A 684,432-nucleotide genomic window follows, 5' to 3' on the forward strand; every position below is an offset into this window, starting at 1 on the left:
CAACTCCGGCGATGCGCGCGACCCGTGCCCGATCCGTCGGCGGCAACACGGCCCACGACAACAGATCGACCAGTACGAGGACCGCTTTGGTGTGGTCACCCGAGGCCATGGCCAGCTCGGCTCCCTGCTCGGCGTACCGCGCCCAGGACTTCGTCTCGCCCGCCTCACGGAAGTGGTGGGCGAGGCGTGCGACAGGCGGCGGATGGATGCCTTCCAGGGCCTGTCCGGCCAGCAGGTGGAAGTGTCTGCGGTCCGTCAACGGGATCGCCTCGTAGACAGCCGTGGCGGCCAGCACGTGCCGGAATCGCCACTGGCCGCGATCGTCTCCGTCCAGGACACCGGCGTTGGCCGCCTCCGCGATGGCACCTCGACACAGGGCTGGTGACAGACCGGCGGTCACCGCGATCGTGGCCACCGACGACCGCTCAGCCAGCGTGGCCGCGGCCCGCAACACCTGCTGGGCCGTCGGGGACAGGCGGCCCACCCGCTCCCGGGTGGAGTCGCGCACGGTTGGCGGCACCTGCAACTCGCGCAGCTTCAGCCGGACCCACTGTCCGTCGCGGAAGACGAGGTCGGCACGGTCGCACATGAGGCGAACCGACTCCTCCAACGCCAGCGGAACACCGCCGGTCCGCTCGTGCATGAACGTCGTGAACTCCTGCGATATCGGGTTGCCGTCCAGCATCGAGGAGACCAGCGCTGCCGTGCCGTCGGGCCGCATCGGTGCCAGGGCGATCCTCAGTTGGGTTACGCCGGCGGGCAACCGGGACGTGAGCCGCAGCAACAGCGACCCGTCGTCCACCTCCTCGGGCCGATAGGAGATCACGAGGCTCGGCCCGTCCGACTGCTGTCGAGAGGTGACGAACAGCAGGAACTCCAGGGTCACCTCGTCGGCCCAGTGGGCGTCCTCGATCACCAGAACGTCCACCCGCAGAGCCCGCAGCAACTCGTCCAGGGCGCGGAACAGGCGATGCCGTGCCGCCTTCGCGTCGTCCAGGGGCTGCAACGCGGGCGGCAGGTCCGAGGACCATTCAGGGAACAGGGGCCGTAACGCACCCGCGAGCTCGGTCAGCCGCAGTCGCGAGACCGGGCGGTCGATCCCACGGAACGCGTCGACGATCGGCCCCAACGTCAGTGACTCGCGAAGCGGTGGGCACACCGAGACCAAGGCGGTGCGCTGGTCCGGCGTGGCCAACCACTCGCGCAGCAGTCGGCTCTTCCCGATTCCCGCCTCGCCCTCCACCAGCACGATCGCCGGTGGCCGGGCCAAGGCGCCCCGGAGCGCCGCCATCTCCCGATCACGACCCACGAACTCCGGCGCAGAGATCGTCGGTGAAGTCCCGTCGTCCTCGGGCGAGGGGTCGAGCATGCGTGATGATCTCGCTTTTCACGGCCCGGGCACAAGTACCATCGCCGCGACTCACGATGCCCGATCCTCAGCCGCACGCCCGGCCCCGAACACGTTCCGGCGGGCACGAGCGGGGCGGTTGGTGCGCGGACGCCGCCCGAAGCCCTGGCGCCCGTCGCACCACGGACAACGGGTTCATCAATGTCCGCCAGCGCCACGGGCGATGGCAGACGGTTGCGGCGCGACGACGGGTGGGATCGGATCGTTACCGCCGTCCAACCGTCACCACGGCTCCGAACAGGGAAAACAGCCTAAGCAATGCCGCCCAGGAGCTGCCGTGCCATAACGATCCGCTGCACCTGGTTCGTACCTTCGTAGATCTGGGTGATCTTGGCGTCCCGCATCATCCGCTCCAGCGGGTAGTCGCGGGTGTAGCCGTAGCCACCCAGGAGCTGGACCGCGTCCGTGGTGATCTCCATGGCGGCGTCGGAGGCGAAGCACTTGGCCGCCGCACCGAAGTAGGTCAAGTCGGCGTCGCCCCGCTCGGACTTGCCGGCAGCCGCGTACGTCAGCTCCCGGGCCGCGGTCAGCTTCATGCCCATGTCGGCGAGCATGAACTGGACGCCCTGGAAGTCGGCGACCGACTTGCCGAACTGCTTGCGCTCCTTGACGTACCCGAGGGCGTAGTCGAGGGCGCCCTGGGCGATGCCGAGCGCCTGCGCGGCGATGGTGACCCGGGTGTGGTCCAGCGTGCGCATCGCGGTGGCGAAGCCGGTGCCGGGTTCGCCGATCAGCCGGGCGGCGGGAATCCGTACGTTGTCGAGGTAGACCTCGCGGGTCGGCGAGCCCTTGATGCCGAGCTTCTTCTCCGGGGCGCCGAAGCTGACCCCGGGGTCCGACTTCTCCACCACGAAGGCGGAGATGCCACGCGAGCGGGCGCTCGGGTCGGTCACCGCGAAGACGGTGTAGTACTCCGAGACACCGGCGTTGGTGATCCAGCGCTTGACCCCGTTGAGCACGTAGTGGTCGCCGTCGAGCACCGCGCGGGTGGTCATCGAGGCGGCGTCGCTGCCCGCCTCGGGCTCGGAGAGGCAGTACGAGAACATCGCCTCGCCCCGGGCGACCGCGGGCAGGTAGCGGCGCTTCAGCTCCTCCGACCCGGAGAGCAGCAGCGGCATGGTGCCGAGCTTGTTCACCGCCGGGATCAGCGAGGACGAGGCGCAGGCCCGCGCCACCTCCTCGATCACGATCGCGGTGGCCAGGGCATCCGCGCCCGCGCCGCCGTACTCCTCGGGGATGTGCGGGGCGTGGAAGTCGGCGGCTCGCAGTGCCTCGTACGACGCCTTCGGGAACTCAGCGGTCTCGTCGGCCTCGGCGGCGTGCGGCGCGACCTTGGCGTCGCAGACGGCCCGGACCGCCGCCCGGATCGCCCCGTGTTCCTCGGGCAACTGGTAGACGTCGAACGTTTCGGTGCTCATCGCGGCCCTCCCCTGGGGAACACATCGTGGACCCAGTTGTACCGCGCCCGGGTGGGGCGGGGCTACTGAACGGTAACAAAGTTCACTGGCCCCGCCCCCGGATGGACCCCTTGTTCACCCGGGGTCCACCCGTTCCTAGCCGATCAGAGAGCGCATCCCGATCCCGCTCGTCCGCAGGTCCCGGACCAGGTCACCGAGGTACGGGTGCTCGTCGGACTGGAGTCCGTCCGGGTTCGGGACGACCAGGAAGGTGGAGTCGCCGACGACCGACGCGCGGGCGTCACCGGTGTACTTCCCGATCACCGCCTGGGCCCGGGCCTGGTCGGCGGCGGCCACCTCGATGGTGATCGGCCGCCACTGCCCGCCCAGGTTCTCCGGTGCCGGCGCGGCGGCTGCCGCCGCCCGGGCCGGGTCGACCGCGTCGGTCCGGCGCAGGCCGGCGGTGGCCGTGCCGGCCGGGGCCAGCAGCGCGTTCGCCACCAGGTGCAGACCGCTCTCGTTGTACGCCCGGAACAGCGGGTTGAACGCGAACAGCACCGCGTGCCCGGCCCCGGTCGGCTCGTCGACCAGCGCGACCGTGCCCTTGAGCAGGTCCTCGCCGACGGTGTAGCCGTTGTGCCAGAACCGGTCGTCCGACGGGTAGGTGAGGACGTTCACACCGGTGGTGCTCGGCCGCAGCACCGAGTCGCCGTTGTTGAACTCGAAGTCCTCCGCCGGCCGACCCAGCGCCACCGGGCTGCTGTGGTCGACGTCGACCCGCAGGTGCGAGCCGACCATGGTGTAGCCGGCCGGCTTCGTGACCTCGGTGGTCGAGGTCAGTCCGGCCGCCCGCGCCATCCGGGTGCCCTGGTTGCGCAGCCCGACGTAGGTGCCGCCGGCCGAGATCCAGGCCCGCAGGTTCGCCTGCCCGGTCGCGGTGAGCCCGCCGGTGGCGTTGCTGCCGTCCGGCACCAGCAGGGTGCTCCGGTCGGTGAACCGAGAGCTGTTGTTGTTGATGTCGGCGGTGGTCACCGTGGTGACGTCGAGGCCCCACTGGTCGCCGAGGACGTACCGCGCCTCGCCGTACGAGCCGGAGGTGGTGCTGATCCCGGTGCCGGCGAAGAGGCCGACGTCGGGCCGGGTGAGCTTGGTGCCCGAGGGGGGCAGCTTGCTCGGGTGCAGCGTCACGCCGTACGAGGCGGCGAGCTTGTCGAGCTTCGGGGTGAGCCGGGCCGACCGCATCCCGACCACGCCCGTGTTCAGGTCACGCAGCAGCGGGATGCCCTTGCCGAGCAGCTCGAAGGTGAACTTCGCCGCCGAGGCCGAGTCGAGCTTCCAGGTGTACGAGCCACCGTCCGGCACGATCGAGCTGGTGCCGCCCTTGTTCTCCTTGACCCGGTTGGCCCGGGGGTTCACCTCGTCGCCGGTGGAGATCGTGTTGATCCCCATCAGCAGCGGGTTGCTCCACGACGACACGTCGTAGAAGTACGGGAACGGGGTGTACGGGTCCTCGCCGAGGGTGGCCTGGATCCAGTGCTTCTGCGGCTGGTTCATCTTGATCCAGTACGCGCCCTCGGGCACCACCACGTTGGTCGCGCTACGCCCGCCGAAGACCTTCGCCGTCGGTACGGTCACCGACTCCTTCAGCTCGTAGACCTCGACATCCATCTTGCGCAGCCGCTCGACCAGCGCCCGCACGTCGGCGAGCTGCCGGTCGGGGAGAAGGAAGTACGACTTGATGTTGCTGTCCGGTACCGGGAACTGCACCTCGTTGGTGGGCTGGACCACCTCGTTCGGCTGGAGCGTGCCGGCGGCCCCCTCGGCCAGGGCGTCCTTCCAGATCTTGTAGTAGCTGTTCAGCACCTCGCGCTTGTTCGCCGAGGCCCAGCCGAGCGTCGCCCACTGCGTGTTGAACTGCTGCTGCACCCGGTCCTCGATCGCCGAGGAGCTGCCCTTCTCGAAGGTCATGCCGGCGGCGCCGAAGCCGGTGGCCGGCACGGTGTCGCCGTACCCCATGAAGAAGAGGTCGTAGGTGTCGTAGTTGAAGTAGCACTCGGTGGTGACGGTGGCGCTGCAGGCGCCGTTGTAACCGAAGCCGGCCTTGTTGGCCTCACCGATCCGGTTGATCCAGTCGACCACCTCGCCGGAGATCTCGTGGTGGATCGGGTCGGCGTTCGGCGGGAAGAAGTACTCCCGGCCGCCCATCTCGTGGGCGTCGATGTAGACCTGCGGCGGGTACTCCCGCAGCATCTCCAGCTTCGCGTCGGTCTCCGGCTGGGTCCGGGAGAACCAGTCCCGGTTCAGGTCGAAACCGAACTCGTTCTGCCGGCGGTTGGCGTCGCGACCGTCCGGGTTCTGGGTCGGGACGATGACGGTGACCAGTTCCTGGTTGCGCTTCTGTACGTCGCAGGAGAGGCCGGCGGCCAGCTCGTACAGGGTCTTCAGGGCGGCGTCCGCACCGCTCTTCTCGCCACCGTGCACGTTGCCGGTGACCCAGACGATCGCCGGGCCACGCTGGGCGATGCCGGCCGCCTTGGCCGGGCTGGTGATCCGGGGGTCGCGGAGGTCCTTGATCCCCTCGACGATCGCGTCCAGCTCGGCGGGCTTGACGTGCTGCTCGTTGGAGACGATCGCGTACGGCAGCGCCTGACCGAGGACGCTGGTCGCCATGGTGCCGGTGACCACGCGGTCGGACGCCGCGTCCACCGTCGTCAGGTAGGACCGGATCTCGTCGCTGGTGACCAGCCGCTGCTGACCGACACCGAGCGGAATGCCGAGCGCGGCCTCCGGGCTGGGCACCGAGTCGAGGTGGGCCGACGGGTCGGGAACGCAGGCCGAGGCGGCGGTGGTCGCCTGGGCGGCGCTAACGTTGAGGAGCGGTAACAGCGATGCGGCCAGGGCAACCGCTGCCCCGGCGGCCAGCCGGCGAGGGGCCGGCCGGCGACTGGCTAGGGATTTTCTCATGTAGTACTTTTGTCCCCTTCTGCGAAGCGGGCGTCAGGTGGCTCGGAGCCTAGGTGCCCCGATAAAGACAGGTCAAGATCAATTTGGGCGAACGGGGATCGGGTGAACGGGCCGCAGTCGACGACCGTCGCCCGCCCCCGGAGGCGGGCCAGATTGTGAAGATGCCGACCGAACGGGCGGTGGCCCGATCCGGCCGCGTAAGCTCTGCCACTGTCGTTGCCTGCGTAGTCGGCCCTCCGGCCGACCCCTCGGAGTAACGCGCAGATTGCGTAGTACCAAATAATTTGTCCCAGTTGGCGTCGTGGTGACGCCGCCCTGCCCACCGCGACGCAAGAAAGCGCCGCCCAGTGCGAGCGGAGAGAACAGGCGTGACAATCCCGTACCCGAGCACACAACCCAAGCCGGCAATCGTCGCGGTGACCCCTCCCTCCGGCGCCGCTCGGCCGCGGCTGACCTTCCTAGGCACCGGCTACCTGGGTGCGACGTACGCCATCTGTTTCGCCGAACTCGGCTACGAGGTGATCGGGTTCGACGTAGACGCGAACAAGATCGCCAAGCTCTCCGGCGGTGAGGTTCCGTTCCACGAGCCCGGCCTCGACGAGCTGCTGCGTCGCAACCTCGCCGCCGGCCGGCTCCGGTTCAGCACCTCGTACCAGGAAACCGCCGACTTCGGCGACGTCCACTTCATCTGCGTCGGCACCCCGCAGCGGGCCGACGGGATGGGCGCCGACCTGTCGTACGTCGAGACGTCGGTCACCGGGCTCGCCCAGCACCTGACCCGCAAGGCCCTGATCGTCGGCAAGTCGACCGTGCCGGTCGGCACCGCCGAGTGGATCGAGCAGCTCGTGGGCAAGCACGCCCCCGCCGACCTCGGCGTGGAGGTCGCCTGGAGCCCCGAGTTCCTCCAGGAGGGCTTTGCCGTCGAGGACGTCCTGCGCCCCAACCGGATCGTCGTCGGGGTCAAGAGCGAGTGGGCCAACGGCATGCTCTACTCCGCGCACAAGGGCGTCTTCGACCTGGCCGCCACCGAGGACCGGGAGGTCCCGCTGGTGGTCACCGACTTCGCCACCGCCGAACTGGTCAAGGTCGCGGCGAACGCCTTCCTCGCCACCAAGATCTCGTTCATCAACGCGATGGCCGAGGTCTGCGAGGTGGCCGGCGGCGACGTCACCCAGCTCGCCCGCGCGATCGGCTACGACCCCCGCATCGGCAACCGCTTCCTCCAGGCCGGTGTCGGCTTCGGCGGCGGCTGCCTGCCGAAGGACATCCGGGCGTTCCAGGCCCGCGCCCAGGAGCTGGGTGCCGGCGAGGCGCTCCGGTTCCTGCACGAGGTCGACCTGATCAACCTCCGGCGGCGTACCCGGGTCCTCCAGCTCGCCGCCGAACTGCTCGGCCGCCGCTACGGCCCGGCCGGTCCCGACCTCTCCGGCACCCGGATCGCGGTGCTCGGCGCCACCTTCAAGCCCAACTCGGACGACGTACGCGACGCCCCGTCGCTGGCGGTCGCCGCGCTGCTCGCCAAGGCCGGTGCCGACGTGCGGGTCTTCGACCCCGAGGGGATGGAGAACGCCCGGCGGGCGCAGCCGGACCTCACCTACGAGGCGACCATGAACGACGCCGTCCGTGGCGCCGACCTGGTCTGCGTGCTGACCGAGTGGGCCGACTTCCGCAACGCCGACCCGGTCGCCCTCGGCGAACTCGCCGCCGGCCGCCGCGTGGTCGACGGGCGCAACTGCCTCGACTCGGCCCTCTGGACCCAGGCTGGCTGGGAGTACCGGGGCATGGGCCGCCCCTGAACGAGCGGGGGGTGACTCCCCCGTGAACTGACGTGAATCACCTCGGCCGGTCACGGATCCCATCGGATCCGTGACCGGCTTTTCCGATCTCCCACCGGCGAGGGACTGTTCAAGCGTTGCCTGCTTTCGGCATGCTTCCAGGTGAGTCCACATTGCAGGCCGCTGGGAGGTGCCATGAGTACGTACCGGTGCTCTTCGTGCGGTCGAGAGATCGAGGCCGCGCCCCGCTGCCCCCACTGCGGGGCCGAGCAGGGGCAGTGGGCGGACGACCTGGCCCGGATCGAGCGCTCCATCGCCGAGATCAAGATGCGCGACGCGGCCATCGCCAGCGAGCAGAAGCAACTCGCCGCGAAGATGCAGGCCGCCCTCTTCCAGCGGGACATCCTCACCCACGCCAACGACGAGCGCCGGAAACAGGCGACCAAACCCCGCCGGGTGCTGCGCCGACGCGGCAACCGGCGGCCACCGACCGCCGAACCCGGGCTGGCCCCGCCCCGGGTGCCCCGGCAGAGCCCGACCGCCGCCGCCTCAGCCGGCACCGACACCGGCACCGGGACCGCCGACGACCGACCGGTCGCCCCGCCGCCGCCTCCCCCACCGCCGCCCCGCCGCTCCGGTCCGGCCGGGATCCGCCGGCCCGGTGGCCGCCCGGACGACCCGCCACCACCGAACCACAAGCCGGAAGCCTCGACCCGCGAGGTGCAGGGCATCCTGCTCGGCCTCGGCGCGCTGCTGCTCGGTGTCGCCGCCGTCGCCTTCGCGGTGGTCGCGATCAGCGCCCAGGACGACTTCAGCCGGGTCGCGATCCTGCTCACCGCGACCGCGCTGATGCTGGTCGCACCGCCGCTGGTGGCCCGACGCGGGCTCACCGCCACCGCCGAGACCATCGCCGCCGTCGGCCTGCTCCTGGTGCCGCTCAACGGGTACGCGGTCTGGGCCATCGACGCGGTCTGGACCAGTGGCCTGCCCGGCTCGGTCTTCGCCGGCCTGACCTGTCTGCTCGCCGCCGCCGTCGGCTGGGTGTACGGCAGCGCCACCGGCCTGCACGTCGGCCGGTACGCCACCCTGATCGCCGGACAGCCGGTCCTGCCACTGCTGGCGTACGAGTGGATCAACGGGGCGACCGGCTGGGCACTTGTCCTGGCCCTGGTCGCCGCGATCGACCTGGCGCTGGCCCGGGCGTTCACCCGGGACGGCCGGCTGTTGGCCCCGCCGACGCCCCGGCAACCGCGAACGCCCCGGGTCGCCCCCGCGCCGACCGATGGTCAGCCGAGCGGTGACGGATCCCGACGGCGGGGCACCGACGACGTCGACGATGGACCGGAACGGCCGGAGTCGGCCCCCGAGGAGGCCGACGCCGTACTCACGGTGCCGACCGGGCGTCGGGAGGAACGGCCCGGACGGATCAACCCCGAGCCGGTCCGGCCGGAGCAGCCGGAACCCGTACGCACCCGGGCGGCGTGGACCAGCGCCGCCGTACCGACCACGCCGTGGCTGCGCGAGCTGAGCTGGACCCTGCACGGGCTCGCGGTCGGTGGCGCCCTGCTCTACGCGGTGATCGCGCTGGTCGGCACCGACTCCGTACCGGGGGCGCTCCGGGCCGGGCTGGTGCTCGTCCTGGCCGCCGCGATCGGGCTGGCCGGAGCCCTCTCGGTCGGCCGGGCACCGCTGACCGCGTTTGCCGCCGGGGTGCTCACCCTCGCCGTGATCGGAGCCGCCGGACGGGTCGCCGCCGTCGCCCTGCCCGGCCGGGCGCTGCTGCTGATCGCGCTCGTCGTCGCCCTCACCGGCCTCGGCGTACGGGTGGTGCCGGAAGCCTGGCGACGCGGGCCGCAACTCGCCTCGGCGGTCGCCCTGGTGGTGATCGGTGTGGTGGTGGCCGGCAGTGCGCTACGGGCCGCGCTCGCCCCGATCCAGGCCGCCCTGCCGGTCTGGCGGGCCGACCTCGGTGCCTACGCCAGCACGCTCACCGACACGGTCGGACCGGCCTCCTGGCAACTCGTCGCGACCGCCTTCCTGCTCACCGTCGCGGCGGTGCTCTCACTCCCGCCGGAGGTACGTCGCGAGTTCGCCGTCACCGGCGCCGCGCTCACCGCGCTCGCCGCCCCCGCCTCGCTCGGGCTCTCCTGGGCGGCGGCACCCTGGCCACCGGTGCTGGCCGCGATCGGCATCGGCGTGGTCGGCCTCACCGCCGACACCCGCCGGGCCGCGCTCGCCCACGCGGTGGCGGCCGGGGTCGTCGGGCTCGCCGGAGCCGGAGCCTCCGCCGCCCGCCCCAGCCTCACCGCCGCGGTTCTGCTCACCCTCGCCGTGGCCGGACTGCTGATCAGCCTGGCGCCGAGGATCGACGCCCTCCCCCTCGGCGAGTCGGGCCACCTGGTCAGCGCGTGGGCCGCCGGTGGTGCCGCGTTCGCCCTGCCCGGCGCGGTCGCCGCGTTTGTCGCCGCGACCGTACCGGTCGACCCGACCCCGACCGCCCTGTCGGTACGGAACGCGACCGAGCCGGTGCTCGCGGCCAGCTACCTGGCGGTCTGCGCGACCCTCGGTTACGCCGCGCTCGCCCAGGTCTCGCAACGGAACATCAGCCTGCCGCTGACCCTGGGCACCGGATTCGGCGCACTCGCCGTCACCGCCGCCGCGTTCGGCGCGCCCGGTGCCGCGGTCCCTGACGCGTGGGTCGGCGCGCTGCTCATGGTCGCCGCCGTGCTGCTCTTCCTCGCCCCCTCGATCGACGCCGGTCGGCGGGCCGACCGGCTGCTCGACGGCTCCGACTTCGCCGCCGCCGCCGCGACCGCCGGCCTGGTCGGTGCGCTGGCCCGGATCGCCGGCATCCTCGCCCCCGGTGCCGAGCTGGCGGTCGCCGCCGGGCTGGTCGTGGTGGTCGCGGTCGGCGTACGCGCGCTGCCGGAGCACTGGCGCCGGGGTCCGGTCCTCGGTGTCGTGCTCAGCGGCGGTGTGATCGCCCTGATCGCCGGTTACACCGCGATCAGCGGCGGCCTGCGGGTGCTCGCCACCCCGGGCCGGATCTGGGCCGCCGACCTGGACGCGTGGCCGATGGGCAGCACCGGGGCGAGCGCCTGGCAGGCCCCGATCGCGCTGGTCCTGCTCGCCGCGGCGGCAGCCGCCGCCCTGCCGCGCCCGTGGAAGTACGACGTCGCCGGGGTCTGCGTCGGGCTGGCCACCATCGGCACCCCGGCCGCACTCGGCCTGCCCTGGTGGTCACCGATCGTGGTCGGCGGGGCGGTGGCCACCGTGTACGGGATGGCCGCCGCCGCGGCGGCCGACCCTCGGGCCGGACTGGCCCGCGCCACCGTCGCCGCCGTGGTGGCGCTGCACGCCGTCGGGGCGAGCCTGGTCCGGCCCTGGACCACCGCCGCCGCGCTCGGTGTCATCGCCCTGGTCGGCCTCGTCGTCGCGCTACTCGCCCGGACGATCGGCCACCTCGCGCCCGCCCCCGAGGTGCACCGCCGCCACGACAACCGGCTCGACGACGACCCCGACTACGACGACCCGGAGTACGACGACCCGGACTACGACGGCCCGAGGTTGGAAGCGGCGGAACCGGTCGACGACATCCCCCCACACCTCGGCCAGATCGGCGGCGCGGCGGCCGGCGGCGCCCTGCTCGCCCTGCCCGGCGCGTTCGCCGCCCTCGCCGCCGCCCTCGGCTTCACCGCCGAGGTGGTGCTGACCAGCGCACTCGCCGCGTCGAGCCTCGGCGTCGCCCTGCTCACGCTCGCCCGCCGCTGGGTTCCGCGCTACCTGCCGTACGCGACCGTCGGGGTGGTCGGCGGGGCCACCATCACCGCCGTCGCCTCCATTCCCACCGGCCTGCCCGCCGGGGTCTACGCCGCCGCCGCCGCGCTGCTCGGGGTCCTCGCCGAACTGGCCCGGGCGGCCACCCCGCCACCGGGGAGCGGGGCCGAACCGGTCCGCCGCTGGTCGGTGTTGGGCGGCACGTTCCGCCGGATGCCGGACCGACCGCGTGGACGCTGGGCGATCAGCCCGGCGGTGGGCGCGATGGCCGCCGCCGTACTGCCGACCCTGGTCGCGGTGGCCACCCTGGGACCCGCCCTGGTCGCCGCGCTGGTCGAGCCGTACCAGGTGCTCTACGGCATCTGGGAGGGGCCGCCCGCGACGCTGGCGAACCCGACCGGCAGCGCGGTCGACGGCACCCACGTGCTCGCCGCGCTGCTGCTGACGGTGGCCGCGGCGATGGCCGCCACCGGTTTCACCGGCGGGCGACCGGCCCGCGCCATCCCGGTCGTCCTCCCGGGCGCCGCGATCACCGTGCTGATCGCCCCGATCTCGCTCGGCCTGGGCTGGCCGAACAGCACCATGGCCGCGCTCGCCGTCTTCACCATCGCGATGCTCGGGCTGGCGCTGACCCCGCCGCCACCGGACGCCGAACGGGCCCGGTCGCTGCGACTCGCCCGGATCCTGGTCTTCGCGATCGGCCTCGCGGCCGGCGGCGCCGGGCTCGCCGGTGCCCTCGCCACCCGCGAACTGACCCTGTTCACGCTCGGCGCGGCGGTGGCGGTCGGCGGCATCGCGGCGTTCGCCGGCCGGACCCAGACCGCCCGGATCCTCGGTTGGCTCTTCGCCTCGGTGATGGCCCAGCTCTTTGTCTTCACCGCCGGGGTGTTCGCCGGCCTGGACCCGGTCTGGTCCGCGTTCGGCGTGCTGGCGGTCGGCGCGGCGCTGCTACTGCTCGCCGCGACCCTGCCCCGGCTGCGGCAGCCCGAGTCGATGCGCGAGGCGGCCACCGTCGAGTGGACCGGGTACGCCGCCGCGCTGATCGCCGGTGCGCTCGCCTTCGACTCACCCCCGCACATCGCCGCCCTGCTCGCCGCCTGGGGTGCCGTACTCGGCGTGGCCGCCACCCGGCCGGGACGTCGCGTGGTCGCTCGGCAGGTGCTCTTCTGGGCCGCCGTGGCCTGCGAGATCACCGCCTGGTGGCTGCTGATGGGCATCTCCGACGTGGCGTTGCCGGAGGCGTACACACTGCCGTTCGCCGCCCTGGCCCTGCTGGTCGGCATCCTGGAGTCGCGGCACCGGCCGGACCTGAGCAGTTGGGTGGCGTACGGTCCCGCCCTGGTCGCCGCGTTCCTGCCGACGACGGTGATCGTGCTGGCCAGCGACGGCGACCTGCGGCAGATCCTGCTGCTGCTCGGTGGCGTGGCCGTCCTGATCTTCGGCTCCTGGCGACGGCAGCAGGCGCCGGTGATCATCGGCGCGGTGGTCACCGTGATCGCCACCCTGCACCTGCTCACCGTCTTCGGGCCGTGGCTGGTGTTGATCCCGGTCGGCATCGTGCTGCTGGTGCTCGGCGGCAGCACGGAACGGCGTACCCAGACGCAGGAACGCCTCCGTGGCGCCCTGCGCGGCATGCGCTGACCGCCCGCCCGGGATCAGCCCGCGAGCAGGCGTACGCCGTCGTGCGCCCGGACGGCGGGCACCGGATCGGGCCGGAGCGCGTCGAGGATGCGTACGGCGAACGCCTCGTCCATCTCGGCGGCGACCCGCTCGGCCGACCACCACTCGACGGCGGCGGCCTCCCGCGTCGGTCCGGGCTCCCCCGACACGAACCGGGCCCGGAAGACGAGCGCCACCACCCCGAGCTTCATGTTCTTGTAGACGCCGGTCAGCCGCTCGATCGATACGTCGGCGCCGGTCTCCTCCAGGACCTCGCGCCGGGCGCCCACCTCCGGCGTCTCGTCGAGTTCGAGCACCCCACCGGGAAGCTGCCAGGCCCCGTTGTCCTGCCGTCGGATGACCAACACCTGATCGTGGTCATCCACGACAACGGCGGCGACGCTCACGGAGTGTCGGGGGGTCTGACTCACGGATGTACCTCCGAGTCGATCACGCAATAGACGACCGTGGCGTCGTCATGGCTTTTGGGACGGGGACGCACCGATCCGGTGGGATCGGAATCCTCAGCCTCGCGGGCTAGCTGCACGAGGTGCCCCGGGCCGTGCAGCTGCGCCAGGTCAAGGAGACCGCGCCAATCGGTGATGTGATGCAGATCAACCACGGAGGAAGCCCCGTCCGTCAGCAGTGCCGCGCGGGTCAACCGGCCTGGGCCGGTCCCGGGCACGCTTCCCCGTACAGCATGGTGCGCCGCGGACGGGTTGGCCGCGGCAATCCAATATCCGCCCTCGCGATTGACATGCCGCTGCTTTGCAACCGTCAACTCCTGGATCTGCCGGATCTGCTCGTTAGAGCCAATCGGGTCGGTTCCGGAGAGTACCGCGTGCCGGTACGACCGGGCGACATCACGAATGCGCAGATCGCTTACCGTCTCGATTCTCCCTGAGCAGTCGAGCACAAGGGTGCTGTCACAGAGCACAAGGTAGTCGCACTCGTCGTCTTCGATGCGCAATGTGACCAGTGTCGACTGCGGCGTTCCTGGATGGTCCAGGTCACAGGTAGAACCATGTTCGCCGCATACCCGCCCGATCGCCTCCGCCACGAGATCAGCCAACTCAGCCTCGGGCGCGTCGGTGTAGCACCGTTCCAGATTCGCGGCGAGTCGCGACGCATACCACGCCGGACCATGTACGCACCCAGAGTCCATGCCCTCAACAGCGGAAACTCCGTCGAGCACCGCGAGCAGGCCGGGAGCAGCAACGACGAAGCTGTCCTCGTTCGGCTTGGCCTCGTCGCCGGCCCTACTCACCGCCTGAGCCGCGATCACTTCAGGTTCCCTCGACCATCCCTGCCGGCTTGGGGTCATCCCAGTCGTACCGCAGGGTCCAGAGGTGCCCCGGCATGACGTGGAACGCGGCCTCGATTGGTGCGTCCTCCGTCGTCCAGGCGATATGGACGATGTCGAACACTGGCTGGCCCGCGTCCAGGTCGAGCAACTTCCGCTCATTGTCACTCGGCATTCGGATATTGACGTCCTCGGAGAACCTGACGATGTCGTAGCCCATCTCCGCGAGCCGACTGTAGGAGCCACCGATCCCGGTGTCCGCCTGTTCGAGCGGACTGCCACCGGCGATACTCCAGGCGTAGTAACTGTCCGCGAGCTGAGTCGGCTCGTCGTTGGCAAAAAGTATGCGGCGGCGCACAAGCACATCCTCGCCCTCCGGCAAGCGCAAGGCCGCAACCACCTCTGGCCGTGCGCCGATCCGTCCGATCTCTCGATAGACGGTGTGGGAACGCAGTTGCAGCGCCGCTACTTCCACCGCGCCAGCGCCCGTTCCGTGGGTTCTACGCGCATAGCGGGCGCGGGCGTCACGGACGATCCTCGGCAGGGAGCGGACGAAGGTTCCGGCACCTCGACGTACCCGCACCAGGCCGCTCGCCCGCAGCATGCCGACCGCACGGTTCACCGTCACCCGAGACACACCAAGTTCGGCCGACAGCTCGGGCTCGCTCGGAAGGGCCGCGCCCGGCGGGTAGGTGCCATCCAGGATCCGACCGCGCAGCAGGTCGGCGATCTGCTCGTACTGCGACTTCGGCGTCTGGATCATCGTCACGCCACATCCGCTGCCGTAGGACATCTGACGTAGGTCACCCTAGTTGATCCCTGAAGACAACACCGGATGCAGACCGTTGCAAGATCGATAGTTGTTAGATGTAATACATCTTACGTCGGCCCGGTTGGTCACGAGCGTCGAGCCGCCGGCTGCATGGTCCGCCATCCCAGGAGGGGTCATTGATGCGCAAACGCGTGACATACGACCAGTACCTGTCGATTGTTGCCCTGACGTTCGCCCAACGGCACCGTCCCGTCTGGTCATGGAACAGGTGGCGACGCATCTGCCGCTGCGGCTCCGATCTGCCCTGCCGAGCCAGACACCGCGTGCCCATCAATCGGGGCCACTGGCCGGAGGGGGGCCGATGAGTACCCATCACCCGGTCATGCCGATCTGGACCTGTGGCGGGTGCGGACTTCCTTGGCCGTGCGGCACCCGACGCACCGAATTGCGGGCAGAGTTCGAGCAAGCGCCCGTGTCGTTGACGCTCTATCTCGGCGCCTACCTGGTCGCCGCGACCGAGGATCTGACCTGGATCCCCGCCGGGAGCCTGCACCAACGCTTCCTGGGCTGGACCCGGGGCCGATGAGCGGTCTGCGGGCGAACGACGAGCGGTTCCACTACAGCGACGGCTCGCACAAGTGGATCCTGCCCGACCCCGACTACGACCAGGCAACCTGGGATGAACAGCTACGACAGCACCTGGAGCAGCACCAGCGCCACGAACGACCTCGGCGCAGGTTACAGCGCCGGTCCATCTAGCTACTCAACCCCTCAGCCTCGCCCGAACAAGTCCCTGGTTCAGCCGAGGGTGGCCTGGAGGGCCTTTTCCTTCTGTTCGACCAGGTCTTCCAGGGACTGGGCGAACGCGGTGACCCGGGACTGCAACGCGGCGTCGGCGGTGGCCAGGATGCGTACGGCGAGCAGGCCGGCGTTGCGGGCGTTGCCGATCGAGACCGTGGCGACCGGGATGCCGGCCGGCATCTGCACGATCGAGTAGAGCGAGTCCACCCCGTCCAAATGCTTGAGCGGGACCGGTACGCCGATCACCGGCAGCGGGGTGACCGAGGCAACCATGCCCGGCAGGGCGGCGGCGCCACCGGCCCCGGCGATGATCACTTTGAGGCCACGGCCGGCGGCCTGTTGGCCGTACTCGATCATCTTGACCGGGGTACGGTGCGCCGAGACGACCCGCACCTCGTAACCGATGCCGAACTCGTCCAGCACGTCGGCGGCGGCCTTCATGATGGGCCAGTCGGAGTCGCTGCCCATGATCAGGCCGACCTGGATCGTCGTCGCTGCCTCCGCAGCCGTCATCGCCCCTCCTGGAGCCACTGGGCGGCGCGCGCGGCGCGTGCGCGTACCTGTTCGAGGTTGTCGCCGAGCACGGTGACGTGGCCGATCTTCCGACCGGGACGAACCTGCTTGCCGTAGAGGTGCACCTTGGCGCCGGGATCGGTGGCGAAAAGGTGGTGCAGCCGCTCGTCGATCGAGATGCCGCCCTCTTCCCCGCCGAGCACGTTCGCCATCACCACCACCGGCGCGGCCAGCGAGGTGTCCCCCATCGGGTAGTCGAGCACGGCCCGCAGGTGCTGCTCGAACTGCGAGGTCCTGGCCCCCTCGATGGTCCAGTGGCCGGAGTTGTGCGGGCGCATGGCCAGCTCGTTCACCACCAGCGCCGGAGCACCGTCCGGGCCGGTCACCTCGAACAGCTCGACCGCGAGCAGCCCGACCACGTCGAGCGTGGTGGCGATGTCGATCGCCAACTGCTGGGCGGCCAGGGCCAGCGGCTCCGGCAGATCGGGGGCCGGGGCGAGCACCTCGACGCAGATGCCGTCCCGCTGCACCGTCTCGACCACCGGGTACGCGGCCACCTGCCCGAACGGCGAGCGCGCGACCTGTACGGCCAGCTCCCGGCGCAGCGCCACCCGTTCTTCCACGATCAGCTCGGCGCCGCCGTCGAGCAGCTTCGCCACCTGGGCGGCCCCCTCGGCGGCGTCCGACACGACCCAGACGCCTCGGCCGTCGTAGCCACCCCGGGCCGCCTTGAGCACCACCGGCCAGCCGACCTCGTCGCCGAACCCGGTGAGCTCCGCCGGCGTGGCCACCGGCCGCCAGCGCGGCATCGGGGCGCCGAGGGCACTCAACCGCTCCCGCATCGCCCGCTTGTCCTGGGCGTAGAGCAGGGCGTCGGCGGACGGGTAGAGGGTCACGTCCTCGGCGGCGAGGGCGCGGATGTGCTCGGTCGGCACGTGCTCGTGGTCGAAGGTGACCACGTCACAGCCCTTCGCGAAGATCCGCAACGCGGAGAGGTCGGTATGGTCGCCGTACCGGACGTCGGCGGCGACCAGCGCGGCGCCGTCCTCCGGGGTGAGCGCCAGGACGCGCAGTGACTGGCCGAGGGCGATCGCGGCCTGGTGGGTCATCCGGGCGAGCTGGCCGCCCCCCACCATGCCGACAACGGGCAGACCGGTTCGGGAATCCATAACGCCGGCAAGCCTAGCCGCCCCGCCCCCCGGATAAGGAAGGGCCCCTTATTAACGCTATGCGTTAATAAGGGGCCCTTCCTTACGCTTCAGCGGTGGGTGAGCTGGGCGATGAGCTCGTCGACGGTACGGACCGGACGATCGCAGACAAACCCCCGGCAGACGTACGCGGTGGAGCCGCCCTCCAGCATCGGCCGGTCCGCCAGCAGTGGCACCCCGGGCTGGTCCGGCGCCCCGGCGACAACCACCGCCCCCGGGGGCGCGTGCCTACGGGCGGCCAGCACTAACGGGTCGCTCTGCGGGTCGGTGGTGACGATCGCCACCTCGTACGGGCCGGAGAGGAGCGCCTCGCCGCTCGCGGCGGCGTACCCGGTGAACCGGGCGTGTCGGGCCACGATCGGGGCGACCGTGGCCAGGGCGTTCTCGGCGGCCTCGCGGTAGCGCGGCGCACCGGTCAGCGCCGAGTGCGTCACCAGCGCCGCCACCAGCGCGGACAAGCCGGACGGGGTGGCGTTGTCGGTCGGGTCGGCCGGACGGGTGATGAGCCGCTCGGCGTCGTCGGCGGTGTCGTAGAACCCGCCCTCACCGGTGGCGAACCGGGTCAGCGCGACGTCCAGCAGTCCGCCGGCGAGTTCCAGCCAGCGCCCCTCCCCGGTGAGCTGGTGCACCGCGCAGAACGCCTCGGCCACCGCCCCGTGGTCCTCCAGCACCCCGGCCGGCTCGCCGACCTGGCCGTCCCGGGAGACCCGGCGCAGCCGGCCGTCGACGATGTGCCGGTCGGCCAGCACCGCGGCGATCTCCCGGGCCGCGGTGGCGGTGACCGGGTCACCGGTCAGCGTCGCGTACTCGACCAGGGCGGTGACGGCGAGCCCGTTCCAGGCGGCCACCACCTTGTCGTCCCGGGACGGCTGGGGACGCAGGTCGCGTACGGCACGCAGGGTCGCCCGTACCCGCTGCCAGCGGGCCGCGATCTCGGGGTCGACGTCGTCGATGTCCCGGGCGAGTTCGAGCACGCTGGTGCCGTGCTCGAAGCTGCCGGAGGCGGTGACCGTGAAGAGGTCGGCGGCCCACCGGCCGTCGTCGCTGCCGAGCGCCTCGACGAGCTGGTCCGGGGTCCAGGCGTAGGTGGCGCCCTCCACCCCCTCGGTGTCCGCGTCCAGCGCCGAGGCTAGCCCACCGGCGGAGGTGCCGAGGTCGGCCAGGAGGAAGCCGGCGGTCTCACCGGCGATCCGGGCCGCGACCGGGTCCCCGGTGAGCCGCCAGAGCTGGGTGTAGACCCGCAGCAGCAGCGCGTTGTCGTAGAGCATCTTCTCGAAGTGCGGCACGGTCCAGTGCGCGTCGACCGAGTAACGGGCGAAGCCTCCGGCGAGCTGGTCGTAGATGCCGCCCCGGGCCATCGCCTCGGCGGTGTGCCGCACCACCTCCAGCGTCTGCTCCGAGCCGGTGCGCTGGTAGTGCCGCAACTGGAAGAGCAGGTTCATGTGCGGCGGGAACTTCGGGGCACCGCCGAAGCCGCCGTTGACGGAGTCGTACTCCTCCAAGAGCCGCTCGGCGGCGGCGTCGAGCAGTTCGGCGGTGAGCGGGGTGCTGGGGCCGCCGACTGCCTGGGCGCCGCCGATCGCCTCGACCACCGCGGCGCCCTGCCGCAGTACGGCTTCGCGCTGGTCCCGCCAGGCGGCGGTGACCGATTCGAGCAACCGGACGAAGTTGGCCTTCGGGAAGTACGTGCCGCAGAAGAACGGCGTGCCGTCCGGCGCGGCGAGCACCGTCATCGGCCAGCCGCCCTGCCCGGTCATCGCCTGGGTGGCGGTCATGTAGACCGCGTCGACGTCCGGCCGCTCCTCCCGGTCCACTTTGATCGACACGAAGTTGTCGTTCAGCAGCCGGCCGACCGCCGCGTCCTCGAACGACTCGTGCGCCATCACGTGGCACCAGTGGCAGGCCGCGTAGCCGACCGAGATGAGCACGGGTACGTCACGTCGCCTCGCCTCGGCGAACGCCTCGTCGGACCACGGCCACCAGTCGACCGGGTTCTCCGCGTGCTGGAGCAGGTAGGGGCTGGTCGCGCTCGCCAGTCGATTCACCTGACGACCATATCCAGCGTCACCCGGTCGCGCCCGCGTCCCCCGGCGCCGCTCAGGAGGCGCCGTCGGCCCGGAGCGGGAAGATCCGGGCCTGCTGGGCGCTGTCGAGCTGGGTACGGAGCACCGTGACGATCTTGTCCGAGGGCATCGGCCGGAAAAAGTGGTAGCCCTGGGCGGCGGTGCAGCCCAGTTCGGCCAGGGCGGCCCGCTGGTCGGCCGTCTCCACCCCCTCGGCCACCACCCGCAGGCCGAGTTCGCGCCCCAGACCCACCGTGGAGCGGACGATCGCGGCGGCCTCCGGTGAGTCGGCCATCGCCATCACGAACGAGCGGTCCACCTTGAGTTCGTCGACCGGGACCCGGGTGAGGAAGGTGAGCGAGGAGAAGCCGGTGCCGAAGTCGTCCACGGCGAGTTGGATACCCATCCCCCGGAGCTCGGAGAGGACCTCGTCGATCACGCCCAGCTCGCTCATCACCACCGTCTCGGTGATCTCCAGCACCAACCGGTGGGCCGGCACCTGGTGCCGGCGCAGCGACTCGCCGACCTCCGCCGGCAGCCGGGGGTCGAGCAGGCTGCGCGCGGAGAGGTTGATCGAGATCGGTACGTCGAGTCCGTGCCGGGCCCAGTCGGCGGCCACCGCGAGGGCCTTGTCGACCACGTACCGGGTGAACGGGGCGAGCAGTTCGCTGCCCTCGACGGTGCGGACGAAGTCGGCCGGACCGAGCCTGCCCCGACGCGGGTGCCGCCACCGGATCAGCGCCTCGACCCCGGTCGGGGCACCGGTGGCGAGGTCAACCGCCGGTTGCAGGGCGAGCATGAGCTGGTCGTCCGAGGCAAGCGCCTCGCGCAGCTCGGCCAGGAGCGCGAGCTGGTCGGTGCTGGCCGCGTCCTGGCTGCTGTCGTAGCTGGCGACACTGCCGCCGCCGGCCTTGGCCTGGTACATCGCGATGTCGGCCCGGCGCAGCAACTCGGTCATGTCGGCGGTGCCGGCCCCGGCCACCACCACACCGACCGACGCCTCGACCGACATCCGTACGCCGGCCACCTCGGTCGGCGCGGCGAGCTCGGCCACGATCTCCTGGGCCCGACGCAGCGGGTACGGCATCGAGACGGGCCACTCACCGAAGACGTTCAGCTCGGTGGGGACCGGCAGCGGCAACGCCACCGGGGGCGCCGGGGTGGCCGGCAGCGAGGTGATCAGCAGGGCGAACTCGTCGCCGCCGAGCCGGCCGAGCACCTCGCCGTCGCCGCGCAGTTCCTCCAGCCGGCGGGCGGTCACCTGGAGCAGTTCGTCCCCGGCCGCGTGCCCGAGCGTGTCGTTGACCTCTTTGAAGTTGTTGATGTCGAGCAGCAGCAGGGCCACCGGGTGGTCGTGTGCGAGCCGGTGCAGTGCGAGGTCACCCTTGCTGAGCATGGCCGCTCGGTTGACCAGTTTGGTCAGTGGGTCGTGCACCGCCTCGTACGACGACTGCGCCGCCATTATCGCCAGTGCCTGGTGGGTGGCGGCGTCGTGCAGCGCGGCGGCGAGCGCGTCGGCGAACGCCGAGAGCACGTCCCGGTCCCGGTCGCCGGGAACCATCGACCGGGGGAACCGCACCCGGAGTTCGCCGACCGGCGCGGCGCCGACCTCGAGTGGTCGGGTGAGCACCTGGCCGCTGTTGTCGCCACCGGAGGTCGACGAGCCTGTCGACGCCGTCGGTGGTGTCGCAAGCTCCTGCTCGACCACCGGTCCGCCGGCTCCGGCGCTGTAGCGACGCGAGCGCCCGTCGCCACGGGTGACGTCGAGTTCGACCCGTTCCGCGCCGAACACCGCCAGCGCACCGCTCACTCCGGCGGTCGCCACGCCGCGTTCGTCGAGCTGGTTGAACGCCCCGGTGGCCTCGGCGAAGGCACGCCAGGTGCGGCGCTCGTCGTCGGCGCGCAGCCGCTGGCCGTACATCTGCTGGAGCAGCCACCAGACCGGCGGCAGGAGCAGCAGCCAGCGGAGGTCGTGTTCGAGAATGGTGACAACCGCGAGGCCGACGAGCACGTTGCCGACGAACATCGGCAACTTGCCGCGCAGCGCGCGGAGCAGCAGTTGCCCCATCGGCAGCCGGTGCCGCAGCGACATGGTGAGCGCGGCCAGCCAGGCGGTGACGGTCAGGTACGTCAGTGAGCCGAGTACGAGCGCACCGGTGAGCGCCGGTGTCATGCGGGCGCCGAGCGGGTCGCCGAACGCGCTCACCACGGCGGTCGCCAGGGCGACGGCGGCGGCCAGCGAGGCGGCGATGTGCACCACCTCGACCACCGAGCGCCGGTCCGGGAAGAGCGACAGCAGTCCCCAGCCGAGCCCGGCCCCGACCAGGGCGGCGACCGGTAGCCAGCCGGCGGGGGCCAGGTAGAGACCGATGACCAGCGCGGCCTCGCCCCAGGTCACGTTGACGACGCCGGAGGCGACCCGGAAACGCAGCCGGGCCAGTTGGGCGAGTGCCACCACCCCGGCCACGACGGCGAGCCGGACCAGCGGGTCGACCGAGTCGAGCGGATCGTCCGGCGGCAGGTCGACGGGGACGGTCAGGCCCACGCCGGCAGCGGCGAGCGCCGCGACCAGCACCACCGAGGTGAGGACGAGCATCCGCCGGGGCGTCTCGGCGAGGCCGACCAGGACCGCGATCCGGGGACTGGTCGTCCGGCCCGATGTCACGGGCCGCCTCCGCCCATGGTCCCCCGGTGCAGGACGTGTTCGGGCCGCGCACCGCTCCGGGCGTCGGGTCTGGCTCTCATCGGCGCCCCCTCCCGCGCACGCTGCGGGGACTTTTGGTCCCCGGCGGAAGGCTAAGCCAAACCGGTTGGGCGCAACAGGGGGCGCCCGGCCGGTTTAGCCTGGATCATGCCGTCAAATGGCCGTTCCCGCCCTGGTGGGGCCCACTGGGAGCGCTTCCATGAGATTCCTCTGTCAAGTCCGCCTCACCGGCCGCCGGAACGGACGAATCCGCCCTACCCGCTCGGCCGTCGAGGCGCTGGTCGGGGAAGCGGTCCGGCAGCCGGCGCAGTCGCGCGTTCATGTTGCGGATCAACAGAACCGTGGCGATGGCCAGCACCACGATCAGGAACAGGCCCATCGGCCCGGCCAGCCCGCCGGTCCGGGTGTCCCCGAAGTTGTTCGCGGCGAGCACCTGCGCATCGGTCAGCATGACGGGGATCCTTCGATAGGCGAACTGCCCCCACAGTACGCCTGGACCCGGTCAACGGGCATGAGCGGTCCCGCGTACTCCGGCGAACAGGTCGGACTCCGGCAGTGGACTCTCCACCGACGACCGGGCCAGCTCGAAGTCCTCGGTCGGCCAGGCCCGCTGCTGGATCTCCATCGGCACCTGGAAGAAGAAGCCGTCCGGGTCGATCTGCGTGGCGTGCGCCCGGAGCGCGTCGTCCCGGACCGGGAAGTACTCCGCGCACTCCACCCGACTGGTGACCCTCGGCCCCTTGTCCGGGCGGTCCTCCCAGTTCTTCAGCCACTCCTCGTACGGCGACTCGAGCCCGGCCGCGAGCACCGCCTCGTGCATCGCCACGAACCGTGCCTTGGAGAAGCCGATGTCGTAGTAGAGCTTGAGCGGCTGCCACGGCTCGCCCAGCTCGGGGAAGCGGCTGGCGTCACCGGCGGCCTCGAAGGCCGCCACGCTGATCTTGTGGCACATGATGTGGTCCGGGTGCGGGTAGCCGCCGTCCTCCGGGTACGTGGTGACCACGTGCGGCCGGAACTCCCGCATCAGCCGCACCAGCGGGCCGGTCGCCACCTCCAGGTCCTGGAGGCCGAAGCAGCCCTCGGGCAGCGGCGGCAACGGGTCACCCTCGGGCAGCCCGGAGTCGACGAACCCGAGCCAGGCCTGTTCCACACCGAGGATGGCGCGGGCCGCGTCCATCTCCGCCCGACGGATGTCGGCGATGTTCGCCCAGACCTCCGGCCGGTCCATCTTTGGGTTCAGGACACTGCCACGTTCGCCACCGGTACAGGTCGCGACGAGCACGCTCACGCCCTCGGCGACGTATTTCGCCATGGTCGCGGCGCCCTTGCTCGACTCGTCGTCGGGGTGGGCGTGAACCGCCATGAGACGTAGTTGCTCTGACAACGGATGCTCCTCGTCCGTGCTGCCGCCGAGCCCCCGCGGCTCGACGAGCTGACCTGCCGGTATCGTTCGGTCACCAGCTGCGAAGGTGGACTCTGCCATTCTGGCCGATACCACCGACAACGTGCCCGCAGGAGATGTGCCCGGTGACCGAGACGAACGCCACTCGTTCCTCCGACACGCCGGTCTTCCCCGAAGGCCGGTACGGACACCGGCGCGCCGCCGGACGCCGCCGGCCGTGGATCAGCGCACTGCTGGCGGTCGCCCTGCTGGGCGTACTGGGACTGGCTGCGACCCGGCTCTACCGGCAGTACGGCGATCCGACGTACGACGCTCAGGTGATCACCTACACCGACATTACCGACACGCAATTGCGGTTGGTGTTCCGGGTGACCGTACCGTCGGGTGGTTCCGCGGTCTGCGCGGTCCGCGCCCGGTCCCGCGACGGCGCCGAGGTCGCCCGCGAGGAGGTACGCGTCGACGCCCCACCCGGGGAGCGGCAGCCGGTGGTCGAGCACCTGATGACCACGAAGGCCAAGGCCCTGCTCGGCGAGGTGCTGCGCTGCCGGGCCGCCGAATAGGCGGGTGGGCAGCCCGGACAGGCGGGTGGGCGACCCCGACCGCCGACCGGACGGGCCCGCCGGACACCCCGGCCGGACACGGCGCTGGGTAGCGCTCCCCCAACGGGGTGTAAGCGCAGGCCGGAGGGGGAGTTCGAGCCCCCCGCCCGGTTCGGCGATAAATCACTGCCCGTCCGGTGTGTAGCGCACTGGTAACTTGGTAGTTCGTCCCTGTCCGCCGTAGTCCGTTCACCCGAGGAGATCGTCTGTGTCGACGACCGACCGTGAGGCGCCCGCCACCTGGCTGTCCCAGGACGCGCACGACCGCCTACAGGCAGAGCTCAACGAGTTGATCGCTGGCCGGCCGGCGATCGCCGCTGAGATCAACGCTCGCCGCGAAGAAGGCGACCTGCGGGAGAACGGCGGATACCACGCCGCCCGCGAGGAGCAGGGCAAGCAGGAGGGGCGCATCCGCTACCTGCAGGAACTGCTGCGTACCGCCCAGGTGGGCGAGGCGCCCAAGGCCGATTCGGTCGCCCCCGGCACCGTCGTCACGATCCACTTCGACGACGACGAGGAGGACCGGGAGACCTTCCTGCTCGGCTCCCGCGAGATCGCCGCCACCACCGACCTGACCGTCTACAGCCCGGAGTCGGCCCTCGGCAAGGCCATCCTCGGCAGCCGCGCCGGCCAGACGGTGACGTACACCGCGCCGAGCGGCGCGGACATCAAGGTCACCGTGGTGAGCTTCGAGCCGTTCGGCGGCTGAGCACCAACCCCGACAGCGGCACGACCGGGGTCGAGGGACCCCCACGATCCCGGTCAGCCGGCGGTCTCGCCGAAGGCGACCTGATATCCGCTGGCCCGCAGGGCGCTGATCAACCGGTCCGAGTGCTCCGCACCCCGGGTCTCCACCGAGAGCGCCACCTCGACCTCACCGAGCCGCAGGTGCGGGTTCTGCCGCAGGTGCACCACGTCGACCACGTTGCCCCGGTGCTCGGCGATCTGGCCGAGCAGCAGCGCCAACTGTCCCGGGCGGTCGTTGCAGCGTACGGTCAGCCGGAGGTAGCGCCCGGCCGCCGCGAGGCCGTGCTCGATCACCCGCAGCATCAACAGCGGGTCGATGTTGCCGCCGGAGAGGACCGCGACCACCGGCGCCTCCACCTCGACCGCGCCCGCCAGCAACGCCGCCACCCCCACCGCGCCCGCCGGCTCGACCACCTGCTTGCCCCGCTCCAGCAGCATCAGCAGGGCCCGGGAGATGTCCTCCTCGGAGACCGTCACCACCTCGTCGACCAGCTTGCTCACGTGGGCGAAGGTGATGTCGCCCGGAATCCCGACCGCGATTCCGTCGGCGATGGTCGAGTAGGAGGGCAGCCGGACCGGCCGACCGGCGAGCAGCGAGGGCGGGAAGGCGGCGGCGCCCGCCGCCTGCACCCCGATCACCCGTACGTCCGGTCGCAGTGCCTTGGCCGCCACGGCGATGCCGGAGACGAGCCCCCCGCCGCCCACCCCGGCCACGATGGTCTTCACGTCCGGGCACTGCTCCAGGATCTCCAGCGCGACGGTGCCCTGGCCGGCGATCACGTCCGGGTGGTCGAACGGGTGGATGAAGACCGCTCCGGTCCGCTCCGCGAAGTCCCGGGCCGCCACCAGCGACTCGTCGACGGTGTTGCCGACGAGTTCGATCTGGGCGCCGTACCCCTTGGTCGCGGCGACCTTGGGCAGGGGCGCGCCGACCGGCATGAAGACGGTGGCCGCGATGCCGAGCAGGCCGGCGGCGAGCGCCACCCCCTGGGCGTGGTTGCCGGCGCTGGCCGCCACCACCCCGCGCGCCCGTTCCTCGGCCGACAGCCGGGAGATCCGGACGTACGCGCCCCGCACCTTGTACGACCCGGCGCGTTGCAGGTGCTCGCACTTGAGCCAGGCCGTGCCGCCGAGCGCTGCGCTGAGCGGCCGGGACGGCTCGAGCGGGGTGGTCCGGGTGATGCCGGCGAGCAGTTCCCGCGCGGCGCGTACGTCGGCGAGGCCGACCAGGTCCGTCATGTCCAGATCGTCGCACCCCGCCCCGGACCCGTCACCGGGGGCGGCCCACCGTGCCCACCGTCACAGCGGTGCAAGGAAGGGCCCCTTGTTAACGCTATGCGTTAACAAGGGGCCCTTCCTTGCACTCAAGCGGTGGGTTGGGGGACACGGGGCCAGCCGGGGGCGTGCCGGGGCCAGGGCTCGGTCATCTCGAACTGACCGGCCACCCCGAGCAACAGCAGCTCCGAGCCGGGCGGGCCGACGAGTTGCACCCCGACCGGCAGTCCGTCCGGGCGCAGGCCGACCGGCACCACCAGCGCCGGCAGCCCGGCCATGTTCCACGGGGCGGCGTACGGCGCGTACCTGATGTTGGTCGCCATGTTCGCCCGCCACGAGCGGGAGGCCCAGCCGTCGGCCGGCGGCGGGGTCGCCGCGAGCGCCGGGGTGAGCAGCAGGTCGACCGAGTTGTCGGTGAAGAACCTGATCGACCGTTCGCGCCACGCCGTCCGGTCGCTCTCCCGCACGTACCCCCGGCGGTACGCCCAGTCACCCAGCCGTACGTGCCGCCGGGTACGCCGTTGCAGGTCACGTGGGTCGACGCCGGCCGCCTCGGCATCCCGGGCGGCGGCGGCGAGCCAGGTGGCGATCCCGCGCAGGCCGAGCGAGGTCGGGTAGACCGGATCGGCGGTGACGGTGTCGTGACCGGCGGCGGCGAGCAGCCGGGCACCGGTGGTGACGGCGTCGGTGTTCGGCGCGTCCGGGCGTACCCCGCTCACCGGCGAGCGGAGCGAGACGGCCACCCGCAGCCGTTGCGGGGGGACCAGCTTGTCCGGTCGCCGGCCGGCGAGTACGGCGAAGCCGACCGCCGCGTCGGCCACCGTGGTGGCGAGGATGCCGTGCTCGGTCAGGCCGAACCAGTCCTCCGCACCGAGTTGGCACGGCACCACGCCGGAGCCGGGCTTGAGCCCGACCAGCCCGCAGCAGGCGGCCGGGATGCGCAGCGACCCCAGGCCGTCGTTGCCGTGCGCGATCGGCACCAGTCCGGAGGCGACCGCTGCCGCCGCGCCGCCGGAGGACCCGCCCGGCGTGCGCTCCGGCTGCCAGGGGTTGCGGGTGGGGCCGGTCTCGTCGTCGGTCGACCCCCAGAGGCCCAGCTCGGGCATCCGGGTGACGCCGACGATGACCGCGCCCGCACCACGCAGCCGGCGGACCACCTCGTGGTCGTCCTCGGCGATCGCGGTGCGGGCGGCGACGGAGCCGTTCCAGGTGGGCAGGCCGGCCACGGCGGTGTTCTCCTTGACCGCGATCGGCACTCCGGCGAGCGGCAGGTTGGCCAGGTCGTCCTGTTCGTCGACCTTCTCCGCCTCTACGATCGCCTCGCCCCCACGGACCGCCCGGAACGCGGCCAGTTCGCCGTCGGACCGGGCGATGTGGTCCAGGTGGTCGGCCACCACCTGGGTGGCGGACGCGTCGCCCCGGCGGACCGCGCGGGCGATCTGCTTGGCGGTCGCTCCCACCCAGGTCGGCATGAGCTCCTGCACTCCCCATCCCTCCCCGAACGCTCAGACGCCTCGACCGAGAACGCCTCAGCCGAGGGCCTGCTCCAAATCGGCGAGCAGGTCGTCAGCCGTCTCGATGCCGACAGACAGTCGCACGAGATCGGCGGGAACTTCAAGCGCCGAGCCGGCAGCGCTGGCGTGTGTCATCCGACCGGGGTGCTCGATCAGGGATTCGACCCCGCCGAGCGACTCGGCGAGGACGAAGAGCTTCGCCCGGTTGCAGATCTCGACCGCGTGCGCCTCACCGCCGGCCGCACGGAACGAGATCATGCCGCCGAAGCGGCGCATCTGCTTGGCCGCCACCTCGTGTCCGGAGTGGTCCGGCAGGCCCGGGTAGCAGACCTCGGCGACCGCGCGGTGGGCGACCAGGTAGTCGACGATCCGCTCGGCGTTGTCGCAGTGCCGGTCCATCCGTACGCCCAGGGTCTTGATCCCGCGCAGGGTGAGCCAGGCGTCGAACGGGCCGGGTACGGCGCCCATCGCGTTCTGGTGGTAGGTCAACTCCTCGCCCAGCGCCCGGTCGGCGGCGATCAGCGCACCACCGATCACGTCGGAGTGCCCGCCGAGGTACTTGGTGGTCGAGTGGACCACCACGTCCGCCCCGAGGGCCAGCGGCTGCTGGAGGTACGGCGACGCGAACGTGTTGTCCACCGCGAGCAGTGCCCCGGCCTCGTGTGCGACCGAGGCGAGCGCGGCGATGTCGGCGACCGCGAGCAGTGGGTTGGTCGGCGTCTCCACCCAGATGACCTTGGTCTGGCCGGGCCGGACGGCGGCGCGTACGGCGTCCGGGTCGGAGAGCTTCGCCGGTGTCCACTCCAGCCCCCAGCGGTGCAGCACCTTGGCGAAGAGCCGGTACGTGCCGCCGTACGCGTCGTCCGGGATGACCACGTGGTCGCCGGGGCGGCAGACGGTACGCAGCAGCGCGTCCTCGGCGGCCAGCCCACTGGCGAAGGCGAGGCCGACCTGGCCTCCCTCCAGCGCGGTGAGGCATTCCTGCAGTGCCGCCCGGGTCGGGTTGCCCGATCGGCTGTACTCGTAACCGAGCCGGGGCGCACCCACCTCGTCCTGCGCGTACGTGCTGGTCGCGTAGATCGGAGGGACCACCGCCCCGGTCCGTGGATCCGGTTCCTGACCGGCGTGTATGGCGAGAGTCTCGAAGCCGTAGTTCATCTGGGTGACGTTAGTCTGCCCCGGTGAAGCCTTGCGTGTTCTGTGGCATTGTCGCGGGTTCCGTGCCGGCCTTCACCGTCGCCGACGAGCCGGACGGGGTGGCCTTCCTGGACACCAGGCCGGTTTTCCGAGGGCACGTACTGGTGGTCCCGCGCGAACATTACGAGGTTTTGCCCGACTTGCCCGTTTTGGCGCTTCCTGGATACTTTGGTCTTGTCCGACGGATCACCGTCGCGGTCGAGACCGGACTCGGCTCGGGCGGCACCTTCGTGGCCATGAACAACCGGGTCTCCCAGTCGGTGCCACACCTGCACACCCACGTCGTGCCCAGGACCAAGGGAGACGGGCTGCGCGGTTTCTTCTGGCCCCGCACCACGTACGACTCGGCGGAGTCGGCCACCGGCTTCGCCGCCCGGATCGCCGACGCGCTGCCGCCCGCCTGACCGGCGGGTAAGGATCGCGGGCCGGGCGGCGTTACACCGGGCAGACGTACGAGAGGAGACCGACCGTGTTCCTACGGCGAATGCAAGCCAGCCTGCCCCGTCCCGATCAGGTGTTGCCCGGACGCGACTTCCCGATCCCGGTGGCCGACCGGCACGCCGTACTCGGCACGCCGATGCAGGGACCGTGGCCCGAGGGGAGCCGGACCGCCGTGTTCGGCATGGGCTGTTTCTGGGGTGCCGAGCGACTGTTCTGGACCCTGCCGGGTGTGATCAGCACCGCCGCCGGTTACGCCGGTGGACAGACGCAGAACCCGACGTACGAGGAGGTCTGCTCGGGTCTCACCGGGCACACCGAGGTGGTCCAGGTGGTGTACGACCCGACCCGGATCGCCTACGAGGACCTGCTCAAGGTCTTCTGGGAGAACCACAACTCGACCCAGGGCATGCGCCAGGGCAACGACATGGGCACCCAGTACCGTTCGGCGATCTACACCACAGACGACGAGCAGGCGAAGATCGCCGACGCGTCCCGCGAGGCGTTCGCGCCGGTGGTGGCGAGGGCGGGCCTGCCGGAGATCACCACCGAGATCGGCGAACTCGGCGACTTCTACTACGCCGAGGACTACCACCAGCAGTACCTTGCCCCGACCAAGAACCCGTACGGCTACTGCAACCACGGCCCGAACGGCATGACCTGCCCGGTCGGCGTGGCGAGGGTCGACGGCTGATTACTCGGTCTCCTTTGGATGGGAGGGGCTCGCCTCGACCACCCACACGACCCGACGATCATGGTCTGGGCAGTACCAGATGCGGCCGCCCGCGGTCACTTCGTACTGCCACTGATCGAGCCGCTTCCCACCGACTTCGCGGGTGGCCAGGGGTCCACGCAGGCGGTGCTGCCGCGCCGGATTCTCCGGCGCGGCAGGTCGCTCAGTCAGAACGATCCATGCTTCCCGCGTATTGGATCGTGCCGTCTGGCATAGCTGCTCCCAACCCTTGGCGGCGTCGGTGGTCGCGAAACGCGCTTCCCATCCGCCCGGCCGTCCAGGCGGTGCCACCCGGTCGCCGCGCTTACCCGGCATCGTCGTCAACCTCCATGGGAGTGGGCACCGGGCCGTAGTCGTCCGTCAGGGGTTCGGTCAGCCGGCGCAGTAGCGACGGGTCGGCGTAAACGGCGGCGGTGGCTCTCCACTCCCGCACGGTCTGCGCCAACACGGACCACTGGCCCACCTCGGCAGCAATCTGGGCAGACCTGGTGAAGTCAGCAATGAACTGAGGCAGTTCCTCAACCGGCAGGAGACTCAGCCACGGAAACTCCTCCGTCAGGGCGGCCGCGGCCACCTCCAGCGGAAGATGTGTCAGTACGTTCCGCAGTGCTCGCGCGGCCGTGAAAGCGCCCTCGCCGGCCGCGCTGACCCGATCCTCGCGCATGAGGAGCAACGCGGCGCCATCCCGGCGGCGGACTCGCACATCACCGGTGTCGGCCAGCGCAGCGACGCTCTTCGGATCTCGCTGCAACTCACTCCACTGGACTTCCCTTGTCGCACCCACTCGCCAATTCTGAACTTTTTCAGAACTCTTGGCAAGTCGATTCGTCCCGGTCTTCGGAGAGACCTGCCCGATCGGCGCGGCCCGTACCAGCGACCAGACCGACCGGGCCGGGAGATGCCAGTGATCTAAAACCATTGGCGGAGCCGCCCGGAGGTGGTTAACGTGGCCGTACACGTGAAGGGAGGTGGTCCAAGCTTTGTGTAGCAACGGGACTCGTGAGGTGGCTGTCCGCTAGCCGCTGTCCTTGACAGTGAAAGATCGTCGAGACCGTGTGGCAGCGGTGCGGCGAATACCAGGCAGCCATCCGACCCCCGGGGTGCCGGCTTTGTCCAGCCGGCCCGCGCACCGCGCGGAAGCCCCGGGGGTCGTTCCATATCCGGCCACCACCCAGAGAGGCCCGGCGGTTGACCCGCGAACTCGTGGTCCTGGGCACCGCCAGCCAGGTGCCCACCCGGCAGCGCAACCAGAACGGCTACCTGTTGCGCTGGGACGACGAGATGATCATGTTCGACCCGGGCGAGGGCAGCCAGCGGCAGATGTTGCGGGCTGGCGTCTCGGCCACCGACCTGACCCGGATCTGCGTCACCCACTTCCACGGCGACCACTGCCTCGGCCTGCCCGGTGTGATCCAGCGGCTCTCCCTGGACCGGGTGCCGCACCCGGTGCCGGTGCACTTCCCGTCCGGCGGCGCCGAATACTTCGCCCGGCTGCGACACGCCAGCGCCTTCCACGAGACCGCCGACGTGCGCGCCGAGCCGGTCGAGCGGGACGGGCAGAGCATCGCGCTGCGGTCGGGCACGCTCACCGCCCGCCGCCTGCGACACCCCGTGGAGGCGTACGGATACCAGCTCGTCGAGCCGGACGGGCGGCGGATGGTGCCGGAGCGGCTGGCCGCGTACGGGATCGCCGGGCCGGCCGTCGGCGAGCTGATCCGAACCGGTGAGCTGGACCTCGACGGGAGCCGGGTGCCACTGGACGCGGTCAGCGAAGCGCGTCGGGGCCAGCGGTTCGCCTTCGTGATGGACACCGGCCTCTGCGACGCCGTCTACGCCCTGGCCGACCGGGCCGACCTGCTGGTGATCGAGTCGACCTTCCTGAACGAGGACACCGCGCTCGCCGCCGAGGCCGGGCACCTGACCGCGGCGCAGGCCGCGCGGGTGGCCACCGAGTCCGGCGTACGTCGACTCGTGCTCACCCACTTCTCCCAGCGCTACCAGGACCCGGCCCGGTTCGCTCAGGAGGCCCGGGAGCACTTCGACGGTGACCTGGTGGTGGCCGAGGATCTCGGGCGGGTGCGCGTACCCCGGTTATCCTCGCCCGTGTGACCGCCGTCCTGCGCCCCGCCACCGCCGACGACCTGATGACCGTCGGAGCCCTGCACTCGCGCTCCCGGCAGAACGCCTACCGGGACTTCCTGCCCGCCGAGGCGCTCGCCGCCGACTCCGGCGACGCCCTCGGCCAGTGGTGGAGCGAACGGTGGAAGTGGGAGCGGGAAACCCACCTGATGACCGTGCTCGAAGACGGTGAGCGACTGGTCGGGTTCAGCTACGTCGGGCCGCACGAGCTGGACCCGGTCGGCTACGGCGAACTGTCCGCCATCCACCTGGAGCCGGACCAGCGGGGCCGGGGGCTGGGCCGGGCGCTGATGATCGACGCGTTGGACACCCTGAGCCGGCGCGGCTGGTCGCGGGCCGCGCTCTGGGTGCTCACCGACAACAAGCCTGCCCGGGAGTTCTACCGCCGGGGCGGCTGGACCGCCGACGGCATCGCCCGCACCGAACACGTCGGCTCGGCCCTGGCGGCGCAGCTCCGCTACGTACGCGACCTGCCCTGACCGTCCGCCCGGCCCGCCCTGGCTTGTTGTCGCCGCCGTGCGGTGGCTGGTTCGCCCGCCCCGCCCTGGCTGTTCGCTCTGAGCGGAGCCGGGCATCGACCGGCGTTGCTCGGTGTTGACCGCGACATGGACGGCGAACAGATCCAGCCAGCACCCACCGAGGCGGACGCGATGGACGCCTACTCCCAGGTGGTGACCGGCGTGGCGGCCCAGGTCCTGCCGAGCGTGGCCGCACTGTCGGTCCGCTCCGCGCGGGGCAACGGGGCCGGCTCGGCGGTCACCTTCACCGACGACGGTTTCCTGCTCACCAGCGCCCACGTGGTCGAGGGCGCCGAAGGCGGCACGGCCACCTTCGCCGACGGGGCCGAGGCCCGGTTCGACGTGGTCGGCACCGACCCCCTCTCCGACCTGGCCGTGCTCCGGGTCCGGGCGACCAGCGTGCCGCCGGCCCCGCTCGGCGACGCCGACCGACTGCGCATCGGCCAACTCGTGGTGGCCGTGGGCAACCCGATGGGGCTCGCCGGCTCGGTGACCGCGGGCGTGGTCTCCGGGCTGGGCCGCTCCCTGCCGGCCCGGGACGGGCGGCTGGTCCGGCTGATCGAGGACGTGATCCAGACCGACGCGGCGCTCAACCCCGGTAACTCCGGCGGGGCGCTCGCCGACTCCTCCGGCCGGGTGATCGGGATCAACACCGCGGTCGCCGGGTACGGGCTGGGACTGGCCGTACCGATCAACTCCACCACCCGGCAGATCATCGGCGAGCTGGTCTCCACCGGTCGGGTACGCCGGGCCTGGCTCGGCGTCGCCGGGGTGCCGGTGCCACTCCCCCCGGCGGTGGCCGAACGCACCGGGCAGCGGCGCGGCCTGCGGGTGGTCGAGGTGGTGCCGGGCAGCCCCGCCGGCAGCGCCGGGATCTACCTCGGTGACGTGATCGTCTCGGCCGGTGGGCGACCGGTGCAGAGCGGACAGGGGCTACAGCGCCTGATGCTCGGTCCGGCGATCGGCAGCCGGCTGCCGGTGACCCTGCTCCGCCGGGGTGCCTTCGTGGACGTGATCGCCGTACCGGCGGAGCTGAGCCGCTGACCCGCGTCTCTCGGGGTCAGCGGCTCAGGGTCAGCGGCTCGGGCTCCGGTCCGGGTCAGCGCGCGCCGAGGTGGGCGAGCAGGTCCTGCCGGGTCAGTACGCCCCGGGGCTTGCCGTCGACCAGCACCAGCGCCGCGTCGGACTTCTCCAGCAGGCCGACCGCCTCGCTCACCGGCTGACCGCCACCGATCATCGGCAGCGGCGGCCCCATGTGCCGCTCGATCGTGTCGTGCAGGTGCGCCTGGCCGGTGAAGAGGGCGTCGAGAAGATCCCGCTCGGCGATCGAGCCGGCGACCTCGCCGGTCACCACCGGCGGCTCGGCCTTGAGCACCGGGAGCTGCGAGACGGCGTACTCCCGCATGTAGTCGATGGCGTCCCGGACGGTCTCGGTCGGGTGCATGTGGATCAGCTCCGGCACCCCGCCCGGCTTGCTGCTCAACGCGTCGGCCACGGTCGGCTCCTCGGTCCCGGTCTCCAGGAACCCGTACCGGGCCATCCAGTCGTCGTTGAAGATCTTCGACAGGTAGCCCCGGCCGCCGTCGGGCAGCAACACCACCACCACGTCGTCCGGACCGGCCTGCCGGGCCACCTCCAGCGCGGCCACCACGGCCATCCCGCAGGAGCCGCCGACCAGCAGCCCCTCCTCCCGGGCCAGCCGACGGGTCAGGTCGAACGACGCCTTGTCCGAGACCTCGATGATCTGGTCGGCGACCGTACGGTCGTAGGTGTCCGGCCAGAAGTCCTCGCCCACCCCCTCGACCAGGTACGGCCGACCGGTGCCGCCGGAGTAGACCGAGCCCTCCGGGTCGGCTCCGATGATCTTCACCGCCCCGCCGGAGACCTCCTTGAGGTAACGGCCGATGCCGGAGATGGTGCCGCCGGTGCCCACCCCGGCCACGAAGTGCGTGATCCGCCCCTCGGTCTGCTCCCACAGCTCCGGACCGGTCGTCTCGTAGTGCGAGCGTGGGTTGGCCGGGTTGGCGTACTGGTCGGGCTTCCAGGCGTTCGGGATCTCCCGGGCGAGCCGGTCCGAGACGTTGTAGTACGAGCGCGGGTCCTCGGGGGCCACGTTGGTCGGGCAGACCACCACCTCGGCGCCGTACGCCCGGAGCACGTTGCGCTTGTCCTCGCTGACCTTGTCCGGGCAGACGAAGACGCACTGGTAGCCCTTGAGCTGGGCCACCAGGGCCAGCCCGACACCGGTGTTGCCGCTGGTCGGCTCCACGATCGTGCCGCCGGGCCGGAGCAGCCCGGCCTCCTCGGCCGCCTCGACCATCCGCAGCGCGATCCGGTCCTTGACCGAGCCACCGGGGTTGAAGTACTCCACCTTGGCGAGCACCGTCGCGGTGATGCCGGCGGTGACCTGACGCAACCGCACCAGGGGTGTGTGCCCGATCAGATCAACGACGTTGTCGTAGTAGCGCACCTCGTTGTGCCTTTCCGCATGGGCCCGCCTCGACTCGTGGCCGGGCGGTGGTCCGTGGCTGTAGCAGGTCAGCCCGATGGCTGCGAGGTCAGCCTACGTGCCGTCAGGGCACCACGTGACCGGGGATCACGCTGTCCCGACGGGCCTCCCAGAGCAGGAACCGCTCGGTCTCGGCGAGCACGCTGCCGGCGAGCCAGGTCACCATCAGCGCGTCGTCGGCGAGGCCGAAGACCGCCAGCAGAAGCTCGGGGGCGAAGTCGACCGGGGAGGCCACGTACGCGGTCGCCGCCGCCATCAGGGCCAGTCTGAGGCCGCCGTCGTACTCTCCCCGGGCGGTCGCCCTGATCATCCTGGGCAGCGCGGCCAGCCGCGCTCCCAGCGACGGCCCACCCCGCGACCCGGACGTCAGTGCACGCGCCAGCGCGGCGAACGCCGCGGTCCGCTTCAGTGTCTTTGCCATTGTCCGCACCCTCCTTCCGCCCATGATGCACATGCGGGCAACATCCTCTCCAGCGTGCCAGGAAGGGGTGCTGTCCTACGATTCGCGCGGGAGGAGGCGGCGATTCGCGCGGAGGGAGCCGGAACGACGACAGCGCGGGACGGTCCACCGCGATAGCCTCGAAGGCCGCAGGATGACCGCGTGGGCGGGGGGCGCTTGATGAGTACGGCCGGTTCGGTGGCGCGGGGACGGGCGCCGTGGCACCGCGCGCGCCGGGTCGCGAAACTGACGGTCGTCGGTGCCGGGGTGACCGCGGCGACCACGGCGGCCGCCTGGGGCGTGCTGATCGGCCAGGCCCGCCAGGCCCGACGGGTCATCCCGCTCGCGGAGGCGCCACCGCCGCGCGGCGACGGGGTGTACGGTGCCCGATTCCCGGGCAAACCACTCACCATGGTCATCCTGGGCGACTCCTCGGCGGCCGGGTACGGGGTGCACCGCCCTCGCGAGACACCCGGCGCACTCCTCGCCACCGGCATTTCCCGCAGGCTGCGCCGACCGGTCCGGCTGCACCGGTACGCCGTGGTCGGCAGCCGTTCGGCCGGGCTCGCGCCACAGGTGGAGGCCGCGCTCGAACAGCAGCCGGACCTGGCCGTGATCCTGGTCGGTGGCAACGACGTGACCGCCCGTACGCCGCTCTCGATCGCCGTACGCTATCTGGTCGACGCGGTGCGCGAGTTGCGCGCGGCCGGCGCCCAGGTGGTGGTGGGCACCTGCCCCGACCTGGGCGCGATCCGGCCGATCAAGCCGCCCCTGCGTTGGCTGGCCCGGCGTTGGAGCCGTCAACTCGCGGCGGCGCAGACCGTGGCCGTGGTCGAGGCGGGCGGGGCCACGGTTTCCCTCGGTGACCTGCTCGGCCCCCGGTTCGCCGCCGAACCGGCCAGGATGTTCGCCTGGGACCGGTTCCACCCGTCGGCCGAGGGATACGCGGTCGCGGCGGCGGCGCTGCTGCCCACGGTCCTGATGACGCTCGGCGCGGCCGAGGAGCAGCGTCCGCCGCTCGCCCGACCGGGGGACGTCCGGTCGCTGACCGTCGCCGCGCAGGTGGCTGCCCGCAACGCCGGCACCGAGGTCAGCGGGACGGAGGTGGGCGGTCGCGAGCGCGGCCCGGCCGGGCGCTGGGCGCAGCTCCGGCGGCGCCGGGCCTGGTTCGGCCACCACCAGCGGGCCGAGGAGCCGACCGAACCCGGAGCGACGCCGTCCACAGCCGAGGAGCCGACGGCCCCCGGAGCAACGCCGTCCACAGTGGAGGAGCGAGCATGACAGCCAGCAGGACCGGGCGGCAGCGCGGCGGCGTCGCGGGCCGGATCGGCCGGGCCGCCGCCATGACGCTCATCGCCGGCACGGTCGGCGGTGCGGCACTCCTGGCCGGCGAGGTCGTGCTCGCCCGAAACCGCCGGTACGCCCAACCGGAACTCGGCCTGGCGCTGCGATCCGTGGTCGGACGCGCCGGAGCCCCACCGCTGCGGCTGGTGCTGCTCGGCGACTCGTCCGCCATCGGGGTCGGCGTGAAGCGGGTACGCGACACCGTCGGCGGCCAGCTCGCCTGGCTCCTCTCCGAGGGCGCCGGCACCGGCGGCGGCGTCATGGCGGCCGAGAGCCAGCGGCTGGTGCACCTGTCCAGCGTGGGCGTTTCCGGCTCCCGCACCAGCGACCTGGCCACCCAGGTGGCACGGGCCCTGCTCGGGGAACGCCCGGACGTGGCGGTGATCCTGATCGGGGCGAACGACGTGACGGCGTTGCGGCGTACCGGTGAGACCGCCTCCTATCTCGGCGCGGCCGTGCTCCGGCTGCGCAACGCGGGCGTGGAGGTCGTGGTCGGCACCTGCCCGGACCTCGGCGCGGTACGCGCGATGGCGCCACCGCTGCGCCAGGTCGCGGGGCTGCTCGGCCGACGTACGGCAAAGGCGCAGGCCCGGGCGGTGCTCGAAGCTGGCGGGGTGGCGGTCGACCTGGCCGCCGAGACCGGCCCGGTCTTCCGGGCCGACGCCGGGACGCTCTGCCACGACGGCTTCCATCCCTCCGCCGACGGCTACCGGGTCTGGGCACACGCCCTGCTGCCGGCGGTGGCCGAGGCCGCCTCGGTGACCCGCCAGCACTGACCGGTCCGGCCGGCGCCAGCACTGACCGGTCGGGTCTGCGGTGACATTCAACGGTCCGGTCTCCAGCGGCACCGAACGGTCCGGCGCCGTGGCGGCGGCACTGGACGGACCCGGCGCCGTGGCGGCGGCTTCCGGGATTCGTCACAGCGGTGACGGCTTCCGCAATAAGTTACTCGCCGGTTAAGTTGAAACCATGTCGACCGATCCGTCCCGCACCGCTGTCATCGTCGCCACCGCCCGCTCCCCGATCGGCCGCGCCGGCAAGGGCTCGCTGCGCGACCTGCGCCCGGACGACCTCGCCGCCACCATCGTCGCGGCCGCGCTCGACCAGGTACCGGAACTCGACCCGAAGCAGATCGACGACCTCTACCTCGGCTGCGGTCTGCCCGGCGGAGAGCAGGGCTTCAACATGGGCCGGGTGGTGGCCACCCTGCTCGGCCTCGACACCCTGCCGGCCGCCACCGTCACCCGCTACTGCGCCTCGTCGCTACAGACCACCCGGATGGCCTTCCACGCCATCGCGGCCGGTGAGGGTGAGGTGTTCGTCTCGGCCGGGGTGGAGTGCGTCTCCCGCTTCAGCCGGGGCAGCTCCGACGGCCTGCCGTCCGAGGCACAGGCCCTGGTCGGCGGTGGTTGGCAGAACCCGCGCTTCGCCAAGGCACAGGCCCGGTCGGTGGATCGCGCCCAGGCCGGTGCCGAGCGCTGGACCGACCCCAGGGACGAGGGCGAACTGCCGGACATCTACCTGACCATGGGGCAGACCGCCGAAAATCTGGCCCAGGTGTACGGCGTCACCCGCGCCGACATGGACGAGTTCGGCGTACGCAGCCAGAACCTCGCCGAGCGGGCGATCGCGGCCGGCTTCTGGGCCCGCGAGATCACCCCGGTGACCCTGCCCTCGGGCGAGGTGGTCAGCGCCGACGACGGCCCCCGCCCCGGGGTGACGACGGAGGGGGTGGCCGGGCTCAAGCCGGTCTTCCGCCCCGACGGCCGGATCACCGCCGGCAACTGCTGCCCGCTGAACGACGGCGCGGCGGCCGTCGTGGTGATGAGCGAGCAGCGCGCCCGCGACCTCGGCATCACCCCGCTGGCCCGGATCGTCTCCACCGGGGTCACCGGTCTCTCCCCGGAGATCATGGGGCTCGGGCCGGTGGAGGCGTCGCGGCAGGCGCTGCGCCGGGCCGGCATGACCATCGACGACGTCGACCTGGTCGAGATCAACGAGGCGTTCGCCGCCCAGGTGATCCCGTCGTACCGGGAGTTGGACATCCCGATCGAGAAGCTGAACGTGATGGGCGGCGCGATCGCGGTCGGCCACCCGTTCGGCATGACCGGCGCCCGGATCACCGGCACCCTGATCAATTCACTCCGCTGGCACGACAAGAGCGTCGGGCTGGAGACCATGTGCGTCGGCGGCGGCCAGGGCATGGCCCTGGTCCTGGAACGGCTCGGCTGAACACACCCCGCCTCTCGGCGGCTGAAGCACAGACTGCTGGCGGTTGAGCTGCCCGACCTGACCTGACCCGACCCGGTGCGGTTCGGGCGAAGGCGACTCACAATCGGTGCGACCCCTGCCGAGCACGCCCGAGGTCGTGCGGCTCAGGCGAGCGCGCCCCGAGGTCGTGCGGCTCGGGCAAGCGCGCCCCGAGGTCGTGCGGCTCGGGCAAGCGCGACTCAGAGGGCGCGGCGGGTGGCGGTCACCTCGGTCGCGGTCTCGGCCAGCACCGAGGGAGGCGGGCCGGCGGTGAGCAGGTCCACCGTGACCACCCGAAGCTGATCCGGCAGGGCAAGATCGTTGTCGAGCCGGGGCACCGTACGCCGTGGTTCGCCCTCGGCGTCGGCGGCCAGATTGGCGATCTCCTGGATCAGCCGGTGCAGCAGATCGGCCCGGGAGACGTTGCCGACGGTGGCCGAAGCGGCCCACCGGGGCGCTGCCCAGTGCGCCACCTGACCAACCAAAAGATCGACCGATTGCCGCAACTCGTCCCCACCCATGCCCCGACCCTAACTCCCCTGGTCCCCCGCCCACGCCCCACCCTTCACCCCGTTGATCATGAGATTCCCGCGCCCCACAGGGTCGGAGGGGCGCGACAATTTCATGATCAACGCCCCCCCCGGGGGTGGTGGTGGGTGGTGGGTGGTGAGGGTGGTGAGGGGTGGGAACGGCGGACGCCCGCCCCGTGGTGCTGGGGCGGGCGTCCGGCCGGTCGGTCTGGTGGAGCGACGCGGTGGGGTCAGTCGTCGCCCTGGAAGTAGCTGAGCAGGCGCAGCACCTCGAAGTAGAGCCAGATGAGGCTGACCAGGATGCCGAAGGCGGCGGTCCAGGAGTAACGCTGGGGCAGACCCATGCGTACGCCCTCCTCGACCTCGTGGAAGCTCAGGATGAAGCTGAGCGAGGCGACCACGATGCAGATGAGGCTGAACCCGATCGCGAGCGGTCCACCGCTGCGCAGGCCGGTGTCGAAGCCGAAGAGCGAGAGCACGAGGTTGATCAGGATCACCGCGAACAGGCCGACCATCGCCGCGACGACGCCACGTACGAACTTCGGCGTGGCCCTGATCGCCTTCGCCCGGTAGAGGATCGCCATCAGGAAGAAGACCCCGAACGTGGCGACCACCGCCTGGAGCACGATGCCGTTGTAGAGCGACTCGAACGCCTTGCTCACCGCACCGACGAGCACGCCCTCGACGACGGCGTAGACGATCACGAGCGCCGGGTTGGCCATCCGCGAGAAGCTGATCACGAGGCCGAGCACCAGCCCGACCACCAGTGCGCCGATCCAGGCCAGGCCGAGCAGGGCGTCCGGCACCAGCAGCCACGCGGCGGTGGCGGAGGCGCCCGTGATGCCGAGCAGGGTGACGGTCTTGACGACGACGTCGTCGATGGACATGGGCTGCACCGTGGGGGGTGCGGCCGGGTAGGCTCCCGCCGTGGTCGGGTACGGCTGCCCGTAGCCGGGCTGCCCGTAGGGGCCGGCCGGGGCGTACCCGGCGGCCCGCTCGCGCTCGGCCGCCTGGCCGAGCCGGGCCAGCACCGGGTTGGAAGTCTTCACTTTCAGGCCTCCCTCAGGGGGTCGATACACGGTGAGACCGTGTCGCGCTCAAGGGTAGTGGGTCTTAGCCAACTTTGTAGGATTCAGATGCCCAGATGGTATGGCAAATGCTGGTGCCCGGGGCGGGGGTCGAACCCGCATGCCTTGCGGCAGCCGCTTTTAAGGCGGCCGTGTCTGCCTTTCCACCACCCGGGCGAGCGGCGTACGAGAATGCCCGCACCCTCGTGCCTGTCACGGTAGCGGGTTACCGCCCACCGGGCGCACCCCGCCGGCCGATCGGCATTAGGGTCAAGGCCGTGACCAGCCCAGCCCCCGCAGCGCAGGACACCAGACTTAGCGAGGACACAGCGGACAGCATCTCCGGCGTACCCAGATCCCGGCCGGCCCGGTGGCTCGAAACCGCCCGGCCGTACGCGCCCGATCTGGGGATCGGCCTCCTCTTCCTGCTGTTGGCCGGCTGGCTGACGCACGGCCTGTGGCCGGACCCGGGTGCCCGTACGCTCTCGTTGAACCCCGAGGACCAGGTGCTCTACGAGTGGTTCCTGGCCACCGACGCGCGTGCCCTGCTGGGTGACTTCGGGCTGCTCACCGATCGGCTGAACGTGCCGGACGGGGTGAACCTGATGGCCAACACCACGGTCATCGCGCCGGGTCTGCTCTTCGCCCCGGTCACCCTCGCGTTCGGGGTGGCGACGACGTTCGCGCTGCTGGTCGCCGGCAACCTGGGGGTCACCGCGATCGCCTGGTACCTCCTCTTCCACCGGGTGCTCGGCGCCCGGAGGCTGGCCGCCGCGATCGGCGGTGGCTTCTGCGGCTTCGCCCCCGGGATGATCTCGCAGACCAACAGCCACCTGCACATGACCGCGCTCTGGCTGGTCCCGGTGATCGTCTGGCTGGTCGTACGGCTGCTCCGGGCCGCCGACCCGGGCAGGGTCGCGGTCGCCGTCCCGAAGACGGATGCCGGCACGGCCACCGATCCGGGCACGGATGCGGGCAAGGCCACCGGCCCGGACACGGATACCGGCAAGGCCACCGATCCGGACACCGGCGCCGACCCGGGCACAACCGCCGACCGGGGTACGGGCGCCGACCGGCCGAGGGTGGACCGGCGCCGGATCGTGACGTCGGGGGTGGGGCTGGCGGCGGCGGTGACCGTGCAGGTCTTCGTCGGTGAGGAGGTGCTCTTCCTGACCGCGCTCACGTTGATCATCATGACCGTGGCGTACGCCCTCGCCGACCCGAGTTTGCTCCGGCGGGCGCTACGCGGATTTGCCGGCGGGCTGGCGATCGCGGTCGGGCTGGCCGGGCTGATGCTCGCCTACCCGCTCTGGTTCCAGTTCGCCGGACCGCAGAGCGTGCCGAACGGCATGTTCAGCCCGTACTACTTCTCGGCCGACCTGGCGAGTTGGGGGGCGATCTCCCCGCTCTCGCTCGCCGGCAGCGACGAATCCGCCCGGCTCAGCACCGGCCCGGCCGAGTACAACACCTTCCTCGGCTGGCCCCTGCTGCTGGCCAGCGTCGCCGCCGTGGTCTGGCTGCTCCGGCGCCCGGCACACCGTCCGCTGGTCATCGCGGTCACCGCGAGCGGGCTGCTGATGGCGGCGCTCTCCCTCGGCCCCGACCTGGTGATCAACGGTACCCGGACCAGCGTGCCCGGACCGTACTCGCTGCTGCTCGGCGTACCCGTGGTCGACGGCGCCCTGCCGATGCGCTTCGCGCTGGCGCTGATCCCGCTGGTCGCGACGGTGGTGGTGCTCGCCGTCGACCGGGCACTGCGCGCCGACGGCGCCCGGCTGACCCGGATCCTGGTGCCGGCGCTGGCCGTCGTCGCCCTGCTGCCGATCTTCCCGACGCCGCTGCCGACCGCCGCCCGACCGCCGCTGCCGACGTTCATCAGCGGCGGGCACTGGCGCGACTGCGTCGCCCCGGGCGGGGTGCTGGTGCCGGTGCCACTGCCCACGCCGAAGGAGCCGTGGGCGATGCGCTGGGCGGCGGCCGCGAACAACGAGTTCGGCCTGCCGGAGGGCTTCTTCATTGGGCCGTACGCGGCTCGTGGCAAGGCCTCGATGGGCACGTACAAGCAGCCCACCTCCGCCCTGTTGGCGGAGGTGGCGAAGACCGGGGTGGTGCCCCCGGTCACCGCGGAGCAGCGCCAGCAGGCCCGTGCCGACCTGGCGTTCTGGGACGCCTCCTGCGTGGCGGTGACCGGCGACGCGCCCCATCCGGAGAGCCTGCGCACCACGCTGGAGGACCTGCTCGGCCCCGGCACCCGGGTCGCCGACGCCTGGACCTGGAAGGTCCGCTGACCGCTCAGCGCCCGTTCGTACGTTAGGAAGGGCCCCTTGTTATACAAAAAGCGATAACAAGGGGCCCTTCCTTGCGCGTGTCAGGAGCGGGGGGTGATGCGGGGGGTGGCCTCGACGAACTCTTCGCGGGGGTCGTGGAGTTGCCCCAACGCGACCACCTCGCGGCGCAGGAAGAAGGCGAGCACCCAGTCGACCAGCACCCGGACCTTGCGGTTCAGCGACGGGATCCGCCCCAGGTGGTACGCCCGGTGCATGGCCCAGGCCGGCAGCCCGGTCAGCTTGATGCCGTACACCTGGGCGACGCCCTTGTGCAGGCCGAGACTGGCCACGCTGCCCACGTGCTTGTGCTTGTAGTTCTTCGGCAGCCGACCCCGGATCACCGCGCGGATGTTGTCCGCCATCCGTACGGCCTGACGGACCGCGTGCTGGGCGCTGGGCGAGCAGAAGGCCCCGGGCGGACCGGTCAGGTCCGGTACGGCGGCGCAGTCCCCTGCGCTCCACGCCCCGTCCAGCACCCGGTCCCCGTCGACCACCTGGAGGGTGGGCAGGCAGGTCACCCGACGCCGCTCCTCGCGCGGCAGGTCGGTCTGGTCGAGCACCGGCGACGGCTTGACGCCCGCGGTCCAGACGATCGTGTCGGCCTGGAAGCTGTCCCCGTCGGAGAGCTTGACCACGCCGTCCACGCAGGATTCCAACCGGGTGTCCAGCCGGATGTCCATCTTGCGCTTGAGCAACTGCTGCACGGTGTACGCGCCCATGTCCCGGTCGACCTCGGGCAGGACCCGGAGCGTCGCCTCGACCAGCACCCAGCGCATGTCCTCGGCCGAGAGCTCCGGGTAGTACTTCAACGCGTCCCGGGCCATGTCCTCCATCTCGGCCAGCGCCTCGATGCCGGCGTAGCCGCCACCGACGAAGACGAAGGTCAAGGCGTTGCGCCGGGTGACCGGGTCGGTGGTGGCCGCCGCCACGTCGAGCCGGTCCAGCACGTGGTTGCGCAGGTAGATGGCCTCGCCGATGGTCTTGAAGCCGATCCCCCGCTCGCGCAGGCCGGGGATCGGCAGGGTCCGGGACACCGACCCGGGCGCCACCACGATGTGGTCGTACGTGATCTCCCGGGCGGGGCCGATGATCGGCTGTACGGTCGCCGTCTTTCGATCGTGCTCGACCCGGGTCACCTCACCGGCGACGATCGTGCAGTTGCGCAGCGCCCGCCGCAGCGGCACCACCGCGTGCCGTGGGGAGATGTTGCCCGCGGACGCCTCGGGCAGGAACGGCTGGTAGGTCATGTGCGGCTGGGGGTCGACCACCATCACCTCGGCCTCCCACGAGTGGAGCTTCTTCGACAGACGCAGGGCCGTGTACAACCCGACGTGCCCAGCGCCAACTACGAGGATCCGTTTTTTCACCCTTCTATCTTTCCCCGGGCCGGGAAGTTGTGGGCGGCAGATACCGAGTGTTGTGACCGAGAACGCCAACGTGACCTGGCTGACTCCGCCGCGACTGGGATCGGCGTCACTCCGGCGGGGAGGGCCCCGGCGTCATTCCGGGCGGGGACGCCGTAACAGCCAGCTCAGCAGGAAGGCGGCCAGCACGGCGACCGCGAGGCCGCCGATCGCCGCGACCACGAAGCCGCCCTCGTCCCAGCGCTCACTCAGAGCGATCAGCAGCACGGCCAGCACCGCCGCCGCGAGCACCACCGCCAGCGCGTTCACCACCCAGCGGGCGAGCAGTTCCGGGGCGACCGCCGCGTCGTACGGCAACTGGGCGGCCAGGGCGCAGAGGCTGTGCGTCAGGTAGAGGAAGGCGGCCAGCCCGAGCAGCCGCCACAGCTCGATCGACTCGCCGTAGTAGCTGGTCCGGGCGACCCAGCCGGCGACGGTGAGCAGGGCGGTGACGGTCGGCCAGGCCCGTGCCGGCGCGACCGCCGGCAGGACCGCCGCGAGCAGCAGCAGCACCACCCCGCGACCGGCCAGGATCGGCAGCGGGTACGCGAGCACAAACGCGACCAGCCCGCTGAGGAAGATCGCACAGCGGACCAGCAGCGGGACCAGGGTGGCCCGGGTGATCACGGTGTAGATGGAACGGACCCGTTCGGAGATCGCGTTCATCGGGCCTCCCACGTTCGGGTCGCCGGGATCGGCATCGTCATCGGCCGAGCGCCCTCGGGGCGGAGGCGAGGCGGGCGACGTCCCGCAGGACCAGGTCCAGGCTGCCGGCGCCGGCCCACGGCACCACCGGTACGCCGTGCTCCCGCAACTGCCCGACGGTGTTTTCCCGGTCCAGCCGCCAGAGCCGGTGGGCCACCTCGGACCACTGGCTACGCCTCGGCGGCAGGGTCGAGTCGGGCAGCGTGTCCACCGCCACCACGAACCGGCCGGAGCGGGCCAGCCGGGCCAACATCGCCGCCGAGCGCTCGTCGACCAGCGGGGTGAGCACCACCACGAGCGCGTTCGAGGAGAGCACCTGCGGGCCGAAGACCTGGTCGTACGGCTCGTGGGCCGAGTTCGCGGCGGTGACGTCGAGCAGCCACTCCAGGGCGATCAGGTACTGCCGCCGACCGGTGGCGGGGCGGAGCCGACGGGCGGCCGGGCCGTACTCGAGCAGCGAGACCCGGTCGCCCCGGTGCAGGTAGTGCTCGGCGATCGCGGCGGCGGCCCGGACGGTGGTGTCCAGCACCGACGCGGGGCCCCGTACGCCGCCGGAGCGGCCCGCCTCGGCCAGCACGTCGAGCAGGAGCACCACCTCGGCGTCCCGGTCGGAGAGGGTGGCGGCGACGTGCAGTTGCCGGGCTCGCAGCGAGACCCGCCAGTCGACCCGGCGCAGGCGGTCGCCGGGACCGAAGATCCGTACGCCGGCCAGCTCGCCGCCCTCGCCCGGTCGCCGGGACCGGTGCCCGCCGACCAGGCCGGCGGCCCGTGGCATGGCCTCGTCGGCGTCGAACGGCTCGGTCTTCGGGTAGACCCTGACCGGCTGCGGCTCGACCAGTACCGGCCGGCTGGCCAGCAGCCCGGCGCAGGCGACCGCGCGGATCCCGGCGGGCCCGAACGGGTGCCGCCCCCAGCGCAGGGTGTCGCCGCGCAGCTCCAGGTCGACCGCCTCGCCCGGGGAGAGCGGCAGGGCCAGCGGCCGGTCCACGCCGGCCGGACCGGCGAACCCGGCCTCCGTGATCTTGAACCAGGGCGAGACCCTGGTCCGGACCACGGCCAGGTCGTAACCGGTCCGGTCCGGGTTGCCCACGGTCACCACCCCGGTGAGCGGGCCACCCTCGACCAACGCGCCGTCCTCGGCCGCCACCCGGATCCGGGGCGCCTCGACCGGCTGTCGACGCAGCGCCCACGCGGTGCCGAGCGCGAACGGCGCGGCGAGCACGACCAGGTCGACCCGGCCGAGCAGCACCCCGGCCATCAGCAGCAGGCCGGTGAGCAGCACCGCCCGGCCGAGCGCCCGGGTGGGGGTCCACCACTGCGGCACCGGTTCCACGGCGTCCGCCGCCGCGGCCACCGCGCCTCGGCGCGGGTGCGGTACGGCTGGCCGCAGCACCTCGGGGCGGTCGGTCATACCGCGCGTGCTCCACCGGCGTAGCTGGGCAGGGCGCCGCTGGCCGGGACCGGGGTCCGGTCCAGCACCTCGTGCACGACGAAGGCGGGGTCGACCCGGCGCAGCCACATCTCCGGGCGCAGGGTGATCCGGTGGGCCAGCGCGGGCGCGGCGACCTCCTTGACGTCCTCCGGGATGACGTAGTCGCGCCCGGCGAGCGCGGCCTTCGCGCGGGCCAGCAGCAGCAGCGCGAGCGAGCCCCGGGGCGAGGCACCGACCAGCACCGAGGCGTGGTCCCGGGTGGCGGCGGTCAGCTCGACGATGTACCGGCCGATCGAGTCCTCCACCACCACGTCCTCCAGCGCGGCCTGCATCCCCCGCAACCCGGCGGCGTCGACCACCGGGGTCAGGTCGGCCTCCTCCCGGCGGCGGGACATCCGTCGGCGGAGCACCTCCCACTCCTCCTCCGGGGCCGGGTAGCCGAAGGAGACCCGCAGCAGGAACCGGTCGAGCTGCGCCTCCGGCAGCGGGTAGGTCCCCTCGTACTCGATCGGGTTGGCGGTGGCGAGGACGTGGAAGGGCGGGTCGAGGCGGTAGGTGACGCCCTCGACCGAGACCTGCTTCTCCTGCATCGCCTCCAGCAGTGCCGCCTGGGTCTTCGGCGGGGTCCGGTTGATCTCGTCGGCGAGCAGCAGATTGGTGAAGACCGGCCCGGCCCGGAAGGTGAAGTCGGCGCTGCGCTGGTCGTACAGGAACGAGCCGGTCACGTCCGCGGGGAGCAGGTCCGGGGTGAACTGCAACCGGCGGAAGTCGAGGCCGAGCGCCTGCGCGAACGAACGGGCGGTCAGCGTCTTGCCCAGACCCGGCAGGTCCTCCAGGAGTACGTGACCGCCGGCCAGAATCCCGGCCAGCACCAACTCCAGCGCGTCCCGCTTGCCCACCACCACCGTGCCGACCTGGTCCAGCACTGCCCGGGCCAGTCGGGCCACCTCGAAGACCGGCGTTGCCTGGACCTGGTCGACGTCCTTCATAGCTTCTCCAATTGGGCGACGATCGCCGCGAGGTCGCGCGGCGCGGGCGTCCGCTTCGGTGGGTCGTGCAGGAACTTCCAGACCTGCTCGCCGAGGAGCGCGCGGGCCCGGTCCGGTTCGCCGGCCCGGGTCAGCCCGTGCCGCTGACGCAGTCGCTCGTCGACCAGTTCGGTCAGGTCCGGGTGGACGCCCTGGGCGTACCGGGCCCGCGCGTCGGAGAGGATCAGTTTGCTCTCCCACCGGTCGACCACGCCGCGCAACGCGTCCAGGGCCTCGAAGTTGTACATCCCGTCGTCCTGGCCGGACGGGTGCAGGGGTCGGGGCGTACGCCGGGCGGGAGGCGCCACCTGGCCGGTCGCCCGGCGCAGGAGCAGCAGGGCGAGCCAGCCGGCGAACGCCGCCGGTACGGAGATCCCGAGTCCGAACATCCGGAGACCGACCACGGTGACGGCGGTGAACCCGGCGGCGGTGAGCGCGGTCCAGATCCACCAGCCCAGGCGGAACCGTCGCCGGGGCGCCCTCGGCTCCTCCGGCTCCTCGTGACCGAACGTCCCGCCGGTGGCGAGCAGGTCGTCGATGCTGGCGGTGCGTTCGCTCACGAGACCACCCCGCTGGTCAGTTCGGCGCGCAGCCGCTCCAGCGCCGACCGGGCCTGCGAGCGCATCCGCTCGTCCACGTCGTGGGTGGCGTACCTGGCCTCGCGGTAGACCTGGGCGAACGCGGCCAGCACCTCGGCGCTGACCACGCCGGTGCCGTCCCGGAGCAGCCGGGTCACCAGGTCGGTCGGGGTGTCGCCGACCCGTCGGGGCAGACCGGCGGCAGCCGCCGCCTGTTCGAGCCGGACCCAGCAGGCGATCACCGCCCGGCGCGGATCGGTGTCGGAATCGCTCAGGTCGACCAGCCCCGCGTCGAGGGCGGCCACCACCGCCTCGGCGGTCTGCGCGGCCGAGGCGGGCCTGGCCCCGGGAGGCATCTTTGCCCGGCGCCGCCGCACCAGGTCCCGGAACAACCGGCGCAGCAGCAGTACGGAGGCCGCCAGCAGGGCGAGCGCGGCGAGCCCGATCGCCCCGGCGACCAGCCAACCGGGCACCGTCCACGGGTCGGCCGGGGCCAGTTCCAGCGGGGGTTCGGTCGGGGGCGCCACCGGATGGGTCAGGACGTCTTCCGCCGGCCTGACCTTCTCGGTCTGATCGATCCGGTTGATCCGCAGCGACGAGTGGGCGGTCGAAATCGCCGCCAGGGTGAGCAACAGCGCCACCGCCGCGAGCGGCCACCATCTACGCAGAGCGGAACCGGCCATCCCGCTTACCGCCCCCGAACCGTCGCCTGTGTCTCATTCCAACCCGGCCAGCGCCTTCGCCCGGGTGAATATCTCGTCCAGCATCGCTGGTGTCAACCGCCCGGTGAAGGTGTTTTGCTGGCTGACGTGGTAGCAGCCGAGCAGTTGCGGGGCGCCGCCACCCGACCAGTGTGCCCCATGGCCGAAGGCGGGGCGCGGGCTGGGCGGGCGGACGCCGTACACCTGGCGGAGCACCGGCCACCACGCCGCCCAGGCGAAGGCACCCAGGGCGACCACGACGCGCAACGAGGGTCTGAGCAGTTCCACCTCCCGGTGCAGCCAGGGTGCGCAGGTGTCCCGCTCGACCGGGGTCGGCTTGTTGTCCGGCGGCGCGCAGCGCACCGCGGCGAAGATCCTGGTGTGTCGCAGGGTCAGCCCGTCGTCGGCGGCGACGCTCGTCGGCTGGTTCGCCAGGCCGGCCCGGTGCAGCGCGGCGAAGAGCACGTCGCCCGAGCGGTCACCGGTGAAGATCCGCCCGGTGCGGTTGCCGCCGTGCGCGGCCGGGGCCAGCCCGAGGATGGCGATCGGGGCGTCGGCGACGCCGAACCCGGGAACCGGGCGGCCCCAGTACTCCTGCTCCCGGAACGCGGCCCGACGGGTCGCGGCCACCTCCTCCCGCCACTGCACCAGGCGCGGACAGGCAAAACAGCCGGTCACCGCCGCGTCGAGGTCGGGCAGGTCGCCCGCCCGCGAGGCGCGGGCGAGCACCTGCTCGGCGGTACGGGGCTCAGCCAAGCCGGCCCCGGAAGAATTCGAGCGTACGGGCCCAGGCGCTGGCGGCGGCCTGCCGATCGAAGACCTCCGGCCGGTCGTCGTTGAAGAAGGCGTGCCGGGTGCCCGGGTAGTCGTGCAGGGTGCAGTCGCCGCCGGCCTCCTTGATCGCCCGCTGGGCGGCCTGTACGCCCTCGTCGGCCGAGGTGCCGTCCTCTTCGGAGCAGTGCACGATGGCGGACTTGCCGGCGTAACCGGACCAGTCCGGTCGCATCCGTTCCCAGGGCAGCGCCGGGTAGAACCCGACCGCCGCGACGATCCTCGGTGACAGGGTCGCGGACCAGAGCGCCAGGCTGCCACCCGCGCAGAAGCCGACCGCCCCCACCTGGCCGGTCGTCTCCGACCGCGCGGCGAGGTAGTCGGCGGCACCGGCGATGTCCCGGGCGGCCTGGTCCATCGCCAGCCCCATCAGCAGCCGTCGGGCCTGGTCCGGCTCGCTGGTCGAGGCCCCCCGGTAGAGGTCGGGGGCGAGGGCGACAAAGCCGGCCTCGGCGAACCGGTCGGCGACGGCGGTGATGTGCGGGACCAGCCCCCACCATTCCTGGATGACGATGACCGCCGGGCCGGACGCCCCACTCGCGGGTAACGCGAGGTATCCCTCGCTGGTCCCACCATTGCTCTGGTAGGTAACCTTTTCGCCCATCGATCGGCCTCCTGTCGGTCAGTCATCATTGGCTGGTCGCACAGTTACTGCTCGGTTGCGTGCGGGTAGCCTGCCATGTCCGACCGTCAACGGGGAAGACGGCGTGGCGTACGCCTCCTGTATCGGTGGGCGTACGCCCCGTCGCCTGTGCCGTACTACACCGTCAGTCGAGTCTGTACGACGTCGCCGTACCTGTCCGGCCTTCGGTCACATCACCTCGTTCAGGGCTTGGTCGGCTTGAGGCAGAGCACGTAACCGCTGCCGCCCGGCGGGATGGTGTAGAAGGTGGCGTACTCCTCGCCCTCGGCGGCGTACTGCGCGCACTCGGTGCTCGCCGCCGCCTGCGCCTCGGTCTGGTCGTCGATCCGGCCGACCACGCTGTAGGCGGCCTCGGTGGAGGTGCATTCGACGACCTTCGCGTTCGGCGCCTCCTTCTCCTCCCCCTCGGCCACCTCGGGCAGCGCGGCCAGGCAGTCGCCGACCTTGGCCTCGGCGGTCTTGTCCTCGCCGCCGAAGACACCACCGAGCACGGTGCCGACGGCGACCTTCACCACCACCGCCACCACGATGACCGCCAGCACGCCGACGATCTTCTTGACCGGGCTCTTCTTGGCCGGCGGAGAAACGGGTACGGGTGCGGCTGCGGGCGCTGGCGCGGCGGGATCGACCGGCGGCGGCACCGGCGGGACCGGCTCCTGGGAGGCCGGCGTTACCGGTGGCGGGGGTGCCTGGTCCGTCACGGACTTTCCTTTCGAAAGGGGTGGTTCGATCCGCACTAAATGATCAAGTGCGGTGGACACCGTAGCCACCCCGTCCGACAACGCGCCGCCCGGTTCCCTCCACCTTTCAGCCCGACTTGCCCGACGACCGTTGGCACGCCTGCCGTACCGGTTCCGAACTAGCCGGTCGGCCCCGCCGTCCGCGTAGGCTCCACCGTGGACGGAGCCGACGGGACTCCGGACGGTGTCGTACCGGCACTCGGTGTCGTACCAGGGGTCGGTGTCGCGCTCGGGGTCGGCGTGGCCGGCGTGAAGCGGAACGGCGCTCGCTCCGGGCAGTAGGGATAGGGCTCCCGCAACAGGTCACGTTTCGGCTCGCCGGGGAAGGGCATCCCTTCGGGGTACGTGATTCCGTCGCGGAAGGTCCGGAAGCCCTGCCCCCGGTCGCACTCGGGATGGCCGAGCCGGATCGGCCGCCCGTCCTGGTCGAACAGGAGCACCCCTTCGAGCAGTCGGCCCTGCTGGTCGTAGACGTACACGTCGCGCACGTCGGCGTACGGGTCGGCGTTGTACGCGGGCTCGTAGAAGTTGGGATGCCGACCGCGCTGGTCGGCATCGACAAACCCGACCAGGCTGAAGATCACCAGGGCCACCGTGCCGAGGGTCAGCAGGTGGCGCCGCCAACCCCGGAACTGTCCGGCCCGCCGGCCGAGCCAGATCGAGCCGACCACACAGACCGCGAGCAGGAGCAGACCGGCGACGTCGCTGCCGTCGACCTGCGGCATCAGTCCGAACGAGCCACCGGTTGTCATGACGGTGACCACCATCGCCACCAGGTAACCCCGGAGCACCCACCAGCCGGGCCGGAGCAGGCCGAGGAACTCACTGGCGTTGGCGTACCCGATCAGGGGTCCGACCCGGCCGTCGACCACCTTGAGCCGGCCACGGAGCCGGTGGACGGCGGCGGCCACCCGCTTGTCCCGGTCGGCCGGCTGGTCTGGCGCGGGCAGCCCGGCCGCCGCCCGCAACTCGGCCGCGTACGCCTCCGGGGTGCCGAGCCGCTGCACCAGCGTGCCGGCCCCCTCGGCCGCCACGTCGGTCAGGTGCTCCGGCAGGTCCTCCAGCAACTCGTCCCGGTCGGCGGGCGACAGGTCGGCCAGGGCCCGCCCGACCCGCTCGACGTAGTCCGCGATCTCCCGCTGGGTCATGTTCTCCTCGCTCCGCTGGGTCACGCCCTCGTCGTCCCGCGCGGTCATGCCGTGCGCCCCCGTTCGCCGAGAAGGGTGTTCATTGTTGAGGCGAAGCCCCGCCACACCTTGCCGGACCGGTCGAGCTGGTCCCGTCCGGCCGCGTTGAGGGCGTAGTACTTGCGGTGCGGCCCCGACTCGCTCGGCACCACGTAGGTGGTGAGCAGACCGGCCTGGAACAGCCGGCGCAGGGTGCCGTAGACCGACGCGTCCCCGACCTCGTCCAGGCCGGCTCCGCGCAGGCGGCGCATGATGTCGTAGCCGTAGCCGTCCTCCTCCTTCAGGACAGCCAGGACCGCGAGATCCAGTACGCCTTTGAGGAGCTGGGTAGTGTCCACACGAACGACAGTAGTGCGCATTGCGAGGTACCGTCAAGAACGTTGTAGCAGTGGCGTGGTTTGCCGCGCGACCCTGCCGGAAGTGGTATCGACGAACGGGCGTACACGTTTTTTCGTGTACGCACATCGAAAAACATGTACAAGAAAAGTGGCAGTGTGCCGCCGGCCGGGGCCGGGGCCGAGGTCGGGGTCGGGCCGAGGCCGAGGCCGAGGCCGACCCGGCGGCTGGTCGGCGCTACGACATCAGGCTGTAGGCGATGCCGTCGAGGATGTCGTGTTCGCTGGCGACCACCGAGGGTTTGCCGGCCCGCTCCATGATCACCCGCAACACCAGGGCACCGGCGCCGATCACGTCGGCCCGCCCCGGGTGCATCACCGGATACTCCATCCGCTGGGCCGACGAGCGGGACAGCAGGTCCGCGGTCACCTTCGCCACCTCGTCGTACGAGACCCGGGCGTGGTGGATCCGTTCCGGCTGGTAGGACCCGAGTCCGAGCGCGATCGCCACCACCGTGGTCACCGAACCGGCCAGCCCCACCAGGGTCGCCGCCTCCCGGCCCGGCACCGCGGCCAGCGCCCGGTCCACCTCGGCGGCGATGTCCGCCTCGGCCGCCGCGACCTGCGCCGACGTCGGCGGGTCGGCGTGCAGGTGCCGCTCGGTCATCCGGACACAGCCGATGTCGACCGAGATCGCCGCCCGGACCCGCTCCCCCGCGTCCCGGTCACCGACCACGAACTCGGTCGAGCCGCCGCCGATGTCCACCACCAGGTACGGCGACCGGGCGTCGGCGGCGAGGCCGCGTACCGCGCCGGTGAACGAGAGCCGGGCCTCCTCGTCGCCGCTGACCACCTCGGGTGCCACCCCGAGCGTGTCGCGCACCATGGCCCGGAACTCGTCGGCGTTGCTGGCGTCGCGCGAGGCGGAGGTGGCGCACATCCGCACCCGCCGCGCACCCAGATCGGCGATCTCGGCGGCGTAACCGGCGAGCGCCACCCGGGTCCGTTCGATCGCCTCCGGGGCGAGCCGACCGGTGCGGTCCACGCCCTGCCCGAGCCGGACGATCTCCATCCGCCGGCTCACGTCGACCAGCGACGCGGTCGGGCCCGCCGCCGGGTCGGGCAGGTCGGCCACGAGCAGCCGGATGGAGTTGGTACCGCAGTCGATAGCCGCCACTCTGGTCGTCACGGCAGTCACCCTACGTCAGAGGCGGAGCAGCATCCGTACGTTGCCCAGGGTGTTCGGCTTGACCCGCTCCAGCCCGAGGAACTCCGCCACGCCCTCGTCGTACGAGCGCAGCAACTGCTCGTACACGGCCTGCGGCACCGGTGCCCCGTCGATCTCCACGAAGCCGAACGAGCCGAAGAAACCGGTCTCGAAGGTCAGTACGAACACCCGGGTCACGCCCAGCTCACGGGCTGCCGCCAGCAACTCCGAGACGATCCGGTTGCCGATCTTCATTCCCCGGCACTCGGGATGGACCGCCACCGTACGGATCTCGGCCAGGTCCTCCCACATCACGTGCAGTGCCCCACAGCCGACCACCGCGCCGTCCTCCGGGCGGACCGCCACCCAGAACTCCTGCACGTGCTCGAAGAGGGTGACGGTGGCCTTGCTGAGCAACCGCCCACCCGGGCTGTACGTGTCGATCAGCTCGCGGATGCCGCGTACGTCGGCGGTCCGCGCCCGCCGGATGACAAGATCCGCGCTCATGACCAGAGCGTAGCCGGGTCCGGCGGCGGTCGACCGGCCGGCGGCGGCGGGTCAGTCGGTCTCGGGCGCGTCCACGCACGGACCCGCGAGCCACCAGGGCTCGATCAGTTCGAGCGTCTCGTCACCGAACGGGTTCACCCCGGGCCCGCTGGCCAGGGCGTGCCCGAGATGCACGTGCAGGCACTTCACCCGGCCCGGCATTCCGCCGGCCGAGATCCCGTCGATCTCCGGCACCTCGGCGATCGCCGAGCGGCGGGCGAGATAGTCGTCGTGCGCGGCCCGGTAGCGGGCGGCCAGCTCCGGGTCGTCGACCAGCCGGTCGGCCATCTCCTTCATCACCCCGGCCGACTCCAGCCGGCTGCACGCACCGACCGCGCGGGGGCAGGTCAGGTAGAACAGGGTCGGGAACGGGGTGCCGTCGGCGAGCCGGGGCGTCGTCTCCACCACGTCCGGCCGCCCGCAGGGGCAGCGGTGCGCGACCGCCCGGGTGCCGCGCGGCGCCCGGCCGAGCTGGGCGGCAACCGCCGCCAGGTCGTCCTCGGTGGCCGGTTGCCGGGTCGGCGCGGGAACCAGACCGGCCGCCGGCCGCTGCGGGGGTACGACGGTCAACGTGCTGGCCCTTCCTCGTTGGCGGCCCGGACACTGGACCAGAGCATGTCGTACCAGGGTTCGGCGGGCTTCGGTGCCGCCTTCGGCGCGATCCCGGCGTCCCGGGCCGCACCCTCCGCGTCCACGAGCACGACCACCAGCTTGTCGCCGGGCCGGACCATGTAGAAGCGCTCCCTGGCCTGGATCTCGATGTAGGCCGGGTCCTTCCAGAGCGCCGCCTGCTCCGACAGGTCCCCGATCCGCTCCCGCTGGGCCGCCTGGGCCGCCTCCATCTCGGCGATGTCGGCCTGCTGCCCGAGGTAGACGCGTACCGGATAGGTGTAGGCGAGCGCGAGCGCGACGAAGACGGCGAGCAGCGCGGTCGCCCGGCCGGTGAACCGCCGTGGCTGGGGGGCGGAGGTACGCGTGGTCGCACCGCCGGCGGCGGCGCGTCGCGCCGCCGCCGGACGGGTGGCCGAACGGGGGGCGTCCGCGCCCCGGGTGTAACGCGCGGTGGTGCTCCGCTCCGCACGCAACCCGAGGTCCCGACCGGTGATCCGGCTGCCGGCCCGGCCGGGTTGTCCCGGCCGCCGGGCGGGCCGCTGGCCGCTGGGTATGCGACGAGTCGTCACCGTTGACGCACCCCCTCCCCCGAAGGCTACTCAGCGATGTCAGGCAGAACGGTAACGCGGGAACGCGCCGGCCCCGGCGTAGCGCGCCGCGTCGGCCAGCTCCTCCTCGATCCGGAGGAGCTGGTTGTACTTCGCCACCCGGTCGGAGCGGGCCGGGGCACCGGTCTTGATCTGACCGCAACCGGTCGCCACCGCCAGGTCGGCGATGGTGGTGTCCTCGGTCTCGCCCGAACGGTGGCTCATCATGCAGCGGAAGCCGGCCCGGTGTGCCAGGTCGACCGCGTCCAGGGTCTCGGTCAGCGAGCCGATCTGGTTGACCTTCACCAGCACCGCGTTCGCCGAGCTCTCGGCGATGCCCCGGGCGATCCGCTGCGGGTTGGTCACGAACAGGTCGTCGCCGACGATCTGCACCCGGTCGCCGATCGCGGCGGTGAGGCTGGCCCAGCCGGACCAGTCGTCCTCGGAGAGCGGGTCCTCGATCGACACGATCGGGTACTCGTCGGCGAGCTTGGTGTAGTAGGCGGCCATCTCGTCGGCCGACTTCTTGGTCTGCTCGAAGGTGTAGACCCCGTCGGAGAAGAACTCGGTCGCGGCGACGTCGAGCGCGAAGACGATGTCCTGGCCGAGCCGGTAGCCGGCCTTCTCGACCGCCTCCGCGATCAGGTCCAGGGCGGCGGCGTTGGTCGGCAGGTTCGGCGCGAAGCCGCCCTCGTCGCCCAGGCCGGTCGAGAGGCCCTTCTTCTTCAGCACCGACTTCAGCGCGTGGTAGACCTCGGCGCCGGAGCGCAGCGCCTCGCGGAAGGTCGGCGCGCCGATCGGGGCGATCATGAATTCCTGCACGTCGACGTTGGAGTCGGCGTGCGCCCCACCGTTGAGGATGTTCATCATCGGCACCGGCAGCAGGTGCGCGTTCGGGCCGCCCAGGTAACGGAAGAGGCTCAGCTCGGCGCTGCTCGCCGCAGCCTTCGCCACCGCCAGCGAGACACCCAGGATCGCGTTCGCGCCGAGCGCGGACTTGTCGGCGGTCCCGTCGATGTCGAGCATCTTCTGGTCGATCAGCCGCTGCTCGCTGGCCTCGTAGCCGACGAGCTGGTCGACGATCCGGTCCTCGATGTTCGCGACCGCGGTCTCGACACCCTTGCCCTGGTACCGGTCGGCGTCGCCGTCGCGCAGCTCGATCGCCTCGAAGGCACCGGTGGAGGCGCCGGACGGCACCGCCGCACGGGCGGTCGTACCGTCGTCCAGCCCGATCTCGACCTCGATGGTCGGGTTGCCGCGCGAGTCGAGAATCTCTCGGGCGACGATTCCCTCGATGGTGGCCACTGTGTCGCTCCTCGTGATGAGTGTCAACTGATGCTCTCGGGCCGCGACGGTGCGGCGGAAGCGTTCGAAGGCAGCGTAACGGGCCGTGGTCGCCGTACGGGGACGGCCTCCACCTTCAACGGCGACGATCTGCCGTACATCTGGCGATTCTCCACCCCATCATGCGGACCGGGGTTTGCGGGGGTTGCCCTGATCGACAAGGCTGATGGTCATGCTTGCCGACCACCTCGCCAGCGCCGGCCGGTCCGGCACCACCACCGGGTCCCACCCCGCCGACCGGGGCCGTGACCGCCTCCGGATCATGCCACGGCGGTACGCACAGTGAACCTCGATCTTCCTCCGGCCGGGCCGGTGTTCCTGCCCGGCGCGGCGGCCGACGTGCCGGCGGAGCCCACCGACCTCTGCCTGGTGGTGGCCGGCGGCAAGCTGCTGGTCCGGGGCGACGGCGGATTCCACCGGGTCGCCGAGGTGCCGGGCGACGACGACACCGGTCTGGTTCCGCTCGGCACGCTGGACGGGGTGGCGGTCTGGGCCGCACCGCACGAGACCGCCGACGACACCCTCGGCGACTGGCGCGGCTGGCGCGAACTGGCCGCCGGACTCAGCGAGCCGCTGGCCGCCCTCGCCGGCCGCGCCCTCCAGGTGGTGACCTGGCGACGTACGCACCGTTACTGCGGCGCCTGCACGACCGAGCTGACCGACGTGCCCGGCGAGCACGCCCGGCGCTGCGGCAACTGTCAGCTCTACGTGCCGATGCAGCTCTCCCCGGCGGTGCTGGTCGCCATCCGTCGCCCCGCTCCGACCGGCCCGGCGGAACAGCTCCTGCTGGTCCGGCACTCGTACGGGCCGACCGAGACCTGGGCGTTGGTCGCCGGCTTCGTCGAGGCGGGCGAGACCCTGGAGCAGGCCGTACGCCGCGAGGTGGCCGAGGAGGTCGGTCTCCGGGTCGACCGGCTGGCCTACTTCGGCAGCCAGCCGTGGGCGATGTCCGGACCGGGCGTGGTGCTGGCCGGGTTCACCGCCTACTGCCCCGACCCGGAGATCGAGCCGGTGGTCGACGGCCGGGAGCTGACCCAGGCCCGCTGGTTCGACCTGGACGCGCTGCCGGAGGCGCTGCCGCCGACGTACTCGATCTCCCGTTGGCTGATCGAGTCGGTCCGGGTCGGCTGACCGGCCGCGACCCGGTCCGGCTAGACGCCGAGCAGCGTACGGAGGTGGCGGGGCGGTGGTGAGCCGTGCGCCAGCATCGCGTCGTGCCACTGCCTCGCCGACTGCCCGGCCGGGCGGGCGGCGGCGATCCCGGCGACCTCGCTGTAGCCGACGAAGTAGGTCGAGAGCTGGGTCGAGGTGAGCAGCGCCCGGCGCCACTTGCCGGCCGCCTCGCCCTCCTCCTGGAAGCCGCGCCCGGTCATCAACGCCAAACCCTCGGACTCGGGCAGCTCGTCGCAGTGCACCAACTGGTCCAGCAGGGCGTTGATGGTCATCCGGAGCTGCATCTTGAGCTGCTGCATCCGGATCGGCAGGCCGCCGAAGCCCGCGTCGGCCATCAGCTCCTCGGCGTAGACCGCCCAGCCCTCGACAAACGGGCCGGACCGGCCGAGGGCGCGGACCCGGGTGCCGCCCCGGTAACGGCGGGAGTGGGCCAGTTGCAGGAAGTGGCCGGGCATCGCCTCGTGCACGGTCAGGTTCCTGATCATGTGGTCGTTGTACTCGCGGTAGAAGGACTCCACCCGCTCCGGCGACCAGTCGCCCGGGGTCGGCGCGATGCAGTAGAAGGTCGGTACGTCGGCGGTCTCCAACGGGCCGGGCGGATCGCAGTACGCGACCGCCACGCCTCGGGCGAACTCGGGCATCTCCTGGATCACACAGGGGTCGTCCACCAGGCTGACCAGGTCGTGCGCCCGGACGAAATCGGTCGTCTCGGTGAGCGTGAGCCGGGCCAGATCCACGATGGAGTCGTTCTCCGGGTGCTCGGCGCCGAGTCGGTCCAGCGCCTCGCGTACGGTCGCGTCGGTGGCCGGACCACCGACCAACGCGGCGGCGACCGCGCGGATCTCGTCGGTGATCCGTTCCAGGTTCTCCTCGGCCCGCGCGAAGATCTGCGCGGCGGAGAGTTCGGTGTCCAGGGTGTGCCAGAGCCGGGCCTCGAACCGGCGACGACCCAGCCGTGGGTCGCGCCCCGGGCCCGTGTCGTCACGCAGCCCGGCCCGGAGCCAGTCGGCGAACTCGTCGAGCGCGCGGGCCGCGTCCCGGGCGACCGGCTCGACCGTGGCCCGCATCCCCGGCGCCTCGGCGAGCAGGGCGGGCAGCTCGTCCCGGACCAGCGCGGCGGTGCCGTCGAACTGCCCGGCCGCGGTCTCGGCGTGGATCCTGGGCATGTCGCGCAGCACGGCGCGCGCGGTGGCGAGCGCGTCCGGTACGGCGGCGAGCCGGCCGGCGAGGCTGTCCAGCCGCACCTCGGCCGGGGCGTACGGACGGGCGATCAGCGCGTGCAGCAGCGGGCCCGGGTTGTGCCGCAGCGGGTTCCACTCGTGCGTACGCAGCTCGTCCAACTCGAACAGCTCCCGGTCGACCAGGGCGCTGAGCATCTCGTGGTCGACCTGCTCGTCCGGCTCGAACGAGCCGTCGTCCACCTGGGAGAGGGCACCCGCCGCGTCGCGGAGCATCGCCACCTGGGCGCTGACCCCGCCCTCGGAGAGGTCCGGCAACCGGTCGTCGAAGCGGTGGTCGCCGGCCGACGACGCGAATGCGGGACTGCTCTCCAGCAGCGCGTCGACGATGCGCTCGGCGAGTGGGACGAAAGACGACATGAGATGAATCTAGTCGGAGGCGGAACCGGCGGCGGTCTCGACCGCGCGTACCGCGTCGGCGTAGGCGAGGGCCGCCCGGCGCAGCGCCGCCTCGGCGTCCAGCCCGTCGGCCCGCGCCTGCACCACCACGTCCAGCAGCAGCGCACCGAGCCGGGCCTCGGCGTCCACGGTGGTGGGGACCGGCGGCGGGACCTCCAGCCCGGCGCGTCCGGCCCGTTGCAGGATCTTCGCGGCGAGGGAGAGCGCCGGCTGGGCCAGTGCGATGCCGTCCAGCACCGAGTCGCGGGCCTTCTCCGCCTTCTTGATCTGCTCCCAGTTGGTGATGATCTCGTCGATCGAGCCGACCGGGGTGTCCGCGAAGACGTGCGGGTTGCGGCGGATCATCTTCTCCACCAGCCCGCCGGCCACGTCGTCGACGCTCCAGCGCTCGTCCTCGGGCAACTCCTCGGCCAGCCGGGCGTGCAGCACGATCTGCAACAGCACGTCACCCAGCTCCTCGCGGAGCGCGTCCAGGTCACCGGCCGAGATCGCGTCGTACGCCTCGTAGCACTCCTCCAGCAGGAACTGGGCGAGTGTGGCGTGCGTCTGGGCCCGCTTCCACGGGTCACCACCGGGCGAGACCAGCCGGTCCATCACCGCGACCGCGTCGAGCAGCCGGGCACCGGGCGGGTCCCAGGAGCCGTACATCAGCTCCAGCTCGGCCAGACCGGGCTCCCGGGCCAACCGCATGCCCAGCTCACGGGCCATCCGGTCGTCGCCGGTCGGACCGGCCAGCCAGACCACCGTGCCGTCGGTGCCGGCGGTGGCGAGCAGGTCCCGCACCGGCTCGTCGGTCAGGGTCACGGTGCCGCCCGCGACGCGTACGGCCGTGGCCAGCTCGCTCTCAGCGCCGGTTAGCACCGGGTGCTGACGCACCACGTCCCAGGCCGCCGCCGTGAGCAGACCGGCCGGCAGCCGGGGCGAGGTGACCAGCAGTACGACTCGGGCGGTCATCAGTCCGGTCCCGCTCAGCGGGCGTCGACGACCGTGCCCGTGTCGTGCTCGCCGAGCGGCACGCTGACCGCGGCCGGGCCACCCTGGAACGAGAGGATCGGGAACTCCAGCGGCCGGTAGCGCGGGTTGACGGTGACGTCGAACCGGTCGACCGCGTCCGCGAGCACCTTGCGGTTGCCGAGCGCGGCCTGCAACTGCTCACCGTTGAGCTGGTCCCCGGCGGCCTGGTCGGAGACCGACGCCTCGATCACGCCGGCCGACTTGGCCACCTTGCCGAGCGCGAGCAGCTCCTCCGGCGTGGGCATCACCGGCTCGCCGGTCGGCACCGCCGACAGGCAGGTGTAGAGCTTCGCGGTCCGCTGGGCGAGCTGCGTCTCCGGCGCGATGCCGAACTGCTGCGCCACCTGCGCGACCTGCGCCTCCTCCTTGGCCTGGAGGTTCTCGGCCTTGGTGAAGCGCTCGCAGACGTCGTCGAGCACCAGGATGCTGACCACGAAGGTACGGGTCGGCGGGGTCGCCTCGGGCGCGCCGGCCGCAGCCGCCGGGGCGGGCTTCGCCCGGACCTCGTCGATGATCTCGGTCACCTGGTTCTCGGTGATCTGCTTGTCGCCGACATAGGCGGCGGCACCGGGCTGGGCACGGCAACCGGTGAGGGCGATGATGCCGACCGCGGCAACCACGGCGATCGGCGCCAGACGGCGAGCACGCTGCATGGCCGACACTCTCTCACGCGCCGTCCGGACCGGCCGGTACGGGGTCACCGACCGGCCCGTACGACCACCCTCCGTCACCGGCCGGCGAGCACCGGCTCGCCGAGCACGTCCGAGAGCAACTGTCCGCACCATTCCAGCAGCGCCTGGTCGCGCAGGGGCTCGCCACCGATCCGGCGGGTGCTCGGCCGGGGCACGCTGACCTGGTCGGTCACCTGCTTGTAGACCGCGTCCGGGTGGTAGCGCTTGAGCCGCAGTTGCTTCGAGTCGGGCAGTGGCAGCGGGCTGAACCGTACGTGCTTGCCCTGCACCGACACGTCGGTCAGGCCGTACGCGCGGGCCAGCAGGCGGAACCGGGCCACCGCGACCAGGTTCTTCACCGGCTCCGGCGGCTCGCCGTACCGGTCGGTCATCTCGGCGACCACCTCGTCGAGGCGGGCCGCGTCGCGGGCCTCGGCGAGCTTGCGGTACATCTCCAGGCGGAGCCGTTCCACCCCGACGTAGTCGTGTGGCAGGTGCGCGTCGATCGGGAGGTCGATCTTCACGTCGGCCTCCTCCTCCGGCCGCTCCCCCTTGAACGTCTGCACCGCCTCGCCGACCATCCGGACGTAGAGGTCGAAACCGACGCCCTCGATGTGGCCGGACTGCTCGCCGCCGAGCAGGTTGCCGGCGCCCCGGATCTCCAGGTCCTTCATCGCCACGTACATGCCGGCGCCCAGCTCGGTGTGCTGGGCGATGGTGGCCAGCCGCTCGTGCGCGTGCTCGGTGAGCGGCTTCTCCGACGGGTAGAGGAAGTACGCGTACGCCCGTTCCCGACCCCGCCCGACCCGGCCCCGGATCTGGTGCAACTGGGCCAGGCCGAGCAGGTCGGCCCGCTCCACGATCAGCGTGTTCGCGTTCGGGATGTCGATGCCGGACTCCACGATCGTGGTGCAGACCAGGACGTCGTACTCCTTCTCCCAGAAGCCGACCATGACCTTCTCCAGCGCCTCCTCGCCGAGCTGGCCGTGCGCCACCGCGACCCGGGCCTCGGGCACCAGCTCGCGGATGCGGCGGGCCGCCCGGTCGATCGACTCGACCCGGTTGTGCAGGTAGAAGACCTGCCCGTCGCGGAGCAGTTCGCGGTGGATCGAGGCGGCCACCTGCCGGTCGTCGTACGCGCCGACGAAGGTGAGCACCGGGTGCCGCTCCTCCGGCGGGGTGGCGATCGTCGACATCTCCCGAATGCCGGTGATCGCCATCTCCAGGGTGCGCGGGATCGGCGTCGCCGACATGGTCAGTACGTCCACCGCCGTCCGCAGCGTCTTCAGGTGCTCCTTGTGCTCGACCCCGAAGCGCTGCTCCTCGTCGACGATGACCATGCCGAGCGACTTGAACCGGGTGGCGGCGGCGAGCAGCCGGTGGGTGCCGATGACGATGTCGGCGGTGCCGTCGGCGGCGGCGGCGAGGGTCTGCTCGGCCTCCTTCGGCGTCTGGAACCGGGAGAGCTGCCGGATGCTGACCGGGAACTGCCCCATCCGCTCGGCGAAGGTGTTGTAGTGCTGCTGGGCCAGGAGCGTGGTCGGCACCAGGACGGCGACCTGCTTGCCGTCCTGCACCGCCTTGAACGCCGCCCGGACCGCGATCTCGGTCTTGCCGTAACCGACGTCGCCGCAGATCAGCCGGTCCATCGGGGCGGACTGCTCCATGTCCCGCTTGACCTCCTCGATCGCCGAGAGCTGGTCCGGCGTCTCGGTGTACGGGAAGGCGTCCTCCAACTCGCGCTGCCAGGGGGTGTCCGGGGCGAAGGCGTGCCCCTTGGACGCCTTGCGGGCGGCGTAGAGCTGGATGAGCTGGGCGGCGATCTCGCGTACCGCCTTGCGGGCTCGAGCCTTCGCCTTCTGCCACTCGCTGCCGCCCATCTTGTGCAGGGTCGGCGTCTCCCCGCCCACGTACCGGGAGAGCTGGTCGAGCTGGTCGGTGGGGACGAAGAGCCGGTCGCCGGGCTGCCCGCGCTTGCTGGAGGCGTACTCGATGACGAGGTACTCCCGCTCGGCGCCGTTGACCGTACGCTGCACCAGCTCGACGTACCGGCCGATGCCGTGCTGCTCGTGCACCACGTAGTCGCCGGCCTTCAGCTCCAGCGGGTCGATGGTGTTGCGCCGCCGGCTCGGCATCTTGCGCATGTCCCGGGTCGAGGAGCCGCGCCCGCCGGTGATGTCGTTGCCGGTGAGCACCGCGAGCTTGGTCGCGCTCGCCCCGTCGAGCAGGAAACCGTGGTTCAGCGAGCCGCAGGTGACCAGGAGTTCACCGGGGCCGGGCGGGCCGAGGATGGTCTCGACCGGGGTCGCGCCGAGCCCGGCGTCCCGGATCACCTCGACCGCCCGCTGCGCCGGCCCGTGCCCCTCGAAGACCAGCGCCACCGCCCAACCGTCGGCGGTCCACCGCTTCAGGTCGTCGACGACCCGGTTGGTCTCGCCGTGGTAGAGCGCGGTCGGCTGGGCGGCGAGGGTGATCGACACCCCGTCGTCCGGGGTGACCGTGGTCTGGTCGACCGGGTCCAGCCACGGCCGGTCGTCGACCTCCGTGGTCGCCTCGGCCAGCCCGAACGGGGCGATCGACCACCACGGCTGGGCGAGGGCGGCGGCGGCGGCGCGTACCTCGCCCAGGGTCTTGAAGGCGGCGGCGCCGAGGTCGACCGGGGCCTGGCCGCCGACGGCGGCTGCGGCCCAGCTCGCCTGGAGAAACTCCTCCGAGGTACGGACCAGGTCGTGCGCCCGGGTACGGATCCGCTCCGGGTCGAAGAGCAGCACGTGCGCGCCGGCCGGCAGGCAGTCCAGCAGCGTCTCCATGCTCTCCGTGCCGTCCGTCAGCGCCGGGGCGAGCGACTCCATTCCCTCGACCGGGATGCCCTCGGCCAGCTTCTCCAGGATCTCGGCCAGCTCGGGGTGCGCCTGCGCGAGGGCGGCGGCCCGCTGCCGGATCTCCGGGGTGAGCAGGAGTTCCCGGCACGGCGGCGCCCAGAGCTGGTCCACCTGCTCGATGGTGCGCTGGTCGGCGACGGCGAAGGTACGGATCTCCTCGACCTCGTCGCCCCAGAACTCGACCCGGGACGGGTGCTCGTCGGTGGGCGGGAAGACGTCCAGGATGCCGCCCCGGACGGCGAACTCGCCCCGCTTGGTGACCAGGTCGACCCGGGTGTACGCGAGGTCGGCCAGCCGGTGCGCGATCGCGTCGAGGTCCGCCTCGGCGCGGCTGGTCAGCCGGACCGGCTCCAGTTCGCCGAGCCCCTTGAGCTGTGGCTGGAGCACGGAGCGGACCGGGGCGACGATCACCCGGAGCGGACCGGTGCCGGTCGCCGAGGCGGAGACCGGTGACGCGGCGGCACCCGGTGAGGCGTTGCCGCTGTCCGGGTGCGCCAGCCGGCGCAGCACGGCGAGCCGGCGGCCGACGGTGTCCGACCGGGGCGAGAGCCGCTCGTGCGGCAGCGTCTCCCAGGCCGGGAAGACCGCCACCTGATCGGCCGGCAGCAGGCTGCCGAGCGCGGCGGCGAGGTCGTCGGCCTCGCGAGTGGTGGCGGTGACGGCGAGCACGGGACGGCCGGCGCCGCCCTGGTCGGTCTCGGCGGCGACGGCGGCCACCACGAACGGCCGCAGCGCCGCCGGGGCGGTCAGGTCGAGCCCGTCAGCCTGCGCGAAACCGCCCCGAGCAAGATCACGGGTACGGGTGAGGCCCGGGTCGCCGAGGGCGGCAGCCAGCAGACCGGCGAGCATCGTCACGATCACTACCTTTGCGTCGACACGCGAAACTGCCCCCGCCAGAGCCCGGACGGGGGTCTACCACCAGCAAGTTTATCCCGCCCACCGACCAACCCCCCGTCCCCAACCCCAACCCACGAGCCCGCCCTCGGCCCCACCCATCCGGGGGCGGGGGCGGGACGTCATGGGCCTCAGTAGCGCACGGTGATGCGCCGGGCGGCGGCGTCCACCCGGGCGAGGCCGCCGTACGGGACGATGAGCTGCGGGTCGGTGTGCCCGACGTCGAGGCCGAACACGGCGACCGCGTCCGGGGCGTACTCGGCCAGGACCCTGAGCACGGCGGCCCGCTGCGCCTCGGTGTGCTCCCGTTTCTGCTCCGTCGTGTTCGGCCGGTCGAAGTCCCACGCCTTCGGCTTGCCGATCAGCACGGCGGGAAAACCGGCCAAGAGGCCCCGCTCGCCCATGTTGCGCAGGATCCGGAACACCTCGACATCGGACGGAAGCTCCTCCGAGGTCTCCAGCAGCAGCACACAACCGGCGTACGCGACGTTCGGTCCGACCCGGCCAGCCTGTGACAGCCAGGCGAGGATCTCCAGGTTGCCACCCCAGACCGGCCCCTCCACCACGGTCCGGGGACCGTGCCAGTGCCAGCCCTCGGCCGGGAACATCACCGGCTCGGCGGCCAGGGTGGACGGATCACGCCAGTCGCTCGGCTCGTCGCTGTACTCGGTCGCCGGCCGCAGCTCGTACCAGTCGTCGGTGAAGAGCGCGGCCCGCAGCGAGTCGGCGGTGGCCGGGTGCAGCCTGCCGGGGCGTCCGAGGTGCACCAGCACCGAACCGCCGTGGTACGCGACCATTCCGGCCTCGAACAGGTAGGACAGCACGTTGGTGTTGTCCGAGTAGCCGAAGTACGGCTTCGGGTTCGCCGCGATCACCTCCCGGTCGAGGTACGGCAACACCGTGATCAGGTCGTCCCCGCCGACGGTGGCGAGGATCGCCCTGATCGACGGGTCGGCGAAGGCGGCGGTCAGGTCCCGGGCCCGCTCGCGCGGAGCGGCGGCGGCGGCCCTGGTCGTGGGGTACTCGACCGGGACCAGCCCGAAGTCCTCGCGCAGCCGGCGCAGGCCCAGCTCGTACACGTGGGGGAAGACGGCCGGCAGCCCGGCGGAGGGCGAGAGTACGGCGACCCGGTCTCCCGGGCGCGGTTTGGGCGGATAGCGCTGCGGCTGGGGCGGTCGTGCCAGATCCGACATCGGTACACGGTAGCGGTCTGGCCGGTGATGGGACTTCCCCTTTTCGCCACGAGGGGTATGGTGGGGTTATCTGAGGGGCATAACCCCTCACTAACCCCAGAGGGGGCCCCAATGCCGAAGATCAACGTTTATCTACCCGACGAACTCGCCGAGGCGGTCAAGGAGTCCGGGGTGCCCGTCTCCGCGATCTGCCAACGCGCGCTGGAGCAGGCGGTGCGCCGGGTGACGGCGATCCGCGAGACGACCCTCGGCGAGACCGACCGGGACGATCCGACCAGCACCCTGACCCAGTTCACCACCCGTGCCCGGACCGCGATCAACCTCGGGGTGAGCCAGGCCCGCGAGGAGGGCGCCGCCAGCCTCGGCACCGGCCACCTGCTCGCCGGTCTGCTGGCCGAGGGGCAGAACCTCGCCCTCCAGGTGCTCCGGGCGATGGAGATCGACCCCGAGGCGGTACGTCGCGAGCTGACTCGACAGGCACCGAAGACGCCCCCGGCGGAGGAGGAGAACGACAGTTCCGGCAGCGGCGGCGGCCGGCGGTTCAGTCGGACCGCCGCGAACGCGCTGGAGCTGACCGTGACCGAGGCGACCTCGCTCGGCCACAACTACGTCGGCTGCGAACACCTGCTGCTCGGCCTGGTCGCCGAGCCGGACGGCACCGCCGGCCACGTGCTGCGCGGGCTGGGCGCCGACTACCGGCTGACCCGTCGCGCGGTCACCGCCGCGCTGGCCGGATACGTACACCTGCGGGCCCAGAGCGAGGTTGGCGCCGGGGCGGCCACCGGCACCGATCCGGCCGCCGCGCTCCGGGCCGCCCTGACCCAGCAGTTGCAGCCGATCGTGGAGCGGCTGGAGCGGCTGGAGCGGCGGATCGAGCCGCAGGGCGACACCGGGATCCCGCGTTGACCCGCCTGCTGCTGCTCGCCACCGGCGACACGATCGCGTTCGACCCACGGGTGCGCGGTCGGGGTGCCTTCGCCCCCGGGGCGGAACTGCTGGCCGCGCTGCCGGCCGGTTCGGTGCCGGGCCAGGTGACGGTCGAGGACGTGCTCGCCGGACCGAGCTGGGACCTGGACCCGCCGACCATGCTGGGGCTGGCCCGCCGGGCGCGTACGGCGATCCTGACCGAGGGTTACCACGGGGTCGTGATCACCCACGGCACCGACACCCTGGAGGAGACCGCGTTCCTGACCGACCTGCTCGCCGGGGAGGCGGCCGAGCGGGCCGGGATCGTGCTCACCGGGGCGATGCGACCGCCCACCGAACTCTCCCCCGACGGCCCGCGCAACCTGCTCTCCGCCCTGGTCGCGGCGGCCGACCCGGGGCTGCCCGGGGTCGGGGTGGTGGCCTGTCTCAACGACGAACTGCACGCCGCCCGCTGGGTCACCAAGGTGGACGCGACCACGGTGGCGGCGTTCTCCTCCGCCCCGCACCCGCCACTGGGCCGGGTGGTGGGGAACCGGGTCGAACTGCTGGCGCCACCGCCGCCCCGCCCACCGGCGCCGACCGGCGAGCCGGAGCCCTCGGTCGCGTTGATCAAGACCTACCCGGGCATCGACGGGACGCTGCTGCACGCCGTGGTCGACGCCGGAGCCAGGGGCGTGGTGCTGGAGGGCACCGGGATGGCGAACGTACCGGTCGGGCTGTTCGCCGCGATCGACGAGCTGACCGGGTGGGACGTGCCGGTGGTGATCGCCTCGCGGTGCCGTACCCGGGAGATGCCGGCGGACGAGATTTCCACCGGTGGCACGATCGCCGCCCGGGTGGGAGCGATCAGCGCCCGGGGGCTGGCCCCGGTGAAGGCCCGCGCGGCGCTGATGGTCGCGCTCGGTGACGGTGGGGTGAAGCAGGCCAGGGCCTGGTTCGACCGCCTCGGATGAGTCGCGACACCCGGCGGGGACCGGTACGCGCCCGCCGCGTCCTGGTCGCGGCCGATCCTCCGGCGCGGCGGATCTTCGAGTGAGGGGTGTGACAAAAACTCAGATATGGTGGCCCCCTCCTAAGAACCGCCTCCGCGCGGATACGATCTGCCTTGTCGGACAGCGCTGTCCTTAGCACACCACGTAAGGAGCGCACGTGACCGACCAGCATGATCACGATGGCCCGGACGCAGCCCTCCGGGCGGACATCCGTCGACTCGGCACCCTGCTCGGGCAGACCCTGGCCCGCCAGGAAGGCCCGCCCCTGCTCGACCTGGTCGAGGAGATCCGCGCCCTGGTCCGGTCCAACCCCGAGGCCGCCGCGCAGCGCCTCGGCGCGATGGACGTGACCACCGGCACCAAGCTCGCCCGTGCCTTCTCCACCTACTTCCACCTGGCCAACATCACCGAGCAGGTGCACCGCTCCCGGGACCTGCGCCGGCAGCGGGCCACCCAGGGCGGCTGGCTGGACCAGGCGGCCAAGTTGATCGCCGAGCGCGGGGTGCCGGCCGAGGAGATCGCGGCGGCGGCCCGGCGGCTGGCCGTACGTCCGGTCTTCACCGCCCACCCGACCGAGGCGGCACGTCGCTCCATTCTCACCAAGTTGCGCGCGGTCGCCGACGAACTGGACGCGGAGACCGCCGCCGCGGTGCTCTACGGCGCCAGCGACGAGGGTCCGACCAACCGCCGGCTGGCCGAACTGCTCGACCTGATGTGGCAGACCGACGAGCTGCGCCTGGACCGGCCGGACCCGACCGACGAGGCCCGCAACGCCATCTACTACCTGCGCGACCTCTACGCCGCCGCCGCGCCGCAGGTCCTCGACGACCTGGCCGACACGCTCCGCTCGCTCGGGGTGGAGACCTCCCCGACCGCCCGGCCGCTGACCTTCGGCACCTGGATCGGCGGCGACCGGGACGGCAACCCGTTTGTCACCCCGCACGTCACCCGCGAGGTGCTGGTGATCCAGTACCACCACGGCATCCAGGCGACCGAGGCGGCGATGGAGGCGCTGATCAACGAGATCTCGGTCTCCCGGCGGCTGCGCGGCGTCTCGCTCGACCTCTCCGCCAGCCTCGCCACCGACCTGGACGCGCTGCCCGAGGTCGCGGCCCGGTTCCGTCGGGTGAACGCCGAGGAGCCGTACCGGCTCAAGGCGCGCTGCATCAAGGCGAAGCTGGCCAACACCCGGCTACGGCTGACCCGGGGCACCGCGCACGTGCCCGGACGGGACTACCGTGGCTCGGCCGAGCTGCTGGCCGACCTGGAGCTGATGCGCGCCTCGCTGGCCCGCAACTCCGGCCAGCTCACCGCCGTCGGCCGGCTCGCCTCGGCGATCCGGACCGTCGCCTCGTTCGGGCTGCACCTGGCCACGCTCGACGTACGCGAGCACGCCGAGGCGCACCACGTGGTGCTCCGGCAGCTCTACGAGCAGGTCGGCGAGGTGACCGACTATGCCGCGTTGAGCCGGGCCGAGCGGACGAAGCTGCTCGGCGAGGAGCTGACCGGACGCCGCCCGCTGTCCAACATGGACACGCCGTTGACCGAGGCGGCCCGGAAGACGTTCGACGTGTTCGGCACCATCCGGGAGGCCCAGGAGCGGTTCGGCACCGAGGTGATCGAGTCGTACATCATCTCGATGACCCTCGGCGTCGACGACGTGCTCGCGGCGGTGGTGCTGGCCCGCGAGGCCGGGCTGGTGGACGTACACAGTGGACGGGCGCGGATCGGCTTCGTGCCGCTGCTGGAGACCCCGGACGAGCTGAACGCCGGTGGCGAACTCCTCGACGAACTGCTCTCGCTGCCCGCGTACCGGGCGATCGTCACCGCCCGGGGAGACGTGCAGGAGGTGATGCTCGGTTACTCCGACTCGAACAAGGAGGCCGGCATCACCACCTCGCAGTGGTCGATCCACCGGGCCCAGCGCTCGCTGCGTGACGTGGCCGCCCGGCACGGCGTACGGCTGCGGCTCTTCCACGGCCGGGGCGGCACGGTCGGCCGGGGCGGCGGCCCGACGCACGAGGCGATCCTGGCCCAGCCGTACGGCACCCTCGACGGCGCGATCAAGGTGACCGAGCAGGGTGAGGTCATCTCCGACAAGTACACCCTGCCGTCGCTGGCCCGGGAGAACCTGGAGCTGACCCTCGCCGCGGTGTTGCAGAGCGCCCTGCTGCACACCTATCCCCGGCAGCCCGCCGAGATGCTGGAACGCTGGGACGCGACGATGGAGCTGGTCTCCGACTCGGCGTTCCGGTCGTACCGGTCGCTGGTGGAGAACCCGGACCTGCCGGCGTACTTCTGGGCCTCCACCCCGACCGAGCTGCTCGGCGCGCTGAACATCGGCTCCCGGCCGGCGAAGCGGCCGAACACCGGTGCCGGGTTGAGCGGCCTGCGGGCGATCCCGTGGGTCTTCGGCTGGACCCAGACGCGGCAGATCGTGCCGGGCTGGTTCGGCGTCGGTTCCGGCCTGGCCGCCGCCCGCGAGGCGGGACGGGCGGAGATCCTGGCCGAGATGCACCGCAACTGGCACTTCTTCCGGACGTTCCTGTCCAACGTGGAGATGATGCTCTCCAAGACGGACCTCAACATCGCCCGGCGGTACGTGGAGACCCTGGTCCCCGAGCCGCTACAGCCGATCTTCGAGGTGATCCGGGAGGAGTACGAGCTGACCAAGCGCGAGGTGCTGGCGATCACCGCCTCGCCCGCGCTGCTGGAGAACTCGCCGGTGCTGCAACGTACGCTCGCGGTCCGGGACACCTACCTGGAGCCGCTGCACCACCTCCAGGTCGCGCTGCTGCGGCAGTACCGGGACTCCGGTGCCGCCGGCCGGGCCGTCGCCACCGCCCCGGGTGCCCGCCGCGCCCCCGGCGACGGCACCGCCCTGGAACGGGCACTGCTCACCACCGTGAACGGCATCGCCGCCGGAATGCGCAACACCGGCTGAGCCGTCCCGGGGCCGGAAGCCGCCCCGTACGCCGAGCGGTTCGGCGGACAGAGCCGCTCGGCAGACAAAGCCGCTCGGCAGACAGAGCCGCTCGACGGACAAAGCGGGGAAAATACGCCCGAGGCGAATTTTCCTTCCATACGCTGACGAGGTGTCGGGCGAACCGGGGTCAGGGGCAGGACCGGGGTCAGGGGCAGGACCAGGGGCGATGCCGGCCGGGCCGGTGGGCCACCGGACCGAACCGGGCGACCCGGAGTCGTGGCGCCGGTCGCTGCTCCGGGCCGGCGCGATGCTCTTCGGCACCCTGGTGCTCGCCACCGCGTTCATCGCCGCGTACGCGGGCGCGCTGCACCAGCCGACGCCGAAGGACGTACCGATCGCCGTGGTCCGCTCCGACCAGCCGGCGCGGACCCTGCTGGCCGCCGTACGTCAGCAGGACAGAGCCCTGAAACCGGTCGAGTACGCCGACCGCCGGGCGGCCGACGACGCGCTCGACAGCCGCGAGGTGTACGCCGTCGTTGCCTCGACCAACACCGGCGGCAAACCGGGGCTGTCCCTGGTCACCGCGAGTGCCGCCGCGCCCCTGGCCGCTCAGGTGATCACCCAGACGTTGCAGGTGGCGGCCGAACGCGCGCAGGTCCCGCTCGCGGTCACCGACGCGGTGCCGATCGCCGGCAACGACCCACGGGGGCTGGTCCCGTTCTACCTCGCGATCGGCTTGGTACTCGGCGGCTACCTCGGCTCCACGGTGCTCGGCATCACCGTCGGCACGACCCCGCGTACGGTCGGTCGGGCCGCCGCCCGGATCGGCGGCCTGGCGGTCTACTCCGCGCTACTGGGGCTCGCCGGTGCCCTGGTCACCGGGCCGGGCCTGGACGTCTGGCACAGCCGCTTCGCCAGCCTCGTCGGCGCCGGGGCGCTGGCCGCGTTCGCCGCCGCGATGGCCGCCGCCGCCGTGCAGGGCTGGCTCGGCCTGCTCGGCACCGGGCTGGTCATCCTGCTCCTGGTGGTGCTCGGCAATCCGGGTTCGGGCGGCATCTACGCGCCCGAGTTCCTGCCGGACTTCTTCCGGGACATGCACCTGTGGAACGTGCCGGGCCTCGCCACCGACCTGGTCCGGGCGGTGGTCTACTTCGGCCCGGACGCCACCGCCCGCCCCGCCGGCACGCTCGCGATCTGGGCGGTGGCCGGGCTGCTCCTGCTGCTCGCCGCCGCCGCGTTCCGTGGCCGCCGCATCCACGCCCACACGTAAGGAAGGGCCCCTTATTAACGCTATGCGTTAATAAGGGGCCCTTCCTTACGCTTCAGCTTGTTTCGCCGGCGACGCTGAAGGAGCGGAGCCGGTCGATGGCGAGCACGGTGAAGCCGACCGTGAGCAACCCGCTCATGATGATCGAGACCGGCAGCGACACCTGGCTGGTGAGCAGTTCGGTGGGGGCGATCCGGTCGGCGATCGTGATGACGTACTGCTGGATCGAGAGGTTCCGGGTGCCGCCGACGAAGTTGCCGAGCAGACCTTCCCAGATCAGCACGTAGACCAGGCCGAGCAGCACCGGCCGCCGGGTGAGCAGGCTCAGCGCCAGGAAGAGCGCGGAGTACGCCAGCGCACCGACCGCGCTCGCCACCACCAGGGCCAACCCCAGGCGTACGGAGTCGGCCAGCACCCCCACGACGTAGAGCGGGATGGCCACGGTCAGCGCGCTCACCCCGGCCGCCACGCCCAGCTTCGGCAGCACGATCTGCCAGCGGGGCAGCGGCTTGGTCAGGATGTGCACGATGGTGCCGTCGTCGATCTCGGCGCCGAGCACGCCGGTGCCGACGATCAGTGATATGACCGGCAGCACGACGGCCAGTCCGAGACCGACCAGCACCACCGGCGCCCACTGCCGGACGTCGGCGCCCAGCCCCCGGGGCAGCGCGGCGAGCACCACCAGCAGCACCGGCAGCGGGACCAGGAGCAGGAACCGGCGGCGACCGAACAGTCCCCGGGTGGTGATCCAGGAAATCGTCGACATGTCAGGCCTCCACCAGGTAGGAGAAGACGCTCTCCAGGGATTCGTCCGAGGGCAGCAGTTGGCGTACCCGGATGCCCGAACCGAGGGCGATCTTGGGCAGCGCCCGGGTGAAGCTGCCGTAGTCGCCGGCCCGTACGGTCAGCCCCTCCCGGGTCAGTTCGACTCCGGCGACCGAGGGCTGGCCGATCAGCTCGACCGCGAGCCGCCGGTTGTCGCTGGACTGCACGGTGAAGACGTGCGGGCGGTTGGTCATCAGCCGCCGGATCGTACGGAAGTCGCCGGAGGCGGCCAGCCGGCCGGAGACGATCACCTGGACCGTGCCGGAGACCTCCTCCACCTCCTCCAGGATGTGCGAGCTGAACAGGATGGTGTGCCCGTCCGCCCCGAGCGAGTGCAGCAGCCGCATCATGTGCATCCGCTGGCGCGGGTCCATCCCGTTGAACGGCTCGTCCAGCAGCAGCACCTCCGGCGAGTGGACCAGCGCCGCGGCGACCCGGGTCCGTTGCCGCATGCCCTTGGAGTAGGTGTCGATCCGCCGGTCCTGGGCGTCGGTCATCTCGACCAGTTCGATCGCCCGCTTGGCCGCCGACTCCGCGTCCGGCAGCTTGTGCAGCTTGGCGCTGGCCAGCACGAACTCGTACGCGGTCAGGAAGCCGTGCACCGCCTCGCGCTCGCTGACCAGGCCCAGCCGCCGGTAGACCCCGGGGTTGCGCCAGGTCGGCTCGCCGCCGAGGGTGACCGCACCACGGGACGGGGCGAGGAAGCCGGCCATCATGTGCAGCAGGGTGGTCTTGCCGGCCCCGTTCGGGCCGAGCAGGCCGGTCACCCCGGCACCGAGGGACATGGTGACGTCGTTGACGGCGACCACGTTGCCGTACCAGCGGGAGACCCCGCTCAGCTCGACGTCGGTCATGAGCGGGCAACCTTCCGGTAGCGGGCGAAGAGCAGGGCGACGCAGGCGGCGACCAGGCCGACGGAGACCACGCCGTAGAGCGGACCCCAGTCGCCGACGCCGACCACCTCGCCGGAGGGGTCGAACAGCCAGGCGCCGACCCCGCTGACCAGGCTGGCCGGGTTGACCAGGCCGGAGAGCTGGGCGGTGGTCTCGTACGGCAGGACCAGCAGCACCCCGGCGACCGGGGTGGTCACCAGGAACGCGGCGACCACCGCGGCGGCGGCCACCGCCCGGCGCTTGACCAGGGCTGCGACCAGCACCGACACCGAGGAGAAGACCACCGCGTGCAGTGCCGCGTAGAGCACGGCGGGCAGGTAGTCGCCGAACTCCCGCCACACCCCGGAGAGGTTGTCGGCGGAGAAGGCGGCCCCGGCGAACATCACCGTGAGCGGCACGGCCAGCAGCAGGAAGGTCGCGGTGACCAGGGCGGCCAGTTTCGCCGACGCGTAGTCGGAGCGCTCCAGCGGGCGGGCGAAGTAGAGCGGGAGCACCCCGTTCTGGAGGTCTCGGCTGACCAGCTCCGGCGCGACCGCCGCGCAGAAGAAGATGATCAGGATGCTGAGCGTCTCCGGGAACTGCTCGTAGCGCAGCGGCATCACCCCGGTCTGCACCCGGATCGCGGTGAGCACCACCGCGATCACCCCGACCGTACCCATGATCAGCCAAGGGAAGATCTTGCTCTTGGCGCTGCGACCGAACCCGAAGGCGGTACGCAGGCTGTGCAGGTAGAGCGCGCCGACGATGTGCCGCCGGCCCAGCCGTGGCCCCTCGTACCGCTGGTATCCGATGTCGTGGATGACCCCGCCGGGGGCGGTTCTCGGTTCAGGCGTGGGCATTGGTCGTCTCCCGGGTGGCGAAGAGCTCGGACACGCGGTGCCGCCGCTGGTCGAGCCGGTGCAGCGGCAGGTCCAGGTCGGCGACGGCGGTGAGGATCAGGTCGTACGTGCGGTCGTCGTCGAGCCGGACCAGCAGCATCCGGTCCTCGTGGCGTACCGGCAGGTCGAGTTCGGCGAGCCGGGCCGCGAGCAGTTCGGTGCCCTCGCTGACCTCGACCGCGAGCACGTCGATCGCCGTGGTCATCGCGGTGATGTGGTCGGAGCGGAGCAGCCGGCCGCCGTCGATCGCGACCAGGGTGTCGCAGATCCGCTCGATCTCGCCGAGCAGGTGCGAGCAGACCAGCACGGAGATGCCGAACTCGGTGCCGATCCGCTGGACGAGGTTGAGCATCGCGTCCCGACCGGCCGGGTCGAGACCGTTGGTGGGCTCGTCCAGCAGCAGCAGGTCGGGGTCGTGCACCAGCGCCTGGGCCAGCTTGACCCGCTGTTTCATGCCGGTGGAGTAGCCGCCGATCTGCCGGTAGCGCTCCTCGTAGAGACCGACGTGGCGCAGCGCCTCGGAGGCCCGCTCGCGGGCGACCGTACGCGGCAGGCCGCTGATCCGACCCAGGTGGGTGACGAACTCGGCCGCCGAGAGGTCGGGCGGCAGCGAGTCGTGCTCGGGCATGTAACCGACCCGGGACCGGACGGCCTGGCTCTCCACCGTCGGGTCGAGGCCGAGCACCTGTACCGTTCCGGCGGTCGGCGCGAGCAGACCGAGCAGGATCTTGATGAAGGTGGACTTGCCGGCGCCGTTGGCACCGACCAACCCGATGATGCCGGGCTCGACCGCCACCGTGAGGTCGGCGAGGGCCGTCACCCGGTTGCCGTACGTCTTGGTCAGCGACTGGGTCGCGATCAGTGTCACGCGGCTCAGCGTAGGCCCGTACGGCTGCTCCGGGGTTCCCGGAACACCCTGGACCTTCCCTGGGAAGGTGACGCTGTGCCACTAGGGGACGGCCCGTAGACGGCTCGACGGGTGGCTGCGACCGAGGTTGTCGATCATCGTTTGACTTCCAGGTGGGTGGCACTCTCGACCGACGGGCGGTCGGCTGAGAAACTGTGTGCCGGTCGGGTAGTTGGGGGTTCGATGAACAACGGGTGGGTGCTACCCGATGAGGTGCTGCGGGACGCGCCGGCGTACACGCCGCGCCCGCACGAGCTTGCCGATCTCGAACTGCTGCTCAGCGGGGCGTACGCGCCGCTGACCGGGTTCCTGGGGCGGGCCGACCTGGCGGCGCTGGCTCGGCGGGGTCGCCTCGCCGACGGCACCCCATGGCCGGTGCCGGTGACCCTCCAGGTGCCGTCGGCGGTCGCCGAGAGTCTGGATCTCGCCAACCCGTTACGGCGGGCACTGGTCCTGACCGATCTGGAGGACGCCCCGGTGGCGCTGCTGGAGGTCAGCGACCTCTGGCCGACCCGCGAGGGCGCGTACGGCGTCGGTGGCCAGATCCGCCAGCTCGGCGACGGCGGCCACGGCCCGTTCCAGCGGCTGCGCCGCTCCCCGAGCGAGGTGCGGGACCTGCTCCCGCCCGGCCGGGTGCTGGGGGTGATCACCGACCGGCCGCTGCACCGCCCACAGTTGGCGCAGATCGCGCACGCGGCCCGTACGCTCGCCGCGCACCTGCTGGTCCTGATCCCGATCACCGACGCGAACCCGGACGGACTGCCGCCGGAGGTGCTGGTCCGCAGCGTCTTCGCGGCCCGCGACCGGATGCCCCCGGCGACCCTGGTGGCGATCCCGATGGCGAGTCGGGGCGACGAGATCCGGGACGCGCTGCTGCGGGCGAGGGTGGCCGCCTCGTACGGTGTGACCCACCTCCTCTCCACCGGCGAGATGCTCTCCGGTCCGGGCCTGCGGGTGCTGGTTCCGCGCGAGCTGGCCTACGACAACCGGGACGGGCAGTGGCGCTGGCGGGACGACATCCCACCGCGCAACCGGCGGCTCGCGCTCAGCCCGGAGGAGATCGACGACCTGCTGGACCGGGGCTTCCCGCTGCCCGAGTGGCACACCCCTCCGGCGGTGGCCCGGGAGCTGGCCCGAGCCCGGCCGCCGCGCCGACACCGGGGCGTGGTGGTCTTCTTCACCGGCCTCTCCGGCTCGGGCAAGTCGACCATCGCCCGGGGCCTGGCCGACGCGCTGCGGGAGAGCGGCGACCGGACCATCACCCTGCTCGACGGCGACGTGGTACGTCGCGAGCTCTCCGCCGGGCTCGGCTTCAGCAAGGCCGACCGGGACCTGAACGTACGTCGGATCGGCTGGGTGGCGGCGGAGGTGGCCCGGCACCGGGGCATGGCGCTCTGCTGCCCGATCGCCCCGTATGCCCAGGCACGGGCGACCGCCCGACAGATGGCCCAGGCGGCCGGGGCCGGGTTCCTGCTGATCCACGTCGCGACCCCGCTGGAGGTCTGCGAGCAGCGGGACCGCAAGGGCCTGTACGCGCGCGCCCGCGCCGGGCAGATCGTCGGCATGACCGGCATCGACGACCCGTACGAGGCGCCGACCGACGCGGACCTGGTGTTGGACACCAGCGAGACGACGGTGCCGGAGGCGGTCGCGATGGTGCTGGCCCACCTGACCGAGACCGGCTGGGTGGAGCCCCGCCTGCAATCCTCCTGATCCGACGACGCCCCCGTCCCGTCCGGCGGAACGCGCAGGACGGTGCGGGGGCGTTACGGGAAGCGCGGTGATCGGTCAGTGGCGCTTGGCCAGCTCGACGAAGGCGTGCCAGGCGTCCGGGCCGAAGCTCAACGTGCCCCCGTCGCGGTCCTTGGTGTCCCGGACCAGCACCCGGCCGGGCAGGTTGTCGGCGACCTCTACGCAGGCGCCGCCGTTCGAGCTGCTGCGCGTGCTGGTGCGCCAGTTCGGGCTGATCACTACTTCGTCCATGGCCTGGCCCTCATCAACTCGATCGACAGGTCGCGGGGCAGCGCGTGCCCTCGGACAGCATCCCAGACCCGCACCAGCTCGGCCACCTCCTTCGGATCGGTCACGAGCTGACCGGCCAACTGGTTGTCCAGGTAGGACACGTCGCGCGAGCCCTCGACGCCGCCGATCACAAACGGTCCGGCCTGCCCCGGGTAGAGCCCGGCACTGAACGGTATGACGTGCACGAAGATGTTCGGCCGGCTGGCCATCTCGACCAGGTGGTCGAGCTGCTCGTGCATCAGCTCCGGAGCGCCCCGCCGGAGTGCCGCCTCGTCCACGACAAAGACGGCGAGCGGTGGCCGGGGTCGGTCGAAGACCGCCCTCTGCCGCTCCAGCCGCACCTTGACGAACCGCTCCACGTCCTCGGCCGCGATCGGGCCGCTGGCCAGCACCGCACGGGCGTACGCCTCGGTCTGAAGCAGGCCCGGGATGACGCTGGGTTCGAACCACCGGAGTGAGGCCGCCGCTTCCTCCGCCTCGCGCCACGGCCGGAACCACGGGACGTCGCGCCGCCGACCGGCGTCCGGCCAGAGGTCGAGGATCTCCCGACCGAGGATCTTGGCCGCCGCCGAGCGGTGGCGGCCGTGCGGGATGCGGCCCGGCGAGAGCCAGCGGTTTACCGTCTTCGGGTCGACGCCGACCTTCTCCGCCAGTGCCTCGCAACTCAACCCTCGCTCCGTCATCGCCACCCGCAGCGTTTCGTTCACGACCAGACCTCCGTTCGGGACGTGCTGACGGTTACTGAACCTAGGGAGCAAGAGGGGTCTATGTCTGCCCCTTACCGGGGGGCATCTGAACAGGGGCGTTAGATGCCCGAACGACGTCCTTCGAGACGTTCGGAACCGTCTGAGACGTCCTCGAAACGCTGGTGAGTCGGGCCGCCCGTACCCCATGGGGCAGCTCGCACCCACGCGCGCTAATGTTCAGATCTGTTGGATAACGTTCGACTTATCGGTGGGGGCAGCGTGGCTGGCAGCGGCGAGGCGGGCAGGGATCGGCTGATGCTCGCCCAACAGCGGCAGGCGGCGATCGTGGACCGGGTCCGCCTCACCGGCGGTATCCGGGTGACCGACCTGGCCGGCGAGTTCGGGGTGTCGGACATGACCATCCGGCGCGACCTGGACCTGCTGGCCGAGCGGGGCCTGCTGGCCAAGGTGCACGGCGGCGCGACGGTCGCCGAGTCCGGTTCGACCGACGAGCCGGGCTTCGCGGCCAAGTCGGCCCGGCAGCTCTCGGAGAAGGCCGCCATCGCCGCGCGGGCCGCCAACCTGGTCCAGCCCGGCATGGCGGTGGCGCTCTCGGCCGGCACCACCACCGCGGCACTGGCCCACCGGCTGGTGGACACCGCCGGGCTGACCGTGGTGACCAACTCCATCCCGGTCGCCGAGGTCTTCCACCGGGCCGGACGCCCCGACCAGACCGTGGTGCTGACCGGCGGCATCCGCACCCCGTCGGACGCGCTGGTCGGTCCGGTCGCGGTGGGCGCGATCCGCACCCTCCACCTGGACCTGGTCTTCCTCGGCGTGCACGGGATGAGCGTGCGAGCCGGTTACACCACGCCGAACCTGATGGAGGCGGAGACGAACCGCGCGCTGATCGCGGCGGCGGAACGACTGGTGGTGCTCGCCGACCACACCAAGTGGGGCACGGTCGGCATCTCCTCGATGGCGGAGCTGGGCGCGGCACACACCGTGGTGACCGACGACGGCCTGCCCGAACCAACCCGGGCGACGCTCCGGGAACACGTAACGGAACTGGTGGTAGCGACATGAGGCGTACGGAGATCAAACTCGCCGACGGACGCGAGCTGATCTACTTCGACGAGCACGAGGACGCGGACCGGAACCAGCCGGACCGGCGCGACCTGCCACCGCCTCCGCCCGCCTCGCAGCTCCGCTACGACCCGCTGGTGGACGAGTGGGTGGCCGTGGCGACGCACCGGCAGACCCGGATCTTCCTGCCCAGCACCGCCGAGTGCCCGCTCTGCGCCTCCACCCCGACCCACTCCACCGAGATCCCGGCGTACGACTACGACGTCGCGGTCTTCGAGAACCGGTTCCCGTCGTTGAGCTACCGCGAGGGCGAGCCGGCCGGCATGCTGACCCCGTTCACCCCGACCCGGCCGGGGATCGGACGGTGCGAGGTGGTCTGCTTCACCTCCGACCACAACGCCTCGTTCGCCAGCCTCTCCCCCGAACGGGTACGCACCGTGCTCGACGCGCTGGCCGACCGGACCACCGCCCTGAGCCAGCTTCCCGGCGTCGAGCAGGTCTTCCCGTTCGAGAACCGGGGGGTGGAGATCGGCGTGACGCTCCAGCACCCGCACGGCCAGATCTACGCGTACCCGTTCCTGCCGCCCCGGACGCGGGCGCTGCTGGCCGCCGCCCGTCGTTACGCCGAACGAACCGACGGGGGCAACCTCTACGCCGACGTGCTCGCCGCCGAGCGGGCCGCCGGGGACCGGGTGGTCGCGTCGAACGAGCACTGGACGGCGTACGTCCCGGCCGCCGCGCGCTGGCCGTTCGAGGTGCACGTGGCCCCGCACCGGGCGGTGCCGGACATCCCCGCGCTGAACGAGCAGGAGCGGGCCGCCTTCGGGCCGCTCTACCTGGACGTGCTGAACCGCTTCGACCGGCTGTTCGACATGCCGATGCCGTACATCGCCGCCTGGCAGCAGGCCCCGGTGCACGAGGGCCGCGACGTCAGCCACCTGCACCTACAGTTGTTCAGCATCCGCCGGGCAGCCGACAAGCTGAAGTACCTGGCCGGCTCCGAGTCGGCGATGGGCGCCTTCATCAACGACATCCGCCCCGAACAAGCCGCCGAACACCTCCGCCGCGCCACCCCCTAGCCACCCACCCGCCCACCGCGTACCCAACCTCACCGGACAGAACACCTAGATCGACGGGGCGGGCGACGGGGCGGGGGCGGGGGACGAGGCGGGAGTGGCGTTGACGGTTTGGACCAGGGACCAGTAGCCGGTGGTGGGGGTCATGCCGAGGGCGCGGTTGGCTCGGAGGATCGGCTCGTTGGTGTCGTCGTTGTGCGTGGTGACGGCGGTGGCACCGGCGTCGTACGCGTACCGCAGGGCGGCGGTCTTCAGCGCCGTGGCCACGCCCCTGCCCCGGTGGTTGACGTCCACCCCGGTGTAGACCGTGTACCAGTCATCGGTGCCGACCTGGGCGGTGACGATGGTCAGGCCGAGCGCCGGCCCACCCTCCGGGTCGCTCGGTTCGGCCAGCAGCACGAGCGCCCGCTCCGGAATCACGCTGCGTGCGTGCGCCAGGTCGACGTCCTCGGCCTCGCCGCCAGGCACCGGCAACCCGACGAGGGTACGGCCGACACACTCCAGGACCGTCGCCTCGTCACTGGCCAGATCGGTCGCCCGGACACGTACCCCGGCCCGGTCGGCGGCCGACGCGGCCAGCGCGCCCACCTCCTCACCCCGGCCGGTCAGGTCGAACCGCCAGCCCACGCTGTGGTTGGTCAGCACCATCCCGTGACGTTCCGCGAATTGCCGACCCCGGTCGAGGTCGTCGCGCAGGGCGGTGGTCAGCACCAGCCCAGGGGTGAGGGTCCGCGTCGCCCGGTCGCGCAACTCGGCCGCGAGGGCGGTGCCCACACCCTCTCCGCGGGCCGACTCGGCGACCGCGACCAGGACCGAGACCGTGCCGGGATTGGCGGGTTCGGTGGTCAGCTTGGCGGCGCCGACCAGGACGCCGTCCCGTTCGGCGACCAGCGCGTGGTGGATCTCGTCCAACGTGTCGGTGGTGAGCCGACTGGTCAGCCGGTGCCGCTTCTCCGCACCCGCGGCGAGGACCAGCAGTTCGACGGCGGCGGTCACGTCCGCCGGTCGCAGCGGGCGGATCGTGACATCTACCGAGGTCAGGGGCGCTCTCACGTGATCAACTGTAGGTCCGGCCAAGGCTTGACGCCGATATGACCTGAACCACGTCGGAGCGGAGCAGCCGGGCTGATGCGGGCGATATCCGGACGACAGGGGCGGCACCCAGGCTCTAGGGTGTACCGCTTGTGAGCCGCTTCGTGGAGATTCTCGTACCGGCGCGGTTCGGTCGCGGGTTCCGTTGGCTGTTGGCCTCGTCCTGGACGACCAATCTGGGCGACGGCATCGCGATGGCCGCCGGTCCGCTGCTGGTGGCGTCGATCACCACCGACGCCTTCCTCGTCTCCCTGGCCGCGTTGCTGCGCTGGGCACCGCCGTTGCTGTTCGGCCTCTACGCCGGGGCGCTCTCCGACCGGTTCGACCGCCGCCGGATCATCATCGTCGCGAACCTGGTCCGGATCGTGGCGCTGGCCGCCCTGGTCACCATGTTGGTGACCGGTGGCGAATCGGTCACGGCGGTGCTGGTCGCGCTGGGTCTGCTCGCCACGGCGGAGGTCTTCGCCGACAACACCACCGGGACGCTGCTCCCGATGATGGTGCACCGGGACGACCTGGCGGTGGCGAACGCCCGGCTCCAGACCGGCTTCATCACCCTGAACCAGCTCGTCGGCCCGGCGGTCGGCGCGGCCCTGTTCGCCGCCGGTTCCGCCTGGCCCTTCGTGACCGAGGCCGTACTGCTCTGTGCCGGTGTGGGCCTGGTGTCGCGGCTCGCGCTGCCCGCCCACGGTCGGGACCGCGAGCAGCGGAGCAGCCTACGCCGGGAGGTCGCGCAGGGGTTGCGCTGGACGCTGGCGCACCCGGCGGTGCGTACGCTCGCCCTGACCATCCTGATCTTCAACGTCACGTACGGCGCGGCCTGGTCGATCCTGGTCCTCTACGCCACCGAGCGGCTCGACCTGGGCGCCACCGGTTACGGGCTGCTCAGCACGGTCACCGCGATCGGCGGTCTGGCCGGTACGGCGCTCTACGGCTGGATCACCCGCCGGGTCAGCCTGGGCAACGTGATGCGGGTCGGCCTCGTGATCGAGACCCTCACCCATCTCGCCCTGGCCCTCACCTCCTCGCCCTGGCTCGCGGCGGCGATCCTCTTCGTGTTCGGCGCGCACGCGTTTGTCTGGGGCACCACCTCGACCACCATCCGGCAGCGGGCCGTCCCGACCGAGTTCCAGGGACGGGTCGGCAGCGTCTACATGTCCTGCCTCTTCGGCGGGCTGGTGATCGGCTCGGTGATCGGCGGCCTGCTCGCCTCCCGGGTCGGCGTGACCGCGCCCTTCTGGTTCGCGTTCGCCGGCTCGGCGGTCTTCGTGGTCGCGCTCTGGCGCAACCTGACCCTGATCGCCCACGAGGACGAGCGCCCGCTCGTGCTTCAGCCGATCGCCTGAACAAACCCGCACAAAGAGGGTGCGGGGGGCCCGGGACAGGGCCCCCCGCAGGGAAGGGACGGCTGGCTGTGCGCAACAGCCGGGAAGACTGCCCGAACGGCGCCGGCTGCGGCGACATCGAGCGGCTGGTCTTCCTGGACGCGACTGGCATCACGTCCACCCTGGTCAACGAGCGCGGGCCGGCGCCGGTAACGGCTCCCCAACATCGATCTTGCGGTACGTCAATATGCCCGGGTACGCGAAGAGCCCGCCGGTGGGTTGCCGGCGGGCTCTTCCGATCGGGATCCGACTCAGGCGAGCGGGATCCGACTCAGGCGTTGAGCTTCTTCGCCAGGTTCTCGTCCAGCGCCGCCATGAACTCGTCCGTGCTCAGCCACGGCGCGTCGCGCGAGATGAGCAGGGCGAGATCCTTGGTCATCTGACCGCCCTCGACCGTCTCGACACAGACCTGCTCCAGCTTCTCGGCGAACTCGGTGACCGCCGGGGTGCCGTCGAGCTTGCCCCGGTGAGCCAGGCCCCGGGTCCAGGCGAAGATCGACGCGATCGGGTTCGTCGAGGTCTTCTCGCCCTTCTGCCACTGCCGGTAGTGCCGGGTGACCGTGCCGTGCGCCGCCTCGGCCTCGACCGTACGGCCGTCCGGGGTCATCAGCACCGAGGTCATCAGGCCCAGCGAGCCGAAGCCCTGCGCCACGGTGTCCGACTGCACGTCACCGTCGTAGTTCTTGGCCGCCCAGACGAAGCCGCCCTCCCACTTCAGCGCGGCGGCGACCATGTCGTCGATCAGCCGGTGCTCGTAGGTGATGCCGGCGGCGTCGAAGTCGGCCTTGAACTCCGCCTCGAAGACCTCGGCGAAGATGTCCTTGAACCGGCCGTCGTACGCCTTCAGGATCGTGTTCTTGGTCGACAGGTAGACCGGGTAGCCCCGGTCCAGGCCGTACCGGAGCGAGGCACGGGCGAAGTCCCGGATCGACTCGTCGAAGTTGTACATGCCCATCGCGATGCCGCCACCGGGGAACTTCGCGACCTCCATCTCGACCGGGGCGCTGCCGTCGGTCGGGGTGTAGGTGAGCGTGACGGTGCCCGGTCCGGGAACCACGAAGTCGGTGGCCTTGTACTGGTCGCCGTGCGCGTGCCGGCCGATGATGATCGGCTTGGTCCAGCCCGGCACCAGCCGGGGCACGTTGGACATGATGATCGGCTCGCGGAAGACCACGCCACCGAGGATGTTGCGGATGGTGCCGTTCGGCGAACGCCACATCTTCTTGAGGCCGAACTCCTCCACCCGGGCCTCGTCCGGGGTGATGGTCGCGCACTTGACACCGACGCCGTGGGTCTTGATGGCGTTGGCCGCGTCGACCGTGACCTGGTCGTCGGTCTCGTCGCGGTACTGGATCGACAGGTCGTAGTAGTGCAGGTCGACGTCGAGGTAGGGCAGGATCAGCTGCTCCCGGATCTGCTTCCAGATGATCCGGGTCATCTCGTCGCCGTCGAGCTCTACGACCGGGTTGGATACCTTGATCTTCGCCATCGGCCGGGCGCTCCTCTCGGGGGACTCATGCTCAAGCAGTACGAGCGTACTGGATTCGCCCGATGGCGCACGCCCGGCCCATCCCCGCCGACGCCTCAGGTGTAAGGAAGGGCCCCTTGTTAACGCTATGCGTTAACAAGGGGCCCTTCCTTACACAAAATCAGAGGCTGGCGATGTCGCCCTGCTTGGCGCGGACCGCCTCGGCCGCCTCCTTCAGGCTGGCCAGCTCGTCCGCGTCCAGCTCGGTGGTGACGACCCGGCGTACGCCCTCGGCGCCCAGTTCGGCCTCGACGCCCAGGTAGACGCCGGAGATGCCGTACTCGCCGTCGACCCAGGCGCAGACCGGCATGACCTCACCGGAGTCGGTCGCCACGGCCTTCGCCATCCGCGCGGCGGCGGCGGACGGGGCGTAGTACGCCGAACCGGTCTTGAGCAGCGCGACCACCTCGGCACCGCCGTTGCGGGTACGCACCACCAGCTCCTCGATCTTGGCGTCGGGGAGCACCTCGCGCAGCGGCTTGCCGTCGACCGTACTGCGCGACGGGACCGGGACCATGGTGTCGCCGTGCGAGCCGAGGGTGAGCGTCTTCACCGAGGCGACCGAGACACCGAGTTCCTCGGCGACGAAGTTGGTGAACCGGGCGGTGTCGAGCATGCCGGCCTGGCCGAGCACCCGCTGCTTCGGGAACTGGGTGGCGAGCTGGGCCATGGCGGTCATCTCGTCGAGCGGGTTGGAGACGACGATGACCACCGCGTTCGGGGCGAACTTGGCCACGTTCTCCGACACCACACGGACGATCTTGGCGTTGGTGGCGAGCAGGTCCATCCGGCTCATGCCCGGCTTGCGCGGCAGGCCCGCAGTGATGACCACCACGTCGGACCCCTCGATGACCTCGTAGCCCTCGCCGTTCGGCCCGGTGGTCTGGCCGATCACCTTGGTCTCGAAGCCCTCGATCGGCCGCGACTGGTTGATGTCGAGCGCGAGCCCCTCGGGCTTGCCGTCCACGATGTCGGTGATCACGACGGTGTCGAAGACGTCGTACTCAGCCAGGCGCTGCGCGGTCGTTGAGCCGTAGAAGCCGGCGCCGACGACGGTGACCTTTTTGCCCATGGTCGTCCCACTCCCTGTTACCGACGGGTTTCTTTTCCGGACCGTATCAGCCAACCGACCACCGGACCGGCCAGGGGCTGATTTGCCTGATCGTCCCCTGCTGACCGGTCCGGACGAACCCCGCCCGGTCAGCCCCGCTCGACCCGGTCAGCCCCGCTCGACCCGGTCAGCCCCGCTCGGCCCGCTCGACCACGTTGGTGAGCAGCATGGCGCGGGTCATCGGCCCGACGCCGCCCGGCATCGGCACCATCGCACCGGCCACCTCGGCCACCTCGGCCGCGATGTCACCGGTGTAACGCCCCTTGCCGTCCGGACCGATCACGCGGGTGATGCCGACGTCCACCACGGTCGCGCCGGGTCGGACCATGTCGGCGGTGAGCAGTCCGGGCACCCCGGCGGCCACGATCACGATGTCGGCGGTACGGGTGTGCTTGGCGAGGTCCAGGGTGCCGGTGTGACAGAGCGTGACGGTGGCGTTCTCGCTGCGGCGGGTCAGCAGCAGTCCGAGCGGGCGGCCCACGGTGTTGCCGCGCCCGACCACGGCCACCTCGGCACCGCGCAGCGGCACGTCGTGCCGGCGCAGCAGTTCGACGATGCCACGCGGGGTGCAGGGCAGCGGGCCGTCGTAGCCGAGCACGAGCCGACCGAGGTTGACCGGGTGCAGCCCGTCCGCGTCCTTCTCCGGGTCGATCAGCTCCAGCACCCGCTGGGTGTCGAGGTGGCGCGGCAGCGGCAACTGCACGATGTAACCGTGGCAGGCCGGGTCCGCGTTCAGCTCGGCGATGACCTCGTCGACCTGCTCCTGGGTCGCGTCGGCGGGCAGTTCACGCCGGATCGAGGCGATGCCGACCTCGGCGCAGTCGCGGTGCTTGCCGTTGACGTACGCCTGCGAGCCGGGATCCGCGCCGACGAGTACGGTGCCGAGGCCGGGCAGCACGCCCCGCTCGGCGAGTGCCTTCACCCGCACCCGTAGCTCGTCCTTGATCTCCGCCGCGGTCGCTTTGCCGTCCAAGAGGGTCGCCGTCACGTCCCTGATCGTCTCACGACGGGCGGGCCGACCTCGGACACACCCGGTTGCCCGACGCACCCCGCCCCGGGGCGTGGACAATCACGGAGCCAGTCCGGATGTAACTTTGCGTAACCGTGTTGTTCGTCACTCGTCGTAGCCACCTGTGGAGTTGTCCACAGTCTGAGCGCGCGACCAGGCACAAGCCGGACAAACCCCAGGTGGCGTGGGCCACGTTATGATCATCGCCGATTGCGGGGTTTCGCCCCGCAAATGCTGAAATAAGGCGAGCGACCGGGCCGACGGCGCAAACCTTCCTTTACCAGAGGTCAGGGCAGGTCGCAAGCCGACTCTCTGTATCCCGTTATTCAGTCGTAATCTGGCGGTTTGGACTAGGGTCCCGCCGCGGCCTACCTTTGCCGAGCGTTGCGCAGAGTGACCCGTACCCGGGACCTGGCTGCCCAGCGTGAGGAGATGAGGAGGCTCAATGCAGGTCCGTAGGCTCGCTGCCTGGGCCGCCGTCCCGCTCGTCGCAACCCTGGGCCTCGCGGCCTGCGGCAGCGGCGACGACGGTGGTTCCGGGGAAAGCAACCCCAACGCTACGGTGTCGATCCAGATCGGCGAACCGCAGCACCTGATCCCGACCAACACCACCGAGACGAGCGGCAACCAGGTCCTCAGCGCCCTGTTCACCCCGCTGGTTGACTACGACGCCCAGAACAAGCCGTACGAGGTCCAGGCGGAGTCGGTGCAGAGCACCGACAACACCACCTGGACGATCAAGCTGAAGGACGGCTACACCTTCCACAACGGCGAGAAGGTCACCTCCGACAGCTACATCAACGCCTGGAACTACGGCGCGTATGCCCCGAACGGCCAGGGCGCGAGCTACTTCTTCGGCAAGATCGCCGGCTACGACGACCTCCAGTCGGAGGACCCGGACGGCGAGGACGGCCCGCAGAAGGCCCCCGAGCCGAAGGCCAAGACGATGAGCGGGCTGAAGAAGGTCGACGACCTGACCTTCACCGTGACCCTGTCGGCGCCGTACAGCGAGTTCAAGACGATGCTCGGGTACAACGCCTTCTACCCGCTGCCGAACGCCGCCTTCTCGTCCCCCGGCGTGATCAAGGACGGCTTCGAGGACGCCATCATCGGCGATGGCCCCTTCAAGATGAAGGGCACCTGGCAGCACGACGCCAAGGTCGAGGTCGAGAAGTACGACGCCTTCCCGGGTGAGAAGCCGAAGGTGGCCGGTGTCGAGTTCCGGATCTACCAGCAGCTCACCGCCGCGTACGCGGACGTGATCTCGGACAACCTGGACGTCGTCCCGACCATCCCGACCGAGAACCTGACCAGCGCGCAGGGCGACCTCGGTGACCGGTTCCAGCAGAGCCCGGCCTCGTCGTTCCAGTTCCTGGCGTTCCCGACGTTCCAGCCGGAGTTCAGCAAGCCCGAGGTGCGCAAGGCGATCTCCGAGGCGATCGACCGCGACGAGATCATCAAGTCGGTCTTCAAGGACTCCCAGCAGTCCGCCCGCTCGTTCGTCTCGCCGGTGGTGGCCGGTTACCGGGACAACACCTGCGGCGCCGCCTGCGAGTTCAACCCGACCAAGGCCAAGTCGGAGTACACCGCCGCCGGTGGCCCGTCGAAGATCGAGATCTCGTACAACGGCGATGGTGGGCACAAGGACTGGGTGGACGCCACCTGCAACCAGCTCAAGACCAACCTGGGCGTGGAGTGCGTCGGCACCGCCGAGCCGAAGTTCGCCGACCTGCTGGACAAGGTCGAGAAGAAGCAGCCGGTCGGCATGTTCCGGCTCGGCTGGATCATGGACTACCCGTCCATGGAGAACTACCTCGGCCCGCTCTACACCACCAACGGCTCGTCGAACTACTACGGGTACAGCAACCCGCAGCTCGACAGCCTGGTGAAGGAAGGCGTCTCCGCCGCCACCCCGGACGAGGCGATCAAGAAGTACCAGCAGGCCGAGGATCTTCTGGCGAACGACATGCCGGTGATCCCGCTCCGCTTCGGTCAGAACAACTTCGGTTACTCGAGCAAGGTCAAGAACGTCGAGATCGACCTGTTCCAGCGGGTCAATCTGACCAAGATCGAGGCCGTCAGCTGAGCTGACCCCCCGAATCTGGTTCGGGCTACCCGGTAACCCCGGACAGCTCGGTCCATGGATGGAGGAAGTCCGGCGTCGCCCAAGAACGCCGACGCCGGACTTCCTCCGCCGGGCACCCCAGGGTGCCCCGTCGAAACACATCCGGGCCTGGGGCCCGGATACTTTCGTACGACCGAAAAGTCCGCTCGTACGACTTTCATCCATATTCGGAGAGAAAGCTAAGGTATGTTCCGCTATATCGTGCGGCGCCTGCTGCAGATGGTCCTGGCCTTTTTCGGGACCACTCTGATCGTCTACGCGCTGATGTTCGCCGGCCAGGGCGACCCCATCCAGGCACTTGCCGGCGAGCGGCCGGTCACTCCCGCGCAGCGGGCATACCTGACCGAGACGTTCCACCTCGACAAGACCGGGGTCGGCGGCTTCTTCTACCGCTACTTCGACTACATCGGCAACCTGCTCCAGGGCGACCTGGGCCTCTCGCTGACCCAGCGCAAGATCAGCGAGATGATGTCCACCGCCTGGCCGGTCACCCTGAAGCTGGCCCTGATCGGCATCGCCGTGGCGATCATCTTCGGCGTCACCTCCGGCGTCATCGCCGGCATCCGGCGCGGCGGCATCTTCGACAACTCGACGCTGCTGCTGACGCTGCTGGTGCTCGGCATCCCGACCATCGTGCTGGCGCCGCTGGCCCAGTACTTCCTCGGCGTCAAGCTGGGCTGGTTCCCGCCGACCGCGGGTGCGCAGCCGAGCTTCTACGCCCTGCTGCTGCCCGGCATCGTGCTCGGCTCACTCTCCCTCGCCACGGCACTGCGGCTGACCCGTACGTCGGTGGCCGAGAACATGCGCTCGGACTACGTACGGACGGCGAAGTCGAAGGGGCTGGCGCACCGGCGCATCGTCGGCGTGCACGTACTGCGGAACTCGCTGATCCCGGTGGTCACCTTCCTCGGCGTCGAGCTGGGCAACCTGATGAGCGGTGCGATCATCACCGAGGGCGTGTTCAACATCCCCGGCGTCGGCTTCAACCTCTTCCGCGGCATCCGCACCGAGGACGGCCCGCTGGTGGTCGGGATCGTCAGCATCCTGGTCGTGGTCTACCTCGTCTGCAACCTCGTGGTGGACGTGCTCTACGCCGTCCTCGACCCGAGGATCCGTTATGTCTGAGTCCAGCCGGCGCGGTCGGCGCGGAGAGTCCAACCGGCGCGATCAGCGCGGTGAGTCCAACCAGCGCGGTCAGCGCGTTCAGATCCGTCAGCGCGGTCAGCGCGGTCAGCACATGTGCAGCGAGGTGCAGGCATGAGTGACTTCCAGTCGGTCGCGGCGACCGAGAACCCGAGCGCCCGACGCGGTCCCGCCGGGGAGCCCGCCGCAACGGGAAAGGTCGAGGCGATGCACAAGCCGCGCAGCCTCGCCGGTGACGCCTGGCGGGACCTGCGGCGCAACCCGATCTTCTGGGTGTCGCTCACGCTGGTCCTCATCGTCACCCTGATGGCCGCCTTCCCCAGCCTGCTCACCGCGAACGACCCGACCGACTGCACGCTCTCCCGCCAGCACCAGGGACCGACCGGCGGCGCGATCTTCGGGTACAACTTCCAGGGCTGCGACATCTACGCCCGGTCGGTCTACGGCGCCCGTGCGTCGCTGCTGGTCGGCGCCCTCTCCGCGCTGCTCACCGGCGTCGTCGCGGTGGTCGTCGGCATGCTCGCCGGCTACTTCGGCGGCTGGGTCGACGCGGTCCTCTCCCGGGTCATCGACATCGTCCTGGGCCTGCCGCTGCTGCTCGCCGCGATCGTGCTGCTCAAGCGGATCGACAGCGACAACCAGTTCGCCCGGATCGCCGCACTGATCTTCGTCCTCGCCATCCTCGGCTGGACCACCGCCGCCCGGGTCATCCGCTCCTCGGTGATCAGCGCCAAGCAGCAGGACTACGTCGCGGCGGCCCGGATGCTCGGCGCCGGGAACGGCCGGATCATGTGGCGACACATCCTGCCGAACTCGCTCGCCCCGGTGGTCGTGGTGCTGACCATCGCGCTCGGTTCGTTCATCGCCGCCGAGGCCACCCTCTCCTTCCTCGGCATCGGTCTGAAGGAGCCGACGATCTCCTGGGGTATGGACATCGACGCCGGCCGGGTGCACATGCGCGAGTCGGCGACGCCACTGATCGTCCCGTCGACGTTCCTCGCCCTGACGGTGCTCGCGTTCATCATGCTCGGCGACGCCATCCGCGACGCCTTCGACCCGAAGCTGCGGTGATCAAATCATGAGCTACCTTTCGGTTCAGCCCAACCCGGCCCCGACCGCCGGCGGCAGCCGCCCGCACCTGCTCGAGGTACGGGACCTGCACGTGGAGTTCCGCACCCGGGACGGCGTGGCGAAGGTGATCAACGGCGTCTCGTACCACCTGGACGCCGGTGAGACCCTGGCGGTGCTCGGCGAGTCCGGTTCCGGCAAGTCGGTCACCGCGCAGGCGATCATGGGCATCCTCGACATGCCGCCGGCGGTGATCCCGTCCGGCCAGATCCTGTACGACGGCAGCGACCTGCTCAAGATGCCCGAGGAGCAGCGCCGTCAGGTGCGGGGCAAGCAGATCGCGATGATCTTCCAGGACGCGCTCTCCGCCCTCAACCCGGTCTTCCCGGTCGGCTGGCAGATCGGCGAGACGCTGCGCCAGCGTGAGGGCATGTCCCGCGCCGACGCCCGCAAGCGGGCGATCGAGCTGATGGAACTGGTCAAGATCCCGGCCGCCAAGCAGCGGGTGAGCGACTACCCGCACCAGTTCTCCGGCGGCATGCGCCAGCGCGTCATGATCGCGATGGCGTTGGCGCTGAACCCCCGGGTGCTGATCGCCGACGAGCCCACCACCGCGCTCGACGTCACCGTGCAGGCCCAGATCATGGACCTGCTCGGCGACCTCCGGCGGGACCTCAACATGGCGATGATCCTGATCACCCACGACCTCGGCGTGGTCGCCGACGTCGCCGACCGGATCGCGGTCATGTACGCCGGCCGGATCGTCGAGCACGCCGACGTTCACTCGCTCTACTCGTCTCCGGCCCACCCGTACACGAAGGGTCTGCTGGAGTCCATCCCCCGGCTCGACCAGCGGGGCAAGGAGCTCTCCACCATCAAGGGCCTGCCACCGAACCTGATGCGCATCCCCTCGGGCTGCCCCTTCCACCCCCGCTGCCCGTACGCCCAGCAGGTCTGTGTCGACGTGGTGCCGGAGAACCGGAACCTCGGCAACGACCGGACCAGCGCATGTCACTTTGCCCAGGAGGTCCTCGATGGCCGGCTCTAGCGCAACCAAGGTGCGTGGCGAAACGATCCTGCAGGTCGACAACGTCGTCAAGCACTTCCCGATCACCCAGGGTGTGGTCTTCAAGAAGCAGATCGGCGCCGTCAAGGCGGTCGACGGCGTGAGCTTCGAACTGAAGCGCGGCGAGACGCTCGGCGTGGTCGGCGAGTCCGGCTGCGGCAAGTCGACGCTGGCCCGGCTGCTCATGCGGTTGGAGACCCCGACCGGCGGCAAGGCGATGCTCGAGGGCAAGGACATCTTCAAGATGTCCGGCGGCGAGCTGCGCCGGCTCCGCCGCAACGTGCAGATGGTGATGCAGGACCCGTACACGTCGCTGAACCCCCGGATGACGGTCGGCGACATCATCGGTGAGCCGTTCGAGATCCACCCGGAGGCAGCGCCGAAGGGCTCCCGCGACCGGCGGGTACGCGAACTGCTCGACATCGTCGGGCTCAACCCGGAGCACATCAACCGGTACCCGCACCAGTTCTCCGGCGGGCAGCGGCAGCGGATCGGCATCGCCCGAGCGCTGGCGCTCAACCCCGAGGTGATCGTCTGCGACGAGCCGGTCTCCGCACTGGACGTGTCGATCCAGGCTCAGGTGATCAACCTGCTGGAGAAGCTCCAGGACGAGCTGGGCCTGTCGTACGTCTTCATCGCGCACGACCTCTCCGTGGTCCGGCACATCGCCGACCGGGTGGCCGTGATGTACCTCGGCAGGATCGTCGAGATCGGCGACAACGAGGAGATCTACGAGCGGCCGACCCACCCGTACACCCAGGCGCTGCTCTCGGCGGTGCCGGTGCCGGACCCGTCGGCCCGCGCGCACCGCGAGGTCATCCGGCTCACCGGTGACGTGCCCTCGCCGGCCGACCCGCCGTCCGGCTGCCGGTTCCGCACCCGGTGCTGGAAGGCGCAGGAGATCTGTGCCACCCAGGACCCGCAGTTGGTGCTCCGGGCGGTCGACCCGCACCCGTCCGCCTGCCACTTCGCCGAACTCAAGCACGTCGTCGCCTGAGGTGTAAGGAAGGGCCCCTTGTTAACGCATAGCGTTAACAAGGGGCCCTTCCTTACACCCGGAGCGGGTGGCGATCAGTGGAAGAAGTGGCGGGTGCCGGTGAGGTACATGGTCAGACCGGCCTGCTGGGCGGCGGCGATGACCTCGTCGTCGCGCACCGAACCGCCGGGCTGGACCACCGCGCGGACCCCGGCGTCGAGCAGCACCTGCAACCCGTCCGCGAACGGGAAGAAGGCGTCGGAGGCGGCGGCCGCGCCACGGGCCCGCTCCGCGCCGGCCCGGGCGACCGCGAGCTGGGCCGCGTCCACCCGGTTGACCTGTCCCATTCCGACGCCGACGGTGGCACCGTCGGCGGCCAGCAGGATCGCGTTGCTCTTGACCGAGCGGATCGCCCGCCAGGCGAAGGTCAGGTCGCGCAACAGGTCCGGCCCGGCCGGGTCACCCGCCACCAGCTTCCAGGCCGCCGCGTCGTCGCCGGGGGCGTCGATCCGGTCCGGTGACTGGACCAGCACACCGCCGGTGACCGCGCGCCACTCGGCCGGCGCCGGCTGCCAGGCCGGCGCCCGGAGCAGCCGGATGTTCTTCTTGCCGGCGAGCACCTCGACCGCGCCGTCGGCGAAGGCCGGGGCGACCACGACCTCGGTGAAAATGTCCGCGATCTGCTTGGCCAGCTCCACCGAGACCGGCTGGTTGACCGCGATCACCCCGCCGAACGCCGACACCGGGTCGCAGGCGTGTGCCTTGCGGTGCGCGTCGGCCACGTCCACGCCGGTGGCGATCCCGCACGGGTTCGCGTGCTTGATGATCGCGACGGTCGCCAGGTCCGGGCCGAAGTCGTTCGCCGCCCGCCAGGCCGCGTCCGCGTCGACGTAGTTGTTGTAGGACATCTCCTTGCCGTGCAACTGCTCCGCCTGGGCTAGCCCGGGGGCCGCCGCCGGGTCGAGGTAGATGGCGGCGCGCTGGTGCGGGTTCTCGCCGTACCGCAGGGTGGCGCTGCGACGCAGGGCGAACCCGGCGAAGTCCGGCCACTCCCGCTCCGAGGTCAGATCCTCGGCGAACCACCGCGCCACCGCGACGTCGTACTCGGCGATGTCGGCGAAGGCCCGCGCCGCGAGGGCGCGCCGCTCGCCGAGGGTGAAGCCGCCGCCGGCCAGGGCGTCCAGGATCGACGGGTACGCGTCGACCGAGGTCACCACCGCCACCGAGGCGTGGTTCTTGGCCGCGGCTCGGACCATCGCCGGACCGCCGATGTCGATCTGCTCCACGCAGGCGTCGAAGTCGGCGCCGGAGGCGACCGTCTCGGTGAACGGGTAGAGGTTCGACACCAACAGGTCGAACGGGGCGATCCCGAGCTCGTCGAGCTGGGCCACGTGCCGGTCCAGCCGCAGGTCGGCGAGGAGCCCGGCGTGCACCTTCGGGTGCAGCGTCTTCACTCGCCCGTCGAGGGTCTCGGGGAAACCGGTCAGCTCTTCCACCTGGGTCACCGGAACGCCGGCCGCGGCGATGGTCGACGCGGTGCTGCCGGTCGACACGATCTCTACCCCGGCGGCGTGCAGCGCCTGGGCCAGCTCGGTCAGCCCGGTCTTGTCGTACACGCTGACCAGTGCGCGCCGCAGCGCGCGCCGGCCGTCCGAAGTGGCGCTCATGGGATGGTGACCTTTCTTCCGGTGATCGTCCAGCCCTCCCGGACCAGCCGGCCGACCTGCTCGACGAGCTGCCGCCGCTCGGCGGCCTTGATCCGTTCGGTGAGGGTCTCCTCGTCGTCGTCGTCGAGCACCGGCACCGCCACCTGGGCGACGATCGGTCCGGTGTCGACGCCGGCGTCGACGAAGAAGAGGGTGGCCCCGGCGATCTTGACGCCGTAGGCGAGCGCGTCGCGCGGGCCGTGGATTCCGGGGAAGGCGGGCAGCAGCGCGTTGTGCGTGTTCAGGTAGCGGTCACCGAAGGCGGCGAGGAAGTGTGGCCCGACGAGCTTGAGGAAGCCGGCCGACACGACCAGGTCGGGCTTGTACTCGGCGACGTGCGCGGCGAGTGCCCGGTCCCACTCCTCCCGGTCCGGGTACGCCTTGAGCGGGTCCACGAAGACCGGCACCCCGGCGGCGGCGGCGCGGTCGAGTCCGGCGATGCCGGTCCGGTCCGCGCCCACGGCGACCACCTCGGCGCCGTACGCCGGATCGGTGGCCGCGTCGAGCAGCGCCTGCAGGTTGCTACCGGACCCGGAGATGAGGACGACGACGCGGGCGGCCGACACGGGCTCAGTCACCTCAGCACCCTATCGGGCAGCTCAGCCCCGCCCTGCGGCGGCTCGGGCCAATCCGCCGACCGGGCGAACCGGGAGCGCACCGAAGCCACCGACCCGTCAGGGGCCGGACGAAGACACGGGCGCGTCAGGGGCCGGACGAGGCCACCGACCCGTCAAGGGCCGGGCCAAGGCACCGACCCGTCAGGGGCGGGCGAAGGCGCGGGTGACCGCGGCACCGACCATCGCACCGACCGCCACCACCACCGTCGCGACCGCCGACACCTGCCAACCGATCGGTCCCACCTCGGCCAGCCGGCCGCCGCCGAGCGATCCGCCGGAGGCCCACGCGGCCAGGCCGAGCACCAGGCCCGCGACCGGTCCACCGAGCAGCGCCGCCCCGAGCAACGGCGGCCACCGCACCGCCGCGCGGCCCCGGACCGCGCCCCGGGGCAGGGCGGCCGGCGGCGCCGGCAACCCGGCCCGCCGCAGCGACCGCCGGGTGAGCAGCCAACCGGCCGCCAGACCCGCCATCACCGGCACCGCCAGCAGCACCACCCGCAGCCCGCCGATCGGCCCGGACGGCAGACCGGCCAGCAACGGGATCGCCGGCAGCGGGCCGACGTCGACCTCGGTGGTGCTCACGGTGGTGCCGGTGCCGATGGCGAAGCCCGGCCCGAGCAGGTAGGAGGCGGCCCAGACGGAGGCGTTGGGCGCGTACCCGGCGCTGACGGCGGTGATCCCGGCCTGGCCGACCACCCCGGTCCGGTAGGCGGCGAGCATGTCGGAGGCGGCGCCGCCACCGGTCGCCACCGCCAGCCCGGCCGCCCCGGCACCGGCCCCGAGCAGCAGCAGCGCGGCCACCAACCCGGTACGCAGGCCGTCGCGGAGAACCGGCGGGGTACGCCGGGCGAGCGCACCGAGCGTGCCGGTGATCGGCAGCGCGCCGGCGAGCGCCGCGAGGGTGCCGAAGACCGTGAGGGTGAGCCCGGCTCGGGCCGGCGACACGTGCTGCCCGCCACCGCTGACGATCACGGCGGCGAGGACACCGAAGAGCCCGTACGCGATGCCGACCGCGCCCGCGACGGCGAGTGCCTGGCGCGGGGTGCCGTGCTGCCGCGCGCCGACCGCCCGACTGGTGTGCAGACCGGCCCGGGCCACCCGCCAGCCGGCGAACACGGCGAGCCCGAGCGGGGCGAGGTGGAAGACGCCCGCCTCGGTGTCGAGCGGAACGCCGTGGCCGACCAGCCAGCCGGCGAGCCCGACCCGGGCCGCCGCCCAGACCGAACCGGAGTCCCCGGTCAGCCGGGTGAGCCCGAGCAGGACGACAACCGGCAGGTACGAGAGGAGCGCTGCCCAGGTGGTCGCCACCAGGGCGGCGAGCGGCAGCGGTGCCCGCCCGGAGCGGCGGGTGGAGGTCTCCGGCCGGGACGGGCGGCCGGAGCCGTCGGTCGGGGCGCGACGGGGCGGGGGAACCGGGTCGACCGGGCCGCCGCGCCGGGCGGCCGGGACCCCGTCGGTACGCCGGACAGCCGGCGCCGTGTCGTCCGGTGCGGACCGGTCGACGCTCGGGGTGGGTTCCGCCGGATCCGGTCGAACCGGACGGCCGGGCTGATCGGGGATGATGGGTGGCATCGTGCCCTACTTTGGCACGCCGGTCGTCGCGCTGGGGGACGACACCACCGTCCGTGGCGCACGACTTCCCCGATTACCGGACAATCGAGGCGGTACGGGGTTACCGTCGGCGCAGTCCGTCAGGATCACCCGGAGCACGGTATCGGGCCGTCGCGGTTCCGTTTCCGCATCATCCGGGCTGGAGGTGAGCATGGCCGACCGGTATCCGTACCGACCCGCGGCGTCGGGCCGGGACCGGACCACCCTCTGGGGCGTACTCGGCATCGTGATCGGCCTGATCTGCTGCGGCGTACTCGGTGTCATCTTCGGTTACCTGTCCATCCGGGACGCGCGGCGCTACGGCAGTTCCCCGGTGCTCGGCTGGATCGCCATCGCGCTGAGCATCCTCAACATCCTGGGCAGCGCGATTCTGCGCGGCACCGGAAACTACCCCGGCTGGGACTGAGCCCGGCCGGGGCCGAGCCGCCGGCCGGGGACACCGGTCGGGGTACGGTCCCGGACGGGGAAGGGGCCGACCGCGTCGCGGCCAGCCCCTTCCGTCGTCAGGCTCGGCGGTACGCGTCGCGCGTACCGGCCCGGTCAGCTCAGCTACCGGACATGATCTCCCGCATGAGCTGGGCGGTCTCGGTCGGCGTCTTGCCCACCTTGACCCCGACCGCCTCCAGCGCCGCCTTCTTCGCGTCGGCGGTGCCGGCCGAACCGGAGATGATCGCGCCGGCGTGTCCCATCGTCTTGCCGGGCGGGGCGGTGAAGCCGGCGATGTAGCCGACCACCGGCTTGGTCACGTTCGCCTTGATGAACTCGGCTGCCCGCTCCTCCGCGTCCCCGCCGATCTCACCGATCATCACGATCGCGTCGGTGTCGGGGTCGGCCTGGAAGGCCGCGAGCGCGTCGATGTGGGTGGTCCCGATGACCGGGTCGCCGCCGATGCCGACGCAGGTGGAGAAGCCGATGTCGCGCAGCTCGTACATCATCTGGTAGGTCAGCGTGCCACTCTTGCTGACCAGACCGATCCGGCCGGAGCCGGTGATGTCGGCCGGGATGATGCCGGCGTTGGAGGCACCCGGGGAGGCGATACCGGGGCAGTTCGGGCCGATGATCCGGGTCTGCTCGCCCTTGCTCACGTTGTACGCCCAGAACGCCGCGGTGTCGTGCACCGGCACGCCCTCGGTGATCACCACGGCCAGTTCGATGCCGGCGTCGATCGCCTCGACCACCGCGCCCTTGGTGAACTGCGGCGGTACGAAGATGACCGTCGCGTTCGCCCCGGTGCCGGCCATCGCGTCCGCGACGCTGGCGAAGACGGGCAGCTCGGTGCCGTCGAAGTCGACCGTCTGACCGGCCTTGCGCGGGTTGACCCCGCCGACCACGTTGGTGCCGGCGGCGAGCATCCGCCGGGTGTGCTTGGAGCCCTCGGAGCCGGTCATCCCCTGGACGATGACCTTCGAGTCCTTGGTCAGCCAGATTGCCATGTCAGACCCCCGCAGCCGCGAGCTCGGCGGCCCGCTCGGCCGCTCCATCCATCGTGTCCACCCGCTGCACCAGCGGGTTCGCCGCGCCGTCGAGGATCGCCCGACCCGCTTCGGCGTTGTTGCCGTCCAGCCGTACCACCAGGGGCTTCTCGACCGCCTCGCCGCGCTCGGCGAGCAGCGCCAGCGCCTGGACGATACCGTTGGCAACCTCGTCACAGGCGGTGATACCGCCGAAGACGTTGACGAAGACGCTCTTCACGGCCGGGTCGGAGAGCACGATCTCCAGGCCGTTCGCCATCACCGCCGCGCTGGCGCCGCCGCCGATGTCGAGGAAGTTCGCCGGCTTGACGCCGCCGTGCCGCTCACCCGCGTACGCGACCACGTCGAGCGTCGACATGACCAGCCCGGCGCCGTTGCCGATGATGCCGACCTCACCGTCGAGCTTGACGTAGTTGAGGTCCTTCTCCTTCGCCCGCTGCTCCAGCGGATCCACCGCGCCCTGGTCGACCAGTGCCTCGTGGTCCGGGTGGCGGAACGCGGCGTTCTCGTCCAGCGTCACCTTCGCGTCGAGCAGGAGCACGTCGCCCTTTGCCGTACGGGCCAACGGGTTGACCTCGACCAGGGTGGCGTCCTCGGCGACAAACGCTCGCCAGAGCGTGACCGCGATGCCGGCGATCTGGTCCGCCACCGCGGCCGGGAACTGCGCCGCCGCGACGATCTCGTTCGCCTTGTCCAGGTCGACGCCGACGTTCGGGTCGATCGTGATCTTGGCGACCCGCTCCGGGGTCTCGGCGGCGACCTGCTCGATGTCCATGCCGCCGGCCACGCTGGCGATGCAGAGGAAGGTGCGGTTCGCCCGGTCGAGCAGGTACGAGAGGTAGTACTCCTCGGCGATCTCGGCGGTCACCGTGATCATGACCTTGTGGACCGTGTGGCCCTTGATGTCCATCCCGAGGATGTCGGTGGACCTGGCCACCGCGTCGTCCGGGTTGTCGGCGAGCTTGACCCCGCCGGCCTTGCCCCGCCCGCCGACCTTCACCTGGGCCTTGACAACCACTCGGCCACCGAGGCGATCGGCGATCGCCCGGGCCTCCTCCGGGGTGGTGGCGACGCCGCCGGCGAGCACGGGCAAACCGTGCCGCTCGAACAGCTCGCGCCCCTGGTATTCGTACAGGTCCACGATTGCGCGTCCCGTCCAGTCTCCGCGGCGCGCCGTCGCGCCGCCGCCAGCGTGAATGAGTTGACGCCTGTTGTCGCGAAAGTAAACAGGCCTCCGGCCGCAGCCTAGCGATCCGGACACCACTGGCAACCGAGCGGGTGCGTGGTGTGCGGTACCGCACAACGCCCGGAGGGCCCGCTCCCCGCTCGGTCCCCGCCCGCTTCCCGCTCAGCTCCCCCACTCGGTTCCCGCCCGCTTCCCGCTCAGCTCCCGCGCTCGGTTCCCGCTCGGCGGGCCCGCACCGGAAAGCTTTCTGGCCGAACTCGCGGCAACCGCGTAACCCCTGCGGAAAGCCGTCGTTGAGTCAGGTGTCGGAGCGCTGAGCCGCGCGATGACGGGAGACGGCCGATGCCCTGTCGGTCGAGGGGTGGCGGCGGGGCATCGCGCATAGAGAGGCCGGACGTGTGAGGGGTGCGTCCGGCCTCTCCCCCCGTCCACGTGTCGACGGGGGACGCGACGGGCGTCGATTACCGGTCAGCCGACGTTTGTGACCGCGCGGCGAGCGGTCATCGACGATCGCCGAGGCTTCCGTGCCCAGCATCACACCGGGACCCGGCCATCATCACCGAGCGCTACCGCAACACCGAGCGCTATCGCCGTACCCGCAGCCACCGCGTCGCCGAGAGCTCAGGCCAGCGCCCGGGAGGGTTCAAGCCACCGGCTGGCCGACGTTGGCCCGGACCCACTCGACGATCGCCTGGGTGGTCGCACCCGGCGTGAAAATCTTGGCGACCCCGATCCGTTCCAGCTCCGGGATGTCGGCCTCCGGGATGATGCCGCCACCGAACACGACCATGTCCTCGGCGTCCCGCTCGGCCAGCAGTTCCACCACCCGTCGGAACAGGGTCATGTGCGCCCCGGAGAGAACCGACAGGCCGACCGCGTCCGCGTCCTCCTGGATGGCGGTCTCGACGATCTGCTCGGGCGTCTGGTGCAGGCCGGTGTAGATGACCTCCATGCCGGCGTCCCGCAGCGCCCGGGCGACCACCTTGACCCCGCGGTCATGGCCGTCCAGGCCGGGCTTGGCGACGACGACCCGCGTTCGTGAGCTCATCAGCACACCTTTCCAGCACACCTCGACAACCACCTTAACGAACGGTAACCCGCGCTCCGCGCCCTCCGGAATCCGGCCGGCGCACCCGGACGAATCCGGCCGGCACACCCCCGGGGTCTCCGTCCGACATGCCGGGAGGTATCCGTCCGGCGCACCCGGAGAGTCCGGGCGACACTCCGAGTGGATCGAGCCGGATCGCCGGGGCGACCGGGTCACCCACGGTGGCGGTCGAGAGTGGACAACTGACCCGCCGTACCAGCACTGGTAACTGAGAGCTACTAACGATAAGACCCGCCAATGGTTACGAAATTGGGCGTTTCATGACGGACAGCCGCACCGAACGATGACAAAGCCGTGAGGTGACTTGTGGGTCGACTAGGCGGCGGTTACCGTGACGACGGTTGTCATCGGGTCCACGATCGGGTGACAACGCGGACCGGCCGAGTGGTTCTCGCTTCATCCACACGGACACGACCGTTTCAAATACCCGACACCGGAGGGTGTGCGTGCGCCAGCGCCTGTCGTCTGAGCCCGATCGCTATCGCGGGCGACGCCGCGTACCCACCCCACCGCGCAGCCGTTACGCAGCAGTTGTCACCACCGCCGTTGTCGGTGCCGGCATCGTCGCCCTGGGCGCGGCCGCCATGCCCGACGCGAAAGCGGTCAGCCCGGCCACCCTGGCCGACCTCGAGAACGCCTCCGCCACCAGCGACGACATCGCCTCGCGTGCGGACAGCGCCGAGCGCGCCACCCGTGACCAGGACCGTTCCGGGATCGCCAGCACACTGGCCGAGGCGCCCGACGTCTGGCTGCTGCCGCTGCACGGCTACAACTTCACCTCGCCGTACGGAATGCGCTGGGGCAAGCTGCACGCCGGGGTCGACCTCGCCGCCGCCGAGGGCACCCCGTACCACGCGGTCCACGCCGGCAAGGTCACCCGGGCCGGCTGGTACGGCGGCTACGGCTACTGCGTGATCGTGACCCACCCCGACGGCTCCGAGTCCGTCTACGGCCACTCCTCCAAGATCCTCGTCAAGGAGGGCCAGGAGGTGAAGGCCGGCGACCAGCTCGGTCTGGTCGGCAACACCGGCCACTCCTACGGCTCCCACCTGCATCTCGAGGTGCATGTCAACGGGGTCCCCCGGGACCCGATCCCGTACCTGCGGGACAAGGGAGTGGACATCAAGATGCAAGTAGAGGCAATTTACGGCGGAGTAACCACGCCATAGCTCCACGTACCGCGTCGAAACCGCCCGGGCCGCACGGTCCGGGCGGTTTTCTGTGGTCGAGCGGGCGGGGAAGTCGTCTGTGTCACAGGGGTCGATGTGATCGGAGACACCCGACGACGGGTCGGGACAACCGGTAACCCGTCGCCAATCCGGGCAAACCCGGTCGGGCCCCGGGCGCCCGACCGACCCGCCCCCGACCCCGACGTCGCTGGTCACGGGCTCGACCGACCACCATCTCCGGGTCAGTCCCCGTACCCCGGAGGTCCCACCCGTGCCCGACACCCAGCCGCTCGACGACCACGACCGCGACGAGGGCGGGGTGGGTCACCAGCCGGACACCGGCGTGGCCCGGCACCGCGCCCGGCGGCGGATCAGCCGAGGCGCGTACGTCGCGACCGGGCTGGCCGTGGTGGTCGGGATCGGCGTCGCCGCGGTGACCGTCGGCGGCGAGGACGACCAACCGGACGGCACCGGGATCACGACGGAGGCGGCGGCGCTCGCCCGCGCCAACGCGGCGAACCGGGCCGACCGGGCGCAACGGGCCCAGCCGACGGATCTCCCGACCGACCTGCTCAGCCCGACCCCGCCGAGCACCAGCCCGTCCCCGTCGGTGGCCCCGAGCACCAGCGCGCCGGCCCCGAAGACCAGCGCCAAGCCAAAGCCGAAGCCGAAACCCACCAAGACCACGCCGAAGCCGACCAAGGCCGCCGCCGCCTGGGTCAGCCCGATGCCGGGCGCGCCGGTCAGCTCCTGCTACGGGACGCGCGGCGGGGTCCTGCACGCCGGCATCGACCTGGCCGGTGACGAGAACACGCCGATCCACGCGGTCGCCGCCGGCACGGTGGTCACGGCGGGCGCCGCCTACGACGGGTACGGCATCTCGGTCGTCATCGACCACGGCAACGGTTTCCTGACCCATTACGCGCACCAGAACCGCACCGCGGTCCAGGTCGGCGACAAGGTCAGCGCCGGTCAGGTCATCGGGTACGAGGGCGCCACCGGCGACGCCACCGGCCCACACCTGCACTTCGAGGTGCACCAGGGCGCCCTCTGGAACCAGATCGACCCGGCACCGTTCATGCGCGCCCGAGGCGTCGACCTCGGCTGCTGAACGCCCCGAAGACCCTCCCCGGTGGTGGTGAAGCCGCCGGGACCGCCCCGGGCCACACCGGAGCGCGGTCCCGGCGGCGCCGCCGACCCGGGACGCCGCCGGTCAGAGCTTGTCGATCGGCGCGTGCCGCAGCACCAGCCACATCGTCTGGTCACCGAAGTCGATCTGGGCTCGAGCCCCGGGCCCGTGCCCCTCCACGGCGAGCACCCGGCCGAGGCCGTACCGCTGGTGGTTGACCCGGTCCCCGGCCGCGACCTTCGGCGCCTGCGGCAACTCGCTCGCGGTCGCCAGTCGACTGGGATCGACGCCGAGCCTGCGGGCGAGTTGGGCGGCTTTGGGCGTACCCCCGGTGAAGCCGCCACCACGGGCGGCCAGGCCGGAATCGGCGGACCCGGAGCGCCCGCCCACGCCGCCGCCGGTCCCCGACCACGACGTGTACGAGCCCTCGGTGCGCTCCCAGCGCACCAGGTCGGCCGGGAGCTCGGCCATGAAACGCGACGCCGGGTTGTAGGACGGCTGCCCCCAGGCCGAACGGGTGACCGCCCGGGACAGGTAGAGACGCTGCCGGGCCCGGGTGATGCCGACGTACGCCAGCCGGCGCTCCTCCTCCAGCTCCCGGGTGTCGCCGAGCGCGCGTAGATGGGGGAAGACGCCGTCCTCCAGACCGGTGAGGAAGACGACCGGGAACTCCAGCCCCTTCGCGGTGTGCAGGGTCATCAGCGTGACCACGCCCTGCGGCTGCTCCGGCTCCTCACCGTCGGCGGCCGGAGCCGCCTGGTCCGGGATCTGGTCGGCGTCGGCGACCAGCGCGACCTGCTCCAGGAAGCCGGCCAGGGTGGCCCCGCCCTCGCCCTCCTCGGCCTGCGCCTCGACCCGCTCGGTGTACTCCCGGGCGACGCTCACCAGCTCCTGCAGGTTCTCCACCCGACCGGCGTCCTGCGGGTCGAGGCTCTCCTCCAGCTCGCTGAGGTAACCGGAACGGGTCAGCACCGACTCCAGCACCTCCTCCGGCGCGGCGGTCTCGGCCAGTTCCCGGGCGGCGTCGAGCAGCGCGACGAAGTCGGCGATCGAGTTCGCGGCCCGGGTGGAGATCCCCGGGGCGTCGCCGGCCCGGCGCAGCGCCGCCCCGAACGAGATCCGGTCCCGGGCGGCGAGCGCCTCGACGCACGCCTCGGCCCGGTCGCCGATCCCCCGCCGGGGGGTGTTGAGCACCCGGCGCAGGCTCACCGTGTCGTCGTCGTTGACCACCGCGCGGAGGTACGCCAGCGCGTCGCGCACCTCCTTGCGCTCGTAGAAGCGCACCCCGCCGACCACCTTGTACGGCAACCCGACCCGGATGAACACCTCCTCGAACACCCGGGACTGCGCGTTGGTCCGGTAGAAGACGGCCACCTCGCCCGGTCGGGTCAGCCCCTCGTCGGTGAGCCGGTCGATCTCCCGGGCCACCCAGTCCGCCTCGGCGTGCTCGGTGTCGGCGACGTAGCCGACGATCTGCTCACCGGCACCGGCGTCGCTCCAGAGCCGCTTGGGCTTGCGCGAGGTGTTCCGGTCGATCACCGCGTTGGCCGCGTTGAGGATGGTCTGGGTGGAGCGGTAGTTCTGCTCCAGCAGGATGGTCCGCGCGTCGGTGAAGTCCCGCTCGAACTCCAGGATGTTGCGGATCGTGGCGCCCCGGAAGGCGTAGATCGACTGGTCCGCGTCGCCCACCACGCAGAGCTCGGCCGGGGGCAGCCCGTCGGCGCCCTCGCCGCCGATCGGCTCGCTGCCGACCAGCTCCTTGATCAGGGTGTACTGGGCGTGGTTGGTGTCCTGGTACTCGTCGACCAGCACGTGCCGGAACCGGCGCCGGTAGCTCTCCGCCACGTGCGGGTGCGACTGCAACAGGTGCACCGTGGTCATGATCAGGTCGTCGAAGTCGAGCGCGTGCGCCTCCCGCAGGCGCTGCTGGTAGCGGGTGTACGCCTCGGCCAGCGCGCGCTCGTTCGGCCCCTGGGCCCGACCGGCGAACTCCTCCGGGTCGACCAGCTCGTTCTTCAGGTTGGAGACCTGGGCCGCCAGACCACGCGCCGGGTAACGCTTCGGATCGAGGTCCAGCTCCCGGGCCACCATCTGCATCAGCCGTCGGGAGTCGTCCGCGTCGTAGATGGAGAAGGTCGACTTCAGCCCGGCATGCTCGTGCTCGGCCCGGAGGATCCGTACGCAGGCGGAGTGGAACGTGGAGACCCACATCAGTCGGGCCCGGGGCCCGACCAGGGCGGCCACGCGCTCCTTCATCTCACCGGCGGCCTTGTTGGTGAAGGTGATCGCGATGATCTCGCCGGGGTGCACCTGTCTGGCCGCGAGCAGGTAGGCGATCCGGTGGGTCAGCACCCGGGTCTTGCCGGAGCCGGCACCGGCCACGATCAGCAGTGGGGAGCCGGCGTGGGTCACGGCGTCGCGCTGTGGACCGTTGAGCCCGGTCAGCAACGCCTGGGGATCACCGGCTGAGGAGGGCGGACGCGTCGTGGACGGACGGGCCGGCGTCGGGGGCGAAGCCGAATCCCGGGCAGGGGTCGACGGCTGGATCGGCGGGATTTCGAAGAGAGCATGCATCGCACGGCGAGTCTATGCCGCCGGCCCGACATCAACCGCCTCCCCTGCCGTCCGGCCACCAACTCGTCATCTCGCCGTACTGGTGGGTCGCGCCCCGATCGAGAACGATGACCGGATACCGCCCTGGTAACACTCACCGGACCCGATGGGAAGATCCCTGATGAGCCAGACTCGCCCGGGCGGCTGGGCGAAACTGCGGCGCCTCGCGGTGCCCGCACTCGCCCTCGCCGCCGTCACCACCCTGCCGTACGTCCCCGCCGCCGACCCATCGTCGGCCACCGACCGGTGGACGGCACTCGCCCCGGTCTCGGTCTCGTACCAGACGCCGACCGGCCGCCCGGTCAAGGGCAACTTCCTCAGCTACAACGACTTCCACGGCGCGATCGACCCACCCACCGGCAGCGGCGCCGCCGTGAACGGCACCCCGGCCGGCGGGGTGGAATACCTCGCGACCTGGCTGAAGCGGCTCCGCGCCGAGGCCGCCGCCGAGGGGCGGCGCAGCACCACCGTCGGCGCCGGTGACCTGATCGGCGCCACCCCGCTGGTCAGCGCCGCCTTCCATGACGAACCGACGATCGAGCTGATGGACGAGATCGGGCTGGACATCAGCTCGGTCGGCAACCACGAGTTCGACGAGGGGGTCGAGGAACTGCTCCGGATCAACCGGGGCGGCTGCCACCCGGTGGACGGGTGCCAGGACGGTGACGGCTTTGCCGGGGCGAAGTTCAGCTACCTCGCCGCGAACACGGTCAGCCGGCGTACCGGGCTGCCGATCCTCCCGCCGGTGGACATCCGGCTGGTCGACGGCGTACCGGTCGGCTTCGTCGGGCTGACCCTGGAGGGCACCCCGAGCATCGTGAACCCGGCCGGGATCAGTTCGGTCCGGTTCACCGACGAGGTCGAGACGGCCAACCTCTGGGGCGGCCTGCTGCGGCTCGCCGGGGTCAGGGCCCAGGTGCTGCTGTTGCACGAGGGTGGCGGGCAGTCCGGTGGCCCGTCCGACTGCACCAACTTCTCCGGCCCGGTGGTGCCGATCGTCGCCGGGCTGCGGCCCGAGTTCGGGCTGGTCGTCAGCGGCCACACGCACCGTGCCTACTCCTGCTCGGTGCCGAACTCCTCGGGCGCCCCGACCGTGGTCACCAGCGCCGGGACCAACGGCCAGCTCATCACCGACATCGACTACTCGCTGGACCGGCGGACCGGCCGGTTCACCGAGATCACCGCGCGCAACGTGATCGCCGAGAACGGCGTACGGAACCCGGACGGGACCTGGCAGCAGACCACCCCGGGCAACTTCGTCCGCAACCCCGCCCTGGTCGACCCGAAGGCGAAGCGGCTGGCGGACAAGTACCGCACCGCCGTGGCGCCGATCGCCAACCGGGTGGTCGGGTCGATCACCGCCGACATCGTCCGGGACAACCGGCCGAACCAGGAGAGCCCACTCGGTGACGTGATCGCCGACGCGCAGCTCGCCTGGACCGCCGGCAACGGGGCCCAGCTCGCACTGATGAACCCGGGCGGCATCCGCGCCTCGCTGCCGTACGCGACCTCCGCCGGTGGCGAGGCACCCGGTCAGATCACCTACGGCGAGGCGTTCACCGTCCAACCGTTCAACAATCTCGTGGTCACCCAGACCCTCACCGGGGCGCAGCTCAAGGACGTACTGGAGCAGCAGTTCGTCGGTTTCAGCGGGCAGACCAGCCAGCGGGTCCTCCAGGTCTCGGCCGGTCTCACCTACAGCTACGACACCACCCTGCCGGCCGGTGGGCGGGTCAGCGCGCTCGCCCTCGGCGGGGTGCCGGTCGACCCGGCCACCAGCTACCGGGTCACCACCAACGACTTCCTGGCCAACGGAGGCGACGGTTTCACCCTGCTCACCGGTGGCACCGACCGGACCACCGCGCCCGGTTTCGACGTCGACGCCCTGGTCGCCCACCTCGGCGGCGGGGCGCCGGTGGCCCCGGGGCCGGCCGACCGCATCACCCGCCTCGGCTGAGTGGGTGAGATTTCGCCCGTTCCGCGCCGAGGCGCTTGCGCCGGAAGGCCCGGGGTGGGCATACTCGGTTCGTGATCCAGCAGGCGCGTTTCTACTTTTACTATGGCTCCGGGAGTCCGGCAGCCGTAGGTAGCGCCTGATCTTAAACCTACGAAACGCCCCGGGCTCCTGGAGCCCGGGGCGTTTTGCCTCGGGTCGTGGACGCTGGGGGCCAACCCGCTCAGGGAGCCCGGAAATGACCGCACACATGCTCGAACAGCCCGCCAACCCGACCGCCGGCAAGACGCAGACCGGCACCGACTCGCCGGAGGCCGCGGAGCGCATCCTGGCGATGCGCGACCGGATCAACGAGATCGACAGCGCCCTGATCGCCCTCTGGCAGGAACGGGCGAGCCTGTCCCAACAGGTCGGCGCGACCCGGGTCGCGTCCGGCGGCACCCGCCTGGTCCTCTCCCGCGAGCGCGAGATCCTGGACAAGTTCCACGCCGCGCTCGGCGCCGACGGGACGCAGCTCGCCCTGCTGGTGCTCCGCGCCGGCCGCGGACCGCTCTGAACGCCGCCGAGTCGGTCCTGCGGTCCGAGCAACCCCGGCACCGCCCCGCGACAGCTCCACCGGGCCCTGTCCGGCCCGGAACAGCGGCCCGGGGCGCCGGTCGCATGGATGGCGGCCGACGCCCCGGACACTGAGGAGGCACTACCTTCACCGGTGGCACGAGCCGGGTGGGGCCGGCCGCCGGCGTCTGTGCCGGCCTATTCGACCGCGTGCACCACGTCGCGCTCCTCGGCGAAGTGGCATGCGCTCGGATGGCCGGAATGCTCCCGCTCCACCAGCGGCGGTTCCTGCTCGGCACAGATGTCCTGGGCCTTCCAGCACCGGGTACGGAACCGGCAGCCGGAGGGTGGGTTGGCCGGCGAGGGTACGTCGCCCTCCAGCACGATCTGGTCCCGGTGCCCGCGCAACGTCGGGTCCGGCACCGGCACCGCGGAGAGCAGCGCCTGGGTGTACGGGTGGGTCGGCCGCTCGTAGATCCCCTCGTTGTCGCCGATCTCGACGACCTTGCCGAGGTACATCACGGCCACCCGGTCGGCGATGTGCCTGATCACCGACAGGTCGTGCGCGATGAAGACGTACGACAGGCCCAGCTCGTTCTGCAACTGCTCGAGCAGGTTGATCACCTGGGCCTGGATCGACACGTCCAGCGCGGAGACCGGCTCGTCGCAGATGATGATCTCCGGGTTGAGCGCCAGCGCGCGGGCGATGCCGATCCGCTGCCGCTGCCCGCCGGAGAACTGGTGTGGGTACCGGTTGATGTGGTCCGGGTTGAGCCCGACCAGGTCGATCAGGTCCTGCACCCGCTTCTGCCGCTCGCCCCTCGGCGCCACGTCCGGGTGGATGTCGAACGGCTCACCGATGATGTCGCCGACCGTCATCCGGGGGTTCAGCGACGTGTACGGGTCCTGCAACACCATCTGGATGTTGCGCCGAGCCCGGCGCAACGGCTGACCCTTCAGCCGGGTCATGTCCTGTCCCCGGACGTCGATCGTGCCCGACGTCGGCTTCTCCAGCCCGACCAGCAGCTTCGCCAGGGTCGACTTGCCACAGCCGGACTCGCCGACCACGCCGAGGGTCTCCCCCCGGCGCAGTTCCAGGTCGATCCCGTCGACCGCGCGGACCGCGCCGATCTGGCTCTGGAACACGATTCCACGGGTGATCGGGAAGTGCTTGACCAGGTCCTTGGTCCGCAGCACGACGTCACTCATCGCCCAACACGTCCTTCCAGAAGTGGCAGCGCGAGGTACGGGACTCGGCCACCTGGTACGCCTGCGGCGGCGGGTCGGCCCGGCAGACATCCTGCGCGTACTGACACCTGGGGTTGAAGGCGCAGCCCGGCGGGATGTTGGTCAGGTTCGGCGGCAGCCCCTTGATCACGTTGAGCTGCTGTCCCCTGAGGTCGACCCGAGGGATCGACTCCAGCAGGGCCTTGGTGTACGGGTGCGATGGCCGGGCGTAGATGTCGAACACGCCCGCCTCCTCGACCACCTTGCCGGCGTACATCACCGAGATCCGGTCGGCGACGTCGGCGACCACCCCCATGTCGTGGGTGATCAGGATCAGGCCCATGTTCCGCTCCCGGCGGAGTTCCGCCAGCAGGTTCATGATCTGGGCCTGGACGGTGACGTCCAGCGCGGTCGTCGGCTCGTCCGCGATCAGCACCTCGGGGTCGAGGGCCAGCGCCATCGCGATCATCACGCGCTGCCGCATACCGCCGGAGAACTGGTGCGGATAGTCGTTGACCCGTTGCCGGGCCGCCGGGATCTTCACCAGGTCGAGCAGTTCGATCGACCGCTGCTGGGCGGCCTTCTTGGACATGCCCCGGTGCACCCGCATCAGCTCGCCGAGCTGGAAGCCCACCGAGAAGACCGGGTTGAGCGCGGAGAGCGCGTCCTGGAAGATCATCGCGATCCGGTTGGCGCGTACCTTGCGCCGCTGCTCCTCCGGGAGCTTGAGCAGGTCGAGCCCTCGGTAACGAACCTCGCCCCTGGTCACGTAACCCGGCGGGGTGTCCAGGATGCCCATGATCGCTTGCGCGGTCACCGACTTGCCACACCCGGACTCGCCGAGGATAGCCAGCGTCTCCCCCGCCTGTACCGTGAAGTTGGCGCCGTTCACCGCGTGCGCGACGCCGTTCGGGGTCCGGAACTCCACGTGCAGGTCGTCCACCCGCAGCAGCGGAGCGGTGTGGTCCAATCCGGGTAGGACATCGATGTGTGCCTTGATATCGGTCACCGGATTCTCCTACCGCAGCTTCGGGTCGAAGGCGTCGCGGATCGCGTCGCCGAGCATGATGAAGGCGAGCACGGTCAGCGCCAGGAACGCGGACGGAGCGATCAGCGGGGTGGCGTTCTCCCGTACCCGCAACTGCGAGCTGGAGATGTCGATGCCCCAGGAGACCGCCGGTGCCTTCAGCCCGATGCCGAGGAACGACAGGGTCGCCTCCACCGAGATGAATCCGCCGAGCGCGATGGTCATCACCACCACGAATGGCGCGAGCGCGTTCGGCAGGATGTGCCGGAACATGATCCGGCCGTGTCCGGCGCCGAGCATCCGGGCCGCCGCCACGTAGTCCTGGTTCTTGGCACTGATCACCGACGAACGCATCACCCGGGAGGCGGTGGTCCAACCGAGCACCCCGAGCACGATCACCACGGTCCAGATGCCGCTGCCCTGCCGGTCGCCGGCCAGCCGCTTGCCCAGCACGATCGCGGCGAGCAGCAGCGGGATACCGAGCACGATGTCGGTGAGCCGGGACAGGACCGCGTCCACCCAGCCACCGAAGTAGCCCGACGACAGCCCGATGACCAGCGCGATGACGCCGGCCAGCAACATGGCGAAGACGCCGACCTGGATCGAGGCGCGAGCGCCGTAGACGGTCCGGGCAAAAACGTCGCACCCCTGGAAGTCGTAACCGAACCAGGCCCGCCCGCTCGGTGGGGCGTACTGCCGGGAGAGCGCGCAGCTCGCCGGGTCGGCCGGGGTGAAGAGCTGCGGCACGATCGCCATCACCACGAAGAGCACGACCAGACCGGAGGCGACCCAGAAGATCGGATTGCGGCGCAGGTCCCGCCAGGCGTCTCCGGCCAGACTGCGGGGCTTGTCCGCCTTGGCGCCGCCGGTCGGCGCGGGGTTCGCCGCGGGCGTCTCGGCCGCGGCGATCGATTCGAGATTACTCATAGCGGATCCTCGGGTCGAGCACGGCGTACATGATGTCGACGATCAGGTTCGCGACCAGGAAGACGATGACCAGCAGGCTCACGAAGGCGACCACCAGCGGGCCGTCCTCGGTGCGGATGCCGCGGAAGAGGTTGAAGCCGACGCCGGGGATGTTGAACACGCCCTCGGTGATGATCGCGCCGGCCATCAGGCCGCCGATGTCGATGCCGATGTACGTCACCACCGGGATCAGCGAGTTGCGCAGTACGTGCACCCCGATCACGCGCTTGCGGGGCAGCCCCTTCGCCCGGGCCGTACGGACGTAGTCGGCACGCAGGTTCTCGGCCACCGAGGTACGGGTCAGCCGGGAGTAGGTGGCGAGCGAGAGTGATCCCAGCACCAGTCCGGGCAGGAGCAGCGCCCACCAGGTCGGGTCACCACCGGCGGTCGGCGGGAACCAGCCGAGCTTGATGCCGAAGAAGTACTGGGCCACCGGGGCCAGCACGATCACCGGGATGGAAATGAGTAGCAGGGTGAGGATCAACGTGGCATTGTCGAAGATGCCGGAACGACGGATGCCGGCGACCACACCCGCGCTCACCCCGAACAGGATGGCGAACAGGACACCGATCACGGCGAGCCTGATGGTCACCGGGTATGCCTGGGCGATCATCTCGTTGATCGGTCGACCGGTGAGCGAGATGCCGAAGTCGCCCTGCAGCAGGCCCTTCATGTAATAGCCGTACTGGGCCCAGAAGCCCTCGTTGAGGTGGTAGCGCTCGGTCAGGACCTGGACCTGCGCCGGGGTTACCGGGCGTTCGCCGACCAGGGACTGGATGACCTGCGCTGGGCTGCCCTGGTTGCTGAACATGAGCGCGTAGACGAGCAGGGTGGCCCCGAAGAACGTGAGGACCATCTGCAGCAGGCGCCGGACAATGAAACGGAACATGTCTTCGTCCTTCTACGGGACAGGCGTCGGTGGCTGCCTTGTGGACAGCGGACCGCGATCTGAGGACGCGGCGATGGCGCCACCGCACGGTCCTCGGTGACGCCACGGAGGGTGTGGACGGCGCCGGGTCGCACCCGGCGCCGAGCCACTTACCGGACGGTCCGGGTCACGCAACTCATAGCTGGTGACCCGGACCGTCCGCCGCTGCGCGGTCAGTTCAGCTGGCAGACTCGATCTTCAGCAGGTTGACCCGGTTGAAGAGGTCGATCTCCACGTTCTTGACCTTGGTCGAGTGGCCGAAGGTGTTCTGCCCGAAGCGGAGCGGAACCACCGGCATGTCCTGGACCAGAATGTCCTCAGCCGCCTGGTACTTCTTGATCGCCTCGTCGAGGCTCGGCGCCGAGGCGCCCTCCTTGACCAGGGTGTCGAAGGCCGGGTTGCTGTAACCGTAGTAGTTCGAGGAACCGTTGGTGCTGTACAGCGGGCCGAGGTAGTTCTCCATGGACGGGTAGTCCATGACCCAGCCCATCCGGAACATGCCGACCGGGGTCTTCGACTCCACCTTGGTCAGCAGGTCGGCGAACTTCGGCTCGGCGGTGCCGACGCACTCCACGCCCAGGTTGGTCTTGAGCTGGTTGCAGGTGGCGTCCACCCACTCCTTGTGCCCACCGTCACCGTTGTACGAGATCTGCAGCTTGGCCGGACCACCGGCGGCGGCGTACTCGGTCTTGGCCTTGGCGGCGTCGAAGACGCAGGCGTCGGCGCAGGTGTTGTCCCGGTATCCGGCGACCACCGGCGACACGAACGAGCGGGCCGAGCGCTGCGAGCCCTTGAAGACCGCCTTGATGATCTCGTCCCGGTCGATCGCCTTCGAGATCGCCTTGCGGACCTCGGGCTTGCTGAACTCGGGCTGGAACGTCGGGAAGGCGACGAACTGGAAGGTCGAGGCCGGCGACTGCTTGAACCGGTCGCCCAGGTCGGTCTGCGCGCTGGAGAGGCTCTCGGTCGGGATCGTCTTGACCACGTCGAGGTTGTCCGCCTGCAGGTCCGCGTAGGCCGAGGTGAGCTGCTGGTAGATCTTGAAGTTGACGCCGCCGACCTTCGGCTTGTCGGCCGGGAAGGCGTCGTACCGCTCGACCTCGATGCCCTGGTCGTGCTGCCAGGTGCCCTTGAGCTTGAACGGGCCGTTACCGACGATCGCGTCCTCGAAGCCCTCCTTCAGCACACCGTCGGACTGCCACGCCGCCGCCGGCAGCGGGTAGAACGAGGTGTAACCGAGGACGGCCTTGAACTCGCTGAACGGCGCCGACAGCTTGACCGTGAAGGTCAGGTCGTCGACCTTGGCGAGACCGGTGAGCTTCTTGGCCTTCGGCTCGGGGGCCTTCTGCGGGCCCTCTTCGCCGTCCGGGTCGGTCGACTGGAGGTCGGCGTAGCCGTCGACCTTCTCCCAGAAGTAGGCGCCGCCCTGACCGTTCGGGCCGTACGCGCCGTAGTTCCAGGCGTTGATGTAGCTGTCGGAGGTGACCTTCTCACCGTTGTGGAAGGTGTAGCCGTCCTTCAGCTTTACGGTCCACAAGGTGTTGTCGGTCGAGGTGATCGACTCTGCGGCCACCTCGAACGGCTTGTTGTCCTTGTCGAAGTCAACCAGCGGCGAGAAGAGGGCGGCCAGGACCTGGGCGCCGCTCGTCTCGGTGGTGTTGGAAGGGATCAGGTGCTGTGGTTCGGCAATCTCGATCGAGACCACCGCGTTGCTGCTGCTCGAACCGGAGTCGTCCGGGTCGCTGCTGCTGCAACCAGCGGCAATCAACGTGATGGCGGTCGTAGCGACCGCCATCTTCAGGGTTTTCCCGCGCATGGGAGTGCCTCCTCAGGGCGCTCACGAGGGGGTGTGAGGTGACTGACACTGTGACACCGAACGCCCGTTGCGTGAAGGTGCCGTTATCAAGCCGTTAGACCGAGAGCGGTCGGTCAATACTCACCATGATCACAATTCGCCCAGATGGATCGCCCGAACCGGCGCCCGCCACAGCCCGGACGCAGAAGCGGGCGCGCCCACGTACCGATGGTCGCGGGCGGCGGGCTCGGCTATGCCGACAGACACTGTCGGTTGTCGGACGGTCACGGACAGCCCTCGGCCGACTCACCACAACCGGGTCGAGCGAGCCGGGTCAGACGAGCCGGCGGTCAGCCGCCCAGCGGGAGAGCTCGTAGCGGTTGGACATCTGGAGCTTGCGCAACACGTTCGAGACGTGCGTCTCGACCGTCTTGATCGAGATGAACAGCTCCTTCGCGATCTCCTTGTACGCGTACCCCCGGGCGAGCAGCCGGAGCACCTCGCGCTCCCGGTTGGTGAGCTGGTCGAGTTCCGGGTCGGCCACCGGGGCGTCCGGACGGGCGGCGAACGCGTCCAGCACGAAGCCGGCCAGCCGGGGGCTGAACACCGCGTCCCCGTCCGCGACCCGGCGGATCGCCGCGGTCAGCTCGTCCGGCGAGATCGTCTTGGTCACGTAACCCCGGGCCCCGGCCCGGATCAGACCGATCACGTCCTCGGCCGCGTCGGAGACGCTCAGCGCCAGGAACCGGATCGTCGGGTGGCTGCGCCGCATCGCGTCCAGCACCGCCCGTCCACCACCGTCCGGCATGTGTACGTCGAGCAGCACCACGTCCGGCAGGGTCAGCGCGATCCGGTTGATCGCCTCGGCCACCGTGCTCGCCTCGCCGACCACCTCCACGTGGACACCCAACTCGGCCCGTACCCCGGCCCGGAACATCGCGTGGTCGTCGACCAGGAAGACACGCAGCCGCTTCGGTTCGGCACTTTCGGCGTTCCCGCTCACCTCGGTCATGACTCTCCTCGCCTCGCACCGACCATGGCTACCAGTCCCTGCCCAACCCCGCGCTGTCCCGGCCGGTCGGCATGATCAGCCGTACCTCGGTCCCGTCGCCCGGCTTACTGCGGATCTCCGCCCGGCCGCCGTGCCGGTCCATCCGCCCGATGATCGAGCCACGTACCCCGTGCCGATGATCGTCTACGTTAGCCGGGTCGAAGCCGGCACCACGGTCGCGTACGAAGACGCTCACCTGCTCGGGCTCGACCTCGGCGTAGAGCGACACCGTCTCGACCTTGGCGTGCCGGGCGGCGTTGACCAGCGCCTCCCGCGCCGCCGCGACCAGCGCCCCGATCCGCTCGTCGGTCTCCCGGTCGCCCACCACCACGGTCTCCACACCGATCGCGAAGGTGTCCTCGACCTCGGCGGCCGCCTGCTCGATCGCGGCGGCGAACCGCTCGGTCGGCGACCCGGTCGGCTTGTACAACCAGCTCCGCAGGGACCGTTCCTGACCCCGGGCCAGCCGTTGCACCGTCTTCACGTCGGCCGCGTTGCGCTGGATCAGGGCGAGGGTGTGCAAAACCTGGTCGTGCACCATCGCGGCGAGTTCGGCCCGCTCCTGCTCCCGGATCCGCCCCTCACGCTCGGTCCGCAACTGGTTGAACATCCGCCAGAGCACGGGCGCCGCGACCACCCCGACCCCGGCCAGCCCGACCAGCGCGAAGATCACCCCGTTCGCGACCGCGTCGAAGTTCGTCTGCGGGGAGTAGACCGCCGCGACACCGACCACACCGACCGCGACCAGCAGGCCGCCACCGATGAACCGGAGTACGAAGGCGCGCCGGTCGCTCTCCTCCAGCACCGCGCCCAGCCAGGGCACCGGCATGTTCTCGCTCCACTGCCGCCGCCGCTCCGGGGTCGACTGGTGCCAGATCACCCCGGCGCCGACCGCGATGATGGCGACCAGCCAGCCGGCGGTGCCGGCGACCCCGGTGGAGCCGAACACCATCGACTGGATCAACAGGACGCCGAGACCGATGGCCACGAACGGCAGCAGTTGCAGGATGTCGCGACGCGGTGGATCGTCGGTGTCCCCGGGACGTACCGGCACGACCGCCCAGAACGCCGCGTACAGCAGCAGCCCCAGCCCACTGAGGCCGAGCAGCACCACGAAGGCGATCCGTACCCGGACCACCGAGATCCCGAGATGCTCGGCCACACCGGAGGCCACGCCGGCCACCATCCGGTGGTCGCGGGCGCGGTAGAGGCGGGGCTCGGTGGCGGCGCTGATGGGTCACTCCCTGGTTGTGCCGATTAGCCCGATTATGGACTGGTGGGGTGCTGGGACGGGCGGACGGGCGGACGGGCCAGGCACGGCGGCGCCGGCCTGCGGATTCGATCGTCACACGCGGGCGGGCACCCTGGCCACGGGGAGGCCCCCGAACCTTTCCGCCCGGATTTATCAGGGTGGGCTCAGGGTTCGAGCCGGAGGCCACTCGGACCGGTGACGGACGAAACTCGGAACCATGACCGAAGAAGCTGCCGCGTCACGACGACCGGCCCCGACGGAGAGCGCCGATCCGCCGCAGCCTCCGCTGCCCGGTCCGGCATCTTCGCCCACGACCGCCGGTGGGGCCGACACCCCGCCCGGCGCGGACGAACCGACCCGGCCCGACCCGACACCACCGGCCGGCGGACCGCCGCCGCCGGGTGGCACCCCACCACCCCCCTGGGGGTACGCTCCCCCGCCCGGCCCGCCGCCCACCGGCCCGGCCGGCTTCACCTCCCGGTACGGCCTGGTCCGGCCCCGCGACGGGCGCTACCTCGCCGGGGTCTGCGCGGCGATCGGCCGGGCCACCAACACCGATCCGATCCTCTGGCGGGTGCTCCTCGCCGTACTGGGTTTCTTCGGTGGCATCGGCGTGCTGGTCTACCTGGCCGCCTGGCTGGTGATCCCCGCCGAGGGGGACAGCGCCTCGCCGGTGGAGTCGATGCTCGGCCGGGGTCGGTCGAGCATGTCCCCGGTGACGGTGATCATCCTCGGGGTGCTGGTGGCGGCGCTGTTCGGGCTGATCGTGACCGACTCGTTCCGGGCCATCATGCTCGGCGCGGCGATCCTGATCGGCGGGGCGCTGCTGCTCAACCGGAACGCCCGCGACACGGGCTCCCAGGGTCCGTCGTCCACACCCGGACCGGCCTTCGTCACCCCGCCCTTCGCACCGGCCGGCGGTGCTCCGGCCGGAGCCGCCGGCCCGTACCCGGACTGGTACCGCCCGGCACCGCAGACCCACCCCGGACACCCTACCGGCCCGACCGCGGCGTACTCCGCTGCGGCGTACCCCGGTCCCGGCGGCCCGGTAACCGCGCCGCCGGCCTCGGGTCCGCCCGGTACGCCGCCGGCCGGCTGGCCGCCGGTGCCCGGCCCGGCACCGACCGACCCGCCCAACCCGATGGCGAGCGGGCCCACGCCGGGCGGCTATCGGCCGCCGTTCGCACCGCACGGCCCGTACGCCGGCTCGGGTCCCTTCCCACCCGGCTACCGGCCGTCCCCGGCGAAGGCCCCGAAGCCGCCCAAGCCGCCTCGTGAACGCTCCGCCCTCGGCGCCGCCACGTTCTCGCTGATCTTCGTGGCGATGGGGCTGGTGGTGATCCTGGACATCTCCAACCAGGTCGAGGTCAAGCCCTCCGCCTACTTCGCGGCGGCGCTCATCACCATCGCGCTCGGGCTCCTGGTCGGCGCCTGGCTCGGCCGGGCCCGGTGGCTGATCGCGCTCGGGCTGATCGCCTCCGCCGCACTCGGCATCTCGACGATCGCCGAGTCGGTCCAGCCGTCGAGCAGCCCGGGTGCCCGGGAGGTCTGGTCCCCGGCAAGCGTGGACGACCTGGCGACCCGCTACGAGAACAACTTCGGCGACGGCACGCTCGACCTGCGCAGCGTCGACTTCACCGACCGGGACGTACAGGTGACGGTGCAGGTCAACTTCGGCAGGCTCCAGGTGATCGTGCCGGCGGACGTGGACGTGACCACCAACGCGGAGGTGAACGCGGGAGACGCGCGCATCTTCGGCGAGCGGTGGAGCGGGGTGAACAACCCGTCCCGTCAGGTCACCGACCTGGGCGCGGACGGCGCCGGTGGCGGCAAACTCCGCCTGTTCCTGCACGTCAACGCTGGTGATGCGGAGGTCTACCGATGAAGGCGCACCGGACCGACGGGGTCTCCCTCACGTTCGCGCTGATCTTCCTGGCGATCGCCGGCTGGTGGTTGGCCGCCCAGTTCCTCGACTTCGCACTGCCGGCGGTGGGCTGGATGCTCGCCGGTGGACTGATCCTGATCGGTGTGCTCGGCCTGCTCGGCGCACTGCGTTCCGGCCGGTCGTCGGCACCGGCCGGGGCAGGATCGGGCGGAACGGGACCGGTCAGGACCGAACCGGTCTCCGCCCCGCCGACGTTCGACGACGACCGGCCCCGGCCCGACGATCATCGGGACTGATACCGATCGCTGTGGCCCTGGACGGGGCGCGCATAAACTGGCCGGCGGAGGTTTCCCCTCCGCCGGCCGGTCCGCGTCAGTGCCCGGTTACGGCCCCGCCGGGACGAGTCGCGCTCTCCCGCCTTCAACCCACCGAGGAGTTCGCCCCCGATGACCCAGTCCCCCGCCGTGCCCACCCCCGGTCCGCAGGGTCCGGTCCGCCTCGGCGAGCGGGCCGCCCGCACGCTCACCGCCGAACTGGCCCGACACCACGCGTCGAAGACCGCGCTCCTGGTCGGGGCGGAGGCGGACTCGGCGGTCCTCGGCGCGGCCACCGCCGCCCTGCTTCCCGGCGACAAGCTGACCGTCGTGCCGGCCCGGCCGGAGGACGCGGAGCGGCTACGTACGCAGGTCGTCACCCAGGGATCGTGGGTGGCCGACCGGGTGAGCGTGGTCGACACTCTCGCCGACGCCGAGCCCGCGGAGATCGTGCTGGTCGCCACCCCGTTCACCGGCAGCGTCGACGAGACCCGGGCGGCGCTCACCGAACTGGCCGATCTGGTCGGCAAGGGCGGCGTGCTGACCGTGGCCGCACCGGCGCTGCCCGGCCGGACCTCGGGAGCCGGTGCCGAACTCGATCGGCAGGCGGCCCTGTTCGGTGTCGGCAGCGACCTGGTCCTGCGCAACCAGCCCCCGGTACGGGTGCACCGGCTGCGGTTCACCCCGGCGGAGACGGCGACCGCCGCGCGACTCGCTCCCGCGTACCGACCGTCCAGCGTGCCGATCACCCGTGACATGCACATCGACTCCAACGGGGTGGCCGCCGCCGGCATCGCGCTCGGCCTGGCCGCGCTCACCAAGCTCACCCGACCGAAGTCGCGGCTCTGGCTGATCCCGGCGCTCGCCGCCGCGCCGGTGGCGGCGTTCTTCCGGGACCCGGAACGAGACCTGCCGGAGGACGAGTCCGCCGTGGTCGCCGCCGCCGACGGTCGGGTGCTCTCGGTCGAGCGGCTGACCGACGAGCGGTTCGGCGATGGCGAGTTCCTCCGGGTCGCGGTCTTCCTCTCCGTACTCGACGTGCACGTCAACCGGTCGCCGGTGGCCGGCAAGGTGGTCGACTATTTTGTCGCCGACGGGGGCTTCGCCGCCGCGATGAAGCCGGACGCGGAACACAACGTCGCCGCGTACACCGTGCTGGACACCGAGCACGGCACGGTGGTGGTGGCGCAGCGTACCGGCCTGATCGCCCGCCGGATCGTCCAGCGCGCACCGGTCGGAACCCTGCTGGCCAGGGGTGAGCGGATCGGGTTGATCCGGTTCGGCTCGCGTACCGATGTCTATCTGCCGGCCGAGGCGGCCGACCCGATGGTGGGGCCCGGCGACCGGGTGATCGGCGGCTCGTCGCTGATCGCGCGCTGGCGCTGACGGACCGGCGCCAAGCGCGCTCAGGGCACCCCGGATTCTTCCGGGGTGCCCTGAATGCCTTCCGACGTGTGCGTGGTGGAACTGCTGGATCAGCGTGCGTGGTGGAACGGCTGGATCCCTTGCTTGATGGAACTGCTCCGGGTCAGGCCGTGTGGCGCTGGCGCAGCCAGAGCAGCGGGCCGCTGGCCAGGTAACCGACGACCAGCAGCGCGAAGGTGAGCCGGACGTCGACCAGGGCACCGATCACCGGCGCCAGGTACACCCACGGCGGCAGCTTGACCAGCCGGGCGAGCTTGGCGTACGGGAAGCTGGAGACCATCGCGAAGGCCAGCAGCCCGACCCCGGCGACCTGGAAGGTGCCAGGGACCGGCAGCCCGATCAGGACGACCAGGGCGAGCACCGCGGCGGCCATCGTGGTCGGCACGCCGCAGAAGAACCGGCCGTCCTTCGGCGAGACGTTGAACCGGGCCAGCCTGATCGCGGCGCAGGCGGCCACCAGGGCACAGGCGACCGCCGCCGCCGGGGTCGAGACCGTGCCGGCGAGCGAGGCGTAGACCACCACCGGCGCGGCGAGGCCGAACGAGCACATGTCGGCCAGCGAGTCCATCTGGGCACCGAACGGGCTGGCCACCCCGAGCCGGCGGGCCAGCGCCCCGTCGAGCCCGTCGAAGACCACGCAGGCGATCAGGCAGAACGCCGCCGTACGTTCGTCGCCCCGCATGGCCAGGAAGATGGCCAGCATGCCCAGCGAGAGGCTGGCCAGGGTGCAGCCGTTGACCAGGGCGAACTTGAGTCGACGGGCGATGGTCCGGTCCCCGGGGAGCAGCGGGATCGCCATCGGCTGGGCCGCGTCGTCGACCGGACCGACCGGGCCGATCGCGGGACTGACCGGTACGACCGCGTCGAACTCCGCCTCGGTCAACCGGTCGATCCCGTAGTGCTTCGGGAACTGGGTCCGTGGACCGGAGGGGTAGTCCGTCTCGGGCCGGACGACAGTGGCGGTCATGCCGCCCCGCTCGTCGTCCCGACGCGCGACTCGGACCAGTAGCACCTGCCGTGCGAAGGCACCGCCACGGCGCAACTGCCCGGTCCAGCGACGCCCTGCCGGACGCGGATTGTCCGTCGTATGACGCCGACGCCAAGGGGCTCTCGGCACGTTTCCTCCATCACCCGATCGACTCGACCGCCACCGGAGGTGGCGACCCGGCCAGCTCATGCCGGGGTCCTTGGGTTGTTGGCCGGCAAGCTTTTGCGGCCTACACCATCGCACAGAGGGAAGCGCCTTGGCGATAGCTGGCGGTGAAGCATTTGCCGCAAACCACTCGATCCACCCAAAGGCCGTATCTCGGGTGCTATCCCTCCGACACGCCGCCGTAGAGCCGCCGGACCAGTGTATCGGAATCATCCACAACGGTCATTTCGGCGATGTTTTGCCTGCCAGGCGCTCCAGTGCCAGGGCCGCGACGTCGGTCAACGGCCGCTCCAACGCCTCAGCCAACGGGAACCAGGCAGCCACGGCGGTCGATCCACCCGGCGCCTCGGTGACCCGCGCCTCGGTCGGCACGTCCACCTCGACCCGGTAGATCGCCCGTACGCTGTGCCAGTCCATCGGCCGACCCTCCGGCCCCCGGGCGGCACGGTTGTGCAGGTGGGTGACATCGATCAGGTCGGTGATCCGGCCGAGCTGACCGGACTCCTCCACCAGCTCCCGGAGCAACCCGGCGGCCGGCTGCTCGCCGTGGTCCGTGCCACCGCCGGGGAGGTGCCAGCGACCGGCGCCCGGGTACCCGTCCGCGATCAACGTGAGCAGCACCCGGCCGGTCGGATCGGTCACCAGCCCGTACGCGGCGAAGCGCTGGCCGGTGTCGGCCGGTGGCGCCGGCAACGGCCGACGTACGGCACCCGGCGGCGGTTCCGGCAGCGGCTCGACCGGCCGACCGAGCAGCTCGGCGGTGAACGGCATCAGCGGCAGGTCGGCCAGCTCCTCCGGACGCACCCAGGCGACCTGATCCGTGCTGCCGGAAATTTCGGCACGCAGCGCGCCGCCGGTCGGGCGGACCCGGTAGACGATCCGATCGGTGTGCACCCGGACGTCCGGCCCGCCCAGCCGGCTCACCTCGGCCAGCACCGAATGCACCTCGCCGACCTCGATCCGCAGACCGGTCTCCGCGCCGAACTCCCGGGTCAGGGTTGTCGCCGGGTGCTCACCCTGCGCGACCCCGCCGCCGGGCAACTGCCAGATGCCGGCGACCTCCGCCCGCTCGGACGACCGGACCAGCAGCACCCGCCCGTCGTCGTCCCGGCACAGCCCGTACGCCCCGATCCGCCGCCGCAGCATCAGCACCTCACCCCGTCCCGATCACCGTCGATCACGAGGTTAGCCCCGCACCCACCCCACCGGCACCCGTGCAAGGAAGGGCCCCTTGTTAACGCATAGCGTTAACAAGGGGCCCTTCCTTACGGGTGTGCGGGGTGGTCAGGGGCGGCGGGCCGCCTGCACCGCCTCGGCGGTCACCTCGGTGAGCCGCTCGGCCGGAAGCGCCTCCAACTCGTCCGGGCCGAACCAGCGCGCCTCGGAGGTCGACCCGCCGACGTCGCCGACCGTCGGCGGCGCGGGCTTGTCCACCGCGACCCGGTAGAAGGCGCGTACGCCGTGCCAGTCGATCGGGTAGCCCTCCGGGCCGAGCGAGGCGGCGTCCCGGTGGCTCGCCACCCCGAGCAGCTCGACCAGGCGACCCCGCTGGCCGGTCTCCTCGACCAGTTCACGGATGAGCGCCGCGCCCGGCTGCTCGCCGTAGTCGGTGCCGCCGCCGGGCAGGTGCCAGCAACCGGCGCCCGGATACCCGTCCGCGACCCGGGTCAGCAGCACCCGGCCAGCCGGGTCGGTGGCGACCGCGTACGCGGCGAACCGCTGCGCCCGGTGCAGCCCGTCCGGCCCCGGTACGGCGTAGAACGACGGGAAGTCCGGTGCCTCGTCGGGAGCGAGGTCGATCGAGCCCGGCGGCAGTTCCAGCGCCTGGGCGGTGAACGGGCGCAGCGGCAACTGCTTCGCCTCGTCCAGGCTGTGCCAGCGGGCGAGATCGGTCGGCTGACCGATCCGGTCGCAGAGCGTGCCGCCCCGGACCGAGACCCGGTAGAGCAGCCGGTCGGTGTGGATGGTGACGCCGCGCTGCGGCAGGGAGCGCATGTCGGCCAAGACGTCGATCAGGCCGGAGACCGAGACCGAGAGGCCGGTCTCGGCGGCGGTCTCCCGGACGACGGTGTGGTTGGGATCTTCACCGTGGTCGACCGCACCGCCCGGCAGCGACCACACGCCGGGAGTGCCCGACCGGGACGAGGCGCGTACCAGCAGCACCCGGTCCTCGGAATCTGTACAAACGGCGTAGGCCGCGATCCTACGAATCGGCTCAAGCGCAGGGGTCACAGGGCCAAATTCTCCCCGGATCATGCTCCGGGCCGATGAACAGAGTCGGATTCCTGACAGTTGGCCACACTTTCGGGGGACAGTCAGGGTAGGCATCCGGGCGGTCACCGAGGTAGCCGGTGGCTCCGGCGCGGACCGTGGAGACATGAGCGAGATGCCCACCCACCAGACCCCGCCGCCGCAGCCCACGCACCAGGGCGCACCGCAGCCGCCACTCCCACCGTACGGAGCCGCGTACGGGACGGGACCGCAGCAGGCTCCGCCGTTGCGCGACCCGTCGCGGCAGCCGCCGTACCGGCAGCTACGCCGGCCGACCACGGACCGGATGATCGCCGGTGTGGCCAGCGGCCTCGGCCGCTACTTCGCCGTCGACCCGACCCTGGTCCGGGTGATCTTCGCCGTCTCCGTGGTGCTCACCGGGGGCCTCGCGTTGCTCGCCTACCCGGTGATGTGGTTCCTGATGCCGGCCGAGCCGGCCGACGCACCGGCCTGGCCCTACCCCGCGCCCGGCTGGACGCCACCGGCCCAGGGCTGGCAGCAGCCCGCTCCCGGCACACCCCCGGTCCCGCCGTCGGCGTGACCGGGACGGCGCCGCCCCCGTCGGCCGGGTGGGGCTACTCCCACTCGATGGTGCCCGGGGGCTTGCTGGTGACGTCGAGAACCACCCGGTTCACCTCCGGCACCTCGTTGGTGATCCGGGTGGAGATCCGCGCGATCAGGTCGTACGGCAGCCGCGACCAGTCCGCGGTCATCGCGTCCTCGCTGGAGACCGGGCGGAGCACCACCGGGTGTCCGTAACTGCGCCCGTCGCCCTGCACCCCGACGCTGCGTACGTCGGCCAGCAGCACCACCGGGAACTGCCAGACCTCGCGGTCCAGCCCGGACGCGCTCAGCTCCTCGCGGGCGATCAGGTCGGCCGCGCGGAGCAGGTCGAGCCGCTCGCGGTCCACCGCGCCGATGATCCGGATGGCCAGCCCCGGCCCCGGGAACGGGTGCCGCCAGACCATCTCCTCGGGCAGGCCCAACGCCACACCGAGCGCCCGCACCTCGTCCTTGAAGAGCGTGCGCAGCGGCTCCACCAGCGCGAACTTCAGGTCGTCCGGCAGGCCGCCGACGTTGTGGTGGGACTTGATGTTGGCCGTGCCGGTGCCGCCACCGGACTCCACCACGTCGGGGTAGAGCGTGCCCTGGACCAGGAACTCGACGTCTCCGCTGGCGGCCACCTCACGGGCGGCGGCCTCGAAGACCCGGATGAACTCCCGACCGATGATCTTGCGCTTCTGCTCCGGATCGGTCACCCCGGCCAGCGCGCCGAGGAACCGGTCGGCGGCGTCGACCACCTTCAGCTTGATCCCGGTCGCCGCGACGTAGTCCTTCTCGACCTGCTCGGCCTCGCCGGCCCGCAGCAGGCCGTGGTCGACGAAGACACAGGTGAGCTGGTCGCCGACCGCACGGTGGACCAGCGCGGCGGCGACCGCCGAGTCGACCCCGCCGGAGAGGCCGCAGATGACCTCCTTGTCGCCGACCCGGGCCCGGATCTCGGCCACCTGCTCGTCGATGATGTTGGCCGGGGTCCAGGTCGGTTCGATCCCGGCGATGTCGTAGAGGAAGCGGGTCAGCATGCTCTGCCCGTGCGCGGTGTGTCCCACCTCCGGGTGGAACTGCACCCCGGCCCGCCGACCGGCGACGTCCTCGAACGCGGCCACCGGCGCACCGGCGGAGGCGGCGGTCACGACAAAGCCCTCCGGCGCCTCCGTCACGCAGTCGCCGTGGCTCATCCAGACCGACAGCTCGGCCGGCAGCTCACGCAGCAGCACCCCGGCGTCGCCGGCCGGGTTCAGCGGGGTGCCGCCGAACTCCCGCCCACCGGTGTGGGCCACCGTGCCGCCCAGCGCCTGGGCCATGGCCTGGAAGCCGTAGCAAATGCCGAAGACCGGCACCCCGGTGTCGAAGAGCTTCGGGTCGACCTGCGGGGCGCCGGGGGCGTAGACACTCGACGGGCCGCCGGAAAGGATGATCGCGGCAGGATCGCGGGCCAGCATCTCGGCCACCGGCATCGAGTGCGGGACGATCTCGGAATAGACCTTGGCCTCCCGCACCCGCCTGGCGATGAGCTGGGCGTACTGGGCTCCGAAGTCAACCACCAGGACGGGGCGCGGCGTGCTCATGTGCAGGAAGCCTACCTACTGACCCGGATCGGGAGCCAATCGCGGCTGGCGGGACACCCAACCCCACCGCCGGACCGTGATGATCACGGCGCACCGAACGCGCAACCCCACCGCCGGCCCGCGATCATCGCGGCGGGCGGAACACGCAACCTCACCGGCCACCCCGACGTTCAAGTAGTAGATGCGGGGCCGTTTTGTCAATAGGTGCCGGGCGAAAGTTCCGTACCGCGTACTGCGGGATGGTGCCGTGCCGCGTACCGCAGACCGACGAGCGGCAGGCCACGGCCGACCGGAAGGAGCCGACACGATGGCGGGAGCGGGGCAACACCGGGCGACGGGGGACGGACCGGACGCTCGGCCCGGTAGAACGGCAGGCGGTTGGCGGAGCCGGCGCAGGATCACCTGGGCCGCCGGCATCGTGGTCGGTGTCCTCCTGGTGGCCGGTGCCGCCGTGATCACCAACACGCTTCGCGGCCCCGGCGGGAGCCCTTCGGCCGAGCGGGACGCGACGAGCGGATCCGTACCGCTGCCGCCGACCGCCTCCCCCACGCCGAGCCCCACCCCGGAACCGGGTGCCGACGTGAAGGGGCCGCTCAACCTGCTGCTGGTCGGCGTCGACACCCGGGTCAGCGAGCCGGACTGGGAGCCGCACGCCGACGCCGTACTGATCATGCACGTGGCCGAGACGCTGGACCGGGCGTACCTCTTCTCCCTCCCCCGCGACCTGGTGGTGGACGTGCCGCCGTTCGCCAAGGCGAGGTTCCCCGGCGAACGGACGAAGCTGACCCACGCGATGAGTTACGGCAGCAGGGTCAGCGGCGGCAAGGCCAAACCGAGTACGAAGCAGGGGCTCGAACTGGTCGAGGCGACCGTCAGCCGCTACACCGGTATCGCCGAATGGGACGCGAGTGCCGTACTCACCTTCGGTGGTTTCGACAACCTGGTGGACGCCCTCGGCGGGATCGACCTCTACGTCGACCAGCAGGTCGCCTCCCAACACCGGCAGCCCGACGGCAGGCACCGGCCGGGCAACGCCAACGGTGACGGCTACGCCGGGCCGCAGATGGTCTACGAGACGGGCAACCGGCACCTCACCGGCTGGCAGGCGCTGGACTACGCCCGGCAGCGCTACACCACCGGCGGCGACTACGCCCGCCAGCGGCACCAGCAGCAGCTCATCAAGGCGATCGTGGCGAAGGTGGTCAGCGAACAACTCGCCCGCGACCCCGACCGGCTCGACCAGGTGCTGCGGGCGCTCGGCGAGGCGCTCACCTTCAGCGGACGTGACCAGCGGGTGGTCGACTTCGCGTTCGCGCTGAGCGGGCTGCGGCCCGAGACGATCACCCTGGTCGGGCTGCCCGGTGCCTCCGTCGGCAGCGGCGGGTCGTACCTGGGCGAGCAGCTCACCCAGGTCGGCACCCGGTTCCTCACCGAGCTGCGCGCCGGCCGGGCCGACGCCTACCTGGCGGCGAACCCCGAACTCGTGGTCACCCGGTAGCGACCGGCGGCGCCGGGCCGCTGCCGTCGACCGTACGTGCGGGTCGACGCCGTGGTCCGGACTCCGGACCGGTACCGGGTTCAGGAGACCGGCGGCGGAGGCGGCGGCGCGGTGGTGCCGGTGAGCCAGGCGTCGAAGAACGGCCGCAGCGACCGTCCGGCCACCCGCTCCGCGACCGTGACCAGGTCGGCGGTGACCACGTTGGCGTTCCGTTTCTCCGCCGTCCAGGTCCGCAGGATCCGGAAGAACGCCTCGTCGCCGACGGTCCGCCGCAACGCGTGTACGGCCAGCGCCCCGCGCTGGTAGACCGGCCGGCCGAAGAGCGCCGAGCGACCCGGGTCCAGGGCCGGCTTCGACCAGTCCGTGGTCGCGTAGACCCGCTCGAACTCCCGCTGCGCGGTGCCCTTGCCGTCGTGCTCCGCCCAGAGCCACTCGGCGTAACTGGCGAAGCCCTCGTTCAGCCAGAGATCGCTCCACCGCCGGATCGACACGCTGTCGCCGAACCACTGGTGGGCGAGTTCGTGGGCCACCACCGAGTCGTTCGGACCGGAGGTGAAGAAGGCCGGACCGTAGACCGGCCGGGACTGGGTCTCCAGCGCGTAGCCGATCCGCCGGTCGCTGACCGCGACGCCGCCGTACGAGTCGAACGGGTACGGGCCGAACCGGGTGGCCAGGAAGTCGGCGATCTCGCCGGTCCGGTTCAACGACACCTCGGCCGACCCGCCCTCGGGCAGGCTCGCCGCGATCGCCGTCACCAGCGGCTTGCCGTCGTGGCTGCCGTCGCGTACGCGATAGTCGCCGATCACCAGCGTGGCCAGGTAACTCGCCATCGGGGTCCGCTCCGACCAGTGCCAGGTGGTCCATCCGTCGGCGGTCGTCCGCTCCCCCGGCACGCCGTTGCTGAGCGCGCTCAGCCCCTGCGGCACGGTGATCGCGATCTCGTAGCTGGCCTTGTCCGTCGGGTGGTCGTTGACCGGGAACCAGGTGCTGGCCGACTCGGGTTGGCCGAGCGCGATCGCTCCGTCCGATGTGGCCATGAAGCCGCCCTCGCCGAGGTCCGGGCTGTCGATCGGCTTCGGTACGCCGTCGTACGTCACCTCGACGGTGAACCGGCCGTCCCTGGCCAACCCCCGCTCCGGGGTGACCACCAACTCGGTCTCCTCGTGCCGGAACTCGGCCCGGCGCCCGTCGACGCTGACCCCCGCGACGGTCAGCCCGGCCAGGTCGAGGTTGAACCGGGACAGGTCCTCGGTGGCGGTGGCGGTGATCGCGGCGGTGCCGCTGAGCCGGTCGTCGGCCGGGTCGTAACGGAGCTTCAGCGCGTACGAGGCGACGTCGTAGCCGCCGTTGCCGTACCGGGGGAAGTACGGGTCACCGACGCCGTCCGCGCCGGGCTGGAAACCCCGTCCGTCCCGTGACGACCCGGGGTCGCGGGAACCCGTGCAGCCGCCCGTCAGGGCCAGTACGCCGGCCAGCACCGCCGCGACGATCGCCGTACGCCTGGAGCCGTCCCCGCACCACCGACCGTGAGTCACCCGACGAGCCTAGGGTGCGGCGGCGCGGTCCGGTGCGGGAACCCACTCCGGACCGCGCCGCCGCACCATCCGCTAGCGCTCCAGGTCGAGCACGAGGCCGACCTTCTGGAACTCCTTCAGGTCGCGGTAACCGCACTTGGCCATCGCCCGACGCAGCCCACCGAAGAGGTTCTGCTGACCGTCCGGCTCGTCGGCCGGACCGTAGAGCAGCCGCTCCATCGAGCCGAGCGACTCCTCGGCCACCCCGAACGCGCCCCGAGGCAGCTCCGGGTGGCTGGCCGCCGGGTGCCACCAGGCGCCGCCGGCCGGCGCCTCGTCGCAGAGCGACAGCGGCTCGCCGAGCATCACCGCGTCCGCCCCGCAGCCGAGCGCCTTCGCGATGTCGCCCGAGGTGCGCAGGTCACCGTCGGCGATCAGGTGCACGTACCGGCCGCCGGTCTCGTCCAGGTAGTCCCGGCGGGCCGCCGCGGCGTCGGCGATCGCGGTCGCCATCGGCACCCGGATGCCGAGCACCGACTCGGTGGTCGACCACTCGTCGCCGCCGAGACCGACGATCACGCCGGCCGCGCCGGTCCGCATCAGGTGCAGCGCGGTCTTGTAGTCGGTGCAGCCACCCACCACCACCGGCAGGTCGAGGTCGGCGATGAACTCCTTGAGGTTGAGCGGCTCGTCGGTGGTGGAGACGTGCTCCGCCGAGACGAGCGTGCCCTGGATCACCAGGATGTCCACGCCCGCGTCGAGGATCACCGGGGCGAGCGCCAGGGTGTGCTGCGGCGACACCCGTACGGCGACGGTGCCGCCGGCCTCACGCATCTGGCGTACCCGCTCGGTGATCAGCTCCGGTCGGATCGGCTCCGCGTAGACCTCCTGGAGGCGGCGGGTCGCGTTCGCGTCCTCACCGAGCCCGCTCAGCTCCTCCAGGATCTTGGTCGGGTCCTCGTACCGGGTCCAGAGCCCCTCGACGTTAAGCACGCCCAGACCGCCGAGCCGGCCGAGGGCCGCCGCCGAGCTCGGGCTCATGGTCGCGTCGGACGGATGCCCCACGCAGGGAATCCGGAACGGGTAGGCGTCGAGCTGCCAGGCCGTGGAGACGTCGTCCACGTCCCGGGTACGACGGCTCGGCACGATCGCGATGTCGTCCAGGTGGTAACCGCGTTGCGCGGTTTTACCCAGCCCGATTTCGACCACGTCACGCATGGGGTGCTCCTGCTGGTGAGAAGGTTGGCGGCGAGTCGGTGACGCGGGTCAGCGGGTGTGGTAGTTCGGGGCCTCGACGGTCATCTGGATGTCGTGCGGGTGGCTCTCCTTGAGCCCGGCCGCGGTGATCCGGATGAGCTGGCCCCGGCGGTGCAGCTCCGGGATGCTCTCCGCGCCGACGTACCCCATCGCCAGCCGGAGGCCACCGATGAGCTGGTGGGCGACCGAGACCAGCGGGCCACGGTACGGCACCTGCCCCTCGACACCCTCCGGCACCAGCTTCTCCTCGCTGGTCACGTCCTGCTGGAAGTAGCGGTCCTTGGAGTACGACCGGGCCTGGCCGCGCGACTGCATCGCGCCCAGCGACCCCATCCCCCGGTACGCCTTGTACTGCTTGCCGTTGATGATGAGCAGGTCGCCGGGGCTCTCCTCGCAACCGGCGAGCAGGCTGCCGAGCATCACCGTGTCGGCGCCGGCGACCATCGCCTTGGCGATGTCGCCCGAGTACTGGATGCCGCCGTCGGCGATGACCGGCACGCCGGCCGGGCGGGCGGCGCGGACCGCCTCCATGATCGCGGTGATCTGCGGCACGCCGACCCCGGCGACCACCCGGGTGGTGCAGATGGCGCCCGGCCCGACACCGACCTTGACCGCGTCGGCGCCCGCCTCGACCAGGGCCTTCGCCCCGGAGAAGGTGGCCACGTTGCCGCCGATCACGTCGACCGCGGTGTCCTTCTTCAGCCGGGTGACCATCTCCAGCACGGCCCGCTGGTGGCCGTGGGCGGTGTCCACGATCAGCACGTCCACACCCGCGTCGACCAGGGTCCGGGCCCGCTTGTACGAGTCCTCGCCGACCCCGACCGCCGCCGCGACCCGGAGCCGTCCGGCGTCGTCCTTGGTGGCGTTCGGGAACTGCTCGCTCTTGGCGAAGTCCTTGACCGTGATCAGCCCGCGCAGCCGGCCGTTGTTGTCGACGATCGGCAGCTTCTCGACCTTGTGCTGGCGGAGCAGCTCCAGGGCCTCGTCCTTGGTCACCCCGACGGTCGCGGTGACCAGCGGCATCCGGGTCATGATGTCGCGGACCGGGGTGTCGCCGTCGGTCACGAAGCGCATGTCCCGGTTGGTGACGATGCCGACCAGGGCACCCTCGGCGTCGGTCACCGGCACCCCGGAGATCCGGTAACGCCCGCAGAGCGCGTCCACGTCCCGCAGGGTGTCGTCCGGGCTACAGGTGACCGGGTTGGTCACCATGCCCGCCTCGGAGCGCTTGACCAGGTCGACCTGGAGCGCCTGGTCCTCGATCGACAGGTTGCGGTGCAGTACGCCGATGCCACCCTGACGGGCCATCGCGATCGCCATCCGGGCCTCGGTCACCGTGTCCATCGGGCTGGACAGCAGCGGGATGGCGATGGAGACGTTGCGGGTCATCCGGGTGAGCGTGTTGACCTTGCTGGGCACGATGTCCGACTCGGCCGGCTGTAGCAGCACGTCATCGAAGGTGAGGCCGAGCGGGACCGCGCGGGCGGAGCCGGAGGGCAGCTCGGGCACGAGCCCGCCGAACTGGTCGGCGTCGCCGCCCGTCGGAAGATCGGTGGCGGGTGAGTGGTCCACGAGTTCTCCCCTGAGCTGGTGGGTCGGGCTTGATCGGGCTTGGCCGGGTGCCGTGGGCGCACACGTCGGGCGTGCCCGTACGTCGCGGCGCGATGGTTCATCGTACCCAGTGAGCTGCGGTGGCCCGGCAGGAGCGGGCGGTACGCCCGGGTGACCCGCGCCGCGTCCGCCGTCGGCGGCGGGGCAGCCCCCGGTGCCGGGCGTCACGGACCGGCCCGGCACCGGACGTCACGGACCGGCCCGGCAGCGGGCGCGACGGGCCGGGTGACGAGGGTGGGCGCGACAGGTGCGGTTACGACTACGGTGGGGGGGTGCACGACGAGCCGATCGACCCGTTCAACGGTGACCCCGCCGACCCGTCGGCGGGACTGGACGACCCTGCGGAGGACGCCCAGCTTGATCCGCTCTCCGAGGTCGAGCGCCAGGATGTCCTGGAAGACCTCGCCGACCTGGAGATCTACCAGGCGCTGCTGGGGCCGACCGGCGTCCGTGGGCTGGTGATCGAGTGTGAGGACTGCCACGAGCCGCACTACTTCGACTGGGACCTGCTCCGGGGCAACCTCCGGCACCTGCTCAGCTCGGGGCGGCCACGGGTGCACGAGCCGGCCTTCGATCCCGACCCCGATCACTACGTGACCTGGGAATACGCCCGTGGTTACGCCGACGGGGTGCATGACACCCTGGCCGAGGGGACCGACGACGACGAGCCGGGCCAGACGGCCTGACCGGCTCCGGCCAGGAGAACCTCCCCGGGTTCGGCCAGGAGAACAAATGGGACTACGCCACCAGGCCGGCGCGGAATCCGGCCGCGACCGCGTGCGCCCGGTCCCGGGCGCCGAGCTTGCGGAACAGCCGGCGGGCGTGGGTCTTGACGGTGTCCTCGGAGACGAAGAGTTCGCGACCGATCTCCGCGTTGCTCTTGCCGTCCGCCATGCCGAGCAGCACCTGTAGTTCCCGCTCGGTGAGCCCGGCCCGACGCGACGGACCGCCGGGGGCGCCCGCACCGGCGGCGGCCGGTCGGCCGTAGCCGCTGGCCGGGTCACCACGACGCGGTCCGGCAAAACGGTTCTCCGGTGGCACGTTGCTCCGGGGATCCTGACCCTCCCCGGCCGTCGGCTCGTCCTCGTCGCCCACCCGCTGGTCGCCGGGCGTACCGGGGGCGTCCTCGCCCCGTTGGACCGGGACCACCGTCGGCCCGGCCGGCTGTCCGCCGGGAGCGGAATCGTCGGCCGGGTCACCGGGTTCGCCCGCGCCGGGCCCGGTTGTGATCGGGGCGGTGCCGGTCGGCACCGCGCCGGGACGGGTCGGCAGTCGGGAGCCGGCCGTGGCCCGACCACTGCCACCGGCCACCTCCGCCGGCAACGGCGCGGCGGTCGCGCCGCCGCTGCCAGCCAGTCCGGTGCCCCGGCCACCCCGGCCCGGGGTGCTCAGCAGCAGCATCGCCTTCGCCACCACGCTCACCAGGTCCTGGTCGGTGCCGGGCAGCAGCCCCCGGCCACCGGCCGCGATCACCGCCGCCGCCACCCCGGGCTCCTCGGCGCCGAGGAGCAGGATCGCCGCGCCCGGCGCACGGGCCAGCACCCGCCGGGTGAAACCGACGCTGTCCGGTCGGGTGAGCGCGGTGTCGACCAGCAGCACGTCCGCCGGGCGCTCGGAGAGTCGCAACATCACCTCCGGGTCGGAGATCGCCGTACGCACCACGGCCCCCAGCCCGAGCCGGGCCGCGGCGGACGCGACGCTCTGCGCCGCGAGCGGTGTCCGGACACAGACGAGGACAGTACGCACGGTGGTCTCCTTTCCCTCTACGAGCAGACCACGACCGCCCCTGATCACGACGAGTTTCCGGCTGATGGAAAGGAAAGTTTTTGCCCCTTCGGGCCGGTTACACGGGCTTGCACCCCTGGTGGCGTCCGCTGGGCGGTCCGTCGGGGTCGGACCACCGGCACCGTCCGGTCCGATCGGGGACAGAAATGATCAGGTTGCCGACCCCGAACACGTGTGATTCGCGGGCGGGCTGGGTATCGCCGAACCGAGGCCGGAACCGGGCGTGTCCACGCGGCCCGCCGCCCGGGACGCCGGCCTTGGTGTCCGATGTCCGCCGTGGTGCCGCGGGAGGAGGGTTGCAGATGTCGAACGTACGCAGACTGCCCGGACCCATCGTCGATCTGTGGGAGTGGCAACGGTTCGGTGCCTGCCGGGGGCGCGACACCGCGCAGTTCTTCCATCCCGACGGTGAGCGTGGGGCGTCCCGGAACCGCCGGGAGGCCGGGGCCAAGAAGGTCTGCGGGACCTGCCCGGTACGACCCGAGTGCGCCGCGCACGCGCTGACCGTACGCGAGCCGTACGGCGTCTGGGGTGGTTTCAGCGAGTCGGAGCGGCTGCGACTGCTCGCGGTCGGCTGGGAGGACCTCGCCGACCGGCGCCGGACCCGGGTCGACATCGCCCGGCTGGAGGCCCGGCTCGGTCGCCCGTTCCACTCGACCGTGCCGTCCCAACGCGCCGCGAGCTGACCGCCGTTCGCCCCCGACTGGGGCCGGACTGGTCGCACCGGGTTGACCCGGCTCGGCCTCAGCCGACCGTCACCCGCACGCTGTGCCAACCGGTGGCGCCATCCGGAGCCACCGGTCTGGGCTGACCGGACTGGGTCGCGCCGGTGGCGTCGGTCGCGCGTACCCGGAGGGTGTGCTCGCCGGGGGTAGCCTGCCAGCGCCAGGACCACTGCGACCAGGTGTCGATCGAGACCGTCGGCGCGAGCGTGGCCGGCTGCCATGGTTCGTCGTCGACCTGCACCTCGACCTGCCGGACGCCACGGTGCTGGGCCCAGGCCACCCCGCCCACGATGATCGGCCCGGCGACCAGCCGGTTGCGGGCCCGGGGCGTGTCGATCCGCGACTGGGTCTTGATCGGGCCCCGCGCCGACCAGCCACGCGGCACCCAGTAGGCGTCGAAGTCGGAGAACCGGGTCAGCTCCAGCTCCACCACCCACTTGCAGGCCGAGACGTAGCCGTACAGGCCGGGCACCACGACCCGGACCGGGAAGCCGTGCCTGATCGGCAGCGGCTCCCCGTTCATGCCGACCGCCAGCATGGCGTCGCGGCCGTCGCGCAGCACCGCCGTCGGGGTGCCGCAGGTCCAGCCGTCGACGGAGCGGCCCACCACCTGGTCGGCGTCGTCGAGCGGCCCGGCCTGGTCGAGCAGGTCCTTCAGCGGTACGCCGAGCCAACGCGCGTTGCCGACCAGGTCCCCGCCCACCTCGTTGGAGACACACGCGAGGGTGATGTCGCGCTCGATCAACGGCCGGTCGAGCAGTTCCGCGTAGCTCAGCGTGATCGGGTTCCGTACCCGGCCGTGGATTCGCAGTTGCCACGTCTCCGGGTCGACCTGGGGCAGCACCAGCGCGGTGTCGATCCGGTAGAACCGCGAGTTGGGCGTGGTGAACGGGGCGACCTGGGTCAGCCCGAGATCGGCCCCGGCCGGCACCGGCGGGGCCGGGCTGGCCGGTGCGGGCAGGGTCAGCGCCGCGCGGGCGTCCGACACCCCACGTCGGGTGGCGAGCCAACGCCCGCCGAAGCCGGCCACCGCGGCGGTACCGAGCAGCACGCCGGCCCCGGTCAGGAACCGCCGCCGCGGCTCACCGTCCCGCTCCTCGCCCGGGGTAGCCCGCTCCCAGCCCTCGACGGTCCGCTCCCCGTTCGCACCGTCGCGCTCCCAGCCCCGGTCGGCCGGGCCGCGCTCTGCCTGGTCGGACCGGGCGGGCACGAGGAGGACCGGCTCGGCGGGTACCGCCATCGGGGCGTCCGGCCAGGGCCTCGGCACCAGGATCAGGCGCAGCCGGTGGAGCACCCCGACGGCGAGTGCGGCGCCGAGGAGAGAGGGCAGCGTGGCGGTGGGACCCGCGCCCGGCCGGGTCAGCGCCGCGACCGCGCCGATCAGCCCGAAGGCGGCGATGCCGGCGTGGCCGACCAGCGGGGCACGGAGCGCGCGGATGCCGATCAGCGCGGCGAACCCGGCCAGCAGCACCCCGGTGCCGACCAGCAGCGCGAGTTTGTCGTGTACGTCGAAGACGTCGATGGCGAACTGTTTCAGCGGCTCGGGTACAAGATCGACCACAACCGCGCCGACCGCGACCAGCGGGGCGGAACTGGCTCCGGTGGCGGTGGCGACCAGTTCGGCGGTGCCGATCGCGACCGCGGCGGCGACGACTCCGGCGAGCGCGCCGTACCCGTTCTGTTCCCTGCGCACCAGCCCAGTGTTGACGATCTCGGGCGGAACGCAAACCAGGGTAGGTCCGCGCGGCTGGACGCCGTGATCGCGGATCTACCCTGGTTCGACAGGTGGTACGGGTGGTGCGGGGTGAACTAGAAGCCCGGACCGTGCTGGTGTCCGTGGCCGTGTCCACCGCCGGCCGGAGCCTCCGCCTTGGCCGGCTTGTCGACGACCAGGCTCTCCGTGGTGAGCAGCAGACCGGCGATCGACGCGGCGTTGAGGACCGCGTTACGGGTCACCTTCACCGGGTCGATGATGCCGGCCTTGGCCAGGTCGACGTACTGGTCGGTGGCGGCGTTGAGGCCGGTGCCCCAGTCGCTGCCGGCGACCTTCTGCACGACCACGTAGCCGTCGTGCCCGGCGTTCTGGGCGATCCAGCGGAGCGGCTCGACCAGCGCCTTGCGGACGATCGAGACACCGACCTTCTCGTCACCGGTGAAGCCCAGGTCGTCGTCGAGAACCGAGGAGATCTGCACCAGCGCGGCGCCGCCGCCCGGAACGGTGCCCTCTTCGACGGCGGCCTTGGTGGCGGCGATCGCGTCCTCGATGCGGTGCTTGCGCTCCTTCATCTCGACCTCGGTCGCCGCGCCGGCCTTGATCACCGCGATGCCACCGGAGAGCTTCGCCAGCCGCTCGGCCAGCTTCTCCCGGTCCCACTCGGAGTCCGAAGCCTCGATCTCCTTGCGGATCTGGGCGACCCGGTCGGCCACCTCGGTGTCGCGGCCCTTGCCGTCGATCACCGTGGTGTTGTCCTTGTCGACCACGACCCGGCGGGCGCTACCGAGCACCTCGAGGCCGACCGCGTCGAGCTTGTAGCCAAGCTCGGGCGCGACCAGCTCGGCGCCGGTGATGACCGCCATGTCCTGGAGCAGGGCCTTGCGGCGGTCCCCGAAGCCGGGGGCCTTGACCGCGCAGACCTTGACCGTCTTGCGGATCGAGTTGACCACGAGCGTGGACAGGGCCTGGCCCTCCACGTCCTCGGCCACGATCAGCAGCGGCTTGCTGGTCTGGAGCACCTTCTCCAGCAGCGGCAGCAGCTCTTCGATGGCCGAGATCTTCTGGGTCGTGATCAGGATGTACGGGTCGTCGAGGACCGCCTCCTGCGACTCAGCGTCGGTCACGAAGTTCGGCGAGATGAAGCCCTTGTCGAACTGGAGGCCCTCGGTGACCTCCAGTTCGGTGGCGAGGGTGGAGCCCTCCTCGACGGTGATGACACCGTCGCGGCCGACCCGCTCCATCGCCTCGGCGATCAGGTCGCCGATCGTCGCGTCCTGCGCCGAGATGGTCGCCACGTGGGCGATCGACTCGCGGCTGCCGACCTCGACGGCCTTCTTCAGCAGCGCCTCGGACACCTTCGCGGCGGCCGCGTCGATGCCCCGCTTGAGACCGGTCGGGTTGGCCCCGGCGGTCACGTTGCGCAGGCCCTCGCGGACCAGCGCCTGGGCGAGCACGGTCGCGGTGGTGGTCCCGTCGCCGGCGACGTCGTTGGTCTTCGTCGCCACCTCCTTGACCAACTGCGCGCCGAGGTTCTCGTACGGGTTGGAAAGCTCGATCTCCTTGGCGATGGTCACGCCATCGTTGGTGATCGTCGGTGCACCGAACTTCTTGTCCAGAACGACGTTGCGCCCGCGCGGGCCGAGGGTGACCTTGACCGTGTCTGCGAGCGTGTTGACACCGTGCTCCAGCAGGTGCCGGGCGTCATCCGAGAAGCTCAGAATCTTCGCCATCTTTTACTCGGGTCCCTTCACAAGCACTGCCCCGGCCCGGCATGCCGGTCCGGGGCAGTGATCAACTGGATCGGTCAGATCACTACTTCTCGATGACCGCGAGGACGTCGCGGGCGGAGAGCACCAGGTACTCCTCGCCGGCGTACTTGACCTCGGTGCCGCCGTACTTCGAGTAGAGGACCGTGTCGCCGACCTTGACGTCAACCGGGATCCGGTTGCCCTTGTCGTCGATGCGGCCCGGGCCGACGGAGAGGACGGTGCCCTCCTGCGGCTTTTCCTTGGCGGTGTCGGGGATCACGATGCCCGACGCCGTGGTCGTCTCAGCCTCGTTCGCCTGGACCAGGATCCGGTCCTCGAGCGGCTTGATCGCAACCTTGGTCGCGGTAGTCACGGGCATACCCTCCTGGGGTACTGGTTTCTGTGCTGACCAACGAGCTGGCCAGCGTCAATCTGCCACATGCCACCGGGCGGTTCCGTCGTCGCGGGTGCCGGTCCGCCTGGCGTTTCAGCCACCGGGCGGGTAGCCCGGGAGCTGGCACCCTCGGTCCGAGAGTGCTAACGGCAGATTATGCCGGTGGCTAGCACTCCGTCAAGGAGAGTGCCAACATGGCGGCCGGCGTGTCCGGCGAAACCCCTTACCAGGCCATCGGCGAAAGGCCCGCGCCACACCCCGGAGGCGCCCGGCGCACCGGCACCCGGGGTGCACGGCACACCCGGAGGCGCCCGGCACGCGGGCAACGTGCGGTGCCTCACATCGAGGCTCGTCTGGCCCAGAATGACCGGATGGATCTCGACCAGCTCGCCGCGCTGCGTACCCCGGTCGGGATGACCGCACTCGCCGCCGCGGCCGAACTGGCCGGCGGCGACCCGCTGTCGGCGGCGGCCGCGCTGCGTTCGGCGGGCGTTCCCGGGCCGCTCGCGGCCTCGGCCCTGACCCAGGCGGAGCTGCGCCGCCGCGCGGTCGACAAGTTCGGACCGGCCGCCGCCGACATGTTCTTCACCCGGTCCGGGCTGGAACAGGCGACCCGGGCCGTGGTCGCCGAGCGGCGGGCCCGCCGGCTACGGGCCGCCGGGGTACGCACCCTGGCCGACCTCGGTTGCGGACTCGGCGCCGACGCGCTCGCCGCCGCCCGGGCCGGCATCCGGGTGTACGGGGTCGAGGCCGACGCCGCCACCGCCGCGCTGGCCAGGGCGAACGCCGAGGCCGCCGGGCTGGCGGGCTGCCTCACCGTGGTCTGCGCCGACGCCCTCCGGTTCGACCTGACCGGGGTCGACGCGGTCTTCTGCGATCCGGCCCGGCGGACGGCCGACGGACGGCGAATCTTCGACCCGGCCGGGTACGCCCCACCGTGGGACTTCGTGGTCGGCCTGACCGAACGGGTGGCGCACACCGTGGTGAAGGTCGCGCCCGGACTGGACCACGGGCTGATCCCGCCGGGCGCCGAGGCGGAATGGGTCAGCGTGGACCGCGAACTGGTCGAGGCCACCCTCTGGTGCGGCCCGCTGGCCCGGGTCCCCCGCCGCGCCACCCTGCACCACCACCGGCGCAAGGAAGGGCCCCCTGTTATCGCTTCTGGTAGAGGAAGGGTCCCTTCCCAACCATCGGGCGACAGCCGGGACGGCGGCGGCACCCATGACGGCGGCGACAGCCGGGACGGCAGCGGCATCACCGGTGGCGTCGCGGCGGACGGTGGCGGTCGGGTCGACGAGCTGACCGGCAGCGGTACGGCCGAGGCGCCGGTCGGCCCACTACGCCGGTACGTCTACGACCCGGACAGCGCCGTGGTGCGCGCACACCTGGTCGCCGAGTTCGCCGCGACGGTCGGCGGCACGCTCGCCGACCCGAACATCGCGTACGTCTACGCCGACCAGGCGGTGCCGACCCGTCTCGCCCGCTGCCTGGAGGTCACCGACGTCATGCCGTTCTCGCTCAAGCGGCTCCGTGCCCTGTTGCGCGAGCGCGGGGTGGGCCGGGTGGAGGTGCTGAAGCGGGGCTCGGCACTGGACCCGGAACGGCTCCGCCGGGACCTGCGGCTCTCCGGCGGTGAACCGGCCAGCCTGGTGCTGACCCGGGTGGCCGACGCGCCCACGGTGCTGGTCTGCCGTCCGGTGCCGCCCAGCGGGTAGGGTTCGCGGCCGTGGCAGGTCAGGGGACGCCGGCAACGGCACTACTGGTCAAACAGAAGGTCGCGCACAGCACCCACCCGTACGACGTACCGGTGGACTCGCCGCGCTACGGCGCGGAGGTGGCGGCGGCCCTCGGCGTCGAGCCGGGGCGGGTGTTCAAGTCACTGGTCACCGAGGTGGACGGGGTGCTGACCGTGGCCGTCGTACCGGTGACCGGTGAGCTGGACCTGAAGGCCCTGGCGGCGGCGGTGGGCGGCAAGCGCGCCGCCATGGCCGACCGGACCCTCGCCGAGCGGACCACCGGATACGTACGTGGCGGCATCAGTCCCCTGGGGCAACGCAAGCGACTGCCGACCGTGCTGGACTCGTCGGCCGAAGCCTTTGCCACCGTGTACGTCTCCGCCGGTCGCCGGGGTCTGCAACTCCAACTCGCGCCGGCGGACCTGATCCGGCTGACCGCCGCGGTCACCGCTCCCATCGCCGCCGCCTGATCCGGTCACCGGGGGCACACCCTCCACTGTGGATTGTGCCGCGCCGGCACGCGGCGGCGAACAACACGCGGACACCCGGCGGCGTACAACGCGCGCACCGGGATGCGGACGGGGGCGTCCCGGGCACCCGGCGGGTGATCGACAGGAGCGGGAGAGACCCGTCGTGGGACACCCCTTGCGTTGCGTGCCGCCGCCCACACAGATTTGATGGTGACCCGGTGTGCGGTGTGAGCCACGTACCGGAGGTTCGGCGGCACGTACCGGGCATTTGACCCGGGGCGGCGTGAACCAGGCGGCGAAAAGGTGCGTTCCGGCCATTGACGCGGGGCCATGACGGGCAGGTGTCCCCCGCGTTGCGGAATTGTTATAGCGGGCAACAAATTTGGTGGCCTCGGCGGTCTTGTGCCTCGCCCCCGGCGCGCAATACGTTGCCGGACACAACAAAAGTGCAACGACCACGTCTGAACCTCTGCAGTGGTGGCGGAACCGCACCCATCGATCGCCGTTCCCACGCAACGAAGTCAGCGGACCGAACACCCCACCCCCGAAAGGACCCGTGCAATGCGCAAAGGGATCCTCGCCATCGCCGCCGTGGGCCTGCTGGCCACCGGCTCCCTGACGGCCTGTGGCGACAACTCCGGCGATGCCGGCAGCGGCGGAGACAAGAAGCCCAAGATCGGCGTCATCCTGCCCGACAGCGCCTCCTCCGACCGCTGGGAGACCGCGGACCGGAAGTACCTCGAAGAGGCCTTCAAAACGGCCGGCGTCGACTACGTCATCCAGAACGCCCAGGGTGACAAGTCCCAGTTCCAGACGATCGCGGACCAGATGATCACCGGCGGCGCCACCGCCCTGATGATCGTGAACCTGGACTCCGGTACCGGTAAGGCCGTACTGAGCAAGGCGAAGTCGCAGGGCGTCGCCACCATCGACTACGACCGGCTCACCCTCGGCGGCGACGCGGAGTACTACGTCAGCTTCGACAACGTCGCGGTCGGCAAGTTGCAGGGCGAGGGCCTGGTCAAGTGCCTGACCGAGAAGGGCGTCAAGAACCCGGTCGTGGCCGAGCTGAACGGCTCCCCGACCGACAACAACGCCACCCTGTTCAAGAGCGGCTACGACTCGGTGCTCCAGCCCAAGTTCGACTCCAAGGAGTACACCAAGGGCCCGGACACCTCCGTCCCGGGCTGGGACAACGCGCAGGCGGGCACCATCTTCGAGCAGAACCTGACCTCGACCGGCGGCAAGATCGACGGCGTACTCGCCGCGAACGACGGCCTGGGCAACGCGGTCATCTCGGTGCTGAAGCGGAACAGCCTCAACGGCAAGATCCCGGTGACCGGGCAGGACGCGACCGTACAGGGCCTGCAGAACATCCTCGCCGGTGACCAGTGCATGACCGTCTACAAGGCGATCAAGCAGGAGGCCCAGGCCGCCGCCGAACTGGCCATCGCGCTCGCCAACGGGCAGCGCAAGGACACCGGCCAGACGGTCAAGGACCCGGAGTCCGGCCGTGACGTACCGTCGGTCCTGCTCACCCCGAAGGCCATCGACAAGACCAACGTCAAGGACGTCGTCGCCGACGGCTTCGTGACCAAGGAAGAACTCTGCACCGGCGCGTACGCCGCGCTCTGCACCGCGGCCGGCGTGAGCTGACCCTGGCCCGACCCCGATCGGAGTCAACGTGCCCGTCCGCCGACGAAGGGCCTTCGTCGGCGGACGGGCACGCCGGTTGACTCGACCGCTCTGTGCCCCATGATCGGACCTTCGCGACCGGAGCCCCGCGAACGGACACCCCGCGACCGGACCACCCCCGCGATCGGACACCTGCGCAAAGGAGAAAAACGTGTCCGCGACACCACTGCTGGAACTTCGCGGGATCGACAAGAGCTTCGGTCCCGTGCAGGTCCTGCGCGACGTCGCCTTCTCCGCCTACCCCGGTGAGGTGACCGCACTGGTCGGCGACAACGGCGCCGGCAAGTCAACGCTGGTCAAGTGCATCAGCGGCATCTACCCCATCGACGGCGGCGACTTCATCTTCGACGGCCGTCCGGTCAGCGTGAGCAATCCCCGGGACGCGGCGGCGCTCGGCATCGAGGTCGTCTACCAGGACCTCGCGCTCTGCGACAACCTCGACATCGTGCAGAACATGTTCCTCGGCCGGGAGAAGACCAGCGGTCTGGTCCTGGACGAGAGCACCATGGAGCGGATGGCCGCCGAGACCCTGGCCGGGCTCTCGGTCCGGACCGTCAAGTCGCTGCGGCAACTGGTCGCGAGTCTCTCCGGCGGGCAGCGGCAGACCGTCGCCATCGCCAAGGCCGTGCTCTGGAACAGCAAACTGGTCATCCTCGACGAGCCGACCGCCGCGCTCGGCGTCGCGCAGACCGCCCAGGTGCTGGAACTCGTCCGGCGGCTGGCCGACAACGGGCTCTCGGTCGTCCTCATCTCGCACAACATGAACGACGTCTTCGCGGTGTCGGACCGCATCGCCGCGCTCTACCTCGGACGGTCGGTGGCCCAGGTCAAGACCAGCGACATCACCCACTCGCAGATCGTCGAGCTGATCACCGCCGGGCGCAGCGGCGACCTCGGCCTCCCGACCGAGAACGGTGACAACCACAACGGCGGGCACCCGGACCCCATCACCCCTGGAGCCGAGCAATGAGCACCTCCACCCCCACCGTGGCGCCGCGCGAAGCGCCGACACCGGTGCCGACCCGCACGGTCGCCGAGCATCTACAGAACTACTTCGGCCGGCTGCGCGGCGGCGACATGGGCGCCCTACCGGCCGTGTTCGGGCTGGTGGCGCTCTGCATCACCTTCACCATCGCCCGACCGGAGTTCTTCTCCGCGATCAACTTCGCCAACCTCTTCATCCAGGGCGCGGCCGTCACGCTGATCGCGATGGGCCTGGTCTTCGTGCTGCTGCTCGGCGAGATCGACCTCTCCGCCGGCTACGCCAGCGGGGTCTGCGCCTCGGTGCTCGCGGTGCTGCTCACCCTGCACGGCTGGCCCTGGTACGGCGCGCTGGCCGCCGCGCTGGCCGCCGGGGCGGTGATCGGTCTGGTGCTCGGCGTGTTGGTGGCGAAGATGGGCATCCCGTCGTTCGTGGTGACCCTCGCCGCGTTCCTCGCCTTCCAGGGTGTGGTGCTGCTGCTGATCAAGGGCGGCACGAACGTCTCGGTGCAGGACAAGGTGATCGTCGCGATCGAGAACAGCAACGTCCCGCCGGCACTCGGCTGGCTGCTGGCCGCGATCGCGGTCGGTGGCTACGCGGCGGTGCAGCTCGTCCGCTACCGCGGCCGGATGGCACGCGGCCTGGTCGCCGACCCGTTCCTGGTGGTGCTCGGCCGGATCGCCGCGGTCGCCGTCCTGGTCACGGTGACGACCTACATCCTCAACCTGGAACGCAGCATCAACACCCTGATCTCGTCGACCAAGGGCATGCCGATCGTCGTACCGCTGATCGTCGTCCTGCTGGTCGTGCTGACCTTCGTGCTCCAGCGCACGGTCTACGGCCGGCACATCTTCGCGGTGGGCGGCAACGCCGAGGCCGCCCGCCGGGCCGGGATCAACGTGGACCGGATCAAGATCTCGGTTTTCGTCATCTGCTCGCTGATGGCCGCGGTCGGCGGTGTCGTCGCGGCCAGCCGAGGCCAGTCGGTCGACCCGAACACCGGTGGCAGTAACGTGCTGCTCTACGCGGTGGGCGCGGCGGTGATCGGCGGCACCAGCCTCTTCGGCGGCAAGGGCCGGATCCTCGACGCGGTGATCGGTGGCGCCGTGGTCGCGGTGATCGACAATGGTATGAACCTGTTGGGCTTCAACTCCGGTATCAAGTACATGCTCACCGGCCTGGTGCTCCTCGGTGCGGCCGTTGTGGACGCACTCTCCAGGAGACGGTCCGCCGCGACCGGGCATGGATGACGGCACCCTGCGAAAGTGATGTGAGCGACCGATGCGGGCCGGGCCGAGCCAGGAGGAAGTACGCCGCCAGAACCTCGGCGCACTGCTCCGCTACGTGCACGTGCACGGCGCCACCTCGCGGGCCGAACTCACCACCTCACTCGGGCTCAACCGGAGCACGATCGGCGCGCTGACCGCCGAACTGACCGCCGCCGGGCTGGTCAGCGAGCGTGCTCCCCGGGAGACCGGCCGGGCCGGACGACCCTCGCTGGTCGTCCGGCCCGAGTCCGCCCGGGTCTACGCGTACGCCTGCAGCATCGAGGTGGACGCGCTGCGCGCGGCTCGGGTCGGCCTCGGCGGTGTGGTGCTCGACCGCCGGGAGGTGACCCGGGAGCCGGGCCTGGCGGCCGAGGAGGCGGTGCCGGTGCTGGCGGGGTTCGTCAAGGAGATGCAGCAGGTGGTGCCGAAGGGCTCCGTCTACGTCGGTGCCGGCGTGGCCGTCTGCGGCATGATGCGGGGCTCCCGGGGCGCGGTGCACGTCCAACCGCCGAGCGGCTGGGTCGACGGGTCGCTCGGCGCCGCACTCGCCTCCGATCTGGACTCGAACCGGCCGATCCTGGTCAACCGCGCGGCCGACGCGAGCGCGTTGGCCGAACACACCCGGGGCGCCGCCGCCGGCCTCGACAACGTCGTCTACCTGCACCACGACGTCGGGGTGGACGCCGGCATCATCGTCGGCGGACGGCGGTTGACCGGACACGGCGGCTACGGCGGCGAGGTCGGCCACATGGTGGTGCGCCCCGGTGGGCGACCCTGCGGGTGCGGTTCACGTGGCTGCTGGGAGACCGAAATCGGCGAGCAGGCGCTGCTCCAGGCCGCCGGCCGCCCGGCCGCCACCGGGCAGGGGGCGGCCCGCGCGGTCGTCGAGGCGGCGGCGTACGGGGACGTCAGCGCGCAGTCGGCGGTACGTCAGGTCGGCGACTGGCTCGGTTTCGGAGTCGCCAACCTGGTGAACATCTTCAATCCCGACGTGGTCATCTTCGGCGGGCCGCTACGCGACATCTACCTCGCCGCGGCGACCCGGGTACGCAGCCGGCTCAACGCGATGGGGCTGCCCGCCATCCGTGACCACGTCCGGCTCCGTACGCCACAGTTGGGTGAGGAGGCCGCCCTGATCGGCGCGGCCGAGTTGGCGTTCGGGCAACTGCTCGCCGATCCGCTCGACGCCTCGGCCTGAACACCGGCGATCCGGACGTACCCGTCTCCCGTCGCCGATGCGTACGCTGTCCGACGTGGACGTGCAGACACGGGCATCCGACGACGACCGGGAACGGGTGATCGAGGATCTGCAACGGCACACCACGGCCGGACGGCTGAGCCTGGACGAGTTCTCCGAACGGGCCGCGCTCGCCTACTCCGCCCGTACGCTGACCGACCTGGCCGCCGTCACCAGCGACCTGCCCGCGACCCCGGCGCCCACGAGCGCGGCCGACCACACCCGCCGAGATCTCCTGGTGCTCTTCGGCGTGGCGGCGGCGACCCTGGTGCTGCTCTTTGTCTTCATCCAGCTCAGCCGCTGAGCGGCGGCAGTCTCTTGAACATCACCGTGGTGTCCTCCAGCAGGCCCAGGGTCGAGAGCGCGTATCCGGGGATGATTCCCGCCGTCCGGTAACCGATCGCCCGGTAGAGCCGTTCACCGGCGGAGTCCCGCACCGTGTCGAGTACGAGCAGGCTGCGCCCGTACTCCCGGGCCACCTCTTCCACCCCGGCCATCAGCGACCGCCCGAGCCCGGACCGCCGCGCCGCCGGATGTACCAGCACCTTGCCGACGTCGGCGCGGTGCCGGCCGTTGGCCGGCACCGCGAGCCCGACCTGCGCGGTTCCGACCGGCCGCCCGTCCCGACGCGCGACCAGCAGCACCCGGCCGCCGGGCGTCAGCGATTCGCGTACGCCGTGCCAGTAACGCCGGGCGTCGGCGACGGTGAACGGCGGCACGAACCCCACGCTCGCGCCCGCCTCGACGCAGGCGTGCAGGATTTCGGCGAGTTGGTCGACGAGGACCGGACCGAGCCTGTCCGCCCCGACCCGCTCGACCATTGCCCGCGCGTTCCCGGATCGCGATTTCTCCGTCGGCGCGGTCACGGCAGGACCAGGGTCAGCGCGTAGCGCGCCGGGGTCGGGCCGGGACAGTCGAACCGGGACGGACCCCAGAGGCGGAACCGCAGGCTGTCGCCGGGTTCGAGGTCGTGCGTGGCGCCGTGCACGGTGAGCCGCAACCTACCCTCGAGCAGCCAGAGATGCTGTTCCAGACCGGGCACCGAGGGCTCGTCGTACGCGATCGTGGCCCCGGCCGGGAGCATCCCCTCGATCACCTCGGCACGCAGACCGGCGTGCGGCGGTGACACCGAACGGCGGCGGAAGCCGGTGGAGGCGTCGGTCCATACCGTCTGGTCGGCGACACGTACCAGCCGGGTCGGCTCCGACTCGACCTCGCTGAGCAGCCGCGACATGGTGCGTTGGTAGACCGTGCAGAGCTTGCCCAGCAGCGACGCGGTCGGGCTGATCTCCCCACGCTCGACCCGGGAGAGCGTCGAACGGCTCACCCCGGACCGCCGGGCCAACTCCTCCAACGACCACCCGTGCTCGGCGCGCAACCCGGCGAGCCGCGCGGCAAGACGCCGGTCCACCGCCCCGAGGATCCCGTCCGCCTCTCCAACCTCTCTCACAACCGGGAATCTATCCCATATCCGGGATGCCCTCCACCCACGACGCGCTGATCAACCAGCCGGGGGTGAGATCGCTGGGTCAGGCTTTGGACGGGATCTGGCTGGGCGGGCGTTCGGGCACCGGTGAGGACCGCGCGGCCGGACGATCGTGGTCCATCGTGCGCCAGACCTGACTGACAAACGGCATCAGCGTCACCACCAGGTACGCGAGCCCGAACAGCAGACAGGCCGCCGGCAGCGCCAGCCCGTGCACCGCCGCACCGCCGAGCAGACCCCCGAGCGGAATCCCGGCGTACGAGACGGCGCGTGAGAGGCCGAGCACCCGCGCCCGCAGTCGCTCCGGAGTCCGCTCGTAGGAGAGCGCGCCGAGAATCGGGTTCACCGCGGCGACCGACACCCCCGCCACGAACGAGACGAGGTAGATGGCCCAGAGCCGATCGGTCGCGGCCAGCACGACAAAGCGTGGCGCCCCGGCGATCAGGAAGCCGACCGCGAAGACCCAGAACCGGGGCATCCTCGGCGCGAGCACGGTGAAGACCACATTGCCCGACACCGCCCCGATCGCGAACGTGGCGGAGAGGAAACCGAGGGCGACCGGTGAACCGACCACGTCCCGGGCCCAGACCGGCGCGAGCACGGTGCCGTACGCCGCGTCGGCCAGGTTCGTCACGAAGACCAGGAGCAGGATGCCGCGCATCAACCGGTTCTGCCAGAGGAACCGCAGCCCGGCCCGGATCGCCTGAACGTACGACTCCCGCTCGGCCGGCTCCCGTTCGGACTGCTCGCGTTCGGCCGGCTCGCGTTCACGCTCGGGGTCGGCCACGGGCGCCGACCGGGTACGCGGCACGGTCAGCGCCACGATCAACGCACCGGCGGCGAAGGTGCCCGCGTCGATCAGCAACACCGTCTGCGCGTCCAACGCGGCGATCAGCAGACCGGCCAGGGGAGCGCCGAGCAGCGTCGCCAGCCGGCCGAGCCCGTCGTGCAGACTGGTCGCGCGGGTCATCTCCACCCCGGCGACGGCCACGGTTTCCGGGAAGATGACCATCTTGGCCGAGTCACCGAAGCCGCGCAGCAGGCCGGCGACGGCGACCAGCCCGACGAGCGCACCGAAGCCGAGCAGGTCGGCGCGGTAGAGCAGCGGTACGGCGACGAGGGCCAGCGCACTGCCCAGGTCGGCGACGATGCTGGTACGCCGCGCGCCGATCCGGTCGAGCAGCGGGCCGCCCAGTCCACAGGCGAGCACGTACGGCAGCATCTCGGCAAACGCGACCACGCCCGTCTTCGCCGCGCTCCCGGTGGTCACGAGGGTGAACCAGGGCAGGGCGACCATGCTCATCCGGCTGCCGACCAGGGAGATCGCCTCGGCGGTGAGCAGCCCGACGAGTGGCCGGCGACTCGTCATTTCCCGCCCCCGAACGAGGCGCCCTCCCCGGGCGGAACCTCCTGCCCGGACGCAGTGCCACGCTCGGACGCAGTGCCACGCTCGGACGCAGTGCCACGCTCGGAGGAGCGGAGGAACGGCAGGATCTGTGCCTGGAGCACCACCGGTTCGGCGTCGGCCGGTGCCGGGACGTCCGGGTCGTCCCGACGGTATCGAGCGGCCAGCGCGAAGACCTCCGCGTGCAGTTCGGCGGCCTCGGCGGCGGTGAGCCGGAGCCGCCAGTCGCTCAGTGTCGCCACCGCACGCCAATCGGGGTCGGTCGTCACGGCCTCGCCGAGCCACCGCTCGACCTGGTCGGCATAGCTCGCCGCCACGGCACGGAGGTACGCCTCCGCGTCGCCGGGAGAACTCGCGATTGTCTCGTCGTCCAGGGTGGTGGTCCGGTGGGCCGCCCGCCACCACCGTTCCCGGCCCACCCCACGCTCCGGGTCCTCGACCACGAAGCCGTACGCGGCGAGTTGGCGCAGGTGGTAGCTGGTTGCCCCGGTCGACTGCCCGAGCCGCTCGGCGAGCCCGGTCGCGGTGGCCGGCCCGTGCTCGCGCAGCAGACCCAGCATCCGCACCCGGAGTGGATGTGCGATGCCGCGCAGCGAGCGCGGATCCAGCCGTACCCGATCCTCAGACATGTTTGCAAAGGTAGCGTTGCAAAGACTCCTTGGCAACGATCGCGCCGCCGCGGGAGCAACGCTCGTTACCGCAACGCTCGTCACCACGGTCCGCGAACAACGCTCGTACCGGTGCTCGGGCGGGGCGAGACTCAGCCGCAGGTCCAGCGGAACGCCGCAGGTTCCTTTCTCCACAGCGCGGCGCCGATCTGACGGCCGTCGTCGCTGATCGTGACGGTGATCGGATCGCCCTGGCTCCGGCCGTAGCCGGCCGGCATCGGCAGCGTCAGCATCCGCTCGCCGAACACCACCGTCGGCGCCTGGCCGCTGGTTCCGTCCAGGACGTAGCCGGCGACCCAGCCGGCCCGGTTGACCGAGGTCACGTACTTCAACGCCGCCGGTCGCACCTCGCCGGTACGCAGGTTCCACCGCGCACCCACCGCCGGCTCGGTGGCGCTCTGGTAGGAGCCGACCACCCAGCCGCCCCGGATCGACCGGGCGATCGTGCCCGGCCCGGCACCCGCCGGAGCGGACAACTCCCGGACGGTGCCGTCCGGCGCCCAGACCATTCCCCGGGACGGGGGGCCCTCGGACCTGTCGCCGCGCGAGGGCTCGACCGGCTCGCCCGTCCCGACGACCGTGCCGTCGTCGTCGATTCCCTGCACCGCGAGGACGGTCAGCTTGTCCGGCACGTCCAACAGCCGCGCCGTGCCCTCCCACTCCCCCGACCAGATCACCGGTTGGAGCATGGGCGGCCGCTTCCCCGGGACGTCGGACGAGTTTCGCGTGGTCAACGGGTCCGGCAGGGCCGGGGGGAGCGGATTTCCCCGGGGCTCGGACTTCGACTCCGGCACCCGGGGTACGGCGAACATCCCGAACGTACGCAGCAGGCCCAGCACGTCCCCCCGCTCGTTGATCCCGGCGACCGACACCGTGGTCGCGCCGGAATGGGGCAACAGGAAGAACTTGCCGTCGCGGTAGAGCCACGGGACCACCTGCTCCGCCGGCCCCTTCATCGAACGAGCGTCCCCGGCCACGTCACCGCGCGAGTTGACCACGAGATGCACCGGGTCGACGACCGGCAGGTCCAGTACCTCCAACCGACCCTCGTCCCACCGCAGCACCTGGCTGCGGCGGCGCTGGTCGGTGGCGGTGCCGACCAGGTACCGACCGCTCGGGTCGCCGCCCAGGACCGTACTGCGGACGGTGTTCGCCGGGACCGGCAGCTCGATCGGTTGGCAGCTCGTCGGCTCGGCACGACGATCCGTCGACCCGTCCGTGGTCGGAGCAGTTCGGGCCGGCTCGGCCGCGCCGCCGGTCATCGCCTGCACCGGTACGGGTGCCGGCCGCTCGCGGGTCGCGACGTCCACCGCCACCGGTACGACCGCCAGGGCGCCCACCGTCACCACCGCCGCCCCGCCGATGCCGACCAGCCGGCGGAACCTCGCCTTCTGCCGGCCGACCCGGACCAGGGTGGTGACGTCCACCCGAGACGGCGGGGGCGGCTCCTCGGCCAGGATCTCCAGGAGCAGACGGGCGGTCTCGTCGTCAGACTGGCGCAACTACCCGTCCCCCTTTCACACCGCGCGGGCTCCACGCGGCAAGCGTCTCCTCGCCGAGCTGACGACGCAGTGCCGCGAGCCCGTGCGAAGTCTGACTCTTGACCGTGCCCGGTGAGCAACCCAGCAGCTCGGCCACCTCGTCGACCGGCAGGTCGCAGAGGAACCGCAGCACGAGTACGGCCCGCTGCCGCTTCGGCACCCGGCTCAGCGCCGCCCGCAGTACCGTCCGGTCCTCGACCGCCGGTCCGTCGGTCGACACCCGGTCGGGCACCGAGTCGGTCAGGTCGACCCGTGACGACCAGGCCAGCCGTTTCTCGTTCAGGAACGTACGCACCAGCATGGTGCGTACGTACGCGTCCGGATACTCGACCGCCCGGACCCGGCGCCAGTTCACGTAGAGCGTGGTGAAGGTCTGCTGCACGAGGTCGTCCGCGCGATGCGCGTCGCCACAGAGCAGGTACGCGATCCGCTGCATCCGGGCCAGCCGGGTGGTCACGAAGTCGACGTACTCCCGCTCCAGCTCCTCCTGCACGCCCCGTTCCCTCCTGTGAACTCCGCAGAGTCAAGGCGGTGCGAGTCCCGATCGGTTGTACGGATCACCCGGCAGCGGCACGGATCACACCCGTGGCACCGGTACGAGATGGTGGATGGCGTACACAACATCGGGGAGGACGCCTTGGCACGGTTTCTCGCGGTCGGCGTGATCGGGGTCAGCCTCGGTCTCAGTATCGGAGCCCTCACCGAAGGTGCGGCCCACCCGTACGGCTGGGCGGTCCTGCTGGTCGGCATGGCCCTGCTTCTCTTCGGGCCCCGTGGGAGCGATTCGACCCCTTTGATCACCACGAGCGATGGCTCGACGACCGGACGTGACCGAGACGACCGACCGACGTTGCAAGGGCTGGGTACACGGGTGGAACAAATCCTCCGTCTGGCCGAGGAGCAGGCCAGGGACCACCGGGCCGAGGCCCAGCGGGCGGCCGAGGAGATGCTACGTGTGGCCCGGGCCGAGGCGAACGCGATCCTGGCCGGTGCCCGCGACACGGCCGCCGGTTCAGCCCGCGACGCGGTTGTCGACTCAGCCGGGGATGACCGGCAGGGCGGTCAAGCCGCGAAGTAGCATCCCCGGTCGCCAGAGGATCTCTTCCATTGGCACCGCCAGACGCATCTTGGGGAACCTGCGGGTCAGGGCATGGAACGCGATCTGACCCTCCAACCGGGCCAGCGGCGCACCGAGGCAGTAGTGGATGCCGTGGCCGAAGGCCAGGTTCGGGGTCGGGGGCCGGTCCAGGTCGAGCCGGTCGCCGTCCGGGAAGCGCTCGCTGTCCCGGTTCGCCGAGAGGAGCGAGACCAGCACGAACGCGCCTTCCGGAATGGTCTTTCCACCGATCTCGGTGGTCGCCAGCGCGGTCCGGAAGGTGCTGCTCTGCACCGGCCCCTCGTAGCGCAGCAGCTCCTCGACGGCGTTCGGGATCAGCTCCGGTTCGGCCACCACCCGGGCCCACCGGTCCGGCTCGGCCAGCAACAGCAGCGTCCCGTTGCCGATCAGGTTGACCGTGGTCTCGTGCCCGGCGATGAGGAAGAGGTAGACCATCGAGATCAGCTCGTCGTCGGTGAGCCGGTCGTCGTTGTCCTGGACCTCGATCAACGCGCTGAGCAGGTCGTCGGCCGGATGCCGGCGCTTGGCGACCAGAAGTTCCCGGATGTAGGCGACGATCGAGATCAGGGCGGGCGGGAGTCCGGCCGGGTTCACCCCGCCGCTGACGATCGCGTCGGACCAGCGCCGAAAGCTCGCCTGGTCCTCGGTCGGTACGCCGAGCAGCTCACAGAGAACCTGGATCGGGAGCGGGAAGGCGAAGCTGTCGATCAGGTCGAGCTGGTCGGCGCCGGACATCTCGTCCAGCAGGTGCCGCGCGAGTTCCTCGATCCGGGGCCGGAACTCGGCCACCCGGCGGGCGGTGAACGCCCCGGAGACCAGTCGCCGGATCCGGGTGTGGTCGGGCGGGTTGATGGTGAGCATGTGCCGGCTCACCGCCTTGGCGACGTCCGGCGGCACCATGTCCCGGTAACTGAAGCCGCCGGCCGAGGTGGTCTTGCCGAGCTTCGGGTCGGTCAGCGCCCGTTGGGCGTCCGCGTACCGGGTGACCAACCATGCGGTGGCACCGGTGGGCAGGGTCATCTCCATCACCGGGCTGTCCCGGCGCAGACCGCGCAGCACCTCGTGCAGGTCGGCCTTGGCGGACTCGAACGGATTCGCCACAGCACTCGTCGACATCTTCCACTCCCCCCGTTTCCCGGTCGCGTTCCACCGCCGGCATCCAGTGCCGGTGGACGCCAACGACGACCGGACATCAATCCTGGTCTCCGTTGTCGGTGTTTGTCGAGTACCGGTGCTGGTCGGGATGCCCTGGGAAAGGGCCGGGCCCGCCCGGGTGGAGGACCACCCGGACGGACCCGATGACGCTGTTTGCCGTACGGCTGCCGACGGACGCCGGGGACCGACGGTCAGCGGGAGCCGACGTCGGCCAACTCCCGGCGACGGTCCTTGGACGCCTTGAGCAGACTGGCGATGGTGGCGATGATCAGCGAGCCGAGGATGACGGTGAGCGAGAGCCAGATCGGGATGTGCGGCGCCCAGCCCACGTGCTCGCCGCCGTTGATGAACGGCAGGCTGTTGTCGGCCAGCGCCTCCAGCACCAGCTTCACCCCGATGAAGCCGAGCACGACGGCCAGACCGACGTTCAGGTACACCAGCCGGTCGAGCAGCCCGCCGAGCAGGAAGTAGAGCTGCCGCAGCCCCATCAGCGCGAACACGTTGGCGGTGAAAACCAGGTACGGCTCCTTGGTCACGCCGAAGATCGCCGGAATGGAGTCGAGCGCGAAGATCAGGTCGGTGGTGCCGATCGCGATCAGGACGAGCAGCATCGGGGTGAAGAGGCGCTTCCCGGTCTCGCTCATCACGGTCAGCTTGGTGCCGTTGAACGAGTTCGACAGCGGCAGGTGTCGCTGGCTCCAGCGGACCAGCGCGTTCTCCTTCACGTCCGCCGCGTCCATCTCGCCCTGCCGCAGGAAGCTGATCGCGGTGTACACGAGGAAGGCGCCGAAGATGTAGAAGACCCAGGAGAACTGCGAGACCAGCGCGGAACCGGCGGCGATGAAGCCACCCCGCATGACCAGGGCCAGCACGATACCGATCAGCAGTACGGTCTGCTGGTACTGCCGGGGTACGGCGAACCGTCCCATGATCACGACGAACACGAAGAGGTTGTCGATCGAGAGGCTGTACTCGGTCAGCCAGCCGATGTAGAACTCCCCGGCGAACCTACCGCCCGAGGTGGCCCAGACCCCCAGGCCGAAGATCAGGGCGAGTACGACGTAGAAGCCGACCCAGAGGCTCGACTCCCGGATGCTCGGTTCGTGCGGTCGCCGACCAATGATCAACAGGTCGAGCAGGAGTACGCCGACCAGCACGACAAGCGTGATGATCCAGGTCAGGGCGGAAACGTCCATCGGAAATCCTCCGGCAGGCACGGGACATCGCCGGCCCGCCCCGTCCCGACGCTGGGACAGGTTCGGATGGCGATGTCGACTCTGGTGACTGTCGGAGGTCTTTTCCGCCACCGAGCCTCGGGAGCTGAGCCCCTCGGGGTGACCGATGGCGCCGGGTTTGCGCCCGACTGAGTCGAACGTTCACCGTGCTGACGACACCACCGTCGGGGAATACTCCCCTCCTTGGTATCCATTGTTGCTTATCAGCCGCCCCTCGCGTCAAGATTCCGCCCGCCGAGGCCGGCACGGCCGCCCCGGCGACCGCCCGCCAGACGATCGACCTCACCCGGCCACAACGCCTCTGACCAGGCAAAATGCTTCAACGGGAGGGGCAGGTCAAGGGTTTGGTCAGCGGTCGACCTGAGCGAAATCCCACACGTGCGCCGGACGGGCCAGCAGCCGTGTCGGGGGCTCGGGCAGGCTGAGCGGGTTGCCCCGCCACTTCGAGATCACGACCAGACGGTGGTCGGTCGAGGAGAACACCTCACTGGACATGTGCAGCGGATGGTGGTCGAACTCGGGCAACGCGGTCTCGGTGACCCAGGCGATCAGGTCGGCGAACCCGGCCGGCTCCGCGCGCGCCTCCCACATCCGCACGATCACGTCCGCCATCTCCGTTCCCTCTTCTCCGGCACACCACCGCGCCCACTCCGGGACGACGATCCGATCGAACGACTCCGATGCCGCCGGAACCCTACACCCTCAACATGATCCACTAGACGCTCACGACGGTGAGCGGCAGCGCGGAGTCCGCGGGAAGATCGAGCCGGCTCGGCGCCACCCCGGCGGCCACCAGGTGCGAGCCGAGCGCCGCGACCATCGCGCCGTTGTCCGTACAGAGTTTGGGTCGGGGGACCCGCACGGTGATGCCGTACCGGGCGGCGCGCTGCTCGGCCAGCACCCGCAGGCGCGAGTTCGCCGCCACCCCGCCACCGATCACCAGCGTCTCGATGCCCCGGCTCCGGCAGGCGTCGATCGCCTTGGCGGTCAGCACGTCACAGACCGCCTCCTGGAACGAGGCGGCCACGTCGGCGACCGGGACCGGCTCACCGGCCCGCTGCCGGGCCTCCACCCACCGCGCCACGGCGGTCTTCAGCCCGGAGAAGGAGAAGTCGAACCGGTGCGCGGCGAGGTCCTTCGGCGCGGTCAGCCCGCGGGGGAAGGCGATCGCGCCCACGTCACCGGCGCGGGCCTCGCGGTCGATCGGCGGCCCGCCCGGGAACGGCAGGCCGAGCAGCCGGGCCACCTTGTCGAACGCCTCACCGGCCGCGTCGTCGATGGTCGCGCCGAGCGGGGTGACGCCGTTCGCCAGGTCGTCCACCAGCAACAACGACGAGTGCCCGCCGGAGACCAGCAGGGCGATCGCCGGTTCGGGCAGCGGGCCGTGCTCCAGGGTGTCGACCGCGACGTGGGCGGCGAGGTGGTTCACGCCGTACACCGGCTTGTCGGCGGCGACCGCGTAGCCCTTGGCCGCCGCGACCCCGACCAGCAGGGCCCCGGCCAGTCCCGGCCCGGAGGTGACCGCGATCGCGTCGATGTCGGCCAGGGTCACCCCGGCCTCGTCCAGCGCCCGCTGCATGGTCGGCACCATCGCCTCCAGGTGGGCCCGGCTGGCCACCTCCGGCACCACCCCGCCGAACCGGGCGTGCTGGTCGACGCTGGACGCGAGCGCGTCGGCGAGCAGGGTGTGGCCTCGTACGATCCCGACCCCGGTCTCGTCGCAGGAGGTTTCGATCCCCAGGATCAGCGGCTCGTCAGCCATCTCGCCTCATCACCAGCGCGTCGGTGTTGCTCGGTTGGTAGTAGCCACGGCGGATGCCGACCGGCTCGAAGTCGTACGCCGCGTAGAGCTTCTGGGCTCCCGGGTTGTCCACCGCCACCTCCAGCATGGTCTTGCGTACGCCGCGCCGGGCCGCCTCGGCGAGCAACGCCTCCAGCAGGGCCCGCCCGACGCCGCTCCGCTGGCGGTCCCGGCGGACGGCGATGTTCTGCACCCACGCCTCGTCCAGCGTCACCGCGAGCCCGGCGTAACCGATCAGCACCCCGTCGTCATCCAGCGCCACCAGATAGTGGTGTCCGCTGGCCAGCTCGTTCCAGAACATGCCCGGAGACCACTGCTCGGCACCGAACAGGTCCGCCTCGATCGCCAGCACGTCGTCGATGTGCCACCAGCGGAACCGGGTCAGGATCACGGCAGCACCGACTTGTGGCCGGTCGCCGCCACCGCGTCGGGCCGCCGCAGGTAGAGCGGGGTGAGCGGTTCACCCGGCGCCCCGGCGCGCACCCGGTCGGCGGCGAGTTCCGCCAGCGCGTACGGCGACGGGTAGGTCGGCTCGGGCAGCACCGGCAGGGCCAGCATCTCGGCGTACCGCTGGGCGCCCTCGCCCACCGCGACCGTCGCGCCCAGCTCGGCCACCCGGGCGGCGACGACGGCGGGCGAGTCGACGGCGGGGCCGGCGACCCGCTCACCGGCGGCGTCGAAGCAGGCCCAGTAGACCTCCCGGCGGCGGGCGTCGGTCGCGACCAGGACCGGTCGACCGGTGCCGGCGGCCCGGCCGAGCGCGTCGAGCGAGCCGACACCGTAGGTCGGGATCGCGAGCGCCTGACCCATCACGGCCGCGGTGACCAGACCGACCCGCAGACCGGTGAACGGCCCGGGGCCGAGCCCGGCGACCAGCGCCGTCAGGTCGGCCGGGCGGGCGCCGGCCTCGGCCAGCACCGCTTCGATCTGCGGGGCGAGCAGTTCGCCGTGGGCACGGGGGTCGACCTTGCGACGCTCGGCCCGGAGCACGACCCGGTCGGCCGTCACCTCCGCCAGCGCCGCGGTCACCGCCGGGGTCGACGAATCCACCACGAGTACGAGCACCCAAGAACACTAGCCCCACGTCGACTACCGCCCGTCACGACCCGGCCGGTGCGCCACCGCCCGTCGGTGTCCCGTCCACGATCGGCCCGGAGCGGGGCGCCGCCGACCCGGGCGGCGGCGCGTGCCCGACCTCCCGGCACCCGCCGCCGACCTGGCGGTACGGCGATCAGCCGACCGTCCGCTCCCAGTCGATGGTGGCCCGGCCGGCGTCGGCGAGCGCCTTGTTGGCGGCGCTGAACGGACGGCTGCCGAGGAAACCGCGCGGGTTCATCGGGCTGGGGTGGCCGGCCTCCAGCACCACGTGGGCCGGGTTGGTGACCAGCGCCCGCTTCTTGCGCGCGTAACTGCCCCAGAGCAGGAAGACCACCCGCTCCGGCTGGGCGTCCAGGGCCCGGATGGTGGCGTCGGTGAACTCCTCCCAGCCCTTGTTCGCGTGCGAGCCCGGGGTGGCCTGGCGCACCGTGAGCACCGCGTTGAGCAGCAGGACGCCCTGCGCCGCCCAGCCGGAGAGGTTGCCGCCGCGCGGTTGCGGCACGCTCAGGTCCTCGGCCAGCTCCTTGAACACGTTGCGCAGCGACGGCGGCGCCGAGACGCCCTCACGGACGCTGAAGCTCAACCCGTGCGCCTGGCCCGCCTTGTGGTACGGGTCCTGCCCCAGGATCAGCACCCGGCAGTCCTGCGGAGCGCAGAGCCGGTACGCCGAGAACAGGTCCTCGACCGGCGGGAAGACGGTCTGGGTGGCGTACTCGCCGGAGACGAACTCGGCCAGCTCGGCGGTGCGGGCCGGGTCCAGGTGCGGCTCCAGCGCGGCACGCCATTCGGACGGCAGCAGGGCGGGCAGATCGAGGCTCATCGGCAACCTTCCGGGGGATCGGTCGAAACGCTCGCCCGCACTCTAGGAGCCGGCTACGACAGCCCGCACGGCCAGGCGGGGGCGTCTCACCGGAAGGGGTCGAGCACTCACCACCGAGCACTCACCGGCGAGCACTCACCGCAGGGTGGCGAGGCGCTGCGCCCAGTCTCCGCCGACCGGGACCAGTTCGACCAGCCGGGTGTCGTCGTCCCGCCGGTCGAGCCGCACCCGCAGGTGGGCGTCGACCAACCGCTCGACCAGACCCTCGCCCCACTCGACCACGGTGACCGCCTCGTCCACCGACGCGTCCAGGTCCAGGTCGTCGATCTCGGCGCGAGGGTCGACCGCGTCGCCGAGACGGTACGCGTCCGCGTGCACCAGCGCCGGCCGCGCGCCCCGACCGCTCGCCCGGTCCGGGTCCGGGCGGTGCACCCGGGCGATCACGAAGGTCGGCGAGGTGATGTCACCGAGTACGCCGAGGCCGGCGCCGATCCCCTGGGTCAGCGCGGTCTTGCCGGCACCGAGCGGCCCGGTGAGCACCAGCAGGTCCCCGGCCCGCAGCAGGGCCGCCAGCCGTCGCCCGAAGGCGTGCGTGTCGGCCACGGTGGGGAGTTCGACCACCGGGTTCGCGGGGGTGTCCGGTGCCGTCGTACCGGTCGGGTCAAGCACGTCCATCAGCCCAGTCTGTCAAGGAAGTCCAGCAGGGCCGCATTGACCTCGTCCGCGTGTTCGAGCATCACCACGTGACCGCCGTCCGGCACCTTCACGTACTCGGCCTCGGGAAGGCGGCGCAGGATCTCCTCCGAGTGGGTCACCGGAGTGATCATGTCCTGGTCGCCGACGATCACCAGCGTCGGCGTGTTCTTCAGCGCCATCAGGGCCGGGTAGCGCGCGTGGGTGTAGAGGGTGCGCAGGTAGCGCGCGACCGTCTCGGCGGAGGTGCCGGCGTTCATCCGCTCGACGTACGAGACCAGGGCGGGGCTGGGGTTCGGGGTGCCGAACCCGTAGCGGCGGGTGAGCAGCCAGGCCATGTTCGCCGACGCCCTGCGGGCCCGGTCGATCATTCCGCCGGTGAGCTTGGTGGCGTTGTTCACCAGTGGCAGCAGCGGGGTGCCGAGCCGACCGATGATCGCCGGCAGGCCGATCTTGGTCTCCTCCAGCAGCCCGCCCGAGGTCGCCATCAGCACCGTGCCGACCACCCGGCTGTCGAACATTTCCGGGTAACGCTCGGCGAACGCCATGATGGTCATTCCGCCCATCGAGTGCCCGACCAGCACAAGCGGGCCCTCCGGCACCAGTTGGTCGATCACCGACCGGAGCGTCTCACCGAGCGCGGGCAGTTCGTACTCGCCCGACTCGAGCTTGCCGGAGCGGCCGTGACCGGGCTGGTCGTAGAAGAGCATCCGGTGCCGGCCCAGCGCGCCGACCGCCTTGCGCTGGAAGTGGAAGGTCCCCATGTCCAGGCAGAAACCGTGTACGAAGACCACGGTCGGACGGCCCGGGCTGTCCGCCTCGTGCACCTCGACCAACTCGACGTGGATGTCGGTACCGTCGGCCGTCTCGACGGTGCACGCGCTGTCGTACGGCAACTCGCCGAAATCCTCCTCCACGTACGGATCGTCGGGTACCGCCTTGGCCCGGCGTACCACCGCGCGTTCGGCGGCCAGCCCGGCGGCCACCCCGGCCGCCGCGACACCGACCGCGGCGCCCAGGATCCCGGCCGCCCGGGCCAGTCCCGAACGGGGCACGCCGCGACCCGGGCGGTTGCGGATACCCGCTCGGCTCATCGGGACACCTCGGGCGTACCGGAGAGCGGATCGGGCGTGGCGGGGAGCGGGGCGGGCGTGGCGGAGAGCGGGGCGGAGAGCGGGGCGGAGAGCGGGGCGGAGAGCGGGGCGGGCGTGGCGGAGAGCACCGGCGAAGCCCCGGTCGCCAGGTCGACCACCGGCGGCGCCTCGGCCGGCACCCCGGCCACCGGCGAACCGGCCGGTACGGGCGTCAGCGTCAGCGGTCCCGGACCGGTCGGGACCGGCGCCCCGTCGTAGATCCGGGGCACCCGGACGCCGCCGAACCGGGTCACGATCTCGTAGTTGATCGTGCCGGCGGCCTCGGCCCAGTCGTCGGCGGTCGGCCCGCCGTCCGTCCCGTCGCCGAAGAGGGTCGCCACGTCCCCGACCGCCACCGGATCGTCGCCGCAGTCGAGCACGAACTGGTCCATGCAGACCCGGCCGGCGATCGTACGCACCCTGCCGCCCAGTTGGACCGGACCGGCGTTGGAGGCGTGCCGGGGCACCCCGTCGGCGTACCCGAGCGGCACCACGGCCAGGGTGGTCTCCCGCTGGGTGACGTACGTGTGGCCGTACGAGACACCGGAGCCGGCCCGCACGCGCTTGGTCAGCATCACCCGGGCGCGGGCGGTCATCGCCGGCCGGAGCCCGTACCGCTCGCCCGCAACCGGGGACAGGCCGTAGATCGCGACCCCGGGTCGGACCAGGTCGAAGTGGGTGTCCGGGCGGGTCAGCGTGGCGGCGGAGTTGGCCAGGTGGCGGTAGCGCGGCCGGAGCCCGACCCGCTCGGCGAGGGCGAGCGCCTCGTGGAAGACGGCAAGCTGGGCGTCGATGGTGGGATGGCCGGGCGCGTCCGCGTACACGAAGTGGCTCCACACGCCGACGACCTCGACCAGTCCGTCGGCCTCGGCCTTGGCCGCGGCCTCGACCAGTGCCGGCCAGTCGCCGATGGTCGCGCCGCCCCGGGAGAGACCCGTGTCGATCTTGATGTGGACCCGGGTCGGCCGACCGGCGAACCGACCGGCGGCGACCATCTCGTCGAGTTGGTCCAGGCTCGCCGCGCTGAGGTCGACGTCGGCCGCGACCCCCTCGTGCAGCGGCAGCCCGGGGGCGAGCAGCCAGGCCAGCACCGGTGCGGTGATCCCGGCTCGACGCAGGGTCAACGCCTCGTCCAGGGTGCAGACACCGAGCCAGTCGGCCCCGGCGTCCAACGCGGCGTACGCCGACGGCAACATGCCGTGCCCGTACCCGTCGCCCTTCACCACCGCCATCAGTTCGGCGTTTGTCCCTGCGCGCAGTCGGGTCACGTTCTCCCGGATCGCGTCGAGATCAACGCGCAACTCAGCCTGCCACATAGGGCCAGCGTACTGACCGAGATCAGGATCCGGACCGGACAACCGACCGGCGACACGACCGAGCCGCCCGACCGCGCACGGTCGGGCGCGCGGACCGGGCCCCGATCCGGCTCAGTCCGCGGGCGGACCGGCCCCGGTCCCGCTCAGTGCGGGACCACGTCCCGCAGCGCGTCGACCACGTCGGGTGCGGTGACCGGGCCCCGCCGGGCCGCCTCCCGCCCAGCCAGCCCGTGCAGGTACGCCGCCGTGATCGCGGCCCGGTCGGCGGGCAGACCCGCGGCGAGCAGTGACCCGAGCAGGCCGGCCAGTACGTCGCCGGTGCCACCGGTGGCGAGCGCGGAGGTACCGGTCGGGTTCACCACCGCCCGACCGTCGGGCGTGGCGACCACCGTACGGTCCCCCTTGAGCAGCACCACCGCGTCCATCCAGGCGGCCAGCCGCAGGGCCGACCCGACCCGATCCGGTCCCGGCGCCTCACCGCAGAGCCGGGTGAACTCCCGGTCGTGCGGAGTGATCACGATCGGCGCGTCCCGCTGTCGCAGCCGTTCCGCCATCGACCCGTCCACCAGCAGGGTCAGCGCGTCGGCGTCCAGGATCGCCGGCACCGGCGCGGCGAGTACGCACCGCAGCTCGGTGGCGGCGGACTCGCCGGTGCCCAGACCCGACCCGCAGACCCATGCCTGCACCCGCCCGGCGTCGGTGACCCGGTCGGTGGCGATCACCGACGGGTGCTGGCGCAGCACCTCCTCGCGGGCGCTGCCGGCGTACCGGACCAGACCGGTCGGTCCGGCCAGCGCCCCGCCGACGGAGAGCACCGCCGCGCCCGGATAGGTCGCCGACCCGGTCGCCACCCCGACCACTCCCCGGCTGTACTTCTCCGATTCCGGACCGGACCACGGCCACCAGTCGACCACGTCGGCCCACTCGGTGACGCGCAGCGCCGGGTCGGCCCGCAGCCACGGCTCCAGACCGATGTCGACCAGGTCGACCTGGCCCGCCCGGACCGCCGCCGGGCCGACCACCAGCGCCGGTTTCAGCGCACCGAAGGCGACGGTCACGTCGGCGGTCACCGCACCGCTGCCGTCGTTGGTCGGCGCCACGTGCCCGGTGTCCACCTCCACCCCGCTGGGTACGTCGACCGCGACCACCACCGCGCGCTGACCGCCCCGCCCGCGCAGCCCGCCCAACTGCCGGACCAGATCGGCGGCCGGCTCGCGCAGGCCGCCGCTCGCCCCGATCCCGACGATGCCGTCCAGCACCAGGTCGGCCCGGTCCGGCAGGCGCTCGACCGTACGACCGCCGGCCGTCCGTAACGCCGTCAGCCCGTCCCGGTGTGCCCGATCCGGGTCCAACAGCAGCGCGCGTACCGCCGCCCCGCGCCCGGCCAGCCGCGCTCCGGCGTACAGCGCGTCGCCACCGTTGTCGCCGGAGCCCACCAGCAGCAGGACGGCCGCGCCGTAGACACCACCCCGTCGGTCGAGCAGGAGCGCACAGCGACGCGCCAGACCGGCGGCGGCCCGCTGCATCAGGGTGCCCGGTGGCAGGGTCGCCATCAGCGCGGACTCCGCCGCCCGGATGTCCGCGACCCGCCAGGCCGGTCTCACCGGGTCGGCACCGGTAGCACTCGTCCGCCCATCGCCGCATCCCCTCCGGTCCCTCGGTTCCTGCCGCCCGTCCGTCCCGGCACCGATCGGTACCCCGACCGACCTGGCGCCACGCCAACTCGGCCGCGCTGCCGCGCCCGACAATCCGTCGCCGCCGCAGACTCGCTGCCGCGCCCCACAATCCGTCGCCGCCACAGACCCGCTGCCGCCCGACAATCCGTCGCCGCCGCAGACCCGCCGCCGCAGACCCGCCGCCGACGCCTAACGCTCCGCCACCACCATCGCCGACGCGATGCCGCCGTCGTGTGACAACGAGAGGTGCCAACGGTTGACCCCGCGTTCGGCGGCGACGGCGGCGACCGTACCGGAGACGGTCAACCACGGCCGGCCGTCCGGGTCGGCAACCACCTCGCAGTCGTGCCAGCGCAGGCCGGCGGGGGCGCCGAGCGCCTTCGCCACCGCCTCCTTGGCCGCGAACCGGGCGGCGAGCGACTCCGACGAACGTGGGTTGCCGGATTTGGTGGACCGCTCGGCCTCGGTGAACAGGCGATCCGCCAGCAACGGGGTACGCGCCAGCGCGCGGCTGAACCGATCAACGAGGACCACGTCGATGCCGACTGCGACGATCACCGCCCCAGCCTAACCGGCCAGGCGGCGCAGATTATCGCCCGTCCTTCCTCCGGACAACCGCTGTGGACAGCGAAGGACGGTGTTCGCGGCCGGTTGTCCACAGGGTCCCGGTGCGCTCCTGACCGGCACCTACGGTCAGAGCCACCACCGTCGGTTGGGGGCCGGGCATGCACGACGATCTCATCGAGGTACGTACCGGGGAACTGCGCGGGGCCGGGAGCGCGCTCGGCGCCACCGCGCACCGGCTCGGGCAGGGACTCGCCGGCACCAGCCCGCCGGCTGGCCTGCTGGTCACCGCTCCCGGCTGGGTCACCACGACGGCGTTGGTCGAGCTGGAGTCGGCGGTGCACGAATGGCTCACCCGGATCGGCGGCCGGGTCGCGACGACCGCGGACGGGCTGCGCGCCGCCGCCGACGCCTACGACAGCGCCGACGACCGGGCCGCGACCCGGCTCACCGCCGGCCGGTGACCGTGATCGGGTACGCGCAGCTCTGGGCGGCCGATCCGGCGGACTGGTCCACCGCCGGTTCCGCCTGGCGTGGGCTGGTCGGACTGGCCGACCGGCGGGTCGCCGAGGTGAACGCCGCCGCGACCGTTCTGCGCGCCGGCTGGTCCGGGCCGGCCGGGCGGGCGGCGGACCTGCGCCTGCGCGGGCTCGGCGCCGAACTGGCCGTGAGCCGGCCCGCCTTCGTCGAGGCCGAGCAGGTCCTCAGCGAATACGCGACCCGCCTCGGGCAGGCCAAGGCGTTGCTGGACGCCACCGTCGGCGCCGCGGCGAGCCGGGGCGTACGGGTCGACCGGCGCGGCGTGGCATCGGCCGACCCGGCGGCGCACGGATCGACTGGCGGCCCGCCGACCACCGGTGGGGCGCCGACCACCGGTGGGCGACCGAGCGGGTCCGATCCGGCGGCACCCGGACCCGCCGCCGAGGCCGCGGCGGCGGTGGCGGAGGTCGCGGCGGGCATCCGGGCAGCGCTGGAGCTGGCTACCGCCGCCGACCTCGACGCCGCACGGCGGCTGGCCGACCTGGCCACGGGCGCGGGTGAGGGCTGGGCGAGCCCGACATCGGCCGCGCCACCACCACCGGGCACCGATCCGGCCGTGGTGCGCCAGTGGTGGGCCCAGCTCACGCCGACGCAACGCCGCTGGCTGGTCGCCGAGAAACCGGCCCTGGTCGGCCGGCTCGACGGTGTTCCGGCCCGGGACCGCGACCAGGCCAACCGATTGCTGCTCGAACGCCACCACGCCGCCCTGCTCGCCGAGCGTGCCGCGCTTCTGGCCGGCCCCTTCACCCGCCTGGTGCCGGTCGAACTGGCCCGGATCGACCGGAGCCTCGCCCCTCTCGACGTGCTCCGCGACCGGCTCGCCGCCGAGACGCCGCGTGCCTACCTGCTCCGGCTCGACCCGGCCGGCGACGGGCGCGCGATCGTCGCGATCGGCAACCCGGACCGGGCCGAGAACGTGCTGACCTACGTGCCGGGAATGACCGCCGACCTGCCGTCGGTCGCCAACGAGCTGAGGCGGGCCGAGTCGATGGCGACCCGCTGCGCCGAACTGGCACCGACCGAACGGACGGCGGTGGTGCTCTGGCTCGACTACGACGCGCCGGACTGGCTCCACCAGGCGACGCGCGACAACCAGGCACACGACGCAGGCCCGGCGCTGCACGGCTTCCAGGAGGGGCTGCGCGCCACCCACGAGGGACCACCGGCGCAGCAGACCGTGCTCGGGCACAGCTACGGCTCGCTGGTGGTGGGCACAACCGCACGGGACCACGGTCTCGCCGCCGACCGGGTGGTCTTCGTCGGCTCGCCCGGTGTCGGCGTCGACCGGGCCGCCGACCTGGGCCTGGCCGAGGGGCAGGTCTGGGCGAGCACCGCCGGCAACGACGTGATCCGGCACGCGTCGGGCCCCGCCGAGCTGCTCGGACGTCTCGGGCTCGGCGCGGCGCTGCCCGGGGTGGGCGGGCTGCTGGCGTACGGCAACCCGGCCGACGAGCTCTGGTTCGGTGCCGACCCGAGCGGGGCGGACTTCGGCGCCCGGTTGTTCGCCGGACGCCCGGACGGCCACGTCGGCTACTGGAACCCGGGTAACCCCGCCCTCGACGCGATCGCCCGGATCACCGTCGACGGACGGGCCCGGTGACCGACCAGCCCGATCCGCTGGTGTGGGGGGGCAGCGGAGCGGGCCGGACGGCAACGGGTCGGGTCGGGTCGCCTACTCGACGGTTACGGACTTGGCCAGGTTGCGTGGCTGGTCGACGTCGTGCCCCCGGGCGGCGGCGATCTCGCAGGCGAGCACCTGCAACGGCACGGTGGTGACCAGCGGGGCCAGCAGGGTCGGCGTACGCGGCACCGTGATCAGGTGGTCGGCGTACGGCAGCACCGCCGTGTCACCCTCCTCGGCGATCACGATGGTCCGGGCGCCACGCGCGCGTACCTCCTGGATGTTCGACACGATCTTGTCGTGCAACATGCCCCGGCCGGCCGGCGAGGGCACCACGCAGACCACCGGCGTGCCCTGGTCGATCAGGGCGATCGGGCCGTGCTTGAGCTCACCCGCGGCAAAACCCTCGGCGTGCACGTACGCCAGCTCCTTGAGCTTCAGTGCGCCCTCCAGCGCCACCGGGTAACCGACGTGGCGGCCGATGAAGAGCACCGTCGGCGCGGCCTTCAGGTCCCGGGCCAGCTCACGCACGGGCTCGATGCCGTCGAGCAGGTCGCGCAGCTTGTTCGGCATCTCCTGGAGCTGGGCCACCACGGCGCCCACCTCGTCGGCGTACTTGATGCCGCGTACCTGGGCGAGGTGCAGCCCGATCAGGTAGCAGGCCACCACCTGGGTCAGGAACGCCTTCGTGGAGGCGACCGCGATCTCCGGTCCGCTGTGGGTGTAGAGCACCGCGTCGGACTCACGCGGGATGGTGGAGCCGTTGGTGTTGCAGATCGCCAGCACCCGGGCCTTCTGCTCCTTGGCGTGCCGGAGCGCCATCAGGGTGTCCATCGTCTCGCCGGACTGCGAGATCGCCACCACCAGCGTGGACCGGTCGAGCACCGGGTCGCGGTAACGGAACTCACTGGCCAGTTCGACCTCGCAGGGGATGCGTGTCCAGTGCTCGATCGCGTACTTCGCCACCAGGCCGGCGTGGTACGCCGTACCGCACGCCACGATGAAGATCTTGTCCACGTCGCGCAGGTCCTGGTCGGTCAGGCGGACCTCGTCGAGCATGATCTCGCCGCTGTCGGTGAGCCGGCCGAGCAACGTGTCGGCGACCGCCTGGGGCTGTTCGGCGATCTCCTTGAGCATGAAGTAGTCGTAGCCGCCCTTCTCGGCGGCGGAGGCATCCCAGTCGATGTGGAAGTCCTTGCCGGTCGACGGGACGCCGTCGAAGTCGGTGATCTCGATACTGTCGGCGGTGATCAGGACCACCTGGTCCTGGCCCAGCTCGACCGCCTCACGGGTGTGCTCGATGAACGCGGAGACGTCGCTGGCCAGGTAGTTCTCCCCGTTGCCCCGCCCCACCACGAGCGGCGAGTTGCGGCGGGCGCCGACCACCGCGCCGGGCACCGCGGCATCCACCGCCAGCAGGGTGAACGCGCCCTCCAACCGGCGGCTGACCACGCGCATCGCCGCCGCGAGCAGTTGCGGACCGTCCGGTTCGCCCGCGCCACGCAGCTCGGCCAGTGCGGCGGCGAGCAGGTGGGCGGCGCACTCGGTGTCGGTGTCGCTGTCGAACTCGACCCCGTCGGCCTCCAACTCGGCCCGGAGCTTGGCGAAGTTCTCGATGATGCCGTTGTGGATGACGGCGACCCGGCCGTCGCGGGACCGGTGCGGGTGGGCGTTGCGATCGGTCGGCCCGCCGTGGGTGGCCCAGCGGGTGTGCCCGATCCCGGTGGTGCCGTCGCCGATACCGAGCTTCGGGGTGGGACGGCCGTCCGGGTCGGCACCGGCCCGTTCCGCCAGCGTCTTCTCCAGGTTGGCCAGCTTGCCGGCCTTCTTCTCGGTCAGCAGTTCGTCGTCGCAGACGATCGCGACCCCGGACGAGTCGTAGCCGCGGTACTCCAGCCGCCGCAGCCCGTCCAGCACGATGTTCAGCGCCGGTCGGGCGCCGACGTACCCCACGATTCCACACATGGTTCCGAGCCTAGTCCAATTCCGCTCAGCATGTCTGCTCGAAAGGGCACCTATCAAGCATCTCTCATGATTGATAGGTGAATCCGGGGCAACAACCGGACGCACTCCCCGTTACCCATCGGTCACCCGCCGCCCCCGATCGGGTTAACACTCCCCCCGACCTGCATTTTCTCCACCGTCGACCACCACGATCCGTAGCGCTACGTATGGCCGATATCGCTCCCTGTCGCCAACCCGCTTGCTGAAAGACATCGATGGCCGCACCGTTAAGGGTGGCCCTGCGGGCCGCACCGCACCTGGCTCCACCGACGCCCTCTGGAGCGAGCCGATGACCGAACCGGAACCACCGCAGCCGCCCTCCCAGCCCGTCCCCGACAGCGAAGCCACGCCCTCGTCCTGGACACCACCCCCGTCACCCTGGGCCAGACCCAGCTCACCGCACTACCGCGCCGGCCCGGTCGAGCCACCAGCCGACCCGGACCACCACCGCGCCGGCCCGGTCGAGCCACCAGCTCACCCGGGCGAGCAGGGCGCTCACCCGAGCCACACCCGCGCCGCACCCCTGGGAACCCTCCCCTGGCCCGGACCCGCCGAACCCGTACGCCGCCGCGCCGGCACCGGGCTGGTCGCACTCGTCGCCGTGGTGGCGGCACTGCTCTGCGGCGGCCTGGGGGTGACCGGTGCCCTCCTGGTCACCCGGCTCGGCTCGGACAGCCCTCGGAGCGCCTCCACCGAGCCGCCGAGCGGCCAGGGCGGTGGACCGGCCGTACCGTCCACAACGGAGCCGAGCGCCCCGGACCCGAGTCAGTTCGCCGGCCCCCGGGTCAGCTACCAGGTGGTCGGGGACGGGCCGGTCCAGATCAACTATCTGGAGTACCCGAACTTTCCCCGGCAGGTCGACGCCCTGGCGCTGCCCTGGCAGGTGGAGTTCGCCATGCCCGAGCCGGGGGTGGTGACCGTGCTCGCGATCCGGGCCAGCCTGGAACCGGGCGAGATCACCTGTCGGATCGTGGTCGACGGTGAGGAGGTGGTGCGCAACACGGCCACCGGGCCGTACGCGACCGCGACCTGCGCCGGCCTCACCCTCGGCTGAACCGTGCCGGACCGGTACGGGCGGAGGCTCCCGCCACCGGGGCGTCCGCCCGTACCGGCCACCACCGGCCGTCCGCGCGTTCTCTGGGCGAGCGGAGGGCGGCGAGCGGAGGGCGGCGAGCGGAGGGCGGCGAGCGGAGGGCGGCGAGCGGCAAGCGGCGAGCGGCAAGCGGAGGGCGGAGCATCGACGGCACCGGCCCGCCGGTCCTAGGCTGGCCGGATGACCACAACCACCGATCCCCTGGTACGGCGGATGCGCGAGTTCGGCACCACCGTCTTCACCGAGATGTCGGCGCTGGCCGTACGCACCGGGTCGGTCAACCTCGGGCAGGGCTTCCCGGACAGCGACGGACCGGCGGAGATGCTCGCCGCCGCCGCCGAGGCGCTGCGTTCCGGGCAGAACCAGTACCCACCGGGCCCCGGCATCGCACCGCTGCGTGCGGCGGTCGCCGAACACCAGCGCCGGTTCTGGGGGCTGTCGTACGACCCGGACGGCGAGGTGCTGATCACCGCGGGTGCCACCGAGGCGATCGCGGCCGCGATGCTCGGCCTCTGCGAGGCCGGCGACGAGGTGGTCTGCTTCGAGCCCTACTACGACTCGTACGCGGCCTCGATCGCGCTGGCGGGCGCGGTACGCCGCCCGGTCACCCTCCGCCCGGCCGCCGATGGCAGGTACGCCTTCGACCCCGCCGAACTGCGCGCCGCGTTCGGGCCGAGAACCCGGCTGGTGCTGCTCAACTCGCCGCACAACCCGACCGGCAAGGTGTTCACCGCCGACGAGTTGGCGCTGGTCGCCGAACTCTGCCAGGAGTTCGACGCGTACGCGGTCACCGACGAGGTGTACGAGCACCTGGTCTACGACGACGCGGGCACGGCGCACGTCCCGCTCGCGAGCCTGCCCGGGATGGCCGGACGTACGTTGCGGGTCTCCTCGGCCGGCAAGACCTTCTCGTGCACCGGCTGGAAGGTCGGCTGGGCGAGCGGGCCGGCCGCACTGGTCTCCGCGGTCGCGCGGGTCAAGCAGTTCCTGACGTTCGTCAACGGCGCCCCGCTCCAACCGGCGGTCGCCGTCGCGCTGGCCCTGCCGGACAGCTACTACGACAACTTCCGCGACACCCACCAACTCCGCCGCGACCTGCTCCGCGCCGGCCTGGCCGACGCCGGGTTCGACGTGCTCGCGGCCGAGGGGACCTACTTCGTCACGGTCGACATCAGCCCGCTCGGTGGTCGGGACGGGGTCGAGTTCTGCCGTACGCTGCCGGAGCGCTGTGGCGTGGTGGCGATCCCGAGCCAGGTCTTCTACGACGACGTCGAGGCCGGGCGGCGGCTGGTCCGGTTCGCCTTCTGCAAGCGGCCCGAGGTGCTGACCGAGGCGGTGAACCGACTCCGTACGCTCCACCGCTGACCCCGGCCGCTCGTGGACCCGCCCCGAACGGTGGCGGGTGGCGCTAGGCGACGGGGATCGGACTCGCGGTGCGTACCTCGGCCGCGATCCGCTCGGCGATGCCCTGCGCGATCTCCTGGGTGGCGGCCTCGACCATCACCCGGACCAGTGGCTCGGTGCCGGACGGCCGGAGCAGCACCCGACCGGTCTCGCCCAACTCCGCCTCGGCTTGGGCGACCGCCGCCAGCACCGACGACGCGCCTGCACCGACCGTACGATCCTCGACCGGGACGTTGATCAGCACCTGGGGCAGCTTGGTCATCACCGATGCCAGCTCGGCGAGGGAGCGCCCGGTCTCGGCCATCCGGGACATCAGCGCAAGCGCGGTGAGCAACCCGTCGCCGGTGGTGGCGTGCGTCGGGAGCACGATGTGACCACTCTGCTCGCCACCGAGGGCGAGCCCGGAGGAACGCAGCTCCTCCAGCACGTACCGGTCGCCGACCTTGGTCTCGACCAGCCGGATGCCCTGCTGGGACATGGCGATGCGCAGACCGAGGTTGCTCATCACCGTGGCGACCAGGGTGTCCTGGGTCAGCGTGCCGGCGTCGCGCATCGCCACCGCGAGGATCGCCATGATCTGATCGCCGTCGATCTCCTCGCCGTCGGCGGTGACCGCGACACACCGGTCGGCGTCGCCGTCGTGCGCGATGCCGAGGTGCGCCCCGTGCTCGACCACCGCGGCCTGGAGCCGGCCGAGGTGGTTCGAGCCGCAGTCGTCGTTGATGTTGATCCCGTCCGGCTCGGCGTGGATCGCGACCACCTCGGCGCCGGCCTCCCGGTACGCGACCGGCGCCAGGTCGGAGGCGGCCCCGTTGGCGCAGTCCACCACCACCTTGAGCCCGTCGAGCCGGTGCGAGACGCTGCCGACGAGGTGCTGGATGTAGTGGTCGGCGCCGTCCAGCAGGTCGTGCACCCGGCCGACGTCGGCCCCGGTGGGGCGGTGCCAGTCGGCCGAGCCGTTCTGCTCGATGGCCGCCTCGATCTTCAGCTCGACCTCGTCGGGGAGCTTCTGACCGCCGGCCGCGAAAAGCTTGATCCCGTTGTCCGGCATCGGGTTGTGCGAGGCGGAGAGCATCACGCCCAGGTCCGCCTTGGCCTCGCTGACCAGGTACGCCACCGCCGGGGTGGGCAGTACGCCGACCCGGACCACGTTCGCCCCGGCACTGGCGAGACCGGCGACCACGGCCGCCTCCAGCATCTCGCCGCTGGCCCGGGTGTCCCGGCCGACCACGGCCAGCGGACGGTGGCCGGGATCGGACTCGGCCAGGGTGTGCGCGGCCGCGACCGCGACCGCGAGCGCCAACTCGGGGGTCAGATCGGCGTTCGCACGTCCGCGTACGCCATCCGTGCCGAACAACCGGCCCATGCGCGAGTACCTCCGGGAGCAGACCACTGGATATAACGAACGGTCGGGACCGCCACCGCGCGAGGGGGGCGGACCCGACCGTCCGTCAGACGTGCAAAGGGGTGTAGAGGCTGATCAGCGCTTCGAGTACTGAGGCGCCTTGCGGGCCTTCTTGAGACCGTACTTCTTGCTTTCCTTGACCCGGGCGTCCCGGGTGAGGAAGCCGGCCTTCTTGAGCGCCGGGCGGTCATCCGGCTCGTTCACGATCAGCGCGCGGGCGATGCCGAGGCGCAGCGCGCCGGCCTGCCCGGTGGTGCCGCCACCACGGAGGTTCGCGATCACGTCGAACTGCTCGGCCTTCTCGGCGGTCACCAGCGGCTCCTTGATGAGCTGCTGGTGCACCTTGCTCGGGAAGTAGGCCTCGAGCTCACGGCCGTTGCAGGTGATCTTGCCACTACCCGGGACGATGCGGACCCGGACAATGGCCTCCTTGCGGCGGCCGACGGTCTGGATCGGCCGGTCACCACGGGGGGTGCGGGCGACCGGGGCGGCCGGAGCGGCGACCTCGGTGTCGATCCCGGTCTCGATCGGGGTGGCCTCAGCCTCAATGGTGTCGGTCATGCTGAATCCTTCGTCCGCGCTCACTGCGCGATCTGCTTGATCTCGAACGGGACCGGCGCCTGCGCGACGTGCGGGTGCTCCGCCCCGGGGTAGACCTTCAGCTTCTTGATCAGCTGCCGGCCGAGCTTGTTGTGCGGGAGCATGCCCTTGACGGCCAGCTCGATGGCCTGCTCGGGGCGCTTCTCCAGCAGCTCCTCGTAGCGGACCTGCTTCAGACCGCCGGGGTAGCCGGAGTGGCGGTAAGCGATCTTGGTCTGACGCTTGTTGCCGGTCAGCGCAACCTTGCCCGCGTTCACGATGACGACAAAGTCACCGGTGTCGACGTGCGGCGCGAAAGTCGGCTTGTGCTTGCCACGCAGCAACGTGGCGGCGTGGGTGGCCAGACGGCCCAGCACGACATCAGCGGCGTCGATAACGTGCCACTGACGCTCGATCTCACCCGGCTTCGGGCTGTACGTACGCACAGGTCTACCTTGTCTCGTCGTCGGTCTGGGGTCACGCACCGGAAACCAGGCGCGCACGAACGACCAAGCGTACCTGATGGGGCACGCCCTCGGCTGTCACACAACAGCAGGCGATGTTACTCTTCCGGCCCGCACGCGGTCAAAACAGGGCCTCGGGTCGCCGCCGGTCACCCGCCACGCCCCGTCGACCCGGACCCGGTGGCGAGCTGGCCACTCGATCACCAGCCGCAGCTGATCGCACCCCGATAGATAATCACACCCGTCCCATCCCCCGAACACCGCCACCCAAACGACCGGCCCGACCGGGTGGCGGGGATGTGGGTTGATCATGAAGTTATCGCAAGATCCGACCAATGGATCGGGCGACAACTTCATGGTCAACGCGTTTATGTACCGGTCGGGGCGTTGTACCGGTCGGGGTGTCTGTGCCGGTTCAGACGCCGGGTAGCCGGTGTGGTGACGGCCGGAGGTAGACCGCCCAGGTGACCAGGACGCAGAGCGCGTAGCAGACGACGAAGCTCAGGTAGGCCGCGTCGGCCGACTTGTAGGCGAGGAAAGACTGCCGGAAGGCGATGTTGACCAGCACGCCCCCGAAGGCGCCCACCGCCCCGGCGATTCCGATCAACGCCCCCGCCAGGCGCGCCGCCCGTCGGAACGCCGCACTGCCGGGGTCCGCGGCGGCACCGGCCGCGTTCCGGGTCCGGGCCCGGAAGATCGCCGGGATCATCTTGTACGTCGACCCGTTGCCGATCCCGGAGAAGACGAACAGCGAGATGAACCCGACCAGGTACAGGAAGAGTGAATTCCGTCCCGAGGCGTAGAGCACGAGGCTGGCTCCCGCTGCCATCACGACGAAATTCCAGCAGGTCACTCGCGCCCCGCCCAGGCGGTCGGCGAGATAGCCACCGAGCGGCCGGACCAGCGAACCGACCAACGGCCCGAGAAAGGTGAGGTACGCCGCGTCGAGCGGAGTAGCGAACCGATCGCCGAACTGCACCTGGAGCACCTGCCCGAAGGCGAAACCGAACCCGATGAACGACCCGAATGTCCCGATATAGAGGAACGACATGATCCAGGTGTGCGGGTCCCGGATCACCTCCCGCATCGCCCCCCGCTCGCTCGGCACCCCGACCGATCCGTCCCGCCCCGATCCGTCAGGCCGGACCAGACCATCGCGAACCGAACCGTCCCGCCCGACCCGGTCGGTGGCCCGGGTCGCGGCCGGCGAGATGTTGTCCATGTATCGGGCGGCGAGCAGGGCGGCCAACACGATCAGCGGCAGGTAGACCGCCGGGACCAGACGCGGCTGCGCCGCCCCCGCGGTCGCCAGCACCAGCAGGCCGACGAGCTGCACCGCCGGTACGCCGAGGTTGCCACCGCCCGCGTTCAGTCCGAGCGCCCAGCCCTTGTGCCGGTCGGGATAGAACTGGTTGATGTTCGCCATCGACGAGGCGAAGTTGCCGCCGCCGACCCCGGCGAGACAGGCGAGGATCATGAGTGTCTGGTAGGAGACGCCCGGCTCGATCAGAATCGCCATCGGGATGGCGGGGAGAAGCAGCAGGGCGGCGCTGATCACGGTCCAGTTCCGCCCCCCGAAGACGCCGACCGCGAAGGTGTACGGCAACCGCAGCACCGCCCCGAGTGCCGTCGGTACGGCCGTGAGCAGGAATTTCCCGGCCGGGTCGACGCCGTACTCGGGGCCGAGGAAGAGGACCAGCACCGACCACAGGCTCCAGACCGAGAAGCCGATGTGCTCGGAGAAGACCGAGAAGATCAGGTTCCGCCGGGCGATCCCGGCGCCCTTGGTCCGCCAGAAAACCGGGTCCTCCGGACGCCAGTCGTCGATCCGGTGCCGCCGCCAACCGGCCGCGTCGGTCACGGATCGGCGTGATGACCCGTCGGGCGCGGGCGGCGGGTCGGCCGGCGCCAGCCCGACCGATGGGACCTCTGCGGCGTCCGCCGTACTCGCGGCTGTGCTCACGGGCCGACCTCCCTCTCGTTCGGTGACGAGGCAGAAGCTATGGGCGATCGATTACCAACCGGTTCGCGTACCGCGTCCGCCCCGCAACCAAACCCGCACGACCGGCCCGGCCCACCCGTGAGAAACCCCCGTCGCCACACTCCCGAACACGCCCCACGGACACACCCACACACGCCGTTGATCATGAGGTTGTCGCAGGTCTCCGGTCCCGGAATCGGCGACAACTTCATGATCAACTCGCTCCCCCGCAAGGCAGGGCGCGCCTCGGCACGCGGGCAGGCGCGGAGGGTGGTAACGCTCGTCAGGCGGGGCGGTGGCCGGCGAAGACGGCGAAGCGCCAGGACTTGAAGAGGCAGTCGACGTCGACGAAGCCCACCTGGGTGAGCCAGTCGCACTGGGCGCCGACCGGGGCCGGACGGTCGTACGACATCCGCTCCCGGGCGGCCTCGATCTCCCGCCGGTCGGAGCCGAGCGCCGTGATCTGGGCCAGCCACACCCGCTCGTACAGACGGTCGAGTTCGGGCGTGGGCCCGGCCACCTGCTCGGCGTTGACGAAGACTCCCCCGGGCCGGAGCACCTCGAAGATCCGCCGGTAGAGCCCACGTTTGCCGTCGTCGTCGAGGTGGTGGACGGCGAGCGCGGAGACCACCGCGTCGTACGGTCCGTCGGGTAGTGGCGCGGCCAGGTCGGCCACCTCGACCCGGTGCGGCACGCCCTGGCCGGTCAGGTGTTCGGCGGCGAGCGCGAGCATCCCGGGCGCGGCGTCGAGCAGGGTCACCCGGGCGCCGGGGACGGCCGCGCCGACCAGGGACGCGAGCAGCCCGGTGCCGGCGCCGAGGTCGAGAACCTCGGGGGTACGGCCGTCGGCCACGGCCGCCCGCAACGGCGGTACGGCCAGCTCCACCGCCGTGCCGTAGAACTCGTCGAAACACGGCACCAGCCGGCGTCTGGCCTGGTCGTAGCTGCCGGCGGCGGCCTCGAACAGCGACACCACGCTCATCGGCACTCCCGAACTGTAGGATGATATTCCCGAATTATAGAACGCTTCGGATAACCCCGTGCCCACCCGCACTGTGAGTGCCTCTTAGCAGGCACGAAACAAAGGAGACCCGGCGGCGAAACCACCCCCGGCCACGCTTCGGACATGACGGACCTTGCGCGGAGCGGGACGCGGCTCGATGCGGCGGCCGCCGGAACATCGACAGAGGTCGCCACGCACTGCCCGTACTGCGCCCTTCAGTGCGGGATGACGCTCCGCGCCACCCCGGACCGGGTCGAGGTCCGGGCCCGGCAGTTCCCTACCAACCAGGGTGGCCTGTGCCAGAAGGGCTGGACCTCGGCCGAACTGCTCGACCATCCCGACCGGCTGACCACCCCACTCCTGCGGGACCGGCGCGGGGCCGAACTCCGACCGGCGTCCTGGGACGAGGCGCTGGACCGGGTGACGAGCGAGGTCAGCAAACTCCAGTCGGCGTACGGCCGGGACAGCGTCGCGGTCTTCGGCGGCGGCGGGCTGACCAACGAGAAGGCGTACGCGCTGGGCAAGTTCGCCCGGGTGGCACTGCGCACCCGCCAGATCGACTACAACGGCCGGTTCTGCATGTCCTCGGCCGCCGCCGCCGGCAACCGCGCCTTCGGAATCGACCGTGGACTGCCGTTCCCGCTCGCCGATCTGGCCACGGCGGAGACCCTGCTGCTGGTCGGCGCGAACGTCGCCGAGACCATGCCGCCACTGATGCGCTACCTGGTCGAGCAGAAGCGGCGCGGCGGCACCCTGATCGTGGTCGACCCACGGGTCACCGCCACCGCCCGCCAGGCCACCCTGCACCTACAGCCGACGCCCGGCACCGATCTGGCGCTGGCCAACGCCCTGCTGCACGTCGCGCTCGCCGAGGGCTGGGTCGACCGGAGCTACGTCGAGGACCGGACCAACGGCTTCGACGCCGTACGCCGGAGCGTCGCCGGCTACTGGCCGGCTCGGGTCGAGCGGCTCTCCGGCGTACCGGTGGCGGACCTGGAGGCGGCGGCCCGATCCCTCGGCACCGCCGGTACGGCGATCATCCTCACCGCCCGTGGTGGCGAGCAGCACGCCAAGGGCGTCGACACCGTCACCGCCTTCGTCAACCTCGCCCTCGCCCTCGGCCTGCCGGGTCGGCCGGGTTCCGGTTACGGCTGCCTGACCGGACAGGGCAACGGCCAGGGCGGCCGGGAACACGGGCAGAAGGCCGACCAACTCCCCGGCTACCGCCGGATCGACGACCCGGACGCCCGCGCGCACGTCGCCGGGGTCTGGGGCGTACGTCCGGAGGACCTGCCCGGGGCGGGTCTCTCCGCGTACGAGCTGCTCGACTCGATCGGCTCGCCCGACGGCCCCCGGGCCCTGCTGGTCTTCGGCTCGAACCCGGTTGTCTCCGCGCCCCGGGCCGGTCGGATCCAGCGTCGCCTGGCCGATCTGGACCTGCTGGTGGTCGCCGACTTCGTGCTCTCCGAGACCGCGGCCATGGCCGACGTGGTGTTGCCCACCGCCCAGTGGGCCGAGGAGGACGGCACGATGACCAACCTGGAGGGTCGGGTGCTCCGGCGACGGGCACTGCGTCCGCCGCCGCCCGGCGTCCGGACCGATCTGGCTCTCGTCGCCGAGCTGGCCCGACGCCTGGGCACCGGCACCCGCGACAGCCACGACAACAGCGGCAGCGGCAGCAGCGGCAGCCACGACAACACCGGCGAGGGCCCGGTGTTCCCGGACGATCCCCGGCTGGTCTTCGACGAGTTGCGGCGGGCGTCGGCCGGCGGGGTCGCGGACTACGCCGGGGTCACCTGGGAGCGGATCGACGCCGAGGAGGGCGTCTTCTGGCCCTGCCCCGCCGAGGACCGGCCGGGCACCGCCCGCCTCTTCGCCGACGGCTTCCCGACCGGCGACGGGCGCGCCAGGTTCGTCGCGGTCGAGCACCGACCCGCCGCCGAGGAGGTCTGCCCGGACTACCCGCTCTACCTGACCACCGGCCGGGTGCTCGCCCAGTACCAGTCCGGCGCGCAGACCCGCCGCATCGACCCGCTGGTCAGGGCCGCACCCAACGCTTTCCTCGAACTACATCCGGACCTGGCCCACCGGCTCGGCGTGGTCGACGGCGACGAGGTACGGGTCAGCAGCCGCCGGGGCGAGATGCTGGCGCCGGCCCGGCTCACCGACACGATCCGGGTCGACACCGTCTTCGCACCGTTCCATTGGGGCGGAGCGGCACGGGCCAACTCACTGACCAACGACGCGCTCGACCCCACGTCGAGGATGCCCGAGTTCAAGGTCTGCGCCGTCCGCGTCGAACGGGTCGAACGCACCGAACGGGTGGGGCGGGCATGACCGGCCGGATCGTGATCGTGGGTTACGGCATGGCCGGCTCCCGGTTGGCGAGCGAACTGCGGGCCCGGGACGGGGATCGGAAGATCGTCGTGCTCGGCGCCGAGCCGCATCGGGCGTACAACCGGATCATGCTGTCGAACCTGCTCGCCGGCAAGATCGACGAGAGCCAGGTGGAGCTGACCGAGGCGGCCGGACACGGGATCGACATCCGGCCCGGCGTGGCGGTCACCTCGGTCGACCCGGCCGCGTCGACCGTCACCACCGACCGACAGGACACCATCGAGTACGACCACCTGGTGCTCGCCACCGGCAGTCGCGCGATGGTGCCGCCGCTGCCCGGACTCGCCACCGAATCGGCACCCGCGCCCGATCCGGAACGGCTGCCGCCCCGCGTGGTCGCCTTCCGTACGCTGGACGACTGCCGGCGGATCGTCGCCGCCGCCACCGGCGCGCGGACCGCGCTGGTCCTCGGCGGTGGCCTGCTCGGGCTGGAGGCCGCCCGTGGGCTGGCCGCCCGGGGCCTCGACGTACGGGTGGTGCACCCGGTCGGACACCTGATGGAACGGCAGCTCGACCCGGCCGCCGGGGCGGTGCTGGCACAGACCCTGGCCGGGCTCGGCGTCACCAGCCACCTCGACAGTCCGGCCACCTCGGTCGAGGTCGAAGCCGACCGGGTCACCCTCGAACTCGCCACCGGTGGGCGGCTCACCGCCGACCTGCTGGTGCTGGCCTGCGGCGTACGCCCGGAGACCGGGCTGGCCCGGACCGCCGGGCTCCTGGTCGAGCGCGGCATCGTGGTGGACGACCGGCTGCGCAGCAGCGACCCACGGATCTCGGCCATCGGCGACTGTGCCCAGCACGAGGGTCAGCTCACCGGCCTGGTCGCGCCGGCCTGGGCCCAGGCTCGGGTGCTGGCCCAGGTGCTGACCGGCGACGACCCGCAGGCCCGGTACCGGCCGCAGGCACCGGTGACCCGGTTGAAGGCGGCCGGCATCGACCTCGCCGCGATGGGCGACCTGACACCGACGAACGGGACCGGCGCGGCGGTGGAGGAGCTGAGCTTCGCCGACCCGGCCCGGGGCACGTACGCCCGGCTGCGGATCGTCCACGAACGACTCACCGGGGCGATCATGCTCGGCGACAATCCCGCCGTCGGCACGGTCATCCAGCTCTTCGACCGGGGCACGCCGGTGCCGAGCGACCGCCGGTCGCTGCTGCTCGGTCGAGCGCTGGGCGGCCACTCCGCCGCCCCGGCCGAGTCGCCGGCGTTGATGCCGGACAGCGCCACGGTGTGCCAGTGCAACACCGTGTCCAAGGGGACGCTGGTGCGCTGCTGGCGGGCCGGCGCCCGGACGACCGCCGAGGTCGTCGCCGCGACCCGCGCCACCACCGGCTGCGGGAGCTGCCGGGACGCGGTCGAGGGAATCGTCAGCTGGTTGTCCACGGTCGACTCGGTGGAGGTCACAGGGTGAACGGCAACAGACTGGTCGTGGTCGGGAACGGGATGGTCGGTCAGCGCTTCGTCGAGGCGCTGCGGGCCCGCGACACCGACGGCCGGTGGCGGGTGACCGTGCTCGGCGAGGAGAGCCGGCCGGCGTACGACCGGGTGCGGCTCTCGGCGTACCTGGACGGGGTCGGTGCCGAGGAGCTGAGTCTGCACACCCCGGACGAGGGGGTCGACCACCGGTTGGCCGAGCCGGTACGGGCGATCGACCGGGACCGGCGAGTGGTACGCACCGACGTGGGCGAGTACCCGTACGACGCCCTGGTGCTGGCGACCGGGTCGTACCCGTTCGTGCCGCCGATCGACGGCGCCGCCGGACCGGACGGCGCGGGCGGGCTGCGGCCCGGGGTCTTTGTCTACCGCACCCTGGACGACCTGGACGCGATCCGGGACTACGCCCGGGGGCGGCGGGTCGGCACGGTGATCGGCGGCGGCCTGCTCGGCCTGGAGGCGGCGAACGCGCTGCGGCTGCTCGGCCTCGACACCCACCTGGTGGAGTTCGCGCCCCGGCTGATGCCGGTGCAGGTCGACGAGGCCGGTGGCGCGATGCTCCGCCGTTATGTCGAGGAACTCGGCGTGGTGCCGCACCTCGGCACGGCGACCACGGCGATCCGGCCCGGCGCCGACGGCGGCGTGGCCCAACTGCTGCTCGGCTCCGGCGAGACCGTCGACACCGACCTGGTGGTGATCGCCGCCGGCATCCGTCCCCGGGACGAACTGGCCCGCGCCGCCGGGCTGGCGCTCGGCGGGCGCGGCGGCGTCCTGGTCGACCAGGGCTGCCGCAGCGACGACGAGCGGATCTGGGCGGTCGGCGAGTGCGCGGCCGTCGACGGGACCTGCTTCGGCCTGGTCGCCCCCGGGTACGCGATGGCCGAGGTGGTCGCCGACCGGCTGCTCGGCGGCACGGCCACCTTTCCCGGTGCCGACACCGCCACCAAGCTCAAGCTGCTCGGGGTGGACGTCGCCTCGTTCGGTGACGCGCACGGGATCACCCCCGGCAGCCTCGACGTCACCTGGATCGACCCGGCCGCCCGCAGCTACGCCAAGCTGGTCCTCTCCGACGACGCGAAGACCCTGCTCGGCGGGGTGCTGGTCGGTGACGCGTCGGCCTACCCGACGCTGCGGGCGAGCGTCGGCGGTCCACTGCCCGGTCCGCCGCTGGCCCTGCTCGCCCCGGCCGGCGGGGCGGGTGGCGGGGCCGGTGCCGGGGTCGCCGCCCTGCCCGGCTCGGCCCAGGTCTGCTCCTGCAACGCGGTGACCAAGGACCGGATCGTGGCCGCGATCGGGGACGGCTGCGCCGACGTACCGGCCCTGAAGGCGTGCACCCGCGCCGGTACGAGCTGCGGCTCCTGCGTACCGATGCTCAAGCAACTGCTCGCCGTCTCCGGCGTACGCCTGTCCAAGGCGCTCTGCGAGCACTTCGAGCAGAGCCGTCAGGAGCTTTTCGACCTGGTCCGGGTACGCGGCATTCGTACCTTCTCGCAGCTCGTCGCCGAGTACGGCGCCGGGCGCGGCTGTGACATCTGCAAGCCGGTGGTCGCCTCGATCCTCGCCTCGCTCGGCAACGGTCACGTACTCGACGGGGAGCAGGCCACGCTCCAGGACACCAACGACCACTTCCTGGCCAACATCCAGCGGGACGGGACGTACTCGGTGGTGCCCCGGATCCCGGGCGGCGAGATCACCCCGGAGAAGCTGATCGTGATCGGCGAGGTGGCCCGGGACTTCAACCTCTACACGAAGATCACCGGTGGTCAGCGGATCGACCTCTTCGGCGCCCGGGTCGAGCAGCTACCCCGGATCTGGCAGCGGCTGGTCGACGCCGGTTTCGAGTCCGGACACGCGTACGGCAAGGCCCTGCGTACGGTGAAGTCCTGCGTCGGCTCCACCTGGTGCCGGTACGGCGTACAGGACTCGGTCGGCCTGGCGATCGCCCTGGAACTGCGCTACCGGGGACTGCGCGCCCCACACAAGCTCAAGTCGGCCGTCTCCGGCTGCGCCCGGGAGTGCGCCGAGGCGCGGAGCAAGGACTTCGGCATCATCGCCACCGACCAGGGTTGGAACCTCTACCTCGGCGGCAACGGCGGCTTCCGGCCCCGGCACGCGGATCTCTTCGCCACCGACCTGTCCACCGAGGACCTGGTCCGCTACCTCGACCGCTACCTGATGTTCTACATCCGTACGGCCGACCGGTTGCAGCGCACCGCCGGCTGGATCGAGGCGATGGAGGGCGGGCTGGACCACCTCCGGTCGGTGATCGTCGACGACAGCCTCGGGCTCTGCGCGGAACTCGACGCGGCGATGGCCCGCCACGTGGCCGGGTACGCCGACGAGTGGCGGGAGACCCTGGACGACCCGGAGCGGCTGCGTCGGTTCACCTCCTTCGTCAACGCGCCGGACACCCCGGACCCGTCGATCAGTTTCGCGCTGGAACGGGGCCAGCCGGTCCCGTCGGCCGCCGGGCGTCAGGCGGTGCCGCTCGGCCTGCCGACCGCACGGCCCAGCAGCACGATGCCCGCACCGGCGACTTTGCCGAGCGTCGGGGAAGGGGTGCTCCGATGAGGCCGGGCCGTGGCGGCGGACAGGCTTGGACGCCGGTCTGCCCGTACCCGAGGGTGGAGCCGGAGCGGGGCGTCGCCGCGCTGGTCGGCGGCGAGCAGGTGGCGGTCTTCCGGACCCACGACGGCGAACTCTTCGCGATCGGCAACCGGGACCCGATCGGTGGCGCGTACGTGATGTCGCGCGGCATCGTCGGCAGCCGGGGCAGCACCCCGACGGTCGCCTCCCCGCTGCACAAACAGGTTTACGACCTGCGCACCGGGAGGTGTCTCGACGAGCCCGGGGTGGTCGTGCCGACCTACCTCGTCCGTTGCCGGGACAACGTCGTCGAAGTCGCCACCCGACAGGAGACCTGATGTCAGACGAGCTGGCCGGGTTCACCATCGGCGTGACCGCCGACCGGCGACGCGACGAACTCGCCGCCATGCTGGAACGGCGCGGCGCCCGGGTGGTGCTCGCCCCGGCGCTGCGGATCGTGCCCCTGGCCGACGACTCCGAACTGCGCGCGGCCACCCGCGCCTGCCTGGAGAACCCGCCGGACGTGGTGATGGCGAACACCGGCATCGGCATGCGGGGCTGGCTGGAGGCGGCCGAGGGCTGGGGGCTGGCCGAGCCGTTGCGGTCGGTGCTGGCGGAGGCGTACATCGTCGCCCGGGGGCCGAAGGCACGCGGCGCGATCCGGGCCGCCGGCCTGCACGACGAGTGGTCACCGCTCTCGGAGAGCTGCGACGAGGTGATCGACCACCTGAGGCAACGCGGTGTCTCCGGCCGGGTGGTCGCCATGCAACTGCACGGGGAGCGGCAGCCGGAGTGCACCACCGCTCTCGAGGACGCCGGGGCCACCGTGATCGAGGTGCCGGTCTACCGCTGGGCACCGCCGACCGATCCGGCCCCGCTGCACCGGCTGGTCGACCTGGTCACCGGGAGGCTGGTGGACGCGGTCACCTTCACCTCGGCGCCCGCCGCCGGTGCGCTCCTGCGCGCCGCCGGGACCAGCGCCGACGCCGTACTGGAGGCGTTCCGCTCGGACGTCCTGGCCGCCTGCGTCGGGCCGGTCACCGCCGCGCCGCTGCGCCGGCACGACGTACCGGTGCTCGCGCCGACCCGGGCCCGGCTCGGCGCCCTGGTCCGCAGCATCGTCGAGGAGCTTCCCCGGCGGGCGCTGAACGTGAAGGTCGGCGGTCACCTGCTCACCCTGCGCGGACACGCGGCCCTGCTCGACGGTGAGCTGCGCCCGCTGGCGCCGGCCCCGATGGCGGTGCTGCGGGCACTGGCGGCCACTCCCGGTCGAGTGCTCTCCCGCGCCGACCTGCTGCGTACGCTCCCCCGTGGTGCCGACGAGCACGCGGTGGAGATGGCCGTGGCCCGGCTCCGGGCGGCTCTGCGTACGCCGGGCGTGGTGCAGACCGTGGTCAAGCGCGGGTACCGGCTCCCGGTGGACTGACCCCGGCTCTCCCGGACGGAAGGCGGCGGATCGGGCAGGTCGCGGCAGATCGAATTGACATTGTTACGTGTCAATTGTTTCGACGACCGGTGGCGGTCGTTATCCTCAGCGATGGACGTCTATGCATGATCGGCGGATCGCTCGCGGGGGAGACATGCGGAAAACGGCACATCTGCGCACCCTGACCACGGCCGTGCTGGCCATGATGATGCTGGTCGCCGCCGGCTGCTCGGATGGCGGGGAGCCGGACCCGGGCGATGTCGCCGGCACCCCGGACCGGGTCACCTACCTCACCGGGTTCGGCACCGGCGGACACGACGCGTTCGCCTGGGTCGCCCGGGAGAAGGGCTTCTTCGCCGAGGCCGGGCTCGACGTCACGGTCCAACTCGGCGCGCCCGCGACCAACAACCAGGCGCTCGCCTCCGGCCGGGCCCAGTTCACCTACAGCGACATCACCCAGTTGATGATCCAGGCGGGCACCGGCACCTTCACCGACCTGCGGGTCATCTCGGCGGTGCATCGGGACACCCTGGTCGCCATCTTCGCGCCCGAGGGCTCGGGCATCACCACCGCGACCGACCTGACCGGCAAGCGGGTCGGCGCGGCCACCGGCTCGATCACCCAGACCCTGCTGCCGGCGTACGGTCGACTCGCCGGCTTCGACGCCGCCAGCCTGAAGGTCGTCAACAGTCAGCCCCAGCAACTCGTCGGCCTGCTCGCCGGTGGCCAGGTCGACGTGCTCAGCACGTTTGTCATCACCAGGGGCACGGTCGAGACGGTAACCGGGAAGAAGATGGTCGTGCTGCCGTTCCGCGACCTGCTGCCGGACCTGCTCGGCACCGGCCTCACCACCACCGCGAAGCTGGCCGAGGAGGACCCGGAGATGGTCCGCCGGTTCCGGGAGGCGGCGCTGCGGGGGCTCGCGTACACGATCGACCATCCCGAGGAGGCGGCCGAGATCATGAAGAGGCACAACCCGGCCGTCAACGTGCAGGGGGCCGCCACGGAGATCACGCTGATGACGCCGTACGTGCGTCCGGAACCGGATGCGCCGATCGGCGTGGTCGACCGGGCCCGCGCCACCAGGAGCATTGGCGTACTGGAACAGGCCGGACTCATCCCCGCCGGGCTGACCCCGGAGGCCGTCGTGGACTTCGACCTCGTACCCGTGCCCTGAGCGGCGGTATGCGGACCTCGGGGCGCTGGTCGGCGCTCGGCCTGCCACTGCTCGGCGCGACCACGACGATCGCCGGCTGGTGGTTGGTGACCATCGTCTTCGACATCCGGCCCTTCTTCCTGCCGGCACCGCCGGACGTACTCGACGCGCTGCGCCGGGAGCCCGCCTACCTGCTCGAAGCGACCTGGGTGACGCTCTGGGAGACGCTCGCCGGATTTGCCATCGCGGCCGGCGCCGGTCTGGTCGTGGCGCTGCTGCTGGCCGCGTCACCGGCGGTCGAGCGGGCCACGATGCCGATGATCGTGGCCTTCAACGCCGTGCCGAAGGTCGCGGTGGCACCCCTGCTGGTCCTCTGGATGGGGTACGGTCCCCGCCCGAAGATCGCGCTGGTGGCGCTGATCGCGTTCTTCCCGGTGGTCGTCTCCACCATGGCCGGGCTCACCTCGACCCCGGCCGAACTCGGTGAGCTGTCCCGGTCGCTCTCCGCCTCGCGGTGGCAGAGCTACGCCAAGATCCGCGTGCCGTGGGCCCTGCCCCAGGTCTTCGTGGGGCTCAAACTGGCCATCTCACTGGCCGTGATCGGTGCGGTGGTGGCCGAGATCCAGAGCCCGAACTCGGGCCTGGGTGCGGTCATCGTCCTGACCGGACAGTCGGCGGACACCCCGCTGGCCTTCGCCGCGATCGGCCTGCTGGCCCTGCTCGGCATCAGCCTGTTCTACCTCGTCGCGACGGCGGAACGACTGCTGCTGCCGTGGGCGCGGGAGATCAGCACCCACGGCTCGCACTAGCGCCGGCCGATACTCGGCAACCAGGTTCACGACGCGTCCGTACGCGACGGGAACCGGGTGCCGAGCCGTACCGGAGGGAGCATCCGCCCCGGCACCGGTGACCGGGGCGGTGACTCAGCCGACCGGGGTGGGGAAGCCCCGGCCGTGCTGCGCCTGCAGGGTGGCCATCGCGTGCTCCACCACCGTTACCAGCACCTGCTTGACCGACTCCCGGTGCCGGGCGTCGGTCATCACCAGCGGCACGTGCGGGGCGATGGCCAGGGCCTCCCGCACCTCCTCCGGCGCGTACTGCGGCGCACCATCGAAACGGTTCAACGCCACCACGTACGGCAGCTTCCGGTTCTCGAAGTAGTCGAGCGGCGCGAAGGCATCCGTGATCCGCCGGGTGTCCACCAGCACCGCGGCGCCCACCGCACCCCGGATGATCTCGTCCCACATGAACCAGAACCGGGTCTGTCCCGGTGTCCCGAACAGGTAGAGGATGAGGTCCTGGGCCATGGTGATACGGCCGAAGTCCATGGCGACCGTCGTGGTCTCCTTGCCCGGCACCTTGGACGGGTCGTCGATCCCGACGCCGGCCGCTGTCATCACCGCCTCGGTGGTCAGCGGAGTGATCTCCGAGACCGCGCCGACGAGCGTCGTCTTGCCCACCCCGAAGCCGCCCGCAACCACAATCTTCGCGGAGGTGATCCCCCGGTTGCGGCGTGCCCCGACGGGGTCATAGCCTGCGAAGTCCACTTAGCACCCTCTCAAGCAGTTCCATCCGCTCCTCGTACGCTTCCGCGGGAGCGGCACTGTGCAGCGTCAGCAAGCTGTCCGCCACCATGTCGGCGACCAGCACCCGGGCGACACCGAGCGGTAGCCGGGTGTACGCGGCGATCTCCGCCAGCGACTGCGCTCGGCCCTCGCACACAGTCGCGATGCGGTGCTTGTCATGCCCGGCGAACCGGGACTCCGCAACCGCCGCCGGAGTCGCCGTGAGGACCGCCTCAAGGGCGATTTCCTGGCGAGGTTCGGTACGGCCGCGGGTGACCGCGTACGGCCGGACCAACGCACCGCGCGGGTCCTCGCGCCTTGGTGGTTGATAGTCCATCCTGCGGTCACCTCCTTCCGGTCAGGTCGCGGCACCACCGACATCCGTCCTTGGTCACATCCGTGCTAGGGGCGGACGACCGCCTCGCGCGGCAACGGCACCAGCGCGGCTCCCACCCGTTCGACCAGGAGCGCCATCTCGTAGCCCACCTGGCCGACATCACAACTCCGAGCTGCCAGGACGGCCATCGACGAGCCGTCACTGATGGACATCAGGAACAGATAACCGCTGTCCATCTCGATGACCGTCTGAAGCACTCCACCGGCGCTGAACATCCGGGAAGCCCCGTCGGTCAGGCTGACCACGCCGGAGGTGATCGCGGCGAGCTGGTCAGCGCGGTCCTGCGGCAGATCCCGCGAGGAGGCGAGAAGCAGCCCGTCGGCCGAGACGGCCACCACGTGCGCGATCCCCGCCACACTGTCGGCGAAGTTGCTGAGCAGCCAACCCATGTCCTGCATCGCTGCTGGCCTGTTCATCGGCTCGTCTCCTTGGTTGATGTCGTGCCGTTCTGCTCACTGCCGGCCGTACGGCCGCGTTGCACACCGCGGTGGTAGGCGGACAGCAATCCCCGTACCTCGTCCGGGGTTCGACGGCTTGGCGCCTGACCGGGCTTGGTCTCGACGCCGCCGGGTACGAGTTGCGCCTGCGGCACCCGCTTGGGCAGGCCGGAGCGGGTGGTGCCGGCGTTGGCCGGTTCGGACGCGCGGGTGGCCCGGGCCCAACCGTCGTCCGCCGCCGTCCGCCACGCCTCGGTACCGGGGGTGGCCGCCGGTGCCGCCTGGACCGGCTCCGGCACGTGGACCGGTGTGACCGGTTCCGGCGCCCGCAGCGGTTCGGCGGCCGGCTGCTGCGAGGAGTAGCCGGTGGTGCTGGTGGTGCTGGTCTGGCCGGGAGTGCGGGCCGGCAGAGTGGCGCGACCGCGGACGGACACGCTCTCGGCCAGGCTGGCCCGCTGGGCGGCCGGCTCGGCTGCCCGGGGCGCCGGCACGACCGGTGCCGCCGCCGGCGGGGGCGGCGTCTGGTAACCGCCCGGTGGCACGTTGAAGATCGCCGTCGAGTCCTGACCGTGTGACCGGAACCAGACCGCTTCCATCTCGCGGAAGATCGGCGCCTCCCCCGGCTGCTCCGCCCGGGGTGCCCGAGGTGCCGGAGCGGCGGGGATGGGGATGGACGGCAGTGGCGGCGGGGTCGGAGCGACCATGCCGGCGACCGGTCCGGCCGGCAGACCAGCGGAGGGCACCGGGTTGGCCGGGGCACCGCTGGGGACCGGGGTGGCACCGACGGTCCGCTGCGGCAGCGACCGGACGGTCGGGTACGCCATGGTCGGCGAACCGGCGTGCATGTCCACCGGTGCCGGCAGGCTGGGGTGCGTGGCCGGCGGCGGCGGGGTGACCAGCGGGTGGGCGGCGGTCGGCTGCATCGCCGACTGGTGGCTGACCGGCAGGCTGCCGGCGCCGACCTGGCTCCCCGCGCCGACCGCGAAGGTGGTGTCCCGCGCGTCGGCGGTCTGCCACTGCATCGGCGCCGCCGGTTGGACCGGCTGGGCCGGCGGTGCCGGCGGGGTGGTACGCCACTGGTCGGTCAGGGTGGCGGCGGAGGTCCGGGCACCGGCCGGCGCCATCGGCTCCGACCAGGACGGCGCCGCCGGCAGTGCGGCGGCCGGACCCGGCTCGACCGCGAGCGGCTGCCGCGGCCGGGTGGCGAGCGGCTCGCGCCCACGCAGTTGCGGCAGTACGACGGTGTCGGCGGGCAGGGTCACCTGGGCGACCGTTCCGCCCTCGACGTTACGGCGCAGCTCGACCCGGATGCCGTACCGGGAGGCGAGCCGGCTGACCACGGCCAGACCCATCAGCCGGAACGCGGCCACGTCCACCGTCGGCGGGGCCGCCAACCGGCGGTTGAGCGCGTCGAGCTGCTCCTCGCTCAGACCCAGACCACGGTCCTCGACCTGGATCAGCACGTAGTCGCGGATCCGCCGGGCGTCGGCGACCACGACCGTGTTCGGCGAGGAGAACCGGGTCGCGTTGTCCAGCAGTTCGGCGACGAGCCGGACCACGTCGTTGACCGCGTGCGCGGCCACCGAGATGTCGGTGTCGACGGTGCCGAACTCGATCCGGTTGTACGCCTCGACCTCGGACTGCGCCGCCCGCAGCGCGTCCACCAGGAGCGCGTCGTCGCGTCGGGGGGCGGTCGAGTCGGCACCGGCGAGCACCAGCAGGTTCTCGTCGTTGCGGCGCATTCGGGTGGCCAGGTGGTCCAGCTCGAAGAGCTGCGCCAACCGCTTCGGGTCCTCCTCGCCGCGCTCGATCATGTCGAGCTCGCCGATCATGCGATCGACCAGCGCCTGGCTTCGCCGGGCCAGGTTGAGGAACATCGCCGAGACGCTGGTCCGCAGGGCGGCCTGCTCGGCCGCGACCCGGACCGCTTCCCGGTGTACGACGTTGAACGCGAGCGCCACCTGCCCGACCTCGTCCTTGTTCGACAACCGGATCGGGTCCCGAACCTGGCGGACGATCTCCTCCACGCCGCCGTCGCCGATGCTGCCGACGTTCTGCAGCCGGGCGACCGCGTCCGGCAGGTCGTGGTTGGCCACCGAGAGGGCGCCCTCACGCAGCCGGCGCAGCGAGGCGTTGAGCGAACGGGCCAGCATGACGGCGAGCGCGATCGCGACGATCAGCGTGATCAGGACGACGATCGACTCGATCACCGCCTGCTGGATAACGTCCGACTGGGCCTGGTCGGCCAGTTCGATCAGCTCGACCTCGAGCTGGATCTCCGCCCAGCGCATCAGGTCGATGACCGCGCCGATGGCGTTGGACGTGGCGTTGGCGTCCGGCACGGTCGGCTGTCCCACCGAGCGGGCGACGTCGGACGCGGCCTGTTCGGCCAGGGTCACCGCGTCACCGCTGTAGGTGCGGTCGACCAGCTCGTTCTGGCTCGCCGAGGCGACCAGCTCGAACGAGGCCAGGGCCTCCTGCTGGCTGGTCTGGGTCGCCACGAAGGAGGAGTACTGCTCCTGGTCGAGCTGACCGGAACGGAGCGCGGTGTAGCCCACCGCCTGCTCCTCCGCAGCTCCCGCTTTCGCTCGGGCGAACGCGGCGACGGCGCGGAGGCTGTCGCCCACCCGGCCCTCACCGGAGAGCTCACCGAGCGTCTCACCGAAGTCGCCGAGGTCGGTCAGGATCACGCCGTAGCGCAACACCGCCTCGACCACCAGCATCTGCTTGCGGTCGAGCACCTCCTGGCGGGTGCTGTTCAGGGTCGCCAGGTGGTCGTCGATCTTGGTGATCCGGCTCTGCATCGACTCGGGAACGTTGCCGATGCTGCCGCGCTGGTCGCTGTACGCGGTGATCCGCGAGTCCGTCTGGCGCAGCGCGGCGTTGTAGCCGTCCGCGTTCGCATCCGGGTCCGCCAGGTAGGCGGCCGCGGCCATCCGCTCCTTGTGCAGATCCTGGCTGAGCGCCGAGACGTCCACCGAGAGCGCGGTCAGTGACCGGATCATGTTCGCGTCGAATGCCGTCTGGCCGACGTCGACAAGCCGGACAGTGGCCAGCGCGAGTACCGCTGCCACCGGCACCACCAGGATTAGGGCGAGTTTGGACCGAATCCTGGTATCCCGCAGTCGGGGAAACCATCGGCGCCGTTGCCCGTGCTCCGGGGGGCCGTTTTCGGGCAGGGTCGTAGGTCCGGTGCTCACGACATCGCCTCCGTCGTTTCTTCCACGCGTGGCCAGCCCTCCGGTGCCTGCTGCCACGGATGGGGCCGCACGCGGCACGGCCGCGATTTCATCAGAAGCCGGCCGATTTGGGAAGCGGCGGTACGGCAGGAATCGGTCGGACGAGACGGAACCACTACTCTGCTCACCGAATCCCTTCTTTTGACAGGCCCCTTGAACTGGGCAAATATCGTCAGAGTGGTCGCTTGCTTCTGGAAAGTTAACGCCCGCAAACATGAGACGTGGCCAACATGTGGGATCGGCGTCCCGAATGTAGGATCGCCGTCCTGAAACACGCACGACAACGCCCGCTTGACCCGGGCGCTCGCCATTGGCAAGGTTTTCCAGGTTTGAAGGCTTCGCGCACACCGTACGACAGACCACCCCCGTCGCTCTACTGAGGACGGAATTCGTCGCCGGTGACCGGGCACCCCGCCCTAGCCGCGCACATGGAGGACTGAGTTGACGCCCATCCGCTCCGCGACACTCACGGTGCTCGCCTCGGCCATTCTGGCCACGTCGCTCACCGGCTGCCAGTTCAGCAACGACCCTCAGGAATCCGGCGAGATCGTGATCCGCGCCGACCTGGAACTCTCCGGCGCGTCGGCGCCGGCCGGCGAGGCATACCAGCGCGCCCTGGAGCTCAAGGTCGAGCAGATCAACGCGTCCGGCGTACTCGGTGGCCGCACGCTCACGCTCAAGGTCAAGGACAACCGCTCGGACGCGGGCGAATCCTCGCGTAACATCAGCGAGTTCGCCGCCGACCCGTCGGTCAGCGCCATCATCATGGGCGGCTGCGGGAGCTGTGCGGTGGCCGCGGCAAACACCGTCAACGAGAAGAAGATCCCGACCATCGCCCTGGCCGCGGCCAACGAAGTCGCGACCCCGATCGCCGACCGACGGTACGTGTTCAAACTCGCACCGAACGCGGCGGACAGCGCCGCAGCCCTGGTCGCCGAAGTGAAACTCCAGAAGGACATCAAAGACGTCGGCGTGATCTACACCGACGACGCGTACGGCCGTAACGGCAATCTTGCCCTGGTTGATGAACTGGGCAAGGCCAACAAGAAAATTGCCGCGACTAAAACGATCCGGCCCAACGACACCGATCTCACCGCGGCGGTGGGGGCGATGACAACCGCCAAGGCGGACGCGATCATCGTCTGGACCAACCCGGAACAATCGATGTTGGTCGCCAGCCAGGCGAAGTCCAGGAACTACAAGGGGCCGCTCCTGTTCGACGCGGGCGCCGCCGGCGACCTGTTTCTCGAAGGGGACGGCGGTGCCGCGGCCGAGAACGCGAGCTTGGTCTTCACCCAGACCATGGTGATCGACGACGTGATCGCCACCACTCCCGCGAAGGCCGCCCGGAAGCAGTGGTTCCGGGACTACACCGCGCGGTTCGGTGGCTACTACGGCGCCTCGTCCTTCGCCGCCGACGCCTTGCAGATGCTCACCGACGCGGCGGTACGGGCCAACAGCACCAGCGAGAACGTCAACCGGGACGGCCTGCGCGACGCGCTCGAGACCACCCAGTTGGACGGGCTCTCCGGACCGATCCGGTTGACCCCGGACAACCACTCCGGCCTGATGCCGCAGGCACTCAGCATGCTGGTGGCCCGCGACGGCCGCTGGCGCCTGGCGAGCTGACCCGTACGAGACCGGCGGCCTGCCCCGTACCGAACCGGCGGCCACGGACCGATCCTCACCGGGTCGGTCCGTGGCCGCCGCCCGTTGGGCCGTGGAGCGGCCCAGCGGCGACGCTCAGCGCGCCGAGGTGGTCTCCCGTACCCACGGCAGGGCGAGGTACTCGACCAGGACCAGCGCGTAGTAGAGCACGATGCTCATCAAGCCGATGAACAGGATCGCCACCCATGCCGTGGCACTGTCGCCCTGGCCGCCGAACTGGATGATCTGCGTACCCAGTCCCCGGCCGGCACCCGCCTGGAACTCGCCGATCACGGCGCCGATCGCGGCCAGCGGCATGGCCACCTTCAGGCCGACGAAGATCTGGGGCAGCGCCGCCGGCATCCGTACCTTGCGGAACGTCTGCCAGCGCGACGCGTGCAGGGATTTCGCCAGCTCGACCAGCTCGGACGGGGCGGCGTTGAGTCCGGCCGTGGTGGCCAGCACGATCGGGAAGAAGCAGAGCAGGAACACCATGATCAGGATTGGCTGCTGTCCCCATCCGAAGGCGAAGACCAGCAGCGGCGCGATGGTCACCTTCGGGATCGCGTTCACCCCGACCAGCAGCGGGGAGAACATCCGCTCGATGGTCCGCGAGGCGGAGAGTACGAGCCCGAGCACGATGCCCGCCGCCGCCGAGATCAGGAACCCGATGGCGGTCTCCAGCGTGGTCTCCAGCAATCCCTCGAACAGCAGGCTGGGCTTCTCGGTGAACGCGTCCAGCACCTCGCCCGGTGGTGGCAGCACCGCCGGGTGGATCAGCGCGAACACGTCCGTCGAGAGCCACCAGGCGGCGATCGTGACCAGCATGCCGACGATCGGCCAGACCGCCATGTGGGCAACCGACCCACCGGCCCGGCGCTGTCGGGTCACGGCCGTGGCCGCCCTGGGTCGAACCTCGGTCAACTCGGCCATTTCTTGATCTCACACTCCTCATTCGGTTCCGGCACGCGGCCGGGACAGAGCGGGGGTACACCCACCGGTCCGCACCGGTGGGTGTACCCCCGTCGCTCTGGGAAGCTCAGGCCTTCGGCGTCAGGTTGACGTCGATGAGCTGCTCCGCGGTCAGGCCCGGCGGGATCGCGCCGGCACCCTGGAGGATCGCGATGCTGCGGGTCACCCGGGCGATGTCGACCGTGCCGACCGCCGAGCCGCTACCCACGAACGACGCCATCAGCTCGCACTCGGCGGCGGCCGGCGCGGCGTTGGCGGTCGGAACGTTCTTGTTCAGGATCTCGCCGGCCTCCTTGGGGTTCGTCACGCTGTCGTTGAGCCCCTTGATCAGCGCGGCGGTGAACCGCTTGACCTTCTCCGGGTCCTCCTTGGCGATCTTGGTCGAGGTGACCAGGACGTTGCCGTAGAGGTCGGTCATCACGTCGCTGTACGGCAGAACGACGGCCTTCTTGCCCTTCGCCGCCGCCTCGACGGTGGGCTTGCCCACCACGAACTGCCCGATGCCATCGCCGGAACCGGCGGCGAGCTGCCCGATCAGGGCGGCCGGCTCACCGTCGCGCCAGGTCACCTTTCCGGCGTCGACACCGGCGAGCTTGGCGTAGGTCGGGAAGAGGTTGCGCACCACCGAGCTGGGGCTGTCGACCAGCGTCTTGCCCTCGAGGTCCTTCGGCGTGGTGATGCCCTTGCCGTCGAGGGTGATGATCGCGGCCATGGTCCGCTGCTGGATGCCCGCGACCACGGTCACGTCCTTGGCCTCGGGCACGTTGCCCTGACCCCGGGCCTGCAGGATGCCGGTGAGGTCGAGCGGGGTGAACATCGCGGTGCCGGTGGCGATCGCCTTGAGGTTGTTCAGGGTGCCGCTGCCGGGCTTGATGTCGACATCGAACCCGGCCTCCTTGAAGTAGCCCTTGTCCTTGGCGACGTACGCGTACGCGTCGCGGCCGAAGTTGGCGAAGGAGGTCAGGTACGTCACCTTCTCCAGCGTTCCACCGTTACCGGAGCCACCGGCGTCGTTGGAGTCGTCCGCTCCACTGCAACCGCTCGCGATAGCCAAAGTGCTGGCCAGGGCGGCGACGGCGAGCGTACGGGTCAGCCTTTTCATGAACACCATTTCCTTTCGACCGGCGGCTTTCGACCGTCCGGAGGGGGCGGTTTGGGGCGGGGCGGCTCGGGGCCGGGGGTGGGCGCCGTGCCGTGGGTAAGGAAACTTCGCGGGCACAGCGTACGAGAAGCCCACCTTTGCCCCGCCAGGCGTGTCATGTTGCGGAACGGAAACAAACTGGTATCGCCCCCCGGGCTGTCCGTCCGGCGACAATCCGGATAACCTGTCACGGCTGTTGACCTGCCAACGCTGGATGGGGAGCTGTCGGATGATCCGACTAGCGGGAGTGTCTCGCACCTTCACGGGACGATCGGGCACTGTGGAGGCGCTGCGCGGCATCGATCTGGACGTGGCCGAGGGCGAATTCGTAGCGATTGTCGGTCGTTCCGGATGCGGAAAGTCCACTTTGCTCCGACTTATCGCTGGATTGCTCCCGCCGACCGAGGGAGAGATCACAGTGGCCGGTGAGCGGGTCACCAAGACCCGCCGCGATATCGCCATGCTCTTCCAGCGTCCAGCACTGCTGCCCTGGCGGTCGGTGCTCGACAACGTACTGCTGCCGGTGGAGATCTTCGGCTGGCGCCGCGCGAGCCACCGGGCTCGTGCCATGGAACTGCTCGAGATGGTCGGACTCGGCGGTTTCGAGAAGCGGCTGCCACACGAACTCTCCGGTGGCATGCAGCAACGAGTCTCGCTCTGCCGGTCGTTGATCGGCAATCCGCGGGTGATGCTCATGGACGAACCGTTCTCCGCCCTCGACGCCCTCACCCGTGAGGAGCTGTCGGTGGAACTGCAGCGGGTGCACATGGAGAACGCCGCGACCATTGTGTTTGTCACCCACTCGATCGACGAGGCCGTGCTGCTGGCGGACCGGGTGATCGTGCTGAGCCCGCGTCCGGGCCGACTGCGCAAGGTGGTGGACATCAACATTCCACGGCCGCGCAGCCTGGGCCGCAACGCCCACCTCGAAGAGGTCGCCCGTTGCAGCGCTGATCTGCACGAACTGCTGATGGAACGCGATTCCCCGGCAACCGCCGGAGCGAAGGGTCACTGACGTGCGAGTTTCCATCTTTGTCGAGCCGCATCGCGGCGCCACCTACGACGACCAACTACGCATGGCCCGCCTGGCCGAGGAGTCCGGATTCGACGGCTGGTTCCGGGCGGACCACTACCAGGCGATGGGCGCGGACCTGGGCGAGCCCGGTCCGACCGACGCCTGGATCACCCTGGCCGGCCTGGCCCGGGAGACCTCCACGATCAGGCTGGGCACCCTGGTCACCTCCTCCACCTTCCGGCTGCCCGGCCAGCTCGCCGTGATCGTCGCGCAGGTGGACCAGATGAGCGGCGGCCGGGCCGAGCTCGGCATCGGCGCGGGTTGGTACGAGCGGGAGCACCTGTCGTACGGCATCCCGTTCCCTCCGGTTGGCGAAAGGTTCAGCCGGCTGGCCGAACAACTCGCCGTGGTGACCGGCCTGTGGGGAACGCCACTGGGTGAGCGGTTCAACCACCAGGGCGAGCACTACCGGTTGATCGACGCCCCAGCCCTGCCGAAGCCGGTGCAGGTGCCGGGACCGCCGATCATCGTCGGGGGCAAGGGCCTCAAGCGCACCCCGGCACTGGCCGCCCGCTACGCGACCGAGTTCAACATGCCGTTCAAGTCGGTCAAGGAGACCGCCGAGGCGTACGAGCGGGTGCACGCGGCGTGCCACAAGGTGGACCGGGCCGCAAACGGGCTCGGGCCGCTGCGGCTCTCCGCCGGTGTCGTGGTGGCGATCGGCCGCAACGAGGCCGAGGCCCGGCGCCGCGCCGTTCCGCTGCACGAGAAGAGCGCGCTGCCGCCGGAGGACCCGGTGGTCGGGTCGCCGAACCAGTTGGTCGAGCGGCTCGGGGAGTTCGCGGAGATCGGGACCAGCCGGGTGCACCTTCGCCTGACCGAAATACGTGATCTGGACCACCTGGAACTCATCGCCACCGAGGTGCTGCCCCAACTGGCATCACCGGCGTGACCAGGCAGTCGAAGTAGTCGTCGACGCGCTGACGCCAGGGTGGCGATCGGACCGGAGGGGCCGTAACCTGCCCCGCATGGCCTTTCGGACCTGGGGCAGGGTGCTGCTCGTCGCACTCGGCGTCGGCGTGCTCGCCGGAGCGGGCCAACTCGGCTTCGCGTACGGCTTCGGCATCGTGCGCTTCGCCCGTACCTTCGACTCGACCACGGCCAGTCACTGGACCGCGCAGCTCACCTGGGTGAGTTGGTTCACAATGGTGGCCGGGGTCGTCGGTGCGGTGATCGCCGACCGGCTGGCCCGGCGGTACGACTACCGGCCGACGGTCGCCACCCGGGCGGCGCTCGCCGGCGCCGCCGCGCTCGGTGCCGGCGCCGTCGCGCCGCTCTCCATGCAGCCGGCCCGCGCCGCTGAGGTGGCATCCGTCGACCCGGTGCTCGCCACCGGTCTGGTCGCCACACTGGGTGCGGTGGTCGGGCTGGTAGCGGCGCTGGCCGCGCTGAACTGGTCCCCGATCAGTTGGAACATCGCCCTGCTGACCGGCGGGATCTGGCTGCTGGCGCTGATCTCGGTGATGCCGTCACTCGGCCCGACCGACCCGCTTCCGGCCGTACGACTCGGTGTGCCCGACCCGGCCTGGCTCGGCGCCGGCACCACCCAGCGGCTGGCGGTCGTGACCATGGCGGCGCTGGCCCTGGTGGCCGGCGCGATCAGCGGGGCGGTGGCACGCTTCCGGAAACACCCGACCTCGGTCGTGGCGAGCACGGGCGCGGTTGGCCCGGCGCTGCTCGCCCTGGCCTATCTGAGCGCCGGAACGGGCGGCTCGGCGGACAAGTACCAGGCCGCGCCGTACTGGGGTGCGCTGGTCGCGGTCGGTGCGGGCGCTCTCGGTTCGGTGCTCGCCGCGGTGATGCGCTGGCCACTGACCGCCGAGACAGCCCGGCCGACCCCGCTGGAGCCGACCGAGATCCTCCGCCGGGTGCACGAAGAGCAGCCGGTACGCGACTCCGGACCGGCCGAGACCACTACCGCCCCGCCGCCCGGGGTCCGGGCCGACCGACCCACCGACGCCTGGGCCACCCATCCGACCGAGACCTGGACCGCCCCTGCGGCCAGCGGCACGGCGGACGACCAGCCGGTCATTCCGACCAGCATCCCCGGCCAACGTCGGCCGAGCGAGCAGACCACCCGCCCCACCAGCCCGGCCGCCCCGACCACCAGTGCCGACATCGGCACACCCTCCGTGAACCCGCCGAAGGCGGCCCCACCGTCCGCGACGGCGCAGCCCCCGGCCACGTCACCCACCACGGAGACCCCGCCGACCAGCCCGGTCCGGTCCACGACCGACCCGACCCGGACGGCTACTGGTCCGGCCCCTTTCGCGCCCGAACCGATCCCGACCCGGACGACTACCGGCCCGATCCCCTCCACGCCCGAGCCGATCCGGAGGGTGACGGAGTCGGCTTCGAGCACGGAGCCGGTTGTGCCGCCCGCGCGATCATCGGACCGGCGTCCGGAGCCGGAGTGGGCCGATCCGACGCTCGCCACGCCGGCGACCGGTGACTACTGGCCGTCCACCGTCGACCCGCGTAAGCCGTTCGAGGAACGTACGGACAGCGGCTGGGACGCGTTCGCCGCAGCGAGCCGGCCAGACGGCGGCGGAACAGGATCAGGCAGCAGCGGAACAGGATCGGGCAGCGGCGGGGCAGGATCGGGCAGCACCCCGGAACGCCCCGGCCCGACCGGTCGCGACGTCGACAGCAACGGTGATGGGGGCCGTACCACGTCTCCCCGGCCGGTCGCCTCCGCCGAGCCGTTCGCCACCCCGGAGCCGATCAGCACCGCCAAGCCCGTACGCGCCCCCGAGCCGGTCGGCACCGGCAAGCGTGCCACCCCACCGGAGCCGATCAGCACCCCCAGGCGGGTCACCCCGACCGAACCGGCACCGACCACCAGCAGCCGGCTCACGCCGCCACAACCGGTCACGCCCACGATGGCCACCCCGCCCGAGCCGGGCCGTGCCGCCCGGAAGCCGTCCGAGCCGTCCGTTCCCGAAGCCACCTACCGGGTGCCCGAGCAGGCGACCTCGGCACGGGGCAGCGAGCAGGATGCTCCCGCCGCCTCCACCGAGCCATCGCCCGATTCGCCCTTGGCGGCGCCCTCCGAGACGAAGTCGGCCCGGCCCCGGCGTGGTCTGTTCCGCCGTAACCGGGCGGCCAGCGGCGATGACGAGTCCGGACCGGCCACCAGCACGGACGCCGCCCCCACCGAACCACCTGCCCAGCGTGAACCGCGCGGTCGCGGACGTACGGAACGCGCCGTACCGGAGAAGGACGAGGAGTACGTCGACTGGGTGAGCGGCCTCGGAGCCCCCTCCCCGGGGGAGGACGCACCCCGCGACGACGCCCCCCGCCGTACTCTCCGCTCCACCGGTCGCCACCACGCGGACTGACCCGCACCCTGCCGGCGTACACCGCGCCCCGGCCCGGGACTGTTGATCATGAAGTTGTCGCACCGGAATTTGCCCATACCGGGCGACAACTTCATGATCAACACCTTTCCCCGGTTCAGGCCAGGGGGAGGTAGACCTTGCCGCCGGACTCGACAAACTCGGTCGACTTGTCCCGCATGCCGCGTGCCGCGTACTCCTTGAGCTCCTGCGTGATTTTCATCGAGCAGAACTTCGGGCCGCACATGGAGCAGAAGTGCGCGGTCTTGGCCGGCTCGGCGGGCAGCGTCGCGTCGTGGTACGCCCGTGCCGTCTCCGGGTCGAGCGAGAGGTTGAACTGGTCCTCCCAGCGGAACTCGAACCGGGCCTTGGAGAGCGCGTCGTCCCAGACCTGGGCGCCGGGGTGGCCCTTGGCCAGGTCAGCCGCGTGCGCGGCGATCTTGTACGCGATCACACCCGCCTTGACGTCGTCCCGGTCCGGCAGCCCCAGGTGCTCCTTGGGGGTGACGTAGCAGAGCATCGCGGTGCCGAACATACCGATCATCGCCGCGCCGATGGCCGAGGTGATGTGGTCGTACGCGGGCGCGATGTCGGTGGTGAGTGGACCGAGGGTGTAGAACGGCGCCTCCTGGCAGAGCTCCTGCTGGAGATCGACATTCTCCTTGATCTTGTGCATGGGCACGTGACCCGGTCCTTCGATCATCACCTGGACGTCGTACTCCCAGGCGATTTTTGTCAGTTCGCCGAGAGTACGCAGTTCGGCGAACTGCGCCTCGTCGTTGGCGTCGGCGATCGAACCGGGACGCAGCCCGTCGCCGAGGGAGAAGGTCACGTCATATCGGGCAAGAATCTCGCACAGTTCGCGGAAATTCGTGTATAGGAAATTCTCCTCGTGGTGCGCCAGGCACCAGGCCGCCATGATCGAGCCGCCCCGGGAGACGATCCCGGTGACCCGCTCGACCGCCAGCGGCACGTACCGCATCAGCACCCCGGCGTGCACGGTCATGTAGTCGACGCCCTGCTCGGCCTGCTCGATCACGGTCTCCCGGAACACCTCCCAGGAGAGCTTGACCGGGTCGCCGCCGACCTTCTCCAGCGCCTGGTAGATCGGTACGGTGCCGATCGGAACCGGCGAGTTGCGGACGATCGCCTCCCGCGTCTCGTGGATCCGCTTGCCGGTGGAGAGGTCCATGACCGTGTCCGCACCCCAGCGGGTGGCCCAGGTCAGCTTCTCCACCTCCTCGGCGACCGACGAGGTCACCGCCGAAGTGCCGATGTTGGCGTTCACCTTGACCAGGAACCGACTGCCGATGATCGCCGGCTCGACCTCGGGGTGGTTGACGTTGAGCGGCAGCACCGCCCGGCCCCGGGCGATCTCGTCGCGTACCAGCTCCGCGGGAAGGTTCTCGCGGAGCGCGACAAATTCCATTTCCGGCGTGACGATCCCGGCCCGCGCGTACGCCAACTGGGTCGGCCGTCGACCGTCCACTCCGGCCAGTGGGGTGCCGGCACCACGTACCGGCGCCACGTCACCCCGCTCGGCGATCCAGGGACCGCGCAGCGCCGGCAGCCCGACCTCCGGGTCGCTGCCGGGACCGGAGGTGTCGTACAACCGGACCGGCGGGTTCTCCCCGGCCAGCTCCACCTCCGCGAACGGGACCCGGATGTCGGGCCGCGATCCCTCCACGTACACCTTGCGACGTGCCTGCATGGCAAACCTCCTGCTAGTCAGCGGGACCAACCGAAGTGGTCCAGCGGTCCGTGGCCGGTGCCCAACCTCCAGTCGCGCCCACCGGCGAGCGCGCGGGCGACGTACTCCTTGGCGAAGACAACCGCGGCCGGCACCTCGTCGCCGAGGGCGATTCGGGCGGTGATCGCGGCGGAGAAGGAACAGCCGGTGCCGTGGGTGTTCCTGGTGTCGACGCGCGGACCGGCGAGCAGCCGTGCCGCGCCGCCGGTCCAGAAGACGTCAACCGCCTCGCTCTCCCGGGCGTCGTCGTCACCACCACCGGTGACCACCACGTGTCGTGGCCCCATCGCCGCGATCCGCTCGGCGGCGTCGACCATCTCCCCGGTGGTGCGCACCGGGCGTCCGACGAGGGCCTCGGCCTCCTCCCGGTTCGGCGTCACCACCAGCGCGTACGGCAACAGCCGCTCGACCGCCGCGACCGCGCCGAGCCGGTGACCACTGGTCGAGACGAGCACCGGGTCGACCACCAGGTTCGGCAGCAGTCCGGCACGGGCGTGTGCCGCCACCGCGGTCGCCACCGCCTCGGTGCCGAGCATCCCGGTCTTGGCAGCCAGCACGGGCAGGTCCGCCAGCACCGTGTCGAGCTGGGCGGTGACCAGTTCGGCGGGGGTGGGCAGAACGGCGCGTACCTCCCGGGTGTTCTGCGCGGTGAGCGCGGTGATCACGGAGGTCCCGTAGACGCCGAGGGCCGCGAAGACCTTCAGGTCGGCCTGGATGCCCGCGCCCGCCCCGGAGTCCGACCCGGCGACGGTCAGCGCGACCGCCGGGGTCACCGGCCACCCGCCCGCGTCACGCCCGCGACGGGGTCGGCACCGGCCGACGCCGCCACGCCCGCCTGGGCCACCCCGGCCCCCTTCTCCGTCCCGACCGCTCCGGCCCTCTTCTCCGCCCCGGCCCCCTTCGGCGCCCCGGCCACCCCGGCCGCCTCGAGCAGCCGGGCGACCAGCTCGGCCGGGTCGTCGGCGCGCATCACCGCGCCCATCACCGCCACCCCGACCGCGCCCGCCGCCAGGCAGGCGCTGACCTGGTCGGGGCCGATGACGCCGCCGAGCGCGAGCGCCGGCACCGGCGTACGCCGGACCAGCCGGGCCAGGCCGACCGGTTGCAACGGCGGACCGTAGCCGGGCTTCGAGGGGCTGGGAAAGACCGGGGAGAGGGTCACGTAGTCCTCCGTGGTGAGTCGAACCAGCTCCGCCGGGTCGTGGCAGGACCGGCCGACCAGGGGCAGTTCCGGCGGTGGGTACGGTCCCGCCGACGGCAAATGCACCGAGGTCCCGCCGAGCGGGTCCGGCCCGGCGACCAGGAGGGTCCCGCCGACCGGGGCGAGAATTTCGCGCAGGGCGTCGGCCAGGGCCAGTCGTTCGTCCCGGGGCAGGTCCTTCTCCCGGAGCAACACCCAGCGCGCTCCACCGGCCACCGTCGCCCCGACCACCTCGGTCAGTGGCCGGCGGGCCGACCGTCGGTCGGTGACCACCACCAGCCCGTGCGGCACACCCGGCCCGGTACGCGGCGGCGCCCATTCCGAACCGTCCGGACCGGATCGTTCGAGCGCCGCCGGACCGGAACCGTCCGAACCGGGTCGGCCGGCACCGGCCGACCGCGCGACCGGTGGTGCGCCCGCCGCAGGTCCGGCCGTCACAGGTCCGGCCGTCACAGGTCCGGCCGTCACAGGTCCGGCCGTCACAGGTCCGGCCGTCCCTCGTCCGGGCTGGAGGCCAGTGCGTGGAAGCGTCGCGGAATCCGTCCGGCTCCGGCGGCGAGCCAGCCGGCGTCCACCGCGCAGCGCATGGCGGTGGCCATCCGTACCGGCTCGGCGGCCCGGGTCACCGCGCTGGCCAGCAGCACCCCGTCGCAGCCCAGTTCCATGGCGAGCGCCGCGTCGGAGGCGGTGCCGATACCAGCGTCGAGAATGACCGGGACGTCCACGTTCTGCCGGATCAGTCGGATGTGGTGCTGGTTGCCGATGCCGAGGCCGGAGCCGATCGGGGCACCGGCGGGCATCACCGCCGCACAGCCCGCCTCGGCCAGCCGCCGGGCGAGCACCGGGTCGTCGCTGGTGTACGGCAGCACGGTGAACCCGTCAGCGACAAGCTGGTCGGCGGCGTGCAGCAGCTCGACCGCGTCCGGCAGCAGCGTACGGTCGTCGCCGATCACCTCCAGCTTCACCCACGAGGTGTCGAACGCCTCCCGGGCCAGCCGGGCGACCTTGACCGCCTCGGCGGCGGTGTAACAGCCGGCGGTGTTCGGCAGCAGCCGTACCCCGCACCGGTCGAGCACGTCGAGCAGCCCGCCGTGCATGGTGGCGGCGGTGTCCACCCGGCGCAGCGCCACCGTGACCAGTTCGGTGCCGCTGGCCCGGATCGCCTGCTCCAGGACGTGCAGGTTGGCCGCGCCACCGGTGCCGAGGATCAGTCGTGAGCCGAACGTCTCCCCGCCCAGCTCGAACGGTGCGGTCAGCGGCGCCTTGGTCCCGCTGGCATCGGTCGACAACATCCCGCTCACCCGCCCTGGGCCGCGGTCAGCACCTCGACCCGGTCGCCGGGCCGCAGCACCGCCGCCGGCCAGCCGGTACGCGGCACCACCTCGCCGTTCACCGCGACGGCCACCCCTCGGGTCTGCCCGGTCACGGTGGCTACCAGGTCGGCCACGGTCACTCCCTCGGGCAGCCTGTGGTCCGCCCCGTTCACGGTCAGCTCCACCGAAACCTCACCCTCTCCGCTCACCGGATCTCCTCTCGCCCAGCTCGGCCCGATTCGCCCGTCCCGTTCGGCCCCACCACTCGGCCGGCTCCGGTTCGGAGCGGGCCGAACCGGTCCGGCCGCAACGGCGTCAGCAGCGGATCGGGTACGCCGCCGGTGAGCAGGCCGACGACCAGGTCGGCGGTGACCGGGGTCAGCAGTACGCCGTGCCGGTAGTGCCCACCCGCGACGATCACCCCGGGGCGGTCCGGCAGCGGGCCGACCACCGGGGCGTTGTCCGGCGTACCGGGTCGCCGTCCGGCGGTCGCCTCGACCAGTTCGTACTCGGCCAGTTCGGGGACGAGGTCGGTGGCCGACTGGAGCAGTTCCAGCACCCCGCCCGCGGTGACCGTGGTGTCGCCGCGCTCCTCGACGGTCGCGCCGACCACCACCTCACCGTCGCGTCGGGGCACCAGGTAGACCGAGCGCCCGTCGGCGTAGCCCCGGATCACGTGTCGGAAGCCGGGCGGCTCGCCACCCGGCGCGCGGAGCCGGAGGATCTGCCCCTTGACCGGTCGGATCGGCAGCCCGGTCAGCGCGGCGACACCACAGCCGGCCGCGACCACGACGGTGCCCGCGTCCAACTCGTCGAGGCGGTGCACGGCCGACGGCACCAGCACCACACCGGCTCTGACGGCTGCCGTACGCAGGGCGGTGACCAGCCGTCGCGGATCCACCTGGTGGTCGTCGGGGGCGTGCGCGCCGCCGCGTACCCGGGGGGCGAGCAGCGGTTCGCGCTCGTGCAGTTCGGTGGCGTTCAGCGCGGTGATCGGCAGCCCCAACCCCCGCTGGTACGTCCAGAGCCGGCGTGCCTCGGCCAGGTCGTCGGCGGTACGCCCGACCACCAGCGTGCCCTCGGTGCGGTAGCCGAGTTCGTCCCGCCCGCTCAGTCCGGCGCTCGCCGCGACCTCGCTGGCGAACCCGGGCCACCGGGCGGCGGACTCGAGCAGCAGCCGGGTCAGCGCCTCCTCACCGAAGTACGCCTCCGCGACCGGGGCGAGCATGCCGGCCGCCACCCCGGACGCCCCGCTGCCCGGCTCGGGATCGTGCAGCATCACCCGCAACCCCCGTACGGCGGCCCCCCAGGCCACCGCCAACCCGATCGGTCCACCCCCCACCACCGCCACATCCGCCCGCCGCGCGGTAAGGAAGGGCCCCTTGTTATCGGATTCGGATGTATAGGGGGCCCCTCCTAACATGTCGGGGCTCCGGCGCGTCCGAGCGCGGCGAGCAGTTCGGCGGTGGCCCGGGACGGGTCGGCCACGGACGAGACCGCACCGACCACGGCCACCCCGTACGCTCCCGCCTCCACCAGCGCGGGCACCCGCGCGGCGGTCACCCCACCGATCGCGATCACTGGTACGTCCACCGCTGCGGCCACCCGCGCGATGCCGGCCGGTCCGATCGGTTCGGGCAGCCCGTCCTTGGTCGTGGTGGCGTAACACGGCCCGACGCCGAGGTAACTGGCGCCGTCGGCGACCGCCTCGCGCGCGGTCTCCGGTGCGCGGGCGGTGGCGCCGAGCACCGCGCTCGGCCCCAGCACCCGCCGGGCTGCGTCGACCGGCAGGTCGAGCGCGCCCACGTGCCCACCTGCGGCGTTCGCCGCGAGTGCGACGTGCAGCCGGTCGTTGACCAGGCAGGTGGCGCCGACCGAGGCGCAGAGGTCGACCACCCGCCGGGCCAGGTCGTAGGTCTCGCGGTCGGTCGCGTCGTCCTCGACCCGGACCTGGACCACGAGTTCGGGACCGGCGACGGCGAGCGCCGCACGCACCGTGGCAAGAGGATCACACCCGGTACGGGTGTCGGTGATGAGATGCAGTCGTCCCAGTGGGGGCACGGCAACGCTCCTCCCTGCGCCGGCATTACCCGGATCAGGTTCGACGGTCGGGGGCTTCCAGCCCCCCTCTCAGCCCGGTACACCGGACTCCCGTGGGTTACTTGTCGAACACCCTACGACGGGGAAGCTGATCCGCCAAGGGGAAGAACGTCACAGGGGCGGACCGGAGCGACGAACACAACAGCGGAGACGGCCGGACGGGGGACCCGGAGACACCGATCGGAACGGCGGGATCGCGCTGGGTTTTGTCTGTCCTATCCGGAAGATCCACCTCGGTTACCCAACCGTTACCGGATTTGGCTTGTTGTTGTCTTGCCCGCCTCGCGCTGACCAGCATTAATTTGTTCAGCGACAAGACAAATTTCGGCGGTGCGGCCACGGCGGGCCAGGCTGCCGGAACCCACACCCCCGAACCGGTCTTCGGCGAGCCGGCCGGGGATCCCCCGTTGTCCTCATCGGACGAAGGAGATCCTTCGTGTCAAGACCTCGCCCGCGCCGCGCGCTGCGCGGCGTCCTCAGCCACGCGCTGCTGAGTCTCGCGGTCGCCGTCACCTCGACGGCGACCGCACTCGTAGCAGCGCCGACCGCGGCACAGGCCGCCCCGGCCGCCGCCGCGGCAGACCCCTACTCGGTTCTTGTCTTCTCCAAGACGGCCGGGTTCCGGCACGGCTCCATCCCCTCCGGCATTGCCGCCATCCAGCAGCTCGGGGCGGCGAACGGATTCACCGTCGACGCTACCGAGGACGCGACCGCGTTCAACGACGCCAATCTCGCCAACTACAAGGCTGTGATCTGGCTCTCCACCACCGGTGACGTGCTCGACGACACCCAGCAGGCGTCGTTCGAGCGTTACGTCCGGGCCGGTGGCGGTTACGTCGGCATCCACGCCGCCTCCGACACCGAGTACAACTGGCCGTGGTACGGCAGCCTGGTCGGCGCGTACTTCAACGCGCACCCGGCGAACCAGCAGGCCACGGTCAAGGTCGAGGACCCGGCGCACCCCTCCACCGCCGGACTGCCGGACAAGTGGTCCCGCTTCGACGAGTGGTACAACTTCCGGACCAACCCGCGCGCGAACGTACACGTGCTGGCCAGCCTGGACGAGCGGAGCTACACCCCGGGCACCGGTGCGATGGGCGCCGACCACCCGACCGCCTGGTGCCAGGAGTACGACGGTGGCCGTTCCTGGTACACCGGCGGCGGCCACACCAACGAGTCGTACGCCGAACCGCAGTTCCTCGCCCACCTGCTCGGCGGCATCGAGACCGCCGCGGGTGTCGTGGAGGCCGACTGCGGCGCGACGAAGACCAGCAGCTTCGAGAAGGTGTCGCTGGACAGCAACACCAACAACCCGATGGAGCTGGACATCGCCCCGGACGGGCGGGTCTTCTACGTCGAGCGGGACGGCCGGATCCAGATCATCAAGCCGAACACCGGCACCACGGTCACCGCGGTCACCCTGCCGGTCTTCACCGGCAACGAGGACGGCCTGCTCGGCATCCAGCTCGACCCGGACTTCGCCACCAACAACTGGGTGTACGTCTACTACGCCCCGGCCGGTGGCGCGGCCCGCAACTACCTCTCCCGGTTCACGGTCGAGGGCGACATCATCAACGCGGCCAGCGAGAAGGTCGTGCTCCAGGTCCCGACGCAGCGCAACACCTGCTGCCACGCGGGCGGCAGCATCACCTTCGACAGCCACGGCAACCTCTACCTGGCCCTCGGTGACAACACCAACCCGTTCGAGTCGGACTCGTACACGCCGATCGACGAGCGGCCGGGCCGGCAGGACTTCGACGCGCAGCGCTCCTCGGGCAACACGAACGACCTGCGTGGCAAGGTGCTCCGGATCCACCCGGAGGACGACGGCACCTACACCGTGCCGGCCGGCAACCTCTTCCCGCCGGGCACCGCGCTGACCAAGCCCGAGATCTACGCGATGGGCTTCCGGAACCCGTTCCGGATCGGCATCGACCCGGCCACCGACACCCTGTACGTGGGTGACTACGGACCGGACGCCGGTGCGGCGAACCCGAACCGTGGCCCCGAGGGCACGGTCGAGTGGAACATCGTCGGCCCCGGCAACTACGGCTGGCCGTACTGCCACGGCGCGAACTACGCGTACAACGACTGGACGTTCCCGTCCGGCCCGAGTGGGGCGAAGTTCGACTGCGCCGCGCCGGTCAACAACTCGCCGAACAACACCGGCCTGACCAACCTGCCGCCGGCCATCTCGGCCACGGTCGACTTCGACTACAGCGGCAACCCGCTGTACCCGGAGATCGGCGGCGGCGGCGCCCCGATGGGCGGCCCGGTCTACCGGTACGACGAGAACCTGAACTCGGAGCGGAAGTGGCCGGCGTACTACGACGGCAAGGCGCTGCTCGGCGAGTGGAACCAGAACAAGATGTACACCATGCAGGTCACCGAGGACGGCAAGTCGCTGGTCGACATCAACCAGTTGCTGACCGGCATGACCATGCTGCGGCCGATGGACTTCGAGTTCGGTCCGGACGGGGCGCTGTACCTGATCGAGTGGGGTACCGGCTTCGGCGGCAACAACGACAACTCGGGCATCTACCGGATCGACTACATCGCCGGTGAGCGGTCCCCGATCGCGGTGGCGAACGCCGAGCCGACCTCCGGCCCGGCGCCGCTGGCGGTTCGGTTCTCCAGCGCCGGGTCGCGTGACCCGGACGGTGGCACGCTGACGTACGCCTGGAACTTCGGCGACAACGCCACCTCGACCGACCCGAACCCGTCGCACACGTACGCGGCGGCGGGCAACTACAACGCGCAGCTCACGGTCACCAACCCGAAGGGTCGGACCGCGGTCGCGAACGTACTGGTCACGGTTGGCAACACCGCGCCGACGGTCGCCATCGAGTTCCCGCCGGACGGCGGCTTCTTCGAGTGGGGCGACCTGGTCAAGTACAAGGTCAAGGTGACCGACCCGGAGGACCAGACGATCGACTGTGACCGGGTGGTGCTGCAGTACTACCTGGGCCACGACCAGCACGCGCACCCGTTGCAGTCGTACACCGGCTGTGAGGGTTCGGTCCAGACGCTGCTCGCCTCCGGGCACGGTGCCGAGGCGAACGTCTTCGGTGTGTTCGAGGCGGTCTACACCGACGGCGGCGGCGCCGGCGGTTCGCACGCGCTGACCGGGCGGGCGCTGGAGCAGCTCCAGCCCAAGCGCAAGCAGGCGGAGTACTTCTCCTCCACCGGCCGGCTGCCGGGCAGCGCCAGCACGGGTGACCCGGGTGTGGCGCGGCAGGCGACGACCGACCCCGCCGGCGGGTTCGAGAACATCGGCTGGATCGAGAACGACGACTGGTGGGCCTTTGACCCGGCGAACCTGACCGGCATCGACTCCATCCGGTTCCGCGCGGCCTCGGCCGGCGGCGGCGGGCGGATCGAGGTCCGCGTCGGCGCGCCGGACGGTCCGACGGTCGCCACGGCCGACGTACCGAGCACCGGTGGTTGGCAGACCTTCGTCGACGTCACCGCCAACCTGACCACGCCGAGCACGGTCAGCGGTCCGCTCTACTTCGTGGCCCGCAACCCGGTCGGCTCCAACGGAACCGGCGCGATCATCAACGTGAACTGGGTCGACTTCCTCGGTCGCGGTGTCACCGACAACGCGCCGCCGGTCGTCACCGCTTCGGCGAACCCGACCGCCGGCATCGCGCCGGTGCAGGTCAACTTCACCGGTACGGCGACCGACCCGGAGAACGACGCCCCGTTCACGTACGCCTGGGACTTCGGTGACGGCGGCACGGCGAACACCGCCAACGCCACCCACACCTACACCGTTCCGGGCAACTTCACCGCCACCCTGACCGTGACCGACGCCCGTGGCGCCTCCACGTTCGTCAACATCCCGGTCGAGGTGACCGCGCCGAACACGTCCTGCTTCGGGGCGCGCTCGGACGACTTCACCGGCACCTCGCTGGACAAGTCGCGCTGGTCGACCGTGATCCGGGAGAACCAGCTCTACTCGGTCAGCGGGGGCAACCTGGTGCTGCCGACCGCGGTCGGTGACCTGTACGGCGGCACGAACAACGCCACCAACGTGGTGCTCCAGCCGGCTCCGAACGGTGCCTGGCAGGCGACCACCAAGGTGACGCTGAGCGCGACCGCCAACTACCACCAGGCGGGCCTGATCCTCTACGGCGACGACGCGAACTACGCCAAGGTGGACCTGCTCTACGGCGACAGCCGCAAGATCGAGTTCATCCGGGAGACCGCCGGTACGCCGCGTAACGAGGCCGCCGACGCCATCCCGGCACCGGCCGGACTCGGCGACACGTTCTACGTACGCCTGGCCAGTGACGGCACCAACCTGACCGCGGCCTTCTCGGCCGACGGCCAGACCTTCGTCCCGGTCGGCCGGCCGGCGGCACTGGCCGGGATCGAGAACCCGAAGGTGGGTCTGTTCGCGCTGAACGGCAACACCACCGCCCCGGTGGTGGACGCCAAGTTCGACTGGTTCCAGGTCAGCCCGGACGAGCCGGCCGGCCCGGTCTTGCCGTCCGACGAGTTCGCCGGTAACAGCCTGGACAAGTGCAGGTGGGACGCGATCGTCCGGGAGAACCCGGCCGGTTACCGGGTGACCGGTGGCGGCCTCCAGATCGACGTACCGAACGGCGACATCTACGGGGCCGGTGGCACCCCACCGGCTAACTTCATCCTGCAGAACGCGCCGGCAGGTGACTGGACGATCGAGACCAGGATCGACGGCAGCCAGTTCAACGAGCAGTACCAGCAGGGCGGTCTCCTCGTCTACGGCGACGACGACAACTACCTGAAGCTGGACTTCATCGCCGACAACCAGGCCGGTCAGCCGTTGGTACGGCGGATCGAGTTCCGCAGCGAGATCGGTGCGACCGTGCAGGACCCGCAGCCGAACGCCGGTGACCTGACCCAGGGGATCTGGCACCTGCGGCTGACCAAGGCGGGCACGACGTACACCGCGTCGTACTCGGCGAACGGGACCGACTGGACCACGTTGGGGAGCCTGACCAACGCGGCCGTGGGCGCCACGCCCAAGTTCGGCCTCTTCACCCTCGGCGCCAACCAGCAGGCGTCGAAGCCGGCGACGTTCGACTACTTCCGGGTGAGCACCACGGTCGCCGACGCGACCGCACCGGTGACCACCTCGGCGGTGGCCGGTACGCCGACCGGCGGCTGGCACACCGGCGCCACCACGGTCACCCTGACCGCCACCGACAACGCCGGTGGCAGCGGAGTGGCCAGCACCGAGTACCAGCTCGACGGGGCCACCACCTGGACCACCTACACCGAGCCGATCCTGGTCGCCGGTGACGGTGCCCACCAGGTGCGGTTCCGCTCGACGGACCAGGCCGGCAACACCGAACAGACGAAGACCGTCGACCTGAAGATCGACGCGACCGCGCCGGTCACCTCGGCGACCTTCGCGCCGCCGAGCGACAGCGGTTGGCACGCCGGGACCATCCCGGTGACGCTGGCCGCCCAGGACGCGGGTTCGGGCGTCAGCAAGCTGGAGTGGTCGCTGGACGGCGGCCCCTGGACGCCGTACACCACGGCGGTCAGCGTCACCGGCGACGGGCAGCACGAACTGCTGTACCGGGCCACCGACGCCGCCGGCAACGCGGAGACGCTGAAGTCGGCCGTACTGAAGATCGACGGCAGCAAGCCCACGGTCCTGGTCTCCGGCCTCGCCGACGGCCAGCTCTACGGCGACAGTGCCGACGTCCGGGTCTCCTGGCAGGCGGTCGACCCGACCTCCGGCATCGAGGCCACCATCGCCACGCTGGACGGTCAGCCGTACCAGAACAACACCCTGCAGGCCCTCTACGACCTCTCGCTGGGCCTGCACGAGCTGACCGTGACCGCCACCGACAAGGCCGGCAACCAGACGACCTCGTCGGTACGGTTCTTCGTCACCACCTCGTTCCGGGACATGCAGAACCTGCTGGACCGGTTCAAGGCGACCAACCGGCTCTCCACCAAGGCGCACAAGCAGCTCACCAACAAGCTGACCGCGGTACGCGACTCGGAGGCCGCCGGTAACGACAAGCGGGCCGTGCAGCAGTTGACCGCGTTCAAGGCGCTGGTGGCCGACACCGCGCTGGTCACCGACGCCGATGTGCGTGGGGTCCTGACCAGGGACGCGGACGCGATGATCGTCCGGCTCGGTGGCGCCGCCACCAAGGCGGGCGTGAAGGCGAACGACGACCAGCCGGTCCAAGGGACGGGACGCCTCGCCGAGGACCCGACCCGGATCAAGCAGGGCGGCAAGCTCTAACCGAATCGCACCACCCGTACCACCGCACCAACCCCGGGGCGGCCGGCCAGCCAGGTCGGCCGCCCCGGCGTACCACCAGCCCTCTGCCCCGAACATCTCCCCGCATCGAAAATCGCGACAGCACGGCCACTGCCGCCGGGAGGCTCCACCCGAGCACACTGGACTCCGGCGGCACCGCGACGGGTGTTGGCGCGTCGAAAGGAAGCCTGATGCGAACCCTGCGAGTCCTGCTCGCCGTTCTGGCCCTGATACCGATGCTGCTCCTCCTCGGCGGAACGCCGGCCAGCGCCGCGAACGACGGCAAGCTCACCCTCCAGGTGGCCGGCGACGGCGCCACCGGGGTCACCATCCGGGCCGGTTACGCCGACGGCCACGAGTTGACCAACCTGGTTCGGCTGGTGCTCCGGGCGACCAACGACAACGGGGACGTGGTCGGGCCGATCCAGCTCAACCCCTCCGGCGAGGGACAGGGCTTCTACACCACCGGACCGGTCCTCTCCCCCGGCCGTTGGCAGGTGACGGTCAGCTCACCCGCGCCGAACCCGGCCGAGGTGACGGTGGCGGTCGAGGCCAAGGCGGAGCAGAGCGCGCCGAAGCCGGCACCCGCCACCTCGGTCGCACTGCCGGAGCAGACCGGTCTCGGCGCCGGGGTGTGGTGGCTGATCGGCAGCGCGCTGCTGATCGCCGCCGCCGGTTCGGCGGTCCTGCTGGCTCGCAGCCGTAACGGTTGACCGATGGTGTCACGTCGTTCCCAGCCCGCCGTGGTCGGTCGCGGTCTCGGTGGTCAGCTCCGTGAACTACGGGTACGTCGACGGCTGAGCCTGCGTGAGGTCGCCGCGGAACTCGACTGGCCACCGTCCCGGCTGTCCCGCCTGGAACACGGCCGACAGCACGTACGGCTCGAGGACGCCACCGCCCTGCTGGTCATCTACCGGGTCACCGGCGACGAACGGGCCGCGCTGCTCGGACAGGTCGAACGCACCGCCGAGCCGCGCTGGTGGGATGCGGCGGTCGGCCTCTCCACCGAGTCACGGACGCTGATCCACCTCGAAGCCGAGGCGACCACCATCATCGGCTGCGAGCCGCTGCTCGTACCGGGGCTGCTCCAGACGCCGGACTACACCCGCGCGGTGATGGAGTCGTGCGGGGTCCGCAAGGTGGACACCGAGCCCCGGGTCGAGGCTCGGCTGGCCCGCCAGGCGATCCTGACCCGGGACACGCCTCCGGCGTTGCACGCGCTGATCGACGAGGCCGCGCTGCGCCGCCCGGTCGGCGGTCACCAGGTGATGGCGCGGCAGCTCCGGCACCTGGTCTCGGCGAGCGAGCGACCGAACATCACCCTGCGGGTGGTGCCGCTCGCCGCCGGGGCGCACACCGGCCTGGACGGGGCCTTCGCCCTGCTGGACTTCGCGCGCAACCGGTCGGTCGTCTATCTCGACCACAAGATCTCCGGCCTCTTCCTGGAGGAACGGCACCAGGTCGAGTTCTTCCGGCGGGAGGCGGTCCGGTTGGCGGAGGCCGCCCTGGGACCGGCCGCGTCGGTAAGCTTGATCGCCCGTGTGGCCAGCGAGTACGAGCGGAAATGAGGCCGCGATGACCGGCACCAAGCCCTCCGGCGCCGCCTGGCGCAAGTCCAGCCGCAGCGGCTCGAACGCGAACTGTGTCGAGGTCGCCGGCCCGGCCGGAACCGCCCTCGTCCGGGTACGCGACTCGAAGAACCCGGACGGTCCCGCGCTCGCCTTCGCCGCCCCCGCCTGGTCCGCGTTTGTCGCCGGGCTCGGGCCGCTCGGCCCGAGGTGACGAGGCTCGCTCGGTAAGCCCTTCCCGATCGGCGTGCCTCCCCGACGCGTGGGTCCACCACGCGCCGGGGACGGTACGGCTCCGGGTCAGAGATCCAGGTCAGAGATCCGGGTCAGAGAATGGCGCGCAGCGCGGCCAGGTCCTCGGCCGACGGCTGCCAGGCACCGGCGGCGGCGTTAGCACGCACCTGTTCCGCGCTGGTCGCACCGGCGATGACCGAGGTGACCGCAGGCTGGGCGGCGAGCCCACCGATCGCCACCTGCAACGGGGTGAGTCCGCGTTCGGCGGCGTACTTCTCGATCGCCTCGATCGCGTCCCAGGGTGCGGCGGCGAGGCGTTCCGCGTACCGCCCGCCGCCGGCCAGGCGGCTGCCGGCCGGAGGCGCTTCGCCGCGCTTGTACTTCCCGGTGAGCAGACCGTTGGCGAGCGGGAAGAACGGCAGCAGCCCGAGTCCGAAGCGCTGCGCGGCCGGCACGATCTCGGTCTCGACGTGCCGCTGCACCAGGCTGTACTGGTTCTGCGCGCTGACGAACGGCGCGTAGCCCCGGGTCCGCGCCACCCAGGCGGCGTCGGCGATCTGCCAGCCGGAGAAGTTGGAGTTGCCCAGGTAGCGGACCTTGCCCGCGCGGACCAGGTCGTCCAGCGCGCTCAGTGTCTCCTCGATCGGGGTGCCGGGGTCGACCTCGTGTAGCTGGTAGAGGTCGATGTGGTCGGTGCCGAGGCGGCGCAGCGACGCCTCGACCGCGCGGGCGATGTAGCGGCGGGAGCCCCGGGCGCCGTGGTCCGGCCCGTTGGCCCCGAGCATGTCCATGCCGAACTTCGTCGCCAGTACGACGTCGTCGCGGCGCCCCTTCAGGGCGGCGCCGAGCTGCTCCTCGGACGCACCCTTCGGCTCGCCGTAGATGTCGGCGGTGTCGAAGAAGTTGATTCCGGCGTCGAGGGCCGCGTCGACCACCGCCCGGGTGCCGTTCGCGTCGAGCTGACGGCCGAAGTTGTTGCAGCCGATACCGACGACGGACACCACGAGCCCGGAGTCGCCCAACCGGCGGAAGGTCATCTCAGTCACGTGATCAACCCTAAGCCCCCGGCCGGGATCAGCCGACGTCCCAGACCGGCTCGGGAGTCTCCACCACGTCACCATCGCCCCGGAACAGCACAAAACGATCGAAGGAACGGGTGAACCACCGGTCGTGGGTGACCGCGACGACCGTACCGTCGAAGGCCCGCAGCCCCTCTTCGAGCGCCTCGGCGGAGGCCAGGTCGAGGTTGTCGGTGGGCTCGTCGAGCAGGAGCAGGGTCGCCCCGGAGAGTTCCAGCAGCAGCACCAGGAACCGGGCCTGCTGCCCGCCGGAGAGGGTCCCGAACCGCTGGTCACCCTGGGCGCTCAGCTCGTAGCGACTCAGCGAGCCCATGGCCGTGTGCCGGTCCATCCCGGCCCGGTGGTCGTCGCCCCGCCAGAGGATCTCGACCAGGGTCTTGCCGGTCAGCTCCGGGCGGTCGTGGGTCTGCGAGAAGTGGCCGGGCCGGACCCGCGCACCGAGCCGGGCCACCCCGCCGTGCGCGACCGGGGTCAACAGGTGCCCGCCGTCGACCGGCCCGTTGGCCGGGTCGGGGTCGGTGCCACCCCGGGCGAGCAGCCGCAGGAAGTGCGACTTGCCGGTCCCGTTGGCACCGAGGACGGCGAGCCGGTCGCCGTACCAGAGCTCCAGGTCGAACGGGTAGGTGAGGCCGTCGAGTTCGAGCTGCTCGCACATGACGGCCCGCTTGCCGGTACGCCCACCGGACAACCGCATCCGGATGTCCTGGTCCTTCGGTGGCACCGGCGGCGGGCCGGCCTCCTCGAACTTGCGCAGCCGGGTCTGGGCGGCCTGGTAACGCGAGGCCAGCCCGTCGTTGTACGCCGCCTTCTGCTTGTACATCAGCATCAGCTCGCGCAGCTTCTGGTGCTCCTCGTCCCAGCGGCGGCGCTGCTCGTCCAGGCGGCTGTGCCGGGCCACCCGGGCCTCGTGCCAGCTACCGAAGCCGCCCGGGTGCACCCAGGCGCTGCCACCCTCGACCGCGACCACCCGGTCGGAGGTCTGGGAGAGCAGTTCCCGGTCGTGCGAGACGTAGAGCACCGACTTCGCCGACTCCCGCAGCCGCCCCTCCAACCACCGCTTCCCGGGTACGTCGAGAAAGTTGTCCGGCTCGTCGAGGAGGAGCACCTCGTCGCCAGCACGGAGCAGGATCTCCAGCGCGAACCGCTTCTGCTGGCCGCCGGAGAGGGTCCGTACCGGCCGGGTCCGGCTCTTCTCCCACGGCAGGTCGAGCACGATCGTGGAGACGGTGTCGAAGAGCACCTCGGCGTCGTACCCGCCGGCCTCGCCCCAGGCGCCGAGCGCGTCCGCGTACGCCAACTGGGCCTTGCCGGCGGCGGTGCTGAACTTGCCGCGCAGCTCGGCGGCGTGCAGGGCCGCCTCGGCGGTGGCCAACCGGGCACCGGCCGCGCGCAACGGGGGCGCCGAGATGGAGAGCGCGAGGTCGTACAGGGTCGACTCGTCACCGATCATGCCGATGAACTGGCGCATCACGCCAAGACCGCCGGAGCGGGCGATGCCGCCGGTCCGCGTGGCCAGGTCACCGGCGACCATCCGCAGCAGGGTCGTCTTTCCCGCGCCGTTCGGGCCGACCAGGGCGACCTTCGCGCCCTCGCCCACCCGGAACGACACGTCGGCGAAGAGTTCGCGCCCGTCCGGCAGCGTGTGGCCGACCCCGGCGACGTCTATGTAACCCACGCCGGCATCCTGCCCTGTCGCCCAGGCCCGGCGATACCGGGTTTTGCCGGGTCAACGAGGTGGTGCCGGGTCACCTGGTGACCCGGAGCACCCGGTAGCCCTTCTGGCTGGCCGGCCGCTCGACCCGCCACCCCTGCTCGGTGAGCCAGCGGTGCAGCGAGTCGCCGCCGAGGTGCCGACCCACCACCAGCCAGGCCACGCCGTCCGGGGTGAGCCTCGGCAGCCAGTGGAGCAGCATGGTGTGCAGTTCGGCCTTGCCGATCCGGATCGGCGGGTTGGACCAGATCTCGGCGAAGGTGAGCCCGTCGGGCACCTCCTCCGGCGCCGCGACCCGGATCCGGTCGGCGGCACCGGTCCGGGCCGCGTTCTCGGCGGCGAGTTCACGGGCCCGCGAGTTGACGTCGACCGCCCAGACCTCCGCAGCCGGTGCCTCGGTGGCCAGCACGCAGGCGATCGGACCGTAGCCGCAGCCCAGGTCGAGCAGAGGACCGGTGGTGCCCGGTCCGGGCAGGTCGGCCTTGCGCAGGAGTACGGCGGTGCCCGGGTCGAGCCGGTACGCGGAAAAGACCCCGCCGGACGAGACCAGCTCGTAGTCCCGCCCGGCGGCCGAGAACTCGATCTCCCGGCGGTCAGGGGCGGTTCCGGGTTGGGGGGTGAAGTAATGGTCGCCGGTCACGCAACGCATTCTCGCGTACCACTGGATTCACTTCGCACCCGTGGTCGGACCTGCGGGCCGACCCGGGGTTTCCTGCCCGAATGTCTGGTCTTTCATCTGGCGTGATTCATGGGTAGAGGCGCCAAATGAGTGCTTTCCACTACCCTGAGCGACATGGCGATCGGGGAGGGTTCCGGCTCCGGCGGGTGGCCCCCGCCCGACGACCGGGACCAGGATTCGGTCCGGCCCGGCCTCGGTCGACCGCCGGCACCACCGGCACGCGGCGGCGGACACCGTCGCCCGGAACCCGACGGCCGCAGCCGCCTCACCGGTCCGGTCTTCCCCAGCCAGCCCACGGACGGCCGGGACCGGATGCCCGACGCGCCCCCGCACCGCCGGACGACCGGATGGAGCGGCGCGCGAGGTGACGACGGGGTCGCCTACCGGCGATCCCGGACGGCCGACGACGCCACGGCCGGACGGCCGACCTCGGCCGGGCCGGGCTGGCCCGCCGCGCCGGGCGTCCGCGACCAAACGGTGCGGCCGGTGGGACCGCCGCTGGCACCGCCCGCACAGCGGTCGAAGCCGGCCGAACCGACCGACCCGCCCTCCCTGCGCCCGGCCCATCCTCAGCCCGCGCCGGCGGCCGGTGGGCGTTCCGGTTCCGCCTGGTCACTGCCGCCGACGCCGAGGCGCCGAGGCGCCGTCTCGGGTCCGCCGCTGCCGGGCCAACGCCCCGGGTCGCTGTCGGCGCCCACACCGCGTCCGGACGTACCGGTCCCGGCGACGGCGTCCGGCGCTCCCCCACCCGGATCACCGGACCGCCCTCCCGCCGGCCACCGGACCCACCAGCCGTATCCGGCACCGGCACCCGACGCGCCCTACCGGACGACACCGGCACCCGACGCGTCCCACCGGGGGAACGGGACGTCCGGTGCGCCCCATCAGACGAGCGGGACGTCCGGTGCGCCCTACCAGACGAGCGGGACGCCCGGTGCGCCCTACCGGACGGGAGAAGCCCCCGGCCGGCCCTACCCGGCGGCACAGGCGCCCGACCGGCCCCGACCTGGGCAACCGTTCGACCGGGGGGCCGTGCCCCGGCCGGCGCGCGACCGAACGCCCGCGCCGCCACGGGCCGATGCCGGACCGCCGGGCGGCCCGCCCGCTCCCCGGCCACCCGCGCAGCGCGTGCCGCTGCGGCCGGCACCGGGCCGGGTGTCACCGGGCCGCCCCGGGGACCCGAGCACGCCTCCGCGCCCCACCTCGCGTTTCCCGGCACCGGCGCTGCCGCAGCCTGGAACAACGAGGTCCGAGCCACCCCCGGCGCCCCCGCCCACAACGCCACCGACCGGCACCCGGACCGGTCAACCCACACCACCGAGCGGCACCCGGACCAGTCAACCCACACCACCGAGCGGCACCCGGACCGGTCAACCCGGGCCGCCGAGCGCCGGGCCGGCACGGCCGCGTGTCGGTGTCGCCCAGGTCAGCGTCGCGCAGGTCCGGGCCGGCCAGATCAACGGCACCGGCTGGGAGCACGCCAGCGACGGCACCGGACACGCCGGACATCCCGGCGACGCCCGGAAGGGTGCTTCGGGCGCCGCCGCCGGAACCGACGCAGCCGGTCGGGACCCAGCCGGTCGGAATCCAGCCGGTCCCGGAAATGCCCTGGTGCTGTCCCGGCCCGGCACGGCACTCGTTCCGACCAGGAAGCCGGCCACCGCCCCACCGGCCGGTCGGGACCAGCGCCGAGTGTGGCAGTTCGTGATCGGCGGGCTCAGCGCGCTGGTGCTGCTCGCCGTATGCGGCCTCAGCTCCTACTTCATCGTGGCCGACGAGCGGCAGGGCCGAGCGGCACGGGGCCCCGCCGCCCCGGCGCCAACCGTGGAGCCCCGGGACATCGGCACCCGTGCCGTCGACCCGACACCGCTCACCGAGGCGGAGGTCTTCCCGACCCCCGAGATCGTCATCAACTCCGGCGAACCCCCGTACCGGGTGCTGAAGACCCAGACGGTGGCCGACTGCGGGGCGGCGACCACGGGAGAGATCACCGGTCTGCTCGGCGAACTCGGCTGCGACCAGGTGGTACGCGGCACGCTGCGCTCGCCCACCGGCGCGTACCTGGTCACGGCGGGCGTGTTCAACCTCGCCGACGCCACCGGTGCCGAGTGGGCGCACCAGCGGATCAAGCCGATCGTGGACGCCGGCAAGGGCCGGTTCCAGGGCCTGGTGGCGGGCAAGGGGACCGAGGCGGTCGCGCTCGCCTCCGCGCAGGTCGGCTGGCACGTACGCGGACACTTCCTGGTCTTCTGCGTGATCGCGAAGTCCGACCGGACCGAGATCGGGGACAGTGACCCGTACGCACGGCAGATCCTGTTCGACATGATCGAACTGCACCTGCGCGGTGGAGTCCTCGAACGGCGGGCGACCGTACCGGTCGACGCCTCGGCACCGGCCTGAGCGTCGCCGACGACCCGTCAGGCCTCCGTCGGCAGGCGCATCTGCCGGGTACGCGACGCGCGCTCGGCGTACAGCGCCGGATCGTCGGGGTAGCCGACCTCGACCAGGGTCAGCCCGTGGGCCGGTGCCACGGTCACCTCACTCGACCGTTCCCGTCGGCGCAGCAGCCCCGCCGGCCACTCGACCGGCCGCCGGCCGTCGCCCGCCACCAGCATCGCCCCGACCAGGCTGCGGACCATCGACTGGCAGAACGCGTCGGCCTGGACCGTGGCCACCAGGATGCCGTCCGGGTCCCGGCGCCAGTCCAGCCGGGTCACCTCGCGCAGCGTGGTCGCGTGTTCCTTTCGCCGGCAGTACGCGGCGAAGTCGTGCTCGCCGACCAGCCCCGCCGCGGCGGCGGAGAGGGAGGCGAGTTCGAGTCGGCGCGGCCAGGCCAGGATCTCGTGCCGGCGCAACGGCTCCACCCCGTACGGCGCGTCGGTCACCCGGTACTCGTAGCGGCGGAAGGTGGCCGAGAACCGGGCGTCGAACTCCCCCGGCACCTCGGTCACGGACCGGACCCGTACGTCACCCGGCAGCAGCCCGGCCAGCCGGCGGAGCAACGAGTCGGTGAGCGGTTTCCAGGCGGCGTCGGCCAGGTCGACGTGGCAGACCTGGCCGGTGGCGTGCACCCCGGCGTCGGTCCGGCCGGCGACGGTCAGCCCGGTCACCGCGTCCGGGCCGAGCACCCGTACCAGCACCTCGGTCAGCACCCCGGCGACCGTACGACGGGTCGGCTGGGCAGCCCAGCCGGAGAAGTCGGTGCCGTCGTAGGCGACGTCGAGGCGTACCCGGGTGTAACCGTCCACTGCGTTCCCCCTGATCGCGCCGGAGACCGATCCGCTGACGGCGGACGGCCGGCTGGTGCCGTACCCGGAAATGCGCGGGCCCGGCACCCCCGCGAGGGTGCCGGGCCCGACGTTGCCCGTGGTCAGGACTTGGTGGCTTCGCCAGCCTCGTCCGAGTCCTCGCGGGCTTCCGCCGTGTCGCCCGACACCGACTCCGGCGCCTCGGCGTCCTGGTCCGTGTCGGCGTCAGCCTGACGGGTCTCGGTCTCGTCCTCGGGGGCGAGCGCCTCGACCTTGTCCTGCTGGGCCGCCTTGCGGGCGGCCGTCTTCTGCGCGGTGCCGGCCGTCGGGGCGGCGACGACCAGCTCCTCGACCAGCTCGATGATCGCCATCGGCGCGTTGTCGCCCTTACGCGGCCCGGTCTTCACGATCCGGGTGTAGCCGCCCGGACGGTTGGCGTAGCGGGGCGCGATCTGGTCGAACAGGGTGTAGACGACGTCCTTGTCCCGCACCGTGCCGAGCACCTTGCGACGGCTGGCCAGGTCGCCGCGCTTCGCCTTGGTGATCAGCTGCTCCGCCAGGGGCCGCAGCCGCTTGGCCTTGGTCTCGGTCGTCTTGATCTTGCCGTGCTGGAACAGCGCGGTGGCCAGGTTGGCCAGCATCAGCCGCTCGTGCGCGGGGCTGCCGCCGAGGCGGGGACCCTTGGTGGGCGTGGGCATGCTTGGTGCTCCTCAGTAGTGGGCAGCTGATCTCCAGCTAGCCGAAAATCAAAGCTGCTCGGTCTCGCGGTAGTCGTCGGTGTCGTAGTCGCCCTCGCCAAAGGTGTCCACGACGTGCGCCGGGTCGAAGTTCGGGGCAGAGTCCTTCAGCCCCAGGCCCATCCCGGCGAGCTTCATCTTGACCTCGTCGATCGACTTCTGACCGAAATTCCGGATGTCGAGGAGGTCTGCCTCGGTACGCCCGATGAGTTCACCAACGGAGTTGATGCCCTCGCGCTTGAGGCAGTTGTAGGAGCGGACGGTGAGGTCGAGCTCCTCGATCGGCAGTGCCAGGTCGGCAGCGAGCTGCGCGTCCTGCGGCGACGGGCCGATGTCGATGCCCTCGGCGGTCTCGTCCAGCTCCCGGGCCAGGCCGAAGAGCTCGACCAGGGTGGAACCGGCGGAGGCCAGGGCGGTACGCGGGCCGATCGACGCCTTGGTCTCGACGTCGATGATCAGACGGTCGAAGTCCGTCCGCTGCTCGACCCGGGTCGCCTCGACCCGGTAGGTCACCTTCAGCACCGGCGAGTAGATCGAGTCGACCGGGATCCGGCCGATCTCGGCGCCGGCCTGCTTGTTCTGCGCGGCGGTGACGTAACCCCGACCCCGCTCGACGGTCAGCTCCATGTCGAGCCGGCCCTTGCCGTTGAGGGTGGCGAGCTTGAGGTCGCCGGTGTGCACCGAGACGCCGGCCGGCGGCTGGATGTCCGCCGCCGTGACGTCGCCGGGGCCCTGCTTGCGCAGGTACATGCTGACCGGCTCGTCGTGGTCGGAGCTGACGCAGAGCTCCTTGACGTTCATGACCAGCTCGACCACGTCCTCCTTGACACCGGGGATCGTGGTGAACTCGTGCAGCACGCCGTCGATCTTGATCGACGTCACGGCCGCGCCCGGGATGGACGACAGCAGCGTACGGCGGAGCGAGTTGCCCAGGGTGTAACCGAAGCCCGGCTCGAGCGGCTCGATGGTGAACCGGGACCGGGTCTCGCTGATCGACTCCTCCGAGAGGGTCGGCCGCTGGGTGATAAGCACTTCTGTATCTCCTTGGTTCGGGGCGCCCACCATTTGACGCCCGTTTCACCGCCATGCCAGCGAACTGGCGACCACCCGGGGGCGGACCCGGGACCGGCCGTACGGCACACCAGCGGCGTGCCGTACGGCCGAACCCGGACCGATCCGAGCGGTGTTCGAACCTACTTGGAGTAGAGCTCGACGATCAGCTGCTCCTGGACCTGCGTGTCGATGACCTGCCGGGCCGGGAGCGTGTGCACCAGGATCTTCATCTGGCTGGGGATCGCCTCCAGCCAGGCCGGCACCGTACGCGAGCCCGCCTGGGCCTGCGCGACGACGAACGGGGTCATCTCCTTGGACTTCGCCCGAACCTCGATGATGTCGTGTTCCTTGATGCGGTACGACGGGATGTCGACCTTCTTGCCGTTCACGATGAAGTGACCGTGCTTGACGAGCTGACGGGCCATGTCCCGGGACTGGGCGTAGCCAGCCCGGTAGACCACGTTGTCCAGCCGCGACTCGAGGATCTGCAGGAGGACCTCACCGGTCTTGGCCTGCTTCGCCACGGCCTCCTCGTAGTACCCGCGGAACTGCTTCTCCAGCACGCCGTAGACACGACGGGCCTTCTGCTTCTCGCGGAGCTGGAGCAGGTACTCGGTCTCCTTGGTCCGACCCCGGCCGTGCTGTCCGGGCGGGAACGGCCGGGACTCGAACGGGCACTTCGGTCCATCGCACTTGCTGCCCTTGAGGAACAGCTTCATCTTCTCCCGCCGGCAACGGCGGCAGTCAGCACCGGTGTAACGAGCCATCTCTCTCTACCTCTCAGACCCGACGACGCTTCGGCGGACGGCATCCGTTGTGCGGCTGCGGCGTGACGTCGGAGATCTGTCCGACCTCCAGCCCGACGGCCTGCAGCGAACGGATAGCGGTCTCCCGGCCGGAGCCGGGGCCCTTGACGAACACGTCGACCTTGCGCATGCCGTGCTCCATCGCCCGGCGAGCGGCGGCCTCGGCGGCCAGCTGCGCGGCGAACGGGGTCGACTTGCGGGAGCCCTTGAAACCAACCTGGCCGGCGGAGGCCCAGGAGATGACCGCACCGGTCGGGTCCGTGATGGACACGATGGTGTTGTTGAAGGTGCTCTTGATGTGCGCCTGCCCGTGGGCGACGTTCTTGCGTTCCTTGCGCCGAACCTTCTTTACAGCGGCCCCGGCGCGAGCCTTCGGTGGCATAAGTCTGTGCGCTCCTAGTATGGGATACCCGGCCGTACCGAGACGGCGTGGCCGGAGCGGTTGTTACTTCCGGCCGGCCTTCTTCTTGCCTGCCACGGTCCGCTTCGGGCCCTTGCGGGTCCGCGCGTTGGTACGGGTCCGCTGACCACGTACGGGCAGGCCCCGGCGGTGCCGGATGCCCTCGTAGCAACCGATCTCGACCTTGCGGCGGATATCAGCGGCGACCTCGCGGCGCAGGTCACCCTCAACCTTGTAGTTGGCCTCGATGTGGTCGCGGAGCTGGACCAGCTCCTCGTCCGTGAGGTCCTTGGCGCGCTTGTCCGGAGAGATCCCGGTCGCGGCGAGCGTTTCGACGGCCCGGGTCCGACCGACCCCGAAAATGTAAGTGAGCGCGATCTCCATCCGCTTCTCGCGGGGGAGGTCGACGCCGGCTAGACGTGCCATGCGCGGGCGTACTCCTCGTGGTATCTCGCGGAGGTCTCAGGCCCGACCCACCCCGCCTGCCCCGGCGGGCCCCGGCCTCCGACCGGGGGTTAGCCACGAGTACGTACGCATGATGTGCACGCGCGCTCGTGGCTGGGACGAGCTATTGCTGTGTTACTGGATCCTTTTGCGCTACGGATCGCCGACGAGGCTGCCCGGCACCGGCCTGTCTAGTGACCGGCCGACCGGATCAGCCCTGGCGCTGCTTGTGGCGCGGGTCGCTGCAAATGATCATGACCCGGCCGTGCCGACGGATCACCCGGCACTTGTTGCAGATCCGCTTGACGCTCGGATTGACCTTCACGGGTATGCCTTACTTCCCATAAGGCCCAACGACGCGCTGCGCACGACGCTGGACTTCGAGGACGGACACGGACGTTCCGGCCGTCGTCAGTCGACTGAATCCGAACCCGGATTCACTTGTAGCGGTAGACGATGCGCCCGCGGGTCAGGTCGTACGGCGAAAGCTCGACGACAACCCGGTCCTCGGGCAGGATGCGGATGTAGTGCTGCCGCATCTTGCCGCTGATGTGAGCCAGCACCTTGTGGCCGTTGGCGAGCTCCACCCGGAACATGGCGTTCGGGAGCGGCTCGATGACCCGACCCTCGATTTCGATGGCTCCGTCTTTTTTCGGCATGTCCTCCGCTGTCCTGACGTCGGTAACTCCGGACGGCCCACAACGCCTTACCCGGATGTCTGCCCCATTCAAGATCAGTCAACCGGACCAGCCGCGGCTCCGACTCCCACCGAAGCGCGAGGTGGGCATGCCGGAGTGGACGCTGTGCGCCGATCAGCCAGTGTACGCCCGCCCACGGATCGACACCAAACCGAGGTACCCTCGGTGTGGCGGATCGGACGAACCAGTCGATACTAGTCGGCTCTCCCGCCGAGCTGCCAGTCGTCCCGCGAGCCCCACCGCCGCTGTTCCGCCAGCTCCCCAGCGCTCGCCGAGGGTCCCCCGGCCACCGACCCGGCACCCGTCCCGAGTCCACCGGATACCGACTCCGCGCCCGTCCCGAGTCCACCGGTCACCGACTCGACGCCCTGCCGGCGAGCCCGCGCCGCCTTCTCCCCCCGGTCCCGCGCCGCCTCCTTCCGGGCCCACCGCCGCGCCACCCGCCGCGGCTTACCCCGGAGCAGACCGCCGATGGTGGCGACCAGCAGGACCACGCCCCACGGCCCGGCGACCCAGAGCGGCCAGAAGTAGAGCGGCTCCCGGCCCATGACCGAGAAGATCGCCCAACCGGCCGTCGCCAGCCCCACCACCGACAGGTAGGCCGTCCAGTTCTCCGCCAGCCAGCCACGGGTCGCCCCCGGGCAGCGCCAGCGCCGACCGGGCAACAGCGATCCGGAAGGCAGACCGTCAACCGTCGGCCCGGACCCCACCCGGCCGGCGAGCACCGACACCGGCAGGTCCGCGACCAGACCGTCCAACTCCGCGTACGTCTTCGACCCGTAGGCCGCGCGCAGCCGCTCGTCGTACTCGTGCAGGTCGAGCCGGCCCTCGTCGACCACGATCCGCAGCCGCTCGGCGACCGCCTGGCGGTCGGAGTCCGCCGCCCGCATCTCGCCGCGCTCCCGCATGAGTACGAGCATGCCACCCGCGCACCAGCCCGGCCACCACCCGACGCCCAGCCGACGCCTCGGTCGCCCGACCCCGGCAGAGCCGGATCTTCCCCGGACCACACCTCAGCCGGCGGACGAGCCGGCCGGATTCTCCCTGGATCACGTCTCAGCTCGCGGACGAGCCGGCCGAATTCTTCCTAGATCACGTCTCAGCTCGCGGAGGAGGCGGGCTGCCGGGAGGTGACCAGCTCACCGAGCCGCCCCCGGCCACCGTCGGGCGCGGTGAGCACCCAGACCCCGTCCGGCAGCAGCGCCATGGAGTGCTCGACATGGGCCGCCACGGAGTTGTCCCGGGTGACCACGGTCCAGCCGTCCTCCAGCTCGGCGGTACGCGGCGAACCAAGGGTGATCATCGGTTCGATCGCCAACGCCATGCCCGGCACCAGCCTCGGCCCGCGCCCCGGCCGCCCGTGGTTCAACACGTGCGGGTCCTGGTGCATCTCGGTACCGATGCCGTGGCCGCCGTAGCCGTCGACGATGCCGTACCGGCCGCCCTTGCGAACCGCGGTCTCCACCGCGGCCGAGATGTCGGTCAGCCGGCCCCGCCCGTTGGCGGCGCCACGAGCGGCAGCGGCGATGCCGGCCCACATCGCGTCCTCGGCGACCTCCGCCATCCGGAGCAGCTCCGGCCGTACCTCGCCGACGCCCACGGTGATCGCCGCATCGCCGTGCCAGCCGTCCAGCACCGCGCCGCAGTCGATGGAGATGAGATCGCCGTCCCGCAGCACCTGGTCGGCGGCGGGAATCGCGTGCACGACCTGCTCGTTGACGGACGAGCAGATCGACGCCGGATAACCGTGGTAGCCCTTGAAGGACGGGGTCGCGCCCGCCTCCCGGATCACCGACTCGGCGATCGCGTCAAGATCAGCGGTGGAGATCCCCGGAGCGACCGCCTCGCGCATGCGGGCCAACGCCGCCGCGACGACCAGTCCGGCCGACCGCATCTTGTCGATCTGCTCCGGAGTCTTCAGCTGGATGTCCAGCTGGTGACGGCGCATGCCGGCTCTACCTTTCCCTCGCGGATGCCCGAGGGATGCCCCCGATACCCACAACTATTCGCCAACCGATGTCAGCGCCTCGCGGCCGACTCCCCGGGTTGGCTCCTCTCCGGCCGTCCCGCCGACGCCTTCGCCCCGTCACGGCCCGGGGGTTGGGCCCCGCCGTGCCCCGCGACGGGATCAAGCCTGACCGCCCAGAGCGGGGTACGGCGGGGCCCAACCCCACCCGACGAGAGGCCAGACCACCACGCACGAGCCGAGACGAACCCGCCGCACCCGAGACGCCAAAAATCAGGACCTAACCACCGTACGACCGCAGCGCGTCGATAGCCCGGACCGTGACGTCCTCCACCGGCCCGGTCGCGTCGATCCCGACCAGCTTGCCCTGGGCTCCGTAGTAGTCGACCAGCGGAGCGGTCTTCTCCGCGTACTCGCGCAGCCGCTCGGCGATGGTCTCCGCCTTGTCGTCGTCCCGCTGGAACAACTCGGACCCACACCGGTCGCAGATGCCCTCGTTGGTCGGCGCGTCGAACTCGATGTGCCAGATCTTGCCGCAGCCGCGACAGGTCCGCCGACCGGAGAGCCGGCGGATCACCTCGTCGTCGTCCACGACCAGTTCCATCACGAGGTCGAGTGCCGTGCCGAGGTCCGCCAGGAGCTTGTCCAGCGCGGCGGCCTGTGGCGTCGTACGCGGGAAGCCGTCGAGCAGGAACCCCTCGGCGGCGTCCGGCTCGGCCAGCCTGCCCCGGACCATGTTGATGGTGACCTCGTCCGGGACCAGCTTGCCGGCGTCCATGTACCGCTTGGCCTCGACCCCCAGGGGCGTGCCCTGGGTGACGTTGGCGCGGAAGATGTCCCCGGTCGAGATCTTGGGCACGGCCAGCTGGGCGGCGATGAACTCGGCCTGGGTCCCCTTGCCCGCCCCAGGGGGACCAACCAGAACGAGTCGCATCTAGCGCAGGAACCCTTCGTAGTTCCGCTGCATCAGTTGGCTCTCGATCTGCTTCACCGTCTCCAGACCCACGCCAACCATGATCAGCACAGCCGTACCACCGAACGGGAAGTTCTGGTACTGCTGGTTGTCCAGCCAGATGAAGAAGAAGTTCGGCAGGATCGAGATCAGGCCCAGGTAGAGCGCGCCCGGCAGGGTGATCCGGCTGAGGATGAAGTCGAGATAGTCAGCGGTCGGCTTGCCCGGGCGGATACCCGGCACGAAACCGCCGTACTTCTTCATGTTGTCCGCGACCTCGGTCGGGTTGAACGTGATCGAGACGTAGAAGTACGTGAAGAAGATGATCAGCAGGAAGTACGCGATGATGTGCGTCGGGCTGCTGGGGCTCACCAGGTTGTTCTGGATCCAGGCCTGTACGTCACCCGGGTTGTTCTGGTCGAAGAACTGGAGCGCCAGCTGCGGCAGGTAAAGCAGCGACGAACCGAAGATGACCGGGATGACACCCGCCTGGTTGACCTTGAGCGGGATGTAGGTGGAGGTGCCTCCGTACATCCGCCGGCCGATCATGCGCTTGGCGTACTGCACCGGAATCCGGCGCTGCGCCTGCTCGATGAAGACCACCAGGGTGATGACGACCAGGACCAGGAGGATGACCAGGAGGAACATGTCCCAGCCCTTGGAGGTCTTGATCGACCAACCCTCGCCGGGGAGCCGCGCGGCGATCGAGGTGAAGATCAGGACCGACATGCCGTTGCCGACGCCCCGGTCGGTGATCAGCTCGCCGAGCCACATCACGACGCCGGTGCCCGCGGTCATCGTCATGACCAGGACCACCAGGGTGAGCCACATCGGCAGCCCGGTGTTCTCCGGCACGATCGGGAACTGGTCGCACTGGTTGTTGAAGAGCTGCCCGGAGCGGGCCAGCGCGACGAAGGCGGACGCCTGAAGCACACCGAGCCCGAGAGTCAGGTACCGGGTGTACTGGGTGATCTTCGCCTGGCCGGACTGACCCTCCTTGCGAAGCTGCTCCAACCGCGGAATCACCACGGTGAGCAGCTGCAAGATGATCGACGCTGTGATGTAGGGCATAATGCCCAGCGCGAAGACGGAAAGCGACAGCAGCGCGCCGCCGGAGAAGAGGTTCAGCAGCGACAGCACACCGTCGGTCTGGATCGTGTCCAGGCACTTCTGCACGTTCCCGAAGGAAACGCCAGGGCTGGGCAGCGTCGCACCGAGTCGGTAGACGCCGATGATAGCTACTGTAAACAGCAGCTTCTTGCGCAGGTCAGGCGTACGAAACGCACTGAAAAAGGCGGAGAGCAACTTCATCCTCCTGCGCGAGGCGGGCCGCCGGTGGTCCGGCGCGGCTTAGGGTGGTCGTCGAGCGGTAGCCCGATACCAGTGCTGGGATCGGACTCTAACAGCCCGGCGGCGATCCGGGCAGGTGTGCCCACGAACATACACCGGGTCCGATATTAGCGAGGCGCGTCGCCCCGCAGTAGACCCTGGCGCCCGTCAGTTGCGGGCAACTGACGGGCGCCATGGCCGCGTACGTCCTACAGCTCGGTGGTCGAGCCGCCAGCAGCAGCGATTTTCTCCTTGGCCGACGCGCTGAACGCGTGCGCCGACAGCTGGAGCGTCACACCGCCGAGATCCCCGGTGCCGAGCACCTTGACGGGCTGACCCTTGCGGACCGCACCCGCCTCGACCAGCTCGGCCGGGCCGACCTGGCCGCCGTTGGGGAACAGCTCCGCGAGCCGGTCCAGGTTGACCACCTGGAACACGACCTTGAAGCGGTTCTTGAACCCCTTCAGCTTCGGCAGGCGCATGTGGATGGGCATCTGCCCACCCTCGAACGCCGCCGAGATGTTCTTGCGGGCCTTGGAGCCCTTGGTACCGCGACCGGCGGTCTTGCCCTTGGAACCCTCACCACGACCCACGCGGGTCTTGGCGGTCTTGGAACCGGGCGCCGGGCGCAGGTGATGGACCTTGATCGTCATTACTCGACCTCCTCGACCTTCACGAGGTGGCTCACGGTGAAGATCATGCCCCGAATCTCGGGACGGTCCTCCTTGACCACCACGTCATTGATCCGCTTGAGACCGAGCGACCGCAGGGACTCCCGCTGGTTGTGCTTGGTTCCGATGTCGGACCGGAGCTGGGTGACCTTGAGCCGTGCCATCAGCGAGCCACCCCCGCCCGCGCCGCCAGCATGGCGGCCGGCGCGACGTCCTCCACCGGCAGGCCACGACGCTTCGCGACCGCCTCCGGCGACTCCAGCCCCTTCAGGGCCGCGACGGTGGCGTGCACGATGTTGATCGGGTTGGACGACCCGAGGCTCTTGGAGAGCACGTCGTGGATACCGGCGCACTCCAGTACGGCGCGCACCGGTCCACCGGCGATCACACCCGTACCGGCGCTGGCCGGCTTGAGCAGGACGACGCCAGCGGCGTCCTCACCCTGCACCGGGTGCGGGATCGACGAGGCGATCCGGGGCACCTTGAAGAAGTGCTTCTTGGCCTCCTCGACACCCTTGGCGATCGCCGCGGGCACCTCCTTGGCCTTTCCGTAGCCCACACCGACGGTGCCGTCGCCGTCGCCAACGATCACCAGGGCGGTGAAGCTGAAGCGACGACCACCCTTCACGACCTTGGCGACACGGTTGATCGCGACGACCCGCTCGAGGTGCGGCGTCTTCTCGACGGGCGCGTTTCCGCGGCCGCCCTCACGGCGGTTGTCGCGGCGACCACCCTCGTTGCCACCGGACCCGCCGCCACGGCGCTGTTGACCTGGCATCAGCAGCCTTCCTTATCTCTCGTGACGGGGTTACTAACTTGCGATCCTCGTCCGACGCGCATCAGACGCCCGTCAGAACTCGAGCCCGGCTTCGCGGGCGGCGTCGGCGAGCGCGGCGATCCGCCCCGCGTACCGGTTGCCACCGCGATCGAAGACGACCTTGGAGATGCCGGCGGCCTTCGCCCGCTCGGCCAGCAGTGCGCCGACCTTGCCGGCCAGGGCGCTCTTGTCGCCCTCGCCGCCGCGGAGCGACGTGTCCAGGCTGGAAGCCGACGCCAGGGTGTGCCCCTTGGTGTCGTCGACCACCTGGGCCGTGATGTGCCGGAGCGAACGGGTGACGACCAGCCGGGGACGGTCGGCGGTGCCGCTGACGTTCTTGCGGACCCGGAAGTGTCGCCGTGCCCGCCCGACGGCGCGCTTGGCGGCGACGCCGCGACGGCGCTTGAGCAGCGTGGCGCTCACTTCTTACCTGCCTTTCCAGCCTTACGGCGGATGACCTCGCCCTGGTACTTCACGCCCTTGCCCTTGTAGGGCTCCGGCGGCCGGATCTTCCGGATCTTGGCGGAGACCTCACCCACCAACTGCTTGTCGATACCGGCCACGTGGAACAACGTGGGCCGCTCGACCGTGAAGGTGATGCCCGCCGGAGCCGGGACCAGCACCGGGTGGGAGAACCCGAGTGCGAACTCCAGGTCGCTGCCCTTGGCGGTGACCCGGTAACCCGTGCCGGCGATCTCCAGCGTCTTACGGTAGCCCTCGGTAACCCCGACGATCATGTTGGCCACCAGGGTACGGCTCAGGCCGTGCAGCTCCTTGGCGCGACGCTCGTCGTTGGGACGGGTCACCTCAAGCTGGCCGTCCTCGGTCCGCACCGCCTTGATCGGCTCGGCGAGGGTGTGCGAGAGCTCGCCCTTGGGGCCCTTGACCTTGACGGTCGGCCCCGTGATCGTGACGTCGACACCGGCGGGCACCGAGATCAACTTACGTCCAATACGCGACATTTCTACCTGTCTCCCGTTACCAGACGAAGGCGAGGACTTCCCCGCCAACGCTCCGCTTGCGGGCCTGCCGGTCGGTGAGCAGCCCCTGGGACGTCGAAATGATCGCCACGCCCAGCCCACCGAGCACCCGGGGAAGCTCGTCCGACTTGGCGTACACCCGGAGACCGGGCTTGGAGACGCGCTTGATGCCCGCCAGGCTCCGCTCGCGGCTCTGGCCGTACTTCAGCTCGACGACCAGCCGCTTGCCGACGACGCCCTCTTCGGGCTCCTCGACCGACCAGGTGGCGATGTAACCCTCGGACTTGAGGACCTCGGCGATGTTCGCCTTGATCTTCGAGTAGGGCATCGTCACCCGGTCGTGGTACGCCTGGTTGGCGTTACGCAGACGCGTGAGCATGTCTGCGATCGGGTCAGTCATAGTCATTGGGTTTCGTCAGCCTTTCTCACCGCGGTTCCCGGGGCACACGGCCCGGGGCCTACGGCGTTGCGATTCTCGCCCCGACCAGCGGTCAGGACGCTGCTGGGCCTTTACCAGGATGCCTTGGACACGCCGGGCAGCTCACCGCGGTGGGCCATCTCCCGGATGCACACGCGGCAGAGCCCGAACTTGCGGTAGACCGCCTTCGGACGACCGCACCGCTGGCAGCGGGTGTAGGCGCGAACCGAGAACTTCGGCTTCGCGGCCGCTTTGAGGATCAGCGCCTTCTTCGCCATCTCAGTTCTCCTTGCTCGGGTCTTCACGGAACGGGAAGCCCAGGTGCTTCAGCAGCGCCCGGCCCTCGTCGTCCTTCGTGGCCGTGGTGACCACCGTGATGTCCATGCCCCGCTGCCGATCGATCTTGTCCTGGTCGATCTCGTGGAACACCGACTGCTCGGTCAGACCGAAGGTGTAGTTGCCGTGGCCGTCGAGCTTGCGCCCGTCCAGGCCCCGGAAGTCGCGGATACGCGGCAGCGCGATGGAGAGCAGCCGGTCCAGGAACTCCCACATCCGGTCACCCCGGAGGGTCACCTTCGCGCCGATCGGCATCCCCTCGCGGAGCTTGAACTGCGCGATCGACTTGGTCGCCCGACGTACCTGCGGCTTCTGGCCGGTGATGGTGGCCAGGTCGCGGACCGCGCCGTCGATCAGCTTGGCGTCGCGAGCAGCCTCGCCGACACCCATGTTGACGACGATCTTGACCAGACCCGGCACCTGCATTGGGTTCTGGTAGTCGAACTGCTCACGCAGCGCGGCCACGATCTCGTTGCGGTACCGCTCCTTGAGGCGCGGCATGGTCTTGGTTTCGGTAGCCGTGCTCATCACAGGTCCTTACCGGTGCTACGCGCGATGCGGACCTTCTGGCCACTGTCGTCGAACCGGTAACCGACCCGGGTCGGGTTGCCGTCGGAGTCCAGGATCTGCACGTTCGACACGTGGATCGGGGCCTCCTGGGTGACGATGCCACCGGTCTTGGCGCCACGCTGAGTGGTGCTGATGCGGGTGTGCTTCTTGACCCGGTTCACGCCCTCGACCAGGACCTTGTCCTGCCGCGGGTAGGCCGCGATGACCTTGCCCTTGGCACCCTTGTCCTTGCCGGCGATGACGACGACCGTGTCACCCTTCTTGATTTTCACGGTCACAACACCTCCGGAGCGAGGGAAATGATCTTCATGAACCGCTTGTCCCGCAGCTCCCGGCCCACCGGGCCGAAGATACGGGTACCACGCGGGTCACCACCGTCCTTGATGATGACGGCGGCGTTCTCGTCGAAGCGGATGTACGAGCCGTCCGGGCGCCGCCTCTCCTTCGCGGTGCGGACGACGACGGCCTTGACCACGTCGCCCTTCTTCACACCGGCACCGGGGATGGCGTCCTTGACCGTGGCCACGATGACGTCGCCGATACTCGCGTAGCGCCGACCGGAGCCACCGAGAACCCGGATGCACAGGATCTCCCGAGCACCCGTGTTGTCGGCGACACGCAGTCGCGACTCCTGCTGAATCACGTCTATCTCCTATGTCTGCCGGTTCTCAGACGGCTGTATGTCTCCGGCCTGTACCTACCGGCCGAAAACTCATGCCGTCTGAGCCTGGCGGAACCCTGAGCTTGCTGTCCGGTCCGCTGCCGCGGCCCGGCCGGCTCTACTTGGCCTTTTCGAGGATCTCCACGACCCGCCACCGCTTGGTGGCGGAGAGCGGACGGGTCTCCATCAGCAGGACGCGGTCGCCGATGCCACACGCGTTCTGCTCGTCGTGGACCTTCAGCTTGCGCGTACGGCGCAGAACCTTGCCGTACAGCGCGTGCTTGACCCGGTCCTCAACCTCGACCACGACGGTCTTGTCCATCTTGTCGCTGACCACGAGGCCCTCGCGCACCTTGCGCTGGGCCCGTGGGGCGGTGGTGGTCCCCTCCGGGGCGGTCGACTCGCTCATGATGCAGTCACCTCAGTCGGCGCGGCGGAGAGACCCAGCTCGCGCTCACGCATGATCGTGTAGATCCGGGCGATCTCCCGACGGATGACCTGCAGCCGGCGATTGTTGTCCAGCTGGCCGGTCGCGGCCTGCACGCGGAGGTTGAACAGCTCCGCCTTGGCCTCGCGCAGCTTCGCGACCAGCTCCTCCTCGGAGAGCTCACGCAGCTCGCCGGCCTTGACGCCCGCGGCCATCAGCTTTCACCCACTTCGCGTGTCACAATTCGGCACTTCATCGGGAGCTTGTGGATCGCGCGACGCATTGCCTCTCGCGCGGTCTGCTCGTTGGGGAAGGACATCTCGAAGAGCACCCGCCCCGGCTTTACGTTGGCGACCCACCACTCGGGCGAACCCTTACCGGAACCCATCCGGGTTTCAGCGGGCTTCTTGGTCAGGGCCTGGTCCGGGAAGACCGTGATCCAGACCTTGCCACCACGCTTGATGTGCCGGGTCATCGCGATACGTGCCGACTCGATCTGCCGGTTGGTCACGTACGCGGGCTCCAGCGCCTGGATTCCGAACTCGCCGAACACCACCCGGTTGCCGCCCTTCGACGCGCCGTGGCGGTCGGGGTGGTGCGGCTTGCGGAAGCCCTTCGGGGGCTTGCGCGGCATCAGCATCTGTCAGCCCTCCTGCGCTGAGCTGTCCGATCCGGCCGGAGCCGGAGTGGCCGGGGCGGCGCTGGCCGCCGCGGCCTGGTCGTTCGTGGCCTCGGCCGAGCCGCCGGCGAACTCCGCCGCCGCAGCACGACCGGCCTCGGTCCCGCCGGCGGTCGTGCCGGACGAACCGGACCGCCCACGACGCGGCCGCTCGGGCCGGTCGCCACGGTCGCGACGCGGACGGGCGGGGCCGGCCTCGGCCGGAGCTTCCCGACCGGGTACGGCGTCGCCCTTGTAGATCCACACCTTCACGCCGATCCGGCCGAAGGTGGTCCGCGCCTCGAAGAAGCCGTACTCGATGTTGGCCCGCAGCGTGTGCAGCGGCACCCGGCCCTCGCGGTAGAACTCGGTGCGGCTCATCTCCGCGCCGCCGAGACGGCCGGAGACCTGCACCCGGATTCCCCGGACGATCGGGTTCTTCATCGCCGACTGCATCGCCTTGCGCATCGCCCGACGGAAGCTGACCCGGCTGGAGAGCTGCTCGGCCACACCCTGTGCGACAAGCTGCGCGTCCGACTCGGGGTTCTTCACCTCGAGGATGTTGAGCTGCACCTGCTTGCCGGTCAGCTTCTCCAGCTCGCCGCGGATCCGGTCGGCCTCCGCACCCTTACGGCCGATGACGATGCCCGGCCGGGCGGTGTGGATGTCGACCCGGACGCGGTCCCGGGTGCGCTCGATGTCGACCTTGGAGATGCCAGCCCGCTCCAGGCCCTTGGACATCATCCGGCGGATCTTGACATCCTCGCCGATGTAGTCCTTGTAGAGCTTGTCCGCGAACCAGCGGGACTTCCAATCGGTCGAGATGCCAAGCCGGAACCCAATCGGGTGAACCTTCTGACCCATTACTCGGCACCTTCCGTCTTGCTCTGCGTGTCGGCAGCCTCGGCGGCCGGCGTGGCCTTGGCCGGTGCGGCCTTCTTCGCCGCGTTCCGCCGCCCCGGGGTGGCCGGCGCGACCGCCTCGACCACGATGGTGATGTGGCTGGTCCGCTTGCGGATCCGGTACGCCCGGCCCTGCGCCCGCGGCCGGAACCGCTTCATCGTCGGGCCCTCGTCGACGTACGCCTCGCTCACGAGCAGCGCGTCGGGGTCCAGCCGCTCGTTGTTCTCGGCGTTGGCGATCGCACTCGCGAGCACCTTGTAGACCTGCTCGCTCGCAGCCTGCGGCGCGAACTGGAGCACCGTGAGCGCCTCCTTCGCGGGCAGGCCGCGGACGAGGTTGACCACCCGGCGGGCCTTCGTCGCCGAGATGCCCACGTGCCGCGCAACCGCCCGCGCGCCCGGAAGCACCGGAGCGTCGCCCTTAACTGGCATCGCTGAAACCCCTTGATCCTTTATCCGTGGCCCGGCTCAGCGCCGGCGACTCTTCCGGTCGTCCTTCTCGTGACCCTTGAACGTACGGGTCAGCGCAAACTCGCCGAGCTTGTGCCCGACCATCGCCTCGGTGACGAACACCGGAACGTGCTTGCGCCCGTCGTGCACGGCGATCGTGTGCCCGAGCATGTCCGGGATGATCATCGAACGCCGGGACCACGTCTTGATGACGTTCTTCGAGCCCTTCTCGTTCTGCGTCTCCACCTTCTTGAGCAGGTGGTCGTCGACGAACGGGCCCTTCTTCAAGCTGCGAGGCATGTCTACCTAACTCCCTTAGCCGCGCTTGCGGGTCGCGTAGCGGCGGCGGACGATCAGCCGGTCGCTCGGCTGGCCCTTACGACGGGTGCGGCCCTCGGGCTTACCCTGCGGGTTGACCGGGTGGCGGCCACCGGAGGTCTTACCCTCACCACCACCGTGCGGGTGGTCCACCGGGTTCATCGCGACACCACGGACGGTCGGGCGCTTGCCCTTCCACCGCATACGGCCGGCCTTGCCCCAGTTGATGTTTGACTGGTCGGCGTTGCCGATCTCGCCCACCGTCGCGCGGCAGCGCACGTCGACCCGCCGGATCTCACCGGAGGGCATACGCAGCGTGGCGTACGCACCCTCACGACCCAGGAGCTGGATGCCGACGCCGGCCGAACGGGCCAGCTTGGCCCCGCCGCCCGGACGCAGCTCCACACCGTGGATGGTGGTACCCACCGGGATGTTGCGCAGCGGCAGGTTGTTGCCCGGCTTGATGTCGGCGGTCGGGCCCGACTCCACCGGGTCGCCCTGCTTCAGGTCCTTCGGCGCGATGATGTAGCGCTTCTCGCCGTCGGCGTAGTGCAGCAGCGCGATACGCGCGGTGCGGTTGGGGTCGTACTCGATGTGCGCGACCTTGGCCGGCACACCGTCCTTGTCCACCCGCTTGAAGTCGATCAGCCGGTACTGCCGCTTGTGCCCACCGCCGTGGTGCCGGGTGGTGATCCGGCCGTGGGCGTTACGCCCACCCTTCTTCGGCAGCGGAGCCAGCAGCGACTTCTCGGGAGTCGACCTGGTGATCTCGGCGAAGTCGGCGACGCTGGAGCCGCGTCGGCCAGGCGTCGTCGGCTTGTATTTACGGATTGCCATTGTCTACACCCCTCAGCTGACCGGGCCGCCGAAGGCCTCGATGCGGTCGCCGTCAGCCAGCTTCACCATCGCGCGCTTCGTGGCCTTGCGCTGGCCGAACCCGTTGCGGGTCCGCTTGCGCTTGCCCTCGCGGTTGAGCGTGTTGACCGTCAGGACGCGCACGTCGAAGATCTGCTGGATAGCGATCTTGATCGCGGTCTTGTTCGCGTCCGGGTGCACCAGGAAGGTGTACCAGTTACGGTTCAGCTCGCTGTAGCTCTTCTCGGAGACGACCGGCGCGACGATGATGTCCCGCGGGTCGGCGATCGTGCTCACTTCTCGTCGCCCTCACTTCCGGACTCGTCCGCGGCCTGCGCCCCCGGAACGCCCAGGAACTCGTCCAGCGCTTCCCGGGTGAAGATCACGTCGTCGGCCACCAGCACGTCGTACGTGTTGAGCTGGCCCGACTCGAGCAGGTGGACCCGCGGCTCGTTGCGCAGCGAGACCCAGTTCAGCTCGTCGGTGCGGCTCAGCACGACCAGGACCCGCTTGGCCTCGGTCACCTTCGCCAGCGTGGCCAGGGCCGCCTTGGTCGACGGCTTCTCGCCGGTGACGAAGGACTCGACCACGTGCACCTGACCCGCGCGGGCCCGGTCCGACAGGGCGCCACGCAGCGCGGCGGCCTTCATCTTCTTCGGGGTCCGCTGGCTGTAGTCGCGCGGCACCGGGCCGTGGACCACGCCACCGCCGGCGAACTGCGGCGCGCGGATCGAGCCCTGGCGGGCACGACCGGTGCCCTTCTGCTTGTACGGCTTCTTGCCGCCACCGGCGACCTCACCGCGGGTCTTCGCCTTGTGCGTGCCCTGGCGCGCGGCGGCCAGCTGGGCCACCACGACCTGGTGCATCAGCGCGAGGTTCGCCTGCACGTCGAAAACGCTGTCCGGCAGCTCGACCGAGCCGCTCGTCCCGCCCTCGACGGTGCGTACGTCAACGGAGGTCACTTCGCCACACCGCCCTTCTTCACCTGCGTCTTGGCCGCGGAGCGAACCAGCACCAGGGCGCCCTTGGGGCCCGGGATGGCGCCACGGACGAGCAGCAGGTTCTGCTCGGCGTCGACCGCCTGGATCACCAGGTTCTGCACGGTGAACCGGCGCGCACCCATCCGACCGGCCATCCGCACGCCCTTGAAGACGCGACCGGGGGTCGCGCAGGCGCCGATGGAGCCGGGCGAGCGGTGCTTGCGCTCGACACCGTGGCTGGCGCGCAGGCCGTGGAAGCCGTGCCGCTTCATGACGCCGGCGAAGCCCTTGCCCTTGGTCCGGCCGGTCACGTCGATCGTGGCGCCCTGGGCGAACGCGTCGACGGTGACCTCCTGACCGAGCTCGTACTCCGAGGCGTCCACGGTGCGCAGCTCGACGATGTGCCGCCGGGGAGCCACGCCGGACTTCGCGAAGTGCCCGGCCCGCGGCTTCTTGACCTTGCGCGGGTCAACTACGCCGTACGCCAACTGGATCGCGGAGTACCCGTCCTTGTCGGTGGTACGGACCTGGCTCACGACGCACGGGCCGGCCTGCACCACGGTCACCGGGACAACGCGGTTGTTGTCCCAGACCTGGGTCATGCCGAGCTTGGCGCCCAGGATGCCCTTAACTTGCCTGTCCATTAGTCCGGTCCCTACAGCTTGATCTCGATGTCGACGCCAGCCGGCAGGTCGAGGCGCATGAGCGAGTCGACCGTCTTCGGGGTCGGGTCGATGATGTCGATCAGACGCTTGTGCGTGCGCATCTCGAAGTGCTCGCGCGAGTCCTTGTACTTGTGCGGCGAACGGATCACGCAGAAACGGTTGATCTCCGTGGGCAGCGGCACCGGGCCCGCGACCTGCGCCCCGGTGCGCGTCACCGTCTCCACGATCTTCCGCGCCGAGGAGTCGACGACCTCGTGGTCATAGGCCTTGAGCCGGATGCGGATCTTCTGTCCCGCCATGGTGGCTTCTGTTCCTTCTCTCGATGCCGCTGTCTTGCGGGTGCTCACCACCTGGTAGAGCCCCACTTCGCCGACCCCCGCGGTCGGGCGTGTCGCGCTCCGGGTTCAGACTCCGCCCAGGGTTACCCGGGGCAATCTGACCTTCGCGGGTCGGTCGAGGCGCCGGTCATGAAAAACATGACCTGGACGCCGTGCGAGGGTGGTTGACCGCTTGGGGCGGTCAACCACCCTGCGCGCGACTCTTCGTCAACGCACACCCGGGAAACCCGGGCGCACGCCGACAAACGGTCGGTACGCAACCTGACTAGTATGCCGTACTACCGCACGGCAACGCTAATCGGGGTTACCTTTTACTTAACGATCTTCGTGACGAACCCGGCGCCGACCGTCCGGCCACCCTCCCGGATCGCGAACTTGAGGTTGTCCTCCATCGCGATGGGCTGGATGAGCTTGACGGACATCGTCGTGTTGTCGCCCGGCATGACCATCTCGGTGCCCTCGGGCAGCGTGACGACGCCGGTGACGTCCGTGGTGCGGAAGTAGAACTGCGGGCGGTAGTTCTGGAAGAACGGGGTGTGCCGTCCACCCTCCTCCTTGGAGAGGATGTAGACGGTCGCCTCGAACTCGGTGTGCGGGGTGGTGGTCCCCGGCTTCACCACGACCATGCCGCGCTCGACCTCGTCGCGCTTGGTACCACGGAGCAGCAGGCCGACGTTCTCACCTGCGCGAGCGTCGTCCAGGGTCTTCCGGAACATCTCGATCGCGGTGACCTTGGTCTTGAAGCTCTTCTCCTTGATGCCGACGACCTCGACGTCCTCGTTCGGCAGGAGCACACCGCGCTCCACCCGACCGGTGACGACGGTGCCACGACCGGTGATCGTGAACACGTCCTCGACCGGCATCAGGAACGCCTTGTCGGTCTCGCGCTCCGGCTGCGGGATCGAGGTGTCGACGGCGGCCATGAGCTCCATGAGCCGGTCGGTCCACTCCGGGTCGCCCTCGAGCGCCTTCAGCGCCGAGACGCGGACGACCGGCAGGTCGTCGCCCGGGTACTCCTGACCCGACAGCAGCTCACGAACCTCGAGCTCGACGAGCTCCAGGAGCTCCTCGTCATCGACCATGTCGCTCTTGTTGAGCGCCACGACGATGTACGGCACGCCAACCTGGCGGGCCAGCAGCACGTGCTCGCGGGTCTGCGGCATCGGGCCGTCGGTCGCCGCAACCACCAGGATCGCGCCGTCCATCTGCGCGGCACCGGTGATCATGTTCTTGATGTAGTCGGCGTGACCGGGGCAGTCAACGTGCGCGTAGTGACGCGCCTCGGTCTGGTACTCGACGTGCGCGATCGAGATCGTGATACCGCGGGCCTTCTCCTCCGGCGCCTTGTCGATCTCGTCGAACGGCGTGTACGGGTTCAGGTCGGGCATCTTGTCGTGCAGGACCTTGGTGATGGCCGCCGTCAGCGTCGTCTTACCGTGGTCGATGTGACCAATGGTGCCGATGTTGACGTGCGGCTTAGTCCGCTCGAACTTCGCCTTCGCCACTGGTGTCCTCCTGTGGACTTCTTGGTTCGTACGCCCGGCACGCCATTCGGCGTTCAGGACTCTGTCGACAGCCTTACCGACCTGTTTCGGTCGGGAAGAACTTGGGTCTTACGGCGGTGAAACCTTCAGGCCCGGTCTCGTGCAGCCCGGCCCGTGCAAGCCGCGGCGAGATTACCCGCCGATGGCCCTAGCGGTATCACCGGCCCGGTCACGGGCGAGTGAGGCGTTTCCGCTCACTCACCCGTGGCCTTCGCGATGATCTCCTTCGCGACGCTCTGCGGAACCTCGGCGTAGGAGTCGAACTGCATGCTGTAGCTAGCCCGGCCCTGGGTCTTCGACCGCAGGTCGCCGACATAGCCGAACATCTCCGACAGCGGCACCAGAGAGCGGACGACGCGAGCGCCACTCCGCTCCTCCATGGCCTGGATGATGCCGCGGCGGGAGTTGAGGTCGCCGATGACATCACCCATGTTTTCCTCAGGGGTGGTGACCTCGACGGCCATCATCGGCTCGAGCAGCGCCGGGTCGGCCTTGCGGGCCGCTTCCTTGAGCGCCATCGAGCCGGCGATCTTGAACGCCATTTCGGACGAGTCGACCTCGTGGTACTGGCCGTCGACCAGCGTCAGCTTCAGACCCACCAGCGGGTAGCCGGCCAGGGTGCCGTACTGCATGGCGTCCTGGGCCCCGGCGTCCACCGACGGGATGAACTCACGCGGGATGCGACCACCGGTCACCGCGTTGACGAACTCGTACGTCGGCGAGTCGTTGCCCAGCGGCAGCGGCTCGAGACTGACGATGACCCGGGCGTACTGACCCGAACCACCGGTCTGCTTCTTGTGCGTGTACTCGACCTTCTCCACCTTGCGGCGGATGGTCTCGCGGTACGCCACCTGCGGCTTACCGATGTTCGCCTCGACGTTGAACTCGCGGCGCATCCGGTCGACCAGGATGTCCAGGTGGAGCTCGCCCATGCCGGAGATGACCGTCTGGCCGGTCTCCTCGTCGAGCTTGACCCGGAAGGTCGGGTCCTCCTCGGCCAGCCGCTGGATCGCGGTGCCGAGCTTCTCCTGGTCGGACTTGGTCTTCGGCTCGATCGCCACGTTGATGACCGGCTCCGGGAACGTCATCGATTCCAGGATCACCGGGTTCGCCGGGTCGGAGAGCGTGTCACCGGTGGTGGTCTGCTTCAGACCCTGCACCGCGATGATGTCGCCAGCCTGGGCCGAGGGACGCTCTTCCCGCTTGTTGGCGTGCATCTGGTAGATCTTGCCGATCCGCTCCTTGCGGTCCTTGGTGGAGTTGATCACCTGGGAACCGGATTCGAGCGTGCCGGAGTAGACCCGGACGTAGGTCAGCTTGCCGAGGTGCTTGTCGGTCTGGATCTTGAAGGCCAGACCGGCGAACGGCTCGCTGTTCGACGGCTTGCGCAGCAGCACGGTCTCGCCGTCGGTCGCGGTGCCCTCGACGGCCGGGATGTCCAGCGGCGACGGCAGGAAGTCGACCACGGCGTCGAGCATCGGCTGGACGCCCTTGTTCTTGAACGCCGAACCGCAGAGTACCGGGTTCGCCTTGCCGGCGATGGTGGCCCGACGGATCGCGGACTTGATCTCGTCGATCGAGAGTTCCTCGCCCTCGAGGTACTTCTCCATCACCGAGTCGTCGACGTCGGCCAGGGTCTCCAGCAGCTTCTCGCGCCACTCGGCGGCCGAGTCGGCGAGGTCGGCCGGGATCTCCTCGACCGCGTAGTCCTCACCCTTCTGGGTCTCCCCGCGCCAGGTCAGCGCGCGCATCCCGATCAGGTCGACGACACCGATGTGGTCGCCCTCGAGCCCGATCGGGATCTGGAGCACCAGCGGGGTGGCGTTCAGCCGGTCGATCATCATCTGCACGCAGCGGAAGAAGTCGGCGCCGGTCCGGTCGAGCTTGTTGACGAAGCACATCCGGGGGACGTTGTACTTGTCCGCCTGGCGCCAGACGTTCTCGGTCTGCGGCTCCACGCCGGCGACCCCGTCGTACACCGCGACCGCACCGTCCAGGACCCGCAGCGACCGCTCGACCTCGACAGTGAAGTCGACGTGGCCGGGCGTGTCGATGATCTGGATCGTGTGGCCCTTCCACTCACACTTGGTGGCGGCGGAGGTGATGGTGATCCCCCGCTCCTGCTCCTGCTCCATCCAGTCCATGACGGCGGCGCCCTCGTGGACCTCACCGATCTTGTACGTGATGCCGGTGTAGAACAGGATCCGCTCGGTGGTCGTGGTCTTACCAGCATCGATGTGCGCCATGATGCCGATGTTGCGTACCTTGGCGAGCGCGTCTGCGGCGGCCACTTCAATCCCTACTTATCGTCGTCTCGACAACCTGGTCGTGCCGCCGCCGTAGCGGCGGCGGCACGAGGTGTGTTACCAGCGGTAGTGCGCGAAGGCCTTATTGGACTCGGCCATCTTGTGCGTGTCCTCGCGCCGCTTGACGGCGGCACCGAGGCCGTTGCTCGCGTCGAGCAGCTCGTTCATCAGGCGCTCGATCATGGTCTTCTCGCGACGCGCCTTGGAGTACGTCACCAGCCAGCGCAGTCCGAGGGTGGTCGCCCGGGCCGGGCGCACCTCGACCGGCACCTGGTAGGTCGCGCCACCGACCCGGCGGCTGCGCACCTCCAGCGTCGGCTTCACGTTGTCCATCGCCCGCTTGAGGGTGACAACGGGATCGGTGCCCGACTTCTCCCGGCAGCCCTCGAGGGCGCCGTAGACGATGCGCTCGGCGAGCTGACGCTTGCCACGAAGCAGGATCTTGTTCACCAGCTGGGTGACCAGCGGCGAGTTGTACACCGGGTCGGCGACCAACGGCCGGCGCGGAGCGGGTCCCTTACGCGGCATGTCAGCTCTTCTCCTTCTTCGCGCCGTAGCGGCTGCGCGCCTGCTTGCGGTTACGGACGCCCTGAGTGTCCAGCGAACCGCGGACAATCTTGTAGCGCACGCCGGGGAGGTCCTTCACCCGGCCGCCGCGAACGAGCACGATCGAGTGCTCCTGCAGGTTGTGCCCCACGCCCGGGATGTACGCGGTCACCTCGATCTGGCTGCTCAGCTTGACGCGAGCGACCTTCCGCAGCGCCGAGTTCGGCTTCTTCGGGGTCGTGGTGTAAACACGCGTGCACACGCCGCGCCGCTGCGGGCTGCCCTTCAGCGCGGGCGTCTTTGTCTTCGTCGTCTTAGCCTGGCGGCCCTTGCGGACCAACTGCTGAATGGTGGGCACCGGGTTTTCCGCTCCCTCCGACCGCCTGCCCGGCGGTCGTGCCTTGGTCGTAGTCGCCCGGGTGGGTGACTCTCCTACATTCCAACCGAACCCGTCCGCGGATGGCTCCGGCACCCGCGGTCGGGCGTGTCGCCTTCGCGCGGTCCCGTTGCGTGCTTTCGCCCGCACCGGATTTGCGGTCGACAAGCGTTCCCCGTCGACCTCTTCGACTGTGTCGTGATGCTGCTCGATGGCCGGACACCGGCTCGGGAGCACGCACGAGTTGCCCGGGCGAGCCCGGGCACGAGGGGAAGGGTACCTACCAGAAGCACCCAGGTCAAAACGGGGTACGGTGAAAAAGCCACGCCGTGGTCTTGCTCACCTCGTCCGACCCGGGTGCCGACAGCAGGCACCGCTGTCAACAAGTGTACTGGCTGTGGCGGGAAAGGCCCCGTCGGCCCCCGGTCACGTACCCACGGGCGCTCAGCTCAGTTGCAGGATGATCGCCAGTGTGAGCGCCAGCACGGTCAGCGTGAGCCCGACGGCCCCGCACCAGATCCCGGAGACCGCCAGTCCCGAGCCGACGAACCGGACCGCCGGCGGCGGCGCCTCGCGGCGGGTCTGCCGCCGACCGAGCACCCCGAGCACGATCGCGGCGGCACCGAGCAGGCCGCCGAGCACGCTGAACGCCCCGGCCGCCCAGGCTCCCCAGCCGCCCTCGGCACCGACCAGGCCGAAGCAGAGCACCACGAGCGAGACGACGATCGAGGCGATGCCGGCGGTCAGGGCACCGACCGCCAACCCCGAGGTGATCGGCGCCACCTCCAGGTAGGCCAGCGCGAACGGCGTACCGGGAACGGGGTCGACCCGGCGCGGCGGGCGCCAGGTCTCGCGGGGTGGCGGCGGCACCGGCGTGCCGGCACCCGCCGGGCCCGGCCCGGCGAAGGTCGGCACCGGGTACGCGGACGGCGGGCCGCCCGGTCCGGCGGGCGGGTACGCGGACGGCGGGCCGCCCGGCCCGAGGGGTGGCCGTGCCTGATCCGTCACCGACGTCCCCCTCCGGGTGGCCTGCTTGTCCCGACGGGCTCCGGTCCACGCCGGTTCCCACGGGTCCTCATACTTTAGGCAGTCCGCGCACTAGTCGATGGTCGGGGCGAAGTCCCGCCCGCCCGGGGTGCCCACCACGTTGAGCAGACCGATCACGAGCAGCACCACGGTTGTCGCCGCGGCCAGCGTGATCCCGGCCCAGGCCAGCCGCTCGCCCCGGCGCAGCAGTGCCGACCCGGTGAGGTAACCGCCCGAGGCGTACGCCTCCCGTCGGGCCTGGCGCACCAGCACCAGCGCGACGGTGGCCGGCACCACGCCGCCGAGCAGGACCCCGGTCAGCGCGGCGACCAGGCCCAGGGCGTAGACCGCGCGGGCCTTCGTCGAGCGCACCGGATCCGGATCAAGCGGATGCCGCAGCATCGGTCCGGGCGCGGCCGCCTGCGTCATCTCCACCCCGCCAGCCTACAAATACGCCGAGCGCCCCGCGCGTCGTCGTAACGACACGCGGGGCGCCCGGACCCGATCTGGTTAGCGGTACGACCCGAAGTCGAAGTCGTCCAGCGGAACCGCCTGCCCGCTGGCCGGCCCGAAACCGTAGTCGGTCTCCGGGTATCCGGTCATCGAGTAGACCTTGGCCTTCGCCTCCTCGGTCGGCTCCACCCGGACGTTGCGGTACTTGCTGATGCCGGTACCCGCCGGGATGAGCTTTCCGATGATGACGTTCTCCTTGAGACCGATGAGCGAGTCACTACGGGCGTTGATCGCCGCGTCGGTGAGCACCCGGGTGGTCTCCTGGAAGGAGGCCGCCGACAGCCACGAGTCCGTGGCCAGCGACGCCTTGGTGATACCCATCAGCACCGGCCGTCCGGCGGCGGGCTCGCCGCCCTCGGAGACGAGTCGGCGGTTCTCCGACTCGAACAGTGCCCGGTCGACCAGCACACCCGGCAGGAACTCGGTCGCGCCGGAGTCGATCACCGTGACCCGCTTGAGCATCTGGCGGATGATGATCTCGATGTGCTTGTCGTGGATGAGCACACCCTGCGAGCGGTAGACCTCCTGGACCTCCTGGGTCAGGTGGACCTGGACCGCGCGCGGGCCGAGGATGCGCAGCAGCTCGTGCGGGTCGATGGTGCCCTCGGTGAGCTTCTGCCCGACCTCGACGTGGTCGCCGTCGTGGGACCGGAGCTTGACCCGCTTCGAGATCTTGTCGTACACGATCTCGTCGCTGCCGTCGTCCGGCACCACGATGATCTTCCGCGAGCGCTCGCCGTCCTCGATCCGGACCCGACCGGGGGTGTCGGCGATGGGCGCCTTACCCTTCGGGACCCGGGCCTCGAAGATCTCCTGGACACGCGGCAGACCCTGGGTGATGTCCTCACCCGCGACACCACCGGTGTGGAAGGTACGCATGGTCAACTGCGTACCCGGCTCACCGATCGACTGGGCCGCGATGATGCCGACCGCCTCGCCGATGTCGACCGACTTGCCGGTCGGCAGCGACCGGCCGTAGCAGGCGGCACAGACACCGAGCTTGGACTCACAGGTGAGCACGCTGCGCACCCGTACCGTCTCGACACCGGCCTCGACGATCCTGTCGACCAGGATCGAGTTGAGGTCCATGCCCCGCTCGGCGACGACGTTGCCGTCGGCGCCCTTGATGTCGTCGGCCAGGGTACGGGCGTGCACACCGGTCTCGGCGTGCGTGTGCACCACCAGCTTGCCGTCGCGCTGCTCGCCGACCTGCATCGGGATGGCGCGATCCGTACCGCAGTCCTCCTCGCGGATGATCACGTCCTGCGAGACGTCCACCAGACGACGGGTCAGGTAACCCGAGTCGGCGGTACGCAGCGCGGTGTCGGCCAGACCCTTACGGGCACCGTGCGTGGAGATGAAGTACTCCAGTACGGACAGACCCTCCCGGTAGCTGGCCTTGATCGGCCGCGGGATGATCTCACCCTTCGGGTTGGCCACCAGGCCACGGATCGCGGCGATCTGGCGGAGCTGGAGCAGGTTACCGCGGGCGCCCGAGTTGATCATGACCCAGAGCGGGTTCTCCTGCGGTAGCGCGGTCTCCATCTCCTTGGCGACCTCGTTGGTCGCCTTGGTCCAGATCTCGATGAGCTCGCCGCGACGTTCCTCGGCGGTCATCAGACCCCGCTGGTACTGCTTGTCGATCCGGTCGGCTTCCTTCTCGTACCGCTCCAGGATCTCCGGCTTGCGCGGCGGCGCGATGACGTCCTGCATACCGATCGTCACACCGGACCAGGTGGCCCAGTGGAAGCCGGCCTCCTTGAGCCCGTCGAGGGTCTCGGCCAACGCCACCTTCGGGAACCGCTCGGCGAGGTCGTTGACGATCGCCGAGAGCTGACCCTTGCGGATCTCGTAGTTGACGAACCGGTAGCCCTTCGGCAGGGTCTCGTTGAACAGCACCCGGCCCAGCGTGGTGTCCACGGTGAGCGGCTCGCCCGCGACCCAGCCCTCCGGCTCGGTCCACTTCGGCTGTCCGGCCCCGTTGTCGACCCCGATCACGCCGTGCAGACGGATCTTGATCGGCGTCTGCAGGTGCAGTTCGCCGTTGTCGAAGGCCATCCGCGCCTCGGCGTCCGAGCTGAACGCCCGGCCCTCGCCGACCTCACCGGGGGTGAGGTGGGTCAGGTAGTAGAGCCCGATCACCATGTCCTGCGTCGGCATGGTGACCGGCTTGCCGTCGGCCGGCTTGAGGATGTTGTTCGACGACAGCATCAGGATCCGCGCCTCGGCCTGGGCCTCGGCGGAGAGCGGCACGTGCACCGCCATCTGGTCACCGTCGAAGTCCGCGTTGAACGCGGTGCAGACGAGCGGGTGGATCTGGATCGCCTTGCCCTCGACGAGCTGCGGCTCGAACGCCTGGATGCCGAGTCGGTGCAGGGTCGGCGCCCGGTTGAGCAGCACCGGGTGCTCGGTGATGACCTCTTCCAGCACGTCCCAGACGACCGGCCGCTGCCGCTCGACCATCCGCTTCGCGGACTTGATGTTCTGCGCGTGGTTGAGGTCGACCAGCCGCTTCATCACGAACGGCTTGAACAGCTCCAGTGCCATCTGCTTGGGCAGACCGCACTGGTGCAGCTTGAGCTGCGGGCCGACCACGATGACCGAACGGCCGGAGTAGTCGACGCGCTTGCCGAGCAGGTTCTGACGGAACCGGCCCTGCTTGCCCTTGAGCATGTCGGAGAGCGACTTCAGCGGGCGGTTACCCGGGCCGGTGACCGGCCGGCCACGGCGGCCGTTGTCGAACAGCGCGTCGACGGCCTCCTGCAGCATCCGCTTCTCGTTGTTCACGATGATCTCCGGCGCGCCCAGGTCGATCAGGCGCTTGAGCCGGTTGTTGCGGTTGATCACCCGGCGGTAGAGGTCGTTCAGGTCCGAGGTCGCGAACCGGCCACCGTCGAGCTGCACCATCGGGCGCAGGTCCGGCGGGATGACCGGTACGCAGTCCAGCACCATGCCGAGCGGCGAGTTGCGGGTGTTCAGGAACGCCGCGACCACCTTCAGCCGCTTGAGCGCCCGGATCTTCCGCTGGCCCTTGCCGGATCGGATGATCTCGCGGAGGTTCTCCGCCTCGGCGTCGAGGTCCATGTTCTGGACCAGCGCCTTGATCGCCTCGGCACCCATGCCGCCGGTGAAGTACTCACCGAAGCGGTCCCGCAGCTCGCGGTAGAGCAGCTCGTCCGTGACCAACTGCTTCGAGTCGAGCTTGCGGAAGGTGTCGAGCACCTCGTCGAGCCGGTCGATCTCACGCTGCGCACGGTCGCGGATCTGGCGCATCTCGCGCTCGCCGCCCTCTTTGACCTTGCGGCGCACGTCGGCCTTGGCGCCCTCGGCCTCGAGCTCGGCCAGGTCCGCCTCCAGCTTGGAGGCCCGCTTCTCGATCTCCGAGTCGCGGCTGTTCTCGGCCTGACGCTTCTCGGCCAGGATCTCGTTCTCGATCGTGGACAGGTCGCGGTGACGCGCCTCGGCGTCAACGCTCGTGACCACGTACGATGCGAAGTAGATGATCTTCTCGAGGTCCTTGGGAGCCAGGTCGAGCAGGTAGCCCAGCCGGCTCGGCACGCCCTTGAAGTACCAGATGTGGGTGACGGAGGCGGCCAGCTCGATGTGGCCCATCCGCTCACGCCGCACCTTGGATCGAGTCACCTCGACACCGCAGCGCTCACAGATGATGCCCTTGAACCGGACCCGCTTGTACTTACCGCAGTAGCACTCCCAGTCCCGCTGCGGACCGAAGATCTTCTCGCAGAAGAGCCCGTCCTTCTCCGGCTTCAGGGTGCGGTAGTTGATCGTCTCGGGCTTCTTAACCTCGCCGTGCGACCACTGGCGGATGTCGTCCGCGGTAGCCAGGCCAATGCGCAACTCGTCGAAGAAGTTGACGTCGAGCACGTTATGTATCCCTCGTGTCGTGTCTTATTCGCTGCTAGCTCTCCCGGGAAGGTCTGGGGCAGGGTGACCCGCGTAGGGATCAAGCCTGACCGCCCGAAGCGGGTCGCCCTGCCCCAGACCTAACGCCTACACCTCTTCGACCGAGCTCGGCTCGCGCCGGGACAGGTCGATGCCAAGTTCCTCCGCCGCGCGGAAGACCTCGTCGTCGGTCTCGCGCATCTCCAGGGCCACGCCGTCGCTGGAGAGCACCTCGACGTTGAGGCACAGCGACTGCAGCTCCTTGAGCAGCACCTTGAACGACTCCGGGATGCCCGGCTCGGGAATGTTCTCGCCCTTGACGATCGCCTCGTAGACCTTCACCCGGCCCAGGACGTCGTCGGACTTGATCGTCAGCAGCTCCTGCAGGGCGTACGCGGCGCCGTACGCCTGCATCGCCCAGCACTCCATCTCGCCGAACCGCTGGCCACCGAACTGCGCCTTACCACCCAGCGGCTGCTGCGTGATCATCGAGTACGGTCCGGTCGACCGAGCGTGGATCTTGTCGTCGACCAGGTGGTTCAGCTTCAGGATGTAGATGTAGCCGACCGCGATCGGGGACGGCAGCGGCTCGCCGGAACGACCGTCGAAGAGCTGTGCCTTCCCGCTCGCGCCGATCAACTGCTTGCCGTCCCGGTTGGGCAGGGTCGACGAGAGCAGACCGGCGATCTCCTCCTCGCGGGCACCGTCGAAGACCGGCGTCGCGACGTTGGTGTCCGGCTCGGACGAGTCGGCGTCGATCGAGCGCAGCTGGCGCTTCCACTCCGCGTCGTCGCCCTCGACCTTCCACCCGGTCTTGGCCACCCAGCCGAGGTGGGTCTCCAGCACCTGACCGATGTTCATCCGGCTCGGCACACCGAGCGGGTTGAGCACGATGTCGACCGGCGTGCCGTCCTCCAGGAACGGCATGTCCTCGACCGGCAGGATCTTGGAGATGACACCCTTGTTGCCGTGCCGGCCGGCGAGCTTGTCGCCGTCCTGGATCTTCCGCTTCTGGGCCACGTAGACGCGGACCAGCTCGTTGACCCCCGGCGGCAGCTCGTCGCCGTCCTCACGGGAGAAGGTACGCACACCGATGACCGTGCCGGTCTCGCCGTGCGGCACCTTCAGCGAGGTGTCCCGGACCTCACGCGCCTTCTCACCGAAGATCGCGCGGAGCAGGCGCTCCTCCGGGGTCAGCTCGGTCTCACCCTTGGGCGTGACCTTGCCGACCAGGATGTCGCCGGGTACGACCTCCGCGCCGATCCGGATGATGCCGCGCTCGTCGAGGTCGGCGAGCATTTCCTCGCTGACGTTCGGGATGTCGCGGGTGATCTCCTCCGGGCCGAGCTTGGTGTCACGGGCGTCGACCTCGTGCTCCTCGATGTGGATCGAGGTGAGGGCGTCCTGCTGCACGAGGCGCTGCGACAGGATGATCGCGTCCTCGTAGTTGTGTCCCTCCCAGGGCATGAACGCCACGAGCAGGTTGCGCCCGAGCGCCATCTCGCCCTCGTCGGTGCACGGACCGTCGGCGATGACCTGACCGGCCTCGACGCGGTCGCCCTCGAAGACGACCGGCTTCTGGTTGACGCAGGAGCCGGCGTTGGAGCGGCGGAACTTGTGCAGCAGGTAGGTGCGACGGTGGCCGTCGTCCTGGTGCACCGTCACGTAGTCGGCGCACAGGTCCTCGACCACACCGCCGACCTCGGCGACGACCACGTCACCGGCGTCGACCGCGGCACGGTACTCCATGCCGGTCCCGACGAGCGGCGCCTCCGCCTTGACCAGCGGCACCGCCTGGCGCTGCATGTTCGCGCCCATCAGTGCCCGGTTGGCGTCGTCGTGCTCGAGGAACGGGATCATGGCGGTCGCGACCGACGTCATCTGACGCGGCGAGACATCCATGTAGTCGACCGCGGTGGGGGCGACGAAGTCGACCTCACCGCCCTTCCGACGGACCAGGACCCGGTCCTCGGCGAAGTGGCCGTCGGCCCGCAGCGGGGCGTTGGCCTGCGCCTTGACGAACCGGTCCTCCTCGTCCGCGGTCAGGTAGTCGATCTGGTCGGTGACCTGACCCTCGACCACCTTGCGGTACGGCGTCTCGATGAAGCCGAACGGGTTGACCCGCCCGAAGGTGGACAGCGCGCCGATCAGACCGATGTTCGGCCCTTCCGGCGTCTCGATCGGGCACATCCGGCCGTAGTGCGACGGGTGCACGTCCCGGACCTCGAAGCCGGCCCGCTCACGGGAGAGACCACCCGGGCCGAGCGCGCTCAGCCGGCGCCGGTGGGTGAGACCCGCCAGCGGGTTGGTCTGGTCCATGAACTGGGAGAGCTGCGACGTACCGAAGAACTCCTTGATCGCCGCCACCACCGGGCGGATGTTGATCAGGGTCTGCGGCGTGATCGCCTCGACGTCCTGGGTGGTCATCCGCTCGCGGACGACCCGCTCCATCCGGGAAAGACCGACCCGGACCTGGTTCTGGATCAGCTCGCCCACGGTACGCAGCCGCCGGTTACCGAAGTGGTCGATGTCGTCGGCCTCGTAGCCCTCCTCACCGGCGTGCAGCCGGCAGAGGTACTCCACGGTGGCGACGATGTCGTCCTCGGTCAGCGTGCCGGTGGTGATCGGCACCTGGAGCTCGAGCTTCTTGTTGAACTTGTACCGGCCGACCTTGGCTACGTCATACCGCTTCGGGTTGAAGAAGAGGTTGTCGAGCAGGGTCTGGGCGTTCTCACGCGTCGGCGGCTCACCCGGCCGCAGCTTGCGGTAGATGTCGAGCAGTGCCTCGTCCACCCCGGCGATGTGGTCCTTCTCCAGGGTGGTCATCATCAGCTCGGACCAGCCGAACCGCTCGCGAATCTGCTCGCCGGTCCAACCGATCGCCTTGAGCAGGACGGTGACGGCCTGCCGGCGCTTACGGTCGATGCGGACACCGACCGTATCTCTCTTGTCGATGTCGAACTCCAGCCAGGCACCCCGACTCGGGATGACCTTGACGCTGGAGAGGTCACGGTCGGAGGTCTTGTCCGGCTGCTTGTCGAAGTAGACGCCCGGGGACCGGACGAGCTGGCTGACCACGACGCGCTCGGTGCCGTTGATGATGAAGGTGCCCTTCGGCGTCATCATCGGGAAGTCACCCATGAACACCGTCTGGCTCTTGATCTCGCCAGTGGTGTTGTTGGTGAACTCCGCGGTCACGAAGAGCGGAGCGCAGTAGGTCAGGTCCTTCTCCTTGCACTCCTCGATCGAGGCCTTGACCTCGTCGAAGCGCGGAGCGGAGAAGGACAGGGACATAGTGCCGGAGAAGTCCTCAATCGGGCTGATCTCGTCGAGGATCTCCGCGAGACCCGAGCGTGCGTGCGGGTCGTCGGCCGACCGGCCCTGCCAAGCCTCGTTGCCGACCAGCCAGTCAAACGACTCGTTCTGGATGGCAAGGAGGTTGGGGACCTCGAGGTGTTCGGTGATCCTGCCGAATGAGATTCGGCGGGGCGCGAAAGCGCTCGACGTACGACTGGTCTTCGCAGGGCGGGAAGCTGCCAAGATGCGTCCTTCCGAGGACCGGTGCTGCAGAACGGCTGTTACGCGTGCACTCCAATGACCCCACTAGAAATATCCACAAACGGACATTCCGAGCAGGGGTCAAGTCGGAAGGCAGCGCAAACTAGCAGTGTAGCCGAGAGGCTAACCGCTGTCCAGCCGGCACGGCAGGGCGTTGCGAAACGTGCCGAGGCCAGAGGCCGCCACGCGTTCAGATACGCGCTCGCACGTCTTCGCACGCTCCCCGCAGACGACCCCGATCCTGCCGGCGTAAGGTGCCGCCGCCATGACCCGGGTGATGGCCGTCGCAAGCGCGGAAGGTCTTGCTGGTGTCAGCGTGCCTGCCCGTGCCCAGCCGCGTCAAGGGCTGGAACGCCGGTCGCGCAACGTCTTTCCCCGGACAGTGCCGACCCACACCCGACCGGCCGCCGGTACCGGACCACCAAAGCCCTGATCACCTGCTGTCAGCGAACAGCAGCGGGCGGCGATCCGATCTCGGATCGCCGCCCGCCGCCACGCGATGTGCGTCAGCTCACTTGCCGGTGGCGCTGGCGCCAACGCCACCGGTGACCGTGTGCCGGGAAAACTTACTTGAGGGTGACCTTCGCGCCCTCGGCCTCGAGCTTGGCCTTGGCCTTGTCGGCGGTCTCCTTGTTGACCTTCTCGACAACGGCCTTCGGCGCGCTCTCGACGAGGTCCTTGGCCTCCTTCAGGCCCAGGCCGGTCAGCTCACGCACGACCTTGATGACCTGGATCTTCTTGCCGCCGTCAGCCTCCAGGATGACGTCGAACTCGTCCTGCTCCGGCTCGGCCTCGGCGGCCGGGGCGGCGCCGCCGCCACCGCCACCCTGGATGACCGGCGCGGCCGCGGTGACCTCGAAGGTGGTCTCGAACTGCTTCACGAACTCCGACAGCTCGATCAGCGTCATTTCCTTGAACGCGTCGAGCAGCTCGTCGGTGCTGAGCTTCGCCATGGCTGGCGTCCTTTCCTCGTACTGTCGAAAGTTGATCGGGGGCGCTGGAACCGGCCGTCAGGCCTGCTCCGCGCCCTCCTTCTCGCGCTTGTCCTGCAGCGCCGCCGCGAGGCGGGCGGTCTTGGACAGCGGCGCCTGGAACAGCGCCGCGGCCTTGCTGAGGTTGCCCTTCATCGCGCCGGCCAGCTTGGCGAGCAGCACCTCACGGGACTCCAGGTCGGCAAGCTTGGTGACCTCGGCCGCGGTGATGGCCTTGCCCTCGAAGACGCCACCCTTGATGACCAGCTTCGGGTTGGCCTTCGCGAAGTCGCGCAGGCTCTTGGCCGCCTCGACGACGTCGCCGCCGACGAAGGTCAGCGCGGTAGGACCGGTGAACAGCTCATCGAGGCCCTCGATGCCAGCGTCCGTCGCAGCGCGCTTGGCCAGCGTGTTCTTCGTGACCGAGTAGGTCGTCTCCCGACCCAGCGAGCGCCGCAGCTGGGTCAGCTGGGCGACCGTCAGGCCGCGGTACTCGGTCAGCACGGTGGCACCCGAGCTACGGAAGTGCTCGGTGAGCTCGGCAACGGCCGTGGCCTTGTCGGCCCGAACCGGCTTGTCCGCCATGTCCCTCCTCTCTCATTGCTCCGGGCTGGTTACCTTCGTGAAAGGTAGGAAGGAACAGCCGCAACGAGAAACGCCCCGGCGCAGGGCGCACGGGGCGAGGATCATGCGAACATGACCGACACGCTTTCCGTCTCCGCCTGCGCGGGTCGCCCGTCGAACGGGACCTTCAACCGTGCCTCGGCACGGTGACCAGCGGTCTTTGGTGGTTACGATTGCCCGGGTCGAAACCCGGACGACCAACCGAGAGTACGCGACACGCCCGAGCAGCGGCAAATTGGTGCCGGGCCGCCGTACCGAGAGTGATCCAGGTCACGCCCGGTGTCGCCGCAGCCAGGCGTAGAGGGAAACCACCGCAGCGCTCCAGAGCAGGGCGTGCGTGGTCAGCTCGGCCACCCGGAGCCCGTCCGGACCGGTGGTGACCGCCCGGGCGGTCGCCATCATCGGTGGTGCCGCCCAGGGCAGCACCGAGTCCCGCAGCCCGAACACAACCGCCCAGACCGCCCCGGTCACCAGGACCAGCACCCCGTACCTCGGGCTGTTGGTCGCCGCCCGGCTGGCCAGCGCGCCGAGCGCCACCGCCGCCGGCAGGACCAGCAGGTGCGCCCAGACGCCGAGCGCGATCCCCCGCGCCAGCGGCAGGTCGCTCGGATCCTCCGGACCGGTGACACCGCCGAGCAGCCAGGGCAGCGCGAGCGCGATCAGCACGGTGCCGAGGCCGGCCGTCGCGGCGGCGACCAGGCCGGCCGTGAGTTCCCTGCTCCGACTGCCGACGGCGACCAGCACCAGTCGGCGTGCCACGTCGGGTTCGACATCGAGCAGCAGTTTGGTCTGCCAGGCCAGTACGGGGAAGAGGACCACCGCCGAGACCCCGTACGCCTCCCCCGCCTGCGCCTGTCCGCCACCGTTGAGCAGCGCGAGGAGAACCAGGCCGGCGGTCAGGGGTGCGAGTGCCCGGCCGGTCCGTACGAACCCGGCCAGCCGCATCCGGATCAGCGGGATCACGCGGTCAACTCGCTTCCGGGCGACGGGCTCGCCACGATCGGGGCAGGGGACGGCTCGGGCCCCTCCTCTTCGGCCAACGGATCGGGTGTGGCTTGCGGAGGCGGGGCGGCGGTCGGGCGTACCCGGAGGATCTGGTGGCCGGCGGCCCGTAACGCGGCGACGGTGCCCGCCACGTCGACGGTCGGGACCGCGATCTCCACCACGCTGCTGCCGCCGGCGGTGGCCGACCTGGCGACGGTGACCGCGCCCTCCTCCACCAGCCAGTGCGTCGCCCCCGGCAGCCGCACGGTCTCGCCCCGGTGGTCGCTGACCAACACCGACGCACCCTCGGCGAGCACCTCGGCGACCAGGTCCGGGACCAGCTCTCGGGCAGCGGCGTCGAGCCCCTCCCAGGGCTCGTCCAGGATCAGTAGTTCGGGCCGGACCAGGAGGGCCTGGGCGAGACCGACCTTCTGCGCGGTGCCCTTGGAAAGCTCGGGCAGTCGGACGGCCCGGTAGCCGTCCAGCCCGAGCCGCTCGGTCCAGGCCGCCACCGCCGACCCGGCAGCGGCGGCGGAGAGGCCCCGGACCCGGGCCAGCGCGGTGAGGTAGGACTCGACGGTGAACGGCTGGTCGGCCGGGAAGCGCTCGGGCACCCACCCGACCACCCGGGGCCGCTCCCGCACCACGCCCCGGGTCGGCCGCAACACCCCTGCGGTCAACTGCAACAGGGTGGACTTCCCGGCCCCGTTGCGGCCGAGGACGACGGCGACCTCACCGGGCGCGAGGTCGAGCCGGACCGCCCGCAACACCCACGGGGCTCGGCGGCGGTAGCGCAGCCAGACGTCGTCGAGGCGCATGGCGACGAGCTTGCCAGATCCGGACACACTTCGGGGCCTCGCCCGGTGCTGGACGAGGCCCCGAAGGACGGTGCCGTATCGGTGAGCCCGGCTCGGGCCGGGCGGCCGACTCAGGCTTCGGCGGAGGCCGCGTCGCCCTGGAGGTTCTTGACCACGTTCGGGTCGACCGGCACGCCGGGGCCCATGGTGGTGGTGACGGTGACCTTCTTCAGGTACTTGCCCTTGGCCGCGGACGGCTTCGCGCGCAGCACCTCGTCGAGCACTGCGGCGTAGTTGTCGATGAGCTGCGACTCGGTGAAGGACGCCTTACCGATGATCAGGTGCAGGTTCGAGTGCTTGTCCACCCGGAAGGTGATCTTTCCACCCTTGATGTCCGCGACGGCCTTGGTGACGTCCATGGTCACGGTGCCCGTCTTGGGGTTCGGCATGAGACCGCGCGGGCCCAGGATCCGCGCGATCCGGCCGATCTTGGCCATCTGGTCGGGGGTGGCGATCGCGGCGTCGAAGTCGAGCCAGCCCTCCTGGATCCGGGCGACCAGCTCGTCCGAACCGACCTCGTCGGCACCGGCGGCGAGGGCTTCCTCGGCCTTGGCGCCAGCGGCGAAGACGATCACCCGAGCGGTCTTACCGGTGCCGTGCGGCAGGTTGACCACGCCGCGGACCATCTGGTCCGCCTTGCGTGGGTCGACGCCGAGGCGCATCGCGACCTCGACCGTGGCGTCGAACTTGACCCGGGTGGTCTCCTTGGCGAGCTTGACCGCCTCGGCCGGGGTGTAGAGCCGGTCCCGGTCGACGACCTCGGTGGCCTTGCGGTAGTTCTTGCTGCGCTGCATGTCTGGTTACTCCTGTGGTTTCTGGCGGGTCGCGCCACCGGCGCGCCCTCCCACGAATTCCGAACTCGCCACGCTGAGGTGGAGAGGGGTCACTTGACGGTGATGCCCATCGACCGGGCGGTGCCGGCGATGATCTTCGCGGCCTGCTCGATGTCGTTGGCGTTGAGGTCGGCCATCTTCTTCTCCGCGATCTCACGGAGCTGGGCCTGGGTGATCGAGCCGACCTTCTCGCTCTGCGGCACCCCGGAACCCTTCGCCACACCGGCGGCCTTGATCAGCAGGCGCGCGGCGGGCGGGGTCTTGAGGACGAAGGTGAAGGACCGGTCCTCGTAGACGCTGATCTCGGCGGGAACGATGTCCCCACGCTGCGACTCGGTCTGCGAGTTGTACGACTTGCAGAACTCCATGATGTTGACGCCGTGCTGGCCGAGCGCCGGGCCGACCGGCGGCGCCGGGGTGGCCTGGCCCGCCGGCAGCTGAAGCGTGAACGTCTTGACGAGCTTCTTCTTCGGAGGCATGTCTCTTCCTGGGGCTTGATATCTGGTGAATGTGCACCGGACGTTGCCACGGTCGGGCGCGCACGGTCAGCGCGGCCAACGGGGCGACGTTCTAGGATAGCGCAGGCTGGGGCCGGGCTATCCGCCCAGGTCGCCGTCGAGTGTCGATCGATACGCCGACGGGCGCCGGATCCGAGCGGACCCGACGCCCATCGGTCAACGACTAGATCTTGGCGACCTGGTTGAAGTTGAGCTCCACCGGCGTCTCCCGACCGAAGATCGACACCAGCACCTTGAGCTTCTGCTGGTCGGGGTTGATCTCGCTGATGGTCGCGGGCAGCGAGGCGAAGGCACCGTCGGTGACGGTGACCGAGTCGCCGACCTCGAAGTCGAGCACCCGGACCTCGGGCTTGGCCTTGCCGCCCTTGGTCTCGGCCTCCACCGCCGGCGCGAGCCACTTGAGCACCTCGTCCAGGGAGAGCGGCGCCGGCCGGTCGACCCGGTCGGTCGCGCCCACGAAACCGGTGACCCCGGGCGTGTTCCGGACGCAGGAGTAGGACTCCGCGGTCAACTCCATCCGGACCAGGATGTAACCGGGGAAGACCTTCGCCTGAACCTGCGACCGCTTGCCGTTCTTGACCTCGACCTCTTCCCGGGTCGGCACCTCGACCTGGAAGATGAACTCCTCCATGTCGAGGCTGGTGATCCGGGTCTCCAGGTTGGTCTTGACCTTGTTTTCGTAACCGGCGTAGGAGTGCACGACGTACCAGTCACCCGGTGCGTAGCGCAGCTTCTGCCGCAGCTCCGCGACGGGGTCGTAGTCCTCGTCCGGCTCCGACTCGGCGATCTCATCGAAATCCGGCTCGCTGGCGGCCTCGACCGACTCGTCACCGGCCGCCGTCGCCACCGCGGACTGCTCGTCCGCGGGTCCGGCGGTCTCGTCGTACTCAGGCACGCTTGCTCACTTCCGTCACTATCAGCTGCGGCAGCGCGTCAGCTGGGGTTACCGAAGACCCACAACACGCCCTGGGCGAACCCGTAGTCCAGCCCGGCCACGATCGTCAGCATCACGGCGACGAACACGACCACCACGGCGGTGTAGGTCAACAGTTCCTTGCGGGTTGGCCAGATGACCTTACGCAGTTCGGCCACGACCTCGCGGAAGAACCGGGCGATCCGGCCGAAAAATCCCACACGCTGGGTCTCCGACTTGGCCTTCGGTCGATCCTCGGCCGACTCCGCCCTGGTCCGGGAACGGGTGGCGGTGCCACCTCGCGAGACCGGCTCCTCGCCCTCATCGGCGTCATCGTCGACAGCGTCGTCGATCGTCTCGTCATCGAAACGGTCGTCGTCCGCGGCGTCCTCGCCGCGCCGGTTGCTCTCGGCCACTTCGCCCTCCGTCGGGGGGTGCTGGGTACGCACGTCGGGTGGACGCGCGACACGCTGGTCTCGCCGGCCGAGTCCGTGTCAACGCGCTCGGCCGAAACCCGAACCCTACCGCCCCCCGGGACGGGCCGCGGCCGGCGGAGCCGACGAAAATTGCCCGAGACGCGGCGACCCGCTCCGGTGCAACCCCGCCGATGCCACCACCACGGGACGATCGCCGCCCGACGGGCGACTCCGACCCCCGGGAACGGTCAGGCCTAAGGCGCAGGGGTGACAGGACTTGAACCTGCAGCCTGCGGTTTTGGAGACCGCTGCTCTGCCAATTGAGCTACACCCCTGTGCGGGAAGTGACCCCACCCGGGCACGCATGCCTAAGTAGGGGTTACTTGCCCCACGGCGGACCAGTGTACGGGTAGAGCCCCGACTTTCCCAACCGGTCCACCACCGCCCGGTGGCGGACGGTCGGAACGACCCGTCGCGGGCCGGTACAGGCGGTACGGAGCGTGACCCTCAGCCGCCCGCGACGGTCCCGCGAATGGTCGCCCGAGCCTGGGCGAGCACCTTCTCACCGAGACAGGTCGCGGTCAGATCGAGCCTGGTCAGACCCGGTTCGGCCCCCTCGCGGACCACCGCGCGCACCTCGATCTCGGTGCCCTGGTCGTCGTCCGGCACCACCACCGGGCGGGTGAACCGGACGCCGTACTCGACCACGGCGTCGGGGCTGCCGGCCCACTCGGTCACCGCCCGCCCCACCAGGGCCATGGTGAACATGCCGTGGGCGATCACACCGGGCAGCCCGACCTTGGTGGCGAACCGGTCGCTCCAGTGGATCGGGTTGAAGTCACCCGAGGCGCCCGCGTAGCGGACGAGATCGGCCCGGGTCACCCGGAAGGTCTTGACCGGCAGTTCCACGTCAGTTCTCCCCGCGTACGACGAGTTTGGACCAGACCGTGACCACCGGTTCGCCGGCGGCGGTCGAGACATCGGTCCTGATGGTCAGGAAATCGTGACCGCCACGGCTGGTGATCTCCTCCACGGTGTTGACGCAGATCAGCTCGTCGCCGGCCGCCACCGGTCGGGCGTACGCGAAACGCTGGTCGCCGTGGACCACCCGGCTGTAGTCGATGCCGAGCGCGGGATCGTCGATGATCTGCTGACTCGCGGCCATGGTCACGATCACGGGAAAGGTCGGCGGGGCGACCAGGTCGCCGTGTCCGAGCGCCCGCGCGGCGTCGAGATCGTGGTACGCCGGGTCCGTCGCGCCAATCGCCGTGGCGAACTCACGGATCTTCTCCCGCCCCACCTGATAGGGAGCGGTCGGCGGATAACTGCGGCCAACAAATGAAGGGTCCAAGGACATGTCGCGAACCTACACTCCCGGATCCTCGATCACCTTTTACGCGGTCGGAGGCCGATCACGTGGTTGGTGGCTACAAAAGCACGATCGCCGCACCGAGGGCGGTAAGGCCCGATCGGTACGGCGATCGTGAAAAGAACCGTCGGCCGGCGCCGCCGGCCACGGGATCTAGCGCGTCTCGCGGTGAACGGTGTGCTTGCCGTCCCGGGGGCAGAACTTCTTCAGCTCGATACGGTCCGGGTCGTTACGGCGGTTCTTACGCGTGATGTAGTTGCGCTCCTTGCACTCCACACACGCCAAAGTGATCTTCGGACGGACATCGGTCGCCTTCGCCACGGCGGAGTGCCTTCCTCGCTAAGGATCAACTACGACGTAGCAGCTTACCTGCTTGCTACGCGCACATGCAAAGTGGGCGCCCTTGGCGCCCTTCGCTTCGGTTACCGGAATCGGGCCCGGTCGCCGAGAGTAGCGGTGGCCGGACTTGAACCGGCGACACAGCGATTATGAGCCGCTTGCTCTACCATCTGAGCTACACCGCCGCAGGCGGGTCCAGCTGAACCCTCTGAGCCCCCTTACGGAATCGAACCGTAGACCTTCTCCTTACCATGGAGACGCTCTGCCGACTGAGCTAAGGGGGCGCACGCGATCTTGCTTCCGCCGCGCAGAGGTAAGAGTACACGGCGACCCAGCGGTGGGGAAATCGGATCCCCGGACGTCGCCACCCGCTTCGGCGACGAACCTCCGGCCTGCGGTTACGGCACCGCGCGCAGCCTGCGTACATCGGTGTTCGGGGCCACCTCGGGCTCCACCTGGGCACCGAACCATGCCTCCAGCCGCTCGTACGGCAGCGGCCGGCTGAACAGGAATCCCTGGCCGATCTGGCAGCCGATGTCCTGCAGCAGTTCGAGCGTCAGCTCACTCTCCACGCCCTCCGCGACCACCGTCAGGCCGAACTGTTGGGAGAGGGTCACCACCGCGTTGACGATCGCCAGGTCGACCGGGTCGGTCGCCATCCCCTGCACGAAGGAACGGTCGACCTTGACCTCGTCGACGGGAAGCCGACGCAGATAGGACAGGGAGGAGTAACCGGTGCCGAAGTCGTCGACCGACAGCCGTACCCCGACGTCGCGCAGCCGGCGCAGGGTCGGCATCGGACGGTTGGTCCCGTCCAGCACCCCGGCTTCCTTGATCTCGAAGGTGAGCAGTTCGGGCGCCACACCGTACTCCGTGAGCAGCTCCTGGACCCGGTCCGGGAAGTGCTGGTCGATCAGGGTACGGGCGGCGAGGTTGACCGACACCGCGAGCGACCCGCCGTCGGCACTCCAGTCCCGGCTGCGGCGCAGCCCCTCGCGGAGCACCGCCTCGGTCAACCGCTCGAGCTGACCGGTGTGCTCGGCGACCGCCACGAAGTCCTCCGGCGAGACCGGACCGTGCGCCGGGTGTTCCCAGCGGGCGAGGCACTCCACCCCGACCAGCCGCCGGTCGTCCAGGGTCACCTTCGGCTGGAAGTAGACCTCCAGCTCGTTGTTGTCCAGCGCCCGCCGCAGGTCACCGGCGAGCCCGAGACGGTGCATGGACCGGGACTCGAGCGCCGGGTTGAAGAGCTGGATGCTGCCGGGGGTGGACTTCGCGGCGGTGGCCGCCAGGTCGACCCGGCGCAGCAGGGTCTCGGGGTCGTTGCCGTGGTCCGGGTGTACGACCACCCCGACGGCGGTGTCGACGTCCAGGACCAGGGTGCCGAAAACCATCTGGTCCTGAATCTGCTGGCGCAGCTCGGCGGCGAGCACGGTCGCCGCCTCGGCGTTCTCCACCCGGAGCGTGACCAGGAACTCGTCCCCGCCGACCCGACCCACCAGCGCCGCCGCCGGTGCACAGGAGCGCAGTCGCGAGGCGACCTCGGTGAGCACCTTGTCCCCGGCGGCGTGGCCGAGCGTCTCGTTGACCTGACGCAGCCCGTCCACGTCGAACAGCAGCATGGCGACCACCTCGCCCGGGGCGCGGACGCGTACCGCCTCCTCCAGGGCCTCGGTCATCCGACGCCGGTTCGGGAGGTTCACCAACCCGTCGTGGTACGCGTCATGGCGCAACCGGTCGACCAGTCGGCTGTTCTCCAGTGCGACCGCCACGTGTGCCGAGATCGTCTCGAAGACGGGTACGTCGCCGGGAAGGAAGTGGCTGATCTCACCGAGCCGGTTGACGACCTCCAGGGTGCCGATCACCGCCTCACCGGACCGGAGCGGGGTGACGATGAGGTCCTTGACGTCGCCCTCGCGGAGCGCGGCACGCACCTCCTCGTCACCGCTGAGCCGCCCGCTGACCGCGATGATCTGTTTCTCCTGGAAGGCGCGCTCCCGCGCGATCGGGGGCGTACGCCCGAAGTCGAGCAGTCCGGGGTCGTCCACCCGAGCGGTCAGCAGCACCTCCGGATGCCGTCCCTGGGCGGGTAGCCAGAGCGTCGCGTACTCGGCCTGCATCAGGGCGCGTACCCGGCCGAGCATGACGTCCGCCAGGGTGCCGTCCTGGCCACTGCGGGTCATCGCCCGGGTGAGGTCGTACATGTCGGCCAGGGTCCGGTGCTGCCGGAAGAACTGCGCGTAGGACTTGCCGACCAGGCCGATCCCGGCGGCGAGCACGGCCAGCAGGAGCACCGACCACCAGGTCACCACGAGCGCGATCAGCACGATCAGACCGACCGAGACGTTGGCCGCGGCGATGATCAGGTTCGGCGCGCCGGTCCGGGTCACCTCCCAGCCCGCCTGGGCGCCCTGCATCAGGGTGATGACGCCGACCACCGCGGCGAACGTGACCAGGGTGATGGTGCTGACCCCGGCGAAGAGAATGCCCCAGGTGCCGGGCCCGACGTTCTCGATCGGCGGCAGCGCGTGCAGGACCAGGCCGGCCAGCGAGGTGGCGGCGGCCGTCTTCGCCACGTTGAAGGAGAACTTCGCGGTGCTGAGCTTGCGCCGGATCTGGGTGATCAGCGCCGCGAGGGTGTAGACCAGCACCACCGTCAGTGGCGTGAGGAAGTACAGCGCCAGCACCAACGGAATCTCGGTGACGGTGGCGGCGAAGGCCTGGCGACGGATGACGAAGTGGAGCGTCGAGCTCTCGGTCACCACCATCGCGACCAGCAGGAAGACGGCGATCAGCCAGTTACCGGGCCGATCGTCGGGCAGGATGCCCAGAGCCGTCGACCAGATCACGGCCAGGATCGCCAGGGGGCCGGTGATGAACCAGGCGTGCTCAGCAGACCGTCGTGACGATGACTGGCGCCTGGCCATGCCGCTCCCTAGGGGTTGCGTTCCCTTCGCCCGGCGCACCGGGTCGGGGAGTGCTGTCAGCCGGTGTACCCGCTGACGCCGTCGATCATCACGGTGCTGACACCGGCGACCCAGTCGAAGGTCATCTGGTTGAAGGCGAGCACCTCGTTGGTGACGAACACGGCACCGAGGAGCGCCACGAGCGCGAGGGCCGAGCCAAGCAGCCGACCCAGCCGTCGTGCAGACATTGTTGGCTCCTGTCGAGAGAATGGCGGGGGAGGAGGTGGAGGTTCCATGATGGTGCCACAGCTACGAGAGGCAGCAAAGCGGTACGGGCCTGTCGCACCACCGATCCGGCAAATTCCAACCGAACGGTAGGGACGAGTCCGCCGGCTGGATGCAACCCCGTGTGCCACAGATCCCCGACTTGGTGCGCACAGCGCACGAAGTGAGCTTTTCCTCGAATCAGATAAGCCGGATCAAATCGCGCTGCCCCTCATAATCGACCTATAGAACTTATCCCTTCAAGACTCCCCATATCGGACGACGCCCGTCGCGCCATCGGCCCTCGCCGGTCCTCCGATACCCGCCGCCACCAGCACACGGCCGCTCACGAACAGCGGGAGGGCCAACACAATGAGTGGGCCCGCGCAGGTCCCACCCCTCAAGAAGACTTCACCTCTCGTTCTCACGATCGGTGGCCCACTCCGGGAGACCCGGCACCCCGGAATCGCAACGCCCCGACTCGCATCGCTTCGCGGACGACACCGGCCGACAGGTAATCGGTCACACTTACAGCACAAATCACGGTACGCATTCGCAAACTGTCCCGAGGTGACATTGAAGGACAGTCAATAGTCACGCCTTCGCCGAAAGCCGTACCACCGGTCGTCGCGCCCGTCCCCGCTGCCGGCTTGAATCCCCGCTGACATGTGCGCCCCGCAGGAAGGACGTGACGGCGCCCCAAGTCCGACGCCGCATCACCGGTCGGGCAGTCGAAGACCAACCGGACGCTTCCCGCTCTCGCAGGAGTCGAAGATGGGCGCAACGTCGAAGTCCGCCCGTTGGAAAGACATCTCCCCACCACTGAACAGCGCGCCCGAGAGGTCGCCACCGTCGAAGACGGCTCCGCTGAGGTCGAAGTCCCCACGCCACGAGTTGACGTCCTCATCCGAACCGAAGATGTCTACCGATCAGCCTGCTCACGGTGTGGCGAGGCGTACCGCTGCCCCGTCCGAGCCGAGCTGCTCGGACGCCTTCACGAACCGCTCGTCGAACAGTCGTACGCCGTTGCGGTCCGTCTCGACCTCCGCGCGCTCGTCGGCGGCCTCGGCGAGCGCCCTGGTCACCTCGGCCCGTACGTCGAAGAGCGTGCGGACACTGACCGTGCCATCCCTCGCGACGCTCGGAAATCACCGGCCGACGGCGTACGCCGGAGATCGACGCCACCGCACGCGGCGCGCGGGTCAGCCGCAGTAGCCGGCGCTGACCGACAGGCGTGCTGATCTTCCCCCGACACGCCCCCGGACGCTGCGCGCCAGCTAGATCCACTGGGACACCACGGGACCAACGAGAACGGCCTCCGGTCAGCATCTCTGCTGGCCGGAGGCCGTTTCCGCACCTGGTGGCGGGTAGAGGATTCGAACCTCTGAAGCTTTCGCGACGGATTTACAGGGCGTCCACGATCAAGACGCCCAACTGGCTCTTGACCTGCCGTAACTTCTCAAGCCGCCCGCGTCCGTGGCGAGGCTGCCCACGTGCTGCCCACGTGCTGCCCACGAGCCTCATACCACCGATGGTCACAGCAATCGAGGGGCGTCCGCCGCCCTCAACACCGGGTCGGGCTGCCACAGTTGCCACAGTTGCCACAGTGGAACGGTGCGATTCTGCACCGTTCCACTCATGAAGATTTTTTTAAAAAGGCTCATCGTCGAACTCGGCGGCTGAACCAGCACGGCCAACGCCGCCAAGACAGCCGCAGTACCAGTCATGACAACCTGGAAGGCGGACGGAGCCGCCGAGAACCCAGCAGCAGCAGCGGACCCCGCAGCGCATCCGGCAACACAAGCCGGGAGCAACCGCTCTCGCAACTTAGGGTCCAACGACATATACGTATTGTGACATAGCAGGTTTTGCGGTGTCATTGAAGCGCGCCACCGATCTTGTCGTTCATGGTGTCGTCTCCCCCGTCGATGCAGTTGGCGTAGACGCGGAGCAGGACAGCGACACCGTGACCCAGCCGTCGGGCAACCTCGGTCGCCGGCACTCCGGCATTGAGCCAGAGCGAGGCCGCCGCGTGACGTAGGTCATACGGCCGCCGGACCAGCGGCGAGGCGACCTGAGATTCCGTCAACGCCTGCTGGCGCGCGAGCTTCCACCACCGGTCGTATACCGACTCGGAAAGCGGTCCGCCGTGCAGGCCCCGGAAGAACCGACCGTCGGGGGCAACGCCGTGAGTCTTGACGTGCTTCGCCAGTATTTCGACCAGTTGGGGTGGGATAGGAACGGTACGTGTCTCCTTACGTGCCCGATGCTTTAGGCCCCGCCGCTCGTGCGCCTGGCCGTCGTCGGTCCAGTGGGTGCCGGCACGCGGCGCGGTTCCAGCGAGCACGAGCCGACCCCAGCGAGGTTCGATCTTCTCGTGCTCGCAGGATGCCGACGGTTGGACCGCCGCCAGGTCCTCGAAGTCGTTCCCACAGTCGGGGCAATGCCCCGGTAGATCGCAGTCGTCCCGCCGTAGGTCCGCCGCTTCGGAGGGCCGCATCCCGGCGTAGTAGAGACAGCCGAAGAACCCCGTCACCCGGTCCGCCCGGTTGCCGAGAGATTCCACGGCTTCGAGGAGGGCCGCGACCTGAACCGGGTTCGCCACCACCCGCCGGTCGATGGCCTGGGCAACCTCGGGAGCCGTCCACTGAACCCGATCAACCGGGTTCGAGGCCAACAGCTCCCGCTCTACCGCGTAGCCGAGCGCGTTATATAAGGTGGCGCGCTTCCGCTGGACGGTCGAGGCAGCGGCGGACTTGCCGTCCAGCCGTACGCAAAGACTGTCCAGAACCCGGCGGATCATCGACGGGGAATCCAGCTCGACGACCGGCAGGGACGCCCCTTCCAACCAGGTCAGCGCCGCCGCGTGCGCGTCCGGGATCTCTTCCGACCAGCGACGCGGGTTGAAGCCGTAGAGGTACAGGGCCTCGCGTAGCACCTGATCGGCGGGACGGCCCCGCTTCTTCGGGTAGGTGAGGGTCATGGCGATCGGGGTCAGCGCTTCGACGATCGAGCGCCGGGTCTTGGCTGCCGCCCTGGGCCACTTCATCTGGATGTAGTCGCGGCTGTGCGCGTACCAGGTGGTTTGGTTCATCGTCCGTGACTCGGAGGCCGGGCGGCCGGTGGTGGTGTCGAATGGCTCCCCGTCGTTGGATGCCTTGACCAGCTCGGACCGGAACGAGCTGGCCAGCGCCTTGGAGCGGAACAACTCCTCGAACCGCACACCGCCTACTGCCCAACGGAACCGCCAGGGACGGGCCTTCCGGTCCACCCGCTTGGTGATCTCCCAGATCTGGATCTCGTAGCTGTTCACGCGGCATCGCACTCCAGGGCACCGAGCCACTGGCCCAGAGCGGAACGACGTACGCGAAGCTCCCCGTTCGGAAGCTTGATCACCCGTGGTCCCTTGCCGACCTGCCGCCAGTAGTACCAGGTCGAACGGGGAACCCGGAGTTCCGCCAGCACCTCCGGCACGGTCAGCAGTTCGTCGCCCTTCACAGTTCCTCCCCGTTGCTGGTTCCGTTGCCAGTTGCCGAAAGATCTGATGTCGGCTGCTGCGCCGCCCGGTCCTTGGCTGCGAGGAGTTCGGAGCGCCACCGGGCGCGTTCGGAGATGGAGCGCATGAGCCGGTGGGCGAGGGGTGTCACGTCTGGGTCGTGGGGTCGGGCGAGTTCCCAGGCGTGCCGGACCCGTTCGATCGTGGCGCCCTGGGCATGCTCGACCCCGGCAAGGTCGGTGGTGACGCCGAGAAGTGCTTTCACCCAGGCGCGTGCGTCGTGTTTGTGGTCGGCGAGGGTTTTGCCGGACCAGTCGCGGGAGACGAGGATGCGCCGGCCGCCGATGCCGAGGGTTTCCCGTTGGTGGACCTTGCCTTTGCAGCGGCCGGGCTTGAGCTTGGCGTGTGCCTTCTTCGGTTGGATGCCGTAGAGGAGCCAGTTGGGGCACCGGTCGGTGCAGGGTGTGATCTGGAGTTGGTACCAGAGTCGGTCTAGGTGTTGTTGCTGCCGGTCGGTGGTGATCTTGTGGCAGTCGCCGGTGGCTTTGGTGATGTACTTCGTGACGTACCGGATGGTTCGTTCGGCATCCTGCGTGCCGGGCATGACGCCGCGTGCGTCGACCTGGGCGCCGAAGCGGACGACGTGGACGGGTTCGGCTTCTTCGTCCTGGTCGATCGTGTCGAGGGCTTCGGTCCAGGTGGTCAACGGTTGCCGGGTGTCCGGGTCGACCCATGCCGAGGCTTCTTCGTCCCAGACCGGGTGCCGGTTCCGGTGGTAGAGCTGTACGTCGACGCTCGGCCACCACACCTGGTGGTACGTCGCCGCCGCCACAGTGCGAAGGGTGTCGCGCGGGATGGTGCCCCGGATGGCGAAGTGTGCGTGTGGGGCGAGGCGTCGTTGCGGCTCGACGCAGCCGGCGTACTGGACGTTCCAGCCTTCACAGCGACGGAGGTTCTGCCAAAACCGGTCGAGCAGTCGCGGGAAGTGGACCGCATCCCATGCCGCGCGGCGGTAGTCGTACCGGTCGGGGTTGACGGGTGTGCCGTCGGAGAGGACCGGGCCGTAGGAGTCGAGGGTGAGGGTCAGCCACATCGACGGTTGGTAGGTGGTGCCGTCCGGTGCCTTGTACGTCTTGCCTACCGTCCGTGCTTCGACTTTGCGGCGGGGTAGGTCGGGTGCGTCCTGCCGCCGCCTGGTCGACCGCTTTCGCCGGGGGCCGTTGTCGTCGTCGGCCTGGTCGTCACCGTCGACGTGGTGCGGTGGTCCGACTCGGCCGCGTAGTCCTTCCGCCGCGATGGCCTCTTCGACCTCTTGGATTGCTTCGTCGAGGTCGGCGACCTGGTCCCACTGCGACGAGCGGACGGCTTTGTCCCGGGCGAACTCGAAGTGTGCCCGCAGCACGATCAGCGCCTTCTGTTCCTCCGTCGCGGGTTCCGGTGGAGGGGAAGGCTCGTCGGACCGGTGCCAGCCTTCCCGGATCTGCGCCTGCCGCAGCCGTCGGTTCTTCTTCGCGCACGGCGGGCACTTGTCCTCACGGGTCGCCCCGCACGGCAGGTCAATAACCTCGGTCAGGCCCGTGTCGAGGTCAGTCCGGCGCATGGGAAGTGGTCGGATGCAGACGCCGTACTCGGTGGCGATGTCCCGGAGTACGTCGATGGAGCGAGGCAGCGCCATCCGGGCCGCACGCGATCCGGGTCGGGGAGGTTCCGGAATGGCTGCCGGTTCGAGGCCGGGCAGGGTGGGGGCGGTCATCGGTTCACCCCGACGATGCCGGGCCGGGTCGGGTGGACCACGCCCAGGGGAGGCAGGACCGCCGAGGTTGCCGGGCGTGCCGGTGGAGCGACGGGCGCGTAGACGACGGGTTCCCGTACCGGTTCGGGGTCGACCGCGACGGGCTCCGGTTCGGGTTCGTCGACGGCCGCCAGGCGCTCATCGTCGGCGACGACGGGAGCAGCGGGAGCGCTGGACAGGACGACCTTGACCAGGGCGAGGAAGGCGAGGGACGGGACGGCGGCGACGATCCAGCCCCAGACGGTGGGTTCGGCTTCGGCGACCTGGGCGGCGAGGGAGAGCAGGGAAAAGGCGACGAGCAGTACGCCGACGAACCCGACCGGCCGACCGGTACGGCGCCGGGAGCGGATTTCCAGGCCGAGGTAGATGGCCATGAGTTCGACGGCTACGGCGTTGGCCCAGCCGATCCAGTCCGGCTGTCCGTGGGCGACGGTCAAATCGTGTACGTGGGTGAAGGCAGCCGCTCCAGCCATGCCCCCGATAGCGAGCAGGATCAGCACTTTCACCGCGTTCTCAGCGCGTTGGCGCATCATCGGTCACCCCCGGCGGGACGGGTGCGGATCGTGATGTGGACGCGGATACGCCGACCGTTCATGTCCCGGCGCCGGAGGACCATGTGGGCGATGCCCTGGAGTGCGGCGGCAGCCTGGTCGGGCGGGCCGACGAGCCGGATACGTAGCGGCCGGCGCATCAGGTTGACCAGGTACGGGAGTCGGTTGAGGGGTGTCATGGCTGGTTACCTCCCGGCCGGTCGGATGGTGGTGTGGATGTGGTCGGGTGGGTCGCCGAGTGTCACGACGGCTTCGGAGAGGCAGCGCCAGAGGGTCCACGCTTCGTCGGCCGTGAGGTACATGCGTCGCCGGCCGCCGCCAACGGCGAGATAGACGGGGTACGGGTCGGGCCGGTCGGGGTCAACGCGTACGGAAACGGCGGTGTCCGGGTCGGTGCCGTTGGGTGCGCGGAGCCGGTAGAAGCGCCGGGTGTTCGGGGTGGTGGTCACCGCGGCTCACCTCCCCGCTTGTCGGTGTCGCGGTTGAGGAGGTTCAGCAAGGTGTCCGGGATCAGCGGCCCTGCCGCCGACCGCCGAGGCAGCGGGACGGGACGGGCGTTGCGGATCGGTTCGGTGGCGGTTTCGCGGCCGACCTGGGCGAGGATGTCCGCCGCATCGGCGGGGGCCGGGTACTCCCGTGCCATGTCCCGGATCTGCTCGTCGGTCAGGTAGGAGAAGCGGACCCGCATCGGTTCCGGGGTGCCGTCGAGGATGACGTAGCCGACACCTTTCGCCCAGCGCGGCATCTGGTCGGCCAGCGCTCCCCGGTCGCGTGCCCCGTCGCCGAGGATCATGTCCACTTGGGATTCCTCGGTCAGGCCGAGCGCGATCCGGGTCGGGAACAGGTCCCGGAACGGCAGCACCTCTTTGCGCGGGTCCTGCAACGCGGCCACGACCAGGACCCCGACGCCGGCACCCTGCGACAACAGCATCCCCAGCGAGGCCGCGATGCGCTTACGCAGCTCTCCGTCTTGCAGGTACGCGGTCAGCGCCGCCATTTCGTCGATGACGACCACGACCAGGGGGTCAGCCACGGTCGGGGTGTGCACCCGGACGTTGCCGGCCAGCCGGGTCTGTCGCTCGCGCATCACCGCTACGGCTTCGTCCAGCAGGTCCGCCATGGCCTCGAACGACTTGCAGGCGAACCGGGCGAACATCGGCCGCCCCAGCGCGAACTCCATCCCGCCCTTCGGGTCGATCACCCACAGCCGGACCAGCCCGGAGGCGACCCCGCCTGCGAGGGACCGGACGAGGGACCAGAGCACCGAGCCCTTACCGCGCCGGGTGGCGCCGCCGACCAGGACGTGAGTGGCGAGCAGATGCAAGCACCAGGTACGCAGGTCTTCCCGGCGAGCCAGCGGCAGCGCGGTGAAGTCCGGCACCACAGGTACGGGGAACGGCGGCACGATCGTCCGCAGCGCGTCCGTACGCACCAGGACCAGGTAGACCACGGTCGGGCGGTCCCGGAACCGCATCCGGTCGACCAGCCTCAGCAGCCAGGCCCAGCGACCGGTACGGGTCGGGGCATCGTCGGGCCGTTCCGAATACACCCGCGCGTACCGCCGCCCGAACGCGTACGCCAGGTTCGCGGTCACCCGTTGGAAGTCGGTCGGGGTCTGACCGCGCACCATCCGAATCGTCAGAACATCGAGGGCTTGATCCGACCGCACCGACAGCAGCTCGGGCAGGACCGTTTGATGGTCGTACGTGCTGGCCAGCCCACACAGCGTCATGGCCTCACGCCAGACCCGCCGGTAGACGAACGCCTGCCGGAACCGGCCGAGCAACGGGCCCGCCAACCACGTCCACCACGACGGTTCGTGCTTCCACCGCCACACCGCCGACCCGGCACCGGCCAAGACCAGCGGCACCAGCAGCCCGGACCAGCCGTAGTCGACGTAGACCGCGATGACAAAGCAGGTCGAGGTGGTGGCGATGGGGTGCCGCAGGCACCACCAGACCGCCTTGCCGGTCCACCGGGCGAGCAGGCCGAGGATCACCGCCCAGACGGGCAGCTCGAACCGCTTCGGCCGGAACACCACGAAGTCGCCGCCCGTGGTCATCACCACCTGGCCCCGAGGCCGCCGCCCGATCATCGGCCACCCCGCAGGGACACGAACCGGCCCGACGCATCCCGCACCGGAGGCAGCGGAAGAACAAGCTGATCGACGCAGAGCGGGCAACGGCCATCCGTGCCGCCGTTGGTCGGGTCGTAATTTGCCTGGCACACGCCGCACCGCACCCGCTTTTGGGCAGGCTGGCGCCTACGCTTGGACACGTTGGAACCTCTCCTCAGAGATGGGGGAAGGGGAAAACGGAGGGCGGGGCTGCCGTCCGCCAAGACCAGACAGCCCCGCCCGTACCTGATGCGGCTACGCCGCCGCCTTGCTCGTCACGCCCGCCGGAGCGCGCATCCCGGTCGCCCGCAGCGAGTACGCCATCCGACCGTTGTTGGCCACGTACGGCGTGACCGTCATCCCGTCGAACTCCACCTGCTCGAAGTAGGCGCCGGTCGGGGCTGCCGGCGGGTAGTCAGCCGAGATCTTCACCGTCGTTTCCCGCGACCTCTTCCCCAACTCCGGGTCCAGGTCCATCACCTTCACCTGCCACACCCGCTGTCCGGTCACCTTGTCCTTCGCCGGGGACCGCCGGCCGGTCTTCTCGTCGTAGTCCTCCACCTCGCCCATCGACTCGGGCACTAACGCGCACCCCGCCGGGAACACGTCCTCACACCGGACCGAAAACCTCGTTCCGCCCCTGAGAGCCATCTGCTCAGACCTCCACTATCTGCCTGGCTATCCTGACTAGCCAAGCGGCGTGGATCAAAGGTAGGTCGGCTTGGCTAGCCATGTCAACAGATAGATCGAAAACTTTCCTAGCTTGGCTAGTCAGCGGTATCGTCCGCGCATGAGTCTTGACCCCGACGACCCCCGGACACCGTCACAGCAGATCGCGGCAGCCCTGCGTGCCGAGATCAAGACCGGCAAGTTCGCCCCAGGCGAGAAGCTGCCCTCACAACACGACCTGGTCGAGCGGTTCAGCGTCGCCCGCGAAACGATCAAAGCCGCCCTCCGCAAGCTGCAAGAGGAACGGCTGATCGTCACCCGCCAGGGCAGCGGCACCTTCGTCCGTGCCAACACCGAACGCCCCGTCGGACTACGCCCGCACGTTGAGCGTGCCTTCGAGGCCACCCACGTCACGATCGACTTCGCGGGATTCTCGGGTGAGACCCTCTACAACGCCATCCAGGAAACCCTGGACAAGGTACGCATCGGCCGACTCACCCCCGAGTCGATCCGGCTCCGGATCCTCATCTCCGACATGACCGCCCCGATGGCGATCCCGTGCCGCGCCGAGGACCAGGCCGACGACCCCGCCATCCGCGCCCGTGCCCAACGCATCACCGACCGGTCGATCCACGCCGTCATCGACGCCGTCCAAGAACTCGCAGACCTGGACCTGGTCAAGAGCGCGTCAACCGAGGTACGCGTCCACAAAGCCGCCCCGCTGTTCAAGCTGTTCGTGATCAACGAGGAAGAAGCGTTCTTCGGCTTCTACCCTGTCGTCGAACACACCGTCACCATCAACGGCAACCCCATGGCCATCTACGACGCCATGGGCAAGGACGCCATCCTATTCCCGTTCACGCCCAGCGACGAGGACTCCTCCAACGACGCCCTCTACGTCGAGCAGGCCCGCGCCTGGTTCGACAGCATGTGGCGCACGATCGCCCGCGAGTACACGTCGTGACCCGCCCCAACCTGCGCACCATCGCCGACCGCACCTGCTACGTGCTGCTTGACTTCGACGGCCCCGTGTGCAGCATCTTCGCCAACTACCCCGCCCCCAGCGTCGCAACCGAGCTGCGCCGCCTGCTCGTCGACCAGGGCGTGACCCTCCCCGACCACATCCAGATCGAGGCCGACCCGCTGGCCGTGCTCCGCTTCACCGTCACCCTGAACCAGCCGACCATCACCCGCCGCATCGACGACGCACTCCGAGCCGCAGAAGTCACCGCAGCCGCCACCGCTCAACCCACCCCGTACGCACGCGAAGTCATCGTCACCGCCCACCAAACCGGCCGACGCGTCGCCATCGTCTCCAACAACTCCGCCGAAGCCGTACGCACCTATCTCACCGCCCGACGCCTCACCGACTACGTACACCCGATCATCGGCCGCACCCACGGCCAACCCGACCAGATGAAACCCAACCCGGCACCAGTCCTCGCTGCCCTCCGCGAGCTGCACGCCGACCCCGAGCAATGCATCCTCGTCGGCGACTCAGAAAGCGATGTCGAAGCCGCCCAAGCCGCCCGAGTCACCGCCATCGGGTACGCCAACAAACGAGGCAAACGCACCCGCCTCGCCAAAGCCGAAGCCATCATCGGCAGCATGGCCGAACTCGCCACCGCACTCGCCCGCGAGGAGCCTTGATTCAATTACCTCACGTCCACGTACGCCCCGGTCCGGTTACAGGAGCCGGGGCCTTTCCCGTGGATGGGAAGCAACGACGCGGCGTTATTCGCCCCGATCTCCACCCCGCAGAAGCAAGACAAGTAGATGCCCTGCGGCAATGTTGAGATAGTTGAAGAATGCCGGCAATGATCGAATGGACCTCAGGTCGACCCAAGGAATCGAAGCCGGGCGAGCACATCGTTGACCGGAGCAACTAGCCGAAATCTGTCCTTATCCTGCTGGATCCCTTGAACCCACGGCAGGGCACATATCCCCGCAAGAACATGCTTCACTTCGTCGACTGATAGATCGACCTGTTGCCGAGACATCCGCACGACGTCAAGCGGCGTGAGCCAGCCGTCGTCTAGTGGCTCGCGCGCCTCAATCTCCAGCGCACACAAGACCATCCGAAGCACGTCCCTCACTCGTTCCGCACTTAGATGATGGTGCTGGACAAGCTGGGCGCGGTCCGCGCTGCCGCGAGGATCGAATAACACCACGAGCTGTTCGGGCAGAAAAGGCGCCCGAACATGCGCCTGAAGGACCTCTCCAAGATAACTGGCGTCAAGCACCGTTACATGTCCGTCATTTGCCGCCATGGTGTGGACACGCGAATGGAACGCTGGTCCAACGAGCACGGACCACCTCGCACTGTGCTTCGCGCGATGCTCACCCAGCGCGGCGAACGACACCTGAGATTCGGGCACTAACGCACTAGATGATGCCTTCGCATCGAAACAGATGGTTGTGCCCTCATACCAAGGAACAGGCAAGGTTGCAAGCACGTCCGTACGCCCTGGGCCTTGGCCGAGGACTGTCACGTCAGCCAGGCCGAGCAGTTGGAGAACCTTTCCTAGAGCACGCTCCAGCCGAGCGGGCTCCTCTCCGCACACCGCAGCTTCTTGAAGTTCATCAATGACCGCCCCGACACTGTCCCGCTCAACGATCTCCGCAACATCAGCGCTTACAGGATCATCAACCAGATTGGATGCGGAGACTCGGGGCAACTCCTCGCGGACCGCTCGCCCCAGAGCAGTGATCACGTATCTTGTATGGTCGAACTTTTCTGCCAAGCCACACTCGACTAGCAATCGCAATCGGTCTCGGGCCGCCGATGGCAGCCCAACGGTCTTCAAGAGACCCTGACCCGCTTTAGGCGAAGCATCCAGGAGGTCAAGCAGCTCACCAATACCCCAAAGGCGGGCATGTGCGATCCGGATAAGATCGATCCTGTCGCCATCCTCAGACCAAGCTAGTCCAAGCGCAGTAGCCTGATAGGCATCTGGCCCGACCCGACCAGCGAGGCCGAGCTTCCGGATCGTCCCTAACATCATACTTGCGCTCGCCCGCGAAATCTTGCACTGTGCGCCTACATACTCGACGAACGCAGACTCGGAACTACGATCTCTTAGCTTTAGCACAAAGTCATGTAACGCATCGACAACCGAATCGCCAGGTGTCGCGAAGTAGTTCGCGACCCGGTCACGTTCCTGGAGGCGCTGCTCGGTTAGTCCTTCGAGGAGCGAAAGTACCTCCGGCGTTGCCGGGGAGACCTGAACTAGCAGATCCTCAGTTTGAGGCTGCAAGGGTTCAGCCACATCGAGACCCTTAAGGAAAGCCGCACCTTCATCGGTCAAATGAACTTGGCCGTCGAATAGATCCACTAGGTGCGCTGACCGCAGCCAGGATGTCCTCCTGCGGATGGGGTCCAGACTGGTCCAGCTCATTCCGTATTGTTTCGAAGCCGCATCCAGCAACTCGTCGTGACTCGCCCGCCCATCCGCGTTAGCAAGAACGGCAAGGACTTCCCCCACATATTGCACAGCAGAGTGCAAGATACGGACGATGTCTCGGTCGTCTCCCGCCTCAAGCCACGACGCGGCGAGCCTGGTGACGCCAAGTCGTCCACCCTGCACACGGGCTAACCCGATAGTCGTGAGGTAGCGGGTCGCTTCACGAACGGTGACAGAACGGCCTGATCCAACGGCAAAGTTGGCGTCGGCGGGTAGGCCATCGGTTCCGAGCGCCTTCAGCAACGCTCGGAGATCGGTGATGATGTCCTCGGTCCTGCCGAGTGCGCCCGGACAGGTGGCGATGCGTTGCCGCCAGGGTCGGAGCGAGATCTCTGAGTGGTCCACAGAGGACTACGATAATCGGCCCAAAGTTGATCCGCGTACCGGGTGTAGTGCAACCGTAACTACCTGCGCAGACGGGTTCGTGAGACAGGCTTCTTGCCGCCACCGATGCACCAGTGCCACGGAATGCGGTGGGGCCCTTCGGCAAGCTCGGATCAGTCGATGTGTGGGAAGCGCTGCCTGAGATAATCAGTGATCTGCCGCCACATCGTCGGATGGATGTCCAGACTGGCAAGCTCGTCAGGCAGAAACCAGCCGATCTCGCTTGCCTCGTCGTTCGCCGTCAAGGCGCCACCCACCGGCCGCGCCAGCAACGTCACTTCGTACTCCTGACGGACCTCACCGTCGGTGTACGCGACGATGTGGCCCGGGTCGGAGTAGACGCCGAGGATGCCAGTCACCTTCACGTCGATGCCGGTCTCCTCACGGGTCTCCCGGACCGCGCACTCAGATGGGGTTTCTCCGATTTCCATCTTGCCCATCGGTAGCGCCCACTGACCGGTGTCCCGGCGCCGTTGTAGCAGGATCGCACCCTGGTCGTCGACCGCCAAGACCCCGCACGCGGGTACGAGCGTGTTCGCCTTTGGTGCATCCGGGTCGTTCCAGTACTCGACACGTCCCACGCTCAGACCTCCGTAGCCAGCCACGGCATCGCGGTAGCCCACACCCGCTCGAAGCTACTCACGTAGTGATCAAACAGGCCGCCACCATCGACCTTACGCAGATGGAACGTCGGATTGGCGCTGGCAGCCTCACCGTACGCGTGCGGGTTCGTCAGGATCTCGTCGTCGTACCGGAACAGGCTGTTGTACAGCGTGGTCGGGTGCAGCCGAATCTCGCAGCCTTCCATCCCCGCGATCTCCCGGTAGTACGTCAACGACGCCCGGATCTTCGCAGCGAGCGTGCCGCCCAAGCCCTCCTCCCGGTCCCGGACCGTCACCGCCTCGCTGTTCGGGTCGCCAAAGCAGAGCCGCACCTGCACACCGACCGACAGACGATCGGCGAGCATTCGGGCGACCCGTGGCTGTATCTGCGCGAAGAACGTCCCGGAGAAGACCAGCACGTCCACCCGTTCCTGCGCCTCGGACAGCAGGCGTAGCCACGTCTCACGCGGAACCGACGCCCGATCCGGGAAGACCTCGATCAGCTCTGCCCGACTCGCCTCACCACGCTTGTTGGCCACCGACGCGAGCACGTCAGGCCAGAGGTACGCCTCTTCCGCCCCCAGCCGCCGCGCCGTCGCCCACCGATGCCGCCGATGCGGAACCCGTCCCGAGCTGATCCACCGCTCGACCGTCTTGGGGTCGACGCCGCACTCACCCGCCAGGTCCTCCACCGCGACGCCCCGCCGCACCATAACCGTCCTCAGACGTTCATTCATATCTCCATTGGACGTTTCCCGGACGGGACGTTGCAAGGCCGTCATGGGACGTATCGCGAAGGCCCTAGACGTTCGCGAGGGGTCTACCAGGGCAGGCGCGACGTACGACTGGTCGCCGATTGACTACCCAACGTCGTACGGGGATAGGCCCTGCTCTCGTGCTCGCCGCAAGGGCCGCGAGGGCAGGTGCGTACGACAGCACCAGTCGGGGTGCGGGTCAGGTCCCCCGCCGACACCCGCACCCCACCGCAACAAGTCAAAGGAGCCAGAACGTGACCGACGCACGCTATGCAAGCGGCCCACCGCCAAGAAACACAATCGCACCAACCGCAACCCAACGCGCTCTACCGCTCGAAGATCTGACGCAGCCCGACTCACGGTTCGTTCTCCACGTTCCATTCAAGGCCCCGACGCTCGGTGCGGCCCTTGGGATGGCCGAAAGGCTCGCCGACTTTCTCGACTTCATTCCTGATTTCGATCCTAGGGATACTGCTGTCAGCCATGAGGATGATCAGCTTAACCAACACCCCGTCTACTGCGGCAACATCATTCCCAGTCAGGGGCGTTGCCTGTACCTGTATAGCCACAGCGACTCGTGCAGTGTTACCTAGGAGTCAAACCCTGCCACGCTCTCCGGCTGGCCGTCCCGGAACCAAAATGGGTGCCGTCGGAGAAAGCGATGAGTGAGGCGAGTAAATCTCGACTGGTCAAAATCACTGTCAACCTGACAGTAGACGCTGACGCTGCTCTAACCCGCCTAGCCGATGGGCAGTGCAGCAGTCGGACGGACGCCCTCAACCGCGCAGTACGGCTTGCCGCACTGCTATATGAGATAGCACCTGAGGATCGCTTCAAGATCGTTGACGCAGACGGCCTGGAGAGGTACATCTACCTGGTCTAGCGCACAGGATGTGGCACCAATGCCACCAGCATCGGACGGGGCGATTTTCAGAAGAGAGCGGTTACTCCGGTCACCGCGATCACAGATGCACCGGTGAGGCGTTTGCCATCAGGCTCACCGGTCGCCTTACCCTCAGCGATGAGTCTTTGAACGGCTCTCAGCGTTTGTCCCGGTCGGAAAATTGTCTCTATTAGCACAAACCGCCGAAGCTCATCCAACGTAGCTCGCTGGTTCGGGAGTTGTGAGAGGTATTCGAGAATCAGCCGACAAAGGGGACCCGTCTGGGGCAAAGGTTGAATCGGAAGGGTTTCCTGGTTAGGATCGCGGGGGTCGCGGTAACCTACGCCCTGATAGGGGTCAACCGCCCAGATGGCATCCTTCATCTTCTCGACGCCCTTATCGGAGTTGGTGCCATAGACGAGGTAGAGCAAGTTGTTGCGCTCGTCGGCCAACTCGAAATCAAGAACGAACTTGAAACCCGCCTCATTTAGTACCCGGCGGTACTGCTCTTTGATGTATCGAGCCTTTGCTCTGCCGCTGCGCGCTTGGACGTCCCGCCAGACGACCGGGCCAAAGACACGGTCGCCGTAATGATTGGGATCCGACGCAAAGCGGATGAATTGGCTTGGCTGCATTGTCACGATAGTCTCCGCCGCCCGACTTCGCGCAACCGTTTGCAACAGGGCAAAATCCACAGCCGAGCCGAATGTGTCAAGGATTAGAAGCAGGGGCTTATTCCACACCTTGTGACTGTCCAAGAGAGGCAATAGATCATCTTTGCATACCCCAACCTTCGGATCGACAATAAGTCCACGCTTTGCAAGCGCAGTGGGGTCGAGCGTACCCAGCACCTTTTCCAGTTGCTCGCTCAAGTGGCGAACCCGGGCACGCTTTTCTTCCAGCAGAATGAAGCGGGCGGGGCGGTGTGGCGTTGGTGGCGCTTTGCAGTTCAGGGCCGCCCGTAGCGCGATTAGAGGCGAACCCGGGGACCCGTCCTTGTACTCTCCTGGACCAGAAAAGCCTTCCGCGTACGTAACGCCACTGCTTCCATACACCGACTGGAGCAGGATGGGGAACCATGCGTTCAGGTAACTCTGATAAACGCGGTGCTTGGCCGCCGTGTGTGGATCCCTGTCCCAAAGCACTCCGTCGGGTGTTGGCAAGGGGACCCCCATCGGCATCGACCGTACGTGACCTCCGCACTACCGTATGGCACTGAGGTTGGTCTGTCAGCCCCGATCCGACGTCAGTTGGCAGGTGTCAGCCGCTTGGGCACCGGCATCTCGTCCCATGTCCTGTCGTCAAGGGTTCGACCGCCAGCTTTTGGTGTCCTGCCGCCCCATTGCTTGAAGAAGAATGCGACATCAGCCGCGAAGCAATCATCGCGCAGATCTCGGATCCATTCGGGCGAAACCGGTCGCGCACCCGGCCCTGACTCGCCTCCCGCAATCAGCCAATCGATGCCAGTAAGGTCTAGCCCTTTCAGCGGTCCCAGTAGCGGCTCGGCTGAGACGAACCGTACGGCGGCCGGGACGGCACGGAGATGATCAATGCGGGAAAGTTGGGAGGAGTCTTCAACACTGACGCCCATCCAGAGATTGGCAGGCCAGGTCAGGTTGGGTGCCACTTTAGCCAACCGCGTAGCGCGCTTGGTCAGGACCTGGTACGTGTGCTGGGGGGTCGCGGCCATCACGTCGAAGACGCGTTCAACAAACCCGATCGGCACCTTGGCGTGAAACAGGTCGCTCATCGAGTTGACGAAGACCACGCGTGGATCCCGCCAACGGTACGGGAGTCCGAGGTCCGACTCATGCACTGCGACACCGAATCCGGGGCCGGAGGTGCGGGCATCTCCATCGGTCTGGTACTTAGGCGAGCCCATAGCCTTCAACCGCTTAGCCAACGTCAGAGCGTAACAGTTATCACAGCCCGAAGAAACCCTGTCGCAGCCCGTTGTCGGGTTCCAGGTGGCTTCCGTCCATTCGATGGCGCTTCGGTCTGCCATAAACACCCCTCGGTGGATAGCGGTAGCCTTCATACTGTCGAACATCCGTACGTATGTGAAGCGGCCACGACGGCATTTCCGTCCGTGTTCCGTCTGTAGGACAGCAACGATGCAGCTAAGACCACGATGCGGGTCCCAGTGCCGGTAGCGAAGCGAGGACCATTGCCTGCGTTAACAGATCGGGACGAAAGGGTCATCTACCCAGTGCGACGGCCAGCGAGGCCGCTGTGCCATGATCCTGGAGACGGCGCTGGGTTGAGCCGGGTGTGATGCCCGCCTGGTGCTGCCGCTTCTGGTCCTAGCAGGCGTCCTGACCTTTGTGGGAGGGGTGGTTTCTATGGGGATGATCGGCATCGCCCTCGGTTCTATCGCTCTGGTAACTGCGAGCTTCGTCACGAATCTGGCAGCAAGCGCGGTAGCACCGGGCTGAGCCCAGCGCCGTTGGTCAGGACTGCCGATTTGGTCTCTATTGGATCAAGGCGCCGCGCGCTGCACGGCGCGGGCGCGGAGCGCCGCCCGGCGAGCCCCACCCCGGACGCCTCCGGCGCCGGGGCGGCAAGCCGCCGACAACCGCCGGGACGGCCGCGCCCGCTGATCGACTCGACCGATACGGTCGCAACGTGGCTGACCCCATCGGACTGAGCCTCGACTGAGCAACCGCCGAGGATCTTCGCGACGCCCTCTACGACCCAGGCGAGCACCTGGCCGCCGGTCGTCCAATCCCCTGATGCCCACCGCCACCAGCTCCCGGCTGGGCACCTTGCTCTGTGACCTCGACGTACGGCTCGGCGGGCCGGGCAGTTTCTCCAGTAGCCCGTCATAGAGCCCGGCGGTCCGGAAGCCGGCGTGACCGGGCACCGTCGAGGGCAGGGCTTCCGACTGCCGCGCCAGTCCAAGAACGGGACTGGCTTGCCACCGGTCTACCGCAGCCCGCTCCCGCCGGTACCTGACCCTCCCCCACGCCGCCGTACGTCGCCGCCACGCCCTCAGAACCCGCCAGGCCACCGAAAGCCGAGGCAAGGTCGACTCAGGTACGGACAGCGCGCCCAGAGCCGTACAGACAGGCGCAGCGAGCCCTGAGAACCACCTGGAGGAGCCAAGATCGACCTGCCCACTATCTGCCCACTGGGAGCCGTAGACGGCCGGATCTGGCTGGACTCGGCTGGACAAACGAGAATCGCCCCTGACCGGCATCTCTGCTGGTCAGGGGCGATAACCGCACCTGGTGGCGGGTAGAGGATTCGAACCTCTGAAGCTTTCGCGACGGATTTACAGTCCGCTCCCATTGGCCGCTCGGGCAACCCGCCAGGGCGTGCCGCCACGGTTAACGCGGCAGCGGAAGCAAGGATAGCGGTTGCACCGGGTGTCTTCGCAACCGGGTACGGTCGGCATGCCGGACCGCCCAGTAGCCGTCCGGGACATCTTCATACCGCGACCAGCAGGAGCATGATCATGGCAGCCAACCCGTCGTTCGACATCGTCAGCAAGGTCGACCGGCAGGAGATCGACAACGCCCTCCGGCAGACGGAGAAGGAGCTTTCGAGCCGCTTCGACTTCCGTGGCACCGGCGCGGAGATCTCCTGGTCCGGCGAGGAGGCGGTCAGCCTGCAGGCCGAGACGGAGGAGCGGGTCAAGGCCGCGTTGGACGTCTTCAAGGAGAAGCTGGTCAAGCGGAACATCTCGATGAAGGCTCTGGACGCGGGCGAGGCTCGTCCCTCGGGCAAGACATACAAGATCGATTGCAAGGTCGTCCAGGGGATCGACTCGGAGAAGGCCAAGGCGATCAGCAAGAAGATCCGCGACGAGGGCCCCAAGGGCGTGCAGGCGCAGATCCAGGGCGACCAACTGCGGGTGACCGGCAAGAAGAAGGACGACCTGCAGGCGATCATCGCGCTGCTCAAGAGCGAGGACTTCGGCGTCGCGCTCCAGTTCACGAACTACCGCTGAACCCGCTGAGTGGTCGGCTGACGATGCCGGTCGACCGCCGGTAGGACGACCCTCCGGAGCGCCCGCGTACCCGACGGGCCGAGGCGCTCCGGGAGGGTGGCTAGGCCAGCTCCGCGGCGAGTGCCCGTTCGATCCCGACCGCTCCCCGGGCCTCGGCCCGGGAGATCGGTCCCCCGCGGGGCGCGGCGACCCCGGCCGCGACGGCGACCGCCGCACCGGCGAAAAGAAACGCCCACGGTACGCCGACCTGGTCGACGAGAAGTCCGGCGGTTGCGCCGCCGGCCGCGCTGGCGGCGACCGAGACGGTCACCATCCAGGTGTACGCCTCGTTGAGCATGCCACCGGGCGAGATCCGACCGACCATGGTGTTCTCCAGGGTGAGTGCCGGCGCGATGGTGGCTCCACCGAGGACAAGTGCGACCCCGAGCGCCACCGGGTGTGGCATCAGCGCGTAGAGCAGGAAGCTGGCCGACACCGCCGCGAGCAGCAGCGCGAACTGACGGGTCATGTTCGGTGCCGGGCGTCGGGTGCCGAACCAGATGCCGCCGATGGCGCTGCCGACGCCCCAGACCGCGAGCAGTACGCCGGCGGCGCTCTCCGCGTCACCGGTGACGTGTGCGGTGGCGTACGCCGGGATGGCGACCCCGGCCGCACCGAAGGCGATGCCGAGTCCGGCGGCGCAGAGCAGCAGGGCCGAGAAGCCACCGGACCGCAGCGGGCCAAGCCCGGTCGCGTGGGCGTGAGTGGGGTGTGGCCGCCAGCCGCGCATGACCCGGCCGAGCGCGACCGCGAGCGTGCCGACCAGGGTCACCACGGCGGCACCGAGCAGTGCGGCGGTGGCGTCGGCCAGCAGGACGAAGAGGGCGACCAGGAGCGGCCCGAGCACAAAGACGATCTCGAACAGCGAGGTCTCGGCGGCCAGCGCGGTGTTGCGTAGGCCGTAGCGGCCTGATCCGGGTTCGGTCAGGTCGTTCCAGGCGCCCCGGATGGCGGCGGTGAGCGGCGGGTAGGTGGCTCCGGCGACGGCCGACATCAGGTAGATCAGGGTGAGGTTCTGCTCACCGCCCCGGTTGGCGAGCACCAGCCCGACCAGGGCGAGCGGGTGCGCGACGGCGGTGACCACCAGGACCGGGGTCGGGCCGATCCGGTCGGCGATCCGGCCGGCGACGGGGCTGAGCGCGGCTCCGGCGAGGGCGTACGCCGCACCGGCCGCGGCGGCGAGGGCGTAGCGGCCGGTGACCTGCTCGACCACGAGCAGCAGGGCCAGTGGTGTCATGCCGATGCCGAGCCGTCCGATGATCCCGGTGACCAGCAGCATCGGCGCTCCGGGGATTCGCCAGACCCCCAGATACTGGCGCAGCGCAACCACGACCGACCTCCTTGTTCCCGAGAACGTGACGCGCTCGGACCGTTCCCCGTAACCGGTCGATGTAACGAGCGGAAGACCTCTCGACCCTAACGCCACGTACGGCTTCCGGTGAAACAGATAACTGCCGCACGCAGGAACCGGCGGGGCCCGTTCGGGGCCCCGCCGGTTCGTTGTCTGCTACTGGGTCAACCGCCCATTGGCACCTTCGGCGCCACCGTCCGGGTCAGCGCTGGAACTGCACCGGTCCGGAGTTCGCGGCCATCTGCTCCAGTCGGCGTACCCGCTCCTCCATCGGCGGGTGGGTGGAGAAGAGGCCGGCCAGGCCACCGCCGCGGAACGGGTTGTCGATCATCAGGTGGGCGGTGGAGGTGAGTCGGTTGTCCGCCGGCAACGGGAGCGCCTGCGTACCCTGGTGGATCTTTCGCAGCGCGCTGGCCAGGGCCAGCGGGTCGCGGGTGATCGTGGCGCCCGAGGCGTCGGCCTGGTACTCACGGTTCCGGCTGATCGCGAGTTGGATGACGCTCGCCGCGATCGGGCCGAGGATCAGCATGAGCAGCAACGCGGCCGGGTTCGGCGAGTCCTCGTCGTCCCCGCCACCGATCGGGATGAACCAGGCGAAGTACGACAGGGCAGTGATGATCCCGGCGAGTGCCGCCGCGACGCTGGAGATCAGGATGTCGTGGTTGTAGACGTGGGACAGCTCGTGTCCGATCACGCCACGCAACTCGCGGTAGTCGAGGATCTGGGTGATGCCCTGGGTCACGGCGACCGCCGCGTGCTGCGGGTTCCGTCCCGTCGCGAACGCGTTCGGCTGCATCGTCGGGCTCACGTAGAGCCGGGGCATCGGCTGTCCGGCGGAGCTGGAAAGCTCGCGGACCATTTGGTAGAGCGCGGGGAATTCCGCCTCGCTGACCGGTTGCGCCCGCATCGAGCGCAATGCGATCCTGTCCGACCAGAAGTAGCTGGCCGCGTTCATACCCAGCGAGACCAGTACGGCGACGACCAGGCCCCCACTGCCGCCGAGCGCGTAGCCGACGCCGAGAATCAGCGCGGTGAGCAGGCCGAGCAGGGCGGCCGTCTTCAGACCGTTGCGGTGGCTGTGCACTATCACTCCTTCGGTGCGCGGTTCTCGTGAAACCGCTGACCGTTCCAACAACTCGATACCCATCAACAATCCCCATATTGCTGAGAGTTGCCTGTAAAGAGCGGTCGGGCGGAGCGAGAAAAGGACGAAGGAGACGGTTCACCAGCCGGCGGCGGCGTCCAGCACGAGTTGCGGGGCGAAGCCGAGGACCACGGTCAGCACGGTGGCGGCGGCGAGCGTGGCTACGACCGGCCACGGCGTTCGTACCGTGGTGGGGGTTTCGACCGGTCCCGGGTCGTTGTAGAGGGTCGCGGCGACCCGGACGTAGTAGGCCAGGCCGATCACGGCGTTGACCGCGACGACCAGGGCGAGCCAGTCGGAGTCGCCGAGCAGCAGCGACCGGACGATGGTGATCTTCGCGAACAGGCCCGCCAGTCCGGGCGGTAGCCCGGCCAGCCCGACCAGCGCCAACGCCAGCACCGCACCGACCACCGGACGACGCCGGGCGACCCCCCGGTAGTCCTCGACCGCACCGCCGTCGCCGTGTCCGGATCGCAGCGCGATCACCGCGCCGAACGCGCCGAGTTCGAGCACCACGAAGAAGACCGCGTACGCGAGCGCGGCGGCGACCGCCGTACCGAACTGGTCGGTGTCGCGCCCGGCGGCCAGCGCCAGCGCGCCGAGCGGGGCGATGATGTAGCCGGCCTGCGCCACCGACGACCAGGCGAGCAGCCGGACCATCCGGGCCTGCCGGAGCGCGACCAGGTTGCCGACGGTCATCGTCAGCACCGCCAGAGCGGCCAGCACCGGTCCGGTCACCGAGGCGGGCAGCGGGGCGTCGTGCAGCACCGCCCCGGCCGCCGGTGCGGCGATCCCGGTGACGGCGAGCAGGGCGACCACCCCGCCTAGCTTCGAGGCGGTGGAGAGGTACGCGGCGACCGGCAGCGGCGCCCCGTCGTACGTCGCCGGGGCCCAGGCGTGGAACGGCACCGCCGCGATCTTGAAGGCCAGCCCGAGCACCACCAGTGCCACCGCGGCCGAGGTGAGCGGGATGTCCAGCAGCCCCGGATCGTCGGTGAAGGCGGTGGCGAGCGGGCGGAGATGCAGCGCGCCGGTGACCGCGTACAGCAACGCGGCTCCGAGCAGGGTGACCGCGGTCGCCACCACGCTGACCACGAAGAAGGTGACCGCCGCCTCGGCGCCGGCCACGCTGCGCCGACGGAGCCCGACCAGCACGTAGAGCGGCAGGGTGAGCGTCTCCAGGGCGACGATCAGGGTGATCAGGTCACCGGCGGCGCCGAGCACCACGCCGCCGGTCATCGAGCAGGCGAGCAGGAAGCAGTACTCCCCCACCGGCACCTCGCCCGCCCGCAGCAGGGTCGCCGACAGGGCCAGCACCCCGAGGGTGAGCAGCGCGAACAGGGCCGCGACCAGGGCCGCCCGACCGGTCGCCAGGTAGGAGCAGGCGTCACCGGCGCAGAAGGTGCGCCGGTCGTCGCCGGCCCCGACCACCAGCGCCACGACGGCGGTGGCGACCGCGCCGGTCGCGAGGACGGCGGCCGTGGCGCCCCGCCGGCCCAGCAGCAGGTCGGCCAGGAGCACCAGTACGGCGGTCCCCGCCGCCAGGTACGCCGGCAGCAGCGCGACGTGGTCCACACTCTGGGTCAGGTTCATGAGATCGCCTCGATCAGGGCCTTCACCGGCTCGTCGGCCACGTCGAGCGCGATCGGCGGCAGCAGTCCGACGGCGAGGGTGAGCACCACCAGCGGTGCCCAGATGACCTGCTCGACGCCGTACCCGCCGGGGGTGAGCCGGGCCACCGCCGGGGTCGCCGGGCCGTGGCTGATCCGGCGCAGCATCCGCAGGAAGTACGCGGCGGTGAGCGCCCCGCCGAACGCGGCCAGTACGCCGAGCGTGGTCCAGAACGCCCCGCCGAGCCGCAGCGCGGCGACGATCGCGAACGCCTCGCCCCAGAACCCGGCGAGTCCGGGCAGCCCGAGCGAGGCGACGGCGGCGAAGCCGAGCAGCCCGGCGAGCCGGGGCGAGGTCTCCCGCAGCCCGCCCAATTCGCCCAGCGCACCCGTGTGCGTCCGGTCCTTGATCGCCCCGGCGAGGAAGAAGAGCAGGCCGGTGATGAGCCCGTGCGCGATGTTGCCGATCAGCGCGGCCTGGATTCCCGTCGTGGTCACGGTGGCGATGCCCAGCACCACGAAGCCCATGTGGCCCACGCTGGAGTACGCGATCAGCCGCTTCAGCTCGTCCTGGGCCAGACAGACCAGCGCACCCACGATGATCGCCGCGACGGCGAGCACGCCGAGCACCGGCGCCGCCCAGCGGGCGCCTTCCGGGGTGATCCCGACACCGATCCGGATCAGCCCGTACGTGCCCATCTTCAACAGCACACCGGCGAGGACGACGCTCCCGACGGTCGGCGCCTGGCTGTGCGCGTCCGGCAGCCAACTGTGCAGTGGCCAGAGTGGACTCTTCACCGCGAAGGCGAGCCCGAACAGGGTGAACGCCACGAGTTGGGTGGTCCGGGCCAGCTCGCCGCCGCCGGTCAGCTCGACCAGGTCGGCGGTGCCGGCGGCGCTGACCACGACAAAGACGCCGACCAGCAGCAGGACCGAGCCGAACAGGGTGTAGAGGACAAACTTGCGCGCCGCGTGCCGCCGTCGCTCGCCGCCCCAGATCGCGATCACCGCGTACATGGGCAGCAGCACGACCTCGAAGAAGACAAAGAACAGCACCAGGTCGAGGGCGAGGAAGGTGCCCAGGATGCCGACCTCGATCACCAGCAGCAGGGCGGCCAGGGTACGGCCGCGCCCCGGTGCCGGCGCCCGCCACCAGGTGTACGCGCAGCAGAGCAGGGTCAGCAGTACGGTCAGGATGACCAGCGGGTACGAGATCCCGTCCACCCCGAGGTGGAACCTCAGGTCCAGTCCGGGAACCCAGGGCAGGTCCAGCTCGTGCCAGGGGTGCAGACCGGGCGGCCCCTGCTCCGGCACCTGGTGCGCGAAGCCGGCACCACCGACGCCGAAGAAGAGCAGCACCGCGACGACCAGGGTCGCGGCGGCAAAGCCGGTGGCCACCGCCCGCGCGGCCCGGTCGACCCGCTCGGGCAGCGCCGCGACCACCACCGCGCCGAGCGCGGGCAGGCCGAGTACGGCGACGAGTCCCACCTGTCCGGCGTTCATCCGCCGACTCCGATCAGTACGGCGGCGAGCCCGATCAGCAGCGCACCGGCCAGTACGGCGGTCGCCGCCCGGGGCAGCCCGGCCCGGTGCACCCCGTCGATCCGGTCACCGAGCCGGTCACCGCCCCGCCCGACGCCCTCGACCGCACCGTCGACCAGCAACTCGTCACCCCGCCGGCCGATCCGGGCCAGCGCCGTCACCGGTCGTACGACCAGGGTGTGCTGGAGTTCGTCGAGCCAGAACGCGCGGTCGAACGCCGGCCGGAGCGGACCGAGCGCGAGTGCCGGGTCGGCGGCCGGGTCGCGGCGCCAGCGCCACCAGGCCAGCCCCGCGCCGAGCAGCAGCAGCGCCACCGGGTAGACCAGTTGCGGGCCGAAGTGGATCAACTCCTCGTCCAACGGGAGCAGGTTCGGGGGGTGTTCGGTGATGCCGGGCGGGCGCAGCCAGCCGGCGAACGGCCCGGCGAAGGCGACCGCGCCGAAGAACGCGCTCGGCACCGCGAGCAGCAGCACCGGCCAGCGCAGCAGCGCCGGTGGGTCGTGCGGCGCGGCGGTCCCCCGGTAGGTGCCGAGGAAGGTGCGCAGCAGCAGCCGGGCGGCGTACCAGGCGGTGACCGCCACCCCGACCAGCCCGGCGATCCAGACCAGCCAGCCCACCGGAGCGCCGGCCGGGCCGACCCCGTCGAGCGCGGCCCGCTCGGCGACCGCCAGGATGCCGTCCTTGCTCCAGAAGCCGGCCAGTGGCGGCACCCCGGCCAGCGCACCGAGGCCGATCACCGTGCACCAGAAGGTGACCGGCATCCGGGCCCGCAGCCCGCCCATGGCGGACATCGAGTTGGTGCCGGTGGCGTGGATGAGGCAGCCCGCCGCGAGGAAGAGCAGCGCCTTGAAGGCGGCGTGGCTGAGCAGGTGGAACAGGGCGGCGGCGGGTGAGCCGACGGCGAGCGCGCCGGCCATGTAGCCGATCTGGGAGACGGTCGACCAGGCCAGCACCCGCTTGATGTCGTCCTGCGCGGTGGCCGCGAGGGCGCCGAGCAGCAGGGTCAGCGCCCCCATCACCCCGAGCACGGTCAGCGCCGTCGGCGACTGGGCGAAGAGCGGGTAGAGCCGGGTCACCGCGTAGATGCCGGCGGCGACCATGGTCGCGGCGTGGATCAGCGCCGAGATCGGGGTCGGTCCGGCCATCGCGTCCGGCAGCCAGGTGTGCAGCGGGAACTGGGCGCTCTTGCCGGCCACCCCGGCGAGCAACAGCAGGCAGGCGACGGTGAGCGTGGTCGGGTGGAAGTCGTGGGCCAGCACCTCGCTGATCCGGAAGCTGCCGGCGGTGAAGCCGAGCACCGCGATGCCGATCAGGAAGCCGACGTCGCCGACCCGGGTGACCAGGAACGCCTTGACCGCGGCGGCCGGCGCCTCGGGTAGTCCCCGGTCGTGGGCGATGAGCAGGTAGGAGCAGATGCCCATCACCTCCCAGCCGACCAGCAGCAGGAGCAGGTCACCGGAGACCACCACCAGCAGCATGGCGGCAGTGAAGAGGCTGATCTGGGCGGCGTACGGGCCGTACCGGTCGTCGTGGTCGAGGTAGCCGACCGAGTAGACCTGCACCGCGAGCGCCACCACCGCCACGGCGAGCGCGACCAGGGCGGCGGCCGGGTCGAGACGTACCCCGGCGGTCACCTCCAGGCCGCCGAACTCGACCCAGAGGCCGGATCCCTCGGCCACGCGGCCGTCCAGGGCGACGAGGAGCAGCGCCGCGACGACCAGGGTCGCGGTGGCGCCCGCGATGCCGAGACCGGCGGCGCCGGCCCGGGAGCGCTGCGGCAGCAGCAGGCCGACCAGGGCGACCCCGAACGGTACGGCCGGCAGCAGCCAGCCGAGCACGATCGCGGCGGTCATCGCGCCCCCGCCCCGGAGGCGGTCGGCCCGGCTGACCCGGTCGGTGCGGTTCGGCCGTCCGGGTCCACCGCCGGTTCGGGACCGGCGTCCGGTGGGTGCTCGTGCAGGCGTACCTCGTCCAGCGCGACGCTGCCACGCAGGCGGTAGAGCTGGAGCACGATGGCGAGGCCGACACCCACCTCGGCGGCGGCGATCACGATCACGAAGAGGGCGAAGACCTGCCCGCCGTGCGGCAGCGCCGCCCGGGTGGTGGTGTCGGCGGTGACCAGCAGCAGGTTGACCGCGTTGAGCATCAGCTCGACCGCCATCAGCACCAGCACCGCGTTGCGCCGCCGGAGCACGCCGTAGACGCCCAGGCCGAAGAGGAGCGCGGCGGTGACGTACGGGATCACGGGTCGCATCAGCGCCGCCCCGGAATCCGTACGCTGATCGCGATCGCGCCGACCAGCGCCGAGAGCAGCAGCACGGAGAGCACCTCGAACGGGAGCACCCAGCGGCCGAAGATCTCCGCGCCGAGCCGTTCGGCGTTGCCCGGCTCGGGCAGCTCCACCCTGGACCAGCGGAACGCGTCGATCAGCAGCAGGGTCAGCCCGGCCCCGGTGCCGCCCCCGATCAGGGCCGCCGGCCAGCCGGGACGGTCCAGGTCACCGGAGGCGCCGATCGGGGCCCGGGTCAGCATCACCGCGAAGAGCAACAGCACCACCACCGCGCCGACGTAGACCAGGACCTGCACCCAGGCCAGCAGCTCGGCGGTGAGCACCAGGTAGAGCCCGGCGACGGCGCCGAGGCAGACCACCAGGTACAGCCCGGCCCGGACCAGGTGGCGGGTGGTGACCACCAGCGCACCGGAGCCGACGGCGACCGCGCCGAGGGCGAGCAGCAGGACGTCCGCGCCGGTCACGGCGCCGCCGAGGTCGGTGGCGGGCCGGCGGGACGCGGTGGGCGTACGGCCGGGGTGGTCGGGGCTCCGGCGGCCGGCGGCGGGGTCGCGGCCTTGCGCGCGGCGGCGGTCTCCTCCTTCGCCGGCTCGCCGTTGCGGTCGTGCGCGGGCGGCGGCGGTACGGTCGCCATCCACTGCCCCAGGTGGTCCTTGTCGTGCAGCAGGTCACGGATGTCGTACTCGGCGTACTCGAACTCGGGCGACCAGTACAGCGCGTCGAACGGGCAGACCTCGATGCAGATCCCGCAGTACATGCAGAGCGAGAAGTCGATGTCGAACTTGTCCAGCACGTTGCGCTGCCGGGGCCGGGCCGCGCCCGGGACCTGGACCTCTTCCTTGTGCGAGTCGATATAGATGCACCAGTCCGGGCACTCGCGGGCGCAGAGCATGCAGACCGTGCAGTTCTCCTCGGCCAGCGCGATCACGCCCCGCGAGCGCGGCGGCAGCTCCGGCGCGACATCCGGGTACTGCTGGGTGTGCGAGTGCTGGGTCATCGTCTTGAGGGTGACCGCGAGTCCCTTCGCGAGACCCTCGCCGGGCAGCTTCATACCGCCGGCCCACTCTGCTCGCTCATGCCGCCCATCCTGCACTGTCGCCCGCCCGCGCGCGACCACCACCCGGCACTTCGCGCCGTACCGGGGGTAGGCGTTGCCGTACGCTGGGCACCACCGCCCTCGCCGCCGCCCGCCGGACCGCGAGGTACGAGCCGCACGAGGTCGTGCTGGCGGTGGAGATCGTCTCCGAGGGCTCGCAGTCGATGGACCGGATCCTCAAGCCGGCCCTGTACGCGCAGGCCGGCATCCCGTTCTACTGGCGGATCGAGCTGGAAAACGGGCTCACCGTCTACACGTACAAGATCGACCCGGTGCACGAGGTGTACGCCGAGACCGGTCGGTGGACCAAGTTCGTCGACACCGGCGAGCCGTGGCCGATCAACCTGCCGATCAGTCGGCTGGGCCCCCGACACCTGTGAGCGGCGGCAGCATCTCGACCCCGAGTTGCTGGAGGAGCTGGAACAACTCGTTCACGCTCCACACGTCGATGATCTTGCCGGCGGAGTCGAACCGGAGGAACGTCGCGCCGGAGTAACTGACCACCTGACCGGTCGGCGGCACCGGCCCGAACTGCCCGCGCTGGGTGCCGGCGGCCCGCCAGTGCAGGGCGGCCCGCTCACCCGAGACGATCAGGTCGACGATCTTGTAACGCAGGTCCGGGAAGGCCGCCCGCCGCTCCTGGTGCCACGCGAGCACCGCCTCCGGGCCCGAGCCGCCGAGTCCGGGGCACTCGTCGGCGACCAACTCCCGCGCCGTGTCCTCCCGGGCCTCGTGCCAGACGTCCGTCACGAACCGTCGTACCGTGCTGTCGATGTCGACCACGGTCGGTCAGCCTAGCCCCCAACCCCGCTCCGGTCAGAATGCGACGCGCACGGCGGTGGTGAGCACCAACTGCCCCAGCGCGACCGGCACCAGGACCAGCCAGCAGAGCCGTTGTAGCTGGTCCTCGCGTAGCCGCGGGTAGCTCACCCGGAACCAGATCACCACGAACGACACCAGGAAGATCTTGATCAGGGTCCAGAGCCAACCGAGATACTCGTCACCGAACGGCCCCTGCCAGCCACCGAGGAAGAGCACGGTGGTCAGCGCCGCGATCACCACGATGCCGACGTACTCGGCTAGCAGGAAGAAGGCGAACCGCAGCCCGGTGTACTCGGTCATGTAACCGAAGACCAGCTCGGAGTCGGCGATCGGCATGTCGAACGGCGGCCGGCGGATCTCGGCCAGCCCGGCGACGAAGAAGACGAACATGGCCGGCGCCTGCCAGAGCAGCCACCACGGCTGCCACGCCTCGACGATGCCGGGCAGGCTCAGCGTGCCGGCGGCCATCGCCACACTCGCCGCCGAGAGCACCAGCGGCAGCTCGTAGCCGAGCAACTGGGCCGCCCCACGCAAGCCGCCGAGCAGGCTGTACTTGTTCGCCGACGCCCAGGCCGACATCAGCACCGCGACCACCCCGACGCCGATCACCGCGAGGACGAAGAAGAGGCCGATGTCCAGCGGCTGCCCGACCAGGTCGCCCGGTCCGAGCGGGATGACCAGCAGGGCCAACAGGTACGGCACCAGCGCCACCACCGGGGCGAGCCGGAACACCGCCCGGTCGGCCGTACGCGGGATCACGTCCTCCTTCTGCACGAACTTGACCCCGTCGGCGACCAACTGGGCCCAGCCGTGGAACCCGCCCGCGTACATCGGGCCGAGCCGGCCCTGCATGTGCGCCATCACCTTGTGTTCGAGCTGCCCCACCACCAGCGGCAGGATCAGGAACGCCGCCACCACGGCGACCACCCGGATCAGCAGTTCCAGCCAGAGCGGCATCAGCGGTCGCCCCATTCACCCGGTGCCGGTACGCCCGGCGGTCGATTCGGTGCCCGCCGGGCCACTCCCGCCTCCGACTCCCCCGGCTCCTTCGCCCCGGGCCACGGCTTGGCCACCCGGGAGGCGAGCACGAACTCCTTGCGCAGCGGATGTCCCTCGAACTCCGGCGGCAGCAACAGCGGTTGGAGATCGTCGTGACCGGCAAAACCGATGCCGAACATCTCGTACGTCTCCCGCTCGTGCCAGGCCGCGCCGGGGAAGAGGTCCACCACCGAGGAGACCTCCGGCGCCGACCGGTCCACCCGGGTACGCAGCAGCAGCCCGTGCCGGTGTCGGGTGGACCAGAGGTGGGTCACCACGCCGAACCCCTCGGCCAGTTCGTCCACGGCCGAGAGCCAGTCGAAGAAGTCGCAGGCCAGTTCCTCGTCGTCACGCGCGCTCCGGAGCGCGTCGTGCCAACTCTCCGGCGGTACGTCGACGGTGGCGCGGGCGTACGCCTGCCCACCGGACAGCCCGACCGTGGCCCGATCCTCGCCGAGCAGCGCGGCCAGGCGGCTACCGATCTCCTCCGGGGTCATGCCCGCGATCCTATGACCCCGGGTGCCGGATCACCGCGCCCACGAGGCAACGGTGCCCGCCTCGGGGCTGCCGGGGTGCCCCGGCCGCGTTCCGTCCCGGCGGGCCCCGGTGAGGGCTTTCGCTGCGGGAACCGCGCCGGGCACGGGAGAATGACCGACGTGCGCGCCGTGACCGTCACTCCCGGGGTACCGAACTCGCTCCGCCTGGTCGAGGGCTATCCCGAGCCGTCGATCGACGAGGGCGCCGTCCTCGTCGAGGCGATCGCGGTCGGCATCTGCGGCACCGACCGGGAGATCATCGACGGGCACTACGGCGAGGCACCGCCGGGCTCGGCGGAGTTGGTGATCGGGCACGAGTCGCTGGGCCGGGTGCTGGAGGACCCCACCGGGTCACTGCGCCCCGGCGACCTGGTGGCCGGCGTGGTCCGGCACCCCGACCCGGTGCCCTGCCCCAACTGCGCGGTCGGCGAGTGGGACATGTGCCGCAACGACCAGTACACCGAGCACGGCATCAAGGGGCTGCCCGGGTTCGCCCGCGAGCGGTGGCGGGTCGACCCGGAGTTCGCCGTCCTGCTGGAACCGGCCCTGGCCGACGTGGGAACCCTGCTCGAACCGACCAGCGTGGTGGCGAAGGCGTGGGAGCACATCGAACGGATCGGCGTCCGGTCGGTCTGGCAACCGGAGACCGTCCTGGTCACCGGCGCCGGGCCGATCGGGCTGCTGGCCGCCCTGCTCGGCTGCCAGCGCGGGCTGACCGTGCACGTGCTGGACCTCGCCACCACCGGTCCGAAACCGGAACTCGTCCGGGCGCTCGGCGCGCACTACCACAGCGAGGGGATGGCCGCGCTCGGCTTCGCCCCCGACGTGGTGTTGGAGTGCACCGGCGCGCCGTCGGTCGTACTCGACGTGATGTGCCAGGCGGCGCCGAACGGAATCGTCTGCCTCACCGGCGTCTCCACCGGCGGTCGCCTGATCGACTTCGACGCCGGGGCGCTCAACCGGGAGCTGGTGCTGGAAAACAACGTCGTCTTCGGCTCGGTCAACGCCAACCGGCGGCACTGGGACCTCGCCGCCACCGCGCTCGCCCGGGCCGACCAGCGCTGGCTGGCCTCGCTGATCAGCCGGCGGGTGCCGCTGGGGGCGTACGCCGAGGCGTACAGCCCCCAGCCTGACGAGATCAAGACGGTGCTCGACTTCGCCTGACCGGCCCTCCGACGGGTTCGGGGCCGGTCGACCGGTCAGAGGCCGGGCAGCCGGCCGTTACGGAACAGGTCGACGAAGATCTGGTGGTCCCGGCGGGCCCGCTCCCCGTAACCGTGGGCGAAGTCCACCAGGTGCGCCACAAAACCGCTCTCGTCCTTGTCCACCTCCGCGACGATCTCCTCCTCGGTGGAGTAGTCGACCAGGTCGTGGCTGGACTCGTCGTCGGCCACCGAGTGCATCCGGGCCACCGCCCGGCCCAGGTCGCCAATCACCCCGGCCAGCTCCGCCGGCTCGTTGACGTCGGCCCAGTCCAGGTCTGCGGCGTACGGCGAGACCTCGGCGACCAACTGGCCGACCCCGCCCAGCCTGGTGAAGCCCACCCAGGGGTCGGCGTGGGCCTGCAACGCCCGCTGCGACTCGGCGGTGCGGTGTCCCTGGTGCCGGAAGTAGCCCCGGACCCCCTCGTCGTCGACGTACCGGGCCACCGCCGGCACCTGCGCCTGCTTCATGTAGATCACCACGTCGTTCTCCAGCGCCTGGGTGTGCCCCTCCAGCAGCAGGTTGTACGACGGCAGCCCGGCGGAGCCGATGCCCACGCCCTTGCGCAGCACCACGTCCTTGATGTGGGCGGCGACCGGCCGCAGCCCGGCCGTCACCGCCGGCAGGGTGCCGAGGTAACGCTCGAACGCGGCCACCACCTCGGCCCGGACGGCTTCGTCGATCTCGTACACGCCGTCGCCGAGGGAGAACCGGCGCTCGTAGTTGTCGACCGTGGTCTGGGTGGAGAGCAGGTCGACCCGGGTCCGCAGCCGGGCCCGCTGGAGCACCGTACGCAGCACCCCGTCGGCGTTCTCCAGCGTGATCGAGCCGATCGCGTCCTCCCCGCCGGCCGCGATCGCCCGCAGCTCGGTCAGGTACGAGCCGGCGAACCGGGTCACCAGGTCGGTGATCACGTCGTCGGAGAGCGCCTTGGCGTAGGCGATCAGCGCGACGCTCGCCACGAACCGCTTGAGGTCCCAGGAGAACGGCCCGACGTACGCCTCGTCGAAGTCGTTGACGTTGAACACGAGCTGGCCGGAGCTGTTCATGTAGGTGCCGAAGTTCTCGGCGTGCAGGTCGCCGTGGATCCAGACCCGGCTGGTCCGGGTGCTGAGAAAACGGTCGTCGGCGAAGTCGCCGGTCAGGTCGGCGTAGAAGACCGAGGCGCTGCCCCGGTAGAAGGCAAAGGGAGACGCGGCCATCTTGCGGAACTTGCGTCGGAACGCGGCCGGGTCCAGCGCCATCGACTCGCCGAACTCGGCGATCAGGACGTCGACGAGCTGGTCCGCCCGTTGATCACTGTTCATTCTCCGCAGGCTAGTCCGCCCCGACCAGGCGCGGCTGCGGGGTCAGGACAGCGGTGGCCGTACGGGTGGCGCGGTGAGCGAGGCGACGCTGCGCCCGGTGCCGGCGTCGACCGGCGCGGCCAGCGGGTCGGGGCGGGACACGCCGCCGATCCCGGACTGCTCGGCGGCGATCTTCTCCTGCAGGCGCAGGATGCCGTGCAGCAGCGCCTCCGGCCGGGGCGGGCAGCCCGGTACGTAGACGTCGACCGGGATGAGCTGGTCGACACCCTTGGTCACCGAGTACGAGTCCCAGTACGGTCCGCCGCAGTTGGAGCAGGCGCCGAAGGAGATGACGTACTTCGGTTCGGGCATCTGGTCGTAGAGCCGTTTGATCGCGGGCGCCATCTTGTCCGTGACCGTGCCGGAGACCACCATCAGGTCGGCCTGGCGCGGACCGTGGGCGAACGGGATCACGCCGAGCCGGATGAAGTCGTGCCGGCCCATGCTGGTGGCGATGAACTCGATCGCGCAGCAGGCGAGCCCGAAATTGAAGACCCACAATGAGTAACGTCGGCCCCAGTTGAGCACGAACTTGATCGGCTCGCCGAGCACCCCGGGCAGTTGCATGGTCTCCCCCTCCGGTCGGCCACCCGACAGTGAACCACAGCATCCACGCGCCCCTCACCCGCAACCGGTCCCGTCGCCGGCACGTGTTACCGGCGTCCTCGGGCAGGGGCCCGGACGGGGAGGAAAGAGTGACAGTGACGACAGAGCCGGGCGTCGACGCTTCACCACCGGTCGCGGACGCCGGTGTGGCAAGCCAGGGCAGACCCGCGACCATCGACTTCGACGCGTTCTACCACGCGCACTACCGGTCCATGACGGTTCACCTGTGTGCGTACACGGGGGACCTCGGGCAGGCCCAGGACATGGTCCAGGAGGCGTTCTGCCGAGCCTTCGCCCGATGGGACAAGGTGGTCCGCTACGACGACCCGGTGGCCTGGGTCCGCCGCGTCGCCTGGAACCTCGCCACCAGCCGCTGGCGGCGGCTGCGTACGGCCCAGAACTACCTGCGCCGCCAGCGCGAGGAGCACGTCCCCGGGCCGAACCCGGACCGGGTCGCCCTGACCGCCGCGTTGGCCCAACTGCCGCCGAAGCACCGGCGCGCGGTGGTGCTGCACCACCTCGGCGACATGTCGATCGCCGAGATCGCCCGGCAGGAGGGGGTCGCGGAGGGAACGGTCAAGTCCTGGCTGCACCGGGCCCGCGCCGCGCTCGCCGCCGAGCTGACCGACCGTAAGGAGCAAGACCATGGCTGACCAGAACGAGTTCGCCTACGACGACTCCGCGCTGGACGCCGAGTTCGACGCCTTCCGTACGGGCCTGTTCGACCAGGTCGTGCCGCCCGGTCCGGATGCCGTACGGCGCACCGTCCGGCACCGCCGCCGGGTCGCCACCACCGGTGGGCTGGCGCTCGCCCTGGTGCTCGTCGTCGGGCCGGTGACCGCGCTCGCCGCGCTCAACAAGACACCGACCACACCGTCGCCCCCGATCGCGACCACGCAACCCGACCCGTCACCGACCACGACGCCGAGTCCCACCGCCTCACCGACGCCGAGCACCGCCGCCAGCTCGACCGCCCCGAACGGGCGGATCAGCCGGAGCGAGCTGCTCGGGGCGAGACTCGACCTGCCCGCCTGGCGCCCGGGGCCGAGTTGCGCGGACGAGGGTGCGCGACTGAGCGAGAGGTCGACCGGCAACTTCGAGAACGAACTGATCACGGTCGGGTACGGCGACATCGACGACGACGGGGCGACCGAGACCGTCGTGCTGGTCCGCTGCTCGATCAACCAGGGCGGGCCGGCGCAGGTGGTCGCCTTCGACCGGGACGACTCGGGCAGGATCGTCACGGTCGGCCAGGTGGTCCGGAGTGCGCTGGAGAAGCCCCAGTGGCTGCTCGACCTCCAGGTACGCGCCGACGGCGTGATCCGGGTGCAGGTCGCCGACATCGCACCGGGCGGCGGCTGGAACCTGGAGTGGTCACAGAAGCAGTGGCGCGGCTACAAGCTCGACGGCGGCAAGACGGTGGACGACGCGAAGTTCGTCCAGACCGAGGGGGAACGCAGCTTCCCGGACAACCCGTACCAGGTGAACCTCCAGGTCACCGCGACGGATCTGGTCTACGGCCCGGCGGACGAAGCCGGTGCGCGTACCGGGACGGTCACCGTCACCGTGAAGAACGTGGGGCCGGTCAACGCCGCCCGCCCACGGCTCGACTTCGCCCTGCGCCCCGGCGGGGTGGGCACGGCCGCGAGTCCGGGCTGGTACGCCTGCCAGGACGTCCGGATTGAGGGTGAGCAGACCTTCTGCACCCTGCCGGCGCTCGGTCCGGGTACGGAGCGCAAGCTGACCTTCCACCTGGTCAGCACCGGACCGGAACTACCGACCAGCGGGACGATCGAGATCCGCCCCCTCGACGCCAAGGGCAAGGTGGCACCCGAGGGCAACGACTGGGACAACAAGATCAGCATCACGATCAAATAGATCCGGACCATCGGTACGGGGCGGCGCTTCGCCGTCCCGTACCGCCTATCCCAGCAACGCCAGCATCTGGTTGATCTGCGCGGTACGGGACTGGTCGATCCGCCCGGCCAGTCCCTTCGCCGTCGGGTCCTGACCGAACTTGGTCTCGTTGCGGGCCATCTCGACGGCGTTGTGCTGGTGCGCGATGAGCAGGTTGAGGAAGGCCGAATCGAACTCGGGCCCGGTGGTCCGGCCCAGCGCGGCGATCTGCTCGGGGCCGGTGGCCGGGAGTCCGCCGTGGTCGGCGTGCGCGTGCTCGTCCGGGTCCGCCTCGGTCGGCTTGCCCCAGCTCCGCAGCCAGCCGCGCATCGTCTCCCGCTCCTCGGTCTGGGTGACGTCGATCGCGGCGGCGAGGGTGCGTATCTCCGCCCGCTGGGCCCGGCTCTCGGCCAGCCGGACCAGCTCCAGTCCCTGGCCGTGGTGGGTGACCATCATCTGGAGGAACATCACGTCGGCCGGGTTGAACGGGCCGGGCGAGGCGGTGGCGCCGGAGGACGAGGCGGCGCTCCCGGTGGGCGCGGCGACCGGGGGCGCGACCTGCGGGCCGGGGGCGACGGGCGGGCCGGTGGTCGCGGCGGGCGCGCCGCCGCAGCCGGCCAGCATCAGCGCGACCACCGGGGCGAGCAGCGTACGACGGTAACGGGGCATCTCCGTCTCCTCGGATCGGCACAACGGGGCGACCCGACACCTCGGTGCCGGGGCGCGTACGGGCCCGTACCGGGTGGAGACCGGTACGGGCCCGCCCGACGGGCGGTGGTGTCAGATCTGCTGCCAGAGGGCCGGTACGTTCGGCGGCTCCCAGCCGGGGATGGCCGTGTGCGCCTGACGGCAGCGGTAGCTGGCACCGCCGTAGGTGACGGTGCTGCCCACCGCGTACGCGGTGCCGGTGGCCCAGGTGCCACCGGCGGGCGGCGGCGGGGTCGTCGGGTTGGGCGGCGGGGTCGCGGTACGGGTCGGCGTCGGGGTGGGGTTCGGCGGGTTCGGGTTGCCTCCGCCACCACCGATCTGGAGGTCGACGCAGGAGTAGAAGGCGTTCGCGGTGTCGGCGATGTTCCAGATCGCGAGCAGCTTCTGCCGGCCCGAGAACCCACCGAGGTTGACCTGGTGCGACACCGTGGCGCCGGGCTGGCGACCACCGTCGTTGAACAGCGCCACCCGCTGGCTGCCGATGTAGTACTCCCACGTGCTGGTCGCGTGCCGGGCGGTGAGCACCCAGTTGAACGTGACCGAGCTGCCGACCGAGGTGGCCGGCCAGTTACGGCTCTCGTCGCTCAGTACGGCGAAGTGGCCGATGTTGGCGTGGCAGTTGCGCAGCCCCTTCGGCCCCTCGACGCTCTGCGGCTCCCACTGGATCTGCCCGCAGTTGGCGACCCGCCCCTGGGCGCAGTTGGCCTGCCTGCTCGGCGGCGACGAGATGTAGCCGTGCGCCTGCGCGGGCGCGGCGACCACCAGGGTCGAGGCGATGACGGCGGCTGCCGACATCAGGGAGAGTAGGGCGGTTCTTCGCATCGGGGCTCCTTACTCGAACTGTGCAGGGCGCCCTTGTAAATTTATAGTAAACACTATTTACAGTAAATAGCTGGAAACAAGTTTGTCGATGGATTTGTCGCCCCACGCGGCGGCGGCCCGGTCCCCACCCCCGCCCAGGGGTGGCAGACCGGGCCGCCGCGACGGATCGGATCAGGTGGCGGAGATCGTGCCGGTGCCGACCAGGAGCAGCACGACCGTACCGAGGATCAGCCGGTAGACGATGAACATCGTGTACGTGTGCCGGGCGATGAACTTCAGCAGCCAGGCCACCGCCAGGTACCCGACGATCCCACTGACCAGGGTCGCGGTGATGGTCGCCGGCCAGCCGACCCCGGTGGCGATGTTGTCGTACTCGTCCACCACCTGCAGGGCACCGGCGGCCATCAGCGCGGGGATCGAGAGGAAGAACGACAGCCGGGTCACCGTCACCCGGTCCAGGTCGCGCAGCAGCCCGGCCGACATCGTGGCGCCCGAGCGGGAGATGCCGGGGATCAGCGCCAGCGACTGGACGGTACCGATGATCAGCGTGTCCTTCCAGGTCACGTCCTTCTCGTGGCGTACCTGGGTGGCCGCCCGGTCGGCGAACCACATCACCCCGGACCAGCCGATCAGCGCGAACCCGACGAACCAGAGGCTGCGCAGGGTGGTCTCGATCTGGTCCTTGAAGAGCAGACCGATGATGCCGATCGGGATCGAGCCGAGGATGACCGCCCACCCGAACCGGTAGTCGGGATTGACCCGGGCCGCCGGGCTGAACACGCCCCGGAACCAGGCGGTGAGAATCCGGACCAGGTCACGGCGGAGGTAGAGCAGGGTCGCGAACACCGCGCCGACCTGGATGATCGCGGTGAACGCGGTGATGTCAGGGTCGTCGATGGAGTAGCCGAGCAGCTTCTCCAGGATGGTGAGGTGACCGGTGCTGGATACCGGCAGGAACTCGGTGAGCCCCTCCACCGCGCCCAGCAGCACCGCTTCCAGGATGTTCACATGCGCCTCTCGGAGCCGGGATGGAGGCCGGAGGAGGATCGACTGCCAGGTGGATCATCCCTCGACGGGCGTTGACGCTAACGCAGCGCCGACGGTAAGGGTCGGCGAGGGGCGCGGCTCAGTACGTGGGCCGCTGCAACAGGCTCAGGAACTCGACCAGCAGCCGCTCACGCAGCCGTACCGGCGCGGCGTCGAGCAGGGTGTTGACCACGGCCACCCGCTCCGGCAACGGCGCCGCACCCCCGGCCCCGGTTGCATCCGGACCGGCCTGGCCCCCCAGCCCCAGCCCGGCGGCCAGGCCGGCGACCAACTCTGGCGTCAACCGCTCCGGGGTCAGCGAGCCGGCCAGCGCGAGCAACTCGGCCGGCAGCCGGACCGGACCGGCCGCCCGCGCGGCGGCCACCGCCGCCCGCAGGTCCACCCCGAAATCGGCCACCCGGGGCGCCACCGCCGCCGTCACCGTCAGGTGGACGCTCGCCGGCAGGTCGCCGTACGACATCTGGGGTTGGGTGTGCCACCCACGGACGGTGAGTTCGTCGACCAGGACAAACAGGTCGAGCCCCGGGTCCTCGCTGGTGAAGCAGACCACGGTCGCCTCCGGCTCGGCCAGCAGCCGCAGCCCGTCGACACCGGCCACCTCGGCCGCCAGCCCGCGCACCGCGTCCACAGTGGTCCGGGCCAGGGCCAGGTAACCCGCGTCACCGATGTGCCGCATGGTGGCGAAGGCCGCGGCGATCGGGCCACCGGACCGGGTGGACGAGATCACCGGATTGACCATCGTGTAGCCGGGCCACTCGGCGAAGGCGAAGTACTGCGGCCGGCGCAGTTCGGCGTCGCGGTGCAGCAGGACCGAGACACCCTTCGGCGCGTAGGCGTACTTGTGCAGGTCCACCGAGATCGAGGTGACCCCGGGAACGGAGAAGTCGAACGGCGGCACCTCGATCCCGAGCCGGCGCAGGTACGGCAGGGTCCAGCCGCCGAAGCAGGCGTCCACGTGGCAACGTACCCCGGCGGCCGAGGCGATCTCGGCGATCGCGGCCACCGGGTCGACCACCCCGTGCGCGTACGACGGCGCGGAACACGCCACCAGCACCGTCTGCGGCCCGATCGCGGCGGCGACGTCGGCCGGCGCCGGACGCAGCGTCTTCGGCGACACCGGCACCAGGTCGAGCGCGACCCCGAGGTAGTGCGCCGCCTTCGCGAACGCCGCGTGCGCGGTCACCGGCACCACCAGCCGGGGCGCGTCGAGGTCGGGGCGGGCGTCCCGGGCCGCCTTCACCGCCAGGATCAGCGACTCGGTGCCGCCGCCGGTGACACTGCCGACCACCTCCGGCGCACTGCTGCCCGGACCGCCGCCGAGCACCGACGCGGCCGCGCCGACGAGTGCGTTCTCCATCGCCAGCAGCGACGGGAACGCGGTCGGGTCGAGCCCGTTCACCTGCGCCGACAGGGCGTACGCCGAGTGGGCCAGGTCGTCCAGGCCGGGCACCGCCGGGTCGTAGACGTACGCGAACAACCGCCCGCCGTGCGTCGGCCGGTCGCCCGCCCGCAACCCACGCACCTCGTCCAACACCTGAGCAGCAGCCACCCCAACCCCCGGCAACGCCTCCACCATGCCGGCCACCGTACAGCGCAAGGAAGGGCCCCCTGTTATCGGATTCGGTCGAGGAAGGGCCCCTTGTTAACACCGGATCATGCCGCCGACTCGGCTTCGGCGAGGCGGTCGGGGGTGAGGTCGTAGCGGCGCAACAACAACAGCGGCAGGCCGACCAGCACGGCCGGCAGCACGGTGAAGCCGAGCAGCACCCCCAGCCGGGCGGTGTCCGACTGGGCGGCCGCCGTACCGGTGTCCGACGAGACGTAGCCGAAGAGCTGCAACACCAGTCCGTAGATGCCGGGACCGAAGGCCAGCCCGAGGGTCTCCCCCGCCGTCCACACACCGGTGAAGACCCCGGCCTGCCGGCGACCGGTCCGCGCGGTGTCGTACGCGATGCAGTCCGGCAGCATGGCGAACGCGAACACCTGGAGGCCCGCGTACCCGCAACCGATCACCACGACCACCAGGTACGGCGACGGGTACGGCAGCACCGGCGCGGCGACCAGCGCGAACGCCCCCACCGCGAAGACCAGTGAGGCCAGTACGAAGGCCCGCAGCTTGCCCGTCCGGGCGCCGATCCGGGACCAGAGCGGCATCACCAGCAACGCCGGTCCGACAAAGGCGGCGAACACCAGTGTGGTCCCGGTGCCGGCGTCGTCGAGCACCTGCTCGACGAAGTAGTTGACCCCGGCCAGCACGGTCGCGGTGCCGGCCGACTGGATCACAAAACACGCCAGGAGCAGTCGGAACGGCCGGTTTCCGGCCACCACCGCGAGCTGCGCCCGCAGCGTCGGCTCGCTCTCCCCGACCGTGCCGACCGGAACGTCCCTGGTCCCCAGGAAGACGCCGACCGCGCCGACCAGGATCAGTACCCCGACGAAGAGCCCCATCCAGCGGTGTCCCGGCAGGCCCGACCCACCCGCGTCCACCACCATCGGGGCGACCGCGCCGGAGACCAGGATGGCGACCGCCAGCACCGCGATCCGCCAGGTCATCAGGTGGGTCCGCTCCTGGTAGTCGGCGGTCAGCTCGGCCGGCATCGCCACGTACGGCACCTGGAAGAGGGCAAACGCGGTCGCCGCGGCCAGGAAGGTGACCGCTACGTACCAGCCGGCGTCCGTGCCGGTGCCCACCGGACCGGCGAACATCACCGCGAAGAGCACCGCCAGGGCCACCCCGCCGAGCAGAAGGTACGGCCGGCGCGGCCCCCACCGGGACCGGGTCCGGTCGGAGATCCGGCCGACGACCGGGTTCACCAGCACGTCCCACGCCTTCGGCAGCAGCACCAGCAGGGCAGCGACACCGGCCGCTACGCCGAGCGTGTCGGTCAGGTACGGCAGCAGCACCAACCCCGGTACGGTGCCGAAGGCGCCGGTGGCCAGCGATCCCAGCGCGTACCCGACGTGGACCCGACGGGGCAGGCCGGTGCCCGACGAGGCATTCATGGGGCGGAATGCTAGTGGCGCGCTCGGTCCCGGCGTACCCACCGAAGATCCGGTGCTGATCGTCCGGTCAGTTGCCGGATGCGGATCGTCCGCTCGTCGGCGGCTGTCGACGGTTTGCTCAGTGTTCGGGTGACCAGGCGGCGGCGCGCAGGTCCACCCGCTCCCCGCGCATCGCGGTGCCCTCGGCGACCAGCCGGGCCCGCGCCCTCGTCTCGTGCCCCGGCGGCAGCCGACCGGCGGAGTTGACCACCCGGTACCAGGGCACCCCGCCACCGTGCCGTTTCATGATCGAGCCGACCTGACGGGCGGAGTTGCGTCCGGACCGATCGGCGAGGGCGTCCGCTATCGCCCCGTACGACATCACCCGTCCCGGCGGGATCCGTTCGACCAGGGCGAGCACCGCCTCCACGTACTCTTCCGTAGTCACGAATCACCAGCATATGGGAGCCGAACCGCACCTAGCGACGGTCGCCGCGCAGAATGGGCGGGTGCGTGAAGCAGTAACGGCAGCGCGGCGGATCGTGGTCAAGGTCGGCTCGTCCTCGTTGACCACCGCCAGTGGCGGACTCGACACCGGTCGGGTCGACGCCCTCACCGACGTACTCGCCGCGCTGGCGGAGGACGGCCGGGAGATCGTGCTCGTCTCCTCCGGTGCGATCGCCGCCGGCCTGGCCCCGCTGGGGCTGCCCCGCCGACCGCGTGACCTGGCCACCCAGCAGGCCGCCGCGAGCGTCGGGCAGGGCCTGCTGATCGGCCGGTACGCGACCAGCTTCGCCCGGCACGGGCGCACCGTCGGACAGGTTCTGCTCACCGTCGACGACGTGACCCGACGGGTGCACTACCGCAACGCGTACCGGACCCTGCGCAAGCTGCTCGACCTGGGTGCCGTACCGATCGTGAACGAGAACGACACGGTCGCCACCGACGAGATCCGGTTCGGCGACAACGACCGCCTCGCCGCCCTCGTCGCCGCCCTTGTCCAGGCCGACCTGCTGGTGCTCCTCTCGGACGTCGACGCCCTCTACACCGGCGACCCGACCCGGCCGGAGAGCCGCCGGATCGAGGAGGTGCACAGCACCGACGAACTGACCGAGGTCGCCATCGGCCGGGCCGGTCGCTCCGGGGTCGGCACCGGCGGCATGGTCACCAAGGTCGAGGCGGCCCGGATCGCCACCGGCTTCGGTATCCCGGTGGTGCTCACCGCCGCGCCGCTGGCCGCCGAGGCGCTGGCCGGCGCCCCGGTCGGCACGTTGTTCCACCGGGCCGTGCACCGCCCGACCGCACGCCTGTTCTGGCTGGCCCACGCCACCTCGCCCCGGGGCCGGTTGCACCTCGACCCGGGCGCGGTCCAGGCCGTGGTGGGGCGGCGCAAGTCACTGCTGCCGGCCGGCATCACCGCCGTGGACGGCACCTTCACCGCCGGGGACCCGGTCGACCTGGTCGACACCATGGGCACGCCGGTCGCCCGTGGACTGGTCAACTACGACGCGGTGGAGCTGCCCGGCCTGCTCGGGCGTACCACCCTCGACCTGGCCGCCGCCCTCGGACCCGGCTACGAACGTGAGGTCGTGCACCGCGACGACCTCGTGCTGCTGTGAACAAGGGCCCCTTGTTAACGCTATGCGTTAACAAGGGGCCCTTCCTTACACCCAAGAGGGGGTTGGAGTTGAGCGTCACCGAACAGGCGCGCCGGGCCCGTACGGCGGCCGGTGTGCTCGCCACCGCGACCCGTACCGCCAAGGATGCCGGGTTGCACGCGATGGCCGATGCGCTGGTCGCCCGTACGCCGGAGATCCTGACCGCGAACGAGGCGGACCTGGTCGCCGGCCGGGCGGCCGGGCTCTCCCCGGCGATCCTGGACCGGCTGGCCCTGACCGGGGACCGGGTGGCCGGGATCGCCGACGCGCTGCGCGAGATGGCCGCGCTCGCCGACCCGGTCGGCGAGGTGGTACGCGGCTCGACCCTTCCCAACGGCCTGGAGCTGCGCCAGATCCGGGTCCCGTTCGGCGTGGTCGGGATCATCTACGAGGCTCGACCGAACGTGACCGTCGACGCGGCCGGCATCTGCCTGAAGTCCGGCAACGCGGCGCTGCTGCGCGGGTCCTCGTCGGCGGCGCACTCGAACGCCGCACTGGTCGCGGTGCTGCGCGACGCGGTGGCCGGGGCCGGGCTGCCGGCCGACGCGATCCAACTCCTGGACGCCTCCTCCCGGGACTCGGTCAAGGATCTGATGCGCGCCCGTGGCCTGGTCGACGTGCTGATTCCGCGCGGTGGCGCGTCACTGATCCGGACCGTGGTCGAGGAGTCGACGGTTCCGGTGATCGAGACCGGCGTCGGCAACTGCCACGTCTACGTGGACGCCGGGGCGGACCTGGCGAAGGCGATCGGCATCGTGCTCAACTCCAAGACCCAGCGCCTCTCGACCTGCAACACCGCCGAATCGCTGCTGGTGCACGCGGAGATCGCCGACGCGGTCCTGCCGCCGTTGCTCGCCGCCCTCGCCGACGCGGGGGTGACCGTGCACGGCGACGACCGGGTCCGCGCGCACTCGGCCGCCGTGGTCCCGGCGACCGAGGAGGACTACGGCGCGGAGTACCTTTCCGCGGACATCTCGGCCGCCGTGGTCGACTCGCTCGACGCCGCGGTCGCGCACATCAACCGGTACGGCACCCAGCACACCGAGGCGATCGTCACCGACTCGGTCAGCGCGGCGCGGGAGTTCGTCGCCCGGGTCGACTCGGCGGCGGTGATGGTGAACGCGTCGACCCGGTTCACCGACGGCGGCGAGTTCGGCTTCGGCGCGGAGATCGGCATCTCCACCCAGAAGCTGCACGCCCGGGGCCCGATGGGGCTCCCCGAGCTGACCTCGACAAAGTACGTCGTCACCGGCGACGGCCACCTGCGCGGCTGACCCGCTGGGCAAGATCCGGGTCGGCCGCGAGCGGGCCGGGTCAGCGGCAGGCGCGGATGGCCAGTAGCGCGGTGTGCACGTCGAACGTGTTGTTGTCGTCGCTCGGCCAGCCACCGTCGCTGCGCTGGGTCTCGGCGAGCCGGCGACGGGCGGCGACCAGCAGCCGGTCGTCCGGGCCGAGCCCGACCCGGACCAGCGTCGAGGCCATCCAGGCCACGTCGGCCGGGGCCATGCCGGGCAGCCGGTCGCCGAGCACACCCTGGATCCGCGCGGCCTCGTAGAACAACTCCTGGCGGTGGAGCACGGCGGCGGAGAGCCAGCCGGCGGCCAGGAAGGATGGCCAGGTGCCGTCCGCCGCGAGCCGGTCGGCGATCGCCCTCGCGGCGGCCCGCACCGGTCCGGCGTACGCCAGGTCGGACGGGCCGGCGGCGCGGTCGTCCAGCCCGGCCACGGTGAGCCAGAAGCCGGCGTTGGCGGTGAGCAGGAGGGCGGCCTCGGGGTCACCGGGCTTTGCCCAGCTCGGCGCCTCCCGGGCCAGCGACTCGTCCTCCTCCCAGGTGCCGTCCGCCCGCTGACCGGCGGCGAGCCAGTCCAGGGCGCGCCGGGCGGCGGGGCGGTGGAGCGCGCCGAGGTCGTCGAGTTCGGCCAGTCGGAAGCAGGTCGCGTCGACGGAGGCGACCCCGGCACCCCAGACCGCCGGCCAGCCACCTTCGGGAGCCGAACCCATCTCCGCGTCGGCGAGGATCTCCGCCGGAGGCTCCGCACCCGTACGCAACCAGGAGAGCCGAGCCCGGTCCACCGCGTCGCCGTGCGCCACCACGAAGCCGATCGCACCGTCCAGGTCCACCCCGGAGGAACCGCTGCTCAGGTCAACGGGGAAGCCGCCCATGTCCACCACGGGAGAGAAGGCTACCGCCGGGAAACTTCTGCCGCCTCGGTAAGTCAGCCGAGGTCAACCACCCGTCCAGCAGCGGCAACCATCGTCCGTGATCGATCAGAACCGGGCGCACCGACAGCAAAGGCTCCTTCCGCCCCACGGATCCGGGGCGGAAGGAGCCCGCACACGACCTTCGGTACGCGACCACTGACCCTCCGTGGTCACCACTGTGACGAGACGATCAGTACGCCGGCAGCGCCGGGTCGACCTGCTTGATCCAGGCCAGCACCCCACCCTGGACGTGTACGGCGTCCCGGAACCCGGCCGCCTTCAGCGCCGCCAGCGCCTCGGCCGACCGCACACCCGACTTGCAGTGCAGCACGATCTGCTTGTCCTGCGGCAGCTTGGCCAGCGCCTCGCCGGAGAGGATGTCGCCCTTGGGGATGAGCGTCGAGCCGGGGATGCGGACGATCTCATACTCGGCCGGCTCCCGTACGTCGACCAGGAAGTGGTCCTTGCCGGTCTCCTGCCACTCCCTCAACTCGGAGGCGGTGATGGTGGAACCGACCACGGCGTCCTCGGCCTCGGCCGACACCGCCCCGCAGAAGTCCTCGTAGTCCTCGAGCAGGTCGGTCACCGTCGGGTTCTCCCCGCAGAGCACGCAGGACGGGTCCTTGCGGACCTTGATCTTGCGGTACTCCATCTCCAGGGCGTCGTAGACGGTCAACCGACCGACCAGCGGCTCCCCGATGCCGGTGAGCAGCTTGATCGCCTCGGTCACCTGGATCGAGCCGATCGACGCGCAGAGCACGCCGAGCACGCCCCCCTCGGCGCAGGACGGGACCATGCCGGGCGGCGGCGGCTCCGGGTAGAGGCAGCGGTAGCAGGGGCCGTGCTCGGCCCAGAAGACCGACGCCTGCCCGTCGAACCGGTAGATCGAACCCCAGACGTACGGCTTGCCGAGCAGCACCGCCGCATCGTTGACCATGTACCGGGTGGCGAAGTTGTCGGTGCCGTCGAGGATCAGGTCGTACTGGCTGAACAACTCGCGTACGTTGTCCCGGTCCAGGGCGGTGTTGTGGATCTCGATGTTGACCAGCGGGTTGATCTCGCGCACGCTGGCCGCGGCGGACTCCGCCTTGGAGCGGCCGATGTCCGACTGGCCGTGGATGATCTGGCGCTGGAGGTTCGACTCGTCGACGGTGTCGAAGTCGACGATGCCGAGCGTGCCGACGCCGGCCGCGGCGAGGTACATCAGGGCCGGCGACCCCAGGCCACCGGCGCCCACACAGAGCACCCGGGCGTTCTTGAGCCGCTTCTGCCCCTCGACCCCGACATCCGGGATGATCAGGTGGCGCGAATAGCGGCGGATCTCGTCAACGGTCAGCTCGGCGGCGGGCTCGACGAGCGGGGGCAACGACACGGTGAACTCCCCGGAATCGATGGTGGTCTGCCGCGCCATTGTCACTCGACCGGGTAGGCATTGACCATGAGGTGGAACACCCGTCCCGGCAGTCGGGGCGGGAATAGCCGTGCGACCGGCGCCACCGGGACGGGTGGGGGCGTCAGACGGGCGCGCCCTCGTACCGCTCCCCGTCGAGGTACGGCCAGGGGTTGACCGTACAGCCGCTGAGGAAGAGCGTCTGTTGCTGCATCACCGGCGCCGGCCGCCCCTTGCCGGGACACTGCTCGTGCCCGTGCCCCAACTGGTGCCCGGTCTCGTGGTTGATCACGTAGAGCCGGTACACGTCCAGCGGCACCTTGGCCTTGACCATGTGGTCGACCGAGAGCATCCAACGGCTCAGGTTGATGATGACCTTGCCCGGGGTCCGGCACGACGTGTACGGCTCGCCGTCGATCCGGATGTCGGTGCCACCGGCGGCGCACATCCGGCCGGCGGTGCTCCCCGTGGCAAGGTAGACGGTGAAGTCGTAGTTCGCCCCGCCCGGAACCCGCTGCAACCGCAACTGCCCGCTGCCGGTCCAGCTCCGTGGGTCGCTCAGGGTCTGCTCGACCACCTCGGCGAACTTCTCCGCGTCCTGGCCGGAGCCGTTTTCGGTGGCGACCCGGTAGCGCCGCAGCGTGCCCGCGTGCCCGGCCACCTTGCCCAGGCCGGGCGCGAACTCGAAGCTGTCCTGCCCGCTTCGCGGAACCGGCCCCGACTCGCGCAGCAACGGTGGCGGTTGCGGTGACGCGGTCACGCTCGGCTGGGCACTCGGCGTCGCCAGCGGCGTGACGTCGACCGACGGCTCCGGCCCGGCTGCTGCCACCGACTGCTCGTCCGCGGTGAGCCGATCCACCAGCGGCGGCCCGACCAGCCCCGCGAAGACCCCGGTCGCCGCCAGCAGCAACGCGCTGAAGATCGCGAGCGACCGACCGGGCGGCGGTCGCCGCCGCCGGATCCCTCGGTACCGGTCCGAGTCGTTTGCCTTGCTGACCCGAGCGCGGGGCCGGGAACTGGAAGTGGGCATTGCTGACAGCGTGCCATGTCACACTGCGTGGCGCAGTACCCTCGCCTCATCCAGCAACGCGGCCACCGCACGGGCCACCGTGCGGGGAACCTCCAGTTGCGCGACGTGCCCGACGCCGTCGAGGATCAGCAGCCGGCTGTCCGGGATCACGCGTGCGGCCTGGGGCGCCACCCTGATGTCGACCAGCCGGTCCTGCCGGCCACCGATCACCAGCGTCGGCGCCGTCACCAGCCGGGCGATCCGCCACAGCGACCCCGACCCGGGCAGGTACGCCCGGACGAAGCTGCTGACCAGCCCGCGCAGCGTACGCAGGTAGGCCGCCGCGTAGTGGTCGGCGGTGTAGCGGATCCGGATCTCCTCGATCGCCTCGCGTCGCCGCTGCTCGTTGATCCGGGAGAGGTCGGCGACACAGGCCGACAGCACCTGCGTCGCCATCTCCTCCGGCGCCATCTGGGTCAGCCGGCGGTACGCAAGCCGCTCCGCGAGCGGCACCGCCAGCAGCGGCAGCATCCTGCCCTGCAACGATCGGCGCGGGTCGAGGAAGGGCATCGCCGGTGAGATCAGCGTGAGGGTACGCACCAGGTCCGGGCGGAGCCCGGCCACCCGGACCGAGACCGCGCCGCCGAGCGAGTTGCCGAACAGGTGCACCGGCCCCCGGTCGGCGTACTCCAGGTAGCGGATCACCCGGTCGGCGAAGGCGGGCACGGTGTAGCTCCGGCCCGGTTCGCTGAAACCGAATCCGGGCAGGTCGATCGCCTGTCCGTCGAGCCGGTCGGCGAGCAGACCGGCCAGGTCCGTCCAGTTCTGCCCCGACCCGCCGAGGCCGTGCACGTAGAGCGCCGGCTCGGTGCCCGGACCGGTGGCCGGGGTGTCCCGCACGTAGGTCACCAGGCCGTCGAGCAGCACCGGCCGGCCGGGCCAGGGCGGTGGACACCCGCCCTGGCGGAGCAGTTCGTCCGCCCCGAGCGACGCACGCTTCATCCATCAAGTGTGCCGCGCACCCCTGACGTACGGCGGCTTTCGCCGACTCAGGCGAGCAGCGCCTCCAGCCGGCGGTTGACCGCCGCCAGGGTGGCCCGGACGACCGCCTGGCGCGGATCACCCGCGACCAGTGCCGAACCGGCGAGCTGCTCCACCCACCCGTCGCAGACCAGCAGCACGACCACGGTGGCGACCTCGCAGTTGCCGAACGGCACCACCGCCGCGTGCTCGACAAAACAGCGGCCGGTCTCGGTCACCCGTTCCGAGGTGTTCAGCAGTTCGTCGATCGCGGCGGCGGCGGCGACCGCGCAGAGCCTCAGCACGTACCCGTCGACCGCCGGGCCGGTCGCCAGCCCTTCGGCGCGTTGGGCGGCGGCGGCGAGCCGTACCTCGACGGTGGCCTCCAGGCCGAAGGTGCTCACCTGGACGTGGTCCAGCACCACCCGGGGGCCGGGCGGCCCGCCCGGGTTGAGCGGTCGCGAGGGCGCGGTCTCGGTCGTGGTCGGCTGGCCACCGGAGTACGACGCACCGGCGGTGACCGGGCTGCCGGTGGCCGTACCGGAGACGTTGGACATGCCGGAGACGCTGGACGTACCGGAGACGCTGGACGTGTTGGCGGAACTCCCGCCGCGTTCGTCGACGGCGGCCCGGCCCTGGTGGCTGGGACGACGCCGACGCGCCGCCTCGTCCGGCCCGCCCTCGGGCGTGCCCCGACGCCCGTCCTGCTCCTCGGGCACCGGCGGACCGGAGGTCGGCACGGCGGAGACGGGGACACCGGAGACCGGGGCACCCGGCAACATCCCGCCGGGCAGCGGGGTGCCCGGCAACATCGCCCCGGGGACCGGCGTACCCGGAAGTTTCGGCGCTGCGGCGAGCCCCATCCGGTCCTGGAGCAGCCTGGCCACCTGACGGCTCACCTCGGCCGGGTCGGCGCCGTCGGCGAGATCCAGCCGCAGGCTGTGCGCGCCGGCGGGAGTGGTGGTCAGGGACGCGTCGCGCACCCCCGGCACGCCACGGACCGCGGCCAGGATGGCCTTGACGTCGAAGCCGTCCGGGCGCTCCCGAGGCTGGGCCGGTGCGTCGTCCCGGCGCAGGTGCGTCGCGATCCGGGCCAGTTCCGGCGTCTCGGCCGACTGTTCGCCCGCGATCGGCTCCGGCATGGTCGGTACGTCCGGCTCGGCCGGGACCCGCTGCGGCAGCGCCTCCGGCTCGATCTGGTGTCCCGGACCGCCCGCCTCGGCTCCGGACGCGGTGGGGTAGCCCGGATAGGGCGCCTCCCACGGCCGCTCGGCGGCGGGATAACCCGGTGGCCCACTGACCGGCATCGGCTCACCCGGCTCGCCGGGCACCGGATAGCCACCCTGTCCTTGGGACGGATAGCCGCCCTGGCCCGGGGGCGGATAGCCACCCTGGCTCGGGGGCGGACCGTAGCCCGGACCGGGCTCGGACGTCGGGGTCGGTTCTCCCGGCCAAGCCGGGGAGTCGTCGCGGCGGGCCCGCCGCGCCTCCGGCTCCGGGCTTGCCTTGGCCCACGGCGGTGCCCAGCTCGACGCCCAGCCGGGCCGGGACTGCTCGGCCTCGGGCTCGGGCTCACGCGCGGCGCGCGGCCACTCGGCACGGCTCTCGGCGGCCGCTGGCTCGGGCGCGGAACGGGACCAGTCGGGAGCGCCGGGGCCGCTGTTGCCGGCCCCGGCCTCGGACTCCGCCTCGTTACGTGTCCAGGACGCCACGGCGGCTCGTACCTCGCTGCCGGAACGGGCCCAGGCCGGGCGGGTCGACTCGCCCCCCTGCGCGCCGGTCTCCGGACGAGCCCAGGCCGGACGCGGTGGTTCGGCCCCGGAATCCCCGTCGGCACGCCCCCACGGTTTCCTGGCGCCGCCACCGCCCTCGGACATCGCGCTCGCCTGGGCCCAGTCCGGCCCGGCGCTCGCGTTCTCGCCCGTGGTGGTGGTGCGGGCCCACCCGTTCTGCGCACCGGAACTCGACCGGGCCCAGGCGGGACGCTCCTGGCTCGCCTCGGCGGGCGGCTCGGCCTGTCCCGGGTGCTCGTTCTGCTCGGTGGCGCCCCGGTGCCCGATCGGCTGGTCCCGGTCGGCGGGAAGCGTACCGGCCGGGCCGTTGCGGTCGGACTGACCCGGCTCGCCAGGAGCCGGAACCGACCGATTCGGCCGGACCAGGTCGTAGTTGGGTACGGCGCGCAGATTGCGGACCGGCTCGGGACCGCCCGTGCCCGGTGACACCGGTTGGGCCGGCGGGGCCGAGGCCGGGCTGTTCGCCTCCCGCCACCGCGCGGCACGGTCCTGCGCGCCCGGGTCGTCGGGCACGCCGGAGACCGGCGAGAGACCGCCCGCCGCCGGACCCGCCCCGCTGGTCGGGGAGTTTCCGAAGGGGTACCGCGCCGACTCCGGCTGCTCCGGTGTCTCGCCGGCTCCCGGACCCCGGTCCTGGCCGCCGGCCGGTCGGTCGGCGGCGGACCGCTCGGCCGGGGACGGCGGTCGGGGCGCCGGCACCGCGATCCGCTCGGGTCCGAAGTCGTCGAACTCGTCCTGGTACGGGTACGGCGGCCCGCTGGCCGGTGCCCGGTACGGCGCAACCGACTGCTCCGGGTAGTGCTGGTCCGGGTGCTGGTCCGGGTAGTGCTGGTCCGGATAGTGCCGTTCGTCATAGGCGTTGCCGTTGACGGGCTGCCCGGAATCGCGGGACGCGCCCCCGGGCGCCGGGTCGGCGTACCGCGAGGCGGGGTCACCCGCCCACGACGGTGGCGCCGGTGGCTCCACCGGCTGGCGCCACTGCGGCCGTGATCCGGGTCCGCCGTCGGCCGGATTGGCCGCGCGGGGCCAGCCCGAATCGGCGGCTGCCCAACCACTGGCCGGCCGGGCCAGGTCACCGTGCGGACCTGCCCCGTTGCCGTTCTCGCCGGGTGCGGCGGCCCCGGGTTGCCCTGTTTCGTCCACCGTGCGCTCCTTGGTCGCCCCCGCTGAGGCTACCGTGTGGTGACAGTGGCGATAAGTTACAGCGGTGGGCTAATTCGGCGGCACGACGCGGTGCGTCGATCCGCTCTGATTGAGGTCGATGGTTGTGCGACGTGAGACACGGAGGTACCGATGACCGCTGCTGCGGAGAACGGTGCGCAGACAGCAGGCCGACCTACCCGTCTGCCCCGCTCGGCTCGGCGCAAGCAGTTGCTGGCCGCCGCACAGGAGGTGTTCGTCGCTCAGGGTTACCACTCTGCGGCGATGGACGACATCGCCGAGCGGGCCGGCGTCTCCAAGCCGGTGCTCTACCAGCACTTTCCGGGCAAACTAGAGCTGTACCTGGCGCTGTTGGACACCCACGCCGAGGCGATCGTGGCGAGCGTCCGGGACGCGATGGCCTCGACCCCGGACAACAAGGAGCGGGTCAGCGGCGCCGTACGGGCGTACTTCGATTTTGTCGACCACAAGAGCGAGGCGTTCCGCCTGGTCTTCGAGTCGGACCTGCGTAACGAGCCGGCGGTCCGGGAACGGGTCGAACGGGTCGAGCAGGGCTGCATCGCCGCGATCGCCGACACGATCATCTCCACCACCGGCGTACACCGGGCACGGGCCGAACTGCTCGCCTCGGGTCTGGTCGGCGCGGCCGAGACGGCGGCCCAGTTCTGGCTGGCCGGCGGCCGCCAGGTGCCGAAGTCCGAGGCGGAGGCGCTGCTCGCGGCCCTGTCCTGGCGCGGCATCGCCAGCTTCCCGCTCCAGGACGAAACCGGCTTGCCGCAGGACGAGAGCCGGTCCGACCACGGCGGGTCCGCCCGCCACGGGGCGAGTCGCGACCCTTCGAGCGAGTCGGCCTGACAGATACCTCCGCTCATCGGATAGCCTTCGCAACGGCGAAGTATCGCCCTGGATGAGGAGGTCCCGTGGAGGTCAAGATCGGCGTGCAGTACGCGCCGCGCGAGTTGGTGCTGGAGAGCGCGCAGACGCCGGCCGAGATCGAGCAGATCGTGACCGACGCCATCGCGAACGACGGCACCCTGTCCCTGACCGACGAGAAGGGCCGCCGGATCATCGTCCCGGTGACCAAGGTCGCCTACGTCGAGATCGCCGAGGCGTCCCCCCGGGCCGTCGGGTTCGTCGCCCGCTGACCTGGTCCACGCCGGCGCGCTGACGTCCCGACACCGGTCCCGACGGCCGGTCCGGGACGGGCACGCCGGCCTCGGGCGTCGGCTCGGGCACACCGGCTCGGTTCTCCCGGTCCGACAGCACAGCTCACCCGTCCCAGTCCGACCGCGTCGGCTCAGTCATCCAGTCCGACCGCGTCGGCTCAGTTGTTCAGTCCGACCGCCGCCATCCGGTCGGTGTGCGCGGCGGTCAGCCGCTGGAAGAGCGCCGGCACCCCCGGCTCGCCGCCGGCTCCGGCCGAGAGCAGCGCGGTCAACGTAACCCGCTCGCCGGCCAATCGCCCCGCCTGCGACAACCCCTCGCCGACCAGCCGCCGGGCCCACATCGAGAGCCGGTTGGCCACCTTCGGGTCGGCGGCGATGGCGGCCCGGATCTCCGCACCCGCGAACTCGTCGTACCGCGAGTCGTGCAACACCTCCAGGACCAGTCGCCGGTCCGGCTCGCCGAGCCACAGGGCGATCTCCCGCAGGAAGTCGTCCGCGATCGCGTCCCCCACGTACGCCTTGGTCACCGCCTCCAGCCAGTCCCGGGGCTCGGTCGAGTCGTGATATCCCTGCAACGCGGTGGCGTACGGCGCCATCGCCTCGCCGGGCGCCGCCCCGAGTTCGGTCAACCGGTCCGCGATCCGGCGGTAGCTCGCCATCTCCCGCGCCGCCATCTCGCTCAACCTGGCTCGGCGGGACAGGTCAGGGGCCAACCGGGCGTCGGCGGCCATCCGGTCGAAGGCCGCGAGTTCCCCGTACGCCACCAGGCCGAGCAGGTCGGTCACCGCCTCGGCCGGCGGTGCGATGGTCGCCGTACCGGACACCGGGGTCGATACCCGTACACCGGGAACGTGGTACGGGGATTCGCTGGGACCAGACACGGTCGCACGTTACCGCCGATGTAACGCACGCCACAGCTTTACCCCCCGGCGTGACCCCGGTCAGCCGGAGTAGGGGCGACATTTGCCCGGCTCAGGTAACATGGAGCAGTTGCCGCAGGTCTCGAGAGCATCGAGTCAGGTTTCGAGAGCATCGAATTCCTTCCTGCGGCGCGCGTGCGGCCCGGTTCTGCCCGGCATTCAGCCGAGAACCGTGTGGCCCGCGCCACACCGAGACAGCGCCCTACGGACTGACGGGGCGCACCACGAGAGGGCACCCCCACAACCACATGAGCGATCACATCGAAGAAATCATGGCTGGCCAGGCATTGGCCGCCGACGCTCCGGTACGTCCGGAAGCCCCGACCTTCGCCGCCCTGGGCGCGCGTCAGGAGACCGTCGACGCGCTGGCCGCGGTCGGTATCGTGCGCGCGTTCGCGATCCAGGAATACGCCCTGCCGATCGCACTGCGCGGCACCGACCTGATCGGACAGGCGCCCACCGGCACCGGCAAGACGCTCGGTTTCGGCGTACCGCTGCTGGAGCGGGTCACCGCACCGGCCGAGGGGAGCGACGGGATCCCGCAGGCGCTGGTGGTCGTACCAACCCGCGAACTGGGCTTGCAGGTGGCGAAGGACATCGCTGCGGCCGGAAAGACGCGTGGCGTACGGGTGCTGCCGATCTACGGCGGCGTCGCGTACGAGCCGCAGGTCGACGCGCTGCGCAAGGGCGTGGAGATCCTGGTCGGCACGCCCGGCCGGTTGATGGACCTGGCCAAGCAGAAGCACCTGCGGCTCGACCGGGTGCACGCGCTGGTGCTCGACGAGGCCGACCGGATGCTCGACCTGGGCTTCCTCGACGACGTCGAGAAGATCCTGGCGATGCTGCCGGAGAAGCGGCAGACCATGCTCTTCTCGGCCACCATGCCGGACCCGATCGTCACGCTGTCCCGGCGTTTCCTGCGCCAGCCGGTCACGATCCACGCCGGTCACACCGCCGAGACCGGGCCGTCGCCGCAGACCCAGCAACTCGTCTACCGCACCCACTCGATGAACAAGGTCGAGATCGTCGCCCGGATCCTCCAGGCCGAGGGGCGCGGGCTCACGATGATCTTCACCCGGACCAAGCGGGCCGCCGACCGGGTCGCCGAGGACCTGGACTTCCGGGGTTTCGCGGTCGCGGCCGTACACGGTGACCTGGGCCAGGGCGCCCGCGAGCGGGCGCTGCGTGCCTTCCGTACCGGAAAGATCGACATCCTGGTCGCGACCGACGTCGCGGCACGGGGTCTCGACGTCACCGGTGTGACGCACGTCATCAATTACGACTGCCCGGAGGACCAGGACACCTACACCCACCGGATCGGCCGGACCGGCCGCGCCGGTGCCACCGGTGTCGCGGTCACCTTCGTCGACTGGGACGACATGCCCCGGTGGCGGATCATCGACAAGACCCTCGGGCTCGAGATGCCGGAGCCGCCGGAGACGTACCACACCTCCCCGCACCTCTACACCGACCTGGACATCCCGACGAACATCTCGGGCACCCTGCCGACCGCCGAGCGCACCCGCGCCGGGCTCTCCGCCGAGGTCGAGGAAGACCTCGGCGGCCGGTCCCGGGGCGCACGCCGCCCGGAGGGCCGCGACGGCGGCGGCCGGGGCGGGGCCTCCCGTGGCCGGGGACGCCGGGAGAGCGGCGGACGGTCGACCGGCGGCGGCGACGTCGGCGTGGAGACGACCGACGAGGTCGTCCGGACCAGCACCCGGCAGCGGCGCCGTCGTCGTGCCGGCGAGGTTGTCGCCGGGGCGGAGACGAGCGCGACCAGCACCTCCGCGAACGGCGCCGGCACCGGCAGCGCCGTTCCGACGGTCACGTTCAACGACGGCAGTGGACCGGCGGACGGGTCCGCCGACGGCGCCGAGAGCGCCGGCACCGGCCGGACCCGTACCCGGCGGCGTCGTCGCGGTGGGCGCGGTTCACGGGGTACGGCGACCGACACCGGTACGACCGACGGCGGTCAGGGCGACGCCGGCCCGGCCGACGCCTGATTCCTCGACATTTCTCGACATTCCTCGACGCCTGATTCCTTGACGTCGGGCCGATCGGGGACGTCGGGCCGATCGAGCGGGTCGCGGCGGGCGGGCTGAGCCTGGCCGGCCGGAGGCGACCCACTCGATCGGTGCCACCCGGCGTCGGCAATTCCCGAACCCGTGCTGGAGAAGGCCAGGTAGCCGTGCCGGAACAACTCGAACTCGCCCTCGCCGAGGTGCGTGCGCTGCTGCTCGCCCCCGGACTGACCCGGGCGGTGGCGGCCGGCCGGCGTCGGGGACAGGCACCCACCCTGGTCCGCGCCGAGGTCCGACCGGTCACCCTGAAGGCCGGACCCCGGCTTCAGATCGCCACCTTCGACGGGTCCCGGCCGCACACCCGCAACGTGGCACCGGGCCCGGAATCGGACGCGGCCGTGGACGCGCTGCTGGCCGAGCCATTCGGCAACTGGCACGTGGAGACCGCCTCCGCGACGGTCCAGGTACGGGTGACAAAAAAGGGCGACGCGCAGGTCCACCGGGCCGCCGCCGAGCGCGCTCCCGCCCCGCCGGCCGGGAACGACCGGGCGAAGGAGTACCTGCTCGATCCCGGCGACCCGCTCTTCGCCGCCATCGGCGGCAACGGGGCGAAGCGTCGGCAGGTCGACGCGTTCCTGCGGGCGCTCGCGGCCACCCTGCCGGGCGAGCTGACCGGTCCGTTGCGGGTGGTCGACCTCGGCTGCGGCAACGCGTACCTGACGTTCGCCGCGTACCGGTACCTGAGCGGACGGGGAGTGGACGTCGAGGTGGTCGGCGTCGACGTACGCGAGGACCAGCGGCAGCGCAACACCGAACTGGCCGAGCGACTCGGCTACGCCGACCGGGTACGTTTTGTCGCCGGCACCATTCTGGACGCGGTTGTCGAACCCGCGCCGGACCTGGTGCTGGCCCTGCACGCCTGCGACACCGCCACCGACGAGGCGCTGGCCAGGGCGGTGCGCTGGGACGCGCGCTGGGTGCTCGCCGCGCCCTGCTGCCATCACGACGTGGCCCGGCAACTGCGGGGCAGGCCGGCTCCGGAGCCGTACGACCTGCTCACCCGCGAGGGCATCCTGCGGGAGCGGTTCGCCGACGTACTCACCGACGCGCTCCGCGCCGGGCTGCTCCGGCTGCACGGGTACCGGACCGAGGTGGTCGAGTTCGTCGACAGTCAGCACACCCCGCGCAACCTGTTGCTGCGCGCCCGCCGGACCGGCACCGAAGCGACGCCCCAGCAGCGGACGGAGTACGAGGGCCTCGTGTCACAGTGGCAGGTGAAACCACACCTGCGGACCCTGCTCGACCGGCCGACCGCCGACTGACCCGTCCCGCCGACGTCGGTCAGTACTGGCGGTCGCCGTTGCTGTCGCCCGGCGTACGACCGGACGGGCTCGCGGTGTCGTAGACGGCGGTCGGGAACGGTACGACGTTGCCGGTGCTCTCGGGCTCCGCGTTGCCGACGGCGGCGAACGCGTTCCAGGAGATGTCGACGAGCAGTCGCTTGAGCTCCGCGTGCCGTTGCGCGGCGTCGCGTTGCAGCGCCATCCGGACGCCCAGCAGCACCGATACCAGGGTGGTGATGATGGTGCCGGTGGCGGCCAACACGTGCAGACCGGTGGCGTTCGTCCCGGTGAAGACGAGGACCAGCAGCCAGGCCCAGAAGCCGGCCGCGAAGAGCGCGGCCTTGACCACGAAGAACAGGCTGATCGCCCCGGGTCGGTGCGGGAGCGGTGAGGCTGGAGTGGCCACGTGTACCTCTGCATTCGCCTTGCTCGGAAACGCCGATGAATCATCGACGACAGACGACGTGCGCGGTCTCCCCCCGGGCCGGCGGTGGCCGACCGATCCGCGCGAGGGTCGAGCATAGTGGATTCAAACGATCACCAGGAGTGCTGGTCGGCACGGGTGCCACGATCTCCGCGACAGTCCCGGCCACGAGACCGGTCGATGCCTACCTGAGTGGCGACGCGTCCGGTTGGCACTAGGCTCAGGGGGCAAAGGTCGTGCTCCAGCAGGAGGGCTCTCCACCGACGATGGGTGCCGCATCGGATTCGCCCCAGGCGGCATTCGCCCGCTTCGTACGCCGGGCCATCGACGACGCCAAGGACGAGCGCGGCTGGAGCGTCACCGACCTGGCCGCGCACACCGGGGTCGGACGGTCGACGGTGTTCCGCTGGCTGGCCGGCGACTGGCACGACTATCCGGAGCTCGCCAAGGTGCGCGGCTTCTGCATCGCCCTGGACGTGCCGGTGGCGGCGGCGTTCCGGGCCCTCGGCCTGCCCGACGGCGAGCCGCTCCAGCCGGAGCCGGCCGCGCCGCCGGTCGGTCGTTCCCGGGCCACCGGCGCCCGCAGGCGCGCCGACGGCCAGGCCGACGCCGACGTACGGGTGATCCTGTCCCGGCTCGCGGACCCGACCGTGCCGGCGGACGAGAAGCAGCTCATCCGCGACCTGCTGAGTTACCTGGCCCGTCGGCCGGTCCGCCGGGCCGGCTGAGGTCGCCCCGGCCCGCTCGCGGATCAGGCGACGGTCAGGGTGAGCTCGGCGGTCCGGACCACGCCGCCGACCTGGAAGTCGAAGAAGAGGCGGTAGTCGCCGGGACTCGGCGCCGCGAGCCAGAACTTGACCGCTCCGCCGACCAGTTCCGCCTCCGGGTGCACGTGGACGTAACCCATGTCACCGGCGCGCAGCGCGACCAGGTGGCCGTACGAGCCGAGGTAGCGCTCCAGGCCGGCGACCGGGCTGCCGTTGGCGAAGACCCGGAACAGTACGGGCGCGCTGGCGCCCAGTTGTGGGGTGCCCTCGTAGGTCACGGTGAACTCCCCGACCGACGCCTCCCGCGCCGCCGGTGGCAACCCCCGGGGGACGTAGTCGCCGTTGACCACCAGGTCGACCCCGAGCGTGACGGCGGTCTGCTTGCCGGCCGCGTCGGGCGCGGTGAAGTCGGCGTACGCCCGCCAGATGCCGGGAGTGGCCAGCGTCAGCGGAACGCTCCAGGTCCCGTCCGGGGCCATGGTCGGGTGCACGTGCTGGTAGCCGGAGAGGTCCCGCCGGGCCACGATCATGTGCAGCGGCTTCTCGTGCACGACGGCGAAGTTGGTGACCGGCTTGCGGTCGGCGCCGAGCACCCGGAACTGGAACGGCTGGCTCTGCCCGACCTGGAACGCGCCGGTCACCGGGACCATGGTGAAGCCGGCCGAGCTGAGCGCCAGACCGCCCACCTCGCCGGCCGACGGACCGGTGCCGGCGCTCGCCGGACCGTGCTCGTGCGGCGCGGTGCCCGGCGCGTGGGTGTGGTCGCCGCTGGTCACGCCCGCGGGGGCGGAGGTGCCCCCGCTGTCGGTGTTGAGCCGACCGAGGCCGAACCCGCCGACCAGGGCGAGGATCAGTCCGCCGACAAAGAGCGCCATCCGCCCCCCACCGGGTGCCGGGACCGGCGCCGGCTCGATCGCGTCCGGCTCGTCGGTCAGCTCCCGCTGGTCGCGCGTACCGGCCTGCTCTACGGACATCGGCTGGTCTCCTACGAGCGCACGAGTCTGGCGATGGCGTCAGACGCTTCTTTGACCTTGGCGGACGGGTCGCCGCCGTCCCGGGCGGCCTCCATCACGCAGTGCGCGATGTGTCCCTCCAGCAGCCCGACGGCGACCGCCTGAAGCGCCTTGGTCGCGGCCGAGATCTGGGTCAGCACGTCGATGCAGTACGTGTCCTCCTCCACCATCCGGTGCAGGCCGCGCACCTGGCCCTCGATCCGGCGGAGCCGGCCAAGGAGGCGCTGTTTGTCCGATGCGTACCAATATGGACCATGTTCGGACGTCTCGGTGGAAGGCGCGACGGCGTCGGTGACCGGCTCGGGGACGGCACCGGGAGCGGCGTCGGATACGGGGGCGGCCGACGGCTCGTGGGTCATGACGAGCAGGATACCCCGGTGGCATCCATGTCCATCTCGATCGATGCCGTCGCCAACGTCGATGATCGATCGTTGGACAGGTCGTGCCGACAACCGTCGTACCGCGCCGCAGTGCGGCGTTCGCTGCCGGGGTGTCCGTTCTGCTGGCGCTCGCGCCCGGCCCGGCCGACGCGCAGCCGTCCGACCGGACCACCGAGCAGCAGCTCGCCGCGGCGACCGAGCAGCTCGAAGTTGTCATCGAGCAGCACAACGACCTGCGGGTGGAGCTGGGCGAGACCCGGGACCGGGCGGCCGGGCTGGACCGTGAGCTGGCCACGCTGACCCAGGATCTGACCGTGCAGCGCGAGGAGGCGGCCAGGCTCGCGGCGCAGGCGTACCGGGGACACGGCGGGCAGCCCCTCGCCGCGGTCTCCGCCCTGCTCACCGCGACCACCGACGACCTGCTCGGTTCCCTGCTGATGCTGAACCGACTCAGCCGGGACCAGCGCCGGGTGATCACGCGGCTCGCCGACACCCACGAGCGGCTCTCCGCCGCCAGGGCGACGGCACGGGTCCTCGACGTCCAGCAGCGCACGCAGGAGCGCCAGCTCGCGGCGCGGCAGCAGCACATCGAGCAGGAGATCCGCCGACTGAGCCGACTGCGGGACGCGGCCGGCGAGCGGGAGCCGGCCGCGCCGCGTACCGCACCCCGCCCACCCGAGTTGGGCAGCGGGGCCGCCGCGACCGCGGTGCGATTCGCGTACGCCCAGCTCGGCAAGCGCTACCAGTGGGGCGGCGAGGGACCCGACGGGTACGACTGCTCCGGCCTCACCACCGCCGCCTGGCGCGCGGCCGGGGTGCGGCTGCCACACAACGCGGCACGGCAGTGGCGGGCGGTGAAGCGGATCGGACGCGCCGAGCGGCAACCCGGTGACCTGGTCTTCTACTACGCCGACATCCACCACGTCGGGATCTACGTCGGCGACGGCCAGATCATCCACGCCCCCAGAGCGGGCAAACCGGTCCAACTGGACCGGGTCGAGTTCCAGCCCATCCACGGCTACGGCCGCCCCGGCTGAGCCCGCCGGCCGCCCCCTACTCCGGGCGCCTTCTATTCCGACCGTCTTCCTTCTACCCGGGCGGTCCCTACCCGGACGGTCAGCCGGCGACGGCTAGTGCCAGCGGCAGGACGGCCGGGGCGCCGGCCTGACGCAACAGCCGCGCCACCATGGTCATGGTCCAGCCGGAGTCGACCAGGTCGTCGACCAGGAGCACCGGACCGGTCAACCCGGCCAGGGCGTCGGCCAGCGGTGACGGCACGACGAAGGCGTCGTGCAGTGCGCGTACCCGTTGGGCGCTGTTGCCCCTCGGCCCGCCGCCGGGCGCCCCGGGCGGCGCCGGCACCTCGCCGAGCAGCGGCAACCGACCGACGCCCGCGATCCGTTCGGCCAGACTCCGCACCAGCGTCGGGCGGGTCCGGGAACCGATCGCCACCACCGCGACCGGACGCGCCGGCCACGGCTCGGCGCCGCGCGACCAGTCCCGGAGCAGTTCGACCATGGCCGAGGCGACGTCGTCCGGGATCGCCCCGTCGGCGGCCTCCGGCGCGACCAGTGCCCGCAGCCTGCCGCCCCAGCCCAGGTCGGAGAGACGACCCAGGGCTCGACCGGGCAGCGCCTGCTCGCCCGGCGCGATCTTGCCGCGCAGCGGTACGCCCACCGCCTCCAGCCCGGTCGGCCAGAGCTTCTTCGGCGCGAGGTCGACGCCGGGGCGGCCGAGCCACGCCTGGGCCGCGGCCAGCGCGGGCGCGGAGACGGACGGGTCGTACTGGCCGCCGGCACAGTTGTCACACCGTCCACAGGGGACGGCCTCAGGGTCGTCCAGGCAGCGGCGGAGGAACTCCATCCGACAGTCGGTGGTGCTGACGTACTCCCGCATCGCCTGTTGCTCGGCGGTGCGCGCCTGGGCCACCCGGCGCAACCGGGCCTCGTCGTAGTGCCACGGCTCGCCGGTCGCGAGCCAACCGCCGCGTACCCGCCGGACCGCGCCGTCGACGTCGAGCACCTTCAGCATCAGTTCGAGCCGGGTACGGCGCAGGTCGACGATCGGCTCCAACGCGGGTGTGGAGAGTGGACGGTCCGGGTGCAGCGCGCCGAGTACGGACCGCACCTGCGCCTCGGGCGGGAAGGCCAGTGAGGCGAAGTAGCGCCAGATCGCCTGGTCCTCCGGGCCGGGCAGGAGCAGCACCTCGGCGTGTTCCACGGCTCGACCGGCCCGGCCGACCTGCTGGTAGTACGCGATCGGCGAGGGTGGCGCCCCCAGGTGGGCCACGAAGCCGAGGTCCGGCTTGTCGAAGCCCATGCCCAGCGCGGACGTCGCCACCAACGCCTTGATCTTGTTGTCGAGCAGGTCCTGCTCGGCGGCACGGCGTTCGGCGTCGTCGGACTGCCCGGTGTAGGCGGCGACCGCGTACCCCCGGGAACGGAGGAATTCGGCCGTCTCACCGGCCGCCGCGACGGTCAACGTGTAGATGATGCCCGAGCCGGGCAGTTGGTCGAGGTGATCGGCGAGCCAGCCGAGCCGGTGCGCCGCGCTGGGCAGGTCGAGCACCGCCAGCCGCAGCGAGGCCCGGTCCAGCGCCCCGCGCAGCACCAGCGTCTCCCCCGCCTCGCCACCGTCGGGCCCGGCGACTCCGCCGACCGGCTGCCGCACGACCGTGTTGAGCTGCTCGGCGACGTCGTCGGTGACCCGCTGGTTGGCGGTGGCGGTGGTGGCGAGTACCGGGGTCCGCTCCGGCAGCCCGGCGAGGAAGGTACGCAGTCGGCGGTAGTCCGGGCGGAAGTCGTGTCCCCAGTCGGAGACGCAGTGCGCCTCGTCGACCACGAGCAGGCCGGTGGTGGCCGCGAGCCGGGGCAGCACCCCGTCGCGGAACTCGGGATTGTTCAACCGCTCCGGGCTGATCAGCAGTACGTCGACCGTACCGGCGTGGATCTCCCTGGCGATCTCGTCCCACTCGTCCAGGTTCGCCGAGTTGATGGTGCGCGCCCTGATCCCCGCCCGAGCCGCCGCCTCCACCTGGTTACGCATCAGCGCCAGCAGCGGCGACACGATCACCGTCGGCCCGGCACCAACCCGCTCCCCCGCCGCCTCGCTCCCGGCCGTCACGGCGCCGGCGCCGGTCGTACCGTCTCGGAGCAAGGCGGTCGTACCGTCTCGGAGCAGGGCGGTGGCGACGAAGTACACGGCGGACTTGCCCCACCCGGTGCGCTGCACGCAGAGCACCCGCCGCTGGTCCACCACCAGCGCCTCGATCGCCCGCCACTGGTCCTCGCGGAGCCGGGCCTGATCACCGGCAAGCCGCCGCAGCACCGCCTCGGCCCGTTCGCGTACCGCCACCCGGTCAACCGTCACCCGGCATTTCTACCAGCGCAGCCGGACTTTCCCACCCAGCCCCGCCCCCTTGTGTCCCATTTTGTCGATCATGAAGTCATCGCACTCGATACAGCATGTAGCGAGCGACAACCTCATGATCAACGAGGTGGGTGGGCCAGGGTCGACGGGGCAGGACGGTCGGGTGGCAGGAAGAGGAGGAATTCCTGGAGGGATCGCACCGCCGTACGGGAGAGATTCGACCGGGCGGCGAAGTCCTCCAGGGAGGTGAATCCACCGCGCTGGGAACGCTCGACGGCGATCTGCCGACCCTGCTCCGAGGTTAACCCGGGCAGATGCCAGAGCACCTGGTCCATGACCCTATTGATGTCGATCAGGCCACCATCGTCGAAGTAACGGAGCAGGTCGGGTCGGCCGATGTGCAACTCGTACCGGGCGGCTGGGTACTGGCCGAGCAGTTGCCGGGCCTGTTGTCGCCGAACGGCCATCTCGGCGTCGGCGCTCCGGCTCCGGCGCAGCCGGTTCAGCCACACCTGAGTCGCGAGCACGTGGAGGGCCCCACCGATCCAGATGGCCATGAGCACGAGGACCCCGGCATAGTCGATCCGGTACAAGTTCTCCTTGTATTCGAGGTTGAGTGCCCACCACAGAAAGAAGCTGGTCAGTCCGACGTACCCGGCGGCCGACGAGCCGAACCACATACTGCGCCGCCGAACCGCGTAGCGCAGCATGACGGCCCAGGTGAGCAGGCCGAAGCTGGCCAGCACCAGCAACACCGCAACGCCGGCCTCGACCCAGTACCCCCAGGACGGCGTGGCCGCAATCGGCTTCGGCATCGTCAGTACGGGCATGGATGGCGGCAAACCCGCCTTCGGACCGGCCGGAACCCGCACCTCCGCGCTCACCGGTCCTGGCACCGGGACGGGCACGGCCGGCGCCACGACAGACACGGCCGGCGCCACGACGGGCGCCATCGCCGGAGCATTCCTGTCCTGGGGCGCGAACCCGTCCGACTCGGCGGTCAGCGCGAGCGTGGGATCGGACCGGAGAATGCGGCGGTGTAGTTTCTGGAGACTTTCGCCCGGCTCTACGCCGTACTCCTCGCTCAGTAGTGCCCGCACCTCACGGAAGGCGGCGAGGGCCTCCGCCTGCCGGCCGGAGCGGTAGAGCGCGAGCATGAGCAGCTCGTGGAGCTGTTCCCGGACCGGGAACCGAGCGACCGCCTGAATCAGATCGGTGACCATCTCCTTGTGGCGCCCGAGGCTCAGCTCCACCTCCGCCCACGATTCCAGGGCCGCCGCCCGACCCTCGACCAACCTGGTACGCGCCGCGTCGAAGAACGTCCCGTTGAACCCGACGAGCGGCTCTCCCTGCCAGAGTCCGAGGGCCTGCCGCAACTCGTTGGCAGCTTCCCCCGGCCTCCCTTGCGCGCGCACGTCTGCCGCCCGCCGAACCCGGCGCTCGAACAGTTCCGCGTCAAGGTCCTGCGCGGACACCCGCAACTGGTAACCAGTGTCGGTGAGGGTCAGCAGTTGCCCCGGACTGCGTGGTGAGCGCTCCGGCTCCAGAACCCGACGCAGCCCGGCGATGTACTTCTGTACGACATTCGGACCGTTCATCGGCGGGTCGTCCTGCCAGACCGCGTCGACTATCTGGGTGGGCGAGACCGGGCGGCCGGCGTAGAGCAAAAGCATCGCGAGCACCGCCCGCTGCTTGCTCGGCCCGAGGTCCAGTTCCCGTTCCCCAGCCCACGCCCGCAGCGGACCCAGCAGTTCGAAGCGGAGGTCCGCTCCCATCCACACCGTCCCTGACCTCGGATTTTCGCCGGCCGCAGTGCCTGTCAGCCGGACGGCAGCATAACGACAGCGCTCCGGCAGTCGATACCAGCAGTCTCGTGATCGAGATGCAGTTGTTCCCCACTCGGCACAGCCGTGCGGGCAGACCAGAGAGTTGAACATGCGGCGACGAAACACCCTCATCAGCGCCATTCGCCGGACGACCGTCACCGCCGCGGTGTTCGCGACATTGGCCGGCGGACTGGTTGGTTGTGGGCAGGGGACGGGAGAGTCGGCGGCCCCGGGACCAGCCGGGACCTCGACAGCACCGAACCCCAAGGAAACCCTGCTCGCCGCCGTACCGGACGAAACGCGGCCGGGCTTCAGTTACACCATCAGAGACTGGGAGACAACGCTCACCGGCGAGGTGGCGCCGGCCGTCAAGAGCATTCACCTGCGGACGTCGTTCAAGGATCCCGAACTGGGCTTCACGATGCACATGGCGTACCTGACGGTCGACAAGGAGGCCTGGGCGAGGATCAACTTCACCGAGACCGAGGGCCTGACCGGGCTGCCGAAGCTGCCGAACAAGTGGATGAGGCTGGACCCGACAAAACTCACCGATGACGACAGCCTGCCGACCGAGTACGACGGCGCCGACGTGGCCAGTCTGAAGCCGGTGCTGGCGAACACCACGATCGTCCAGAGCGCCTCCGGGAACTACCGCGGGACCGTCGATCTGAGCGGGCCGGCGGCGGCCGACATCCTGAGCGAGGAGACGATCGCCGGCATCGGAGACGGGGCAAAGACGCTGCCGTTCCAGGCGACCGTGGACGTCGACGGCCGACTCACCACGTTCGTGGTCAAGGTGCCGGCGGTGGGCAAGACCAAGGCGTACGACTACAGCGTGACGTACGGCGATTACGGCAAAGCTCCGGCCGTGGCCGCCCCCACCGACGCGGTCCCCGCTCCGGCTCTGGCGTACGAGCTGCTCAACGGCTGAGTCTGACGAACCCGTTCGAGGGGGCGGACACACGGGGGTCCGCCCCCTCGAACGATCGGTCAGCGGGGTGGGCGGGCGGGCAACAGGCGGCGGATCGGGGCGATCCGGGTGCTGAGGCTGGCCAGGCCGCCGGGGAAGAAGTAGACGGCCAGGATGAAGACGGTGCCGAGCACGAAGAGCGGCTGGGAGAGCGGACCGCTCAGCACGCCGGGCAGCGCGTCCACCGCCGACGAGGAGCCGAAGTCGGTGAGCCGGTGGTCCAGGTACATGTAGAGGAAGCCGCCGAGGACCGGCCCCCAGCGCGTACCGGGTCCGCCGAGCACCACCATGACCAGCAACGACAGGGTCAGCTCGGACGAGGTGATGTGCGGCGACGCGCCGCCCACGAGCAGGCAGTAGATCACCCCACCGCCGGTCGCGAGGCTGCCGGAGAGGGTGAACGCGACCAGCTTGAACCGGTACGGGTCCAGCCCGAGCACCCCGATCCGCCGCTCGTCGTCGCGGAGCCCGGCGAGCACCCGCCCGGTCGGCGAGGCGGCGACCCGGGCCACCACGAAGACCACCAGGGCCAGGTACGCCAACGCCAGCCAGTACAGGTTGACCGTGTTCGCCACCCCGACCAGCGCGTCCGGCAACCCGGACACGTCCAGCGGCAGCCCCTCCTCGCCACCGGTCAGCCCCTGGAAGTCCAGCGCCACCAGGGTCGCGCCGACCTGGGCGAAGGCGAGCGTGACCATGGCGAAGGCGATCCCGGCCGTACGCAGCGCCACCGCCCCGAGCAGGGCGGCCAGGACGGCACCACCGACCAGGGTGAGCAGCGCCGCCTGCCACAGCGGCAGCCCGCCCTTGGTGACCAGGATGTCGGTGCCGTAAACCCCGGCGGCGAAGTAGAGCGCGTGCCCGAAGGAGAGCATGCCGGTACGCCCGAAGAGCAGGTCGTACCCGGCCGCGAGCCCACCGAAGACCAGGCAGATGGCGAGCAGTTGCAGGGTGCCGGGCGAGTTGAGCGGCCCGTCGAAGAGCCCCGGCAGCGACACCGTCGAGTACGGCAGGATCGCGAAGAGCACCAGCGCCGCCAGCGGCAACCAGGGCCGGACCACCGCGAACCAGCCCCGCCGCTGCGCCCGCGCCGACGTGACCGCCGCCGCCTCCGGAACCGGAGTCTTGACCTCGGTCATGCCGTTACCGCCTTTCCGGCGATGCCCTGCGGGCGGAGCAGGAGGACCACCGCGAGCAGCGCGACCACGCAGAGGTCACCCGCGCCCGAGGCACCGTAGTAGTTGACGAACTGCTGCAACAGCCCGACGACGACCGCCGCGTACGCGGAGCCGACCACCGAGCCCATCCCGCCGATCACCACCACGATGAAGGCGAAGATCAGCAGCGAGCCGCCCTGGCTGGGCGAGACCGAGCCGAAGTAGACGCCACCGAGCCCACCGGCGAGCGCCGCCACCGCCCCGCCGATCACGAAGACGAGGGTGAACGCCCGGCGTACGTCGATGCCGAGCGCGGTGACCATCTCCCGGTTCTCCACCCCGGCCCGGATCACCAGGCCGTAGCGGGTGTAGCGGAGGAAACCGAGCAGCAGGGCGAGCACCACGGCGGCGGCCACGATCAGCAGCAGGATCGAGTTCGGCACCTTCGCGCCGAGCACCACCGTCACCTGCCGGCTCCACTCCGGGCGGGGGAAGTCGCGGGGGTCGGCGCCCCAGGATGCCTGGAGCAGCGCCACCCCGGCCAGCGACAGCCCGACGGTGACCAGCACCTGTTCGATGTTGCGGGAGTAGAGCGGGCGGATCATGACGAGTTCGACCAGGGCGCCGACCAGCGCCCCGGCGGCCACGCCGAAGGCGACCGCGAGCACGAAGCCGAACCCGCCGGGGCCGGCGCCGGGCAGGTTGTTCGCCGCCCACCAGGTGCCGTACGCGCCGACGGAGAGGAACAGCCCGTGGGCGAAGTTGAGCACGTCGGCGAGGCCGAACACCAGGGACAACCCGGCGGCGACGAGGAAGTACAACGCGGCCAGGCCGAGCCCGGTCAGCGTCAACAGCACGATGGTGCCCATCAGGCGTGTACCCCCGACGATCCGACTCCGAGCAGGGACTTGGTCAGCGCCGGCTCGTCCAGCAACCGGCCGGCGTCACCGGTCCAGGCGACCCGGCCGGCGTCGAGCACGACGGCGGCCTGGGCGAGTCGACGTACCACCGCGAGGTTCTGCTCGACGAGCAGCACCGGCACGGTGACCGCGACCCGTTCCAGCACCTCGGCGACCTCGGTGACCACCTTCGGGGCGAGCCCCTTGGTCGGCTCGTCCACCAGCAGCAACCGGTTGTCGTTGAGCAGCACCCGACCGATGGCGAGCATCTGTTGCTGGCCGCCGGAGAGCGAGCCGGCCCGTTGCCGTCCGCGCCGGTCCAGCTCCGGGAAAAGCTCGAAGACCTTGTCGTACGCGGGCGCGGTGCCGCGCCGCTCGGCCAGTCGCAGGTTCTCGGCGACGGTGAGCCCGGCGAAGACGCACCGGTCCTCCGGCACGTAACCGAGGCCGCCCCGGACCAGCCGGTGCGTCGGCTGCCCGGTGAGGCTCCGGTCGCCGGTACGGATCTCGCCGCGTACCTCGCCGTTGCGCGGGGTGAGGCCGATGATCGCGCGCAACGTGGTGGTCTTGCCGACCCCGTTGCGCCCGAGCAGCACGGTCACCCCGGTCGGCGCCACCGTGAACGAGACGCCCTGGAGGATGTGCAGCCCGGCGATCCGTACCGAGAGATCCTCGACGGTCAGGATCGGTTCCGTACTCATAGTGACTCCCCCAGGTACGCCTCTTGCACGGTGGCGTTGGCCATCACGATCTCCGGGGTGTCGCAGGCGAGCAGCGCGCCGTGGTGCATCACCGCGATCCGGTCGGCCAGTTCCAGGATCACGTCCATGTGATGCTCCACCATCAGCACCGAACGACCGCTGTCGCCAGTCAACGACCGGATCACCGCGACCAGTTCCGGCACGTCCTCCGCGCTCACCCCGGCCATCGGCTCGTCCAGCAGCATCACGGTCGGCTCACCGGCGAGCAGCAGCGCGATTTCGAGCTTCCGCTTCTCGCCGTGCGCGAGGTTGCCGGCGAGCGACGTACCCCGGTGGCTGAGGCCGACCCGGTCGAGCGCCGCGTCGGCGGCGGCGGCCACCTCCCGGTCGGCCGCCGCCCGCCGCCACAGCTTCATCGACCCGCCACGATGCGCCTGTACGGCCAGCCGCACGTTCTCCCGCACGCTGAGCGAGCCGAAGACCGAGGACGCCTGGAAGGTGCGGCCGAGCCCGAGGCCGGCCCGCCGGTGCGGCGGCAGCCCGCTGATGTCCTGCCCGTGCAGCAGCACCTGGCCCTCGGTCGGGCGCCGCAGTCCGGAGATCAGGTTGAACAGGGACGTCTTGCCCGCGCCGTTCGGCCCGATCACGCCCAGGAACTCGCCCGGCGCCAGGTCGAAGGAGACGCCGTCGACGATGGCGACCTCGCCGATTCGCCAACTGAGGCCTCGGGTGGCCAGCACTACCTCACTCAGCCCTTCATGGCTACCGCGGGCGGCGCCGTCTCGTCGCTGGTCAGGGCCTTCTGGAGCTCGGCCTTGAGCTGGTCACCGGTGCCGGTCAGCTTGGCCTGGAACATCGGCTGGAGCAGCGCGTGGTCGGCCGGGCGGACGGTGTTCTTGCCCTTGACCCCGTCGAAGCTCCACCCTTCGAGGGCGGTCACCATCTTGTCGACGTCGTCGCCACCCTCGGTCGCGGCCCGGACCACCATCTGGGCGGCGGTGAAGCCGTCCGGGTGGAACAGGTCCAGCACCCCGCCGGGCACGCCGGCCTTGAGCGCCTTGGTGGCGTCGTTCTCGACCGCGCCGTCGAAGAAGTGCGACAGGAACGAGATCTTCGTGCCGGCGGCACCGAAGGTCGCCCACGAGGCGCGGATGTCGAGCCCGGTGACAACCGTGGTGGAGGCGAGCACGCCCTGCTGGTCGAGGGTCTGCCACATCGCCGGGGCGGTGGTGCCGGCCCAGGCGACAAAGAGCAGGTCGGGCTTGGCGCTGTTGATCTGGCTGGCGAACGGGGTGAACTCGGTCGCGCTGGCCGGCGCGAGCACGCTGCTCACGGTGGCCCCGGCGCCGCCGATGACCGCCTGCACGGCCGCCTCGTTGCTCTTGCCGAACGCGCTGTCCTGGGCGAAGACAACAACCTTCTTGCCCTTCGCGTCGCCGATGAACGACTTCGCGGTGACAACATCCTGGTACGACTGCCGCCCGGAGCGGAACGTGTACTTGTTGACCCCGGTCACCGCGTCGGTGGCGGCCGGGCCGGAGATGAAGAGGGTCTTGTTCTGCGCCGCGATCGGGGCGACCTGGAGCGCGACACCGGACGCGGTCGACCCGGCGAGGATCTTGACGCCCTTGCCGATCAGGTCCTTCGCCGCCGACACCGCCTTGGCCGGGTCACCGGCGTCGTCAACCTCGGTCACCTCGACCGGCCGCTCACCGATCTTGTTGGTGCCCTTGGTCGCGTACGACAGACCGGCCTTGAAACCCTCGATGTACTGCTTGCCGTAGCTGGCCAGCGCTCCCGACTGGGAGTAGACCAGGCCGACCTTGACCGGGGTGCTGTTCGAGTCGCCGCCCCCGGTGGCGGTGTCCTGCGGGCTGCCACACGCCGCGGCGATGAGCGCCACGGCCATCAAACTGGCGGCTGCGACGAGCGCTCGCCGGGTGGTCCGGACCGTCATGTATGGCTCCACGTGAGGGAGTAGTGGGAAACTTGTTTGTCGGCTCACGCTAGGAGTGACGTCACCCACGGGCTATGTGGATGAAACCCATAAGTAACAGTGGTTGGGTGGCCTGTAGAGACAGCTCACGCTCACTCCCGCGCCGGGCACGCGCGCCCAGGAAGCCACCCGCGCCCGTACGAGCCAGTGGATCAACCTAACGCCCATGACTTCGCACCGACAGGTGTCGGCCGTGCCCATCGGGCCGCGCTCGCGGTTCGGCGGAGCGCTCGCGGTCCGGCGGCGTTCGCGGTCCGGCGGCGTTCGCGGTCCGGCGGCGTTCGCGGTCCGGCGGCGAGCGGCTGTGAGTTCGAAAATTCGTACACGAAAGAACGTGTAGGCACATCATCTTTCATGTACGACATCAACGCGTCATACGCACCGGAGAGCCGGCCGGACGGCGGCCGGTCACATCCATCGGCGGCGAGGAACGGGCCCGTCGGGGCCGTCGACCCACCGTTGTGGCACCCCGTGCCACCGGCGGCGGCGAATGCCCGGTCATGCGGCCCTGACCTGCGGCGACACGGGTCGAGGTCCACAAAGGTGGGTTAACTCTTCGGCGGCACAGAATGGCCGAATGACGCTGCGTCACCACGCACACACTGTGGCAACGTCTTTCCCGCGCTCCCGAGGCGGATGCCCCGACATAACCGCGGAGAAGATATGAGCACCCCGAACTACCCCGGACAGGAACCGTCGTATCAGCCTGAGCCGGCGCACAACCCGTACCCGTCGTATCCGCCGCAGCCGGGTTACCAGCCGGCCGTCGCCGGTTACCAGCCCGGCCCACCACCGACAGCGGCAAAACCGCCGAAAAAGCGTCGGCGCTGGCTGGTGCCGAGCCTGATCGGGGGCGGGATAGCGGTGGCGCTCTGCTGCGGCGGCACGCTCATCGCGGCCGGCTCCGGCGACCAGGAAGGGACGAACACCTCGGTCGACGCCCCCGCCGCCCTGCCCAGCGGCCCCGGTGCCAGCGAGGCCGCGAAGGCCGCCGAACCGGCCAAGAACGACGCGCCACCCGCCGGCCCGAAGAAGTACAAGGTCGGCGAGACGGTACGCGGCGGCGACTTCGAGTTTGTCGTGCACGGTGTCAAGTGCGGCATCGCGCAGGTCGGCGACTCCTTCCTGACCCGGAAGGCACAGGGCTCGTTCTGCCGGGCGGACGTGTCGGTGAAGAACGTGACCAAGAAGGCCCACCTGTTCCACGCCGACGGCACGGTCAGCGCGCAGGACGCCACCGACCGCGAGTACGCGGCGGACGGCGAGGCGAACATGTACGGCAACAAGGACGGCGCGGGCTTCCTGGACGAGATCAACCCGGGCAACTCGATCCGTGCCTTTGTCTACTTCGACGTACCGAAGAACACCAAGCTCACCACCATCACGTTCGACGCCGGCCTGTTCACCCTGGCCGAAGACGCCGTGGTCGCGCTCTGACAACAATCACAGCCGTACGGTGATCGGCTCGCCCGGAGCGTTCCGGGCGAGCCGACGCAGTGACGGCTCCGGGTCCACCGGCTCGGTGAGCGCCGCCGACTGCTGCGGCACACGCATCGGCTGACCCGGGTCGGACGGTACGGCAGCGTGCAGGGCCGAGCCCAGGTAACGCAGGCAGTGCGCGACCGCCTCGGGCAGGCTCCGATGCGACGGCGGGAAAACCGGGGCGCTGGTGTCCGTCGGGTCAACGGCGCTCACCTGCCAGAACGTCCCCTGCCCCCGGGAAGGATCGTCGGCGTTCGCGGTCAGGTCCTTGACCGTCACCCGGAGTGCCAGCCCGAGGCCGTGGACCAGGCGGATGAGCTGCCCGATCGACGTCTCCGTCCAGGACGTGAGCTGGACCAGCAGCCGGGCACCGGGGCGACCCCGGGCGGCGAGCACCAGGTAGCGTCCGAGCGGGTCCGCCCCCGGCTCCAGCAGGGTCACCACACCGTGGTCGAGGTTGTGGTCGATGACATGGCCGCTGTCGAACTCGGTCAGCGCCTCGCGCCCGTGTCCGCAGAGCCTGGCCCAGGAGCCGAGCCGGTAACGCTCGCCGAGCCGCACGACCGGTTGCCCACCGGCCTCCCGCGCCACCACGGTCCCGGACCCGTCGGCGCCCCGCCCGTCGTCCCCTGCTCGGCCGGGGTTCGGACGCCAGTTGAGCCAGATTGTCTGGTCGGCCAGGTCGGTGACGATCACGGCCACCCCCTGGTGGAGGCGCCGAAGGCCCGCACAGGTGAAACAGCGCCTGGTCCCCTGCCGGGCGGTGCCGGTGCCGCGACAGTCCGGGCAGATCACACTCGGAATCGCGGCACCGAGGTAGGCCGGTGACGGTGGTTGCCAACCACGCCGGACCGCCCGGAGACCGCTGTGCCACCAGCGCCGGTCCCGCCAGACCGCCTGCGCGCCGCGCCCGTCGCCGTCCGCGCAGTCCCGCAGGATCCGCCGTTCGAGCCGGTCGACGTCGGGTTCGTCAACCGGCCGCCCCGGTCCGGCGGGAGGCTTCAGGTAGTGCGCCGGGGCGGTCGCACACCGTTCGGCGAGACCGAACATCGCCTCGCCGACAGTGGTCGCCTCGATCGCGGCGGGCAGGCTGGTCGCGTACCCGTGTGGGGTGGTCGGGAGGGGCGAGCCCGGCACTTCGAAGCGGATGTCCCAGGTGAGGGCGCCGCCGCTCGGCCGGGCGTCGATCACCAGGTCGAGACAGAGCTGGTCGGCGGCCCGACACAGTTGGGCGAGCAGCCGGCCGTGCTGCGGTGGCCCCGGGTCGGTGGTGTCGCCGAGGTAGACCCGCCACGGGCGGTGGGAGTGCCCGGCGAGCGCGGTCGCCTCCAGCGCGTGCCGCTCCGGCTCGGGCAGGTCGGGCTGCCAGGCCCGGGGCAGGTGCGGGCTCAGCTCGCCGTCGGCGTCGAGCGGCCGACTCGGCCGATCCACCTCACGCAGACTCGCCACGGCCGTCCCGGTCCGCGCGGCCAGCTCGCTGACCAGCGGAAACAAGGGCAACAGCCAGCCACCGTACGGGGACCGCGTCGGTTGCACCAACCCCGGCACGACGCTGACCGAGGCGACCGCACCGGTCTCCCGGTTGGCCACCGTGAGTACGAGCTGGGCGCGGAGCCGGCCGTGTTCGGTGGAGTCGACGCACGGTGCCTCGCTCATCCGCAACCACCACCGTGCCCGGCCGCCCGCCCGCAGCGACGGGACGAGCCGTCGAGCCGGCGATCACAGAAGAGCTGGTGCCGTACGTTCTGGTTGTCCTCTTCGGAGAGTTCGGTGCCGTTCGCGTCGATCTGGGTCAGCCAGCCGACCGACCGGGCCAGGACCCGGCCGAGCGCGAGCGCCCCGGTCAGGTCGACGGCGGTGACGGGAAGATGGATGACGTAGCGACCCAGGCGCCCATCCGTGCTGGTCACACGCGTGCCCTCGGCGCGAACTGCGACTGCCAGGCACGCAGTTGATTCTTGATCCGTACGTTCTCGTTCTGTGTGCGGTCCAACTCGCCGTGCAGGGCGCTCAGTTCGTTGGCGACCCGGTGCAGGAAGTGACGAACCTCCTCGGGGTCGAGGCCACGACGGCTGCTCGGAAACTGCCGGTCCCGCACCTGCCCCTCACTCAACGGCGGGTACGTCGCCGCCCGGTAGTAGCCGCTCGCCTGGTTGCCGGACCGATGCCGCGTCGCGGCGACCGGACCGACCGGAACCGCCCCGGACCGCCGCCACGGCATGAGAAACCTCAACAGTCTGCGCACGTGCCAACCACCTCTCGCCAGGACTGGAAGGCGACCCGGCCCGAGCAACGGGGGAAGTCCGGACCGGGCCGCCAACGGGACCGGGACGAGGGCAAACTTCCGGGTGCCCCCATCCCGGCACTACCCGCCCCGCCGATGATTTGCCGAACCATCCCGGTGACGGACGGGCCAAACCTACCTTAGTAACTAGGAACAGTCTAGGCCGTAGCGAGTTTCCTGAGCTATTGCAGTTACTAGAGCAGGTGGGGCATGATCGGAGGTGCCGAACCAACCCGGAGACACCTCATGCCAACAGCACAGCCACCATTCAGGATCATGGCCGCCGAGATCACTGAAAAGATCAAAAGCGGCGAACTCAAACCCGGCGACAAGCTTCCCTCCACCCGGAAGCTCGCCGACCAGTACGGCGTCAGCATGGGCACCGCGTACCGAGCACTGTCACTGCTTCACGAGCGCGACCTCATCATCGGCCAACCCGGCCGAGGCACATACGTCACCGACCACTCCTCGAAGTAGCTCGCCGTGGCAGCAGGGGCAGCCATAACGGCCACAGATACGGCTTCAGCAGCGTCGCCGAGTGAAACTCCTGCAGGTCAAACTAACTCCACACGCCCCCGAGTGGTAAGAGTTCCCGCTCGCGCAGGGAGATCGCGCGTGCAGCGGTCCTCGCCGCGCCTTGTGGTACGCCGAGGAACCGCCGCACACCCCTACAAGACCTGGCGGGGCAAAATGCGTTCCTCCACGCCCTTGGTGCCCAACGGGGAAAGGGTCACAATCCCGGCCGTCTCGTTGTAGTCCACAAGCCGGTCGACATGGAGCCGCCTCAGTACTCGCTTGTAGTTAGGGAGCCGGTCCTGTTCGAGGTACTTTGCCAAGGTTGTGTCGGTCAGTGGCGATGTGGACGAATGCAACAGCAGGAGAGTTGCGTCAGCAAGCTTCATGGCCGGATCGAGCACGCGTTTTACATCGCCAACCTCCCAAATCAGCGGCACAGTCCGTTCAACGAGAGCATCGACAACGCTCGTCGCGGTTTGAAGATCCGTGCCATGGAAGATCCGCACAAACTCCGCCATGACCCACTGTGAGGCGTGCAGCACATACTCGGAATCCATGTGATTAGCACTAACCTCGGCACCCACATGCGATACACCCCGATTGTTACGGATGTCGTAAAGCGCCACAAGAACCCGTGGGATGCTCACTCGGGCCGACTTTGGGTATTGGGCACCGCTTGCCGACTCTAGCTGCCTGCAGGCTTGATCAAACTTCGCGGGCTTGCTGGCCACCTGGGCATAGTTTCCCCCGTTCAGATAGCCGTGCAGGATGGTGTACGCGACTTCAGAAAAACGCCCGCCGTCCAGCTCAGTCGCTTCCCACCGACGCTCCCGATAGTTACGGGTAATCTTGCGGAACTCCTCGACCAGTTCGCTGCGAAGTCCCGGCGGCAGATGCGCCAGGGCAGTCGTCGCATCAAGCGTCACTTCTTGACCTTGCCGGGTAGTGGCATGTCATGTTCGACGGTGTTTCGGCCCCTGGGGGTAGTTTTGATCGCCTTCATGCTGCCCGTATCGATCCATTGCGTTTCGCTCGCCGTGTTGCGAAGCTGCTTGTCAGCCTGGGCCATCTCCCGCCAATTGCACTCCTTATAGGCAGCAACGACATGACCTACCGTGATTTCGGATAGTTCATATACTTGCTCTAGCCAATAGATTGCAAGTAGATTTTTCTGGAAATTCGTTGTCGGTTCTTTTTCGGCTACAAGATCACGGAACGCTTGTTTATCCGGAGGCCGGAAGTCTATGTCACGGACGGGGGACCACGAGCGCCGCCCAGTCACCTTCCGTGGCGTCCCGGCCTTCTTTGTCCTCCGCGACTGACCCCCAGTCGCGGAAAGTTCTTCATACGACTCATCCTCGGTTCCGCTAACACCTCCTTCTTCGGCTGGTTGCCGCGCGACAGACAACATCTCTGCGGAGGCCATCCGCGGAGTCGGCACCCCCTTGAACATGTTGATCAGTTCATCAAAAGCCCTTTCTTGTAATCCATCCGGAAGATCTTTCACCGCCTCCGCAATTCTTGGCATTACTTCAAGCAGCTGCCGGAAGTCTCCCTCGGACATTAACCCCTCCCCGCAAAAGTGATCACGAACAGGATATTCTCTTACGGCAGGACGGCATTGTAAATACCGGTCGATTGAAGCCAGATGATCGGCTATGGGAATTTGGACTTCCGGCCGAGACAGACTGCCAACAGTTCGCTACAACCACACCTCCCATCATGAACCAAGCCGGGCGCCACCCAGCAGTTGTCGGATCACGGCCGCGCTACCCTCTTTGCCTGGTAGGTGCGGTACCGCCAAAAATTGGAAGGCCGGAAGCTTTCGCCGAGATGAAGCTGATGGATTCAATAACACCTCAACGAACGAGATCTCAACCGTACTTTGTACGAATGAAAGCTGGCGGATGCCTGGTTCACCTGGTGAGCGTGTGGTCGAGCACGGAAGGTTTCGATATCGGGTCGCAACCAGAGGGTCATTCGCCGGGTCTCACCGACAATGTCGACAGTTCCCAGAGTGGCCGACAGAGACCCGATTCAGCGATTCGCAGCAGAGTGTCGCAAACTAGACAAAGGTGATATTTGGATCTCATGAAGACCTCGTGTGGCTGGTTCGTGCGTGGCAACCCGGCGTAGACGGGTGGAGTTCTTAGCTGCGTGAGAGTTGATCCGAGCTTCGACACGTTCGTGGAGCAGAAGTCGGCAGCGCTCCTGCGCCTCGCGTACCTGCTTACGGGAGACCGTGGGCATGCCGAGGACCTGCTGCAGACCGCCCTGCTCCGCACGATGCGCCGCTGGTCCAAGGCCCGCGACGCACCCGAGGCGTACGTTCGGCACGTTTTGGTCAACCTGTCCCGTGACCGGATCAGGGCGCTGCTGCGGCGGCCCCGGGAGACGGTCCTCCCCGAGGACACGGACGTCTTCCGCGCCAGCGATCCCGGATTGGACGGGATCGGTGACCGGCGGATGGTGACCGACGCGGTGGCGAAACTGCCGATCCGCCAACGTCAGGTGATCGTGCTCCGCTACTTCGAGGACCTCTCCGTCGAACAGACGGCCGAACTGGTCGGCTGCTCGACCGGAACGGTCAAGTCGTACACCTCACGTGCCCTCTCCCGGCTTCGGGAACTGCTCGGGGACATCAACGAACACCAGGAAGTGAGGGTTTTCCAATGACCGCTCTCGACGAAGAACAGCTAGGTCAACTGCTGGCCAACCGGCTACACGAGGAGACGTACGCAATGACCGCACCGTCGGGTCTCACCGAGACCCTGCACCGTAAGAACAACCGCCGCACCTGGGGCCTGCGCATCGCCGGTGCCGTGCCGGTGGTCGCCGCCGTCGCGCTGGCCGCCTCGCTGACGCTCAGCCCGGACACCTCGACCCCGAGCACCAACGCGGGCGGCACCGGCACCAGCGCCGCCCCGGAGATGCTCACCGTCAGCTTCGTCGCCGAGCGGGCCGGCGCCGCCCTGGGCGACCTCTCCAACTACGTCCAGCACGAGCGCGCCTCGCACGAGGGCCGCGACGGCAAGCCGGCCAGCACCATCGAATACTGGGGTGACCCGAAGTCCGACCGGACGCGGCAGGACATGGTGCTCTTCTTCGGCGACAAGAATGACTACACCACCACGGTGAACGGCTCTGCGGGCGCCCAGTTCGACCACCTCAAGAAGAAGTGGTGGACCTTCGAGGTCTCAAAGCTCACCGCCGTGGACAGCACCAACATCCAGTCGCTGCCGCCCCAGCTCAACCCGACCGAGCTCAAGGCCGCGCTGGACAACGGGAAGCTGAAGCTCATCGGCAAGGAGTCGGTAGACGGCAAGGCGACCGTGCACCTGCAGTGGCTCGGCGGCCCGGAGAGCGCCATGGACAAGGCGAAGGCGCGGGAGGAGTCCATGGAGATCTGGGTCGACAGTGAGTCCTACCTGCCGGTCCGGGTAATCAGCAAGGTCTTCACGGGTATCACCACCAGCAATTACGAGTGGTTGCCCCGGAACGCGGACAACCTGGCGAAGCTGGACGTCACCGCTCCCGCCGACTACAAGAAGCTGGCGTGCATGCCCACGCCGGGCGATGACTGCGGCCTGAACGACTGAGTCGCGGCGTACAAGGCCCCGGAACGCGGTTCGCGTTCCGGGGCCTTTCCTTGACCCGTCGACTCATGAGAACGGGGAAGACCATGGGGTGCCGGGCGTGGCACCATCCCGGCATGGCGACTTCTGCCGGCGTACGAATTCGATGGACCGACCTCCCCGGGCGGGTCCGCTCGGCGGTGGAGGAGATCATCGGCGGGTCGGTCGTGGGGGCTTACTCCCAGACCGGGGGCTACTCGCCCAGCACCGCCGACCGGGTGCGCACCGTCGACGGTCGACGTGCCTTCGTCAAGGCGGTGAGCAGCGCGCAGAACCCGCGTACGCCGCAGATGCACCGCCACGAGGCCCGGGTGACCGCCGCGCTGCCGTCGCACGTGCCGGCGCCGCGCCTGCTCGGCTCGTACGACGACGGGGACTGGGTGGCGCTGGTGCTGGAGGACATCGAGGGCCGGCCGCCACGTACGCCCTGGGACGACGACGAGCTGGAACGGGTGCTCGCCACCCTGCGGATGCTCGCCGAGCGGCTCACCCCGTCGCCGCTGTCCGATCTGCCCACGGCGGCGCAGACGTTGCGCCAGAACTTCGACGGCTGGCAGCGGGTGGCCGCCGACCCACCCGCCGACCTGGCCCCGTGGGCCGCCGAGCGGCTGGACGAACTTCGCGCACTCGCTCCGCGGGCGATGACGGCGCTGGCCGGTGAGACCCTGGTCCACCTCGACATCCGTACGGACAACCTGCTGCTCACGGCCGACGGGCGAGCTGCCGATGGGGTGGTCCTGGTCGACTGGGCGTGGGCGTGCACCGGTCCGGCCTGGTTGGACACGCTCCTGCTGCTGGTCAACGTACGCCTGCTCGACGGTGGTGACGGTGCGCGGGCCGATCGGCTGTTGGTGGAGCTTGCCGGGCGTACCGGCGTCGATCCGGCCGACCTGACCGCCGTACTGGCGGGCTTCGCCGGGTATTTCGTCGACATCTGCCGGCAACCGTCCGCCCCGGGACTGCCGACCGTACGGGCCTTTCAACGGGCCCAGGCCGAGGCGCTCCTCTCCCTGCTCGCGGAGCGCCTCGGGTGAAAGGAAGGGCCCCTTATTAACGCTATGCGTTAATAAGGGGCCCTTCCTTTCACCGCAGGCCGAAGGCGCGGGTGATGGTTTGGGTTACCGAGTTGCCGGTGGTGTCGCGGGCGGTGGCGCGGATGGAGACGAAGCGGGCGCCCTTCGGGGCCCGTAGGTTCGCCTTCCACTGGCCGTCCTTGGCCCGGTCCAGGGACTGACGCTGCCAGTGGGCGCCGTCGTCGTACGAGATGTCCAGCCCGACCGAGTCGATCCGGCCACAGTCGGTGGCGTCCGGCAGGTGCGCGGCGGCCAGGGTCAGTTCGGTTTTTGCCTTCGTGGTCCCGGCGGCGTCGGTGTCAACCTTGTAGTCGAGCTGGAGCAGCGGGAGTACCGCGTTCCCCTCGCCGGTGGGAGCCTTCGAGCGGAAGGTCCAGTCGGTCTCGGTACGGGTCGAGTACGGCCCGGCCGTCGGGTCCTGGCTGGTCTTCACGTTCAGCCGGTACGGCAGTGTCTTCGCACTCGGCGCGGTCCCGGTGACCCGGGTGCCGGTGCCCTGCCCGAGCTGGGTGCCGCCCTGGTAGAGCGTGTTGGTCTGGGCCGAGGCGTTCAGCACCATGCCCACGTGGTCGTCCCCGCCGGCGCCGGGGATGTCCAGGTTGAAGGTCTGGCCGTTACGGAACGGCGGCCGGAAGTTGTTGTTCAGGTACGGGCGCTCGATCGGGGTGAAGAACCGCTCGTGGCCCAAACTGCCCGGCTGGTAACTGATCCGCTCGTCGATCTGGTAGGTGCCGCCCTCGACGTACGCCTCCTGTCCCCACTTGTACAGCTCACCCGTGGAGACCCAGTCGGTGCGTACGGGTGCCAGCGGGCGGTTGCTGGTGAGCCCGATGCCCCAGTCGTTGTAGGACGGCCAGTCGAACCGGAACTCGCCACCCCGGGTGGCACCGGCCGGCAGGTTGAAGTTGACGTCGATCCGGGCCAGGGTCCGCTCGGTCTCCCGCCGGGTCAACTCGCGCGGAATCGTGTTGTGGTGCGTCTGGACCAGGTCGTAGAGGTAGTCGGCGGCCGGTTGGGAGGTCACGGTGAGCTTCGTCGGGCCGCGCCTGATCTGGTCGACCAGGGCCAGGCCCGCGTCCTTCGAGAGCAGTGCCACCTCGATCGGCGTGGGGGTGAAGAAGTCGACGCCGTAGTTGCGGACGTCCCGCCACGGCTGGTCGCTCACCACCAGCAGCAGTTTTGCCCCGGCCGAGGTCGCGGCGGCGGCCTGCGCCCGGTCGGTGACGTCGTCGTTGCGCCGTACCACGGCGATTTTGCCCCGGGCGTCGACCTTGGCGTAGTCGGCGGCGGCGCCGTTGCCGGCGTAGACCGCCGTCAGGTCCCACCTGCCCTTCGGCAACTGGGTGGTGCCCTGCTGGCGGACCAGGTCGTCGAAGTCGTCCCTGCTGCTCGCGACGCTCAGCACCGGCTGCTCCTTCCGCCAGCGGGCGCTGAGGTAGAAGTCGCCGTGGGTGACCTTGTCGCTGCTGGGCACGGCCCAGAAGCTGTCGTAGTAGACGCCCGCGTCGACAAACGAACGCCAGAGTCCGCCGCCCATGGTGCGGTGGTAGTCGAGTCGGGCGTACGTGTCGCCGGTCGAGCGGGGCACCGTCGACTGCACCTGACGGACCTTGGACGCGTCCAGCGCGACCGTGGTGTCCCGACGCAGGTCGATGTCGGGGTCGCCGATCAGGGCCAGGCCGAGCGAGTTCGTCCCGTGGCTGCCCGGGACGTCGACGAAGGACATCGCCGAGTAGACGTCCTCGGGGAGGAGCATGCTGGTCTCACCGTCGACCCAGACGAAGTCCGGTCCGAAGCTGCCCGACCGCATGAGTTCCACGAAGCCGCCGAGAGGCTGTCCGTCGCGGCCGGTCAGACGCAGGGTCAGCCGGTGGTAGGGGGTGACGGTGCCGACCCCGATCGCGGTCCGGGCCAGGACGGTGCCGGCACCGCTCGCCACGACCTGGCCGGTGTACCGGGCGCCGGGGCTGGCCCGGCTCGGGTCCACGGTCAGGGTGACGGTCGCGGTGCCGTTGCCCGGCACGGTGACCCGGTTCGTGGAGAGGGCGAACAGCCCGGTCGGCGCGCTCGCGGCGTCCAGCGCCAGGTCGAGCGTGATCGGCTGGCCGGTGGTGTTGGTGTAGGTCACCGGACGTGACACCGGGCCGGCGGCCATGCTGGTCGCACGGTTCGCGGTCGCGGGCCTTGGGTCGAGGGCGACCCCGGTGTACGCGGTGCCGGTGGCCACGATCGGCGCCCGTACGGCGGCGGCGACGTCCAGCCGACCGGTGCCGCCCTGGTAGGCGTCGTACCGTGGGGTGGCCTTGGTCGTGCTGACCAGCGCGTCCTTGAGTTGCTGGCCGGTCCACCCGGGGTGTTCGGCGGCGAGCAGCGCGGCGGCGCCGGCCACGTGCGGGGTGGCCATCGAGGTGCCGTCCATGGTCTGGTAGTAACCCTCGTCCCCGGCCGCGTAGCGGGAGTGCGCCGCGAGGATGGCGACGCCGGGTGCGGTCAGTTCGGGCTTGAGCGCCTCGTCCGCGAGTCGCGGCCCCTGGCTGGAGAAGTAGGCGAGTTCGTCGTTGCCGTCCACCGCGCCGACGGTCAGGGCCGCGTCGGCGGCGCCGGGCGCGCTGACGGTGGAGGGGGCGCCGAAGTTGCCGGCGGCGACCACGAAGAGCGCGCCGGTCTCGGCGCTGAGCGAGTTGACGGCCTGGCTGATCGGGTCCGAGCCGTCGCTGGGCTGGTCCGAGCCGAGGCTCATGTTGACGATGGCGGCGTCGGCGTCGCGGGCGGCCCACTCCATGCCGGCGAGCACCCACGAGTCGAGCCCGTAGCCCTGGTCGCTGAGCACCTTGCCGACGGCGAGTTGGGCGCCGGGGGCGACCCCCTTCTCCCGGCCGCCGGAGGCGGCGCCGGTGCCGGCGATGGTGGAGGCGACGTGGGTGCCGTGTCCTCTCCGGTCGACAATCTCCTCGTCCGGTACGAAGACGGCCGACTCGGCGATCCGGTCGGTCAGGTCCGGGTGGCTGGCGTCGATCCCGGTGTCCAGCACGGCCACGCGTACGCCCTCGCCGGTGTCGCCGCCGGCCCAGACCTCGGGTGCGCCGATCTGCGCGGTGCTCTCGGCCAGGTCGGGGAAGACCCGACCGTCGAGCCAGATCTTCTCGATTCCGGCGCCGAAGCTCGGCGTACCGTTCTTGCCGATCCCGGCGCCGAAGCTCGGCGTACCGTCCTGGGTGGACTTCGAGCGGGTCGAGGGGTCGGACGAGCTCGACGTGACGGCGGCCCAGAAGTCGGCGGCCCGTCCCCGTTCGGTGCTGACCGCCGCGCCCTGGATGCTGGTGAGCGCCCGGCTCCGGACGGCACCGGGTGGTGTGGCGGCGCCCCGCAGCCCCTGCCCGGCATCGGTGTACTCGACGATCAGCGGCAACGTGGCGGTGTGCGCGTCGTCGTACCCGTCGGCGACCAGCGAGGTGATGTCGAACAGCCGCCGGTCGAGTGTCTTCGCGGCGACGAACGGCAGCACCGCCTCGGGGTACACGTAGAGGCTGTCGCCGGACTCGACGATCCGCGCCCGCGAGGGAGTGCCGTCCGGGCGCCGTACCTGGACGGTGCCGCCGGCCCCGGTGCCGTTCTGCCTGGTGGTGACCACGTCACCGGTGATCAGGGTGACCGTGTGGGTTCCGGGCGGCGTGCTGACCGGGCTCGCGCCGGCCGGCGCACCGGTAGCCGAACCCGTACCGGGGTCGGGGGACGAGCGGGCGGCCGCCGTGGCGGGCGTGGCTCCGGTCACGGCCAGGAGGGTGGAGATCAGGGCGGCGAGCCTGATCCCGCGCGGGCGCAATGCCATGGATAAACTCCCAAGTGTCGATCAACTTGCGGCAGTCGAGGACGTTACGCGCACTTGATCAATTGGGGTAGATCAACTTTCCGGAATGTCGACACGGCACGGCCGAGCGGCTGGGCGGCGGCAGGGCGGCGGGACGGCGGCTGGGCGGACCGAACGTCAGCGGGCGCCGTCGATCGGGTTCGTGCCCCGGCTGACCCGCATCCGGCTGCGCCGACCGGGACGTACGCCCCACGCCATGTCCCCGCAGAGCACCACTCCGAGCAGCACCCACCATCCGCTCGTCTCGCCGTGCAACCAGCTCACCCCGGCGAGCGCCGTGATCGGCGCGACCGCCAGCAGGGTCAACCCGCTGAGCAGGCGCTGCCACCTCGGGCGGACGTGGTAGAGATCCTCCCGGGGCGGGCGCATCGGATGCTCGCGTACGGAATGCACCACCGCGCCGACAAAGCTCAGCCGCTCGGTCCGGATCGCCCCCGGCACCGACTCGGCCCACTCTGTCAGCTCCGCCGCGCTCCGACCGACCGTCTCCACCGGTACGTCCAACAGGCGCCCCAACTCGGTGAGCGCCTCGCCCGGCGGCAGGTCGGTCCGGCGCAACAGCCCGACCACGGTCAACGCCCGCTCCGGTACGCCGAACACCTCGGCCAGTTGCCGACCGGCCCGGGCCGTCGCCTCGGCGGTGGCCGGCGCACCACCGCCCCACTCGTGTGCCCCGGCGATCCGGTTGCGTCTGGTCAGCACAAAACCCGCGGTCCGCTCCGACCACCAGTAGGCCAGCGTCGGCCACCGCCGGTCGGCCAGCACCTGGGCGGCGACCGGCAGGTTCGCCCGGGGACCCCGGCCGTCCCAGAGCTGCACGCAGCGCAGTGGGTCGACCGGCACCGTCCAGGCCGACTGCCGGGTCAGCGGCGCCTCGGCTGCGGCGACCACCGCCGGGGCGTACACCAGGACCACGCCGACCTCCGGTCGGGCCGGCGGCGCACCGACCACGGTGTCGGGTCCGGGCCCGGCCGGGGTCAGCAGTTCCAACGGCAGCCCCAGGCAACGGCAGGCGTCGGCGATCCTGGCCGGGCCGTCGTAGCCGGTCGAAACGCTGGTCAACGCGCGGAGCAGGAGTGGCGCCCCGTCGGGCAGCCCGAAGACGGCGACGGCCGACGCCGCGTCGGCCTCGGTGGCATCGGCACCGATCGGGCCGACCACCGAACCGTCCGGCCCGTACGCGACCAGCCAGAGCCCGTCCTCGTCGAACCCCAGCCGGCAGGCGGGAACCCGGGCGGCGACACCAAGCCCGCGCAAGCCGCTCCCGGTGTCGGTATCGGTGGCGGTGCTGTCGATAGCGGTGCTGACAGTAGCGATGCTCTCGATGCGGGTCCAGCCGTCGGTCTCGCCCGCGACGGCCGGGACGCGGTCGGTGAGCAGAACCAGGCGGTGCACGGTGGCCCGGATCGCGTCGATCGGACCGATCGGGCCGGTGACCCCGGCCGCCCCGAATCCCGCGACCGGGTCGCCGGTCGGCCGGACCACCACCGGCTCCTGCCTCGGCCCGGCCATCAGTAGGACTGGGCCATCAGCCGGCCGAGCACGCCCCGGGTGGTCACGTCGAACCGTTCGGCCTCGTGGAGTCCCGGATCGTCGCCGACGAGCAGGGAACGCCCGACCGCGACGTCCGGCAGCCCGAACACCCGGCACACCTGGCGCAGCAGGTCGGCGACGAGCGGCCGGGGACGGCCCGGCACCGGGTCGTTACGGATCAGCGCCAGGTCGGTCCCGTGTTCCGGCTGGCCGTACGCGGCGGCTATCTCCTCGCAGTACGTGTCCCACGCCTTCCGGTCGGTAAGATACTCGGCCGGGTCCTCCGAGGGTTGCCAGTCCGCCGCCCATTGCAGGCTCCACGGACCACCGGTCGGCGCCAGCAGCATCGCCTCTGCCAGCGCCTCGTTCGCCAGCAGCATCCAGGCCGGCTCGCCGGTCCGCCGGACCAGCGCGGCGGCGGGTCCGGCCAGGCGTCGACTGCTGGACCTCATTCCTCTCGGCGGGTCGAAGAGCACGATCGTGCCGAGCGGGTCGGGTGCCACGAACCCGCCGACCCTGCCCGCGCCCACCGCCTCGCGTACCCGCGCCAACGGCGCCTTGGTCACGACCGCGTACGTCCCCACGGCGGTTCTCCCGTCATCGGTCCTGGCTGCGGAAGCTACCCGAGCGTCGTCGATCGGTCTATGGCCCGACGGCGTAGTAATTGCTCGCTCCCGCCGGACCGCCCCGATAGGGTCGCCCCGGGACGAGAACGGGGAGAGATCGTGGAACAGCTCGGGACGATGAGTGACCGGCGTGACGGACAAGTGTTGATCTTCGATGCGGACGACACGCTCTGGGAGAACAACGCGTTGTTCGAGCGGGTGATCGACGATTTTCTCGAATGGGTGGCGCACCCGACGCTGGACCATGGCGAGATCCGCCTGATCCTCAACGACATCGAGCGGGCGAACGTGGTCACCCACGGGTACGGCAGCGCGATCTTCCTACGCAGCCTGGCCGACTGCCTCTCCCGGCTCCGTGAGCGACCGGCCACCGAGGCGGAGCGGCAGCGGATCGAGGAGTTGGCGGTGGCGCTGGTGCAACGGCGGGTGGAACTCGTGCCCGGGGTGGCCGACACCCTCGCCGAACTCGGCCGGCGGCACCGGTTGCTGCTGCTCACCAAGGGCGACACCGAGGAGCAGCAGCGCAAGATCGACGCGTCCGGGTTGGGACACCACTTCGGCAGCACGCACATCGTGCCGGAGAAGGACGTCGCGGTCTACCGGCACCTGGCGACCGAGCAGGGGTTGGACCTGTCCATCACCTGGATGATCGGCAACTCCCCGAAGTCCGACATCCTGCCCGCCCGATCGGCGGGAATGAACGCGGTCTACATCCCGGACCCGTACCCGTGGGCGTTGGAGCGGGCCGAGATCGACCCGGCGGACAAGCTCGTGCTGACCCTGTCGACCTTCCCCGAACTCCTCCTCCACTTCTGAGTAAGGAAGGGCCCCTTATTAACGCATAGCGTTAATAAGGGGCCCTTCCTTACGCGTCAGCGCTGGGCGGCGCGGGCGGCTACGGCGGTGTCGGGGTGGTCGCTGAAGACGCCGTCGAGGCCGAGGCTGAAGAAGAGCTCGTACTCGGCGGTGATGTCGCCGCGCGCGTTCGGGTCGGCGCCGATCCGGAAGTCGGTCGGGAGGAACTGGTTCTCGGCCCGGAAGGTCCAGGCGTGCACGTCCAGGCCGACCCGGTGGGCGTCACGTACGACGTTGGTCGGGGCGAGCAGCTTGCCGCTGGCGTCCCGGGGAACGAGCAGGTTCTTGGTGGCGCCGATCCCGTCCGCGTACGTGCTGATCCACTTCAGGTTCTCCGGCTTGACCAGATCCTGGTAGGTACGGGCGTCACCGGCGACGGTGAAGTCGTACGGGCGTCCGGTGGCGTCGAGGAGCTGAGCCAGCCGTACGTCGGTCATCTTGCTCAGCTTGCGCAGGTTCGCGGTCTCGAAGGACTGGATGAACACCGCGTCCTTGCGGCTGGTCAGGCCGTTGCGCTTGAGCACCTGGACCAGCGGCTCCTCCAGGGCGAGCCCGATCGACTGGAAGTAGGTCGGGTGCTTGGTCTCCGGGTAGATGCCGATCGTCCGGTCCAGCCGCCGGCTCTCCGACTTGGCCAGGTCGATGACCTCCTGGAGGGTGGGAATCTCCAGGGTGCCGTCGAAGGCGGTGTTGGTCGGGCGGACCTGCGGCAGCCGCTCCTTGGCCCGCAGCGTCTTCAGCTCGGCCAGGGTGAAGTCCTCGGTGAACCAGCCGGTCACCGCCACCCCGTCGATGGTCTTGGTGACCCGGCGGCCGGCGAACTCCGGGTGGTCGGCCACGTTGGTGGTGCCGGAGATCTCGTTCTCGTGCCGGGCGACCAGCACCCGGTCCTTGGTCGAGACCAGGTCGGGCTCGATGAAGTCGACGCCCATCCGGATCGCCAACCGGTACGACTCCAGGGTGTGTTCGGGCCGGTAGCCGCTCGCGCCACGGTGTGCGATGACCAGCGGCTTCGACGCCGCGCGGGACTTCTCCGCGTGCCGCTCGTCCGGCCCGTCGCTGTCGCGTGCGGCGAACGACGAGGTCGGGATCGCCACCACCGCCGTCAGCAGGACGCCGGCCAGGCCGAGGATGGAAAGGGTACGTCGCACCGGGGGTCTCCTGACATGTTCGGGATGGACCCCGATCCAAACGCCGACGGACGACGGTCAGGCGGTCAGTGGTTGACCGAAAGATGAACAACTGTCCGGCGCGGTGCCGCCGGTCCAGGCTCTCAGGCGGTGGCGAGAAGCTGGTCGACCGGTGCGTACTCGTCGGTGAGCACCATCGCGTCGTCGACGAACTCGTCCAGGTCCGCCCCGTCGAGCACCAGGACCGGCTCCACACTCTCGCCCAGTCGGTAACGCAGGGTGTCGAGCGGCAGGGGTGTGTCGGCCGCGACGATGAGGAAGTTGGCGCCCCGGGCACCGCTGATCGCGGCCGGCGGCGCGACCAGCGCGACGTGCTCGAACTCGGCCCGTACGGTGGCCACCTCGGCGCGGATGAACCGCAGCGGCGGATAGTCGATCACGTTCTGCACGTAGAGGCCGCCGGGGCGGACCACCCGCCTGATGTCGGCCGCCATCTCCCGGGTGGCCAGGTGCCAGGGGACCACGAGGTGGCCGAAGGCGTCCCCGACCACCAGGTCGGCGCTGTTGTCGGGCAGGTCGCCGACGAGCATCCGGGCGTCGCCGACCACCGGGCGCAGCCCCGGGCCGGGCGTGATGCCCAGCTCGCGGCGGCCCAGCTCGACCAGCCCGCCGTCGATCTCGAACACGGTGTTCACCGTGCCGGGCCGGGTGGCGCTCAGGTACGTCGGAACGGTGAAGCCGCCGCCGCCGAGGTGCACCGCGTCCAGCCGCTGACCGGCCGGGGCCATCACGTCGGCGACCGCGCCGATCCACTGGGTGTAGGCGAACTCCAGGTGGGTCGGGTCGGAGAGGTCGACGTACGAGTGCCAGGCCGAGTTGAGCACCAGCAGCCGGCCGTCCGGGTTCTGCGCGTCGGCCTCCACCCGGGCGCAGTGGTACGCGGTCTCCACGTCGCACGGATTCGGCACGATCGTGGCGAGTCCCGCCGCGAGCAGCCCGAGGACCGCCACCGCCGCCTTGATGCCGGGTCGGCCGGGCACCGAGGTCCGCTCCTGCCGCCACAGGTAGTAACCGAGCCAGAGGCCGGTCAGCCCGAGCAGCAACGCCAGCCCGATCATGATGACCGTGCTCGGCAGGGCGGCGACCAGCACGAAGCCGGTGCCGAGGGTGGCGGTGATGCCGCCGAGGGTGCCGATGCTGGACAGTCGCCCGACCACCTGCCCGGTCCGGCGCAAGTCGCTGAGCTGCAACTTCACCACCAGCGGGGTGACCGCGGCAAGCAGGGCGGCCGGCAGGAAGACCGCCAGCGCGGTGAGCAGCAGGATGCCGGCGGTGGCCCCGCCGCGCAGCACCTCACCGGCGTACCGGACCACCGGCAGGGTGATCGCGGTGGTGATGCCGGCGAGGACCAGGGCCGGGGCGAGCAGCGTACGCGGGTCGCGGCGGTCGGCCAGCCAACCGCCGAGCCAGGCACCGTACGCGATGGCGCCGAGCGCCACCCCGATCACCGAGCTGGTCACCTGGAGGGTGACCCCGAGGTACGGGCCGACCAGGCGCAGGGACACGGTCTCAAGTACGAGCACCGCGCCACTGGCGACGAAGACCAGGGTCGCGGCGAGCCCGTTGGGCAGTGCGCGCCGTTCCGGCTCGGTAACGGTCGTCCGCGTCACGGGCTCGCGCGTCACGGGCTCGCGCGTCACGGGCTCGCTCGTCGTCAGATCGCTCGTCACGGGCCCGCTCGTCGTACCCGGGCCGTTCGTGGGTGAAGTGTCCATCGCTGGGATGGTACGCAGACCGAGGCCGCCCGCGCGTCAAACCATCGAGAGATGAACATGGTTCGTGTGGTCGCCGGCCGGACTGCCGCCGCCGTTGTACGACCGCCAACCGGTGCCGGGCATCCAGATCTGGCGATACCAGATCACGTAGAGCACACCGAGGGAGCCGGCGTTCTTGACGTAGTACGCGGCAAGATTGTTGCCGTACGTCCGGTCGCCGCCGACGGCGTCGGCGTCCTCGAACCCGTTGGTCGCCGAGGAGAAGTCACAGGCGCGTCCCTTGGGGTGCTCCCCGCCGCCGCTGGGTCGGTGGCAGGAGACGTGCCGCTTGAAGCCGGCGGCCTGGGCCTGCTTCATCGCGTGCAGGGTGCGCGGGGTGATGCAACCGCCGGTGGTCGGGTCGTCGACGTTGCACGACTCCTTGGGCCACGATCCGTCCGAGTTCTTCGGCGCCGGCTTGGCCGAGGCCGAGTTGGCGCTGACAAAGCCCCCGGCGGACTGGCCACCGACCGCGGCGAGCGCCCGTTCGGCGTCCTGCTTGCGCTTGGCGATCACGGCGAGCTGCTTCTGCTGCTCACGTACCTCGTTGTCGATCGCGGCCTTGGCCCGGGTGGCCTCCTCGCGCGCCTCGGCGAGGGCCCGGAGCTGCTTGTCGTCACGCTGGGCCATCACCTCCAGGCCGGCGGCGCGGTCCAGGAACGCCTCCGGCGAGGCGCTGTTGAGCAGGGTGGCGACGGCGCTGAGCCGGCCGTGCCGGTAGGACTGGACGGCCACCTCCGCGACGACGGCGTTCAGCTCGGTCAGCCGGGTCTCGACCTTGGTCAGCTCGGCGGTGAGCTCACCCTGGCGCTTGACCGAGTTGTCGAGTTTCGCCTTCGCCTCGATGTGTCCCTTCGAGACGGCCTCGAAGGTGTCCCGCAGGGCCTTGCTGCCGCCCTCGTCACCGGGGCCGCTGGGGGCGAACGCGAGGGCGCCGGGACCGAGGGCGCGGGGGCCGGGAGCCGCCTCGGCCGGGGTCCCGGTGGCGACCACCACGGCGGCGAGCAGTGCCGCGAGCGTTCCCGACGCGCGGCGCCGGATACTGGCCGTCCTGCGAGGCACGAAAGCCGTTCCTTCCGTCGGGCCGCCTACCCCCCGTTACTGGTAGCTCCTCGGCGGCGGCCACCGCCGGCGCCGGATGCGGCGCCTCCGGGCGGGAGACCGGGGGTCACACTACCGGACCAGGCTGGCGCTGTCGGCCCTGCGCCCCTACCACAGTGGACCGGATCGCGTGAACGAAATGTGACATCACTCTCCGTGTCGCGGGTTAACGCGAAGCGTCCCCGACGATGCCGGGCAGGAGGGTGTCCCGGACCCGGTGCCAGGTGTGTTCGTCGATCGCGACCAGCAGCCCGTCCCGGTCGTCGGCCGGGTGGTAGGGCGTTCCGTCGAGCCGCCGCGCCACCCCGCCCGCCTCGGTCAGGAGCAGCACCCCGGGGGCGTGGTCCCAGGGCAGGGTGCGCCAGAAGAGCGCGAACTGCTGGTGCCCGGCGAGGATGTCGGCGTACTCCCGGCCGGCACAGTGCTGGCCGGGAAGGACCCCGCCGAGCCGGTCGGCACCCGCCTCGACCGAGGCCCGCCAGGCCGGTGGCAGGAACCGCGTCATCACCGCGCCGCGCGGGGCGGTCGGCGAGGCGTCGACCGTGGGCCGCACGGCCACCCCGTCCCGGTACGTCCCCCGCCCGGCCTCGGTGGTCAGCAGCACGTCCGAGATCGGGTCGAGGATCCAACTCGCCCGGATCACCCCGCCGTCGAGCAGTGCCACCATCACCGCGAACGGCTCCCGGCCGGCGGCGAAGTTGCTGGTGCCGTCGAGCGGGTCGACCAGCCAGACCGGCGCCGTACCGTGCAGGAGGTCGAGCAGCGAGGGATCGTCGGCGACGCCCTCCTCGCCCACCACCACGGAACCGGGCAGCAGCGGTGGCAGTTCCTCGGCGAGGATCCGCTCGGCCCGCCGGTCGGCGACGGTGACCAACTCCCCCGGAGCCTTCTCGGTCACGTCGGCCCGGTTCAGGTGGCCGAAGAGCGGCAGGATGACCTCTGCCGCGGTGTTACGGATCAACGACCCCACTTCGTCGATCATCGCGTCACCCCCTCGGCGGGAGCTTCACCACGCTGACGAAGAACTCGTCGATCTGGCGTACGACCGTGATGAACCGCTCGAAGTCGACCGGCTTGGTCACGTACGCGTTCGCGTGCAACTGGTAGCTGCGCAGGATGTCCTCGTCCGCCTGGGAGGTGGTCAGCACCACCACCGGGATCCGGCAGAGCTGTTCGTCGTTCTTGATCTCGCGCAGCACCTCCCGCCCGTCCCGGCGGGGCAGGTTGAGGTCGAGCAGGATCAGGTCCGGCAGCGTGATGTCCGCGTACTGGCCCTCGCGGCGCAGGTAGGCCAGCGCCTCCGCGCCGTCCGACACGACGGTCAGCCGGTTGCGCAGCTTGTGTTCCTCGAACGCCTCCTGGGTCATGAGTACGTCCCCGGGGTCGTCCTCGACCAGGAGTACCTCGATCGGACTCTTGCCGTCCGGCGGTGCCGTCATGCCACGATCTCCTTCGTCCCACCGGTCTGCGGCCCGTCCGGCCCACCGGTCGTTGGGTCGTCCGACCCGATGGATTCCCTCTCGGCGTCGCGCCCCGTCCCGTCCACCCGCTCCGGCTCACGCCCGTCCGGCCCGGTCGGCTGCTCCGGCACGGCCGGCGTGGCGGCCAGTGCCGGCGGGTCCGGTTCGATGCCCACCGGCAGGGTGAACCGGATCCTGGTCCCCTCGGTGACGTCGAGATCGACCCAGATCCGTCCGCCGTGGTACTCGACGATCTTCTTCACGATCGCCAACCCGATGCCGGTCCCCGGGTACGCGTCCTTCGAGTGCAGCCGCTGGAAGATCACGAAGATCTTGTCGACGAACTCCGGCTCGATCCCGATGCCGTTGTCCTCGCAGGTGATCTCCCACTCGTCGCCGACCCGGCGGGCCGAGATCCGGATCCGGGGCGGCACCTCCGGCCGGCGGAACTTCAGCGAGTTGCTGACCAGGTTGACCAGCAGGTTGGTCAGCAACGCCTCCTCGCCCTGCACGGTCGGCAGCTCGGACCAGGTCAGCTCGCCGCTCGCGTACTCCCGGGCGGCCTCGGTCTGCTGGGCCACCTCGCCCATCACCTGGTTCAGGTCCACCTCGGCAAAACCGGTGGTGAGCCGCCCGATCCGGGAGAAGGCCAGCAGGTCGTTGATCAGCCGCTGCATCCGCTGGGCGCCGTCGACCGCGAACGCGATGTACTGGTCGGCGCGCTCGTCGAGCTGGCCGGCGTACCGGCGTTGCAGCAACTGGCAGAAGCTGGCCACCTTGCGCAGCGGCTCCTGGAGGTCGTGCGAGGCGACGTACGCGAACTGCTCCAGGTCGCGGTTGGAGCGGACCAGTTCCTCCGCCTGCTTCTGGAGCTGGCTGTTGACCCACTCGATCCGGGTCCGCGCCTCACGTACCTCGGCCAGGTCGGCGGCGATCCGCTGGCGCATCGCGTCCACGTCACCGGCGAGCTGGGCCAGCTCCGGCGGGCCGGACCGGATGATCTCGCGCTGGTACTCGCCCCCGGCGACCGCGCGCACCTGCTCGGCCAGGGTGGTCACCGGCCCGATCACCACCCGGTTCAGCGAGACCACCAGCGCCACCCCGGCGAGGATCACCACGGCCGCGGCGAGGATCAGCAGGAAGACCAGCGTGTTGCCGGTCTTCCTGGCCTTGCCGGCAACCTCGTTGCGCAGGTCCAGGACCAGGTCCTGCAACCGCTCGGTCGAGCCGCGCAACTCCTCGAACTGCCGCCGACCCTGGTCGGTGATGAGCGCCTGGCCGGCGCTCGGGCCACCACTGGCGGTGGCGTCGATCATCGGGATGGCCACGTCCGCCCGCCACTGGGCCGCCTGGTCGCGTACCAGGTGCAGTTGCCGGCGGATCGCCGGCTGGTCGTGCAGGAGCGTGTCCATCCGGGCGATCAGGACGCCCTCCTGCGCCAGCCCGTCGTTGTACGGCACCAGGTCCGCCCGGTCGCCGCTGACCGCGTAGCCGCGTACGGCGGTCTGCTGGTTCACCAGCGCGGTCGGCAGCGACTCCGCGTCGGTGCGCAGCGGCCCGGTCTTGGTCAGCAGCGTGTCCAGGTGGCTGCGGTTGTCGTTGGCGACCAGCGCCTCGCCGACCGCGAGCAGCCCGAGCACCGTGCCGACCACCACGCAGAGCGCGGTGACCCGGCGGCGCAGGCTCCAGCCGAACTGGCGCCGGGCCGTCGAGCCCGGCTCCCGGTCGATTTCCGGCTCACCATTCATCACCGACCACCACCCCGGCTCACCAGCAGCATCGCCACGTCGTCGGAGAGTGGCCCGCCGTTGAGTTCCTCGGCCCGGCTGACCAGCCAGCCGGGCAGTTCCGCCAGCGGTACGCCGCGTGCCCTCGGATCGCTCACCAACCCGCCGAGCCCCGGTACGTCCAGCCGGTCCGGCCCCTCGCCGACCCGCCCCTCGATCAACCCGTCGGTGTACAGCAGCAGAGACCAGTCCTCGCTGTCGAACGTCAGGTCGAACGCGACCGGGGGCCGGGGGCGCACGCCCAGCAGCAACCCGCCGGGGACCGGCACCGGAGCGACCCGGCCGCCGGAGAGCAACAGCGGCGGCGGGTGACCGGCGAGCCGGAAGGTGGCCCGGTTGGCGGCCAGGTCGAGCCGTACGGTGGCCACCGTCGCGAAGATCTCCCGCAGCCGGCGCTCGCTCATCAGCACCTGCTCCAGGGCGGGCAGCACCTCGTCGTCGGGGACCCGGGCGAGCACCAGGGCCCGCCAGGCGACCCGCAACTCGACGCCGAGCGCGGCCTCGTCCACGCCGTGCCCGCAGACGTCACCGACGATCAGGTCGACCCGGTCCGGGGTGGTCTGGACCACGTCGAAAAAGTCGCCGCCGATCAGCGCCGCGTGTCGACCGGGGCGGTAGAAGGTGTGCACCACCACCTGGTCGGTGTCCATCAGCGGCTGTGGCAGCAGACCCCGTTCCAGCCGGGCCGACTCCGCCTGGCGCAACTCGACCTCGCGGAGCCGGCGGGCGTTCTCGTCGGCCCGCTTGCGCTCGACCGCGTACCGCAGCGCGCGGGACAGCAGCACCCCGTCGACCTGTCCCTTGACCAGGTAGTCCTGGGCGCCCTCGGCGACCGCGTCGACGCCGAGCCGCTCGTCCTGCCGGCCGGTGAGTACGCAGACCGCCGCCCCGCTGGACATGGCGAGGACCTGGCGCAGCCCGTCCAGCCCCTCGGCGTCGGGCAGGCCGAGGTCGAGCAGTACGCAGTCGACCCCGCCGATCTGCTGCCGGGCCTGGTTGAGGCTGGTCGCCACCAGCAGCTCGATCGCCGACTGGGTCTCCGCGAGCAGTTCGCCGACGAGGAAGGCGTCGCCCTCGTCGTCCTCGACCAGCAGGACCCGCAGCCGCTCACCCACCGGGAGGTTGGGGTGACGGCTGAGCCCGCCGTGCGGGTAGGCCCGCTGCGGCACGACGGAGGAGCCGGTCACGCCGGCACTCCGTGGCGCCGGCCCCCGGCCCGGGATTGGGGCTTCTCGATGCTGATTTCCCGCTCCTTCGCGATCAACCTGCTGATCCTGTACCACCCAACGCTGCCACACAACACGGGGAACGCGGCGCCCCGCGCCGGTCGGCCGATCACCCGGAGTATCCGTCCGCCGCGCCGTCGGCCGAGGCGACGCGTACGGCCCGAGCGGCGATCACCTCGCCGAGCACGCCGTGCAGCCGGCCGCAGTCGAGACAGTGCAGGTTGTCGTCCAACCGCCGGCTCCCGCACTGCGCGCAGCGGCCCCGGTCGCCCGGGTCACGGTATCCGGCCAGCGCCCCGGCGAGCGCCCGGACCAGGTGCGGGGTGAGCACGAAGCGCTCGGTGGCACGGCGGTGCCGGACCTCGACCGAGGCGAGCGGGACAGCCGCCGGATCGGGGTCGTACGGCACCACCCGGTCGACGAACTCCCGCAGCACGTCGATCGGATCAGGGTCAGGGACCACGGTCATGCACCCACGCTATGCGACAACGGGGCCCGGCTGGCAGTCACCCACCGAGCCTCGGCAACGGGCAGGATAGGGCCACCGTACGCACCGGTAACCCAACTCACACCCGACCCGATCCCCTTCCTTCCCCGTACCCGGCGCCGGGCCCTCCGGATCCGGGCAACAAGCCGCAACAACCAGGAACCACCCCATTGACGCCAGGAAGACCCCATTCCCCCAGGAGAAACCGTGGGCGTATCCGTCGTGTCACCCCCCGAACCCGCATCACCCGTGCCGACCCGGTCCCCCCGCCGGAGTCTGGCGGCGCTGGCCGCACTGGTCACGCTGGTCGCGATCGGCACCGCCGCACTGCTCGACCTCCGTACCCCCGAGCCGGTCGCCGCCGACGCCCCGCCGGGGCAGTTCAGCGCCGGCCGCGCGGACGAGCACGTACGGGTGGTCGCCGCCGGTACGCACGTCGCCGGCAGCCCCGCCAACGAGCGGGTGCGCGCGTACCTGGAAACCACCCTGCGCGGCCTCGGCCTGGAGACCGAGGTGCAGGACACGGTCGCCGAGGAGGCCGGGCAGCTCAGCGGCGCGGCGGCCGGCGCCACCCTGGCCCGGGTACGCAACGTGGTGGCCCGGCTGCCCGGGACCGACCCGACCGGCCGGGTCTTCCTGGTCGCGCACTACGACTCGGTGCAGTCCGGGCCGGGCGGCAACGACGACGCGGTCGGCACCTCGGCCATCCTGGAGGTGGCCCGCGCGCTGAGCAGCGGTGAGCGCCCGCGCAACGACATCGTCTTCGTGCTCACCGACGCCGAGGAGGCGTGCCTCTGCGGCGCCTCCGCGTTCGCGTCCGGCCACCCGCTCGCGGCCGAGGGCGGCGTGGTGATCAACCTGGAGGCACGCGGCAGCACCGGCCCGGTGATCATGTTCGAGACCTCGCGGGACAACGCCGGCCTGGTCGACGTCTTCGGCCGGGCCGCACCGCACGCCATCGGCACCTCGTTCGCGGTCGAGGTCTACCGCCTGCTACCCAACGACACCGACTTCACCGCCTTCCTCGACCGGGGCTTCACCGGGCTCAACTCGGCCTACCTGGACGGCAGCGCGATCTACCACACCCCGCTCGACACCCCGGCCAACGTCGACCGGGGCAGCCTGCAACAGCACGGCGCCAACACGCTGGCGCTGGCCCGGGAGTTCGGCGCGACCGACCTGGCCGACCTGCGGGCGAGCGGGGACGCCACCTACTTCCCGGTGCCGGGCGCCCTGGTCCGCTATCCCGGCTGGCTGACCTGGCCGCTGGCGCTGCTCGCGGTTGTCGCCGTCGGGCTGCTCGGCTGGTCGACCCGGCGGCGGCGCGGGGTGTCGTGGTCACGGCTGGGTGCGGGGTTCGGCTTGGCCCTGCTGCCGATCGTGGTCGCACCGGTGCTGGCCCAACTGTTCTGGCTGGCGGTCACCACGATCCGCCCCGGTTACGCCGAACTGCTCGACCCGTACCGTCCACTGTGGTATCGACTGGCGGTGCTGGCGCTCGCCGCCACCGTACTGCTCGGCTGGTACGCGCTCCTGCGACGCCGGGTCGGGGCGCATGCCCTGGCCTTCGGTGGGCTCGGTTGGCTGGCCGTACTCGGGGTGCTGCTCGCCGTACTCACGCCCGGCGGCGCGTACCTGGCGACGCTGCCGGCACTGGCCGGCGCGGTCGGCTCCCTGGTCGCGCTCGCGCTCCGGCCGGGCGACCCGTGGAGCGTGGTCGCGACGACCGGCGGCGCGGCGGTCGGCGTACTCATCCTGCTGCCGACGGTGATGCTGCTCTTCCCCGCGCTGGGGATGGCGATGGGCGGGGTCGCGGCGCTCTTCGCCGTACTGCTCGGGCTCGGTGCGCTACCCGTGCTCGACCTGCTCCATCCCGCGCCACCCGCGCCCGATCCGCTCCCTCCCACACCACCCGCACCCGGCCCGCCGCATCCCGCGCCAGCCACGCTCGGCCTCCCCCATCCCCCGCCAGCCACGCTCGGCCTCCCCCATCCCGCGTCAGCCGCGCTCGGCCTCGCCCATCCCCCGCCCGACGCGCCACGACCGGGATCGGGCGGCACGGGTCGGGCGGGGCGCGCTACCGACGCGCTGCCGACCCTGGTGGCGGCGGCAGCGGCGCTGGCGCTCGCCGGGACCGGGTTGGTGGTCGACCGGTTCGACGCCACCCACCCGGTACCCACCCACCTGATGTACGCCCTCGACACCAGCTCCGGTACGGCACGCTGGCTCAGCCACGAGTCCGACCCGCGGCCGTGGACAGCCCGGTACGTCGACTCACCGACCTCGACCTGGGCCGACTTTCCCGGTCTCGGCGACGAGGAGATGCTCGCCGGTCCGGCGGCCACCGCCAGCCTGCCCGCGCCGGCCCTGACGGTGCTCGCCGACCAGACCAGCGGTGACCAGCGCACCCTTCGGCTACGGTTGACCCCGCAACGACAGGTACGCCTCGCCAGCCTGCACGTTGCCGCGTCGACGGCGAGGGTGTCGCAGGCGACGGTGGCCGGCCGGACCGTACCGGTGGACGTGGTCGACACCGGCGGGCCGTGGTCGTTCGGGCTGGTCTTCCACGCTCCTCCGGCCGACGGGATCGAGATCGAGCTGGTGCTTTCGCCCCGGGGCGGTCCGGTCTCGCTGCGCGCGATGGACGCCAGCGACGGCCTCTCCGCACTGCCCGGCTTCCAACCGCGTCCGGCCGGCGTCGGGGTGGTCGGCTCGCACAGCTCCGAGATGGTCGCGGTCGCCCACACCTACTCCTACTGAGCCGAGGTGTAAGGAAGGGCCCCTTGTTAACGCATAGCGTTAACAAGGGGCCCTTCCTTACACCGGTACGTTACTTCCAGCGGAAGTGGACAAAGACGCGGCCGAAGTTGTTCGAGTCCTTCTCCACCCGGTGGTAGATCTGCTTGATCTCCTTCTGGTCGAGAAAGCGCAGCACCCGCTTCTTGAGCTGACCCGACCCCTTGCCGGGGATGATCTCGACCAGGGTGGCCTTCTTCGCCACCGCCTCGTCGATGATCCCGCGCAGCGCACGGTCGATGTCGTGCCCACGGTTGAAGATGTCGTGCAGGTCGAGCTTGAGCTTCATCGCACGCCCCTCGTCACCGCATGCCACCTTTCCTGACCGGACCGCACCCATCGTAGGCAGCGCCAATCAGCGTGATCCGCCCACCTTGGTCTCGACCCGGCGCAGCGCGGTCTGGTAGTCGTCGTTGTCCGAGTGCATCGCCGCCGCGATGCGCAGGTGCCGCAACGCCTCCGGGGCCCGCCCGACCCGCTCCAGGGTCCGGCCGAGCACATGGTGCGCGTAGTGGTCGCTCGGGTCGCGGTCGACCAGCACCCGCAGTTGCTCCTCCGCCCGGCCGAGTTGCGCCGAGGCGAAGTACGCGCGGGCCAGCAGTTGCCGTACGGCGGTGTTGGAGGGCTCCGCCTCGACGATCGGCTCCAGCAACCGGGCCGCACCGGTCGGATCCCCGGTCTCGAAGAACATGGTCGCCCGCCGGTATTCCGCCAGAAGATCCACTTTCCCCACCCCTCCCGTCCGTACCGCGCTGGTCGTCACTGACGCTGACACAACATCGGGTGGAACGCGACTGTTCCCCCGACCGGAAGACACGGGTCAGTCCGGAGAAATCGCCCAAGCGCGGACACCGCCGAGGATGCCGGCCGTGTTCGGTACGACCACCACGTCGTCCCCCATCTTGGCGAGCTGTTCCGGACGGATCAGCCGCGAGTTGCCACCGCCGAGATAGAGCCTGTCCCAGTGGAAGACCGGGCGGAGGCCCTCGACGACCCCGCGTACCCGTCGGGACCAGAACCCATCCCCCAGCCGGCGCCGTTCGTGTTCGCCGATGTACGTGTCGTAGCTCATCCCCCAGCGCACCGGCGCCTGGGACAGTTCAAGGTGCGGCGCGAGCACGCCGCCGTCGAAGAGCGCGCAGCCCAGCCCGGTGCCGAGGGTGAGGACCAGTTCCGATCCGGTCCCCGCCACCACGCCGGCACCGTGCACCTCGGCGTCGTTGAGCACCAGCACCGGCAGCCCGAACGCGTCGCCGAGAGCGGCGCGGGCGTCGAAGCCGGACCACTCGGCGGTCAGCTCCGGGTCCGGCTTGGTCCGGGGACCCGCCCGGGTGACGTAGTGCGGCGTCGCCACCACCACACCGTGGCGCAACATGCCCGGCATGCCCACGGTCACCCGGTCCGCACCGGGCAGCCGCCCGCCGAGGTCCACCAGGGTCTTGACGAAGAGCGAGGGCGGCAACGGGTACGGGGTCGGCACCCGGATCGGCCGGGCCCGCATCGTCCCCGCCTCGTCCAGCACCGACGCCTTCAACCCACCGCCGCCGCAGTCGATCGCGAGAGTCGTCGCCATCGGCACAGTCTGCCCCGCCCTGGCCCCCACTCGCCGCCCACCCGGCCGGATATATCGGCGGCCGGCCGCCGGGGCGGCCAGCTACCATCGGCGTCTCATGAGTGCCACGCTGGTCGCCAAGGACCTCGCCGCCGGACACGGTGACCGTGTCCTGTTCACCGGGCTCGACCTGGTTGTCGCCCCCGGCGACGTGATCGGGCTGGTCGGTGTCAACGGCGCCGGCAAGTCGACCCTGCTGCGTACCCTCGCCGGGCTCCAGCCGGCCGAGCAGGGCACGGTGCAGCTCAGCCCGCCGGGCGCCAACGTCGGCCACCTGCCCCAGGAGCCGGAGCGCCGGCCGGCCGAGACCGTCCGGGAGTTCCTGGCCCGACGCACCGGGGTCTGGGCCGCGCAGGCCGCGCTGGACCAGGCCACCGAGGCGCTCACCGCCGGAGCACCGGGCGCCGACGACGGGTACGCGGACGCGCTCGAACGCTGGCTCGCGCTCGGCGGCGCGGACCTCGACGAACGGGCCGGACAGGTGGCCGCCGAGCTCGGTCTCGGGGTCGACCTCGACGCCCCGATGACCGCCCTCTCCGGTGGTCAGGCGGCCCGTGCCGGGATGGCCTCGCTGCTGCTCAGCCGGTACGACATCTTCCTGCTCGACGAGCCGACCAACGACCTCGACCTGGCCGGGCTGGACCGGCTGGAACGGTTCGTCACCGGGTTACGGGCCGGCACGGTACTGGTCAGCCACGACCGGGAGTTCCTCACCCGTACCGTCACCCGGGTGCTGGAACTGGACCTCGCCCAGCAGCAGGTCCGACTCTACGGCGGTGGTTACGCCGCCTACCTGGAGGAGCGGGAGGTGGCCCGCCGGCACGCCCGCGCCGAGTACGAGGAGTACGCCGACACCCGCGCCGGGCTGGAGGCGCGGGCGCGTACCCAGCGGGCGTGGATGGAGAAGGGCGTACGCAACGCCCGGCGCAAGGCCCCGGACAACGACAAGATCGGCAAGCACCTGCGCGGCGAGACGAGCGAGAAGCAGGCGGCCAAGGCCCGGCAGACCGAGAAGCTGATCGAGCGCCTGGAGGTGGTCGAGGAGCCGCGCAAGGAGTGGGAGCTGCGGATGGAGATCGCCGCCGCGCCCCGCGCCGGTACGGTGGTGGCCGCACTGCGCGGGGCGGAGGTGCGACGGGGCGGGTTCACCCTCGGGCCGGTCGACCTCCAGGTCGGCTGGGCGGAGAAGGTGGCGATCACCGGGGCGAACGGTTCCGGCAAGTCGACCCTGCTCGGCGCCCTGCTCGGGCGGCTGCCGCTGGCCGCCGGGCACGCCTCACTCGGGCCGGGGGTGGTGGTCGGCGAGGTCGACCAGGCCCGTGGACTCTTCCTCGGCGACCAGCCGCTGCTGGACGCGTTCGGCGCGGCCGTCCCGGAGCTGGCCCCGGCCGACGTACGGACCCTGCTGGCGAAGTTCGGGCTGCGGGCGGCACACGTGCTCCGCCCGGCGGCGACCCTGTCGCCGGGCGAGCGGACCCGGGCGGCGCTGGCCCTGCTCCAGGCGCGCGGGGTGAACCTGCTCGTGTTGGACGAGCCGACAAATCACCTCGACCTACCGGCGATCGAACAGCTCGAGTCGGCGCTGGACGCGTACCCGGGAACCCTGCTGCTGGTCACCCACGACCGCCGCATGCTCGACGCGGTCCGGACCACCCGGCACATCGAGGTCGACGGCGGGCGGGTCACCGAACGCTGACGCCGGTCCGCCCGCTCGACGCGCCGTCGCGTCCGCTTGCCGAGCGGCCAAGATAGACGACAATGAGCCCATGGTCCAGTTCGAGTACGCCCTACTCGTGCGGCGCCGGCAGGCGCGGCTAGAGGACACCGGTTGGGAACTGATCTACACCTGGTACGGCCCGGACGGCTCGATGCTGGACGTCTCGGCGTACGGCGACACCGCCCTGGAACACCTCAACCGGGCTGGCCTCCAGGGCTGGGACCTGGTCGCGGTGACCGACGACAGCAGCCTGGAGGGCACCGCCGAGCTGCACCGCTACCACCTCAAGCGGGTGCTCCAGGCGGCGCCGCCACGGCAACGGCTACGCGCCGGTCGCCTCGGTCGGCGTCCCTCCCCTCGCTGACCCGGCCCGGCGTCCCCCCCCGCGCTGCCCCGATCCGACGCACCGGGCGGGAATCCGGGCGGGGACCTCGGCATAACCGGGCGGATCGTGGGTAGCCGGCGCCCGGAGGTGGGCGCATGGTCGCGTTGGCACGCACGGCAATCCCCGGGGAACGGCTCCGGGCGATCGACGGTTTCCTCGCCGGGGCCTTCGCCGATCTCGCCAAGCATGACAACCGGCTGCGCGGGCTGGATGTCGAGGTCCGCTTCGACCGGGGCGTGGCGCACCTGACCGGCGACGTCGCCGACGCCGAAGTGCTCCGCCTGGTACGGCAACTCGTCGGTCAACTCGAAGGGGTGCTCGCGGTCTGGTCCCGGGTACGGGTCGCCGGCCGGGAACCGGTCGTGATGGATCTGGGCTGCGGCGCGGCGAAGCAGTACCCGGGCAACCTCGGTCTGGACCTGCGCCGGGCGGACGGGGTGGACGCGCAGGCGGACCTTTCCGGCGGACTGCCGATCGCCGACAACTCGGTCGACGTGATCTTCACGGTGCACATCCTGGAGCACCTGATCGACTTCCTGTCCCTGGTCGACGAGTGCCACCGGATACTCCGGCCGGGCGGGGTGCTGCACGTCATGAGCCCGTGGTGGGGGCACGTCAACGCGGTCGCGGACCCGACCCACGTACGGCTGCTCGACGTACAGACGATCAAGGGGATCTGCACTCGACCACCGGGCACCCCACGCTGGTACCCGCTGCACGCCGGCTGCGACGGAGCCTCGATCTTCGCGGACATGACCCCGCTGGCGGCGAACGACCCGGAGCCGTCCGAGAGCCACATGGCCCGCTTCTTCGACTGAGCCCACCTGTCCGCCCGAGCCCACCTCATCGACTGAGCCTGCCGGCGGCCCGCTTCCGATCCGGTGGGATATCGATCGATGACGGTAACGTCCGTGAGAGGCTGGTCGGACCGGACCGGGACCGCCCGCATCGCTTCGAGAGGGGACGTGCGCGCTCATGCCGAAGCTGTACGTCATCATCGCCAGCACCCGACCCGGCCGGGTCGGCCTCCCGGTCGGCCAGTGGTTCGTCGACCGGGCGGAGCAGCACGGCGCCTTCGACGTCGAGCTGGTCGACCTGGCCGAGTGGGACCTGCCGATGATGGCCGAGCCGCACCATCCCCGGATTCGACAGTACGAGAGCCAGCAGGCGCTCGACTGGAGCGCAAAAATGGACGTTGGTGACGCGTACGTGCTGGTGATGCCGGAGTACAACCACAGCTTCACGGCACCGCTGAAGAACGCCGTCGACTACCTGCACCACGAGTGGGCGTACAAGCCCGTCGGCCTGGTCAGCTACGGCGGGATCGCGGCCGGCACCCGGGCCCAGCAGGCGATCAAACCAGTCCTGCTCACGCTCAAGATGGTGCCGCTGAAGGAGTCGGTCATGATCCCCTACGTCGGGAGGCTGCGCAGCGAGGACGGAACCGGGATCACGCCGACCGAGACGATGGAGTCGATGGCGACGGCGCTCCTCGACGAGTTGGCCCGCTGGGCACTGGCACTCAAGCCGATGCGCGAGACGCCGTCCGTCCTGACCCGCCCGCAGGGGATGGTCGCTCAGTCGTAGTAACCGGCGTACGCACGCCCGAGCAGGTCGTACGCGTGGTCGGCGGCGACGACGGCGTCGCCGTACTGCTCGTCCGCGGGGCGGCCGTCGACCAGCCGGCGCCAGTTCTCCCTGGCCAACACCCGTTGTACGGCGACCACCTGGCTGGCCGCGAGTCGAGCCGTCATCATCGCCGCACCGGCTGCGTCCCCGTCCCCGATCAGGTCCGCGTGCACGATCGCGTCCCGGTCCGCGCCGAGCGCGTCGGCCAGCGCCCGCTCGTCGCGTTCGGTGTAGAGCAGCACCGCCGCCCGCAGACCGGGCGACGAGAAAATCATCCGGTGGTACGCGAGCACCTCGGGGTGGTCGTTGAGGCCGGTGACGGGGTCACGGGCGCGCAGCCCGTCGAGGAACCGTCGACGCAGCGCTGCCAGCGGCGTCAGATCGGCCGGGCGACGGCGTACCACCTCGGCCGCCTCCTCGCGGTGGTCCGCGATCCGGTGCAGCGCCAACTCCTCCTTGCTGGCGAAATACTTGAACAGGGTCGGCTTGGAGACCTCGGCCGCCGCCGCGATGTCGGCCACCGAGACCTGGTCGAATCCTCGGGCGAGGAAGAGGCTGATCGCCGCCGACGAGATCGCCTGCCGGGTCCGCTCGCGCTTCCGCTCACGCAACCCCATCGCCTCTGTCACCACGTCAGCGTACCGGGCTCGCAACCAGGTCAAAAACTTGACTCGGTACTATTATTAACTCGGTTAAGCTTTTTTGTGGTTGTGGCGGAAACGAGGGGGACACCGTGGGCGACGACCAGCCCGGCCAGACCATCGAGGCGGACCCGTCACCGGCGCTCGACGCAAGCCCTCTGCCGGCGCTCGACGCAAGCTCTGTGCCGGCGCTCGACGCGGAACTTGCCCGGGAGCGGGAGTATCTGGCGCGGTCACGGGTCGCCCTCGCGCGGATGCTCGACACGGCACGGCACCGGGTGGCCACCGGAGCGGCGGTCGCCGGCGACCGCTACACCGCCGAGACCCTCGGCCGGATGCTGCGCACCCACGCGAAGGCGTTGGCTGAGGAGCCGGAGAGCCCGCTCTACTTCGGCCGGCTCGACTTCGGCGACACCGAGGCGGCCGGCGACCACCGGGGGGAGCGCTACTACATCGGTCGCCGCCACATCGGCGAGCCGGCGGAGCAGCCCCGGGTGCTGGACTGGCGGGCACCGGTATCGCGCGCGTTCTACCGGGCCAGCCGGCAGGAGCCCGAGGGGGTCACGGCACGCCGCCGCTTCGGCTGGACCCGTACGCTCGACGGACCGGCCGAGCTGACCGGGTTCGAGGACGAGCACCTGACCGGCGGCACCCCGGGACCCGGGCGCGAGGCGCCCACGACGGACCGGCCGAGCCGGCTCGCCACCACCGACGGCTCGAACCGACTCGCCGCGCCCGACGGGTTGAGCCGGCTCGTCGCGGCGGAGATCGAGCGGCCTCGGGTAGGGCCGATGCGCGACATCGTCGCCACCATCCAGCCGGAACAGGATGCGCTGGTCCGCGCCGCGCTGCACGAGTCGGTCTGCGTACAGGGCGCGCCGGGGACGGGCAAGACGGCGGTCGGGCTGCACCGGGCGGCGTACCTGCTCTACACGTACTCGCACCAGCTCAAACGCAGCGGCGTTCTGATCATTGGCCCGAACCGGGCCTTCCTGGACTACATCTCCGCCGTGCTGCCGGCACTCGGCGAGGTCGACATCGCCCAGCGCACCCTTGACGACCTGGTAGCCCGACACCCGGTCCGGGCCGTCGACAGCGTGGAGGCCGAAGCGGTGAAACACGACGTACGGATGGCAGCCGTGCTGCGTCACGCCCTCTACTCGCGCGTCCGTACCCCGACCGAACCGCTGGTCGTTCCGGACGGGTCGTTCCGTTGGCGGGTCTCGGCCGAGGCGCTGCGCCGGCTGGTCGAGGAGGTACGCCAGGCCGATCTGCCGTACGGGCTCGGCCGGGATCGGCTGCGCAGCCGGATCGTGGACCGGCTGCAACGGCACGCCGAGACCCGCGAGGCTCCCGGACCGGGCTGGGTACGCCGGATCAGCCACTGCCGACCGGTGAACGATCTCCTGGCCCGGGTGTGGCCGGCCGTACGCCCGGAGGAGTTGGTCTCGGACCTGCTCGGCCAGCCGGAGTTGCTGGCGAGCGCGGCGCACGCCTTGCTGGACGAACGGGAACGGGCGGCGATCGCCTGGCCCCGGCCACGTACGGCAAAACGGGCCCGGTGGTCCGCCGCCGACCTGGTCCTGCTCGACGAGGCCGCCGGGCTGGTCGAGCGACCGGAGGGTTTCCGCCACATCGTGGTCGACGAGGCACAGGACCTCTCCCCGATGCAGTGCCGCGTGGTGGCCCGGCGCAGCGGGCACGGCTCGCTCACCGTGCTCGGTGATCTCGCCCAGGCCACCACCGCCTGGGCCGCCCGCTCGTGGCGGGAACAGCTCGACCACCTCGGCAAGCCGGAGGCGCCGGTGGTCCCGCTCACCACCGGATTCCGGGTGCCGGCGAGCGTGGTCGAGCTGACGAATCGACTGTTGGCAACGCTGGCGGTGGACGTACCGCCGACCCGGTCGCTGCGGACCGACGGCGAACTCCGCCTCCGGGCGGTGCCCGACCTGGGGGCCGCGGTCACCGTCGCGGTGGCGGACGCCCTCACCCAGCCGGGCTCGATCGCGGTCATCGCCGCGGGTCACCGTGTCCCGGCGCTGACGGCCACCCTGAAGGCGGCCGGCATCGACAACATGACGGTCGACGGCTCGACCGACGACGGCTCGACCGACGACGACACCGGCCACGGCAGGGACCACGGCGGCGCCCGCGTGACCGTGCTGCCCGCGACCATGGTCAAGGGCCTGGAGTACGACCACGTGATCGCGGTCGAGCCGGCGGAGATCGTGGACGGCGAGCCCCGAGGAGCGAACCGCCTGTACGTGGTCCTCACCCGGGCGGTGTCCCGGCTGGACGTCCTGCACAGCCGCCCACTCCCGCCGGTCCTCGTATCCGCCGGTGGGCGCAGTTGTGGCGGCGGACCGAGTGGCCTCCACGCCACGGTCGCGCCTATCTCGGCAGGGTGAGAACCTCGGCTCCGTCGTCCGTGATGGCGATCGTGTGCTCGCTGTGCGCCGTCCGGCAGCCGGTCGCGCTTCGCAGTGTCCAGCCGTCGGGGTCGGTGACGAGTTGGGCGGTGTCCGCCATGATCCATGGCTCCAGTGCCAACAGCAGCCCGGGGCGCAACCGGTATCCACGGCCGGGCCGACCGTTGTTCGGAATGTGCGGGTCCTGGTGCATCGTCGATCCGACGCCGTGACCGCCGAACTCGGTGCTGATGGGGTATCCGGCCTCGCTGAGGACCGTACCGATGGCGTGGGAGATGTCACCGACGCGGGCCCCCGGCCCGGCCGCCGCTATCCCCGCGCCCAACGCGCGCTCGGTCGCGCTGATCATCGCGACGCTCTCCGGGGGCTTCGAGTCGCCCACCATGAAGCTGATGGCCGAGTCGGCGACAACTCCGCCCTTGGAAACGGCAAGGTCGAGCGTCAGCAGATCGCCGTCGGCGAGCGCGTAGTCGTGCGGCCGCCCGTGCAGTACGGCGTCGTTCACCGATGTGCAGATGTAGTGGCCGAACGGTCCGCGCCCGAAGGACGGCTCGTAGTCGACGTAGCAGGACTCCGCTCCGGCCTCGACGATCATCGCCTTGGCCCACCGGTCGATGTCCCGAAGATTGGTACCGACCGCACTGCGGCCCTTCAAGGTCTGCAATATGCCGGCGACCAGGGCGCCCACCTCCCTCGCTCGCGGCAGCTCGGTGGGGTCCAGGATCTCGATCATGCGGCACCCTTACTCGTACAACCAATAAGTATCCCGGCCATATTATCCCGGTACTACAATCGGCACCATGGTCAGGTTGCCGCTCAGTCCCGCGGAGGTCGAGCGCGGACAGCGCCTCGGCGCCCTCCTGCGCCGGGCCCGGGGGGAGCGTTCGATGCTCCTCACCGCGCTCGCCGCAGGCGTCTCGCCGGAGACCCTCCGGAAAATCGAGTCTGGTCGCGTCGCCACCCCCGCCTTCCCGACCATCGCCGCGATCGCCGACGTCCTCGGCCTCTCCCTCGACGCGATCTGGTCGGAGATCAACCAGTCGGACGGCCGGGTCGAGCTCACGACATCGGGCCACACCGTGGATCAACGCTTGGCCTCGTAGGCCCCGACGCACACGGCTGCCCGGTCCCGAAAGCTCGACCCGTACGGCTCGCTGGTTTCGTAGGCTGCCACCCGGACGGCTCGCCGGTCCGGCGTGGCTAGGTCAGCGCCCGCTCGACCAGCAGACCGGTCGCGCAGAGCAGTTCCTCGCCGTTGACCGGGCCGACAAGCTGGAGACTCGGCGGCACCACCGCGCCCGCCACCGACGACCCCGACTGCGGCACCGGTAGCGCCAGGGCCGGCACGCCCGCCAGGTTGATCGGGGCGGTGAGCTGGGTGAGCGGGAAGCCGACAAAATCGGTCAGCGACGGTGGCGGCGCGACCAGCGTCGGCAGCGCCAACAGCTCGACCTCGTCGAACAGCTCTGTCACCTCCCGCTGCCAGGCACCCCGGGCGGCCAGCGCTTCGGCCAGGGCATCGGCGCTCACCTGGCTGCCCGCCACCAGACCCCGGTTGGCGAACACACCCAGCCCGTCGGCGTCGAGCAGCCTTCGATGGCACCGCCACAGCTCGCCGAGCACAATGGTCTCGAAGGACTCGAAGCTGGACTCCCAACCGCGCAGGCGTACCTCGCGTACGGTCAGCCCGGCGGCGCCGAGCGCGGCGTCGACGGCCTCCTCGACATCCTTCCGTACGCCGGGAATCCGCAACCGTCCGACCACGCCGGCCGGGGCCGGGACGGGTGTGAACCCGGGTTCGAGCAGTCGCATGGCGGCAACGATCCCGGACACGTCGCGGGCGATCGGGCCGACGATGTCGAGGCTCGGCGCGAGCGGCCAGACGCCACCGGTCGGAATCCGCCCCCAGGTCGTCTTGAGCCCGACAATCCCGCAACAGGCGGCGGGGATGCGCACCGAGCCACCGGTGTCGGTGCCGTACGCGAAGTCGACCTCGCCGGTGGCCACCGCGACCGCGCTGCCGCTCGACGAGCCGCCCGGGATGAGCTCCGGCGCCAGCGGGTTCACCGGAGTGCCGAACCCCTCGTTGTCGCCGACCGGGCTGAGGCAGAGTTCGGTCAGGTTGGTCTTGCCCACGATGTACGCCCCGGCCGCCCTCGCCCCGGCCAGGCAGTCGGCGTCGGCGAGCGCGGGTGCGGCAGCGTTCCGTACGGCCACCGAACCGGCCGTGGTGACCACACCGGCCATGTCGATCGCGTCCTTCACGGCCACCCGTACGTGATCGTCAGCCGAGTCGTCCGGCGGCTCGAAACGAGCGATCCAGGTCGTCACGGATTCGAACGTACGGGCACCGACCCGGAGCCGCGAGCCGTTTCCCTGCTCCCCGCTTGCGCTGGCTCAGGAGAATGAGCAGGCCCAGCCCAGCCCAGCCCAGCTCGGCCCGACGCGGCGCCGGCGAGGGCGAGGTCGCCCCACCTGGGAACATCCCGTCAGCGCAGGTGGCCGACCCCGGCGTGCAGGCCGGAACGACGCGGCTCCTCGAAGGCCGGCTCCTGCGAACCTGCCCTCGGCCGCCACTGGCTGATCCACATGAGGCCCGGGTCGACCAACTCCAGGTCCCCGAAGAACTCCGCGACCTGCCCGCGATCCCGAGGTGTCGGCCGAGCCGCCGTCGTCTGCTGGTACGCCGCCTGTAGCTTCGCCACCTCCTCGGCGGTGAACGCCTCAGTCGCCCCGTGTGAGATCGCCAGGTAACTACCCGGCGCCAACTGGTCCCGTACCGTGGCGACCGCGTCCCCGGCGAGCTGCCCGTCGGGGACGAAGTGCAGCACCGCGGCGAGCAGCACCGCGACCGGCTCGTCGAAGGTGAGCACCTTGCGTACGTCCGGCGCGTCCAGCCGACGCAGCAACTCGCCGGCCTGGGTCAGATCCGCCTCCACCACGATCGCCCGGGCATCGTCACGAAGGGCGTCAGCCGCCTGCCGTACGGTCTCCGGGTCGATGTCGACGTACACCACCCTGGCGTCCGGCCGCACCGCCCGGGCGATCTCGTGGGTGCTTCCCACGTCGACCATCCCGGACCCGATGTCCAGAAACTGCCGTACGCCCTCCCTGGCCAGATAGTCGACCACCCGACCGAGCCACGCCCGGTTCGCCTGCGCGACCAGCGGTACGCGAGCGTTGGTCGCCACGATCCGGTTGGCCGCATCGCCGTGCCGGCCGTCAGCGTCAGTCACGTCCCGGTAGATCTGTGGCACGGTTGCCGCCACTTCCTGGTCAGCGCTCACTGCACTCCCTTTCCGGCCGCTGGTTGCCATGGCGAATCCTCGGTCCGTGGCAACTGACAGTCCAGTTTCGCCGTCGGCTCGCGCTCACGCACCCATCGATCGCGCATCCCTAGCCGTCGAGCAGCTCGGGCAACGCCGTCACGTACGGGAACACCTGGATGATGATGCGATGGCGGACGACAGCCCTCCCGTGATCGCGATCAACAATCGCGGGCTGACGCTCAGTGTTGATCCGGAAGGCCGGTGGATCGTCTCGGCGGGCGACGGACGTCGCTGGCCAGCGACGGAAACCCTTGTCTGGCTGCTGCCACTGCTGGAGCGGCAGCACGAAGACCTGAGAGCCGATGTCAACGGCTCGGGCGTCCGATCCGCCTCCTTGGGACGACCTCGTTCGGTACGCAATGTCCAGCGGGTCCGACTACTGGGTAGGCCTCGCACTGGGCTGGCTTGAGGACGGCTATCCCGCTGCCCCGCTTCGCGACGCCCTGCAATCGCTCAAAGACGCGCCGCACCGTACGCAGCCGATCCGGCACCGGACGCTGCGGCTCTGGCGGAAGCTACCCAGCCTCTGAGCGGAGCCCGTCAAGGCACCCTGCCGCTGTTGGTCGAGGCCCCAGGACCGCTGGTCAGGTGAAAGTCTTGCTGATCTTCGAGGTGCCCCCGGCAGGATTCGAACCTGCGACACACGGTTTAGGAAACCGACGCTCTATCCCCTGAGCTACGAGGGCGCAAGCCAACAGGGTACCTGCCTGCGGTCGGTAACCGTCGACGGGGAGCGGTAGGCGTCGTTAGTCGTCGGTAGCCGTCGCAACCCCGACCAGGGACCCCACGCGGACCCCACGACCCAACTGATGATCTTGGCGTGCGGTCACGTCACCGAACAGCGGTAGCCGTCGTCAATCCTCAACGAACGACGGTAATCGCCACGGCCCCCACACCGCTCCCACGCATGATCAACAACTCGCCGCATCGAAGTCATGTCGCCATCGAGCGCGATCGTTGTGGGTGCGGTGTTCTGACACTGCCGGACGGTGCCCGCAGCCGTCATGCCCGCAGCTGCCGCGCGTGGGCGCGGGACGGCGCAGCCCTGCCAGAAAATCTGTCCGCCGCGTCCAGTCCCTTCGTCTCCCGCCGCGTCCACACGCCAGTCTTCGCCAGGGCCATGAGGGTGGCTACGGCACATCCGCCGATGCCCAGGACTCGTTCTTGACGCGTCGACTCAGCGCCAGGATCGAGGCATCCAGCCGCTCCTGGCGAGCCCGATAGCGTCCAGCACCACCTCCTGCAGCCCGAGCGGAAACTTAAGGGTGTCGATCTCGTAGTGGAAACGCCACTACATCGCTCAGATGTGCTTGCGAGGACGCCCACGCTTCGATTTCAGGGGACGCCAACCGCGTAGATCCTCCTCGGTGACAACCCACCGGGCCATCAAGTCGTCCAGCAGCGTGCGGTGGCTCTCGTACTGCTGGTCGCTACACCATTGCTTCACCCACGGCAGCAACTCGAGCAGACCGGCGAGCAGCGGAACGCCGTCATCGCGAGTCGGCGCGGCTGACGCGAGGTTGGACAACACCATTGCCCGGTCCTCGACGGACCAGCCGGCCCACCCCACCATGGCGTCCTTGATGGCGCCTCCCGAGCGAGCATAGGACACGAACCTTTCGCCAGGCACGTCGTACTTGCCACGGTGTCGCCAGTAGCTCACCTTCAGGAAGTCGGCGCTGCTGTATTTCGGTGGTAGCGGAACCGGCATGGTAAGACCCAGGTCCTGTTCCCGTTGCAGCCGCCACGTCTCCTCCCACGCAGCGCGCTTCCCTATGCCTGAATCTCGATAACGTAGGGCGGAGAGGTAGGGGACAACCTCGTCTGCGAACAGGCCCCTCACGACGTCGACCAGCGGTTGGCCTGGTGCGTACAGCTCAGCGGCCTGGATGATCGCCGGGTCCTCGCCCAGCAGCTCGGCGAGCCTCATGATCGTTCGCGGTTGTGCACGCCTTACTCCGTCTGCGTCGTCGTACCAGAGTTCGGCCGTCTCGCACCTGTCGAGCAACCAGGTCCGTACCGCACCGGCCTCCATGACGTCCCAGCCCGGGGAGGCCCATCGTCGTTTGAACTCCGGCCGTTCCAGAGTCCGCAGCCGACTGTCCCGCTGCATCGCGTCGACGCGCCGCTTGACCACCTCACGGTAGGACGCCGGCCAGTGCGCGGGCAGATCGGTGGTCGGAAGGCCGCCGTGCCGCACAAACCAAGCAGTGTCCAGCTCGCCGACGACCAACTGTCGAGCCATGACGATCTCGAAGGCTCGCTCGCCGAAGCTCAATGGCGGAACGGCGGAGGCAGCGGCCAGCAGGCCCTCGTCCTCGGTTACGCCATACCGGAGATAGACCTCCCAGTCCAGCTCCTCCTGCAGGGCCACCATGCGGGCGCGGATAGCTTCCCAACGGGAACGAGCCGTGGAGAAGCCTTCGCGGCTCGGGGACTGGTGGCTGAGGACCGCCGCGGGAGTGGCCTCAGACAGCTCCCGGGCGAGCCGGTCCAACTCATCGGCGTACGTGGTGTGCAGTTTCTCGGGCAATGGGAGCTCACGCAGCCGGGTGGCGGCGATCTCGTAGAAGGCGTCCCAGTGTTCGCCGGTGCCAGTCTGGTCGAGGCCCGGCTTGCCCTTGCTGTTGCTGCCCTGCTTCAGCCAAAAGCAGACCGAAGAACTGTTGAGCCATGCGGTCAGGTCAGTGCGGCGCTGTTCCGGCGCGTCGGGGGGGAGTTCGATGATCGGCGCGGATTGCAGTGGCACCTCATCCCTATGCAGGGAGGCGAAGTGATTGTGGGTGGCAACCCAGGAGTACGTGATCAGCCGGTCGTGCGTGCCCCTCCGACCGACGAACTGATGCCAGTCGTACCAAGGTCTTCCCCTCTTGTCGGGAGATCCCTCGAAACCGGATGGGCGGTTCTGCAGCACCAGACTGTACGGCCACAGCCGTCGTAGATGCGCGGGATGCTGCTCGATCGAGACAAATTCGCCCGATGAATCGTACGGGCAGAAAGCGTAGCGGTCGGCCCGGGCGTTCCAGTCCCGGACCTCGGAGCCGGAGATTACGCCCACGAGGGCGTTGTCAGCAGGAACTCCCAGCGTCGCGAACGTGTGACGTGGCGCGGTGAAGATGTCATCCGATCCCGTGTTGGCGAAGTATCCGATTCGCACCACATAGTCGTCCAGTCGACGTGGCGCGCCGGCGATCTCCGCGAGGACCTCGTCCGCCTCGCTAGTCGCAATCCTCAGCGGAAACGAACGGAGTTGCTCCTGGCTGACGTAGCGAGACGCCGACCACGTGTCGGCGCGACCAGGATGCACCGTCTGTCGCAGCAACGATCGCCAGACCAGGGCCTGAGCAGGATCGGACGGGACAGCCGGCTCGCCACGCAGACCGGCCACGGTGAGCACCGGTGCCGCGGCACGAGGCGGCTCATTGCGGCCGATCAATATCACGGTGGGCGTGCCGTGGCCTGGAATGAACGCGCCCGAAGTGTCGATGATGTGCGTGAGCGCGACCCGGTGCCCGAAGAACTCCTCGACGAGCCTTCGACCGAACTCGCGCTTCATGAACGAGTTGGACGTCAGCTGACCAACATGGCCACCGGGCCGCGCCAACTGGAAGAGCCTCTGCGAGAAGGGGATCGTGAGGGCGTACCTGCCGACGCAGGCGTCGTACCGGGCGCGGTAGACCTCGTCGAGGATCTTGTCCCGCACCGTGGTGTAGGGCGGATTGCCCACCACCACATCGTAGTCGCCACCGAAGGGGTCCTCGACCAGCGAATCGGCGACGGCTACCGAAAACCGCCAGTCGAACCCGGCAACCTCGCTGAGCCTCGTGGCGCCACACGCGCGCACCGCAGCCATGAGCAGGCGGAACCGGGTGATAGCCACGGCGAAAGGGTTGAGATCCACCCCGTGCACGGAGCGCAGCGCACGACCGACCAGATCCTCGACAGCAACCGTGGGAGCGGTCCGCTGCCAGACGGAAAACAGCCGCGCGAATGCCTCCAGGACAAAATGCCCCGACCCGCAGACCGGATCCATCAGGCGGAGGGCCTCATGCCCACGCTCCTGGATGGCAGGTTCAAGCGTGAGATCCAAGATGAACTCGGTGATGAAGGCAGGCGTCTGCAGTAGGGCGTACTGCTTGGTGGCGCTCTCCTCGATGACCTGGTAGAGGTCGCCTAGGAAGGCGGTGTTCAGGTCTGCAGTGGCGAGGTCGTGCGCCTTTTCTCCGTCCGCCTCGGGGCGGTTCCACAAGGCGACCAGGTGGCCGGCCATCTGTTCCGAGACCGGCAGGTCGAAGAGCACGTTCTGCCCGCGGTCGAACAGCCCGGTCCCCGGATCGACCGCCGCGAAGGACTCGAACCGGGAGAGGAGCCAGGGCAGCGGCTGGTCCGGCGCCGCAGTTGCCGATGGTCGATCGATCAGGCGGTTGTCCTCCGCGAACCGCACGAACAGGGTGCCCAGCACCCACCCGACCGCGGCTTGGTCGACCTGCGCGTCCGAGACGTCGCTGGCGCGGGACGCGCGTAAGTCCTCTTCAACAAGCCGCACGAGCCGGCGCAGATGGGTGGATAGCTCCGGGGTCGACACCCTGAGACTCGCCTCCTGAATTTTTGACTCGTGTTAGAACACTGGCTACTCTACCCCCACTGCTTCCCTCCGCCGCACGCCGCTCGCCTTCGACAGGCGCGGACGTGCACCGGTGCCCGACAAGCATCCGGGAACAGCCGGAGGCCACGAAAGGACGGATCGGCAATGACTCCTCCGACGCGCCCCCTCTGGCTCGCGGTGATCCTCGTCTTCAGCCTCATGGTGGGCGCGGCCGCCGGACTGCTGACAGGGATGAGCTCGCGAGATCCGGTGGCCGGGATCTTCACCGGGGCCGCCGGCTTCACCGGCACCGTGCTCCTCTTGCTGGCGATAGCGGCGTTCCTCACCCCTTCCCCCGGCCGGCCCTGAGACTTCGGATACGCAGCCGATGAGCCACACGCGAGCCGCTGGACCGGGCCGGCCCAGCGGCGCTCGCGCGGTAGGCCCCCATGCGGGTGCCCAAATCCTCGTCCGTCCTGCTCATCCCCTTCCTTGATCACCGTGATGAGTACGATGGAGCCTCGAATTCACTCGACCGGACGCGACGGCGATCTTCATCGAGCGCTGGACGAGGATGACCGGTTGTGCCGTCCGACTGACCTACCTCGGCGTGACCAACACCCTCGCATCACTACGGGGAACATGCCGTGCACCGCCGCCTACACCAGCGCCCAGGCCGAAGGCGCGGGAGCCGCAGAAACCTGCGTCCACGAAGCCGCTGCGGCTGCGGCCCGGCTCGCTGGCGACCAGACTCCGACGGGCGTCGTCCCGTTCAACCCCACCACCGTCGGGATCTACCGCATCGGTATCCACATTTCCTCGGCGACACCGGCACCGCCTTACAGAGCGTGTGAGCGTGAACACGGCCCCGCCACCCAACCCCCGGCACTCCACTAACAGTAGGCGGCACGACACACATGGCCACACAGTCCAACTCATATGCTTTGTGGGCAAATGTCTCACCTACCAGGACTGCCGCTGAGACGCTCGACCCTTGGAATCGGCCTCGCCATACTTCGTGACCGATGCCCTCAAATCGCCCATACTGATAACTACCAGTCGAATTCGGAGCACCCACCTCCGCCGCCGAACAGGCTCTACGTCTTCGAGAGAGCGGCTCGAGCCGGACGGCGCGGCCGTCAACATCTACCGTTGCTCAGCCATCCGTCTGTACCCCTCTGACCAATCAGCCAACACGAATCCCGCGGATGTACATCTCCCTCGTAGGACGGCAACTTGCTGAGCGGGGACGATGGCCATCCGATGCTGACCGGATATGCTCCTGCGGCCGGGGAGGTAGGTTCAGGGACGAACCAGGCGCGGTGCGGAGGGTGAACGGTGGCAGAGGCTGGGCAAGACCGGTGGATCGAGGTCTCGCCCTCGCAGTTTCCGCATGAAGCCGAGGGGCTGGCCCTAGTTCGTGCGATCATGCCCAACGAGACGCCGTTTCGCGCCTGGTCGAACTTCGAGTTCCGCGATTCGCGGGGTCGATGGCACGAGGTAGACCTGCTTCTTCTCGGTCGCAAACAGCTCCACCTCATCGAGCTCAAATACTACTCTGGCACCCTCCGCGGCGATGATCAGCGGTGGGCCCGCGACGGTCGGCGCCCCGAAAATTCTCCGCTCAAGCTGGCCCGGCGCAAAGCGCAGTTTTTCGCAAGCAAGCTGAGGGACGAGTTGCGTCTGTGGGCGCAGGAGCAGAACGTTCAGATTCCCGACGAGCGAGACGTCATCCCGTTCGTGCAGGAGGCGGTGTTCCTGCACCATCCCGACCTGCGCTGCGACCTCAGCCGGTCAAGCGCGGTTAACCTCTACGGCCTGGATGACCACAGCTCCCAAAGCAACCTAACCAGCATCTCTGAACTGGTGCTCGAACCCGCGGGGCGGCGGGCAATCGGACCGAACCAGGAGCACATTCTGGTCAAGCTGCTCGAACGCATCGGCCTCGTACAACGCAGGGAGCGTGAGGCAGGGTCCTGGGTTATCGAGGACCAGGCCATCGACTCTGACGAGGGCTGGCAGGACTGGCTCGCCTACCACCGGGTGGTCCAGCAGGACCGTGCCCGGATCCGGTTCCGAGTCCTGCCACCGACTGCTGGCCAGCAGGAGCGCGCGTCGGCCCGGCAGATCGCGGAGCATGAGTTCCGCATTATGTCCCGGTTGCAGCACGACGGGTTGCTGCGTCCGCGTGACTTGGTCGAATCCGAACTAGGCATCGGGCTTGTATACCCTTATGACCAGCAATGGCAGCGCCTCGACCTATGGCTGGCCGGCCAGGATCAGGGTGTGCCGCTGGCAACGCAGTTGTCGATGATTCGCCAGATCGGCGAGGCGCTGCAGTACGCCCACAACAACCGGGTCGTACACCGCGGGCTGATTCCGCCCGCGGTGTGGGTGCGTCCGGTTCCCGGTACCCAGAGCGACGTCAAGGTGCGGGTCGGTGACTGGCGGGGCGCTGGCAGCGTCCAGAACACCTCGGCCGCCAATCCTTCGCTCCACGGGGTGACCTCTCTGGTCGACGCCGCCCTCGCGAATCACGGCTCGGAAGAGGCCGAGGTGTTCAGCGCCCCTGAAGGGGCGTGGAGCGCAGACGCCGACCGTATCCGGCTCGATGTTTTCGGCCTGGGCACACTCGCCTTCTACCTGATCACCGGGAGAGCGCCGGCACCCAGCCGGAGCGCTCTCAAGCAACGACTGCGCGACCAGCACGGCCTCGACCTGGCGATCGAGCTGCCTCAAGTTCCGTCGACGTTGCGATCGCTCGTCCTCAAAGCAACTGATCCGGCGCCCAGCCGTCGGACAGCCGACGTCGCGACCTTCCTGTCGCAACTCGCCGCGGCCGAGCGCGACTCCGCGACCTCAAACGAGGAGACCGATCCGCTTGAGGCGACACCCGATACGGTCCTCGACGGACGGTTCCGGCTGATCCGGCGCCTCGGGCAGGGCTCGACTGCTGTGGGTCTGCTCGTGCAGGATCTACAAGTCGACGGAAACGGCGAGTGTGTCCTGAAAGTGGCCCTCGACGAGACCGCCGCGACCCGTCTCGACGACGAGGCGGAGGCGCTGCGGCGCCTCGACGCCCCCCGCATCGTGAAAATTCTCGAAGGACCGCTTGTCGTCGGAGGCCGGCGTGCTCTCCTACTCGAAAGTGCCGGTCCGGAGACTCTCACGACCGCGCTGCGGGCGCGTACGCGCCTGTCAATCGACCTACTTGAACGATACGGAACGGACCTGCTCGACAGCCTCGTCACGCTGGACAAGGCCGGGATCGACCACCGAGACATCAAGCCTGCCAACCTGGGTGTACGGGAAAGCCGCGGCGACCGCACAAAGCATCTGATCCTCTTCGACTTCTCGCTGACCCGGGCTGCGGCCTCCGCTCTCCAGGCCGGCACCCCGCCGTACCTCGACCCGTTCCTCACGGGCACACGGGACCGGTACGACTCGGCCGCGGAACGGTATGCCGCCGCCGTGGTTCTCTTCGAGATGGCGACCGGCAGCACGCCCGTGTACGGAGACGGCGAAGGCGACCCGGGGAGCATCCAGGACGAGGCGACCATCAGGCCGGAGATGTTCGACACTACGCTGGCTGGCGACCTGGTCGACTTCTTCCGCAAGGCACTGGCCAGCGATGCCAGCACCCGGCACCACACCGCGGAAGGAATGCGGGCCGCGTGGCTGACGATTTTCGCGCAAGACGCCACGACCGAGCCGGACGAGTCCTACGACGAGCTGGCAGCCCAAGCCACACTGACCACGCCGCTGCGTGACTCCGGGCTGACTGCTCGCGCCTTGTCGGCGCTGGAACCCTATGCCGTCCAGACGGTCGGCGAGCTACTGACGGTCGACCCGGTGCAGCTGTCCCGCCTACAGGGCGTCGCGAACGCAACTCGTTTGCAGATCACCTCGCGTATCAAGGAGTGGCGCGCCCGGCTCGGCGCTGAGATCCGCACGACCGAACGTGGCGGTCCGGAGCTGACTCCGACCGACGCCGCAGATATGTTGCTCCGCGTGGTCGCCACACCCCGCTCACCGTCACGCGGCGGAGTCGTCCGCTTGATCTTGGGATTCGACACGGCGATCGATGCCTTTGCGACGCACGCTCAGCTTGGAGCGAACCTCGACGAGCCGGTGCAACAGTCGCGCATCACCACGCTGCTCGGAACCCTGCAAGAGCGGTGGGCCGGGGATCACGATGCGCGAGCGCTTCTCGACCGCCTGGCTGAGTCCGTCTCGGCCCGCCTCACCGAACTCGGCTCGGTCGCGACAGTTGCCGAGTTGACTCGTACGGTGATCGAAACGCTGCGGCCTGGAACGCATCCGGACGAGCGGCTGGCTCGTGGCCTGCTCCGCTTCGCGTTGGAACGTCGCAAGGCGATGAATAAGGCCGACGGCTCGCAGCCGCCCGTCTGGGTACGTCGGCGCGCGGGAGTGGTCACGCTGCTGGCCGAGGAGCAGACGCTGTGCGATGTCGCCGAGTCACTCGCCGCAGAGGCGGACCGCCTGGTCAACGCAACCGGCGGCGCCGCGAATGCGGTCATTCCGGCCCAGCGCGCGCAAGCCCGCCTCGAAGCGGCCGTCCCCACCGAGAGCGGATGGCCGCAGGCCCTCGCCGACCCGCTGCGCCGGGTGACTCTAGCCGCCGCGGCATCGACCTTCGCTGCTGCCTCAGGTGCCGGCGACCTGCACCACCGCGATTTCACCGCAGTCGCGGCCTTGGCCCAGACGTTTGCGGACTTCGGCGGGCAGCAGCTCACTCCGGACGAGATCCGCGAACGAGTACGGGTCCGGTTCCCTGCCGTGCCGGAACTGCCGCGGAGGCCAGCGCTCGACAATCTGATCACGGACGCCGGGCTCGGCTTGACCTTCGACGACCGGCTGCGGGTCTACCGGGCCCTCCACACCGGCGCCGCGACAACCGGGCTGGATTCCCGCTCGGCGACCAGTCTCGCAACGACCACCTCCCCAGTAGGCACCACGACCGCGCTGGGCGCCCGGCTGGAAACCTCGATCGGCAGCCGCTCGTTCCTCGCGCTCGGCACCCGCGCCGATCGTCTGGGTCGGCTGATTGACGCCGCCCAGGCCCAGTACGGGGCGACGACGGTCGACCTCACCGGTGTGTTGCTGGACGCGCTACGCTCGGTGTCCGCGGCTGCCAACGTGCCCTGGGATCTGGTGCGCGCTGCCGACGCCGAACGGGAGTCGAGCCGTCCCCGCCGCGGCCTGGAAGAGCTAATCCGCAGATCCTGGCCCGAGGTCGAGGCCGCCGTCGAGCGGGCGCTCGCTGCGGGACGTGAGGACTCGCCCGTGCTGCTCACGGATGCCTCGCCGCTCGCCCGCTACGACAAGATGGCGCTACTCACCCGCTGGACCGACCTGGCCGCCCCGCGCCGCCGGGCGGTCTGGCTGCTCGTGCCGCAGCTCAACGGCAACCACGGTCCTGTGGTCGACGGCCGGCCAGTCCCGCTCGCCGCGCCCAACCAGTTCGTCAACCTCGACAACGAGTGGATCGACAGCTCGGCTGCCCTGAGCGCAGCCACCCAGAAGGAGCAGTAGCAATGGCGGTCTCAACGGGGTTGACGGCAGCGCTCAAGAAGGTGGTCCTTGATCTGGAGGACGACCTGCGACAGCGCGTTGTTTCGCAGCCCGACGTCTTGGCGAGATGGGAACAGGAGCACAAGGCTGCGGAAAGCCGCGAGCGGACGGCCATGTCGTGGCAGGAATGGCGCGACGACCGGGTGACACAGGCGGCCGTCGCCTGGGTGCTGACCACGGTCTTCGTGCGTTTCTGCGAGGACAACCGCCTACTCAAGCCAGTCTGGATCGCCGGACCCGCCGACCGCCGGCAGGAGGCCCTGGACGCGGAACTCTCCTACTTCCGCGCCCATCCCGAAGACACCGACCGGGAGTGGGTGCTCCAGGCGGTCGAATACTTGCGAAACACGAAGGCGACCCGGGACCTGGTCGAGTCGCATTCGCCGCTGTGGACAGTCTCTCCGTCCGGTCAGGCCGCCAAGCGGCTCATTGCCTTCTGGCGCGAACGCACCGCCGACGGCGATCTCGTCTGGGATCTCGCCGATTCAGACTTGTCGACCCGATTCCTCGGCGATCTGTACCAGGACCTATCCGACTACGCTAAGGATACATTCGCACTGCTCCAGACACCGGAGTTCGTCGAGGAGTTCATCCTCGATCAGACGATGGCACCTGCGCTCGCGGAGCGGCCTCTCGAAGGCTTTAAGCTCATCGACCCCACCTGCGGGTCGGGCCACTTCCTCCTCGGAGCATTCACTCGGCTCAACGATCGCTGGGCCGCGCACGCGCCGGGCATGGAGGTCCAGGCACGGGTACAGGAGGCGCTCGACGCCATCCACGGTGTCGACCTCAACCCGTTTGCCGTCGCTATCGCACGCTTCCGCCTCATGCTTGCCGCTCTCCGGGCGGCAGACCTGAGATTTCTGGAGCAGGCACCTGCGTTTCATTCCCACCTTGCGGCAGGCGATTCCTTACTGCACGGGCGGCCACAGCTAGCGCTGGAGCTGCCCGGCGTAGAGGATTACGACGCTGGTCTCAGCGGTTTCGCCTACGCGTCGGAGGACCTAGCGGCGCTGCGTTCAATTCTGGAGCCAGGCAAGTACGACGTCGTGGTGGGCAACCCGCCATACAAGCCCGTGAAGGACGGGAAGCTCAATGCGGCCTACCGCGTTCTTTACCCGACTTGCAAGGGCGCGTACGCACTGACAGTCCCGTTCATGGAGCGTTTCTTCCAACTTGCCAAACGGGCTGTGGGAAGCCAGCCCGCAGGATGGGTTGGTCAGATTACGTCGAACTCTTTCATGAAGCGGGAGTTCGGCTCCCGATTGATCGAGGGCTTTCTTTCCAGACAAGACCTGAGGCTCATCGTCGACACCTCAGGCGCCCATATTCCTGGGCACGGAACGCCGACCATTATCCTCACAGGGCGCCCGCAAGCGCCCATTGGGGATACGGTCAAAGCAGTCCTTGGCGTTCGAGGCGAGCCGGGGCAGCCGACTGACCCGGCTAAGGGTTTGGTCTGGACGGCTATCGTCGACAACATCGATCTGGACGAGTTCGAAGAAAGTACCTACATAACCATCACCAAGCTGCCGCGGAAGGCACTATTGACCCATCCGTGGAGTCTGACAGGGGGCGGGGCAGACAAGCTCCTTGCCGCCATTGACGTGCCCGACAGTCGCCGACTGCAAGCCGTGCTGGCCGATATCGGAAGCAGCGTAGTAACCAGAGCCGATGATATGTATTTGATTGGGCGGGAAGCCCTGCTGCGAGCAGGCGTGTCGCTCAGCCATGTCATGCCGTTGGCGGACGGGGACGACGTCCGCGATTGGAGCCTTCTTGCGGGTACATCTGCAGTGTGGCCATACAACCCCGAAACCCTTAATGCAGAGATTGAACCAGCCATACAACGTTTGCTTTGGGTTTCTCGAACCGAACTGTCTGGCCGCGTTGCCTACGGCAAGACGCAATTGGAGCGAGGCCTCGAATGGTTCGAATACTCAATGTTCTTTCGAAACAGATTCTCGGGAAATTTAGCGATCGCCTGGTCCGGCCTTGCGACACATAATCACTTCGTCTTGGGTCGAGGTGGCCGCCTCTACAATCGGTGGGCTCCGCTTATCAAGCTGCCAGAAAGCGCAACGGAGAATGACTACCTTGCGCTGCTCGGCGTATTAAACTCCTCAACCGCCTGTTTCTGGCTCAAGCAGAACAGTCAAAACAAAGGAAACGGTGGGATCGGCGGAGGAATTGGCGATGAGAGCTGGGAGCCACGTTATGAGTTCACGGGAACGACGCTGAAAGACTTCCCGTTGCCGACAAGTTTTCCAACCGAACGCGCGACGGTTCTTGACCATATCGCATCGAATGCCGCGAGTCGCTTCAAAGCGGCAATCGCCTCAAGCTTGAAGGTCCCGACATCTTCTGCGCTCGAGAAGTTGCATGCAGACGACAATGCCATGCATCGCAGAATGATTGCCGAGCAAGAGGAACTCGATTGGGAAGTTTATCGCTTGTATGGATTAATCGAGGAGAACCTTACTGTTCCGTCCGAAACGTTACCTGAGCTGCAGTTGGGCGAGCGGGCGTTCGAGATAGCGCTTGCACGTAAGATTGCGACAGGTGAAGAATCGACGCAATGGTTTGCGCGTCACGGATCGACTCCAGTTACGGAGATTCCCAAAAACTGGCCGCAGGCATATCAGGCGGTTGTAAAGCGACGGCTTGATCTGATCGGGTCGAACAAGTTCATCAGTTTGCTCGAGCGTCCAGAGTACAAGCGACGGTGGGTCACCGAGCCGTGGGAGAAGCGGATCGAGAAGGCCTTGCGGGCGTGGCTGCTCGACCGTCTTGAGGCACGCTCGTACTGGTTCGACGCCCAAGGGCGGCCAACCGCGCGATCGGTCGCTCAGCTCGCTGACGTCGTGACCCGCGATTCCGATCTCGTCTCCGTCCTGCAGCTCTGGGACGGCCGCAAGGACCGGTCGGTCACCCAGCAGCTCTCGACGCTGCTGGACACTGAAAGCGTGCCCTTCTTGGCCGCGTACCGACTCAAGGATTCTGGACTTCGGAAGCGTGAAGCCTGGGAGCACACTTGGGATTTGCAGCGCCGCGAGGACAAGGGTGAGGAAGTCGGCGAGATTCCGGTGCCGACGAAGTACACGACCGCGGACTTTCGGAAACAGTCGTGGTGGCAGCACCGGGGCAAACTCGATGTGCCCAAGGAGCGGTTCATTCTCTATCCGCACGCCGGCCGCGAGACCGACCCCACCCAACTGCTGGGCTGGGCCGGCTGGGACCACACTCAGCAGGCCCTAGCCCTAAACGCGGTCATCGCCGAGCGGGAGGCCGAAGGTTGGGCCGACGATAAGCTTGTCCCCTTGGTCGCTGGACTCGCGGAACTCCAGCCCTGGGTGCGGCAGTGGCACGACAAAACCGACCCCACCTATCAGCTCAACCTGGCCGACTACCTGGGAGAACAGCTGCGCGGTCGCGCTCATCAGGTGGGCATGACCGTCGAGCAGCTTGGTGCCTGGAAGCCGCCGGCCGATATGCGCGGTCGTAGGGCGAGGGCTTGAGGGAGACATCGGAGCCATGACGATGCAGTTTGAGGAGAAGGCGTGAACACCCCGCTCCGCGACGTCATCACCATTCCCGAGCGCGCGGGCGCGGAGGACTACGTCCTGCGCCTGACCGACTCGGTGGGGCACAACGCGGTCCAGCGCACGCTCGACGAATACGTCGTCACTGATGCCCTGGTCGAGGCCTTCCATGCGGCGATGGGTCTGGTGGCCGAGGGCATCACCTCAGGTACGAGCCGTGGCTCATTCCTCACCGGCTCATTCGGTTCGGGCAAGTCGCACTTCATGGCCGTGCTGCATGCTCTTCTCCAACACGAGCCTGCCGCTCGCTCCAAGCCTGAGCTTCAGCCCGTGGTGGCGCGTCACGATCCCGACCTGGCCGACCAGAAAATCCTGCCGCTCGCCTTCCACCTGCTCGGCGCGCGGACGATGGAGGAAGCCCTTTTCCAGGGGTACATCCGTCAGATCGGCGAACGGCATCCCGGCGCGCCGCTGCCCGCCGTACACAAGTCCGACGCTCTTCTCGAAGACGCCGAGCGTTACCGAGCCCAACTCGGCGACCAGCAGTTCTTCGCCGGCCTCAACGGCGAGGCAAGCGGCGGGAGCGGCGGCGCGGCCGATCCCTGGGCCGCCGTGCTAGGTAAGGGACAGTGGGATACGGCTCGTTACGCCGAGGCACGTGCGGCTTCGGCTGCGAGTTCCAGTCGGCAGAAGCTGGTGTCCGCCCTGGTCGACACGTACTTCCGCTCGTATACGCAGCAGGCGGAGTACGTCGACCTGGATACCGGGCTGGCGGCAATCTCGGTGCACGCCAAGAGTCTCAAATACGACGCCGTGGTCCTGTTCCTCGACGAACTGGTCCTGTGGTTGGCGTTTGCGGTGCAGGACCGCGAGTTCTTCCGCCGGGAGTCACAGAAACTCACCAAGCTGGTCGAGTCTTCCATCGGCGGGCGTCCTATCCCGCTCATCTCTTTCGTCGCCCGGCAGATGGACCTGCGGCGCTGGTTCGCCGACTCCGGCGCCAGCGGTGCCGAGCAGGACGCGCTGGATCGCGCCTTCCGCCATCAGGAGGGCCGGTTCGGAGTCATCCCGCTGGGCGACGACAACCTCCCGTACGTCGCGAATCAGCGCCTCCTGCAGCCCCGGGACGCCGAGGCTGCCGCGGTCCTCGAGGACGCTTTCGCGACAATCGACCGCCGCCCTGCCGTCTGGGATGTGCTTCTCGACGGCGTGAACACCGACGAGCGGCATCGCGGCTCCGACGAAAAGGCGTTCCGCCTTACCTACCCGTTCTCGCCGGCCCTGGTGTCCACGCTGCGTAGCCTGGCCAGCGTCATGCAGCGCGAGCGGACCGCGCTCAAGGTGATGCAGCAGATGCTCGTCGACCGGCGCGAGACCCTGACCATCGACCAAATCATTCCGGTCGGAGACTCCTTCGACCTCGTCGTTCAGGGCCAGACCGGGCAGGCGTTGGACGCTGAGGCGGCCGCGCTGTTCCGATCAGCCAACAAGCTTTACACGGACAAGCTGCGACCGCTGCTGCTCGGTATCCACGGCATCGACGAGCGGACGCTGCGGGAGGAGCCGGAGAAGGTTCCGCCCGGCTTCCGTACCGATGACCGTCTGGCCAAGACTCTCCTGCTGTCGGCCGTCGCCCCGAGGGTGCCGGCCCTGATGGCGCTGACCGCGGCCCGGCTCGCGTCGCTCAACCACGGGTCGATCGTGTCGCCGCTGCCGGGCGGTGAGGCGGCCGTGGTGCTGTCCAAGGTGCGTACCTGGGCTCGGGACATCCCGGAGATTCACCTCGACGGCGACGACCGCAACCCGACGATTCGGGTGCAGCTGTCCGACGTCGACTACGAGTCGATCGTGGAGCGGGCCAAGGCTGAGGACAACGAGGGCCGACGCCGTGAGTTGTTGAAAGACCTCGTCAGCGACAGTCTCGGCGTCACTTTGGCGTCCCAGGACCTGCAGGGCGCATACCCGTACGACTTCGTCTGGCGTGGCTCGAAGCGCAAGGTCGATGTGCTCTTCGGCAACGTCCGCGACCGCAGCTGGCTGTCCGACGACCACTTCCGCGCCGCGCCGGACACCTGGCGCATCGTCATCGACCACCCGTTCGACGACCCGGGCCACTCCACGATCGAGGATCTGCAGCGGCTGGACGAGATGGTGGCTCGGGGCGTGCAGGCGCGCACCGTCGTGTGGCTGCCGCGGTTCCTGTCGAATGACAAAATCCGCGAGCTGCGGCGCCTGGTCATCCTCAACTGGCTGCTCGACGGCAGCACCGAACGCTGGCAAGGCCACGCCGACCACCTCAACGAAGCTGACCGTGCCCTGGCCCGGTCGATCCTGGAGTCCCAACGCAACACGCTGCGGCGTAGCCTTGAGGACGCCGTGCAGCAGGCATACGGCGCCGCGTCACCGCGCCCGGGCGTCCTCATCGAGGACGCGTCGCACGAACGGACGCTCTTCTCCTTCGAGCGTCTCTTCGCCCCTGTCAATCCGGTCGGCGCCACGCTCGGTCAGGCCTTCCATAACCTGCTCGACCAGGCGTTCAAGGCCCTCTACCCGGCGCATCCGCTGTTCGAGCCGGGCGACGTGGAGGTCAAAGTCCGCGACCTCAAAACCGTTGCTCGGTACGTCGCACAGACCGCAGCGGACAGCGAGAAACGCGTCGAGCTTCAGGCCGACGCCGCCGTGGTACGACGGATCGCAGAGCCGCTCGGCGTCGGCAAGGCCACGGAGATGCACTACCTCTTCGGCGACGATCGGTTCACTCCGTGGGGTCAGGAGATCGAGCGAGCACTCGGCCGACGAGCGCAGGAACAGGGCAAGCCCGCCGACGGTCCGGTGACCGTCGCGGAGCTGCGACGCTGGATTCGGGACGTCTCGCCCGCCCATGGCCTGCGGGATGAGGTCGCCGACCTGGTTGTCATCGCGTGGGCGGCGCTGCGGCAGCGGGCTTGGTTCCAACAAGAGACGGCGCTACCGGTCGTACCGGAGCCTGGCTCGCTCACCCCGGTGATGGAGCTGCGCACCCAGGAACTGCCGTCCGCCGATGATTGGGAGACGGCGCGTACCGTGGCCGGCGCGATGCTCGGCATCACGGCCGGGGCATATCTCACCGCGCCCGCTGTGGCCGATTTCGTCGGGCAGGTCGCCGTCAAGGCAGCAGAACTGTCGAAGACAGCGCCCGGGTTGGTGGGAGCGATCGAGGCGGCGTACCGACGTCTGGCGATTGCAGACGGTAGCCGTCTGAGGACCGCCAAAGCCTGTGCCGCGCTGATGCAGCAACTGCGTCATCTGGACGGTGTCAAGCTCGTCCAGGTGTTGGCGAAGGCGGATCTCGGCGGTGCGACTCCAGTCGCCGCGGGTAAATCGTTGGCTTCGGCGGACGCTGTTGACAAGGCACTCACCGTGTTTCCTTGGCACCGGCTCGACCCGCTTCGCGAAGCGATGAAGGGCGAGGGGAGCCGCGCTATGGACGCTGCTGCCGTCGTCAACGGCCTGCGTGCCGCATTGGAGCAGGACGAGTTGCCAGTCCCGATCGGACGGGCGCTCGCCTCCTGCGAGGACGGGATCTTCGGCTGGTTGGCGGGAAGCACTGCGCCCCCTGCGGATCCTACGCCCAAGCCAAAGCCGCCGGTGGTGGCGGGCCGCAAGGACGGGAGTTCCAGCCGGGCAGGCGGAGCGGGAAACAGAGACATCATGGACCAACTGCAAGCCTTCTTGAACGACAACCCTGACGTCACCGTCGAGGTGACGTGGCGAGTGCTGCCGTGACCGTCGCCATGGCCACAACGCGAGTGAGCGCATCGATGGTGCTCGCTATCGTTGACGAAGCTCGTGGCAAGAACTACCGCACCGGCGTCATCGGCATCCGTGGCGTCCCCGACCGCGCCATCACCGCCGACCTCCAACACCAGGGCCAGACCGTACGAGTCCGAGCGGCCGAGTCGGCGCTGGCCGCCCGCGAGCTGCTCGGCGACCACCGCGACGGCGACTGGCTCGTCGTCGTCACCGACCGTGACAACGACGACCTCGGCGCCGGTATCCTCGCCCACTTCATCTGGCAGCGATTGCGCAGCCCTGACCCGTGGGAGGCAGTGCGGGCTCGATTCGCTGCCACCGGGATCGACCCTGCCCTGACCAGCCGACCGGACAACCGAGAGCTGGCCACCGCGTTGGTCGCTGGAACCCCGCAGGCGGGCTGGCCTGCAGCCCCGGCGGGGGTACTCACCCGCACCCACGCGCTCGGTGCCGTCGCTGCGACCCACCTCGGCTTCGATACGGACACCGCCGACGTCCTCGGCGTCCTCCGCTGGTCGATCGCTGCGCAGAGCGTCGCCTCCCTCGGTGCTCTGCGCCGGAGCGTCGGAGACCTGCTCGCCGACACCACGCTTGACTGGATCGCCCAGCGGGCGGGCTCGGCGGCAGGCCCGATACGCGCGCTGCTGTCTCGCGGCGAACTCGCCGACGTCGTACCGCTCGGTCTGGTCCTTCGCTTGCTGACCGCTGACCGATATGACCCGCCGGCGGCGCATCAGGCCCAACTTGCTCTGGTCCGGCTCGAACCGCGGTGGGGCGATCCCAGCCCTTCGCTGGCCGCGTTGGCCGCACTCGGACAAGCAGCGGACACACTGTTGTCCGACCTGATTCACGATCGGCGCGCCGATGACGATGTCGCGCGCTCCCTCGACCGGGCCGAGGTGATTCTCGCGCAGATCCAGGCGGAGCCACTGGCCCGCTACTCAGAACTTCTCGCCGGTGGATTACGGGCACGATTTGTCGCGCTTGCCGACACCCTGCGTCGGGCAATCGCTTCAGCCGGCCATGTCGACAATACGGACACCGTCGAAACCGCCTGGGCAGCGGTCCAGACGCACCGGCTCGGAGTGACAACGCCGCTTCGCGTTCCTTTCGAGGCCGCGGTACGGCTTGTCCGGTGGCTCGCCGAGGCTGATCCTCCGCTCGGTGCCCCCCCGGATGCCCGTGCGCTCGGCCCTCTCGTGCGCCAGTACCTCGACAGCGCGGCGTGGGCTGACGCGGCGATCAACGACGCGTTCGGCGGCGTTGACGATCCGAGCTTGTCAAGTGCACTCCACGCCGTCGTCACAGTCGCGCAGAAGCGACGTCGCGCACAGGAACGTCGCTTCGCCCGGGCGCTCGCCTCAGCGCCAATCCCTACCGGCCGCGGCGTGCCCACTGACCCGGGAACCATCTGGTACCTGGAGCAGTTACTGCCAGGCTGCGTCATCCCGCTCGCCCGCAAGGCACCCACGCTGCTGCTCGTCCTCGACGGCATGAGCGCCGCCGTTGCGACGGAAATCCTGTCCGACGCGACTACACGCCTCGGCTGGCTCGAGGCTGCCCTGCCAGGAGCCGGCAACCGCCAAAGGTCCGCAGCGCTCGCGGCATTGCCGTCGGTCACCGAGGTGAGTCGAGCCTCTTTGCTCACCGGCCGCCTGACCCGCGGGCAGCAGTCCGAAGAACAGCACGGGTACGCCGAAATCACCGCCAAAGGCGGAAAAATCACTGCACGGCTCTTCCACAAAAAGGCAGTGGATACGACGGCAGCGGGCTGGTCGGTCAGCCCGGACGTCGGCGGCGCCATCGACGACGTCGAGCTGTCGCTGGTGACCGTCGTCTTGAACACGATCGACGATGCACTCGACCGCAGCGACCCTGCAGGAACGGTTTGGACCGCTGACGCTGTCAAACATCTTGAACCGCTGCTAGCGCGGGCCGCCGCCGCAGGGCGGACGGTCGTCGTGACCTCCGACCACGGTCACATCGTCGAACGCCGCCAAGGCGCACAACGTTCGTACCCGAATATTTCCAGTGCTCGTTCTCGCCCGGCCACCGCTCCCGCCCAGGACGACGAGATTGAGGTCAGCGGCCCTCGCGTCCTCACCGACGGCCAACGAGCCGTCCTGGCCGTCGACGAGACCCTCAGGTACGGACCCCTGAAGGCCGGCTACCACGGGGGAGCGAGCGCAGCGGAAGTCGTCGTCCCGGTCGCCGTCCTCGTACCTGATGAGACCAGCAACCGGGCCGGCCTCGACTTGTTGCCGCCGCAGGAACCCGCCTGGTGGCTAACCTCCGCAGCCGCTCCGCAGCCGCCTGCCCAGAAGGCCGCGACCACCAAGAGCCGCGGAGATCGACAGTACAGCCCGACCCTGTTCGACCTGGGCCCACAGGCTACCGAGCAACCGGCGGTGACACTCGGCCGCGCCATCGTGACCAGCTCCGTCTACAAGGTACAGCGGAGGATCACCGGCCGCCTCATCGTCACCGACGATCAGATCGCGAGCATCATCGACGCCCTGGTGGGGGCAGCTGCCAACCGGCTGGCACCCACCCTCGCAGCCCAAGCCCTAGGAGTGGCACAGACCCGGCTCCGGGGTGCGCTGACGCAGGTTCAGCAACTGCTCAACATCGAGGGGTACGCCGTTTTGGCCGCCGAACCAGCAACCGGCACGGTCACGCTCGACGTCACACTCCTGACCGAACAGTTCGAGGTGCCCTCGTGACGCTGGACATCTCCCAGCGGCGTCGACGCGAGGTGATCGACGCGCTTCGCCGTGGAACCGTCCCGGAGAGCGGACTCGACCTGCTCGCGGTCGGCATCGACCGATTTTCCGCCGCTCTCGACGGCGAGCTCGACACGGTCAGTTCTGGTGGCGCCGTGTTCAAGGCGGTGCGGGGCGAATACGGCGCCGGCAAGACCTTCTTTACTCGACACTTGGCCGAGCGGGCTCTTCGCCGCGGTTTCGCCGCAGCCGAGGTGCAGATTTCCGAGACCCAGACGCCGTTGCACCGGTTGGAGACCGTGTACCGGCGCATCACCGAGTCCATGCGGACGGCATCGATACCCCCCAGCGCGTTCCGCGCTGTTCTCGACTCCTGGCTGTTCACGCTGGAAGCCGATGCGCTCGAAGCTGATCCCGCCGCGGAGGCAGACGTGGGCGCGGCGGTGGATCGGCTCCTCGAACAGCGGCTCGCCCAGGTCAGCAAGCACTCCCCACTCTTCGCGCTAGCGTTGCGCGGCTACCGGGCGGCGTTGAGCTCGGGCGACACCGTCGTCGCCGACGGCCTGGCCGCATGGATGGCCGGACAGCCACAGGTCTCGGCGTCGGCGAAACGAGCCGCCGGAATCCGCGGCGAGCTCGACCATTTCGGCGCCATGGCCTTCCTTCAAGGGCTACTCACCGTCCTGCGGGACGCCGGTCATCCGGGATTGGTCCTTGTTCTCGATGAGGTCGAGACGCTGCAACGGGTCCGTGGCGACGTCCGGGACAAGGCACTCAACGCTTTGCGACAGCTGATCGACGAGGTCCATTCCGGCCGCTTCCCCGGGCTGCATCTCGTCATCACCGGCACGCCGGCGTTCTACGACGGGCAGCAGGGTGTGCAGCGGCTCGCCCCGCTGGCGCAACGGCTTGCCGTTGACTTCGGCACGGATCCGAGATTCGACAACCCCAGGGCCGTGCAGATTCGCCTGCCGGGCTTCACTATCGGGTCCTTGGTCGAGCTGGGCGCGCGCGTTCGGGACCTCTACGCCGACGCATCAACTGCTCCCGACCGGATCCGGACTCTGGTCGACGACGCGTATCTTGACCATCTGGCTCGTGCCGTTGCCGGCGGCCTGGGTGGAAAGGTCGGCATCGTGCCGCGTCTGTATCTGAAGAAGCTGGTGGGCGATGTCCTCGACCGGGTCGACCAGTTTCCGGACTTCGACCCCAGACAGCACTACGCGCCGACCATATCGGCAGCGGAGATGACCGACGTGGAACGCAACGCCGCAAGCGCCGACGACATCACACTAGACGTGTGACTGCCGCCGACCTCCTACATCCTGTGCTGCTGCACCACATCGTCAACTCCCTGCAATGGCCGAGTCTGCGACCCCTGCAGGAGGCTGCTGTGGGGCCGCTTCTGGCTGGCGAGGACACGCTCCTCCTCGCCCCGACCGCTGGGGGCAAAACCGAAGCGGCAGCGTTTCCGCTGTTGTCCCGGATGGCAGCCGAGGGCTGGTCCGGAACCTCAGTGCTTTACCTCTGCCCGCTCAAAGCCCTACTCAACAATCTGCTGCCGCGCTGGGAACGCTACGCCGATTGGCTGGGACGGCGAGCCGCGCTCTGGCATGGCGACGTCACCGCGTCGCGGCGGCGGGCCATCCTGGCTGCCCGCCCGGACGTACTTCTGACGACGCCGGAATCCCTGGAATCGATGCTGGTCAGCCGTAACGTCGACCATCGGGCGTTCTTCGCCGGCCTGCGGACCGTTGTCGTCGACGAGGTACACGCCTTTGCCGGCGACGACCGTGGCTGGCATCTCCTCGCTGTCCTGGAACGTCTGACCCACCTGATCGGCCGGCCCGTTCAGCGGATCGGGCTCTCGGCAACCGTGGGCAATCCGGATCGCCTGCTGACCTGGCTGCAGGGCTCCGGCGCGGGTGTTCGGGCCGGACGCGTCATCGCTCCTGACCTGCCGGTCGCCGCGACAGCGACCGCGGCGACACCTCCGCAGGGCCAAATCGAACTCGACTTCGTCGGATCCCTGCAAAATGCTGCCACTGTGCTAGCTGGGCTGCACTCCGGTGAGAAACGGCTGGTCTTCTGCGAATCCCGTCAGGCCGTAGAACAGCTCGGCAGTCTCCTGCGGGAGCGCGGCATCACCACCTTCCTGTCACATGCCTCGCTGTCCGCTGACGAAAGAAGACGCTCGGAAGAGGCGTTCGCCGAGGCGCGTGACTGCGTCATCGTTTCGACCAGCACACTCGAACTGGGAATCGACGTCGGTGACCTTGACCGCGTCATTCAGATCGACGCCCCCTCGACCGTGGCGTCATTCCTGCAACGACTCGGGCGTACGGGTCGGCGGCCCGGCAGCCTCCGCAACTGCCTCTTTCTCACCCGCAGCGGCGACGCCCTGCTGGAGGCAGCGGCCCTGCTGGTGCTCTGGGGCCGCGGATGGGTCGAGCCGGTCGTCGCCCCGCCCGAGCCACGGCACATCGTCGCCCAGCAGATGCTCGCGCTCTGCCTTCAAGAGCACCGAGTGGGAGATCAGAATTGGCCGCAGTGGTGGAACGGTCTCGACCCCTTCGGCCGCGGCGCCACCCCGATCATTCGCCATCTGATCGATCAGGGCTATCTCGACAGCGACAGCGACATGCTATACATCGGTCCCGAAGCTGAACGGCGCTTTGGGCACCGACACTTCATGGGCATGACAGCAGTATTCGTCGGAGCACCCGAGTTCACCGTCCTGGTAGGCCGCGACGAGCTGGGCCGCGTCGACCCCGCGCTACTCACGGAGGAGATGCAGGGCGACCGTCGACTGCTACTCAACGGGCGAAGTTGGCGGGTCACCTACATCGACTGGCGGCGCCGGCGCTGCTTTGTCGAACCCGCCGAGAGCGGCGGGAAGGCTCGCTGGACGACCGGGGGTTGGGCAGGCCTCGGATTCGAGCAGAGCCGCGCCATGCGCGAGGTACTTCTCGGCGCTGACCCCCCGGTAAAGCTCACTCATCGAGCAGCCAAACGCCTCGCCCAAGAGCGGGAAGAGCGATCCGCGCTGGTGCATCCGGGTGGCAACGTCATCCTTCGTGATCGGCACGGCGATGACCTGCGGTGGTGGACCTGGGCCGGCTTCCGCGCGAACGCAACGCTGGCGGCCACTCTGACCGAGGTGGTCGACCCTGTCCAACGCTTCGATGACTGCCAGGTCCGCCTGCGGGCGAATCTCACTCGGGAAGAATGGCGAAGACTCATCGCCGACGCAGATCAGCGTCTGTGCTTGCCCGAGGTCAACAAGAAAGCTCTTGACGGACTCAAGTTCAGCGAAGCGCTGCCGGAGCGGCTCGCGCTGGCGACGTTAGCGTCTCGCCTCGCCGACCTCGGCGGCGCAACCGCTGTCCTGCAGGAGCCGACGCGGTTCGTTCAGACATAGCCTGGCAGTGTGTCAGTCTGGCTGTGTGACTTACTCGAGTTCGGCTTACAAAATTTGTGAATAGGACCTCTCCGATCTCGGACGCGATGGGGACCTCCGACACGACATTCTGGCCCTCCAGCATGCTGACCCAAATCCGCTTGGAGGCAGCGCTGCCTTTCCGACGGCCGACTACCAATTCGCCGTAACCGGCCTCCGCGCGTTGAAGCAGCTCGCGCATCAAGTCACCGACCTCTATTCCGCCCATAGCACGAAGCTGAAGTGCGGCCAGACCCGGCTTGTACTGAAACATGAAGCTAACGACCTTGCGCATGGTTGGCTGACGGTGAGGGGGCTGTGTCGGGGTACCGGCACAAGCACAAAGCCAGGTCCGGCTCGAAGTGCAGACCCTGGGCACGTCAGCCCATCCCCAGTGATCGACCACCTTGCCGTCCATCGGATCTCGGGAGGTGTCCCCGACGATAACCGTGCGTGACGGATCTCCCCGAGTGCCGCGAGCCGCTCGCTTCCGGATCTGGCCGATGAGAGGATGCTTGATCCTGACCACTGCGGAGCACAGTCCGCCACCGCATATCTCGACCTTGCGAAGTCCCTGCCCCATGGGTAAAGGAGAATGGTGCTCGTAGGATTTCAGCGCGGGTGAGACTTCGATACAGTGCCGTTCATGGTGTGCGATGACTAGCATCAGAGGCCGTTTTGAGCATCCCGATGAGCTGACTCCAGGAATGTCCAAAGCAGGTGGACTCCACCAAAATCTGTACAATAGCGACGGTAAGCTCGTTGACCACGGCACGTTCATTCCGGACGGGGACAGCGCCGTGTCGGGGTCAGCAGGGCCGACGAAGGAGTCCTCGGAGTTCAAGGACCTGGTCAAGGCTCTCGCGATGGAAGCCACCATGAGGGCTGCCGTGGCGGCAGCGCCGCACGTCGAGAGGTGGTTGGTTCAGCGGGCGCTGCCGGCTGCGAAGACCGCGCTGACCCAGCAGGCGGTGCCAGCGGTGAAGTCGGCATGGAACAACCAGGCGCTCCCGGCCATGCGGTCGACGTGGAACCTTGTGTCGTGGAAACAAACCTCTCGTGGTGCCATTGCCCCCGAATCGACGCCAGAGGCGGATCCGATCCGGGTTACGGCGACCGTAGGCGAGGAACCGTCGCGAGAACTGGTTGCCGCGCTCGAGAGCTTCAGCGCTGGGACCAGCGATGTGGATGCGCGGGAGCGTTTCGTTGCGGCGTTGATGGCCCAACTGCTCAGTGAGGACGGCCGACTGTTCAACGAGGTGCAGGCGAGAGTGCTGCGCAACGCCGGGGCCGAGAACCTGGAGATGGCGAGCGCGCTCGGCCCGGAGCAGGTAGGCGAAAGCATCAAACGGATCCTGGAAGAGGATCCGGCACTGATCGATGAACTGGTGCGGGCTCTGGGAACGGGCCGAATCGGGGGATGAACGGCTTCGATGCAGGGCGAAACTCGCGCGTCTTGAGAGCAGCGAAGGAGCGCGTGTCCGGACAGCACTTCAATGCCGTAACTCGGTCGCCCGTCGGCTGCTACGCGGCCACCGGTGTCGTCAGCCGGCGGGGTACAAGTGCGGCTACGGCCTCGGCGGCGGCGTGGCTGAGTTCGGGCAGCACGTTGGTGTACGTATCGGCAGCGAGCGCCAACGAGGAGTGACCGAGGGTCGCCTGGATGACTTTGAGATCGACGCCGGCGGCGAGGGCGAGGGTGGCGGCGCCGTGGCGGAGGTCGTGCAGGCGAACACGTGGCAGGTCAGCCGACGCGACGAGCCTGCGGAATCGGCGACTGACGGCGGCCGGATGCCAGGCAAACCCATCGGGGCGGGTGAAGAAGAGTCCCTCATTACGATCACGGGGCCGCCGGCTGCGGTAGGCGCGTAGGACGGCGACGGTCACGGTGTCGAGTCCGATACTCCGATTGCTGGATTCGCTCTTCGGGCGCTTCCGGCGCAGTCCGCGGCCGATGGCGGTGATCTGGTTGGCGATGGTGATCTCGGCGCGATCGAGTGCGGTGTCGAGGTCACGCAGGCCGACTGCCTCTCCGCGGCGCAGTCCCCGGTACGCGATGAGATGGAACAGCGGGTAGAGGTCCTGGTCGTGCTTAGCGGCGTGGTCGAGAAACGCACCGGTCTGCTGGGGCGTCCACACCATGACCGGACCGGGGACCTGTCCGGTGTCTCGCCAGTGGTCGACCCGCTCGTCGGTCCAGAGCAGTGGTCCGGCCGATCCAGCCCAGCGCATCCGAACGTGTATGGCCGGGTTCGTCGCGATCAGTCCCTCCGTGATGGCGTCGTTGAGCGCCTTGCGGAGAGTCGCGCGGATCCGTTGGCAGGTGGAGGGGCCGGCGGGCCTCAGTCCACGGACCGAGGCCCGCACCGCAGCGTCACGCGAAGCCTGCGACAAACGGATTTTCGCACCGTTGCTCTCGATCGCATCGAACATGATCCTGATGTCGTCGACCCGCAACTGGTCGAGGGACAGCTCACCCAGATGCGGAATCAGGTGGACCCGGACATGCCCCTCGTAGGCAAGCAGCGTGTTCGGATCGACCCTGCACCACTGGAGCCAGCGTCGCAGGTAGGTGGCGACCGAGGTGGAACCGCAGAGACTGCGCCGGGCCTCAACTTTGCAACGTACGGCCTCAACGGAGGCAAGCGGCCGCGTCCGGCGGCTCGCGACCAGCAGATCCGTGATCTCGCCGAGCAGGGTGGCATCGCCCTGGGCAAGGTCGAGCAGGGCACGGGCATGGTCCCGGGCGGCGAGCGCGTCGCGCCGTATCCGGAACCCACCCCGGCATAATTGCCGTCGGCGACCACCACTCACCCGGGGCAGTTCCATCTGGTAGTACCAGCTCCCGTGGTCGATGCTCCACGTCCCGCCTACACGGCGCAGTCTCGGGCAGGGGCCCACGGACGATCCCGTCGGGCGGCAGCCGCACCGCTTGAAACAGCCAGTAGTGCCCACCGATGACCCCCATGCTGACAGCAGCGCGACCGCGACGGACTAGGACCGATATCGCCCGCAGTCCACCTGGAGCGGTCCAACCAGCGGGGCGAGCCGTTCAAGCCGTTCAACGCAATTCAGTCCAAAAGGTGCGCCACCCGGAATCAGCAGCCTTCAACTACATGCCCAATGAGCAGGTAATATGGACGACCTACAATGAAATGTGGATCTTGAGCGACTGAATTCCGACAACGGCTCCCACGAGGGGCCCACATTTTGCCCCCGAACTCACTTCTAATTTTGCTAGCCCGCAGGTCAAAGCCTTGATCAAAACTTGGCGGAGAGCAAAATTCTCAGTTTAGGAAACCGATGCTCTATCCCCTGAGCTACGAGGGCGCGAGGCTACAGGGTACCCAGCAGCAGCGGCCGGCGGGCGACAGGGACCCTCAGAATCTATCAACGCCGGTAGCGCCGCCTACGGATCACACACTGAGGGCACACGGACGGCGAGCCGGGCCCAACCGACCCCGACACGCAGGACCACCAGCGCGGCCCAGGAAGGGCCATCGCCCACGCAGCACACACCGCGCACACGTCTGAAGATCATCTGTCGAACGAGACGGCCACTAAAAAAAATGCGGCGGAAGCGGAAGGAAGAATGCGGTCGCATGATGCGCGTATGGCGACGGCGGACCCGCGAGTACGTGAAGGCGTGTCTGCTCAGCGCCGCCCTGATCGAGATCAGGACACTCGCGTACCTGCCCCATACCGCGCAGCACCCCGCCGGGCACCTGGAGCAGATCCGCCTGATCGCGGACGCCTGTCACAACCTGCCCACCGCTGGTCGCGTACGCCGCAACGGGTTCGACCCGTTCGTGTACCTGTGGCAGACCGCCAACGCGTACCAGCGTGCCTGGCTGATCCGCCATCTGGACCAGGCGGGGGTCGACTACCGCTACCTCGCCGAGAGCGCACCCTGGCCACCACCACCGACCCCGCCCGCGCTTCGGCCGACGCTCCGCCGAGGCGGATGGCAGTTCCCCCGAAACCCCGCAGGATTCAAAGCCCTCGACACCCCGACCCTTCGCAGCCTCGAACAGGAAGCCCTCGTACTCGAAGAGCCAACTGACAAGAATCACGAATGGCGGCTGTCCCACCTACACCCGGACGCGAAGCACATTCTGCGTCCCAGCCGCCCCGACGAAACCCTCTTCCGGCCCAACGGACCGGCAGACCTCGTCCAGTACCGCGCCACCGTGACGATGATCGACGGCGCCATCATCGTCGACCATTTCCGGCTCCGGAAGTCCAGCATCGCCGCCCTGCCCGCCAACCTCACCCGCCTACGCCGCTACCAACTAGCCTCCACACCCCGACGCCGTCGAGAGCGCGACACCTACCTCTGGGGCCGAGACCACCGCGCTTCGGAAGAAGCCTGTCCCGCCTGCCAATAGCTCGGCGGCACACCCAGTCCGTTCCGGCCGGAACACGAGCACGTCGAGGGACGGAGGACTCTTGAAAATCGCCACTGCGGCCTCGGCGTACGACAGTCCGGACCACAGGCACAGGGACACGGCCTCGCGTTCCGCTGCCGGCAGGCTCCGGACGACCGCCAGGATCTCGGCCATTCGGCGCTCGTCATCGAGTCGCGCGGCCACCCCGCCGGCCAGGTCGGCGCTTGTCGGCCGTTCCACCGGCACCCGTCGTAGCAGGGCCAGCCATCGGCGGGCCGAGCGCCATTCCGTACGGGTGGAGTTGGTCGCGATGACCAGCAGCCACGGCAACGCCGACTCGTCGACCGTGTTGCGTTCCGAAGGCGGGGATGGCGCACCAGCCGGGCCGGGGCCGAACGGGTACCGCGTCAGCCTTGCGCCGTCGGCCGGATGATCACCTCGCTCACGTCGACGTTCTCCGGCTGGGCGACCGCGTAGCCGATCGCGTCGGCGACGGTCGAGGCCGGGATGGCGAGTTGATCGGACGCGGCCCGTACGGCGGCCCGGACCTCGGGGTCGCCGCCGTGGTCGGCGAGTTCGGAGTGGGTGTACCCCGGGCTGATCACGGTGACCCGGATGTCCCGGCTCTCCTGGCGCAGCCCTTCGGAGAGCGCCCGTACGGCGTACTTGGTGGCGCAGTAGACGGCTGCGGTCGGGTCGACCCGGTGGGCCGAGGTGGAGGCGACGTTGACGATGTGGCCGGCTCCCCGGGCCCGCATGAGCGGCAGCACGGCGGCGATCCCGTGCAGGGTGCCGCGCAGGTTCACGTCGATCATCTGGTTCCAGTCGTCCACCCGGAGCGCGTCGACCCGCGACAGCGGCATCACCCCCGCGTTGTTGACCAGTACGTCAACGCGTCCGTACCGCTGGTGGGCTCGTTCGGCGAAGTTGCGTACATCGTCGATGCTTGTCACGTCGAGCTGCTGGTAGTCGGCGCGGCCACCGGCGGCCCGGATCTTGTCGCTGAGCGCCGCGAGCCGGTCCACCCGCCGGGCGCCGAGCACTACCTGGTGTCCATCGGCGGCCAGGCGCCGGGCGGTCGCCTCGCCGATGCCGCTGCTCGACCCGGTAATCAGGACAATCTTGCTCTCATCGGTTGACGGGCTGTTCACAAGGACTCCTGAAGGGGATGGGCGCTCGTGGCGGTGTCGCCACGACGACCAAGCCTGCGGGGATCGGACGCCCCGGAGAAGGCCGTGTCTTCCGGGGTGTGGCACACCCCGGAAGACACGGCCTTCCGCGTACGCGAGCGTCGGCGCACCGTGGTAACGGTCCGGATTCCGGCAGGTCGGGAGGGAAGCGCGTGGCAAAGGGCGGGGCGGTAACCGAACAACAGGTACGGGAGTGGGTCGCCGGTTACGTGCAGGCGTGGACCACCGGCGAGGCGAAGGACATCGAGGCGCTCTTCACCGAAGATGCCGAGTCGTACGAGTGGCCGTACGAGACGGCGTGGATCGGCCGTCGGGAGATCGTCGAGGGCTGGCAGACCCGGGCGCCGTGGCAGGAGGGCGGTTGGACCTTCGACTGGTCCCCGCTGGTGATCAACGGGGACACGTTCGCGGTCAAGGGCACCGGCGTCTACGCGAAGCTCGGCACCTTCGACAATCTCTGGGTCGTCACCCTCGATCGCAGTGGCAGGTGCACCACATTCCGGATGTGGAACAACGAGGTCTGACTCAGGTCTCGGCGCGTACGGAACCCAGGTGAGCGATGGCCGCCGCGCTGGTACTGCCGGGCTCCGGCGTACCGACGAGCAGTTGCTGACCGGGTGCGTCCCGTACGTCGAAGGTCTGGTAGGTCAGTTCGATCCGCCCGATGTCGGGCAGGACAAAGACCTTGAACGCCCGGTCGAGGCCGCCGACGGTCTGGTCCTGCCAGAGGGTCCGGAACCCGGGTGAGGTGCGCAACATCTCGTCGACCAGTGTCCGGATCTCGGGGTCATCCGGGTAGAGGCCGGCGTTGAGGCGTAGCGCGTGCACGACCGTCTCCACCAGCGTGGGCCATTCGGCGAACACGGTTCGTGCCCGGGGGTGCCGGAACAGCACCCGGACCATGTTTGTCATCCCGTCGAACGGGGCAAGCAGCGCCGCCGCGATCGTGTTGGTGGCGAGCACGTCGAACGCCGGGCCCAACACGTACGCGGCAGAGTTGGGAAAGGTCTCCAGCAGTTGCGACAGCGCCGGGTGCACCACTTGTCGCGAGCCGCCGACGTCGCGCTGTGGATTGAGCCGGGCCAACCGGAAGACGTGCCCCCGAGCGTCGGCGTCGAGTTTCAACGCCCGGCCGATCGCGTCCAGGACCTGCGGGGACGGGTTCCGTTCCCGGCCCTGCTCCAGCCGGGCGTAGTAGTCGACGCTCACCCCGGCCAGCACGGCGACCTCTTCGCGCCGCAGACCGGCGACCCGGCGGTCGCCGCCCGCGCGCAGTCCGGCGTCGGCGGGTTCGAGGCGGGCGCGGTGCGCGCGGAGGAAATCGCCGAGTTCGTTCCCGGATCCGGCGGTCATGACCTCAGCTTATTCTTCACGCCGTCGGCCGGGCCGGGCACGTCGTAAGCCACCCGAGGGCCGAGTCGGCCGGTGGGGCGAAAGCGCCCGAGGTGTCACGGATGGCGGGGGACGGGGCACTACCGCCCGACCGGGTTGGTACCGGACGGGCAATACCGATCAGGGTGTCAGCGGGGCAGGAACGGCTCTCGTGATCAAGAGCAGGCCGACCGGAACGGTCAGCCCCGCGCCGGTCCTCGGCCGCGACGACTTACCAGTAGGACCACGACCAGCACCACGACGACCACCAGCACGAGCAGGCCGACGATCATCGTGAGCACCGACCCGGAGCCGGATCCGCTCTCCCCGGTGGTGTCCACTCCGTCGGCCCCGGCCACCGGCACCGCGCCCAGCGGGTTTGCCTCGACCGGCGGCAGTTCGGCGGTGAGGGCCTTGACCAGGTCGAGCCGGCCGAAGCCGTACTCGCCGTCGCGGCCGGGCGGGCCGGCGTCGGCGGCGGTCTTCACCAACCGGTCGACCACCTGGGCGGCACTCGCCTCGGGGTACTTCGCCCGGATGAGGGCAGCCGCTCCGGAGACCATCGCGGTGGCGGCGCTGGTGCCCCCCTCCGAGGTGAGGTATCCGCCCTCGCGCAGGTCCGGCCAGCGGCCGGCGGTGGTGGAGATCGCGGCTCCGGGTGCGGCGATGACGACCTGGTCCCCCCGCACACCGCCCGACCAGCGGTCACCCTTCTGGTCCGTGGCGGCGACGGCGACCACCCCGGGAAGCCGGGCCGGGTAGAGGACCTTGGTGTCGCCCTGGACGGCGTTGCCGGCGGCGGCCACCACCACGACGTCCTTCGACTGGGCGTAGGCCACCGCCTGGTCCAGCTCGTCGGTTGTGGTCGGCCCACCGTTGGAAAGATTGATCACCTTGGCGCCGTGGTCGACCGCGTAGCGGATGCCCTCCGCCATGTTGCTGCCGGCGAAGGTGTTCGTCGCGATGGTCACCGGCAGGATTTTCGCGCCGGGCGCGATGCCCAGCGCGTGGCCGGCACCGCCACCCCGGGCGGCGATCAGCCCCGCCACCCCGGTGCCGTGGTTGTGCTCGTCGACCTTGCCCTTGTCGTCGACCCCGATCAGCCGCTTGCCGTCGAGCACCTGACCGGCGAGGTCGGGATGTTCGGCGTACACACCGGAGTCGACCACCGCGACGACGACGCCCTCCCCGGTGGAGAGTCGGTGCGCCTCGGTCACCCGCAACGCGGCCAGGTGCCACTGGTTCTTCAGGGGCGGCACGTCGGCGAGTGCCGGCGCCGGCACCCCGACGGCGACGGCCAGCGGCAGTGCGGCGACGATGGCCGCCATGGCACGACGGACACCCGTACGCTGCCCGATCATTTGTTTCCTCCAGCGGCCGACGCGGTGACCAGCCGACCCTATCCAATATCGACCGTTCCGACCGCCCGTGAAACCCCTCCCGCAGGCCCGTTCCCACCCTCACCCGTCGCGGGGAAGTGGGTCGTCCAACCGTCCGCGCCCGGGGAGCCGCCGCGTGGTCGTCACGAGCGTCGTGCCAGCGGTAGCCTGACCGGGTGTACGAGCGACCTGGGACCCGCCGACCCGATCTCGGGCGGTACGACGCCGGATCGTCCCGCCGTGGCTGGCGCCCGGCGCTCTGCGCGGCGGTGGCCGCCCTGCTCGCCACGGTGGTCGTACCGCCCGCACCGGCGGTCGCGGCACCGAGCTGCGGTCCCACCGGGGCGGCCCTGCCCGAGGCGCCCTGGCCGACGCGCAGGCTGGACCCGGCGGCCGCCTGGCGGGTCACCCGGGGCAGCGGCGTGACCGTGGCGGTGATCGATTCCGGTGTCTCGGCCAACCATCCTCTGCTTCAGGGCCAGGTCAATCAGGGGCGGGACTTCAACGGCCTGCCGGAGCAGCAGGGTCAGTGCGACCTGGCCGGACACGGGACCATCATCGCCGGGATCATCGCCGGCAAGGAGGGGACCGGCGCGCCGTTCAGCGGCATCGCCCCCAACGCCAAGATTCTGCCGATCCGCGTTCTGCCGGACACTCAACGGACCAACGACGAGAACCTGCCGCTACAGATCGCCGCGGCGATCCGTTGGGCGGTCGACAACGGCGCCATGGTGATCAATCTTTCGCTGGAGACGCTGCCCCGTGCCGAACTGGCGTCGGCGGTCGAGTACGCCCTCTCCAAGCATGTCGTGCTGGTCGCCGCCGCCGGGAACCAGCAACAGCAGCAGCGGGACCAGCCCGCCTATCCCGCCGGATATCCGGGGGTGATCGCGGTGGCGGGCATCGACGAGCAGGGCGGGCACGTCGGCACCTCGGTCAGCGGCGACTACGTCGACATCGCCGCTCCGGGGCTCAACATCACCGGCCCGGCACCGCAGGGTGACGGTTACCTCAACGAGCCGGACGGCGGCACCAGCTTCGCCGCCGCGTACGTCTCCGGCGCCGCCGCGCTGGTCCGTGCCGCCTTTCCGGAGATGGGTGCGGCGCAGGTTGCCGAACGGCTGGTGAAGACCGCGGACAGCCCGCCCGAGGGGCGTAACGCCGAAGTCGGGTACGGCGTGGTCAACCCGTACCGCGCGGTGACGAGCCTGCTCGGCACCCGGGCCGACCCGCCACTCGGTGCGATGGCGAAGCCGGTTGTCGACCGGGACCCGTGGGGCGACGAGCGGACCGTGGCGCTCTGGGTGGCGATCCTCGGTACGGCCTTCGCCGTACTGCTGTTGTTGGCCCGTCCGATCAGCCGGATGGGCCGCGGACGCGGATGGCGGCCCGGTCGGGGACAACCGGACGGCGTCGAGCCGGCGAGCGGTAGGACGACGGTGGCCTGACCGCCGTCGTCCCACCCCAGGTCGTTCCATCCCAGGTCGTCCCACCCCCGGCATCGTGCGGCACCGGCCGCCGCCGAGCGGCAGGACCCGCGCCGCCGAGCGGCAGGACCCGGGATGGATCAGCTCAGCACGCCCGGTGTGCCGTCGCCACCGGCACCCCAGACGTCGTCGTCCTCTTCGAGCCAGGTGTTGCGAGGTGTCTCCTCCTCGCCGTAGCCGGCGCCCGCGCCGCCGGGGCCGACTCCACCGGCGAAGCCAGCCCGACCGCCGCCGACACCACGTGCACCGGGAGCACCCGCACCGTGACCGCCGGCGCCACGCCCGCCGCCCGCACCGGCGCCGCCGGCCATTCCACCCGCCATGCCGCCCATGCCGCCGCCCGCACCCGCGCCGAAGCGACCGCCGGCACCGAGTCGCCCACCGGCGCCTCGTCCACCCGCGCCCTTGCCACCGGCGGCGGCACCGCCGCCCATCATCGGCGGCATGGTCGGGACGACCGGACGACCGAGCGCGCCGCCGCCCGGAATGGATCCCGCGCCCGCGCCGCCGCCGGAGAGACCGGCACCACCGCCCATGCCCGAGGCGCCGGGCAGTCCCCCGGTCCCGAGGCCGCTGCCGAGGCTGGGCGCGGCGCCGGCCAGACCGGAGCCGTACTCACCGTCGATGCCGCCGGTGCCGGGGATGTTTCCGGTGGTGGGGATCTGGCCCGTGTCGGGCCGTAGGGCACTCGTGTCCGGGCGGTCGATCCGGGCATCAGGCTGACCGATACGCGGATCCGGATTGTCGATCCGGCCGAGGGAGGGGTCCAGGTTGCCGGTGTTGCCGATGTCGGCGGTCTTCGGCACCCGGACGTTGCCGTTGCCACCGCCGCCGTCGTCGAGGTCGGGAATCTCCGGCCGGTCGGTGAGGACCTGCGGCGGCCCCGCCTCACCGGGCATGTTCGGCGCCTGGTTCTGGTAGTCGTTACCGACCCGGGCGTAGACCTGGGCGGCCTCCTCGGACCGGTCGTTGATCCAGTCGGCCACGGCGGTGATCGGATCGAGCCAGCCGAGGAAGTCGGGGGCGACCTTCGCCTCGAAAAAGCCGATGCCGATGGTCAGCTTGCCGTCGCGCGCCTCCAGCACGTCGTTGACGCAGGTGGCCGGGATCGGGAAGTCGCGCTGCGCCTGGGTCAGCTTGTCCGCCGCGTTGTTGAGCGCCAGCACGATGCCGTCGCCCTTCTCGGCGTCCTCGATCATCCGGCCAGCGTCGGTGGCGTGCAGCTCGATCCGTGTCTTGAACGCCTCGTACGCCTCGCCCTTCCAGACCGTACCGAGGTCCTTGATGTTGGTTTCCAGGCTCTCCTTGACGCTGCCCAGGTTCTTCAGTAGCTCCTGCCACCCGAGGGCGGCACTGGCGACGTCGCCGGGTCGGCCGTCGATGACGACCTCCTGGCACATCTCCTCCCAGCTCTTGGCCATCTGTCGCTCCCGCCCTACTGGCTCGCGCGGCCGCGTGCGACGTCACCGAAGATCCGCTGCATGTCGATGGCGGTCATCCGGTTGACCTCTTCGGCCGTCTCGTAGTTCTCCTTGACCTGACGCAGCGCCGCGACGGCCTCGTCGAGGCTCCTGGCCAGGTTGCGCAGGCCCTGCTCGACCCCGGTGTAGAGAGACCCGTGTTTCTGCGCCAACCGGCCCGCCCACTCGAACCCACCGAGCGGACTCTTGGCGCCGGGCCCGACCGCCCCACCCGAGGCGGCCTGCCCACCCATCAGGTCCTGAAGGTCGGTCATGTCGTACGACAGCCGGTTCAGATAGGTCGCGTGCGCCTCCAGCCAGCGGATGGCCGAGTCGAGGCTGGACGCGTCCCACTCGGTCCTGACGCCCGCCTCGTCCGCCCCGGCGACCAGGTCGGACGGGGTCTGCGCCCGGTTGACGTTGTCCAACTCGAAGCCGTTGAGCGTGACCAGCCCGGTCGGATTCAACGGCAGGTCGGGCGTGTCCACCTCCAGCCGCTCCGGCTGGTCCGTCCTGTCTCCACTCATCCGCGTCCTCCCCCGTGAGTCGTCCGATGTCGTGTCGTACTAGCGATGATTGCCGGAATCCGGCGGCCCGCCGCCCGGCCGTGCCGCTCCCGGGTACGGCGGCTGCCCCGCCGGCTGCCCCGGATAAGGCGGCTGCCCCGGATAAGGCGGCTGCCCCGGATACGGCTGCTGTCCCGGGTAGGGCTGCTGTCCCGGGTACGGCTGCTGTCCCGCCGGCTGTCCCGGGTGCGGTGGCTGCCCGGGAGGGTATGGCTGGTAGACCGGGGGCGCCTGCCCCGCCTGCTGATACGCCGGTCCGCCCGGACCCCAGCCCACGCCGGGTGCGGGAGCGCCGACCGACGCGTCGGCCAGGGCTCGCCGCCGACGGGCCGAGCGCCGGTTCAGCACGATCAGGAGGACGACCAGGCCGACCGCCACCAGCAGGCAGAGAGCGACCTGGACGATCGCGCCGACCCGGTTCGTCACGCCGATCTCGATCGCCGGTCCGTCGTCGTCCTTCGCGCCGGTGTCGCCGGCCTGTGCCTCCGGGGCCGCTGCCACCAGGGGGTTGGTCGTCACCGCCGGCACCTCGCGGGTCAGCGCGGCGAGCGGATCGACCGGGCCGAACCCGTACAGCTCGTCACGGCTGGCCGTGCCCTCGTCCTTCGCGGTACGGATCAACCGGTTGACCACGTTCGCCGCGCTCAGGTCCGGGTAACGCGAGCGCACCAGCGCGGCCACCCCGGAGACGATCGCGGCGGAGTCACTCGTACCGCTGGCGACGCCGTACCCGTTTCTCGAGACGGAGTACGGCCGGGGCGTGATGATGTCGTCCATCGGTCCCGCCAGCACCACCTCCGCCCCGCGCACCGAGTCCGGCGAGAACTTGCCGTCCTTGCTCAGGCCGGAAACGGCGACGACGCCGGGGATGTTGGCCGGGGAGGCCACGCCCGAGTCGCCGTTCTTCCGGTTGCCGGCGGCGGCGACCAGTACGACGTCCTTCTCCAGCGCGTAACGCACCGCCGCCCGGTCCTCCTCGCTGGCCGGTCCGCGCGCGCCCAGCGACATGTTGATCACGTCTGCGCCCGCGTCGACGGACCAGCGGATCGCCGCGCTGAGCTCACCGTGTGCGAACTCGGCCCCGGTCGAAACGGGAAGGATCTTCACTCCGGGGGCGATGCCGAGAGCCCGGTTGGCTCCTCCGCCACGCCCGGCGATCAGCCCGGCCATCGCCGTGCCGTGGCCGTCCGCGCCGCTGTCCTTGCGTCCGTCCGGCGCGGCGTCCGACCCGATGCCGTGACCGGCGAGCACCTGCCCCTTGAGGTCGGGGTGGGAGACGTCGACCCCGGTGTCGATCACCGCTACGGTGACCCCGTCACCCTTGCTGATCTTGTGAGCCTCGGGGATGCGCAGCGTGTCCAGGTACCACTGGAGGCCGCGTACGGTGTCGGCGCGCGCCGGGGCGGCGGCGACCAACGAACCGGCGCCAGCGGTCGCGACCAGCACCAGCGCGGTGGCCGCCGATCGCAGGACCGGGCGGAGACCGTTTCTCGAACGCATCGCTCCCCCAGAGGAAATGTCACCGTCGCGCCGATACGAACGCGGCTCCGGACCGGCCGAACCGGACCGGAGCCGCGTCGGGCGATTATCTCAGTGCCACATCTTCGAATTGCTCATTTCGGTGCTGACGTAGTTTTCCCGCGCGATGCCGACGGCCCCGCCGATGTCGTTCAGGATCTTGTTGATGTCCCGTACGGCCGAGTCCCACTGGGCCTGGTGCTGCTCGTAGGAGGTGCGGTCGTCACCCTCCCACTGCAGCTTGGACAGCATCTGACGGAGCGTGTCCAGCTTTTCGTCGATGGTCCGCGAAATGGCCTGCATCTGCTGGTTGCTGGCCTCGAGGACCGCGTAGTCAACTTTGATCGTCACGATCTGCTCCTCTGCTTCCGCCGGCCGGTCACGGGTTGAGCGCGTTGTGGAACTTGCTCAGCATCTGCTGCTGCTCCTCGTCGTTCACCTGGTGCGTGGTGCCCGACTTGTCCAGCAGGTCGGCGATGTTGTCCATCGCCGTGAGCAGCTTGCCGGTGTCCTCGTTCCACTGCCGCATCAAGTCCTGGAAACCGGTGGACGCGCCACCCTTCCAGGCCATGGCCAGGTCGTCGACGACGTTCCAGAGCTTCTTGAGCTCGCCGTCCACCTCGCTGCGCGTCGACCGCACGTCACTCGCGGCGGTATGCAGGCTTCCAGCTTCGACCTCGAACGCCATGCTTCACACCCTTCCGTCTACTAGTGGCGGCCATTGCCGCGCCTGCCCCCCGCGGCAAGGCATGGCACCCTACCGGCGGACACTCATGCATGGAACGGTATCTCACCTGCCCCAACGGTCGCAGCCCTCGTCCGGGCAGATCGGACCATCCGGTATGGATGGTCCATCGCCCGACCATCGGTGGACGCCGATCGGATGAGCCGAGTGGGCCGGACCCTGCGGCAGGCGCGGTCCGACGGGTGTCAGGCCGGGTCCGACCAGGCGGTCTGGATCAGTTGCTGGCCGTCACGGCGCCGTACCAGGGTGCCGCGACCCGGCGGTTGCGGACTCGGCCGCAGAGTGCCGAAGACCGCGCCCTCCTCCCGGTTACCGGACATCAGCAGGCCCGGCGAGTCCAACTCCCGGAGGCGTTGCAGAACCGGCTCGTAGAGCGCGCGGGCCACGCCGCCGACCCGGCGGGCCAGGATCAGGTGCAACCCGATGTCGCGGGCCTGCGGCAGCAGGTCGTGCAACGCGGTCAGCGGGTTGTTGCCACCGGAGGCGACCAGGTCGTAGTCGTCGACCAGGATGTACAGCTCGGGTCCACGCCACCAGGACCGGTCGCGTAGTTGCGCGGTGGTGACGTCCGGTCCGGGCAGGCGGTTGCCGAGCGCGTCCCGGATCGAGGCCAGCCCTTCGCTGAAGACCTTGTTGGACGCCGCGTAGTCGAGCAGGTGGTCGCCCTCGACCGCACCGAGCAGCCCGCGCCGGTAGTCCGCGATCACCAGCCGGGCCTCGGCCGGGGTGTACCGCTCGGTGATGCCCCGGGCGATCAGCCGGAGCAGGTTGGTCTTGCCGCACTCGGCGTCGCCGAAGACGGTCAGGTGCGGCTCGCTGGCCAGGTCCAGGTAGACCGGCGCCAGCGCCGCCTCGTTGACCCCGATCGGCAGCCCGGTCGCCGCCGGGTCGACCACCTGGGCCAGCTCGGCCGTCGCCAGTCGGCGGGGCAGCAGACGTACCTTCGGCGCGGGCTCGCCCGGCCAGGCCGCCGCCACCCGCTCGGCCAGCGCGACCGACGCCTCGCTGAGGTCGTCGGTCGCCCGCGAGCCGTCGATCCGCGAGACTGCGGTCAGGAAGTGCAGCTTGTCCCGGGTCAGACCACGGCCGGGCGACTTCTCCGGTACGTTGACCGCCGCCCGCCGGTCGATCTCCGACTCGGCCGGGTCGCCCAGGCGCAGTTCGAGCTTGGTGCCGAGCAGGTCCCGCATGTTGATCCGGATCTCCGCCCAGCGGGCGGCGGTGAGGACCACGTGTACGCCGAAGCCGAGCCCGCGCGCGGCGAGGTTGGTGACGGTCTGCTCCAGCTCCTCGTACTCCTGGCGCAGCACGCTCCAGCCGTCGACGACCAGGAAGACGTCGCCGAACCGGTCGTCGGGGAACTCGCCGGCGGCCCGACGACGCCGGTAACTCGCCACCGAGTCGATGCCGAGCTGCGCGAACCGCGCCTCCCGCTCCTCGATGATGGTGCCGACCTCGGCGATCGTACGGCGGACGGCCTCGTTGTCCCGCCGACCGGCCACCCCCGACACGTGCGGGAGGGCGGCGAGGCTACGCAGCGCGCCACCACCGAAGTCGAGACAGAAGAACTGCACCTCGCGCGGGGTGTGGGTGAGCGCCATCGAGGCGAGCAGGGTGCGGAGCAGGGTGCTCTTGCCGGAGAGCGGCGCACCGACGATCACCACGTTGCCGCCCGCACCGGCGAGCTCCACCCACATCGGGTCACGGCGCTGCTCGTACGGCCGGTCCACGATGCCGACCGGGACGGTGAGCTGCCCGCGACCGGCCCAACCGGTCGGGATGAGGCCGTACGTCGGGTCCTCGGTCAACGTACCGAACAGCTCGCCCAGGCCGGGTGGGTCGGCCAGCGGCGGCAACCACACCTGGTGCGCCGGCTTTCCCCGCCCCTGGAGCTGGTCGATCAGCACGTCGAGCATGGTCACCGCCTTGCCGGTCTCGACCGGCTCGGCCGGCTCCGGCTCGCTCTGGACCAGGGCCTCGACCGATTCGACCGGCACGAAGTCGATCCCGAACGGGACGATGCCGCGACTCGACGCGGCCCGCGAGGTCGAGCCGCGCCGGCCCGGTGGGCGGTAGGGGCCGGAGACGTACGCGGCGCGGAAGCGCAGCATCGTGGCGGTGTCGGACTTCAGGTATCCGTGACCGGGAGCGCTCGGCAGCTCGTACGCGTCCGGCACACCGAGCACGATCCGGCTCTCCACCGCCGAGAAGGTACGCAGACCGATCCGGTACGACAGGTGCGTGTCCAGCCCGCGCAGCTTTCCCTCCTCCAGCCGCTGGCTGGCCAGGAGCAGGTGGACACCGAGCGAACGCCCGAGCCGGCCGATCATCACGAAGAGGTCGATGAAGTCCGGCTTGGCCGCCAGCAGTTCACTGAACTCGTCGCAGATGATGAGCAGGCTCGGCATCGGTTCGAGCGGCTCACCGGCGGTCCGCGCCTTGTCGTACTCGTACCGGGAGATGTAGTTGCCGGCGGCGCGCAGCAGTTCCTGCCGGCGGACCATCTCACCGGCGAGCGCGTCGCGCATCCGGTCGACCAGCGGCAGTTCGTCGGAGAGGTTCGTGATCACCGCGCTGGTGTGCGGCAACGCGTCCAGCGAGGCGAAGGTGGCGCCGCCCTTGAAGTCGACCAGGACGAAGTTCAGGTCGTCCGAGGAGTGCGTCGCGGCGAGCGCGGCGACCACCGTACGCAGCAGTTCGCTCTTGCCCGAACCGGTCGCGCCGATCACCAGGCCGTGTGGGCCCATGCCCTCGTGCGCCGACTCCTTGAAGTCGAGCTCCACCACGTTGCCCTCGGGCCCGACCCCGAGCGGGATCCGCAGCCGCTCCCGTGGCGCGCGGGCACGCCAGGTCAGCGCGGTGTCGAGGGCGGCGGCGTCGCCGATGCCGAGCAGGTCCGGCAACTCCATGCTGCGCGCCAGCGGTTCCTCGCTCACCGTCTGCCGGGAGAGGCGGTACGGCGCGATCTGCCGGGCCAGCCCCTCCGCCGCCGTGCGGCTCAGCCGGTCCGGGCGACCCAGGCGCGAGGTGGTCTTGCCCCGGACCAGCTCCAACCCGGACCCGTCGGTGACGTCGAGGCAGAGCAGCCAGCGGCCGGCCTCGCGGGGCACCGAGCCGGAGAGGTCGATGACCGTGGTGCCGAGCAACCCCACCCCGACGAGCTGACAGGTCGGCGAGACCTCGCCACCGTCGACGACCACGACGACGTGCGGCCCGGTGAACGGCTTCGCCTCCGACGCGAACCGGGGACGGCTGGTGAGTTCGCCGGCAAGGGCCTGTTCCGCGTCGACCAGGCTGCTGAAGACCAGCCGCCGGGGGCCGGCGGCGTCCGAGTTGCCGACGTGGTGCGCGTGCGGCAGCCACTTCACCCATTCCCACTCCGGCTGGCGGTCGACCGCCGCGACCACCACGACGATCAGGTCGTCCGGGGCATGGAAGGTGACGAGTTGGCCCAGCGCGGCGCGGGTCAGGTCGAGCACCGGTTCCCGCTCGCCCCGGAGCACCACCCGGCTGAAGGCCCGCACCGACATCGCGGTCGGCAGCTCCGGCACCGTCGAGTGGGCCCGGACGAACCGGCGCAGCGCGATCGCGCTCATCGGTTCGAGATCCTCGACCGGCTTGGTCTCCGGCGGCACGATCTGTACGGCGATCGCCTGCGCCCCGGTGGCGACCCGCGCCTCGCCGAAGTCCTCCTCGGTCTGCCGGCGCTCCCACAGCCGCCGCGAGGAGGCGATCGACCAGAGCGCGTCCGGCTCGGGGTGCCGCCACTCCATCGCTTTGCGTTGCTGCTCGGCGGCCCGCCGGGTGCGCTTGCGCACCTGGGTCAGGTAACGCATGTAGTCGCGCCGGTCGGCGTTCAGCTCGGCCTTGTCGTTGCCGCCGTTGCTCATCGAGCCGATCGCCATGCCCAGCATGGAAACCCCGAACAGACCGCCCGCGACCCAGGTCATCACACCGCCGGACCGTCCGGCGTAGAGGAACGCCATGGCCCCCACGCCGCAGACCATCGGCAGGATCATCAGTAGCTGCCCCAGTCCACGGGGTAGCTGCTCGGGCAGCTCGGGCGGCGATTCCAGCAGGACCTCGCCCCGGGGCAGGGTTGGCCCCGCCTGCCGTGGGGGTCGACGGAAGACCACCGTACCCACGTCTGTACCTCCCCGAATGCGGCCCGTGTGCCCAGGTACAACCGACAGGAGTCGTCGGGGGGCATCGTACGTACCCGCCATCGTAGGTAATCTCCCCTGGGCGCCGCGATCCGTGCGGCGGCGTCCATCGCCCGGACCGGTCCGAACAGGTCGGTCGGCGCTGGTACGACGACTGGCGCACACGCGAGCACGAGGAGGCCCAGTGGCGACGAAGACGGCGACCGGCGACCTGAGCCGGGTCACCATCGTGGCACCGCGAACCCGGATGGACCTGGCCCTACCGTCGGACGTGCCGCTTGCCGACCTGCTCCCGACGCTGCTGCGGTACGCCGGCGAGGACCTGGCCGACGAGGGCGTACGGCACGGCGGCTGGTCCCTGGCCCGGCTCGGCGGCCAACCGCTCGACGGCGGGCACACGGCGAGCCAGCTCGGCATCCGCGACGGTGAGGTGCTCTACTTCAACCCGCGCAACGCCGCCGCGCCCGAGGTCGTTTTCGACGACGTCGTCGACGCGGTCGCCACCGCCACCAACCGCCGGGCAGGTGGCTGGCAGGTCGCCACCACCCGGAAGTTCTCCGTCCTGTTCGCCTCGGCGGCGCTGGTCGGCGGCGCCGCGGTGGTCCTGCTCGCCGGGCCACCGAATCTTGTCGGCGCGCTGGTCGCCCTGGTGGTCGCGATCGGGCTGTTGGTGACGGCGACCGTGCTGTCCCGGGCCGCCGGGGACAGCGGCACCGGGTCCGTCCTGGCCACGGTCGGCCTGGTCTACGCGACCGTCGGCGGGCTGCTGCTACTCGCCGGTGACCGGACCCTGGGGCAGCTCTCGACACCGCACGTCCTGCTCGCCGCGACCGCGCTGGTCGTCTTCGGCGCCGCGTCGGCGGTCGCGGTCGGCGACCGGGCGCCGGTCTTCTTCGGCGCCACCACGATCGGTGCCGCGATCGGGTTCGGCGCGGCCCTCGCGATGGTGTTCGGGATGAGCGCGGCGGCCTCGGCCGCGGTACTCGCCACGGTCGCGTTCGCCACCCTGCCGGCCCTGCCGATGGCGGCGTACCGGCTGGCCCGGCTGCCGATCCCGTCGATCCCGACCGGGCCGGACGACCTCAAGACCGACAGCGAGACCTTCGACAGCCGACAGGTGCTCAACCTCAGCGAGCGGGCGGACCAGTTCCTCACCAGTCTGCTCTGGACGGTCTCCCTGGTGGTGCTCGGCGGCGAGGTGATCCTCGCGGTCGACGGCCGGCTGGCGGCGGTGCTGCTCTGCGCGGTGCTCGCGCTGCTGTCGATGCTGCGGGCCCGGCCGTTCCTCGGTCGGGCGCAACGGACCCCGGTGCTCGCCGCCGGCTCGCTCGGGCTCGGCCTGGTCGCCGCGGCGACCTTCGTACCGGCACCACCCATGATCCGACTCGGGGCGATCCTGGGCGGACTGCTGATCGCGGCGGTGGTCAGCCTCGTCTACGGGGCGACCGTGGCGGGCAAGCACATCTCGCCCGTCTGGGGTCGCACCCTCGACATCGTCGAGATCCTGCTGATCGTCTCCCTGGTGCCGCTCGCCGCCTGGGTCTGCGGCCTCTACGGCTGGATCGCCAACATCAGACCCTGATCGGTCCGACCCCGGTCGTCGGCCGCTCGGCGGCGACCGGGGCGGAAGCGTAGACGGCCGGCCCGTGTCTCCCGTCGAGCGGTCGGGAGGTCACCGAGTGCCGGCCCACCACCTCTCCGACGGTGCCGGCGAACCGCGCGATCTCGCTGTCGCCGGCCGCGACCCGCAGCAGCGGCGCGCCCACCGGGCCACCGCCGCCGACGGTCACCGAGAGGGTGTGCGAGACGACCGGAACGGCGGTCACCGCGTCGACGAGTTCGCCGTACGAGAGGTCCGACCGGGAACGCAACGAGAGGCAGAGCTGGGTCAGACCGCCGCCGGTCAGTCCCTTCCAGGTCTCGACCTGCGGTACGTCCACCAGGTCCAGACCGGTCGCGTCGAGGATCGTCGCCCGCAACTCGTCCCGGTCGAGCACCTGGTACGCCAGTCCGGCCCCGGTCAACGCCTTGCCGAGTCGACCCGCCGCCGCGGCCATCGTGCGGTGCACACCCGGGATGCCCCCACCCCGGTTGACCGCCTCCACCCGTGCGTCCGGCACCGACAGACGCAGCGCCACCCAGACGTCGCGCACCAGCTCGGCCGGTACGCCCGGCTCGGCCGCCCGGACCAGGGTCCGCGCGACCACCTGGGCGGACGACCCCGGCCCGGTGTATCCCGCGAGTACCTCCACCGCCCGGTCGACGGTGGACGCCTCGACCGGTTCCGTCGGATCACTCGACTCCGGCGCGACGACGCAGGCCAGGAACCAGCCGTGGTCGTCCTGCCCGACCCCGAAGCGCGATCCCCGGTCCAGGACATCGGTCAGGGTCAGGTCGGGTGCCAGGGCGGACAGGCGGGGATCGTCGGCGGACGGTTTGGCGGTGGCCGCCCGACGGGCACGCTGCCGCAGCCGGCGGCGCAGTCCCAGGTCCTCGTACCACCAACGGCCGCGCCGCCGGACGAAGACCGCCCCGACGGCGAGCACCGCGACCGTGGCGACGATGGCGACCAGCCACACCGGCCGGCCCAGCGTGACACCGACCGCCACGAGGCCGACCTCCACGACGACGATCTGCCCGACGGCCAGCGGTCCGATCCGGCCGCGCCGACGCCGTCCGCCGAGCCGGGTCGGCGATCCGGTACGCGCCACGCCCGCCTGGGCGGGAGGTGCCTGAACCTGCGTCATCGCTGAGCATCCTCTCTGGACCCTCGCACCGGTGCTGCCTTACGCCGTCGACGCGAGGGCGGGGTCCCGCTGACCAACCGACGGACCCTTATCGTAGGGAAGCCCGTGACGGAATTCGGACCTGCTCGTCACGGACCACACCCAGGCCGGAGGTAGCGCATGCGGACCCGCCGCGATCAGGTTCAGGCGTACCGGTTCGTCACCCGCCGTATCGTCTCGGCGCTGCTGTCGGGCGACCCGGAGACGAACAATCTCCCGATGCGCCGGCTGGGGCTCGCCGTCTTCGGCAGTGCCATGGTCGCGGCCATCGTGCTGGCCGGCGCCGGGGTGTACGGCCTGATGACAAATCGCAGTTCGCCGTTGGAGCCGAACACGTTGGTGCTCGAACGGGAGACCGGCGCGACGTACGTCTTCGTCGACGACCGGCTGTACCCGACCCTCAACTACGCCTCGGCGCGACTGATCCTGGACCAGGCGGACCCGCCGGTGCGTACGATGTCGCAGGCGTCGATCCGGGACCGGTCACGCGGTCGTCTGGTCGGCATCGTCGGGGCACCGGACGACCTGCCCGGCCGCTCGTCGCTGGTGGGGCTGCCCTGGTCGGTGTGCAACACCCCGGACCCGGCCGACTCGCGCCAGTCGACCACCCGCCTCGTCGTCAACCAGGAGCTGGCTGGCGGGGTCGACCTCGGCGAACAGGCCGTCCTGGTCGCCAACGGCGATCAGCGTTACCTGCTCTTCAACAACACCCGGATGCAGGTGCTCGGCGGCGACCAGGCGATCGCCGCACTGAAGATGACCTCGGTCCCGCCGATCGGGATCGGCCAACAACTGCTCAACGCCGTTCCGGTGGGGCCGAGGGTGCGCGAGCCCCTGATCCCGGGCGACAACGAACAGAGCCAGTGGCAGATCGGCTTCGGGCCGACCTTCGTCGGGCAGGTCTTCCGGTCGGCGGGACAGCACTACGTCCTGACCCGCAACGGGCTCGCGTCGGTCGGCGAGATGACCGCGCTGCTGCTGCTCCGCGACGGCGGCGGGATCAGGGACATCACGCCGGAGGAGGCGGGCAGGGTGCTCAGCCGGGAGCGGCTGGAGGACGACGGCATGCCGCAACGGCTGTTGGAGCTGCGCCCGGGCGGTGCCGGCCCCACGTCGATCTGTGCCACGTACCGGGGCGCGACCGGTGGTTCGGCCGGCACGACGATCAATGTCTTCGACCGTACGCCGCCGGAGCTGGCCCCGGCCGCGCCCGGCTCGATGGAGGTACGGCAGACCTCGCGGGACGCGGTTCAGACGGCGGAACGGGTGGTGATGCCCGGCGGCAAGGGTGCGCTGGTGCAGGCGATGCCGGGGGCCGGCGACGGCGCCGACGGGGCGATCGGGTCGACCGTCTACCTGCTCACCGCCCAGGGAATCCGTTATCCGCTGGGAACCCGAGGGGGCACGGCGGTCACCGCCCTCGGCTACGGCGACGTGTCCCCGCTCGCCGTGCCGGCGTCGCTGCTCTCCCTCATCCCGACCGGTCCGACGTTGCAGCGCGACGACGCGCTCGCCTACTTCAGCCCGCCGCTGGACCAGCCGGTGCGGTCCGAGCCTCAGGGACAGCCAGCCCAGCAACCGGGCCAACCGGCCACCGGAGGTTGACAGGCGTCCATTCGGCCAGCGGATACGACCACGTCGGACGGGTTGAGCGGGTCGCGGCACTCGACCCGCTCGACTAATCTTGACGAAGGCTACGGGTGTCGGCCGACAACGACCACGGGGTGCTGCTATGAGTCCGCAGACGAGAGTCGACGTACTGTCCTTGGAGGACTTCCACGGAAGGCTGGCGGCCCGGCTGACCGAGGCGGAGCAGGCACTCGGCAAGCTCAACACCGAGATGCAGTGCGAGCCGCCCGCCCTGGGACTGTTCGCCGACGCGACCAGCAACGCGCGCCAGTACACCAACCTCCACCAGGAGTACGTCAACCGGGTGGAGCGGCTCAAGCAGGCCATCACGGCGGTCCAGCAGGCGACCCAGCAGATCCTCGAGAACTACCGCACGACCGAGGCCCGGAACAGGGCCAGCGCGGACGACATCGGTCGTGTCCTCGGTGGGATCGACCGGACGCTCGACCCCGAGGAGTCGCACCGTGTCTGACGAGTACGTGCAGCGTTACCAGCACCTGAGCCATGAGGAGCTCTACCAGGCCGTGCAGGCGGGCGACGCGGAACAGGTCGAGGCGCTGGCCAGCAAGTGGAGTGCGCTCAAGACCACCATCGACGGGCTCGGCCAGTCGCTGCGTCAGGACCTCGACGCGCTGGCCCGGACCTGGTCAAGCGAGGCGGGCGAGGAGTTCCAGCGTCGGCTCAACCTGGTGATCTCGTACTCCAACAGCGTCGCCATCGGGATGGGCGGGGTCAACGAGGGCCTGACCCTGATGGCGGGGCCGCTGCGGGCCGCCCAGAAGGACGCCGAGAGCCCGGAGGAGACCGACGACCACGACCAGGCGCTGAAGGGCGCGGCGAAGGGTGCGATCTTCGGGCCGGCCGGCATAGTCGTCGGTGGTTTCCTCGGCCACCAGCAGGACAAGGAAGAGCAGGAACGAGCCCACCAGCGGATGGTCACGATCGTGGCCGGGCTCGCCGCCGCTTACGACCTCTCCGCATACGACCGGCTGGTGACGCCGCCGGTCGCGGACCCGGACACCCCGGACACGGTCAACCGGACACCGCCCCAGACGCAGAGCGGTCCGGGTGCGACCGCCCCGACGCGTATCCCGGGGAGCGGACCCACCTCGCAGACCGGCAACTCCCGGGCGGAGGTGCCGCACACCCTGGTGGGTGGGCCGGGCACCGGCACGCCTGACGGCAGAGCGCCCACCGGCCGGGGCACCTCGACCGGGAGCGGCAATCGCGATGACGACCGGGCCGACAAGGGCGACGGCACCGCGCTTGCCGGCGCGGGCCTGTTGACCGGCTGGACGGCGGGGGCCGGCGGCATGGCCGGAGCCGCCGCCGGGGTCGGGGCACCGGCCGCCGGTGGCGGCACGGGACTGTTCGCCGGCCAGATGAGCACCCCGGCCGGTGGTGTGCTCGGCAGCGGTGCGTTGTCCGGTTCCGGCTCCTCGGCGGGCTCGCCCGCCGGCCGACCCGGAGGCGGAGGCGCGGGCGCGGAGGCCAGGTCGGCGAGCGGCGCCGCACGGGCCGAGGGCGGGAGCCGGCAGGGAGCGGCCGGTGCCACCGAGCGATCGGCGGCCGGTCGGAGCGGGTCCGGCGGACGAGGCGGAGTCCTCGGCGGCTCCGGCCACGGGCAGCCCGACGACGACGAGGGCGACGAGCGGCTCACCTGGCTGACCGAGGACGACATGGTCTGGCGGGGCGACGAGAGCGGTGCACCGCCGGTGCTCGGCGCCTCCGATCACTGATCTCGGACCGGCGCCGCGACACGAGGACCACACGGAGACGGCCGACCCGGGGGTCCGGGTCGGCCGCCTTCGGGCATCTCCGCGCCGTACGGTCAGGCGCCGGGATAGTCCACGATGGTGCTGGTGCCGTACGAGCCGACGACCGGCGTGCCGGCGTCGTTGATGGTCCGCTCGATTCCGCCGCTGCCGTCGAGGAAGACGGTGATCATGTTGTGGAACTTCACCTTAGGCGTCCGTGGGACCTCGATCCCCCGGTCGGCGCGGATGTCCACCTCCTGGTTGAAGTAGGAGTAGACGCCGAGTCCCCAGGCTTCGTGTTCACGTACGTGCCGAGCGACCTGGTACGACGCGTAGCCCTTGCCGGTCGGGCTGGTCCAGGCGGCCTGGCTCGGCGGGTCGTACGGCAACTCGCTCTGGTAGAAGATCGTCCGGCCGTCCTCGCCGTTCCAGACGGTCTGGTACTTCTGGTAGTGCTCGACAAAGAGCCCGTACGCGGTCACGTCGTCGCCGTTGACCACGACGCCGGTGTCGGCGGTGTTCTGCGACCAGCCGATGCCGTTGCCGTGGTCACCGCGCCAGGCCCAGATGTTGTCGATGATCGTGTCGTCGCTGTTCACCACCAGGCTGGTCTTCGCCCGGCCGACCCAGGGGCCGCCGATGCGGAAGAAGACGTCCTGGAGCGAGATCGGGTTCGCCGAGTGGTTTCGGCGGCTGTGCCGGTCCCCCACCTCGACCAGTACGTCGGACTCGCGCGGACCGGCGTCCACCAGCACACCGGCGATCCGGACCCCGTCGACGTCGTCGATCCGCAGCGCCGCGTCGCCCCGGTCCGGGGCGAGGCTCGGCATGCCGAGGCCGAGCACGACGGTGTTCGGACGCTTGACCCGCAGTGCCCGGTCGAGGTGGTAGACACCGGGGGTGAGCAGCAGGTGCTTGCCGCGCGCGAGGGCTTGGTTGATCTTGTGCTCGCTGTCCGACGGCTTCGCCACGAAGAAGTCGCCGATCGGCAGCGAGTAGCCCTGCTGACGCTTGCCCTCGCCCCAGGTGGTGCCGGAGGTGTTGTGTCGCAGGGTCGGCACGAAGACCCGGTAGTCGCCCCGGCCGTCGACGTACAGGTAGGGCTTCTCCCTGGTCACCGGGCTGGTCGGCAGCGTCGTGTACGGCGGGTTCGGGAAGCCCTGCTCGGGTGCGCCGACCACACCGGAGAAGACCTGGTTCCAGACGCCGTTGGTCCAGACGTCGCCGAGTTCGCTGTCCCGGGTCAGCCACTGCTGCTGGGAGCCGTTGATGGTGATCCCGTCGACCTTCGAGTCGGCGATGTACCCACCGCTGGAGAAGCCGGCGTTGCCGGGCTCCAGCCAGAGGGTGCCCCTGATGTGCACCCGGCGCATCGGCGACGCCTGCGACACCGCCCACTGGTTGGACCAGTCGGTCGGGGTGACGGAGAGGTTCTCGGCGGAACGCCAGAAGTTGGTCAGGGCGGAGATGCCGGCGACCGAGCCTGGATCCGCCTGGCCGATCACGCGGATCGCGCCGTTGATGTCGACGTCGTCCGGCGACTGGCCGAGACCCGCGACGCTGGTGTAGTAACCCAGCTTGCCGTTGACGTCGTAGCGGCCGGGCTTGAACAGGATGGCGTACCGGTTGGTACCCATCTCGTTCTCTTCCTGCTGCGCGAAGAGTTCGTCGAACCTGGCCTGGATCTGGGCGACCGGCGTCGACGGGTCGTACACGAAGACGTTGGGCCCGAAGTCCGGGCGTCCGGAGTGCGCGGCGGCGCCGCCGGCCAGTGGGACCAGTCCGGCCGCGCTGAGCGAGACGGCGGCGACGGCCACGGTGAGGAGCCGGCGGGGGGTTCCGGTGCGGCGGGGCGGAAGCTCTCGTGGGCGACTTTCGCGGTTGGGGTTCATCGACCTGCCTATCGGGGACGAGCGGCCGGCGCCGACGACAGCCGACACCCGAAGAGAGCGCTCTCCTCAGCCGCCGGACGTCGCCTCGCCGATACAGGAAGGGATCGGTGTTGTTCTACCCGTCGATCGCGCCGAGCGCCATAGCTCGTCGGGACTTTGCTGCCCCGGGCCAAGCCCGGGGCAGCGGGGATGGCTTACTGAAAGAGCATCAATGACGCTTTGTCCGGCGCGGCCAATCGGGCAGACGACATGCCGACGCGACCGGGTTCGCGGAGGCTCACCCAGACAGAAGGGCCGCCGGATCGCCGGGAATTCGGCGACCTGGCGGCCCTCACGATTGGCGGCCGTCGACCCTATGTCGGCTGCGCCGCCGCCAGGATCTCGTCGACCGCGTCCCGCCGTACCGCGTCGTACAGGGTTTTGGCCTTCGCCGGGTCCGGCAGCACCACGCTCTGGTCACCGATCATTCCGGTGCCCTTGGTCGGGCTGGTGTAGAAGCCGAGCGTGTCGCTGCGCAGGTGCCGCAGCTCGCCGGCCATGTCGAGGATGTTCAACTCCTTGTCGACCGAGACCGTGTCCGTCGTCGCCCGGACGAAGGAGTTCAGTTTGGCCGGGTTGGTGAGCGTCCCGCCGGAAGCGGCCTTGTCCAGGATCGCCTTGATCACCTGCTGCTGGTGCCGGATCCGGGCGAAGTCACCGTCGGCGAACGCGTAGCGCTCCCGGGCATAGTCCAACGCCGTGGCCCCGTCCATCTTCATCGGACCCTTGACGAACTTCCGCTGCTTGTCGAGGTAGTGGGTCGAGGTGAAGGCGACGTCGACGTCGACCGTGACCCCGCCGAGCGCGTCCACGATCTCCTTGAAGCCGGCGAAGTCCACCATCGCGACGTGGTCGACCCGGACGTTGGTGTACGACTCGACGGTCTGCACCATCAGCGAGACCCCGCCCCAGGAGTAGGCAGAGTTGATCTTGGATTCGACGCCGCCGTGCCGGCCGTCCTTCGACTTCGGCACCTTCACCCAGGTGTCGCGCGGGATCGAAATCAACTGTGCGCTCGACCGGTCCTTCGGGATGTGCGCGAGGATGATCGTGTCGGTACGGGATCCGGAGCTGCTGTCCGGGTCACGGGAGTCACTTCCGAGCATCAGGATGTTCATGGCATCCTTCGCCGCCACCTCTTTCTGTGGCCTGGCCTCCTCCGGAACGCTCTCGAACGCGTCAACCCGCTCGATTCCCGATTCCACCGACCGGAGGTACAGGCCGATGCCGACAACGCCGACACCGGCGAGGAGCACCACCACCAGCACGACGATGAGGGCAATGCGTCGCCCCTTGCCGCGCTTGCGTGGATTCTTCCCATCGGGATCGGCTTCGGGAGACGTCTCGACAACCGCCGTGGCATCAGTCATCGCGGATTGTGGGTGGCGTGCCATGCGCCCGATGGTACTGACTCACCTAAAGGCACGCGGACCCTCGCCAGCGGACCCCGGGTAACTTCCACGTGCGCCATGTTTCGGTATAACCAAAAACACCACCGACGGTGACAGAACGTAGTTTATGACATTAGATTTCAACCGCTTATCGGCCCAGATCAAGCCAACACATGCGGGACCGGACACATTGCTCATTTGCCGCCGCGAGCAATAGGTCGATATTGTCGAGCACCGGCGTGATCGCCCGCAACCGCGACAACCAGCGCGCCGACGAACCACCCCGCACGACCCGCGTCAGCCCGCGCGCCCACCCCGCACCCGGAGCCGAAGCACCCCGGGCGACAGGGCCGACGAAGTGACTTGGGACACGAGAGTCGGCCCGGAGGTTGAGTCGGACCAAGCACCCATCAGTCCCCTTAACCTACGCAAAGCTGCTAATCGTGTATAAGCCAAAAAAGCCCCTTGACAAGTCACAGGCAAGACTGTTTTCTACAGTTGGACACCGGCGGGGTCGCCGTACGTGATCACGCATCGCCTGGGATTTCCCAGCACGAGCAGGGGATGTTGGTGCATTCGTCAAAATTGGGCCGTCATCAGGATGTGACTCGAGGTAATGGCGGTGTCGGATGACGGCGCACATCGGAGACATGACCAGCCAGGCGGCAAACAACCCATCGCCCTTGCTGTCGGGAAAATCCGTCGCCCTCGTTCACGAGTGGTACGGATCGACGGGCGGCTCGGAAAAGGTCTTCCTCAACATCGCGGATCTCATTCCACACGGCGAACGTTTTGTGCTTTGGAAGGATGACGACGCGACCGAGGAGTTGTCCCTCCGGCAGTCCTGGATGGCCCGTACGCCGCTGCGCGCCTCGAAGGCGCTCGCCCTGCCGCTCATGCCGCTGGCCTGGCGTACCCTCTCCCGGTCGAACTTCGACGTGGTCCTCTCTTCGAGCCACGCGTTCGCGCACACGGTCAAGGTGGGATCTTCCGAACAGACGCGGTACCTCAGCTACGTGCACTCCCCCGCCCGCTACGTGTGGAGTCCGAACTTCGACGGCCGGGGCTCCAATCCCGTCCTGTCCGGCCCCCGCAGGGTGCTGCAAGCGGCCGACGTCCGGCTCAGCCGGCACGTCCACAGCTACGCCGCGAACTCGCGCGAGGTCCAGGCACGCATCCGTCAGTACTGGCACCGGGACGCCCACGTCATCAACCCCCCGGTGGACGTACGGTTCTACACCGCCGCACCGGACGGCGACCGGCAGCAGAACCGGGACTACCTGCTCGGCGTCGGACGCTGGATCAGGTACAAGAACTTCGACCTGATGATCGAGATCGCGGCGTCGGCCGGGCTGCCCCTCGTCATCGCCGGCAAGGGCCCCGAGGAGGAGGCCCTGCGCCGGGCCGCGGCCAAGGTGCGGGTGCCGGTCACCTTCGAGGTACGGCCGAGCGACGAGCGCCTTCGCCAGCTCTACTGGGGCGCCCGGGCGTTGCTCTTCCCGACCCACGAGGATTTCGGCATCATCCCGGTCGAGGCACAGGCGTGTGGCACCCCGGTCATCGGCTTCAGTCACGGTGGCCTGCTGGAGACCGTCGTCGACGGCGAAACCGGTTTCTTGATCGACTCCACCGACCCCGGGGCCTTCGCACCGCTCGTCGCCCGGCTGGCGGAGTTGGATCCGGCGCGGGTACAGGCCAACGCCGCCAACTTCTCGCCCTCGGTGTTCGCCGCGAAACTCTCGACGTGGGTGACGGATGCCACCGCGTAACGGCTCCGGAACGCGGATCCCATGAGGATGCTCGGCATCGTCATCGTCAACTACCTGAGCGCCGCCGACACCGCCGGCCTGGTCCGGTCGCTCGCGGCCCACCACACCGATCCCGGCGTCGCCGTCACGATCGCCGTGGTCGACAACAGCGACCAACGTACGGAGCTCGAAGCGGTCGTCGAACTCGCCCGACAGCACGGCATCTCCGGCCGGGTGCTGCACGGCCACGGAAATGTCGGGTACGCGGCGGGCAACAACCTGGGTGCCGCCTGCCTGTTGGAGGCCGGCGCGGAGGTCGTCTGGGTGCTCAACCCGGACACCCGGATCACCGGTGGCAAGGTCGGCGCGGCCCTCGACGTGGGACAGCCGGACGACCGCGCGATCGGTGCGACCACCAGCGTCGGCGCGGACGGCGTCGGCCACCCCGACCTGGGCGCACTCGACCTCTGGACCGGTCAGAGCGGCCAGCCCGTGACCGGCGGGACGGGCGGGTCACGCACGCTGACGTACGTCGCCGGCCACTCCGTGCTGGTGACCCGGCGGGCCTGGCTCGACCTCGGCGGCTTCTCCGAGGACTTCTTCCTCTTCTACGAGGAGGCCGACCTGGCCGTACGCGCGGCCGGACTGGGCATCCCGACGGTGGTGATCCCCGATCTGGTCGTGCGGCACGCCGGTGGCGGTGCCACCGGGGCGACCAGCGACCTCAGGGCAAAATCCACGATCACCTACCTGCACGCCAGCCGGAGCTGCATGATCTTCTTCCGGAAGCACCACCCGCTGCGCCTGCCACTGGCGCTCACCGCCCGCCTCGGGTATGCCGGGAAGGCGCTCCTGGTCGGCGGACCGCGCGCCGCGTCCGCGATCCTGCGGGGCATGGTCGCCGGGTTGCGGGCATGACCGGGGTCTCGCCGATCGCCGGCAGAGTTCGCGGCGCTATCGGTAGCGCCACCACGATGTACCTGGCGGCGCTGGCGATGTCCGGAATCGCCATCCTGCTGAGCGTCGCCCTACCCCCTGGCGAGCGCGGCCTGCTGGTCGCCACCACGACCAGCGCCACGGTCGGCGTCGCGATCGGCGGACTCTCCCTGGAGTCGTTCCTGCTCGCGCAGGGGCCTCGCTGGCTGCACGAACTGGCCGGACGGCGCAGTCTGCTGCTCTACCTCGGCACGGTGCCGCTCTCGGCCGTACTCGGCTGGCTGTTCGCCCTGTACTCCGCCGAGGCGTCCCCCGGCCTCTCCGCCGTCGGCGCGGCTTGCATCGCGGCGAGCACCCTTCCCGCCGCGGCCGGGCTGAGCCAGGGACAGTTCCTGAGCGTCTACCGGTGGCGGGCGGTGTTCGCCACCGTCGCCCCGGCGCTCTACCTGGTGCTGATCTTCACCGGGGTCGACGACGCCGACGTCTGGCTGCTGGCCTGGCTGGGATGCCAGGCGCTGATGGTGGTGGCGCTCTGGACCAGCCACGGCGGCCCGCTGAACCAGATGGCCCGTCGCGTCTCCGCCGAGCCGGAACGTCTCGCCCGACTCGGTCTGACCCACACCGGAGCGGTCGCGCAGATCGTGCCGTTCCGCTTCGACCAACTCGCGCTCGCCCGCTACCAGGGCCCGGCCGAACTCGCCATCTACTCGCTTGCGGTGGCGGCGATCGAGTTCTCCCAGGCCGGCGCGGTCATCGCGGCACAACGTACCCTCGGGGACCACGAGGAGGGCGCCGCCGACCGGCTGCGTGGGTGGTTGCGCAAGGCCGTCCTCTCGGCGGTCGGCCTGGGCCTGCTGGTCCTGGTGGGTCTGGCCGGGATCGGCCTGCTCACTGACGACTACACGGGTGCCCTGCTGCTCGGCGCGCTCCTGCTCCCGCGCAGCGTGGCGGTCGCGGTCGACAAGGTGCTCAGCGCCCGGCTGGTCAATCTCGGCGGCGAACGGAGTACGGCGGCGGTCTCCATCGGCACCGGTCTGGCCGCCATCGTCGGCTACACCCTGCTGGCCCCGGAGTACGGCGCGGCCGGCATCGCGGCACTCTCCGGCGTGCTGTTCGCCGTACACAGCACCGTGATCGCGCTGGCGCTACGCAAGCGGATCCGACTGCTGGCGACGCGGGCTTCCCGCCCGCGTACACCGACAACAACGGGGGTTGGCGAACATGCGTGACGACGTGGTGGCAGTGATCCTCAACTGGAACTGCGCGGACGACACGATCCGCTGTCTGCGGGCGGTCGCCTCCGGTAGTACCGTGCCGGAGATCGTCGTCGTCGACAACGGCTCGCAGGACGATTCAATCGCCAAGCTGGAGCAGATCGACGATTCGTTCTCGTTGGTGCCACTCGACCGGAACTACGGCTTTGCCGGCGGTATGAACGCCGGTATCCGGGAGGCGCACTCCCGGGGGGCGAAGTGGGTGTGGCTGCTGAACGCGGACGCCGTACCCAGGACAGACGCACTCAGTGCCCTGTTGGAGCACTCCGACCAGTTCGCGGTGTCGGCATCGCTGCAGACCTCGTCGGACCGGCCGGAGGACACCGACGCCGAGCCGTACCTGGTCGCCGCGATGCTTCCGAACGGCCGGGTACGTCCCTTTGTCTGCCCCGGGTGCGACGAGGGCGCGCACGAGGTGGACGTGGTGACCGGTGCCGCCATGTTCGTCGGGGTCGACTGGGCGATGCGGGTCGGCCTCTTCGACGAGCGGTTCTTCCACTACAAGGAGGAGTTCGACCTCGTCACCCGGATCGGCGACGCCGGCGGTCGGGTTGGCCTGGTCTGCTCCTCCGAGGTGTGGCACCAGCGTGGTGGCAGCCTCAAACTGTCGAGCCCGCGAGCCCAGTACTATCACTACCGCAACGAGGTTCTCTACGTACGCAAGCACTACGCCCGGCCGTTCGTGCGGCTGCTGAACGAGCCAATCCACTACAAGACGGTGACAACATCGGTGTTGCAGGTCGCCGTCGGTGGACGGGAGCGGCGCAGTCGCTCCCTCGCGGTGCTGGCGGGGTACTGGGACGGGTTGCGCGGCATCCACGGGGCCACCGAGAGGTTCTGAGATGCACATCCTGTTCATCAGCCACTCGGCCGACCTGATGGGCGCGGAACTCTCCCTCCCGCCCGTGGTGCGCGAAGCGGTACGGGTCCGTGGACACCGGGTAACGGTCACCGTACCGGCGGAGGGGCCCCTGTGCGCCGAGCTCACCGCCGCCGGGGCGGCGGTCGTGGTGCTGCCCACCAGCCTCTGGATGGGACGCCGGTTCAACCCGGTGGTCGGTGGAATCCGTCTGCTCCAGGCACTCTCCTCCTTTCCCAGATACCGCCGGTACGTGGCCCGGAGCAAACCCGACCTGGTGGTGACCAACTCGGTGGTGGTGCCGGCGGGAGCCTTCGCCGCCCGGCGCAACCGGATCCGGCACGTCTGGCTGATCCAGGAAAGCCTGCTCACCAACCCCAGCCTGCGGTCCGCCCTGCCCCGCCCGACGATCGCCCGGATCATCGCGAGCCTCTCCGACGGCGCGGTCGTGGTGTCGGAGTTCGTCGCCGGTCAGCTACTCGGCGTCGCACCCGCCCTGCGCCAGAAGGTACGGGTGATCCCGCCGTCGATCGACCCGTGGGGGGCCGTGCCGGAGCCCGACCCCCGGCGGGACGGGACAAAACTGGAACGGCTGATCCTGCTCGGCCGGTACAGCGCCGAGAAGGGACAGGCGGAGGCGATCGAGGCACTCGGGCACTGCCTGAAGCGCGGACGAGCCTTCGAACTGAAGCTCGCCGCCGTCGGTGACCACACAAAACAGCAGGCACTCCGGGATCTCGCCCGCGCACACAGGGTGGAACACCTGGTCGAGATCTCGGAATGGACCTCCGATCCGCTCGCCCTGTACGCCTGGGCGGACGCGACGCTGATGCTGTCACGCAACGAGGCCTACGGCCGGGTGACGGCGGAATCCCTGCTGGCCGGGACCCCGGTGATCGGTTACCGGGCGGGCGCCACCACGGAGATCGTCGCCGACGGTGGCGGCCTGCTGGTCGAACCCCGGGCGGAGGCGCTGGCGGAGGCACTGCTGAACCTGGCCGCCGACGGCGACTCCTACGCCTCCCTCCGGGCCGACGCGCGGCGGCGGGCAGGAGCGCTCGGCGCCGAGCCACCCTCGGCCACGAAACTCGTCGACTATCTCGAATACCTGCAAGCGAAGCACTAGTGGCAAGATCCGTGGGAATCGTCGCCGGGGGCGGCGTACTGGCCCTGATGCTGGGTGTCCTGGCCGGCTGGCAGCCGGTCGCACTGGTGGCCCTGCTGCTGGCCGTGCTTCTGGGCTGGGGGCTCTGGACCCCCGAGCGGTTGAACTACACGCTGCTCGCGGTGCTCTTCTTCGTACCGGCGACGGCGAGCCTCGGTTATCCGGTCGAGCCGGTGTGGGTGATCCTGCTGGCGGCGGTGCTGATCACGCTGTACGGCCGGCTCCAGCGTTACCACCCGAGCACCCCCCTGCTCTCCTCGGCCATGGCTGGCCTCCTCCTGCCGGCGGTCTGCCTGCTCGCCGCGCTGGCGAACTGGAGCAGACCGCAGGACCTGGTGTCCGCGCTGGTCCCGCTCGTCTCCTACGGCATCATCACCTGGCACCTGGTGGACGAGGCGCGACGCGACCCCGACGGCGTCCGGCGCCTGGCCCGCGCCGTGGCCTGGTTCGGGGTCCCGCTGGCGATCCTCTCGATCTACCAGCGAGTGAGCGGCACCTGGCCGGTGCTGGATCAGTTCGCGATCGACGAGGGGTTCACCGCCAGCGCCGGGCCCGGTCGTTCGGTCGGCACGATGGGACACCCCATCGTGTACGGGACGTACTGCATGTTGGTGATCTGCATCGCGCTCACCATGCGTGGCCGGCTCTGGCAGATTCCGTTCGCGGCCGGCGCCATCGGGCTCCTGCTCTCCGGCTCACGCAGCGCCTGGATCGGTACGGCCTGCGCGCTCGCCATCTGGTACCTCGCCCTGGAGCGGAAGTTCACCCGACGTGGCGTGCTGACGGCGCTGTCGTTCGTCGCCGTCGGCGGCGGGCTGGTCTTCTTCGGCCCGAAACCGATCCAGGACGCGGTCACGATCCTGCGGGACCGGTTGACAAATCTGACCGGTTCGAGTTCGGCCACCGCGCGCTATCGACGCACCGGCGAGGCCTGGTCCGGGGTGTGGCACGACCTCGGCACCGTGTTGTCCGGTCACGGGCCGGAGGCGCACGTACGGTTCTTCCAGCAGTTCAGTGTCGGCGACGGGCTGGCGCCGACCTTCGACAACACCTACCTCACCCTCTGGTACGACTTCGGCCTCGTCGCGTTACTGGTTCTGGTCGCCCTGATGGTGCTCCCGCTGTTCCGGTTCCGATCCCTCGCCGCGCGCATGATCATCCTCGGGTTCGCGGTGCAGATCTGGTTCTTCGACGTCTACCTCTGGCCCGCCGCGGCAGCCACCCTCATCCTGGCGGCCGGCATCGCGGTTGCCGACTCGGCCGCTCCGAAACCGACCACACCAGCGAGCCCGGGACCGCATCCGAGCCACCTGGTGCTGCTCAGGTAAGCAAGATCGACCAAGTTTGGATGACTGCTATCATTTCCCGGCCCGCCATCGGACATCGTGTTTTGTTGGGTGTATGCGAGCCGGAAAGCATGTGAGGATCAATAGTGGGGCTTTCACGGGGATCGGCGTCGATCGGCGTGCGCGGCTTGTTCTCACGGCCGACGCGCCCCACGGACGCAGAGGCGTCAACGGCGAACCGGGCGTCACGCTGGGTGCCTCCGCAGTGGACCCAGTTGACCCTCCCGCATCAGCTCCAGGCCCTGCGCACGTTCCGATGGCTGGTTGTCGGACTCATGCTCGTCGGCGGCGCCGGGGCGGCGCTCTACTCGACTCTCCAGACACCGCAGTACAAAGCAAACACACAACTGCTCTTCTCCCCTAATTTTGCGAACACGGACATCAACGGACTCAACGAAGGCGGTAACTACATCCTCCAGCGGGTCCGGTCCTACGTCGAAATCGCGAACAACCCCGGGGTCACCTCGGCGGTGATCGATCGCCTCGGACTGCCGTATTCGCCGGATCAGCTCATGTCACGGGTGACCGTCACCTCCAAGGCCAGTTCCGCGGTGGTGACCATCGAGGTGACCGATTCGTCGCCCGAGCGGGCACGGGACATCGCGAACGCGATGGCCGAGGAGGTCCCGCCCTTCATCGACAAGCTCGAGACCCCGACGGGGATCAACACCTCCCCGGTGAAAACCTCGATCGTCCGGCCGGCGACCACCCCCGGCTCAGCCTCCTCGCCCCAGACACCGATCAACGTCGGACTCGGCCTGGTCGGCGGTCTCGCCGTGGGTCTGGTCGGCGCGGTCGTCGGATTCGCGAGCCGGCGCACCGTACGGGACGAGGCGCACGCGACCGAGGTCGCCGATCTGGCCCTGCTGGGCATCACCACGGCCAACCCGAAGTCGCCGGACGGTGGCACCGAGGAGCTGACCATCCCTTCCGAGACCTTCCGGCAGATCCGCACGAACATGCACCTCCGGGCGGCCGGTCAGCGCCTCACCAGCGTGACGGTCACCGGGTCCGTGCCCGACGAGGGCAAGGGCCTCGTGGCGGCCAACCTGGCGGTGGCGCTCGCCCGGGCCGGCGAGACAGTGGTGCTGGTCGACGCGGATTTCCGGAATCCGAGCGTCGACCGGCTGTTCGGCGTACCGAACGAACTCGGGCTCGCCGACCTCCTGCGCGACGAAACCTCGTTCGACCTGGCCGGGAGGCATTGGCGTACCGACCTCTCCCTGTACCTGCTGACGGCCGGAACGGTCGGCGGTGGCGCGGGTGGCGTCAGGCCGGCCGAGCCCCCGCTCAGGTCGGACCGGCTGGTCGCGCTGCTGGAGTCCTTCCGCGTCGGCGGCGCCTTCGTGGTCGTCAATGCCCCGCCGATGCTCTCCGACGCGGAGGCGATGACGCTGGCGAGCACGACGGACGCGACCATGGTCACCGCCCGGATCGGGTACACCGAGGCCGACCGCCTCGCCGCCGCCGTCCAGGTGCTGCGCACGACGCGGGCCAACCTGCTCGGGCTGATCGCGGTGCGCGACCGGCGGTGACCCTGCCCGGGGCAATCTCCCCCGCCGGGCCAACCGCCAGGTGGGGAACAGCCGCGGGCCGGCTGCCGTCCCCCACCTGGTCGGCGTAGGACAACTCTCTCCCGTACGGGCGAGGGCTCGACGTACCGATTGTGCGATCGCTCGACTACTCAACGGCGCGATCGACCGATAGCATGACCCACAGCGGGCCCGGCCGCCCAGGGCCAAGGTGCTGGGCGTACGTCGACAACTCAGGTGGGCGTGACCGCCGTCGCACGTACGTGGATGACCACCTCCGGGTTCGCCGAGCCGAGCCGTCGGGCCCAGGAGGAGCTGATCCGGTCCATCTCGGCCCCGCTGATCACCTCCGCTCCGGTGACCTGCCAACCGCAGCCCGCCAGCCGCTCGGCGAGGACCGCGTCGACGTACTCCGGGGTGAGTTCGGGCAGTTTCCGGATCTCCAGCGGTACCGGATCCCGCCAGATGCTGGTGCCGACGGTGATCTCGAGCGTGGCCCCGGCTCGGGCAACGCTACGCAGCCCCGCGCAGACGTCGGGCTCGCCGTGCACGACCCCGCGCAACAACTTGCCCCACGGCATCAGCACCAGCACCTCGTCGGCGATCCCGTGCAGGTCGTCCGGGACGGTCTCGATCGCCGCGTTGACCAGGAGCAGATTCGGCGTACCGCCCTTGGCCGGCTTGCGGCTGGCGCGCAGGCTGGTCGGCGTCATCCGCTGCCAGGCCGGGTCGACCCCGATCACCAACCAGTCCGGCTGAGCCTTGGCCAGTCGGTACGCCGTGCGCGCGTCACCGGTGCCGACGTCGACGATCACCCGGTCCGCGCCGGACCGGAGCGCGGCGAGCGCGTCCGGGTCGGCTGCGACCAGGCGCTTACCCTGTACGACCTGCATCCGGCGATTCTGTCAGGCGCTCGTCGCCATCCGCGCCAGCGCCAGCGCCACCGGTACCAGCAGCGGAGCGACCGGTGCCAGCGGTAGAGCGACCGGGACCACCGGTCGAGCGACCGGGACCACCGGTCGAGCCACCGGGACCACCGGTCGAGCCACCGGGACCACCGGTCGAGCGAGCGTTGTCGAGGGCGTCGTAGACCCGACGCCGGTTCAGCCCGAACGGGGCCAGCGCCTCACCCAGCGTCCTCGGGGACACCCCGGCGCCGGCCAGTGCCCGGACCAGGGCATCGAGGTCGACCGGCTGGTCGACGACCGGGGCCGAGGCAAGCACGATCGTCACCTCCGGCGTGCCGACCCGGCGTACGGCCGCGCCCGCCCGTTCCGCCGTCGTCCAACTCATCGCCGTGCCGACGTCCGGCTCCCCGTCCGGTACGGCGACCCGGCGGCCGGGCGTCGCCGCCAGCACGTGTTCGAGCACCGCGTCGACCTCCTCGGTCGGCAGTGTCAGCACGGTCGGCGCCAGGGCGGACCGGAGCGCGACCGCGACCTCGGGCCGACGGACCGCCCGCCGGTCGACCCGACCGAGCGTCAGCGCCGGGGTCGGCGGCAGCCCGGCGGCGTAGAGCACACCGGTCACACCGACCGGCGTGAACAGCGCGAACCGCGCCCCGCCCCGGGCCGCGTCGGCCAGCCACGACGCTGCCTCCGGCGACGGTTCGTCGAGTGGTCCGGCCAAGGTGACGGCGATGACCCCGGAGCGGTCGAGGAGCGTACGGGCATCCGCCGGCTTCCGGGCCGTACCGAGGTCGACGGTCTCGTCGGCGTTGTGCCAGAGCAGCCCGAGCCGCCCCTCCGGTACGGGCTGTCCGACCTGCCGGAGCAGGACCAGTGGCGCCGGCGGGGCCACCTCGACCACGGTGAGGGTCACCGCCGTCTCCGGATCGGTCAGCGCGTCGACCAGGTCCCGGTCGAGATCCTCCGCGGTGAGGGTCGCCGCCACGGCCAGCGTCCCCGGGTCGGCGTGTCGGCTGCGGCGCAGCACCAACCCGTCGCGTACGTCGTGCTCCGGGTTGATCGTCGCCTCACCGGTCGCCTGGTGTCCGGCCGCCTCGACGGTGAACCGGACCCGACCGCGCAGCAACCCGAGTTCCGCCGGATCCAGTTCGGTACCGACCCCGACGACACAGGTGGCCCGCTGGGTCACGTCGACGTCGTGGGTGAACTCCAGCGTCTTCGCGTGGGTCGCCCGGATCTGGGGATGACCGTGACCCCGCACCGACGCACGGCGCCTCGTCCTCGCCACCGGCCACTCCCGTCGATCGTCACACACCGGACACCTCCGGTGCCGTTCCGGGAGGTCCGCCGGCCCGACGGCCGCCCCCCGGCCGGGCCAACCGAAACGATATCCCGTGCGGCATCCGGTCCCCGCCGCGTTCCCCCCTGCCGCACGTCGGCCCATCGATCCCGGAGGCGGAAATCCGACTCGAACGAACGCTGACGAAATGTGAACGGCATGTCATATTCACCATGACCGTTGCGTGACATCCAGTGGGCAGGGATCGGCCGTACATGACCTCCTCCGAAGTGACCACGGCGCCACCGACCGGCGTACGTGTGCTGGCGTCCCGCCTCGGCCAGACCGTACGCGGTGGTCGGCAGATCCTCCGGGACGTCTCGCTGACCGTCGAGCCGGGTGAACTGGTGGCGATCATCGGTGCCAGCGGTGCCGGCAAGACAACCCTGCTCGAGACCCTGGCGGGCGTACGTCCGGCCGGGTCGGGCACGGTGGACAGACAGGCCCACGGGGCGGTCGAACACAGCGGGTCGGTCGACGTCGGCTACGTACCGCAGGACGACATCATCCATCGCGAGCTGCCGCTGGAGCGGACCCTGCGTTACGCGGCCCGGCTGCGCCTGGCGCCGGGCACCGACCCGGCCGCCCGGGACCGCCGGGTCCGTGAGGTGATGGCCGAACTGGGGCTGACCGAACGGGCCGGGGTGCCGGTCGGGCGACTCAGCGGCGGCGAGCGCAAACGGGCCAGCATCGCCGTCGAGCTGCTGACCCGTCCCGGGGTGTTCTTCCTGGACGAGCCGACGTCCGGGCTCGACCCGGCGATCGCGGTCGAGCTGCTGCGGGTGTTGCGCGGGCTCGCCGACTCGGCCGCCACGGTGGTGCTGACCACCCATCAGGTGACCGACGTGGAGTTCTGTGACCGGGTGGTGGTCCTCACCCGGCAGGGCGCGCTCGCCTTCGCCGGCACCCCGTCGGCCGCCCGCGAGTTCTTCGGCGTGACCACGCTCGCCGAGGTCTACCTCCGGCTGGACGAGCCGACGGACCCGGACGCCTGGCCCGATCGGTTCCCCACCCGCGACGCCGCGCCGGTACGGGCCGACGCCGCGCCCCCGGTCGCCCCTCGGCGAGATCCGGGGCAGGAGCGACGGCGGCAGCGGGTCGGCCCGCTGCGGCAGTGGGCGGTGCTGGCCGCCCGCAACGTCGAGATCGTCGCCCGCAACCGGCTCACCCTGGCCATCCTGCTCGGCTCGCCGCTGATGGTGCTCGGCATGTTCGCGCTGCTGTTCCAGCCGGGCGCCTTCGATCCGGCCGATCCGAGCCCGAACGTGATGGTGATGATCCTGTTCTGGATCGCCTTCGGTGGTTTTTTCTTCGGTCTCACCTACGGGCTGCTCCAGATCTGCACCGAGTGGCCGATCCTGCGGCGGGAACGGCTGGCCGGCGTACGCGTAGGACCGTACCTGTCGGCCAAGGTCGCGGTGCTGCTGCCGCTGCTGGCCCTGGTCGACCTGGCCCTGCTCGGTGTGTTGCGCGGGATCGACCGGCTGCCACCGGTCGGGTGGGGCGAGTTCGCCGCTCTCTACGCCACCCTGCTGCTCTCCTCGGCCGCCGCGCTCGCCCTCGGCCTGCTCTGCTCGGCGTCGGTGGCGGACGCCGCGCAGGCGACCCTGATGCTGCCGATGCTCTGCTTCCCACAGGTGCTTTTTGTCGGCGCGATCCTGCCCGTGCCGGTGATGGCGACCGGTGGCCGGTGGATCAGCCACGCGATGTCGAACCGTTGGGCGTTCGAGGGTCTGGGCCACACCGCCGAGTTGGAGCGGATCTGGCGCGACGGGGCGTCGCCGCTCGGTCCACCCCTGCTCGCCGCCTACGGCGACAGCTTCGCCCGGCCGGTCTGGGTGAACTGGGTGATCCTCGCCGGTTTCCTGCTCGCCTTCCTCGGCGTCACCTGGACCGTGCTGGCCCGGAAGGACCGTCGTGGCGTCCGGGTCTGACGCGCTGACGGCCGCGAACCCGGCGTACGCCGCGACCGGCCGGATCGACCGGCTGCGCGCGACCGAGTACGCCCACCTCGACCAGGACGGGCAGGTCTACCTCGACTACGCCGGTGCCGGCGTCGCCGCCCGAGCCCAGATCGAGGCGCACCACCAGCGGTTGACCTCGGGCCTCTACAGCAACCCGCACTCGGAGAACCCCACCTCGTTGGCGGCCGGCACGCTGGTGGAGTCGGCGCGCCGGGCGGTGCTCGCCTTCCTCGGCGCCGACCCGGCGCGGTACGCGGTGATCTTCACCCCGAACGCCACCGGCGCCTGTCGACTGGTCGGCGAGGCGTACCGGTTCGGACGGGGTGTTCCACTGGTTCTCACCGCCGACAACCACAACTCGGTCAACGGCATCCGGGAGTACGCCCGCGTCGTCGGCGCGCCGATCCGGTACGTGCCCACCCGTGGGCCGGAGCTGCGGGTCGACGCCTCCGACGTGGAGTCCGCACTCGCCGACTCGCGGGTACGTCGACTGCTCGGCCCGCCCGGAGGTGGTGGGGGCCGGCGGCGGGGTCTGTTCGCTTTCCCGGCCCAGAGCAACTTCAGTGGCGTACAGCATCCGCTGGAGTGGGTCGGCCTGGCCCAGCGGCACGGCTACGACGTGTTGCTGGACGCGGCCGCGTACGCGCCGACGAACCGGCTCGACCTCGGCACCGTACAGCCCGAGTTCGTCTGCCTGAGCTGGTACAAGGTCTTTGGCTACCCGACCGGAACCGGCGCCCTGGTCGCCCGCAGGGACGCGCTGGCCCGGCTGCGTCGGCCCTGGTTCGCGGGCGGCACGATCCGGGCGGTCAGCGTGCAGGGCGACTGGTACGAGCCGATGGACGACGAGTCCGCGTTCGAGGACGGCACGCTCAACTTCCTCAGCATCCCCGACGTGGAGTTCGGGCTCGGCTGGGTCGACTCGATCGGCGTCGACGTCATCCACGCCCGGGTCGGTCTGCTCACCGGCTGGCTGCTGGAACGGCTCACCGCGCTGCGGCACCGGACCGGTGAACCGCTGGTCCGGATCTACGGGCCGGCGACAAACGACCGCCGGGGCGGCACCATCTCGTTCAACTTCCTCCACCCGGACGGCACGGTGGTGGACGAGCGTCTGGTGGCCGCCGAGTCGACGGCAGCCGGCCTCTCCCTGCGTACGGGATGCTTCTGCAATCCCGGCGCGGGCGAGGGCGCCTTCGGGATCACGAAGCGGCGGCTGGCCCGAACGCTGATGCGCGACATCCGTACGGTCGACGAGTACCTCGACGTGATGCGGGTGCCCACCGGCGGTGCGATCCGAGTCTCCTTCGGACTGGCCTCGAACGCCGCCGACGCCGAACGCTTCCTCACCTTCGCCGAACAGACCTATCTGGACCGGGATCGGCCCGAGGTGGCCCTCCCCCCTCGGATCCGGTGCTGATCCGGCACTGTCGTTCCACCGGTGACCTGGCCGCCCGCCTTACCGGGCACCGGAACAGGGGTCGTATCCAGTACTGTCCAGCCGGCCGTGACACGCGGCACCGGCCTCCGGATCCGGACTTTACAGTGGAGGAAGCCGTATGGCGACGCAGCAGGTGGCCCCCACCAGCGCGGTGGATCGTACGAGACGCATCGCGTTCCTCGAGGGCGTCCGCGGAATCGCCGCCTTTCTGGTTGTCCTGCAACACCTCCTGGCGACCGAGTACCCCGCGTTCGAGCAGTGGACCCAGCAGAACGTCGATTTCGGACGGGTCGGCGTGGTGGCATTCTTCCTGGTCAGCGGTTATGTCATCCCACTCAGCCTGGCCGGACAAACCCTGCCCACGTTCGCTGTCCGCCGCTTCTTCCGGCTCTACCCGGTCTACTGGCTCGCCCTCGCGGTCTACGCGGTCATCCACGCGGACGAAATCGTCGGACACGTCGGCGCCCCCGTGGTGGGACTCAACCTACTCATGTTGCAGGGTCTGATCGGCGCGGTCAGCATTCTGCCCACCGCCTGGACCCTGAGCATCGAACTGCTCTTCTACGCACAGTCCGCCGTTTTCAAGGCCCGGCGACTGCTCGACGCCTCGGTGTACGTCGGCTGGGCCTGGCTCGCGCTGTACGTGCTCCTCTGCGTCGGCGAACGAGTCACCGGGAAGGACCTCCCGACCACACTGCCGCTGCTGCTCTACATCGCCGGGGTCGGGCACGCGCTGAACCTGCGCGACAACGCGGGGAGCCGGGCCTGGATGCCACTGCTCGCCGCCGGTGCGGTCGTCGTTCCGGCCGGCGCGTACGTCGGAGTGGACGGCAGTGGGGAGTGGCCCCCGTTCACCTACAGCGCGTCATTCCTGGTCGGCCTCGCCCTGTTCGCCGCCTTCTACCTCGGTCGCTCCCGTGGACTGGGACGGCCGCTCATCTTCCTCGGCGCGATCAGCTACGCGGTCTACCTCTCCCACCCGATCGTCGCCGACATCCTGCACGACGTGCCCGGGTTGGACTCGCGGCTCGCGCTGGTCGCGGCGAACCTGGTGGTCGTCGTTCTTGTCTCCTGGGCCGCCCATCGCTTCTTCGAGCTGCCGTCGATCCAGCTCGGCAAGCGCCTGACCGGGCGTCGTCCACGCAGCACGCCGTTCCCCGGCGCGGAGGAGCAGGCCGTTCCCTGACCCAGGGTCCATCCGGCCCGGGGTCCGTCCGGACGGCCCAGGCGCCCAATCCCGCTACAGCTCCTGTAGCCGGGGCAAAAGGGTGTCCCGGGCCCAGTCGAGAAACATCGTCTGACTGCCACCACCGACCTGGATGAGCCCGACGTGGGTGAAGCCGGCGTCAACAAAGCGCTTCACCGCCGCCACGTGTCCCTCCAGGTCCGGCCCGCAGGGCACCGAGGCCGCCACGTCCTCCTCGCGTACGAACTGGGTCGCGGCGGCAAAACTGGCGGGTTCCGGCAGCTCGGACATGACCTTCCAGCCGAGGCCGAACCAGGCCCACTGGTCGTACACGGTCCGGCGGCACTCGGCCTCGTCCGGCCCATAGCAGATCGCCACCTGCCCGTAGCGCGGTTTGCCCCGGCCGCCGGCCCGTTCGAACATCTCGACCAGCCGTCGCTCCGGCTGCACCGCGATCAGGCCATCGCCGTACTCACCGGCGAGCTCGCACGAGCGCGGCCCGGACGCGGCCATCGCGAACTTCACCGGTACGTCCGGCCGGTCCCAGACGTACGCCTCCGGCACCTCGTAGTGGTTCCCTGAGTAAATCAACTTCTCGCCGTCGAGCAGCGGCCGGATGATCTGCACCGCCTCCTCGAACATCTCGTGCCGCTGGGTCACGTGCGGCCAGGCACCGACCACGTGCTCGTTCAGGTTCTCGCCCGCGCCGAGCCCGAGCGTGAACCTGCCGCCGGAGAGCACGCCGACCGTGGACGCCTGCTGCGCCACCATCGCCGGGTGGTACCGCCGGATCGGCGAGGTCAGGTACGTCATCAGCTTGATCCGCGAGGTCGCGTGGGCGACGGCACCGAGCACCGGCCACGCGTTCGGGCTGTGCCCCTGCTGCTCCACCCACGGGTTGTAGTGGTCCGAGATCAGAAGATGGTCGAAGCCGGCCGCCTCGGCCCTGATCCCGTGGTCGACCAGATCCACCGGACCGGCCTGCTCGCAGAGCAACGTGTAGCCCACTGCCACCATCGCGGATCCCCGCCTTCCCGTACGCACGCTCGGCCCATCGCGCCCGAAATACCCGATACCGACGAAACCACACATGAAGGGCTGTCGGCGGGGATCCACCGGTACTGGGCAGCGAACCCGGGAAGGCGGGGAGGGGAACGTCTAGCTGTCGCAGCCGTACCCGTCGCCGTCGTTGTCGAGCCCGTAGATGTCGTCACCGATCACCTTCACCGGGCCGGTGACGTACGCCGGTCCGTTGCCACTGCCACCGGCACAGTCCACGTCACTGGCGATCGGTACGCATCCGCCGTAGTTCGGGTCGCACCTGCTCGCGGCCTTGGTGCCCACCGCCACCACCTGGGTCACCGGCGCCTTGGTGACCGTCTCCTTGACCAGCTTCTTGCCGGTCTGCTTCCCATCGGTCAGGGTCAACTCGTACGTGAGCGTCTTCACCCCGGCCACACCCTTGGTCTTCGTCTTCTTGGTGCCCTTGGCGAGCGTGGCGTCGTTCACGGTCCTGGTGCTGAACGGAATCTGTTTGGTCTCGGTAACCGTCCTCCTCTCCACCGTCGGCGGTTTTGTCGTGGTGACCGCAGGCTGCGCCGCAGCCGTCGCCGAGGGCTCGGTCGCGTCCGGCGTGCCTGTCGCTCCCGACGATCCCTCGACGGTGGGTGTCGCGGAGAGCGTGACGCCGGCCGGAGCAGGCAGCGACACGGGATCGAGCTGGGGACCGCAGGCCACCACCAGGCCGATCGTCGTCACGGCAACCATCCAACGGGTTGGCCTTAGCAGGTGCCCAACGCCAATTGACGGGATGACTCGCGATGATCGCATCATTGCACTCCCAGCCGACGACAACGCGTCTGAAGAACGGCAGTTGACCCGTAGCAGTCTGACGACGAACCGTAATGACGCACACCGGCCGCCGGTGCCCTCAGCGGGATCAATCCGGTTGGCGCCCACAACAAGGGCGCTCAAAACAGTTGGCCACTTTCCATGATCGTGAAGAATTCGGCCGGCCATAGCGAGCCAAACTCTTCACGATCTTTACCGAGCGGCTGCGCGGATCACCGATCCGGCGGTCGAGAGCGGTCGCTCGTGGTTGGGCGGGCAACCGGTCGTACGAGCGGCAGGCGGACGCCCTGCCACAACTTAGGGATCGGACAGGCCCAACTCGGCAAGCAAGCCGCTCACATCGGACGCGCCGGCCAACTGGCGGAGGTCGTCCCACTCACGCAGGTATACGTGGCAGCCAGACGGAACGAAGTGCACCACCACCTGCTCACCTGAACGATCTTTGCCGAGCCGGCAAAGTGCCGGCTCGGGATTGTCGACCGTGACCGGGTCGACGCAGGCCGGCACGGGGCTCGGCTGGGCGAAGTCGGCCGGCACCTGGTCGGCGAGGGCGGCCTCCAGGTATTCGAGGCTGTAGGCGATCGCCGCCGGCAGACTCGGCCGTGTCGGCGGGTCGATGGTGACGGTCGACGGGTCGGCGGGCGTGACCTCAACGTGCCACGCCAGCCCATGCGGGCGGGTCGGGTCATCGGCGCTGATCCGGTTGTCCCGCAGGCCAAGGGCTGGTGGCACGCGTACGGCGACGCCGTCCCGGAGTGGTTCGAGATGTACGTCGGCCTCGAAGCCGCCGCCTCCCACATCCGGCGCTACGACGAGACGCTGGTACCAGGGCTGCTTCGAACCAAGGACTACGCCTTCGCCGTCTACCACCACCGGACGGAGATTTCCTTTGAGAATCGGGATCGCCTGGTCGAGATCCGACTTCCACGGCAGTCCCTGCTGACTCGTCGCCTACCGGCCGCGCCCACGTTGGAAGTCATCATTCACGAGGCGGCTCTGCTACGTATCGTCGGCAGCCGGGAAACCATGGCCGAGCAGCTACGCCACCCACAACAGCTCGGCACGACACCCCTGGTCTCCGTCCGGGTGCTCCCGCACGCGACCGGGCTGCACCCGCTGCCGTTACCGGGACATTCATCATGCTCAGCTTCCCGCCCGGCAACCGGGCGACTCCAGAGCCGCCGCTACCGACCGGGGTGCATGGTCGAGTCAGATGACCGATAGCCCTCCGACGCCAAGAATGCTTACCTTGCTCCGGCGTTACCACAGACGTACGGAGGGTGAGCGTGGCAAAAAATCGGACGACAAGTGCCGAGAGACTCAGCATCGGTGGCGGCATCCTGGCGCTGATCGGGCTTTTCTGGATCGCGGACGAGCCGAGAGGAGCACTTTTCGCCGTACTATCGCTCCTTATCCCCTATTTCGCGTTCATGCTGCCGCTGCGCTGCAGGGAAGAGACGAACCGTGGCACGGCTTGCAAGAAGTCGCGTTGGGGCTGGCTGATCGGTTGCAACGACCATCGCTGGCAGCGACTGCAACGGGTCTTCTCGGTCGCCTCGGGAGGACGAGTCGCCAGTGAGGCGCCCATACTACGGGGCGCCAGGCAACGACCAGCAACCCATTCACGCCGTGCCCCGGTGCCCGCGACCACCGCCTCCGGCGGAATCCCGAGCCCCAGCGGCGCTCGCTCCTGGTTCGACCGGCTCAGTCTGCTGTTGGCCGCCATCAGTTGTGTCGCGGGTGTCGCGCAGGTTCTTCTGCCGAAGTGAAGTGACCTGGTTGCGCCTTTCGATCTGGCACCTTGGTCGACGGGCGACCTTCCCTGATCCGATGGACGCCAGCATGTTCCTTACCGACGGCGGAGCGCATCACACGCGGAGGACCGACCAGATCGGCTAGGAAACGGCGGGTCTGCTCGTCGGTCGAGTAGAGCAACACCCCCTTCAGGCCACGCGTGAACAAAACCTTGTACGTGTTCCGGATGAGCCGACCAGCGTCGTCCCCCGACAACGGGTCCTTGCCGTTGAGTGCGTAGTCCCGTGAGGCGTGGAGCCGGCTTGTGAATCGACCACCACGCACCACGAGGTCCGGACCCATGATCACGCCATTCCAGTCGTACTCGAAGCCCTGCGCTGTGTAGATACAGCCGATCTGTCCAAAGCCTGCCGGGTCCGTCGCCCAGTACGCACTCGTCGGTATCCCGCCCCTGGGATAGTCCTCGAACGCGTTCCACGGTCGCTTCCAGTCACCGATTTCGACATCACGCACCAGGTTGCCGTCGGGCAACGGCTTCTTGCTCCAGGGCCAGCAGAACCCGGCGGTCATGCGAGCGGTGGATTCGTCCCCCTGTTGCCGGGCGAGCAGCGACTCCAGCGCCTCGGGCGTCTCCACCACACCGACATGGAAGCGCTCGTCTCCGGGCCAGGGATACGGATCCCCGTCGGCCAGCCCGAGCAGGTGGTCCACCCACCGCTCGAACTCGGCACTGCCGCCGCAGCGGTGCTGACCATTGAGGTTGATCACCTCGACCTCGTACCCGACGTCCCGGGCGCGGCGGCTGATCGTGTCGACGCTACCCATCTCGCCGGGACGCACGACCTGACGGTCGTCGAGGAAGAAAACCGGCACCTTGGCCGCGTCGAAGAGTTCCTCGACCTGGGGCACCTGTCCACGTACGTCACCCTTTTTCGACCACTCGCGAATCCGGTGGGCCTCGTCGCAGACCAGTACGTCGAGGTTGTCCCTCGGGGCATCCATGTAGTCGTAGAAGTAGTTGAACAGCGGCGCCTGACGTGGTCTGCGAACCTCAGGGTCACGACCCGCGTACCGCTGCATACTTCTGGTGAATGCCCGAGAGCCGGTGGCGTGGGCAACCAGGCGTCCCTCCTTCGCCAGCGCGGCGAGCAGTGACAGTGCGATGACACTCTTGCCGCTACCTGGCCCACCGGCAACGATCACGATCTTTTTCCTACGCCCGGCCTGCGCCTGTCGTACCGCCAGGCGTACCTGCTCGAATGCCTCTCGTTGCCGGCCGAGCAGGACAAAGTGACTGCGGTCGGCGAGTTCGTCGGCCGCGTGCGCCAGCAGCTGCCGGCTCGGCCGTACGGCGCTGTCGAGCAGCCGCTCGGCGGCACCCCTTCCCGGTGCCGCACGAAGGTGCGCCTTGACGAACCGGATGAATTGGTCCCGGTCGTCCCAGGCGAACAGCCGGCTCTGCTCCGTCTCGGCGAGTCGCGGAAATTCTTCGGCCTGCCGACCGCGTAGGTTGTGCAAGAACACGGTTCCGCGTAACGCCTCGGGCCACTCCCACAGCACGGCAAGGAAGTCGGCCAGGTAGTCGCAGTAACCGAGAACCTGCGTTGTCGGGTGCAGTTGCAGCCTCTTGGACCCTCTCGCCTCGACCAGGTGCTCCGCATCGTCGACAGCCGCCGCGCCGGACCACTGCTTCAGCTCTATGACGAGGTACGAGTCCCGGCCCGTGTCGGGATGGGCGCCCGCGAGAATGACGTCCACCCGACGACTTGTCTGCGGTAGCTGGTACTCGACCAGCATGTCCAGGTCACCGAGTCCGGCGGTTCTCAGCAGTTTCGCCAACACGTAGAGACTGTTCATCCACGAGGTCTTCTCGGCCTGCTCCGACCGGTGACCGCCGGCGAGCAGGACGGCTTCGATCGCCGGTACCAGCTCGCGGGACTTGATCAACTCCGCGACCTGCTCCGGCGAGGTACGGAACGCCGACACCGATGGGACCCCCGACAGCACGAGTACTCGTGCGGTGGGGGCGTGTCCATGTCGGTCGGAAGCCCGTCGATCCGCCTAACCGGTCAGACTGTAGCCAGCGAGGCCACCTACCGCTACCTCTTCGACACGCGGTGAACCCCGGGGGCGACCGGTTCGTGGACCGTCTCCACCCGGTGCCGCGGCTGCACCAGTTTTGCCAGATAGTCCCGGGTCTCGGGGTCGGTGGAGTAGATCAAGGTGCCCCGCATGCCCCGGGTCAGCAGAACCTTGTACGTGTTGCGAATCAGCAGGTCCGCTTCCTCGTCACTCACCGTCTTACGGCTCTTGAACGCCGGGTCCTTCGACTCATCCCGCTGGGTCACCAGTTGCCCGTCCCGCGCCACCAGGTCCGGACCGATGATCACGCCTGACCACCCGTACTCGAAGCCCTGAGCCGTGTAGATGCAGCCGACCTGACCGAAGCCGTTCGGGTCGGTAGCCCAGAACGCGCTGCCTGGAGCGTCGCCCACGCTCCGTTCGCTCTTGACGTTCCACGGGCGGGACCAGGCACCGAGCTGTACGTCGGCCACGAGGGTGTCGTCGGGCCGAGGATCACTCCACGGCCAGCAGTAGCCGGCCGAAATTCTGGCCGTCTCGCCCGACTGCTGCCGGTCGGCGAGGAACGACTCCATCTCCTCCGGTGATCCCGCCAACCGCAGATCGAAACGGCCGTCACCCTGCCAGGTCGTCGGTCCGTCACCGGTCAGCCCCAGCAACTCCAGCACCCAGCGCTCGTACACCTCGCTCCCGCCGCACCGGTACTGGTCGTGCAGTGACACCACCTCGACGGTCAGGCCGAGCTTTTGTGCGTGCGACGAGATCACGTCGACACTGCCCAGCTCACCCGGCTTCACCACCTGGTGTTCGTCGAGCAGGAAGACCGGTACGCGGGCGGCGGCGATCAGCTCCTCGATCTGTGGCCGGGCGACGTCACGCTTTGCCTTCTGGGTGTAGCGGTTGACCGAAGTCTCCCGAATCCGGTGCGCCTCGTCGCAGATGAGCACGTCGAAGCCGTTGCGCTCGGCGTCCATGAAGCTGTTGAAGTACTTGAACATCGCCTGGAGCCGGGTCGATCCACGGCCGGCATATCGGCGCAGCGTCTGGGTGAACGACCGCGAGCCGGTCGCGTGCATCACGCCACGCTGCTGCCGGGCGAGTTCGCCGAGCACCGAAAGCGCGATCACGCTCTTGCCACTGCCCGGCCCGCCGGCCACGACCACGATCCGCTTGTGGTCCGCCGACCGCGCCCGCTCAACCGAGTGCAACACCAACTCGTACGCGACCCGCTGCTCACCCAGCAGAACGAAGTTCGAACGTTCCTTGAGTTCGGTCGCCGCGTGGCTGAGCAGTTGCTTGCTCGGCCGAACGCTGCTGCTCAGGAGGCAATCAGCGGCCGACGCGCCGGGGACCGGGGCGAGGCGCTCCCGGAGGTAGTCGAGAAGCTGGCCCCGTCGCTGCTTGGTGAAGATCAGGCTCTGCTCGGTCGGTGGGCGGTCGAACAGGTCACTCACGTCCCGGTCGACCGCGTTGTGCAGGTACGCCAGCCCGTGCACCGGGTTGTGACCCTCGTCGAGCACGCCGAGGAAGTCGGTCAGGTATGTGCAGTAGCCGGCGACCTGTTCACCGGGGTGCAGTCGCGGTCCGCTGACGTGCTCGACCGCGACCAGGGTTCGCGAGTCCTCGTAGGCGGTTGCGTACGACCACTGTTTGAGCTCCACCACCACGAACGAGTCGGCACCGGTACGGGGATCCACTCCGGCCAGGACCGCGTCGATCCGCTTGCTGGTCAGCGGCAACTGGTACTCGGCGAGCACCTCGACCTGACCGAGTCCGGCATCGACCAGGTCCTGCGCCAACACGGAAAGACTGCGCGACCAGGATCGCCGCTCCGCCTGGCCGGCACCATACCCGCGTGTCATCCGGACCTGCTCGTTCACCCGTTCGGCGAGGGTGCCCTCGGTGGCCAGGCGTAGTAGACCAGCAGCGGACATGCGGAACGCCGACATAGACAGTTGCCCCCGGGCAGCACGAATCGATCGTGCGGATGGGGGGCATATCCATGGTTCGGAAGCCCGTCGGACCGCTTTGTTGCCATGACTGTAGCCAGAAGATCAACCGAGGGCTACAACCCCGACGGTTGAGTGGGTGGGACCTTGGCGACCGAGCCGCGTGACCGTTCGACCGTGTAGCGGCGGGCCGAATCGTCGAGCTTGTCGTGTGCCGCCCGCACCAGATCGATGTCGAGTACGTCGGCCAACCGGGTCAGGTAGATCATGACGTCGCCGATCTCGGCCCGTACGCGCGCGCCGGCCGCCTGGTCGTCCATCACCCGGGCCGCCTGCTCCGGGGTGAGCCACTGCAACTCCGCCAGCAGTTCGCCCACCTCACCGGCGAGTGCCATGGCGAGGTTCTTCGCGGTGTGGAACTGCTGCCAGTCCCGCTCGTCGACAAACGTACGCAGGCGGGCGACCAGCTCGGCCAGTTCGGGTCCGTGAAGGTCAGCGGAGGTGGGCTCGATGTGCATAGCTGCCGACACTATCCGCCGCTCAGGCTGATCATTTGCGGCGGGCGCACTTACCAGAGATCGGCGGAAGTCAGCTAACCGGACATGTCCGGCCGCGTTCTGTCGGCAATTCTACTGAGCCATTGATGCGAGCCACCCCACTGCCACCATGTGTGCGACGTCGACGGTTCAACCGAGCGGGACAGGTGACCATGACGGATATCCAGCCGCCGAGCGGTCCCGGTTGGGCCCGCCTGATCGCTGCACCGGCAGAGGTCGTACGGCAGTTGAAGGGTCAGTATCTACTGCTCGTGGCGATGGGATCGGCGGTCCTGCTCGTCCTCATCGGGTTCGTCATACCGTCGGCCGGCCAGTTCTACGCCTGGCTGCTCGCCGGCCTGGTGTTCGCGCTCAGTCTGCTCTGGGCCCTGACCCTCCGCCGCCGTGAGCCGACCACGACGCAGAAGACCGCCAGCGGCAACTTCATCGAGACTCGCAGACTCCGCGCGCGGAACGTCAAAATGACCGCTTCGAACACCAACTCGATCAAGAGCCGCGGCGGCGCGGTGATAGAGGGCTTGACGATGTCGAGCGGCAGTCAAGTGCCGACCGAACCGACCACACTGCCCGCACCATCCGAAACCGATGCCGGGGAGCGGTGATGCGGCACTTTGTCGGGCGGCAGGCCCAGATCGAGGAGACCTTCCAACTCCTCGCCAGCAGTGACGACGGTGCTCTGCTGGACCTGACCGGGGTGCACGGGATCGGCAAGTCGAGTTTTCTGCGGCGCCTGGCCGAGGAGTCGGTGCCTCGTCGCGTACGGATCTTCAACCCCCTGCTCAAGAGCGTGGGTGAGGGTTACATCGACGACTACGGGCCACACGCGAGTGCCGCCGTACTGCGGCAGACGCTGGAGTGGTCCCGGCAGATGCTCGGGGGCATCGCCGCGCGGCTCGGTGACGAGTTCAAGCGCTACCGTTTGGTCTCCGAGCAGCAGGGCAAGCAGACCGAGGACTTCCTGGTCCAGAACCAGATCAGCCTCGGGGCCAGGTCCACCGTGACCGATGTCGAGATGCACAGCACGGTGAACATCAGCGTGGAGGCGGTCAGGGACCAGTTGCGCCGGGCGCAGGCGGCGATGGACGAGGAGTTCGTCAAGGCGTGGACCAGTTACACCAGCGCGGGTCCGGCGCTGGTGACGATCGACCAGTTCGAGTTGATCGCCGACGACGAGATGGGTCACTGGGTGGTCCGGCTCGCCCAGCAGTTGCCGAACACGCTGGTCGTGGTGGCCCGTACGCCGAGCGCGCACAACTTCACCAGCGTCGGCGACCGGCTGCACCAACGCCGGTTGCCGAACTTCACCCCGGCGGAGGTGGCCACCTACCTCGATCGGCACCTCGGCGCGTACGCGGTGACCGCCGAGGTGGCGGACGTGGTCTACGAGTTCACCGAGGGGCATCCCGGTGGGGTGGACCTCGCCACCCGGTTGATCAGCGAGTCCGACGTGTCCCGGCGTACCGCGTCCCGCCTGCGGCGGGAGTTCGCCCGGTTGCCGGAGAGCGTCGACGCCCGCTGGGCGGACCTGGTCGGCATGATCCTGCGTACGGTCAAGGATCCGGTGCTGGACCGCGCCGTCGAAGCGGCCGCGGTGACGACGGTCTTCGACGAGCCCATGCTGGCCGACCTGCTGACCGAGGAGGACCAGCAGCGGGTCGACGCGAGCCAGGCGATCTCCGCGCTCAGCGCCCACGCCCTGATCCAGGAGGTACGGTCCTCCTCCGACGACCGATCCGGCCGGTTCCGCCTGCACGAGTTCATCCGGGTGTCCCTCGGGAGCCGGCAGCGGGCCGTTGCGCCGAGGCGGTGGGAGGAGTTGCACGGTCGCGCCGCCCAGCACTGTTTCCGCGTACTCCAGGCCTGGGACGACGTCGGGGAGGACAGCGACGAGGACCCGGTCGGCGCGTACGGTCGCTGGTACCGGTACGAGAACCCGGAGTGGCAGGACTACATGCGGGAGTGGCTCTACCACTCCGCTCAGCTTCCCGGGAAACCGGAGGTCACCTTCGGACGGTTCGTCCAGGTGTTCCTCGACGCGTTCTGGTGGTGGGGTTACTACCACCCGTTCCCGTTCAACCGGCGGCTGCTGGAGGACTGGGAACGTACGGCGGTGTTGTGGGGCAGTCGGAGCGGGAAGCGGACCGCCTTCGGGCGCCCGCAGGAGGACGCCCAGGAACTCGCCGAAGCGCTGTTGTTCCTGTTGGACCACTATCCGGTCGGCTACCTCAAGAACACCGACGCGCCCTGGGATGAACTCTTCTCCAAGCTGCTGCTCGTGCAGGAGCTCTGTGGCCTGGCTCCGGGTTCCCGTACCCGGTTCAGTTCCACCGAGGCGGCCGAGCTCACCCGTACCAATGGTTTGATCAAGATCTTCCTCGCGCACACCCGGCGGTACGCCGACCCGGGCGACCCGGAGGCGGACGAGTACTACGACCTCGCGGTCGAGGACTTCGAGGACGTCGCCGACGAGTGGACGATCGCCTGGATCCTGTTCGAGCGCGCCGACCTCGCCGTGGAACGCGGCCTGACGGCGCAAGCGCGGTCGCTGCTCGCCGATGCGGCCGGCAGGGCCAGGGAGCTGAGCGAAGTCGACGGCGAGTGGGACTACGAACTCCTGGCCAGCCTGCATCGGGTCGCCGCCGACCGGTACTGGCTCACCGGCGACCGGGGCGCGGCCGCCGCCCAGTACGCCGCCGCCGTGACCAACGCCTACCGCTTCCAGGGCAGCCCGCACCCGCCGGACGGTTACACCCGGCGGTTCTACGCCGAGGTGACCGCCCGGACCGTGGACAAGATCATCTCCTTGGCCGCCAGCGGGGAACTCGATTCGGCGGTGGATTTTGCGATGGCCGCCAGGCCGCTGCCGGTCCACGCGGGGGGTGCCGATCGCGACGGGCTGCGGTCGATCCTGGCGGCCACCGATCGGGATGCGTTGGCGGAAGGGTTGTTCCCGCGCGGGCCCGAGGTAGAGGAGCTGGACAAGCGGAGGAGCCCGTTCATGGACCGGATGCGGCGGCACCTACGGCACGTCGGTCCTCCGGAGGGCGACCTGGAGAGTCTGATCACGACGGAGTGAGCCCGAGCCGATCCGCGATCCACCGGGCCTGCCACCGCCGTTCCGCCAGGTAGGGATCGTCGTCCGGCCCGGAGCGGCGCTGGTTGGCGGCTCGGGCCGCGATGTACATGATCGACGCGACCGGGTAGGTGGCGATTCCCTCGGCCGCGTCGGCCACGTACAGGCAGAGCGTCTCGGCCTGCCGGCGCCGGCTCGCGCCCGCCGCCCGGGCCAGGTCCGCCGCCCGCTCGGGCAGCTCTCCCGTCGGGGTCGACTCCAGCATCGTGGCCCAGCTTTCCAGATCGGTGGCGCGCAGCTCCGCCGCCGCGTGCCCGACCGTGCGCTCCAGGCACGCGGTGGCCAGGGCGGTGGCGGCCTCCGCCCAGCCGGTAACCGGCCCGACCAGCCGCGCCTCGGTGGCGCTGACCTTGTGCTCGCCCTCCACCACCGTGCCGGCGAGTTCCACCGCCCACAGCTCGTCGCTCGGCCAGTACGGCAACTGTTCGAGCCGGCAGGCGTGGAGACCGTCGCGACACGGGTCGGCCGCGCTGGCGCGTACCCACTGCCCCGCCTCCGGCCAGCGGAATCCGGTGAACGGGCTGACCCTGCCCCGGCGGAGGAACTTCCAGTGGTTCATTCCGGGGCCGTCCGGGACAGGACACGGTCGAGGACGCGCCGACGTACCTCGGGTGCGGGTCGGCTCCGCCCCGCCTCGGCCAGCCCGAGCAGGGCGATCCGCACCTTGTCGTTGTGGGCGAGACAGGGCGGGCAGAACATCAGGTGCTCCTCGAACGCCTCCCGGTCGGATTCCAGCTCACCGACGCGCCAGCGCCCCATCAGGCCGACCACGACCGCGCAGCTCACCTCGGACGCGCCCACGTCGCGGCCTCCCCCAGTTCCGGCTCCAGGCAGCCGACCAGCCAGTCCCGCGCCGATTCGAGGAGCAGCGACAGCTCCTGCGGCGAGTGGCCGGAGACCCGTGCGGCATCGTCGCGCGACAGCCCGGCCGCGTCCCGCAGCACCAGGACGATCCTGGGCTGGATCGGCATCCGCCGCAGCGCCCGGACCGCCTGGTCCACGGTCGGTACGGCCTGCTCCGGCCAGCCGACCACGTCCTCCTGCCACCAGCCGGCCCACCGGTCGTCCTCGGGCAGGAACGGTCCGGCCGACGGTGGTGGGCCGACCGGCTTCCGGTCCAGCCACCCGCTCCCGGAAAGTTCCCGCAGTACGGCCGCGAGCAGGGCCGGGCGGAGTTCGGGCTCCGCGTACGCGTCGAGCCGTAGCGCGCGAATGGCCGACACCACCGCCCGCTCCGGTACGTCGACTTCGGCATCCGCCGCGACCGCGACCCTGGCCAGCAACAACGCGACCGGATAATCCCGGTCGACCAGCAGCTCGACCGCGTCCGGTGTGCCGGCCGCATCCGTTTCGCTGACCGCATCCGGTTTGCCGGCCGCATCCGTTTCGCTGACCGCATCCGGTGTGCCGACCGCATTCGGTTTGCCGGCAGCGTCCGTTCCGCCGACCACGTCCGCCCCGCCGACGGCGAGTCTTCGCCGCGGCGCCCCGTCGCTGCCGGAGCCGGTCATGGATGCATTCTTGTCTCTCCCGTACCGGCCGCACCAGAGCCGGACGGTCGACGTACGCCGATCCGCCCGGGGTCGCGTCTCCCTCGGGTCGACGTTGACCGAACCAGACCGACCGGACCAGGCCGTTGCGTTCGCGACACCTCGCGACACCCAGCCCCAGACGTGTCAGCGGGCGCCGGACGGGGTAATCCGGCGCTTACTGGCGAGCACGACGAGAGGGACGACGGTGATCAACGTGGTCGACCGGCCGGGCACCGATGTCTGACGGCACGGCGGCGCCCGACCCGGACGACGTCGGGGCGGAACCCGGAAGGAACCCGGACGCCGTCGGGGCAGAGCCCGGAAGGAACCCGGACCAGGGCGATCCGGAGCGGGACGGTTCGCCGTCCCGGGGGCGGGTCCACGGCCGGTTGGAGCGGATCCAGGGCGCCCAGGAACGAGTGCACAGCACCTGGGAGAGCCTGCCCTGGTTCCTCCGTTGGGCGGTCGTCTGGAGCGCCTGCCTACTCGTGGTCGCGGCCGGGATCTACCTGCTCGCCACCGTCGCCGCCCGGCTGGCGCCACTGACGATCGCACTCGCCGCGACCCTCTTCCTGGCCGCCATGCTCGACCCGCTGGCCGTACGGCTGCGCCGGTGGCGGCTGCCCCCGGCAGTGGCGGCGCTGCTCTCCCTGTTCCTGCTGCTGGCGGTGATCGGCGGGGCGGCGTACCTGGTCTGGACCCTGACCGCCGATCAGTTCTCCAGCCTGAGCAAGCAACTGGACGAAGGGCTGGACCGGACTCGGGACTTCGTCACCAACTCCCTGCCGGTCAGCCCGGAGCAGTTGGACCGCTGGACCAAACAGGCCACCGAGGGGCTACGCCGGTCGACGCCGGACCCGATCGCCGGTGCCCGTACGGCGGCCGAGGTGGCCGGTGGCGTACTGCTGATCTTCGTGCTGCTGTTCTTCCTGCTCAAGGACGGTCGCCCGATGTGGGGCTGGGTGCTGGGGCGGGTCGGCGACCGGTCCCGGCCGGCGTTCGTGCAGGCGGGACGGAACGGCTGGCACACGCTGAGCGCGTACACCCGGGGCACGGTGGCGATCGCGGCCATCGACGCCATCGGCATCGGTCTCGGGCTGGTGCTGCTCGGTGTGCCGCTCGCCCTACCGCTGGCGGTGATCACCTTCCTCGGCGGGTTCATCCCGATCATCGGTGCCACCGTCGCCGGCAGCGTCGCGGTGCTGGTCGCCCTCGCCGCGAAGGGGCCGACCACGGCACTGCTCACGCTGGTCGTGGTGATCGCGGTGCAGCAGCTCGAAGGCAACCTGCTCGAACCATTGATCATGAAACGACAGGTACGCCTGCACCCGGTGGTGATCCTGGTGGCGGTCACCGCGGGCACCCTCTTCGGCGGCATCCCCGGCGCGTTTGTCGCGGTACCGGTCACGGCGGTGGTCTACCGGGTGGTCGACACGGTCTCGGCGCTGCGGCAGGGCAGGGAACCGACCTGACGTACGTCCTCCGCGCGGATGACCGCGACCAGGTCAGCGGTTTTCGCGCAGTGCCGCCGCCAACTCCTCGGCGGTGAAGTCGGCCTCGTAGGTCACGCTGCCCGGCTGCTGCTTGCGCCCGCCGGTCGCCAGGTCACCGGCGTCCACCGGCTCGAAGCCAAGCTCCTCGACCAGGTCGGCGATCGCTCGTTTGGCCTGGGGGTCGTCCCCGGACATGGGGATGCCGTACCGCTCCTGGGCCGAGGACTGACGGGCATGGTCGCGCATGTTCTCCGCGTGCAGGGTGTTGAACGCCTTGACGACGTGCGCGCCCTTCAGGTGCTGCTGCACCATCTCGCTGGAGGTGGTCTGGTCCTGGTCCAACTCCGGGATGTGCCCGTCCCGATCCGGGTAGTAGTTCCCGGTGTCCATGACCGGTTTGCCCTTCAACTCCGCCGTCGGCAGTTCGTTGTACCGACCGAACGGCACCGCGACGATCACCAGGTCACCGAAGCGGGCCGCTTCGGAGGAGCTGACCGCGTGCGTACGGTGTCCCAGTTCGCCCACCAGGTCCTGGAGTGTCTGCGGTCCCCTGGAGTTGGCGATCGCGAGTTCGTGGCCCGCCTCGGCGAGCCGACGGGCAAGCGTTCCGCCGACATTGCCGGCCCCGATAATCCCGATGTGCATGCCACGGGTTACCCGCCGAGGAGCGGCCCGAACAACGGGCGCCGACCCCGGAACTAGGGCGCGGCCCCGAAACTGGGCAGGCGCTCGGCGAACCAGTCGGCGGCCTGGTCCGAGACCTGTTCCAGCGCACCCGGCTCGGGGAACAGGTGGGTCGCGTCGGGGATGATCCGCAGTTCCACCTCCCCGCCGAGCGCGTCGCGGGCCTGCTGGTTGAACTGGATCACCTGCTCGTCCCGCCCGCCGACCAGCAGCAGGGTCGCCGCCCGTACGCGGGAGAGGGCCGGACCCGCCAGGTCGGCGCGACCGCCCCGGGAGACCACGGCCGGTACGTGCTCCGGCCGCTCGGCCGCGGCCACCAGTGCCGCCGCCGCGCCCGTGCTGGCCCCGAAGAGTCCGACCGGCAGGGCCGCCGTGTCGGGCGACCTCCTCAGCCAGTCGATGGCGCTGACCAGCCGTGCCGCCAGCCGCGCGATGTCGAACCGCAGTTCGGCGGTCTCCTGGTCGACCCGGTTCTCCTCTGGGGTGAGCAGGTCCACCAGTACGGTCGCCAGCGCGTGCCGGTGGAGCACCCGGGCGACCGCGACGTTGCGTGGACTGCGCCGGGAACTTCCGCTGCCGTGGGCGAACAGCACCACGCCGACGGCCCCCTCGGTAGGGGTCACCAGGTCCGCGGCGAGTTCCACGTCTCCGGCCGGGATAGCGGTTTCGGTCGTCTCTGTCTCCACCCGGTCTCCGATACCCCGAGTCGGGACGAACAACCGGGTGTTGACCACCTCGTCCGGTGGGACGAGGTGGACCGCGCCGCGGCCTGGTGCCCCCTACCGAAGGGGCCGTTTGCCATCGCGCCGTTCGGGAAGGCCAACGGGTGAGCAGGGACACGACCACGGTGGCCGCGGCAGCGGCCCGCGTCGAGCGATCGTGAGGAAACCCATGAGCCGCCAGAAATCCGCGAAGTCGGAGTCCGGACGTACCAACGCCAGCCCGCCGCAGGACAAGCGCGACAAACGTGACAACGCGGGGCGAGACTGGGCGGACGACGCGGCCCAGGCACGGGCCTCGGACGACCCACGACGGGTCACCCCGCACGACCAGAACGGCGTCCCTTCCACCGGCGACCGCTTCTGACCCGACAGCCGGCATCACGTGGACGACGCCCCGTCGGACCCTCGCACGAGGGCCCGGCGGGGATTTTCGACCGGGTCCAACTCCCCGGTCAGCCACGCTCAACTTTCCCATCCCATATCGTCCCGTCTCATACCAGAAGATTTCGCTCGTGGCGAGTGGAGATTTGGCCCTGAAAAGTCCAACTGATCCGGTAATGTCACCCTCGGTTCCGACCCGGTGGTTACCCCCTCGAGCTGTCGGCGACGACCGCCGCCCAATCGCTTCGTGCGAGCCGGGGAACCAGGTAGGTGGGGTGAATCCGCACTCGCGGTAGGGGTCGTTCCCGTCCCGAACCCGTCAGCTAACCCGGTCGGCGGCCGACGGGAGGAACGTGCGTGACGACACCCATGCGTCAGCGGTTCTCGCTGGCCCTGACCCTGCTCACCGTGGTCAGCGTGCTCGCCGGTACGGCAGCCGCCGGGCCAGCCTCGGCCACACCCACCGGACCGGCCACCACCGGCGACGAGGGCGGCAATCCCCTCTTACGTGACGTCCTGGAGTCCACCGGTCGCGGCTTCGCCGCGGCGAGCAATGCCGTGCGGAACGCGCGGGAGCGCCAGGCCGCGTACGCCGACGAGCTGCGGCGGATAGAGGAGCAGCTCGACTCGCTCGGCCCCGAGGTCGGCGAGGTGGCGGTCAGCGCCTACCGGATCGGCCGGATCGGACCGATCAGCGCGTTGCTCGCCAGCGCCGGCCCGGACGAGTTCATGGAGCGTGCCGAAGGTCTCGACCTGATCGCCCAGCGTGACAACAGCAAGCTGCGCAAGCTTCGCGAGGCCCGCGACCAGGCCAGTCGGGCAAAGGCCGCCGCCGACGCCGCCCTGGCCGAGGAGCAGCGGCAGCTCGCCGTGATGGCCAAGCAACGGGAGGCGGCGGAACGGGCCCTCTCCCTCGTCGGTGGGGCCAGCACCGAGGGCTTCGTCAACACCTCCTCACCCGTCGCGAGCCCCGCCCCGCGCAACCGGGACGGTTCCTGGCCGGCGCAGTCGTGCAACCGGGGCGATCCGACCACCCGGGGTTGCCTGACCCCGCGTGCGTTGCACGCGCTCAACGAAACCCGGCGGCTCGGCTTCACCCGGCACGTCTCCTGCTACCGCAGCGGCGGACCGTTCGAGCATCCCAAGGGGCGGGCCTGCGACTTCTCCGCCGAGCCCGGTGGCTTCGGCGGTGACGCGAAAGGCGGCGACCGGACGTACGGCAACAACCTGGCCGCGTTCCTGGTCCGCAACGCCGACCAGCTCGGCGTCCTCTACGTGATCTGGTACCGGCAGATCTGGTTCCCGGCGACGGGCTGGAAGGCGTACTCCTCCGCGCAGGGCGACCCGTCCAGCGACCACACGAATCACGTACACCTGTCGCTGCTCTGACGGTCCGACGGGCGTCAGCTCCCGGGTTCGTCGGGTGCCGGATCCTCCGGCCGGGTCGCCGGTCCCGGACCCCGGGCCTCGGTCACCGACGCCCGGCGGGCGGGCGCGCGGCCGGGCGGCTGCTGTGGTGCCGGGCCGACCGGATGCGGCTCCGGGTTCGCCCTGCTCACCGGCTCGTCACAGGTCACCACGAACCGCTCACCGTGGTGGATCACCTCCACCGACCCGGTCCGGTCGGTGTTGCGCAGCGCGTACGTCGTCTCCCGCTCGCGTACGTCCACCCGCAGCCGGTGCCCGCGCCAGACCAGTGAGAACTCCAGCCGATCGATCCGGTTCGGCAGCCGGGGGGCGAACGAGAGGATCTCGCCGTGGTCCCGCATCCCGCCGAACCCGGCGACCAGGGCGATCCAGGCGCCGGCCAGCGAGGCGACGTGCACCCCGTCCCGGGTGTTCTGGTTCAGGTCGTGCAGGTCCATCAACGCGGCTTCGCCCAGGTAGTCGTGGGCCAGTTCGAGGTGCCCCACCTCGGCGGCGAGGACCGCCTGGGTGCAGGCGGACAGGGACGAGTCGCGGACCGTACGCCGTTCGTAGTAGGCGAAGTTGCGGGCCTTCTCCTCCGGGGTGAACGCGTCCCCGCGCCAGTGCATCGCGAGCACCAGGTCGGACTGCTTCACCACCTGCTTGCGGTACAGGTCGAAGTACGGGTAGTTGAGCAGCAGCGGGTACTTCTCCGGCGGGGTGGCGGCGAAGTCCCACTCCTGGAGCCGGGTGAACCCGTCCACCTGCTGGTGTACGCCCAACTCCTCGTCGTACGGGACGTGCATCGCGTTTGCCGCGTCGCGCCAGGCGGCGGTCTCCTCGTCGTCCACGCCGAGCCGCCAGGCGTGGTCGCTGTGCCGGGAGACCGCCTCGGCCGCCGCCAGCAGGTTCCGCTGGGCCATCAGGTTGGTGTAGACGTTGTCGCTCTTCACGGCGGTGTACTCGTCCGGGCCGGTCATGCCGTCCAGGTGGAAGTGGCCGTCGCGGTCGTGGTGCCCGAGGGAACGCCAGAGCCGAGCGGTCTCGACCAGCAGTTCCAGCCCCACCTCCCGCTCGAAGTTCTCGTCGCCGGTGGCCTTGACGTAGCGGCGTACGGCGTCGGCGATGTCGGCGGCGATGTGGAACGCGGCCGTCCCCGCCGGCCAGTACGCCGAGCACTCCTGCCCCCGGATCGTCCGCCACGGGAAGGCGGCCCCGTTCAGCCCGAGGGTCCGGGCCCGTTCCTGGGCCATCGACAGGGTCGAGTGCCGCCACCGGAGCCCGGACGCCACCGCCGACGGCAGGGTGTACGTCAGCACCGGCAGTACGAACGTCTCGGTGTCCCAGAAGACGTGCCCGTCGTAGCCCGGACCGGTCAGCCCCTTGGCCGCGATCGGCCGCAGCTCGGCCCGGGCACCGGCCTGGAGCACGTGGAACAGGCCGAACCGGACCGCCTGCTGCACCTCCGGGTCGCCCTCCACCCGTACGTCCGAGGTGTCCCAGAAGGTGTCCAGGTAGTCGCGCTGCTCGCGGAGCAGCCCGTCCCAGCCGGAGAAACGGGCACCGGCGAGGGCGGCGCCGACCTGGTCCCGCAGAGCCGGCCGGGAACGTTGGCTGGACCAGCCGTACGCGACGTACTTGTCCAGCCGGACCTTCTCCCCGCCGGGTGCGAGGATGCAGGTGACGGTGGTCCGGGCCCAGTCGTCGAAGGTCTCGGTGCTCAGCGTGGTGCGCTCCGGCCCCTCGAGCTCGTGCCCCATCGCGGCGGCGAGCCGCAGTCCGCTGGCCCGGGTGCGGTGGATCAGCAGACCGCCGTCCTCCAGCGCCAGGTGCTCCTCGGCCTCCAGCGGGGACTCCAGCACCGCCGCGACCCGGGGGTCCCGGCTCTGTGCCGGCAGCACCTCGTTGGCGACCAGTTCCGACTGCACGATCAGTCGCAGCGGCTCGTCGACCGCCTCCACCTCGTACCGGATCGCGGCCACCGAGCGTTGGGTGAACGAGACCAGCCGGGTGCTGCGGATCCGGACCCGTTTGCCGGCCGGCGAGCGCCAGGTCACCGACCGGTGCAGGGTGCCGGCACGCAGGTCGAGCACCCGTTCGTGGTCGAGCAGTTCGCCGTAGCGGACATCGAACGGCTCGTCGTCGACCAGCAGCCGGATCAGCTTGCCGTTGGTGACGTTGACGATCGTCTGGCCGGACTCGGGGAATCCGTACCCGGCCTCGGCGTACGGCAGCGGCCGTAGCTCGAAGAACGAGTTCAGGTACGTACCGGGCAGCCCGTGCGGCTCGCCCTCGTCCAGGTTGCCGCGCAGTCCGATGTGCCCGTTGGCGAGCGCGAACACCGACTCCGCCTGGGCCAGCACGTCCACGTCGAGCCGGGTCTCCCGGATGTGCCAGGGCTCGACCGGGTAGGCCCGTTCGCGGATCATCGGGCCTCGTCCCCGGTGAGCAACTCGGCCAGGTCGGTGACGACGGTGTCGGCACCGTGGGCCCGCAGCGCCTCGGCCTGCCCGACCCGGTCGACCCCGACCACGTGGCCGAACCCGCCGGCCCGGCCCGCCTCGACCCCGGCCAGCGCGTCCTCGAAGACCGCGGCCTGGTCGGGTTTGACCCCGAGCAGTTCGGCTGCGGCCAGGAAGGTGTCCGGGTACGGCTTGCCGCGCAGTCCCCTGCGCGCCGCGACGATCCCGTCGACCCTCACTTCGAGCAGGTCTTCGAGACCGGCGGAGGCGACCACGTCCCGGCAGTTGGCGCTGGCCGAGACGACCGCCCGGCGCAGGCCGGCCCGGGCGGCGGCCCGCAGGTACGCCACCGAACCGTCGTAGACCTGGACGCCGTCGGTGTGGATCCGCCGGAGCAGGATCTCGTTCTTCCGGTTGCCGACGCCGTTGACCGTGTTCGCCTCGGGCGGGTCGTCCGGGTCGCCCTCGGGCAGCACGATGTCCCGCGAGGCGAGGAACGTACGGACACCGTCGGCCCGGGGACGGCCGTCGACGTACCGGTTGTAGTCCGGCCCGGGGTCGTACGGCTGGAACCGTTCGTGGTGGTCGGCGGCCCACCGGCGGAGGAACGCGTCGAAGGTCTCGGCCCAGGCGGCGTTGTGGACCCGGGCGGTCTGGGTCAGCACACCGTCGAGGTCGAAGAGGCAGGCGGTCACATGAGCGGGTAGGCCCAGCACATCATCAACTTATCCGGGTGGACGGGCCGGATAAACGTCTTTGCCGCACGTGGTTGCCCGACCGTGCCCGACGTCACCGTGTGCGCAGGGTCCAGACCACGGTCATCTCGGCGGTGGGCTCGCCCGCGTCGGTGCCGATCTCCACCAGCACCGGGAACTCGGGCCGGGTGCCGCCGTCGAACTCGGCGATCACCTCGGTCGCCGGGCGACCGAGCCGGGCGACCGCCCGGACCGGCCCCATGGCGAGTTTCCGGTAGCGGATGTCGGCGGTGACGGCGAGCGGCACCGCACGGTCGAGCAGGTTGCCGAAGGCGGCCAGCACCACCGCGCCGGACGCGGTCTCGCCGAGGGTGAACAGCGCCCCGGCGTGCGGGCCGCCGACGTGGTTGTGGGTGGCCGGCGCGTCCGGGAGCCGGACGGTCGACCGGACGCCGGCGGCGCCGTCCGGGGCGATCTCGACAAATTCGAAGCCGAGGGTACGGGCGAACGGCACCGCTTCGAGCATTCCGGCGGCGATCTGACGCGAATCGATGGTCATGGAGCGGATGTTACTCGTTGGTAACTTGCCTCGGCAATGGCCCGTCAGAGGTTGGCGATGGTCCGCAGGATCTCGGCGTAGAAGTTCCCCTCGATGCTGCGGAAAAGCGCAAAGTCCTGCCCCGGGCTGCCGAAGAACGGGCGCAGCGTCCAGGCGAGTTGGGTGCCGACAAAACCGAAGAGCAGGATCCAGATGTAGAGCAGGGTCATGCTCGCCGGCCGTTGACCGGAACCGGTCTCCCGGGCCGCCGGCTGTGGGCGGTAGAACCCACCCGGCGGGAACGTGTGCACCGGCGGGTACGGCTGGACCGCCACCGGCGCCGGCACGACCTGCGGAGCCGCCGCCGCGACCGGAACGGGTACGGCGACCGGCGCCGTACCGTCACCGTTGACCGCGCCGACCGTGGCCGGCACGGGCTGGGCCACGACCGGCTGCGCCGGGACACCGTCGGCGGGCACCGGCGTGCCGGTCGTCGCCTGGACCGGGGCGGTTGTCGGAGCCGTCGCCGAGGTCGCCACCAGTGCCGGCTGGGCCGGAGCGAGCAGGCCGTGTTCGTTGAGCACCTGCATGCCGCCGGTCAGGAACTTCAGGCCGACGAAGGCGGAGAGGGTCAGGATCGCCACGTTCAGCAGCTTGAAGAAGCCGTAGTCCGGCGCGGTGATCAGGAAGAAGAGGCTGATCGGCGCGAACGCCACCGCCAGCATCGCGGTGACCGTGATCGCGACCATCACCATCGACAGCGCCTGGCGTACCGACAGGCGGGCGCCGAAGACCAGGTTGAACAGGTAGAGCGTGGGCAGGCAGATCGCCAGCGTGACCAGGAAGAGCAGTGGCAGCTTCACCGCCGAGGTGAGCGCCATCAGGAAACTGTGGAACGCTCCGAGCACCGCGCCGTAGCAGGCCAGGGCGATCGCGGAGGCCGCGAGCATCTTGCCGGTCAGCGCGTTGAGGTCCCGGTCCTCGACCACCTGCTGCCAGATGCCGTGTCGATCGCGGAGAATGCGCTCGATCACGAGCGGGCCGGAGCCGTCGGTTGCCACGGATGGTTCCCTTCGATGGGCGAGTACTTCCATATGCGTACTTCGCTGGGCGCGTACGGAGCGTATTGACGCTAGGCGGTGAACCCGTCTCAGCGCCACCCCACATCGATGCGGTCGCCACGTTCGTCGAAGAAGTGCAGGGCGTCCATCCGTACGGAGATCGCCAGTGGGTGCCCCGCCGCCACCGCCGGGTACGGCGCCAGGCGTACCGCCAGTTCGGCCGGTCGCCGGTGATGGCGGCCGGGATCGTTGAGCACGCTGGTCCGCGCCCCGGGGCGGACCGTCTCCCGGGCCTGGTCGGACTGGTTCGGCACGGTGGCCCGGCCGGTCAGACGCTGTACGGCGTGCCCGAACCGGCGCAGCCGACTGCCCGGCTGGTTCTGCCCGCGTGCCGGGCCGCCGAGTTCGTCGACGACGATCGCGGTCGCGCCGATGTCGAGAAAGGCCAACGACTCGTGCCCGTGGTGCTCCAGGTAGCGGATCCGTCCCTGGAGCACGTGGCCGGGAGCGTCCGGCGCGACCGGGCTGAGCGCCTCGGCCCGCATCCCCACCACGATCCGCTCGCCGTGGTAGTGCGCCACCGCCCGGGACCGGATGTCGTCCCACGGCAGGTAGAGCGCCTGCTCACCGAGAGTTAGGGTGACGTACCGGTCGAGGTGGACGTAGACCGACGCCTCCAGCAGGTTCATCCGGGGGCTGCCGAGGAATGCCGCGACGTAGAGCGTGGCCGGTCGGCCGTAGACCTGGGTGGGGGTACCGACGTCCTGGAGCACCCCCTTGCGCATGATCGCCACCCGGTCGGCCATGGTCAGTGCCTCGGCCTGGTCGTGGGTGACGTAGATGGTGCTCACCCCGAGTTCCCGGACCAGCCCGGAGATCTCCGCGCGCAACTCCGCCCGCAGTCCGCTGTCGAGATTGGACAACGGCTCGTCCATCAGGAACAGCCCCGGGCGGCGTACGATCGCGCGTCCCATCGCGACCCGCTGCCGCTGCCCACCGGAGAGCTGGCTGGGCTTGCGGGCCAGTACGTCGCCGATGCCCAGGGCGCTGGCCACGTCGTTGACCCGCTCGCCTCGTGGCGCCGGCTCGACCCCGGAGAGCCGCAGCGGGAAGGCGATGTTGTCGCCCACCGTCATGTGCGGGTAGAGCGCGAAGTCCTGGAACACCATGGCGATCCGGCGGTCCCGGGGCGGCAGGTCGTTCGCCAGCTCGCCGTCGAGCAGGATCGCCCCGCTGCTCGGCTCCTCGAGCCCGGCGACCATCCGGAGCACGGTGGACTTACCGCAACCCGACGGGCCGAGCAGCACCATGAATTCACCGTCGTTGACGTCGAGGTTGACACTGTCGACCGCGATCGTCCCGTCGGCAAAAACCTTTGTCACGTCCTTGAGCGCGACGGTTGTCACCGTCACCTCCCCGCAGCATCGAGCCGGCCCCCGAGATGACTGTGACGAGGATCATCGCCTACGCCCATCGGGTAAACGTGCCATGCTCAGACCGTGACGGTTTGGTAACTCGTCCGCAAAGGCGTTCTGCTAACCCTGGTGTGTCGACTCAGGACGGTCAGCGGCGGCGCGCCACCCACGGCTCGGCCGCGTCGGCGACGCCCATCGCGGTCAGCCCGGTCAGCCCGGACTCGGTGCCGAACTCCCGGTGCCGGGGCAGTCCGGACCACTGCATCCCGCCGCCGCGCAGGAAGTACTCCAGCCCCGGGTCCCAGGTGTGCCCGTCGGATCGACGCTGGTAGACGTACCCGAGCGGGTGGGTCCGGTAGATCAGGCCACCGTCGCGGCGGACCCGGTCGAGCAGGCCCCGGTCGATCGAGCGGGGCACCGGCCGCCAGCCGCCGACCTGTTCCAGGTCGCCCCGGCTGATCAGCATCGTGCCGCCGGCGACCACCGAGACGTACTCCTCGATCACCCCGGCGTCGCGCCGTACGGTGGTGTCGAGCGTTTGCAGGTAGACGAACTCCGCACCCTTGCCGACCAGGGCGGCACCGGAGTAGTGCCGGGCCAGCACCAGGTCCCAGACGTGCTCCGGGCCGTAGGTGTCGTCGTCGTCGAACTTGGTGACCAGGCTGCCCCGGGCACGGGCGGTGGCGGCACCGATCGCCTCGCCGAAGCCGTGCTCCGGCGGCAGGGTCATGATCTCGATCGGTCGTGAGCTGCGGGCCACCCTGGCCCGCAGCTCGGCCGGCAGTTCCACCCCGTGCAGGCAGAGCACGATCTCCAGGTTGGGGTACGTCTGCGCCTCGATGGCACTGACCACCTCGACCACGTGCTGGATCCGCTTGGTGACCAGCAACGCGCTGACCGACGGCACCTGGACCAGGCTCGGGAAGGTGTCGGCGGTCAGTCGGGGCAGCGCGAACCCGCTGGCGTGCAGACGCATCGCCGAACGCCGGAGGGCGACCGTCCGCACCTCCCACTCCAGGTCCTGCTCACCGCGACCGGGCAGATCCGCCCGGAGACCGTCGCGGACCTCGTCGGCGAGATGCGCCCCGACCGCGTCCGGCAGGTCCGGTACGTGCACCAGCAGCCCGGCCAGGATCAGGTGCACCAGGAACGCGGCCTCGGCGACCGGGTGCCTCGCCGGGACCCGCGCGCAGTGCACCACACCGGTCGTGGCCAGCGCGGTCAGCGCCTCCTCGTCCAGCCACGGCCGGTCGATCCGGCCGACGCGGAGCACCCCGTCCGGGCCGGCGAGCCGGTAGCCCCACCCGTCCTCGGCATCGGTGAAGGTCAGCTCGGCCCGGCCGGCGGAGGCACCGAAGGGTCCGTAGCGGCCGGTGACGACCGCCTGTTCGAGGTCGACCAGGACGGTCGCGGGACGTCCCGCCGTCCCGGCGCCGTACCCCCCGGCCGCCAGCGTCGTCGCGTAGAGGTCGGACGGCCGCGGCGCGGCGACCGTGGTGGCGTCGGCGCCGACCACGCTGGTCTCGGTCGCGGCCGGCGGCTCCAGCGGCGCCGGCTCGCCGGTCGCGGTGAGCACCAGGTCGTGCGCCCGGATGTCGTTGTTCGGCGGCAGCGCGCCGGAGACCGTGGTGACGTTCTGTCCCGGACCGAGCCAGGTCGGCAACACGTCCTGTGCGGCGACATCGGCGCTCGCCGTGCGGGGCATCGGCCGGATCGGGGTGAGCAGCGGGATGATCGCGGCGACCACGGTCCGCAGCGGGGCGGACCACTTCAGCTCGATCTCGACCACCGCGCGGCCCCGCGCCGCCCGGGGCAACCGGACCTGATGGGTGAGTACGTGCCGCAGCGGCCCGAGCCGACCGGACCACCCACCCTCGGGGATCCGCCAGTTGTCCACCTCGACGGTCAACCGACGCACCTGGACCAGGGAGAACGGGTGACCGAGCAGTTGGCGGAGCCAGTCGACGGACTCCGCCGCGACGGCCATCCGGACCACCCGGTCGCCGGGCTGCGGTCCGGTCCGTCCCCGGGGTCGCCGGCCCGGCAGCTCGGTCAGACCGGATGCCACCATTCCGCTGGGCCAGCGTCGGCGGCGCAGACCCGGTCGGTCACCAACGACCAACCGCCAGCGGCCAAACTTCTCCGACGCTTCCTCGCTCGACAAGACCCGGTCCCTCTCTCCGTCGGGTGGCGACTGAGGGCGGAATCGCCCGCAACTGTCCGTGACGTCGGACAGACACCGCCACAACCGTACTGACGACCTCGAAACTTCCACGATAGTCGCTGAAAAGCCTACGGGCCGGTCGGGGCCACGAGCTAAAGCCGAATCACACCCCCTCCTCACCACGTCTTAACCAACTGTTCGTCACCGTCGTCCGGTACCGCAGGGAGAAGCCAGATCGTCACCGTGCGTTACGTTGACGACGGTTTTCCCGGCTGTGACGCGGAGCCGGCGAAAGCCGTCGACCGGAGAGCACCGACCGGTGGATCAGCGACTCGTCGTTAGACTGTGGCTCGTGTCTGCCCGGAACAGCGTCCCGTCGGGCGCGCACCCGAACCAGGTCAGGTTGGTCCGCAACGATTGGAGCCCCCTCAGGCCAGGGAAACTAGGCGAATGGCAGCCGACCAGGTCGGTCTCGGTGGTCATCCCCGCGTACAACTGCCAGGAAACGCTGAACCTCACGTTGGCCTCGCTGAGCCACCAGACGTACCCCGACCACCTGCTCGAGGTGATCGTGGCGGACGACGGCAGCGAGCCTCCGATCGAGCTGCCGAAGATCCGACCGACCAACTGCCGGATCGTCCGGGTCCCCGACCACTCGACCAGTTGGGGCCGTTCCAATGCCCTGCACGTCGGAGCGATGAACAGCGACGGCGAGATCCTGCACTGGCTGGACGCGGACATGGTCGTCTTCCCCGAGCACGTCGAGGCCCAGGTCCGCTGGCAGCACGTCTCGGAGGAAGCGGTCACCCTTGGCTACAAGCGCTTTGTCGCCGACAACTTCCCCACCCCGGAGGAGGTTTCCGAGCGCTGCGCCGCCGGCACCATCGACAAGCTCTACCGGGTGCAGGACACCGAGCCGCACGACTACGTGGAAAAGCTGATCAACGAGACGGACCAGCTACGCGGTGGCGACCACCTCAACTTCCGCGCACACGTCGGAGCGACCGCCGCACTGACCCGCTCGCTCTACCTCGCCGCCGGTGGGCTCAACCCGGAGCTGCGACTCGGCGAGGACACCGAGTTCGGCTACCGGCTCACCCAGCAGGGGGCGGTCTACATCCCCGAGCCGCAGGCCGGGAGCTGGCACATGGGCGCCACGCACATGATGACCAAGGGCGACGCGCTGCGCCGCTACAACCACCCGTACCTGGCCGAGCTGATGCCGTACCCGCGCTACCTGCGCCCCGCGGCGAACCGGTCCTGGGCGGTGCCGCTGATCACCGCGGTGGTCCCGGCCGAGGGCTCCTTCGAACTGGTCCGCACCTGCGTCGACCGGCTGCTCGCCGGGGACCAGACCGACCTGCGGGTCAAGCTGGTGGCGGACTGGGACGCGGTCGAGGACAACCGCCGTTCGATCCTCGCCGACCCGCTGCTCGACCGGCGACTGCTCCAGGTGACCTACCGCTCCGACCCCCGGGTGGAACTGGTCCGGCACGCGCCCACCACGGCGTTCCCGTCCCCGTTCCTGCTGAACGTTCCGCCGCACCTCGGGGTGGACGTCAACACCGTACGGCGGCTGGTGCAGGTGGCCGACGAGTGGCAGGCCGGACTGGTCCGGCTCCTGCCCACCGGGGCGAAGTCACCGGCCGAGGCGTTGGCGCTGTGGCGTACGTCGGCGCTGAGTCGGGCCGAGCGGGTGGCCCAGCCTGGCGAGCCGCTGGACAAGCTGGTGGCCGAGGTGGCGGGCGAGCGCTGGGTCAGCGGCGAGGAGTACGGCGTGGTCGACCTCGGCCTGCTCTCCCCGGCGAGCCTGGCCTCGCCCCGTCCCCGCCTGGTGCACCCGGCCGGCAAGCGGGCCCGGCGATCCTCGATCGGCGATGCCGAGACCATCCCGGTCGGCGGGGTCCGGTCCCTCGCCAACGCCACCCGGTTCGTCGCCCGCCAAGCCGCGATCGGGGTGGCCCGGAAGGTCAAACGCCGGGTCAGCCGCCCCACCCCGCCCCCCTCCAACTGAGGTGTAAGGAAGGGCCCCTTGTTAACGCTATGCGTTAACAAGGGGCCCTTCCTTACACCTCGGACAGGCGGAGCAGTTCGCGCTCGCGGTCCGGCAGGAGTTCCAACCGTCGACCGGCGAAGCCGGCGTCCCGTGGCAGCGACCGTCGGGCGGCGATGTCGAAGGGCAGGTCGAGCGGGTCCGAGGCGGCACCCCAGCGGTAGAGCAGCAGCCAGTCGCCGTCCGGCACCGCCTCCGGACCGGCCAGCGGAATCCGGACCCGCCACCCGGCCGAGACCTCGGTCGGCAACTCGATGTCGGGCGGCGGCACCTCGCTCGGGTCCGCGCCGCTCGGCCGGCGGAGCACCAGCCACAGGTCGCCCCCGCCGGGCTGCCCGCTGGGCAGGCCACCGCCGATCAGGAGGGCATTGTCGGTCAGCTCGGCGGCGCTCACCACCGGCCCCGGCGGGAGCACCCGCAACGACAACACCTCGTCGTCGGCGGGCTGGGCCACCACCTCCACCTCGCCGACCACCTGCCGGGAGCCGATGAAGCCGGCCCGGACCGGCAGTTCCGGTGCGACGCCCTCGCCGTCGGCGAAGGCGACCCGCCACCCGGAGCCCACCTCACCGACCAGGACCGACCAGCCGGCCAGGCCCGCGCCGGAGACCAGGTCGGCCAACGGAATCCTGGCCGTCCAGGGCACCCCGGCCTCCGCGCCGTCCGATCCGCCGTCCGACCCGCCGTCCGATCCGCCGTCCGACCCGGTGGCGACCGGGTCGGCGGCGACCAGCGCGGTCGACTCCGGTCCGCCCGACGCGACTCCCGGGAGCGCCGGACCGGCCGGCGACGTCTCGACCGGGTAGGAGCGCCAGAAGACACCGGTGGTCCGGGCCAGCCGCAGTGTCGCCGCCGCCGGACGGGTGACCGCCCGGCCGGCGACCAGCAGCGTGCCGCCCTCGATCCGGGTGCTGGTCGCCCACGCCTTCGGTCGTTCCACCCGCAGCCGCAGGCCGGCGCGGTGCGGGAAGGGCACGATCCGTACCCCGTCGTCCACCCATCGGGCCGGCAGCGCCGGCCGGGCCTCGCCCAGACCGAGCGTGCGCCGCTGCGGACCGCCGGAGTTGACCAGGGCGATGTTGAACACCCAGTCGCCGGCCCGCCAGCCGTCCCGGCCGCGCAGCCGGCGCGGATCGAGCACGGTGGAGAAACCCGACCAGCCGTACGGCACCGAGCCGGCCTCCTCGGCGACCCGTCGCGGGCGACTCGGCAGCCGTAGCACCCGCCGCCGTCCGGTCGCCTCGCGCAGCCAGAACACCCGGGCCGAGGCCCACGGTTGGGCCGCTCCCCGGGCCACGTCGTAGGCCAGTCCGCGCAGTTGCAACCGGCCGTCGACCCAGCGGGCCTCGTGCACCTCGGTCCGTACGCCGGGTCCGGCCTGGAACGCCCGACGGGGTACGGCCGGGTGCCCGGCGTCGAGCAGCGGGAGTTCGACGTAACGCCCGGCACCCCGGCGCACCACCGGCGGGTTGGCACCGAGCCGGCTCGCCGCGACCACCTCCACCAACTCGGGCAGGGCCCGGGCCCGAGCGAGCCGCCACGCCACCCGAAGCCGCGCGACCAGCCGGTCGAGCACCCGCTCGTCGACCCGACTGAGAAAGTCGGCGGCCAGATCGACAAAGCGCTCCCGGTACGTCTGGTCGACGTCCGGCAGCAGGTCCAGGAAGATCCGCAGGTCGTTGACGAGCGTGGTCTCGTCGTACCAGTCCTTGAGCTTGCGGTCGAGGCCGCCGAGCGACCGGCTGGCGCTGTCCACCGCGGCGAACCGGTCGACCAGGTTTTGTACCTCGTGCTGCCGCTGGGTGATCGACAGCTCGGCACCCGGCTCGCGCTGGCGCCAGTAGTAGACCGGCAGGTCGAGCACGTCGACCCGGTCGGCCAGCGCGTACGCGGGCACGGTCAGCGGGATGTCCTCGTACCGCACCCCCTCGGGGAAGCGCAGCCCGTGCCGGTCCCAGAAGGACCTGCGGAAGACCTTGTTGCAGGCGAGACGGTCGTAGACCAGGTTGCGCTGGGTCCTGAGGTTGGTCCGCAGGGCGGTGAACCGGTGGGTGCCCCGGTGCAACGGCGACTGTCGCAACCCGCGCGAGGTGAGCAGGGCGACGTTGCCCGAGGCGAAGTCGGAGCCGGTCTGCTCCAGGGCGCCGACCAGCAGTTCCAGCGCGTACGGGGGCAGCAGGTCGTCACTGTCGACGAAGGTCAGGTAGTCCCCGGCCGCCGCGTCGATCCCGGTGTTACGGGCGGCGCCGAGCCCCCGGTTGGGTTGCCGGACGTACCGGAACCGGTCGTTGGCCGCCGCGTACCGCTCGGCCAGCTCGCCGCTGTCGTCGGTCGAGCCGTCGTCGACCAGCACCACGTCCAGGTCCGGATACGTCTGGCCGGCGATCGAGTCGAGACAGTCGACCAGGTAGTCGCGCACGTTGTAGATCGGTACGACCACACTGAGTAAAGCGCCCAACCCCTGCCTCCCAGGCAACCGTGTCAGCCGGGCTCGCCGAGCAGGGTCCGGCGCACCACCCGCTCGGCCGCCCGACCGTCGTCCAGAACGCAGAACCGCGCCCGGAAGTGACCACGGGCCTTCGCCGCCGCGTCGTTCTCCACCGCGCCGCTCCGGAACAGGTCGAGCAGGTCCGGGAAGGTACGCGCGACCGCTCCCGGCGGCTCGGCGGTGACGTCGAAGTAGACCCCACGGGCGAGCCGGTACGCGTCCCAGTCCGGAGCGTAGATGACGATCGGTCGATCCAGCGTGCCGTAGTCGAACATCGCCGACGAGTAGTCCGTGACCAGTACGTCGGCGGCGAGGTAGAGGTCCTCGACGGACGGGTGCGCGCTCATGTCACGTACCCGGCCGGCGGTGCTGACCGAGCCAGCCACGTCCCGGTCGTGGAAGTAGTGGCTGCGCATCATCAGCCGGGTCTGCGGGCCGAGTGCCTCGACGAACTCGGCCGGGTCGAACGGTGGCCGGTAACCGGGCAGGTGCTCGCGGTGGGTCGGCGCGTAGAGCACCACCCGGTCGTCCGGCCCGAACCCGAGCCCGGCCCGGATCGTTGCGATCTCCTCGGCGGTGGCGGTGACCAGCCGGTCGTTGCGCGGGTAGCCGGTGTTGAGCGCGGTGTAGTTCGCCGGGTAGGCCCGGTCCCACATCTGGGTGGAGAAGGTGTTGGAGCTGACGCTGAAGTCCCAGCGGTCGATCCGGTGCAGCAGCTTGGAGAACTCCATCCCGACCGCGCCGGTCGGGTAACGCTGCTGGTCCAGCCCCATCACCTTGACCGGGGTGCCGTGGTGCGTCTGGATGTGCACCGAGCCGGGCCGCTTCACCACGAAGTCGGGGTAGTTGACGTTGTTGACCAGCCACTTCGCCCGAGCGAGGGCGCGGTAGTAGGCGGCCGAGCCGGCGACGACGTACTCCACGCCGGGCGGCAGGCTCGCCACCCGGTCCCGGCGTACCACGAAGACGCCCCGGATGTGCGGGGCCAGCTCGCGGGCCTTGGCATGGATCGCGGCCGGGTTGCAGGCGTAGCCCCGGTACCAGTAGGCGGCGTAGAGGGCCAGCTTCTGGTCGATCGGCAGCCGCAACTGCGCCTGGTAGTAGCCGCGCAGGACGGTGTCCCGGCCGAACCGGGCGGTCTGGCGGGCCCGGGGCAGCACCGCCCGCCGCCCGGCCCGCGCGCCGTCCTGGAGCCGGCCCCGGACCAGGTGCACGGTACGCAGGGCGCTGAACGTACGCCACTGGCCCTTTGCCACCAGCCTGTGCTTGACCCCCTCGGCGCCACCCGGAACCGGGTAGCCGCCCGGCGGCAGCCAGCGCCGGTAGTCGGCGGCCATCCGGGCGAAGAACGCCGGCCGCAGCTTGGTGCCGATCCGGTCGCCGTTGCCGAGCACGGTCAGGTAGTGCCAGATCATCCGCCGGAAGATCAGCGGGCGCAGGTCGTCGACGCTCGGCGCCCACTCGTCCATCAGCTCGAACACCCGCTGCCAGTGCGGGAACACCTCGAAGTGCCGGTCCCCCCGGGTACGGGTGATCGCACCGGTCCGGCGCTGCCGGTAGTTCACGCAGACCAGGTCCAGTACGCCGATCCGCTCCGCCGCCAACAGCAGCGGGTACGTGAACGACACGTCCTCGTACCAGCCCGGACCGAAGCGCAGTCCGAGTTCGACCAGGAAGTCCCGGCGGACCAGCTTGTTCCAGGCGGTGTGCAGCAGGCCGACCAGTTCGGGGCGCTCGCGGAGGCTGAACGTGACCGCCCCGGGCGGGTTCGGGAAGAGTTCCCGCATCGCGCTGCCCAGCACTGAGTTGTCCCAGTACGAGCGGACGTGGTCGACGATCAACAGCTCCGGGTTCGTGTCGCGCAGCCGTCGCGCAACCGCCGGCAGGCAGTCCTCGGCCAGCCAGTCGTCGCTGTCGACGAACCAGACGTACTCGCCCGTGGCCCGGTCCAGCCCGATGTTGCGCGCCTCGCCCAGCCCCACGTTCTCGGGCAGCGCGACCACCGTGACCCGGGGGTCGCGGGCGGCGTACTCGGCGAAGATCTCGCCACTGCTGTCCGGCGAGTGGTCGTCGACCCCGATCACCTCGATGTCGGTGAACGGCTGCCCGAGGATCGAGTCCAGGCACTCCCGCAGGTAGCCCTCGACCTTGAAGGCCGGCACGACAAAGCTGATCAGGGTCATCGTTTCCGCTCCTCCGCCGCCACCACCGGGGCCCGTCCGTCGACGCCGACGGCACCGCCGTGGCTCGGGCCCGCCGACGCGGCCGGCAGCATCCATCCGCTGACCGCACCGAGGGTCAGGATCACGAAGAGGTACCCGGCGAGCGTCGCCTCGCCGGCCGCCGGCACCCCCGCCAGCACCACAACGACCAGCAGCAGCAGCCGCCCGTCCCAGCCCAGCCCGTACGGGCGCAGCTCGGGCGCGGCGCTCCGCTTCTCCAGCCGGGCGGTCAGGTCGTAGTGGTGCAGGGCCAGCACGAACAACAGCGCGAAGGTCACCGGGCCGGGGATGCCGGCGGCCACGTCCACCGCGATCACGAACAGGTACTCGGCCGCCCGCAGCGCCGCCGGGATCAGCCAGTCCAGCGCCCCGGCGTGCGACCGGGCCGACGGCAGTCCGGCGGCGAGCACCGCCACCACCCCGGTCACCAACACCGTCACCCGCAGGGCGGTGTCACCGACCCCGGCCAGGCTCACCGCCAGCAGCGTCGCGCTGGCCAGCACCGCGACCACGGCCAGCGGCAGCGGTCCGGCCCACCGGGGCAGCAGGCGGCGTCCGGCCGCACCCAGCCAACCGGCGACCGGTCCGTCGTCGCGGTAGAGCGTGGTGTCGACCCCGGCCAGCACCGACACCCGCATCGACCGGGCCCGCAGGGTCCGCAGCGCCAACGTGTACGCTGCCGCGAGCCCGCCCCAGACCAGCACCGCGACCAGGCTCACCAACGGGTTGAACAACGCCACGGTCAGCGCGATCAGGGCCCATCGCTCACCGATCGGGAAGACGATGGTGCGCTTGAGCCAGTACGACACCGAGCCGGTGTCCGCCTGCACCCGGTTGGACGCCTGGCTCAACCGGTCGCCGAAGCCACCGCCCGCCCCGCCGCCGGCCCTGGGCCGCCGGGCCGCCTCGTCGTGCAGCGCGCCGTACCAGGTGTCGGTCATGTGGCGGGCGGTCTGCAGGGTCAGCGCGGCGATCGCCAGCGTCCAGCCGTTGCCGAGTCCGGCCCGGTCCACGCCGACCGCCAGACCGGCGTAGACGACGTACTCCTTCGCCCGGTCGGCCATCGTGTCCAGCCAACCACCCCAGGGGCTGAAGTGCCGGGTGTATCGGGCCAACTGCCCGTCCACGCAGTCGAGCACGAAGCCGAGGTAGAGCAGGACCGCGCCGAGCACCGCCGCCGTCCGGCCCCCCAGACCGAAGAGCACGGCGGCGGCGACGGCGAAGAGCACCGAGAACGCGGTCACCCCGGTGGGGCCGAGCCCGATCCGGGCGCACGCCTTGGTGACGTACGGGGACCAGGTGCTGACGAAGTACGTGGTGAAGAAGTCGTCCTTCTCCTTGACCGACAACCGCAGCTCGGCCCGGTCCTCCTCGACCGAGGCGACGGCCGCCACGGCGGCGGCGATCCCGTCCGGGTCGGTGGCCCGGTGCGCGACGAGCAGTCGTACCCGGTGGGCGAAGACCGTGGCGTCGGTGCCGGCCAGGGCCGCGAAGACCCGGTCCGGGGCGGACCCCGGGCCGACCGAGACGACCGCGGACCTCGCGGACGCGGCGAGGATCGGCAGGTCCTCCACCCCGACCCGGAGCGCCCCGCCGAACGTGCCGGTGGCCTCGCCGAGCCGCACCGGGTCGAACCCGGCCGCGACCACCTGGCCGCGCTCCTCGCGCAGCGGCGCCTGCCCGCTGCCGGGTGGGTCGGTCAGCACCAGCGCGACCGTCGGGCCGACCGGGCTGGTGGCCAGGTGCCGCAGCACCGCGGCGTGCGCGACCAGGTCGTCGGCGCAGAGCAGGACCTGCTCGGTCGCCCGCTCGGCCAGCGCGGCGACGTCGGCCGGGTCGGCGGTGACCAGCACCTGCCGGGCCCCGGCCCGGGTCAGTTGGGCCCGCAGCCGGTCGACCGGCGGTAGGCCGTCGACCGGCGGAACCGGGCCGGAGTGGGCGGAACGGGTGAGGATGACGGCCAGCGTCACGTACGGACCACGTTGTTGTACGCGTCGAGTGCCTCACGCACGGTGCCGTCGATCAGCAGCTTGCCGGCGCTGAAGTAGAGCCCCCGGTTGCAGAACCGGGTCAGGTCGCTCTCGTTGTGCGAGACCAGCACGAGCGAACGTCCCTCGCCGAGCATCCGCTCGATGGTGGCGTAGCACTTCTTCCGGAAGTCGGTGTCGCCGACCGCCATCACCTCGTCCATCAGCAGGATCGGGTGCTGGAGGTGCGAGATGACCGAGAAGCCCAGTCGGACCTTCATACCGGACGAGTAGTGCCGTACCGGTGTGTCGATCGCCTTCTCCACCTGCTCACCGGCGAACGACACGATCTCGTCGAACTGGTTCTTCAGGTACTGCGGGCTCAGGCCGTGCAGCGAGCCGACCAGGTGGACGTTCTCCCGCCCGGTGAGGTCGTTGCTGAACCCGGCCGAGAGCTCCAGCAGCGGGGCCACCTCACCGCGTACGGTGATCGAACCCTCGTCCTGGATCAACACCCCGGCGATCAGCCGGAGCAGGGTGCTCTTGCCGGTGCCGTTCTTGCCGATGACGCCGACCGCGTCACCCGGCTGGACCTCGAACGACACGTTGCGCAACGGCCAGAACTCGTTCGCGGTCGGCTGACGCCCACCCCGGTGGATGAACATCTCGCGCAGCCGCAACTGACGTCGCCGGCCACGGACGAACTGGATGCCGAGGTTGTGCGCCTCGATGATCGGCTTGCTCACTACAGCTCCTTGAGCACGGCGGGCTCGAGCCGGCGGAATACCCACCAGCCGCCGAGGAACAGCACCAGACTGCCGACCACCGAAACGGAGAGCAGCCAGGCGTTGGGGAATTCCGACGGGTACCAGATGGCGCGGAACAACTCGAAGATGCCAACCAGCGGGTTGAGTTCATACAGAGTTCGCGCCCAGGACGGCAGATTCGAGTCCTGTACGAGCTGCAACGGGTAGATGATCGGGGTGCCGTAGAAGAGCAGCCGGGTGAAGAGCCGCATCAGCCGGTCCACGTCCCGCAGCAGCACGTTCAGCGAGGACAGCAGCAGCGCGACACCGGTGAGCAGGATGGTCTGGAGCAGCACCGCCAGCGGCAGCGCCAGCAACTCCCAACCGAAGTGCAGCTCACCGAAGTAGGCGGCGAGCACCACCAGGACCGGGAGGCCGGCGACGTACTCGGCGAACCGGCCGATCACCCGCCCGATCGGGAAGACCTCGCGCGGCACCTTCATGGTGGTGATCAACCGGGCCTGCCCGGTGAGCGCGCTGGTGGCCTCGCTGATCGCGGAGTTCGTCCACATCCAGGCGAAGATCCCGGTGATGAGGAAGAGCGGATACGAATCCTTCGCCGGACCGGTGTGGGTGCCGGTGCCGTAGAGCACACCGAACACGAACCAGTAGATGGCTCCCATGGCGAGGGGCTCGAGCAACGACCAGAAATAACCGAGGAACGATTGCTGGTACTTGACCGCCAGATCCCGTCGGACCAGCAGCCGCAGCGCGTTGCGATGGCTCCACACACCCGCGACGCTCGTTGTCATGGCCGCCTTCCCGAACCCAAGAATGATCGAGGGCGGCTGCGCCGGAGAGATCCACCAACGCATCCGGTACGGATCACGTGTTGGCCTCTCCCGGTCACCGTCCGCGACCGCCCTACAGCTATTGTGCTCCCGCGTCTCATGCCAAAACCCGGACACGGCACCCAGACGGCCGCTGCGGGCCTCGCCTGGGCGGGCCGCTGACGCGCCATAGGTTAGCAGTCGGTCAGCACGCTCGGTAGGCGGTGCCGGGTCTGCGGCGACCTCCCCGGACGCGGATCAGCACTCGATCACATTGACCGCGAGCCCACCCCGTGCGGTCTCCTTGTACTTCACCTTCATATCCGCGCCGGTCTCTCGCATGGTCTTGATCACCTTGTCGAGCGAGACCGTATGTACGCCGTCCCCGCGCAGCGCGAGCCGGGCGGCGGTGATCGCCTTGATGCTCGCCACCGCGTTCCGCTCGATGCAGGGGATCTGCACCAGCCCGCCGACCGGGTCACAGGTGAGCCCGAGATTGTGCTCCATGCCGATCTCGGCCGCGTTCTCCACCTGGGCCGGGGTGCCGCCGAGCGCCTCGGCCAGCCCGGCCGCCGCCATCGAGCAGGCCGAGCCGACCTCGCCCTGACAGCCGACCTCGGCCCCGGAGATCGACGCGTTCTCCTTGAACAGCACGCCGATCGCCGCCGCCGCGAGCAGGAACCGGACCACCCCGTCCGGCGACGCCGTCGCGACAAACCGGGTGTAGTAGTGCAGAACCGCCGGAATGATGCCGGCTGCCCCGTTGGTCGGGGCGGTCACCACCCGGCCGCCGGACGCGTTCTCCTCGTTCACCGCGAGCGCGAACAGGGTCACCCAGTCCATCACCCGCAACGGGTCCTCGGCACCGCCGGTGCCGGTCGAGCCCGGGCCACGCTCGGCCGACAGGGCACGTCGCATCTCCGCTGCCCGGCGGCGTACCTTCAGCCCGCCCGGCAGCACCCCGTCGCGGTGGCTGCCCCGCTCCACGCACTCCTGCATCACCCGCCAGATCTCCAGCAGGCCCGATCGGATCTCGTCAGCGCCGCGCCGGGCCCGCTCGTTGGCGAACATCACGCCGCTGATCGACAGACCGGTCTCCTCGGTCACCCGCAACAGTTCGGCGCCGGTGCTGAACGGGTACGGCACCCGGGTCGGGTCGACGATGATCCGGTCGGCACCGGCCGCCGTCTCGTCGACCACAAACCCGCCACCGACCGAGTAGTACGTCCGGCCGCGTACCTCCTCGCCGGAGTCGTCGTACGCGGTGAAGGTCATCCCGTTCGGGTGGTACGGGAGCGCGCGGCGGCGGTGCAGGACCAGGTCACGGGTGTGATCGAAGTCGATGGTGTGGGCACCGAGCACGGCGAGCCGGCCGGTCTGACGGATCTCGGCCACCGTGGCGTCGACCCGGTCCGGATCGACCGTCTCCGGTGCCTCCCCGGTCAGCCCGAGCAGGACCGCCCGGTCGCTGCCGTGGCCGTGGCCGGTCGCGCCGAGCGAGCCGAACAACTCGGCGTGGATCCGCGCCGTACCGGCGAGCAGGCCGTCGGCCTTGAGCCCGCTGGCGAAGGTCCGCGCCGCCCGCATCGGCCCCACCGTGTGTGAGCTGGACGGGCCGATGCCCACCGTGAACAGATCGAAGACGCTGATCATCGATCCTCCTCCTGCCGCTCGCGCTGCCGCATCCGGCTCCGTTGCCGTCGGGTCAGGCCAGCACCGACGGGCGAGCCTACCCGGCACCTCCAGCATGCGTCCGGCGCGGCCAACCCGGGTAAGCACCTACGGGTACGGGTGCGCCGAATCAGCCTGAGGGCGGAGGGCGTCCTGGATGTCCGTTCGTACCGTGGAGTTCAGACGCGGCGGACCGCCGCAGAGTTGGGAGACGACGACCACCATGAGTCGCAAACTGGTACGCCCCCGGGACCACCGCATGATCGCCGGTGTCTGCGCCGGCCTGGCCCGCCGCTTCGGCCTCTCCACCGGACTCGTCCGGCTCCTGTTCGTGCTCTCGATCATCCTGCCCGGCACGCAGGTGCTGGTCTACCTGGTCCTGTGGATCATCATGCCGAACGAGGACCGGCAGGCGTACGTCGCCCACTGAGCGGTTCACCATCGGGTGAACGTCGACTGACGCGAACCGGGGCCGCACCCTGTCGGGTACGGCCCCGGTCGGGGTTCCTCATCGCGTGGTCAGCGCCGGATGGCCACCACGACGTCCCGGGGCAGTCCGTCCACGACGGTCCAGTACTGGGACGAGAACTGCTCCGGGTCGAAGCGCTGGCTGCGCCAGCCCCAACCGTCGGGCATCTCACTCAGCACGAAGACCTGGATCGGCCCGAACCCGTCCATCTCATCGGCCAGGGCGGCGAAGGCGGCCGGGTCCTTGGTCCCGGCCAGCTTCTGCACCTCGGCGAAGCGGTCGTCCCACCGGGACAGGGTGCTGCCGGCGGTACGGTCGTTGTCGATGAAGCCGGGCCAGGGCAGGAACGAGAAGACCCGGTCGTCGGTGGCGATCGTGATCGGCCGCGCGTTCGGGCCGAGCACCCCCTCGACCGCCTGCTCCACCTCGGTGATCGGGAAGCCGGAGCGACGACCCTCCTTCGGCGCGTACGTCGGGTAGCCGCCGCCGGGCAGCGGTTCGACGTGCGCCATGGTCGCGTACTTGCTGCCGGTCTCCGGCATCCAGGCGTTGGTGAAGCCGGTCGCCGTCCAGGCCAGAATGATCGCGAGCAGTCCGGCCCCGGCCACCCGGGGCGGGGTCAGCCGCAGCCGTCGCAGCACGATCGGCGCCAGGTGGGCCAGCACCAGCACGCCCGCGATGGTGAGCAGCACGCCGTAGAGCCGGGCGGTGTAGTGCAGGAACCCGGTGTGCTGGGTCAGCACGTAGCGGAGCATGGAGATCAGCCGGTAGCCGTACGCGGAGATGACCAGCAGCATCAGTGGGCGGGCCCACCAGACCGAGCGCCACAGCCACACCAGACCCACCAGGCCGACCAGTTGCAGCAGCCCGAGCGGGTTGACGTCGAGGAACGGGAAGAGCCCGGAGTTCAGCGAACCGGAGACGTACAGATCGGAGATGGACTGGCCGCCCTTGGTCAGGGTGCCCCAGCCGAACGGCACGATGTACCAGGACGCGACCACGAACGAGACCAGCACGATCAGGCCGAGCCGGCGCAGGTACGCCCACCGGTCCGGCTCGGTCCGCCAGGCGATCACGATCAGGGCGATCAGGCCGATCGCCGCGTAGACCATCCACGCCTGGTAGGTGATCACGATGAAACCGCCGAGCACGCCGGCCGGCAGCCAGTGCATCCGCCGCCGGGCCGGTCGCGCGAAGACCTCCAGGGCCCACGGTACGAAGATCGCCAGCGTCAGCACCTCGAACGCCTTGCGCGGGTCCGACCAGGTGGCCAGGGTCAGGGCGGCGATGGCCAACGCCACCCAGGAGCCGACCAGCCGGCGCCAGAGCAGGAACGCGGCGAGCACCGCGGCGGAGCTGAACAGCACCTCCGCGTCGGCGAGCAGCCGCCACGCCGGCACGTCGAGGATCACCGAGGCCCGGCCGACCAGCCAGGCGTAGAACGGCGGGTACTCCGAGGGCAGGCCGTGCACCAGGGTGTCACTGCTGGCGATGGTGGTGGTGTACCGGGTCGCCGCCGCCGACATCCGGCCCATGTCACCGACCAGTCCGGCGAAGCCGAACGGGGTGCCGTTGAGCGCGGAACGGAGCATCAGCACGGTCCAGGCGGCGCCCAGCCCGGCGGCCAGGCCGGCGACCGCCTCGCCGGACCAGCGCAGCGCCAGCACGAAGAGCCCGACGATCAGCAGGAACGCCGCCACGAGCGGAATCGTGGAGGCGCCGGCCGAGAACGGGTTCCGGTCGATCACCTTGGGGATCAGGATCGCGACCGGGGTCGCGACCAGCCAACTGAGCACCGCGACGGTGCCGCTGTTGCCCAGCCAGCCGGGCACCCGGCGCCCGGGGTTGCCCCCGGGCGTACCGGCTCCGGCGGTCGCCGGAGTGGTCGTGGACGCCGCCGGCAGGGCGGACGTGGCCGCTTCGCCGGGCTCCGCCGAGGGCTTCGCGGCGCGCTCGTGTTCTTCGCTGGGCACGTCAGCCTCGTCGGATGTCTCGACCAGGTCGGTCCGGGCCGGGCCGCCCGAGTCGCCGGGTGTCGTCTGGAGCGTCACGAGGAGTTCAGCTCCGGGCCGAGGCGAGGTCGCTGTCGCTGCGGGCGTCGTCGGACACGGTCGCCACGACCGTCGCGGCCGGGCTCACCCGGCGCAGGTTCAGCAGGCTGGCGAAGAGGCCCGAGAAGAGCACGGTCATACCGAGACCGATCACGGTCGAGGAGGGGAGCACCACCCGCAGGGTCTCGGCGAGATCCTGCTGGCCGAAGCCGGTGGTCCCCCAGGCGGTCACGGCGAGGATCGAGCCGGCCAGCCCGAGCAGGACCAGGAAGAGACCGGTCGCGGTGCAGGTCTCGAAGCGCACCCAACGACCCCAGAAGGCCGCCTGCCGCTGCGTGGTGATCCCTTCGGTGTGCCCGTACAGCAGCGCGAAGACCCCGAAGAGCAGTAGTTGCGCGCCGACCAGAATGGCCAGGCAGGTGTAGACCATGGTGCTGATGTCGAAGCCGACCCCGGCGACGTCGAGCGGCCCGAAGGAGAGCGTCGCGGTGCCGAGCAGGCCCAGGACGAAGAGCACCATTCCGGGCCAGATCAGCGTCTTGCGCGGGGCGAAGACGAGCAGGAAGCGCAGGTGCCGCCAGCCGTCCCGCCAGGTACGCAGGTGCGGCGGCCGGCTGCGGCCGTCCTTCTTCAGGGTGGTCGGCACCTCGACGATGTCGTACTTGTTCAGCGCCGCGCGCACCACCAGCTCGGAGGCGAACTCCATGCCGGGCATGCAGAGCTGGAGGTCCCGGATCCGGTCCCGGTTGAAGCCCCGGATGCCGCAGTGGAAGTCGCCGACGTTGTTCAGCCCGAACAGCCGCCGACCCAGCCAGGAGAGCACCGGGTTGCCGAGGTAGCGGTGCAGCGGCGGCATGGCTCCCTTGGCGATGCCACCACGGAACCGGTTGCCCATGACCACGTCGTGCCCGGCACGCAGCTCACGGATGAACGGCTCAAGGTTGGACAGATCGTACGAGTCGTCGGCGTCGCCCATGATCACGTACTTGCCACGGGCCTGCTCGATGCCGTTGAGCAGCGCGCCGCCGTAGCCACGGATCGGCGCGTGCGAGACCCGCGCACCCGCCCGGGTGGCGATCTCCTGCGATCCGTCGGTGGATCCGTTGTCGCTGACCAGGACCTCGCCGACGACACCAAGTTCGGCGAGGGCCCGGACAGCCTTGGTGACGCAGATCTCCAACGTCTCGGCCTCGTTGAGGCACGGAAGCAGGACGGTAACCTCGATCTCGTCTCCGGCAACAGAAAGTGCCACAGGCGTTTCTCCCGATTCGATTCTCTGTGTATCGATTGGCGAGGGCCGGCGACGAGGGCAATCCGGTGCACCATCGGTCGCCTTCTCAAGACGCCGCTGGATACTACCGTCCATTCCCGTTCGTGTTCAGGTGCCACCGGTGGATGCTAGGAGAATACCTGGCACACCGCCCTGACCTGCGATGACACCGAGTGATCGAAGTCCTACGCTCAGGGAGCGGTATAGGTGACAGTCACCGTCTCGTAACCGAGCGAACGGAGCAGGCCCTCGAGCATCTTCCGGGTGTTCTCCTGCGCCCTGTCCCCGAGTCCGCTGTCCCGGGCCGCCGCCGCAATGCTCTCCTCGGCCTTCTGGTAGACCTCGCGCTGCCGGTTCGGGTCGCCCCGGAACACCTCACCGAGTCGGTTCAGCAGGCCCCGCTCCTCGGCGAAGACGTAGCTCTTCTCGAGATCGAGGTTGGTCTCGCCGAGTTGCGGGGCGGGCAGTCGGATCTCGACCGACTTCCCGTCGGCCGACTCGATCACCGCTCCCTCGGAAATTCGGGAAAAGTCGACATATGACTCAACAGAGCCTGCTCCCACGAAAAGAGTGCGCTCGTTGAGCAGGAAGTCCGGCACGTACTTGCGGTCCTGCTGGAGGTCGATCACGACCTGGAAGTTCCCCTCGGCCGCGACGTAGCGGCTCAGGTCCTGGATCGACTTCAGCAGCGGCGGCTGGCTCCGGTCGGTCGTCTCCTGCGCGAACGGGTTGCGCCAGGTCGGCCAGAGGCCGGTGGCCCGCACGCCGAGGACCAGGACGAGCGCCACGACGAGCGCGCCGGCCAGCCAAACCAGCCCGCGACCGCGCGCCGGTTGGGTGACCAGTACGGGTTCGGGCCGGGTCGGGTCCGCCCCCTCACCCTTGCCGGTCGGTTCGCCTACCAGCTCGGCGTCGCCGTCGGCCGCCCAGCGCCGATCAGGGGCCGGCGCCGCGGGTGCGGCCTGACCCTTCGCGTACTCCGGGAACTCACGCGTGGGCTCGTTGACATCTCCGCCACGGGACATCTGCCCTCACCGTCCTCATCAGACCGTTTGCCTGCCACAAACGGTACGGGTCGGGTGCGACAACTCGACCACTGCCCGTTGCTGTACCCGTTCGGGGCGTCGCCGCAAACCGGTCGCGGGAGGTCAGCCGAACGCGGAGATGCCGGTCAGGCGCTGGCCGATGACGAGTTGGTGGATCTCGGAGGTGCCCTCGTAGGTCAACACCGTCTCCAGGTTGCTGGCGTGGCGCAGCACCGGGTACTCGCCGCTGATCCCGTTGGCGCCGAGGATCGTCCGGCACTGGCGGGCGATCCCCAGCGCCTCCCGTACGTTGTTCAGCTTGCCGAGGCTGACCTGGTCCGGTCGCAGCGCCCCGGCGTCGGCCAGCCGACCCAGGTGCAACGCCAGCAGGTAGCCCTTCTGCAACTCGACCGCCATGTCGGCGAGCTTCGCCTGGGTGAGCTGGAAACCGGCGATCGGCCGACCGAACTGGGTCCGGTTGACCGCGTAGTCCAGGGCCACCCGCAGGCAGTCCCGGGCCGCGCCGAGCGCGCCCCAGACGATGCCGAACCGGGCCTCGGTCAGGCAGGACAGTGGCGCCTTGAGTCCGCTCGCCTCCGGCAACCGGGCCTGCGCCGGCAGCCGCACGCCGTCCAGCACCAGCTCCCCGGTGGAGGAGGCGCGCAGCGACATCTTGTGCTTGATCTCGCGGGTCGTCACGCCGGGGCTGTCCAGCGGCACGACAAAGCCCCGAACCCCCTCGTCGGTCCGGGCCCAGACCACTGCCAAGTCGGCCAACGGGGCGTTCGTGATCCACATCTTGGTGCCGGTCAGCACCCAGTCCGTGCCGTCGAGGCGGGCCCGGGTCGTCATCGAGGCCGGGTCGGAGCCGTGGTCGGGCTCGGTCAACCCGAAGCACCCGATCAGCTCGCCGGTCGCCATCCCCGGCAGCCAGCGCTGCTTCTGCTCCTCGCTGCCGTAGCGCCAGATCGCGTACATGGCGAGCGAACCCTGCACCGACACCAGCGACCGCAGGCCGGAGTCACCGGCCTCCAACTCCAGGCAGGCCAGCCCGTACGCGACCGCCGAGGCACCGGCGCAGCCGTAACCGCTCAGGTGCATGCCGAGCAGACCGAGCTTGCCGAACTCGACGGCCAACTCGCGGATCGGCGCCTGACCGGCCTCGTACCACCCGGCGACGTGTGGGCGCACCCGGTCGTCGACGAGCTGGCGCACCACCGACCTGATCTGCCGCTCCTCCTCGGAGAGGAGAGCGTCGAGGTCGAGCAGGTCCAGCGAGGACCCGGGGGTGCTCACGACGCCACCGGCAGCACGAGCACCCGGGCGTGGATCTGGTTGCGCTGCTGTAGCGCCGCCCGGAGCGCGCGGTGCAGCCCGTCCTCCAGGTAGAGCCCGTTGTTCCACTGCACCACGTGCGGGAAGAGGTCGCCGTAGAAGGTGGAGTCCTCGGCGAGCAGCTTGTCCAGGGCGAGCTCCCGCTTGGTCGTGATCAGCTGGTCGAGCCGGAGCGGTCGCGGCGGGATCTCCGCCCACTGCTTCAGGGTGAACCCGTGCTCCGGGTAGGGACGTCCGTCCCGAACCGCTTTGAAGATCACGACGGTACTCTCCCCTCCCCGCGGCCGAGCCGGCCTGCCGTTGCGTCCTGCCCCACCGCGTTCGAAAGCGCCGGCACCAATCCGATGGACCGTGTCAGCCTAGCGACCGGTGACGACATCGCGGTTTGTTCCCGGATGTCGATTTCGTTACTGCCGCTCCGGCGCCTGACCGCCGAACGGTCCGCCCCATTGACCGCGATGGACGACCTGGTCGATCGGGCGACGCCCACGCGACAGTGACGCCGAGCGATGGTCGGGCGCGCGATACCCGACGGTCAGTGCGCCGATCGGGGTGAATTCATCGGGTACGCCGAACTCCGCGCGATAAGCGGCCAGGCGCTCGCGCGGGATGCCGAAGAAGCAGCCGCCGAGCCCCTCGTCCACCGCCGTGAGCAACATCAGCAGTGCCGCGAACCCGGTGTCGACGTGCCAGTACGGCACCGGCCACCGGTCCGGGTCCCGATCGGTCCAGCCCTTGTCCGGTTCGGCGTACCGGTCGAGATAGGCCGACTTGTTCGCGTGCGGAACCACGATCAGCGGTGCCCGGCGCATTCCGGTCAACCAGCGCCCCCGGGCGTGGGGGTCGGGTGCCGTGGCGGCCCAGAAGCGCGCCCGGTCGGTCGGGTCGTCGAGCACCAGGAAACCCCACCCCTGGGAGAACCCGGCCGACGGCGCGCGTACCGCGTGGTCCAGCAGCCGGTCCAGCACCTCCGGCGGGACCGGCCGCTCCGGGTCGTAGTTGCGCACCATCCGCCGGGCCCGTACGACCTGCGCGAACTCCATCCGGCTGGCCCGACCTAGGCGTCGGCCGAGGTGGGGCGGATCCCCCAGCTCGCCCGCCAGGTGGCGCCGGGGGCGAGCACGATCACGTCCCGGCCGGAACGGAACGCGTCCGGCGGGCAGGTCATCGGCTCGACCGCGACCGAGCGACGGTTGCGGTCCCCGAGCAGGGTGTCGCCGGTGAACACCTGCCACCAGCCGAAGGCCCGGTCGGCCCAGATGCTGACCGCCGGCTCGCCGGCCGGGCCGGTGAGCGTGACGCTGGAACCGTCGGGTCCCTGGTCCAGGTCGCCGAAGGTGACGTCGAGCACCGCGTCACCGATCTGGCGCGGTCGGGTGAAGTCGTACTCACCACCGGTCACCTTCACCGCCCCGATCGGCAGCAGCCGCCCGTCGGCCAGCAGTCGGCTGCGCCCCGGGACCCGGAGCCGTACCTGCTCGACCGGGACCCCGGGCAGCCGGAAGTACGGATGCACGGAGAAGCCGAACGGGCACTCCTGGGCACCGAGGTTGGTCACCTCGTGCTCGGCACGGAGCCCGTCCGGTCCGATCCGCCAGTGCGTGGTCAGCCGCAGCGGCCACGGGTAGCCGACCTGCGCCGGCAGCTCACAGGCGACCGTGACCGCGTCGGGCGCCTGCTCGACCAGACGCCAGGGCAGCCAGTTGACCAGTCCGTGGATCGCGGTGTGCTTGTCCGGCTCGGTCAGCGCGAGCTGGTACGACCGGCCGCCGAAGCTGTACCGGCCGTCCCGGATCCGGTTCGGCCACGGGGCGAGCACCTGCCCGGCACTGCCCGGGGAGACCTCGTCGTCGGCGTACCCGTCGAGGTAGTCGACCCCGCCGACCCGGTAGGCGCGCAGACCCCCACCGACCTCCACCACGACGGCCTCCTGGCCGCCACCCGTGATCGTCCACTGTGTTCCGGACAGCGGGCGGGGTCCGGTCTCCACGTTCTCCATGCCCGGACGATATCGGTTGCCCCGACACTCCGCCCGTTCACCCGGCAACCCCGGCCACCAGCGGCGCAGCCCCGTCGATGGGTCAAGGAGCCGGGCCGATCGGTCAAGAAGCCGGGCCGGCGGGTCAGTGAGGCGGTGGCTCAGTCGGCCGGCGGTCAGTCGGCCGACGGCTCCGGTGTCCGGTAGCGCAGCAGCGCCGGGAAGGCGAGCGCCAGCAGCGGGGCCAGTACGACCACCGCCAGGCCGCCGCCGACCCAGGCGACGCCGACCCCGAGCGACGAGGCCATCAACCCGGCCCGGAGATCACCGAGCCGGGGACCGCCGGCCACCACCGTGATGTTGACCCCCTGGAGCCGCCCGCGCATCCGGTCCGGCACGTAGACCTGCAACATCGACTGACGGAACACCGAGGAGACCAGGTCGGCCGCCCCGGCCAGGGCGAGCAGCCCGACCACCAGCCAGAGCTGGTGCGCGAGTCCGGCCAACGCGATGCTGATCCCCCAGCCGACCACCGCGACGACCAGGGCCAGGCCCTGCCGCCTGATCCGGCCGATCCAACCCGAGGTGAGGCCGCCGAGCACCGAGCCGATCGCGATCGCGCTGTACAGCAGGCCGATCGCCGCGCCGCCGCCGAACCGCTCCTGCGCCACCTCGGGGAAGAGGCTGCGCGGCATGGCGAGCACCATCGCGATCAGGTCGATGCCGAAGGAGAGCAGCAGCAGCGGCGTGGTGGCCAAGTAGTGGAAGCCGTCCGCGATGGTGCGCAACCCGCCCCGACGGGCGGCCGGCGCGGTCTCGGCGCCCGCTTCGCCGCCCTCGGCGAGCGGGGGCAACGAGGGGAGCCGGTAGGTGGCCCAGAGCGAGACGGTGAAGAGCACGGCGTCCGCCCCGTACGCCAACGGCAGGCCGGTCTCCGGCGCCCAGGCGGAGAAGATCAGACCGGCGGTGAGCGGGCCGGCCACCCCGGCCGCCTGCGAGGTGGTGAAGCCGAGGGTCAGCGCGGCCGGCACCAGCGAGGTCGGCACCAGCCGGGTGATGATCGCCTGGCGGGCCGGCGAGCTGATCCCGAACGCGGCCGACTGGACCGCGACCAGGGCGAGCAGCAGCACCGGGCTACCCACCCGCAACAGTGCCTGGAGCAGCAGGCCGAGGGTGGTGAGCCAGAGCAGCGTGGTGCTGACCATCAGCAGCTTGCGCCGGTCGACCAGGTCGGCGACGGCGCCGCCCCAGATGCCGAAGATCACCAACGGGACCAGGGTGGCGAGCCCGAGCATGCCCACCCAGAACGAGTCACGGGTCAGGCTGTACATCTCCACCGGTACGGCGACCGCGGTGAACTGCATGCCGTACATCGAGACGCCGTTGCCGACCCACAACCGGCGGTACGCGGGCACCCGGAGCGGACGTACGTCGATCGCCCACCGCGACGGTGCCTTCTGTCGCTGCTGTTCCCTGAGCTGTTGCTTCTGTTCTGTGAGTTCCCGGTCTTCGAGGATCTGCCCGGAGTCGTGCGTCGCACCCGGCTCGGAACTCATGGTGCCAGTCGTTCGATGATCCACCCCTGTTCGTCGCCTCGACGGTAGCGCAGACGATCGTGCAGCCTGCTGGTCCTCCCCTGCCAGAACTCGACGGTCTTCGGGACCACCCGCAGACCACCCCAGTACGGCGGTGGCGGAACCGGTCCTTCGGCACCGAACCGGTCGGCGACCGCCCGGAACCCGGCGTCCAGGGTCTCCCGGTCCGGCAGCACCCGCGACTGTGGGCTGGCCCACGCCCCGAGCCGGGAGCCGCGCGGCCGGCTGGCGAAGTACTCCTCGGTCTCGGTCCGGTCGACCGGCTCCACCGCGCCGCAGACCACCACCTGCCGGAACATCGGAAACCACGGAAAGACCAGGCTGGCGTACGGGTTGGCAAGCGCCTCGCTGCCCTTGCGCGAACCGTAGTTGGTGAAGAACACCAGCCCGCGCTCGTCGTACCCCTTGAGCAGCACGGTTCGGCCACTGGGCCGACCGGCGGCGTCGGCGGTGGCGACCATCATGGCGTTCGGCTCGGGCAGCCCGGCGGCGACCGCGTCGGCGAACCAGCGGTCGAACTGGGTGTACCAGTCCGGGGCCAGGTCGGACCGGGACAGTCCCCGTTCGACGGCGTAGTCGCTACGAATTCCCGCTGGTCGCACTGTGTCTGGCGTCACGTGGTCATCCTGACGTACCCGGGCCTGCCCGGATCAACCGGCACTGGCCAGGCAGTTTGCCGACGGTCGATGGACCGGCCGCGTCGCATCGACGGAAAAGGTGTCGCGCGCAGCACAGCGGGAGCGGGTCGCAACTTAGTTACTCACCAGGCAAGATGGCACGAATACATCCCTGAGGGTCGCCTAAGGAGCTCTCCGGTTTCACCGATGAGCCCCGGGTGTACGGACGAACCAGATCCAGGAGAGCAAAATGTCCGACTTCAAGCCGGGGCTGGAAGGCGTGATCGCCTTCGAGACCGAGATCGCCGAGCCCGACAAAGAGGGCGGTTCGCTGCGTTATCGAGGCGTTGACATCGAGGATCTGATCGGACAGGTCTCGTTCGGCAACGTCTGGGCGCTCCTGGTCGACGGCCGGTTCGGCCCCGGCCTGCCCCCGGCGGAGCCGTTCCCGGTGCCGGTGCACTCCGGCGACATCCGGGTGGACGTGCAGTCCGCGGTCGCGATGCTCGCCCCGTACTGGGGTCTCAACCAACTGCTCGACATCAACGACGAGCAGGTCCGCGAGGACCTGGCCCGGGTCTCGGTGACCGCGCTCTCCTTCGTCGCCCAGTCGGCCCGTGGCCTGGGCCTGCCGGCGGTCCCGCAGAAGGAGATCGACAAGGCGCAGACGATCGTGGAGCGCTTCATGAAGCGCTGGCGTGGCGAGCCGGACCCCCGCCACGTCAAGGCGGTCGACGCCTACTTCATCTCCGCCGCCGAACACGGCCTGAACGCCTCCACCTTCACCGCCCGGATCGTCGCCTCGACCGGCGCCGACGCGGCAGCCTGCATCTCCTCCGGCATCGGCGCGCTCTCCGGCCCGCTGCACGGCGGTGCGCCGTCCCGGGTGCTGCACATGATCGAGGCGGTCGAGCGCAGTGGCGACGCCGAGGGGTACGTCAAGGGCGTACTCGACCGGGGCGAGCGGCTGATGGGCTTCGGCCACCGGATCTACCGGGCCGAGGACCCCCGCGCCCGGGTGCTGCGGCGGACCGCGAAGGAGCTGGGCGCCCCCCGCTTCGAGATCGCCGAGGCACTGGAGAAGGCCGCCCTCGCCGAGTTGCAGGCCCGCAAGCCGGACCGGGTGCTCGCCACCAACGTCGAGTTCTGGTCGGCGGTCGTACTCGACTTCGCCGAGGTGCCGGCGCACATGTTCACCTCGATGTTCACCTGCGCCCGGATGGGTGGCTGGAGCGCGCACATCCTGGAGCAGAAGCGACTCGGTCGACTGGTCCGCCCCGCCGCCCGCTACACCGGCCCCGGCACCCGCAAGCCGGCCGACGTCGAGGGCTGGGACGCCGTCGTCCACAACGTTTGAGGTGTAAGGAAGGGCCCCTTGTTAACGCATAGCGTTAACAAGGGGCCCTTCCTTACACCTATGGGTGGGACACGTCCGTCCGGGCGCCGGGACGGCACCGCCTCGGAGCACCGGTAGTGCGAGGATGGGTGCTCGGCAGCGTCGCCGGACAATCACGGATCCGGTTCGCGGCGCCTCGGCGCGCGACCCGGAGCCCGTTCGCCCAGCTCCCGGGCCCGCCGGCCCACCGGAAGGATCGTCGATCACCGTGGCTGACCCATCGACCATTCGGATCCCCGACGCGTTGAAACCCGCCGACGGCCGCTTCGGCGCCGGCCCGTCCAAGATCCGTCCGGCGGCGGTCTCCGCGCTCGCCGACGTGGCGACGACGTACCTCGGCACCTCGCACCGGCAGAAGACGGTACGTGACCAGGTCGCCCGGTTGCGGCGCGGCCTGGCCGAGTTCTTCTCCCTGCCCGAGGGATATGAGGTCGTCCTCAGCAACGGCGGGACCACCGCGTTCTGGGAGGTCGCCGCGTTCGGCCTGGTCCGGGACCGGGCGCAGTTCGCCGACTTCGGCGAGTTCGGCGCGAAGTTCGTCAAGGCGGTCAAGGACGCACCGTTCCTGGGCGAGCCGACCGTACGCAGGGCCGAGCCCGGCTCCGCCCCGGCCCTGGTCGCCGAGGCCGGGATGGACGTCTACGCCACCCCGCAGAACGAGACCTCGACCGGCGTCGCGGTGCCGATCCACCGGGTGTCCGGCGCCGACCCGGACTCGTTGCTGCTGGTCGACGCCACCTCGGCGGCGGGCGGACTGGACGTGGACGTACGCGAGAGCGATGTCTACTACTTCGCCCCGCAGAAGTGCTTCGCCTCCGACGGCGGCATCTGGATCGCGCTGATGTCGCCGGCCGCGATCGCCCGCGCCGCCGAGATCAAGCAGTCCGGTCGCTACATCCCGGCCTTCCTCGACCTGGTCACCGCGATCGACAACTCGCGACTGGAGCAGACTTACAACACCCCGGCGCTCGCCACCATCTTCCTGGCCGCCGAGCAGACCGACTGGATGAACGCGCAGGGCGGGCTGGCCTGGGCCGCGAAGCGCACGGCGGAGAGCGCGGCGATCGTGTACGGCTGGGCCGAGCGCTCCGAGGTGGCCGCGCCGTACGTGATCGACCCGGGGCTGCGCTCGAACGTGATCGCCACGATCGACTTCGTCGACGGGGTGGACGCCGCCGCCATCGCCCGTACGCTGCGGGCGAACGGGATCGTCGACGTCGAGCCGTACCGCAAGCTGGGGCGCAACCAGCTCCGGATCGCGCTCTACCCGGCCGTCGAACCCTCCGATGTCGAGGCACTGACCGCCTGCGTGGACCACGTGGTCGCCGCGCTCTGAGTTCCTGACGGCCCCGCTCGACCGGGTCCGGCACCGGGGCCGATATCGTACGGTCCGGACGCGTACGAGCTGGACGCGTCCGGGCCGCCGGTCGACCGGTTCCGGCCCGTTCGGCCGGGTCCGCCGGCACCACCCGTCGTTCATTGATCATTCGCGCAGCTCACCCACGACATGCGGGCGTGGCATCCCCCACGGGCGGGCGTACGGGCGTACCGTGTGTCGAGGACGCCCGGGTGGCTGGCTCGTGGCGTGTGCCGAGCGGGACGGAGGCAACGCGATGCGACCGGTACGCTTCGTCGCCCTCTCCGAGGACGGCCAGGCCCTGGTGCTCGCCGACGAGGTGGGCCGCCTGCTCGCGCTCCCCATCGACGAGCGGGTGGCCACGGTTCTCCACACCGAACCGGGCGGAGCCCCCCTGTCCGTGGTCGCCCCGGTCAACGACCAGGTGGCATCCCTGTCCCCACGGGACATCCAGGCCCGGATCCGGGCTGGTGAGTCTGCCGAGGACGTGGCCCGAATCGCCGGTGTGCCGGTCGACCGGGTGCTGCGCTACGCCGGGCCGGTGTTGCAGGAGCGGGCGATGGTCGCCCAGCACGCGCGGCGTACCCGGCTGAAGAACTCGGAGAAGAGCGTGCCGCTCGCCGAGGTGGTCGACGGCCGGCTGGCCCAGCACAGCATCGACACCGAGAAGATCTCCTGGGACGCGTACCGGCGCGACGACGGCACCTGGCGGATCATCGCGAGCTGGCCGTCGGGCAAGGCCACCGCGCAGGCGGTCTGGGATCTCGACAAGACCCGGCAGATGGTCTCGCCGCACGACGACATGGCGCAGTACCTCTGCGCCGAGCGCCCCACGCCGATCCTCGGTCAGGAGCCGTCGCCGGAGCGTGGTGGGCACGGGCTGCCCGGTCCGTCCCGGGTCGAGTCCCGTGGTGGACACGGGCTGCCGGCACCCGCCAGCGAGCAGCCCGCGCCTCCCCGTCCGACCCGCGACCCGATCCGCGCCGGCCGGGACGCGCTGCTCGCTTCCCTCGACCGTCCACTCGGGTCGAGCGCCGGACGTGGACTCGAGCCGGTCTCCCCGGCCGCCCACTCCGGATACGAGGCACCGAGGCCCCGACCGGTCGCCGGTGGCGCCGCCGCCCTGCTCGGCGGCGGCCAGGGGTCGGCCTTCGACGACGACGCGGACCTGCCCAAGGAGGTCCCAGCGGTGCCGTCGCTGGCGGTGCTGCGTCCCCGGCGGACCACCGCACCGGCCGCCGCGACCGAGTCCACCGACCAGAGCGGAAAGCCCCGCAAGCGGCTACCGAGCTGGGACGACGTCCTCTTCGGCAGCGGCCCGGCCGCCGCGCGCGAAACCTCCTGACCCGCCGGTCAGCCCACAGGGCGGTGACCGAGCGGACGTGACACGCTCCGAGTCGGGCCTGACCCGCCGGCTGGCCAAAGCAGCCAGGCGGACGCGACGTCTCCCGGGCCCGACCCGCCGGCTGGCCAAAGCAGCCAGGCGAACGCGACGCCTCCCGGGCCTGACCCGCCGGCTGGCCTAGAGCGGCCAGGCGGCCAGGCGGTCGTAACGCGTTCCCGGGCCGGGGCGGTTGGTGCGCACCAGCACCAACTCGTCCGCCGACCAGGCCGGTCCCAGGTAACCGTCCAACGCGCTCCGGTCCGCCTCGACCTGTTCGGGCGGCAGTCGTCGTCCCGGACGGGCCAGGGTGACGTGTGGCGCGTACGGCCTGGGGTCGTGCGGCAGCCCGGCGAGCGTGAGCTCCCGCCGGGTGGCCAGGCTGATCGCGTGCAGCGCGTCGACGTCTCCCCGGAGCCCGGCCCAGAGCACCAGGTCCGGCGCGGCGCCGAAGAAGCCGCCCCCGCCGATCCGCAGCCGGGGTACGCCCACCAACTCCACCGAACCGCTCGTCCCGACCGGCGGTCGCCAGCTCCGGGCCGACCGGGCGAGCGCGTCGTGCACCTCGGTCAGTCGGGCGTCCGCCATCTCGCCGACGAAGACGACGGTCAGGTGTGTCTCGTCCCGTGGGGTCAGCCGTACGTCAAGCCCGGCCGCCGCCGACGTGCCGACGCGTAGCCGGTCGACCTGGTTGGCGAGATCGTCCAGCGCCTCCGGCGACGGGTAGATCGCTACGAACAGCCGCACCGGGCCACCCTTCCGCTCCGCGTCACCGTCGGCGCGCTCCTCCTCACCGTCCCCGCCCTCCTGACGCTCGCCTTCGCCCCGTCCCCGCCCTCCTGACGCTCGCCTTCTGCCCGCCCGCGCGCTCCTACCGCTCGGGGTACGGATGGCGATCGGCGGTCGGCAGGATGAGCCCGGCCGCCTGCAACTCGCCCTCGACCCGGACCCGCTCGATCTCCCGGTCCAACCCGTCGAGGTCCGCCAGGTGCTCGGCCACTCCCAGGTAGCGGCTGGCGATCCGGAGCCGCTCGTCGTACGCCCGCAACACGTCGCCGTGCCGGGAGCGGGACTGGTGGGGCAGGTCGAGCCGCTGCCCGCCGAGCCGACGCAGGTCGGCGGCGACCTGCTCGATCGCGGGTCCGCCGGGCCGGTCCAGGGCCGTCGGATCGAGGCGGCCGGGTACGGCTCCGTGGTGGAACGTCCGGTCGAGACGGTCGAGCACGCGTCGGTCCCGCCGTTGTGTCCGCCGGGCGTCCACCTCGGCCGCGAGCCAGTGCACCAGCTCGTCCGCGCAGATCATCGCGGCGACCAGTGCCGGTACGCAGACCAGCGCCAGGAGTGCCAGTGCCAGCACGAGCGCGTGCATGACGGCCATATCCTCCGACGCTAGGCCCCGTGATCGGGGTACGCCACCGAAATTGAACCCTAGCTCTCCCGAACGGGTTCCGGCCGCAGGTCCGTCCTCTCGAACCGATGCCCGCGGCAGATCCTTCTCCCGTACCGGTGCTCGTCGCGGACCTCGTGCTCGTCGCGGATCCGGCCGTTCACCGCCGCCCCGGCCACGCCATCCGCTAGTCCGTGACGACTCGGATCGCCCGGCGGAGCTGGTCGACGGCGTTCCGGTCACCGGTACGCCGGACCGCCTCCTCGGGCAGCCGGCGCCAGAGCCAGAGCAGTACGTCGACCGGGGTGCCGCTGATCGTGGCGTGCACCGGCTGGTTCGCCGAGCCCGGCCCGGTCATCGCGCCGGACGGGTCGAGACCGACCAGCCAGCTTCGCTCCCCGGTGTCGACCAGCACGCGGACCCCGGGGTCGGGCAGCAGTCCGACGAACGCGTCCGCCCACACCCGGGTGACGTACGGAAGCATCATGCCCAGCACCTCGTCGACCCCGTCGTCGGCAAGGTCGTCCGGGATGTCGGCGCTGGATGCCCCGACCGCCTGCTCGGCGTCCACCCGGTGCACCACGGTCTCCAGTGCCATCCGGCGGATCCAGAACGCCACCGTCTGATCCGGCTCGTACCAGGTGTAGGCGGGCGATCCGGGATCACGGGCGGTGAACTCCGCGACCAGCTCCGCGTACGCCCGGTCGAGCAGCGCGAGCGGTTCCTCGCCGGTGAGGTCCGGCGGCCAGACCTCGGGCGCGACACCGTCCCGCATGCAGGCGACCTTGTGCAGGTAGACCTCGGCCAGGTGCCGGACGAGTTCGCGCACGTTCCAGTCCGGACACCCCGGCACGGCCTCGCCCAGCCCGGTCACCGCGACCGCACCCAACCGCGCGCGGTCTGCGGCGAGACACTCCAGATAACGCGACACATCCATGCCGACCACCAAATCAGACGCCTACGACACTCCCCGCCCCCACACCGGGTTAGGAAGGGCCCCTTCCTATACAAAATCCGATAACAAGGGGCCCTTCCTTCAACATCAGCGGGCGTCGGCGGGGACTACGTAGAAGCGGGGGCGGGGGGCGAAGCTGAGGCGCAGCCGGGCTCCGTCGTGACGTAGCTGCCAGAGCAGCGCCAGCAGGGCGGCGGCCAGCGAGATGAGGCCACCGATCCAGATCGCGGCGCTGGCACCGGCGTGCTCGGCGACCCAGCCGATCAGCGGCGCGCCGACCGGGTTGGTGCCGAGGAAGACCAGCACCCAGAGGGCCATCACCCGACCCCGGAACGCGGCATCGACACCGAGCTGGACCCGCTGGTTGGACGCCTGGGCGAAGTAGACCATGAAGAAGCCGGCCGGGACCAGGAGGATCAGGACCAGCCAGTACGTGGTGGCCACCCCGACCAACGTACCGGCGACGGCGCAGGCCACCGCCGCGCCGAGCACGACCCAGACCGAGGGACGACTACGCCGCCCACTGCCGGCCAGGGCGCCACCGAGCGCGCCGACCGCGAGCGCGGTGGTGAAGAGTCCGAACGAGGCGGCACCGGTGTTGAAGACTGTCTTGGCGAGCGCGGCGAGGGTGATCTGGTAGTTGAACAGGGTCATCCCCACCACCGACATGAGCACCATCGGGACGATCAGGTCGGCGCGGGCCAGGACGTACCGGAGGCCGTCGACGACCCGGGCCGGGGCGCGTTCCTCACGCGGCGGCAGGGCGTCCCGGTGCAGTTCGTCGGCGCGCATCCGGACCAGGCCGACCAGCGGCGCGAGCGCGCCGAAGACGCTGATCAGGAAGACCGGGCCGACGTCGAAGGCGGCGATCGCCACACCGGCCACCGCCGGGCCGATGATCCGGGCGGAGTTGAAGGTCGCCGCCGAGAGCGAGAGGGCGTTCGGCAGCAGCGGGGTGCCGACCAGTTCGGAGACAAACGACTGGCGTACGGGTGTCTCGACCGCGTTGGCCGTACCGAGCAGGGCGGCGAAGACAAAGACGTGCCAGAGTTCGATCACGCCGGTGACCACCAGCAGGCTCATGCCGAGCGCCAGCACGCACCAGGTCGCGTTGGCGACGAAGAGCAGCAGCCGCTTGTCGTACCGGTCGGCGAGCCGCCCGGAGAAGAGGGTGAGCAGCAGCACCGGCGTGAACTGGAGCGCGGTGACCCAGCCGAGGGCGGTCGCCGAGTTGTCGGAGAGATCGAGTACGAGCCAGTCCTGCGCGGTGAACATCATCCACACGCCGATCAGCTTGGTGAGCTGACCGATCGCGAACAGGCGGTAGTTTCGGACCTGCAGGGACTGGAAGGTGGTGCCTAGTTTTGCCCGCACTCGGGGTGCGCCTCCTCGGGTCGTACGCGTCATCCACAGCGGACGAAGCGGACCCGATGAATGGCGCCGGTCAGGCGCGGGCCACCTTCTGCAGGATTACCGCAGCCTGCCGCAGCGTCTCCCGCTCCTCGGGGGTCAGCTCGGCGAGCCGGTGCCCCAGCCATTCGTTGCGCGCCCGTTCGAACTGGGCGAACACCTCACGGCCGGAGTCGGTCGTCGAGAGGATGACCTGACGACGGTCGGTCGGATGGGGGGTGCGGCGCACCAGGCCACGCTCCTCCAACTTCGCGACGATCTTGGTCATGGTCGGTGGCTGCACCCGTTCGGTGTCGGCGAGTTCCCTAGGCGTCAGCGCGCCCGCCAGCTCGAGGCTGGTCAGGGCGGAGAGCTGCGTCAGGGTGAGCTCGCCGACCGGGCGGGACTGCCGGACCCGTCGGTTGAGCCGGGTGATCGCGTCGCGTAGTTGGCTCGCCAACTGCGCAGGCGGCACACGTTGCGCCATCACCGTCCGCTCCGTCACGATAGTTAGCCTAACTAATGAGCTTGGCTAATGACTACTGTTATGACCACTGTCACCCGTGGCTCCCGGCCGGGTGGGGACCAGTGGATGCTAGTCTGCCCCGCCCGCGCCGGCTCACTCAGCCGATCAACGACCCGATCCAGGTCAGCCGATCGACGACTCGATCAAGCTCAGCCGATCAGCGACTCGATCGGGCCGCGCAGGAAGTAGAGCGTGAAGAGCGCGGCCACCCCGTACAGCAGCGGGTGGACCTGGGCGGCTTTGCCCCGGGCCAGCTTGAACAGGACAAAGGTGATCACGCCGGCACCGATCCCGTTCGAGATCGAGTACGTGAACGGCATCAGCACGATGGTGAGGAAGGCCGGCACCGCGATCTCGTAGTCGGTCCAGTCGATGCTCCGTACCCCGGTCATCATCAGGAACCCGACCACCACCAGGGCGGTCGACGCCGCCTCGAACGGCACCACCACGACCAGCGGGGCCAGGAACATCGCCAGCAGGAACAGCGACCCGGTGACCAGGTTGGCCACCCCGGTTCTGGCACCCTCGGCCACCCCGGCGGCGCTCTCGATGTATGAGGTGTTGCTCGACGTGCTCGCCGCGCCACCGGCCGCCGCCGCGATCGAGTCGACCAGCAGGATCTCCCGGGTACGCGGTGGCGTCTGGTTCTCGTCCAGCAGCCCGCCCTCCTGCCCGACCGCCACCATCGTGCCCATGGTGTCGAAGAAGTCGGTGACCAGGAGAGTGAAGACAAACATCAGCGCGACCAGCCAGCCGGCCCGCGACCACGAGTCGAGCACGTTGAAGTTGCCGAGCAGGGAGAGGTCGGGGGTGTCGACGACGGTGGCCGGCAACTCCGGCACGTTCAACGCCCAGCCGCTCGGGTTGGGCTGCCCGTTCACGAACGACGGGCCGACGTCGGCGATCGCCTCGACCACGATCGCCAGCGCGGTCGAGGCGACGATGCCGATCAGGATCGCGCCGCGTACCTTGCGCACGACCAGGATCAGGGTGAGCAGCAGACCGAGCACGAAGACCAGCGCCGGCCAGGTCACCAGCTTGCCGTTGATGCCCAGGCCGACCGGGACCGTGGTGCCGGCGGCATCCGGGATGCGCCGCACGAAACCGGCGTCGACCAGGCCGATGATGGTCAGGAAGAGGCCGATGCCGACCCCGATCGCGGTCTTGAGCTGGGTCGGCACCGCGCGGAACACGGCCGTACGCAGCCCGGTCAGCACCAGGATCGCGATGACCACACCCTCGATCACCACCAGCCCCATCGCGTCGGCCCAGGTCATCTGCGGCGCGATCTCGTACGCGACCAGCGCGTTCACGCCCAGCCCGGCGGCGAGCGCGAGCGGGAACCGGGCGACCACCCCCATCAGGATGGTCATCACTCCGGCGACCAGGGCGGTGGCCGCGGCGAGTGCGGTGATGGCCAGCTTCTGCCCGTCACCGTCGACCGCGTTGCCCAGGATCAGCGGGTTCAGCACCACGATGTAGGCCATCGTGAAGAAGGTGGCCAGTCCGCCCCGTACCTCCCGGCTGATGGTCGAGCCCCGGGCCGAGATCTCGAAGTAGCGGTCGAACCCGTTGGGCGGGGGTGTGCTCGTCGGTGGCGCTCCGGTCTTCGCGGAGGTGGTCGTCATCGGGACCTCGCATCATGATCATGAACGATTTGCTGGGCGCATCGTCCCAGACGGCCTGTTACCGAAAAAGTCCATCCCGGTTACGACGTTCGATGCCTCGTCCCGGACCGGGCTCGACCGCCACTCGCGGCGCCGGTCGGCAACCCCCCACGGGTACGCTGACCAGGTGCCGGAGCAGGAGCAACCGCGGCCGGAGCCGCTGGACCCACCGATGGTCCCGTTCGCCGTTGGCGGCATCGTGATCTGGGCCGTGATCGGCCTGGTCCTGCTCGTCTTCTTCCGCGACTGGCTGGTCGAGCACGATCACGAGGACTGGCTCTGGACCTGCCTCGCCGGTTTCCTGATCGGTTTCCCCGGGCTGGCGGTGATGCTCCGGCACGACGCGAACCGTCGTCGTCGCCGCGCCACCGAACAGCGCCGAGCCGCCCAACAGCGCTGAGCCCGGGGCGGCGCTCACCCGCCGCAGAGCCGGTACGGCGTACGCGGCTCAGCCGTGGCCGTACGGCTCAGCCGGCTCGCCGGTCTCCACCGAACCCGGCGCCCGGCTCACCGAGACCGCCTCGACCTCGTTGTCGTCGTAGATCGTCGGCAGCTCGTCCACCGGCGTCTCGGGCGTGTCGAGCAGGGTCTCGGAATGCGCGCCGCAGCCGTGGTCGGCGCTGACCGCCCGGCCGTCGTCCGGGGCGTAGAAGTTCCCGCAGACCCCGAACGCCTGGCGCATCGCACCGGCCAGCGGGAGATAAAAGCCACAGGTGCCGCACCGGGCGGTCCGGGGAGCGGCGGCCGAGATCGGCGCCGCCGGCCCGTGGTCGCCGTCGTACCAGCGCTGGGCGGTCTCCTGCCGGCCCTCCAGCGACATCACCCGGGATCGGCCCAGCCCGAGCTCCCAGGTGGCCTCCTCGACCGCCGGGTCGTCGGAGAGGACGTAGCCAGGGACGAGACGGTCGTCGTCGGCCGGGGTCGGCAGCAGGTCCCCCACCCCGAGGTCCCCCGGTTGCAGCCGCTCCTGCCAGGGCAGCCAACTCGGCGCCAGCAGGGCGTCCGGGCCGGGCAGCAGGACGGTCTCGCAGATCGTCACGTGCTTGCTGCGCGAGACCCGGGTGACCGTGACGGCCCAGCGCCAACCACGGTAACCGTCGAGCAGACATTCGAAGAAGTGGGTAACGAGGCGCTCACCCTCGGCGATCACCTCCAGGTGTTCGCCGACGTCGGTCGGCTCCACCTCGGTGATGCCTGCGCGGGCCACCTCGACAGCAGCGGCACAAACCTGGTCGAGACGGGCTGCACGAGCGCCGGCGGTCCTGGTCACGCGCTCATTCTTCCCTATCCGAGCGGCCCGCCGGCAGGGACTCCCCGTACACGTTCTCGCGCCACATCCTCCGGGCGTGCGCCGGATGGGCGAGGATGGTGCACATGCCGCCGTTCACCCGCCCCAAGCGGTCGTTCCTCGGGCGCGCCCTCGGTACGACGATCCGTGGCACCCGCGCGCTCGCCCGGGGCACGTTCCGTGGCGGTGCCTGGATCACCCGGGGTGCCGGACGGGCCCGTACCCGGGGTGCCGGCGGCGAGACCGGCATGGTGCGCCTGTTCGACCTGCACGCCGCCTCCTGCGCCGGGGACGTACTGATCACGATCGGCCTGGCCGGGACGATCTTCTTCAACGCCCCGCTCGGCGAGGCGCGCGGCAAGGTGGCGCTCTACCTGCTCGTCACCATGGTGCCGTTCGCGCTGCTCGCCCCGGTGGTCGGCCCGCTGCTCGACCACTTCCGGCACGGCCGCCGGTACGCCCTCGCCGCCACCATGCTCGGCCGCGCCTTCCTGGCCTGGTTGATCTCCGACTACATCCACGGCTTCGGGCTCTACCCGGCCGCGTTCGGCGTACTCGCCCTCTCCCGGGCGTACGGCGTGGCCCGTTCCGCCGCCGTACCCCGGCTGTTGCCCGAGGGGATCGGTCTCTCCCAGGCCGGCGCGCGAGCCAGTGTCTACGGCACCATCGCGGGCGCGGTCGTGGCGCCGCTGGGGCTGGCCGCGTTCTGGGTCGGTCCACAGTGGCCACTCCGGGTGGCCTCGGTGATCTTCCTGGTCGGCATGGTGGTCGCGCTGCGGCTGCCACCGAAGGCCGACTCCGAGCCCCCCGAGGCGGTGCCCCGACCGGTCCGGGCGATCTTCCGGCGACGGGGTGAACGGGCCCTGGGACGCGGCGGGCCGAGCGGCCGGCTGGTGATCGCCACCCTGGTCGGCGGTGCCGCCCTACGCGGCCTGTACGGCTTCCTCCTGCTCTTCCTCGCCTTCGCGATCAAGGCCGGTGACATCACCACCGTGGTCCTCGGCCGGAACCTCTCCGACCAGGCCGCCCTGGGTCTGGTCGGCGGTGCGCTGGCGGTCGGCACGTTCCTGGCGACCGCGCTCGGCACCCGGCTGCGCATCCACCGCCCGACCGCGATCCAGTCCAGCGGCCTGGTCATCGTGGCCGCCCTGGGCGTGCTCGCCACGGTCAGGTTCTCGCTGCTCACGGTGGCCCTGCTCTGCCTGGTGACGGCACTGGTCAGCGGTATCGCCAAGCTGGCCGTCGACGCCTCGATCCAGGAGCGGATCCGGGAGCGGTCCCGGGCCAGCGCCTTCGCCCACTCGGAGACCGCCCTGATGCTGGCCTTCGTCGCCGGTGGCGCGCTGGGGCTGGTGCCGTTCGACGGCCGGGTCGGCATCGCGGTCCTGAGCGGCCTGGCCATCCTCGCGGCCGTACGCGGCGTGGTGGTGGCCGGGCGGTTGCGCGGCGAGCGGCTGCACGGCCGGGCGATCCCGGACGCGGAGCAGGAGGCCGCCGAACAGGAGGCTGCCGCCACCCAGGCCGCCCGGCAGCGGCCCGACGGCGTCGCCGAGCCGGCAACCGCGTCGGCCCCGGCCGGAGGGACCGGAGGCGACCACCCGTCGGCGCCACCGGGTTACCACATCTACCGACCCTCGTCGGCCGTACCCGGATCGGGCTCCGGCGACGACGCGCGCCAACCACGTGAACCCCGGGAGCCGAGCACATGAGCGCTGGACTGCTGATCGTCACCGCCGTTCCGGCCGAGGCGGAGGCGATCCGGGCCGGTCTGACCAGCAGCACCCCGACCGTCGCGCCGGTCGGTGTCGGACCGGCCGCGGCGGCGGCCGGTACCGCCCGGCTGCTCGCGTTGGCCGAGGCGGACGGGCACCCGTACCAGGCGGTGATCAGCGCCGGGATCGCCGGCGGCTTCCCGGACCGGGTGGCGCTCGGCACCATCGTGCTGGGCACCCGGAGCATCGCCGCCGACCTCGGCGCCGAGTCACCGGACGGCTTCCTCCCGCTGGACGAGTTGGGCTTCGGACCGTCGACGAGCAGCGCCGACCCGGCACTGCTCGACCGACTCCGGGAGGCGCTGCCCCGGGCGACCGTGGGCGCGGTGATCACGTGCAGCACGGTCACCGGGACCGCCGAGAGCGCGCTCGCGCTCGCCGCCCGCTATCCGGACGCGGTGGCCGAGGCGATGGAGGGATACGGCGTCGCCGTCGCAGCCGGTCAGGCCGGCGTCCCCTTCGCCGAGCTGCGTACGATCTCCAACCCGGTCGGGCCCCGGGACCGGGGAGCCTGGCGGATCAACGAGGCGTTCGAGGCGCTCCGGTCGGCCGCCGCCGCGCTGGGCTGATCCGGCGGGGTCTACGGTGGGGGTCGTGGCACTCTCGCTGGCGTTCTCCCCCTGCCCCAACGACACCTTTGTCTTCCACGCCCTGGTGCACGGGCTGGTGCCCGGGGCGCCGCCGGTCGAGGTGACCTACGCCGACGTGGACGTCACCAACACCGCCGCGCAGCAGGGCGCGTACGACATCGTGAAGGTGAGTTACGCCGCACTGCCGTGGCTGCTGGACGACTACCAGTTGCTGCCCTGCGGCGGGGCGCTCGGGCGCGGCTGCGGGCCGCTGGTGCTGACCCGGGGCGACCGGACCGACCTGACCGGCGCGACGGTCGCCGTGCCGGGTGACCGGACCACCGCCTACCTCCTGTTCCGGCTCTGGGCCGCCGAGCAGCGCCCGGCCCGGATCGAGGTGGTGCCGTTCCACGAGATCATGCCCGGGGTCGCCGCCGGTCGTTACGACGCCGGCCTGGTCATCCACGAGGCCCGGTTCACTTACCACCGGCACGGGCTGACCGCGCTGGTCGACCTCGGCGAGTGGTGGGAGTCGGACACCGGCCTGCCGATCCCGCTCGGCGCCATCCTGGCCCGCCGCGGCACCGTCGACCCGGTGGCCGCGGCGGAGTGGATCCGCGCGTCCGTACGGCAGGCGTGGGCCGACCCCGCCCGCACCCGCGAGTACGTGCTGGCGCACGCGCAGGAGATGGAGCCGGACGTGGTCGACCAGCACATCGCGCTCTATGTGAACGAGTTCACCGCGGACCTCGGCGAGGACGGTTACCGGGCGATCGACGCCCTGCTCCGCCGGGCCGCGTCCGCCGGGCTGACCCCGGCGACCCCTCAGATCTCCAGCTCGTTGGCGACCGCGTGGACGAGCTGAGCGACGGTCTGCGCGGTCTTCTTGTCCGGGAACCGGCCGCGCCGCAGATCGGGCTGGATCTTCGCCTCCAGCACCTTGATCATGTCTTCGACCAGACCGTGCAGCTCCTCGGCGGGCCGGCGGCGCAGTTCCGCCATGGACGGAGGGGCGTCCAGCAGTTTCGCGGCGTGCGCCTGGGCGCCCTTGCGACTGTCCACCACACCGAACTCGATCCGCTGACCCCCCTTGAGATCGGTGACGCCAGCGGGCAACGCACTCTTGGGTAGGAACACGTCGCCGCCCTCGTCACTGGTGACGAATCCATAACCCTTGGCCGCGTCGTACCACTTCACTCGACCCGTCGGCACCTGATTGACCTCAACTTCGTATGTGGCTGATGACCCTCACAAGGCTAGCCGCAACAGGCCCGACAGCGCCGCTGGGAATCCGGTGAGGTCGTCCAGCACCAGTTCCGCCCCGGCGGCACGCAGCTCATCCACATCGCACGGCCCGGTGGCGACGCCGACCCCGGGCACCCCGGCGATCCGGGCGGCGGTCATGTCGGCGACGTGGTCGCCGACGTAGAGCCGGGAGCCGTGCTCGCGCAGCGCGGTCGCCTTCTGCTCGGCGAACAGGTCACCGACCACCTCGTCCACCGGCAGGCCGAGATGCTCCACGTGCAGCCGGGCCAGCCGGCCGAGCTTCGAGGTGACCACCAGCACGCGCAGCCCGGCCGCGCGGACCGCGGCCAGCGTCTCGGCGGCGCCGGGCAGCGGCAGGGCCGGTTCGATCGCGTACGTCGGATAGAGCGACCGGAAGGTGGTCACCGCCGACTCCACCTGCTCCGGCGGGAACCAGTGGGCCAGTTCGTGCCGCAACGGCGGGCCGAGCCGGCCGACCGCCACCTCGGCGTCGACGTGCACCCCGGTCCGGGCGGTCAGCTCACGGTAGGTGGCGGCGATGCCGGGCCGGGAGTCGATCAAGGTCATGTCGAGGTCGAACCCGACCGAGGGGGTGGTCGCCATCAGATCATCGTCGCACGCCGGCCGGTCCGTGGAGTCCACCCGGCCGACCGAGGGGCGGCACCGGCACCCGGCCGGCTAGCGTGGAATGACGATGACCACCTCACTCGCCGACCACCTGCGCTCGCTGCCGGACGAAGCTCTGGCGGCGCTGCTCCAGCTCCGCCCCGACCTGGTCCTACCGGTGCCGACCGACCTCGGCGCGCTCGCCGTACGGGCCCAGTCGCGGGTCTCGGTCGCCCGTGCCCTGGACGGGCTGGACCAGTTCACCCTCCAGATCCTGGACGGCGCCCGGCTGACCCGTGACCCGGCCGACGGGACCACCTCGGTCGACGCGATCCTGGCCGTGGCGGCGGTGCCCACCCAGGGCGCCGACCCGGCCGCCGTACGCGGCGCGCTCAACCGGCTCCGCGCCCTGTTCCTGCTCTTCGGGCCGGAGCACGCGCTCCAGGTGGTGGCCGGGGTGGACGAGGTCAGCTCGCCGTACCCGGCCGGGCTGGGTCGGCCGGCGCTGGACCTGGACCCGTCGGCCGCCGCGCTCTGCGCCGACCCGGCCCGGCTGCGCCGTACGGTGCTCTCCGCTCCCCCGGCGGCGCGGGCGATCCTGGACCGGCTCGCCGCCGGCCCCCCGGTGGGCACGCTCCCGCCGAAGGCGCTGGAGACACCGACCGAGGATCCGACCGCCCCCGGAGCCGGCTCACCCGTGCGCTGGCTGGTGGAGAACGCCCTTCTGGTGCCGATTCCGGACACCGACGCCGGATCCGGCGCGAGCGCGGTCGAACTTCCCCGCGAGATCGGGTTGCTGCTCCGCCGCGACTCCGGGCCGCTCGGGCCGATGCAGCCGCTCCCCCCGGCGCTGGGCAGTGCCGCCCTACGGGAGCCCAAGGCGGTCGACTCGGCCGGCGCCGGACAGGCGATGGAGGTGGTCCGGCAGGCCGAGTCGGTGCTGGAGGCGCTCGCCGCCGAACCACCCCCGGTGCTGCGCTCCGGCGGCCTGGGCGTACGTGACCTGCGGCGGGTGGCCCGCACCGTCGGGCTGGACGAGTCGACCACGGCGCTGCTGCTGGAGGTGGTCTACGCCGCCGGGCTCTGCGGCGAGGCGGACCTGGCCGGTGCCACCACCACCCGGGCCGGTGCCGACCAGCAGGTGCTGCCGACCGCCGGGTACGAAGCCTGGCGGGCCGGCTCGCTGGCTCGGCGCTGGGAACAACTCGCCCTGGCCTGGCTCTCGATGACCCGCCAGCCGGGGCTGGTCGGGCAGCGCGACGACCGGGACCGGCTGATCACCGTGCTCGCCCCGGAGGTCGAACGGGCCGGCACACCGACCGCCCGGCGGGCCCTGCTGGGCGTACTCGCCGGGCTGGACCCGGGGACCGCGCCGGGGGTCGACGAGGTGCTGGCACTGCTCGCGTGGCGGGCGCCCCGGCGCAGCCGGGGGCGGGAGACGGCGCAACGGGAAGTGCTCGGCGAGGCCGCCCGGCTGGGCCTGACCGGGCTGGGCGCGATCACCTCGTACGGCCGGCTGTTGCTGACCGACTCGGCCGCCGCCCTGGACCGGCTGGCCGGCGGCGGGGACGACCCGTTGGGGGTCCGGCCGGGCGCCGACGAGACCACCGGCGAGGCGTCGACGGCGGTCCGGGCACTGGACGAACTTCTGCCCGCCCCGGTCGACCACTTCCTGCTCCAGGCCGACCTGAGCATCGTGGTGCCGGGGCCGCCCGAGCCGACCCTCGCCGCCGAGTTGGAGGTGCTGGCCGATCCCGAGTCCGCCGGCGGGGCGAGTGTCTACCGGGTCACCTCGACCAGCCTGCGCCGGGCCCTCGACGCCGGGTACGCGGCAGACGACCTGCACGCGCTCTTCCAGCGGCGGTCTCGGACCCCGGTGCCGCAGGGACTGACGTACCTGGTCGACGACGTGGCCCGCAAGCACGGTGGGCTGCGGGTCGGCTCGGCCGGCGCGTACCTGCGCAGCGACGACGAGACGTTGCTCTCGGAGGTGGTCGCCGACCGACGGCTGAGCAGCATGTCGCTGCGCCGGCTGGCCCCCACCGTACTGACCAGCCCGTTCCAGGTGGGCCGGCTGCTGATCATGCTGCGGGAGGCCGGGTACGCCCCGGTGCCGGAGGACGCCAGCGGCGCGGTGGTGCTCACCCGGACGAAGGCGCGCCGGGCACCGGCCCGGGTCCCGGTCGCGAGCCGGGGCGCCGACCCGCTCGCCGCCCCCCGGCTGAGCACCCCCCGGGTCCTCGGCATCGTCGAGCAGATGCGCCGTGGGGACGCCGCGGTGCGCGCGGCCCGCCGGGCGCCCGACCCGGTACGCGGCGGGGCCGGCCGCAACGGCGGTGCGGTCACGGCACACGCGCACACGCAGGCACTCGCGGTGCTGCAACAGGCGATCCGGGACAAGGTGCCGGTCTGGGTCGGGTACGTGGACGCGCACGGCGCCACCACCTCCCGCCTGGTCCGGCCGGTCTCGATCGGCGCCGGTTACCTGCGGGCGGAGGACGAACGGACCGAGATGCTGCACACGTTCGCGCTGCACCGGATCACGGCGGCGGTGTTGGACGAGTAACGGGGTACGGGGGCGGGTCAGTGTCGGCTGCGACGTACCGTGCCGACGATCGCGATGAAGAGCAGCAGGGAGAACGCGGCACCCGCCGACTCACCGACGGAGTTGACGAAGCCCTGCCGCTCGACCAGCCACCCGAACAGGAACCACCCGAACAGACCGATCGCGACCAGCGCGTACCCGACCTGCGCGGCGAGCGGGACCCTGGTGTCCCGCTCACGATCCACGGACATCGTCGCCTCCCCACCCGGGCCCGCCCGGCCTCTCCAGACTCGCATCCGGGCGGCGCCGACGACAGGGGGAAACTGGTCGGACGCCGGCGAGCCGTTCGCCCCCGTTGCCTTCCGCCCCCCGGACCGGCCGGTTCACCCCGGCGGTACGGCCCGCTGGCGGATCGAACGCGCAAACACCGGCGCCGACCAGCATGACCACCGCCCGGGTGGGGTGGACCGGTCGATCCCGGCGCCCTCCGCTCGAGCGGTTGTCGCTTGCTAGACGCCGGGGAGGTTGGCCCGGTTGCTCGAGATGAAGACTTTTCTCGCTTCGTTATGCGCCAAGCAGAAATCGTTACCGAGCGTGCAACACTTGAGGGTCTTGTTCCGCGCTGTACGCCCGGGAACAGCCCGGATCGGCGCTGTCGAGAGGAACCTGAACGTGAGCAGTGGCCCATTGATCGTCCAATCAGACAAAACGCTGCTGCTGGAGGTCGATCATCCGGACGCGCTCGCCTGCCGGATGGCGATCGCACCCTTCGCCGAGTTGGAACGTTCCCCCGAACACGTGCACACCTACCGGCTGACGCCGCTGGGGCTCTGGAACGCCCGTGCCGCCGGACACGACGCCGAGGGGGTGGTCGACGCGCTGCTGAAGTTCTCCCGTTACCCGGTGCCGCACGCGCTGCTGGTCGACATCGCCGAGACGATGGACCGCTACGGCCGGCTACAACTGGCCAACCACCCGACGCACGGGCTGGTGCTGCGGGCACTCGACCGGATGGTGCTGATCGAGGTCGCGAAGAGCAAGAAGCTGGCCGGGATGCTCGGCGCCAGGGTCGACGAGGACACCATGGTCGTCCATCCGTCCGAGCGGGGCCGGCTCAAGCAGGGCCTGCTCAAGCTCGGCTGGCCGGCCGAGGACCTGGCCGGATACGTCGACGGGGAGGCGCACCCGATCGAGTTGGCCGAGGCGGGCAAGGACGTGCCGGCGGACAAGCAGCACCCGGCTCGGCACCAGTCGGCCTGGACGCTGCGGTCGTACCAGCGGGAGGCGGTGCAGCACTTCTGGGCCGGCGGGTCGGGCGTGGTGGTGCTCCCCTGCGGGGCGGGCAAGACCCTGGTCGGTGCCGCCGCGATGGCCGAGGCGAAGGCGACCACGCTGATCCTGGTGACCAACACGGTCGCCGGCCGGCAGTGGAAGCGCGAGCTGATCGCGCGCACGTCGTTGACCGAGGAGGAGATCGGCGAGTACTCGGGCGAGCGCAAGGAGATCCGACCGGTCACCATCGCGACGTACCAGGTGCTCACCGCGCGGCGGGGCGGCGCCTTCACCCACCTCGACCTGTTCGGCGCCCGCGACTGGGGCCTGGTCATCTACGACGAGGTGCACCTGCTGCCGGCCCCGATCTTCCGGTTCACCGCCGACCTACAGGCCCGCCGCCGGCTGGGGCTGACCGCGACGCTCGTCCGCGAGGACGGCCGCGAGGGCGACGTCTTCTCACTGATCGGCCCGAAGCGGTACGACGCGCCGTGGAAGGACATCGAGGCGCAGGGCTGGATCGCCCCGGCGGACTGCACCGAGGTACGGGTGACGCTGACCGATGCCGAGCGGATGGCGTACGCGACCGCCGAGCCGGAGGAGCGCTACCGGATGGCGGCCACGGCCCGGACGAAGCTGCCGGTGGTGAAGGCGCTGATCGACCGGCACCGGAACGACCAGGTGTTGGTCATCGGCGGTTACATCGATCAGTTGCACCAGTTGGGGGAGTACCTGGACGCGCCGATCGTGCAGGGCTCGACCACCAACAAGGAGCGCGAACGGCTCTTCGACGCGTTCCGCTCGGGTGAGATTCCGACCCTGGTCATCTCGAAGGTGGGCAACTTCTCCATCGACCTGCCGGAGGCGGGGATCGCGATCCAGGTCTCCGGCACCTTCGGCTCCCGTCAGGAGGAGGCGCAGCGGCTCGGCCGGGTGCTGCGTCCGAAGGCCGACCGCCGGCAGGCGCACTTCTACACCGTCGTCTCCCGGGACACCATCGACACCGAGTACGCCGCACACCGGCAGCGCTTCCTCGCCGAGCAGGGGTACGCCTACACGATCGTCGACGCCGACGACGTACTCGGGCCGCCGCTGCCCAGCATCGACTGAGGCTCGTCAGTCCGACCGCACGCCGCTCGCCGCCCGGGTACGCGCCCGGGTGGCGATCCGGGCGATCTGCGGCTCGTCCCGCTCGACCTCGATCAACGGCCGGACCGACAGCAGCCGGCCGGACGCGGTGACCGCGACCCCGGTCGGCACCCCGGGCAGGAGCCGCACCCGCAGTTCGCCGTAGGGGGTCATCCAGCGGAGCGGGCCGGGCCGCAGCGGGCTGATGTCGTAGCCGCCGAAGTCCCGCCACCGCTCGACCCAGCGCAGGCAGTTCGGGATCGCGCGGATCCACTCGTCCAGGAGCGCCAGGTCGTCCTCGGCCAAGGCGAGGTCGAGCCGGGTCGGCCGGATCGGCACCCCCTGCAACACCGCCGCCAGCTCACCGTCGACCAGGTACGTCAGCTCCGGCGGCGCCCACCGGTGCAGCACGCCCAACTCCCAGATCCGGTCGTCGACGTCGTCCACCTCCACCTCCGTGCCGTCGTCGTCCCGGTAGGCGGTCACGTCTCCCCGGCCGGCAACCGCGTCCATCGCCGCGTCCAGATCGGCGTCGCGCTCCTCGACGTCCAGCCGCAACTGCTTGCCGAGCGCGCCGAAGAGTCGCTCGACCAGGGTTGTCGTCGGTGCCGAGGTGCCGCGCTCGAAGTGCGACACGCACTGCTGCGAGACACCCGCCCGAGCGGCGAACCGGGCCTGGGTGAACCCGGCCGCCTCCCGCTCCGCCCGCAGCAGCCGACCGAGTTGCCGGGCGAGGGATTCGTTCGACACCAGCCGATGGTGACGCTGTGCTCCACCGACCACCACCCCGTCACACCCAACTGTGGATAACCCTGTGGACAACCCGGAGCTGGAGACACATTCCAAGTTTTTTCGTACATGTTTTTCCATGTAGCTACATGGAAAAACATGTAGAAAACTTTCGAGTGTCATTCCCCCCGACGACCAACGGCGGTGGAGCGGCTAGCGGGGCACCTCGGGACCGGGCACGAGCAGGTCGGCCATCAGGTCGCCGTACTCCTGGGTTCTGTCCAGCAGCTCGGCGGCGGTGAACTGGCGCACGGCGCCCGCCTCCCCGGCGCTCGCCGCCTCCACCTCGTCCCAGGTGAGCGGCGTCGACGCGGCCGGCACCGCCCCGGCCCGCAGCGAGTACGGCGCCACCGTCGTCTTCGCCGCGTTGTTCTGGCTCCAGTCGATGAAGATTTTGCCGGGCCGCAGCCGCTTTGCCATCTTCGCGGTGACCAGGGACGGGTCGGCCTGTTCCAACTCCTCGGCGACCCGCCGGGCGTAACCGGAGACCCGGTCGGCCGACTGGGTGCCGGCGACCGGACAGCAGAGCTGCATCCCCTTCTTGCCCGAGGTCTTCGGGTAACTGGCGATGCCGTCCTCGGCGAGCCGATCGCGCATCCGCACCGCCACGGTGCAGCACTCCGGCAGCGCGGCCGGCGCACCCGGGTCGAGGTCGACCACCATCAGGTCGGGGCGGGGCTCACCCCGGCGACGGCCGCCGACCCGCCACTGCGGCGTGTGCAGTTCCAGCGCGGCGAGGTTCGCCAGCCAGACCAGGGTGGGCAGGTCCTCGGCGACCACGTAGTCGAGCTGGTCCCGGTCCTTCGACGAGCCGGGGGCGGGCAGCCGGGCCAGACGTACCCATTCCGGGGTGCTGGCCGGGGCGTTCTTCTCGAAGAAGAACGACTCGTCCACACCGTTGGGATAGCGGATCCTGGTCAACGGCCGGTCGCGCAGGTGCGGCAGCAGCACCGGGGCGATCCGGGTGTAGTAGTCGATCACCTCGCCCTTGGTGAAGCCAACCCCCGGATAGAGCACCTTGTCCAGGTTGGAGACCTCCAGTGTCCGGCCGTCCACCTCGACCCTGATTTTCTCAGCCGGCATCGTCGACATCCTCCGCCGCCTTGTCGGGGCGCAGCCGACGCAGGCGTGGGAACCGCAGCCGCCCGTCCGGGGTGCGCTGGCCGTACTTCACTTCGACCACGATCTCGGGACGTACCCAGATCGTGCCCCGGGCATCCTCACGGGGCACGCCGCCCACGAACGGCGGCTCCGCCGTACGCAGCGGTTCCAGCACGGCGAGCAGTTCACGTTCGGCAGCCGCGCCGATCCCGCCGCCTACCCGTCCCCGGAAGACCAGCCGACCCTCCGGCCCCGGCACGCCGACCAGCAGCCCGCCGAGGCGCCGGGCCCCGGGGCGCCAGCCGCCGACCACGAAGTCGCCGGTCACCTCGATCTTGATCTTGATCCAATCCGGTGACCGCAGACCCGGCCGGTAGACCGAGTCGAGCCGCTTGGCGACCACGCCCTCCAGGCCGTGCTCCTCCGCCGCGTCGTAGGTCGCCGGGCCGTCCTCGAAGACCGGCGGCGCCGCCCACCGGGCCCCGGCCAGACCGAGGCCGTCGAGCGTGCCCCGGCGCTCCCGGTACGGCTGCCCGGTCAGGTCCGCGCCGGCCAGTCGCAGCACGTCGAAGATCAGGTACGTCACCGGCACGGTCGCCGCCAGCCGGGCCGCCCGCCCCGGTTCGCGTACGTGCATCCGCTCGGCGAGCGCGGTGAACGACGGCTGCCCGCGCTCGGTGAGCACGACCACCTCCCCGTCGAGCAGCGCGTCGGAGACCTGGGCGCCGAGCGGCGCCAACTCCGGGTAGGCGGCGGTGATCTCGGCACCGGAACGGGCCCAGAGCCGGACCGAGCCGCCGGTGATCCGGGCCAGCGCGCGTACGCCGTCCCACTTGAACTCGTAGCCCCAACCGGCACCGCTGGGCAGGTCACCGCTGGTGGCTAGCATCGGTCTGAGCGGTGCGCCCGGCACGACATCACTCTAGGTCCGCAGCGAAACACTCGCCCCACCTTCTAGCAGATGCAATCCTGGTCAATACCGGGGAAGGGAGTCGGGGAAGGAGCGGGGGAATGCGGGCTATCTGGCGGGGCGCGGTCTCGTTCGGTCTGGTCTCCATCGGCGTACGGCTCTATTCGGCGACCGAGGAGAAGGACATCCGGTTCCATCAGGTCCACCGGACCGACGGCGGCCGGATCCGGTACAAGCGCACCTGCTCCATCGACGGCGAAGAGGTCAGCTACGACGACATCGCCAAGGGCTACGACCTCGGCGGCGGCGAGATGGTGATCCTGACCGACGAGGACTTCGCCGAACTGCCGCTGACCTCCTCGCGCGCGATCGACGTACTCGAGTTCGTACCGGCCGAGCAGGTGGACCCGATCCTCTACAACAAGGCGTACTTCCTGGAGCCCGACGGCGCCGCGACCAAGCCGTACGTGCTGCTCCGCGACGCGCTGACCGACTCCGACCGGGTGGCCATCGTCAAGGTGGCCCTGCGCCAGCGCGAACAGCTCGCCACCCTGCGGGTCCGCGAGGGCGTGCTGCTGCTCAACACCATGCTCTGGCCGGACGAGGTACGCGTCCCCGACTTCGGCTTCCTCGACGACGACATCACCGTCCGCCCGCCGGAGCTGGCGATGGCCAGTTCGTTGATCGACTCGATGGCCGGCGAGTTCCAGCCGGACACCTTCACCGACGACTACCGGACGGCGTTGCAAGAGGTGATCAACGCCAAGGTCGAGGGGCGCGAGGTGGTGCAGCCGGAGGAGGCCGAGGAGGCCCCGGCGGCCGCCGTCGACCTGATGGCCGCGCTCCGGGCCTCGGTCGACCGGGCCCGGGCCGCGCGCGGTGAGGAGCCCGCCGGCCGGGGCGTCGCGGAGGCCACGCCGATCTCGGCGGCAAAATCCGCCCAGCAGGCGGCGAAGGCGGCGAAGGCGGCCAAGGCCCCGGCCAAGAAAACCGCCCAGAAGAAGGCGACCGGCACAAAATCCGCCACCGCCAAGTCCACCGGGACGAAGTCTGGTGCGGCGAAGTCCACCTCGGCGAAGTCCACCGGCGCCAAGAAGACGACCTCGGCGAAGAAGACCCCCCGCAAATCCGCCTGAGCACGTCGGGCCGCTGGCCGAGTACCGTATGCAGAGCCCTTCGATCGGAACACACCCGGGCGAGGCCGCCCCGCCCCGACCTCTCTTGCAGGAGCCGACACCAATGAGCGATCAGGTCCAGAGCCGCCCCGCCAACGCCCATGGCGACGAGGCGCCGCTGACCAAGTCCGAGAAGCGCGCCCTGGCCAAGGTCGCCAAGGCGAAGGCCGCCGCCGCCAAGCGCCGCAGGCAGGCGCTTTCCGGGGTACTCGCCGGTCTGGCCGTGGTCGCGGTGATCGTCATCGCGTTCATCGCCCTCGACAACAGCGGCGAGGACGACTCGGCCGAGAGCACCGCTGGCAACCCCGGTGCCAGCGCTCCGGCCGACCCGGCGGCACCCCCGGCCGACCCGGCCGCGCCCCCGGCGAACGCGCAGTTCCCGCCGCTGCCCGACGGCGCGGACCCGGCGCTGGCGCAGAAGCCGACGGCCACCAAGGGCACCGGTGAGGTGACCAAGCTGACCCCCACCACCCTGATCGAGGGGACCGGGCCGGCGGCCCAGGCCGGTCAGCAGATCACCGTGAACTACGTCGGTGTCACGTACGCGGACGGCACCGAGTTCGACTCCTCCTGGAGCCGGTCCGAGCCGTTCGCGTTCCAGCTCGGCGGCGGCCAGGTCATCCCCGGTTGGGACCAGGGCCTCGTCGGCGCGAAGGTCGGCAGCCGGATCCAGCTCGACATCCCGGCCGCACTCGCCTACGGCGAGAACCCGGGCAACGGCGCGCCGGGCGGAACCCTCCGCTTCGTGGTCGACGTACTCGGCGTGCAGTAGGCGTCGCGCCGGCAGGCGCAACTCATCCGGAACGGCGAACGTTCGCGACATTCGCGGCGTTCGCCGTTCCGCATCTCCGGCTAGGGAGTGAGCACGACCTTGCCGCGTACCCCGCCGGCCTCGACGATCCGGTGCGCCTCGGCCGCGCGGGCCAGCGGCAACGTGGTGGCCACCCGGGTCCGCAGCCGCCCGCCGGCGACCTCGACGATCAGCTCGCGCAGCAGCGCCTGGTCGAAGCGGATCAGGACGACCTGCTGCCGGATGCCCCGGGCCGGATCGACCGGTGGGGTCGGGCGGGTAGTGATCAGCACGCCCCCGTCGGCGACCGCCTTCGCCGCCGACTCCGCCAGCGGAACCGCGTCCAGCACCGCCGGCACCTGCCCGACGTCGGCCAGGTCGGCGTCCTTCGGTACGACCTGCGCCACCCCGAGGTCGCGCACCCAGTCCTCGTCGTCCCGGCCGGCGACGGCGAGCACCCGGTGCCCGGCCCGTGCCGCCAGTTGGGCGGCGAATCCGCCGACCCCGCCGCTCGCCCCGGTGACCAGCAGGGTGGCGGCCGGCGGCAGCTCCATCAGGTCCAGCGCCTGTCGCGCGGTCAACGCGTTGAGTGGCACGGTCGCGGCCACCGCTGGGCTCAGCCCGTCCGGCAGCGGTACCACCCAGCCGGTGTCGGCGGCGATCAGCTCTGCGTACGCGCCGACCGCGCCCCGGGTGACGTACCACGGCACCATGCCGACCACCCGATCCCCGGGCCGGTAGTCACCGCCGTCGTCACCGACCTCGACCACCTCACCGGCGAAGTCCCAGCCGGGCAGGAACGGCGGCTCGATCGGTCCACCCGGGACGAGCCCGAGCCGGGCCGCCACGTCCGCCGGATGTACGACCGCCGCCAGCACCCTGACCAGCACCTGTCCCGGACCGGGAACCGGATCCGGCCGCTCGACCACCCGCAAAACCTCTGGACCGCCCTGTGCGGTCACCGCCACCGCCTGCATTGATCGGCCTCCTCAAGACTCAGGGGTATCGTCGGCAATCAACGTGGTGATCGCAACAACCGATCAGCCCTCACCGCACGCGATGTGCGGCGCCCGGCACCACCGGAGAAGCCCCCATAGCAGGCATCGGGAAAGAAGCGCCGGGAATCGCGGATGTCGGGACGCGATCGGCACGGCATTCGATACTGCGAACATGATGCCTGTGCACCACCGGACCGCGACGGTCGACGGCTTCGATGTCTTCTACCGCGAGGCCGGGCGACCCGACGCGCCCACCCTGGTACTGCTGCACGGGTTTCCGAGCAGTTCGTACTCGTTCCGAAACCTCATCCCGGCGCTGGCCGACCGTTACCACCTGGTCGCCCCGGATCACCTCGGCTACGGCTACTCCGCCATGCCGGAGATGGACAAATTCCCCTACACCTTCGACGCGCTCACCGATGTCACCGACAAGCTGCTCGACCAGCTCAAGATTCGCAAGTACGCCGTCTACATGCACGACTACGGGGCGCCGATCGCGCTGCGGCTGTTCCTACGGCACCCCGAGCGGATCAGCGCGATCATCACCCAGAGCGGCAACGCGTACATGGAAGGCTTTGTCGACTCGTTCTGGTCTCCGCTGTTCGCGTACGCGAAGGCGCCCGGACCGGATACGGAGCAGGCGGTACGAACGGCACTGACCCCGGACAAGATCCGCTGGCAGTACGAGCACGGCGTGCCGGACGTGAGCCTGATCAGCCCAGACCCCTACGTGCACGACCAGAGTCTGCTGGATCGACCGGGCAACGACGAGATCCAGCTCCAGTTCTTCCGGGACTACAAGACAAATCTCGACGTCTACCCGGCTGCCCAGGACTGTTTCCGGCGTACCCAGGTGCCGCTGCTCGCGGTGTGGGGCGGCAACGACCAGATCTTCGGCCCGGACGGCGCCCGCGCCTTCCAGCGCGATCTGCCGGACGCCGAGATCCACCTGCTCGACGCCGGCCACTTCGCGCTGGAGAGTGCCCTCGACCCGATCGCCGGTTACATCCGGGGCTTCCTCGGCCGCACCCTCGTCTGACACCGGTCCCGCACCGGAACGGAACCGCCGCACATGGCCCTCGACCCGGCCCGGCCGAGGGTTCACCAGGTGCGCTCCCGCTAGTTGACCAGGAGACTTCCGCAGCCGGCGCACGCGGCGACCAGGGCCGCGACCGTACCGATGATCGTCGCTGCCAGCATCAGCCACCGTTCTCCGCGCGGCGGCAGGGAGTTGGGGTGCTCGCTCATTGCCGGGAAAAGCTCCTCTCGAAGTCGGGCAGGCAAAGACCCCCGCCGACCAGCAAACAGGGGGCCGCTGGTCCGGCGAGGGTCTTACCTCCATGGGCGTACCGGATGGTCACCCTCGTGAGAAACGAACGTGAATGCCGTGGGTGACGGACCGGCCGGCAAATCCGGAACAGCTACGAAGAACCTCGTCAGCGGGAAAAATGGGGTGATCCGCGCCAGCCAGGGGGACCACCATGAAGGCAGCCGTCTACACCCGCACCGGCGATCCGGGAGTGCTGGAGCTGGTCGACCAGCCGGTCCCGGAACCGGAGGCCGGCGAGGTGTTGGTCCGGATGGCACTGGCCGGAGTCAACCCCACCGACGTCAAGTCACGCTCGGGCGACGGCAGTCCGCCCCCGTACGGCTGGCAGATCCCGGGCGAGGACGGCGCGGGCGTGATCGAGGCGACCGGACAGGGGGTCGACTCGACCCTGGTCGGCGAGCGGGTGTGGATCTGGGAGGCCGCCGCCGGCCGGGCCTGGGGTACGGCAGCCGAGTACGTGCTCGTACCGTCCAGCCACATCGTGCTGCTCGGATCGGCGCCGTTCGAGGTCGGGGCGGTCCTCGGCATCCCGTTCCTGACCGCCCACCGCTGCCTCACCGTCGGCGAACTCATGCCACGCCACATCGACCTCGGCAGCCTGACCGACCACGTGGTGCTGGTCCAGGGCGGCGCGGGCGCGGTCGGCAACGCCGCCATCCAGCTCGCCCGCTGGGCCGACGCCACCGTCATCGCCACCGTGAGCACCCCGGAAAAGGCGCAGCTCGCGGCGGCGGCGGGCGCGTCCCACGTGATCAACTACCGGCAGCAGGACGTGGTCGCGGAGGTGCGGAAGATCGCCCCGCACGGGATCGACACCGTCGTCGAGGTGGCCGGTGACCAGAACGCCGGCATCGACATCGAGGTGCTCGGGCCCGCCGGGGTGGTCTCGGTCTACTCGTTCCACGGCGGCAGTGACCTGCGACTGCCGGCGGCCATGCAGCTCGTGCCGCCGAACGCCCGCTGGCAGTTCGTCAGCGTCTACCAGGTGCCGGCGGCGGCGAAGGCGCAGGCGGTGCGGGACGTGGCGACGGCGGCCACCCAGGGCGGCATCCGGGTCGGCGCGGACGCCGGCCTGCCCCTGCACTTCTACCCGCTGGCCGAGGCCGCCGACGCCCACGCGGCGGTGGAGAACTCGGCGATCGGCAAGGTGCTGATCAGCGCCTCCGAGGAGCTGCCCGTGTAGCGGCCGGGCTACCGGCCGGGCCGCTCATCGGTCAGGCGTCGGCCGACGTCGCTCGGGGCCGGGCGTCGGTCAGCCGCTGCGGCGGTTGCCCCACTGGCGCGGACCCTGCACCGAACCCCGGCCACCGAAGCTCTTGCTCTTGGACTGTGGCTGCTGCCGGGTGGTGCTCTTGCCCTGGGCCCGACGGGCGGCCCGGTTAAGGAAGCCGGGTTCGGCCTCCTCGGCCGGCTGGTCGGCCTCGGCCGGGTCGGCACCCTCGGTCAACTCGGCCTCGACCGTCTCGTCGGCGTTCTCGCGTCCGGCCTGATCCGGCATGACTCTCCCCCTGCAACTCGTGGGTACGGGTCACTCGACAACGCCGGACCCCGCACTGGGAAACGATTGAAGCTTACGGCCATCCGATGCCGGGAGACGCGGCGGACCCGCACGTGCGGCCCCGGGCGATGCGACCCGAACCTCGTACCGGACCGAGAACATATGGTAGATCGTCGATTAATTTCGCCTTTGCCCCCTACCGCACGCGGGCATCGACTGCCGAGGATGGACCACGCCCGCACACCCCAGCGGGACAACCGGCACTGGAGGCCCCACGATGACCATCACTGCCCCTCTCCCCTCGGCCGTACGGTCGCGACCGCAGCGGCTGCTCGCCAGCCTGGCCCTGCTCACCGCGATGATCGCCGCGATGCTGGTCGGACCGGCCGTGGTCGCGCCGTCGCACACCAACTCGGCCTCGGCCGCCGTCTACAGCTCGTGCACCATCGCCCGGTGCGCGGACGCCCGTACCGCCCGCAGCGGCTGGGCGAGCCGGAACTTCCCCACCACCCGTGGCTGGGTCTCCTGGAGCGGTGGCCTCTCCAACTACGCGGGTGGGCGGCACATGAACTACGAGGGCCAGTTGCCGGCGAACGCCACCTACTACGAGTACGACGTCTACCCCCGCACCCAGGGCGCCGCCCGGGACGCGTACCGGATCGTGGTGAACAAGGCGACCGGCGCAACCTGGTTCACGCCGAACCACTACGCCGACTTCTACCGGCTCTGACCTGGGCGTACCGTCGGGCCGGGCGGAAGTCGTCCGGCCCGACGGGCCCCGCTCGATCCAAGGGACAGTGATGTCAGAGGGTGAACTCCCGTCGTGGCTGACGGTGTCGACCGGCTCGCCACCGCCGACTCGCTCGGCACCGTCCACCGGCTCGCCACCGCCGACCGACGCTGCACCGCCGACCGACGCGCTGGTGGTCGACGGGACCGGGAGCCGTACCCGGGCCGGGTTGTTCGCCGGCTGGGCGGTGGCACTGTCGTTTCCCGACTACTTCGGCCACAACTGGGACGCGCTCTTCGACTGCCTGCGCGACCTCACCGACACCGGGCCGCTGACGCTGGTGGTGACCGACGCCGCCGACCTGCTCGCCGACGAACCGCCCGCGCAGCTCGGCATCCTGCTGGCCGTACTCGGGACGGTGGCGCGGGAGCCGGGGCGGCGGTTGCGGGTGGTCCTGCGTACGGACGCGGAGAGCGCGACCGGGCTGCGTCGCCGGCTCGCCGCCGCCACGGGCTGAGCCGGGAACCGGCCGTCCCGGGCGGGCCGGGAAGCTACGGCAGGTCCATCGTCTGGGCGACGAAGATCTCGGCCAGCGCCGCGTCCAGGTAGTCGGCGAGCGGACGACCGGTGACCGCGAGCAGGTCGGCGACAAGCAGCGGCGCGTGCCGGGCCATCGCCGCCGCGTCGACCGGCGGCGCCTCCTCCTCCGAGGGGTGTACGCCGAGCGCGGCGGTCAGGAGCAGCACCAGCACGGTCGGGTCGAGCTCCGGCAGCCAGCCGAGCGCGCCGCCGACACACCGCTTCAGCACCACCTGAAGGTCGTCGCTGTCCAGCCCGTCGGGATGCACCTCCTCCAGCAACATCCTGACCACCACGCCGAGCACCAGGCCGACCTGCTCGGGGTTACGGGTCGACAGCTCCGTGGCGGCCCGCTCGTACCCCTGCGCATCCCGGGCACCAGCGGCCGCGACCGCCTCCCCCGCAGCCGTCCTGACCCGCCGAACCACCCCACCCGCGTCCATGGGGGTCCATTCAAGCAGGGGACCGGGTCAGGTGAGGTACTGGACGGCCAGGGTGCCGGCGGCGTGGGTCGAGCGGATCCGTTTTTTGTCGAACTTGCCGACGCTGGTCTTCGGCACCTCGGGGACGAAGGTCCAGCGCTCGGGCAACTGCCAGCTCGCCACGTGTCCGGCCAGGAAGTCGCGCAGCTCGGTCGCGGTCGCGGCGGCGCCCTCGTGCAGCACCACGGCGGCGAGCGGACGCTCGTCCCAGCGCTCGTCCGGCACCCCCACCACGCACGCCTCGCGTACCGCCGGGTGGGCCATCAGGTGGTTCTCCAACTCGACCGAGGAGATCCACTCCCCGCCGGACTTGATCACGTCCTTGGCCCGGTCGGTGAGGACCAGGTAGCCGTCCGGGGAGAGGGTCCCGACGTCACCCGTACGCAGCCACCCGTCCCGGAACTTCTCCGGGTCGGGTTCGTCCTCGCCGACGTACCCGGCGGTGACCCAGGGGCCACGGACCTCCAGCTCGCCGACCGCCGTGCCGTCGGCGGGCATCGGCTCGCCGGTCGGGCCGACGATCCGGGCCCGTACCGCCGCCGGGAGCCGCCCCTGGGTGTAGCGGTATCGCCAGAGTTCGTCGCCGGAGACGCCGGCCGGAGGACGGGCCACCGAGCCGAGCGGCGACATCTCGGTCATGCCCCAGGCGTGGATCACGTCGATCCGGTGCCGCTGCGCGAACGCGTGCATCAGCGCGGGCGGGCAGGCCGACCCGCCGACGATCACCTCGGTCAGCGAGGAGGTGTCCACCGGGTTGGCGTCCAGGTGTCCGAGCAGGTCGTTCCAGATGGTCGGCACCGCGCCGGCCAGGGTGGGCCGTTCGGCGGCGATGATCTCGGCGATCGGGCCGCCCTGGAGGAACCGGTCCGGCATGATCAGCGAGGCGCCGGACATCAGCGCGGCGTACGGGATGCCCCAGGACATGGCGTGGAACATCGGCACGATGGCCAGTTCACGGGTGGTCGGGCCGAGGCCGAAGCCCTCCGCCATGCAGATCTGCATCGAGTGCAGCCAGATCGACCGGTGCGAGTAGGCGACGCCCTTGGGGTGGCCGGTGGTGCCGGAGGTGTAGCAGAGGGCGGCGGCGTCGCGCTCGTCCAGCTCCGGCCAGTCGTACCGCTGCGGCTTGTCCCGCAGCAGGTCGGCCCAGTGGTGTACGCCGACCGTCCGCCCGCCGGCGGCAGCCGCCTCGACCAGCGGCGTGGGATCACCGCCCCCGACCACCACCAGGTGCTCGACGGTGGTCAGCTCGGGCAGCACCCGGGCCAGCAGCGGGATCAGGGTGGAGTCGACCAGGATCACCCGGTCCCCCGCATGGTTGGCGATGTAGGCGACCTGGTCGGGAAAGAGCCGCAGGTTGAGGGTGTGCAGCACCGCCCCCATGCTCGGTACGGCGAGGTAGGCGACCAGGTGCTCGTTGTTGTTCCACATGAACGTGGCGACCCGCTGGTCCCCGGTCACCCCGAGGTCGTCGCGGAGTGCGTACGCGAGTTGTGCGGCGGCGGCACCGACCTCGGCGTACGTCATCCGCCGGCTCGGTCCGCCGGGCGCGTCGGCACCGGTCCAGGTCACCACCTCGGAGCCGCCGTGCACCGTGCTGCCGTGTTCGAGAATCCGCGAGACCTGGAGGGGAGTGTCCATCATGGTGCTTCGCATGTGACACAAACTAGTGTCCCAGTTCACATTTTGGAAACCCTCGCGCGTTCCCGTTCCGATCATCCGCTAAGCCGACGGCTCCGGTCGTCCGTCCCGCCGGCCGCGCACCCGGCGTAGCCGGCACGACGGCGGCGTCCGCTGTCCTAGAGTGATCGGATGAGCAGCATTTCGTGGGCCGAGTCCTACCTCGGTCAACTCCGGACCCTGGCCGGCGACCGGACCCTGATGTTCGTCGGCGCCCGGGGCGTGGTTCGGGACGCGGCGGGTCAGGTCCTGCTGATCGAGCGTTCGGACAACGGCGACTGGGCGATGCCGGCCGGCGCCATGGAGCTGGGCGAGTCGATCAGCGACTGCGTGGCGCGCGAGGTGTGGGAGGAGACCGGGCTGCGCGCCGAGGCGGTCACCCCGTTTGCCTTCTACACCGGGCCGGACCGCACCTTCACCAACATGTACGGCGACACGTACCAGCTCTTCGTGGTCGCGTTCCGGGTCGACACCTGGTCCGGCGAGTTGCTGACCAGCACCGACGAGACCACCAACGCGGGCTTCTTCCCGCCCCGCAGCCTGCCGGCCCCGATCTCCCCGACCGTGCTGGAGACCCTGGACGACCTGGCCGTGTTCGAACGGACCGGCCAACTGGTCCTGAAGTAGCCGGACGGTCAGAGGTACGTCTGGGTCCGGGACTCCATGTCGATCGCGGCCTCGTCGTGGGTCTCCTCCTCCAGCGACTTGCCGGACCGGTTCTCCGGCGCCGGCCCGCGCAGTTCCTCGTTCGGCACCAGCAGACTGAGCACCAGACCGACCACCGCGATCAGCCCGGCGACCAGGAAGACCAGGTGCAGCGCGCTGACGAAGCTCTCCTGCACCGCCGCCCGGAGCGGATCCGGCAACGCCATGATCTTCGCCGGCTCGTTGATCGAGAAGGTGCTCGGGTCGATCGGTGCCCGCTGCTCCGGCGGCAACTCGGAGAGCGCGGCCGGCAACCGGTCGGTGAGCCCGCCGGTCAGCCGGGTGGAGAGCAGGGTGCCCAGGATCGCCACCCCGAACGATCCGCCCAGCGACCGGAAGAACGTGATCGCCGAGGTGCCCGCACCGAGGTCGCGTACGTCCACCGAGTTCTGCACGCCGAGAATCAGCGCCTGCATGCTGAGCCCGAGCCCGATGCCGATGATCACCATGTAGAGGAAGGCCAGCCAGAGCGTGGTGGTGACCTGCAACTGGGTGAACAGCAGCAGGCCGAGCACCAGCATCAGCGCCCCCGCCACCGGGAACCACTTGTACCGCCCGATCTGGCTGATCGCCCGCCCGGCGAGGACCGAGGTGACGATGATCCCGGCCATCATCGGCAGCATCAGCAGACCGCTGTTGGTCGGCGACGCGCCCTTGACCAGTTGCAGGTAGAGCGGGATGAAGATGATCGACCCGAACATCACCAGACCGAGGATGAAGCCGGCGCTGTTGAGCAACGCGAACGTACGCCGCCGGAACAGTCCGATCGGCAGGATCGGCTCGTCGACCCGGGCCTCCTGCACGATGAACAGGGCGGTGAGCACCGCGCCGGCCGCGAAGAGCCCGAGGATGAGCGGCGACGCCCAGGCGTACTCGTTGCCGCCCCAGCTCAGCGCGAGCAGGATCGCGCTCACCCCGGCCACCAGCAGCAGCGCGCCGAGCCAGTCGATGGCGTGCCGGCGCCGGGCGAACGGGATCAGCCGCATGACGTAGTAGCAGACCACGATCGCGACGATCGCCAACGGCACGTTGATGTAGAAGATCCAGCGCCAGTTGTGCTCGGCGAAGTAGCCGCCGAGCAGCGGGCCGGCGACCGAGGCGATGCCGAAGACCGCACCGAAGAGCCCCTGGTAACGACCGCGTTCGCGGGGCGACACCACGTCCGAGATGATGGTGAAGGCCAGCGTGAGCAGACCGCCGGCGCCCAGCCCCTGGATCGCCCGGGTGATGATCAACTGGGTCATGTCCTGGGAGATCCCGGCCAGCACCGAGCCGAGCAGGAAGGTCCCGATCGAGAAGAGGAAGACCGGCCGGCGGCCGAACAGGTCGGCGGTCTTGCCGTAGAGCGGGGTCGAGGCGGTCGACGCCAGCAGGTACGCGGTGACCACCCACGAGTAGTGGTTGATCCCGCCCAGCTCGCCGACGATGGTCGGCAGGGCCGTACCCACGATCGTCTGGTCCAGCGCGGCCAGCAGCATGCCCAGCATCAGGCCGGTCATCAGCAGCCGGATCTGCCGGGGATTCAGCGCCGGCCGGGCGCTCGGGGCGGTCGTCATCCTGCTTTCTCCCCCCACCAGCCCGGAACATGCTTCTTCCGGCAGGGGCAAACCCACTCGGCCCAGCGAAACAAAACTCGACCCTCCGGGACAAAACACGACCCGGCTGGCAAAACCCGGTCGACGCCGCCCAAGCGATCCGGCACCATCCGCGGGTGACCACCAGCCTGTTCCGGCGCCTGGCGTTGGACCTCACGCCACTGCGTACCTCCCGGGACTTCCGGCTGGTCTTCTCCGCCGCCGGGGTCTCCGGTTTCGGTTCCTTCATCACCTACGTGACCGTGCCGTACCAGGTGTACGAGATGACAAAGGATCCGCTGCTGGTCGGCCTGCTCGGGGTGGTCGAACTCGTACCCCTGTTGGTGATGGGCTTTGTCGGCGGTGCCCTCGCCGACTACCTGGACCGGCGCCGACTGGTGCTCGGCGGCGAGGTCGGGCTCACCCTGCTCTGCGGCGTGCTGCTGCTCAACGCGCTCTCCGACCAGCCCCACCTATGGCTGCTCTACCTGGTCGCCGGGCTGACTGCGGCGGTGGACGGGTTGCAGCGCCCGGCGATGGAAGGGCTCACGCCGAGACTGGTCACCCCGGCCGAGATCCCGGCGGCGAGCGCGCTCAACTCGCTCCGGATGCAGGTCGCCCAGCTCGCCGGTCCCGCCCTGGCCGGGGTGCTGATCGCCTCGGTCGATCTGGTCTGGGTGTACGCGATCGACCTGGCCACCTTCGCCGTCTCGCTCGCCTGCCTGGCCTGGGTCCGGGCGGTCCCGCCACCGCCGGCCGCCGACCGCCCGTCGGTACGTTCGGTGCTGACCGGCCTGCGGTACGCGCGCAGCCGCCCCGAACTGCTCGGCACCTACCTGGTCGACATCAACGCGATGTTCTTCGGCATGCCGCAGGCGCTCTACCCGTTCATGGCCGGCAAACTCGGCGGACCGGCCGTACTCGGGCTGCTCTACGCCGCCCCGGCGGTCGGCTCGCTGCTCGCCACGCTCGGCTCGGGCTGGACCCGGCAGGTGCACCGGCACGGCCTGATGGTGGTGCTCGCGGCCGGTGCCTGGGGGTTGGCGATCCTGGCCTTCGGGCTGGTCGACTCGCTCTGGCTGGCACTGCTGCTGCTCGCCCTGGCCGGTGCCGCCGACATGGTCTCCGGACTGTTCCGCATGATCATCTGGAACCAGACCATCCCCGACCACCTGCGCGGCCGGCTGGCCGGGATCGAGATGCTCTCCTACTCGACCGGCCCGCTGCTGGGGCAGTTGCGCTCCGGGCTGGCCGCCCGCTGGCTCGGCGTGAACGGCTCGATCGTCTCCGGCGGACTGCTCTGTGTCGTCGGCACGGTCGTCCTGGCCGCCGCGCTGCCCAGCTTCCTCCGCTACGACGGGCGCGAGGGGTTGGCCCGCAAGGAGGCCGAGGACGCCGCCTGGGCCGCCGCCTCCCCTGCCACCCCCGCCGCCAGCCGGGGATGACCGGACACCCCGGGTGAGCGGTGCCGAGTGACGCGTTAGGGCACGAACGGCACCAGACCTCCCCCGGTGCGCGTACCGCTCCGGTTTGGCGCCGGGCACAGTGGGGACCCGCCGGTATGGCGATCGGAGCGGAAGAGGAACGGCGACTCGCCGACGTGGTGGAGAGCTGGCTCGGACGCGGCGTACTGGTGGTCGGCGACGCGATGCTCGACGAGTGGCGGTTCGCCGACTCCGACCGGCTCTGCCGCGAGGCGCCGGCTCCCGTACTCACCCTGCGGCGCCGGATCACCGCCGCCGGTGGCGCCGCGAACACCGCCGTCAACCTGAGCGCGCTCGGCGGCCGGGCCGCGCTGGTGGCACCGGTCGGCGCGGACGTGGCCGGCGACGAGTTGCACGACTGCCTGGACCGGGCCGGGGTCTGGGACCGTACGGTCTCGCAGACCGGCCGGAGCACGCCGGTGAAACGTCGCCTGCTCGCCGCCGACCAGATCCTGGTACGCGAGGACGAGGGCGACCGCGACGACCGACTCTGCGCCGACGGGGTGCAGCGCCTGCTCGCCGCGCTGGCCAGCGCCACCGAGGAACTGCACGAGGTGACCGGGCACCCGCCGACGCTGGTCATCTGCGACTACGGGCTGGGCGCGCTGCCCGAGCCGATCCGGGGCTGGCTGGTGGAACATCGCGACCTGTTCGGCACGGTCGCGTTGGACGCGCACGACCTGGCCTACTGGCGTGGACTCGCCCCGACCGTGGTGACACCGAGCTTTGCCGAGGCGACCCGACTGCTGAACGCGCCCGCGCCGGAGGCCGAGCAGACCGGCCCCCAGGTGCCGGACGTGCCGACGTCCGACGTGCCGACGTCCGACGTGTCGACGTCCGACGTGTCGACGTCCGACGTGTCGACGTCCGACGTGTCGACGTCCGACGTGTCGACGTCCGACGTGTCGACGTCCGACGTGTCGACACTGGACACACCTACGGTGATGACCACGGCCGTGGTGCCGCCACTGCCGGAACGCCGGACGGGCTTCACCGAGGAAGGTAGCCGTGACCACACCGACCGGGCGGGAGTGGCCCGCGCCCGGCTCGCCGAGATCCGGGAACGTACCGGCGCGGACGTGGTGGCGGTGACCCTGGACACCGACGGGGCGATCGTCGGCGGGGCCGATGGGGAACACCGCCGCAGCCACACCACCCCGGTTCCGGCCAGCCACGCGGTCGGTGCCGGAGACGCGTACCTGGCCGCGATGACCCTGGCCCTGGCCGCCGGGGCGCCGCTGCCGACCGCCGCCCAACTGGCCCAACTCGCCGCGACGACAACCGTGGCGGGGACGGGCACCTGTGTCTGCGTACGCGAGGACCTGCTCTCCGCCCTCGGCTCAACCGACGACGCGGCGCACCCGCCGTCGGTGGTCGACCACGGCGGACTCGACGCGCTGATCGCCCGGCACCGGCGCGAGGGGCGGTCGGTGGTCTTCACCAACGGCTGTTTCGACGTGCTGCACCGGGGCCACGTCCGTTACCTCGACCAGGCCCGGACGCTCGGCGACGTGCTGGTGGTGGCGGTGAACTCGGACCACAGCGTACGGCGGCTCAAGGGCGCCGACCGGCCGGTCAACCCGGTCGAGGACCGGGTCGCCGTGCTCGCCGCGCTCGCCTGCGTGGACCACGTGGTGGTCTTCGAGGAGGACTCGCCGGCCGCCCTGATCGAGACCGTCCGTCCCGACGTGTACGTCAAGGGCGGCGACTACCCACCCGAGATGGTCCCGGAGGCCCCCCTGGTACGCCGTCTCGGCGGCCAGGTCCGCACCCTCGGCTACGTCCCGGACCGCTCCACCTCGGCCATCATCGACCGAATCCGCGCCCAGTCGACCACCCCCCAGCCCACCGACCCGGCAGCACGGGTCGCCGATCCGGCAGCACGGGTTACCGACCCGGCAGCACGGGTTACCGACCCGGCAGCACGGGCTACCGACCCGGCGGGGACGGAAAGCGGGAGCCAGGGACCATTTCTCACCGGCAGTCCGTCATGAACCGGCCGTCGTCGTGAACCGGCCGTCGTCGTGAACCGGCCGCTGGCATCGGACGACGCGGCGGAGTTCCGTACCGACCGGCTGCTGGACGTGCTCGTTCCGACCCGGAACCGGCCGGCCGAACTCGCCGTCACGCTGGCCGGACTGGCCAGTCAGACCGGACCGGACGGGTTCGGCGTGGTGGTCAGCGACCAGTCCGGCGGCGGACCGCCGTGGAGCCAACCGGCGGTGGCGGCGACCGTACGCGTACTGCGTCACCGGGGACATCCGGTGCTGCTCACCCGGCGGCTGCCCCGGCGCGGGCTGGCCGAACACCGGGCGTACCTGCTCGACCAGTCACGGGCCCGGTACGTGCTCTTCCTCGACGACGACGTCTGGCTGGAACCGGACGCGGTCGCCCGACTGGTCGACGCGATCCAGGAGCTGGGCTGCGGATTCGTCGGTAACGCGGTGCACGGACTGTCCTATGTGGATGACGTACGCCCGGAGACCCATCGGCACTACCAGGAGTGGGACGGGCGGCCGATACCGGAGGAGATCCGTCCCGGCACACCGGAATGGGACCGGGCCCGGATCCACCCGGCCGCGAACCTGCTGCACGTCACCGAGACGGTCGGGTTGGCGCCGGGGCAGTGGCGGGCGTACAAGGTCTCCTGGATCGGTGGCTGCGTGCTCTACGACCGGGCCAGGCTGCACGACTCGGGCGGCTTCGACTTCTGGCACCGGTTGCCGGAGAAGCACCAGGGCGAGGACGTGGCCGCGCAGCTCGCCGTGATGGGCCGGTACGGTGGCGCCGGCATCCTGCCCAGCGGCGCGTACCACCTGGAGGCGCCGACCACGGTCACCGACCGGCCGGTCGAGGCGTGGGAGATCGTCCTGGCCGAGCAGTCCGACGACGAGGCGACGGTGACCCTGGAGCCACAGCCCGAGTCCCTGGAACCCGAGGCCGCCTCCCTACCCACCCAAGCCGCCCTCGAACCCACTTGAGGTGTAAGGAAGGGCCCCTTATTAACGCATAGCGTTAATAAGGGGCCCTTCCTTACACCTCAAGGTCGGTGATTGCCTCCAGCACCTCGACCACCGGTACGTCGGTGACAAACGAGACCCGGTGCGCGCAGTCTCCGGCGCCGGGCCGGGCCGGATAGATGCCCCGGCTACAGTCGACGCCACATTCCGGGCAGTGGATCGTCCAGGAGCCGATCGGCCGGTGCCGGGCGCGCAGCGGTGTAGCGCAGTTGATCAGGTTGCCGACCCAGAAGATGCCGACCGTGGGCGTACCGACGGCGGCGGCGACGTGCACCGGACCGGTGTCGTTCGCCACCACCACGGCACAGTCGGTGTAGAAGCCGAGCAGCCCGCCGAGGGAGAGTTCCCCGGCGAGCGACCTGACCGGGGTACGCGCGGCGGCCACCACCTGGTCGGCCAGGTCCCGCTCCTGCGCGGTGCCGGTGACGAAGACCTCGTACCCGTCTGCCGCCAGGGCGTCCGCGACCTCGGCGAACCGTTCCGCCGGCCAGCGCCGCCGAGGGTCGCTGGCACCCGGGTGCAGGGCGATCCTGGGGTGGTCCCGACCCGGCTCACCGACCACGGAACGGGCCTCGGCCAGGTCGGTGGGGGTCACGTGCAGCCGTGGCGTCACCGTGGCCGGGCTGGCCCCGACCAGTCCGGCTACCTCCAGGTAGCGGAAGACCTCGGGCTGGTAGAAGACGTACCGTAGCCAGCGGTCGAGTTCCGGGGCACCCTCGGCGCGCAGCCCGGCGGTGATCCGGGCGCCCATTCCGGCGACGATCGGGTTCGAGTTACCGCCGCCCCCGTGCATCTGCAGCGCCAGGTCGAACCTCTCCCGGCGGGCGGCGGCGAGCCAGTCCGCCATGGTTCCGGCCGACGGTGGCGGCTCGTCCGGCCCAGCCTCCCGGATCCCCTCGGCCGGTGGCACCACCAGCACCCGGTCCACCGGTCCGGGCCGCTCCGCGAGCAGCTTCGCGTGCCAGGGCGCGCCGATCAGAACCAGTTCGGCGTCGGGGTAGCCGGCCCGCAGCGCCTCCAGCGCGGGCAGCGCGAAAATAAAATCACCCAGGGCGTTGGCCCGGAGTACGGCGATCCGCTCGACGTCCGGCACCAGGTCCCGTACCCGTCCGACCATCTTCCCGTACGCCGCTCAGCCGTGACGGCGACGTACGGGCTGACTCGACCCCGCCTCCGGCTGGTGCAGTTCCCGGTCGGCGGCCGGGTCACTGGTGCCCCGGGTGAGGCCACCGCTGGACCGGGCCGAGGCACCGGCGGTCACCGCTGCCTCGCCGACCCGACGCGCGGCGGCACCGGCCGGCATGGTGGTGCTGTTGCCGTCGACCCGGCCGTCGTTCGGGTTGCCGCTGATCGTGCCGACGGTGGGCTGGTTCGACGGATAACGGCGGCCGATCGTGATCGTCCGGCGTCCCCCGGACCGCTCCGACTTCGGGATGGCGACGGTGAGCAGCCCGTGGTCCATCACCGCGTCGATCCGGTCCAGGTCCGCCTCGCCCGGCAGGCGCAGCCGGTGTTCGAAGGCCCGCGCCCGGGAGCCGGTGCCGGGCAGCCCGGCCCGGTCCGCGTTGACCTCCTGCTCGGAGCGAGCGCGTACGCACAGGTCGCGACCGTCGATCTCGAGCGCCACCTCTTCCGGGGCGACGCCGGGCAGCCGGGCGACGACGTACCAGCCGTCGTCGCCGTCGACCAACTCGACCTCGGGCGGGCCGCCGGTGACCCCGGAGAGGGCCGAACTGACCCTGCGGCCCAGCTCGGCGCGGAACGCCCGCAGCCCGGTCACCGCTTCCCGGCTCCGGTCCAGGCCGCCGGCCATCGCCTCCCGACCCCGGTCCAGGCCGCCGGCCATCGCCTCCCGACCCCGGTCCAGCCCTGCCTGCACCGGCTGACTCATCTCGCGTCCCCCATCCGGCCCATCTGGTCCGCCGGGGCGGAACTCAACGAACTGGGGGCGTTCAGACCGGCGTTTGTGTCCACCCCGACCCCGAGCCGGTCGACAAGCTCACCGCCGAACCAGGCACCGAGACCGACCCCGGCGAGGGCCACCACCTCGATCGCGAAGATCGCGCCACCGGCACCGCGCTCGTCGGCGGCCATGCGTACCGCCCAGATGGCGGCGAAGAGCAGGATCACCGCCAGGTTGACCGCCGCGTGGCTGATCCCGATCCGTTTGGCCCGGGTCCCGCCGGGGATCGCCAGCAGGTCGACCGCGCCGACCGCCGCCGCGAGTACGCCGCCGATCAGCCCGATCAGGATGTTCCAGTACGCCACCTCACCCAGGAATCTGGGACCACCGACGATGTCGGCGAAGTCGAAGATCACCGCGGTCACGAAGAGCGCGACCGGGAACATGACCAGCATCGGGTGCACCGGATGACCCAGTGACTTGATCCGGCTTTCCATGGCCGCCTCCCAGGCTCCCGCGGGGCTTTCCCGCGCTGGGCCCGTACCCCGGACCGGAGGTCGGCAAACCTGCCGTCGGCGCCCGCGTCCGCGCGCCGCCGTGGCACGGACCCCGCGCGACGATCGTGCAGAAGCGGCCGTGACCCGACATGTTGCCTGGTCACGGCTCCTCCTACACAACAGCTCGTGCTGGCCAGCGCGAGGCTTTCGCAGTGCGGGCCTACGGACCGTCAGGCCGAGGCCCCACTGTCGATGACCAGGTCGTTGCCCACCACCGCGCCGGCTGCCGGAGATGCGAGGTAGAGCACCGCTGCCGCCACCTCCTCGGCCTCCGCTACCCGGCCGAGCGGGTTTTCGGTCTTCATCCGCTCGGCGCGCTCGGCCTCGGTCTCGCCGGGCCGCAGCGACATGGGAGCGGCGGAGGCGCCGGGGCTGACCGCGTTGATGCGGATGTTCTGATGGATGTGGTCGAGAGCGGCGGCACGGGTCAGGGCGGAGACCGCCGCCTTCGAGGTGATGTACGCGGCGGCGTTCGGGATCCGCCGGTGTGCGCCGAGGTTGGCGGAGATGTTGACGATGGCGCCGCCGCCGTGCTCCTTCATGTGGGCGATCTCGTGCTTCATCGCCAGCCAGACGCCGGTGACGTTGGTCCGCAGCACCAGGTCCCAGTCCTCCTCGTCCACCTCCCCGACGGGTACGGTGCCGCGCAGTACCCCGGCGTTGTTGACCGCGATGTCCAGTCCGCCGAAGCGGGTGACGCTCTCGCGTACGAGGTTCTGGAGCTGGGCGGAGTCGGTGACGTCGGCGGTGACGGCGGTGGCCGTGCCGCCGGTGGCCCGGATGAGACCGACCGTCTTTGCCAGCGGAGCCGGGGTGCGTCCCGCGACGACCACGGATGCGCCCTCGGTGGCGAAGGCGAGCGCGATCGCGCGGCCGAGGCCGGAGCCGGCACCGGTGACGAGCACGGTCTTGCCGGTGAAGCGGTTCATTTCGGTGACTCCCTTGGGTGACGGACTACTTCGTTCGACGGAGCAGGAGGGGCCACGACGGCGGCCGGGCCCCGGAGGCCGAAAACCGTCACTCCTGCGGCTGCTGCGGTCACGCCTTCCTCCGAATAACAGAACGATCAGTTCATTATTTGGGCATACAAAAAGGGGGCCGACGGCTCCCCTGCGGATCAGTCGAGCAGGGCCAGCGCCTGCTCGACCGCGCCCCGGACCCGGGCGGGATCGCCCGACGCCTTGCCGACGACCCGTACGCCCTGGAGCAGGACGAGCAGCATGCGGGCCAGCGCGCGCGGGTCACGACCCTCGGCAAGCTCACCCTGGGCCTGAGCCCGTACGAGCGCGGAGTGCAGTGGGGTTTCGAGGTGATCCCAGCTGATCTCGACCCGGCGGGCCGCCGCCGGGTCGTGCGGGGCGAGTTCAGCCGCGGTGTTGGTGATGAAGCAGCCGTTGCGCCGCACCGCCGGAGAGGTGGCTTCTGCGGCGAAACGGCGCACCACCGCTCGCACCACGGGCAGCGCGGGACCCGGTTGGGACAACTCGACCAGCAGGAGCGGGTCACGCATCTCGGCGTACCGGTCCATGGCCCTCAGATAGAGCTCACGCTTACTGCCGAAGGTCGCGTAGATGCTCGCGCGACCGATACCGAGATGCTGGACGAGATCCGCCACCGACGTCGCCTCGTAGCCGCGCCGCCAGAACAGTTCGAGTGCCGACTGGAGCGCGGCGTCCGGATCGAATTCCTTGGTCCTGGCCACAAAAAGACGTTACGCGATTCCAGAACGCCCGGTCAAATAACAGTGAGACCGCAAGCCGAACCGGGCCACAACCAAACAGACAACAACGGTCACCCGATATGTCCCGTAATGCCAAGTCTGTTGACAAAAGGACGGTTTCCAGGGCTACCTCGGGGGCGACTCGAGACCCCATGGATAAAGATCAGGCCCTGACCAGCATTTCCACTGGTCAGGGCCTGATCCCTGGAGCCGCCTGACGGAATCGAACCGTCGACCTACGCATTACGAGTGCGTCGCTCTAGCCGACTGAGCTAAGGCGGCAACGCCCGTCGAGCATACGGCACGCCCCACCACCCCCTCACCCGGGTTTCCCCCACCCCACCCCACCACCCCTGCCCCCTCCCCCGACCCCCTCCCCCGCCTCGTCGATCTAGGGCAAATCAACGCGGATGTAGATCAACTAGTGACGATTAGCCCTAGATCGGCGGGGAGGGGATATGGGTCGCGGTTCGGACAGCGGACGCAGCGACTCCCGGCTATGCTTCCGTCGCGTGATTGACGCGCACGGAGATCGGGGAGAGCACGGAGATCGGGGAGAGCGGGGAGACGCGCGGGGAGGGCAGGGGGAGACGGCGAGTCCGGCAGGGACGGACGGTGTCGTGCAAGCTCCTGTGCCGCCCCGGCCGCGCAGCCTCGATCCGCAGGAACTCGGCTTCACCCCGGCTCGACCGGTGCCCTGGCTGGCGCCGTTACTGCTGATCAGCACCGGTCTGCGTACGCTGCTGGCGCTGCTCTTCGGCGCCTATCTGGACAAACGCGAGTTGCAGAACTCGCTGCCCAGCGAGATCTACCGGGAGCCGGAGACCGGTGGTGAGCTCTGGCTGGACTTCGTGGCCGACCTGGGTGACGGGTTCGACGCGACCTACTCGGTGGCGTACCTGCTGGCCCAACCGGAACTCGTGCTGGACGATCGTCGGCTGCCCCGGGGGCAGATGCTGATGATGGGCGGCGACCAGGTCTACCCGACGGCGAGCAGCGACGCGTACGAGAACCGGTTCAAGGGGCCGTACCAGGCGGCGCTGCCGTGCGCCCCGGCCGAGGGTCCGGCGCCGAGCCTCTACGCCATCCCCGGCAACCACGACTGGTACGACGGTCTGACCGCGTTCCTGCGCCTGTTCGCCCGCTCCCGGGACGGCGACATCGGCGGCTGGCGTACGCCGCAGGCCCGTTCCTACTTCGCCGTCGCGCTGCCGGCCGACTGGTGGCTCTTCGCGCTCGACGAGCAGTCCGGGACGTACCTGGACGATCCGCAGTTGCGCTATTTCGAGCAGGCCGCCGCCGAACTCGGCCCCGACGCCAAGGTGATCATCTCGGTGCCGGCGCCGAGCTGGGTCAAGGCGGTGGACAACCCCAAGGCGTACGAGTCCGTGGACTACTTCGTCCGTACCGTGCTCGGTCCGAGCGGCGCCAAGGTCCGGCTCATCCTCTCCGGCGACCTGCACCACTACGCCCGCTACGCCAGCGCCGAGCGCCAGCTCATCCACTGTGGTGGCGGCGGCGCTTACCTCTACCCGACCCATCACCTGCCGGAGCGGATCGAGGTGCCGCCCCGGGACACGCTCGCCCGCAGGGCCAGCGAGACCCGCGAGTACGACCTTGCCGGGCGCTACCCCGAGCCGGCCCGCTCCCGCCGCTACGGCTGGGGCATCTTCGGCCGGCTGCCGTTCCGCAACCCCGGCTTCGTGACCCTGCTCGGCGCCCTGCACGTGCTGCTGATGCTGCCGATCGCCGGGGTGGCCACGCAACGGGCCAGCTCCACCGACCAGGGCCTGTTCAGCATCCCACTGGTGATCATGCTGGTGGTCGTGCTGGGCGCCACGGCGTTGTTCGCCAAGCCGCCGACGGCGAGCAGCAAGCGCCAGATCCGGCACTACCTGCTCGGCGTCGGTCACGGCGTCGCCCACATCGCCCTGGGCGCGCTCGGTGCCTGGCTCTGGCTCCAACTGCCCTTCCGGGACTGGCCGTGGCCGTTGCCGGCGGCGACCGCCGCGCTCTTCTACGGGCCGGTCGTCGGGCTGGTGGCGAGCCAGCTCACCGCCACGTACCTGCTGGTGGCCGGCGCGTTCGGGGTCAACCTGAACGAACTCTTCGCCGGACAGGGCATCGAGGACGCGAAGAGCTTCCTGCGGATGCACTTCGCCGAGGATGGCACGTTGACCATCTACCCGGTCGCGGTGGACCGGGTAGCCCACGAGTGGCAGGTCGGCCCGGATGAGCGCCCGGAGAGTTCGTGGCTGGTCCCGAAGCGGCCACTGCGCGCCCGGCTCGCCGAACCACCGATCGTCCTGCGCTGAACGCGAACGAGGAGCCCGCTACGCCACGCACGGCTAGCCCGCTACGCGTAGCGCTCCTCGTGCGCCTGACGCGAGCCGCAGACCGAGGCGCGGCTGCACGACGTACGCGAGCCGTCGGCGTCCATCCGGACCACCACCGAGTCGCGGGGCACGCTGTGCCCGACCACCCGACCGTTCCCCTCGGGGGTCTCGACCCGCGTCCCGATCGCCGGGGCGGACGCCTGGAAGCTCTGGTACAGCGGGTGCTCGTACTTCAGGCAGCACATCAGCCGACCGCACGCACCGGAGATGCGCAACGGGTTGAGAGGCAGGTCCTGGTCCTTCGCCATCCGGATGGTGACCGGTTCGAAGTCGGTCAGGAAGGTGGCGCAGCACAGGTCACGCCCGCAGGAACCGATTCCGCCCTGGACCCGGGCCGAGTCCCGGGCCGAGAGCTGGCGCAGCTCGACCCGGCAGTGCAGGGTGGCGCCGAGGTCACGGACCAGGGAACGGAAGTCGACCCGGTGCGGCGCCGTGAAGTAGATGGTCGTACGGGAGCCGGACGAGGTGCCGGCACTCGATTCGAGTACGTGGTCGACGGCGATCACCTTCATCGGCAGCGCGTGCTCCCGGATCAGCCGCTTGGCGGCCACCTTCGCCTCCGCCTTGCGTTTGCGTTGGAGCTCGTCGCGGCGCAGGTCGGACTCACCGGCGATGCCGACCAGGCGGGGGAATCCGTCGGTCTCCTCGCTGACCCACTGGGCCGCCCAGACACACTCGGCGACCTCGGGGCCGTCGTCGGTGGGGACCAGCACCCGGTCTCCGACCGCCGGCCGCAACTCGCCCGGGTCGAGGTAGTAGAGACGCCCGTACCGGGTGAAGCTAACCGCACACAGCATCCCCATGCGTCCACCCTACGTCCAAGTGAGCGTTAACTCCCCCACCCTTTTTCGGCCGGATCGATCGACACCGGCCACGGTGGCGGGACGGTCAGCCGCCGACCCTGGTGGTGGTGTCGAACCTGCCCGTACCGACCCCGGTCGGCGTCGGGTAGGGCAGGCCGGTCAGCTCGGGCGCCCACCGGTGCAGCACCGCGTACGCCCGCTCCCGCGCCTGCTCGACGGTGGCCAGCACCCGGGCGCCGATCTCGGCAGCGGCGGCGGCCGGCTCGGCGGGCGGTCCGGCGACGTGGTCGGCCGTCACCACGAGCACCGCCTCGGCCGAGCCGAGCAGCTCGGCGAGGGTCCGGGCCAACGTGTGTCGGGTGTGGACCATCCAGTCGGCAACGGCGTCCGCGTAACTTGCGGTCGCGTCGAGCCGCCCGGTGAGACTCTCCGCGCCGTCCCCGCCCAGGTACGTCGCGAGCGCGTCCCGGTGTGCCGCGTACGCCTCGGCCCCGGCCCCCTGCCACGGCTCACCACCGGTCAGCGGGTGCCGCGCGTGGTCGTACCCGCTGGAGAGGGTGCGTAGGGCGGGCCCGGCGGCGGCCAGCGGCGCCGGCTGGAGCGCGACCACCTCGCCGAGTACGGCACCGGGCAGCGCGCCGGCCCGGCGCAGCAGCGGCCAGATCGGGTGGTCGTCCGGCGCGCCGACGGCGGTGAGCAGTTCGTCGACCCGGCCGAGCAGGTCGGCGGCGGGTCCGGCGAGGTGGTCCAGCGAATCCATCACGCCTCCTCGGCGTGCCGGCGCCGGGCGGCGTCGTCGGTGTCGGCGTAGCCGTCGGCCACCTGCCGCAGGGTCGCGGCCAGGTCGGCGAGCCGGTCCGCGCCGGTCGCGGCCTCCTGCGCGCGGGCGGTGGCGGCGGCCGACCACTGCTCGAACAGTGCCCGGGTGACCTCGGTGAGCCGGCCGGTGCCGGCCTCGCCCGGGGACGGTTCTGTCCGGCCGGCGGCGGTCAGGGCCGGGCCGGCGGCGGCGAGCGTCGCGGCGGCCTCGTCCAGCCGGTTGGCGAGTTCACGCAGACTCTCCACTCAGCCCTCCGTCAGCCGCCGGTACGCGCCGAACGTCTCGGTGTGCAGTTTCTCCCTGGCCCAGCGGGCGGCGTCGGCGGCCGCGCTTACCGCCGCCCGGACCGACCTGGCCAGTTCGGCGTTCGTGCGGCTCTGCACCGGAGCCAGGAACCGTACGTCGGTGACGGTGCCGGCGGCGGTGACCACCACCTCGACCAGCCCGTCCGGCGAGCGGACGCTGACCTCGACGGTGCCCACGGCCTGCTCGAACTCGGCCTGCAACGCCTCGATCCGGCGGTACCGCTCGACCGCCTCCTCGATCCAGACCTCGTCGATCTCGCGCGACATCGATGAACTCCTCCGGGGTCCATTCACCGAACGTGTCGTCCCTGTTGCACCAAGCACCGCACGGTACCGGCTGGTGATCCGAAACGGAACCCTGTGCGCGGGCCGGAAGCGGGCGTGGGCGATCCGGTCAGCCGCGCCAGAGCGCGAGCATCATCGCCTCGACGGCGATCTTCGGCTTGACGTTCACCTCGATCGCCGTACGGCAGGCGAGCACCGCCTCCAGCCGGCGCAACGTCGCCTCCGGGGTCCACTTCGCCGCCGCCGCGCCGGCCAGCGTCGCGGTGTCGGTGTGCACCGGCGCGACCTCGGCGCCGAGCGTCCGGGCGAGTACGTCGCGGTAGAAGCCGGCCAGGTCGACCAGGGCCCGGTCCAGCGCGTCCCGCTGGGCCCGGGTGGCACGCGACTTCTGCCGGCGTTCGAGATCCTTGAGCTGCCCGGCCGAGCCCCGGGCGGCCCCGGCCGCGCCCTTGCCGGTGCCACCGGCCCCGAGCGCGGTCTGCAACGCGGCCCGTTCGCTGGCGTCCACGTCGGCCACCGCGGCCTCCGCCTCGGCCTCGGCGGACTCGATCAGCGTGGCGGCGGCGTCGAAGCAGGCACCGACACTGGTCAGTCGCCGGGGCACGGCGAGCACCGCGTCCCGCCGCTTGCGGGCATCCGGGTCGCGGGCCAGCCGGCGGGCCCGGCCGACGTGTCCCTGTGCGGCGGCGGCCGCCCAGCCGGCCAGGTCCGGGGCCACCCCGTCCCGCTCCGCCAGTACGGCGGCGACCGCGTCGGCGGCCGGTTGACGCAGCGGCACCAGCCGGCACCGGGACCGGATCGTCACCGAGATGTCGTCCGGGTGGGTCGACGGGGTGCAGAGCAGGAAAACGGTCCGGGGCGGCGGTTCCTCGATCGCCTTGAGCAGGGCGTTGCCGGCGGCCTCGGTGAGCCGGTCGGCGTCCTCGATCACCAGCACCTGCCACCGCCCGCCGGACGGCGTGCTGCCGGCCCGGAGCACCAGGGCGCGCATCTCGCCGACGCCGATGGAGAGCCCCTCGGGCACGACGAACCGTACGTCGGCGTTGGTCCCGGCGAGCGTGGTGTGGCAACCGGCGCACTCGCCGCAGCCGGTGCCCCGTTCGCACTGCAAGGCGGCGGCGAAGGCGCGGGCGGCGACCGACCGACCCGATCCGGGCGGCCCGGTGAAGATCCAGGCGTGGGTCATCGCGCCACCGCTGACGCTGCCGGGCGGGGCACCGGCGGCACCGGCGGAGACCACCTGCGCGGCGGAGGCGGCGGCGACCCGCAGCGTCTCGATCGCCTCGTCCTGGCCGACCAGGTCGGCGAAGACGCCCACGGCGGCGTCGGCTCGCGGCATCAGGACCGCCTCCCGAGTTCCAGGCCGCCGGCACCGTCACCGGCGGCGCTCGTACCGGTGTCCGCGTCGGCGGCGTCGGCGTCCGTACGGTCGGCATCGTGGTCCGGTTCCGGTGCGTCCGTACGGTCGGCAGCGTGGTCCGGTTCCGGTGCGGCGGGACGGTCGACCGGCCTCGGCTCGACCGAGACGTCGATCGGCTTGGCCGGGTCGGGGTGGACGATCGTGTCCGGGTCGCTGAGCATCGCACCGACCCGTGCGGCGATCGCGCCGGAGATCTGGTCGACCGGGCCGGAGCCGTCGAGCACCAGGTAACGCTTCGGGTCGGCAGCCGCCAGGTCGAGGAAGGCGTCCCGGACCCGCTCGTGGAAGTCGAGCGACTCGCCCTCCAACCGGTCCACGCCCGCTCCCCGGGCGGCGGCGCGGGCGAGCCCGGCCCTCGGGTCGACGTCGAGCAGCACCACCAGGTCGGGCTTGAGCCCGCCGGTGGCCCAGGAGGAGAGCCAGGAGACCTCGTCGACCGGGAGCGTACGGCCGGCGCCCTGGTACGCCAGGGACGAGTCGACGTACCGGTCGCTGATCACCACCGCGCCCCTTGCCAGCGCCGGTCGCACCAGGGTGGCGACGTGATGGGCCCGGTCGGCGGCGTAGAGCAGCGCCTCGGCGCGCGGCGCCAGTGGGGCCGAGCCGGTGCTGCCGTCGAGGACCAGGGAGCGGATCCGAGCGCCCACGTCGGTGGCGCCCGGCTCCCGGGTCACCACCACCTCTCTGCCCTCGCGCCGGAGCGTTTCGGCGAGCGCGGCGACCTGGGTGGACTTGCCGGCGCCCTCGCCGCCCTCGAAGACCACGAAGGCGCCGGTCGAGGCGAACGGCTCGGCCGGGGAGAGCGGGCGTCCCCGGATCGATCCCCAGAGGTCCGGCAGGACCGGAACGCCCGGCTTGTCGTCCATCTGGCGGAAGGCGTTGATGCCGGCGAAGATGCCGGCGACCCCGGCGACCAGCAGCAGGAGTCGGGTGGAGGAGACCGAGATGCCCAGGTCGGCGATCCGGAGTTGGCGCGAGCCGCCGACGCCGACCAGCAGGCTGCTGACCGAGATGGCCAGGATCAGCACCAGTCGGGTGCCGGTCTGCACCACCGCGAAGACCCGTCCGCGTACCTCGTCGGCGACCTCGCCGCCGAGCAGGGTGGTGCCGGCCAGAAAGGCCATCCCGGCGCCGGCACCGACCAGCACCGCGCCGAGGATCGCCATCGACAGGTGGATGGCGGCGGCCAGCACCAGCACCGAGGCGCTGGCCAGGACGATGCTCATGCCGAACCAGCGGCGACGGGACATCTCCCGGACGATCATCGGACCGAGCCCGATGCCGACCGAGAGACCGATGAAGATCGAGCCGAAGAGCAGGTAGAACGCGGCTTCGCCGGCGCTCAGCGACTTCGTGAAGAAGTTCGCCGTGCCGATCACCACGCCGCCGCCGGCAAAGGCGCCGAAGATGCCGAGGACCAGGCCACGGATCAGCGGGGTCTTGCCGATGAACTTCCAGCCCTCGACGAACTGCCGGATCATGCTCTGCCGCTCGCCCGGCTCCGACGCGAACGTGCGCCCGCTGATCTCCTTGATCCCGAAGAAGACCACCAGCGCGGTGGCGAGCCGGCTCAGCGAGTTGAAGTAGAGCGCGAGTTGGGTGGGGTCGTTCCAGCCCTGCGGCGGCCCGCCGGAGACCGCCCGTACGCTGCGGTCCAGCACCGCGATGCTGATCGCGGCGAGCACCGGGGTCAGCCCGTAGGTGGTGATCAGCGTGAGCTGGTTGGCCACTTCGAGCCGGGTACGCGGAATCAGGTTCGGGACCGCGGCCTCCTTGGCCGGGATCCAGATCAGGGTGACCGCCTCGATCAGGAAGGTGGCGATCGCCGCCCAGCCGACCACCAGGCCGCCGCCGATGTCGAGCAGCGCGGCCAGCGGGATCGAGGCGAAGAGCACGAACCGGAGCAGGTCGCAGACGACCATGGTGAGGCGCCGGTCGAACCGGTCCGCCAGCACCCCGGCCACCGGGCCGAGCAGCAGCGCCGGCAGCAGCCGGACCGCGATCACACCACCGAACGCGAGGCCCTTCGCGGTGTCGCCGCTGACCTGGGTGGCGGCGAAGATCGACGTTGCCAGCAGGCCGAGCCAGTCGCCGAACGAGGCCGCGCCGAGGACCAGCCAGAGCCGGCGGAAGGGCCGGATCCGCAGCACCGACCGGAGGGCCTGGTAGCCCGTGCGGTCGACCTGGGCGTTGGAGGCAGCCGGGGAGGTTGTCCCCGGCTCGGGTGTCGCCCCGGGCTCGTCGCGATTCGTGTCGATGGCCGTACCTCCCCGTGCCGGCCCAGCGCTGGGCTCCCCCGGACACACTCTAATCGCGGCCCGAACCGGCCCCACCCCGACATTCCCCTGATCCCGAGCCCGGAGCGGTCGGGGTAACCGGCGCGACACGGCAAGACGCGAGGGTGTTTCGCATTGCCGGGCTGCCGGTTAGCGTGCACATGTGCACAGCGACGTACGAATCGACCGAGACGCCCTGCGCGACCGCCTGGACCGGGCGACCGCGCACCTCGACCCGCCCTTCGCGGCGGTCGACCTGACCGCGTTCGACGCCAACGCCGACGCGCTGACCGAGCGGGCCGCCGGCAAGCCGGTGCGGGTGGCGAGCAAGTCGGTCCGGTGCCGCGACCTGATCACCCGCGCGCTGTCCCGGCCGGGCTGGCACGGCGTGATGGCGTACACGGTGCGCGAGGCGAACTGGCTGGTCCGGGCGGGCGTCAGCAACGACGTGCTGGTCGCGTACCCGAGCGCGGACCGGGCCGCGCTGGCCGAGCTGACCGGCGACAACAAGCTGGCCGAGGCGGTGACGCTGATGGTGGACAGCCTCGAACAGCTCGACCTGGTCGACGCCGTCGCCCCGCCGGAGAAGCGGGCACCGGTCCGGGTCTGCCTGGATCTCGACGCCTCGTGGCGACCGGCCCGGGGGCGGCTGCACATCGGGGTCCGCCGTTCACCGATCCACTCGGCCGACGACGCCGGCACGCTCGCCGCCCGGGTCGCCGCCCGGCGCGGGTTCCGGCTGGTCGGGCTGATGTCGTACGAGGCGCAGATCGCCGGACTCGGTGACGAGCCACCCGGGCAGGCGTTGCGCGGGATGGCGATCCGGGCGTTGCAGCGCCGCTCGTACCCGGAGCTGACGGCCCGGCGCGGCGCGGCGGTGGCCGCCGTACGCGAACACGCGGATCTTGCCTTCGTCAACGGCGGCGGCACCGGCTCGGTGGCCGCGACCAGCGCCGATCCGGCCGTGACCGAGATCACGGCCGGTTCCGGCCTGTACGGGCCGACCCTCTTCGACGGCTACCGGGCCTGGCGTCCGGTGCCGGCCGCGTTCTTCGCCCTCACCGTGGTACGCCGCCCGGCGCCGGCCGTGGCAACCGTGCTCGGCGGCGGCTGGATCGCCTCCGGTCCGGCCCACCAGAGTCGGCTGCCGGAACCGTGGCTGCCGGCGGGGCTGCGCCTGATCGGCTCCGAGGGGGCCGGCGAGGTGCAGACCCCGCTGACCGGTACGGCGGCCGACCGGCTGTCGATCGGTGACCGGGTCTGGTTCCGGCACGCCAAGGCCGGCGAGCTGAGCGAGCACGTCAACGAGCTGCACCTGATCGAGGGGGATCGGGTGGTGGCGACGGTGCCGAGCTACCGGGGCGAGGGTCAGGCATTCCTCTGACCCCGTCCCGGCGTGGGTCGGCCGGCGGCGCCTGCCCCGGGACGCCACGCCAGGCCGGCACCCGCTCTAACCGGCCGGGTTCTCCGCCGGTTCCCCGATCCCGACGGTGGCCGGGACCGTCCCGACGGCGGCCGGTTCGGCACCGCCGGCCACCGGGCCGACCTGCCGGTGCAGATACTCCCGGATCAGCGCCTTGGCCTCGACCAGCACCCGCTCGTCGCCGTCCTGGTCGCGCCGGAAGGCCAGCTTGATCAGGGCGTCGGCCGCCTCGACGGCGATCTCCAGCGCGAAGCGCAGCGCCGGCCCGTCGGCGATGCCGAACTGTTCCACCAGCACCCGGGCGAGCTGTTCGGCGATCACGCCGTTGTTGTCCCGCTGGTCGTCGAGCAGGTGCACGTCGACCACGTCGCCGAAGTGCAGCGTACGGAAGCCGGGCACCAGCCGGTGCATGGCGATGTACTCGTCGATCCCGGCGTCGACCCCGTCCCACCAGTTGGCGAGGTCGCCCTGGGAGAACCGGTCGGCGAGGCGTTCGAGGTACGCCTCCATGTTGCGCAGCGTGAGCGCCTGGACGATCGCCCGCTTGTCCGGGAAGAACTGGTAGACCGAGCCGATCGCCACCTCGGCCCGCTCGGCCAGCAGGGTCGTGGTCAGACCCTCGTAGCCGACCTCGTCGACCAACTCGGCACAGGCGTCGAGCATGCGCTGGACCCTGGCAACACTACGGCCCTGCACCGGGACGCGGCGTAGTGGACCACTCGTGGCGGTTGATGTGGACACGCGTCGCCACTCCCCCTTCGCGGATGAGATGTGTCTGCACGTCGCGAGTTCGAAACGTTACCTGGATTAACGATCGGACCTGGTGTGCGATGTTTACTCATCGCATCGAAGCCTGATATGAATGCTACTCATATTCGGCACTGGAGGCTGCATGGCCAGCACCCCATCGCCGTACGGCGCGGTGTCGCCGGCCGGCGGGACGCCACCGACCAGCGCGCCCGGCACCGGTTGGACCAACTGGGCCGGTAACCAGCGAGCCACCGCCAGCGCCGTGCTCCGACCGTCGGGCGTGGACGAACTGGCCGCCGCCGTACGTGCCGCCGCCTCGGCCGGGCGCCGGCTCAAGCCGGTCGGCAGCGGCCACTCCTTCACCGACATCGCCCGCACCGACGACCAGCGGGTCGAACTCGACGACCTGACCGGCCGGGTGCTGGTCGACCCGGCCCGGCGCCTGGTCACCGTGCCGGCCTCGATCGGGCTACGGGACCTCAACGGACTGCTGGCCGGTCACGGCCTGGCGATGCCGAACCTCGGCGACATCGACGCGCAGACCATCGCCGGCGCCATCTCCACCGGCACCCACGGCACCGGCGCCGGCTACGGCTGCCTGGCCACCTTCGTCGAATCCCTCACCCTGGTCACCGGGACCGGCGAGGTACGACGCTGCTCCGCCGAGACCGACCCCGACCTGTTCGCCGCCACCCGGGTCGGGCTCGGCGCGCTCGGGATCATCACCGAGGTCACCCTGCGCTGTGTGGACGCGTTTGTGCTGCGGGCCGACGAGCGCCCGGCACCGTTGACGGCGGTCCTCGCCGAACTGTCCGACCTGATCACCGGCAACGACCACTTCGAGTTCTACTGGTTCCCGTACACCGACCGGGTGCAGGTCAAGACGAACAACCGGGTGCCGCTCGACGACCGGCCGCTGCCCCGGTTCCGGGGCTGGCTGGACGACGAGTTCCTGGCCAACACCGTCTTCTCCGGCGCCTGCCGACTGGGCCGGGCGGTGCCTGGGCTGGTCCCGCCGATCAGCGCGATCTCGGCCCGCGCGCTCACCGCCCGGACCTACACCGGCCGCTCGGACCGGGTCTTCTGCACCCCGCGCCGGGTCCGCTTCACCGAGATGGAGTACGGCCTGCCGCGCGCCGCGCTGCCCGAGGCGCTGGCCGCGCTGCGCCGGGTGGTCGACGGGCTGCCGTTCAAGGTGCTCTTCCCGGTCGAGGTGCGGTTCACCGCGCCGGACGACATCTGGCTGTCGCACGGCTACCAGCGGGAGTCGGCGTACCTGGCGATCCACCAGTACGTGGGCGCACCCGACGAGCCGTACTTCCGGGTGTTCGAACAGGTCGCCATCGCGCTGGGCGGTCGGCCGCACTGGGGCAAGCTGCACTACCGGGACGCGGACTCGCTGCGTACGGTCTATCCCCGGTTCGACGACTTCGTCGACGTACGGGACCGGCTCGATCCGGGGCGGGTCTTCGCCAACGCCTACACCGAGCGGGTGCTCGGCGCCTGAACACACCGGCCGGGTCAGCCGGTCGGCGCCAGCACCCTCAACCCGTCCCCGCCGGCTCCCCGCGCCTTCAGGTAACCGCTGACCCGGTCGTACGCCCCCTGATAGACGGTCCGGCGATCGGCCGGCAGCGCCGGGTCGGCGAGCGCGGCGGGCAGATCGACCAGCCGGATATCGGGACTTATATCGGTCCAGGTCGGAATTGCCGCCGCCTCGGTAATTTTCCACTCTTTCGGGGCTGTTTCCGTGAAGGTGATCCTCGCCATAACACCCTCGCGGTTATCGTCGATCGGATCGGCATGCCGGGCCAATTGATTGCCCATGCCATATACCACCCATTTATCGCCAAACTCCTCGAACGGCTGCACCACGTGCGCATGGTGCCCGAGGATCAGGTCGATGTCGGGTGAGGAGACGAGCGGTTCCACCCAGTCCAACTGGTTGGCGTCCGGCTGGTGCCGGTATTCCGTACCCCAGTGCAGGCTGAGCACGACGATCTCGGCACCGGCCGCGCGCAGCCGCTTCGCCGCGGCCAGGATCTTCGCCGGCTCGATCAGGTTGGCCATCCACAGCTTCCCGGCCGGGCGCTCCAGCCCGTTGAAGTTCAGCGTGTACGACAGGTGCCCGACCTTGACCCCGGCCTGCTCGTAGATCCTCGGCGCGTTCGCCTCGGCCGCGTTCCGGGCGCTGCCGGCGTGCCCGAGACCGGCCTTGTCCAACGCCTCCAGCGTCCGGGTAACGCCCTGCGCGCCCTGGTCCATGGTGTGGTTGGAGGCGGTGGAGCAGGCGTCGAAACCGGCCCGCTTTAGCCCGTCGACCACCTGGGGCGGCGCGCTGAACCGGGGATAACCCTGGAACGGTCCGGCCGCCGGACCCAGCGGGGTCTCCAGGTGGCAGATGGCCAGGTCGGCCGCGCCGATCGCCGGGGCGACCCGCTCGAACATCGGGAAGAAGTCGTAGCCGCCGGCCTGACCGGTCCGGCCCGCGTCCCGTTTTGCCTGCTGCGAGACCTCCGGGTGGACCAACACGTCACCCGCGCCGAGCACGGTGAACAGGCGCCGGCCCTGCGCGTCGACCCGGGCGCCCGGCGGAGCCGGGGTGCCTCCGTCGGAGCTGGCCCCGCCCGCCGCACCGGACGGCTCCACCCAGGACGACACCCGGGGCGATCCGCCCCACCAGTCCGCCTGGTAACCAATTCCGCCGACAATTACCAATGCGCCCGCCAGAATGACTGAAAACAACAGCATTGTCTGGCGGTGCCCACCCAATATCCCCCGTCGCACCACCGGTGGAGCGTAAGGCATACCGCCGGATCGGAAAATATGATCCGGCGGTCACCGTCCGAAAGAGCTACTCGGCCCGGTCGGCGGCCTTTGCCGGCGCTGCCTTCTTGACCGCTTTGGCGGCCGTAGTGGACTTCGCGGCGGTAGCCTTCTTCGGCGCGGCCTTGCGCGGTGCGGCCTTCTTGGCGGCGGTCTTCTTCGCCGGGGTCGCCTCCGAGGCAGCCGCCGTCTTCTTCGCCGGGGCCTTCTTCGCCGCCGCCTTCTTCTTCGGCGCCGGTCCCTTGGCCCGCTTCTCGGCGAGCATCTCGGACGCCTCTTCCAGGGTCAGCGCCTCCGGGGTCTGGCCCCGCCGCAGGGACGCGTTGAACTCTCCGTCGGTCACGTACGGGCCGAACCGGCCGTCCTTGATGACCAGCGGCTTCTCGGTCAGCGGATCGGCGCCCATCTCCCGCAACGGGGGCGCGGCGGCCCGCCGCTGCCGGGTCTTCGGCGCCGCCAGCAGGGCCAACGCCTCGTCCAGCGTCACCGTGAAGATCTTGTCCTCGGAGTCGAGCGAGCGGAACTCGTCCCCCCGCTTGACGTACGGGCCGTAGCGACCGGCGGCGGCCAGCACCTCCGCGCCGTCCGGCGCCAGCCCCACCACCCGGGGCAGGCTGAGCAGCCGGAGCGCCTCGGTGAGCGAGATGTCGTCCGGCGACTGCGACTTGAGCAGCGACGACTTGCGGTCACCACTGGAGACGTACGGGCCGAAGCGGCCGGACTTGAGCAGGATCGGCTCGCCCGTCTCCGGGTGCTCGCCGAGCTTCCGCTCGCCACCGCCGCCGAGGAAGAGCTCGTTTACCTTCTCCGGGCTCAACTCGTCCGGCGCGACCCCCTCCGGGATCGACACCCGGTCGCCGGCCGCCCCGCCGTCGGCACCGCCGTCCTCGGCCGCGTTGCCCTCGCCCTCGGCCACCGGCGCCGCCTCGACCTCGGGGCCGGGCAGGGTGCGCTGGAGGTACGGCCCGTACCGGCCGACCCGGACCACCACGTCCCGGCCCTCGTCGTCCCGGAACAGCGGGATCGAGTTGACGCTGCGCGCGTCGATCTCGCTCAGGTTCTCGGTGACCATCTTCTTCAGCCCGCCGGAACGGGCCACCGAGTCGTCGCCGGCCACGTCGCTGCCGAAGTAGAAGGAGGTGAGGAAGTCGACCGCCGCGTGGTCACCACCGGCGATCTCGTCCAGCTCGTTCTCCATCGCGGCGGTGAAGTTGTAGTCGACCAGGCGCGGGTAGTGCCCTTCGAGGAGACCGACCACCGCGAACGCCAGGAAGGACGGGATCAGCGCCTGACCGCGCTTGCTGACGTACCCCCGGTCCTGGATCGTCTGCATGATCGAGGCGTACGTGGACGGCCGCCCGATGCCCAGCTCCTCCAGCGCCTTGACCAGCGACGCCTCGGTGTAACGGGCCGGCGGCTGGGTGGTGTGCCCGGCGGCGGCCAGCTCCTCGGCGGTCAGCGGCTGGTCCTTGACCAGGTTCGGCAGCCGCCGCTCGGCATCCTCGGCCTCGGCGTTCTCGTCGTCCGACGACTCCACGTACGCCCGCAGGAAGCCCGGGTCGGTGATGGTCTTGCCGGTGGCGCCGAAGTCGGCTTCCTCCCCGGCGTCGGTGACGGCGCGGATGCGTACCGAGACGCTGGAGCCGACCGCGTCGGTCATCTGCGACGCGATGGTCCGGCGCCAGATCAGCTCGTAGAGCCGGAACTCCTCACCGGAGAGCTCGTTGGCCAGCTCGCCCGGGGTACGGAAGTGGTCGCCCGCCGGCCGGATCGCCTCGTGCGCCTCCTGCGCGTTCTTCACCTTGCCGGTGTAGCGGCGGGGCTCCGGCGGCACGTTGCGCTCGCCGTACAGCTCGGCGATCTGCCGGCGGGCCGCGGCGATGGCGGTCTCGGACAGGTTGACCGAGTCGGTACGCATATAGGTGATGTAGCCGTTCTCGTACAGCCGCTGCGCGGTGCGCATCGTCTGCTGGGACGAGAAGCGGAGCTTGCGGGCCGCCTCCTGCTGGAGGGTCGAGGTGATGAACGGCGCGTACGGGCGACGCCGGTAGGGCTTCTCCTCGACCCGGGTGACGGTGAACGGGCGCCCGTCGAGGCGGGCGGCGAGCCCACGCGCCCCGTCGCCGTCGAGGTGGGTCACCCCGGCGCCCGGCTTGACCCGGCCGGTGGTCGGCTCGAAGTCGCGCCCGGTGGCGATCCGGTCCCCGTTCAGCCCGATCAGGGTGGCGTGGAAGGTACGCGGTCCCTCACCGGCGTCGCGTACGGCGAGGGTGGCCTGGATGTCCCAGTACTCGGCGGTGCGGAACGCCATCCGCTGCCGCTCCCGCTCGACCACGATCCGGGTGGCCACCGACTGGACCCGGCCCGCCGAGAGCTTCGGCATGACCTTCTTCCAGAGCACCGGCGAGACCTCGTAGCCGTACAGCCGGTCGAGGATGCGCCGGGCCTCCTGGGCATCGACCAGGTCCCGGTCGATCTCCCGGGGGTTGGCCACCGCCGCCTGGATCGCCGGCCGGGTGATCTCGTGGAAGACCATCCGCTTGACCGGCACCCGGGGCTTGAGCGTCTCGACCAGGTGCCAGGCGATCGCCTCGCCCTCGCGGTCCTCGTCGGTGGCGAGGTAGACCTCGTCCACCTCCTTGGCCAGCTTGGTCAGCTTGGCGATCTGCTGCCGGCGGTCGGCGGAGACGACGTAGAGCGCGGTGAAGCCGTGGTCGACGTCGACGCCGAGCCGGGCCCACGGCTCCTTCTTGTATTTGGCGGGCACGTCGGCGGCGTTGCGGGGCAGGTCACGGACGTGCCCCAGGCTGGCCTCGACGATATAACCCGGGCCGAGATAGCCCGAGATCGTCTTGGCCTTCGCCGGTGACTCGACGATGACCAGACGGGTGCTCTTGGCATTACTCGGCACGTCTCTCCCCGACCTCACTCGCTACTTCTCGCCCCGCGGACCACCGTGGTCCGCCTTACCGCCGGGCCGCCACCAGTAGCCGGCTCGCTGGACGTCCAACGTAACGCGCTGCACGGCACACGGGTTGCGCGGGCCGCGAAGAGCCCTCCCACGCTGCGCGAACACCGATCCCGGTCGGGCGCGACACGGTTGATCCCGGTCGGCGACACCGTACACCGAGGATGAATCGGCCCGGATCCATTCCCGGCGGCGATCTTCCGCTGATCTCCCCCAGCGGGTCGATTATCTCCTAAATCTCCGGTTGGTTGTCCGGCATCGGACAGTCGACCGGATTATCTCTGAATCAGCATGATAAATGGTGAAAATGGTCGAAACCTGACTTAAACGAATTGACCAACGACGGCCGCTCAGCCCCCGGTGGTCGGCCAACTCGACGGCGGCGCGGCCGGTGGCCGCTCACCCACCAACTCCGCCAGCCTGGCCCGCCGACGACGCCCGGTTATCCGGTACGCCGGACCACCCGACCCGGGCGCCAGGAGTACGGCACTCAGTCCCACCGCCGCCAGCGCACCGCCCACCGGCTCCCAGCAGTTCTCCTCCGCCTCGCCCAGCCGGAGCAGGAAGCCGGTGGGTTCCGACAGGCCCGCCGCGGCCACCCAGAGCCGCAGCCGACGCCCGTTCAGGTACAGACCGGCCGGTGGCCGTTTAGCCGTGCCGCGCAGCCAGCTCCGGGCCAGCGGCGCGAGCGTGGTCGAGTACGACGTACGGACCTCGTGCCGCTCGTCGGCGGTGCCCTCCCAGGTGACCGGCAGCCCACGCAGGGCCAGCTCGGCCGCGAGCACGTGCACCCGCCAGGCGGCGTCCACCAACACCGACACCCTCGCCGTGCCACCCATCCGGACCACCTGCCCCGGCCCGGCGAGCAGGCCGGCGAGATCGGCCGCCGACGGCTCGGTCGCCTCGACCCCGAACAGCGACAACTGCCGCACCGGCACGCCGTCCGGCCTCGACGGCACCGCCCCGGTGCCAGGCACCGCCTCCGTCGGTGGCGGGTCCGTCGGTGGCGGGTCCACTGGGGGCGTGGTCAGCGACACTCCGGGACCTCGTCGAAGGCCTGCTTCAACTCGGGCGAGTTCAGTTTGCTGGTGTCCAGGCCGCTGGCGTCGTACTCCTTGTTCAGGGTGTCCACCGCGGCCTCGACCCCGTCGTAGAACGGCTCGGGACGGCCGGTGTCCAGTTGCTCGATCGACCGCTTGGCCCGGCCGTACGCGTCCCGGACCTGGGTGAGCGAGTCGAGGAAGCCGTCCGAGACCAGGTCACCCTGGGACACGTCGGGCACGCCGGCCTCCGCCACCCCCCGACGCGCGTCCTCGCTCGCCCGTTCCGCGCCCGCCATCATCCGGACCAGGTTCTCCTTCGCCTGTGCCGGCGTGGTCTGCGCCGTCATCTGCTGCTGGGCACTGCTGGTCAGTTCGTCGATTTCGAGCCGCCACGGGGACAGCGCGTCACAGACCGAGGCGGCCCAGGCCGGTGCGGTCGGCCCCCCACCACATCCACCTACCAGCAACACGAGAGTGCACAGAACCACGGGGAGAATCCCGGCGGCCGGCGCGCGGGGCGTACGCATGCGTTGCAGCGTACGGGTTGGTACGGACGGTGCGGTGGCACAGCCGTACCGGTTGGGCTGCTCATCACCGGTACGGCCGAAGGTGGGACCCCCTGTCGACGGAAGTGTCGCCAGGGGGTCCTTCCGCTTCCGGCCCGGGATCAGGCGGTTACGGTCTCCGGGCGGTGCTCGGTGCTACCGGTGGCACCGGGGCCGGAGTCGTCGTCCGACATGGCCACCGGCTTGCGCTTGCTGTAGACCACCGCCGCCACCACGATCGCCACCGCGACCAGCGCGACCGTGATCCGCAGCGGGGTGTTCCGGTCGTCGCCCACGCTCCACGCCACCACGGCCGGCGCGATCAGCAACGAGACCAGGTTCATCACCTTGATCAGCGGGTTGATGGCCGGACCGGCGGTGTCCTTGAACGGGTCGCCGACCGTGTCGCCGATGATGGTCGCCTCGTGCGCGCCGGAGCCCTTGCCGCCGTGGGCGCCGTCCTCGACCAGCTTCTTCGCGTTGTCCCAGGCACCACCGGAGTTGGCCAGGAAGACCGCCATCAGGGTGCCGGCGCCGATCGCACCGGCCAGGTACGACGCCAGCGCGCCCGGACCGAGGCCGAAGCCGACCGCGATCGGGGCGAGGACCGCCAGCAGGCCCGGGGTGACCAGTTCACGCTGGGCGTCCCGGGTGCAGATGTCGACCACCTTGCCGTACTCGGGGCGCTGGGTCCGGTCCATGATGCCGGGCAGGTCGCGGAACTGGCGCCGTACCTCCAGCACCACCGCGCCGGCCGAGCGGGAGACCGCGTTGATGGCCAGCCCGGAGAAGAGGAAGACCACCGCGGCACCGATGATCAGGCCGACCAGGTTGCGCGGGTTCGCCACGTTGAGCGCGCCCAGGATCTCGCCGGCCACGTCACCCACCCCGGCGTCGGCGTACGCCGCCCGGAGCGTGTCGGTGTACGAGCCGAAGAGCGCGGTCGCCGCCAGTACGGCGGTGGCGATCGCGATGCCCTTGGTGATCGCCTTGGTGGTGTTGCCGACGGCGTCGAGCTCGGTGAGCGTACGGCCGCCCTGCTCGTCGATGTCGCCGGACATCTCGGCGATGCCCTGGGCGTTGTCGGAGATCGGGCCGAAGGTGTCCATCGCCACGATCACGCCGACCGTGGTGAGCAGACCGGTGCCGGCGAGCGCCACGGCGAAGAGGGAGAGCGTGATCGAGCTGCCGCCGAGCAGGAAGGCGCCGAAGACCCCACCCGCGATCAGCAGCGCCGAGTAGACCGCCGACTCCAGCCCGATGCTGATGCCGGCGAGCACGACGGTCGCCGGTCCGGTCAGCGAGCTCTTGCCGATGTCCTGCACCGGACGCTTGTTGGTCTCGGTGAAGTAGCCGGTCAGCGCCTGGATGGCGGCGGCGAGCACGATCCCGATGAGCACCGCGCCGATGGCGAACGACTGCGGGCCGAGCGGCAGGTCGCCCTCGACGCCGAGCCGCTCACGCCAGCCGTCGCCGAGCAACTCGCCCCAGGTCGGCTTGAGGTACACGAAGGACATCGCGGCGACCAGGATCGCCGAGAGCACCGCCGAGGCGTAGAACGCCCGGTTGATCGCGCTCAGCCCGGACCGGTCGGAGGTGCGCAGCCGGGTGATGAAGACCCCGACGATCGCCACGATCACCCCGATGGTGGAGACGATCAGCGGGAAGACCAGCCCGGTCTCGCCGAACGCCGCCCGGCCGAGGATCAGCGCGGCGACCAGGGTCACCGCGTACGACTCGAACAGGTCGGCGGCCATGCCCGCGCAGTCGCCGACGTTGTCGCCGACGTTGTCGGCGATCGTCGCCGCGTTGCGTGGGTCGTCCTCGGGGATGCCCTGCTCGACCTTGCCCACCAGGTCGGCGCCAACGTCGGCGGCCTTGGTGAAGATGCCGCCGCCGACCCGCATGAACATGGCCAGCAGCGCGGCACCGAAGCCGAAGCCCTCCAGCACGGTCGGCGCGTCGGCCCGGAACAGGACCACGACCAGCGCCGCCCCGAAGAGTCCCAGCCCGACGGTGAGGAAGCCGACCACGCCACCGGTCCGGAAGGCGATCCGCATCGCCTTCTCCCGGCCGCCCTGGTGCTCCCGGGCGGCGGCGGCCACCCGCAGGTTGGCCCGGGTGGCCAGGGCCATGCCCGCCCCGCCGATGAACGCGCTGAACACGGCGCCGACGACGAAGAAGGCCGACCGGCCGATCTTCACCAGGGTCTCGCTGCCGTCGGTCTGGTGCACCGGCAGCAGGAAGAGCAGCACCACCGCGAGTACGACAAAGATGGCGAGCGTTCTGAACTGCCGGAAGAGGTAGGCCGAGGCACCCTCCTGGACCGCTGCCGCGATCTCCTGCATGTTTGTGGTGCCCCTACCGGTCGCCAACACCGCTTTGGTGAGGGCGGCGGCGAAGCCGAGCGCCACCAACGCGATGACCGCGGCGATGATGACGTACGACAGGTTCGCATCGGTGAGGGACAACCCGCCGCTTTCGGCGGCGAAGGTCGTGGACATCTATGTCCTCCTGTACCCAGCACTCGCGCCGGCCGGCGGACGAAACCGGACCGGCGTCTCCACGCGTGGAGCGACGGTTCGCAAGCGTCTCCGCCGGGCCAAGGCTTCAGCTCAGCGGTGACCACCCGGTCACGCGAGCGCGCGACCAGGGCACTTGCTGATAACCCCGGGTACTCTAGCCGCCCGCAGTGTCAGAGGTCACAGTTACCACCCACCGTGTCGCAATGATCTTCATCGCTGTGCAAGCGAAGTTGATCTGCTATGGAGCTTCGTCGATCGGCGGATCACAGGGTCGACGGCGACCGGCCGAACCGGTCGTGACGGGTCAGCGGCCGACCGGCCGAACCGGTCGTGACGGGTCAGCGGCCGACCGGCCGAACCGGTCGTGACGGGTCAGCGGCCGACCGGCCAGACCATCCGTACCTCGGTGCCGATCCCGTCGTCCACGGGACGCACCTGGAGGTCCTCGACAAAACCGGCGAGCAGCGCGAAGCCCACCCCCACGGTGAGTGCCTCGTCGGTCAGCGACTCGTCGGCCAACTCGTCCGGGGGGAGCGCGGCCAGACCCAGTCCGGCCTCGATCGGCGCCCGGTCGGTGACCCGGACCGTGTAACCGCCGCCGTCGGACATCTCGACCTGCACCAGGTCGGCGAGGCCGTACTGGCGGTGCAGGGCCACCGCGCGGGTGCACGCCTCACCGATCGCCAACCGCACCTCGTCGAGCAGTTCCTCGGCGACGCCGGCCCGACGGGCCACGGCGACACCGACCAGGCGCGCGGTGCGAACATGCACCGGCGCGGGTGAGAAGGACAGCCGGACCGTCGACATCAGGCGCTGGGGTTCGCCGCGCCCGGGGCGGTCGCCGCCTCGATCGAGGGGTAGAGCGGGAACACCTGGTCGAGCGCGGTGATCCGGAAGATCTTGAGCAGCGGTTCCTTGTCACAGACCAGCCCGAAGGTGCCGCCGATCACCCGCAGCCGCTTGTGCGCGCCGACCAGCACGCCGAGGCCGGTGGAATCGAGGAAGTCGACCCGGCCCAGATCCACCACGACCCGACGGGCACCGCCGTCGATCATCTCGACCAGTCGCTCCCGGAGCCGAGGGGCGGTGTAGACGTCCACCTCGCCACCGACCTCCAGCACCGCGTGCTCGGCGATGGTGCGGGTCGTCAGCGACAGCTCCATCCGTCCTCCTCGGCTACCTCTCCGGCTGATGCCGGCCCGGCTGGAAGGGTCCGGCCAGGAATGCTCATGGGCATCTAACCATCGTCCGCCCGGCGCCGCACCGAGCCGGAGCGTCGCCTACCTGACCCGGGACCCCCGGCCAGGCTGCTCCGGGGCCCCTCGTGCCCGGTCGACCCGCGCCCCGGCTTTCCGGTTCCGGCCCGTCGGTGCGAGAGTGCAGGGCGTGACCACCGCAGCCACAGTATCGGCCCAGGCCGACCGGCCCCCACCCTCAGGTGGCCCGGCGCCGACCCCGGCGGAGTTGCTGCACCGGTTACGGGCACGCACCCGGCACGATCCGGTCACCCACGTCGAGCGGGTGCCGGCCAGCGCCGGGCAGGCCGTACCGTGGCCCGGCTGGGTGCCCGAACCACTGCGGGCGGCGCTCGTCGGACGCGGCGTGGTCGCCCCCTGGCGGCACCAGGCCGAGGCGGCAGATCTGGCGTACGGCGGCCAGCACGTGATCATTGCCACCGGCACCGGTTCGGGCAAGTCGCTGGCGTACCAGTTGCCGGCGCTGGCCACCCTGCTCACCGACCCGCGCGCGACCGTGCTCTACCTGGCGCCGACCAAGGCGCTCGCCGCCGACCAGTTGCGCGCCGTCGCCGCCCTGGACCTCGACGACGTACGCCCGGCGAGTTACGACGGCGACACCCCGCGCGCCGAACGGGAGTGGATCCGCAAGCATTCCCGGTTCGTGCTCACCAACCCGGACATGCTGCACCACGGCATCCTGCCCGGACACGCCAACTGGGGTACGTTCCTGCGCCGGCTCGCCTTCGTGGTGGTCGACGAGTGCCACACCTACCGGGGGGTCTTCGGCTCGCACGTCTCGCACGTGCTACGACGGCTGCGCCGGCAGGCCGCCCGGTACGGCCGCACCGTCGCGGGCGTACCGCAGTCCCCGGTCTTCGTGCTGGCCTCGGCCACCTCGGGCGACCCGGCGAACGCGGCCGAGCGGCTGACCGGCCTGCCGGTGACGGCGGTGACCGAGGACTCGTCGCCCCGGGGCGGGGTCACCTTCGCCCTCTGGGAGCCGCCGCTGCTCCCCCCGCCGGCCGACGCGGTCGAACTCGGCGAGGCCGAACCGGTCCGCCGCTCCGCCCTGCGGGAGACCGCCGACCTGCTCAGCGACACCGTCGCGGCCGGCGTGCGTTCGCTCGCCTTCGTCCGCTCCCGGCGCGGCGCCGAGGTGGTGGCGAGCAGCGCCCGGCGTTCACTGGACGAGGCGGTGCCCGGCCTCGGCCAGCGGGTCGCCGCCTACCGGGCCGGTTACCTGCGCGAGGACCGGCGCAGGCTGGAACGGGCGCTGCTCCACGGTGACCTGCTCGGACTCGCCTCGACCAACGCCCTGGAACTCGGCGTCGACCTGGTCGGGCTCGACGCGGTGCTGATCTGCGGCTGGCCGGGCACCAGGGCGTCACTCTGGCAGCAGGCCGGGCGGGCCGGCCGGGCCGGTGGCGAGGCGCTCGCCGTGCTGGTGGCCCGGGACGATCCGCTCGACACCTACCTGGTGCACCACCCGGAGGCGCTCTTCGGGCGCCCGGTCGAGGCGACCGTGCTCGACCCGGCGAACCCGTACGTGCTCGGTCCGCAGTTGTGCTGCGCCGCCGCCGAGGCCCCGTTGACCGAGGCCGACCTGCCACTGTTCGGGCCGGGTGCGGCCGAGGCGGTGGAGGGGCTGGTGCAGGCGGGCGCGCTGCGGCGACGACCGACCGGCTGGTACTGGCGGCACAGCGGCCGTCCCGACGTCGACCTGCGCGGCACCGGCGGTACGCCGATCGCGGTGGTCGAGTCGGCCACCGGGCGCCTGCTCGGCACGGTCGACCCGGGCTCGTCCCACTTCATGCTCCACTCCGGGGCGGTCTACCTGCACCAGGGCGTGTCGTACGTGGTGGACAACCTGGACCTGGAGGACGCCTGCGCGCTGGTGCACGCCGAGGAGCCGGACTGGTCCACCCACGCCCGCGACGTCACCTCGCTCGGGGTGGTGTCGGTACGCGAGTACCGGGACGCCGGACCGGTCGGTCTCTTCCTCGGCGAGGTCGACGTGACCAGCCAGGTGGTGTCGTACCAGCGGCGTCGGCTGGCGTCCGGCGAGGTGATCGACACCCGCCCGCTCGACCTGCCGGCACGTGAACTGCGTACGGTCGCGGTCTGGTTCACCGTGTCGCTGAACGCGCTGGTGGCGGCCGGGGTGGAGGTGGCCGACGTACCGGGCGCGCTGCACGCGGCCGAGCACGCCGCGATCGGCCTGCTGCCGCTGATCGCCACCTGTGACCGGTGGGACATCGGCGGGCTGTCGACCGGGATCCACCCGGACACCGGGGCGCCGACCGTCTTTGTCTACGACGGACACCCGGGCGGCGCGGGCTTCGCCGAGCGGGCGTACCGGGCGGCGGAGCAGTGGCTGCGGGCCACCCGGGACGCGATCAGCGAGTGCGGCTGCGAGTCCGGCTGCCCGTCCTGCGTACAGTCGCCGAAGTGCGGTAACGGCAACAACCCGCTGGCCAAGGCGGAGGCGGTCAAGGTGCTCGACGTGGTGCTGACCAACCTGGTCGAACTCTCCGATTGATCCACGTACATGGATGGCGGACTGACTGGGTACGCTGATGGGAGCGCTTCCAAGCCCTGCCCGTCCAAGGAGGATCGAGTGGCCGACACCATCGCCGAGACCGTCGACCTGCTCTACGGCGTCAACCAGGAAACGCTCACCGTGGAGCAGCAGATCTCGCTCGGTCAGGCGTACGCGACCCTGGCCCAGGCCGAGCAGTTGCACCGGCTCAACGAACAACTGCACGGCATCCACCAGATCCTCAGCGCCTCGGCGCTCCGCGCCGCTGTCGACGGCGGCGGCACCGGCCGCTGACCCTCGACCACCGACCGCCCCGATGGCCGCGTCCCAGCCACCCGATCCGTGGCCGCTGAGCCCTGTTCCACTCGGCGTGTCACAGGCTTGAGCAGCCACGGATCATCGGGGCACCGACCTTGATTGGGGAGTGCGGGTCCAGCCGAGGAAACGGCGGTGCAGGCGACCGGCCGGGACCCACACCAGGTCCTACGTGGCAGAGACCAGGTGCGCACCCAGGTACGGGGCCAGCGAGACCGGTGCGCCCTCGAACGCTGGGTGATCTACTGATCGGGCCAACCCGGGAGTGCCCGCATGCCCGCTTACGTCCCTGACTACCAGCGCATTGCCGACGACCTTCGAGAGCCGATCCGTTCGGGTCGGCTCAAGCCTGGCGACAAGTTGCCCAGCAAACGGGAACTGCGCGAGATTTACGGCACGAGCGCCCAGCCGGTCGACGCCGCGCTGTTCATGCTTCGTACCGAAGGTTTTATCGAAGGTCGACAAGGCAAGGGCACCTTCGTGCTCCAGACCTCTGGGTAACCGCCCCTTCGACTTCGAAGGCTGCTCGTCCGCTGCCCCGCGCAGCGCGGTGCGCGCCCACCGGTGATGGGGATCGATGCTGGTCAGGCTCGGATCGGGCCGGCTCGGGCGACAGCTCTGGCGGTCCGGGTCAGGCCGGGCAGTGGGGTGACGGTCAGCTCGACCACGAGTTGCAGGTCGAGACCCTCCACGGTGCAGTCGACCAGGCGGGCGCCGTTCGCGGCGACCAGTTCGCCGGCCCGGGCGCAGGCGACCGTCGGGCCTTCGAGCGCGCGGGCGGCGCCGGCCAGGGCACCGAAATCGGCGGCCACCCTCGCCTGGTGTTTCGCCACCCGGGCCGCGCCGACCGCCGCCCCGGCCAGACTCCCCGCCACCAGCGTCAACCCGACCGCCAGCAGCCACAGGGAGGCGCTCCCCCGATCCCGACCCTCGGTCGACACCGAACTCACCGACATCCTGGCCGTCCAACTGATTCCGATCGGGTGGACCGCCCTCACGGCACCGGCTCCGGGTCGCCCGGCTCCACGGCGGCGACGGCGGTCGCGCTGACGGTCAGTCGGGGCAGTCGGGTGCCGAAGGCGCGGATCGGCGCGCGTACGGTCGCCACCGCCCGTTCGCCGACGACGGTGACCGAGACCGTGGCCCCGGCCGGGGCGGAGCCGGCTCCGGCCGGCACCCCGGGCTCGCCCCGGGAGGCGGCCAGCGCCGCCTCCCGGGCCGCGTCGACGCACTGCGCCTTGACGGTCACCGCGCCGACCGCGGTCAGCCCGGCGAGCAGCAGCATCACCAGCGCCGGCAGGCCGGCCGCCAACTCGGCGGTGAACGAGCCCCGGTCGTGGTCACCGGGCGGGTCGACGATCGCCACCAGACCGGCCCACCGGCGCCGGATCACTTCAGTGCCCGGTCGATGACGGCGGTCAGGGCCGACTGGACGTTGCCGGACGAGAGCACCTTGAGCAGGATTCCGGCGAACGCGACGGCGGCGAGGGTGCCGACGGCGTACTCGGCGGTGTTCATCCCGGCGTCGCCGCGCAGCCGAGCCCTCAGTTTGCGGATCACGATTGTCTTCCCTTCCTCGTACGGAGTACGGATCTCAGAGCACGTCACCGAGGACGGCGACGATCACCGGCACCAGGCCGGCGAGAATGAAGGCGGGCAGAAAGCAGAGGCCGAGCGGCAGCACGATCAGCACCCCGGCCCGGCGGGCCGCCGCCTCGACCGTGGTGGCCCGGTCGGCGCGCAGGTCGTCGGCGAGCCGGGTGAGCGCACCGGCGAGCGCGGCACCGCTGGTCGAGGTACGCACGGCGGCAGCGCTGAGCCGGTCGGCACCCTCCACCGGTCCGAGGTGTGCCCACGCCTCCTCCGGTTCACCACCGAGCCGCAGGGTCCGGCCGACCCGGTGCAGCCGCTCGCCGAGTGGGCCACCGAGCGCCTCGGCGACCGACAGCACCGCCCGGTCGACCGGGGCGCCCGCCCGTAACGCCGAGGCCAGCATGTCCGCACCGAGCGGCAGGTCGCTGACCTCGCGCAACCGCCGCCGACGACTGCTCGCCGGTTCGAGGCGCCGCAGCAGTCGGTCGAGCAGGATTCCGGCCAGCACCCCGGCCGCCGGGCCGCTCCACCCGCCGAGCACGATCGCGACGGCGACCCCGCCGAGCACGGCACCGAGCCGGATCCTGTCCGGCCGCCGACTGCCGCCGAGCCTCCCGGACACCGGGGTATCGCCGTGCTCGGCGACGGCCGCCGAGCCGACGTCCCGGTGTCGCCGAACGTCGAGATCGAGCCGGACCAGGCGCTGTCGGGTGAGGCGACCGGCGGGTCGGCCGGCGGCCACCGCCATCGCCGCGACGGCCAGCGCGAGCACCACGATGGTCGGGTCCGACATCAGGCCGCCCGCAGGGCGCTTGTGCTGAGCCGGTCGGACCAGGCCAGGCCCGCGAGTTGCAGCACGATCGCACCGACCGCGCAGGCGGCTCCGATCGGCGTACGCAGCAGCACGGCGAGCGGGTCGACGCCGATGCCGTACCCGAGCGCGATCCCGCCCAGCGGCAACCCGGCGAGCAGCATCGCGGTCGCTCGGGCACCCGCCGCCTGGGCTGCCGCCGCCGCCAGTCCACGGTCCATCGCCCTGGCGTCGGCCTCGATCCGTTCGAGCAGATCGGCCAGGGGTGCCCCGGTCTGCTCGGCGAGGCGTACGGCGGCTCCGATCAGCCGGTCGATCCGCTCCGACGGATCGGGACTCGTGACGGGGACTGCTGCCCGATCGGACGACGAGCCGGACATCGCCGCGCCGGCCGGCGGCGGCTCGGCCGTGCCTCCGACGGCGGGCCTGACCGGCAAACCGGCGCGCAGGTCGGCGGCGAGCGCGGAGAGGCCGTCGAGCTGACGGCGGCGCACCCGCACGGCTGCCCGTACGCTGTGCCGCCGCAGCGCCGCCTTGGCCGCCAGCCCGCCGTACGCCAGACCCGCGACCGCCGCCACCGGCCCGCCCAGCACCGCCCCGGCGAGGGCGGTCACCCCGGCCACGACCAGTACGGCGCGTTTCGGCCCGGTCGCGACCCGGTCGAGCACCGGCACCCGCGAATCCGTTCCGGCCAGCCAGCCGAGCCCGGCTCGCCGTGCCGGCCGGGCAGCCTGCGCCGGTCCGTCGACAACCGCACGCCAGCGGGACCGGCTCGCCGTCGGCGACCAGGCGACCACGACGGCCGAGCCGAGCAGGCAGGCGCCGACCAGCCACCACCCGCTGGTCACGGCAGGCCGTCCCGGTCACGCCGGACCGGATCGGTCGGTACGGCCGGCACCGGATCGGTGAGTACGGCCGGCACCGTCTCGGTGAGTACGGCCGGCACCCGTACCGCCCGGTCGGTGAGGAGTCGGGCCAGGGCCGTCGCGGCCGGTCCCGCGCCACCCGTCCGACGCCAGGCGGGCACCACCGTGACCAGGCGCTCCGGCCCGCTCGGCAGGAGCAGGCAGACGGCTTCGAGCACCCGGCCCGCCCCGGTCCGGCGTACCTGTAGCAGCACCTGGAGCGCCGCGGTGACCTGCGCGTGCAGGGCCGCCCGGGGCAGTCCGCCGAGCAGTCCGAGCGCCTCCAACCGGGCCGGTACGTCAGCCGGCGCGTTGGCGTGCAACGTGCCCGCCCCGCCGTCGTGCCCGGTGTTCAGGGCGGCGAGCAGGTCGACCACCTCGGCGCCCCGGCACTCGCCGACCACGATCCGGTCCGGTCGCATCCGCAGGGCCTGGCGGACCAGGTCACTCAGCCCGACCGAGCCGGTGCCCTCCACGTTGGCCGTACGCGCCTGGAGGCCGACCACGTGCGGGTGCACCGGGCGCAGTTCGGCGGCATCCTCGACCAGCACGATCCGCTCGGTCGGCGGCACCAGCCCGAGCAGGGTGTTGAGCAGCGTGGTCTTGCCGGAGCCGGTACCGCCCACCACGAGGTAGGCCAACCGCGCGGCCACCACCGCCGCGAGCAGCGGAGCGGCCGGACCCGGCACGGTGCCGCGGCGTACGAGTTCGTCCAGGGTGAACGGCCGTTGCCGGAAGGTACGCAGCGACAGGTACGGCCCCTCGGTCGCCACCGGTGGCAGCACCGCGTGCAGCCGGGTGCCGTCCGGCAGCCGGCCGTCCACGTACGGGGAGCCCTCGTCCAGCCGTCGGCCGCAGCCGGCGGCGAGTCGCTGGGCCAGCCGCCGTACGTCGTCCGGGGTGCCGAGGGCGAGCGCCACCGGCCGCAGGCCCTGCCCCCGGTCCACCCAGACCCGTGCCCCGTTGACCAGCACGTCGGTGACCTCGGCGTCGGCGAGCAGCGGGGCGAGCGGGCCGGCGCCGACGAGGTTGTCGTGCACCTGGCTCGCCATCCGCAGCACGGTGGTGTCGCCGAGGACGGCGGCGCGGGGCTCGTCGCGTACCGCCGCGACAACGGCGGCCGGGGTGATCGCCGTACCGTCGGCGGCGAACCGGCGGCGGACCAGGCCGGCCAGCTCGCGACCACCGGCCCCGGCGGACGGGGGCGGCGCCCCGCGCAGAGCCGCCGTGGGGACGGGGCTGGTTCGGTCGGTCATGCCACGCCCGCCGCCGACGCGTTGTCGTCGAGTTCGGTGAGCAGGCGTTGGCAGAGGCTGGCCAGTGGACCCTTGCCGGTGGAGGCGGGCGCCTCTCCCCGCTCCAGGCCCCGGCCGAGTCCGGGCTCCGGCCGCAGCGTCCCGGCCAGCGGCAGGTGCAGCGCCCGAGCGACCTCCCGGGCCTTCAGCCGACCGGGTGCCGGCCCGCGCACGACCACCGACAGCTCGGTGCAGTGCGGGAGGGTGGCCGCGACCACCCGGGTCGCGGCGGCGACCGCCCGCAGTTCCGCCGGCACGACCACGTACACCTGGTCGGCGGCCTGTAGGGCGATCACGGCCGAGTCGTCGAGCTGACGCGGCAGGTCCACGACGACGAGGTCGCGACCGCGCCGGCCGGCGTCCAGGGTGGCCGCCATCGCCTCTCCCGGCAGGCTGAACAGCGCACCCCGGTCCCACGAGAGCACGACCAGGTCGCCCCGGCTCGGCAGGGCCCGGACCAGGGCGGGCGCGTCGACCCGGCCGTCGGCCTCGGTGAGCGCGGGCCAGCGCAGCCCTTCGAGCTGTTCCCAGCCGAGCACCAGGTCGAGCCCGCCGCCGAGCGGGTCGGCGTCGACCAGCAGGGTGCGCAGCCCGCCCCGGGTGGCGGTGACCGCGAGCCCGCCGGCCAGCACGCTCGCCCCGGCGCCGCCCCGGCCGCCGATCACCGCGACCACCCGCCCGGTGCCGGTGGCGGTGGCACCCGGTGTGCCCTCGGCGAAGCGGTCCACCAGCCACGGTTCGGCGGCGGGCAGGATCGCCACGTGTTCGGCACCGATCAGTTCGGCTAGTTCCCAGCCGGGGTCGCCGAGTCCGGACCGTCCGACCAGCACCATCCGGGGGCGGCGCGGCAGCCGTGCCCGAAGGCACGGTTGTGCCTGGTCGGTGCCGACCAGCACCAGGGGCGCGGCGGCCCACCGGGACCGGGCGGCGGCCGGGTCGGCGACCACCTCGACCTCGGTGCCACCGGCCGCGGCGAGCCGCAGGAGGTCGTCGAGCAGGTCACCGTCGGAGGTCAGGACCAGCGGGAGTCGCGGTCCGGTGTGGACGGGGGTACGGCGTGGCATCGCGGTCTCCAGCGGCGGGTCGGTACGGGGTGACCGACACACCCTGGACCGGCGGAAACCTCGCCTCCACCGCGTCGGTCGCCGGCTGTGGATAACCGAGTGATCTGTGGAAAACCGCCCTGGGTCGGAGTGGATCTGCTATCCGAACCACCCCATCAAGCAGGAAACCGGACAGGGGCACGCGATGCTCGGGTCGCGATATTCGCCGTCGAATCGGGTAGCCACCGGGGAGAGCAGCCGCTACCGCAGCATCCCGGTGCCGCGTGAGGAGGAGCGACCATGGCTCAGGCAGTCAGCGCGGTCGTACTGGAGCCCGCCGCGCGGGAGTTCGCGAGGTTGACGTCCCAACCGCCGTTCCCGTACCAGATGCCGCCGCACGAGGGCCGGGCCAAGCTGACCGATCTCCAGTCGAGCGGCATCGCCAGACCGGCGGTGGACTCGGAGAACCTGATGGTGCCGGGCGGCCCCTCCGGCCAGGTGCCGGTACGCATCGTGCGCCCACCCCGGGCCGCCGGGACAGACGGCCGGGGCGGGCTCGCCGACCGGGTACGCGGGATGGCGCAGGACATGGTGCGCTCGCGCAGCAGCCAGCGGGGCATGCCGGTGGTGCTCTACCTGCACGGCGGCGGATGGGTGTTCGGCGACTCGTTCACCCACGACCGGCTGATCCGGGAGATCGCCGTGCAGACGGACGCGGCGGTTGTCTTTCCCGAATACAGCCGGGCCCCGGAGGCGAAGTTCCCGGTGGCGCTGGAGGAGTGTTACGCGGTCGCCGCGTGGATCGGCGAACAGGGCGAGCAGTTCGACCTTGATCCGTCCCGGATCGCGATCGCCGCCGACTCGGCCGGCGCGAACATCGCGGCCGTGGTCACCATGCTGGCCAAACAGCGGGGCGGGCCACAATTTCGCCACCAGGTGCTCTTCTACCCGGTGACCGACGCGGACTTCGACACCGGCAGCTACCGCGAATTCGCCAGCGGTTATTACCTGAGCCGGGAACAGATGATGTGGCACTGGGACCAGTACCTGCCGGATCGGAGCAAGCGAAACGACCCGATGGCCGCACCGCTGCGGGCCAGCATCGACCAACTCCGGGGACTGCCGCCCGCACTGATCGTCACCGAGGAGGCCGACCCGCTGCGCGACGAGGGCGAGGCGTACGCGGCCAAGCTGCGCCAGGCGGGCGTACCGGTCGCCCAGGTCCGGTACCAGGGGATGATCCACGACTTCGTCATGCTCGACACGCTCGCCGACACCGCCGCCGCCCGTGCCGCCACCGCCCAGTGCGCGAACACGCTGCGTGGCGTCCTGCACGACGGCCGCTGACCGCCCGGACAGGCAGGCGCCCACAGGCCGCTCGGATACGCGGGCGCTGCCCCGGTCCAGCCGACGGACCGGGGCGGCGCCCCGCCCGTACGTGGGGGCAGCGTCAAGCGAGTTGGCCGAAGGCGCTTGGGCACCGCTACGGATTTCATCCCGAGGTAGCATGCAACCACCCTCACTCCGGAGGGTGTCGGCAAGTCGAGCGGAACACATGACCTTGGAAGCTGTGAACGACGAGGGCGACACCAAGTCCATTCCCTGGCGTCCAGGAAGCTTCCTTCACAGTCTCGGCCCGGATTCCCGAGCGCGCCTGCTACGACTGGGCACCCGGAGGAGATTTCCGGCGAACGACGCCCTCGTTCATTCTGGAGACACCTCCGACAACGTCTTCGTGATCTTGGCGGGTATCGTGAAGATCGAGGCGACGGATCCACTCGGCCGCGCGGTGACCCTGGCCCTGAGAGGACCGGGGGATGCGGTCGGCGAATTGGCCGCCCTGACCGAAGAAACAAGATCTGCGACGATTCGGGCAGCACTAGACACAGCAGTGGTTACCATCACGAATGCTGACTTCCGGCAGTTCCTGATCGACGACCCATTCGCCGGGTTCGCCCTCACCAAGATGATCGCCAAGCGCCTCAGCGCCGCCAACCAGCAGCGGGTGTCCCTGGGGTCCCAGAACGTCATCGCCCGACTGGCCAACGTCCTCGGAATGTTGGCGGACGCGTTCGGTGAACAGCGGGCCGACGGAGTGGTGATCGCCGTCCCGATCAGCCAGTCGGAACTGGCGTCCATGATCGGGGCCGCCGAGGTGTCCACCCAAAAGGCCCTGCGGACCCTGCGCGACCAGGGCGTCGTCCAGGTCGGCTATCGGCGGATCATGATCAGCTCACGGGATCACCTCGACGCCATGGCACACCCAGGGGAGCAGTGAACCCATACATCTATGGGTTTGAAATCCATCGTGGTATGGTTTCTTGGTCACGGCACCTCGCCGCTGCAGTCATCCCGAGGGGCGCCATCATGACCTTGACCTTGGCCGTCGTCGGGGCGGTACTCGTAGCACTCGCGATCCTCGGCGGCGGACTTCGAGTCGGCGGGGTGCACGTCGCCAATCTTTCCCGTCCTCGCATCCTCCTGCTCGCCAGCTTTGGCCTGGTCACGATGGCACTCGGGTGCTACCTGGAACTCGCCTCCACGCGTCCGCACCCTCCTGGGCCGACAAATGTTCCCGTCCAAGCTCCCGCCACCGAAGCCGTCCAGCCCCGCTGATGACCACCGAAAACAAGATCCCGACGGCCGCAGAACTCTGGGCCACACGGGAGCCCACACCATTCCACGCCACCAGCCTCTTCTTCGACATACGCGGGTCCACACACCTGCTCACCCATCTCGGTGAACAGCCGCTGGCCAGGATTCTCCAGGTCTTCTTCGGCGAGGCCATCCCCGCGACGGAGGAAGAGGGCGGGACGGTGCTGCACTTCAGCGGAGACGGGGCGCTGGTCCTCTTCACCGGAGAAAATGCCGTCGACGCCGCCGTACGTGCGGCGCTCCGCCTCATCGACATAGCCCGCCATCGAGTCACCCAAAAAATCCCACAGACCGCCGAGGGCGTGTTCGGACTACTCGGCCACGACGGCATCGACATCACCGTCGGCATAGACACGAGCCTCATATACGGCGTGGCAGTCGGCAGGGCACCGGAACCCCTCGTCTCCTGGACCGGCCGAGGCGTACACACGGCTGCCAAACTTTCCCGCCTCGCCCCTCCCGACACCATCGCCATCACTCAGGAGTCGGTCTCCGCGCGTCGAACGGTCGCACCGCCCGCCGGATCGTCACGGATGAGGTTCGAGGTCGGCGGCGAGGAACGCGTCGTGTACGTCACCTCCGCCGCGAAGCACTGACTTCTGCCAGCGTTCCGCCGCGATCTCGCCACGCCCGCCCCTGGATAAGCGACGACCCCCGTCGGGGGGAGACGGGGGTCGCCTGGGGTTCGGCTCCGGGGGGGTCGAGCCGAACCCACTCGGCGGTCACGGGGGGTGCAACCACCGAGAGCTGGCCGAGCGCACGATATGAAAGTGTGTCGTGAATACAAGCATGCCTGAGCGGACCTGTATACGTCGAGTGGCGCACCCTCCACTCACCGCAAAACCGGGACGGTACGGCGTGATCACGCTCACCATCACCGGTCGCGGAGGGTTGGAGTGTCCGGGGCCACAGTGGGCCTGGTGACCCCGCGCACCCGCCGACCATAGACCATCCGACTAGACTTGCGCGCCGTGGGCCGAAGTGCCGCTTTTTTCGATCTGGACAAGACCGTCATCGCGAAATCGAGCGCCCTGGCGTTCGGCAAGCCGTTCTACCGGGACGGGTTGATCTCGCGCAGAGACGTGGTCAAGTCCGCGTACGCGCAGCTCATGTTCCGGCTGGGCGGGATGAACGACCAGACGATGGCGCGTACCCGGGACTATCTGGCCGCGCTCTGCAAGGGCTGGCCGGTGGACCAGGTCCGCCAGATCGTCGCCGAGACGCTGCACGAGCTGATCAACCCCTACGTGTACGCCGAGGCCGCCGCGCTGATCGAGGAGCACCAGACGGCCGGGCGGGATGTGGTGCTGGTCTCCGCCTCGGGTGAGGAGATGGTCCGACCGATCGGTGAGCTGCTCGGCGTGACCGACGTGATCGCCACCCGGATGACGGTCGAGGACGGGCGCTACAGCGGCGAGGTCGAGTTCTACGCGGCCGGTCCGGCCAAGGTCAGCGGTGTCACGGAGCTGGCCGAGGCGCGCGGCTACGACCTGGCCGAGTCGTACGCGTACTCCGACTCGATCAGTGACCGGCCGCTGCTGGAGTGCGTCGGGCACCCGACGGCGGTCAACCCGGACCGGGCGCTGCGTCGACTCGCCGCCGAGAACGGCTGGCCGGTGCTGGAATTCCGGCACCCGATCCCACTCGGCCGACGGCTGCGGGAGCGCCCGGCGGTGCCGGTGGCCGCCGCCGCGCTCGGCGTCGGAGTCGGGGTCGCGATCGGCATCGCCTGGTACGGCCGACACCGCCGGACCCGCACCAGCTCCGCCCAGAAAGGCGGCTGAGACCCTCCGGGCCGGGGGTGTCGCGACGGGCCGGGGCTCGGTGGCGGAACGGCGCCGCACGCCACTCAGGCTGCGGCAAGCACCTCGTCGCCGACCAGGGTGACCTGATCGGCACCGAGTTCCACCGCCGCCGCGTAATGACGCAGCCACGACCGCACCCCGTCCGGGGTACCGGTGGCGAAGGCGCCGGCCGCGCCGACGTACTCCGGGGCCCGCTCCTGGTGGCCGACGTCGACCGCGACCAGTGCGCGCGGGTCGAAGCCGCTGGAGAGCAGGGTGAGCCGGGCGGCTGCCCTCGCCACCACCCCGGACGGGCCGGCGAACGGCCGCAGGGCCAACAGTTCGCCGTGCACCACGGCCGCGAGCACCAGCGGGGAGACCTTCGTACCGCCGGTGAGCAGTCCGGCGAGGCCGTCGAGCCGGACACCGGTCGCCGGGTCGGCCACCGGACGGCCGAGTTCCCGCTCCGGCACCACCCCCCGGGCGGCGAGTACGTGCAGCTTCGCCAGGACCTGCCGGGGTGCCCGGCCCCAGAGGTCGGCCAGACCGGGTAGTGCCCCGGCGACCCGGAGCGCTCCCTGCACCACCGGATCGGTGACGGTGCCGTCGCGTACGGCTTCGCGCTCGTGCTCGTACCCCTCGATCGCGGCGCTGGCCACCGCGGACCGGAGGCTGATCTCGGCCGCGACCTGGCCGCCGTGCCGGCGTAACGCGCGGTGCCGCAGCGCCTGGTCGACCCGCTCGCGGGCCCGGTCGACGGCCGGTCCGACATCGGCGAGGGCGAGCAGCGGGGCCAGCGGGTCGGTGGTCACGACCTCCACGCTAGCGACCCGGCCGGCAACCGGTCGCGGCAGCCGGGCCACCCCCGTCGGCCGGGTGGACCGGCCGGCGCGCCACGGCGTTCACTCGGCGTGAACCGGCCGGCGCGCGGCGGCGTTCACTCAGCGTGGACCGGCCGGCGCGCGGCGGCGTTCACTCGGCGCGTCGGACGGCCCGGCGGCCGAACCGGCGCTCGCACCACCGGCGACCCCGCCGTTAACCTCCTACCGAGACGCATCTCACGCGACCACGAGGAGCCCCACCTATGAGCGAGCAGATGAGCGAGCACCGCGCATGAGCGAGACCCTGGCGAACCTGTTGCAGGAGACGCGGGAGTTCCCGCCCCCGGCGGAGCTGGCCGCCGCCGCCAACGTCACCGCCGACGCGTACGCCGAGGCCGCCGCCGACCGGCTCGGCTTCTGGGCGGAGCAGGCCCGCCGGCTGGACTGGGCCAAGCCGTGGGACCAGGTCCTGGACTGGTCGAACCCGCCGTTCGCCAAGTGGTTCGTCGGCGGGGAGCTCAACGTCGCCTACAACTGCCTCGACCGGCACGTGGCCGCCGGACGCGGGGACAAGGTCGCCATCCACTGGGAGGGCGAGCCGGGCGACACCCGTACCCTCACCTACGCCGACCTGCACAAGCTGACCTGCCAGGCGGCCAACGCGTTGACCGACCTCGGCGTCGTCGCCGGCGACCGGGTCGCCATCTACCTGCCGATGATCCCGGAGGCCGCGGCGGCGATGCTCGCCTGCGCCCGGATCGGCGCCACCCACAGCGTGGTCTTCGGCGGCTTCTCGGCGGACGCGCTCGGCAACCGGATCCAGGATGCCAGCGCCAAGGTCGTGATCACCGCCGACGGCGGCTACCGGCGGGGCAAGCCGTCCGCGCTCAAGCCGACCGTGGACGAGGCGGTCGCCGCCTCCTCCACCATCGAACACGTGCTGGTGGTACGCCGTACCGGCCAGGAGGTGGCCTGGACGGAGAAGGACCACTGGTGGCACGAGACGGTGGAGACCGCCTCGCCGGAGCACACCGCCGTCCCGTTCGACGCCGAGCACCCGCTGTTCATCCTCTACACCAGCGGCACCACCGCCCGGCCGAAGGGCATCCTGCACACCACCGGCGGCTACCTGACCCAGGCGTCGTACACCCACCACGCGGTCTTCGACCTGAAGCCGGAGACGGACGTCTACTGGTGCACCGCCGACATCGGCTGGGTCACCGGGCACTCCTACATCGTGTACGGCCCGCTCTCCAACGGCGCCACCCAGGTCATGTACGAGGGCACCCCGGACACCCCGCACAAGGGGCGGTTCTGGGAGATCGTCGACAAGTACCAGGTGAGCATCCTCTACACCGCGCCGACGCTGATCCGCACCATGATGAAGTGGGGCGACGACATCCCCCAGGGTTACGACCTCTCCTCGCTGCGGGTGCTCGGCAGCGTCGGTGAGCCGATCAACCCCGAGGCGTGGATGTGGTACAGGGAGCACGTCGGCCGGAACAGCTCGCCGATCGTGGACACCTGGTGGCAGACCGAGACCGGCGCGATCATGATCTCGCCGCTGCCCGGGGTGACCGCCACCAAGCCGGGCAGCGCGATGTCGCCGCTGCCGGGCATCAGCGCCGACGTGGTGGACGACCAGGGGCAGTCGGTGCCGAACGGCGGCGGTGGCTACCTGGTGCTCCGCGAGCCGTGGCCGTCGATGCTGCGCACCATCTGGGGCGACGACGAGCGCTTCGTGGAGACGTACTGGTCCCGGTTCGCCGGCATGTACTTCGCCGGTGACGGTGCGAAGAAGGACGACGACGGGCACCTCTGGCTGCTCGGCCGGGTGGACGACGTCATGCTCGTCTCGGGTCACAACATCTCCACCACCGAGGTCGAGTCGGCGCTGGTGTCGCACCCGTCGGTGGCCGAGGCGGCGGTGGTCGGCGCCACCGACCCCACCACCGGGCAGGCGATCGTCGCCTTCACCATCCCGCGCGGCAACGTCGACACCTCGGGCGAGGCGGGCGAGGCGCTCATCACCGAGCTGCGCAACCACGTCGCCCGTACGCTCGGACCGATCGCCAAGCCCCGGCAGATCATGCTCGTACCGGAGTTGCCGAAGACCCGGTCCGGCAAGATCATGCGCCGGCTGCTGCGGGACGTGGCGGAGAACCGGTCACTCGGCGACGTGACCACGTTGCAGGACTCGTCGGTGATGGACCTGATCTCCTCCGGGCTTCAGTCCGGCAAGTCCGACGAGGACTGACCATCGGGTACGACCAGCGGTGGGCGCGGCTCCGTTCAGGGGTCGCGCCCACTCGTCTTTCCGGACACCGTCACCCATCCGACCGCGATCATTTCTGTCGATTCCTCTGTTCGCCGGGGAATCGGTTCGCACTGGCCGGACGGCCGATTCAGACAGTGAACATTCGGACGACCTGCCACAGCTACGGGGAGTCCGGGTAAACACACGCTTCCCCTCGGATCGACTCTCGTGACATCGGTGCATCTATCTGCAAAGGTAGTCACGATCATGAGTGACAGCTCCGGTGCTCAGCGCCGAGTTCCTGTCACATTCCACGAAGGGAGGAGGACCCTTTGAGGAGAGATGTCTCCGCAGGGATGGCGAGCGTCGCCGCCGTCGTCCTGGCGGCTGGTTTCGTTTCCGCCCCGGCGTACGGCGCTCCCCAGCCGTCGCCCACCTCGTCCGCGCGGGTCGCCGGTGCCGACCAGGACCCGACCGCCGTGCACCGCGAGGACAACCTGCCCCACCCGCTCGGCGACCAGCAGGACGCCCTGCGCCGTGAGGCGATCGCCGACCTGCTCTCCGGCAAGTCCAAGGCGCAGCAGCGCAACGGCTCCGAGGTGGTCCGGGTCAAGGGCAACCGCTGGGTCGAGGTGAAGAAGAAGCCCGCCAAGGTCGACCCGATCTTCTCCATCCTGGTGGAGTTCGGCGACCAGGTGAACCCGCTCTACGGCGGGACCGCCGGTCCCCTGCACAACCAGATCGCCCAGCCGGACCGGACCCTGGACGGCAGCGCGACCGACGACAACTCCACCATCTGGCAGGCCGACTTCAACCGGCAGAGCTACCTCGACCTGATGTACTCCACCAAGAAGGAGTCGATGGCCTCCTTCTACCTGGACCAGTCCGGTGGCAAGTACACCGTCGGCGGAGACGTCAGCGACTGGGTCAAGGTGCCGTACAACGAGGCCCGCTACGGCAGCAACAACGTGCAGGAGACCGAGGGCGAGACCTACTGGCCCTTCGTCGAGGACACCGCGCAGGCGTGGTACGACTCGCAGGTCGCCGCCGGCAAGACCAAGGCGCAGATCACCCAGTACCTCAAGCAGTTCGACCTCTGGGACCGTTACGACTACGACGGTGACGGCGACTTCAACGAGCCGGACGGCTACGTCGACCACTTCCAGGCGATCCACGCCGGTGAGGGTGAGGAGGCCGGCGGCGGTGCCCAGGGTGCCGACGCGATCTGGTCGCACCGCTGGTACGCGTACCCGACCCGGATGGGCGACACCGGCCCGTCGTACAACGAGCGGGGCGGCGTACCGCTGGGTGACTCGGGCCTCTGGATCGGTGACTACACCACCGAGCCGGAGAACGGCGGCCTCGGCGTCTTCGCCCACGAGTACGGCCACGACCTCGGCCTGCCTGACCTGTACGACATCACCAACCGCGCCGAGAACGGCACCGGCTTCTGGTCGCTGATGTCCGGCGGCTCGTGGCTGAACAAGGGCGGCGACAACATCGGCTCGATCCCCGGCTACATGGGCCCGTGGGAGAAGATGTTCCTCGGCTGGCTCGACTACGAGGTGGTCAACCAGGGCACCGGGACGAAGTACCACATCCTCGGCCCGGCCGGTGACAACAACGGGCCGCTGCCGCAGGCCGTGGTGGTGAACCTGCCGAGCAAGCGCAAGTTCATCGAGTACAACACCCCCACCTCCGGCCAGTACGAGTGGTGGAGTGGCAGCGCCGACGACCTGGACGTCAAGCTCACCCGGGACCTCGACCTGACCGGCGCCACCACCGCCTCGCTGGGCGCCAAGGGCTGGTACGACATCGAGGAGGGCTTCGACTTCCTCTTCGCCCAGGTGTCGGTCGACGGTGGACAGAACTGGGTGCAGGTCGGCGACCGGATCGACGCCAACTCCGGCGGCTGGCAGGACCTGAGCTGGGACCTGACCCCGTGGGCCGGTCAGTCGGTCAAGTTCCGGTTCCGGTACTACAGCGACGGCGGCTACCACCTGGCCGGCGCGTTCCTGGACGACATCAAGCTGGTCAAGAACGGCGCGGTGGCGTGGAGCGACGACGTCGAGTCCGGTGACAACGGCTGGACCGCGGCCGGCTGGAGCCGGTTCGGTGGCACCGTGGACGAGCAGGTGCCGAACTTCTACATCGCCGAGAACCGGCAGTACGTCGGGTACGACAAGGGGCTCAAGACCGGTCCGTACAACTTCGGTTTCAACAACACCCGACCGAAGTTCGTGGAGCGGTTCCCGTACCAGGACGGTCTGCTGATCTGGCAGGTCGACTACAGCCAGGAGGACAACAACACCTCGACCCACCCGGGTCAGGGCCTGGTCCTGCCGATCGACGCCCGCCCGGCCCCGATCGCCTGGCCGGGGACGTGCGCGGTGACGCCGTACAACCCGCAGGGGCTCTGCCTGCTGGCCAACCGGCGGCAGCCGTTCGACGCGACCTTCGGCCGGCAGAAGACCGACGCGGTCACCCTGCACCGGCTCGGGGTCCCGCTGACCGTGCCGTCGCGTCCGGCGATCCCGACGTTCGACGACTCGGACCCGAACCGCTACTGGTCCGCGGCGAACCCGACCAACTCGGTCAAGGTCGCCGGCACCGGCACGAAGATCGAGGTCGTGCTGGAGCTGGGCCTGCCGATCGGCACCAGCCTGATCAAGGTGAGCACCCCCCGGCGCTGACCTTTCACGGGTAGACAGAGGGGCCGGTGCCGCGTTCGCGGCACCGGCCCCTTCCGTATCAGTCGGTCACCGGCATCGGTGGGTCCCGGACCCTGGTGGCCGGGTTCGCGAGCCCCTAGTGGGTCACCCGGAGCCAGCCGTACTCGTGCCCGCAGGGCGGTCCGGCGGCGATGCCCAGCCGCAGCTCGTCCAGGTCCAGCAGGACCGAGTAGACCGTCTCGGAGCGGTCCGCGACCACGTCCCGCTCGTCCACATGCCGGCAGATGGCGTGTGGGAAGCTCGCGTGGTCGCCGAAGAGGTCCGCCAGGTCCCCCTCGGTCACCTTCCGGGCCTGCGCGGCCGGGGCGAGCAGTCGCCGGGCGCGGGCCGAGCGGAACATCGACGAGCCGCCGAAGTCCTTCATCGTGTCGTGCACCGGCAGCCCGGACTCCAGGTGGTTGGCGTGCGTCAGCAGGCCGTCGACCGGATGCAGCCAGCCCGCGTCGCCGGGTACGAGCTCCAGGTCGATCAGCTCGCCACCCGCCTCGCCGGCCTGTCCGAGCAACAGGTTGATGGAGCTGTTCCGGCTCCCCCGGATGGCCGCCTTCAGCGCCAGGGCCAGGGTGTCCGCCTCCAACGCGGCCCGCAACAGCACGTGGTACGGCACCCCGGGCGGCGTACCGTCGCGTGGTAGTCCGTCCCGGTCGCAGCCGAGCATGTTGACGCAGACGCCCACCCCGGCCGAGTTGAGCCCGGTCTTGGCGAGCATGCCCGCCTCGGTCAGGGCGAGCACGGTGAGGCCCCGCTCGTCCTTGGTGGCGAGCAGCACCATCGCCTCACGCTGGTCCGGGTGCCAGTCCCAGTTCTGCCCGAGCAGCAGGTTGCCACTTGCCGTGTGGGTGCCGAGTACGCCGGCCGTGGTGCAGCCGCCGTCCCGACCACCTGGTTCGCTACCGATCGGTGCCGGGCCGGCCGCATCGCCGTTCGGTGCCGGCGCGGTGGTGCCGCCGGTCGGTGCCGGCGCGGTGGTGCCGTAGATCAGTTCGGTCCGGGCGTTGAGCGCGTAGATCTCGCCCACCCCGACCCCCGCGCCCTCGGCCACCCCGTCGAGCATCTGGGCCACCCGAGGGTGGTGCGTGACGGTGGTACGACGGAACGCCTCCCCGGCGGTCCGCACCGCAGCCGGGTCCAGCCCCGCCTCGAGCCGGAACCGACGCAGGTAGAGGTCGAGGTTGGCGGCGATGAGCGGACGGGCCGCCACGCCGTAGTCGAACCCGCAACGCTCGGGTGTGCCCTGCACCCGGATCACCGGCACCGGCAGGTGGGCGAAGGTGCCATCGTCGGCGGAAATCATGCCCCGCACCATATCCGTACCGATCAAAGAGATTCACCGGAAAATCCTCGGCCGTTTCCGTGACATCCCCGACGATCCCCTGAACTCTGCCGCCGTACGGGACGCCGGTGCTGGTCCGGGGCCTAGGCTGTGCCACATGAGCGATCAGCGAGGCGGTGGCCGGGGTCCGGGGGTCGACGAATCCCGTGTGCTGGTGGACGGCCCCTGGACGCACCGCTTCGTCGGCGCCAACGGCAGCCGGTTCCACGTGGTCGAGGCCGGCAGCGGCCCGCTGGTGCTCTTCCTGCACGGCTTCCCGGAGTTCTGGTGGGCCTGGCACGAGATGCTGCCCGCCGTGGCGGACGCCGGCTACCGGGCGGTCGCGGTGGACATGCGCGGTTACGGCGCGAGCGACAAGCCACCCCGGGGGTACGACGGCTACACCCTCGCGGCCGACGTCGCCGGCCTGATCCGGGCCCTCGGTGAGCGTTCCGCCGTCCTGGTCGGTTCCGGTTTCGGTGGCATGGTCGGCTGGACCACCGCCGCGTTCCACCCGAGCCTGGTCCGTCGCCTCGTGGTGCTGGGCGCACCGCACCCGCTCCGGTTGCGGACCGCCGTCTTCGCCGACCCGCGTGGCCAGTTCCTCGCCGCCACGCCCACCCTCAAGTTCCAGCTCCCCCGCTACGAACACGTCCTGACCAGGGACAACGCCGCGATGGTCGGCGACTTCCTGCGTCGCTGGGGCGGCGAGCGGTGGGTGAACGGTGACTCGTTCGAGGCGTACGCCGACCGGTGCCGCGAGGCGATGCGGATCCCGCAGGCGTCGTTCTGCGCGCTGGAGGGTTACCGCTGGGCGTTCCGTTCGGTGCTCCGGCTACAGGGCTACCGGTTCGTCAAACTGATGCAGAAACCGCTGGTCACGCCGACTCTCCAGTTGCACGGCGCGGAGGACCGGGGGGTTCTTCCGCGCACCGCACAGGGCTCCGGCCGGTACGTCACCGCCCCGTACGAGTGGCGTCTGCTCGACGGGGTGGGCCACTTCCCGCACCTGGAGGCGCCCGATCTGGTGCTCGGCGAGATCCTCCGCTGGGCGAAGTCCTGACCGGCGCCCAGCGTCCCCGTGGACTTCGTGATCACGAAGAGTTCGGCCGGCTATGGCGAGCCAAACTCTTCGGGATCATTGACGGGGACCGTAGAGCAGGTCGTGATACTGCGGTGAGGTGAGGAAGCGACGCATGACCAGGTCGACGTTGGGGGTCATCGGGCGATCGAGGATCTCGTGCGGGGCGAGGAAGACCATCGCCGCGCCCTCGCCGCAAACCACCTGGTCCTGGGTCGCGCTGGTCGAGGCATAGTAGACGTGCCAGTGGATGTGGTCGTTGCGATCGCTCGAGAACAGGTCCAGCGTGCCGTCGACCCGCAGCCCGGTCTCCTCCAGCAGCTCCCGTCTGGCCGCCTGCTCGGGCGTCTCGCCGGGCTCGACCTGCCCACCGGGAATGCCCCAGAGGTTCGGGTGGGTTGGCGCGAACTCGTCGCGGAGCTGCATCAGCAGCCAGCCGGAGCCGTCGACCAGCAGCACCCCGGCGACGTTGCGCACCTGGTCGGACATGGTCAGGCCCGCTGTTCGCGCAGGTCGGTGACCTCGGCGGCGAGTGCCCAACCCTGGTAGACCCCGAAGTCGAAGGCTTCCAGCCCCATCGCCTCGGCGACCGGCCAGCGCCCACCGGTGTACTCCACCCGCAGCCAACTGTCGTGCTCGGCCAGCACGACAAACGGCTCGCCCTTCCAGCGGCAGGTGGTACGCACGTACGCCAGCTCCTCGACCTCGGCGGCCGGCACCACCCGGACGAACCGGCCCGGGCGTATCTCGGTGAAACCCTCGGCGGGGCGGGTCTGGTAGAGCCGGACCTCGTCCTGGTCGGGGCTGACGTCGTACTCCGCGCCGCGCCAGTTGGCGACGTAACCGTCTCGCATCACGGCGTCTCTTTCCGCTGCCAGCTCGGCGCGTCCGCGTCGAAGGTGGCGATCAGCGACTCGCTGCCGTCCGAGCCGATCCGCCACAGCTCGGCGCCGTGCGGCAACCGGGCGCTGTCCACCTTGAACTCCGCGACCACGTCGCTGCTCTCGCCGGGGGCGAAGCCGTTGCCCCGGAACGGTGGCCGCTCGATCACCCAGCCCTCCATCGCCCGCATCGCGGCCTCGTTCTGGCCGCCGTACGGAATCCGGTAGAGGCTCGGCCGGTACGCCGGCCAGCGCAGCAGGTAGATCTCGTCGGCGTCCCGGGCGAAGGGCGAGTTGGCCCAGCCGAGGCCGAGTGCGGCGTAGAGCTTGGCCGGGGTGTTCAGGTGCGCCACCTCCGGTGCCCGGTGGACGAAGCCGGAGACCCGGTCGTAGCCCCGTTCCAGGTAGTAGATGACCTGGCTGGGCGCGATCGTCTTCTGCATCATCGTCGGCCGCCCCGGGTCCTCGCGGGCCGGAGCGTACGTCGAGCGGGTCGTCTCCTCGACCGTCGGCGAATCGACCTGCTCGATCGGACCGGTGTCGTCGCCGAGCCCCACCTCGGCCGCCCAGTTGGCCAACGCCACGATCTGGGAGCCGGGAAGCTTCGCCCCGACCGGGGTGCCGGGGTTCACCGCGAAGGACCACTCGGTCTCCGGCCACTTGCGGATCACCTGGACGAACTTCACGCTGACCGTCTCGGTGGACGTGGTCAGGTGGTCGGCCAGCCGCTCCGGGGAGGTGAACACCACCACGTACGTCTCGCCGTCCATCCGCTCGGTGTTCCAGACAAATCCCTCGTCACCGGGTCGGGTCCCCGGCAGCGCCGACCCGGAGACCGGCAGCAGCACCCGGGCCAGCAACAGGGTGGAGAGGAAGGTGTCGGTGCTGCCGTCACCGGCCGCCGCGAGCAGGCTCCGCTCGACGTCGTTGGCGGGCACGAAGTCGGGCGGCAACGGCCCCGGCGCGCCGACCGGCGCCGACCCCGCCGGAACAACCTCGGGGTACGCGTCGGTATCCGACAAACCCTCCGGGTAGGCGGTCCCGAGCGGGGTGAAGGCCGACTGCTCCGGCACCGGCCCGCCCGCGACCGAGCCGGGCTGGGCCTCGAACGGAGCAGGCTGGGCCTCGAACGGGGCGGGCTGGGCCTCGAACGGGGCGGGCGAGGTGTCGAACGGGGTGTGCTGGGCCTCGGGGAGGGCGGGCGAGGTGTCGAACGGGGCGACGGCCGGCTCGGTCGCGGCGGGCACCGGCTGCGTCGGCACGTGCACGGGCTCGGCCGAGGCGTAGTCGGGTCCGGGTGGTGCGTACCCGGGCTCGGCCGAGGCGTACCCGGGTCCGGGTGGTGCGTACCCGGGCTCGGCCGAGGCGTAGTCGGGGCCGGTCGGGGCGTAGTCGGGCTCGGTCGGGGCGTAGTCGGCGAAGGCCGGGTCGACCGGGGCCAGTTCGGTGGGGCCGGGGTCGGCGGCACCGTACGGCGCTGGCGACAACGGGACCGACGGCGAAGTGGGGGGCAGCGGCGGCGCGGTGGCGGGCAGCGGCGGTTCGGCCGGCACCCGGTCGCGTACGGATGGCCTCGGCATGGCCATGGTCAGATCGGCCGCCGGGCCGGGCGGCGGCATCGCCATGGTCTGCTCGGCATCGGGTATCGGCGTCGCCGCGGCCAGCCACGGGGTGGGCGCGGGCGGGACCGGTCGCTCGGTCGGCTTCGCCGCTGGCGCCTGCCAGCCCGAGGGCTCCCGGGTCGCGCCGAGGACAGGAGCAGCGGGGCCGGGAGCAGCGGGGCCGGGAGCAGCGGGGCCGGGAGCGCCAGGGCCGGTGCGCGACGAGCGCGGCACGGAGGTGAAGAAGTTCATCGGGGCGTCGGCGCCACGGCCGTTGCCCGGGTGGTGCTGTTCGGGCACGACGGCGCCGGACTGTCCCGGCGGCGGGGCGAACGGAGGGTGGCCGCCGGGCGGGGTGGTGGGCGGGTGGCCGGCGGGCGGCTGCGCGTACGAACCGTCGGGGCGCGGTCCGGCACCCGGGTAGCCACCGTTGGCGGCGGGGTTGTCGGCCGAGGGCATCGCCGACGGTCGGGTCGGGAGGGGTTGCTGCGTCGCCGGGTGTGGCTCCCCGGCCGACTCGGGTGCCTGGGGATGCTGAGCCGGTACGGCGGCGGTGGCCCGCGCGCGGGCGGCGCTCTCGGCCCGCTCCAGCCGGGCACGGGCGCCGATGGTGCGCCCCGGCAGGCGTACGTCGCCCCGGGCGAGTTGGGAGACGAACCAGGCGGGCAGGTATCCCTCGACCGGCAGCCCCGGGTTGACCGCGAGCCACCACTCCAGGTTCGGCCAGTTGCCGGCCAACTCGTGGTAGCCCGTCCGGCGGGTCGGACCGGCGCTGTCACCGAGACAGGCGCGCAGCGCGTTCACGGAGGTGAAGGCCAGGACGTGGGTCCGTCCGTTGGTGGTCCACGTGCCCCAGCCCATCGGCGCGTGCCCGGCGAGCGCGTCGGCGGAGATCGGCAGCAGCAGTTCGGTGCGGGCCAGGATCCGAAAATAACGTTCCTGGTCATTCGCGCGTAGCGCGTCCCGCATAGCCCCCTCGGCCTCGGTGGCCGGCTCCCATTCCGTCACGGCCACCTTCCTTTCCACGAAGAGGCCACAGGCATCGCGTACAACCTACAAGGTTGGCACGAGATCACGCTGTCAGCCCGGCGGTGGGTGCCGTGCGTAGTGACACACCGATAGCATCCGGTCGCGAACCCGACACACATTCGGAGGCGGACCATGCCGGGCCGGAGATTAGGTCTCGCCCTCAGCTGTGCCGTACTGGCCACCGTCGTGCTCCCCGCCGGCCCGGCCCGGGCGACGGCGGTCGGCCGGCTCGCCGCGCCCGAGTGCGAGACCCGTGCCACTCCCGGCACGTTTGTCGCCGAGGAGCCCTGGGCACAGCGACGTTACCTTCCGGACCGGCTGGCCCCGCTGGCCACCGGCGCGGGGATCACGGTCGCGGTGATCGACTCCGGGGTCGACGCCGAGCACCCCCAGTTGCGGGGCCGGGTGGCCGACGGCACGGACCTGCTCGACCGGGGCGGGGACGGCACCGACGACTGCGTCTACCACGGCACGGCGGTGGCGAGCATCATCGCCGCGACGCCCCGGACCGGCGCCCGGTTCCAGGGGCTGGCCCCACAGGCCAGAATCCTGCCGGTACGGATCAGCGAGCAGCAGGACGTCGGCGGCGAGCAGCAGGGCCGTACGGTCTCCGAGGCCGGTTTCGCCCAGGCCATCCGCTGGGCCGTCGACCACGACGCGGACGTGCTCAACCTCTCCGTCGTGCTCTACCAGGACAACCGGGCGGTCCGCGAGGCGGTCGCCTACGCCGTGCAACGGAACGTGGTGGTGGTCGCGGCGGCCGGCAACCGGCACGCCAACGGCAACCCGCGCCCCTATCCGGCCTCGTACGACGGGGTGCTCGGGGTGGGCGCGATCGACGAGAACGGGGTACGCGCCTCGTTCTCCCAGACCGGCCCCTGGGTGGATCTTGTCGCTCCCGGGGTCGGGGTGCTGGCCGCCACCGCCGGTCCCGGACACAGCCGACACGACGGGACCAGTTACGCCGCACCCTTCGTCGCCGCCACCGCCGCCCTGCTGCGGCAGTACCAGCCGAAGCTGCCCGCCGCCGAGGTGGCCGCCCGGATCGTCGCCAGCACCGACCCGGCCCCGGACGGCGAGGGCAGTGACGCGTACGGCAGCGGCGTGCTCAACCCGTACCGTGTGCTCACCGACACCGGCCCCGCCGGTGCGGCGCCGAGCGCCGCGGCGCTGCCGACCGAGCAGGCGGACCCGGTGGCCGCGGCCCGGCAGCTCCGGCGTGACCGGGCCGGCGAGCGCTCGCTCTGGGTGGCCGGGGTGGCCGGCGGGCTGGCCGCGCTGGCGCTGCTCCTGGCGGTGGTGCTGCCCCGGGGCGCGCGGCGGGGTTGGCAGCCGGCCGGGCCGGCGTAGCGACGCCGGCCGGACCGCCAATCCGGCACACCCCTACTGGAAGAGGCTGGTGTTGCGCCGCTCGGTGTTCTGGTAGTCGGCCGCGGAGTCGTCGACGGCGACCTTGATGTCACGGAGCATGTTCTTCAGGTCGAGCGAGGCTGCGCGCCAGCTCGCCTGACGCTGCTCGTACGCCTCCTTCGCCTCGCCGCTCCAGGTGGCGACCAGTGGCGCGGCGTCGCGCTCCAACTGGCCGAGCTGCGAGTCGAGCGTGTTCAGCGCCCGCTGGATGTCCGCGCCGGCCTGCTGCAACGCGGTGAAACTGACGACAAGCACGCCATCGTTCATCGGTTTCGCCCTCCCCCGGGATTCAGAGCGGCAGTTGGATGCCGCGGTTGGTGTTGGCGACCCGGCTGGCCGCCTCGCTGTCGGACGCGTCGTAGTGCTGGCCGGAGGTGCGGATCGCACCGGCGGTTTCGATCAGGGCCCGGCCGAGCTTCGCCTGGTCGGCCGCCCACTGCTGCTTGACCTGCTCGAACGAACGGCCACCCGCGCCCCGCCACGCCTGCTGGAGGCCCTCCAGCTCACGCATCAGGCTGCTGAGCATCGACTGCAACGACTGGTCGACGTCTTCGAACTTCTTCGCGGTCTGTTGCATCACCGCGGCTTCTGCCTGCGTCTGGGACACCCCGGACGTCACCCCGCTTCCTCGATCGTCACGACGACGGCGACCACTGTGGACGCCGTGGTTGATCAGGAGGCCCGCCCGGCGCGACAGCCACGGCGGACGGCGAACTCCGTCGCTGACCGTAGCGGGCCGAGCCCACGCCCGGTAGCCCCTGCCCGCGCCCTGTGGACAACCGCTTCCTGTCGGGACACTCAGTCCTGGGTGGCCGGTGAGCGCGCGGCAGCCGGATCGAGCGCCTTGCCCGCCGGCACCAGGGCCACCAGGTTCGCCGGCAGTCGCACCGGCTTGGCGCTGCCGTAACCGAGCATGCCGAGCACGTCCGGGCCGGTCACCGCGTGGCGCCGGCCGAGATCGGTGACAACGGATATCGCGCCGCCGCCGAGCCCCGGTGCCGCCGACGCCTCCACCACCGCGCCCCGGCCCGGCTCGACCAGGATGTGGTCGGCGAGCGCCGTGCCCTGGGCGGACCGGGCGGCGGTACGGGCGGCGTCGGTCAGGTCCGGCAGCCGCGCCCCGACCAGCACCCGCTGTACGCCGCTGTCGTCGCTGGTCTGGCCGCAGATCCGGCCACCGTCGGCGGCGACCAGCTTCGGTTGGTTCGCCGGTGGCGCCCCCGGGTCGTCGGAGATCAGCGAGTCCACCTTCGGCACCCGGGAGTACTCGCCCTGGGACATCGGGGTCGGGTCGTCCTGCCCCTCGGCGGTCAGGATCAGGCTCGCCTGCACCTGCGTGATGCCGGCCAGGCCGTCCCGCCTGGCCACCGCGTACTGTCGGCCGCCGCCCTGGCTCTCCACCACGAAGACCTCACCGACCCGGGCCCCGTCCACCTCCGCCGACTGCCGACCCCGGTCGGGGATCGGCACCCGCGCCAGGTCGGTCCCGGCGGGCAGCGCGTTGAGCAGTGCCGGCGCCACCGGCACCGGACGCTCGTTGTTCCAGGTGAGGGCCGAGAGCACCAGACCGGTGTCGCGGATCAGGTGCCGGCGGTTGTGCCAGACCAGGTACAGCCCGCCGTCCGGGTGCCGGACCAGCAGGCCGTCGTCGCCCAGCGGTGTGCCGCCGTCGACGTCGGAGCCGACCAGCAGCACCGATCGTGGCGCCTGGGCACCGTCCACGGTGAGCAGGGTCGAGCAGACCGTCCACGCCGAGGTGGAGAGCCGGTTCGCGGCCGGCAGCGAGTCCGGGGCGCCACTGATGCCGAGGGTGTTGCCACGCGGCACCCCCTCGATCGACTTACGCGACACGAGCACCGTCTTCGGCTGGGCGCCACCGACGATCAGCAGCGCCGACGCGTAGTTGAGCACCAGGTGCAGCTTGTCGTCGCGGAAGACGTACCGGGCGCCGGACTCCTTCTCGACGATCACCGCCGCCGGGTCGCGCCAGCTCTTGCCGCCGCCGCCCACGATCGCGCCGTAGACCCCGACGCCGCCGAGCGCGATCGCGGCGATCAGCACGCTGGCCAGGGTCGCCCCGGCCGCCCGCCGGAACGGTGACTGCGCCGGGTCGGTCTCCCGCATCACCAGTGCGGCCACGACACGTTGGACCATGAACTGGTAAGAGTGCAACTGGTCCTGCCGAGACGGCATACGGGCCCCTCCCCGGAGTGTCCGGCCCATACGATAGGCCCCTCGGCGAGTCGCGGGGGGACGCCCGTGGGCGGCCCACGTACGGGAGGCTATCGCGGTGACAGTGGGTGTGGCGGCTGACGTGGCCCGTACCAGCGGGTCGAACCGGACCGGCCCGAGCACCGACCCCGGTCCGGGTTTCGCCAGCACGCCCGGACAGGTCCGCCGCGCCCGCTCCGGGGTCCGGGCCGGGCAGGTGGTGGCCGTCCAGGTCGCGCTCGCGTTGCTGCTCGCCGCCGGTGGGCGCGGCCCGCTGGCGCTCACCGCAGCCATCCTCTGCGCCGTCCTGCTGGTGCTGACCGCCTGGCTCCGGCTGCGCCGCCGCTGGCTGTTCGAGTGGATCGGGGTCGGCACCCGTTACCTGCTGCGCCGGCACACCCTTCCGCCGGACGCGGAGCCGGCCGCCCTGCTCGACCTGCTCGTGCCGGGCGCGCGGGTGGTCGCGGCGGAACTGGACGGTGACACGGCCGCGGTGGTCAGCGACGGGTACGGGCTGACCGCCGTACTCGAACTCGGTGATCCGACCGGGCTGCTCGCCGACACGTCCCAACCGCTCCCCGGCCCGGCGAGCCTGCTGCCGGCGGCCACCGCCCAGACTCCGCCGATCCGGATCCAACTCGTCCTGACCGGCGCGCCGGCCCCGACCCTGAGCGCCGGTGGTGGCACCCCGGCGACCTCGTACCGGCAGCTCACCGACGGGCGGCTGCTCGGCCACGAGCGCGCGCTGCTGGCGGTCCGGGTGTTGCGCGCCGAGGGCTGGTCCGAGTCGGACCTGCGCCGGGCACTTTCCAGCACCGTCCGCAAGGTACGCAAGCGGCTCGGCCCGGTCCCGGCCCGCCCGCTGGGTGACCGCGCCACGCTCGGCGTACTCGGGGAACTGGCCCACCACGACGGCGCGCAACCGGCCCGGGAGAGCTGGCCGGCGGTGCGGCTGGGCGGGTTGTCGCAGACCGTCTTCCGGCTGCGCCGCTGGCCCGACCCGCGCTCGGAGAGCGCCCGGCGACTGGTGCCCCGACTGCTCGCGCTGCCGGCCTCGGCGACCACGGTCTCGGTCAGCGCCGGGCCGAGGCTCGGCGCGGCGGACCCGGTCCCGGTGGATCTCACCGTACGGTTGGCCGCCGAGCACCCGGCCGCGCTCTCCACCGCCATCCAGGCGCTGCGCCGCCTCCTCTCCGCCGAGAACGCCACCGGGCGGCGGCTGGACGGCGAGCAACTCGACGGGCTCGGCGCCACCCTCCCACTCGGTACGGCCACCCCGCCGCCCGACGGCCGGTCACCCGAGGCGATGGCGGACCTGCTCGACCTGCCGTTCGGCAGCGCCGGGCTGATGATCGGCGCGAACCGGCACGGCTCGGCGGTCACCGTACGGCTCTTCCGGGCCGAGGCGACCCGGGTGCTGCTGATCGGGGGCGTGCCGGCCGCGCAACTCGTCGCGCTGCGGGCGATGGCACTCGGCGCCCGGGTGGTGGTGCAGACCGCCCGCCCCCGGGCGTGGGAGCCGTTCGTACGGGCGGTGAGCACACCGGGCGAGAGCGTCGCGCTCATCCCGCCGGGTCGCCCGGTCGCCGGACCGCCGGGGAGCCCACTGCATCCGCTGCTGGTCGTCGTCGACGTCGGGGCGGTCAACGCCGACGCCCAACCCGGACCGGGTTGGCAGGCCAACCTGGTGGTCCGGGACGGGCTCACCCCGGCCGACTCCGACGCGGTCTCCCGCGCCGACCTGGTGATCCTGCAACCGTTGCGGCCGGACGAGGCGACGCTGGCCGGGGTCGCGCTCGGGCTCGGCGACTCGGCGGAGTGGTTGACCCGGATCCGGGGCGACATGATCGGGGTGGTGAGCCGCCGGGTGCTGCGCTGGGCGCTGCTCTCGGCCACCCCGATCGAGGTCCAGTTGATCGGCCCGCCGACCCGGGGCTGACCACCGCTGGACCGATCGTGGCACCATCGCCGGCATGGATTTCCTGACCGGCCTGCTGTTGCGACTCGCCACCACCGCGCTCGCGTTCTGGCTGGCGACCCTCTTCATCCCGGGCATCACCCTGGGTACGGACTCGGTCGGCGAGGCGGTGCTCACCCTGCTCCTGGTGGCGGTGATCTTCGGGGTGGTGAACGGGGTCCTGCAACCCGTCATCAAGACCCTCGGCTGCGGCTTCTACCTGCTCACCCTCGGGCTCATCGCGATCGTGGTGAACGGGCTGCTGTTCCAGTTCACGAGCTGGATCGCCGGTCAGTTCGACCTGCCGTTCGCGGTGGACGGCTTCTGGCCGGCGGCCGTACTCGGCGCGCTCTTCGTGAGTGTCTTCACCTGGGTGCTCGGTATGGTCACCAACCGGGACTGATCCGTCGGGTCGACAAGGCCGGTGACGCCGGTCACTGCTAAGGAGCCGCGAACGAGCCCGCCCCTTACGGTGAGGACGTGAACCAGCTCCGCGTGGGATATCTCTACGGGGTCAGCGCGTACCTGCTCTGGGGATTCTTCCCGTTCTACATCAAACTGCTCCGGCCGTCGGGTCCGGTGGAGATCCTGGCCCACCGGGTGATCTGGTCGGTGGTCTTCGTCGCGCTGCTGCTGGCCGTCACCCGTCACTGGGCGTTCCTGCGGAGCCTGGTTCGCCGGCCCCGGCTGCTCGCCGGCATCGCCGTCGCGGCCGTGCTGATCGCGGTCAACTGGGGCACGTACATCTACGGGGTGAACGCCGACCGGGTGGTGGAAACGGCCCTCGGCTACTTCATCAATCCGCTGGTCGTGGTCCTGCTCGGCGTGACCGTGCTGGGCGAGCGGCTGCGCCCGGCGCAGTGGAGCGCACTCGGCGTCGGCGGGCTGGCCGTGGTGGTCCTCGCCGTCGACTACGGTCAGCCGCCCTACATCGCGCTCACCCTGGCGCTCAGCTTCGGCGGGTACAGCCTGTTGAAGAAGCGGCTGGGGTTGCCGGCAGCCGAGGGGCTCTTCGTCGAGTCCAGCCTGCTCGCGGTCCCGGCCCTGGCCTATCTCGGCTGGCTCACCTGGCGCTCCGAGTCGAGCTTCGGCACCGGTTCGGCCGGGCACACGGTGCTGCTGGTGCTGGCCGGTGCGGCCACCGCGATCCCGCTGCTGCTCTTCGCCGGGGCGGCGAACCGGCTGCCGCTGAGCAGCCTCGGGGTGTTGCAGTACATGACGCCGTCGCTGCAACTGGTCCTGGGCGTGCTGGTCTGGCACGAGCCGATGCCACCGGCCCGGCTGGCCGGCTTCGCGCTGGTCTGGGTGGCACTGATCGTCTTCACCGTCGACGCGATCCGGCACGCCCGCCGACCTGCCCGCACCGCCGTCGCGGTCACCCCGGCCACCGAACCTGTTTGAGCGACCGCCTCACGGGTCAGCGGACGTCGTAGCCGAGAAGCGGGGTGCCGTCGACCCGGAGCACCTCCAGCCGGACCAGGTCCGCGCCGGAGAAGCGGGTCGCCCCGGTGAAGGTCACCTCGTCCCCGGGAGCGGCCAGCCACGAGCCCACCTGCTCGCTCGCGCCGTCCGGGCCGTACGCCATCAGCCGGAACGTGTACGCCTTGTGGTAGCCGGTACGGGCACCGTACGAGCAGTGCATGGTGACCTTGGTGCCCCACTGGGTTCCGTTCAGTCCGATCTCGGCACTGACCGGCACCGCGCCCGCGACCGGCTGCATGGCGACCATCCGTACCCGCAGGTCGGTTCCGGGCAGCGTGCCGGGGGCGCCGAGCCAGGCCGCGCCGATCCCGACCACCACCGCCAGGCAGGCGGCGGCGAGCGCGACGGAGGCGTACCGCAGTCGGGTCCTTCGCTGCTCCCGCGACCGTGCCGACCCGGCGGCCGTCAGCAGGCTGGGTAGCCGGGACTCCACGGTGGGCGAATGCCCGGTGATCCGCGCCAGACCGTCCGCGTCCAGTCGGCCGAGCAGACCCGGCAGGGCCGCGATCTCGGAGACCGCCTCCCGGCAGGCGGGACAGCCGGCGAGGTGCCGCTCGTAGGCGGCCCGCTCGGCCGGGGAGAGCGCGCCCAACACGTACGCGCCGTCGTCAAAGGCAAACTCACACCGCTCGTCGCGCTCGCTCATCTATTGGGTCACCCCCATCTCCGCCAGTACCAACCGCAGGGACCGCAGCGCGTAGTGCGTTCGCGACTTGACCGTGCCCGGCGGTACGCCGAGCCGCGCCGCCGCCTCCGCCACCGACCGGCCCTGGTAGAAGCACTCCACCAGCACCTCACGATGGGTCGGGGAGAGCCGGGCGAGCGCCTCGGCGACCATCCACGCCTCGACCGCCCGGTCCGCCTCGTCCAGCAACTGCGGCGGCTCCGGCAGGTCGTCGGTGATCACCTCGCCGACCCGGGTGTTCCGCCTGCGCCACGCGTCGATGGCCAGGTTGCGGGCGGTGGTGAAGAGCCAGGCCCGGACCGAGCCGCGTTGCGGGTCGAGTGCCTCCGGATGGCGCCAGGCCCGCAGCAGGGTCTCCTGGACCAGGTCCTCGGCCCGCTGTCGGTCACCGTTGACCAGGCGCAGCGAGTGCGCGAAGAGCGCCTCCGCGTGCTCGTCGTGCAGCGCGCGCAGCAACTCGGCGTCCCGGTCGCTGATGGCAACCCCCTCGCTGCCGCACCCGGCGTCGGCCCTCCGACACCCTTGCGCACTGTTTCACGCAGCCCGAACCCGAACGGTTCAGACGCCCGCAGGCTGCCGTTGTTCATGTGAGGTTCACCACGGCGCCGAAAGCCGCTCACGGCGCACTCCTAGCGTGCCGCTCAGGCCCCGCCCGCGTCTCGTTCGCCGAAACGTGGTGTGTGGACACCCGACACCTATGTGAACCAGCCAAGGAGGCCACTCCATATGAACGACCGTCCCCGGCTGCTCCCCCTGCTCGGGCCGACCGGTCATGGCGGCCGCAGCGCCATGACCTGCCTCTACCGCTGCGGTAACGCCTGCGACCACCCGGTACCGAACGAGTCCGACAACGAGTACTTCGGCGACGTCGTCAAGGCGGAGGTCACCCGTCGCGGAGTGGTCCGGGCCGGCGCCGTGGGTGCCCTCGTGCTCGGCTTCGGTGGCGCGGCCGCCGGGGCGCTGGCCGGTGCCGCCCCCGCCCTCGCCGCGCCCGGCGAGGGCGCGACCCCGGCACTGCCGGACGTCGAGTCCTTCACCGCCCGCAAGCCCCCGGCCGGCAACGGCGCCCTGACCTTCAAGTCGATCCCGCCGAACCGGCTCGACACGCTGGTCGTACCGAACGGCTACGACCACTCCGTGGTGATCCGCTGGGGCGACCCGGTCGCGCCGGACGCGCCCGAGCTGGACGTCCACCACCAGACCGCTGCCCGGCAGTCGAAGCAGTTCGGTTACAACAACGACTTCGTCGCCGTCCTGCCGTTGGACCGCAAGGGCGAGAAGGCACTGCTCGTGGTCAACCACGAGTACACCAACGAGGAGCTGATGTTCCCCGGCTTCACCTCGCTGGACGCGCTCACCGTCGAGCAGGTCCGGGCCACCATCGCCGCCCACGGCCTCTCCGTGGTCGAGGTGGAGCGGGTCGGCGGCACCGGTGAGTGGAAGCTGGTTCGCTCGGGCAAGCGGCCGTACAACCGGCGGATCACCGCGCTGAACACCCGGTTCGACTTCACCGGCCCGGCGGCCGGCTCGGCCTGGCTGAAGACGGCGGCGGACCCGCGCGGCATGGTCGCCATCGGTACGCTCAACAACTGCGCCGGCGGCGTCACCCCGTGGGGCACCGTCCTCTCCGGCGAGGAGAACTTCAACCAGTACTTCGTCGGCGGCAACGGCGCCCCGGAGGCGCTCAAGCCGAAGCTGGCCCGTTACGGCATCCCGACCACCGAGCGCTACCCGAGCGGCAGCCGCAAGTGGGACCGTGCCGACGAGCGCTTCGACCTGGCGAAGAACCCGAACGAGGTGCACCGGTTCGGCTGGGTGGTCGAGGTCGACCCGCTCGACCCGGAGGCCAAGCCCCGCAAGCACACCGCTCTCGGCCGGCTCAAGCACGAGGGCGCGAACGTCATCATCGCCAAGTCCGGCCACGTGGTCGCGTACATGGGTGACGACGAGCGGTTCGACTACATGTACAAGTTCGTGTCGGACAAGAAGTACATCAAGGGCAACTCCTGGACTGCCCGGCAGCACAACCTCACCCTGCTGGAGTCCGGCACGCTCTACGTCGCCAAGCTCGACTACACCAGCGCGGACGAGATCGACGGCTCCGGCAAGCTCCCGACCGACGGCGCGTTCAACGGCCGGGGCCGCTGGATCAAGCTGGTCCGGGGCAACACCTCGTACGTCCCCGGCATGACCGCGGCGGACGTGCTCACCTTCACCCGGCTCGCCGGTGACGCGGTCGGCGCGACCAAGATGGACCGGCCGGAGGACGTCGAGCCGTCGCAGGTCACCGGCAAGATCTACGTGGCGCTGACCAACAACACCAACCGTGGTGTCGGCAGCAACCCGAAGGTCGACGAGGCGAACCCGCGCAACGCGAACAAGCACGGCCAGATCCTGGAGATCGTCGAGGACAAGGGCGACCACACCGGCGAGAACTTCGCCTGGTCGCTCCCGATCGTCTGCGGCGACCCGACCGACCCGTCGACCTTCTTCGCCGGGTACGACAAGACCCAGGTCTCGCCGATCTCCTGCCCGGACAACGTGGCCTTCGACGGCGCGGGCAACCTCTGGATCTCCACCGACGGCAACGCGCTGGGCAGCAACGACGGCCTCTTCGCGACCCCGATCGAGGGACCGGAGAAGGGCCACCTGAAGCAGTTCCTGACCGTGCCGATCGGCGCCGAGACCTGCGGCCCGTTCATCAGCACGGACAACCGCTCGGTGTTCGTCGCCGTACAGCACCCGGGCGAGATCAGCGGCGCGTCGATCGAGAAGCCGGCCTCGAACTGGCCGGACGGCGACTTCGCCAAGCCGGGCGTTGTCGTCACCTGGCGCCTGGACGGCGGCCCGGTCGGTAGCTGACCGCCTCCGGTTTTTGTAAGGAAGGGCCCCTTATTAACGCATAGCGTTAATAAGGGGCCCTTCCTTACACCCGGGGGGCTCAGGTCTCGGTGGCGAGCCCGTCGGCGACCGACCGGGCCACGGTCAGCAGCTTGGCCCGGACCACCCGCGCGGAGGTCATCATCTCCGCGGCCGGCAACGCGCAGGCCAGTACGACCCGACGCTCCATGTCCTTGTCCGGCGACACCACGACGGCGGCACAGGCCACCCCCTGGCGGTACTGCCCCAACTCGAGGTGCATTCCGCGCCGGTCACCGGCGGTCAGGTCGGCCTCGAAGGTGTCGGTCGCGGTCAGGGTCGCGGTGGTGAACGGACGCATGCCGTACTCCCGCAGGTAGCGGAAGCGCTGTTCGGGCGTGAGCGTGGCCAGCAGGGCCTTGCCCAGCGCCGTGGCGTGCGCCCCCTCGTCGAAGCCGGGCACCAGATCCTCCAGGTACGGCGACCGTGGACCCTCCGCCACCGCCGTCACCGCCACCTGGCCACCGACAAAGCGACCGAGGAAGTGGCTGTAACCGCTGTCCGCCGACGCCCGCCGCAGCGACTCGCCGACCACCGGCGGTCCCCGGAACGCGGTCACCAACTCGCGGTAGCGGTCGGCCACCTCCAGGCCGACGATGTACGTGCCGTCCTCACGCCGGATTACGTAACCCTCGTACGCGAGGGTGCGTACGAGGTGGTAGGTGGTCGCCACGGTCAGCTCGCACCGCCGCGCGATCTGCTTCACGGTCAAGCCCTTCGGGGCGCGTCCGACCGCTTCGAGGACACGTAGCGCACGCGACACGCTACGGATCAGGTCCGAAGGTTCCGCCAGAGGGTCGCGCACAACCACCTCCGCCGCTGGGGCTTACACCATATGAAAAATCCGCCGACTACGAAATGCCCGTTCGGATCGAGGATGCCAGATCTACAGCGACACTGCGTGCAGCGACAGACACGGTAAGTTCCTCCACTCGGCCCACCCCGGCACACTCCCCGTGTCGGTTGCCCGGAAGTGGGCGGGATCACGTCAACCGGTCGGGACACCCGCCGCGTTCTATCCCCGTACAGCAGGAGGGAGCGGGGATGGGCACGGCCAAGGACCCGGCCGCCGCGCGTGACCAGGGCTTCCGTGACTTCTACCTGGCCCGGGGAACCCGCCTGCGCGGCACCGCCTACCTGCTCTGCGGCGACTGGCACCTGGCCGAGGACCTGGTCCAGGCCGCCTTCACCAAGCTCTACCTGGCCTGGCCCCGGATCTACCGGTACGAACACCTCGACCAGTACGCCCACCGCACGCTGATGCACACCTTTTTCAGCGAACGGCGACGCGGCTGGCGGCGGGAGGACCCGGTACGCGAACTTCCCCGCGAGCCGGCCGACGACAACGGCGCCGCCACCCGTACCGAGGACCGGCTGGTGCTGCTCGACGCGCTCGCCGGCCTGCCCGACCGGCAGCGCGCCACCCTGGTGCTGCGCTTCTTCGAGGACATGTCGGTCGAGCAGACCGCCGACCTGCTCGGAATCACCAGGGGCGCGGTCAAGACACACACGCACCGGGCGCTGGCGACCCTGCGCTCGAGACTCGGCTCGCTGGCGCTGGGCCCGACCGACGCGCTGGCGCTGGTTCCGAAGGAGGAGATCCGATGACCGAGACGCCGATCCGGGAGCTGCTTTCGCGGGCCGTCGGGGACGGTCCGCCGCCCGGAATCCAACTACCGGTCGACGACGTGCTCTTCCGTAACGCGCGGGTGCTGCGCCGCCGACGGATCGGTCAGACGCTCGCCACCGTGGCGGCCCTCGGCGGTGTCGCCGGTCTGGCCCTGTTCCTCCCCGGACGGCCACCGGCGGCACTACCCGCCGCACCGGTGGTGCTCCCGTCGACCACGATGCCCCCGCCGCCCACCGGACCACCACCGCCGACCGGCCCGTCCACCGATTACCAGGTCCGGGCACTGGCGCTGATGGACCGGCTCGTCGCCGCCGTACCGAGGGGCTATACGCTGCCGAATCAGGACAGTGTCCCCGGGCCGGGGGACAGCAGCTACTCGTTGCGCGACACAGCCTGGCGCAACCCCTCCCGACCGGGCAAGGACATGTACTCGGCAAGCGTGGAGGTACAGCTGGACGGCCGGGCGGCGGTGCTGAGCGTCCGGGTCACCGACTGGGTCCCGAGCGGCGTGCCGACGACCGGCGACCTCTGCGCCACCCGGGTCAACTCCGACGAGCAGAGTTGTCGGGTGGTGACCGCCACCAACGGCACCCCGGTACGGGTCGGTAGCTGGAGTCCCGTGACAGGCTCGGTGGACGAGGCCACCTACGTCACCGGCGGCGTGATGATCACGTTTTACCAGGGCGGCCAGCCACGCCCCGGCGTGTACGCACTCGGCCGCGCGGTACTGCCGGACCGGCAGATCGCCGATCTGATCACCGATCCGGCCCTGCTCCCCTAGGTGCCGGCCCGGCACCGCCCGCGAACACAAGACAGAGCACCAGCACGACACGTAACACGAGCACGAGACAGAGCACCAGCACGGCACGTAACGCGAGCACGAACACGAGACAGAACACCACCACGACACGTAACGCGAGCACGAGACAGACCGCGAGCACGAGACAGAACGCGAACACGAGACAGAACGCGAACACGAGAGCGCACCAGCGCCGGTCGCCCGTACCCCGAGGAGCCCGCCATGCCCGCCCGCCGTACCGGAGCACGCCGTCGGCCGTCCAAGCGCCGCCGCCTACTGGTACCCGCCACGGTGATCGCGGTGCTCGGCCTCGCGGTCGGCGTCGCCGGGGTGGTCGAGGCGCTCGGCGGCTTCCCGGCCCCGTCCCTGGCCGACGCGCCACGCGGGCACGCCGCCAACGTGACGCCCTCGGGCGGCATCGCCTCCCCCTCGACGGCCGCCAGCGCCGTCGGCGTCTCGCCGTCCCCCTCGGCCGCCGTGCCGCCGGAGCCGGTGACCTACCCGATGGTCGGCCCTCGCACCTGGCGTACGGCCGGCGGCCGCAGCCCGGTCCTCGGCACCTCCGGCCAGCTCCTGCGGTTCCGGATCTCCGTCGAGAACGGGATCGCGGGGATCACTCCGGAGGAGTTCGCCGACGTGGCGGTCGCCACCCTCGGTGACAAGCGCAGTTGGACCGGAGACGGGCGTTGGCGGCTGCAACGGGTCGGCCCGAACGAGTCTGCGGCCTTCACCATCTACCTCGCCACGCCGGCCACCCGGGACCAGCTCTGCGACGAGGGATTCGACCGCTACACCTCGTGCCGCAACGGCAACTCGGTCGTGATCAACGTGGCTCGCTGGGCACACGGCGTCCCGAACTACGGCGCTCCCCTGGCGGACTACCAGCAGTACGTGATCAACCACGAGGTCGGCCACCGGCTCGGACAGGGCCACCAGCTCTGCCCCGGCCCCGGCAAGCTCGCACCCGTGATGCAGCAGCAGACCCTCGGCATGCACGGCTGCAAGCCGAACCCGTGGCCGATGCAGAACGGGAAGTTCTACGCCGGCCGCTCCGGCCAGTACAACGACCCCATTCCCGACCCGAACTGAACCACCGGGCGCCGCCCCGCCCCTGTTGTTCGCCGATGATTCGGCCTCGCCGATGATCCTGAAGGGTTTGGCTCGTCACAGCCGGCCGAACTCTTCGTGATCAAGAGGACCAGGGCGTCGCGGAGCCAGCCAGCACCACGCGAGCCGCGTCGACGAAGTCGGCGCGGCTCAGCTCGTCCGGTCCGCGATAAAGCAGAGGTCGGCGCAGCTCAGCTCGTCCGGTCCGCGATGAGGAAGAAGTCGGCGCGGCTCAGCTCGTCCGGTCCGCGATGAAGTCGCAGAGGGATTCGAGAGCCAGCCGGGCGGAACAGTCCGGCAGTGCCGAGAGCTGTTCACGGGCGTCCTCGGCGTAGCTGCGAACGGTCTCACGGGCGCGCTTGAGGGCCGGCGACTCGCGCAGCAGCCCGAGCGCCTCGGCGTGCAGGGCGTCGTCGGTGACCGGGCCGGCGGAGAGGATCTCACGCAGGCGTACGGAGGCGGCGTCGGCGTCGTCGGAGGCGAGCGCGTACAGCACCGGCAGGGTCGGCACGCCCTCGCGCAGGTCGGTGCCGGGCGTCTTGCCCGACTGCACCGATTCCGAGGCGATGTCGAGCAGGTCGTCGGAGAGCTGGAACGCCACCCCGATCGTCTCGCCGTAGCCGGCCAGCGCTTCGATGTGCGCCTGGGGAGCGCCGCCGAACATGCCGCCGAAGCGGGCCGAAGTGGCGATCAGGGAGCCGGTCTTCTCGCCGATCACGTTCAGGTAGTGGGCCACCGGGTCCTCGCCGGCCCGTACGCCGACGGTTTCGGCGATCTGTCCGTGCACCAGCCGGGCGAAGGTACGGGCCTGGAGGCGCACCGCCTCGGGGCCGAGGTCGGCGGCGATGTCGGCGGCACGGGCGAACAGGTAGTCGCCGACCAGGATCGCGACCGAGTTGGTCCAGCGCGAGTTGGCGCTGGGGGCGCCTCGGCGGACGGCGGCCTCGTCCATCACGTCGTCGTGGTAGAGCGTGGCGAGGTGGGTCAGCTCCATCACCACCGCCGCCGGCACCACGAGTGGCGAGGTGGGGTCACCGAACTGGGCCCCGAGCGCGACCAGCAGCGGCCGGAACCGCTTGCCACCGGCTTCCACCAGGTGCCGCGCCGCCTCCGTCACCAGCGGGTCGGCGCTTGCCACACTGGCCCACAGCTCGGTCTCGACCGAACCGAGGACCGCCAGGGCCGACGCCTCGACTTCCGCGTCGACAAAGTCGAGCCCAATTCCCGTCAGGCCGTCCGCCGGTCTCCCCACGCTCTCAACCATGCCACACCGGCCCGACCACCCCTGGTTGGGGGCGGTCGGCAACCATCGTCTGCGGATACGGGCGCTGGGCGGTGATCCTGGTCACTTGACGAATTCTGCGGCGCCGTTGGCGAGGTCCAGCAGCGGTGCCGGCACCACGCCGAGGGCGAGCGTCGCGACCACGCCGATGGTGAGCGCGGCCGAGGTGAGCCCGCCCGGGATCGACACCGTCGGGGTCGACTCGCCCGGCTCGGAGAGCCACATCATGACGACCACCCGCAGGTACGGGAAGGCAAGGATCATGCTGGTGAGCACACCGGCGATCACCAGCCAGGTCTCCCCGCCGTCCAGCGCCGCCCCGAAGACCGCGAACTTGCTGGTGAAGCCACTGGTCAGCGGGATGCCGGCGAAGGCCAGCAGGAGGAACGTGAACAGCCCGGCGAAGAGCGGCGAGCGGCGCCCCAGACCGGCCCAGCGGGACAGGTGGGTGGCCTCCCCGTCGGCGTCCCGGACCAGGCTCACCACGCCGAACGCGGCGATCACCGTGAAGCCGTACGCGACCAGGTAGAACATCGTGCTGGAGAGGCCGTCCCGGGTGAGCGCGAGCACACCGACGAGCAGGTAACCGGCGTTCGCCACGGAGGAGTACGCGAGCAGCCGCTTCATGTCGGTCTGGGTGACCGCCAGCACCGCACCGACCAGCATGGTCAGTACGGCAACCGCGCCGAGGACCGGGGTGAAGTCCCAGGCCGCCCCGGCGAACGCCACGTAGAGCACCCGCAGCAGACCACCGAAGGCGGCGATCTTGGTGCAGGCGGCCATGAAGGCCGTGACCGGGGTCGGCGCGCCCTGGTAGACGTCGGGGGTCCAGACGTGGAACGGCGCGGCGGCGGCCTTGAAGAGCAGCCCGATGGCGATCATGGCGATGCCGGCGACCAGCAGGATCCGGCTGTTCGACGACTCGGTGACCGCGTTGCTGATGGTGGCGAAGTCGACGCCGCCCGGCTCGTCACCCGGTCGACCGTTGGTCACACCGGCGGTGAAGCCGTAGGTGAGCGCGATGCCGAAGAGGAAGAATGCCGAGGCGTACGCGCCGAGCATGAAGTACTTGAGCGCGGCCTCCTGGCTGAGCAGCCGCCGACGGCGGGCCAGCGCGCAGAGCAGGTACAGCGGCAGCGAGAAGACCTCGAGCGCGATGAACATGGTGAGCAGGTCGTTGGCGGCGACAAAGAGCAGCATGCCGCCGACCGCGAACATGGTCAGCGGGAAGACCTCGGTCGCCCCGCCCTCCTCGGCCGCCTGCCGGCGGTCCTCCTCGGAGCCGACCGTGACCGCCGCGTGGGCGACGAAGGGGCCGCCGTGCTCCAGCGTGCGCTCACCGATCATCAGCAGGGCCATCGCGGCGAGCACGATGATCCCGCCCTGGAGGAAGAGCGTGGGACCGTCGACGGCGACCGCCGCACCGGCGGTGACCGTCTGGGTGGTCCGCTCCAGCACCACCACGATCAGGGCGGCGACCAGGGCGGCCAGGCCGAGGACGAGCTGCACCACGTGCCGGAGGCGGCGCGGGACGAACGCCTCGACCAGGATCCCGACGCAGGCCGCTCCGACCAGGATCAGGATCGGCGCGAGGGCCGCGTAGTCGATGGAGGGCAACTGCAGCGTGTTCATTTCGCGGCCTCCGGAAGGTGCCCGACCGTCGGAGCGGGGTCGGACTTGCCGACGTTCTCCATCGTGGCCTTGACGGCGGGGTTGATGACATCGGTGACCGGCTTCGGGTAGAAGCCGAGCACGAGGATGAGCGCGATCAGTGGTGCGACGACGACCTTCTCCCGCAGGTTCAGGTCATGTCGCATGCCCTCGACCTCGGTCAGGGCCGGGTTCAGGGTGCCCTGCGTGGTGCGCTGGACCATCCACAACACGTACGCGGCGGCCAGGATGATGCCGGCGGTGGCGATGATGGCGACCGGCTTGTTCACCGTGTAGGTGCCGATCAGCACCAGGAACTCGGAGATGAACGGGGCCGTGCCGGGCAGGGCCAGTGAGGCCAGACCGGCGAAGAAGAGCACCCCGGCCAGCACCGGGACCAGCTTGCCGGCCCCGCCGAAGTCGCTGATCAGCGCCGAGTTGCGACGCGCGACGAACATGCCGACCACCAGGAAGAGCAGGCCGGTGGCGAGACCGTGGTTGAGCATGTAGAGCACCGCGCCGGTGCCGGCCTGGGTGGTGAAGGCGAAGATGCCGACGCCGATGAAGCCGAAGTGCGCGATCGAGGTGTACGACACCAGCCGCTTCAGGTCGTTCTGGCCGACCGCGAGCAGCGCCGCGTAGATGATGCCGATCACGCCCAGGGCCAGTGCCCAGGGTGCGAACCAGCGAGACGCCTCCGGGAAGAGCGGCAGGCAGTAGCGCAGGATGCCGAAGGTGCCGACCTTGTCCATCACGCCGACGAGCAGCGCGGCGGAGCCGGCCGGGGCGGCGCCACCGGCGTCCGGCAGCCAGGTGTGGAACGGGAAGAACGGTGCCTTGATCGCGAAGGCGATGAAGAAGCCGAGGAAGAGCCAGCGCTCCGTGCCGGTGGAGATGTCCATGCTCGGCAGCGTCTGGAGCAGCGTCGCCCAGTCGAAGGTCTTGCCGCCGACGACCCAGAGACCGATCACCGCGGCGAGCATGAACAGACCGCCGACGAGCGAGTACAGGAAGAACTTCACCGCGGCGTACTGGCGCTGGTGCCCGCCGTAGCTCCCGATCAGGAAGTACATCGGGACGAGCATGACCTCAAAGAACACGTAGAACAGGAACACGTCGGCGGCGGCGAAGACGCCGATCATCGTGCACTCGAGCAGCAGCAGCAGCGCGAAGTAGACCGGCACCGAGCGCTTCGACTTGTCCGCGTCGTGCCAGCTCGCCAGGATCACCAGCGGCACCAGGATCGCGATCAGCATCAGCATCACCAACGCGATGCCGTCGGCCGCGAAGGTGAAGTTGACGCCCCAGCGCGGAATCCAGGAGTAGGACTCGCGGAACTGCAACCGGTCACCGTCGGCCTGGAAGGCCACCCACATGAAGATCGAGAGCACCAGTACGCCGAGCGACCAGACGAGCGCGACCCGCTTGGCCAGCTCCGGCTGGCTGCGTGGCAGGAACGCCACGACCAGGGCACCGACCAGCGGCGCCAGCGTCAGTACGGAGAGGAAGGGAAAATCCTCCATCAGGCCAGCCATCCCATCTGCAGGGCCAGGAACGCCGCCACCACCAGCAGGGCGCCGGTGAGCATCGACATCGCGTACGACCGGACGAACCCGGTCTGCAGCCGGCGCAGCCGGCCGGAGCCGCCGCCGACCGCCGCGGCCAGTCCGTTGACCAGCCCGTCGATGCCGCGGTTGTCGAGGTAGACCAGGGCCCGGGTGAGGAAGATGCCGGGCTTTTCGAAGACCGCCTCGTTGAACGCGTCGGTGTAGAGGTTGCGCCGTGCCGCCCGTACCACCGGGCCGACCGGCTGCTGTTGCAGCGCGGTGCCCTTACGGAACAGCAGCCAGGCCAGGGCGGCGCCGAGCACGGTCAGCACCAGCGAGAGCGTGGTGATCACGCCGTGCGAGAGCACCCCGTGCGCACCCTCCTCCGCCTCCGGCAGCACGGCCGGAGCCAGCCAGTCCGGTACGGAGGTGGCCAGCAGCGCACCGGCGCCGAGCGATCCGATGCCGAGCAGGATCAGCGGGATCGTCATCACCGCGGGCGACTCGTGCGGGTGCTCGATGTCCTCGGTCCACCGCTTCGGGCCGTGGAAGGTGAGTACGAACAGCCGGGTCATGTAGAACGCGGTGAGACCGGCGCCGAGCAGCGCTGCCCCGCCGTACAGCCAGGCGGTCCAGCCGTGCCGCTCGAACGCGGCGGCGATGATCGGCTCCTTGGAGAAGTAGCCCGAGAACGGCCACATGCCGATGATCGCGAGCCAGCCGGCGCCGAAGGTGAGCCAGGTGATCCGCATGTACTTGGCCAGCCCGCCGAAGCGGCGGATGTCGACCTGGTCCTTCATGCCGTGCATGACCGAACCGGCGCCGAGGAACATGTTGGCCTTGAAGAAGCCGTGCGCCAGCAGGTGGATGATGGCCAGCGCGTACGCCCCGCCGCCGAGCCCGACGCCGAGGAACATGTAGCCGATCTGGCTCACCGTGGACCAGGCGAGCACCCGCTTGATGTCGTCCTTGGCCGCGCCGATGATGCAGCCCATCAGCAGGGTGAGCGCGCCGACGCTGACCACCACGGTCTGCAGCGTGTGGTCGGCCGAGAAGATCGGGTTCGACCGGGCGATCAGGTAGACACCGGCGGTGACCATGGTCGCGGCGTGGATCAGCGCGGAGACCGGGGTCGGGCCCTCCATCGCGTCCGGCAACCATGCCTGGAGCGGGAACTGGCCGGACTTGCCGGCCGCGCCGAGCAGCAGCAGCAACCCCATCGCCAGCACGGTGCCACCGGCCAGGGTGCCGGCGTCGACGCCGCCGATCACCCCGTTGAAGACCTCGTTGTACTGGGTGGTGCCGAAGGTGGCGAACATGATGAAGATCGCGATCGCCAGGCCGGCGTCGCCGACCCGGTTCATCAGGAACGCCTTCTTACCGGCGGTGGCCGCCGACGGGCGGACGTACCAGAAGGAGATCAGCAGGTACGACGCCAGACCGACGCCCTCCCAGCCGAAGTAGAGCATCACGTAGTTGTTGCCGAGCACGAGCATGAGCATCGCGGCGACGAACAGGTTGAAGTACGCGAAGAATCGACGCCGGCCCGGGTCGTGCTCCATGTAGCCGACCGCGTACACGTGGATCAGGAAACCCACGCCGGTGATCAGCAGCACGAAGACCCCGGACAGCGGGTCGAAGAGCAGGCCGAAGTCGACCTTGAAGTTGCCGACCGAGATGAACTCCCAGAGGCTGCTCTCGACGGACTTGTTGTCCAGGCCGCGCAGCTGGAAGAAATAGGTCAGGCCAAGCACGAAGGCGGCGCCGATACTCGCCACGCCCAGCCAGTGACCCCACCGGTCGGCCCGTCGGCCGAGCAGCAGGAGGATCGCCGCGCTGGCCAGCGGGATGGCCACCAGCAGCCACACGCTGCTCAGTAGCCCCGTGGCCTGGGCGTACTCCACAGTCTCTTCCACTCGAGGGCCCCTTTAGTACTTCAGCAGGTTGGCGTCGTCGACGCTCGCGGAGCGTCGAGTCCGGAAGATCGACATGATGATCGCGAGTCCGACCACGACCTCGGCCGCGGCGACCACCATCACGAAGAACGCCATGATCTGGCCGTTGAGGTCGCCGTTGATCCGACTGAAGGTGACCAGTGCCAGGTTGGCCGCGTTGAGCATCAGCTCGACGCACATGAACAGCACGATCGCGTTGCGCCGGACGAGAACCCCGACCGCGCCGATGGTGAACAGCACCGAGGCGAGGACGAGGTAGTACTCGGGTCTCATTTCTCGGTCCCCTTCAGCGCGGTCTCCGACTCGGTCATCTCCCGGGTCGGCAGGATCTCCGGCACGCTCCGCTCACTGAGCGAACCGTCCGGGAGCCGACCGGGGGTGGCGACGGAACTCGACGTGGCGAAGACACCCGGGCCGGGCTTCGGTCCGGGGTAGTTGCCCGGCGCGAAGCGCGCCTTCATCGTCGCGATCTGGTCCATCCGGTCCTCCTTGCGCCGCTCCACGTGGGCCAGCACCATCGCGCCGACCGCCGCCGTGATCAGCAGCGCCGAGGTGATCTCGAAGGCGAAGACGTACTTGGTGAAGAGGAGCGACGCGATGCCCTGGACGTTGCCGTCCCGGTTCGCCTCCTCCAGCCCCACCGCCGTGGTGCCCTCGACCGCCCGGTAGACCCCGCTCGCCACCAGCGCGGCGAAGCCGAGGCCGAGGGCGATCGCGGCGACCCGCTGACCGCGCAGGGTCTCGATCAGGGAGTCCGAGGCGTCCCGGCCGACCAGCATGAGCACGAACAGGAAGAGCATCATGATCGCGCCGGTGTAGACGATGATCTGCACCATGCCGATGAACGGCCCCGCCTGGAGCACGTAGAACACGCCCAGGCAGAGCATGGTCAGCACCAGCCAGAGCGCGGAGTGCACCGCGTTGCGGGCGGCGACCATGCCGAGCGCGCCGATCAGGGCGAGCGGGGCGAGGATCCAGAAGGTCACCGCCTCGCCGGTGGAGACGTCGCCGGCTGCGGCGAGCACCGTCTGCGTCGTCATCACTTGTCTCCAGTCGAGCCGGCGGCGTCCGCCGTGCCGGTCTCCGACCAGGGCGCCCGCTCGGCACCGGCCGAGGTCCCCGGATTGGTCAGCGCGCCGACGTAGTAGTCCTTCTCGGTGTCCCCGAGCCGCATCGGGTGCGGCGGCTGCTCCATCCCGGGCAGCAGCGGCGCGAGGAGCTGCTCCTTGGTGAAGATCAGGTCCTGCCGGGAGTCGCGGGCCAGCTCGTACTCGTTGCTCATGGTCAGCGAACGGGTCGGGCAGGCCTCGATGCAGAGCCCGCAGAAGATGCAGCGGGCGTAGTTGATCTGGTACGTGCTGGCGTACCGCTCACCCGGCGAGAAGCGCTGCTCGTCGGTGTTGTCGCCGCCCTCGACGTAGATCGCGTCGGCCGGGCAGGCCCAGGCGCACAGCTCGCAGCCGATGCACTTCTCCAGCCCGTCCGGGTGACGGTTGAGGATGTGCCGGCCGTGGTAGCGCGGCGCCGGGGTCGGCGGCTTGAACGGGTAGTCGGTGGTGACCACCTTCTTGAACATGTGCGAGAAGGTGACCCCGAAACCCTTGAAGGTCCCCGAGATGCCCACGTCACACCTCCTTCTCGTCCGCGCCAGCGGTGATGACTGCCTGCTCCCGCTCGGCGACCGCGCGCTTGAGCCGCGGACTCGGCGGGACCACCAGGTCCATGGGGGGCAGCGGGAAGCTGCCGGTCGGGCGCGAGCGCACCTGCTGTTGCAGGGTCTCGGTCGGCTCCGGCTTGCGGTTGGGCCAGAAGAGCACGATCAGCAGCAGGACCGCGACCACGATGCCGATGACGATCCAGCGGTCGGTGGCACGCCAGCCGTCGATCGAGCGGATGCCGGAGAGCGCCAGGATCCAGACCAGGTTGATCGGCAGCAGGACCTTCCAGCCGAACCGCATGAACTGGTCGTACCGGAGCCGGGGCAGCGTGCCACGGAGCCAGACGAAGACGAAGACCAGCAGGATCACCTTGCCGAGGAACCAGAGCAGCGGCCACCAGCCGGAGTTCGCCCCCTCCCAGAAGGTGATCGGCCAGGGGGCCCGCCAGCCGCCCAGGAAGAGGGTGACGGTGACCGCCGACATGGTGACCATGGCGACGTACTCGGAGAGCATGAAGAGCGCGAACTTCAGCGAGCTGTACTCGGTCATGAAGCCGGCGACCAGCTCGGACTCGGCCTCGGGCAGGTCGAACGGCGCCCGGTTGGTCTCGCCCACGATGGCGATGAAGAAGATGATGAAGCTCGGCAGCAGCAGGATCGCGTACCAGGCCGGCGCGGTCGGGTGCCAGCCGAAGATGTCCCAGCTCACCGACGAGTTGCCGGACTGTGCGGCGACGATCCCGCTGGTCGACATGGTGCCGGCGGTCATGAAGACGGCGACGATGGAGAGCCCCATCGCGACCTCGTACGAGATCATCTGGGCGCTCGACCGCAGCCCGCCGAGGAGCGGGTACGTCGAACCGGAGGCCCAGCCGCCGAGCACGATGCCGTAGACGCCCATCGAGGAGCAGGCCAGGATCACCAGCACCGCCACCGGCACGTCGGTGACCTGTAGTGGCGTCCGCTCACCGAAGATGCTCACCATCGGACCGAACGGGACGACCGAGAGTGCCGTCACCGCGCTGATCACCGAGATGGTCGGCGCGAAGAAGAAGACCACCTTGTCCGCGGCCCTCGGCAGGATGTCCTCCTTGAAGGCCATCTTGAGGCCGTCGGCGAGGGTCTGCAGCAGACCGAACGGGCCGACCTGGTTCGGGCCGGGCCGGACCTGCATCCGACCGACCACGCGCCGCTCGAACCAGACGCCGAGCAGGGTGGCCAGCACCGCGAAGACAAACGCAAAGACGATTTTGAGTAGCACCAGCCACCAGGTGTCCTTGCCGAAGTCGGCGAGGGTCGGATCCTGGGCCAGGTAGTCAATCGTCATCGGGTACCACCTCCTGCTGCCGTGTTGAGCAGCGGGCCGGGCCGGTCGGCCGCGTCCGCGGCGACCAGGTGGGACGCACCGGCGGAGAGCCGGACGATCGCGCCCGAGGTGGCGCCGAGGCTGCGCCGGACCGTCGAGCCGGGCGAGTTGGTCGGCAGCCAGACCACACCGTCGGGCATGTCGGTGATCTCCAGCGGCAGGGTGAGCGCACCCCGGTCGGTGCCGACCGTGACCGCGTCACCGTCGCCGACGCCGAGCGCGTCCGCCGCCGCCTTGCCCAGCCGGACCACCGACGGGCGGGCGGTGCCGCCGAGCTGCTCGTCGCCCTCGGTCAGGCTGCCCAGGTCGATCAGGTGGTGCCAGGTCGAGAGCACCGCCTCGGCCGAGCCGGTGGTGGCAACCTCGGCCGGTTCGACCGCCGGGCTGGCCGGGCGGGTCGCCCGGGTCACCGGCAGGCCGCCGAGTTCGCGGCGGATGGCGTTCACGTCGGCCGTACCGAGTTGGACACCGAGCTGCGCGGCGAGCGCGTCGAGCACCCGGGCGTCGGTCATCGCGGTCGTGTTGAGCACGGCCTCGAAGGTGCGCAGCCGGCCCTCCCAGTCGAGGAAGCTGCCGGCCTTCTCCACCACCGGTGCGACCGGGAAGACCACGTCGGCCCGGCGGGTGACCGCGCCGCCCTTGATCTCAAGGCTGATCAGGAACTGGACCTTCTCCAGCGCCTCCTCGGCCAGTCGCGGGTCGGACAGGTCGGACGGGTCGACCCCGGCCACCACCAGCGCGCCGATCTTGTCCTCGGCCACCGCCTTGATGATCTGGTCGGTGTCCCGCCCGGGCTGGCTCGGGATCACCCCGGCCGCCACGTCCCAGGCACCGGCCAGCTCGGCCCGCGCGCCCGGGTCACTCACCGGGCGTCCGCCCGGCAGCAGGTTGGGCAGGCAGCCCGCGTCGACCGCACCCCGGTCGCCCGCTCGCCGAGGCACCCAGGCCAGCTTGGCACCGGTACGTTCGGCGATCGCCGCGGCGGCCGAGAGCCCACCCGGTACGGTGGCGAGCCGCTCGCCGACAAAGAGGATCGCGCCCGGCGTGCTCAGCGCCTCGGCGACCGTGTCGTGCTCGGCCAGCACCCGCGCCTCCTCACCCGGGACGACCCGGGCGAGCTTGGCGCCGAGCTTCTCCAGCCCCCGGCTGGCGAACGGGGCCAGCGCGTAGACCCTGAGGCCCTTCTTCTGGTACGCCTTGCGCAGACGCAGGAAGAGGATCGGGCACTCCTCCTCCGGCTCCAGCCCGGCGAGCACCACCGCGGGGGCCTGCTCGATGTCGGCGTAGGTCACGTCGGTCACGCCGGCCACGTCGCTCGCCAGGAACTGGGTCTCCTCGGCGGCCACCGGGCGGGCCCGGAAGTCGATGTCGTTGGTGTTCAGCGCGACCCGGGCGAACTTCGCGTACGCGTACGCGTCCTCGACGGTGAGCCGGCCACCGGTCAGCACGCCGATGCCGTACGCGCCGTCCCGGGTCCGACGCAGCCCCTCGGCGGCGAAGGCGAACGCCTCGCTCCAGGAAGCCTCGCGCAGCTCACCGGTCTTGGCGTCGCGGATCAGCGGGTTGGTGAGCCGCTCGTTGGCGGTGCTGTAGCGGAAGCCCCAGCGGCCCTTGTCGCAGTTCCACTCCTCGTTCACCGCGGCGTCGTCGCCGGCCAGCCGGCGCTGCACCTTGCCCCGGCGGTGGTCGGTGCGCTGGGCGCAGCCGGCCGAGCAGTGCTCGCAGACGCTCGGGGTGGAGACCAGGTCGAACGGGCGGGCCCGGAACCGGTACTGGGCGCCGGTGAGGGCGCCGACCGGGCAGATCTGCACCGTGTTGCCGGAGAAGTACGAGTTGAACGGGACGTCTCCGGCGCCACCGGCGTCCCGGCCGGTGCCGTCGCCCTCGCCACCGTAGACCTCGTCCCGGTAGACGTTGATCTGCTCACCCGAGGAGCGGTCCATCAGGTCGATGAACTTGTCCCCGGCGATCTCCTCGGAGAACCGGGTGCAGCGCTGGCAGAGCACGCACCGCTCGCGGTCGAGCAGGACCTGGGAGGAGATGTTGATCGGCTTCTCGTACTCGCGCTTCTGTTCGTGGAAACGCGACTCGGGGCGGCCGGTGGACATCGCCTGGTTCTGGAGTGGGCACTCGCCGCCCTTGTCGCACATCGGGCAGTCGAGCGGGTGGTTGAGCAGGAGCAGCTCCATCACCCCCTCCTGCGCCTTCTTGGCGACCGGGGAGGTGAGCTGCGTCTTCACCACCATGCCCTCGGCGACCGTCTGGGTGCAGGAGGCGACCGGCTTGCGCTGGCCCTCCACGTCGACCAGACACTGCCGGCAGGCCCCGGCCGGGGCGAGCAGCGGGTGGTCGCAGAACCGGGGGATCTCGATGCCGAGCTTCTCGGCGGCCCGGATGAGCAGCGTGCCCTTGGGCGCGGTCACCTCGATGCCGTCGATGGTGAGGGTGACGGTCTCCACCGGCGCGGCGGCGCCGGCCGGGTTGACGGCCTTCAGATCGGTCATTAGTGCGCACCTACCAACTGCTTGTCCGACAGCTTCGGCGCGGTGCGCCCCTCGATGTAGTCGAGGTAGTCCTGCTTGAAGTACTGCAGGGACGAGGTCACCGGGCTGGTCGCGCCGTCGCCCAGACCGCAGAACGAGCGGCCGAGGATGTTGTCACAGGTGTCGAGCAGGGTGTCCAGGTCCTCCTGGGTGCCCTGTCCGGAGAGGATCCGGCGGTAGACCCGGACCATCCAGTAGTTGCCCTCCCGGCACGGGGTGCACTTGCCGCACGACTCGTGGTGGTAGAACTCCAGCCACCGGTAGGTCGCGTAGACCGGGCAGTCCTGGTCGGAGAAGATCTGGGTCGCGGTGGTGCCGAGGATCGAGCCGGCCGCCGCCACCCCCTCGAAGTCGAGCGGTACGTCCAGGTGGTCGGCGGTGAGCAGCGGGGTCGACGAGCCGCCCGGGGTCCAGAACCGCAGGTTGTGTCCGGGCTGCATGCCACCGGCCAGCTCGATCAGCTCGCGCAGGGTGATGCCGAGACCGGCCTCGAACTGCCCCGGGTTGTTCACCCGACCGGAGAGCGAGTAGATCATCGGCCCGGAGGACTTCTCCGTACCCATGCTCTTCCACCAGTCGGCCCCGCCGAGCACGATGTACGGCACGCTGGCGATGGTGCCGACGTTGTTGACCACGGTCGGCGCGGCGTAGAGGCCGTGCGTCGCCGGGAACGGCGGGCGCAGCCGGGGCTGGCCCCGGAAGCCCTCCAACGAGTCGAGCAGCGCGGTCTCCTCGCCGCAGATGTACGCCCCGGCGCCGCTGTGCACCACCAGGTCCAGGTCGAAACCGGAGCCGAGGATGTTCTTGCCGAGGTAACCGGCCCGGTACGCCTCGTCGACCGCGTGCCGCAGCCGCCGGGCGGCGTGCACCGCCTCGCCCCGGATGTAGATGTAGGCGCGGCTGGCCCGGATCGCGTACGACGCGATGATCACGCCCTCGACCAGCGAGTGCGGGTCGTGGGTCATCAGCGGCAGGTCCTTGCAGGTGCCCGGCTCGCCCTCGTCGGCGTTGACCACCAGGTAGTGCGGCTTGCCGTCGCCCTGTGGGATGAAGCCCCACTTGAGCCCGGTCGGGAAGCCCGCGCCGCCACGACCGCGCAGCCCGGAGTCCTTGATCAGTTGGATCAGGTCGTCCGGGTGGGCGGCGATCGCCTTGCGCAGCGCGGCGTAACCGTCGAGCCGCTGGTAGACGTCGAGTTTCCAGGCGTCCGGGGAGAGCCAGCGCTTGGTCAGCACCGGGGTCAGCTTTGCCAGCGTCTCCGGCCGAGGCGTACTCATTCTTGAGCCTCCTTCAACGAACGCTGCTGCTGCTGCGCGTCGTCACCGGCCGGCTTGCCATCACTGGCGGGCGGGTTGGTGGCGGTGCCTGCGGCGGCGGCGGCCTGTGCGTCCGCCGGTGCCGGCGGTTCGCCGTCGACCGGGGTGGCTACCCCCGGCGCGTCCGGTGCCGGCGTCTTCGCGTCCGGCGCGCGGGTCTCCGCGGTACGCAACTGCGGCGACTTCTGGTCCGGCGCCGGAACGTCCGGCGCGGTGGTGCCGGTCGCGGCGGCCGGCCGGGTGGTGGCCGGTGCCGGTGCGGCGTCCTGCTTGCGCTTGATCGGGGTGTTCGGGTCGAAGCCCTTCACCGAGATGCCGTGCTGCTCGGCCAGGCGCAGCCCGCGCAGCGTGGGCTCGCCGGCCACGCCGTCGGCCACCGCGCCCTCGCGCTCGTCGGAGAAGCCGGCGAGTTGCAGCGACATCTCCTTGAGCGTGCAGAGCCGGGCGCCCCGGCTCGGCGTCGGCCGGTTGCCGGCCCGCAGCTCGTTGACCACACCGACCGCGCCGTCCGGGTCGACCTGGTCGAAGAAGTCGTAGTTGACCGTCATCACCGGGCCGTAGTCGCACGCGGCCAGGCACTCGGCGTGCTCCAGCGTGATGCTGCCGTCGGCGGTGGTCTCGTCGTGCCCGACCCCGAGGTGCTCGGAGAGGGCGTCGTAGACCTGCTGGCCGCCGAGCACGTTGCACATCGTGTTGGTGCAGACGCTGACCAGCCAGTCGCCGGTCGGCCGGCGCTTGTACATGGTGTAGAAGGTCGCGACCGCGCCGACCTGCGCCTTGTTCAGCCCGAGGACCTCGGCACAGAACGACACGCCGGCCGGGGAGACGTAACCCTCCTCGGACTGGACCAGGTGCAGCAGCGGCAGCAGGGCCGAGCGGGACCGGTCGGCCGGGTAGCGCGCGACGATCTCCCGCGCCCGCCCGTACGTCTCTTCACTGAAGCCCATCAGCGATCACACCCACCCATCACCGGATCCAGAGAGGCACCGCCCGCGATCACGTCCGCGATCAGACCACCCTCGGCCATCGCCGGGATGGCCTGGAGGTTGACGAAGCTCGGCTCGCGGTAGTGCACCCGGTAGGGCCGGGTGCCCCCGTCCGAGACGGCGTGCACGCCGAGTTCGCCCCGGGGCGCCTCGATCGCGACGTAGACCTGGCCCGGCGGCACCCGGAAGCCCTCGGTGACGAGCTTGAAGTGGTGGATCAGCGACTCCATCGACTGACCCATGATCTTCGCGACGTGTTCGAGGGAGTTGCCCATGCCGTCGACGCCGATGGCGAGCTGCGCCGGCCAGGCGATCTTCTTGTCGGCGACCATGATCGGGCCGGGCCGGAGCCGGTCGAGCGCCTGCTCGATCAGCTTGAGCGACTCGCGGATCTCACCGAGCCGGACCTGGTAGCGGCCCCACACGTCGGCGTCCTCCGAGGTCGGCACGTCGAACTCGTACGTCTCGTAGCCGCAGTACGGCATCGTCTTGCGCAGGTCCCAGGGGAGCCCGGCGGAACGGAGCACCGGACCGGTGATGCCGAGCGCGACACAACCGGTCACGTCGAGCACGGCCACGTTCTTGGTCCGCTCGATCCAGATCGGCTGCCCGGAGAGGAGGTCCTCGTACTCCTTGAGCCGCTTCGGCATCATCGCCAGGAACTCGCGGATCTTGACGATCGCCGCGTCCGGTACGTCCTGCGCGACGCCGCCGGGGCGGACGTACGCCATGTTCATCCGCAGACCGGTGATCATCTCGAAGATGTCGAGGATGTACTCACGCTCGCGGAAGCCGTACAGCATGATCGAGATCGCGCCGAGCTCCATGCCGGTGGTGGCGAGCCAGACCAGGTGCGACGCGACCCGGTTCAGCTCCATCATCAGCACCCGGATCGTGGTCGCCCGCTCGGTGACCTCGTCGGTGATGCCGAGCAGCTTCTCCACGGCCAGGCTGTACGCCGTCTCGTTGAAGATCGGAGCCAGGTAGTCCATCCGGGTCACGAACGTCGAGCCCTGCACCCAGTTGCGGTATTCGAGGTTCTTCTCGATGCCGGTGTGCAGGTAGCCGACGACGCTGCGGGCCTCGCGGACCGTCTCGCCCTCGAGTTCGAGGATCAGGCGCAGCACCCCGTGGGTGGAGGGGTGCTGCGGACCCATGTTGACCACGATCCGCTCGTCGGCGATCGGGTCGTGGCCGGCGACGACGGTGTCCCAGTCGCCACCGGTGACGGTGAAGACCCGGCCCTCGGTCGTCTCGCGTTCGGCCGCGTATCCAGGAGTGGTCATTACTGGTAACTCCTCCGCTTGTCCGGCGGTGGGATCTCCGCGCCCTTGTACTCGACCGGCACGCCACCGAGCGGGTAGTCCTTGCGCTGCGGGTGACCCTCCCAGTCGTCCGGCATCAGGATCCGGGTCAGGCCGGGATGGCCGTCGAAGACGATGCCGAACATGTCGTACGTCTCCCGCTCCTGCCAGTCGGCGGTCGGGTAGATCGCGGTGACGCTCGGCAGGTTCGGCTCCTCGGCCGTCACGGCGGCCTCCAGCCGGATCCGCCGCCGGTAGGTCATCGAGGTCAGCTCGTAGATCACGTGCAGCCGGCGGTCGTCGCTGCCCAGGTAGTCGACCCCCGAGACCGAGGAGCAGAGCTCGAACCGGAGCGCCCGGTCGTCCCGGAGCACCTGGCAGACCTCGGCGATCCGCTCGGGGCGTACGTGCAGGGTCAACTCGCCCCGGTCGACGACGATCTTCTCGATCGCGTCGGCGAAGGCGGGGTACGCCTCCTCCAGCGCGTCCCGGACCTCGTCGAAGTAGCCGCCGTACGGCCTCGGGCTGTCGACCAGGCCGACCCGGCGGCGAACCAGCCCGCCGAAGCCGGAGGTGTCACCCGAGCCCTGGATGCCGAACATGCCGCGCCCGGCCGGGCTGGCCGGCGGGTGTTCGGCCGGGGCGCCGCTGGTCGCGCCGACCGGCGGCGCGTTCATCGGTACGCCGCCGCCGGGCTTGTCACTGGGCGTGGTCACGGCTTGACACCCCCGCCGATGTGGTTCTGTGCGTTCATCCAGTTCTCGATCCGGAGCTGTTCCTCGCGGCCCTCGCGCACCGCCTGAGTCCACTCCGCCCGCCGAGCCTTGTCCGACCGGTACGATGAGGGCATCGATCCGTACGGCACCACCGGCACGTCACCGCGGGCCTGCCGGGCCTCGAGCATCTTGCGCCCGTTCGGGCCGAGCGGCTCGTGCATGATCTTTTCGCGGAGCTTGAGGATCGCGTCGATCAGCATCTCCGGCCGGGGCGGGCAGCCGGGCAGGTACATGTCGACCGGCACGATGTGGTCGACGCCCTGGACGATGGCGTAGTTGTTGAACATGCCGCCGCTGCTGGCGCAGACGCCCATCGAGAGCACCCACCGGGGCTCGGCCATCTGGTCGTAGATCTGGCGCAGCACCGGAGCCATCTTCTGACTCACCCGGCCGGCGACGATCATCAGGTCGGCCTGACGGGGCGAGGCCCGGAAGACCTCCATGCCCCATCGGCCCATGTCGTAGTGCGGGCCACCGGCGGCCATCATCTCGATGGCACAGCAGGCCAGGCCGAAGGTCGCGCCCCAGACGGACGACTTGCGGGACCAGTTGACCAGCTTCTCCACCGAGGTGAGCAGGACACCGGCCGGGAGCTTCTCCTCGATACCCATCTGACGTCCTCCCTCAGTCCCAGTCCAGGCCGCCGCGCCGCCAGACATAGGCGTACGCGACGAAGACCGCGACGATGAACAGCACCATCTCCACGAAACCGAAGATCGGCAGCAGATCGAACGAGACCGCCCACGGGTACAGGAAGATGATCTCGATGTCGAAGATGATGAAGAGCATGGCGGTCAGGTAGAACTTGATCGGGAACCGACCACCGCCCGGCGGTTGGGGGCTCGGCTCGATGCCGCACTCGTACGCCTCGAGCTTGGCCTTGTTGTAACGCAGCGGACCGGCGAACCGCGCGGCGCCGACGGAGAACAGCGCGAACGCCGCGGCGAGGGCGAGGAGCCCGATAATGGGTACGTAAGGCGAGAGCGACATCTCTTCTCCTGCTCGTCCTTCCCTGCCCTCGGTGGCTGACAAAATTCACACTATTCACGGTCGACCGGGCGCCTTCGCCCGGGGGCCGCTGCTCACACCGCTGGTGCCACCTTGGTCATCGCGTTGATCACCCGGTCCATCGCGTCCCCACCACGGGGGTCGGTCAGGTTGGCCAGCAGCTTCAGTACGAACCGCATCAGGGTCGGATGCGGCATGCCGTGCTTGGTGGCGATCCGCATGATCTGCGGATTGCCGATGAGCTTCACGAAGATCCCGCCGAGGCGGTAGTAACCGCCGTAGCGAGCCTTCAGCTCGGCCGGGTAGCCGGCCAGCGCCCGCTCCCGGTCGACTCCCTCGGCCCGGGCCAGCGCCTGCACGATCACCTCGGCGGCCAGCTCGCCGGACTCCATCGCGTACGCGATGCCCTCGCCGTTGAACGGGTTGACCATGCCCCCGGAGTCGCCGACCAGCAGCACGCCCCGGGTGTAGTGCGGCACCCGGTTGAAGCCCATCGGCAGCGCGGCGCCGAGGATCGGGCCCTCCGCGTTGGTCTCGTCGGTCATGCCCCACTCCGGCGGCGTGTTGGCCAGCCAGTCGGTGAGCATCCGCCGGTAGTTGGTCTTGCCGAACGCGGAGGAGGAGTTGAGCACGCCGAGGCCGACGTTGACCCGGCCGTCGCCCATGCCGAAGATCCAGCCGTAGCCGGGGAGCAGCTTGTCGCCGGAGTCGCGGCTGCGCAGTTCCAGCCACGACTCGAGGTAGTTGTCGTCGGTCTTGGCCGGGGACCGGTAGTAGCGGCGGACCGCCACGCCGATCGGCCGGTCCTCCCGCTTGGCCAGGCCGAGGGCGAGCGGGAGCCGGCCGGAGACGCCGTCACCGGCGACGATCAGGGGAGCCCGGAAGCTCGCCGGCTCCTTGCCCGGGCCGACCTCGGCCCTGACCCCGACCGCGCGCCCGGTGTCGTCGAGCACCGGTCCGACCACGTTGACCCCGGTGCGCAGCTCCGCGCCGGCACTCACCGCCTGCTTGGCGAGGAGGTCGTCGAAGTCGAGTCGGGTCCGGACCAGTCCGTAGTTGGGGAAGCTGGCCAGCTCCGGCCAGTCGAGCTCCAGCCGCATCCCGCCACCGATCACCCGCAGGCCCCGGTTGTGCAGCCAACCGGCCTCCGGCGAGGTGTCGACGCCGAGCTTGACGAGCTGCTTGACCGCGCGTGGCGTGAGGCCGTCGCCGCACACCTTCTCGCGCGGGAACTCGGTCTTCTCCAGCAGGAGGACACGCACTCCGTGGCGGGCCAGATGGTAGGCGGTGGTGGAGCCGCCGGGGCCGGCACCGACGACGATGACGTCCGCGTCGTGTTCGACCGTGGCCATCAGCGCCTCCTCCCGAGTGCTCGTGAAATGCTTCACAAGCTAATCCGGTGAGGAGTCTAAGACCGTCACGAGGTAGCCACCGGGTTAGGTGAACCTAAGTTACCGAGGTGGGCGCGGTGAGCGCGGCTCGGCGGCGCGTCGGTCGGATCAGCTCGATCCGGTGGGGCGCTCCTCCGACCCGGCGGCCTCCAGATCGGACAGTGCCACCGGAGGCTCATCCTGCCCGGTCAGGCGGTTGGCCGGTGGCCCGTCCGAGTCGGCCGCGTCGCCCAGCTCCGGATACTCGCCACCCCTCGGCAGGTCGACCGGGGCGTTGTCGTACCCGGCCGGCAGGTCGACCGGCGGCTCGGCGTACCCGGCCGGCGGCTCACCGGGACCGTCCGCCCGGGGCAGCCCGTCCGGCAACTGCTCGCGCAGCGCACCCCCGGCCGCCCGGTCGAGCGCGGAGAGCACCTCGGCGACCACCTGCCGTACGCCGGCCGGGTCGGCATCCGCGGCCAACTGCCGGATCTGCTCGATCAACTCGGCCGCGTCGGTGTCGGCCGGCGCGCCACGCTCCGCCGCCGCCGACCAGTCGTCGCCGTCCGGCTGCCGATATGCCCCCGCCATGCGGGCAGCCTACTGCCACAGAACGTACGAATAGGACAAATAGCGGAATCTTGCCGGCTCGGGCGTGGCTCGGTGGGGTTCGGCCGGAGTGACGATGAGTAGCGGGTTACTCGCGTACCGCCCGGTGCAGGGCCACGATGCCGCCGGTCAGGTTGCGCCAGCCGACCGAGCCCCAGCCCGAGGCGGCAATCCGCTCGGCCAGCCCGGCCTGGTCCGGCCAGGCCCGGATCGACTCGGCGAGATAGACGTACGCGTCCGGGTTGCTCGACACCGACCGGGCCACCACCGGCAGCGACCGCATCAGGTACGACAGGTAGACGGTACGGAAGACCGGGTTGGTCGGGGTGCTGAACTCGCAGACCACCAGCCGTCCGCCGGGCCGGGTCACCCGGGCCATCTCGCGCAGTGCCGCCCCGCTGTCGACCACGTTGCGCAACGCCAACGAGATGGTCACCGCGTCGAAGGAGGCGTCCGGGAACGGCAGCCGCAGCGCGTCACCGGCGAGCAGCGGCACCCGTGGCCGGCTGCGCCGCCCGGCCCGGAGCATCCCGATCGAGAGGTCCAGGCCGACCGCGTACGCACCGGAGTGGGCCAGTTCCTCGGTGGAGACGCCGGTGCCGGCGCCCACGTCGAGGACCCGTTCACCGGGGCGCAGTCCGAGCGCGGCCCGGGTCGCCCGGCGCCACCCCTTGTCCTGGCCGAAGGAGACGATCGTGTTCGTCAGGTCGTACCGGGACGCGACGCCGTCGAACATCGCCGCCACCTCGTGCGGCTGCTTGTCCAGGCTGGCGCGCTGTCCGTGTCGGTTACCGGTCACGCCGTACCACTCTGCCAGCCGCCGTGCCCCGGCCCGGAGCGGGGCCGACGACCCGACGGCCGCCCGGTGGTCAGACGGCCGGTACCACCGGCACCAGGCGGCGCTGGCGGGCCACCAGCACCAGGGCGCTCCCGGCGAGGAGCGCGCCGAGTCCGAGCCCGCCGAGCATCCCGGTCGGCGCACCGGTCGACGGCAGACCGGCCGCCGCCCCGGCCCGGGTCACGGTCGACACGGTGAACCGGTCGCTCCCGTCGACCCCGGCGGTGTCGGTCGCGTGCAGCCCGCTGACCCCGTCCGGCAGCGCCGACGTGGGCGGCAGTTGACCGGCGAGCAGCGGCTCGACCTCGACCCGGCCGCCGGCCAGCCGGGCCGGCGCGGGAGCCGACCCGGAGATCCGCACCGGGTGCCGGAACCGGAACGCCGAGTAACTCGTGTCGTCCGCGTGCCGGTCCGCCGCCACCGTGACCAGCGAGAGTTCGGGATAGGTACAGGTGGCGTTGCGCCGGCCTTCGTCGTACGCGCAGCCGGCGCTGTCGCCCGCGAACGTCACGTGCTCCGGCAGGCCGACGGTGACCACCATCCCGCTGACCGGCTCGGCGCCCCGGTTGCCGATCTCGAAACGTACGTCGCCGCTGCCACCGGGGAGCACCGGTGTGATCGTCCCGGTCCGGTCCGCCGGCCCGTCCCAGGCCCGGGCGTAGAGATCGGGGCCGGCGCCCTCGGCGAACCCGATCGCGGCGGTCACGGAGTCGTTCCCGGCCACCGGGTCGGTCCCGGCGTGCGACACCCGTACGGTCACCTCGCCGATCTGGCCGGTGCCGTGCGCGGAGCGGACGATCCTGCTGGTCAGCCGCAGAACCTCGCCGGGTGCGAGGTCGGGCAGACCGCACTCGCCGCCGACCGGCACGTCGAGCGACGGAGCCGTGGTCGACGTGGGATCGGGGCTGGTCGCCGACGCCGGACAGAAGTTGACGCTGCCGGGGTTGACCACCTCGCCGTCCACCCGGCCGGTGAAGCGGAGCCGCAGACCCCGGGCGGTGGTCGTGCCGTGGTTGCTGACGGTGGCGGTGGCGACCTGACTTCGGGACTGGTTGGTCAACGTGGTGCCGGCGAGGGAGACCGCGAGGTCGACGGCGGCGGACGGTACGGCGGAACGTATGGGTACGGCGAACACCGGCCCGGCGACGGCAAGCGCGGTCGTGAGGAGCAGAGCCGCGCAGGCTGGACCGACGAGGAAAAGGTGTGTTCGCATGACTGCGTACTGTAGTCACATATCGGACGCGACGCGCCTGACAGATAGCGTTTCACCTGGAGAAACAACAAATTCTGCGAGACACACCGCCGCCGTGCCGACGGTGTCGCACCCGATGGTCGGGAGATACACCGGGGCGGGGTGTCAGAACACCCCGCCCCGGCGCCTTGCGTTATGTGGACGGCCCCGCTGGGCCGATGGAGTACGACGTCGCCACGGCACGACCGTGGCGGTCGTACTGGGACGGGTGGTCGAAGAGTTTCCCGGATGACGGGAGCTAGGACGGACGTTAGCGATCATCGCGGATCCGCCGCTACCCCGGTGACACATCCGTTATGGCCTGCGGTCCCGCGTTTCAGGAATGTCCCGATTGATCGCCCCGACCGGTCGGACCGGCCGACCGACCGGAGTCGCCGGGCAACCGTCCGGCCACCGTCGCCGCCCGACCGTCGGTGCTACTTCGCCTCGACCAACGGCAGCGATTTGCCGACGCCCCCGCCGGGCAGCGCGATCGAGGAGAAGTGCGAGACCACGCGGTCGTCACGCGGGTCCTCGTCCGGCGTACGGTGCACGGCCAGGTGCCGGTAGAGAGTGTCCCGCTGGGCCGGGATGCGGCCCGCCGAACGGATCATCCAGATCAGGTCCTGGAGGTTCGACCGGTGCCTCGCCCCGGCCGAGGAGATGACGTTCTCCTCCAGCATGATCGAGCCCAGGTCGTCCACGCCCATGTGCAGCGCGAGCTGACCCGCCTCCTTGCCGGTGGTCAACCACGACGCCTGCAGGTGCGGCACGGTCTCGAAGAAGAGCCGGGCGACCGCGATCAGCCGCAGGTACTCCAGGGTGGTCGCCTGGGTACGACCCTTCAGGTGGTTGTTCTCCGGCTGGTACGTCCACGGGATGAACGACCGGAACCCGCCGGTACGGTCCTGCACGTCGCGGATCATCCGCATGTGCTCGATCCGCTCGGCGTTGGTCTCGCCGGTGCCCATCATCATCGTGGCGGTGGACTCGATCCCCTGGCCGTGGGCGAGCTCCATCACCTCCAGCCACCGCTGGCCGGACTCCTTCAACGGAGCGATCGCCTTGCGCGGCCGGTCCGGCAGCATCTCCGCACCGGCACCGGCGATCGAGTCGAGCCCGGCCACCTTGATCCGACGGATCGCCTCGTCGAGCGAGACACCGGAGACCTTGGCCATGTGCAGGATCTCACTCGGCCCGATCGAGTGGATCACCAACTGCGGGTACGCCGCCTTGACCGAGGAGAAGAGTTCCTCGTAGTACTCGACGCCGTAGTCGGGGTGGTGGCCGCCCTGCAACATCACCTGGGTCGCGCCCAGCTCGACCGCCTCGCCGCACCGACGCAGGATCTCCTCGGTCGGGTGGGTCCAGCCCTCGCCGTGCTTCGGCGCCCGGAAGAACGCGCAGAACTTGCACGCCGTGACGCAGACGTTGGTGTAGTTGATGTTGCGGTCGATCAGGTACGTGACGATGTTGTCCGGGTACCGGCGACGACGTACGGCGTCGGCGGCCTCGCCGAGGGCGTGGAACGGCGCCTCGGTGTAGAGCAGCAGCGCCTCCTCGGGCGTGATCCGCCCGCCGTCGGCCCCACGCTGCAGGATGTTGTCGATCTCGCGGCTCCCAGTCACGACTTCGAGGGTACGTGCCCGGCCGGGTCGGGCGCCCGGACGGTGCCCGACCCCACACCGCTCAGCCGTCGTAGTCGACCACCAGGGTGTCCGAGACCGGGCTGGACTGGCAGGTGAGCACGTAACCGGCGGCGACCTCGTCCGGTTCGAGCGCGTAGTTGCGGGCCATCGACACCTCGCCGGTCACCACCTTCGCCCGGCAGGTCGAGCAGACCCCGCCCTTGCACGCGTACGGCAGCTCGCCGCGGACCCTGAGCGCGGCGTCGAGCACCCGCTCGGTGCGGTCCATCCGGAACGACGACGACCGCCCGTCGAGCACGATGGTCACGTCGGTGCCGGCGGCCGAGGTCGCCGTCGACCGGACCGGTGGTGCCGGCGGCTCGTCGACGTGGAACAGCTCCGTGTGTACGGCCCCGGCCGGCACGCCCCGCCCGGCCAGCACCTCCCGGGCGTCGGTGACCAGACCGTACGGGCCGCAGAGGAACCACTCGTCGATCCGCTCGGCCGGCACCAGGCTGTCCAGCAGCCGGCCCAGCCGGTCGGCGTCGACCCGACCGGAGAGCAGCGCCGACTCGCCCGGCTCCCGGGACAGCACGTGGATCAGGTGCAGCCGGGTCGGGTAGCGGTCCTTCAGGTCGGCGAGTTCCTCGGTGAACATCACGCTGCGGGCGTTGCGGTTGCCGTACACCAGGGTGAAGGTGCTGGCCGGTTCGACGGCCAGGGCGGTCGCGACCAGCGCGAGCACGGGGGTGATGCCGGAGCCCGCCACCACCGCGCCGTAGTGCCGGGTCCGGTCCGGCCGCAACGCCGTGGTGAAGTGGCCCAGCGGGGGCAGCACCTCGACGGTGTCGCCGGGGCGCAGCAGGCGACCGGCAAAACCGGAGAAGGCGCCGCCGGGGATCTCCCGGATGCCGACCCGGAGCCGGCCGTGCCCGGCCAGCTCCGTCGGGGTCGAGCAGATCGAGTACGACCGCCGCACCTCCGCGCCGGTCGCCGCGTCCACCCGGCGGACGGTGAGGTGCTGGCCGGGCCGGAACGCGAAGGCGTCCCGCAGCCCGGTCGGGACCGCGAAGGTGACCGCCACCGCGTCGTCGGTGAGCCGGTCCACGGCGGAGACCGGCAACGGGTGGAAGACCGGCCGGCGGCGTACCGGTCGGGTGATCGTCACGCTGCTCATAACGCCTTCATCTGGTCGAACGGTTCACGGCAGGCACGACAGCGCCAGAGCGCCTTGCAGGCGGTCGAGCCGAACCGGCTGACCTGTTCGGTGTCGACCGAGTCACAACGCGGACAGCGGACGGTCAACCGGAGCGGCACCGGACCGCTCCGGGGCGCCGCCGGTCCGGGCGGGGCGATGCCGGCGGCGGCCAGTTTGGCGCGGCCGGACGGCGACACCCAGTCGGTGCTCCAGGCCGGGGCGTAGACGGTCTCGACCTCGGCGTCGGGGTGGCCGGCGGCGGCCAGCGCGGCGCGGATGTCCTGCCGGATCACGTCCATCGCCGGGCAGCCGGTGTAGGTGGGGGTGATCGTGACGACCACCCGACCGGTCTCCGGGTCCTGGCGCACCTCCCGCAGGATGCCCAGCTCCTCGATGGTGACCACGCGGATCTCCGGGTCGACCACGGCCGCCACCGCCGCCCGCGCGCTCACCGTCGACCGCGCCATCGGCTCACCAACGCGCGCCGGGGTGGGCACGGTGCAGCACCTGCATCTCGGCGAGCAGGTACGACAGGTGCTCGGTGTGCACCCCGGCCCGGCCTCCGGTCGGCGCCCAGCCGTCGGCGGGGCGTACCAGGGTGGCCTCGGTCAGCACCGCGTCCACGGTGGACAGGAAGGCGGGGCGGAGCGTGGCCGGGTCGACCGGCGCCGCCGGGTCCGCCGCGAAGAGCTCGTGCGTGTACGGCCACACCTGGTCGACCGCCGCCTGCATCCGGGCGTGCGACTCGTCGGTGCCGTCGCCCAGCCGCACCGTCCAGAGCGAGCCGTGGTCGAGGTGGTACGCCGACTCCTTGCGGGCCTTCGCCCCGATCGCGGCCAGCCGCTCGTCCCCGCACCCGGTCAGCGCGGTGTAGAGCGGAAGCTGGTACGCGGCGAGGAAGAGCAGCTTCGCCATGGTCACCGCGAAGTCACCGTTGGGCAGCTCCACCAGCAGGCAGTTGCGGAACTGCCGGTCGTCCCGCAGGTACGCCAGGGCGTCCTCGTCCCTCCCCGCGCCCTCACACTCCCCCGCGTACGACAGCAGCAGCCGGGCCGCGCCGAGCTGGTCGAGCGCGATGTTGGCCAGCGCGATGTCCTCTTCCATCTCCGGCGCGGCGGCGGCCCACTCGCCGAGCCGCTGGGCGGCGACCAGGGCGTCGTCGCCGAGTTGGAGCAGGTGGTCGACGGAGACGGTCACAGGTGGGCCACCCCTTCAGGGACCTCGTAGAAGGTCGGGTGGCGGTAGATCTTGTCGGCGGCCGGCTCGAAGAAGGCGTCCTTCTCGTCCGGACTGGAGGCGGTGATCGCGCCCGCCGGCACCACCCAGATGGAGACGCCCTCCTGCCGCCGGGTGTAGAGGTCCCGGGCGTTGCGCAGGGCCAACGTGGCGTCGGGCGCGTGCAGGCTGCCGACGTGCGTGTGCGACAGACCTCGGCGGGCCCGGACGAACACCTCCCAGAGCGGCGATGTGCCCTTCGATGACTGGCTCTGTTCGCTCACTGGGCTCTGTTCGCTCACTGGGCCGGCTCCAGGGTGCGGGTGGTGTGCTTGGCGGCGTACGCGGTGGCGGCCTCACGTACCCAGGCGCCGTCGGTGTGGGCCCGGCGGCGGTGCTCGATCCGCTGCCGGTTGCACGGCCCGTCGCCCTTGATCACTCGCATCAGCTCCGTGTAGTCCGGCTGGGTGTAGTCGTGCGCCCCGCGCTCCTCGTTCCAGCGCAGATCGGGGTCGGGCAGCCGGAGTCCGAGGTGTTCGGCCTGCTGTACGCACATGTCGACGAAGCGCTGCCGGAGGTCGTCGTTGGAGAAGCGCTTGATCTTCCAGGCCATCGACTGGGCGGAGTGGGTCGAGTCGGTGTCCGGCGGGCCGAACATCGCCAACGACGGGTACCACCAGCGGTCGACCGCGTCCTGGGCCATCGCCTTCTGACCCGGGGTGCCGTGGGCGAGCGTGTGCAGGATCTCGTACCCCTGCCGCTGGTGGAAGGACTCCTCCTTGCAGACCCGGATCATCGCGCGGGCGTAGGGACCGTACGAGCAGCGACAGAGCGGCACCTGGTTGACGATCGCCGCACCGTCGACCAACCAGCCGACCGCCCCGACGTCGGCCCAGGTGAGGGTGGGGTAGTTGAAGATCGAGCTGTACTTCTGGCGGCCTTCCAACAGCATGTCGACCAGCTCGTCCCGGCTCACCCCGAGCGTCTCGGCGGCGGCGTAGAGGTAGAGCCCGTGCCCCGCCTCGTCCTGGACCTTGGCCAGCAGGATCGCCTTGCGCTTGAGCGAGGGGGCACGACTGATCCAGTTGCCCTCCGGCTGCATCCCGATGATCTCGGAGTGGGCATGCTGGGCGATCTGCCGAATCAGGGTCTTCCGGTATGAATCGGGCATCCAGTCGCGAGGCTCGATCTTCTGGTCCGCCTCGATCACCGCGGTGAAGTAGTCGCCCAGATCACTTTCGCTCGCCTCGGAGAGGTCGACACGGCGCTCGGGGCGAGCCCGCGCCGCAGCCGCGCGCAGTGCCTCCTCGGCCGCCTCAACCTGGCCGATCAAGCCGTCGCCCGGCTCGCCGGACGCGTCGGGAAAGTCATTGCCGTACACCCGTCCAGTGTTACAGCTCCCCTTGAAGGAAGCCAGAGGGTGTCACAAGAAAACCTTTCGGACACGCCGGGTCACCAAGAACTTACATACCGGAGCATTTTGCTCCAAGTTGGACAAATGATCCCAGGAACGGCAACGTTCGGCGCCGAAAAGTATTGCCACATAAGCGGTTAAACCGGTTTGCTTCACAGGAACCTCATCCGCTTCTCATCGGATGCATCGAACCTGGTCACGTACGCTTTTTCCCGGCCGGTCCCCCCGGGTCCCGACTCCTTGGAGCCCCCCGCCCATGCGCCCTCGCCTGATCATGGTGCTCGCCCTCGCCGCCATCGTGGCCGGCGGCGTCCTGCTGGTGCCGGGCGCGTACGCCCACCTCGGCGCCGATCCGGTCACCCGGTCCGGTCCAGCGGCCCAGGTCGATCCGGCGGCACAGGTCGGGGCAGCGCAGGTCGGGGCAGCGCAGGTCGGAGCGGCCGGGACCGGGCGAGTCGCGGCGGCCAGGCTCGCCGCCCCGCCGCCACCGACGCTGGCCGCCGCACCGGTGCGGCTGAAGGTCAACAGCGCCTTCTTCTCCTGGGCGTTGCTCGACCGGAGGACGGGCCGGATCTCGGGCACGCCGAACCGGACCGCCACCAACACCACCGAGTCGATGATCAAGGTCTGGCTCGTCTCGGACTACCTCCGTCGCCTCGGCGACAAGCCGCCCCCGCGGGCACGGCTACGGGACGCGTCGCTCGCGATCGTGGACAGCGACGACAACGCGGCGGAGAAGCTGTTCCGGCTCGGCGGCGGCAGGCCGGTGATCGACCGCATGATCAAAATCTGCGGGCTGACCGGGACCAGGCCGAGCGGCCCGTCCGGCGCCACGTCCGCGTGGTGGAGCTACACCAGGATCTCCGCCGAGGACGCGGTCCGGATGGGCGAGTGCGTCAAGAACGGCAGGGCCGCCGGCCCGAAGTGGACCAGGTGGGTGCTGGACGAGATGACCAGGGTACGAGGCAGCACCGCCGCGAAGGACCAACGTACGACCAGCGGCGGCGGCCGGTGGGGAATCGTCGACGGACTGCCGGCGTACCTCAAGGCGACGACGCCGGTCGCGATCAAGAACGGCTGGACGATGATCAACGCGGACGGTCAGTGGCACCTCAACTGCCTGGCGGTCGCCGACAACTGGGTGCTCGCGGTGCTGCTGCGCTACCCACGCAAGCAGGGCCTCGACTACGGCGCCGAGATCTGCTCCCGGGTGGCCACCCAACTGGTCACCCCGCAGCCCGGTGCCGCGATCAAGGTGCCGCTGCCGGTGGGCCACCGAGCGGTCCCCCGGGCCGGTAGGGACGGTGCGTCGTGACGACCGGAGACCAGTGGCGAAGATGGCTGGATCGGGGCTGGCCGAGCCCCACCCCGTTCCGGGTCTCGGCGGTCGTCGGCGTACTCCTGGTCCTGGTCCTGACCACCCTCTGGCTGGTGCCGGGGTCGCAACTGGTCGACCGCACCGCGATGGAGTGGGGCGAACCCCGGGAGCAGGTACGCTCCACCCGGTCGAGCAGCCCGACGGCCAGCGCGCCGGCCCAACCGACCCCGAGCGCCACCCCGAGCACCACCCCGAGCCCGGAGCTGCCGCCGCTGGCCGTACGCGAGGCCGACGTGGTCGTCCAGGCCGAGGGCTGGTGGGCCTGGGCGGTGCTGGACACCCGTACCGGGGAGAGCTACGGCTCGCCGAACATGATGGAAACCAGCCCGACCGCGTCCCTGATCAAGTCCTGGATCGGGGCGGACTTCCTCCGCCGCAGCGCCGAGGCCGGCAGAAAGCCGACCGCCGCGCAGCTCGAACAGGTGCGGATCATGATCCGCGACAGCGACAACGACGCCGCCACCTCGCTCTACGGCACCGTCGGCGGGGCCGCGTCGATCAAGCGACTGATCAGCATCTGCAAGCTCACCGACAGCCGGGCGGGCACCGGCTGGAGCCGTACCTTGCTCTCGCCCCGGGACGTCACCCGGCTCGCCGCCTGCATCGCCGACGGACGGGCCGCCGGCCCCACCTGGACGAAGTGGCTGCTCGGCGAGATGCGCGCGGTACGCGGCTCCGGCGACTTCGGCATCCGCAAGGCGTGGCCCGCCGCCGAGCAGAAGACGATCGCGATCAAGAACGGCTGGGTGGAGCGTTCGCAGGAGCAGGAGACCCACGTCAACTGCCTGGCCATCGGGGACGGCTGGACGATGGGCGTGATGGCCAGATACCCGATCAACCTCGGGTACGACTACGGCGCCAAGATCTGCCAGCAGATCGCCCAACAACTCCGCGCGGACTGACCCGCCCCACCGGACGGCGCCGGGCGGGCCGGGAAGAGGGCGCAGTCAGCCGGTGAAGAAGGCCGGACCGTGCTCGGGCAGCAGTGGGGTGGCGCCGATCGCGGCGGCCCGGCGGGCGAACTCCCGCAGCCCGCTCACCTGGCGCTCGCCGAGGGAGAAGTCGAGCACCCGGAAGTAGGACGCCAGGGTGGCGGCGTCGAACGGCTCCCAGCGGGCCGCCGCCTCGGCCACCTCGTCCAGCTCGGCCAGGCAGAGGTCACGGGAGCGCAGGAACGCCTCGTGCACCTCCTTGACCAGGCCGGGGTGGGCGGCGGCGAAGTCGCGGCGGACCGCCCAGACGGCGAACACCATCGGCAGCCCGATCCACTCCCGCCACGCCTGGCCGAGGTCGGTGACGGAGAGCCCACGCCCCGGCGCCTCGTAGAGCGCGCGGAGCGCGACGTCGCCGATCAGCACCGCGGCGTCGGCTTCGAGCAGCATCTGGGACAGGTCGGGTGGGCAGGTGAAGTAGTCGGGGCGTACCCCGTACCGGTCGGCGAGCAGCATCTGGGCGAGCAGGACGCCGGTACGGGAGGTGGAGCCGAGTGCCACCCGTACCCCGTCGAGGTCGGCCAGTGGGCGGGTGGAGACCACGTTCACCGAGAGCACCGGTCCGTCGCTGCCGACCGCGAGGTCCGGCAGGAGGAGCAGCTCGTCGGCGTGCCGGAGGTATTCGACCAGCGTGATCGGTCCGATGTCGAGGTCACCGGCGACCAGGGCGGCACTCAGCCGCTCCGGCGTGTCCTTCTGGAGGTCCACGTCGAGCAGGGCGCCGGACCGCATCAGCCCCCAGTAGATCGGCAAACAGTTGAGGAACTGGATGTGCCCGACCCGTGGCCGTTGAAGATCACCCATGGTCTCCACCGTATCCGCCGCCCCGGATCTCCGCTCCACCAGCCGGCGGATAAGTGGCCCAGCCCGCATCGACGGCGGCGGTCGGGGCGGCTGCGCCGGACCGCTCCCGCCGGGTGACCCGGAGCACCGGTACGGCGAGCGCGACGACCACCACCAGCCCGGCCAGCCCGAGGCCGGCGATCAACGGCCGGATCGGCACCTGGTCGGCGAGCAGGCCACCGGCGAGGTAACCGGCCATGCTCGCGCCCTGGATGGCGCCACCGAAGGTGGCGAAGGCGTGCCCGAGGACCCCGTCCGGCACCCGGTTGCCCAGCACCACCCCGGCGAAGACGTTCTCGCCGCCGTTGAACGCCCCGCCGAGCACCCAGAGCGGGATCAGCCAGCCGACCGTGCCGACCACGGACGCCACCGGCAGCACCAGGCACATGCCGCCGAGCAGCACCAGGATCCCGCCGACCAGGGCGGCGTCGTCCCGGGCGCGGCGGGCCAGCCGGGCACAGAACCACGCGCCGGCCAGCAGCCCCGCCATCCAGGCCGCCTCGACCACCCCGTACACGGTTTCGGAGGCGGCGAGCGTCTCGCGTACGAAGAAGACCGCGACCACGTTGATCGCACCGATCGCCCCGACCACGGCGGCGACCGAGACGATCATCGCCCGCAGCAGCGGGTCGCGCCAGATCGACCAGGCGACCGGCGCGGCGGTCGGCCCCGCCGCGCCGGCGGCGGCGGTCGGGACACCCGCGCGCCCACCCCGACGGGTACGGATCACCAGCCCGGCCAGCACCAGCGCGCCGTAGCTGGCGGCGTCCAGGAGCAGTGGCACCCGGGTGCCGAACTCCCCAACCAGCAGGCCGGCCAGGGCCGGTCCGACCAGCGCGCCGACGGTGCCGGCGGTCTGGCTGATCGCGCCGGCCCGGGGCAGGTCCTCCCGCCGGACCATGGCCGGGATCAGCGCCGAGAGCGTCGGCTGGGTCACCGCCAGGCCGCAGGAGAGGAGCGCGACCAGGGCGATCACCACGATCGGCTGGTGGACCAGGGCGAGTGCGACACAGACGGCGGCCTGGCCGATCCCGGCGAGGATCAGCAGCGTACGACTGTCGACCCGGTCGGCGAGGCGTCCGGCGACCGGCGCGAGCACGACCAGCGGCAGCGTGGAGGCGAGCAGGAGCGCGGCGACGGCGAGCCCGCCCGCGCCGGCCGACTGTAGGGCGAGCACCAGCGTGGTGGCGGCGAGGAAGTCGCCGCAGACCGAGACGCCCTTGGCCGTCGCCGCCGCGTACACGTCCCGCCAGGCGCTCGGGGCGATGTCGGGGGCATACGTCGGAGCAGACGTGAAAGACATACTTCGAAAATAATCCTTCACATCTACCCACGCAAGGGCGGGTGAACCCGCGCCGGGGTTCACTCCATCGGCAGGGTCCAGTAGTTCACCCGGACCGGACGCGCACCGGCCGGCGGATCGGCCTGCCGGTGCCGCCGCCGGTACGGCTCCAGCAGGTCGAGCACGGCCGAGTTGAGCCGGGTCAGCTCCTCGGCGGTCAACAGCAGCACACTGCCGTTGACCAGGGCGGCGTCGTACCACTCGGCCGGCTCGTCGTAGGAGCGCCGGATCCAGGCCCGGGCCCGGTCGACGTCCCGGTCCAGGTAGGTGTCGACCAGATCCCGTGCGGCGTCGCGCGCGTCCGGCGTGGCGTCCCGGCCGGCGTCGACCTGGAACGAGGGCTGCACCGCCCGCCACAGCCGCTCCCGGGCGTCCCCCCGGGTCGGCGCCTGCTCGACCAGACCGGTCTTGGCCAGTTCCCGCAGGTGGTAGCTGGTCGCACTCGGCGACAGTCCGACCACCTCGGCGACCCCGGTCGCGGTGACCGCCTCCCCGGTCGACCCGAGATGTTCCATGATCGACAGCCGGGCCGGGTGGGCCAGCGCCCGCATCACCTTCGGGTCGCTGACCGTCGGCCACCGCCGCCCGGGACTCTCATCGCTCATGAGGCCATGATTCCGCCCCCGCCGTGGCCAGCGCTAATCCGTTCGCCCCGGGTCGGGTCGCGGCGTACGATCGATCCTCCGCGCGCGCGACCGCGCGCCTTCGCCACCGGGCACTGCCGGCACCGCATCGACGGAGCGCCGGGCGGCCCAGGTCAGCCGAACCACAACAACGCACCGGAAGGTACGTCGGATGACCCTGCCCGCCCACCAAATCGTCGGACTCGACGACCAACTCGGCGCCGAACGCGCCCACCTCGACGCCTCCCGTGCCGCCCTGCACCGGATGCGGCAGCGCGCCGAGGCACTCTTCAGCACCGGCGAGAACGTCGCCGGTGACTCGTACACGGCCGAGATGCTCGGCCGGACCCTCTCCCGACGGGTGGCCGAACTCGCCGACGACCCGACCACCCCGCTCTTCTTCGGCCGGCTCCACTTCCCCGAGGTCGACTACCACATCGGCCGACGGCACGTCACCGACGACCTGGGCGAGCCGATGGTGCTGGACTGGCGGGCCCCGGTCTCCCGGTCGTTCTACCGGGCCAGCGTCCGCGATCCGCAGGGCGTCGCCACCCGGCGCCGGTTCGGCTTCAACTCCGGGGTGCTGACCAGCTTCGAGGACGAGCACCTGGACCGGGGCGAGGAACTCGGCACGGCCTCCCGGATCCTCACCGCCGAGATCGAACGGCCCCGCGTCGGACCGATGCGCGACATCGTCGCCACCATCCAGCCCGAGCAGGACGAACTGGTCCGGGCCGAGTTGGAGACCTCGATCTGCGTACAGGGGGCGCCCGGCACCGGCAAGACGGCGGTCGGGCTGCACCGGGCCGCGTACCTGCTCTACCTGCACCGGGAACGACTGCGCCGCTCCGGGGTGCTGATCGTCGGGCCGAACCGGGCCTTCCTGTCCTACATCGCCGCCGTACTGCCCGCGCTGGGGGAGGTCGAGGTGGCCCAGGCGACGGTCGAGGACCTGGTCACCGCCGCGTTCCACCGACCGGAGGGCGGTGACCGGCCACGGGCGGTCTTGATCCGAGGCACTGACACGCCGGCCGCCGCCGCGCTGAAGCACGACGTACGGATGGCCGAGGTGCTGCGCCGGGCGGTGGACGCGCACATCCGCAGGCCGGCGGAGCCGATCACGGTCTCCGACGGCTCGTTCCGTTGGCGGATCGGGGCGGAGGTGCTGCGCCGGGTGGTGGACGAGGCCCGCCGCGAACGCCTGCCGTACGGCCTCGGTCGGGAGCGGGTCCGGGCCCGGGTGGTCAGCCTGCTGCAACGCCAGGCCGAGGCACGCCGGGGCGAGTCGCCGAACGACGCCTGGCTGCGCCGGATGGGCAAGTCCCAGCCGGTGACCGCGTTCCTGGACGCGTCCTGGCCGGCGCTGAGCCCGGAGGGGCTGCTGCACCACCTGTTCAGCGACGCCGAGGCGCTCGCCGACGCCGCCGCAGACCTGCTCGACACCACCGAGCGGGAGCTCCTGATCTGGTCGAAGCCACCCCGTACGGCCAAGGCGGCGAAGTGGAGCGCCGCCGACGCGGTCCTGATCGACGAGGCGGCCGGGCTGATCGAGCGGGTGACCAGCTTCGGACACGTGGTCGTCGACGAGGCGCAGGACCTCTCCCCGATGCAGTGCCGGGCCATCGCCCGGCGCAGCGTGCACGGCTCGATCACCCTCCTCGGCGACCTCGCCCAGGGCACCGCGCCGTGGGCCGCGACGGACTGGCGGCAGTCGCTGGCCCACCTCGGCAAGCCGGACGCCGCCGTGGTGCCGCTGACCATCGGCTTCCGGGTGCCCGCCGCCGTGGTCGCCTTCGCCAACCGGCTGCTCCCCGCGCTCGCCGTCGACGTGCCGCCGGCCGAGTCGCTGCGTCGCGACGGCGCGCTCGACCTGCGTACGGTGGACGACCTGGTGGCCGCGACGGTGACCGAGGTGCGGGCGGCGTTGGGTTACCAGGGCTCGGTCGCGGTGATCGCGGCCGACGCCGAGGTCGACCGGCTGGCCGGCGCGCTCGCCGAGGCCGGGATCGCCAGCTCGACCGCCGACGAGGTCGAGGCCGCCGAGCGGGTCACCGTGGTCCCGGCAAGTCTGGTCAAGGGCTTGGAGTACGACCACGTGATCGTGGTCGAGCCAGCCAGGATCGTGGCGGCCGAACCCCGTGGGCTGCACCGGCTCTACGTGGTGCTGACCCGGGCCGTCTCCCGGCTCGCCGTGCTGCACCACGACCCGCTCCCGGCCCCACTCGGCGACCGGTAATTCGGTGGCGCCGTCGTAGGTTCCGTTGTTGCCTGGCAATCGCAAGATCGTCAGGCGGGCGCTCCCGCCCCTGGACCCACCGGGAAACCACATGATCGTCGTCTCCGCCGCGTCCGGCGCCCTCGGCCGGCTCGTGCTCGCACAACTGCTGACCCGGGTGCCGGCCGACCAGGTCGTCGCCGCCGTACGCGATCCCGCCCGCGCGGCCGACCTGGCCGCGACCGGGATCGGGGTACGGCACGCCGACTACGACGACCCGGCGAGCCTGCGCTCGGCGTTCCGGGACGCGGACCGGCTGTTGTTGATCTCCTCCCCCGAGTTGGCACCGGACCGGCGGACCGGGCAACACCTCGCGGCGATCGAGGCCGCCGTCGCGGGTGGCGTACGCGCCGTCGGGTACACCAGCTTCCTCGGCGCGGACCGCGACGGCACCGGGATGAACGCCGCCCACCACCGGACCGAGCGGGCGATCGAGGCGAGCGGGCTGCCGTACACCCTGCTGCGGCACCCGTTCTACAGCGAGGCGTTTGTCAACCCCGGTCTCCGGGCGGCGCTCGACTCGGGCGAGCTGACCAGCGGTACGGGCGGACGGGGGCTCAACACCGCGCTGCGCGCCGATCTCGCCGAGGCCGCCGCCAACGTGCTCACCGACGACAGCCACCTGGGGCGGGGCTACGACCTGACCGGTCCGTTGTGGACGTACCCGCAGCTCGCCGAGGCGTTGAGCGAGGTCGGCGGTAGGCCGGTCGGCTACCGCGAGGAGACCGGCGAGGTGCCGGGACCGATCGGCTTCCTGATGGGCCTGGCCCGGTCCGGCGCGCTCGAACGGCAGACCGACGACCTGCACCGGGTGCTCGGCCGTCCGCCGACCCCGCTGATCGAGGCGGTGTCGAGGGCGCTCACCGCATGGTGAGCACGGGGCTGCGACCACTGACCACGAACGTCGAAAGGGCGAGCAGGCCGTGGCCGGTACGGGCCAGCCGCTGCCGGTGTGCCAGCCACTCGTCCGCCTCCGCCGCCGAAACCGTGCCCGAACGCCGGGCCGCCGCCACGACCGGCACCAGCGCGTCCGCGTACGCCGGCCCGACGAGCACCGCCGTCACCACCTCGACCGAGACGTCGGTGAACCCGGCGTCGAGCAACGCCGACCGGGACCGTCGTCCGGCGAACGGGGCGGGGGTGACCGTTGTGGCCGCCCGCCAGATCCGTTCCGCGACGGGCGAGGAGTCGTCGTCGGTGGCCATCGCCCAGTCCTGGGTGAGCAGGACCATGGGTGCCCCCGGCGCGAGCACCCGCCGGGCCTCGGCCAGCACCGCCACCGGGTCGGTGACCAGGTGGAACAGCCGCTCGGCCCGGTACCCGGCCGCCGATCCGGTGGCGAACGGCAGTTCCTCGGCCGTTCCGGCCCTGACCTCGATGCCCGGACGGAGCCGCACCGCCTCGGCCCGGCTGGTCGGGTCGGGGTCGACGCCGATCACCTCGGCGCCACGGTCGGAGAGTTCCCGGAGGGCGAGGCCGGTACCGCAGCCGACGTCGACCACCGGCCCGGCCGGACGGGGAGCCAGCAGGTGGTACGAACGTTCGCGCATTGCCCGGTGGACGGGGAGGGCGTCCAGCGCCTCCCAGGGGCGGGGTCTGGTCATGCCGGTAAGCCTGTGGCTTCATGTCGACATGAGGTCAAGTCAGCCGGCGGGCACGATGTCGATCGGGGAACTCGCCACCCGTACCGGGGTGGCGGCACACGTACTGCGGCACTGGGAGACGGCCGGGCTGGTGGCACCGGCTCGGGTCAACGGCGTCCGCCGCTACACGGAGGGTGACCTGGTGCGGATTGGCATGATCCGGCGGGCGAAGGCGGCTCAGCTCAGTCTCGCGCAGATCGCCGCGCTGATCGTCCCGACCGGAACCGGTGACTCGGAGCAACGGCGTGCGCCGCTGCGGGCACACCTGGCCGATCTCGACCGCCGCGCCGAGGAACTGCGGATCGCACGGGAGATGGTGGCCCACGCGATCGACTGCGACCAGGCCGACCTGAGCCGGTGCCCGGCGGCGCGGGAGATCGCCAGCCGTGCCGCACCGGCCCCGTGAGTGCCGGCCCGGGGGGGGCGGGATCAGCCGGCCCGCCCCAGGTAACGCAGACTTTTCCTCAGGTAGGTGCGCGGGTTGGTGTCCAGGTGCCGGTCCCAGTCGGGGTCCGGTTCACCGCGCAGTACGGCGTAGCGGGCCAGGGCGTAGCCAAACATCGGCTCGGTCAGGTAACCCGTACGACGGGACTGCCAGCCACCGTTGTCGGCGGAGAACTCGAACGCGGCGTTCGCACCGAACACGCCGAATCCGAAGTAGACGGTCAACAGGTCGGTGAGCGGCTCGGAGTCGCGCCGCTCGGGGGCGATCCGGCCGTCGCCGAGCAGCAGCACGTGGCCCAGTTCGTGGGCGACCGTCGCCACCAGCGAGGTCGGGTTGCCCGCCTCGGCCCTGTTGATCGAGATGACGGCCCGGTCTCCGCGCGGCTGGTAGTGGCCGGCGGCGCCACCCCACGACCCGGCGAACGCCGGCAGGCTCGCCATCAGCCCGGCGTTCAGGTCGTCGTCGAAGAACTCGACCTCCAGCCGGGCCGGGTGGACACCGAACCGTACGGCTAGCGACCCGACGACCCGGCGTACGTCGGCCTCGGTGCCGGTGTATTCGCCGGGGAAGAACTCCGGCGTGGGGAGCGCCACCGGGCGCCGGACGATCTCCTCGCCGAACTCACCGGCGAACCAACGCATCGAGTCCTCGATCCACCGCTGCTCGGTCGGGGAGACCGGGCACTTGGCCGCGAACCACCTCACGAGACCACCGCCACGGGCGGCGACGCCGCCTCACACAATGGCGACGCCACCTGACACAACGGCGACGCCACCTCACGCGACGGCGACGCCAGCTTCCGGGACAGTCCAGCACCGACCGATCGCATCGACCACCTCCGATCACCGCCCAACTGCGGCAAGTGTGCACCGGCGCCGCAAGCACGACGGAACGAGGAGCGGTGGCAACCGGCGGATGAGGACGCTCTCACCCACGGCTCAGACCATCCTCATCGTGGGCCGGCAGGCTGCGGTTTGACCGACAGAGGCAGCCGCGTGCGACCGGATCCCGTACGGGACCGACAGGCGCGGCCGTTAGGTGAGCGAGGTCGTCGTGACCGTTTCCCTGTCCGTACCACTTCTGGTCGCGCTGGTCGTGGCGGCGACCGCCGCGACCAGCGCCGACCGGCCGCTACGCCGACGCTTCCGCCGGCCCCGGCTGATCCAGGTCGTCGCGGTCAGCGCGGCGCTGGTGCTGGTTCCCGCGAACGTGGCCTGTCTCCTGAGCCACCGGCCGGGCGCCGGTCCGGCGGACGAGGTCGCCATCGGCGTGCACGTGGCCAGTCTGGTCGTGCTCACCGGGCTGGCCGGCCTCTGCGCCACCCTCCGGGTCAGCACGCCGCCGGCCCGGCTTCCCCGCCGGGTGCTCGCCATCGGCGCGCATCCGGACGACCTCGAACTCGCCTGCGGCGGCACGCTGTTGCGGCTGGTCGACTCCGGGCACGAGGTGCACGTCCTGGTGATGAGCCACGGTGGGCGCGGGGGCGACGGTGCCGTCCGCGCCGACGAGGCCCGGTCCGCCGGGCGTTTCCTCGGCGCCACCGGAATCGAGGTGCTCGACCTGCCGGACACCCGGCTGGCCGGGCACGAGAACGAGATGGCCGACGCGATCGAGCGGACGCTGCGGCGCCACCAGCCGGACCTGATCTTCACCCACTCCGGCAACGACCAGCACCAGGACCACCGCGCGGTGCACCTGGCCACGCTGCGGGCGGCCCGCCAGCATCCGGCGGTGCTCTGTTACGAGAGCCCGTCGGTCACCGCCGAGTTCCGGCCCAGCGTCTTCGTCGACATCACCGACCAACTCGACGCGAAGGTCTGCGCCGTCGCCACCCACCACGACCAGCGGGCCAAGCCGTACGTCGGCGAGCGGCAGGTACGCGGACTGGCCGCGTTCCGGGGCGGTCAGGCCCGGGTGCCGCTCGCCGAGGGCTTCGAACCGGTCCGGATGACCGTGCCGCTGGTGGAGGAGAACTGATGCCCCGCCTACTGGTGACCGGTGCCGCCGGTCCCGCCGGCCGCGCCCTGCTCGCCGCGCTGGTCAACCGGGGGGTGACCGCTGTCGGCGTCGACATGGCACCGGGCGGCTGCGGGCCGGACGGCATCGAATCGGTCCCGGCCGCCACGGACGAGTCGTTCCTGCCCGAGTTGCTGGCGGTCGCCGCCCGGCACCGCGTCGACCTGATCGTGCCGACGGTCACCGAGGAACTGCCGGTGCTGGCACCGCTCGCCGCCCGGGCCAACCGGCCGTGGGTGCTGGTCGGTACGGCCGAGGCGGTGGCGATCGCCGACGACAAGTGGCGTACGGCGCAGGTGTTGGCGGGCGCGGGAGTGGCCGTACCGCGTTCGGTCCTGCCGGGGGTGCTCACCGCGCCCGCGCTGCGCGGGTATCTCGGCACCCCGTACCTGAGCAAGCCTCGGCACGGCCGGGGCGGGCGCGGCGTACGCGTGCACGACGGCACCGAAGGGCCGCCGCCGGGATCGGACGACGTGCTCCAGGAGTTCGTTCCCGGTACGGAGTACGCCGTCGACCTCTTCACCGACCCGCACGGCCGGGTGGAGGCGTTGGTGGTGCTCCGCAAGACGACGCTCGCCCGGGGCCGGGTCGGCAACGGGTTGCGGGTGACCCGTGACCACTGCCCGGACGTGGCCGACCTGGCCCGGTCGGCGGTACGCGCGATCGGCCTGACCGGTCCGGCGGACCTCGACATCCGACGCCGCCGGGACGGCAGCCCGGTGGTGCTGGAGGTCAACGCCCGCTTCGGCGCGCACAGCGGCGAGGCACCGGAGGTGTTGGACGCGCTGCTCGACGCGAGGCCCGGGGCGGGGCCCGGCGCCGGCCGGGTGTCGCCGTACCGGGCCGGGGTGGCCCGGTGACCGGGGCGCTCTCCGGGGCGGTCGTGCTGCTCACCGTGCCACTGCTGCTGATCGGCCTGCTGGAGCTGGCCTACTACCCGCTCGCCCTGCTCGCCGAGGTACGCCGACGCCGGCAGCCGGTCTTCGACAGTCCACTCCCACTGGTGTCGGTGATCGTGCCGGCCTACAACGAGGAGCGGGTGCTGGCGAGCTGCGTCGAGTCGATCATCGCCACCCGGTATCCACGCAAGGAGATCATCCTGGTCGACGACGGTTCGACCGACCGTACGCTCGCGGTGATGCGCCAGTTCGCGTACCACCCGGACGTGGTGGTGCTGACCCAGCCCAACGGGGGCAAGGCCGCCGCGCTGAACACGGGAATCCGGCTGGCCCGGGGCGAGATCTGCTGCTTCGTCGACGCGGACGGCGTCTTCACCTCGGACACCATCGGCCAACTGCTGCGCGGTTTCGACAGTCCGTCGGTCGGTGGTGTCTGCGGCAACGACGAACCGGTGAACCTGGACCGGCACCAGACCCGGCTGCTGGCCCTGCTGACCCACGCCACCGCGCTGGTCCGGCGCGGGCTGGCGCTGCTCGGCTGCCTGACCATCGTCTCCGGCAACTGCGGGGCGTTCCGGCGCCGGGTGGTGGAGGAGGTCGGCGGCTTCGAGACCGGGACCCTCGGCGAGGACCTGGAGCTGACCTGGCGGGTACGCGCGGCCGGGTACCGGATCAACTTCCAGCCGAGGGCGCTGGTCTACGCGGAGGTTCCGTCGACGGTGGGCGGCCTGTGGCGGCAGCGGATCCGCTGGACCCGTGGACTGGTCCAGACCGCGCGGCGCCACCGTGACCTGGTCGGCAGCCGTCGACACGGCCGGCTCGGTCCGTACCTGGTCTACAACCTGGTCACCATGCTCGCCGTGCCGCCGATCCAGTTGCTCACCCTCGCCCTGGTGCTGCTGCTGGCCGTCACCGGACGGATGCCGACCTCGCCGACCGTACCGGCGCTGCTGCTCTGGATCGGGCTCGGTGCGGCGGCGGCACACACCCTGGTCGCGATCGCGTTCGACCGGGCCTGGCGGGACCTGCGCCTGCTCTACGTGCTCCCCGCCGCCGCGCTCTTCTCGGTGTTCAGCAGCGTGGTGACTGTCCGGGCACTCTGGCTGGAGGCGCGGGGTGCCCCGATGCGCTGGAACAAGCTGGACCGGACCGGCGTACGCAGCCGTACCACCGTGGGTTGACACCCCGGGTACGGCACCGGCCCGGCGGGACACCCGTAGGGGCGCTCCGCCGGGCCGTACCGATCGGCTCGATCAGTTGTGGTGCCCGTGGCCGGGCCGGCACGGAACCGCCCGGTCCAGCGCGGCGAGGTAACCGGCACGGTAACCGGCCTCGTTGGGGTGGAACGGGCCGCTCTGGGCCAGGTTGTTGAGCCACGGCTCGGCGCCGCAGATGCCGTGTCCGGCGAAGGCGGTCCGGACGTCGACGAAGGTCGCCCGGGCGCGGGTGGCCCGCGACGCGATCACCTCGTCGAGGGTGTCGACGGCGGCGTTGAGCGCGGTACGCCTGGTCAGGCTCAGCGGTGCCTGCGCGCAGTCGGCGGTGAGCTCGAAGAAGCGCGGGTAACCGAGCACCACCAGCTTGGCCTGCGGCGCCCGGGCCCGGATGGCCGCGTACGTCCGGTCGAGCCGGGGCGGCAGCTCGGTACGGGAGAACTGCTGGCTGGCCTTGACGACCGCGTCGCAGTCCGCGTCGGTGCCACCGACACAGGCGCTGATCCCGTTGCTGAATCCGGTGTCGTTCCCGCCGATGGTGATGGTGACCAGACGGGTGGCCCGGCCGAGTCCGGTGAGCTGCTTTTCCAGGACGTCGGTGGTGAGCGCACCACTACAGGCCGCGAAATCGAAGGAACTGATGTTGTTGGCGGCGGCGTACAACGGCGCGTACGCCTTTTCGCTCCGTACGCAACCGGTCGGGTCGGAATACGGCGGGGCGCCGACCCCGGAGGAATAGGAATCGCCGAGGGCCACATCGGCGTACCCACGGGAGGCAGCCTGAGCTGGACTTACCGCGAGGGTGACGGCCGCGGTCGCGAGCAGCGACAGTCCCAGGCCGAGCCATACCCGAACACTCCGAACCATCTATGAACCTCCAAAATGTCGTGGTCTGCCAGGGCCACGATGAGGTGATCATCGAGTCTTCCGGGTGTCGACAATAAAGCTGGATCGGGCGGGTTGTCCGATTAGCGTGGCATCGATCACGAATTTCCGGAGGCGCTGAACGTACTCGCGGGTTCGTACGTGTGGGCTGGTTACGCACCCGTTGGAAATGCACGAAAGCCGGGCCGGAGACCCCCGGGATCCCGGTTCGTCAACACGTCTCGTGTCGCATCGGCGACTGGGTCAACCGCGCCATGTACTTTGCGCGGTAAAGTTCTTTGCGTGAACCTGGACGACGACGACCGACCGCCAGCCACCCCGGCCGAGACGCTCCTGCTGATCCAGCGGCAGCAGGCCGAGACGGCACGCCGGCTCAGCCCCGACCCCCGCCTGGTCTACTGGCCCTGGGGCCTCGCCTGGCTGATCGGCTTCGGGCTCTTCTTCCTCCGCTTCGGCCCGGACGACCGGGTCTTCGTGGACCTGCCCGACTGGCTCCCACTGACCGGCCTCTTCGTGCTGCTCACCGCCGCCGCGGTGATCAGCGGGGTCAGCGGTGCTCGGGCGTACGGGCAGGTCACCGGCGACTCGTCCCGCCGGGGTCAGTGGTACGGCCTCGCCTGGTCGCTCGGTTTCTTCAGTTACGGCGCCATTCTCAGCCAGGTCACCGACCACCTGCCGGACGACCTGGCCCGACTGCTCTGGGCCGCGGTCGCGGTTTTCCTGACCGGGGTGCTGCACCTGGCCGGCGGGGCGATCTGGCTGGACCGCAGCCTGTTCCGGCTGGGGGTGTGGCTGATCGTGATCAACGTCGTCGGCGTGTACGCCGGTCCCGGCTGGCACGCGCTGGTCGTCGCCGTCGCCGGTGGCGGCGGCATGCTGATCGGCGGCACCGTCGCCTGGCTGAACAGCAACCGGTCGTGACCGCGCCGCCCGAACTCGACCCGATCATCCACGCCCAGGCGCGGCTGCGGGTGGTCGCCACCCTGGCCACGCTCGGCGACGGCGACCGGATCGCCTTCCCCCGGTTGCAGGACATCCTCGGAATGACCGCCGGCAACCTCTCCGTCCACCTGCGCAAGCTCGAAGACGCCCAGTACGTCGAGGTCACCAAGACCCACCAGGGACGTACACCCGCCACCCTGGTCCGGCTCAGCCGGCGCGGGCAGTTGGCGTTCGAGGAGTACACCGCCGCCCTGCGCGCCCTGCTCGATCCGACCACCACCCCCACCCAGGAGTCGACATGATTCTCGCCCGCGCAGATCGGGCCACCCGCCGGTACGGCGAGGTCACCGCACTCGACCAGGTCAGCTTCGAGGTCCGGGCCGGCGAGGTGGTCGGCCTGCTCGGGCCGAACGGGGCCGGCAAGAGCACGCTGTTGAACCTGCTGGTCGGCGTACGCCGGGTCAGCGCCGGGCGGGTCGAGCTGTTCGGCGGTGACCCGCGCGACCGGGCCAACCGGCAGCGGCTCGGCGTGACCCCGCAGGAGACCGGCCTACCACCGACCCTGCGGGTCGGCGAGGTGGTCGACTACGTGTCCGCCCACTACGCCGATCCGGTCCCCCGGGCCGAGTTGCTCGACCGGTTCGGCATCGCCGACCTGGCCCGGCGCCAGACCGGCGGCCTCTCCGGCGGACAGAAGCGGCGGCTGGCGATCGCGCTGGCCTTCGTCGGGCGACCTCAGCTCGTCATCCTGGACGAGCCGACCACCGGGCTCGACGTGGAGGCGCGGCACAGCCTCTGGGAGGCCATCCGGTCGTTCCACGCCGACGGCGGGACGGTGCTGCTGAGCAGCCACTACCTGGAGGAGATCGAGGCGCTCGCCCAGCGGGTGGTGGTGCTCGGGCAGGGCCGGGTGCTCGCCGACAACACGGTCGCGGCGATCCGGGGCATCGTCGGCGTACGCCGGGTCAGCCTGGCCGCCGCCGAACTGCCGGAGTTGCCCGGCGTGCTCGGGGTCGAGACGAGCGAGGGCCGGACCCACCTGCTGACCGCCGACGCCGACCAGCTCGTCCGTGATCTGGTCCGGTCGGACGTGGCCTTCTCCGACCTGGAGATCCGGCCCACCTCGCTGGAGGAGGCGTTCCTGACGCTGACCGCCGAGCCGACCGAGGCCCAACCGACCGCAGCCCAACCGATCACCGCCTGACCGGGGGAAACCGTCATGCAGCTCGCGCTCGTACACGCCAGGTACCAACTCCTGGAAACGATCCGGATCCCGGTCGCGGTGATCGGCAGCGCCTTCTTCCCGGCCGCCTCGATGCTCTTCTTCGTGGTGCCGTTTGCCGGCGACGATCCGACCGGCGCCACCTTCGCCACCGCCTCGATGGTCACCTTCGCGGTGATGAGCAGCAACATCTTCCAGTACGGCATCGGGGTGGCCGAGGACCGGGCGCATCCCTGGGACCCGTACACCCGGACCCTGCCGGCCGGACCGGCCCCGCGCTTCGCCGGCCGGATCCTCGCCGGCCTGGTGCTGACCTTCTTCTCGCTGATCCCGGTGGTGGTGATCGCCGCCGTCGCCACCGCCGCGACCGTCACGCCGGCCGCCTTCGTCCTCGCGCTCGGCGCGGTGGTCGTGGCCGCGGTGCCGTTCACCCTGATGGGGCTCGTCATCGGGTACGCGCTGCCGAGCAAGGCCGCGATCGTGGTGGCGCAGGTCGTCTTCTTCCCGCTCGCCTTCGGTGGCGGCCTGCTCTCCGCACCCGACGAGGCGCCCGGCTTCATCGAGACCGTCGCGCCCTACCTGCCGACCCGGGGCGCGGTCGAGCTGATGTGGGCGGCGGTCGGCGACTTCCGGCCGGAGCCGACCGCGCTGGTCATGCTCGGTGTCTGGGTCGTGCTCCTGGCCGCCGCCGCCGGCTGGGCGTACCGGCGGGACGAGGGTCGCCGGTTCAGCTAGACCGACCGGCGTCGGACCGCCCGGTCGACCGTCGCTCCGAACGACCGTCGCCCCGCCGACCGGAGAGCCGGCCGACGGGGCGACGCCGTGCGGTGCGATCGAGGCCGCGCTGGGATCAGCCTGCGGTGCGATCGAGGCTGCGCTGGGATCAGGCTGTGCGGCGGTCAGGAGCTGGTGATCGCCACGTTGTCCACACCCGCCTCGACCAGGCTCGCGCCGGAGGCGTCGGTCGCCTCCACCAGGATCCTGATCGACTGACCGGCGTACGCGGAGAGGTTCAGGTTCGCGGCCGTCCACGTACCGTTGCGGTTGCTCGCCGCACCGGCCTGGGTGAGCAGTGCGGTCGTGCCGCCGTTGTGCACCACGCTGACCCGGAAGAAGTCCGCCGAGGACGCGTTCGTACCGTGCGCGAGATACCAGGAGAGCGAGAGCGTCAGCGTGCCGCTGCCCGGCAACGTCACCGCCGGTGACCGGGCGCTGGTGAGCCCGCCGTCGATGTCGTAGTCACCTGCGGCGGTGCCGGCCAGCCGGCCGGTCACCAGGTCGTTGCTGCCACCCGCCGGGGCGAGCTGCTTCGCGCCGCTGGAGTTGGTCGCCTGCGCGGTGCCCCGCTCCCAGACGCCGGAGGTGGCGGTGTCCGTACCGGAGGGGTTGATGGTCCAACCGGTCGCGGTCTCGAAGTTGTCCGACCAGACGGTGGTGCCGCCACCGCCGCCGCCGCAGTACTGCGCCTGCTTGCCGATCGCCCGGTACGGGCAGTCGGCGTACTCGCTGAGGATCAGCACCGCCTCGCGGTTGCGCGAGGTCTGCGCCGGGATGACCTCGTCGGGCGGGTAGAAACCGCCGCCGCCGGAGGAGCCGGGGTACATCTCGAAGGTGTACGCCCAGATCTTGTGCTGCCCCCACATCCAGTCGATGCTGTCGCCGTCGGTGATGTACAGGTCGGACGACTGTTCCGGGGTGTAGCCGTTGGTCGCGGCCATCTGCTGGCCGATGGTGCGGAAGGTCGACTCCTGGTCGGCGTCGAGCCCCGGTGCGGTGTTCGCCGTCGTGTATCCGTACGGCCAGAGCACGAGCTGCGAGTACGTGTGGAAGTCGATGTTCGCCTTGAGCTGCTGCACGCCGCCGACCACGCGGCCGTTCACGAAGTTGCGCAGCGCCTGGGTCTCCGGGGCGGAGAAGGCGGACGGACCCCGGTACGTCTCCGACGAGGTGCTGCCGGACGAGCCGCCGCAGCAGCCCCAGTTGTAGCTCCAGTTGCGGTTCAGGTCGGTGCCGACGTTCGACGAACCGGAGTTCGGCTGCCGGTTCTTCCGCCAGGACCGGTAGGAGCCGGTCGCGATGTCGTACTCGCTGCCGTCCGGGTTGACCGTCGGCACGATCCAGATCTCCCGGGTGTTCACGATGTTGGTGATCCGGGAGTCGGAACCGTAGTTGTCGGTGAAGAGGTTGAGCAGGTAGATCGCCATCTCGACGGTCAGGTGCTCACGGGCGTGCTGCTGGGAGTTGAACAGGATCTCCGGCTCGGCCTCGTCCGTACCGACGTTGTCCGAGATCTTGATGACGGGCAGGTCGCGACCCTCGTACGAGCTGCCGATGCTCGACTTCCGGGCGATCGACGGGTGGTCCGCCACCACCTGGTTGATCACGGCGGTCAGCTCGGCGTAGTCGTGGTAGTTCGAGTCGGCGGGCGGGAAGGCGAAGACGCCGACATCACCGGTCGCCCCCCGGGACGGCGGCGCGGGTACGGCCTCCAGCGTGAAGCCGAGCGCGGTGATCGCCTTCACCTCGGCGGCGGTCGCGGTGACGTTCAGGATGCCGTGCTCGCTGTAGTTGATCGCCACACCCGTCCGGGCGACCGCGTTCCGGTCGTCCAGCGTGCGTGGGCCGATCACCCGGTACTCGGCGCTGGTGGCGGCGCTGGAGGCGCCCGGCTTCGGGTCGGCGGAGACCGGTGCGGTCACCGCCGCGAAGAGTCCCACCGCGAGCGTCGTCGCGAGGGCCAGGGTCCGGCGCCGGGTCGACCGCCGGGGTACGAGGGTACGGAAGGGCATGCAAAACCTCCTGGGGGTGCGGAGATTCCCGCTCTGTACCGCACACTGCACCACCCCTTACATGGTCATATCAATAACGATCACTCTCCGTTCCATCTCAACATCGTCGTCACGCCGACAAAATTTCACCAACGATCGCCCGGCGGACAGAAGAAAAGCGCCACACCCTCGGGCCGGGCCGGCGCGTCACAGCACCTGGGGCAGCTCCCACTGCTTGTCCGCTCCGGTGACCTTGTCCACCGTCGGGCCGAGGGTCGGCTCCACGATGGTCTTCTTGATCACCCAGTTGGTGGCCAGCAACTGGTAACCGGCGCTGGTGGCGTACCGGGCACTGGCCCAGTTCGACACCCCGACCTTGTGGATGCTGGTGAGCTTGTACGCCCGCGCGAAGTCGCTCATCTTCTTCAGGAACGTCGCCACCTTGCGCAGCAGGTTGGCGAGCTTCACCCCGACCGCCGCCGCCCGGGTGCCGGCCAACGCCGCCTGCACCCCGGTCGCCGCCCCTCCGGCCACCACCGAGGCGCCGGCCGTGATCCAGGCCGACGCGAGCGCCACGATGATCGTGATGATGGCCCAGGCGATCAGCTCCCGGACGATCTGTTCGACCAGCTCCTGCGCCTGTCTGGCACCTTCGGCCGACCCCTCCAGCAGCTCGGCGGTCGCCTCGAAGTGGGCGCCGATCTCGCCCAGCGACTGGTTCACCTGGCTCATCTCGGCGTTGAACGACTCCGCCGCCTCGCCCTCCCAGTGGGCGAGCAGGTCGCGCCGCGCGCCCACCTCGTCCTGGACGAACCGGTCCATCCGGTCCGCCGCGTCCCGCCACGCCCTCGCCTGCGCGTTCAACGCGTCGGGATCACCGGTCACCGCGTCCATCGGATGGGACAGGAACTCGACGATCGGCTTGATCACCGCGTACGCCGCACCGGCCGGACCGAGGTACGTCTCGATCCGCTCCGCCCCGCTCGGTGCACGGGTCATCGTCCACCCCCGAACATGTTCGCCGAGGCATCGTCGGAAGCCTGGTAGTTGTCCCGCATCTGGCGGAACGCGTCCCCCAACTCGCCGAACACCTCCTCGCCCGCCCGCAGCACGTCCAAGCCGTCGGTGGTGCGCTGCTCGTACGTCTTCGCCACTTCCCGGGACTCCGGGAGCATGCCGAAGCTGTCCTCGGTGACGTCGGCGTCCACCAGCAACGCGCGGGTGTTGCCGAAGGCCGTACCGAGGTCGTCCATGGCGTTCGCGTACCTGGTCATCGCGTCGAGATAGACCTTCAACGGCTGGGTCATGCCTGCTCCTCCCCAGGGGCGACGGCTGGCGGCTGTGGCATCCCGATCGCCGCCGCGGCCTTCCGGCCCAGCTCCGGCGGGCCGCCCACCAGGGCGCAGGCCGAGCTGTCGGTGAAGACGACGAGGAAACGACCCCGCCGCAGCACTCCGGCCGGCGCCGGAACCGCGCCGACGACGGCGTCCCGGGAGACCGGGTGGACCAGCCGGGCGACCTGCTCCACCGGCCCGAACCACCGCTCGGTGAAGCTCCGACCGGGCCGCTCGACCGTCTCCAGCTCCACCACCAGCAGCCGGGCGTCGGTGACCACCAGGTTCGGCGCCAGCACCCGGTCGACCGCCTCGAAAAGCTGGTGCCCGCCGCTTCCCTCCGCCCCGACCACCGCCCGACCGAAGGTCGCCCGCTGGAGCAACTGCCCCGGATGGCTGCCGAGTCCGATCAGGATGGTCGGGTCGAGCAGGTTCTTCAACTCGTCCGACAGGGACGTGTCCTCGGTCGTACCCGGGTCCTTGATCAGCGGGGACACCGCCAGCAGACGCTCGGTCGGATCGAGCAGTGGGCGTACCACCGGCTCGATGTGGATCGTGTAGTCCTTGGCCACCGGGCAAGGATGCCACCCGGGTGATCCACGTCGCTATCCTGACCACCCTGACGCGCCGTAAGGAAGGGCCCCTTGTTATCGCATTCGGTAGTACTAGGGGGCCTTCCTAACCGGCGGACGAGCGAGGGGATTCGAACGACGTGGCCGATATCCGCAACCTGGACGACCTGGCCGAGTACGCCCACCAGCAACTGGCGCGGATCCAGCGGATGCAGGACGACCTGGCCGACCAGTTCGGCACCGGCGAGTCCCCACGCGGCTACGTCCGGGCCCGTACCGGCCCCGGTGGGGGGCTACAGGAACTCCGGATCGACCCGACCGCGATGCGCCTGCCCGCCGAGGACGTCGCGGCGGAGGTCACCGCCGCGATCACCGCCGCCCAGCAGGAGTACGCCCGGCGGGCCGACGAGATCATCACGCCGGTGATCGCCGCCGCGCCGGACCAGAACTCGGTGGGGGACCTGGAGGCCGGCATGCGCCGACTGGACGGACTCGTCGACGACCTGGACCGGATCGCCCGGCGCCGGGGCCTGGACGGCTGAACCCGACTGGACGGCTGAACCCGACTCGACGGCCGAACCCGACTGGACGGTTGGGCGGTCCGGTGTCGGGGTCGGCTGTCGCCGGCCGACGGGTTGACCGCCGGGAGGCTCAGCGGCTGGTCGGCCCGCCGTCGGTGTCACCACTCGACGGGTTGACCGGCAGGCTCGTCGGCGCCGGCTGGTCGTCGTCGCCGGAGAGCGCGGCCCGCAGCCGCTCCTTCTCGGCCTGACGCCGCTGCACCGCACCGGCCACCTGCTCGGCCATCTGGTCGCGCCAGGTCCGGAGCAGGAAGAAGGAGGCCGCCGCCGAGAAGACCACGGCCAGCATGAGCTTCAGGAAGATGCTCATGGGGACCGGCAGCAGCGCCGCCATGACCACCAGGAACAGCCCTATCCGGCCCAGCGTGTACTTCACCGCGGGACTCACGATTCCGTCTCCGATCAACCCGTCCGGCGGTCGAGCCACCGGACTCCGAAATACCAGATCAGCGTATATACCAGCGCGAACGCGCCAGCCGCCGCCGCGCCCGAGACCAGGGGCGGCAGGCTCGCGGCCAGCCCTGCGGCGAGCAGTCCGGTGGTGAGTCCGACCGCGCCGCCCACCAGCGCGATCACCACCCGGGCCGGACCCGGGCCCCAGGCCCGGTACTCGTCGAGAAAGAGCCAGGCCGGCAGGATCACCGCGAGCCAGCCGCTGGTACGGCCGAAGTCCGCCAGCCCGAGCGTCTCGAAGGCCCAGTCGAAGAGGATCAGCGCCAGCACGCCGATGACCAGACCGGCGAGGACCACACCGGCCAGATCGGGCAAACCGGTGATCCGGCCGCTGGCATCCCGCCGGGGAAAACTGCTCTGCGCTTCGCTCATGACCCGTCGAGGGTACGTCAGGTCGGCGCCCGAACCACGGGCGCGGCGACTCACCTCGTCCGGCGCCACCAGCGCAGGGTCAGATAGACCAGCAACAGCACCGGCAGGAGGAGCAGGCCCCAGGGGTACGAGCGGGTGTGCGCGTAGAACACCTCGGGCTGGTCCGCGCCGAGCAACTCTCCCCGGAGCGCGTACCGGCCCCAGGTGGGGGCGCCGAACGTGACGGGGAGGTCGAATGTCCGCTGCTGACCCGGGGCCAGCAGGTCGACCCTGGGGGCCGGGACGATGACGGTGGTCTGTCCCGGCCGGCCGCTGGTGAGCGCGAGTCGGGGCTCCAGCACGGGCGCCTGGCCGGTGTTACGTAGAGTCACTGTGACCGTACGGTGTGCCGGGCCGCCGAAGAACGCGGCCCAACCCGGGCCCGCCCCCGTGATCCGTACGCCGGACGCGGCCAGCACGGTCGGCGGCTTGGCCACCGGCGCGGCGGTACGCACCGGAACCCCCTTGATCGTCACCGGCGTGGTACGGATCTCACCGCTGCCGACCGGGCGCACCCGCACCACGCACGGGCAGGGAACCGGCGGTGCCGACGCGGTCAGCGCCACCCGCCCCGAGCCGTCGCCCTGGACGGCGGCGCTCGCCGCCCCGCCCACCAGACAGTCGATCGAGCCCCGTTCCGCCCGGTTGCCGCAGACCTCGACCAGTACGTCGCCGGCCGGCCAACCGGCCAGCCGTACCGCGAGCGGGGCGCCCACCGCCACCTCGGTGACATCCAACGTGACGGTCGGCTCGGCCCGCGCCGAGCCGGCCGGCGTGCCGACCGGGAGCAGCCCGACCAGTGCCCCGACGGCGACCGCCAGCCGGATCGCCACCCCCCGCCTAGGCACGCGCGTCGACGGCCGGGGCGTCGTCGACGACAGGCGCCTCCGCCGTGACAGGCGCCTCGTCGGTGACGGCCGCCGCGCGGCGGCGCCACCAGCGCACCAGCAACAGGATGCCGACCACCAGCAGCAGGTAGAGCAGGGTCCACGGCGGGGTGAGGGTGGAATCGGTACGGACCAACTCGGACAACGCGCCCTGGCTGGTGGTCGGCTCGACCGCCACCGCACCGGTGACCAGACCGGCCGGCCACACTCCGTCGAGTCGCCGGGTCAGGGTGACCTGTGCCCCGGGCAGCATCTCTGGCAGGTCGACCTCCTGGGTGCCGGAGAGCGGCACACCGAGCAGACCGGTAGCGCGCAACCGCACCTTGCCGCCGACCCGTACGTTGCCGCTGTTGCGTACCCGGTAGGTGACGCTCATCGTGCCCCGGACGAACGGCAGCACCGGATTGTCGTACCTCACCTGCGCGGACTCGATCTCGGCCGAGGGCGTGAGCGGACCCGCCACCCGCAGGTAGATCCGGGCCGCGACCCGTCGGTCCACGTTGACCCGCTGCCCCTCGCCGTCGACCCGCTGCTCGCTGACGGAGGCGACAACGCCGGCGGCGTGGTCCCCGGGAGTGGCGTCCTTCGGCACGGTCAGCCGGAACGGGACGACGACCCGCTGCCCGGGTCGGACGGTGAGGGGCTTGCGGTCGAGCCCGACCCAGTTGCCCGTGTCGCGCGCCGGTTGGCTCGCCGGCAACAGTGCGAACGCGCCGTCGACGGCGGTGAACGCGTCGGTCGGGTAGACCGTGAAGGTCAGCGGCTTGGCGGAGAGGTTCGTGACCGCGACATGGTCGTCGATCTGCTGGCCGGGTGCCAGGTCGTAGACGAACTGGTTGCGTCCGGTCGGCCCGGTCGGGCTCGACGGCTGCACCGCCCACCGGAACTCGTCCGCGCCGCCCGGGGCGGGAGCTTCCCGCGCCAGAGCGGGCGGAGCCGCCGTGACCAGCGCGGTCACGGCGGCCGAGAGCAGCACGAGGGCACGGACGCGGACGGGGCGAGATGTGGTCATGGGTACGGCTCCCGGGTCGCGGAGATGGATGTGCGGCGGAGGTACCACGGCTGGCGAACCCGTGGTACCTCCGCCGTCGTCATCCCGCCGGTGGTACGGCCACGGCCCCTGGACGGAGTCGCGTCACCGTTCCACCGGCGGGTCCGGAACCTGGGCCGGTCCGATCCGGGGGAATCAGACCAGCGTCAGGGTCAGGGTGGCGGTGTAGCTGCCCGGCGCGGCGGTGTCCGGGATGTCGAGCGTCAGGTCGGCACCGCACTCGAAGACGCCCGCGCTGCTGCCCTGGGCGGCGCTGCAGAGTGCGCGCGCGTCGCCGAGGCCGGTGCCCGGGCTGGCGGCGGCACCCGGCACGACCGTGCCCGAGTTCTCGTTGACCTCGGACGCGTTCGGGACCCAGCCGAGCTGGTTCGCGCCGATCTTGGCGTTGGCCGGGCCGACGAAGTCCTCGACCTGGCCGGTCAGGTTCCAGCCCGCGTTGGTGCCACGCAGGTCGGTCACGGTCGCCTTGTTGAGGTCACCGGTGGCCGAGCCACCGACGACGCCGCCGGTGAGGGCGACGGTGTTGCCGGCGACGGCGAGCGAGAAGGCGCCCGGCGCGATGTCGGCGGTGATCTCCTGCTCGGCGCGGAGCGAGCCCGGCACGATGACCTGCACCGAGACCGCCGACGAGGTGGAGCCCAGGTAGGCGGCCGGGTCGGCGGGGGTGAAGACGGCGGTCAGCGAGTTGGTACCGGCGGCGAGGGTGTTGGTGGTGAGGCTCGCCGTACCGTTCGAGACCGTCGCGGTGCCGAGCGAGGCAGCACCCCGACGGAAGTCGACCGAGCCGGCCGCCGCGGCCGGAGCGACCGTGGCGGTCAGCGTGACGTTGCTGCCCAGCTCGACCGGGCCGGCCGGGTTGGCGGCCAGGGCGGTGGTGGTCGGGGCGGCCGGGTCCACGGCGCCCTTGACCCGCCAGTTGCCGCCGGTGACGGTGACCGCGGTCTCGAACCGGTCCGCGTGCGGACCGTTGACACCGCTGATGCACTCGACCACGAACAGGTAGTCGCCGTTCGCGGGCGCCGGGTTGCCGAGTGCGGTGGCGATCGACCGGTTCGCGTCCAGCGTGAACGGCGCCTGGTCGTAGTTGCCGACGCTGGCGATCTTGTTCAGGTTGGCGACCTGGCCGCCGACCGGGCCGAACCGGAGCACTGCCTGGTCGCCGAAGCCGGCCGGGCAGGCGGCCGAGGTGGTGGCACTGACGAGCGCCGGGTTGTCGGCGACGTTGCCGCTCGTCGGGTTGAGCGTGAGCGAACCCAGGGCGGCGGCCTGGGCGGGCGCCGCGACGCCGACCAGACCGACCACCGACAGCGCGACCGTACCGGCAAGAGCAGCCGCACGGCCGAGCAGGGACTTGGTTGCCTTCATGGATCACTTCCTTCATGAGAAGTGCGGTACGGCGGCTCTCCCCCATCGGGAGCGGTGACCGGCCGCAACGTGGATCAGGCTGCACACGGGCTGTGACCCGCCGTGCAGGCCAACGTCTACGCCGGACATGCAGAAAGCGAATTGCGGGTTACGGCCGAACCGACGCGGGGCCGACAATTCCAGGAATCGAACGGATCCGCCGTGTTAACGGGAGCTGTCGTACCGGGCTTGTACTGGGCGTTTGTCGAAAAGCGCGAATCGCCGACCGGGCGGGCGCATTCCACCGGTCGGCGTGATCGCCTACCCGAACCGTCCGTGAACGTAATCGGAGGTACGAGGATCGGTCGGGCTGTCGAACATGACCTCGGTCGGTCCGTGTTCGACGATCGCACCCGGGGTTCCGTGCTCGGCCAGGAAGAACGCGCACTGGTCGGAAACCCGCGCCGCCTGCTGCATGTTGTGCGTGACGATCACGATCGTCACCTCGGACACCAGTTCGGCGATGGTCTCCTCGATCCGCCTGGTCGAGGTCGGGTCAAGGGCCGAACAGGGCTCGTCCATCAGCAGCACCCTCGGTCGGACGGCGAGCGAACGGGCGATGCAGAGCCGCTGTTGCTGGCCGCCGGAAAGCGCGCCACCGGGCGACCGGAGCCGGTCCCGTACCTCTTTCCAGAGTCCGGCCTTGGTCAGGCACTCCTCGACGAGGTGGTCCTTCACGTCCCGCCCGGCCCGTGTTCCGGTCAGCTTGAGACCCGCGATCACGTTGTCGTAGATGGACATGGTGGGGAACGGGTTCGGCTTCTGGAACACCATGCCGACCTGTCGCCGGGCGTCGGTGATCCGGCGCGCGGAGGCGTACAGGTCCTCGCCGTCGAGCAGCACCTCACCCGCGAGGGCGGCCGAGGGGATCAGTTCGTGCATCCGGTTGAGGATGCGCAGGAAGGTGGACTTGCCGCAGCCGGAGGGACCGATCAGCGCGGTGACCTCGCCGGCCGCCATGGTGAGCGACACCCGGTCGAGCACCTTGTGCTGGCCGAACCACGCGGAGATGGACCGGGCCTCCAGGGCCGCCAGACCGTTTGCCGGTTCCGTGTCTTCGACGGGAAGGGTGAGGGTGTTGTCGGACGTCATGTCGGCTCCGTGGTCAGTTCCGTGGTCAGTAGAGATTGGGCAGGACTCGGGCGATCTGGTCGGCCACGGTCAGGCCGACGGCGGCGAGCAGCGGAATTCCCACCACCCAGGCCTGCCAGCCGCCCCACCGGGCCCAGGCCCAGGTCACCGCGTACGCGGCGATCAGCAACGCCTGGCCCCACAGCAGCAGCGACACCCAGGCTCCGGAGTCGCCGGCCATCGTCTTCTCGGCCGGGGTGAGCGACTCGAACCTCAGGCTCCGTGCCTGCGCCGGTTGGGCTTGCGAGACCAGGTCGGCGTCCACGTACACGACGTCGGTGGGCAGGTACGGCCGACCGGCGGCGGTCACCAGGGTCAGCCGGCCGGCACCGGCGGCCAGCCTCGGCGGCACCGGTTCGTCCGGCCGCCGTACCCCGGTCACCCGGTACGTGTGCTCGCCCTGCCCGGTCACCGCCACGATCTTGTCGCCCGAACGCAGTAGCGGCAGCCCGGCGAACGGACCCCCGTACACGGCCCGCCGCCCCATGATCAGGCTGGTCCCCGCCTGGCCGGGCAGGGGCGTGTCCCGGCGGTGCCCCGGGCCGTCCGCGAGCACCCCCGCGGTCGTACCCTCGAACACCACCTGCTGGGTGCCGAGCACGGGAATCCGCAGCACCGCCACTGACGTGCCCAGTTCCAGCAGGCGCTGGTCGAAGTCGGTCTGCCCGACCGGCGCGACGGCCTCGGCCAGATCCTTGCGGAAGTCGGCGTACGCGACCTGCTGCGCCCGCTCGTACCGCACCTCGGAGATCACCGTCAGGTGTACGACGAAGCCCAGCAGCAGCACGCCGAACAGGGTCAGCACCACGCCGGTGATCCGGACCGCCGGGATCTCGACCCGGGTGCCCGGCCGCGCCGGACCGGTGCCCGGCGGTGCCCCGGCCGCCGCCGGAACGGGTCCGGCCGGTGGCTGGACCGGACCCGCCGCCGGGTCACCGGCCGGCGGCACGGCCGGCGGGTCAACGCTCACGGTCATGACTGGGCTCTCCTTCCACGGCGGATCAGCGGGATCGCGACAGCGGCGGCGACCAGCACCACCGCGACCGCGCCGAGGATCCAGGGCAACACCGGAACATCGCGTGCCGGCCCGGCGGCCAACCGGGTGCCGGCGGTCGGGGTCCCGGTCCCGGCCGACCCACCGTCGGGCGCGGTGGTGCTGGCCGCCGGCCCGCTCGCGGTGGCCGAAGCCGCCGCGCCGGCCGTCGCCGGGGGTGGTGGCACCGCCGACGACACCTGGCCGCCGGGTGCGGGTGGCTCGGCGGGCGGTGCCGGCGGGTTGCCCTGGGCGGCCGGTTTTCCGGCCTGCTTGAGCGCCCAGCTACCGCCGTCGACCACGATCGGGGCGACAAACCGGTCGGGGTGCGGCCCCAGGTCGGCGCTGACGCACTCGACGACGATCTCGTACTCGCCGTCGCGCGGAGCGGCGCCCTGGGAGGTGGTCATCGAACGGTTGGCGGCCAGGGTGAACGGCGCACGGTCGTAGTCACCGGCCTGGCCCGGCCGGACGATGTTGCTGTAAGGGCCACCGGCGGGACCGACCCGGAGCAGAGCGGCCGCGCCGTACCGGGCCGGGCAGGGCGCCGACGTGGTGGCCGAGACGAGCATCGGGTTGCCGTCGACCGTACCGCTGGACGGGGTGACGGTGAGCTGGCCGATCACGGCGGAGCGCCGCAGCGGCGCCGCCTGTGCGGCCGGCGCCGCCGGCCCCACCGCGAGCGCCACGGCCGACAGCAACGCCAGCGCCCTCCGGGTCGCCGCCACTACGACTGCCCGGTACGGCGACGCCGGGTGAGCAGCAACATGCCGACACCGCCACCGAGCAGCACCGCTCCCCCGGTCACCAGCGTCGGGATCGAGGTGCCGGTGAGGGCGAGGTTGCCGCCGCCACCGCCGGACTCACTGCTGGTGGGGGTGGGCGTCGGGCTCTCCGTCGTCGTCGGGTCCGGTGACTCGCTCGGCGTGGCGGAGGTCGTCGGCGTCGGCGTGGGCGATCCGGTCGGCGTCGGCGTCGGCGCCGCGCCGATCCGGTACGGCACCATCTCGGAGTCCGAGGCCTCGAAGAGGTTGGGATCGGTGGGCTCGAACCTGGCCGCCAACTGGTAGTCGCCGGCGGGCAACTGGCTGGTACGGATGCTCGCGGTGCCCGAGGTGACGTCCACCGGGCTGCCGATGGTCTGTGCGCCTCGGTAGGTGAACTTCACCTTGCCCACGGCGTCGGCGGGGGTGACGGTGGCGGTGAGGGTGACCTCGGCGCCGACCTCGGCGGAGCTGCCGGGCTGTACCGCGAGGCTGATCGTGGTCCGGGTCGACTCGTCGGTGATCTCGTACGTCACCAGGGTGGACGTCGACGGCCCGTAACCGGTGCCGGTGGGAACGAAGAGGGCGGACAGCTCGTGCACGCCGTCACCGAGGTCGCTGCCCGGCAGGGTCACGCTGGCCCGACCGTCGACCACCGTCACCGGATCACCGATGCTCCTCGCACCGGTCCCCTCGCCCTGCTGGAACTGGACCGTCCCGGCCGCCTCCGGCGGGCTCACCTGCGCGGTCATGGTCACCTGCTCGTCCACCCGGGCGCTGCCCGTGGGGGTGACGGTCAGGGCCGTCGTCGTCGGGGTGTTGATCGGTCCCCCGCCGCCCTTGACCTGCCAGGTGTTCCCGTCCACCGTGATCAGGGTCTCGAACGGGTCCGGGTGCGGGCCGCTCTCGCCGCTGATGCAGACGATGACGACGCGGTAGTCGCCGCCGGGGAGTGAGGTGGCATTGAACGCGCTGAGGATGGACCTGTTCGCGCCGAGCGCGAACGGCGCCCCGCCGTAGCCCTCTTCCTCCGACGCGATCCTGCTGAGGTTGTGCAGCTCGCCGCCGACCTGGCCGATCTGGAGGACGGCCTGGTCGGCCTTGTCCGCCGGGCAGGCCGCCGAGGTGGAGGCACTGACCAGAGCCGGATTGGCGTCCAGCGTGCCGTTGGTCGGATCGAGGGTGAGGCTGCCCAGCGGGGCGGCCTGCACCGGCGGCGCGAGGCCGATGAGCACCGCGGCGGTCATGGCGGTGACGGCGAAGAGTCCGGCCGCGACCAGCGACACGCCGGTCCGGCCGACCAGGCGGGTGAGCCTGTCCACGGGATTCCTTTCTTTAGGTAGACACGGGCGCGTGGCCGGAGTCCACAGGGGACCCGGCCACCGCTCGTGGGTTGACGCGACGGATCAACCGATCACGATGTAGCAGATCTGTGACTGGGAGGACTTGTGCAGGCGCGGGTCGTCGGGCGTGAAGGTCGCCTTGAGCTGGAGCAGCCCGCCCGGCAACGCGGTGGTCGAGAGGGTCGCCTTGCCGCCGGTCACCGGCGCCGTACCGACGCTGGTGGAGCCGGCGAAGAACTCGACCGAGCCGGCGACGTTCGCCGGGACCGACGCGGTGAGGGTGACCTTCTGACCCTTGAACGCGAACAGGCCCGGCTTCGCCGACAGCCGGGTGGTGGTGGCCGCCGCGCTCTTCACCGCCCAGGTGTTGCCCGAGACGGTGACAAAGGTGGAGAAGTTCTTCGGGTGGGTGCCGATCTCGCCCGAGGAGCAGGTGATCGTGACCTCGTAGGTGCCGTCGGCGGCCGTGCCACCGAGGGCGGTGGCGAGCGACCGGTTCGCCGCCAGGCTGACCGCCGCCTGGTCATAGCCGCCGTCGCTGCTGATCCGGGCGAGCAGTTGGTACGGGCCGCCGACCGCGCCGACCCGGAGCGACACGTTGTCGCCGTACCCGGTCGGGCAGGACGCCGGGGTGGTGGCGGCCGTCACGAACGGGTTGTCGGTCACGCTGCCGGTGGCCGGCGTCAGTGCGATGGTGCCGAGAATCGGGCTTTCCGCCTGCGCGGGCCCGGCCAGGCCGGCCAGCGCGAGGGTGGCGATCGCGGCGGTCGACAGCACTGCTGCCGCCCGGCCGAGCAGGGACTTGGCCTTAGTCACGAAGCACTTCCTCTCTCGGTACTAACTGCGGTTCGGTGGGGCGCCGCGCCCGCGGCGGCTGCTGGCCGGCCGCGGGCGCGAACGGGTCAGGACCGTACGGTCGGGTCGATGATCAGAGGTTGCCGCGCAGCGAGGTGTCGCCACAGTTGGCGGCCGCGCCGAAGCCGTACTGCTGGATCAGCGGGGTCTGCAGGCAGACCAGCGAGTCCGAGCCGGTGAAGACCTGGTCGATGACGCTGTTGCCGAGGTCGGCGGTCGGCACGATGTTGTAGACGTCGCGCCGCAGCGGGAAGTTGGTGTTCAGTACCTCGTTCGGCGGGTTGGTGCCGGTCGCGTACGGCGACACGCCACCGATCCGGCCGAGGTCGGACGGGCCGCGCCGGTCCTCGACGCCCGGCAGGCTGTTGCCCTGCGCGATGTGCTGGGCGATCGAGAAGGGCAGGATGTAGTCGTTGTGTCCGGTCAGCACCCGGCCGTCGTGCTCCTGGATCGGGTCCACACCGGTGCCGCCCTGCGACGGCGGCAGCAGGCACTCGTAGTCACCGGCCGCGATCTCCGCGTCGGTGATGCCCATCTGCTGGTTCCAGAACTGCCGGGTGCCCGAGCCCGCCTGGAGCAGCAGCGGCTGGACCGGGACCCCGGCGATGTCGCCGACCACGCACTTGTAGATGTTGCGGAGCTGGCCGAGGCTCATGTTGAGCGGCAGGTCGCTGCTCTGGTTGATGGCGAAGGTCACCGCGTCCACGCCGAACGGGATCCAGACGCCGTTGCCGCTCGGGTTGTGCGTGGTGGTGCTGGACGAACGGGCGAAGTCGACGCAGCCCTCGATCGGGTTGTTGTCCGTCTCCGAGTCGCGCAGCGAGGTGCGACCCGCGGTCGAGCCGTTCGGGCGGTTGAACGAGCAGTCGGTCGCCTTGGTCTTGATGGTGGCGGTGCCACGCGCGTCCCAGGAGGCGATGACCTTGCTGCCACCGATGGTGATCGCGTCACCCAGACCGTTCATGACGTCCTGGGTGGTGTCCGACCCGGTACCGGCCAGCGTCCGGTAGTCGGTGATCGGGTTCGGGTCGGCGACGGCCGGGTTGGCCACCAGCGCGACGACGAGAGCGGCGCCGAAGGCCACCCCGAACGCCTTGCCGAAGGACTTAACCTGCATTGTTCTCCCTTTCTGAGAGAGACAGGAGGTCGACTCATTCCCCTGTTTAAATGAGCCGGACCCAGCATTCACCGATCTCCGGATGCATCGACACCTGTATTTCGCAAACGTTTCGCGCGTTTTCCTTCGCCCACATGAAGGCCAGATGAATCCGTTTGACTACATGGAGTCACCGGCATTTCGGCGGCATCCCCCGGCGCCGTGCTCGCGGCCGTCGACACGACCGCGAGCACGAACTCAGGGGTACGTCACCGACACGTCGGCAACCGGCACCCGATCGATCAGAGGTTGGCCCGCAGCGAGGTGTCGCCGCAGTTGGCGGCGAACCCGAAGCCGTACCGCCGGATCACGTCGGCCTGCTGGCAGAGCAGCGAACCCGATCCGACGAAGACCTGGCTGAGCGGACTGCTGGAGAGGTCGGCCGTCGGCACGATGTTGTACACGTCCCGGCGGAACGGGAAGTTCGTGTTCAGGGTCCGGTTGGACGGCGTGCTGCCGGCCGCGTACGGCGAGGCTCCGCCGATGCTGCCGAGGTCCGACGGGCCGCGCCGGTCCTCGACACCCGGCAGGCTGTTGCCCTGCGCGATGTGCTGGGCGATCGAGAAGGGCAGGAGGTAGTCGTTGTGTCCGGTGAGCATCCGGCCGTCGTGCTCCTGGACCGGGTCCAGCCCGGTGCCACCCTGGGACGGCGGCAGCAGGCAGGGGTAGTCACCGAGGGCGATCTCCTGGTCGGTGATGCCCATCTGCTGGTTCCAGAACTGCCGGGTGCCCGAGCCGGCCTGCAGCAGCAGCGGCTGGACCGGGGTGCCCGCGATGTCCCCCATGATGCAGCGGTAGATGTTGCGGAGCTGACCGACCGGCATGTTGATCGGCAGGTCGCTGTTCTGGTTGATCACGAAGCTGACGGCGTCCACACCGAACGGAATCCAGACCCCGCTGCCGCTCGGGCTGTTGGCGGTGCCGCTGGACGAGCGGGCGAAGTCGACGCAGCCGGCGATGGCGTTGCCGGCCGTCTCCGAGTTGCGCAACGCCGTACGACCGGCCGAGGACCCGTTGGGACGGGCGAAGTCGCAGCCGGTGGCCTTGGTCTTGATGTTCGCCGAGCCACGGGCGTCCCAGGAGGCGATGACCTTGTTACCACCGATCGTGATCACCTCGGCCAGGCCGTTCATGACGTCCTGGGTGGTGTCCGAGCCGGTACCCGCCAACATCCGGTAGTCGGTCGCCGGGCTCGGGTCCGCGGCGGCCGGGTTGGCCAGCATGGCCACGGTGAGCAACACTCCCATGGCCGTGCCGGCCGCGCGGCCGAAAATCCTCACCTGCATTGTTTTTCCCTTCTTCACCAACAGCACCCACCTCTTCGAATTGGTGGGCCGCCAGGAGCATCAGTCGCCGGATGCCTTTCTCGATACCGCGATCGAGGGAACGTAAAGTGCGTAGTCTTTCGCCAACATGTAGGCCGAATGAATCGATAAGCAGCAATTGGCGTCGGACTGTCTCATCGGGGTCGGCGATAACCGCGAAGCAGCATGGTCGGGCCGGCGACGGCGCTCACCAGCCCCAGTCCGAGCACGACGACCAGCAGGAACCGGACCCAGCCGACGGGTCGCCCCTCGGTCGTCGCCGTCTGCGCGACCGGTGCCGGCGTACCGACGGTGGGGGTCGGGGCCGCACTGGCCGTGGTGCTCGGCGTGGGTGACGTACCCGATGTCGGCGTGTTCGTCGGCTGGCCTGTCGGCGGCGGATTCTGGGGTGGCGGGGGATTTGTCGCGGCCTCTTCGGTGGGAGTGGGGGTCGGCGTCGGGGCGACGTAGTTCTCCACCGTCGCCGCCACAGCGAGTGCCTGGTCCCGCAGCGGTTGCGGCAGCGGGACGTAACCGGCTGGCAGTTGACCCAGCCGGACCCCGGGGGTCTGGCCGTCGGTGGCCGCGTGACGCAACAGCCGGGCGTAGTCGATCCGCTGTTCCTTCGGCAGGCCGAGGTTCACCGCGGCGTAGGTCAGCATCGCCAGCGGGTATCCGCCGGCCACCGGCGTACGGGGGTTGATCTGCGTCACGCCGGCCACGGCGCTCGGCTCGGACGCCCGTGAGACCTGGGTGAGCAGGGCGTCGGGTGTCGGGGCGACAAACTCCCCGGCCCGGTTGCGCAGTTGCGCGGTCGGCAGGGCGTACCGGGTCGCGGATGCCGCGTCGGTGATCGCCAGCATGAACCGCTGTCCCACGGCCTGCGGCGGGTCCGACTTCCAGCAGTCCTTCTGCCCCGGCGGGCAGTCACCGTTGATCACCCAGTTCTGCGCGCCCGACTGGCCGCGCAGGGTCTGGCTGGCGGCCTTGCGGAGCGTGTCGACGTACGGCGAGATGTGTTGGGCGCAGCGCTCCGGAGCCGTACCGCCGTCCGGCTCCTCACCCTCGTCGGGTCCGTCCGGCAGCAGCGGGCCGTCACTGTCGAAGCAGTTCGGGTCCGCCTTGGGGAACCTGGCCGGCGCCTGGCCGTCGGCGAAGATGGGGAAGAAGTTCGGGTTGACCGTCATGCCCGACTCGTCCGCCGCCCCAGCCAGCCAGGCCCGGGCCTCCGGGTCGGCCAGCACCCACTGCCAGACCTGGCGGGCGAGGGCCGAGTTGCCGTCGGTCACCAGGATCCCCGCCGGGTGGAAGTTCAGCTCGAACCGCCCGAAGACCGGGTTGAGGGCGAGGAACTCGGGATCCTGGCGCAGGCTCGGATAGGTCCGGCGCTCCCCGACCGCGCCGAGCACCACCTCCCGCGAGTAGGACTGGGTGAGCAGCTTGGCGACCAGCCGGGGGGTCAGCTTCAGATCACGCAGTTGTACGTTGGCCAGCTCCTGGTCGGCGGGGGGTGCGGTCGACGGGACCCGTCCCTCGATCTGGAAGGTGATCACCGCCGCCCCGAGCGTGACCGGGGCATGGGTTATCGGTGGATCGGACTCGTTGCGCACCACCGGATCGGTGACGTACGCCAGGCCGACCGGTGCCCCGAACACCTCGGTACGCAACTGCTGGCTCGCCTCGACGTCGCCCATCGGGTTGAGCACCAGCGGGGGCCGGGTGCTGTTCGCGCACATCGCGCCGTACCAGGACGCGGCGGCGTCCTCCATCAGGTGCGAGCCGACCGTCTGCCGCAGCTCGGTGGTCTCCGGGCAGTAGTTGCCGACCGGTTCGAACTCGAGCGGGAAGACGATCCGGTTGGCGAAGAAGCTGGGCGACAGCGGTGAGCCGTCCATCACCCGACCACCCTGCGGCACACCGTCGAGCCGGTTGCCGGACCAGTCGTACTCTCCGCGCGGCACGACGACCAACCAGCAGGGCCGTCCCTTGACCGACCCGTCGGGCTGCGGGATCGGGTCCCCGCAGCCGAGGTCGCGCTCCTCGGTCGTGGTCTGCAACTCGAAGGTGGCACGACCGGTGCCGTCCAGTGCGGTACGGCCGAACGGCAGTTCGTTGGTCGTGTTCCGGTCGAAGTAGTTCTCGATCGGCGGGACCCAGGCCGGCTCACCGAACGGGCTGGTCCCCCAGGTCTGCCGATCCCCGTGCACCGACCGGAACGGCGGGTACTCCGCTCCCTCGGGCAACCGGACGCCCTCGGGCAACGTGGCCTCGGCCGGGTCCGTCTCCCGCGTCCCGCCGGAGAGCTGGAAACTCGCCTTCACCCGGCGGTGCATGGCGTCCGGGCCGGAGAAGAGGTCGAGCGGGTTCGCCCCGCTCACGCCCCAGAGGCAGGTTTCCCGGAAGTCCGGTGCCTGCGGGTCGGGGCCCCAGCACTGCATGATCTGGAGGTAGTTCTTGCCGAAGTAGCGGACCGGCTCGGTCGGCTTGCCGCCCTTCCAGGTCACCGTGATCGCCTGGCTCACCAGGTTCTTCGTCTGCGAGACGGTGACCTCGAGCCCGGAGAAGTCCTCGTACGTGCCGGGCCGGCCGTGCTGGGTCATGACCGAGTCGGTCGGTGCGTCCTCGGCCTTGGCCACCAGGGCCGGCTGGTGACCGGCCGGCGCTCCGGTCGCGAGCAGCGCCAGCGGCGCCACCAGCACCGCCAGCAGCGCGGCGGTGAGACGGCGGTGCATCCGCGTACCGGTGGAGACGCGCCTCATCGCCGGCCCCGTTCGTCCCCGCCGGCCGCCGTGGCAACCCGCCGGAAGAGCAGCGGTGGGCCGACGACCAGCGCGATCAGGATCAGCGCCGCCAGCACCATCATCGTGTGCCGCAGTTGCCAGCCGCCCTCGTCGTCGAGCGACACCGGCACTCCGGCCACGAACTGGCCGCCGCCGCCGTCCCCGCTGGCGATCACCTCACCGGTGTCCGGGTCGAACTGCGGCGTGCCGCCGGTGGACGGCCCGGCCGTACCCGGGGTGCTGTTGTTCTGGGTGTTCGTGCCGCCGCCGTTGGAGTTCCCACCGCCGTTGTTCGTGCCGCCGGCATTCTGGTTGCCGGTACCGCCGCTGTTGTTGTTGCCGCCGCCGTTGCCGGTCGGCGTCGCCTGCCGGGCGCCGCCGGTGCCCTCGGCACACTGCGTCGGGCCGCGCTGGTCGCAGGCGGGCGGGTCCTTGGCGTCCCGGGCCAGCAGGTTCGTGCCGTCGGGGGCGAAGGTCGGGTTGTGGCAGGTCTCCAGCTTGATGTCCTCGCGCACCGCGCCCGGGATCCGCTCCACCTGCCGGAAGCCGGCCTGGACCAGGTTCTTCGGCAGCGGCGAGTAGCCGAGCGAGTCGGCGGACTGCTGGCCGGTACAGAGAAAGTAGTAGGCGAACTTGGCCAGGGTGTAGCCCTTGTCCTGGGTGAATCCGGCCTCGGGCTCGGTCGGGATGATCATGTACGAGTACGACGAGAGCGGGTACGACCGCTTGTCCGCGTTGCGGTAGACCCCGTCGAGCCGCTGGGTCAGGTCCGCCGCGATCTCGGCCCTGGTCAGCGCCACCGCCACGCTCGTCGCCTTGGGCTCGATGTAGTAGCCGGCGCTGTTGAGCACCTTCGCCACCGGGAAACTGTTCTTCAACGCGTACGAGTACTCGACGTAGGTGATCGCGCCCTCGGCGTGGTTCTGCGCGACGTAGCCGGAGACGCCGTTGGACTGTGGCTGCGCCACGAAGCCGGAGCCCGGTTTGGTCGGGTAGAACGACAGCACGTTGCACTGCGTCGCCGAGCGCATCGAGGTGCAGTAGGGCCGCCAGATTCCCGGGTGCTGGCTGTTCATCCAGATGACGAACTGGGCGGTGGTGCCGGAGCCGTCGGAGCGGACCACCGGCACGATCCGCCGCGCGGGCAGGTTCAGCCCGGGGTTGTCGGCCTTGATCGCCGGGTCGTCCCACTGCTTGATGACACCGGTGAAGATCTTGGTGATCACCTCGCCGGAGAGCCGGAGGTTGGTCACCCGGCGTCCGCCGATCTTCAGGTTGTACATGAAGGCGGTGCCGCCCGCGACGATCGGCATGTACGCGTACTTCCGGGTCGACCCGTCGCCCTCAAGGCCGTACGGGATCTCGGAGACCGCGTAGTCGACGGTGCCCTCGCGGAAGTTGTTCCGGCCCACGGTCGAGCCACCACCGCTGTAGTTGACCGTCATCCCCTGCTGGCGGACCGCCGCCCGCCACGCCTGGAGCGCGTTCTCGCTCCACGTCGATCCGCTGCCGCTGATCGCGACGTAGTTGCGACCGCCCGCGGGCGCGGCACCGGCCGGGGCACCCGCGACGGCGGTCACGGCGACTGTCGCGAGGGTCAGCAGCCCCGCCAGCAGTCGCCGGTGCCAAGACGTCCGTTCACGCATTTCTGTCCTCGCTGTCGGTTCGGGAGACGGCCGGGTCGGTTGGGCTGTTCCGACCGGCACCGGCCGGTTCGTCGACGGCCGGGGAAAGATCGAAGATGTCCGTCCGCGGCTGGTCGCGGCGGGCGTACCTGGCCTGGTCCTGTGCGGACTGACGGGTCCGGCGGCGCTGCTGGCGACGGGTGAGCTGCCCCGGGCCGCGACCACCGATCAGCCGGGCCAGGATGAACAGGAGCAGCACCAGCAGCATCAGCGTGGCGGCGGTGCCGAACCCACGGGCGACCATGTTGTCCGAGGGCTGGGCCACCGACTTGTACGTCACCAGCGGCAACGAGTTCTGCCAGTCCTGGAACGGGTTGAGGTTGACCGCGTCCGCGCCACCGGCGGTGAGCAGCACCGGCGACGTCTCACCGATGCCCCGGGCGGTGCCCAGGATCACCGCCGTGGTCAGCCCGGACCGGGCGGTGGGGAGCACCACGTGCCAGACCGTGCGCCACTGCGAGGCGCCCAGGGCCAGCGCGGCCTCACGCAGGTTGCCGGGGACCAGGCGGATCACCACGTCGGAGGCGCGGATGATGATCGGCAGCATCATGACGCTGATGGCCAGCGCGGCGGCGAAGCCGGACCGGTCGTAACCCAGGGAGAGGATCAGGGTCGCGTAGACGAACAGCCCGGCCACGATGGACGGCAGCGCGGTCATCGCCTCGGCGATCGTACGGACCGTACGGCTGAACCGGCCCGGGATCTCGTTCAGGAACACCGCGCAGATCACCGCCAGCGGCACCGTGAGCAGCAGCGCCAGTGTGATCTGCTCCAGCGTGCCGGCGATCCCGTGCAGCACCCCGCCCTCGTCGAGCGGGGCGAGCGGCGAGGTGACCGACATGTCCTGGGTGAAGAAGTTCAGGTGGACCATCGCCGACCAGCCGCGCGCCAGCGTGTAGAAGATCACCAGCAGCAGGACGGCGAGCAGCAGGAAGCCGACGCTGTGCACCAGTGCCCCGACCACCCGGTCCCGTACCGCCGGCCCGTCCTCGTCGAACGAGACCAGCAGCGAGTAGAAGCCGAGGAACGCCACGTAGGCCAGGACCACGAAGCCGAGCACGCCGTCGAAGGGGGCGAGCTGGGTGTAGACGAGCGCGGTCAGGCTCAGCGCGGCCACCGCCGCGCCGATCGCGGCGTACAGGTCGGTGTGCCGGATGGTCGCGGTGCTGCGCCGTACCTCGGTCGGCTCCGGGTCCGCGCTCCGCACCGGGATGGTGGTACGCGACGGCCGGACTCCGGTGCCGGCCCGTGGCGGACCGGTTGGTGCCGGCTCCTCCGGCAACGGACTCGTCGGTGGCGGGGACAGCGTCTCGGTCGACATCCGGGACTGCTCCTCGATCGGGTGTTTCGCGCTCACCGCCGGCACCTCCTCACACCTCGCTCGCCGCGCCGGACCGACTCCGGGCGATGATGATCGAGGCGAAGAAGTTGACGATCAGCGTCATGGTGAACAGGGCGAGGCCGGCCGCGAAGAGTGCCGAGATGCCCATTTCGGTGGCGTCCCCGTAGCGCAGGGCGATCAGCGCGGAGACCGAGTTTCCGCCGACCTGGAGCAGGTGCGGCTGGATCTGGAAGACCGGGGAAATGATCATGACAACAGCGATGGTCTCGCCCAGCGCCCGGCCGAGCCCGAGCATGGTGCCACCGATCATGCCGCCCCGCCCGAAGGGCAGGACGACCGAGCGGATCATTCCCCATTTGGTCGCGCCGAGCGCAAAAGCGCCCTCACGCTCACCGGCGGGCGCCTGCGAAAAGACCTCTCGCATGATCGAACAGGCAACCGGGGTCACCATCATCGCCACCACCATGCCGGCGATGAACGTGGACGCGGTGTACACCGATTGTGGTGCCAGTGGGTCCCGGGGATCCACACCGTCGACCGCGAAGATCGGGATCCACCCGAAATAGGTGGAGATCCACCGGGCCAGACCCACCACATTGCCGGTGAGCAGGAATGCGCCCCAAAGCCCGTAGACCACACTCGGCACGGCCGCCATCAGGTCGACCAGACTGATCAGGGTTTGCCGGATTCGGCGCGGGGCGTACTCGGAGATGTACAACGCGGTGCCGGTGGCCAGCGGCACCGCGAACGCGATCGCGACCAGTGCGATGAGCACCGTGCCGGTCAGGACGGCCGCGATGCCGAAGTGGCCGGCACCGACATCCGGCTCCCACGCCTGCTCGGTCAGGAACGACCAACCGGCGACATCGAGGGCCCGCTGCGCCTGCACCAGCAGGAACCCGCCGACCAGCAGCATCACGACCAGGACGACCAGCCCGCCGCCACTGGCCACACCACGGAACACGAGATCCGACGGACCGCGCCGCTGCCGAATCGGCGTGGGCGCGTCCGCCGGACCATCCGGCGTGCCGGGAACGACGGTCCGGCCCCGATTCAAGGTACGCATCAGGGTCGGCTGCTCGTCTCGTTGCCGGCCGACGCGGTACGACGTGCCCCCGCCGGGGCCGCACCCGCCCAGGGCTGGACGCCGCTGGGGCGACGACGGTCGAGGGACGGCTCGCGGTCGCGTACCGGATGACGCCCCCGCCGGACGACGCGGGTGCCCTCCACCACCTCGGCGAGCGGCACTGCGGCCATGAAACGCTCCAGGTTGTAGCTGCACTCACGGGCACGCAGGTACGACCGACTGGAGACGGCGACGGTCTTGTCGTCCAGATCCAGCCGCCAGGCCCACTGCCCGGTGAACTCGTCCGTCAGGGCCACCGCGTCGGCCCGGCGGTGCTCGTCACGCAACCGCGCGACCGCCGCCCAGCACTCGGCGTACGTCTGAAAGCCCTCGTCACCACGACCGAGTTGTCGATTGTTCGGTGATACGAGCATCCACAACACCTCCTCGGCAGCCCCGTCCTCCTGGTCGCCCGCCTGTATCGGCATGGAAAGGAAGACGAAGCGCGACTGCTGCACCAGACCCCTCCCGTCAAGCGCGGAAACGCGCATTTGTCGCCGGTCGCCGTTCGGGGGCGACCACCGCGATCAGGCTCCGTACAGCCTGTGACGGTGGCCATAGCCAAATGCTCACGCCAGACATGCACGGGGTGAACATCAGTTCACCTGGGGTGACCAAATAGGGCGTACGATGCATTGGCTCGATAACGCCCAGTAGAGCCAATTAGCGCCAGCCAGCTCAATACGTCGATAGCGCTCCGGCGGGTCCTGTTCGACATTTATCGCAGGAGTCCGTTAACGGGCTTTTCGGTTTTCGACCCATCGGCGGCAAATCGCGATCAGCAATGCGGACCGTCATCGGTTCCGCGCCACGACCCCGGATTCGAGCTGGGACGACGCTGGTTCAGCCGGACCCGGCGCAGGGCGTTGGTGACGCTCCGTCGACGGACCGACCGGTGCCCGTGCCGGTCGGCCGGCTCAGGCGGTGGCCCGGCGCCGTGCCGACAGCCGCAGGCCGAGTCCGGCCAGGAGCAGGAGCAGGCCGGCACCGAGAATCATGACCAGCGGCAGCCCGGTCCTGGGCAGGTTGCCGCCGGGACCGGAGGGGGCCGGACTTGTCGGGCTGACCGACGGCTCCGGGCTGGCCGACGGGCTGGTGCTGGTGGAGGGACTCGGGCTGCCGGAAGGACTCGCCGACGGACTCGGGCTGCCGGTGGGGCTCGGCGACGCGCTGGCGATCTCCACCGTGATGCTCACCGAGCCGCTGCCGCTCGGCGCGGGCGCCGGGGCGGCCACCGCGGCGCCGGACAGCATGAACATCGCGGTGGCCACCAGGGCCGAGAAGGCGGCGAGCAGGGCCGGCAGCAGGGCGCGACCGTCACCGACCCGTTGTGCGGGGCGGCGGGGCTTCCGGATCCGACGTTCGGTCTCGGCTGGACCACGCTCGGCAGAATCAATCATCACGGTGAATGGAAGCTACGCACGATCCGTGACCCGGCGCGCACGCCAACACGCACGCCGGACATGAGACAGGTTAAGAGCAGGCGACCTGCCCCGGCTCAGGCCCAGACCTGCTGCGGTTCCGCCCGGCGCTGCGCCAGCGTCGGCGGGACGGCGTACTCCCGGACCACGTTGTACCGGGTGTCCCGCTCGACCGGCTGGAAACCCGCGTCCCAGATCAGGTTCAGCAGATCCTCGCGGTGCATGGTGTTCGGGGTGCCGTACGAGTCCGCGTCGTGGGTGATCTTGTATTCGACCACCGAGCCGTCGAGGTCGTCCACGCCGAAGTTCAGCGAGAGCTGGGCCACCGACAGCCCGTGCATCACCCAGAAGCACTTGACGTGCGGCACGTTGTCGAAGAGCAGCCGGGAGACGGCGAACGTCTTCAGCGACTCGGCCGGCGACGCCATCGTGGTCCTGGCCTGGATCCGGTTACGGATCTTGCCGTCCGCCGAGTCGACGAAGTCGTGCTGGTAACGCAGCGGGATGAAGACGGTGAAGCCACCGGTCTCGTCCTGCAACTCACGCAACCGCAGCACGTGGTCGACCCGGTGCCGGGGCTCCTCGATGTGGCCGTAGAGCATGGTCGACGGGGTCTTCAGCCCCTTCGAGTGCGCCAGCCGGTGAATCCGCGACCAGTCCTCCCAGTGGCAGGCGTGGTCCACGATGTGCTGCCGGACCTCCCAGTCGAAGATCTCCGCACCGCCACCGGTGAGCGACTCCAGCCCGGCGTCGATCAGCTCGTCCAGGATCTCGTCCGCCGGCAGGCCACTGATCTTCTCGAACCACTGGACCTCGGTGGCGGTGAACGCCTTCAGCTTCACCGTCGGCAGCGCGGCCTTCAGCTCGCGCAGCACCTTCGGGTAGTAACGCCAGGGCAGGGTCGGGTGCAGCCCGTTCACGATGTGCAGCTCGGTGAGCTGCTCGTCCTGCATCTCCTTGGCCTTGCGGACGGCCTCCTCGATCCGCATCGTGTACGCGTCCTTCTCCCCCGGCTTGCGCTGGAACGAGCAGTACGCGCACGAGGCGCTGCAGACGTTGGTCAGGTTCAGGTGGCGGTTGACGTTGAACATCACCCGCTCGCCGTTGCTCTCGGTCCGGCGGTGGTGTGCCAACCGCCCGAGCCACGCCAGGTCGTCGCTGTCGTAGAGGTCCTCGCCGTCCTGGCGGCTCAGCCGCTCCCCGGCGTAGACCTTTTCTTCCAGCTCACGCTTGCGTCCGGCATCCATGACGGCCCCGTCCCTTCCCTACGATCCAGGGTCGAGCGTACGTGGCCCGCCCGGTGGCGACCGTACGGCCACGGTGGCAGCGACGTAGTTCACCGGACGCCCGCCGGCCATCCGGCACTCAGGCTGCCGTCATCAGACTCTCAGGCTCTTGTTACCCCTTTCCCGATCGACTTCCGCAACGCGGTGCGGTAGACAAAAGTGGGACGCCGGGCACATCGCCGGACACGAGGGCACCGGGGCGGTACGACCGGGCCCTCGATCGCTGGATGGGGAGCGGAATGGCATTGAGAACGGGCAGCCGACGAGGACGACACCGCCGACCGCTGATCAGCCCGGTCCTCCGGCCGATGGCCTGGTCCGCGCTACTGAGCGGAGTGGTCGCGTTCGCCTTCGCCAGCCCGGTCTACGCCGATCCGGCCCTGCCCACCACCGTGCCGGACACCGGCGCCCGCCCCGCGGCGGTCGGCGCGCTGCTGATGCCCGGCGCGACGGCGCCGTCCACCAGCCCCAACGTCCCGCTGCCGCCGCTGCTCAACGGCCCGCTGGCCACCCAGATCCAGGCCAAGGAGACCCAGCTCGCCGTACTCGGCGACGAGTTGCTCCAGCTACGCCAGGACCGGGACACGGCGGCCGGCCTGCTGGTCACCGCCGACACCGAGTGGCGGACCTCGCACGAGCAGTTGCTCAAGGCACAGGCCGCCGCCGACCAGGCCGCCGCCGAGGCGTTCAAGGACGCGGCCGGTCTGCCGCCCGGTGCCCTCGGTTCCGATCTGGAGGGACTGGGCGCGCTCAGCCGCCTACAGAAGGGCGAGCAGTCGGGCGCGGACAGCATCGCCCCGGCGCGTGAGCTGACCCGCGCCCGCGCGGCCGAGCAGGCGGCGCGGGAGGGACAACTGGCGGCCACCGCCCGGGTCACCAGCACGGCCGCCAGCTTCACCGCGAAGGAAGCCAGCTTCAAGACGCTGGAAGCGGACCTGCTGAAGCTCAAGCGGGACAACTCCGATCAGCTTGCCGTGATCGAGCAGGCCCGGGAAGCCGCTGAGCAGCAGCTCAGCCCGTCGGGGATCAACAACGCCAGCATCGCCGGCATGGTGGCCGACCCGCGCGCGTTGCAGGCCGTGCAGTACGCGCTCGCCCAGCGGGGCGACCCGTACGTCTGGGCGGCCGAGGGGCCGGACGCGTTCGACTGCTCCGGACTCATGTGGGCCGCGTACCGCACCGCCGGATACACGCTGGCCCGGGTGGCGAAGGACCAGTACTACACGACCCGGAGCCGTACGGTCGACCGCTACTCGATGCTCCCCGGCGACCTGATCTTCTTCGCCTCCGGCAGTAGCTGGACCACGGTGCACCACGTCGGGATGTACATCGGCAACGGCAAGATGGTCCACGCGCCCAACTCCGGCGACGTGGTGAAGGTGTCGACCGTCTGGTGGTCCCGCTTCTACGCGGCGACCCGGATCTTCGGTGCCGTACCCGCACCGACCACGCCGCCGCCGACCACCCCGCCACCCACCACCCGGCCGCCGACCACGCCACCGCCGACCACCCCGCCACCCACCACCGCGCCACCCACCACGCCGCCGCCGACGACTCCTCCGCCGACGACGCCACCGCCGCCGACCACCCCACCGCCGCCGACGAGCGAGCCGCCCACCACGCCGCCGCCACCACCGACGACCCCACCGGCGACCACCCCGAACGACGAGCCCACGACAACGCCGAACCCGTCCACCGGGACCACCCCGGCCGCGTCGGGCAGCGTGGTACCGAGCGCCACCTAGGGACGCTCGTCCGGCTCGTTCCCGACGGCCGGCGGTGCCGGACAATCCGCTCCGACTGTCCGCCCGTGCGCGAATGTGGCACGGTGAGGATCGAGGGCACTCCCGGTCCGGCGCCACCGGACCGGGTGCGGGCGCGGGAGGCAGAGGATGGGCGAAGAGCAGACACAGCCGGCCGAGACGGCGGGGGGCTCGAATACCGGGACCCTGACCACGACGGCACCGGACGTGAAGGGCGACATCGGGGGGCTGCCCACGCTGGCAGCTCCACCGGCGACCGGCGGTGCCGACGCCAAGCCCGGGTCGGAGTCGCCGGAACCGGCCGAGGATCGCGACGTGGTCGAGGCGACCGCCTCGGCGGGAGCGGAGCCGGCCGAACCGGCACCACCGCTTGCCGTACGCGAGACGCCGAGCAGCGCCCCCCTGCAACGACGTACGCCGAAAGTCCCTCAGGCGGAAGTCCCCTGGTCGGCATTTGGCAACGCCAAGCCCGACGCGGGTTCGCCCGACACGGCGTCGGGCGATACACCCGGCAGCCCGGCGGCCACCCCACCCCGTTCCTCGGACCGTCCCTGGGGCCAGCCGAAGATCGGCTTCACCATCCCCACCCAACGCTCCGGTGAGCCCAACCAGGCTCCGGCCGCGCGAGCCAGCGTCGCCGTACCCGCTGTCGAGCCACCCGAGCCGGCCACTCCGCCGCAGCCCGAGCCGCCGAGCCCACCCGGCCCCGGACCGGCGCCGGCCCCGTTCCCCCCGGTGCCGGCACCAACCCCGCCCCTCCCCGGGCCGATGCCGCCGGCACCCGCACCGACGCCACCACCCGCGCCCGTACCGACGCCACCGCGCCCGACTCCCCCACCGCCCGGTCCGGGCCCCGTTCCACCGCTGCCACCGACCCCGCCCAACCCGCCCGTGCCGGCGCCGGTCCCCCCGTTCCCCCCGCCGCCGTCGACCATCGCCGCGCCCGCTCCGAGCCTGTTCACCACCCCGACGGCGGCGCCTCACCGACCCGGCTCCACGACGCCGACGCCCTCGGACGCCCTCGCCACCCAGCCGATCGACACCTCGCTCGCCACGAACACCACCCAGCGGATCGACACCTCGCTCTCGGCCAACATCACCCAGCCGATCAGCACCGGGCCGACATCGGAGGCGACCCAGCCGATCAGGCTCGCGTCGTCCGGCGGGGTCGCGACCCCGCCGGACGACCGGGGAACGGTGTACGGCGGACCCGGCGCTACGGCACCGGCGGAGATGACGGTTGCCATCACGACCGGGAACCCGGTGGAGAACACCGGATCGTTGACCGGACACATCCTGGCGCAGGGCTGGGCGGACACGCCCACCGGCAGCGCGGGCACCGGCAAGATGATCGGCGTCCTGGCCGCCGGGCTGGCGGTGCTGGTCGCGATCGGCCTGCTGGTGGTCTTTGCCGCCGGCGACACCTTCAGCAGTCTCTTCGGCGGTCTGCTGGGAAGCTGACCCGGCGGCGCCACACCGGACGACCTCGACGGCGACAACGGGACGCCGAGCCGTAAACCCCGCCCGTGGCACCGGCTGCACCGGTAGCCGTGGGCGGGGTGACGCTGCCCACTGGCAGGGGTCGGTCGATGGTGACCATGCGGAGAAGCCGTACACTTGACGCGATTACTGACCTGGCGCGCGCAAAGCGCGCCCCTGGGCGATCTTGCGGGCGATTCAGCGGCGGACGTTTGCCGCAGCGGGCCATTCGCGAAGATGCGCCCCGCTTGAGAGGTTTTTCTTGACGCCCTTCGCTGATCCCAGCACGTTTCCGTCCGTCCTCGAATCCCCGGCCGAGCTGGTCGAGGACGCCGCACAGCCCGAAGCGAACGCCGCACAGCCCGGAGCGAACGCCCTACAGCCCGAGGCGGACGCCGCACAGCCCGAATCGACCGACGTCACCGAGCCGGCCCGCTCGCAGGTGAGCGACTTCGCCTCCCTCGGCCTGCCGCAGCCGCTCGTCCGCGCCCTGGCCCGGGAGGGCATCAGCACCCCGTTCGAGATCCAGCAGGCGACCGTGCCGGACGCCCTGGCCGGCCGGGACGTGCTCGGTCGCGGCCAGACCGGCTCCGGCAAGACCCTCGCCTTCGGCCTGCCGGTGCTGGCACGGGTCGCGGCCGGCGGCCGGGCCCGGCCACAGCACCCCCGGGCGCTGATCCTGGTGCCGACCCGCGAGCTCGCGATGCAGGTCAACGACGCCCTCATGCCGTTGGGCAAGTCGCTCGGCGTGTTCCTGAAGACCGCTGTCGGCGGGGTGCCGTACGACCGGCAGATCGACGCGCTGCGGCGCGGTGTGGAGATCATCGTGGCCACGCCGGGACGGCTCGGCGACCTGATCTCCCGTGGCGTCTGCAAGCTCGACGAGATCGAGATCACGGTGCTCGACGAGGCCGACCAGATGGCCGACATGGGCTTCCTGCCCGAGGTCACCGAACTGCTCTCCAAGACGCCCGCGAACGCCCAGCGCCTGCTCTTCTCGGCCACCCTCGACGGCGACGTCGACGCCCTGGTCCGGCGCTTCATGCACGACCCGGTCACGCACTCGACCGCGCCGGCCACGGCGGCGGTGTCCACCATGGACCACCACCTGCTGCTGATCCCGCCGCACGACAAGTTCGCGATCGCCGCGTCGATCGCCGCCCGCCAGGGGCGCACGATGATGTTCGCCCGTACCCAGATGGGCGTGGACCGGCTGGTCGAGCAGTTGGCCGCGGTCGGCGTACGGGCCGGAGCGCTGCACGGCGGCAAGACCCAGCGGGTACGCACCCGTACGCTCGCCGAGTTCAAGGAAGGCCGGACGACCGTCCTGGTGGCGACCGACGTCGCGGCACGGGGCATCCACGTCGACGGTGTGTCGCTCGTCGTGCACGTCGACCCGCCGAAGGACCCGAAGGACTACCTGCACCGGGCCGGCCGCACGGCCAGGGCCGGCGAGTCCGGCGCGGTGGCGACGCTGGTGCTGCCGAAGCAGCGCCGGACCACGCTGGCCATGCTCGAGAAGGCGGGCGTCGAGCCGGCGCAGACCCGGGTCCGCCCCGGCGACGCGGTCCTGGCCGAGCTGACCGGCGCCCAGGCGCCGAGCGGGGTCCCGGTGGTGGCCGAGCCGGAGCGCTACAACGACCGCCCGCGCGGCGAACGACGCTACGGCGACCGTCCGCAAGGCGAACGACGCTACGGCGACCGTCCGCAAGGCGAACGACGCTACGGCGACCGTCCGCAAGGCGAACGACGCTACGGCGACCGTCCCCAGGGCGAACGACGCTACGGCGACCGCCCGCAGGGCGAGCGCGGGTACGGCGACCGTCCCCAGGGCGAACGACGCTACGGCGACCGCCCGCAGGGCGAGCGCGGGTACGGCGACCGTCCGCAGGCGGAGCGGGGCGCGGGACGTCCGGCGGGTGAGTGGCGTACCGGTGGCGAGTGGCGCTCCGACGAGCGTCGTGGCGGGTTCCGGCACGAGAGCGCGCCCCGGCACGACCGGCCGGGCGACGCCCAGGGCGATCGTGCGCGTACCGGTGGTGAGCGTCAGTTCGGCGGACGCCGCCCGACCCGTACCCACTGATCTTCTCGACGGCTCGACCGATCTCGGCGGCGGGCGGACGGCGTGGTTCGACCACGCCTTCCGCCCGCCGCTTTTTCCTGACCCGTGGCCGGGATGCCGCCTGTTCGCCGTGCGTGGCGTCGCGGCCCGCGCGGAACGGGTGCCGCCGGTAACGTCCCGGGCATGCCGATGATGCCGAGATCGCTGCTCTGGAACCGGACCGACCTGCCGGGCGCCGACCACGCGCTGATCGACGACCGACGCGGGCTGCTCGCCCGGGGCGTCGCACTGGCGGTGGACCCGCTCCCCTACACCTGCCGGTACGAGGTGATCACCGACGAGAACTGGGCCACGGTACGCCTGGAGGTGAGCGTCGAGGGTGCCGGTTGGCTGCGCAGCATCAGGCTGGAGCGGGCCGCCGGACGGTGGCGGGCCAGCACCGCCGAACAGGGCGACCTCGACGTCGCGCTGGCCGCCGCAGGGCGGCCCACGGCCGGTATTCCGGGGATCGAGGACCCGCACCGGCTGGCCGACGCGCTCGACGTGGACCTCGGCGGGGCACCGCTGTTCAACACCCTGCCGGTGCGGCGACTCGGCCTGCGGGGCGCGACGCCGGGGACGACGCACCGGATCACCGTCGCCTGGGTGCTGGTGCCGGGCCTGCTGGTGGTCCCGTCCGAGCAGGTCTACACCGCGCTGGACGGCGGCAACGTACGGTTCGTCGACGACGGTTTCAGCACGGAGCTACGGCTCGACCCGGACGGGTACGTGCTCGACTACCCCGGCCTGGCGCAACGGGTGGGCACCGAGGTACGCCGCTGACGCCGCCCGGCCGGGGCGGATGCCAGCGTCAGAGGGCGTCCGGGGTGGGCGACTGCGGGCGGTTTTCCCACTTGGTGGAGAGGGCGATGCCGGTCCGGGTCGAGGCGACCCCGGCGGTCCGGTTCAACCGTACGATCAACTGCTCCAACTCGGCGATCGTGCCGACCCGCGCCTTGCACAGGAACGACTCGACGCCCGCCATGAAGTAGCACGATTCGATCTCTGGCATCTCCCGGAGCGCGGCGAGGATGTCGTCGCTGTCGCCGCCGGAGTCCTGCACGATGCCGATCAGGGCGGTGACGCCCAGTCCGATCGACTCCGGCTCGACATCGGCCCGGTAAGCGCGAATGGTGCCGTTCGCCTCGAGCTTGCCGACCCGCTCGTGCACCGCGGGTGCCGAGAGCCCGACCTGCCGGGCCAGCTCGGCGTAGGAGAGCCGGGCGTTCGTCTGCAACAGGTTCACGAGTACCAGGTCGATTGCGTCCACGGACTGTAGACACTATCCCGGTGGATGGGACGGCGAACGAGCGGTAGGTGGTGTCCCACGCTCAAAGCAGGTAAAAACCACATATCGGCCAAGCTAACTTCCCACTCAGGGCGTTTTCGCGTTCGCCGGACACGACACTCTGGCGGTGCTGTAATTGCCGTACGTCCCCACCGAAGGCTCTGGCAGGCACTTTTGTCCCGGGGGCGGTCTTACCAGTCCGGGGACTTCGTGGACGCGAGGAGGGGGCTGTGGACACTGGAGATCGTCTGCTGACGCCGGGCGAGGTAGCTGCGCTGTTCCGCGTCGACCCCAAGACCGTCACCCGATGGGCTGCGGCCGGACGGATCGGCAGTATCCGGACGCCGGGCGGGCACCGTCGGTTCCGGGAGTCGGAGGTGCGTGCCCTACTCGAAGGCGAGGGCATGCTCGACGAGGTCGACGACAGCATGGCCAACCGGCCGCGCAACGCCGGCCCGGCGACGCCGACCGGCCCTGGTCCGGCCAGCGCGGGCAACGTCGGAATGCACTGAGGCACCATCCAGCACGACCCAGCACCACCGAGTAGGACCCGAGGATCGGGCCGGGGACCATCGGCCCGAACCACGGCAAAAACCTCTTTCATCCCATTCTGCCTGATTGCGTACTCAACCAGGGCTCTGGTCCTCGCGGCCGGCACCCAACTCGCCCGCCCAGCGCCGGAACAGCGAGTGCGGAACACCGAGCGCGTCGAGCACCTTGCCGGCGACGAAGTCGACCAACTGCCGCGCCGAGGCGGACGCACCCGCACCGTAGAAACCAGGGCTCGCCGGAAGGACCACCGCTCCGGCGTCGTGCAGTGCGATCAGGTGCTCCAGGTGGCTGCGGGTCACCGGCGTCTCCCGGGGCACCACCACCACCGGCCGACGCTCCTTGAGGTTCACCTCGGCCGCCCGTTGCAGCAGGTCCTTCGAGAGCCCGATGGCGATACCGGCACAGGCCGCCGTGCTCGCCGGCACCACCGCCATGCCGCGCACCGGGTACGACCCGCTGCTCGGCCCGGCGGCCAGGTCCCCGGCCGGCCAGTGGACCAGGTCCGCACCGCCCAGGTCACGCCCCAGCCACCCGCTCAGATCCGCACGCCAGTGGGCGTCCCGGAACCCCGCACCGGTCTCGTCGAAAATGGTCAGCCGGGCGGCCCGGGACACCACCAGGTCGACCGCCTCGCCGGCATCGATCAGCCCGCCGATGACGGCCGCCGCGTACGGCGTACCCGATGCTCCGGAAACCCCCACCACCCACGGCCTGCGCATCACCCAAGCGTGCCCGGTGCGGACGGCGGCCGTGGCACCGACCCCACCCGTTCAGGACCCAGATCACCCGGGGGCGGTAGGGGTGGTGGAGCGGAACGGCGGATGAGTCGACCCGGGGCCGGGATTGAGTAGTGCGGGGTCCGCGCGCGAACCGTGGAACTGCCATGCTTCTCGACGGGCCCGGCACCGGTCGTTTCGGGAGGTAACGGCATGGACGGCGACAAGACAAGGTTGATCCGGTTCGATTGTCCGATTCCGTCCAGAATCTCACCCTACGCGGACGCCGTCCAGGACTGGTTGCCCGGGTGGCTCCGACGCTCCGGCCACCCGCTGGACGAGCGCGACGCGGCACGACTGCACCGACACGGTTTCGCCAGGTACGCCGGCCGCCTCTACCCCTCCGCCTCGCTCGCCGACCTACGCACCCTCACCGCGCTCTTCACCTGGTTCTTCCTGCTGGACGACGCCTGCGACGGCAGCGCCGGACCCGACCCGGCGTTCGTCCGGGACCTGCGCGACGGCATCCTGCGGCTGCTCCGGGACGGGCCGCGTACCCGCCACCCCGGCTTCACCGGGCCGCTGCGCCGGATGCTGGTGGACGCCTGGCGGGTGCCGTCCCGACGGCTCTCCCCCGCCGCCCGGGACCGGTTCGTGGACGCGGTCGCCCACCACCTGGACGGCGTACTGGTCGAAGCGAGCAACAAGGCAACCGGTCGGCACCCGACCGTGCCCGAGTACGTGGAACTGCGTCGGGCCACCTCGGCCGCGTACGTGTCGCACACGTTGATCGAGTTCGTCACCGGCCGACCGCTGCCCGACGCGGTCTACCACCACCCGGCGGTACGCGAATACGCCGCCACCGGCAACGACCTGCTCTCCTGGTTCAACGACCTGCTCTCGCTGCGGCGGGACGCGGCCACCTCGGGCGGGCACAACCTGGTGCTCGCGGTGAGCCGCGCGGAGGGGCTGACCGAGCGGGAGGCGGTACTGGCCGTGGTCCGACGGTGGCAGCAGACGATGGACCGGTTCGGCGGGCTGCGGGCCGGCGTACCGTCGTTCGGTCCCTCGATCGACCGGGCCCTGCGTGACCACCTGGACGGCATCGGTCTCTCGGTGCGCGGCACCATCGACTGGTCGCTGGAGAGCAGCCGCTACCGGCAGAGCACCGGACTGACGGTCTCGGTCCCCCCGGTCCGCCCGCCGGACGGCATCCGGGATGCGATCTGAGCCAGCCTGGGCCGCGACCGCCCCGGACGGCGGGCCGATCGCCCCCGGGCCGCTCAGGCTCGCAGGTGCAGCCGGAAGACCAGATCCAGCAGGGCGAAGAGGAAGAGCGCGATCGCGACGAAGCCGTTCGCGGTGAAGAACGCCCGGTTGACCCGGGACAGGTCGGTCGGGGTGACCACCAGGTGCTGGTACGCGAAGGCCGCCACGGTCAGCACCAGGCCGATCCAGAACAGCCAGCCGAGCCCGATCAGTACGCCGAACCAGACGAAGAGCGCGAACGTCACCACGTGCGTCACGGTCGACAGGTGCAGCGCGAAGGGCTTGCCGTAGCGGGCGGGAACGCTGCGTACCCCGATCTCGCGGTCGATCTCGGCGTCCTGGCAGGCGTAGATCAGGTCGAATCCGCCGATCCAGAGCCCGACCGCGGCACCGAGCAGCCAGGCCGGGCCGGAACCGGAGAAGGTGCCGGTCACCGCGAGCCAGGCGCCGACCGGGCCGACCGCCTGCGCGAGCGCCAGGATGGCGTGCGGCCAGTCGGTGAACCGCTTGCCGTACGGGTAGAGGATCAGCGGCGCCACGGCGAGCGGGGCCAGGGCGAAGCAGAGCGGGTTGAGCGCGGCGGCGGCACCGAGGAAGACGAGCACGGCGACGATCGCGCCGGTCCAGGCGGTCCGGACGCTCACCGCCCCGGTGACCAACTCCCGCCCGGCCGTACGCGGATTGCGCGCGTCGATCCGCCGGTCGATGATCCGGTTCGCCGCCATGGCGAAGGTACGGGCGCCGACCATGGCGACGGTGATCAGCAGCAGGTCGACCCAGCGCACCCGACCGCCGTCGACGAACATCGCGGCCAGCGCGGAGAGGAAGGCGAACGGGAGCGCGAAGACGGAGTGCTCGATCATGACGAGCTTCAGGAACGACTTCACCCGTCCCGGCCGCTCGGCCACGGTGGTAGCAGCGGCGGTCACTGTATTCCGTACTCCTTCCAGCGCTTGTCGACCAGTGCCCGGATCTCGGGCGACATGGTCATCTCCTCCGGCCAGCCTCGGGTGTAACCCTCGGTGGGAAGCTTCCGGGTCGCGTCGACGCCCGCCTTGCCGCCCCAGAACTGCTGGTACGACGCGTGGTCGAGGTGGTCCACCGGACCCTGGGTGACCAGCAGGTCGTGCGAGTAGTCGACGTTGCCGAAGGCGCGGAACGCCACCTCCGCATAGTCGTGTACGTCGCAGTCCTCGTCGACCACCACGATCAACTTGGCCAGCGAGAGCAGGTGGGCACCCCAGATCGCGTTCATCACCTTCTGGGCGTGCTTCGGGTAGCGCTTGCGGATCGAGACGATCACGCAGTTGTGGAACACCCCGGCGGCCGGCATGTCGTAGTCGACGATGTCCGGGATCAGCAGCTTGAGCAGGGGCAGGAAGATCCGCTCGGTGGCCTTGCCCAGGCCGTGGTCCTCCTGCGGCGGCTGAGAGGTGACGATCGAGTGGTAGACCGGCTCGCGCTGGGTGGTCATCACCTCGACGTGCATCACCGGGAACGGTTCGACCGGGGTGTAGAAGCCGGTGTGGTCGCCGAACGGCCCCTCCGGCAGCCGCTCGCCCGGCTCGATGTAGCCCTCCAGGACGATCTGGGCGTTCGCCGGCACCTGCAACGGCACGGTCAGACAGTCGACCATCTCGACCCGCTCGCCGCGCAGGAAACCGGCGAACAGGTATTCGTCGATGTCACCGGGGAGCGGGGCCGAGGCGGCGTAGCTGACCACCGGGTCGCTGCCGATCGCGATGGCGACCGGGAGCCGTTCACCCCGGCGCTCGGCGACCGCGTGGTGCGCGGTCGAGTCCTTGTGGATCTGCCAGTGCATGCCGAGGGTGTTCCGCGAGTGCTGCTGCAACCGGTAGAGACCGAGGTTGCGCTTGCCGGTCTCCGGGTGCTTGGTGTGGGTCAGCCCGTAGTTGTGGAAGATCCCGCCGTCGCCGGGCCAGACCTGTAGGCCGGGCAGGCGGTCCAGGTCGACGTCCGCGCCCCGGTAGACAACCTGCTGGCAGGGAGCGGTCTTGACCTTCTTCGGCGGCACCGACTTGAGCTGGAGCACCTTGCCGAGACCGTCCCGGATGCCGGACCAGCCGACCGGCAGCTCCGGCTTGACCAGGGCGCCGATCCGGTCGCCGATCTCGTCGAGCCGGTCCACGCCGAGCGCCATGGCCATCCGGCGTTCGGTGCCGAAGAGGTTGACCGCGACCGGCATCTCGCCCCGGGTCGGGCGCTCGAAGAGCAGCGCCGGGCCGTTGGCCCGGACGGTCCGGGTGACCACCTCGCTGATCTCCAGCGTGGGGTCGACCGGCACGGTCACCCGGCGCAACTCGCCCGCGCTCTCGAGTGCGGCGAGAAAATCCTTGAGATCGGCGTACGGGAAGCCACGGGCCATACCCGCCAGTCTCCCGCACCCCCGGCCCGGTCGACTCAGCCGGGGTGCCCGGCGCGGGCACCGATCGGCGTCACCGGTCAGAGCAGGCCGATGCCGAGCAGGAGCGTGCCGGCGGTGAGGCTGGCGCCGCCCGCCACGACCAGCCAGATCAGCTTGTTCGGCTTGGTGTCCGACGGCCGGACGACGGAGAGGAAGAAGCCGAGCGGCATCAGGATCGGGGCGGCGACGAACAGGCCGCGGACCGCCATCTTCAGGCTGTCGGACCAGTCCGTCTGGTCGACGTAGAGCATGGCCACCAGCGCGAGGAGCACGAGCACTCCGGCGTGGGCATGGCCGGCGGTCCACAGCGCGCGGCGCACCGGGTTGTCGAGGTAGCCGGGGATGCGACGAACCAGGTTCATCAACAGCGACAGCCCGCCGAACGCGATGGTGCCGACGGTGATCAACAGGATGGCGGCGGTGGTACGGGTTTCCGGGGTCACGGCCTGCTCCGGGGTGGCGAGACGAATGAGCTTGTCAGTGTCAAGATTGGCGCCCGCAGGACATCTTGTCAACAGCTAGATCAGTCGATCGCCCGGCTCAGGTAGCCCCGCGATCACGGGGCAGCCCGGCTCTACCGCGTCAGTTCACGCCCGCGTACGAGTGCAGGCCGGTGAAGAAGAAGTTCACCCCGAAGAGGTTCATCAGCATGGTGAGGAAGCCGAGGATCGAGATCCAGGCGACCACGTTGCGCTTCACGCTCGGGGTGGCCCGCGCGTGCAGGTAGCCGGCGTAGACCACCCAGGAGATGAACGCCCAGGTCTCCTTCGGGTCCCAGCCCCACGCCCGCCCCCAGGCCGCCTCGGCCCAGACCGCACCGGCGATCACCGCGAAGGTGAAGATCGGGAAGGCGAACGCGTTGAGGCCGAAGGTCAGTCGTTCGAGCGTCACCGCGCTCGGCGCCTTACGCGCCAACACGTACGGGAAACTGCGCTTGCCGGACTCGTACCTGGCCCGCAGGAGATACATCGCGGCGGGGACGAAGGCGAGCAGCAGGATGCCGGAGGAGAAGCTGATCGTGGTTACGTGGATGTCGAACCAGTACGAGTTCAGCGCCGGCACCAGTGGCACCACCGGGGTGTAGAGCACCAGCCCGGCGATGCCGAGCAGCACCACCATCACCAGGCTCAGCAGCAGCCCCAACTGGCGGATGGCCGGCCAGCGGAAGAGCAGGTAAAGCCAGCCGGCGGCACCGACGAAGGTCACCGACAGCACGAACTCGTACATGTTGCCCCAGGGCAGCCGGTCCGCCGCGACCCCCCGGGTGACCAGTGCGCCGAGGTGCAGCGCGGTGGCGATCAGGGTGGCCACCAGGGCGATCCGGGCGGCGACCACGACCCGGCCGGTCGGCTTCGGCGGCAGCTTGCCGACAAACGCCCCGTCGTCCGGGACATCCGCCGCGCCGCTGTCGTCGGAGGTCGAGCCCCCCGCGCCCACCGAGACGAGTTGCCGGGCCGGACGGGCGATCCGGGCGACCGTGCCGTTGCCGCCGAAGGCGTACGACGCGGCGTGACTGATCATGGCGATCAGGTACCCCAGGATCGTGAACACCAGGAGCTGGTCGGAGAGTGCGGCCATCTACTCGGTCCCTTCTCGGCTCCCGGCACCGCGTTTCACCGCGGCGACGAGTTGGTCGAACTCGTCGGCGAATCCGGCGTAGTCGGTGCGCGGTAGGCCACCGGCCTCGACCAAGCTACTACCGCCCGTCGTGGAACCATTCTCCGGGGCGGCCGGAGTCACCCGGAACCAGACCCGACGGCGCCGGCTGAACAGCGCGAACATCAGGCCGATCAGCAGCAGCACCGAGCTGACCAGCATCAGCGTCGAAGCGGGCGCGTGCCGTACGGAGAGGGTGATGTACTGCTGGGTGCCGAGGAACTCGACCTTCGTGCCGTCGTCGAGGGTCCAGCTCTCGTTCGGGCGGAGCAGCTTCGCCTCACCGACCTGGGTCAGCCTCCCCTCGCGGATCAGCTTCTGGTTGAGGCTGTAGACCGATCCGGGCAGCCCGGCGTCCAGACCGAGGTTGCCCCGGTAGGCGATCAGCATCAGCGCCGGGTTGCGCTCCGAGGGGAACTGCGAGCGTACGAAGGGTGGCTGGTCCGGCGCGGTCGGCAGGTAGATCCCCTCGAACGCGACCTGGAGCTTCGGGTCCCGTTCGCCGGTCTTCGGGTCCAGGTTGACGTCGGGGAAGGTGGCCACACCCTCGCTGGTCAGATTGCCGTCGTTGCTCAGGAAGGGCGATGTGACGGTGATCGACTTGCCGTTGCGGTCGGTGTACCGGATCACCGGGGCGTAACCGTGTCCGAGCAGGTAGACGCTCGCACCGTTGAGCCGCAGCGGCGAGTTGACCGAGAAGTCGGCCGGTCGCTGCGCGCCGCCGTCCTCGTCGACCAGCACCGAGGCGCTGAACGACTCCGGCTGCCCGGAGGGGAGGAACCGGGCCTTGAAGTTGGTCAACTCCAGGCAGAACCCGGGCAGGTCGGTGTCCCGCACCCGGGGCCCGAGGCCGGATTCGCTGAACTGGTCGATGGTGCTACAGAACGAGTGGTCCTTGCCGGCGACCAGCAGCCGGTTGCCGTGCCAGCCGTACCAGGAGCCGAGCGCGACCGCGACGAGCATGGCCAGCAGCGAGATGTGGAAGAGCAGGTTGCCGCTCTCCTTGAGGTAGCCCTTCTCGGCAGCGACGGTGTCGCCGTGCACCGCCACCCGCCACCGCCGCTTGCGCAACATGGCCGCGATCGCCGGCAGCTCGCCGCCCGCCTCCGCGACGGCCTGCCGCCCGGTCCCGTCCAGCTCGGCCAGGACCGCGTGTTGCGGCAACCGGTCCATCCGCTTCGGACCCGCCGGCGGTACGGAGCGCAGCGTGCGTACGTGGTCGCGCATGCGCGGCACGATGCAGCCCACCAGCGACGTGAAGAGCAGCAGGTAGATCGCGGAGAACCAGATCGAGGCGAAGACGTCGAACCCGCCGATCCGGTCGAGCACCGGGGCCAGGTCGGGGTGGGCCCGGAAGTACTCGTCGACCTTCTCCGGACTGATGTTGCGCTGCGGCAGCACCGAGCCAGGGATCGCCGCCACCGCGAGCAGGAAGAGCAGGATCAGCGCCGTACGCATGCTGGTGAGCTGCCGCCAGGAGTTGCGCAGCAGCGCGACCAGGCGGTTCGTCCCCCGTACCCTCGGCGGGTCGACCTCTGTCGTGGTGCCCCGCCCGGCGCCCGTGTCGGTACGTTCCTCGACGCTCCCCATCAGATGCTGACCTCACCGACGCCGAAGGTGGTCTGCAACCAGATCACGAAGTCGAGCCAACCGCCGGTGACCAGGGCGAGGCCGACCACGACCAGCAGCGCGCCACCGATCCGGGTGACCCAGAGGCTGTTGCGCCGGATCGCCTTGAAGACCCCGAGCAGGCGCCGGAAGGCCAGCCCGAAGATCACGAACGGCAGCCCGAGCCCGAGGCAGTACGCGACCGCCAGCAACGCCGCCCGGTCGGTCTGTCCGCTCACCGCGGCCATGCCCAGCACCGCGCCGAGCGTCGGCCCGGAGCAGGGCAGCCAGGAGAGGGCGAAGACCGCGCCGAAGACCGGTGCCCCGATCAGCCCGGCCGCCGGCAGCCGCTGGATCCGGAACTCCCGTTGCAGGCCGGGGATCAGCCCGAGGAAGGCGAGCCCGAGCAGGATGATCAGCGCGCCGATCCCGATCTCCAGCGCCCGCCGGTGGGTGGCGAGCAGTTGCCCGGCGCTGGCGGCAAGGATGGCGCTGAGCACGTACACGATGGTGAAGCCGGTGATGAACAGGAGCGTGCCGGCGAGCACCCGCCCCTTCACCGCCCCCGCACCACGTACGGCCACCGCCACCCCACCGCCGCCGCTCTCGCCCTCGGCTGAGGCGTTAGGAAGGGCCCCTTCTACAACTGAATCCGATAACTGGGGGCCCTTCCTAACCCGGGAGGCGTCGAGGTCGGCGCCGGCGAGGCCGGTGACGTACGACAGGTAGCCGGGCACCAGCGGCAGGATGCACGGGGAGAGGAAGCTGACCAGGCCGGCGAGGGCCGCCGCGCCGAACGCCAGCAGCAGCGGTCCACTCTCGGCGAGGTTCGCGAAGGTGTCGCCCATCAGCGTGCGACCGGAGTCGGGGAGCCGGTTCCGACCGGAGCCGGGGAGCCGGCGTCGACCGGGGTGCCGGTGGTGGACGGGGACGGTGGAATCGGCGGGGCGCCGCCGGTCGCCGGCTTCTCGGCCGCGATCCGGGTCACCACCGGTTCCAACATCGAACGGAGTACGGGCTTGCGGAACACCGCCGCGATCCGGCCGTCCCGGTCGAGCACGATCGTCGCCGGGGTGCTGCTCGGCGGCACCTCGAAGGTGAGTGCGACCCGGTTGCCCGGGTCGAACAGACTCGGATAGGTCACCTTGAGGCTCTGCTCGAACGCCTTGGCCTTGTCCCGACCGTCCTGGACGTTCACCCCCAGGAACCGGACACCGAGGTCCCGGGTCGCCACGTAGGTCGCTTCGAGGTCGTCCGCCTCGGCCCGGCAGGGCGGGCACCAGGAGCCCCAGAAGTTGACCACGACGACCTGGCCACGGTCCTGGGAGACGTCGTACCGGCCGCCGTCGAGCAGCTCACCGCCGAACTTCGGAGCGGGTGCCCGGTCCGCCGGGGCACACTCGAGCGCCTGGTCGGCGTTGGTCGAGCACTTCTCCTCCCAGCTCTCGCCGGAGCAGCCGGCCAACGCCACCACCGCGACGGCGGAGAGCAGGGTGCCGAGCCAGACCCGCGGCGAGCGCCTCATGCTGTCAAGCCCCCTTGGCCGTCCGCGCGGTCGGCGACATGGCGACCAGGTGGGCGGCGGGCTCGGAGTAACCGATACCGACCACCTTGGCGCCCTCGAAGTGGAACGAGGTGAGGCTGGCCAGCCCGCACTGGCGCTTACGCGGGTCGTGCCAGAGCCGCTTGCGTTCGACGTACCGGCGCAGGGTCCAGATCGGGAGCTGGTGCGAGACACAGACCGCCTCGTGCCCCTCGGCGGCCACCCGGGCGGCGTGCACGGCGGCGAACATCCGCTCGGCGATGACCCGGTACGCCTCGCCCCAGGACGGGGTCACCGGGTCGCGCAGCACCCACCAGTTACGCGGGTCGCTGAACGACCCGTCACCCGGCGAGACCCGCTTCCCCTCGAACCAGTTGGCGCTCTCGATCAGCTTGTCGTCGACCGCCACCGGGAGCCCGAACTGGGCCGCGATCGGCTCGGCGGTCTGCTGCGCCCGCTCCAGCGGACTGGCCACCACGTACGCGAGGTCCCGGTCGGCGAGCGACTGCGCCGCCGCCTTGGCCATCTGGACACCCAACTCGGAGAGGCGGAAACCGGGCAGCCGACCGTAGAGGATCTTGTCCGGGTTGTACACCTCGCCGTGCCGCAGCACGTGCACGACCGTCTTGCTCACTCGCCTACCCCCCGTGACTGACCGCCGCGGCCGCTGCCGCCGCAGCCGGCAGAGCCGCCGCGTACTGCTCCAGCGCGGCGTCGTCCAACGCCGCCGACACGAACCACGACTCGAAGGCGCTCGGCGGCAGGTACACGCCGTGGGCCAGCATGGCGTGGAAGAACGCCCGGAACGGGGCCACGTCCTGGGTACGGGCGGAGTCGAAGTCGACCACGTCGTTCTCGGTGAAGAAGATCGAGAACATGCTGCCCGCGTACGACAGTTGGTGGGCCACCCCGGCGGCGGCCAACGCCTCGCTGGCCAGCTTGCCCACGGTGGCGGCGGTGGTGTCCAGCCGCTGGTAGAGCGCGTCGTCGGCGAGCCGGAGCGTGGCCAGGCCGGCGGCGCAGGCGAGCGGGTTACCGGACAGCGTGCCGGCCTGGTAGACCGGCCCGGCCGGCGCCAGCCGGGACATGATCTCGGCTCGGCCGCCGAAGGCCGCGGCCGGCAGGCCACCACCCATCACCTTGCCGTACGTGAACAGGTCGGCGTCGACCGGCTCGTGCCCGGCCCAGCCACCCTTGGACACCCGGAACCCGGTCATCACCTCGTCCACCACCAGCAGCGCGCCGTACGCGTGGGCGGTGCTCGCCAGCTTCGCGTTGAAGCCGTCCCGGGGCGCGACGACGCCCATGTTGCCCGGCGCCGCCTCGGTGATGATCGCGGCGATGTGCTCGCCCTCGGCGGCGAAGGCGGCCTCGACGGCGGTCACGTCGTTGTACGGCAGCACGATCGTGTCGCCGGCCGCCGCACCGGTCACCCCGGGCGAGTCCGGCAGTCCCAGCGTCGCCACGCCGGAACCGGCCGCCGCGAGCAGCGCGTCCACGTGCCCGTGGTAGCAGCCGGCGAACTTCACGACCTTGGACCGGCCGGTGAAGCCACGGGCCAGCCGGATCGCCGACATGGTGGCCTCGGTGCCGGAATTGACCAGCCGCACCTGCTCCACCGGCGTACGCGCGACGATCTCGGCGGCGAGTTCGACCTCGCCGGGGGTCGGCGTGCCGAAGCTGGTGCCGAGTGCGGCGGCGGCCTGGACCGCGGCGACCACCTCGGGGTGCGCGTGCCCGGCGATCAGTGGTCCCCAGGAGCAGACCAGGTCGACGTAACGCCGACCGTCCGCGTCGAACAGCCACGGACCGGCACCCCGGACCATGAAGCGGGGTGTCCCGCCGACCGCCCGGAACGCGCGTACGGGAGAGTTGACCCCGCCCGGCACGATGGCGCGGGCGCGGTCGAACAGGGCTTCGGAGGCCGGGGCCTCGGCCGGGTAGGGGCCGGCGCCGGCAGGATACGTATCGGTCACGGTGCCGCCATTCTGTCAGCGCGGCCGGGCAGCCCGGTAACCACCCCTGCTGCGGTTACCCCGCTCACGTCCACCGCCGGTCGGACCCGACCCGGTTCGCCCCGCAGCGCGGCGGCACGCCTCCACCCGGCCGAGTCATCTAGATCGCGATACGCTGATCCGGTGGAGCGAGCGGAGCTGACCATCGCGGTCCAGCGGACCGCCGACGAGGTGACCCTGAGCCTCGCCGGCGAGATTGACATGCTCACCGCCAGTCGCCTCTCCGGCGCCGTCAACGAGGTGCTCTCGGACGCGCCGCCGCGCGTGGTGCTGGACCTGAGCGGTGTCACCTTCTGCGACTCACAGGGGCTCGGCACCCTGGTCGTGCTCAGCCGCAAGGCGAGTCACGCCCAGTCCCTGCTGGTGTTGACCAACGTCGGCGACTTCCTGCTGCGGGTGCTGGACATCACCGGCCTGCGCTCCGCCCTCATGATCCGCAACGAACCCGCCAACAGCTAAACCCACGTAAGGAAGGGCCCCTTATTAACGCTATGCGTTAATAAGGGGCCCTTCCTTACGCCTCAGGAGGTGGTGCCCCAGCGGGCCTGTTCGAGGAGTTCGACCGCGCGCTCGCGGGCGTCCGCGTCGTCCGTACGGAGCAGCCGGGTCGCCTCGTCCACCGCGTCGGTCAGGTTGCGCCACTGGGCGTTGCGCTCGCGTACCACCTCGGACTGGGCCACGAGTTGCCGGTTCTTGGTCCAGAGGTCGACGAAGACGGAAACCTTCGCCCGCAGCACCCAGGGGTCGAACGGCTTGGTGAGGTAGTCGACCGCGCCGACCGCGTAACCCCGGAGCGCGAGCTGGGCGTCCCGGTCCGCGGCGGTCAGGAAGATGATCGGTACGTGCCGGGTCCGCTCCCGCCGTTTGATGTGGCTGGCGGTCTCGAACCCGTCCATGTCCGGCATCTGGGCGTCCAGCAGGATCACCGCGAAGTCGTCGACCAGGAGCTGTTTCAGCGCCGCCTCGCCGCTCTCCACCGCCACCGAGTGCACCGGAAGGCCCTGGAGGATCGCCTCCAGGGCGAGCAGGTTCTCCCGCCGGTCGTCGACCAGGAGCGCCTTCGCCACCTCGCTCATCGGACTGCCGCCTCGCTGTCGTACTCACTCACTGGGCATCTCCCGTCCACCGCCGTTGACCCACGAGGCCATCAGTTCGATCAGCTCGTCCAGGTCGACCGGCTTGGTGATGTAGTCGCTGGCCCCGGCACCGAGCGCCGACTCTCGGTCGCCCGGCATGGCCTTCGCGGTCAGGAAGACGACCGGCAGGTCAGCGAATCGGTGGTTACGACGAATCGCCCGGGTCGTTTCGTACCCGTCCTGATCCGGCATCATCGCATCCATCAGTACGATATCGACCTCCGGATGCTCGGCCAGCAGCCGTACGCCGTCCACCCCGTTGTCCGAGTAGAGCACCGTCATCCCGTGCAGCTCCAACGCGCTGGTCAACGCGAAGACGTTGCGTACGTCGTCGTCGATGATCAGTACGGTGGCGCCGTCGAGTTGACGGGTGACCGGGGCGTTCATCCGCTCGACCTCGGTCGGGCGGAGCAGCGGCGGCAGGTCGTTGCGGACCGGCGCGGCCGGCAGCGGCATCGGGGCGACCACCGCGTCCGGCGCCAGCACGTCCGGCACGAAGAGGGTGAAGGTCGAGCCCTGACCGGGTGCCGACGACACCGTGATCGTGCCGCCGATGAGCCGGGCCAGGTCCCGGCTGATCGACAGCCCGAGACCGGTCCCGCCGTAGCGCCGGCTGGTGGTGCCGTCCGCCTGCTGGAACGCCTCGAAGATCAGCGACAGCTTGTCGTCCGAGATGCCGATGCCGGTGTCGATCACGGTGAACGCGACCACCTGCCGGGCCGTGGCCAGCGCCGGCACGTCGAAGTACGTGCCCTCCGGTGCCGGCGCGATCCGGAGCGTGACCGCGCCGTTGTCGGTGAACTTGACCGCGTTGGAGAGCAGGTTGCGCAGGATCTGCTGGAGCCGCTGCGCGTCGGTGATCACCGCGGCCGGCAGGTCCCGGGAGACCCGCACCTGGAAGTCCAGACCCTTCTCCTCGGCCTGCGGCGCGAACGCCTGCTCGACGTAGCCTCGGACCTCGGCGAACCGCACCTCGGTCGGCTCCACGTCCATCCGGCCCGCCTCGATCTTGGACAGGTCGAGGATGTCGTCGATCAGCCGGAGCAGGTCCGAGCCCGCACTGTGGATGGTCCGGGCGAACTCGGTCTGCTTCTCGGTCAGGTTCTGCTCCGAGTTGTCCGCCAGCAGCCGGGCCAGGAGCAGCAGTGAGTTGAGCGGCGTACGCAGCTCGTGGCTCATGTTGGCCAGGAACTCCGACTTGTACGCCGACGCCCGGGTGAGCTGCTGCGCCTTCTCCTCCAGACCGATCCGGGCCATCTCGATCTCCCGGTTCTTGGTCTCGATGTTGCCCTTCTGCTCGGAGAGCAGTTGCGCCTTGTCCTCCAGCTCCGCGTTGGTGCGCTGGAGTTCGGCGGACTGCTCCTGCAACTCGTGCGCGAGTCGCTGGGACTGGGCGAGCAGTTCCTCCGTACGCCGGTTGGCCTGGATGGTGTTGACCGCGATGCCGATGGTCAGCACCAGCCGTTCCAGGAAGGTGATGTGCAGTTCGGAGAAGGCGGCGACGCTGGCGAACTCGATCACGCCGAGCAGTTCGCCCTCGAAGAGCACCGGCAGCACCACCAGGTCGGCCGGGGGCGTGGCGGCGAGCCCGGACCGGACCGTGAGCTTGCCGTCCGGCACGTTCACCCGGATCGTGCGCCGGGAGAGTGCCGCCTGCCCGACCAGTCCCTCGCCCGGACCGAAGGTGACGTTGTGGTGCCGCGCGACATAGCCGTACGACGCGGTCAACCGCAGCCGCATCACCGCCTCTTCGGTGTCGGCCAGGAAGAACGCGCCGAGTTGCGCGTCGACCAGCGGGGTGACCTCCATCATGATCATCCGGCAGACCTCGCCGAGGTCGCGCTGCCCCTGCAGGAGGCCACCGATCCGGGCCAGGTTGGAGTCGAGCCAACCCTGCTCGGCGTTCTTCTTGGTGGTCTCCCGCAGCGTGACGATCATCTGGTTGATGTTGTCCTTCAGGTCGGCGACCTCACCCTGCGCCTCGACCGTGATCCGCTGGGTCAGGTCACCCCGGGTCACCGAGGTCGACACCTGGGCGATCGCGCGCAACTGGGTGGTCAGGGTGGAGGCGAGCTGGTTGACGTTCTCGGTCAGGTCGCGCCAGGTGCCGGAAACGCCCTTCACCTGGGCCTGACCGCCGAGCTTGCCCTCGATGCCCACCTCGCGGCCGACCCGGGTCACCTCGTCGGCGAACGACGACAACTGGTCGACCATGGTGTTGATGGTGTTCTTCAGCTCCAGAATCTCGCCCTGCGCGTCCACCGTGATCTTCTGACCGAGGTCGCCCCGGGCGACCGCCGTGGTCACCGAGGCGATGTTGCGCACCTGCGAGGTCAGGTTCGACGCCATCGAGTTCACGTTGTCCGTCAAATCCCGCCAGGTGCCGGAGACCCCCTTCACCTCGGCCTGACCACCGAGTTCACCCTCGGTGCCCACCTCGCGGGCCACCCGGGTCACCTCGTCGGCGAACGACGACAACTGGTCCACCATCGTGTTGACCGTCGACTTCAACTCCAGGATCTCGCCCTGCGCGTCCACGGTGATCTTCTGGCTCAGGTCGCCCCGGGCCACCGCCGTCGACACCTGGGCGATGTTGCGCACCTGCGAGGTCAGGTTCGACGCCATCGAGTTCACGTTGTCGGTCAGGTCCCGCCAGGTGCCGGCGACGCCGCGTACCTGGGCCTGGCCGCCGAGCTTGCCCTCGGTGCCCACCTCACGGGCCACCCGGGTCACCTCGTCGGCGAACGACGACAACTGGTCCACCATCGTGTTGACCGTCGACTTCAACTCCAGGATCTCGCCCCGGGCATCCACCGTGATCTTCTGCGACAGGTCACCCTTCGCCACCGCCGTGGTCACCGAGGCGATGTTGCGCACCTGCGACGTCAGGTTCGACGCCATCGAGTTCACGTTGTCGGTCAGGTCCCGCCAGGTGCCGGAGACCCCCTTCACCTGGGCCTGACCGCCGAGCTTGCCCTCGGTGCCCACCTCACGGGCCACCCGGGTCACCTCGTCGGCGAACGACGACAACTGGTCCACCATCGTGTTGACCGTCGA

At 70.6% G+C, this 684,432-nt stretch carries 604 protein-coding genes, 8 tRNA genes, 6 pseudogenes and 2 riboswitches (1 of these 620 only partly in view); of the genes and pseudogenes, 194 read left to right on the forward strand and 424 right to left on the reverse strand.

Going from position 1 to position 684,432, the window contains the following annotated elements:
* The 3 genes from ACI2K4_RS11750 to ACI2K4_RS11760 form a co-directional block, all read right to left on the reverse strand.
* Window positions 1-1,309, reverse strand: the 5' portion of a protein-coding gene (locus tag ACI2K4_RS11750; RefSeq protein WP_404510467.1) for an ATP-binding protein. It extends 1,586 nt beyond the left edge of the window; 1,309 of the gene's 2,895 nt are visible here — the first part of the coding sequence; it begins with the start codon at window positions 1,307-1,309; its stop codon lies beyond the left edge, outside the window.
* A 350-nt stretch (window positions 1,310-1,659) separates the two neighbouring features.
* Window positions 1,660-2,826, reverse strand: a complete 1,167-nt coding sequence (locus ACI2K4_RS11755; RefSeq protein WP_404510468.1) for an acyl-CoA dehydrogenase family protein — start codon at window positions 2,824-2,826, stop codon at window positions 1,660-1,662.
* Window positions 2,827-2,961: 135 nt separating this feature from the next.
* Window positions 2,962-5,769 (reverse strand): M14 family zinc carboxypeptidase, encoded by a 2,808-nt coding sequence (locus ACI2K4_RS11760; RefSeq protein WP_404510469.1) that lies wholly within the window; start codon window positions 5,767-5,769, stop codon window positions 2,962-2,964.
* A gap of 368 nt (window positions 5,770-6,137) precedes the next feature.
* On the opposite strand from ACI2K4_RS11760, the gene ACI2K4_RS11765 reads away from it, so the two are divergent.
* Complete coding sequence (locus ACI2K4_RS11765) at window positions 6,138-7,565, forward strand: UDP-glucose dehydrogenase family protein (protein WP_404510470.1); 1,428 nt, start codon at window positions 6,138-6,140, stop codon at window positions 7,563-7,565.
* 174 nt (window positions 7,566-7,739) lie between these two features.
* The gene (locus tag ACI2K4_RS11770) at window positions 7,740-12,962 is read left to right on the forward strand and encodes an SCO7613 C-terminal domain-containing membrane protein (RefSeq protein ID WP_404510471.1); all 5,223 of its coding nucleotides are present in this window, start codon (window positions 7,740-7,742) and stop codon (window positions 12,960-12,962) included.
* A 14-nt stretch (window positions 12,963-12,976) separates the two neighbouring features.
* Here the strand turns inward: ACI2K4_RS11770 and ACI2K4_RS11775 are convergent, their stop codons facing one another.
* Genes ACI2K4_RS11775 through ACI2K4_RS11785 form a run of 3 tightly spaced genes read right to left on the reverse strand, consistent with a single transcriptional unit; the run spans window position 12,977 to window position 15,046 of the window.
* Window positions 12,977-13,411 carry an NUDIX hydrolase gene (locus ACI2K4_RS11775; protein WP_404510472.1) on the reverse strand — a complete coding sequence of 145 codons (435 nt, stop codon included), beginning with the start codon at window positions 13,409-13,411 and terminating at the stop codon, window positions 12,977-12,979.
* Complete coding sequence (locus tag ACI2K4_RS11780; RefSeq protein WP_404510473.1) at window positions 13,408-14,265, reverse strand: hypothetical protein; 858 nt, start codon at window positions 14,263-14,265, stop codon at window positions 13,408-13,410. Before ACI2K4_RS11780 ends, ACI2K4_RS11775 begins: the two co-directional genes overlap by 4 nt.
* A 1-nt stretch (window position 14,266) precedes the next feature.
* Window positions 14,267-15,046 carry a GntR family transcriptional regulator gene (locus ACI2K4_RS11785; protein WP_404511751.1) on the reverse strand — a complete coding sequence of 260 codons (780 nt, stop codon included), beginning with the start codon at window positions 15,044-15,046 and terminating at the stop codon, window positions 14,267-14,269.
* A gap of 591 nt (window positions 15,047-15,637) precedes the next feature.
* Between ACI2K4_RS11785 and ACI2K4_RS11790 the strand changes: the two genes are divergently transcribed.
* Entirely contained in the window at window positions 15,638-15,814 is a 177-nt protein-coding gene (locus ACI2K4_RS11790) for a hypothetical protein (protein ID WP_404510474.1), read from the forward strand.
* A 39-nt stretch (window positions 15,815-15,853) separates the two neighbouring features.
* On the opposite strand, the gene purE is transcribed toward ACI2K4_RS11790, so the two are convergent.
* The 6 genes from purE to mca all read right to left on the reverse strand — a co-directional run bounded on the left by purE (window position 15,854) and on the right by mca (window position 23,728).
* Window positions 15,854-16,369, reverse strand: a complete 516-nt coding sequence (gene purE, locus ACI2K4_RS11795; protein WP_404510475.1) for a 5-(carboxyamino)imidazole ribonucleotide mutase — start codon at window positions 16,367-16,369, stop codon at window positions 15,854-15,856.
* A complete protein-coding gene (locus tag ACI2K4_RS11800) occupies window positions 16,366-17,538 on the reverse strand; it encodes a 5-(carboxyamino)imidazole ribonucleotide synthase (RefSeq protein ID WP_404510476.1) in 1,173 nt (390 codons plus the stop codon). The genes purE and ACI2K4_RS11800 overlap by 4 nt, the downstream gene beginning before the upstream one ends.
* An 89-nt stretch (window positions 17,539-17,627) precedes the next feature.
* Complete coding sequence (locus ACI2K4_RS11805; protein ID WP_404510477.1) at window positions 17,628-19,622, reverse strand: thioredoxin domain-containing protein; 1,995 nt, start codon at window positions 19,620-19,622, stop codon at window positions 17,628-17,630.
* Between the two features lie 52 nt (window positions 19,623-19,674).
* Window positions 19,675-22,236, reverse strand: a complete 2,562-nt coding sequence (locus tag ACI2K4_RS11810) for a putative bifunctional diguanylate cyclase/phosphodiesterase (protein ID WP_404511753.1) — start codon at window positions 22,234-22,236, stop codon at window positions 19,675-19,677.
* Between the two features lie 253 nt (window positions 22,237-22,489).
* Window positions 22,490-22,795, reverse strand: coding sequence for a hypothetical protein (locus tag ACI2K4_RS11815; RefSeq protein ID WP_404510478.1), 306 nt, complete (start codon window positions 22,793-22,795; stop codon window positions 22,490-22,492).
* A gap of 51 nt (window positions 22,796-22,846) precedes the next feature.
* Window positions 22,847-23,728 carry a mycothiol conjugate amidase Mca gene (gene mca, locus ACI2K4_RS11820; RefSeq protein ID WP_404510479.1) on the reverse strand — a complete coding sequence of 294 codons (882 nt, stop codon included), beginning with the start codon at window positions 23,726-23,728 and terminating at the stop codon, window positions 22,847-22,849.
* A 143-nt stretch (window positions 23,729-23,871) separates the two neighbouring features.
* Between mca and ACI2K4_RS11825 the strand changes: the two genes are divergently transcribed.
* Both ACI2K4_RS11825 and greA read left to right on the forward strand, forming a co-directional pair.
* A complete protein-coding gene (locus ACI2K4_RS11825; protein WP_404510480.1) occupies window positions 23,872-24,306 on the forward strand; it encodes a DUF4307 domain-containing protein in 435 nt (144 codons plus the stop codon).
* Window positions 24,307-24,553: 247 nt separating this feature from the next.
* A complete protein-coding gene (greA, locus tag ACI2K4_RS11830) occupies window positions 24,554-25,054 on the forward strand; it encodes a transcription elongation factor GreA (RefSeq protein ID WP_404510481.1) in 501 nt (166 codons plus the stop codon).
* Window positions 25,055-25,107: 53 nt separating this feature from the next.
* Here greA and ilvA read toward each other — a convergent pair whose 3' ends face one another.
* The 3 genes from ilvA to ACI2K4_RS11845 form a co-directional block, all read right to left on the reverse strand.
* Window positions 25,108-26,331, reverse strand: coding sequence for a threonine ammonia-lyase (gene ilvA / locus ACI2K4_RS11835; protein ID WP_404510482.1), 1,224 nt, complete (start codon window positions 26,329-26,331; stop codon window positions 25,108-25,110).
* 125 nt (window positions 26,332-26,456) lie between these two features.
* Window positions 26,457-27,839 (reverse strand): amidase, encoded by a 1,383-nt coding sequence (locus tag ACI2K4_RS11840; protein ID WP_404511755.1) that lies wholly within the window; start codon window positions 27,837-27,839, stop codon window positions 26,457-26,459.
* A 57-nt stretch (window positions 27,840-27,896) separates the two neighbouring features.
* Window positions 27,897-29,039 carry a cystathionine gamma-synthase gene (locus ACI2K4_RS11845; protein ID WP_404510483.1) on the reverse strand — a complete coding sequence of 381 codons (1,143 nt, stop codon included), beginning with the start codon at window positions 29,037-29,039 and terminating at the stop codon, window positions 27,897-27,899.
* A 23-nt stretch (window positions 29,040-29,062) separates the two neighbouring features.
* On the opposite strand from ACI2K4_RS11845, the gene ACI2K4_RS11850 reads away from it, so the two are divergent.
* Both ACI2K4_RS11850 and msrA read left to right on the forward strand, forming a co-directional pair.
* Entirely contained in the window at window positions 29,063-29,482 is a 420-nt protein-coding gene (locus ACI2K4_RS11850; RefSeq protein ID WP_404510484.1) for an HIT family protein, read from the forward strand.
* A 65-nt stretch (window positions 29,483-29,547) separates the two neighbouring features.
* Window positions 29,548-30,210, forward strand: coding sequence for a peptide-methionine (S)-S-oxide reductase MsrA (msrA, locus tag ACI2K4_RS11855; RefSeq protein ID WP_404510485.1), 663 nt, complete (start codon window positions 29,548-29,550; stop codon window positions 30,208-30,210).
* A gap of 343 nt (window positions 30,211-30,553) precedes the next feature.
* Here the strand turns inward: msrA and ACI2K4_RS11860 are convergent, their stop codons facing one another.
* A complete protein-coding gene (locus ACI2K4_RS11860; RefSeq protein WP_404510486.1) occupies window positions 30,554-31,033 on the reverse strand; it encodes a hypothetical protein in 480 nt (159 codons plus the stop codon).
* Between the two features lie 404 nt (window positions 31,034-31,437).
* On the opposite strand from ACI2K4_RS11860, the gene ACI2K4_RS11865 reads away from it, so the two are divergent.
* The 3 genes from ACI2K4_RS11865 to ACI2K4_RS11875 all read left to right on the forward strand — a co-directional run bounded on the left by ACI2K4_RS11865 (window position 31,438) and on the right by ACI2K4_RS11875 (window position 33,950).
* On the forward strand, window positions 31,438-32,358 hold the full coding sequence (locus tag ACI2K4_RS11865; RefSeq protein ID WP_404510487.1) for a ribonuclease Z: 921 nt from the start codon (window positions 31,438-31,440) through the stop codon (window positions 32,356-32,358).
* Complete coding sequence (locus tag ACI2K4_RS11870; protein ID WP_404510488.1) at window positions 32,355-32,867, forward strand: GNAT family N-acetyltransferase; 513 nt, start codon at window positions 32,355-32,357, stop codon at window positions 32,865-32,867. The genes ACI2K4_RS11865 and ACI2K4_RS11870 overlap by 4 nt, the downstream gene beginning before the upstream one ends.
* A 126-nt stretch (window positions 32,868-32,993) precedes the next feature.
* Complete coding sequence (locus tag ACI2K4_RS11875; protein WP_404510489.1) at window positions 32,994-33,950, forward strand: S1C family serine protease; 957 nt, start codon at window positions 32,994-32,996, stop codon at window positions 33,948-33,950.
* 55 nt (window positions 33,951-34,005) lie between these two features.
* On the opposite strand, the gene ACI2K4_RS11880 is transcribed toward ACI2K4_RS11875, so the two are convergent.
* Both ACI2K4_RS11880 and ACI2K4_RS11885 read right to left on the reverse strand, forming a co-directional pair.
* A complete protein-coding gene (locus tag ACI2K4_RS11880; protein ID WP_404510490.1) occupies window positions 34,006-35,376 on the reverse strand; it encodes a cystathionine beta-synthase in 1,371 nt (456 codons plus the stop codon).
* Between the two features lie 103 nt (window positions 35,377-35,479).
* Window positions 35,480-35,836, reverse strand: coding sequence for a YkvA family protein (locus ACI2K4_RS11885; protein ID WP_404510491.1), 357 nt, complete (start codon window positions 35,834-35,836; stop codon window positions 35,480-35,482).
* A gap of 198 nt (window positions 35,837-36,034) precedes the next feature.
* On the opposite strand from ACI2K4_RS11885, the gene ACI2K4_RS11890 reads away from it, so the two are divergent.
* The 3 genes from ACI2K4_RS11890 (at window position 36,035) to ACI2K4_RS11900 (ending at window position 39,430) form a co-directional block, all read left to right on the forward strand.
* Window positions 36,035-37,135, forward strand: a complete 1,101-nt coding sequence (locus ACI2K4_RS11890; RefSeq protein ID WP_404510492.1) for an SGNH/GDSL hydrolase family protein — start codon at window positions 36,035-36,037, stop codon at window positions 37,133-37,135.
* Window positions 37,132-37,974 carry an SGNH/GDSL hydrolase family protein gene (locus ACI2K4_RS11895; protein ID WP_404510493.1) on the forward strand — a complete coding sequence of 281 codons (843 nt, stop codon included), beginning with the start codon at window positions 37,132-37,134 and terminating at the stop codon, window positions 37,972-37,974. Before ACI2K4_RS11890 ends, ACI2K4_RS11895 begins: the two co-directional genes overlap by 4 nt.
* 193 nt (window positions 37,975-38,167) lie before the next feature.
* Complete coding sequence (locus tag ACI2K4_RS11900) at window positions 38,168-39,430, forward strand: acetyl-CoA C-acetyltransferase (protein WP_404510494.1); 1,263 nt, start codon at window positions 38,168-38,170, stop codon at window positions 39,428-39,430.
* 218 nt (window positions 39,431-39,648) lie between these two features.
* Here the strand turns inward: ACI2K4_RS11900 and ACI2K4_RS11905 are convergent, their stop codons facing one another.
* From ACI2K4_RS11905 to ACI2K4_RS11915, 3 genes are all read right to left on the reverse strand, one after another.
* A complete protein-coding gene (locus ACI2K4_RS11905) occupies window positions 39,649-39,969 on the reverse strand; it encodes a hypothetical protein (protein ID WP_404510495.1) in 321 nt (106 codons plus the stop codon).
* 239 nt (window positions 39,970-40,208) lie between these two features.
* Window positions 40,209-41,027 carry a Bax inhibitor-1/YccA family protein gene (locus tag ACI2K4_RS11910; protein WP_404510496.1) on the reverse strand — a complete coding sequence of 273 codons (819 nt, stop codon included), beginning with the start codon at window positions 41,025-41,027 and terminating at the stop codon, window positions 40,209-40,211.
* 111 nt (window positions 41,028-41,138) lie between these two features.
* Window positions 41,139-41,222 (reverse strand) — tRNA-Leu (locus ACI2K4_RS11915).
* A gap of 101 nt (window positions 41,223-41,323) precedes the next feature.
* On the opposite strand from ACI2K4_RS11915, the gene ACI2K4_RS11920 reads away from it, so the two are divergent.
* Window positions 41,324-43,333 (forward strand): hypothetical protein, encoded by a 2,010-nt coding sequence (locus ACI2K4_RS11920; protein WP_404510497.1) that lies wholly within the window; start codon window positions 41,324-41,326, stop codon window positions 43,331-43,333.
* A gap of 80 nt (window positions 43,334-43,413) precedes the next feature.
* Here the strand turns inward: ACI2K4_RS11920 and ACI2K4_RS11925 are convergent, their stop codons facing one another.
* The 16 genes from ACI2K4_RS11925 to eno all read right to left on the reverse strand — a co-directional run bounded on the left by ACI2K4_RS11925 (window position 43,414) and on the right by eno (window position 57,212).
* Window positions 43,414-44,739 (reverse strand): NAD(P)/FAD-dependent oxidoreductase, encoded by a 1,326-nt coding sequence (locus tag ACI2K4_RS11925; protein ID WP_404510498.1) that lies wholly within the window; start codon window positions 44,737-44,739, stop codon window positions 43,414-43,416.
* Window positions 44,740-44,871: 132 nt separating this feature from the next.
* Window positions 44,872-45,441, reverse strand: coding sequence for a hypothetical protein (locus ACI2K4_RS11930; RefSeq protein WP_404510499.1), 570 nt, complete (start codon window positions 45,439-45,441; stop codon window positions 44,872-44,874).
* A 37-nt stretch (window positions 45,442-45,478) separates the two neighbouring features.
* The gene (locus tag ACI2K4_RS11935) at window positions 45,479-46,891 is read right to left on the reverse strand and encodes a DUF58 domain-containing protein (RefSeq protein WP_404510500.1); all 1,413 of its coding nucleotides are present in this window, start codon (window positions 46,889-46,891) and stop codon (window positions 45,479-45,481) included.
* The gene (locus tag ACI2K4_RS11940) at window positions 46,888-47,901 is read right to left on the reverse strand and encodes an AAA family ATPase (RefSeq protein WP_404510501.1); all 1,014 of its coding nucleotides are present in this window, start codon (window positions 47,899-47,901) and stop codon (window positions 46,888-46,890) included. Before ACI2K4_RS11940 ends, ACI2K4_RS11935 begins: the two co-directional genes overlap by 4 nt.
* Window positions 47,898-48,500: a hypothetical protein gene (locus ACI2K4_RS11945; RefSeq protein ID WP_404510502.1), complete on the reverse strand. Its 603-nt coding sequence runs from the start codon at window positions 48,498-48,500 to the stop codon at window positions 47,898-47,900. The genes ACI2K4_RS11940 and ACI2K4_RS11945 overlap by 4 nt, the downstream gene beginning before the upstream one ends.
* Window positions 48,497-49,201 carry a DUF4129 domain-containing protein gene (locus tag ACI2K4_RS11950; RefSeq protein WP_404510503.1) on the reverse strand — a complete coding sequence of 235 codons (705 nt, stop codon included), beginning with the start codon at window positions 49,199-49,201 and terminating at the stop codon, window positions 48,497-48,499. The genes ACI2K4_RS11945 and ACI2K4_RS11950 overlap by 4 nt, the downstream gene beginning before the upstream one ends.
* Before the next feature lie 33 nt (window positions 49,202-49,234).
* Entirely contained in the window at window positions 49,235-49,948 is a 714-nt protein-coding gene (locus ACI2K4_RS11955) for a uracil-DNA glycosylase (protein WP_404511757.1), read from the reverse strand.
* Between the two features lie 19 nt (window positions 49,949-49,967).
* Entirely contained in the window at window positions 49,968-50,654 is a 687-nt protein-coding gene (locus ACI2K4_RS11960; RefSeq protein ID WP_404510504.1) for a dienelactone hydrolase family protein, read from the reverse strand.
* Between the two features lie 221 nt (window positions 50,655-50,875).
* Complete coding sequence (locus ACI2K4_RS11965; RefSeq protein ID WP_404510505.1) at window positions 50,876-51,394, reverse strand: hypothetical protein; 519 nt, start codon at window positions 51,392-51,394, stop codon at window positions 50,876-50,878.
* 158 nt (window positions 51,395-51,552) lie between these two features.
* Window positions 51,553-52,629: an HAAS signaling domain-containing protein gene (locus ACI2K4_RS11970; protein WP_404510506.1), complete on the reverse strand. Its 1,077-nt coding sequence runs from the start codon at window positions 52,627-52,629 to the stop codon at window positions 51,553-51,555.
* Window positions 52,626-52,958 carry a PadR family transcriptional regulator gene (locus ACI2K4_RS11975; protein ID WP_404510507.1) on the reverse strand — a complete coding sequence of 111 codons (333 nt, stop codon included), beginning with the start codon at window positions 52,956-52,958 and terminating at the stop codon, window positions 52,626-52,628. The genes ACI2K4_RS11970 and ACI2K4_RS11975 overlap by 4 nt, the downstream gene beginning before the upstream one ends.
* A gap of 235 nt (window positions 52,959-53,193) precedes the next feature.
* Window positions 53,194-54,132 carry an exopolyphosphatase gene (locus ACI2K4_RS11980; RefSeq protein WP_404511759.1) on the reverse strand — a complete coding sequence of 313 codons (939 nt, stop codon included), beginning with the start codon at window positions 54,130-54,132 and terminating at the stop codon, window positions 53,194-53,196.
* 27 nt (window positions 54,133-54,159) lie between these two features.
* On the reverse strand, window positions 54,160-54,669 hold the full coding sequence (locus ACI2K4_RS11985) for an amino-acid N-acetyltransferase (RefSeq protein WP_404510508.1): 510 nt from the start codon (window positions 54,667-54,669) through the stop codon (window positions 54,160-54,162).
* A gap of 51 nt (window positions 54,670-54,720) precedes the next feature.
* Window positions 54,721-55,278: a DUF501 domain-containing protein gene (locus ACI2K4_RS11990; protein WP_404510509.1), complete on the reverse strand. Its 558-nt coding sequence runs from the start codon at window positions 55,276-55,278 to the stop codon at window positions 54,721-54,723.
* On the reverse strand, window positions 55,275-55,889 hold the full coding sequence (locus tag ACI2K4_RS11995) for a septum formation initiator family protein (protein ID WP_404510510.1): 615 nt from the start codon (window positions 55,887-55,889) through the stop codon (window positions 55,275-55,277). Before ACI2K4_RS11995 ends, ACI2K4_RS11990 begins: the two co-directional genes overlap by 4 nt.
* A 39-nt stretch (window positions 55,890-55,928) precedes the next feature.
* Window positions 55,929-57,212, reverse strand: coding sequence for a phosphopyruvate hydratase (gene eno / locus ACI2K4_RS12000; RefSeq protein ID WP_404510511.1), 1,284 nt, complete (start codon window positions 57,210-57,212; stop codon window positions 55,929-55,931).
* A 321-nt stretch (window positions 57,213-57,533) separates the two neighbouring features.
* Between eno and nudC the strand changes: the two genes are divergently transcribed.
* Window positions 57,534-58,382 (forward strand): NAD(+) diphosphatase, encoded by an 849-nt coding sequence (gene nudC, locus ACI2K4_RS12005; protein WP_404510512.1) that lies wholly within the window; start codon window positions 57,534-57,536, stop codon window positions 58,380-58,382.
* Between the two features lie 20 nt (window positions 58,383-58,402).
* On the opposite strand, the gene ACI2K4_RS12010 is transcribed toward nudC, so the two are convergent.
* From ACI2K4_RS12010 to ACI2K4_RS12030, 5 genes are all read right to left on the reverse strand, one after another.
* Window positions 58,403-60,022, reverse strand: coding sequence for a DUF885 domain-containing protein (locus tag ACI2K4_RS12010; protein ID WP_404510513.1), 1,620 nt, complete (start codon window positions 60,020-60,022; stop codon window positions 58,403-58,405).
* Between the two features lie 9 nt (window positions 60,023-60,031).
* Complete coding sequence (locus ACI2K4_RS12015) at window positions 60,032-61,015, reverse strand: nucleoside triphosphate pyrophosphohydrolase (RefSeq protein ID WP_404510514.1); 984 nt, start codon at window positions 61,013-61,015, stop codon at window positions 60,032-60,034.
* A 14-nt stretch (window positions 61,016-61,029) separates the two neighbouring features.
* Complete coding sequence (locus ACI2K4_RS12020) at window positions 61,030-61,728, reverse strand: hypothetical protein (protein ID WP_404510515.1); 699 nt, start codon at window positions 61,726-61,728, stop codon at window positions 61,030-61,032.
* Between the two features lie 74 nt (window positions 61,729-61,802).
* A complete protein-coding gene (mfd, locus tag ACI2K4_RS12025) occupies window positions 61,803-65,477 on the reverse strand; it encodes a transcription-repair coupling factor (RefSeq protein WP_404511761.1) in 3,675 nt (1,224 codons plus the stop codon).
* A 176-nt stretch (window positions 65,478-65,653) separates the two neighbouring features.
* Window positions 65,654-66,715 carry a S66 peptidase family protein gene (locus tag ACI2K4_RS12030; protein WP_404510516.1) on the reverse strand — a complete coding sequence of 354 codons (1,062 nt, stop codon included), beginning with the start codon at window positions 66,713-66,715 and terminating at the stop codon, window positions 65,654-65,656.
* A gap of 111 nt (window positions 66,716-66,826) precedes the next feature.
* Between ACI2K4_RS12030 and ACI2K4_RS12035 the strand changes: the two genes are divergently transcribed.
* The 4 genes from ACI2K4_RS12035 (at window position 66,827) to ACI2K4_RS12050 (ending at window position 72,830) form a co-directional block, all read left to right on the forward strand.
* Entirely contained in the window at window positions 66,827-67,621 is a 795-nt protein-coding gene (locus ACI2K4_RS12035; protein WP_404510517.1) for a Clp protease N-terminal domain-containing protein, read from the forward strand.
* Entirely contained in the window at window positions 67,618-68,595 is a 978-nt protein-coding gene (locus ACI2K4_RS12040) for an asparaginase (RefSeq protein WP_404510518.1), read from the forward strand. Before ACI2K4_RS12035 ends, ACI2K4_RS12040 begins: the two co-directional genes overlap by 4 nt.
* A 196-nt stretch (window positions 68,596-68,791) precedes the next feature.
* Window positions 68,792-71,578, forward strand: coding sequence for a phosphoenolpyruvate carboxylase (gene ppc, locus ACI2K4_RS12045; RefSeq protein ID WP_404510519.1), 2,787 nt, complete (start codon window positions 68,792-68,794; stop codon window positions 71,576-71,578).
* Window positions 71,579-71,786: 208 nt separating this feature from the next.
* Window positions 71,787-72,830, forward strand: a complete 1,044-nt coding sequence (locus tag ACI2K4_RS12050; protein ID WP_404510520.1) for a hypothetical protein — start codon at window positions 71,787-71,789, stop codon at window positions 72,828-72,830.
* Window positions 72,831-72,882: 52 nt separating this feature from the next.
* Here ACI2K4_RS12050 and ACI2K4_RS12055 read toward each other — a convergent pair whose 3' ends face one another.
* Genes ACI2K4_RS12055 through ACI2K4_RS12070 form a run of 4 tightly spaced genes read right to left on the reverse strand, consistent with a single transcriptional unit; the run spans window position 72,883 to window position 76,291 of the window.
* A complete protein-coding gene (locus ACI2K4_RS12055) occupies window positions 72,883-73,593 on the reverse strand; it encodes an ABC transporter permease (RefSeq protein WP_404510521.1) in 711 nt (236 codons plus the stop codon).
* Window position 73,594: 1 nt separating this feature from the next.
* The gene (locus tag ACI2K4_RS12060; RefSeq protein ID WP_404510522.1) at window positions 73,595-74,506 is read right to left on the reverse strand and encodes an ABC transporter ATP-binding protein; all 912 of its coding nucleotides are present in this window, start codon (window positions 74,504-74,506) and stop codon (window positions 73,595-73,597) included.
* A complete protein-coding gene (locus tag ACI2K4_RS12065; RefSeq protein WP_404510523.1) occupies window positions 74,503-75,384 on the reverse strand; it encodes an ABC transporter permease subunit in 882 nt (293 codons plus the stop codon). Before ACI2K4_RS12065 ends, ACI2K4_RS12060 begins: the two co-directional genes overlap by 4 nt.
* Window positions 75,371-76,291 (reverse strand): ABC transporter ATP-binding protein, encoded by a 921-nt coding sequence (locus ACI2K4_RS12070; RefSeq protein WP_404510524.1) that lies wholly within the window; start codon window positions 76,289-76,291, stop codon window positions 75,371-75,373. The genes ACI2K4_RS12065 and ACI2K4_RS12070 overlap by 14 nt, the downstream gene beginning before the upstream one ends.
* A gap of 222 nt (window positions 76,292-76,513) precedes the next feature.
* Between ACI2K4_RS12070 and cysC the strand changes: the two genes are divergently transcribed.
* Window positions 76,514-78,043 carry an adenylyl-sulfate kinase gene (gene cysC, locus ACI2K4_RS12075; RefSeq protein WP_404510525.1) on the forward strand — a complete coding sequence of 510 codons (1,530 nt, stop codon included), beginning with the start codon at window positions 76,514-76,516 and terminating at the stop codon, window positions 78,041-78,043.
* 75 nt (window positions 78,044-78,118) lie between these two features.
* Here the strand turns inward: cysC and ACI2K4_RS12080 are convergent, their stop codons facing one another.
* Both ACI2K4_RS12080 and ACI2K4_RS12085 read right to left on the reverse strand, forming a co-directional pair.
* The gene (locus tag ACI2K4_RS12080) at window positions 78,119-78,313 is read right to left on the reverse strand and encodes a DUF397 domain-containing protein (RefSeq protein WP_404510526.1); all 195 of its coding nucleotides are present in this window, start codon (window positions 78,311-78,313) and stop codon (window positions 78,119-78,121) included.
* The gene (locus ACI2K4_RS12085; RefSeq protein WP_404510527.1) at window positions 78,301-79,059 is read right to left on the reverse strand and encodes a Scr1 family TA system antitoxin-like transcriptional regulator; all 759 of its coding nucleotides are present in this window, start codon (window positions 79,057-79,059) and stop codon (window positions 78,301-78,303) included. The genes ACI2K4_RS12080 and ACI2K4_RS12085 overlap by 13 nt, the downstream gene beginning before the upstream one ends.
* Window positions 79,060-79,353: 294 nt before the next feature.
* Here ACI2K4_RS12085 and ACI2K4_RS12090 point away from each other — a divergent pair, with 294 nt between their 5' ends.
* Both ACI2K4_RS12090 and galT read left to right on the forward strand, forming a co-directional pair.
* Entirely contained in the window at window positions 79,354-80,124 is a 771-nt protein-coding gene (locus tag ACI2K4_RS12090) for a DeoR/GlpR family DNA-binding transcription regulator (protein ID WP_404510528.1), read from the forward strand.
* Entirely contained in the window at window positions 80,121-81,203 is a 1,083-nt protein-coding gene (gene galT, locus ACI2K4_RS12095; RefSeq protein WP_404510529.1) for a galactose-1-phosphate uridylyltransferase, read from the forward strand. Before ACI2K4_RS12090 ends, galT begins: the two co-directional genes overlap by 4 nt.
* Before the next feature lie 45 nt (window positions 81,204-81,248).
* Here the strand turns inward: galT and ACI2K4_RS12100 are convergent, their stop codons facing one another.
* Complete coding sequence (locus ACI2K4_RS12100) at window positions 81,249-82,253, reverse strand: GNAT family N-acetyltransferase (RefSeq protein WP_404510530.1); 1,005 nt, start codon at window positions 82,251-82,253, stop codon at window positions 81,249-81,251.
* 131 nt (window positions 82,254-82,384) lie between these two features.
* On the opposite strand from ACI2K4_RS12100, the gene ACI2K4_RS12105 reads away from it, so the two are divergent.
* A complete protein-coding gene (locus ACI2K4_RS12105) occupies window positions 82,385-83,638 on the forward strand; it encodes an MFS transporter (protein WP_404510531.1) in 1,254 nt (417 codons plus the stop codon).
* A 310-nt stretch (window positions 83,639-83,948) separates the two neighbouring features.
* On the opposite strand, the gene ACI2K4_RS12110 is transcribed toward ACI2K4_RS12105, so the two are convergent.
* From ACI2K4_RS12110 to ACI2K4_RS12120, 3 genes are all read right to left on the reverse strand, one after another.
* Window positions 83,949-85,166, reverse strand: a complete 1,218-nt coding sequence (locus ACI2K4_RS12110) for an NADP-dependent isocitrate dehydrogenase (protein WP_404510532.1) — start codon at window positions 85,164-85,166, stop codon at window positions 83,949-83,951.
* A 160-nt stretch (window positions 85,167-85,326) separates the two neighbouring features.
* Window positions 85,327-86,277 carry a malate dehydrogenase gene (gene mdh / locus ACI2K4_RS12115; RefSeq protein WP_404510533.1) on the reverse strand — a complete coding sequence of 317 codons (951 nt, stop codon included), beginning with the start codon at window positions 86,275-86,277 and terminating at the stop codon, window positions 85,327-85,329.
* 166 nt (window positions 86,278-86,443) lie between these two features.
* Entirely contained in the window at window positions 86,444-87,304 is an 861-nt protein-coding gene (locus tag ACI2K4_RS12120) for a bifunctional methylenetetrahydrofolate dehydrogenase/methenyltetrahydrofolate cyclohydrolase (RefSeq protein ID WP_404510534.1), read from the reverse strand.
* A 466-nt stretch (window positions 87,305-87,770) separates the two neighbouring features.
* Here ACI2K4_RS12120 and ACI2K4_RS12125 point away from each other — a divergent pair, with 466 nt between their 5' ends.
* The 5 genes from ACI2K4_RS12125 (at window position 87,771) to ACI2K4_RS12145 (ending at window position 93,724) form a co-directional block, all read left to right on the forward strand.
* On the forward strand, window positions 87,771-89,411 hold the full coding sequence (locus tag ACI2K4_RS12125; protein ID WP_404510535.1) for an ABC transporter substrate-binding protein: 1,641 nt from the start codon (window positions 87,771-87,773) through the stop codon (window positions 89,409-89,411).
* A gap of 225 nt (window positions 89,412-89,636) precedes the next feature.
* Window positions 89,637-90,575 (forward strand): ABC transporter permease, encoded by a 939-nt coding sequence (locus ACI2K4_RS12130; protein WP_404510536.1) that lies wholly within the window; start codon window positions 89,637-89,639, stop codon window positions 90,573-90,575.
* A gap of 132 nt (window positions 90,576-90,707) precedes the next feature.
* Complete coding sequence (locus ACI2K4_RS12135) at window positions 90,708-91,664, forward strand: ABC transporter permease (protein ID WP_404510537.1); 957 nt, start codon at window positions 90,708-90,710, stop codon at window positions 91,662-91,664.
* A gap of 7 nt (window positions 91,665-91,671) precedes the next feature.
* Window positions 91,672-92,709 (forward strand): ABC transporter ATP-binding protein, encoded by a 1,038-nt coding sequence (locus tag ACI2K4_RS12140; RefSeq protein ID WP_404510538.1) that lies wholly within the window; start codon window positions 91,672-91,674, stop codon window positions 92,707-92,709.
* Window positions 92,696-93,724, forward strand: a complete 1,029-nt coding sequence (locus ACI2K4_RS12145; protein ID WP_404510539.1) for an ABC transporter ATP-binding protein — start codon at window positions 92,696-92,698, stop codon at window positions 93,722-93,724. The genes ACI2K4_RS12140 and ACI2K4_RS12145 overlap by 14 nt, the downstream gene beginning before the upstream one ends.
* 74 nt (window positions 93,725-93,798) lie before the next feature.
* Here ACI2K4_RS12145 and purH read toward each other — a convergent pair whose 3' ends face one another.
* The 3 genes from purH to ACI2K4_RS12160 form a co-directional block, all read right to left on the reverse strand.
* Window positions 93,799-95,370 carry a bifunctional phosphoribosylaminoimidazolecarboxamide formyltransferase/IMP cyclohydrolase gene (gene purH / locus ACI2K4_RS12150; RefSeq protein ID WP_404510540.1) on the reverse strand — a complete coding sequence of 524 codons (1,572 nt, stop codon included), beginning with the start codon at window positions 95,368-95,370 and terminating at the stop codon, window positions 93,799-93,801.
* Complete coding sequence (gene purN / locus ACI2K4_RS12155) at window positions 95,367-95,987, reverse strand: phosphoribosylglycinamide formyltransferase (protein ID WP_404510541.1); 621 nt, start codon at window positions 95,985-95,987, stop codon at window positions 95,367-95,369. Before purN ends, purH begins: the two co-directional genes overlap by 4 nt.
* Window positions 95,988-96,167: 180 nt before the next feature.
* A complete protein-coding gene (locus tag ACI2K4_RS12160; protein WP_404510542.1) occupies window positions 96,168-97,598 on the reverse strand; it encodes a DUF6350 family protein in 1,431 nt (476 codons plus the stop codon).
* A 190-nt stretch (window positions 97,599-97,788) separates the two neighbouring features.
* Between ACI2K4_RS12160 and ACI2K4_RS12165 the strand changes: the two genes are divergently transcribed.
* Window positions 97,789-98,043, forward strand: coding sequence for a hypothetical protein (locus ACI2K4_RS12165; protein WP_404510543.1), 255 nt, complete (start codon window positions 97,789-97,791; stop codon window positions 98,041-98,043).
* Between the two features lie 139 nt (window positions 98,044-98,182).
* On the opposite strand, the gene sucD is transcribed toward ACI2K4_RS12165, so the two are convergent.
* The 3 genes from sucD to ACI2K4_RS12180 form a co-directional block, all read right to left on the reverse strand.
* Window positions 98,183-99,070: a succinate--CoA ligase subunit alpha gene (sucD, locus tag ACI2K4_RS12170; protein WP_404510544.1), complete on the reverse strand. Its 888-nt coding sequence runs from the start codon at window positions 99,068-99,070 to the stop codon at window positions 98,183-98,185.
* A gap of 1 nt (window position 99,071) precedes the next feature.
* Window positions 99,072-100,250 (reverse strand): ADP-forming succinate--CoA ligase subunit beta, encoded by a 1,179-nt coding sequence (gene sucC / locus ACI2K4_RS12175; protein ID WP_404510545.1) that lies wholly within the window; start codon window positions 100,248-100,250, stop codon window positions 99,072-99,074.
* Window positions 100,251-100,938: 688 nt separating this feature from the next.
* Window positions 100,939-101,343 carry a cobalamin B12-binding domain-containing protein gene (locus tag ACI2K4_RS12180; protein WP_404510546.1) on the reverse strand — a complete coding sequence of 135 codons (405 nt, stop codon included), beginning with the start codon at window positions 101,341-101,343 and terminating at the stop codon, window positions 100,939-100,941.
* A 506-nt stretch (window positions 101,344-101,849) separates the two neighbouring features.
* Here ACI2K4_RS12180 and ACI2K4_RS12185 point away from each other — a divergent pair.
* Together ACI2K4_RS12185 and ACI2K4_RS12190 are read left to right on the forward strand one after the other, a co-directional pair.
* Window positions 101,850-102,572, forward strand: a complete 723-nt coding sequence (locus ACI2K4_RS12185; RefSeq protein ID WP_404510547.1) for a M23 family metallopeptidase — start codon at window positions 101,850-101,852, stop codon at window positions 102,570-102,572.
* A gap of 319 nt (window positions 102,573-102,891) precedes the next feature.
* The gene (locus ACI2K4_RS12190; protein ID WP_404511763.1) at window positions 102,892-103,683 is read left to right on the forward strand and encodes a M23 family metallopeptidase; all 792 of its coding nucleotides are present in this window, start codon (window positions 102,892-102,894) and stop codon (window positions 103,681-103,683) included.
* 102 nt (window positions 103,684-103,785) lie between these two features.
* Here ACI2K4_RS12190 and pcrA read toward each other — a convergent pair whose 3' ends face one another.
* Window positions 103,786-106,275: a DNA helicase PcrA gene (pcrA, locus tag ACI2K4_RS12195; protein WP_404510548.1), complete on the reverse strand. Its 2,490-nt coding sequence runs from the start codon at window positions 106,273-106,275 to the stop codon at window positions 103,786-103,788.
* A gap of 160 nt (window positions 106,276-106,435) precedes the next feature.
* Here pcrA and ACI2K4_RS12200 point away from each other — a divergent pair, with 160 nt between their 5' ends.
* Together ACI2K4_RS12200 and ACI2K4_RS12205 are read left to right on the forward strand one after the other, a co-directional pair.
* Complete coding sequence (locus ACI2K4_RS12200; RefSeq protein ID WP_404510549.1) at window positions 106,436-108,271, forward strand: bifunctional metallophosphatase/5'-nucleotidase; 1,836 nt, start codon at window positions 106,436-106,438, stop codon at window positions 108,269-108,271.
* Between the two features lie 235 nt (window positions 108,272-108,506).
* Window positions 108,507-108,824, forward strand: coding sequence for a chorismate mutase (locus ACI2K4_RS12205; RefSeq protein WP_404510550.1), 318 nt, complete (start codon window positions 108,507-108,509; stop codon window positions 108,822-108,824).
* A 197-nt stretch (window positions 108,825-109,021) separates the two neighbouring features.
* On the opposite strand, the gene ACI2K4_RS12210 is transcribed toward ACI2K4_RS12205, so the two are convergent.
* The 7 genes from ACI2K4_RS12210 to ACI2K4_RS12240 all read right to left on the reverse strand — a co-directional run bounded on the left by ACI2K4_RS12210 (window position 109,022) and on the right by ACI2K4_RS12240 (window position 117,051).
* Complete coding sequence (locus ACI2K4_RS12210) at window positions 109,022-110,032, reverse strand: ABC transporter ATP-binding protein (protein WP_404510551.1); 1,011 nt, start codon at window positions 110,030-110,032, stop codon at window positions 109,022-109,024.
* Window positions 110,025-111,059, reverse strand: a complete 1,035-nt coding sequence (locus ACI2K4_RS12215; protein ID WP_404510552.1) for an ABC transporter ATP-binding protein — start codon at window positions 111,057-111,059, stop codon at window positions 110,025-110,027. The genes ACI2K4_RS12210 and ACI2K4_RS12215 overlap by 8 nt, the downstream gene beginning before the upstream one ends.
* A gap of 9 nt (window positions 111,060-111,068) precedes the next feature.
* Window positions 111,069-112,004, reverse strand: a complete 936-nt coding sequence (locus tag ACI2K4_RS12220) for an ABC transporter permease (protein WP_404510553.1) — start codon at window positions 112,002-112,004, stop codon at window positions 111,069-111,071.
* Window positions 111,997-112,932, reverse strand: coding sequence for an ABC transporter permease (locus ACI2K4_RS12225; protein ID WP_404510554.1), 936 nt, complete (start codon window positions 112,930-112,932; stop codon window positions 111,997-111,999). The genes ACI2K4_RS12220 and ACI2K4_RS12225 overlap by 8 nt, the downstream gene beginning before the upstream one ends.
* A gap of 217 nt (window positions 112,933-113,149) precedes the next feature.
* Window positions 113,150-114,787, reverse strand: a complete 1,638-nt coding sequence (locus tag ACI2K4_RS12230) for an ABC transporter substrate-binding protein (RefSeq protein WP_404510555.1) — start codon at window positions 114,785-114,787, stop codon at window positions 113,150-113,152.
* A 313-nt stretch (window positions 114,788-115,100) separates the two neighbouring features.
* A complete protein-coding gene (locus tag ACI2K4_RS12235) occupies window positions 115,101-115,778 on the reverse strand; it encodes a response regulator (protein WP_404510556.1) in 678 nt (225 codons plus the stop codon).
* 28 nt (window positions 115,779-115,806) lie between these two features.
* On the reverse strand, window positions 115,807-117,051 hold the full coding sequence (locus ACI2K4_RS12240) for a PspC domain-containing protein (RefSeq protein WP_404511765.1): 1,245 nt from the start codon (window positions 117,049-117,051) through the stop codon (window positions 115,807-115,809).
* A 235-nt stretch (window positions 117,052-117,286) separates the two neighbouring features.
* Here ACI2K4_RS12240 and ACI2K4_RS12245 point away from each other — a divergent pair, with 235 nt between their 5' ends.
* The 3 genes from ACI2K4_RS12245 (at window position 117,287) to ACI2K4_RS12255 (ending at window position 120,654) form a co-directional block, all read left to right on the forward strand.
* The gene (locus ACI2K4_RS12245; protein WP_404510557.1) at window positions 117,287-118,954 is read left to right on the forward strand and encodes a PspC domain-containing protein; all 1,668 of its coding nucleotides are present in this window, start codon (window positions 117,287-117,289) and stop codon (window positions 118,952-118,954) included.
* Entirely contained in the window at window positions 118,951-119,250 is a 300-nt protein-coding gene (locus ACI2K4_RS12250; protein ID WP_404510558.1) for a hypothetical protein, read from the forward strand. Before ACI2K4_RS12245 ends, ACI2K4_RS12250 begins: the two co-directional genes overlap by 4 nt.
* A 150-nt stretch (window positions 119,251-119,400) precedes the next feature.
* Window positions 119,401-120,654 carry a phosphatidylserine decarboxylase gene (locus ACI2K4_RS12255; RefSeq protein WP_404510559.1) on the forward strand — a complete coding sequence of 418 codons (1,254 nt, stop codon included), beginning with the start codon at window positions 119,401-119,403 and terminating at the stop codon, window positions 120,652-120,654.
* A 142-nt stretch (window positions 120,655-120,796) separates the two neighbouring features.
* On the opposite strand, the gene ACI2K4_RS12260 is transcribed toward ACI2K4_RS12255, so the two are convergent.
* From ACI2K4_RS12260 to ACI2K4_RS12270, 3 genes are all read right to left on the reverse strand, one after another.
* On the reverse strand, window positions 120,797-121,735 hold the full coding sequence (locus tag ACI2K4_RS12260) for a CDP-alcohol phosphatidyltransferase family protein (RefSeq protein WP_404511767.1): 939 nt from the start codon (window positions 121,733-121,735) through the stop codon (window positions 120,797-120,799).
* 333 nt (window positions 121,736-122,068) lie between these two features.
* Window positions 122,069-122,995, reverse strand: a complete 927-nt coding sequence (locus ACI2K4_RS12265) for an NUDIX hydrolase (protein ID WP_404511769.1) — start codon at window positions 122,993-122,995, stop codon at window positions 122,069-122,071.
* A 135-nt stretch (window positions 122,996-123,130) separates the two neighbouring features.
* A complete protein-coding gene (locus tag ACI2K4_RS12270; RefSeq protein ID WP_404510560.1) occupies window positions 123,131-124,078 on the reverse strand; it encodes an NUDIX hydrolase in 948 nt (315 codons plus the stop codon).
* Window positions 124,079-124,343: 265 nt separating this feature from the next.
* On the opposite strand from ACI2K4_RS12270, the gene ACI2K4_RS12275 reads away from it, so the two are divergent.
* Window positions 124,344-124,658, forward strand: coding sequence for a PspC domain-containing protein (locus ACI2K4_RS12275; protein WP_404511771.1), 315 nt, complete (start codon window positions 124,344-124,346; stop codon window positions 124,656-124,658).
* A 34-nt stretch (window positions 124,659-124,692) separates the two neighbouring features.
* Here the strand turns inward: ACI2K4_RS12275 and guaA are convergent, their stop codons facing one another.
* Window positions 124,693-126,246 (reverse strand): glutamine-hydrolyzing GMP synthase, encoded by a 1,554-nt coding sequence (gene guaA, locus ACI2K4_RS12280; RefSeq protein ID WP_404510561.1) that lies wholly within the window; start codon window positions 126,244-126,246, stop codon window positions 124,693-124,695.
* A gap of 307 nt (window positions 126,247-126,553) precedes the next feature.
* Between guaA and ACI2K4_RS12285 the strand changes: the two genes are divergently transcribed.
* On the forward strand, window positions 126,554-127,744 hold the full coding sequence (locus ACI2K4_RS12285; protein ID WP_404510562.1) for an LCP family protein: 1,191 nt from the start codon (window positions 126,554-126,556) through the stop codon (window positions 127,742-127,744).
* Between the two features lie 80 nt (window positions 127,745-127,824).
* On the opposite strand, the gene ACI2K4_RS12290 is transcribed toward ACI2K4_RS12285, so the two are convergent.
* The 3 genes from ACI2K4_RS12290 to guaB all read right to left on the reverse strand — a co-directional run bounded on the left by ACI2K4_RS12290 (window position 127,825) and on the right by guaB (window position 132,087).
* A complete protein-coding gene (locus ACI2K4_RS12290) occupies window positions 127,825-129,279 on the reverse strand; it encodes a M1 family metallopeptidase (protein WP_404510563.1) in 1,455 nt (484 codons plus the stop codon).
* Window positions 129,280-129,351: 72 nt separating this feature from the next.
* On the reverse strand, window positions 129,352-130,476 hold the full coding sequence (locus tag ACI2K4_RS12295; RefSeq protein WP_404510564.1) for a GuaB3 family IMP dehydrogenase-related protein: 1,125 nt from the start codon (window positions 130,474-130,476) through the stop codon (window positions 129,352-129,354).
* A gap of 48 nt (window positions 130,477-130,524) precedes the next feature.
* The gene (gene guaB / locus ACI2K4_RS12300) at window positions 130,525-132,087 is read right to left on the reverse strand and encodes an IMP dehydrogenase (RefSeq protein ID WP_404510566.1); all 1,563 of its coding nucleotides are present in this window, start codon (window positions 132,085-132,087) and stop codon (window positions 130,525-130,527) included.
* A gap of 311 nt (window positions 132,088-132,398) precedes the next feature.
* Between guaB and ACI2K4_RS12305 the strand changes: the two genes are divergently transcribed.
* Window positions 132,399-132,812: a DUF5319 domain-containing protein gene (locus ACI2K4_RS12305; RefSeq protein ID WP_404510568.1), complete on the forward strand. Its 414-nt coding sequence runs from the start codon at window positions 132,399-132,401 to the stop codon at window positions 132,810-132,812.
* 52 nt (window positions 132,813-132,864) lie between these two features.
* Here the strand turns inward: ACI2K4_RS12305 and ACI2K4_RS12310 are convergent, their stop codons facing one another.
* A complete protein-coding gene (locus ACI2K4_RS12310) occupies window positions 132,865-133,872 on the reverse strand; it encodes a response regulator transcription factor (protein ID WP_404510570.1) in 1,008 nt (335 codons plus the stop codon).
* A gap of 341 nt (window positions 133,873-134,213) precedes the next feature.
* On the opposite strand from ACI2K4_RS12310, the gene ACI2K4_RS12315 reads away from it, so the two are divergent.
* Complete coding sequence (locus ACI2K4_RS12315) at window positions 134,214-134,597, forward strand: WhiB family transcriptional regulator (RefSeq protein ID WP_404510572.1); 384 nt, start codon at window positions 134,214-134,216, stop codon at window positions 134,595-134,597.
* A 58-nt stretch (window positions 134,598-134,655) separates the two neighbouring features.
* Here the strand turns inward: ACI2K4_RS12315 and ACI2K4_RS12320 are convergent, their stop codons facing one another.
* The 3 genes from ACI2K4_RS12320 to groES all read right to left on the reverse strand — a co-directional run bounded on the left by ACI2K4_RS12320 (window position 134,656) and on the right by groES (window position 138,477).
* A complete protein-coding gene (locus ACI2K4_RS12320) occupies window positions 134,656-136,329 on the reverse strand; it encodes a molybdopterin-dependent oxidoreductase (protein WP_404510574.1) in 1,674 nt (557 codons plus the stop codon).
* A gap of 116 nt (window positions 136,330-136,445) precedes the next feature.
* Window positions 136,446-138,080 carry a chaperonin GroEL gene (gene groL, locus ACI2K4_RS12325; protein ID WP_404510576.1) on the reverse strand — a complete coding sequence of 545 codons (1,635 nt, stop codon included), beginning with the start codon at window positions 138,078-138,080 and terminating at the stop codon, window positions 136,446-136,448.
* Between the two features lie 82 nt (window positions 138,081-138,162).
* Entirely contained in the window at window positions 138,163-138,477 is a 315-nt protein-coding gene (gene groES / locus ACI2K4_RS12330) for a co-chaperone GroES (protein ID WP_121158486.1), read from the reverse strand.
* Window positions 138,478-138,863: 386 nt separating this feature from the next.
* On the opposite strand from groES, the gene ACI2K4_RS12335 reads away from it, so the two are divergent.
* The 7 genes from ACI2K4_RS12335 (at window position 138,864) to ACI2K4_RS12365 (ending at window position 146,184) form a co-directional block, all read left to right on the forward strand.
* A complete protein-coding gene (locus tag ACI2K4_RS12335; RefSeq protein WP_404510579.1) occupies window positions 138,864-140,207 on the forward strand; it encodes a methyltransferase domain-containing protein in 1,344 nt (447 codons plus the stop codon).
* 11 nt (window positions 140,208-140,218) lie between these two features.
* Window positions 140,219-140,698 carry a Cys-tRNA(Pro) deacylase gene (gene ybaK / locus ACI2K4_RS12340; RefSeq protein WP_404510581.1) on the forward strand — a complete coding sequence of 160 codons (480 nt, stop codon included), beginning with the start codon at window positions 140,219-140,221 and terminating at the stop codon, window positions 140,696-140,698.
* 561 nt (window positions 140,699-141,259) lie between these two features.
* On the forward strand, window positions 141,260-142,354 hold the full coding sequence (locus ACI2K4_RS12345; protein WP_404510583.1) for a sugar ABC transporter substrate-binding protein: 1,095 nt from the start codon (window positions 141,260-141,262) through the stop codon (window positions 142,352-142,354).
* Window positions 142,355-142,544: 190 nt separating this feature from the next.
* A complete protein-coding gene (locus ACI2K4_RS12350) occupies window positions 142,545-143,363 on the forward strand; it encodes an ATP-binding cassette domain-containing protein (protein ID WP_404510585.1) in 819 nt (272 codons plus the stop codon).
* On the forward strand, window positions 143,360-144,625 hold the full coding sequence (locus ACI2K4_RS12355) for a sugar ABC transporter permease (RefSeq protein WP_404510586.1): 1,266 nt from the start codon (window positions 143,360-143,362) through the stop codon (window positions 144,623-144,625). The genes ACI2K4_RS12350 and ACI2K4_RS12355 overlap by 4 nt, the downstream gene beginning before the upstream one ends.
* Window positions 144,626-144,656: 31 nt before the next feature.
* Entirely contained in the window at window positions 144,657-145,841 is a 1,185-nt protein-coding gene (locus ACI2K4_RS12360; RefSeq protein ID WP_404510588.1) for an ROK family protein, read from the forward strand.
* A 55-nt stretch (window positions 145,842-145,896) separates the two neighbouring features.
* Window positions 145,897-146,184, forward strand: coding sequence for a DUF1707 domain-containing protein (locus ACI2K4_RS12365; protein ID WP_404510590.1), 288 nt, complete (start codon window positions 145,897-145,899; stop codon window positions 146,182-146,184).
* Here ACI2K4_RS12365 and ACI2K4_RS12370 read toward each other — a convergent pair.
* From ACI2K4_RS12370 to ACI2K4_RS12395, 6 genes are all read right to left on the reverse strand, one after another.
* Entirely contained in the window at window positions 146,174-146,701 is a 528-nt protein-coding gene (locus tag ACI2K4_RS12370) for a GNAT family N-acetyltransferase (protein WP_404510592.1), read from the reverse strand. The two genes, ACI2K4_RS12365 and ACI2K4_RS12370, sit on opposite strands and share 11 nt — an antisense overlap.
* A 41-nt stretch (window positions 146,702-146,742) precedes the next feature.
* Window positions 146,743-147,330, reverse strand: a complete 588-nt coding sequence (locus ACI2K4_RS12375) for a helix-turn-helix domain-containing protein (RefSeq protein WP_404510594.1) — start codon at window positions 147,328-147,330, stop codon at window positions 146,743-146,745.
* 79 nt (window positions 147,331-147,409) lie between these two features.
* A complete protein-coding gene (locus ACI2K4_RS12380) occupies window positions 147,410-148,735 on the reverse strand; it encodes an MFS transporter (RefSeq protein ID WP_404510596.1) in 1,326 nt (441 codons plus the stop codon).
* Window positions 148,732-149,400, reverse strand: a complete 669-nt coding sequence (locus ACI2K4_RS12385) for an ArsR/SmtB family transcription factor (protein ID WP_404510598.1) — start codon at window positions 149,398-149,400, stop codon at window positions 148,732-148,734. The genes ACI2K4_RS12380 and ACI2K4_RS12385 overlap by 4 nt, the downstream gene beginning before the upstream one ends.
* 131 nt (window positions 149,401-149,531) lie before the next feature.
* Window positions 149,532-150,941, reverse strand: a complete 1,410-nt coding sequence (locus ACI2K4_RS12390) for a hypothetical protein (RefSeq protein ID WP_404510600.1) — start codon at window positions 150,939-150,941, stop codon at window positions 149,532-149,534.
* A complete protein-coding gene (locus ACI2K4_RS12395) occupies window positions 150,928-151,473 on the reverse strand; it encodes a SigE family RNA polymerase sigma factor (RefSeq protein WP_404510602.1) in 546 nt (181 codons plus the stop codon). Before ACI2K4_RS12395 ends, ACI2K4_RS12390 begins: the two co-directional genes overlap by 14 nt.
* A gap of 378 nt (window positions 151,474-151,851) precedes the next feature.
* On the opposite strand from ACI2K4_RS12395, the gene ACI2K4_RS12400 reads away from it, so the two are divergent.
* Window positions 151,852-152,058, forward strand: a complete 207-nt coding sequence (locus ACI2K4_RS12400) for a hypothetical protein (RefSeq protein WP_404510604.1) — start codon at window positions 151,852-151,854, stop codon at window positions 152,056-152,058.
* On the opposite strand, the gene ACI2K4_RS12405 is transcribed toward ACI2K4_RS12400, so the two are convergent.
* The 12 genes and pseudogenes from ACI2K4_RS12405 to ACI2K4_RS12460 form a co-directional block, all read right to left on the reverse strand.
* Window positions 152,017-153,213 carry a cytochrome P450 gene (locus tag ACI2K4_RS12405; protein WP_404510606.1) on the reverse strand — a complete coding sequence of 399 codons (1,197 nt, stop codon included), beginning with the start codon at window positions 153,211-153,213 and terminating at the stop codon, window positions 152,017-152,019. The genes ACI2K4_RS12400 and ACI2K4_RS12405 overlap by 42 nt on opposite strands.
* A 230-nt stretch (window positions 153,214-153,443) precedes the next feature.
* The gene (locus ACI2K4_RS12410; RefSeq protein WP_404510608.1) at window positions 153,444-154,448 is read right to left on the reverse strand and encodes a TerC family protein; all 1,005 of its coding nucleotides are present in this window, start codon (window positions 154,446-154,448) and stop codon (window positions 153,444-153,446) included.
* A gap of 387 nt (window positions 154,449-154,835) precedes the next feature.
* A complete protein-coding gene (locus tag ACI2K4_RS12415) occupies window positions 154,836-155,090 on the reverse strand; it encodes a hypothetical protein (protein ID WP_404511773.1) in 255 nt (84 codons plus the stop codon).
* A gap of 112 nt (window positions 155,091-155,202) precedes the next feature.
* Window positions 155,203-156,249, reverse strand: a complete 1,047-nt coding sequence (tsaD, locus tag ACI2K4_RS12420; RefSeq protein ID WP_404510610.1) for a tRNA (adenosine(37)-N6)-threonylcarbamoyltransferase complex transferase subunit TsaD — start codon at window positions 156,247-156,249, stop codon at window positions 155,203-155,205.
* Window positions 156,242-156,679 (reverse strand): ribosomal protein S18-alanine N-acetyltransferase, encoded by a 438-nt coding sequence (gene rimI / locus ACI2K4_RS12425; protein ID WP_404510612.1) that lies wholly within the window; start codon window positions 156,677-156,679, stop codon window positions 156,242-156,244. The genes tsaD and rimI overlap by 8 nt, the downstream gene beginning before the upstream one ends.
* On the reverse strand, window positions 156,676-157,353 hold the full coding sequence (tsaB, locus tag ACI2K4_RS12430; RefSeq protein WP_404510614.1) for a tRNA (adenosine(37)-N6)-threonylcarbamoyltransferase complex dimerization subunit type 1 TsaB: 678 nt from the start codon (window positions 157,351-157,353) through the stop codon (window positions 156,676-156,678). The genes rimI and tsaB overlap by 4 nt, the downstream gene beginning before the upstream one ends.
* A 166-nt stretch (window positions 157,354-157,519) precedes the next feature.
* Entirely contained in the window at window positions 157,520-158,206 is a 687-nt protein-coding gene (gene ung / locus ACI2K4_RS12435; RefSeq protein WP_404510616.1) for a uracil-DNA glycosylase, read from the reverse strand.
* A gap of 135 nt (window positions 158,207-158,341) precedes the next feature.
* Window positions 158,342-158,881 (reverse strand): tRNA (adenosine(37)-N6)-threonylcarbamoyltransferase complex ATPase subunit type 1 TsaE, encoded by a 540-nt coding sequence (gene tsaE / locus ACI2K4_RS12440; RefSeq protein WP_404510618.1) that lies wholly within the window; start codon window positions 158,879-158,881, stop codon window positions 158,342-158,344.
* Entirely contained in the window at window positions 158,881-159,993 is a 1,113-nt protein-coding gene (locus tag ACI2K4_RS12445; protein WP_404510620.1) for an alpha/beta fold hydrolase, read from the reverse strand. Before ACI2K4_RS12445 ends, tsaE begins: the two co-directional genes overlap by 1 nt.
* 248 nt (window positions 159,994-160,241) lie before the next feature.
* Window positions 160,242-161,348 (reverse strand): annotated as a pseudogene (gene alr / locus ACI2K4_RS12450) (alanine racemase); the annotation flags it as partial.
* Window positions 161,349-161,491: 143 nt separating this feature from the next.
* On the reverse strand, window positions 161,492-162,952 hold the full coding sequence (locus tag ACI2K4_RS12455; RefSeq protein ID WP_404510622.1) for an NAD(P)H-hydrate dehydratase: 1,461 nt from the start codon (window positions 162,950-162,952) through the stop codon (window positions 161,492-161,494).
* 261 nt (window positions 162,953-163,213) lie between these two features.
* Complete coding sequence (locus tag ACI2K4_RS12460; protein ID WP_404510624.1) at window positions 163,214-163,582, reverse strand: holo-ACP synthase; 369 nt, start codon at window positions 163,580-163,582, stop codon at window positions 163,214-163,216.
* A 167-nt stretch (window positions 163,583-163,749) separates the two neighbouring features.
* On the opposite strand from ACI2K4_RS12460, the gene ACI2K4_RS12465 reads away from it, so the two are divergent.
* Window positions 163,750-164,052: a type VII secretion target gene (locus ACI2K4_RS12465; RefSeq protein WP_404510626.1), complete on the forward strand. Its 303-nt coding sequence runs from the start codon at window positions 163,750-163,752 to the stop codon at window positions 164,050-164,052.
* Complete coding sequence (locus ACI2K4_RS12470) at window positions 164,049-165,728, forward strand: alpha/beta hydrolase (RefSeq protein WP_404510627.1); 1,680 nt, start codon at window positions 164,049-164,051, stop codon at window positions 165,726-165,728. Before ACI2K4_RS12465 ends, ACI2K4_RS12470 begins: the two co-directional genes overlap by 4 nt.
* A 72-nt stretch (window positions 165,729-165,800) precedes the next feature.
* Here the strand turns inward: ACI2K4_RS12470 and glmS are convergent, their stop codons facing one another.
* Window positions 165,801-167,714 carry a glutamine--fructose-6-phosphate transaminase (isomerizing) gene (gene glmS, locus ACI2K4_RS12475; RefSeq protein WP_404510629.1) on the reverse strand — a complete coding sequence of 638 codons (1,914 nt, stop codon included), beginning with the start codon at window positions 167,712-167,714 and terminating at the stop codon, window positions 165,801-165,803.
* Between the two features lie 328 nt (window positions 167,715-168,042).
* Here glmS and ACI2K4_RS12480 point away from each other — a divergent pair, with 328 nt between their 5' ends.
* Complete coding sequence (locus ACI2K4_RS12480; protein WP_404510631.1) at window positions 168,043-168,807, forward strand: MmpS family transport accessory protein; 765 nt, start codon at window positions 168,043-168,045, stop codon at window positions 168,805-168,807.
* A gap of 219 nt (window positions 168,808-169,026) precedes the next feature.
* Window positions 169,027-170,211, forward strand: a complete 1,185-nt coding sequence (locus ACI2K4_RS12485) for a pyridoxal phosphate-dependent aminotransferase (RefSeq protein WP_404510633.1) — start codon at window positions 169,027-169,029, stop codon at window positions 170,209-170,211.
* Window positions 170,212-170,254: 43 nt separating this feature from the next.
* Here ACI2K4_RS12485 and glmM read toward each other — a convergent pair whose 3' ends face one another.
* The 5 genes from glmM to ACI2K4_RS12510 form a co-directional block, all read right to left on the reverse strand.
* A complete protein-coding gene (gene glmM / locus ACI2K4_RS12490; RefSeq protein ID WP_404510635.1) occupies window positions 170,255-171,616 on the reverse strand; it encodes a phosphoglucosamine mutase in 1,362 nt (453 codons plus the stop codon).
* 114 nt (window positions 171,617-171,730) lie between these two features.
* Window positions 171,731-172,216 (reverse strand): 30S ribosomal protein S9, encoded by a 486-nt coding sequence (rpsI, locus tag ACI2K4_RS12495; RefSeq protein WP_404510637.1) that lies wholly within the window; start codon window positions 172,214-172,216, stop codon window positions 171,731-171,733.
* Window positions 172,217-172,236: 20 nt separating this feature from the next.
* On the reverse strand, window positions 172,237-172,680 hold the full coding sequence (gene rplM / locus ACI2K4_RS12500) for a 50S ribosomal protein L13 (RefSeq protein ID WP_404510639.1): 444 nt from the start codon (window positions 172,678-172,680) through the stop codon (window positions 172,237-172,239).
* Between the two features lie 433 nt (window positions 172,681-173,113).
* Complete coding sequence (locus tag ACI2K4_RS12505) at window positions 173,114-174,559, reverse strand: nitrate/nitrite transporter (protein WP_404511775.1); 1,446 nt, start codon at window positions 174,557-174,559, stop codon at window positions 173,114-173,116.
* Between the two features lie 403 nt (window positions 174,560-174,962).
* Window positions 174,963-175,661 carry a class I SAM-dependent methyltransferase gene (locus tag ACI2K4_RS12510; protein WP_404510641.1) on the reverse strand — a complete coding sequence of 233 codons (699 nt, stop codon included), beginning with the start codon at window positions 175,659-175,661 and terminating at the stop codon, window positions 174,963-174,965.
* Window positions 175,662-175,907: 246 nt separating this feature from the next.
* Between ACI2K4_RS12510 and ACI2K4_RS12515 the strand changes: the two genes are divergently transcribed.
* The 7 genes from ACI2K4_RS12515 (at window position 175,908) to ACI2K4_RS12545 (ending at window position 185,491) form a co-directional block, all read left to right on the forward strand.
* Window positions 175,908-178,019 (forward strand): molybdopterin oxidoreductase family protein, encoded by a 2,112-nt coding sequence (locus ACI2K4_RS12515; protein ID WP_404511777.1) that lies wholly within the window; start codon window positions 175,908-175,910, stop codon window positions 178,017-178,019.
* Window positions 178,016-179,491, forward strand: coding sequence for an FAD-dependent oxidoreductase (locus ACI2K4_RS12520; protein ID WP_404510643.1), 1,476 nt, complete (start codon window positions 178,016-178,018; stop codon window positions 179,489-179,491). The genes ACI2K4_RS12515 and ACI2K4_RS12520 overlap by 4 nt, the downstream gene beginning before the upstream one ends.
* A complete protein-coding gene (nirB, locus tag ACI2K4_RS12525) occupies window positions 179,488-182,085 on the forward strand; it encodes a nitrite reductase large subunit NirB (protein WP_404510645.1) in 2,598 nt (865 codons plus the stop codon). The genes ACI2K4_RS12520 and nirB overlap by 4 nt, the downstream gene beginning before the upstream one ends.
* Window positions 182,082-182,438: a nitrite reductase small subunit NirD gene (gene nirD, locus ACI2K4_RS12530; RefSeq protein ID WP_404510647.1), complete on the forward strand. Its 357-nt coding sequence runs from the start codon at window positions 182,082-182,084 to the stop codon at window positions 182,436-182,438. The genes nirB and nirD overlap by 4 nt, the downstream gene beginning before the upstream one ends.
* Window positions 182,438-183,526 carry a uroporphyrinogen-III synthase gene (locus ACI2K4_RS12535; RefSeq protein ID WP_404510649.1) on the forward strand — a complete coding sequence of 363 codons (1,089 nt, stop codon included), beginning with the start codon at window positions 182,438-182,440 and terminating at the stop codon, window positions 183,524-183,526. Before nirD ends, ACI2K4_RS12535 begins: the two co-directional genes overlap by 1 nt.
* Before the next feature lie 154 nt (window positions 183,527-183,680).
* The gene (locus ACI2K4_RS12540) at window positions 183,681-184,703 is read left to right on the forward strand and encodes an ABC transporter substrate-binding protein (protein WP_404510651.1); all 1,023 of its coding nucleotides are present in this window, start codon (window positions 183,681-183,683) and stop codon (window positions 184,701-184,703) included.
* A gap of 8 nt (window positions 184,704-184,711) precedes the next feature.
* Entirely contained in the window at window positions 184,712-185,491 is a 780-nt protein-coding gene (locus ACI2K4_RS12545; protein ID WP_404510652.1) for an ABC transporter permease, read from the forward strand.
* Window positions 185,492-185,605: 114 nt separating this feature from the next.
* Here ACI2K4_RS12545 and ACI2K4_RS12550 read toward each other — a convergent pair whose 3' ends face one another.
* From ACI2K4_RS12550 to ACI2K4_RS12565, 4 genes are all read right to left on the reverse strand, one after another.
* Window positions 185,606-186,229 (reverse strand): ATP/GTP-binding protein, encoded by a 624-nt coding sequence (locus tag ACI2K4_RS12550; RefSeq protein WP_121158448.1) that lies wholly within the window; start codon window positions 186,227-186,229, stop codon window positions 185,606-185,608.
* Complete coding sequence (locus tag ACI2K4_RS12555) at window positions 186,210-186,584, reverse strand: DUF742 domain-containing protein (protein WP_404510653.1); 375 nt, start codon at window positions 186,582-186,584, stop codon at window positions 186,210-186,212. Before ACI2K4_RS12555 ends, ACI2K4_RS12550 begins: the two co-directional genes overlap by 20 nt.
* A gap of 65 nt (window positions 186,585-186,649) precedes the next feature.
* Window positions 186,650-187,060, reverse strand: a complete 411-nt coding sequence (locus tag ACI2K4_RS12560; protein ID WP_121158446.1) for a roadblock/LC7 domain-containing protein — start codon at window positions 187,058-187,060, stop codon at window positions 186,650-186,652.
* On the reverse strand, window positions 187,057-190,281 hold the full coding sequence (locus tag ACI2K4_RS12565; protein ID WP_404510655.1) for a nitrate- and nitrite sensing domain-containing protein: 3,225 nt from the start codon (window positions 190,279-190,281) through the stop codon (window positions 187,057-187,059). Before ACI2K4_RS12565 ends, ACI2K4_RS12560 begins: the two co-directional genes overlap by 4 nt.
* 480 nt (window positions 190,282-190,761) lie before the next feature.
* On the opposite strand from ACI2K4_RS12565, the gene ACI2K4_RS12570 reads away from it, so the two are divergent.
* Window positions 190,762-191,949, forward strand: a complete 1,188-nt coding sequence (locus ACI2K4_RS12570; protein ID WP_404510657.1) for an ABC transporter substrate-binding protein — start codon at window positions 190,762-190,764, stop codon at window positions 191,947-191,949.
* 114 nt (window positions 191,950-192,063) lie between these two features.
* Here the strand turns inward: ACI2K4_RS12570 and ACI2K4_RS12575 are convergent, their stop codons facing one another.
* Window positions 192,064-192,891 (reverse strand): ABC transporter permease, encoded by an 828-nt coding sequence (locus tag ACI2K4_RS12575; protein ID WP_404511779.1) that lies wholly within the window; start codon window positions 192,889-192,891, stop codon window positions 192,064-192,066.
* A 115-nt stretch (window positions 192,892-193,006) separates the two neighbouring features.
* Window positions 193,007-194,041, reverse strand: a complete 1,035-nt coding sequence (locus ACI2K4_RS12580; RefSeq protein ID WP_404510659.1) for an ABC transporter substrate-binding protein — start codon at window positions 194,039-194,041, stop codon at window positions 193,007-193,009.
* Between the two features lie 268 nt (window positions 194,042-194,309).
* Between ACI2K4_RS12580 and ACI2K4_RS12585 the strand changes: the two genes are divergently transcribed.
* The 3 genes from ACI2K4_RS12585 to ACI2K4_RS12595 all read left to right on the forward strand — a co-directional run bounded on the left by ACI2K4_RS12585 (window position 194,310) and on the right by ACI2K4_RS12595 (window position 198,496).
* Complete coding sequence (locus tag ACI2K4_RS12585) at window positions 194,310-195,095, forward strand: ABC transporter ATP-binding protein (protein WP_404511781.1); 786 nt, start codon at window positions 194,310-194,312, stop codon at window positions 195,093-195,095.
* Between the two features lies 1 nt (window position 195,096).
* Window positions 195,097-196,047, forward strand: coding sequence for an LLM class F420-dependent oxidoreductase (locus ACI2K4_RS12590; RefSeq protein ID WP_404510661.1), 951 nt, complete (start codon window positions 195,097-195,099; stop codon window positions 196,045-196,047).
* 76 nt (window positions 196,048-196,123) lie between these two features.
* The gene (locus tag ACI2K4_RS12595) at window positions 196,124-198,496 is read left to right on the forward strand and encodes a hypothetical protein (protein ID WP_404510663.1); all 2,373 of its coding nucleotides are present in this window, start codon (window positions 196,124-196,126) and stop codon (window positions 198,494-198,496) included.
* Between the two features lie 115 nt (window positions 198,497-198,611).
* On the opposite strand, the gene thiC is transcribed toward ACI2K4_RS12595, so the two are convergent.
* The 7 genes from thiC to thiE form a co-directional block, all read right to left on the reverse strand.
* The gene (gene thiC / locus ACI2K4_RS12600) at window positions 198,612-200,204 is read right to left on the reverse strand and encodes a phosphomethylpyrimidine synthase ThiC (RefSeq protein ID WP_404510665.1); all 1,593 of its coding nucleotides are present in this window, start codon (window positions 200,202-200,204) and stop codon (window positions 198,612-198,614) included.
* Window positions 200,205-200,221: 17 nt separating this feature from the next.
* On the reverse strand, window positions 200,222-201,016 hold the full coding sequence (gene thiD, locus ACI2K4_RS12605; RefSeq protein ID WP_404510667.1) for a bifunctional hydroxymethylpyrimidine kinase/phosphomethylpyrimidine kinase: 795 nt from the start codon (window positions 201,014-201,016) through the stop codon (window positions 200,222-200,224).
* Window positions 201,013-201,735 carry a thiamine phosphate synthase gene (locus ACI2K4_RS12610; protein ID WP_404511783.1) on the reverse strand — a complete coding sequence of 241 codons (723 nt, stop codon included), beginning with the start codon at window positions 201,733-201,735 and terminating at the stop codon, window positions 201,013-201,015. The genes thiD and ACI2K4_RS12610 overlap by 4 nt, the downstream gene beginning before the upstream one ends.
* A 188-nt stretch (window positions 201,736-201,923) precedes the next feature.
* The gene (locus ACI2K4_RS12615; protein WP_404510669.1) at window positions 201,924-202,736 is read right to left on the reverse strand and encodes a thiazole synthase; all 813 of its coding nucleotides are present in this window, start codon (window positions 202,734-202,736) and stop codon (window positions 201,924-201,926) included.
* A gap of 5 nt (window positions 202,737-202,741) precedes the next feature.
* Complete coding sequence (gene thiS / locus ACI2K4_RS12620; RefSeq protein ID WP_404511785.1) at window positions 202,742-202,942, reverse strand: sulfur carrier protein ThiS; 201 nt, start codon at window positions 202,940-202,942, stop codon at window positions 202,742-202,744.
* 20 nt (window positions 202,943-202,962) lie between these two features.
* Window positions 202,963-204,180, reverse strand: a complete 1,218-nt coding sequence (gene thiO, locus ACI2K4_RS12625; protein ID WP_404510671.1) for a glycine oxidase ThiO — start codon at window positions 204,178-204,180, stop codon at window positions 202,963-202,965.
* Window positions 204,174-204,818: a thiamine phosphate synthase gene (gene thiE / locus ACI2K4_RS12630; RefSeq protein WP_404510673.1), complete on the reverse strand. Its 645-nt coding sequence runs from the start codon at window positions 204,816-204,818 to the stop codon at window positions 204,174-204,176. Before thiE ends, thiO begins: the two co-directional genes overlap by 7 nt.
* Window positions 204,813-204,922: riboswitch (TPP riboswitch) on the reverse strand. (Overlaps the previous gene by 6 nt.)
* A 371-nt stretch (window positions 204,923-205,293) precedes the next feature.
* Here thiE and ACI2K4_RS12635 point away from each other — a divergent pair.
* From ACI2K4_RS12635 to ACI2K4_RS12650, 4 genes are all read left to right on the forward strand, one after another.
* Window positions 205,294-211,110, forward strand: a complete 5,817-nt coding sequence (locus ACI2K4_RS12635) for a ThuA domain-containing protein (protein ID WP_404510675.1) — start codon at window positions 205,294-205,296, stop codon at window positions 211,108-211,110.
* Window positions 211,111-211,319: 209 nt separating this feature from the next.
* Window positions 211,320-211,841: a hypothetical protein gene (locus ACI2K4_RS12640; RefSeq protein ID WP_404510677.1), complete on the forward strand. Its 522-nt coding sequence runs from the start codon at window positions 211,320-211,322 to the stop codon at window positions 211,839-211,841.
* A 3-nt stretch (window positions 211,842-211,844) separates the two neighbouring features.
* Window positions 211,845-212,696 (forward strand): DUF5753 domain-containing protein, encoded by an 852-nt coding sequence (locus ACI2K4_RS12645; protein ID WP_404510679.1) that lies wholly within the window; start codon window positions 211,845-211,847, stop codon window positions 212,694-212,696.
* 7 nt (window positions 212,697-212,703) lie between these two features.
* Window positions 212,704-212,910: a DUF397 domain-containing protein gene (locus ACI2K4_RS12650; RefSeq protein WP_404510681.1), complete on the forward strand. Its 207-nt coding sequence runs from the start codon at window positions 212,704-212,706 to the stop codon at window positions 212,908-212,910.
* A gap of 112 nt (window positions 212,911-213,022) precedes the next feature.
* On the opposite strand, the gene ACI2K4_RS12655 is transcribed toward ACI2K4_RS12650, so the two are convergent.
* The 3 genes from ACI2K4_RS12655 to ACI2K4_RS12665 form a co-directional block, all read right to left on the reverse strand.
* Window positions 213,023-213,967, reverse strand: coding sequence for an aldo/keto reductase (locus ACI2K4_RS12655; protein WP_404511787.1), 945 nt, complete (start codon window positions 213,965-213,967; stop codon window positions 213,023-213,025).
* A 37-nt stretch (window positions 213,968-214,004) separates the two neighbouring features.
* Window positions 214,005-215,684, reverse strand: coding sequence for an ABC-F family ATP-binding cassette domain-containing protein (locus ACI2K4_RS12660; RefSeq protein WP_404510683.1), 1,680 nt, complete (start codon window positions 215,682-215,684; stop codon window positions 214,005-214,007).
* Between the two features lie 70 nt (window positions 215,685-215,754).
* The gene (locus tag ACI2K4_RS12665; RefSeq protein ID WP_404510685.1) at window positions 215,755-216,360 is read right to left on the reverse strand and encodes a class I SAM-dependent methyltransferase; all 606 of its coding nucleotides are present in this window, start codon (window positions 216,358-216,360) and stop codon (window positions 215,755-215,757) included.
* 1,167 nt (window positions 216,361-217,527) lie between these two features.
* On the opposite strand from ACI2K4_RS12665, the gene ACI2K4_RS12670 reads away from it, so the two are divergent.
* Window positions 217,528-218,799, forward strand: coding sequence for a hypothetical protein (locus ACI2K4_RS12670; protein ID WP_404510687.1), 1,272 nt, complete (start codon window positions 217,528-217,530; stop codon window positions 218,797-218,799).
* Between the two features lie 17 nt (window positions 218,800-218,816).
* Here ACI2K4_RS12670 and truA read toward each other — a convergent pair whose 3' ends face one another.
* The 67 genes from truA to ACI2K4_RS13005 all read right to left on the reverse strand — a co-directional run bounded on the left by truA (window position 218,817) and on the right by ACI2K4_RS13005 (window position 271,450).
* Window positions 218,817-219,647, reverse strand: coding sequence for a tRNA pseudouridine(38-40) synthase TruA (gene truA / locus ACI2K4_RS12675; protein ID WP_404511789.1), 831 nt, complete (start codon window positions 219,645-219,647; stop codon window positions 218,817-218,819).
* A gap of 122 nt (window positions 219,648-219,769) precedes the next feature.
* The gene (rplQ, locus tag ACI2K4_RS12680) at window positions 219,770-220,345 is read right to left on the reverse strand and encodes a 50S ribosomal protein L17 (RefSeq protein WP_404510689.1); all 576 of its coding nucleotides are present in this window, start codon (window positions 220,343-220,345) and stop codon (window positions 219,770-219,772) included.
* A 48-nt stretch (window positions 220,346-220,393) separates the two neighbouring features.
* Window positions 220,394-221,416, reverse strand: coding sequence for a DNA-directed RNA polymerase subunit alpha (locus ACI2K4_RS12685; protein ID WP_396808528.1), 1,023 nt, complete (start codon window positions 221,414-221,416; stop codon window positions 220,394-220,396).
* 161 nt (window positions 221,417-221,577) lie between these two features.
* Window positions 221,578-222,204: a 30S ribosomal protein S4 gene (gene rpsD / locus ACI2K4_RS12690; protein WP_404510692.1), complete on the reverse strand. Its 627-nt coding sequence runs from the start codon at window positions 222,202-222,204 to the stop codon at window positions 221,578-221,580.
* Window positions 222,205-222,217: 13 nt separating this feature from the next.
* Window positions 222,218-222,625, reverse strand: a complete 408-nt coding sequence (rpsK, locus tag ACI2K4_RS12695) for a 30S ribosomal protein S11 (protein WP_007073011.1) — start codon at window positions 222,623-222,625, stop codon at window positions 222,218-222,220.
* 63 nt (window positions 222,626-222,688) lie between these two features.
* Window positions 222,689-223,069: a 30S ribosomal protein S13 gene (gene rpsM / locus ACI2K4_RS12700; RefSeq protein ID WP_121158423.1), complete on the reverse strand. Its 381-nt coding sequence runs from the start codon at window positions 223,067-223,069 to the stop codon at window positions 222,689-222,691.
* Between the two features lie 229 nt (window positions 223,070-223,298).
* Window positions 223,299-223,412 carry a 50S ribosomal protein L36 gene (gene rpmJ, locus ACI2K4_RS12705; protein WP_404510695.1) on the reverse strand — a complete coding sequence of 38 codons (114 nt, stop codon included), beginning with the start codon at window positions 223,410-223,412 and terminating at the stop codon, window positions 223,299-223,301.
* Window positions 223,413-223,524: 112 nt separating this feature from the next.
* Window positions 223,525-223,746, reverse strand: coding sequence for a translation initiation factor IF-1 (gene infA, locus ACI2K4_RS12710; protein ID WP_007073013.1), 222 nt, complete (start codon window positions 223,744-223,746; stop codon window positions 223,525-223,527).
* Between the two features lie 233 nt (window positions 223,747-223,979).
* A complete protein-coding gene (locus ACI2K4_RS12715) occupies window positions 223,980-224,693 on the reverse strand; it encodes a DUF1707 domain-containing protein (RefSeq protein ID WP_404510697.1) in 714 nt (237 codons plus the stop codon).
* A gap of 191 nt (window positions 224,694-224,884) precedes the next feature.
* A complete protein-coding gene (gene map, locus ACI2K4_RS12720; RefSeq protein ID WP_404510699.1) occupies window positions 224,885-225,733 on the reverse strand; it encodes a type I methionyl aminopeptidase in 849 nt (282 codons plus the stop codon).
* Window positions 225,734-226,031: 298 nt separating this feature from the next.
* Window positions 226,032-226,685: an adenylate kinase gene (locus ACI2K4_RS12725; RefSeq protein WP_404510701.1), complete on the reverse strand. Its 654-nt coding sequence runs from the start codon at window positions 226,683-226,685 to the stop codon at window positions 226,032-226,034.
* Entirely contained in the window at window positions 226,686-228,008 is a 1,323-nt protein-coding gene (secY, locus tag ACI2K4_RS12730) for a preprotein translocase subunit SecY (protein ID WP_404511791.1), read from the reverse strand.
* A gap of 233 nt (window positions 228,009-228,241) precedes the next feature.
* Entirely contained in the window at window positions 228,242-228,685 is a 444-nt protein-coding gene (gene rplO / locus ACI2K4_RS12735; RefSeq protein ID WP_404510703.1) for a 50S ribosomal protein L15, read from the reverse strand.
* Complete coding sequence (gene rpmD / locus ACI2K4_RS12740) at window positions 228,685-228,867, reverse strand: 50S ribosomal protein L30 (RefSeq protein WP_121158418.1); 183 nt, start codon at window positions 228,865-228,867, stop codon at window positions 228,685-228,687. The genes rplO and rpmD overlap by 1 nt, the downstream gene beginning before the upstream one ends.
* Complete coding sequence (gene rpsE, locus ACI2K4_RS12745; protein ID WP_404510706.1) at window positions 228,867-229,481, reverse strand: 30S ribosomal protein S5; 615 nt, start codon at window positions 229,479-229,481, stop codon at window positions 228,867-228,869. Before rpsE ends, rpmD begins: the two co-directional genes overlap by 1 nt.
* A gap of 72 nt (window positions 229,482-229,553) precedes the next feature.
* Window positions 229,554-229,931 carry a 50S ribosomal protein L18 gene (rplR, locus tag ACI2K4_RS12750; RefSeq protein ID WP_404511793.1) on the reverse strand — a complete coding sequence of 126 codons (378 nt, stop codon included), beginning with the start codon at window positions 229,929-229,931 and terminating at the stop codon, window positions 229,554-229,556.
* Window positions 229,932-229,939: 8 nt separating this feature from the next.
* A complete protein-coding gene (gene rplF, locus ACI2K4_RS12755) occupies window positions 229,940-230,482 on the reverse strand; it encodes a 50S ribosomal protein L6 (RefSeq protein WP_404510708.1) in 543 nt (180 codons plus the stop codon).
* A gap of 16 nt (window positions 230,483-230,498) precedes the next feature.
* Complete coding sequence (gene rpsH, locus ACI2K4_RS12760) at window positions 230,499-230,906, reverse strand: 30S ribosomal protein S8 (protein ID WP_404510710.1); 408 nt, start codon at window positions 230,904-230,906, stop codon at window positions 230,499-230,501.
* Window positions 230,907-231,010: 104 nt separating this feature from the next.
* Window positions 231,011-231,196 carry a type Z 30S ribosomal protein S14 gene (locus tag ACI2K4_RS12765; RefSeq protein ID WP_007073023.1) on the reverse strand — a complete coding sequence of 62 codons (186 nt, stop codon included), beginning with the start codon at window positions 231,194-231,196 and terminating at the stop codon, window positions 231,011-231,013.
* Window position 231,197: 1 nt separating this feature from the next.
* A complete protein-coding gene (gene rplE / locus ACI2K4_RS12770; protein ID WP_404510713.1) occupies window positions 231,198-231,782 on the reverse strand; it encodes a 50S ribosomal protein L5 in 585 nt (194 codons plus the stop codon).
* Window positions 231,782-232,102: a 50S ribosomal protein L24 gene (gene rplX, locus ACI2K4_RS12775; RefSeq protein WP_404510714.1), complete on the reverse strand. Its 321-nt coding sequence runs from the start codon at window positions 232,100-232,102 to the stop codon at window positions 231,782-231,784. The genes rplE and rplX overlap by 1 nt, the downstream gene beginning before the upstream one ends.
* The gene (gene rplN / locus ACI2K4_RS12780) at window positions 232,099-232,467 is read right to left on the reverse strand and encodes a 50S ribosomal protein L14 (RefSeq protein ID WP_007465279.1); all 369 of its coding nucleotides are present in this window, start codon (window positions 232,465-232,467) and stop codon (window positions 232,099-232,101) included. The genes rplX and rplN overlap by 4 nt, the downstream gene beginning before the upstream one ends.
* Before the next feature lie 136 nt (window positions 232,468-232,603).
* Window positions 232,604-232,894 (reverse strand): 30S ribosomal protein S17, encoded by a 291-nt coding sequence (rpsQ, locus tag ACI2K4_RS12785; protein WP_121158412.1) that lies wholly within the window; start codon window positions 232,892-232,894, stop codon window positions 232,604-232,606.
* A complete protein-coding gene (rpmC, locus tag ACI2K4_RS12790) occupies window positions 232,891-233,127 on the reverse strand; it encodes a 50S ribosomal protein L29 (protein ID WP_326561090.1) in 237 nt (78 codons plus the stop codon). The genes rpsQ and rpmC overlap by 4 nt, the downstream gene beginning before the upstream one ends.
* The gene (rplP, locus tag ACI2K4_RS12795) at window positions 233,127-233,552 is read right to left on the reverse strand and encodes a 50S ribosomal protein L16 (RefSeq protein ID WP_121158410.1); all 426 of its coding nucleotides are present in this window, start codon (window positions 233,550-233,552) and stop codon (window positions 233,127-233,129) included. The genes rpmC and rplP overlap by 1 nt, the downstream gene beginning before the upstream one ends.
* Before the next feature lie 3 nt (window positions 233,553-233,555).
* Window positions 233,556-234,434 (reverse strand): 30S ribosomal protein S3, encoded by an 879-nt coding sequence (rpsC, locus tag ACI2K4_RS12800; RefSeq protein ID WP_404510718.1) that lies wholly within the window; start codon window positions 234,432-234,434, stop codon window positions 233,556-233,558.
* The gene (gene rplV, locus ACI2K4_RS12805) at window positions 234,434-234,904 is read right to left on the reverse strand and encodes a 50S ribosomal protein L22 (RefSeq protein ID WP_404510720.1); all 471 of its coding nucleotides are present in this window, start codon (window positions 234,902-234,904) and stop codon (window positions 234,434-234,436) included. Before rplV ends, rpsC begins: the two co-directional genes overlap by 1 nt.
* A gap of 36 nt (window positions 234,905-234,940) precedes the next feature.
* Window positions 234,941-235,222 (reverse strand): 30S ribosomal protein S19, encoded by a 282-nt coding sequence (gene rpsS / locus ACI2K4_RS12810; RefSeq protein ID WP_121158407.1) that lies wholly within the window; start codon window positions 235,220-235,222, stop codon window positions 234,941-234,943.
* Window positions 235,223-235,237: 15 nt separating this feature from the next.
* The gene (rplB, locus tag ACI2K4_RS12815; RefSeq protein ID WP_363598843.1) at window positions 235,238-236,077 is read right to left on the reverse strand and encodes a 50S ribosomal protein L2; all 840 of its coding nucleotides are present in this window, start codon (window positions 236,075-236,077) and stop codon (window positions 235,238-235,240) included.
* Window positions 236,078-236,089: 12 nt separating this feature from the next.
* On the reverse strand, window positions 236,090-236,392 hold the full coding sequence (gene rplW, locus ACI2K4_RS12820) for a 50S ribosomal protein L23 (protein ID WP_121158405.1): 303 nt from the start codon (window positions 236,390-236,392) through the stop codon (window positions 236,090-236,092).
* On the reverse strand, window positions 236,389-237,057 hold the full coding sequence (rplD, locus tag ACI2K4_RS12825) for a 50S ribosomal protein L4 (protein WP_404510724.1): 669 nt from the start codon (window positions 237,055-237,057) through the stop codon (window positions 236,389-236,391). Before rplD ends, rplW begins: the two co-directional genes overlap by 4 nt.
* Window positions 237,054-237,719 carry a 50S ribosomal protein L3 gene (gene rplC / locus ACI2K4_RS12830; RefSeq protein ID WP_404510726.1) on the reverse strand — a complete coding sequence of 222 codons (666 nt, stop codon included), beginning with the start codon at window positions 237,717-237,719 and terminating at the stop codon, window positions 237,054-237,056. Before rplC ends, rplD begins: the two co-directional genes overlap by 4 nt.
* Before the next feature lie 11 nt (window positions 237,720-237,730).
* Complete coding sequence (rpsJ, locus tag ACI2K4_RS12835; protein WP_007073037.1) at window positions 237,731-238,039, reverse strand: 30S ribosomal protein S10; 309 nt, start codon at window positions 238,037-238,039, stop codon at window positions 237,731-237,733.
* Window positions 238,040-238,389: 350 nt separating this feature from the next.
* Window positions 238,390-239,583, reverse strand: coding sequence for an elongation factor Tu (gene tuf / locus ACI2K4_RS12840; RefSeq protein WP_404510728.1), 1,194 nt, complete (start codon window positions 239,581-239,583; stop codon window positions 238,390-238,392).
* A gap of 233 nt (window positions 239,584-239,816) precedes the next feature.
* Entirely contained in the window at window positions 239,817-241,913 is a 2,097-nt protein-coding gene (gene fusA / locus ACI2K4_RS12845; protein WP_404510730.1) for an elongation factor G, read from the reverse strand.
* Between the two features lie 72 nt (window positions 241,914-241,985).
* On the reverse strand, window positions 241,986-242,456 hold the full coding sequence (gene rpsG / locus ACI2K4_RS12850; protein ID WP_121158400.1) for a 30S ribosomal protein S7: 471 nt from the start codon (window positions 242,454-242,456) through the stop codon (window positions 241,986-241,988).
* A gap of 1 nt (window position 242,457) precedes the next feature.
* Window positions 242,458-242,832 carry a 30S ribosomal protein S12 gene (gene rpsL / locus ACI2K4_RS12855; RefSeq protein ID WP_007465318.1) on the reverse strand — a complete coding sequence of 125 codons (375 nt, stop codon included), beginning with the start codon at window positions 242,830-242,832 and terminating at the stop codon, window positions 242,458-242,460.
* 462 nt (window positions 242,833-243,294) lie between these two features.
* The gene (locus tag ACI2K4_RS12860) at window positions 243,295-243,858 is read right to left on the reverse strand and encodes a phage holin family protein (RefSeq protein ID WP_404510733.1); all 564 of its coding nucleotides are present in this window, start codon (window positions 243,856-243,858) and stop codon (window positions 243,295-243,297) included.
* Window positions 243,859-243,948: 90 nt separating this feature from the next.
* On the reverse strand, window positions 243,949-244,305 hold the full coding sequence (locus ACI2K4_RS12865; protein ID WP_404511796.1) for a hypothetical protein: 357 nt from the start codon (window positions 244,303-244,305) through the stop codon (window positions 243,949-243,951).
* 81 nt (window positions 244,306-244,386) lie between these two features.
* Window positions 244,387-248,274 carry a DNA-directed RNA polymerase subunit beta' gene (locus tag ACI2K4_RS12870; RefSeq protein WP_404510735.1) on the reverse strand — a complete coding sequence of 1,296 codons (3,888 nt, stop codon included), beginning with the start codon at window positions 248,272-248,274 and terminating at the stop codon, window positions 244,387-244,389.
* Between the two features lie 126 nt (window positions 248,275-248,400).
* On the reverse strand, window positions 248,401-251,832 hold the full coding sequence (locus ACI2K4_RS12875; RefSeq protein WP_404510737.1) for a DNA-directed RNA polymerase subunit beta: 3,432 nt from the start codon (window positions 251,830-251,832) through the stop codon (window positions 248,401-248,403).
* A 584-nt stretch (window positions 251,833-252,416) separates the two neighbouring features.
* Entirely contained in the window at window positions 252,417-252,803 is a 387-nt protein-coding gene (gene rplL / locus ACI2K4_RS12880; RefSeq protein ID WP_404510739.1) for a 50S ribosomal protein L7/L12, read from the reverse strand.
* A gap of 57 nt (window positions 252,804-252,860) precedes the next feature.
* Window positions 252,861-253,406 (reverse strand): 50S ribosomal protein L10, encoded by a 546-nt coding sequence (gene rplJ / locus ACI2K4_RS12885; protein WP_404510741.1) that lies wholly within the window; start codon window positions 253,404-253,406, stop codon window positions 252,861-252,863.
* 309 nt (window positions 253,407-253,715) lie between these two features.
* A complete protein-coding gene (locus ACI2K4_RS12890; RefSeq protein ID WP_404510743.1) occupies window positions 253,716-254,408 on the reverse strand; it encodes a hypothetical protein in 693 nt (230 codons plus the stop codon).
* Entirely contained in the window at window positions 254,405-255,247 is an 843-nt protein-coding gene (locus ACI2K4_RS12895; protein WP_404510745.1) for an ATP-binding cassette domain-containing protein, read from the reverse strand. Before ACI2K4_RS12895 ends, ACI2K4_RS12890 begins: the two co-directional genes overlap by 4 nt.
* A gap of 110 nt (window positions 255,248-255,357) precedes the next feature.
* Entirely contained in the window at window positions 255,358-256,080 is a 723-nt protein-coding gene (rplA, locus tag ACI2K4_RS12900) for a 50S ribosomal protein L1 (RefSeq protein WP_404510747.1), read from the reverse strand.
* Between the two features lie 89 nt (window positions 256,081-256,169).
* Window positions 256,170-256,598, reverse strand: coding sequence for a 50S ribosomal protein L11 (gene rplK, locus ACI2K4_RS12905; RefSeq protein WP_404510750.1), 429 nt, complete (start codon window positions 256,596-256,598; stop codon window positions 256,170-256,172).
* 202 nt (window positions 256,599-256,800) lie between these two features.
* Window positions 256,801-257,532, reverse strand: a complete 732-nt coding sequence (gene nusG / locus ACI2K4_RS12910) for a transcription termination/antitermination protein NusG (protein ID WP_404510752.1) — start codon at window positions 257,530-257,532, stop codon at window positions 256,801-256,803.
* Between the two features lie 38 nt (window positions 257,533-257,570).
* Window positions 257,571-257,966: a preprotein translocase subunit SecE gene (gene secE, locus ACI2K4_RS12915; RefSeq protein ID WP_404510754.1), complete on the reverse strand. Its 396-nt coding sequence runs from the start codon at window positions 257,964-257,966 to the stop codon at window positions 257,571-257,573.
* Window positions 257,967-258,228: 262 nt separating this feature from the next.
* Window positions 258,229-258,301, reverse strand: a tRNA-Trp gene (locus tag ACI2K4_RS12920).
* 172 nt (window positions 258,302-258,473) lie between these two features.
* Window positions 258,474-258,875 (reverse strand): MaoC family dehydratase, encoded by a 402-nt coding sequence (locus ACI2K4_RS12925; RefSeq protein WP_404510756.1) that lies wholly within the window; start codon window positions 258,873-258,875, stop codon window positions 258,474-258,476.
* A 1-nt stretch (window position 258,876) separates the two neighbouring features.
* The gene (locus tag ACI2K4_RS12930) at window positions 258,877-259,323 is read right to left on the reverse strand and encodes a MaoC family dehydratase N-terminal domain-containing protein (RefSeq protein ID WP_404510758.1); all 447 of its coding nucleotides are present in this window, start codon (window positions 259,321-259,323) and stop codon (window positions 258,877-258,879) included.
* A gap of 165 nt (window positions 259,324-259,488) precedes the next feature.
* Window positions 259,489-259,656, reverse strand: a complete 168-nt coding sequence (rpmG, locus tag ACI2K4_RS12935) for a 50S ribosomal protein L33 (protein WP_013288652.1) — start codon at window positions 259,654-259,656, stop codon at window positions 259,489-259,491.
* A gap of 130 nt (window positions 259,657-259,786) precedes the next feature.
* Window positions 259,787-259,859 (reverse strand) — tRNA-Met (locus tag ACI2K4_RS12940).
* Between the two features lie 26 nt (window positions 259,860-259,885).
* Window positions 259,886-259,958: transfer RNA gene (locus tag ACI2K4_RS12945), tRNA-Thr, on the reverse strand.
* 114 nt (window positions 259,959-260,072) lie between these two features.
* Window positions 260,073-262,601 (reverse strand): putative bifunctional diguanylate cyclase/phosphodiesterase, encoded by a 2,529-nt coding sequence (locus ACI2K4_RS12950; protein ID WP_404510760.1) that lies wholly within the window; start codon window positions 262,599-262,601, stop codon window positions 260,073-260,075.
* Between the two features lie 56 nt (window positions 262,602-262,657).
* Window positions 262,658-262,828 carry a hypothetical protein gene (locus ACI2K4_RS12955; RefSeq protein WP_404510762.1) on the reverse strand — a complete coding sequence of 57 codons (171 nt, stop codon included), beginning with the start codon at window positions 262,826-262,828 and terminating at the stop codon, window positions 262,658-262,660.
* A gap of 954 nt (window positions 262,829-263,782) precedes the next feature.
* Complete coding sequence (locus ACI2K4_RS12960; RefSeq protein WP_404510764.1) at window positions 263,783-263,929, reverse strand: hypothetical protein; 147 nt, start codon at window positions 263,927-263,929, stop codon at window positions 263,783-263,785.
* A 450-nt stretch (window positions 263,930-264,379) separates the two neighbouring features.
* The gene (locus tag ACI2K4_RS12965; protein WP_404510766.1) at window positions 264,380-264,571 is read right to left on the reverse strand and encodes a hypothetical protein; all 192 of its coding nucleotides are present in this window, start codon (window positions 264,569-264,571) and stop codon (window positions 264,380-264,382) included.
* A 149-nt stretch (window positions 264,572-264,720) separates the two neighbouring features.
* Window positions 264,721-266,157 carry a tyrosine-type recombinase/integrase gene (locus tag ACI2K4_RS12970; protein WP_404510768.1) on the reverse strand — a complete coding sequence of 479 codons (1,437 nt, stop codon included), beginning with the start codon at window positions 266,155-266,157 and terminating at the stop codon, window positions 264,721-264,723.
* The gene (locus ACI2K4_RS12975; RefSeq protein ID WP_329107089.1) at window positions 266,154-266,342 is read right to left on the reverse strand and encodes a helix-turn-helix domain-containing protein; all 189 of its coding nucleotides are present in this window, start codon (window positions 266,340-266,342) and stop codon (window positions 266,154-266,156) included. Before ACI2K4_RS12975 ends, ACI2K4_RS12970 begins: the two co-directional genes overlap by 4 nt.
* The gene (locus ACI2K4_RS12980; RefSeq protein ID WP_404510771.1) at window positions 266,339-268,093 is read right to left on the reverse strand and encodes a replication initiator; all 1,755 of its coding nucleotides are present in this window, start codon (window positions 268,091-268,093) and stop codon (window positions 266,339-266,341) included. The genes ACI2K4_RS12975 and ACI2K4_RS12980 overlap by 4 nt, the downstream gene beginning before the upstream one ends.
* Entirely contained in the window at window positions 268,090-268,665 is a 576-nt protein-coding gene (locus tag ACI2K4_RS12985; RefSeq protein ID WP_404510773.1) for a DUF2637 domain-containing protein, read from the reverse strand. The genes ACI2K4_RS12980 and ACI2K4_RS12985 overlap by 4 nt, the downstream gene beginning before the upstream one ends.
* A complete protein-coding gene (locus ACI2K4_RS12990; protein ID WP_404510775.1) occupies window positions 268,662-268,862 on the reverse strand; it encodes a hypothetical protein in 201 nt (66 codons plus the stop codon). Before ACI2K4_RS12990 ends, ACI2K4_RS12985 begins: the two co-directional genes overlap by 4 nt.
* Window positions 268,863-268,868: 6 nt before the next feature.
* Window positions 268,869-269,132 carry a hypothetical protein gene (locus ACI2K4_RS12995; protein ID WP_377513596.1) on the reverse strand — a complete coding sequence of 88 codons (264 nt, stop codon included), beginning with the start codon at window positions 269,130-269,132 and terminating at the stop codon, window positions 268,869-268,871.
* Window positions 269,129-270,778 carry an FtsK/SpoIIIE domain-containing protein gene (locus ACI2K4_RS13000; RefSeq protein ID WP_404510777.1) on the reverse strand — a complete coding sequence of 550 codons (1,650 nt, stop codon included), beginning with the start codon at window positions 270,776-270,778 and terminating at the stop codon, window positions 269,129-269,131. Before ACI2K4_RS13000 ends, ACI2K4_RS12995 begins: the two co-directional genes overlap by 4 nt.
* A 276-nt stretch (window positions 270,779-271,054) precedes the next feature.
* Window positions 271,055-271,450 carry a transcriptional regulator gene (locus ACI2K4_RS13005; RefSeq protein WP_404510780.1) on the reverse strand — a complete coding sequence of 132 codons (396 nt, stop codon included), beginning with the start codon at window positions 271,448-271,450 and terminating at the stop codon, window positions 271,055-271,057.
* A 139-nt stretch (window positions 271,451-271,589) separates the two neighbouring features.
* Between ACI2K4_RS13005 and ACI2K4_RS13010 the strand changes: the two genes are divergently transcribed.
* Together ACI2K4_RS13010 and ACI2K4_RS13015 are read left to right on the forward strand one after the other, a co-directional pair.
* Window positions 271,590-272,432 carry a GntR family transcriptional regulator gene (locus ACI2K4_RS13010; protein WP_404510782.1) on the forward strand — a complete coding sequence of 281 codons (843 nt, stop codon included), beginning with the start codon at window positions 271,590-271,592 and terminating at the stop codon, window positions 272,430-272,432.
* Complete coding sequence (locus ACI2K4_RS13015) at window positions 272,429-273,118, forward strand: HAD family hydrolase (protein WP_404510784.1); 690 nt, start codon at window positions 272,429-272,431, stop codon at window positions 273,116-273,118. Before ACI2K4_RS13010 ends, ACI2K4_RS13015 begins: the two co-directional genes overlap by 4 nt.
* Window positions 273,119-273,300: 182 nt before the next feature.
* Here the strand turns inward: ACI2K4_RS13015 and ACI2K4_RS13020 are convergent, their stop codons facing one another.
* The 3 genes from ACI2K4_RS13020 to ACI2K4_RS13030 form a co-directional block, all read right to left on the reverse strand.
* Window positions 273,301-275,277: a hypothetical protein gene (locus ACI2K4_RS13020; RefSeq protein WP_404510786.1), complete on the reverse strand. Its 1,977-nt coding sequence runs from the start codon at window positions 275,275-275,277 to the stop codon at window positions 273,301-273,303.
* 152 nt (window positions 275,278-275,429) lie between these two features.
* Window positions 275,430-275,897 (reverse strand): NUDIX hydrolase, encoded by a 468-nt coding sequence (locus ACI2K4_RS13025; RefSeq protein ID WP_404510787.1) that lies wholly within the window; start codon window positions 275,895-275,897, stop codon window positions 275,430-275,432.
* Between the two features lie 2 nt (window positions 275,898-275,899).
* Window positions 275,900-276,610, reverse strand: coding sequence for an XRE family transcriptional regulator (locus tag ACI2K4_RS13030; RefSeq protein ID WP_404510789.1), 711 nt, complete (start codon window positions 276,608-276,610; stop codon window positions 275,900-275,902).
* A 317-nt stretch (window positions 276,611-276,927) separates the two neighbouring features.
* On the opposite strand from ACI2K4_RS13030, the gene ACI2K4_RS13035 reads away from it, so the two are divergent.
* Window positions 276,928-277,266 carry a hypothetical protein gene (locus ACI2K4_RS13035; protein WP_404510791.1) on the forward strand — a complete coding sequence of 113 codons (339 nt, stop codon included), beginning with the start codon at window positions 276,928-276,930 and terminating at the stop codon, window positions 277,264-277,266.
* Between the two features lie 337 nt (window positions 277,267-277,603).
* On the opposite strand, the gene tcmP is transcribed toward ACI2K4_RS13035, so the two are convergent.
* The 3 genes from tcmP to ACI2K4_RS13050 all read right to left on the reverse strand — a co-directional run bounded on the left by tcmP (window position 277,604) and on the right by ACI2K4_RS13050 (window position 280,868).
* Window positions 277,604-278,731, reverse strand: coding sequence for a three-Cys-motif partner protein TcmP (gene tcmP / locus ACI2K4_RS13040; protein WP_404510793.1), 1,128 nt, complete (start codon window positions 278,729-278,731; stop codon window positions 277,604-277,606).
* A gap of 71 nt (window positions 278,732-278,802) precedes the next feature.
* A complete protein-coding gene (locus ACI2K4_RS13045) occupies window positions 278,803-279,606 on the reverse strand; it encodes a DUF5131 family protein (RefSeq protein ID WP_404510795.1) in 804 nt (267 codons plus the stop codon).
* 1,178 nt (window positions 279,607-280,784) lie between these two features.
* Window positions 280,785-280,868 (reverse strand) — tRNA-Tyr (locus ACI2K4_RS13050).
* A gap of 145 nt (window positions 280,869-281,013) precedes the next feature.
* Here ACI2K4_RS13050 and ACI2K4_RS13055 point away from each other — a divergent pair.
* Window positions 281,014-281,508 carry a YajQ family cyclic di-GMP-binding protein gene (locus ACI2K4_RS13055; protein ID WP_404510797.1) on the forward strand — a complete coding sequence of 165 codons (495 nt, stop codon included), beginning with the start codon at window positions 281,014-281,016 and terminating at the stop codon, window positions 281,506-281,508.
* A 100-nt stretch (window positions 281,509-281,608) separates the two neighbouring features.
* Here ACI2K4_RS13055 and ACI2K4_RS13060 read toward each other — a convergent pair whose 3' ends face one another.
* The 8 genes from ACI2K4_RS13060 to ACI2K4_RS13095 form a co-directional block, all read right to left on the reverse strand.
* The gene (locus tag ACI2K4_RS13060; RefSeq protein ID WP_404510799.1) at window positions 281,609-282,877 is read right to left on the reverse strand and encodes an MFS transporter; all 1,269 of its coding nucleotides are present in this window, start codon (window positions 282,875-282,877) and stop codon (window positions 281,609-281,611) included.
* 223 nt (window positions 282,878-283,100) lie between these two features.
* Window positions 283,101-283,982 (reverse strand): zinc metalloprotease HtpX, encoded by an 882-nt coding sequence (gene htpX / locus ACI2K4_RS13065; RefSeq protein ID WP_404510801.1) that lies wholly within the window; start codon window positions 283,980-283,982, stop codon window positions 283,101-283,103.
* Window positions 283,983-284,120: 138 nt separating this feature from the next.
* Window positions 284,121-285,635, reverse strand: a complete 1,515-nt coding sequence (locus ACI2K4_RS13070; RefSeq protein WP_404510803.1) for an NADH-quinone oxidoreductase subunit N — start codon at window positions 285,633-285,635, stop codon at window positions 284,121-284,123.
* On the reverse strand, window positions 285,632-287,155 hold the full coding sequence (locus ACI2K4_RS13075) for a NuoM family protein (RefSeq protein ID WP_404510805.1): 1,524 nt from the start codon (window positions 287,153-287,155) through the stop codon (window positions 285,632-285,634). Before ACI2K4_RS13075 ends, ACI2K4_RS13070 begins: the two co-directional genes overlap by 4 nt.
* A complete protein-coding gene (locus ACI2K4_RS13080) occupies window positions 287,152-289,047 on the reverse strand; it encodes an NADH-quinone oxidoreductase subunit L (protein WP_404510807.1) in 1,896 nt (631 codons plus the stop codon). Before ACI2K4_RS13080 ends, ACI2K4_RS13075 begins: the two co-directional genes overlap by 4 nt.
* Complete coding sequence (gene nuoK / locus ACI2K4_RS13085) at window positions 289,044-289,448, reverse strand: NADH-quinone oxidoreductase subunit NuoK (RefSeq protein WP_404510809.1); 405 nt, start codon at window positions 289,446-289,448, stop codon at window positions 289,044-289,046. The genes ACI2K4_RS13080 and nuoK (ACI2K4_RS13085) overlap by 4 nt, the downstream gene beginning before the upstream one ends.
* Window positions 289,448-289,948, reverse strand: a complete 501-nt coding sequence (locus ACI2K4_RS13090; RefSeq protein ID WP_404510811.1) for an NADH-quinone oxidoreductase subunit J — start codon at window positions 289,946-289,948, stop codon at window positions 289,448-289,450. Before ACI2K4_RS13090 ends, nuoK (ACI2K4_RS13085) begins: the two co-directional genes overlap by 1 nt.
* Window positions 289,945-290,535, reverse strand: coding sequence for a NuoI/complex I 23 kDa subunit family protein (locus tag ACI2K4_RS13095; RefSeq protein WP_404510813.1), 591 nt, complete (start codon window positions 290,533-290,535; stop codon window positions 289,945-289,947). The genes ACI2K4_RS13090 and ACI2K4_RS13095 overlap by 4 nt, the downstream gene beginning before the upstream one ends.
* Before the next feature lie 179 nt (window positions 290,536-290,714).
* Between ACI2K4_RS13095 and ACI2K4_RS13100 the strand changes: the two genes are divergently transcribed.
* Entirely contained in the window at window positions 290,715-290,960 is a 246-nt protein-coding gene (locus ACI2K4_RS13100; RefSeq protein ID WP_404510815.1) for a hypothetical protein, read from the forward strand.
* Here the strand turns inward: ACI2K4_RS13100 and ACI2K4_RS13105 are convergent.
* The 3 genes from ACI2K4_RS13105 to ACI2K4_RS13115 are packed head-to-tail and all read right to left on the reverse strand — an operon-like array spanning window position 290,932 to window position 292,937.
* On the reverse strand, window positions 290,932-291,363 hold the full coding sequence (locus ACI2K4_RS13105; RefSeq protein ID WP_404510817.1) for an ester cyclase: 432 nt from the start codon (window positions 291,361-291,363) through the stop codon (window positions 290,932-290,934). The two genes, ACI2K4_RS13100 and ACI2K4_RS13105, sit on opposite strands and share 29 nt — an antisense overlap.
* Before the next feature lie 33 nt (window positions 291,364-291,396).
* Window positions 291,397-292,359, reverse strand: coding sequence for an NADH-quinone oxidoreductase subunit H (locus tag ACI2K4_RS13110; protein WP_404511798.1), 963 nt, complete (start codon window positions 292,357-292,359; stop codon window positions 291,397-291,399).
* Window positions 292,359-292,937 carry an NADH-quinone oxidoreductase subunit C gene (locus ACI2K4_RS13115; RefSeq protein WP_404510819.1) on the reverse strand — a complete coding sequence of 193 codons (579 nt, stop codon included), beginning with the start codon at window positions 292,935-292,937 and terminating at the stop codon, window positions 292,359-292,361. The genes ACI2K4_RS13110 and ACI2K4_RS13115 overlap by 1 nt, the downstream gene beginning before the upstream one ends.
* 159 nt (window positions 292,938-293,096) lie before the next feature.
* On the opposite strand from ACI2K4_RS13115, the gene ACI2K4_RS13120 reads away from it, so the two are divergent.
* Window positions 293,097-294,140, forward strand: coding sequence for a glucose 1-dehydrogenase (locus ACI2K4_RS13120; RefSeq protein WP_404510821.1), 1,044 nt, complete (start codon window positions 293,097-293,099; stop codon window positions 294,138-294,140).
* A 35-nt stretch (window positions 294,141-294,175) separates the two neighbouring features.
* On the opposite strand, the gene ACI2K4_RS13125 is transcribed toward ACI2K4_RS13120, so the two are convergent.
* Complete coding sequence (locus tag ACI2K4_RS13125; protein ID WP_404510823.1) at window positions 294,176-295,486, reverse strand: DUF2252 domain-containing protein; 1,311 nt, start codon at window positions 295,484-295,486, stop codon at window positions 294,176-294,178.
* Window positions 295,487-295,528: 42 nt separating this feature from the next.
* Entirely contained in the window at window positions 295,529-296,092 is a 564-nt protein-coding gene (locus ACI2K4_RS13130) for an NADH-quinone oxidoreductase subunit B (protein WP_404510825.1), read from the reverse strand.
* A gap of 185 nt (window positions 296,093-296,277) precedes the next feature.
* On the opposite strand from ACI2K4_RS13130, the gene ACI2K4_RS13135 reads away from it, so the two are divergent.
* Window positions 296,278-296,784: a SigE family RNA polymerase sigma factor gene (locus ACI2K4_RS13135; protein WP_404511800.1), complete on the forward strand. Its 507-nt coding sequence runs from the start codon at window positions 296,278-296,280 to the stop codon at window positions 296,782-296,784.
* On the forward strand, window positions 296,777-298,009 hold the full coding sequence (locus ACI2K4_RS13140; RefSeq protein WP_404510827.1) for a hypothetical protein: 1,233 nt from the start codon (window positions 296,777-296,779) through the stop codon (window positions 298,007-298,009). The genes ACI2K4_RS13135 and ACI2K4_RS13140 overlap by 8 nt, the downstream gene beginning before the upstream one ends.
* 45 nt (window positions 298,010-298,054) lie before the next feature.
* Here ACI2K4_RS13140 and ACI2K4_RS13145 read toward each other — a convergent pair whose 3' ends face one another.
* From ACI2K4_RS13145 to ACI2K4_RS13170, 6 genes are all read right to left on the reverse strand, one after another.
* A complete protein-coding gene (locus ACI2K4_RS13145; RefSeq protein WP_404511802.1) occupies window positions 298,055-298,648 on the reverse strand; it encodes a DUF305 domain-containing protein in 594 nt (197 codons plus the stop codon).
* A gap of 159 nt (window positions 298,649-298,807) precedes the next feature.
* The gene (locus ACI2K4_RS13150; protein ID WP_404510828.1) at window positions 298,808-299,557 is read right to left on the reverse strand and encodes a lytic polysaccharide monooxygenase; all 750 of its coding nucleotides are present in this window, start codon (window positions 299,555-299,557) and stop codon (window positions 298,808-298,810) included.
* Between the two features lie 171 nt (window positions 299,558-299,728).
* Window positions 299,729-300,565 (reverse strand): undecaprenyl-diphosphate phosphatase, encoded by an 837-nt coding sequence (locus ACI2K4_RS13155; protein ID WP_404510829.1) that lies wholly within the window; start codon window positions 300,563-300,565, stop codon window positions 299,729-299,731.
* Between the two features lie 118 nt (window positions 300,566-300,683).
* Window positions 300,684-302,180: a pyridoxal phosphate-dependent decarboxylase family protein gene (locus tag ACI2K4_RS13160; RefSeq protein WP_404510830.1), complete on the reverse strand. Its 1,497-nt coding sequence runs from the start codon at window positions 302,178-302,180 to the stop codon at window positions 300,684-300,686.
* A 77-nt stretch (window positions 302,181-302,257) separates the two neighbouring features.
* On the reverse strand, window positions 302,258-303,607 hold the full coding sequence (locus ACI2K4_RS13165; RefSeq protein WP_404510832.1) for an MFS transporter: 1,350 nt from the start codon (window positions 303,605-303,607) through the stop codon (window positions 302,258-302,260).
* A gap of 118 nt (window positions 303,608-303,725) precedes the next feature.
* Window positions 303,726-304,034, reverse strand: a complete 309-nt coding sequence (locus ACI2K4_RS13170) for an MGMT family protein (RefSeq protein ID WP_404510834.1) — start codon at window positions 304,032-304,034, stop codon at window positions 303,726-303,728.
* 61 nt (window positions 304,035-304,095) lie between these two features.
* Between ACI2K4_RS13170 and proB the strand changes: the two genes are divergently transcribed.
* Both proB and ACI2K4_RS13180 read left to right on the forward strand, forming a co-directional pair.
* Window positions 304,096-305,205, forward strand: coding sequence for a glutamate 5-kinase (gene proB, locus ACI2K4_RS13175; protein WP_404510836.1), 1,110 nt, complete (start codon window positions 304,096-304,098; stop codon window positions 305,203-305,205).
* A gap of 68 nt (window positions 305,206-305,273) precedes the next feature.
* Window positions 305,274-306,518, forward strand: coding sequence for a glutamate-5-semialdehyde dehydrogenase (locus ACI2K4_RS13180; protein WP_404510838.1), 1,245 nt, complete (start codon window positions 305,274-305,276; stop codon window positions 306,516-306,518).
* 40 nt (window positions 306,519-306,558) lie between these two features.
* On the opposite strand, the gene ACI2K4_RS13185 is transcribed toward ACI2K4_RS13180, so the two are convergent.
* The 5 genes from ACI2K4_RS13185 to ACI2K4_RS13205 form a co-directional block, all read right to left on the reverse strand.
* On the reverse strand, window positions 306,559-307,407 hold the full coding sequence (locus tag ACI2K4_RS13185; protein ID WP_404511804.1) for a squalene--hopene cyclase: 849 nt from the start codon (window positions 307,405-307,407) through the stop codon (window positions 306,559-306,561).
* Between the two features lie 229 nt (window positions 307,408-307,636).
* Complete coding sequence (gene moeZ / locus ACI2K4_RS13190) at window positions 307,637-308,857, reverse strand: adenylyltransferase/sulfurtransferase MoeZ (RefSeq protein WP_404510840.1); 1,221 nt, start codon at window positions 308,855-308,857, stop codon at window positions 307,637-307,639.
* Between the two features lie 103 nt (window positions 308,858-308,960).
* Window positions 308,961-309,866 (reverse strand): DUF3152 domain-containing protein, encoded by a 906-nt coding sequence (locus ACI2K4_RS13195; RefSeq protein ID WP_404510842.1) that lies wholly within the window; start codon window positions 309,864-309,866, stop codon window positions 308,961-308,963.
* A gap of 18 nt (window positions 309,867-309,884) precedes the next feature.
* Window positions 309,885-310,847, reverse strand: coding sequence for an alpha/beta fold hydrolase (locus ACI2K4_RS13200; RefSeq protein ID WP_404510844.1), 963 nt, complete (start codon window positions 310,845-310,847; stop codon window positions 309,885-309,887).
* A gap of 47 nt (window positions 310,848-310,894) precedes the next feature.
* Complete coding sequence (locus ACI2K4_RS13205; RefSeq protein WP_404510846.1) at window positions 310,895-313,801, reverse strand: hypothetical protein; 2,907 nt, start codon at window positions 313,799-313,801, stop codon at window positions 310,895-310,897.
* Window positions 313,802-313,951: 150 nt separating this feature from the next.
* Between ACI2K4_RS13205 and ACI2K4_RS13210 the strand changes: the two are divergent.
* Window positions 313,952-314,587: pseudogene (locus ACI2K4_RS13210) on the forward strand (TetR/AcrR family transcriptional regulator); the annotation flags it as partial.
* 152 nt (window positions 314,588-314,739) lie between these two features.
* Entirely contained in the window at window positions 314,740-314,964 is a 225-nt protein-coding gene (locus ACI2K4_RS13215) for a DUF3107 domain-containing protein (protein WP_121158362.1), read from the forward strand.
* A 179-nt stretch (window positions 314,965-315,143) separates the two neighbouring features.
* On the opposite strand, the gene ACI2K4_RS13220 is transcribed toward ACI2K4_RS13215, so the two are convergent.
* The gene (locus ACI2K4_RS13220) at window positions 315,144-315,866 is read right to left on the reverse strand and encodes a ferritin-like fold-containing protein (RefSeq protein ID WP_404510848.1); all 723 of its coding nucleotides are present in this window, start codon (window positions 315,864-315,866) and stop codon (window positions 315,144-315,146) included.
* A 287-nt stretch (window positions 315,867-316,153) separates the two neighbouring features.
* Here ACI2K4_RS13220 and ACI2K4_RS13225 point away from each other — a divergent pair, with 287 nt between their 5' ends.
* Together ACI2K4_RS13225 and ACI2K4_RS13230 are read left to right on the forward strand one after the other, a co-directional pair.
* On the forward strand, window positions 316,154-317,908 hold the full coding sequence (locus ACI2K4_RS13225) for a DEAD/DEAH box helicase (protein ID WP_404510850.1): 1,755 nt from the start codon (window positions 316,154-316,156) through the stop codon (window positions 317,906-317,908).
* Window positions 317,909-318,093: 185 nt separating this feature from the next.
* Entirely contained in the window at window positions 318,094-319,248 is a 1,155-nt protein-coding gene (locus ACI2K4_RS13230; protein WP_404510852.1) for a class I SAM-dependent methyltransferase, read from the forward strand.
* A gap of 19 nt (window positions 319,249-319,267) precedes the next feature.
* Here ACI2K4_RS13230 and ACI2K4_RS13235 read toward each other — a convergent pair whose 3' ends face one another.
* Window positions 319,268-319,675 carry a hypothetical protein gene (locus tag ACI2K4_RS13235; protein WP_404510854.1) on the reverse strand — a complete coding sequence of 136 codons (408 nt, stop codon included), beginning with the start codon at window positions 319,673-319,675 and terminating at the stop codon, window positions 319,268-319,270.
* 284 nt (window positions 319,676-319,959) lie between these two features.
* On the opposite strand from ACI2K4_RS13235, the gene ACI2K4_RS13240 reads away from it, so the two are divergent.
* Window positions 319,960-320,421 carry a helix-turn-helix domain-containing protein gene (locus tag ACI2K4_RS13240; protein WP_404511806.1) on the forward strand — a complete coding sequence of 154 codons (462 nt, stop codon included), beginning with the start codon at window positions 319,960-319,962 and terminating at the stop codon, window positions 320,419-320,421.
* A gap of 23 nt (window positions 320,422-320,444) precedes the next feature.
* Here the strand turns inward: ACI2K4_RS13240 and ACI2K4_RS13245 are convergent, their stop codons facing one another.
* Both ACI2K4_RS13245 and ACI2K4_RS13250 read right to left on the reverse strand, forming a co-directional pair.
* Window positions 320,445-321,434 carry a hypothetical protein gene (locus ACI2K4_RS13245; RefSeq protein ID WP_404510856.1) on the reverse strand — a complete coding sequence of 330 codons (990 nt, stop codon included), beginning with the start codon at window positions 321,432-321,434 and terminating at the stop codon, window positions 320,445-320,447.
* 11 nt (window positions 321,435-321,445) lie between these two features.
* Window positions 321,446-321,715, reverse strand: a pseudogene (locus ACI2K4_RS13250) (metal-sensitive transcriptional regulator); the annotation flags it as partial.
* Window positions 321,716-321,963: 248 nt separating this feature from the next.
* Between ACI2K4_RS13250 and ACI2K4_RS13255 the strand changes: the two are divergent.
* Window positions 321,964-322,890: an NlpC/P60 family protein gene (locus ACI2K4_RS13255; protein ID WP_404510858.1), complete on the forward strand. Its 927-nt coding sequence runs from the start codon at window positions 321,964-321,966 to the stop codon at window positions 322,888-322,890.
* Between the two features lie 79 nt (window positions 322,891-322,969).
* On the opposite strand, the gene ACI2K4_RS13260 is transcribed toward ACI2K4_RS13255, so the two are convergent.
* Both ACI2K4_RS13260 and ACI2K4_RS13265 read right to left on the reverse strand, forming a co-directional pair.
* The gene (locus ACI2K4_RS13260) at window positions 322,970-325,222 is read right to left on the reverse strand and encodes a DEAD/DEAH box helicase (protein WP_404510860.1); all 2,253 of its coding nucleotides are present in this window, start codon (window positions 325,220-325,222) and stop codon (window positions 322,970-322,972) included.
* Window positions 325,223-325,341: 119 nt separating this feature from the next.
* Entirely contained in the window at window positions 325,342-326,997 is a 1,656-nt protein-coding gene (locus ACI2K4_RS13265) for a BTAD domain-containing putative transcriptional regulator (protein WP_404510862.1), read from the reverse strand.
* 160 nt (window positions 326,998-327,157) lie between these two features.
* Here ACI2K4_RS13265 and ACI2K4_RS13270 point away from each other — a divergent pair, with 160 nt between their 5' ends.
* Window positions 327,158-327,979, forward strand: a complete 822-nt coding sequence (locus tag ACI2K4_RS13270) for a hypothetical protein (protein WP_404510864.1) — start codon at window positions 327,158-327,160, stop codon at window positions 327,977-327,979.
* Between the two features lie 59 nt (window positions 327,980-328,038).
* On the opposite strand, the gene ACI2K4_RS13275 is transcribed toward ACI2K4_RS13270, so the two are convergent.
* The 5 genes from ACI2K4_RS13275 to ACI2K4_RS13295 are packed head-to-tail and all read right to left on the reverse strand — an operon-like array spanning window position 328,039 to window position 332,732.
* On the reverse strand, window positions 328,039-329,157 hold the full coding sequence (locus ACI2K4_RS13275; protein ID WP_404510866.1) for a branched-chain amino acid ABC transporter permease: 1,119 nt from the start codon (window positions 329,155-329,157) through the stop codon (window positions 328,039-328,041).
* Window positions 329,154-330,044, reverse strand: a complete 891-nt coding sequence (locus ACI2K4_RS13280) for a branched-chain amino acid ABC transporter permease (protein WP_404510868.1) — start codon at window positions 330,042-330,044, stop codon at window positions 329,154-329,156. Before ACI2K4_RS13280 ends, ACI2K4_RS13275 begins: the two co-directional genes overlap by 4 nt.
* Complete coding sequence (locus ACI2K4_RS13285) at window positions 330,044-330,775, reverse strand: ABC transporter ATP-binding protein (RefSeq protein WP_404510870.1); 732 nt, start codon at window positions 330,773-330,775, stop codon at window positions 330,044-330,046. The genes ACI2K4_RS13280 and ACI2K4_RS13285 overlap by 1 nt, the downstream gene beginning before the upstream one ends.
* Window positions 330,772-331,515, reverse strand: coding sequence for an ABC transporter ATP-binding protein (locus ACI2K4_RS13290; protein WP_404510872.1), 744 nt, complete (start codon window positions 331,513-331,515; stop codon window positions 330,772-330,774). Before ACI2K4_RS13290 ends, ACI2K4_RS13285 begins: the two co-directional genes overlap by 4 nt.
* Window positions 331,516-331,523: 8 nt before the next feature.
* Window positions 331,524-332,732, reverse strand: coding sequence for a substrate-binding domain-containing protein (locus ACI2K4_RS13295; protein WP_404510874.1), 1,209 nt, complete (start codon window positions 332,730-332,732; stop codon window positions 331,524-331,526).
* Between the two features lie 702 nt (window positions 332,733-333,434).
* Between ACI2K4_RS13295 and ACI2K4_RS13300 the strand changes: the two genes are divergently transcribed.
* Complete coding sequence (locus ACI2K4_RS13300; protein ID WP_404510876.1) at window positions 333,435-334,208, forward strand: DUF4352 domain-containing protein; 774 nt, start codon at window positions 333,435-333,437, stop codon at window positions 334,206-334,208.
* Between the two features lie 6 nt (window positions 334,209-334,214).
* Here the strand turns inward: ACI2K4_RS13300 and ACI2K4_RS13305 are convergent, their stop codons facing one another.
* The 3 genes from ACI2K4_RS13305 to ACI2K4_RS13315 are packed head-to-tail and all read right to left on the reverse strand — an operon-like array spanning window position 334,215 to window position 336,498.
* The gene (locus ACI2K4_RS13305) at window positions 334,215-335,909 is read right to left on the reverse strand and encodes a hypothetical protein (protein WP_404510878.1); all 1,695 of its coding nucleotides are present in this window, start codon (window positions 335,907-335,909) and stop codon (window positions 334,215-334,217) included.
* Entirely contained in the window at window positions 335,906-336,163 is a 258-nt protein-coding gene (locus ACI2K4_RS13310) for a hypothetical protein (protein WP_404510880.1), read from the reverse strand. Before ACI2K4_RS13310 ends, ACI2K4_RS13305 begins: the two co-directional genes overlap by 4 nt.
* Complete coding sequence (locus ACI2K4_RS13315) at window positions 336,160-336,498, reverse strand: DivIVA domain-containing protein (protein ID WP_404510882.1); 339 nt, start codon at window positions 336,496-336,498, stop codon at window positions 336,160-336,162. The genes ACI2K4_RS13310 and ACI2K4_RS13315 overlap by 4 nt, the downstream gene beginning before the upstream one ends.
* Before the next feature lie 315 nt (window positions 336,499-336,813).
* Here ACI2K4_RS13315 and ACI2K4_RS13320 point away from each other — a divergent pair, with 315 nt between their 5' ends.
* Complete coding sequence (locus tag ACI2K4_RS13320; protein ID WP_404510884.1) at window positions 336,814-337,014, forward strand: GntR family transcriptional regulator; 201 nt, start codon at window positions 336,814-336,816, stop codon at window positions 337,012-337,014.
* Window positions 337,015-337,205: 191 nt separating this feature from the next.
* Here ACI2K4_RS13320 and ACI2K4_RS13325 read toward each other — a convergent pair whose 3' ends face one another.
* Entirely contained in the window at window positions 337,206-337,979 is a 774-nt protein-coding gene (locus tag ACI2K4_RS13325) for a hypothetical protein (protein ID WP_404510886.1), read from the reverse strand.
* Window positions 337,976-338,617, reverse strand: coding sequence for a hypothetical protein (locus ACI2K4_RS13330; RefSeq protein ID WP_404510888.1), 642 nt, complete (start codon window positions 338,615-338,617; stop codon window positions 337,976-337,978). Before ACI2K4_RS13330 ends, ACI2K4_RS13325 begins: the two co-directional genes overlap by 4 nt.
* A 593-nt stretch (window positions 338,618-339,210) precedes the next feature.
* On the opposite strand from ACI2K4_RS13330, the gene ACI2K4_RS13335 reads away from it, so the two are divergent.
* The 3 genes from ACI2K4_RS13335 (at window position 339,211) to ACI2K4_RS13345 (ending at window position 341,722) form a co-directional block, all read left to right on the forward strand.
* A complete protein-coding gene (locus tag ACI2K4_RS13335) occupies window positions 339,211-339,729 on the forward strand; it encodes a SigE family RNA polymerase sigma factor (protein ID WP_404510890.1) in 519 nt (172 codons plus the stop codon).
* Complete coding sequence (locus tag ACI2K4_RS13340) at window positions 339,726-340,652, forward strand: hypothetical protein (RefSeq protein ID WP_404510892.1); 927 nt, start codon at window positions 339,726-339,728, stop codon at window positions 340,650-340,652. Before ACI2K4_RS13335 ends, ACI2K4_RS13340 begins: the two co-directional genes overlap by 4 nt.
* 113 nt (window positions 340,653-340,765) lie before the next feature.
* Window positions 340,766-341,722 carry an aminoglycoside phosphotransferase family protein gene (locus tag ACI2K4_RS13345; protein WP_404510894.1) on the forward strand — a complete coding sequence of 319 codons (957 nt, stop codon included), beginning with the start codon at window positions 340,766-340,768 and terminating at the stop codon, window positions 341,720-341,722.
* A gap of 49 nt (window positions 341,723-341,771) precedes the next feature.
* On the opposite strand, the gene ACI2K4_RS13350 is transcribed toward ACI2K4_RS13345, so the two are convergent.
* The 3 genes from ACI2K4_RS13350 to ACI2K4_RS13360 form a co-directional block, all read right to left on the reverse strand.
* Window positions 341,772-345,590: a S8 family serine peptidase gene (locus ACI2K4_RS13350; protein WP_404510896.1), complete on the reverse strand. Its 3,819-nt coding sequence runs from the start codon at window positions 345,588-345,590 to the stop codon at window positions 341,772-341,774.
* Between the two features lie 156 nt (window positions 345,591-345,746).
* Window positions 345,747-347,141 carry a hypothetical protein gene (locus ACI2K4_RS13355; RefSeq protein ID WP_404510898.1) on the reverse strand — a complete coding sequence of 465 codons (1,395 nt, stop codon included), beginning with the start codon at window positions 347,139-347,141 and terminating at the stop codon, window positions 345,747-345,749.
* Window positions 347,141-347,746 carry a hypothetical protein gene (locus ACI2K4_RS13360; protein ID WP_404510900.1) on the reverse strand — a complete coding sequence of 202 codons (606 nt, stop codon included), beginning with the start codon at window positions 347,744-347,746 and terminating at the stop codon, window positions 347,141-347,143. The genes ACI2K4_RS13355 and ACI2K4_RS13360 overlap by 1 nt, the downstream gene beginning before the upstream one ends.
* Before the next feature lie 159 nt (window positions 347,747-347,905).
* Between ACI2K4_RS13360 and ACI2K4_RS13365 the strand changes: the two genes are divergently transcribed.
* A complete protein-coding gene (locus tag ACI2K4_RS13365) occupies window positions 347,906-348,604 on the forward strand; it encodes an HAD family hydrolase (protein ID WP_404511808.1) in 699 nt (232 codons plus the stop codon).
* A gap of 56 nt (window positions 348,605-348,660) precedes the next feature.
* Here ACI2K4_RS13365 and ACI2K4_RS13370 read toward each other — a convergent pair whose 3' ends face one another.
* The 8 genes from ACI2K4_RS13370 to ACI2K4_RS13405 form a co-directional block, all read right to left on the reverse strand.
* Window positions 348,661-349,794: a glycerophosphodiester phosphodiesterase gene (locus ACI2K4_RS13370; protein ID WP_404510902.1), complete on the reverse strand. Its 1,134-nt coding sequence runs from the start codon at window positions 349,792-349,794 to the stop codon at window positions 348,661-348,663.
* Window positions 349,795-349,916: 122 nt separating this feature from the next.
* The gene (locus ACI2K4_RS13375; RefSeq protein WP_404510904.1) at window positions 349,917-351,548 is read right to left on the reverse strand and encodes a fused MFS/spermidine synthase; all 1,632 of its coding nucleotides are present in this window, start codon (window positions 351,546-351,548) and stop codon (window positions 349,917-349,919) included.
* Window positions 351,549-351,584: 36 nt separating this feature from the next.
* A complete protein-coding gene (locus ACI2K4_RS13380) occupies window positions 351,585-352,649 on the reverse strand; it encodes a coiled-coil domain-containing protein (RefSeq protein ID WP_404510906.1) in 1,065 nt (354 codons plus the stop codon).
* 205 nt (window positions 352,650-352,854) lie between these two features.
* Window positions 352,855-353,670, reverse strand: coding sequence for an inositol monophosphatase family protein (locus ACI2K4_RS13385; RefSeq protein ID WP_404510908.1), 816 nt, complete (start codon window positions 353,668-353,670; stop codon window positions 352,855-352,857).
* 4 nt (window positions 353,671-353,674) lie between these two features.
* Window positions 353,675-354,127, reverse strand: coding sequence for a response regulator (locus tag ACI2K4_RS13390; RefSeq protein WP_404510910.1), 453 nt, complete (start codon window positions 354,125-354,127; stop codon window positions 353,675-353,677).
* Window positions 354,124-355,896: an ATP-binding protein gene (locus ACI2K4_RS13395; protein ID WP_404510912.1), complete on the reverse strand. Its 1,773-nt coding sequence runs from the start codon at window positions 355,894-355,896 to the stop codon at window positions 354,124-354,126. The genes ACI2K4_RS13390 and ACI2K4_RS13395 overlap by 4 nt, the downstream gene beginning before the upstream one ends.
* The gene (locus tag ACI2K4_RS13400; protein WP_404511810.1) at window positions 355,896-357,104 is read right to left on the reverse strand and encodes a PP2C family protein-serine/threonine phosphatase; all 1,209 of its coding nucleotides are present in this window, start codon (window positions 357,102-357,104) and stop codon (window positions 355,896-355,898) included. Before ACI2K4_RS13400 ends, ACI2K4_RS13395 begins: the two co-directional genes overlap by 1 nt.
* Before the next feature lie 166 nt (window positions 357,105-357,270).
* Window positions 357,271-357,630, reverse strand: coding sequence for a hypothetical protein (locus ACI2K4_RS13405; protein WP_404510914.1), 360 nt, complete (start codon window positions 357,628-357,630; stop codon window positions 357,271-357,273).
* A gap of 225 nt (window positions 357,631-357,855) precedes the next feature.
* On the opposite strand from ACI2K4_RS13405, the gene ACI2K4_RS13410 reads away from it, so the two are divergent.
* The gene (locus ACI2K4_RS13410) at window positions 357,856-360,408 is read left to right on the forward strand and encodes a M28 family peptidase (RefSeq protein ID WP_404510916.1); all 2,553 of its coding nucleotides are present in this window, start codon (window positions 357,856-357,858) and stop codon (window positions 360,406-360,408) included.
* Window positions 360,409-360,478: 70 nt separating this feature from the next.
* On the opposite strand, the gene ACI2K4_RS13415 is transcribed toward ACI2K4_RS13410, so the two are convergent.
* The 3 genes from ACI2K4_RS13415 to ACI2K4_RS13425 form a co-directional block, all read right to left on the reverse strand.
* Window positions 360,479-360,733 carry a Smr/MutS family protein gene (locus tag ACI2K4_RS13415; protein ID WP_121158332.1) on the reverse strand — a complete coding sequence of 85 codons (255 nt, stop codon included), beginning with the start codon at window positions 360,731-360,733 and terminating at the stop codon, window positions 360,479-360,481.
* 66 nt (window positions 360,734-360,799) lie between these two features.
* Window positions 360,800-361,168 (reverse strand): tetratricopeptide repeat protein, encoded by a 369-nt coding sequence (locus ACI2K4_RS13420; RefSeq protein ID WP_404510918.1) that lies wholly within the window; start codon window positions 361,166-361,168, stop codon window positions 360,800-360,802.
* Between the two features lie 96 nt (window positions 361,169-361,264).
* On the reverse strand, window positions 361,265-362,017 hold the full coding sequence (locus ACI2K4_RS13425; RefSeq protein WP_404510920.1) for an ROK family protein: 753 nt from the start codon (window positions 362,015-362,017) through the stop codon (window positions 361,265-361,267).
* A 97-nt stretch (window positions 362,018-362,114) separates the two neighbouring features.
* On the opposite strand from ACI2K4_RS13425, the gene ACI2K4_RS13430 reads away from it, so the two are divergent.
* The 4 genes from ACI2K4_RS13430 to ACI2K4_RS13445 all read left to right on the forward strand — a co-directional run bounded on the left by ACI2K4_RS13430 (window position 362,115) and on the right by ACI2K4_RS13445 (window position 365,745).
* Window positions 362,115-363,752 carry an ABC-F family ATP-binding cassette domain-containing protein gene (locus tag ACI2K4_RS13430; protein WP_404510922.1) on the forward strand — a complete coding sequence of 546 codons (1,638 nt, stop codon included), beginning with the start codon at window positions 362,115-362,117 and terminating at the stop codon, window positions 363,750-363,752.
* Window positions 363,753-363,822: 70 nt separating this feature from the next.
* Window positions 363,823-364,137 (forward strand): hypothetical protein, encoded by a 315-nt coding sequence (locus ACI2K4_RS13435; RefSeq protein ID WP_404510924.1) that lies wholly within the window; start codon window positions 363,823-363,825, stop codon window positions 364,135-364,137.
* Window positions 364,138-364,253: 116 nt separating this feature from the next.
* Window positions 364,254-364,976, forward strand: coding sequence for a methyltransferase domain-containing protein (locus tag ACI2K4_RS13440; RefSeq protein WP_404510926.1), 723 nt, complete (start codon window positions 364,254-364,256; stop codon window positions 364,974-364,976).
* A gap of 157 nt (window positions 364,977-365,133) precedes the next feature.
* The gene (locus ACI2K4_RS13445) at window positions 365,134-365,745 is read left to right on the forward strand and encodes an NADPH-dependent FMN reductase (RefSeq protein ID WP_404510928.1); all 612 of its coding nucleotides are present in this window, start codon (window positions 365,134-365,136) and stop codon (window positions 365,743-365,745) included.
* Here the strand turns inward: ACI2K4_RS13445 and ACI2K4_RS13450 are convergent.
* Window positions 365,736-366,416, reverse strand: a complete 681-nt coding sequence (locus tag ACI2K4_RS13450; protein WP_404510930.1) for a TetR/AcrR family transcriptional regulator — start codon at window positions 366,414-366,416, stop codon at window positions 365,736-365,738. The two genes, ACI2K4_RS13445 and ACI2K4_RS13450, sit on opposite strands and share 10 nt — an antisense overlap.
* Window positions 366,417-366,586: 170 nt before the next feature.
* Between ACI2K4_RS13450 and ACI2K4_RS13455 the strand changes: the two genes are divergently transcribed.
* Complete coding sequence (locus ACI2K4_RS13455; protein WP_404511812.1) at window positions 366,587-368,836, forward strand: HelD family protein; 2,250 nt, start codon at window positions 366,587-366,589, stop codon at window positions 368,834-368,836.
* Here ACI2K4_RS13455 and map (ACI2K4_RS13460) read toward each other — a convergent pair.
* A complete protein-coding gene (gene map / locus ACI2K4_RS13460) occupies window positions 368,820-369,590 on the reverse strand; it encodes a type I methionyl aminopeptidase (protein ID WP_404510932.1) in 771 nt (256 codons plus the stop codon). The two genes, ACI2K4_RS13455 and map (ACI2K4_RS13460), sit on opposite strands and share 17 nt — an antisense overlap.
* A gap of 67 nt (window positions 369,591-369,657) precedes the next feature.
* Between map (ACI2K4_RS13460) and ACI2K4_RS13465 the strand changes: the two genes are divergently transcribed.
* On the forward strand, window positions 369,658-369,960 hold the full coding sequence (locus ACI2K4_RS13465) for a helix-turn-helix domain-containing protein (RefSeq protein WP_404510934.1): 303 nt from the start codon (window positions 369,658-369,660) through the stop codon (window positions 369,958-369,960).
* Between the two features lie 97 nt (window positions 369,961-370,057).
* Here ACI2K4_RS13465 and ACI2K4_RS13470 read toward each other — a convergent pair whose 3' ends face one another.
* From ACI2K4_RS13470 to pglX (ACI2K4_RS13490), 5 genes are all read right to left on the reverse strand, one after another.
* A complete protein-coding gene (locus tag ACI2K4_RS13470; protein ID WP_404510936.1) occupies window positions 370,058-371,188 on the reverse strand; it encodes an amidase in 1,131 nt (376 codons plus the stop codon).
* A 158-nt stretch (window positions 371,189-371,346) separates the two neighbouring features.
* The gene (locus ACI2K4_RS13475) at window positions 371,347-372,144 is read right to left on the reverse strand and encodes an SAM-dependent methyltransferase (RefSeq protein ID WP_404510938.1); all 798 of its coding nucleotides are present in this window, start codon (window positions 372,142-372,144) and stop codon (window positions 371,347-371,349) included.
* 109 nt (window positions 372,145-372,253) lie between these two features.
* Window positions 372,254-372,472: a hypothetical protein gene (locus tag ACI2K4_RS13480; protein WP_404510940.1), complete on the reverse strand. Its 219-nt coding sequence runs from the start codon at window positions 372,470-372,472 to the stop codon at window positions 372,254-372,256.
* A gap of 327 nt (window positions 372,473-372,799) precedes the next feature.
* A tRNA-Arg gene (locus ACI2K4_RS13485) sits at window positions 372,800-372,872 on the reverse strand.
* Between the two features lie 614 nt (window positions 372,873-373,486).
* On the reverse strand, window positions 373,487-376,771 hold the full coding sequence (pglX, locus tag ACI2K4_RS13490; RefSeq protein ID WP_404510942.1) for a BREX-2 system adenine-specific DNA-methyltransferase PglX: 3,285 nt from the start codon (window positions 376,769-376,771) through the stop codon (window positions 373,487-373,489).
* Between the two features lie 165 nt (window positions 376,772-376,936).
* On the opposite strand from pglX (ACI2K4_RS13490), the gene ACI2K4_RS13495 reads away from it, so the two are divergent.
* The 8 genes from ACI2K4_RS13495 (at window position 376,937) to ACI2K4_RS13530 (ending at window position 397,286) form a co-directional block, all read left to right on the forward strand.
* Window positions 376,937-377,140 (forward strand): hypothetical protein, encoded by a 204-nt coding sequence (locus ACI2K4_RS13495; protein WP_404510944.1) that lies wholly within the window; start codon window positions 376,937-376,939, stop codon window positions 377,138-377,140.
* 969 nt (window positions 377,141-378,109) lie between these two features.
* Entirely contained in the window at window positions 378,110-382,327 is a 4,218-nt protein-coding gene (gene pglW / locus ACI2K4_RS13500; RefSeq protein ID WP_404510946.1) for a BREX system serine/threonine kinase PglW, read from the forward strand.
* A gap of 2 nt (window positions 382,328-382,329) precedes the next feature.
* Window positions 382,330-385,884 carry a BREX-2 system adenine-specific DNA-methyltransferase PglX gene (gene pglX / locus ACI2K4_RS13505; RefSeq protein ID WP_404510948.1) on the forward strand — a complete coding sequence of 1,185 codons (3,555 nt, stop codon included), beginning with the start codon at window positions 382,330-382,332 and terminating at the stop codon, window positions 385,882-385,884.
* A gap of 42 nt (window positions 385,885-385,926) precedes the next feature.
* Window positions 385,927-389,673 carry a hypothetical protein gene (locus ACI2K4_RS13510; RefSeq protein ID WP_404510950.1) on the forward strand — a complete coding sequence of 1,249 codons (3,747 nt, stop codon included), beginning with the start codon at window positions 385,927-385,929 and terminating at the stop codon, window positions 389,671-389,673.
* The gene (gene pglZ, locus ACI2K4_RS13515) at window positions 389,670-392,423 is read left to right on the forward strand and encodes a BREX-2 system phosphatase PglZ (RefSeq protein ID WP_404510952.1); all 2,754 of its coding nucleotides are present in this window, start codon (window positions 389,670-389,672) and stop codon (window positions 392,421-392,423) included. The genes ACI2K4_RS13510 and pglZ overlap by 4 nt, the downstream gene beginning before the upstream one ends.
* Entirely contained in the window at window positions 392,420-393,727 is a 1,308-nt protein-coding gene (gene brxD, locus ACI2K4_RS13520) for a BREX system ATP-binding protein BrxD (RefSeq protein ID WP_404510954.1), read from the forward strand. Before pglZ ends, brxD begins: the two co-directional genes overlap by 4 nt.
* Window positions 393,724-395,844 carry a DEAD/DEAH box helicase gene (locus ACI2K4_RS13525; RefSeq protein ID WP_404510956.1) on the forward strand — a complete coding sequence of 707 codons (2,121 nt, stop codon included), beginning with the start codon at window positions 393,724-393,726 and terminating at the stop codon, window positions 395,842-395,844. The genes brxD and ACI2K4_RS13525 overlap by 4 nt, the downstream gene beginning before the upstream one ends.
* A gap of 674 nt (window positions 395,845-396,518) precedes the next feature.
* Window positions 396,519-397,286: a hypothetical protein gene (locus ACI2K4_RS13530; RefSeq protein WP_404510958.1), complete on the forward strand. Its 768-nt coding sequence runs from the start codon at window positions 396,519-396,521 to the stop codon at window positions 397,284-397,286.
* A gap of 100 nt (window positions 397,287-397,386) precedes the next feature.
* On the opposite strand, the gene ACI2K4_RS13535 is transcribed toward ACI2K4_RS13530, so the two are convergent.
* Window positions 397,387-398,691, reverse strand: a complete 1,305-nt coding sequence (locus tag ACI2K4_RS13535) for a tyrosine-type recombinase/integrase (protein WP_404510960.1) — start codon at window positions 398,689-398,691, stop codon at window positions 397,387-397,389.
* Between the two features lie 382 nt (window positions 398,692-399,073).
* Window positions 399,074-399,192: transfer RNA gene (locus tag ACI2K4_RS13540), tRNA-Arg, on the reverse strand.
* A 272-nt stretch (window positions 399,193-399,464) separates the two neighbouring features.
* Between ACI2K4_RS13540 and ACI2K4_RS13545 the strand changes: the two genes are divergently transcribed.
* Window positions 399,465-400,250, forward strand: coding sequence for a hypothetical protein (locus ACI2K4_RS13545; RefSeq protein WP_404510962.1), 786 nt, complete (start codon window positions 399,465-399,467; stop codon window positions 400,248-400,250).
* Window positions 400,251-400,657: 407 nt separating this feature from the next.
* Here the strand turns inward: ACI2K4_RS13545 and ACI2K4_RS13550 are convergent, their stop codons facing one another.
* Complete coding sequence (locus tag ACI2K4_RS13550; protein WP_404510964.1) at window positions 400,658-401,401, reverse strand: SDR family oxidoreductase; 744 nt, start codon at window positions 401,399-401,401, stop codon at window positions 400,658-400,660.
* A gap of 191 nt (window positions 401,402-401,592) precedes the next feature.
* On the opposite strand from ACI2K4_RS13550, the gene ACI2K4_RS13555 reads away from it, so the two are divergent.
* Window positions 401,593-401,964, forward strand: a complete 372-nt coding sequence (locus tag ACI2K4_RS13555) for a nuclear transport factor 2 family protein (protein WP_404510966.1) — start codon at window positions 401,593-401,595, stop codon at window positions 401,962-401,964.
* A gap of 1 nt (window position 401,965) precedes the next feature.
* Here the strand turns inward: ACI2K4_RS13555 and ACI2K4_RS13560 are convergent, their stop codons facing one another.
* Window positions 401,966-402,793 carry a helix-turn-helix transcriptional regulator gene (locus tag ACI2K4_RS13560; protein WP_404510968.1) on the reverse strand — a complete coding sequence of 276 codons (828 nt, stop codon included), beginning with the start codon at window positions 402,791-402,793 and terminating at the stop codon, window positions 401,966-401,968.
* A gap of 218 nt (window positions 402,794-403,011) precedes the next feature.
* A complete protein-coding gene (mycP, locus tag ACI2K4_RS13565) occupies window positions 403,012-404,172 on the reverse strand; it encodes a type VII secretion-associated serine protease mycosin (RefSeq protein WP_404510970.1) in 1,161 nt (386 codons plus the stop codon).
* A 194-nt stretch (window positions 404,173-404,366) separates the two neighbouring features.
* Between mycP (ACI2K4_RS13565) and mycP (ACI2K4_RS13570) the strand changes: the two genes are divergently transcribed.
* Window positions 404,367-405,638: a type VII secretion-associated serine protease mycosin gene (gene mycP, locus ACI2K4_RS13570; RefSeq protein WP_404510972.1), complete on the forward strand. Its 1,272-nt coding sequence runs from the start codon at window positions 404,367-404,369 to the stop codon at window positions 405,636-405,638.
* 119 nt (window positions 405,639-405,757) lie between these two features.
* Here mycP (ACI2K4_RS13570) and ACI2K4_RS13575 read toward each other — a convergent pair whose 3' ends face one another.
* The 6 genes from ACI2K4_RS13575 to eccCa all read right to left on the reverse strand — a co-directional run bounded on the left by ACI2K4_RS13575 (window position 405,758) and on the right by eccCa (window position 414,111).
* Window positions 405,758-407,098, reverse strand: coding sequence for a WXG100 family type VII secretion target (locus tag ACI2K4_RS13575; protein WP_404510974.1), 1,341 nt, complete (start codon window positions 407,096-407,098; stop codon window positions 405,758-405,760).
* A gap of 14 nt (window positions 407,099-407,112) precedes the next feature.
* Window positions 407,113-407,664, reverse strand: coding sequence for a hypothetical protein (locus tag ACI2K4_RS13580; RefSeq protein ID WP_404510976.1), 552 nt, complete (start codon window positions 407,662-407,664; stop codon window positions 407,113-407,115).
* A 39-nt stretch (window positions 407,665-407,703) separates the two neighbouring features.
* Entirely contained in the window at window positions 407,704-409,203 is a 1,500-nt protein-coding gene (locus ACI2K4_RS13585) for a S8 family serine peptidase (RefSeq protein ID WP_404510978.1), read from the reverse strand.
* A 90-nt stretch (window positions 409,204-409,293) separates the two neighbouring features.
* The gene (locus ACI2K4_RS13590) at window positions 409,294-409,572 is read right to left on the reverse strand and encodes a WXG100 family type VII secretion target (protein ID WP_404510980.1); all 279 of its coding nucleotides are present in this window, start codon (window positions 409,570-409,572) and stop codon (window positions 409,294-409,296) included.
* A 28-nt stretch (window positions 409,573-409,600) separates the two neighbouring features.
* The gene (locus tag ACI2K4_RS13595) at window positions 409,601-409,909 is read right to left on the reverse strand and encodes a WXG100 family type VII secretion target (RefSeq protein WP_404510982.1); all 309 of its coding nucleotides are present in this window, start codon (window positions 409,907-409,909) and stop codon (window positions 409,601-409,603) included.
* A gap of 242 nt (window positions 409,910-410,151) precedes the next feature.
* Complete coding sequence (gene eccCa / locus ACI2K4_RS13600) at window positions 410,152-414,111, reverse strand: type VII secretion protein EccCa (RefSeq protein ID WP_404510984.1); 3,960 nt, start codon at window positions 414,109-414,111, stop codon at window positions 410,152-410,154.
* Between the two features lie 202 nt (window positions 414,112-414,313).
* Between eccCa and eccD the strand changes: the two genes are divergently transcribed.
* Complete coding sequence (eccD, locus tag ACI2K4_RS13605; RefSeq protein ID WP_404510986.1) at window positions 414,314-415,711, forward strand: type VII secretion integral membrane protein EccD; 1,398 nt, start codon at window positions 414,314-414,316, stop codon at window positions 415,709-415,711.
* On the opposite strand, the gene ACI2K4_RS13610 is transcribed toward eccD, so the two are convergent.
* Window positions 415,701-416,876 carry a type VII secretion protein EccE gene (locus ACI2K4_RS13610; RefSeq protein ID WP_404510988.1) on the reverse strand — a complete coding sequence of 392 codons (1,176 nt, stop codon included), beginning with the start codon at window positions 416,874-416,876 and terminating at the stop codon, window positions 415,701-415,703. The genes eccD and ACI2K4_RS13610 overlap by 11 nt on opposite strands.
* Before the next feature lie 159 nt (window positions 416,877-417,035).
* On the opposite strand from ACI2K4_RS13610, the gene eccB (ACI2K4_RS13615) reads away from it, so the two are divergent.
* The 3 genes from eccB (ACI2K4_RS13615) to ACI2K4_RS13625 all read left to right on the forward strand — a co-directional run bounded on the left by eccB (ACI2K4_RS13615) (window position 417,036) and on the right by ACI2K4_RS13625 (window position 420,283).
* The gene (gene eccB, locus ACI2K4_RS13615; protein WP_404510989.1) at window positions 417,036-418,520 is read left to right on the forward strand and encodes a type VII secretion protein EccB; all 1,485 of its coding nucleotides are present in this window, start codon (window positions 417,036-417,038) and stop codon (window positions 418,518-418,520) included.
* 127 nt (window positions 418,521-418,647) lie between these two features.
* Window positions 418,648-419,016 (forward strand): hypothetical protein, encoded by a 369-nt coding sequence (locus ACI2K4_RS13620; RefSeq protein WP_404510991.1) that lies wholly within the window; start codon window positions 418,648-418,650, stop codon window positions 419,014-419,016.
* On the forward strand, window positions 419,009-420,283 hold the full coding sequence (locus ACI2K4_RS13625; RefSeq protein ID WP_404510993.1) for a WXG100 family type VII secretion target: 1,275 nt from the start codon (window positions 419,009-419,011) through the stop codon (window positions 420,281-420,283). The genes ACI2K4_RS13620 and ACI2K4_RS13625 overlap by 8 nt, the downstream gene beginning before the upstream one ends.
* A gap of 92 nt (window positions 420,284-420,375) precedes the next feature.
* On the opposite strand, the gene ACI2K4_RS13630 is transcribed toward ACI2K4_RS13625, so the two are convergent.
* Entirely contained in the window at window positions 420,376-422,193 is a 1,818-nt protein-coding gene (locus ACI2K4_RS13630; RefSeq protein WP_404510995.1) for an adenylyl cyclase, read from the reverse strand.
* A 353-nt stretch (window positions 422,194-422,546) separates the two neighbouring features.
* Window positions 422,547-423,602 carry an LCP family protein gene (locus ACI2K4_RS13635; protein WP_404510997.1) on the reverse strand — a complete coding sequence of 352 codons (1,056 nt, stop codon included), beginning with the start codon at window positions 423,600-423,602 and terminating at the stop codon, window positions 422,547-422,549.
* A gap of 815 nt (window positions 423,603-424,417) precedes the next feature.
* Here ACI2K4_RS13635 and ACI2K4_RS13640 point away from each other — a divergent pair.
* The 7 genes from ACI2K4_RS13640 to ACI2K4_RS13670 all read left to right on the forward strand — a co-directional run bounded on the left by ACI2K4_RS13640 (window position 424,418) and on the right by ACI2K4_RS13670 (window position 432,486).
* Window positions 424,418-425,392 (forward strand): glycosyltransferase, encoded by a 975-nt coding sequence (locus tag ACI2K4_RS13640; protein ID WP_404510999.1) that lies wholly within the window; start codon window positions 424,418-424,420, stop codon window positions 425,390-425,392.
* A 21-nt stretch (window positions 425,393-425,413) separates the two neighbouring features.
* Window positions 425,414-426,289, forward strand: a complete 876-nt coding sequence (locus ACI2K4_RS13645) for a glycosyltransferase family 2 protein (RefSeq protein ID WP_404511001.1) — start codon at window positions 425,414-425,416, stop codon at window positions 426,287-426,289.
* The gene (locus tag ACI2K4_RS13650) at window positions 426,286-427,536 is read left to right on the forward strand and encodes a hypothetical protein (protein ID WP_404511003.1); all 1,251 of its coding nucleotides are present in this window, start codon (window positions 426,286-426,288) and stop codon (window positions 427,534-427,536) included. Before ACI2K4_RS13645 ends, ACI2K4_RS13650 begins: the two co-directional genes overlap by 4 nt.
* Entirely contained in the window at window positions 427,529-428,422 is an 894-nt protein-coding gene (locus ACI2K4_RS13655; RefSeq protein WP_404511005.1) for a glycosyltransferase family 2 protein, read from the forward strand. Before ACI2K4_RS13650 ends, ACI2K4_RS13655 begins: the two co-directional genes overlap by 8 nt.
* Window position 428,423: 1 nt before the next feature.
* Window positions 428,424-429,566, forward strand: coding sequence for a glycosyltransferase family 4 protein (locus tag ACI2K4_RS13660; RefSeq protein WP_404511007.1), 1,143 nt, complete (start codon window positions 428,424-428,426; stop codon window positions 429,564-429,566).
* Window positions 429,566-430,933: an O-antigen ligase family protein gene (locus ACI2K4_RS13665; RefSeq protein WP_404511009.1), complete on the forward strand. Its 1,368-nt coding sequence runs from the start codon at window positions 429,566-429,568 to the stop codon at window positions 430,931-430,933. Before ACI2K4_RS13660 ends, ACI2K4_RS13665 begins: the two co-directional genes overlap by 1 nt.
* Window positions 430,934-431,166: 233 nt before the next feature.
* On the forward strand, window positions 431,167-432,486 hold the full coding sequence (locus ACI2K4_RS13670; RefSeq protein WP_404511011.1) for a Wzz/FepE/Etk N-terminal domain-containing protein: 1,320 nt from the start codon (window positions 431,167-431,169) through the stop codon (window positions 432,484-432,486).
* A 230-nt stretch (window positions 432,487-432,716) separates the two neighbouring features.
* Here the strand turns inward: ACI2K4_RS13670 and ACI2K4_RS13675 are convergent, their stop codons facing one another.
* Window positions 432,717-433,376: a hypothetical protein gene (locus ACI2K4_RS13675; RefSeq protein WP_404511013.1), complete on the reverse strand. Its 660-nt coding sequence runs from the start codon at window positions 433,374-433,376 to the stop codon at window positions 432,717-432,719.
* Window positions 433,357-434,679, reverse strand: a complete 1,323-nt coding sequence (locus ACI2K4_RS13680) for a DUF371 domain-containing protein (protein WP_404511015.1) — start codon at window positions 434,677-434,679, stop codon at window positions 433,357-433,359. The genes ACI2K4_RS13675 and ACI2K4_RS13680 overlap by 20 nt, the downstream gene beginning before the upstream one ends.
* A 266-nt stretch (window positions 434,680-434,945) precedes the next feature.
* Here ACI2K4_RS13680 and ACI2K4_RS13685 point away from each other — a divergent pair, with 266 nt between their 5' ends.
* From ACI2K4_RS13685 to ACI2K4_RS13695, 3 genes are all read left to right on the forward strand, one after another.
* Entirely contained in the window at window positions 434,946-436,664 is a 1,719-nt protein-coding gene (locus ACI2K4_RS13685; RefSeq protein ID WP_404511017.1) for an ATP-binding cassette domain-containing protein, read from the forward strand.
* Complete coding sequence (locus ACI2K4_RS13690) at window positions 436,648-438,114, forward strand: aminotransferase class V-fold PLP-dependent enzyme (RefSeq protein WP_404511019.1); 1,467 nt, start codon at window positions 436,648-436,650, stop codon at window positions 438,112-438,114. Before ACI2K4_RS13685 ends, ACI2K4_RS13690 begins: the two co-directional genes overlap by 17 nt.
* 139 nt (window positions 438,115-438,253) lie before the next feature.
* Window positions 438,254-439,321 (forward strand): acyltransferase family protein, encoded by a 1,068-nt coding sequence (locus tag ACI2K4_RS13695; protein WP_404511021.1) that lies wholly within the window; start codon window positions 438,254-438,256, stop codon window positions 439,319-439,321.
* A 54-nt stretch (window positions 439,322-439,375) separates the two neighbouring features.
* Here the strand turns inward: ACI2K4_RS13695 and ACI2K4_RS13700 are convergent, their stop codons facing one another.
* The 3 genes from ACI2K4_RS13700 to ACI2K4_RS13710 all read right to left on the reverse strand — a co-directional run bounded on the left by ACI2K4_RS13700 (window position 439,376) and on the right by ACI2K4_RS13710 (window position 442,045).
* Window positions 439,376-440,338 (reverse strand): TIGR03557 family F420-dependent LLM class oxidoreductase, encoded by a 963-nt coding sequence (locus tag ACI2K4_RS13700; protein ID WP_404511023.1) that lies wholly within the window; start codon window positions 440,336-440,338, stop codon window positions 439,376-439,378.
* A 141-nt stretch (window positions 440,339-440,479) separates the two neighbouring features.
* The gene (locus tag ACI2K4_RS13705; protein WP_404511025.1) at window positions 440,480-441,088 is read right to left on the reverse strand and encodes a G5 domain-containing protein; all 609 of its coding nucleotides are present in this window, start codon (window positions 441,086-441,088) and stop codon (window positions 440,480-440,482) included.
* A 381-nt stretch (window positions 441,089-441,469) separates the two neighbouring features.
* Entirely contained in the window at window positions 441,470-442,045 is a 576-nt protein-coding gene (locus ACI2K4_RS13710) for a hypothetical protein (RefSeq protein ID WP_404511870.1), read from the reverse strand.
* On the opposite strand from ACI2K4_RS13710, the gene ACI2K4_RS13715 reads away from it, so the two are divergent.
* Complete coding sequence (locus ACI2K4_RS13715; RefSeq protein WP_404511027.1) at window positions 441,938-442,396, forward strand: DUF5753 domain-containing protein; 459 nt, start codon at window positions 441,938-441,940, stop codon at window positions 442,394-442,396. The two genes, ACI2K4_RS13710 and ACI2K4_RS13715, sit on opposite strands and share 108 nt — an antisense overlap.
* Window positions 442,397-442,458: 62 nt before the next feature.
* A complete protein-coding gene (locus ACI2K4_RS13720) occupies window positions 442,459-442,941 on the forward strand; it encodes a hypothetical protein (RefSeq protein WP_404511029.1) in 483 nt (160 codons plus the stop codon).
* On the opposite strand, the gene ACI2K4_RS13725 is transcribed toward ACI2K4_RS13720, so the two are convergent.
* From ACI2K4_RS13725 to ACI2K4_RS13735, 3 genes are all read right to left on the reverse strand, one after another.
* Window positions 442,898-444,913, reverse strand: a complete 2,016-nt coding sequence (locus ACI2K4_RS13725) for a DNA/RNA helicase domain-containing protein (RefSeq protein ID WP_404511031.1) — start codon at window positions 444,911-444,913, stop codon at window positions 442,898-442,900. The two genes, ACI2K4_RS13720 and ACI2K4_RS13725, sit on opposite strands and share 44 nt — an antisense overlap.
* A gap of 113 nt (window positions 444,914-445,026) precedes the next feature.
* Complete coding sequence (locus tag ACI2K4_RS13730) at window positions 445,027-446,943, reverse strand: DNA/RNA helicase domain-containing protein (protein WP_404511032.1); 1,917 nt, start codon at window positions 446,941-446,943, stop codon at window positions 445,027-445,029.
* Between the two features lie 131 nt (window positions 446,944-447,074).
* Window positions 447,075-447,476, reverse strand: a complete 402-nt coding sequence (locus ACI2K4_RS13735; RefSeq protein ID WP_404511033.1) for a nucleotide pyrophosphohydrolase — start codon at window positions 447,474-447,476, stop codon at window positions 447,075-447,077.
* Window positions 447,477-447,667: 191 nt separating this feature from the next.
* On the opposite strand from ACI2K4_RS13735, the gene ACI2K4_RS13740 reads away from it, so the two are divergent.
* Together ACI2K4_RS13740 and ACI2K4_RS13745 are read left to right on the forward strand one after the other, a co-directional pair.
* Window positions 447,668-448,117 (forward strand): hypothetical protein, encoded by a 450-nt coding sequence (locus tag ACI2K4_RS13740; RefSeq protein WP_404511035.1) that lies wholly within the window; start codon window positions 447,668-447,670, stop codon window positions 448,115-448,117.
* Window positions 448,117-450,591: an ATP-binding protein gene (locus ACI2K4_RS13745; RefSeq protein WP_404511037.1), complete on the forward strand. Its 2,475-nt coding sequence runs from the start codon at window positions 448,117-448,119 to the stop codon at window positions 450,589-450,591. Before ACI2K4_RS13740 ends, ACI2K4_RS13745 begins: the two co-directional genes overlap by 1 nt.
* Here ACI2K4_RS13745 and ACI2K4_RS13750 read toward each other — a convergent pair.
* Genes ACI2K4_RS13750 through ACI2K4_RS13760 form a run of 3 tightly spaced genes read right to left on the reverse strand, consistent with a single transcriptional unit; the run spans window position 450,578 to window position 452,159 of the window.
* A complete protein-coding gene (locus ACI2K4_RS13750) occupies window positions 450,578-451,207 on the reverse strand; it encodes a hypothetical protein (RefSeq protein WP_404511039.1) in 630 nt (209 codons plus the stop codon). The two genes, ACI2K4_RS13745 and ACI2K4_RS13750, sit on opposite strands and share 14 nt — an antisense overlap.
* Window positions 451,204-451,449: a hypothetical protein gene (locus tag ACI2K4_RS13755; RefSeq protein WP_404511041.1), complete on the reverse strand. Its 246-nt coding sequence runs from the start codon at window positions 451,447-451,449 to the stop codon at window positions 451,204-451,206. The genes ACI2K4_RS13750 and ACI2K4_RS13755 overlap by 4 nt, the downstream gene beginning before the upstream one ends.
* A complete protein-coding gene (locus ACI2K4_RS13760; RefSeq protein WP_404511043.1) occupies window positions 451,431-452,159 on the reverse strand; it encodes a hypothetical protein in 729 nt (242 codons plus the stop codon). Before ACI2K4_RS13760 ends, ACI2K4_RS13755 begins: the two co-directional genes overlap by 19 nt.
* A 257-nt stretch (window positions 452,160-452,416) precedes the next feature.
* Between ACI2K4_RS13760 and ACI2K4_RS13765 the strand changes: the two genes are divergently transcribed.
* Window positions 452,417-453,652: an AI-2E family transporter gene (locus ACI2K4_RS13765; protein ID WP_404511044.1), complete on the forward strand. Its 1,236-nt coding sequence runs from the start codon at window positions 452,417-452,419 to the stop codon at window positions 453,650-453,652.
* 33 nt (window positions 453,653-453,685) lie between these two features.
* On the opposite strand, the gene ACI2K4_RS13770 is transcribed toward ACI2K4_RS13765, so the two are convergent.
* Window positions 453,686-454,318, reverse strand: a complete 633-nt coding sequence (locus ACI2K4_RS13770) for an NADPH-dependent F420 reductase (RefSeq protein WP_404511046.1) — start codon at window positions 454,316-454,318, stop codon at window positions 453,686-453,688.
* A 53-nt stretch (window positions 454,319-454,371) separates the two neighbouring features.
* Window positions 454,372-455,043: a dienelactone hydrolase family protein gene (locus tag ACI2K4_RS13775; protein ID WP_404511048.1), complete on the reverse strand. Its 672-nt coding sequence runs from the start codon at window positions 455,041-455,043 to the stop codon at window positions 454,372-454,374.
* Window positions 455,044-455,248: 205 nt separating this feature from the next.
* Between ACI2K4_RS13775 and ACI2K4_RS13780 the strand changes: the two genes are divergently transcribed.
* Window positions 455,249-455,443 carry a hypothetical protein gene (locus ACI2K4_RS13780; RefSeq protein ID WP_404511050.1) on the forward strand — a complete coding sequence of 65 codons (195 nt, stop codon included), beginning with the start codon at window positions 455,249-455,251 and terminating at the stop codon, window positions 455,441-455,443.
* Window positions 455,444-455,683: 240 nt separating this feature from the next.
* A riboswitch (cyclic di-AMP (ydaO/yuaA leader) is annotated at window positions 455,684-455,814 on the forward strand.
* Between the two features lie 15 nt (window positions 455,815-455,829).
* A complete protein-coding gene (locus ACI2K4_RS13785) occupies window positions 455,830-456,849 on the forward strand; it encodes a coiled-coil domain-containing protein (protein ID WP_404511814.1) in 1,020 nt (339 codons plus the stop codon).
* 92 nt (window positions 456,850-456,941) lie between these two features.
* Here ACI2K4_RS13785 and ACI2K4_RS13790 read toward each other — a convergent pair.
* The 6 genes and pseudogenes from ACI2K4_RS13790 to ACI2K4_RS13815 all read right to left on the reverse strand — a co-directional run.
* Window positions 456,942-459,296, reverse strand: a pseudogene (locus tag ACI2K4_RS13790) (glycoside hydrolase family 65 protein); the annotation flags it as partial.
* On the reverse strand, window positions 459,293-460,045 hold the full coding sequence (locus ACI2K4_RS13795; protein ID WP_404511052.1) for an HAD family hydrolase: 753 nt from the start codon (window positions 460,043-460,045) through the stop codon (window positions 459,293-459,295). The gene ACI2K4_RS13795 and the pseudogene ACI2K4_RS13790, both read right to left, overlap by 4 nt.
* 73 nt (window positions 460,046-460,118) lie before the next feature.
* Window positions 460,119-460,583: a DUF4442 domain-containing protein gene (locus ACI2K4_RS13800; protein WP_404511054.1), complete on the reverse strand. Its 465-nt coding sequence runs from the start codon at window positions 460,581-460,583 to the stop codon at window positions 460,119-460,121.
* Window positions 460,584-460,627: 44 nt separating this feature from the next.
* The gene (locus ACI2K4_RS13805; RefSeq protein WP_404511056.1) at window positions 460,628-461,623 is read right to left on the reverse strand and encodes a hypothetical protein; all 996 of its coding nucleotides are present in this window, start codon (window positions 461,621-461,623) and stop codon (window positions 460,628-460,630) included.
* 89 nt (window positions 461,624-461,712) lie between these two features.
* Window positions 461,713-463,029, reverse strand: a complete 1,317-nt coding sequence (locus ACI2K4_RS13810) for an ABC transporter ATP-binding protein (RefSeq protein ID WP_404511058.1) — start codon at window positions 463,027-463,029, stop codon at window positions 461,713-461,715.
* Between the two features lie 157 nt (window positions 463,030-463,186).
* Entirely contained in the window at window positions 463,187-465,202 is a 2,016-nt protein-coding gene (locus tag ACI2K4_RS13815; RefSeq protein WP_404511060.1) for a glycosyltransferase, read from the reverse strand.
* Between the two features lie 475 nt (window positions 465,203-465,677).
* On the opposite strand from ACI2K4_RS13815, the gene ACI2K4_RS13820 reads away from it, so the two are divergent.
* The gene (locus ACI2K4_RS13820; protein ID WP_404511062.1) at window positions 465,678-467,216 is read left to right on the forward strand and encodes a glycosyltransferase; all 1,539 of its coding nucleotides are present in this window, start codon (window positions 465,678-465,680) and stop codon (window positions 467,214-467,216) included.
* 52 nt (window positions 467,217-467,268) lie between these two features.
* Here the strand turns inward: ACI2K4_RS13820 and ACI2K4_RS13825 are convergent, their stop codons facing one another.
* The 6 genes from ACI2K4_RS13825 to ACI2K4_RS13850 form a co-directional block, all read right to left on the reverse strand.
* A complete protein-coding gene (locus ACI2K4_RS13825; protein ID WP_404511064.1) occupies window positions 467,269-469,713 on the reverse strand; it encodes a glycosyltransferase in 2,445 nt (814 codons plus the stop codon).
* Window positions 469,714-469,736: 23 nt separating this feature from the next.
* Complete coding sequence (locus tag ACI2K4_RS13830; RefSeq protein ID WP_404511066.1) at window positions 469,737-471,926, reverse strand: CDP-glycerol glycerophosphotransferase family protein; 2,190 nt, start codon at window positions 471,924-471,926, stop codon at window positions 469,737-469,739.
* Window positions 471,923-473,935: a DUF5941 domain-containing protein gene (locus ACI2K4_RS13835; protein ID WP_404511068.1), complete on the reverse strand. Its 2,013-nt coding sequence runs from the start codon at window positions 473,933-473,935 to the stop codon at window positions 471,923-471,925. The genes ACI2K4_RS13830 and ACI2K4_RS13835 overlap by 4 nt, the downstream gene beginning before the upstream one ends.
* Window positions 473,932-474,678, reverse strand: a complete 747-nt coding sequence (locus tag ACI2K4_RS13840) for an ABC transporter ATP-binding protein (RefSeq protein ID WP_404511069.1) — start codon at window positions 474,676-474,678, stop codon at window positions 473,932-473,934. Before ACI2K4_RS13840 ends, ACI2K4_RS13835 begins: the two co-directional genes overlap by 4 nt.
* On the reverse strand, window positions 474,678-475,490 hold the full coding sequence (locus ACI2K4_RS13845) for an ABC transporter permease (RefSeq protein ID WP_404511071.1): 813 nt from the start codon (window positions 475,488-475,490) through the stop codon (window positions 474,678-474,680). The genes ACI2K4_RS13840 and ACI2K4_RS13845 overlap by 1 nt, the downstream gene beginning before the upstream one ends.
* A gap of 276 nt (window positions 475,491-475,766) precedes the next feature.
* Window positions 475,767-477,161, reverse strand: a complete 1,395-nt coding sequence (locus tag ACI2K4_RS13850; protein ID WP_404511073.1) for an L-serine ammonia-lyase — start codon at window positions 477,159-477,161, stop codon at window positions 475,767-475,769.
* Between the two features lie 241 nt (window positions 477,162-477,402).
* On the opposite strand from ACI2K4_RS13850, the gene ACI2K4_RS13855 reads away from it, so the two are divergent.
* Window positions 477,403-477,609: a PspC domain-containing protein gene (locus tag ACI2K4_RS13855; protein WP_404511816.1), complete on the forward strand. Its 207-nt coding sequence runs from the start codon at window positions 477,403-477,405 to the stop codon at window positions 477,607-477,609.
* A gap of 89 nt (window positions 477,610-477,698) precedes the next feature.
* Here ACI2K4_RS13855 and ACI2K4_RS13860 read toward each other — a convergent pair whose 3' ends face one another.
* The 9 genes from ACI2K4_RS13860 to pdxH form a co-directional block, all read right to left on the reverse strand.
* Window positions 477,699-479,699, reverse strand: a complete 2,001-nt coding sequence (locus tag ACI2K4_RS13860; RefSeq protein WP_404511075.1) for an arabinofuranosyltransferase — start codon at window positions 479,697-479,699, stop codon at window positions 477,699-477,701.
* 7 nt (window positions 479,700-479,706) lie between these two features.
* Entirely contained in the window at window positions 479,707-480,951 is a 1,245-nt protein-coding gene (locus ACI2K4_RS13865) for a glycosyltransferase family 2 protein (RefSeq protein ID WP_404511077.1), read from the reverse strand.
* Between the two features lie 209 nt (window positions 480,952-481,160).
* Window positions 481,161-481,994: a DUF4230 domain-containing protein gene (locus ACI2K4_RS13870; protein WP_404511079.1), complete on the reverse strand. Its 834-nt coding sequence runs from the start codon at window positions 481,992-481,994 to the stop codon at window positions 481,161-481,163.
* 123 nt (window positions 481,995-482,117) lie between these two features.
* Window positions 482,118-483,290, reverse strand: a complete 1,173-nt coding sequence (locus ACI2K4_RS13875) for an acyl-CoA dehydrogenase family protein (protein ID WP_404511082.1) — start codon at window positions 483,288-483,290, stop codon at window positions 482,118-482,120.
* Window positions 483,287-483,589 (reverse strand): type II toxin-antitoxin system VapB family antitoxin, encoded by a 303-nt coding sequence (locus ACI2K4_RS13880; protein ID WP_404511085.1) that lies wholly within the window; start codon window positions 483,587-483,589, stop codon window positions 483,287-483,289. The genes ACI2K4_RS13875 and ACI2K4_RS13880 overlap by 4 nt, the downstream gene beginning before the upstream one ends.
* Before the next feature lie 147 nt (window positions 483,590-483,736).
* On the reverse strand, window positions 483,737-484,372 hold the full coding sequence (locus ACI2K4_RS13885; protein WP_404511087.1) for a nitroreductase family protein: 636 nt from the start codon (window positions 484,370-484,372) through the stop codon (window positions 483,737-483,739).
* 14 nt (window positions 484,373-484,386) lie between these two features.
* Window positions 484,387-485,328 carry an aldose 1-epimerase family protein gene (locus ACI2K4_RS13890; RefSeq protein ID WP_404511089.1) on the reverse strand — a complete coding sequence of 314 codons (942 nt, stop codon included), beginning with the start codon at window positions 485,326-485,328 and terminating at the stop codon, window positions 484,387-484,389.
* 155 nt (window positions 485,329-485,483) lie between these two features.
* A complete protein-coding gene (locus tag ACI2K4_RS13895; RefSeq protein ID WP_404511092.1) occupies window positions 485,484-486,863 on the reverse strand; it encodes an MFS transporter in 1,380 nt (459 codons plus the stop codon).
* A complete protein-coding gene (gene pdxH / locus ACI2K4_RS13900) occupies window positions 486,860-487,519 on the reverse strand; it encodes a pyridoxamine 5'-phosphate oxidase (protein WP_404511095.1) in 660 nt (219 codons plus the stop codon). The genes ACI2K4_RS13895 and pdxH overlap by 4 nt, the downstream gene beginning before the upstream one ends.
* A 250-nt stretch (window positions 487,520-487,769) precedes the next feature.
* Here pdxH and ACI2K4_RS13905 point away from each other — a divergent pair, with 250 nt between their 5' ends.
* From ACI2K4_RS13905 to sepH, 3 genes are all read left to right on the forward strand, one after another.
* Window positions 487,770-488,876, forward strand: coding sequence for a citrate synthase 2 (locus ACI2K4_RS13905; RefSeq protein ID WP_404511097.1), 1,107 nt, complete (start codon window positions 487,770-487,772; stop codon window positions 488,874-488,876).
* Between the two features lie 247 nt (window positions 488,877-489,123).
* Window positions 489,124-490,251 (forward strand): phosphoserine transaminase, encoded by a 1,128-nt coding sequence (gene serC, locus ACI2K4_RS13910; RefSeq protein WP_404511099.1) that lies wholly within the window; start codon window positions 489,124-489,126, stop codon window positions 490,249-490,251.
* Between the two features lie 277 nt (window positions 490,252-490,528).
* The gene (gene sepH, locus ACI2K4_RS13915; RefSeq protein ID WP_404511104.1) at window positions 490,529-491,617 is read left to right on the forward strand and encodes a septation protein SepH; all 1,089 of its coding nucleotides are present in this window, start codon (window positions 490,529-490,531) and stop codon (window positions 491,615-491,617) included.
* A 177-nt stretch (window positions 491,618-491,794) separates the two neighbouring features.
* Here the strand turns inward: sepH and thpR are convergent, their stop codons facing one another.
* The 6 genes from thpR to ACI2K4_RS13945 form a co-directional block, all read right to left on the reverse strand.
* Window positions 491,795-492,400 carry an RNA 2',3'-cyclic phosphodiesterase gene (thpR, locus tag ACI2K4_RS13920; RefSeq protein ID WP_404511106.1) on the reverse strand — a complete coding sequence of 202 codons (606 nt, stop codon included), beginning with the start codon at window positions 492,398-492,400 and terminating at the stop codon, window positions 491,795-491,797.
* Between the two features lie 124 nt (window positions 492,401-492,524).
* Window positions 492,525-493,031, reverse strand: a complete 507-nt coding sequence (locus ACI2K4_RS13925) for a hypothetical protein (RefSeq protein ID WP_404511108.1) — start codon at window positions 493,029-493,031, stop codon at window positions 492,525-492,527.
* Between the two features lie 196 nt (window positions 493,032-493,227).
* Entirely contained in the window at window positions 493,228-493,977 is a 750-nt protein-coding gene (locus ACI2K4_RS13930; protein ID WP_404511110.1) for a maleylpyruvate isomerase family mycothiol-dependent enzyme, read from the reverse strand.
* A 105-nt stretch (window positions 493,978-494,082) separates the two neighbouring features.
* On the reverse strand, window positions 494,083-495,369 hold the full coding sequence (locus ACI2K4_RS13935; RefSeq protein ID WP_404511112.1) for an MFS transporter: 1,287 nt from the start codon (window positions 495,367-495,369) through the stop codon (window positions 494,083-494,085).
* Between the two features lie 70 nt (window positions 495,370-495,439).
* The gene (locus ACI2K4_RS13940) at window positions 495,440-495,889 is read right to left on the reverse strand and encodes a MarR family winged helix-turn-helix transcriptional regulator (RefSeq protein ID WP_404511114.1); all 450 of its coding nucleotides are present in this window, start codon (window positions 495,887-495,889) and stop codon (window positions 495,440-495,442) included.
* A 170-nt stretch (window positions 495,890-496,059) separates the two neighbouring features.
* Entirely contained in the window at window positions 496,060-497,538 is a 1,479-nt protein-coding gene (locus ACI2K4_RS13945; RefSeq protein WP_404511116.1) for an NCS2 family permease, read from the reverse strand.
* A gap of 211 nt (window positions 497,539-497,749) precedes the next feature.
* On the opposite strand from ACI2K4_RS13945, the gene ACI2K4_RS13950 reads away from it, so the two are divergent.
* Entirely contained in the window at window positions 497,750-497,977 is a 228-nt protein-coding gene (locus ACI2K4_RS13950) for a DUF2530 domain-containing protein (protein ID WP_404511818.1), read from the forward strand.
* A 48-nt stretch (window positions 497,978-498,025) separates the two neighbouring features.
* Here ACI2K4_RS13950 and ACI2K4_RS13955 read toward each other — a convergent pair whose 3' ends face one another.
* On the reverse strand, window positions 498,026-498,865 hold the full coding sequence (locus ACI2K4_RS13955; RefSeq protein ID WP_404511820.1) for a DUF3027 domain-containing protein: 840 nt from the start codon (window positions 498,863-498,865) through the stop codon (window positions 498,026-498,028).
* A gap of 86 nt (window positions 498,866-498,951) precedes the next feature.
* On the opposite strand from ACI2K4_RS13955, the gene ACI2K4_RS13960 reads away from it, so the two are divergent.
* Genes ACI2K4_RS13960 through ACI2K4_RS13970 form a run of 3 tightly spaced genes read left to right on the forward strand, consistent with a single transcriptional unit; the run spans window position 498,952 to window position 502,071 of the window.
* On the forward strand, window positions 498,952-500,574 hold the full coding sequence (locus tag ACI2K4_RS13960; protein WP_404511118.1) for an MFS transporter: 1,623 nt from the start codon (window positions 498,952-498,954) through the stop codon (window positions 500,572-500,574).
* On the forward strand, window positions 500,571-501,206 hold the full coding sequence (locus tag ACI2K4_RS13965; protein ID WP_404511120.1) for a futalosine hydrolase: 636 nt from the start codon (window positions 500,571-500,573) through the stop codon (window positions 501,204-501,206). The genes ACI2K4_RS13960 and ACI2K4_RS13965 overlap by 4 nt, the downstream gene beginning before the upstream one ends.
* Window positions 501,207-501,231: 25 nt before the next feature.
* On the forward strand, window positions 501,232-502,071 hold the full coding sequence (locus ACI2K4_RS13970; protein WP_404511122.1) for a 1,4-dihydroxy-6-naphthoate synthase: 840 nt from the start codon (window positions 501,232-501,234) through the stop codon (window positions 502,069-502,071).
* Here the strand turns inward: ACI2K4_RS13970 and ACI2K4_RS13975 are convergent.
* The gene (locus ACI2K4_RS13975; protein WP_404511124.1) at window positions 502,032-502,418 is read right to left on the reverse strand and encodes a cold-shock protein; all 387 of its coding nucleotides are present in this window, start codon (window positions 502,416-502,418) and stop codon (window positions 502,032-502,034) included. The two genes, ACI2K4_RS13970 and ACI2K4_RS13975, sit on opposite strands and share 40 nt — an antisense overlap.
* Window positions 502,419-502,454: 36 nt before the next feature.
* Window positions 502,455-503,075, reverse strand: a complete 621-nt coding sequence (locus ACI2K4_RS13980; protein ID WP_404511126.1) for an HAD family hydrolase — start codon at window positions 503,073-503,075, stop codon at window positions 502,455-502,457.
* 91 nt (window positions 503,076-503,166) lie between these two features.
* Between ACI2K4_RS13980 and ACI2K4_RS13985 the strand changes: the two genes are divergently transcribed.
* Window positions 503,167-505,644: a helicase-associated domain-containing protein gene (locus ACI2K4_RS13985; RefSeq protein ID WP_404511128.1), complete on the forward strand. Its 2,478-nt coding sequence runs from the start codon at window positions 503,167-503,169 to the stop codon at window positions 505,642-505,644.
* A gap of 17 nt (window positions 505,645-505,661) precedes the next feature.
* Here ACI2K4_RS13985 and ACI2K4_RS13990 read toward each other — a convergent pair whose 3' ends face one another.
* Window positions 505,662-505,874, reverse strand: a complete 213-nt coding sequence (locus tag ACI2K4_RS13990) for a hypothetical protein (protein ID WP_404511130.1) — start codon at window positions 505,872-505,874, stop codon at window positions 505,662-505,664.
* Between the two features lie 421 nt (window positions 505,875-506,295).
* On the opposite strand from ACI2K4_RS13990, the gene ACI2K4_RS13995 reads away from it, so the two are divergent.
* Window positions 506,296-508,005, forward strand: coding sequence for a DNA repair helicase XPB (locus tag ACI2K4_RS13995; protein ID WP_404511132.1), 1,710 nt, complete (start codon window positions 506,296-506,298; stop codon window positions 508,003-508,005).
* A gap of 6 nt (window positions 508,006-508,011) precedes the next feature.
* Here ACI2K4_RS13995 and ACI2K4_RS14000 read toward each other — a convergent pair whose 3' ends face one another.
* From ACI2K4_RS14000 to ligD (ACI2K4_RS14010), 3 genes are all read right to left on the reverse strand, one after another.
* Window positions 508,012-508,773 (reverse strand): helix-turn-helix domain-containing protein, encoded by a 762-nt coding sequence (locus ACI2K4_RS14000; RefSeq protein ID WP_404511134.1) that lies wholly within the window; start codon window positions 508,771-508,773, stop codon window positions 508,012-508,014.
* 192 nt (window positions 508,774-508,965) lie between these two features.
* The gene (ligD, locus tag ACI2K4_RS14005) at window positions 508,966-509,895 is read right to left on the reverse strand and encodes a non-homologous end-joining DNA ligase (protein ID WP_404511136.1); all 930 of its coding nucleotides are present in this window, start codon (window positions 509,893-509,895) and stop codon (window positions 508,966-508,968) included.
* Window positions 509,885-510,826 carry a non-homologous end-joining DNA ligase gene (gene ligD, locus ACI2K4_RS14010; RefSeq protein ID WP_404511138.1) on the reverse strand — a complete coding sequence of 314 codons (942 nt, stop codon included), beginning with the start codon at window positions 510,824-510,826 and terminating at the stop codon, window positions 509,885-509,887. Before ligD (ACI2K4_RS14010) ends, ligD (ACI2K4_RS14005) begins: the two co-directional genes overlap by 11 nt.
* A gap of 98 nt (window positions 510,827-510,924) precedes the next feature.
* On the opposite strand from ligD (ACI2K4_RS14010), the gene ACI2K4_RS14015 reads away from it, so the two are divergent.
* A complete protein-coding gene (locus ACI2K4_RS14015) occupies window positions 510,925-511,959 on the forward strand; it encodes a Ku protein (RefSeq protein ID WP_404511140.1) in 1,035 nt (344 codons plus the stop codon).
* 103 nt (window positions 511,960-512,062) lie between these two features.
* On the forward strand, window positions 512,063-512,770 hold the full coding sequence (locus ACI2K4_RS14020; protein WP_404511142.1) for an FKBP-type peptidyl-prolyl cis-trans isomerase: 708 nt from the start codon (window positions 512,063-512,065) through the stop codon (window positions 512,768-512,770).
* Window positions 512,771-512,850: 80 nt separating this feature from the next.
* On the opposite strand, the gene ACI2K4_RS14025 is transcribed toward ACI2K4_RS14020, so the two are convergent.
* Window positions 512,851-513,765, reverse strand: coding sequence for a zinc-binding alcohol dehydrogenase family protein (locus ACI2K4_RS14025; RefSeq protein ID WP_404511144.1), 915 nt, complete (start codon window positions 513,763-513,765; stop codon window positions 512,851-512,853).
* Window positions 513,766-513,958: 193 nt separating this feature from the next.
* Between ACI2K4_RS14025 and ACI2K4_RS14030 the strand changes: the two genes are divergently transcribed.
* On the forward strand, window positions 513,959-514,825 hold the full coding sequence (locus ACI2K4_RS14030; RefSeq protein ID WP_404511146.1) for an alpha/beta fold hydrolase: 867 nt from the start codon (window positions 513,959-513,961) through the stop codon (window positions 514,823-514,825).
* Window positions 514,826-514,905: 80 nt separating this feature from the next.
* On the opposite strand, the gene ACI2K4_RS14035 is transcribed toward ACI2K4_RS14030, so the two are convergent.
* Entirely contained in the window at window positions 514,906-515,034 is a 129-nt protein-coding gene (locus tag ACI2K4_RS14035) for a hypothetical protein (protein ID WP_404511148.1), read from the reverse strand.
* Window positions 515,035-515,267: 233 nt separating this feature from the next.
* Here ACI2K4_RS14035 and ACI2K4_RS14040 point away from each other — a divergent pair, with 233 nt between their 5' ends.
* Window positions 515,268-516,299, forward strand: coding sequence for an NADPH:quinone reductase (locus ACI2K4_RS14040; protein WP_404511150.1), 1,032 nt, complete (start codon window positions 515,268-515,270; stop codon window positions 516,297-516,299).
* A 69-nt stretch (window positions 516,300-516,368) separates the two neighbouring features.
* On the opposite strand, the gene ACI2K4_RS14045 is transcribed toward ACI2K4_RS14040, so the two are convergent.
* The gene (locus ACI2K4_RS14045) at window positions 516,369-516,614 is read right to left on the reverse strand and encodes a hypothetical protein (protein WP_404511152.1); all 246 of its coding nucleotides are present in this window, start codon (window positions 516,612-516,614) and stop codon (window positions 516,369-516,371) included.
* Window positions 516,615-516,891: 277 nt separating this feature from the next.
* Here ACI2K4_RS14045 and ACI2K4_RS14050 point away from each other — a divergent pair, with 277 nt between their 5' ends.
* Together ACI2K4_RS14050 and ACI2K4_RS14055 are read left to right on the forward strand one after the other, a co-directional pair.
* Complete coding sequence (locus ACI2K4_RS14050; protein WP_404511154.1) at window positions 516,892-517,344, forward strand: ribonuclease domain-containing protein; 453 nt, start codon at window positions 516,892-516,894, stop codon at window positions 517,342-517,344.
* Window positions 517,345-517,414: 70 nt separating this feature from the next.
* Window positions 517,415-517,861, forward strand: a complete 447-nt coding sequence (locus ACI2K4_RS14055) for a barstar family protein (protein ID WP_404511156.1) — start codon at window positions 517,415-517,417, stop codon at window positions 517,859-517,861.
* Window positions 517,862-517,895: 34 nt separating this feature from the next.
* Here ACI2K4_RS14055 and ACI2K4_RS14060 read toward each other — a convergent pair whose 3' ends face one another.
* Together ACI2K4_RS14060 and ACI2K4_RS14065 are read right to left on the reverse strand one after the other, a co-directional pair.
* Entirely contained in the window at window positions 517,896-518,366 is a 471-nt protein-coding gene (locus tag ACI2K4_RS14060) for a hypothetical protein (RefSeq protein ID WP_404511158.1), read from the reverse strand.
* A gap of 27 nt (window positions 518,367-518,393) precedes the next feature.
* A complete protein-coding gene (locus tag ACI2K4_RS14065) occupies window positions 518,394-520,046 on the reverse strand; it encodes a fatty acid--CoA ligase (RefSeq protein ID WP_404511822.1) in 1,653 nt (550 codons plus the stop codon).
* 171 nt (window positions 520,047-520,217) lie between these two features.
* Between ACI2K4_RS14065 and ACI2K4_RS14070 the strand changes: the two genes are divergently transcribed.
* Complete coding sequence (locus ACI2K4_RS14070) at window positions 520,218-520,712, forward strand: NUDIX domain-containing protein (RefSeq protein ID WP_404511160.1); 495 nt, start codon at window positions 520,218-520,220, stop codon at window positions 520,710-520,712.
* An 8-nt stretch (window positions 520,713-520,720) separates the two neighbouring features.
* On the opposite strand, the gene ACI2K4_RS14075 is transcribed toward ACI2K4_RS14070, so the two are convergent.
* On the reverse strand, window positions 520,721-522,346 hold the full coding sequence (locus ACI2K4_RS14075) for an MDR family MFS transporter (RefSeq protein WP_404511162.1): 1,626 nt from the start codon (window positions 522,344-522,346) through the stop codon (window positions 520,721-520,723).
* Between the two features lie 155 nt (window positions 522,347-522,501).
* Between ACI2K4_RS14075 and ACI2K4_RS14080 the strand changes: the two genes are divergently transcribed.
* The 3 genes and pseudogenes from ACI2K4_RS14080 to ACI2K4_RS14090 form a co-directional block, all read left to right on the forward strand.
* Window positions 522,502-523,809 (forward strand): MFS transporter, encoded by a 1,308-nt coding sequence (locus ACI2K4_RS14080; protein WP_404511164.1) that lies wholly within the window; start codon window positions 522,502-522,504, stop codon window positions 523,807-523,809.
* A 116-nt stretch (window positions 523,810-523,925) separates the two neighbouring features.
* Entirely contained in the window at window positions 523,926-525,842 is a 1,917-nt protein-coding gene (gene rfaE2, locus ACI2K4_RS14085; protein ID WP_404511166.1) for a D-glycero-beta-D-manno-heptose 1-phosphate adenylyltransferase, read from the forward strand.
* A gap of 30 nt (window positions 525,843-525,872) precedes the next feature.
* Window positions 525,873-526,727, forward strand: a pseudogene (locus ACI2K4_RS14090) (glycosyltransferase family A protein); the annotation flags it as partial.
* A gap of 154 nt (window positions 526,728-526,881) precedes the next feature.
* Here the strand turns inward: ACI2K4_RS14090 and ACI2K4_RS14095 are convergent.
* The 6 genes from ACI2K4_RS14095 to ACI2K4_RS14120 form a co-directional block, all read right to left on the reverse strand.
* The gene (locus ACI2K4_RS14095; protein WP_404511168.1) at window positions 526,882-527,985 is read right to left on the reverse strand and encodes a glycosyltransferase family 9 protein; all 1,104 of its coding nucleotides are present in this window, start codon (window positions 527,983-527,985) and stop codon (window positions 526,882-526,884) included.
* Between the two features lie 15 nt (window positions 527,986-528,000).
* Window positions 528,001-528,759, reverse strand: coding sequence for an Hsp20/alpha crystallin family protein (locus ACI2K4_RS14100; protein WP_404511170.1), 759 nt, complete (start codon window positions 528,757-528,759; stop codon window positions 528,001-528,003).
* Window positions 528,756-529,268 carry a DUF2231 domain-containing protein gene (locus tag ACI2K4_RS14105; protein WP_404511172.1) on the reverse strand — a complete coding sequence of 171 codons (513 nt, stop codon included), beginning with the start codon at window positions 529,266-529,268 and terminating at the stop codon, window positions 528,756-528,758. Before ACI2K4_RS14105 ends, ACI2K4_RS14100 begins: the two co-directional genes overlap by 4 nt.
* A gap of 230 nt (window positions 529,269-529,498) precedes the next feature.
* Window positions 529,499-530,257 carry an SDR family NAD(P)-dependent oxidoreductase gene (locus ACI2K4_RS14110; protein WP_404511174.1) on the reverse strand — a complete coding sequence of 253 codons (759 nt, stop codon included), beginning with the start codon at window positions 530,255-530,257 and terminating at the stop codon, window positions 529,499-529,501.
* Window positions 530,258-530,445: 188 nt separating this feature from the next.
* Window positions 530,446-531,030, reverse strand: coding sequence for a TetR/AcrR family transcriptional regulator (locus tag ACI2K4_RS14115; protein WP_404511176.1), 585 nt, complete (start codon window positions 531,028-531,030; stop codon window positions 530,446-530,448).
* 223 nt (window positions 531,031-531,253) lie between these two features.
* Window positions 531,254-531,330: transfer RNA gene (locus ACI2K4_RS14120), tRNA-Thr, on the reverse strand.
* 230 nt (window positions 531,331-531,560) lie between these two features.
* Here ACI2K4_RS14120 and ACI2K4_RS14125 point away from each other — a divergent pair.
* Window positions 531,561-533,363, forward strand: coding sequence for a metallophosphoesterase family protein (locus ACI2K4_RS14125; RefSeq protein WP_404511178.1), 1,803 nt, complete (start codon window positions 531,561-531,563; stop codon window positions 533,361-533,363).
* Between the two features lie 41 nt (window positions 533,364-533,404).
* On the opposite strand, the gene ACI2K4_RS14130 is transcribed toward ACI2K4_RS14125, so the two are convergent.
* The 6 genes from ACI2K4_RS14130 to tmk all read right to left on the reverse strand — a co-directional run bounded on the left by ACI2K4_RS14130 (window position 533,405) and on the right by tmk (window position 539,227).
* The gene (locus tag ACI2K4_RS14130; protein ID WP_404511180.1) at window positions 533,405-534,247 is read right to left on the reverse strand and encodes a stage 0 sporulation family protein; all 843 of its coding nucleotides are present in this window, start codon (window positions 534,245-534,247) and stop codon (window positions 533,405-533,407) included.
* An 85-nt stretch (window positions 534,248-534,332) separates the two neighbouring features.
* On the reverse strand, window positions 534,333-535,007 hold the full coding sequence (locus ACI2K4_RS14135; RefSeq protein ID WP_404511182.1) for a hypothetical protein: 675 nt from the start codon (window positions 535,005-535,007) through the stop codon (window positions 534,333-534,335).
* Window positions 535,007-535,312, reverse strand: a complete 306-nt coding sequence (locus tag ACI2K4_RS14140) for a hypothetical protein (RefSeq protein ID WP_404511184.1) — start codon at window positions 535,310-535,312, stop codon at window positions 535,007-535,009. The genes ACI2K4_RS14135 and ACI2K4_RS14140 overlap by 1 nt, the downstream gene beginning before the upstream one ends.
* Window positions 535,313-535,639 (reverse strand): YbaB/EbfC family nucleoid-associated protein, encoded by a 327-nt coding sequence (locus ACI2K4_RS14145; RefSeq protein WP_404511185.1) that lies wholly within the window; start codon window positions 535,637-535,639, stop codon window positions 535,313-535,315. It lies immediately after the preceding gene.
* A gap of 127 nt (window positions 535,640-535,766) precedes the next feature.
* A complete protein-coding gene (locus ACI2K4_RS14150; protein ID WP_404511187.1) occupies window positions 535,767-536,996 on the reverse strand; it encodes a DNA polymerase III subunit delta' in 1,230 nt (409 codons plus the stop codon).
* Complete coding sequence (tmk, locus tag ACI2K4_RS14155; protein ID WP_404511188.1) at window positions 536,996-539,227, reverse strand: dTMP kinase; 2,232 nt, start codon at window positions 539,225-539,227, stop codon at window positions 536,996-536,998. The genes ACI2K4_RS14150 and tmk overlap by 1 nt, the downstream gene beginning before the upstream one ends.
* Window positions 539,228-539,516: 289 nt before the next feature.
* Here tmk and ACI2K4_RS14160 point away from each other — a divergent pair, with 289 nt between their 5' ends.
* Window positions 539,517-540,737: an amino acid deaminase/aldolase gene (locus tag ACI2K4_RS14160; protein WP_404511190.1), complete on the forward strand. Its 1,221-nt coding sequence runs from the start codon at window positions 539,517-539,519 to the stop codon at window positions 540,735-540,737.
* Window positions 540,738-540,803: 66 nt separating this feature from the next.
* On the opposite strand, the gene ACI2K4_RS14165 is transcribed toward ACI2K4_RS14160, so the two are convergent.
* Window positions 540,804-541,517, reverse strand: a complete 714-nt coding sequence (locus ACI2K4_RS14165) for a TetR family transcriptional regulator (RefSeq protein ID WP_404511192.1) — start codon at window positions 541,515-541,517, stop codon at window positions 540,804-540,806.
* Window positions 541,518-541,668: 151 nt separating this feature from the next.
* Here ACI2K4_RS14165 and ACI2K4_RS14170 point away from each other — a divergent pair, with 151 nt between their 5' ends.
* Window positions 541,669-543,033, forward strand: coding sequence for a D-arabinono-1,4-lactone oxidase (locus ACI2K4_RS14170; protein ID WP_404511194.1), 1,365 nt, complete (start codon window positions 541,669-541,671; stop codon window positions 543,031-543,033).
* A 14-nt stretch (window positions 543,034-543,047) separates the two neighbouring features.
* Here the strand turns inward: ACI2K4_RS14170 and ACI2K4_RS14175 are convergent, their stop codons facing one another.
* The 7 genes from ACI2K4_RS14175 to ACI2K4_RS14205 all read right to left on the reverse strand — a co-directional run bounded on the left by ACI2K4_RS14175 (window position 543,048) and on the right by ACI2K4_RS14205 (window position 552,596).
* Entirely contained in the window at window positions 543,048-544,187 is a 1,140-nt protein-coding gene (locus tag ACI2K4_RS14175) for a CapA family protein (RefSeq protein ID WP_404511196.1), read from the reverse strand.
* Window positions 544,188-544,380: 193 nt separating this feature from the next.
* Entirely contained in the window at window positions 544,381-547,263 is a 2,883-nt protein-coding gene (gene topA / locus ACI2K4_RS14180; RefSeq protein WP_404511198.1) for a type I DNA topoisomerase, read from the reverse strand.
* A 407-nt stretch (window positions 547,264-547,670) separates the two neighbouring features.
* Window positions 547,671-548,297, reverse strand: coding sequence for a hypothetical protein (locus ACI2K4_RS14185; RefSeq protein ID WP_404511200.1), 627 nt, complete (start codon window positions 548,295-548,297; stop codon window positions 547,671-547,673).
* 50 nt (window positions 548,298-548,347) lie between these two features.
* Entirely contained in the window at window positions 548,348-548,890 is a 543-nt protein-coding gene (locus ACI2K4_RS14190) for a hypothetical protein (protein WP_404511201.1), read from the reverse strand.
* Window positions 548,891-549,030: 140 nt separating this feature from the next.
* Window positions 549,031-551,412 carry a sodium-translocating pyrophosphatase gene (locus tag ACI2K4_RS14195; RefSeq protein ID WP_404511203.1) on the reverse strand — a complete coding sequence of 794 codons (2,382 nt, stop codon included), beginning with the start codon at window positions 551,410-551,412 and terminating at the stop codon, window positions 549,031-549,033.
* Window positions 551,413-551,805: 393 nt separating this feature from the next.
* Entirely contained in the window at window positions 551,806-552,243 is a 438-nt protein-coding gene (locus tag ACI2K4_RS14200; protein ID WP_404511824.1) for an ATP-binding protein, read from the reverse strand.
* Window positions 552,240-552,596 carry an STAS domain-containing protein gene (locus ACI2K4_RS14205; protein WP_396816273.1) on the reverse strand — a complete coding sequence of 119 codons (357 nt, stop codon included), beginning with the start codon at window positions 552,594-552,596 and terminating at the stop codon, window positions 552,240-552,242. The genes ACI2K4_RS14200 and ACI2K4_RS14205 overlap by 4 nt, the downstream gene beginning before the upstream one ends.
* Window positions 552,597-552,819: 223 nt before the next feature.
* On the opposite strand from ACI2K4_RS14205, the gene ACI2K4_RS14210 reads away from it, so the two are divergent.
* The 3 genes from ACI2K4_RS14210 (at window position 552,820) to ACI2K4_RS14220 (ending at window position 556,026) form a co-directional block, all read left to right on the forward strand.
* Entirely contained in the window at window positions 552,820-555,210 is a 2,391-nt protein-coding gene (locus tag ACI2K4_RS14210; protein ID WP_404511205.1) for a DEAD/DEAH box helicase, read from the forward strand.
* Between the two features lie 78 nt (window positions 555,211-555,288).
* Window positions 555,289-555,504 carry a hypothetical protein gene (locus tag ACI2K4_RS14215; RefSeq protein WP_404511207.1) on the forward strand — a complete coding sequence of 72 codons (216 nt, stop codon included), beginning with the start codon at window positions 555,289-555,291 and terminating at the stop codon, window positions 555,502-555,504.
* A gap of 294 nt (window positions 555,505-555,798) precedes the next feature.
* The gene (locus tag ACI2K4_RS14220) at window positions 555,799-556,026 is read left to right on the forward strand and encodes a winged helix-turn-helix domain-containing protein (RefSeq protein WP_404511209.1); all 228 of its coding nucleotides are present in this window, start codon (window positions 555,799-555,801) and stop codon (window positions 556,024-556,026) included.
* Between the two features lie 83 nt (window positions 556,027-556,109).
* Here ACI2K4_RS14220 and ACI2K4_RS14225 read toward each other — a convergent pair whose 3' ends face one another.
* The 7 genes from ACI2K4_RS14225 to ssd all read right to left on the reverse strand — a co-directional run bounded on the left by ACI2K4_RS14225 (window position 556,110) and on the right by ssd (window position 561,193).
* Window positions 556,110-556,475, reverse strand: a complete 366-nt coding sequence (locus tag ACI2K4_RS14225; RefSeq protein ID WP_404511211.1) for an Rv3654c family TadE-like protein — start codon at window positions 556,473-556,475, stop codon at window positions 556,110-556,112.
* 44 nt (window positions 556,476-556,519) lie between these two features.
* Window positions 556,520-556,918 (reverse strand): TadE family type IV pilus minor pilin, encoded by a 399-nt coding sequence (locus ACI2K4_RS14230; protein WP_404511213.1) that lies wholly within the window; start codon window positions 556,916-556,918, stop codon window positions 556,520-556,522.
* Window positions 556,915-557,043, reverse strand: a complete 129-nt coding sequence (locus tag ACI2K4_RS14235; protein ID WP_404511826.1) for a DUF4244 domain-containing protein — start codon at window positions 557,041-557,043, stop codon at window positions 556,915-556,917. The genes ACI2K4_RS14230 and ACI2K4_RS14235 overlap by 4 nt, the downstream gene beginning before the upstream one ends.
* Before the next feature lie 76 nt (window positions 557,044-557,119).
* Window positions 557,120-557,911, reverse strand: a complete 792-nt coding sequence (locus ACI2K4_RS14240; RefSeq protein ID WP_404511215.1) for a type II secretion system F family protein — start codon at window positions 557,909-557,911, stop codon at window positions 557,120-557,122.
* On the reverse strand, window positions 557,911-558,777 hold the full coding sequence (locus ACI2K4_RS14245; protein WP_404511217.1) for a type II secretion system F family protein: 867 nt from the start codon (window positions 558,775-558,777) through the stop codon (window positions 557,911-557,913). The genes ACI2K4_RS14240 and ACI2K4_RS14245 overlap by 1 nt, the downstream gene beginning before the upstream one ends.
* Complete coding sequence (locus ACI2K4_RS14250; RefSeq protein WP_404511219.1) at window positions 558,774-560,090, reverse strand: TadA family conjugal transfer-associated ATPase; 1,317 nt, start codon at window positions 560,088-560,090, stop codon at window positions 558,774-558,776. Before ACI2K4_RS14250 ends, ACI2K4_RS14245 begins: the two co-directional genes overlap by 4 nt.
* On the reverse strand, window positions 560,087-561,193 hold the full coding sequence (gene ssd / locus ACI2K4_RS14255; RefSeq protein WP_404511221.1) for a septum site-determining protein Ssd: 1,107 nt from the start codon (window positions 561,191-561,193) through the stop codon (window positions 560,087-560,089). The genes ACI2K4_RS14250 and ssd overlap by 4 nt, the downstream gene beginning before the upstream one ends.
* A 279-nt stretch (window positions 561,194-561,472) precedes the next feature.
* Between ssd and ACI2K4_RS14260 the strand changes: the two genes are divergently transcribed.
* From ACI2K4_RS14260 to ACI2K4_RS14280, 5 genes are all read left to right on the forward strand, one after another.
* Window positions 561,473-562,519: an alpha/beta hydrolase gene (locus ACI2K4_RS14260; RefSeq protein ID WP_404511223.1), complete on the forward strand. Its 1,047-nt coding sequence runs from the start codon at window positions 561,473-561,475 to the stop codon at window positions 562,517-562,519.
* Window positions 562,520-562,742: 223 nt separating this feature from the next.
* Complete coding sequence (locus ACI2K4_RS14265) at window positions 562,743-563,450, forward strand: Crp/Fnr family transcriptional regulator (RefSeq protein ID WP_404511225.1); 708 nt, start codon at window positions 562,743-562,745, stop codon at window positions 563,448-563,450.
* An 89-nt stretch (window positions 563,451-563,539) separates the two neighbouring features.
* The gene (locus ACI2K4_RS14270) at window positions 563,540-563,788 is read left to right on the forward strand and encodes a hypothetical protein (protein ID WP_404511227.1); all 249 of its coding nucleotides are present in this window, start codon (window positions 563,540-563,542) and stop codon (window positions 563,786-563,788) included.
* Window positions 563,788-564,423, forward strand: a complete 636-nt coding sequence (locus ACI2K4_RS14275) for an adenylate/guanylate cyclase domain-containing protein (protein ID WP_404511229.1) — start codon at window positions 563,788-563,790, stop codon at window positions 564,421-564,423. Before ACI2K4_RS14270 ends, ACI2K4_RS14275 begins: the two co-directional genes overlap by 1 nt.
* 375 nt (window positions 564,424-564,798) lie before the next feature.
* Window positions 564,799-565,611, forward strand: coding sequence for an HAD family hydrolase (locus tag ACI2K4_RS14280; RefSeq protein ID WP_404511231.1), 813 nt, complete (start codon window positions 564,799-564,801; stop codon window positions 565,609-565,611).
* Window positions 565,612-565,676: 65 nt separating this feature from the next.
* Here ACI2K4_RS14280 and ACI2K4_RS14285 read toward each other — a convergent pair whose 3' ends face one another.
* Complete coding sequence (locus ACI2K4_RS14285; protein ID WP_404511233.1) at window positions 565,677-566,423, reverse strand: oxidoreductase; 747 nt, start codon at window positions 566,421-566,423, stop codon at window positions 565,677-565,679.
* 301 nt (window positions 566,424-566,724) lie between these two features.
* Here ACI2K4_RS14285 and acs point away from each other — a divergent pair, with 301 nt between their 5' ends.
* Complete coding sequence (gene acs / locus ACI2K4_RS14290) at window positions 566,725-568,689, forward strand: acetate--CoA ligase (RefSeq protein WP_404511235.1); 1,965 nt, start codon at window positions 566,725-566,727, stop codon at window positions 568,687-568,689.
* A gap of 332 nt (window positions 568,690-569,021) precedes the next feature.
* Window positions 569,022-571,382, forward strand: coding sequence for an immune inhibitor A domain-containing protein (locus ACI2K4_RS14295; protein ID WP_404511237.1), 2,361 nt, complete (start codon window positions 569,022-569,024; stop codon window positions 571,380-571,382).
* Window positions 571,383-571,497: 115 nt separating this feature from the next.
* Here the strand turns inward: ACI2K4_RS14295 and ACI2K4_RS14300 are convergent, their stop codons facing one another.
* On the reverse strand, window positions 571,498-572,715 hold the full coding sequence (locus ACI2K4_RS14300; RefSeq protein ID WP_404511239.1) for a C45 family autoproteolytic acyltransferase/hydolase: 1,218 nt from the start codon (window positions 572,713-572,715) through the stop codon (window positions 571,498-571,500).
* Between the two features lie 136 nt (window positions 572,716-572,851).
* Here ACI2K4_RS14300 and ACI2K4_RS14305 point away from each other — a divergent pair, with 136 nt between their 5' ends.
* Window positions 572,852-573,796 (forward strand): alpha/beta fold hydrolase, encoded by a 945-nt coding sequence (locus tag ACI2K4_RS14305; RefSeq protein WP_404511241.1) that lies wholly within the window; start codon window positions 572,852-572,854, stop codon window positions 573,794-573,796.
* A gap of 75 nt (window positions 573,797-573,871) precedes the next feature.
* Here the strand turns inward: ACI2K4_RS14305 and ACI2K4_RS14310 are convergent, their stop codons facing one another.
* From ACI2K4_RS14310 to ACI2K4_RS14320, 3 genes are read right to left on the reverse strand one after another with little or no spacing between them, the layout of a single operon-like run.
* Window positions 573,872-574,303, reverse strand: coding sequence for an NUDIX hydrolase (locus ACI2K4_RS14310; protein ID WP_404511243.1), 432 nt, complete (start codon window positions 574,301-574,303; stop codon window positions 573,872-573,874).
* 2 nt (window positions 574,304-574,305) lie between these two features.
* A complete protein-coding gene (locus ACI2K4_RS14315; protein ID WP_404511245.1) occupies window positions 574,306-574,671 on the reverse strand; it encodes a hypothetical protein in 366 nt (121 codons plus the stop codon).
* Window positions 574,668-577,304 carry an SseB family protein gene (locus ACI2K4_RS14320; protein WP_404511247.1) on the reverse strand — a complete coding sequence of 879 codons (2,637 nt, stop codon included), beginning with the start codon at window positions 577,302-577,304 and terminating at the stop codon, window positions 574,668-574,670. Before ACI2K4_RS14320 ends, ACI2K4_RS14315 begins: the two co-directional genes overlap by 4 nt.
* Before the next feature lie 153 nt (window positions 577,305-577,457).
* Here ACI2K4_RS14320 and mycP (ACI2K4_RS14325) point away from each other — a divergent pair, with 153 nt between their 5' ends.
* Window positions 577,458-578,675 (forward strand): type VII secretion-associated serine protease mycosin, encoded by a 1,218-nt coding sequence (gene mycP / locus ACI2K4_RS14325; RefSeq protein ID WP_404511249.1) that lies wholly within the window; start codon window positions 577,458-577,460, stop codon window positions 578,673-578,675.
* A gap of 33 nt (window positions 578,676-578,708) precedes the next feature.
* Here mycP (ACI2K4_RS14325) and ACI2K4_RS14330 read toward each other — a convergent pair whose 3' ends face one another.
* From ACI2K4_RS14330 to eccB (ACI2K4_RS14340), 3 genes are all read right to left on the reverse strand, one after another.
* A complete protein-coding gene (locus ACI2K4_RS14330; RefSeq protein ID WP_404511251.1) occupies window positions 578,709-579,002 on the reverse strand; it encodes a WXG100 family type VII secretion target in 294 nt (97 codons plus the stop codon).
* Between the two features lie 22 nt (window positions 579,003-579,024).
* The gene (locus ACI2K4_RS14335) at window positions 579,025-579,342 is read right to left on the reverse strand and encodes a WXG100 family type VII secretion target (protein ID WP_404511253.1); all 318 of its coding nucleotides are present in this window, start codon (window positions 579,340-579,342) and stop codon (window positions 579,025-579,027) included.
* A gap of 191 nt (window positions 579,343-579,533) precedes the next feature.
* Window positions 579,534-580,928, reverse strand: coding sequence for a type VII secretion protein EccB (gene eccB / locus ACI2K4_RS14340; protein ID WP_404511255.1), 1,395 nt, complete (start codon window positions 580,926-580,928; stop codon window positions 579,534-579,536).
* A 97-nt stretch (window positions 580,929-581,025) separates the two neighbouring features.
* Between eccB (ACI2K4_RS14340) and eccE the strand changes: the two genes are divergently transcribed.
* From eccE to rarD, 3 genes are all read left to right on the forward strand, one after another.
* Window positions 581,026-582,885 (forward strand): type VII secretion protein EccE, encoded by a 1,860-nt coding sequence (gene eccE, locus ACI2K4_RS14345; protein WP_404511257.1) that lies wholly within the window; start codon window positions 581,026-581,028, stop codon window positions 582,883-582,885.
* Between the two features lie 34 nt (window positions 582,886-582,919).
* Complete coding sequence (locus tag ACI2K4_RS14350) at window positions 582,920-583,306, forward strand: phage holin family protein (RefSeq protein WP_404511259.1); 387 nt, start codon at window positions 582,920-582,922, stop codon at window positions 583,304-583,306.
* A gap of 77 nt (window positions 583,307-583,383) precedes the next feature.
* Window positions 583,384-584,304, forward strand: coding sequence for an EamA family transporter RarD (gene rarD, locus ACI2K4_RS14355; protein ID WP_404511261.1), 921 nt, complete (start codon window positions 583,384-583,386; stop codon window positions 584,302-584,304).
* Window positions 584,305-584,320: 16 nt separating this feature from the next.
* Here rarD and ACI2K4_RS14360 read toward each other — a convergent pair whose 3' ends face one another.
* Both ACI2K4_RS14360 and ACI2K4_RS14365 read right to left on the reverse strand, forming a co-directional pair.
* Window positions 584,321-585,031, reverse strand: coding sequence for an anti-sigma factor family protein (locus tag ACI2K4_RS14360; RefSeq protein ID WP_404511263.1), 711 nt, complete (start codon window positions 585,029-585,031; stop codon window positions 584,321-584,323).
* Window positions 585,032-585,547 carry a sigma-70 family RNA polymerase sigma factor gene (locus ACI2K4_RS14365; RefSeq protein ID WP_404511827.1) on the reverse strand — a complete coding sequence of 172 codons (516 nt, stop codon included), beginning with the start codon at window positions 585,545-585,547 and terminating at the stop codon, window positions 585,032-585,034. It abuts the gene before it with no gap.
* Between the two features lie 249 nt (window positions 585,548-585,796).
* Between ACI2K4_RS14365 and ACI2K4_RS14370 the strand changes: the two genes are divergently transcribed.
* Entirely contained in the window at window positions 585,797-587,932 is a 2,136-nt protein-coding gene (locus ACI2K4_RS14370; RefSeq protein WP_404511265.1) for a PhoX family protein, read from the forward strand.
* A 79-nt stretch (window positions 587,933-588,011) separates the two neighbouring features.
* On the opposite strand, the gene ACI2K4_RS14375 is transcribed toward ACI2K4_RS14370, so the two are convergent.
* On the reverse strand, window positions 588,012-588,794 hold the full coding sequence (locus ACI2K4_RS14375) for an IclR family transcriptional regulator (protein WP_404511267.1): 783 nt from the start codon (window positions 588,792-588,794) through the stop codon (window positions 588,012-588,014).
* Between the two features lie 239 nt (window positions 588,795-589,033).
* On the opposite strand from ACI2K4_RS14375, the gene ACI2K4_RS14380 reads away from it, so the two are divergent.
* Together ACI2K4_RS14380 and ACI2K4_RS14385 are read left to right on the forward strand one after the other, a co-directional pair.
* Window positions 589,034-589,597, forward strand: coding sequence for a SigE family RNA polymerase sigma factor (locus tag ACI2K4_RS14380; RefSeq protein ID WP_404511269.1), 564 nt, complete (start codon window positions 589,034-589,036; stop codon window positions 589,595-589,597).
* Complete coding sequence (locus tag ACI2K4_RS14385; RefSeq protein ID WP_404511271.1) at window positions 589,594-590,400, forward strand: hypothetical protein; 807 nt, start codon at window positions 589,594-589,596, stop codon at window positions 590,398-590,400. The genes ACI2K4_RS14380 and ACI2K4_RS14385 overlap by 4 nt, the downstream gene beginning before the upstream one ends.
* Here ACI2K4_RS14385 and ACI2K4_RS14390 read toward each other — a convergent pair.
* The gene (locus tag ACI2K4_RS14390; RefSeq protein WP_404511273.1) at window positions 590,375-590,596 is read right to left on the reverse strand and encodes a hypothetical protein; all 222 of its coding nucleotides are present in this window, start codon (window positions 590,594-590,596) and stop codon (window positions 590,375-590,377) included. The two genes, ACI2K4_RS14385 and ACI2K4_RS14390, sit on opposite strands and share 26 nt — an antisense overlap.
* A gap of 44 nt (window positions 590,597-590,640) precedes the next feature.
* Between ACI2K4_RS14390 and ACI2K4_RS14395 the strand changes: the two genes are divergently transcribed.
* Window positions 590,641-591,507: a DUF3152 domain-containing protein gene (locus tag ACI2K4_RS14395; RefSeq protein ID WP_404511275.1), complete on the forward strand. Its 867-nt coding sequence runs from the start codon at window positions 590,641-590,643 to the stop codon at window positions 591,505-591,507.
* A 250-nt stretch (window positions 591,508-591,757) separates the two neighbouring features.
* On the opposite strand, the gene ACI2K4_RS14400 is transcribed toward ACI2K4_RS14395, so the two are convergent.
* The 25 genes from ACI2K4_RS14400 to paaA all read right to left on the reverse strand — a co-directional run bounded on the left by ACI2K4_RS14400 (window position 591,758) and on the right by paaA (window position 618,385).
* A complete protein-coding gene (locus tag ACI2K4_RS14400; protein ID WP_404511277.1) occupies window positions 591,758-592,789 on the reverse strand; it encodes a polyprenyl synthetase family protein in 1,032 nt (343 codons plus the stop codon).
* A gap of 81 nt (window positions 592,790-592,870) precedes the next feature.
* Window positions 592,871-594,439 carry an NADH-quinone oxidoreductase subunit NuoN gene (gene nuoN / locus ACI2K4_RS14405; RefSeq protein WP_404511279.1) on the reverse strand — a complete coding sequence of 523 codons (1,569 nt, stop codon included), beginning with the start codon at window positions 594,437-594,439 and terminating at the stop codon, window positions 592,871-592,873.
* Complete coding sequence (locus tag ACI2K4_RS14410; protein ID WP_404511281.1) at window positions 594,436-595,980, reverse strand: NADH-quinone oxidoreductase subunit M; 1,545 nt, start codon at window positions 595,978-595,980, stop codon at window positions 594,436-594,438. Before ACI2K4_RS14410 ends, nuoN begins: the two co-directional genes overlap by 4 nt.
* A complete protein-coding gene (nuoL, locus tag ACI2K4_RS14415; protein ID WP_404511283.1) occupies window positions 595,980-597,920 on the reverse strand; it encodes an NADH-quinone oxidoreductase subunit L in 1,941 nt (646 codons plus the stop codon). The genes ACI2K4_RS14410 and nuoL overlap by 1 nt, the downstream gene beginning before the upstream one ends.
* A gap of 12 nt (window positions 597,921-597,932) precedes the next feature.
* Window positions 597,933-598,232, reverse strand: a complete 300-nt coding sequence (nuoK, locus tag ACI2K4_RS14420) for an NADH-quinone oxidoreductase subunit NuoK (RefSeq protein ID WP_121158151.1) — start codon at window positions 598,230-598,232, stop codon at window positions 597,933-597,935.
* Entirely contained in the window at window positions 598,229-598,999 is a 771-nt protein-coding gene (locus ACI2K4_RS14425; protein WP_404511285.1) for an NADH-quinone oxidoreductase subunit J, read from the reverse strand. The genes nuoK (ACI2K4_RS14420) and ACI2K4_RS14425 overlap by 4 nt, the downstream gene beginning before the upstream one ends.
* Window positions 598,999-599,583 (reverse strand): NADH-quinone oxidoreductase subunit NuoI, encoded by a 585-nt coding sequence (nuoI, locus tag ACI2K4_RS14430; RefSeq protein WP_404511287.1) that lies wholly within the window; start codon window positions 599,581-599,583, stop codon window positions 598,999-599,001. The genes ACI2K4_RS14425 and nuoI overlap by 1 nt, the downstream gene beginning before the upstream one ends.
* 1 nt (window position 599,584) lies before the next feature.
* The gene (nuoH, locus tag ACI2K4_RS14435) at window positions 599,585-600,937 is read right to left on the reverse strand and encodes an NADH-quinone oxidoreductase subunit NuoH (protein ID WP_404511829.1); all 1,353 of its coding nucleotides are present in this window, start codon (window positions 600,935-600,937) and stop codon (window positions 599,585-599,587) included.
* Between the two features lie 2 nt (window positions 600,938-600,939).
* A complete protein-coding gene (locus tag ACI2K4_RS14440) occupies window positions 600,940-603,486 on the reverse strand; it encodes an NADH-quinone oxidoreductase subunit G (RefSeq protein WP_404511289.1) in 2,547 nt (848 codons plus the stop codon).
* A complete protein-coding gene (gene nuoF / locus ACI2K4_RS14445; RefSeq protein WP_404511291.1) occupies window positions 603,486-604,802 on the reverse strand; it encodes an NADH-quinone oxidoreductase subunit NuoF in 1,317 nt (438 codons plus the stop codon). Before nuoF ends, ACI2K4_RS14440 begins: the two co-directional genes overlap by 1 nt.
* Window positions 604,799-605,791 carry an NADH-quinone oxidoreductase subunit NuoE gene (gene nuoE, locus ACI2K4_RS14450; RefSeq protein ID WP_404511831.1) on the reverse strand — a complete coding sequence of 331 codons (993 nt, stop codon included), beginning with the start codon at window positions 605,789-605,791 and terminating at the stop codon, window positions 604,799-604,801. Before nuoE ends, nuoF begins: the two co-directional genes overlap by 4 nt.
* The gene (locus tag ACI2K4_RS14455) at window positions 605,788-607,113 is read right to left on the reverse strand and encodes an NADH-quinone oxidoreductase subunit D (RefSeq protein ID WP_404511293.1); all 1,326 of its coding nucleotides are present in this window, start codon (window positions 607,111-607,113) and stop codon (window positions 605,788-605,790) included. The genes nuoE and ACI2K4_RS14455 overlap by 4 nt, the downstream gene beginning before the upstream one ends.
* Window positions 607,113-607,808, reverse strand: coding sequence for an NADH-quinone oxidoreductase subunit C (locus ACI2K4_RS14460; RefSeq protein WP_404511833.1), 696 nt, complete (start codon window positions 607,806-607,808; stop codon window positions 607,113-607,115). The genes ACI2K4_RS14455 and ACI2K4_RS14460 overlap by 1 nt, the downstream gene beginning before the upstream one ends.
* 35 nt (window positions 607,809-607,843) lie before the next feature.
* Complete coding sequence (locus ACI2K4_RS14465; protein ID WP_404511295.1) at window positions 607,844-608,518, reverse strand: NuoB/complex I 20 kDa subunit family protein; 675 nt, start codon at window positions 608,516-608,518, stop codon at window positions 607,844-607,846.
* Between the two features lie 13 nt (window positions 608,519-608,531).
* Window positions 608,532-608,897, reverse strand: a complete 366-nt coding sequence (locus ACI2K4_RS14470) for an NADH-quinone oxidoreductase subunit A (protein WP_404511297.1) — start codon at window positions 608,895-608,897, stop codon at window positions 608,532-608,534.
* Between the two features lie 92 nt (window positions 608,898-608,989).
* Window positions 608,990-610,267, reverse strand: coding sequence for a geranylgeranyl reductase family protein (locus ACI2K4_RS14475; RefSeq protein ID WP_404511299.1), 1,278 nt, complete (start codon window positions 610,265-610,267; stop codon window positions 608,990-608,992).
* Between the two features lie 147 nt (window positions 610,268-610,414).
* Window positions 610,415-610,876 (reverse strand): hypothetical protein, encoded by a 462-nt coding sequence (locus ACI2K4_RS14480; RefSeq protein ID WP_404511301.1) that lies wholly within the window; start codon window positions 610,874-610,876, stop codon window positions 610,415-610,417.
* A 106-nt stretch (window positions 610,877-610,982) separates the two neighbouring features.
* Window positions 610,983-611,693, reverse strand: coding sequence for a demethylmenaquinone methyltransferase (locus tag ACI2K4_RS14485; protein WP_404511303.1), 711 nt, complete (start codon window positions 611,691-611,693; stop codon window positions 610,983-610,985).
* A gap of 70 nt (window positions 611,694-611,763) precedes the next feature.
* Window positions 611,764-612,945 (reverse strand): hypothetical protein, encoded by a 1,182-nt coding sequence (locus tag ACI2K4_RS14490; RefSeq protein ID WP_404511305.1) that lies wholly within the window; start codon window positions 612,943-612,945, stop codon window positions 611,764-611,766.
* A gap of 455 nt (window positions 612,946-613,400) precedes the next feature.
* Window positions 613,401-614,591 carry a cyclic dehypoxanthinyl futalosine synthase gene (gene mqnC / locus ACI2K4_RS14495; RefSeq protein ID WP_404511307.1) on the reverse strand — a complete coding sequence of 397 codons (1,191 nt, stop codon included), beginning with the start codon at window positions 614,589-614,591 and terminating at the stop codon, window positions 613,401-613,403.
* A 61-nt stretch (window positions 614,592-614,652) separates the two neighbouring features.
* Window positions 614,653-615,768, reverse strand: coding sequence for a 1,2-phenylacetyl-CoA epoxidase subunit PaaE (gene paaE / locus ACI2K4_RS14500; RefSeq protein WP_404511309.1), 1,116 nt, complete (start codon window positions 615,766-615,768; stop codon window positions 614,653-614,655).
* The gene (paaD, locus tag ACI2K4_RS14505; RefSeq protein WP_404511311.1) at window positions 615,765-616,256 is read right to left on the reverse strand and encodes a 1,2-phenylacetyl-CoA epoxidase subunit PaaD; all 492 of its coding nucleotides are present in this window, start codon (window positions 616,254-616,256) and stop codon (window positions 615,765-615,767) included. Before paaD ends, paaE begins: the two co-directional genes overlap by 4 nt.
* Before the next feature lie 4 nt (window positions 616,257-616,260).
* Window positions 616,261-616,986 (reverse strand): 1,2-phenylacetyl-CoA epoxidase subunit PaaC, encoded by a 726-nt coding sequence (gene paaC / locus ACI2K4_RS14510; protein ID WP_404511313.1) that lies wholly within the window; start codon window positions 616,984-616,986, stop codon window positions 616,261-616,263.
* Window positions 616,983-617,288 carry a 1,2-phenylacetyl-CoA epoxidase subunit PaaB gene (gene paaB, locus ACI2K4_RS14515; RefSeq protein ID WP_404511315.1) on the reverse strand — a complete coding sequence of 102 codons (306 nt, stop codon included), beginning with the start codon at window positions 617,286-617,288 and terminating at the stop codon, window positions 616,983-616,985. Before paaB ends, paaC begins: the two co-directional genes overlap by 4 nt.
* A gap of 14 nt (window positions 617,289-617,302) precedes the next feature.
* The gene (paaA, locus tag ACI2K4_RS14520; RefSeq protein WP_404511317.1) at window positions 617,303-618,385 is read right to left on the reverse strand and encodes a 1,2-phenylacetyl-CoA epoxidase subunit PaaA; all 1,083 of its coding nucleotides are present in this window, start codon (window positions 618,383-618,385) and stop codon (window positions 617,303-617,305) included.
* Between the two features lie 289 nt (window positions 618,386-618,674).
* Here paaA and ACI2K4_RS14525 point away from each other — a divergent pair, with 289 nt between their 5' ends.
* Window positions 618,675-619,733, forward strand: a complete 1,059-nt coding sequence (locus tag ACI2K4_RS14525; RefSeq protein ID WP_404511319.1) for a serine hydrolase — start codon at window positions 618,675-618,677, stop codon at window positions 619,731-619,733.
* Window positions 619,734-619,759: 26 nt separating this feature from the next.
* Window positions 619,760-620,698, forward strand: a complete 939-nt coding sequence (locus ACI2K4_RS14530) for a serine hydrolase (RefSeq protein WP_404511835.1) — start codon at window positions 619,760-619,762, stop codon at window positions 620,696-620,698.
* Window positions 620,699-620,743: 45 nt separating this feature from the next.
* Here the strand turns inward: ACI2K4_RS14530 and ACI2K4_RS14535 are convergent, their stop codons facing one another.
* Genes ACI2K4_RS14535 through ACI2K4_RS14545 form a run of 3 tightly spaced genes read right to left on the reverse strand, consistent with a single transcriptional unit; the run spans window position 620,744 to window position 623,578 of the window.
* On the reverse strand, window positions 620,744-621,592 hold the full coding sequence (locus ACI2K4_RS14535; protein ID WP_404511321.1) for a menaquinone biosynthetic enzyme MqnA/MqnD family protein: 849 nt from the start codon (window positions 621,590-621,592) through the stop codon (window positions 620,744-620,746).
* A complete protein-coding gene (locus ACI2K4_RS14540) occupies window positions 621,585-622,934 on the reverse strand; it encodes an MFS transporter (RefSeq protein WP_404511323.1) in 1,350 nt (449 codons plus the stop codon). Before ACI2K4_RS14540 ends, ACI2K4_RS14535 begins: the two co-directional genes overlap by 8 nt.
* A 59-nt stretch (window positions 622,935-622,993) precedes the next feature.
* Window positions 622,994-623,578, reverse strand: a complete 585-nt coding sequence (locus ACI2K4_RS14545) for an ArsR/SmtB family transcription factor (RefSeq protein WP_404511325.1) — start codon at window positions 623,576-623,578, stop codon at window positions 622,994-622,996.
* 190 nt (window positions 623,579-623,768) lie between these two features.
* On the opposite strand from ACI2K4_RS14545, the gene ACI2K4_RS14550 reads away from it, so the two are divergent.
* Both ACI2K4_RS14550 and ACI2K4_RS14555 read left to right on the forward strand, forming a co-directional pair.
* Window positions 623,769-625,832 carry a HelD family protein gene (locus ACI2K4_RS14550; protein WP_404511327.1) on the forward strand — a complete coding sequence of 688 codons (2,064 nt, stop codon included), beginning with the start codon at window positions 623,769-623,771 and terminating at the stop codon, window positions 625,830-625,832.
* A gap of 91 nt (window positions 625,833-625,923) precedes the next feature.
* A complete protein-coding gene (locus ACI2K4_RS14555) occupies window positions 625,924-626,745 on the forward strand; it encodes an NAD(P)H-binding protein (RefSeq protein WP_404511329.1) in 822 nt (273 codons plus the stop codon).
* Here ACI2K4_RS14555 and ACI2K4_RS14560 read toward each other — a convergent pair.
* A complete protein-coding gene (locus tag ACI2K4_RS14560) occupies window positions 626,732-627,475 on the reverse strand; it encodes a methyltransferase domain-containing protein (protein ID WP_404511331.1) in 744 nt (247 codons plus the stop codon). The genes ACI2K4_RS14555 and ACI2K4_RS14560 overlap by 14 nt on opposite strands.
* Before the next feature lie 28 nt (window positions 627,476-627,503).
* On the opposite strand from ACI2K4_RS14560, the gene ACI2K4_RS14565 reads away from it, so the two are divergent.
* The gene (locus ACI2K4_RS14565; RefSeq protein WP_404511333.1) at window positions 627,504-627,920 is read left to right on the forward strand and encodes a MerR family transcriptional regulator; all 417 of its coding nucleotides are present in this window, start codon (window positions 627,504-627,506) and stop codon (window positions 627,918-627,920) included.
* Between the two features lie 23 nt (window positions 627,921-627,943).
* Here ACI2K4_RS14565 and ACI2K4_RS14570 read toward each other — a convergent pair whose 3' ends face one another.
* Complete coding sequence (locus tag ACI2K4_RS14570) at window positions 627,944-628,663, reverse strand: hypothetical protein (RefSeq protein ID WP_404511335.1); 720 nt, start codon at window positions 628,661-628,663, stop codon at window positions 627,944-627,946.
* A 349-nt stretch (window positions 628,664-629,012) separates the two neighbouring features.
* On the opposite strand from ACI2K4_RS14570, the gene ACI2K4_RS14575 reads away from it, so the two are divergent.
* Genes ACI2K4_RS14575 through ACI2K4_RS14585 form a run of 3 tightly spaced genes read left to right on the forward strand, consistent with a single transcriptional unit; the run spans window position 629,013 to window position 632,055 of the window.
* Window positions 629,013-629,936, forward strand: a complete 924-nt coding sequence (locus tag ACI2K4_RS14575; protein ID WP_404511337.1) for a PIG-L deacetylase family protein — start codon at window positions 629,013-629,015, stop codon at window positions 629,934-629,936.
* Window positions 629,936-630,835: an ATP-grasp domain-containing protein gene (locus ACI2K4_RS14580; RefSeq protein ID WP_404511339.1), complete on the forward strand. Its 900-nt coding sequence runs from the start codon at window positions 629,936-629,938 to the stop codon at window positions 630,833-630,835. Before ACI2K4_RS14575 ends, ACI2K4_RS14580 begins: the two co-directional genes overlap by 1 nt.
* Window positions 630,832-632,055, forward strand: coding sequence for a glycosyltransferase (locus tag ACI2K4_RS14585; RefSeq protein WP_404511341.1), 1,224 nt, complete (start codon window positions 630,832-630,834; stop codon window positions 632,053-632,055). Before ACI2K4_RS14580 ends, ACI2K4_RS14585 begins: the two co-directional genes overlap by 4 nt.
* A 72-nt stretch (window positions 632,056-632,127) precedes the next feature.
* On the opposite strand, the gene ACI2K4_RS14590 is transcribed toward ACI2K4_RS14585, so the two are convergent.
* Window positions 632,128-632,955: an SGNH/GDSL hydrolase family protein gene (locus tag ACI2K4_RS14590; protein WP_404511343.1), complete on the reverse strand. Its 828-nt coding sequence runs from the start codon at window positions 632,953-632,955 to the stop codon at window positions 632,128-632,130.
* Between the two features lie 300 nt (window positions 632,956-633,255).
* Between ACI2K4_RS14590 and ACI2K4_RS14595 the strand changes: the two genes are divergently transcribed.
* From ACI2K4_RS14595 to ACI2K4_RS14610, 4 genes are read left to right on the forward strand one after another with little or no spacing between them, the layout of a single operon-like run.
* Entirely contained in the window at window positions 633,256-633,894 is a 639-nt protein-coding gene (locus ACI2K4_RS14595) for a transporter (RefSeq protein WP_404511345.1), read from the forward strand.
* Window positions 633,891-634,217: a transcriptional regulator gene (locus ACI2K4_RS14600; protein WP_404511347.1), complete on the forward strand. Its 327-nt coding sequence runs from the start codon at window positions 633,891-633,893 to the stop codon at window positions 634,215-634,217. Before ACI2K4_RS14595 ends, ACI2K4_RS14600 begins: the two co-directional genes overlap by 4 nt.
* Entirely contained in the window at window positions 634,214-635,119 is a 906-nt protein-coding gene (locus tag ACI2K4_RS14605) for an ABC transporter ATP-binding protein (RefSeq protein ID WP_404511349.1), read from the forward strand. Before ACI2K4_RS14600 ends, ACI2K4_RS14605 begins: the two co-directional genes overlap by 4 nt.
* A 15-nt stretch (window positions 635,120-635,134) precedes the next feature.
* The gene (locus ACI2K4_RS14610) at window positions 635,135-635,872 is read left to right on the forward strand and encodes an ABC transporter permease (protein ID WP_404511351.1); all 738 of its coding nucleotides are present in this window, start codon (window positions 635,135-635,137) and stop codon (window positions 635,870-635,872) included.
* Between the two features lie 164 nt (window positions 635,873-636,036).
* Here ACI2K4_RS14610 and ACI2K4_RS14615 read toward each other — a convergent pair whose 3' ends face one another.
* The 4 genes from ACI2K4_RS14615 to ACI2K4_RS14630 form a co-directional block, all read right to left on the reverse strand.
* Window positions 636,037-637,926: a M14 family zinc carboxypeptidase gene (locus ACI2K4_RS14615; RefSeq protein ID WP_404511353.1), complete on the reverse strand. Its 1,890-nt coding sequence runs from the start codon at window positions 637,924-637,926 to the stop codon at window positions 636,037-636,039.
* 186 nt (window positions 637,927-638,112) lie between these two features.
* On the reverse strand, window positions 638,113-638,904 hold the full coding sequence (locus ACI2K4_RS14620; protein ID WP_404511354.1) for a WXG100 family type VII secretion target: 792 nt from the start codon (window positions 638,902-638,904) through the stop codon (window positions 638,113-638,115).
* Window positions 638,901-639,212: a hypothetical protein gene (locus ACI2K4_RS14625; RefSeq protein ID WP_404511356.1), complete on the reverse strand. Its 312-nt coding sequence runs from the start codon at window positions 639,210-639,212 to the stop codon at window positions 638,901-638,903. The genes ACI2K4_RS14620 and ACI2K4_RS14625 overlap by 4 nt, the downstream gene beginning before the upstream one ends.
* Window positions 639,209-639,811 (reverse strand): hypothetical protein, encoded by a 603-nt coding sequence (locus ACI2K4_RS14630; RefSeq protein ID WP_404511357.1) that lies wholly within the window; start codon window positions 639,809-639,811, stop codon window positions 639,209-639,211. Before ACI2K4_RS14630 ends, ACI2K4_RS14625 begins: the two co-directional genes overlap by 4 nt.
* 140 nt (window positions 639,812-639,951) lie before the next feature.
* On the opposite strand from ACI2K4_RS14630, the gene ACI2K4_RS14635 reads away from it, so the two are divergent.
* Window positions 639,952-640,353, forward strand: a complete 402-nt coding sequence (locus ACI2K4_RS14635) for a YbaB/EbfC family nucleoid-associated protein (RefSeq protein ID WP_404511359.1) — start codon at window positions 639,952-639,954, stop codon at window positions 640,351-640,353.
* 109 nt (window positions 640,354-640,462) lie between these two features.
* Here the strand turns inward: ACI2K4_RS14635 and ACI2K4_RS14640 are convergent, their stop codons facing one another.
* The 12 genes from ACI2K4_RS14640 to ACI2K4_RS14695 all read right to left on the reverse strand — a co-directional run bounded on the left by ACI2K4_RS14640 (window position 640,463) and on the right by ACI2K4_RS14695 (window position 652,121).
* Window positions 640,463-640,780, reverse strand: a complete 318-nt coding sequence (locus ACI2K4_RS14640; protein ID WP_404511361.1) for a DUF4229 domain-containing protein — start codon at window positions 640,778-640,780, stop codon at window positions 640,463-640,465.
* 14 nt (window positions 640,781-640,794) lie between these two features.
* Window positions 640,795-641,217: a hypothetical protein gene (locus tag ACI2K4_RS14645; RefSeq protein ID WP_404511363.1), complete on the reverse strand. Its 423-nt coding sequence runs from the start codon at window positions 641,215-641,217 to the stop codon at window positions 640,795-640,797.
* A gap of 50 nt (window positions 641,218-641,267) precedes the next feature.
* Window positions 641,268-642,089: a hypothetical protein gene (locus tag ACI2K4_RS14650; RefSeq protein ID WP_404511365.1), complete on the reverse strand. Its 822-nt coding sequence runs from the start codon at window positions 642,087-642,089 to the stop codon at window positions 641,268-641,270.
* 7 nt (window positions 642,090-642,096) lie between these two features.
* A complete protein-coding gene (locus ACI2K4_RS14655) occupies window positions 642,097-643,155 on the reverse strand; it encodes a WxL protein peptidoglycan domain-containing protein (RefSeq protein ID WP_404511367.1) in 1,059 nt (352 codons plus the stop codon).
* Window positions 643,156-643,329: 174 nt separating this feature from the next.
* Complete coding sequence (locus ACI2K4_RS14660) at window positions 643,330-644,559, reverse strand: Ig-like domain repeat protein (RefSeq protein WP_404511369.1); 1,230 nt, start codon at window positions 644,557-644,559, stop codon at window positions 643,330-643,332.
* A 300-nt stretch (window positions 644,560-644,859) separates the two neighbouring features.
* Window positions 644,860-645,690 carry a phosphate ABC transporter ATP-binding protein gene (locus tag ACI2K4_RS14665; protein WP_404511371.1) on the reverse strand — a complete coding sequence of 277 codons (831 nt, stop codon included), beginning with the start codon at window positions 645,688-645,690 and terminating at the stop codon, window positions 644,860-644,862.
* 25 nt (window positions 645,691-645,715) lie between these two features.
* Window positions 645,716-646,705 (reverse strand): sortase domain-bontaining protein, encoded by a 990-nt coding sequence (locus ACI2K4_RS14670; RefSeq protein WP_404511373.1) that lies wholly within the window; start codon window positions 646,703-646,705, stop codon window positions 645,716-645,718.
* Window positions 646,702-647,490: a hypothetical protein gene (locus tag ACI2K4_RS14675; protein ID WP_404511375.1), complete on the reverse strand. Its 789-nt coding sequence runs from the start codon at window positions 647,488-647,490 to the stop codon at window positions 646,702-646,704. Before ACI2K4_RS14675 ends, ACI2K4_RS14670 begins: the two co-directional genes overlap by 4 nt.
* The gene (locus ACI2K4_RS14680) at window positions 647,490-648,848 is read right to left on the reverse strand and encodes an Ig-like domain-containing protein (protein ID WP_404511377.1); all 1,359 of its coding nucleotides are present in this window, start codon (window positions 648,846-648,848) and stop codon (window positions 647,490-647,492) included. The genes ACI2K4_RS14675 and ACI2K4_RS14680 overlap by 1 nt, the downstream gene beginning before the upstream one ends.
* 84 nt (window positions 648,849-648,932) lie before the next feature.
* Window positions 648,933-649,685, reverse strand: a complete 753-nt coding sequence (locus ACI2K4_RS14685; protein WP_404511379.1) for an Ig-like domain-containing protein — start codon at window positions 649,683-649,685, stop codon at window positions 648,933-648,935.
* Between the two features lie 112 nt (window positions 649,686-649,797).
* Window positions 649,798-650,841, reverse strand: a complete 1,044-nt coding sequence (locus ACI2K4_RS14690; protein ID WP_404511380.1) for a hypothetical protein — start codon at window positions 650,839-650,841, stop codon at window positions 649,798-649,800.
* Window positions 650,842-651,122: 281 nt separating this feature from the next.
* Entirely contained in the window at window positions 651,123-652,121 is a 999-nt protein-coding gene (locus tag ACI2K4_RS14695; protein WP_404511381.1) for a hypothetical protein, read from the reverse strand.
* Here ACI2K4_RS14695 and ACI2K4_RS14700 point away from each other — a divergent pair.
* Complete coding sequence (locus tag ACI2K4_RS14700; RefSeq protein ID WP_404511383.1) at window positions 652,111-652,272, forward strand: hypothetical protein; 162 nt, start codon at window positions 652,111-652,113, stop codon at window positions 652,270-652,272. The genes ACI2K4_RS14695 and ACI2K4_RS14700 overlap by 11 nt on opposite strands.
* Before the next feature lie 67 nt (window positions 652,273-652,339).
* On the opposite strand, the gene ACI2K4_RS14705 is transcribed toward ACI2K4_RS14700, so the two are convergent.
* The 7 genes from ACI2K4_RS14705 to mqnE form a co-directional block, all read right to left on the reverse strand.
* A complete protein-coding gene (locus tag ACI2K4_RS14705) occupies window positions 652,340-654,943 on the reverse strand; it encodes a hypothetical protein (RefSeq protein ID WP_404511385.1) in 2,604 nt (867 codons plus the stop codon).
* Window positions 654,940-656,610, reverse strand: a complete 1,671-nt coding sequence (gene pstS, locus ACI2K4_RS14710) for a phosphate ABC transporter substrate-binding protein PstS (RefSeq protein ID WP_404511387.1) — start codon at window positions 656,608-656,610, stop codon at window positions 654,940-654,942. The genes ACI2K4_RS14705 and pstS overlap by 4 nt, the downstream gene beginning before the upstream one ends.
* Window positions 656,603-658,006, reverse strand: coding sequence for a phosphate ABC transporter permease PstA (gene pstA / locus ACI2K4_RS14715; protein WP_404511389.1), 1,404 nt, complete (start codon window positions 658,004-658,006; stop codon window positions 656,603-656,605). Before pstA ends, pstS begins: the two co-directional genes overlap by 8 nt.
* Window positions 658,007-658,019: 13 nt before the next feature.
* Entirely contained in the window at window positions 658,020-659,057 is a 1,038-nt protein-coding gene (gene pstC / locus ACI2K4_RS14720; RefSeq protein WP_404511391.1) for a phosphate ABC transporter permease subunit PstC, read from the reverse strand.
* Window positions 659,057-659,575: a hypothetical protein gene (locus ACI2K4_RS14725; protein ID WP_404511393.1), complete on the reverse strand. Its 519-nt coding sequence runs from the start codon at window positions 659,573-659,575 to the stop codon at window positions 659,057-659,059. Before ACI2K4_RS14725 ends, pstC begins: the two co-directional genes overlap by 1 nt.
* A gap of 459 nt (window positions 659,576-660,034) precedes the next feature.
* Window positions 660,035-660,517, reverse strand: coding sequence for a hypothetical protein (locus ACI2K4_RS14730; RefSeq protein WP_404511395.1), 483 nt, complete (start codon window positions 660,515-660,517; stop codon window positions 660,035-660,037).
* Between the two features lie 98 nt (window positions 660,518-660,615).
* Window positions 660,616-661,785 (reverse strand): aminofutalosine synthase MqnE, encoded by a 1,170-nt coding sequence (mqnE, locus tag ACI2K4_RS14735; protein ID WP_404511397.1) that lies wholly within the window; start codon window positions 661,783-661,785, stop codon window positions 660,616-660,618.
* 278 nt (window positions 661,786-662,063) lie between these two features.
* Here mqnE and ACI2K4_RS14740 point away from each other — a divergent pair, with 278 nt between their 5' ends.
* The 4 genes from ACI2K4_RS14740 to ACI2K4_RS14755 all read left to right on the forward strand — a co-directional run bounded on the left by ACI2K4_RS14740 (window position 662,064) and on the right by ACI2K4_RS14755 (window position 667,950).
* Window positions 662,064-663,569 carry a C40 family peptidase gene (locus ACI2K4_RS14740; protein ID WP_404511399.1) on the forward strand — a complete coding sequence of 502 codons (1,506 nt, stop codon included), beginning with the start codon at window positions 662,064-662,066 and terminating at the stop codon, window positions 663,567-663,569.
* Between the two features lie 147 nt (window positions 663,570-663,716).
* Window positions 663,717-665,048, forward strand: a complete 1,332-nt coding sequence (locus ACI2K4_RS14745) for a hypothetical protein (protein ID WP_404511401.1) — start codon at window positions 663,717-663,719, stop codon at window positions 665,046-665,048.
* A 280-nt stretch (window positions 665,049-665,328) separates the two neighbouring features.
* The gene (locus ACI2K4_RS14750; RefSeq protein ID WP_404511403.1) at window positions 665,329-667,149 is read left to right on the forward strand and encodes a DEAD/DEAH box helicase; all 1,821 of its coding nucleotides are present in this window, start codon (window positions 665,329-665,331) and stop codon (window positions 667,147-667,149) included.
* A 162-nt stretch (window positions 667,150-667,311) separates the two neighbouring features.
* Complete coding sequence (locus ACI2K4_RS14755; protein ID WP_404511405.1) at window positions 667,312-667,950, forward strand: putative glycolipid-binding domain-containing protein; 639 nt, start codon at window positions 667,312-667,314, stop codon at window positions 667,948-667,950.
* Between the two features lie 28 nt (window positions 667,951-667,978).
* On the opposite strand, the gene ACI2K4_RS14760 is transcribed toward ACI2K4_RS14755, so the two are convergent.
* Window positions 667,979-668,437 (reverse strand): Lrp/AsnC family transcriptional regulator, encoded by a 459-nt coding sequence (locus tag ACI2K4_RS14760; protein WP_404511407.1) that lies wholly within the window; start codon window positions 668,435-668,437, stop codon window positions 667,979-667,981.
* A gap of 248 nt (window positions 668,438-668,685) precedes the next feature.
* On the opposite strand from ACI2K4_RS14760, the gene ACI2K4_RS14765 reads away from it, so the two are divergent.
* Entirely contained in the window at window positions 668,686-668,967 is a 282-nt protein-coding gene (locus ACI2K4_RS14765; RefSeq protein ID WP_404511409.1) for a BldC family transcriptional regulator, read from the forward strand.
* 114 nt (window positions 668,968-669,081) lie between these two features.
* Here ACI2K4_RS14765 and ACI2K4_RS14770 read toward each other — a convergent pair whose 3' ends face one another.
* On the reverse strand, window positions 669,082-669,726 hold the full coding sequence (locus tag ACI2K4_RS14770; RefSeq protein ID WP_404511411.1) for a UbiX family flavin prenyltransferase: 645 nt from the start codon (window positions 669,724-669,726) through the stop codon (window positions 669,082-669,084).
* A gap of 297 nt (window positions 669,727-670,023) precedes the next feature.
* Between ACI2K4_RS14770 and ACI2K4_RS14775 the strand changes: the two genes are divergently transcribed.
* A complete protein-coding gene (locus tag ACI2K4_RS14775) occupies window positions 670,024-670,953 on the forward strand; it encodes a terpene synthase family protein (RefSeq protein WP_404511413.1) in 930 nt (309 codons plus the stop codon).
* A 53-nt stretch (window positions 670,954-671,006) separates the two neighbouring features.
* Here the strand turns inward: ACI2K4_RS14775 and mqnP are convergent, their stop codons facing one another.
* The 9 genes and pseudogenes from mqnP to hemL all read right to left on the reverse strand — a co-directional run bounded on the left by mqnP (window position 671,007) and on the right by hemL (window position 680,200).
* The gene (gene mqnP, locus ACI2K4_RS14780; RefSeq protein WP_404511415.1) at window positions 671,007-671,921 is read right to left on the reverse strand and encodes a menaquinone biosynthesis prenyltransferase MqnP; all 915 of its coding nucleotides are present in this window, start codon (window positions 671,919-671,921) and stop codon (window positions 671,007-671,009) included.
* Window positions 671,918-673,378, reverse strand: a complete 1,461-nt coding sequence (locus ACI2K4_RS14785; protein ID WP_404511417.1) for a menaquinone biosynthesis decarboxylase — start codon at window positions 673,376-673,378, stop codon at window positions 671,918-671,920. Before ACI2K4_RS14785 ends, mqnP begins: the two co-directional genes overlap by 4 nt.
* A gap of 77 nt (window positions 673,379-673,455) precedes the next feature.
* Complete coding sequence (locus tag ACI2K4_RS14790) at window positions 673,456-673,860, reverse strand: hypothetical protein (protein ID WP_404511419.1); 405 nt, start codon at window positions 673,858-673,860, stop codon at window positions 673,456-673,458.
* A 139-nt stretch (window positions 673,861-673,999) separates the two neighbouring features.
* On the reverse strand, window positions 674,000-674,995 hold the full coding sequence (ccsB, locus tag ACI2K4_RS14795; protein ID WP_404511421.1) for a c-type cytochrome biogenesis protein CcsB: 996 nt from the start codon (window positions 674,993-674,995) through the stop codon (window positions 674,000-674,002).
* The gene (locus ACI2K4_RS14800) at window positions 674,996-676,663 is read right to left on the reverse strand and encodes a cytochrome c biogenesis protein ResB (protein WP_404511423.1); all 1,668 of its coding nucleotides are present in this window, start codon (window positions 676,661-676,663) and stop codon (window positions 674,996-674,998) included.
* A complete protein-coding gene (locus tag ACI2K4_RS14805) occupies window positions 676,663-677,529 on the reverse strand; it encodes a cytochrome c biogenesis CcdA family protein (protein WP_404511425.1) in 867 nt (288 codons plus the stop codon). Before ACI2K4_RS14805 ends, ACI2K4_RS14800 begins: the two co-directional genes overlap by 1 nt.
* A gap of 101 nt (window positions 677,530-677,630) precedes the next feature.
* A pseudogene (locus ACI2K4_RS14810) lies at window positions 677,631-678,206 on the reverse strand (TlpA family protein disulfide reductase); the annotation flags it as partial.
* Between the two features lie 4 nt (window positions 678,207-678,210).
* The gene (locus ACI2K4_RS14815; protein ID WP_404511427.1) at window positions 678,211-678,858 is read right to left on the reverse strand and encodes a histidine phosphatase family protein; all 648 of its coding nucleotides are present in this window, start codon (window positions 678,856-678,858) and stop codon (window positions 678,211-678,213) included.
* Window positions 678,859-678,862: 4 nt separating this feature from the next.
* Window positions 678,863-680,200 (reverse strand): glutamate-1-semialdehyde 2,1-aminomutase, encoded by a 1,338-nt coding sequence (hemL, locus tag ACI2K4_RS14820; RefSeq protein WP_404511429.1) that lies wholly within the window; start codon window positions 680,198-680,200, stop codon window positions 678,863-678,865.
* A 162-nt stretch (window positions 680,201-680,362) separates the two neighbouring features.
* On the opposite strand from hemL, the gene ACI2K4_RS14825 reads away from it, so the two are divergent.
* Window positions 680,363-680,698 carry an STAS domain-containing protein gene (locus ACI2K4_RS14825; RefSeq protein ID WP_404511430.1) on the forward strand — a complete coding sequence of 112 codons (336 nt, stop codon included), beginning with the start codon at window positions 680,363-680,365 and terminating at the stop codon, window positions 680,696-680,698.
* 62 nt (window positions 680,699-680,760) lie between these two features.
* Here the strand turns inward: ACI2K4_RS14825 and ACI2K4_RS14830 are convergent, their stop codons facing one another.
* Both ACI2K4_RS14830 and ACI2K4_RS14835 read right to left on the reverse strand, forming a co-directional pair.
* Entirely contained in the window at window positions 680,761-681,315 is a 555-nt protein-coding gene (locus tag ACI2K4_RS14830) for a two-component system response regulator (protein ID WP_404511431.1), read from the reverse strand.
* A 24-nt stretch (window positions 681,316-681,339) separates the two neighbouring features.
* Window positions 681,340-684,432, reverse strand: a 3,093-nt coding sequence (locus ACI2K4_RS14835) for a HAMP domain-containing protein (protein ID WP_404511433.1), incomplete at its 5' end; no start/stop codon positions are given.

This window comes from Micromonospora sp. NPDC050397, from assembly GCF_044901685.1.
Classification (GTDB): domain Bacteria; phylum Actinomycetota; class Actinomycetes; order Mycobacteriales; family Micromonosporaceae; genus Micromonospora_G.

Bases quoted from the DNA above. Each gene is read 5' to 3' on its own strand.
- ACI2K4_RS11755 (WP_404510468.1), bottom strand. From the start codon at position 2,826: ATGAGCACCGAAACGTTCGACGTCTACCAGTTGCCCGAGGAACACGGG.
- ACI2K4_RS11760 (WP_404510469.1), bottom strand. From the start codon at position 5,769: ATGAGAAAATCCCTAGCCAGTCGCCGGCCGGCCCCTCGCCGGCTGGCC.
- ACI2K4_RS11770 (WP_404510471.1), top strand. From the start codon at position 7,740: ATGAGTACGTACCGGTGCTCTTCGTGCGGTCGAGAGATCGAGGCCGCG.
- ACI2K4_RS11785 (WP_404511751.1), bottom strand. From the start codon at position 15,046: ATGATCCAGACGCCGAAGTCGCAGTACGAGCAGATCGCCGACCTGCTG.
- ACI2K4_RS11790 (WP_404510474.1), top strand. From the start codon at position 15,638: ATGAGCGGTCTGCGGGCGAACGACGAGCGGTTCCACTACAGCGACGGC.
- purE (WP_404510475.1), bottom strand. From the start codon at position 16,369: ATGACGGCTGCGGAGGCAGCGACGACGATCCAGGTCGGCCTGATCATG.
- ACI2K4_RS11800 (WP_404510476.1), bottom strand. From the start codon at position 17,538: ATGGATTCCCGAACCGGTCTGCCCGTTGTCGGCATGGTGGGGGGCGGC.
- ACI2K4_RS11810 (WP_404511753.1), bottom strand. From the start codon at position 22,236: ATGCTCGTCCTCACCTCGGTGGTGCTGGTCGCGGCGCTCGCCGCTGCC.
- ACI2K4_RS11815 (WP_404510478.1), bottom strand. From the start codon at position 22,795: ATGCTGACCGATGCGCAGGTGCTCGCCGCGAACAACTTCGGGGACACC.
- ilvA (WP_404510482.1), bottom strand. From the start codon at position 26,331: ATGACGGACCTGGTCGGCCTCGCCGACGTACGCGCCGCGCGGGAACTG.
- ACI2K4_RS11840 (WP_404511755.1), bottom strand. From the start codon at position 27,839: ATGCCGACCTGGGTGGGAGCGACCGCCAAGCAGATCGCCCGCGCGGTC.
- ACI2K4_RS11845 (WP_404510483.1), bottom strand. From the start codon at position 29,039: ATGAACTACGGCTTCGAGACTCTCGCCATACACGCCGGTCAGGAACCG.
- ACI2K4_RS11875 (WP_404510489.1), top strand. From the start codon at position 32,994: ATGGACGGCGAACAGATCCAGCCAGCACCCACCGAGGCGGACGCGATG.
- ACI2K4_RS11885 (WP_404510491.1), bottom strand. From the start codon at position 35,836: ATGGCAAAGACACTGAAGCGGACCGCGGCGTTCGCCGCGCTGGCGCGT.
- ACI2K4_RS11890 (WP_404510492.1), top strand. From the start codon at position 36,035: ATGAGTACGGCCGGTTCGGTGGCGCGGGGACGGGCGCCGTGGCACCGC.
- ACI2K4_RS11895 (WP_404510493.1), top strand. From the start codon at position 37,132: ATGACAGCCAGCAGGACCGGGCGGCAGCGCGGCGGCGTCGCGGGCCGG.
- ACI2K4_RS11900 (WP_404510494.1), top strand. From the start codon at position 38,168: ATGTCGACCGATCCGTCCCGCACCGCTGTCATCGTCGCCACCGCCCGC.
- ACI2K4_RS11905 (WP_404510495.1), bottom strand. From the start codon at position 39,969: ATGGGTGGGGACGAGTTGCGGCAATCGGTCGATCTTTTGGTTGGTCAG.
- ACI2K4_RS11930 (WP_404510499.1), bottom strand. From the start codon at position 45,441: ATGAACGCGATCTCCGAACGGGTCCGTTCCATCTACACCGTGATCACC.
- ACI2K4_RS11935 (WP_404510500.1), bottom strand. From the start codon at position 46,891: ATGACCGACCGCCCCGAGGTGCTGCGGCCAGCCGTACCGCACCCGCGC.
- ACI2K4_RS11940 (WP_404510501.1), bottom strand. From the start codon at position 47,901: ATGAAGGACGTCGACCAGGTCCAGGCAACGCCGGTCTTCGAGGTGGCC.
- ACI2K4_RS11950 (WP_404510503.1), bottom strand. From the start codon at position 49,201: ATGGCCGGTTCCGCTCTGCGTAGATGGTGGCCGCTCGCGGCGGTGGCG.
- ACI2K4_RS11960 (WP_404510504.1), bottom strand. From the start codon at position 50,654: ATGGGCGAAAAGGTTACCTACCAGAGCAATGGTGGGACCAGCGAGGGA.
- ACI2K4_RS11970 (WP_404510506.1), bottom strand. From the start codon at position 52,629: ATGACCGCGCGGGACGACGAGGGCGTGACCCAGCGGAGCGAGGAGAAC.
- ACI2K4_RS11985 (WP_404510508.1), bottom strand. From the start codon at position 54,669: ATGAGCGCGGATCTTGTCATCCGGCGGGCGCGGACCGCCGACGTACGC.
- ACI2K4_RS12010 (WP_404510513.1), bottom strand. From the start codon at position 60,022: ATGTCGTCTTTCGTCCCACTCGCCGAGCGCATCGTCGACGCGCTGCTG.
- ACI2K4_RS12015 (WP_404510514.1), bottom strand. From the start codon at position 61,015: ATGACCGCCCGAGTCGTACTGCTGGTCACCTCGCCCCGGCTGCCGGCC.
- ACI2K4_RS12020 (WP_404510515.1), bottom strand. From the start codon at position 61,728: ATGCAGCGTGCTCGCCGTCTGGCGCCGATCGCCGTGGTTGCCGCGGTC.
- mfd (WP_404511761.1), bottom strand. From the start codon at position 65,477: ATGCTCGCCGGTCTGCTGGCTGCCGCCCTCGGCGACCCGGGCCTCACC.
- ACI2K4_RS12030 (WP_404510516.1), bottom strand. From the start codon at position 66,715: ATGTCGGATCTGGCACGACCGCCCCAGCCGCAGCGCTATCCGCCCAAA.
- ACI2K4_RS12035 (WP_404510517.1), top strand. From the start codon at position 66,827: ATGCCGAAGATCAACGTTTATCTACCCGACGAACTCGCCGAGGCGGTC.
- ACI2K4_RS12050 (WP_404510520.1), top strand. From the start codon at position 71,787: ATGCCGGCCGGGCCGGTGGGCCACCGGACCGAACCGGGCGACCCGGAG.
- ACI2K4_RS12055 (WP_404510521.1), bottom strand. From the start codon at position 73,593: ATGTCGACGATTTCCTGGATCACCACCCGGGGACTGTTCGGTCGCCGC.
- ACI2K4_RS12060 (WP_404510522.1), bottom strand. From the start codon at position 74,506: ATGACCGACGTCGAGCTGAGCGGGGTCTCCCGCTGGTACGGCAACGTG.
- ACI2K4_RS12065 (WP_404510523.1), bottom strand. From the start codon at position 75,384: ATGCCCACGCCTGAACCGAGAACCGCCCCCGGCGGGGTCATCCACGAC.
- cysC (WP_404510525.1), top strand. From the start codon at position 76,514: ATGAACAACGGGTGGGTGCTACCCGATGAGGTGCTGCGGGACGCGCCG.
- ACI2K4_RS12080 (WP_404510526.1), bottom strand. From the start codon at position 78,313: ATGGACGAAGTAGTGATCAGCCCGAACTGGCGCACCAGCACGCGCAGC.
- ACI2K4_RS12090 (WP_404510528.1), top strand. From the start codon at position 79,354: ATGCTCGCCCAACAGCGGCAGGCGGCGATCGTGGACCGGGTCCGCCTC.
- galT (WP_404510529.1), top strand. From the start codon at position 80,121: ATGAGGCGTACGGAGATCAAACTCGCCGACGGACGCGAGCTGATCTAC.
- ACI2K4_RS12110 (WP_404510532.1), bottom strand. From the start codon at position 85,166: ATGGCGAAGATCAAGGTATCCAACCCGGTCGTAGAGCTCGACGGCGAC.
- mdh (WP_404510533.1), bottom strand. From the start codon at position 86,277: ATGGGCAAAAAGGTCACCGTCGTCGGCGCCGGCTTCTACGGCTCAACG.
- ACI2K4_RS12125 (WP_404510535.1), top strand. From the start codon at position 87,771: ATGCAGGTCCGTAGGCTCGCTGCCTGGGCCGCCGTCCCGCTCGTCGCA.
- ACI2K4_RS12130 (WP_404510536.1), top strand. From the start codon at position 89,637: ATGTTCCGCTATATCGTGCGGCGCCTGCTGCAGATGGTCCTGGCCTTT.
- ACI2K4_RS12135 (WP_404510537.1), top strand. From the start codon at position 90,708: ATGAGTGACTTCCAGTCGGTCGCGGCGACCGAGAACCCGAGCGCCCGA.
- ACI2K4_RS12140 (WP_404510538.1), top strand. From the start codon at position 91,672: ATGAGCTACCTTTCGGTTCAGCCCAACCCGGCCCCGACCGCCGGCGGC.
- ACI2K4_RS12145 (WP_404510539.1), top strand. From the start codon at position 92,696: ATGGCCGGCTCTAGCGCAACCAAGGTGCGTGGCGAAACGATCCTGCAG.
- purH (WP_404510540.1), bottom strand. From the start codon at position 95,370: ATGAGCGCCACTTCGGACGGCCGGCGCGCGCTGCGGCGCGCACTGGTC.
- ACI2K4_RS12160 (WP_404510542.1), bottom strand. From the start codon at position 97,598: ATGCCACCCATCATCCCCGATCAGCCCGGCCGTCCGGTTCGACCGGAT.
- ACI2K4_RS12165 (WP_404510543.1), top strand. From the start codon at position 97,789: ATGGCCGACCGGTATCCGTACCGACCCGCGGCGTCGGGCCGGGACCGG.
- sucD (WP_404510544.1), bottom strand. From the start codon at position 99,070: ATGGCAATCTGGCTGACCAAGGACTCGAAGGTCATCGTCCAGGGGATG.
- ACI2K4_RS12180 (WP_404510546.1), bottom strand. From the start codon at position 101,343: ATGAGCTCACGAACGCGGGTCGTCGTCGCCAAGCCCGGCCTGGACGGC.
- pcrA (WP_404510548.1), bottom strand. From the start codon at position 106,275: ATGCATGCTCTCTTCGAAATCCCGCCGATCCAGCCGTCGACCCCTGCC.
- ACI2K4_RS12200 (WP_404510549.1), top strand. From the start codon at position 106,436: ATGAGCCAGACTCGCCCGGGCGGCTGGGCGAAACTGCGGCGCCTCGCG.
- ACI2K4_RS12205 (WP_404510550.1), top strand. From the start codon at position 108,507: ATGACCGCACACATGCTCGAACAGCCCGCCAACCCGACCGCCGGCAAG.
- ACI2K4_RS12210 (WP_404510551.1), bottom strand. From the start codon at position 110,032: ATGAGTGACGTCGTGCTGCGGACCAAGGACCTGGTCAAGCACTTCCCG.
- ACI2K4_RS12220 (WP_404510553.1), bottom strand. From the start codon at position 112,004: ATGAGTAATCTCGAATCGATCGCCGCGGCCGAGACGCCCGCGGCGAAC.
- ACI2K4_RS12225 (WP_404510554.1), bottom strand. From the start codon at position 112,932: ATGTTCCGTTTCATTGTCCGGCGCCTGCTGCAGATGGTCCTCACGTTC.
- ACI2K4_RS12230 (WP_404510555.1), bottom strand. From the start codon at position 114,787: ATGCGCGGGAAAACCCTGAAGATGGCGGTCGCTACGACCGCCATCACG.
- ACI2K4_RS12235 (WP_404510556.1), bottom strand. From the start codon at position 115,778: ATGACCGAGGTGAGCGGGAACGCCGAAAGTGCCGAACCGAAGCGGCTG.
- ACI2K4_RS12245 (WP_404510557.1), top strand. From the start codon at position 117,287: ATGACCGAAGAAGCTGCCGCGTCACGACGACCGGCCCCGACGGAGAGC.
- ACI2K4_RS12250 (WP_404510558.1), top strand. From the start codon at position 118,951: ATGAAGGCGCACCGGACCGACGGGGTCTCCCTCACGTTCGCGCTGATC.
- ACI2K4_RS12255 (WP_404510559.1), top strand. From the start codon at position 119,401: ATGACCCAGTCCCCCGCCGTGCCCACCCCCGGTCCGCAGGGTCCGGTC.
- guaA (WP_404510561.1), bottom strand. From the start codon at position 126,246: ATGAGCACGCCGCGCCCCGTCCTGGTGGTTGACTTCGGAGCCCAGTAC.
- ACI2K4_RS12285 (WP_404510562.1), top strand. From the start codon at position 126,554: ATGGCGGGAGCGGGGCAACACCGGGCGACGGGGGACGGACCGGACGCT.
- ACI2K4_RS12295 (WP_404510564.1), bottom strand. From the start codon at position 130,476: ATGCGTGACGTGGTCGAAATCGGGCTGGGTAAAACCGCGCAACGCGGT.
- ACI2K4_RS12315 (WP_404510572.1), top strand. From the start codon at position 134,214: ATGTCGAACGTACGCAGACTGCCCGGACCCATCGTCGATCTGTGGGAG.
- groL (WP_404510576.1), bottom strand. From the start codon at position 138,080: ATGGCGAAGATTCTGAGCTTCTCGGATGACGCCCGGCACCTGCTGGAG.
- groES (WP_121158486.1), bottom strand. From the start codon at position 138,477: ATGCCCGTGACTACCGCGACCAAGGTTGCGATCAAGCCGCTCGAGGAC.
- ACI2K4_RS12335 (WP_404510579.1), top strand. From the start codon at position 138,864: ATGGATCTCGACCAGCTCGCCGCGCTGCGTACCCCGGTCGGGATGACC.
- ACI2K4_RS12345 (WP_404510583.1), top strand. From the start codon at position 141,260: ATGCGCAAAGGGATCCTCGCCATCGCCGCCGTGGGCCTGCTGGCCACC.
- ACI2K4_RS12355 (WP_404510586.1), top strand. From the start codon at position 143,360: ATGAGCACCTCCACCCCCACCGTGGCGCCGCGCGAAGCGCCGACACCG.
- ACI2K4_RS12360 (WP_404510588.1), top strand. From the start codon at position 144,657: ATGCGGGCCGGGCCGAGCCAGGAGGAAGTACGCCGCCAGAACCTCGGC.
- ACI2K4_RS12370 (WP_404510592.1), bottom strand. From the start codon at position 146,701: ATGGTCGAGCGGGTCGGGGCGGACAGGCTCGGTCCGGTCCTCGTCGAC.
- ACI2K4_RS12380 (WP_404510596.1), bottom strand. From the start codon at position 148,735: ATGACGAGTCGCCGGCCACTCGTCGGGCTGCTCACCGCCGAGGCGATC.
- ACI2K4_RS12385 (WP_404510598.1), bottom strand. From the start codon at position 149,400: ATGTCTGAGGATCGGGTACGGCTGGATCCGCGCTCGCTGCGCGGCATC.
- ACI2K4_RS12405 (WP_404510606.1), bottom strand. From the start codon at position 153,213: ATGTCGACGAGTGCTGTGGCGAATCCGTTCGAGTCCGCCAAGGCCGAC.
- ACI2K4_RS12410 (WP_404510608.1), bottom strand. From the start codon at position 154,448: ATGGACGTTTCCGCCCTGACCTGGATCATCACGCTTGTCGTGCTGGTC.
- tsaD (WP_404510610.1), bottom strand. From the start codon at position 156,249: ATGGCTGACGAGCCGCTGATCCTGGGGATCGAAACCTCCTGCGACGAG.
- ung (WP_404510616.1), bottom strand. From the start codon at position 158,206: ATGAGCCTCGATCTGCCCGCCCTGCTGCCGTCCGAATGGCGTGCCGCG.
- tsaE (WP_404510618.1), bottom strand. From the start codon at position 158,881: ATGGACGTGCTTGACCCGACCGGTACGACGGCACCGGACACCCCCGCG.
- ACI2K4_RS12445 (WP_404510620.1), bottom strand. From the start codon at position 159,993: ATGAGCCGAGCGGGTATCCGCAACCGCCCGGGTCGCGGCGTGCCCCGT.
- ACI2K4_RS12465 (WP_404510626.1), top strand. From the start codon at position 163,750: ATGCACGACGATCTCATCGAGGTACGTACCGGGGAACTGCGCGGGGCC.
- glmS (WP_404510629.1), bottom strand. From the start codon at position 167,714: ATGTGTGGAATCGTGGGGTACGTCGGCGCCCGACCGGCGCTGAACATC.
- ACI2K4_RS12480 (WP_404510631.1), top strand. From the start codon at position 168,043: ATGACCGAACCGGAACCACCGCAGCCGCCCTCCCAGCCCGTCCCCGAC.
- ACI2K4_RS12485 (WP_404510633.1), top strand. From the start codon at position 169,027: ATGACCACAACCACCGATCCCCTGGTACGGCGGATGCGCGAGTTCGGC.
- glmM (WP_404510635.1), bottom strand. From the start codon at position 171,616: ATGGGCCGGTTGTTCGGCACGGATGGCGTACGCGGACGTGCGAACGCC.
- rpsI (WP_404510637.1), bottom strand. From the start codon at position 172,216: ATGACCGACACCATTGAGGCTGAGGCCACCCCGATCGAGACCGGGATC.
- ACI2K4_RS12510 (WP_404510641.1), bottom strand. From the start codon at position 175,661: ATGAGCGTGGTGTCGCTGTTCGAGGCCGCCGCCGGCAGCTACGACCAG.
- ACI2K4_RS12515 (WP_404511777.1), top strand. From the start codon at position 175,908: ATGACGCTCCGCGCCACCCCGGACCGGGTCGAGGTCCGGGCCCGGCAG.
- ACI2K4_RS12520 (WP_404510643.1), top strand. From the start codon at position 178,016: ATGACCGGCCGGATCGTGATCGTGGGTTACGGCATGGCCGGCTCCCGG.
- nirD (WP_404510647.1), top strand. From the start codon at position 182,082: ATGAGGCCGGGCCGTGGCGGCGGACAGGCTTGGACGCCGGTCTGCCCG.
- ACI2K4_RS12535 (WP_404510649.1), top strand. From the start codon at position 182,438: ATGTCAGACGAGCTGGCCGGGTTCACCATCGGCGTGACCGCCGACCGG.
- ACI2K4_RS12540 (WP_404510651.1), top strand. From the start codon at position 183,681: ATGCGGAAAACGGCACATCTGCGCACCCTGACCACGGCCGTGCTGGCC.
- ACI2K4_RS12545 (WP_404510652.1), top strand. From the start codon at position 184,712: ATGCGGACCTCGGGGCGCTGGTCGGCGCTCGGCCTGCCACTGCTCGGC.
- ACI2K4_RS12555 (WP_404510653.1), bottom strand. From the start codon at position 186,584: ATGGACTATCAACCACCAAGGCGCGAGGACCCGCGCGGTGCGTTGGTC.
- ACI2K4_RS12560 (WP_121158446.1), bottom strand. From the start codon at position 187,060: ATGAACAGGCCAGCAGCGATGCAGGACATGGGTTGGCTGCTCAGCAAC.
- ACI2K4_RS12580 (WP_404510659.1), bottom strand. From the start codon at position 194,041: ATGAAAAGGCTGACCCGTACGCTCGCCGTCGCCGCCCTGGCCAGCACT.
- ACI2K4_RS12585 (WP_404511781.1), top strand. From the start codon at position 194,310: ATGATCCGACTAGCGGGAGTGTCTCGCACCTTCACGGGACGATCGGGC.
- ACI2K4_RS12595 (WP_404510663.1), top strand. From the start codon at position 196,124: ATGGCCTTTCGGACCTGGGGCAGGGTGCTGCTCGTCGCACTCGGCGTC.
- thiC (WP_404510665.1), bottom strand. From the start codon at position 200,204: ATGCAGGCACGTCGCAAGGTGTACGTGGAGGGATCGCGGCCCGACATC.
- ACI2K4_RS12615 (WP_404510669.1), bottom strand. From the start codon at position 202,736: ATGTTGTCGACCGATGCCAGCGGGACCAAGGCGCCGCTGACCGCACCG.
- thiO (WP_404510671.1), bottom strand. From the start codon at position 204,180: ATGTTAGGAGGGGCCCCCTATACATCCGAATCCGATAACAAGGGGCCC.
- ACI2K4_RS12640 (WP_404510677.1), top strand. From the start codon at position 211,320: ATGCGAACCCTGCGAGTCCTGCTCGCCGTTCTGGCCCTGATACCGATG.
- ACI2K4_RS12645 (WP_404510679.1), top strand. From the start codon at position 211,845: ATGGTGTCACGTCGTTCCCAGCCCGCCGTGGTCGGTCGCGGTCTCGGT.
- ACI2K4_RS12650 (WP_404510681.1), top strand. From the start codon at position 212,704: ATGACCGGCACCAAGCCCTCCGGCGCCGCCTGGCGCAAGTCCAGCCGC.
- ACI2K4_RS12655 (WP_404511787.1), bottom strand. From the start codon at position 213,967: ATGACCTTCCGCCGGTTGGGCGACTCCGGGCTCGTGGTGTCCGTCGTC.
- rplQ (WP_404510689.1), bottom strand. From the start codon at position 220,345: ATGCCCACGCCCACCAAGGGTCCCCGCCTCGGCGGCAGCCCCGCGCAC.
- rpsD (WP_404510692.1), bottom strand. From the start codon at position 222,204: ATGGCTCGTTACACCGGTGCTGACTGCCGCCGTTGCCGGCGGGAGAAG.
- rpsK (WP_007073011.1), bottom strand. From the start codon at position 222,625: ATGCCACCGAAGGCTCGCGCCGGGGCCGCTGTAAAGAAGGTTCGGCGC.
- rpsM (WP_121158423.1), bottom strand. From the start codon at position 223,069: ATGGCACGTCTAGCCGGCGTCGACCTCCCCCGCGAGAAGCGGATGGAG.
- infA (WP_007073013.1), bottom strand. From the start codon at position 223,746: ATGCCGAAAAAAGACGGAGCCATCGAAATCGAGGGTCGGGTCATCGAG.
- ACI2K4_RS12715 (WP_404510697.1), bottom strand. From the start codon at position 224,693: ATGCGGGAGCGCGGCGAGATGCGGGCGGCGGACTCCGACCGCCAGGCG.
- map (WP_404510699.1), bottom strand. From the start codon at position 225,733: ATGCGCCGTCACCAGCTGGACATCCAGCTGAAGACTCCGGAGCAGATC.
- ACI2K4_RS12725 (WP_404510701.1), bottom strand. From the start codon at position 226,685: ATGCGACTCGTTCTGGTTGGTCCCCCTGGGGCGGGCAAGGGGACCCAG.
- rplO (WP_404510703.1), bottom strand. From the start codon at position 228,685: ATGACGATCAAGGTCCATCACCTGCGCCCGGCGCCCGGTTCCAAGACC.
- rpmD (WP_121158418.1), bottom strand. From the start codon at position 228,867: ATGGCACGGCTCAAGGTCACCCAGCTCCGGTCCGACATCGGAACCAAG.
- rpsE (WP_404510706.1), bottom strand. From the start codon at position 229,481: ATGCCAGGTCAACAGCGCCGTGGCGGCGGGTCCGGTGGCAACGAGGGT.
- rplF (WP_404510708.1), bottom strand. From the start codon at position 230,482: ATGTCGCGTATTGGACGTAAGTTGATCTCGGTGCCCGCCGGTGTCGAC.
- rpsH (WP_404510710.1), bottom strand. From the start codon at position 230,906: ATGACTATGACTGACCCGATCGCAGACATGCTCACGCGTCTGCGTAAC.
- ACI2K4_RS12765 (WP_007073023.1), bottom strand. From the start codon at position 231,196: ATGGCGAAGAAGGCGCTGATCCTCAAAGCGGCCGCGAAGCCGAAGTTC.
- rplE (WP_404510713.1), bottom strand. From the start codon at position 231,782: ATGAGCACGGCTACCGAAACCAAGACCATGCCGCGCCTCAAGGAGCGG.
- rpsQ (WP_121158412.1), bottom strand. From the start codon at position 232,894: ATGAGCGAGTCGACCGCCCCGGAGGGGACCACCACCGCCCCACGGGCC.
- rpmC (WP_326561090.1), bottom strand. From the start codon at position 233,127: ATGGCCGCGGGCGTCAAGGCCGGCGAGCTGCGTGAGCTCTCCGAGGAG.
- rplP (WP_121158410.1), bottom strand. From the start codon at position 233,552: ATGCTGATGCCGCGCAAGCCCCCGAAGGGCTTCCGCAAGCCGCACCAC.
- rpsC (WP_404510718.1), bottom strand. From the start codon at position 234,434: ATGGGTCAGAAGGTTCACCCGATTGGGTTCCGGCTTGGCATCTCGACC.
- rplV (WP_404510720.1), bottom strand. From the start codon at position 234,904: ATGCCAGTTAAGGGCGACGCTCCGGTGCTTCCGGGCGCGCGGGCGGTT.
- rpsS (WP_121158407.1), bottom strand. From the start codon at position 235,222: ATGCCTCGCAGCTTGAAGAAGGGCCCGTTCGTCGACGACCACCTGCTC.
- rplB (WP_363598843.1), bottom strand. From the start codon at position 236,077: ATGGCAATCCGTAAATACAAGCCGACGACGCCTGGCCGACGCGGCTCC.
- rplC (WP_404510726.1), bottom strand. From the start codon at position 237,719: ATGGACAGGCAAGTTAAGGGCATCCTGGGCGCCAAGCTCGGCATGACC.
- rpsJ (WP_007073037.1), bottom strand. From the start codon at position 238,039: ATGGCGGGACAGAAGATCCGCATCCGGCTCAAGGCCTATGACCACGAG.
- rpsG (WP_121158400.1), bottom strand. From the start codon at position 242,456: ATGCCGCGTAAGGGACCCGCTCCGCGCCGGCCGTTGGTCGCCGACCCG.
- ACI2K4_RS12865 (WP_404511796.1), bottom strand. From the start codon at position 244,305: ATGACGCAGGCGGCCGCGCCCGGACCGATGCTGCGGCATCCGCTTGAT.
- rplL (WP_404510739.1), bottom strand. From the start codon at position 252,803: ATGGCGAAGCTCAGCACCGACGAGCTGCTCGACGCGTTCAAGGAAATG.
- rplJ (WP_404510741.1), bottom strand. From the start codon at position 253,406: ATGGCGGACAAGCCGGTTCGGGCCGACAAGGCCACGGCCGTTGCCGAG.
- ACI2K4_RS12895 (WP_404510745.1), bottom strand. From the start codon at position 255,247: ATGCGCCTCGACGACGTCTGGCTGCGCTACCGCCGCCGAGCCCCGTGG.
- rplA (WP_404510747.1), bottom strand. From the start codon at position 256,080: ATGCAGCGCAGCAAGAACTACCGCAAGGCCACCGAGGTCGTCGACCGG.
- rplK (WP_404510750.1), bottom strand. From the start codon at position 256,598: ATGCCTCCGAAGAAGAAGCTCGTCAAGACGTTCACGCTTCAGCTGCCG.
- ACI2K4_RS12930 (WP_404510758.1), bottom strand. From the start codon at position 259,323: ATGTCCTTGGACCCTTCATTTGTTGGCCGCAGTTATCCGCCGACCGCT.
- ACI2K4_RS12950 (WP_404510760.1), bottom strand. From the start codon at position 262,601: ATGGCCAGGCGCCAGTCATCGTCACGACGGTCTGCTGAGCACGCCTGG.
- ACI2K4_RS12955 (WP_404510762.1), bottom strand. From the start codon at position 262,828: ATGTCTGCACGACGGCTGGGTCGGCTGCTTGGCTCGGCCCTCGCGCTC.
- ACI2K4_RS12965 (WP_404510766.1), bottom strand. From the start codon at position 264,571: ATGACTGGTACTGCGGCTGTCTTGGCGGCGTTGGCCGTGCTGGTTCAG.
- ACI2K4_RS12980 (WP_404510771.1), bottom strand. From the start codon at position 268,093: ATGACCGCCCCCACCCTGCCCGGCCTCGAACCGGCAGCCATTCCGGAA.
- ACI2K4_RS12985 (WP_404510773.1), bottom strand. From the start codon at position 268,665: ATGATGCGCCAACGCGCTGAGAACGCGGTGAAAGTGCTGATCCTGCTC.
- ACI2K4_RS12990 (WP_404510775.1), bottom strand. From the start codon at position 268,862: ATGACACCCCTCAACCGACTCCCGTACCTGGTCAACCTGATGCGCCGG.
- ACI2K4_RS13000 (WP_404510777.1), bottom strand. From the start codon at position 270,778: ATGATCGGGCGGCGGCCTCGGGGCCAGGTGGTGATGACCACGGGCGGC.
- ACI2K4_RS13005 (WP_404510780.1), bottom strand. From the start codon at position 271,450: ATGGCTCTCAGGGGCGGAACGAGGTTTTCGGTCCGGTGTGAGGACGTG.
- ACI2K4_RS13010 (WP_404510782.1), top strand. From the start codon at position 271,590: ATGAGTCTTGACCCCGACGACCCCCGGACACCGTCACAGCAGATCGCG.
- tcmP (WP_404510793.1), bottom strand. From the start codon at position 278,731: ATGGGGGTCCCCTTGCCAACACCCGACGGAGTGCTTTGGGACAGGGAT.
- ACI2K4_RS13045 (WP_404510795.1), bottom strand. From the start codon at position 279,606: ATGTTCGACAGTATGAAGGCTACCGCTATCCACCGAGGGGTGTTTATG.
- ACI2K4_RS13055 (WP_404510797.1), top strand. From the start codon at position 281,014: ATGGCAGCCAACCCGTCGTTCGACATCGTCAGCAAGGTCGACCGGCAG.
- ACI2K4_RS13070 (WP_404510803.1), bottom strand. From the start codon at position 285,635: ATGAACCTGACCCAGAGTGTGGACCACGTCGCGCTGCTGCCGGCGTAC.
- ACI2K4_RS13075 (WP_404510805.1), bottom strand. From the start codon at position 287,155: ATGAACGCCGGACAGGTGGGACTCGTCGCCGTACTCGGCCTGCCCGCG.
- ACI2K4_RS13080 (WP_404510807.1), bottom strand. From the start codon at position 289,047: ATGACCGCCGCGATCGTGCTCGGCTGGCTGCTGCCGGCCGTACCGTTC.
- nuoK (WP_404510809.1), bottom strand. From the start codon at position 289,448: ATGCGACCCGTGATCCCGTACGTCACCGCCGCGCTCCTCTTCGGCCTG.
- ACI2K4_RS13095 (WP_404510813.1), bottom strand. From the start codon at position 290,535: ATGAAGCTGCCCGGCGAGGGTCTCGCGAAGGGACTCGCGGTCACCCTC.
- ACI2K4_RS13110 (WP_404511798.1), bottom strand. From the start codon at position 292,359: ATGCCGCTCTGGCTGGAACTGCTGATCCGGGTGGTCGCCGTGGTGGCG.
- ACI2K4_RS13115 (WP_404510819.1), bottom strand. From the start codon at position 292,937: ATGACCCCGGAGGAGATCGGTAGCCGCCTGGCCGCGCTGCTCGGCGAG.
- ACI2K4_RS13125 (WP_404510823.1), bottom strand. From the start codon at position 295,486: ATGAACAGTGATCAACGGGCGGACCAGCTCGTCGACGTCCTGATCGCC.
- ACI2K4_RS13130 (WP_404510825.1), bottom strand. From the start codon at position 296,092: ATGCAACTGCCCGGGGTGCTCGGCGAGCCGATCAAGTTCGTGCTCAAC.
- ACI2K4_RS13140 (WP_404510827.1), top strand. From the start codon at position 296,777: ATGGCTGACCAGAACGAGTTCGCCTACGACGACTCCGCGCTGGACGCC.
- ACI2K4_RS13150 (WP_404510828.1), bottom strand. From the start codon at position 299,557: ATGCGAAGAACCGCCCTACTCTCCCTGATGTCGGCAGCCGCCGTCATC.
- ACI2K4_RS13160 (WP_404510830.1), bottom strand. From the start codon at position 302,180: ATGGTGGAGGCGTTGCCGGGGGTTGGGGTGGCTGCTGCTCAGGTGTTG.
- ACI2K4_RS13165 (WP_404510832.1), bottom strand. From the start codon at position 303,607: ATGAATGCCTCGTCGGGCACCGGCCTGCCCCGTCGGGTCCACGTCGGG.
- ACI2K4_RS13185 (WP_404511804.1), bottom strand. From the start codon at position 307,407: ATGGGCGGCTTCCCCGTTGACCTGAGCAGCGGTTCCTCCGGGGTGGAC.
- moeZ (WP_404510840.1), bottom strand. From the start codon at position 308,857: ATGGCGCGGCAGACCACCATCGATTCCGGGGAGTTCACCGTGTCGTTG.
- ACI2K4_RS13195 (WP_404510842.1), bottom strand. From the start codon at position 309,866: ATGCCCACTTCCAGTTCCCGGCCCCGCGCTCGGGTCAGCAAGGCAAAC.
- ACI2K4_RS13200 (WP_404510844.1), bottom strand. From the start codon at position 310,847: ATGAAGCGTGCGTCGCTCGGGGCGGACGAACTGCTCCGCCAGGGCGGG.
- ACI2K4_RS13225 (WP_404510850.1), top strand. From the start codon at position 316,154: ATGAGCGATCACATCGAAGAAATCATGGCTGGCCAGGCATTGGCCGCC.
- ACI2K4_RS13240 (WP_404511806.1), top strand. From the start codon at position 319,960: ATGGGTGCCGCATCGGATTCGCCCCAGGCGGCATTCGCCCGCTTCGTA.
- ACI2K4_RS13245 (WP_404510856.1), bottom strand. From the start codon at position 321,434: ATGTCCGTAGAGCAGGCCGGTACGCGCGACCAGCGGGAGCTGACCGAC.
- ACI2K4_RS13265 (WP_404510862.1), bottom strand. From the start codon at position 326,997: ATGGGAGCGGACCTCCGCTTCGAACTGCTGGGTCCGCTGCGGGCGTGG.
- ACI2K4_RS13270 (WP_404510864.1), top strand. From the start codon at position 327,158: ATGCGGCGACGAAACACCCTCATCAGCGCCATTCGCCGGACGACCGTC.
- ACI2K4_RS13275 (WP_404510866.1), bottom strand. From the start codon at position 329,157: ATGACCGAGGTCAAGACTCCGGTTCCGGAGGCGGCGGCGGTCACGTCG.
- ACI2K4_RS13280 (WP_404510868.1), bottom strand. From the start codon at position 330,044: ATGGGCACCATCGTGCTGTTGACGCTGACCGGGCTCGGCCTGGCCGCG.
- ACI2K4_RS13285 (WP_404510870.1), bottom strand. From the start codon at position 330,775: ATGAGTACGGAACCGATCCTGACCGTCGAGGATCTCTCGGTACGGATC.
- ACI2K4_RS13295 (WP_404510874.1), bottom strand. From the start codon at position 332,732: ATGACGGTCCGGACCACCCGGCGAGCGCTCGTCGCAGCCGCCAGTTTG.
- ACI2K4_RS13300 (WP_404510876.1), top strand. From the start codon at position 333,435: ATGAGCACCCCGAACTACCCCGGACAGGAACCGTCGTATCAGCCTGAG.
- ACI2K4_RS13305 (WP_404510878.1), bottom strand. From the start codon at position 335,909: ATGAGCGAGGCACCGTGCGTCGACTCCACCGAACACGGCCGGCTCCGC.
- ACI2K4_RS13320 (WP_404510884.1), top strand. From the start codon at position 336,814: ATGGCCGCCGAGATCACTGAAAAGATCAAAAGCGGCGAACTCAAACCC.
- ACI2K4_RS13330 (WP_404510888.1), bottom strand. From the start codon at position 338,617: ATGTCCGAGGGAGACTTCCGGCAGCTGCTTGAAGTAATGCCAAGAATT.
- ACI2K4_RS13340 (WP_404510892.1), top strand. From the start codon at position 339,726: ATGACCGCTCTCGACGAAGAACAGCTAGGTCAACTGCTGGCCAACCGG.
- ACI2K4_RS13345 (WP_404510894.1), top strand. From the start codon at position 340,766: ATGGCGACTTCTGCCGGCGTACGAATTCGATGGACCGACCTCCCCGGG.
- ACI2K4_RS13350 (WP_404510896.1), bottom strand. From the start codon at position 345,590: ATGGCATTGCGCCCGCGCGGGATCAGGCTCGCCGCCCTGATCTCCACC.
- ACI2K4_RS13355 (WP_404510898.1), bottom strand. From the start codon at position 347,141: ATGGCCGGGCCGAGGCAGGAGCCGGTGGTGGTCCGGCCGACCGGCGAC.
- ACI2K4_RS13365 (WP_404511808.1), top strand. From the start codon at position 347,906: ATGAGTGACCGGCGTGACGGACAAGTGTTGATCTTCGATGCGGACGAC.
- ACI2K4_RS13375 (WP_404510904.1), bottom strand. From the start codon at position 351,548: ATGGACACTTCACCCACGAACGGCCCGGGTACGACGAGCGGGCCCGTG.
- ACI2K4_RS13385 (WP_404510908.1), bottom strand. From the start codon at position 353,670: ATGATCGACGAAGTGGGGTCGTTGATCCGTAACACCGCGGCAGAGGTC.
- ACI2K4_RS13390 (WP_404510910.1), bottom strand. From the start codon at position 354,127: ATGACGGCACCGCCGGACGGCAAGAGTCCGATCGAGGTACTCCTGGTC.
- ACI2K4_RS13395 (WP_404510912.1), bottom strand. From the start codon at position 355,896: ATGAATGGTGAGCCGGAAATCGACCGGGAGCCGGGCTCGACGGCCCGG.
- ACI2K4_RS13405 (WP_404510914.1), bottom strand. From the start codon at position 357,630: ATGACCGTGGTCCCTGACCCTGATCCGATCGACGTGCTGCGGGAGTTC.
- ACI2K4_RS13415 (WP_121158332.1), bottom strand. From the start codon at position 360,733: ATGAAGCTCAAGCTCGACCTGCACGACATCTTCAACCGTGGGCACGAC.
- ACI2K4_RS13425 (WP_404510920.1), bottom strand. From the start codon at position 362,017: ATGGCGACGACTCTCGCGATCGACTGCGGCGGCGGTGGGTTGAAGGCG.
- ACI2K4_RS13430 (WP_404510922.1), top strand. From the start codon at position 362,115: ATGAGTGCCACGCTGGTCGCCAAGGACCTCGCCGCCGGACACGGTGAC.
- ACI2K4_RS13435 (WP_404510924.1), top strand. From the start codon at position 363,823: ATGGTCCAGTTCGAGTACGCCCTACTCGTGCGGCGCCGGCAGGCGCGG.
- ACI2K4_RS13440 (WP_404510926.1), top strand. From the start codon at position 364,254: ATGGTCGCGTTGGCACGCACGGCAATCCCCGGGGAACGGCTCCGGGCG.
- ACI2K4_RS13445 (WP_404510928.1), top strand. From the start codon at position 365,134: ATGCCGAAGCTGTACGTCATCATCGCCAGCACCCGACCCGGCCGGGTC.
- map (WP_404510932.1), bottom strand. From the start codon at position 369,590: ATGATCGAGATCCTGGACCCCACCGAGCTGCCGCGAGCGAGGGAGGTG.
- ACI2K4_RS13465 (WP_404510934.1), top strand. From the start codon at position 369,658: ATGGTCAGGTTGCCGCTCAGTCCCGCGGAGGTCGAGCGCGGACAGCGC.
- ACI2K4_RS13495 (WP_404510944.1), top strand. From the start codon at position 376,937: ATGACTCCTCCGACGCGCCCCCTCTGGCTCGCGGTGATCCTCGTCTTC.
- pglX (WP_404510948.1), top strand. From the start codon at position 382,330: ATGGCGGTCTCAACGGGGTTGACGGCAGCGCTCAAGAAGGTGGTCCTT.
- ACI2K4_RS13530 (WP_404510958.1), top strand. From the start codon at position 396,519: ATGACTAGCATCAGAGGCCGTTTTGAGCATCCCGATGAGCTGACTCCA.
- ACI2K4_RS13535 (WP_404510960.1), bottom strand. From the start codon at position 398,691: ATGGAACTGCCCCGGGTGAGTGGTGGTCGCCGACGGCAATTATGCCGG.
- ACI2K4_RS13545 (WP_404510962.1), top strand. From the start codon at position 399,465: ATGATGCGCGTATGGCGACGGCGGACCCGCGAGTACGTGAAGGCGTGT.
- ACI2K4_RS13560 (WP_404510968.1), bottom strand. From the start codon at position 402,793: ATGACCGCCGGATCCGGGAACGAACTCGGCGATTTCCTCCGCGCGCAC.
- mycP (WP_404510970.1), bottom strand. From the start codon at position 404,172: ATGATCGGGCAGCGTACGGGTGTCCGTCGTGCCATGGCGGCCATCGTC.
- ACI2K4_RS13575 (WP_404510974.1), bottom strand. From the start codon at position 407,098: ATGGCCAAGAGCTGGGAGGAGATGTGCCAGGAGGTCGTCATCGACGGC.
- ACI2K4_RS13580 (WP_404510976.1), bottom strand. From the start codon at position 407,664: ATGAGTGGAGACAGGACGGACCAGCCGGAGCGGCTGGAGGTGGACACG.
- ACI2K4_RS13585 (WP_404510978.1), bottom strand. From the start codon at position 409,203: ATGCGTTCGAGAAACGGTCTCCGCCCGGTCCTGCGATCGGCGGCCACC.
- ACI2K4_RS13595 (WP_404510982.1), bottom strand. From the start codon at position 409,909: ATGGCGTTCGAGGTCGAAGCTGGAAGCCTGCATACCGCCGCGAGTGAC.
- ACI2K4_RS13610 (WP_404510988.1), bottom strand. From the start codon at position 416,876: ATGACGCAGGTTCAGGCACCTCCCGCCCAGGCGGGCGTGGCGCGTACC.
- eccB (WP_404510989.1), top strand. From the start codon at position 417,036: ATGCGGACCCGCCGCGATCAGGTTCAGGCGTACCGGTTCGTCACCCGC.
- ACI2K4_RS13620 (WP_404510991.1), top strand. From the start codon at position 418,648: ATGAGTCCGCAGACGAGAGTCGACGTACTGTCCTTGGAGGACTTCCAC.
- ACI2K4_RS13630 (WP_404510995.1), bottom strand. From the start codon at position 422,193: ATGAACCCCAACCGCGAAAGTCGCCCACGAGAGCTTCCGCCCCGCCGC.
- ACI2K4_RS13635 (WP_404510997.1), bottom strand. From the start codon at position 423,602: ATGACTGATGCCACGGCGGTTGTCGAGACGTCTCCCGAAGCCGATCCC.
- ACI2K4_RS13645 (WP_404511001.1), top strand. From the start codon at position 425,414: ATGAGGATGCTCGGCATCGTCATCGTCAACTACCTGAGCGCCGCCGAC.
- ACI2K4_RS13650 (WP_404511003.1), top strand. From the start codon at position 426,286: ATGACCGGGGTCTCGCCGATCGCCGGCAGAGTTCGCGGCGCTATCGGT.
- ACI2K4_RS13655 (WP_404511005.1), top strand. From the start codon at position 427,529: ATGCGTGACGACGTGGTGGCAGTGATCCTCAACTGGAACTGCGCGGAC.
- ACI2K4_RS13660 (WP_404511007.1), top strand. From the start codon at position 428,424: ATGCACATCCTGTTCATCAGCCACTCGGCCGACCTGATGGGCGCGGAA.
- ACI2K4_RS13675 (WP_404511013.1), bottom strand. From the start codon at position 433,376: ATGCAGGTCGTACAGGGTAAGCGCCTGGTCGCAGCCGACCCGGACGCG.
- ACI2K4_RS13685 (WP_404511017.1), top strand. From the start codon at position 434,946: ATGACCTCCTCCGAAGTGACCACGGCGCCACCGACCGGCGTACGTGTG.
- ACI2K4_RS13695 (WP_404511021.1), top strand. From the start codon at position 438,254: ATGGCGACGCAGCAGGTGGCCCCCACCAGCGCGGTGGATCGTACGAGA.
- ACI2K4_RS13700 (WP_404511023.1), bottom strand. From the start codon at position 440,338: ATGGTGGCAGTGGGCTACACGTTGCTCTGCGAGCAGGCCGGTCCGGTG.
- ACI2K4_RS13705 (WP_404511025.1), bottom strand. From the start codon at position 441,088: ATGGTTGCCGTGACGACGATCGGCCTGGTGGTGGCCTGCGGTCCCCAG.
- ACI2K4_RS13715 (WP_404511027.1), top strand. From the start codon at position 441,938: ATGTACGTCGGCCTCGAAGCCGCCGCCTCCCACATCCGGCGCTACGAC.
- ACI2K4_RS13730 (WP_404511032.1), bottom strand. From the start codon at position 446,943: ATGTCCGCTGCTGGTCTACTACGCCTGGCCACCGAGGGCACCCTCGCC.
- ACI2K4_RS13735 (WP_404511033.1), bottom strand. From the start codon at position 447,476: ATGCACATCGAGCCCACCTCCGCTGACCTTCACGGACCCGAACTGGCC.
- ACI2K4_RS13740 (WP_404511035.1), top strand. From the start codon at position 447,668: ATGACGGATATCCAGCCGCCGAGCGGTCCCGGTTGGGCCCGCCTGATC.
- ACI2K4_RS13745 (WP_404511037.1), top strand. From the start codon at position 448,117: ATGCGGCACTTTGTCGGGCGGCAGGCCCAGATCGAGGAGACCTTCCAA.
- ACI2K4_RS13750 (WP_404511039.1), bottom strand. From the start codon at position 451,207: ATGAACCACTGGAAGTTCCTCCGCCGGGGCAGGGTCAGCCCGTTCACC.
- ACI2K4_RS13760 (WP_404511043.1), bottom strand. From the start codon at position 452,159: ATGACCGGCTCCGGCAGCGACGGGGCGCCGCGGCGAAGACTCGCCGTC.
- ACI2K4_RS13765 (WP_404511044.1), top strand. From the start codon at position 452,417: ATGTCTGACGGCACGGCGGCGCCCGACCCGGACGACGTCGGGGCGGAA.
- ACI2K4_RS13770 (WP_404511046.1), bottom strand. From the start codon at position 454,318: ATGCACATCGGGATTATCGGGGCCGGCAATGTCGGCGGAACGCTTGCC.
- ACI2K4_RS13780 (WP_404511050.1), top strand. From the start codon at position 455,249: ATGAGCCGCCAGAAATCCGCGAAGTCGGAGTCCGGACGTACCAACGCC.
- ACI2K4_RS13785 (WP_404511814.1), top strand. From the start codon at position 455,830: ATGCGTCAGCGGTTCTCGCTGGCCCTGACCCTGCTCACCGTGGTCAGC.
- ACI2K4_RS13800 (WP_404511054.1), bottom strand. From the start codon at position 460,583: ATGACCATCGATTCGCGTCAGATCGCCGCCGGAATGCTCGAAGCGGTG.
- ACI2K4_RS13830 (WP_404511066.1), bottom strand. From the start codon at position 471,926: ATGACCCTGATCAGCTTTGTCGTGCCGGCCTTCAAGGTCGAGGGCTAC.
- ACI2K4_RS13845 (WP_404511071.1), bottom strand. From the start codon at position 475,490: ATGACAACGAGCGTCGCGGGTGTGTGGAGCCATCGCAACGCGCTGCGG.
- ACI2K4_RS13850 (WP_404511073.1), bottom strand. From the start codon at position 477,161: ATGATCAGCGTCTTCGATCTGTTCACGGTGGGCATCGGCCCGTCCAGC.
- ACI2K4_RS13855 (WP_404511816.1), top strand. From the start codon at position 477,403: ATGAGTCGCAAACTGGTACGCCCCCGGGACCACCGCATGATCGCCGGT.
- ACI2K4_RS13870 (WP_404511079.1), bottom strand. From the start codon at position 481,994: ATGTCCCGTGGCGGAGATGTCAACGAGCCCACGCGTGAGTTCCCGGAG.
- ACI2K4_RS13885 (WP_404511087.1), bottom strand. From the start codon at position 484,372: ATGGAGTTCGCGCAGGTCGTACGGGCCCGGCGGATGGTGCGCAACTAC.
- ACI2K4_RS13890 (WP_404511089.1), bottom strand. From the start codon at position 485,328: ATGGAGAACGTGGAGACCGGACCCCGCCCGCTGTCCGGAACACAGTGG.
- ACI2K4_RS13895 (WP_404511092.1), bottom strand. From the start codon at position 486,863: ATGAGTTCCGAGCCGGGTGCGACGCACGACTCCGGGCAGATCCTCGAA.
- ACI2K4_RS13905 (WP_404511097.1), top strand. From the start codon at position 487,770: ATGTCCGACTTCAAGCCGGGGCTGGAAGGCGTGATCGCCTTCGAGACC.
- sepH (WP_404511104.1), top strand. From the start codon at position 490,529: ATGCGACCGGTACGCTTCGTCGCCCTCTCCGAGGACGGCCAGGCCCTG.
- ACI2K4_RS13925 (WP_404511108.1), bottom strand. From the start codon at position 493,031: ATGGCCGTCATGCACGCGCTCGTGCTGGCACTGGCACTCCTGGCGCTG.
- ACI2K4_RS13930 (WP_404511110.1), bottom strand. From the start codon at position 493,977: ATGGATGTGTCGCGTTATCTGGAGTGTCTCGCCGCAGACCGCGCGCGG.
- ACI2K4_RS13945 (WP_404511116.1), bottom strand. From the start codon at position 497,538: ATGACGACCACCTCCGCGAAGACCGGAGCGCCACCGACGAGCACACCC.
- ACI2K4_RS13950 (WP_404511818.1), top strand. From the start codon at position 497,750: ATGGTCCCGTTCGCCGTTGGCGGCATCGTGATCTGGGCCGTGATCGGC.
- ACI2K4_RS13960 (WP_404511118.1), top strand. From the start codon at position 498,952: ATGCCGCCGTTCACCCGCCCCAAGCGGTCGTTCCTCGGGCGCGCCCTC.
- ACI2K4_RS13965 (WP_404511120.1), top strand. From the start codon at position 500,571: ATGAGCGCTGGACTGCTGATCGTCACCGCCGTTCCGGCCGAGGCGGAG.
- ACI2K4_RS13980 (WP_404511126.1), bottom strand. From the start codon at position 503,075: ATGGCGACCACCCCCTCGGTCGGGTTCGACCTCGACATGACCTTGATC.
- ACI2K4_RS13985 (WP_404511128.1), top strand. From the start codon at position 503,167: ATGACCACCTCACTCGCCGACCACCTGCGCTCGCTGCCGGACGAAGCT.
- ACI2K4_RS13990 (WP_404511130.1), bottom strand. From the start codon at position 505,874: ATGTCCGTGGATCGTGAGCGGGACACCAGGGTCCCGCTCGCCGCGCAG.
- ligD (WP_404511136.1), bottom strand. From the start codon at position 509,895: ATGCCGGCTGAGAAAATCAGGGTCGAGGTGGACGGCCGGACACTGGAG.
- ACI2K4_RS14015 (WP_404511140.1), top strand. From the start codon at position 510,925: ATGCGGGCTATCTGGCGGGGCGCGGTCTCGTTCGGTCTGGTCTCCATC.
- ACI2K4_RS14020 (WP_404511142.1), top strand. From the start codon at position 512,063: ATGAGCGATCAGGTCCAGAGCCGCCCCGCCAACGCCCATGGCGACGAG.
- ACI2K4_RS14025 (WP_404511144.1), bottom strand. From the start codon at position 513,765: ATGCAGGCGGTGGCGGTGACCGCACAGGGCGGTCCAGAGGTTTTGCGG.
- ACI2K4_RS14030 (WP_404511146.1), top strand. From the start codon at position 513,959: ATGATGCCTGTGCACCACCGGACCGCGACGGTCGACGGCTTCGATGTC.
- ACI2K4_RS14035 (WP_404511148.1), bottom strand. From the start codon at position 515,034: ATGAGCGAGCACCCCAACTCCCTGCCGCCGCGCGGAGAACGGTGGCTG.
- ACI2K4_RS14040 (WP_404511150.1), top strand. From the start codon at position 515,268: ATGAAGGCAGCCGTCTACACCCGCACCGGCGATCCGGGAGTGCTGGAG.
- ACI2K4_RS14045 (WP_404511152.1), bottom strand. From the start codon at position 516,614: ATGCCGGATCAGGCCGGACGCGAGAACGCCGACGAGACGGTCGAGGCC.
- ACI2K4_RS14050 (WP_404511154.1), top strand. From the start codon at position 516,892: ATGACCATCACTGCCCCTCTCCCCTCGGCCGTACGGTCGCGACCGCAG.
- ACI2K4_RS14055 (WP_404511156.1), top strand. From the start codon at position 517,415: ATGTCAGAGGGTGAACTCCCGTCGTGGCTGACGGTGTCGACCGGCTCG.
- ACI2K4_RS14060 (WP_404511158.1), bottom strand. From the start codon at position 518,366: ATGGACGCGGGTGGGGTGGTTCGGCGGGTCAGGACGGCTGCGGGGGAG.
- ACI2K4_RS14065 (WP_404511822.1), bottom strand. From the start codon at position 520,046: ATGGACACTCCCCTCCAGGTCTCGCGGATTCTCGAACACGGCAGCACG.
- ACI2K4_RS14070 (WP_404511160.1), top strand. From the start codon at position 520,218: ATGAGCAGCATTTCGTGGGCCGAGTCCTACCTCGGTCAACTCCGGACC.
- ACI2K4_RS14075 (WP_404511162.1), bottom strand. From the start codon at position 522,346: ATGACGACCGCCCCGAGCGCCCGGCCGGCGCTGAATCCCCGGCAGATC.
- rfaE2 (WP_404511166.1), top strand. From the start codon at position 523,926: ATGGCGATCGGAGCGGAAGAGGAACGGCGACTCGCCGACGTGGTGGAG.
- ACI2K4_RS14095 (WP_404511168.1), bottom strand. From the start codon at position 527,985: ATGGTCGGACGGGTACGGGACCTGGTGCCGGACGTCGAGCGGATCGCC.
- ACI2K4_RS14100 (WP_404511170.1), bottom strand. From the start codon at position 528,759: ATGAGTCAGCCGGTGCAGGCAGGGCTGGACCGGGGTCGGGAGGCGATG.
- ACI2K4_RS14105 (WP_404511172.1), bottom strand. From the start codon at position 529,268: ATGGAAAGCCGGATCAAGTCACTGGGTCATCCGGTGCACCCGATGCTG.
- ACI2K4_RS14110 (WP_404511174.1), bottom strand. From the start codon at position 530,257: ATGAACCGCTTCACCGGCAAGACCGTGCTCGTCACCGGTGCCGGCTCC.
- ACI2K4_RS14130 (WP_404511180.1), bottom strand. From the start codon at position 534,247: ATGGGGATGCTGTGTGCGGTTAGCTTCACCCGGTACGGGCGTCTCTAC.
- ACI2K4_RS14135 (WP_404511182.1), bottom strand. From the start codon at position 535,007: ATGGATTCGCTGGACCACCTCGCCGGACCCGCCGCCGACCTGCTCGGC.
- ACI2K4_RS14145 (WP_404511185.1), bottom strand. From the start codon at position 535,639: ATGTCGCGCGAGATCGACGAGGTCTGGATCGAGGAGGCGGTCGAGCGG.
- ACI2K4_RS14150 (WP_404511187.1), bottom strand. From the start codon at position 536,996: ATGCCGCGAGCCGACGCCGCCGTGGGCGTCTTCGCCGACCTGGTCGGC.
- ACI2K4_RS14170 (WP_404511194.1), top strand. From the start codon at position 541,669: ATGGCCAGCACCCCATCGCCGTACGGCGCGGTGTCGCCGGCCGGCGGG.
- ACI2K4_RS14190 (WP_404511201.1), bottom strand. From the start codon at position 548,890: ATGCGTACGCCCCGCGCGCCGGCCGCCGGGATTCTCCCCGTGGTTCTG.
- ACI2K4_RS14195 (WP_404511203.1), bottom strand. From the start codon at position 551,412: ATGTCCACGACCTTCGCCGCCGAAAGCGGCGGGTTGTCCCTCACCGAT.
- ACI2K4_RS14205 (WP_396816273.1), bottom strand. From the start codon at position 552,596: ATGGAGCTGTCGCTGACGACCCGCACCATCGCCGAGCACGCGGTGCTG.
- ACI2K4_RS14220 (WP_404511209.1), top strand. From the start codon at position 555,799: ATGCCCGCTTACGTCCCTGACTACCAGCGCATTGCCGACGACCTTCGA.
- ACI2K4_RS14235 (WP_404511826.1), bottom strand. From the start codon at position 557,043: ATGAACACCGCCGAGTACGCCGTCGGCACCCTCGCCGCCGTCGCGTTC.
- ACI2K4_RS14240 (WP_404511215.1), bottom strand. From the start codon at position 557,911: ATGTCGGACCCGACCATCGTGGTGCTCGCGCTGGCCGTCGCGGCGATG.
- ACI2K4_RS14250 (WP_404511219.1), bottom strand. From the start codon at position 560,090: ATGACCGACCGAACCAGCCCCGTCCCCACGGCGGCTCTGCGCGGGGCG.
- ssd (WP_404511221.1), bottom strand. From the start codon at position 561,193: ATGCCACGCCGTACCCCCGTCCACACCGGACCGCGACTCCCGCTGGTC.
- ACI2K4_RS14260 (WP_404511223.1), top strand. From the start codon at position 561,473: ATGGCTCAGGCAGTCAGCGCGGTCGTACTGGAGCCCGCCGCGCGGGAG.
- ACI2K4_RS14270 (WP_404511227.1), top strand. From the start codon at position 563,540: ATGACCTTGACCTTGGCCGTCGTCGGGGCGGTACTCGTAGCACTCGCG.
- ACI2K4_RS14275 (WP_404511229.1), top strand. From the start codon at position 563,788: ATGACCACCGAAAACAAGATCCCGACGGCCGCAGAACTCTGGGCCACA.
- acs (WP_404511235.1), top strand. From the start codon at position 566,725: ATGAGCGAGACCCTGGCGAACCTGTTGCAGGAGACGCGGGAGTTCCCG.
- ACI2K4_RS14300 (WP_404511239.1), bottom strand. From the start codon at position 572,715: ATGATTTCCGCCGACGATGGCACCTTCGCCCACCTGCCGGTGCCGGTG.
- ACI2K4_RS14305 (WP_404511241.1), top strand. From the start codon at position 572,852: ATGAGCGATCAGCGAGGCGGTGGCCGGGGTCCGGGGGTCGACGAATCC.
- ACI2K4_RS14310 (WP_404511243.1), bottom strand. From the start codon at position 574,303: ATGTCCGACCAGGTGCGCAACGTCGCCGGGGTGCTGCTGGTCGACGGC.
- mycP (WP_404511249.1), top strand. From the start codon at position 577,458: ATGCCGGGCCGGAGATTAGGTCTCGCCCTCAGCTGTGCCGTACTGGCC.
- ACI2K4_RS14330 (WP_404511251.1), bottom strand. From the start codon at position 579,002: ATGAACGATGGCGTGCTTGTCGTCAGTTTCACCGCGTTGCAGCAGGCC.
- eccB (WP_404511255.1), bottom strand. From the start codon at position 580,928: ATGCCGTCTCGGCAGGACCAGTTGCACTCTTACCAGTTCATGGTCCAA.
- ACI2K4_RS14350 (WP_404511259.1), top strand. From the start codon at position 582,920: ATGGATTTCCTGACCGGCCTGCTGTTGCGACTCGCCACCACCGCGCTC.
- ACI2K4_RS14360 (WP_404511263.1), bottom strand. From the start codon at position 585,031: ATGAGCGAGCGCGACGAGCGGTGTGAGTTTGCCTTTGACGACGGCGCG.
- ACI2K4_RS14370 (WP_404511265.1), top strand. From the start codon at position 585,797: ATGAACGACCGTCCCCGGCTGCTCCCCCTGCTCGGGCCGACCGGTCAT.
- ACI2K4_RS14380 (WP_404511269.1), top strand. From the start codon at position 589,034: ATGGGCACGGCCAAGGACCCGGCCGCCGCGCGTGACCAGGGCTTCCGT.
- ACI2K4_RS14385 (WP_404511271.1), top strand. From the start codon at position 589,594: ATGACCGAGACGCCGATCCGGGAGCTGCTTTCGCGGGCCGTCGGGGAC.
- ACI2K4_RS14395 (WP_404511275.1), top strand. From the start codon at position 590,641: ATGCCCGCCCGCCGTACCGGAGCACGCCGTCGGCCGTCCAAGCGCCGC.
- ACI2K4_RS14400 (WP_404511277.1), bottom strand. From the start codon at position 592,789: ATGGTTGAGAGCGTGGGGAGACCGGCGGACGGCCTGACGGGAATTGGG.
- nuoN (WP_404511279.1), bottom strand. From the start codon at position 594,439: ATGAACACGCTGCAGTTGCCCTCCATCGACTACGCGGCCCTCGCGCCG.
- ACI2K4_RS14410 (WP_404511281.1), bottom strand. From the start codon at position 595,980: ATGGAGGATTTTCCCTTCCTCTCCGTACTGACGCTGGCGCCGCTGGTC.
- nuoK (WP_121158151.1), bottom strand. From the start codon at position 598,232: ATGAGACCCGAGTACTACCTCGTCCTCGCCTCGGTGCTGTTCACCATC.
- ACI2K4_RS14425 (WP_404511285.1), bottom strand. From the start codon at position 598,999: ATGACGACGCAGACGGTGCTCGCCGCAGCCGGCGACGTCTCCACCGGC.
- ACI2K4_RS14440 (WP_404511289.1), bottom strand. From the start codon at position 603,486: ATGACCGATCTGAAGGCCGTCAACCCGGCCGGCGCCGCCGCGCCGGTG.
- nuoF (WP_404511291.1), bottom strand. From the start codon at position 604,802: ATGAGTACGCCTCGGCCGGAGACGCTGGCAAAGCTGACCCCGGTGCTG.
- ACI2K4_RS14455 (WP_404511293.1), bottom strand. From the start codon at position 607,113: ATGACCACTCCTGGATACGCGGCCGAACGCGAGACGACCGAGGGCCGG.
- ACI2K4_RS14460 (WP_404511833.1), bottom strand. From the start codon at position 607,808: ATGAACGCGCCGCCGGTCGGCGCGACCAGCGGCGCCCCGGCCGAACAC.
- ACI2K4_RS14465 (WP_404511295.1), bottom strand. From the start codon at position 608,518: ATGGGTATCGAGGAGAAGCTCCCGGCCGGTGTCCTGCTCACCTCGGTG.
- ACI2K4_RS14470 (WP_404511297.1), bottom strand. From the start codon at position 608,897: ATGTCGCTCTCGCCTTACGTACCCATTATCGGGCTCCTCGCCCTCGCC.
- ACI2K4_RS14475 (WP_404511299.1), bottom strand. From the start codon at position 610,267: ATGGCCACGGTCGAACACGACGCGGACGTCATCGTCGTCGGTGCCGGC.
- ACI2K4_RS14480 (WP_404511301.1), bottom strand. From the start codon at position 610,876: ATGGCGGGGGCATATCGGCAGCCGGACGGCGACGACTGGTCGGCGGCG.
- ACI2K4_RS14490 (WP_404511305.1), bottom strand. From the start codon at position 612,945: ATGCGAACACACCTTTTCCTCGTCGGTCCAGCCTGCGCGGCTCTGCTC.
- paaE (WP_404511309.1), bottom strand. From the start codon at position 615,768: ATGAGCAGCGTGACGATCACCCGACCGGTACGCCGCCGGCCGGTCTTC.
- paaD (WP_404511311.1), bottom strand. From the start codon at position 616,256: ATGGCGCGGTCGACGGTGAGCGCGCGGGCGGCGGTGGCGGCCGTGGTC.
- ACI2K4_RS14525 (WP_404511319.1), top strand. From the start codon at position 618,675: ATGCGCCCTCGCCTGATCATGGTGCTCGCCCTCGCCGCCATCGTGGCC.
- ACI2K4_RS14535 (WP_404511321.1), bottom strand. From the start codon at position 621,592: ATGGGTGATCTTCAACGGCCACGGGTCGGGCACATCCAGTTCCTCAAC.
- ACI2K4_RS14540 (WP_404511323.1), bottom strand. From the start codon at position 622,934: ATGTCTTTCACGTCTGCTCCGACGTATGCCCCCGACATCGCCCCGAGC.
- ACI2K4_RS14545 (WP_404511325.1), bottom strand. From the start codon at position 623,578: ATGAGCGATGAGAGTCCCGGGCGGCGGTGGCCGACGGTCAGCGACCCG.
- ACI2K4_RS14550 (WP_404511327.1), top strand. From the start codon at position 623,769: ATGACCCTGCCCGCCCACCAAATCGTCGGACTCGACGACCAACTCGGC.
- ACI2K4_RS14555 (WP_404511329.1), top strand. From the start codon at position 625,924: ATGATCGTCGTCTCCGCCGCGTCCGGCGCCCTCGGCCGGCTCGTGCTC.
- ACI2K4_RS14560 (WP_404511331.1), bottom strand. From the start codon at position 627,475: ATGACCAGACCCCGCCCCTGGGAGGCGCTGGACGCCCTCCCCGTCCAC.
- ACI2K4_RS14565 (WP_404511333.1), top strand. From the start codon at position 627,504: ATGAGGTCAAGTCAGCCGGCGGGCACGATGTCGATCGGGGAACTCGCC.
- ACI2K4_RS14580 (WP_404511339.1), top strand. From the start codon at position 629,936: ATGCCCCGCCTACTGGTGACCGGTGCCGCCGGTCCCGCCGGCCGCGCC.
- ACI2K4_RS14590 (WP_404511343.1), bottom strand. From the start codon at position 632,955: ATGGTTCGGAGTGTTCGGGTATGGCTCGGCCTGGGACTGTCGCTGCTC.
- ACI2K4_RS14605 (WP_404511349.1), top strand. From the start codon at position 634,214: ATGATTCTCGCCCGCGCAGATCGGGCCACCCGCCGGTACGGCGAGGTC.
- ACI2K4_RS14610 (WP_404511351.1), top strand. From the start codon at position 635,135: ATGCAGCTCGCGCTCGTACACGCCAGGTACCAACTCCTGGAAACGATC.
- ACI2K4_RS14615 (WP_404511353.1), bottom strand. From the start codon at position 637,926: ATGCCCTTCCGTACCCTCGTACCCCGGCGGTCGACCCGGCGCCGGACC.
- ACI2K4_RS14620 (WP_404511354.1), bottom strand. From the start codon at position 638,904: ATGACCCGTGCACCGAGCGGGGCGGAGCGGATCGAGACGTACCTCGGT.
- ACI2K4_RS14625 (WP_404511356.1), bottom strand. From the start codon at position 639,212: ATGACCCAGCCGTTGAAGGTCTATCTCGACGCGATGACCAGGTACGCG.
- ACI2K4_RS14645 (WP_404511363.1), bottom strand. From the start codon at position 641,217: ATGAGCGAAGCGCAGAGCAGTTTTCCCCGGCGGGATGCCAGCGGCCGG.
- ACI2K4_RS14655 (WP_404511367.1), bottom strand. From the start codon at position 643,155: ATGACCACATCTCGCCCCGTCCGCGTCCGTGCCCTCGTGCTGCTCTCG.
- ACI2K4_RS14660 (WP_404511369.1), bottom strand. From the start codon at position 644,559: ATGAAGGCAACCAAGTCCCTGCTCGGCCGTGCGGCTGCTCTTGCCGGT.
- ACI2K4_RS14665 (WP_404511371.1), bottom strand. From the start codon at position 645,690: ATGACGTCCGACAACACCCTCACCCTTCCCGTCGAAGACACGGAACCG.
- ACI2K4_RS14670 (WP_404511373.1), bottom strand. From the start codon at position 646,705: ATGACCGTGAGCGTTGACCCGCCGGCCGTGCCGCCGGCCGGTGACCCG.
- ACI2K4_RS14690 (WP_404511380.1), bottom strand. From the start codon at position 650,841: ATGCAGGTTAAGTCCTTCGGCAAGGCGTTCGGGGTGGCCTTCGGCGCC.
- ACI2K4_RS14705 (WP_404511385.1), bottom strand. From the start codon at position 654,943: ATGAGGCGCGTCTCCACCGGTACGCGGATGCACCGCCGTCTCACCGCC.
- pstS (WP_404511387.1), bottom strand. From the start codon at position 656,610: ATGCGTGAACGGACGTCTTGGCACCGGCGACTGCTGGCGGGGCTGCTG.
- pstC (WP_404511391.1), bottom strand. From the start codon at position 659,057: ATGCGTACCTTGAATCGGGGCCGGACCGTCGTTCCCGGCACGCCGGAT.
- ACI2K4_RS14730 (WP_404511395.1), bottom strand. From the start codon at position 660,517: ATGATTGATTCTGCCGAGCGTGGTCCAGCCGAGACCGAACGTCGGATC.
- mqnE (WP_404511397.1), bottom strand. From the start codon at position 661,785: ATGGATGCCGGACGCAAGCGTGAGCTGGAAGAAAAGGTCTACGCCGGG.
- ACI2K4_RS14740 (WP_404511399.1), top strand. From the start codon at position 662,064: ATGGCATTGAGAACGGGCAGCCGACGAGGACGACACCGCCGACCGCTG.
- ACI2K4_RS14745 (WP_404511401.1), top strand. From the start codon at position 663,717: ATGGGCGAAGAGCAGACACAGCCGGCCGAGACGGCGGGGGGCTCGAAT.
- ACI2K4_RS14755 (WP_404511405.1), top strand. From the start codon at position 667,312: ATGCCGATGATGCCGAGATCGCTGCTCTGGAACCGGACCGACCTGCCG.
- ACI2K4_RS14770 (WP_404511411.1), bottom strand. From the start codon at position 669,726: ATGCGCAGGCCGTGGGTGGTGGGGGTTTCCGGAGCATCGGGTACGCCG.
- ACI2K4_RS14785 (WP_404511417.1), bottom strand. From the start codon at position 673,378: ATGGCCCGTGGCTTCCCGTACGCCGATCTCAAGGATTTTCTCGCCGCA.
- ccsB (WP_404511421.1), bottom strand. From the start codon at position 674,995: ATGGCCGCACTCTCCGACCAGCTCCTGGTGTTCACGATCCTGGGGTAC.
- ACI2K4_RS14800 (WP_404511423.1), bottom strand. From the start codon at position 676,663: ATGGGGAGCGTCGAGGAACGTACCGACACGGGCGCCGGGCGGGGCACC.
- ACI2K4_RS14805 (WP_404511425.1), bottom strand. From the start codon at position 677,529: ATGGGCGACACCTTCGCGAACCTCGCCGAGAGTGGACCGCTGCTGCTG.
- ACI2K4_RS14830 (WP_404511431.1), bottom strand. From the start codon at position 681,315: ATGAGCGAGGTGGCGAAGGCGCTCCTGGTCGACGACCGGCGGGAGAAC.